776 protein-coding genes, 15 tRNA genes, 3 rRNA genes, 1 other RNA gene, 11 pseudogenes and 3 riboswitches (1 of these 809 only partly in view) are annotated in these 922,746 nt (G+C 70.9%); of the genes and pseudogenes, 455 read left to right on the top strand and 351 right to left on the bottom strand.

The features are described from left to right. Positions 1-358: the 5' portion of a TetR family transcriptional regulator gene (locus tag NOO62_RS17550; protein WP_268771828.1), read on the bottom strand. Its footprint begins 290 nt before the window's first position; only the first 358 of its 648 coding nucleotides appear in the window; the start codon lies at positions 356-358; the stop codon falls past the left edge of the window. Between the two features lie 203 nt (positions 359-561). Here NOO62_RS17550 and NOO62_RS17545 point away from each other — a divergent pair, with 203 nt between their 5' ends. Continuing rightward, complete coding sequence (locus NOO62_RS17545; protein WP_268771827.1) at positions 562-1,389, top strand: VOC family protein; 828 nt, start codon at positions 562-564, stop codon at positions 1,387-1,389. 182 nt (positions 1,390-1,571) lie between these two features. Beyond that, positions 1,572-3,965, top strand: coding sequence for a serine/threonine-protein kinase (locus NOO62_RS17540; RefSeq protein WP_268771826.1), 2,394 nt, complete (start codon positions 1,572-1,574; stop codon positions 3,963-3,965). A 35-nt stretch (positions 3,966-4,000) separates the two neighbouring features. On the opposite strand, the gene NOO62_RS17535 is transcribed toward NOO62_RS17540, so the two are convergent. From NOO62_RS17535 to NOO62_RS17525, 3 genes are all read right to left on the bottom strand, one after another. Next, entirely contained in the window at positions 4,001-4,789 is a 789-nt protein-coding gene (locus NOO62_RS17535; RefSeq protein WP_268771825.1) for an enoyl-CoA hydratase/isomerase family protein, read from the bottom strand. Then, the gene (locus NOO62_RS17530) at positions 4,786-5,241 is read right to left on the bottom strand and encodes a Zn-ribbon domain-containing OB-fold protein (protein ID WP_268771824.1); all 456 of its coding nucleotides are present in this window, start codon (positions 5,239-5,241) and stop codon (positions 4,786-4,788) included. Before NOO62_RS17530 ends, NOO62_RS17535 begins: the two co-directional genes overlap by 4 nt. A gap of 69 nt (positions 5,242-5,310) precedes the next feature. Next, on the bottom strand, positions 5,311-6,462 hold the full coding sequence (locus NOO62_RS17525) for a lipid-transfer protein (RefSeq protein ID WP_268771823.1): 1,152 nt from the start codon (positions 6,460-6,462) through the stop codon (positions 5,311-5,313). 104 nt (positions 6,463-6,566) lie between these two features. Here NOO62_RS17525 and NOO62_RS17520 point away from each other — a divergent pair, with 104 nt between their 5' ends. Then, the gene (locus NOO62_RS17520) at positions 6,567-8,165 is read left to right on the top strand and encodes a FadD3 family acyl-CoA ligase (protein WP_268771822.1); all 1,599 of its coding nucleotides are present in this window, start codon (positions 6,567-6,569) and stop codon (positions 8,163-8,165) included. 14 nt (positions 8,166-8,179) lie between these two features. Here NOO62_RS17520 and NOO62_RS17515 read toward each other — a convergent pair. Continuing rightward, positions 8,180-8,557 (bottom strand): annotated as a pseudogene (locus NOO62_RS17515) (VOC family protein); the annotation flags it as partial. Positions 8,558-8,824: 267 nt separating this feature from the next. Further along, positions 8,825-9,445: a hypothetical protein gene (locus NOO62_RS17510; protein ID WP_268771821.1), complete on the bottom strand. Its 621-nt coding sequence runs from the start codon at positions 9,443-9,445 to the stop codon at positions 8,825-8,827. A 26-nt stretch (positions 9,446-9,471) separates the two neighbouring features. On the opposite strand from NOO62_RS17510, the gene NOO62_RS17505 reads away from it, so the two are divergent. Then, positions 9,472-10,335 (top strand): hypothetical protein, encoded by an 864-nt coding sequence (locus NOO62_RS17505; RefSeq protein ID WP_268771820.1) that lies wholly within the window; start codon positions 9,472-9,474, stop codon positions 10,333-10,335. Between the two features lie 437 nt (positions 10,336-10,772). Here the strand turns inward: NOO62_RS17505 and NOO62_RS17500 are convergent, their stop codons facing one another. From NOO62_RS17500 to NOO62_RS17490, 3 genes are all read right to left on the bottom strand, one after another. Then, positions 10,773-10,949, bottom strand: a complete 177-nt coding sequence (locus tag NOO62_RS17500; protein ID WP_268771819.1) for a hypothetical protein — start codon at positions 10,947-10,949, stop codon at positions 10,773-10,775. A gap of 182 nt (positions 10,950-11,131) precedes the next feature. Continuing rightward, the gene (locus NOO62_RS17495; protein WP_268771818.1) at positions 11,132-11,311 is read right to left on the bottom strand and encodes a sigma-like protein; all 180 of its coding nucleotides are present in this window, start codon (positions 11,309-11,311) and stop codon (positions 11,132-11,134) included. A 204-nt stretch (positions 11,312-11,515) separates the two neighbouring features. Further along, positions 11,516-14,494: an AfsR/SARP family transcriptional regulator gene (locus NOO62_RS17490; RefSeq protein WP_268771817.1), complete on the bottom strand. Its 2,979-nt coding sequence runs from the start codon at positions 14,492-14,494 to the stop codon at positions 11,516-11,518. A 277-nt stretch (positions 14,495-14,771) separates the two neighbouring features. Between NOO62_RS17490 and NOO62_RS17485 the strand changes: the two genes are divergently transcribed. The 6 genes from NOO62_RS17485 (at position 14,772) to NOO62_RS17460 (ending at position 22,927) form a co-directional block, all read left to right on the top strand. After that, a complete protein-coding gene (locus NOO62_RS17485) occupies positions 14,772-16,007 on the top strand; it encodes an amidohydrolase family protein (protein WP_268775664.1) in 1,236 nt (411 codons plus the stop codon). A 428-nt stretch (positions 16,008-16,435) separates the two neighbouring features. Further along, the gene (locus NOO62_RS17480; protein WP_268771816.1) at positions 16,436-17,368 is read left to right on the top strand and encodes a TIGR03619 family F420-dependent LLM class oxidoreductase; all 933 of its coding nucleotides are present in this window, start codon (positions 16,436-16,438) and stop codon (positions 17,366-17,368) included. An 8-nt stretch (positions 17,369-17,376) separates the two neighbouring features. Further along, positions 17,377-18,162 carry an SDR family NAD(P)-dependent oxidoreductase gene (locus tag NOO62_RS17475; protein WP_268771815.1) on the top strand — a complete coding sequence of 262 codons (786 nt, stop codon included), beginning with the start codon at positions 17,377-17,379 and terminating at the stop codon, positions 18,160-18,162. Positions 18,163-18,304: 142 nt separating this feature from the next. Beyond that, positions 18,305-19,435: an LLM class flavin-dependent oxidoreductase gene (locus NOO62_RS17470; protein ID WP_268771814.1), complete on the top strand. Its 1,131-nt coding sequence runs from the start codon at positions 18,305-18,307 to the stop codon at positions 19,433-19,435. Positions 19,436-19,703: 268 nt separating this feature from the next. Beyond that, the gene (locus NOO62_RS17465) at positions 19,704-21,443 is read left to right on the top strand and encodes an N-acyl-D-amino-acid deacylase family protein (RefSeq protein WP_268771813.1); all 1,740 of its coding nucleotides are present in this window, start codon (positions 19,704-19,706) and stop codon (positions 21,441-21,443) included. Further along, entirely contained in the window at positions 21,440-22,927 is a 1,488-nt protein-coding gene (locus tag NOO62_RS17460; RefSeq protein ID WP_268771812.1) for an aldehyde dehydrogenase family protein, read from the top strand. The genes NOO62_RS17465 and NOO62_RS17460 overlap by 4 nt, the downstream gene beginning before the upstream one ends. A 46-nt stretch (positions 22,928-22,973) precedes the next feature. On the opposite strand, the gene NOO62_RS17455 is transcribed toward NOO62_RS17460, so the two are convergent. Further along, a complete protein-coding gene (locus tag NOO62_RS17455; RefSeq protein WP_268771811.1) occupies positions 22,974-24,515 on the bottom strand; it encodes a CehA/McbA family metallohydrolase in 1,542 nt (513 codons plus the stop codon). Between the two features lie 110 nt (positions 24,516-24,625). Next, positions 24,626-25,051 (bottom strand): ankyrin repeat domain-containing protein, encoded by a 426-nt coding sequence (locus tag NOO62_RS17450; RefSeq protein WP_268771810.1) that lies wholly within the window; start codon positions 25,049-25,051, stop codon positions 24,626-24,628. Positions 25,052-25,163: 112 nt separating this feature from the next. On the opposite strand from NOO62_RS17450, the gene NOO62_RS17445 reads away from it, so the two are divergent. Both NOO62_RS17445 and NOO62_RS17440 read left to right on the top strand, forming a co-directional pair. Beyond that, entirely contained in the window at positions 25,164-26,027 is an 864-nt protein-coding gene (locus NOO62_RS17445; protein ID WP_268771809.1) for a TIGR03619 family F420-dependent LLM class oxidoreductase, read from the top strand. 70 nt (positions 26,028-26,097) lie between these two features. Then, positions 26,098-28,707 carry a bifunctional FO biosynthesis protein CofGH gene (locus tag NOO62_RS17440; protein ID WP_268771808.1) on the top strand — a complete coding sequence of 870 codons (2,610 nt, stop codon included), beginning with the start codon at positions 26,098-26,100 and terminating at the stop codon, positions 28,705-28,707. A gap of 68 nt (positions 28,708-28,775) precedes the next feature. On the opposite strand, the gene NOO62_RS17435 is transcribed toward NOO62_RS17440, so the two are convergent. Continuing rightward, positions 28,776-30,167, bottom strand: coding sequence for an FG-GAP-like repeat-containing protein (locus NOO62_RS17435; RefSeq protein ID WP_268771807.1), 1,392 nt, complete (start codon positions 30,165-30,167; stop codon positions 28,776-28,778). 237 nt (positions 30,168-30,404) lie between these two features. Here NOO62_RS17435 and NOO62_RS17430 point away from each other — a divergent pair, with 237 nt between their 5' ends. From NOO62_RS17430 to NOO62_RS17420, 3 genes are all read left to right on the top strand, one after another. Next, positions 30,405-32,822 (top strand): tetratricopeptide repeat protein, encoded by a 2,418-nt coding sequence (locus tag NOO62_RS17430; RefSeq protein ID WP_268771806.1) that lies wholly within the window; start codon positions 30,405-30,407, stop codon positions 32,820-32,822. 20 nt (positions 32,823-32,842) lie between these two features. Then, entirely contained in the window at positions 32,843-36,214 is a 3,372-nt protein-coding gene (locus tag NOO62_RS17425; RefSeq protein ID WP_268771805.1) for an ATP-binding protein, read from the top strand. Positions 36,215-36,437: 223 nt separating this feature from the next. Next, the gene (locus tag NOO62_RS17420; RefSeq protein WP_268771804.1) at positions 36,438-37,556 is read left to right on the top strand and encodes an ADP-ribosylglycohydrolase family protein; all 1,119 of its coding nucleotides are present in this window, start codon (positions 36,438-36,440) and stop codon (positions 37,554-37,556) included. Positions 37,557-37,580: 24 nt separating this feature from the next. Here NOO62_RS17420 and NOO62_RS17415 read toward each other — a convergent pair whose 3' ends face one another. Further along, the gene (locus NOO62_RS17415) at positions 37,581-38,018 is read right to left on the bottom strand and encodes a MarR family winged helix-turn-helix transcriptional regulator (protein WP_268771803.1); all 438 of its coding nucleotides are present in this window, start codon (positions 38,016-38,018) and stop codon (positions 37,581-37,583) included. Between the two features lie 139 nt (positions 38,019-38,157). Between NOO62_RS17415 and NOO62_RS17410 the strand changes: the two genes are divergently transcribed. Then, positions 38,158-39,645 carry an MFS transporter gene (locus tag NOO62_RS17410; RefSeq protein ID WP_268771802.1) on the top strand — a complete coding sequence of 496 codons (1,488 nt, stop codon included), beginning with the start codon at positions 38,158-38,160 and terminating at the stop codon, positions 39,643-39,645. Between the two features lie 26 nt (positions 39,646-39,671). Here NOO62_RS17410 and NOO62_RS17405 read toward each other — a convergent pair whose 3' ends face one another. Further along, entirely contained in the window at positions 39,672-41,228 is a 1,557-nt protein-coding gene (locus NOO62_RS17405) for a sodium:solute symporter family protein (RefSeq protein ID WP_268771801.1), read from the bottom strand. A gap of 245 nt (positions 41,229-41,473) precedes the next feature. Next, complete coding sequence (locus tag NOO62_RS17400; RefSeq protein WP_268771800.1) at positions 41,474-42,268, bottom strand: SDR family oxidoreductase; 795 nt, start codon at positions 42,266-42,268, stop codon at positions 41,474-41,476. 110 nt (positions 42,269-42,378) lie between these two features. Here NOO62_RS17400 and NOO62_RS17395 point away from each other — a divergent pair, with 110 nt between their 5' ends. Next, a complete protein-coding gene (locus tag NOO62_RS17395) occupies positions 42,379-43,254 on the top strand; it encodes a hypothetical protein (protein WP_268771799.1) in 876 nt (291 codons plus the stop codon). Positions 43,255-43,383: 129 nt separating this feature from the next. Here the strand turns inward: NOO62_RS17395 and NOO62_RS17390 are convergent, their stop codons facing one another. From NOO62_RS17390 to NOO62_RS17380, 3 genes are all read right to left on the bottom strand, one after another. Continuing rightward, entirely contained in the window at positions 43,384-43,593 is a 210-nt protein-coding gene (locus NOO62_RS17390; RefSeq protein ID WP_268771798.1) for a DUF397 domain-containing protein, read from the bottom strand. A 162-nt stretch (positions 43,594-43,755) separates the two neighbouring features. Further along, on the bottom strand, positions 43,756-44,613 hold the full coding sequence (locus NOO62_RS17385; RefSeq protein ID WP_268771797.1) for a helix-turn-helix domain-containing protein: 858 nt from the start codon (positions 44,611-44,613) through the stop codon (positions 43,756-43,758). A gap of 378 nt (positions 44,614-44,991) precedes the next feature. After that, complete coding sequence (locus NOO62_RS17380; protein WP_268771796.1) at positions 44,992-45,756, bottom strand: GOLPH3/VPS74 family protein; 765 nt, start codon at positions 45,754-45,756, stop codon at positions 44,992-44,994. A 220-nt stretch (positions 45,757-45,976) separates the two neighbouring features. On the opposite strand from NOO62_RS17380, the gene NOO62_RS17375 reads away from it, so the two are divergent. Continuing rightward, the gene (locus NOO62_RS17375; protein ID WP_268771795.1) at positions 45,977-48,679 is read left to right on the top strand and encodes a D-alanyl-D-alanine carboxypeptidase; all 2,703 of its coding nucleotides are present in this window, start codon (positions 45,977-45,979) and stop codon (positions 48,677-48,679) included. Between the two features lie 112 nt (positions 48,680-48,791). After that, positions 48,792-50,639 (top strand): MFS transporter, encoded by a 1,848-nt coding sequence (locus NOO62_RS17370; RefSeq protein ID WP_268771794.1) that lies wholly within the window; start codon positions 48,792-48,794, stop codon positions 50,637-50,639. 21 nt (positions 50,640-50,660) lie between these two features. Here NOO62_RS17370 and NOO62_RS17365 read toward each other — a convergent pair whose 3' ends face one another. The 7 genes from NOO62_RS17365 to snpA form a co-directional block, all read right to left on the bottom strand. After that, positions 50,661-51,941: an alpha-glucoside ABC transporter substrate-binding protein gene (locus NOO62_RS17365; protein WP_268771793.1), complete on the bottom strand. Its 1,281-nt coding sequence runs from the start codon at positions 51,939-51,941 to the stop codon at positions 50,661-50,663. Further along, complete coding sequence (locus NOO62_RS17360) at positions 51,938-53,122, bottom strand: hypothetical protein (protein WP_268771792.1); 1,185 nt, start codon at positions 53,120-53,122, stop codon at positions 51,938-51,940. The genes NOO62_RS17365 and NOO62_RS17360 overlap by 4 nt, the downstream gene beginning before the upstream one ends. Beyond that, the gene (locus tag NOO62_RS17355; protein WP_268771791.1) at positions 53,119-54,603 is read right to left on the bottom strand and encodes a VWA domain-containing protein; all 1,485 of its coding nucleotides are present in this window, start codon (positions 54,601-54,603) and stop codon (positions 53,119-53,121) included. Before NOO62_RS17355 ends, NOO62_RS17360 begins: the two co-directional genes overlap by 4 nt. Then, entirely contained in the window at positions 54,552-56,990 is a 2,439-nt protein-coding gene (locus NOO62_RS17350) for a tetratricopeptide repeat protein (RefSeq protein WP_268771789.1), read from the bottom strand. Before NOO62_RS17350 ends, NOO62_RS17355 begins: the two co-directional genes overlap by 52 nt. Then, on the bottom strand, positions 56,987-58,735 hold the full coding sequence (locus NOO62_RS17345; RefSeq protein WP_268771788.1) for a S1 family peptidase: 1,749 nt from the start codon (positions 58,733-58,735) through the stop codon (positions 56,987-56,989). The genes NOO62_RS17350 and NOO62_RS17345 overlap by 4 nt, the downstream gene beginning before the upstream one ends. Before the next feature lie 213 nt (positions 58,736-58,948). Beyond that, positions 58,949-60,901 carry a transglycosylase domain-containing protein gene (locus NOO62_RS17340; protein ID WP_268771787.1) on the bottom strand — a complete coding sequence of 651 codons (1,953 nt, stop codon included), beginning with the start codon at positions 60,899-60,901 and terminating at the stop codon, positions 58,949-58,951. Between the two features lie 108 nt (positions 60,902-61,009). After that, positions 61,010-61,705 (bottom strand): snapalysin, encoded by a 696-nt coding sequence (gene snpA / locus NOO62_RS17335; protein WP_268771786.1) that lies wholly within the window; start codon positions 61,703-61,705, stop codon positions 61,010-61,012. Between the two features lie 402 nt (positions 61,706-62,107). On the opposite strand from snpA, the gene NOO62_RS17330 reads away from it, so the two are divergent. After that, complete coding sequence (locus NOO62_RS17330; protein WP_268771785.1) at positions 62,108-62,554, top strand: PPOX class F420-dependent oxidoreductase; 447 nt, start codon at positions 62,108-62,110, stop codon at positions 62,552-62,554. A 9-nt stretch (positions 62,555-62,563) separates the two neighbouring features. On the opposite strand, the gene NOO62_RS17325 is transcribed toward NOO62_RS17330, so the two are convergent. Further along, a complete protein-coding gene (locus NOO62_RS17325) occupies positions 62,564-63,940 on the bottom strand; it encodes a cytochrome P450 (RefSeq protein ID WP_268771784.1) in 1,377 nt (458 codons plus the stop codon). Here NOO62_RS17325 and NOO62_RS17320 point away from each other — a divergent pair. The 3 genes from NOO62_RS17320 (at position 63,848) to NOO62_RS17310 (ending at position 65,727) form a co-directional block, all read left to right on the top strand. Then, positions 63,848-64,249, top strand: coding sequence for a hypothetical protein (locus NOO62_RS17320; protein WP_268775979.1), 402 nt, complete (start codon positions 63,848-63,850; stop codon positions 64,247-64,249). The two genes, NOO62_RS17325 and NOO62_RS17320, sit on opposite strands and share 93 nt — an antisense overlap. Before the next feature lie 150 nt (positions 64,250-64,399). Beyond that, complete coding sequence (locus NOO62_RS17315) at positions 64,400-64,885, top strand: two-component system response regulator (protein WP_268771783.1); 486 nt, start codon at positions 64,400-64,402, stop codon at positions 64,883-64,885. A gap of 221 nt (positions 64,886-65,106) precedes the next feature. Then, positions 65,107-65,727, top strand: a complete 621-nt coding sequence (locus NOO62_RS17310) for a DUF4232 domain-containing protein (protein WP_268771782.1) — start codon at positions 65,107-65,109, stop codon at positions 65,725-65,727. Between the two features lie 10 nt (positions 65,728-65,737). On the opposite strand, the pseudogene NOO62_RS17305 reads toward NOO62_RS17310, so the two are convergent. From NOO62_RS17305 to NOO62_RS17295, 3 genes and pseudogenes are all read right to left on the bottom strand, one after another. Next, a pseudogene (locus tag NOO62_RS17305) lies at positions 65,738-66,175 on the bottom strand (Uma2 family endonuclease); the annotation flags it as partial. Between the two features lie 47 nt (positions 66,176-66,222). Next, complete coding sequence (locus NOO62_RS17300) at positions 66,223-67,578, bottom strand: hypothetical protein (protein WP_268771781.1); 1,356 nt, start codon at positions 67,576-67,578, stop codon at positions 66,223-66,225. A 25-nt stretch (positions 67,579-67,603) separates the two neighbouring features. Then, positions 67,604-68,089 (bottom strand): hypothetical protein, encoded by a 486-nt coding sequence (locus NOO62_RS17295; protein ID WP_414930994.1) that lies wholly within the window; start codon positions 68,087-68,089, stop codon positions 67,604-67,606. A 102-nt stretch (positions 68,090-68,191) separates the two neighbouring features. Between NOO62_RS17295 and NOO62_RS17290 the strand changes: the two genes are divergently transcribed. From NOO62_RS17290 to NOO62_RS17275, 4 genes are all read left to right on the top strand, one after another. Then, positions 68,192-68,383: a hypothetical protein gene (locus NOO62_RS17290; RefSeq protein ID WP_268771780.1), complete on the top strand. Its 192-nt coding sequence runs from the start codon at positions 68,192-68,194 to the stop codon at positions 68,381-68,383. A 20-nt stretch (positions 68,384-68,403) separates the two neighbouring features. After that, on the top strand, positions 68,404-68,847 hold the full coding sequence (locus NOO62_RS17285; RefSeq protein ID WP_268771779.1) for an ATP-binding protein: 444 nt from the start codon (positions 68,404-68,406) through the stop codon (positions 68,845-68,847). A gap of 639 nt (positions 68,848-69,486) precedes the next feature. Continuing rightward, a complete protein-coding gene (locus NOO62_RS17280) occupies positions 69,487-69,987 on the top strand; it encodes a hypothetical protein (RefSeq protein ID WP_268771778.1) in 501 nt (166 codons plus the stop codon). Positions 69,988-70,059: 72 nt separating this feature from the next. Continuing rightward, entirely contained in the window at positions 70,060-70,716 is a 657-nt protein-coding gene (locus NOO62_RS17275) for a class I SAM-dependent methyltransferase (protein ID WP_268771777.1), read from the top strand. 252 nt (positions 70,717-70,968) lie between these two features. Here NOO62_RS17275 and NOO62_RS17270 read toward each other — a convergent pair. The 3 genes from NOO62_RS17270 to NOO62_RS17260 all read right to left on the bottom strand — a co-directional run bounded on the left by NOO62_RS17270 (position 70,969) and on the right by NOO62_RS17260 (position 72,230). Next, positions 70,969-71,041 (bottom strand) — tRNA-Arg (locus tag NOO62_RS17270). A gap of 128 nt (positions 71,042-71,169) precedes the next feature. After that, complete coding sequence (locus tag NOO62_RS17265) at positions 71,170-71,706, bottom strand: cupin domain-containing protein (RefSeq protein WP_268771776.1); 537 nt, start codon at positions 71,704-71,706, stop codon at positions 71,170-71,172. 107 nt (positions 71,707-71,813) lie between these two features. After that, a complete protein-coding gene (locus NOO62_RS17260) occupies positions 71,814-72,230 on the bottom strand; it encodes an organic hydroperoxide resistance protein (RefSeq protein ID WP_268771775.1) in 417 nt (138 codons plus the stop codon). A 135-nt stretch (positions 72,231-72,365) separates the two neighbouring features. Here NOO62_RS17260 and NOO62_RS17255 point away from each other — a divergent pair, with 135 nt between their 5' ends. Further along, a complete protein-coding gene (locus NOO62_RS17255; protein ID WP_268771774.1) occupies positions 72,366-72,869 on the top strand; it encodes a MarR family winged helix-turn-helix transcriptional regulator in 504 nt (167 codons plus the stop codon). On the opposite strand, the gene NOO62_RS17250 is transcribed toward NOO62_RS17255, so the two are convergent. The 4 genes from NOO62_RS17250 to NOO62_RS17235 form a co-directional block, all read right to left on the bottom strand. Then, positions 72,866-73,504: an isochorismatase family protein gene (locus NOO62_RS17250; protein ID WP_268771773.1), complete on the bottom strand. Its 639-nt coding sequence runs from the start codon at positions 73,502-73,504 to the stop codon at positions 72,866-72,868. The two genes, NOO62_RS17255 and NOO62_RS17250, sit on opposite strands and share 4 nt — an antisense overlap. 93 nt (positions 73,505-73,597) lie before the next feature. Continuing rightward, positions 73,598-75,256, bottom strand: coding sequence for a (2,3-dihydroxybenzoyl)adenylate synthase (locus NOO62_RS17245; protein ID WP_414930841.1), 1,659 nt, complete (start codon positions 75,254-75,256; stop codon positions 73,598-73,600). A 5-nt stretch (positions 75,257-75,261) separates the two neighbouring features. Continuing rightward, positions 75,262-76,494 carry an isochorismate synthase DhbC gene (gene dhbC / locus NOO62_RS17240; RefSeq protein WP_268771772.1) on the bottom strand — a complete coding sequence of 411 codons (1,233 nt, stop codon included), beginning with the start codon at positions 76,492-76,494 and terminating at the stop codon, positions 75,262-75,264. Positions 76,495-76,616: 122 nt separating this feature from the next. Then, complete coding sequence (locus tag NOO62_RS17235; RefSeq protein ID WP_268771771.1) at positions 76,617-77,435, bottom strand: 2,3-dihydro-2,3-dihydroxybenzoate dehydrogenase; 819 nt, start codon at positions 77,433-77,435, stop codon at positions 76,617-76,619. Positions 77,436-77,835: 400 nt separating this feature from the next. Here NOO62_RS17235 and rho point away from each other — a divergent pair, with 400 nt between their 5' ends. Continuing rightward, the gene (rho, locus tag NOO62_RS17230; RefSeq protein WP_268771770.1) at positions 77,836-79,008 is read left to right on the top strand and encodes a transcription termination factor Rho; all 1,173 of its coding nucleotides are present in this window, start codon (positions 77,836-77,838) and stop codon (positions 79,006-79,008) included. On the opposite strand, the gene NOO62_RS17225 is transcribed toward rho, so the two are convergent. Next, positions 78,995-80,299, bottom strand: a complete 1,305-nt coding sequence (locus NOO62_RS17225) for a M6 family metalloprotease domain-containing protein (RefSeq protein ID WP_268771769.1) — start codon at positions 80,297-80,299, stop codon at positions 78,995-78,997. The two genes, rho and NOO62_RS17225, sit on opposite strands and share 14 nt — an antisense overlap. Before the next feature lie 276 nt (positions 80,300-80,575). On the opposite strand from NOO62_RS17225, the gene NOO62_RS17220 reads away from it, so the two are divergent. Further along, positions 80,576-81,232: a TetR/AcrR family transcriptional regulator gene (locus tag NOO62_RS17220; protein ID WP_268771768.1), complete on the top strand. Its 657-nt coding sequence runs from the start codon at positions 80,576-80,578 to the stop codon at positions 81,230-81,232. An 89-nt stretch (positions 81,233-81,321) separates the two neighbouring features. Further along, entirely contained in the window at positions 81,322-82,845 is a 1,524-nt protein-coding gene (locus NOO62_RS17215) for an MFS transporter (protein WP_268771767.1), read from the top strand. Positions 82,846-82,864: 19 nt separating this feature from the next. On the opposite strand, the gene NOO62_RS17210 is transcribed toward NOO62_RS17215, so the two are convergent. Then, the gene (locus tag NOO62_RS17210) at positions 82,865-83,380 is read right to left on the bottom strand and encodes a MarR family winged helix-turn-helix transcriptional regulator (protein ID WP_268771766.1); all 516 of its coding nucleotides are present in this window, start codon (positions 83,378-83,380) and stop codon (positions 82,865-82,867) included. Between the two features lie 136 nt (positions 83,381-83,516). Here NOO62_RS17210 and NOO62_RS17205 point away from each other — a divergent pair, with 136 nt between their 5' ends. After that, positions 83,517-84,287 (top strand): dioxygenase, encoded by a 771-nt coding sequence (locus NOO62_RS17205; protein ID WP_268771765.1) that lies wholly within the window; start codon positions 83,517-83,519, stop codon positions 84,285-84,287. 140 nt (positions 84,288-84,427) lie between these two features. Here the strand turns inward: NOO62_RS17205 and NOO62_RS17200 are convergent, their stop codons facing one another. Further along, positions 84,428-85,459, bottom strand: coding sequence for a questin oxidase family protein (locus NOO62_RS17200; RefSeq protein ID WP_268771764.1), 1,032 nt, complete (start codon positions 85,457-85,459; stop codon positions 84,428-84,430). A 534-nt stretch (positions 85,460-85,993) separates the two neighbouring features. On the opposite strand from NOO62_RS17200, the gene NOO62_RS17195 reads away from it, so the two are divergent. After that, positions 85,994-86,992: an RNA polymerase sigma factor RpoD/SigA gene (locus tag NOO62_RS17195; protein ID WP_268771763.1), complete on the top strand. Its 999-nt coding sequence runs from the start codon at positions 85,994-85,996 to the stop codon at positions 86,990-86,992. Positions 86,993-87,272: 280 nt separating this feature from the next. Here the strand turns inward: NOO62_RS17195 and NOO62_RS17190 are convergent, their stop codons facing one another. Next, complete coding sequence (locus NOO62_RS17190) at positions 87,273-88,316, bottom strand: helix-turn-helix transcriptional regulator (protein WP_268771762.1); 1,044 nt, start codon at positions 88,314-88,316, stop codon at positions 87,273-87,275. Between the two features lie 62 nt (positions 88,317-88,378). Between NOO62_RS17190 and NOO62_RS17185 the strand changes: the two genes are divergently transcribed. Next, complete coding sequence (locus tag NOO62_RS17185) at positions 88,379-89,914, top strand: MFS transporter (RefSeq protein WP_268771761.1); 1,536 nt, start codon at positions 88,379-88,381, stop codon at positions 89,912-89,914. A 173-nt stretch (positions 89,915-90,087) separates the two neighbouring features. Here the strand turns inward: NOO62_RS17185 and NOO62_RS17180 are convergent, their stop codons facing one another. Then, positions 90,088-91,386, bottom strand: a complete 1,299-nt coding sequence (locus NOO62_RS17180) for an extracellular solute-binding protein (RefSeq protein ID WP_268771760.1) — start codon at positions 91,384-91,386, stop codon at positions 90,088-90,090. Positions 91,387-91,535: 149 nt separating this feature from the next. Between NOO62_RS17180 and NOO62_RS17175 the strand changes: the two genes are divergently transcribed. The 5 genes from NOO62_RS17175 to NOO62_RS17155 all read left to right on the top strand — a co-directional run bounded on the left by NOO62_RS17175 (position 91,536) and on the right by NOO62_RS17155 (position 96,786). Next, on the top strand, positions 91,536-92,222 hold the full coding sequence (locus NOO62_RS17175) for a TetR/AcrR family transcriptional regulator (protein WP_268771759.1): 687 nt from the start codon (positions 91,536-91,538) through the stop codon (positions 92,220-92,222). A gap of 224 nt (positions 92,223-92,446) precedes the next feature. Then, positions 92,447-93,208, top strand: a complete 762-nt coding sequence (locus tag NOO62_RS17170) for a DeoR/GlpR family DNA-binding transcription regulator (protein ID WP_268771758.1) — start codon at positions 92,447-92,449, stop codon at positions 93,206-93,208. Positions 93,209-93,312: 104 nt separating this feature from the next. Beyond that, positions 93,313-94,260, top strand: a complete 948-nt coding sequence (gene pfkB, locus NOO62_RS17165; protein WP_268775661.1) for a 1-phosphofructokinase — start codon at positions 93,313-93,315, stop codon at positions 94,258-94,260. 106 nt (positions 94,261-94,366) lie between these two features. Beyond that, complete coding sequence (locus tag NOO62_RS17160) at positions 94,367-96,388, top strand: fructose-specific PTS transporter subunit EIIC (RefSeq protein WP_268771757.1); 2,022 nt, start codon at positions 94,367-94,369, stop codon at positions 96,386-96,388. 131 nt (positions 96,389-96,519) lie between these two features. Further along, on the top strand, positions 96,520-96,786 hold the full coding sequence (locus NOO62_RS17155) for a hypothetical protein (protein ID WP_268771756.1): 267 nt from the start codon (positions 96,520-96,522) through the stop codon (positions 96,784-96,786). Positions 96,787-96,845: 59 nt separating this feature from the next. Here NOO62_RS17155 and NOO62_RS17150 read toward each other — a convergent pair whose 3' ends face one another. The 5 genes from NOO62_RS17150 to NOO62_RS17130 form a co-directional block, all read right to left on the bottom strand. Further along, entirely contained in the window at positions 96,846-97,622 is a 777-nt protein-coding gene (locus NOO62_RS17150) for a DUF6227 family protein (protein ID WP_268771755.1), read from the bottom strand. A gap of 135 nt (positions 97,623-97,757) precedes the next feature. After that, positions 97,758-98,936 (bottom strand): L,D-transpeptidase, encoded by a 1,179-nt coding sequence (locus tag NOO62_RS17145; protein WP_268775660.1) that lies wholly within the window; start codon positions 98,934-98,936, stop codon positions 97,758-97,760. A gap of 207 nt (positions 98,937-99,143) precedes the next feature. Next, positions 99,144-100,247 (bottom strand): P1 family peptidase, encoded by a 1,104-nt coding sequence (locus NOO62_RS17140; protein WP_268771754.1) that lies wholly within the window; start codon positions 100,245-100,247, stop codon positions 99,144-99,146. 25 nt (positions 100,248-100,272) lie between these two features. After that, positions 100,273-101,574 carry a low temperature requirement protein A gene (locus NOO62_RS17135; protein WP_268771753.1) on the bottom strand — a complete coding sequence of 434 codons (1,302 nt, stop codon included), beginning with the start codon at positions 101,572-101,574 and terminating at the stop codon, positions 100,273-100,275. A gap of 32 nt (positions 101,575-101,606) precedes the next feature. Then, on the bottom strand, positions 101,607-102,332 hold the full coding sequence (locus NOO62_RS17130; RefSeq protein ID WP_268771752.1) for a sirohydrochlorin chelatase: 726 nt from the start codon (positions 102,330-102,332) through the stop codon (positions 101,607-101,609). A 362-nt stretch (positions 102,333-102,694) separates the two neighbouring features. Between NOO62_RS17130 and nirB the strand changes: the two genes are divergently transcribed. From nirB to NOO62_RS17105, 5 genes are all read left to right on the top strand, one after another. Continuing rightward, a complete protein-coding gene (nirB, locus tag NOO62_RS17125) occupies positions 102,695-105,445 on the top strand; it encodes a nitrite reductase large subunit NirB (protein ID WP_268771751.1) in 2,751 nt (916 codons plus the stop codon). 168 nt (positions 105,446-105,613) lie between these two features. Further along, positions 105,614-107,014, top strand: coding sequence for a NarK family nitrate/nitrite MFS transporter (locus NOO62_RS17120; protein ID WP_268771750.1), 1,401 nt, complete (start codon positions 105,614-105,616; stop codon positions 107,012-107,014). Between the two features lie 252 nt (positions 107,015-107,266). Then, the gene (gene pflB / locus NOO62_RS17115; RefSeq protein WP_268771749.1) at positions 107,267-109,537 is read left to right on the top strand and encodes a formate C-acetyltransferase; all 2,271 of its coding nucleotides are present in this window, start codon (positions 107,267-107,269) and stop codon (positions 109,535-109,537) included. Between the two features lie 132 nt (positions 109,538-109,669). Next, positions 109,670-110,491 (top strand): pyruvate formate-lyase-activating protein, encoded by an 822-nt coding sequence (pflA, locus tag NOO62_RS17110; RefSeq protein WP_268771748.1) that lies wholly within the window; start codon positions 109,670-109,672, stop codon positions 110,489-110,491. A 37-nt stretch (positions 110,492-110,528) separates the two neighbouring features. Further along, a complete protein-coding gene (locus NOO62_RS17105; protein ID WP_268771747.1) occupies positions 110,529-110,744 on the top strand; it encodes a hypothetical protein in 216 nt (71 codons plus the stop codon). Positions 110,745-110,751: 7 nt separating this feature from the next. On the opposite strand, the gene mscL is transcribed toward NOO62_RS17105, so the two are convergent. The 6 genes from mscL to NOO62_RS17075 form a co-directional block, all read right to left on the bottom strand. Then, positions 110,752-111,231, bottom strand: a complete 480-nt coding sequence (gene mscL / locus NOO62_RS17100; protein ID WP_268771746.1) for a large conductance mechanosensitive channel protein MscL — start codon at positions 111,229-111,231, stop codon at positions 110,752-110,754. A gap of 135 nt (positions 111,232-111,366) precedes the next feature. Continuing rightward, positions 111,367-111,825, bottom strand: a complete 459-nt coding sequence (locus NOO62_RS17095) for an RcpC/CpaB family pilus assembly protein (RefSeq protein WP_268771745.1) — start codon at positions 111,823-111,825, stop codon at positions 111,367-111,369. Between the two features lie 251 nt (positions 111,826-112,076). Then, positions 112,077-112,946, bottom strand: coding sequence for an S-methyl-5'-thioadenosine phosphorylase (locus tag NOO62_RS17090; protein ID WP_268771744.1), 870 nt, complete (start codon positions 112,944-112,946; stop codon positions 112,077-112,079). 117 nt (positions 112,947-113,063) lie between these two features. Next, positions 113,064-113,408: an FmdB family zinc ribbon protein gene (locus NOO62_RS17085; RefSeq protein ID WP_268771743.1), complete on the bottom strand. Its 345-nt coding sequence runs from the start codon at positions 113,406-113,408 to the stop codon at positions 113,064-113,066. A 67-nt stretch (positions 113,409-113,475) separates the two neighbouring features. Then, on the bottom strand, positions 113,476-114,744 hold the full coding sequence (locus NOO62_RS17080; RefSeq protein WP_268771742.1) for an MFS transporter: 1,269 nt from the start codon (positions 114,742-114,744) through the stop codon (positions 113,476-113,478). Between the two features lie 231 nt (positions 114,745-114,975). Further along, positions 114,976-116,475, bottom strand: coding sequence for a potassium/proton antiporter (locus tag NOO62_RS17075; protein ID WP_268775659.1), 1,500 nt, complete (start codon positions 116,473-116,475; stop codon positions 114,976-114,978). A 268-nt stretch (positions 116,476-116,743) separates the two neighbouring features. On the opposite strand from NOO62_RS17075, the gene NOO62_RS17070 reads away from it, so the two are divergent. Continuing rightward, positions 116,744-119,611, top strand: a complete 2,868-nt coding sequence (locus NOO62_RS17070; protein WP_268771741.1) for a penicillin acylase family protein — start codon at positions 116,744-116,746, stop codon at positions 119,609-119,611. 71 nt (positions 119,612-119,682) lie between these two features. On the opposite strand, the gene NOO62_RS17065 is transcribed toward NOO62_RS17070, so the two are convergent. Continuing rightward, positions 119,683-120,306, bottom strand: coding sequence for a 5-formyltetrahydrofolate cyclo-ligase (locus tag NOO62_RS17065; RefSeq protein ID WP_268771740.1), 624 nt, complete (start codon positions 120,304-120,306; stop codon positions 119,683-119,685). A gap of 93 nt (positions 120,307-120,399) precedes the next feature. Here NOO62_RS17065 and galU point away from each other — a divergent pair, with 93 nt between their 5' ends. The 9 genes from galU to NOO62_RS17020 all read left to right on the top strand — a co-directional run bounded on the left by galU (position 120,400) and on the right by NOO62_RS17020 (position 127,903). Beyond that, positions 120,400-121,311: a UTP--glucose-1-phosphate uridylyltransferase GalU gene (galU, locus tag NOO62_RS17060; protein ID WP_268771739.1), complete on the top strand. Its 912-nt coding sequence runs from the start codon at positions 120,400-120,402 to the stop codon at positions 121,309-121,311. Between the two features lie 4 nt (positions 121,312-121,315). Then, a complete protein-coding gene (gene glp / locus NOO62_RS17055; protein WP_268771738.1) occupies positions 121,316-122,662 on the top strand; it encodes a gephyrin-like molybdotransferase Glp in 1,347 nt (448 codons plus the stop codon). A gap of 84 nt (positions 122,663-122,746) precedes the next feature. After that, positions 122,747-123,283, top strand: a complete 537-nt coding sequence (gene moaC, locus NOO62_RS17050) for a cyclic pyranopterin monophosphate synthase MoaC (RefSeq protein WP_268771737.1) — start codon at positions 122,747-122,749, stop codon at positions 123,281-123,283. Then, positions 123,280-123,822, top strand: a complete 543-nt coding sequence (locus NOO62_RS17045) for a molybdenum cofactor biosynthesis protein B (protein ID WP_268771736.1) — start codon at positions 123,280-123,282, stop codon at positions 123,820-123,822. Before moaC ends, NOO62_RS17045 begins: the two co-directional genes overlap by 4 nt. A 59-nt stretch (positions 123,823-123,881) precedes the next feature. Further along, complete coding sequence (locus NOO62_RS17040) at positions 123,882-124,442, top strand: GNAT family N-acetyltransferase (protein WP_414930840.1); 561 nt, start codon at positions 123,882-123,884, stop codon at positions 124,440-124,442. A 259-nt stretch (positions 124,443-124,701) separates the two neighbouring features. After that, positions 124,702-125,955 carry a gephyrin-like molybdotransferase receptor GlpR gene (gene glpR / locus NOO62_RS17035; RefSeq protein ID WP_268771735.1) on the top strand — a complete coding sequence of 418 codons (1,254 nt, stop codon included), beginning with the start codon at positions 124,702-124,704 and terminating at the stop codon, positions 125,953-125,955. Positions 125,956-126,041: 86 nt separating this feature from the next. Then, positions 126,042-126,115: transfer RNA gene (locus NOO62_RS17030), tRNA-Ala, on the top strand. A gap of 200 nt (positions 126,116-126,315) precedes the next feature. Beyond that, on the top strand, positions 126,316-126,669 hold the full coding sequence (locus NOO62_RS17025) for a hypothetical protein (RefSeq protein ID WP_268771734.1): 354 nt from the start codon (positions 126,316-126,318) through the stop codon (positions 126,667-126,669). Positions 126,670-126,691: 22 nt separating this feature from the next. Next, the gene (locus tag NOO62_RS17020; RefSeq protein ID WP_268771733.1) at positions 126,692-127,903 is read left to right on the top strand and encodes a sensor histidine kinase; all 1,212 of its coding nucleotides are present in this window, start codon (positions 126,692-126,694) and stop codon (positions 127,901-127,903) included. Between the two features lie 19 nt (positions 127,904-127,922). On the opposite strand, the gene NOO62_RS17015 is transcribed toward NOO62_RS17020, so the two are convergent. Next, positions 127,923-128,411, bottom strand: a complete 489-nt coding sequence (locus tag NOO62_RS17015; RefSeq protein WP_268775657.1) for a GNAT family N-acetyltransferase — start codon at positions 128,409-128,411, stop codon at positions 127,923-127,925. Between the two features lie 152 nt (positions 128,412-128,563). On the opposite strand from NOO62_RS17015, the gene NOO62_RS17010 reads away from it, so the two are divergent. Together NOO62_RS17010 and NOO62_RS17005 are read left to right on the top strand one after the other, a co-directional pair. Then, on the top strand, positions 128,564-129,355 hold the full coding sequence (locus NOO62_RS17010; protein WP_268771732.1) for an exodeoxyribonuclease III: 792 nt from the start codon (positions 128,564-128,566) through the stop codon (positions 129,353-129,355). Between the two features lie 145 nt (positions 129,356-129,500). Continuing rightward, positions 129,501-130,562 carry a DUF6528 family protein gene (locus tag NOO62_RS17005; protein WP_268771731.1) on the top strand — a complete coding sequence of 354 codons (1,062 nt, stop codon included), beginning with the start codon at positions 129,501-129,503 and terminating at the stop codon, positions 130,560-130,562. 18 nt (positions 130,563-130,580) lie between these two features. On the opposite strand, the gene NOO62_RS17000 is transcribed toward NOO62_RS17005, so the two are convergent. Further along, positions 130,581-131,207, bottom strand: a complete 627-nt coding sequence (locus tag NOO62_RS17000; RefSeq protein ID WP_268775656.1) for a MerR family transcriptional regulator — start codon at positions 131,205-131,207, stop codon at positions 130,581-130,583. A 224-nt stretch (positions 131,208-131,431) separates the two neighbouring features. On the opposite strand from NOO62_RS17000, the gene NOO62_RS16995 reads away from it, so the two are divergent. Genes NOO62_RS16995 through NOO62_RS16985 form a run of 3 tightly spaced genes read left to right on the top strand, consistent with a single transcriptional unit; the run spans position 131,432 to position 134,771 of the window. After that, complete coding sequence (locus NOO62_RS16995; protein WP_268771730.1) at positions 131,432-132,970, top strand: flavin-containing monooxygenase; 1,539 nt, start codon at positions 131,432-131,434, stop codon at positions 132,968-132,970. Next, positions 132,967-133,896, top strand: a complete 930-nt coding sequence (locus NOO62_RS16990) for an alpha/beta fold hydrolase (protein WP_268771729.1) — start codon at positions 132,967-132,969, stop codon at positions 133,894-133,896. Before NOO62_RS16995 ends, NOO62_RS16990 begins: the two co-directional genes overlap by 4 nt. Next, entirely contained in the window at positions 133,893-134,771 is an 879-nt protein-coding gene (locus NOO62_RS16985; protein WP_268771728.1) for an SDR family oxidoreductase, read from the top strand. Before NOO62_RS16990 ends, NOO62_RS16985 begins: the two co-directional genes overlap by 4 nt. Positions 134,772-134,838: 67 nt before the next feature. On the opposite strand, the gene NOO62_RS16980 is transcribed toward NOO62_RS16985, so the two are convergent. Then, positions 134,839-135,045: a hypothetical protein gene (locus NOO62_RS16980; RefSeq protein WP_268771727.1), complete on the bottom strand. Its 207-nt coding sequence runs from the start codon at positions 135,043-135,045 to the stop codon at positions 134,839-134,841. Between the two features lie 76 nt (positions 135,046-135,121). Continuing rightward, the gene (locus NOO62_RS16975; RefSeq protein WP_268771726.1) at positions 135,122-138,409 is read right to left on the bottom strand and encodes a S41 family peptidase; all 3,288 of its coding nucleotides are present in this window, start codon (positions 138,407-138,409) and stop codon (positions 135,122-135,124) included. Positions 138,410-138,585: 176 nt separating this feature from the next. On the opposite strand from NOO62_RS16975, the gene NOO62_RS16970 reads away from it, so the two are divergent. Further along, on the top strand, positions 138,586-139,185 hold the full coding sequence (locus NOO62_RS16970) for a TetR/AcrR family transcriptional regulator (RefSeq protein WP_268771725.1): 600 nt from the start codon (positions 138,586-138,588) through the stop codon (positions 139,183-139,185). A gap of 110 nt (positions 139,186-139,295) precedes the next feature. Then, positions 139,296-141,533, top strand: coding sequence for an MMPL family transporter (locus NOO62_RS16965; protein WP_268771724.1), 2,238 nt, complete (start codon positions 139,296-139,298; stop codon positions 141,531-141,533). A gap of 12 nt (positions 141,534-141,545) precedes the next feature. Here NOO62_RS16965 and NOO62_RS16960 read toward each other — a convergent pair whose 3' ends face one another. Further along, positions 141,546-141,890, bottom strand: a complete 345-nt coding sequence (locus tag NOO62_RS16960) for an SsgA family sporulation/cell division regulator (RefSeq protein ID WP_268771723.1) — start codon at positions 141,888-141,890, stop codon at positions 141,546-141,548. Between the two features lie 207 nt (positions 141,891-142,097). Between NOO62_RS16960 and NOO62_RS16955 the strand changes: the two genes are divergently transcribed. The 4 genes from NOO62_RS16955 to NOO62_RS16940 are packed head-to-tail and all read left to right on the top strand — an operon-like array spanning position 142,098 to position 145,966. Then, positions 142,098-143,162, top strand: coding sequence for an energy-coupling factor ABC transporter permease (locus tag NOO62_RS16955; RefSeq protein ID WP_268771722.1), 1,065 nt, complete (start codon positions 142,098-142,100; stop codon positions 143,160-143,162). Position 143,163: 1 nt separating this feature from the next. Beyond that, entirely contained in the window at positions 143,164-143,925 is a 762-nt protein-coding gene (gene cbiQ / locus NOO62_RS16950) for a cobalt ECF transporter T component CbiQ (protein WP_268771721.1), read from the top strand. Further along, positions 143,913-144,719, top strand: coding sequence for an energy-coupling factor ABC transporter ATP-binding protein (locus tag NOO62_RS16945; RefSeq protein WP_268771720.1), 807 nt, complete (start codon positions 143,913-143,915; stop codon positions 144,717-144,719). The genes cbiQ and NOO62_RS16945 overlap by 13 nt, the downstream gene beginning before the upstream one ends. Before the next feature lie 56 nt (positions 144,720-144,775). Further along, positions 144,776-145,966: a serine hydrolase domain-containing protein gene (locus NOO62_RS16940; protein WP_268771719.1), complete on the top strand. Its 1,191-nt coding sequence runs from the start codon at positions 144,776-144,778 to the stop codon at positions 145,964-145,966. A 491-nt stretch (positions 145,967-146,457) separates the two neighbouring features. Here NOO62_RS16940 and NOO62_RS16935 read toward each other — a convergent pair whose 3' ends face one another. Both NOO62_RS16935 and NOO62_RS16930 read right to left on the bottom strand, forming a co-directional pair. After that, entirely contained in the window at positions 146,458-146,763 is a 306-nt protein-coding gene (locus tag NOO62_RS16935; protein WP_321170578.1) for a hypothetical protein, read from the bottom strand. Next, positions 146,760-147,317, bottom strand: coding sequence for a hypothetical protein (locus NOO62_RS16930; RefSeq protein WP_268771718.1), 558 nt, complete (start codon positions 147,315-147,317; stop codon positions 146,760-146,762). The genes NOO62_RS16935 and NOO62_RS16930 overlap by 4 nt, the downstream gene beginning before the upstream one ends. A gap of 122 nt (positions 147,318-147,439) precedes the next feature. Between NOO62_RS16930 and NOO62_RS16925 the strand changes: the two genes are divergently transcribed. Together NOO62_RS16925 and NOO62_RS16920 are read left to right on the top strand one after the other, a co-directional pair. Next, positions 147,440-147,796, top strand: a complete 357-nt coding sequence (locus NOO62_RS16925) for a PadR family transcriptional regulator (RefSeq protein ID WP_268771717.1) — start codon at positions 147,440-147,442, stop codon at positions 147,794-147,796. Further along, positions 147,793-148,431 carry a permease prefix domain 1-containing protein gene (locus NOO62_RS16920; RefSeq protein ID WP_268771716.1) on the top strand — a complete coding sequence of 213 codons (639 nt, stop codon included), beginning with the start codon at positions 147,793-147,795 and terminating at the stop codon, positions 148,429-148,431. The genes NOO62_RS16925 and NOO62_RS16920 overlap by 4 nt, the downstream gene beginning before the upstream one ends. Before the next feature lie 9 nt (positions 148,432-148,440). Here NOO62_RS16920 and NOO62_RS16915 read toward each other — a convergent pair whose 3' ends face one another. The 3 genes from NOO62_RS16915 to NOO62_RS16905 form a co-directional block, all read right to left on the bottom strand. Beyond that, a complete protein-coding gene (locus NOO62_RS16915) occupies positions 148,441-148,650 on the bottom strand; it encodes a DUF397 domain-containing protein (protein ID WP_268771715.1) in 210 nt (69 codons plus the stop codon). A gap of 133 nt (positions 148,651-148,783) precedes the next feature. Continuing rightward, a complete protein-coding gene (locus NOO62_RS16910) occupies positions 148,784-148,981 on the bottom strand; it encodes a DUF397 domain-containing protein (RefSeq protein ID WP_268771714.1) in 198 nt (65 codons plus the stop codon). A gap of 14 nt (positions 148,982-148,995) precedes the next feature. Continuing rightward, the gene (locus NOO62_RS16905) at positions 148,996-149,853 is read right to left on the bottom strand and encodes a helix-turn-helix domain-containing protein (RefSeq protein ID WP_268771713.1); all 858 of its coding nucleotides are present in this window, start codon (positions 149,851-149,853) and stop codon (positions 148,996-148,998) included. 381 nt (positions 149,854-150,234) lie between these two features. Between NOO62_RS16905 and NOO62_RS16900 the strand changes: the two genes are divergently transcribed. Beyond that, on the top strand, positions 150,235-150,390 hold the full coding sequence (locus NOO62_RS16900) for a hypothetical protein (RefSeq protein ID WP_268771712.1): 156 nt from the start codon (positions 150,235-150,237) through the stop codon (positions 150,388-150,390). A gap of 62 nt (positions 150,391-150,452) precedes the next feature. Beyond that, positions 150,453-150,821, top strand: coding sequence for an ATP-binding protein (locus tag NOO62_RS16895; RefSeq protein ID WP_268771711.1), 369 nt, complete (start codon positions 150,453-150,455; stop codon positions 150,819-150,821). 159 nt (positions 150,822-150,980) lie between these two features. Here NOO62_RS16895 and NOO62_RS16890 read toward each other — a convergent pair whose 3' ends face one another. From NOO62_RS16890 to NOO62_RS16870, 5 genes are all read right to left on the bottom strand, one after another. Beyond that, positions 150,981-151,832 carry a DMT family transporter gene (locus NOO62_RS16890; RefSeq protein WP_268771710.1) on the bottom strand — a complete coding sequence of 284 codons (852 nt, stop codon included), beginning with the start codon at positions 151,830-151,832 and terminating at the stop codon, positions 150,981-150,983. Continuing rightward, on the bottom strand, positions 151,829-152,335 hold the full coding sequence (locus NOO62_RS16885) for a YbaK/EbsC family protein (RefSeq protein WP_268771709.1): 507 nt from the start codon (positions 152,333-152,335) through the stop codon (positions 151,829-151,831). The genes NOO62_RS16890 and NOO62_RS16885 overlap by 4 nt, the downstream gene beginning before the upstream one ends. 162 nt (positions 152,336-152,497) lie before the next feature. Further along, positions 152,498-154,159 (bottom strand): penicillin-binding transpeptidase domain-containing protein, encoded by a 1,662-nt coding sequence (locus NOO62_RS16880; protein ID WP_268775654.1) that lies wholly within the window; start codon positions 154,157-154,159, stop codon positions 152,498-152,500. A 251-nt stretch (positions 154,160-154,410) separates the two neighbouring features. Further along, on the bottom strand, positions 154,411-156,039 hold the full coding sequence (locus NOO62_RS16875; protein WP_268771708.1) for a penicillin-binding transpeptidase domain-containing protein: 1,629 nt from the start codon (positions 156,037-156,039) through the stop codon (positions 154,411-154,413). Between the two features lie 156 nt (positions 156,040-156,195). Next, positions 156,196-157,935: a dolichyl-phosphate-mannose--protein mannosyltransferase gene (locus NOO62_RS16870; protein WP_268771707.1), complete on the bottom strand. Its 1,740-nt coding sequence runs from the start codon at positions 157,933-157,935 to the stop codon at positions 156,196-156,198. A 95-nt stretch (positions 157,936-158,030) separates the two neighbouring features. Between NOO62_RS16870 and rsmI the strand changes: the two genes are divergently transcribed. The 10 genes from rsmI to NOO62_RS16820 all read left to right on the top strand — a co-directional run bounded on the left by rsmI (position 158,031) and on the right by NOO62_RS16820 (position 170,540). Continuing rightward, positions 158,031-158,894, top strand: coding sequence for a 16S rRNA (cytidine(1402)-2'-O)-methyltransferase (gene rsmI / locus NOO62_RS16865; RefSeq protein WP_268771706.1), 864 nt, complete (start codon positions 158,031-158,033; stop codon positions 158,892-158,894). Positions 158,895-159,102: 208 nt separating this feature from the next. Next, a complete protein-coding gene (locus NOO62_RS16860) occupies positions 159,103-159,552 on the top strand; it encodes a hypothetical protein (protein ID WP_268771705.1) in 450 nt (149 codons plus the stop codon). Between the two features lie 48 nt (positions 159,553-159,600). Further along, entirely contained in the window at positions 159,601-160,476 is an 876-nt protein-coding gene (locus NOO62_RS16855; RefSeq protein WP_268771704.1) for a TatD family hydrolase, read from the top strand. Positions 160,477-160,610: 134 nt separating this feature from the next. Next, positions 160,611-161,996 carry a ubiquitin-like domain-containing protein gene (locus NOO62_RS16850; protein ID WP_321170577.1) on the top strand — a complete coding sequence of 462 codons (1,386 nt, stop codon included), beginning with the start codon at positions 160,611-160,613 and terminating at the stop codon, positions 161,994-161,996. A gap of 36 nt (positions 161,997-162,032) precedes the next feature. Continuing rightward, on the top strand, positions 162,033-162,899 hold the full coding sequence (gene rsmA / locus NOO62_RS16845; RefSeq protein WP_268771703.1) for a 16S rRNA (adenine(1518)-N(6)/adenine(1519)-N(6))-dimethyltransferase RsmA: 867 nt from the start codon (positions 162,033-162,035) through the stop codon (positions 162,897-162,899). Further along, complete coding sequence (locus tag NOO62_RS16840; RefSeq protein WP_268771702.1) at positions 162,896-163,783, top strand: 4-(cytidine 5'-diphospho)-2-C-methyl-D-erythritol kinase; 888 nt, start codon at positions 162,896-162,898, stop codon at positions 163,781-163,783. The genes rsmA and NOO62_RS16840 overlap by 4 nt, the downstream gene beginning before the upstream one ends. A 92-nt stretch (positions 163,784-163,875) precedes the next feature. After that, a complete protein-coding gene (locus NOO62_RS16835) occupies positions 163,876-165,708 on the top strand; it encodes an ABC-F family ATP-binding cassette domain-containing protein (protein WP_268771701.1) in 1,833 nt (610 codons plus the stop codon). 157 nt (positions 165,709-165,865) lie between these two features. Beyond that, positions 165,866-167,614 carry a PQQ-binding-like beta-propeller repeat protein gene (locus NOO62_RS16830; protein ID WP_268771700.1) on the top strand — a complete coding sequence of 583 codons (1,749 nt, stop codon included), beginning with the start codon at positions 165,866-165,868 and terminating at the stop codon, positions 167,612-167,614. A gap of 56 nt (positions 167,615-167,670) precedes the next feature. Beyond that, positions 167,671-169,575, top strand: a complete 1,905-nt coding sequence (locus NOO62_RS16825) for a PQQ-binding-like beta-propeller repeat protein (protein WP_268771699.1) — start codon at positions 167,671-167,673, stop codon at positions 169,573-169,575. Between the two features lie 224 nt (positions 169,576-169,799). Next, complete coding sequence (locus tag NOO62_RS16820; protein ID WP_268771698.1) at positions 169,800-170,540, top strand: helix-turn-helix transcriptional regulator; 741 nt, start codon at positions 169,800-169,802, stop codon at positions 170,538-170,540. A 31-nt stretch (positions 170,541-170,571) separates the two neighbouring features. Here NOO62_RS16820 and NOO62_RS16815 read toward each other — a convergent pair whose 3' ends face one another. Continuing rightward, positions 170,572-170,853 (bottom strand): hypothetical protein, encoded by a 282-nt coding sequence (locus NOO62_RS16815; RefSeq protein WP_268771697.1) that lies wholly within the window; start codon positions 170,851-170,853, stop codon positions 170,572-170,574. A gap of 21 nt (positions 170,854-170,874) precedes the next feature. Beyond that, a complete protein-coding gene (locus NOO62_RS16810) occupies positions 170,875-172,563 on the bottom strand; it encodes a sodium:solute symporter family protein (protein WP_268771696.1) in 1,689 nt (562 codons plus the stop codon). A 169-nt stretch (positions 172,564-172,732) separates the two neighbouring features. Here NOO62_RS16810 and galT point away from each other — a divergent pair, with 169 nt between their 5' ends. From galT to NOO62_RS16790, 4 genes are all read left to right on the top strand, one after another. Beyond that, the gene (gene galT / locus NOO62_RS16805) at positions 172,733-173,794 is read left to right on the top strand and encodes a galactose-1-phosphate uridylyltransferase (RefSeq protein WP_268771695.1); all 1,062 of its coding nucleotides are present in this window, start codon (positions 172,733-172,735) and stop codon (positions 173,792-173,794) included. Continuing rightward, a complete protein-coding gene (gene galE / locus NOO62_RS16800; protein ID WP_268771694.1) occupies positions 173,791-174,759 on the top strand; it encodes a UDP-glucose 4-epimerase GalE in 969 nt (322 codons plus the stop codon). Before galT ends, galE (NOO62_RS16800) begins: the two co-directional genes overlap by 4 nt. Before the next feature lie 20 nt (positions 174,760-174,779). Next, positions 174,780-175,934, top strand: coding sequence for a galactokinase (galK, locus tag NOO62_RS16795; RefSeq protein ID WP_268771693.1), 1,155 nt, complete (start codon positions 174,780-174,782; stop codon positions 175,932-175,934). Between the two features lie 132 nt (positions 175,935-176,066). Next, entirely contained in the window at positions 176,067-176,414 is a 348-nt protein-coding gene (locus NOO62_RS16790) for a DoxX family protein (RefSeq protein ID WP_268771692.1), read from the top strand. A 19-nt stretch (positions 176,415-176,433) separates the two neighbouring features. On the opposite strand, the gene NOO62_RS16785 is transcribed toward NOO62_RS16790, so the two are convergent. Continuing rightward, positions 176,434-176,889: a GNAT family N-acetyltransferase gene (locus NOO62_RS16785; RefSeq protein ID WP_268771691.1), complete on the bottom strand. Its 456-nt coding sequence runs from the start codon at positions 176,887-176,889 to the stop codon at positions 176,434-176,436. Between the two features lie 264 nt (positions 176,890-177,153). On the opposite strand from NOO62_RS16785, the gene NOO62_RS16780 reads away from it, so the two are divergent. After that, positions 177,154-177,930, top strand: coding sequence for a LuxR C-terminal-related transcriptional regulator (locus tag NOO62_RS16780; protein ID WP_268771690.1), 777 nt, complete (start codon positions 177,154-177,156; stop codon positions 177,928-177,930). Here NOO62_RS16780 and tamR read toward each other — a convergent pair. After that, positions 177,889-178,386 carry a MarR family transcriptional regulator TamR gene (tamR, locus tag NOO62_RS16775; RefSeq protein ID WP_268771689.1) on the bottom strand — a complete coding sequence of 166 codons (498 nt, stop codon included), beginning with the start codon at positions 178,384-178,386 and terminating at the stop codon, positions 177,889-177,891. The two genes, NOO62_RS16780 and tamR, sit on opposite strands and share 42 nt — an antisense overlap. A gap of 111 nt (positions 178,387-178,497) precedes the next feature. Here tamR and NOO62_RS16770 point away from each other — a divergent pair, with 111 nt between their 5' ends. Next, a complete protein-coding gene (locus NOO62_RS16770; RefSeq protein ID WP_268771688.1) occupies positions 178,498-179,325 on the top strand; it encodes a trans-aconitate 2-methyltransferase in 828 nt (275 codons plus the stop codon). A gap of 12 nt (positions 179,326-179,337) precedes the next feature. Here NOO62_RS16770 and NOO62_RS16765 read toward each other — a convergent pair whose 3' ends face one another. Next, positions 179,338-180,021 carry a TetR/AcrR family transcriptional regulator gene (locus tag NOO62_RS16765; protein ID WP_268775652.1) on the bottom strand — a complete coding sequence of 228 codons (684 nt, stop codon included), beginning with the start codon at positions 180,019-180,021 and terminating at the stop codon, positions 179,338-179,340. Then, on the bottom strand, positions 180,021-181,082 hold the full coding sequence (locus tag NOO62_RS16760; RefSeq protein WP_268771687.1) for an acyl-CoA desaturase: 1,062 nt from the start codon (positions 181,080-181,082) through the stop codon (positions 180,021-180,023). Before NOO62_RS16760 ends, NOO62_RS16765 begins: the two co-directional genes overlap by 1 nt. A gap of 279 nt (positions 181,083-181,361) precedes the next feature. On the opposite strand from NOO62_RS16760, the gene ppc reads away from it, so the two are divergent. Beyond that, a complete protein-coding gene (gene ppc / locus NOO62_RS16755; RefSeq protein ID WP_268771686.1) occupies positions 181,362-184,115 on the top strand; it encodes a phosphoenolpyruvate carboxylase in 2,754 nt (917 codons plus the stop codon). A 110-nt stretch (positions 184,116-184,225) separates the two neighbouring features. Then, positions 184,226-184,849 (top strand): Uma2 family endonuclease, encoded by a 624-nt coding sequence (locus tag NOO62_RS16750; RefSeq protein WP_268771685.1) that lies wholly within the window; start codon positions 184,226-184,228, stop codon positions 184,847-184,849. 19 nt (positions 184,850-184,868) lie between these two features. Here NOO62_RS16750 and pth read toward each other — a convergent pair whose 3' ends face one another. From pth to NOO62_RS16725, 5 genes are all read right to left on the bottom strand, one after another. Continuing rightward, positions 184,869-185,471: an aminoacyl-tRNA hydrolase gene (gene pth, locus NOO62_RS16745; protein WP_268771684.1), complete on the bottom strand. Its 603-nt coding sequence runs from the start codon at positions 185,469-185,471 to the stop codon at positions 184,869-184,871. Positions 185,472-185,580: 109 nt separating this feature from the next. Then, positions 185,581-186,171 carry a 50S ribosomal protein L25/general stress protein Ctc gene (locus NOO62_RS16740; protein WP_268771683.1) on the bottom strand — a complete coding sequence of 197 codons (591 nt, stop codon included), beginning with the start codon at positions 186,169-186,171 and terminating at the stop codon, positions 185,581-185,583. 179 nt (positions 186,172-186,350) lie between these two features. Next, positions 186,351-187,325, bottom strand: a complete 975-nt coding sequence (locus NOO62_RS16735) for a ribose-phosphate diphosphokinase (protein ID WP_150168841.1) — start codon at positions 187,323-187,325, stop codon at positions 186,351-186,353. A 113-nt stretch (positions 187,326-187,438) separates the two neighbouring features. Next, positions 187,439-188,887: a bifunctional UDP-N-acetylglucosamine diphosphorylase/glucosamine-1-phosphate N-acetyltransferase GlmU gene (gene glmU, locus NOO62_RS16730; protein ID WP_268771682.1), complete on the bottom strand. Its 1,449-nt coding sequence runs from the start codon at positions 188,885-188,887 to the stop codon at positions 187,439-187,441. A 143-nt stretch (positions 188,888-189,030) separates the two neighbouring features. After that, positions 189,031-189,103, bottom strand: a tRNA-Gln gene (locus tag NOO62_RS16725). Positions 189,104-189,404: 301 nt separating this feature from the next. Between NOO62_RS16725 and NOO62_RS16720 the strand changes: the two genes are divergently transcribed. Further along, positions 189,405-190,718 (top strand): sensor histidine kinase, encoded by a 1,314-nt coding sequence (locus NOO62_RS16720; protein WP_268771681.1) that lies wholly within the window; start codon positions 189,405-189,407, stop codon positions 190,716-190,718. Between the two features lie 51 nt (positions 190,719-190,769). Here the strand turns inward: NOO62_RS16720 and NOO62_RS16715 are convergent, their stop codons facing one another. After that, complete coding sequence (locus NOO62_RS16715; RefSeq protein ID WP_268771680.1) at positions 190,770-191,300, bottom strand: SUKH-3 domain-containing protein; 531 nt, start codon at positions 191,298-191,300, stop codon at positions 190,770-190,772. 50 nt (positions 191,301-191,350) lie between these two features. Next, positions 191,351-191,866: a YwqJ-related putative deaminase gene (locus tag NOO62_RS16710; protein ID WP_268775651.1), complete on the bottom strand. Its 516-nt coding sequence runs from the start codon at positions 191,864-191,866 to the stop codon at positions 191,351-191,353. Between the two features lie 536 nt (positions 191,867-192,402). Here NOO62_RS16710 and NOO62_RS16705 point away from each other — a divergent pair. The 3 genes from NOO62_RS16705 to NOO62_RS16695 all read left to right on the top strand — a co-directional run bounded on the left by NOO62_RS16705 (position 192,403) and on the right by NOO62_RS16695 (position 197,697). Further along, on the top strand, positions 192,403-193,398 hold the full coding sequence (locus NOO62_RS16705) for an SMI1/KNR4 family protein (protein WP_268771679.1): 996 nt from the start codon (positions 192,403-192,405) through the stop codon (positions 193,396-193,398). A 7-nt stretch (positions 193,399-193,405) separates the two neighbouring features. Next, the gene (locus NOO62_RS16700; RefSeq protein ID WP_268771678.1) at positions 193,406-196,558 is read left to right on the top strand and encodes an SUKH-4 family immunity protein; all 3,153 of its coding nucleotides are present in this window, start codon (positions 193,406-193,408) and stop codon (positions 196,556-196,558) included. Positions 196,559-196,794: 236 nt separating this feature from the next. Then, entirely contained in the window at positions 196,795-197,697 is a 903-nt protein-coding gene (locus tag NOO62_RS16695; RefSeq protein ID WP_268771677.1) for a cellulose-binding protein, read from the top strand. A 55-nt stretch (positions 197,698-197,752) separates the two neighbouring features. On the opposite strand, the gene NOO62_RS16690 is transcribed toward NOO62_RS16695, so the two are convergent. The 5 genes from NOO62_RS16690 to NOO62_RS16670 all read right to left on the bottom strand — a co-directional run bounded on the left by NOO62_RS16690 (position 197,753) and on the right by NOO62_RS16670 (position 203,934). Then, complete coding sequence (locus NOO62_RS16690) at positions 197,753-198,088, bottom strand: hypothetical protein (protein ID WP_268771676.1); 336 nt, start codon at positions 198,086-198,088, stop codon at positions 197,753-197,755. Further along, positions 198,078-200,027, bottom strand: a complete 1,950-nt coding sequence (locus NOO62_RS16685) for a pre-toxin TG domain-containing protein (protein WP_268771675.1) — start codon at positions 200,025-200,027, stop codon at positions 198,078-198,080. The genes NOO62_RS16690 and NOO62_RS16685 overlap by 11 nt, the downstream gene beginning before the upstream one ends. A 143-nt stretch (positions 200,028-200,170) precedes the next feature. After that, on the bottom strand, positions 200,171-201,772 hold the full coding sequence (locus NOO62_RS16680; RefSeq protein ID WP_268771674.1) for a cation acetate symporter: 1,602 nt from the start codon (positions 201,770-201,772) through the stop codon (positions 200,171-200,173). Further along, positions 201,769-202,278: a DUF485 domain-containing protein gene (locus tag NOO62_RS16675; RefSeq protein WP_268771673.1), complete on the bottom strand. Its 510-nt coding sequence runs from the start codon at positions 202,276-202,278 to the stop codon at positions 201,769-201,771. Before NOO62_RS16675 ends, NOO62_RS16680 begins: the two co-directional genes overlap by 4 nt. A gap of 111 nt (positions 202,279-202,389) precedes the next feature. Beyond that, complete coding sequence (locus NOO62_RS16670) at positions 202,390-203,934, bottom strand: MFS transporter (protein ID WP_268775650.1); 1,545 nt, start codon at positions 203,932-203,934, stop codon at positions 202,390-202,392. A gap of 387 nt (positions 203,935-204,321) precedes the next feature. Here NOO62_RS16670 and NOO62_RS16665 point away from each other — a divergent pair, with 387 nt between their 5' ends. After that, entirely contained in the window at positions 204,322-205,110 is a 789-nt protein-coding gene (locus tag NOO62_RS16665; RefSeq protein ID WP_268771672.1) for an ABC transporter ATP-binding protein, read from the top strand. Continuing rightward, positions 205,107-207,695: an ABC transporter permease gene (locus tag NOO62_RS16660; RefSeq protein WP_268771671.1), complete on the top strand. Its 2,589-nt coding sequence runs from the start codon at positions 205,107-205,109 to the stop codon at positions 207,693-207,695. Before NOO62_RS16665 ends, NOO62_RS16660 begins: the two co-directional genes overlap by 4 nt. A 93-nt stretch (positions 207,696-207,788) precedes the next feature. Here NOO62_RS16660 and NOO62_RS16655 read toward each other — a convergent pair whose 3' ends face one another. Next, positions 207,789-209,249 (bottom strand): DUF2079 domain-containing protein, encoded by a 1,461-nt coding sequence (locus NOO62_RS16655; protein WP_268771670.1) that lies wholly within the window; start codon positions 209,247-209,249, stop codon positions 207,789-207,791. Positions 209,250-209,317: 68 nt separating this feature from the next. Here NOO62_RS16655 and NOO62_RS16650 point away from each other — a divergent pair, with 68 nt between their 5' ends. Beyond that, the gene (locus NOO62_RS16650) at positions 209,318-209,659 is read left to right on the top strand and encodes a hypothetical protein (RefSeq protein ID WP_268771669.1); all 342 of its coding nucleotides are present in this window, start codon (positions 209,318-209,320) and stop codon (positions 209,657-209,659) included. A gap of 100 nt (positions 209,660-209,759) precedes the next feature. Here NOO62_RS16650 and NOO62_RS16645 read toward each other — a convergent pair whose 3' ends face one another. Continuing rightward, positions 209,760-210,287: a SigE family RNA polymerase sigma factor gene (locus NOO62_RS16645; RefSeq protein ID WP_268771668.1), complete on the bottom strand. Its 528-nt coding sequence runs from the start codon at positions 210,285-210,287 to the stop codon at positions 209,760-209,762. A 282-nt stretch (positions 210,288-210,569) separates the two neighbouring features. Here NOO62_RS16645 and mfd point away from each other — a divergent pair, with 282 nt between their 5' ends. Beyond that, the gene (gene mfd, locus NOO62_RS16640) at positions 210,570-214,100 is read left to right on the top strand and encodes a transcription-repair coupling factor (protein ID WP_268771667.1); all 3,531 of its coding nucleotides are present in this window, start codon (positions 210,570-210,572) and stop codon (positions 214,098-214,100) included. A 112-nt stretch (positions 214,101-214,212) separates the two neighbouring features. Here mfd and NOO62_RS16635 read toward each other — a convergent pair whose 3' ends face one another. Both NOO62_RS16635 and NOO62_RS16630 read right to left on the bottom strand, forming a co-directional pair. Next, the gene (locus tag NOO62_RS16635; RefSeq protein WP_268771666.1) at positions 214,213-214,635 is read right to left on the bottom strand and encodes a nuclear transport factor 2 family protein; all 423 of its coding nucleotides are present in this window, start codon (positions 214,633-214,635) and stop codon (positions 214,213-214,215) included. Positions 214,636-214,729: 94 nt separating this feature from the next. Then, positions 214,730-215,137, bottom strand: a complete 408-nt coding sequence (locus NOO62_RS16630; RefSeq protein WP_268771665.1) for a hypothetical protein — start codon at positions 215,135-215,137, stop codon at positions 214,730-214,732. Between the two features lie 62 nt (positions 215,138-215,199). Between NOO62_RS16630 and NOO62_RS16625 the strand changes: the two genes are divergently transcribed. Then, positions 215,200-215,907 carry an MOSC domain-containing protein gene (locus NOO62_RS16625; RefSeq protein WP_268771664.1) on the top strand — a complete coding sequence of 236 codons (708 nt, stop codon included), beginning with the start codon at positions 215,200-215,202 and terminating at the stop codon, positions 215,905-215,907. Beyond that, positions 215,904-216,647: an HNH endonuclease family protein gene (locus NOO62_RS16620; RefSeq protein ID WP_268771663.1), complete on the top strand. Its 744-nt coding sequence runs from the start codon at positions 215,904-215,906 to the stop codon at positions 216,645-216,647. Before NOO62_RS16625 ends, NOO62_RS16620 begins: the two co-directional genes overlap by 4 nt. A gap of 40 nt (positions 216,648-216,687) precedes the next feature. Here the strand turns inward: NOO62_RS16620 and NOO62_RS16615 are convergent, their stop codons facing one another. Next, the gene (locus NOO62_RS16615) at positions 216,688-217,053 is read right to left on the bottom strand and encodes a hypothetical protein (protein WP_268771662.1); all 366 of its coding nucleotides are present in this window, start codon (positions 217,051-217,053) and stop codon (positions 216,688-216,690) included. Between the two features lie 163 nt (positions 217,054-217,216). Between NOO62_RS16615 and NOO62_RS16610 the strand changes: the two genes are divergently transcribed. Continuing rightward, positions 217,217-217,966, top strand: a complete 750-nt coding sequence (locus NOO62_RS16610) for an N-acetyltransferase (protein WP_268771661.1) — start codon at positions 217,217-217,219, stop codon at positions 217,964-217,966. A gap of 15 nt (positions 217,967-217,981) precedes the next feature. On the opposite strand, the gene NOO62_RS16605 is transcribed toward NOO62_RS16610, so the two are convergent. Further along, positions 217,982-218,791 (bottom strand): hypothetical protein, encoded by an 810-nt coding sequence (locus NOO62_RS16605; RefSeq protein ID WP_268771660.1) that lies wholly within the window; start codon positions 218,789-218,791, stop codon positions 217,982-217,984. 177 nt (positions 218,792-218,968) lie between these two features. Here NOO62_RS16605 and NOO62_RS16600 point away from each other — a divergent pair, with 177 nt between their 5' ends. The 13 genes and pseudogenes from NOO62_RS16600 (at position 218,969) to NOO62_RS16545 (ending at position 232,824) form a co-directional block, all read left to right on the top strand. Then, positions 218,969-221,083 (top strand): N-6 DNA methylase, encoded by a 2,115-nt coding sequence (locus tag NOO62_RS16600; protein ID WP_268771659.1) that lies wholly within the window; start codon positions 218,969-218,971, stop codon positions 221,081-221,083. A gap of 157 nt (positions 221,084-221,240) precedes the next feature. After that, positions 221,241-221,870, top strand: coding sequence for a hypothetical protein (locus NOO62_RS16595; RefSeq protein WP_268771658.1), 630 nt, complete (start codon positions 221,241-221,243; stop codon positions 221,868-221,870). Beyond that, positions 221,867-223,393, top strand: coding sequence for a serine/threonine-protein kinase (locus NOO62_RS16590; RefSeq protein ID WP_268775649.1), 1,527 nt, complete (start codon positions 221,867-221,869; stop codon positions 223,391-223,393). The genes NOO62_RS16595 and NOO62_RS16590 overlap by 4 nt, the downstream gene beginning before the upstream one ends. Positions 223,394-223,553: 160 nt before the next feature. Then, a complete protein-coding gene (locus tag NOO62_RS16585) occupies positions 223,554-224,228 on the top strand; it encodes a SurA N-terminal domain-containing protein (RefSeq protein ID WP_268771657.1) in 675 nt (224 codons plus the stop codon). A 92-nt stretch (positions 224,229-224,320) separates the two neighbouring features. Then, entirely contained in the window at positions 224,321-225,343 is a 1,023-nt protein-coding gene (locus tag NOO62_RS16580) for a nucleoside triphosphate pyrophosphohydrolase (protein ID WP_268771656.1), read from the top strand. A gap of 114 nt (positions 225,344-225,457) precedes the next feature. After that, positions 225,458-226,753, top strand: coding sequence for a cytochrome P450 family protein (locus NOO62_RS16575; RefSeq protein ID WP_268771655.1), 1,296 nt, complete (start codon positions 225,458-225,460; stop codon positions 226,751-226,753). 123 nt (positions 226,754-226,876) lie between these two features. After that, positions 226,877-227,971 (top strand): transglycosylase family protein, encoded by a 1,095-nt coding sequence (locus NOO62_RS16570; protein ID WP_321170576.1) that lies wholly within the window; start codon positions 226,877-226,879, stop codon positions 227,969-227,971. Positions 227,972-228,165: 194 nt separating this feature from the next. Continuing rightward, a riboswitch (cyclic di-AMP (ydaO/yuaA leader) is annotated at positions 228,166-228,315 on the top strand. Positions 228,316-228,319: 4 nt separating this feature from the next. Next, positions 228,320-228,715 (top strand): annotated as a pseudogene (locus NOO62_RS39285) (transglycosylase family protein); the annotation flags it as partial. A 132-nt stretch (positions 228,716-228,847) separates the two neighbouring features. Then, positions 228,848-229,051: pseudogene (locus NOO62_RS39280) on the top strand (LysM peptidoglycan-binding domain-containing protein); the annotation flags it as partial. Positions 229,052-229,382: 331 nt separating this feature from the next. Next, positions 229,383-230,669, top strand: coding sequence for a phosphopyruvate hydratase (gene eno / locus NOO62_RS16560; RefSeq protein WP_268771653.1), 1,287 nt, complete (start codon positions 229,383-229,385; stop codon positions 230,667-230,669). A 123-nt stretch (positions 230,670-230,792) separates the two neighbouring features. Further along, positions 230,793-231,272, top strand: a complete 480-nt coding sequence (locus NOO62_RS16555; protein ID WP_268771652.1) for an FtsB family cell division protein — start codon at positions 230,793-230,795, stop codon at positions 231,270-231,272. Between the two features lie 50 nt (positions 231,273-231,322). Beyond that, positions 231,323-231,856, top strand: a complete 534-nt coding sequence (locus NOO62_RS16550; protein WP_268771651.1) for a DUF501 domain-containing protein — start codon at positions 231,323-231,325, stop codon at positions 231,854-231,856. Next, entirely contained in the window at positions 231,853-232,824 is a 972-nt protein-coding gene (locus NOO62_RS16545; RefSeq protein ID WP_268771650.1) for a Ppx/GppA phosphatase family protein, read from the top strand. Before NOO62_RS16550 ends, NOO62_RS16545 begins: the two co-directional genes overlap by 4 nt. Positions 232,825-232,974: 150 nt before the next feature. On the opposite strand, the gene NOO62_RS16540 is transcribed toward NOO62_RS16545, so the two are convergent. Continuing rightward, on the bottom strand, positions 232,975-233,196 hold the full coding sequence (locus tag NOO62_RS16540) for a DUF397 domain-containing protein (RefSeq protein ID WP_268771649.1): 222 nt from the start codon (positions 233,194-233,196) through the stop codon (positions 232,975-232,977). Positions 233,197-233,385: 189 nt separating this feature from the next. On the opposite strand from NOO62_RS16540, the gene NOO62_RS16535 reads away from it, so the two are divergent. Continuing rightward, positions 233,386-233,949 (top strand): hypothetical protein, encoded by a 564-nt coding sequence (locus NOO62_RS16535; RefSeq protein ID WP_268771648.1) that lies wholly within the window; start codon positions 233,386-233,388, stop codon positions 233,947-233,949. Positions 233,950-234,043: 94 nt separating this feature from the next. Then, positions 234,044-234,233: pseudogene (locus NOO62_RS16530) on the top strand (transcriptional regulator); the annotation flags it as partial. Between the two features lie 251 nt (positions 234,234-234,484). Here NOO62_RS16530 and NOO62_RS16525 read toward each other — a convergent pair. Further along, positions 234,485-234,658, bottom strand: coding sequence for a hypothetical protein (locus NOO62_RS16525; protein WP_268771647.1), 174 nt, complete (start codon positions 234,656-234,658; stop codon positions 234,485-234,487). Between the two features lie 130 nt (positions 234,659-234,788). On the opposite strand from NOO62_RS16525, the gene NOO62_RS39275 reads away from it, so the two are divergent. The 3 genes from NOO62_RS39275 to NOO62_RS16515 all read left to right on the top strand — a co-directional run bounded on the left by NOO62_RS39275 (position 234,789) and on the right by NOO62_RS16515 (position 238,923). Then, complete coding sequence (locus NOO62_RS39275) at positions 234,789-235,166, top strand: DUF6082 family protein (RefSeq protein WP_414930838.1); 378 nt, start codon at positions 234,789-234,791, stop codon at positions 235,164-235,166. 872 nt (positions 235,167-236,038) lie between these two features. Then, positions 236,039-237,442 carry an NAD(P)/FAD-dependent oxidoreductase gene (locus NOO62_RS16520; RefSeq protein ID WP_268771646.1) on the top strand — a complete coding sequence of 468 codons (1,404 nt, stop codon included), beginning with the start codon at positions 236,039-236,041 and terminating at the stop codon, positions 237,440-237,442. A gap of 185 nt (positions 237,443-237,627) precedes the next feature. Next, a complete protein-coding gene (locus NOO62_RS16515; RefSeq protein ID WP_268771645.1) occupies positions 237,628-238,923 on the top strand; it encodes an SAM-dependent methyltransferase in 1,296 nt (431 codons plus the stop codon). A gap of 82 nt (positions 238,924-239,005) precedes the next feature. On the opposite strand, the gene NOO62_RS16510 is transcribed toward NOO62_RS16515, so the two are convergent. Beyond that, positions 239,006-241,525: an ABC transporter permease gene (locus tag NOO62_RS16510; protein WP_268771644.1), complete on the bottom strand. Its 2,520-nt coding sequence runs from the start codon at positions 241,523-241,525 to the stop codon at positions 239,006-239,008. 156 nt (positions 241,526-241,681) lie between these two features. Continuing rightward, complete coding sequence (locus NOO62_RS16505; RefSeq protein ID WP_268771643.1) at positions 241,682-242,452, bottom strand: ABC transporter ATP-binding protein; 771 nt, start codon at positions 242,450-242,452, stop codon at positions 241,682-241,684. A gap of 442 nt (positions 242,453-242,894) precedes the next feature. Here NOO62_RS16505 and NOO62_RS16500 point away from each other — a divergent pair. Both NOO62_RS16500 and NOO62_RS16495 read left to right on the top strand, forming a co-directional pair. Next, positions 242,895-242,977, top strand: a tRNA-Leu gene (locus tag NOO62_RS16500). 216 nt (positions 242,978-243,193) lie between these two features. Further along, positions 243,194-244,126 carry a Bax inhibitor-1/YccA family protein gene (locus NOO62_RS16495; protein WP_268771642.1) on the top strand — a complete coding sequence of 311 codons (933 nt, stop codon included), beginning with the start codon at positions 243,194-243,196 and terminating at the stop codon, positions 244,124-244,126. 87 nt (positions 244,127-244,213) lie between these two features. Here the strand turns inward: NOO62_RS16495 and NOO62_RS16490 are convergent, their stop codons facing one another. Beyond that, on the bottom strand, positions 244,214-244,444 hold the full coding sequence (locus NOO62_RS16490; protein ID WP_268771641.1) for a DUF4287 domain-containing protein: 231 nt from the start codon (positions 244,442-244,444) through the stop codon (positions 244,214-244,216). A 102-nt stretch (positions 244,445-244,546) separates the two neighbouring features. Between NOO62_RS16490 and NOO62_RS16485 the strand changes: the two genes are divergently transcribed. Then, a complete protein-coding gene (locus tag NOO62_RS16485; RefSeq protein ID WP_268771640.1) occupies positions 244,547-244,858 on the top strand; it encodes a hypothetical protein in 312 nt (103 codons plus the stop codon). A 47-nt stretch (positions 244,859-244,905) separates the two neighbouring features. Here NOO62_RS16485 and NOO62_RS16480 read toward each other — a convergent pair whose 3' ends face one another. From NOO62_RS16480 to NOO62_RS16460, 5 genes are all read right to left on the bottom strand, one after another. After that, positions 244,906-245,802: a hypothetical protein gene (locus tag NOO62_RS16480; protein ID WP_268771639.1), complete on the bottom strand. Its 897-nt coding sequence runs from the start codon at positions 245,800-245,802 to the stop codon at positions 244,906-244,908. A 265-nt stretch (positions 245,803-246,067) separates the two neighbouring features. Continuing rightward, positions 246,068-247,288 (bottom strand): acetyl-CoA C-acetyltransferase, encoded by a 1,221-nt coding sequence (locus tag NOO62_RS16475; protein ID WP_268771638.1) that lies wholly within the window; start codon positions 247,286-247,288, stop codon positions 246,068-246,070. Positions 247,289-247,603: 315 nt separating this feature from the next. After that, on the bottom strand, positions 247,604-247,840 hold the full coding sequence (locus NOO62_RS16470) for a DUF397 domain-containing protein (protein WP_268771637.1): 237 nt from the start codon (positions 247,838-247,840) through the stop codon (positions 247,604-247,606). A 143-nt stretch (positions 247,841-247,983) separates the two neighbouring features. Then, positions 247,984-248,181, bottom strand: coding sequence for a DUF397 domain-containing protein (locus tag NOO62_RS16465; protein WP_268771636.1), 198 nt, complete (start codon positions 248,179-248,181; stop codon positions 247,984-247,986). Between the two features lie 12 nt (positions 248,182-248,193). Then, the gene (locus NOO62_RS16460) at positions 248,194-249,039 is read right to left on the bottom strand and encodes a helix-turn-helix domain-containing protein (protein WP_268771635.1); all 846 of its coding nucleotides are present in this window, start codon (positions 249,037-249,039) and stop codon (positions 248,194-248,196) included. 193 nt (positions 249,040-249,232) lie between these two features. On the opposite strand from NOO62_RS16460, the gene NOO62_RS16455 reads away from it, so the two are divergent. Next, positions 249,233-249,673, top strand: coding sequence for an ATP-binding protein (locus NOO62_RS16455; RefSeq protein WP_268771634.1), 441 nt, complete (start codon positions 249,233-249,235; stop codon positions 249,671-249,673). Positions 249,674-249,686: 13 nt separating this feature from the next. Here the strand turns inward: NOO62_RS16455 and NOO62_RS16450 are convergent, their stop codons facing one another. The 6 genes from NOO62_RS16450 to NOO62_RS16425 form a co-directional block, all read right to left on the bottom strand. Continuing rightward, positions 249,687-250,571, bottom strand: coding sequence for a hypothetical protein (locus tag NOO62_RS16450; RefSeq protein WP_268771633.1), 885 nt, complete (start codon positions 250,569-250,571; stop codon positions 249,687-249,689). Next, positions 250,571-251,170, bottom strand: coding sequence for a hypothetical protein (locus NOO62_RS16445; RefSeq protein ID WP_268771632.1), 600 nt, complete (start codon positions 251,168-251,170; stop codon positions 250,571-250,573). The genes NOO62_RS16450 and NOO62_RS16445 overlap by 1 nt, the downstream gene beginning before the upstream one ends. Positions 251,171-251,257: 87 nt before the next feature. Continuing rightward, entirely contained in the window at positions 251,258-252,448 is a 1,191-nt protein-coding gene (locus tag NOO62_RS16440) for an enoyl-CoA hydratase/isomerase family protein (RefSeq protein ID WP_268771631.1), read from the bottom strand. 1 nt (position 252,449) lies between these two features. After that, a complete protein-coding gene (locus tag NOO62_RS16435; RefSeq protein ID WP_268771630.1) occupies positions 252,450-252,752 on the bottom strand; it encodes a hypothetical protein in 303 nt (100 codons plus the stop codon). A gap of 377 nt (positions 252,753-253,129) precedes the next feature. After that, entirely contained in the window at positions 253,130-253,603 is a 474-nt protein-coding gene (locus NOO62_RS16430; RefSeq protein WP_268771629.1) for a hypothetical protein, read from the bottom strand. Between the two features lie 337 nt (positions 253,604-253,940). Beyond that, on the bottom strand, positions 253,941-254,969 hold the full coding sequence (locus tag NOO62_RS16425; protein ID WP_268775647.1) for an SGNH/GDSL hydrolase family protein: 1,029 nt from the start codon (positions 254,967-254,969) through the stop codon (positions 253,941-253,943). Positions 254,970-255,122: 153 nt separating this feature from the next. Here NOO62_RS16425 and NOO62_RS16420 point away from each other — a divergent pair, with 153 nt between their 5' ends. Further along, positions 255,123-256,514 carry a cystathionine beta-synthase gene (locus NOO62_RS16420; RefSeq protein ID WP_268771628.1) on the top strand — a complete coding sequence of 464 codons (1,392 nt, stop codon included), beginning with the start codon at positions 255,123-255,125 and terminating at the stop codon, positions 256,512-256,514. A 326-nt stretch (positions 256,515-256,840) separates the two neighbouring features. On the opposite strand, the gene NOO62_RS16415 is transcribed toward NOO62_RS16420, so the two are convergent. The 6 genes and pseudogenes from NOO62_RS16415 to NOO62_RS16390 all read right to left on the bottom strand — a co-directional run. Next, positions 256,841-257,263, bottom strand: a complete 423-nt coding sequence (locus NOO62_RS16415; RefSeq protein WP_268771627.1) for a hypothetical protein — start codon at positions 257,261-257,263, stop codon at positions 256,841-256,843. 11 nt (positions 257,264-257,274) lie between these two features. Next, entirely contained in the window at positions 257,275-258,702 is a 1,428-nt protein-coding gene (locus NOO62_RS16410; RefSeq protein ID WP_268771626.1) for a purine-cytosine permease family protein, read from the bottom strand. Positions 258,703-258,748: 46 nt separating this feature from the next. After that, positions 258,749-259,684: an ABC transporter substrate-binding protein gene (locus tag NOO62_RS16405; protein WP_268771625.1), complete on the bottom strand. Its 936-nt coding sequence runs from the start codon at positions 259,682-259,684 to the stop codon at positions 258,749-258,751. Positions 259,685-259,697: 13 nt separating this feature from the next. Next, positions 259,698-260,369, bottom strand: a complete 672-nt coding sequence (locus tag NOO62_RS16400; protein ID WP_268771624.1) for an ABC transporter permease — start codon at positions 260,367-260,369, stop codon at positions 259,698-259,700. A 1-nt stretch (position 260,370) separates the two neighbouring features. Further along, positions 260,371-261,018 (bottom strand): ABC transporter permease, encoded by a 648-nt coding sequence (locus NOO62_RS16395; protein ID WP_268771623.1) that lies wholly within the window; start codon positions 261,016-261,018, stop codon positions 260,371-260,373. 425 nt (positions 261,019-261,443) lie between these two features. Next, a pseudogene (locus NOO62_RS16390) lies at positions 261,444-262,475 on the bottom strand (ABC transporter ATP-binding protein); the annotation flags it as partial. 109 nt (positions 262,476-262,584) lie between these two features. Here NOO62_RS16390 and NOO62_RS16385 point away from each other — a divergent pair. Continuing rightward, positions 262,585-264,201 carry an aromatic amino acid ammonia-lyase gene (locus tag NOO62_RS16385; protein WP_414930837.1) on the top strand — a complete coding sequence of 539 codons (1,617 nt, stop codon included), beginning with the start codon at positions 262,585-262,587 and terminating at the stop codon, positions 264,199-264,201. Next, the gene (locus tag NOO62_RS16380) at positions 264,198-265,031 is read left to right on the top strand and encodes a MurR/RpiR family transcriptional regulator (protein ID WP_268771622.1); all 834 of its coding nucleotides are present in this window, start codon (positions 264,198-264,200) and stop codon (positions 265,029-265,031) included. Before NOO62_RS16385 ends, NOO62_RS16380 begins: the two co-directional genes overlap by 4 nt. A gap of 101 nt (positions 265,032-265,132) precedes the next feature. Here NOO62_RS16380 and NOO62_RS16375 read toward each other — a convergent pair whose 3' ends face one another. The 6 genes from NOO62_RS16375 to NOO62_RS16350 all read right to left on the bottom strand — a co-directional run bounded on the left by NOO62_RS16375 (position 265,133) and on the right by NOO62_RS16350 (position 270,474). Further along, positions 265,133-265,507, bottom strand: coding sequence for a hypothetical protein (locus NOO62_RS16375; RefSeq protein WP_268771621.1), 375 nt, complete (start codon positions 265,505-265,507; stop codon positions 265,133-265,135). A 75-nt stretch (positions 265,508-265,582) separates the two neighbouring features. Then, positions 265,583-266,020, bottom strand: a complete 438-nt coding sequence (locus NOO62_RS16370) for a roadblock/LC7 domain-containing protein (protein WP_150168749.1) — start codon at positions 266,018-266,020, stop codon at positions 265,583-265,585. A gap of 37 nt (positions 266,021-266,057) precedes the next feature. Beyond that, a complete protein-coding gene (locus tag NOO62_RS16365; RefSeq protein ID WP_268775645.1) occupies positions 266,058-266,861 on the bottom strand; it encodes a transcriptional regulator in 804 nt (267 codons plus the stop codon). 5 nt (positions 266,862-266,866) lie between these two features. Continuing rightward, entirely contained in the window at positions 266,867-267,331 is a 465-nt protein-coding gene (locus NOO62_RS16360) for a hypothetical protein (protein WP_268771620.1), read from the bottom strand. Positions 267,332-267,560: 229 nt separating this feature from the next. Beyond that, positions 267,561-268,940 (bottom strand): APC family permease, encoded by a 1,380-nt coding sequence (locus NOO62_RS16355; protein WP_414930836.1) that lies wholly within the window; start codon positions 268,938-268,940, stop codon positions 267,561-267,563. 121 nt (positions 268,941-269,061) lie between these two features. After that, entirely contained in the window at positions 269,062-270,474 is a 1,413-nt protein-coding gene (locus tag NOO62_RS16350; protein ID WP_268771619.1) for a diaminopimelate decarboxylase, read from the bottom strand. Between the two features lie 140 nt (positions 270,475-270,614). On the opposite strand from NOO62_RS16350, the gene hutU reads away from it, so the two are divergent. The 4 genes from hutU (at position 270,615) to hutI (ending at position 276,328) form a co-directional block, all read left to right on the top strand. Further along, positions 270,615-272,279: a urocanate hydratase gene (gene hutU / locus NOO62_RS16345; protein WP_268771618.1), complete on the top strand. Its 1,665-nt coding sequence runs from the start codon at positions 270,615-270,617 to the stop codon at positions 272,277-272,279. A gap of 17 nt (positions 272,280-272,296) precedes the next feature. Then, entirely contained in the window at positions 272,297-273,511 is a 1,215-nt protein-coding gene (locus NOO62_RS16340; RefSeq protein ID WP_268775643.1) for an allantoate amidohydrolase, read from the top strand. Next, the gene (locus tag NOO62_RS16335; RefSeq protein ID WP_268771617.1) at positions 273,508-274,860 is read left to right on the top strand and encodes a formimidoylglutamate deiminase; all 1,353 of its coding nucleotides are present in this window, start codon (positions 273,508-273,510) and stop codon (positions 274,858-274,860) included. The genes NOO62_RS16340 and NOO62_RS16335 overlap by 4 nt, the downstream gene beginning before the upstream one ends. Positions 274,861-275,155: 295 nt before the next feature. After that, positions 275,156-276,328: an imidazolonepropionase gene (gene hutI, locus NOO62_RS16330; RefSeq protein ID WP_268771616.1), complete on the top strand. Its 1,173-nt coding sequence runs from the start codon at positions 275,156-275,158 to the stop codon at positions 276,326-276,328. Between the two features lie 42 nt (positions 276,329-276,370). Here hutI and NOO62_RS16325 read toward each other — a convergent pair whose 3' ends face one another. Next, the gene (locus NOO62_RS16325; protein WP_268771615.1) at positions 276,371-277,162 is read right to left on the bottom strand and encodes an SDR family NAD(P)-dependent oxidoreductase; all 792 of its coding nucleotides are present in this window, start codon (positions 277,160-277,162) and stop codon (positions 276,371-276,373) included. Between the two features lie 86 nt (positions 277,163-277,248). Here NOO62_RS16325 and NOO62_RS16320 point away from each other — a divergent pair, with 86 nt between their 5' ends. Next, positions 277,249-278,118, top strand: a complete 870-nt coding sequence (locus tag NOO62_RS16320; protein ID WP_268771614.1) for a helix-turn-helix transcriptional regulator — start codon at positions 277,249-277,251, stop codon at positions 278,116-278,118. Between the two features lie 76 nt (positions 278,119-278,194). On the opposite strand, the gene NOO62_RS16315 is transcribed toward NOO62_RS16320, so the two are convergent. Both NOO62_RS16315 and NOO62_RS16310 read right to left on the bottom strand, forming a co-directional pair. Next, positions 278,195-279,364, bottom strand: a complete 1,170-nt coding sequence (locus NOO62_RS16315) for a methyltransferase (RefSeq protein WP_268771613.1) — start codon at positions 279,362-279,364, stop codon at positions 278,195-278,197. A 171-nt stretch (positions 279,365-279,535) separates the two neighbouring features. Continuing rightward, complete coding sequence (locus tag NOO62_RS16310) at positions 279,536-280,183, bottom strand: DUF5753 domain-containing protein (RefSeq protein WP_268771612.1); 648 nt, start codon at positions 280,181-280,183, stop codon at positions 279,536-279,538. 114 nt (positions 280,184-280,297) lie between these two features. Here NOO62_RS16310 and NOO62_RS16305 point away from each other — a divergent pair, with 114 nt between their 5' ends. Next, the gene (locus NOO62_RS16305; RefSeq protein ID WP_268771611.1) at positions 280,298-281,650 is read left to right on the top strand and encodes a hypothetical protein; all 1,353 of its coding nucleotides are present in this window, start codon (positions 280,298-280,300) and stop codon (positions 281,648-281,650) included. Positions 281,651-281,683: 33 nt separating this feature from the next. Here the strand turns inward: NOO62_RS16305 and NOO62_RS16300 are convergent, their stop codons facing one another. From NOO62_RS16300 to NOO62_RS16260, 9 genes and pseudogenes are all read right to left on the bottom strand, one after another. Further along, positions 281,684-282,094, bottom strand: a complete 411-nt coding sequence (locus NOO62_RS16300; protein ID WP_268771610.1) for a VOC family protein — start codon at positions 282,092-282,094, stop codon at positions 281,684-281,686. A gap of 73 nt (positions 282,095-282,167) precedes the next feature. Beyond that, a complete protein-coding gene (locus NOO62_RS16295) occupies positions 282,168-282,650 on the bottom strand; it encodes a hypothetical protein (RefSeq protein WP_268771609.1) in 483 nt (160 codons plus the stop codon). Positions 282,651-282,751: 101 nt separating this feature from the next. Beyond that, positions 282,752-282,988 (bottom strand): DUF397 domain-containing protein, encoded by a 237-nt coding sequence (locus tag NOO62_RS16290; RefSeq protein WP_268771608.1) that lies wholly within the window; start codon positions 282,986-282,988, stop codon positions 282,752-282,754. Positions 282,989-283,077: 89 nt separating this feature from the next. Beyond that, the gene (locus tag NOO62_RS16285; RefSeq protein WP_268771607.1) at positions 283,078-283,926 is read right to left on the bottom strand and encodes a helix-turn-helix domain-containing protein; all 849 of its coding nucleotides are present in this window, start codon (positions 283,924-283,926) and stop codon (positions 283,078-283,080) included. Next, positions 283,910-284,422: a DUF6879 family protein gene (locus NOO62_RS16280; RefSeq protein WP_414930993.1), complete on the bottom strand. Its 513-nt coding sequence runs from the start codon at positions 284,420-284,422 to the stop codon at positions 283,910-283,912. Before NOO62_RS16280 ends, NOO62_RS16285 begins: the two co-directional genes overlap by 17 nt. A 4-nt stretch (positions 284,423-284,426) precedes the next feature. Then, complete coding sequence (locus NOO62_RS16275; protein WP_321170575.1) at positions 284,427-284,642, bottom strand: hypothetical protein; 216 nt, start codon at positions 284,640-284,642, stop codon at positions 284,427-284,429. A 103-nt stretch (positions 284,643-284,745) separates the two neighbouring features. Then, positions 284,746-285,056 (bottom strand): annotated as a pseudogene (locus tag NOO62_RS16270) (DUF6879 family protein). Between the two features lie 12 nt (positions 285,057-285,068). Then, positions 285,069-285,284: a DUF397 domain-containing protein gene (locus NOO62_RS16265; protein ID WP_268771605.1), complete on the bottom strand. Its 216-nt coding sequence runs from the start codon at positions 285,282-285,284 to the stop codon at positions 285,069-285,071. Further along, positions 285,265-286,119, bottom strand: coding sequence for a helix-turn-helix domain-containing protein (locus NOO62_RS16260; protein WP_268771604.1), 855 nt, complete (start codon positions 286,117-286,119; stop codon positions 285,265-285,267). Before NOO62_RS16260 ends, NOO62_RS16265 begins: the two co-directional genes overlap by 20 nt. A gap of 117 nt (positions 286,120-286,236) precedes the next feature. On the opposite strand from NOO62_RS16260, the gene NOO62_RS16255 reads away from it, so the two are divergent. From NOO62_RS16255 to NOO62_RS16245, 3 genes are read left to right on the top strand one after another with little or no spacing between them, the layout of a single operon-like run. Next, entirely contained in the window at positions 286,237-286,641 is a 405-nt protein-coding gene (locus NOO62_RS16255) for an ATP-binding protein (RefSeq protein ID WP_268771603.1), read from the top strand. Between the two features lie 4 nt (positions 286,642-286,645). Further along, positions 286,646-286,882 (top strand): hypothetical protein, encoded by a 237-nt coding sequence (locus tag NOO62_RS16250; RefSeq protein ID WP_268771602.1) that lies wholly within the window; start codon positions 286,646-286,648, stop codon positions 286,880-286,882. Then, entirely contained in the window at positions 286,879-287,577 is a 699-nt protein-coding gene (locus tag NOO62_RS16245; protein ID WP_268771601.1) for an aspartate/glutamate racemase family protein, read from the top strand. Before NOO62_RS16250 ends, NOO62_RS16245 begins: the two co-directional genes overlap by 4 nt. An 82-nt stretch (positions 287,578-287,659) precedes the next feature. Here the strand turns inward: NOO62_RS16245 and NOO62_RS16240 are convergent, their stop codons facing one another. Next, positions 287,660-288,610, bottom strand: a complete 951-nt coding sequence (locus NOO62_RS16240; RefSeq protein WP_268771600.1) for an RNA polymerase sigma factor SigF — start codon at positions 288,608-288,610, stop codon at positions 287,660-287,662. A 251-nt stretch (positions 288,611-288,861) separates the two neighbouring features. Between NOO62_RS16240 and NOO62_RS16235 the strand changes: the two genes are divergently transcribed. From NOO62_RS16235 to NOO62_RS16205, 7 genes are all read left to right on the top strand, one after another. After that, positions 288,862-289,230: an STAS domain-containing protein gene (locus tag NOO62_RS16235; RefSeq protein WP_268771599.1), complete on the top strand. Its 369-nt coding sequence runs from the start codon at positions 288,862-288,864 to the stop codon at positions 289,228-289,230. A gap of 240 nt (positions 289,231-289,470) precedes the next feature. After that, positions 289,471-289,980: an ATP-binding protein gene (locus tag NOO62_RS16230; RefSeq protein WP_268771598.1), complete on the top strand. Its 510-nt coding sequence runs from the start codon at positions 289,471-289,473 to the stop codon at positions 289,978-289,980. A gap of 305 nt (positions 289,981-290,285) precedes the next feature. Then, complete coding sequence (locus NOO62_RS16225; protein WP_268771597.1) at positions 290,286-291,026, top strand: LPXTG cell wall anchor domain-containing protein; 741 nt, start codon at positions 290,286-290,288, stop codon at positions 291,024-291,026. A gap of 25 nt (positions 291,027-291,051) precedes the next feature. Further along, positions 291,052-291,180 (top strand): hypothetical protein, encoded by a 129-nt coding sequence (locus NOO62_RS16220; RefSeq protein WP_268771596.1) that lies wholly within the window; start codon positions 291,052-291,054, stop codon positions 291,178-291,180. 45 nt (positions 291,181-291,225) lie between these two features. Further along, positions 291,226-292,254, top strand: coding sequence for a hypothetical protein (locus tag NOO62_RS16215; protein ID WP_268771595.1), 1,029 nt, complete (start codon positions 291,226-291,228; stop codon positions 292,252-292,254). 98 nt (positions 292,255-292,352) lie between these two features. Further along, entirely contained in the window at positions 292,353-293,633 is a 1,281-nt protein-coding gene (locus NOO62_RS16210; RefSeq protein ID WP_414930992.1) for a hypothetical protein, read from the top strand. Beyond that, positions 293,630-294,976, top strand: a complete 1,347-nt coding sequence (locus tag NOO62_RS16205; protein WP_414930835.1) for a hypothetical protein — start codon at positions 293,630-293,632, stop codon at positions 294,974-294,976. The genes NOO62_RS16210 and NOO62_RS16205 overlap by 4 nt, the downstream gene beginning before the upstream one ends. Positions 294,977-295,457: 481 nt before the next feature. Here NOO62_RS16205 and NOO62_RS16200 read toward each other — a convergent pair whose 3' ends face one another. Next, a complete protein-coding gene (locus NOO62_RS16200) occupies positions 295,458-296,297 on the bottom strand; it encodes an alpha/beta hydrolase family protein (RefSeq protein WP_268771594.1) in 840 nt (279 codons plus the stop codon). Between the two features lie 151 nt (positions 296,298-296,448). Next, complete coding sequence (locus NOO62_RS16195; protein ID WP_268771593.1) at positions 296,449-297,945, bottom strand: peptide MFS transporter; 1,497 nt, start codon at positions 297,943-297,945, stop codon at positions 296,449-296,451. A gap of 471 nt (positions 297,946-298,416) precedes the next feature. Between NOO62_RS16195 and NOO62_RS16190 the strand changes: the two genes are divergently transcribed. Both NOO62_RS16190 and NOO62_RS16185 read left to right on the top strand, forming a co-directional pair. Beyond that, positions 298,417-299,094, top strand: a complete 678-nt coding sequence (locus NOO62_RS16190) for a response regulator transcription factor (RefSeq protein ID WP_055544110.1) — start codon at positions 298,417-298,419, stop codon at positions 299,092-299,094. A 116-nt stretch (positions 299,095-299,210) separates the two neighbouring features. After that, entirely contained in the window at positions 299,211-300,488 is a 1,278-nt protein-coding gene (locus tag NOO62_RS16185) for an ATP-binding protein (RefSeq protein WP_268771592.1), read from the top strand. A gap of 21 nt (positions 300,489-300,509) precedes the next feature. On the opposite strand, the gene NOO62_RS16180 is transcribed toward NOO62_RS16185, so the two are convergent. Next, the gene (locus tag NOO62_RS16180; RefSeq protein ID WP_268775639.1) at positions 300,510-301,025 is read right to left on the bottom strand and encodes a GtrA family protein; all 516 of its coding nucleotides are present in this window, start codon (positions 301,023-301,025) and stop codon (positions 300,510-300,512) included. Between the two features lie 224 nt (positions 301,026-301,249). Here NOO62_RS16180 and NOO62_RS16175 point away from each other — a divergent pair, with 224 nt between their 5' ends. The 3 genes from NOO62_RS16175 to NOO62_RS16165 are packed head-to-tail and all read left to right on the top strand — an operon-like array spanning position 301,250 to position 304,177. Beyond that, the gene (locus NOO62_RS16175) at positions 301,250-302,404 is read left to right on the top strand and encodes a 5-(carboxyamino)imidazole ribonucleotide synthase (protein ID WP_268771591.1); all 1,155 of its coding nucleotides are present in this window, start codon (positions 301,250-301,252) and stop codon (positions 302,402-302,404) included. Beyond that, positions 302,401-302,934: a 5-(carboxyamino)imidazole ribonucleotide mutase gene (gene purE, locus NOO62_RS16170; protein WP_268771590.1), complete on the top strand. Its 534-nt coding sequence runs from the start codon at positions 302,401-302,403 to the stop codon at positions 302,932-302,934. The genes NOO62_RS16175 and purE overlap by 4 nt, the downstream gene beginning before the upstream one ends. A gap of 4 nt (positions 302,935-302,938) precedes the next feature. After that, complete coding sequence (locus tag NOO62_RS16165) at positions 302,939-304,177, top strand: dipeptidase (protein WP_268771589.1); 1,239 nt, start codon at positions 302,939-302,941, stop codon at positions 304,175-304,177. 83 nt (positions 304,178-304,260) lie between these two features. Here NOO62_RS16165 and NOO62_RS16160 read toward each other — a convergent pair whose 3' ends face one another. Further along, on the bottom strand, positions 304,261-305,418 hold the full coding sequence (locus tag NOO62_RS16160) for an acyl-CoA dehydrogenase (protein WP_268771588.1): 1,158 nt from the start codon (positions 305,416-305,418) through the stop codon (positions 304,261-304,263). Positions 305,419-305,593: 175 nt separating this feature from the next. Here NOO62_RS16160 and NOO62_RS16155 point away from each other — a divergent pair, with 175 nt between their 5' ends. Further along, positions 305,594-306,937, top strand: a complete 1,344-nt coding sequence (locus NOO62_RS16155; RefSeq protein ID WP_268771587.1) for a UDP-glucose dehydrogenase family protein — start codon at positions 305,594-305,596, stop codon at positions 306,935-306,937. A gap of 17 nt (positions 306,938-306,954) precedes the next feature. Beyond that, on the top strand, positions 306,955-307,368 hold the full coding sequence (locus NOO62_RS16150; RefSeq protein ID WP_268771586.1) for a VOC family protein: 414 nt from the start codon (positions 306,955-306,957) through the stop codon (positions 307,366-307,368). Between the two features lie 38 nt (positions 307,369-307,406). On the opposite strand, the gene NOO62_RS16145 is transcribed toward NOO62_RS16150, so the two are convergent. Both NOO62_RS16145 and NOO62_RS16140 read right to left on the bottom strand, forming a co-directional pair. Continuing rightward, the gene (locus tag NOO62_RS16145) at positions 307,407-308,555 is read right to left on the bottom strand and encodes a dipeptidase (RefSeq protein WP_268771585.1); all 1,149 of its coding nucleotides are present in this window, start codon (positions 308,553-308,555) and stop codon (positions 307,407-307,409) included. A 172-nt stretch (positions 308,556-308,727) separates the two neighbouring features. Next, on the bottom strand, positions 308,728-310,083 hold the full coding sequence (locus NOO62_RS16140; RefSeq protein WP_268771584.1) for an LCP family protein: 1,356 nt from the start codon (positions 310,081-310,083) through the stop codon (positions 308,728-308,730). Positions 310,084-310,212: 129 nt separating this feature from the next. On the opposite strand from NOO62_RS16140, the gene NOO62_RS16135 reads away from it, so the two are divergent. Continuing rightward, the gene (locus NOO62_RS16135) at positions 310,213-310,761 is read left to right on the top strand and encodes an acyl-CoA thioesterase (protein ID WP_268771583.1); all 549 of its coding nucleotides are present in this window, start codon (positions 310,213-310,215) and stop codon (positions 310,759-310,761) included. Between the two features lie 94 nt (positions 310,762-310,855). Here the strand turns inward: NOO62_RS16135 and NOO62_RS16130 are convergent, their stop codons facing one another. Next, on the bottom strand, positions 310,856-312,226 hold the full coding sequence (locus NOO62_RS16130; protein ID WP_398974489.1) for an LCP family protein: 1,371 nt from the start codon (positions 312,224-312,226) through the stop codon (positions 310,856-310,858). A 285-nt stretch (positions 312,227-312,511) separates the two neighbouring features. Between NOO62_RS16130 and NOO62_RS16125 the strand changes: the two genes are divergently transcribed. Further along, complete coding sequence (locus NOO62_RS16125) at positions 312,512-313,549, top strand: glycosyltransferase family 2 protein (protein WP_268771581.1); 1,038 nt, start codon at positions 312,512-312,514, stop codon at positions 313,547-313,549. Between the two features lie 131 nt (positions 313,550-313,680). Here the strand turns inward: NOO62_RS16125 and NOO62_RS16120 are convergent, their stop codons facing one another. The 4 genes from NOO62_RS16120 to NOO62_RS16105 form a co-directional block, all read right to left on the bottom strand. Next, a complete protein-coding gene (locus tag NOO62_RS16120; RefSeq protein WP_268771580.1) occupies positions 313,681-315,459 on the bottom strand; it encodes an LCP family protein in 1,779 nt (592 codons plus the stop codon). A 108-nt stretch (positions 315,460-315,567) separates the two neighbouring features. Next, on the bottom strand, positions 315,568-317,337 hold the full coding sequence (locus NOO62_RS16115; RefSeq protein WP_268771579.1) for an LCP family protein: 1,770 nt from the start codon (positions 317,335-317,337) through the stop codon (positions 315,568-315,570). Between the two features lie 224 nt (positions 317,338-317,561). Then, complete coding sequence (locus tag NOO62_RS16110) at positions 317,562-318,806, bottom strand: LCP family protein (protein WP_414930834.1); 1,245 nt, start codon at positions 318,804-318,806, stop codon at positions 317,562-317,564. A gap of 680 nt (positions 318,807-319,486) precedes the next feature. Further along, positions 319,487-320,308 carry a TIGR03089 family protein gene (locus NOO62_RS16105; RefSeq protein WP_268771577.1) on the bottom strand — a complete coding sequence of 274 codons (822 nt, stop codon included), beginning with the start codon at positions 320,306-320,308 and terminating at the stop codon, positions 319,487-319,489. A gap of 138 nt (positions 320,309-320,446) precedes the next feature. Between NOO62_RS16105 and NOO62_RS16100 the strand changes: the two genes are divergently transcribed. The 3 genes from NOO62_RS16100 to NOO62_RS16090 all read left to right on the top strand — a co-directional run bounded on the left by NOO62_RS16100 (position 320,447) and on the right by NOO62_RS16090 (position 324,119). Next, positions 320,447-321,748 (top strand): peptidoglycan recognition protein, encoded by a 1,302-nt coding sequence (locus NOO62_RS16100; protein WP_268771576.1) that lies wholly within the window; start codon positions 320,447-320,449, stop codon positions 321,746-321,748. 203 nt (positions 321,749-321,951) lie between these two features. After that, positions 321,952-323,034: an NDP-sugar synthase gene (locus NOO62_RS16095; protein ID WP_268771575.1), complete on the top strand. Its 1,083-nt coding sequence runs from the start codon at positions 321,952-321,954 to the stop codon at positions 323,032-323,034. An 80-nt stretch (positions 323,035-323,114) separates the two neighbouring features. Then, entirely contained in the window at positions 323,115-324,119 is a 1,005-nt protein-coding gene (locus NOO62_RS16090) for a DNA-3-methyladenine glycosylase family protein (protein WP_268771574.1), read from the top strand. A gap of 76 nt (positions 324,120-324,195) precedes the next feature. Here NOO62_RS16090 and NOO62_RS16085 read toward each other — a convergent pair whose 3' ends face one another. From NOO62_RS16085 to NOO62_RS16075, 3 genes are read right to left on the bottom strand one after another with little or no spacing between them, the layout of a single operon-like run. After that, positions 324,196-325,548 carry a coenzyme F420-0:L-glutamate ligase gene (locus NOO62_RS16085; protein ID WP_268771573.1) on the bottom strand — a complete coding sequence of 451 codons (1,353 nt, stop codon included), beginning with the start codon at positions 325,546-325,548 and terminating at the stop codon, positions 324,196-324,198. After that, positions 325,545-326,501, bottom strand: a complete 957-nt coding sequence (cofD, locus tag NOO62_RS16080) for a 2-phospho-L-lactate transferase (RefSeq protein ID WP_268771572.1) — start codon at positions 326,499-326,501, stop codon at positions 325,545-325,547. The genes NOO62_RS16085 and cofD overlap by 4 nt, the downstream gene beginning before the upstream one ends. Before the next feature lie 34 nt (positions 326,502-326,535). Continuing rightward, the gene (locus NOO62_RS16075) at positions 326,536-327,051 is read right to left on the bottom strand and encodes a cysteine dioxygenase (RefSeq protein WP_268771571.1); all 516 of its coding nucleotides are present in this window, start codon (positions 327,049-327,051) and stop codon (positions 326,536-326,538) included. A gap of 660 nt (positions 327,052-327,711) precedes the next feature. Between NOO62_RS16075 and NOO62_RS16070 the strand changes: the two genes are divergently transcribed. From NOO62_RS16070 to NOO62_RS16060, 3 genes are all read left to right on the top strand, one after another. Then, positions 327,712-327,975 (top strand): WhiB family transcriptional regulator, encoded by a 264-nt coding sequence (locus NOO62_RS16070; protein WP_016642094.1) that lies wholly within the window; start codon positions 327,712-327,714, stop codon positions 327,973-327,975. Positions 327,976-328,230: 255 nt separating this feature from the next. Further along, a complete protein-coding gene (locus NOO62_RS16065; RefSeq protein WP_268771570.1) occupies positions 328,231-331,995 on the top strand; it encodes a glycosyltransferase family 2 protein in 3,765 nt (1,254 codons plus the stop codon). Then, on the top strand, positions 331,992-333,482 hold the full coding sequence (locus tag NOO62_RS16060; protein ID WP_268771569.1) for a DUF5719 family protein: 1,491 nt from the start codon (positions 331,992-331,994) through the stop codon (positions 333,480-333,482). The genes NOO62_RS16065 and NOO62_RS16060 overlap by 4 nt, the downstream gene beginning before the upstream one ends. Before the next feature lie 76 nt (positions 333,483-333,558). On the opposite strand, the gene NOO62_RS16055 is transcribed toward NOO62_RS16060, so the two are convergent. Further along, positions 333,559-334,011 (bottom strand): metallopeptidase family protein, encoded by a 453-nt coding sequence (locus NOO62_RS16055; protein WP_268771568.1) that lies wholly within the window; start codon positions 334,009-334,011, stop codon positions 333,559-333,561. Between the two features lie 262 nt (positions 334,012-334,273). Between NOO62_RS16055 and NOO62_RS16050 the strand changes: the two genes are divergently transcribed. The 7 genes from NOO62_RS16050 (at position 334,274) to NOO62_RS16020 (ending at position 342,105) form a co-directional block, all read left to right on the top strand. Then, complete coding sequence (locus NOO62_RS16050; protein WP_150184425.1) at positions 334,274-334,696, top strand: DUF3499 domain-containing protein; 423 nt, start codon at positions 334,274-334,276, stop codon at positions 334,694-334,696. A gap of 128 nt (positions 334,697-334,824) precedes the next feature. Further along, positions 334,825-336,441 (top strand): L-lactate permease, encoded by a 1,617-nt coding sequence (locus NOO62_RS16045; protein ID WP_268771567.1) that lies wholly within the window; start codon positions 334,825-334,827, stop codon positions 336,439-336,441. A 165-nt stretch (positions 336,442-336,606) separates the two neighbouring features. Then, positions 336,607-337,971, top strand: coding sequence for a phosphomannomutase/phosphoglucomutase (locus tag NOO62_RS16040; RefSeq protein ID WP_268771566.1), 1,365 nt, complete (start codon positions 336,607-336,609; stop codon positions 337,969-337,971). A gap of 314 nt (positions 337,972-338,285) precedes the next feature. Then, complete coding sequence (locus NOO62_RS16035; RefSeq protein WP_079036845.1) at positions 338,286-338,462, top strand: Trm112 family protein; 177 nt, start codon at positions 338,286-338,288, stop codon at positions 338,460-338,462. Positions 338,463-338,521: 59 nt separating this feature from the next. Further along, complete coding sequence (locus tag NOO62_RS16030) at positions 338,522-339,721, top strand: SIS domain-containing protein (RefSeq protein WP_268771565.1); 1,200 nt, start codon at positions 338,522-338,524, stop codon at positions 339,719-339,721. A gap of 164 nt (positions 339,722-339,885) precedes the next feature. Beyond that, on the top strand, positions 339,886-341,037 hold the full coding sequence (gene manA / locus NOO62_RS16025; RefSeq protein WP_268771564.1) for a mannose-6-phosphate isomerase, class I: 1,152 nt from the start codon (positions 339,886-339,888) through the stop codon (positions 341,035-341,037). Positions 341,038-341,145: 108 nt separating this feature from the next. Further along, positions 341,146-342,105, top strand: a complete 960-nt coding sequence (locus NOO62_RS16020) for a cation diffusion facilitator family transporter (RefSeq protein ID WP_268771563.1) — start codon at positions 341,146-341,148, stop codon at positions 342,103-342,105. 115 nt (positions 342,106-342,220) lie between these two features. Here the strand turns inward: NOO62_RS16020 and NOO62_RS16015 are convergent, their stop codons facing one another. Beyond that, positions 342,221-344,362: a PTS fructose transporter subunit IIABC gene (locus NOO62_RS16015; protein ID WP_268771562.1), complete on the bottom strand. Its 2,142-nt coding sequence runs from the start codon at positions 344,360-344,362 to the stop codon at positions 342,221-342,223. 382 nt (positions 344,363-344,744) lie between these two features. On the opposite strand from NOO62_RS16015, the gene ahcY reads away from it, so the two are divergent. Beyond that, positions 344,745-346,199, top strand: coding sequence for an adenosylhomocysteinase (gene ahcY / locus NOO62_RS16010; protein WP_268771561.1), 1,455 nt, complete (start codon positions 344,745-344,747; stop codon positions 346,197-346,199). A gap of 378 nt (positions 346,200-346,577) precedes the next feature. Next, a complete protein-coding gene (locus NOO62_RS16005) occupies positions 346,578-347,192 on the top strand; it encodes a hypothetical protein (RefSeq protein WP_268771560.1) in 615 nt (204 codons plus the stop codon). Positions 347,193-347,201: 9 nt separating this feature from the next. Here the strand turns inward: NOO62_RS16005 and NOO62_RS16000 are convergent, their stop codons facing one another. Next, positions 347,202-348,374 carry an RDD family protein gene (locus tag NOO62_RS16000; RefSeq protein ID WP_268771559.1) on the bottom strand — a complete coding sequence of 391 codons (1,173 nt, stop codon included), beginning with the start codon at positions 348,372-348,374 and terminating at the stop codon, positions 347,202-347,204. Positions 348,375-348,465: 91 nt separating this feature from the next. On the opposite strand from NOO62_RS16000, the gene NOO62_RS15995 reads away from it, so the two are divergent. The 4 genes from NOO62_RS15995 (at position 348,466) to rrf (ending at position 355,233) form a co-directional block, all read left to right on the top strand. Further along, entirely contained in the window at positions 348,466-349,473 is a 1,008-nt protein-coding gene (locus NOO62_RS15995; RefSeq protein WP_268771558.1) for a stage II sporulation protein M, read from the top strand. A 599-nt stretch (positions 349,474-350,072) separates the two neighbouring features. After that, a 16S ribosomal RNA gene (locus NOO62_RS15990) occupies positions 350,073-351,597 on the top strand. Positions 351,598-351,907: 310 nt separating this feature from the next. Then, positions 351,908-355,029: ribosomal RNA gene (locus NOO62_RS15985) — 23S ribosomal RNA — on the top strand. An 87-nt stretch (positions 355,030-355,116) separates the two neighbouring features. Continuing rightward, positions 355,117-355,233, top strand: a 5S ribosomal RNA gene (gene rrf / locus NOO62_RS15980). Together the 16S, 23S and 5S rRNA genes form the textbook arrangement of a ribosomal RNA operon. Positions 355,234-355,348: 115 nt before the next feature. Here rrf and NOO62_RS15975 read toward each other — a convergent pair. Genes NOO62_RS15975 through NOO62_RS15955 form a run of 5 tightly spaced genes read right to left on the bottom strand, consistent with a single transcriptional unit; the run spans position 355,349 to position 360,992 of the window. Then, on the bottom strand, positions 355,349-356,659 hold the full coding sequence (locus NOO62_RS15975; RefSeq protein WP_268771557.1) for a DUF58 domain-containing protein: 1,311 nt from the start codon (positions 356,657-356,659) through the stop codon (positions 355,349-355,351). Further along, a complete protein-coding gene (locus tag NOO62_RS15970; protein ID WP_268771556.1) occupies positions 356,659-357,645 on the bottom strand; it encodes an AAA family ATPase in 987 nt (328 codons plus the stop codon). Before NOO62_RS15970 ends, NOO62_RS15975 begins: the two co-directional genes overlap by 1 nt. Continuing rightward, positions 357,645-358,880: a DUF4350 domain-containing protein gene (locus tag NOO62_RS15965; RefSeq protein WP_268771555.1), complete on the bottom strand. Its 1,236-nt coding sequence runs from the start codon at positions 358,878-358,880 to the stop codon at positions 357,645-357,647. Before NOO62_RS15965 ends, NOO62_RS15970 begins: the two co-directional genes overlap by 1 nt. Continuing rightward, positions 358,877-359,602, bottom strand: coding sequence for a DUF4129 domain-containing protein (locus tag NOO62_RS15960; protein WP_268771554.1), 726 nt, complete (start codon positions 359,600-359,602; stop codon positions 358,877-358,879). Before NOO62_RS15960 ends, NOO62_RS15965 begins: the two co-directional genes overlap by 4 nt. A gap of 4 nt (positions 359,603-359,606) precedes the next feature. Beyond that, positions 359,607-360,992, bottom strand: coding sequence for a hypothetical protein (locus tag NOO62_RS15955; protein WP_268771553.1), 1,386 nt, complete (start codon positions 360,990-360,992; stop codon positions 359,607-359,609). Positions 360,993-361,132: 140 nt separating this feature from the next. On the opposite strand from NOO62_RS15955, the gene mtnA reads away from it, so the two are divergent. The 7 genes from mtnA (at position 361,133) to NOO62_RS15920 (ending at position 369,899) form a co-directional block, all read left to right on the top strand. Continuing rightward, positions 361,133-362,290: an S-methyl-5-thioribose-1-phosphate isomerase gene (gene mtnA, locus NOO62_RS15950; RefSeq protein ID WP_268771552.1), complete on the top strand. Its 1,158-nt coding sequence runs from the start codon at positions 361,133-361,135 to the stop codon at positions 362,288-362,290. A 4-nt stretch (positions 362,291-362,294) separates the two neighbouring features. Continuing rightward, a complete protein-coding gene (mtrA, locus tag NOO62_RS15945) occupies positions 362,295-362,984 on the top strand; it encodes a two-component system response regulator MtrA (protein ID WP_189176211.1) in 690 nt (229 codons plus the stop codon). 1 nt (position 362,985) lies between these two features. Continuing rightward, positions 362,986-365,079, top strand: a complete 2,094-nt coding sequence (mtrB, locus tag NOO62_RS15940) for an MtrAB system histidine kinase MtrB (RefSeq protein ID WP_268771551.1) — start codon at positions 362,986-362,988, stop codon at positions 365,077-365,079. Beyond that, complete coding sequence (locus tag NOO62_RS15935) at positions 365,069-366,934, top strand: LpqB family beta-propeller domain-containing protein (protein WP_398969913.1); 1,866 nt, start codon at positions 365,069-365,071, stop codon at positions 366,932-366,934. The genes mtrB and NOO62_RS15935 overlap by 11 nt, the downstream gene beginning before the upstream one ends. Before the next feature lie 168 nt (positions 366,935-367,102). Next, positions 367,103-367,948 carry a ComF family protein gene (locus NOO62_RS15930; protein ID WP_268771550.1) on the top strand — a complete coding sequence of 282 codons (846 nt, stop codon included), beginning with the start codon at positions 367,103-367,105 and terminating at the stop codon, positions 367,946-367,948. Positions 367,949-368,264: 316 nt separating this feature from the next. After that, positions 368,265-368,957, top strand: coding sequence for a ribosome hibernation-promoting factor, HPF/YfiA family (gene hpf, locus NOO62_RS15925; RefSeq protein ID WP_414930833.1), 693 nt, complete (start codon positions 368,265-368,267; stop codon positions 368,955-368,957). Between the two features lie 198 nt (positions 368,958-369,155). Further along, complete coding sequence (locus NOO62_RS15920; protein WP_150184407.1) at positions 369,156-369,899, top strand: response regulator; 744 nt, start codon at positions 369,156-369,158, stop codon at positions 369,897-369,899. Between the two features lie 15 nt (positions 369,900-369,914). Here the strand turns inward: NOO62_RS15920 and NOO62_RS15915 are convergent, their stop codons facing one another. Beyond that, on the bottom strand, positions 369,915-371,078 hold the full coding sequence (locus NOO62_RS15915; RefSeq protein WP_268771548.1) for a winged helix-turn-helix domain-containing protein: 1,164 nt from the start codon (positions 371,076-371,078) through the stop codon (positions 369,915-369,917). 38 nt (positions 371,079-371,116) lie between these two features. Then, positions 371,117-371,755 (bottom strand): GNAT family N-acetyltransferase, encoded by a 639-nt coding sequence (locus NOO62_RS15910; RefSeq protein WP_268771547.1) that lies wholly within the window; start codon positions 371,753-371,755, stop codon positions 371,117-371,119. A 223-nt stretch (positions 371,756-371,978) separates the two neighbouring features. Here NOO62_RS15910 and secA point away from each other — a divergent pair, with 223 nt between their 5' ends. Continuing rightward, complete coding sequence (gene secA, locus NOO62_RS15905; protein WP_268771546.1) at positions 371,979-374,828, top strand: preprotein translocase subunit SecA; 2,850 nt, start codon at positions 371,979-371,981, stop codon at positions 374,826-374,828. A 116-nt stretch (positions 374,829-374,944) separates the two neighbouring features. Here the strand turns inward: secA and NOO62_RS15900 are convergent, their stop codons facing one another. Next, a complete protein-coding gene (locus NOO62_RS15900) occupies positions 374,945-375,259 on the bottom strand; it encodes an Rv3235 family protein (RefSeq protein ID WP_414930991.1) in 315 nt (104 codons plus the stop codon). Positions 375,260-375,830: 571 nt separating this feature from the next. Here NOO62_RS15900 and NOO62_RS15895 point away from each other — a divergent pair. Together NOO62_RS15895 and NOO62_RS15890 are read left to right on the top strand one after the other, a co-directional pair. After that, positions 375,831-376,340 (top strand): DUF6912 family protein, encoded by a 510-nt coding sequence (locus NOO62_RS15895; protein WP_268771545.1) that lies wholly within the window; start codon positions 375,831-375,833, stop codon positions 376,338-376,340. Positions 376,341-376,645: 305 nt separating this feature from the next. Next, complete coding sequence (locus NOO62_RS15890) at positions 376,646-377,317, top strand: HAD family hydrolase (protein WP_268771544.1); 672 nt, start codon at positions 376,646-376,648, stop codon at positions 377,315-377,317. 234 nt (positions 377,318-377,551) lie between these two features. Here NOO62_RS15890 and NOO62_RS15885 read toward each other — a convergent pair whose 3' ends face one another. After that, positions 377,552-378,118, bottom strand: a complete 567-nt coding sequence (locus NOO62_RS15885) for a DJ-1/PfpI family protein (protein ID WP_268771543.1) — start codon at positions 378,116-378,118, stop codon at positions 377,552-377,554. A 479-nt stretch (positions 378,119-378,597) separates the two neighbouring features. On the opposite strand from NOO62_RS15885, the gene NOO62_RS15880 reads away from it, so the two are divergent. The 7 genes and pseudogenes from NOO62_RS15880 (at position 378,598) to NOO62_RS15850 (ending at position 389,727) form a co-directional block, all read left to right on the top strand. Beyond that, a complete protein-coding gene (locus NOO62_RS15880; RefSeq protein ID WP_268771542.1) occupies positions 378,598-383,541 on the top strand; it encodes an NAD-glutamate dehydrogenase in 4,944 nt (1,647 codons plus the stop codon). 247 nt (positions 383,542-383,788) lie between these two features. Then, positions 383,789-384,877, top strand: a pseudogene (locus tag NOO62_RS15875) (sugar phosphate nucleotidyltransferase); the annotation flags it as partial. Between the two features lie 207 nt (positions 384,878-385,084). Continuing rightward, complete coding sequence (locus tag NOO62_RS15870; protein ID WP_268775636.1) at positions 385,085-385,822, top strand: polyprenol monophosphomannose synthase; 738 nt, start codon at positions 385,085-385,087, stop codon at positions 385,820-385,822. Beyond that, positions 385,819-386,373 carry a GtrA family protein gene (locus NOO62_RS15865; RefSeq protein WP_268771541.1) on the top strand — a complete coding sequence of 185 codons (555 nt, stop codon included), beginning with the start codon at positions 385,819-385,821 and terminating at the stop codon, positions 386,371-386,373. Before NOO62_RS15870 ends, NOO62_RS15865 begins: the two co-directional genes overlap by 4 nt. After that, entirely contained in the window at positions 386,357-387,862 is a 1,506-nt protein-coding gene (locus tag NOO62_RS15860; RefSeq protein WP_268771540.1) for a hypothetical protein, read from the top strand. Before NOO62_RS15865 ends, NOO62_RS15860 begins: the two co-directional genes overlap by 17 nt. Positions 387,863-387,945: 83 nt before the next feature. Beyond that, the gene (locus NOO62_RS15855; protein ID WP_268771539.1) at positions 387,946-389,148 is read left to right on the top strand and encodes a helix-turn-helix domain-containing protein; all 1,203 of its coding nucleotides are present in this window, start codon (positions 387,946-387,948) and stop codon (positions 389,146-389,148) included. 93 nt (positions 389,149-389,241) lie between these two features. After that, positions 389,242-389,727 carry a hypothetical protein gene (locus tag NOO62_RS15850; protein WP_268771538.1) on the top strand — a complete coding sequence of 162 codons (486 nt, stop codon included), beginning with the start codon at positions 389,242-389,244 and terminating at the stop codon, positions 389,725-389,727. 380 nt (positions 389,728-390,107) lie between these two features. Here the strand turns inward: NOO62_RS15850 and NOO62_RS15845 are convergent, their stop codons facing one another. The 6 genes from NOO62_RS15845 to NOO62_RS15820 all read right to left on the bottom strand — a co-directional run bounded on the left by NOO62_RS15845 (position 390,108) and on the right by NOO62_RS15820 (position 401,105). Further along, the gene (locus NOO62_RS15845; protein ID WP_268771537.1) at positions 390,108-391,457 is read right to left on the bottom strand and encodes a beta-propeller fold lactonase family protein; all 1,350 of its coding nucleotides are present in this window, start codon (positions 391,455-391,457) and stop codon (positions 390,108-390,110) included. A gap of 245 nt (positions 391,458-391,702) precedes the next feature. Then, positions 391,703-393,379 (bottom strand): glycosyltransferase family 2 protein, encoded by a 1,677-nt coding sequence (locus tag NOO62_RS15840; protein ID WP_268771536.1) that lies wholly within the window; start codon positions 393,377-393,379, stop codon positions 391,703-391,705. After that, complete coding sequence (locus tag NOO62_RS15835) at positions 393,376-395,685, bottom strand: CDP-glycerol glycerophosphotransferase family protein (protein ID WP_268771535.1); 2,310 nt, start codon at positions 395,683-395,685, stop codon at positions 393,376-393,378. The genes NOO62_RS15840 and NOO62_RS15835 overlap by 4 nt, the downstream gene beginning before the upstream one ends. After that, positions 395,682-399,275 (bottom strand): bifunctional glycosyltransferase family 2 protein/CDP-glycerol:glycerophosphate glycerophosphotransferase, encoded by a 3,594-nt coding sequence (locus NOO62_RS15830; RefSeq protein WP_268771534.1) that lies wholly within the window; start codon positions 399,273-399,275, stop codon positions 395,682-395,684. The genes NOO62_RS15835 and NOO62_RS15830 overlap by 4 nt, the downstream gene beginning before the upstream one ends. A 113-nt stretch (positions 399,276-399,388) precedes the next feature. Beyond that, on the bottom strand, positions 399,389-400,192 hold the full coding sequence (locus tag NOO62_RS15825; RefSeq protein ID WP_268771533.1) for an ABC transporter ATP-binding protein: 804 nt from the start codon (positions 400,190-400,192) through the stop codon (positions 399,389-399,391). Further along, positions 400,185-401,105, bottom strand: a complete 921-nt coding sequence (locus NOO62_RS15820; protein ID WP_268771532.1) for an ABC transporter permease — start codon at positions 401,103-401,105, stop codon at positions 400,185-400,187. The genes NOO62_RS15825 and NOO62_RS15820 overlap by 8 nt, the downstream gene beginning before the upstream one ends. Before the next feature lie 128 nt (positions 401,106-401,233). Here NOO62_RS15820 and NOO62_RS15815 point away from each other — a divergent pair, with 128 nt between their 5' ends. Continuing rightward, positions 401,234-401,854, top strand: coding sequence for a TetR/AcrR family transcriptional regulator (locus NOO62_RS15815; RefSeq protein ID WP_268771531.1), 621 nt, complete (start codon positions 401,234-401,236; stop codon positions 401,852-401,854). 1,482 nt (positions 401,855-403,336) lie between these two features. Here NOO62_RS15815 and NOO62_RS15810 read toward each other — a convergent pair. The 5 genes from NOO62_RS15810 to NOO62_RS15790 all read right to left on the bottom strand — a co-directional run bounded on the left by NOO62_RS15810 (position 403,337) and on the right by NOO62_RS15790 (position 411,551). Continuing rightward, positions 403,337-403,597 carry a hypothetical protein gene (locus NOO62_RS15810; protein ID WP_268771530.1) on the bottom strand — a complete coding sequence of 87 codons (261 nt, stop codon included), beginning with the start codon at positions 403,595-403,597 and terminating at the stop codon, positions 403,337-403,339. Positions 403,598-403,655: 58 nt separating this feature from the next. Next, positions 403,656-404,648 (bottom strand): UDP-glucose 4-epimerase GalE, encoded by a 993-nt coding sequence (galE, locus tag NOO62_RS15805; protein WP_268771529.1) that lies wholly within the window; start codon positions 404,646-404,648, stop codon positions 403,656-403,658. Positions 404,649-404,760: 112 nt separating this feature from the next. Continuing rightward, on the bottom strand, positions 404,761-406,401 hold the full coding sequence (locus tag NOO62_RS15800) for a glycosyltransferase family A protein (protein WP_268775635.1): 1,641 nt from the start codon (positions 406,399-406,401) through the stop codon (positions 404,761-404,763). Positions 406,402-406,437: 36 nt separating this feature from the next. Further along, entirely contained in the window at positions 406,438-408,042 is a 1,605-nt protein-coding gene (locus tag NOO62_RS15795) for a hypothetical protein (protein ID WP_268771528.1), read from the bottom strand. Further along, complete coding sequence (locus tag NOO62_RS15790) at positions 408,039-411,551, bottom strand: bifunctional glycosyltransferase/CDP-glycerol:glycerophosphate glycerophosphotransferase (RefSeq protein ID WP_268771527.1); 3,513 nt, start codon at positions 411,549-411,551, stop codon at positions 408,039-408,041. The genes NOO62_RS15795 and NOO62_RS15790 overlap by 4 nt, the downstream gene beginning before the upstream one ends. Before the next feature lie 164 nt (positions 411,552-411,715). On the opposite strand from NOO62_RS15790, the gene NOO62_RS15785 reads away from it, so the two are divergent. Continuing rightward, positions 411,716-413,830 carry a bifunctional glycosyltransferase family 2 protein/CDP-glycerol:glycerophosphate glycerophosphotransferase gene (locus NOO62_RS15785; RefSeq protein WP_268771526.1) on the top strand — a complete coding sequence of 705 codons (2,115 nt, stop codon included), beginning with the start codon at positions 411,716-411,718 and terminating at the stop codon, positions 413,828-413,830. Here NOO62_RS15785 and NOO62_RS15780 read toward each other — a convergent pair. The 6 genes from NOO62_RS15780 to NOO62_RS15755 form a co-directional block, all read right to left on the bottom strand. Continuing rightward, positions 413,806-416,634, bottom strand: coding sequence for a stealth conserved region 3 domain-containing protein (locus NOO62_RS15780; protein ID WP_268771525.1), 2,829 nt, complete (start codon positions 416,632-416,634; stop codon positions 413,806-413,808). The two genes, NOO62_RS15785 and NOO62_RS15780, sit on opposite strands and share 25 nt — an antisense overlap. Beyond that, complete coding sequence (locus NOO62_RS15775) at positions 416,631-417,602, bottom strand: hypothetical protein (RefSeq protein ID WP_268771524.1); 972 nt, start codon at positions 417,600-417,602, stop codon at positions 416,631-416,633. Before NOO62_RS15775 ends, NOO62_RS15780 begins: the two co-directional genes overlap by 4 nt. A 151-nt stretch (positions 417,603-417,753) precedes the next feature. Next, positions 417,754-418,635: a carbohydrate ABC transporter permease gene (locus NOO62_RS15770; protein ID WP_268771523.1), complete on the bottom strand. Its 882-nt coding sequence runs from the start codon at positions 418,633-418,635 to the stop codon at positions 417,754-417,756. Further along, a complete protein-coding gene (locus NOO62_RS15765; protein ID WP_321170651.1) occupies positions 418,632-419,912 on the bottom strand; it encodes a sugar ABC transporter permease in 1,281 nt (426 codons plus the stop codon). The genes NOO62_RS15770 and NOO62_RS15765 overlap by 4 nt, the downstream gene beginning before the upstream one ends. A gap of 73 nt (positions 419,913-419,985) precedes the next feature. Further along, on the bottom strand, positions 419,986-421,380 hold the full coding sequence (locus NOO62_RS15760) for an ABC transporter substrate-binding protein (protein WP_268771521.1): 1,395 nt from the start codon (positions 421,378-421,380) through the stop codon (positions 419,986-419,988). Between the two features lie 183 nt (positions 421,381-421,563). Further along, positions 421,564-425,217 carry an FHA domain-containing protein gene (locus NOO62_RS15755; protein ID WP_268771520.1) on the bottom strand — a complete coding sequence of 1,218 codons (3,654 nt, stop codon included), beginning with the start codon at positions 425,215-425,217 and terminating at the stop codon, positions 421,564-421,566. A gap of 487 nt (positions 425,218-425,704) precedes the next feature. Between NOO62_RS15755 and NOO62_RS15750 the strand changes: the two genes are divergently transcribed. The 4 genes from NOO62_RS15750 (at position 425,705) to NOO62_RS15735 (ending at position 430,918) form a co-directional block, all read left to right on the top strand. Continuing rightward, a complete protein-coding gene (locus tag NOO62_RS15750) occupies positions 425,705-427,393 on the top strand; it encodes a serine/threonine-protein kinase (RefSeq protein WP_268771519.1) in 1,689 nt (562 codons plus the stop codon). Positions 427,394-427,561: 168 nt separating this feature from the next. Continuing rightward, complete coding sequence (locus NOO62_RS15745; protein ID WP_268771518.1) at positions 427,562-428,803, top strand: serine/threonine-protein kinase; 1,242 nt, start codon at positions 427,562-427,564, stop codon at positions 428,801-428,803. Positions 428,804-428,854: 51 nt separating this feature from the next. Beyond that, positions 428,855-429,961, top strand: a complete 1,107-nt coding sequence (prfB, locus tag NOO62_RS15740; RefSeq protein WP_268771517.1) for a peptide chain release factor 2 — start codon at positions 428,855-428,857, stop codon at positions 429,959-429,961. Positions 429,962-430,252: 291 nt separating this feature from the next. Further along, positions 430,253-430,918, top strand: coding sequence for an LPXTG cell wall anchor domain-containing protein (locus NOO62_RS15735; protein ID WP_268771516.1), 666 nt, complete (start codon positions 430,253-430,255; stop codon positions 430,916-430,918). Between the two features lie 157 nt (positions 430,919-431,075). Here the strand turns inward: NOO62_RS15735 and NOO62_RS15730 are convergent, their stop codons facing one another. Next, the gene (locus NOO62_RS15730; RefSeq protein WP_150168511.1) at positions 431,076-431,267 is read right to left on the bottom strand and encodes a hypothetical protein; all 192 of its coding nucleotides are present in this window, start codon (positions 431,265-431,267) and stop codon (positions 431,076-431,078) included. Positions 431,268-431,495: 228 nt separating this feature from the next. Between NOO62_RS15730 and ftsE the strand changes: the two genes are divergently transcribed. The 6 genes from ftsE to dacB all read left to right on the top strand — a co-directional run bounded on the left by ftsE (position 431,496) and on the right by dacB (position 437,281). Further along, positions 431,496-432,185 (top strand): cell division ATP-binding protein FtsE, encoded by a 690-nt coding sequence (gene ftsE, locus NOO62_RS15725; RefSeq protein WP_055569411.1) that lies wholly within the window; start codon positions 431,496-431,498, stop codon positions 432,183-432,185. A 74-nt stretch (positions 432,186-432,259) separates the two neighbouring features. Further along, positions 432,260-433,177: a permease-like cell division protein FtsX gene (gene ftsX / locus NOO62_RS15720; RefSeq protein ID WP_268771515.1), complete on the top strand. Its 918-nt coding sequence runs from the start codon at positions 432,260-432,262 to the stop codon at positions 433,175-433,177. 78 nt (positions 433,178-433,255) lie between these two features. Then, complete coding sequence (locus tag NOO62_RS15715; RefSeq protein ID WP_268771514.1) at positions 433,256-434,452, top strand: S41 family peptidase; 1,197 nt, start codon at positions 433,256-433,258, stop codon at positions 434,450-434,452. An 18-nt stretch (positions 434,453-434,470) separates the two neighbouring features. Continuing rightward, positions 434,471-434,992 carry an SsrA-binding protein SmpB gene (smpB, locus tag NOO62_RS15710; protein WP_268771513.1) on the top strand — a complete coding sequence of 174 codons (522 nt, stop codon included), beginning with the start codon at positions 434,471-434,473 and terminating at the stop codon, positions 434,990-434,992. A gap of 127 nt (positions 434,993-435,119) precedes the next feature. Further along, positions 435,120-435,508: a transfer-messenger RNA gene (gene ssrA, locus NOO62_RS15705) on the top strand. Positions 435,509-435,673: 165 nt separating this feature from the next. Continuing rightward, the gene (dacB, locus tag NOO62_RS15700; protein ID WP_268771512.1) at positions 435,674-437,281 is read left to right on the top strand and encodes a D-alanyl-D-alanine carboxypeptidase/D-alanyl-D-alanine-endopeptidase; all 1,608 of its coding nucleotides are present in this window, start codon (positions 435,674-435,676) and stop codon (positions 437,279-437,281) included. Here dacB and NOO62_RS15695 read toward each other — a convergent pair. After that, complete coding sequence (locus NOO62_RS15695; RefSeq protein ID WP_268771511.1) at positions 437,190-438,473, bottom strand: MFS transporter; 1,284 nt, start codon at positions 438,471-438,473, stop codon at positions 437,190-437,192. The two genes, dacB and NOO62_RS15695, sit on opposite strands and share 92 nt — an antisense overlap. A 103-nt stretch (positions 438,474-438,576) precedes the next feature. Here NOO62_RS15695 and NOO62_RS15690 point away from each other — a divergent pair, with 103 nt between their 5' ends. The 4 genes from NOO62_RS15690 to NOO62_RS15675 all read left to right on the top strand — a co-directional run bounded on the left by NOO62_RS15690 (position 438,577) and on the right by NOO62_RS15675 (position 442,491). Then, positions 438,577-439,668 (top strand): LysR family transcriptional regulator, encoded by a 1,092-nt coding sequence (locus tag NOO62_RS15690; protein ID WP_268771510.1) that lies wholly within the window; start codon positions 438,577-438,579, stop codon positions 439,666-439,668. A gap of 305 nt (positions 439,669-439,973) precedes the next feature. Continuing rightward, positions 439,974-440,570, top strand: a complete 597-nt coding sequence (locus tag NOO62_RS15685) for a hypothetical protein (RefSeq protein ID WP_268771509.1) — start codon at positions 439,974-439,976, stop codon at positions 440,568-440,570. Positions 440,571-440,737: 167 nt separating this feature from the next. Further along, entirely contained in the window at positions 440,738-441,445 is a 708-nt protein-coding gene (locus NOO62_RS15680) for a hypothetical protein (protein WP_268771508.1), read from the top strand. Further along, a complete protein-coding gene (locus tag NOO62_RS15675) occupies positions 441,442-442,491 on the top strand; it encodes a hypothetical protein (protein WP_268771507.1) in 1,050 nt (349 codons plus the stop codon). The genes NOO62_RS15680 and NOO62_RS15675 overlap by 4 nt, the downstream gene beginning before the upstream one ends. 20 nt (positions 442,492-442,511) lie before the next feature. On the opposite strand, the gene NOO62_RS15670 is transcribed toward NOO62_RS15675, so the two are convergent. Next, entirely contained in the window at positions 442,512-443,159 is a 648-nt protein-coding gene (locus tag NOO62_RS15670) for an NAD(P)-dependent oxidoreductase (RefSeq protein ID WP_268771506.1), read from the bottom strand. 68 nt (positions 443,160-443,227) lie between these two features. Continuing rightward, on the bottom strand, positions 443,228-444,244 hold the full coding sequence (locus NOO62_RS15665; RefSeq protein ID WP_268771505.1) for an EamA family transporter: 1,017 nt from the start codon (positions 444,242-444,244) through the stop codon (positions 443,228-443,230). Between the two features lie 140 nt (positions 444,245-444,384). Between NOO62_RS15665 and NOO62_RS15660 the strand changes: the two genes are divergently transcribed. The 13 genes from NOO62_RS15660 to NOO62_RS15600 all read left to right on the top strand — a co-directional run bounded on the left by NOO62_RS15660 (position 444,385) and on the right by NOO62_RS15600 (position 458,889). Beyond that, a complete protein-coding gene (locus NOO62_RS15660) occupies positions 444,385-444,903 on the top strand; it encodes a MarR family winged helix-turn-helix transcriptional regulator (RefSeq protein ID WP_268771504.1) in 519 nt (172 codons plus the stop codon). 329 nt (positions 444,904-445,232) lie between these two features. Next, positions 445,233-445,532 carry a hypothetical protein gene (locus tag NOO62_RS15655; RefSeq protein WP_268771503.1) on the top strand — a complete coding sequence of 100 codons (300 nt, stop codon included), beginning with the start codon at positions 445,233-445,235 and terminating at the stop codon, positions 445,530-445,532. Continuing rightward, a complete protein-coding gene (locus tag NOO62_RS15650; protein ID WP_414930832.1) occupies positions 445,529-446,734 on the top strand; it encodes a putative T7SS-secreted protein in 1,206 nt (401 codons plus the stop codon). Before NOO62_RS15655 ends, NOO62_RS15650 begins: the two co-directional genes overlap by 4 nt. A gap of 5 nt (positions 446,735-446,739) precedes the next feature. Then, positions 446,740-447,426, top strand: coding sequence for a hypothetical protein (locus NOO62_RS15645; protein WP_268771501.1), 687 nt, complete (start codon positions 446,740-446,742; stop codon positions 447,424-447,426). An 18-nt stretch (positions 447,427-447,444) separates the two neighbouring features. Next, positions 447,445-448,722, top strand: a complete 1,278-nt coding sequence (locus NOO62_RS15640; RefSeq protein WP_268771500.1) for a hypothetical protein — start codon at positions 447,445-447,447, stop codon at positions 448,720-448,722. A gap of 216 nt (positions 448,723-448,938) precedes the next feature. Beyond that, complete coding sequence (locus NOO62_RS15635) at positions 448,939-450,279, top strand: MFS transporter (RefSeq protein ID WP_268771499.1); 1,341 nt, start codon at positions 448,939-448,941, stop codon at positions 450,277-450,279. A 166-nt stretch (positions 450,280-450,445) separates the two neighbouring features. Continuing rightward, on the top strand, positions 450,446-451,600 hold the full coding sequence (locus NOO62_RS15630; protein WP_268771498.1) for a uroporphyrinogen-III synthase: 1,155 nt from the start codon (positions 450,446-450,448) through the stop codon (positions 451,598-451,600). Positions 451,601-451,751: 151 nt separating this feature from the next. Then, positions 451,752-452,345 (top strand): CGNR zinc finger domain-containing protein, encoded by a 594-nt coding sequence (locus NOO62_RS15625; RefSeq protein ID WP_268771497.1) that lies wholly within the window; start codon positions 451,752-451,754, stop codon positions 452,343-452,345. Between the two features lie 307 nt (positions 452,346-452,652). Beyond that, positions 452,653-453,228: a sigma-70 family RNA polymerase sigma factor gene (locus NOO62_RS15620; protein WP_150218265.1), complete on the top strand. Its 576-nt coding sequence runs from the start codon at positions 452,653-452,655 to the stop codon at positions 453,226-453,228. Then, positions 453,225-454,031 (top strand): zf-HC2 domain-containing protein, encoded by an 807-nt coding sequence (locus tag NOO62_RS15615; RefSeq protein ID WP_268771496.1) that lies wholly within the window; start codon positions 453,225-453,227, stop codon positions 454,029-454,031. Before NOO62_RS15620 ends, NOO62_RS15615 begins: the two co-directional genes overlap by 4 nt. A gap of 118 nt (positions 454,032-454,149) precedes the next feature. Beyond that, positions 454,150-456,510, top strand: a complete 2,361-nt coding sequence (locus tag NOO62_RS15610; RefSeq protein WP_268771495.1) for a HelD family protein — start codon at positions 454,150-454,152, stop codon at positions 456,508-456,510. A gap of 357 nt (positions 456,511-456,867) precedes the next feature. After that, positions 456,868-458,298: an NAD-dependent malic enzyme gene (locus NOO62_RS15605; protein ID WP_268771494.1), complete on the top strand. Its 1,431-nt coding sequence runs from the start codon at positions 456,868-456,870 to the stop codon at positions 458,296-458,298. Between the two features lie 309 nt (positions 458,299-458,607). Continuing rightward, the gene (locus tag NOO62_RS15600) at positions 458,608-458,889 is read left to right on the top strand and encodes an HU family DNA-binding protein (protein ID WP_016645140.1); all 282 of its coding nucleotides are present in this window, start codon (positions 458,608-458,610) and stop codon (positions 458,887-458,889) included. Positions 458,890-459,172: 283 nt separating this feature from the next. Here the strand turns inward: NOO62_RS15600 and murA are convergent, their stop codons facing one another. Then, positions 459,173-460,516, bottom strand: coding sequence for a UDP-N-acetylglucosamine 1-carboxyvinyltransferase (gene murA, locus NOO62_RS15595; protein ID WP_268771493.1), 1,344 nt, complete (start codon positions 460,514-460,516; stop codon positions 459,173-459,175). Between the two features lie 254 nt (positions 460,517-460,770). Here murA and NOO62_RS15590 point away from each other — a divergent pair, with 254 nt between their 5' ends. Next, positions 460,771-461,373 carry a YqgE/AlgH family protein gene (locus tag NOO62_RS15590; RefSeq protein WP_268771492.1) on the top strand — a complete coding sequence of 201 codons (603 nt, stop codon included), beginning with the start codon at positions 460,771-460,773 and terminating at the stop codon, positions 461,371-461,373. Here the strand turns inward: NOO62_RS15590 and NOO62_RS15585 are convergent. Beyond that, positions 461,346-462,224 carry a LysR family transcriptional regulator gene (locus NOO62_RS15585; protein WP_268771491.1) on the bottom strand — a complete coding sequence of 293 codons (879 nt, stop codon included), beginning with the start codon at positions 462,222-462,224 and terminating at the stop codon, positions 461,346-461,348. The genes NOO62_RS15590 and NOO62_RS15585 overlap by 28 nt on opposite strands. 112 nt (positions 462,225-462,336) lie before the next feature. Between NOO62_RS15585 and NOO62_RS15580 the strand changes: the two genes are divergently transcribed. From NOO62_RS15580 to NOO62_RS15555, 6 genes are all read left to right on the top strand, one after another. After that, a complete protein-coding gene (locus NOO62_RS15580) occupies positions 462,337-463,521 on the top strand; it encodes an MFS transporter (RefSeq protein ID WP_268771490.1) in 1,185 nt (394 codons plus the stop codon). 15 nt (positions 463,522-463,536) lie between these two features. Next, positions 463,537-463,836, top strand: coding sequence for a DUF3039 domain-containing protein (locus NOO62_RS15575; protein ID WP_150168469.1), 300 nt, complete (start codon positions 463,537-463,539; stop codon positions 463,834-463,836). A 124-nt stretch (positions 463,837-463,960) separates the two neighbouring features. Beyond that, positions 463,961-465,586 (top strand): beta-N-acetylhexosaminidase, encoded by a 1,626-nt coding sequence (locus NOO62_RS15570; protein ID WP_268771489.1) that lies wholly within the window; start codon positions 463,961-463,963, stop codon positions 465,584-465,586. Between the two features lie 279 nt (positions 465,587-465,865). Then, positions 465,866-466,771 (top strand): FAD binding domain-containing protein, encoded by a 906-nt coding sequence (locus NOO62_RS15565; protein ID WP_268771488.1) that lies wholly within the window; start codon positions 465,866-465,868, stop codon positions 466,769-466,771. Next, the gene (locus NOO62_RS15560; RefSeq protein WP_268771487.1) at positions 466,768-468,504 is read left to right on the top strand and encodes a (2Fe-2S)-binding protein; all 1,737 of its coding nucleotides are present in this window, start codon (positions 466,768-466,770) and stop codon (positions 468,502-468,504) included. Before NOO62_RS15565 ends, NOO62_RS15560 begins: the two co-directional genes overlap by 4 nt. Next, positions 468,501-470,816 carry a xanthine dehydrogenase family protein molybdopterin-binding subunit gene (locus NOO62_RS15555; RefSeq protein WP_268771486.1) on the top strand — a complete coding sequence of 772 codons (2,316 nt, stop codon included), beginning with the start codon at positions 468,501-468,503 and terminating at the stop codon, positions 470,814-470,816. The genes NOO62_RS15560 and NOO62_RS15555 overlap by 4 nt, the downstream gene beginning before the upstream one ends. An 85-nt stretch (positions 470,817-470,901) precedes the next feature. On the opposite strand, the gene NOO62_RS15550 is transcribed toward NOO62_RS15555, so the two are convergent. From NOO62_RS15550 to NOO62_RS15540, 3 genes are all read right to left on the bottom strand, one after another. Then, positions 470,902-474,204 carry a S8 family peptidase gene (locus NOO62_RS15550; protein ID WP_414930831.1) on the bottom strand — a complete coding sequence of 1,101 codons (3,303 nt, stop codon included), beginning with the start codon at positions 474,202-474,204 and terminating at the stop codon, positions 470,902-470,904. A gap of 208 nt (positions 474,205-474,412) precedes the next feature. After that, a tRNA-Cys gene (locus NOO62_RS15545) sits at positions 474,413-474,484 on the bottom strand. Between the two features lie 104 nt (positions 474,485-474,588). Further along, the gene (locus tag NOO62_RS15540) at positions 474,589-476,040 is read right to left on the bottom strand and encodes an FAD/NAD(P)-binding protein (protein ID WP_268771485.1); all 1,452 of its coding nucleotides are present in this window, start codon (positions 476,038-476,040) and stop codon (positions 474,589-474,591) included. A gap of 219 nt (positions 476,041-476,259) precedes the next feature. Between NOO62_RS15540 and NOO62_RS15535 the strand changes: the two genes are divergently transcribed. Further along, positions 476,260-477,327, top strand: coding sequence for a helix-turn-helix domain-containing protein (locus NOO62_RS15535; RefSeq protein ID WP_268771484.1), 1,068 nt, complete (start codon positions 476,260-476,262; stop codon positions 477,325-477,327). 138 nt (positions 477,328-477,465) lie between these two features. After that, a complete protein-coding gene (locus NOO62_RS15530) occupies positions 477,466-478,008 on the top strand; it encodes a DinB family protein (RefSeq protein WP_268771483.1) in 543 nt (180 codons plus the stop codon). On the opposite strand, the gene NOO62_RS15525 is transcribed toward NOO62_RS15530, so the two are convergent. Then, on the bottom strand, positions 477,995-478,555 hold the full coding sequence (locus tag NOO62_RS15525) for a TetR/AcrR family transcriptional regulator (RefSeq protein ID WP_268771482.1): 561 nt from the start codon (positions 478,553-478,555) through the stop codon (positions 477,995-477,997). The genes NOO62_RS15530 and NOO62_RS15525 overlap by 14 nt on opposite strands. 128 nt (positions 478,556-478,683) lie before the next feature. On the opposite strand from NOO62_RS15525, the gene NOO62_RS15520 reads away from it, so the two are divergent. The 3 genes from NOO62_RS15520 (at position 478,684) to NOO62_RS15510 (ending at position 482,162) form a co-directional block, all read left to right on the top strand. Continuing rightward, complete coding sequence (locus NOO62_RS15520; protein WP_268771481.1) at positions 478,684-479,712, top strand: NADP-dependent oxidoreductase; 1,029 nt, start codon at positions 478,684-478,686, stop codon at positions 479,710-479,712. Positions 479,713-479,844: 132 nt separating this feature from the next. After that, entirely contained in the window at positions 479,845-481,158 is a 1,314-nt protein-coding gene (locus NOO62_RS15515) for a hypothetical protein (protein ID WP_268771480.1), read from the top strand. A 2-nt stretch (positions 481,159-481,160) separates the two neighbouring features. After that, positions 481,161-482,162: a hypothetical protein gene (locus NOO62_RS15510; protein WP_268771479.1), complete on the top strand. Its 1,002-nt coding sequence runs from the start codon at positions 481,161-481,163 to the stop codon at positions 482,160-482,162. Between the two features lie 115 nt (positions 482,163-482,277). Here NOO62_RS15510 and NOO62_RS15505 read toward each other — a convergent pair whose 3' ends face one another. Beyond that, the gene (locus tag NOO62_RS15505) at positions 482,278-482,724 is read right to left on the bottom strand and encodes an ATP-binding protein (RefSeq protein WP_268771478.1); all 447 of its coding nucleotides are present in this window, start codon (positions 482,722-482,724) and stop codon (positions 482,278-482,280) included. 157 nt (positions 482,725-482,881) lie between these two features. Between NOO62_RS15505 and NOO62_RS15500 the strand changes: the two genes are divergently transcribed. From NOO62_RS15500 to NOO62_RS15475, 6 genes are all read left to right on the top strand, one after another. Then, positions 482,882-483,736, top strand: coding sequence for a helix-turn-helix domain-containing protein (locus tag NOO62_RS15500; protein WP_268771477.1), 855 nt, complete (start codon positions 482,882-482,884; stop codon positions 483,734-483,736). Beyond that, positions 483,733-484,014, top strand: a complete 282-nt coding sequence (locus tag NOO62_RS15495) for a DUF397 domain-containing protein (protein WP_268771476.1) — start codon at positions 483,733-483,735, stop codon at positions 484,012-484,014. The genes NOO62_RS15500 and NOO62_RS15495 overlap by 4 nt, the downstream gene beginning before the upstream one ends. A 70-nt stretch (positions 484,015-484,084) precedes the next feature. Further along, positions 484,085-485,629: an MFS transporter gene (locus NOO62_RS15490; protein WP_268771475.1), complete on the top strand. Its 1,545-nt coding sequence runs from the start codon at positions 484,085-484,087 to the stop codon at positions 485,627-485,629. Positions 485,630-485,846: 217 nt separating this feature from the next. After that, positions 485,847-487,646, top strand: coding sequence for a DEAD/DEAH box helicase (locus NOO62_RS15485; protein ID WP_268771474.1), 1,800 nt, complete (start codon positions 485,847-485,849; stop codon positions 487,644-487,646). A 316-nt stretch (positions 487,647-487,962) separates the two neighbouring features. Further along, the gene (locus tag NOO62_RS15480; protein WP_268771473.1) at positions 487,963-488,604 is read left to right on the top strand and encodes an IclR family transcriptional regulator; all 642 of its coding nucleotides are present in this window, start codon (positions 487,963-487,965) and stop codon (positions 488,602-488,604) included. 336 nt (positions 488,605-488,940) lie between these two features. Further along, entirely contained in the window at positions 488,941-489,741 is an 801-nt protein-coding gene (locus tag NOO62_RS15475; RefSeq protein WP_268771472.1) for a S16 family serine protease, read from the top strand. Between the two features lie 154 nt (positions 489,742-489,895). Here the strand turns inward: NOO62_RS15475 and NOO62_RS15465 are convergent, their stop codons facing one another. From NOO62_RS15465 to NOO62_RS15440, 6 genes are all read right to left on the bottom strand, one after another. Continuing rightward, positions 489,896-490,519 (bottom strand): ArsR/SmtB family transcription factor, encoded by a 624-nt coding sequence (locus NOO62_RS15465; protein ID WP_268771470.1) that lies wholly within the window; start codon positions 490,517-490,519, stop codon positions 489,896-489,898. Between the two features lie 84 nt (positions 490,520-490,603). Further along, the gene (locus tag NOO62_RS15460; RefSeq protein ID WP_268771469.1) at positions 490,604-491,581 is read right to left on the bottom strand and encodes a glycine betaine ABC transporter substrate-binding protein; all 978 of its coding nucleotides are present in this window, start codon (positions 491,579-491,581) and stop codon (positions 490,604-490,606) included. After that, complete coding sequence (locus NOO62_RS15455) at positions 491,578-492,450, bottom strand: ABC transporter permease (protein WP_268775633.1); 873 nt, start codon at positions 492,448-492,450, stop codon at positions 491,578-491,580. The genes NOO62_RS15460 and NOO62_RS15455 overlap by 4 nt, the downstream gene beginning before the upstream one ends. A gap of 26 nt (positions 492,451-492,476) precedes the next feature. Then, positions 492,477-493,748: a betaine/proline/choline family ABC transporter ATP-binding protein gene (locus NOO62_RS15450; protein WP_268771468.1), complete on the bottom strand. Its 1,272-nt coding sequence runs from the start codon at positions 493,746-493,748 to the stop codon at positions 492,477-492,479. After that, positions 493,741-494,388 carry an ABC transporter permease gene (locus tag NOO62_RS15445; RefSeq protein WP_268775632.1) on the bottom strand — a complete coding sequence of 216 codons (648 nt, stop codon included), beginning with the start codon at positions 494,386-494,388 and terminating at the stop codon, positions 493,741-493,743. The genes NOO62_RS15450 and NOO62_RS15445 overlap by 8 nt, the downstream gene beginning before the upstream one ends. A gap of 108 nt (positions 494,389-494,496) precedes the next feature. Beyond that, complete coding sequence (locus tag NOO62_RS15440) at positions 494,497-494,967, bottom strand: Lrp/AsnC family transcriptional regulator (RefSeq protein WP_268771467.1); 471 nt, start codon at positions 494,965-494,967, stop codon at positions 494,497-494,499. A 121-nt stretch (positions 494,968-495,088) separates the two neighbouring features. On the opposite strand from NOO62_RS15440, the gene hppD reads away from it, so the two are divergent. Then, the gene (gene hppD / locus NOO62_RS15435; protein WP_268771466.1) at positions 495,089-496,237 is read left to right on the top strand and encodes a 4-hydroxyphenylpyruvate dioxygenase; all 1,149 of its coding nucleotides are present in this window, start codon (positions 495,089-495,091) and stop codon (positions 496,235-496,237) included. Here the strand turns inward: hppD and NOO62_RS15430 are convergent. Then, complete coding sequence (locus tag NOO62_RS15430) at positions 496,234-496,803, bottom strand: quercetin 2,3-dioxygenase (protein ID WP_268771465.1); 570 nt, start codon at positions 496,801-496,803, stop codon at positions 496,234-496,236. The genes hppD and NOO62_RS15430 overlap by 4 nt on opposite strands. A 65-nt stretch (positions 496,804-496,868) precedes the next feature. Between NOO62_RS15430 and NOO62_RS15425 the strand changes: the two genes are divergently transcribed. After that, the gene (locus tag NOO62_RS15425; protein ID WP_268771464.1) at positions 496,869-497,294 is read left to right on the top strand and encodes a MarR family winged helix-turn-helix transcriptional regulator; all 426 of its coding nucleotides are present in this window, start codon (positions 496,869-496,871) and stop codon (positions 497,292-497,294) included. Here NOO62_RS15425 and NOO62_RS15420 read toward each other — a convergent pair. Next, positions 497,291-498,742: a tetratricopeptide repeat protein gene (locus NOO62_RS15420; RefSeq protein WP_268771463.1), complete on the bottom strand. Its 1,452-nt coding sequence runs from the start codon at positions 498,740-498,742 to the stop codon at positions 497,291-497,293. The two genes, NOO62_RS15425 and NOO62_RS15420, sit on opposite strands and share 4 nt — an antisense overlap. Before the next feature lie 106 nt (positions 498,743-498,848). Between NOO62_RS15420 and NOO62_RS15415 the strand changes: the two genes are divergently transcribed. Then, a complete protein-coding gene (locus NOO62_RS15415; RefSeq protein ID WP_268771462.1) occupies positions 498,849-500,219 on the top strand; it encodes an FAD-binding oxidoreductase in 1,371 nt (456 codons plus the stop codon). Positions 500,220-500,265: 46 nt separating this feature from the next. Here NOO62_RS15415 and NOO62_RS15410 read toward each other — a convergent pair whose 3' ends face one another. Beyond that, complete coding sequence (locus NOO62_RS15410; RefSeq protein ID WP_268771461.1) at positions 500,266-500,751, bottom strand: SsgA family sporulation/cell division regulator; 486 nt, start codon at positions 500,749-500,751, stop codon at positions 500,266-500,268. Between the two features lie 278 nt (positions 500,752-501,029). On the opposite strand from NOO62_RS15410, the gene NOO62_RS15405 reads away from it, so the two are divergent. Together NOO62_RS15405 and NOO62_RS15400 are read left to right on the top strand one after the other, a co-directional pair. Further along, entirely contained in the window at positions 501,030-502,640 is a 1,611-nt protein-coding gene (locus NOO62_RS15405; RefSeq protein WP_268771460.1) for an RDD family protein, read from the top strand. A 90-nt stretch (positions 502,641-502,730) separates the two neighbouring features. After that, positions 502,731-503,396, top strand: a complete 666-nt coding sequence (locus NOO62_RS15400) for an RDD family protein (protein ID WP_268771459.1) — start codon at positions 502,731-502,733, stop codon at positions 503,394-503,396. On the opposite strand, the gene NOO62_RS15395 is transcribed toward NOO62_RS15400, so the two are convergent. Next, positions 503,386-503,643, bottom strand: a complete 258-nt coding sequence (locus NOO62_RS15395; protein WP_268771458.1) for a hypothetical protein — start codon at positions 503,641-503,643, stop codon at positions 503,386-503,388. The genes NOO62_RS15400 and NOO62_RS15395 overlap by 11 nt on opposite strands. Positions 503,644-504,135: 492 nt before the next feature. Here NOO62_RS15395 and NOO62_RS15390 point away from each other — a divergent pair, with 492 nt between their 5' ends. Together NOO62_RS15390 and NOO62_RS15385 are read left to right on the top strand one after the other, a co-directional pair. Continuing rightward, positions 504,136-506,547: an immune inhibitor A domain-containing protein gene (locus tag NOO62_RS15390; RefSeq protein ID WP_268771457.1), complete on the top strand. Its 2,412-nt coding sequence runs from the start codon at positions 504,136-504,138 to the stop codon at positions 506,545-506,547. 146 nt (positions 506,548-506,693) lie between these two features. Next, positions 506,694-507,038, top strand: a complete 345-nt coding sequence (locus NOO62_RS15385; protein ID WP_268771456.1) for a hypothetical protein — start codon at positions 506,694-506,696, stop codon at positions 507,036-507,038. A gap of 75 nt (positions 507,039-507,113) precedes the next feature. Here NOO62_RS15385 and NOO62_RS15380 read toward each other — a convergent pair whose 3' ends face one another. After that, positions 507,114-507,698: an isochorismatase family protein gene (locus NOO62_RS15380; protein ID WP_268771455.1), complete on the bottom strand. Its 585-nt coding sequence runs from the start codon at positions 507,696-507,698 to the stop codon at positions 507,114-507,116. A gap of 148 nt (positions 507,699-507,846) precedes the next feature. Next, positions 507,847-509,175, bottom strand: a complete 1,329-nt coding sequence (locus NOO62_RS15375) for a nicotinate phosphoribosyltransferase (protein WP_268771454.1) — start codon at positions 509,173-509,175, stop codon at positions 507,847-507,849. A gap of 91 nt (positions 509,176-509,266) precedes the next feature. Here NOO62_RS15375 and clpS point away from each other — a divergent pair, with 91 nt between their 5' ends. The 10 genes from clpS (at position 509,267) to NOO62_RS15330 (ending at position 517,177) form a co-directional block, all read left to right on the top strand. After that, complete coding sequence (clpS, locus tag NOO62_RS15370) at positions 509,267-509,581, top strand: ATP-dependent Clp protease adapter ClpS (RefSeq protein WP_268771453.1); 315 nt, start codon at positions 509,267-509,269, stop codon at positions 509,579-509,581. 39 nt (positions 509,582-509,620) lie between these two features. Continuing rightward, the gene (locus NOO62_RS15365) at positions 509,621-510,223 is read left to right on the top strand and encodes a DUF2017 domain-containing protein (protein ID WP_268771452.1); all 603 of its coding nucleotides are present in this window, start codon (positions 509,621-509,623) and stop codon (positions 510,221-510,223) included. A 372-nt stretch (positions 510,224-510,595) separates the two neighbouring features. Then, the gene (locus NOO62_RS15360; RefSeq protein WP_268771451.1) at positions 510,596-512,095 is read left to right on the top strand and encodes an amino acid permease; all 1,500 of its coding nucleotides are present in this window, start codon (positions 510,596-510,598) and stop codon (positions 512,093-512,095) included. Positions 512,096-512,180: 85 nt separating this feature from the next. Then, positions 512,181-512,603: a M67 family metallopeptidase gene (locus NOO62_RS15355; RefSeq protein ID WP_268771450.1), complete on the top strand. Its 423-nt coding sequence runs from the start codon at positions 512,181-512,183 to the stop codon at positions 512,601-512,603. Then, positions 512,567-512,729: riboswitch (cobalamin riboswitch) on the top strand. It overlaps the preceding gene by 37 nt. A 43-nt stretch (positions 512,730-512,772) precedes the next feature. Beyond that, a complete protein-coding gene (locus NOO62_RS15350; protein WP_268771449.1) occupies positions 512,773-513,744 on the top strand; it encodes an ABC transporter substrate-binding protein in 972 nt (323 codons plus the stop codon). Positions 513,745-513,749: 5 nt separating this feature from the next. Then, positions 513,750-514,772 carry a FecCD family ABC transporter permease gene (locus NOO62_RS15345; protein ID WP_268775631.1) on the top strand — a complete coding sequence of 341 codons (1,023 nt, stop codon included), beginning with the start codon at positions 513,750-513,752 and terminating at the stop codon, positions 514,770-514,772. A gap of 56 nt (positions 514,773-514,828) precedes the next feature. Further along, positions 514,829-515,623, top strand: a complete 795-nt coding sequence (locus NOO62_RS15340) for an ABC transporter ATP-binding protein (protein ID WP_268775630.1) — start codon at positions 514,829-514,831, stop codon at positions 515,621-515,623. A gap of 66 nt (positions 515,624-515,689) precedes the next feature. Continuing rightward, positions 515,690-515,797 carry a putative leader peptide gene (locus NOO62_RS39120; protein WP_317850449.1) on the top strand — a complete coding sequence of 36 codons (108 nt, stop codon included), beginning with the start codon at positions 515,690-515,692 and terminating at the stop codon, positions 515,795-515,797. A 135-nt stretch (positions 515,798-515,932) separates the two neighbouring features. Then, positions 515,933-516,211, top strand: coding sequence for a MoaD/ThiS family protein (locus tag NOO62_RS15335; protein WP_268771448.1), 279 nt, complete (start codon positions 515,933-515,935; stop codon positions 516,209-516,211). Between the two features lie 12 nt (positions 516,212-516,223). Beyond that, a complete protein-coding gene (locus NOO62_RS15330) occupies positions 516,224-517,177 on the top strand; it encodes a PLP-dependent cysteine synthase family protein (protein WP_268771447.1) in 954 nt (317 codons plus the stop codon). A 57-nt stretch (positions 517,178-517,234) separates the two neighbouring features. On the opposite strand, the gene NOO62_RS15325 is transcribed toward NOO62_RS15330, so the two are convergent. Further along, positions 517,235-517,708, bottom strand: coding sequence for a type II toxin-antitoxin system PemK/MazF family toxin (locus NOO62_RS15325; RefSeq protein ID WP_268771446.1), 474 nt, complete (start codon positions 517,706-517,708; stop codon positions 517,235-517,237). Positions 517,709-517,903: 195 nt separating this feature from the next. Here NOO62_RS15325 and NOO62_RS15320 point away from each other — a divergent pair, with 195 nt between their 5' ends. Then, positions 517,904-518,656, top strand: coding sequence for an MBL fold metallo-hydrolase (locus NOO62_RS15320; RefSeq protein WP_268771445.1), 753 nt, complete (start codon positions 517,904-517,906; stop codon positions 518,654-518,656). Positions 518,657-518,666: 10 nt separating this feature from the next. Here NOO62_RS15320 and NOO62_RS15315 read toward each other — a convergent pair whose 3' ends face one another. The 3 genes from NOO62_RS15315 to NOO62_RS15305 all read right to left on the bottom strand — a co-directional run bounded on the left by NOO62_RS15315 (position 518,667) and on the right by NOO62_RS15305 (position 522,543). Further along, positions 518,667-519,602, bottom strand: coding sequence for a hypothetical protein (locus tag NOO62_RS15315; RefSeq protein WP_268771444.1), 936 nt, complete (start codon positions 519,600-519,602; stop codon positions 518,667-518,669). Between the two features lie 90 nt (positions 519,603-519,692). After that, positions 519,693-520,916 (bottom strand): PTS transporter subunit EIIC, encoded by a 1,224-nt coding sequence (locus tag NOO62_RS15310; protein WP_398970009.1) that lies wholly within the window; start codon positions 520,914-520,916, stop codon positions 519,693-519,695. 313 nt (positions 520,917-521,229) lie between these two features. After that, positions 521,230-522,543: a PTS transporter subunit EIIC gene (locus NOO62_RS15305; RefSeq protein WP_268771442.1), complete on the bottom strand. Its 1,314-nt coding sequence runs from the start codon at positions 522,541-522,543 to the stop codon at positions 521,230-521,232. 144 nt (positions 522,544-522,687) lie between these two features. Here NOO62_RS15305 and NOO62_RS15300 point away from each other — a divergent pair, with 144 nt between their 5' ends. The 4 genes from NOO62_RS15300 (at position 522,688) to rdgB (ending at position 525,019) form a co-directional block, all read left to right on the top strand. Further along, complete coding sequence (locus tag NOO62_RS15300; RefSeq protein ID WP_268771441.1) at positions 522,688-522,987, top strand: PTS glucose/sucrose transporter subunit IIB; 300 nt, start codon at positions 522,688-522,690, stop codon at positions 522,985-522,987. Between the two features lie 158 nt (positions 522,988-523,145). Next, on the top strand, positions 523,146-523,877 hold the full coding sequence (rph, locus tag NOO62_RS15295; protein ID WP_268771440.1) for a ribonuclease PH: 732 nt from the start codon (positions 523,146-523,148) through the stop codon (positions 523,875-523,877). A gap of 109 nt (positions 523,878-523,986) precedes the next feature. Further along, positions 523,987-524,382, top strand: coding sequence for a hypothetical protein (locus tag NOO62_RS15290; RefSeq protein ID WP_268771439.1), 396 nt, complete (start codon positions 523,987-523,989; stop codon positions 524,380-524,382). 34 nt (positions 524,383-524,416) lie between these two features. Then, entirely contained in the window at positions 524,417-525,019 is a 603-nt protein-coding gene (gene rdgB / locus NOO62_RS15285) for an RdgB/HAM1 family non-canonical purine NTP pyrophosphatase (RefSeq protein ID WP_268771438.1), read from the top strand. 64 nt (positions 525,020-525,083) lie between these two features. On the opposite strand, the gene NOO62_RS15280 is transcribed toward rdgB, so the two are convergent. From NOO62_RS15280 to bcp, 3 genes are all read right to left on the bottom strand, one after another. Next, positions 525,084-525,166: transfer RNA gene (locus NOO62_RS15280), tRNA-Leu, on the bottom strand. Positions 525,167-525,330: 164 nt separating this feature from the next. Next, complete coding sequence (proP, locus tag NOO62_RS15275; RefSeq protein WP_268771437.1) at positions 525,331-526,833, bottom strand: glycine betaine/L-proline transporter ProP; 1,503 nt, start codon at positions 526,831-526,833, stop codon at positions 525,331-525,333. A 150-nt stretch (positions 526,834-526,983) separates the two neighbouring features. Continuing rightward, positions 526,984-527,451 (bottom strand): thioredoxin-dependent thiol peroxidase, encoded by a 468-nt coding sequence (gene bcp / locus NOO62_RS15270; protein ID WP_223774844.1) that lies wholly within the window; start codon positions 527,449-527,451, stop codon positions 526,984-526,986. A gap of 196 nt (positions 527,452-527,647) precedes the next feature. Here bcp and NOO62_RS15265 point away from each other — a divergent pair, with 196 nt between their 5' ends. From NOO62_RS15265 to NOO62_RS15255, 3 genes are all read left to right on the top strand, one after another. Further along, positions 527,648-527,968, top strand: a complete 321-nt coding sequence (locus NOO62_RS15265) for a DUF3618 domain-containing protein (RefSeq protein WP_190329340.1) — start codon at positions 527,648-527,650, stop codon at positions 527,966-527,968. Positions 527,969-528,101: 133 nt separating this feature from the next. Continuing rightward, positions 528,102-528,404, top strand: coding sequence for a GroES family chaperonin (locus NOO62_RS15260; protein ID WP_055568690.1), 303 nt, complete (start codon positions 528,102-528,104; stop codon positions 528,402-528,404). A gap of 74 nt (positions 528,405-528,478) precedes the next feature. Continuing rightward, positions 528,479-528,550, top strand: a riboswitch (guanidine-III (ykkC-III) riboswitch). Positions 528,551-528,584: 34 nt separating this feature from the next. Continuing rightward, positions 528,585-528,905 (top strand): DMT family transporter, encoded by a 321-nt coding sequence (locus NOO62_RS15255; protein WP_150168366.1) that lies wholly within the window; start codon positions 528,585-528,587, stop codon positions 528,903-528,905. Positions 528,906-528,936: 31 nt separating this feature from the next. Here NOO62_RS15255 and NOO62_RS15250 read toward each other — a convergent pair whose 3' ends face one another. Continuing rightward, complete coding sequence (locus NOO62_RS15250; RefSeq protein ID WP_268771436.1) at positions 528,937-529,599, bottom strand: hypothetical protein; 663 nt, start codon at positions 529,597-529,599, stop codon at positions 528,937-528,939. A gap of 264 nt (positions 529,600-529,863) precedes the next feature. On the opposite strand from NOO62_RS15250, the gene NOO62_RS15245 reads away from it, so the two are divergent. After that, entirely contained in the window at positions 529,864-531,327 is a 1,464-nt protein-coding gene (locus tag NOO62_RS15245; RefSeq protein ID WP_268771435.1) for a helix-turn-helix domain-containing protein, read from the top strand. A gap of 24 nt (positions 531,328-531,351) precedes the next feature. On the opposite strand, the gene NOO62_RS15240 is transcribed toward NOO62_RS15245, so the two are convergent. Beyond that, positions 531,352-533,877, bottom strand: a complete 2,526-nt coding sequence (locus tag NOO62_RS15240; protein WP_414930828.1) for a transglycosylase domain-containing protein — start codon at positions 533,875-533,877, stop codon at positions 531,352-531,354. Positions 533,878-534,085: 208 nt separating this feature from the next. Between NOO62_RS15240 and NOO62_RS15235 the strand changes: the two genes are divergently transcribed. From NOO62_RS15235 to NOO62_RS15220, 4 genes are read left to right on the top strand one after another with little or no spacing between them, the layout of a single operon-like run. Next, positions 534,086-534,907, top strand: coding sequence for an ABC transporter permease (locus NOO62_RS15235; protein ID WP_268771434.1), 822 nt, complete (start codon positions 534,086-534,088; stop codon positions 534,905-534,907). 10 nt (positions 534,908-534,917) lie between these two features. Then, positions 534,918-535,730, top strand: coding sequence for an ABC transporter permease (locus tag NOO62_RS15230; protein ID WP_268775628.1), 813 nt, complete (start codon positions 534,918-534,920; stop codon positions 535,728-535,730). 5 nt (positions 535,731-535,735) lie between these two features. Beyond that, positions 535,736-536,707, top strand: a complete 972-nt coding sequence (locus tag NOO62_RS15225; RefSeq protein ID WP_268771433.1) for an ATP-binding cassette domain-containing protein — start codon at positions 535,736-535,738, stop codon at positions 536,705-536,707. Positions 536,708-536,718: 11 nt separating this feature from the next. Continuing rightward, the gene (locus tag NOO62_RS15220) at positions 536,719-537,432 is read left to right on the top strand and encodes a DUF1707 domain-containing protein (RefSeq protein WP_268771432.1); all 714 of its coding nucleotides are present in this window, start codon (positions 536,719-536,721) and stop codon (positions 537,430-537,432) included. Positions 537,433-537,549: 117 nt separating this feature from the next. Here the strand turns inward: NOO62_RS15220 and NOO62_RS15215 are convergent, their stop codons facing one another. Beyond that, positions 537,550-538,872 carry an SGNH/GDSL hydrolase family protein gene (locus tag NOO62_RS15215; protein WP_268771431.1) on the bottom strand — a complete coding sequence of 441 codons (1,323 nt, stop codon included), beginning with the start codon at positions 538,870-538,872 and terminating at the stop codon, positions 537,550-537,552. Positions 538,873-539,125: 253 nt separating this feature from the next. Between NOO62_RS15215 and NOO62_RS15210 the strand changes: the two genes are divergently transcribed. The 3 genes from NOO62_RS15210 to NOO62_RS15200 all read left to right on the top strand — a co-directional run bounded on the left by NOO62_RS15210 (position 539,126) and on the right by NOO62_RS15200 (position 543,344). Further along, the gene (locus tag NOO62_RS15210) at positions 539,126-540,637 is read left to right on the top strand and encodes a DUF445 domain-containing protein (protein WP_414930827.1); all 1,512 of its coding nucleotides are present in this window, start codon (positions 539,126-539,128) and stop codon (positions 540,635-540,637) included. 193 nt (positions 540,638-540,830) lie between these two features. Then, the gene (locus tag NOO62_RS15205) at positions 540,831-542,309 is read left to right on the top strand and encodes an MFS transporter (RefSeq protein ID WP_268771430.1); all 1,479 of its coding nucleotides are present in this window, start codon (positions 540,831-540,833) and stop codon (positions 542,307-542,309) included. Between the two features lie 39 nt (positions 542,310-542,348). Next, the gene (locus NOO62_RS15200) at positions 542,349-543,344 is read left to right on the top strand and encodes a GlxA family transcriptional regulator (protein ID WP_268771429.1); all 996 of its coding nucleotides are present in this window, start codon (positions 542,349-542,351) and stop codon (positions 543,342-543,344) included. 109 nt (positions 543,345-543,453) lie between these two features. Here NOO62_RS15200 and NOO62_RS15195 read toward each other — a convergent pair whose 3' ends face one another. After that, the gene (locus tag NOO62_RS15195) at positions 543,454-543,984 is read right to left on the bottom strand and encodes a VOC family protein (protein WP_268771428.1); all 531 of its coding nucleotides are present in this window, start codon (positions 543,982-543,984) and stop codon (positions 543,454-543,456) included. Between the two features lie 364 nt (positions 543,985-544,348). On the opposite strand from NOO62_RS15195, the gene NOO62_RS15190 reads away from it, so the two are divergent. After that, entirely contained in the window at positions 544,349-544,801 is a 453-nt protein-coding gene (locus NOO62_RS15190) for a hypothetical protein (protein ID WP_268771427.1), read from the top strand. Positions 544,802-544,807: 6 nt separating this feature from the next. Here NOO62_RS15190 and NOO62_RS15185 read toward each other — a convergent pair whose 3' ends face one another. The 4 genes from NOO62_RS15185 to NOO62_RS15170 form a co-directional block, all read right to left on the bottom strand. After that, positions 544,808-545,110, bottom strand: coding sequence for a hypothetical protein (locus NOO62_RS15185; protein WP_268771426.1), 303 nt, complete (start codon positions 545,108-545,110; stop codon positions 544,808-544,810). A 91-nt stretch (positions 545,111-545,201) separates the two neighbouring features. Further along, complete coding sequence (locus tag NOO62_RS15180; RefSeq protein ID WP_268771425.1) at positions 545,202-545,801, bottom strand: nucleoside deaminase; 600 nt, start codon at positions 545,799-545,801, stop codon at positions 545,202-545,204. Between the two features lie 30 nt (positions 545,802-545,831). Continuing rightward, positions 545,832-546,044 (bottom strand): DUF397 domain-containing protein, encoded by a 213-nt coding sequence (locus NOO62_RS15175; RefSeq protein ID WP_268771424.1) that lies wholly within the window; start codon positions 546,042-546,044, stop codon positions 545,832-545,834. After that, positions 546,044-546,889, bottom strand: coding sequence for a helix-turn-helix domain-containing protein (locus tag NOO62_RS15170; RefSeq protein ID WP_268771423.1), 846 nt, complete (start codon positions 546,887-546,889; stop codon positions 546,044-546,046). The genes NOO62_RS15175 and NOO62_RS15170 overlap by 1 nt, the downstream gene beginning before the upstream one ends. Before the next feature lie 232 nt (positions 546,890-547,121). Between NOO62_RS15170 and NOO62_RS15165 the strand changes: the two genes are divergently transcribed. Continuing rightward, positions 547,122-547,751 carry an ATP-binding protein gene (locus tag NOO62_RS15165; protein ID WP_268771422.1) on the top strand — a complete coding sequence of 210 codons (630 nt, stop codon included), beginning with the start codon at positions 547,122-547,124 and terminating at the stop codon, positions 547,749-547,751. On the opposite strand, the gene NOO62_RS15160 is transcribed toward NOO62_RS15165, so the two are convergent. Further along, positions 547,724-548,494, bottom strand: coding sequence for an HNH endonuclease (locus NOO62_RS15160; protein ID WP_268771421.1), 771 nt, complete (start codon positions 548,492-548,494; stop codon positions 547,724-547,726). The genes NOO62_RS15165 and NOO62_RS15160 overlap by 28 nt on opposite strands. A gap of 159 nt (positions 548,495-548,653) precedes the next feature. Between NOO62_RS15160 and NOO62_RS15155 the strand changes: the two genes are divergently transcribed. Then, positions 548,654-549,844, top strand: coding sequence for a DNA cytosine methyltransferase (locus NOO62_RS15155; protein WP_268771420.1), 1,191 nt, complete (start codon positions 548,654-548,656; stop codon positions 549,842-549,844). On the opposite strand, the gene NOO62_RS15150 is transcribed toward NOO62_RS15155, so the two are convergent. From NOO62_RS15150 to NOO62_RS15140, 3 genes are all read right to left on the bottom strand, one after another. After that, complete coding sequence (locus NOO62_RS15150; protein WP_268775627.1) at positions 549,845-550,297, bottom strand: very short patch repair endonuclease; 453 nt, start codon at positions 550,295-550,297, stop codon at positions 549,845-549,847. It abuts the gene before it with no gap. A gap of 51 nt (positions 550,298-550,348) precedes the next feature. Continuing rightward, the gene (locus NOO62_RS15145) at positions 550,349-551,350 is read right to left on the bottom strand and encodes a NaeI family type II restriction endonuclease (protein ID WP_268771419.1); all 1,002 of its coding nucleotides are present in this window, start codon (positions 551,348-551,350) and stop codon (positions 550,349-550,351) included. Between the two features lie 202 nt (positions 551,351-551,552). After that, entirely contained in the window at positions 551,553-552,236 is a 684-nt protein-coding gene (locus NOO62_RS15140) for a hypothetical protein (protein WP_268771418.1), read from the bottom strand. A gap of 127 nt (positions 552,237-552,363) precedes the next feature. On the opposite strand from NOO62_RS15140, the gene NOO62_RS15135 reads away from it, so the two are divergent. From NOO62_RS15135 to NOO62_RS15125, 3 genes are all read left to right on the top strand, one after another. Beyond that, on the top strand, positions 552,364-553,773 hold the full coding sequence (locus tag NOO62_RS15135) for a ParB/RepB/Spo0J family partition protein (protein ID WP_268771417.1): 1,410 nt from the start codon (positions 552,364-552,366) through the stop codon (positions 553,771-553,773). Further along, positions 553,773-555,608, top strand: a complete 1,836-nt coding sequence (locus tag NOO62_RS15130; protein ID WP_268771416.1) for a DEAD/DEAH box helicase — start codon at positions 553,773-553,775, stop codon at positions 555,606-555,608. The genes NOO62_RS15135 and NOO62_RS15130 overlap by 1 nt, the downstream gene beginning before the upstream one ends. Before the next feature lie 70 nt (positions 555,609-555,678). Then, on the top strand, positions 555,679-556,443 hold the full coding sequence (locus tag NOO62_RS15125) for a protein NO VEIN domain-containing protein (RefSeq protein ID WP_268771415.1): 765 nt from the start codon (positions 555,679-555,681) through the stop codon (positions 556,441-556,443). A 54-nt stretch (positions 556,444-556,497) separates the two neighbouring features. On the opposite strand, the gene NOO62_RS15120 is transcribed toward NOO62_RS15125, so the two are convergent. Both NOO62_RS15120 and NOO62_RS15115 read right to left on the bottom strand, forming a co-directional pair. Then, a complete protein-coding gene (locus tag NOO62_RS15120; RefSeq protein WP_268771414.1) occupies positions 556,498-558,504 on the bottom strand; it encodes a GmrSD restriction endonuclease domain-containing protein in 2,007 nt (668 codons plus the stop codon). A gap of 274 nt (positions 558,505-558,778) precedes the next feature. Next, on the bottom strand, positions 558,779-559,810 hold the full coding sequence (locus tag NOO62_RS15115) for a hypothetical protein (RefSeq protein ID WP_268771413.1): 1,032 nt from the start codon (positions 559,808-559,810) through the stop codon (positions 558,779-558,781). Between the two features lie 196 nt (positions 559,811-560,006). On the opposite strand from NOO62_RS15115, the gene NOO62_RS15110 reads away from it, so the two are divergent. The 3 genes from NOO62_RS15110 to NOO62_RS15100 are packed head-to-tail and all read left to right on the top strand — an operon-like array spanning position 560,007 to position 562,679. Further along, positions 560,007-560,813 carry a class E sortase gene (locus tag NOO62_RS15110; protein WP_268771412.1) on the top strand — a complete coding sequence of 269 codons (807 nt, stop codon included), beginning with the start codon at positions 560,007-560,009 and terminating at the stop codon, positions 560,811-560,813. 46 nt (positions 560,814-560,859) lie between these two features. Continuing rightward, positions 560,860-561,087: a DUF3311 domain-containing protein gene (locus NOO62_RS15105; RefSeq protein WP_268771411.1), complete on the top strand. Its 228-nt coding sequence runs from the start codon at positions 560,860-560,862 to the stop codon at positions 561,085-561,087. Beyond that, positions 561,084-562,679: a sodium:solute symporter family protein gene (locus tag NOO62_RS15100; protein ID WP_268771410.1), complete on the top strand. Its 1,596-nt coding sequence runs from the start codon at positions 561,084-561,086 to the stop codon at positions 562,677-562,679. The genes NOO62_RS15105 and NOO62_RS15100 overlap by 4 nt, the downstream gene beginning before the upstream one ends. On the opposite strand, the gene NOO62_RS15095 is transcribed toward NOO62_RS15100, so the two are convergent. Further along, positions 562,630-564,117 carry an MFS transporter gene (locus NOO62_RS15095; protein ID WP_268771409.1) on the bottom strand — a complete coding sequence of 496 codons (1,488 nt, stop codon included), beginning with the start codon at positions 564,115-564,117 and terminating at the stop codon, positions 562,630-562,632. The genes NOO62_RS15100 and NOO62_RS15095 overlap by 50 nt on opposite strands. A gap of 107 nt (positions 564,118-564,224) precedes the next feature. Here NOO62_RS15095 and NOO62_RS15090 point away from each other — a divergent pair, with 107 nt between their 5' ends. The 7 genes from NOO62_RS15090 (at position 564,225) to NOO62_RS15060 (ending at position 570,415) form a co-directional block, all read left to right on the top strand. Next, positions 564,225-564,755, top strand: coding sequence for a winged helix-turn-helix transcriptional regulator (locus NOO62_RS15090; RefSeq protein WP_268771408.1), 531 nt, complete (start codon positions 564,225-564,227; stop codon positions 564,753-564,755). A gap of 90 nt (positions 564,756-564,845) precedes the next feature. Next, positions 564,846-565,166: a DUF6412 domain-containing protein gene (locus NOO62_RS15085; protein WP_268771407.1), complete on the top strand. Its 321-nt coding sequence runs from the start codon at positions 564,846-564,848 to the stop codon at positions 565,164-565,166. A gap of 117 nt (positions 565,167-565,283) precedes the next feature. Then, complete coding sequence (locus NOO62_RS15080) at positions 565,284-566,045, top strand: YidC/Oxa1 family membrane protein insertase (RefSeq protein WP_268771406.1); 762 nt, start codon at positions 565,284-565,286, stop codon at positions 566,043-566,045. A 113-nt stretch (positions 566,046-566,158) separates the two neighbouring features. Beyond that, the gene (locus tag NOO62_RS15075; RefSeq protein WP_268771405.1) at positions 566,159-567,016 is read left to right on the top strand and encodes a fumarylacetoacetate hydrolase family protein; all 858 of its coding nucleotides are present in this window, start codon (positions 566,159-566,161) and stop codon (positions 567,014-567,016) included. 106 nt (positions 567,017-567,122) lie between these two features. After that, the gene (locus tag NOO62_RS15070; protein WP_268771404.1) at positions 567,123-567,710 is read left to right on the top strand and encodes a hypothetical protein; all 588 of its coding nucleotides are present in this window, start codon (positions 567,123-567,125) and stop codon (positions 567,708-567,710) included. 112 nt (positions 567,711-567,822) lie between these two features. Then, entirely contained in the window at positions 567,823-568,659 is an 837-nt protein-coding gene (locus NOO62_RS15065) for a trypsin-like peptidase domain-containing protein (protein WP_268771403.1), read from the top strand. A 43-nt stretch (positions 568,660-568,702) separates the two neighbouring features. Further along, positions 568,703-570,415: a hypothetical protein gene (locus NOO62_RS15060; protein ID WP_268771402.1), complete on the top strand. Its 1,713-nt coding sequence runs from the start codon at positions 568,703-568,705 to the stop codon at positions 570,413-570,415. Positions 570,416-570,424: 9 nt separating this feature from the next. Here NOO62_RS15060 and NOO62_RS15055 read toward each other — a convergent pair whose 3' ends face one another. The 4 genes from NOO62_RS15055 to NOO62_RS15040 form a co-directional block, all read right to left on the bottom strand. Further along, positions 570,425-570,868: a nucleotide triphosphate diphosphatase NUDT15 gene (locus NOO62_RS15055; protein ID WP_268771401.1), complete on the bottom strand. Its 444-nt coding sequence runs from the start codon at positions 570,866-570,868 to the stop codon at positions 570,425-570,427. 10 nt (positions 570,869-570,878) lie between these two features. Then, positions 570,879-571,751: a radical SAM protein gene (locus tag NOO62_RS15050; RefSeq protein WP_268771400.1), complete on the bottom strand. Its 873-nt coding sequence runs from the start codon at positions 571,749-571,751 to the stop codon at positions 570,879-570,881. A gap of 104 nt (positions 571,752-571,855) precedes the next feature. After that, positions 571,856-572,353, bottom strand: coding sequence for a heme-degrading domain-containing protein (locus NOO62_RS15045; protein WP_268771399.1), 498 nt, complete (start codon positions 572,351-572,353; stop codon positions 571,856-571,858). Beyond that, a complete protein-coding gene (locus NOO62_RS15040; RefSeq protein ID WP_268771398.1) occupies positions 572,350-573,453 on the bottom strand; it encodes a Gfo/Idh/MocA family oxidoreductase in 1,104 nt (367 codons plus the stop codon). The genes NOO62_RS15045 and NOO62_RS15040 overlap by 4 nt, the downstream gene beginning before the upstream one ends. Before the next feature lie 68 nt (positions 573,454-573,521). Between NOO62_RS15040 and NOO62_RS15035 the strand changes: the two genes are divergently transcribed. The 12 genes from NOO62_RS15035 (at position 573,522) to NOO62_RS14980 (ending at position 585,121) form a co-directional block, all read left to right on the top strand. Beyond that, a complete protein-coding gene (locus NOO62_RS15035; RefSeq protein WP_414930990.1) occupies positions 573,522-574,895 on the top strand; it encodes an ROK family transcriptional regulator in 1,374 nt (457 codons plus the stop codon). A gap of 244 nt (positions 574,896-575,139) precedes the next feature. Continuing rightward, positions 575,140-576,132 (top strand): hypothetical protein, encoded by a 993-nt coding sequence (locus tag NOO62_RS15030; RefSeq protein WP_268771396.1) that lies wholly within the window; start codon positions 575,140-575,142, stop codon positions 576,130-576,132. Between the two features lie 62 nt (positions 576,133-576,194). Next, a complete protein-coding gene (locus NOO62_RS15025) occupies positions 576,195-576,974 on the top strand; it encodes a GntR family transcriptional regulator (protein ID WP_268771395.1) in 780 nt (259 codons plus the stop codon). Between the two features lie 145 nt (positions 576,975-577,119). After that, positions 577,120-578,244 carry a TIGR03364 family FAD-dependent oxidoreductase gene (locus tag NOO62_RS15020; protein ID WP_268771394.1) on the top strand — a complete coding sequence of 375 codons (1,125 nt, stop codon included), beginning with the start codon at positions 577,120-577,122 and terminating at the stop codon, positions 578,242-578,244. A gap of 35 nt (positions 578,245-578,279) precedes the next feature. Beyond that, positions 578,280-578,987, top strand: a complete 708-nt coding sequence (locus NOO62_RS15015; RefSeq protein WP_268775626.1) for an HAD family hydrolase — start codon at positions 578,280-578,282, stop codon at positions 578,985-578,987. Beyond that, positions 578,987-580,057, top strand: coding sequence for an ABC transporter ATP-binding protein (locus NOO62_RS15010; RefSeq protein ID WP_268771393.1), 1,071 nt, complete (start codon positions 578,987-578,989; stop codon positions 580,055-580,057). The genes NOO62_RS15015 and NOO62_RS15010 overlap by 1 nt, the downstream gene beginning before the upstream one ends. Beyond that, positions 580,050-580,925 carry a 2-aminoethylphosphonate ABC transporter permease subunit gene (locus NOO62_RS15005; RefSeq protein WP_268771392.1) on the top strand — a complete coding sequence of 292 codons (876 nt, stop codon included), beginning with the start codon at positions 580,050-580,052 and terminating at the stop codon, positions 580,923-580,925. Before NOO62_RS15010 ends, NOO62_RS15005 begins: the two co-directional genes overlap by 8 nt. After that, entirely contained in the window at positions 580,912-581,709 is a 798-nt protein-coding gene (locus NOO62_RS15000) for an ABC transporter permease (protein WP_268771391.1), read from the top strand. Before NOO62_RS15005 ends, NOO62_RS15000 begins: the two co-directional genes overlap by 14 nt. A 50-nt stretch (positions 581,710-581,759) precedes the next feature. After that, positions 581,760-582,845 carry a 2-aminoethylphosphonate ABC transporter substrate-binding protein gene (locus tag NOO62_RS14995; protein WP_268771390.1) on the top strand — a complete coding sequence of 362 codons (1,086 nt, stop codon included), beginning with the start codon at positions 581,760-581,762 and terminating at the stop codon, positions 582,843-582,845. A 162-nt stretch (positions 582,846-583,007) separates the two neighbouring features. Then, the gene (locus NOO62_RS14990) at positions 583,008-583,787 is read left to right on the top strand and encodes an HAD-IIA family hydrolase (protein ID WP_150184269.1); all 780 of its coding nucleotides are present in this window, start codon (positions 583,008-583,010) and stop codon (positions 583,785-583,787) included. Between the two features lie 121 nt (positions 583,788-583,908). Further along, on the top strand, positions 583,909-584,433 hold the full coding sequence (locus NOO62_RS14985) for a hypothetical protein (protein ID WP_268771389.1): 525 nt from the start codon (positions 583,909-583,911) through the stop codon (positions 584,431-584,433). Between the two features lie 16 nt (positions 584,434-584,449). After that, a complete protein-coding gene (locus NOO62_RS14980) occupies positions 584,450-585,121 on the top strand; it encodes a class F sortase (protein WP_268771388.1) in 672 nt (223 codons plus the stop codon). Positions 585,122-585,421: 300 nt separating this feature from the next. Here the strand turns inward: NOO62_RS14980 and NOO62_RS14975 are convergent, their stop codons facing one another. Then, positions 585,422-586,186 (bottom strand): GAF and ANTAR domain-containing protein, encoded by a 765-nt coding sequence (locus tag NOO62_RS14975; protein ID WP_268771387.1) that lies wholly within the window; start codon positions 586,184-586,186, stop codon positions 585,422-585,424. Between the two features lie 158 nt (positions 586,187-586,344). Here NOO62_RS14975 and NOO62_RS14970 point away from each other — a divergent pair, with 158 nt between their 5' ends. Beyond that, positions 586,345-587,376 carry a glycoside hydrolase family 6 protein gene (locus NOO62_RS14970; protein ID WP_268771386.1) on the top strand — a complete coding sequence of 344 codons (1,032 nt, stop codon included), beginning with the start codon at positions 586,345-586,347 and terminating at the stop codon, positions 587,374-587,376. A gap of 221 nt (positions 587,377-587,597) precedes the next feature. Here the strand turns inward: NOO62_RS14970 and NOO62_RS14965 are convergent, their stop codons facing one another. The 4 genes from NOO62_RS14965 to NOO62_RS14950 form a co-directional block, all read right to left on the bottom strand. Continuing rightward, on the bottom strand, positions 587,598-589,535 hold the full coding sequence (locus tag NOO62_RS14965; protein ID WP_268771385.1) for a kelch motif-containing protein: 1,938 nt from the start codon (positions 589,533-589,535) through the stop codon (positions 587,598-587,600). Next, the gene (locus NOO62_RS14960; RefSeq protein WP_268771384.1) at positions 589,532-591,457 is read right to left on the bottom strand and encodes a glycosyltransferase family 2 protein; all 1,926 of its coding nucleotides are present in this window, start codon (positions 591,455-591,457) and stop codon (positions 589,532-589,534) included. Before NOO62_RS14960 ends, NOO62_RS14965 begins: the two co-directional genes overlap by 4 nt. A 299-nt stretch (positions 591,458-591,756) precedes the next feature. Then, the gene (locus NOO62_RS14955) at positions 591,757-592,470 is read right to left on the bottom strand and encodes a FadR/GntR family transcriptional regulator (protein ID WP_268771383.1); all 714 of its coding nucleotides are present in this window, start codon (positions 592,468-592,470) and stop codon (positions 591,757-591,759) included. A 76-nt stretch (positions 592,471-592,546) separates the two neighbouring features. Beyond that, a tRNA-Lys gene (locus NOO62_RS14950) sits at positions 592,547-592,620 on the bottom strand. Positions 592,621-592,896: 276 nt separating this feature from the next. Here NOO62_RS14950 and NOO62_RS14945 point away from each other — a divergent pair. From NOO62_RS14945 to NOO62_RS14925, 5 genes are all read left to right on the top strand, one after another. Then, positions 592,897-594,090: an SPFH domain-containing protein gene (locus tag NOO62_RS14945; protein ID WP_268771382.1), complete on the top strand. Its 1,194-nt coding sequence runs from the start codon at positions 592,897-592,899 to the stop codon at positions 594,088-594,090. Then, positions 594,074-594,754 carry an AAA family ATPase gene (locus tag NOO62_RS14940; protein ID WP_268771381.1) on the top strand — a complete coding sequence of 227 codons (681 nt, stop codon included), beginning with the start codon at positions 594,074-594,076 and terminating at the stop codon, positions 594,752-594,754. The genes NOO62_RS14945 and NOO62_RS14940 overlap by 17 nt, the downstream gene beginning before the upstream one ends. Positions 594,755-594,832: 78 nt before the next feature. Next, a complete protein-coding gene (locus NOO62_RS14935) occupies positions 594,833-595,435 on the top strand; it encodes a lytic polysaccharide monooxygenase (RefSeq protein WP_268771380.1) in 603 nt (200 codons plus the stop codon). Between the two features lie 164 nt (positions 595,436-595,599). Next, positions 595,600-597,258: an AMP-binding protein gene (locus tag NOO62_RS14930; protein WP_268771379.1), complete on the top strand. Its 1,659-nt coding sequence runs from the start codon at positions 595,600-595,602 to the stop codon at positions 597,256-597,258. 31 nt (positions 597,259-597,289) lie between these two features. Further along, on the top strand, positions 597,290-597,610 hold the full coding sequence (locus NOO62_RS14925) for a hypothetical protein (protein WP_268771378.1): 321 nt from the start codon (positions 597,290-597,292) through the stop codon (positions 597,608-597,610). Between the two features lie 21 nt (positions 597,611-597,631). Here the strand turns inward: NOO62_RS14925 and NOO62_RS14920 are convergent, their stop codons facing one another. From NOO62_RS14920 to NOO62_RS14910, 3 genes are read right to left on the bottom strand one after another with little or no spacing between them, the layout of a single operon-like run. Beyond that, positions 597,632-598,276 (bottom strand): response regulator transcription factor, encoded by a 645-nt coding sequence (locus tag NOO62_RS14920; protein WP_055567499.1) that lies wholly within the window; start codon positions 598,274-598,276, stop codon positions 597,632-597,634. Further along, entirely contained in the window at positions 598,267-599,382 is a 1,116-nt protein-coding gene (locus NOO62_RS14915; RefSeq protein ID WP_268775625.1) for a sensor histidine kinase, read from the bottom strand. The genes NOO62_RS14920 and NOO62_RS14915 overlap by 10 nt, the downstream gene beginning before the upstream one ends. A gap of 52 nt (positions 599,383-599,434) precedes the next feature. Next, a complete protein-coding gene (locus tag NOO62_RS14910; RefSeq protein WP_268771377.1) occupies positions 599,435-600,115 on the bottom strand; it encodes a DedA family protein in 681 nt (226 codons plus the stop codon). 122 nt (positions 600,116-600,237) lie between these two features. Here NOO62_RS14910 and NOO62_RS14905 point away from each other — a divergent pair. Next, positions 600,238-600,311 (top strand) — tRNA-Lys (locus NOO62_RS14905). Positions 600,312-600,398: 87 nt separating this feature from the next. Here the strand turns inward: NOO62_RS14905 and NOO62_RS14900 are convergent. The 5 genes from NOO62_RS14900 to ehuB form a co-directional block, all read right to left on the bottom strand. Continuing rightward, positions 600,399-601,169, bottom strand: a complete 771-nt coding sequence (locus tag NOO62_RS14900) for an IclR family transcriptional regulator (RefSeq protein WP_268771376.1) — start codon at positions 601,167-601,169, stop codon at positions 600,399-600,401. A gap of 179 nt (positions 601,170-601,348) precedes the next feature. Continuing rightward, entirely contained in the window at positions 601,349-602,164 is an 816-nt protein-coding gene (gene ehuA, locus NOO62_RS14895; RefSeq protein ID WP_268771375.1) for an ectoine/hydroxyectoine ABC transporter ATP-binding protein EhuA, read from the bottom strand. Beyond that, complete coding sequence (gene ehuD / locus NOO62_RS14890; protein ID WP_268771374.1) at positions 602,154-602,801, bottom strand: ectoine/hydroxyectoine ABC transporter permease subunit EhuD; 648 nt, start codon at positions 602,799-602,801, stop codon at positions 602,154-602,156. The genes ehuA and ehuD overlap by 11 nt, the downstream gene beginning before the upstream one ends. Next, positions 602,798-603,535, bottom strand: coding sequence for an ectoine/hydroxyectoine ABC transporter permease subunit EhuC (gene ehuC / locus NOO62_RS14885; RefSeq protein ID WP_268771373.1), 738 nt, complete (start codon positions 603,533-603,535; stop codon positions 602,798-602,800). Before ehuC ends, ehuD begins: the two co-directional genes overlap by 4 nt. Then, positions 603,532-604,464 (bottom strand): ectoine/hydroxyectoine ABC transporter substrate-binding protein EhuB, encoded by a 933-nt coding sequence (gene ehuB / locus NOO62_RS14880; protein ID WP_268771372.1) that lies wholly within the window; start codon positions 604,462-604,464, stop codon positions 603,532-603,534. Before ehuB ends, ehuC begins: the two co-directional genes overlap by 4 nt. 97 nt (positions 604,465-604,561) lie before the next feature. Here ehuB and NOO62_RS14875 point away from each other — a divergent pair, with 97 nt between their 5' ends. Further along, on the top strand, positions 604,562-605,062 hold the full coding sequence (locus NOO62_RS14875; RefSeq protein WP_268771371.1) for a DUF3830 family protein: 501 nt from the start codon (positions 604,562-604,564) through the stop codon (positions 605,060-605,062). A 7-nt stretch (positions 605,063-605,069) separates the two neighbouring features. On the opposite strand, the gene NOO62_RS14870 is transcribed toward NOO62_RS14875, so the two are convergent. Further along, positions 605,070-606,473 carry an amidase gene (locus NOO62_RS14870; protein WP_268771370.1) on the bottom strand — a complete coding sequence of 468 codons (1,404 nt, stop codon included), beginning with the start codon at positions 606,471-606,473 and terminating at the stop codon, positions 605,070-605,072. Between the two features lie 74 nt (positions 606,474-606,547). After that, positions 606,548-607,525: a D-2-hydroxyacid dehydrogenase gene (locus tag NOO62_RS14865; RefSeq protein ID WP_268771369.1), complete on the bottom strand. Its 978-nt coding sequence runs from the start codon at positions 607,523-607,525 to the stop codon at positions 606,548-606,550. Between the two features lie 288 nt (positions 607,526-607,813). Here NOO62_RS14865 and NOO62_RS14860 point away from each other — a divergent pair, with 288 nt between their 5' ends. Both NOO62_RS14860 and NOO62_RS14855 read left to right on the top strand, forming a co-directional pair. After that, the gene (locus NOO62_RS14860) at positions 607,814-608,644 is read left to right on the top strand and encodes a decarboxylase (RefSeq protein ID WP_268771368.1); all 831 of its coding nucleotides are present in this window, start codon (positions 607,814-607,816) and stop codon (positions 608,642-608,644) included. Further along, positions 608,641-609,384, top strand: a complete 744-nt coding sequence (locus NOO62_RS14855; RefSeq protein ID WP_268771367.1) for a decarboxylase — start codon at positions 608,641-608,643, stop codon at positions 609,382-609,384. Before NOO62_RS14860 ends, NOO62_RS14855 begins: the two co-directional genes overlap by 4 nt. Positions 609,385-609,388: 4 nt before the next feature. Here NOO62_RS14855 and NOO62_RS14850 read toward each other — a convergent pair whose 3' ends face one another. Beyond that, positions 609,389-609,580 (bottom strand): hypothetical protein, encoded by a 192-nt coding sequence (locus tag NOO62_RS14850; RefSeq protein ID WP_268775624.1) that lies wholly within the window; start codon positions 609,578-609,580, stop codon positions 609,389-609,391. Between the two features lie 65 nt (positions 609,581-609,645). After that, positions 609,646-609,894, bottom strand: a complete 249-nt coding sequence (locus NOO62_RS14845) for a hypothetical protein (RefSeq protein ID WP_268771366.1) — start codon at positions 609,892-609,894, stop codon at positions 609,646-609,648. Between the two features lie 135 nt (positions 609,895-610,029). On the opposite strand from NOO62_RS14845, the gene NOO62_RS14840 reads away from it, so the two are divergent. Continuing rightward, complete coding sequence (locus NOO62_RS14840; protein WP_414930826.1) at positions 610,030-611,163, top strand: LLM class flavin-dependent oxidoreductase; 1,134 nt, start codon at positions 610,030-610,032, stop codon at positions 611,161-611,163. A gap of 33 nt (positions 611,164-611,196) precedes the next feature. On the opposite strand, the gene NOO62_RS14835 is transcribed toward NOO62_RS14840, so the two are convergent. Next, the gene (locus NOO62_RS14835) at positions 611,197-613,029 is read right to left on the bottom strand and encodes a putative bifunctional diguanylate cyclase/phosphodiesterase (protein WP_268771365.1); all 1,833 of its coding nucleotides are present in this window, start codon (positions 613,027-613,029) and stop codon (positions 611,197-611,199) included. 328 nt (positions 613,030-613,357) lie between these two features. Between NOO62_RS14835 and NOO62_RS14830 the strand changes: the two genes are divergently transcribed. After that, complete coding sequence (locus NOO62_RS14830; RefSeq protein ID WP_268771364.1) at positions 613,358-614,638, top strand: M6 family metalloprotease domain-containing protein; 1,281 nt, start codon at positions 613,358-613,360, stop codon at positions 614,636-614,638. 81 nt (positions 614,639-614,719) lie between these two features. On the opposite strand, the gene NOO62_RS14825 is transcribed toward NOO62_RS14830, so the two are convergent. The 7 genes from NOO62_RS14825 to NOO62_RS14795 form a co-directional block, all read right to left on the bottom strand. Then, positions 614,720-614,793: transfer RNA gene (locus NOO62_RS14825), tRNA-Lys, on the bottom strand. Continuing rightward, positions 614,784-615,425, bottom strand: a complete 642-nt coding sequence (locus NOO62_RS14820; protein ID WP_268771363.1) for a bifunctional DNA primase/polymerase — start codon at positions 615,423-615,425, stop codon at positions 614,784-614,786. The genes NOO62_RS14825 and NOO62_RS14820 overlap by 10 nt, the downstream gene beginning before the upstream one ends. Before the next feature lie 126 nt (positions 615,426-615,551). Then, on the bottom strand, positions 615,552-615,902 hold the full coding sequence (locus NOO62_RS14815; RefSeq protein ID WP_268771362.1) for a hypothetical protein: 351 nt from the start codon (positions 615,900-615,902) through the stop codon (positions 615,552-615,554). Between the two features lie 86 nt (positions 615,903-615,988). Further along, on the bottom strand, positions 615,989-617,350 hold the full coding sequence (locus NOO62_RS14810; RefSeq protein WP_268771361.1) for an AAA domain-containing protein: 1,362 nt from the start codon (positions 617,348-617,350) through the stop codon (positions 615,989-615,991). Next, positions 617,350-618,960 (bottom strand): hypothetical protein, encoded by a 1,611-nt coding sequence (locus tag NOO62_RS14805; RefSeq protein WP_268771360.1) that lies wholly within the window; start codon positions 618,958-618,960, stop codon positions 617,350-617,352. The genes NOO62_RS14810 and NOO62_RS14805 overlap by 1 nt, the downstream gene beginning before the upstream one ends. Beyond that, positions 618,951-620,204 (bottom strand): hypothetical protein, encoded by a 1,254-nt coding sequence (locus NOO62_RS14800; RefSeq protein ID WP_268771359.1) that lies wholly within the window; start codon positions 620,202-620,204, stop codon positions 618,951-618,953. The genes NOO62_RS14805 and NOO62_RS14800 overlap by 10 nt, the downstream gene beginning before the upstream one ends. Next, on the bottom strand, positions 620,134-621,108 hold the full coding sequence (locus NOO62_RS14795; RefSeq protein ID WP_268771358.1) for a phosphatase PAP2 family protein: 975 nt from the start codon (positions 621,106-621,108) through the stop codon (positions 620,134-620,136). The genes NOO62_RS14800 and NOO62_RS14795 overlap by 71 nt, the downstream gene beginning before the upstream one ends. A gap of 255 nt (positions 621,109-621,363) precedes the next feature. On the opposite strand from NOO62_RS14795, the gene NOO62_RS14790 reads away from it, so the two are divergent. Continuing rightward, positions 621,364-621,957, top strand: coding sequence for a histidine phosphatase family protein (locus NOO62_RS14790; RefSeq protein ID WP_268771357.1), 594 nt, complete (start codon positions 621,364-621,366; stop codon positions 621,955-621,957). Between the two features lie 59 nt (positions 621,958-622,016). On the opposite strand, the gene NOO62_RS14785 is transcribed toward NOO62_RS14790, so the two are convergent. Next, positions 622,017-623,426 (bottom strand): hypothetical protein, encoded by a 1,410-nt coding sequence (locus tag NOO62_RS14785; protein ID WP_268771356.1) that lies wholly within the window; start codon positions 623,424-623,426, stop codon positions 622,017-622,019. A 302-nt stretch (positions 623,427-623,728) separates the two neighbouring features. On the opposite strand from NOO62_RS14785, the gene NOO62_RS14780 reads away from it, so the two are divergent. After that, complete coding sequence (locus tag NOO62_RS14780) at positions 623,729-624,283, top strand: hypothetical protein (protein ID WP_414930825.1); 555 nt, start codon at positions 623,729-623,731, stop codon at positions 624,281-624,283. A 61-nt stretch (positions 624,284-624,344) separates the two neighbouring features. After that, complete coding sequence (locus NOO62_RS14775; RefSeq protein ID WP_268771354.1) at positions 624,345-625,205, top strand: spermidine synthase; 861 nt, start codon at positions 624,345-624,347, stop codon at positions 625,203-625,205. Positions 625,206-625,224: 19 nt separating this feature from the next. Here the strand turns inward: NOO62_RS14775 and NOO62_RS14770 are convergent, their stop codons facing one another. Continuing rightward, positions 625,225-625,770 (bottom strand): hypothetical protein, encoded by a 546-nt coding sequence (locus NOO62_RS14770; protein ID WP_268771353.1) that lies wholly within the window; start codon positions 625,768-625,770, stop codon positions 625,225-625,227. An 87-nt stretch (positions 625,771-625,857) separates the two neighbouring features. Between NOO62_RS14770 and NOO62_RS14765 the strand changes: the two genes are divergently transcribed. Further along, complete coding sequence (locus NOO62_RS14765; RefSeq protein WP_268771352.1) at positions 625,858-626,562, top strand: response regulator transcription factor; 705 nt, start codon at positions 625,858-625,860, stop codon at positions 626,560-626,562. Beyond that, on the top strand, positions 626,559-627,947 hold the full coding sequence (locus NOO62_RS14760) for a sensor histidine kinase (RefSeq protein WP_268771351.1): 1,389 nt from the start codon (positions 626,559-626,561) through the stop codon (positions 627,945-627,947). Before NOO62_RS14765 ends, NOO62_RS14760 begins: the two co-directional genes overlap by 4 nt. A 23-nt stretch (positions 627,948-627,970) precedes the next feature. On the opposite strand, the gene NOO62_RS14755 is transcribed toward NOO62_RS14760, so the two are convergent. Continuing rightward, complete coding sequence (locus tag NOO62_RS14755) at positions 627,971-628,480, bottom strand: CAP domain-containing protein (RefSeq protein ID WP_268771350.1); 510 nt, start codon at positions 628,478-628,480, stop codon at positions 627,971-627,973. Between the two features lie 255 nt (positions 628,481-628,735). On the opposite strand from NOO62_RS14755, the gene NOO62_RS14750 reads away from it, so the two are divergent. Beyond that, the gene (locus tag NOO62_RS14750; protein WP_268771349.1) at positions 628,736-629,788 is read left to right on the top strand and encodes a chitinase; all 1,053 of its coding nucleotides are present in this window, start codon (positions 628,736-628,738) and stop codon (positions 629,786-629,788) included. A gap of 27 nt (positions 629,789-629,815) precedes the next feature. Here NOO62_RS14750 and NOO62_RS14745 read toward each other — a convergent pair whose 3' ends face one another. From NOO62_RS14745 to NOO62_RS14730, 4 genes are all read right to left on the bottom strand, one after another. Then, a complete protein-coding gene (locus NOO62_RS14745; protein WP_268771348.1) occupies positions 629,816-631,249 on the bottom strand; it encodes a GH1 family beta-glucosidase in 1,434 nt (477 codons plus the stop codon). Positions 631,250-631,393: 144 nt separating this feature from the next. After that, on the bottom strand, positions 631,394-632,254 hold the full coding sequence (locus tag NOO62_RS14740) for a carbohydrate ABC transporter permease (protein ID WP_268771347.1): 861 nt from the start codon (positions 632,252-632,254) through the stop codon (positions 631,394-631,396). Next, entirely contained in the window at positions 632,251-633,264 is a 1,014-nt protein-coding gene (locus tag NOO62_RS14735; protein ID WP_414930824.1) for a carbohydrate ABC transporter permease, read from the bottom strand. The genes NOO62_RS14740 and NOO62_RS14735 overlap by 4 nt, the downstream gene beginning before the upstream one ends. Beyond that, a complete protein-coding gene (locus NOO62_RS14730; RefSeq protein WP_268771345.1) occupies positions 633,261-634,583 on the bottom strand; it encodes an ABC transporter substrate-binding protein in 1,323 nt (440 codons plus the stop codon). Before NOO62_RS14730 ends, NOO62_RS14735 begins: the two co-directional genes overlap by 4 nt. Positions 634,584-634,886: 303 nt before the next feature. On the opposite strand from NOO62_RS14730, the gene NOO62_RS14725 reads away from it, so the two are divergent. Further along, complete coding sequence (locus NOO62_RS14725) at positions 634,887-635,942, top strand: LacI family DNA-binding transcriptional regulator (protein WP_268771344.1); 1,056 nt, start codon at positions 634,887-634,889, stop codon at positions 635,940-635,942. A 14-nt stretch (positions 635,943-635,956) separates the two neighbouring features. Here the strand turns inward: NOO62_RS14725 and NOO62_RS14720 are convergent, their stop codons facing one another. Continuing rightward, complete coding sequence (locus NOO62_RS14720) at positions 635,957-636,616, bottom strand: hypothetical protein (protein WP_268771343.1); 660 nt, start codon at positions 636,614-636,616, stop codon at positions 635,957-635,959. 76 nt (positions 636,617-636,692) lie between these two features. Between NOO62_RS14720 and NOO62_RS14715 the strand changes: the two genes are divergently transcribed. Beyond that, on the top strand, positions 636,693-636,989 hold the full coding sequence (locus NOO62_RS14715; protein WP_268771342.1) for a hypothetical protein: 297 nt from the start codon (positions 636,693-636,695) through the stop codon (positions 636,987-636,989). Between the two features lie 20 nt (positions 636,990-637,009). Here the strand turns inward: NOO62_RS14715 and NOO62_RS14710 are convergent, their stop codons facing one another. From NOO62_RS14710 to NOO62_RS39115, 5 genes are all read right to left on the bottom strand, one after another. Beyond that, the gene (locus tag NOO62_RS14710) at positions 637,010-637,687 is read right to left on the bottom strand and encodes a hypothetical protein (RefSeq protein WP_268771341.1); all 678 of its coding nucleotides are present in this window, start codon (positions 637,685-637,687) and stop codon (positions 637,010-637,012) included. A gap of 184 nt (positions 637,688-637,871) precedes the next feature. After that, positions 637,872-637,944 (bottom strand) — tRNA-His (locus tag NOO62_RS14705). A gap of 111 nt (positions 637,945-638,055) precedes the next feature. Then, positions 638,056-638,658 (bottom strand): oligoribonuclease, encoded by a 603-nt coding sequence (gene orn / locus NOO62_RS14700; protein ID WP_268771340.1) that lies wholly within the window; start codon positions 638,656-638,658, stop codon positions 638,056-638,058. Positions 638,659-638,668: 10 nt separating this feature from the next. Next, positions 638,669-639,898, bottom strand: a complete 1,230-nt coding sequence (locus tag NOO62_RS14695; protein WP_268771339.1) for a GlxA family transcriptional regulator — start codon at positions 639,896-639,898, stop codon at positions 638,669-638,671. A gap of 423 nt (positions 639,899-640,321) precedes the next feature. Continuing rightward, on the bottom strand, positions 640,322-640,744 hold the full coding sequence (locus tag NOO62_RS39115; protein WP_321170574.1) for a hypothetical protein: 423 nt from the start codon (positions 640,742-640,744) through the stop codon (positions 640,322-640,324). Between the two features lie 366 nt (positions 640,745-641,110). On the opposite strand from NOO62_RS39115, the gene NOO62_RS14685 reads away from it, so the two are divergent. Next, complete coding sequence (locus NOO62_RS14685; RefSeq protein ID WP_150168192.1) at positions 641,111-641,635, top strand: universal stress protein; 525 nt, start codon at positions 641,111-641,113, stop codon at positions 641,633-641,635. 277 nt (positions 641,636-641,912) lie between these two features. Here the strand turns inward: NOO62_RS14685 and glmS are convergent, their stop codons facing one another. The 3 genes from glmS to NOO62_RS14670 form a co-directional block, all read right to left on the bottom strand. Continuing rightward, the gene (gene glmS, locus NOO62_RS14680) at positions 641,913-643,730 is read right to left on the bottom strand and encodes a glutamine--fructose-6-phosphate transaminase (isomerizing) (RefSeq protein WP_268771338.1); all 1,818 of its coding nucleotides are present in this window, start codon (positions 643,728-643,730) and stop codon (positions 641,913-641,915) included. Positions 643,731-643,740: 10 nt separating this feature from the next. Beyond that, positions 643,741-643,998, bottom strand: coding sequence for a hypothetical protein (locus NOO62_RS14675; protein ID WP_055565532.1), 258 nt, complete (start codon positions 643,996-643,998; stop codon positions 643,741-643,743). A 97-nt stretch (positions 643,999-644,095) separates the two neighbouring features. Beyond that, positions 644,096-644,986 (bottom strand): DUF4429 domain-containing protein, encoded by an 891-nt coding sequence (locus NOO62_RS14670; RefSeq protein ID WP_268771337.1) that lies wholly within the window; start codon positions 644,984-644,986, stop codon positions 644,096-644,098. A 126-nt stretch (positions 644,987-645,112) separates the two neighbouring features. Here NOO62_RS14670 and NOO62_RS14665 point away from each other — a divergent pair, with 126 nt between their 5' ends. Beyond that, positions 645,113-646,789 carry a beta-N-acetylhexosaminidase gene (locus NOO62_RS14665; protein ID WP_321170573.1) on the top strand — a complete coding sequence of 559 codons (1,677 nt, stop codon included), beginning with the start codon at positions 645,113-645,115 and terminating at the stop codon, positions 646,787-646,789. Here NOO62_RS14665 and NOO62_RS14660 read toward each other — a convergent pair. The 7 genes from NOO62_RS14660 to NOO62_RS14630 form a co-directional block, all read right to left on the bottom strand. Then, positions 646,693-646,989 (bottom strand): GNAT family N-acetyltransferase, encoded by a 297-nt coding sequence (locus NOO62_RS14660; RefSeq protein WP_321170572.1) that lies wholly within the window; start codon positions 646,987-646,989, stop codon positions 646,693-646,695. The two genes, NOO62_RS14665 and NOO62_RS14660, sit on opposite strands and share 97 nt — an antisense overlap. Beyond that, positions 646,973-648,184, bottom strand: a complete 1,212-nt coding sequence (locus tag NOO62_RS14655) for a pyridoxal phosphate-dependent decarboxylase family protein (RefSeq protein WP_268771336.1) — start codon at positions 648,182-648,184, stop codon at positions 646,973-646,975. Before NOO62_RS14655 ends, NOO62_RS14660 begins: the two co-directional genes overlap by 17 nt. Positions 648,185-648,311: 127 nt before the next feature. Next, complete coding sequence (locus NOO62_RS14650) at positions 648,312-649,352, bottom strand: ABC transporter substrate-binding protein (protein WP_268771335.1); 1,041 nt, start codon at positions 649,350-649,352, stop codon at positions 648,312-648,314. A 154-nt stretch (positions 649,353-649,506) separates the two neighbouring features. Further along, the gene (locus NOO62_RS14645) at positions 649,507-650,661 is read right to left on the bottom strand and encodes an acyl-CoA dehydrogenase family protein (RefSeq protein ID WP_150218532.1); all 1,155 of its coding nucleotides are present in this window, start codon (positions 650,659-650,661) and stop codon (positions 649,507-649,509) included. 6 nt (positions 650,662-650,667) lie between these two features. Further along, positions 650,668-651,666 (bottom strand): hydroxymethylglutaryl-CoA lyase, encoded by a 999-nt coding sequence (locus NOO62_RS14640; RefSeq protein ID WP_268771334.1) that lies wholly within the window; start codon positions 651,664-651,666, stop codon positions 650,668-650,670. Beyond that, on the bottom strand, positions 651,663-653,606 hold the full coding sequence (locus NOO62_RS14635) for an acetyl/propionyl/methylcrotonyl-CoA carboxylase subunit alpha (RefSeq protein WP_268771333.1): 1,944 nt from the start codon (positions 653,604-653,606) through the stop codon (positions 651,663-651,665). The genes NOO62_RS14640 and NOO62_RS14635 overlap by 4 nt, the downstream gene beginning before the upstream one ends. A 13-nt stretch (positions 653,607-653,619) precedes the next feature. Next, positions 653,620-655,236: a carboxyl transferase domain-containing protein gene (locus NOO62_RS14630; RefSeq protein ID WP_268771332.1), complete on the bottom strand. Its 1,617-nt coding sequence runs from the start codon at positions 655,234-655,236 to the stop codon at positions 653,620-653,622. A gap of 131 nt (positions 655,237-655,367) precedes the next feature. On the opposite strand from NOO62_RS14630, the gene NOO62_RS14625 reads away from it, so the two are divergent. The 4 genes from NOO62_RS14625 (at position 655,368) to NOO62_RS14610 (ending at position 659,094) form a co-directional block, all read left to right on the top strand. Beyond that, on the top strand, positions 655,368-655,958 hold the full coding sequence (locus NOO62_RS14625) for a TetR/AcrR family transcriptional regulator (protein WP_268771331.1): 591 nt from the start codon (positions 655,368-655,370) through the stop codon (positions 655,956-655,958). Positions 655,959-656,062: 104 nt separating this feature from the next. Continuing rightward, the gene (locus NOO62_RS14620) at positions 656,063-657,220 is read left to right on the top strand and encodes an acyl-CoA dehydrogenase family protein (protein WP_268771330.1); all 1,158 of its coding nucleotides are present in this window, start codon (positions 656,063-656,065) and stop codon (positions 657,218-657,220) included. Positions 657,221-657,241: 21 nt separating this feature from the next. Continuing rightward, positions 657,242-658,102: an acyl-CoA thioesterase gene (locus NOO62_RS14615; RefSeq protein ID WP_268771329.1), complete on the top strand. Its 861-nt coding sequence runs from the start codon at positions 657,242-657,244 to the stop codon at positions 658,100-658,102. A gap of 20 nt (positions 658,103-658,122) precedes the next feature. Then, the gene (locus NOO62_RS14610; protein WP_268771328.1) at positions 658,123-659,094 is read left to right on the top strand and encodes a cation diffusion facilitator family transporter; all 972 of its coding nucleotides are present in this window, start codon (positions 658,123-658,125) and stop codon (positions 659,092-659,094) included. On the opposite strand, the gene NOO62_RS14605 is transcribed toward NOO62_RS14610, so the two are convergent. Beyond that, positions 659,055-659,843: a phosphatase gene (locus tag NOO62_RS14605; protein WP_268771327.1), complete on the bottom strand. Its 789-nt coding sequence runs from the start codon at positions 659,841-659,843 to the stop codon at positions 659,055-659,057. The two genes, NOO62_RS14610 and NOO62_RS14605, sit on opposite strands and share 40 nt — an antisense overlap. A gap of 80 nt (positions 659,844-659,923) precedes the next feature. Beyond that, the gene (locus NOO62_RS14600; RefSeq protein ID WP_268771326.1) at positions 659,924-661,426 is read right to left on the bottom strand and encodes a PucR family transcriptional regulator; all 1,503 of its coding nucleotides are present in this window, start codon (positions 661,424-661,426) and stop codon (positions 659,924-659,926) included. Between the two features lie 176 nt (positions 661,427-661,602). Between NOO62_RS14600 and NOO62_RS14595 the strand changes: the two are divergent. The 7 genes and pseudogenes from NOO62_RS14595 (at position 661,603) to NOO62_RS14565 (ending at position 672,830) form a co-directional block, all read left to right on the top strand. Beyond that, positions 661,603-663,082 (top strand): annotated as a pseudogene (locus NOO62_RS14595) (sodium:solute symporter). Between the two features lie 51 nt (positions 663,083-663,133). Beyond that, entirely contained in the window at positions 663,134-664,120 is a 987-nt protein-coding gene (speB, locus tag NOO62_RS14590) for an agmatinase (RefSeq protein ID WP_268771325.1), read from the top strand. Positions 664,121-664,226: 106 nt separating this feature from the next. After that, a complete protein-coding gene (locus tag NOO62_RS14585; protein ID WP_268771324.1) occupies positions 664,227-665,915 on the top strand; it encodes a thiamine pyrophosphate-binding protein in 1,689 nt (562 codons plus the stop codon). Positions 665,916-666,026: 111 nt separating this feature from the next. Then, positions 666,027-666,959, top strand: coding sequence for a serine hydrolase (locus tag NOO62_RS14580; protein ID WP_268771323.1), 933 nt, complete (start codon positions 666,027-666,029; stop codon positions 666,957-666,959). A gap of 57 nt (positions 666,960-667,016) precedes the next feature. Then, entirely contained in the window at positions 667,017-670,754 is a 3,738-nt protein-coding gene (locus NOO62_RS14575) for an ABC transporter ATP-binding protein (protein WP_268771322.1), read from the top strand. 171 nt (positions 670,755-670,925) lie between these two features. Beyond that, complete coding sequence (locus NOO62_RS14570) at positions 670,926-671,291, top strand: hypothetical protein (protein WP_268775621.1); 366 nt, start codon at positions 670,926-670,928, stop codon at positions 671,289-671,291. Positions 671,292-671,393: 102 nt separating this feature from the next. Beyond that, positions 671,394-672,830 carry a S28 family serine protease gene (locus NOO62_RS14565; RefSeq protein ID WP_268771321.1) on the top strand — a complete coding sequence of 479 codons (1,437 nt, stop codon included), beginning with the start codon at positions 671,394-671,396 and terminating at the stop codon, positions 672,828-672,830. Positions 672,831-672,902: 72 nt separating this feature from the next. Here NOO62_RS14565 and NOO62_RS14560 read toward each other — a convergent pair whose 3' ends face one another. The 3 genes from NOO62_RS14560 to NOO62_RS14550 form a co-directional block, all read right to left on the bottom strand. After that, the gene (locus NOO62_RS14560) at positions 672,903-673,541 is read right to left on the bottom strand and encodes a hypothetical protein (RefSeq protein ID WP_268771320.1); all 639 of its coding nucleotides are present in this window, start codon (positions 673,539-673,541) and stop codon (positions 672,903-672,905) included. A gap of 77 nt (positions 673,542-673,618) precedes the next feature. Further along, entirely contained in the window at positions 673,619-675,478 is a 1,860-nt protein-coding gene (locus NOO62_RS14555; protein WP_268771319.1) for a glycoside hydrolase family 3 protein, read from the bottom strand. 273 nt (positions 675,479-675,751) lie between these two features. After that, positions 675,752-676,648, bottom strand: a complete 897-nt coding sequence (locus NOO62_RS14550) for a LysR family transcriptional regulator (RefSeq protein ID WP_268771318.1) — start codon at positions 676,646-676,648, stop codon at positions 675,752-675,754. Between the two features lie 140 nt (positions 676,649-676,788). Here NOO62_RS14550 and NOO62_RS14545 point away from each other — a divergent pair. Then, a pseudogene (locus NOO62_RS14545) lies at positions 676,789-677,630 on the top strand (EamA family transporter); the annotation flags it as partial. A gap of 27 nt (positions 677,631-677,657) precedes the next feature. Here NOO62_RS14545 and NOO62_RS14540 read toward each other — a convergent pair. The 3 genes from NOO62_RS14540 to NOO62_RS14530 all read right to left on the bottom strand — a co-directional run bounded on the left by NOO62_RS14540 (position 677,658) and on the right by NOO62_RS14530 (position 680,155). Beyond that, entirely contained in the window at positions 677,658-678,458 is an 801-nt protein-coding gene (locus tag NOO62_RS14540; RefSeq protein WP_268771317.1) for a sugar phosphate isomerase/epimerase family protein, read from the bottom strand. Between the two features lie 64 nt (positions 678,459-678,522). Further along, positions 678,523-679,506: a bifunctional helix-turn-helix transcriptional regulator/GNAT family N-acetyltransferase gene (locus NOO62_RS14535; protein ID WP_268771316.1), complete on the bottom strand. Its 984-nt coding sequence runs from the start codon at positions 679,504-679,506 to the stop codon at positions 678,523-678,525. A 49-nt stretch (positions 679,507-679,555) separates the two neighbouring features. Next, entirely contained in the window at positions 679,556-680,155 is a 600-nt protein-coding gene (locus tag NOO62_RS14530) for a LysE family translocator (protein WP_268771315.1), read from the bottom strand. A gap of 29 nt (positions 680,156-680,184) precedes the next feature. Between NOO62_RS14530 and NOO62_RS14525 the strand changes: the two genes are divergently transcribed. Beyond that, the gene (locus NOO62_RS14525) at positions 680,185-681,738 is read left to right on the top strand and encodes a PLP-dependent aminotransferase family protein (RefSeq protein ID WP_268771314.1); all 1,554 of its coding nucleotides are present in this window, start codon (positions 680,185-680,187) and stop codon (positions 681,736-681,738) included. A gap of 16 nt (positions 681,739-681,754) precedes the next feature. Here the strand turns inward: NOO62_RS14525 and NOO62_RS14520 are convergent, their stop codons facing one another. Continuing rightward, positions 681,755-682,798 carry a LacI family DNA-binding transcriptional regulator gene (locus NOO62_RS14520; RefSeq protein WP_268771313.1) on the bottom strand — a complete coding sequence of 348 codons (1,044 nt, stop codon included), beginning with the start codon at positions 682,796-682,798 and terminating at the stop codon, positions 681,755-681,757. Between the two features lie 203 nt (positions 682,799-683,001). Between NOO62_RS14520 and NOO62_RS14515 the strand changes: the two genes are divergently transcribed. From NOO62_RS14515 to NOO62_RS14505, 3 genes are read left to right on the top strand one after another with little or no spacing between them, the layout of a single operon-like run. Further along, positions 683,002-684,153 (top strand): Gfo/Idh/MocA family protein, encoded by a 1,152-nt coding sequence (locus tag NOO62_RS14515; protein WP_268771312.1) that lies wholly within the window; start codon positions 683,002-683,004, stop codon positions 684,151-684,153. Positions 684,154-684,161: 8 nt separating this feature from the next. Continuing rightward, on the top strand, positions 684,162-685,310 hold the full coding sequence (locus tag NOO62_RS14510; protein WP_414930989.1) for a dihydrodipicolinate synthase family protein: 1,149 nt from the start codon (positions 684,162-684,164) through the stop codon (positions 685,308-685,310). Next, on the top strand, positions 685,307-686,143 hold the full coding sequence (locus NOO62_RS14505; protein ID WP_268771311.1) for a sugar phosphate isomerase/epimerase family protein: 837 nt from the start codon (positions 685,307-685,309) through the stop codon (positions 686,141-686,143). The genes NOO62_RS14510 and NOO62_RS14505 overlap by 4 nt, the downstream gene beginning before the upstream one ends. Positions 686,144-686,161: 18 nt before the next feature. Here the strand turns inward: NOO62_RS14505 and NOO62_RS14500 are convergent, their stop codons facing one another. After that, entirely contained in the window at positions 686,162-686,698 is a 537-nt protein-coding gene (locus tag NOO62_RS14500) for a DUF937 domain-containing protein (protein WP_268771310.1), read from the bottom strand. Positions 686,699-687,061: 363 nt separating this feature from the next. Between NOO62_RS14500 and NOO62_RS14495 the strand changes: the two genes are divergently transcribed. Further along, positions 687,062-689,308 carry an ATP-dependent RecD-like DNA helicase gene (locus NOO62_RS14495; RefSeq protein ID WP_268775619.1) on the top strand — a complete coding sequence of 749 codons (2,247 nt, stop codon included), beginning with the start codon at positions 687,062-687,064 and terminating at the stop codon, positions 689,306-689,308. Positions 689,309-689,489: 181 nt separating this feature from the next. Beyond that, entirely contained in the window at positions 689,490-690,788 is a 1,299-nt protein-coding gene (locus NOO62_RS14490; protein ID WP_190415400.1) for a citrate synthase, read from the top strand. Positions 690,789-691,241: 453 nt separating this feature from the next. Here the strand turns inward: NOO62_RS14490 and NOO62_RS14485 are convergent, their stop codons facing one another. From NOO62_RS14485 to NOO62_RS14470, 4 genes are all read right to left on the bottom strand, one after another. Next, a complete protein-coding gene (locus NOO62_RS14485) occupies positions 691,242-693,515 on the bottom strand; it encodes a heavy metal translocating P-type ATPase (protein ID WP_268771309.1) in 2,274 nt (757 codons plus the stop codon). Between the two features lie 119 nt (positions 693,516-693,634). Beyond that, complete coding sequence (locus NOO62_RS14480) at positions 693,635-693,883, bottom strand: heavy-metal-associated domain-containing protein (RefSeq protein WP_268771308.1); 249 nt, start codon at positions 693,881-693,883, stop codon at positions 693,635-693,637. A gap of 145 nt (positions 693,884-694,028) precedes the next feature. Continuing rightward, positions 694,029-694,226, bottom strand: a complete 198-nt coding sequence (locus NOO62_RS14475) for a MerR family transcriptional regulator (protein ID WP_150168108.1) — start codon at positions 694,224-694,226, stop codon at positions 694,029-694,031. 292 nt (positions 694,227-694,518) lie between these two features. Continuing rightward, the gene (locus tag NOO62_RS14470) at positions 694,519-695,418 is read right to left on the bottom strand and encodes a sugar phosphate isomerase/epimerase family protein (protein ID WP_268771307.1); all 900 of its coding nucleotides are present in this window, start codon (positions 695,416-695,418) and stop codon (positions 694,519-694,521) included. 137 nt (positions 695,419-695,555) lie between these two features. Between NOO62_RS14470 and iolC the strand changes: the two genes are divergently transcribed. The 7 genes from iolC to NOO62_RS14435 all read left to right on the top strand — a co-directional run bounded on the left by iolC (position 695,556) and on the right by NOO62_RS14435 (position 704,101). Beyond that, entirely contained in the window at positions 695,556-696,527 is a 972-nt protein-coding gene (gene iolC / locus NOO62_RS14465; RefSeq protein ID WP_268771306.1) for a 5-dehydro-2-deoxygluconokinase, read from the top strand. 101 nt (positions 696,528-696,628) lie between these two features. Continuing rightward, on the top strand, positions 696,629-697,507 hold the full coding sequence (locus NOO62_RS14460) for a deoxyribose-phosphate aldolase (protein ID WP_414930822.1): 879 nt from the start codon (positions 696,629-696,631) through the stop codon (positions 697,505-697,507). Positions 697,508-697,559: 52 nt separating this feature from the next. Further along, entirely contained in the window at positions 697,560-698,372 is an 813-nt protein-coding gene (gene iolB / locus NOO62_RS14455) for a 5-deoxy-glucuronate isomerase (RefSeq protein WP_268771305.1), read from the top strand. Beyond that, a complete protein-coding gene (gene iolD, locus NOO62_RS14450; protein ID WP_268771304.1) occupies positions 698,369-700,237 on the top strand; it encodes a 3D-(3,5/4)-trihydroxycyclohexane-1,2-dione acylhydrolase (decyclizing) in 1,869 nt (622 codons plus the stop codon). Before iolB ends, iolD begins: the two co-directional genes overlap by 4 nt. Before the next feature lie 17 nt (positions 700,238-700,254). Then, positions 700,255-701,766: a CoA-acylating methylmalonate-semialdehyde dehydrogenase gene (gene mmsA, locus NOO62_RS14445; RefSeq protein WP_268771303.1), complete on the top strand. Its 1,512-nt coding sequence runs from the start codon at positions 700,255-700,257 to the stop codon at positions 701,764-701,766. 147 nt (positions 701,767-701,913) lie between these two features. Next, positions 701,914-702,258, top strand: coding sequence for a 5-carboxymethyl-2-hydroxymuconate Delta-isomerase (locus tag NOO62_RS14440; RefSeq protein WP_268771302.1), 345 nt, complete (start codon positions 701,914-701,916; stop codon positions 702,256-702,258). 418 nt (positions 702,259-702,676) lie between these two features. Then, complete coding sequence (locus NOO62_RS14435; RefSeq protein WP_268771301.1) at positions 702,677-704,101, top strand: APC family permease; 1,425 nt, start codon at positions 702,677-702,679, stop codon at positions 704,099-704,101. A 13-nt stretch (positions 704,102-704,114) separates the two neighbouring features. Here the strand turns inward: NOO62_RS14435 and NOO62_RS14430 are convergent, their stop codons facing one another. Then, positions 704,115-704,768: a response regulator transcription factor gene (locus NOO62_RS14430; RefSeq protein WP_268771300.1), complete on the bottom strand. Its 654-nt coding sequence runs from the start codon at positions 704,766-704,768 to the stop codon at positions 704,115-704,117. After that, positions 704,753-706,012, bottom strand: coding sequence for a sensor histidine kinase (locus tag NOO62_RS14425; protein ID WP_268771299.1), 1,260 nt, complete (start codon positions 706,010-706,012; stop codon positions 704,753-704,755). The genes NOO62_RS14430 and NOO62_RS14425 overlap by 16 nt, the downstream gene beginning before the upstream one ends. Before the next feature lie 157 nt (positions 706,013-706,169). Between NOO62_RS14425 and NOO62_RS14420 the strand changes: the two genes are divergently transcribed. The 4 genes from NOO62_RS14420 to NOO62_RS14405 all read left to right on the top strand — a co-directional run bounded on the left by NOO62_RS14420 (position 706,170) and on the right by NOO62_RS14405 (position 712,042). Then, positions 706,170-706,565, top strand: a complete 396-nt coding sequence (locus NOO62_RS14420) for a hypothetical protein (protein WP_268771298.1) — start codon at positions 706,170-706,172, stop codon at positions 706,563-706,565. Positions 706,566-706,691: 126 nt separating this feature from the next. After that, a complete protein-coding gene (locus tag NOO62_RS14415) occupies positions 706,692-709,394 on the top strand; it encodes an alpha/beta fold hydrolase (protein WP_268771297.1) in 2,703 nt (900 codons plus the stop codon). Then, positions 709,391-710,287 (top strand): ABC transporter permease, encoded by an 897-nt coding sequence (locus NOO62_RS14410; RefSeq protein WP_268771296.1) that lies wholly within the window; start codon positions 709,391-709,393, stop codon positions 710,285-710,287. Before NOO62_RS14415 ends, NOO62_RS14410 begins: the two co-directional genes overlap by 4 nt. A gap of 102 nt (positions 710,288-710,389) precedes the next feature. Beyond that, positions 710,390-712,042: a YfbK domain-containing protein gene (locus NOO62_RS14405; RefSeq protein WP_414930821.1), complete on the top strand. Its 1,653-nt coding sequence runs from the start codon at positions 710,390-710,392 to the stop codon at positions 712,040-712,042. Here the strand turns inward: NOO62_RS14405 and NOO62_RS14400 are convergent. Together NOO62_RS14400 and NOO62_RS14395 are read right to left on the bottom strand one after the other, a co-directional pair. Beyond that, positions 712,039-713,790 (bottom strand): hypothetical protein, encoded by a 1,752-nt coding sequence (locus tag NOO62_RS14400; RefSeq protein ID WP_268771294.1) that lies wholly within the window; start codon positions 713,788-713,790, stop codon positions 712,039-712,041. The two genes, NOO62_RS14405 and NOO62_RS14400, sit on opposite strands and share 4 nt — an antisense overlap. A 69-nt stretch (positions 713,791-713,859) precedes the next feature. Beyond that, positions 713,860-714,330, bottom strand: a complete 471-nt coding sequence (locus NOO62_RS14395; protein ID WP_268771293.1) for an SCP2 sterol-binding domain-containing protein — start codon at positions 714,328-714,330, stop codon at positions 713,860-713,862. Positions 714,331-714,399: 69 nt separating this feature from the next. Between NOO62_RS14395 and NOO62_RS14390 the strand changes: the two genes are divergently transcribed. Continuing rightward, positions 714,400-715,086, top strand: a complete 687-nt coding sequence (locus NOO62_RS14390; protein WP_268771292.1) for a TetR/AcrR family transcriptional regulator — start codon at positions 714,400-714,402, stop codon at positions 715,084-715,086. Between the two features lie 119 nt (positions 715,087-715,205). Then, complete coding sequence (locus tag NOO62_RS14385) at positions 715,206-717,128, top strand: AMP-dependent synthetase/ligase (RefSeq protein ID WP_268771291.1); 1,923 nt, start codon at positions 715,206-715,208, stop codon at positions 717,126-717,128. Positions 717,129-717,191: 63 nt separating this feature from the next. Here NOO62_RS14385 and NOO62_RS14380 read toward each other — a convergent pair whose 3' ends face one another. Continuing rightward, positions 717,192-717,620 carry a VOC family protein gene (locus tag NOO62_RS14380; protein ID WP_268771290.1) on the bottom strand — a complete coding sequence of 143 codons (429 nt, stop codon included), beginning with the start codon at positions 717,618-717,620 and terminating at the stop codon, positions 717,192-717,194. A gap of 311 nt (positions 717,621-717,931) precedes the next feature. On the opposite strand from NOO62_RS14380, the gene NOO62_RS14375 reads away from it, so the two are divergent. After that, positions 717,932-718,396, top strand: coding sequence for a hypothetical protein (locus tag NOO62_RS14375; protein WP_268771289.1), 465 nt, complete (start codon positions 717,932-717,934; stop codon positions 718,394-718,396). A gap of 54 nt (positions 718,397-718,450) precedes the next feature. Here NOO62_RS14375 and NOO62_RS14370 read toward each other — a convergent pair whose 3' ends face one another. The 4 genes from NOO62_RS14370 to NOO62_RS14355 all read right to left on the bottom strand — a co-directional run bounded on the left by NOO62_RS14370 (position 718,451) and on the right by NOO62_RS14355 (position 721,553). Then, positions 718,451-720,346, bottom strand: a complete 1,896-nt coding sequence (locus NOO62_RS14370) for a TerD family protein (protein WP_268771288.1) — start codon at positions 720,344-720,346, stop codon at positions 718,451-718,453. A 212-nt stretch (positions 720,347-720,558) separates the two neighbouring features. After that, complete coding sequence (locus tag NOO62_RS14365) at positions 720,559-721,017, bottom strand: type II toxin-antitoxin system VapC family toxin (protein WP_268771287.1); 459 nt, start codon at positions 721,015-721,017, stop codon at positions 720,559-720,561. Further along, positions 721,007-721,276 carry a type II toxin-antitoxin system Phd/YefM family antitoxin gene (locus NOO62_RS14360; protein ID WP_268771286.1) on the bottom strand — a complete coding sequence of 90 codons (270 nt, stop codon included), beginning with the start codon at positions 721,274-721,276 and terminating at the stop codon, positions 721,007-721,009. Before NOO62_RS14360 ends, NOO62_RS14365 begins: the two co-directional genes overlap by 11 nt. 204 nt (positions 721,277-721,480) lie before the next feature. Continuing rightward, positions 721,481-721,553: transfer RNA gene (locus NOO62_RS14355), tRNA-Arg, on the bottom strand. 308 nt (positions 721,554-721,861) lie between these two features. Here NOO62_RS14355 and NOO62_RS14350 point away from each other — a divergent pair. From NOO62_RS14350 to NOO62_RS14320, 7 genes are all read left to right on the top strand, one after another. Next, positions 721,862-723,511, top strand: a complete 1,650-nt coding sequence (locus NOO62_RS14350) for a dynamin family protein (protein WP_268771285.1) — start codon at positions 721,862-721,864, stop codon at positions 723,509-723,511. A gap of 5 nt (positions 723,512-723,516) precedes the next feature. Beyond that, positions 723,517-725,556 (top strand): YfjP family GTPase, encoded by a 2,040-nt coding sequence (locus NOO62_RS14345; RefSeq protein ID WP_268771284.1) that lies wholly within the window; start codon positions 723,517-723,519, stop codon positions 725,554-725,556. Between the two features lie 161 nt (positions 725,557-725,717). Continuing rightward, on the top strand, positions 725,718-726,197 hold the full coding sequence (locus tag NOO62_RS14340) for a single-stranded DNA-binding protein (RefSeq protein ID WP_268771283.1): 480 nt from the start codon (positions 725,718-725,720) through the stop codon (positions 726,195-726,197). Between the two features lie 480 nt (positions 726,198-726,677). After that, positions 726,678-728,036: a Cys-Gln thioester bond-forming surface protein gene (locus tag NOO62_RS14335; RefSeq protein WP_268771282.1), complete on the top strand. Its 1,359-nt coding sequence runs from the start codon at positions 726,678-726,680 to the stop codon at positions 728,034-728,036. A gap of 158 nt (positions 728,037-728,194) precedes the next feature. Continuing rightward, positions 728,195-729,859 (top strand): energy-dependent translational throttle protein EttA, encoded by a 1,665-nt coding sequence (ettA, locus tag NOO62_RS14330; RefSeq protein ID WP_268771281.1) that lies wholly within the window; start codon positions 728,195-728,197, stop codon positions 729,857-729,859. Positions 729,860-729,866: 7 nt separating this feature from the next. Next, complete coding sequence (locus tag NOO62_RS14325) at positions 729,867-730,316, top strand: acyl-CoA thioesterase (protein WP_150218603.1); 450 nt, start codon at positions 729,867-729,869, stop codon at positions 730,314-730,316. Then, positions 730,313-730,999: a hypothetical protein gene (locus NOO62_RS14320; protein WP_268771280.1), complete on the top strand. Its 687-nt coding sequence runs from the start codon at positions 730,313-730,315 to the stop codon at positions 730,997-730,999. The genes NOO62_RS14325 and NOO62_RS14320 overlap by 4 nt, the downstream gene beginning before the upstream one ends. 33 nt (positions 731,000-731,032) lie before the next feature. On the opposite strand, the gene NOO62_RS14315 is transcribed toward NOO62_RS14320, so the two are convergent. Continuing rightward, a complete protein-coding gene (locus tag NOO62_RS14315; protein ID WP_268771279.1) occupies positions 731,033-731,446 on the bottom strand; it encodes a globin in 414 nt (137 codons plus the stop codon). Between the two features lie 126 nt (positions 731,447-731,572). On the opposite strand from NOO62_RS14315, the gene NOO62_RS14310 reads away from it, so the two are divergent. Beyond that, entirely contained in the window at positions 731,573-732,532 is a 960-nt protein-coding gene (locus NOO62_RS14310; RefSeq protein WP_268771278.1) for a methyltransferase domain-containing protein, read from the top strand. A 21-nt stretch (positions 732,533-732,553) separates the two neighbouring features. Here the strand turns inward: NOO62_RS14310 and NOO62_RS14305 are convergent, their stop codons facing one another. From NOO62_RS14305 to NOO62_RS14235, 15 genes are all read right to left on the bottom strand, one after another. Further along, positions 732,554-733,906, bottom strand: coding sequence for an FHA domain-containing protein (locus NOO62_RS14305; protein WP_268771277.1), 1,353 nt, complete (start codon positions 733,904-733,906; stop codon positions 732,554-732,556). 51 nt (positions 733,907-733,957) lie between these two features. Continuing rightward, a complete protein-coding gene (locus NOO62_RS14300) occupies positions 733,958-735,310 on the bottom strand; it encodes a vWA domain-containing protein (RefSeq protein ID WP_268771276.1) in 1,353 nt (450 codons plus the stop codon). 69 nt (positions 735,311-735,379) lie between these two features. Then, positions 735,380-736,771, bottom strand: coding sequence for a PP2C family protein-serine/threonine phosphatase (locus tag NOO62_RS14295; RefSeq protein WP_268771275.1), 1,392 nt, complete (start codon positions 736,769-736,771; stop codon positions 735,380-735,382). A gap of 2 nt (positions 736,772-736,773) precedes the next feature. Further along, positions 736,774-739,302: a serine/threonine-protein kinase gene (locus NOO62_RS14290; RefSeq protein WP_268771274.1), complete on the bottom strand. Its 2,529-nt coding sequence runs from the start codon at positions 739,300-739,302 to the stop codon at positions 736,774-736,776. Beyond that, complete coding sequence (locus NOO62_RS14285; RefSeq protein ID WP_268771273.1) at positions 739,299-740,618, bottom strand: hypothetical protein; 1,320 nt, start codon at positions 740,616-740,618, stop codon at positions 739,299-739,301. Before NOO62_RS14285 ends, NOO62_RS14290 begins: the two co-directional genes overlap by 4 nt. Before the next feature lie 112 nt (positions 740,619-740,730). Beyond that, positions 740,731-741,723, bottom strand: coding sequence for a glutamate ABC transporter substrate-binding protein (locus NOO62_RS14280; protein WP_268771272.1), 993 nt, complete (start codon positions 741,721-741,723; stop codon positions 740,731-740,733). Between the two features lie 50 nt (positions 741,724-741,773). After that, positions 741,774-743,279, bottom strand: coding sequence for a hypothetical protein (locus NOO62_RS14275; protein WP_414930820.1), 1,506 nt, complete (start codon positions 743,277-743,279; stop codon positions 741,774-741,776). A gap of 203 nt (positions 743,280-743,482) precedes the next feature. Next, a complete protein-coding gene (locus NOO62_RS14270) occupies positions 743,483-744,478 on the bottom strand; it encodes an N-acetylglucosamine kinase (RefSeq protein ID WP_268771271.1) in 996 nt (331 codons plus the stop codon). After that, the gene (locus NOO62_RS14265; RefSeq protein ID WP_268771270.1) at positions 744,469-745,734 is read right to left on the bottom strand and encodes a 6-phospho-beta-glucosidase; all 1,266 of its coding nucleotides are present in this window, start codon (positions 745,732-745,734) and stop codon (positions 744,469-744,471) included. Before NOO62_RS14265 ends, NOO62_RS14270 begins: the two co-directional genes overlap by 10 nt. Before the next feature lie 8 nt (positions 745,735-745,742). Continuing rightward, entirely contained in the window at positions 745,743-746,657 is a 915-nt protein-coding gene (locus NOO62_RS14260; protein WP_268771269.1) for a carbohydrate ABC transporter permease, read from the bottom strand. A gap of 8 nt (positions 746,658-746,665) precedes the next feature. Then, complete coding sequence (locus NOO62_RS14255; RefSeq protein WP_268771268.1) at positions 746,666-747,601, bottom strand: carbohydrate ABC transporter permease; 936 nt, start codon at positions 747,599-747,601, stop codon at positions 746,666-746,668. A gap of 36 nt (positions 747,602-747,637) precedes the next feature. Beyond that, complete coding sequence (locus NOO62_RS14250; RefSeq protein WP_268771267.1) at positions 747,638-748,978, bottom strand: ABC transporter substrate-binding protein; 1,341 nt, start codon at positions 748,976-748,978, stop codon at positions 747,638-747,640. Positions 748,979-749,040: 62 nt separating this feature from the next. Beyond that, positions 749,041-750,219, bottom strand: a complete 1,179-nt coding sequence (locus NOO62_RS14245) for an ROK family transcriptional regulator (protein ID WP_268771266.1) — start codon at positions 750,217-750,219, stop codon at positions 749,041-749,043. 1,551 nt (positions 750,220-751,770) lie between these two features. Then, entirely contained in the window at positions 751,771-751,950 is a 180-nt protein-coding gene (locus NOO62_RS14240) for a DUF397 domain-containing protein (RefSeq protein WP_268771265.1), read from the bottom strand. After that, positions 751,947-752,831 carry a helix-turn-helix domain-containing protein gene (locus NOO62_RS14235; RefSeq protein WP_268771264.1) on the bottom strand — a complete coding sequence of 295 codons (885 nt, stop codon included), beginning with the start codon at positions 752,829-752,831 and terminating at the stop codon, positions 751,947-751,949. The genes NOO62_RS14240 and NOO62_RS14235 overlap by 4 nt, the downstream gene beginning before the upstream one ends. A 229-nt stretch (positions 752,832-753,060) precedes the next feature. On the opposite strand from NOO62_RS14235, the gene NOO62_RS14230 reads away from it, so the two are divergent. Further along, positions 753,061-753,537 (top strand): ATP-binding protein, encoded by a 477-nt coding sequence (locus NOO62_RS14230; RefSeq protein ID WP_268771263.1) that lies wholly within the window; start codon positions 753,061-753,063, stop codon positions 753,535-753,537. A 70-nt stretch (positions 753,538-753,607) separates the two neighbouring features. Here NOO62_RS14230 and NOO62_RS14225 read toward each other — a convergent pair whose 3' ends face one another. Continuing rightward, positions 753,608-754,741 carry a mechanosensitive ion channel family protein gene (locus tag NOO62_RS14225; RefSeq protein ID WP_268771262.1) on the bottom strand — a complete coding sequence of 378 codons (1,134 nt, stop codon included), beginning with the start codon at positions 754,739-754,741 and terminating at the stop codon, positions 753,608-753,610. A gap of 278 nt (positions 754,742-755,019) precedes the next feature. On the opposite strand from NOO62_RS14225, the gene NOO62_RS14220 reads away from it, so the two are divergent. Beyond that, positions 755,020-755,556, top strand: coding sequence for an HNH endonuclease (locus tag NOO62_RS14220; protein ID WP_150184145.1), 537 nt, complete (start codon positions 755,020-755,022; stop codon positions 755,554-755,556). Between the two features lie 81 nt (positions 755,557-755,637). Here the strand turns inward: NOO62_RS14220 and NOO62_RS14215 are convergent, their stop codons facing one another. Beyond that, positions 755,638-758,697 carry a beta-N-acetylglucosaminidase domain-containing protein gene (locus tag NOO62_RS14215; protein ID WP_268771261.1) on the bottom strand — a complete coding sequence of 1,020 codons (3,060 nt, stop codon included), beginning with the start codon at positions 758,695-758,697 and terminating at the stop codon, positions 755,638-755,640. Between the two features lie 361 nt (positions 758,698-759,058). Here NOO62_RS14215 and NOO62_RS14210 point away from each other — a divergent pair, with 361 nt between their 5' ends. From NOO62_RS14210 to NOO62_RS14200, 3 genes are read left to right on the top strand one after another with little or no spacing between them, the layout of a single operon-like run. After that, complete coding sequence (locus NOO62_RS14210) at positions 759,059-759,295, top strand: hypothetical protein (RefSeq protein WP_150167796.1); 237 nt, start codon at positions 759,059-759,061, stop codon at positions 759,293-759,295. Beyond that, the gene (gene malQ / locus NOO62_RS14205) at positions 759,295-761,499 is read left to right on the top strand and encodes a 4-alpha-glucanotransferase (RefSeq protein WP_268771260.1); all 2,205 of its coding nucleotides are present in this window, start codon (positions 759,295-759,297) and stop codon (positions 761,497-761,499) included. The genes NOO62_RS14210 and malQ overlap by 1 nt, the downstream gene beginning before the upstream one ends. Before the next feature lie 20 nt (positions 761,500-761,519). Continuing rightward, the gene (locus NOO62_RS14200) at positions 761,520-761,756 is read left to right on the top strand and encodes a hypothetical protein (protein ID WP_055569298.1); all 237 of its coding nucleotides are present in this window, start codon (positions 761,520-761,522) and stop codon (positions 761,754-761,756) included. Between the two features lie 130 nt (positions 761,757-761,886). Here NOO62_RS14200 and NOO62_RS14195 read toward each other — a convergent pair whose 3' ends face one another. Beyond that, complete coding sequence (locus tag NOO62_RS14195; RefSeq protein WP_268771259.1) at positions 761,887-762,465, bottom strand: TetR family transcriptional regulator; 579 nt, start codon at positions 762,463-762,465, stop codon at positions 761,887-761,889. 123 nt (positions 762,466-762,588) lie between these two features. On the opposite strand from NOO62_RS14195, the gene NOO62_RS14190 reads away from it, so the two are divergent. From NOO62_RS14190 to NOO62_RS14180, 3 genes are all read left to right on the top strand, one after another. Continuing rightward, on the top strand, positions 762,589-764,067 hold the full coding sequence (locus tag NOO62_RS14190) for an FAD-dependent monooxygenase (RefSeq protein WP_268771258.1): 1,479 nt from the start codon (positions 762,589-762,591) through the stop codon (positions 764,065-764,067). An 86-nt stretch (positions 764,068-764,153) separates the two neighbouring features. After that, positions 764,154-765,077: a DMT family transporter gene (locus tag NOO62_RS14185; RefSeq protein WP_268775616.1), complete on the top strand. Its 924-nt coding sequence runs from the start codon at positions 764,154-764,156 to the stop codon at positions 765,075-765,077. A 29-nt stretch (positions 765,078-765,106) separates the two neighbouring features. Next, positions 765,107-766,018 carry a LysR family transcriptional regulator gene (locus tag NOO62_RS14180; RefSeq protein ID WP_268771257.1) on the top strand — a complete coding sequence of 304 codons (912 nt, stop codon included), beginning with the start codon at positions 765,107-765,109 and terminating at the stop codon, positions 766,016-766,018. A gap of 390 nt (positions 766,019-766,408) precedes the next feature. Here the strand turns inward: NOO62_RS14180 and pepN (NOO62_RS14175) are convergent, their stop codons facing one another. Next, positions 766,409-768,976, bottom strand: a complete 2,568-nt coding sequence (gene pepN / locus NOO62_RS14175) for an aminopeptidase N (RefSeq protein ID WP_268771256.1) — start codon at positions 768,974-768,976, stop codon at positions 766,409-766,411. Positions 768,977-769,209: 233 nt separating this feature from the next. On the opposite strand from pepN (NOO62_RS14175), the gene NOO62_RS14170 reads away from it, so the two are divergent. Continuing rightward, positions 769,210-770,487 (top strand): flavin-dependent oxidoreductase, encoded by a 1,278-nt coding sequence (locus tag NOO62_RS14170; protein WP_268771255.1) that lies wholly within the window; start codon positions 769,210-769,212, stop codon positions 770,485-770,487. Positions 770,488-770,667: 180 nt separating this feature from the next. After that, positions 770,668-771,213, top strand: coding sequence for a DUF1203 domain-containing protein (locus NOO62_RS14165; protein ID WP_268771254.1), 546 nt, complete (start codon positions 770,668-770,670; stop codon positions 771,211-771,213). Between the two features lie 3 nt (positions 771,214-771,216). Here the strand turns inward: NOO62_RS14165 and NOO62_RS14160 are convergent, their stop codons facing one another. Beyond that, positions 771,217-772,098, bottom strand: a complete 882-nt coding sequence (locus NOO62_RS14160; RefSeq protein WP_268771253.1) for a LysR family transcriptional regulator — start codon at positions 772,096-772,098, stop codon at positions 771,217-771,219. A 126-nt stretch (positions 772,099-772,224) separates the two neighbouring features. Between NOO62_RS14160 and NOO62_RS14155 the strand changes: the two genes are divergently transcribed. Then, the gene (locus NOO62_RS14155) at positions 772,225-773,424 is read left to right on the top strand and encodes an MFS transporter (RefSeq protein ID WP_268771252.1); all 1,200 of its coding nucleotides are present in this window, start codon (positions 772,225-772,227) and stop codon (positions 773,422-773,424) included. A gap of 27 nt (positions 773,425-773,451) precedes the next feature. Here NOO62_RS14155 and NOO62_RS14150 read toward each other — a convergent pair whose 3' ends face one another. Further along, positions 773,452-774,468: an aspartate-semialdehyde dehydrogenase gene (locus NOO62_RS14150; RefSeq protein ID WP_268771251.1), complete on the bottom strand. Its 1,017-nt coding sequence runs from the start codon at positions 774,466-774,468 to the stop codon at positions 773,452-773,454. 197 nt (positions 774,469-774,665) lie between these two features. On the opposite strand from NOO62_RS14150, the gene NOO62_RS14145 reads away from it, so the two are divergent. After that, positions 774,666-775,199 carry an RNA polymerase sigma factor gene (locus NOO62_RS14145; protein WP_268771250.1) on the top strand — a complete coding sequence of 178 codons (534 nt, stop codon included), beginning with the start codon at positions 774,666-774,668 and terminating at the stop codon, positions 775,197-775,199. Between the two features lies 1 nt (position 775,200). Beyond that, positions 775,201-775,935, top strand: coding sequence for a hypothetical protein (locus NOO62_RS14140; protein ID WP_268771249.1), 735 nt, complete (start codon positions 775,201-775,203; stop codon positions 775,933-775,935). A 103-nt stretch (positions 775,936-776,038) separates the two neighbouring features. Here NOO62_RS14140 and NOO62_RS14135 read toward each other — a convergent pair whose 3' ends face one another. Next, the gene (locus tag NOO62_RS14135; protein WP_268771248.1) at positions 776,039-779,323 is read right to left on the bottom strand and encodes a S8 family serine peptidase; all 3,285 of its coding nucleotides are present in this window, start codon (positions 779,321-779,323) and stop codon (positions 776,039-776,041) included. A 246-nt stretch (positions 779,324-779,569) separates the two neighbouring features. On the opposite strand from NOO62_RS14135, the gene NOO62_RS14130 reads away from it, so the two are divergent. Together NOO62_RS14130 and NOO62_RS14125 are read left to right on the top strand one after the other, a co-directional pair. Next, entirely contained in the window at positions 779,570-780,028 is a 459-nt protein-coding gene (locus NOO62_RS14130) for an NUDIX hydrolase (protein WP_268771247.1), read from the top strand. 141 nt (positions 780,029-780,169) lie between these two features. Next, complete coding sequence (locus NOO62_RS14125) at positions 780,170-781,975, top strand: TIGR03767 family metallophosphoesterase (RefSeq protein WP_268771246.1); 1,806 nt, start codon at positions 780,170-780,172, stop codon at positions 781,973-781,975. Positions 781,976-782,000: 25 nt separating this feature from the next. On the opposite strand, the gene NOO62_RS14120 is transcribed toward NOO62_RS14125, so the two are convergent. Further along, positions 782,001-782,216, bottom strand: a complete 216-nt coding sequence (locus NOO62_RS14120) for a hypothetical protein (RefSeq protein ID WP_268771245.1) — start codon at positions 782,214-782,216, stop codon at positions 782,001-782,003. Positions 782,217-782,233: 17 nt separating this feature from the next. Here NOO62_RS14120 and NOO62_RS14115 point away from each other — a divergent pair, with 17 nt between their 5' ends. Further along, positions 782,234-783,361: a serine hydrolase domain-containing protein gene (locus NOO62_RS14115; RefSeq protein WP_268775615.1), complete on the top strand. Its 1,128-nt coding sequence runs from the start codon at positions 782,234-782,236 to the stop codon at positions 783,359-783,361. A 59-nt stretch (positions 783,362-783,420) separates the two neighbouring features. Here the strand turns inward: NOO62_RS14115 and NOO62_RS14110 are convergent, their stop codons facing one another. After that, a complete protein-coding gene (locus NOO62_RS14110) occupies positions 783,421-784,485 on the bottom strand; it encodes a hypothetical protein (protein ID WP_268771244.1) in 1,065 nt (354 codons plus the stop codon). Positions 784,486-784,663: 178 nt separating this feature from the next. Next, positions 784,664-787,240, bottom strand: coding sequence for an aminopeptidase N (gene pepN, locus NOO62_RS14105; RefSeq protein ID WP_268771243.1), 2,577 nt, complete (start codon positions 787,238-787,240; stop codon positions 784,664-784,666). 144 nt (positions 787,241-787,384) lie between these two features. On the opposite strand from pepN (NOO62_RS14105), the gene NOO62_RS14100 reads away from it, so the two are divergent. Beyond that, positions 787,385-788,026 (top strand): DsbA family protein, encoded by a 642-nt coding sequence (locus NOO62_RS14100; RefSeq protein ID WP_268771242.1) that lies wholly within the window; start codon positions 787,385-787,387, stop codon positions 788,024-788,026. A gap of 135 nt (positions 788,027-788,161) precedes the next feature. Here NOO62_RS14100 and NOO62_RS14095 read toward each other — a convergent pair whose 3' ends face one another. The 3 genes from NOO62_RS14095 to NOO62_RS14085 all read right to left on the bottom strand — a co-directional run bounded on the left by NOO62_RS14095 (position 788,162) and on the right by NOO62_RS14085 (position 791,998). Continuing rightward, complete coding sequence (locus NOO62_RS14095; protein ID WP_268771241.1) at positions 788,162-788,812, bottom strand: superoxide dismutase; 651 nt, start codon at positions 788,810-788,812, stop codon at positions 788,162-788,164. 208 nt (positions 788,813-789,020) lie between these two features. Beyond that, the gene (locus NOO62_RS14090) at positions 789,021-790,445 is read right to left on the bottom strand and encodes an amino acid permease (RefSeq protein ID WP_268771240.1); all 1,425 of its coding nucleotides are present in this window, start codon (positions 790,443-790,445) and stop codon (positions 789,021-789,023) included. 146 nt (positions 790,446-790,591) lie between these two features. Beyond that, positions 790,592-791,998 (bottom strand): amino acid permease, encoded by a 1,407-nt coding sequence (locus NOO62_RS14085; RefSeq protein ID WP_268771239.1) that lies wholly within the window; start codon positions 791,996-791,998, stop codon positions 790,592-790,594. A 264-nt stretch (positions 791,999-792,262) separates the two neighbouring features. Between NOO62_RS14085 and NOO62_RS14080 the strand changes: the two genes are divergently transcribed. Beyond that, a complete protein-coding gene (locus NOO62_RS14080) occupies positions 792,263-792,841 on the top strand; it encodes a biotin transporter BioY (RefSeq protein WP_268771238.1) in 579 nt (192 codons plus the stop codon). A gap of 7 nt (positions 792,842-792,848) precedes the next feature. Here the strand turns inward: NOO62_RS14080 and NOO62_RS14075 are convergent, their stop codons facing one another. Together NOO62_RS14075 and NOO62_RS14070 are read right to left on the bottom strand one after the other, a co-directional pair. Beyond that, entirely contained in the window at positions 792,849-794,117 is a 1,269-nt protein-coding gene (locus NOO62_RS14075; protein WP_268771237.1) for an FAD-binding oxidoreductase, read from the bottom strand. A 130-nt stretch (positions 794,118-794,247) separates the two neighbouring features. Beyond that, positions 794,248-795,723, bottom strand: coding sequence for an amino acid permease (locus NOO62_RS14070; protein WP_268771236.1), 1,476 nt, complete (start codon positions 795,721-795,723; stop codon positions 794,248-794,250). Positions 795,724-795,907: 184 nt separating this feature from the next. On the opposite strand from NOO62_RS14070, the gene NOO62_RS14065 reads away from it, so the two are divergent. Then, the gene (locus NOO62_RS14065; protein WP_268771235.1) at positions 795,908-796,393 is read left to right on the top strand and encodes a ribose-5-phosphate isomerase; all 486 of its coding nucleotides are present in this window, start codon (positions 795,908-795,910) and stop codon (positions 796,391-796,393) included. A gap of 93 nt (positions 796,394-796,486) precedes the next feature. Continuing rightward, the gene (locus tag NOO62_RS14060) at positions 796,487-797,311 is read left to right on the top strand and encodes an Fpg/Nei family DNA glycosylase (protein ID WP_268771234.1); all 825 of its coding nucleotides are present in this window, start codon (positions 796,487-796,489) and stop codon (positions 797,309-797,311) included. A gap of 15 nt (positions 797,312-797,326) precedes the next feature. Here NOO62_RS14060 and NOO62_RS14055 read toward each other — a convergent pair whose 3' ends face one another. Further along, on the bottom strand, positions 797,327-798,556 hold the full coding sequence (locus NOO62_RS14055) for a GNAT family N-acetyltransferase (RefSeq protein WP_268771233.1): 1,230 nt from the start codon (positions 798,554-798,556) through the stop codon (positions 797,327-797,329). Positions 798,557-798,718: 162 nt separating this feature from the next. On the opposite strand from NOO62_RS14055, the gene NOO62_RS14050 reads away from it, so the two are divergent. Beyond that, positions 798,719-799,864: a PP2C family protein-serine/threonine phosphatase gene (locus NOO62_RS14050; protein WP_268771232.1), complete on the top strand. Its 1,146-nt coding sequence runs from the start codon at positions 798,719-798,721 to the stop codon at positions 799,862-799,864. 13 nt (positions 799,865-799,877) lie between these two features. Here NOO62_RS14050 and NOO62_RS14045 read toward each other — a convergent pair whose 3' ends face one another. Beyond that, positions 799,878-801,092, bottom strand: a complete 1,215-nt coding sequence (locus NOO62_RS14045) for a cation:proton antiporter (protein WP_268771231.1) — start codon at positions 801,090-801,092, stop codon at positions 799,878-799,880. Between the two features lie 245 nt (positions 801,093-801,337). On the opposite strand from NOO62_RS14045, the gene NOO62_RS14040 reads away from it, so the two are divergent. Genes NOO62_RS14040 through NOO62_RS14030 form a run of 3 tightly spaced genes read left to right on the top strand, consistent with a single transcriptional unit; the run spans position 801,338 to position 805,070 of the window. After that, entirely contained in the window at positions 801,338-802,153 is an 816-nt protein-coding gene (locus NOO62_RS14040; RefSeq protein ID WP_268771230.1) for an ABC transporter ATP-binding protein, read from the top strand. Beyond that, entirely contained in the window at positions 802,153-804,609 is a 2,457-nt protein-coding gene (locus tag NOO62_RS14035; protein WP_268771229.1) for an FtsX-like permease family protein, read from the top strand. The genes NOO62_RS14040 and NOO62_RS14035 overlap by 1 nt, the downstream gene beginning before the upstream one ends. Beyond that, on the top strand, positions 804,606-805,070 hold the full coding sequence (locus tag NOO62_RS14030; RefSeq protein ID WP_268771228.1) for an HD domain-containing protein: 465 nt from the start codon (positions 804,606-804,608) through the stop codon (positions 805,068-805,070). Before NOO62_RS14035 ends, NOO62_RS14030 begins: the two co-directional genes overlap by 4 nt. A 21-nt stretch (positions 805,071-805,091) precedes the next feature. On the opposite strand, the gene NOO62_RS14025 is transcribed toward NOO62_RS14030, so the two are convergent. Further along, positions 805,092-806,300: an acyltransferase family protein gene (locus tag NOO62_RS14025; protein WP_268771227.1), complete on the bottom strand. Its 1,209-nt coding sequence runs from the start codon at positions 806,298-806,300 to the stop codon at positions 805,092-805,094. A 576-nt stretch (positions 806,301-806,876) separates the two neighbouring features. Here NOO62_RS14025 and NOO62_RS14020 point away from each other — a divergent pair. After that, positions 806,877-807,071 (top strand): hypothetical protein, encoded by a 195-nt coding sequence (locus NOO62_RS14020; RefSeq protein ID WP_268771226.1) that lies wholly within the window; start codon positions 806,877-806,879, stop codon positions 807,069-807,071. Between the two features lie 69 nt (positions 807,072-807,140). Here the strand turns inward: NOO62_RS14020 and NOO62_RS14015 are convergent. Beyond that, positions 807,141-807,211 (bottom strand) — tRNA-Gly (locus tag NOO62_RS14015). Positions 807,212-807,354: 143 nt separating this feature from the next. On the opposite strand from NOO62_RS14015, the gene NOO62_RS14010 reads away from it, so the two are divergent. The 5 genes from NOO62_RS14010 (at position 807,355) to clpX (ending at position 812,147) form a co-directional block, all read left to right on the top strand. Continuing rightward, positions 807,355-807,431, top strand: a tRNA-Pro gene (locus tag NOO62_RS14010). A gap of 126 nt (positions 807,432-807,557) precedes the next feature. After that, positions 807,558-808,934, top strand: coding sequence for a trigger factor (gene tig / locus NOO62_RS14005; protein WP_268771225.1), 1,377 nt, complete (start codon positions 807,558-807,560; stop codon positions 808,932-808,934). 397 nt (positions 808,935-809,331) lie between these two features. Continuing rightward, the gene (locus NOO62_RS14000) at positions 809,332-809,937 is read left to right on the top strand and encodes an ATP-dependent Clp protease proteolytic subunit (RefSeq protein ID WP_268775614.1); all 606 of its coding nucleotides are present in this window, start codon (positions 809,332-809,334) and stop codon (positions 809,935-809,937) included. A 61-nt stretch (positions 809,938-809,998) separates the two neighbouring features. Then, on the top strand, positions 809,999-810,694 hold the full coding sequence (locus NOO62_RS13995) for an ATP-dependent Clp protease proteolytic subunit (RefSeq protein ID WP_268771224.1): 696 nt from the start codon (positions 809,999-810,001) through the stop codon (positions 810,692-810,694). Positions 810,695-810,860: 166 nt separating this feature from the next. Next, positions 810,861-812,147, top strand: a complete 1,287-nt coding sequence (gene clpX / locus NOO62_RS13990; protein WP_268771223.1) for an ATP-dependent Clp protease ATP-binding subunit ClpX — start codon at positions 810,861-810,863, stop codon at positions 812,145-812,147. Positions 812,148-812,240: 93 nt separating this feature from the next. On the opposite strand, the gene NOO62_RS13985 is transcribed toward clpX, so the two are convergent. Continuing rightward, complete coding sequence (locus tag NOO62_RS13985) at positions 812,241-813,254, bottom strand: hypothetical protein (protein ID WP_268771222.1); 1,014 nt, start codon at positions 813,252-813,254, stop codon at positions 812,241-812,243. Positions 813,255-813,387: 133 nt separating this feature from the next. Then, positions 813,388-814,083 carry a hypothetical protein gene (locus tag NOO62_RS13980; RefSeq protein ID WP_268771221.1) on the bottom strand — a complete coding sequence of 232 codons (696 nt, stop codon included), beginning with the start codon at positions 814,081-814,083 and terminating at the stop codon, positions 813,388-813,390. Positions 814,084-814,793: 710 nt separating this feature from the next. Between NOO62_RS13980 and NOO62_RS13975 the strand changes: the two are divergent. Next, positions 814,794-815,505 (top strand): annotated as a pseudogene (locus NOO62_RS13975) (IS200/IS605 family accessory protein TnpB-related protein); the annotation flags it as partial. A 137-nt stretch (positions 815,506-815,642) separates the two neighbouring features. On the opposite strand, the gene NOO62_RS13970 reads toward NOO62_RS13975, so the two are convergent. Further along, the gene (locus tag NOO62_RS13970) at positions 815,643-816,533 is read right to left on the bottom strand and encodes a hypothetical protein (RefSeq protein WP_268771220.1); all 891 of its coding nucleotides are present in this window, start codon (positions 816,531-816,533) and stop codon (positions 815,643-815,645) included. 149 nt (positions 816,534-816,682) lie between these two features. Here NOO62_RS13970 and NOO62_RS13965 point away from each other — a divergent pair, with 149 nt between their 5' ends. Then, complete coding sequence (locus tag NOO62_RS13965; protein ID WP_268771219.1) at positions 816,683-819,307, top strand: valine--tRNA ligase; 2,625 nt, start codon at positions 816,683-816,685, stop codon at positions 819,305-819,307. Between the two features lie 86 nt (positions 819,308-819,393). On the opposite strand, the gene NOO62_RS13960 is transcribed toward NOO62_RS13965, so the two are convergent. After that, entirely contained in the window at positions 819,394-820,068 is a 675-nt protein-coding gene (locus NOO62_RS13960) for a hypothetical protein (RefSeq protein ID WP_268771218.1), read from the bottom strand. A 180-nt stretch (positions 820,069-820,248) separates the two neighbouring features. On the opposite strand from NOO62_RS13960, the gene NOO62_RS13955 reads away from it, so the two are divergent. Further along, positions 820,249-821,409: a sensor histidine kinase gene (locus NOO62_RS13955; RefSeq protein WP_268771217.1), complete on the top strand. Its 1,161-nt coding sequence runs from the start codon at positions 820,249-820,251 to the stop codon at positions 821,407-821,409. 27 nt (positions 821,410-821,436) lie between these two features. Here NOO62_RS13955 and NOO62_RS13950 read toward each other — a convergent pair whose 3' ends face one another. Further along, entirely contained in the window at positions 821,437-822,453 is a 1,017-nt protein-coding gene (locus NOO62_RS13950) for a rod shape-determining protein (protein WP_268771216.1), read from the bottom strand. Positions 822,454-822,597: 144 nt separating this feature from the next. Between NOO62_RS13950 and folC the strand changes: the two genes are divergently transcribed. The 18 genes from folC to obgE all read left to right on the top strand — a co-directional run bounded on the left by folC (position 822,598) and on the right by obgE (position 846,064). Continuing rightward, positions 822,598-824,124, top strand: coding sequence for a bifunctional tetrahydrofolate synthase/dihydrofolate synthase (gene folC, locus NOO62_RS13945; protein WP_268771215.1), 1,527 nt, complete (start codon positions 822,598-822,600; stop codon positions 824,122-824,124). Positions 824,125-824,130: 6 nt separating this feature from the next. Beyond that, the gene (locus NOO62_RS13940; protein WP_268771214.1) at positions 824,131-824,496 is read left to right on the top strand and encodes a DUF4233 domain-containing protein; all 366 of its coding nucleotides are present in this window, start codon (positions 824,131-824,133) and stop codon (positions 824,494-824,496) included. Positions 824,497-824,567: 71 nt separating this feature from the next. Continuing rightward, positions 824,568-824,981, top strand: a complete 414-nt coding sequence (gene ndk, locus NOO62_RS13935) for a nucleoside-diphosphate kinase (RefSeq protein ID WP_150218669.1) — start codon at positions 824,568-824,570, stop codon at positions 824,979-824,981. 327 nt (positions 824,982-825,308) lie between these two features. Continuing rightward, positions 825,309-826,328: a rod shape-determining protein gene (locus tag NOO62_RS13930; protein WP_030362602.1), complete on the top strand. Its 1,020-nt coding sequence runs from the start codon at positions 825,309-825,311 to the stop codon at positions 826,326-826,328. Between the two features lie 163 nt (positions 826,329-826,491). Further along, a complete protein-coding gene (gene mreC / locus NOO62_RS13925; protein WP_268771212.1) occupies positions 826,492-827,445 on the top strand; it encodes a rod shape-determining protein MreC in 954 nt (317 codons plus the stop codon). Between the two features lie 12 nt (positions 827,446-827,457). After that, a complete protein-coding gene (gene mreD / locus NOO62_RS13920; protein ID WP_268771211.1) occupies positions 827,458-828,132 on the top strand; it encodes a rod shape-determining protein MreD in 675 nt (224 codons plus the stop codon). After that, positions 828,129-830,306: a penicillin-binding protein 2 gene (mrdA, locus tag NOO62_RS13915; protein ID WP_268771210.1), complete on the top strand. Its 2,178-nt coding sequence runs from the start codon at positions 828,129-828,131 to the stop codon at positions 830,304-830,306. The genes mreD and mrdA overlap by 4 nt, the downstream gene beginning before the upstream one ends. Next, entirely contained in the window at positions 830,306-831,502 is a 1,197-nt protein-coding gene (gene rodA, locus NOO62_RS13910; protein WP_268771209.1) for a rod shape-determining protein RodA, read from the top strand. Before mrdA ends, rodA begins: the two co-directional genes overlap by 1 nt. 60 nt (positions 831,503-831,562) lie before the next feature. Then, entirely contained in the window at positions 831,563-833,128 is a 1,566-nt protein-coding gene (locus NOO62_RS13905; RefSeq protein WP_268771208.1) for a CYTH and CHAD domain-containing protein, read from the top strand. Between the two features lie 50 nt (positions 833,129-833,178). Beyond that, on the top strand, positions 833,179-835,104 hold the full coding sequence (locus NOO62_RS13900; protein ID WP_268771207.1) for a TIGR03960 family B12-binding radical SAM protein: 1,926 nt from the start codon (positions 833,179-833,181) through the stop codon (positions 835,102-835,104). A 15-nt stretch (positions 835,105-835,119) separates the two neighbouring features. Continuing rightward, positions 835,120-835,665: a GNAT family N-acetyltransferase gene (locus NOO62_RS13895; RefSeq protein WP_321170571.1), complete on the top strand. Its 546-nt coding sequence runs from the start codon at positions 835,120-835,122 to the stop codon at positions 835,663-835,665. A gap of 6 nt (positions 835,666-835,671) precedes the next feature. Next, positions 835,672-836,817, top strand: coding sequence for a hypothetical protein (locus tag NOO62_RS13890; RefSeq protein WP_268771206.1), 1,146 nt, complete (start codon positions 835,672-835,674; stop codon positions 836,815-836,817). A 47-nt stretch (positions 836,818-836,864) separates the two neighbouring features. After that, positions 836,865-837,662: a TIGR03936 family radical SAM-associated protein gene (locus NOO62_RS13885; protein ID WP_268771205.1), complete on the top strand. Its 798-nt coding sequence runs from the start codon at positions 836,865-836,867 to the stop codon at positions 837,660-837,662. A gap of 231 nt (positions 837,663-837,893) precedes the next feature. Continuing rightward, positions 837,894-842,123, top strand: a complete 4,230-nt coding sequence (locus NOO62_RS13880; protein ID WP_268771204.1) for an Rne/Rng family ribonuclease — start codon at positions 837,894-837,896, stop codon at positions 842,121-842,123. A 222-nt stretch (positions 842,124-842,345) separates the two neighbouring features. Then, positions 842,346-843,698 carry a phospholipase D-like domain-containing protein gene (locus NOO62_RS13875; protein ID WP_268771203.1) on the top strand — a complete coding sequence of 451 codons (1,353 nt, stop codon included), beginning with the start codon at positions 842,346-842,348 and terminating at the stop codon, positions 843,696-843,698. A 188-nt stretch (positions 843,699-843,886) separates the two neighbouring features. After that, a complete protein-coding gene (gene rplU / locus NOO62_RS13870) occupies positions 843,887-844,207 on the top strand; it encodes a 50S ribosomal protein L21 (protein ID WP_055566950.1) in 321 nt (106 codons plus the stop codon). Between the two features lie 14 nt (positions 844,208-844,221). Beyond that, positions 844,222-844,476, top strand: a complete 255-nt coding sequence (rpmA, locus tag NOO62_RS13865; RefSeq protein WP_268771202.1) for a 50S ribosomal protein L27 — start codon at positions 844,222-844,224, stop codon at positions 844,474-844,476. A 139-nt stretch (positions 844,477-844,615) separates the two neighbouring features. Further along, a complete protein-coding gene (gene obgE / locus NOO62_RS13860; protein WP_268771201.1) occupies positions 844,616-846,064 on the top strand; it encodes a GTPase ObgE in 1,449 nt (482 codons plus the stop codon). Between the two features lie 104 nt (positions 846,065-846,168). Here obgE and NOO62_RS13855 read toward each other — a convergent pair whose 3' ends face one another. Continuing rightward, complete coding sequence (locus NOO62_RS13855; protein WP_268771200.1) at positions 846,169-848,259, bottom strand: hypothetical protein; 2,091 nt, start codon at positions 848,257-848,259, stop codon at positions 846,169-846,171. A gap of 301 nt (positions 848,260-848,560) precedes the next feature. Between NOO62_RS13855 and proB the strand changes: the two genes are divergently transcribed. The 5 genes from proB (at position 848,561) to NOO62_RS13830 (ending at position 853,625) form a co-directional block, all read left to right on the top strand. Next, positions 848,561-849,688, top strand: coding sequence for a glutamate 5-kinase (gene proB / locus NOO62_RS13850; RefSeq protein WP_268771199.1), 1,128 nt, complete (start codon positions 848,561-848,563; stop codon positions 849,686-849,688). Positions 849,689-849,912: 224 nt separating this feature from the next. After that, complete coding sequence (locus NOO62_RS13845; RefSeq protein WP_398969979.1) at positions 849,913-850,392, top strand: hypothetical protein; 480 nt, start codon at positions 849,913-849,915, stop codon at positions 850,390-850,392. Between the two features lie 88 nt (positions 850,393-850,480). Continuing rightward, complete coding sequence (locus NOO62_RS13840) at positions 850,481-851,773, top strand: glutamate-5-semialdehyde dehydrogenase (protein WP_268771197.1); 1,293 nt, start codon at positions 850,481-850,483, stop codon at positions 851,771-851,773. Positions 851,774-851,823: 50 nt separating this feature from the next. Further along, on the top strand, positions 851,824-852,438 hold the full coding sequence (locus NOO62_RS13835) for a hypothetical protein (protein WP_268771196.1): 615 nt from the start codon (positions 851,824-851,826) through the stop codon (positions 852,436-852,438). A gap of 80 nt (positions 852,439-852,518) precedes the next feature. Further along, positions 852,519-853,625, top strand: coding sequence for a hypothetical protein (locus tag NOO62_RS13830; RefSeq protein ID WP_268771195.1), 1,107 nt, complete (start codon positions 852,519-852,521; stop codon positions 853,623-853,625). 6 nt (positions 853,626-853,631) lie between these two features. Here NOO62_RS13830 and NOO62_RS13825 read toward each other — a convergent pair whose 3' ends face one another. Continuing rightward, the gene (locus tag NOO62_RS13825; protein ID WP_268771194.1) at positions 853,632-854,744 is read right to left on the bottom strand and encodes a M48 family metallopeptidase; all 1,113 of its coding nucleotides are present in this window, start codon (positions 854,742-854,744) and stop codon (positions 853,632-853,634) included. A gap of 99 nt (positions 854,745-854,843) precedes the next feature. Here NOO62_RS13825 and NOO62_RS13820 point away from each other — a divergent pair, with 99 nt between their 5' ends. The 9 genes from NOO62_RS13820 to NOO62_RS13780 all read left to right on the top strand — a co-directional run bounded on the left by NOO62_RS13820 (position 854,844) and on the right by NOO62_RS13780 (position 859,693). Further along, positions 854,844-855,116 carry a hypothetical protein gene (locus NOO62_RS13820; protein WP_268775978.1) on the top strand — a complete coding sequence of 91 codons (273 nt, stop codon included), beginning with the start codon at positions 854,844-854,846 and terminating at the stop codon, positions 855,114-855,116. An 86-nt stretch (positions 855,117-855,202) separates the two neighbouring features. Continuing rightward, positions 855,203-855,367, top strand: a complete 165-nt coding sequence (locus NOO62_RS13815) for a hypothetical protein (protein WP_268771193.1) — start codon at positions 855,203-855,205, stop codon at positions 855,365-855,367. 38 nt (positions 855,368-855,405) lie between these two features. Continuing rightward, a complete protein-coding gene (gene nadD / locus NOO62_RS13810) occupies positions 855,406-856,044 on the top strand; it encodes a nicotinate-nucleotide adenylyltransferase (RefSeq protein ID WP_268771192.1) in 639 nt (212 codons plus the stop codon). Positions 856,045-856,060: 16 nt separating this feature from the next. Then, entirely contained in the window at positions 856,061-857,767 is a 1,707-nt protein-coding gene (locus NOO62_RS13805; RefSeq protein WP_268771191.1) for an LCP family protein, read from the top strand. A 122-nt stretch (positions 857,768-857,889) separates the two neighbouring features. Then, entirely contained in the window at positions 857,890-858,333 is a 444-nt protein-coding gene (rsfS, locus tag NOO62_RS13800; RefSeq protein WP_268771190.1) for a ribosome silencing factor, read from the top strand. After that, positions 858,330-858,971, top strand: coding sequence for a histidine phosphatase family protein (locus NOO62_RS13795; protein ID WP_268771189.1), 642 nt, complete (start codon positions 858,330-858,332; stop codon positions 858,969-858,971). The genes rsfS and NOO62_RS13795 overlap by 4 nt, the downstream gene beginning before the upstream one ends. A gap of 93 nt (positions 858,972-859,064) precedes the next feature. Beyond that, a tRNA-Ala gene (locus NOO62_RS13790) sits at positions 859,065-859,137 on the top strand. A gap of 136 nt (positions 859,138-859,273) precedes the next feature. Then, the gene (locus tag NOO62_RS13785) at positions 859,274-859,456 is read left to right on the top strand and encodes an IS1 family transposase (protein ID WP_150184076.1); all 183 of its coding nucleotides are present in this window, start codon (positions 859,274-859,276) and stop codon (positions 859,454-859,456) included. 3 nt (positions 859,457-859,459) lie between these two features. Further along, on the top strand, positions 859,460-859,693 hold the full coding sequence (locus NOO62_RS13780) for a hypothetical protein (protein ID WP_016643127.1): 234 nt from the start codon (positions 859,460-859,462) through the stop codon (positions 859,691-859,693). Here NOO62_RS13780 and NOO62_RS13775 read toward each other — a convergent pair. Continuing rightward, the gene (locus NOO62_RS13775; RefSeq protein ID WP_268771188.1) at positions 859,662-860,876 is read right to left on the bottom strand and encodes a glycosyltransferase 87 family protein; all 1,215 of its coding nucleotides are present in this window, start codon (positions 860,874-860,876) and stop codon (positions 859,662-859,664) included. The genes NOO62_RS13780 and NOO62_RS13775 overlap by 32 nt on opposite strands. Before the next feature lie 121 nt (positions 860,877-860,997). Between NOO62_RS13775 and NOO62_RS13770 the strand changes: the two genes are divergently transcribed. Further along, positions 860,998-861,070 (top strand) — tRNA-Ala (locus NOO62_RS13770). A 58-nt stretch (positions 861,071-861,128) separates the two neighbouring features. On the opposite strand, the gene NOO62_RS13765 is transcribed toward NOO62_RS13770, so the two are convergent. Together NOO62_RS13765 and NOO62_RS13760 are read right to left on the bottom strand one after the other, a co-directional pair. Then, positions 861,129-862,721: a ferredoxin gene (locus NOO62_RS13765; RefSeq protein WP_268771187.1), complete on the bottom strand. Its 1,593-nt coding sequence runs from the start codon at positions 862,719-862,721 to the stop codon at positions 861,129-861,131. Further along, complete coding sequence (locus NOO62_RS13760; RefSeq protein ID WP_268771186.1) at positions 862,718-863,806, bottom strand: hypothetical protein; 1,089 nt, start codon at positions 863,804-863,806, stop codon at positions 862,718-862,720. Before NOO62_RS13760 ends, NOO62_RS13765 begins: the two co-directional genes overlap by 4 nt. A gap of 397 nt (positions 863,807-864,203) precedes the next feature. On the opposite strand from NOO62_RS13760, the gene leuS reads away from it, so the two are divergent. The 6 genes from leuS (at position 864,204) to NOO62_RS13730 (ending at position 874,241) form a co-directional block, all read left to right on the top strand. Next, positions 864,204-867,104 (top strand): leucine--tRNA ligase, encoded by a 2,901-nt coding sequence (leuS, locus tag NOO62_RS13755; RefSeq protein ID WP_268771185.1) that lies wholly within the window; start codon positions 864,204-864,206, stop codon positions 867,102-867,104. 186 nt (positions 867,105-867,290) lie between these two features. Further along, positions 867,291-868,001 (top strand): hypothetical protein, encoded by a 711-nt coding sequence (locus NOO62_RS13750; RefSeq protein ID WP_268771184.1) that lies wholly within the window; start codon positions 867,291-867,293, stop codon positions 867,999-868,001. A 77-nt stretch (positions 868,002-868,078) separates the two neighbouring features. Beyond that, positions 868,079-868,924 (top strand): DegV family protein, encoded by an 846-nt coding sequence (locus NOO62_RS13745; RefSeq protein WP_268771183.1) that lies wholly within the window; start codon positions 868,079-868,081, stop codon positions 868,922-868,924. Between the two features lie 717 nt (positions 868,925-869,641). After that, a complete protein-coding gene (locus tag NOO62_RS39270; protein WP_414930818.1) occupies positions 869,642-870,394 on the top strand; it encodes a helix-hairpin-helix domain-containing protein in 753 nt (250 codons plus the stop codon). Then, on the top strand, positions 870,391-873,096 hold the full coding sequence (locus NOO62_RS13735; protein WP_268771181.1) for a ComEC/Rec2 family competence protein: 2,706 nt from the start codon (positions 870,391-870,393) through the stop codon (positions 873,094-873,096). Before NOO62_RS39270 ends, NOO62_RS13735 begins: the two co-directional genes overlap by 4 nt. Before the next feature lie 260 nt (positions 873,097-873,356). Continuing rightward, complete coding sequence (locus NOO62_RS13730; RefSeq protein WP_268775611.1) at positions 873,357-874,241, top strand: YceI family protein; 885 nt, start codon at positions 873,357-873,359, stop codon at positions 874,239-874,241. A 47-nt stretch (positions 874,242-874,288) separates the two neighbouring features. On the opposite strand, the gene NOO62_RS13725 is transcribed toward NOO62_RS13730, so the two are convergent. Next, entirely contained in the window at positions 874,289-874,534 is a 246-nt protein-coding gene (locus NOO62_RS13725) for a hypothetical protein (protein WP_268771180.1), read from the bottom strand. A gap of 84 nt (positions 874,535-874,618) precedes the next feature. On the opposite strand from NOO62_RS13725, the gene holA reads away from it, so the two are divergent. Beyond that, the gene (holA, locus tag NOO62_RS13720; RefSeq protein ID WP_268771179.1) at positions 874,619-875,602 is read left to right on the top strand and encodes a DNA polymerase III subunit delta; all 984 of its coding nucleotides are present in this window, start codon (positions 874,619-874,621) and stop codon (positions 875,600-875,602) included. Positions 875,603-875,788: 186 nt separating this feature from the next. On the opposite strand, the gene rpsT is transcribed toward holA, so the two are convergent. Then, entirely contained in the window at positions 875,789-876,049 is a 261-nt protein-coding gene (rpsT, locus tag NOO62_RS13715; RefSeq protein ID WP_098242480.1) for a 30S ribosomal protein S20, read from the bottom strand. A 217-nt stretch (positions 876,050-876,266) separates the two neighbouring features. Here rpsT and lepA point away from each other — a divergent pair, with 217 nt between their 5' ends. Continuing rightward, complete coding sequence (gene lepA / locus NOO62_RS13710) at positions 876,267-878,138, top strand: translation elongation factor 4 (protein WP_268771178.1); 1,872 nt, start codon at positions 876,267-876,269, stop codon at positions 878,136-878,138. 271 nt (positions 878,139-878,409) lie between these two features. Beyond that, complete coding sequence (locus NOO62_RS13705; protein WP_268771177.1) at positions 878,410-880,299, top strand: AMP-dependent synthetase/ligase; 1,890 nt, start codon at positions 878,410-878,412, stop codon at positions 880,297-880,299. A 67-nt stretch (positions 880,300-880,366) separates the two neighbouring features. On the opposite strand, the gene NOO62_RS13700 is transcribed toward NOO62_RS13705, so the two are convergent. Together NOO62_RS13700 and NOO62_RS13695 are read right to left on the bottom strand one after the other, a co-directional pair. Beyond that, on the bottom strand, positions 880,367-880,951 hold the full coding sequence (locus NOO62_RS13700; protein ID WP_268771176.1) for a two-component system response regulator: 585 nt from the start codon (positions 880,949-880,951) through the stop codon (positions 880,367-880,369). 12 nt (positions 880,952-880,963) lie between these two features. Beyond that, positions 880,964-885,058, bottom strand: a complete 4,095-nt coding sequence (locus tag NOO62_RS13695) for a HAMP domain-containing protein (protein WP_268775610.1) — start codon at positions 885,056-885,058, stop codon at positions 880,964-880,966. 219 nt (positions 885,059-885,277) lie between these two features. On the opposite strand from NOO62_RS13695, the gene NOO62_RS13690 reads away from it, so the two are divergent. After that, positions 885,278-887,194, top strand: coding sequence for a SpoIIE family protein phosphatase (locus tag NOO62_RS13690; protein WP_414930817.1), 1,917 nt, complete (start codon positions 885,278-885,280; stop codon positions 887,192-887,194). Between the two features lie 61 nt (positions 887,195-887,255). Then, positions 887,256-888,488, top strand: coding sequence for a radical SAM family heme chaperone HemW (gene hemW / locus NOO62_RS13685; RefSeq protein WP_268771175.1), 1,233 nt, complete (start codon positions 887,256-887,258; stop codon positions 888,486-888,488). A 22-nt stretch (positions 888,489-888,510) separates the two neighbouring features. Here hemW and NOO62_RS13680 read toward each other — a convergent pair whose 3' ends face one another. Together NOO62_RS13680 and NOO62_RS13675 are read right to left on the bottom strand one after the other, a co-directional pair. Continuing rightward, positions 888,511-889,329, bottom strand: coding sequence for a DUF3097 domain-containing protein (locus NOO62_RS13680; protein WP_268771174.1), 819 nt, complete (start codon positions 889,327-889,329; stop codon positions 888,511-888,513). A 35-nt stretch (positions 889,330-889,364) separates the two neighbouring features. Then, positions 889,365-890,102, bottom strand: a complete 738-nt coding sequence (locus NOO62_RS13675) for an MBL fold metallo-hydrolase (RefSeq protein ID WP_268775608.1) — start codon at positions 890,100-890,102, stop codon at positions 889,365-889,367. A 185-nt stretch (positions 890,103-890,287) separates the two neighbouring features. On the opposite strand from NOO62_RS13675, the gene hrcA reads away from it, so the two are divergent. From hrcA to NOO62_RS13585, 18 genes are all read left to right on the top strand, one after another. Then, complete coding sequence (hrcA, locus tag NOO62_RS13670) at positions 890,288-891,304, top strand: heat-inducible transcriptional repressor HrcA (RefSeq protein ID WP_268771173.1); 1,017 nt, start codon at positions 890,288-890,290, stop codon at positions 891,302-891,304. Beyond that, positions 891,305-892,444, top strand: a complete 1,140-nt coding sequence (dnaJ, locus tag NOO62_RS13665) for a molecular chaperone DnaJ (protein ID WP_268771172.1) — start codon at positions 891,305-891,307, stop codon at positions 892,442-892,444. A gap of 293 nt (positions 892,445-892,737) precedes the next feature. After that, complete coding sequence (locus NOO62_RS13660; RefSeq protein ID WP_268771171.1) at positions 892,738-893,817, top strand: nitronate monooxygenase; 1,080 nt, start codon at positions 892,738-892,740, stop codon at positions 893,815-893,817. After that, positions 893,814-894,557, top strand: a complete 744-nt coding sequence (locus tag NOO62_RS13655; RefSeq protein WP_268771170.1) for a 16S rRNA (uracil(1498)-N(3))-methyltransferase — start codon at positions 893,814-893,816, stop codon at positions 894,555-894,557. Before NOO62_RS13660 ends, NOO62_RS13655 begins: the two co-directional genes overlap by 4 nt. Before the next feature lie 21 nt (positions 894,558-894,578). Then, a complete protein-coding gene (locus tag NOO62_RS13650) occupies positions 894,579-894,971 on the top strand; it encodes a VOC family protein (protein WP_150167620.1) in 393 nt (130 codons plus the stop codon). Positions 894,972-895,025: 54 nt separating this feature from the next. Next, a complete protein-coding gene (locus NOO62_RS13645; protein ID WP_268771169.1) occupies positions 895,026-895,649 on the top strand; it encodes a hypothetical protein in 624 nt (207 codons plus the stop codon). A gap of 49 nt (positions 895,650-895,698) precedes the next feature. Further along, a complete protein-coding gene (locus NOO62_RS13640) occupies positions 895,699-898,938 on the top strand; it encodes a S41 family peptidase (RefSeq protein ID WP_268771168.1) in 3,240 nt (1,079 codons plus the stop codon). Between the two features lie 89 nt (positions 898,939-899,027). Then, positions 899,028-899,381 carry a histidine triad nucleotide-binding protein gene (locus NOO62_RS13635; RefSeq protein WP_268771167.1) on the top strand — a complete coding sequence of 118 codons (354 nt, stop codon included), beginning with the start codon at positions 899,028-899,030 and terminating at the stop codon, positions 899,379-899,381. A gap of 15 nt (positions 899,382-899,396) precedes the next feature. Then, complete coding sequence (locus NOO62_RS13630; RefSeq protein ID WP_268771166.1) at positions 899,397-900,302, top strand: ribonuclease Z; 906 nt, start codon at positions 899,397-899,399, stop codon at positions 900,300-900,302. Positions 900,303-900,315: 13 nt separating this feature from the next. Beyond that, complete coding sequence (locus tag NOO62_RS13625; protein ID WP_268771165.1) at positions 900,316-901,317, top strand: adenosine deaminase; 1,002 nt, start codon at positions 900,316-900,318, stop codon at positions 901,315-901,317. Between the two features lie 171 nt (positions 901,318-901,488). Further along, positions 901,489-902,676, top strand: coding sequence for a macrolide family glycosyltransferase (locus NOO62_RS13620; protein ID WP_268771164.1), 1,188 nt, complete (start codon positions 901,489-901,491; stop codon positions 902,674-902,676). 53 nt (positions 902,677-902,729) lie between these two features. Further along, on the top strand, positions 902,730-904,034 hold the full coding sequence (locus NOO62_RS13615) for a glucarate dehydratase family protein (protein ID WP_268771163.1): 1,305 nt from the start codon (positions 902,730-902,732) through the stop codon (positions 904,032-904,034). A gap of 54 nt (positions 904,035-904,088) precedes the next feature. Then, positions 904,089-905,195: a carbohydrate kinase family protein gene (locus NOO62_RS13610; RefSeq protein ID WP_268771162.1), complete on the top strand. Its 1,107-nt coding sequence runs from the start codon at positions 904,089-904,091 to the stop codon at positions 905,193-905,195. Positions 905,196-905,332: 137 nt separating this feature from the next. Continuing rightward, positions 905,333-906,352, top strand: a complete 1,020-nt coding sequence (locus NOO62_RS13605; protein ID WP_268771161.1) for a PhoH family protein — start codon at positions 905,333-905,335, stop codon at positions 906,350-906,352. A 12-nt stretch (positions 906,353-906,364) separates the two neighbouring features. Then, positions 906,365-906,862 (top strand): rRNA maturation RNase YbeY, encoded by a 498-nt coding sequence (ybeY, locus tag NOO62_RS13600; RefSeq protein ID WP_268771160.1) that lies wholly within the window; start codon positions 906,365-906,367, stop codon positions 906,860-906,862. Positions 906,863-906,866: 4 nt separating this feature from the next. Continuing rightward, entirely contained in the window at positions 906,867-908,198 is a 1,332-nt protein-coding gene (locus tag NOO62_RS13595) for a hemolysin family protein (protein WP_268771159.1), read from the top strand. Beyond that, a complete protein-coding gene (locus tag NOO62_RS13590) occupies positions 908,195-908,551 on the top strand; it encodes an MmcQ/YjbR family DNA-binding protein (protein ID WP_268771158.1) in 357 nt (118 codons plus the stop codon). The genes NOO62_RS13595 and NOO62_RS13590 overlap by 4 nt, the downstream gene beginning before the upstream one ends. Positions 908,552-908,614: 63 nt before the next feature. Beyond that, positions 908,615-908,761: a hypothetical protein gene (locus NOO62_RS13585; protein ID WP_268771157.1), complete on the top strand. Its 147-nt coding sequence runs from the start codon at positions 908,615-908,617 to the stop codon at positions 908,759-908,761. A gap of 236 nt (positions 908,762-908,997) precedes the next feature. On the opposite strand, the gene NOO62_RS13580 is transcribed toward NOO62_RS13585, so the two are convergent. Beyond that, entirely contained in the window at positions 908,998-910,428 is a 1,431-nt protein-coding gene (locus tag NOO62_RS13580; RefSeq protein ID WP_268771156.1) for an MFS transporter, read from the bottom strand. Between the two features lie 91 nt (positions 910,429-910,519). Between NOO62_RS13580 and NOO62_RS13575 the strand changes: the two genes are divergently transcribed. From NOO62_RS13575 to era, 3 genes are all read left to right on the top strand, one after another. Next, on the top strand, positions 910,520-911,425 hold the full coding sequence (locus NOO62_RS13575; RefSeq protein ID WP_268771155.1) for a helix-turn-helix transcriptional regulator: 906 nt from the start codon (positions 910,520-910,522) through the stop codon (positions 911,423-911,425). A 73-nt stretch (positions 911,426-911,498) separates the two neighbouring features. Beyond that, on the top strand, positions 911,499-911,852 hold the full coding sequence (locus tag NOO62_RS13570) for a cytidine deaminase (RefSeq protein ID WP_268771154.1): 354 nt from the start codon (positions 911,499-911,501) through the stop codon (positions 911,850-911,852). A 61-nt stretch (positions 911,853-911,913) separates the two neighbouring features. Next, positions 911,914-912,876 (top strand): GTPase Era, encoded by a 963-nt coding sequence (era, locus tag NOO62_RS13565; protein WP_398968750.1) that lies wholly within the window; start codon positions 911,914-911,916, stop codon positions 912,874-912,876. A 24-nt stretch (positions 912,877-912,900) separates the two neighbouring features. Here the strand turns inward: era and NOO62_RS13560 are convergent, their stop codons facing one another. The 3 genes from NOO62_RS13560 to NOO62_RS13550 all read right to left on the bottom strand — a co-directional run bounded on the left by NOO62_RS13560 (position 912,901) and on the right by NOO62_RS13550 (position 915,772). Next, positions 912,901-914,262, bottom strand: a complete 1,362-nt coding sequence (locus NOO62_RS13560) for a GH1 family beta-glucosidase (RefSeq protein ID WP_268771152.1) — start codon at positions 914,260-914,262, stop codon at positions 912,901-912,903. Between the two features lie 123 nt (positions 914,263-914,385). Then, positions 914,386-914,652: a protealysin inhibitor emfourin gene (locus NOO62_RS13555; RefSeq protein ID WP_268771151.1), complete on the bottom strand. Its 267-nt coding sequence runs from the start codon at positions 914,650-914,652 to the stop codon at positions 914,386-914,388. Positions 914,653-914,695: 43 nt separating this feature from the next. After that, positions 914,696-915,772, bottom strand: coding sequence for a M4 family metallopeptidase (locus NOO62_RS13550; protein WP_268771150.1), 1,077 nt, complete (start codon positions 915,770-915,772; stop codon positions 914,696-914,698). Between the two features lie 292 nt (positions 915,773-916,064). On the opposite strand from NOO62_RS13550, the gene leuA reads away from it, so the two are divergent. The 3 genes from leuA (at position 916,065) to NOO62_RS13535 (ending at position 922,671) form a co-directional block, all read left to right on the top strand. Further along, the gene (gene leuA / locus NOO62_RS13545; RefSeq protein ID WP_268771149.1) at positions 916,065-917,786 is read left to right on the top strand and encodes a 2-isopropylmalate synthase; all 1,722 of its coding nucleotides are present in this window, start codon (positions 916,065-916,067) and stop codon (positions 917,784-917,786) included. Between the two features lie 171 nt (positions 917,787-917,957). After that, complete coding sequence (locus tag NOO62_RS13540; protein WP_268771148.1) at positions 917,958-918,689, top strand: TerB family tellurite resistance protein; 732 nt, start codon at positions 917,958-917,960, stop codon at positions 918,687-918,689. A 19-nt stretch (positions 918,690-918,708) separates the two neighbouring features. Then, entirely contained in the window at positions 918,709-922,671 is a 3,963-nt protein-coding gene (locus NOO62_RS13535; protein ID WP_268771147.1) for a tetratricopeptide repeat protein, read from the top strand. The last annotated feature ends 75 nt before the right edge of the window (positions 922,672-922,746 follow it).

The following is a 922,746-nucleotide window of genomic DNA, read 5'->3' as shown; positions in this document are numbered from 1 at the left end:
CGACGCGGAGGATCGCGTCGTTCTTGCGCCAGAAGTCGAGGAAGCCCTCGACCAGGTCCTGGGAGGTCTGCCAGCCCGCCTTGCCGACCCAGGAGCGCCCGTCGAGGAGCTGGGTCAACTCGGCGCCCTCCGCGGCCATTTGCTCCGCGATCTCCAGGACGGCGCCTTCGACATCCGGGAAGTACTGGTAGAAGGTCGCTGGTGAAGTCCCCGCCTTCCGGGCGACGTCGATGACTTTGACGTCCCGGTAGGGCGAGGAGCTGAGCATCTCGCTGAGGCAGTCGAGCAGCTTCTGACGCGTCGCCTGACCGCGCCGACCGGCCACGCGGCCGTCGACGGTACGTACCTGTCCTGTCATGCCGTCAGCTTACCGAGGGGTGATCGGAGCGCGATTCGGCCGAGTGCAAATGGGGTTGAGGCGCGTGAGCGGGGCGGATGGAGCGGCCGGTCGAGCCCCGCCCCGCACCCCCGCGCGCATCCCGACCCGCGCCCCGCGAAAATGAGCCAAGCGTTCGATTTCTGGTGCTGCGGGGACCGGAGCGGGCCATTAGCTTGACTTGCATGGACTACGCGGAGCGGAACACAGGGGGCGGATACGCGGAGGGCGTGCCCTGCTGGGCCGACGCCATGCTGCCCGACGTGGCGGGCGGCAAGCGGTTCTACGGTGAGCTCTTCGGGTGGACTTTCGACTCCGGTTCCGGACCGGAGTACGGGCACTACACGCAGGCGTACAGCGACGGCCTCCCCGTCGCCGCGCTCGCCCCCAAGGCCGACGGCCGCATGCCCACCGTATGGACGGTGTACCTGGCGAGCCCCGACGCCGCCGCGCTGGCCGAGCGCATCAAGGACGCGGGCGGCTCGGTGATCACGGACGTCATGCCCGTGGGGCCCTACGGGACCATGGGGCTCGCCGCCGATCCCGAGGGCGCCGTCTTCGGGCTCTGGCAGGCGGGCACGCACCAGGGCTTCGGAAAGCTGGGGAAGCCCGGTTCGTACTGCTGGACCGAGGTGTACTCACGGGACAAGGACCTGGTCGACCCGTTCTACGAGCACGTCTTCGGCTACGGCGGTCTCGACCTCGATCTCGACGGCGAGGACTTCCGTATCTGGTCGCCCGCGGGCTTCGAGCCGGGCCCCGACACCGCGATCGGCGGACGCAGCATCCTGGCGGGGCTCACCCCGGCCGTCCCCGCGTCCGACCGGTACGTCGCCGCGCGGATGCCCGCGCACTTCCTCGTCTACTTCAACGTGGCCGACGCCGACGCGAGCGCCGCCACGGTGACCCGCCTCGGCGGGCGCGTACAGACCCCGCCGGCCGACACCCCGTACGGCCGGATCGCGGTCTTCACGGACAACCAAGGGGCGACCTTCGCGGTCCTCCAGGGCTGAGCGGGCGTCCCGGGAGCCCGGAGGCGGGGTTTTGTCCGTAGACACCCCGATCCCGCCCCGGGTTCGCAACCGTCGCCCCGGACAGGAAGAATCAGGGTGCGTGCCGCCGTAGCGGCTCGGTGGTGAGACGCTGCACGGGGCTGTCTTCTTCGGCGGCCGCGTACGGGGAGGTGGCAGGGCAAGTGGTGGATCAGCTGACGCAGCACGATCCGAGGCGGATCGGCCCGTTCGAGGTCCTCGGCAGGCTGGGCGCCGGTGGCATGGGCCTGGTCTATCTCGCGCGTTCCGCGTCGGGACGGCGCGTGGCGATCAAGACGGTGCGGACCGAGCTCGCCGAGGACCAGCTGTTCCGTGTCCGCTTCACGCGCGAGGTCGAGGCGGCGCGCGCCGTGTCCGGTTTCTATACGGCAGCCGTGGTGGACGCCGATCCGCGGGCCGCCGTGCCCTGGCTCGCCACCGCGTACGTCCCCGCGCCCTCCCTCGAAGAAATAGTGAATGAACACGGGCCGCTGCCCACCCAGGCGGTGCGCTGGCTGGCGGCGGGCGTGGCCGAGGCCCTGGAGTCAATCCACGGCGCGGGCCTGGTCCACCGTGACCTCAAGCCGTCCAACGTACTCGTCGTCGAGGACGGGCCGCGCGTCATCGACTTCGGCATCGCGTCCGGCGTCTCCAACACGCGGCTGACCATGACGAACGTCGCCGTGGGCACGCCCGCGTACATGTCGCCCGAGCAGGCGAAGGACTCGCGCAGCGTCACCGGCGCGAGCGACGTCTTCTCGCTCGGCTCGACCCTCGTCTTCGCCGCCACCGGGCACGCGCCGTTCCACGGCGCCAACCCCGTCGAGACCGTCTTCATGCTGCTCAGGGAGGGCCCCGACCTCGAAGGGCTGCCCGCCGAGCTGCGGCCTCTCATCGAGTCCTGCATGCAGATGGACGCCTCGCTCCGCCCCACCCCCGGCGACCTCCAGTCCCAGCTCGCACCGCACCTCTTCGCCTCCGAGAGCAGCGACAACGACGACAGCGGCACGGCGTCCGCGTGGCTGCCGGAACGGGCCGTCGCGCTCATCGAGGCCCGCAGGGGCGGCCGCCCGCCCGCCCGCGTCCCCGCCGGTGCGGGCCGCAGCGGCGGCGGTGGAGGCGGCCGGGGTGCGGCCCCCGCCGTGTCCGCGGTGCCCGCCACCGCGCCGCCGCCCCCGGCGCAGCCGCCCCGCCAGCCGTCCCACCCCCTCGCGGGCATGCCCGACGCGGGGCCCGTGCGGCTCGCCGGGGCGAAGGTGCCGATCGGCCCCGGGCCGCGGGTGGCCGGCGCACGCGCCGCCGCCGCGCCCGTCGCCCCCGGGCTCGCGGGCTCCTGGTCCAGGTCCTCGGCCCAGCGCGCCGCGGGCAACGGCGCCGACCCGGCGGCCGCCGCGGTCCCCGCGCCCGCCCCGGCCCCCGACGCGGGAGCCGGCTGGCGGCCCTGGCGGTTCCGCATGTCCAACGACGTGTGGGGCACCCCCGCCGTCGCGGGCAACCTGGTCTACGTCACGTCCTTCGAGGTCCACGCCCTGGACGTCAGTACGGGCCGCCGCAGCTTCAAGACGCGTGACGTCGCCTGGTCCATGGCGGTGGCCGACGGCCGCATCCACGCGTCCGACGGGCCCACGCTCTACGCCCTGGACGGCGCCGACGGCTCCGACCTGTGGCGGCTGCCGACCGACGCCTGGGTGTACTCCCTCCAGGCCGACCGCGGCACCGTCGTCACCGGCACCCGGGGCGGCGGCGTCCAGGCGTGGGAGGCCGTCAACGGCGAGAAGCTCTGGGAGATCACCGGCGCGCAGACCGACTTCGAGACTCCGGAGGCCGGGCCCCGCGTCTGCGACGGCACGGTCTACGTCTGGAAGGGCGCCCGGCTCCGGGCCCTGGAGGCCCGCACCGGCGAGGAACGCTGGTCGTACCCCGTGGGCGACGCGGCCTCCTGCGGGGGCGTGCCGGTGCGGCTCACCCAGGCGCAGGACGGGTACGTGTACGTGGCCGCGGGCAGCCGCGTCCTCGCGATCGACGTCGCCGGGGGACACGTCCGCTGGCACTTCGAGGCGCCCGCCGCCTTCCTCTGCCCGCCCGCCTTCGCCCCCGGCCCCGCCGTGACGGGCGGCGGCGTGTACCTCGCCGACTACCTCGGCACGGTGTACGCCCTCGACGCGACGGACGGCCGCGACCGCTGGCGCATCGCCACGGAGTCCCGCTCCTCCATCGAACCGGTCCTCGTCGCCGACGGGCACGTCCACGTGGGCAGCGGCAAGGGTCTCTACACCCTCGACGCGGTCACGGGCACGCCGAAGTGGCGGTTCCAGGCGGGCGGCGAGGTCGTCGGCGCGCCCGTCGTCGCCGACCGCCGCATCCACTTCGGCTCCACGGACCACCTTCTCTACACCCTGAAGGCGGACGACGGCCGCCTCCGCTGGAAGCTCGCCACGGGTGGCGAGATCACGGGGGCGCCCGTGGTGCGGGACGGCGTGGTGTACGCGTGCAGCAAGGACCGGTGCGTGTACGCGCTGGACGCGGAGCGGGGGACGGGGACGTCGCCGAGGGCGTAGGGCCTGTGTCGGAAGTCCCGCCTGCCCCGGCTCCCTCACCTCGTGCGGAAGCCGCCGCTCCCGCGGTGCGTGAACAGCTCCGCCTGCCGGTCCCGCGGCAGGTTGCCGAGGGCGATCAGGTGGGGCGCGTGCGCGAGGGCCTGCGTGCGGGCGGCCTCCTTGGCCGACCAGAGGGCCCGTACCGTGCCCTGGACGGCCTCCGTGGGGTACGAGGCGATGGTCTCGGCGGCACGGACGGCCGCGGCGACCGCCCCGCCGGACGGCGTCAGCTCCGAGACCAGCCCCGTCTCGTAGGCACGGCGGGCCGTGACCCGTTCGGCCGTGCCCATCAGCGCCATCCTCGCGACCTCGCCGAACGGCATGCGCTGCGCCATGTGGATCGTCTCGTACGCGCTGACCATCCCGTACGTGGTGTGCGGGTCGAAGAACGTGGCGTGCTCGTCCGCCACGACGAACTCGGACTCCCCGAGAAGGTAGAACGCGCCGCCGCACGCCATGCCGTTGACCGCGGCGATCACCGGCTTCCAGTAGTCGTTGGCCTTCGGGCCGATCGCGAGGAGCGGATCGTCGATCGTGTACGGGGAGGTGGGCTGCGGGACGTCCGCGTCCCGGTCGATGCCGGTGCAGAACGCCTGCACGCCCGCGCCGGTCACGACGACGGCCCGTATCGAGTCGTCGAACCGGTAGCGGCGCCAGGTCGCCGCCAGTTCGTCCGCCGTCCGTACGTCGATCGCGTTGTGGCGCTCCGGGCGGTCCAGGGTCAGGACCGCGACGCCCGTGTCGTTGTCGGCCTCCGTGCGCAGGGCCCCGGCCGCGGAGGTCACGGGCGCTCCAGGACCCAGCGCGGGACCACGGTCCCGCCGACGTCCGCGAAGACGACCTGCACCTTCGCGCCGATGCGGAGGCGTTCCGGGGCGATCGAGTTCAGGGGGGCGTCCGGCGCGGCGACGAGGTTGCCGACGAGGCGGATGCGCGGGGCGTCGGCGAGCTCGACGATGATCGCGTTGTACGGGGCGTGTTCGGCGTAGGCAGGGAGGAGCGGGGGGTGGGGGAAGACGTACGACCAGATGCGGCCCTTTCCGCTCATCCTGCGCCAGGTGCTGTCGAAGGACTGGCAGTCAGGGCAGCAGGGGCGTGGGGGGAAGCGGAGTTTGTCGCAGGCGGTGCAGGCCTGTATCCGTAGCTCGCCTCGGGCGGCGTAGGTCCAGAAGGGGGCGCCGTCCTCGTCCTGCGTGGGCGTCAGGAGGGGGTCCGTCTTTGCCGTCGCGTCTGCCATGGTCTCTTCTCTCCCGGGTGCGGTCCGTCGTGGCTGGTCGCGCAGTTCCCCGCGCCCCTGAAAGGCCCCCTACGGGGCCCTCAGGAGCAGCGCCGAGGTGGGGACGCCCTCTCCCGCCGTCACCAGGCACGTCGTCGCATCCGGCACCTGCGCCGTGCTCGTGCCCCGCAGTTGCTTCACGCCCTCGTTGATGAGGTTGAAGCCGTGGACGTACGCCTCGCTGAGGCCGCCGCCGCCCGTGTTGATGGGGAGGCGGCCGCCGCTCTCCAGGGCGCCGCCCTCCGTGAACGCGCCGCCCTCACCGCGGTCGCAGAAGCCGTAACCCTCCAGGGAGAGCGGGATGAGCGGGGTGAACGCGTCGTAGATCTGGGCGACGTCCACGTCCTGCGGGCCGAAGTCCGCCTGTTTCCACAGGTGTCGGGCGGCCGTCCAGGCCGGGCCCGAGAGCGGGTCGTCGGTCCAGTAGTTGACCATGCCGTGGTGCTGGGCGGGCAGGCCCTGCGCGACGGAGTGGACGTACACCGGCTTCTGTCGGCCGTCGCGCGCCCGTTCCGCGGAGACGATCACGCAGGCCAGTGCGCCGTCCGTCTCCAGGCAGTTGTCGAAGAGACAGAGCGGTTCGCTGATCCAGCGCGACGTCATATACATGTCGCGGGTCAGTGGCCGCTCGTACATCATCGCGGCCGGGTTCTGGTTGGCCCGGTTGCGGCAGGCGAGGGCGACGTTGAAGAGGTGGTCGCGGGTCGTGCCGTACTCGTGCATGTGGCGGCGGGCGAGCATCGCGATCTCGTCGGCGGGGCGGAGCAGGCCGAAGGGGCGCGTCCACTGGGCGGGCGTGGGGAGTTGGACCGCCGTGTTCTTCCAGGGGCGGGGGCCGCTGCCGCGTTTGCGGGAGCGCCAGGCGATGCCGACGCTCGCCTGCCCGGTGGCGATGGCGGAGGCGAGGTGGGCGACCGTGGCGCAGGAACCGCCGCCGCCGTAGCCGACCTTGCTGAAGAAGGTGACGTCGCCCGCGCCGACGGCCTTGGCGACCTCGACCTCGTCGGTCTCCTCCATCGTGTACGAGGCGAAGGCGTCGACCTCGGACGGCGCGATGCCGGCGTCGTCGAGCGCGGCGACGATCGCCCGGCACGCCAACTCCTTCTCGCTTGCTTGGAGTTGTTTCGCGAACGGAGTCTGGCCGATCCCGACTATCGCTGTGGCGTCCTTGAGTGAAGCCATGGGCAACGGCACCTCCGCCGGTCGCGAGCGTGTCATGACTGCTGACAGCGCGTCAGGCTACAGCTAATCTGACGGTTAGTCAGCTAGCGGGAGAGGTGCATGCGATGCGGGGCGACCTGGAGTGGGGCAGCATCCCGGGACTCGTACGGGCGGCCGCCGAGCGGTACGGCGCGCGGGAGGCGGTCGTCGAGGGCCGCACCCGCGTCTCGTACGCGGAACTGGGCGAGCGCGTGGCGCACGCCGCGGCCGCCTGCATGGCCAACGGCGTCGAACCCGGCGACCGCGTCGCCGTCTGGGCGCCCAACACCCTCGACTGGATCGTCTCCGCGCTCGGCGCCGTCTGCGCGGGCGCGGTCCTCGTTCCCCTCAACACCCGCTTCAAGGGCGCCGAGGCGGCGTACGTCCTGGCCCGCAGCCGCGCCAAGGTCCTCTTCGTCACGGGCACGTTCCTCGGCACGTCGTACGTCGCCTCGCTGCGCCGCGCCGCCGCCGACGGGCCGGGCGAAGGACCGCTGCCCGGCCTGCCCCACCTCGACCAGGTCGTCGTCCTCGCCGACGACGCCCCGCAGTCCTTCCGCACCTGGAAGGACTTCCTCGCGAGCGGCGACAAGGTCTCGGCGGACGCGGTCCGTACGCGCGCGGCCTCCGTCGAAGGCTCCGCGCCCTCGGACATCATCTTCACCTCGGGCACGACCGGCCGCCCCAAGGGCGCCGTCATCACCCACGCCCAGACCCTGCGCTGCTACGACGTGTGGAGCGACCTGGCCGGGCTGCGCGAGGGTGACCGCTATCTGATCGTGAACCCGTTCTTCCACACCTTCGGCTACAAGGCAGGGATCATCGCGTGCCTGATGCGCGGCGCGACGATGGTGCCGCAGCCGGTCTTCAACGTCGACACGGTCCTCGCCAACGTCGCCGCGGAACGCATCTCGGTCCTGCCGGGCCCGCCCACCCTGCACCAGTCGATCCTCGACCACCCCTCCCGCGACCAGCACGACCTCTCCGCGCTGCGCCTCGTCGTGACCGGCGCCGCGGTGGTGCCGCTGCAACTGATGGAACGGCTGCGGGCGGAGCTGCGCATCGCCACCGTCCTTACCGCGTACGGACTTTCGGAGGCGAGCGGCATCGTCACCATGTGCCGGCGCGGCGACCCGGTCGACGTCATCGCCGCGACGTCGGGCCGTGCCATCCCCGACACGGAGGTACGGGTGGTGGCCCCCGGCGGCGAGCCACTCGCGCCGGGCCACCCCGGTGAGGTCCTCGTCCGCGGCCACCACGTCATGCGGGGCTACTTCGAGGACCCCGAGGGGACGCGGCGGTGCGTGACCCCCGACGGCTGGCTGCGCACCGGCGACGTCGGCGTCCTCGACGTGGCGGGCAACCTGCGCATCACGGACCGCATCAAGGACATGTTCATCGTCGGCGGCTTCAACGCCTACCCCGCCGAGATAGAGCAGCTCCTCGGCGTGCACCCCGCCGTCGCCGACGTCGCGGTGATCGGCGTACCCGATCCGCGGCTCGGCGAGGTCGGCAAGGCGTACGTCGTGCGGCGCCCCGGCTCCGTGGTCACGGCGGACGACCTCATCGCGTGGGCCCGGCGCGAGATGGCGAACTACAAGGTGCCGAGGACCGTCGAGTTCGTGAGGGAGCTGCCGAGGAACGCGAGCGGGAAGGTGGTCAAGGGCGCCCTGCGGAGACCCTAGTTGGCTCCGGCGGCGGTCAGGGCGGCCCGCTCGGCGGCGCTGCACTCCACGCAGAACTCGTTGCCCTCCAGGTCGGTGAGGGTGACCCAGCCCCGGCCGTTCGGCTTCCGGTGGTCCTCGTGCAGGGTCGCGCCAAGGGCGAGGAGCCGCTCGACCTCCTCGTCACGCGTGCGGTCCTGCGGCTGGAGGTCGACGTGCAGCCGGTTCTTGACGGACTTGGTGTCCGGCACGGTCACGAAGAGCAGAGTGAGGCCACCGGCCCGCACCTGCGCCTCCGGGTCGCCGGGGTAGTCGTCGTCGGCGAGGGAGCCGTCGAGGACCTCGGCCCAGAAAGCGCCCTGGCGGTAGGCGTCGTGGGCGTCGAACGTGAGGTGTCGCACGAGAGAAGTCATGGCGGCACTATTCGTTGTGCGGGGTGGGCCTGTCCACGGATATACGTCGCCGGGCCGGGGACCCGGGCGGGTCAGAGCCTGTGTCGTAACCCCGGCCGGGTGGGCGCCGCCTGGCACGCACGCTCGCCGCGTTGCCGAAACGCCCTAGTAGCTCCTCCCCCAGGCCTGAAGGGCCCGGGGGGACCCCCATCGAGGACGCCCCGGCGCCTTGCGATCGCACGCACCAGACGGCGCCCACTGATCCGACCGGGGTTACGACACAGGCTCTCAATGCCCGGTGGGAGGCGTGATGCAACCCGTCTCCGGGAAGCGGCCGTTCGCCTGGGCTTCGTAGTCGGACTTCTGGATGTGCGCGGTCACGCAGGCGTCGTCCCCGACATAGAGGCCGATCAGCGCCCCCTCGGGGGTGAGGCCGTCCTCGGTCTCGCCGTGCATCGCCTGGACCCTCAGCTCGCCGCCGTGCAGCTCGGCGCTCCCGGACATCCTCTCCAGGTCCTTGTACCCCAGCTTGCCCACGAGTTCGGCACGCACGCTGTCCGGGTCCCACTTCCCCGCCTTCCACAGCCGCTTCAGGACGGGCTCCATGCGGGCGGCCTCGGCCCGGGCGTCCGTGTGCCCGGAGGCGGACATCTCACCGGGGCGCCGGTACGCGTTGTTCTCCCTGTTGTGGGGCGCGCCGTCGATGACCCCGGGTTCTACGTAGGGGGAGGCGCCGGTGGAGGCGCTGGGGGAGTCGCCGGGGGAGGTGGCCGTTCCGTCGTCCCTCGCAGTCGGGGCCCCGGCGGCTCCGGGGCGTTCGTCGCCGCAGGCGGTGAGGACGGCGGCGGTGCACAGGAGCAGGGCGGGCAGGGACGTCCTGCGGAGCGCTGTGTACGTCGAAGTGGCCATGCGTACGACTGTGCCACGCTTGTGCGATGCACACCGCACTTCCCGGCGAAGGCCCGCCTCCCCGCCCCCGCGTCCTCTTCGTCACGGACCTCGCCTACCAGGCGAAGGGCCGCCGCTACTGCGACGAGGACATCTACCTCACCACTCGCCTCCGCGAGGAATTCGACGTGGCCCTGTGCCACCCGCTGGACGCCGCGCCTCTGATGGAGACCGGCGCCTTCGACGCGGTGGTCGTCCGCAACAGCGGCCCTGTCCTCCACTACCAGGAGCAGTGGGACGACTTCGCCGAACGCGCGGCCAGGTGCGGGGCCCGTGTCTACAACCAGCTCACCGGCAAGGCGGACATGGTGGGCAAGCAGTATCTGCTCGAACTGACGGAGGCGGGCCTTCCGGTCATCCCGACGGTGGACGACCCGCGCGACGCGGGGCGACTCCCGCAGACGCCGACGTACGTCGTCAAGCCGAAGGCGGGCGCGGACTCGATCGGCCTGGAGTTCGTGGCGCGGGACGAGTTGGCAAGGCTGACGCCCGGGCCGGACGGGATCCTGATCCAGCCGTGCGTCGACTTCGCGTACGAGGTGTCGTTCTACTACGTGGACCGCTCTTTCCAGTACGCCTTGCACGCGCCCGACCCCGCCAGGCGCTGGCACCTGGAACGCTACGAGCCGACCGAGGCGGACCTGGCCTTCGCCCGCCGCTTCATCGACTGGAACGACATCGGCCACGGCATCCAGCGCGTCGACGCGTGCCGGGCCCCGTCCGGGGAGCTCCTCCTGGTCGAGCTGGAGGACCTCAATCCGTACCTCTCCCTGGACCTCCTCGACGAGGAGACACGGGACGGGTTCGTGGCCGCGCTGAAGAGTTCGCTGCGGCGGCTGGTGGCGGGCTAGCGGCCGTGGCCCCGCCGAGCAAGGGAGCTCTGCCCTACGCGGATCGTCGTAGGAACTCTGGCACGGCGCCGCGGGTTCCGCCGGGGGCGGGTCGGGCCTAGCCTCACAAGGGAGGAGAGCCCACGCGGCGCTCCTCACGAGCGTCCACCGCTCTCCGGTCCCAAGACCCCGGACCACCAGGGTTGTCCCAGCGATCCGTGGCCGGGGCCGTACCGCCGACCTCGCACAGTCCCGGCCCACGCCCTTCCGGCCCGTCCAAACCGGGGCTCACTCCCGCGTGCCCCCGGTGCCGTGAGGGCACGTGTGCGCACCGGTACGTGGAGGGGAGCCGCAACGCCGGCGCGCACACACCCGGCCGCCGCCGACACCGGCGCCCCACGCCTCGGCGGCGGCCGCCCCCATGCTCGCGCGCGTCCGAACCCTCTCCGTCCCGGTGGTCAGCCGAGCGGCGGGGTCGGCGCGTGGCCGTCGCCCTGGGGCGTCGTCGGGGCGTGACCGTCCCTGAACGGAGTGGCGACCGACTGGTGGCTGTCGGCCAGGGCCGGGCCCGCCGTGCCACTGACGGCGGCTGCCGCGACGGCCAGGGTGACGAGGATCTTCTTCGTGCGAGTCATACCAACTCCAGGGCGAGGCGGGTCATGTCTGCCGCGAGCGACGCTAATGTCGATCACCGAAAGCGCTCTACAGTTCGAACTGTTCCCGTCATTCATTGGCCTGAAGCCGGACGGGACATACGTCGGCCGCGACGGCTCCCCCTCCGCGCCGCCGCGGCCGACCCCCGTTGGAGAAGAAGTTCTCAGGCGCCCTTGACGGGCGGGACGGGCGCGTGGCTGTCCTGCGTGGTGGCCCCGCCGTCCTTCGGCGGGGCGGGGGCGTGGCTGTCGCCCTGCGTGGTGGCGCCGCCGTCCTTCGGCGGGGCCGGGGCGTGGCTGTCGCCCATGGTGGTGATGTTCTGGTTCTGCATGGCGTCGCTCATCGGGAACTCCTCTGGGTCAAGACGGTTCGCTGGGGCGAAACGCCCGTTCGGCAACTCCCCCGAGGGTCGCCGAACGGGCGTTCCAGGGCCGCTCACCCTATCTGTGGGGCCCAGTGCGACCCGTCTGCCCCCCGACGCGACGGATCGTTGGATTGAGAATGGCAGCCGGTCATAAACGTTCGATGAACGAGCCGCGGGCAGGCGTCAGGCGGCGGCCAGCGGGCTGAGGAGACCCCGGACCTCGTCGACCTCGGCCGCTCCGGCCCGCTCGTGGATGGCGAGGGCCTCCCGCCAGCAGGCCCTCGCCCGGTCGACCTGGCCGAGGCTGTCCAGGCACCTGCCCAGCAGTACGAGGACATTGGCACGCATCCAGTCGCCGCCTATGCACCCCGTCGTCAACGCCAGCTCCGCGTGCTGCGCGGCCTGGGTCGAGCGGTGGTCGGAGAGATGCACCTGTGCGATACGGAAGTGGGTGGTGCCCTCCCACAGGCGCTGCCGATTCTCCACGAAGACCTGTAGGGCCTCCGTCAGTTGGGCCAGCGCTTCGCGGGACCGGCCGACCCGGGCGAGCACCACGCCCAGCGCGTACCGGGCGTTGGCCAGGCGGAAGGTGAGGCCGAGCTCGTCGTACACGGCCATTCCCTGGCGCGCGAGATCGATGGCCTCCGTGGTGCGGCCCAGCTCCACGAGGGCGCGGGAGAGGTTGCAGAGCGCGCTGGCCTCACCGGGATGGTTGCCGTCGGCGCGGAAGGCGTCGATCGCCTGCAACAGGTAGGTCTCGCTGAGCTCGTTCTGATTGGTGCAGATGCCGATGATCCCCAGTTCGTTGGGGGCGTTGCTGCGGGTCCAGGGGTCGTCGTCGGCGCCTTCCAGCGAGATGGCGCGCTCCGCCTCGACCCGCGCCTTGTCGAACCGCCCCGCGTTGCTGTGCACTTGGGTGAGCGTCACCCGAGCCCGGCCCTCGGCGTGGGCATCGCCCAGCGCCGCCGCGGCATCCCGGGCCGCGCACGTCGCCGCCTCGTAGCGGAGCGAGCTCGCACCGGACTCCGCCAGGTCCTTCGCGGCGAGCAGCAGGTCGACGGCGCGCCGCAGCATCCCCGCCCCCAGGGACTGCTGCACGCACGCCAGAATGCAGGCCGCCTCGGAGTGCAGCCAGTCCAGCGCCTTCGTGTCGTCGCTGAAGTCCTGGCCCGCGTGTTCCGTGGGCTGCAGGTGGTCCACCGTGCGGTCGCCGGGGCGTTCGATCGCGTAGACCCGGGCGGCGGACGCCAGGTAGAAGTCGAGGAGGCGGGACATCGCCGCGTCGCGTTCGCCGGGGGGCTGCTCGTCGCGTTCGGCGCAGGCGCGCGCGTAGAGGCGTACGAGATCGTGGTAGCGGTAGCGGCCCGGTGCCGCGGATTCGACCAGGGACGTGTCGACCAGGGACTCCAGGAGGTCCTCCGTCTCGTCCAGCGGGAGGTCGAGGACCGCCGCGGCCGCCGCGAGGGACAGGTCGGGGCCGTCCGCGAGGCCGAGGAGGCGGAAGGCGCGGGCCTGGGCCGGCTCCAACTGGCCGTAGCCGAGTTCGAACGTCGCCTTGACCGCGAGGTCGCCCGCCTGGAGCTCGTCGAGACGGCGCCGCTCGTCCGCCAGCTTCGCGGCGAGCGTGGAGACCGTCCAGGTACGGCGCGCCGCGAGACGGGACGCCGCGATGCGGATGGCGAGCGGCAGGAACCCGCAGGCCGCCACCACATCGAGCGCGGCCTCCCGCTCCGAGGTGACCCGCTCCTCGCCGACGATGCGGGTGAAGAGGAGCAGCGCCTCCTCGGGGGACATGACGTCCAGGTCCACCAGGTGCGCGCCCGCCAGGTCGACCATCCGGACGCGGCTGGTGACCAGGGCCGCGCAGCCCTCCATACCGGGGAGCAGCGGGCGGACCTGCGCCGCGTCGCGCGCGTTGTCGAGGAGGACGAGGATCCGGCGGCCGTCGAGGACCGACCGGTACAGGGCGGCGCGCTCCTCCAGGGTGTCCGGGATCGCCGAGTCGGCCGTGCCGAGGGCGCGCAGGAACGCGCCGAGGACCGCCTCGGGTTCGGCGACCCGCGCGCCCGCGCCCTGGAGGTCCACGTACAGCTGGCCGTCGGGGAAGTGGGTGCGTGCCACATGGGCGACGTGCACGGCGAGGGTCGTCTTGCCGACGCCGCCGATGCCCGCGAGCGCCGAGACCGCCATCACGCGTCCCTCGGCGGTCGACAGGATGTCGCTCAGCTCGTCGACGAAGGACGCGCGGCCCGTGAAGTCGGGGACCGTCGCGGGGAGTTGCGCGGGGCGCACCACCGCCGTCGGCGCCTCCTGCGCGGGCGCGGAGGGCTCGGCGAGGCCGGGGTCGGCCTGGAGGATGCGCTGCTGGAGCTCCTTGAGGCCGGGCCTCGGGTCGACGCCGAGCTCGTCGGCGAGGAGGCGGCGCGTGTCCGCGTAGACCGCGAGGGCCTCCGCCTGGCGTCCGCTGCGGTACAGCGCCAGCATCAGCAGCTCGCGCAGCCGCTCCCGCAACGGGTGCGCCGCGGTCAGCGCCGTCAGCTCCGACACCGCCTCCGCGTGGCAGCCCTGTTCCAGGTCCATGTCCAGGCGGGTCTCGACGAGCTGGAGGCGCCATTCGTCGAGACGGGTGCGCTGCGTGTCGGCGTACGGGCCCGGAACGTTGGCCAGGGGTTCGCCGTCCCAGAGGCCGAGCGCCTTGTTGACCAGCGTCCGCGCCTGGCAGAGGTCGCCCGCGCCGCGAGCCTTCTCCGCCGCCGCCCAGAGGTCCTCCGCCACGGCGAGGTCGAGCGCGCCGTCCGCGACCTGGACCGCGTACCCCCCGGACTCGCTGACGAGGACGCCGGGAGGCAGCACCTTGCGGAGCCTGGACGCGTACGTACGCACCGCCGCCAGTGCCTGCGACGGCGACTCCTCGCCCCACAGGGCGTCGATCAGCTCCGAGGCGGTGGCCGTGCGGCCGTCCCTCAGCAGCAGGGCCGCGAGCAGCGCCCTCTGCTGGGGCGAGCCGGTGTTGAGCTGGTCCGGGCCGTGCCACGCTCGCACCGGCCCGAGCACGCTGAAGCGCGACGCCGGTACCTCGGGGTGATGCCCCTCGGTCCGCCCCTCGGGGGTGTCCCCCGAGGCCGGACGCCGCTGCTCCGGTACTCGCGGTACATCGACCATCGCTCCCCCTGCCGCCCTGCCGTTCCCAATCCTGCCGGTCGCGGATCTGCCCACCCGCGGTGGTGCGTAAGCCGCCGTGCGGCCCTTTCGTCGTGCGTGGTTCTTGCTCCCCGCCAGTTTGCCTTGTTCATGGCGGATGCGTCAGCCGTGGGAGACGGCTCTCACAGGGTCCTCGCACGACATTCCGGATTGCTTTGCCGTCTCGGACGTCGCAGCCGCCCGCGTCCGACTAGCTGACGGGTCGTCAGATCGGCGCTACCTTGGCCGTATGGAGACCATGGAGACCCCGGAGACCTTCCCGAAGATCATCTCGGTGGACGACCACACGGTCGAACCCCCGCACGTCTGGCGGGACCGGCTCCCGTCGAAGTACCAGGACCGCGGCCCCCGGATCGTCCGCGCGCCCCTGAGGTCGATGTCCTTCCTGGGCGGCAAGTTCGCCCCGGTCATGGGGGAGAGGGGGGAGGACGGCCCCATCGGGGACTGGTGGATCTACGAGGACCTGCACCGCCCCCTCACCCGCCTCGACACGGCGGTCGGCTACGACAGGGACGAGATCAAACTCGAGGTCATCACGTACGAGCAGATGCGGCCCGGGTCGTACAGCGTGCCCGACCGGCTCGCCGACATGGACGTCAACCACGTCCAGTCCGCCCTCTGTTTCCCCACGTTTCCGCGGTTCTGCGGGCAGACGTTCACGGAGGCCAAGGACCGGGAACTCGCGCTCCTCTCGGTCCGCGCGTACAACGACTGGATGGTGGAGGAATGGTGCGGCCCCGAAGCGGCAGGCCGCCTCATACCGCTCACCCTCATCCCCCTCTGGGACGCCGAGCTCGCCGCTGCGGAAGTACGGCGCAACGCGGCGCGCGGCGTGCGGGCCGTCGCCTTCTCCGAGATCCCGCCCCACCTCGGGCTCCCGTCCATCCACACCGACGCGTGGGACCCCTTCCTGCGCGCCTGCGACGAGACCGGCACGGTCGTCGCCATGCACATCGGCTCCTCCAGCAGGATGCCGTCGACCTCCGCGGACGCGCCGCCCGCCGTCGGCTCCACGATCACCTTCGCCAACTGCTGCTTCTCGATGGTCGACTGGCTGATGAGCGGCAAGTTCGAACGCTTCCCGAATCTGAAGGTCATGTACGCGGAGGGGCAGATCGGCTGGATCCCCTACATCCTGGAGCGGGCGGACGTGGTGTGGGAGGAGAACCGGGGCTGGGGCGGGGTCGCGGACAAGGTCACGCGTCCCCCGTCCGAACTCTTCACGGAGCACGTCTTCGGCTGCTTCTTCGACGACGCGTTCGGGTTGCGGAACCTCGACTCGATCGGGGTCGGGAACGTCCTGTACGAGACGGACTACCCGCACTCGGACTCGACGTGGCCCAAGTCCCGTGAGGTCGGGGAGTCCCAGATGGGCCACCTGTCCCCGGAGGTCGTGGACCGCATCGTGCGGGGCAATGCGGTTGCCCTCCTGGGGTTGACGGAGGCGGGGCTCTGGCGGGGTCTGGGGGCCTGACTCCCGGCGACGCCCCGTGCGGGTAGGGGCACCGAGCCCGCCGCTTCGCGGCGGATGTTCCCCACCCGCCCGCCCGTTTGCCCCGCGACGTCCAGCGGGAGTAGGGGCAGGGGCTGCGGTCCCACCGGGCCGCAGCCGCGAGCGCGCCGGAGGGGACGTGGGGGTATGTGCGCACGGAGCACCGAGCACACTCCCACGGCCGGGAATGTCGGGCGCGGCGCAGGGATAGCGAGTACGTACATACCCGCGCGGCCCCGCCCCACCGACGGACCCCAGGCGCAGACCCCCACCCAAGGCGCCCCGCCAGAACTCTTGCCTGATGGAGTGTCAGGTCGCAGCATGTGGGCGTTCCGGATAAGTGACGAGCCGTCAGAAAACGGTGACGGGGAAGTGGGTGGGGCGTGGCTCGTGGGGTGATGGTTTATGGGATGCAGTTGCCCGTTCAGTCGCAGAGTTCCATGTATGCGGAGGGGTGGGAGAGAGGGGCCGAACCCGACGACCTCGTCGAGATAGCCCGCACCGCCGACCACACCGGCTTCGCCTACATCGCCGCCTGCGACCACGTCGCCATCCCCCGCCGCCTCGCCGACGCCATGAGCACCGTCTGGTACGACCCCGTCGCCACCCTCGCCCACCTCGCCGCGGTCACCGAGAACGTCCGCCTGATGAGTCACGTCGCCGTCGTCGGCCTGCGGCACCCCCTCGCCTCCGCCAAGCAGTACGCCACCCTCGACCACCTCAGCGGCGGGCGCCTCATCCTCGGAGTGGGGGCCGGGCACGTGCGGGAGGAGTTCGAGGCGCTCGGGGTCGACTTCGCGCGGCGCGGGCCGATCCTCGACGAGGCGATCGACGCGCTCAGGGCGGCCCTGGGGGTGGAGGAGTACCCCGAGTACCGGGGGGAGACCTTCGCCTTCAAGGACCTCGGGCAGATGCCGAGGCCCGCCCAGGCCCACGTACCCCTCTGGGTCGGCGGATCCTCCCCCGCCGCCGTACGCCGCGCGGCGACCCGCGCCGACGGCTGGCTCCCCCAGGGCGACCCGCGCGACAAGCTGCCCGCGCAGATCGCGAAGCTGAAGCGGTTGCGAGAGGAAGCCGGGATCGCCGAGCCCATCACCGTGGGCGCGATCACCGAACCGCTGTACGTCGGGGACCCGGGATGGCCCGTCGGCCGCCGCACGCTCGCCGGGAAGCCGGAGGAACTCGCCGAGTCCCTGCGCGCGTACGCCGCGATGGGCGTCGACCAGATCCAGGTCCGCTTCCGCAGCCGGAGCCGTACCGAACTCACCGACCAGATGGCGGCCTTCGCCGCCGATGTCGCCCCGCACCTCGACGACCATCGCCAGAACGATCACGACCAGTAGGAGTTCCCATGGGCAAGCTGGACGGCCGCGTCGTCATCGTGACCGGCGCCGCGCGCGGACAGGGCGAGCAGGAGGCGCGCCTCTTCGTGGAGGAGGGAGCCCGCGTCGTCGTCGCCGACGTGCTGGACGCGCAGGGTGAGGCTCTCGCGAAGGAGCTGGGGGCGGAGTCCGCGGCGTACGTCCACCTCGACGTCGGAGTCGAGGAGGACTGGCGCGCCGCGACGGCCGCAGCCAAGGACGCCTTCGGGAAGGTCGACGGGCTCGTGAACAACGCGGGGATCCTGCGGTTCAACGAGCTCGTCAGCACCCCGCTGGAGGAGTTCGAGCAGATCATCCGCGTCAACCAGATCGGTTGCTTCCTCGGTATCCGCACCGTCGCCCCGGAGATCGCCGCGGCCGGCGGCGGCACGATCGTGAACACCGCGTCCTACACGGCCCTCACGGGCATGGCGTACGTGGGCGCGTACGCCGCGACCAAGCACGCCGTCCTCGGCCTCACCCGGGTCGCCGCCCTGGAGCTCGCGGGCCGGAACATCCGCGTGAACGCCGTGTGCCCGGGTGCGGTCGACACCCCCATGACCAACCCCGCGCGGCTCGACCCGGGCGCCGACCCCGAGGCGGCGAAGGAGGCGGTGGCGGAGCTGTACAAGACGCTCGTGCCGCTCGGGCGGATCGGGCAGCCGCAGGAGGTGGCCGCGCTGGCGCTGTTCCTGACCGGGGACGACTCGGCGTACATCACGGGGCAGCCGTTCGTCATCGACGGGGGGTGGCTCGCCGGGGTCAGCGTCGTGTGATCCCGGCACCGGGACCAAGCCCTGTCCTGACGTTGCGTCAGCTATTGACGGTCCGGCGGGGCGGTGGAACAGTCGACCCCATCGCAATCTGACGGAGCGTCAGAAACGTACCGTCAGACCTCACGAGGACGGTGAACCTCCCTTGGAATTCGGTCTCTTTGTACAGGGATACGTGCCCGCCCAGCGGGCCAAGGTCGACCCCGAAGCGGAGCACAAGGCGCTCATCGAGGAGACCGAGTACGTCATCGAGGCGGACAAGTCCGGGTTCAAGTACGCCTGGGCGTCCGAGCACCACTTCCTGGAGGAGTACTCCCACCTCTCCGCCAACGACGTCTACCTCGGCTACCTCGCGCACGCCACCGACCGCATCCACCTCGGCTCCGGCATCTTCAACCCGCTCGCGCCCGTCAACCACCCCGTGAAGGTGGCGGAGAAGGTGACGATGCTCGACCATCTCTCCCAGGGGCGGTTCGAGTTCGGCACGGGGCGCGGTGCCGGTTCGCACGAGATCCTCGGCTTCATGCCGGGCATCACGGACATGAACCACACCAAGGAGATCTGGGAAGAGACCATCGCCGAGTTCCCCAAGATGTGGCTTCAGGACGAGTACGTGGGGTTCCAGGGCAAGCACTGGTCGCTGCCGCCCCGCAAGATCCTGCCGAAGCCGTACGGGAAGTCGCACCCGGCCATGTGGTACGCCGCCGGGTCCCCCTCCTCGTACGCCATGGCGGGCAAGAAGGGGCTCGGGGTCCTCGGCTTCAGCGTGCAGAAGGTCTCCGACATGGAGTGGGTCGTCGAGTCGTACAAGACGGCGGTCAAGGAGGCGCAGGCGATCGGGGACTTCGTCAACGACAACGTCATGGTGACGTCGACGGCGATCTGCGCGGAGACGCACAAGAAGGCGGTCGAGATCGCGGTCGGCGGTGGCCTCAACTACCTCCAGTCGCTGCTCTTCCGCTACCACGACACGTTCCCGCGGCCCGAGGGCATTCCCGAGTGGCCCGAGCTGCTCCCCGAGTACACCGAGGAGCTCATCGAGCTGCTCATCGCCGAGGAGCTGATGATCTGCGGCGACCCGGACGAGGTGCTCACGCAGTGCAAGCGGTGGGAGCAGGCCGGGGCGGACCAGCTCAGCTTCGGGCTGCCGATCGGGATCTCGCCCGAGGACACGAAGAGCACGATCAGGCTGATCGGTGAGCATGTGATCCCGAAGATCGACACGGATCCGGTGCACCGGACGACGCGGTTCCGCCAAGCGGCGTCCGGAGCGTGATCCGGGCCGGGGCGTGATCCGGGTCGGCGTGTGACCCCTCCGAGCCACCCCGGCTTCCCCCTCCCGGACGGGAAGCCGGGGTCCTGCCGGACGGTTCGCGGTGTCACGGGGGTGCCGTCGCGGGGGCGAGCCCCCGGGCCCCCGTCGATCGCCCTCCGGGCTCGTCCTCAAACGCCGGACGGGCTGAAACAAAACACACCCCCCGGACAGGCTGCCAACCCTGCTCACCCTGCTCACCCTGCCAACCCTCGGAAGGGGACGTCCCGTCATGCTCGACCACCTCATCAAGGGCGCGACCGTCGTCGACGGGACCGGTGTTCCCGGGCGTGTCGCCGACGTCGGGATACGGGACGGGCGCATCGCCGTCGTCGCCGCGCCCGGCACCGTCAGCGAGGAGGCGCGGACCAGTGAGGACGCCCAGGGGCGTGTCCTCGCGCCGGGGTTCGTCGATCCGCATACGCATTACGACGCGCAGCTGTTCTGGGACCCGTACGCGACGCCCTCCCTCAACCACGGCGTCACCACCGTCGCGGGCGGCAACTGTGGGTTCACGCTCGCTCCGCTCCATCCCGACCGGCCCGGTGACGCCGACTACACGCGGCGGATGATGTCGAAGGTGGAGGGGATGTCCCTCGTGGCGCTCGAAGAGGGCGCGCCCTGGTCGTGGAGTTCGTTCGGGGAGTATCTCGATGCCCTGGAGGGGCGCGTCGCCGTCAACGCGGGGTTCATGGTGGGGCACTGCGCGTTGCGGCGGTACGTCATGGGAGAGGACGCCGTCGGCGGGCAGCCGTCCACTGAGCAGTTGGACGCCATGTTGCGTCTCCTGCACGAGGCGATGGACGCCGGGGCCTGGGGTCTTTCCACCACCCAGTCGTCCACCCACTCGGACGGCGACGGGCAGCCCGTCGCCTCTCGGCACGCCGAGCCCGCCGAGCTGCTCGCGCTCAGCCGTGCCGTGGGCGAGCACGAGGGGACACAGATCGAGGCGATCGTCGCCGGGTGCCTCGATCAGTTCAGCGATGACGAGGTCGAGCTGCTTGTCGAGATGAGCGCCGTCGCCGGGCGGCCGTTGAACTGGAACGTGCTGACCATCGACGCCGCCGTGCCCGAGCGCGTGCCGCGTCAGCTCGTAGCCAGTGAGCGTGCCCGTAAGGCGGGCGGGCGCATCGTCGCGCTGACCATGCCGATCCTCACGCCCATGAACATGTCCCTCGGTACGTTCTGCGCCCTCAACCTCATCCCCGGCTGGGGTGACGTCCTCGGTCTGCCCGTGCCCGAGCGGATTACGAAGCTGCGCGACCCGGCCGTGCGGGAGGAGATGCTGCGGCGGGCCGGGAGCAAGGAAGCCGGAGTGTTCCGGCGGCTCGCGCGGTTCGACCGGTACGTCATCGGCGACACGTACTCCGCCGCCAACGACGGGCTCACCGGACGCGTCGTCGGTGACATCGCCGCCGAGCGCGGGCAGGAGCCCTTCCACTGCATCACCGAGATCTGCGCCAACGACGACATGCGCACCGTGCTGTGGCCCATGCCCACCGACAACGACCCCGACTCCTGGGCGCTGCGTGCCGAGACGTGGCAGCACGAGGACGTCATGCTGGGCGGCTCGGACGCCGGCGCGCATCTGGACCGCATGTGCGGAGCCCCGTACACGACCCGGTTCATCGGGGACTGTCTGCGTGGGCGGAAGCTCGTCGGGCTCGAACAGGCCGTGAAGATGCTCACCGATGATCCGGCCCGGTTGTTCGGGCTGCGCGAGCGGGGGCGGATCACCGAGGGGTACCACGCCGACCTCGTCCTCTTCGACCCCGAGCGCATCGACGCGGGCAAGGCCACCCTCGTCCACGACCTGCCCGGCGACAGCCCGCGGCTCGACTCCAAGGCGATCGGCATCGACGCGGTGTGGGTCAATGGCGTCGAGGCCATTCGTGCGGATGTGGTGACCGGTGCCGTGCCCGGGAAGGTTCTGCGGTCCGGGCGCGACACCAGGACGGTGAGCACCAAGTGAGCAGCGACGACACCCGGCGGCGGCTGTTCATCGGGGGTGAATGGGTCGAGCCCGACGGTGGGCACTATGAAGTCGTCGACCCGGCCACCGAAGGCGTCGTCGGGCTCGCGCCCGAGGCGAGCGGCGAGCAGGTCCGCGCCGCCGCCTCGGCGGCCCGCGAGGCCTTCGCGGGCTGGTCGCGCACGACGCCGGAGGAGCGTGCCGGGATCCTGTCCCGTGCCGCCGCCGTCCTGCGGCGCGACTTCGCGGCGCACGCCGAGCTCGCGCGGGCCGAGAGCGGCGCCACGACCGCGACGGCCCGCGGCATGCAGGTGGCGGTGGCCGTGGCGCGGTTCGAGCGGTACGCCAAGGGGGCGCTGGAGCCGGTCGAGGCCGCGCTGCCGCCGCAGATCCATGAAGCCGGGCCCATGGGGAAGGCCGGTGTCGTGGGGGCGGTCGCCGTGCGCAGGCCCGTGGGCGTCGTCACCTGCATCACCTCGTACAACAACCCCTGGGCCAACCCCGCGGGCAAGGTCGCGCCCGCCCTCGCCATGGGCAACACCGTCGTCGTGAAGCCCGCGCCGCAGGACCCGCTGTCGGTGTACGGGATGGCGGCCGCCCTGGAGGAGGCGGGTGTGCCGCCCGGTGTCGTGAACGTCGTCTCCGGCACGGACTCCGCGGTGGGCGAGGCGGCCGTCGCCTCCCCCGACGTGGACATGGTGAGCTTCACCGGCTCCACGGCCGTCGGGCAGCGCATCGGCGAGGTGTGCGGCCGCGACATGAAGCGGCAGCTGATGGAGCTGGGCGGGAAGGGTGCGGCGATCGTCCTGGACGACGCCGACCTGGACGCCGCGGTGGCGGGCATCGGCACGACGTTCTCCTTCTACAGCGGGCAGATCTGTACGGCGCCGACCCGCGTCATCGTCCAGCGGGGGGTCTATGAGGAGCTGGTCGACCGACTCGCCGCCTATATCGGGTACTTGAAGGTGGGGGATCCGGCCGCGCCCGGCACCGTCGTCGGGCCCGTGATCTCCGCCGCCCACCGCGACCGCATCGAGGCGTACGTCGAGGACGGGCGGAAGGAGGGCGCGCGGGTCGTCGCGGGCGGTGAGCGACCGCCCGCGTTCGACAAGGGTTTCTACGTCGCGCCGACCCTGCTCGCCGACTGCACGCACGACATGCGCGTGGTCCGCGAGGAGATCTTCGGGCCTGTGGTCGTCGTGGTGCCCTTCGACGCGGACGGGCCCGAGGACGCCGAGGAGACGGCGATCGCCCTCGCCGCCGACAGCGAATACGGCCTCATCGACTACGTGTGGTCGGGCGACGTCGCCCGCGCCTTCCGCGTGGCCCGGCGGCTGCGGGCGGGCGGCGTCGGCGTCAACACGGTCGCCCGGAACATGGAGGCGCCGTTCGGCGGCTTCAAGAAGAGCGGGGTGGGCCGGGACGTCGGCTCGTACGCCCTGCACGCGTACAGCGAACTCCAGTCCCTTGTATGGCCGGGGTGAGGAAGGCGGGGGCCCTCCTCACCCCGGGCCGGGGCGGAGGAGGCCGTTACCGGCCCAGGAAGATCGGGTTCGTGAACGCCGTCAGCGGGCCCGGCAGGCCGGGCGTCACGGGCGGGTGGCGCACCTCCGCCCGTACGTAGGCGGCGTACGACGCCGTCGTGCGCCACTCCAACGTCCCCGCGCCCGACTCCGGCAGCGCGGGGCCCGTGTGCAGGACGCCCTGGTCGGTGACGAAGCGGGCCGTGCAGCCCGGGGCGCCCTTGACGTCGAGGCGGACCGTGACAGGGGCGTCGCGGTCGACGTCGAGACGGCCGCCGATGCCCGCGTGCCCGCCCTTGCCGCCCGCCGCCGAGAACGTGAGCTCCACGGCCTTGGACTCGGCGATGTAGGAGCGGCCGCGGCGGATGCCGTCCTGGATGGCCTCGCGGGTCAGGTCGTCGGCGAGGACGACGGTCTGCGGGCCACCGATGCGGTCGGGGTCGCGGTGCGCGTCGCTGTTGCCCATGGCCGGGATCCAGGGGCGGCCGCCGCGCACGGAGGCGACGAGCCGGCTGTCCCAGTCGGCGAGGGCGATCTCGTCGTCCGGCGTGTACGCGCCGTTCCACGCCTCGATGACGTCCGCGTCGCCGAAGCCGAACTTCCAGTTGCAGCCGACGCAGGTGGCGTGCGGGTGGGCGGGGACGACGAGGCCGCCCGCGTCCCTGACCTTCCGCGCGTACTTCCCGAAGCGGTTGTCGCGTGCGCGGTAGCGCCAGTCGACGAACGTGCCGGGGTCCACGCCGAGGGCGACGACGTGGCCGTTGCGGGTCGTCACCTCCTCGCCGAGCATGATGAGGAGGTCGTCGCCCGCCAGGTCCGCCCAGTGCGGGTGCGCGGAGTGCGTGTTGTGCTCCGAGCTGTTGATGAAGTCGAGGCCCGCCGCACGGGCGAGCGCCGCGATCTCGGCGGGGGTGCGCCTGCCGTCGGAGTGGACGGAGTGCAGGTGGCAGTCGCCGCGGTACCAGGCGCGGCCGCGGCCCTTGGCGCGCTCGGGCGGGTAGGAAGGCTTCGGGGTCTTGCCGGGTGCCCCGTAGGTGAGGGTGATCGTCACCTCGTAGGGGAGACCCTCGGGGGCGACCGTGTACGGGCCGAGGGCGATGTACCAGGTGCCCTCGCGGACGCGGCCCGGGATGTAGCCGGGCGTCGCCGCGTCGGCGCGGATGAAGAACTCGGTGCGGGCGCCGCCGGACCAGCCGCGGAAGCCCTTGCCGCCGAGCTCCGTGCCGCGCTCGTCGAAGACGCCGATGTCGAGGGCGTTGCCCTGGGTGCCGGGCGGCACGGTGGGCTTCTCGTAGGTGTAGGAGGCGCGGAACTCGCTTACGCCGTAGGGGACTTCGACGGGCAGGTAGACGAAGTCCGGGGACCCGGTGGGCAGTGTTCCGCGCACCGTTCTCGTCTCCGTGCTCCCCGGCTTCCCGTTCCGCGCGGGGGCGCGCCGCTCGGCGCCGCTTGCGAAGCTCACGGTGCCCAACGTAATCGCGGCGGCGGCGCCCGTCACGAACAGTCCGCGCCGGTTCGGGCCGATCGGGTGGTGTACGTCCTCACACATGCTGCGGCTCCCCAGGGTCGTGTCGACGGTGACATGGGTGGTGCGTGCAACCCTGGTATTGAGCCGTGAACTGGGCGGCAAGGGAAGGCGGTCAACAGTTTTACGCCCGGTTACTCGACCGCCCCCGCCGCGAGCAGCGCCGCCTCCGTCTCCGGGTGCGGGCCGCCCGCTCCGTCGCGCGCCCACCGCAGCGGCGTTCGGCCCGTGCCGAAGTCCTCGCGGAGGTTCGGGTCGGCGCCGTGGGCGAGGAGCTCGCGGACCGTGCCGACGTGGCCCCAGGCGGCGGCCGCGCACAGCGGCGTGCCCTCGGTGACGTCGCGGCTCTCCGTGTCCGGCAGCGCCCCGGCGCGCAGGAGGGCCCGCACCGTGGAGGCGGCGCCGTGCACCGACGCGGCGTACAGCGCGGTGGTGCCGTGGGCCTCGGGCAGCTCGGGGTCGACCCCGGACCGGAGCACGGTACGGACCGTGCGCGTGTCGCCGACCGCCGCCGCCCAGACCAGGCGGTGGGTGAGCTTCTTCTGCTTCCGTCTGTTCACCGGCGTCAGGTTAATGAGCGCACGGGCATGGACCAACCGGGTTTACAGGGATAGGAAGAGGGGCCCGGACCGACCGACACTCCCGGAACTCCCGGACACGCTCGGAGGAAACGTGCGCATCTCCGCGACGCTCTACATGACCGACGAGACGATCACTCCGGTACGCCTGGCCCAGGAACTGGAGCGGCGCGGCTTCGCCGGGCTCTACCTCCCCGAGCACACCCACATCCCGGTGCCCCGCGAAACCCCCTACCCGGGCGGCGACCTGCCGCCCGAGTGCGCCCGCATGCTCAGCCCGTTCATCGCCCTCGCCCAGGCCGCCGCCGTCACCGAACGCATCGCCCTCGGCACGAACATCGCCCTGGTCGCCCAGCACGACCCCATCGACCTGGCGAAGCAGATCGCGACCCTCGACCACCTCTCCGGCGGCCGCGTCACCCTCGGCATCGGCTACGGCTGGAACCGGGAGGAGGCCGAGGACCACGGCGTCCCGTGGCCGCGGCGCCGGGCGGTCGTACGGGAGCGGATGGCGGTCATGCGGGCGCTGTGGGCGGACATGCCGAAGGCGTACGAGGGGGAGTTCGGCGGCGTACGGGCGAGCGAGGTCCATCCGAAGCCCGCGCGGGCACCCCGCGAACGGCTCGCGAAGGGGCCGCTGTTCGGGCCGCGAGCCCTCATCGGCGGCGCGGCGGGGCCGGGGCTCTTCGCGCACGTCGCGGAGTACGCGGACGGCTGGATGCCCGTCGGCGGCAGCGGGCTGCGCGAGGCGCTGCCCGTGCTCAGGTCGGCGTGGGCGGACGCGGGGCGCGGGGCGGAGGACCTGTATGTGGCGGTGACGGCCGTGGCGCCGGTTCCGGGCAAGTTCGCGTACTACGGGGAGCTGGGCGTGGACGAGGTGATCGTGCAGCTGCCGCCCGGCGGGGAGACGGAGGTGTGCGCGGCGCTCGACGGGCTCGGGCGGTACGTGACGTCATGACAGTTCCCCGCCTTTGCCCAGGTGGAAGTATCTGCAAGAGGCAGGTGTTCTCGCTCGTATGCTCGGAGACATGACCAACAGCGCGCGGCCCCCGGAGGCCGGACGACCCACCGCCAATGCCATGCGCCGCGCGCTCAGGAGGGCCAGGGACGGCGTCGCGCTCGACGTGAGCGAGGCCGCGGTCCTGCTCCAGGCGCGCGGCGAGGACCTCGGCGACCTCACCGCGTCCGCGGCCCGGGTGCGCGACGCGGGCCTCGATGCGGCGGGCCGCCCCGGCGTCATCACGTACTCGAAGAGCGTGTTCATCCCGCTCACCCGGCTCTGCCGTGACAAGTGCCACTACTGCACCTTCGCCACCGTGCCCGGCAGGCTCCGCAGGGACGGCCACGGCATGTTCATGTCCCCGGACGAGGTCCTCGACATCGCGCGGCGCGGCGCGGCGATGGGCTGCAAGGAAGCCCTGATCACCCTCGGCGACAAGCCGGAGGACCGCTGGCCCGAGGCGCGCGAGTGGCTGGAGGCGGAGGGGTACGACGACACCATCGCGTACGTCCGTGCCATCTCGATCCGCATCCTGGAGGAGACGGGCCTCCTGCCGCACCTCAACCCCGGCGTCATGACGTGGACGGACTTCCAGCGGCTCAAGCCGGTCGCGCCCAGCATGGGCATGATGCTGGAGACGACGTCGGAGCGGCTGTGGAGCGAGCCGGGGCAGCCGCACTACGGCTCGCCCGACAAGGAGCCCGCCGTCCGGCTGCGGGTCCTGGAGGACGCGGGCCGGTCGTCCGTGCCGTTCACCAGCGGGCTGCTGATCGGGATCGGCGAGACGTACGAGGAGCGGGCCGACTCGCTGTTCGCGCTGCGGCGCGTGGCGCGCTCGTACCACGGCGTCCAGGAGCTGATCATCCAGAACTTCCGCGCCAAGCCGGACACGGCGATGCGCGGCATGCCCGACGCGGAGATCGACGACCTGGTCGCCACGATCGCCGTCGCCCGGCACATCATGGGCCCCTCGGGGAACATCCAGGCGCCGCCGAACCTCATCGCGGGCGAGTACGAGCGGCTCATCGGGGCGGGCATCGACGACTGGGGCGGCGTCTCGCCGGTCACCATCGACCACGTCAACCCCGAGAAGCCGTGGCCGCAGGTGGAGGAGCTCGCCGAGCGGTCGGCGGCCGCCGGGTTCCGGCTCGCCGAACGGCTCTGCGTCTATCCGGAGTTCGTGCGGCGGGGCGAGCCGTGGCTCGACCCGCGCCTCCTGCCGCACGTGCGGGCCCTCGCCGACCCGGAGACCGGCCTCGCCCGGCCCGACGCGGTGGTCGAGGGCCACCCCTGGCAGGAGCCCGACGAGGGGTACGTGGCCTCCTCGGGCCGCACCGACCTGCACGCCACCATCGACACCACCGGGCGCACCTCGGACCGGCGCGACGACTTCGACGAGGTGTACGGCGACTGGGAGGCCCTGCGCGAACAGGCGGCGCCCGGCATGGTGCCGTCCCGCATCGACGGCGACGTACGCGCCGCCCTCAAGCAGGCCGCCGACGACCCGACGAAGCTCACCGACGACGAGGCACTCGCCCTGCTGCACGCCGACGGGCCCGCGCTCGACGCGCTCTGCTCGGTCGCGGACGACATCCGCAAGACGGTCAACGGCGACGACGTCACGTACATCGTCACGCGCAACATCAACTTCACCAACGTCTGCTACACCGGCTGCCGCTTCTGCGCCTTCGCGCAGCGCAGGACCGACGCGGACGCCTATACCCTCTCCCTGGACCAGGTCGCCGACCGGGCCGCGCAGGCCTGGGACGTCGGCGCCGTCGAGGTGTGCATGCAGGGCGGCATCCACCCCGACCTGCCGGGCACCGCCTACTTCGACATCGCGCGTGCGGTGAAGGAGCGGGTGCCGGGCATGCACGTGCACGCGTTCTCACCGATGGAGGTCGTCAACGGCGCGACGCGGACCGGCCTCTCCATCCGCGAGTGGCTCACCGCCGCCAAGGAGGCGGGGCTCGACTCCATCCCGGGGACGGCCGCCGAGATCCTCGACGACGAGGTGCGCTGGATCCTCACCAAGGGCAAGCTGCCGACGGCCACCTGGATCGAGGTCGTCACGACCGCGCACGAGCTCGGCATCCGGTCGAGCTCGACGATGATGTACGGGCACGTGGACCAGCCGCGGCACTGGCTCGGCCACTTCCGCACGCTGGCCGCCGTCCAGCAGTCCGCGTCGGCCAAAAACGTCGGCGGCTTCACGGAGTTCGTGACGCTGCCGTTCATCCACACCAACGCACCCGTCTACCTGGCCGGCATCGCCCGGCCCGGCCCGACCACCCGCGACAACCGGGCGGTCACGGCGATGGCGCGCGTGCTGCTCCACCCGCACATCCCCAACATCCAGACGAGCTGGGTGAAGCTGGGACAGGAGGGCGCCGCCGAGATGCTCAGGTCCGGCGCGAACGACCTGGGCGGGACGCTGATGGAGGAGACCATCTCCCGGATGGCGGGCTCCAGTTACGGCTCGTACCGGTCCGTCGAGGACCTCGTCGCGATCGCGGAGGCCGCGGGACGGCCCGCGAAGCCGCGTACGACGCTGTACGGCGAGGTGCCCGAGGAGCGGCGGCGGGCGGCCGCGGCATCGGACGGGCATCTGCCGGAGCTGCTGCCGCTGGTGGACTGAGCCGGGGCAGGAACGACGTCGGCACCCGGCCGCCGCCGGGTGCCGATGTCATGAGGTGGATCCGTGCGTCAGCGCGCCAGGACCGCGCCGAAGTTCGCGCCCGCCTTGTCCGGGGCGCCGACCGCGGCCGGGCCGAACGAGTCGACGCCGGTCGTGGTGAGGCCGCTCGCGGAGCCGCGCAGGTGCCAGACGGCGCCGGTGTCGGCGTGCGTGCCGTCCTCGTCGGGCGCGCCCACCGTCAGGTCGGCCTTGCCGTCCTTGTTGGTGTCCGAGAGCAGGACGACGCCGCCGAACTTGTCGCCCTTCTCGGAGGCGCCGGGGATGCCGGGCTTCGACTGGTCGAAGGCCTGCGCGCCCGTGCCGGTCAGGCCGGTGCGGGAGCCCTTGAGGATGACGACGCTGCCCGCGTCGGCGGTCGTCTCGATGTCCTCGCCCGGGACGCCGACGGCCACGTCGGCGAAGCCGTCGCCGTTCACGTCGCCCGCGCTGATGGCGGAGCCGAACTCGTCGCCGTCCTCACCGGCGCCGGGGACGCCCGCAGTGTCCTGGGTGATCTTCGTGGAGCGGTCCGAGAGACCGGACGCCGAGCCGTAGCGGACGAGGACGGTGCCCTTCTGGTACGGCATGTCCTCGAAGCTGGTGCCGATGTCGCGGGTGACGAAGTCGCCGTAGCCGTCACCGTCGACGTCCGCGACCGCGCCGCCGAGGGAGGGCGCGAGCTTCTGCGAGGTGGTGGCCACCCCGTCCTTGCCGCCCTTCCACAGCTGGCTCTTGTGGGCCATCTCCTCGAAGCCGTGGCTGGTGACGATGTCGTCGGCGCCGTCGCCGGTCACGTCGCCCGCGACGAAGTCGCCGGGGCCGAAGGTCTGGCTGGTGGCGATCTGCTGGGTGCTCGCGGCCTTGCCGTCCCGCTGGAACGGGCCGTACGAGATGGTCATGCCCTCGTCGTCGTTCTCCATCGGGTCCTCGGGCTCCGGGTACTCGGCCGTGACCAGGTCCCGCTTGCCGTCGCCGTTGAAGTCGCCGGCGGTGACGAGCCCGCCGTACGAGGGCAGCTCGACGCTGCCCTGGCCGCTGAGGCCCTGGGCGGAGCCCCAGAGGATGACCGCGCCGACGGCGAGGTCGGTGTAGCCGTCCCCGTCGAGGTCGGCGGCGGCCGTCTGGCCGCCGAAGCCGTCCGCGGCGGTGCCGGGTACGCCGGCCGTGTCGCGGTTGATGTTGACGGCGTGCGCCTTGTCGGGGCCGTTCGCCGAGCCGTACACGATCGAGACGCTGCCGGGCACGCTGCTGTCGTACTTGCCCGGGGCCGATATGGCGAGGTCGGCGTACCCGTCGTGGTTGAAGTCGGTGATGGGCGCCTTCGGCGGGGTGGGTGCGGCCGCCGCCGAACCTGCGGTGGCCAGGGCGAGCGGGGCCGTGAGCGAGGCGACTGCCACGGCGGCGATGAGACTGCGGCGCACTGTTCCTCCTGTGGGAATTTGTGTGTTCGTGCAAGAAGACGATCGATCTGCGGGGAAGGTTGTACACCGCAGTGACTTCTGTGGTGCACACGCACTTATGTCCGAACTCGGTTCCCGTTCACCGGATATCGGCCTCGCGCTGTCTCATTCGGTACGTCAGTCGGTACGTCATTCGGTACGTCAGTCAGTGCGCCAGACTGGAGGTTCACGGGAGGCTCGCGGGACGGGGAGGGACCGATGGCGCGGCCGACAAGGTCGATGCAGGAGCTCATCCGGCGCAGGCGCCGCGCCGCCTTCGTTGGCCGCCGCGACGAACTCCGCGTCTTCCGGGAGAACTTCGAGCTGCCACCGGAGAACGACCGGCACCGCTTCCTTTTCCACGTGCACGGCCCGGCCGGGGTCGGCAAGACCTCACTCGTACGCGAAATGGGACAACTCGCCACGGAACGCGGTGCACTTGTCGCCTACGTGGACGACGCCGTCCCGGACCTCCCCGAGGCGCTCGGCGAGATCGCCGCGCAGTACGCGCAGCAGGGCCGCGCCATGAAGGCCCTCGACCGCGCCCTCGCCGCGCACCGCCGGCGCATCCACGAGGCCGTCGCCGCCGCGGCCCGCGCACCGGAACCCGACGTGCCATCGGCGGGCAGCGTGGCGCTGGCCCGCGCCGGTGTCGTCGGCCTCGGCATGGTGCCCGTCGTCGGCGCCCTCTCCGGAGTCGTCGACGCCGAGCGGGTCGCCCTGAGCGCCGAACGGCTCCGCGCCCGCTTCCGCACCCCCGAGGACGCCCGCCTCGCCCTGGAACCCGAACGCGCGCTGACCCCCGTACTCCTGGACGAGCTGGCCGGGGCCGCCGACGCCGCGCCCTGGCTCGTCCTGCTCCTCGACGCGTACGAGCGGACCGCGCCGTTCATCGACCGCTGGCTGCACGACGTCATGACGACCGACCGCTACGGAGAGATCCCGGCCAACACCGTCGTGGTCACCGCGGGACAGCGCCCCCTCGACCCCGGCCGCTGGGAGGGCGCCGCGGACTTCGCCGCCGAACTGCCGCTGCGCCCCTTCACGGAGAGCGAGGCGCGCGGCCTCCTCGCGGCCAAGGGCGTCACCGAGGAACCGGTCGTCGCGGAGGTCCTGCGGCTCTCGGGCCGGCTGCCCGTGCTCGTCTCCACGCTCGCCGAGACGGGCCCCACGGCACCGGACGACGTCGGCGACCCGAGCGCCACCGCCGTGGAGCGGTTCCTCAAGGGCGAGCAGGACCCGGCCAGACGCGCGGCCGCCCTGGACTGCGCCCTGCCCAGGCGCCTCGACGAGGAGATCGTGCGGGCCGCGGCGGGCCGGGACGGCGACGGAACGGGTGACGGCTCGGCGGAGCTCTACGCTTGGCTGCGCACCATGCCGTTCGTCCGCCCGGACCGCAGAGGCGCCGCCCGCTACCACGACGTCGTACGCGCCCCCATGCTCCGCCTGCGCCGCAACACGGCGCCCGCCCTGTGGAGCGCGGGCCACACCCGCCTCGCCGGGCTGTACGCGCGACGGCGCGAGGCGCTGGACGAGGAACTCCGCGGCGCGCCCGGCCGCCCCTGGATGCGCGCGGAGTGGCGTGGCCCGCGCATCGACGAGCTGTACCACTCCCTGTGCGCGGGCCCGCGTGCCGCGCTGCCCGGCGTACTGCGTGAAGGCATCGAGGCCTGCCGCTTCGACACGGCGGTGGCCCGGGAGTGGGCGCGGGTGGTCACGGACGCCGCCGAGGACACGGGCGCCGACCACCTGCGGGCCTGGTCGGACGACCTGCTCGACGCGCTCGCCGACGACATGCTCGGCGCCCTGCGCGTCCTCGAACTCCTCCTCGCCCGCGCAGGATTCGACGACGCCGACCGGGTGGCCGCGCACAACGAACACGGCCTGCGCCTCTTCCACCTCGGCAGGCTGCGCGAGGCCCTCGACGACCACGAGCGCGCGCTCGCCATCGACCCCGGCGACCCGTGGGGCCACCACGGCCTCGCCGTCACCCACCGGGCCCTCGGTGACTTCGACGCGGCGCTGCGCCACCTCGCCGCGGCCGACGAGGCGGCGCCCGGCGCGGAGTGGGTGGCGCGGCAGCGCGGCGAGACGTACCGGCGCATGGGCCGCCCGGACGAGGCCCTGCCCTGGCTCGACCGGGCGCACGCCATCGATCCGCGGGAACCCCTGACACTGGGCAGCCGCGGCCAGGCCAAGTTCGTGCTCGGCCGCCCCCGCGAAGCCCTGGACGACCTGGACCGCGCGATCGACCTGTGGCCCGACTACCCGTGGGCGCTGCTGCGCAGGGCGCGTGTCCGGCAGGCGCTCGGCGACCTGCCGGGCGCCCTCGCCGACCTCGACCGCGCCCACGAACTGGCCCCGGACGCGCCGGGTGCGTACAGCGACCGCGGCGACATCCTGCGCTTCGCGTGCCGACACGAGGAAGCGGTCGCCGCGTACGACACGGCACTGGCCATGGACCCCGGCCTCACCTGGGCGTGGGGCAGCAGAGCCCTGTCCCTGGAGGCCCTGGGGCGCGTGGAGGAGGCCGTGGCATCCCTGGACGAGGCGCTGCGGATCGACCGGCGGTACGGGTGGGCGCGGGAGCAGCGGCAGCGGATGATGGGGGCCGACACGGACTCGGAGCCTGTCTGACCGGAACGGGGGGAGTGGCCATGGCGTCGGCCGACGCGGAAGAGCCGTCGATGCAGGAGCTGATACGCCGCAGGGGACGGGCCGGGTTCATCGGCCGCCGCGGCGAACTCGCGGCGTTCAGGGCCAACTTCGACGTGCCGCCCGCGGACCTGCGCCACCGCTTCCTTTTCCACGTCCACGGCAACGCGGGCGTCGGCAAGACGTCCCTGGTCCACGAGTTGGAACAACTCGCGCGCGAGCGCGGGGCGTTGACCGCGTACGTCGACGACAGGGTCAGTGGCGTCCCGGACGCGCTGGCGGCCGTCAGCGCCGAGTTCGCCCTCCAAGGGCGCCGGTTGAAGGAGCTCGACCAGCTCCTCACCACCCACCGCGAACGCCGCCACGAAGCGGAGTCGGTGCCGGTCGTCCCCGCACAGGCCGCGGGCGAGGCCCCGCCGGTACCCGCACCCTCCGCGGGCGTCATGACGGCCGCCCGCGCCAGCCTCGTCGGCCTCGGACTCGTGCCGGGCGTCGGCGCGCTCGCGGGCGCGGTCGACCCGGCCCAGCTCGCCCAGGGCGCCGACCGGCTGCGGGCCGGTCTCAGCGCGCGCTTCCGCAACCAGGAGGACGTCCAGCTGGTCCTCTCCCCGGAACGCGTCCTCACCCCGGTCCTCCTGAAGGAGCTCGCGCAGGCCGCGAAGTCGGTGCCGTGGATCGTCCTGTTCTTCGACACGTACGAAAGGACCGCGCCGTTCCTCGACGGCTGGCTGCACGAGGTGATGACGACGACGCGGCACGGCGCGCTGTCCGCGAAGGTCGTCGTGGTCACGGCAGGACAGCAGCCCTTCGACACGGCCCGCTGGGGCGGCTACGCGGACTACGTCACGGACATCGCGCTCGCCCCCTTCACCGAGGAGGAGTCCCGCAGCCTCCTCGCGGACAAGGGCGTCGTCGCCGAGCCGGTCGTCGAGGAGGTCCTGCGGCTCTCGGGCTGCCTGCCCGTCCTGGTCTCCACCCTCGCCGAGAACCGTCCCGCCGACCCGGGCGACGTCGGCGACCCGAGCGTCACGGCCGTGGAGCGGTTCCTCAAGTGGGAGCAGGACCCGGTGCGCCGGGCGTCCGCGCTGGCGTGCGCGCTGCCCAGGCGCCTCGACGCGGACGTGGTCGCGGCGGCGGTCGACGGCGTGTGCGCGGCGGCGGACGTGCCCGGCATCTTCGCCTGGCTGCGGAGCCTGCCCTTCGTCAGCGACCGCGGCGGCCGTCTGCAGTACCACGAGGTGGTGCGGGCGCCGATGCTCCGCCTCCAGCGCCACCGGTCGCCGCGCGGCTGGGCGGAGTTGCAGGGGGTGCTCGCGCGGACGTACGCGGGATGGCGGGCGGAGGTCGAATCGGGCCGGGAGCACGACGACGTGTGGGAGGACGAGCAGTGGCGGGAGCTGCGCCTCGCCGAGTCGTACCACCTGCTGTGCGGGGCGCCACGCACCGCGCTCGCGGTCGTCCTGCGGGACGTCGTCGACGCGTGCGACGGGGGAGCGGCGGTGGCCAGGCGGTGGGCGCGGCTGCTCGTGGACGCGGGAGTGGACACGGAGGCCGCGCAGGCCGCGACGTGGGGCCGCGATCTGCTCGCGGCGCTGGAGGAGGGCGGGTGCGCGGCGGCGCTGCAACTGCTCATCGACCGTGCCGGGTTCGACGTGCCGGGGCTCGCGCTCGCGCGGGTGGTACGGGCGCGGGAGCTGCGGGAGAGCGGCGCGCACGCGGAGGCGCTCGCGGAGTACGACCGGGCCGTCGCCCTCGATCCGGAGCTGGAGCGGGCGTACTACGGCAGGGGCGTCACGTACTGGTACATGGACGATGAGGAGAGCGCCCTCGTCGCCCTCGACCGCGCGGTGGAGCTGGGTCCTCGGCAGTCCAGGACGTACGGGATGCGGGGCGAGGTCCGCCGGGTCCTGCGGCGCTTCGAGGAGGCGGTCCAGGACCTCGACCGGGCGCTCGCACTGGACCCGTCGGACGCGGAGGTGCTGGCGAGCCGGGGCATCGCCCACTTCGGCCTGCACCGGAACGAGGAGGCCCTGGCCGACCTGGACCGGGCCCTGGCGCTCGCCCCCGGTTACGCGTGGGCGCTGGCGCACCGGGCCAGGGTGCGGGTCTTCCGCGACGAGTACGAGCAGGCCGTCGCGGACGGCGACCGCGCCGCCGAACTGTCCCCGGACTCCAGCTGGGTGGCGTGGAGCCGGGGTGACGTGCTGCGCATGGCCGGCCGGCAGCGGGCCTCCCTGGCCGCCTACGACAGGGCGATCGAGCTCGACCCGGAGAACTGGGCGGCGTACGGGGGCCGCGGCGTCTCACGGCACCACCTGGACCAGCACCCCGAAGCCCTCGCCGACCTGGACGTGGCCGTGGCACACGACCCGGACTACGCGTGGGTCCGGGGCCGCCGCGCCATGCTCCTGTACGACATGGGGGAGTACGACCGGGCCCTGGCGGACGCCGACCGGGCCCTGGAACTCTCGCCCGGCGTCGACTGGATCCACTACCACCGCGCCGAGACGCTCTCCTCCCTGGAGCGGTACGAGGAAGCCCTCGCCGACCTGGACCGCGCGCTCGACCTCGACCCCGACTACCTGATGGCGCTCTGCCGCCGGGCCATCACCCGGCGCCGGCTGGGCCGGTACGAGGAGGCGTGGGCCGACCTGGACCGGGCCGTCGGACTCGAACCCGGCTCCATCTGGGTCCGGCTGTGCCGGGTCAGGCTCGCGCTGGCCACGGGCAGGACGGACCGGGCTCTGACCGATCTCGCCGTCTACACCGACAACGACGGGAACGCGGACTGGGCCCGTCGCCAGCGCGCCGAACTGCTCGTGTGGGGCGGCCGGTTCGACGAGGCGCTGCGCCTGCTGGCGCCCGACGCGGACGGCACGGGGCCGGGCGGCGCCGAGGAGCTGGCGCAGGTGTACGGCCTGACGGGGCAGTGGACGCGGGCCCGCGCGGTCGCGGAGCGGTTGCGCGAGGACGACGACGAGCTCGGCACGCTGCTCCTGGCGCTCGTGACCACCTGTGCCGAAGGGCCGGACGCCGCCGTCCGGCTGTGGCACAGGACCGCCGAACTGGTGCGGGCGTCGGAGGAGTTCCCGGTCTGGAGCGACTACGGGCTGGCGCTCGCGGCGGCGGCGCAAGGCGACTGGGCCGCCGCGGACGCCCACCTCGACCGTCTCCTCGGCCCGGTCCTCACGGATCTGGAGTGGGACGACCTGGCCGAGATGGTGGTGTTCATGACCGTGCTGACGAGGGCCCCGAGCGTCGACCGCACCCGCCTCGCCCCGCGCCTCGCCCGCCTCACCGCGGCGCGGGACGCGTTCCGGGTCCGCTACGCGGCAACGGAGGCGACACACGCACCGGAACCGACAATTCCGTAGCTACTGCGAAGCTCCCGTGAACGTCGTTCAAATGCGACCAGAGGGGCGACTCTTCGCATACCGCTTCGGGCCTGAACCGATCGTTCCCGGTCGATTACAGTGCTGCAAAGTCGCAACCGGTCGCGGCACATCAAGGCACGTCAAGGCACGTCAAGGCACGTCGAGGCACGTCGAGGCACGTCGAGGCACGTCGAGGCACGTCACCGCACGGAGGGAGACCCGCGTGGGTACCGCAGCAGCCACCGGTGTCTGGGGCCGCGCCGAGCAGCAGGACTTCCGGAGCCGGGTGCGCGGCACGCTCCTCGGGGCCGCCGTCGGCGACGCGCTGGGCGCACCCGTCGACGGGCTCCCGCTCGACGGGATACGCGAGGCCCACGGAGCCGACGGCCTCACCGAGCCCGCCCCGGCCCACGGCCGCCGCGGCGCCGTCACCGCGGGCACCCAGCTCACCCTCTTCACCGTCGACGGACTCATACGCGCCCAGGTGCGCCGCGACACCGGCGCCTGGCACCCGCCGACCGACCTGCACCGCGCCTACCGCCGCTGGGCCGCGACCCAGAGCGACTGGGGCCCGGACGAGCGGCGCAAGGAGGACGGCTGGCTGGCCCGCGAGGAGTGGCTGTACTCGCGGCGCAACCCGCCCCGCGCCTGCCTGACGGGGCTCGGCGACGACGTCATGGGCACCCTCGACGCCCCCAAGAACCCGGACGAGCGCGGCGCGGAGGCCGCCGTCAGATCGGCGCCGTTCGGCCTCCTCGTCGGCTGGGAGCCGCAGCTCGTCCTGCAGCTCGCCGTCGAGTGCGCCGTCCAGACGCACGGCCACCCCACCGCCCACCTCGCGGCGGGCGCCCACACGGTCATCGTGCACGGCCTGGCCCGCGGCGAGTCCCTGGACGGCGCGATCCAGCGGTGCCTGGCCCTGCTCGCCACCCGGCCGGGGCACCAGATCGTCACGGACGCGCTGCGGCACGCGCTGGGCGCCGTACGGCAGGGCATGCCCACGCCCGCGCGTGTGGAGGAGCTGATCGGGGACGGTACGGCGGAGGGGGTCCTGGCCGGTGCCGTGTACTGCGCCCTCGTGGGCGAGGACATCCGGCACGGGCTGCGGCTCGCCGTGAACCACGGCGGCCCTTCGGCGGCCTGCGGCGCGCTGTGCGGGGCGCTGCTCGGCGCGCTGCACGGGGAGACCGCGCTGCCGCCGGGGTGGCTGACCGAGCTGGAGGGCCGCCCCACGATCCTGGAGCTGGCGGACGACTTCGCCATGGAGATGACGCAGGGACCCGCACTGCACGGCCCCGCCCTCTCGTCCCCGGGCTGGCTCGCCCGCTACCCGCGGGCGTGACCGGCTCCGCGTGACCTGCGGCTCCTAGACCGTGACGGCCGCCACGTCGAACGTACGGCTCAGGAGGTCGTGGAGGGTGGCGCGCTCGGCGTCGTCCAGTGCGTCAAGGCCGGCCATCGTGGCGTGCATGTTCGCGCGGATCGCGTCGACGGCCCGCTCGCCCTCGGGAGTGAGGACGACGTTCTTGACGCGGCGGTCGGTGGGGCTCGGCTCCCGGTGGACCAGGCCGCGCTTCTCCAGGCGGTCGATGATCCCGGTGATGTTGGAGGCGTCGCAGGACAGCGTCCGGGCGAGGACCCGCATCGCGGCGGGCCCCTGGCGCAGCACGCTCAGCGTCTTGCCCTGGCTCGCGGTGAGGTTCTCGGCGGCGGAGGCCTCCGTGAAGTCCGCGTAGTAGGCACGGAGCGACACCGCAAGGAGCTCCATGAGCCGGGCCTTGTCGACGCTCGCAGTTCCAGACATGTGAGCCACCTTACGCCATAAAACTTGACGATCTCAAATATTGAGGCTTACCTTCTGAAGAGTTACTTGAAGTACTCAAGTATCGAGGTCTTCAAGTATCGGGGCCTCAGGCAGTTGAGCAGCTGGAGAAGAAACCACCGTGTCCCACGCACAGCCGCACGCGGCCCCGCCGAAACCCACCGGACAGACCGCCGTCGTCCTGGTGCTCGGGCTCGCCGCCATGGTCGTCTCGATGATGCAGACCCTGGTCGTCCCGATCCTGTCGATCATCCAGAAGGACCTGGACGCCACCACCGCGGGCGTCAGCTGGGTGACCACGGCCACCCTGCTCTCCGCCGCCGTCTTCACCCCGCTGCTCGGCCGCTTCGGCGACCAGCACGGCAAGAAGCCCACCCTCATCGGCGTCCTGCTCGTGATGATCGCCGGTTCCGTGCTCGCCGCCACCACGTCCTCCCTGACCTGGCTCATCGTCGGCCGGATCATGCAGGGCGCGGCCACCGCGATCTTCCCGCTCGCGCTCTCCGTGCTCCGTGAGGAGATCAGGCCCGCCAAGCTGCACGGCGCCATGGCGCTGGTCAGCGGCACCCTCGCGTTCGGCAGCGGCCTCGCCCTGGTGGGCGCGGGCCTGCTGACCCAGGGCTCCGACCCCGACTACCACCGGGTGTTCTGGCTCGCGGTCGTCCTCGCCGTCGTCGCCCTCGTGGGCGTCGTACTCGCCGTCCCCGCCTCGCGCTCCAAGACCGGCGGCCGCACCGACTGGCTCGGCGCGGGCACGCTCGCGCTGCTCCTCGTCCTGCTGCTCCTGCCGATCTCGCAGGGCCACGAGTGGGGCTGGACCTCGGGCCGCACCCTCGGTTCCTTCGCGGGCGCCGTCGTCATGGCGGGCGTGTGGGTCCTGACCGAACTGAAGGTCAAGGAGCCGATGGTGGACATGAAGATGTTCGCCCACCGTCCGGTCCTCTTCACCAATGTGGCCGGACTGCTGCTCGGCTTCGCGATGTTCGCCCAGTTCATCGGCGTCTCGTACCTCGTGCAGATGCCCGAGGACGTCGCCGGGTACGGCTTCGGCGCCTCGGTGCTCGGCGCCTCCGTCGTCTACCTGCTCCCCACCACGATCGTCTCGCTCCTCGCCGCCCAGTTCGGCGGCATCCTGGTCCGCCGGATCGGCGCGCGCGTCACGCTCGCGGCCGGTGCCGCCTTCGGCGTGGTCGGCTTCGCCTGGCTGACCCTGGCGCACGACACCAGCGCGTCCGTCATCGGCGCGGGCATGGTCATCGGCCTCGCCATCAGCTTCGGCTACGCGTCGATGCCCGCGCTCATCGTCGCCAGCGTCCCCGCCCACCAGACGGGCATCGCCAACGGCATCAACTCGATCTCCCGCTCGGTGGGCAGCGCGGTCGCGAGCGCGATGATCACGTCGCTGCTCGCGTCGAAGACGATTCCCCTCCCGGCGGGCATGCCCGCGCTGCCGCAGGAGAGCCAGTTCACGCTGAGCTTCGCCATCGCGGGCGGCGCGTTCGTCCTGGTCGTGGCCGTGGCCCTGCTGGGCCTCACCCCCCACCACGCCCCGCGCCCAGCACACGCCCCGGCGACCCCGCCGGTCCCGGAGCGGGTGGGGGCCCCGTAAGGGGCGCGGGGTTCGAGCCCCGCCCCCTACGGGGCAACCGCGTCCCCCCGCGGCTGCGAAGGCGCGGGCACCACGGCCGCGCCGGAGTCGTCGTCCGAATTGATGCGCTCGATGAGCGCGTCCCGCTCCGGCGTGTCCTCCGGCTTCACGTAGCCGATGACGATGTAGAGGACGAGGGAGACGGCCAGCGGGATCGACACCTGGTACTGGAGCGCGACACCGCCCTCGATCGCCTTGTCGATGGGGTAGTTGACCAGGTAGAAGGCGAAGAGTCCGGCCGCCCAGCTGGTCAGCGCCGCCGTCGGCCCGGATTTGCGGAACGTGCGCAGCAGGCCCAGCATCATCGGGATCGCGATCGGCCCCATCAGACCGGCGACCCACTTGATGACGACCGTGATGATGTCCTTGAAGGCGGGGGAGTTGACCTGTGTCGCCACCGCCATGGACAGGCCGAGGAAGACCACCGTGGTGAGACGGGCCGCGATCAGGCCCTTGCGGTCGGTCCAGGCCCGCGCCTTCGCGGAGAACGCGGGCGCCACGTCCCGGGTGAAGACCGCCGCGATCGCGTTGGCGTCGGAGGAGCACATGGCCATGGTGTGCGAGAAGAAGCCGACGATGACCAGACCCAACAGGCCGTGCGGCAGCAGCTGTTCGGTCATCAGGGCGTACGCGTCCGAGCCGTCGGGCTTCTTCGCGTCGACGAGGAGCGGCGACATCCACATGGGGAAGAAGAGGACGACGGGCCAGACGAGCCACAGGATCGCGGAGAGCTTCGCGGAGCGCGCGGCCTCCTTGGCGTTGGCGGTCGCCATGTAGCGCTGCGCCTGGTTGAGCATGCCGCCGTTGTACTCGAAGAGCTTGATGAACAGGAACGCGAGCAGGAAGACCGTTCCGTAGGGACCGACCAGCGGCTTGCCGTGGCCCGCGAGCGCGGGCTCGTCCCAGACGCCGAAGAACCCGCCGTGCGGCCCGAGTTTCGCGACGACCGCCACGAACATGGCGATGCCCGCGAGGAGCTGGATGATGAACTGGCCCAGTTCGGTCAGCGCGTCGGCCCAGAGCCCGCCGATGGTGCAGTAGATCGCCGTGATGACGCCGGTGATGAGGATGCCCTGGTTGAGGGAGGCGCCGGTGAAGACGGAGAGCAGGGTGGCGATCGCCGCCCACTTGGCGCCCACGTCCACGATCTTCAGGAGCATGCCCGACCAGGCGAGGGCCTGCTGGGTGGGCAGGTTGTAGCGGTTCTTCAGGTACTCCAGCGGAGAGGCCACGTGCAGGCGTGAGCGCAGCCGGTTGATGCGGGGGGCGAAGAGCCGGGCGCCGATGGCGATGCCGAGCGCGATGGGGAAGGACCAGGTGACGAAGGACGTCACGCCGTAGGTGTAGGCGATGCCCGCGTACCCGGTGAACATCACCGCGCTGTAGCCCGACATGTGGTGCGAGATGCCGGACAGCCACCACGGCATCTTTCCGCCGGCCGTGAAGAAGTCGCTGACGTTGTCGACCCGCTTGTGGGACCACACGCCGATCGCGACCATCACGCCGAAGTAGCCGATGAGCACCGCCCAGTCGAGACTGTTCATATGGCCCTCCAGGGGTCCGCCTGGTGAACGGGCCGATGGGGACGAGAGCGGCCCAGAAGTGCCCGCTCATCGTGGGTTCGGGCGTACGTCGGCGACAACCTGTCGCTAGGTCAAGAGCAGGTAAAATCGTTCTGTTCACTGACCTGCGTTCATATACATGTCCAGACGGGGGTGGGGACCCGAACGCACGAAGGCCGTACGGGAGTTGTCTCCCGTACGGCCTCCGTGCGCCCTCGCGACCGTGCTTACCGCATGATCTCCCCCGCGTTGACCAGCAGCGACTGGCCCGTGATCGACCGCGCCCGGTCCGACGCAAGGAACACCACGGCGTCCGCCACGTCCGCGTCCGTGGCCAGCTCCGGCAGCGCCATGCGCGCCGCGAGACGGTCCCGCACCTCGTCCTCCGGTACGCCCTCGGTGTGCGCGGTGAACTGGACGTACGCCTCGACCGGCGGCCCCCACATCCAGCCGGGCAGCACGGTGTTGACCCGGATGCGGTCAGGGCCGAGCTCATGGGCCAGCGAGTACATGGCCGAGGTCAGCGCCCCCTTCGACGCCCCGTACGCCGCCTGGCGCACCTGCGAGGGCGCCGCGATCGCCGACTGCGTCCCGATGAACACCACCGAACCGCCTGCCCGCCCCCTGAGCGCCGGCAGGCAGGCGCGCGTCATGCGCAGGGTGCCGAGGAGATTGACGTTGACGACTTGCTCCCAGGTGGCGAAATCCGCGTCCTCCAGTCCGCCGAAGTAGCTGTCCCACGCGGCGACATGGACGACCGCGTCGATCCCGCCGAACCGTTCGACGGCCAGTGCCGCAAGCGCCTCGCACTGCCGCTCGTCGGTGATGTCGGTGGCCTGGTGGGCGATGCGGGTGCCTTCGGGGTCGAGCTCGGCGGCCGTCTTCGCGAGGTTCGCCTCCGTGCGCGCCCCGAGTACGGCGTGCCCGCCGTCGCGCACCACGGCCGCCGCGACCTGATGGCCGAGCCCGGCGCCGACGCCCGAGACGACGACGGTCTTCCCCTCGAGGAGCGACGGCTGCATGGGGTGCCTCCCGGCTCTGGCAAATTTGCTGACGGCCCGTCAGGGTATGGGCGTGCATCGGAGGAAGGAAGAGGACGGTAGTGGACGGAAGAGGAAGGAAGGGAAGAGACGTGAGTGATGACCCCGTCGAGGGCACCCGCGAAGGCACCCGCGCGGACACCCGGAGCGACGTCTACGCCGAGCTGGCCGCCGTCGGCCCCTACGGCGTCCACCCGGGCCACGCCCTGATCACCATGGTCGAGCCGCACCCGGGGCACGAGTTCGCGTACAACCGCTGGTACGAGGACGACCACTACTACGCGGGCGCGATGGCCATGCCCTGGATGTACGCGGGGCGCCGCTGGGTGGCCACCCGCGACCTCCAGCTCCTGCGCTACCCCGACAAGTCCGCGATCGCCGAGCCCGTCACCGCGGGGTGCTACCTCTCCACGTACTGGGTGACCGAAGGGCGCTACGACGACCACATGAAGTGGACCGTCGGCATCAACAAGCGCCTCAACCGCGACGGCCGCGTCCACCAGGCCCGCACCCACGTCTTCACCGCCTTCCAGGACCACGAGGCGACCGTCTACCGCGACGGCGCCGCGGGCCCCCGCGACTTCCACGCCCTCGACCACCCGTACAAGGGCCTGGTCCTCGAAGTCGTCGACGCCGAGGGGGCGCGGCAGCGCGGCGAACTCCTCGAATGGCTGCGGTCCCGGCACCTGCCGCGGGTGCTCACCGGATCGCCCGCCGCCATGGTCACGCTGTTCCGGCCGACGCCGCTGCCGGGGGACCGGATGACGTACGTGAAACAGGTCGAGGGCGTGGACACCCGGCTGACGCTGCTGTGGTTCCTCCAGGAGGATCCGCGGGACTGCTGGGAGGCGTACTTCACCGGGCGCGAGGAGGCGGTCGCGGGGTCGGGGCTCGGGCGGGTGGAGCTGGTGGCGCCGTTCATCCCCACGGTGCCGGGCACGGATCTGTACGTCGACGCCCTGAGGTGACGCCGGTTCGGCCCGGGCAGGGCCGAGCCCCCTCGGCCGGGACGGCGGGCCAGTCGAGAGGGCTCATGAAGGTGGTGCCTGTGCGGTTGTTCTGCTGCGCCGATATCCCTGTCGATGTGCGCTGCGTTCTCACGCGAGGCCGGCGGCCCCCCTGCCCACCTCACTGACGAACGCGTTCCACGAAGCGGCGGGGAAGGCGAGGACCGGGCCCTCCACGACCTTCGAGTCGCGCACGGAGATCCCCTGCCGCACCGGTGATTTGACCTCGACACACGCACCGTTCCCGGTGGAATAGGAAGACTTGACCCACGTGTGCGAAGTACCCTGCTGAATCGCCATGTCCGCTCCGGTCTATCCAGTCGATGAGTTGCTGCTCGATGGCGTGAATGACGCTACTCGCCAACCTCGTGGCGTGAAGGGACCGTTCACTCGACCGGATGGCATATTCCAGTGGGGGGTTACGCGGCGGCGTGACAAGGGTGTACCGTGCGGCAATTTTGCTCAGCGGGCGTAGTCCTTCGCGATGTCCGCGATCAGCTGCCTCGACTGGTCGACGTTCAGCGCCTGCGCCCGCAGGTGTTCGTACATGACGCTGTACTGCTGCACGTCGTTCGCCTTCTCCAGGTACAGGTCGCTGGTGACGCCCTCGATGTAGACCACGCTGGAATCGGCCGCGTCGGGGAACTCCAGGATCGCGTACTGCCCGTTGAGGCCCGGGTGCGCGCCCATCTCGAAGGGGATCACCTGGACCGTCACGTGCGGCAGCTGGGACTGCTCGACGAGGTGCTCCAGCTGGTCGCGCATCAGGTGCCGGGAGCCGACGACGCGGCGCAGCGCGGACTCGTCGAGGACGGTCCACAGGCGCAGCGGCATCTCCGGGGCCGAGATGCGGTCCTGTCGGCGCATGCGCACCTGGACGCGCTTCTCGATGTCCGTCGGCGTGGTCTCCGGGAGCGCGCCGGTGATCAGCGCCTCCGCGTACGCCCGGGTCTGCAGGAGGCCGGGGACGACCTGCGGGTCGTACACACGCAGGGACGCGGCGTCCGTCTCCAGGCCGATGTACACGCTGTAAGGGATGTCGCCGAAGGAGTGCCACCAGCCCTGCTGGCGCGAGTCCTTGGCCATTTGCATCAGCGAGTCGACGACGCGGTGGTCCTCGACCTCGTAGACACCGCACAGATCGCGGACGTCGCGCTGGCTGATCGAGCGGCGGCCGTTCTCGAGGCGGCTGATCTTCGACTGCGAGACGAGCAGCCGCTCGGCGACCTCCTCGGCCGTCATGCCCTTGAGCTCACGGAGCCGACGGAGCTCCTGGCCCAACCGGCGCCGCCTGACGGTGGGATTGACATTGGACGCCACGGAACGTGCACCTCCGGCTTGCATTCCTCTACTTTGCGTATCTACTGCTCAGCAGAGTGCCACCAACGTGGTCGGCACCGCTGGGAAACAGCGGATGTGCGAACGTGAGGCGGCCGCGCGGGGCGGGGGAACCGGGCGCCGTCCTGCGGACGGAACCGGCCCCACGCCCCACGCGGCCCAGCGGCTCCCGAACCGGGGTCTGGGGACTGCGGCGCGACGCTGGTGCGGTGGTGCTGAGCGGTCACGCGACGGTGGTGCGTGGTCGCGCGGTGATGGTGCGTGTCGACGAACCGAGTGCGCGTGGAGCCGGTGCGCGTGGAACTGGTGTGCGTCGACGAGCTGGTGCTGAGCCGTGCCCGGTGTGAGCGGTGAGCGTGTTCAGTGGGCGACGGCGCGTGCCATGGATCCGTGGCGTGGCTGCATCGGCACCCCGCCGGGGTCCGCTGTCGCCCTCGCCGGCTGCCTGCCACCGCCCGGTCCTGTGGGACCCGCGGGTGCGGCGCTGCGTCGCGGCTGGGCCGCCACGCCGTTCTGGACGTCCATCACGGCGTGCGCCACGAGGCCGCCCATGGGGTCGTGCCTGATCAGGTCCCGGAGCCGGGAGCGCGATGAACGCCCCTCGTTCCCGGGGTACAGATGCTTGCCGAGACCGACCGCGTGGGCCAGGGCGGCTAGCGCTGCGGTCCGCGGATCCGGCGGTACACCGGTGCGGATCGCCGAATCGAGCCGGGACCTGATCTCCCGGCTGATGGCCGTCTCCGTCGCTTGGTAGCGAGTCGTCGGCAGCACCCCGCACATCTGTCCCGCCACGGCATGAACCATGCCGCACCGCTCCAGGTGCGAGAGGTACGTCTGGCGGAGCCCCAGTCGGGGCCCGCCGATCCAGTGGACCGCCCGAACCGGACTGCCGCGCCTGCGCAGCAGTTCCAGTGCGGAGTCCAGAGTCGGATCTCCGGTCGGCCGTGGCATCACCACGGCGATACGATCCCCGTCTGGGGCTATCCGTCCGGCCAGCGCCAGCTCCACTAGCTGTGCTCCGGCCAGACCGAGGTCGAGCGACTGCGGCTGCGCTGTGGTACCCGTGGCCGGGTCCAAAGCGAGCAGCAGAAGCTCCTCCGGAATTGTTCTGCGGCTCCTGCCCATCCATGCCTCCCCGCGTGGATGAATGACAGGGTGACCCCTCTCACATTGGTCTGTCGAGAGCGCGTGGTCGGGTTGTACGGGAACCAGTAGGTATGTCGTTCTCGTCTACCACGGGGGTTAAGCCCTCACACAGGACACTGGTACACGGTTCGGACAGTGGCCGTCCGGCCGGATTTGGCGCACGGTCAGCACACGGCAAGCATCAGTATCGGCAAACGGCATGGCGTACGAGGAGGCATCGGTGGCGGGCGAGACCCCCGACAGATCGAAGCAGCGGAAGTCGTCGGGGAACCCGACCCCGGAGGAGACCTCCGGGCCGGCGCCGGAGGAACGCGACCCGCGTCTCGCGATGACGCGTGAGACACCGCAGGTGCGGGACGAGATCCCGGAGGACCGGGCGACCGCCGTCTTCTCGACGAAGGACGTCGCCGAGGCGGCGGCCGGTTCCGACGCGGCGGACGACCGACCGGAGGAGCGGGGGGCGGCGGGGGCGCCCGAGCCCAACGGGGACGCGCGGCTGCGGAACGCGGTGGCGGCGTGGGTCGCCACGTCCGACGACCCGGAGCCCGGCTCCGAGTCGACGTCGGAAGCATCGGGCAAGCCCGACTCTTCGGGCAAGCCCGAAGAGTCGGACAGGGCCGAAGCTGCCGTCGGGTCCGATGCGACCGACGACGAGCCCGCGGCTCCCACGACCCCGGAGCCGAAGCCCGACCCGAAGGCCGAGGCGAAGCCGAAGCTCGGACCCGAGCGGACGGCTGAGGCGAAGCCCGGGGCCGAGGCGAAGCGCGGATCCGAGGCCGACCCCGAATCCGAGCCGAAGGCTGAGGCCAAGTCCGAATCCGAGGCCAAGCCCGAATCCGAGCCGAAGGCTGAGGCTAAGTCCGGGGCCGGGGCGACGGCTGGTCCCGAGCCGAAGGCTGAAGCCAAGCCCGAGCCCGAGGCGAAGCCCGGATCCGTGTCGAAGGCTGAGGCCAAGTCCGGACCCGAGCGGACGGCTGAGGTCAAGTCCGGGGCCGAGGCGACGGCTGGTTCCGAGCCGAGGGCTGAGGTCAAGCCCGCGTCCGAGGCCGAGCACGAATCCGTGCCGAAGGCTGAGGCCAAGTCCGAGCCCGAGCCGAAGGCTGAGGCCGCGCCCAAGGGCGAGGGCAGGCTCGGGCCGAAGCCCGTGCCCGTGCCCGTGTCCGAGGCCGGTGTCGAGCCGGAGTCCGACCCCGCTCCCGAACCCGCCGCCTCCGCCGAGGACGACCCGGCCCAGGCCGACGCCGATGACGCCAGGTCCACCGGTGTCGACCAGGCCACCGCCGTGTTCAAGGCTCCGACTGTCCCGGAGGCCACCGGCAAGGCCGTTGATCAGCCCACCACCATGCTCAAGCTGGGTGAAGGCGCAAAGGGGACTGCAAAGCCCGAGGGTGACGCCGAGCGGACCAGTAAGTTCGTCGCGCTGAAGCCGCTCGACGAGCCGAAGGCGAAGCCGGGGGCGAAGGGCGAGCCCAGGGTCGAGCCCAAGGTGCCCGCACCCAAGGGCCCCGCGCCCAAGGCCCCCCAGGCCAACGCCGTCCCCAAGGCCCCCGCGGGCCCCGCCGTCCCGCCCCCGGTCGAGCGCACCACGCAGCAGCCGCTGCCGCCGAAGCCGCCGATCGACCTGCTCGCCGAGCTGACCAACACCCCGCCGCCGCCCGAGACCCCGGTTCGGACGGCCGTGCGCCGGGTCAAGATCTGGACGCCGCTGGTCCTGCTCCTGCTGGTCGTCTTTGCAGTCGTACAGGCCGTGCGGCCGCTCCCGACGCCCACCCTGCAGCTCACCGCGCAGCAGACCGTGAAGTTCGAGGGCGGCAAGCCGGACGTGCCGTGGCCGGCCGACGGCCAGGCCGCGATGGACGTCAACGGCATCGGCACGTTCGGTACGTCGGGTGAGCAGAAGCCCGTGCCGATCGCGAGCATCGCGAAGGTCATGACGGTCTACCTGATCCTGCGGGACCACCCGCTGGAGAAGGGCAAGGACGGCCCGAAGATCCCCGTCGACGCCGCGGCCCAGAAGCACTACGAGACCGGCAAGCCGGCCAACGAGTCGGTCGTCAAGGTCACCGAGGGTCAGAAGATCAGCGAGTACGAGGCGCTGCAGGCGGTCATGCTCCCGTCGGCGAACAACATCGCCAAGCTGCTCGCACGCTGGGACACCAAGAGCGGCTCCGAGGACGCGTTCGTCGAGAAGATGAACAAGACCGCCAAGGAGCTGGGGATGAAGAACACCCACTACACGGACCCCAGCGGCCTGGACAAGACGACCGTGTCCACCGCCGAGGACCTGGTGAAGCTGGGCCGCGCGGCGATGGAGAACCCCGTCTTCAACGAGATCTCCCGCCAGCCGAGCTACACGGACCTCAACAACGAGAAGCAGACGAACTTCTTCAAGCTCGTCCCGACCGTCGCCATCGGCATCAAGACCGGCACCACCACCGCGGCCGGCGGCAACATCCTCTTCGCCGCGGAGAAGAAGGTCGGCGGCAAGACGCAGACGATCATCGGTGCCGCCCTCGGCCAGTACGGCAGCAACGGCGTCGCCAACATCGACAAGGTCACCGAGGTCACCAAGAATCTGATCGCGGCCGGGCAGGACGCCCTCAAGGCCAAGACGATCGTGAAGAAGGGTGAGGTCGTCGGGCAGGTCGACGACGGACTCGGCGGGACGACTCCGGTCGTCGCCACCAAGGACGTCTCCGCGGCCGGCTGGTCGGGCCTGACCGTCAAGCTGGAGCTCGACGACATGAAGGGCAAGACCATCCCGAACACGGCGAAGGCGGGCACCGAGGTCGGTGTGCTGCACGTCGGTGACGGCAAGGGTGATGCCGTAGAGGTGCCGGTGGCGCTGCAGAAGGACCTCGCCGAACCGGGCTTCGGCGCCAAGCTGACCCGGGTCGGCTGAGCCCCGCGAGGGGAGGCCCGCCCCGGGCCTCCCCTCGCGCGCGCGTGCTAGCGTCACAAGCTCGGGGACCCGGGGTACTCCGGAAACATGGACGACACGGGGAGATCCTCCAGTGGCAACAGCGGAGCCGACGCGCGCCGACGACGACGCCGCACCTGACACGGGCGACGGCCCCCGCACCGGTGGGCGGGTCAAGCTGCCGGCCCAGCGCCGCACGACCGAGAGCGGTCCCGCGCAGCCGTGGCAGAAGCGCTTCCTGCGCCACCCGGTGACGATCACGACGGCGGTCGCCGCCGTGCTGCACGTCGTCTGGTTCCTCGTCTTCGCCAACAGCGGCGGCGACCTGGCGGCGCAGGACGCCTGGGCCGAGTTCGTCGGGCGGCACCCCGCGTCGGCGTACAACCTCGGCTGGTACGGCGGCATGCACCCGGTGTCGTACAGCGTGATCTCGCCGTACCTGATGTCGGTGCTCGGCGTGCGGACCACGATGATGATCGCGGGCACCGTCTCCGCGGCGCTGCTCACGATGATCCTCATGCGCAGCCGCGCGGTGAAGGGCCTGCTGTGGCCGGTCGCCGCGGGTGTCTTCGCACTGCTCGCCAACGCGGTGTCGGGGCGGGTGACCTACGGGCTCGGCCAGATGTTCGCGCTCGCGGCCGTCGCCGCCGTCTTCTGCTGGCCGTACCGCTGGCGCTACAAGCGGTGGGCGAAGGCCCTGGTCGCCGCCCCGTTCGCGGCGCTCGCGACGATGGGCAGCCCGGTCGCGGGCCTCTTCGTCGGGCTCGTCGCCGTCGCGCTGTTCCTCAGCAAGCGGTACCCGGGCGCGTACGCGCTGGGCATCGCGCCCGCCATCGTCGTGGGTCTCTCCGCGTGGCTCTTCCCGTTCTCCGGCACGCAGCCGATGTCGTTCGGCTCGGCGTCGCTGCCGCTGATCGCGTCGGTCATCGTCTACTTCGTCGTACCGAAGCAGTGGAAGACCGTACGGATCACCACGGCCGTGTACGCGGCGTTCGTGCTCGGCGTCTGGCTGATCAGCTCGCAGATCGGCTCCAACATCTCGCGTCTCGCGATGTCCTTCGCGGGCGTCGCGCTGATCGCCGCGCTGCCGTACGCGGTGCCGAAGTCCCGTACCTGGTACGTGATCATCGTGGCGTTCGTCGGCTTCACCGGGTGGATCGGCTACAAGGCCGTCGACGACATCGTGCACACCCGCTCGGACGCCTCCTGGACGCGCGAGGTCGCGCCGCTGGTGAACGAGCTGAAGGAGAAGGGCGCCGCGAAGGGCCGCCTGGAAGTGGTGCCGGCCCGCAGCCACCGCGAGGCGTCCGCGCTCCCCGCGTACGTACAGCTCGCGCGGGGCTGGAACCGGCAGGCCGACATGGAGCGCAACCCGCTCTTCTACGACGACACCCTGAACTCGGCGAACTACCACGAGTGGCTGCAACGCTGGTCCGTGCATTACGTGGCGCTCCCCAAGGGCGAGCCCGACGGCGACGGCGGCAAGCGTGAGGCGCAGCTCATCACGGACGGCCTGCCGTACCTGAAGAAGGTGTGGGTCGACGACAACTGGCAGCTGTACGAGGTCACCGACCCGCGGCCGCTCGCCGAGCCGAACGCCGTCGTGACACGCGCCGAGCAGGGCGAGATGACGCTGCGCGTCGACAAGCCGGGCCGCGTCCTGATCCGCATCCCGTACTCGCCGTGGCTGAGCATCGTCGACGAGCACGGCAAGGGCGTGAAGGCGCCGCAGGAGACCGAGGCGTCCAAGCGGCAGCGCGAGCTCAACGAGAGGCGGCCCAAGGTCTACGAGAACGTCAACGGCTGTCTGAGCGAGGCGCGGGAGGACCGCGCGGGCGACAAGTGGGTCGAGATGCTCGCTCCCAAGGCCGGTGTCTACCGGCTCGGCTCGCCCTACCAGCTGCCCCGCGGCACCCCCTGCCCGGACGAGCTCAGCCGCTGACGCGGGCGCGAAGGCGAGCTCTCAGCCGCCGGGCGGCGCGCAGACCCCCGACTCCGGCATGCGCCCGGGGGCCGCGTCCTTCGCGGCCTCGGTGCGCACGGTGTCGAGCCGGCCGAGGAGCTCGTCGAGGCGCCTGTCCGTCGGGTCGCCGAAGTACTGAAGGACGGCCCGGTGGAACGCGTCGCGCACGCCCGGCGGCATCACGTCCGACGCGTCGAAGCAGAGCGTGCGCGCCTTCGCGGTGAGGATGTCCGCGATACGGCGGCCCGTCGGGTCGGTCGGCTGGGGGTCGCTCGCATCCGGGAAGAACGGCTGGAGCCCGTCCTCGGCCCGGGCCCGCCAGAGCGTGCGGGCCCGTCGGCCCGACAGGCGGTCGACGAGGGCGCGCGCCGCGGGGTTGTCGCTGAACACGGCGGCCATGTCGCCCGCCACCTCGTACGCCCCGTCGTGCTCGGACCGGCCGCCCAGGTAGCCAGCCGCCGGGTCGACGCGGACCCGGTCGTGCGCGTACACGTAGCGGATGAAGGCGCTCTGGTGCTCGTGCGTGCAGCGCGGTTCCAGGGAGTCGAGGAGGCCGCGCGGACCGACGTACGGCGTCGTCAGGGACCGGTCGATCGACGCCTTGGTGCGCTTGCCGAGCAGCGCGGCCCACGTCTGCCACGCCTTGCGGACCCGCGGGTCGCGCCACCGCACGTCCCCGGTGGCCCACCGCGTGTACGTGGCGGGGCCCGACCGGTGGAGGAGGATGTCCTCGATCCAGTCGGTGCCGGGCCACCCGGACGTGGCCTGCGAGGCCAGCCCCACGCACCACTCGGGACGGTCCGAGGGGCGCCCCTCCTTCCGCTGTTCGCCCTCCTTGCTCCACACCAGGCTCTTCAGGTCGACCTTCAGCGGCACCCAGTACGTGCGGCGCCCGCCGTCCACGTCGAGGCGGGGCGCCCAGGGCGGGTAGGCGCGGGCGGTGGCGGCGCGGTCGAGCGGGGTGAGGTGGCCGGCGCGGGCGTGCTCCACGAGTTCGCCGATGCTGTTGAGGATCGCCACGTCCGGCGGGTCCCCCGCCTCCAGCTGCGCGCCGAGCGTCTCCCGCAGCGAACGGGTCCCCTGATAGGTGTACGACTTTCCCGTGCCGTCGTCGAGGCGGTGCAGCATCGCCTCGAAGGCCTTGCCCTCCGGGCCGGTCCAGGGGCCGAGCACGACGAGGGTCTCGGGCCGCTCGCTCCCGCAGGCGCCCGCGGTGACGGCCAGCAGGCAGGTCGCCAGGAAGACGCGGAACGCGGTGCGCGGCCTTGTGCGGCGGCTCATGGGGTGGCTCCCGGGCGGGTGATGAGGACGTACTCGCGGCGGTAGGCGTGGAGGGTGACCGCGGTCAGGGCCGCGCTGAACAGACCGGCGGGCGCCACCCACGGCGCGACCCCGTCCAGCGAGGAGAGGCGGCCTGCGGCCAGGTCGTGGCGGGCGCGTCCGTCCAGGTGCCGGATCAGGAGCGGGTGGGGGTCGCCGAACGGCTTCTCGTCGACGGTCGACTCGATCGCGGGGGTCGTCCGCTCGGCGATCTCCGCCGCCGTCGACACCACGTGCTGCTGCGCCCGGTGGGCGAGCACGGCGTCGGTCGTCAGGAACGGCACGGCGAGCAGCGGCAGGGCGGCCACGAGCAGCGGGACGCTGACGTACAGGTGCAGGCGGTGGTGCACGAAGACCTGGGTGCGCCACTGGCCGAACGCGAGCAGCACCAGGGCGACGGCGGCGAAGGACCCGGCGGCGAGCACGCGGCCGCCGGGCGCCGCCCGGTCGGCGAGCCTGTCGCGCAGCCGGTCCTCCAGGGAGGAGATGCGGTCGACGACGGCGGTCGCGTCGGAGCCGGAGCCGGTGGCGGGACGGCAGGCCGGATAGCCGTCCGCGTCGCCCTTCCCCGCGGGCGCGGGTGCGGGGCCCGGCGTCGAGCAGAGCATGCTGCGCGCGTACGAGAGTCCGGCGTCGCGCAGCGTGGGGTCGGCGACGTTGTTCTGCGCGAAGGTGATCCAGGTGCCGTAGTCGACGACGAGCCCGGAGACCACGTCCAGCTCCTGGCGTTCGACGGTGGTCAGGGCGCCGCTGCGGGCCACCTGGTTGAGGTGCTGCACGGCCCGCGTGGTGCGCGTCGTGTACCGCTTGCTCAACCCGCTGAGCTGCACGGCCTGCCCGGCCGCCAGGCTCTCCGCGGCCTCGCGGTCGGCGATGCGCAGGGACGTCTCGGCCTCGGCGAGCCCGACGAGCGCGGGCAGGAAGCTGTCCCGCAGGGTCGCCGAGTCCTGGCGCACGTCCGCGTACGCCCAGCCGAACGCGACGGCCGCGACGACGGTGAGGAGCGGCAGCGCGACGAGCCGGTCCCGCAAGTACTGGCGGTTGCGGAGGCGTTCGGCGAGCGGCACCGGCCACACGTACCGGCCCAGGGCGCGCAGCGCGTCGGCGGCGAGCGGCGGGGCGGCGCGCCACAAGGCCGTCACCGGGCGCCGCCGGGCGGACGGGCTGAGGGCGGGCGGGGTCCTGGCAGGTGGGCGCCGGGCAGGACGGTCGTACTGGTCTGGATGCGGGCGGCCTCCACGTCGAACTTCGCGATCCGGTCCCGGAGCTCGACCGCACCGCCCGCCGAGTCACGGACCCGGACGAGGCGGCGCAGATGCTCCTGCATCGCGGTGTCGCCCGTCTCGGCGGCGAGCCGCCACGCCGTGCCGAACAGGGTCTCGGCGGACGCCCGCCGCCCGGACTTCAGCTCCGCGCACGCCTCCTCGAAGGTGCGGTGCAGCTCCTCCTCCTGCCGGTAGTGGGCGACCTGCGGGTCGAGGCGGCTGTAGAGGTCGGGGTCGTCGGTCCAGCGCATCAGCACGGGCTGCGGCGCGGGCAGCCGCAGCGGCGCCGGGCTCTCCGCGTCCAGTTCGACCTCGGTCAGGAGGAGCTCCTTGCCGAGCTGGGCCGGATCGTAGGGCGCGCCGACGCAGAGCAGATAGGCGCGGGTCTCCGTACCGCAGGGGCCGAGGTCGTACTCCTCGACGGGACCGCCCGCGCCCGTCCCGACGCCGGACAGGTCGACGCGGTCCGGGGCCAGCGCGACCCGCGTGGGGTGGACCTGCTCGAAGGAGTGCGGGCGCACCCCGGCCCGGTGGTAGAGGCGAAGGCGCAGGCCCGTGACGTCGCGCCCGGCGGCCCGCCCGGTGAGCGAGGCCAGCTCGTCCGGCAGCCGCGTCAGATCCGCGACGGCACGCGTGCGGCCGCCCAACGCGCGCGCGATCAGCAGGAGTTCCTCGGTCTCCCAGGCGTCGCCGATGCCCACGACGTCGCAGGCGAAGGCCCGTGCGCACCGCTCGACCCGCTCCTGCAGCTCGGCGCGCGTCTCGTACCCGGGCTCGTTCTTGCCGTCGGTGAGCAGCAGCGCGTGCCGCACCCAGCCCCCGCCCCCCGCGGCGGGAAGCTCCCGGAAGAGCTGCCGGGCCCGCTCCAGCCAGGTGCCCATCGCGGTGCCGCCGCCCGGGGTGCAGTCGTGCAGCGCGGCCTCGGCGGCGGCCCGCGACTCGGCGTGCGCGACGGCGAGTCCGGGCCGCCTTGGATAGATCATGGCGGTCCTGTCGCCCCCGGCGACCAGGGCGAACAGGGATCCGTCCGGGATGCGGGCCAGCGCGCTGACGGCGGCGGCGCGGGCGGCGGCGAGGCGGCTCGGCGGCATCACCATCGAGGAGGAGTGGTCGATGAGCAGGACCTCGGCTAGCCGGGCCCCGGCCGCCGCGTCCGCCGCATGCCCGGCTGTCGGGTCGCGCTCGGTGGCGGCGGGCGGCGCGTGCGCGGTGCCCGTCCTGCGGACCGTCACCGTGAGGACGGCGTACATGCGTGCCGTGTCCTGCCCGCCCGGGGTGCGCGGGCGGGGCAGCTCGACGACCTGGCTCACTTCCAGGCCGACCGAGGCGGCCGGTTCATGATCTTCGTGCCCAGCCATGGGAAGTCCTTGCCGAATCGTGCGTGCAGGAAGCCGAAGGGGCGTACCGCGTAGGCGCGGTCGAGGAGGATCTCGGCGAGCGGTATGCCGTCGCCGGGCGGCGGTGCGTCCCGGGCGGCCTGGTGGGCGAGGACCCGGTAGAAGCGGGCGAGGTCGGTGCGCAATCCCCGTACGTCCGGCGGGAATTCGAGCAGCGGATCGGCGTGGGCGGCGACGGCGCGCAGCTGGTCGGCGGTGATGACCCCACCCCCGGCGTCCTCCGCACCGAGGAGCCGGTGCGCCGCACCCCACACCTCCGCCTTCATCCGTACGCGCGACGGTTCGTCGGTCAGGCCGTGCGCGGAGAAGAGCTGGGCCAGCGCGCGCACCGCCGCGCCGAGGCCGTCGGCGTCCCGCGCGTGGTCGACGCGGATGCGCACGGCGGCCGTGCGGGCGGCGGTGCGGTGCCGGGAGTGCTGGGGCACCGCGTCGAGCGCGGCGATGGCGTCGGTGAGGGCGTCGGGGCCGCCGAGGGCGAGCCGGGCCCGTACGGCGCCGAACGCCGCGGTGCCCAGCGAGGGGTTCCGCAGCCGCACGGCCTCGTAGAAGGTGAGGGCCTCGTGGAGCCGCCCGAGCTGTTCGGCGCAGTAGCCGAGGGCGAGCTTCGGCGCGTACTCGCCGGGGATCGCGGCGTAGACCCGGTCGAAGTGGCCGCGGGCCTCCGCCACCCGGGAACGGGCGAGGGCGAGCAGCCCCCGGTGCCAGTCGAGCCGCCAGTCGTGCGGCCCGCACGCGGGCCCTATGGCGTCCTCCGCCAGGGCGAGCGCGGTCTCGGCGCCGGTGAGGTCCCCGTCCTCGGCGCCGAGGTCCCCGCACTCCGCGCGCAGCGCCACCCGCAGCCGCAGCCTGCACCGCAGCAGGTGCACCTCGGGGGAGTCCCGCCAGTCGCCGGTGTGCTGGAGCAGCGCCTCGGGGTCGTCGTCGCTGAGCCTGCTGAGTTCGCCGTGGTGGTCGTCGTCCGGGTCGGGGCGCGGCACGGGGAGCCGCCGTGCCACTTCGGACGCGTCGGGGGCGGGGTGGTGCGGCGCGGACGGCGGGGCGGCCCAGTGCCTGACCTCGGGGGCGGCGCCGAGCCCGCCGTCGAGGGCGTACGCGGACTGGAGGAAGAGCGGCGACGGCTCGAACGTCTCGGCGCCCGTGCGCAGGGACCGCAGTTCGCGGAAGACGCCGCGGAGTTGCTCGTCCATCTCCCGGGCCGTGGCGAAGCGTCCGGCGCGCGCGGTGCGGGTGGCGCGGCGCAGCGCCCTGGCGAGGGAGACGAGGCCGAGGCCGCGGTGGTCGCCGGTGGCGTCGTCGAGCGGGGCGAGCGCCGCCAGGTCCGCCAGGTCGTGGCGGGTCGCCCCGAGTCCGCACAGGGTCCGCAGTGTCTCGCCGAGGCTGAACAGGTCGTCCTGCGGCGCGGATTCGCCGTGCGGGCCGACGCTGGGCGCGCGGTAGAGGGCGGTGGTGAGGCCGGGCGCGCCCGCGCGGCGCACGCTGCCGACGTCGACGAGTTTGGTGGTGGAGCCGTCGTGCATGACGTTGGGCGGCTTCAGGTCGCCGTACACCTTGCCGCGCTCGGGGGCGTGGAGGTGCGCGAGCGCCGCCAGGATCCGCACGCCGTACGCGAGGACGAACTCCAGGAAGCGGTCGCCGCCGAACTCCTGGGGCTGTTCGTGGGCGCGGGCCCGCACCTCTTCGAGGTTGAGCCCGTCGACGTACTGGAGGACGAGGAAGTCGCCGATCCCGGCGTGGTGCCCGTAGTTGAACACCCGGATGAACCCGTCGTGGTTGAGCTCGACGAGTTCCTTGCGCTCGCCTTCCAGGAGGCTGTACGACTCCGTGGCGAGCTCGGCGTGCAGCATCTTCACGGCGACCGCGCGGTCGTCGACCTTGGTGTCGTGGGCGAGGCAGACCTCGCCCATCCCGCCGTACCCGAGGGGCCGCACGAGACGGTACTGGCCGGCGAGGAGCGTGCCGGGCGGCAGGGGCAGCCCGCTGGGGGCGACGGGGTGGCCGCCCGCGCTGTCCGCCCGTTCCAGGAGCGTGATCTCGGGCAGGACCGTGGGGTCGGGGTGCTCCGGCGGGAGGGCGACGCGGGCGGGGCGCGGCGGGTCGGCGGCGACGCCCAGGTCGACGACCCAGTGCTGGGAGGACTCGTCGCCGGATACCGCCGCGTCGACGGGCCTGGGTTCCGACTCCGACCCCGACTCCGACTCCGACCCCGACACTGCTGCCGCGGGCCGGGCTTCCACGGCCGAGTGCAGCCCGGTGTGGGGGTCGACGCGTTCGCCGCTGGCCAGGCAGTACCCGGTGGGCGTCACGGTGCCCGTACAGCCGGGCTGCGGGCAGGACTTGACCTTCGTCACGGATCACCGCCCGCGTCGGCGAGCCGCCGCACCACCCGCGCGAACGCCGTCACCGCCCGTTCGGCGTCGGCCAGCGGACAGGGCCCGGCCAGCAGGAGCTGCTGGGCCGCGCGGTAGGGCCCGACGGCGTCCGGGTGCTCGGCGAGGCCGCGCCGAGCGAGCCGCGCCAGGTGGTCGCGGAGCAGCCCGCGCAGCCGCAGGTGCTCGTCGAGCACAGCGCGCAGCTCGCTCTCGGCCCGCTCGGCCCGCAACAGGTAGGTGTCCACGGCCTGTTCGGCGTACGACAGCTTCTCCAGGAGGTGCGGGCCGCCCCGGCCCGTCAGCGGGCGCAGTTCGTTGCTGAGCTGGACGGTCCACAGGGCGGCCCGCGCCGCGTACCCGGTGGCGACCGGCGGGTCGACGACGTGCGGTTCGACGCGGTGGAAGAGGCGCCGCGCGCCGCGTTCGGTGTCGGCGAGGGCGTCGACGCGGGTGCCGATCCGTTGCAGCCACTGTGCGGCACGCTCGGCGGGCAGCAGCTTCTCGGCGAGGGCGTAGGTGAAGCCGTGCGTGCTGGAGCGGACGACGAGCAGCAACCGGGCGCCCGATGCGGCCAGTTCGCCGAGTGCCTTGGCGGCGGCGGCCGGTTCGGTGGCGGACCGGTCGGCGTAGAGCACGGCGACGGCGGGGCGCCGCCGCGGGGCGGTGCGCCGTCCGGCGGCGTGGCGCAGCTCGTGCCGCAGTACGGCGAGGGCTTCGCGGAGCTCCGGCTGGTCGGGGTCCTCCAGGGCGGCGCCCTCCAGGTCGAGGACGAGGCCGATGCTGCCGACGCGGGGCGCGATGCCGGCGCGCGACAGGAGCGAGTCGCCGCCGGGCGGTGCGTCGGCGCCGGGTCCGACGGGCCGCACCGCCAGCTGCGGGGACTGTTCGCGGTCGGCCATGTTCAGGACGACGTACAGGGCCTGGCGTGCCCGGTCGTCGTCCTCGGCGATGAAGAGGACCTCGGTGTCCCAGGCGTCCGCGTCCCCGTTCAGCCAGCGCGTGACGGTGCGCTGGAGTCCGTGCGGGCGGGCCGTGCGGGCGGCGTCCGCCGAGACGACGCGGTGGCCGGGGATGGCGTGCGGCCCGGTCACGTACCGTTCGGCGAAGCGGCGGAAGTACTTGGCGACGGTGGCCGCCGGGATCATGTACCCGTGCTCGCCGCGCTCGTCGGCCTGCGCCAGGATGCCGAGCAGCCGGTCGCTGCCCTCTTCCCGCACGCCCGCCCCGCTGAACCCGCCCCGCAGCCGCTGCCCGGAGTCCGCCCCGGCTCCGGTGAGGTCGATCTGCACCCGTTCGTCGCCCTCCCCGCCGGGCCCCCGGCAGACCCCGGTGAGCCACTGCCCGCCCGACCGGTACTCGGGGAACCCGTCGACGAGGACCGTGGCGCCCCGGTAGTCGAGCGTGCGGTGCAGGGCGACCGGCGAGGGGAGGGGCGCGGGGTCGTCCAGTACGAGGACCGCGAGGTCGCCCTGTGCCTTGCCGAAGGGCGGCACCCAGTGGCCCGCGGCGACGGTCGCGGTGCGGTGCGGGGTGCGGGTGAGGCCCTGGAGCAGCGGGAACTCGACCTGCACGCGATCGGGGCGCAGCCCGGTCGCCGGGTCGCGGATCACGTGGGCGCAGGTGAGCACCCGGTCGGTGCCGAACAGCACCCCGGCGCCCAGCACGTCACCGCTGCCCGAAACCGCCCAGCGCCGCAGCCGGACCCGCCAACTCGCATGATCCATGGGTGAGTTGGTTCCCCCGTCCGCGGTTGCCGCGTCCCCCTCCATGTTTCCCCAGGATAGGTGCGGGGACGGTCAAAGGCTCCTGGGCTGCATGGGGAGGCAGGGGGAGCACCGCGCACGGAGGGAGCGCGCGGGAGCACGGGCGGCGCACCGGCCGCACGGTCGCCCCCGGCCGGGGTCATGACACAGGCTCTGAGGACCGACGGGGCGGCCCTACTCCTCGTACTCCTTCCAGATCCGCGGCGGCAGCACGTTGCCGCGCTCCGACTTCTTCCCGGCCACCCCCGACAGGGGCAGCAGCTGCGGCTCGCCGGGCCGCAGCCGGAACAGCGTCACCGCCGTCGACAGGTCCTTCGAGTAGCCCGTGAACCAGGCCGTCCTGAGCCGGTCCTGGTCGCCCGTGCGGCCGACGGCGACGTCCACGCCGAGGCGTTTGCCCGCCGTGCGCAGGGCGTCGGTGACCTCCTGGGCCACCTGCGGGTCGAGCGCGCGCCGGGACGAGGGCGGGGCGAGGCCGGGCAGTGGCTCACCGTCCTTGACGACCTTCGTCACCGAGTACGGATCGCGCCGCACGCCGTCGTTGGCGAACGTCCCGTACGCGGTGGCCATGCGGATCGCGCTGGGCGTCGACGTGCCGACGGAGAACGTCGGCTCCAGGAGGGCCATGCTGTGCCGCAGCAGCCCGGCCGAGACCGCGGTCCTGCGCACCATGTCCAGCCCGACATCCTTGCCGAGGCGTACGTACGTGGCGTTGCCGCCGGACACCAGCGCCTCCCGCAGCGTCGGCCGGTCGGGGTCGGGGGCGCCGTCGGACCGGCGCAGGACCCCGTCCGCCGCGTAGCGACTGTCGGCCAGAATGCTCTGTCGCGCCCCCGCCCCCGCCGCCGCGCGACCGCTGAGCGGCGCCACCGCGTCGGCCGTCGGCTCGTGCGCCGACACCCCGTGCTGCAACGCCGCCGCCAGCACGAACGGCTTGAAGGCCGAGCCCACGGGGACGCCCGACGTGTCGGCGTTGTTGGTGAAGTGCGTGGTGGCGTCGGGCCCGCCGTACAGCGCGACGAGCGCCCCGTCGGAGGGCCGCACGGACGCCGCGCCGACCTGCACGTGCCGGTCGGCCGCCCGCTCCTTCGGGTCGAGGTCACGCGCGACGACGCGCCGCACCGCCCGCTCCAGGCGGCGCACCTTGGTCCTGTCGAACGTGGTGTGGATCTCGTAGCCACCGCGAGCCAGCTCTTCGTCGGTCAGTCCGGTCTGCTGCTTGAGGTACCGGTTGGCGACGTCGACGAGGTAGCCGGTCTGGCCGCCGAGGCTGGTGGAGCGCGACTGTCTGCGCGGCTCGGGGAAGGTCCGGTACTTCGCCCGCTCCTTCTCGGCCATCAACCCGACGGCGACCTGCCGGTCCAGGATCCACGCCCAGCGCTCCCGCGCCCGCTCGTGGTTGGCGGCGCTGACGGAGGGGTCGTACAGGTCGGCGCCCTTCAGCATGGCGGCGAGCATGGCCCCCTGGCTGGGGTTCAGCTCCTTCGCGGGGATGCCGTAGTAGGCGCGGGCGGCGGCCTCGATCCCGTTGGCGCCGCGCCCGAACCAGCTGGTGTTCAGATACCCCTTGAGGATCTCGTCCTTGCTCTTCTTGCGGTCCACCTTCAGGGCGATGACGAACTCCTTGACCTTCCGCGTGACCGTCTGGTCCTGCGAGAGGTAGGTGTTCTTCACGTACTGCTGGGTGATGGTGGAGCCGCCCTGCGTCTCGCGGCCGCGCACCATGTTCACGACGGCGCGGGCCAGGCCCTTGGGGGAGACCCCTGAGTCCTCGTAGAAGGTCTCGTTCTCGGCGGCGATCACCGCGTCCACGGCGGACGGCGCGATCTGGTTCAGCTCCACGTTCTGCCGGTTGACGGCTCCGGTGCTCACCATCTGCGAGCCGTCGGACCAGTAGTAGACGTTGGCCTCGCGGCGGGCCGCCGCGTTCTCGTCCGGGATGTCCACGCTGACGTACACGCAGACGAAGAGCGTGGCGACGGAGGCGGCGAAGAGGCCCGCCGCGCCGAGGAGCAGGCGCCACGACGGGAGCCAGCGCCGGACGCCGCTCCTTCCGGCGCGCGGGTAGTCCACGATCCGTCGCCGGCCGCGGCGACGCGACCTCCTCCGCTGAGCATGTGTACCCATGCCGGAGGAGAGCGCGCCGCACGCGGCCGGGTTGGCCCGGAGGCGGTTAGCGGTACGTAACAGTCCGCTCGCGAACGCGGTGGGGAGACCGCGCGTGGCCGACGGGGGTCAGCGGACCTTGGTCAGTGCACCCTTGTCCTTGAAGATGGCCAGGCCGTTGGCCCAGAGCTGGTTGACCCTCGACCGCTCCTGCGCGTTCGGGTACGCGTTGGTGCAGGACGTGCCGGGGCCGCCACCGGACATCAGCTCGCTGCACGGACCCGAGTAGTGGTCGGGCAGACCGAGAACGTGACCCGTCTCGTGCGCCGTCACACGCGTGGAGTTGTACTGCTGGTTCTGCCGGTAGTCCAGGAAGATGTACCCGCGGCCGTGCCCGTCGGTGGAGGCGTACGAGCCACGCGAGTCATTGCCCTCGCGGTACTGGAAGTTACCGGTCGAGCTGGTCTCCTGCAGCTTCACGTTGCTGACCGAGGAGTTCCAGATCTGCGTGCTCTGGGATATCTGGCTGCGGAAGCTGGGCGCCCGGCTGGTGTTGTAGGTGACGGTGACGACCTGGATGCCGGGCTTCGCCGCCTGCTTCTTCAGTGCCGACTTCATGACGGCGTCGAAGAACTTCTTGTTGGCGGCCTGCTCCTCGGCGGAGCCCGTGTACGACGACGCGGTGTACGTGGAGGTCGCGGACGTCGACGAGGGCTTGACCGTCTCGGCTGCCGGGGCCGCGAACGCGGAGGGCGCGGCGGCCAGCGACGCCACGAGGGCGGCGGAGCCGAGGGTGGCGAGGAGGCTGGTGCGGGATCTGTTCATGGGGGTGTCCCTTCCGGGGAAAGGCCGGTATCCGGTGCGCCCGGGATGTCCGGGCAGCCGGGACCGGAGGCCTGCGGGTGCGGTTTCCGGTCGGGACGAGTATTCGGGGGCGGGGCGTGTTCGTACCGATGTCATTGGGCGATAACGTCAAAGCATCAACTGTTCGACGTATGTTAGGGGTTGACCGCCTAGCGGGCGCCTAGCGGGCGCCAACGGGCACCGAGCGTGCGGGGACCGTGCCGCGGGTCGGGCCTGCCGCGGTCGGCGGTCGGGCCTGCCGCTGTCGGGCCTGCCGAAGGGGAATTACCGGCGCCGGGAACGGCTTGCTGAGGAGGAGGGGCCGCAGCCCGCGGCCCGAGCCCTGCCCTTCGGCCAGCCCGGCCCCACCCTCGGAGAGGTCCCGTGTCCGAAACCCGCGCCCCCGGATCCGCCTACGACCCCCGCACGCTGCTCGCGGCATCCCGTCTCGGCGTACTCGCCACGATCAAGAAGGACGGCCGCCCCCAGCTCTCACCCGTCATGCCGTTCTACGACGCCGAGGCGGACGTCGTCCACGTGTCGATGACCGAGGGCCGCGCCAAGACGGCGAACCTGCGCAGGGACCCGCGAGCCACGCTGGAGGTCACTGGCCCCGACGGCCGCTCGTGGGCCACCGCCGAGGGCACGGCGATCCTGACGGGCCCGGGCACCGACCCCGAGGGCCCCGAGGTGGAGGCGCTGGTGCGCTACTACCGCCTGGCGTCCGGTGAGCACCCGGACTGGGACGAGTACCGCGCGGTGATGGTGGCCGACCGCAGGGTGCTGATGACGATGACGGTGGACCGCGTGTACGGCGAGAACCTCGGCTGAGGGTTCGGCTCACCGGCTCGCGCGCGGGGTGACGACCATCGGAATGTCGTCGGCGGCCCACAGCACGAACCGCTCGACGGGCGTCACCTCGTGCCCCTCCACGGGCCGGAACCGGAACCGCTTCAGCAGCACGGCGAGCGTCAACTGGGCCTCGACCATGGCAAGCCCGGCGCCTTCACAGCTGCGCGGCCCGACCCCGAAGGGAACGTAGGCGAACCGCGACCGCGCGGCCACCGCCTCCGGGGCGAACCGCTCGGGCACGAACTTCGCGGGCTCGGGCCAGTGGTCGGGGTTCATGTGCACGGCCCAGAAGGGATAGAAGACGGTGGTGCCGGCGGGAATCTCGTACGTGCCGTCGGCGCCGTCGAGGACCATGTCCTCGGTGGTCTCGCGGGCCCCGTAGGGCCCGGGCGGGTAGAGCCGCATGGACTCCTTGAGCACCATGTCCAGGTACGTGAGTTCGCGCAGGTCGCCGTAGTCGGGCGCGGACCGGTCGCCGAGGACGCGGTCGAGTTCGGCGGCGACGCGCTCGGCGACCTCGGGGTGGCGCCCGAGCAGGTGCAGGGTCCAGGAGACGGCGACGCCGGTGGTGTGGTGGGCGGCGAGCATGGTCACCATGACGGTGTCGCGGATGCGGGCGGGGGAGGTGCGGGTGGCGAGGAGGGCGTGGATGAGGTCGCTCCGATCACCACGACGTTCTTGCCCCGCCCTCGCCTCCCTCCCCTCCCTCCCCTCATGGGCGGCGATGACGCGGTCGACGGTGGCGCGCAGGTAGTCGAGGGCGAGCGAGGCCCGCTGGTTCGTGCTGTTGTCCTCGCTGAGTACGACTTCGAACGCGTCGACGACTTTCTCGGCCTCGACGACGCCACTTCCGGCGCCGTCGGCGCCGCCCAACGCGTAGGCGCAGATCATGCGCAAGGAGAGCGCGGTCAGATCCTTCTGAAGGAGGACGGGAACCCGACCCGCACCCACACCCACACCCACACCACCACTGTCCCCGTCCCCGTCCCACCGTTCGGCGAGCCCCTCCACCAGAGACACGAACTCCCCGAAGTGCCGTTCGTGGGACGGCCGCCCGGCGAACACCTCCAACAGCACGCGCCGCCAGGGCCCGTGCTCCTCCGCCCCGATGACCTGAAGGTTCCCGGCTTCGCAGAGGGGTTCCAGGAACGAGAAGAGGGCGGCGGGCCGCTCGTCGATACGAGCGGTCTCCTCAAGGACCAGAGGATCGGAGACGGACACGGCGACGCCCACGCCCGGCAACTGAAACTGCACGACGCCTCCGTACTCGGCGTGCAGCCGAAGCTGATAAAGATGCAGACCACCCGCGTCCGAGATGGCCCCGACCCCACCGTCATCACGCATCTCCGGCCCTGGAATCCGCATGGCGCCACCTCCGCAATCCGCCGCACTTCGATGCACTCCGATGCCGCCGGCCACCGGCGATCTCTGCTGCCCTCAGGCCAACGAACGGCACGGGTGGGGCGGCAGGGCGTTTTCGGCCCCCTGATCCCCCTGATCCCGGTGATCCGTTCCGCCCGCCGCCGGGCGGAGGCGATGGAGGGCGGGCTGCCGCACGGTCCGCCGGCGGCGCAGTGGGGCGCGATTCTGGGCGGCCCGGTGTCCGTGACGGCGGTGGCCCTGTGGGAGCTCCATCGCATGCGCACGCGCCACGGGGTCCGCATCCGCACCTGAGACGGGAGTTCAGGGGCGGAAGGGGGCGCTTTTTTCTCTGTTGCTGTTGATACTGCGGTCATGAACATAGTTATGGCCTGTGTGGTGACACAGGGATTACGCAACCTGGTGTCGGTTTAGCGTGGTTACTGACAGAGGGGGCCTCAGTCCATGCTGAACAACTCCGTGATCCTGGTCGTCGACGACCACAAGGACACCCTGTTCGCGCTGGAGAGTGCGCTGGCCCCGCTCGGCTACCCCTTGGTGAGCGCCTCCAACGGCGACGACGCGCTGCGCGTGATCCTTCGCGGGAACGTCGGCCTGATCCTCCTGGACGTCCGCATGCCGGGCGTGAGCGGCCTGGACGTCGTCCGCTACGTCCGCCGCCTGGAACAGACCCGCGCCATACCGATCGTCCTCCTGACGGGCTTCGACGTCAGCAGGGAGATCTCCGCTGCGGCGTTCCGCCTCGGGGTGGCGGACGTGGCCCTGAAACCGATCGACCCCCTGACCCTCCGCACGAAGGCGCGCTACCTCTTCGAGACGTACGGGCAGCTCAAGTCGATGCAGAGGGAGATCGAGGACCTCAGGGCCCAACTCAAGTCGGGAATCATCACGTCCACGCCCCTGAACGAGGGCGCGCGAGGCGACTCCTGAAAGCCTGCTTCGCGTGAGGCCCCCGGCTCGCATCCCCGTAGTCCCCGGCCCGGACGGGCGCTCGAAGGTGATGTCGCCGGGGGGCGGTAAGGGCAGCGCGAGGGCAGTGAGGGCATCGCCTGTGACGGAATGGAGACGTCGCGGGCGACCGGCTGTAACTCGGTGAGGGATACAAATAGTTCAGACCGCACAGGCCACCCGCTACTCCCCCGGGGGACACCATGAAGAAGACCCGCCTCACCGCGCTCGCCGCCGTCACCGTCGCCGCCGCCCTCTCGCTCACCGCCTGCGGTGGCGACGACTCCGGCTCGGACACGTCCTCCAAGGGTTCCTCGTCCGCCGCGAACTCGTCCTCTTCCTCCGCGTCCTCGAAGGACGGTTCCGGCGAGGACATCAAGGCCGAGGCCGCGGGCAACGCGACGAAGGCCGGTGCCAGGGTGACGTTCTGCAAGACGGCGGACCTGGCGATCGACGCGAAGGACGCCGCGCCGGACGAGAGCACCGGCCGGATCGACGTCACCATGATCAACCGTGGCTCGAAGACCTGCTCGGCGACGGGCTTCGCGGGCGTCGACATCAAGGACGCCGACGGCACCTCCAACCCCATCGAGCGCGGTCAGGCCCAGCCTCGCGTCACCACCCTGAAGCCCGGCGACGCCGCCGTCTTCAACCTGGCCTACGAGATCGACAACAGCGGCGAGAGCCTCTCGAAGCCGACCCACATCCTGGTGACGCCCCCCAACGAGACCCACACCGTGACCCTGAAGTGGCCGGCAGGCGCCGGTGCGATCAAGGGCGCCTACACCGACGTCCAGGTCTACCCGACGCACAACACCAACTGAGCCCGCTGCGTCAGACCTGGCCGAGGTCGATCTCCACCGGGGAGGGGGCCGCTACCTTGAGGATGCCGGTGAACAGACCCGCGTCCCGGTAGGTCCTCGTCGCGGGGTCGAGGGCGTAGGCGTACACGAGAGGAACGCCCGTCGCGGCCTGCTCGATCCGCCAGTAGAAGCCGATGCCCGCCTTGGCGTACTGGTCGACCTTCACGACCCGGTCGGTGGTCTCCGATCCTGGTGACACCACCTCCGCGACCAGCAGCACGTGCTGAGGGCGGGTGGGGGTGATGTCGATCGTCTCTGCGCGGTACACGATGACGTCCGGGCGGCGGTTGGTGAGCGGGACGTCCTGAAGCCGGACGGCGAAGCCGGTGTCGGCGTTCCAGTCCGGGCCCGCGGCGGCATCCAGGGCGTTCGCCAGAATCCGGGCGAGCCGGTTGTGCCGCTCGGACGCGCCTCACGGCCGGGCAGGGGCGCTTTCGTCGTGTCTGCGCGCAGCGGCTAGGCGCCGAGAGTGTCGAACATGTGGTCGTCGAGGTCGGCGACGAAGTCCTCGCGCCGCCACGGCCGCAGGTCACGGCGGGCTCGGCGCAGACGGATGGAAGCCACCCGGCCGCCCGTCGATGCTGCGGCGTCGATGCACTTGTGCAGCAGCACGGCCGCCGCTTGCGGATCGTCGAGACGGATACACGCGGCTGCCTGGTCGGTCGACACGATGGCTCTCTGCACCCGCTCGCGCGGGGCGGACAGGGAGGCCGCCGACTTCGCGAAGTAGTCGTGTGCCTCGGACGCGTCGCCGACGTAGAGCGACGTCACCCCCTCGAAGCCCCGCAGATGAGCGGGTGAGAAGCTCGTCGTCGATGCCGCCGGGTCCCCGTCGCGGCTGCTCTCCATGTCGTACCAGGCGAGCGCGAGCGCAGCCTTCGCGTGCTTGGCCGAACCAGCCCGAGCCGCGATTTCTGCCTGCAAGGCATGGGCACGGGCGCGAACGGTCACGCTCTCACCGGCTCGTGCGTCGCGCACCGCGGCGTCGACGAGTGCCTTCGCGGGACCGAGCCCGGGGGTCGAGTACAGCGTGACGAGTGCGTGACTCATGTGCACCATGGCCCGTCGCCACGGCGCGCCGATCGCACCGGCCGCAGTTGTGGCTGCGGAGTAGAGAGATTGCGATGCCTGGTCGTCCCGAGTCTCGAACGCGAACCGCCCGGCGAGTGTGTACGCCTGCGCGGCGACTGTTCGAAGGTCAGGAACGAAGACGTCGGGGACTGCTGCGGCCTCGTCGAGCAGGCGTCGGCAGGACTCGACGACCGGGGCGAGTAAGAGCTGTAGGCGTACGAACGGGATGCTGCCCACTTGCCCGTTGACGAGGGTGATCGAGTCGCGCATCGCGTCGAGCACGCCCTCGTCGACACGGGCAGGGTCGGCGAGGGCCGCCGACAGGGCGCACTCGGTCGTCGGCCTGAGCAGTGCGAGCAGCCCGCCGTCGGCATCTGTGGCTATGCGCACGAGCAGCGTGCGCAGCTCGTCGAGGTGTTGCTCGCTCTCCCCGAGGTGAGCGAGCGCGTCGAGCAACTCGGCGAAGTCCGAGCCAGGGCCGAGCGAAGCCTGCCCGGCGGCATCCTGCGCGTACCGGTGCGCGAGCAACAGTTGATAGCGCTCGCTCGGCAGGACGGGCACCGTAGTGCTTTCCCATCTCGCGACTGATCGCTGCACGCCGGCGAGGCTGGAACCGAGCGGCTGCCCGAGTTGCGCGGCGGTGTCGATCAGAGCTTTCGCGGTGTCGCGCAGTGACCAACCGCGGCGTCTCCGAAGGCTCTTGAGTGCGGCGGCGCCAACGGCGCTGTCGTGCGTGCTCATGCCGTCATGATGCCCGCCGAACGGGTCATACGGGCACGATCAGACGTGGCCTACCCTGCTGTGCACCGTAGTTGATCGTCTGCCAGGTCCCGGACGTGCCTTCCGTTCCTTTCCTGGGAAACCCGATCACCATGTCGGAGTGATCGACCATCCAACGGTTCCGGGCGTGGTACGCCGAGGTGCACAGTTCATCGGCGCCCAACTCGACGGTCTCGTAAATCCGTGCGCGGCAACGGTCGATCACCTGCCGTGCCTCGGTCGGTTGCTGTGCCACCGTCCCCGGTGCGACGACCGTGATCTTCGACTTCGAGTTCCCGGCGAGCCAGAGCAGTGTGAGACTGTCGATTCCCTTCGCACCCCCGATGTAGAAGTGCGACTCATCGTCGGCGAAGGCGCCCACGTACCGGGCGAAGAGATCGGCGTACCAGGTGAGTTCGTGGTGATCGGTTGCCCGTGTTCCGGTAAGCGTCAAGGTCAGAGGCATGGTCAACTCCGTGTCATAGGTTGTCATATCCCGCACCGCAGGCTGATGCGGTGGGATCGGGGCATGGACGCGAACACCGCAGCCATTCTGGCGGAGCAACTTGCGGCGCACGGATTGACTGTCACAAATGTGGATGATCAGACAGCGAGTGTGGCGAACCACCTACAACTCGGCGTCGTCGAGGCGGGCGACCACCGCGGCGGGCGCTGTGTCGCGGACCGGGGATACGAGCTCGGCGAGACCGGCGCCGAGGAAGGCACAGCCCAGCGGCTGGCCTACCTCCTGGGCCTTCCCCAGCGGTGCACATGCCGACGGACCTGACACGCGAAGGGGGGCCGCCCGTGCAGCAACCACTTGAGAAACGGTTCAGCCGCCACCCGGTATCCGTCGGGCAGGCCCGCTCGTTCGTCGCGGCGGCGCTCACCGGCTGGCAGCCCGAGGACCGACTCGACGACGTGAAGGTTTGCGTCTCCGAGCTCGCGACGAACGCGATCCGACACAGCAGCGTCGGCCGCGGTTTCCTGGTCCGGGTGGCGAGTCGCGACGAGCGACTGCGGGTCGAGGTGCGCGACGGCGGGGGTGACGACGGGCAGGCCCCGTACGTGAAGGAGTCGGCCGCCGATGTCGACTCGGGCCGTGGGCTCTACCTGGTCGCGACCCTCGCGGACGACTGGGGCGTGAACCGCCACGAGGGCCCCGGGCGTACCGTCTGGGCCGAGTTCAAGGCCAGCCCGCCCATAAGCCGCGAGGCGACGACGACCAAGAGGAGACGTTCGATCAACTAACTCCGGCCGTGCCCAGGGCCGCGCGGCGGTCGAGCCTCCCGCGTGGCTCCCGCCGAGCAGCCCGACTACCTGCCACACGTACGCCCCCACCCGTCCAGCGGAGGTGCCCCGGTGGCCAGGCGCTACGCCTACCCGTGCGAGCTGCTCGCCCGTTCCCTCGACGGCACGTACGAGGCGATCCTTGCGATGCCCCGCGCGCCGACGCCGCTACTTGCCGCCCGATGGGCCCGGGCGACGGCCGACCGGTACCCGAGCTGCTCGCCCCGGCGCCCGCTGCCCCTTACCTCGGGCGGGGGCACCCCTGATCGAGGCCCCGCCCGAGAGGCCCCAGCCCGACGTCAAGTTGCACGCGTGGTCGCCGTAGGCGTACTGGGGGGCGTCATGGTTGAGCCGCACACCGCCGAATGCCTGTATGCCTCCCCAAGGCCGCGGACTTGTGGTCGAGGAAGCATCCGACGCGTGGGCCTCGCCGCCTACCTGACCGCCGCCGTTCCCCCGCTCCCGCAGGGGCGCTCAGTCTCCCGCCCCGGCCCGCCAAGATCCCGGCCGGGGCGGGTATCACGCCCTTCCGCAAGTCGGACGGGCGCACAGCGAAGTGCCGTACCGGCAAGCGAAGAGAAGAGAAGAGAAGAGGAAGAGATGACGCTCACCCTCGAAAAACCTGTGGCCGCGCGCACGCGTGACCCGAAGGAACTGCTCAACGCCGTACAGCCGCACATCAAGCACCTGACCATCAACGTCCTCGACAGCGGCATGGCCCTGTGGGATCGCGAGATCGCCCTGCTGCTGCGCGATCACACGATGGTTCACGACATGGCCGAGCGCATCCTCGGCAACGCGGTCATGTACACCATGGCCTCGCTCGAGCACCCCGAGGTGCACCTCGGGGTCGGCAAGCTCGTCGACATCGGCGTGCATCAGCTCATCCTCGACACGCCGGTGTGGTGGGCGCTCTGCGACGTCTACAACGGCGGCGCGTACAAGCACCACGCCCCGTTCATCGAACGCCGCGGCGACGGCCTGTGCCTGCGTACGGCCGACTTCCTCAAGTCGATCGGATTCGCGATCGACGAAGAGCTGTGGGAGATCGACGGTGCCGAGTGCTCGCCGTGTGACAACAAGGTGCCCGACAGCCACTGATGGCCGATACGGTGCCTCCGCCCTCGCGCCGAGGGCGGAGGCACCACCGCCCGCACCACCGAAGAGGACTCCATGCCCGTACCTCACGACCTCGCCGCAGAGACCGAACTGTGGGACGCCTACGCCGAGTCGGCGTTCAAGGACGACGCCGAGCCCGTCTTCAACTGGACGCAGTACACCGGGCACGGCCCCGGCCCCGAAATCCTCGGCGCCCCCTCGACCGTGCTGGAGACCGGCTGCGGCACGGGCCGGGCCCTGGCATACCTCGCTACCCGGGGGGTCGAGGCTCACGGGGTCGACCTGTCGCCGGTCGTGGTCAAGAAGGCAACGGAGCGATGGGCCGAGACCGGGGCGACGTTCCATCACGGCGACGTCTTGGAGTACCTCGCCGTGCACGATGGCACCTACGACGCGGTGTACTCGGTTTTCGGGGCTGCCTGGTTCGCCGATCCCAGCCGGCTCTTTCCGCTGGTGCGGGCCCGCCTCAAGCCGGGCGGCGTGTTCGTGTTCTCCCAACCGCCGGCCATCCCGGGTGCCTACGGGCCACAGGGCATGTACAAGGGCGGGTTCGCAGGCAAGGCGATGTTCACCTACCGCTACAGCTACCGCCCCGCGGTGTGGGAACGACTGCTGACCCGAGCAGGGTTTACCACCGCGTCCGCGCGCGTGCTGGACGCACCGAAAGAGGGCCACATCGGAACCCTCATCGTGCATGCGCAGGCGCCCTGACCTGTCGCAGCCGCGGGCTCGGCGGCGGTCAACCTCGAGCCGGTCGGAATCACGAGAAACGCTCGGTGCCGCTGCCCTGGTCGTTCGCGGAGGAACTGCGGCCGCTCACCATCGACCGCGGCGACGATGACGCTCGAAGCGCCGCTCACGGAAGCTGCGTGATCGAAACCATGTGTACAAAATGCGTACTGCCCGTTCGGGCAACCCCGAACGGGCAGTGAGCAACTGGTCTATGACCACTGCTACAGGTTGTGCCCCCGGCAGGATTCGAACCTGCGACACCCGCTTTAGGAGAGCGGTGCTCTATCCCCTGAGCTACGAAGGCGGGGTTCTGCGTGGACCGCCGAGGCGGGTCCCTGGACAGGGTAGCGGATGAGGGTGCGGCCGTCGGCCCCCCGGGGTTCGTGAGGGGCGACGGCCTTCGTGGGGCGTCGGGCGGCGTGGCGGTCGGTGTCAGGCGGCGGGTGTCGCCGTTGGTGGGGCGAAGCGCATGGGGGTGATCTGCTTGACGTCGTAGCGGCTCCGCATGCGGCGTACCGCCTCCGGGTCCACCGAGTCGCCGCCCGCCGCCCAGATCTCCGCTATCTCCTCGAAGTACGCCTCGTGCTCCGGCGACGGGTTGCTCTGGAACAGCATCCGGACCGGGCTCCCCGTGGCGTTGCGGAACGCGTGCGGTGTGTTCGGCGGTACGAACATGCTGCTGCCCGCCGGGGCGCGGACCACTCTGTCGCCGTCGACGGACTCCCAGTCCAGCCAGTCGTCCGTGCGTTCCGTCGGCTCGAAGGCGAGGAGTTCCAGCTCGCCCTCCAGGATGTAGAAGAACTCCTCCGCCTCCTCGTGGTAGTGGCCGCCCGTGTCGAAACCGGGCGGGACCACCACCTCGAAGATCGACGCCGACGAGCCCTGTGCCCCGGTGGCCTTGAAGGTCACTTCCTGCGCTTTCGTGACCAGCTTGCGGCCCTCGCCCGGCAGGCGGATGAGGTCACTCATGCGATCGACTCCTTGCGTGAGCTGAGCTGAGCTGTGCGGGATGTAGCGATCGCTGTCAGGGTATGACCCTTACCTCAAGGCTTGCTCGGGTCTGTCGCAGGTGCGTGTTACTCGATCACCAGGTCCACCTGGATGTTGCCGCGCGTCGCCTTCGAGTACGGGCAGAACGCGTGCGTCTTGCGCAGGAGCTCCTCGCCCGCCGCGCCCTGCAAGTGGTCCGGGAGCTCCGCCCGCATGATCACGGACAGGCCGAAGCCGCCGTCCGTCTCGTCCTTGCCGATGCTGACCTCCGCCGTCACTGACACGTCGGACACGTCGATCTTCTCCTGGCGCGCGATGTTGCCCATCGCGCTGGCGAAGCACGCGGCGTACCCGGCGGCGAAGAGCTGCTCGGGGTTCGTGCCCTGGTCGTTGCCGCCCAGCGCCTTCGGAAAGCCGAGGGGCAGGTCGATCTTGCCGTCGGAGCTGACGGCGCGGCCCTCGCGGCCGTTGGCGGTGGCTACTGCTGTGTACAACGCGTCCATGGGGTCATCCCGTCCTCGTTGCGAGCGACTGTCTCGGCTCGGCTCGGCTGGCTGGCGTACAGCCGTAAGTGTTGCACGCTATTAAGTTGTGCACAACTTAATTGGGTAAGCGAGGGCTCGCTGTAGCCTTGTCGCATGGACGACGAGGACCTTCTCCGGCTCGATCAGCAGATCTGCTTCTCGCTGCACGCCGCCGCCCGTGCCTTCAACGGCGTCTACCGGACCCTGCTCAAGGACCTCGGCCTGACCTACCCGCAGTACCTCGTCATGCTCGTCCTCTGGGAGCACGACGAGCTGCCCGTCAAGAAGATCGGCGAGCGGCTGCGGCTCGACTCAGGCACCCTCTCGCCGCTGCTCAAGCGGCTCGAAGCGGCCGGGCACGTCGAGCGGCGGCGCAGCGCCGAGGACGAGCGCTCCGTCACCGTGCGGCTCACCGAGGAGGGGCGCGGCCTGCGCGAGAAGGCCCTCGCCGTGCCACGCGCCCTCGCCGACTCCACCGAGCTCTCCCTCGACGACGTACGGGATCTGCGCGTACGGCTCGATCAGCTCACGGCCGCCCTCGACCGGCACCCGGGCCCGGGCAAGGACGACCCGGGCAAGGACGGCCCGGGCAAGGGCGGTCGCGTGGGGGCTCCCTAGGAAGCGCCGCCGGGGAACACCGTTTCCGTCGTCGTCACCACCGCGCACTTCCCCGCCGCCCACCGCAGCGCCATCGCGTGGTCGTCCGCCGAGAAGTCCGCCACCGCGTCGGCCACCACGAACGCCTGGATGTCCCGCATCCACGCGTCGCACGCCGTCATCAGGACGCCGATGTGGGCGTAGATGCCAGTGATGACCAGCTGGTCGCGGCCCTGTGCGCGCAGGCGCTCCAGGAGGTCCGTGCGGACGAAACCGCTGTACTTCCACTTGGTGAGGACCGTATCGGCGGGCGCCGGGCCGATCTCCGATGCGATCGCCGCCGCCTTCGCGTCGTCGGGCAGGCCCGGACCCCAGAAGTCCTGCTGGAGGCCGCGTTCTGCGGGGGACTGGCCGCCCGGCTGTGCGGTGTGCACGACCGGGATGTCGAGGTGGGCGGCCCGTCTCTTCAACTCGGCCACGTGGGAGAGGAGTTCCGGGACCGGGGACGCCGTGCGGTCGTACGCCGAGAGGAAGTAGTTCTGCAGGTCGTGCACGAGCAGTACGGCGCGGGACGGGTCGACCTTCCAGTCGACACGGTTCGCGGGCAGCTCGTCGGGCGACGGCATCGGGTAGGGGGTGATGGCGGGGAGGGCCATGGTGCGGCGGTTCCGTTCAGGGTGCGGTGCGGTGCGGTGCGGTGCGGTGCGGGGCGGGACGGTGCGGTGCGGTGCGGGTGGTCACAGGGCTGGTCAGGACGACGCCGACGCCGACGTCGACGCCGACGCCCTCAGCGCCTTCTTCGAGATCTTTCCTACGCCCGTCTGCGGGAAGACCTCCACGAACTGGACGCGGTCGGGCACCTTGTACGAGGCGAGGCCCCTCTCCCGTACGAACTTCCTGATCGCGGCAGGCCGCATCGGCTCCGCGTCCGCGCGCAGGATCACGTACGCGCAGGTCCGCTCGCCCAGGTACGCGTCCGGCTCGGCGACCACGTTCGCGTCGTGCACGGAGGGGTGGGCCAGGATGTGGTTCTCGACCTCCTCCGCCGCGATCTTCTCGCCGCCCCGGTTGATCTGGTCCTTCGCCCTGCCCTCCACGACGAGGTGGCCGGTCGGGGTCAGGCGCACCACGTCGCCCGTGCGGTAGAAGCCGTCGGCCGTGAAGGAGCGGGCGTTGTGGTCGGGGGCCCGCCAGTAGCCGCGGATCGTGTACGGGCCGCGCGTCAGCAGGTGGCCCGTCTCACCGTCCGGCAGGTCGTTGTCCTCGTCGTCCACGACGCGGATCTCGTCGTCCGGCGAGATCGGGCGGCCCTGCGTGGTGACGATCGTCTCCGGATCGTCGTCCAGCCGCGTGTAGTTGACCAGGCCCTCCGCCATGCCGAAGACCTGCTGCAACGTGCAGCCGAGCGCGGGCTTCACCCGGCGTGCCGCCTCCTCGCTGAACTTCGCGCCGCCGACCAGGAGTACGTCCAGGCTGCTCAGGTCGTACGCGGTGGCCGGCGCCGCCTCCGTCCAGAGCAGGGCGAGCGGCGGGACGAGACCCGTGATGGTGACGCCCTCGGACTCGATGAGGGGGAAGGCGGCCTCCGGGCCGGGCTGCGGGCAGAGCACGACGCGGGCGCCCGCGTACAGCGCGCCGAGCGAACCCGGGGAGGAGAGCGGGAAGTTGTGGGCCGCGGGGAGGGCGACCAGGAAGACGCTGTCCTCGTCGATCGCGCACAGCTCGTTCGAGCCGCGCAGGGAGTAGATGTAGTCGTCGTGGGTGCGCGGGATCAGCTTCGGTACGCCCGTACTGCCGCCGGAGAGCTGGAGGAACGCCAGGTCGGAGGGGGCGGGAGCAGCCGGAAGCTGCTCGGGCGCCGCGTCCGTGGCCACGTCCGACAGTGCCTCGAACGGGCCCGCGTCGCCCTCCGCCACGAACACGTGCCGCAGCGTCGTGATCTCGTCGACCAGCTTCGCCGCGAGGCCGCGGTAGTCGAAGCCGCCGACCTGGTGCGGGATGACGTACGCGGCGGCCTCGGTGAACTCGCAGAAGTAGCGGATCTCCGTCTCGCGGTGTGCGGGCAGCGCGAAGACCGGCAGCGCGCCGATACGGAACAGCGCGAAGATCGTCTCGAAGAACTCGGCGATGTTCGGCAGCTGGACGACCACCTTGTCGCCCTTGCCGATCCCGCGCGCCACCAGGCCCGCGGCGAGACGGTCGGCCCTGCGGTCCAGTTCCCCGTACGTCCAGCGGCGCGACGGGGTGCCGTTGGCGCCCGGGTCCACGATCGCCACGCGGTCCGGGTGCTCGGCGGCTCTCTCGCGCAGCATTTCGCCGAACGTCTCGCCGCGCCACCAGCCCGCGGCGCGGTAGCGCTCCGCGAACTCCTGCGGCCACACGGGCGCGTCCGGGGCGATCGGGTCCAAGGGGCTCACAGCTCCGCCCCCACCGCGTCGAGGAACGTACGGAACTTCGCACCCGTCTCCGCGGTCTCCGCCGCCGGGTCCGACGCGGCGACCACGCCCGCGCCCGCGTACAGCCGCAGGCTGCGCTCCTCCGCCTCGGCGCAGCGGATCGTCACGACCCATTCGCCGTCGCCGTTCGCGTCGCCCCAGCCGACCACGCCGGTGAAGAACCCGCGGTCGAACGGCTCGGTCTCGCGGATCACCTCGCGCGCGACGGCCGTGGGCGTGCCGCACACCGCGGGGGTGGGGTGCAGCGCGCAGGCCAGTTCGAGGGCGGAGGTGTCGGGCGAGGCGAGGGTGCCGGTCACCGTCGTGGACAGGTGCCACATGGTCGCGGTGCGGACGAGGGTGGGGCGGGCCGGGACGGTCAGGTCCGTGCAGAAGGACGCGAGTGCCTGGTGCACGCCGTCCACCACCACGGAGTGCTCGTGCAGGTCCTTGGCCGACTCCAGGAGCGCGGCGGCGCGGCGTACGTCCTCGGCGAGGTCGTCGCTGCGCGGTGTCGAACCGGCGAGGGGGTTCGCCACGACCTGGTTGCCGTGGCGCGAGACGAGCAGTTCGGGGCTCGCGCCGATGAGGGTGCGGCCGGGCGCCGTCGGCAGCGCGAAGGTGTAGCCGGAGGGGTCGCGGCGGGCCAGGCGCTGGAGCATCGCGGGGAGGTCCAGCGGGGCGGGCGCGGTGAGTTCGAGGGTGCGGGCGAGGACGACCTTGCTGAAGTCGCCGCGCCACATGCGGTCCACGGCGGCGGCCACGCCCGCGCCGTACTCCTCCGGGGAGGGCACCGGGCGGATCCGCCAGCCGGTGGCGTCCGCTGTCTCGACGGGCAGCGCGATCAGCGGGTCCGCGGCCAGCGGGGGCGCGGCGCGCAGGGTCTCGGGGACGGTGAGCGCGGCGGGCGCGGTGTGGTCGAAGGGGACGGCGCCGACGACGTACGGCTCGCCGATCCCGGTGCGGCGCGCGTCGGCCAGGGTGGCGGCGACGCGTTGCGGCAACGGCCGGTCGTCGTGCGGGACGTGCGCGTGCACGCCCTCGGCGAGCAGGGTGCGGGTGGGCGTCGCGAGGAACCGTTCGCCCGGGGTGTAGGTGGCGAGGAGCGAAGTCGCCGCTCCGACCACGGGGTTGGCCTGCTCGGCGGTGGTGACGGAAGTGGTGCGCGGGGCGTGCTCGTCGTGCGTGGCGACCTCGGGTGCCGTCGACACAGTGGCTCCAATTCTCGGGCGGGGCTCGGGTGTGTGTGCGGGGAGGAGAGGGAGGGAGGGCATGCGGGGGGAGAGGGAGGGGGGCATGCGGGGAGGGGAAAGCTGGGCTCGCCGCCTCGGAGTCAGCGCAGTGTCGCGCCGCCGTCCACGTACAGCTCCTGCAGCGTGATGTGGCGGGCGCGGTCCGAGGCGAGGAAGAGCACCGCGTCGGCGATGTCGTGGGGCGTGGCGATACGGCCGAGGGGGATGCCGGTCCGGTACGTCTCCAGGTTGCCGTCGAGCACCCCGGCCGGCGCCTGTGCCGCCGAGTCGTCGGGCCAGAGGGCGCGCTGCATGGCGGTGTCCGTGGTGCCGGGCGCCACGACGTTGCAGCGGACGCCGCTGCGCGCGATCTCCAGGCCGAGGCACTTGGTGAACGCGGCGGCCGCCGCCTTCGACGCGGCGTACGCGGCCATGCCGGTCCGGGGGATTCCGGCGGCGTTGGAGCCGACCGTGACGATGCAGCCGGAGCCCCGTGCCGTCATGTGGGAGGCGGCGGCGCGGGACGTGTGGAAGACGCCGGTGGCGTTCACGGCGAAGGTGTCGGCCCAGTCGGCGTCGGTCAGTTCGGCGACGGCGGAGCTGCGGAGGATGCCCGCGACGTTCACGAGGAGGTCGAGGGCGCCGTGGTCGCGGACGATGCCGTCGATCACCGACGTCACCGCGGCGACGTCGGTGACGTCCATGACGCGGGGCGTGACCGTGCCGGAGAGGCCTCGCGACGCGGCCGACAGTTCGTCGACGCCGTGCGCGTCGCGGTCCGTGGCGACGACGTGCGCGCCGCGGGCGGCGAGCGCGGCGGCCACCGCGGCGCCGATGCCCTGGCCCGCGCCGGTCACCAGAGCCGTACGCCCGGCGAACTCGCCCTCGGCGTGCGACTCGTTCGGTATGTCCTCAGGCATGGTGTGAGCGACCTCCCCCAACTCGTTAGGTAAGGCTAACCTAACGTATGAGCTTTAGGGAGAGGTTTGCGGGGCCGATCATGGCCGATCGCTGGCTTAGGTGAGGCTTACCTTATAGCGAAACAACTGGGGCCGTCGGGTCTGTCCCGGCCGACCGTCCCTGTGCTACCTTCCGAGAGGTACGTGTGTACGCCCTGTCCTGGGCGCCCGTACCGTCACCCCTTCCCCCGGTTCACCGGGGCCGGGATCTCTCAGGTCGCTTTCTGTGTGCGACCCGCTCAGTTCTCCGTACTGCCGGCCGAACACTCGCGCAGCAGTTTCCTTCCGCCCGTCGCACGGGACGTGGTCAATGCCGTCCCGCCGGGCCCTCTTCTTCGCATGTCGCGAAAGGACCCTCATTATGACTGCCACAACCATCGAAAAGCCTTCACAGGCTGTCGCTGCCTCGTCAACTGAACCTTCCTGCACCGGAGTTCTCGACATCGTCCGCGAAGGGCGCGGGTTCCTCCGGGGGCCCGGCTGCCAGCCGGGCGACGGCGACGTGCAGGTGCCCGCCTCACTCGTACGCCAACTCGGGCTCCGCTCCGGCGACTTCGTCGAGGGCGTCTGCGGGAAACCCCGCGTGCTCGCCGGAGTCGAACGCGTCAACGGGTACGCCACCGCAACCCTGCGCGCACGGCCCCGGTTCCGGGACCTCACCCCGCTGCACCCCCGCGAACGGCTCCGCCTGGAGACCGAGGGCGGGCCCGTCGCCGGGCGGCTCGTCGACCTCGTCGCCCCCGTCGGCAAGGGGCAGCGCGGGCTGATCGTCGCCCCGCCTAAGACCGGCAAGACCGTGCTGCTCCAGCAGATCGCCGCCGCCGTCGCCCGCAACCACCCCGAGTGCCACCTCATGGTCGTCCTCCTCGACGAACGGCCAGAGGAGGTCACCGACATGCGGCGCTCGGTCCGCGGCGAGGTGCTCGCCTCGACCTTCGACCGGCCTGCCAAGGAGCACATCGCCCTCGCCGAGCTCGCCGTCGAGCGCGCCAAGCGCATGGTCGAGGAGGGGCGGGACGTCGTCATGCTCTTCGACTCGCTGACGCGGCTGTGCCGTGCGTACAACAACGCGGCGACCGGCAGCGGCCGTACGCTCAGCGGCGGCGTCGACGCGACAGCCGTGCAGGGGCCGAAGCGGCTCTTCGGCGCCGCGCGCCTCGCCGAGGAGGGCGGCTCCCTGACGATGCTCGCGACCGTCCTCGTGGACACCGGGTCGCGCGCCGACGACTACTACTTCGAGGAGCTCAAGAGCACCGGCAACATGGAGCTCCGGCTCGACCGCACCCTCTCCGCCCGGCGCGTCTTCCCGGCCATCGACATCACCCCTTCCGGTACGCGGAGGGAGGAACTGCTCGTCGACGACGTGGAGTTGAGTGCCGTACGCGGGCTCCGACGGGCCCTGCACGGGCAGAGCTCGTTCGAAGCTCTGCTCGACCGCATCCGCAAGACGCCCAGCAACGCCGCCTTCCTGCGGCAGGTGCGGCAGACCGTCCCCGGCGCGCTGCCCGGGAGCGGCGACGCTACGGCCGCGTGACGTGCACGCGGTAGTCGCCGTCGTCCGTCACCCCGGCCACCGTGACCCGCACTCCCGTCTTGCGGTCGGTGAAGGTCTCGCCGATGCCGTACGTCGCGTCGGAGAGCTCCGCGTGGACGTTGGGGCGGCGCGTGCAGCCGCCGCTGTCGGGGGTCGCGTCGGAGACCGTGACCGGGCCGTGGCCCGTGTCGACCTCCGCGTCCACGCGGTAGACGAGGACGCCCGGCTTGCAGACCGCCTCGTCGTTGCCGCCGCGGGTGCGGGCCTCGATCGCGAACCCCGTCTTCTCGCCCAGCGGGGCGAACGCCAGCTTCGTGCCGCCGGAACGGGCCACCGGGGACAGGGTGTGCTCGGTCGTGCCGGAGCTCGACGCGCAGCCGATCTGGTCGTCGTCGAGCCAGCCCAGCTTCCACTTGTGCCAGGCCAGCAGGTCGTTGTTGGCGCCCCAGTCCTCGCTCATGATGTCCCAGTGGCCGACCGCGCCGCCGCCGTCCTGTGTGTACAGGTCGGGCAGGCCGAAGACGTGGCCGTTCTCGTGCGGCAGGACGCGGTAGCCCGTCTCCCGGTAGCTGCCCGAGCCGTCGTCCTGGCGGCTGTAGACGAAGGACGCGTTGGAGACGGGGACGCCGTCCGCGACCGGCGCCTCGTGGTTGCCCGCGAAGGTCACCGACAGGACGGTGTCGAGGGCCGAGGGGCCCGCGTTCGGGGTGATCAGGATGTTCACCAGGTCGTACGCACGGAAGTCCACGTCGGGGTCGGCGGCCGCCACGATGTCCTCGACCAGCGTGCGGTAGCCGGGATCGAAGGGGGCGCCGCGCTCTATCCCGTACTCCTTGAACGACTTCGGCATCCGCAGCCAGTCCGGCAGGGGGGACTCGGGGCGGTAGTCGAGGCGCCCGTACGAACTGGTGCGGAACCACTCCGAGGTCTGCGGGAAGAACTCCGCGAGACGGTCCATCGCGCTGCCCTGACCGGGCGCGTCCGAGAAGTCGACCATGAGGTTCAGGGCGCGGACGGTGCCGGTGGAGCGGGAGTAGCCGGGCGGGGTGGGCACGCCCTCCGACATCTGTACGCCCATCGTGCCGCTGATCATGCAGGGCCCGAGGGTGGTGCCGCGGGCCAGGGACACCGGGCCCGCGGCGCTCTGCGCGCCCTCCATCAGGCGTCCGGTGCTCGCCGACGTGGTGACCGCGAGGGCGATCGCGGCGACGGACCCGAGGGCGATGCCCCGGCGGGCGGGGCCGATGCCCGGGCGGGCGGGGCGTATCCGGCGCCAGGTCGGCTGCTGCATGCATGGGCCTTCCGCTCCGCGGCAGCCGCCGGTCCTGGCTGCACCCTGTTCGATCACCCTCCGCCGGGGGGTGCGGGGGCGCTCGTTGGGTGCGACCGATCGTGGGTTTCTTGCCCGCGCGAGGTGTGACCCGGCTCACAGGCATTAAGTCGGGCTGCGGGAAATATCCGGGGACTGTCTCCCCGTTTAGCACTGTGTCCGCGTGAAACGGGGAGTCACTCCCCACATCGCGGAACGACTTCGACCCAGACCTACGCCGACATACGAGGAGCAGCCGTGGACACCGCCACCGCCCCGCAGCGCCGAAGCCCGCGACCGCGGGCCGACGCCCTGCGCAACCGGGAGCGGATCGTCGCCGCCGCACGCGAGATGTTCGTGGAGTACGGACCGGACGTACCCCTCGACGAGGTCGCGCGCCGGGCCGGCGTCGGCAACGCCACGGTCTACCGTCACTTCGCCGACCGCGCCGAACTGGTGCGGCAGGTCGTCCTCTCGGTGACGGACCGCGTCGCGGCCCACGCCGAGCAGGGCATCGCCACGGCGGACGCCGACGCGAGCGCCTCGTTCGGCGCGCTGCGCACCTTCGTGCACGCCGCGGCCGAGGAACGCATCGGGGCCATGTGCCCGATGCTGTCGGCCGACTTCGACCCCTTCCACCCCGACCTGCTCGACTCCCGCGAGCGGCTCGAGCACTCCATCGAAGGCCTCATGGAGCGGGCCCGCGAGGCCGGCCAGCTGCGCACCGACATCGCCGTCGGTGACCTGATGGTCGCCCTCTCCCAGCTCACCCGGCCGCTGCCGGGCACGGCCTGCCCGAGCATGGACCGCTTCATCCACCGCCATCTGCAGCTGTTCCTCGACGGCCTGATGGCGCCCGCCCGGTCCGAGCTCCCGGGGGCGGCCGCGACGCTGGAGGACCTCCGGCAGCACTGACCGAGAACCGCGTGCCCGCGTCGTCCTCCCCTCAGATTTTCGCTTTCCGTACCTCTTTCACCACTCCGTACCGCTAGGTGGCTACTCCCATGTCCCAAACATCCCTCAGGCCCGACACAGGGCCCGACACCAACCGCTGGAAGGCGCTCGTCTTCATCGCGCTCGCCCAGCTGATGGTCGTCCTCGACGCGACCATCGTGAACATCGCGCTGCCCTCCGCGCAGCAGGACCTCGGCATATCCGACGGCAACCGCCAGTGGGTCATCACGGCCTACGCGCTCGCCTTCGGCGGTCTGCTGCTCTTCGGCGGCCGCATCGCCGACCTGTGGGGCCGCAAGCGCACCTTCGTGACCGGCCTGATCGGTTTCGCCGGGGCCTCCGCGCTCGGCGGCGCCGCGACCGGCGAGGCCATGATGCTGGGCGCCCGCGCCTTGCAGGGCGTGTTCGGCGCGCTGCTCGCGCCCGCCGCCCTCTCGCTGCTCGCGGTGATGTTCACCGACGCCAAGGAGCGCGCCAAGGCCTTCGGCATCTACGGCGCGATCGCCGGTGGTGGCGGCGCCGTCGGTCTGATCCTCGGCGGCTTCCTCACCGAGTACCTGAACTGGCGCTGGACCTTCTTCGTGAACATCCCGTTCGCGGTGGTCGCCGCCCTGGGCGCGTACTTCGTCATCCGTGAGCCGGCCGGCGGCCGCAACCGCTCGCCGCTCGACATCCCCGGCGTGGTCCTCTCCACCCTCGGTCTGGTCGCGCTGGTCTACGGCTTCACCCGCGCCGAGTCCGCGGGCTGGTCGGACTCCGTGACGATCACGATGTTCGTCGCCTCGGCCGTGCTGCTCGCCGCGTTCGTCCTCACCGAGGCCAAGGTCAAGTCGCCGCTGCTGCCGCTGCGCGTCCTGACCGAGCGCAACCGCGGCGGCGTCTACATGTCGCTCGGCCTCGCGGTCATCGCGATGTTCGGCCTGTTCCTGTTCCTCACGTACTACCTGCAGATCGTGCAGGGCTACTCGCCGGTCAAGACCGGCTTCGCGTTCCTGCCGATGATGGTCGGCATGATCGCGGGCTCCACGCAGATCGGTGCCCGTCTGATGACCCGCGTCGCGCCGCGGCTGCTGATGGCCCCGGGCTTCCTGCTCGCCGCGGTCGGCATGCTGCTCCTGACGCAGCTGGAGATCGGCAGCTCCTACACCGGTCTGATCCTGCCCGCGCAGCTGATGCTGGGCCTCGGTATGGGTACGGCGTTCATGCCTGCCATGTCCCTGGCCACGCACGGCGTCGAGGCCCGTGACGCCGGTGTCGCCTCCGCGATGGTCAACACCTCGCAGCAGGTCGGCGGCGCCATCGGCACGGCCCTCCTGAACACCATCGCGGCCTCCGCGACCACCGCGTACCTCACGGACCACGCGGCCGGCGCCACCAACCCGAAGCTCCTCCAGGCGCAGGCCATGGTCGAGGGCTACACCAGCGCCATCTGGTGGGCGGTCGGAATCCTCGCGGTCTCCGCGCTGATCGCGGCCACGTTCATCACCACCGGCGCCCAGGGCGGCCCGTCGGCTTCCGGCGACACGTCGGACGGTGTCGAGGACGAGGTCAAGATTCCGGTGATGGCCCACTGACCCGGGTCGTAGGCGGCACCTAGCGGAGCCAGGGGAGGTCTGCCCCGGCCTCCTCGGGCTGAAGTCCCTCGGCGACGATCTTCATGATCTCGCCGAGGGACTTCTGCTGTTCCGGGGTGAGCCGGTCGAAGAGGGCCTGGCGTACGGCGGTGACGTGGCCGGGCGCGGTCCTGCTGAGCACCGCGAACCCCTCGTCGGTCAGGATCGCCAGCTGCCCGCGCTTGTCGGAGGGGCAGTCCTCGCGGCGCACCCAGCCGCTCTTCTCCAGGCGGGCGATCGCGTGCGAGAGGCGGGACCGGGTGATCTTCATGGTCTTGGCCAGCTCGGTCATCCGCAGTCGCCGCCGGGGGGCGTCGGACAACTGGACCAGCAGGCCGTAGTACACGTGGGGCATGCCCGCGTCGCGCTGCAACTGACGGTCGAGGTAATCGTCGAGAAGAGTGGTCGCCTGAAGGTAGACCCGCCAGACGCGCTGCTCGTCGCCGTCCAGCCAACGCGGCTCACCGGCCGGGGAAGGGGTCGCTGCCGTATCCATGTACCCCACTGTACGAGGTCGTTCCTTGAACTTTGAACAAACCAGTCGTACGATTGCGACGTAAAACTTGAGCTTTCAAGTAACCCTGCAAGTGCTTCTTCAAGCGTCTTGGTAGTCCGCTCGCCGGAGGTGCGCGATGTCCCGCATGCCCGCCCTGTATCTCAGCCACGGCGCCCCGCCGCTCGCCGACGACCCGGTCTGGCCCGGCGAGCTCGCCGCCTGGTCCGCGGGGCTGCCGCGCCCGAAGGCGATCCTCATGGTCTCCGCCCACTGGGAGGAGGCCCCGCTCGCCCTCTCCGCCACCGAGACACTGCCGCTCGTATACGACTTCTGGGGCTTCCCCGAGCACTACTACCAGGTGACGTACGCCGCGCCGGGTGCCCCCGGACTCGCCGCCTCCGTACGGAAACTGCTGCACGCCCCCGGCACGCCCGTCCAGGACGTGCCGGACCGCGGGCTCGACCACGGCGCGTACGTGCCGCTCGTGGAGATGTACCCGGACGCCGACATTCCCGTCCTCCAGATCTCCCTGCCGACCCTCGACCCGCGCCGCCTCATGGACATCGGCCGCAAGCTGGCGCCGCTGCGCGACGAGGGCGTCCTGATCGTCGGCAGCGGCTTCTTCACGCACAACCTGGCCGCGCTGCGACAGGGCGGCATCCCGTCCTGGTCGGCGGAGTTCGACGCGTGGGGGTACGAGGCGCTGGAGGCGGGCGACGTGGACGCGCTGCTCGACTTCGGACACAAGTCCCCGGCGGGGCAGCTCGCCCACCCGCGCACGGAGCACTTCGCGCCGCTCTTCGTGACGCTCGGCGCGGCCGAGGCGGCGGGGGACCTGGGCGGGCAGCGCAGTGTGATCGACGGGTTCTGGATGGGGCTGGCGAAGAGGTCGGTGCAGTTCGGGTGAGGGGGGTGGGCGGGTGACGGGCGAGTGGATGCCTAACTGAGCGGCGATGCCTAGCTGAGCGGTGGTGCCCAGCCGAGCGGCGATGTCTAGCTGAGCGGTGGTGCCCAGCTGAGCGGCGATGTCTAGCTGAGCGGCGATGTCTAGCTGAGCGGCTCGCTCAGCTCGACCGCTCGCAGCGCCGCCGCCAGAGCCCGTTCGTCGCCGACGTCCAGCGCCGTGTCCGTCAGCTTGATGACGTGCTCGTCGCCGTGGACCACGGCCCGCTCGAAGACCTCCTCGGCGGTGATCGTGCCCGGCGGGGCGTACGCCACCGGCTCGTCCGGCGCGTACATGGCCGTGATCGCCGCCGACGCGGTCCACGCGGCGTGCAGGCTCGGCGCCCACAGGGTGCGGGGGAGCGCGGGGAGGGCGCGCAGCACGGCGTTGGGCGCGGTCGCCGCGTGCACCAGCATCGTCTCGTCGCCGTGGCCGTGCGTGGCGTACCGGTGCGTGGCCGCCCGCACCAGCTCGACAAGCCCGCGCCGCGCCTCCTCCGGGTCGTTCACGGCGGCGGCCCACGCCGGGAGCCGCTCGACCCGGGCGAGCCGCGCGGGGAAACCGCCGTCCGCGCGGTTCGCGATGGGCGGCACGGCGTCGAGGCTGTCGGCGGCGGTGCGGTGAGTGCCCGGCAGTACGGTCACGCCGGTGAGCGGGTGGTGGCGGGCGGCCCAGTAGCCGAGGCCGTGGGCGAGCTCCGAGAGGCGGGGCCCGGTCGCGCCGCGCTCCTCCAGTGTGCGCACGGCGTGGCCGACCCGGATCACGGGATGCGTCGAGCCCCCGTACAGACCGGGCAGCAGCCGAGGCCACCACTGGGCGAGCACGTCGCGCCAGGGCTGCTCCGCGATCCGCCTCCCGAAGTACGCGATCCAGTCCGCGGCGCGGCGCGGGTCACCCAGTGCGGCGGCCCGGTTCGCCTCGGTGACCGGCTCCACCGGCGCGGGAAACTCCTCCAGTTTCGGGCCGTAAAGATCGAGCCACCGGTGAACGGCACCGGCCTGCCCACGCGCGGCGAGCGCTTCGACAGCCATCGGGGCGTGATTGGTGAGCCGCCCGAGACGCTCCGGTCCGGTGGCGTGCAGCCGCTCCAGGGCTTCGTCGAGGGCGCCTGTGGTGTTGTCGCTCCTGCGTTTCATGGGGGGACGGTAGGGGGCTGCCCTGGCGCCGGGTAACGGTCGCGGGCCCTAGGTCCCGGGGGCGAGGTCGTACAGGCCGAGGTCGTACGGGTCGAGGTCGTACGGGTCGAGGTCGTACGGGTCGAGGTCGTACGGGCGGAACGACTTCGATCGACTGGACATGACTACTCGTCGCGTAACGGAGCACACGGTCAGGGCGGAGACCGGCGGACCGGAGTCGCGCGCCCTGAGCAACCAACGGGGGACGCGGACCGTCTTCACGAGGGAAGAGCAGCCAACGGCGGCGCGCTCTTCCAGCAGGAATCAGCCACCGAAGCCCGGTCTGACCTGCATCTCCGGGCCTTCCGATGGCATCCGGGCGCCCGTGCGGCGCCACAGGGTACTGCACCGTCAAGAAAAAAGATGCGCGGCTTGGGAATTCTGTCCGGATTCCAGTCGTTGTTTCCAACGGATGCAGGGCACCCGAGGGTGTGCCATCCACCACAGAGGCCCCACGAATGGGCCGACCAGGACAACCATCGCAAGGGAGCACGCATGGCAACCCGTGCCGTCGCCCGTCGCAAGTCCGCCTCCGGCGACACCGACGCGGCACGCAGTGTTCGCGCCGTAGGCGGGGAGATCGCCGACCGCGACCTGGTCGGCATGTACCTCGACGAGATCGCGCGTACGCCGCTGCTGGACGCCGCCAAGGAAGTGGAACTCTCCCAGGTCATCGAGGCGGGTGTCTATGCCCAGAAGATCCTGGACGGAGAGGTCGAGGACAGCAAGGTCACCGCGGTCCGCGAGGAACTCGAAGCCCTCGTCGCCGACGGTGAGCGCGCCAAGGACGTCTTCATCCGGTCGAACCTCCGCCTGGTCGTCGCCGTGGCCCGCCGCTATCCGCGCAGCGGCCTCCCCCTCCTCGACCTGATCCAGGAGGGCAACGCGGGCCTGGTCCGCGCGGTCGAGAAGTTCGACTACGCGAAGGGCTTCAAGTTCTCCACGTACGCCACGTGGTGGATCCGCCAGGCCATCACCCGCTCCATAGCCGACCAGTCCCGCACCATCCGCCTCCCCGTCCACCTGGTGGAGGAGCTGGGCCGAATCCGCCGCGTGCAGCGCGAGTTCAACCGTGAGAACGGCCGCGACCCGGAGCACGCGGAGATCGCCGCGGAGCTGTCCTCGACGCCCGAGCGCGTCACGGACGTCCTGGACTGGGCGCGCGACCCCGTCTCGCTGAACATGGGCGTGGACGACGAGGGCGACACGCAGTTCGGCGACCTCCTGGAGGACACGTCCGCCGTCTCGCCCGAGCAGTCCGTCCTCTCGCTGCTCCGCAGCGAGGAGTTGGACGGCCTGCTCGGCCGCCTGGACCAGCGCACGGCCTCCATCATCAAGATGCGGTACGGGATAGACGACGGCCGCGAGCGCACGCTGACCGAGGTCGGCAAGGAGCACGGGCTCACGCGTGAGCGGATCCGCCAGATAGAGAAGCACGCGCTGCTGGAGCTGAAGAAGCTGGCACGGGACACGGGCTTCGACGCGGCGGCCTAGGCGGTGGCCTGGGCGGCCGGCCTTGGGCGGATCACTCGTCCGGGCCCGGTGCTCTTCCCCGGCGCCGGGGGGCCGTGTGGTTCCTGGTTCGGTCTCGGGTCGGATTGGATCGGATTGGATCGGGTCGGATCAGCTGACCGACCGGTTCACCGGGCCGGTTCAGATCAGCCGACCGGAACCGGGCCGGTTCAGATCAGCCGACCGGAACCGGGCCGGTTCAGATCAGCCGACCGGAACCGGGCCGGTTCAGATCAGCCGACCGGAACCGGGCCGGTTCAGATCAGCTGACCGACCGGTTCAGGCGCGCCCCCATCTCCCCCACGCACTCCACCAGCTCCTGCGGACCCCGCACCCTGAACTCGCAGTCCAAGACCGCCAGGCGCACCGCGAGCCACTCGACGGAGTCCGAGCTCTCGCAGCGCAGACGGCAGCTCTGCTCGTCCACGGGCTGCACGGGACCCAGCGCCGAGGGCAGCCTCGCGGTGACGAACGCCGCGGGTGCCGCGAACGTGACGTCGAGTTCGTACGAGCGCTGACCCCCGCGCCACATCGACTCGCGGATGAACGTCGCCGCGTCCCCGCGGGGCAGCTCCCGCGGTACGAACCGCGCGCCCGTCGCGAACGGCTCGGACACCCGGTCCACCCGGAAGGTCCGCCAGTCCTCGCGGTCGATGTCGTACGCCACGAGGTACCAGCGGCGCCCCGTCGACACCAGCCGGTACGGCTCCGTGAGCCGTCGGGACTCCGTGCCGTCCCCCGCGCGGTAGGCGAACCGCAGCCGCTCGTGCCCGGCCGCGGCCGACGCCATCACCGTCAGCGTCTCCGGCGCGATGCTCGCCCCGTCCCCGCTGGTCAGCGGCGTCGTCGCGATCTGCAACGCGGATACCCGGTGCCGCAGCCGCCCCGGAAGCACCTGCTCCAGCTTGGCGAGCGCCCGCACCGACGCCTCTTCCACGCCCTCCACCGCGTGCCCCGCCCCGGCCCGCAGCCCGACCGCGATGGCCACGGCCTCCTCGTCGTCGAGGACCAGCGGCGGCATGGCCTTGCCCGCGACCAGACGGTAGCCGCCGGCCGCTCCCTGGCTGGCCCGCACCGGATAGCCGAGGTCCCGCAGCCGGTCGATGTCGCGCCGCACGGTGCGCCTGCTGACCCCGAGCCGCTCGGAAAGCTCGGCACCCGGCCACTCGCGGGGCGTCTGAAGGAGAGAGAGAAGCTGAAAGAGCCGGGCGGGGGTGTCGGCACCTGCGCTTGAGCGGGCGCCCGCGCCCGCGCCTACGTCCCTGCCCGTCGCCGTCCCCGTCGTGCCGTCCGCATCCGTCGTCATGTCGACCAGGATGCCGGAGAACTAGGACACAGACTGGCCTATATGGCCTCTAGCCTTGCGGCATGACTTCACCCAGCACCACCTCCGCTCCCGGGACGCAGGCGGCCGCCGGCGACCGGCGGCGTTGGTTCGCCCTGGCCATCGTGATGACCGCCGCCTTCATGGACCTCGTCGACGTCACGATCGTCAACATCGCCATCCCGTCCATCCAGCGCGATGCGGGCGCCTCGTTCAGCCAGATCCAGTGGATCACCGCGGGGTATTCGCTCGCCTTCGCCGCGGGCCTCGTCACCGGCGGGCGGCTCGGCGACATCCACGGCCGCAAGCGGATCTTCCTCATAGGCATCACCGGGTTCACCATCGCCTCCGCGCTCTGCGGTTTCGCGGCGAACCCGGAGATGCTGGTCGCGTCGCGCATCCTCCAGGGAGGCATGGCCGCGCTGATGGTGCCGCAGGTGCTGTCCATCGTGCACGCGACCTTCCCGGCCCACGAGCGCGGCAAGGTCTTCGGCCTCTTCGGCATGATCGTCGGGCTCGGCGCGGTCTCCGGGCCGCTGCTCGGCGCGCTGCTCACCGAGTGGAACATCCTCGGCCTCGAATGGCGTCCGATCTTCCTCATCAACCTGCCGGTCGGCATCGTCGGCATCATCCTCGGCCGGAAGTTCATCAGCGAGTCCAAGGCGCCGCGCGCCCTCAAGCTGGACCTCGTCGGCGTCGTCCTGGTCACCGCGGGTCTGCTGATGCTGCTCTACCCGCTCACCCGCGGGCGCGAGCTGTCCTGGCCCACATGGGGCTACGTGATGATGGCCGGGTCCTTCGTCGTCTTCGGCGCACTCATCGCGTACGAGAAGAGGAAGGCCGCGAAGGACGGCTCGCCGCTCGTCGAGCTGTCGCTGTTCAAGGTGAAGAGCTTCGCCGCGGGCATCGCGGTGCAGACGGTCTTCGGTGTCACGCTGGGCATCTTCTTCCTGGTCTGGACGCTCTACATGCAGATCGGCCTCGGCTGGACCGCGCTGCGCGCCGGTCTGACGGGCGTGCCGTTCTCGATCGCCGTCTCGGCGGCGGCCGGTATCTCCGTGCAGAAGCTCGTGCCCCGCTTCGGCCGCAAGGTGCTGCAGACCGGCGCCCTCGCGATGGCCGCGGGCGTCCTGATCTACATCTGGGAGGCCGGGCGGTACGGGACCGACATCGCGCCCTGGCAGATGGCGCTCCCGCTGGTCGTGATGGGCATCGGCATGGGCCTCATCGTGGCCCCGCTGACGGACGCAGTCCTCTCGGACGTCCCGCAGGAGCACGCGGGTTCGGCCTCCGGGCTCATCAACACCGTGCAGCAGATGGGCACGGCGCTCGGCCTCGGCCTCGTGTCGGTCGTCTTCTTCGGAGTCATCGACGAGCACGTCCGGCCGGACCGGCTCCCGGCGGAGTTCGTGGACGGGTTCCAGAACGCGCTGTGGTGGGTGGCGGGCGTGCTCGCCGTCATCTTCCTGGTGATGTTCGCCCTGCCGGCGAAGCCGAAGCAGCACATCGAGGCCGGTGGCGGGGACGAGGACGTGGCAGACGCGACCACCCTGGAGAAGGAGCCTGCGCTGACGCAGTGATGGGTGGTCGTAGGTCGTACGGAGTTCCTCGCGCCGGGTAGCCCTTAAGGGGCGCGGGGAACTGCGCGACCAGCCACAACGGGCCCGCAGGTCGCGGCGTGCGGCTCGCAGGTCGCGGCTCGCGGGTCGCGGGTCGCGGGTCGCGAGGATACGAACCGCCCCTTGGCGGAGCGTCAGAGCTCCGCCTGGGCCGCCGCCGCGTCCAGCGCCTCCAGAACCTCCTTGGGGCTGCCGCCCTTCACCACCGCCTCGCCGACGTGCCGCCGTACCGCGCTCCGCACCTCGGGCCACGACCCGAGGTTCGTCGGCTGGAACTGCGCCTGCGGCATCTGGTCGATGAAGTCCCACATAGGGCGCTGCTTCGGGTCCTTGCGCAGGGCGTCGGACGCGGAGCTCGTCACGGGCAGGGCGGACTGGCTCCCGCCGTACGCGAGGGCGGACTTGCGCCCGTACAGGTAGCTCAGGAACGTGCCGCACTGCTCGCGCCGCCCGTTCTGCTTGAACGCCATCAGCCAGTCGTTGAGCCCCACGGGCGGCGCGGCGCCGCCCAGCTTCTGGGGGAACGGGGCGTGCGCGTAGGGGAACTTGGCCTGGTCGGCGGCGCCCATCAGGACCGGGTGCGCGATCAGCATGCCGATCTTGCCGCGCAGGAACTGGGCGTACGCGTCCGTCCTCGTCAGCGACTTCGGATCGGCGCCCGCGAGGCCGCGCGTGACGAGGTTGTCGCGCAGCCAGGTGAGGGTGTCGATGTTGCTGGGGTTGGCGAAGTCGTAGCCGGTGAGGCCCGCGTAGCCGCCGCCGTCCGCGAGCAGCCAGGCCAGCACCTCGTCCTCGGCGGCCTCGGGGCCGAGTTGAAGCCCGTACGGGGTGGGCACGCCGATCCCCTGCAACGCCACGGCCGCGTCGCGCAGTTCGGCCCAGGAGCGGGGCGCCTTGACGCGGGCCTGCTTGAACAGCGCCTTGTTGTAGAAGAGCCGCGGGGTGCTGGCCAGGAAGGGCAGCCCGTACTGGACGCGGTCGACCATGCCCGCCTCGGCGTAGGAGCGGATGAAGTCGCCCTCGGTACGCACGTCGAAGAGGTCGGACGCGCCGTACAGCTTGCCGTCATCGGCGTAGGGCGCGAAGAGGTTCGACTGGGCGATGTCGGGGGCGTCACCGTCCCGCACGCGCCGGGCCAGGGTCTGGTCGAGCTTGGCGAAGGGGACGCGTTCGAGGTCGACGTCGATGCCGGGGTGGGCCTTCTTGAAGGCGCCGATGAGGCTGCCCCACTGGTCGCCGATGGAGGAGCCCACGCTCTTGTCGTAGCTGGCCACGAGGAGCTTGAGCGAGGTGTCGGTCTCCGCGGAACAGGCGCTGAGGCCGGCGGCGCCGAGCGCGGTGGCGCCGAGCGCGGTGGCGCCGAGCGCGGTGGCGCCGAGAGTGGTGGCGCCGGTGAGACCGGCCGTGTGGAGAAGGAACCGCCGACGACGCACCGCTGCTTGCCACCCTTTGTCTGTTCCGTGTCTGTCCCGCATCCGACGGTGGCAGATTCTGCCATATAGGCAGTAGGTGTCGGTGAGGTCGCGGTAAAGGCTTCAGTGGCACCGGAGGGCTCCTCGGGGCTTGGCATAACCTGCCTGGCATGCCTGACATGCCTCCCGTTTCGCTCACGGAGCGACGCAAGAACGAGACCCGCCTGGACATCGCCCGTACCGCGGCGGCGCTCTTCGTGGCGGACGGGCTGCGGGCCACCCGCGCCGAGGACATCGCGCGGGCGGCGGGCGTCGCGCCGCGCACGTTCTACCGCTACTTCCCGACCAAGGAGGAGTCCGTCGCGCCGCTCTTCGCGGCGGGCGCGCAGCAGTGGGCGGAGGCGGTACGCGGGGCCCCGGCGGAGCTGTCGGTTCCGGACGCGCTGCGGCATGCGGTCAGGGAGGCGCTCGGGGCCGACACCGCCGGGGCGGTGGAGTCCCTGGGCTGGGTGCGGTCGTTGCTGCGCATGTCGGTGGAGAGTCCGGCGCTGCGGGCGGTGTGGGCGGACGCGTGCCATGCGTCGGAGCAGGTGTTGCTGGCGGTGCTGGGGGAGCGGGCGGTACTCGGGGAGCGGGCGGTGCTGGGGGAGCGCACGGTGCTGGGGGAGCGCGCGGATGCCGCGCACTCCCTCGACCTGCGGCTCGCGGCGGCGGTGGCGAGCGCGGCGGTGCGGGTGGGGGTGGAGAGCTGGGCGGCGGAGGACGCCCCCGAGGGGAGCGGTACGGCCGCGGGTGCGGGTCCGGCCGCGCTCGCGGAGCGCTGCCTGGCGGCGCTGGACACGTTTCCCTGGCCGTAGGCCCAGCTGGGCGGCGGTGGCCCAAAAAGCGGCGCAGGTCCCAAAGGCGGCGCAGGTCCCAAAAGTGACATAGGTCCATGGAGTCGTAGGTCCGAAGGAGCGTCACCTCGGGGCCGAAGTCCGTTTGTGTCCGAGTAGAGCCCGAACCTGTTTACTTTCCGGCAACCTAACCGTACTCTGCGAGTGAAACCACAAGCTCGGGCATGCGGCGGAGGCAAACGGACATGTACGCACCGGAGCGGCAGCAGGAGATCCTGCGGCTCGCGCGCGACGGCGGCCGCGTCGACGTGCTGTCGCTGGCCGAGGAGTTCCAGGTCACGGCGGAGACCATCCGGCGCGACCTGAAGGCCCTCGACCGGGCCGGACTCGTACGCCGCGTGCACGGCGGTGCCATACCGGCCGGACGCCTCGACTTCGAGCCGGACCTCGCCGAGCGCGAGGGCACCGCCGCCGACGAGAAGGACCGCATCGCCCGCGCCGCGCTCACCGAACTGCCCGCCGAGGGCAGCGTCATCCTCGACGCAGGGTCGACCGTCGCGCGGCTCGCGGCGTCGCTCCCGCTGGAGTCGACGCTCACCGTCGTCACGCACGGGCTGCCCACGGCCGCCCGCCTCGCCGACCACCCCGGCGTCCAGCTCCACCTCATCGGCGGCCGGGTCAGGCAGCGCACGCGCGCGGCCGTCGACGCGTGGGCCCTGCGGGCGTACGGCGAGATCCGCGCCGACGTCCTCTTCCTCGCCGCCAACGGCTTCTCCGCCGAGGCCGGGCTCACCACCCCCGACCTCGCCGAGGCAGCTGTGAAGCGGGCGGCGATCGCGGCGGCCCGCCGGGTCGTGCTGCTCGCGGACTCCGCCAAGCACGGCCAGGAGCACTTCGCGCGCTTCGGCGACCTGGCCGACGTGGACCTTCTGATCACCGACACCGGCCTGACCGACGACGACGCCGCGACGATCGAGCGCGGCGGCACGGAAGTAGTACGCGCATGAGCAAGGAAGCAGCCGCTCCGCGCATGAGCAAGGAAGCAGCCGCTCCGCGCATGAGCAAGGAAGCAGCCGCTCCGCGCACGAGCAAGGAAGCAGCCGGTACGAGCATGATCCTCACCGTCACCCCCAACCCCTCCCTCGACCGCACCTACGAGGTGCCCGCGCTCGACCGCGGCGAAGTCGTCCGCGCCACCGGCGAGCGCGTGGACCCCGGCGGCAAGGGCGTCAACGTCTCGCGGGCCGTCGCGGCGGCGGGCGTGCGGACCGTCGCCGTACTGCCGCTCGGCGGAGCACCCGGCGCGCTCGTCGCCCGACTCCTCGACGAGCAGGGCATCGAGGCCGCCCCGGTAACGGTGGCCGGGCAGACGCGTTCCAACATCGCGGTCGCGGAGCCCGACGGCACGCTCACGAAGATCAACGCGCCCGGTCCCGAACTCTCCGACGCCGAGCGGGAACTGCTGCTCGCCACCGTCGGCGAGCGGTCGCAGGGTGCCGACTGGATCGCCTGCTGCGGGAGCCTGCCGCGCGGCCTGAAGCCCTCCTGGTACGCGGATCTCGTGGCCCGGGCGCACGCGGCCGGCGCGCGCATCGCCCTGGACACGTCGGGACCCGCGCTGCTCGCCGCACTCGCCGAGCGCCCGGACGTCGTCAAGCCCAACGTCGAAGAGCTCGCCGAAGCGGTGGGCCGCCCCCTGGCCACGGTCGGCGACGCGGTCGAGGCCGCGGAGGAACTGCGGAAGGCGGGCGCCCACGCGGTCCTCGCCAGCCTCGGCGCCGACGGCCAGCTCCTGGTCGACGCGTCAGGCACGTACTTCGCGAGCGCCCCCGTCGCCGCCGTCCGCAGCAATGTGGGGGCCGGGGACTCCTCCCTCGCCGGTTTCCTGATCGCGGGCGGCTCCGGGCCCCGCGCCCTCGCCTCCGCCGTGGCCCACGGCGCGGCCGCGGCCCAGCTCCCCGGCAGCGCGATGCCGACCCCGGCGGACCTCGTGCCGGACGCGGTCACGGTAACGGCGGAGGTCCCGCTGACCCGCCCCCTGACGGAGCCGGCCCCATGACCCGCCCCGCCTCCCTCGTCCCCGCACCGCCCCCCGTCCCCGCACCACCCCCCGTCCCCCCAACACCCCCCGCCCCCCAAGCGATACGCGTGCAAAGGAGCCCGCGATGAGCGAGATGATCACGGCGGATCTGGTCGACCTCGACCTCGACCTGTCCGCCGAAACCAAGGAAGCCGCGGCCCGCTCCCTCGCCGCACGCATGGTGGCCCTCGGCCGGGTGACCGACCTCGAAGGGTTCCTGGCCGACGTGGCGGCCCGCGAGGCGCAGATGCCGACCGGCCTCGACGGCGGCATCGGCATCCCGCACTGCCGCAGCGCCCACGTCACCGAGCCGACCCTCGCCTTCGGCCGCTCGGCACGCGGCATCGACTTCGGCGCGCCGGACGGCCCCGCGGACCTGATCTTCCTGATCGCCGCCCCGGCGGGCGCGGACGACGCCCACCTGACGATCCTGTCGTCGCTGGCCCGGCAGCTGATGGACGCGGAGTTCACGGCGGCGCTGCGGTCGGCGGAGGACGCGACCGCGGCGGCGGCCCTGATCAGCGGCGAGAACGCCGAACCCGCTGCTCCCGAAGCCCCCGTCGCTCCCGAAGCCCCCGCTACCCCCACTGCCCCCGCTGCCCCCGTGGGCGGTGGGTCCGGGCCTGACGAGCCCTTCCGCGTCGTAGCCGTCACCTCGTGCCCCACCGGCATCGCCCACACCTACATGGCCGCCGAGTCGCTGGAGAACGCCGCGCGCGAGGCGGGCGTGGAGATCACCGTCGAGACGCAGGGCTCGGCGGGCTTCACCCGGCTCGACCCCGCGGTGATCGCCGCCGCGGACGGCGTCGTGTTCGCCCACGACGTCCCCGTACGCGACAAGGATCGTTTCGCCGGGAAGCCCACCGTCGACGTGGGCGTGAAGGCAGGCATCAACCGGTCCGCCGAACTCCTCGCCGAGGTACGGGAGAAGGCCGCCCGAGGCGAGACGACCGCCCCCGCGGGCCCCACCCCCGTCGACAACGCCGGGGACAGCGGCGACGGCTACGGCACCAAGCTCCGCAAGTGGCTCATGTCCGGCGTCAGTTACATGGTCCCCTTCGTCGCGGCGGGCGGCCTTCTCATCGCGCTCGGCTTCGCCATCGGCGGCTGGAAGATCGACAAGGCGCCGTCGGTCGCCGAGCACTTCATCTGGACGGACCACACCAGCTGGGCCGCGCTGCTCTTCCAGATCGGCGGGCTCGCCTTCGCCTTCCTCGTCCCGGTCCTCGCGGGCTACATCGCGTACGGGATGGCCGACCGGCCCGGCCTGGTCCCCGGCTTCGTCGGCGGTTCGGTCGCCGTCACCATCAACGCGGGCTTCCTCGGCGGTCTCGCCGCGGGCCTGCTCGCGGGCGCCGTCGTCATGGGCATCCAGCGGGTCCGCATCCCCACCGTGCTGCGCGGCATCATGCCGGTCGTGGTGATCCCGCTGATCTCATCGGCGGTGGTCGGCTTCCTGATGTTCCTCGTCGTCGGCAAGCCCATCGCCTCGCTGCAGAGCGCGCTGACGGACTGGCTGGAGGGCCTCTCCGGGGCCAACGCGGTCATCCTGGGCGTCATCCTCGGCCTGATGATGTGCTTCGACCTCGGCGGTCCGCTGAACAAGGTGGCCTACGCCTTCGCGGTCGGCGGCCTCGCCCACCCGACCGACGGCAGCCTGAAGGTCATGGCCGCCGCGATGGCGGCCGGCATGGTCCCGCCGCTCGCCATGGCCCTCGCCACGACGGTCCGCGGCCGCCTCTTCACCAAGACCGAGCGCGAGAACGGCAAGGCGGCCTGGTTCCTCGGCGCCTCCTTCATCACGGAGGGCGCGATCCCGTTCGCGGCGGCCGACCCGCTGCGCGTCATCCCCGCGTCGATGGCGGGCGGCGCGGTCACCGGAGCGCTCTCGATGGCGTTCGGCTGCACGCTGCGCGCCCCGCACGGTGGCGTCTTCGTGGTCCCGCTGATCGGCCAGCCCCTGCTCTACCTGGTCGCGATCGCCGCGGGAGTCTGTGTCTCGACGGCCGTGGTGGTCCTGCTCAAGGGCGCCAGGAAGACGACGCCGTCGGGACCGGCGGCCGACGAGTCGGAGCCCGCGGAGAAGCGGGTGGCGGCGACGGTCTGAACGACCGCTGCAAGGCCGCCGAACGCCCGTGAAGGGCGACGGGTCCCGGAGTGTGCGACTTGCCTCACTTCGGGACCTAAGTCCTATTACCCCCTGTCGAAAGACCCCACCCCTGTTGTCTACTGGGCCGCATGCTTCAGGATGTCTCGATCGTTCAGCAGATAGGCGTGGCCGTCCTCGCCGTGGCGACCGTCGCCTGGGCCGTCGGCCTGGTGCGGATGATGCGCAAGGACCGCTTCAAGGGTCCGTTCGAGGCCGAGGCATGGCGCCAGGCTCCGTCGCTCCGCGCGCTGCCTGCCCAGCAGGGGCCGCCGCGCACGGAGACCGTGGAGCTGACGGCCGACGAGCGCGCCGCGTTCGCCGGCCTGGTACGCCAGTTCGGCGACGGCCGCTCCTAGCGCCCGACTTCTGGCGCCTGGCGCCTGGCGCCTGGCACCTGGCACCTGGCGCCTTGCTCCTAGCTCCGCGCCCGGCGGTCCCGGGTCCAAGCGAGGGCCCTGCGCTCCATCGCGGCGCGGGCCGCCTCCTCGGTGTCGTACACCTCGCACATGTGCCGCCCGTCGGGCGTGAGCGTGTGCTCGACCTCCCACAGGCTGGTCTCGCCGCCGTCGAAGAGCAGGAACGCGTGCTCGTAGAGCGAGAAGCACATGCGCACCTCCCCGGCCAGCCGCGGACGGCCGAAGGCCTGCGTGATCTGGTGCGCGAACGCGGCACGGAGCAGCCGCACGACGCTCTTCCCGGGCCGGTCGCCGTCCGGGTTCTCCGCGCGGCGCAGGAGTCGGCGCGCGTGGTCCGCGGAGTCGTCGGGAACGTACACGTGGCGGGGCTCGGAGTCGGCGGGGAGGTCGAGCAGCACGGGCCGGCCGCACGAGGGCGGGTCGGGCGGCAGCGGCAGGCGCGAGGTGGCGACGCCCGCCTCCTCCTCGTCGGCGTAGAGCTCGTGCGTCGGGGCGCTGCCCGGCGCGGTGTTGTGGACGAGCTCCCAGAGCGTGAGCACGGACGCGTCGGCGAGCAGCCAGGTGTGTCTGAACGTCTCGCGGTGCAGCCCCGAGCTGTGGTGCGCGGAGTGCAGCGCGCTGTCGTGGGCGAGTGCGGTGCCGAGCCGGACCAGCACCTCGTCCGGCAGGTCGAAGGAGTTCATTGCACGGCCGAGGAGTCGCTCGAGATGCTCCTCCGGAGAGTGTGGCTCGGGCGACTCGGGTGGCTCGTACGCAGTGTCGTACGGAACGCTCAAGGCTTCTCCCGGCGTTGCTACATGTCACCTGGTGAGTGCATACCGTAGCCCCTGGGTCCGACATCATGCCCGGGAACCGGAAAACGCGCGAGCCACGCGGGGAAGTTCCCGCGTGGCTCGCCCAGTTGGTGTGCGTCAGCTCGCGCTGCCCGCCGTCCACTCGCTCCAGGACATGTTCCAGCCGTTGAGGCCGTTGTCCGGGGCGATGGTCTTGTCGGGGGAGCCCTTGACCGTCACGATGTCGCCGATCAAGGAGTTGTTGAAGAACCAGGCGCCCTGGGTGCCGGGGTCGCCCGCGCCGCGCGCGTCCTGGAGGCCGACGCAGCCGTGGCTGGTGTTGGCGCTGCCGAAGATCGAGGGCGAGCCCCAGTAGTTGCCGTGGATGAAGGTGCCCGACGAGGACAGCCGCATGGCGTGCGGCACGTCCTTGATGTCGTACTCACCGCCGAAGCCGACCGTGTCACCGTTCATCCGGGTCTGGGTGAACTTCTCCGAGATGACCATCTTGCCGTTGTACGTCGGGTTCGACGGGCTGCCCGCGGAGATCGGGACCGACTTGATGACCTTGCCGTCGCGCTCGACCGTCATCTTCTTGGCCTGCACGTCGACCGTGGAGACCTGCGCGCGGCCGACGGTGAAGGTGACCGTCTTGTTCTGTACGCCGGTGACGCCGTTCGCACCCTTCACGCCGTCCAGGTCGATCTTCATGGTGACCTTGGAGCCGGCCTTCCAGTAGTCCTCGGGACGGAAGTCCAGGCGCTGGTTGCCGAACCAGTGGCCGACGACCTTCTGGCCGCTGTCGGACGTCACCGTGATGTGCGACTGGACGTCCTTCTTCTCCGTGATCGCCTTGTCGAAGTTGAAGGAGACCGGCATGCCGACACCGACCTTGGCGCCGCCGTCGGGCGCGTAGGTGCCGATGAAGCTGTTGGCGGTGGAGACCGTGGTGAACGTCGCGTTCTCGGTCGCCGCGTTGCCCTTGGCGTCCTTGGCGTTCGCCGTCACCTTGTACTTCGTGCCGCGCTCCAGCTGCGCCTTCGGCTTCCACGAGGAACCGTCGCCGGAGATGGTGCCCTCGACCGCGGCACCGGACGTCACCGACGTCATCTTCACGTCGGTCAGCTTGCCGTTCTTGACCTTGACGCCGGTGGCGTTGATCGAGGCATCGGTAGCGCCGTCCTTGGACGAGATGGCGATGTCGGCGCCCTTGGCGGCCGCCGAGTTGCCGCCCTTCTTGTCGTCCTTGGCGTCGGCGTCGCCGCCGCAGGCCGTGAGGGTCAGCGCGCCCACGGCGGCGAGCGCGGTGGCGGCCATCAGGGCACGGCGCCGGGGGTTGACTATGACCGACCTTGTCACGGGCTACTCCAAGTACGTGTTCAGACTCAGTACGAGTTAAGAGCGCCCCGCGCCCGGAGCGGTTCCGCCCGTACGGTGTGAGTGTGAGCACAATCGGGTGTCCCAACTCGCCGCTGATTGCGGCGCTTTGGGTGGCTTGCCCGTCATTGTCCTGTCATTGTCCCGTCAATGTCCCGCTACTGTCCCGTCGTCGTCCTGCTGTCTGCCGTAGAGGCCGATGTACGAGGGGAAGATGCCGCCCGGCGTCTCCACGGAGTCCGCCGCCAGCATCGCCCGCGTGATCGCCTCCGTCACCAGGTCCGCGCCCGCGGCGAGGATCTCGTTGAGGGCGAGCGGGTTGCCGACGGCCAGGGCGCGCTCGCCGGTCGCGAGGGCGAAGATCGTGTCGCCGTCGTTGAGGAGGTGGACGGGCCGCACCGCGCGCGCCATGCCGTCGTGCGACGTGCCCGCCAGTTTCTGCGCCTGCGCCTTGGTGAGTTCGGCGTCCGTGGCGACCACGGCGAGAGTGGTGTTCAACGGCGGCGGCCCGTTTCGCTCGGCGGTCTCGGCGAGTCGTCGGGTCGCCTCCGCGTGCACCTCGGGCGCGGGGTAACTCACCCGCCGCCCCCTGAAGTACTGCCCGTACAACACCCCCGTCTCCGGATCCACCGCCGAGCCCGCGGCGTTCGCCACGGCCAGCGCGGCCACCGTGATGCCGGAGTCCAGGCGGACGCTCGCGCTGCCGACACCGCCCTTGAACCTGCCGACCAGCGCGCCCGTGCCCGCCCCGACGTTGCCCTCCACGACCGGTGTGAACGGATCCGTGCGCGCGGCGTCCTCGATGGCGGCCCGGCCCGTCGCCGCGTCGGGGCGGGCCCTGAAGTCGCCGCCCCGGCCCAGGTCGAAGACGCAGGCGGCCGGTACGACGGGCACGACGTGGGTGGGGTCGGGGCCGACCCGCACGCCCCGCCCCTGCTCCTCCAGCCACGCCACGACGCCCGACGCGGCGTCAAGCCCGTACGCACTGCCGCCCGTCAGGACGACCGCCTCGACGCGCTGCACCAGGTTGCGCGGATCCAGGGCGTCCGTCTCGCGCGTGCCTGGCCCGCCGCCGCGCACGTCCACGGCGGCGACGGCCCCGCCCTCGGGAGCGAGGACCACCGTGGTGCCGGTGAGCCGGCCCGCGCCGGTCCGCGTGGCGTGGCCGACCCGCAGGCCGGCGACATCGGTCAGGGAGTCGGACGGCGGCCGGCGCACGGCCCCGGCCGGACCAGCGGAAGCAGATGTCATGGAGCAGGCGTACCACGCTCCGTCCTCACGGGCGCCGCGCCATCCGCGTGGTGAGGGTCACCCCCGTCGCGACGGTCGCCGCGGTGACCAGTCCCGCCACCAGCACCGCCCAGCGGCCCGCGAACGTACTCGCGAGCACCGCCAACGCGCTCACCGGCAACACCAGTTGCTGCGCCACCCCCACCTTGTAGTAACGGGAGTGCAGCGCCCACACCGTCACCAGATAGAGCGCCGTCGGCACGGTCACCGCGGTGGACGCCGCCACCGTCGAGATGTGCGCCTCGCCCACGGCCTGTTCGACCGCCACCTCGATCCCGGCCCCGATGGCCGCGGCCGCGCCCAGGATCACGTAGTGGCCGTATCCCCACAGGAGCGCCTGACGGTTGCTCCGCAGGCGGCCGTGGATGGGCACGACGAAGTAGATCCACCACGCGGCGAACACGATGAGGAGGCCGCCCGCCGCGATCGGCAGCAACTCGTCCAGCGCGTCGTTCTCCTTGATGCCCGACTTCACCGCGACGGTCGCCGCCGCGATGGTCTCGCCGAGCACGATGATGGTGAACAGCCCGTACCGCTCCGAGATGTGATGCGGATGCCAGGCCGTCGTGTACGCACGCTCCGCGATGACCGGCACGCTCAGCTCCGCGACCGCCATCACGAGGAACAGCCAGGGCCTGCCGCCCTCCGGCAGGAACAGCAGCCCCGACCAGCCGACCTGACAGATCAGCACGCCCGCCGCGTACCGCAGGGCTGTCCCGCGCTCCGCGCCCGACGCCGCACGGGCGACGCGCAGCCACTGGGTGGTGAGGGCGATCCGCATGATCAGGTAGCCGAGCCAGACCACGAAGAAGTCGTGCTCCTCGAAGGCCCGCGACACCCCGGCGGCGAAGACGAGCACACCGGCGATCTGGATCAGCGTCACCACGCGGTACAGCACGTCGTCGTTGTCGTACGCCGAGGCGAACCACGAGAAGTTGACCCACGCCCAGAACATCGCGAGGAAGATCATCGCGTAGTTGAGGATGCCCTCGCCCGCGTGCCCCTCGGCGACGGCATGCACCAGCTCGGCACCGGCCTGCGCGACCGCCACGACGAAGCACAGGTCGAAGAAGAGCTCCAGCGGGGTCGCCGCCCGATGCTCCTCGTCGCGACCCCGGGCGAGCAGCGGCCGCAACGGCTTGGAGAAGGGGGATGTGGGTGAGGCGAGCGAGGCGGGTGAGGCAGGTGAGGCGGACGAGCCATGTGGCGTGGCTGGGTCGGATGCACCAGGTGAGCCAGGTGAGCCAGGTGAGCCAGGTGAGTCGGGTGAGGCGGGTGTGCTTGTCATGCCCTCCAGGACAGCAGAGGGCGTACGCCGAGTCAGGCTGCGGCGCCCAACCGCTCCACAGGCCCACCCGGGCGATGCAAGGCCGTCTCGTACCGTCGCAGGACCAGCCGCGCGATCTCGGGATGATCGGCGATCGGTTCGGCCACCGCGTCGGCCTCGGCCCCGGCGAGCGCCCCCGCGAACCGCCCCGGCGCCAGCAGGTGCGCGGCCACCGCCACCTTCTGGAACCCGGCACCCCGCAGCCGCGCCACAGCTTCGGGAACGGTGGGCCCGGCCGACGAGCAGTACGCCCCGCACACCGGCACCCCGCGCAACAGCTGCCGCAGCTGCCGGACGGCGATCCGCGCCCCGCTGTTGCCCCCGGGGCGCGACGAGCCCGCGGCCGCGAGGACCACGGCGTCGGCCCGCACGCCCGCGCGCCGCTCCGCCTCGTGCAACCGGTCGCGCAGGGCGAGCGCCACGGCACGGTCACCACTGAGCCCGTCGGTGAGCACGCAGTGCCCCTTGTGGCTGCGGATGGCGGCGGGGATGTCGACCGTGCGGTGGTAGCCGTCGCCGAGGAGGAGGGGCACGACGACGGAACCGTCCTGCAGCGCCTCGGTGAGGGAGGCGGTCCGGTGATCGAGGTGATCGAGGTGGCCGAGGTGGCCGAGGTGGCTGAGGTGGCCGAGGGCGGGCCGCACCCCACCGAGTTCCTCGACCCGGTCACAGAGCCGCCCCAGCGTGTACGCGGCACCGGGCACGGGACTGCCGTGCACAGCGAGCACCAGCGATGGAACTGTGTCAGGTCGCACTGTCCACCCCACCCGGAGCCGGAGAACGCAGGACCACGGCGAGCAGGCCCGGGGCGGGACAGTGGTGTCGCCGCACACCCGCCCCGGAAACCGCATCGCGGCGGGCCGCGGTGGTGGTCGGGAGGCAGCCCGTCACCCACGACGCTATGCCCGAGCCCGACGGACCGACACCGCCAAAAGGCCTTTACACAGGGGCCGTTGGGCCCAAGCGGACGGGACCTTAGCGGTACGGCGCCGTGCCGCCCCCGGCCTACCGTCAGAGGGAAGATCCCCTTCCCGGGCCCGCCCGGCAGGGGATTCCCCCTGTGCGACGGAGTGTGACTCCCATGACCCAGAACCTGGTGCTCATCGGCCACGGAATGGTGGGACACCGTTTCCTGGAGACACTCGCGGAGCGTGGCGCCCTCGCCGACCCAGCGGCCCCGGACGGCCCCGGCTGGCAGGTGACCGTGCTCGCCGAGGAGGACAGGCCCGCCTACGACCGGGTCCACCTCTCCTCCGCGTTCACCGGCGCCACCGACGCGGAACTCGCTCTGTGCGCCACCGAGTTCCCCGCCCGCCACGGCATCGACCTGCGGCTCGGCGACCCCGCCGAGCACATCGACACCGCGGCCCGCACGGTCACCACGACCTCCGGAACCACCGTCCCCTACGACGTCCTGGTCATCGCCACCGGCTCCTACCCCTTCGTGCCGCCCATCCAGGGCGCCGACGCGACCGGCTGCTTCACCTACCGCACCCTGTACGACGTCGAGACCCTCTCCGCGTACGCCTCCGAAGAGAGCAGGACCACCGGCGTCGTCATCGGCGGCGGACTCCTCGGCCTGGAAGCCGCCGGTGCCCTGCGCACCCTCGGACTGCGCACCCACGTCGTCGAGTTCGCGCCCCGGCTCATGCCGCTCCAGGTCGACGACGGAGGCGCCGCCGCCCTGCGGGCCACCATCGAGTCGATGGGCGTGTCCGTGCACACCGGCGTCGGGGCGAGCCGGGTCGACACGGACGACGAGGGAGCCGTGCGCGCACTGTGCCTGAGCGACGGCCGCTCCCTCGACGCCGACGTCGTCGTCTTCTCCGCCGGCGTACGTCCCCGGGACCACCTCGCCCGTGCTGCGGGGCTTGTCGTGGGGGACCGGGGCGGCATCGTCGTCGACGAGCACTGCCGCACCACCGACCCCTGCGTCTACGCGATCGGCGAGTGCGCCCAGGGCGCCGACGGCCGCGTCTACGGCCTGGTCGCCCCCGGTTACCAGATGGCCGAGGCGGCCGCCGACGCCCTCGCCGGGGACGGCGCCACCGTCTTCACCGGCGCCGACACCTCCACCAAGCTGAAACTGCTGGGCGCCGACGTCGCCTCCTTCGGCGACCCGTTCGCCCCCGAGGGCGCGGAGGGCGGCGCCGTCTCCGTCGTCTTCTCCGACACCCGCGAGGGCGTCTACAAGAAGCTGCTGCTCGGACCGGAGGGACAGCTGCTCGGCGGCATCCTCGTCGGCGACGCCGCGGCCTACGGCACCCTGGTCCCGCACGCGGGCCGCCCCCTGCCCGTACCCCCCGAGGCGTACGTCCTGCCCGCCCCGGACGTCGAACTCCCGGGCGCCGACGCCCTGCCCGACGACGCCGTCGTCTGCAGCTGCCACAACGTCACCAAGGGCGTCGTCCGCGCCGCCGTCGTCGAGAACTCCCTCACCGACATCGGTGGCATCAAACGCTGCACCAAGGCCGGCACGGGCTGCGGCGGCTGTCTCTCCACCCTGCAGTCCGTGCTCGACGCGGAGCTCGCCGCCGCCGGGATCGAGCGGTCGAAGGGACTGTGCGAACACTTCGCGCTGACCCGCGCCGAGATCTACGAAACGGTCCGCACCGAACACATCCGTTCGTTCGGCGAGCTGATGCGCGAGCACGGCCTGGGCGGCGAGGGCTGCGCCGTCTGCAAGCCCGTCGTCGGGAACGTCCTCGGCACCCTCGCCCCCGAACTGGGCCTCGGCCACGTCCTGGACGGTGAGCAGGCCGCACTCCAGGACTCCAACGACGTCTTCCTCGCCAACCTCCAGAAGGACGGCACCTACTCCGTCGTCCCGCGCGTCCCCGGCGGCGAGATCACCCCCACCCAGCTCATCGCGATCGGCGAGGTCGCCCGCGACTACGACCTCTACACGAAGATCACGGGTGGCCAGCGCATCGACCTCTTCGGCGCCCGCGCGGACCAGCTCCCCGCGATCTGGCGCCGCCTGGTCGCCGTCGACCTGGAGTCCGGCCACGCCTACGGCAAGTCCCTGCGTACGGTGAAGTCCTGCGTGGGCGCCAAGTTCTGCCGGTTCGGGCAGGGCGACTCCGTCCAGCTCGCCATCGACCTGGAGCTGCGCTACCGCGGCCTGCGCACCCCCCACAAGATCAAGGGCGGCGTCTCCGGATGCCTGCGCGAGTGCGCCGAGGCCCGCGGCAAGGACATCGGCGTCATTGCCACGGCCCACGGCTGGAACCTCTACGTCGGCGGCAACGGCGGCGCCCGGCCGCGCCACGCCGACCTCCTCGCCGCCGACCTCCTCGCCACCGAACTCGTCCGCCTCGTCGACCGCTTCCTCATGTACTACCTGCGCACCGGCGAGCGACTGGAGCGCACCGCTCCGTGGTTCGAGCGCATCGGCGGCCTCGGCCACCTGAAGGCCGTCCTGATCGACGACTCGCTCGGCATCTGCGGCGAACTGGAAGCCCAGATGGACCGCCACGCGGCGGCCTACCGCGACGAGTGGCAGGCGGTCCTCGCGGACCCGCAGGCCCTTGCCCGCTTCGAGCAGCACCTCGCGCAGCCGTCGCCCGAGTTCCTCGAGCCGGGCCGCGGCCGGGCGGCGGTCCTGCCCGACGGCACCGAGGCCGCCCTCTTCAAGGACGGTGAAGGACGGGTATACGCCGTAGGCAACCGCGACCCGTTCTCCGGCGCCGACGTGATCGCCCACGGCATCCTCGGCACCCGCGACGGCCGCACCGTCGTGGCCTCGCCGATGTACAAGCAGGAGTTCGACCTGCTGACCGGGGAGTGCCTGGACGACCCGTCGGTCCGACTGCCGGTCCACGAGGTCTGAAGTCCCCCCGGATCCCCGGACTTCGGCCCGGTCGGGAGGTGTCCTCCGCCTCTGCTCCCGACCGCCCCCGCGCCAGAAGGTGGACATGTCAGGCCCCGAAGCAAGGTCGGGACCCTGAGCGAACTGGAAACCAACATGAGATCGCCTGCCGCTCAAGCAGCGCCAACCGTGCCCACGGCCACGTCGTACGACCCCGGGCAGTACCGGCCCGGCAAGACCATCACCGACTGGGAGCCGGAGAACGACCTCTTCTGGAAGTCCACCGGCAGGAAGGTCGCCGCCCGCAACCTGTGGATCGCGGTCCCCGCCCTGCTGGTGGCGTTCGTGGTCTGGCAGGTGTGGTCGGTGACGGCGACCAACCTGAAGGACGTCGGCTTCGGGTTCTCCACGTCCCAGCTGTTCTGGCTGACGGCGGTGCCGGGCCTGACGGGCGGCACGGCCCGGATCTTCTACACGTTCCTCGGCCCGATGATCGGCCAGCGCCGCTTCACCGCGCTCTCCACCGTCGTCCTGGTCGTCCCGCTGATCTGGCTCGGCATCGCGGTCCAGAACCCCGACACCTCGTACGGCGTGATGATCGCCATCGCGGCGCTCTGCGGCATCGGCGGCGCCAACTTCGCCTCGTCGCTCGCCAACATCGGCTTCTTCTTCCCCAAGAAGGACAAGGGCAACGCGACCGGCATCAACGGCGGCCTCGGCAACCTCGGTGTCTCCGTCGTCCAGCTGCTCACCCCGATCGTCATCACCAGCTCGGTCGTCGCGGTCGGCTCGGCCCAGCACAAGGCCGACGGCACACCGGTCTGGCTGCAGAACGCCGCGTTCCTGTGGGTGCCCGTCCTGGTGATCCTGGCCGCCGTCGCCTGGTTCGGGCAGAACGACCTCAAGGTCGCGTCGACCCCCTTCAGCCAGCAGAAGGTCATCTTCAAGCGCAAGCACAACTGGCTGATGACCTGGCTCTACGTCGGTACGTTCGGCTCCTTCATCGGCTTCGCCGCGGCCCTGCCGATGCTCATCAAGACCACGTTCACCCCGATCGACGCGGCCTACTCCGCGGCCACCTACGCCTGGATGGGCCCGGCCGTGGGCGCGCTCGCCCGCTGGGCCGGCGGCTGGATCGCCGACAAGATCGGCGGCGCGCGGGTCACCATCATCTCGTTCGTCGGCATGGCGCTTTCGATCATCGGCGTCATCAACTTCCTCCCCTCCGGAGGCGACGACGGGAACTTCTGGGGCTTCTTCGTCTGCTTCCTGCTCGCGTTCTTCTTCTCGGGCATCGGCAACGGCTCCACGTTCCGCCAGATCCCGGTGATCTTCCGCAACCAGCACCTGAAGGGCCTCTCCGAGGGCACGCCAGAGTACGCGAAGGCGCTGAAGCAGTCGGAGATGGAGGCGGGCGCCGTCACCGGCTTCACCTCCGCCATCGCCGCGTACGGGTTCTTCTTCATCCCGGCGATGTTCGCCAACTTCGCGGTCACCAGCGCGATGTGGGGCTTCGTGGCCTTCTACGTCAGCTGCATCGCGGTCGCCTGGTGGTTCTACGCCCGCAAGGGCGCGGAGTCGCCGAGCTGACGCCTCGCGCCGTCCCTCCTCCCCGGCCGTTCCGTACCACGGAGCGGCCGGGAATTTCTTGTGAATGAATTCACAAGCGAACTTAGGTCCAAAGTCCCACAAGAAACCCCAGGTCAGGGGAGGTGCTTGGGTCTCCGCGCGGAGGAAACGGGGACCATCGGTCCGCGATCGAGGACCATTGCCGACCCTTTGCTCGATCACACAGGAGTGGAATGGAGGTGTACCGAAGAAGCGATACGGAAGGTGCGCGTCATGACTGCCACTCCTGCGGAAGCGACTGTGAACGGCGGGGCCTGGGACGGCTTCAAGGGCGGCCTGTGGCGGGACGCCATCGATGTCCGCGACTTCGTGCAGCAGAACTACACCCCGTACGAAGGCGACGGATCCTTCCTGGCCGGCCCGACCGAACGCACCACCGAGGTCTGGCAGAAGCTCCTCTCGATGTTCCCCACGGAGATCGAGCGCGGCATTTACGACGTCGACGTGAAGACCCCCTCCCGCATCGACGCCTTCGGACCCGGTTACGTCGACGGCACCGCCGCAGACCACAAGGACCTCATCGTCGGCCTGCAGACCGACGCCCCGCTGCGCCGCGCGATCATGCCCAACGGAGGCTGGCGCATGGTCGAAGGCGCCCTCAACGCCTACGGCTACGAGGCCGACCCCGAGGTCCGGGATATCTACACGCACCTGCGCAAGACCCACAACGAAGGGGTCTTCGACGCCTACACGCCCGAGATCCGCGCCTGCCGCTCGTCCGGCATCATCACGGGCCTGCCCGACGCCTACGGCCGCGGCCGCATCATCGGCGACTACCGCCGCGTCGCCCTCTACGGAGTCGACCACCTGATCGCCGCGAAGGAGGCCGACAAGGCCGCACTCGGCGAGGAGTGGGCGACCGAGGACGTCATCCGGGGCCGCGAGGAGGTCTCCGAGCAGATCAAGGCGCTCAAGGAACTCAAGGCCATGGCGATGTCGTACGGCTACGACATCGCGAAGCCCGCCCGCACCGGCCGCGAGGCCGTCCAGTGGCTGTACTTCGCCTACCTCGCCGCGGTGAAGGAGCAGAACGGCGCGGCCATGTCGATCGGCCGCATCGACAACTTCCTCGACATCTACCTGCAGCGCGACATCGACGCGGGCCGCATCACCGAGGCCGAGGCGCAGGAGTTCATCGACGACTTCGTCATCAAGCTCCGCATCGTCCGCTTCCTGCGCACCCCCGAGTACAACGAGCTCTACTCCGGCGACCCCACCTGGGTCACCTGGTCCATGGCCGGCATCGGCGAGGACGGCCGCCCGCTCGTCTCGCGCACCACCTTCCGCGCCCTTCAGACCCTCTACAACCTCGGCCCCGCCCCCGAGCCGAACCTCACGGTCTTCTGGTCGCAGCGGCTGCCCCAGGGCTTCAAGGAGTTCGCCTCCCAGGTCGCCATCGACACCTCGGCCATCCAGTTCGAGTCCGACGAGCTGATGCGCCCCAAGTACGGCGACGACACCGCGATCGCCTGCTGCGTCTCCGCGATGGCCGTCGGCAAGCAGATGCAGTTCTTCGGCGCCCGCGTGAACGTCGCCAAGGCGCTCCTCTACGCGATCAACGGCGGCCGCGACGAGAAGTCCGGCAAGACCGTCGTGCAGGGCTTCACGCCCATCGAGGGCGAGTACCTGGACTACACGACCGTCGTGAAGCAGTACGACGCCATGCTCGACTGGCTGGCCAAGACGTACGTCCACGCGCTCAACGTCATCCACTACATGCACGACAAGTACGCCTACGAACGCATCGAGATGGCGCTGCACGACCAGGAGATCCTGCGCACCATGGCGTGCGGCATCGCGGGCCTCTCGGTCGCCGCGGACTCGCTCTCGGCGATCAAGCACGCCAAGGTCAAGGTGGTCCGCGACGAGACGGGTCTCGCCGTCGACTACGAGATCGAGGGCGACTACCCGGCTTACGGTAACAACGACGACCGCGCCGACGACATCGCACGGCGCATCGTGCACGACTTCATGCAGAAGGTCCGCAAGCACCCCACCTACCGCGACGCGGTGCACACCCAGTCGGTGCTGACCATCACCTCGAACGTCGTCTACGGCAAGAAGACCGGCAACACCCCCGACGGCCGCCGCGCGGGCATGCCGTTCGCACCGGGCGCCAACCCGATGAACGGCCGCGACGAGCACGGCTACATCGCCTCGGCCATGTCGGTCGCCAAGCTGCCCTACGACGACGCCGAGGACGGCATCTCGCTGACCAACACCATCACTCCGGACGCGCTCGGCCGCACCCCCGAGGAGCGCGTCGCGAACCTCGCCGGAGTCGTGGACGGCTTCATGGCCAGCGACGGCTTCCACATGAACGTCAACGTGCTGAACAAGGCGACCCTGGAGGACGCCATGGAGCACCCGGAGAACTACCCGCAGCTGACCATCCGGGTCTCCGGATACGCGGTCAACTTCATCCGGCTCACCCGCGACCAGCAGCTCGACGTCATCAACCGCACCTTCCACGGCTCCCTCTGAGCCACCGGCTCTCCCCGAGCCCCCGGCTCCCCGCGGGGAGCCGGCCCCGAACCGCGGCCCCGGGGCCCGGCCCTCACCCAGACCCCGGGCGCCGCGCACTCCGCTTCCTGCCAGTAGTCCAGGAGTCACGCCATGGCTGTCCTGCTCGGAACCGACATCCCCGTACGCCCCCGCACCACCGACGAGGACGCGGCCACCCCCGCGGCGGCCGCCACCCACCGCCCCGTCACCGGCTCGATCCACTCCTGGGACCTGTCGACCGGCGTCGACGGGCCGGGGTCGCGCTTCGTCACGTTCCTCGCAGGCTGCCCCCTCACCTGCCTGTACTGCCACAACCCCGACACCTGGCGGATGCGGGACGGCAAGCGGACCACGGCGGACGACGTGATCGCGGAGGCCGCCAAGTACACGAAGTTCATCTCCGCGGCCGGAGGCGGAGCCACCGTCAGCGGCGGCGAACCCCTCCTGCAGCCGGTCTTCACCGGCGAGCTGCTCCACCGCCTCAAGCACGAGCTGGGCCTGCACACCGCGCTCGACACATCCGGCTTCCTCGGCACGCGCGCCACCGACGCCCTGCTCCGCGACGTCGACCTGGTCCTGCTCGACATCAAGTCCTGGGACCCCGACACGTACCGCACGGTCACCGGGCGCCCCCTGCAGCCCACCCTCGACTTCGCCCGCCGCCTCGCGGGCCTCGGCCAGGAGACCTGGGTGCGCTTCGTCCTCGTCCCCGGTCTGACCGACGACCCGGCGAACATCGAGGGCGTCGCCCGCTTCGCCGCCTCGCTCGGCAACATCTCGCGCGTCGACGTGCTGCCCTTCCACAAGCTGGGCGAGGCGAAGTGGGACGCGCTCGGCAAGGACTTCACGCTGCGCGGCACTCCGTCGCCCACCCTGGACCAGGTGACGGCCGCCAAGGAGATCTTCGCGGCCCAGGGCCTCGAAGCCGTATGAATCCAGGGGGCCGGACGGCCCGACGTACCCTGGAGGCATGAGTACCGCCCCCGCCCCCGAACCGCGCGATCCGGACGAGCCGACGCCCGAGCCGAAAGCCAAGCCGAAGAACGCGCTGGTCTTCGACGACCCGCTGGCGCAGCAGTCATCGGACGACACGGACCGTGGGTGGGGCGAGCGGGCCGAGACCCGCGGCGACAGCGCGGCCGACCTCGCGCGCTTCCTCGACGAGAAGCCGCCCCACCACCTCTGAGCCCGGGCTACTCCTCGCGCGGCCGTGAGCCGCGCTGTGCCACCAGCTCGTCGCGGATCTCCTTGAGCACCTCCAGCTCGGAGACCTCGAGAACCTCCTTCGTGCCCTCCCTCTCGGCCCTCTTGGCGGCCACCCGTGCCAGGTACTTGGCCATGGGGAGCACCATCAGGAAGTACACGACGGCCGCGGTGATCACGAAGCTGAGCACCGCGCTGAGCACGGTGCCCCACATGATCGGGATGCCCTTGACGACCTCCCCCGCTTCGTTCATCTCGCACGGAGACTTCAGGCACGAGTGGTAGTGATCGAGGTCCTTCGTGCCGAAGGCGCCGACGAGCGGGTTGATGACGCCCTTCACCACCGAGTTCACGATGTTCGTGAAGGCGGCTCCGATGACCACCGCGACCGCCAGGTCGACGACATTGCCGCGCATCAGGAAGGCCTTGAAGCCATCCCAAACGCCCGGTTCCTTCTTCGCGCTCACCACGAGGCCTTTCGTTGCATGTGCGGGTTGCGGAACAAACAACTTCGCAACCTACGTGAGCCCCGGGGCGACCTGTCCAATTGATGCGCACGAACCAGCGACCTGCCCGGCCCCCAGTGCGATCGTGAACGTTCCGCTTCATCGGAGGGTCACCGCCAGACGCGCGCTCGTCCCCGCTCCGGCCAGCCGTGCGGCCGTGTCCCTCGGGACGGACAGCACCACCAACGCGCCGCTCTCGGCGGGACCTTCCCCCGGCTCGGGCACGGCGGTCACCCGTGCCCCCGACGCCACCGTGTGCGGCTCGGCGCCGCCCGCGGGCGATCCGTCGGCGGCGATCACGTCGACCCGGTCGCCGGGGCGCAGCAGTCGCACGGTGTCCGCGTCCGCGATGCGCACGGGGGCGGTCACGGTGGCCGCGGAGCGTTCAGCTGTGGCCGTAGCCGCGACCCGGTGCGGTGCGGGTGCCTCTCGGGGCACCGCCTCCCGCGGGACCGTGCTCGCCAGGGCCGCCGCGGTCATCGCGAGCCCCACGGCCATGACCCGCCGTCTCTGCCGCAGCAGCCGCCCCAGCCGCGGATACCCGCCGCGGACCCGCACGGGTGGGAAGGAAGGGACGCGGCGGCCCTCGGGGCGTGCGTGATCTTCCGTGTGATGTTCCGGTCGGGTCTGAGGAGGGACGTGCGTCATGACAACCACCGCCTGCGATGCGAGGAGCTCGGCTTCCGCTCTCACGATGCGGGCTCGCGCCGATCCCCGCTGAGCCCCGTGGACTACTCGCCGGTTGTGGACAACTCCCTCACCCGAAGGGAAACTTCCGCCTGTTCACGGCAGCTGCTCGCCGCAGCCGCTCACGGCAACCGGATCCCCGTATCCACCCCGCCCAACGCCCCCGCACACAGACACGCCCGACCGCCCCCGCCCCTTCCCCCCGTCGGCTCCGGCAGCCCCGCCACCGCGTCGAACAGCACGCCCCGCATCCGGTCCACGTTGGCGGCGAAGACCCGCAGGACCTCGTCGTGCGAGACGCCCTCGCCGGTCTCGGCGCCCGCGTCCAGGTCCGTGACCAGCGCCAAGGACGTGTAGCAGAGCTCCAGTTCGCGGGCGAGCGCCGCCTCGGGGTGGCCGGTCATGCCCACCACTGACCAGCCCTGCGCGGCGTACCAGCGCGATTCCGCCCGGGTCGAGAAGCGCGGCCCCTCGATCACGACGAGTGTCCCGCCGTCGACCGGCTCCCAGTCACGGGCGCGCGCGGCCCGTACGGCGGCGGCGCGGCCCACCGGGCAGTAGGGGTCGGCGAGCGAGACGTGGACGACGTTCGGCACGCTGCCGTCGGGGAGCGGCGCCCCATCGAAGTACGTCTGGGCGCGCGTCTGCGTGCGGTCCACGAGCTGGTCGGGCACGAGCAGCGTGCCGGGCCCGTACTCGGCCCGCAGCCCGCCGACCGCGCACGGTCCGAGGACCTGGCGCACGCCCACGGAGCGCAATGCCCACAGGTTGGCACGGTAGTTGATGCGGTGCGGCGGCAGATGGTGGCCGCGGCCGTGCCGGGGCAGGAAGGCGACCCGGCGTCCTGCGATCTCACCGAGGAAGAGGGAGTCGCTCGGAGCGCCGTAGGGGGTGTCGACCTGGACCTCGGTCACGTCGTCGAGGAAGGAGTAGAAGCCGGAGCCGCCTACGACGCCGATCTCGGCCCGCGCGGCGTTCACCGTGTTCACCATGGACCGCAGAGTAGCCGGGGCCCCCGCGACAGCACACGCCCACGCGCCCCCGGCACACGCCGACGACCCCGCCGTCACGTGGACGGCGGGGCCGGGCAGAACGGTCTGCGGAGAGTCCTACGCCGCCGAGCTCGACGACGTGGACGTCGAGGAGGAGCCGGACGACTTGGAGTCCGAGGACGAGGAGGACGAAGCAGCCTTCGAGTCCGACGTCGACGAGGAGGACGACGACGAGCCGGATCCCGACTTCGACGCGGCGTTCGCCGGCGTGCTGCTCGACGACGAGCCGCGGCTGTCGTTGCGGTAGAACCCGGAGCCCTTGAAGACGATGCCGACCGCCGAGAACACCTTCTTGAGGCGTCCGTCGCAGCTGGGGCATACGGTCAGGGCGTCATCGGTGAACTTCTGCACCGCCTCGAGGCCCTCGCCGCACTCGGTGCACTGGTACTGGTACGTCGGCACTTGCTTCCTCCTGGCACTCTCACTCGATGAGTGCTAACGACGGTCCATAGTGACGTATTCCGCGGGATCAGTCCACCGTCACCGGTACGCGGTGACCGACGCCACGCGCCACCGTGCGCCCCGGAGCCGGGGGGACGAGCCGCGAGCGCAGCGTCACGAGGACCGCGAGGGCCAGTGCCGTGCCACCCAGCGGGACCAGGAAACCGGCCCCGTCCCAGAGGCGGTCCTCCAGCTGTCCCGCGACCGTCACGGCCGCCGCCTGGCCGAGCGCGACCGCGCCGGTCAGCCAGGTGAAGGCCTCCGTGCGGCCGGTCGGCGCGACCAGCTTGTCGACCAGCGTGTAGCCGGTGATCAGGGCGGGCGCGATGCAGACGCCGACCAGCAGGCCGAGCCCTGCGAGGAGCAGCACGGAGTGCGCGGCCCACAGGCCGGAGGCCATCAGGGTCAGTGCGGTGTAGCCGACCAGGAGGCGCCGCTGGGGGGAGACCTTCCAGGCGATGGCGCCGCAGATGACCCCGGAGAGCATGTTGCCCGCCGCGAAGGTGCCGTACAGGACACCGTTCAGGCCGGGCTCGCCGATCGACTCGGTGAACGCGGCCAGCGAGACCTGCATGCCGCCGAAGACGGCGCCGATGCCGAGGAACGTGACGATGAGGACCCGCACTCCGGGGACGCGCAGTGCGGAGACGTGCTCCACGCGCGCGTGCTCGTCGTGAGCGGACGGCTTGGGCTCGGTGCTCTTCTGCGCGGCGAACAGGAGGCCGCCGACCAGCGTGAGTCCGGCCTCGGTGAGGAGTCCGGCGGAAGGGTCGATGGTGGTGCACAGCGCGGTCGCGAGGAGCGGGCCGAGGACGAAGGTCAGCTCGTCGGTGACCGACTCGAAGGCGGCCGCCGTGGTGGCCAGGGGAGTGTCCTGGAGCTTGACGCCCCAGCGGGCACGCACCATGGGGCCGATCTGCGGCGTGGAGGCGCCCGCGGGCACGGCGGCCACGAACAGGGCCCACAGGGGGGCGTCGGAGAGCGCGAGCACCGTCAGGGTGACGACGGAGGCGGAGTGGACCAGGACGCCGGGCAGCAGCACGGCGCGCTGGCCGAACCGGTCGGCGAGCTTGCCGCTGAAGGGGGCGAACAGCGCCATGGAGACGCCGGTGGCGGCCGAGACGGCGCCCGCGGCACCGTACGAGCCGGTGGTGTGCTGCACCAGCAGGACGATGGAGATCGTCAGCATCGCGAACGGCTGTCGCGCCGCGAAGCCGGGGAGCAGGAACGTCCAGGCGCGAGGGGTGCGCAGGAGCTGTCCGTAGCCCGGGCGGGATTCGGTGACCGTGGATGCCACGGCCCGTGCCTTTCTGCCGCCTGGTAGCGCCCGTGCGGGGGCGCCGAGAGCTGTCCTCTTGCGCGGAACTGCGGTAGATGCCGGGTGCCACTGCGAGGGCGCCTCGACCGCCATACGGTCGCGCCAGCTCTGCTTCAGGCAGAGTTGGTTCGATCTGAATGCCTTTATCGTACAGGGGGGAGTCCCATTAGCCCCTGTGATTGCAGCCGATGAGACCCCCGACACCTACGATTAGTGCTTTTCTCCGTCGGTTCCCAGCCAGCTGGCCAGCTTTCCGCCGTGGCCGACCGCGCGCAGCCGCTTCTCGGCTGCGTCCCGCACCGGGTCGGTCGCCACGACCAGGAGCTCGTCGCCGCGTCGCAGGACCGTCGTCGGCAGCGGCACGAACGATTCGCCGTCGCGCACGACGAGCGTGACCGCGGATCCCGTCGGCAGCCGCAGCTCGGCCACCTCTACGCCGTGCATGCGCGACTCCCTGGGGATGTCCACCGACAGCAGGTGGCCCTGGAGGCGCTCAAGGGGCGCCGATTCGATGCCGAGGTCGGCGGCCTCCGAGGAGTCGCCGAGGCGCAGCTTCCTTGCCAGCCAGGGCAGCGTCGGGCCCTGGATGAGGGTGTAGACGACGACCAGGACGAAGACGATGTTGAAGATCCGCTGGCTGTCGTCGACGCCGCTCACCATGGGGATCGTCGCCAGGATGATGGGCACGGCGCCGCGCAGTCCGGCCCAGGACAGCAGGGCCTTCTCCTGCCAGGGCACACGGAACGGCAGCAGGCTGAGGACGACTTCCAGGGGGCGTGCCACCACCGTGAGGACCAGGCCGATGACGATCGCGGGCCAGGTGTCGTCGAGCAGGTCGTGCGGGGTGACCAGCAGGCCGAGCAGGACGAACATGCCGATCTGGGCGAGCCAGCCGAGGCCTTCGGCGAAGCCGCGGGTGGCCGGCCAGTGGGGCAGCCTGGCGTTGCCGAGCGCCATCGCCGCGAGGTAGACGGCGAGGAACCCGCTGCCGTGTGCCATGGCGCCCGCTGCGTACGCGGCGACGGCGATGGCCATGACGGCGATGGGGTACAGGCCGGAGGCGGGCAGCGCCACGTGCCGCAGGCCGAAGGCGCCGAGCCAGCCGACCGCGAGGCCTGTCGCGGCACCGATCGCCAGCTCCAGGGCGATCTTGCCGAGCAGTACGTACCAGTCGTCCACCGGTCCGGCCGTGGAGAACGCCACGACGAGGATCACCACAGGGGCATCGTTGAACCCCGACTCCGCTTCCAGGACACCCGTCACGCGCGAGGGGAGCGGCACCTTGCGCAGCACCGAGAAGACCGCGGCCGCGTCCGTGGACGAGACCACCGCGCCGATGATGAACGCCTGCCGCCACTCCAGGCCCACGAGGTAGTGGGCGCCCGCCGCGGTGATGCCGACGCTCACCGCGACGCCGACGGTCGACAGCACGGCCGCCGCGGGCAGTGCGGGTTTGATCTCTTTCCACTTCGTCCCGAGGCCGCCCTCCGCGAGGATCACGACCAGGGCGGCATAGCCGATGACCTGCGTCAGTTCGGCGTTGTCGAAGTGGACGTCGCCGATGCCGTCCTGGCCCATGGCGATGCCGATGCCCAGGTACAGCAGCAGGCTGGGGAGCCCGCTGCGCGACGAGATGCGGACCGCCGCGACGGCGACGAGCAGAACGAGCGAGCAGACGAGCAGGAGCTGGTTGAGGTGGTGGACAGTCAGGGGCCGTTCCTTCCTCCGTGAACCGAGTACTACGTAGGGAGTCCTCCGCGAAGCCGAGTACTACGTAGGAGTACTTCGTTACCTTACCTAATTGTTAACGCTTTCTTGATGCGCTCGAATGACTATTCGATCTCGGAGGGGCCTGGTTCCTGACTCCGCGTCCGGAGCCGGAACGCCCTGCGCCTATGGTTGCTCCTGCGCTCCCAGAGCCGCCCAAGTCGACAGCACAGCCCGCCCTGCCGCTCGCGTAAGGACAGCAAGGACAGCGATGCCCTCCAACACCAACGCCTCGTCTTCCGGTCATAAGGCCGGCAAGAAGAAGGGGCGCCGAGCCCGACTCGTCGTGATCGTCCTGGTCCTGGCCATCGTCGGAGGCATCGGCTTCGGCGCGTACTGGAGCGTCAGCACCGTGCGCGCCTCCTTCCCGCAGACCAAGGGAACGATCAAGCTCGATGGTCTCGCCGGTCCCGTCGACGTGAAGCGCGACGGGAACGGAATCCCGCAGATCTACGCCGAGTCCGACGCGGATCTCTTCATGGCCCAGGGCTTCGTCCAGGCGCAGGACCGCTTCTGGGAGATGGACGTCCGCCGTCACATGACCTCCGGGCGGCTCTCCGAGATGTTCGGGAAGAGCCAGGTCAAGACCGATGAATTCCTGCGCACGCTCGGCTGGCACCGGGTGGCGAAGAAGGAGTACGACTCCAAGCTCTCGCCGGAGACGAAGAAGTACCTCCAGGCGTACGCCAAGGGAGTCAACGCCTACCTCGCCGGCAAGGACGGCAAGGACATCTCCGTCGAGTACGCGGCGCTCGGTTTCGAGAACGACTACAAGCCGCACGAGTGGACGCCCGTCGACTCCGTGGCGTGGCTCAAGGCCATGGCCTGGGACCTGCGCGGCAACATGCAGGACGAGATCGACCGCTCGCTGATGACGAGCCGCCTCGGCCCGTCGCAGATCAAGGACCTGTACCCCGAGTACCCGTACAAGCGGAACAAGCCCGTCGTCCGGGAGGGCGCCTACAGCAGCGTCACCGGCGAGTACGACCCCGAGGCCAAACCCACCGGCACCCAGTCCGGAGCCGGTGGCACCGGCACGGGCACATCCGGAACAGGAACCGGAACCGGCGGTACGGGAACCGGCGGGACCGGCACCGGCACTGGAACCGGCACCGGCACTGGCACCGGCGGCGCCGCCGGTACGGGCCTCGCGGGCGGCACCGAAGCGCCCAACGGGCTGCAGTCGCAGCTCAACGGCGTCTCCAACGCCCTGGACGAGGTTCCGGCCATCCTGGGACCGAACGGCAACGGCATCGGCTCGAACTCCTGGGTCGTCTCCGGCAAGCACACCATCACCGGAAAGCCGCTCCTCGCGAACGACCCGCACCTGGCGCCGCAGCTGCCCTCCGTCTGGTACCAGATGGGCCTGCACTGCCGTTCGGTCTCCGAGAAGTGCCAGTACGACGTCTCGGGCTACACGTTCGCCGGCATGCCCGGCGTGGTCATCGGCCACAACAAGAACATCGCCTGGGGCATGACGAACCTGGGCGCCGACGTCACGGACCTGTACCTGGAGAAGTTCACCGGGGACGGCTACCAGTACGACGGCAAGGTGAAGCCCTTCATCTCCCGCGAGGAGACCATCAAGGTCGCGGGCGGCAAGGAAAAGAAGATCACGGTCCGCGAGACCAACAACGGGCCACTGATCTCCGACCGCGACGACGAGCTGGTGAAGGTCGGCAAGAAGGCCGGTGTGGACACCGCGGCCCCCGACCGGGGCGACGGCTACGGAGTGGCGCTGCGCTGGACCGCGCTGAACCCGGGCAAGTCCATGGACGCCGTCTTCGAGCTCAACAGGGCGAAGGACTTCACGGAGTTCCGCAAGGCGGCCGCTTCTTTTGAAGTGCCGTCCCAGAACCTGATCTACGCCGACACCGACGGCAACATCGGCTACCAGGCGCCCGGCCGGATCCCCAAGCGCGGCAAGGGCGACGGTTCGCTCCCCGCACCGGGCTGGGACCGTGCCTACCGCTGGACCGGCTACATCCCGCAGGACGCGCTGCCCTACGAGTACAACCCGAAGCGCGGCTACATCGTCACCGCCAACCAGGCCGTGATCGACGACCGCGACCAGGCCGACTACCCGTACAAGCTCACCTCGGACTGGGGCTACGGAGCGCGCAGCCAGCGGATCGACGACCTCATCCAGTCGAAGATCAAGAACGGCGGCAAGGTCTCCACCGAGGACATGCGCCTCATGCAGATGGACAACAGCAGCGAGATCGCCAAGCTGCTCGTGCCCAAGCTGCTGAAGATCGACGTCAAGGACAAGTACGTCCGCGAGGCGCAGAAGCTCCTCGAGGGCTGGGACTACACCCAGGACGCCGATTCCGCGGCCGCCGCGTACTTCAACTCGGTGTGGCGCAACATCCTCAAGCTGGCCATCGGCAACAAGCTCCCCAAGGAGCTGCGCGTCAAGGGCCAGTGCCTGAATGTCGAGCCGGCCGGCAACACCGGCCCGGCCGACGAGGGCAAGAAGGTCCGCGAGTGCGGTGAGCGCGACGCCGACTCGGCCCAGCCGGACGGCGGCGACCGGTACTACGAGGTGATCCGCAAGATCATCGACGACGAGACCAACGACTGGTGGAAGACGCCGGGGACCCGCACGGACGAGGCGACCAAGACCCGCGACCAGCTGTTCAAGCGGGCCCTGGAGGACGCGCGCTGGGACCTGACGGCCAAGCTCGGCAAGGACGTCGACTCCTGGAGCTGGGGCCGTCTGCACCGGCTGGAGCTGAAGAACCAGACCCTCGGCACCGAGGGCCCCGGCTGGCTGCAGTGGGTCCTCAACCGCGGCCCGTGGAACCTCGGCGGCGGCGAGGCGGCGGTCAACGCGACCGGCTGGAACGCGGCGGGCGGCTACGGAGTGCTCTGGGTGCCCTCCATGCGCATGGTGGTGAACCTCAAGGACCTCGACAAGTCCAAGTGGATCAACCTCACCGGCGCCTCGGGACACGCCTACAACGACCACTACACCGACCAGACGGAGAAGTGGACCAAGGGCGAACTGCTGCCGTGGGCGTTCACGGACAAGGCGGTCGAGGACAGCACCAGCGACAAGCTGGTCCTGCGTCCCTGACGGTCACGCACGGCACATCCTGAAAGGGCCCTCCACGCACGCGTGGAGGGCCCTTTCGGCATACCGGCACCTCAGCGGAACCGGCGCGCCCCCGACGGCGACACGACGGCGTGCACCGGCCGGTCGTGCTCCTCGTCGGGGAGGTGGGCGACGACTTCGGAGTCGTACAGGAGCACCACGAGCGCGGGATCCGCGGCCGCGCGCTCCAGCCGGGTGAGGACGCGGTCGTACGATCCGCCGCCCCGCCCGAGCCGCATCCCGCGCGCGTCCACGGCGAGCCCCGGCAGCAGCACGGCGTCCGCCTCCAGGACGGCGTCCGGCCCGAGCCGCGGCCCGGACGGCTCCAAGAGGTCGATCTTCCCGGGGTGTTGTACGCGGGTCAGGGAGCCGGCCCCGCCGTACGCGCCCCAGTCCAGGTCGTTGTCCGGGAGCAGCACCGGAAGCAGGACGCGGGTCCCGCGCGCGTGGAGGGCGTCGAGCAGCGGACCGGTGCCGGGCTCGCCGCCCATGGACACGTACGCGGCGACCGTCCGCGCGTCGGCGAGCTCCGGCAGGCCGAGTGCGCGCTCGGCGAGAACCGCGGCCGCCTTCCGTGCGTCATCCTCCGTCAACCCGCTTCTCACCGCGAGGAAGTCTCGCCGCAACGTGCGCTTGGTTGGCTGTCCTCCGGTCTCGGTACCGCTGGTTCCGTTCATGGTGATCTCGCAATTCCTTCCTGGTCGGCGCATATGCCGACGAATAATGCGGACCCACAGATTCCGCACATACGCACCGGATATGGTGGCGGCATGACTGAGTCTCACCCCCCCCACGCGCGGATCACCAAGGCGGTCATCCCCGCCGCAGGTCTCGGCACGCGCTTCCTGCCGGCCACCAAGGCCACTCCCAAGGAGATGCTGCCGGTCGTCGACAAGCCGGCGATCCAGTACGTGGTCGAGGAGGCCGTGTCCGCGGGTCTCGACGACGTCCTCATGATCACGGGACGCAACAAGCGCCCGCTGGAGGACCATTTCGACCGCAACTACGAACTGGAATCGGCCCTCCTGAAGAAGGGCGACGAGGCGCGCCTCGCCAAGGTCCAGGAGTCCAGCGACCTCGCGACGATGCACTACGTCCGCCAGGGCGACCCCAGGGGGCTCGGTCACGCCGTCCTGTGCGCCGCTCCGCACGTCGGCAACGAGCCGTTCGCCGTGCTCCTCGGCGACGACCTGATCGACCCGCGCGACCCGCTCCTCGCCCGCATGGTCGAGATCCAGGAGAGGCACGGCGGCAGCGTCGTCGCCCTCATGGAGGTCGCCCCCGAGCAGATCCACCTCTACGGCTGCGCCGCCGTCGACGCCACCGAGGACGGCGACGTCGTCAAGGTCACCGACCTGGTCGAGAAGCCCGACGTCGCCGACGCCCCGTCGAACTACGCGATCATCGGGCGCTACGTACTCGACCCCGCCGTCTTCGACGTACTGCGCGAGACCGAGCCGGGCCGCGGCGGCGAGATCCAGCTCACCGACGCCCTCCAGCAGCTCGCGGCGGACGAGAAGGTCGGCGGCCCGGTGCACGGCGTGGTCTTCAAGGGCCGCCGCTATGACACCGGCGACCGCGGCGACTATCTGCGTGCCATTGTCAGACTCGCGTGCGAACGTGAAGATCTGGGACCGGACTTCCAGTCCTGGCTTCGCAGTTACGTCACCGAGGAGATGTAGCACTTTGAGCAGCAGCACGACGACACCGACCGCCGGCCAGGACTCGTTCTGGTCGGTGGAAGAGCATCTGGACGACATCCTCGAAGCCGTCCGCCCGCTCGAACCCATCGAGCTCCAACTCCTCGACGCGCAGGGCTGCGTCCTGGTCGAGGACGTGACGGTGCCCGTTTCGCTGCCGCCCTTCGACAACAGCTCCATGGACGGGTACGCGGTGCGGGTCGCCGATGTCGCGGGCGCGAGCGAGGAGTTCCCCGCCGTCCTCACGGTCGTCGGCGACGTGGCCGCGGGCGCGGGCTCGCAGCCCACCGTCGGCCCCGGCCGGGCCGCCCGCATCATGACCGGCGCCCCGCTGCCGCCCGGCGCCGAGGCCGTCGTCCCCGTGGAGTGGACCGACGGAGGCCTGGGCGAGGGCCCCGTCTCCGGCATGCGCGCCCACAGCGCCGCCCCTGAGGGCGCGTCCGGCGAGGTCCGCGTGCACCGCCCCGCCGAGGCCCGCGCGCACGTCAGGGCCCGCGGCAGCGACGTCCAGGCGGGCGACCGCGCCCTGGCCGCGGGCGCCGTCCTCGGCCCGCCGCAGATCGCCCTGCTCGCCGCGATCGGCCGCGGTACGGTCAAGGTGCGCCCCCGTCCGCGCGTGGTCGTCATGTCCACCGGCAGCGAACTGATCCCCCCGGGAGAACAGTTGGCGGACGGCCAGATCTACGACTCCAACAGCTTCGCCCTCACCGCCGCGGCCCGCGACGCCGGAGCCATCGCCTACCGCGTGGGCGCCGTCGCCGACGACGCCGAGACACTGCGCTCCACCATCGAGGACCAGCTGATCCGCGCCGACCTCATCGTCACCACGGGCGGCGTGAGCGTAGGGGCGTACGACGTCGTGAAGGAGGCACTCTCCGCCATCGGCGACCCCGACGACGAGGACGGCATCGGGGCGGGCAGCGGCGTCGAGTTCCGCAAGATCGCCATGCAGCCCGGCAAGCCCCAGGGGTTCGGCTCCATCGGCCCCGACCACACACCGCTGCTCGCGCTGCCGGGCAACCCGGTCTCCTCGTACGTCTCCTTCGAGCTCTTCGTGCGCCCCGCGATCCGCACCCTCATGGGCCTGCCCGAGGTGCACAGGACCACCACGCGCGCGGAGCTCCTCTCGGACAAGGCGCTGTCCTCTCCCGAGGGACGCCGCCAGTTCCTGCGCGGGCGGTACGACGCCGAGGCGGGCCGCGTGACGCCCGTCGGCGGGTCGGGATCACATCTGATCGCCGCCCTCGCGCACGCGAACGCGCTGATCGTCATCCCTGAGGACACCACTTCCGTGGAGCCCGCCGCGGAGGTCGAAGTGGTCCTGCTCGGCTGAGAGGGCCGCCCGCGCGGTACCGTGTCGCGCACAACAGGCCCGCGCGCCGCACCGCGCGGGGCCCGGACCGGGAGCGCCAAGCACATGACCGCGATTTCCCGGGGGAACACCCCCGGAGCCCCTGAGCAGCAGCGACTGACCCACATCGACGAGGCGGGCGCCGCCCGCATGGTCGACGTGTCCGCCAAGGACGTCACGGCGCGCACCGCACGCGCCAGCGGCCGCGTCCTGGTCTCGCCGCGCGTGATCGAGCTGCTGCGCGGCGAGGGCGTGCCCAAGGGAGACGCCCTGGCGACCGCGCGGATCGCGGGGATCATGGGGGCCAAGCGCACCCCGGACCTGATCCCCCTCTGCCACCCGCTGGCCGTCTCCGGAGTGAAGCTCGACCTCTCCGTGGCGGACGACGCCGTGGAGATCCTCGCCACCGTGAAGACGACCGACCGTACGGGCGTGGAGATGGAGGCCCTCACCGCGGTGAGCGTCGCCGCCCTCACCGTCGTCGACATGGTCAAGGCCGTCGACAAGGGCGCCGTCATCACGGACGTACGGGTCGAGGAGAAGACGGGCGGCAAGTCCGGGCACTGGCAGCGCGGCAACGAGCCGTCAGGGGAGCGGGCATGAGCAGCCAGGACCTCGACACGTCGGCCGGCGGCGCGCTGCCCGCGCCGTACAGCGCGCTCGTCGTGACCGCCTCGAACCGCGCCGCCGCCGGGGTCTACGCCGACAAGGGCGGCCCGATCCTCGCCGAGGGCCTGACCGCGCTCGGCTTCGCCGTCGACGGGCCGCAGGTCGTCCCCGACGGCGACCCCGTCGAACGGGCCCTGCGCGCAGGCGCCGAGGCCGGCTACGACGTCATCCTCACCACCGGCGGCACCGGCATCTCGCCCACCGACCGCACCCCCGAGGCCACCCGCCGCGTCATCGACCACGAGGTGCCGGGCATCGGGGAGGCGATCCGGGCGTACGGCAGGGAGAAGGTCCCCACGGCCGTGCTGTCGCGCGGAGTCGCGGGCGTCGCGGGCCGGACGCTCATCGTGAACCTGCCGGGCTCCACCGGCGGCGTGCGCGACGGTCTCGCCGTCCTTGAGCCGCTGCTGCGGCACGCCGTCGACCAGCTGCGCGGCGGTGACCACCCCGTTCCGCCGGGGGGTGCGAGCTGAACGGCTCCTCCTGGCCCGTCGAGCTGACGGACGGCGACATCGCCCTCCGTCCCATAAAGATGCGTGACCAGCGGGCCTGGCGCGAGGTCAACCGGCGCAACCGGGACTGGCTGCGCCCCTGGGAGGCGACGATTCCGCCGCCCACCCCGAGCGGTCCGATCGTGCACCGCCCCACCTACCGGCAGATGGTCCGTCATCTGCGCGCGGAGGCCCACGCGGGCCGGATGCTGCCCTTCGTCATCGAGTACCAGGGCCGCCTCGTCGGGCAGCTGACGGTCGCCGGGATCACCTGGGGCTCGATGTGCTCGGGCCACGTCGGCTACTGGGTGGACCGGTCCGTCGCGGGCCGCGGCGTTATGCCGACCGCCGTCGCGCTCGCCGTCGACCACTGCTTCCGTTCGGTCGGGCTGCACCGTATCGAGGTCTGTATTCGCCCCGAGAACACACCGAGCCGACGGGTCGTGGAGAAACTCGGATTCCGCGAGGAGGGACTTCGCCCGCGGTATCTGCACATTGACGGAGCGTGGCGCGATCATCTCGTCTTCGCGCTCACGACCGAAGAGGTTCCGGAAGGTTTGTTGCGCCGCTGGCACCAGGCGCGACCTCGGAACACGGCGTAGCGGACCGGTCCCGCCCTGGTCCGGACCTGCGCGCGACCCAGGCCGGTTCTCGACCCCCGTAAATGAAATAAGTGTTCGAAATTACGCGCCGAGTGACCGTCTGAGGCGCGTATGAGACTTGTCTCAGGCATTTATTTCCCGCTCTCGGCGGCCGGTTGATCGCACCAGTCACAAAAAAAGTTCGAGATATCAGCCAGATCGTGCGACACACCGGCGCAATTGGCAGATGGCCTCACACAAACCCCTCTACCGTGTGAGCGTGAGCAGCAGCGGCCTCATCTACGCAGTCATCGTCGGGGCCTGGGCCGCCTACTTGGTGCCGATGTGGCTCCGTAGGCAGGACGAGCTGAACGAAGCCCGTCCGACGGAACGCTTCAGCACCGCCATCCGGCTGCTGTCCGGACGTGCGGGGATGGAGCGCCGATACGCCAAGGACCTGCAAGCGCGCTCGCCCGAGGAAGGGGAGTCGCGCGACGACCCGGACGGCATCACCGGCTCGGTGGACGTCCGGTCCTTCGTCGCGCCCCCGACCGAGCGCGAGCCCGAACGGGAACGGGAGCAGGAACGGGAGCAGGAACGCGAACCCGTACGCGAGAGGGAACCCGTGCGGAAGCGGGAACCCGTACAAAAGCGGAAGCGGGAGCGCGGGCGTGAACCCGCAGCGGGGCCCTCGACCAACGCGTCGGCCCGCGAGACCCCCGCGCAGCGTGCCGCGTCGGCCGAGGCCGCCGCGCGCGCCCGGCGCATCAAGGTGCTCGCCCGGCGCCGCCGTACGACGGTCCTTCTCTTCCTCGCCTTCACGATCGGCGCGATCGTCGCCGCGGTCGGCGGGCTCGCCCTCCTGTGGGTGCCCGCCGTGCCCGCCGTGCTCCTGAGCGCGTACATCGTCTACCTGCGCGGCCAGGAACGGCGCCGCTTCACCTACACGATGGACCGGCGCAGGGCCGAGGTCGCGGCGCAGCGGCTGCGCGAGCGGCAACCGCGGCGCAGGCCCGCGGAGCCGCAGGCCGACGAGACGACGGAGGACGGTCCGGCGCACGAGACGGAGACCGGACTGTCGGCACTCGCCGCGGACCGCCGCGCCCTCGTCGAGCAGACCGACCACGCCGAGTGGGTCGACCAGCAGCGCGAGCGGCAGCGCGGCCCCGGCCGCGGCGACAGCTGGGACCCGGTCCCGGTCCCGCTGCCGACGTACGTGACCGCACCGGTCGCCCCGCGCGCCACCGGCAGCGTCGACCTGGGCGCGCCCGACGCGTGGAGCGCGGCGCGCTCCAGCACGGCGGAGCCGACGGCCGACCCCGCGGCCGAACGGGACGCACGGGACGCACGGGCCGAGCGGGAGCGGCCCTCCGCCGGGCCGGGCGACATCGACGGGGCCGATGGCTCCGACGCCACCGGCGGTCGCAGCGACAAGCGTCGCGCGGCGTCCGCGCGACGGGCTCGCGAGCGCGGCCGCACGCCGCTCTTCGACCAGTACGAGGACGGCGGCCGGCCGCGCGCGGCGAACGAGTGAGGGACCGTGCCGTCCCCCTGGGCTGACCAGCCAGGAACGGATTTCCAAGCACCCCGATCGGGATGCTAGAGTTTCACTCGTTGCAAGGGCCTGTGGCGCAGTCTGGTAGCGCACCTCGTTCGCATCGAGGGGGTCTGGGGTTCAAATCCCCACAGGTCCACTGCACATGAAGATCCCGTCCAGTTCATCGAACTGGGCGGGATCTTTGCGTTGCCGACGCAATCCGCGTGTGATGAGCGTCTCGCTGGTTACATTTGACGCATGTTGTCCCCTCTGAGGGTTTCTGCCGCATTGGCTGTCGTGCTGGGAGTGGGCGGGTGTGCCGCTGAGCCTCGGGGGCTGAGTGTGGAGGGGCCCGCGTTGCAGCCCTCGCGGGTGGCGGGGCCCGTCTACATCGCCGATGCGGCCGGGGTCGCTCTGCAGCAGCCGACGTCGGCGCAGCTCACCGAGAACGTCGCGGTCTCGCAGTTGAGCTGGCGGGACTGGGGCGGGCCGACCGCGCGGGCCACCGGGAAGCTCGGCGGGCCCTGGTGCAGCCCCAAGTGCTCCGACGATCCCTACGACGCGACGCTGACGCTCAGCGGACTCGAGCAGCAGGAGCGCATGGCGTACTACCGGCGGGCGACCGTGAAGCCGAAGAAGCCGGAGGCCTTGCCCGCGGCGGCGGTGAACGTGCAGTTCCAGGGGATCCGGCTGTCGATCCCGGACGTCTGAGGGCGCGGGGAACGGGAACGGCATGGGACTTCGTACCAAGATCGGTCTCGCCATCGCGGGCACCGCCGCGCTGGTGTCCGTCGTGATGGGGCTGCTCGTCCACCATCGCACCGTCGAGGCGCAGTACGCGGGTGCGCGCAGCCAGATCGGGGACCGGCTCCAGACCGCCGTGCAGGACCATGCGGCCGGGGTCGACGGGGACCGCACCCTCATCGACCCCGCCGACCTGCCGGGGCCGCTCGCCGGTGCCGTGGAGAACGGGCAGTGGGGCGTCTATCTGGACCGCAACGGGCGCGTTCCGCAGCTCTGGGCGGCCAGCAAGTACGGCAAGGAGGTCGTCGCGCTGAAGCGGCCCTACGACAGGGAGGCGGAGACCGTACGGGATCTGGACCGGGTGCTGTGGATCTCGGGCGGTTTCGGGACGGCGCTCGCCTGTGTGGCGGGGCTGCTCGTCGCCACCCGGCTCGGGCGGCGGCTCAGGACCAAGGCCGGGGCCGCGCAGCGCATCGCGGAAGGTGATCTCACGGCGCGGCTTCCGCTGCGCGGCAAGGACGAGATCACCCGGCTCGCGGCCGCCGTGAACACCATGGCCGACGCGCTCGCCGCCCGGTTGCAGGCCGAGCGCGAGGTGACGGCGAACATCGCGCACGAACTGCGCACCCCGGTCGCCGGCATGGTGACGGCGGCCGGGCTGCTGCCGCCGGGGCGGCCTTCCGAGCTGGTGCAGGAGTCGGCGGGGCGGCTGCGGGAGCTCGTCGACGACGTCATCGAGGTGGCGCGGCTCGACGGGGCGGGGGAGCAGGCCGCGGCCGAGGAGTGTGAGTTGGGAGCGCTGGTGCGCAGGTCGGCTGCCGCCGGGGCCGCGGGTGCGGACGGCGTGACCGTCTCCGTCGTGCGGGACGTGCGCGTGGTGACGGATCCGCGGCGCGTGGAGCGGATCGTCGCCAACCTCGTCAGCAACGCGCTGCGGCACGGGTCGGCGCCGGTGGCGGTCGAGGTCGACGGCGGGGTGGTGCGGGTACGGGACTCCGGGGGCGGCTTTCCGGAGTCCCTGCTGTCCGGCGGGCCGCAGCGGTTCCGGAGCGGGTGCGGGGAGAAGGGCGTGGGCCTCGGCCTCGGGCTGACGATCGCGCAGGGGCAGGCGCAGGTCCTGGGGGCCGGGCTGCGGTTCGGCAATCCGGCGGGGGGCGGGGCCGAGGCGGTGCTCGACCTGCGGGCGGCCGTCAGGAGATAGGGGTCCGGGGCAGGGCGGGTTACAGGAGCTTTTCGTAGCAGCGGCTCAGGTCGTCGAAGCGGTAGAGACCGAACTTCTCCGCGGCGGGGGTGTAGCCGCTGGAGGTGTAGAGGGCTATCGCCTCGGGCTGCTTCGTGCCCGTCTCCAGCACCATGCGGACCCGGCCCGCCGCCTTCGCGTCGGCTTCCAGGGCCGCGAGTATCTGGCGGGCGAGGCCCAGGCCGCGGGCCTCCGCGGTGACGAACATCCGCTTCAGCTCGGCGTCGCCGTCCCGGTAGTTCTCGTCGTGCCCGGTGGTCCCGTCCATGCCACGCCAGCCGCCCGTCGCCAGTGCGGTGCCGTGTTCGTCGTACGCGATGAAGTAGCGGCCGCGTGGCGGCTCGAACATGGTCGGGTCGAGGGGTGTGAGGTCCCCCTCGTCGCCGTAGCGCTCCGCGTATTCGAGCTGGACGAGGTCGTTGAGCCGGACCGCGTCGGGGTGCGCGAACGTGACGGTGCGCAGTTGTATGCGGGGGGCGGCGTCGGTGGCGGCGGTGTTGGCGGCGGTGGGGTCCGTCTGAATAGTCATGCGCTCCATCGTACTTCTATGCGAGTCCAGTGCTGGGTGTGGTGACGGTGGTGCCGGACCAGTGTGCCGGTAAGGGCCGGTATCGTGCCGGGATGCTCACTGTGACCAGCGTGAATGTGAACGGGCTGCGTGCCGCCGCCAAGAAGGGGTTCGTCGAGTGGCTCGCCGATACCTCGGCCGATGTGGTGTGCCTCCAGGAGGTGCGGGCCGAGGAACACCAGCTGCCCGATGAGGTGCGGGCCCCCGAGGGCTGGCACGTCGTGCACGCGCCCGCTGCCGCCAAGGGACGTGCCGGTGTCTCGCTGTACACGCGCCGTGAGCCGGACCGGGTGCGGGTCGGCTTCGGGTCGCAGGAGTTCGACGGCAGTGGCCGGTACGTCGAGGCCGACCTGCCCGGTGTCACCGTGGCCAGCCTGTATCTGCCCTCCGGTGAGGTCGGCACCGAGCGGCAGGACGAGAAGATCCGCTTCATGGGCGAGTTCCTCGCCTATCTGAAGGAGCTCAAGGTGCGGGCCGCCGCCGACGGGCGCCACGTCGTCGTCTGCGGCGACTGGAACATCGCCCACCAGGAGGCCGACCTCAAGAACTGGAAGGGCAACAAGAAGAACTCCGGGTTCCTGCCGGAGGAGCGGGCCTGGATGGACGAGGTCTTCGCGGAGTACGAGGACGTCGTGCGGGCGCAGCACCCGAACGTCGAGGGCCCCTACTCGTGGTGGTCCTACCGGGGGCGCGCCTTCGACAACGACACGGGCTGGCGCATCGACTACCAGGTCGCGACGGCGGGGCTCGCCGAGCGCGCGCTGAAGGCGTACGTGGAACGTGCCGCGAGCCACGGCGAGCGGTGGAGCGACCACGCGCCCGTGACGGTGGTCTACGACCTGTAGAGGACTGCCCCAGGTGGGTGGCTGACGGCGGGACACGGGCACAAAGTCCGGTAGAAGGCTGTCCCGGGGCCGGGCGGCATGGCAGATTTCGGTCGCGTACATGCGTCGCGTACATGACCAACTGTCGAGTCGTCAGGGGGATTTCATGTCGACCGTGCCCGGGCCTTCGAGGCCCGCGAGGCCTTCCAGACGTGCCGTCGTGATCGGCGCGGCCGGTGCCGGTGTCGCGGCGGCGCTGCCCGCCACCCGCGCGCATGCAACGGGCGGTGACCACGGGATTCCCGTCGGTACGCCGCCCGTTCTGCTGACCGAGCAGGCCTCCAGGCGCCTCCTCGTGCTCGACCCGCGGCGCCGCGTCTGGGACCCGGCCGCCGACCCCTCCGTCGTGCGCTGGGAGTTCTCGCCGGTCGGCGATGTGCGCTACAAGGACCTGCTGCCGGACGTGAGCTGGGTCTACCCGTGCGAGGCGAAGGTGCGGCTGCACCGGCGGCGCGCGTACGTCCTGACGACGGCGTCGTTCGGGTTCGTGGCCGTCGTCGAGCACCCGACCGGCAGGCGGTACTGGGGCACGGCGATCGGGCCCGGCGACGACCTGTTCAACCCGCACAGCGCCGAGATCCTGCCCGACGGCAACGTGGCCGTCGCGTGCAGCACGGGTGCGCGGGTGCGGCTGTACGCGGCGTCGCAGGGGCCGCGGGCCACGCGGTACGCGGAGGCGGAGCTCAAGGGGGCGCACGGGCTGCACTGGGACGGGGCGCTGGGCGTGCTCTGGGCGCTGGGTGACGATGAGTTGGTGACGTACGAGGTGGGCGGGACGGCCGCCAGGCCCGCGCTGCGGCGGACCTCGGCGATCGGTCTGCCCGTCGGGACGCCGGGGAAGACGCCCGGCGGGCACGATCTCTTCCCGGTCCGCGAGCGGCCGGGGCGGCCGGGTCGGCTGTGGGTGACGACCAGCGCCGCCGTCTTCCAGTACGAGACGAAGAGCCGCGTCTTCGTGCGGGACTTCGCCGGGGCCGCGGAGATCTCCCGTAAGTCCGTGAAGGCCGTCGGCGACGATCCGCGCACCGGGCAGGTCCTGACGACCGTCCCGGAGGGCGGGCTCGAAGAGACCTGGTGGACCACGACGGTGAGCGTGCATCGGCCGGAGAACGCGTACAAGCTGGTCAACGGCGGGATCTACAAAGCGCGTTGGTGGCTGCCCGTCTGAGGGCGCGGTCCGTGGGCGTCAGGATTCCTTGAGGCGGCGGTCCAGCGCCATCGACAGCTCCGCCTCCACCACGCTCTTGGCGAGCGGGCGCAACTGGTCGATGTCCACGTCGGCCGTCTCGGGCGTGTGCGTGCGCATGACGGCGATGAACAACTCCGCGAGCGCGTCGGCGTGTTCCCGGACGCGCTGGCCCGCCTCCAGGACCGCGGCCAGGGGAACCCCCTTGCGCACCAGCGTGGATGAGGCGTCGAGCAGGCGGCGGCTGATGTGGACGAGCTCGTCGCCGTCCGTGCCGAGGTAGCCGAGGTCCAGGGCGGCGACGAGGTTCTCGGGGGTGACCTCGCCCGCGAAGTGGTCGGCCAGCTCCTCGGGCGTGAGGCGGACCGGCTGCTCCTCGGTCGGCTCGCCGAGGCCGAGGAGTTCGCCCACGTCGCGCCCCTTGTCGAAGGCGTCGGCGAGCTCGGCGATGCCGTTCAGGGTGTGGCCGCGCTCCAGGAGGGCGGCGATCGTGCGGAGTCTGGCCAGGTGGTGCTCGTCGTACCAGGCGATGCGGCCCTCGCGGCGGGGTGGCGGGATCAGTCCGCGCTCGCGGTAGAAGCGCACGGTGCGCACGGTGATGCCGGCCTCCTCGGCCAGCGCCTCCATGCGGAACTCGCGTACGCCGCCGGGCGGCGCGTTCTCGCGTCCGCCTTCTCGTTCGTCGTCTGCCACGTGGGAAGCCTAGCCCGACCCCGCAGGACCCCCCCGGCGGCGATACCGCCGGTAACTTTCCCCCGCCGAACCCCTACCCATGAGTACGCGACTGGCTTACTCTCCCAATTGCGCCAGTAGACACTGGCAGGGTTCAGGTACTTCCGGGAGGCGGCGGAATGACAGAGCACGAGCACGTACGGGTGGCGGTGATCGGATCCGGCTTCGGCGGCCTCGGTGCCGCCGTGCGGCTGCGCCGCGAGGGCATCACCGACTTCGTCGTCCTGGAGCGCGCCGGCGCGGTGGGCGGCACCTGGCGCGACAACAGCTACCCGGGCTGCGCCTGCGACGTCCCCTCGCACCTGTACTCGTTCTCCTTCGCGCCCAACCCGGACTGGCCCCGCACCTTCTCCGGCCAGGAGCACATCCACGAGTACCTGGAACACGTCGCCGACACCTTCCGGCTCCGCCCGCATCTGCGCCTCAACACCGAGGTGAAGCTGATGACCTGGGACGCCGACCAGCTGCACTGGGTGATCGAGACCAGCAACGGCACCTACAGCGCCGACGTCGTCGTCTCCGCCACCGGGCCGCTCTCCGACCCCAAGACCCCGGACATCCCCGGCATCGACACCTTCCCCGGCAAGGTCTTCCACTCGGCCCGCTGGGACCACGACTACGACCTCAGCGGCAAGCGCGTCGCGATGATCGGCACCGGCGCCTCCGCCATCCAGATCGTGCCCGAGATACAGAAGAAGGTCGGCAAGCTCACCCTCTTCCAGCGCACGCCCCCGTGGGTGATGCCGCGCGCCGACCGCGCCATCACCGGCGTCGAGCGCTGGCTCCACAAGCAGCTGCCCTTCACCACGCAGGCCAGGCGCGGCCTCCTGTGGGGCATCAGGGAGTTGCAGGTCCAGGCGTTCACCAAGCGGCCCAACGAGCTCGGCATGGTCGAGCAGATCGCCAAGCGGAACATGTACCGGGCCATCAAGGACCCGGCGCTGCGGGCCAAGCTGACCCCGACGTACCGCATCGGCTGCAAGCGCATCCTGCTCTCCAACGCGTACTACCCGGCGCTCGCGCGGCCCAACGTCGACGTCGTCGCCAGCGGCCTGAGCGAGGTGCGCGGCAACACCGTCGTCGCCGCGGACGGCACGGAGACCGAGGTCGACGCGATCATCTTCGGCACCGGGTTCCACGTCACGGACATGCCGATCGCCGAGCGCGTGGTGGGCGACGAGGGCCAGACGCTCATGGAGAGCTGGAAGGGCGGCATGAACGCGCTGCGCGGCGCGACCGCGGCCGGGTTCCCCAACTGGATGACGATCATCGGCCCGAACACCGGGCTCGGCAACTCCTCCATGATCCTGATGATCGAGTCGCAGCTGAACTACATGGCCGACTACCTGCGTCAGCTCGACGTACTCGGAGGCCGCGCAGCCCTCGCCGCCCGGTCCGACTCCGTGAGCGCCTGGAACCGGCGGGTGCAGGAGCGGATGAAGCGGACCGTGTGGAACACCGGCGGCTGCAACAGCTGGTACCTCGACGAGAACGGCGTCAACACGACGGTCTGGCCGGGTACGACCACCGAGTTCAGGGCGGCGACGCGGCGGGTCGACCTCTCCGAGTACGAGGTGGTGCGGCCCCCGAAGGCGCGGGCCTCGGCGCCCGCCTCCCATGAGGACTCCCGTAAGAAGAAGGCCGAGGCCGGGGCATGAGCCGACTGACCCACGTGACGAGCGGCCCCTACGCCCCGCCCGTCGCCGCCCGCGAAACCACCGCCGTCTCCGCCGACGGCGCCCGCATCCACGTCGAGGTGCACGGCCCCGAAGGAGCGCCCGCCGTGGTGCTCGCGCACGGCTGGACCTGCTCGACGGCCTTCTGGGCGGCGCAGATACGCGACCTCCGCACCGACCACCGCGTCATCGCGTACGACCAGCGGGGGCACGGGCGGAGCGTGGCCCCCGCGGCCGCCGACGGATACAGCACGCGGGCGCTCGCCGACGACCTCGAAGCGGTGCTCGCGGAGACGCTCGCGCCGGGCGAGAAGGCCGTGCTCGTGGGGCACTCCATGGGCGGCATGACGATCATGGCCGCGGGCGGCCGCGCCGCGGTGCGGGAGCACGCCGCCGCCGTCCTGCTGTGCAGCACGGGGAGTTCCGCGCTGGTCGCGGAGGCGCTGGTCGTGCCGCTGCTGCGGGCCGGGCGGGCGCGGACCCGGATCACGCGGTCCGTACTCGGCTCGCGCGCACCGCTCGGGCCCGTCACACCCGTGGCCAGGCGCGTCCTCAAGTACGCGACGATGGGCCCCGGCGCCGCGCCCGAGAAGGTCGAGGCCTGCGCGCGCATCGTGCACGCCTGCCCCCGGGACGTGCGTCACGGCTGGTCGAGCGTGCTCGACGCGCTGCAACTGGACGTGGAGGTCGGCGCGTTGAAGACGCCCACGGCCGTGATCGCCGGGACGTCCGACCGCCTCACGCCCGTCGTGCACGCGCGGCGCATCGCCGCCGCCCTGCCCGAGTGCCTGGGGCTCACCGAACTCGCCGGGATCGGACACATGACACCCATCGAGGCGCCCGAGGCCGTCACGGAACGGATTCGGGAGCTCGTCGGAACGTACGTACAGGTCAAGGAGGGCGCATGAGCAGGGTCAGCCTCGAAGGACAGGTCGCGGTCGTCACGGGTGCGGCGCGCGGAGTCGGTGAACTGCTCGCGCGCAAGCTGTCGGCGCGCGGCGCGAAGGTCGCCCTCGTGGGCCTGGAGCCGGACGAGCTGAAGCAGGTGTCGGAGCGGCTGCACACCGAGTCCGCGCACTGGCACGCCGACGTCACCGACCATGTGGCGATGGCGCGGGTCGCGCAGGAGGTCAAGCAGCACTTCGGCAAGGTCGACATCGTCGTCGCCAACGCGGGCGTGGCCAGCGGCGGCCCGTTCGTGGAGTCCGACGCGGACGCGTGGCGCCGCGTCATCGAGGTCAACCTCATCGGCAGCGCGGTGACGGGCCGGGCCTTCCTGCCCGTCCTCATGGAGAGCCGTGGCTATCTGCTGCAGATCGCGTCGCTCGCCGCGATCACTCCGGCGCCGATGATGACGGCGTACTGCGCGTCGAAGTCGGGCGTGGAGGCGTACGCGCACGCGCTGCGGGCCGAGGTCGGCTACAAGGGCGTGAAGGTCGGCGTCGGCTATCTGTCCTGGACGGACACGGACATGGTGCGGGGCGCCGACCAGGACGACGTGATGCGGGAGTTGCGGCAGCGGCTGCCGTGGCCGTCCAACAAGACGTATCCGCTGGGTCCCGCCGTGGACCGGATCGTGGCGGGCATCGAGCGCCGCTCCAGCCACGTGTACGCGCAGTGGTGGCTGCGGGGCATGCAGGGCATCCGGGGCTACCTGCCGTCGGTCATCGGGGCGGTCGGGCAGCGCGAGATGAAGCGGTTCGAACCGCGGCTCGGCAGCGTGTCGACGGGACTCGTCGGGGCGGGCGGCTCGGCGGACGAGCAGGCGCGCGCGGTGAGTTGAGCCGTCGGGTACGCGGGAACGACAGAGGCCCCCGGCGTCCCGGGGGCCTCCTCGCACGAGCTACACGTCAGGCGTCGTAGTCCCGGTCGAACTTGTCCTGCTGCTCCTGCGCGGCCTCACGGGCCTGGTCCGGAGCCTGCGAGGACCGCTCACTCGCCTCGTCCTGGGCCTGCGAGGCGCGTTCGCTCGCCTCGTCCTTGGCGCCGCCCATGGAGTCCTTGGCCTTGTTGGCGAGGTCCTGAGCCTTGTCCTGGAACTGGTCCTTGATGCCCATGCGGTTCTCCCGTTTCTGGGTGAGGGGGATGGGGCCTCGACCAGATTTACATGGTCGGACATTTCGCGCATTTCGATCACGGGCGGGGCGGCAGCGGTGGGCGGCGCCGGTCCGGTACGTCCGAGTGGTCCGGGGGCGCGGCCGCCGGGTTCCGCTCCAGGAGGTCGAGGGCGAGCCGCACCGCGTCGTCGAGCTGTGCGTGCCGCCCCTCCGCCCAGTCCAGCGGAGTGCGCAGGATGTCGAGGTCGGGGCTGACGCCGTGGTTCTCCACGCCCCAGCCGTACGCGTCGAACCAGCCCGCGTTCATCGGCACCGTGATCACCGTGCCGTCACCGAGCGCGTGCCGCCCGGTCATGCCGACCACGCCGCCCCACGTGCGCTGCCCCACGACGGGCCCGAGCCCGAGCAGCTTGAAGGCCGCCGTGATCATGTCGCCGTCGGAGGACGTCGCCTCGTCGGCGAGCGCCACGACGGGCCCCCGGGGCGCGTTCGAGGTGTACGACACCGGCTGGGCGTTCCGCGTCAGGTCCCAGCCGAGGATCTTCCGCGTCAGTTTCTCGATGACGAGTTCGCTGATGTGGCCGCCCGCGTTGCCGCGCACGTCGACGATGAGCGCGGGCCGTGACACCTCCAGGCGCAGGTCCCGGTTGAACTGGGCCCAGCCCGAGCCGCCCATGTCGGGGATGTGCAGGTAGCCGCACTTGCCGCCGCTCAACTCCCGTACGACGTCACGGCGTTTGGCGACCCAGTCCTGGTAGCGCAGGGGGCGTTCGTTGATGAGGGGCACGATCGCGACCCGGCGGGCCCGCCCCTCGCCCTCGGGTTCGAAGGTCAGCTCGACCGTGGTGCCGCCCGCCGCCGAGAGCAGCGGGTAGGGGCCGGTCACCGGGTCGACCGGGCGGCCGTCGATGTGCGTGAGGACCGCGCCCTCCCGGATGCCCGCGCCGGCCAGCGGCGAGCGCGCCTTGGAGTCGGAGGAGTCGCCGGGCAGGATCCGCTTGACCATCCAGCCGTCGTCCCTGCACACGAGGTTGGCGCCGAGCAGCCCCATGGCGCGCTGGTAGTGCGGGGGGCCTTCGTTGCGGCGGGCGGGGGAGACGTACGCGTGGGAGGTGCCCAGTTCGCCGAGGAGCTCGCGGAGCAGGTCGGCGAACTCGTCGGGGGACGCGACCCGTTCGACCAGCGGACGGTACTGCGCGAGGACGCCGTCCCAGTCGACGCCGGACATCTCGGGGTCCCAGAAGTAGGCGCGGATGATCCGGCCCGCCTCCTCGTAGGCCTGGCGCCACTCGGCGGCCGGGTCGACCTCGTGCAGGATGCGGCGCAGGTCGATCCAGACGGTCGTGTCGCCGTCGCCGACCTCGGTGGAGGGCACGGCGCTCAGGTCGCCCTCGTCGACGACCACGAGGCGCGATCCGTCGCCGCTGGGCGCGAACCAGTCGAGGTGGTCGACGAGCTGGGACTTCTTGGCCTTGGTGATGTTGAAGTACTCAAGGGTGGGGCGGCCGGACATGTCGGCGGGGTTCACGAAGGTCTCGCCGAGCGCGCCCGAGATCGGCCAGCGCAGCCAGACCAGGCCGCCGCCGCTGACGGGGTGCAGCGCCGAGTACTTCGACGCGGCGACGGGGAACGGCGTGACCCGTGACTCCAGGCCCTCGATCTCCACCATGGTGGTGCCGTCGCCCCCGCTGCCCTCGGCCGGGTCGAGGCCGCCCGCGGCGGGCCGCCCGTCGGGCAGCAGCGCGAACGGGGACGGGGTCGCCGACGACAGCGGTACGAGGTAGGGGCGGCAGCCGAGCGGGAAGGACAGGTCGCCGGTGTGCACGTCGTAGACCGGGTCGAAGCCGCGCCAGGAGAGAAAGGCGAGGTAGCGGCCGTCGCGGGTGAAGACGGGGTTCTCGTCCTCGAAGCGGCCGTTGGTGACGTCGGCGATCGCCCGCATGCCGGGGCCCGCGATACGGGCCAGCTTGATCTGGCGCAGGGAGCGGCCGATGCCGGGGTGCGACCAGGTCAGCCAGCAGCCGTCGGGCGAGAATGCCAGGTCCCGGACGGGTCCGTTGATCGAGCGGATCAGCTCGGTGACCTCGCCGTCGGATTCCTCCGTGACGTCGATGAGGAGCAGGCGGCCGTCGTTGGACGCGATGGCGAGACGTTCGCCGTCGCGGTCGGCCACCAGTTCCTGGACGCGGCCGAGCTGCCCGCTCGCCAGCCTGCGGGGTGCGCGGGCGCCGCTGGCCCGGGGCAGGTAGGCGATCTCGACGGCGTCCTCGCCGTCGGCGTCGGTGACGTAGGCGACCTGTCCGCCCTTGCCCAGCATCTCGGGCAGTCGCACGCGCACGCCGGGGGTGTCGGTGATGGTGCGGGCGGGGCCGTCGCGGTGGGTGAGCCAGTAGAGGGAGCCGCGGACGACGACGGCGCTGGCCCGGCCGGTCGTGTCCACGGAGAGCGCGTCGACGTGCTGGGCGGCCGGCACCTGGTAGATCCGCCGTCCGGCGCGCGGCCCGCCGAGCCGCACGTCGAGCCTGCGGGGCGCGGAGTCCGCGGCGAGGCCGTCGACCAGCCAGATGTCACCCGCGCACTGGTAGACGACGCGGGTGCCGTCGCTGGACGCGTGGCGGGCGTAGAACGTGTCGTGGTCGGTGTGGCGGCGCAGGTCGGAGCCGTCGGGCAGGCAGGAGTAGAGGTTGCCGACGCCCTCGTGGTCGGAGAGGAACGCGATGCGTCCCGCGACGAACATGGGGGAGTCGAGGTGCCCGTCGAGGTCGGCGAGGATCTGCTCGCCGTGCACCCACAGGCGGCCGGTCGCGCCGCCCCGGTACCGCTTCCAGGCGGCGGGTTCGTGGGGCGGCTTGCCCGTCAGGAGCAGGGTCTTGCGGTCGCCGTCGCCGTCGGCGAGGGAGTCGGTGATCGCGATGTCCCAGACCGGGCCCCAGGGCAGTTTGCCGCCGGGGGAACCGTCGGTGGGCACGCTGTAGGCCCAGCAGAAGTACGAGAACGGCTGGCCGTGCGAGGACACGGCGAGGATGTCGCCGTCGGGGGACCAGCCGCAGACCCGGGTGTCGGTGCTGCCCCAGTACGTCAGACGGCGTGCGGGCCCGCCGTCCACCCGGGCGAGGTGGATCTCCGGATCGAGGCTGCGCCAGGTCGTGTACGCGATGTGGCGGCCGTCCGGCGAGAAGCGGGGGTGGCTCACCTTCGTACGGTCGACGGTGAGCCGCCAGGCCCGGTCGGCGGGTGAGCCCTCGGGGGTGAGGGGCGCCATCCACAGGTCGTCCTCGGCCGCGAAGCAGAGGCGATCGCCGCTGAGGTGCGGAAAACGCAGGTAGGCGTGGTCGTCCTGGAGGTCGTCGCGCTCGTCGGTCACCTCACCATGCTTTTCCGCTCCGGGGGCGGCGGCAACTTGTGCCGGGGGTGAAAGGGGGCGTACGCGCAGGCGTGACGCAGCACACGTACGAAACGGTTTCGTTTCGTTGGGCGGGGAGCGTACAGTCGTGGCGTACGAAACCGTTTCGTTCCGAGACCGGGCTGGAGGTGCAGATCGTGGCCGAGACGGCGACAGCGGCAACGACACGACGCACCAGGATTACGCCCGAGCGCGAGGCCGAGCTGTACGAGGCCGTGCTCGACCTGCTCCGCGAGGTCGGTTACGACGCCCTCACCATGGACGCCGTCGCCGCCCGCACCCGCTCCAGCAAGGCGACCCTCTACCGCCAGTGGGGGAGCAAGCCGGAGCTGATCGCCAAGGCGCTGCGGCACAACAAGCCGGCGTCCCTCGCGGACATCGACACCGGCTCGCTGCGCGGCGACCTGTACGAGATGGTGTCCCGCTCGGACGACTGCCAGATGGAGAGGGACGCCGCGCTGATGCGGGGTCTGTTCCATGCCGTCCACGACAACCCCGAACTCCACCAGGCGCTGCGGAACCTGCTCATCGAGCCGGAGCTCACCGGCCTGAACGACCTGCTGCGCAGGGCCGTGGAGCGCGGCGAGGTCGCCGCGGACAACCCGGCGCTGGAGTACGTCGTCCACATGATGGTCGGCGGATTCGCCGCCCGGGACCTCATCGAGGACCGCCCGGTCGACCGCGCGTTCCTCGCCTCGTACATCGATGCCGTGATCCTCCCCGCCCTCGGTATCTGACCCGCCCCCCTGTTCCTGACGCCCCTGTTCCTGACGCGCACCGCTCACGTCGTCGGGCTGATCTCCCCTGCCCAATCCGGACCACACGACCTGACCGGGAGTACGCCCCCGTGGCCACTTTCCTCTACAAACTCGGCAAACTCGCCTTCAGGCGACGCCATTTCGCCGCCCTCATATGGGTGGCGCTCCTGACGCTCGCCGGGGTCGGCGCCGCGTCCGCACCCACCGCCGCGTCCAGCAGTTTCTCCATACCCGGCACGGAGGCCCAGAAGGCCTTCGACCTCCTGGAGAAGCGGGCCCCCGAAGCCAGCGCCGACGGGGCGAGCGCCCGCGTCGTCTTCAAGGCGCCGGACGGCGAGAAGGTCACCGACAAGGCCAACAAGGCCGAGATCGAGAAGACCGTCGCCGCCGTCAAGGCGGGCTCGGACCAGGTGGCCCGCGCGGACAGCCCCTTCGCGACCAAGACGGTCAGCAAGGACGGCTCCACGGCGTACGCCTCCGTCTCGTACAAGGTCACCTCGATGGAGCTGACCGACGACGACCGTGACGCGCTGGAGAAGACCACCGACGACGCGCGCGATTCGGGGCTCACGGTCGAGGTCGGCGGCGACGCGCTGCAGGCCATGCCCGAGACCGGCTCCACCGAGATCATCGGCATCGCGGTCGCGGCGGTCGTCCTCGTCATCACCTTCGGCTCGCTCATCGCGGCCGGACTGCCGCTGATCACCGCGCTGATCGGCGTGGGCATCGGCGTCTCCTCGATCACCGCGCTGGCCAACGCGCTCGACCTCGGCACCACCACGTCGACGCTCGCCATGATGATCGGCCTCGCGGTCGGCATCGACTACGCCCTCTTCATCGTCTCGCGCTACCGCGGCGAACTCGCCGACGGCCGCGACCGCGAGGAGGCGGCGGGACGGGCCGTCGGCACCGCGGGCTCCGCGGTCGTCTTCGCCGGACTCACCGTGGTCATCGCCCTGGTCGGCCTCGCCGTCGTCAACATCCCGATGCTCACGAAGATGGGCTTCGCCGCGGCCGGCACGGTCGTCATCGCCGTCCTCATCGCGCTCACCCTCATCCCGGCGCTGCTCGGGTACGCGGGCAGGCGGGTGCTGCCCGCGGGCGAGAAGAGCAAGCTGTTCGGAGGCGGCAGGAAGGCCGCCGACGCCGACGGGTCGGCCGGCGAGCCGAAGCAGAACATGGGTACCCGCTGGGCCCGCTTCGTGGTCCGCCGTCCCATCGCCGTGCTGCTCGTCGGCATCGTGGGCCTCGGCGCCGCGGCCATCCCGGTCTCGCAGCTCGAACTCGGCCTGCCGGACGACGGCGCGCAGCCGACGTCCACGACCCAGCGCAAGGCGTACGACCTGGTCTCGGAGGGCTTCGGGCCCGGCTTCAACGGCCCGCTGATGATCGTCGGTGACCTCAAGGGCGCCGACGACCCGAAGGCCGCGGCCGGTGAGATCACCAAGACGATCTCCAAGCTCGACGACGTCCTGACCGTCGCCCCGCCGATGCTCAACAAGGACAAGGACACGGCGATCATCAGCGTCGTCCCGTCCTCCAAGCCCAGCGGCATCGAGACCGAGGACCTGGTCCACTCGATCCGCGACACCGGCACGCAGATCAAGTCCGACTCGGGCGCCGAGATCATGGTCACCGGCACGACGGCCATGAACATCGACGTCTCGCAGAAGCTCAACGACGCCCTGTTGCCCTACCTGGCACTGGTCGTGGGCCTCGCGTTCCTGCTCCTGATCATCGTCTTCCGCTCGATCCTGGTCCCGCTCAAGGCAGCCCTCGGCTTCCTGCTCTCGGTCCTCGCGGCCCTCGGCGCGGTCGTCGCGGTCTTCCAGTGGGGCTGGCTCGGCTCGCTCTTCGGCGTCGAGCAGACCGGCCCGATCATGTCGATGATGCCGATCTTCATGGTGGGCGTCGTCTTCGGCCTCGCGATGGACTACGAGGTCTTCCTCGTGACCCGCATGCGGGAGGCGTACGTCCATGGGGAGCGGCCGGGACAGGCGATCGTGACCGGCTTCCGGCACGGGGCCCGGGTGGTCTCGGCGGCGGCCGTCATCATGATCGCGGTCTTCGCCGGGTTCATCGGCTCGTCCGAGCAGATGGTGAAGATGATCGGCTTCGGCCTGGCCATCGCGGTCTTCTTCGACGCCTTCGTGGTCCGCATGGCGCTGGTGCCCGCGGTCCTCGCGCTGCTCGGCAGGAAGGCGTGGTGGCTGCCGAAGTGGCTGGACCGCGCGCTGCCGAACGTCGACGTCGAGGGAGAGGGCCTGCGTACGGCGGCGGAGAGGGACGCGGACGGTGCCGCCGAGAGGGAGCCGGTGCGCGTTTGACCCGTGTACGTCTCAGTGGGTGACCGGGGTGGCGGCCGTGTGGGTGCGGCGCAGGAAGCGGATCAGCGCGGACGCGTCGAACTGCACGACCGTCACCCCGTCCGCCTCGTGGAACTCCACGACCGTCTGGACCCGCCCGCACGGCCATACGTGGACGTTGCCCGAGGTGGCGGGTGCCCGGAGGCCCCGTTCCAGGAGCTGCCGGGAGAAGACCCGGTGAGGTGAGCCGGGGAGGCCGATCCGCACCGCGTGCGGGTCGGCCTCCGCGTCGTAGTGGAGGATGACGGGGACGGCGCGGTGGCCCTCGGAGGAGTCCGTGACGAGGTGGGCGCGTGCGTACTGCTCGACTGCGGACATCGCTGAACTCCTCATCCTTACGGACACTTCCTAGCGCTTCCTCACCAATGTCGCATATGTACGACAACCCGTTGCGGGTGGGAGCGGCGGTCGGCGTAGTTGAATCGGGACCGACGCGCTCTTGCAAGCCGTTTGCAACAGGGCCCTATCATTGAACGGTTCACGAGCCGTCCGCCCTGCCCAGGGCCCCTGCCCAGGAGCGCGCGCATGCATGTCCCCGACGGGTTCATCAACGTCCCGGTCTCGGCGGCCGCCGGGGTCGTCGCGGCAGGCGCCGTCGCCGTCAGCCTCAAGGGCGCCCGGCGCGAGCTGGACGAGCGCACCGCGCCGCTCGCCGGTCTCGTCGCGGCCTTCATCTTCGCCGTGCAGATGCTGAACTTCCCCGTCGCGGCGGGCACCAGCGGGCACCTGCTCGGCGGCGCGCTCGCGGCGATCCTCGTCGGGCCCTTCACCGGGGTCCTCTGCGTCTCCGTCGTCCTGCTCATGCAGGGCGTGCTGTTCGCGGACGGCGGCCTGACCGCGCTCGGCGTGAACATCTCCGACATGGCGATCGTCACGACCGTCGTCGCCTACCTCGTCTTCCGCGGCCTGGTGAAGGTGCTGCCCCGCGGCCGCCGCTCCATCACGGTCGCCTCCTTCGTCGCCGCCCTCCTCTCCGTGCCCGCCGCCGCGGTCGCCTTCACCTTCATCTACGCCCTCGGCGGCACGACCGACGTCTCCATCGGCAAGGTCGCCACCGCGATGGTCGGCGTCCACGTCCTCATCGGCATCGGCGAGGCCGCCATCACCGCGCTGACGGTCGGCGCGGTGATCGCCGTGCGGCCGGACCTGGTGTACGGGGCGCGGGGCCTGACCCAGCGGCTCAAGCTGCGCGTCGCCGGGGAACTGGTGGACGCGCCGGCCGCCGAGCCCGCGCCCGTCGCCGCCCGCTCGCCCCGGTCCACCCGCCCGGTCTGGATCGCGGGCATCGTCGCCTCCCTCGTCCTCGCGGGCTTCGTCAGCTTCTACGCGTCGGCCGACCCCGACGGTCTGGAGAAGGTCGCCCACGACAAGGGCATCGACAAGAAGGCCGAGGAGCACGCCACCGCGGACTCCCCGCTCGCCGACTACGGCGTCAAGGACATCACCGACACCCGCCTCTCCGGCGGCCTCGCGGGCGTGATCGGCGTGGGCGTCACGGTCGTCGCGGGCTCGGCGGTCTTCTGGGGTCTGCGCCGCCGCCGTACGAGTGACACCTCACCGGCCGCCGTACCGGAATCGGAGCAGGTCTGACGTGGGCGCGGGCCATGCCCACCGGCTCTACCGGCAGGGCCGCTCACCGGTGCACGCGCTGCCCCCGCACACCAAGCTCGCGGCGGTCCTCTGCTTCGTGATCGTCGTGGTCTCCACGCCGCGCGAGGCGATGTGGGCGTTCGGCCTGTACGCGGTGCTGCTCAGCGTGGTCGCGTACGCCGCCCGCGTCCCCGCCGGGTTCGTGCTGAAACGGCTCCTCATCGAGGTCCCGTTCGTGGCGTTCGCCGTGCTGCTGCCGTTCGTCGCCCAGGGTGAGCGCGTCGACGTCCTCGGACTCTCCCTGAGCGTCAACGGACTCTGGGGCGCCTGGAACGTCCTGGCCAAGGGAACGCTGGGCGTCGCCGCGTCGGTGCTGCTCGCCGCCACGACGGAGCTGCGCGAGCTCCTGCTCGGACTCCAACGGCTCAAGCTGCCGCCGCTGCTCGTCCAGATCGCCTCGTTCATGATCCGGTACGGCGACGTGATCACCGACGAGATGCGCCGCATGAAGATCGCCCGGGAGTCGCGCGGCTTCGCGGCGCGGGGCGTACGGCAGTGGGGCGTCCTCGCCAAGTCGGCGGGCGCGCTCTTCATCCGCTCGTACGAGAGGGGGGAGCGGGTGCATCTGGCCATGGTCAGCCGTGGCTATGCCGGGTCGATGCCGGTCATCGACGACATCACGGCCTCCCGCGCCCAGTGGACGTACGCGCTGACCCTGCCCCTGACCGCTCTCGTCGTATGCCTGTTGGGATGGACGTTGTGACTGCTGTGCCTGCCGTGCCTGCTGTATCTGCTGTGACCGCTGGGACCGCCCCCTCCCTTGAGGTCTCGGGCCTTGCCTTCGCCTATCCGGACGGGCACCAGGCCCTCTTCGGCGTCGACTTCACCGTCGGGCGCGGCGAGCGCGTCGCCCTGCTCGGGCCGAACGGCGCGGGCAAGACGACGCTGGTCCTGCACCTCAACGGCATCCTGACCGGCGGCGCGGGCACGGTCACCGTGGCCGGGCTGCCCGTCGGCAAGAAGCACATGGCGGAGATCAGGCGCCGGGTCGGCATCGTCTTCCAGGACCCGGACGACCAGCTGTTCATGCCGACCGTGCGCGAGGACGTCGCGTTCGGTCCCGCGGCGGCCGGGCTGCGGGGGCCGGAGCTGGAGGCGCGGGTGCACAAGGCGCTCGGGCAGGTCGGCATGGCGGAGTTCGCGGACCGCCCGCCCCACCACCTCTCCTTCGGGCAGCGGCGCAGGGTGGCGGTGGCGACGGTGCTCGCGATGGAGCCGGAGATCCTCGTCCTGGACGAGCCGTCCTCCAACCTCGACCCGGCCTCGCGCCGCGAGCTCGCCGACATCCTGCGTTCGCTCGACGTGACGGTCCTGATGGTCACGCACGACCTGCCGTACGCCCTGGAGCTCTGCCCCCGCGCCCTGATCCTCAGCGACGGCGTCATCGCGGCGGACGGCCCGACGGGCGAGCTGCTCTCCGACGGGGACCTGATGGGCGCCCACCGCCTGGAACTGCCTTTTGGCTTCGATCCGAAGACGGTACGGGTGACGGGCTAGGGAATCGACGGCGATCGAGTGCTGTTGGCCTTGTCATGAGCGATGTCGCAGGTGTCATGAGTGTCAGGGGTGGGGTGCACGGCACCGTGGCCGCCGGGTACGAGCCGGTGCGGGACGCGTTCGTACGCAACTTCGGCGAGCGCGGGGAGCGGGGCGCGGCGGTGACCGTGTACCGGGACGGACGCCGGGTGGTGGACCTGTGGGGCGGTACGAAGGACGTCGACGGGGACTTCGAGGCCGGGGACGCCCCCTGGGAGCGGGGTACGGCTCAGATCGTGCGCTCGGCGACGAAGGGCGTGGCGGCGGCCGCGCTGCTCCTCCTGCACCAGCGGGGCGAACTGGACCTGGACGCGCCGGTCGGCTCGTACTGGCCGGAGTTCAAGGCGCGCGGCAAGGAGCGTGTTCTCGTACGTCATGTCCTCGCGCACCGCGCCGGTGTCCCCGCCCTGGACCGTCCGCTGACGCCCGCCGAGGCGCTCGACCCGGACCTCGCCGCCGCGGTCGTCGCGGCGCAGGCCCCCTTCTGGGAGCCCGGCGAGGACCACGGCTACCACGCGCAGACGTACAGCTGGCTCGTCGGCGAGCTGGTCCGGCGCGTGACGGGCAGGCCTGTGGGGGAGTGGATCGCGGACGAGATCGCGGGGCCGCTGGGGCTGGACTTGTGGGTCGGGTTGCCGACCTCCGAAGCGGAGGCGGGCCGGACCGGTCGGCTGGGCCGTATCGAGGCTCCGGCGGGTCCTGGCGGGCTCCGGATGCGGCCCAAGCGGAACGTGGCGGAGGCGTATGCGGACCCGGAGTCGCTGACTCGTCGTGCGTTCGGGGCGATCGATCCCTCGCCGGACGAGAACGACTCCGCGTACCGGGCGGCGGCGCTGCCCGCGTCCAACGGTGTCGCCACGGCGGACGCGCTGGCCCGCTTCTACGCGGGGCTGGTCGGCGAGGTGGGGGGCGGGGGGCGGCTCTTCACTCCCGCGACGGTCGAGCTGGCGCGGGGGGAGGCATCGGCGGGCCCCGACCGCGTCCTGGTCGTCAACACCCGCTTCGGCCTCGGCTACATGCTCCACGGCGCGGCGTCCCCGCTCCTCGGCCCCGGCTCCTTCGGCCACCCGGGCCGCGGCGGAGCCCTCGGCTTCGCCGACCCGGAGTCGGGCGTCGCCTTCGGCTACGTCACGAACGGCATGAACAAGGGCGTCACGGCGGACCCGCGGGCGCAGGCGTTGGTCCGGGCGCTGCGGGAGTCTCTGTAACGGTCGGGGTCACGGTCCTGCGGGCGCCCACGTTCGCGGGCCGTGCCCTGATGCCACGGTCTGCCCTGGCGTCCCGCTTCGCGCAGGGGCGGCGCCCGAGCCTGCGGCTCCGCCTCCCGGGCGCGTCCCCGCCAGCTCCCCACTCACCCACCCGGCAGCTGCGCCGGCACCTGCCTTCGCCCTGCGCGTGCTGCCACGGTCTGCCCTGATGCCCTGCTGCGCGCGGGGGCCGCATCCGAACCTTCGCCCCGCCCCCCTGGCGCGTGCCCGCCAGCTCCCCACCCACCCACCCTGACGCCAACCCGGGAAGCCCTCAGGCCTCACGGCACAGCCGCCGACCCATCGCCCAGCCGCTCCCGCCCCCCGTTGGGAGCCCTGCACCGTCGTAGCCGCCCCCCCATCCCTCGGCGCGAAGGCGTGACCGCCCCACCCCGCCCACCACCCGTGTCCTCCCGGCGCCACCGCGTCACCGGCCCCATCCAGCCTCAGCCTCAACGTTTGCCTCCGCCCCTTGCGGGGTGAGCGGAAGGCTCGGCCCGCGCCTCGATCCCGCGCAGGACCAGCAGGCCCCCGATACCCGGGACGAGCGCGCGCCACCGTGAGCTCCGGTGACCCGGCGTCGACGCGCACGGCAGCATCCACGTGGACGCGATGACGACCAGGTACGCCGTGCCGTGCAAGGGGCCAAGCAGGCCCGATAGCGGGCGGGCGTGGACGGTCAGCAAGTTGGCCAGCAGGAGAGCCAGGGACGCCGCCTCGACTACCGCCGCGATGCGGAGCGTACGCACGGCGATCACGCCCCCGTCGTGGAGCCGGGGCGGACGATCATCAGGACGGTGACCGTGGCCCAGAGCACGTTGAAGATGCCGGTCAGCATGGCGAGGCGGGCCGCGGTGGCGCGCGCGGTGTCCGGCACGGGCTGCCCGCCGTCGGCCAGGTCGGCCAGGTCGGCCGGGTCGGCCGGGTCGGCCGGGTCGCACGGCTCCGCCGGATCCGGCACGTCCGCCATGTCCAGCAGGCTTCGCTGGCCCGGCAGGATCGCCAGGGCCAGCAGCGCCGCGGCGATCGTCGTCAGAAGCAGCGACGCGATCAGCCAGGCGTCGGTGAGGACACCGAGCTGGGCCGCGGTGGCGATGCCGAAGACGGGCACGGCGAGGCCTGCGACGGCGTAGGCGCGGCAGACGCGGTGCAGGAGCGCGGCGATTCCGGGTGCCCGGTCGCCGTCGCCCGGCTCCCCGTCGACCCCCAGCGCCCGCAGCGCGTACCGCGGGAACATCGACGCGGCGACGGTGATCGACCCGACGGCCAGGATCGCCGCGAGGACGTGCACGGACAGCAGGAACTTGGTCATGGCGGGACCTCCAAGGCCCAAGCAGGGCAGGCATAGAGCAGGCATGCATTGGCAGCCAACGCAAATATGTTGGCTGCCAATGCATACACTGCCAACGCACCCTTTGTGTAGGCTGCCTACCCATGAAGGCGGATGCGGTGCGAGGGCACCTCGACGGACTGCTGTTGGCCGTGCTGGAGCCGGGCCCGCTGCACGGGTACGCGATCATCACCGCGGTGCAGCGCCGCAGCGGCGGCGCACTGGAGTTGCGGACGGGCACGATCTACCCGGCGCTGAACCGCCTGGAGCGGCTCGGCCTGCTGAGCAGCAGCTGGGAGTCGGCGACGGGCGAGCGCCGCCGCAGGGCGTACGAGTTGACCGACGCGGGACGGGCCACCCTGGCCGGTGAGCGGGCGGCCTGGACAGAGTTCACCGCGGCGATCGGCGCGGTCCTGAACCCCGGCGCGCAGCCGGGCGCACAGCCCGGACTCGCCACATGAGCCCCATCGACGACCACGTCGCCGCACTGACAGCGGCCCTGCGCGGCCCGGAGCGCGCCAAGTCCCGCCTCATCGAGGAGATGCACGACGGTCTCATGGACACGGCGGCCGCCCACGCCGACGCGGGGGCGGACGAGGAGGAGGCAGCGCGCCTGGCGGTACGGGACTTCGGCACGATCGAGGACCTCGTCCCCGCCTGCCAGCATGAACTGACCATCGCCCAGGCGCGACACACGGCCCGGACGATCACGCTGACGGCCCCGTTCCTGCTGGCCTGTTGGTACCTGGCGAGGGGCGACCTGCTCTGGCAGCAACTGGCGGCACACCTGGCCCTGATCGCCACGCTGGCGGCCCTGTTGGCGGCGGCAACGCTGGCGGCCACGGGCGCCTTGGCCCGACGCCTGCCCACCCCACACAGCCTGCCGCTGACGGTCGCATGGGTCGGCACGACGGCCAGCGCGGCCATGGCGGTGGCGGCCCTCTCCCTGACCATCGCGGCGGTCCTCGCCACGGACTGGCTCCTGCTGACAGCGGCGGGCGTCCTGGCGGCGGCGTCCCACGCGGTGGTGGCGGCATCGGTGAGGGCGTGCCGCCGCTGTGTGGGTCTGAGCCCGGCACAACCGGCGGCGGGTTGACCCGGGGGGTTACCCGGGGTGGGAGCCCTTGACCTCATCGACGAAGCGGCGCCACGCGGCGCCGCCGAAGGTAAGGGCGGACCCCACCGGGTTCTTGCTGTCGCGGACGGCCGTGCGGTACGGCAGGTTGGCGACCTCTATGCAGTCGCCGCCACCAGAACCGCCTCCGCTGTAGCTGCTCTTAAGCCATGTGACGCCACTGAGCTGTCGGGTAAGCATATTGCGCACCTCGTGTTGGCTTAGTTACAGCTCATACCTGAGCTGCCGTACCCAATGGGGCTGCTGGCGGTTGAACGCCGACCATGCAAGGCCCGCTGGCCAGACGGGGACTTTGAGCGTGCTACGCCCAAGGCTACTCGGGTCGCGCTGTCTTGAGCCCGATGACGAAGGAGTTCCATGCCTCTGCAGGGAAGCTGAGCGTCGGCCCCTTCGGATCCTTGCTGTCGCGTACGGCACGCCCTCCAGATGCAATGTGCGCGATCTCCAGGCAATCTCCCTGTTGATTCGAGTACGACGACTTGCGGAACTCGGTGACGATTTCAAGGTTCACGGGTTCTCCAACAATCATTGCGATGTGGCGAGGAGCTCCTGAATCCGAACGGAACTCTCATTAGGAGACATAGCAGCCGAACGGAGTTGGTCGAACGTGTTCGTGTAGATGGCCAGATCCTCCGGTGCCTCCACGACGGACGTGTTGGTCGCATTCGGCACGGTGACTGCTTCGATGTTGGGTTCAACTCCGAAGGAGAAGGCGACAAACGGCCCGGTCATTCCGGCGATTCGATACGTTCCACAAGGGAGGATCTGGATTGTGACGTTCTGCCGTTGGCTCGTGTCATGCAGCTTCAGCAGCTGTTCACCGCAGACCGCCGCGTCCTGTGCCAGTGCTTGCAAGGCAGGTTCCCAGATGATGGCGGTAAAGTTTGCTCGGCCATCCTCGATCAGCTTCTGCCTCTCCTGCCGGATTTTGACCAACTGTGCAGCTTTCTCATGTCCGCAGGGCATGGGGCCCGAAAGGATAACGGACTCAGCGTAAGCAGGAGTTTGAAGTAGGCCGGGGATCAAGGAAGGCTCCCAGGAGCGGATGTATGTTGCATCACTTTCAAGCGTGATGTGATCCGCGTAGTCGGGTTGGACGATCTCTTGGTAATCAAGCCACCAGCCACGTTCGTTGCTGGCGCGAGCCCACTTCTCCAGCCGTTGCCTTTCGTCCGGGTCTTCGACCCCATAGCGGTCCAGGAGCGTTCGGACCTCCAGGGCTGAGGCCGACACTTGCCCTGTCTCCAGGCGGCTGATTTTGGTAACGGACCTCAGAATCGCCTCCGCCGCAGCGGACTGGTCCAGGTCGGCGGCTTCACGGTGCCGCTTCAGTGCCGCACCCAGCCTTCGACTGCGGACTGTTGGCCTCCCGCCTGCGGGCATTGAGCCTCCTCTCGACGTCGTGCTCAGTCTGCCGTGCTGGCGTCCCGTGCAGCCAGCCAGTGGCGGCCTCGACTCCCCCGCAAATTTGCGAGAGAGGGACTTGCGGCAGCAAATCGAACAGCTCTAGCGTGTGCCGATAGCTCGCTGTGTTTCGATGCACGCTGTGCGTGATCGGTGTGCGGGGTGACGAAACCCCCGCGACCGCAGCAACGGTCCGGGGGCATGGCCAACGCTTGGAGGAGCGCTGACATGACCGACCTTATCGCCCGTCTCTTCGAACCACTTCTACGGTTCTGGCTCCCTGCGACAGGGCGTCACAGAGGCTGGCTGACCTGCCCAAGTGCCGGGCCCGCACCGGTCCCTGCGTACGTCGTCATCGACGTGGACCTACTCCGTGGGGAGGACAACGCGCTCGTACGTCCCTATCTCGTGGCTGACGAACTGCGTTTGCGGCGGCAGCGGAGACGGGCACTGTGGCTCGCCGTGCACGGCGTCGACGTCGGGTCCCGGGTCATCCACGGAATGAAGGTGACCTGATGGAGGGCGACGGAGACTCTGACGGCGCCGTCGTAGCGCGGTGGCCTCGCCATCCTCGATCAGTGGGTCTGGCGCGCGAGGGGCTGCGGAAGACCCTGGCCGCCTGGGAGTTGAGCCGTGCCGAGGAGGCGGCGCTGCTCGTCCTGTCGGAGTTGTTCGGCAACGCCGTCGTCCACGGGACGGTGCCCAGCGGAAGTGAGGTGGAGACCCGGTATCTGCGGATGGCCGCTGGCGTACGGATCGAGGTGCACGACGACGCCTGCGAGCTGCCACAGTCGGCTCCGTTGCCCGGTGACGACGCGTGCTCCGGGCGTGGGCTCTTCCTCGTCGCGGCCTTCGCCGACCGGTGGGACGTCGCCGAGCGGTGTGACGGGCCGGGCAAGGCGGTGTGGGCAGAGGTCTCCGTCCCGGTGGGTGTGAACGGGGCCTAGGGGAGGAGGGGGAGGGCGGCGGCGCGGCACGGTCAACGGCTCACGGTGCGTCCCCGCCTCCCGCCCCCCGCCGCCGGACGGCAGACGGCAGCCACCCGCCGGACGGCAGCCGCACGGCAGACGGCAAGCCACCCCACCCCACCCCAACCGCCGCCGGAACTACCCCGCATGCAGCATCAACCCGATCCCCGCCACCATCAACCCCGCCGCCACCAACCGCGGCGCCCCGAACCGTTCCTTGAAGAAGACCGCGCCTATCGCCGCGCCGACGATGATCGAGGACTCGCGCAGCGCGGAGATCGGGGCCAGGTCCGCCCGTGTCTGGGCCCAGAGGACCAGGCCGTACGCGGAGACCGAGAGGGCCGCGCCCGCGAGGCCGACCAGGGCGAACGGGCGGAGGCGGGGGATCAGTTCGGTGCGCCAGCGGTACGCCGCGTAGAGGGGGACCGCGATGCCCTCCAGGATCATCAGCCACGCGATGTAGCCCATGGAGGAGCCGGAGGCCCGTACGCCCAGGCCGTCCACCACCGTGTACGCCGCGATCGAGACGCCCGTCGCGAGTGCCGCGCCGATCGCCGCCCAGTCGGGGCGGCGGCCCGAGCCCCGGATGCCCCACAGGGCGAGGCCCGTCAGGCCCGCGCACGAGACCGCGACGCCCGCCGCCTGCCAGCCGTCCGGGACCTCGCCCGCGAAGACCGCCGCGAGCACGGTGACGACCAGCGGCGCCGTGCCGCGCGCGATCGGGTAGGCCTGGCCGAAGTCGCCGAGCTTGAACGACCGCATGAGCAGGGCGTAGTAGCCGACGTGGATCGCCGCGGAGAGGACCAGGTAGGGCCAGGCCTCCGCGTCCGGGATCGGGACGAACGGGGACAGGAGCAGGCCGATCAGCGTGCCGCCGCCGGATATGAGCGTGAAGCCGACCAGCTTGTCGGTGATGTGGTGGGCTATCGCGTTCCAGCACGCGTGCGTGACGGCGGCGAGCAGGACGGCCGCCGCGACCAGCGGGGTCACGCGGCCGTCTCGCGCACGTCCACCAGCCTGGCGCCCGCCTGGGCGATCAGGGCTTCGGGTGCCATCGGGAAGACCGCGTAGGGCGTACCGGCCGCCGCCCACACCTCGTCGTGGGCGAGGAGGGAGCGGTCGGCCAGGACGCGCGTCTTCGTGGCGTGGCCGAAGGGCGGTACGCCTCCGATCGCGTAACCGGTCGTCTCACGGACCACGTCCGCCTTCGCCCGGGTCACCTTCTCCGCGCCCAGCTCCTGCCGTACGAGGTCGAGATCGACCCGCGACGCTCCGTCCAACAGGACCAGTACGGGGACGCTGTCCGCGGCGAAGATCAGGGATTTGCAGATCTGGCTCAGCTCGCAGCCGATCGCCGCGGCCGCCTCCTGCGCGGTGCGCGTCTGCTCCGGGAAGCGGCGGACCCGGGGAAGCAGATCGCCGAGGCCCAGTCGGTGCAGGGCCTCGGCGAATCGGGGGTGGGCATCGGATGCTTCGGGTGGTGTTGCGCTCATGCCCGGCACGCTAGCGGTCCGTGTACGGGGCACGCGAGCACGTATCCGCATAGCGGACGCTCCCGTCCGGCGCGTGTCACACGCGGGCAGCGCTCGTGGCCGCGCCCCAGCGTCGCCTCGAAGAACTCCTGCGCCGTCCCGACCCGCCCCTGCGGACGTCGCTCAGCCCCCTGCCCGCAGCATCGCCCGTACCACCGGCCCCGCCGAGTCCCCGCCGTGGCCGCCCTCCTGCACGACCGCCGCCGACGCCAGGTCGCCCCGGTACGCCGTGAACCAGCCGTTCGGCTTCTTCTGGCCGTCGACCTCCGCCGAGCCCGTCTTCGCGCCCATGTCGGAGCCGAGGCCCGACATCGGCTTGGTCGCCGTGCCCGCCACCGCCGTGTAGTGCATCAGGTCCCGCAGCGCCGCCGCCGTGGAGCCCGACATCTTGCGCGTCGCCGTCGCCAGCTTGCGGTCGTCGACGTCCGGCGAGACCAGATAGGGCTGCCGGAACGTGCCCGACTTCACCGTCGCGGCGACCGACGCCATGTTCAGGGGGTTCATGCGTACACCGCCCTGGCCGATGAGCGACGCCGCCATCTGTGCGTCGCTCTGCACCGGCACCGCTCCGTCGAAGGACGAGACGCCGATCGACCAGTTGTCGCGGCCGAGGCCGAAGACCTCCTGCGCCTGCTTGGTGAGGGAGTCGTCCTCCAGCTTCTTGGCCTGGCTGATGAAAGCCGTGTTGCAGGACCGCGCGAAGCTCGCCCGGAACGTGCCGCCCTTGATCTGGAACTTGTCGTCGTTCTGGAACTTCCAGCCGCCGTACGTCTCGTACTTGGGGCACGGGTGCTTCTTGTCGACTCCGGCGAGCTTCTTCTCCAGGAGCATCGACGAGCTGATGACCTTCATCGTGGAGCCGGGCGCGATCGAGCCCTGGAACGCCGTGTTGAAGCCGGCCGGTTCGGAGTTGGCCGCGGCCAGGATCTCGCCGGTGCTGGGTTTCACGACCACGACGGACGCACGCTTCCGCTTCGCGGTCTCGCGTTCGGCGGTCGACTGGAGCGAGCCGCTGAACGTCGTCTCAAGCGTTCCCGGAGTGCCGGGGGAGAGCGTGAGGAGCGTCTTGTCGGGCGTCGCCTTGGAGTCGCCCTTACCGGCCCCGCCCCCCTTCGCCTCCGGCTTCTCCGCACGGACCACCCGCAGCTCCACCCCCGCCTTGCCGCCCGCCTCCTTGCCGTACTTCTCGCGCAGCCCGTCGAGCACCGTGCCCAGCGACGGGTACTTCGCCGCCGTCAGCTCCGCGCCGTCCCGGTCCACCGCCTTGATCGGCGGGTCGCCCGCCTCGCCCGTGACCAGGCGGTCGCCTTCCTTGAGGTCCGGGTGGACCACCGAGGGCGCCCAGCCGACCAGCGTTTCCCCGTCGCTCTTCCTGCGGACGACCGTGAGTTCGGACTCGTACGACAGGGCCTTGCTCTTTCCCTCGTACGACACCGTGGCCGCCGCCTCGAACGGCACGTCGGCGCCCGCGCGCTTGCCCGGCTTCAGACGGGGCTTCGTGAGGTGCGCGTCCTTGCGGTACGACGTCAGGGCCTTCTTCGCCGCCGCCGGATCGTCCGTGAGCGCGGCCGCGCGGGTCGTGTTCCCCTCCGCCCACGCGGTGAGGAACGCCCGAGCGGTGGACCGGACTTCGGCGGGCTTCGGCGGGCCCGACGCCACCGGCTTCTCGTCGACGGTCGAACCGCCCCCGGAGCCAGAACCGCCGGACAGCGCGAACGCGGCGGCCCCCACACCGCACACGACCACGGCCGCCGCCCCGCCGAGCAGACCAGGGTGCACCTTCATGTTGCCGACACCGACACCGACACCGGCACGGCCGCCGACACCGGCACCCACACGGCCGCCGACACCGCCGCCAACGCCGCCGCCGACGTTCTTGCGCCCCGTAGCGCGCCTTCGCTTGCCCACAAACCCTCCGCTGCTCCCCAGAACCCCCGTCAGAACCCCCGGTTCCTCACCGGAAGGCCACCTTAGAGGCGTACGGAGAAGCCCTTGACCAGTTCCTCGCCCGGCCGGGCGAGGGACCCCCGCACCGATTACCCTGCGCCCAGCACCGCCGCCACGATCGGCCCCGCCGCGTCGCCGCCGTGCCCGCCCCGCTGCGCCAGCGCGGCCACCGCGACGTCGCCCCGGTATCCCGTGAACCAGCTGTCCGACACCTCCTGGCCGCCGATCTCGGCCGACCCGGTCTTCGCGCCGACGTCACTGCCCAGCCCCGCCATGGCGCGTGCGCCGGTGCCGCTGACCGCCGTGCGGTTCATCATCTGGCGCAGCTGCTGGACGGTCGATGCGCGCAGGCCCTGGGCGGTGGCCAGTTGGCGGTCGTCGAGGGAGGGCGGCACGATCACGGGCTGCCGGAAGCTGCCCGTCATCGCCGTCGCCGTGACCGACGCCATGTTCAGCGGGTTCATCAGGACCTCGCCCTGGCCTATGGCGTTCGCCGCGCGGTTGGGGCCGGACGACTCGGGGACGGAACCGTCGTAGGACGGGATGCCGACCTGCCAGTCCTGGCCCAGGCCGAAGTTGTTCCGCGCCTCCTCGGTGAGGGAGGCGTCCGATATGCCGTCCTCGTCGATGAGCTTCACGAACGCGGTGTTGCAGGAGCGCGCGAAGTCCTCGGAGAACGTCGCGGACTCGTTGGGCGTCATGCCCTCCAGGTTGTTGAACGTCTGGCTCTGCCAGGTCGCGGAGGCCGGGCAGGGCGCGGGGCCGCTCGCCTTCGTCACGCCCTTGTCGATGAGCATCGCCGCCGAGACGATCTTCATCGTCGAGCCGGGCGGCACCTTGCCGAGGAACGCCGCGTTGAACGCGTCCTTGCGGTTGTTGGCGACCGCGAGGACCTCACCGGTGCTCGGCTTCAGCGCGACCACGGACGACTCGTCGCTGCGCAGGACCGCCTGCTCCGCCGCCTTCTGCACGCCCGCGCTGAGCGTCGTGCGCAGCTTGCCCGGCTTGCCGGGCGCGAGGCTGACCAGGGAGCGGGTGCCGGCGTCGTCGTTCGCGTGCTGGACGTACAGCTCCACGCCCGGTTTTCCGCCCGCGCTCTCGCCGTACTTCGCGCGGAGCTGGTCCAGGAGCGGGCCGAGCGACGGGTAGTCCTTCTCGCGCAGGACGGTGCCCGCGCGGTCCACGGCCTGGATGGGCGGGGACGCCGACTCGCCCGTCACGAGGGTGTCGCCCTTCTCCAGGGAAGGGTGGATGACGCTTTGCGACCAGTCGACGAGCGCGCGCCCGGTGGTCTTGCCGCGGACGACGGTGAGCTGCGAGTCGTACGCGAAGGGCTTGCTCTTTCCCTTGTACGACACCGTCGTCGACACGGAGAACGGCACGCGGGCGCCGGACGCCTTCTTCGGGACGAGCTTCGCCTCGGTGAGGTGCGCGTCCTCGCGGAATCCGGTCAGCGCTTCCTCGGCCGCCGCGGAGTTGTTCGTGTACGCCGCGGCCTGCCCGGCGTCGCCCTTCGCCCAGGCCGCCAGGAACTCACGGGCCGTCTCACGGACTTCACCGTCCGACGGCGGTCCCGTCTTCACCTCGGCCGACTCCGAGCGCGGCGAACCGTCGTCCCCGCTCACGTCGCTCACCAACGTGTACGCGCCGTACCCGGCGCCCCCCACCATGACGGCGAAGACCCCACCGGCCAACGCGGCCTTTGCTCCTCTGCGCACGATGCGCCCCCTCCCCAGGAGCCCTCCCGGACGGGTCCGGGAAGGTCATTCGCCCTGAACACTAAAGGGCCGGGGGGAAGGGGGGTGAAGGACGAGGCTGTTGTTATCCGACAGTGTCCAAGGTGTGTACTACACCGATGCGCGGCACCGGGGGCGTCACACCCACGTATCCAGCCACATCCGCGACCGCCACGATTCGATCGGAATCGCGGTGCCCGTGTAGATCGGCCAGAAATAGATGAAGTTCCAGAGGATGAGCAGGACGAGGACGCCCGAGGCCGCGGCGCCCACGACCCGGCGCCGTTCGGTCGATCCCGGCGGGCCCAGCATCGCGCCGATCATCATCGCCAGCGCGAGACACAGGAACGGCACGAAGACGACCGCGTAGAAGTAGAAGATCGTCCGCTCCTGGTAGAAGAACCAGGGCAGATAGCCCGCCACGACGCCGCACAGGATCGCGCCCGCCCGCCAGTCGCGGCGGAACGCCCACCGCCACAGGACGTAGAGAAGTGCGAAAGCCGCCGCCCACCACAGCAGGGGCGTGCCGAGCGCGAGGACCTCGCGGGCGCACTTCTCCGAGGTGTCCGAGGGGCAGCCGTCCTTGCCGGGCAGCGGCGACTCGTAGAAGTACGAGACGGGCCTGCCGTCGACGATCCAGCTCCACGGGTTGGACTGGTAGGTGTGCGGCGAGGAGAGGCCCACGTGGAACTCGTACACCGCGTGCTCGTAGTGCCACAGGCTGCGCACCCAGTCCGGCAGCCACGTCCAGTCGCCGCCCTTGCCCGCCGTCGCCGCCCAGTTGCGGTAGTAGCCGCCGGTGCCGTCCGTCGGCGAGAGGATCCAGCCGAGCCAGGAGACGACGTACGTGGCGAGCGCCACCGGCACCGTCGACACGAAGGCCGGGAGCACGTCCCGGCGCAGCACCGCGCGGTAGGGCCGCACCGCACCGGCCACCCGGCGCGCGCCCACGTCCCAGACCACGGTCATCAGGCAGAAGAAGACCATGACGTACAGGCCGTTCCACTTCGTGCCGAAGGCGAGGCCCAGGCAGAGCCCGGCCGCCCACCGCCACGGCCGCCACCCCAGGCGTGCCGTCCGGGCGACGTGCGCGTCGGGGCGCACCCGCCCGTCCTCGTCGGCGGGCAGGGCGGCCGCGAGCCGGGCCCGCGCCTTGTCCCTGTCGATCAGGAAGCACCCGAACGCGGCGAGCACGAAGAACATCAGGACCTGGTCGAGCAGCGCCGTGCGGCTCATCACGTAGTGCAGGCCGTCCACCGCGAGCAGCGCGCCCGCCAGGCAGCCGAGGAACGTCGAGCGGAAGAGGCGCCGCCCGATCCGGCACAGCATCAGCACCGACAGCGTGCCGAGCACCGCCGTCATGAAGCGCCAGCCGAACGGGTCGAAACCGAACAGCCACTCGCCGACGCCGATCACGTACTTGCCGACCGGCGGATGCACCACGTACGCCGCGTCGTGCGGGATCGCGATGTCGCTGCCCTGCTCGAGGACGTCGCCGTTGACCTTCTCCGGCCAGTTGGTCTCGAAGCCGCGGTGGATGAGCGCCCAGGCGTCCTTCGCGTAGTACGTCTCGTCGAATATCACGGCCTTCGGATTGCCGAGGTTCCAGAAGCGGGTCACCCCGGCGACGAGCGTGATCAGCAGCGGACCGACCCAGCCGGACCAGCGGCCCACCTGGTCCGCGGCCCGCTTCGACAGGCCGAGCGTCATCCACAGGCGGGGGCTCGGCCGCGTGTACGCGGGCACGAGGCGCGCCCTCACGTCGTCCCTGGGCCGCTCCACATGGCCGAATCTGCGCAGCCGCCGCTGCCACGGGGGCTGCTGCTCCTCGGCTGCCTGGCCCTCGCGGGTGTCCGGGGAAGACGCGGTACTGGTCACCGCGCCATCGTAGGGAACCAGACTGTGCGAGTCCCGTCCGTGGGCCCTGCGAGGATGGAACAGTGACAGGAAGCGCTGATTCCCCCGGAACCCTTGTGTTGGCAGGCACGCCCATCGGCGACGTCGCCGACGCGCCGCCGCGGCTCGCCGCCGAGCTGGAGTCGGCCGACGTCGTCGCCGCCGAGGACACGCGGCGCCTGCGCAGGCTCACCCAGGCGCTCGGTGTGCAGGTCGGCGGGCGGGTCGTCTCGTACTTCGAGGGCAACGAGACCGCGCGCACGCCCGAGCTGGTCGAGGCGCTGGTGGGCGGCGCGCGCGTGCTGCTCGTGACGGACGCGGGCATGCCGTCCGTCTCCGACCCCGGCTACCGCCTGGTCGCGGCGGCCGTCGAGCGGGACGTGCGGGTGACGGCCGTGCCCGGCCCGTCGGCCGTGCTCACCGCGCTCGCCCTCTCCGGGCTGCCCGTCGACCGCTTCTGCTTCGAGGGGTTCCTGCCGCGCAAGGCGGGCGAGCGGCTCTCGCGGCTCAAGGAGGTCGCGGAGGACCGCAGGACCCTCGTGTACTTCGAGGCGCCGCACCGCATCGACGACACGCTCGCCGCGATGGCCGAGGCGTTCGGCGAGGAGCGCAGGGCCGCGGTCTGCCGCGAGCTGACCAAGACGTACGAAGAGGTCAAGCGCGGTTCGTTGAAGGAACTCGCCGAGTGGGCCGCCGACGGCGTACGGGGCGAGATCACCGTCGTCGTGGAGGGTGCGCCCGAGAGAAGTGCCGGAGAACTCGGTCCGGACGAGCTGGTGCGCAGGGTGCGGGTGCGCGAGGAGGCGGGCGAGCGACGCAAGGAGGCGATCGCCGCGGTGGCCGCCGAAGCGGGCCTTCCCAAACGGGAGGTGTTCGATGCCGTCGTGGCGGCAAAGAATGCGGATCGCGGCAGCCCATCGGCAGGCAAAGGACTATCGTGAAAAGCAAAGCGCGGGCCGCGCACCAGGCTGTTTTCGGGCCCCTTTCCTAAGGAAAGGCCAAAACGGCTCCAATGCTCGACAGGTCTGATGCGCTCGCTCCCGGAAAGGCGTCCACTGGTTGAAGGGACGCACCCGTCCCCACGCTTCCGGCCCGGGGCACTCCCGGACACCGGCAGTGCTTGTCCCCCGGGCAAGAGGAGCAGCTGGCATGAGTGAGATCGCAGACACCGGCCACCCCACCACGGCGCTGAATGTCGTTCAGGAGTCGTACGCCTTCGCCTGCATGCGGTGCGGGCACGGCTGGGAGCAGTCCTACGAGATAGAGCACCATGTGGACGCCACGGGTCAGGAGTTCGTGACGTACACGGCGGACGGCGCGCGCGTGCCGTCGCCGCTGACCCGGCCCACGTGTCTGAACTGCGGTGGCCACGTCGTGCGGATCATGCGGGCCGGGCAGGTGTCCTCGGTGCTCGACATGATGCGGCGGCAGCACGCGGATCCGGGGAAGGGCGCGGCGAAGGGGGTCGGGAAGCCGGCCGGGCCGGTGGACCCGGTCGAGCCGGGTGCCGGTGGGACGGACACGGACGGTGCCGCGGAACGCCACCACTGGCACCTCTCCGACCTGCTGCATCCGTTCCAGCACCGCAGGGCGCACTAGGCCCTGGGCCCGGTCCCGGGTGCGGGCTCCTCTTCGTAGGATCGAGGCATGCCTTCGAAGAACGCCGACGTACCGCCGCCCCTGCCCGCACCGCTCCGGGTGGCGGTCGCCGACTCCCACACCCACCTCGACATGCAGTCGGGCACCGTGGCGGAGGGCCTCGCCAAGGCCGCGTCGGTCGGCGTCACCACGGTGGTCCAGGTGGGGTGCGACGTACGCGGCTCGCGGTGGGCGGCGGAGACCGCCGCCGCGCACGACAGCGTGCACGCCACCGTCGCCCTCCACCCCAACGAGGCGCCCCGCATCGTCCTCGGCGACCCCGACGGCTGGTCCCGGCAGGGCGCCCGCGAGCCCGGCGGTGACGCCGCCCTCGACGAGGCGCTCGCCGAGATCGACCGGCTCGCCGCCCTGCCGCACGTGCTCGGCGTCGGCGAGACCGGCCTCGACTACTTCCGCACGGGCCCCGAGGGCATGGCCGCCCAGGAGCGGTCGTTCCGCGCGCACATCGAGATCGCCAAGCGGCACGGCAAGGCGCTGGTCATCCACGATCGCGAAGCCCACGACGATGTGCTGCGGGTCCTGAAGGAGGAGGGCGCCCCCGAGCGCACCGTCTTCCACTGCTACTCCGGCGACGCCGACATGGCCCGCATCTGCGCCGAGCACGGCTACTTCATGTCCTTCGCGGGCAACGTGACCTTCAAGAACGCGCAGGGGCTGCGGGACGCGCTGGCCGTCGCGCCGCTCGACCTGGTCCTCGTGGAGACCGACGCGCCGTTCCTGACGCCCGCTCCGTACCGCGGACGGCCCAACGCCCCGTATCTCATTCCGGTCACGGTGCGGGCCATGGCCGAAATCCGCGGTATCGACGAGGACGCCATGGCCACGGCGGTCTCGGCGAACACGGCACGCGCGTTTGCTTACTGACCGATAACGACCCGGGCCCCGCGCGGGGGCGGCCCGGGTCAACGCGGCGACACAGCGTAGCCGTGCTGCTTTGGAGAGTGACGAGAGCTCCGCTAGGTTCTGTCCGCCCCGGTACGGACCCCTGGAGCGTCATCGTGAGCAACTCGCAGTACGAGACGTACGAGACGTACGAGACGACGTACGAACCGCAGTACGGCCCGCCGCTGTACGAGCCCTCCTACGACGTGTGGCAGGAGACGACGTACACCTACCAGGTGGCGTACGAAGAGACGCTGGACAGCGTGCCGATCGCGCCGGAACGCACCTATGCGCCCGAGCCCGAGCCCGTGATGCCCGCTCCCGTGGTGCCCGCTCCCGGGCGGGCCGAGATGCGGCGCGGCAGGAACGGCAGGAAGACGGCGCGGGCTCCCGAAGGGACCGGGGCCGGAGTCGGTCCCGACGCGATGCGCCGGCTCGTGCCGCAGGCCCTCGTCGTCGCGTTCCTCGCCGGCGGCACGTCCGCGTTCGTCGCCAACGACAAGGCCGTGCAGCTCATCGTCGACGGCAAGCCCCGCACCCTGCACACGTTCGCGGACGACGTCGGTGAACTCCTCGCCGACGAGGGCGTGGACGTCGGCGACCACGACATCGTCGCGCCCTCGTCGAGCACGACCCTGGCCAGCGGCGACGAGATCGCCGTCCGCTACGGCCGGCCCGTCCACCTCACCCTCGACGGGGAGCGCCGCCGCGTGTGGACCACGGCACGCACGGTCGACGGGGCGCTGCGGCAGCTCGGGGTGCGCGCGGAGGGCGCGCACCTGTCGGCGTCGCGCAGCAGCCGCATCGGACGGGACGGCCTCGCCCTGGACGTCCGCACGGAACGCACCGTCACGATCATGGCGGACGGCAGGGAGCGGACGATCCGTACGAACGCGGCGACGGTGAGGGAAGCGGTCGCCGAGTCCGGGGTGACGCTGCGCGGCCAGGACACGACGTCGGTACCTCCCGACAGCTTCCCGCGCGACGGCCAGACGGTGACCGTCATGCGGATCACGGGCACGCGCGAGGTGCGGGAGGAGCAGATCCCGTTCGACGTGGAGAGGACCGAGGACCCCTCGCTCTTCCGCGGCACGGAGGTCGTGGTGCACGCGGGGCGGGCGGGGGTCAGACGGGTCACGTACACGGTGCGCACCGTCAACGGCGTCAGGCAGAAGCCGAAGCGGGTCGGGTCCGAGGTGGTGCGGGAGCCGCAGCAGCGGGTGATCAAGGTCGGTACGAAGCAGATGCCGATGTCGGTGGCCGGGGCGGACGGCCTCAACTGGGGCGGGCTCGCGCACTGCGAGTCGGGCGGGCGGCCCGCGGCGGTGGACCCGTCCGGCACGTACGGCGGCCTGTACCAGTTCGACACGCGGACCTGGCAGGGCCTCGGCGGCTCGGGGCGCCCCCAGGACGCCTCCGCGGCGGAACAGACGTTCCGGGCGAAGAAGCTCTACGTACAGCGAGGCGCGACCCCTTGGCCCCACTGCGGCAGCAGGCTGTAGGGCGGGCGCGGCGGCCGGGCCCCGTAACCTGGTGCGGTGAGCACTGAGCAAGGCGCCCTCCTCGGCCCCGCCGACATCCGCGAGCTGGCCGCTGCCCTGGGCGTACGCCCGACCAAGCAGCGCGGCCAGAACTTCGTCATCGACGCCAACACCGTACGGCGCATCGTCCGCACCGCGGAGGTCCGCCCGGACGACGTCGTCGTCGAGGTCGGCCCGGGCCTCGGGTCCCTGACCCTGGCTCTCCTGGAGACCGCCGCCCACGTCACCGCCGTGGAGATCGACGACGTGCTCGCCGAGGCGCTGCCCGCCACCGTGCAGGCCCGCCTCCCGCGGAAGGCCGCGTCCTTCGGGCTCGTGCACAGCGACGCCATGCTGGTCGGCGAGCTGCCGGGCCCCGCGCCCACCGCGCTCGTCGCGAACCTCCCGTACAACGTGGCCGTACCCGTCCTGCTCCACATGCTCGACACCTTCCCGACCATCGAGCGCACCCTCGTCATGGTGCAGGCCGAGGTCGCCGACCGGCTCGCCGCCGGACCGGGCTCGCGGGTCTACGGCGTGCCGTCCGTGAAGGCCAACTGGTACGCCGAGGTGAAGCGCGCCGGGTCCATCGGCCGCAACGTCTTCTGGCCCGCGCCCAACGTCGACTCCGGGCTCGTCTCCCTCGTGCGCCGCGCCGAACCGGTCAGGACCAGCGCTTCCAAGCGTGAGGTCTTCGCCGTCGTGGACGCCGCCTTCGCGCAGCGCAGGAAGACGCTGCGGGCCGCGCTCGCCGGATGGGCCGGATCCGCCGCCGCCGCGGAGGCCGCCCTGGTCGCCGCCGGAGTCTCGCCCCAGGCACGTGGCGAGGCCCTGACCGTGGAGGAGTTCGCGCGGATCGCCGAGCACAAGGAGGCCGGCGCGTGAGCGTGACGGTACGGGTCCCCGCGAAGGTCAACGTGCAGCTGGCGGTCGGCCCCGCACGCCCCGACGGCTTCCACGACCTCGCCAACGTCTTCCTCGCCGTCGGGCTCTACGACGAGGTCACCGTCACCGCCGCCGACGAGCTGCGGGTGACCTGCGAGGGCCCCGGCGCGGACCAGGTCCCCCTGGACCGCACGAACCTCGCCGCCCGCGCCGCGGAACTCCTCGCCGCGCGCCACGGCATCGCCCCCGACGTGCACCTGCACATCGCCAAGGACATCCCCGTCGCCGGTGGCATGGCGGGCGGCAGCGCGGACGCCGCGGGCGCGCTCGTGGCGTGCGACGCGCTGTGGGGGACCGGGGCGAGCTACGGCGAACTGAACGACATCTGCGCCGAGTTGGGCAGCGACGTACCGTTCAGCCTGGTCGGAGGCGCCGCGCTCGGCACCGGACGCGGCGAGAAGCTGGAGCCGCTGGACGTCGGAGGCACCTTCTTCTGGGTCTTCGCCGTCGCCGACGGAGGCCTCTCCACACCCGCCGTCTACCGCGAGTTCGACCGGCTCGCCCCGGCCGCGCCCGCCCCCGAGGCCTCGCCCGCGCTGCTCGCCGCCCTGCGCGACGGCGACGTCGACGCCCTCGCCGCCACGGTCACCAACGACCTGCAGCCCGCCGCCCTCTCCCTCTTCCCCTCGCTGCGCGACACCCTCGCGGCGGGCACGGCGGCGGGCGCGCTCGCCGCGCTGGTCTCCGGGTCGGGCCCCACGACGGCGTTCCTCGCGCGGGACCACGAGTCCGCGGAGCGGGTGGCGGACGCGCTGGTGGCGTCCGGCACGTGCGGGGCGGCGCGGGTCGCGCAGTCCCCGGCGCCGGGCGCGACGCTGATCTAGAGAGGGCGGACCGGGTTCCGGGAGACGGTCGAAGGGCCGCCCGCGCGGGCGACTACGCTGGAAAGTCGATCGTCCCCCCTGTCAGGAGTGAAATGGCCGTCGTCAATCTGGTCAATGTCGAGGCAGTCAGCAAGGTGTACGGCACCCGTGCCCTGCTCGACGGTGTCTCGCTCGGTGTGTCCGAGGGGGACCGGATCGGCGTCGTGGGGCGCAACGGCGACGGGAAGACCACCCTGATCCGAATGCTCGCCAAGCTGGAGGAGGCCGACACCGGCCGCGTCACGCACAACGGCGGCCTGCGCCTCGGCGTGCTGACGCAGCACGACTCGCTCGACCCGGCCGCCACCGTCCGGCACGAGGTCATCGGTGACCTCGCCGACCACGAGTGGGCGGGCAGCGCCAAGATCAGGGACGTGCTGACGGGGCTGTTCGGCGGGCTCGACCTGCCGGGGTTCCCGCAGGGGCTCGACACCGTCATCGGTCCGCTCTCCGGTGGCGAGCGGCGCCGCATCGCGCTGGCGAAGCTGCTCATCGCCGAGCAGGACCTGATCGTGCTCGACGAGCCGACCAACCACCTCGACGTCGAGGGCATCTCGTGGCTGGCCCAGCACCTGCGGACGCGGCGCTCGGCGCTCGTCTGCGTGACGCACGACCGCTGGTTCCTCGACCAGGTGTGCACCCGCATGTGGGACGTGCAGAAGGGCTCCGTCTTCGAGTACGAGGGCGGCTACTCGGACTACGTGTTCGCACGCGCCGAGCGTGAGCGCATCGCCGCCACCGAGGAGACCAAGCGGCAGAACCTGGTGCGCAAGGAGCTGGCGTGGCTGCGGCGCGGCGCTCCGGCCCGCACCAGCAAGCCGAAGTTCCGCATCGAGGCGGCGAACGAACTGATCGCGGACGTGCCGCCGCCGCGCGACACCAGCGAGCTGATGAAGTTCGCGACGACGCGGCTCGGCAAGACCGTGTTCGACCTGGAGGACGTCTCCGTACAGGCCGGGCCCAAGCTGCTGCTCAAGCACCTGACCTGGCAGCTCGGCCCCGGTGACCGCATCGGCCTGGTCGGGGTGAACGGCGCGGGCAAGACGTCGCTGCTGCGCGCCATGGCCGACGCCGCCCGCAGCGACGGCGACGTACAGCCCGCGGCCGGGAAGGTCGTCGTCGGCAGGACGGTGAAGCTGGCCTACCTGTCGCAGGAGGTCGTCGAGCTGAAGCCGACGCTGCGGGTCCTCGAAGCCGTGCAGCAGGTGCGTGAGCGCGTCGACCTGGGCAAGGGCCGCGAGATGACCGCGGGGCAGCTCTGCGAGACGTTCGGGTTCAACAAGGAGAAGCAGTGGACGCCGGTCGGCGACCTCTCCGGCGGTGAGCGGCGCAGGCTGCAGCTGCTGCGCCTCCTCATGGACGAGCCGAACGTCCTCTTCCTCGACGAGCCCACCAACGACCTCGACATCGAGACGCTGACGCAGCTGGAGGACGTGCTCGACGGCTGGCCGGGCTCCATGGTCGTGATCTCCCACGACCGGTTCTTCGTCGAGCGGACGACGGACAAGGTGTTCGCGCTCCTTGGCGACGCCACGATGCGGATGCTGCCGCGCGGCATCGACGAGTACCTGGAGCGCAGGCAGCGGATGGCCGCGGCCGCGACCCCGTCGGCTCCCGCGGCCGCGTCCGCCGCGTCCGCCGCGGCGACCGACGCCGGAACGAAGACCGTCTCCGCCGCGGAGTCCCGCGCCGCCAAGAAGGAGCTCCAGAAGATCGAGCGGCAGCTGGACAAGGTCTCCCAGAAGGAGGCCAAGCTCCACACCCAAATCGCCGATAACGCCACGGACTTCGAGAAGGTGGCCAAACTGGATGCCGAGCTCCGTGAACTCATCGCCGAGCGGGACGAGTTGGAAATGCGCTGGCTGGAGCTTGCGGAGGACGCGTAGAGCTGTCGTGGAGCTCGCGTAACGGACGCATTACAGGCCGGTCCTCCCTTGGGAACAGGGACAGGACCGGCCCAGTGTGGTACGGGGTCAGGGTGATAGAAAGGCTGCCCTCAGCACCATTTGGCGTGCCGAAAAATCAGTGAAGGGGGGAGCGCTGATGACTCAGCCGCCCAACCAGCCGCCGTCCGGCGGTTTCGGAGCTCCGCAGCCACCTGGCCAGCCACAACAGCCGCCGGGTCAGCCGCCGCAGGCACCGGGCCAGCAGCCGCCGCAGCCGGGTTACGGATACCCGCAGCAGCCGGGCCCGTACAGCCCGCCGCAGCAGCCGGGTCCGTACGGACAGCCTCAACAGCCGGGACCCTACGGTCAACCGCAGCAGCCGGGACCGTACGGAAACCAGCCACAGTACGGGTACGCGCAGCTGCCGACGCAGCCGCAGTTCGCGGCCCCCGGCGCGCCCGGCACCCCGCCCGACGGAGGCAGGGGCAAGCGCAACAAGCTCGTCGTGATCGTCGCCGCCGCGGTGGCCGCGCTGCTCGTCGCCGGCGGTGTCACCTACGCCGTCGTGAGCGGTGACGACAGCGGCGGCAAGAAGAAGCCCGAGGCGAAGAACAAGGATCCGAAGCCCACCGCGTCCGCCCCGGTCAACCCGGGCGACGGCAGCGGCGACGGGCACGAGGGCAAGGAAGACCTCAACGAGGGCCGCCAGGCCGGTGAGGCGAAGGTCCTCTGGTACAAGGAGGCGCCCAAGGTGCCCGGCTCCGGCGGCGACGCCCCGGGCATGTGGATCCAGGACGACATCGTGGTCAAGGCCGCGTACAAGCAGCTCCTCGCGTACAACGTGAAGACCGGCAGGACCGCCTGGAAGGCCATCACGTTCCCGGAGAAGCTCTGCGCCGCGACCGGGACGGCCACCGACGACGGCAAGATCGTCGTGGCGTACAAGGACGGCTCGCAGAGCGGTGCCGAGTGCAATCAGTTCCAGGTCATCGATCTGAAGACCGGTGACAAGGGCTGGGGCCACCCGGTCAAGAAGGAAGGCCTGTTCGACTCGGCCCTCTCCAGCAACCTGGTCCTCGTCGGCGACGTGCTGATGGTCGGCCGCGACCAGTCCGGCACGGCGCTGCGGATGAGCGACGGCAAGGAGCTCTACGTCGCGAAGAAGAAGGACGAGGGCACCTGCTTCCCCAACGGCTTCGCCGGCGGCGAGAAGCTCCTCATGGCCCTGTCCTGCGGCGCCGGCACGCCCACCGAGCACGACGAGCTCCAGCAGCTCGACCCGAAGACCGGGCGCGCGCTGTGGACCAAGAAGTTCCCCAAGGGCTGGCGGATCGGCAAGGTCTACTCGGCCAGTCCCACGATCGTGTACCTCACCAACGAGGACAAGAAGAAGTGGAACGTCTCGGTGCTGAAGGAGAACAGCGACGAGACGCGCTCCGAGGTCGTCACCGACGACAACTTCGCACCCGAGTGCGACACGGCGATCCTCAACCGCCAGCTCGGCGGCTGCCTGGGTGTGACGACGGACGACACGTACCTGTACCTGCCGTCCGACGAGAAGAGCGGCGCCAACGAGGTCGTCGCGTTCAGCCTGGCCACCGGCAAGGAGGCCTGGCGCGTGAAGTCGCCGATGGACGAAACGATGCTTCCGCTGAAGGTGGAGGACGGCTCGCTGATCGCGTACGTCAAGCCGTCGTACGACGCGGGCGGCCGTGTCGTCTCCATCGCGGCGTCCGGTTCGCACCGGCCCAAGACCCTTCTGCAGCACCCGAAGGGCACCTCGCGGATCGAGAGCGGCTTCTACTCGAAGGACGTCGACTACGTGGACGGTCGCTTCTACATCTCGACGACCAACATCATGCGCACGTCCGGCCAGGCGAAGCTGATGCTCGCCTACGGCAAGTGACGCGCTCCCACCCAGTCATCCGCTCGACCGCTCTCGTCCCCAAGGAATAGACCGTCATGACCCAGCCGCCCCAGCCACCCCAGCAGCCCCCGAACGAGCCCCCGCAGGGCGGCTTCGGCGCCCCGCAGGACCCTCCGCCCGGAGGCTTCGGCAAGGCCCCCGAGCCGTCGTACGGCTACCCGCAGACCCCGCCGCCCGCGGCCCCGCCCGCGCCCCCCGGCCGGCCCCCGCAGACCCCGCAGCCCGCGGCACCCCCGGCCCCTCCGGCGCCCCCGGCGGGCCAGCCCAACTACGGCTACCCGCAGGCACCGCAGGCACCCCAGCCGCCCCAGGCCCCGCAGAGCTACGGCTACCCGACGCAGCCCGCGCAGCCGCAGTACCAGCAGGGTTACGGCTATCCGACGCAGCCCGCGCAGCCCCAGTACCAGCAGGGCTACCCGCAGCCGCCCACCATGCCGATGCAGCCGCAGCCCGGTGACTCCGGCTCGGGCGGCGGCGGCAAGAAGATCAGCAGCCAGACGACGATCATCATCGCGGCGGTCGCCGCGATCGCGCTGATCGTCGGCGGCGGTGTCTTCTACGCCTCGACGAAGGACGACGACTCCAAGAACACCGCGCAGGAGTCGGGCGGCAAGAACGGCAAGGGCGGCAAGGGCGAGAAGGGCGGCAAGGAGGGCGGCGCCGCGCTGCCCGAGCAGGGCCCGGCCAAGGAGAAGGCTCCCGGCGACCCCGCGGCCAAGGTGCTCATGCAGCTCCCGCAGCCCGCGATCCCCAAGGACCAGATCTGGAACGCCACCGGTTCCGTCCTCACCGACGACGCCTACGTCAAGGCGGGCGTCAACGAGCTGAACGGCTACGACCCGGACACCGGCAAGGAGAAGTGGTCGATTCCGCTCTCCGGCATGATGTGCGCGATGTCGCCCGAGGTCACCGAGGACGGCATCGCCGCGGTCGTCACCGAAGAGGCCAAGCGGAACAAGAAGGGTGACTACGAGCAGTGCACCAACGTCACCGCGGTCGACCTGAAGTCCGGTAAGAAGCTCTGGACCGAGAGCGCCGAGACCAACGGCGTGAAGGCGACGTTCAAGGAAGTCACCATCTCGGGCACCACGATCGCCGCGGGCTCGGGCACCTCGAGCGGCGGCGCCGCCTGGGACGTCAAGGGCGACTCCCTGTGGAAGCCGAAGGTCGGCAAGTGCAAGGACGTCGGGTACGCGGGCGGTGCCCAGCTCGTCGCGATCCGCGAGTGCGGCACGTACGGCGACGAGACGCTGAAGGTCCAGCTCCTGGACCCGAAGACCGGCGACGACAAGTGGACGTACCCGATCGCCCCCGGCATCGACAACGCCAAGATCATCTCGACGAACCCGGTCGTCTTCGGCCAGGACACCACGAAGATCACGGCCTCCGGCGTCACGGACGTCTTCTCGCTCGGCAGCAACGGCAAGCTGCGCGCGAAGATCTCCCTGGAGGACGGCAAGTACGACCATGACTGCGGCGTCAACATGGTCAACGCCTGCAAGGCGATCGCGGTCGGCAACGACCGGCTGTACGTCCCGACGCGCCAGCACGACGGCAGCGGCGAGAGCTACAACCGCACCAACGAGATCGTGTCCTTCTCGCTGGCCACCGGCAAGCCCACCAGCGACCGCGCGGACGCCGGTGAGAACGGCGAGATCTTCCCGATCCGCATGGACGGCGGCAACGTCCTCGCGTACAAGGCGCACGGCTACAAGCAGGGCGCACAGGTCGTCTCGCTCGACGGCAAGACCATGAAGGAGACCAAGCTCCTGGAGACGCCGGGCTCCGAGGCGGTCACCGAGGCGATCAGCGGCATGGTCCCGAAGTCCAACGAGCTCCTCTACGCCGACGGGCACCTGTTCCTCGGCAAGAAGCTGCTGAGCAAGCCCTACTCGAAGGACGACAAGGAGTACGTGGCGCTCGGCTTCGTCGCGAAGTAGTCGAACAGGCACGGCGCCACGGACGGCGGCGGGCGCCCCCACGCACCACGGGGGGCGCCCGCCGCCGTTCGCGCACCACCCGCTTCTCTCCAACGCCCCCCAGATGGCATGGATTTCGGCATTCCGGGCCGCTTCTGGCCGGTAGGGGGCGCGTAACGTCGAACAAGCGTGTAGCTTCCGGGGGATGGAGGGTCGGGGGGCCCACGGGTAACTGGGGGGTTGCTATGGGTGTGCGGCTCATGGTGGTCGACGATCACCGACTGCTCGCCGAGGCCCTCGCCTCGGCGCTGAAACTGCGCGGGCACCGGGTGCTCGCCGCCGCCGCGCCCGCGGCGGGCGCCGCGGAACTGGTCATCAGCAGGGCCCCGGAGGTCTGCCTCATGGGGACGGCCACACCGGCCGAACCGGGCATGTTCGACCCGGTCGTGAAGATCAAGCGGGAGCGTCCGCAGGTGGCGGTCGTGGTGCTCGGCCCGGTGCCGAGCCCGCGCGGCATCGCCGCGGCCTTCGCCTCCGGTGCCTCCGGTTACGTACGCCATGACGAGCGCATCGAAGGAGTGGAGCGCGCCATCATGAAGGCGCGGGCCGGGGAGGCCGCCGTCGCACCCCAGCTGTTGCAGGGCGCGTTCAGCGAACTGCTCAATCCGGCCGCGCAGCCCGACGACGAGGGGCAGCGGCTGCTGCAGATGCTCACGCCCCGCGAGGTCGAGGTTCTGGTGCGGGTCGCCGACGGCGAGGACACCCGGCTGATCGCCGCGGGCATGGGGATAGCCCCGAGCACCGCGCGCACACACGTGCAGCGGGTCCTGATGAAGCTGGGGGTCGGATCGCGTCTGGAGGCCGCCGCGCTCGCGGCGCGCACGGGCCTGCTGGAGCGCGCCGAGCGTCCCGCGTCGGCCTACGCGCACCAGGGGGGTACCGCGGAGGGCGCGGACATGACGACGGGGCCCGAGCCACCGCGGTGAACCAGGACCCCGTCGTCGTACGGGCGAGCGGTCAGTCGTCCGCCGGTTCCTCGGCGGGGGCGACCGACGGGCGCAGCCAGAGCCACCCCAGGAAGAACAACCCGAGGGCGAGCATGCCGAGGCCCGTCCACAGGTTGATGTTGATGTCCTCGGCCTTCTTCAGGTCGGCGTCGGACGCGGTGATCCCGGCGATCGTCACGATGATTCCGTAGACGACGAACAGGCCGCCGATGATGCGCCGGATGTCGAAGAGGCGCGCGGCTGTCGCGGATTTGCGCTCCAGCTCGGAGACTTCGTTCTGCAGGTCGGACATGTCTTCGGTCCTCCGATCGGTCTAGAGCGAGTACGGCAGGTAGCAGGCCGCGGCGAGTACGACGGCACCCCAGCCGAGCAGGGCCGGCTTGCGGTACCAGGCGTCGTCACCCTCCTCCGTCCCGTCGTCCTCCATGCCAGGCGAGGCCGTCCCGTAGACCAGGCCGGCCAGCTCGGCCTCCGGCTTGGGCGCGGTGAAGAGCGTGACGACGACCATCACGACGGCACCGGCGACGAAGCCGACGATCGCCGAGACGAAGTTGGCGCCCTGGTCGGTCGGGATGTCGATGACGCCCTGCTTGTAGATCCAGAAGTAGTTGACCATCGCGGCGGAGGTGCCCGCGAGCAGGCCCCACACGCCGGACTTCATCGAGGCCCGCTTCCAGAACATGCCGATGATGAATACGACGAACATCGGGACGTTGAAGAAGGAGAAGAGGGTCTGGAGGTACCCCATGATGTTCGAGAACGAGGAGGCGATGAACGCCGTGCCGACCGAGGCGAGCACGCCGATCGCGGTGATCAGCCGTCCGAAGTTCAGGTAGTAGCCGTCCTCGCGGTCCTTGACCACGTACCGCGCCCAGATGTCGTATGTGAACACGGTGTTGAAGGACGAGACGTTCGCCGCCATGCCCGCCATGAACGCGGCGAGCAGACCGGTGACCGCGATGCCGAGGACGCCGTTGGGCAGCAGTTCCTGCATCAGATACGGGATCGCGTCGTTGTACGTCAGATCGGAGCCCGGCGTGCCGATCTTCGGGACGAGGACGGCGGCGACCAGGCCCGGGATCATCACCAGGAAGACGATGAAGATCTTCGGGAAGGCGGCGATCAGCGGGGTGCGCTGGGCGGCCGAGAGGTTCTTCGCGGAGAGCGCGCGCTGGACCTCGGCGAAGTTGGTCGTCCAGTAGCCGAAGGAGAGCACGAAGCCGAGGCCGAGGATGATCGTCAGCCAGTTGGCGCCGAGCGGGTTGGCGTCGCCGATGCCGGTGCCGCCCCAGGCGGTCATGAAGTTCTCGCCGTGCTGCTTCTCTATGGAGCCGGTGAGCCCGTCCCAGCCGCCGACCTTCTTGAGGCCGATGACGCAGATCGGGATCAGCGCCGCGAGGATCACGAAGAACTGCAGGACCTCGTTGTAGATCGCCGAGGAGAGCCCGCCGATCGTGATGTACGCGAGGACGAAGAGTCCCGCGACGACGATCGCCACCCACTGCGGCCAGCCGAGCAGCGCCTCGACGACGATCGAGAGGGCGTAGAGGTTCACGCCCGCGATGAGGATCGCCGCGAAGGCGAAGAGCGCCGAGCTGAGCAGGTGCGCCGACTTGTCGAAGCGCTGGAGCAGGAACTCGGGGACGGAGCGGACCTTGCTGCGGTAGTAGAACGGCATCATGACCAGGCCCAGGAAGACCATGGCCGGGATGGCGCCGATCCAGTACCAGTGGACGACCGCGACGCCGTACTGCGCGCCGGTGGCGGCCATGCCCAGGATCTCGGTGGCGCCCAGGTTCGCGGCGACGAAGGCGAGACCGGTGACCCAGGCGGGCAGGGAACGGCCCGAGAGGAAGAAGTCGAGACTGGTCTTCACGGAGCGCCTGGCGGCGAAGCCGATGCCGAGGACCACGACGAAGTAGATCGCCAGGATCGCGTAGTCGAGGCCGTTGGTGGGCAGCCGAAGCCCCTCGGCCAGGGTTGTTGTGGTGGGGGACTGCATGTGAACTCGCTTCGTTGCGCGAACGGATCAGTCGGGAACCTACGCCTAGAACTTCAATAACTGAACAGTTCTGTTGGTGTTCTTTGTTTGATTGTGATCGTTGACGAAGCTGTTGGCTTGTGGTTTGTTATGTTCGGTTCTGTTGGGTGGGTGATGAGGAGCCCCGGACGTGAAGAAGACCTCGACCCGTCTCGCCGACGGTCGTGAGCTCGTCTACTACGACGTACGCGACGACGCCGTGCGCGACGCCGTCGACCGGCGCCCGCTCGCGCCCGTCGCCACCACATCGGAGGTGCGCGCGGACCCCCTGCTTGGCGACTCCGTGGCCATCGCCTCGCACCGCCAGGGGCGCATCTACCACCCGCCGGCCGACGAGTGCCCCCTGTGTCCGTCCGTCGGGGACCGGCTCAGCGAGGTTCCGGACGCGTCGTACGACGTCGTGGTCTTCGAGAACCGCTTTCCCTCGCTCGCGGGCGACGCGGGCCGCTGCGAGGTCGTCTGCTTCACCTCCGACCACACCGCGTCCTTCGCGGACCTCACCCCCGAGCAGGCCGCGCTCGTCCTGGAGGCCTGGACCGACCGGACCGCCGAGCTCTCCCACCTGCCCTCCGTCGAGCAGGTGTTCTGCTTCGAGAACCGCGGCGCCGAGATCGGCGTGACCCTCGGCCATCCGCACGGGCAGATCTACGCGTACCCCTTCATCACCCCGCGCACGAACCTGATGCTGCGCTCGCTCGCCGCGTTCAAGGAGTCGTCCGGCGGCCTCAACCTCTTCGACGACATCGTCGCCAGGGAGGGCAAGGGGGAGCGGGTCGTCCTGGAGGGCGAGCACTGGATCGCCTTCGTGCCGTACGCCGCGCACTGGCCCTACGAGGTACACCTCTACCCCAAGCGCCGGGTGCCCGACCTGCTCGCGCTCGACGAGGCGGCACGCACAGAGTTCCCACAGATCTATCTGGAACTCTTGAGGCGCTTCGACCGGATCTTCGGCGAGGCGGAGAACCCCACCCCCTACATCTCCGCCTGGCATCAGGCGCCGTTCGGGACGCTGGAAGGACATGAGGGGATCAACCGGGACGACTTCGCCCTCCATCTCGAACTTTTCACGATTCGCCGCACTTCGGGCAAGCTGAAGTTCCTCGCGGGTTCCGAATCCGGTATGAGCGTGTTCATCAACGACGTGCCGCCGGAAGCCGCGGCCGAGCGACTGCGAGAGGTAGCGAGTTCATGAGCGGTAAGTACCTGGTCACCGGTGGTGCGGGCTACGTCGGAAGTGTGGTGGCCCAGCATCTGATCGAGGCCGGGCACGAGGTGACCGTCCTCGACAACCTCTCGACCGGCTTCCGCGAAGGCGTCCCCGCCGGCGCCTCGTTCATCGAGGGCGACATCCGCGATGCCGCCAAGTGGCTGGACTCCTCCTACGACGCGGTGCTCCACTTCGCCGCCTTCTCGCAGGTCGGCGAGTCCGTCGTGAAGCCCGAGAAGTACTGGGACAACAACGTCGGCGGCACCATGGCGCTGCTCGCCGCCATGCGCGACGCCGACGTGCGCAGGCTCGTCTTCTCCTCGACGGCCGCGACGTACGGCGAGCCCGTGAACACCCCCATCACGGAGGCCGACCCCACCGCCCCCACCTCGCCCTACGGCGCCTCCAAGCTCGCCGTCGACCACATGATCACCGGCGAGGCGGCCGCGCACGGCCTGGCCGCCGTCTCGCTGCGCTACTTCAACGTCGCGGGCGCGTACGGCACGCTTTCGAATGTCATGATCGGCGAGCGCCACGACCCCGAGTCGCACCTCATCCCGCTCGTCCTCCAGGTCGCGCTGGGCAGGCGCGAGGCGATCAGCGTCTTCGGCGACGACTACCCGACCCCCGACGGGACCTGCGTCCGCGACTACATCCACGTCGCCGACCTCGCCGAGGCCCACCTCCTCGCCGTCGCGGCCGCCACCCCCGGCGAACACCTCATCTGCAACCTCGGCAACGGCAACGGCTTCTCCGTGCGCGAGGTCATCGAGACCGTCCGCGAGGTCACCGGGCACCCGATCCCCGAGGTCATGGCCCCGCGACGCGGCGGCGACCCGGCGGTCCTCGTCGCGTCCGCGGCCACCGCGCGGGAGCGGCTCGGCTGGAATCCGTCCCGCGCGGACCTCGCGGGCATCGTCGCCGACGCCTGGGCCTTCGCCCAGCGCTGACCGGGATCAAGGGGTAGCTGATGGACGTAGCGGGGAAGTTCGCCGAGCTGTACGGGTACGAGCCGGAGGGCGTCTGGTCGGCGCCGGGACGGGTCAACCTCATCGGCGAGTACACGGACTTCAACGAGGGCTTCGTGTTGCCGCTCGCGCTGCCGCACACCGCGGTGGCGGCGGTGGCGCGCCGTACCGACGGTGTCCTGCGGCTCCACTCCGCGGACATCGACGCCCCCGTCGCCGAACTCCGCGTCGACGAGCTCGAACCCCTGTCGAAGTACGGGCAGGGCGGCTGGGCCGCCTACCCGGCCGGAGTGGTGTGGGCGCTGCGGGACGCGGGCCACGAGGTCTCCGGCGGCGCCGACATCCATCTCGCCTCCAACGTGCCGACCGGGGCGGGCCTGTCGTCGTCGGCCGCCCTGGAGGTCGTCACGGCGTTCGCCATGAACGACCTGTACGGACTCGGCCTCGACCGGCCGCGCCTCGCCGTCCTCGCCCAGCGCGCCGAGAACGCCTTCGTCGGCGTGCCGTGCGGCGTGATGGACCAGATGGCATCCGCGTGCGCCACGGAGGGCCACGCCCTGCACCTGGACTGCCGGGACCTGGCGATACGGCAGGTCCCCTTCGACCTCGCCGCGCACGGCCTGCGGCTGCTCGTCGTCGACACCCGCGTCAAGCACGAGCTGGGCGACGGGGCGTACGCGGAACGGCGTGCGGGGTGCGAGGAGGGCGCGCGCACCCTCGGCGTCTCCCACCTGCGCGACATCGCCTACGGCGAACTCCCTTCCGCCCTCGCCGAGTTGACGCACGACAAAATCCGTCGCTACGTACGCCACATCGTCGCGGACAACCACCGCGTCGAGCGCGTCATACGCCTCCTCGACTCCGGCGACGTCCGCGCGACCGGCCCCGTCCTCACCGAAGGCCACGCCTCGCTCCGCGACGACCTGCGCATCTCCTGTCCCGAACTGGACCTGGTCGTGACCTCCGCGAACGCGGCGGGCGCACTCGGCGCCCGGATGACCGGCGGCGGCTTCGGCGGCTCGGCGGTCGTCCTGGTGGAGGCGGCGGACGAGGACACGGTGACGAAGTCGGTCCTGGAGGCCTTCGCGGCGGCGGGCTTCACCGCGCCGCGCGTGTTCCCGGCGGAGGCGTCGGCGGGGGCGCGGCGGGAGGTCTGAGGACCGGGAAAAAGTTTCCGGGAAAAGTGTCGCGGACCGGTCACACTCCTGTGGCCGGTTCCGTCAGGGCAGTGCAACGCAGTGCACGGCTACACAGCAGTGCACAGGCACCGCCTGATGAGGAGCCCCGACATGTCCACGAGCTACACGGTCGTCACGCTGGTCGCCGCCGCGATGGTGGCCTTCTCCGCCACATCGGTCTTCCTGCGCGCCGCGTGGGTGGTGAAGCCCATCGCCGACTACGGCATTCCCATGGCATGGCTGCCCTGGCTCGGCACCGCGAAGGCGGCGGGCGCGGTGGGCCTGGTCGCGGGCCTGTTCGTGCCCGTCGTCGGGGTCGTGGCGGGCGTCGCCCTGGTGCTGTACTTCGCCGGGGCCGTCGTCACCGTGGTGCGGGCGCGCTGGTACACGCACGTCCCGTACCCGCTGATGTACGCGGCGCCGGTGATCGGCGCGCTGGCGCTGGGCCTCGCGGCCTGAGGCAGGCGCCCCGCCCTGCTCAGCCGAGCCGCTTGGTGAGCGTGAACTCCTTGACGCCCTCGGGGTAGTCGGGGATCACGCTCACCAGCTCGTATCCCTGGTTCCGGTAGAAGCCCGGTGCCTGGAAGTCCCATGTCTCCACACGGGAGTTGACGCACCCGCGGTCCTCACGGGCCACCCGCTCCGCCTCGGCGAGCAGGCGGGAACCGAGCCCCGTCCCGCGGTGCCGGTCGTCGACCCAGAGATGGTTCACGTGCAGCCAGCGCGCCCACGTGTGCGCGGCGAGGCCGGCCGCGAGGCCGCCATGCCCGTCCAACGCCCATAAGGCCAACGGGACTTCCTGGTCCTCGCGCGTCCCGCGCAGGGCTCTGAGCTCCGGTGACGCCGCCGTGTTCGTCTCGCTCAGCCGCGAGCGAAGCAGACCGAGCCGCTCCTTGTCGACTCCCGTCTCAATACGAAACATAAGGCTCACCATAAACGCGCTGGCCAACCAGTTCTGCAAATCACCTTCCGCTCCTGGCGTCCGGCCCTACTCTGAAGGGCAGTGCCGGTGGGGGCCGGCACTGATCAGGGGGCGAGACAGTCGGGTACGGCGCCCGGCGTGGGGGTTGCGGTGACAGCACGGCGGCGGCCGTGCGGCCGCGTCGGCCTCCGCTCCGTGTGCCGTACCCGCACCAGGCGTTCTCCGATGATGGGGTATCCCCCGCTTCCGGCAGGGAGCGTGGGGAAGGGGGTTTCTGTGGTTCGCATTCGAGTCCTGGTCGTCGACGACCACCGCATCTTCGCCGAGTCCTTGGCCGCCGCGCTCGCGGCCGAGCCGGACGTCGACGTGTCCGCGGCAGGCAGCGGTCCCGCCGCGCTGCGCTGCCTGGAGCGGGCGGTCACCGAAGGCCGCAGATACGACGTGCTGCTCGTCGACGCCGACCTCGGCAGCACCGCGAGCGCGCTGCAGGCCGCCCGCCCCGCCGTGCCCGTGCAGGACGGCAACGCCGACGGGCTCGTCGACGGCATATCCCTGGTGGCGGGCGTCCGTTCGGGCCAGCCCGCCGTGCGTACCGTCGTGCTCGCCGAGAAGGACGACCCGCGCCGCGCGGCCCTCGCCCTCCAGGCGGGCGCGTCGGGCTGGGTCGCCAAGGACTGCTCGCTCTCCCGTCTCCTGACGGTCATACGCGGCGTGCTCCGGGACGAGACGCACCTGCCGCCCGCCCTGCTCACCGGCGTCCTGCGTGAGCTGACCGCGGCCCGCAAGCACCGCACCGAGTCCGAGCGGCTCGTGGAGTCGCTGACGCCGCGCGAGCGGGAGGTGCTGCGCTGCATGGTGGCGGGGCTCGGCCGCAAGGCGGTCGCCGAGCGGCTCTTCCTCTCCCCGCACACGGTGCGGACGCACATGCAGAACGTGCTGGGGAAGCTGGGCGTGCACTCCACCCTCGCCGCCGTGGCGCTCGCCCGGCGCGCGGGTGTGGGTCCTGCCGACCTAGCCGGGGACGTTGTCGAACGGGGCGGTCAACTGGCGTAGCAGCGCGGCCAGTTCGCCGCGCTGGGCGCGGGAGAGCTCCGCGAGGATGGCCCGCTCCTGTTCGAGCAGTCCGGCGAGGGCCTGGTCCGCGCGGTCCCTGCCCTCGGGGGTGAGGCGTACGAGGACGCCGCGCCGGTCGCTGGGGTCCGGCAGGCGCTCGACGAGGCCCTTCTTCGCGAGGCGGTCGATGCGGTTCGTCATGGTGCCCGAGGTCACCAGGGTCTGGGTGAGCAGCTGCCCGGGGGAGAGCTGGTAGGGCGCGCCCGCGCGCCGCAGCGACGTCAGGACGTCGAACTCCCACGGCTCCAGGTTGTGCTCCGAGAAGGCGAGCCTGCGGGCCCGGTCCAGATGCCGCGCGAGCCTGCTCACGCGGCTGAGTACCTCGAGTGGTTCCACGTCGAGGTCAGGGCGCTCCCGGCGCCACGCTGCAACCAGCCGATCGACCTCGTCCTCCATGACGATCAGTGTAGGGGGTCTGTCGACATGAAGTCTCTTGACGTCAAGATACCTCGGGTTCAGGATGAGTCGAGAACCCCGTAACCCGAGGAGTAACCCGAGGAGCTCCCCATGCAGCCCGCCGCCGCCACCTGGGACCCCCACCAGTACCTGCGCCACGCCGACCACCGCTCCCGCCCCTTCGCCGACCTGCTCGCCCGCGTCCCCGAACTCCCCGCGTCCGGCCGCCCGCCCCGCATCGCGGACCTCGGCTGCGGCCCCGGCAACGTCACCCGGCTCCTCACGGAGCGCTGGCCCACGGCGCACGTCACGGGCTACGACAGCTCCCCGGCGATGCTGGCCGAGGCGGACGGGCTGGCGGGTCCGACGGAGGGTGGCGGCCGCCTGGACTTCGAGCGGGCGGACGCGACGTCCTGGACGCCGCCTCCCGGCACGTACGACCTCCTCCTGTCCAACGCGGCCCTGCAATGGGTGCCGGACCACGCTGCCTCCTTCCCTGCGTGGATCGAGGCGCTGACGCCCGGCGGTACGTTCGCCTTCCAGGTACCGGGCAACTTCGACGCCCCGAGCCACGTCCTGATGCGCGATCTCGCCGCGTCACCCCGCTGGCGCGACCGCCTGGGCGACGTCCTGCGCCACGCGGACGCGGTGCTCTCGCCGGGGGCGTACCTGGCACGGCTCGCGGACCTCGGCTGCGAGGTCGACGCGTGGGAGACGACGTACCAGCACCTCCTCGCGGGCGAGGACCCCGTCCTCGACTGGGTGAGGGGCACGGGCCTGCGCCCGGTCCTGACGGCCCTGGAGGGTGACGAGGCGGCGACGGAGAAGTTCCTGGAGGAGTACCGATCGCTCCTCCGCGAGGCCTACCCGCGCACGCCTCACGGCACGGTGTTCCCGTTCCGCAGGGTGTTCGCGGTGGCCCGTCGTACTTTCGGGTGAGCAGGCAGGCTCTCAGCTCTTGCGGTGGCCTATCAGGCGGGGCTTCGGTTCCAGGCCGTCCAGGCCGTGCCATGCCAGATTGACCAGGTGCGCGGCAACCTCCGCCTTCTTCGGCTTGCGCGCGTCCAGCCACCACTGCCCCGTCAGCGCGACCATGCCGACCAGCGCCTGCGCGTACAGCGGAGCCAGTTTCTGGTCGAAGCCGCGGCCCTTGAACTCCTGGCCGAGGATGTCCTCGACCTGCGTCGCGATGTCGGAGATGAGGGACGCGAAGGTGCCCGTGGACTGCGCCACCGGCGAGTCGCGGACCAGGATGCGGAAGCCGTCCGTGTACGTCTCGATGTAGTCGAGCAGGGCGAACGCGGCCTGCTCGAGGAGTTCGCGCGGGTGCCCCGCGGTGAGCGCGCTGGTCACCATGTCCAGGAGCTGCCGCATCTCGCGGTCCACCACGACCGCGTACAGCCCCTCCTTGCCGCCGAAGTGCTCGTACACGACCGGCTTGGAGACCCCCGCCTTCGCGGCGATCTCCTCCACGGACGTGCCCTCGAAGCCCTTGGCGGCGAACAGGGTGCGACCGATGTCCAGCAGCTGTTCCCGCCGCTCGGCACCCGTCATGCGGGTCCGGCGCGTACGCCGGGCCTGCTTCTCTTTGCCGGCAGGGACGGAATTGCTGGAGTCGATCGCCACGTCGTCCATCATGCCGCGTCGGAGGCGGCAACCCCGCGCCGGGACTCGGCCGCGCCCTCCGGCTTGCGGCGCGCGTCGATGCGCGACTTCGACGGCCACCGCACGTCGTACGCCCAGCCCAGCTGCTCGCACCAGCGGATGATCCGCGCCGACGAGTCGACCTGGCCCCGCATCACCCCGTGCCGCGCCGACGTCGGGTCGGCGTGGTGCAGGTTGTGCCAGGACTCGCCGCAGGACAGCACCGCGAGCCACCACACGTTGCCCGAACGGTCACGGGACTTGAAGGGGCGCTTGCCCACCGCGTGGCAGATCGAGTTGATCGACCACGTGACGTGGTGCAGGAGTGCCACGCGGACCAATGACCCCCAGAAGAACGCCGTGAACGCGCCCCACCACGACATGGTGACCAGGCCGCCGACCACCGGCGGGATCGCGAGGGAGATGATCGTCCAGAGCAGGAACTGCCGCGAGATCAGGCGGATCGCCGGGTCCTTGACCAGGTCCGGCGCGTACTTCTCCTGCGACGTCTGCTCCTCGTCGAACATCCATCCGATGTGCGCCCACCACAGGCCCTTCATCAGGGCCGGAACCGTCTCGCCGAAGCGCCACGGGGAGTGCGGGTCGCCCTCCGCGTCCGAGAACTTGTGGTGCTTGCGGTGGTCCGCCACCCAGCGGACGAGGGGCCCCTCGACCGCCATGGAGCCCGCGACGGCCAGCGCGATGCGCAGCGGCCGCTTCGCCTTGAACGAGCCGTGGGTGAAGTAGCGGTGGAAGCCGATGGTGATGCCGTGGCACCCCAGGTAGTACATGAAGACGAGCAGGCCGAGGTCCAGCCAGCTGACACCCCAGCCCCAGACCAGCGGCACCGCCGCGACCAGGGCGAGGAAGGGGACGGTGATGAAGAGCAGCAGGGCCAGCTGTTCGAGCGAGCGTTTCTGCTCGCCGCCCAGCGTCGCCGAGGGCGGCGCGGCGGAGGTGGTCGTGGCGGTGGCGGCGGCGGAGCTCGCGTCCGTCCGTGGAGCGTCGTCGATCACATCGGCCTCGGAGTACGCATCGGAGGTTGTCGGCATGGGCACGTCCCCTGTGGGGTCGAGGGTCGGGGTGGGAGCGGTGCACGGGCACGGTTCCCGCAGCGGCTGCAATACCGCGTTTCCTACGGTTCCGTAACCTACGGCGACGTAAGTATGGCAGTGCGGAGCCTCGCGGCAAGGGTCGCGAGCTCTGTGCCCGATGTGACACCTATCCTTGGAGACGGTCGGACAGCGCGGTCCGCTCTGTATCTCCCCCGGTATCCCACCGGGGACCCCTCTCAGTCTTGAAGCGCTTCAACACTGCAAGGAGCCGCACCTGTGAGCAGTGCCGACGACCAGAGCCAGCGGGCCACCAGCACCGCAAGCACCGCCAGCACCGAGCTGCGCGCCGACATCCGCCGCCTCGGCGACCTGCTGGGCGAGACCCTCGTACGCCAGGAGGGCCCCGAGCTCCTCGAACTGGTCGAGAAGGTCCGCCGCCTGACGCGCGAGGACGGCGAGGCCGCCGCCACCCTCCTCGGCGGTACGGAACTGGAGACCGCGGCCAAGCTGGTCCGTGCCTTCTCCACGTACTTCCACCTGGCGAACGTGACCGAGCAGGTCCACCGCGGGCGCGAGCTGCGCGCCAGGCGTGCCGCCGAGGGCGGACTGCTCTCGCGCACCGCGGACCGGCTCAAGGACGCCGACCCGGACCACCTGCGCCAGACGGTGCAGAACCTCAACGTGCGCCCCGTCTTCACCGCGCACCCCACCGAGGCAGCCCGCCGCTCCGTGCTCAACAAGCTCCGCCGCGTCGCCGAGCTCCTGGAGACGCCGGTCATCGAGTCCGACCGGCGCCGCCACGACGTCCGCCTCGCCGAGAACATCGACCTGGTGTGGCAGACCGACGAGCTCCGCGTGGTGCGCCCCGAGCCCGCCGACGAGGCCCGCAACGCCATCTACTACCTCGACGAGCTGCACGCCGGCGCCGTCGGCGACGTCCTGGAGGACCTCACCGCGGAGCTGGAGCGCGTCGGCGTCGAGCTGCCCGAGGGCACCCGCCCGCTCAGCTTCGGCACCTGGATCGGCGGCGACCGCGACGGCAACCCGAACGTGACGCCCGCCGTCACCTGGGACGTCCTGATCCTCCAGCACGAGCACGGCATCAACGACGCGCTCGACATGATCGACGAGCTGCGCGGCTTCCTCTCCAACTCGATCCGCTACACCGGAGCGACCGAGGAGCTGAAGGAGTCCCTCCAGTGCGACCTGGAGCGGCTGCCCGAGATCAGCCCCCGCTACAAGCGCCTCAACTCCGAGGAGCCCTACCGCCTCAAGGCCACCTGCATCCGGCAGAAGCTGGAGAACACCAAGCAGCGCCTGGCCAAGGGCATCCCGCACGAGGAGGGCCGCGACTACCTCGGCACCGCCGAGCTCCTGCACGACCTGACGCTCATCCAGACGTCGCTGCGCGCGCACAAGGGCGCCCTCTTCGCCGACGGCCGGATGAACCGCACCATCCGCACGCTGGCGGCCTTCGGTCTCCAGCTGGCCACGATGGACGTACGCGAACACGCGGACGCCCACCACCACGCGCTCGGCCAGCTCTTCGACCGGCTCGGCGAGGAGTCCTGGCGGTACGCGGACATGCCGCGCGAGTACCGGCAGAAGCTGCTCGCCAAGGAGCTGCGCTCCCGCCGCCCGCTCGCGCCGTCCCCGGCGCCGCTGGACGCCGCGGGCGAGAAGACCCTCGGCGTCTTCCACACGGTCAAGAAGGCCCTGGAGGTCTTCGGGCCCGAGGTCATCGAGTCGTACATCATCTCGATGTGCCAGGGCGCGGACGACGTGTTCGCCGCGGCGGTCCTCGCGCGCGAGGCGGGCCTCATCGACCTGCACGCGGGATGGGCGAAGATCGGCATCGTGCCGCTCCTGGAGACCACCGACGAGCTGCGCGCCGCTGACGTCATCCTCGACGAGATGCTCGCCGACCCGTCGTACCGCCGCCTGGTCGCCCTGCGCGGCGACGTCCAGGAGGTCATGCTCGGCTACTCGGACTCCTCCAAGTTCGGCGGCATCACCACGTCCCAGTGGGAGATCCACCGCGCCCAGCGCCGCCTGCGCGACGTCGCACACCGCTACGGCGTGCGGCTCCGCCTCTTCCACGGCCGCGGTGGCACCGTCGGCCGCGGCGGCGGCCCCTCGCACGACGCGATCCTCGCGCAGCCGTGGGGCACGCTGGAGGGCGAGATCAAGGTGACCGAGCAGGGCGAGGTCATCTCCGACAAGTACCTGGTCCCCTCGCTGGCCCGCGAGAACCTCGAACTGACCGTCGCGGCGACGCTGCAGGCCTCCGCCCTGCACACCGCGCCGCGCCAGTCCGACGAGGCTCTCGCCCGCTGGGACGCCGCGATGGACGTCGTCTCGGACGCCGCGCACTCCGCGTACCGCAAGCTGGTCGAGGACCCGGACCTGCCGACGTACTTCCTCGCGTCGACACCGGTCGACCAGCTCGCCGACCTGCACCTCGGCTCCCGGCCCTCCCGCCGCCCCGGCTCGGGCGTCTCGCTCGACGGCCTGCGCGCCATCCCGTGGGTCTTCGGCTGGACCCAGTCCCGGCAGATCGTGCCCGGCTGGTTCGGAGTGGGTTCGGGCCTCAAGGCGCTGCGCGAGGCGGGCCTGGACACGGTCCTCGACGAGATGCACGAGCACTGGCACTTCTTCCGCAACTTCGTCTCCAACGTCGAGATGACGCTGGCGAAGACGGACCTGCGGATCGCCAGGCACTACGTGGACACGCTCGTGCCGGACGAGCTCAAGCACGTCTTCACGATGATCGAGGAAGAGCACGAGCTGACCGTCCGCGAGGTCCTGCGCATCACCGGCGGCGACGAGCTCCTCGGCTCCCACCCGGCGCTCCAGCAGACCTTCGCGATCCGCGACGCGTATCTGGACCCGATCTCGTACCTCCAGGTGGCCCTGCTCAAGCGCCAGCGAGACGCGGCAGAGGCAGGCACCGACCCGGACCCGCTCCTGGCCCGCGCTCTGCTCCTCACGGTGAACGGCGTGGCAGCGGGTCTCCGCAACACCGGCTGATCACCTTCTCCAACCGCCGACGGCCCGCCCGAGCACTGGTTCGGGTGGGCCGTTCGGCATCTCGCGACCTCGGGCGCGTCCGCGCCGTCATACTGGACGCGGGAGGACTCATGACCGAGCAGGCGATCTACCGGCACTTGCGTGAGCTGCGGGACCATTTCACGCCGCCCCCCGGATTCGGCTGGCCCGAGATCAGCGATGGGCAGCTCGTGATGATGATGAATCCGCGGCCGCGACACCAGGTGGTCGCCAAACAGCTCACCCGGCAGCTGGACCCCCAGCTTCCCGAAGGCTTCTTTGCCTACGAGTCGACGGACACGGACGACGTGGCGCTCGGCAAGCTCCGCATTCCCGACATCCTCGTGACCAGCGAAGACGCGATGCTCACCGACGATCCGCTCGACCCGCGAGCCATCGTCCTGGCCGTCGAGATCGTCTCCCCGTCGAACCCGAACAACGACTATCAGCACAAGGCCGACGACTACCCCGCCATGGGCATCCCGCACTATCTGATCGTCGATCCCCGCGACGGCACCTGGACCTATCAGTGGGACGTCGACAGCAGCGAAGGCCGCCCGGGCTACGGAAACCGCCTGTCCAAGCAGCCGTACGGCAAGCCCGTCACCGTCGCCACCGACCTGGGCACCTGGACGATCGAGACCGGTGGCCTGCCCCGCTACAGCGCGAAGGACATGATGCAGGAGCCGCGGCGGGACTTCCGGCACAGGACCTAAAGGGCAGAACCCGGGCGCCTCAGGAGTTGTACGTGCTCTGGGCGCGTTCCAGGCCCTCGGTGATCAGGGCCTCCACCGCGTCCGTCGCGCGGTCCACGAGGTAGTCGAGTTCCTTGCGTTCCGTCGAGGAGAAGTCCTTGAGGACGAAGTCCGCGACCTGCATGCGGCCGGGCGGGCGGCCGATGCCGAAGCGGATGCGGTGGTAGTCGGGGCCCATCGCCTTGGTCATCGACTTCAGACCGTTGTGGCCGTTGTCGCCGCCGCCCAGCTTCAGGCGCAGCGTGCCGTAGTCGATGTCCAGTTCGTCGTGGACCGCGACGATGTTCGCCGTGGGGACCTTGTAGAAGTCGCGGAGCGCGGTCACGGGGCCGCCCGAGACGTTCATGTACGACATGGGCTTGACCAGGATGACGCGGCGGTTCGCCGGGCCGGGTGCCCCGATCCGGCCCTCGACCACCTGTGCCTGCGCCTTGCCGGCCCGCTTGAACTTGCCGCCGATGCGCTGCGCGAGCAGGTCGGCCACCATGAAGCCCACGTTGTGCCGGTTCATGGCGTACTCGGGTCCCGGATTGCCGAGGCCCGCGATCAGCCAGGGGGCGCTGGCGTCGGTCGTCACGTGCATGTCTCCTTCATACGCGCATCACTGGCTCGGAGGCTCGTAGGCTCACGCGCGGCAGCCGCCGCCCCCCTTGAGGAGCGGCGGCTGCCGTGTGGACGGGTGTCGCTGAGGCTCAGGCCTCGGCGGCGTCGCCCTCGGCGTCGTCGGCCGGGGCCTCCTCGGCCTGCGCGGCCAGGACCTGGAGGACGACGGTGTCGTCCTCGACGGCCAGCGTGGAGCCGGAGGGCAGCGGGATGTCCTTGGCGAGGACCGACGCGCCGGCGTCCAGGCCCGCCACGGAGACGGTGACCGACTCCGGGATGTGGGTGGCCTCGGCCTCGACCGTGAGGGTGTTCAGGACGTGCTCGAGCAGGTTGTTGCCCGGCGCCAGGTCGCCCTCGGTGTGGACGGGGATCTCGACGGTGACCTTCTCGCCGCGCTTCACGATGAGCAGGTCGACGTGCTCGAGGATGCCGATGCGGAGGGCGTCACGCTGGACGGCCTTCGGGATGACGAGCTCGCTGCGGCCGTCGATGTCCAGGTTGATCAGGACGTTCGAGGTCTTCAGCGCCATGAGGGTGGCGTGGTGCGGAAGGGCGATGTGGACCGGCTCCGAGCCGTGGCCGTAGACAACGGCGGGCAGCTTGTCGGCGCGACGCAGACGGCGGGCGGCGCCCTTGCCGAACTCGGTACGGGTCTCGGCGGTGATCTTCACCTCGGACATGTGCACTCCTCGTATATGCAGTGACGGAAAAGAATCGGTCACCCGGCCACGAACGGCCTGCTACGAAGAGCGCGTCGATAACGGACAGCCACACACAAAAGTGCGGCCTCCCTCGCCGAGCAACTTCAGCAGTCTACTCGGCGCGGGAGGCCGCACCAAAAGGATCTTCCGAGCGGGACCTACTGCTCGTCGAAGAGGCTCGTCACCGAACCGTCCTCGAAGACCTCGCGCACCGCGTTCGCGATCGTCGGCGCGATGGAGAGCACCGTGATCTTGTCGAGCTCGAGCTCGCTCGGCGTCGGCAGCGTGTCCGTGAAGACGAACTCGCTGACCTTGGAGTTCTTCAGGCGGTCCGCGGCGGGGCCCGAGAGGACACCGTGCGTGGCCGTGACGATGACGTCCTCCGCGCCGTGCGCGAACAGGGCGTCGGCGGCGGCGCAGATCGTGCCACCCGTGTCGATCATGTCGTCGACCAGGACGCAGACGCGGCCCTTCACCTCACCGACCACCTCGTGCACGGTGACCTGGTTCGCGACGTCCTTGTCGCGGCGCTTGTGCACGATCGCGAGCGGCGCGCCGAGACGGTCGCACCAGCGGTCGGCGACGCGCACGCGGCCGGCGTCGGGGGAGACGACGGTCAGCTTCGAGCGGTCGACCTTCGCGCCCACGTAGTCCGCGAGGATCGGCAGCGCGAAGAGGTGGTCGACCGGGCCGTCGAAGAAGCCCTGGATCTGGTCGGTGTGCAGGTCGACCGTGAGGATGCGGTCGGCACCCGCGGTCTTCATGAGGTCCGCGATCAGACGCGCCGAGATCGGTTCACGCCCGCGGTGCTTCTTGTCCTGGCGCGCGTAACCGTAGAACGGCACGATGACGGTGATGGAGCGGGCCGACGCGCGCTTGAGCGCGTCGATCATGATGAGCTGCTCCATGATCCACTTGTTGATCGGAGCGGTGTGGCTCTGGATCAGGAAGCAGTCGGCGCCGCGCGCCGACTCCTGGTAGCGGACGTAGATCTCGCCGTTGGCGAAATCGAAGGCCTTCGTCGGCACGATGCCGACACCCAGCTTGTGTGCGACCTCCTCGGCCAACTCGGGGTGGGCGCGGCCGGAGAAGAGCATCAGCTTCTTCTCGCCGGTCGTCTTGATCCCGGTCACAGCACTGTCTCCTCAGAGAGTTCTTCCCGCTGCCGTACTCACGCGTCCCGGTGCGTCGAGTCGGCCGAATGTGCACTATCACGGTACGCCGTGTCCGGCGCACCTGTTTCCGGTCAGCTTTCGCCGGCCGGCTCCCGGGACGCCGCCTCGGCCGCCTTCGCGGCCGCGCTCCCCGGACGCTTACGGGCCACCCAGCCCTCGATATTCCGCTGCTGGCCCCGCGCGACGGCCAGCGAACCCGCCGGCACGTCCTTCGTGATCACGGACCCGGCGGCGGTGTACGCACCGTCCCCGACCGTGACAGGAGCCACAAACATGTTGTCCGAACCGGTCCGGACGTGCGACCCCACCGTGGTGTGGTGCTTGGCCTGGCCGTCGTAGTTCACGAAGACGCTCGCGGCGCCGATGTTGGAGTGCTCGCCGATGGTCGCGTCACCCACGTACGAGAGGTGCGGCACCTTCGAGCCGTCGCCGATCGTCGCGTTCTTCATCTCCACATACGTACCCGCCTTGGACTTGACGCCAAGCCGGGTACCGGGGCGCAGATACGCGAACGGGCCGACGAGCGCCTGCTCGCCGATCTCCGCGGTGTCCGCGACGGTGTTGTCGACGCGCGCCCCCGCGCCCACCGAGGTGTCCTTGAGGCGGGTGTTCGGGCCGACCTCGCACCCCTTGCCGAGGTGCGTGGCGCCGTGCAGCTGCGTGCCCGGCTGGATGACCGCGTCGCGCTCGAACGTCACCGTCGCGTCCACCCACGTCGACGCGGGGTCCACGACCGTCACGCCCGCGAGCATCGCGCCGGTCAGCAGTCGGTCGTTCAACGTGCGCCGGGCCTGTGCCAGTTGGACGCGGTTGTTGATGCCCGCGATCTCCTCGTGGTCGTCCGCCACGGCGGCGCCGACGCGGTGCCCGGCCTCGCGCAGGATGCCGAGTACGTCGGTCAGGTACTCCTCGCCCTGGCTGTTGTCCGTGCGGACCTTGCCGAGGGCCTCGGAGAGGAGTCGGCCGTCGAACGCGAAGACACCGGAGTTGATCTCGCGGATCTCGTGCTGCGCCTCGGTGGCGTCCTTGTGCTCGACGATCGCCGTGACGGAGCCGTCGGTGCCGTCGCGCACGATGCGGCCGTAGCCGGTCGCGTCCGGCACCTCGGCGGTCAGCACGGTCACGGCGTTGCCGTCGCCGCTGTGCACGGCGGCGAGCTTCTGCAGCGTCGCGCCCGTGAGGAGGGGGGTGTCGCCGCAGACCACCACGACGGTGCCGTCGACCGTGCCGCCGAGCTCCTCGAGGCCGATGCGGACGGCGTGCCCCGTGCCGTTCTGCTCGGCCTGGTAGGCGGTGCGGACCTGCGGGGCGATGGCCCCCAGGTGCTCGCGGACCTGGTCGCTCTGGAAACCGACGACGGTGACGAGCTGCTCGGGCGAGAGCGCGGAGGCGGCGTGGAGCACGTGCCCGATGAGGGAACGTCCACAGATGTCGTGCAGGACCTTGGGCCGGTCCGACTTCATACGGGTGCCCTCACCCGCTGCGAGGACGACGACGGCTGCCGGGCAGGTTGCGCTCACGGGGGATGCCCTTCGGCTTCGGATGGGTTGGGTTCCTCTGTGGGAGGACATCCGCAGGATACCGGGGCGTTGTGCGGTGGAAATGAGGGCGGGTGGTCCCGGCCTCGGCGGTCAGGCTCTGAGGACCCGGAGAAAGAGTGCAGCTCCCCCATCAGGATTCGAACCTGAACAGACGGTACCAAAAACCGCAGTGCTGCCTGATTACACCATGGGGGATCAAACTCGACCGAACCGGACATTCCGTCAGGTTGCCGAGTCGGCACGCAACACTATGCCGTACCGACCCCCTTCCACGCGACGGTGGAGATCGCCATCCGGGCGTCGTCCGGTCGGCATCCGGTCGGCATCCGGTCGGCACGTGGTCGCGGAATGTGGACGTCCGGTCCGAAATCATGAGGGGTTCAGCAGTTCGAGGGATATCGGAAGGTTTCGCTTCCGGTCGAACAGGGCGTGTGCTGGATCACCGCGCCGGAAACTCACCGGAAAACCGGGGCGGAACGCCCGTACGCTGGAAGACATGACCACGACGGGGGACGACCGCACCACGGCCATGACCGGGCCATGGTGGTGGGAGCGGTGGCGCGGTGCCGCGCTGGACGTGGGGCTCGCCCTGCTGTCCGCGGCCGAGTGCGGGGCGGAGGGAGTGGCCTTCGCGCGGGACGCCGGGCTGCCCGTTCCGGTGGGGGTCGGCTTCGGCGTACTGGCGGGGGCCGCGCTGCTGATCCGACGGCGCTGGCCCATCGCGGTCGTCCTGATATCGATCGCCATCACGCCCGCCCAGATGGGCGTCCTGCTGACCGTCGTCGGCCTGTACACGCTGGCCGCGTCGGAGCTGCCGCGCCGCATCATCGGCGCCCTGGCCGGCATGTCGATGGCGGGCACCCTCGTCGTCGCGCTGGTGCGGGCCAACCAGGACATGACCGAGGGCAGCCCCTCGATCGGCAGCGAGTTCATCCCCTTCTTCGCCGTGACCGCCGCGATCGGCGTGACCGCGCCCCCGGTCCTCCTCGGGCTGTACGTGGGAGCGCGCCGCCGCCTCGTCGAGGGCATGCGGGAGCGCGCGGACAGCCTGGAGCGCGAGCTCCAACTCCTCGCGGAGCGCGCCGAGGAGCGCGCCGAGTGGGCGCGGAACGAGGAGCGGACGCGGATCGCCCGCGAGATGCACGACGTGGTGGCGCACCGGGTGAGCCTGATGGTGGTGCACGCGGCGGCCCTCCAGGCGGTGGCGCGCAAGGACCCCGAGAAGGCCGTCAAGAACGCCGCGCTCGTCGGCGACATGGGCCGTCAGGCGCTGACCGAGCTCCGCGAGATGCTGGGGGTGCTGCGCACGGGCGACGGTACGAAGGCGAGGGCGGAGAAACCCGCCGAGCCGCCGCTGGCCGCCGTGGCCTTCGCGGCCGCCGCGGCGGCGTCCCGCGCGGTGGACGAGGACGGCCCCTGCCTCGCGGAGCTCGAAGAGCTGGTGGGCCAGTCGCGGACCGCGGGCATGGCGGTGGCCCTGTCGGTGGAGGGCGAGGCGCGGGACTGCTCCGCCGAGGTGGAGCAGACGGCGTACCGGGTGGTGCAGGAGGCGCTGACCAACGTCCACAAACACGCGGCGGGCGCGAAGACCCACGTGCGGCTCGCGTACCGCAGCGCGGAGATCGCGATGCAGGTGGAGAACGAACCCCCGCCGGAGGCCGACGCCTCGTCCGACGCCCGGCTGCCGAGCGGCGGCAACGGCCTCGTCGGCATGCGGGAGCGTGTGATGGGCCTGGGCGGGGTGTTCGTCTCGGGTCCGACGGACGGGGGCGGGTTCCGGGTGTCGGCGGTGCTTCCGGCGGCCGTATAGCGGTCGTATGGCGGTCGCATGGCGGCCGTATGGAGGGTCGGCCGCGTAGTCCTATATGCCGGAGCTCGCCGACAGGCGGGTGGGCTGGGCGCCGGTGACGAGCGTGGCCAGAGCCTGGTCGATGTGGGCGCCGAGGAACCAGTCGCCGCTGTGGTCGAGGCTGTAGACGCGGCCCTCGGTGTCGATGGCGAGCAGAGCCTGCGTGTCCGGCTCCTCGCCGATGGGGCAGACCTCGGTGCCGAGCGCGCGGCCCAGATCGCCGAGGGTGCGGGCGAGGTGGAGGCCGTACATGGGGTCGAGGTGCACCGTGGCGGGCGCTATCTGCCGGCCGGGCCCCTGCGGGGTGATGTGCAGGCCGCCGAACTCGGCCCACGCCTCGACGGCCGCGGGGAAGACGGTGTGCCGGTGTCCTGCCGGTGAGGTGTGGCGGCGCAGGGCGTCGGCCCAGATCTCGGCCTGCTTTATGTCCCAGTGGCCCGGACGCCAGCCCGCGGCGCGCAGGGCGGCGTCGACGGGGACGGGGAAACGGGTGCTGCCGCCGGTGCCGGGTGCGGCGGCGGTGGCGGGGTGGTCGGGGTGCATGGGGTGGTAACCCTCGTTCGGGTGGTGGTGGCGGTCGGCCGGGCGGCGGATCAGGCTTCCGTGGCTGTGGGGTCGACGACGCGGACACCGAAGTGGGCGGTGAGCGCGGTACAGGAACGGCAGGGCTGGGCGAAGTGCCCGTGCAGGGGGTCGCCGTCCTCACGGATGCGGCGAGTGGTCAGTTTGGCGTGTTTGAGCGCCTTGCGGGCCTCGCCGTTGGTCATGGGTTTGCGCGAGGCACGCTTGGAGCGGCTCGCGTCGGCCGCCGTGAGGTGGCGGGAGACGAGGATGGCCTCGGCACAGCGCCCGGTGAAGCGCTCGCGCTGCCCGCTGGTGAGGGCGTCGAGGAAGTCCTGGACGAGCGGGTGCAGGGCGGGGGGTTCCTCGCCGCGGCCCGCGGTGCAGGTGAGCGTGGTCTGGCCGCGTACGGAGAGGGCGGCGGCGACCGTGGGCAGGATGCCGTCGCGGCGCTGACGCAGGATGGGCGCGTGGGCGGCGGTCGCACTCCAGCCGACGCGTGGGTCACCGGCGGCCTGCGCGGCGTGCGCGGTCTGCACGGACTGCACGGACTGTGCGACTTGTGCGGTCTTCGCGGCCTGTTCGGTCTTCGCCGCCTGTGCCGCGTGTGCGGCCTGTGCCGCCTGTGCGGCCGTCGGGATGGTGCCCGGGGCCGTGCCGTCGGCGGTCGTGGCGCCCGCCGTCGTGGCCAGTGTCTGGCCGGACATGCTGCTCTGTGCCGTCTGCATCGTGCTCTTCCCTCCCCCTGCTCGCGGCCGTCACCGCGTGTACAACGCCCCCGCGTCGCGGGGACAGCCTGCCAAATGGGGCGGGTGGTGCGGAAGCTGGGGCACTGCGACACGCCTGGCTTTCCGCCGGGATTCGTCACACGGTGACCGTCCGGTGGCTGGTGGTCATGGAACCGGAGGCCCGGTGACCGGTGCCGCCCTTGCGCATAGGCTGTGTCGACATCGCGGGACCGGAAAGCGCAGAAGCGGGACCGGAAACCGCGAGAGCGGGACCGGAAACCGCGGAAGCGGGACCAGAAACCGCGGAAATAGAAACAGAACCAGAACCTTCCACAGTGCCGCAGGGGGCAACCGCCATGACGACAGGTCGGCTGGGGCAGCAGTCAGCGCCGCCGAACGCGGCCTACGCCGGGCAGGTCGTGCACTTCCCGGACCCGGTCCGTGCCGCCCGCCATCCCAGAGGCGTGCGGATGGACGAGCACGGTCATCCGGACTTCTCGGCGTACGCTCGCGCGGCCGCCGAGATCGCCGAGCCCCCGGAGGGCTTCGGCGTCGACGAACTGCGCCTGACGGACTACGTTTCGGCCAACGCGGCGATGGCGGCGGCCGACCACGACCTGTGGGACACGATTCCCGCGGTGGCGACCCCGCACGGCTGGACCTGGCACCACGTGCCGAACAGCCGCCGCCTGGAACTGGTCCCCGTCGAGGTGAAGGCGCTGCTGCGGCACCACGGCGGCATAGCGACGACGACCGTGGACCAGAACAAGAGGGGCACGCGTCCGCTCCAGGAGACGCGTCCCGCCCACTTCGGTCTGCCGAAGGCCGCGGTCGCGGTGACGGAACAGCAGGTGCAGAGCGTCGAGGAGGACCTCGGCTACCGGCTGCCCGGCGCCTACCGCTCGTTCCTGAAGGCCGCGGGCGGCTGCGCGCCGGTCGGCGCCGCGCTCGACGCCGAGCTGGGGCTCCTCGTGGACCAGCCGTTCTTCACGGTGCGGGACGAGGCCGCCGTCAACGACCTGGTGTACGTGAACAAGTGCCTGCGCGACCACCTCACCAAGGACTACCTGGGTGTCGCTTTCGTGCAGGGCGGTCTGCTCGCCGTGAAGGTGAAGGGCGACCGGATCGGTTCGGTGTGGTTCTGCGCGTACGACGACGCGCGCGACGTCTCGGAGGCGGCCGGGTGGCCCCCCGCCGAGCGGGTGCGGCAGCTGCTGCTGCCGTGCGGCGACGACTTCGACGTGTTCCTGTCCCGGCTCGCGGGCAACCCGCCGGAGCTGGAGACCGTGGCGAACCTGATGGTGGACGGCGGCTTCGCGCACGCCGTCTCCGTGTCCTCGGGTGGGGAGTGACGTAACGATGGTGACCTTCGCACAGGCGCAGGAGCGCGCCGAGGAATGGATCAACGGCGACGTGCCCGGCTACCAGCACCGTGAGGTGCGGGTCCGGGAGTTCGACCTCGGGTTCGTGGTGTGGGCCGAGGACCGGGAGAACGGTCCCGTCTCCGACGGCGGCGCACAGCGGCTCGTCATCGCACGGGACAGCGGCGAGGCGACGCTCTGGCCGAGCCTCGCGGTGGGTGAGGTGATCCGCCGGTACGAGGAGGAGTACGGGCTGACGGACATGGCGCCGGAGGACGCGGTGCCTGCCCCGCCCGAGCGGGTCGACCTCAACCAGACGTCGTTCCTGCTGACGCCTCCGGAGTGGCTCCAGGAGGCGGCGGACAAGCTGGGTATTCCGGACCGGCGGTCGGAGGCGCGGGGTTCGCGGGGCGAGCCTTCGGGGGCGCCGGGTGCTTCGGTGGCGCCGGGTGCACCCGAGGCTCCGGGTGCTCCGGGTGGGCCTGCCGCGCCCGAGGTCCCGGGTGTGCCGGGTGCGCCTGCCGCGTCCGAGGCTCCGGGTGCGCCCGCTGAGCCCTTTGCTCCCGCCGCGTCCGAGACTGCGCCTGCTGCGCCTGCTTCGCCTGCGGCTCCTGAAGGTCCGGCTGCGCCCTTTGCGCCTGCCGGGCCTGAGGCTCCGGCCGCGCCCGCCGCGCCCGGGGGCGGTACGCCGTGGCCTGTGGCCGGGGGGTCGGCGGAGGACGCCGTGTCGGAGCCCCTGCCCGAGCCCGTGGCCGAGTTCGACGACGACCTGCCCGCGACGTCGGCGGGCGTGCCCGCGGACGCGACCCCGTGGGCCGGTACGGACACCAACGCCGATGCGGGCGAGGACCATTCGGTGCCGCTGCCCGCAACGGTGTTCGCGCCGCAGCTGACCGGCCTGGACGAGGACGAGACGCCGCCTCCGGCCGCCACGCCCGACGCCAAGACGGCGCTGATGCACGGGGGCAGCCAGTTGCCGGCGACGGCGATCGCGCCCGCGCTGAGCAACCCGACGCCGGGCAGCCCGACGCCGAGCAGCCCCGCTCCGGGTGCGCCCGCCGGGCCGCCGCCGGCCGGTCCTTCGACGCCCCTGCCCCCGCCGTCCGGCGCCCCGGGTGGCCCCACGGCGCAGTCGCCGAACGCGCCGCAGCCGCCGGTCGGTTCACCCGCGCCGCTGCCTCCGCCGTCGGGCGCGCCCGCAGGGCAGTCGCCGAACGCGCCGTACCCGCCTGCCGGTTCGTCGGCGCCTCTCCCTCCGCCGTCCGGCGCTCCCGCCGCGCAGTCGCCGAACGCGCCGCAGCCCCCCGCCGGTTCGCCGACGCCTCCGCCCGGTGCCCCTGACTCCTCCGCGTACGGGTATCCGCAGCCGCCCGCCGTGCCCGGGGCCGGGGACATCGCGGCCGCCGCCACGAGCAAGGCGAGCGCGAGCACGCCGCCGCCCTCCGGGCCCGGCGCTCCCGGTACGCCTGCCGGAGGCTACGTACCGACACAGCTCGTCTCCTCGCTGGGCCCGGACGGCCCGAAGCCGCCCGCCGCGCCCGCGGCACCCGCCGCTCCGGGTACGCCTCCCGGTGGTGTGCACCACGCGGCGACGATGCTGGCCGACCCGAGCATGGGCGGCGGCCTGAAGCCGCCGGGTGCGCCAGGGGCTCCTGGCGCTCCGGGTACGCCCCCGGGCGCGCCCCAGCCGCCCGGCCCGCCCGGTGCGCCCGGTGCGCCCGGGGCTCCGCAGCCTCCCGGTCCGCCCGGCGCTCCGGGTACGCCTCCCGGTGGTGTGCACCACGCCGCGACGATGCTGGCCGACCCGAGCATGGGCGGCGGCCTGAAGCCGCCCGGCGCCCCGGGTGCCCCGCAGCCTCCCGGCCCTCCCGGCGCCCCTGGTGCGCCTGGTGCTCCGCAGCCCCCCGGTCCGCCCGGCGCCCCGGGCGCTCCTGGCGCCCCCGGTACCCCGCCCCCCGGCGGCGGCGTCCACCACGCAGCGACGATGCTGGCCGGACCCGCGGTCGGCGGCCCCGGCGCCCCCGGCATGCCCCCACCCCCCGCCCCGGGCCAGCACGCCCCCGGAATGCCAGGCGGCCCTGGAGGCCCCGGCATGCCCGCCAACCCCGGAGGCCCCGGCGCCCCCGGCATGCCCGCCGCCCCCCAGCCCTACGGCTACCCCCACCCCCCCACCGGCCAGCCCACCGTCGGCCCCGGCTACCAGGCCGTGCTGCGTTACCGTGCCGCCGACGGGTCCGAGCAGCAGCTCATCCGGCGGTCCGCGCCCGGTACGCCGCACCCGGAGTGGCAGATCCTGCACGAGCTGCGCGGCATGAACGTGCCGCCGCAGCAGGTGCTCGAGCTCCACACCGAGCTGGAGTCCTGCGAGCTGCCCGGCGCGTACTGCGCGCGGATGATCCGGGAGACCTGGCCGCAGGCGCGGATCACGTCGATCGCCCCGTACGGCAGGGACCACGCGTCCCGCCAGCAGGGCGTGCAGCAGCTCCTCGCCCACCAGGGCGAGCTGCACCAGGTCGCGGACGGCCCCGCGAGGCCCGCCCCCGTGCGTGCCCCGCTCCAGCAGATGCCGCCCGCGCAGCCGATCCCGCCGGAGGGCGTCGCGCAGGAGCTGGCCGCGGCCTTCGGGCCCGGCATCTTCCGGTTCGACCAGCGGGCCGTGTCGCGGCAGGGCGTGCCGGACATCGTGGCGCACACCCTCGTCGTGGCGGGCCTGCCCGTCGACTTCGGGCCGTTCTTCTGGGCGCAGGCCCAGCCGGGCCGCCCCGTGCCGACGCTGGCGGAGCTCGCGCAGGAGCGGGGCGTGCAGCCCGCGTCCGACGCGGGGTCGTACCTGGTGATGGGCAGCGACTTCGGTCGTGCGCTGTGCGTGCAGTACGGCACGGCGAACATCGTGGCGGTGCCGGTGGAGGCCGGTCCCGGCGGAGCCCCCGTGCCGCCGCAGTTCGTGAACACGGGGCTGCCCGAGTTCGCGCGCTGCATGGCGCTGCTCGGCCGGATGTGGCGGCTGCGGTTCGGGCTCAACCAGGAGCAGGCGGGCCGCTGGACCGTCGACTTCCAGAACCAGCTGGCCGCGCTCGACCCGGCGGCGCTCGCGTCGCCGGAGAGCTGGTGGTCCGTGCTCTTGGAGCAGATGTGGGACGGGCTGCTGTAGTGCGCGACCTGTAGGTGACATCGAGGCGCCCGGCCCGGGGACGGGGCGGGCGCCTCGCCCATTCGGGGCGCGAGCGGCGGGAATGGCGCCCCGATTCCGACTTCCGGCGCCAATTGACGCATCCTTGACCGGGTGGAGTGGGCGGAGTGTCGCGTTATGAGCGCTTCCGCTTGATCCATCAAGATGTGCGCCAATCGCGCTGTACGCGTGCGGTACGTCGGAGAGGGGATCCAAGGATGAGCAGCAGCGGTGCATCGTCGTCGCCCTACGGCTTCGTCACCGTGCGGGGGCGCGGCTACCGTCCCGAGCAGGTCGAGGCGTACGCCGCCGGCCTCTCCCAGGAGCGGGACGGGGCGTGGGAGCGTGCGGCCCGGCTCACCGTCCTGGCCAAGGACATGGAGGTGGAGGCGGAGCACCTGCGGGACGTGGTGTCGCGGCTCGCGCCCCAGACGTACGAGACGCTCAGCGAGCGGGCCCGGCAGATCCTGACTCTCGCGGAGACGGAGGCCGCCGCGGTACGGGAGAGCGCGGCGGCCGAGGCGCAGGCGGTGACGGAGGACGCGGAGGCCGGGGCCCGGGAGGTACGGGAGTCCGCGCGCGCCTACGCCGAGCGGGTCGGCGCCGACGCGGAGGAGTGGGCCGGGCGGCGGCTCCAGGCGGACCGGGCGACGGCCGACGAGACCAGGATCGCGGCCCGCCAGGACGTGAAGGCGTGGCGCGGCGAGGCGCTGGCGGCGCTGCGCGAGATGCGGCAGCGGTGCGAGGGGCTGCTCGCCGAGCAGGAGAAGGAGCAGGGCGAGCGGTGGGAGGCGGCCGAGCGCGAGACCGCCGAGCGCGAGGCGGCGTCCGACGCGCGGGACGCCGAGCGGGTGGCCGCGGCGGAGGCGAGGCTCTCCGAGGCCAAGCGGGCCTTCGCGGAGGCGGAGGAGTCGGCGCGGCACCGGCAGGAGGACGCGGAGGCGCGGGGCGCGGAGATCGTCGCGGAGGCGGTCCTGTGCGAGGAGCGGGTGACCCGCGAGACGGAACGGATCCTGCGCGAACACGGCGAGCGCTGGGACGAGGTACGGGCCCACATGGACCACGTGCGCAGCAGCCTGGCGACGCTGACGGGCCGTGCTCCCGCGGAGGAGACGCCGTAGAGCCCCTTCCCCCGCTCGCCCGGTGGGCGGGCGGGGGAAGGGGGCAGCGACCTGCCTAGTCCTCCAGTTGCGGCAGGACCCCCTCGGGCCCGCCCTCGTCCACGATCGCGCGGAACGCCGTCATCATCGCGGCGACCCCGCCCGTCGGGACCACGACCAGGTCCTGGCACTGGAAGAACGCGCCGCCCGCCGCCTCGCCCGTCCGCTGCCAGCGGTCCATGGCGGCGGCGATCTCGCGGAGCGTCATGAAGGTGGCGCTCCACCTCGTGCCGTCGGGCAGCCGGAGTTCGGCGTCGGCGTTCTCGACGTCCTCGGCGCGGTCGTCCGCGCCCAGCAGGAACAGCGCCGTGAACCGGTCGTCCTCGACCAGGAGCTGCGGGTCACTTTCCATAGAGCTGCTTCAGCCTCGCAATCACCTTGGACTCGTTGCCCTTGTCGGACTTGCCGACGATCTCGATGCCGCCCTCCACGTTCCGGAAGAACAGGCGTCCGCCGTTCCGGCCGCGGGCGTACGTGATGTCCGTGCCCGCCAGCGCCTTGCTGCCGAGCCCGGGGTTCATGTTTCCACGGGAGAGCTGCTCGAAGAGACCGTCGAGGTCGCGCTGGACGGCCTGGTTCTTGCCCGCCTGCTGGGCGGCCTTGGACAGCTGGGAGTCCTTGCCGACGGCCGACGTGATGATCTTGCACGGGGCGGCGTTGTGCACGAGGACAGGGGTGTCGCCCGCGAGGACGTAGTACGTGTGCGCGCCCGCCACCGTGAGGTTGCGGACCTCCTGGGCCGGTGCGGTCCAGGAGGTGACCGCGTCGATCCGGGCGGGTGCGCCCGCGTCGGTGCGCAGCGTCATCCCCGTCGCGAGGTCCGTCGCGTTGGTCCACTGGTCCAGTTCGCCACCCGTCCAGAAGGGGTGCAGGTCGGTCGCGGTGAGCGAGGCCGTCCGGTCGCCGCTGTCGCCGTCGACGTCCACGTCGACCTTGACGAGGTTCTTCTCGCCGTCACCGACGATGAGGTCCGTGACGGGCTGCCCCTGGGTCGTGCCGGTGCCCGGCTCGGTGGCCAGGACCAGGTCGCCCTCCCGCACCTGCTCGATGGGGACGGCGGAACCGTCGGCCATGAGCACCGGCGTGCCGGGCAGGAAGCTGTTGCTCGCGCACGCGACGGCGGTCGACCCGCCCTTGCGGGCCTTGCGGACGTCGTCGGCGGTCAGGGCCTTGGCGCCGACCTTGGCGCCGACCTTGAGCCAGCGCAGGACGGCGAGGGAGCCCGCCGCCCGCTCCGCCCCGCTGAGTTCCTTGCCGGTGGCCAGGTCCTTGCCGGTGAGCGCCTCGACGATGCCCTTGCCGTCGCCGATGCCCGGCACCAGGTCGAGGAAGAGTGACATGCGGCGCTGCTGCGTGGCCTCGTCGAGGCCGGAGGAGCCGGTGCCCCAGGAGTCGCCGACGTGGGAGAAGTCGAAGTCGATGTCGGGGAGTTCGCTGAGCCGCTCGGCGCCCTTCTTGATGCCGGGGACGTGCTTGTTCGCGGTCTTCATGCCGCGGTTGGCCTGGGCGATGCCGTCGTTCATCTGCTTCATGCCCTTGTTGGCCTTGGCGATCCCCTTGTTCGCCTTGGCGAGGCCCGCGTTGACGTCGTCCACGCCCTCGTTCATCGTCTTGAGGGCGCGGTCCATCTGGGCGAAGCCCTTGTTCATCTGGTCGAACGCCGCGTTGAGCTCCCTGAGCTCCTTGCCCCAGTCGGTGGTGTCCTTGATGGGCTCGACCTCCCTCGACGGCGGGAAGCCGTAGTCGCCGACGACGACGGTGAGGATGCTCAGGGCGTAGAGCGAGTCGCTCGCCGTGCCCATCATCTCGTCGGCCTTGGCGACGTTCTTCGCGAGGTTGACCAGGTGCGGCTTGGCGGCCTTGGCGGTCTTGACCGCCTGGGTCAGGATCTTCTCCTGCTCCTTGGGGTCGGACGTCGACGAGGGGTCCTTCAGCTCGGCGAGCTTCAGCTTGCCCAGCGCCTCCAGCTCCGTGTCGAGCGTCTTGAAGCGGGCGCCGTGGTCCTTCATGACCGACTGTGTTCCGTAGAGGAACAGGGCGGTGCCGACGCCCGCGATCAGCGCCTTGCGGCCGAACTCTTTGAGGCAGTCGGCCTTTTCGAGGAGTCCGAGGTCGTCGCAGTGCGCGTAGTGGGAGACGCGCTCGGCGATCTCCAGGAGGCTCGCGGGCTTCTTCTCGGCGGCGGCCGCCGGGGTGCCCGCGGCGACGGCCGAGGTGAACGAGAGGGAGAGGGCGGCCACCGTCGTGACGAGCCTGGTGGTGGTTCTGTGCTGCATGCGTTCCTCAGTCATGGGGGCACTACGCCCATGACGATGTGACCCCCCGGAGCTGCATTTCTGACGGGTACCCGCCAGAAATAGTTACCAGCGAGTACGGTAACACCGCGACATCGCGGAATGTCTGATGGAATGTCTGACTTTCCCTCATCAAATCCTTACTTCCCCCGCCGTGCCGCCCCCGCGAGGATCCAGCCCTCCACCGCCTCGTACCGCCTGCGGTGCTCCTCGGCCTCCGCACGCCCGGAGAAGCGGCTGCCGAGCCAGCCGAGGAGGAAGCCCAACGGGATCGAGGCGATGCCTGTCGTCGTGAACGGGAACCAGGTGAAGTCGTGGTGCGGGAACGCGGCGCCGGGGCTCCCGGAGACCAGGTTCGTGCCGGTCATCAGGACCAGCGAGCCGAGCGTGCCGCCGAGCAGCGTCCAGAGCAGACCCGTCCGCGTGTAGCGGCGCCAGAAGAGGCTGTAGACCAGGGCGGGCGCCAGGGCGGACGCGCCCAGGCAGAACGAGAGGGTGGCCAGGGGTTGGAGGTTGTGGTCCTCGACCAGGACCGCGAGGAGGATCGCCGGGACTCCTATGGCCACCGCGGAGGCGCGGGCCAGCGTCATCTCGCGGCGCGGCGACGGGGCGCGGCGGCCCTGCGCGAAGACGTCGTGGGCCAGGGAGTTGGCGCAGGCGAGGATCATGCCGGCGACCGAGGCGAGCAGCGTCAGGAACAGTGCCGAGGTGACCGTCGTGAAGATCAGGGTCTCGGCGGCCGAGCTGTGGGCGCCGAACGCGGCGCGGGAGCCGAGGAGGTAGGCGGTGTTGCCCTGCGGGTCGTCCGCCGCGATCGCCGCACGCCCGAGCAGCGCCGTCGCACCGAACCCCACCACGGTGATGACGAGGACGAAGAGGGCGACCGACGAGACGGCCCAGGACATGGAGCGCCGTATCTCGCGGGCGTCGCGGGCCGTGTACATCCGCATCGTGACGTGCGGGAGCGCCGCGCCGCCGAGGACCACGGTCAGCTCCGAACTGATCATGTCGAGGCGCGGGTGCGGGCTGTCCGCGAACTGGAGACCGGAGCGGAGGTACGCCGGTCCCGCGCCGCTGCCGTCCCGCGCGGCGGCGAGCAGGGCGCCCGGGTTCCAGTCGAAGCGGTGCAGTATCAGAACGGCGACGACCGCGCCGGAGCCGAGCAGCATCACGATCTTCAGGATCTGGATGAGGGCGGTGCCCTTCATGCCGCCGATCGCCGCGTAGCTGATCATCAGCGCGCCGAGGGCGACGACGCAGCCGGTCTTCAGGCCGTCGCTGGAGAAGCCGAGGATGAAGGCGAGCAGGTCGCCCGCGCCCGCGAGCTGCACCAGCATCAGCGGGAGCAGGGCGGCGATGGTGGCCGCGCACGCGGCGATCCGGACGGCGCGGCCCGGCATGCGGCGCGCCACGACGTCCCCCATGGTGAACCGGCCCGCATTGCGCAGGGGTTCGGCCAGCAGGAACATCAGCAGCGTCAGGGAGAGCGCCGTGCTCAGGGCCAGGACCACACCGTCGTACCCGAGCAGCGCGATCACGCCCCCGGTGCCGAGGACGGTGGCCGCCGAGATGTAGTCGCCCGCGATGGCGAGGCCGTTGCGGAGCGGTGAGAGCGCGCCGTACCCGGTGTAGAACTCGTCGAGGTCGTCCCGGTCGGGCCCGGTCATGACGCACAGGAGCAGGGTGAGGGTGGCCACGACGGTGAAGGCCACCAGGGACATGGTCTGCGCTTCGGCGCTCATGAAGCCTCCCCGTCGCGCGGGGCGGTCGACGCGCGCTGTCTGCGCAGGCGTTCGGCGAGCGGGTCGAGGCGGCGGCGGGCCGTGCGCTCGAACAGGACGAGGGCGAGGCAGGTGACGGGGAGCTGGCACAGGCCGAGGAGCAGCCCCGTGGTCAGGCCGCCGGAGACGGTGCCGGTCATGAAGGACGGCGCGAGGGCGGACAGGACGAGGAAGAGCGTGAAGTAGCCGAGCGCGGTGAGGGTGGCGACCCGGCGCTGGATCCGGTAGGCGCCGCGCAGCTTGCGCAGGTCGCTGTGGCGGCCCGGAGCGGGGTGGCGGGGGAGGCGGGGGGCCGGGGGCGCTTCGGGCGGCTGGGGCTGCCAGGGGTAGGTGAGGTGGGGCTGCTGCTCGAACGGGGCGTGCGGGGGGTGTGGGGTGTGCGGGGGGTGCGGTGCGTGCGGGGCGTACGGCTCATGCGGGAAGGGAGCGTCGTACGCGTCGTACGCGTCATACGGAGGGTGGGTCATCCCGGTTCTCCTTGCGCGGCTTCCGGTCCGGTGGTGCGGACCGCAGGGAGCGAGAGGAGCCGAGACGTTACTCGTAAGTAGGCCCGGTGCGCGGGGTTTTCCTGGAACCGGTCAGTCGCTCTGTTGTGTGGGTGACAACTGGTCCTTCTGGGAGCTCAGTTGCTTCTCGTCGAGGACGGGGAAGCGTCGGGGCGCCAGGAAGAGCAGGACGGCCAGCGCGGCGACGGCGGCGCACCCCGCGCCGAGGTACACCGAGTCGACGGCCGTGTCGACCGCGCGCCGCAGCGGCTCGGGGTCGGCCACGGACTCCGGGTCGTCCAGGATGCGCGCCACCGAGTCGAGCGACCCGGCCCCGTCGAGCCGCGCGGCGAGGACTCCGTTGGCGACCGCGCCGAACAGCGCGGCGCCCAGCGTCTGGCCGATCTGGCGGCAGAACAGGACGGACGCGGTCGCCGTGCCGCGCTCGGCCCAGCCGACGCTGGACTGGACTCCGACGATGAGCGGCAGCTGGAAGAGGCCGAGGGCCGCGCCGAGCAGCAGCATGAGCAGCGCGGGCTGCCAGGCGGTGCCGGGGTAGGGCAGGAACGGGAAGGTGAAGAGGATCAGCGCGGCCGCGGAGATGCCGGTGATCGCGGTGTTGCGGAAGCCGATCCTGCGGTACACGTGCTGGCTGAGGGCGGCGGAGACCGGCCAGCTCAGCGTCATCACGGAGAGCACGAATCCGGCGGCGACCGGGGCGAGTCCGAGGACGGACTGCGCGTATGTGGGCAGGAAGACGGTCGGCGCCACCATCAGGAGGCCGAGCGCGCCGAGGGCGAGGTTCACCGCGGCGATGGTGCGCCGCCGCCAGACCCAGCCGGGGATGATCGGCTCCGCCGCCCCGCGCTCGACGAGGACGACGACGCCGATGAGTGCGAGCCCGGCGCCGAACAGCGCGAAGGACGGCGCCGACACCCAGTCCCAGGCGACCCCGCCCTGCACGAGCGCGGTCAGGAGGGTGCCGCCGCAGGCGAAGACGGCGAGCGCGCCGGGCCAGTCGATGGGGCCGCGCGGGACGGGATCGCGCGCGGGTTCGTGGAGGTGGCGCACGATCAGCCAGAGGGCGACCGCCCCTATGGGCAGGTTGATGAGGAAGATCCAGCGCCAGTCGGCGTACGAGGTGATGGCCCCGCCGAGCGCGGGCCCCGCGACGGCCGACGTGGCCCATACGGTCGACAACCTGGCCTGGATCCTGGGGCGTTCCTTGAGCGGGTAGAGGTCGGCGGCGAGGGTCTGCACGGTGCCCTGGACGGCGCCGCCGCCGAGTCCCTGGACGACGCGGAAGGCGATCAGCGACTCCATGTTCCAGGCGAGGGCGCAGAGTCCGGAGCCGAGCAGGAACAGCACGCAGCCCGCGATGAGGACGGGCTTGCGGCCGAAGGTGTCGGAGAGCTTGCCGTAGACGGGCAGGGTGACGGTGGCCGCGAGGAGGTAGCCGGAGAAGAGCCAGGAGAAGATCGAGAAGCCGCCGAGCGCACCCACGATCTGCGGGACGGCGGTCGACACGATGGTGGAGTCGACGGCGGCCAGCGCCATGGCGAGCATGAGCGCGGCGACGACCGCGCCCCTGCCGCGTATCGCGTCCTGCGTGCCCACGGAACTTCCTTCCCCCTGCATCCGGTTGCTGCGGGCCACCTTCTCACTCGGGGGAGGCCGTGGGCAGGGGTGGACGGTGGGGTGGAGGCAACCCTGAGTCGGACTCCACCGGCGGGTGGAGATCCCCTAGGGGTACCTCCGTACAACGGACTGGGGAGCGTTCGTCCCACTGGAGGATGAGGCGGCCCGCGGCGGTCCTTAGATTTGCTTTACGAGCCGGGCACGGGGCCGGTTCGCGGAACCCACCCCGCCGGACGGGAGAACCACACCGGCGAGGGTGGGGTTTTCCCCCGGAAAAGACTGCGCTGAGCACCAGCGCGCCGGGGCCCGTCGTGACACCAGACTGAAGCGCGAGAGCGCGCCGTGTATCCGCCCGGCTCGCCGCAGGACCGACATAGGAGACTTACCGTGACAACGGCTATAACGACACCCAGGCACGGGGGCACTGGAGGACGTACGGCCGTGGCGGCACGGGCACGGCAGGTCGTGAAGGCGTACGGCTCCGGGGAGACCCGCGTCGTCGCACTCGACCACATCGACGTCGACATCGCCCGCGGTCAGTTCACCGCGATCATGGGCCCCTCGGGCTCCGGCAAGTCGACCCTGATGCACTGCCTCGCGGGTCTCGACACGGTCAGCAGCGGGCAGATCTACCTCGACGAGACCGAGATCACCGGCCTCAAGGACAAGAAGCTGACGCGGCTGCGCCGAGACCGGATCGGCTTCATCTTCCAGGCGTTCAACCTCCTCCCCACCCTGAACGCCATCGAGAACATCACGCTCCCCATGGACATCGCGGGCCGCAAGCCCGACCGCGCCTGGCTCGACCAGGTCGTGGAGACCGTGGGCCTGGCAGGGCGCCTCAAGCACCGCCCGACCGAACTCTCCGGCGGCCAGCAGCAGCGCGTCGCCGTGGCCCGCGCCCTCGCCTCGCGCCCCGAGATCATCTTCGGCGACGAGCCGACCGGAAACCTCGACTCCCGGGCGGGAGCGGAGGTGTTGGGCTTCCTGCGCCGCTCGGTCACCGACCTCGGCCAGACCATCGTGATGGTGACGCACGACCCGGTGGCCGCCTCGTACGCGGACCGCGTCCTGTACCTCGCCGACGGCCGGATCGTCGACGAGATGCACCACCCCACCGCCGACCAGGTCCTCGACCGCATGAAGTCTTTTGACGCGCGGGGTCGTACGTCATGACCGTCCTCAAGACCTCGATGCGCAACTTCTTCGCGCACAAGGGCCGCATGGCCCTCTCGGCCGTGGCCGTGATCCTGTCGGTGGCGTTCGTCTGCGGCACGCTCGTCTTCTCCGACACCATGAGCACCACCTTCGACAAGCTCTTCGCGGCGACCTCCGCCGACGTCACCGTCACCCCCAAGTCCGCCGAGGACCCGGGCGACACCCCGCGCAGCGGCAAGCCCGAGTCGATGCCCGCCTCCGTCGTCCAGCAGGCGAAGCAGGCCAAGGGCGTCAAGGCAGCCGAGGGCGCCGTCAGCAGCCAGAGCGTGACCGTCGTCAACGCGAAGAACAAGAACATGGGCCCCACCAACGGCGGCCCGACCATCGCGGGCAACTGGACGCACAACGACCTGCGTTCCATGGACATCACCTCCGGCCACGCCCCGCGCGGCCCCACCGAGGTGATGATCGACGCCGACACCGCCGACAAGCACGACCTGAAACTCGGCGACGAGCTCCGCACCATCACCGCCACCGGCGACCTCACCGCGAAGATCTCCGGCATCGCCACCTTCAAGGTGACCAACCCCGGCGCCGCGATCGTCTACTTCGACACCGCGACCTCGCAGCGCCAACTCCTCGGCGCAACCGGCAGGTTCACGCACGTCAACCTCACCGCCGCCGCGGGCGTCAGCGACACCCGGCTGAAGCAGAACGTCGCCGGGGTCTTCGACGCCGAGGCGGCCACGTACGACATCAAGACCCAGAAGGAGACCGCGGACGACAACCGCGAGTCCGTCGGCAGCTTCCTCGACGTCATGAAGTACGCGATGCTCGGCTTCGCCGGGATCGCCTTCCTCGTCGGCATCTTCCTCATCATCAACACCTTCTCGATGCTGGTCGCCCAGCGCACCCGCGAGATCGGCCTGATGCGCGCCATCGGCTCGAGCCGCAAGCAGGTCAACCGCTCCGTCCTCGTCGAGGCGCTGCTGCTCGGCGTGTTCGGCTCGGTCCTCGGTGTCGGCGCGGGCATCGGACTCGCCGTCGGCCTGATGAAGCTCATGTCCGGCATGGGCATGGAACTCTCCACCGGCGACCTCACCGTCAACTGGACGACGCCCGTGATCGGCACGGTCCTCGGCATCGTCGTCACCGTCCTCGCCGCCTACCTCCCCGCACGACGCGCCGGCAAGGTCTCGCCGATGGCCGCACTGCGCGACGCGGGCACCCCCGCCGACGGCAGGGCGAGCGCGCTGCGCGCCGTCATCGGACTCGTCCTCACCGGCGCGGGCGGCGCCGCCCTGTGGACCGCGTCGCAGGCCGACAAGGCCAAGGACGGCTCGCTCCTGCTCGGCGGCGGCGTCGTCCTCACCCTCATCGGCTTCGTCGTCATCGGCCCCGTGCTCGCCTCCGGCGTCGTCCGCGTCATCAGCGCGGTCCTGCTGCGGATGTTCGGCCCGGTCGGCCGGATGGCCGAGCGCAACGCGCTGCGCAACCCGCGCCGCACCGGCGCCACCGGCGCGGCCCTGATGATCGGCCTCGCGCTGGTCGCCTGCCTCTCCGTCGTCGGCTCCTCGATGGTCGCGTCGGCCACCGACGAGCTCGACAAGTCGGTCGGCGCGGACTTTATCGTCCAGCCCACGCAGCCCGGCATCGCCATCACGGAGAAGGCCGCGGAGGCCCTCGGCAAGGCCGACCACATCGCCCACGTCACCCGCTACAAGCAGATCAACGCGGACATGACCACGCCGTCGGGCAAGACCGTGGACGGCGTCGGCCTGAGCGCCGCCGACCCCTCCTACGCCACCGACCTGCGGCGCGAGACCACCGCGGGCAAGCTATCCGCCGCCTACGGCAAGAACGCCATGTCGGTCGGCGACGACTTCGCCAAGAAGCACGGCCTGAAGGTCGGCGACGAGCTGAGGATCGCCTTCGAGCACGGCAGGACGGCGAAGCTGAAGCTCGCGGCGATCACCGACGACGACACGTCCGTCGACCGCGGCTCGATGTACCTCAACATCACGACGATGGAGCAGTACGTCCCCGCGGACCGCATCCCGCAGAACGACATGATGTTCGCCTCGGCCACCAAGGGCCAGGAAGAGGCCGCGTACGCCTCCCTGAAGAAGTCCCTGGACGCCTACCCGCAGTACAAGGTGATGGACCAGACCGACTTCAAGCAGACCCTGAAGGACCAGGTCGGCCAGCTCCTGAACATGGTCTACGGCCTGCTCGGCCTCGCGATCATCGTCGCGATCCTCGGCGTCGTGAACACCCTGGCCCTCTCGGTGGTGGAACGCACCCGCGAGATCGGCCTCATGCGCGCCATCGGCCTCTCGCGCCGCCAGCTGCGCCGCATGATCCGCATGGAGTCCGTGGTCATCGCCCTCTTCGGCGCCCTGCTCGGCCTCGGCCTGGGCATGGGCTGGGGTGCGACGGCGCAGAAGCTCCTGGCGCTGGAGGGCCTGAAGGTCCTTGAGATCCCGTGGCCGACGATCATCGCGGTCTTCATCGGGTCGGCGTTCGTGGGCCTGTTCGCGGCACTGGTCCCGGCGTTCCGGGCGGGCCGGATGAACGTCCTGAACGCGATCGCCACCGAATAGCCATACCGACGGGGGAAATCGGGGGAATCGGGGGAACGGGGGAGCCGGCCCCGGCGGGCGCGTGCGATGCGCGCCCGCCGGGGCCGGCCGCCGTCATCGTTCCTTGCGGAGCAGCACGTACCCGTACGCGGTGTCCTCGGCCACGTACCGGGTGCCCGGATGCAGGCCGTTGGCGTACGCGACCGGGTCCTTCGTCCAGCCGGAGCGCACGTCGAGCGCGACGTACCGGGGTACGACGGGCTTGGCCGACCCGGTCCAGAAGACGCGGGCGCGGGAGGTCAGCCGGGTGATCGGCCCGATGTTCGCCTCGACGGTGGCGCCGTCCGGGATCCGGTCGAGCATCCTCTCGACGGCGACGACCTGCTCGCTCTTCTTGTACGTCGCCCCTTCGGTGAGGCCCGCGAGCGGCAGCGACGTGGTCAGAGCGAGCGCGGCCGCGGCGACGCACGCGGGGAGCAGGTCCGCGTACCGGCGCAGCCACGGCTTCGCACTGCTGCGTGCGCTGTCGACGGCGTCGACGAGGGCGAGCAGGACGACCGGCATCAGGACGGCGCTGTAGTGCCAGTCCGTGCCCCAGTAGTGGTCGTCGGCGGAGACGAACCGCCAGCCGAGCGTCGGCAGCGCGACCAGGAGCAGCGGTGAACGCAGGGCGAGGAGCCCGGAGGTGGGGATCAGCAGCCAGGCGAGGGTGCGCAGCTTCGTACCGACCCCGTCGAGGACCCCGGCGGCGCCGCCCCCGTCCCCGACCTTGTCCCAGTAGTCGTACGCGCCGACCGTGTTGAAGGCCGGAATGACCAGCGTGAGCGTGACGAGGGTGGCGACCGCGCCGAACGCGGCGACCCCGAGGGCGTACGGCAGCGCCTTGGGGTCCGTACGGCGGCACCGGATCGCCACGACCACGGCGAGCGCCGCGAGGGTCACCCCCAGGTCCTCCTTGACGAGGACCAGCGGCAGCGCCCAGAGCAGCGAGGCCCGCCACCGCTGCCGCAGCAGCGCTTCGAGGGAGAAGGCGATCAGTGGCACCGCGAAGCAGATCTCGTGGAAGTCGAAGTCGACGGCGCGCTGGATCCCCCACGACAGCCCGTACGCGACCCCGACCGCGAGCCCCGACGCCCGCCCCAGGATCCGGGTCGCCGCCCGGGTGACGGGCACGACGGAGACGGCGATCAGCAGCGCCTGCGCGACGAGCAGCATGATGGGGGAGGGGAAGACCCGGTAGGCGGGCGCGAGGAGGGCGGTGACGGGGCTGAAGTGGTCACCGAGGATGTTGGCGCCGGGCCCCTTGAGGTCGGCCACGGGCACGTTGAGGTGCGCGTACGCGCGCACGGCCTGCTCGAAGATCCCGAGGTCCCAGGACCGGCTCTCGAGCCGCCGGTACCGGCACACGGACACGACGGCGTAGGCGAGGAACAGCGCGGCGGCGAGCAGGTGCGGGGCGCGGTCCCAGAGCCGTCTCGTCCCGTCGCCGACGGGGACGGAGACACTCCGGTCCCGCCCGGGTATGAGCTCGTCGGCACGCTCCTGGACGGGGAGATCGATCTTGGCTCCGGGCATGGGGTGGCTTTGCTCTCCGGTGTGGTGGGTGTGGTGGCGTGTGGTCGCTGAGACGTCTGGGGGGTGGGTTGCCGTTCCAGGCCGAATTTCAGCCCCCCGAGGAAGTCGCCGTCGCCGAGTCGGTCGGCGGCGGTGAGGTCGACGGTGTCGTCGTCGCCGACAGCCCCGTCGGTGTACGCGTCGGCGAGGACGAGCCCGAGTCGGGCGACGGCGACCGATCGGTGAGGGACGACTCCGGCAGGGACGCCGACTTCGTCGGGCTCGGCGGCACGGCGGGCCCCGCCGGTTCACTCCCTCGGCCCAGCTGCACCGCGGCGAGCGCCGCCCCGCCCGAGACCAGGCACACGGCGAGCGCCGCCCCCGCCGCGTACGTCCGCCGCCGACGGCGGGCCCCGCGCGCGGACACCTGATGGGCCGGGACCGGCGACGCGGCCAGGCCACCGGACGCGGCCGCCCGCTTCAGCGCGGCGGCGAGGCTGTCGCTGTCGCCCGCCGGGGGCATGGGCTCGGTCACGGTGCTCCTCCGAGGTCGAGGTCCGACGTGGGCGCTTCGTCGAACGCGGCGTCGTCGAGATGCGGCGCGAGCGCCGCCCTGGCACGGGACAGATGGGACTTCACGGTCCCGGCCGCGATCCCGGTCTCCGCGGCGACCTGCCGCACGGAGAGGTCGCACACGTAGTGCAGGACGGCCACGCGCCGCTGCCGCTCGGACAGCTGCCGCAACGCGGCGACCAGCGCGACGGTCCCCGGATCCGGGGCGGGCGCGGCACCCGCCCGCTCCCCGTGGTGGCGCCGCCAGGCCTCCGCGGCCCGCCCGCGCCGCCGCCACCGGCTGACGGCGAGCCGCCAGGCGACGGTCCTGACCCACGCCTCGGGCCCGGCGTCCCGCTCAAGGCGGGCACGGCGCGCCCACGCCCGGACGAAGGCCTCCTGGACCACGTCCTGCGCCTCGTGGAGGTCCCCCGTCATCAGATAGACCTGTCCGACCAGCGATCTCACGGAGTGCGCGTAGAACGCCTCGAACTCCTCGTCGGTCAAGTGGTCTCCTGGTGCGTGCGGTGTTCTTGATGGCAGTACGCCTGGGAAGCGCGGCCGGTTTACACCCGGGGGGAAAGAATTCTCGGACGCCGGTTTCCGGACATTGTGCGGGAGGGCGCGGGGTGCGCCGCACCCTGGACCCGTCCCGACCGGGCCGCGCCGATCAGCGTGGAGTCGTACGCTGGAGACCCCCGGCCCGTACGACGTGCCGGGCGGTTCGCGTTGCCCACTCACTCCGGTCTGTTGTCCACTCACTCCGGTTATCTGGACGGAAAGTCTCCAATGAGCCTGCACGGTCTGCTCGACGCTGTCGTCAAGGACTCGGCACTCGCCGAAGCGGCCAAGGCCGCGACCGACGGCCACCGCATGCACGTCGACCTGGTCGGACCGCCCGCGGCCCGGCCCTTCGCGGTGGCGGCGCTGGCCCGCGAGTCCGGCCGCACCGTCCTGGCCGTGACGGCCACCGGCCGTGAGGCCGAGGACCTCGCCGCCGCGCTGCGGACGATCCTGCCGCCGGACGGCGTCGCGGAGTACCCGTCGTGGGAGACGCTGCCGCACGAGCGCCTCTCCCCGCGCTCGGATACGGTCGGCCGCCGCCTCGCGGTCCTGCGCCGCCTCGCGCACCCCAGCTCGGACGACCCGGAGACGGGCCCGGTCTCGGTGGTCGTCGCGCCGGTCCGTTCCGTCCTCCAGCCGCAGGTCAAGGGCCTCGGCGACCTGGAGCCCGTGGCGCTGCGCAGCGGGCAGACCACGGACCTCAACGCGATCGTGGAGGCCCTGGCGGCGGCCGCGTACTCGCGCGTGGAGCTGGTGGAGAAGCGCGGCGAGTTCGCCGTACGAGGCGGGATTCTCGACGTCTTCCCGCCCACCGAGGAGCACCCGCTGCGCGTGGAGTTCTGGGGCGACGACGTGGAGGAGATCCGCTACTTCAAGGTCGCCGACCAGCGCTCCCTGGAGGTCGCCGAGCACGGCCTGTGGGCGCCGCCCTGCCGTGAGCTGCTGCTCACCGACGAGGTGCGCGAGAAGGCGGCCGCCCTCGCCGAGCGGCACCCGGAGCTCGGCGAGCTGCTCGGGAAGATCGCCGAGGGCATCGCGGTGGAGGGCATGGAGTCCCTCGCGCCGGTCCTCGTGGACGACATGGAGCTGCTCGTCGACGTCCTGCCGAAGGGCTCGATGGCGGTGGTCTGCGACCCGGAGCGGGTGCGGACGCGCGCGGCGGACCTGGTGGCGACCTCGCAGGAGTTCCTCCAGGCGAGCTGGGCGGCGACGGCGGGCGGCGGCGAGGCGCCGATCGACGTGGACGCGGCGTCCCTGTGGGGCATCGCGGACGTCCGGGACCACGCCCGCGAGCTCGACATGATGTGGTGGTCGGTGAGCCCGTTCGCCGCCGACGAGGAGCTGGACGACGACACGCTCAAGCTGGGCATGCACGCCCCGGAGACGTACCGGGGCGACACGGCGAAGGCCCTCGCGGACACGAAGGGCTGGCTGGCGGAGGAGTGGCGCGTCGTCTACGTCACCGAGGGGCACGGACCCGCGGCCCGCACCGTCGAGGTCCTGGGCGGCGAGGGCATCGCGGCCCGCCTCGACGGCGACCTCGGGGAGCTGACGCCGTCGCTGGTGCACGTGTCCTGCGGTTCGATCGACTACGGCTTCGTGGACCCGGCCCTCAAGCTCGCGGTCCTCACCGAGACCGATCTGTCGGGCCAGAAGGCGGCGGGCAAGGACGGCCAGCGCATGCCGGCGCGCCGCCGCAAGACGATCGACCCGCTGACGCTGGAGTCCGGCGACTACATCGTCCACGAGCAGCACGGTGTGGGCCGCTACATCGAGATGGTGCAGCGTACGGTCCAGGGCGCGACGCGCGAGTACCTCGTGGTGGAGTACGCGCCCGCCAAGCGCGGCCAGCCCGGCGACCGGCTCTACATTCCCACGGACCAGCTGGAGCAGATCACCAAGTACGTGGGCGGCGAGGCACCGACCCTCCACCGCCTGGGCGGCGCCGACTGGACGAAGACGAAGGCGCGGGCGAAGAAGGCGGTCAAGGAGATCGCCGCGGACCTCATCAAGCTGTACTCGGCGCGCATGGCGGCGCCCGGCCACTCCTTCGCGCCCGACACGCCGTGGCAGCGCGAGCTGGAGGACGCGTTCCCGTACGTGGAGACGCCCGACCAGCTGACGACGATCGCCGAGGTCAAGGAGGACATGGAGAAGACGGTCCCGATGGACCGCCTGATCTGCGGCGACGTCGGCTACGGCAAGACGGAGATCGCGGTCCGCGCGGCGTTCAAGGCGGTCCAGGACGGCAAGCAGGTAGCGGTCCTCGTCCCCACGACTCTCCTGGTCCAGCAGCACTTCGGCACGTTCTCCGAGCGGTACTCCCAGTTCCCGGTCAGCGTGAAGGCGCTGAGCCGCTTCCAGACGGAGACGGAGTCGAAGGCGACCCTGGAGGGGCTGCGCGAGGGCTCGGTCGACATCGTCATCGGCACGCACCGCCTGTTCTCCTCGGAGACCAAGTTCAAGGACCTGGGCCTGGTCATCGTCGACGAGGAGCAGCGCTTCGGCGTCGAGCACAAGGAACAGCTGAAGAAGCTCCGTGCGAACGTCGACGTCCTGACGATGTCGGCCACCCCCATTCCCCGTACGCTCGAAATGGCCGTCACCGGCATCCGCGAGATGTCGACGATCACGACGCCGCCCGAGGAACGCCACCCGGTCCTGACCTTCGTCGGCCCGTACGAGGAGAAGCAGATCGGCGCGGCGGTCCGCCGTGAACTGCTCCGCGAGGGCCAGGTCTTCTACATCCACAACCGCGTCGAGTCGATCGACCGCGCGGCGGCCCGCCTCCGCGACATCGTCCCCGAGGCGCGCATCGCGACGGCCCACGGCCAGATGTCGGAACAGGCCCTGGAGCAGGTGGTCGTCGACTTCTGGGAGAAGAAGTTCGACGTGCTCGTCTCGACGACGATCGTCGAGTCGGGCATCGACATCTCCAACGCGAACACGCTGATCGTGGAGCGGGGCGACAACTTCGGCCTGTCCCAGCTCCACCAGCTGCGAGGCCGAGTGGGCCGAGGCCGCGAACGGGGTTACGCGTACTTCCTCTACCCCCCGGAGAAGCCCCTCACAGAAACCGCCCACGAGCGCCTCGCCACGATCGCCCAGCACACGGAGATGGGCGCGGGCATGTACGTGGCGATGAAGGACCTGGAGATCCGCGGCGCGGGCAACCTCCTGGGCGGCGAGCAGTCGGGCCACATCGCGGGCGTCGGCTTCGACCTGTACGTCCGCATGGTCGGCGAGGCGGTCGCGGACTACCGCGCGTCCCTGGAGGGCGGTGTCGAGGAGGAGCCGCCCCTGGAGGTCAAGATCGAGCTCCCGGTCGACGCGCACGTCCCCCACGACTACGCCCCCGGCGAGCGCCTCCGCCTCCAGGCCTACCGTGCCATCGCCTCCGCGAACACGGAGGACGACGTCAAGGCGGTACGCGAAGAACTCACCGACCGCTACGGCAAGCTCCCCGAACCGGTGGAGAACCTCCTCCTGGTAGCAGGTCTCCGCATGCTCTCCCGAGCCTGCGAGGTCGGCGAGATCGTCCTCCAGGGCAACAACATCCGCTTCGCCCCGGTGGACCTCCGCGAATCCCAGGAACTCCGCCTCAAGCGCCTCTACCCCGGCACGGTCATCAAGCTGACCGCGAACCAGATCCTGGTCCCGCGCCCGAAGACGGCGAAGGTAGGCGGCAAGCCGTTGGTCGGCCGGGAACTGCTGGGGTGGGTCGGGGAGTTCCTCACGTCGATCCTGGGGTCGTAGGGCGCGGAGCCGAGCCGTGTGGTCGCTCACCGGGTCGCGGACGTGCGCGACCCGGTGGACCGCGACCCGGTGGGGCCTGCCCCGTTACGAGTGACGAGTGCGTGGGCCGCGTTCACGCTGCCGTGCAGGCCGCCGCGATCGACAGGCTGTTCTCGTAGAGGTGGTGCCGGGTGATCCGGCCGTTCTCCACCGTGAGGCGCAGGGCGAAGGGGCCGCCGAAGGACTTGCCGGTGGCGCGCACGGTGCCCGAGAGGTGGCCGAACAGGACGGCGTCGGTGCCGTCCACCAGGAATGTGTCGAGCGTGGCGGCCGCGTCCTCCGGCACCGTGTGATCCGCCAGCTCCGCCGACTGGGCGGCGCACTCGGCGCCGGTGGAGCGGGGGCGGATCCATGGGACGACGGGGTTCTCGGCGAGCAGCCAGTCCACGTCGTCGGCGAACAGCTCCACCATCCGCCCGGTGTCCCCGGCGAGCCGGGCTTGGAGGAAGTCCTGGACGACGGAGCGGGTGTGGTCGGCGACGGTCTCGGCGGTCATGGGCTCTCCTCGGACAGGCTCGCTCGGCTGATGTGACCGATCCTGCCGGGGGAGAGGGGGACGGTCGATTACCGCTGAGGTAATCGTGTGATCGTCAGTCGTCGAACAGCTGGTCGTCCTTGTCGCGGCACAGGCCGTGGGCGACGCCCATGATGCGGGACGTCTGCACTTTGGTCGTACCCAGGCGGCGCGTGGACTTCTTGAACTGCTCGCCGATGGCCGCGCCCCGGACCGTGCACAGCGCGTCTCCCTCGGCGACGAGTGCGTCGTCGTCGATGCGGTCGAGGTCCGGGTAGTGCTTCCGAAGCGTCTTCAGGTACAGGGCCGCCGCCGGTCCCTTCAGACCGCGCCCCTTGGGCGTGGTGGAGGGTGTGGCGGGCGCGCTCGCCGACGGAGTACGCGACTTGTCGGACGCTTTGCTGTCGGACGCGCCGCACCCCGTGGTACCGAGGACGAGGACAGTGAGCAGCGGCAGGGTGAGCCACGGCAGACGCTTGAGCATGAATCTCCTGATAGGGAAGGAACAGGAGATATTCTCATGATCTTCGGGGAGGGGAGAGCGCAGTGACGTTCCAAGTCGTGGGTCTGCACCGGTTTCCGGTGAAGTCGATGCTCGGCGACGCGCACGACCGGCTGGACTTCGGCGCGGCCGGCGTCGTCGGCGACCGGCTGTGGGCCCTGCGGTACCCCGACGGCAAGCTGGCCAGCGGAAAGAACCACGAGCGGTTCCGCCGGACACCCGGGATGCTCGAACACCGGGCGGTCTACGACGGTGACGGCACCCCCGTCGTCCTCGCACCCGACGGCGCCGAGCTGCGCCCCGGCGACCCGCGCATCCCGGAACGTTTCGGCGAGGGCGTCCAGTTGCTCCGTGAGGAGGGGGACGACTTCCACAAGGACGTCTCCGCCGTCTCCCTCGTCGGCACCGCCTCGCTGCGCGCACTCGGCGACCTCCTCGGCGACCCCGGCCCCGTCGACGTACGACGCCTGCGCAAGAACATCGTCGTGGAGACCGACGAGCCGTGGATCGAGGAGGACTGGGTGGGCTGTGAGATCGCCCTCGGCGGGGGCGAGGGCCGCGAACCCTTGCTGCTGCGCGTCAGCAAGCGCGTGAAACGGTGCGTCATGGTGACCCAGGCCCAGCCCGGCCTCCCCGCGGACAACCGCGTCCTGAAGACCCTCACCACCGCCCGCGGCATGTGCATCGGCATCCACACGGACATCGTGGCGCCCGCCCCGCTGGCCCTCGGCGACACGGTGGTAGTCCGGTGAACCGACGACGCATCAACCGACGTACCGCTTCGGCGCTCCTCGCCCTCCTCACCGTGCCCGCGCTCCTCACCGGCTGCGAGACCGGCACCAAGGACAAGAAGGGGGAGGGCGGCGCCGCAGGCCCCGACGCCAAGGCGGGGTCCGCACTCGCCGCCGTCGACACGCTCACCGTCAAGGGCCGCGCCCCCAAGACCGGTTACGAGCGGAGCCGGTTCGGCACGGCGTGGGCCGACACGGACTCGAACCGCTGCCCGACCCGGGACGACATCCTGAAGCGGGACCTCAAGGACGTGACGTACCAGGGCGGCGACTGCCGGGTGGCGTCCGGGAAGCTCGCGCCCGACCCGTACACGGGGAAGGAAGTGACGTTCCGGCGCGGCCGCAGCCAAGTCGACATCGACCACCTCGTGGCGCTCTCCGACGCCTGGCAGAAGGGCGCGTTCCAGTGGGAGCCCGCCAAACGCATAGCGTTCGCCAACGACCCGCTGAACCTCCTCGCCGTCGACGCGGGCCCCAACCGCGGCAAGGGCGATGGCGACACGGCGACGTGGCTGCCCCCGAACAAGGGCTACCGCTGCACGTACGTGGCCGGGCAGGTCGCGGTGAAGAAGAAGTACGGGGTGTGGGTGACCGGCGCGGAACGCGACGCCATGAGGAAGGTCCTCACGACGTGCCCGACCGAGAAACTCCCATCGGGCACGGCCCCGACAGAGGCCCCGCCCCGCTTCCACGCCCGCTGACCCCAAGCCCAACCATGCGTCCGCCGTCCGCCGCCTGCCGTCAGGCGGTTGCGTCCTCGATGGCTTCAAAAATGTCCGCGTCGGTCTGCTGCTGCCACTCGGGGAGGTCGGGCCAGTCGGCCACGTAACCCGGCTTCGGGTCCTCGAAGTGCTTGAACATCTGCGCCGTCCAGGCCGTCGCCACGAACCGGCTCTTCTGCTCACGGTTCAGACGCGAGGCGTGGCCTCCGCTGAGTTCGAGGAACTGCCGCACCTGCTCGTACACCGCCCCCGCGGCCTGCCGCTCCCACTCCGGCGTTTCTTCCCAGGGGGTCACGTAGCCCGGCTTCGGCTCACCCGGAAAGTGCTTCCGCACGCCCGCGATCCATGATGCGCGGAACAGACGGGCACCCTCGGTCTGCGACATGGCATCCCCTCTCGTCACGTCGTGCCATATGCGGCGATCTCGCCCTGTAGCCCCCGGAGTCTATGGGTGACGTACCCGTACGGAGGGCTGCGGCCCGGCTCCCATGGGCCCGCGGACAATAACCGCTACCGCCCGCCGCGCGGACCCCGTACCGTCCCGACCCATGAACCTCAAGATCACGACTCTCGTCGAGCGACCGGAGCTCACGGACCCGCTGTGGAACATGGCCGAGGACTGGCCGGAGTTCATCCTCCACGACCCCGTCGGGTGGTCGCTGATCGGGCGGATCGTCAAGGATCTGCCGGAGTACGTCCTGGTCGCCACCGACGAGGACGCCGGTGGCAAGGTCGTCGCCCGGGCCTTCAGCGTGCCGTTCGCGCTGCGCGCCCGCGGTGCCGGTGAACTGCCCGACGGAGGCTGGGACCAGGTCCTGCTGTGGGCCTTCTCCGACCTGCGCCACGGCAAGGAGGCCGACACCGTGAGCGCCATCGAGATAACCGTCGACGAGACGGCTCGGGGCAGGGGTCTTTCCGGGCGGATGCTCGACGCGATGCGGGACAACGCCCGTGCGCACGGCTTCACCGAGGTCGTCGCCCCCGTGCGGCCCAACGCCAAGCACCTCGAACCGGACGCGCAGATCGACGAGTACGCGTACCGCACCCGCGAGGACGGCCTGCCGCACGACCCGTGGCTGCGCGTGCACGTGCGGGCAGGCGGCGTCATAGAGAAGGTCGCGCACGCCTCCATGACCGTGTCCGGGTCGACCGCGCAGTGGCGCGAGTGGACCGGGCTGCCGTTCGACACGGAGGGGCCGGTCGAGGTGCCGGGGGCGCTGGTACCCGTGCACTGTGAAGCGGAGCGCGGGTACGGCGTGTACGTCGAGCCGAACGTGTGGGTGCGGCACACGGTCTGAGGCCCGACGGGCCCGTCACGCGCCCAGCTTGTCCAGGTCGATGACCTTCCCCGCCGGAGGCGTCGTCTTCACCGGCTTGTCGTACTCGCTGAAGGTGAGGTGCTCCGGCGCGGTCTTCTCAGCCCCCGCAGACTTCGTTGCCTCCGCGTCGATGATCTTCAGCAAGTACGGCTTGCCCTCGGTGGCGACGTAGATCGTGTACTTCTCCTCCGCGTCGTGCGCGTCGATCTTGATCGCGGGGGTGCCGTCGAGCTCCGTCGTCGTGCCCCTGCGGGCGTTCGAGTTGATCTCGCCCTCGAACTCCTTGAGCAGGTCGTCGAGGTCGCACATGCCCGCGATGTCCTTCGCGTCGGCGCCCGACGCCTTCGTCTTCGACCAGCGGTCGGCGAGCATCTCGACCGCCGCCGCCGTCTGGTCCTCCGGCTCGCCCTTGCTCTGCGAGCGCAGGAACTTCTCGTCGTACTTCATGTAGACCGTGCCGTTGCCGGGGACGATCAGGTCGAACGAACCCTCGTCGGCCATCGACATGGTGCCCGCGCACTTGCCCGAGGTGTCGAGGGCCAGGTCCATCTTCATGCGGCCGGTCTCGTCGTCGTCGATGTCGCCCGCGAGCCGGAGCGACGTGGCGCCCTTCGTCGCTTCGACGGCCTTGTCGACGATCTCGGTGCCGCTCATGCCCTCGAAGGGCTCCTTCGGCTTGCCGGACTCGGACGCCTTGCCCGACTCCGTGCCGCAGGCCGTGAGGCCGACGGTCGCGGCGACGACGGCGGCCGCGACGGCGGCGGTGCGGCGCAGGTGGTGACGGCGGTGACGGCGGTGACGCATGGAAATCCCCCCAGGGAACTCGTTCGGTGGTGAACATCAGACCAGGTGCGTGTGAACCGAGTCAACACGAGGAATCGTGGATCATGGGTTAACGGGCGTGAAACGGTCCGTGCGCCCGTTCGCTGGGTATGCTCGACGCCGCGCGACTGACCCCGCGCGTTCGAGGGGAGCCACCAGATGACGCCGCGGAACGACACGACCGAGGTCACCGCCGCCGGAATCGCCCGTCTCGCGGGAGTCGGCCGGGCGGCCGTCAGCAACTGGCGCCGCAGGCATGGCGACTTCCCCAAACCGGTCGGCGGCACCGAGACCAGCCCCTCCTTCGCGCTCGCCCAGGTCGAACACTGGCTGCGCGCCCAGGGCAAACTCGTCGAGGTCCCCCTCCGCGAACGTGTCTGGCAGCAGCTCGCGGGGCACCCCGCGGGACCCGTCACCGCCCTCCTGCACACCGGCTGCGCCCTGCTCCTGCTCCGCGACAGGCCCACCGACTGGCTCGCCGTGAGCGCCGTCTCCGACGAGCGGATGGCGCAGCTCCTGCCGGACGCGCTCGACGAGACGGTCGCGATGCGGTTCGGTGTGCGGCGGCGGCGTGCCGTCCGGGTTCCGACGGCCGCCGAACTCCTGCCGTCCGTCCCGCTGCTGCGCGGCGCCGCCGAGCTCGCGTCCGAGCTGGGCGCCAAGCAGACGTACGAGTTCCTGCTCGGTCGGCAGACCGACGCCAACCCCCGCCAGTACACGCTCACTCCGACGGGCCCCGCCGAGCTGATGGCACGGATCGCCGGGAGCGCGGCAGCCGCCGGGAGTGCCGCCGGCACCGGCCCCGCCCGCACCGTCCTCGACCCCGCCTGCGGCACCGGCGCCCTGCTGCGCGCCGTACCGCCGCGCCCCGACCAGTACCTGTACGGCCAGGACAGCTCCCCGGAGCTCGCCGCGCTCACCGCGCTGCGCCTGGCCCTGCACTCCGACGCGACCGTGCGCACCATGGCCGCCGACACCCTGCGCGCCGACGCCTACGACGACCGCAAGGCCGAGGCCGTGCTCTGCCACCCGCCGTTCAACGAACGCAACTGGGGCCACGACGAACTGGCCTACGACCCCCGCTGGGAGTACGGCTTCCCCGCCCGCTCCGAGTCCGAACTCGCCTGGGTGCAGCACGCGTTGGCCCGACTCGTCGACGGCGGCACCGCCGTCCTCCTGATGCCGCCCGCCGCCGCGTCCCGCCGCTCGGGGCGCCGTATCCGCGCCGACCTGCTGCGCCGCGGCGCCCTGCGCGCCGTCATCGCCCTGCCCGCCGGGGCCGCACCCCCGTACAACCTGCCCCTGCACATCTGGGTCCTGCGCAAGCCGGGTCCGGCGGCGCGGCCAGCGCCCGAGCTGCTGCTCGTGGAGGCGGGCGGTGTCCTGGCCGCCGACGGGCGCGACAAGCAGCTGTGGCCCGCCGTGCAGGACGCCGTGCTCGACGCCTGGGAGCACGTCGAACGGCACGGCACGCTCGACGAGCGGCCCGGCACCGCCCGCAGCGTCCCGGTGCTCGAACTCCTCGGCGACGAGGTCGACCTGGCGCCCGCACGCCACCTGCCGCCGCCCACCGCGGCCGGGGACGGCACGGAGCTCCTGACCGTCCGGTACGGGCTGGGCGAGGCGCTGCGCAGGGCCGCCGACCTCGCGCCCCCGCCGGACGACCTCACCCCGGCCGGGACCGAAGGCATCCCCAGGCCGCCCCTCACCACCGTCGGCGAACTGGCCCGCGCCGGCGCCCTCACCCTGCACACCGGCACCGGCGAAGGCCCCGGCGGCACGCCCGTCCTCACCGACCACGACGTACTGACGGGCGCCGCGCCCTCGGGCACCGCCCACGAAGGCGTCAACAGTTCGGACGACGTCGAGTCCGTGCGTACCGCCCCCGGCGACGTCGTCGTCCCCGTGTTCGGCGGCGGCACCGCCGCCCGCGTGATCGACGAGGCCACCGCGGGCGCCGCCCTCGGCCGCGGCCTCGCCCTGCTGCGCCCGGACCCCGCCGCGCTCGACCCGTGGTTCCTCGCCGGGTTCCTGCGCGGCACCGCCAACCACCGCCAGGCCAGCAGCTACGCGTCGACGTCCGCCCGGCTCGACGTCCGCCGCCTCCAGCTGCCCCGCCTCCCGCTCGCCGGACAGCGCGGGTACAGCGAGCGGTTCCGCCGCCTCGCCGCGTTCGAGGACACCGTGCGCCACGCGGCCCTGCTCGGCGACCGCCTGGTGCGCGGCATGCACGACGGACTGACGGAGGGAACCCTTCCGCACGGGGGCGCGTGACCAGTACGACAACGGTTCGGTACAACCCGGGACCCGTCGTCGCGGTCGGCCTATACGCTCGAACCCTCACCCGTTCGTTCAACAGGCAACAGGAGCAGCCATGCACGGCCACGGCTATGCGCCGCAGCACCCGCACCCCCCTTCCAGGGGGACGCATGTGACGCTGCGCGTGATGTTCGTGGTGCTCACGGTGCTCACGTGCGGCCTGCTGGCGTGGGCCGCGATGCTGCGGCTCGCCCTCGTGACGCGCAAGGCCCACAACTGGGCCCTCTTCGGCGTCGTGACGGCGCTCGACGTCCTGGCCATCGCCCTCGTCGGCGCCGACCCGGGGGAGGACGAGTTCCAGGGCCCGGGCAGCGCGGGCATGGTGGTCATGCTCTGCACGATGGTGGCCGCCGTCGCCTATTACCTGTACGGGGACATCCGCCACTTCAGCCCGTACCGCCGACCGCAGCCGTCTCACCAGCCCCAGCCGCAGCCGTCTCACCAGCCCCAGCCGCAGCCGTCTCAACAGCCCCAGCCGCAGCAGTACACGGGGTACGTACCTCAGCAGCCGCAGGCCTCGTACGGCTACCCGCAGCAGACCGCCCCCGCACCCGCTCCGGGCCCGATCCACCTCCAGCCCACCCAGCTCGGCCACCAACTCGGCCACCAGCTCGGTCACACCCCGCCGCCGCACGCCCCGGCCCCCGCACCCGCGCGCCCCGCCCCCGTCCGCATCGACCAGGTCCGTGCCGAGCTCGACGAGCTGAGCGACTACCTGCGCAAGCAGGAAGGCGGCAACTGACCGTGCGCGTCGTCGCGGGGCGCTACGAACTCTCCACCCTCATCGGCCAGGGCGGCATGGGCCAGGTCTGGACGGCGTACGACCAGCGCCTGGACCGCCGCGTCGCCGTGAAGCTGCTCCGCCCCGACCGGGTCGCGGGCGCCGAGGCCGAGGAGCTGCGCCGCCGGTTCGTGCGCGAGTGCCGCGTCACCGCGCAGGTCGACCACCCGGGCCTGGTCACCGTGCACGACGCGGGCAGCGAGGGCGAGGACCTCTACCTCGTCATGCAGTACGTCGACGGCGCGGACCTCGGCGACCACCTCGCCGAGCACGACCCCTACCCCTGGCAGTGGGCCGTCGCGATCGCCGCCCAGCTGTGTGCCGTGCTCTCCGCCGTCCACGCCGTACCGATCGTGCACCGCGACCTCAAGCCGCGGAACGTCATGGTCAAGCAGGACGGCACCGTCAGCATCCTCGACCTCGGCATCGCCTCCGTGATGGACACGGACACCACCCGCCTCACCCACACCGGCTCCCCGATCGGCAGCCCCGCCTACATGGCGCCGGAACAGGCGATGGGCGGAGCCGTCGGCCCGTACACCGACCTGTACGCACTCGGCGTGCTCCTGCACGAACTCCTCAGCGGCGACGTCCCGTTCTCCGGCTCCACCGCGCTCGGCGTCCTCCACCGCCACCTCTACGAACCGCCGCTGCCGGTCCGCCGCCTGCGCCCCGAAGTGCCGGAGGCCCTGGAGGCCCTCGTCCTGCGGCTGCTCGCCAAGGACCCCCAGCACCGCCACGGCAGCGCCCAGGAGGTCTACGAGGAACTGGCGCCGCTGCTTCCCGCCCGCGGCATCCCCTCCGGCCGCCCGCTCGACCCCACCCGCCCCTTCCTGCGCCCGCACGCGCCGTGGCCGGACCGGGCCGCGACGCCCGCCGCCGCCCCCGACATGCCGTCCCGGCCGCCGGGCGCCGCGCCCCAGCAGGACGTCGCCCGCGCCGTCGACGACGTCAAGCGGCTCCTCGGCGAGGGCCGCATCACCCAGGCCGTCGACATCCTCGGCGCGATCCTCCCGGCCGCCGCCGCCAAGCACGGCGAGCACTCACCCGTCGTCCGCACCCTGCGCAAGCAGTACGCGGCGACGCTCATGGACGACGGCCAGTACCGCCGCGCCCTGCCCGAGCTGCGCCGCCTCGCCGACGAGCGTGCCGCCGAGTCCGGGCAGGCGGACCCGCACTCGCTCCAGTTCCGGTACGAGGCCGCGCAGTGCCTGGAGCAGCTCGGCGAACCGGCGGCCGCGCTCGCCGAGTACCGCTCGCTGCTCCCCTACTACGAGAACCAGTACGCGACGGACGACCGCCGCCAGTCCCTGGAGATCCGCCGCCGCATCGGCCACCTGCTCCTCGCCCTCGGCGACCGGACCGCCGCCCACGACACGCTCGCGCGGCTGCTGCACGACGCGGAGGTGCTGCACGGGCCCGGGCATCCGTTCCCCGCGGAGATCATGCGGACCCTGCAGTGGCTCGGACAAGTGCGCGGCTGACGCCCGTACGGCTGGGTGGTGCCTGCGGGAGGGTGCCCCAACTCCCGGGAAGTCGTTGGTCGAATAGGTGTCGAATGGCTGGCCGATAAGCCGGTCACTCCCTAACATCGATCACCGCAAGACTTTGTGCACCGCCGCACAATCTCCTCGGGAGGCTTCCTTGCACCGCCGTCGTCGTACAGCGCTCATCCTCTCCGCGGCCGCGATCGCCGCGGCTCCTCTGCTGACCGCTTGCGGCAGCGACGCGCACCCAGGCGCCGCCGCCGTCGTCGGCGACGACCGCATCACGGTCGCGCAGCTGGAGGGCCGGGTGAACGAGGTGCGGGACGCGCAGCGTTCGGCCATCCCCGACGACGCGCAGTACGCGCAGGCCATCGCCAAGTCCGGCGGCCTCACCCGCGCCACGCTCCACACGATGGTCCTGGACAAGGTCCTGCACCGCGCGGCCACCGACGCCGGGGTGAGCGTCACGCGCCGCGACATCCAGACCATGCGCCAGGGCATGGAGCAGCAGTCGGGCGGCAGGAAGGCGCTGGAGGAGGGCTGGCTGCAGCAGTACAACGTCGCCCCGGCCCGCCTCGACGACAGCCTGCGCACGGAGATCGAGGCACAGAAGCTCTCGACGAAGCTGGGCGCGGACATGAACTCGCCGGAGGGCCAGGCGGTCTTCTGGAAGGCGCTGTCGGCCGCGTCGAAGAAGCTCGACATCGACCTGAACCCGCGGTACGGCACGTGGGACGTCGACAAGAACAAGCGCATGGACGCGAAGACGCCGTGGGTGCGGCAGGTCACGCAGGCGGAAACGGGTTCGGGGACGCCGGAACAGCCGGTGTAGGACCGGAACAACCGGCGTAGGACCGGAACAGCCGGTGTAAGAGGGGACAGCCGACGTAAGAACCCGCGCCCCGGCTGGGTTACGTTCGACAGGTGAACCAGACCGAGCCCCAGCCCCCGGCCGACTCCTCCGACGCGTCCGTCGGCCGCGTCATCCTGCTCACCACGAGCCACCGGGTGGCGCCCGGCCTGCTCTCCTGGCCCGCCTGGCAGGCGCTGCACGCCGCGGACGAGGTGCTGTGCGCCGACGCGACGCATCCGCAGCTGCCGTACCTGCGGGAGGCGGGCGTACGGGTCGATCAGGCGGCGCCCACCGCGCAGGAGCTGGTCGAGGCGTGCGCGGGCGGCCGCACGGTCCTGGTCGTCGCCACGGCCGAGGGCGACCGCGCGCTGACGGACGGCCTGGCCCGGCTCGCGGGCACGGGCCGGGTCGCCATGCCGGACCTGGAGCTCCTCCCCGCCTCGTACGACCTGCCGGGCGCGCGCCTGCTGGACCTGGTCCAGGTCATGGACCGCATCCGCGCCGAATGCCCGTGGTCCTCCCAGCAGACCCACAAGGGCCTCGCCAAGTACGCGATCGAGGAGGCCTACGAACTGGTCGAGGCGATCGAGGACGGCGACAGGGCGGAACTCCGCGAGGAGCTGGGCGATGTCCTGCTCCAGGTCGTCTTCCACGCCCGGATCGCGCAGGACGCGCCCGGTGACTCGGACGACGACGATGAGGCCGACGATGCCCCGTTCTCCATCGACGACGTAGCGGCGGGCATCGTGGAGAAACTGATCCACCGCCACCCCCACGTCTTCGGCGACGACTCGGCGCAGACCCCCGAGGACGTACGCGCACACTGGCTCCGCACGAAGGCGGAAGAGAAACGCCGCACGTCACTGACGGAGGGCATCCCCCTGGGCCAGCCGTCCCTGGCCCTGGCGGCGAAGCTCGCCTCGCGCGTACGAACGGCGTCCCTGGAGGTTCCGCTCCCCCCGGGGGAGGGCGTCGGCTACGAACTCCTGACGTTGGCGCTGCGGGCGGAGTCGGAGGGGGTGGACCCGGAGGCAGCACTGAGGGCAGCGGCGCGGGCGTACAGGGACGCGATCCTGACGGCGGAGGCCCGCTAGGGACGCGGTCCCGGCGGCGCAGGTCGCCCAGGGACGCGGGGCTGTATCGATGTGCGGCTCCACCGCGTGGGCGCGACCAGCCACAACGAGCCCGCACCCGGATACCGTCAACCCATGCACGACCAACAGCCCGCCCCGCCGCCCGGGGGCACCCCGGAGTCAGAGCCCGAACTCTTCACGTGGGAGTTCGCCTCCAACCCGTACCCCGCCTACGCCTGGCTCCGGGACAACGCCCCCGTAAGGAAGACCCCGCTCCCGAGCGGCGTGGACGCCTGGCTGGTCACCCGCTACGCAGACGCCCGCCAAGCCCTCGCGGACCAACGTCTCAGCAAGAACCCGGCCCACCACGACGAGCCCGCGCACGCGAAACGCAAGACCGGCATCCCGGGCGAACGCGGCGCCAACCTCATGACGCATCTGCTCAACATCGACCCGCCGGACCACACCCGCCTGCGCCGCCTCGTCGCCAAGGCCTTCACCCCCCGCCGCGTAGCCGAGTTCGCGCCGCGTGTGCAGGAGCTGACGGACCAGCTCATCGACACATTCATCGAGGAGGGAGAGGAGGGCTCCGCGGACCTCATCCACGAGTTCGCCTTCCCTCTCCCCATCTATGCCATCTGCGACCTTCTGGGCGTCCCGCGCGAGGACCAGGACGACTTCCGCGACTGGGCGGGCATGATGATCCGGCACGGCGGGGGCCCGCGAGGCGGCGTCGCACGGTCGGTCAAGAAGATGCGCGGATACCTCGCCGAACTCATCCACCGCAAGCGCCTCGAACCCGGCGACGACCTCATCTCCGGTCTCATCAAGGCCTCGGACCACGGCGAGCACCTCACCGAGAACGAGGCCGCCGCCATGGCGTTCATCCTTCTCTTCGCCGGGTTCGAGACCACCGTGAACCTCATCGGCAACGGGATGTACGCGCTCCTCACCCACCCCGAGCAGCGCGCCCGCCTCCAGAAGGCGCTGGCGGACGGCGACACCGGACTCCTGGAGACCGGCGTCGAGGAACTCCTCCGCTTCGACGGCCCCGTCGAGCTCGCCACCTGGCGCTTCGCGACGGAGCCGCTCACCATCGGCGGGCAGGACATCGCCGCGGGCGACCCCGTCCTCGTCGTGCTCGCCGCCGCCGACCGCGACCCCGCCCGGTTCGAGGAACCCGACACACTCGATCTTTCCCGTCGCGACAACCAACACCTCGGATACGGGCACGGAATCCACTACTGTCTCGGCGCCCCGCTCGCCCGTCTGGAGGGCCGGACCGCCCTCGCGACGCTGCTCCGGCGCCTTCCCGACCTGCAACTCGCGGCTGAACCGGGTGATTTGCGGTGGCGTGGCGGACTGATCATGCGGGGACTGCGCACCCTGCCCGTGAAGTTCACGACCGCACAGACAACGGTGTCCGACTGACGCCCCGTCACGACTGTGATGTTCACGTGATCTCCGCTGCATCGACTTGTGACAAGCGTTCGACTGCGGCTACGTTCACGACGACTTGAGCGCCCCACGCGTTCAAGTCGTCGCTGCAGTCTCGTGAAAGGCACCCGCATGCTCTCCGGCAATGGTCGTCACCGACGCCCCCGCCAGGCCCCGGCCCTCATCGTCGCGGCAGGAGTCACCGGATCAGCCATCGCCATCCCGCTCCTCGGCGCCACGAGCGCGAACGCCGCCGAGACCACGACGTGGCAGAAGCTCGCCGAGTGCGAGAGCGGCGGCGAGTGGAGCGCCAACCCCGGCAACGGCTACTACGGCGGGCTCCAGCTCTCCCAGGAGACCTGGGAGGCGTACGGCGGCCTGGACTACGCGCCGAGCGCCGACCAGGCGAGCCGGTCCCAGCAGATCGCCGTCGCCGAGCAGGTCCTCGACGCCAAGGGCACCGCCGCGTGGCCGAGCTGCGCCCCGATCGCCGGTCTCACCCAGGACGGCGCCGCGGCGGACGTGGATCCGGGCGCCCCGATCACGCCGAAGCCCACCGAGCCGTCGGACTCCACGGGCTCCGACAAGGGCGGCAAGGACGACAAGGGCGACAAGGACCCCTCCGGCAAGGACAAGGGCGAGGGCAAGGGCGAGAAGGCGGACAAGCCGTCCGATGACGCCTCCGACGGCGCCTCCGATCCGGAGAAGCCCTCCGACGACGCGAGCGACACGCCCGGCTCCGGCAAGGACTCCCGAGACAAGAATCACGACGAGTCCGACGAAAAGGGCGACAAGGGCGGTAAGGACGGCAAGGGCGAAGCCGACGCCAACAAGGGTGACTCCGGCAAGTCGGGCGACGAAGACGCCACTTCGCCCACGCCCGAGAACTCGACCGACCCGGCCGACGACGCGGACGGCTCCGCGGATCCCTCCGCGGACCCCTCCGCGGGCCGTCACCGCGGCGACCGCGCGGACGAGAGCGAGAGCGCCGACGGTCGGTCAGGACGCCACGCCTCGCGCGGCGAGAAGCGCTCCGGCAAGGTCGCCGACGGGACGTACACCGTGCGCTCCGGAGACAACCTCTCGGTCATCGCGGACGACCTCGGCGTCGACGGCGGATGGCACGAGCTCTACACCGAGAACAAGAAGACCGTCGGCACGGACCCGGACCTCATTCTCCCCGGTCAGAGCCTCGATCTGGGCGAAAAGTAACGGAAGTTGACGAAGCGTCGGGTGGGGATTTCACGCCGTATGTCTGGTTTGGCGCAAGTGAGAGATGGGTCTCAGAAGCCCTGATCGTCTTTGAAATTCAGGCGAATGCGTGATTACCGTCGTCACCGCTCGCCACTGGTGGGCCCCGCCGGTCGGTACGCCGAATCCTGCCAACGGCCGGACGGGAACAGTCGTCGCTTTGAGCGCCGTAGGCAGGAGCGGGGGACCCAGGTAAGTGCCGCGTCATGCGGCTAGGGGTGAAGCCGCACTCGAAGGAGTGCGGCCGGGCAACCACATCGGCCCGAACCCGACAGCTCACCTCGCAGGCGTCGGTGAGGGGATCTACGCATGCTGTTTTCCAGCAAGGGCAAGCACCGTCGTCCGTCCAAGGCCACCCGTGTCGTCACGCTCGCCGGCGTCACCGGTGCCGCCGTCGCCGCCCCGCTGATGGCCGCCGGTTCCGCCTCGGCCGCCACCACCTCCGAGTGGGACGCCGTCGCGCAGTGCGAGTCCGGCGGCAACTGGTCCATCAACACCGGCAACGGCTACTACGGCGGCGTGCAGTTCTCCGCCTCCACGTGGTCCGCGTACGGCGGCACGAAGTACGCGCCGACCGCCGACAAGGCCTCCAAGGCCCAGCAGATCGAGATCGCCGAGAAGGTCCTCGCGGGCCAGGGCAAGGGTGCCTGGCCGAGCTGCGGCGTCGGCCTCTCGGGCGCCTCGCCCAACAGCGGCGGCTCGCAGGAGCAGGCCCCGCAGCAGCAGGCCCCGCAGCAGCAGGCCCCGCAGCAGCAGGCCGCGCCGAAGCCGCAGCAGACGCAGCAGCAGGCCGCCCCGCAGCAGCAGGCCGCGCCCAAGCCGCAGCCGCAGACCGAGTCCAAGAAGACCGTCGAGACCCCGACCGGCAAGACGGTCAAGAAGGGCGACGGCGAGTACAAGGTCAAGACGGGGGACACCCTGTCGAAGATCGCCGAGGCGAAGCACGTCAAGGGCGGCTGGCACAAGGTCTACAAGCTCAACGGCGACATCATCGACAACGCCGACATGATCTACCCGGGCCAGCAGCTCCACCTGAGCTGACCCATTCGGTCACGGCCGTGCCTCGGCGGACGCACGGCCGTACCCCCCGTCCCCACGGGCTCCCCGCCCCGGTGCGCGTATCCCCCGTACGCACCGGGGCGGGGTCATGTCCGCACCCGTTCCCGCCGCCGCTGCCGCCCCTCTTGTTCGCTACTAGCGAGTAGAGAACATGGTCTTACGCCCTGTTTCCGCGCCATATGGCCTTTGTGCCGTCCCAGGGGACGGGCGGTCGGCTGGCCGAAGGCCCGGAGCCGGTTAGGCTCAGGAGGCGCAGGGCCGAAGCGGTCTGTCCAATCGCGTATTCGCGTCACACTCCCAGAAGGAGATGCTCGTGCCGTCCATCGACGTCGTCGTAGCCCGGGAAATCCTGGACTCCCGAGGCAACCCCACGGTCGAGGTCGAGGTCGGCCTCGACGACGGCAGCACCGGTCGTGCCGCCGTTCCGTCCGGTGCCTCCACCGGTGCCTTCGAGGCCATCGAACTCCGTGACGGTGACCCCAACCGTTACCAGGGCAAGGGTGTCGAGAAGGCAGTCCTCGCCGTCATCGAGCAGATCGGCCCGGAGCTCGTCGGCTACGACGCCACCGAGCAGCGCCTGATCGACCAGGCCATGTTCGACCTGGACGCCACCGACAACAAGGGCTCGCTCGGCGCCAACGCCATCCTCGGCGTCTCGCTCGCCGTCGCGCACGCCGCCTCCGAGGCCAGCGACCTGCCGCTGTTCCGCTACCTCGGCGGCCCGAACGCGCACCTGCTGCCCGTTCCGATGATGAACATCCTGAACGGCGGGTCGCACGCCGACTCGAACGTCGACATCCAGGAATTCATGATCGCCCCGATCGGCGCGGAGTCCTTCTCCGAGGCGCTGCGCTGGGGCACCGAGGTCTACCACACCCTCAAGAAGGTCCTGAAGGACAAGGGTCTGTCGACCGGCCTCGGCGACGAGGGCGGCTTCGCCCCGAACCTGGACTCCAACCGCGCCGCGCTCGACCTCATCCTCGAGGCCATCAAGCAGGCCGGTTACGTCCCCGGGGAGCAGATCGCCCTCGCCCTCGACGTCGCCGCCTCCGAGTTCTACAAGGACGGCACGTACTCCTTCGAGGGCAAGGACCGCTCGGCCGCCGAGATGACCGAGTACTACGCGGAGCTCGTCGCCTCGTACCCGCTCGTCTCCATCGAGGACCCGCTGTTCGAGGACGACTGGGCCGGCTGGAACGCCATCACCGAGAAGCTCGGCGACAAGGTGCAGCTCGTCGGCGACGACCTGTTCGTCACCAACCCCGAGCGTCTGGCCCGCGGCATCGAGGAGAACTCGGCCAACGCCCTGCTCGTCAAGGTCAACCAGATCGGTTCGCTGACCGAGACCCTCGACGCCGTCGAGATGGCCCAGCGCAGCGGCTTCAAGTGCATGATGTCGCACCGCTCCGGCGAGACCGAGGACGTCACCATCGCCGACCTCGCCGTCGCCACGAACTGCGGCCAGATCAAGACCGGCGCCCCGGCCCGCTCCGAGCGCGTCGCCAAGTACAACCAGCTCCTGCGCATCGAGGAGATCCTCGACGACGCGGCGGTCTACGCGGGCCGGAGCGCCTTCCCGCGGTTCCGCTCCACGGACTGATGAGCACAGCAAGGGCTGAACTCACGTAGCCACGTGGTTACCTACGTCCCCGCACGCGGTCCCGTACCGTGTGCGGGGACGTACGTACGTGTAAGCGCCGCGCAGCTCTGGGGAGGCGGAACCATGGCCAAGGCCGGGACCAAGGACCGGTTCTCCACCGCGACCCGCCTGCGACTGCTCGGCGAGCAGACCGCCGAGCGCGTCTACCGCTCCCAGACCAAGCGCCAGGCGCGCCGCTCCCGGCTCACCGGCCGCGCCGCGCTCCTCGCGCTCGTGCTCTGCTCCCTGGTCGTCGCCCTCGCGTATCCGATGCGGCAGTACGTGTCGCAGCGCGCCGAGATCGACGACCTGCGCCGGCAGCAGGCCGAGCACCGGGCGGACGTCGAGAAGCTGCGCGACGAGAAGGCCCGCTGGCAGGACGACGCGTACGCGGAGCAGCGCGTCCGGGACCGCCTGCACTACGTGATGCCCGGCGAGACCGGCTTCACGGTGATCGACCCCGCGGCCCTCAAGAGCCGCCGCACGGACCAGGGGGCGGCGACGCGCCCCTGGTACTCGAACGTCTGGGACGGCGTCGACAAGGCCGACCGCCCCGACGACTGACCCGCCTGACAGACGACTGACCCTCCTGACCACTGACACGGAAGACAGGCATGGAAACGCCCCCGCCGACCACTGAGCGCACCGAGCCCACCGACGCTGACGTCGAGGCCTTCAAGCAGCAGCTCGGCCGCCCGCCGCGCGGCCTGCGGGCCATCGCGCACCGCTGCCCCTGCGGACAGCCGGATGTCGTCGAGACGGCGCCGCGCCTCCCGGACGGGACGCCGTTCCCCACGACGTACTACCTGACGTGCCCGCGGGCCGCCTCCGCGATCGGCACCCTCGAGGCCAACGGCGTCATGAAGGAGATGTCGGAGCGGCTCACGACGGACGAGGAGCTGGCGAAGCAGTACCGCGCGGCGCACGAGGACTACATCGCGCGCCGTGACGCCATCGAGGTCCTGGAGGGCTTCCCCAGCGCGGGCGGCATGCCGGACCGCGTGAAGTGCCTGCACGTCCTGGTCGGCCACTCGCTGGCCGCGGGCCCCGGCGTGAACCCGTTGGGCGACGAGGCCATCGAGATGCTCCCCGAGTGGTGGGCCAAGGGCCCCTGCGTCACGCCGTGCGCCGCCGAGGGCGCCGAGTGAACCGGGTCGCCGCCATCGACTGCGGTACGAACTCGATCCGCCTGCTGGTCGCGGACGCGGACCCGGCCACGGGTGAGCTGGTCGACCTGGACCGGCGGATGACGATCGTCCGGCTCGGCCAGGGCGTGGACAGGACGGGCCGCCTCGCGCAGGAGGCGCTGGACCGCACCTTCGCGGCCTGCCGCGAGTACGCCGCGGTCATCAAGGAGCACGGCGCCGAACGCGTCCGCTTCGTCGCGACGTCCGCGTCCCGCGACGCGGAGAACCGCGACGAGTTCGTGCGCGGCGTCCTGGACATCCTGGGCGTCGAGCCGGAGGTCATCAGTGGCGACCAGGAGGCGGAGTTCTCCTTCACCGGGGCCACCAAGGAACTGACAGGCCGTGACGACCTGGCGAAGCCGTACCTGGTGGTGGACATCGGCGGCGGCTCCACGGAGTTCGTGGTCGGCACGGACCGGGTGGAGGCGGCCCGCTCGGTCGACGTCGGCTGCGTCCGCATGACCGAGCGGCACCTCGTACGCGACGGCGTGGTCACCGACCCGCCCGCGCCCGAGCAGCTCGACGCGATCCGCGCGGACATCGAGGCCGCCCTGGACCTCGCCGAGCGCACGGTCCCGCTCAAGGAGGCCCGCACGCTGGTGGGCCTTGCGGGCTCGGTCACCACGGTCGCCGCGATCGCCCTGGACCTCGACGTCTACGACTCCCAGGCGATCCACCACGCCCGCATCCCGTACCAGCAGGTCAGCGCCATCGTGGACCGCCTGACCCGCGCCACGCACGACGAGCGCGCCGCGATCCCGGTCATGCACCCGGGCCGCGCCGACGTCATCGCGTCGGGCGCCCTGGTCCTGCTGGCGATCATGGACAGGGTGGGCGCACGCGAGGTCGTGGTGAGCGAGCACGACATCCTCGACGGCATCGCCTACAAAGTGGCAGAGGACGTCGAGGCAGGCCGAAAGGGCGACTGACCTGCGGTGATTCTCTAGAACGCTTGTGCGGTGACCTGGTGAGACACGCAGGATGCAGCACGACGGCCCCGGTACCGCGCTGTAGGTACCGGGGCTACTCCCGTTGTGCCTGCCTCCGCGGGGGTAGGCACAACCTGCGAGCCGATGAGGTCAGCCCTTGAGCTCATCCGCCTTGATGCCGCTACGGAACGCAGTCCACTCGGCGGAGGCGAAGCGCAAGGGTGCAACGTGCGGGTTCTTGGAGTCGCGCAGAGCGACGGCTCCCCCCGGCAGATACGCCACCTCGACGCAGTCACCATTGGCGAGACTGAATGAGGACTTCTCCCACGTCACGTGCGAGATATCGAGGGCGTAGAGATCGCTTTTCTGCATATCTTCCTCCTCGAAGCGGCCATTCCTGAAGGATAGGTACCCGCTCTCCTCGCGTTCCTATCGGTGCCGTCTCCGGCGGCGTTTAAGCCGATGGGGTGAAGCGAAGGCTATAGCAGTCTCTGGGAGTGGTGGGCTCGGTAGCTTCGGAGTCGTAGCGATCTTGGAAGTGTGCGAGAGAAGAGGATCATCATGGGGACGGTCGACGACTGGAAGAACAGCACGGTGAGCGAGGGCAGCATCGTGCGCGTGAGACCAGAACGCGGCACGAAGCCCTACCTGCTTCGGCTGCATGGCGGCTTCTGGTGCGCACGAGTGCGGAAACTCGACTACGAAGCGGGCACGGTACGCATCACGCTCTGCAAGCAGGAGACGGCTGAACCGCTCACGGGCGAGGACGCGGGCCTAAGCCACCTCCGCCACAGCCGCGACCCGTTTGAGAAGCTGGTCCTGGAGTGGCTCCAGGAGCAGGGAGTCGAGTGGCACAGCGAGCTCACCGTGACGGTCGATCTTACGGACCTCAATCTGATGAAGGTGATCGAGGAGGACGAGTGGCCGTGGAACGGCCTCTACGTCGATGACTACGTCGAACTCGTCTGGGATGGGGCCCCGTGGATGGGCACCGTGGTGGGGCTGGATCCAACCGAGCAGACCATCACCCTGAAGAGGTCGTCCCCCATGGGGACTGTGGAGCAGGAGTTCCCCATGTCGAAGGCGCACTCGCACTTGCGATACAACAGGGGGCCGATGGACTGACGGACGCGGTAGAGCAGCCCTCCGGGATGAGGGGGGCGCAATCGGCGTCTCAGAGAAGGTGGCCTCGCCCACGCGGCGGCGTTCGTCAGCGGTGACGTCCAACGAGAGCGTGTGGCGCGCACTGTGTGAGGCCGCCGCAGAACAGACGTACCTCGCTACGCCTCGCCGAGGAGCCGCGTAACGCCCCGCTCGGCGCGCACGTCCTGGCGGGCATGGCTGATCAGGCGACGCTACTCGGCGACCCTGCCGAGGGCCGGCGCCTGGCCCAGGCGGGCCGTCAAGGGCGAAAAGGCGCACGCGGCCGATAGAGGGACTGACCTGCGGTGATGCCCCAGCAGGCTCGTGCTGGTGCGGTGACCTGGTAGGACACGCAGGGTGCGGCACAGCGGTCCCGGTTCCTCGTTGTAGGTACCGGGGCCGTTCTGTGGGCGCTGCTCGGCAGGTGAGGCGCCGGTATCCCTGACTACCGTCCCGTGATGGCCGCTACGGGGAGGCTGAGGCGTCGCAGGGCCTTGTACGTGTTCTTGGGCCGTGGCTACTCGTCGAGCAGGTTCTCGGTCCTCTCCTTGCCATCCTTGCTGTGCGTCTTGATCTGGTCGCCCTGGCCTGCGGCCTTGAGGTCCTCGTCGTCATCGGCCTGACCGAACGTCTTCTTGGCGTTGTCGGCAAGGTCTTCGACCGGGTTCTTCGCATTGTCTTCGGCGCCCATGACTGTCTCCTCGGTTCACCGGACTCAGAGGCGTGGACACGCTCTGCCACTCCACCTTCTGTGGACGAAGGCACTCAGGCCGGAGTGGACTAGCCCAAGTGGGGACTGAAGGCTTGTACACCAAGGCCAGGTGCCCGAAAGCCCACTGCACACTTCTGCGGCCGTCGACGCGGACCATGCGGCGTACAAGGCGCTTCCAGTTTGCGTCTGCGCCGGTCACCGGAGTACCAGTATCTCCGGTCTCTCGGAAGAGGAGGCGCGGCAGGCGTTGTTCGCCAACATGGTCGTCTCGTGGTGGCAATCCGTATACCTCATCAAGGAAATGACGGACGAGCAATTGGCTTTGCAGCTCGAATCATTCTTTTGCGAGAGTGCGAATAGGGAATACTGGGCCAGGAATAGAATGTCGTGGAGGAGTTTCGCGGACGCCGCATCCTCCAAGAGGGAGAAGGTTTTCGTTGGCATGGTGGAGGCGCAATTTCATTCCGCGATGACCCAACGTCCGTAGCGCGGTGGAGAGTCGCATCTTGGAGCAAGACGAGCCGAAGGCGGTCTCTTCGGTGTCCGACCACAGGCGGGCGGCCTCGACCTGCTCGGGCGTCGCCTCGCGAGGTGGTCGCGCATGGCGCCTTGCACTGCCTGACCTTGAACCGTGCGGCAGCGCTGCGCTTTGGGCGTGGCGGCGGCGGCCTCGCGCTTCCCATGTTCCTGAACGACATAACAGGCACCTGCGGCGCGCACCGGACACGGCGACCAGGTCGATACCGGCATCGGACAGGGTCCGCATGTACGCCTCGGTCGCCGCACGTCCCACGCTCGTACGGACGGCCACGAGGTGACGATCGTCCGGAGCCCGGTCGATGGCCTGCGCGTTGGTGTCGTTCCACTCGGGGTGCAGGATCTTGACCTCGAACGCGATCGGGACACTGTGCCGAGAGAAGGCAGCGCGACCGGCGAGGCCGCATCTGCTGTCCATCGCCTGAGCGCGTCCTGTAGCGTCTGAGCGGTCGGGAGGGGGGTCGGAAGGCCTCCACGCGACACCCCGTCGGGAAAGTTCGTGAAGTTCTTCACAAGGAAAACGGCCCTGATGGGCGAGGTTCGTCGGTCGCGGACCGGCTAAAGGGGGCTTTTCGAAGGCTCGGGCCGGTGGCCGGTGTGCTTCACGCAGGTGACGGGAGTGTGTCACCGGGCCCTGGTTCATCCGGGGCGGAGCCTCGGAGTGCAGCTCACAAGGGGTGCACAACGACTCGCGTGACGCTGTGGTTCCCCACGGGCACCATGACCTGGGTCACGTGGGCGGCGAAGTGTAGCAGAGGTCCTTGGCATGCTTGTGAAGGGGCGCACGAGCGACCCCCGACGGGCAGGTGGATACTCGATGGCATGAGCACCACGGAGCGTCCCAGGATCCTCGTAGTAGGCGGTGGGTACGTAGGCCTGTACGCAGCTCGGCGCATTCTCAAGAAGATGCGCTTCGGAGAGGCGACCGTCACGGTCGTCGACCCCCGTTCGTACATGACCTACCAGCCCTTCCTCCCCGAAGCCGCCGCAGGCAGCATCTCGCCGCGGCACGTCGTCGTCCCGCTGCGACGCGTACTGCCGAGGGCGGAAGTCCTCACCGGCCGGGTCACCACCATCGACCAGGACCGCAAGGTAGCCACGATCGCGCCGCTCGTCGGCGAGGCGTACGAGCTGCCCTTCGACTACCTCGTCATCGCGATGGGCGCGGTCTCCCGCACCTTCCCGATCCCCGGCCTCGCCGAGCAGGGCATCGGCATGAAGGGCATCGAGGAGGCCATCGGCCTGCGCAACCACGTCCTCGAGCAGCTCGACAAGGCTGACTCCACGACCGACGAGGAGGTCCGCCGCAAGGCACTGACCTTCGTCTTCGTCGGCGGTGGCTTCGCGGGTGCGGAGACCATCGGTGAGGTCGAGGACATGGCCCGCGACGCGGCCAAGTACTACAACAACGTGAAGCGCGAGGACATGCGCTTCGTGCTGGTCGACGTCGCCGACAAGATCCTTCCCGAGGTGGGCCCGAAGCTGGGCGCCTACGGCAAGGAGCACCTTGAGGGCCGCGGTGTCGAGGTCTACCTGAAGACCGGCATGGACTCCTGCGTGGACGGCCACGTCGTCCTGAACAACGGCCTCGAGGTCGACTCGAACACGATCGTGTGGACCGCGGGCGTCAAGCCCAACCCGGCGCTGTCCCGCTTCGGTCTGCCGCTCGGCCCCCGTGGCCACGTCGACACCCAGACGACTCTCCAGGTCCAGGGCACCGACTACATCTGGGCCGCGGGCGACAACGCCCAGGTCCCGGACATGGTCGGCCGCAAGGCCGGCAACGAGAACGCCTGGTGCCCGCCGAACGCCCAGCACGCGCTGCGTCAGGCGAAGGTCCTCGGCGACAACGTGATCTCCGGCATGCGGGGCTTCCCGCAGAAGGAGTACAGCCACGCCAACAAGGGTGCGGTCGCCGGTCTCGGCCTGCACAAGGGCGTCGCGATGATCGTCATGGGCAAGATGAAGATCAAGCTCAAGGGCCGTCTCGCCTGGTACATGCACCGCGCGTACCACGGCATGGCGATGCCGACGTTCAACCGCAAGATCCGTGTCTTCGCGGACTGGACGCTGGGCATGTTCCTCAAGCGCGAGGTCGTCTCCCTCGGCGCCATGGAGACGCCGCGCGAGGAGTTCTACGAGGCGGCCAAGCCGGCTCCGAAGCCCGCGGCCGCGGCCGAGCCCGCCCCGGCGGTCAAGGCCGAGGAGAAGGCCAAGGCCTCCTGAGGTCAGCAGAACCATCCCGAAGGGGCCGCTCGCCATCCGTGGTGCGAGTGGCCCCTTCGGCTTTTTCCCACTCCAACTAGGTGTCCCCCACATCTATTTTGCCTTTCCATGACGTGGCAACGGGACTGCGCACGACCCCCTTTGGTGTTTACGTGGTGTTGGACCCATCCACGGAGGTGTGCGCCATGCAGGACGCCGCACAGCGGCTCAAGACCCTCGCCGAGCAGCTCATGGGAGCCCCGCTACCGGTCCGTATCCGCGCCTGGGACGGGTCGGAAGCAGGCCCGCCGAACACCCCCACCCTCGTCGTACGCAACCGCCGCGCCCTGCGCCACCTCGTGTGGAAGCCGGGGGAGCTGGGCCTCGCGCGCGCCTGGGTGGCCGGTGACCTGGACGTCGACGGGGACCTGTACGAGGCCCTGGACGCCATGGCGGAGTTCATCTGGGAGCGTGCCGACAGCTCCGCGAGCCTGCGGCAGTCCCTGCGCGACCCGGCCTTCCGCGCCGCGGCCCGCTCCCTCGTCGCCCTCTCCGCGCCCTTCCTGCCGCCCGCCCCGCCCCCGGAGGAGATGCGCAGACCCGGCCGCCTCCACCTCCACACCAAGGGCAGCGACCGCCGCGCCATCAGCCACCACTACGACGTCGGCAACGACTTCTACGAGCTGGTGCTCGGCCCGTCGATGGTCTACTCGTGCGCCTACTGGGAGTCGCCCGACGGCACCCTGGAGAACGCCCAGCGCGACAAGCTCGAGATCGTCTCCCGCAAGCTCGCCCTGGAGCCAGGCATGCGTCTGCTCGACGTCGGCTGCGGCTGGGGCTCCATGGCGGTCCACGCGGCGCGCGAGCACGGCGTGAGCGTCGTCGGCGTCACCCTCTCCCACGAGCAGGCCGCCTACGCCAGGAAGCGGATCGCCGAGGAGGGCCTGACGGACCGGATCGAGATCCGCGTCCAGGACTACCGCGACGTACGCGACGGACCGTACGACGCCATCAGCTCCATCGGCATGGCCGAACACGTCGGCGCCGAACGCTACTTGGAGTACGCGCGCGACCTCCACGCCCTCCTGCGGCCCGGCGGACGGCTCCTGAACCACCAGATCGCGCGGCGGCCGCAGGCGGACGAGTCGGCGTACTCCGTGGACGAGTTCATCGACGCCTACGTCTTCCCCGACGGCGAGCTCGCCCCCCTGGGCACCACGGTGGACCTCCTCGAACGGGCCGGGTTCGAGGTCCGCGACGTCGAGACCCTCCGCGAGCACTACGCCCTCACGCTGCGTCGCTGGGTCGCGAACCTGGAGGCACACTGGCCGGAGGGCCAGCGGCTCACCTCACCCGGCAGGGCCCGCATCTGGCGCCTCTACATGGCCGCGTCCGCCCTCGCCTTCGAACGCAACCGCATCGGCGTCAACCAGGTACTGGCCGTGAAGACCCCGGAGAGCGGGGCTTCAGGGATGCCCCTGAGGGCCAGGGATTGGCGTTAGGCATACGAGTGGGGCCCCGGACGCGTCGTCGACGTCCGGGGCCCCACTCACGTACCGCTCAAGCCCGCGCAGCTACCCCCCGCTACTCACTCTTGATGGCCATCAGCGGGTTCAGGCGAGCCGCGCTCCGCGCCGGCCACACCGCCGCCATCACGCCGACCACCGCGGCGATCGCCAGGAAGATCGCGATCCGGCCGGCCGGGATCTCCATCGAGTACGTGGCGACCTTCTCGGCGATGCTGCCGCCCACGGCCCAGCCCATGAAGAGGCCGAGGCCGATGCCGAGGACCGCGCCGAACAGCGAGATCACGACCGACTCGAGGCGCACCATCTGCTTGACCTTCGCGCGGTCCAGGCCGATGGCGCGCAGCATGCCGATCTCGTGCTTGCGTTCGAAGACCGACATGGCCAGCGTGTTGATGACGCCGAGCACCGCGATGAGGATGGCCATCGCGAGGAGGCCGTACAGCATGTTCAGGACCATGTTGATGCCGCCCGCGACCGCGTTGCTGACGTCGTCCTTGTCCTGGACGGTGATGGCCGGGTTGTCGCCGAGGGCGTCGACGATGGCGTTCTCGGCGCGCTCCGAGGTGCCGCCCTTCATCTTCACCAGGACCTGCTTGTCGACGAGCTTGGAGAGGTGCGGGTCGACGACGGAGGTGGGGGCGAAGAGACCGTTGAGCATCTCGTTGCCCTCGTAGACACCCGCGACCTTCAGGCGGACGGTCTTGCCGTCCTCGTCGAACTTCAGCGGGAACGTGTCACCGGCCTTGAGGCCCTTGTCCTTCGCCGTGTCCGTGTCGACGAGCGCCGTGCCCGCCTTCAGGTCGTCCACCGAGCCGCTGGTGAAGTCGAGGCCGACCAGCTTGCCGAACGACTTCGGGTCGACGCCGTTGATGACCGTGTAGCTGCCGTCCGCCTCGCCGTACGCGGTGCGCAGCGGGGAGCTCGCCTCGACGACCGGGAGCTTGTCGATCTTCTCGCGGACCTCGGGGGTCAGCTCCTCGAAGTTCGCCATGGAGACGCTGTAGTCGGCCTTCATGGAGCCCGCGGCCATCTTGTTGATGGCGCTGCCCATGGAGGTCGCGATGACCGTCATCCCGGTGATGAGGGTGAGGCCGATCATCAGGGCCGCGGCCGTGGACGCCGTACGGCGCGGGTTGCGCACCGAGTTGAGGCGCGACAGCTTGCCGGTGACGCCGAACGGCTTCAGGAGCGGCGCGGAGGCGGCGATGAACGGCCGGGACAGCAGCGGGGTGAGGACGATGACGCCGACGAGGATGACGGCCGCGCCGCCCGCCATCACGTAGTTGTCGTCCATGAACAGCAGGACCAGGCCGAACGCCACGATGAGCGAGCCGATGGTGTTGCGGACGACCAGACCGCGCGTGGTGGGCGTCGCGTGGACGCTGTTCATCGCGGCGACCGGCGGGATCTTCGCGGCGCGGCGGCCCGGCAGCCAGGCGGCCAGCATGGTCACGACCACGCCGATCAGGAGCGCCACCACGATGGTCGTCGGGGCGATGACGAGCGGGCCGTCGGGCAGCGAGGCGCCGCCGGAGTTCATCAGGGCCTCCAGGCCGACCGAGACACCGAGGCCGAGCCCGAACCCGGCCACGGCGGCGATCAGGCCGACGAGGAACGCCTCGATGAGCACGGAGCGCGTCACCTGGCGGCGCGAGGCGCCGACGGCGCGCATCAGTGCGAGCTCCTTGGTGCGCTGGGCGACCAGCATGGTGAAGGTGTTGGCGATGATGAAGATGCCGACGAACAGTGCGATACCGGCGAAGATCAGCAGGACCTGGCTCATGGAGCTGGTCTGCTGCTCGATCATCCGCTCCTGGTCGTCCGAGAGCTGACCGCCGGTGACGGCGTCCGTGTCCTTCGGCAGGATCTTCTCGATGGAGCTCTTGAGCGCCGACTCGGAGGTGCCCGCGGCGGCCTTGACGTCGATCTCGTCGTACTCGGACTTGTTCAGCGCCTTCAGCGCGGTCTTGTTGTCGAGCACGACGAGGCTGCCGCCCGCGACGACGCTGCCGTCGTCGGTGTCGAAGACGCCGGAGACCTTGGCGGTGCGGACGGGGCCGTCGGTGGAGTAGCGGACGGTGTCGCCGACCTTGAATCCGGTGCGCTCGGCGGTACGGGAGTCCAGGGCGATGTCGGCGGCGGACTTCGGGGCGGCGCCCTTGGTGAACGCGTACCGGGGGTCCTTGCCGTCCTTGCCCGGGTAGAAGTTGGAGCCGGTGGTGCCCCACTCGCCGCCCACCAGCTTGCCGTCCTTGTCGGCGAGCGCGGTGAAGCCGTTGACCGAGCCGATCGCGGACTCGGCCCCGGGCAGGGCCGCGGCCTTCTTCAGGAGGCCGTCGGTGAGGCGTGCGGGATCCTTGGACTCGCCGTCCTCGGAGTCGGAGCCGCCGTCGGGCTGGATGGCGACGGAGACGTGGTCGAAGCTCTTCGCCGACTTGTTCTTGTAGGCGTTGCCGAAGGTGTCGGTGAAGACGAGGGTGCCGGAGACGAACGCGACGCCGAGCATGACGGCGAGCACGGTCATCAACAGCCGTGCTTTGTGCGCCAGCACGTTGCGCAGGGCGGTACGGAACATGGGTGTGAGTCCTGGGTCAAGTGAGAGGGGGGAGGGCCCCGCAGGGGCCTCCCAGGGGCGCGGGGAACTGCGCGACAAGCCACAGACGGCCCGCAGTCCCGAAACATGCCCGGCCTCAGCGGCGGTAGGGAAAACCCGCCCGAGGCCGAGCGGCCACTAGCTCGTCCGGCCCTTCGCGTCGAAGTGCTTCATGCGGTCGAGGACGCCGTCCGCCGTCGGCCCGTGCATCTCGTCGACGACCCGTCCGTCCGCGAGGAAGATCACGCGGTCCGCGTACGACGCCGCCACGGGGTCGTGCGTGACCATCACGACGGTCTGCCCGAGGTCCCGCACGGAGTTGCGGAGGAAGCCGAGGACCTCCGCGCCGGAGCGCGAGTCGAGGTTGCCGGTCGGTTCGTCACCGAAGATGATCTCCGGCTGGGAGGCGAGCGCGCGGGCCACGGCGACACGCTGCTGCTGCCCGCCGGAGAGCTCCGTGGGTCGGTGGCTGAGCCGCCCGGAGAGGCCGACCATCTCGATGACCTGCTCCAGCCACCGCTTGTCCGGCTTGCGGCCCGCGATGTCCATCGGCAGCGTGATGTTCTCCAGTGCCGTCAGCGTCGGCAGCAGGTTGAACGCCTGGAAGATGAAGCCGATCTTGTCCCGGCGGAGCTTGGTGAGCTGCTTGTCCTTCAGCGTGGACAGTTCCGTTTCGCCGATGCGCACGGAGCCGGAGCTGAAGCTGTCCAGGCCCGCGACGCAGTGCATCAGCGTCGACTTGCCGGAGCCCGAGGGACCCATGATCGCGGTGAACTCACCCTGCCCGAAGTCGACGGAGACGTGGTCCAGGGCGACCACCTGGGTCTCGCCCTGTCCGTACACCTTGGAGAGGTCCGTGGCGCGTGCGGCCACGGCGGTGGCGCGGGCGGCGAAGGGGGTGGTGGTCACGGGACGGGCTCCTGTCGGGACGACGAGTGGGGACGTACTCCATCGTCCTGGCCGATCCGCGCCCTGTAGTCAGCCGCTGTTCCGGTTCCCGGGGCCGTCTCCAGTCGGACTTGAGGTCGGCCTGTCATACCTGGGGATGACACCTATCCCTGAGTCCGGGAGGAGGCGGGGCCGAGGGAGAAGACGGCGAAGACGGAGAAGGCGGAGAAGGGGGGTGAAAGCGGGACCGGGACCGTCCGGGCGGCTAAATTCCGTCATTCCGTGCACAGCGCCACGGGACCGGCCGGGGCCGCGACAAGGCCTCCGGCATGTACCAACGGACCGTGTCAGGGTCTGATGCACCCTCAGACGTCAATAAAATAAGACAACATCGGGCTGCCCTTCCGCTGTTCGGGGGATGCCTCCCGATAGGGTCGAAGCCTCGACGCGGAGCCCATGGCCTGCCCGGATGGTGGAATGCAGACACGGCGAGCTTAAACCTCGCTGCCCCTCGGGGGCGTGCCGGTTCGAGTCCGGCTCCGGGCACATCCGCCGTACACCCGCCGTGCCTCACCGTCGACCGCTCGTCGCTCTCCGGGGTCACCCGGGCGGCGCAACGCCACAGAAGCGGGAACAGTGGCCCCTTCGTGCGCGTTCTCCATCACAGTGAGGGAAAGATCCTCCCCAAGCACTAGGCTCATCCCTTTGCCTACGCATTACTCTTGAGGGCAAAGCCACACACGGTGGCCATGGAGGAGTGAAATGAGGAGCAGTAACCCGGTCTTCTCGCGACGGGGGTTCAGCCGCGACAACGGCTTCGCAGGCTTCGGCCGGCAGCCGCAGGCCGGGGGACCCGCGGGCGCGACCCAGACCCAACAGGGCAACCCGTACGCGCAGGGCAATCCGTACGCCGGAGGCCAGCAGGCCCCCGCGGACAACCCCTACGCCACGAATCCGTACGCCCAGCAGGACCTGCAGCACGGAGCGCCCCAGGCGCCCGTGACCACCGCGGGCCGTATGACGATGGACGACGTCGTCATGCGTACGGCGACCACGCTCGGCACCCTCGTGGTGACGGCCGCGATCGCCTGGGCGCTGCTGCCGGTCGACGACGCCAACATCAGCAAGTCGTACGGCATCGCGATCGGCGCCGGTCTTGTCGCGATGGTCCTGGGCCTCGTCCAGGCCTTCAAGCGCAAGGCCTCGCCCGCGCTGATCCTGACGTACGCCGCGCTGGAAGGTGTCTTCCTCGGCGTCGTCTCCAGTGTCGTCGACAACCGCATCGCCAGCGGCGCGGCCATGCAGGCCGTGCTCGGCACGATGGCCGTCTTCATCGGCGTCCTCGTGGCGTACAAGGCGGGCTGGATCCGCGTCAACCGTCGCTTCTACGGCTTCGTGATGGCCGCGGCGATGGGCTTCCTGCTGCTCACCGCCGTGAACCTGCTGTTCATGGTCTTCGGCGGCGGTGACGGCCTCGGCTTCCGCAGCGGTGGCCTCGGCATCGTCTTCGGCATCGTCGGCATCCTGCTCGGCGCGTGCTTCCTGGCCCTGGACTTCAAGCAGGTCGAGGACGGCATCGCGTACGGAGCGCCGAAGGAAGAGGCGTGGCTCGCCGCGTTCGGTCTGACGATGACGCTCGTCTGGATCTACATGGAGTTCCTGCGCCTGATCGCGATCTTCTCGGGCAACGACTGAGACGCGTAGCTGTCGCAGTAGTCGCAGAAGGGCCCGCGGACCGGAGACGGTCCGCGGGCCCTTCGCCGTGTGCCGTGTGGGTGGGGGTCAGAGGAGTTTGCGGGCGGCCCGCCTGAGGTCGTACTCGTGGATGATCGCCTTCGCGTGCCCGTACGCGAGATTGTGTTCCGAGCGGAGCCAGCTGACTTTTTCCTCGAAGCGGAAGAGGGAGGGTCCTTCCTCCACGGCGCGCAGCCAGTCGGAGACTTCACGACCGGTGCAGTGGGGGATTCGGGCGAGCATGTTGCGGTGGGTCTCCTCGGAGAAGACTTGGGACATCGGCGCCTCCGGACGCGTCGCGATGTGTTCCGTCCTTCACGCCACCGTGCCTGAGCGTTGGGGCGTTGGCAACAGTCCCGGAAGGGAGCATAAGGTCGCTGCGTGCTCGATACGACGCCTTTGACAGCCGCAGTGGACCATTTCGCCGACCGTCTGCGGGCCGCCCCGCAGAGCCGCCTGCAGCGGGGGGCGGCGACCGAAGCGCTCGCTCTGGCCAGGGAGTTGGCCGCCCGCACCCAGCGCATCGAGGAACCGGAGGCGCAGCCGCGGGAGATGCCGGACGCGGGGATGTTCGCCGCGGCCGACCAGATCACCGTCGCGGGGCGCGATCTCGCCCTCGTCCTGACGGATCCCGAGGAGCTCGCGCGGGCGCTGGAACTCGTGGAGGAGGCGCAGAAGCGGGCCGGGGTCTAGACCCCCTTCTGCGGTTCGCTCGTCGCTCGTCGCTCGTTGCTCGTCGCTCAGACCGAGGCGATGACGCGGTCGGCCAGGATGTAGATGTTCTCGGTGCCGCACTCGAACGTCAGGGCGTACGCACCGGAGATGCCGGAGCCGCCGAGCAGGAACGGAGTGCGGCCCTCGCGCAGCGCGGTCGCCAGGAGCTCCGCGGTCTCGCGGTGGCCGGGCGTCATGCACAGCGTCGTACCGTCCGCGAAGACGTACACGTCGAGCGTGCCCAGCGGGCCGGGGCGGACGTCGGCGAGGGCGGTGCGGGCGTCGGCCAGCTCCTCCAGGCACGCCACCGTGCGCTCGTGATCACCGTGATCACCGTGATCGCCGTGGTCGCCGTGCCCCTCGGGTGTCGGCATCTGCACCGGCACGAAGTCCGGGTGCGAGGGGTGCCGGCGGCGGGCGGCGGCCAGCTCCGGGGAGTCCCCGGCGAACTCGTCGGTGCCCGTCGACTCGGCGAACGGCTCGGTCACCGGCTCCAGACTGTCGGACTCCAGGCCCGCGAAGTCGGCCTGCCGGGGCAGGAACAGCTCGTCGGCGATGCCGTCGGGCAGGCCGGGCAGTCCGCCGAGCAGCGAGGGCCCGTCGGCGCCCTCGCGGGCCTCCTGAGCGGCCCAGAACGCGCGGGCCTCGGCGAGCTCGCGCTCGCGCTCCTCGGCGAGCGCCTCGGTCACGGCCGCGCGTATCTCGTCGGTGTCCACGGTGGCGCGGGCCGCCGGCACCGTGGGGTGCGGGCCGCTCGTGGCACGGCTGTCGGCTTCGGCTTCGGCTCTGGCGGCCAGTTCGGTGTGCAGGGCTGTGATCTCGGCGAGCTGCTTCCGCATGCCGTGCACGGCGTGCAGGGCAGCGACGCCCACGGCCGTGGCAGCGGCCGTGGAGAGCAGCAGGGCAAGAGGCAAGGCGCTCACTGACGTACTCCCGGTTTCAAGTCGACCCCCGACTTCCTACATCAGCTTGAAGCCTGCACGATCCAGCTGTCAGTGCATTACGTCACGAATGGGACAGGACTTAGGGCCCGAGGTTTACCCCCGTATGTGCTCTGAGCTGGGCATGTCCATCTCCCCCAGGAGATAGGTCACATCCTGGGGGAGATTGGGTCACGAAGTGATGCAGGGACGGAGGGTCAGCAGAGGGAACTGTGTGTCAGCGGTTTTCTACTGTTACCGGCCGTTATTAGCTGAGGCGTTCGATAACCATGGCCATGCCCTGGCCGCCGCCGACGCACATCGTCTCGAGGCCGAACTGCTTGTCGTGGAACTGGAGGGAATTGATCAGCGTGCCGGTGATGCGGGCGCCGGTCATGCCGAAGGGGTGGCCGACGGCGATGCCGCCGCCGTTGACGTTCAGCTTGTCGATGTCGATGCCCAGGTCGCGGTAGCTGGGGATCACCTGGGCGGCGAACGCCTCGTTGATCTCGACCAGGTCGATGTCGTCGATGGTCAGCCCGGCGCGCCGGAGCGCCTGCTTGCTCGCCTCGACCGGGCCGAGGCCCATGATCTCGGGGGAGAGGCCGGTGACGCCGGTGGAGACGATGCGGGCGAGCGGGGTCAGGCCGAGTTCGCGGGCCTTGGTGTCGCTCATGATCACGAGGGCGGCGGCGCCGTCGTTGAGGGGGCAGCAGTTGCCGGCGGTGACGAGGCCGTCGGGCCGGAAGACGGGCTTGAGGCCCTGGACGCCCTCCAGGGTGACCCCGGCGCGCGGCCCGTCGTCCTTGCTGACGACCGTCCCGTCCGGGGTGGTGACGGGCGTGATCTCCCGCTCCCAGAAGCCATTCTTGATGGCTTCCTCGGCGAGGTTCTGCGAGCGGACGCCGAACTCGTCCATGTCCTGACGGGTGACGCCCTTCACGCGGGCGAGGTTCTCGGCGGTCTGTCCCATCGCGATGTACGCGTCCGGGACGAGCCCGTCCTCACGCGGGTCGTGCCACGTGGACCCCTCGGTCTTGGCGACGGCCTCGGTACGGGCCTCCGCGTCGGCGAAGAGGGGGTTGTGGGTATCGGGGAGCCCATCGCTGGTCCCCTTCACGCTCCGCGACACCATCTCCACGCCGGCGGAGATGAAGACGTCGCCCTCACCGGCCTTGATGGCGTGCAGGGCCATGCGGGAGGTCTGGAGGGACGAGGAGCAGTACCGGGTGATGGTGCAGCCCGGAAGGTGGTCCATGCCCATCTGTACGGCGACGATGCGGCCGAGGTTGTGCCCCTGCTCACCACCGGGCAGACCGCAGCCCAGCATCAGGTCGTCGATGTCCTTCGGGTCCAGCTCGGGGACCTTGGCGAGGGCGGCCTCGATGATGGTCGCGGTCAGGTCGTCCGGCCGCAGATCCTTCAGCGAGCCCTTGAAGGCACGGCCGATCGGGGTGCGGGCGGCGGAGACGATCACGGCTTCGGGCATCAGGGGCTCCAGTGGCTGTGGCGGTGAAAGTGCAGTGGCCTAAGGGGCAGGGCTCACTGGGAAGTTACCTGCACGTAATGGGGTGGGTCATCGGGTGGGGGATGTGACTCCGGCCGCATTTCTAAGCGGGCGCTCAGGCCGCGGGGCCCTGGGCGGAAGGGGTGGGGGGCCTTCCGGTCCGCAGTCACCTGCAGGCGGGTGGAGGTCGCCCGCGCAGGTCCCCGCGCGGGTGGGGGCCTTCCGGTCCGCAGTCACCCGCGGCGGATGGGGTCGCCCGCGCAGTTCCCGCGCCCCTGCCAGCCGCCCGGGGGCCACTTACTCGACACCCTCCACGAAGTGGTCGAACTCGCCCGCCTGCACGCCGAGCACGAAGGCGTCCCACTTCTTGCGGGTGGTCGTGACGATGTTGTCCGGATCGCTGGTCTCACGCAGGTAGACGGCGTCGCCGTCCGCACCGAAGGCGATCTCGATCCAGGGCCCTGGACCCTGCTCGTCCTCGGGCGCGGCGCGGGTCCAGTCGAGGTCGGTGGGGATACGGGGGGTCTCGGTCATGGCTTGGGTCTGCGCCTTCTCTTCGTCTGTGGGGCGGGGCCGCGGAGGTATGTACGTCCTCGCCATCCCGGCGCGGGGCCTCGGACCGGGCATCCCCGGAGCGTGGCTCACCGTGCTCCGGGCGCACATACCTCCACGTCCCCTCAGGCCGTCTCGGCGCCTGCGGGCCGCTGCGCGGAGCGGAGCAGCGCGGCGAAGGCCGTGGGGGTCGTGCTGAGTATCGCTCGGGTGGGGTCGCTGCTTTCGGTGAGATGGATCGTGCCGGTGGGGCTGGTAGCGATGTGTACGCAGGAGTTGCCTTCTTGGCAGTAGGAGGACTTCTGCCAGGTGAGCTTGGGCATCGTGGGCTTCCTTTACAGGTCCTGGATGATGTTGTGGATGAAGTCGCGTGACTTCATGGGTGAGAGTGCTGTGGCTTCCATGCGGTCGAGGAGGATGCGGTACTTGTCGAGCTGGGCTTCGGCGTCCAGGAACACCGGGCCGTGCGACTGGTCGAGGTTGACCGTGTCGAGTTGGGGCACGGGGCCTGCGGAGTAGTAGATCGACTGGCCCGAGCCCGGGAATGTTCCGGCAGTGAACGGGATGACGTGAATGGTGATGTGCTCCCGCTCGCTCATGTCGATGAGGTGTTTGAGCTGCGCGCGGGTCACGGTGGGGCCGCCGAACTGCATGCGCAGGGCCGCCTCGTGGACGATTGCCTGGTGGGGTGTCGGGGGCTCTCTGAAGAGCACGGCCTGCCGCTTGATGCGGTACGAGATCCGGTGTTCGATGTCCGGCGGTGACAGCTCGGGAACGCCCTGGCGGAAGATCTCGCGGGCGTAGTCCGTGGTCTGGAAGAGGCCGGGGATGTGCACCGTCACCGCGGTGCGCAGCGATGTGGCGTGGTGTTCGATCTCGGCGAGGTCCAGCAGCCCTGCGGACAGTATTTCGCGGTAGTCCTCCCACCATCCGCGCGTGCGTTCACCGGTCATGCCGGTCAGCGCGTCGATGAGGGGCTTGTCGGAGCAGTCGTAATGGCAGGCCAGCGCGCGCACCCGTGCCGGGCTCACGCCGAGCCGCCCGGACTCTATGTTGCTGATCTGGTTCTGCTTGACGCCGAGGAGTTTCCCGGCCTCCGTCGACGTCAGGCCGGCGCGTTCGCGGAGCTTACGCAGCTCGCTGCCCAGCCGCAGTTGACGTCCCGTCGGGTTGGTTCTCACGGGCGCGTTCGCCTCTCCTCATGTCCCATCACTCACACGAGTGGTTGTGCAGGGCTTTATCAGGTTTCGGTTAACGCCTTAACTAGACGTCGCTACCTTGTGAGTGGCGCCACCACCCAGAAGAACCCCGCTCGACGGAGCGACAACGTCACTGGGCCCACCCGGCAACTACCCGCTCCCAACGGAGACTTCCATGAACGCAACCGTATCGCCGCCCTGGACCTACACCCTCCAACTCCCCCACGATCCCCGCGCGCCGGGAATCGGCCGTGCCACCCTCCGCGCGGTACTCGAAACGTACGGGCTCGGGGAACTCACCCCCACCGCCGAACTCCTCGCGGGGGAACTCCTGAACAATGCGCACTGTCACACCGACGGCCCCTACGCCCTCCGCCTCCGCTCCTCCACCCCGGAGGGGATCCGCGTGGCCGTGTGGGACTCCAATCCGGAGATCCCACCCGGGTTCGGGGAGGACGGCCGTGACGACGACTGCCGACCGCCGGAGACGGCGGAGGGTGGGCGGGGGTTGCACATCGTGCGGGCGTGCGCGGACAGTTGGGGGTCCTACTCCCTCGGGACGGGGCACGTGGGGAAGTTGCTGTGGGCCGAGGTCACGCCGGGCTCCGGTCGGTAGAGGACTCGGCGAGCTACGGGACGGAGGGATCCCCCGGCTGGGGCCCGGTACGTCCGCCCGTCTCGTCCATCAAGTTGACGGCCACGTCGAAGCAGCCTGCCGTGAACTTGGACGGCGAGCGAACCTCCATCAGGACAGTGCCGCTCGGCAGCATGGCGTACGTCGGGGGGTACGACGTCTTCGGCTTCCCGGTACAGAAGCGCGCCGCTTCCCGCTGCTGACCCTCGGTGAGCGCGTTCGCCGACAGCATGCGCACCGTTCCGCTGTGCATCTGCTCAAGGCGTTCGGCGCTGTTGCGGGCGCCGGTGAAGAGCCGCACCCAGGACCGGTCCGCGAAGGTGAGCCGGACATCCGCTTCGAGTTTGCTGAACTGCATGTGACGGGCTTCGGCGAGGGCGTCGAGCGGTAGCTCGCAGAGTACGTCGGCGTGTTCCAGCAGTCCGAGCTCGGAACCGACGAAGAGAAGGCGGTGATTGGTGATGACCAAGTCCGTGATGTAGCTCTTCGGCCGGCGTGCAGGGTCCAGTTGCCACGGCAGGGTGCGCGCGAGGGTGCCGGGAGCGGCCCACATGACGGGGAAATCGTCGACCTCGTTCTCCGGATCCTCGGGTTTGTCGTCGCCGGAGCCGACGTTGTTCTCGTTGAGGACGAGGCTCGTGACCAGGGCGAGGGCGGAGGCCAGGGCGCCACCGACGCGACGGGAGGCCTTGTTCCCGGCGGTGCGTGGTGTGTTGTCCGGGCCGGGCGGCCAGCCCGCGCTCACCAACTCCCCTTGCATGTCGTTGCGACCGGTGTCGCGAAACCAACGTTGTCCGGAGACGGCGGGGGCCATGCCGGTGGCGAAGGTGGCTGCGGAATGGATGAGGACGTCTTCTTCGGGGTCGGTGAGCCAATCCATCAGTGCGCCATCTCTCCATCAGGGAAATCGACCGATCCGACAATGCCCGCCATGGCACTGCTGAACTCGTCCCACTGTTCCATCGAAGCCGTGTCCAGCGTGAAGACCGCCGTGTACGGGCCGGTCGCGAACGGAATATGGACCTGGATCTGGCCCATGACCAGTTCCTCGTCCTGGCCACTCTTCGTGTACTGACCGTCGACGAGGAGCTTGCGGAAGGAGATCGCCGACACCGCAGGACCGCACGGCAGGTCGATCCAGGTCACCTCCCGTAGCGGGTCGGACTGGAGGGTCACCAGAATGCCCTGGGCGACTGTCTCCTGATCGGCTTCCCCGGACTCGAAGACCGCCATGGTCAGTGAACAGTGCGCGACACCGCCGTGGTTCTCGATGTCGTACAGCCCAATACCGAAGAAGCTGACGCCGCCCGTCAGCATTTCGTCGGCCGTCGCGCTGTACAGGGCGCCCATAATGTTGCAGAGAGAGGGCTCACCGTTGGGATAGATGTCTCTGACCAGCTGGTGTGCGGCGTGGGCACGTGCGGGGGCGTCCAGCGAAACCTCGATTGTGTGCATGCCCTCGGGGCAGCGGAAGTTCATGGGCGGCAGAGTGGCCCCCGCTACGACCGGCGAGGGGTGGGCTACCGCGCTACTACTCGTAGGTGTTGGGCTGTCCATGCGGCGCCCTCAGCTTCCGTAATCTCGGTTCGCGATGGTGTGGCCTTTGTATCCGGTCAAGGCTGTCTTGATGGCGGCGTCAAAGGCCCGCCCACCCTGGCCCATGGGCGAGATGAGCTCGTCGCTCTTGACGAACGGCAACCTGCTTCCCAGCGCGTTGATCGATTTGGTGCCGACCAGCTGACCGCCACGAAAGTTCTGTAGGCCGCTCTCCACCGCGAGCCGCGTACGGCTGCCGCCTTCGGCGAGTTGGACCACGGGAGCTGGCTTCCCCTTTCCGAAGAGCTGGAGCAGCTTGCTGCTCTTCATTCCTGCCTCATAGCCGGCTCCGAGCTTTGCGGCACGAGCCGTAGCACTCGTGCCCTTAGCGACCTTTGCCGTGCCCAGCAGGCCCTTGACCCCTGGAAGCACACCGAAGGCGTCAAACCCGATCTCAACCCAACTCACCTCTGCGCCTGCTGCTTTGGCGGTCAGATGCGTAAGTAATGCCGCTCCACTAGTCACCATAGAGGCGGCTGCGAAGATCGCACCGATCGGCTCGAAGGGGGCCGTGATAATGGCGAGGATGCCCAGGGCGCTACTGATCAGGCTCAATGCATCGCCGATCATCTTGATCAGTTCGGCGTGATCCTTGATCCACTCGCCTGCGGTCTTCCACGCGTCCGCGACGCCCTTGGTGAGCTTGTCCCAGAAGCCCGGCTCGTCCGGGGCGATGTCGCCTGCCTTGTCGAGTTCCTTGCTGATCGCCCCGGCCGCCTTGGCGTAGCGGTCCTCCAGGTCGTGGACCTGGGCGATGACCCCGTCGACGTCTCCCGAAGCCTTCCCGCTCTCCTTGCTGTCGGGCTTCGCCTCCGAGCGGGCGTCGAGTTTTTCCCCGGCCTTCTTCTCGAGGCGGTCGGTCTCGTCCTGGAACTCCTTGAGTTCCTTGGCCCACCGGTACAGCGCGCGCGACGCCTTGTCGAAGGATTCGTGGCTCTTGCGGATGAGCGGGGTGACGTCCTCGCCGATGTACTCGGTGAACGCGAGCGCCGCCTTGCCCTTCCAGGCGCCGCATTCGATGCGTTCCAGGTCTCGGACCGCGGCGCCGAGCTCCGAAGCCAGCCCACCGAGTTTCTTCGCCAGGTCGCGGGTGTCCTCGACGTTGCCGGGTGTGGGGTCCCAGCCTATGTTCGGGAGCGCGGGGCGCTTGGTGCCGGTCACGCTACTTGCTCTTCTTCTTGGCGGACTTGAGGGACTCGGCGAGGGCCTGGTCCAGTTTGCTGAACTCCTCGTCGATCTTGTTGATCATCTTGACGGCGCCCTGCGTGTGCTTGCCGAGCTGCTTGACGCCGTAGCCCCACTCGTCGGCGAACTCGTGCACGTCCTCGATGAGTTTCTCGGCCCCGACGACCGAGCCGTCGGTGTTCTTGAGGGTTCTGCGTGCGGCGTCCATGCGGTCGCTGACCGAGGAGAAGGTCTTCTTGAGGTTCTCGAAGACCGTTCCGTCGAGGCGAAGGTCGCTCATGTCGGTGTCCGGGTTCCCTGTTTGGTCGTGGTCTGCGGTCTGCGGTCTGCGGTATGTGGTTTGCGGTCAGCGGGCGACTGACTGGATCTCGTGTACGACTACGTCCTGGGTGTCTGCGGAAGAAGTCACCGATCTTGAGTACGCCGATCTGCCGGATCGCCTTGACCGTGGCCTGGATCCCCTTCGGGGAGTACGCCGGTTCGTACCAGCAAGCGGGTGGATCCCAGTTGCTGTTGGCGGGGGTGAGCGTGCCGGTCCTCGCGGACTTGGGGCTCCCCGGGTTGCCCGGACTGCCCTCGACCGTCGTCCGGACCTGCGTGTGTACGCCGAGGTTTTTGTCCTGGCGCGTGGCCGTGGTCTGCTGCGCCTCTTTCCGCTCACCCGTCGTCCTTGAGGAAGGTGACCCGGCGGTCGTAGTAGCGGGTGGTCCCGACGAAGCTCTTGCCCTCCTTGCGGAAGCCCTGGATGTAGTCAGCTGCCGTGAGCAGGGCTTCGCCGGAGGAGTAGAACTTCAGTGCCGGGTGCGTCTTCGCGTCGACCGTGACCGCTTCGTCGATCGCGTCGAGCCGACGCGCGTTGTCGGCGAGCACCGCGTCCTTCTTCGGGTCCCCGGTCTCGCCCCCCTCGAAGACGTTCTCCACGACCTCGGGCAGCTTGATCTCCGGGCGGTCGATCCCGTCGTCCTCCGATGTCTTCGGGGACGGTGACTCCTTCTTCTTGTCACTCGCGTCCGAGTCGGCGCCCGCGATCCTGTCCTTGGAGTCGCCGTCGCTCCCTCCGCACGCCGAGAGCGAGAGGACCGCGGCAGTGGCCATGGCGGCCGCTGCGAGCAGGGTGGGGCGGCGGTTCACGGTTTCGGCTCCTGGGGGCGGGGTTCTCTGGAGTGAACCAAGCTATCCAGGTGAGGTGGGGGGCACCAGCCGCTTTGACGGCGGGCAAGGGGGCAGACAGGTGTATATCGGCAGAGTCTGGACCGCGTTTGATCACTCTTGGCTCGTATGTGTCGCTCACCGCTATGGGGCGGGAAGTGGGTGACCGTCCCATAGAGCAAATTCGGGCATGGGTTGGGTTATGGGGGTAGGGCAGGGTGCCCATCTGTTGTCTTGCTGCGCAGGTCGGTTCGTTGGGGGCAAGGCGGCCCGCCGTATCGGACACGCCATTTCCGCCGCTCCTGCCCGGGGCGTGAAGTCAGTGGGGGAGCGGGGACGGATCGGGGGTGTGGATGCGGCGGCGGCGTCGGCGTTTGAGGAGGGCCCACGGGCCGCGGGGGCCCGTCGGCATCGCTGCCGTGACCTCCGTGCCGCCCTCCGAGGCTGCTTGGGCCGCTGCTCGCGCGACCGGCAGGAAGCCCTCGCGGCGCGAGACGTCCGGGCGGTCCTCCTCCGGCCATAGGCCCAGCGCCGCGCACAACGTGGGGAGTACTGCCATCGCCGCCGTCGCGTACCCCTCCGCGGAGGGGTGGTAGCGGTCGGGGCCGAACAGTTCCCGGGGGTGTGCCGCGAACTCGGGGCCCAGGAGGTCGCCGAGCGAGACCGTCCGGCCGCCCTGCTCCACCGCCCCGATCGTCTGCGCCGCGGCCAGCTGCCGTGAGACGCGGCGGGCCAGCCACCGCAGCGGCTGGTAGACGTTCTCGACCGTGCCCAGGTCGGGACACGTGCCGACCACCACCTCCGAACCGGCCGTACGGAGCCTGCGTACCGCGGAGGAGAGGTGGCGTACCGATCGCGTCATCGGCATCCGGTGCGTCACGTCGTTCGCGCCGATCATGATGACGCAGACGTCCGGCACCCAGGAGGGGTCCGAAAGGATCAGTGTCACCTGGCGGTCCAGGTCGTCCGACTGGGCGCCCGGCAGCGCCACGTTCCGCAGGTCGACGGGGCGCTCGGCGACCGCGGCGAGACCGGAGGCGAGCAGTGCCGCCGGGGTCTGTTTGGCCCGGTGCACGCCCTGGCCCGCCGCCGTGGAGTCCCCGAGCATCGCGAACCTCACGGGTTCGGCGTGCGTGGGCCGCGCGGCCTCCGCGGCGAACGCCCCGCCGTAGCGCCCGTCGGCCCGTGGCGGATCCACGTGCCCGTTGCCCACCGTCCGCTTCGCGAGCTGCACCTCGGCGAGCACCACGCCCACCGTGGCGGCCCCGAGCAGCCCGATGCCTCCGCCGCCGTACGCCGCGCCCGCGGCGATCCGCCGCGCCACCCTCGCCCTCGACATGCCCTGCAGCCACCTCCTCGTGCCGTACCGCTTCGTACGGCCGCACATCCACTCATTGCCCCGTAAGCACGGTCGGCCAATCGCAAGCGGAGGTGAACGGATGAGGAGGCTCTAGGCTGACCGCACCAATTCGTCGCACTACATCGCAGCCCGGAGACAACGGTGCAATTCCACGACTCGATGATCAGCCTCGTCGGCAACACCCCGCTCGTGAGGCTCAACAACGTGACCGCGGGCATCCAGGCGACCGTCCTGGCCAAGGTCGAGTACTTCAACCCCGGCGGTTCCGTGAAGGACCGCATCGCGCTGCGCATGATCGAGGCGGCCGAGCAGAGCGGGGAGCTGAAGCCCGGCGGCACCATCGTCGAGCCCACCTCCGGCAACACCGGGGTCGGCCTCGCCATCGTGGCCCAGCAGAAGGGCTACAAGTGCATCTTCGTCTGCCCGGACAAGGTGTCCCTCGACAAGATCAACGTGCTGCGCGCGTACGGCGCCGATGTGGTGGTCTGCCCGACCGCCGTCGACCCCGAGCACCCGGATTCGTACTACAACGTCTCCGACCGGCTCGTCCGCGAGACGCTCGGTGCCTGGAAGCCCGACCAGTACAGCAACCCGAACAACCCCCTTTCGCACTACCACTCCACCGGCCCCGAGCTCTGGGAGCAGACGGAGGGGAAGATCACCCACTTCGTGACGGGCATCGGGACGGGTGGCACGATCTCCGGGACCGGTGGGTATCTGAAGGAGATCTCCAAGGGCTCCGTCACCGTCGTCGGCGCCGACCCCGAGGGGTCCGTGTACTCCGGCGGGTCCGGACGGCCCTACCTCGTCGAGGGCGTGGGCGAGGACTTCTGGCCTACGGCGTACGACCGTAACGTCACCGACGAGATCATCGCCGTGTCCGACAAGGACTCCTTCCAGATGACGCGGCGGCTCGCCAAGGAGGAGGGGCTCCTCGTCGGCGGGTCCTGCGGCATGGCCGTCGTGGCGGCGCTGCGGGTCGCGGAGCGGCTCGGTCCGGAGGATGTGGTGGTTGTTCTGCTGCCCGACAGCGGGCGCGGCTACATGAGCAAGATCTTCAGCGACGAGTGGATGAACGACTACGGCTTCCTGGAGGAGGCCGGGGACCAGCCGCGCGTGGCCGACGTGCTGAGCCGCAAGGAGGGCGGCGAGCTGCCCTCGCTCGTCCACATGCACCCCGAGGAGACGGTGGGGGAGGCGATCGAGGTTCTGCGGGAGTACGGGGTCTCGCAGATGCCGATCGTGAAGCCGGGCGCGGGGCACCCTGACGTCATGGCGGCGGAGGTCATCGGGTCGGTGGTCGAGCGCGAGCTCCTCGACGCGTTGTTCGCGCAGCGTGCCTCGCTCTCCGATCCGCTGGAGAAGCACATGTCAGACCCGCTGCCGCAGGTCGGCTCCGGTGAGCCTGTCGCCGACCTGATGTCGGTGCTCGGTGGCGCCGACGCGGCGATCGTGCTGGTCGAGGGGAAGCCGACGGGTGTGGTGAGCCGTCAGGACCTGCTGGCGTTCCTGGCGGAGCAGCAGTCGCAGTGACGTGACGGCTGACTGCTGATTGTTCACTGCTGACTGCTGACTGCTGACGTACTCGTAACCGAGCGGCACGAGGACGTCATGTGTGCGCAGCACCCGCTTAACACGGTGCGGGCATGCTGGTCGGTGTCGGCGTCAGGAACTCCGGAGCGGCTCCCGGGTTCGTGGACGCCTGGGCGCGGCCGGCTCTGACCCGGTACGACGTCCTTCCGCGGGGGACCGCCGTCGTCCCGCCCCCTGGGTTTCCGGGGGTGCGGCGGGCCCTCGCGGTGACGGCCCCTCTGCGGGCGGTCGTCCTGCACGGGGAGGTGCCGGGTGGGAAGACCGTCTCAGTCGTCCCACTCCGACTTGCGGTCGTCGCGCCCGCGGCCGCCGAAGGACAGGCCGCGGAACGAGTGCACCGCGTTCACGCCCACGATGCCCGCCCAGGACACGAAGAGCCCGGTCAGGCCCGCGTTGACCACGGCGATCGCGGAGAGCGGGACCGCGAGGATCAGCGAGACGACGCCGAACCCGAAGCGCTCGCCCCAGGAGTCGACCCCGTTCGCGGGCGAGCGGGCGCCGCGGGCGACCACCATCTGCTGTTCCGCCAGGTGGCGGCGCATACGGCGGTCGATCGTGCCGTCCAGGCGCTGCTCGATCTTCCCGAGGAACGAGTCGACCAAGGCGGAGTCGTACTCTTCGCCGAGCTCTCTGCGCGCATGCAGAGTGGCGTCGAGTTCCTTCTTGAGTTCGGCGTCACGGGCTTCCATAGCCGTTTACGTTACGACGCCGGGGCGCTCTCGGCGCTGGGGCTAACCCCCCTTTCCGCACGGGGCCCAGCCCCAGGGGCGGGCGGGTTCCGCCTGGCCAGGGCCCAGTACAGCACCGCGGGCACCACCAGCCCCACGATCCACGAGATGTCGGCGCCGCCCAGCGGGTCGACCAGCGGGCCCGTGTAGAAGTGGGTGACCAGGAAGGGGAGCTGGGCGAGGAGGCCCACGCCGTAGACGGTCAGGGCGTCCCAGCGCCAGGCGCCGTAGCGGCCGTGCGGGTCGAAGAGGGCGGGGATGTCGTACCGCTCGCGGGAGATCAGGTAGTAGTCGACCAGGTTGATGGCCGACCACGGCGTGAAGAACGTCAGCAGGAACAGCAGGAAGTCCTTGAAGGACGACAGGAAGCTGTCCTTGCCGAGCAGCGCGACCGCCGTGCCCGCCACCATGATCACGGCGATGTACGCGGCCCGCCCGCGCGCCCCGAGCACCTTCTGGCCGCGGAAGCCGCTGATGCTCGTGACCATCGACATGAAGCCGCCGTAGGTGTTCAGGACGTTGATGGTCAGCTTGCCGAGCGCGATCACGAAGTAGAGGAAGGAGGCGATCAGGCCGGTGCCGCCGAGGCCGACGACGTAGCCGACCTGGTTGGCGAGGAACGCGTCCCCCGCACTGGCGGCCACGAGCACCCCGAACGTCATCGACCACTGCGAGCCGATCGCCGACCCCGACAGGGTCCACCAGAACGTGGCTTTGGCGGAGGTGGCGCGGGGCAGGTAGCGGGAGTAGTCCGCCACGTACGGGCCGAACGCCAGCTGCCAGGACGCCGAGAGCGATACGGCGAGCAGGAACATCGGCAGGTCGAAGTGGGCGTCGGAGAGAAGTACCGAGAGGTCGACCCGGTCCAGGAGGCGGACGCCGAGGTAGATGAAGGCGAGCGCGCAGATCACGCTCGCCACCCGGCCGAGCACGTGGATGACGCGGTAGCCGACCGCCGCCATGACCGCCGTGATGACGGCGAAGACGACGATGCCCGTGGTGTCGTTCGTGTGCGTCAGTTCAGCCGTCGCCTGACCCGCGAGTACGCTGCCGCTCGCGAAGAATCCGACGTACATGAGGATGACGAGGAGCAGCGGGACGACGGCGCCCTTCACCCCGAACTGGGCCCGCGACTGGATCATCTGCGGCAGCCCCAGCTTCGGGCCCTGCGCCGAGTGCAGCGCCATGACCGCGCCGCCGAGCAGGTTGCCGAGGACGAGGCCGACGAGCGACCACACCACGTCGCCGCCGAACACGACGGCGAGCGCGCCCGTGACGACCGCGGTGATCTGGAGATTGGCGCCGAGCCAGAGCGTGAACTGGCTGAACGCGGTGCCGTGCCGTTCGTCGTCCGGGACGACGTCGATGGAGCGCCGCTCCACCAGGTCTTCAGCTGCCATGCCGGTCAACTCCCGATGCTGGTACGCCTGCTGTTGCTTGGTACGCCTACTTCTTTGTGATGCCGTGCTGTTCCGCCCAGTCCCGCGCCACGTCCTCCGGGTCCTTCTTGTCCTTGTCCACCAGGCGGTTGAGCTCGGTGAGCTGCGCCGTCGTCAGGAGGGCGCCGAGGCGGGCGAGGGCCTTGCGGACCGTCGAGTCGGCCTTGCGGTCGGCGATGAGCGGGACGATGTGCTGGCCGGGGACGAGGTTCTTGGGGTCGGTGAGGACGACCCAGTGCTCGGCGGCGATGTCGGTGTCGGTGGTGAAGAGGTTCGCGACGTCGACGTCGCCCTTGCGCAGGGCGCCCTTCACCAGCGGCCCGGACGAGTCGAGCGACTTGAACTCCTTGAACTCGACCCCGTAGACGTCCTTCAGGCCGACCGCGCCGACCGTCCGCTTCTTCACCTCGGCGGCGGCGCCGATGACCAGCTTGCCGTTGTGCTTGGCCAGGTCGGCGAGGGACTTGAGGCCGTACTCCTTCGCGGTCTCGCGCGTCACGACGAACGCGTCGGAGTCCTCGGCCCGCCCGTACGGGAGGATCTGGAGCCCACGCGGGAGGCGCATGGCCAGGGCGTTCTGCATCTCGCCCTCCTCCGTGGCCTTCGCCTTCGGGTCCAGGTAGTGCAGGAGGGCGCCCTGGTACTCGGGGAGCAGGTCGATGTCGCCGCCCTTGAGCGCGGGGATGAGGATCTCGCGGGTGCCGAGGTTGGGGCGGACGTTGGTCTTGACGCCCGCCGCTTCCAGTGCGGCCGCGTAGAGGTGGCCGAGGACCTGGTTCTCGGTGAAGTTGGCGGTGCCGATGGTGACGCCGTCCTTGCTGGAGCCGCCTCCGCCGCCGCCGGATCCCCCGCCGTCGAGGGAGGTGATGCCGCCGCCGCAGGCGGCGAGCGCGGGGACGGAGGCGGTGGCGAGGAGTCCGCCGAGGAGAGTTCTGCGGTTCATGTCCTGGGTGCTCCTAAGCCTGTTGGGCCGGGCGGTGGCGGAAGAGGGCGCGTTGCAGGGACGCGAGCGCGAGGTCGAGTACGACGGCGACGAAGGCCACGAGTACGGCGCCGCCGAGCACCTGGACGAGGTCGCGCTGGGCGAGGCCGTCGAACACGTACCGGCCGAGGCCGCCGAACGAGACGTACGCGGCGATGGTCGCCGTCGCGACGACCTGGATCAGCGCGAGCCGGAGCCCGGTCATGATCAGCGGCAGCGCGAGCGGCAACTCGACGTGCAGCAGCACCTGGTGGGCCCGCATGCCCTGGCCGCGCGCCGCGTCCCGCACCTCGGGGTCGACGGCGGTCATGCCCGCGTACGTGTTGGTGACGATGGAGGGGACGGCGAGCGCGACGAGCGCGATGTAGACGGGTGTCATGGAGAGGCCGCTCGCCAGGAAGACCAGGACGACCAGTCCGACGGTGGGCAGGGCGCGGCCGAACGAGGACAGGTTGATGGCGATGAACGCGCCGCGTCCGGTGTGTCCGATGAGGAGGCCGACCGGCAGGGCGATGGCGGCGGCGATGAGGGTGGCGAGCAGCGAGTACTGGAGGTGCTCGGCGAGCCGGTGCCCGATGCCGTCGGGGCCGGTCCACTGGTCGCCGCTGACCAGCCACGCGCCGAGGTCCTTGAAGAGTTCGTACATGTCAGGCGCTCCTCCGGCGGCGGGTCCAGGGCGTCAGGACGTACTGGAGCGTGACGAGCAGTGCGTCCGCGACGAGCGCGAGCAGCAGTGTGAGGACCACGCCGACGATCACGGGGGTGGGGAAGTTGCGCTGGAACCCGTCGGTGAAGAGCTGGCCGAGGCCGCCGTCGCCGATGTACGTCGCCACGGAGACGAGCGAGATCGACATGACCGTGGCGATCCTTACGCCCGCCATGATCACGGGGAGGGCGAGGGGGAGTTCGACGGTGAGCAGCGTGCGGAGGGGGCGGGTGCCCATGGCCTTGGCCGCTTCCTTCGTCTTCGCCGGGACGGAGTCGAGTCCCTCGACGGTGTTCCGGAGGAGCACGACGAGGGTGTAGATCGTCAGGCCGATGACGGTGGTGGTGCGGGTGAGGCCGCTGACGGGGAGGAGCAGGACGAAGACGGCGATGGAGGGGATGGTGAAGAGGACGTTGGAGAGGCCCAGGAGGAGACCGCGGAGGGGGCGGACGCGGTGGGCGAGGACGGCGAGTGGGAGCGAGATCAGTAGCCCCAGGGCTACGGCGGAGAGGGCGGCCTGGAGGTGGGAGAGGGTGAGGGTGGTGAGGTCGTCGGTGTGGTCGCGTATCCACGACCAGTCGACGGTCACGGGGTGGACTCCGCGTTCGCCTGCGGGCCGTCGGGGGTTGCTTGCGCAGTTCCCCGCGCCCCTGAGGGTGTTCCCTGCGCGTTCGTCTGCGGGTCGTCGTGGGCTGGTCGCGCAGTTCCCCGCGCCCCTGACTGGTCCACCTGGCCCGGCGCCGCTGGGTGCGGGTCGTCCTTAGCTGGCTGCGCAGTTCCCCGCGCCCCTGGGTGGTCCGCCTGGCCCGGCGCCGCTGGGTGGTCCGCCTTGTCCAGTGCCCCTGGGTGGTCCACCTGGCCCGGCGCCGCTGGGTGGTCCGCCTTGTCCAGTGCCGCTGGGTGGTCCACCTGGTCCGGCGCCGTTGGGTGGTCCGCCCTGTCCGGTGCCGGTGGGGTGGACGACCTAGGGGCGCGGGGAACTGCGCGATCAGCCCCCACCGGGCCGCGGACAGAACGCCCCCTCGCATGCGCAGCGCCGGCGTGGTCGTGGATGTCGGCTCGGGACGTGACCCCCGTCAGGACCCCCTCTGCGTCCACGCGTGCCACCAGCCCCGTCGGGGCGGACAGGGACTCGTCCAGCGCCGAGAGGAGGGAGTCCGTGTCGCGGAGGGGACGTACGGGGACGTCCGGCGCGTCGCCGTCGACGTGGCGCCAGGCGAGAGGGGACCCCGTCGCGGTCAGGCGGAGCGTCCACGATCCGCCCTCCGGCGCCGCCCCCTGCGGAACGCCCGACAACGTGGACAACGACAGAAGCTTCAGGCCGCGCTCCGCCCCCAGGAAGTCCGCGACGAAGTCGTCCGCGGGGCGGGCGAGGAGCTCCGCGGGCTCGGCGCACTGCACAAGATGGCCACCCGTGCGGAACACGGCTATGCGGTCACCGAGCCGCACCGCCTCGTCGATGTCGTGCGTGACGAAGACGATGGTTTTGTTCAAGTCGCGTTGGAGGCGCAGCAGTTCGTCCTGGAGTTGCGTGCGGACCACCGGGTCCACCGCCCCGAACGGCTCGTCCATGAGGAGGACCGGTGGGTCCGCCGCCAGCGCGCGCGCAACGCCGACCCGCTGCTGCTGCCCACCCGAGAGCTGGTGGGGGTAGCGACGCCCCGCGTCCGGCGCGAGCCCGACCGTCTCCAGGAGCTCCGCCGCCCGCGCCCGCGCCTTCCTGCGGCCCCAGCCGAGCAGCAGCGGCACCGTGGCGACGTTGTCGAGGACCGTGCGGTGCGGGAAGAGACCGGCTTGCTGGATGACGTAGCCGATGGAGCGGCGCAGTTCCGCCGCGTCCTGTTCCAGGATGTCGCGGCCGCCGACCCGGATGGTTCCGGAGGTCGGGTCGACCATCCGGTTGATCATGCGGAGGGTCGTCGTCTTGCCGCAACCGGAAGATCCGACGAGGACGGTCACGCCGCTTTCGGGCATGTCGAGGGTGAGGTCGTGGACCGCTGTCGTGCCGTTCGGGAAGCGCTTGTGGACCGTATCGAATTGGATCATGTGGAGTCCCTTGCCCGGCTGTATATCGTCATGCAGAGTTCTCGTTGTCTGAATAGGTTGTCAATAGTTCGCGGCGCACCGGCATCAATCGCTGAGCGATAAAGGGTCGATGGGCAAGACGGAACGTCCGGTTGAGGAGGTTTTACGAGTGAAGTCGTCTCGTATCGCGGACACCGCGGCCAACGACAGAAAAGCGGTCGTCGTCCTCGACGGCCGGGGAATGATGGTCGCAGACGTCGTACGTCTGGCCGAATCCGATGCCCGGCCCGTCCCCGCGACCGACGGAATGAAGCGCGCCGAGGACTCCTGGAACGCCGCCAGGGAGATCGCCGCCTGGGGCCGCGTCTACGGCCGCTCCACCGGCGTCGGCGCCAACCGGAACGAGGACGTGCCCACCGAGGCCGCCGCCGACCACGGCCTGCGACTGCTCCGCTCGCACGCCGGAGCCATCGGCGCCGAACTGCCCGCACGGCAGGTCCGCGCGATGCTCGCCGTTCGCGCTAACCAGCTCCTCGCGGGCGGCGCCGGACTGCGCCCCAGCGTCGTCACGGCGCTCTGCGAGGCCCTGGAGACCGGCGCCCACCCCACCGTCAACGAGTTCGGCTCGGTCGGCACCGGCGACATCGCGGCTCTCAGTCAGATGGGCCTCGCGCTCGCCGGTGAGCATCCGTGGCAGGGCGCCGGGAGGCCCCCGGAAGCTCAGCCGCTCGACAACAATGACGCCCTCGCCCTGATCAGCAGCAACGCCCTCACCCTCGGCCAGTCCGCGCTCGCCCTGCACGAACTGCGCGGCCTGATCGGCGCCACGCAGGTGGTCGCTGCGCTGTCGCTGATGGCGGTCGACGGGTCGTACGAGGCGTACGCGCTGCCCGTGCACGAGGCGCGGCGCCACCCCGGCTCGTACGCGGTCGCCGAGCGCATGCGCCGTTTGCTGGGCGCCCCCGATCGACCCACTCCGCCCCTGGGCCGCATCCAGGACCCCTACGGCTTCCGGTGCGTGCCGCAGATCCACGGTCCCGCGCACGACGCGGCGGACGCCCTGGAGGATGTCCTGACCGTCGAGATCAACGCGGCCGCGGAGAACCCGCTGATCTCGCCCGAGGACCTGGCCGCGTACCACCACGGCGGCTTCTATCTGGCCCAACTCGCCCTAGCGCTCGACCACTTCAGGCTCGCCGTGACCCAGGCGGCCCGCCTCTCCACCTCCCGTCTCTCCACCCTCAACGAACCCGCCTTCACCCGCCTGCGCCCCTTCCTCGCGGACGGCGAACCGGCCTCGTCCGGCGTCATGATCCTCGAATACGCGGCCGGCGCCGCCCTCGGTGACCTGCGCGCCTACTCCGCCCCCGCCTCCCTCGGCCACGCCGTGCTCTCCCGTGGCGTCGAGGAACAGGCGAGCTTCGCCTCGCTCGCCGCCCGCCAGACCCTGCGCGCCTGCGAGGCTTACCGCATGGTCGTGGGATGCGAACTGGTGGCCGCCGTGCGGGCGTTGCGGCAACGGGACATGCGACTCGATCCGGACACACCGCTCGCACGCGCCTTCGGACTCGCCGACTCCGTTCTGGAAGCGGAGTTCGCGGACCGGCCGCTGACGGATGATGTGACGGCGGCGGCGGGCCTGCTCGACCGGTTCACCACGGTGTGGTCGGAACTCGGCGCAGGGACGGCCGTCGGAACGACCGTCGGAACGACAGCGGGTACGGACATCATGAGGGGGACGGCATGAGTGACAGCCCTGCCGCGCGACTGCAAGTGCTCTTCGAGGGCCACCGGCTCACACCCACCCAGCGGCGCATCGCGCACTGCATGGTGCGCAGGGCCGCCGACGCGCCCTTCCTCTCCAGCGTGGAGCTCGCCGAACTCGCCGGTGTCAGCCAGCCGTCGGTCACCCGCTTCGCGGTCGCCCTCGGCTTCGACGGCTATCCGGCGCTGCGCAGGCACCTGCGGGACGTGGCGCCCGCGGAGGAGTCGGGGGCGACGGCCGCCAACGAGTACCAGCAGGCGGTCGACGCGGAGATCGAGAACCTCAGGCACCTGGCGGAGGTCCTCGCCGACCCGGAGCCGGTCGAGCGCGCGGGACGGCTCCTCGCCGCGTCCCGGCCCCTGCCCGTCCTCGGGCTGCGGGCCGCCGCGTCGCAGGCGTACGGCTTCTCGTACTTCGCGGCGAAGGTCCACCCCGAGGTGCGTCTCCTCGACGAGGGCGGCACGATGCTCGCCGACCGCGTCGACGCGGCGGTCCGCGCCGGTGCCTCGGCCCTCCTCTGCTTCGCCCTGCCCCGCCACCCCCGCGAGGTCGTCGACGCCCTCGCCTACGCCCAGTCGGCGGGCCTCACCGTCGTCACCGTCGCCGACTCGGCCTTCGCCCCCGTAGCCGCCCACTCCGACCTCCTCCTCCCCGCGGCCGTCGGCACGGGCCTCGCCTTCGACACGGCCTGCGCCCCGATGCTGCTCGGCCGCGTCCTCCTGGAGGCCATGTGCGACCACCTCCCCGACGCACAGGCGCGCCTGGAGGAGTTCGACGTACGGGCGGCGGCGCGCGGCCTCTTCGTGGAGTAGTTCCCGCAACAAGGGGGCGCGCAAAGGCGACGCCGCGCCCGGGGGGAGCGCGGCGCCGCCGGGCGGCCGGACGTCAGGCGTCAGACGTCAGGCGTCAGACATCAGACGTCCAGGCCGGTCTCGATGCGCTTGAGCTGGTGGCGGGCCATCGCCAGGTTGGCGCGGTCCTTGTCGAGGGCCAGGTAGAGGAAGAGGCCGTTGTTGTTGCGGCCCTTCATCAGCCGGATGAGGTGGTACTGCGAGCCGAGCGAGATCAGGATGTCCTCGATCTCGTCCTTGAGCCCGAGCATCTCCATCGTGCGCAGCTTGGCGCGTACGACGTCCGTGTTGCCCGCCGCCGCCACCGACAGGTCCAGGTCCTTTCCGCCCCCGATCGTGCCGAGGGCCATTCCGCTCGTGTAGTCGACCAGAGCGGCGCCGATGACGCCCTCGATCGAGGTGGTCGCTTCCTTGAGTGCGGTCTCCGTGTCGGTCATGTGCTTGGTGCTTCCTTTCCGTCTGCCGGGCGTCCGCGGTGAAGGGGACGATGAGGGTGTGGTGGGGGGCATGGGTCAGGTTTCCTCCGCTCGATCGACGGCGGCGTCGACCAGCTCTCCGATGAGCGCGCTGGAACGGCGGGCCTCCAGGTGCAGCCGGCCCACGTTGATGCGGGGCTCGGCGAGCAGCGTCAGCACGGCGGACGAACCGGCCGCGTACGTGGCCACGTAGCCCTGTTCGCCACGGATGATCAGTTCACGGAAGCCGCCCTGATGGGTGGCGTCGGACAGCCGCAGCGCCACACCGAGCGCCGCCGCGGTGAGCGCGCAGACGCCCTCCGCCTCCACGTCCGAGGCGTCCTGCGCCAGCAGGAGCCCGTCGACACTGGCCGTCAGGGCGCCGCGGAGCTGGGGAATACGGGTCCGCAGCCGTTTCAGTTCGCCGAGTACGTCGGCTTCGGCAGCCACCAGCTCTCTCCTCCCTGCGCGCCGCCAGGACGCGAAGAACTTCATGTGGTCGAGGTCCCGGCCCAGGGGACGGCGGGGAGTTTCACAGCGCCTCCAGGGCGTCACGGACCCGGCGAAGGAGCGCGATGTCGGGATCGGCGCACTCCGTCGCGGCCGGGCAGGGGAGAGCCACCGGAACCGGCTCCCGCTCCGGTGCCCCGGGGGCCTCCACGAGTCCGGCGGCCGCCAGCCGCCTGACCTCGATCAGTGTGTGGAACGAGGGCCTGCCGAGGGCCCAGGCGATGGCCGTCGGCGTCCGTACGCCGTCCGCGAGCCGCAACAGCGCACGCTGGCGCACGGTGACGGTCTGGCCGGGCGCGGGCGCGCGGGGCACGACCGGGGCGGTGTCGACCTCGGGCCGGGGCCAGATGCTGTCCAGGAGCGCCCGGCGCCGCAGCGTCTCGCGTTCGAGGGCCGCGGCGGGCACCGGGCGGACCCGGCCGAGCCAGTGCGCGACGCCGTAACGGAACCGGGTGGGTCCGCTCGCCGCGCCCAGGACGAAGAACGCGGCGTCGAAGAGCGCGCCGAGGTGGCACATCTCCAGCTCGCCCGCGGTGACCCGGCCGCTGGCGACGAGCTCGCGGCCCACCTCGTGCCGGGTGCCCGCCGCGGACAGCACCTCCTGCCAGCCCTGCGCGGCGAGCGCGCCGCCGGCCGTGAGCAGGACGTCTATGCCGGGCGCCGCCGGGCTCTCGGCGTGTACGACGCGCCCGTCCACGAGGTAGAGGGTGCCCTGGGCGCGCAGGAAGGCCCCGGTGGCGCGCTCGGTGGCGAGCCGGGTGAGCAGGGGCGAGACGGCGGGCGCGCCGACGGCCCGCGGGACGGCGTCGGGCTCGGCGGCCCGCAGGCCGTTCACACCAGCACCAGCCGTTCGGCGAGGCTCCGCAGCCGTATCCGCGCCATGGCGAGGTTGCCGGTGTGCCGGTCGAGCCAGAGGTAGAGGAAGACGCTGCTGTCGAAGGTCGTCTCCACGTAGCGGATCAGGTGGAAGCCGGACTGGGTCGTGAGCATGAGGTCTTCGACGGGGGGCCCTTTGCGGTCCGCACCGTCCACGCCGCTGCCGCTGTCCGCACCGTCCACCCCGCGGCCGCTGTCCACACCGTCCATGTCGGCCGCGTCGTCGACCGGTGCGAACGCCTGGTACTCGGCGGCCGCGCGGGCCACCTCGGCGGTCTCGGCGGCGGTCGCCTCGTAGTCACCGTTCGGGGAATCGCCGACCGAACCGAGCGCGAGGCCGCTGGTCCAGTCGACGATCGCGGCTCCACGGGCACCGGGCAGTGTCATGGCTTCGTACAGACACTCGTCGATTCCGGGCACGCGGCCTCCCCTTCCCCAGGTGGGACCGGGTGGTCCCCACCACCCGACCGGGCGGCTCCCGCCACCCGGTGGAGAGGAAAGTACGCAGGGGAAGCGGAGTTCGCGGTGAAAGGGCATATTCCGCGGGAATGCGTCCGAGCCCGACGGGACACGTTCGGTCGTGGCCCTGGTCGGCCCATCGCTGACCGAATGTGCCGGTCACGTGATCGAGACGCCCCTCGGGACGGTGTCAGTCCTCGCCGCGGGTGCGGAGTACCACCTTGTTCACGCCCCACAGGGCGATGCCGATCGCGAGGAGGACCCCGGCACGGATGTAGACCTCCGCGGGGCGGTCCGCGAGGGGGCTCGCGAGGATCAGGGCCGTGACGGCGCCGAGGACGGGGAGGACGGTCGGCGCGCGGAAGTGCTTGTGCTCGACGGGGTCGCGGCGCAGGACCAGGACCGCCACGTTGACCACCGCGAACACGCACAGGAGCAGGAACGCCGTGGTGTCGCCGAGGCCCTCGATCTCGCCGGTGGAGACGAGGCCGATGGCGAGGAGCGAGACGAAGACGATGCCGACGACCGGGGTGCGGCGCTCGGCGAGGACGCGGCCCATCGCGCGCGGCAGGATGCGTTCGTTGGCCATGCCGTAGCAGAGCCGGGAGGCCATCATGATGTTGATCAGTGCCGAGTTGGTGACCGCGAACAGGGCGATCAGGGCGAAGAGCCTGTGCGGGAAGTCGACGCCGCCCGCCTTCACCACTTCGAGCAGCGGGCCGCTGGACCCCGCCAGGGTCCTGGAGTCGACGAGGAGGGACGAGACCAGCGCGACGAGGACGTAGATCGTGCCGGTCACCGCGACGCCGATGAAGATCGCCCGCGGGAAGGTGCGCACCGGGTCCTTGGTCTCCTCGGCCATGTTCACCGAGTCCTCGAAGCCGACGAAGGCGAAGAAGCCGAGGGCGGTGGCGCCGAGGACCCCGGTCATCAGGGCGTATCCCGTGCCGTCGGACTCGAACTCGGTGAGGCGCGAGGTATCGCCGTCCCCATTCAGCACGGCGTACGCCCCGATGGCGAGGATGATCGCGAGGCCGGTGAGCTCGACGACCGTGAGCACCACGTTCGTCTTGACGGACTCCGACACGCCCCGCATGTTGAGCGCCGCGAGCAGCACGATGAAGGTGATGGCGATCAGGGTCGGCGGCAGCGCGTCGCCGGTCAGCTCGGCGAGGTAGTCGCCGCTGAAGGCGCGGGCGGCGGCGCTCGCGGAGGAGAGCCCGGAGCACATCACCATGAAGGCGATGATGAAGGTGAGGAACGGCGCCTTGAACGCCTTCTGCGTGTAGAGCGCGGCGCCCGCCGCCTTCGGGTACTTGCCTACCAGTTCGACGTACGACGCCGCGGTCAGGATCGCCACGACGAAGCCGATGGCGAACGGCACCCAGAGCGCGCCGCCGACCTTCCCCGCGACCTTGCCGGTGGTGGCGTAGATACCGGTGCCGAGGATGTCGCCGATCACGAAGAGGATCAGCAGCTTGGGGCCGATGGCGCGGTGCAGCGCGCCCTCCGCGGCGGGCGGCGGTGGTGGCGGTGGTGCAGCGGTGGTGGACGTGTCGGATGTCGTCACAGGTGCCTCCCCCGAGACCGAGTGCGGGTCGAGGAGGGTATTGCCCGCGACGCAGGTCACTATGCGGGAGTTGAGGAAGCTCAGAGGGTCGGAAGGGCCTTCAGCAGCCCCCGGCGGGTGCTCAGAGGTTCCGCAGCGCGTCCCGTTCCGCTCCGCCGCCCGCCTCCGCCACGATCTCGTCCAGCGTCTGCGGCTCCCGCACCACGGCGAAGCGCACGTCGTCGGCGTCGGCGGCGAACCCGTGAACGCCGGGCCTGGCGAGGCTGTTGTACGAGTAGTGCTGAGCGAAGTAATACGCGCCGGTGTCCAACGCGGCTACGTAGTCACCCGGTTCGAGCAGCGGCAGCGGACGGTTCTCGGCGAGCAGGTCGCCCGCGAAGCAGGCCGGGCCCGCGACGTCCTGGCCGACGGCGGGCCCGCTCTTGGGCAGCCCCTTCACGTCGAACGCGGCGATCCGCAGCGGCCAGGACGCGGGCGCGTACACGGTCCTCGTCGCCACCTGCACGCCCGCGTGCGTCACGGCGATGGGCCGGCCGCCCGCCCGTTTCGCGTACTCGACGCGGGCGAGCACCGTGCCGTGCTTGGCGAGCAGCGAGCGGCCGAACTCGGTGACGATGCCGTACCGCCCGTCGAGCAGCCCCGGCACCCGTGACTTGAGGCGGCGCGCGTACTGGGCGTGGGTCGGGGTCTCGTCGTCCGAGCCGAAGTTGACCGGCAGGCCGCCGCCGATGTCGACGGTGTCGACCTGCTGCCGCCCGGCACGTTCGTTGATCTCCTCGGCCAGCTCGTACGCGGCCGCCACGCCCCGCACCATCATCTCCAGGGGCATGCCCTGCGACCCGGAGTGCGCGTGCAGGCGGGTCAGCCACGGTCGGTCGAGGAAGGCGCGGATCACCCACTCCCTGGCGTCCTCGTCGCGCAGCGGCACCCCGAACTTGGACGTGGCCGTCGCCGTCGAGAGGGCGCCGATCGCGCCGCCGCCGATCTGCGGGTTGACGCGGATGCCGATGGGGGAGCCGGTCAGCGCCGACCGGGTCATGGCGTCTATGCGGGCCAGTTCCTGCGGGTTGTCCGCGTTCACGGCGATGCCGAGCGCGAGGGCCTCGCGGAGTTCGGCGGCGGTCTTGGCGGGCGAGTCGAGGACGGTCGCGGTGGGCGGCATCCCGGCGGCCCGTGCCAGGGCGAGCTCGCCGGGGCTCGCCACCTCGGCGCCGATGCCGGCCGCGCGCAGCAGCCGCAGGACCGGGACGAGCGGGGTCGCCTTCACCGCGAAGGCGTGCAGGACGGGGGTGCCGGGCGGGATGACGGCCTCGAAGGCGGCGTGCAGGGCGGCGGCGCTCGCGCGGATGCCGGTGACGTCGAGGAGGCCCGCGACGGGGGCGGCGGGGCCGACGACGCCCTGCTCGACGGCGGCGCGGACGGCGCGGTCGCGGCGGGCGGCGGCGTCGCTCCCGGGAGCGGAGGGTGCGGGGTTCCCGGGCGCCGTGTCCGCGCGGAGAACCGTGGTCTGGTCGTTGTCCTCGTCGTGGCCCATGTGATCCAGCCAATCACCCGCGACGGGACCCCGCTGGCGTACTCGCGCATTCGTTCGCTATTGACTAGCTCTATTCAGGCCCCCAGGATGTGAATAACAAGGTCACAGCAACGAGGTCACAGCTTCGAGGAGGCATCGCCATGTCAGGACCCCGCCCCGTACGGGCACCGCGCGGTACGGAACTGAGCGCCCTGGGATGGCAGCAGGAAGCCGCCCTCCGCATGCTGCAGAACAACCTCGACCCCGAGGTCGCCGAGCACCCCGACAAGCTCGTCGTCTACGGCGGCACCGGCAAGGCGGCCCGCGACTGGCGCTCCTTCGACGCGATGGTCCGCACCCTCAAGACCCTCAAGCAGGACGAGACGATGCTCGTCCAGTCCGGCCGCCCCGTCGGCGTCATGCAGACCCACGAGTGGGCGCCGCGCGTCCTCATCGCCAACTCCAACCTGGTCGGCGACTGGGCGAACTGGGAGGAGTTCCGCCGCCTGGAGCAGCTCGGCCTCACCATGTACGGCCAGATGACCGCCGGTTCCTGGATCTACATCGGCACGCAGGGCATCCTCCAGGGCACGTACGAGACGTTCGCCGCCGTCGCCGCGAAGAAGTTCAACGGCACGCTCGCCGGGACGATCACCCTCACCGCGGGCCTCGGCGGCATGGGCGGCGCCCAGCCCCTCGCGGTGACGATGAACGACGGCGTCGCGATCTGTATCGACGTCGACCCGCGCGCCATCGAGCGCCGCATCGAGCACCGGTACCTGGACGTGAAGGCCGACTCCCTGGAGCACGCCCTCCAGCTCGCGACGGACGCCCGCGACCAGCGCAAGCCCCTGTCCATCGGCCTGCTCGGCAACGCGGCGGACCTCGTCCCGCGCATGCTCGCCGAGGGCGCCCCCATCGACATCGTGACGGACCAGACCTCCGCCCACGACCCGCTCGCATACCTGCCGACGGGCGTCGACTTCGACGACATGCAGACGTACGCGACGAAGGACCCGGCGGGCTTCACGACCCGCGCCCGCGAGTCGATGGCGAAGCACGTCGAGGCGATGGTCGGCTTCATGGACGCGGGCGCCGAGGTCTTCGACTACGGCAACTCGATCCGCGGCGAGGCCCAACTCGCTGGCTACGACCGCGCGTTCGCGTTCCCCGGCTTCGTCCCCGCCTACATCCGCCCCCTCTTCTGCGAGGGCAAGGGCCCGTTCCGCTGGGCGGCGCTGTCCGGCGAGGCGTCCGACATCCACAAGACGGACAAGGCGCTCCTCGACCTCTTCCCCGAGAACGAGTCCCTCCACCGCTGGATCAAGATGGCGGGCGAGCGCGTCCACTTCCAGGGCCTCCCCGCCCGCATCTGCTGGCTCGGCCAGGGCGAGCGCGACAAGGCGGGCGACATGTTCAACGACATGGTCGGCAACGGCACGCTCGCCGCGCCCCTCGCGATCGGCCGCGACCACCTGGACTGCGGCTCCGTCGCCTCCCCGTACCGCGAGACGGAGGCCATGCTCGACGGCTCCGACGCGATCGCCGACTGGCCGCTCCTCAACGCGATGGTGAACGTCGCGTCGGGCGCGTCCTGGGTCTCCATCCACCACGGCGGCGGCGTCGGCATGGGCCGCTCCATCCACGCGGGCCAGGTCTCGGTCGCCGACGGCACGAAGCTCGCGGGCGAGAAGATCCGCCGCGTCCTCACGAACGACCCCGGGATGGGCGTGATCCGGCACGTCGACGCGGGCTACGACATCGCGGAGACCGTCGCGGACGAGAAGGGCGTACGGGTTCCCATGCGCGAGGGCGGGGAAGCGTGACCTCCACGTTCCACAGCATGTGGGCGGAGCTGCTGCCCATCGGCCGCGACACCCGCAGTCGCGGCTACCGCCGATACGCCTGGACGGCAGCCGACGCGGACTGCCGCGCCTGGTTCAAGGCGCAGGCGGACACCCGCGGACTGACGTACGAGCTGGACCGCAACGGCAACCAGTGGGCCTGGCTCGGCGACCCCGCGGCCGGTGACGCCGTGGTCACCGGCTCCCACCTGGACTCGGTCCCGGACGGCGGCGCGTTCGACGGCCCGCTGGGAGTGGTGTCGTCGTTCGCGGCACTGGACGAACTCAGGTCAAGAAACGCCCAGTTCAGCCGCCCGCTCGCGATCGTCAACTTCGGCGACGAGGAGGGCGCCCGCTTCGGCCTGGCCTGCGTGGGCTCCCGCCTCACCGCGGGACAGCTGACGGTCGAGGCCGCGCACAGGCTCACGGACGGCGACGGAGTGACGCTGCCGAGGGCGATGGAAGCGGCGGGCTACGACCCGTACGGCATCGGCCCGGACCCCGAACGCCTGGCCCGCATCGGCGCGTTCGTGGAGCTGCACGTGGAACAGGGCCGCGCCCTCGACCTCTCCGGCGACCCGGTGGGCATCGCCTCCGCCATCTGGCCGCACGGCCGCTGGCGCTTCGACTTCCGGGGCGAGGCGAACCACGCGGGCACGACGCGCCTGGTCGACCGCCGCGACCCGATGCTGTCGTACGCGGAGACGGTCCTGGCGGCACGCCGCGAGGCCGAACTCGCGGGCGCGGTCGCCACCTTCGGCAAGATCTCGGTCGAGCCGAACGGCGTCAACGCGATCCCGTCGCTCGTACGCGGCTGGCTGGACTCGCGCGCGGCCGACCAGTCGACGCTGGACACGGTGGTGACCGGCATCGAGAAGGCGGCCCGCGAGTACGCGGAACGCCACGGCATCGACCTCGACGTCGTCCGCGAGTCGTTCACACCGGTCATCGAGTTCGAGGACGCGCTCCGCGACGAGCTGGCCAAGATCCTCGGAGCACGCGGCCGCGCGGAGCGCCCGCACCCGCTCCCGGTCCTCGGCACGGGCGCGGGACACGACGCGGGTATTTTGTCCGGCTCGATCCCCACCGCCATGCTGTTCGTACGGAACCCCACGGGTGTCTCGCACTCCCCGGCCGAGTTCGCCGCCGAGGACGACTGCCTGGCCGGGGTGACCGCACTGGCCGACGTACTGGAAGGGCTGGCGTGCAGGTGACGACGGAGACTTACTGGCTTGAGCAGGCCTGGCTCGACACGAACGTCGAGCCGGGCGTCGCGGTCGACGTGGACGGCGACCGGATCACCGCCGTCCGCAAGGGCGTCGACGCGCCCCCGCCCGGCGCGACGGTCCTGCGCGGCCTGACGCTCCCGGGCCTCGCGAACGCCCACTCGCACGCGTTCCACCGCGCGCTGCGCGGCACGGTCCAGGTCGGCTCCGGCACGTTCTGGACGTGGCGCGAGGTCATGTACTCGGTGGCGGACCGCCTCACCCCCGAGACGTACCACGCCCTGGCGCGGGCGGTGTACGCGGAGATGGCGCTGGCCGGCATCACGACGGTGGGCGAGTTCCACTACCTCCACCACGCACCCGGCGGCACGCCCTACACGGACCCGAACGCGATGGGCGAGGCCCTGATCGCGGCGGCGGCGGACGCGGGCGTCCGCATCACGCTCCTCGACACGGCGTACGTGGCGTCAGGCCTCCTCGACGCGGACCGGGGCAAGTCCCCGGACCGCCACCAGCTGCGCTTCTCCGACGGTACGACGGAGGCGTGGGCGGAGCGGGCGTCGCTCCTCAAGGACCGCCCGCACGCCAGGATCGGTGCGGCGATCCACTCCGTACGCGCGGTACCGGCGCGGCAGCTGGCCACGGTGGCGGAGTGGTCGTCCGCCCGCCGGGCCCCCCTCCACGTGCACCTCTCCGAGCAGACGGCGGAGAACGAGGCGTGCATGTCGACACACGGCCGCACGCCCACGCGACTCCTCTCGGACCACGGAGTCCTGGGCCCGCGCACGACAGGCATCCACAACACCCACCTCACGGACGAGGACATCGCCCTGCTGGGCGCCTCGTCGACCGGCACCTGCATGTGCCCGACGACGGAACGCGACCTGGCGGACGGCATCGGCCCGGCGCTCCGCCTCCAACGGGCGGGCAGCCCGCTCTCCCTGGGCAGCGACAGCCACGCGGTGATCGACATCCTGGAGGAGGCCCGCGCCATGGAGCTCAACGAACGCCTCCGCTCCCACACGCGCGGCCACTGGACGGCGGCGGCGCTGCTCCGCGCGGCAACGGCGGACGGCCACGCGGCCCTGGGCTGGCCCGACGCGGGCACGCTGGAGCGGGGCGCGCTGGCGGATCTGACGACCATTGCTCTGGACTCGGTCCGCACGGCGGGCCCGCTCCCGCGCCTCGCGGCGGAGACGGCGGTCTTCGCGGCGACGGCGGCGGACGTCCGCCATACGGTGGTCGGGGGCGTTCATGTCGTCCGGGACGGCGCACACGCACTGGTCCAGGACGTGCCGGGGGCGCTGACGGAGGCGGTGGCAGCGCTGCGAGATTAGCCGCCCCCCCCGGCCCCGCCCCGTCCCGCGGTGGCGCGGCTTGGCCCCGCCCCGCCCGGCTCCGCTTCCTCCCCGCCCCCCCCGCCCGCCCCCGGCCCCGCCGCACGGGGCGTCGCCCACACGGCACGCTTTCAGCCCGTGCCCGTCCGGCGTTCGAGGACGAACCCGGCGAAGCCGGTGATGTCCCGAGCCCCGTGGCCGGCGGGGCCGGTGATTTCGGGAAGGGGCGGGATCGGGGAAAGAACCGCCGGAGGCAAGACGCCCGCCCCCACCAACCCGCAGAGGAACCCATGCCATGACCACCACCCTGATCACCAACATCGCAAGCCTCGTCACGAACGACCCGGCGCAGGGCGACGGCACCCCCCTGGGCCTCATGACGGACGCGGCCGTAGTCCTGGACGGCGAAACCATCGCCTGGGTGGGCCCGGCGGCCAAGGCCCCGTCGGCAGACGAGACGTACGACGCCGCAGGCCGCGCCGCCATCCCCGGCTTCGTGGACTCCCACTCCCACCTCGTCTTCGCAGGCGACCGCACGCAGGAGTTCAACGCCCGCATGTCGGGCCGCGCGTACGAGGCGGGCGGCATCCGTACGACGGTCGCGGCCACCCGGGCCGCCACGGACGAGGCCCTCGAAGCGAACCTCACCCACTACCTCGACGAGGCCCTCCGCCAGGGCACGACCACGTTCGAGACGAAGTCGGGCTACGGCCTGAACACGGAGGACGAGTCCCGCGCCCTCCGCATCGCCGCCCGCCACACCGACGAGGTCACGTTCCTCGGCGCGCACATCGTCTCCCCGGACTACGCGGAGGACCCGGCGGCGTACGTGGACCTGGTGACGGGGGAGATGCTGGACGCCTGCGCCCCCCACGCCCGCTGGGTCGACGTCTTCTGCGAGAAGGGCGCGTTCGACGGCGACCAGGCCCGCGCGATCCTGACGGCGGGCAAGGCGAAGGGCCTGCACCCGCGCATCCACGCGAACCAGCTGTCGTACGGCCCCGGGGTACAACTCGCAGTAGAACTGGACGCGGCATCGGCGGACCACTGCACGCACCTCACGGACGCGGACGTCGACGCACTCGCCCAGGGCGACACGGTGGCGACGCTCCTCCCCGGCGCGGAGTTCTCGACCCGAGCCGAATGGCCCGACGCCCGCCGCCTCCTGGACGCGGGCGCCACCGTGGCCCTCTCCACGGACTGCAACCCGGGCTCGTCCTTCACCTCCTCCGTGCCGTTCTGCATCGCCCTGGCCGTGAGGGACATGGGCATGACCCCGGACGAGGCGATCTGGTCGGCGACGGCGGGCGGCGCGAAGGCGCTCCGCAGGACCGACGTGGGCCGGGTGGCGGTAGGAGCCCGAGCGGACCTCGCCCTCCTCGACGCCCCGAGCCACGTGCACCTGGCGTACCGCCCGGGTGTCCCGCTGGTCAACGAGGTGTGGCGCCGAGGCGTGCGGGTGGCTTGAGAGGGGCGGCTAAGAGGCTCACTGGCTCAGAGGCTCACCGGCTCACCCCGCCCACATCCCCCCATCGACCCGCAGCACCGTGCCGGTGACGTACGAGGCCCGATCGCTCAGCAGCCACGCGGCGGCCTGAGCGATCTCGTCCGGCTCGGCGGCACGCCCCAGCGGGGTCTGGGAGTTCAGATGGTCGATGGTGCCGGGCGACTTGGCGTCCCACTCGTGCAGCATCTCGGTGAGTGTGGTGCCGGGCGCGACGGCGTTGATACGGATGTTCTCGGGCCCGTACGTGACGGCGGCGGACGCGGTGAGACTGTTGAGCGCCCGCTTCGTCGCCCCGTACACGGGCAGGTCCGGGTTGGCCATGAGGCTCCCGACACTGGACGTATTGACGATGGCGCCGCGCTTCGACGTGGCGCGGATGGCCGCGATCTGGGCGTTCATGGCAAGCCAGGACCCCTTGAGATTCACGGCGCACACGCGGTCGAAGTCGTCCTCGGACAGCTGATCCATGGGCCCGGGCGGCTGCCCGGTCGCACCGTTGTTGAAGGCGACATCGAGCCGCCCGTGAAGCTCGACGACCCTGCCGACCGCACTCCGGACGCTGACGCCATCGCCAAGATCGCAGACAACATGATCGGCGACGCCCCCACCACCCCGAACCTCCTCGACGACACTCTCCAACTCCCCCTCGGTACGGGAGGCAAGTACCACCCGGGCCCCTTCCCGGGCGAAGAGCCGAGCGGCGGCGGCACCGATGCCACGCCCGGCCCCGGTGACGAGGGCGACTTTGCCGGAGAGCAGTCCGGCACTGGATTCCGTGGATGTCATGTCCTTCATACCGAGGAGCCTGCGCCGCCCCGGGCCCCCCATCCAGGCCCCACCAGTACCTGGCTGACCAGCAGCGTCCCCGGCACACTGACACGGTGAACCGACAAGAACGGGAACGTGCACGGGAACGGGACCTGGCGGACTTCCTGCGCAGCAGACGCGAACGCATCGCGCCCGCCGACGTGGGCCTGCCCGCAGGCGCACGCCGCCGCACGCCGGGCCTGCGCCGCGAGGAGGTGGCGCAGCTGGCGTACATCTCGACGGAGTACTACACGCGCCTGGAACAGGCCCGCGCCCCGCACCCGTCCCGAGAGGTCCTCGCCCACCTCTCCCGCGCCCTCCGCCTGACGGACCCGGAACGCGACCACCTCCACCACCTGGCAGGCGTCCCGCCCACCCTGCCGCAGGGCCCGTCGAGGGAGGTGCGGCCGAGCATCATCCAACTCCTGGACAGACTCCCGGAGGCGGCGGCGATCGTGATGTCGGCGACGTACGAGGTCATAGCCTGGAACAACTTGGCAGCAGCCCTCATGGAGGACTTCTCCCTCCTGCACCGCCGCGACCGAAACCTGGCGCGCCGCACGTTCCTGGGCCCGCACGAGGACGACAGCCCGCTGTACGGAGTCTCGGACACGGACGAGTTCGCCCGGACGATGGCGCAACACCTCCGCGCGACGGCGGCGCGCTACCCGGACGACCCGGAGGTGCAGACCCTCACCACGGAACTCCGCTCCGGGAGCGCCGAGTTCGCCGACCTGTGGGAGGCCCACGAGGTGGCGACCCGCCCCACCCTCTGCAAAACCTTCCAGCACCCCACGGTCGGCTTCGTGGCCGTGCACTGCGACGTCCTGGACATCACCGACCGCGACCAACGCGTCTTCATCTACACGGCGGCCCCGGGCTCGGAGGAGGCGATGCGCCTCCTGTCGGTCATCGGCACGCAACGCATGGACGTACCGGGCTGACGACCCACGACCCCGCCCACGTTGGTTGCCTCAGGTCCGCCGCGACGGCTCGAAGGTTCGTGGGCGTGCCATTCGCTCAGCCCTCCACTGCTTTCGCGACACCGCGGCGACCAGGCAGCCGTGCTGCCGGATGGTCCAGCCAGAAGTGCTCACCCTCCTCGTCGCAGGTGAGCCCGAAGCGCGTGTAGTGCGGCTGTCCGGCCAGACGCCACGCGCTGTACGCGTCGACTACCTCATTCCAGAGATCGCGGTCTCCGTAAACGGTCACCGCATCGCCCCGCCACCACTCGTCGTAGTCGACGATCGCGACCGACGTCCCCGTCCCGTCCCAGAGCTGCACCCGCTTGTCCTCGCCCTCCCCGCGGTGGGAGAGGGACACGTCCGGCAGGTACAGGCCCAGCGCGAAGTCCTGAGCCCAGTCACGCCCCAGAACCTCCGTGGGGTCGATGGGCGAGGCGGCCTTCCGGCTGTCGTCCGGCGGGGCGAGCCGATGTACGGGGCGATGGCTGCGTACCCACATGTAGCAGGCCCCGCCGACGAACTGTCCCGACGCGACCCGCCCCCGCACCCGCAGCCTCAGGAGGCCCCCGCGCGCATAGAGCGTGTTGAAGGGCGCCAGGACGACCGCGCCGTCGTTGCACTGCTCGCGCCACTGACGAGGGATGCTCCGTACGGCCGCCGTCGAGATGACCCGGTCATAGGGCGCGGTCGCCGCCCACCCCTCCAACCCGTCCCCGCACACCGTTGTCGGCGTGTACCCGGCACCACGAAGGTTCTTGGCACCGACCGCGGCCAACACCGGATCGAACTCGACCGTCGTCAGGTGCCCGCTCCCGATGCCCACGCCTTCGCTGAGCAACGCGGAGTCGTAACCCGATGCCGTGCCGATGTGCAGAACCCTGTGCCCGGGTTCGACCGCGAGTCGGTTCAGTTTCTCGAAGACGATGTCCAGCGCGGAGATGGAGGAGCTGAAGTCCCCTGCGACAGGCCCCTGTTCTGCTGTATCACCATCATTCATCTGCGTGATGAGTGAGCGATGCGTATTCCACACGGCCCGGCGCCACGCGTCTTCGTCGACGGTCCTGTCGATCACCACATGCCGACCGCGGTCATCCGTGTCGTACCCCCAGAACGCGTCGGGAACGAAGGCCTCACGGTCCACGGCGTCGAAGGCCGCCCGAAGCCATGGGGACCGGAAGGCACCCATGGCTTCCAACTCCCGGCGGGCGATTGCCCGGTAGTTCATTCGACCTGCTTACTCGGGCCGCTGCCATCGGGGCTCGGCGGCTCCGGAGGCGGCGTCCACGGCTTGTCGCTCGGCTCACCCTTGTGCTTGCCCATGGGTTCTCCTCGTTGATGTGGCCAGCTCTGCACGTCAGGAGTCAGGAGTCAGGAGTCAGGGGCCAGGGAGTCAGGCCTACGCGCCCAACGCCGCAAGTTCCGCACGCACCAACGCCTTCGCGTCCTCCCCATAGACCGCTGACCGCTCCAGAAGGCCGAAGGCCTTCTCGTAGGACCGGATCTGGGAGTCGTCGGTGAGTGTCGGGGACTCTCCGAACAGCTCGACCTCGACGCGCTTCCCGTCGAAGATGCCGAAGCTGTTCCCCGGGAACACGTGGAGCCGGGCGCGGCTCGGGACGATCCCGAGTGTGACGCCAGGGAGCGCGAACGACTCCAGAACGTGGAGGAGTTGCCCGCGCATAACATCGCTTCCGCCGATGTTGCAGCGAAGAGCTTGCTCGCCCAGCAGAGTTTTGTACGTTCGTCCGTCCTTGCCGAACAGTTCCGCGCGCGCCGTGCGGGCCTTGACGCCCGCCTCGATGTCCCGCGGTGTCTCGAGGAAGTCGACGACAAGGGTGAGCATCGCCCTCACGTAGTCGGGGGTCTGCAGACTTCCCCAGATCACCTCGGGGCAGTAGTGCTTGGTTTCCTTGGTCTCCTTGACCAGGTCCAAGAACGCTTCCTGTATCGGCCCCATACCTTCCTGGTGAAGCTCATCCCAGGTCTTCGCGTTGCCTTCCGGCGTGCCTGCCCTCATGAGTACCTGCTCCACTGGGTCGATCACTCACGGCTGGTTCTGACACTCAGGTAATCACCGCTCGACGGTCCGCGGGTACCTTGGAGAGACGGGCATCGTGAAAGCCGTGAAAGAGCTGTCGGAGCTGTCGGGAGATGCGCCATGCCGTCTACTTCGCGTACGCCGAACCGCAAGCTCAGCGCGCTGCTCGACCAGGCGGGATGTCAACGGCAGGAACTCGCGAGAGCCATCAACCGGGTGAGTGCCCTCGCGGGTTGCCCGCTGCACCTGACCGGCCAGGCTGTCTCCAACTGGATCAGCGGTGCCAACAAGCCCAGGGACCAGGTCAAGCCCTTGGTGCTGGCGGCACTCTCGGAGAAGTGCGGCCGTCCGATCAGTCATGAAGAAGCTGGGCTGGAGGCGACCGCGTCCACGGCGGTGGGCGAACGCCGCGGCACTGTCGAGCAGTTGCTCGACCTCGGCAGGGCCGACATGGACCCGTCCCGAAGGGGAGTGCTCGCCGCCGGTGTGTTCTCGGCGGCGCTGGCCGTCCCGGTCTTCGGCAGCGCCTACGCACGCGCCGGCGAGCCGGTCGCGCCCGGCAAGGCCACCACCCGTATCGGTGCTTCGCAGGTCGAGAGCGTACGCCGCACCACGGGACGCCTGGCTGACATCCTCGACGAGGACGGCGCGGGCCACGCGCGACCCATAGCGGCTGCGTACCTCGTGAACACCGTCGCACCCTGGCTGCGCGCAGCGGCCACCGTGCGGGTGGGGAACGACATGAAAGCCGCGGCATCCGACCTGATCTACCTCACCGGCTGGATGGCGATGTACGAAAAGGACCACGTCGCCGCCCAGCGCTGGTACCTGAAGGCGCTCGACCTGGCCGAAGAGGCCGACGACCACGTCACGTACTGCCGGACGCTGCGCGGTATGTCGCTCCAGATGACGAGCCTGCGGTACGGGCAGAAGGGGTTGGAGTACGCCGACTCCGCCGCCGAGGCCGCTCCGGAGGCCGGGCCGCGTCTGGTCGCCTTCCTGCGTGGGCAACAAGCGCACGCCGCCTCGCTGGTCAAGGACCGGCGCCAAGCCCATGGCCGACTGCGCGAGGCGGAGAACGCCCTGTCCAAGGCCGACAATCGCCGAGACGCGGTCGGCGGGTACGACCGGACGGCGTGGCTGTTCCACGTATCGCATGTGCTGTCGGAGGAGAACGACCTGCCCGGTTCCATCAAGGCGCTGAAGGAATCCATCGAAGTACAGCCCGCGCAGGAACGCCAAGGACGCGTGCACTCCTACGCCCTGCTCGCGCAGCGGCAGATACAGCTCGGGCATGTCGACGCGGCGTGCCAGTCGTGGGGACGTTTCCTCGACGAGTACGAGAAGGTGTCCTCGGTCCGCGGAGACGATCATTTCCGCACGATGCGGGAGAGCATGCGCCCGCACCGGGCATCACACGGGGTGCGGGCGCTGACGGAGAGGGCGCGCGAGGTCGCGGCGCTCAAGGCGTAGGCCCTGGGGGAAGCGCCCGGGCCCACGCCGAAGCTAGTCGCGCCCGGGCCGGACGGGACCCTCGTCGGTCCAGACGACGCCCTTGTTGCGGCAGAGGCAGAAGGGGTGTCCGACGGGGTCGGCGTACACGCGGAAGCCGTAGCCGTTGGGGCCGACGCACTCCTGCTTCAGGGTCGCGCCGAGGGCCAGGACGCGGCGCTGTTCGGCCTCGATGTCGTCGACTTCGAAGTCGAGGTGGAACTGCTTGGGGTGCTCGCTGTCGGGCCACTGCGGAGCGCGGTAGTCCTCCACCGGGGTGAAGGCCAGCTCGATGTCGCCGAGTCGGATACCGGCCCACTGCGCGTTACTGTCCGCCTTGACCGGGAGCCCCGTCACTTCGGAGTAGAAGGCTGCCAGCTTCATCGCGTCCGGGCAGTCGATGATGAAGTCGGTTAGTCGTAGCATTCCGCGATCTTGCCACAAGAGCAGATGAGTTGGAGGTTGAAAAAACAGACGCGGCGGGGAAGCCATCCCCACGTCAAGTCGGGGCAATAGTGCCCACGGGGCACCGAAGTGCGGGCAGGGCGCGGTTGGGCGAGCAGCACACCAGGGCCAGCGACAGAAACGTGGGGCGTTCCAGGTAGCAGCCGTGGGACACGTCCCCTCCACGCCCGAGCCGGTCGGCGGCAGATTCAACGAGCAGGTCGAGGCGTCCACGATCTCGTCCACCCTCGGAGTCGAATCGGGCGGCGTACTCGACCAGTCGCTTCCCGAGCCAGTCCGCGGCCTCCTTCGACTCGTCCCACGTACCCCGGATCAGCTTTTCCGGCTTGATCAGCCAGTACGCCGTTTCCAGCGGTGGCAGATCCACGATCGGGAACGCCGCCTTCACTTCCCGGTGGCGCAGAACGAGATCGGGGCGGCTTCCGTCCGGGGGCTGGTGTGGTGGCGGAGGCCGCCGCAGCGCCTCGTCGTCGTATCGCTGTTTGGGACCGGCCCACAAATATCCGTGGTGGTGCACCTGTCGTCCCCTTCGGGGAGTACGGATTACGGAGCGATATGGAGACCGGCCGGTCGCCGCCCTGTGCAGGGAGCGGAGCCCGGCCGGAGGAGCGTGAGCCGTCAGGTGGAGAGCCCGAACCGCGCCGGGTCGATGCCGGCGGCGTCCAGCTCAGCCGTGGTGAAGCGCAGTGGTTCGGCGCCGGGCCGCTTGCTGTCACCCACGGCCCAAGTGCCCTCGCCGATCTTCGCGAGGGTCACACACGCTTCACCGTCCGGGTGAGTGTTGCCACCGCAAGCCTTGTTGGCCACAAGGGACGTGGGGAGCGGGAAGCTGTACAGGTCGGTTCCGCTATGCATTGCCACACCTACCTATTTCTGGGAGACCTTTCGGGTCTGTGTGAACCCATGATGACGCCCCGTTCGGACGATGTGGAGTCCCAGTTTCGTTACCGCATAAAGTCTTCAGCGGCGTCATTGAGGTAATGAGAAACCTCGTCACCAGTGATGGCGTGAGACCAGAACAGTTCGAATAGGTGCAGGTGTTGCGATACGTCCCGCGGGTCGCGTAGCACGACCTCTCCGGAGAAGAGTTCGACCGTCACCAGGCGGTCGTCGTATACGACGAAGATGTTCATCGGGGTGCCTGCTACCTGCACTTCCCGCGGGACTATTCCGATCTCAACGTTGGGTCTTCTGTTGACCTCCGCCATATGTGCACATTGTGCCGCCATGATTTCGGTGCTCGCCCGGCGCCACTTCACGGCCTGCTCGGTCATCAAGAACCAGAATGAGCGCGATGTGTCGTCCAGGATGGCCTGCCGATCCATGCGGGCCTGTACGGCTCTGCCGACATCCCTTGCGGGATCGCTGTCAACCGTGGGTGACAGCGTCTCCGTGGCGTACTCGCGGACATGCAGAAGTCCGGTAGGGATGGCAGGTAGGAAGTGCCGCATCACTCGCGAGGACGACTCAAGTGCTTTGAGTTCCCCTTGCTTGTGGTGAAGGCCGACGCGTGCATATGCGCGCCAAGATGCGTAATCAACGTTCGCTCTGCGTGCCAGTCGTATCAGTTCGTCTGCGACCTCGTCGGGCACGGACAAGGCCTCAAGGATCCGTTCGACGTCGATGACCGTGGGCAACGCGCGACCGGTTTCGATGCGGCTGATCTTCGTCTGGCTCATGTTGCAGCGCAGCGCCAGACGTTCTCCACTGAGACCGTAAGCGAGACGGAGACCCCGCAGGGTCTCCGCCAGATCCTTCCGTTCTCGTGCTTGTTTCTCAGGTTCGATAGGCACTGAACGGTATGGCGCTTTCCAGGGCGAGGTCACGCCAGGCGAGATACTTGCCCATGTCGGGGTTCTGGACGAGTTCGCGGTTGATCTGCGTACCGTCGGGACGGTAATTGAGGTGGACGACCGTCGTTTCGTCGAACATCCAGAAGTCCTGTTCGGGAAGACCGGGGTTCGGCCGGTCCGTCACGTCGACTATGTGGTAGTCCTCCCCGGCTGCGACGTTTCCGGGGACGCACCACTCGAACAGATAGCGGCTGTACGGTGTGAGTGGCCGACGTACGATCTTTGCGCGTGTCATCGTCCGACCGGCCGCCGCGTGATCTCTGATCGTGCGGTGCCACGACGTGTTGAAACCGTCGGGCTTCTCGGCCCCGGCAAGGAATGCGCGGACCGTCTCGGCCTCGGCGGGCATGGTGTACGTCTGATGCACTTCGAGCCGGAAAGCGGAACGCTTGAAGTCGCGGAAGTACGCCTGCCATGCGTCGCCGTCCAGTAGCACGGGGCTAGAGCCATCCACGGGCACGAGCCGCCTCCTTCAGGATGTCTTCCGGGATCAGTACGACCGATTCGCCCTCGGGGGTCGGGTGAGTCATGTCGTATCCCTGGATCGCCAGCATTGCGGGGTCCAACGTTTCGTACACGGTCGGGCAGTCACCGTTCCCGCACTTGTCGTCGTCATTCCTGCACGAGCCACCGGCAATCATCCGCAGTTCATTCACTGAGCGCCTCCGGTTCTTGTAGCCAGAAAGCTACGGACAGTCATGCCCGGACCACAAGGCACTCAGCAGTTCAGTCACGTTGTCGCATAGAACCGTGGCGGGATCATCCCCGGTGACCCGGGTGGTCCACCCGTGCACAACCGACCTGGCGCTGCACGTACTCCTCAAAGGGCAAGGCGTGCGCCAGCGCTGTGCGTTTCCACTCCCGGTACGGAGCCGGATCGCCGTCGCACGCCTTCCCGCGTGACGTCCAGGACGCGGATGTCCTCTCCGGCCGCGATGTTGCCGAGGATTGAATCGTGCGACGTTCTCCTGCTTCCTGGGCATGGTGTACGTCGGTTGCGCCTCGAACCGCCAGGCCTCCCGCTCGAAGCGGTCGAGGTACCGCCGCCAGTCCGCGCCGTCCAACGGCATGGGCTGCCTTCCTCAGGTAGTTGGTACGTTCGCCGCGACGGCGGTGATGAACGGGGCCCACGCGGTCGCCGGGAACACGAGGGTGGGGCCGGCCGTCAGCTTGGAGTCCCTGATGGGGACGCGGCCGGGAAGGCCGATGGCTATCTCGACGCAGTCACCGCCGCTGGAGTTGCTGTAGCTGCTCTTGCGCCAGTTCGCCTGGCTGAAGTCAAAGTGGCTTCTCGCCATTTCGGAAGTCCTCTACCGCTGCCTCAATCATGGCCAGGGACGCCTCGGGTGGCATGGCGGCGGCCCTGAGCAGATCGTACGACCTGCGGTAGTCCTTCACGATCGGTGGAAAGTCGATGAGTTGGCCGCTGTGGAGCCCTTCTGCGTACGCCACGGGTGGGGCATCCGGGAATGTCATGACCTTGGCCATGCCCATCATGAGCGGATGAGCCGCTGTCGTTGCCGGAAGAATCTGCAGAACGCCCTGGACGGACCGGATCACCGACACGATGTGGTGCAGTTGGTCCGCCATGGCCCCAGGGGGCAGGAGGGGCCTGCGGATCAGGTTCTCGTGCAGGATCGCCCAGAAAGCTGGCGGTCCCCCCTCGCGCTCCCACAGCGCTGCGCGTTCCAAGCGAGCGACGACCTGTACTTCCACTGCTTCCGGCCGAAGCCACGGCGACCCGACCCGGATGACGGTCTCCGCGTATGTCCGCGTCTGCAGCAAGCCGGGCGCGATCATCGGCGCCCACTCCTCGATGCTCTCCGCGAACCGCTCCATCTCCGCGACATCCGCGAAGTACTCGGCGTGCCCGCCCTGGCGAGCGCGGCGCGCATCTTCACAACGGCGTTGGAAAAAGCCATCCGTCTCCAGCTTGGCGTCGACGTGCTGGGCCAAGTCGCACGGCATGCGTCGCTCACCGCGCTCGATCTGGCTGAGGAAAGAGACGGCCCGGAAACTGCCCGAGGCCAGACCTTCCAGCGTGAGCCCCGCCGCCTCCCGCTTGAAACGCAACTCCGCGCCGTAGAACGCCGGGACGCTCGCTGATGCGTCGGGATCCTTACGAGGAGGCACAACCCACCACCGCCATTTGCCAGTTACTCTGCGCAACCCGAACCCCTGTCACGTTACGCCGCTCCACGCCACTGTGTGACCGAATCATCACAGAGAGCGCACGGAAGGCGTACCCCCATGCAAGAGCCACCCCCCACACAAACCCACACCACCCCGCCCCCCTTCGAACTCTCCCTGCTCGCCGTCCCCAAGGCCGTCCCCGAGATCCGCCGCACGCTGAGCGAGCACCCTTACGGCAGCCCCCACCCCGACGTACACCTCTGCGTCAGCGAGTTGCTGAGCAACGTGATCCGGCACCTCGGCGAGGGGACGCCCGTCACCGTCCGCGTCACCACCTCCCGCGACCGCATCCGCGTGGCCGTCACCGACCCGGACCCCCGCGCCTGGCCGCTCCTCCGCAGGGCGGGCCGCGACGACGAGACGGGAAGAGGACTCGCCCTGCTCGACGCCGTCTCGCTGCGGTGGGGCGTCGAGCAGGGGCCCGACAGCAAGACGGTCTGGTGCGAACTGGGGGAGGGGTAGACACGTGCTGCGCCGCCTTCTGGCCTGGCTGCTGCCCGGCACGGGGACGCGTCGCGCGGCGAGGGAGACAAGGGGGTACCAGCCGCATCCCACCCCCGGGGTGCGGGACCTCCGCCCCCGCAGCCCCTACGCCCGCGACGCCGCCGAGAATCGCCCCATCGACGTCAGCGGCGCCCCTCTCGCCCGGCCCTACCTCCGCGCCCGCCCCCGAACGGAGCCGTGCGGCATCCTGAGCCGATGAAGACCATCGGCCTCATCGGCGGCATGAGCTGGGAGTCCAGCGCCGAGTACTACCGACTGCTCAACGAACTCGTACGGGAACGGCTCGGCGGGCTGCACTCCGCGCGGTGCGTGCTGTACTCCGTCGACTTCGCCGAGATCGAGCAGCTGCAAGTACAGGGGGAGTGGGAGCGGGCCGGAGAGGTGATCGCCGCTGCCGCCAAAGGCGTTGAGGCCGCCGGGGCCGACCTCGTCCTCATCTGCACCAACACCATGCACAAGGTCGCCGACCAGGTGAAGGCCGCGATCTCCGTTCCGCTGCTGCACCTCGGGGACGCCACCGCCGAGGCAGTACGCCGGGCAGGAATCACCCGCGTCGGGCTGCTCGGGACCGCGTTCACCATGGAGCAGGACTTCTACCGGGATCGGCTGGCCGGGCACGGGCTGGACGTGCTCGTGCCGGATGCGGAGGGGCGGGGCCTCGTCCATCGCGTCATCTACGAGGAGTTGTGCCTCGGCGTCGTACGCGAGGAGTCGCGTGCCGCGTATCAGGAGGTCATCCGGAGCCTCGTCCGCCGAGGTGCCGAGGGCGTCATCCTCGGGTGCACCGAGATCGAGCTGCTCATCGGGCAGGAGCACAGCCCCGTGCCCGTGTTCCCTACCACCCGGCTCCACGCCGAAGCCGCGGTCGATGCCGCCGTCAGCGCGCGCGGGTGACGGGACGAACAATGGGGCCCGTCCCCTCAAGGAACGGGCCCCACCGCGGCGTTCGTGCGCTCAAGCGCAGCGCAGCGGCACCTCACTCGTCGACCGTCAGTCCCTTGCGGAGCTTGACGAGAGTGCGCGACAACAGTCGCGAAACGTGCATCTGCGAGATGCCGAGCTCCTCGCCGATCTCCGACTGCGTCATGTTCGCGACGAAGCGGAGGGAGAGGATCTTGCGGTCGCGCGCGGGGAGTTCGGCTATGAGGGGCTTGAGGGACTCGACGTACTCGATGCCCTCGAGGCCGTGGTCCTCGTAGCCGATGCGGTCCGCGAGTGCGCCTTCGGAGTCGTCCTCCTCGGGCTGCGCGTCCAGGGAGCTCGCCGTGTAGGCGTTGGACGCGGCCATCCCCTCGACGACCTCTTCGTTGGAGATGCCCAGGCGCTCGGCGAGCTCGCCCACCGTGGGGGCGCGATCGAACTGCTGGGCGAGCTCGTCGCCCGCCTTGGCGAGGTCCAGCCGGAGTTCCTGGAGGCGGCGCGGGACGCGCACCGACCAGCTGGTGTCACGGAAGAAGCGCTTGATCTCGCCGACGATCGTGGGCATGGCGAAGGTGGGGAACTCGACGCCGCGGCTGAGTTCGAAGCGGTCGATCGCCTTGATGAGGCCGATCGTGCCGACCTGGATGATGTCCTCCATGGGCTCGCTGCGGGAGCGGAACCGGGAGGCGGCGAACTTCACCAGGGCGAGGTTCAGTTCGACCAGGGTGTTGCGGACGTACGCGTATTCGTGCGTGCCTTCTTCGAGGGACTCGAGGCGCTCGAAGAGGGTCTTGGACAGGGCCCTCGCGTCCAGCGGCGCCACCTCGTCGTACGGCGGGATCTCAGGGAGACCGTCGAGACCTTCGTAGGTGTCCTCGGCGATTTCTGGGGCACCCTGAGTCGGGACGGACTCGTGGGCGGGACCCGGGATCTCGGTGGCGGAGCGGTGCGGCGGGAGTGTCGACGTCGCCTGGTCAGTATGCGATTCGTCGAGCCGGGGTGACATGGGTGTCCTCCATCGTTCTCGGCATATGGCTGCCGATGCCAATACGTGCACTGCGGTGTGCGGCGCCTCCAAAGCCGTCCGTGTTGATTGATGTCTCTTCTACCCCTACCCGCTTCCGCGCTTCGGTCGCAAGTGCGCTCTGGGGGCAAATGTCCGAATTCGGGGGGATGTTCGGGTACCCCGGAGCGCCAGGAGGGCGTAATGTTCAGGGGCGTCATCAACAGCAACGACGGTCGGAAGAGAGAGACGGCATGGACCGCGGGACGGTCGGCAGCGCACACAGGGGCCGGCTTCTGGTCGAAGTCCGGAAGGTGGGCGCGAGTGCCGTCGTGACCCCGGCGGGTGAGTTGGATCACCACACCGCCGACGTGTTGCGCGAGCCACTCGAAAATTGCCTGACGGACGGCTACGCACGGCTTGTCGTCGATTGCTCACGCCTTGAGTTCTGTGATTCCACGGGGCTCAACGTATTGCTCGGCGCCCGGCTCAAGGCCGAGGCCGCCGGTGGCGGCGTCCATCTGGCCGGGATGCTTCCGGTGGTCGCCAGGGTCTTCGAGATCACCGGCGCGGAGGCGGTCTTCACCGTCCACGACACCCTCGAAGCGGCCCTCGGAGAGTGACTCCGAAGTGGTCGTACGAGGAAAAGTCGTGGTCACACGCGAAAGTTATGTGTCAGTTTCCTCTGTGTGATCATGGCGTTACCAGCGTCACACGGACCGTGCCGAACTAGTGGGTGTTCTCACGGTTCGTCCGGGCAGGAGAGACGTGGATCCCACTGACGGCGGTCCGCAGAGTCAACAGTCAGAACGGCAAGCAGCAGCCGATGTCCCCAGTCCTCCTGTCGGTGAGGTGAAGCGCTGATGAGCACCACCCGGCCTTACTCGCCGGGCGACCGCGGCCCGGAGTCCGAGGCCGCAGTCGCGGACGCTCCCGCGGAGCGGGCCTCAGGTGCGCCCGCCGCCCGGCAGGTCCGCAGACTGAGCCTGAACGGCGCGAGCGGCATCGTCCCGCTCGCCCGTGACTACACACGTGAGGCGCTTCACGCGTGGGGCTGGCTCCCCGCGGAGAGCGCAGACCGGCGCGCGGCGGCCGAGGACGTGCTCCTCGTCGTCTCCGAGCTGGTCACCAACGCCTGCCTGCACGCCGAGGGCCCCGACGAGCTCTGGCTGTCCTCCGACGGCAAGGTGCTGCGCATCGAGGTCTCCGACCGCGGTACGGGACAGCCCGCGCCGCGTACCCCGCACCGCGCCGGGCGGCCCGGCGGGCACGGCATGTTCATCGTGCAGCGGCTCTGCCTGGACTGGGGTGTCGTCCGCAGCCCGGGGGTCGCGGGCAAGACGGTCTGGGCGGAGGTGGGGGCGCCCGCGTAGGCGGCGGGCACTCACTCACGCACGGACTGCGGCCGTGGTTGTGGCTGCGGTTGGGGTTGCGGTTGCGGTTGGGGCTGTGGTTGCGGCTGGGGCTGGGGGTCGAGGAGCTCTGGCTCTGCCCAGTGCTGTTACCCACGGTTACCGCCTGTTGGTATGCGCGTCGGATCATCACGGATCCGGCGCGTCTTTTGTCTTCCCTCGTCAAGGTCCCGGGCGTACCTTGAGCGCCCAATCTGATGTGCCGTCAGTAACACAGGTAACTCCGCACCGCGGCACGCCACGACCGGCATGAGGGGACAAACGAGGTGTCGCACACGAAAAAATCGGCCGCGCTCGCGCTCGCCACCGTCCTGGCCGGCGGCTCAGCGGTGCTGATGGCCGCCCCCGCCGCGCAGGCCACCGTCCAGGACGTCAACTACCAGTGCAAGACGCCGATCGGGGACAAGAGCGCCGTCTCGCCGATCGACATCAAGAGCGTCAAGAGCGGCAGCGGCTACAAGCTCACCATGTCCTTCCAGAAGGGCGTCTCCTCCAGCCCTGTAGAGCTCGGCAAGGGCGCGATGAAGCCAAGCGCGGTGATCAAGCTGGGCGGCGCGGAGAGCGGCACGGTGCCGGTGTCCGGCGCGACGAACGCCGAGGCCATCCCAGCCAACACGCCGATCAAGATCAGCGACCTGTCGGGGACGTACACGCCCAAGAAGAGCGGCAAGGTGACGTTCACGGCCGGTGTCCTCACGATCAAGGCGCTCGGTACGACCACGACGTGCACGCCCTCCAACAACCCGAAGCCGTCCCTCGAGCTGGACGTCAAGGGGGCCGGGGGGTCCGGGGGTGCGTCGGGCGGGGGCTCCGATACGACCGGTGGCGGCGCGGGTACGACGGGTGGCTCCGACAGCGCGCCCTCCGGCGGCGACGAGCTGCCGCAGACTGGCCCCGCGGACTCCGCCGTCGCACTCGGCACCCTCGGCGGCACGGTGCTGCTCGCGGGCGCGGCCGGGGCGCTCTGGCTGACGCGCAGGAATCAGACGGCGGTTCGGTCGCGGTAAGGGGGGGCGGGCCCGTACGACCGGTATGGCTGGTATGGCCTGCGCGGCCCCGTACGGCCGGTATGGCCCGCGCGGCCCGTACGGCCCGTACGGCCTGCGCGACCTGTACGGCCCGCGCGACCTGTGCGGCCTGAACGGCCCGTACGGCCTGTAGGACGGCTACGCGAGTGAGATCCCGTACGAAGATCAGGAGCCGCCGATGACGTTTTCCGCGCGAGGTGCGGGGCGGGCGGCTGCCCTGGCGCTGATGGTGGCGGCCCTCGGCGCCGGTGCCGGCATCGGCGCCGGTCCCGCGCACGCGGACGGTGGCGGTGGCGGTGGCGCCGGTGACGATCGGGCGGCGTGGTCCGCCGCGCCCTCCGCGGGCGGCGGGGCCCGGCCCGCGAAGGACGGGCGGCCCTCCTTCTACGCGGAGGGCACCCCCGGAACCGTGCTCCAGGACACCCTCTCCGTCACCAACCCGGGCCCGAAGCCCCGCACGATCTCCCTGCGGGGCGCGGACGCGGACAACACCGGCTCCGGCGCGTTCTCCGTCACCCCCGCCAAGGGCACGCCGAAGGACACCGGGGCGTGGATCAGCTTCGCGAAGCGTCAGGTGAAGGTGCCGCCGCGGACCCGGGCCGAGGTGCCGTTCACCCTCACCGTCCCCACGAACGCGACGCCCGGCGACCACCCGGGGGCCGTAGTCGCGAGCGGTGGCGGCCGCACGGTGGGCGTACGCGTGGACCTGCGGGTCGACGGGCCGACCCTCTCCGCGCTCACCGTCGAGCGCGTCGACGTCGACACCGACGCGGGGAGCATCTCGTACGACCTGGTCAACCGCGGCAACACCGTGCTGACCCCGAAGCTCGCGGTGCACGCGGACGGTGTACTCGGCACTCTCCTCGACCGCCCCGCGCGCACGCTGCCGGTCGAGCTGCTGCCCGGCCGCAGGGTGTCCCTGACCGAGCCGTGGCCGGACGCGCCGTCGCTCGACGCGGTCGACGTCGAGCTGACGGCCACCGCGTCGGGCGGCGCCCGCGACACCGCCACGGCCTCGGTGCGGTTCGTGCCGTGGGGCGTCGTGGTGGGCGGGGGAGCGGTGCTGGCCGCGGCGGTGGGCGGGGCGGTTCATCTCGTACGCAGACGGGGGCGGCGGCGTACGGAGGCGCCGGAGCCGGACGGTGGCGGCGAACAGGGCGACGTATCGCGGGAGTTGGCGCGAGCGGGGACGGGAGACGAACTGTGAACGGTGAGAACTGGCCCGGCCCGGCGGCGGTGTATGTGGGAGTGCGTGCGGGGGCGACGGGAGCGGTGGGAGCTGTGGGGGCGGTGGTGGCGGGGGCTGTGCGGGCCGCTCTGGCCCTGCTCGCTGTGGCGGCCCTGCTCGGCCTCGCGCTGCTGCCCCAAGCCTCCGCGGCCGCCGCCGCGGAGGACGAGCCCACCGTGAAGCTCTCGGCGTCCCAGGCGGGCAAGGGCGGGTCCGTCACCGTGAAGGGTGCGGGGTGGCGGCCCGACGCTCTCCTGATGATGCTCGTCTGCGGTCAGTCCGCCCCGGGCAAGGGCGTCGTGGGCGGTACGAACTCGTGCGCCAACTCCGACGGGCGGGCCGTCACCACGGACGACGACGGCGCCTTCAGTAAGAAGTTGCCGGTGGCCGAGCCGCCGGAGCCGTGCCCCTGCGTCGTCCACGTGGCCACGGTGACCGGCGAGAAACAGCAGGTCGACGCGGTACTGAAGGTCGCGGGCCACCCCGTGAAGGCGCTGCCCGCACAGGCGACCGGCGGCAAGCTGTCCGTTCTGACGGACACCGCTCTGGAGGGGGCCGGCGGAGTGCTGACGTGGTTCGGTGCCCCGCCGCAGCGCACGCTCGAGTTCACCGTCGGCAACGTCGGCTCGGCGCCGGTGAAGGACCCCGTCTTCCAGGTCGGTACGTCCCACGGCGTGTTCGCACCGCAGTGGGAGGAGCAGCAGTGGCGCGGCACGATCGCTCCCGGCAAGAAGGCGCAGATCAAGCTGCCGGTGGAGCTTTCGGCGGGGGCGCACGGGGACTACCTGGTCTCGCTGAAGTTCGGCGGGAAGGTCCTCGCGGAGCAGCCGTGGGGCGTGGGGCGTCCGTGGGGCGTCACGCTCTTCTGGCTCCTGCTGTGCGTCGTCGTGCCCGCGGCCGTCTTCCGTATCGGCATGGCGGTCGTCGACCGGCTCCGGCCGAACCGTCGCCGCGTCTCGCGGTCCGGCCGCCGCCGTGGTGCGCGGTTCGCTGAACTCGCGCGTCGTGTGCCGCGGTTGCGGATGCCGCAGGGGGCGGTCGACGCGGATCGGAAGGGGCGGGCGTCGCATGCGGCGCGTACGCCTGGCAGAGGCTTCACGGGGGCGCCCGGCGCGGGCGGTACGGGTGGGGTGGCCGGTGCGGGCGGTGCGGGCGGTGCGGGCGGTGCGGGCGGTGCGGGCGGTGCGAGCCGTACGAGTGGTGCGAGCCGTACGAGTGGTTCGGGTGAGCCGACAGCCACCGCCCCCGGCTCCACCCACGCCCCCCTGCCCTGGTTCACCCCCGACACAGACCCCGGCGCACCCGCGGGCCGGCTCTCCGCACCGTCCGACGACAGTCCGACGAAGGGAACCACGTGATCACGCAACGACGGAGAGCGGGCGCGGCCTCGGTCGCGCTCCTGCTGGGCGGAGCGGGCATCCTGCTGACCGCAGGCCCCGGGCACGCCGCCGCGGCCGCCGCGGTCGCCTACAAAACGGAGTGCATTCCGCCGCCCATCTCCAACCTGCCGCCCGTGCAGGGCACGACCCAGGTCGAGATCACCGCGCCCGCGACGGCGAAGGTGGGTGACGAGGTCGACGTCGTGTGGAAGACGACGCAGGCCGCGTCCAAGAACCCGGACGTCCTGGACCTCGGCGAGAACACGGTGAAGCCGACCGGCACGATCAAGGTGGGTGGCGGTCAGACGGGCGACCTGAAGGTGGAGGGTGAGCGCAAGAACCCGCCCATCAAGAAGAACAGCCCCATGATCCTCTCCGACATGAAGGGCAAACTGAAGCTGACGGCGGCGGGCGAGGTGACGCTGACGCCGGACGCGTACGACATCAACGTCAACAAGCCGATCTCCACGGACACGAAGTGCGCGCCCAAGGAGCAGGTGGGGGCGGGTGCGACGATCAAGGTGACGGCGGGGGGCGGCAGTTCGGGCGGCTCGACGGGTGGCTCGTCGTCGGGTGGTTCGTCTTCGGGTGGTACGTCGGCGGGGTCTTCCGGCGGTTCCACCGGTGGTTCCACCGGTGGGGGCGGCGGGCAGACCGACTTCCCCGGCAAGGAGGTCCAGACCCCGTACAAGTGCAAGACGCCCATCGGCGACAAGGAGGCGACCTCGCCGGTCCAGATCAACGCCAAGAAGGACGGCGGGAGTTACGGGCTGACCGTGCGGTTCAAGAAGGCGGTGATGGACAGCCCGGCCGACATCCCCGCGGACTCCGTGAAGCCGTCGATGGAGGTCGCGCTTGGTGGCGCGGACAAGGGGACGGTGCATGTGGAGGGGCCGACCAACAAGGAGCCGATCAAGTCGGGTGACCCGATGACGATTCCGGACCTGACCGGCACGTACAAGCCGGGGGCGGACGGGAAGTCGACGCTGTCGCCGGGTGTGCTGACGGTGAAGGCGCTGGGCACGACGACGACGTGTACGCCGGCGAAGGCGGAGGTCTCCCTCGAACTCGACACGGCTGCGCAGCCGGGTGGGGCGGCGGGGGGTTCGGGTACGGCTGGGGGCTCGCCCGCGACGGGTGGCTCCGCGACGGGTGGCTCCGCGTCGTCGGGTGGCGCTGCCTCGGGGGGCGGCCTCGCGGAGACCGGGGCGGACGACAACGGGACGTTGCGTGCGCTCGGGCTCGTCGCAGGGACGGTGATCCTTCTCGGCGGAGCGGTCTTCACGTTCCTCCCTGGACGCCGCCGGCGCGGCCTGCGCTGACGCTGCGCCGGCCGGGGCGCGGACTCTTCTGCGGGCCGCCGGTGGCTGGTCGCGCAGTTCCCCGCGCCCCTGAACCGCACCTCCGTGCGGGGAGCGTTGCGTGTAGGTCGACCCGCGCGGGCAACCCGCCGCCGCCCGCAGCCGCCGATGTCCCGCTGTGGGCAGCCGTGTCTGCGGGGAGTGGCCTCGGATGGTCTCTGCGGGCCGCCGGTGGCTGGTCGCGCAGTTCCCCGCGCCCCTGAGCGGCGTCTCCGTGCGGGGAGCGTTGCGTGTAGGTCGACCCGCGTGAGCAACCCGCCGCCGCTCGCAGCCGCCGATGTCCCGCCGTAGGCAGCCGTGTCTGCGGGGAGTGGCCCCGGATGGTCCCCGCGGGCCGTCGGGGGCTGTCGCGCCGTTCCCCGCGCCCCTGAGCGGCGTCTCCGTGCGGGGAGCGTTGCGTGTAGGTCGACCCGCGTGAGCAATCCGCCGCCGCCCGCAAGGGTCACGCGCGGCCCCGCAGCCAGCGCAGGATCGACTGGGCCATCCCTGGGCCCCGGAGCAGCGGGCCCCCGTGCGCGGACCCCGGCACCGTGCGGACCGTGATGTCGCCCAGGCCCGCGCCGCGCTCCGCGTTCGCCAGCTCCGACGAGTGCGTGCGCGGCACGAAGTCCCCCGCCGAGTGGATCAGGAGGAGCGGCGCGTCGTCCGCGCCCGACGCGTGGGACGCGACCGACAGGTCCGCCCACCGCCCCCGGCACACCCGCCCCGCCCCGTCCCCCGGCACGCACCCCGCGAGCCGTACCGCCGCCCTCCGCAGCGCCCGCCGCTCCGCCGACGCCCCAGGCCTCGCCCCGTCGCGCCACGCCCGCTGCGGCGACGCCACCGGCGACAGCGCGACCACGCCCCGCGCCCGCGCCCACCCCGCCCCGTACGCGCCCGCCTGGAGCGCGAGGTGTCCGCCCGCCGACGAGCCGAGCACGAGGGGGCGCCGCCCGTCCTCGCGCCGCTGGACCCAGTGCAGCGCCGCCAGGACGTCGTCGCGCTGCGCGGGCCAGACCGCGTCCGAGGTGAGGCGGTAGTCGGTGTCGTACACAGTGAACCCGCGCGCCGCGAACCACCGCGCCCACCCGCTCCAGTCGGTGTCCTTCGACCAGTAGCCGCCGTGCACGATGACGAGCGGAGTGCCGCCGTCGCCGTACACGGTGATGTTCTGGCGGGGGTGCGTCCCGTAAGGGAAGAGCTGCCCGGCCGGGGGCTCGGGGGCCGCCTGGGCGGCGGCACTGGACGACAGCAGCGCCCCGCAGAGGGTCAGGCTGAGCAACGTACGACGCATGGCGGGCATGGCGAGATGTTGCACCTCGCGGGCGGTCCGTTCCCGCGCAACCTCCGCGCACCACCTGTGCGGGTGGCAGAACGTTCCTCTGTTCGCACCCTTCAAGAACGCGGAAGGGCCGCTGCTCACCGAGCAGCGGCCCTTCCTCAAGACACCTGGGTCAGTTGACCGAACCCATGAGTTGCTTGACCTTCTTGCGGGACGACCAGATCCCGACACCCGCCAGTACGGCGATGATCGCTTCGACGGCGACCGCCCCCGAATTGTTCAGGTCCACGCCCAGCTGCGGCGAGGTCAGCAGACCCGTCACCGAGTCGCCCGCGGTGACCGCGAGGAACCAGACACCCATCATCTGGGCGCTGTACTTCTCCGGGGCCATCTTGGTCGTGAGCGACAGGCCGACCGGGGAGAGGCAGAGCTCGCCGACGGTCTGGATGAAGTAGATCGAGACCAGCCACATCGGGCTGACGCGGCCGCCGTTGTTGGCGGTGTCGATCAGCGGGATGAGGAAGACCGCGAAGGAGATGCCGATCAGCGTGAGGCTGGAGGCGAACTTGACGGCCGTGCTCGGCTCCTTGCCCCGCTTGTTCAGCCACAGCCACGCCGAGGCGACCAGGGGGGCCAGCGCCATGATGAAGATCGGGTTCAGCGACTGGTACCAGGAGGTCGGGAAGTCGAACCCGAGCAGGTTGTTCGTCGTCGAGCCCTTGCCGAAGATCGACAGCGTCGAGCCGTTCTGGTCGTAGATCATCCAGAAGACGGCGGCGACCACGAAGAACCAGATGTAACCCGACAGCTTGGACTGCTCCAGCTGCGAGAGCTCCTTGTCGCGCTTCATGCGGGCGAGGACGGTGACCGGGATGACCAGACCCGCGATGATCAGCGGCATCAGGGCCCAGTCGGCGAAGTTGCCGGTCACGCCCATGAGCGTGTAGAGCGCGGCGGCGACGATCAGCCAGATCAGGCCGTTGCGCAGGGCCGAGGCGCGCTGCTGCGGCGTCGCGGGCTGCGACACCACGCTGCTCTGCGCGCTCAGGTGACGCGAGCCGATCATGAACTGGGCGAGGCCCAGGGCCATGCCGACCGCGGCGAGCGCGAAGCCCAGGTGCCAGTTGACGTTCTCGCCGACCGTGCCGATGGACAGCGGGGCGAGGAAGGCACCGAGGTTGATGCCGATGTAGAAGAGCGTGAAGCCACCGTCACGGCGCGGGTCCTTCGGACCGTTGTAGAGGTGGCCGACCATCACGGAGATGTTCGCCTTCAGGAGGCCGGAGCCGAGCGCGACGAGCGCCAGACCGGCGAAGAAGGTGGCCGAGCTCGGCAGCGCGAGCGTGATGTGGCCGAGGATCACGACGGCCGCACCGATGACGACCGTCTTGCGCGGACCCCAGAAGCGGTCCGCCATCCAGCCGCCGGGCATGGCGAGGAGATAGACCATCGACATGTAGACGGAGTAGATCGCCGTCGCCGTCGTGGCACTCATGTTCATGCCGCCGGGGGCGATCAGATACAGCGGGAGCAGTGCCTTCATGCCGTAGAAGCTGTACCGCTCCCACATCTCGGTCATGAAGAGAGTGGCCAGTCCGCGGGGGTGGCCGAAGAAGGTCTTCTCGGAGCCAGGGGTACTGGCGGAGTCCTTCGTCAGGCTGGACGCCATGGGTCGATCCTCGTGGGTTCGGGACGCGCGCGGCAGGAGCGTGAGCGCGCCCGGTGGGGGGCGGTCGGCACCGTCGTCATGGCCGCCCACCCCCACGCCCAGGGGGAGTTCACCCCGCGAAAGAGGCGAGGGGCGGTGACTCCGGGATCCACACCCTGGCGCATCCTCGCGCGCAGGGCCCGACCACAGGTCATTCCTTTCAAGGCTGGCCGAAGCCGGCCCGCACATAAAAGAGACCTAAGGCGCGCACAGCGGGCCAAAGGTCCTTGAGTAGTGCATCAGGCGTTGGGTCACCATACGACACGTCAGGGATGCATATGGAAGGACTTGAGAGATGGATCACAGGTGTCGCTGCAACCAGCGGCACACATTCAAAGGTGTTTCACAGAATTGCTTCCCACAGCCGCAGGGTCACCCCCACACTGTGCGATCACCTCCCTGACGTTGTCCACTGCGGACTACCATCACTCCATGACCCGTGTACTGCTCGCCGAGGACGACGCGTCCATCTCGGAGCCGCTGGCCCGTGCCCTGCGCAGGGAGGGTTACGAGGTCGAAGTCCGTGAGGACGGCCCCACCGCTCTCGACGCAGGCCTGCAAGGGAGCGTCGACCTCGTCGTACTCGACCTGGGGCTGCCCGGCATGGACGGCCTGGAGGTCGCCCGCCGGCTGCGGGCCGACGGGCTCACGGTGCCGATCCTGATCCTCACCGCGCGCGCCGACGAGGTGGACACGGTCGTCGGCCTCGACGCGGGCGCCGACGACTACGTGACCAAGCCCTTCCGGCTCGCCGAACTCCTCGCCCGGGTCCGGGCGCTGCTGCGGCGCGGCGCCACGGAGCCGAAGGAGGCGCCCGCCACGCACGGCGTGCGGATCGACGTCGAGTCGCACCGGGCGTGGATGGGCGACGAGGAGCTCCAGCTCACCGCGAAGGAGTTCGACCTGCTGCGGGTCCTGGTGCGGGACGCGGGGCGGGTCGTCACGCGCGATCAGCTGATGCGGGAGGTCTGGGACACGACGTGGTGGTCTTCCACGAAGACCCTCGACATGCACATCTCCTGGCTCCGCAAGAAGCTCGGTGACGACGCGGCGAACCCTCGGTACATCGCTACGGTACGGGGAGTCGGTTTCCGCTTCGAGAAGAGCTGACCCGCACTCCTGCGGGGGGCGGCTCCGTACGTGGGTGCTCGTGCGGTTCCCCGCGCCCCTGACGGGGCAGCTCCCCGCGCCCCTGACGGGGCACCCGGATCCGCGACACTGTGTAGATGCGCCGTCGCCTGATCAACTCCACCCTCGCCGTCGTCCTCGTGGTGATCGCCGTGTTCGGGGTGAGCCTCGTCATCGTCGAGACGAGGACCATCAGCAGCAGCGCCCAGGAGCGCGTCGACTCCGAGGCGCTGCGGCTGGCCAGCATCGTGGACAGCCGCCTGATCAGCGAGGAGAAGATCAGCGGCGCCATCCTGCGCGACCAGGTCGCCTCCGACCGGTACGCCCGCATCGAGATCCCCGGCCGCAAGGCCATCCAGATCGGCACCCGCCCCGGCGGCGAGGTCATCAGCGCCACCCGCCCCGGCGAACAGGGCGAGAAGGTCACCGTCCAGGAGCCGAAGGCCGCCGTGACCCGCGAGGTCGGCAGGACCCTGCTGATCATCGCCGCCGTCGCGCTGCTCGCCATCGTCGCCGCCGTACTCCTCGCCGTCCGGCAGGCCAACCGCCTCGCCTCCCCGCTCACCGACCTCGCGGAGACCGCGGAACGCCTCGGCTCGGGCGACCCCCGCCCCCGCCACAAGCGGTACGGCGTGCCGGAGCTGGACCGTGTCGCCGACGTCCTCGACTCCTCCGCCGAGCGCATCGGGCGGATGCTGACCGCCGAGCGGCGCCTCGCCGCCGACGCGTCGCACCAGCTGCGCACCCCGCTGACCGCGCTCTCCATGCGCCTGGAGGAGATCACCGTCACCGAGGAGCTGGACACGGTGAAGGAGGAGGCGACGATCGCGCTGGCGCAGGTCGAGCGGCTCACCGACGTCGTGGAGCGGCTGCTCACCAACTCGCGCGATCCGCGTACGGGCTCCGCCGTCGCCTTCGACCTGGACGAGGTCGTCAAGCAGCAGCTGGAGGAGTGGCGCCCCGCGTACCGCAGTGCGGGCCGCGCCATCGTCAGCTCGGGCAAGCGGCACCTGGAGGCGGTCGGCACGCCGGGAGCGGTGGCGCAGGTCCTCGCCGCGCTGATCGAGAACTCGCTGATGCACGGTGGCGGCACGGTCGCGCTGCGTACCCGCGTCACCGGCAATCAGGCGGTCATCGAGGTCACGGACGAGGGCCCCGGCGTACCCGCCGATCTGGGGGCGCGCATTTTCGAGCGGACGATCAGCGGCCGCAACTCGACGGGAATCGGCCTCGCGGTGGCCCGGGATCTGGCCGAGGCGGACGGTGGCCGCCTGGAGATGCTCCAGACCCAGCCGCCGGTCTTCGGGCTCTTCCTGTCCCGTACGCCGCTGTCGAGGAGCACGGACACCGAAGCGGACGACAAGACGATCCGCTAGGGGCGGCGTCCGACCCGGGCCCTAGGGGCGCCGCACCGCGGGCTTCTCGTCCGCGTCCGTCTCCTCCAGGAACGATTCCGCATGCCCGACCGTCGTCTCGCGCACGGGCAGGGCCTTGAACACCCAGCTGCGGTACGACCAGAAGCGGAAGAGCGTCGCGATGCCCATGCCGAGGAACTTGAAGAAGTTGGACTGGAGTCGGCTGTCCCAGCCGAACCAGTACGTCGCCGCGTAGAGCACGCCGTTCTCGATGACCAGGCCGACCGCGCTGAACAGCAGGAACAGCGTGAGTTCCTTGGTGCGGCCGCTCTTGTCACGGTCCTTGTACGTGAAGTAGCGGAAGCCCACGTAGTTGAAGGCGATGGCGACGACCGTGGCGATCACGCTCGCGCGCACCACGTGCAGGTCGGTGACGTGCCGCACGAGGTTGAAGACCGCGAAGTTGACCAGCGTGCCGACCGCCCCCACGGCCCCGAACTTGGCAACTTCGCGCCCGAGCCTGTCCAGCCGCACGCGCAACGCGCCCCGTTCCGTCATGGTGTCGCCCCAGCCCCCGTCGATTCCGTACCGGTCGTTCGTACCGGTCGTGTACGTGCCGACGGATTGGTGTTTCGGTCGTGTCGACCCAGCCATGCTAACCAGCGGCCATCGCGGGCGCTCGCGGGCACCTGGACACTGTGGCGCCCCTGTGACGGGAGCGGCCGCGGGGCGCGGGATCCGGCCGTTCCGCGGTGGCCGATACCGGCCGATACCCTGGGAGCGTGACGTTCCCGGTAGTCGGCATGGTCGGCGGCGGTCAGCTCGCCCGCATGACCCACGAGGCGGGCATCCCCCTCGGCCTTAAATTCAAGCTCCTCAGTGACACCCCGCAGGATTCCGCGGCGCAGGTCGTCAGCGACGTCGTCATCGGCGACTATCGCGACCTGGACACGCTGCGTGCGTTCGCGCGGGGCTGCGACGTGATCACTTTCGATCACGAACACGTACCCACCGAGCATCTACGGGCCCTGGAGGCGGACGGCATCCCCGTCCGTCCGGGGCCCGACGCGTTGGTGCACGCCCAGGACAAGGGCGTCATGCGCGCGAAGCTCATGGAGATCGGCGTGCCCTGCCCGCGCCACCGGATCGTGAAGGACCCGGCCGACGCGGCCGCCTTCGCGGCCGAGGGCGCCGCGGACGGCGGCGACGGCTTCCCCGTGATCCTGAAGACGGTGCGGGGCGGCTATGACGGAAAGGGGGTGTGGTTCGTACGTTCCGTCGAGGACGCCGAAGAGCCCTTCCGGGCCGGTGTCCCGGTGCTCGCCGAGGAGAAGGTCGACTTCAGGCGGGAACTGGCGGCGAACGTCGTCCGCTCACCGCACGGCCAGGCCGTCGCCTACCCCGTCGTCGAGTCCCAGCAGGTCGACGGCGTCTGCGACACGGTGATCGCGCCCGCACCCGGCCTCTCCGAGGACCTCGCGGGCCAGGCGCAGGAACTGGCGCTGCGCATCGCCAAGGAGCTCGGCGTCGTCGGACACCTCGCCGTCGAGCTCTTCGAGACCCGCGACGGCCGCATCCTCGTCAACGAACTGGCGATGCGCCCGCACAACTCGGGCCACTGGACGCAGGACGGCGCGATCACCTCGCAGTTCGCCAACCACGTCCGCGCCGTGCTCGACCTGCCGCTCGGCGACCCGCGCCCGCGCGCCAAGTGGACCGTGATGGCCAACGTGCTCGGCGGGGACTACCCCGACATGTACACCGCGTACCTGCACTGCATGGCCCGCGACCCGCAGCTCAAGATCCACATGTACGGCAAGGACGTGAAGCCCGGCCGCAAGGTCGGTCACGTGAACACCTACGGCGACGATCTGGACGAGGTCCTCGACCGCGCCCGGCACGCAGCCGGCTACCTCAGAGGAACGATCACCGAATGAGTGCACCCGTTGTTGGCATCGTCATGGGCTCGGACTCCGACTGGCCGGTGATGGAGGGCGCCGCCAAGGCACTCGACGAGTTCGAGATCCCCTTCGAGGTCGACGTCGTCTCCGCGCACCGCATGCCGCACGAGATGATCGCGTACGGCGAGCAGGCGGCGGACCGCGGCCTCAAGGCGATCATCGCCGGTGCGGGCGGCGCCGCCCACCTGCCGGGCATGCTGGCGTCGGTGACCCCGCTCCCGGTGATCGGCGTGCCCGTCCCGCTCAAGTACCTGGACGGCATGGACAGCCTCCTGTCCATCGTGCAGATGCCCGCGGGCGTCCCGGTCGCGACGGTCTCCGTCGGCGGCGCGCGCAACGCGGGCCTGCTCGCGGCCCGCATCCTCGCCGCGCACGACCCCGAACTCCTCGGCCGCATGCGGGAGTTCCAGCAGGAGCTGAACGACCAGGCGACGGAGAAGGGCAAGCGGCTGCGGACCAAGGTCGAGGGAGCGGGTTCCGGATTCGGCTTCGGCTCGGGAAAGTGACCGCATGACATCCCACGACGAAGCACGCGCACTGGACGAAGCACACGCACTGGACGCGGCACGCGCACTCGACGAAGCACGCGCACTCCTCGCCGACTTCCCCGTCGTCGACGGCCACAACGACCTGCCGTGGGCCCTGCGCGAGAAGGCCGGTTACGACATCGGCAAGCTCGACATCGCGACGGACCAGCGGGGCAGCCTGCACACGGACATAGCCCGGCTGCGCGCGGGCGGCGTCGGCGCGCAGTTCTGGTCGGTGTACGTCCGCACGGACCTGACCGGCGACGCGGCGGTCAGCGCCACGCTCGAACAGATCGACTGCGTCGACCGGTTGCTCACCCGCCACCCGGCGGACCTGGTCCGCGCGCTGACGGCGGCGGACATGGAGAAGGCCCGCGCCGAGGGCCGCATCGCCTCCCTGATGGGCGCCGAGGGCGGGCACTCCATCAACAACTCCCTCGCCACGCTGCGGGCGTTGCACACGCTCGGCGTCCGCTACATGACGCTCACGCACAACGACAACATCGCGTGGGCGGACTCGGCGACGGACGAGCCGGGCGTCGGCGGCCTCTCGCCCTTCGGCCACGAGGTCGTACGTGAGATGAACCGCGTCGGCATGCTGGTGGACCTCTCACACGTCGCGGCGACGACGATGCGGGCGGCCCTGGACACGTCGGCGGCCCCGGTCATCTTCTCGCACTCCTCGTCGCGGGCGGTCTGCGACCACCCGCGCAACATCCCGGACGACGTCCTGGAGCGGCTGCCCGCCAACGGCGGCGTGGCGATGGCGACCTTCGTCCCGAAGTTCGTCCTCCAGGCGGCGGTCGACTGGACGCGGGCCGCCGACGACAACATGCGGGCCAACGGTTTCCACCACCTGGACACGCGGCCCGAGGCGATGAAGGTCCACGAGGCCTTCGAGGCGACGAACCCCCGCCCGATCGCCACCGCCGCAACGGTCGCCGACCACCTCGACCACATGCGCGAGGTGGCGGGCATCGACCACGTCGGCATCGGCGGCGACTACGACGGCACGGCGTTCACCCCGTCCGGCCTCGACGACGTGGCGGGCTACCCGAACCTGATCGCGGAACTCCTCACCCGCGGCTGGTCCACGCCCGACCTCGCGAAGCTGACGTGGCGGAACGCGGTACGGGTGCTGGGCGCGGCGGAGGACGTCTCCCGGGACATCAGCTCCCGACGGGGCCCGTCGATCGCGACGCTGACGCAACTGGACGGCTGAGAAGGGGCGCCCCTTCGGGGCACGAACGGTGCCCTCCCCCCGAAGTCAGGGAGAGGGCACCGTCGCCGTTCGAGCGCCGCGGGCTACGGCAGGTTGCGCGCCATCACGATGCGCTGGACCTGGTTCGTGCCCTCATAAATCTGCGTGATCTTCGCGTCTCGCATCATGCGCTCGACCGGGTAGTCACGGGTGTAGCCGTACCCGCCGAGGAGCTGCACCGCGTCCGTGGTGACCTCCATCGCGACGTCCGAGGCGAAGCACTTCGCGGCCGCGCCCTGGAAGGTGAGGTCCTTGTCGCCGCGCTCCGACTTGGCGGCCGCCGCGTACGTCAGCTGGCGGGCGGCCTCGATCTTCATCGCCATGTCGGCGAGCATGAACTGGATGCCCTGGAAGTCGGCGATCGGCTTGCCGAACTGCTTGCGCTCCTTGACGTAGCCCTTGGCGTAGTCGAGGGCGCCCTGGGCGATGCCGAGAGCCTGGGCCGCGATGGTGATGCGGGTGTGGTCCAGGGTCTTCATGGCGGTCGCGAAGCCCGTGCCCTCGTCGCCGATCATGCGGTCGGCGGGGATGCGGACGTTGTCGAGGTAGACCTCGCGGGTGGGGGAGCCCTTGATGCCGAGCTTCTTCTCCGGGGCGCCGAAGGAGACGCCCTCGTCGCCCTTCTCGACGACGAACGCGCTGATGCCCCTGGAGCGCTTCTCCGGGTCGGTGACGGCCATCACCGTGTAGTACTCGGAGACGCCCGCGTTGGTGATCCAGCGCTTCACGCCGTTGAGCACCCAGAAGTCGCCGTCGCGCACGGCCTTGGTCTTCATGCCCGCCGCGTCCGAACCGGCGTCCGGCTCGGAGAGGCAGTACGAGAACATGCCCTCGCCGCCGGCGAGCGGCGTCATGTACTTCTTCTTCAGCTCCTCGGAGCCGGAGAGGATGACCGGCAGCGAGCCGAGCTTGTTGACGGCGGGGATCAGCGAGGAGCTGGCGCACACGCGGGCGACTTCCTCGATGACGATGACCGTGGCGAGGGCGTCGGCGCCCGCGCCGCCGTAGCTCTCCGGGACGTGCACGGCGTGCAGGTCGTTCGCGACGAGCGCGTCGAGGGCCTCCTGCGGGAAGCGGGCCTCCTCGTCCACCGCTGCGGCGAACGGCGCGATCTTCGCCTCGGCCAGCGAGCGGATCGCGTCGCGGAGCATGTCGTGCTCCTCGGACGGGCGGTACAGGTCGAAATCAGCCGATCCGGCCAAGGTCTCTCACGCTCCAAGGACGCTAATTACCGTTAAGTAACCCAAATTTTAGTGGTGCCCCCCACGCGAGGGATACGTGAGCTTCGCGACAGCGGGAATCGTGCCCGGTGAGCGGCCGGGACACGCGGGACTATGCTCGTCAGCGCACTGACGCCACAGCCCCCTGGAGCACCGCATGGCCCCCAAGATCACCGTGATCGGTACCGGCTATCTCGGCGCCACGCACGCCGCGGCCATGGCCGAGCTCGGCTTCGAGGTGCTGGGTCTTGACGTCGTGCCCGAGAAGATCGAGATGCTCCAGCGGGGCGAGGTCCCCATGTACGAGCCCGGTCTCGAGGAGCTCCTGCGCAAGCACGTCGCGGGCATCGAAGGAGCCAGCGGGCGGCTGCGCTTCACGATGGACTGGGCGGAGGTCGCGGACTTCGGCGACGTCCACTTCATCTGCGTGAACACCCCGCAGAAGCACGGCGAGTACGCGTGCGACATGTCGTACGTCGACAACGCCCTGGAGTCCCTCGCCAAGCACCTCACCAAATCCGCGCTGGTCGTCGGCAAGTCCACCGTCCCGGTCGGCAGCGCGGACCGGCTCGCCACCCGCCTCGCGGAGCTCGCCCCCGCGGGCGACGAGGTCGAACTCGCCTGGAACCCCGAGTTCCTGCGCGAGGGCTTCGCCGTCAAGGACACGCTGCACCCCGACCGCATCGTCGTCGGCGTGCGCAGCGAGCGCGCGGAGAAGCTGCTGCGCGAGGTGTACGCGGCGCCCATCGGCGAGGGCTCACCGTTCGTCGTCACCGACTTCCCGACCGCTGAGCTCGTCAAGACCTCCGCGAACTCGTTCCTCGCCACGAAGATCTCCTTCATCAACGCCATGGCCGAGGTCTGCGAGGCCGCCGGCGGCGACGTCGTGAAGCTCGCGGAGGCCCTCGGCCACGACGACCGCATCGGCAAGAAGTTCCTGCGGGCCGGCATCGGCTTCGGCGGCGGCTGCCTGCCCAAGGACATCCGCGCGTTCATGGCGCGGGCCGGCGAGCTCGGCGCCGACCAGGCCCTGACGTTCCTGCGCGAGATCGACTCCATCAACATGCGGCGGCGCGGCCAGATGGTCGAGATGGCGCGCGAGGCGCTCGGCGGCGGCTCCTTCCTCGGCAAGCGGGTCGCGGTCCTCGGCGCCACGTTCAAGCCGGACTCGGACGACGTACGCGACTCCCCGGCCCTGAACGTGGCCGGTCAGATCCACCTCCAGGGCGGCCAGGTGACCGTCTACGACCCCAAGGGCATGGCGAACGCCCGCCGCCTGTTCCCCACCCTCGGGTACGCGGAAACGGCCCTGGACGCCGTCCGCGGCGCCGACGTCGTCCTGCACCTCACCGAGTGGCGCGAGTTCCGCGAGCTCGACCCCGCGGAGCTCGCCGCCGCCGCGACCGCCCCGCTCATCCTGGACGGCCGCAACGCCCTGGACCCCGAGACGTGGCGGGCCGCGGGCTGGACGTACCGCGCGATGGGCAGGCCCGCAGCCTAAGAGTGACCATGGGGGGCATGGACATGGATATGACGGAACCCGTGACGGAACCCATCGCCCGCCTGCGCAACGTCGTCCTGGACTGCCCGGACCCGCGCGCACTCGCCGAGTTCTACGCCGCCCTCATCGGCGGCACCATCGAAGAGGACGGGGACTGGGTCGACCTCGTGTCACCCGGCCGCGTCAAAGTGTCGTTCCAGAAGGTGGTGGGCCTGCGCCCGCCGGAGTGGCCCCGTTCCGACGTCAACGCGCAACAGGTCCACCTGGACCTGGACGCCGGGCGCACCATCGAGGAGATCGACGCCGCCCAGGAGAAGGTGCTCGCGCTCGGCGCGACGCCCCTCGACCTGGACGACGACGGAGGCAAGCGCGACTTCCGCGTCTACGCCGACCCCGCGGGGCACCCGTTCTGCCTCTGCAAGATCCCCTGACGGATGCAAGATCCCCTGACGGGCCGGCACAACGGCGCTCACCCGTCCAGTCGGTCTATCGTCGCCGTCGACGCGGGCCGCCGCTCCCGCGTCGACCGCGCGGTGAAGTCCGCACCGCGCAGGGCGCGTTGTACGTTGCCCCAGGTGAGCAGCGCCAAGTCGGCCTCGGGCCAGCCGCGTTCGACGAGTTCGGCGATCAGCCGCACGTGACCCAGCGGGTCTGACAGGCCCTCCGGGTGCGCCTCACGGGTGTCGTGCGTGCCGGAGATCCCCACGCACTCCGGGCCCGCGACCCGGCGCACGTGGTCGAGGTGGTCCGCGACCGTGCGCACCGTGGGCCCGGTCCGCCCGGCGGCGAGCGGGACGAGGACGAGGCCCTTGGCGGCGCCGACATCCGCGAGGAGGCCGTCCGAGAGGTTCGCCGGATGGTCGTACAGGGCGCGGGCCCCCGAGCGCATGAAGACCACCGGCGCCTTGGAGACGGCGAGCACCCGCCGCGCCGTCACCTCGGAGGTGCCGGACAGGTCCGCGAGGACCCCGAGCCGGTTCATCTCCCTGACGACCTCCTCGCCGAACGGCGTCAGGCCGCCCTCGCCCGCCCAGGACGTCCCGCAGAGCGTGACCACGCACAGGCCCAGGCTGTGCAGCACCCGCAACGTGCCCAGCGAGTCGCCGAGCGCGACGCCGCGGGCCGGGCCGATCAGGGTGGCGATGCGGCCGCAGTTGCGGGCGTCGGCGGTCTCCGACGCGTTGCGGGCGAGCCGCAGGGCGTCGGAGTGGGCGGCGACGACGTGCTTGATGAGGTCGATCTGTTCGAGCGTCGTGCGAACGGTGCGGTCGCCGCTCGGCCCGTCGGGCACGTGCACCGACCAGAACTGCGCGCCGACCCGGCCCGCGCGCAGCCGCGGCACGTCGCCGTCGAGGCCGCTGTCACCGGTCTCGAAGTCGTGCCAGGGCAGCTCGCGCAGGGCCCACGGCATGCCGCTGTAGCCGTCGGCGACGGGGTGGGCGGCGAGCAGGGCGCGGGCCCGGTCCGCGGGGGAGGCGCAGCGGACGGTCTCCGCGCCGGGCGCGGGTGCGGGCGCGGTCACGAGGGCGGGGTCGGGCACGGGGTCGGGCGGGACGAGGGCCTGATCGAGGGCCCCCGCCTCGGCGGTGGCGCTGAATTCCTCCTGCAGGTCTGCCATGGCAGGTGCTCCGGACGTCGGCGGGTGGCAGTTCGAATAAACCGTGGCACGGCACGGCCACGGCTTCGCGGCGGACGGGGCGTTCGGGGTACGGGGCGGCCGCCGCGGTACGCGAAAGGGCCCCGCCGACCTGGATCGGCGGGGCCCTCTCACACGTGAGCGGTCAACGGCGTCACCGGTTGTCCGAGACCGTCACCTTCTCGTCGTTGTTGAGCTCCTTGACGAGCTGCTTGACCTTGGCCTTGTCCCAGACGAGGTTGCTGCCGGCGGAGCCCGAGATCGGCATGTTCATCGACGTGCCGTCACCGCCGGTCACGCCCTTCATGGCCCAGAACATGGAGGCCACGTCGAGCAGGCCCATGTCCTTGTCGACGACCAACGTGTCCAGGCCCGCGCCCATCGTCGGGTAGAGCTTGAACGGGTTCATGACCGTGCCGGGCGTCGCCGCCTGGTGGGCCAGGGCCGCGAGGAACTTCTGCTGGTTCTTCGTACGCTCCAGGTCGCTGGAGAAGGCGTGCCGGGTGCGGACGAAGGCCAGGGCCTCCTGGCCGTCGAGCGTCTGCTTGCCCTTCTCGAAGTCGGCGCCCGACCACTTGTCCTTGAAGGCCTTGGGGATGTCCATCTCGACGCCGCCGACCGCGTCCACGATCTTGGCGAAGCCGCCGAAGCCGATCTCCGCGTAGTGGTCGATCTTCAGACCGGTGTTGTACTCGACGGTCCGCACGAGCAGCTCGGGCCCGTCCTCCGCGTACGCCGCGTTGAGCTTCGTCTGGCGGCCCTGGTTCGGGTAGAGCTTGCCGGACTCGGCGCCCTTGAACGAGGGGATGGTGACGTTCGAGTCGCGGGGGAGCGAGATCATCGTGTTCCCGCCGTCGTCCGCGACGTGCAGGATCATCATCGAGTCGGTGCGCTTGCCGTCGGCCGAGCCCGTGTGGAGGCGCTTCTTGTCCTCGGCGGTCATGCCCTCGCGGCTGTCGGAGCCCACGATCAGGTAGTTCGTGCCGTCGCCGCCCTCGGGCCGCTCGATGACCTTGGAGAGGTCGACCTCGCGCTTGAGCTTGGAATCGGCCCAGAAGTACGTGATGACCGAGGTCACGACCAGCACGCTGACCAGCGTGATCGCGGTCCACTTGATCCGCTTGCGCCAGTTCGGCGCGGGACGCGGGGCGCGGGTCGGGCGTCCGTCGCCGCCGCCGTCGCCCGGGCCGGGCCTGCCGTAGACCTGGCCGGTGTTGTAGCCGCTGTCGTAGCCCTGGTCCTGGTTCTGCGCGTACGGGTCCTGGCGCGCGGCGCGCGGCTCGAAGACCTGGTCGCGGGCGTCGCCGTACGGCTGGCCGTTGCCGCGCGGCTCGTCGTACCCGTCGTCGTACCCGGACTGCTGCGGGACCCCGCCGGGCGGTGGTCCGGCCGGACGGGAGGGCCGGCCACGCTGGATGTGCCGCATCGCACGGGCTCCCTCGGGCTGGGAGTTGCCGCTGCCGCGGCCGTGTCCCCGGCCGCCACCCTGATCGTCAGGCCAATCGCTCATGTGGCCCAGTCTGCCGTCTTCGGGGCCGCGCCTTACAGGGCGGTCGGGAATCTGGGTCACGGCTGTTGCAGAGCTGATGCAAAGCGGCCGGGGAGAGCCCGGTCGTACGTCCGGCATAGGGTGGAGGGCATGACAGACCAGGCTCCCAATCCGGAATCGGAGATTCCGGGCAAGCCGACCTCAGCGTCCCGCACCACGCTCAGCCACATCATGACCCACAACGACACCAACCTCCTCGGCACGGTGCACGGTGGCGTGATCATGAAACTGGTGGACGACGCCGCGGGCGCCGTCGCCGGACGCCACTCCGGCGGCCCCGCGGTCACCGCGTCCATGGACGAGATGGTGTTCCTGGAGCCGGTCAGGGTCGGAGACCTGGTTCATGTGAAGGCTCAGGTGAACTGGACCGGGCGCAGCTCCATGGAGGTCGGCGTCCGGGTCCTCGCCGAGCGCTGGAACGAGTCGACGCCCGCCCAGCAGGTCGGCTCCGCCTACCTGGTCTTCGCCGCGGTCGACGCGGACGGCAAGCCCCGCACGGTCCCCCCGGTCGTCCCCGAGACCGACCGCGACCGCCGCCGCTACCAGGAGGCCCAGATCCGCCGCACCCACCGCCTGGCCCGCCGCCGAGCGATCAAGGAGCTGCGGGAGTCCCGGGCGGCCGAGGGCTTCGACGACTAAGCCCTCCGCCCCGGCGCGGGGCGTCCGCTCTCAGAGCCTGTCTTTGAACCCCCGCCTGCGCCCGCGCGAACGACGGGGGTTCAAAGACAGGCTCTCAGGGACAGACCACCTGATCCCCGGTGACCGCACCGAACTCGCCGAGCCGCACATCCTCCGCGCGCACCCGCCGGACCTCCTTGAAGTCCTTCCCCGCGATGACCTTCAAGGTCGCCCCCTGTCCCCGCACCTCGCGCAGCTCGCTCCCCGGCAGGGCCGTCGCCAGGGCCTTCGCGGAGCGGTCCCACCGGGGGTCGTACGCGACGACGGTCCGCTCGGCGGGCCTGGCCGCGGCCCCGGGGACGTTCCCCGGCAGCTGCGAGGTGCGGAAACCGGTCTTCCGCAGCGCCTCGTCGACCCGCTTCCCGAGCTCCGGGTCGCCCGTGCCGTTGTCGACCTGGACCCGGATCTGCTGCGGTGCGACGCCGACCATGGTGGCCCTGCCCTTGCCGTGGCGGGCCGCGAGCGGACGGTCCTCGCGCAACGCGTCGAACAGCTTCTGGGACTTCTGCGGATGCCATACGAGCGTCGCACCGATGCCCGGGATGTTCGTCCCCCTGTCGCTCAGCGGCACGGTCGTGAACTCCGACGACGACGGCGAGAAGCCCCGCATCGCCCGCCCGAGGTCGAGGATCTCGTCCGTCCCGAAACCGTTGTCCGCGCGGACCGCGCCGAGCAGCGTCAGCGTCACGTCGCGGAACTTGACCGGGTTCAGGAGCACACCGCTGCCCGTCGCCTTGGCGATGAGCGCCGCGAGGAAACGCTGCTGGCGCTGCATGCGGCCGAGGTCGGACGCCCCGTCGACGTACCGGGAACGGACGTACTGGAGCGCCTCACCGCCGTTCATCAGGTGCGTGCCCTCCGCCAGGTTCAGGCCGGTGTGCGAGTCCTGGAGCGGCCGTGCCGTGCAGATCTCGACGCCGCCGAGCACGTCCACGGTCTTCATGAAGCTGGTGAAGTCGACCTCCAGATAGTGGTCGATCTTGACCTTCGTCATGTGCTCGACGGTGCGCACCGTGAGGTTCGGGCCGCCCTCCGCGTACGCCGCGTTGATCTTGTTGGGGTGCTCGTGGTGCTTCTGGCGCGTGTTCCTGTCGGTGTGCGCGGGCAGGTCCGCGTAGCTGTCCCGGGGCAGGCTCACGACACTGGCGCGGTCCCGGTCCTCCGAGATGTGCACGATCATGATCGTGTCCGTGCAATGGCAGGGCGCGCCCCCGAGGCGGTACTTCTGCTTGTCCTCGGGCGAGAGCTTGTCGCGGCCGTCGGTGCCGACGAGCAGCACGTTCATGCCGTTGCCCGACTCGGGCCTGTTCTTCATGTCCCGGAAGGCGTCGACCCGCTGGATGCCGGTGTCCAGACCGGTCACGACCGCGTGCCCGATGCCGGCCGCGGCCAGGACCGTCACGGAGAAGCCGGTCGCCACGCGCATGGCCCAGCGCGGCCGTCTCCGCCGCCCTGCGGACTTCCGGGGAACCCGCTCGGCCCGCACCGCCCGCTCGGCCCTCGGAGCCGGTGGACGAGGGCGGCGCGGTGGCGGGGCAGGGGAGCGTCGGGGCGGTGTGGGCACGTGCGGGGCACCTCCGCGAGACGGGCCGTGGCCCGGTTGAGGACGAGCCGGTAACCCGAGAAACGTAAGGCCATACGAAATGCGGCCCGGGGTAGCGACCCGGACGGCGCGCACCCGTGTCCCCCATTCGCGGTAACGTGACGCGTGATGAACGCGAAGTCTGAGGTGCAGCCTCCAGCCGTATCCGTGATCATGCCCGTCCTCAACGAGGAGCGGCATCTGCGCGAGGCGGTGCACGCGATCCTGCAGCAGGAGTACGCGGGCGAGATGGAGGTCGTCGTCGCGCTCGGCCCCTCCACCGACCGCACGGACGAGATCGCCGCCGAGCTGGTCCGCGAGGACCCGCGAGTGCACACGGTCCCCAATCCGACGGGGCGCACGCCCGCGGCGCTCAACGCCGCCATCAAGGCATCCCGTCACCCGATCGTGGTGCGCGTCGACGGCCACGCCGCGCTCTCGCCCGGCTACATCACGACGGCCGTCCGCCTCCTGGAGGAGACCGGCGCGATGAACGTCGGCGGCATCATGCACGCCGAGGGACAGAACGCCTGGGAGCACGCGGTCGCCGCCGCCATGACGTCGAAGATCGGCGTGGGCAACGCCGCCTTCCACACCGGCGGCGACGCCCAGCAGGCCGAGACGGTGTACCTGGGCGTGTTCCGCCGCGAGGCGCTCGAGCAGCAGGGCGGGTACAACGAGGAGTTCATCCGCGCCCAGGACTGGGAGCTGAACTTCCGCATCCGCGAGGCCGGCGGCATGATCTGGTTCTCGCCCGAGCTGAAGGTCTCGTACCGCCCGCGGCCGAGCGTGAAGGCGCTCGCCAAGCAGTACAAGGACTACGGCCGGTGGCGCCACGTCGTCGCCCGCTACCACGAAGGCTCCATCAACCTCCGCTACCTCGCGCCGCCGACCGCGGTCTGCGCGATCGCCGCGGGCATCGTCGTCGGCGCGGCCCTCACACCGTGGGGCTTCGTGATCCCCGGCGGCTACGTCGCGGCCATCGCCGCCGGGTCCGTCCCCGCGGGCAAGGGCCTGCCCCTGAAGGCACGCCTGCGGATCCCGGTGGCCCTCGCGACCATGCACATGTCGTGGGGCTGGGGCTTCCTCACCAGCCCGCGCTCGCTGGCCAAGCGCGTCATCGCCTCACGCCGCCCGGCGGTCCTGGGGACGACGCAGGAGGCGTGACAAGTACGCGACCACGTGCACGACGAGGGCCCCGGCACCGCGCCGGGGCCCTTCGCGCGTCCTGATGCGGTATGCGTCCTGACGCGGTGTGCGGTGTGCGGTTATGACGTGTGCGGTTATGACATGGGCTCTTACCAGCTGAAGTTCGGGTCGACCTTCATGCACGCCTTCTTGTCGGACCCGCTGAGCGCGTCCGCGGAGTCCGGCGTCGTGTCGTCCTTCTTCTTCGCCTTGGGCGGCGCGTCGCCCTCGCGCCAGTCGGCACCGACGACCAGCGTCACCCCCGACACGTCCGTCGACTTCTTCGCCGCGCTGAGCGGCAGCCCGAGGGCCTTGGCGACCCGCTGCGCGTCACCCTCCAGATCCGCGCTGGGATAGCGGACGACCGTCTTCTCCTCGGACAGTGCCGCCGCCGTGTCAGGCGTCGCCTTCTTGAAGCCCTTGCCCGCGAGGAGCTGTGCCACGACGGACGCCCGGCCGCTGACCGGCGGCTCGGCGGAACTGCGGGTGCCGTTCTGGACCTGCACCGCGATGTCGCCGTCCGCGGCGGCCGGGTCGTCCGACACCTTCTCCTTGGCCTTCTTCTTCTTGCCCTTGCCGTCCAGCGGGATGTCGTCGCGGACCAGACGGAAGAGCTGCTCCGCGTCGCCGGGCTTGGGGACGACGCGCGCACCGGCGTAGTCGAACGGCATCGTCGTCATCGTCGTACGGCTCGGCGGGACCTTCTTGAGCTCGTTGCCCAGGTCGTACAGCTTCTTGATGGTGCCGAGGCCGTCGTCCACCTTCAGCGCGTTCGTCGCCTCCTCGGCGAGCTTGCGCAGCTGGTTGGGGCTGGTCAGGCCGGTGTTCTCGCGGAGCTTGCGGACCAGCGCGTTCATGTACATGTGCTGGGCCTTGGCGCGGCTGATGTCGGTGCCGCCCTCGAAGCCGTACCGCGTGCGCAGCCACTGGAGGGCCTGCTCGCCCTTGACCTCCGTGGTGCCCTTCTTCAGCTTCAGGCCCGAGCCGTGGCCCTGGCTGTCGCGCGAGTGGATGTTCCTGTCCACGCAGACGGGTACGCCGCCGATGGCGTCCGCCATGGAGACCACACCCGAGAAGTCGACCATCATGAAGTGGTTGATGTGGATGTTGGTGAGCTTCTCCCAGGTGGCGACCGTGCAGCCGGGACCACCACGCCCCAGCGACTCGTTCGTCATGTACTTCGGGCCGGTCTCCGGATACACCTTGCCGTCGTCCGGATCGGTGCACTTGGGGATCTGCAGCAGGGTGTCGCGCGGCATGCTCACGACCGACATGTTGGAGCGGTCGGCCGAGAGGTGCAGCAGCATCTGCACGTCCGCGAGGGGCGGGGAACCGAACGTGTTCTTGGCGCCGCCGAGCTTCTGGTTCGCCTTGGAGTCCCGTGCGTCCGACCCGATGAGCAGGATGTTCAGCGGGGTCTGGCCCGCGGCGTTGGGCGTGGGCTCGGGGGCCCGGTGCTCGCCGAGGTTCAGGTCGTCCGTCTCGAGGTTGCTGTTGAGGTGCTGGTAGTAGAGGTACCCGGCGCCGGCCGTCCCGAGTATCAGGACCGACAGGATCGTCGCCGACCAGCGCAGGACACGGCGCTTGCGGCGCGGCGGACGCGCCCCGCCGCGCGTGCCGCGCCGGTGTCTGGCGCTGTTCTCCGGGGGCTCGTCGCCGCCTTTCGAGGACTTCGAGGACTTCGAGGACTTGGAGGACTTCGCGGAGTGACCTCCGCCCTCACGGGAGCTACTACGGGAGCTACTACGAGAGCCGCTACGAGAGTTGCTACGAGAACCACTGCGAGAGCCCTCACCCGACCCGTCGTCGGTGTCCTCGTCCCAGCCGTGATCACTTGCGTGCGGAGCGCGTTGTCGCGCCCCCTCCTTACGCACGCTGTTCTGCCTCATCCCCAGCCCCTCCCCGCCCCATTCATGAACTGCGGTCGTTCCGCGACGCCTTGACGCATGACCCATGCCGCCTTGGCGCATTGTTAGACGCAGAACGACCGCTTCAGGTCACTTGGCGCACTTAACCTTGTCCGCTTGGACCTTGTCGATGTCCTTCGGTGCCTTCGAAGAAGCATCAACGGGTACCCCCGCGCCCTTGAAGTCTCCGCCGAGCGTCAGCTTCATGGCCGGGAGGCCCTGTGCGTTCTTCTCGCTCTTGCCCGGCTTGAGGGCGGCGCCGGACAGGCCCATGATGTCGGCGAGCCGACGGGCCTGGTCCGCCTGGCCCGGCGCGTACTCGAGCATCGTCTTCTTGATGACCGAGGGCGCGTTCCCCAGTTGGCTGGACTTGAGCACGCCCTCAGTGTTCTGCAGCCACGTGAGAGTTGTCTGAGCGGCGCCCGTCTTTCCGCTGCCGTTGTAGAGGTCGACGCGCACCTCGGCGGGGTCGGCCTTGGGGCCCTTGAGGCGGGCGGCCACCGCGGCCTTCTCCTTCTTCTCCTGCTTCTTCACCACGGTGAGCGACTGGTCGGCACGCATCATCGCGAACAGCTGCTCGGACTTGGTCGGGTTCGGCACGACCGTGGTGTGGACCGTCTCGGCCGGGTTGTCGATGACCGGCACCGTGGCGAAGCTCAGGTTCTTCATGTCGAGCTTGCCCAGCTCCAGGCCGAGGTCCTTGAGCTTCATGATGTTGGCGATCTTGGAGTCGACGGTGAGGGCCTCGGTGCCCGCCTCCGCGAGGCTGAACATCTTCTTCGGGTTGGAGAGGGTGTCGTTCGACTTGAGCTTGCGCATGAGCGCGCTGAGGAACTGCTGCTGCAGCTCGATGCGGCTCAAGTCACCGCCGGTGCCCACGGAGTGGCGCGTACGGACGAACGCGAGCGCGTCCTCGCCCTCGATCGTGTGCTCGCCCTTGGACAGCTTCAGGTGCGACTTCGGGTCGTCGATGTCCTTGGCCAGGCAGACGTCCACACCGCCGACGGCGCTGGAGAGCGTCTTCACCGCGTTGAAGTCGGCCACCATGAAGTGGTCCATCTTTATGCCGGTGATCTTGGTGACCGTGCGCATGGTGCAGCTGGGCGTGCGGTCGCTCTGGCCGAGGCTCTCGTTGAAGCGGACGTTCTGGCTGCCCGGGATGACCTTCTCGCTGCCGTCCTCCTGCTTCGTCGGGCAGTCCGGAATGTCGATGATCATGTCGCGCGGGATGCTGAGCGCGGTCGCGTTCGTACGGTCCTTGGAGACGTGCAGCAGGATCGTCGTGTCGGCGTGACCGGCGCTTCCCTCGTCGCCGTACCCCTTGTTGCCGCTGCCGCTGCGCTTGTCCGTGCCCATCACGAGGATGTTGATGGCCCGGTCCTTGCTGAAGCCGCCGGTGCCCGCGCCGTCATCGTCTATCGACGTGATGTTGTCGTTGAGGTGCTGGTAGTACAGATAGCCGCCGGTGCAGCCCGCGACGAGCAGGAAGGCCAGCGTGCCGCCCGTCCAGACCATCACCTTCTTGCCCTTGGACTTGGGCTTGCCCTTGCCCTTCCCCTTGGACTTTCGGGGATTCTGCTTGCGCCGCCCGCCGGAACCGGGCTCCGGCTCCTTCACGCGACGCCTGCGCTGTCCCGGCACCTCGCGGCGCTCGTCGCGCTCGTCCGGGCGGGAGCGCTCACGGCCCGGCGCGGAGCGGCCGCGACCGCCCTGCCGGGGTGACGATCCACGGGGTCCTGGCACCGACGACTGCCCAGCGGAGGGGCTCAGTCGCAGTTCGTAGTCACCGGTGTCCGGGTTGAGAACCCACTGGTCTGCGGGGTCGATGTTCTCCGCCCGCCCACGGCCTTGCGCGTCCACGGTTGTTTGCGTCCTCCGTCGGGGCCACGCGGCGCCTTTCCCCCCTCAAGAAGGCGCTCGGTCAGGTTCAGCGGTGCATGGCCGAGAGGGCCTTGGCGCACCGGATCGCTCACACTATCCGCCCAGTTCAGCGTCGAACGACGCCGGTGACAAATTCCACTCCCCTACAACTGGGCAATCCGCCCTATTTCTTTGTGGTGCGGGCCCTTCCCTTGGGGATCGTTTTACTCGCAGGTGGACCCCGCGGCCGTGTTGCCCCGGAATGTCGGCGCGGGCGACGGCGACTCCGCGGGATCGTCCGGCTTCTCGTCGCCGCCGCTCCCGCCCTCACCAAAGCCGCCGTTCTCCTCCTCCTCGTCTTCCTCCTCCACGTCGGAGTCGTACTCCTCCTTGGAGTCGGACTCCTCTTCGTACGCGCCCTCCGACTCCGACGAATCCCGGCGCGCCTGTTCCGCGGGCTGCCGCGGGTCGACGGCCACGGGGATGTCCGAGCGCAGCCGCGTGAAGAGCTCTTTCGCCGCGGGCTCGACGAGCTCGTCGCGATTGGCGTCGTACGTGTACGACTGACGCGGCACGGTGAGGAACTGCACCCGTTCCGTGGGGATATTGCGCATGCCGCGCACCAGTTCGTACAAACCCCGCAGACTTGCGAGTCCCGGGTCGGTCGTCAGCGAGGAAGTCGCCGCGTCGAGAACGGGATAGAGCTTCGTCGGATTCAGCAGGACGTCATTGCTCTGCACCTTGTTGACGAGGGCGCCGAGGAACTCCTGCTGGCGGTCCATCCGGTCGGTGTCGCTGCCATTGCCGAGGCTCTTGCGGGCACGCACAAAACCCAGTGCCTGTTCGCCGTTGAGGGTGCGAACTCCCGGGGCGAGCTTCACGTGTGCGTCGGAGTCGTCGATCGGCGCCCGCAGGCAGACCTGTACGCCGTCGACGGCGTCGACCATGTCCTTGAACCCCGCGAAGTCCACGACCATGTGGTGGTCGACGCGGATGTCGGTGAGCTTCTCGACGGTACGGATCGTGCAGGCCGTACCGCCCATCTCGAAGGCCCAGTTGAACTGGGCGAACTGCGCCTGCGTCCGGGAGCCGTCCGGCTTGCGGCAGCCGGGGATGTCCACCATCAGGTCGCGTGGGATCGACACGGCGGTCGCGCTCCGCCGGTCGGCGGCCAGGTGCAGCAGGATCGTGGTGTCGGAGCGCTCGGTGCCGGGGTCCCTGCCGTACTTGCGGTTGCCCTGGCCGGCACGGGTGTCGGAGCCGAGCAGCAGAATGTTCTGCGCGTCGTGGACGAGGGGGGTGGGCCGCTCCTTGTCGTACCGGGCGAGCTCGGCGGCGGCGTCCGTGTCCGTGGTGATGTTCCCGTTGAGCTTCTGATACGCGGCCCACCCGAGGCCTCCGGCCCCGAGCACGACGACGGCGACCCCGACGGCGCAGTACCGCACCCACCGCCGCTTCCGCCGCCCCACCCCCACCCCACTGGCACTGGCCCCCGCGCCGGGCCCATACCTCCCCCCGCCCCCTCCGTCTCCCGCCCCACGGGGACTGACTCCAGAGGCCCCACCGACATCCTCACCCACGTCTGCGTCCACCCCTCACGGCTGCCCAGCTCCGTACTACGTCCACTACGACCATGGCCCGCCCCGGCGCGGGGGGCCTCTGGGCCGGGGGAGGGGCTGGGCTGAACGGGGGATCGGGGGGATATGGGGGGGCGGGTGCGCAGGGGGTGGGGGCGCGGGAAGGGTGCCGGGGGTTTCAGGGTGAGGGGGGGCGGCGCGGCTGGGGGGCTTTTTGGGGCGCGGGGATCGGTGCGGGGGGTCTTCAGGGGCGCGGGGAACGGTGCCGGGAGGTTTTCAGGGGCGCGGGGAACTGCGCGACAAGCCACGACGAGCCCGCACTCGAATGCACATGCCGGTCAGGGGCTGTGGGGGCAGGTGCCGGGAGGTTTTCAGGGGCGCGGGGAACTGCGCGACAAGCCACGACGAGCCCGCACTCGAATGCACATGCCGCCCAGGGGCTGCGGGGGCAGGTGCCGGGCGGCATGCAAGGGGCGCGGAAAACGGTGCCGGGAGGTTTTCAGGGGCGCGGGGAACTGCGCGACAAGCCACGACGAACCCGCACCGGAGAACCGCCCAAGGCCAGGGGCCAGCTACCGTCGGACAACCCCCACCCGCTCGTCCCCCACCCTCTTCTGCAGCCCACCCTCAGACAACCGCTCGAGGTTCCGGCAAAGCACCACCGACCCACCCCCACCCAACGCGGCGAAAAGCCCCGCGCTGAGCCCCTCCCACGTCCCGTAGGACAGCCCGGACAGCACACGGACTCCCACCGCACCGGCCTCACGACCCGCACCGGCCTCACGACCCGCACCAGCCTCACCAGCCGCACCGGCCTCACCGCCACCCCCCAACCGCCCCGCATCCTCGCGAGCCCGAGCGACGACCTCCGAACCCGTCAGCTCCACCCCGTCGACCACGAGCGCAACCTCGTCCGGGTCCACGGGAGCGTACGGAGCGAACTGGTCCCCCTGCCCCGGCACCTCCACCGCGTAGTCGGAGAAGCCCTCCGGGGCCTGCGGAAAGCGTCCTCCGAGCGGCCGCAGCGCAAGAGCCACCCGCTCTCCGGAACACGCCCGCGCCGCCTCCAGCGAGTCGGGCCCGCTGACGACGAGATCCGCCGACGCCGGATCACCGCCCACGTCCGCGACGACACCCACCGACGAACAGGCGAGCAGCCACACGGCCGTCTGCCAGTGCGCGGGCAGCAGCAACACGGCCCGGTCACCCGGCTCCGCCGCCAGGTCGCCCTGGAGCAGATTCGCGGTCTTGGCCACCCAATTGGCGAAGGTGGCGACGGACAATTCCACCCGCTCACCGGTGGCGTCGTCGTAGAAGGTGACCAGTGGGCGGCCCGGATCCGAGGCGAGCGCGGATCGCAGCAGGTCGGCAGGGGTGCGGTCGTTGGCGTTCACGGGCGCAAGCGTACGCGGACCACTGCGCGCCCCCGGCGTGGCGGGGGAGTGCGGCACGACCGGATCGCCCACACTTGGCCGACGCCCCGTCAGTTCCCCAATGGACAGAAAAGCACCACTATGCCAACGATCGTACGTATGCGTGGATTTCTAGCTTCCTCGATCGGCGTCACGTGCGCGGCCGCCCTGGCCCTGCCCCTCACCCTGCCCTCGTCCGGCGCCCGGGCCGCGGCGCCCGGCGCACCGTCGGCCGCAGGCCCAGCAACGGAGGGGATCCCCGGCCGCACCGAGTCCATCCCGCTCACCCCACTCGGTTCCGACCGCGCTCTCGGCTCGGCCGGGGCGCGGGAACAGGGCCTGGGTCGACGCGATGTCCGCCCCTTCTCCCTGGTAGGCGTCGTCTGGAACGACCCCGAAGCGGAACTGCACGGCACGGTCCAGGTCCGCACCCGCGCGACCGGCACCACCACCTGGTCGGAGTGGCAGCCCGTGGAGACGCACAACCACGAGCACACCGCCGACCCCGGCACCCCCGAGCACGACGCCGACACGGTCCGCGGCTCGACGGCGCCGCTGTGGGTGGGCGACTCGGACGGCGTGGAGATCCGCGTACGAGCGGAAGCTCCACCCGCCACGAGTCGCGCCCTCGCCACAGGCGCCGCCACCGCAACCCCCCTCCCCGAAGGCCTCCGCCTGGAACTCGTCGACCCGGGCGACGACCCACCCCCGCACAACCCCCGCCACGAAGCCCCGCCCGGCTCCTCGGAGCGGCAGACGGAGGACGACCTGATCGCCACACGCGGCGGCGACGCGGGGCAGGCCCAGGCACGCCCCTACGTCGGCCCGCGCCCCCGCATCATCACCCGCAAGGGCTGGGGCGCCGACGAAAGGCTCCGCGAGAGGAAGTTCGCGTACACGAAGACGGTGAAGGCCGCCTTCATCCACCACAGCGCGACCGGCAACAACTACCGCTGCTCACAGTCCGCCGCGGCGATCCGCAGCATCTACCGCTTCCACGTCAAGAGCAGCGGCTGGCGCGACATCGGCTACAACTTCGTCGTCGACAAGTGCGGAAACATCTACGAAGGACGTGCCGGAGGTGTGGCCAAGCCGGTCCTGGCGGCCCACACTCTCGGATTCAACAGCAACAGCATGGGCATCGCGGTCCTCGGCAGCTACAGCTACTCCACCCCGCCGAAGGCGGTCGTGACCGCCATCGCCCGGCTGACCGCGTGGAAGCTCGGCCTGTACGGAGCCAACCCGCGCGGGACTACCTACCTGAAGTCGGGCGGTGGCAACCTGTACAAGAAGGGCAGGAACGTCCGGCTCCGCGTCATCTCCGGGCATCGGGACGGATTCGCCACGGAGTGCCCAGGCGGCCGCCTGTACAAGAAACTGGGCAAGGCCCGCACCACGTCGGCCCGCTACCAGGGCCGCTGAGGAAACACCCCGCACACCCTGCACGCCCAGCACACCCTGCACGCCCAGCACACCCTGCACGCCCAGCACACCCTGCACGCCCAGTACACCCTGCACCCCCCCCGTACACCCCGCACGGGCTGCACGACCTGCACATCCATCTGCATACACTGGCCGGCCGCAACTCAAGTTCGGCCGGCCCCAGCAGGAAGCAGAGACGACAGGTGACAGAAGCGATCCTCCTGGTCGGCGGCAAGGGAACCCGGCTGCGGCCCCTCACGGTCCACACCCCCAAGCCGATGGTTCCGGCGGCGGGCGTCCCGTTCCTCACCCACCAGCTGGCACGGGCCCGCGCGGCAGGCGTGGACCACATCGTCCTCGCCACCTCCTACCTCGCCGAGGTCTTCGAGCCGTACTTCGGGGACGGCTCGGCCCTCGGCCTGCACATCGAGTACGTCACGGAGACCGAACCCCTCGGCACGGGCGGCGCCATCCGCAACGTCGCGTCGCGGCTGCGCTCGGGACCCGACGACCCGGTCCTGATCTTCAACGGCGACATCCTCACCGGCCTGGACATCCGCGCCCTCGTCGCCACCCACGAGGAGTCCGGCGCCGACGTCTCGCTGCACCTCACGAAGGTCGACGACCCGCGCGCCTACGGCCTGGTCCCCACCGACGCGACCGGCAGGGTCACCGCCTTCCTCGAGAAGCCGCAGACCCCCGAGGAGATCGTCACCGACCAGATCAACGCGGGCGCGTACGTATTCCGCCGCTCGGTCATCGACACGATCCCCGCGGGACGCCCCGTCTCCGTCGAACGTGAGACCTTCCCCGACCTCCTCGCCTCCGGCGCCCACCTCCAGGGCATGGTCGACTCGACGTACTGGCTTGACCTGGGAACGCCCCAGGCGTTCGTACGAGGCTCAGCGGACCTCGTCCTCGGCCGCGCGCCCTCCCCGGCGGTGCCCGGCCGCTGCGGCGAGCACCTGGTCATGGCCGGCGCCACCGTCGCACCCGGCGCGAAGCTCACCGGTGGCACGGTGATCGGCGAGAACGCGCAGGTCGGAGAGGGTGCGCGGGTTTCCGGCAGCACGATCCTGTCCGGTGCGGTCATCGAGCCGGGCGCGGTCGTCGCGGACTCACTGATCGGCGCGGGCGCCCGAGTCGGCGCCCGCTCGACGCTCTCGGGGACGGTGATCGGGGACGGCGCGTCCGTCGGCGCGGACAACGAGCTGCGCGACGGCGTACGGGTGTGGTGCGAGGCGACGCTGCCGGCAGGCGCGGTCCGCTTCTCCTCGGACCAGTAGAAGCACCCACCCAACCGCCCACCCAACCCGCCCACCCCACCCGCCCACCCACGGCGGGGATGTCCCCTACCCTCATACACATGTCGTCCCGTTTCGCCCCGCGCCCCACACGCACCACTGTGCGCGGGGGCGAAACGGTCGTACCCGCCCATATCCCCCGTCAGGTCACCGCGCCCCAGACCCGCACGTGGCAGCCGCCCTACCCGCTGGACCTGGGCCTGACCCTGGGCCCGCTGCGCCGCGGCCCCGGGGACCCGACCTTCCGTACGACGCCGGACGGCTCGGTCTGGCGCGCGAGCCGTACGCCGCTGGGCCCCGGCACGCTACGGGTGGCCGCGCGCGGTGGCTCGGTGGAGGCGGAGGCGTGGGGCCCAGGAGCCCCCTGGCTCCTCGACCATCTCCCCGCCCTCCTGGGCGCGACGGACGACCCCGAGCTCTTCACCCCCCGCCACCGCCTGCTCGCGACGACGGCTCACCGCCGCCCGGGCCTGCGCCTGACCCGTACGGGTCTGGTCCTCGAATCCCTGATCCCCTCCATCCTGGAGCAGAAGATCACGACGGAGGAGGCGTACCGGGCATGGCGCCTCCTGGTCCGCAAGTACGGCGAACCGGCGCCCGGCCCCACTCCCGCGCAGGCCCGCATGTACGTGATGCCGGACCCGCGCACCTGGGCCCTCATCCCGTCCTGGGAGTGGCACAAGGCGGGCGTCGACAACAAGCGGTCGTCCACGATTCTGCGCGCGGTGGCGCGGGCGGCCCGCCTGGAGGAGGCGGCGTCGATGGATCCCCCGGAGGCCCGGACCCGCCTGGAACTCATCCCCGGCATCGGCCCCTGGACCTCGGCGGAAACGGTCCAACGCAGCAACGGCGCGCCCGACGCGGTAACGGTGGGCGACGTCCACCTCCCCGGCATCATCGGCCACGCTCTGGCGAACAACCGAGACGCGACCGACGAGGACATGCTCGCCCTCCTCATCCCCTACGAGGGCCAACGCCACAGAGCGGCCCGCCTCATCCTCCTGAGCGGCCGAACCCCACCCCGCAGAGACCCCAAAATGCGGAAAACCAACATCGCCCTCTGGTAACCCCACCACACCGTTCCCGCCCCCGACAACGCCCGGGGACCGAGCCCCAGGGGCGCGGGGAACCGCGCAAAAAACCTTAACGAACCTCCACAAACTCCTCCACAACCCGCCCGCCCCGCGAAGCCGGCTCACTCACCGGATGCCCCACAGCCACCGCCCCCATCGGATCCCAACCCCCCGGCAGCCCCAGAACATCCCGCACCACATCCCGACAGAACATCGTCGAGGAAACCCACGCGGACCCAAGCCGCTCCCCGGCCAACGCGACCAGGAAGTTCTGCACGCCCGCCCCCATCGCGACGACGAACATCTCCCGCTCGGCCGCATCCCGCCGCACGTCCCCGTACGTATGGGAGCCGTCCATCACCAGACAGGGCACCACCAGATAGGGCGCCTTGCGCAGGACATCCCCCCGCCGCACCCGCTTCGCGATGGACTCGTCCGACTTCCCGTCCCGCCGCAGGTCCGCGACCCACGCGTCCCGCATCGCGTCGAGCAGTTCGACCCGCGACGCCGCGGACTCGAGGAGCACGAAGCGCCACGGAGTCGTGTGGTGCGGCGCGGGCGCGGTCAACGCCGCGGCGACGGCCCGCCGCACCGCGCCCGGGTCGACCTCCTCGTCGGAGAACTCCCGCACGGTCCGCCGCCGCGTCACCGCTTCGCGTACCGCCTCGGACGTCCCGAGCCGGAACATGTCATCCCGAGCCCCACGCGCAAGGGCCCGAGCCCCTTCGTCCACGGCCCCCGCACCCACGGCCCCCGCATCCACGGCACCCGCACCCGCACCCGCAACGACCCGCGAAAGCCCCCGGACCACCGCGACCGGCAACCCCGCAGCCTTCCCCTTCACCAGGTCCCCCGCGGCAGCGAGCTCGTCCGCCGTGGCGACGACCGTCACGCCAAGAGGATTGCCGTACGCGTCCACGCCACCCCGCAGGTCGTCGAGGACCCGCACACCCGCCGCCCCGATGGCGACATCGGTGAGCCCGGCCCGCCAGGGCCGACCGAACGTGTCGGTGACGATGACGCCGACGTCGACACCCAACGCGTCCCGCAACCCCTCGCGCACCGCGCGGGCCGACGCGTCGGGATCGGTCGGCAGCAACAGCACCGTCCCCGCCGCCGTGTTCGACGCGTCGACGCCCGCCGCCGCCATCACGAGTCCCTGCCGGTTCTCGACGATGCGCAGCGTCCCGCGGCGCGCCACGACCCGTACGGTCTCCGCGTCGATCGCCGCCTCCCGGTCGGCCGCCTCGACGATCCGCCCCTCCGCCTTGCTGACGATCTTGGAGGTGACCAGCACGACGTCCCCGTCGGCGAGCCCCGGCTCCGCGGCCGCGATCAGCTTGGCGAGGTCGTCACCCTGGCGCACCTCGGGCAGCCCGGGCACGGCCCACACGCGGTACGACGGCGGAGTCACAGGGGTCACGCCCGTACCTCCGAGGCAAGCGCCAGCGCCTCGCGGGCCATCTGTGCGGTGGCGTCGAGGTCGCTCATCATGAGCGGCACGGCCCGGCAGCGGATCCCGGCCTCCGCCACCCGCTCGACCACGCCCGCGTCGACGCTGTCGACGAGCCAGCCGTCGAGCAGCCCGCTTCCGTAGTGCTCGGCGACGGCCGCGGCGCTCGTCTCCACGCCGACGGCCGCGAGCATCTTGTCGGCCATGCCCCGCACGGGCGCGTCGCCGACGATGGGGGAGAGGCCGACGACCGGCACGCCCGCGTCGGCGATGGCCTCGCGGATGCCGGGCACGGCGAGGATCGTGCCGACGCTGACGACGGGGTTGGACGGCGGGAAGAGCACGACGTCGGCCTCGGCGATGGCCTCGAGGACGCCGGGTGCGGGCTTGGCCTGCTCGGCGCCGACGGGCACCACGGCGTGCGCGTCCACGGAGGCGCGCAGCCGTACCCAGTACTCCTGGAAGTGCACGGCCTTCTGTTCGCCGTCCACGGTGACGGCGACGTGCGTCTCGATGCGGTCGTCGGACATGGGGATGAGCCGCACCCCGGGCTGCCACCGCTCGCACAGTGCCTCGGTGACGGCGCTGAGCGGGTATCCGGCGCCCAGCATCTGCGTCCGCACGATGTGCGTGGCGAAGTCACGGTCGCCGAGCCCGAACCACTCGGGCCCGACTCCGTAGGCCGCGAGTTCTTCCTTGACCTTGAACGTCTCGTCCGTACGCCCCCAGCCCTGTTCTTCGTTGATGCCGCCGCCGAGCGTGTACATCACGGTGTCGAGGTCGGGGCAGACCTTGAGACCGAACAGGTGAATGTCGTCACCGGTGTTGCCGATGACCGTGATGTCCGCGTCGGGCGCGGCCTTCTTGAGGCCACGGAGGAAACGGGCGCCGCCGATGCCGCCGGCCAGAACCACAATGCGCATGGCCCCCAGCATGTCAGGCGCCTACGACACCGTGTCAGGCGGTTACGACATCCTCCGTGCTGTCCGGCGCGACGGCGGCGGCGCACTGGGCGGAGTGCATCGGCATCTCGGTGAGGCCGGGGTAGTAGATGTGCAGGCTGACGGCTGGTTCGAGGGAGTCGTTGACGACTTCGTGGACGTACCCCGGCGCGAAGACGCGCTGCGCGCCCGCGCCGAGCGCCCGCGTGCCCCGCTCCGTGTGTTCGGTCAGCTCGCCCTCCAGGAGGGTGAGCACGCCGGAGGAGCGTCCGTGGTCGTGCAGTCCGCTGCCCTGGCCGGGCACCCAGGAGAGCAGCCACACCTCGTACCCGGGCCCGGTGCGCAGGCGGTGGTACCAGCGGCTGGTGGCGTCGTACTGGACGAGGTGCGCCCACTGGGAGCGGTCCGCGGCGATGGCGCGGGCGAGGCCGACGAACTCGGCCACAGTGGCGGGGTGCTCGCGGGCGGGCTGCAGGAGGTGCGGAACTTCGAGGATGTCGCCGGCGATCTGGAGGTCGCTGTCGCTGTTCATCGTGCGGTGGTTCCTCAACGTAAGAGTGCTGGGGTGTCGCGAAGGAAGGTGAAGCGCAGAGGGAGAGCGAGGATCAGGGAGAAGAGAGGTGGTGCGGCAGAGAGGTGGAGCGGAAAGCGGCTCGACAGCTGGAGTGGACTCAACAGCTGGAGCAGGAACAGCAGCAGCGCGCGTGGGCAGCACCGATGGACCCGCTGGTGCGGGTCATCGAAAGAGCCAGGTTCGCGAGCATGCCCACCAGAACAGCGCCTCACACCTCCGGTGTCAACTCGGTGTCCAGTATGTGGAATATGTTTCACCTCATCCGGTTGTTCTGTCAGGCGAAAGGTTTGTGCAGACGCCGCTCCGGACACATGGCGCAGCAACCGACGCTCAAACCTCGTCGTCTTTCTCGTTGAGACCCGACCGGGTGATCTCCGACTGAGATCACTTTTTGGGGGAACGCGGTGCGGAGTGCCGGGCGGCTGCCGAACGGTGTCATGGTTTAGGCCGATTTGAACACTTTCCGCACAGCCTTGGTTCCGCAGAGTGAATAAGGGGCCCAATAGCAGATCTCGGCTTGACTGGCCCGGATCGGCACACTTGTAATTTCACTCGTGTCGTTCACCCGAAACCGGCACAGCAGCACCACGGGGACGCACAGACAGACGAGGGGCGCACATGACCGAGCTGGTTCAGGAACTGCTGGTCGAGGACGCGGACGAGGAACTCGGCTGGCAGGAGCGCGCACTGTGCGCCCAGACCGACCCCGAGTCCTTCTTCCCCGAGAAGGGCGGCTCCACGCGCGAGGCCAAGAAGGTCTGCCTCGCCTGCGAAGTCCGCTCCGAATGCCTTGAGTATGCACTCGCGAACGACGAACGATTCGGTATCTGGGGCGGCTTGTCCGAGCGTGAACGCCGCCGACTGAAAAAGGCCGCGGTCTGAACCCCCGTCGGCACGCGCCGCACGACCGATACGGCAACCGATACAGCGATCGACATGGCAACCGGTACGGCAACCGATACGGCACACATATCCCTCAAACAATGCGCAACGAACGGCCCGTCGCCCAGGGGTTATCCACAGGCGGCGGGCCGTTCCGGTGCCAGCCGTTAGTGTGGGGCCCCGTCCGAGACGCCCCGGCGCCCCCGCAGGGCGCAGGCGTCAACCGCAGTCCATCGAACCGGGGCCCGTACCTCGATGTCCGTGCACAGCCATTCGGCAGCCCACCAAGAGGCCGCCGCCGCCGGGTTCGACCCGACACACCCGCCCGCGTTCCCGCGGCACATCGTGACCGCCGTCCTCGTCTCCCACGACGGCGCCCGCTGGCTGCCCGACGCCCTGGCCGGGCTCCTCGGCCAGGAGCGGCCCGTGCAGAACGCCGTGGCCGCGGACACCGGCAGCGCGGACGACTCCGCCCGGCTCGTCACCGAGGCCCTCGGCGCCGACCGCGTGCTGCACCTCGCCCGCCGCTCCGGCTTCGGCACCGCCGTCGAAGAGGCCGTCCGCACCGCCGCCGTGCTCACCCCCGAAGAGCTGCCGTATCTGAAGCGCCCCAGCGGCTGGGACCCGGTCAGCCGCACCTGGCGCGACGAGACGTATGACATGCCGGAACTGCCGCACGGCGAACCCGTGCAGTGGCTCTGGCTGCTCCACGACGACTGCGCACCCGACCCCGACGCCCTCGCCGAAATGCTCCGCGTCGTCGAGAACGAACAGGAGCTCGGCAAGGAAGTCGCCGTCGTAGGCCCCAAGCTCCGCGGGTGGTACGACCGCAGGCAACTCCTCGAAGTCGGCGTCTCCATCGCCAACAGCGGCCGCCGCTGGACCGGCCTCGACCGGCGCGAACAGGACCAGGGCCAGCACGACCACGTCCGCCCCGTGCTCTCCGTCTCCACCGCCGGCATGCTCATCCGCCGCGATGTCTACGAACAGTTGGGCGGCTTCGACCGCCGCCTGCCGCTCATGCGCGACGACGTCGACCTGTGCTGGCGCGCGCACGCCGCGGGCCACCGCGTCCTCGTCGCCCCCGACGCCGTCGTCCGGCACGCCGAGGCCTCCTCGCGCGAGCGCCGCACCGTCGACTGCGTCGGCCGCACGGCGACGTCGCCGCACCGCGTCGACAAGGCCGGCGCCACGTACACCCTGCTCGTCAACGCCCGCTCGGCCGTGCTTCCCTGGGTGCTCTTCAGAGTCGTCGTCGGCACCCTCCTGCGCACCGTCGCCTACCTCGTCGGCAAGGCGCCCGTGCAGGCGCTCGACGAAGTCGCGGGGCTCCTCGCCACCGTGCTGCGTCCCGGCCGCGTCCTCGCCGCCCGCAAACAGCGCGGCAAGCCCGTGCCCGACGCCGCCGAGATGCGCGCCCTCTTCCCGCCGCCCGGCGCCACCGTGCGCGCCACCGTCGAACAGGCCGCGGGCAGCCTCGTCGGGGGCAATGACGCCGAAGCCCCCGCGGGCGCCGGACGGCACGGAGTCGTCGAGTCCGGACCCGGCGGCGACGACGCGGACTTCCTGGAGATCGAGCAGTTCGCCCGCCTCAAGCGCATCGCCCGCAAACCGGGACCGATGCTCTTCGTAGTGCTCCTCTTCGCCTCCCTCATCGCCTGCCGCGCCCTGCTCGGCTCCGGCGCCCTGGCCGGCGGCGCACTGCTGCCCGCGCCCGCCGACTCCTCGGACCTGTGGGCGCGCTACCTCGACGTCTGGCACCCCGTCGGCACCGGTGGCACGCAGGGCGCGCCGCCCTACGTAGCACTGGTCGCGGGCCTGTCGACGCTCTTCTTCGGCTCCACCGGACTCGCGGTCACGGTCCTGCTCGTCGGCTCCGTCCCCCTGGCAGGCTTCGCCGCCTACTTCGCCTCGCGCCCGCTCGTCACCTCCCGCCTGCTGCGCGCCTGGGCATCGATCGCGTACGCCTTCCTGCCCGCCGCCACCGGCGCCCTCGCCGGCGGCCGCATCGGCACCGCCGTCCTCGCCGTCCTGCTGCCGCTCATCGCGCGCGCGGGCATCGCGGCGAGCGGCCTCGCGGCGCCGCACGGCACCCGCGGCACCTGGCGCGCCACATGGGCGTACACGCTGCTCCTGACCCTCGCCACGGCCTTCACCCCGATCGTCTGGCCGATCGCCCTGGTGCTCGGCCTCGCCCTCCTGGTGGTGCGCCGCGGCGACATCACGGCGTACGGCCTGCGGTTCCTCGCCGCACTCGGCACCCCGCTGCTCGTCCTCGCCCCCTGGTCCCTGACGCTGCTGCCCTTCGGCTTCTTCAAGGAAGCGGGCCTGGAGTTCGGCGCCGACTCCGCGACCGCCACCGACCTGCTCGGCGCGAGCCCCGGCGGCCCCGGCACCGTGGACGGCCTGCTGCTCATCGGCATCGTCCTCGCCGCACTCGGCGCCCTGCTGCGCAGCGATCGGCAGCGCGCCGTCCGCGCCGCCTGGGTCGCGGCCCTCGTCTCGCTGGTCTTCGCCGTCCTGTCGAACAGCTCGACGTGGGCAGGCCCCGCCACGCTGGGCTACGGAATCGCGCTCCTGGCCGCCGCCGCGCTCGGCGCCGACGGTGCACGCGCGCGTGTCGCCGAACAGAGCTTCGGCTGGCGCCAGCCGGTCGCCGCGCTCATCGCGTTCGCCGCCGCCGCGGGACCGCTGCTCGTCGCCGCGGGCTGGATGATCGGCGGCGCCGACGGCCCGCTGGAGCGCCGCGACCCAGTGCAGGTGCCCGCCTTCGTCGCGGAGGAGAGCGGCACGGAGGACCAGGCCCGCACCCTCGTCCTCGACAGCGACTCCGCCGCCCAGGTCTCCTACTCGCTCGTACGGGGCTCCGGCGCCCGGCTCGGCGACGCGGAACTCGCCGCGGCGGCCGCCGACGACGAGCGGCTCGACAAGGTCGTCGCCCGCCTCGTCGCGGGCTCCGGCGCCGACCAGGCCGACCAGCTCGGTGGCTACGCGGTGCGGTACGTCCTCGTACGCGACGGAGCACCCCGCCAGATGAGCCGCACCCTGGACGCGACCCCGGGCCTGACCCGGCTCAGCCAGGAGGACGGCAGCGCCCTGTGGCGCGTGGACCGGCAGGTGGCGCGGGCCGCCGTCGTCCCGAGGACGGGCGACCCGGAACCCGTCGCGGCAGGCCCCGTCGAGCTCCACACGAAGATCGAATCCGGTGACGAGGGTCGCGTCCTGCGCCTCGCCGACTCCGCGGACCCGGGCTGGACGGCGACCCTCGACGGCCGCCTGCTGCCCCGCACCACGGTCGACGGCTGGGCCCAGGGCTTCGAACTGCCCACCGCGGGCGGCCGCCTGGACGTCACCTACGACCCCCCGATGACCCACACGGCCTGGCTCTGGGCGCAGGGCGCCCTCGCCGTCGTCCTCGTGGTGATGGCCCTGCCGGGCCGCCGCCGCGACGTCGACGACGACCTGCCCGACGAGCCCGTCGTCCCCGCCCAGGCGGTCGATGGCGAGGGCCGCAGGGCGCGCAGGCTGCGGGCCCAGAACGAGCAGGCGGCGCAGGAGGCGCAGGCTGCGGGCCAGGACGTACCGCCTCCTCCTTCGGAGGAGGCACCCGCCGCGGTCCCGCAGCAGCAGTCGCAGTCCTACGACGGGTGGGAGACCCCCGCCCCCGCGGGCGCCGAACAGGGCGCGTACGACGCGGGGCAGCAGTACCAAAGCGGCCAGTACCAGGGCGGCCAGTACCCGTCCGGGACGTACGGGCAGGAGGCGTACCAGCAGGACGCCTACCAGAACGGCGCGCAGTACGACCCGTACGCGTCCTACGGAGGGGCGGGCGGTGTCTACGGAGGGGCGCAACAGCAGTACGGGCACTCCTTCGACGCTTCGTACGACGCGTCGTACGACCGCCATCAGCAGCAGCAGGACCAGCAGCACCAGGACCAGCGGCAGCCCCCCATGCCGCCGCCGCCCCCGCGACCGCCCCACGGCACCGACAGTGAGCGCCCCGACGGGAGCCAGCAGTGAACCGCCCCACCCAGTCCCTGATCGCCGTGGTCGTCGCGCTCGGCGCCGTCACCGGGTTCGCCGCGTTCGGCGGCTCGGACGGCACGGACGACGCCGGGGCGAAGGCCGCGGCGCGGCTCCCCGTCGAGCGCACCAGCCTGCTCTGCCCGGTGCCCAGCTCCTCCGACCTCGCCGAGACGTCGTACACGGCGTTCACCCCCAAGGCGGACGGCGCGGAGGACAAGGGCAAGGCGGAACTGCTGCCCGTCAGCAAGGCACTCACGGACGCCGCCAAGGAGAAGGACAAGAAGGCCAAGCCCTTCCTCACCCAGAAGGCACCCGGCGAGCCGGTCGCGGGTGAACAGTCCGGCGCCGAGTCACCCGCGCTCATCGGCACGGCCGACGGCGGCCTCGCCCCCGGCTGGACCGTGCAGCAGACCACGACGTACGCGGCGGGCAGCGGCCGCGGCATGCACGGCACCAACTGCACGGCGCCCGACACGGACTTCTGGTTCCCCGGCGCGAGCACCGCCAAGGACCGCAGCGACTACATCCACCTGACGAACCCGGACGACTCCGCCGCCGTCGTCGACGTGGAGCTCTTCGGCCCCGACGGCGAGGTCACGTCCGCGGTGGGCGACTCGATCCAGGTCCAGCCGCACTCCAGCGTCCCGGTGCTGCTGTCCACGCTCGCCGACAAGAAGGAAACGAACGTCACCATGCACGTGATCGCGCGCAGCGGACGCGTCGCGGCCGCCGTGCAGTCCTCCGACGAGAAACTGGGCGGCGACTGGCTGCCCGCCGCTGCCGACCCCGCCGACAGCCTCGTCCTGCCCGGCATTCCCAAGGACGCCACCTCGGCCCGTCTGGTGGCCTACACACCCGGCTCCGACGACGCCGACCTGAAGGTCCAGCTCGCCTCGCCGACCGGCACCATCACCCCGGCCGGGCACGAGAGCCTCCAGGTCAAGTCCGGCATGACGGCCGCCGTCGACCTCGGCGACGTCACCAAGGGCGAAGCGGGCTCGCTGGTCCTGTCGCCGACCGACAGGTCGGTGCCCGTGGTGGCGGCCCTTCGGGTCACCCGCGGCAAGGGCAGCAAGCAGGAGACGGCGTTCATCCCGGCGACGCCCGCGGTCGGCGCGCGCGCCACGGTCGCCGACAACCGCGCCAAGGGCTCCACGCTCTCGCTGGTCGCCCCGGAGAAGTCGGCGGAGGTCAAGGTCACGGCGTCCGCGGGCACCGGGGGCGGCTCACCGGCCACCAAGACGTACACGGTCAAGGGCGGCACCACCCTGGAGATCGCGGATCCGCCGAAACCCGCGGGCCTCAAGGGTGCGTACGCGCTCACGGTGGAGCCGGTCTCCGGCGGCCCGGTCTACGGATCGCGGATGCTGTCCGTACCGGAGGAGGGCCTCCCCATGTTCACCGTCCAGCCGCTGCCGGACGACCGGGGGACGGTGGAAGTGCCGAAGGCGGAGCGGGATCTGGCGGTGCTTCAGAAGTAGAAACGCCTCCCGCGCGGGTGGTGCTCCAGAAGTAAAAGCATCTCCCGCGCGGGGGGGGGGGGGGGGGGGCGTCGGCTCAGTCCTCGTCCCCGTAGCGCGGGTCCACCGACTCGGGGGAGAGTCCGAGCAGCTCCGCGACCTGCTCGACGACCACCTCGTGCACGAGGTGCGCCCGCTCGTCGCGCCCCTTGGTGCGGATCTCCACCGGGCGGCGGTAGATGACCACGCGCGCGGGCCGCCCGTCGGCCGCCGAGATCGTGCCGCCCAGCGGCACCACCTCGTCCTGCCACTCCGCGTCGGGCCCACCCATGGGCGGCACTTCGAGGACCACGAACTCGATCTCCGTGAGCTGCGGCCAGCGCCGTTCCAGCCGCTCCACGGAGTCCTGCACGAGGTCGGTGAAGGCCTCCCCGCGGCTGGTGGAGAGCGGGACCTGAGGCGGAGCAACGGGGCCGCGCATGCCCCGGCCGTGGCGGTCGCGGCGGCGGGGCCTCGGGTCGGCGGCGCGGGGCTGCAGGGGGTCGTCCATCACTGACGAAGCGTAGTACCCGAGATCGCCCTTTCCGCGCGGTGCGCGACATGTCGCTTCCTGACCGATCCCGACGAGCTTGGACTCAATTCCGTATCTCTCCTGGATCGTCGATCTCACGCCAAATGACGTGATCCAAGCCATGTGATGACCGGAATCAATACCACCCGCCCCAGCAGTCACTGGAGTCTTCGCAGGTCAAGCAGGTGTTCGGGTAACGCGTCGCTGGACGGGCCGCCCGACGACACGGTGGAGTGACCTCATGGAGAGTCGTCGCGGCCCGCTCAAGAGTGCGGTACCGTCCAACGCTGTGAGCCCTGTACGTCGCTGTTCGCGCACCGCTTGCGGCCGTCCCGCCGTCGCGACGCTGACGTACGTCTACGCCGACTCGACCGCGGTCCTCGGCCCCCTCGCCACCTACGCCGAACCCCACTGCTACGACCTGTGCGCCGAGCACTCCGAGCGCCTCACCGCGCCCCGCGGCTGGGAGGTCGTCCGGCTCGCCGACGCCTCCGGACCGGCCCGCCCCTCGGGCGACGACCTCGAAGCGCTCGCCAACGCCGTGCGCGAGGCCGCACGACCCCAGGAGCGCGCGGCGGAGGCCGGCGGCGGCGCCCGCAGGGCCGACCCCATGGAGGTCGCGCGCCGCGGTCACCTGAGGGTGCTGCGCTCACCGGACAACTAAGCCCCACCCCTCCGAGAGCCGGCAGGCACGACCTCCGCCGCCTTCACCGGATCTTCTCCGTCCGCATCGTTGACGCGCGTTCGACCGGGCCCTGAGGATTTCGCCACCCCACAGCCGGGAGGCGCCCTGTGTACGTGCAGCACCTGGAGCCCGTGGCCGACTCGCTCGGCCTGTCCGCGCTCATCGCGACCCTGCCCCTCCTGACCGTCCTCGTCCTCCTCGGCGCCGTCCGCATGAAGGCCCACAGGGCCGGACTCATCGGCCTCGCCGTCGCCGTCCTCGTCGCCTGGCTCGCGTACGGCATGCCGCTCGGCCAGACCGCCTCCAGCGCCGCCCAAGGGGCACTCTTCGGCCTCTTCCCCATCCTGTGGATCGTCGTCAACGCCTTGTGGGTGTACCGCATGACGGTCCGCACCCGGCACTTCGACATCCTGCGCCGCTCCTTCGGCAGGCTCTCCGACGACCCCCGCATCCAGGCACTCGTCGTCGCGTTCTGCTTCGGCGCGCTCCTGGAGGCGCTCGCCGGGTTCGGGGCGCCCGTCGCGATCAGCGCCGTCATGCTCGTCGCGCTCGGCTTCGACCCGGTGCGCGCCGCGGTCGTCGCCCTCGTCGCCAACACCGCGCCCGTGGCCTTCGGAGCGATGGGCACCCCCGTGGTGACGCTGGCTCAGGTGACGGGCCTCCCGCTCGACACCGTCGCCACGGTCGTCGGCCGCCAGACACCCCTGCTCGCCCTGGTCGTGCCGCTGCTCCTGGTGTTCCTCGTGGACGGGCGGCGCGGGCTCCGCGAGACCTGGGTACCCGCCCTGGCCTGCGGATCCGCCTTCGCCGTCGCACAGTTCGCGGCGTCCAACTTCGTCTCCGCGCAGCTCGCCGACATCGGCGCGGCCCTGGCGGGCGCCGGCGCGCTCATGGCCGTGCCGCACGCCCGCAGGCCCGCCGCCGAACCCGTCCGCGCCGCGGTCCTCACCGGCGTACGCAGCGAAGACCTCGACCAGCACGACCCGCGCCCCGAAGTGCTGCGCGCCTACGCCCCGTACGCCCTCATCATCGCCGTCTTCTCCCTCGCCCAGATCCCCGCCGTCAAGGACTTCCTCGCGAAGGCGACCCGCACCTTCGACTGGCCCTTCCTGAACGTCGCAGACCCCTCCGGAGACCCGGTCGGCGGCAACGTCTTCTCGCTGCCACTGGTGTCCACGGGCGGGACGCTGGTATTGCTCGCGGGTGTGGGCACCGCCGCCATCATCGGCGTGCACGCGCGCGTGGCGGTACGGGAATGGGTGGCCACCGTCCACGAACTGCGCTTCGCGATCCTCACCGTGACGTCCGTACTGGCTCTCGCCTACGTCATGAACCTCTCCGGGCAGGCCGCCACGATCGGGCACTACGTAGCGGCCGCCGGCGCGGGACTCGCCTTCCTGTCGCCCGTGCTCGGCTGGTTCGGCGTCGCGGTGACCGGCTCCGACACCTCCGCCAACGCTCTGTTCGGCTCCCTCCAGGTGACGGCCGCTCAGCAGTCAGGGCTCTCCCCGGAACTCCTCGCCGCCGCCAACAGCTCCGGCGGCGTCCTCGGCAAGATGATCTCCCCGCAGAACCTGACGATCGCGTGCGCCGCCGTCGGACTCGCGGGCAAGGAGGGCGACCTGCTGCGCAAGGTGCTGCCGTGGAGCCTCGGCCTGCTCCTGGTGATGTGCCTGATCGTGGTGGGACAGAGCACGGCGGCCCTCGGCTGGATGCTGCCGTGAGGTGTCCGGGCGTTCTGTGAGGCGTCCGGGATTCCTGTGAGGTGGCCGTGGCGTGAGACCCGTGGCCGGAGCCCGGCCCGCTGTCGGTCCCAGCGGGTAGTTTTGTGCTGCGCGGAGGACTCTCCGTACGCGCTGACATCGCAGAACCTGCAGAGAGGGTTGGCCGTGACTGCTGATCTGTCCCAGATCGTGAAGGCGTACGACGTCCGCGGGGTGGTCCCCGACCAATGGGACGAGTCACTCGCCGAGCTGTTCGGGGCGGCCTTCGCGCAGGTCACGGTGGCGGACGCGATCGTCGTCGGCCACGACATGCGCCCCTCCTCGCCGGGCCTCTCGCGTGCCTTCGCGCGCGGCGCCGCCGCCCTCGGCGTCGACGTCACGGAGATCGGGCTGTGCTCGACGGACCAGCTGTACTACGCGTCGGGGGCACTGAACCTGCCGGGCGCGATGTTCACCGCGTCGCACAACCCCGCCCAGTACAACGGCATCAAGATGTGCCGGGCCGGCGCCGCCCCCGTCGGCCAGGACACCGGACTCGCCGAGATCCGCGCCCTCGTGGAGCGCTGGCGCGACTCCGGTGCCCCCGAGTCCGCGGCGACCCCGGGCACCGTCACCCAGCGCGACACCCTCACCGACTACGCGGCGCACCTGCGCGGCCTCGTCGACCTGACCGCCATCCGCCCCCTCAAGGTCGTCGTCGACGCGGGCAACGGCATGGGCGGACACACGGTCCCCACGGTCTTCGAGGGCCTGCCCCTGGAGCTCGTGTCCATGTACTTCGAGCTCGACGGCACCTTCCCCAACCACGAGGCCAACCCGCTGGACCCGGCCAACATCGTGGACCTGCAGCAGCGCGTCCGCGAGGAGGGCGCCGACCTCGGCATCGCCTTCGACGGCGACGCGGACCGCTGCTTCGTCGTCGACCAGAACGGCGACCCGGTCTCCCCGTCCGCCATCACCGCCCTGGTCGCCTCCCGCGAGCTCGCCAAGCACGGCGGCAAGGGCACGGTCATCCACAACCTCATCACCTCCTGGTCGGTGCCGGAGGTCGTCAAGGAGAACGGCGGCACGCCGGTCCGCACGCGCGTGGGCCACTCCTTCATCAAGGCGGAGATGGCCAGGACCGGCGCGATCTTCGGCGGCGAGCACTCGGCGCACTACTACTTCAAGGACTTCTGGAACGCGGACACCGGCATGCTCGCCGCGCTCCACGTCCTCGCGGCCCTCGGCGGCCAGGAAGGCCCGCTCTCCGGTCTCGTCGCCCAGTACGACCGCTACGCGGGCTCCGGCGAGATCAACTCCACGGTCGACGACCAGACCGCCCGCCTCGCCGCGATCAAGACGGCGTACGCGGACCAGGACGGCGTCACCCTCGACGAGCTCGACGGCCTCACCGTGACCGCCGCCGACTGGTGGTTCAACGTACGCGCGTCGAACACCGAGCCCCTCCTGCGCCTGAACGTCGAGGCACGCGACGGGGCGACGATGGCCAAGGTCCGGGACGAGGCACTGGCGATCATCCGAGCCTGACACCCACCCCGAGCGGGGCGGCAGCGCCGTGGCCCACGGCCCCGAGCGGGGCGGCAGTGCCAAGACCACCGGCCCCGAGCGGGGCGGCAGCGCCAAGACCACCGGCCCCGGCACTGCCCACCCGCACCGGAACCCCCGCGACGACCCCCACGCCCCGCCCCGCACGGAGGTAGGCTGACCAGGCCGCATCCTGCGCGGCGGCGGCGCGGCTCCCGGCGGACCACTGCAAACCGCTGCCCGCGAACACCCCGCCGCAGCAGCGCGCACCAGCCTTCACACCCGTTCCAGCACATCCGTTCGAAGGGACCCACCCCATGCCGCTCGAAGCCGGCCTCCTGGAGATCCTCGCCTGCCCGGCCTGCCACGCTCCCCTCAAGGAGACGGAGACCGAGCTGGTCTGCACGGCGGACGCCAAGGAATGCGGCCTCGCCTACCCGGTCCGCGACGGCATCCCCGTACTCCTCGTCGACGAGGCGCGCCGCCCCGCGTAGCGCCGCCCGCCGACCGGCACCCGCAGGAAGCCGCGCCCCGCGATCGGAGACCTGACCCCATGCTCGACGAGTCGCTGCTCGACGACCCCGAGGCGCTCGCCCGCGCCGACCGCCGCGGACTGCTCCGCGGCGCGGCGGAGGCAGGCGCCCGCGTCCGCACCGCCGTCCGGCACGCCGCGGAGGCGGGGCTGACGGAGCTCAAGCCCGACGGCCGCCCCCGCGCCGTCCTCATCGCCGGCCCGGGCACCGCCGCCGCCTGCGTCGCCGACCTCCTCGACGGCCTCGTGGGCACCGGCTGCCCCGTCATCCGGCTGGCCCCGACCGGCGTCGCACCCGCCGCCGGAGCCCTGCGGTGGGCGCTGCCCGGCTGGGTCGGCCCCGTCGACCTGCTGCTCATCGCCACCCCCGACGGCACCGAACCCGGCCTCTCGCTCCTCGCCGAGCAGGCCTACCGCCGCGGCTGCACCGTCGTCGCCGTCGCCCCCGCCCGCACCCCGCTCGCCGAGAGCGTGGAGGGCAGCCACGGCCTCACCGTGCCCCTGGCGAGCTCGCCCTACGGCGCGTACGAGGGCACCAACGACGAAGCGACCCGCGGCTCCGCGTCGTACGAGGCACGCCGCGTCGAGGACGAAGCCGCCCCCGGCGCCCCCGGCACCCTGTGGGCCCTCCTCGTCCCGCTGCTCGTCCTCCTCGACCGCACCGGCCTGGTCACCGCCCCCGTCGACGTCCTGCAGAAGGTCGCCGACCGCCTCGACCACGTCGCGGAACGCTGCGGGCCCGCCATCGCGACGTACAGCAACCCCGCCAAGACGCTCGCCGCCGAACTCACCGACGCGCTCCCGCTGATCTGGACCGAAGGGCAGTCCGCGGGCGCGGCGGGCCGCCGCTTCGCCGCCACCCTCGCGGAACTCGCCGGGCACGCCGCGCTCGCCGCCGAACTGCCCGAGGCACTCCCCGCCCACGGCGCCGTCCTCGCGGGCAACCCGACGGGCGGCGGCGACACCGACGACTTCTTCCGCGACCGCGTCGACGACCCGGCGGCCCTCCGCCCGCGCGTGGTGCTGCTCCGCGACCGCCCCACGGACGCAGGCGGCCTCACCGCGGCCCCCGCCGCACGCGAACTGGCACACGGCCACGACGTCGCGCTCAGCGAGCTGGAACCGGAGACCGGCGACGAACTGGAAGCCCTCGCGGAGCTGATCGCCGTCACGGATTTCGCCGCCGTTTACCTCTCGCTCGCCCCAGGGCACGGAGCATGACCACCGCGCCGGTCACGGTTCGCAAAGCCACGGCGGTCACCGTTCGGAAAGCGACACCGGTCAGCGTTCGCAAAGCCACACCGGCCACCGTTCGGAAAGCCACACCGGCCGCCGCCACACCTCCGCACTCGCGCACGCAGCAGTAAGCAAGGGAGAGCCCCTCCGTGGACCGCCTCACCAACACCATCCGCCCCTACGCCTGGGGCTCCACCACCGCCATCGCCGAGCTCATCGGCGCCGAGCCGAGCGGTGAGCCGCAGGCCGAGATGTGGATGGGCGCCCACCCCGGCGCACCCTCGCGCACCGAGCGCGGCGCACTGAACGAGGTCATCGACGCGGCCCCGGAGCACGAGCTCGGCACGGCGGCGGCCGCCAAGTTCGGCCCGCGTCTGCCCTTCCTCCTCAAGCTCCTCGCCGCGGGCGCCCCGCTCTCCCTCCAGGTCCACCCCGACCTCGCGCAGGCCAAGGAGGGGTACGCGGACGAACAGAACCGCGGCGTCCCCGTCGACGCACCGAACCGCAACTACAAGGACGCCAACCACAAGCCCGAACTGATCTGCGCCCTCACCCCCTTCGACGGCCTCTGCGGCTTCCGCCCGCCCGCCGAGACCGCCGACCTCCTTGAGGCCCTGGAGGTCGACTCCCTCAAGCCGTACGTCGACCTGCTGCGCGCCCAGCCCGAAGAGGCCGCCCTGCGCGAGGTCCTGACGGCCCTACTGTCCGCCGACCCCGAGCAGATGAACGAGACGGTCACCGAGGTCACGGCCGCCGCCCAACGCCTCGGCGGCGCCTACGAGCCGTACGCGGGCATCGCCCACCACTACCCCGGTGACCCCGGCGTCATCGCGGCGATGCTCCTCAACCACGTCCGACTGCAGCCCGGCGAGGCCCTGTTCCTCGGCGCCGGCGTCCCGCACGCCTACCTCGACGGCCTCGGCGTGGAAATCATGGCCAACAGCGACAACGTCCTGCGCTGCGGCCTCACCCCCAAGCACGTCGACGTACCCGAACTCCTGCGCATCGTCCGCTTCGAGGCGACCGACCCCGGCGTGCTGCGCCCGGAGGCATCGCCCGACGGCGAAGAGGTCTACGAAACCCCGATCGACGAGTTCCGCCTCTCCCGCTTCGTCCTGCCCGAAGGCGCCGCCCCGCACGACCTCACCGCCGCCACCCCGCAGATCCTGCTCTGCACCGCGGGCTCGGTCCGCGCCGGAGAACTCACCCTGACGCCCGGTCAGTCCGCATTCGTCCCCGCGGGCGAAAAGGCCGAAGTGTCCGGGGGCGGCACGCTTTTCCGGGCCACTGTGGTGGCCTGACGCACCACCGCCCTCCCGTGCTGCAACAATGACCCACCGCAAAGGCCGGGCAAAGCAAGCCCGGCACCGTGGTCGGTACATACGTAGGCGAAGGGACACCCCGCACTCATGAGCGCGTCAGGCGGAACAAAGGCGATTGTCGCGGCACTCGCCGCGAACCTCGCGATCGCGGTGGCGAAGTTCGTCGCGTTCATCTTCAGCGGCTCGTCGTCGATGCTCGCCGAGAGCGTCCACTCGCTCGCCGACTCCGGCAACCAGGGCCTGCTGCTCCTCGGCGGCAAGAAGGCACAGCGCGAGGCGACCCCGCAGCACCCGTTCGGCTACGGCCGCGAGCGCTACATCTACGCCTTCCTCGTCTCCATCGTCCTCTTCTCGGTCGGCGGCATGTTCGCGATCTACGAGGGCTACGAGAAGATCAAGGACCCGCACGAGCTGGAGCACTGGTACTGGCCCGTCGGAGTCCTGGTCTTCGCGATCATCGCGGAGAGCTTCTCCTTCCGTACCGCCATCAAGGAGTCCAACCAGACGCGCGGCGCCCTCAGCTGGACGCAGTTCGTGCGCCGCGCCAAGGCTCCTGAGCTGCCGGTCGTCCTCCTGGAGGACCTCGGCGCGCTCGTCGGCCTGGTCCTCGCCCTCGGCGGCGTCGGCCTCGCCCTGGCCACCGGCGACGGCGTCTGGGACGGCATCGGCACGCTCTGCATCGGCGTCCTGCTCATCCTGATCGCGATCATCCTGGCCGCGGAGACCAAGTCCCTGCTGCTCGGCGAGGCCGCGGGCACGGAGGAGGTCGCCAAGATCGAGAAGGCCGTGGTCGACGGCGAGACCGTCACCAAGGTCATCCACATGCGCACGCTCCACCTCGGCCCCGAGGAACTGCTCGTCGCCGCCAAGATCGCCGTCCAGCACGACGACACGGCCACCGAGGTCGCCGGCGCGATCAACGCGGCGGAGGAACGCATCCGCGCCGCCGTCCCGATCGCCCGCGTGATCTACCTCGAACCGGACATCTACAGCGAGTCGGCGGCAGCCGCGGGTGAGAACCCGGCGAAGTCACCCGGCGGCCACTGAGTCCGCTTCGCTCATACGTGGATGGGGCCCCGCACCGAGAAGGTGCGGGGCCCCATCCACGTACTGGGAAGGTACCTACTGGGAAGGCGGGTACGTACTCGAAAGGCGCGACCGCCTACTGGACCTCACGCAGCACGTCGAGGACGGCGGCGTCGTCCGGTGCGGCCTCGAGCCGCTCACGGAAGCCCGTGTCCATGAGCTTGCGCGACAGCAGGGCGAGGATCCGCAGGTGCTCATCGCCCGCGGCCGCCTCCGGTACGGAGATCATGAAGATGAGCTTCGCCTTCGTACCGTCGAGCGAGCCCCATTCGATGCCCTCCGACGACCGCGCGAACCCGACGAGCGGCGAGTCCACGGCGTCCGTCTTGGCGTGCGGGATGGCGATCTCCTCGCCGAGCCCGGTGGTGCCCTGCGCCTCGCGCCGCAACGCGGTCTGCACGAGCTCCTCGACGTCGTTGACCTTGCCGGTGGAGGCGAGCAGCGCCGCCATCTCCCGGATGGCCGCTTCCTTGTCGTCGGCGGCCAACTGGACCTTGACGGTCTGCCGCGTGAGATAGCCGGAGAGAACGTCGTCGTCGGCCTGCTCCTCCGCATGCGGTGCGGGGGCGGGAGCGGCAGGCTGCTTCTGCGCCGCACGGCCCTCGTTCTGCGAGGACCCGGCGTCGACGGCCGCGCCACTCGCGGTGGCCCCGACCCCGGCGAGCACCGGCTCGGGCCCGCCGAGCCCACCCCGCGCACCCTGCGCACCCTTCGCGTCGGCGGGGGAGGCCCCGCGCCGCTTGCGCTCGCTCAGGTCGACCAGCGTCACGGTGGTGAGCGCCGTGACGACCGAACCGATGGCGAGGGCCACGAAGAACATCGGCACGCCGCCGACCGCGCCGAGGACCGCCACGATCGGCCCGCCGTGCGGCACCGCGTCCTTCACGCTCGCCATACCGGCGATGGCACCGGCGACGGCGCCACCGAGCATGTTGGCCGGGATGACCTGCGCGGGCCGCGCGGCGGCGAACGGAATGGCCCCTTCGGAGATACCGAAGAAGCCCATAAACAAGGACGCGAGCCCGGTCTCCCGCTCCTGCTCGCTGTAGAGCCGCTTGCGGAGCAGCGTCGCGAGACCCTGCCCGAGGGGCATGACAGGGATGGCCGCGGCGCACATGCCCATGACGGTCTGGTTGCCGGTCGCGATGAGCCCCGCGCCGAACAGGAAGGCGGTCTTGTTGACGGGACCGCCCATGTCGAAGGCGATCATCAGCCCCAGGATCGCGCCGAGCAGGATCGCACTCGTCCCCGTCATCCCGCTGAGCCAGCTGGTCAGATGCTCGAAGACCCACGAGATGGGCTTACCGATGACGTAGATGAAGAACAGCCCGAGCGCGGTCGTCGCGATGATGGGGATCACGATGATCGGCATGATCGGCTGGACGAACTTGGGGACCTTGACCTTCTTGATCCACAGCACCAGATAACCGGCCAGGAAACCGGTGACGATGGCGCCGATGAAGCCCGCGCCCGCCTTGGAGTCGTACAGCTCACCGGTGTTCGCGATCCAGCCGCCGATCATGCCCGGCACCAGCGCGGGCCGGTCGCCGATCGCGTAGGCGATGTATCCCGACAGGATCGGCACCATCAGCGTGAACCCGATGGTGCCGATCTGGTTGACGTGCATCCAGAACGAGTCGTCCGGAATGACGAGCCCGCCCTTGGGGTCGGTGTGCCCGCCGAGCGACAGCGAGATGGCGATCAGCAGCCCGCCGACCACGACGAACGGAATCATGTACGAGACGCCGTTCATCAGCGCCTTGTACGCGACGCTCCGCTCCCGACCGCCGCCACCGCCTCCACCCGCTCCGCCGCCGGTCGAGGCGCTCCCCGCGGCACCGCCGCCCGCACCCCCACCGTGCACGGGCGCGTTCCGCACCTGCTCGATGAGCTGCTCGGGGCGGCTGATGCCCTCGGACACACCGACGGACAGCACACGCTTACCGGCGAACCGGCTGCGGTCCACGTCCTTGTCGGCTGCGATGATGATGCCGTCGGCTTCTCTGACATCGTTGTCAGTCAAGACGTTCTCGGCCCCGATGGAACCCTGCGTCTCCACCTTCATGTCGATGCCGAGGCTCTCCGCGGCCTGCGAGAGCTTCTCCGCCGCCATGTATGTGTGAGCGATACCGGTCGGACAGGCGGTCACGGCGAGCAGCTTGAGCCGCTTACGCTCGCCGCTGTCACCGCCTATGGGGGGATCGGCCGGACTGGTCACGTGGATCTCCTAACGCCTTCGCCTAACAAGATCGCGCAAATGTTCCCGATCTCAAGGCATCCTGCAACACATAAGCGCAGGATCAAAAGCGCAAAGGTCCCATATCCTCCGGGTCTGACGCCCTATTCGCCAGACATCACGTGCCCTGATGCGGGCTGGGGCTTGCTGGGCCAATCGGTGTAGCTTGGTGACCGAGCCAGACGTCGCTGCTGATGGCGGTCGGGCGGTCCGCGTACGGACTGTCCGAGGGAGAGAGGGCCTCCGACGGACTGCGCTGCGCGCGTCGGTGCACCGGTGTGTTCACCTCGGTGTCTGCCCGTGTACCCAACGCCGCAGGTCAGCCATGTCCACCCTCAATCGATCCACGAGGAGCAGCTCACTCATGACTCTCATCAACGGCAAGGACTTCAAGGTCGCCGACCTGTCCCTGGCGGCCTTCGGCCGCAAGGAGATCACTCTGGCCGAGCACGAGATGCCCGGTCTGATGTCGATCCGCAAGGAGTTCGCGGCCTCCCAGCCGCTGGCGGGGGCCCGCATCATGGGCTCCCTGCACATGACGGTGCAGACCGCGGTGCTCATCGAGACCCTGGTCGCGCTGGGCGCCGAGGTCCGCTGGGTTTCCTGCAACATCTTCTCCACCCAGGACCACGCGGCCGCGGCGATCGCGGTGGGTCCCACCGGCACTCCGGAGGACCCGCAGGGCATTCCGGTGTTCGCCTGGAAGGGCGAGTCCCTGGAGGAGTACTGGTGGTGCACGGAGCAGGCGCTGACCTGGCCGAACACGCCCACCGGCGGCCCGAACATGATCCTGGACGACGGCGGGGACGCCACCCTGCTGGTGCACAAGGGCGTCGAGTACGAGAAGGCGGGCAAGGTTCCCGCGGTGGAGACCGCGGAGAACGACGAGCACCGCGTCATCCTGCAGCTGCTGAACCGCACCATCACCGAGGGCTCGCAGAAGTGGACCCAGCTGGCCTCGGAGATCCGCGGGGTGACCGAGGAGACCACCACCGGTGTGCACCGGCTGTATGAGATGCACCGGGAGGGCACGCTCCTCTTCCCCGCGATCAACGTGAACGACGCGGTGACCAAGTCGAAGTTCGACAACAAGTACGGCTGCCGCCACTCCCTGATCGACGGCATCAACCGCGCCACCGATGTCCTGATCGGCGGCAAGACTGCCGTCGTGCTGGGGTATGGGGATGTGGGCAAGGGCTGTGCGGAGTCGCTGCGCGGGCAGGGTGCGCGGGTGATCGTCACGGAGGTCGACCCGATCTGCGCGCTGCAGGCGGCGATGGACGGCTATCAGGTCACCACGCTGGCCGAGGTCGTCGAAAGCGCCGACATCTTCATCACGACGACGGGCAACAAGGACATCATCATGGCCGCGGACATGGCCCGGATGAAGCACCAGGCGATCGTGGGCAACATCGGTCACTTCGACAACGAGATCGACATGGCGGGTCTCGCGCAGATCGACGGGATCGTCAAGGACGAGGTCAAGCCCCAGGTGCACACCTGGACCTTCCCCGAGGGCAAGGTGCTGATCGTCCTCTCGGAGGGCCGTCTGCTGAACCTGGGCAACGCCACCGGGCACCCGTCGTTCGTGATGTCGAACTCGTTCGCGGACCAGACGCTGGCCCAGATCGAGCTGTTCACCAAGCAGGAGGAGTACCCGACCGGTGTCTACGTGCTGCCCAAGCACCTGGACGAGAAGGTCGCCCGCCTCCACCTGGACGCCCTCGGCGTCAAGCTGACGAAGCTGAGCGCGGAGCAGGCCGCCTACATCGGCGTCGAGGTCGACGGCCCCTTCAAGCCCGACCACTACCGCTACTGACGCCCCACCGGCCGCCGGTCAGCACGCACCACTTCAGCAGGCCCTCGCCCCAGCGGCGGGGGCCTGCCCCTTTGCGCCGATGAGACGCACGCCGGACGAGACTCGCGCCGGATGAGACCCACGCGGACGAGATTCATGCCGGACGAGACCCACGCCCGATGAGACTGACCACGCCGGATGAGACCCACGTCCGATGAGACTCAGCACGCCGGATGAGATCCACGCGGACGAGATTCACGCCGGATGAGACCCACGCGGACGAGATTCATACCGGACCAGACTCGCGCCGGATGAGACCCACGCCCGAGACTGACCACGCCGGACGAGACTCACGCCCGACGAGACTCACGCCAGGAACAGGACCGAGGACCGAGACCCATGCCCCGCGGCCGTTATTCGCTCCATGATCCGCACGATCACGCTCCCCTCGGTAAAGAACACTTCCACTGCGCACCCGGCCCCTCCGGCTGGCGCTACGTCTCCCAACGAACCACCCCTTCAGGCACCCCGGCAGGCTCCGTCGACCTCGCCCTCGACGCCCGCGGCCGCCCCATCCGCCTCGAACTCCACGCGGGCGACTGGCAGGTCCGCGCCGCCGCCCTCAACGGCGTCACCTGGGTCCGCACCGACCCCACAGGCGCGCACGCCACCGAAGACAACGCCCCCGCCCACGCCTTCACCGGCACATCCCCCGCTTTCCTCATCGCGACGGCCAGGCTCCTGAGCCTCACCCCCACGTCCCCCACGACCCGACTCCGCCTGGTCGCCTTCACGGACCCGGTCCTCGCCCCCCGCACCCTCGACCAGTCCTGGGCCCTGCTGAAAAGCGAAGCACACCCCACTGACAACGGCCCCCTAACCGTCGACGAATACCAGGTCACAGCCCTGGACACCGGCGAGCAGCACGCCGTCCACATCGCCGGTGACGTCGTCCTGGCGGCCCCGGGAATCGAGCTGGAACACCTCGAAACCCCACCGTCGACGTTCACCTGACACGCCCCCTCACGCAGGCGGCACGAACCCGGTGGCCGGGGGCCCCTCCTCCGTATCGGACCCCCCGGACCCGGAATCCCGAACACGAGGGACAGAAGAAGCACCAGCCGCACCGCCAGTACGAGACACATCGCCAGCACCGAACTCACCAACAGCACCAGCCGCACCGCCAGCACCGGGCGCACCCTCGGCACCGAACTCACCCTCGGTACCGGGAGCGGCAGACGCACCGGGCGCACCCGCAGCACCAGTCGCACCGGGCGCACCCTCGGCTCCGAACTCACCCTCGGCACCGGGAGCGGCAGACGCACCGGCGGCACCGGGAGCGCCGAAACTGGCCGCAGCCACAGAGCCGTACGCGCGAGAACGGTCAGTGCGAGAGTCACCCCCGCCGTCCATCTCCGACCCCGTCCGCAATCCCGCCCCTGCCCCATCCCCACCAAACGCCCGCCGAGCATCCCGAGCCTGCCGCTCATGCACCACGGCGGCGAGATACGCGGCAGCCGGCACCCCATACGGTGCCGGTGCACCCGTCCGCTGCACCAGATCCCCCGCGAGCCGCTCAGCCATCGCCCCGCCCACCTGCGGATCCAGCTGCCCCATCCGCGTGAGGTATTGGCGGATGGCCAGCCACAACCCCTCCGGCACCCCGGACAGGTCCAGCTCGGCGAACCGCCCGACCAGCCAGGGCGGCGGCGGAGGAACGAACGCGTCCCGCCCCGCAGGCACCCGCTCCCGTACGACCAGCGTCCCCGCGAACACATCCCCGAGCCGCCGCCCCCGCGCCGACACCAGCGACGCGATGCACGCGACGACCCCGAACGTCATAAGAATCTCGACGACCCCGACGGCCCCCCGCACCAGCGCGTGCCGGAACCGGATGGGCCCACCGTCGTCCCGCACCACGCGCAGCCCACACGCCAGCTTCCCGAGCGACCGCCCATGGCTGAGCGTCTCCACAGCGATGGGTATACCGATCAGAACGAGTACGAAGCTGGCGACCGCGACCGCGGCAGCCGCGGCATCGTCCAACGAAGAAGTAGAGGCGATGATCCCGAAGGTCACCACCAGATACAGCACCAGTGCCACGGCCAGGTCGATCAGCACGGCCAGTGCCCGGCTCGGCAGCTTCGCGGGCCGTAGCTCCAATGCCACCGCCTCACCCGTCACAAGCTCACTCACGCCGCCCGCCACCCTTCCCTGCCCTGCCGTAGGACTGGCCAGTCTGCCAAGCTGAACAATCACGCGCCGCAGTACGAGGAGCAGTCTTCCGATGGACCTCGACGTCTTCGTGTCCGCCCACCGAGCCGAGTGGGACCGACTGGACGCCCTGCTGCGCCGCCGGCGCCGCCTCTCCGGAGTAGAGGCCGACGAACTGGTCGCCCTCTACCAACGCACCGCCACCCATCTCTCCCTGATCCAGTCCAGCGCCCCGGACCCACAGCTCACCGGACGGCTGACACACCTGGTGGCACGCGCGCGTAGTGCCATAACCGGTACGCGACGAGCCTCCTGGCGCGACGTGACCCGCTTCCTGACGCACGGCTTCCCCGCCGCGGTCTACCGCTCCCGCCGCTGGTGGATCCCCACGGCTCTGCTGTCGACGGTCCTCGCGGCGGTCATCGGCTGGTGGATCGCAACGCACCCCGAGGTGCAGTCCACGATCGCCGCCCCCAGCGACCTCCGGGAGATGACCCGTCCCGGGGGTGAGTACGAGACGTACTACTCCAGTCACCCCGCAGCCTCGTTCGCCGCCCAGGTGTGGACGAACAACGCCCAGGCGGCAGCCATGTGCCTCGTCCTGGGAGCGTTCCTCTGCTTCCCCGTCATATGGATCCTCTTCCAGAACATGCTGAACCTCGGAGTGGGCATCGGCCTGATGTCCTCGGCCGGTCGCCTGGACACCTTCCTGGGCCTGGTCCTGCCCCACGGCCTCCTGGAGCTGACCGCAGTCTTCGTCGCGGCAGGTACGGGCCTACGTCTCGGCTGGAGCGTCATCGACCCGGGCCCTCGCACGCGCCGCACAGCGCTCGCGGAGGAGGGCCGTTCAGCCCTGGGCATGGCCATCGGCCTGGCCCTGGTCCTCTTCGTCTCGGGCGCCATCGAAGGCTTCGTCACCCCGTCGGGCCTCCCGACATGGGCCCGCATCGCCATCGGAATCGGCGCCGAACTGGCCTTCCTTCTGTACGTCTACGTGCTGGGCGGAAGAGCCGCCAGAGCAGGAGAAACCGGCGACCTCGACAGCACCGAACGCAGCGCTTCCGTCCCCCTCGCCGCTTGATGTGCATACGGCCCGACTGACCTGCTAGTCTCCTCATCGCCCCGGAAAAACCGTTGACACGGAAGGACCGGGGAGGTAGATTCGAACAGTTGCCTAGAGTTGGACAAGTCCAGCGGCGACAGTTAATATCTTCCTGCTTCTCGAATCTCATCAATACGAGAAGCCATCCCGATGATTCGGAATCCGAAGCCGGTAAGACCGGCCGAAAACTTCTGATAAAGTCGGAACCGCCGGAAAGGGAAACGCGAAAGCCGAAAGGCCGGAGCGGGAACCGGAAAGGCACCGAGGAAGTCGGACACGAAAGAGTCTGATAGAGTCGGAAACGCAAGAACAGCAAGAACAAAAGAAACACCGAAGGGAAGCGCCCGGAGGAAAGCCGCAGAGAGTCTTCTGCGAGTGAGTACAAAGGAAGCGTCCGTTCCTTGAGAACTCAACAGCGTGCCAAAAGTCAACGCCAGATATGTTGATAACCCCGTCTCCGGCCAATCGGCTGGGACGAGGTTCCTTTGAAAAAACACAGCGAGGACGCTGTGAACGGCCGGGATTATTCCTCCCGACCGTTCCGCTCTCGTGCTGTGTCACCGGATTACCGGTACACATTCACGGAGAGTTTGATCCTGGCTCAGGACGAACGCTGGCGGCGTGCTTAACACATGCAAGTCGAACGATGAAGCCCTTCGGGGTGGATTAGTGGCGAACGGGTGAGTAACACGTGGGCAATCTGCCCTTCACTCTGGGACAAGCCCTGGAAACGGGGTCTAATACCGGATAACACCTACTCTCGCATGGGAGAGGGTTAAAAGCTCCGGCGGTGAAGGATGAGCCCGCGGCCTATCAGCTTGTTGGTGAGGTAGAAGCTCACCAAGGCGACGACGGGTAGCCGGCCTGAGAGGGCGACCGGCCACACTGGGACTGAGACACGGCCCAGACTCCTACGGGAGGCAGCAGTGGGGAATATTGCACAATGGGCGAAAGCCTGATGCAGCGACGCCGCGTGAGGGATGACGGCCTTCGGGTTGTAAACCTCTTTCAGCAGGGAAGAAGCGAAAGTGACGGTACCTGCAGAAGAAGCGCCGGCTAACTACGTGCCAGCAGCCGCGGTAATACGTAGGGCGCAAGCGTTGTCCGGAATTATTGGGCGTAAAGAGCTCGTAGGCGGCTTGTCACGTCGATTGTGAAAGCTCGGGGCTTAACCCCGAGTCTGCAGTCGATACGGGCTAGCTAGAGTGTGGTAGGGGAGATCGGAATTCCTGGTGTAGCGGTGAAATGCGCAGATATCAGGAGGAACACCGGTGGCGAAGGCGGATCTCTGGGCCATTACTGACGCTGAGGAGCGAAAGCGTGGGGAGCGAACAGGATTAGATACCCTGGTAGTCCACGCCGTAAACGGTGGGAACTAGGTGTTGGCGACATTCCACGTCGTCGGTGCCGCAGCTAACGCATTAAGTTCCCCGCCTGGGGAGTACGGCCGCAAGGCTAAAACTCAAAGGAATTGACGGGGGCCCGCACAAGCAGCGGAGCATGTGGCTTAATTCGACGCAACGCGAAGAACCTTACCAAGGCTTGACATATACCGGAAAGCATCAGAGATGGTGCCCCCCTTGTGGTCGGTATACAGGTGGTGCATGGCTGTCGTCAGCTCGTGTCGTGAGATGTTGGGTTAAGTCCCGCAACGAGCGCAACCCTTGTCCCGTGTTGCCAGCAGGCCCTTGTGGTGCTGGGGACTCACGGGAGACCGCCGGGGTCAACTCGGAGGAAGGTGGGGACGACGTCAAGTCATCATGCCCCTTATGTCTTGGGCTGCACACGTGCTACAATGGCAGGTACAATGAGCTGCGAAGCCGCGAGGCGGAGCGAATCTCAAAAAGCCTGTCTCAGTTCGGATTGGGGTCTGCAACTCGACCCCATGAAGTCGGAGTTGCTAGTAATCGCAGATCAGCATTGCTGCGGTGAATACGTTCCCGGGCCTTGTACACACCGCCCGTCACGTCACGAAAGTCGGTAACACCCGAAGCCGGTGGCCCAACCCCTTGTGGGAGGGAGCTGTCGAAGGTGGGACTGGCGATTGGGACGAAGTCGTAACAAGGTAGCCGTACCGGAAGGTGCGGCTGGATCACCTCCTTTCTAAGGAGCACTTCTAAGCCAAGCTTGCTTGGTTCAGAGGCCACTACGTCGGCACACGTTCGACGGTGGTTGCTCATGGGTGGAACGTTGACTATTCGGCCTGAATCTGGGCCGGAGGCTGCAAGTACTGCTCGTAAGAGTGTGGAAAGCACGATCTCCGGACAGGGACGGGTCGGGCACGCTGTTGGGTATCTGAGGGTACGGGTTTGTCCCGACCTCAATGCCGACCCCAGTGCAGCACTGCGCTTAGTGGTGTGTGATGGGTGGTTGGTCGTTGTTTGAGAACTGCACAGTGGACGCGAGCATCTGTGGCCAAGTTTTTAAGGGCGCACGGTGGATGCCTTGGCACCAGGAACCGATGAAGGACGTGGGAGGCCACGATAGTCCCCGGGGAGTCGTCAACCAGGCTTTGATCCGGGGGTTTCCGAATGGGGAAACCCGGCAGTCGTCATGGGCTGTCACCCGCTGCTGAACACATAGGCAGTGTGGAGGGAACGCGGGGAAGTGAAACATCTCAGTACCCGCAGGAAGAGAAAACAACCGTGATTCCGGGAGTAGTGGCGAGCGAAACCGGATGAGGCCAAACCGTATGCGTGTGATACCCGGCAGGGGTTGCGCATACGGGGTTGTGGGATCTCTCTTTTACAGTCTGCCGGCTGTGAGACGAGTCAGAAACCGTTGATGTAGACGAAGGACATGCGAAAGGTCCGGCGTAGAGGGTAAGACCCCCGTAGTCGAAACATTAGCGGCTCGTTTGAGAGACACCCAAGTAGCACGGGGCCCGAGAAATCCCGTGTGAATCTGGCGGGACCACCCGTTAAGCCTAAATATTCCCTGGTGACCGATAGCGGATAGTACCGTGAGGGAATGGTGAAAAGTACCGCGGGAGCGGAGTGAAATAGTACCTGAAACCGTGTGCCTACAAGCCGTGGGAGCGTCGGGATGGAGCTTGCTCCATCCTCGTGACTGCGTGCCTTTTGAAGAATGAGCCTGCGAGTTTGCGGTGTGTTGCGAGGTTAACCCGTGTGGGGAAGCCGTAGCGAAAGCGAGTCCGAATAGGGCGATTTAGTAGCGCGCTCAAGACCCGAAGCGGAGTGATCTAGCCATGGGCAGGTTGAAGCGGCTGTAAGAGGTCGTGGAGGACCGAACCCACCAGGGTTGAAAACCTGGGGGATGACCTGTGGTTAGGGGTGAAAGGCCAATCAAACTCCGTGATAGCTGGTTCTCCCCGAAATGCATTTAGGTGCAGCGTCGTGTGTTTCTTGCCGGAGGTAGAGCACTGGATAGGCGATGGGCCCTACCGGGTTACTGACCTTAGCCAAACTCCGAATGCCGGTAAGTGAGAGCACGGCAGTGAGACTGTGGGGGATAAGCTCCATGGTCGAGAGGGAAACAGCCCAGAGCATCGACTAAGGCCCCTAAGCGTACGCTAAGTGGGAAAGGATGTGGAGTCGCAGAGACAACCAGGAGGTTGGCTTAGAAGCAGCCACCCTTGAAAGAGTGCGTAATAGCTCACTGGTCTAGTGATTCCGCGCCGACAATGTAGCGGGGCTCAAGCGTACCGCCGAAGTCGTGTCATTCCAGCAATAAGCCCCAACGGGTGCTGGGATGGGTAGGGGAGCGTCGTGTGCCGGGTGAAGCCGCGCCGGAAGGCAGTGGTGGACGGTTCACGAGTGAGAATGCAGGCATGAGTAGCGATACATACGTGAGAAACGTGTGCGCCGATTGACTAAGGGTTCCTGGGTCAAGCTGATCTGCCCAGGGTAAGTCGGGACCTAAGGCGAGGCCGACAGGCGTAGTCGATGGATAACCGGTTGATATTCCGGTACCCGCTGTGAAGCGTCAAACATCGAGCCCATTAATGCTAAGGCCGTGAAGCCGTCCTGGAGCCTTCGGGCAAAGGGAAGTGGTGGAGCCGCCGACCCAAGGTGGTAGTAGGTGAGTGATGGGGTGACGCAGGAAGGTAGTCCAGCCCGGGCGGTGGTTGTCCCGGGGTAAGGGTGTAGGCCGTGCGGTAGGTAAATCCGTCGCACACAAGGCTGAGACCTGATGCCGAGCCGATTGTGGTGAAGTGGATGATCCTATGCTGTCGAGAAAAGCCTCTAGCGAGTTTCATGGCGGCCCGTACCCTAAACCGACTCAGGTGGTCAGGTAGAGAATACCGAGGCGTTCGGGTGAACTATGGTTAAGGAACTCGGCAAAATGCCCCCGTAACTTCGGGAGAAGGGGGGCCATCACTGGTGATCGGATTTACTCCGTGAGCTGGGGGTGGCCGCAGAGACCAGCGAGAAGCGACTGTTTACTAAAAACACAGGTCCGTGCGAAGCCGTAAGGCGATGTATACGGACTGACGCCTGCCCGGTGCTGGAACGTTAAGGGGACCGGTTAGTGCGCTTTCGGGCGTGCGAAGCTGAGAACTTAAGCGCCAGTAAACGGCGGTGGTAACTATAACCATCCTAAGGTAGCGAAATTCCTTGTCGGGTAAGTTCCGACCTGCACGAATGGCGTAACGACTTCTCGACTGTCTCAACCATAGGCCCGGTGAAATTGCACTACGAGTAAAGATGCTCGTTTCGCGCAGAAGGACGGAAAGACCCCGGGACCTTTACTACAGTTTGATATTGGTGTTCGGTTCGGCTTGTGTAGGATAGGTGGGAGACTTTGAAGCGGGCACGCCAGTGTTCGTGGAGTCAACGTTGAAATACCACTCTGGTCGTGCTGGATGTCTAACCTCGGTCCGTGATCCGGATCAGGGACAGTGTCTGATGGGTAGTTTAACTGGGGCGGTTGCCTCCCAAAGAGTAACGGAGGCGCCCAAAGGTTCCCTCAGCCTGGTTGGTAATCAGGTGTTGAGTGTAAGTGCACAAGGGAGCTTGACTGTGAGACCGACGGGTCGAGCAGGGACGAAAGTCGGGACTAGTGATCCGGCGGTGGCTTGTGGAAGCGCCGTCGCTCAACGGATAAAAGGTACCCCGGGGATAACAGGCTGATCTTCCCCAAGAGTCCATATCGACGGGATGGTTTGGCACCTCGATGTCGGCTCGTCGCATCCTGGGGCTGGAGTCGGTCCCAAGGGTTGGGCTGTTCGCCCATTAAAGCGGTACGCGAGCTGGGTTTAGAACGTCGTGAGACAGTTCGGTCCCTATCCTCTGTGCGCGTAGGAATATTGAGAAGGGCTGTCCCTAGTACGAGAGGACCGGGACGGACGAACCTCTGGTGTGCCAGTTGTCCTGCCAAGGGCATGGCTGGTTGGCTACGTTCGGAAAGGATAACCGCTGAAAGCATCTAAGCGGGAAGCCTGCTTCGAGATGAGTATTCCCACCCCCTTTGAGGGGTTAAGGCTCCCAGTAGACGACTGGGTTGATAGGCCAGATCTGGAAGCCCGGTAACGGGTGGAGGTGACTGGTACTAATAGGCCGAGGGCTTGTCCTCAGTTGCTCGCGTCCACTGTGTTGGTTCTGAAACCACGAACAACCCCATGCAAGGTCACGCATGGTGCGGTTGACAGTTTCATAGTGTTTCGGTGGTCATAGCGTGAGGGAAACGCCCGGTTACATTCCGAACCCGGAAGCTAAGCCTCACAGCGCCGATGGTACTGCAGGGGGGACCCTGTGGGAGAGTAGGACGCCGCCGAACTTTTTTTGGGAAAACCCCCGCACCATTGGTGCGGGGGTTTTCTGCGTTCCAGGGGTCTTTCAGGAGACGCCTTTTCTTCTTTGTGCTTGCCGAGTTGCTCAGCTTTCTTGCAGCGTTATAGGCGGCCTGCGGATTTGAGAGCCAGGTACGCGTCCGCCAGCGCAGGAGCCAGAGCGTGGGGCGTGGCGTCCACGACCGTAACGCCTCGGTTCCTGAGTTGTTCTGCCGTGCGGTGGCGTTCCGACTGGGATTGGGCAGCCGATGCTGCGTCGTAGACCGCTTCCGCTGTTCCTCGTGACGCGGCCATTTCCTCGATGTGAGGGTCGGCGACCGACGCCACCAGTACCTTGTGGCGTTTCGTCAGACGGGGGAGGACGGGCAGCAGGCCCTCTTCAATGGGGGCCGTGTCGAGGCTGGTGAGCAGCACGAGCAGGGAAGCCCGCGGGGCGGTGTGGAGAGCTGTCGAGGTCAGGCTCCGGGCGTCTGTTTCGACGAGTTCTGGTTCCAGTGTCGCCAAGGCGTTGACCATGGAGGGGAGTACGTCTCCGGCCGAGCGGCCCTGTACGAGGGCGCGTACTCGGCGATCGTAGGCGAGGAGGTCCACGCGGTCGCCGGCGCGGGAAGCGAGGGCCGCGAGGAGCAGGGCCGCGTCCATGGATGCGTCGAGGCGGGGGGCGTCGCCGACGCGGCCGGCCGACGTACGGCCGGTGTCGAGGACGATGAGGATGTGACGGTCGCGCTCCGGGCGCCAGGTGCGGACCGCTACATGGGAATGGCGGGCGGTGGCGCGCCAGTCGATGGAGCGGGTGTCGTCACCGGGGACGTACTCGCGAAGACTGTCGAATTCGGTGCCCTGGCCGCGCGTCAGCACGCTGGTGCGGCCGTCGAGTTCGCGGAGGCGGGCCAGTTTGGAAGGCAGGTGCTTCCGGCTGGCGAAGGGCGGAAGGACGCGAAGGGACCAGGGGACTTTGTGGCTGCCTTGGCGGGTGAAGAGGCCCAGGGGGCCGTATGAGCGGACTGTCACACGGTCGGCTTCGTGGTCGCCTCGGCGCGTTGGGCGCAAGCGGGTGGTGACGCGGCGGCGTTCGCCGGGCGGGACGGCCAGGCGGTGACGTGATGCGGTGTATTCCGAGCCGGGCTGCCAGCTGCTCGGAGGCCAGGCGTCGCGGAGGTCGGCGCGCAGGGCGCGGCCCGAGGGGTTGGTGATGGTGAGGTCGACGTCGGCGGGTTCGCCCAGACGCACGGACGTATCGCCGGAGCGGGTCAGTCCGAGGCGACGCACCGGGGTGGCCAGGGCGAAGTCGCAGGCGCAGGCCAGGGCCAGGGGGGCGTTCACGGCGAGGATGCCGGTCCAGCTGGGACCCCAGAGTCCGACGGGGAGCGTGCCCAGGGCCGCGAGGAGAGTGGCGCGTCCGGTGAGGGCCATCAGCGGGGGACCGGGACGTGGGCGAGGATCGCGTTGATGACGGAGTCGGCGGTGACGCCCTCCATCTCGGCTTCTGGGCGGAGCTGGATCCGGTGGCGGAGGGTGGGGAGGGCCAGGGCTTTGACGTCGTCGGGGATGACGTAGTCGCGGCCGGTGAGCCAGGCCCAGGCACGGGCCGTGGAGAGCAGGGCCGTGGCGCCTCGGGGGGAGACGCCGAGGGTGAGGGACGGGGAGTCGCGGGTGGCGCGGCAGACGTCCACGACGTACGCGGTGATCTCGGGGGAGATGGCGGTCTTCGCGACGTCGGCGCGGGCGGCTTCCAGGTCGGCGGCGCCCGCCACGGGGCGTACGCCGGCGGCGCGCAGGTCGCGCGGGTTGAAGCCTTCAGCGTGCCGGGTGAGGACGTCGATCTCGTCCTGGCGCGAGGGGAGAGGAACCGTCAGTTTCAGGAGGAAACGGTCCAGTTGTGCCTCCGGGAGGGGGTACGTGCCCTCGTACTCGACCGGGTTCTGGGTGGCCGCGACGAGGAAGGGCTCGGGGAGCGGGCGCGGTGTGCCGTCGACGGTGACCTGGCGTTCTTCCATCGCTTCGAGGAGCGAGGACTGGGTCTTCGGCGGGGTGCGGTTGATTTCGTCGGCCAGGAGGAGGTTGGTGAAGACCGGGCCAGGCTGGAAGGAGAACTCGGTGGTGCGGGCGTCGTACACGAGGGAGCCCGTGATGTCGCTCGGCATGAGGTCGGGGGTGAACTGCACGCGCTTGGTCTCCAGTTCGAGGCTGGATGCGAGGGCGCGGACGAGCAACGTTTTGGCTACCCCAGGGACTCCTTCTAGTAGGACGTGACCACGGCAGAGCAGGGCGACGACAAGTCCGGTGACGGCGGGGTCCTGGCCGACCACGGCCTTGGAGATCTCGGCGCGCAGGGCTTCGAGGGAAGCGCGTGGGCCGCGGGAAGCTCCGGTGGGCCCGTTGTCAGTGGTCGGGTCCATCATGAGTGGCGTACCTCTCTTTCGAGGGCGTCGAGTTGGTCGGCGAGGGCGATGAGTGCTGCGTCGTTGCCGGGGGGTGGCCCAAAGAGGAGGGGGTGCGGGTCTTGGCCGGGGGTGCGCAGGCGGGCGGAGAGCGCGGGGAGCAGGGTCTCGGGCGCGTGTGCCCGGGCGGGGGGTACGCCGACGAGGGAGGCGAGGCGGGTGCGGGTGGCGGTGCGTAGGGCGGCGGCTGCGCGGTCGCGGGCGTTCACCTTGCGGTAGAGGCGGGCACGTCCCTCGGCGGCTTCCGAGGCGCGGATGACGACGGGGAGGCGTTCGGCGACGAGGGGGCCGAAGCGGCGGGCGCGCCACAGGGCGGCGAGTGCGGCGGCGATGGTGAGCTGCAGGGTGGCCCAGAGCCAGCCGGAGGGGAGCAGGTCGAAGAAGCCGCGGCGTTCGGATCCGGTGGCCGCCCGGTCGTCGGAGAGGGAGGGGAGGTACCAGACCAAGTGGGGGCGGGAGCCGAGGAGTTGCAGGGCTAGCGAGGCGTTGCCCTGCTGGTCGAGGCGTTCGTTGTAAAGGATGTCGGGGGCGCCGAGGACGACGGTGTCGCCCTTTCCGTGGGGGGCGGGGAGATGCAGCAGGCTGGGCAGACCATCGCTGAGGTAGCAGGACTCGGCGTCAGGGGCGAGGGTGTCGTAGCGGAGTCCGCCCATGTCGGCGGGGCCGGCGCGGCGTGCGGCGGGGAGGGAGCAGTCGGGGGAGAGCGTGGAGTCGGTGCTGGTCGCGTCGCTCGCGGTGACCCCGGGGGCGAGGGTGCCGAGGGAGCGGGCGCCCGGGGTGACGAGGACGGTGCGGCCGTCGGCGGCTTTGGTGGCCGCGTGCAGGCGGGAGCGCTGGCGGTCGGTGAGTACGTCGGGGTTGGCGACGAGGAGGGTCGTGTCGGGGCCCGTCGCGGAGCGGGCCTCTTCGGAGCTGGTGACCACTCGGGTGGACACGCCCCGGTCGGCGAGGAGTTCGGCGACAGCCCGGCTGCCGTGAGAGTCGGCGGAGCGGGGGTCGAGGCGGCCGTGCTGGGTGCCGGAGCGGACCGCGGCGATCACGACGGCCGCCACGAGCAGGATGACCAGGGCGAGGACGATACCTCGGGAGCGGGTCCAGAGCTGGCGGGGCGTGGGGGAGATCGAGGTCGGGGCGGCAGGAGGTGGGGTGGCTGCCGACTGTTCCGGCGCGGTGCCCGGGGTGGGGCCGGTCATTCGGCCGCCCCCTGGGAGCTGTTGCTCGGTGTGGTGTGGGCGGTGCTCGTCAGGACCGGTTTGGTGTTCTCCAGGTCGCTGTCGAGTTCGGCGAGGCGGAGGTATGCCGGTTCGTCGGCGGTGCGGCCGCCGTATGTGACGTCGTCGAAGGTGCGGGCGGCGGAGCGGAGTCGGTCGGTGTGGGCGGGGAGAGTGCGGCCCGCCTCCGCTGCGGCTTCGTCGGCGGTGCGGCCGGGGCGGGGGTCCAGTACCGCGCGTTCCTCCAGGGCACGGACGACGGCACGCATGCGTTCCTGGACGGCCTGGTTCCAGTGGGCCTGGGCGGCGTGCGCCTCGGAGGCGGCGCGGTGTTCGGCGGCGCTGCGGGGGCGGTCGTCGAAGAGGGCGGGGGCCGAGGTGGCGACGCGGTGGGGGGTGCCGAGGCGCCACCACAGGGCAGCGGCCAGGAGCAGCACGGCCAGCACGATGACCAGGAGGCCGAGCACGCCGCCCGGAGTGGCCCCCGAGGCGGCGGAGAACAGGTCGTCGACCCAGCCCCAGAAGCGGTTCAGGGCGCGCTCGAAGAGGCTGGGGTCGTTCTCGTGGTACATCGGCTTGGACAGTTCGCGTTCGGCGGCCTCCCGTGCGGGGTCGCGCGGGATCGTCACCGGTGGCTCGTCGCCGGTGCGCGGCAGGAGCGGTGCCGCGCCGAACTCTCTGAGTACTGCCCCCGCCGCGGTCACCGCATCAGCTCCCCGGGGCGCCGGGCGGGGTGGGGCCGTGGCCGGGGAGACCGGCGGCGCGGGCGAGTTCGAGGTCGAGGGCCTCGCGGCGGATCCGCTGGTCGATGTAGAGGAGCACGGTGACTCCGGCCGTGATCGGGAATGTCAGCGTCGAGCCGATGATGGAGCCGACGCCGCTGACGATCAGGAACGTCCAGCCGAGTTCGCCGGTGCTGTCGAGGAAACCGGTGACGCCATCGCCGCTGACCGCTCCGGCGATGAACGTGAACGGGATGACGATGATCGACGCCACGACGTTCGCGATGATCGCCGCGAGCAGTTGGATGCCGAATACCCGCCACCAGGAGCCGCGGACCAGCTTGGCGGAGCGGGTGAGGGACTTCTTGATGCCCTGCTTCTCCAGCATGAGGGCCGGGGAGGCGAGGGAGAGGCGGACCACGACCCAGAGGGCGGCGACGCCGGCGCCGAGGCCGCCGAGTACGGCGAGGCTGGCCCCGGCCTCGGACGCGCCGGCCAGGGCGATCAGCAGGCCGGGCAGGGTGCCGACGGCGACGATGGCGACGCCGATGAGCGGGATGAGCAGGGTCAGACCGAAGAGCTTGGCCAGTTGCGGGCGGGAGTCCTGCCAGGCCTCCGAGATGGTCACCGACTTACCCAGCACCGCGCGGCTGGTGACCATCGTGAGCAGGGCTGTCGCGACGATCGTGCCGAGCAGGGTGATGAGGAGGACCACTCCGGAGCTGAGCATCGTGTCGCTCAGGGCGCGGGTCAGTTCGCCGACGGTGGCGCTCGGGTCGTCGAGGGCTTCGGTGTCGACGGACTCGTTGAGGACCAGGCCCTGGAGGAGTACGACGACGATCTCCGTGAGCACCGCCACGGACAGGGAGATGCCGAGCACCGTGCGCCAGTGGGCACGCATGGTCGACACCGCGCCGTCGAGGATCTCGCCGACGCCGAGCGGGCGGAGCGGGATGACGCCGGGCTTCGCGGCGGGCGGGGGGCCCTGCCAGGCTCCCCAGCCGTGATAGCCGCCGGGACCACCAGGACCGCCGGGATGGCCACCCGGAGCGCCCGGACCGCCGGGGCCCATGGGGCCTCCGGGGCCGGGGGGCGGGCCGCCCCAGCCCCAGCCGCCGCCCTGACCGGGCGGCGGGGGTGGCGGGGGCGGTGTCTGGCCAGGGACCGGCTCGCTGGGCGGGGACCACTGGGCGGGCGGCGGCTGCTCCTTGGACCACTTGGACGGGCCGTCCTGCCGGCCGGCGTCCCCGGTCCCGGCGCTCCCGGGCTCGGCGTCCGGGGGACCGGAGGCGTCCGGCTTGCCGGAGTCCTGTCCTTCGGATCCTTCGGAGGGGGCAGATCCGGGCGAGGCCCAGCCCGGAGTGTCGTTCATCGTCGCTCCTTCAAGGTGCCCGTCCGCGGGTGCGGCGGCAGGTTGCCAGCCATCGTGCCACGGGGCGCCCGCGAGGTGACCGGCCGCCGTAGGGGCTGGACACCTTCATTTGTGCGCCGGGTACGGGGCAGACTGGGCGGATGGCTGATCAGTACGCGCAATCAGGCGAGGACAAACGGCCGACCCAGATACCCGCGGTCCCCGCGATCCGCTGGGACGACCCACCCGAAGGCCCCGTCCTGGTGCTTCTCGACCAGACCAGGCTGCCGGGCGAGGAGAGCGAGCTGGTGTGCACCGACGCACCGGCCCTGGTGGACGCGATCCGGAGGCTGGCGGTGCGAGGGGCGCCGCTCCTGGGCATCGCGGGGGCGTACGGCGTCGCGCTGGCCGCGGCCCGGGGCTTCGACGTGGACGAGGCGGCGGACTCGCTGGCGGGGGCGCGGCCCACCGCGGTCAACCTTGCCTACGGGGCGCGTCGGGCCCAGGCCGCGTACCGCACCGCGGTGGCGGGCGGTGCCGATCCGCGGCGGGCGGCGGGTGCCGCGCTCGAGGCGGCGCGGGCGCTGCACGCCGAGGACGCCGAGGCGAGCACCAGGATGGCGGCGCACGGACTGGCGCTGCTCGACGAGTTGCTGCCCGGTGGCGGGCATCGGATCCTGACGCACTGCAACACGGGGGCGCTGGTCTCCGGAGGGGAGGGCACGGCGTTCGCGGTGGCGCTCAAGGCGCACCGCGAGGGGAGCCTGCGCAGGCTGTGGGTGGACGAGACGCGGCCGCTGCTCCAGGGGGCGAGGCTCACCGCATATGAGGCGGCGCGGAACGGAATGGCGTACACCTTGCTCACGGACAACGCGGCGGGTTCGCTGTTCGCGGCGGGAGAGGTGGATGCCGTGCTCATCGGTGCCGACCGCATCGCGGCCGACGGTTCGGTGGCGAACAAGGTGGGGAGCTATCCGCTCGCCGTGCTGGCGCGATATCACCACGTGCCGTTCATCGTGGTGGCGCCGGTGACGACGGTGGACCCGGGCACCCCGAACGGGGCGGCCATCGAGGTGGAGCAGCGAGGTGGGCATGAAGTGACGGAGGTCACGGCGCCGTACGCGCCGGTGAGCGGGATGGAAGCGGGGGGCGGGATACCGGTGGCGCCCCTGGGAACGCAGGCGTACAACCCCGCGTTCGACGTGACACCACCGGAGTTGGTGACGGCGATCGTCACGGAAGAGGGCGTTCTGTCACCTGTGACAGCAGAGGGCCTTGCCGAGCTGTGTGCCAGGTCACGCCAGGTAACGATTAGCTAATGGGATGATGTCAGGCATGAAGGGACGAGTCCTTGTCGTCGACGACGACACCGCACTGGCCGAGATGCTCGGGATTGTGCTGCGTGGTGAAGGTTTTGAGCCGTCGTTCGTAGCTGATGGCGACAAGGCGCTGGCTGCTTTTCGGGAGGCCAAGCCTGATCTTGTGCTGCTCGACTTGATGCTGCCGGGGCGTGACGGTATCGAGGTGTGCCGCCTGATCAGGGCGGAGTCCGGGGTGCCGATCGTGATGCTCACGGCCAAGAGCGACACCGTTGACGTGGTGGTCGGTCTGGAGTCGGGGGCGGATGACTACATCGTCAAGCCGTTCAAGCCGAAGGAGCTCGTGGCCCGGATCCGGGCGCGGCTGCGGAGGTCGGAGGAGCCTGCTCCCGAGCAGCTGGCCATCGGTGACCTGGTCATCGACGTGGCGGGGCACTCCGTGAAGCGGGACGGGCAGTCGATCGCGCTGACGCCGTTGGAGTTCGACCTGCTGGTGGCGCTGGCACGCAAGCCGTGGCAGGTGTTCACGCGTGAGGTGCTGCTCGAGCAGGTCTGGGGCTATCGGCACGCGGCGGACACCCGGCTGGTGAACGTGCACGTCCAGCGGCTGCGGTCCAAGGTCGAGCGGGACCCGGAGCGGCCGGAGATCGTGGTGACCGTCCGTGGTGTCGGTTACAAGGCCGGACCGAGCTGACATGTCCCGGGACAGTTCTCCCACGACTCCCGGGGGTTCGGGGGCTCGCTCGGGGCGGACTGGACCGGGGCGGCGCTCGTCCGGGTTCGGGCGGCTCGTCGACGGCGGGTTGCTGTTGCAGGGCGGGGTGCAGGGCAGCCCTGTGCTGCGGCTCTTCGTGCGCTGGGTGCGCCGTCCACTGCTGCCCGCTGTGCGGCTGTGGCGGCGCAACATCCAGCTGAAGGTCGTCGCGACGACCTTGCTGATGTCGCTCGGTGTGGTGCTCATGCTCGGTTTCGCCGTCATGAGCTCGGTGAACAACGGCCTGCTCAAGGCCAAGGTGAAGGCGTCGCAGAGCCAGGCCGACGGTGGCTTCAGGGCGGCGCAGGACAGCGTCAACGCGGCACGGCAGAGCGCGGGGCAGGGGCAGGGCCAGGACGGCAGTACGGCTGATGGGCGTAATGCCGCGGTGTGGATGTCCGACCTGGTCGAGCAACTCTCCAGCGGTGGGCAGAACGCCTTCGCCGTCGTGACGCTGAGTCCGACCTCCGCGGGCGACTCCGGGAGCGTGCGGGGCTCGCGTGCCTCGGGTGGCGTGGAGCCGATCCTGAGCGTGCCGGAGGAGCTGCGCCGCCAGGTCGACAACGGCACGGGCGTCTACCAGGCCAATACGCGGATCGTCTACGACGACGGCCGGGAGCCGCAGTCGGGGCTGGTGATCGGCAAGCGCCTCAACGATCTCAACGGTGATCCGTACCAGCTGTACTACCTCTTTCCGCTGACGCAGGAGGAGGAGTCGCTGAACCTGGTCAGGACGACCCTCGCGACTGCCGGGCTCTTCGTCGTGGTGCTCCTCGGGGCCATCGCATGGCTGGTGGTGCGACAGGTCGTCACGCCGGTGCGGATGGCCGCGGGCATTGCAGAGCGGCTCTCCGCCGGGCGCCTTCAGGAACGTATGAAGGTCACCGGTGAGGACGACATCGCGCGGCTCGGTGAGGCCTTCAACAAGATGGCGCAGAACCTGCAGCTGAAGATCCAGCAGCTGGAGGAGCTGTCGCGGATGCAGCGACGGTTCGTGTCCGACGTGTCGCACGAGCTGCGGACGCCGTTGACGACCGTCCGGATGGCCGCCGATGTCATTCACGAGGCGCGGGTCGACTTCGATCCGGTGACCGCGCGGTCGGCCGAGTTGCTCGCCGATCAGCTGGACCGGTTCGAGTCGCTGCTCGCCGATCTGCTGGAGATCAGCAGGTTCGACGCGGGAGCGGCCGCGCTGGAGGCGGAGCCGATAGACCTCCGTGAGGTCGTGCGCAGGGTGGTCGGCGGTGCGGAGATGCTCGCCGAGCGCAAGGGCACGCACATACGGGTCGTGGGGGACCAGCAGCCCGTGGTCGCCGAGGCCGACGCGCGGCGTGTGGAGCGGGTGCTGCGCAATCTCGTCGTCAACGCCGTGGAGCACGGCGAGGGCAAGGACGTCGTGGTGCGGCTCGCCGCCGCGGGCGGCGCGGTCGCCGTCGCGGTGCGGGACTACGGAGTGGGCCTCAAGCCCGGCGAGGCGACGCGGGTGTTCAGCCGCTTCTGGCGGGCGGACCCGGCGCGGGCGCGTACCACCGGTGGTACGGGGCTCGGGCTGTCCATCGCACTGGAGGACGCGCGGCTGCACGGCGGCTGGCTGCAGGCGTGGGGGGAGCCGGGCGGGGGTTCGCAGTTCAGGCTTACGTTGCCGAGGACGGCGGACGAGCCGTTGCGGGGTTCGCCGATACCACTGGAGCCCGACGATTCGCGCAGGCGCCGCGGTCTGAACGACGCGGGGCTGCCCGCCGGGGGCGCCGGGAAGCTGGCCACGGTTCCCGCGCAGGCGTCCGCGACGGCGTCCGAGAGGGTGTCGCCGCCCGTGCCGGCGAAGGGGCCCATACCGCCGCGGCTCCTGCACGCGGGACCCGTGGATCCGACGGCGCTGCCCGGCAACGGGTCGCGGGTCGTGCCGCGTCGGCCGGTGGACGGCGAGCCGGTCGGTGAGCCGGGTGAGGTGAACGGGACGCGTGGGGACGGCGCCGAGGAGTCGGGGCCGATCGCGGGCCCGGACAGGGAAGAGGGGAACACCCGTGGGCGCTGATCACGAAGGGCGGCGTGGCCGCCGTGCGGGCCGCGGACGTCCGCTGCGCACCGGACTGCTGCTGGGGAGCTGCGGGGCGCTCCTGGCGGGCTGTGCCTCGATGCCGGACAGCGGGAACCTGAAGTCCGTCGACGCCTCACAGCGGCCGGACTCGCAGTCGCAGGTCCGTGTCTACGCGATGCCGCCGCGCGAGGGCGCCCGGCCCATAGAGATCGTGCAGGGCTTCCTTGAGGCCCTGACCAGTGATGATCCGCAGTTTGCGATGGCGCGCAAGTATCTGACGAAGAACGCGTCGCGGGACTGGGACCCGGAGGAGTCCACGACGGTGCTCGCCGACGGTCCGAACACGGACGCGGGCAACGCGGGCAACGAGGGTGACGGCAGCCGCCGCTACTCCCTGACCGGTCGGCAGGTCGCGCGGGTCGACGCCCAGCACGCGTACCGGCCCGAGGACGCGGCGTACACGCAGTCCGTGCACCTCAGCCAGAACGGCGGCCCGGGCGGGAACGAGTGGCGGATCGACAAGCCGCCGCCCGGTGTGGTGCTCGGGGAGTCGGATTTCCAGCGGATCTACCGGTCCGTCAACAAGTACTACTTCGCGGGGCCCACCGGGGCGGGTGTGAGCGGCCGGACGGGGCTCGTCGCGGATCCCGTGTACATCCGCCAGCGCATCGACCCGTTGACGCAGACGGTGAAGACGCTGCTTGAGGGGCCGACGAACTGGTTGCGGCCGGTGGTGCTTTCGAGTTTCCGTAGCGGTACGGAGCTCAAGGACCCGGACAAATCGCTGACGCTGGACGACCAGAACCGGTTGACCGTGCAGTTGAACAGCCGGTCCGACGGTACCGGGCAGACGAAGTGCAAGGAGATGGCGGCTCAGCTGCTGTTCACGCTGAGGGACCTGACGCCTTCGGGGGTCGAGCAGGTGACGTTGCAGCGGTCCAACGGGTCGATGCTCTGTGTTCTGAGTCAGGAGCGCGCCGAGACCGTCGCGGCCCACCCGAGTACGGACCGGCCGGGTTACCAGTACTTCGTCGACGAGAAGCGTCGGCTGGTGCGGATGTCGGCCAACCTCGGGGGTTCGGACGACCCCGAGCCGGTGACGGGTGCCCTCGGCACCGGTGACCAGCCGCTGCGCTCGGCCGCGGTCTCGCGTGACGAGCAGCGTGCGGCCGGGGTGTCCCTCGACGGCAAGTCGCTGTACACGGGGTCGCTGCTCGCCGACGACCCGCTCGGCAAGGTGCGGCTGCGCAGCAAGGCGAAGTCGGAGAAGGACCGTCTCTCCACGCCCAGTTGGGACGGCAGGGGCAACCTGTGGGTGGCCGACCGGGACCCGAAGCGGCCCCGGCTGCTCTGGCTCGAACAGGGCTCGGGTGAGCCGGTCGAGGTCGAGGTGCCCGCTCTGGACGGGCACATCCGGGCGGTGCGGGTGTCCGCCGACGGCGTGCGCATCGCCTTCCTGGTGGAGAAGGATCACAAGACGTCCCTGTGGATCGGCCGTGCCGACCGGGATGCGCGCAAGGGGGAGCGGCCCGAGATCTCCGTCCTCGACCCGACACCGGCGGCGCCCCAGATGGAGGAGGTCACGGCCATGTCGTGGGCGGGCGGCAGCAGGCTCGTGGTGGTCGGGCGGGAGACCGGCGGGGTCCAGCAGATCCGGTACGTCCAGTGCGACGGTTCGATGCTTCCTGGCACGACGCTGCCCGGTCTGACCGGTGTCCAGGAGGTCGCGGCGTCCGAGGACGAGCGGCAGCCGTTGGTGGCGCACTCGGACGACGGGATCGTGCGGCTGCCGACGGGGTCGCAGTGGCAGACGGTCGTGAAGGAAGGGCTGGCGCCGGTCTATCCGGGGTGAGTCCGCTGTCCTGTCCCAGGCCGCTGTCCTGCCCGGGGTGAGTCCGCTGTCCTGTCCGGGGTGAGGCTCGATCCGTCCCGGGGGTGTGTCCGACGTGCTTCGGCGGTTGCCCACAGGCAGTTATCCACAGGGGTGGTCGCGCCGTCCCGCCCTTGGCACAGTGGGGTCATGCGGGGGTGGTGGCAGGACCTCACCGACCTGGTGTTGCCGACCGAGTGCGGAGGTTGCGGAAGGCCTCGCACGGCACTGTGCGCCGAGTGCCGTGCAGCTCTGGGCGGGGCTGTGGCGCGCAGGGTGCGGCCGGATCCGGCGCCGCCGGGCCTTCCGGCGGTGTTCGCGGCCGTGCCGTACGACGACGTCGGCAGGTCCGTGCTGCTCTCGCACAAGGAACGCGGCGCTCTCGGGCTCGCCCAGCCGCTCGGCTTGGCACTGGCCGGAGCCGTGTGTGCCGTTCTGCGGGGCGAAACCCGCCTTCCGGGTGATACGGGGGCGCGAAGCGGGGTAGGCGGCACACAGGATGGCCCACAGGGGCGTGTGATGCCGGTGTCGCTCGTGCCTGTGCCCTCGTCGCGGGCCGCTGTGCGGGCCCGCGGGCACGACCCGGTGCGGCGGATCGCCTTCGCCGCGGCGGGTGAGCTGCGTCGGGCAGGTGTTCCGGCGCGGGTGCTCGTGGTGCTGCGTCAACGGCGTGCGGTGGCCGATCAGTCGGGGCTCGACTCCCGGCAGCGGCAGGCCAATCTGGCCGGCGCCCTGGAGGTGACCGCCGGCGGCGGACGGTTGCTGGGAGGTGGTGGCCGCTTCGTGGTCGTGGACGACCTGATGACCACCGGTGCCTCGCTGGCGGAGGCCGCCCGCGCATTACGTGCCCTACGCATGGAAGGGAACACGGGAGCGGAGGCCGTGCGGGACCCCGTAACGGGGGTCGTGCGAAGGCCCGTATTGGGTTGCGTTAACGCGATCGGTGCGGCCGTTGTCGCCGCACCACCGGATTCTTTCGAAATAAACCGGAACTGATTGAGAACTTGCATCGTTGCAGGTAGTGAGAGGGTTGATACACCTGAATGGAGGTATGCGTCAGTAGAGGGTGACGACATCCGCCCAGGCGAGATATGTTCGGTTGTATGAGGAATGGCGAACGCCAGACCTCGTATATCGGAATGCCGGTCCGCGGGATTTCCGCAATCACCCGGGCCGGTGGGGTGGAGATCTTCCCCGCGGGGGAGGAGGAGGTGGACGTCACCGAGTCCGAGGCTCCGGGAGTCACCGGAGTCTGGTGCAAAAGGGAGACGCTCCGCAGCCGAAGCGGGGCGATCCGGGAACGGAGTTCTGCGTGGACATCGTCGTCAAGGGCCGCAAGACCGAGGTGCCCGAGCGGTTCCGCAAGCACGTGGCCGAGAAGCTGAAGCTGGACAAGATCCAGAAGCTCGACGGCAAGGTGATCAGCCTCGACGTCGAGGTGTCCAAGGAAACCAACCCGCGACAGGCCGACCGTTCCGACCGGGTGGAGATCACCCTCCGCGGGCGCGGACCCGTGATCCGCGCGGAGGCCTCGGCAGCCGATCCCTACGCGGCGCTCGACCTGGCCACCGCCAAGCTCGACGCACGACTGCGCAAGCAGCACGAGAAGCGCCACAACCGGCGTGGCAACGGCAGGCTTTCGGCCGCCGAGGTCACCGAGCGCGTCCCGGAGGCTGCGTCCTTCAACGGGGACGGCTCCATCGCGCGCGACGAAGAGCCGGACGGCGTCCCGGTCAAGAGGATCGGCTCTCTCGAGATCCAGGGCGAAGGACCCCTCGTGGTCCGCGAGAAGTCGCACGTAGCGGCACCCATGTCGCTCGACCAGGCGCTCTACGAGATGGAACTGGTCGGACACGACTTCTACTTGTTCGTCGACTCCGAATCCAAGGAACCCAGCGTCGTCTACCGACGGCACGCGTACGACTACGGCGTCATCCGCCTGAACACCGACCCCATGGTCGCCAAGGTCGAGTCGGGTGGCGGAGGCGGGGCCCTCGGCGGCTGACCGCCGACCCCCTGTGACAGCCGTGGTGGTGCCTCTGGAGCGCCTGTGCGCCCCCAGGGGCACCACCGTGCGCCCACTGCGCGCACCGCACCGGCGCCGGGCATGAAATCATGGGCGAGCCGGTCAACCGGTGTGCTGCCGCCTGGCGTTGGCGCAGCAGAGGCACAACAGGCCGCGGGCCTTCATGGGGGAGGAACGATGGCGGACAGCTTCGGACCGATGCGTCACGAGGGGGCCGGGGACGGCACCGGCATCGGCACGGACGCGGGCGCCCCACGCAAGGAGCCCATCAGGGTCCTTGTGGTGGATGACCACGCCCTCTTCCGCCGGGGCCTGGAGATCGTTCTCGCCGCCGAGGAGGACATCCAGGTCGTCGGAGAGGCCGGCGACGGCGCTGAGGCGGTGGACAAGGCGGCGGATCTGCTGCCCGACATCGTGCTCATGGACGTACGCATGCCGAAGCGCGGCGGCATCGAGGCGTGCACCTCCATCAAGGAGGTGGCGCCCAGCGCGAAGATCATCATGTTGACGATCAGCGACGAGGAAGCCGACCTGTACGACGCCATCAAGGCGGGGGCCACCGGCTATCTCCTCAAGGAGATCTCCACGGACGAGGTGGCCACGGCGATCCGCGCGGTGGCCGACGGGCAATCGCAGATCAGCCCCTCGATGGCGTCCAAGCTGCTCACCGAGTTCAAGTCGATGATCCAGCGCACGGACGAGCGGCGGCTCGTCCCCGCGCCCAGGCTGACCGACCGGGAGCTGGAAGTGCTGAAGCTCGTCGCCACCGGGATGAACAACCGGGACATCGCCAAGGAGTTGTTCATCTCCGAGAACACCGTGAAGAACCACGTGCGCAACATCCTGGAGAAGTTGCAGCTGCACTCCAGGATGGAGGCCGTGGTCTACGCGATGCGGGAGAAGATCCTCGAAATCAGGTGACAGGCACCGAAGTGATCAGGTGAGGGCTCGGACCAGGTCGGCCGTCAGTTCGGGGCGGTCGACGCGCTCCACCCGTACGGCGTCGCAGCCCACCCAGGTCGCCGCCTCCCGCAGTGCCTGCGCCATCGGTGCGATCGCCTTCGGGGAGTCCAGCGACACCTGTCTGGCCACCAGCGTGCTGCCCTCGCGCGCCGGGTCGACCCGGCCGAGGAGCCTGCCGCCGGCGAGCAGCGGCATCGCGAAATAGCCGTGGATGCGCTTGGGCTTGGGCACGTACGCCTCAAGGCGGTGGGTGAAGCCGAAGATCCGCTCCGTGCGCGCCCGCTCCCAGACCAGCGAGTCGAAGGGGGAGAGCAGCGTCGTGCGGTGGCGGCCGCGCGGCGTCGACTCCAGGGCCTTCGGGTCCGCCCAGGCGGGCTTGTCCCAGCCCTGCACCGTCACCGGCACCAGGCCCGATTCGGCGACCACCGCGTCGAACTGCTCACCCTTGAGGCGGTGATAGTCCGCGATGTCCGCGCGCGTGCCGACCCCCAGCGCCTCCCCGGCGAGGCGGACCAGGCGGCGCAGGCACTCCGCGTCGTCCAGGTCGTCGTGGAGCAGCGCGTTCGGGACGGCACGCTCCGCCAGGTCGTACACCCGCTTCCAGGAGCGGCGTTCGGTGCACACCACCTCGCCGTACATCAGCGCCCGCTCGACGGCGATCTTCGACTCGGACCAGTCCCACCACTCGCCCTTGTTCTTCGCGCCGCCCAACTCCGTCGCGGTGAGCGGCCCTTCGGCGCGCAGCTGCTTGATGACCTGGTCGTACGCCCCCGAGGGCAGGTCGTGGTGCCAGTGCGGGCGGGTGCGGTAGGCGCGGCGGCGGAAGGCGAAGTGCGGCCACTCCTCGATGGGGAGGATGCACGCGGCGTGCGACCAGTACTCGAAGGCGTGGGTCTCCGTCCAGTACGCCGCCTCGACCGTGTCGCGGCCGACGGCGCCCAGGCGTGCGTACGGAATGAGTTCGTGGGACCGGGCCAGGACCGAGATCGTGTCGAGCTGGACCGCGCCGAGGTGGCGCAGCACGCCCCGCACGCCGGACCTGCGGTCGGGTGCGCCCAGGAAGCCCTGCGCGCGCAGGACGATCCGGCGGGCCTCGTCGGCGGAGAGGTCGATGGCGGGACTCGGCAGGCTCGTCATGGTCCGAACGATAGGGGGAGGCACTGACAGCAGAACTCTCAGATCCCCGCGCCGGTCCCGCCCGCCTTCGCGGGCAGGTCTCCCGCGGGCAGGTCCCGTGCCGGTAGGTCTCTCGCGGGCAGGTACGGGTGCGGGGACCGCACGCCGATGTCCGAGGGGAGCAGCGAGCCGACCCAGCAGTCACGGAGCGTGCCCCTGTTGAGCAGGCCCGCGCGGTGCACGCCCTCCACGGTGAACCCGGCCCTTTCCGCGACGGCCCGCGAGCCCGTGTTGCCGACCTCGGCGCGCCACTCCAGGCGGGTGCAGCGCAGCTCCGTGAACGCCCAGCGGGCGAGGGCGAGGACGGTCTCCGTCATGTAGCCGCGGCCGCGGTGCTCCTTGGCCGTCCAGTAGCCGACCTCCCAGGTGCCCGAACGCGGGTGGTGCAGGCTGGCGGCGGCGAGCAGCGGGCCGCCCTCCCGGGGGCGTACGGCGAAGGTGTACTCGATGTCGTCGCGCCAGTCGTCCGGGACCATGCGGTTGATGAAGTCGTCGGCGTCCACGCGCGTGTACGGCGACGGGACGGTCGTCCAGCGCTGGATGTCCGGGTCCTGGCAGGCCGCGTAGGTCTCGTCGGTGTCCTCGGGCGCGAAGGCGCGCAGGAACAGACGTTCGGTGGTGAGAGTGACGGGCTCCATCAATCGATTCTGCTGGGGCGGAGCGTCCGGATCCAGCGTTTTACCGGCTTTCGTGATCACCTCGCACGAGGCACTCAGGGGCCCGACCCGGCACCTTCGGCACTCCTCGTCCGTTGTCCTCATGGCACACCTCCCGGCGCGGCCCGGTCCTCGCATACGATGGCCGTTGCCCGACGAGTAAAACCGACCATGCCAGGCCCGACCGGCAAGGAGACCAACCCCCGTGTCCGTCCTCTCGAAGATCATGCGTGCAGGCGAAGGCAAGATCCTGCGCAAGCTGCACCGCATCGCGGACCAGGTCAACTCCATCGAAGAGGACTTCGTCAGCCTCTCCGACGCCGAGCTGCGCGCGCTGACCCAGGAGTACAAGGAGCGTTACGCCGACGGCGAGACGCTCGACGACCTGCTGCCCGAGGCCTTCGCGACGGTCCGCGAGGCCGCCAAGCGCGTCCTCGGCCAGCGGCACTACGACGTCCAGATGATGGGCGGCGCCGCGCTGCACATGGGCTATGTCGCGGAGATGAAGACCGGTGAGGGCAAGACCCTCGTCGGCACCCTGCCGGCGTATCTGAACGCCCTGTCCGGCAAGGGCGTCCACCTGATCACGGTCAACGACTACCTGGCCGAGCGCGACTCCGAGATGATGGGCCGCGTCCACAAGTTCCTGGGCCTCGAGGTCGGCTGCATCCTGGCCAACATGACGCCGGCCCAGCGCCGCGAGCAGTACGCCTGCGACATCACGTACGGCACGAACAACGAGTTCGGCTTCGACTACCTCCGCGACAACATGGCGTGGTCCCAGGACGAGCTCGTCCAGCGCGGCCACAACTTCGCGATCGTCGACGAGGTCGACTCGATCCTCGTCGACGAGGCCCGTACGCCGCTGATCATCTCCGGCCCCGCCGACCAGGCCACCAAGTGGTACGGCGACTTCGCCAAGCTGGTGACCCGCCTCACCAAGGGTGAGCCCGGCAACCAGCTCAAGGGCATCGAGGAGACCGGGGACTACGAGGTCGACGAGAAGAAGCGCACCGTCGCCATCCACGAGTCCGGTGTCGGCAAGGTCGAGGACTGGCTCGGCATCGACAACCTGTACGAGTCGGTGAACACGCCTCTGGTGGGTTACCTGAACAACGCCATCAAGGCGAAGGAACTCTTCAAGAAGGACAAGGACTACGTCGTCATCGACGGCGAAGTCATGATCGTCGACGAGCACACCGGCCGTATCCTCGCCGGCCGCCGCTACAACGAGGGCATGCACCAGGCGATCGAGGCGAAGGAAGGGGTGGACATCAAGGACGAGAACCAGACGCTCGCCACGATCACCCTCCAGAACTTCTTCCGTCTCTACAAGCGCGAAGGCTACGACAGCGGCCTCTCCGGCATGACCGGTACGGCCATGACCGAGGCCGCCGAGTTCCACCAGATCTACAAGCTGGGCGTCGTGCCGATCCCGACGAACCGGCCCATGGTCCGCGCCGACCAGTCCGACCTGATCTACCGCACCGAGGTCGCGAAGTTCGCCGCCGTCGTCGACGACATCGCGGAGAAGCACGAGAAGGGGCAGCCGATCCTGGTCGGCACCACCTCCGTGGAGAAGTCGGAGTACCTCTCCCAGCAGTTGTCGAAGCGCGGCGTCCAGCACGAGGTGCTGAACGCGAAGCAGCACGACCGAGAGGCGACCATCGTCGCCCAGGCCGGCCGCAAGGGCGCCGTCACCGTCGCCACGAACATGGCGGGACGAGGCACCGACATCAAGCTCGGCGGCAACCCCGACGACCTCGCCGAGGCGGAGCTGCGCCAGCGCGGCCTCGACCCCGTCGAGCACGTCGAGGAGTGGGCCGCGGCGCTGCCCGCCGCCCTGGAGAAGGCCGAGCGGTCCGTCAAGGCGGAGTTCGAAGAGGTCAAGGAGCTCGGCGGGCTGTACGTGCTGGGCACGGAGCGGCACGAGTCGCGCCGTATCGACAACCAGCTGCGCGGTCGTTCCGGCCGTCAGGGCGACCCCGGCGAGTCCCGGTTCTACCTGTCGCTGGGCGACGACCTGATGCGTCTGTTCAAGGCCCAGATGGTCGAGCGCGTGATGTCCATGGCCAACGTGCCGGACGACGTGCCGATCGAGAACAAGATGGTGACGCGCGCGATCGCGTCGGCCCAGTCGCAGGTCGAGCAGCAGAACTTCGAGACGCGTAAGAACGTCCTCAAGTACGACGAGGTCCTGAACCGGCAGCGCGAGGTCATCTACGGCGAGCGGCGGCGCGTCCTGGAGGGCGAGGATCTGCAGGAGCAGATCACGCACTTCATGGACGACACCATCGACGCGTACATCTCCGCGGAGACCGCGGAGGGCTTCGCCGAGGAGTGGGACCTCGACCGGCTGTGGGGCGCGTTCAAGCAGCTCTACCCCGTCAAGGTCACCGTGGAGGAGCTCGAGGAGGACGCGGGCGACCGCGCGGGCCTCACCGCCGAGTTCATCTCCGAGTCCATCAAGGAAGACATCCACGAGCAGTACGAGGCTCGTGAGGCGCAGCTCGGCTCCGACATCATGCGTGAGCTGGAGCGGCGTGTCGTTCTCTCGGTTCTCGACCGCAAGTGGCGCGAGCACCTGTACGAGATGGACTACCTCCAGGAGGGCATCGGCCTCCGTGCCATGGCGCAGAAGGACCCGCTGGTCGAGTACCAGCGCGAGGGCTTCGACATGTTCAACGCCATGATGGAAGGCATCAAGGAGGAGTCCGTCGGCTACCTGTTCAACCTGGAGGTCCAGGTCGAGCAGCAGGTCGAGGAAGTCCCCGTCGACGACGCGGCTCCCTCGCTGTCGAAGGGTGGCGTGCAGGACGCGGTTCCCGCGGGGGCAGGTGCGGGGTCCGGTGGCTCTCGGCCGGAGATCCACGCCAAGGGGCTCGAGGCTCCTCAGCGGCCCGACCGACTGCACTTCCAGGCGCCGAACGCCGAGGGCGGCGTCGACGAGGGCGACTTCGTCACGGACGGCTCCGAGGTCCGGTCCGAGTCGGACGGGATGACTCGGGCGGAGCGGCGCAAGGCTCAGAAGGGTGGGCGGCGCCGTAAGAAGTAGGCGCGGTGTCGCTGTCGCTTTGACGTGAGCGGTGAGCGGTGAGTGGAGGGGCTGGACTTTCTGTCCGGCCCCTCTTTCGTTGTGCCTGTGCCTGTGCCGTGTGCGGTCGGACGTGCTCACGTGCGGCTAGGTGTGGGAGCGCTTGTTTCTACCGCTGTGCAGCGCCATTTCCTGTCCGCGCCCAGCGTCAGGCGGAACGCCAGCGCGCGGAGTTTCGGGCCCGTGGCGATGCGGGCGAACACCTCGTACGTCTCGGGGTGCGGTTGGTAGTGGCCGATGCGGTGGATCGTGGGGCGGTGGCCGTCCGTGCAGAGCGGCCTCAGCTCCGCCAGGCGCGCCAGCTCGTCGAACGCCGTGTTGGCGATGTGGCGGGCCACCCAGTGCATCGGGCGCTGGCCGCTGAGGACCAGGACGAGGCGCTCCGCGAAGATCTCCGTGGGGTGTGGGGGTGGTTGGGGCGGGATCGTGCGGGGGTGGGGCGGGCGGTGCGGGGGGCGGGGGGGGGGGGGTGGGGTGTGGGGGGGGGGTGCGGGGGGGTGGGGGCGGCGCGGGTGTGCGGGGTGGGCGGGGGTGGGCGGGTTGTGGTCGGGCGGGGGCGGGGCCTTGTCATTACCTTGCGCATGGGTGCCTCTTGCTGCTGCCGGGTGGTGGGTTCGGGCTGGGCTTCGGGTTGGGCTGGGCTTGGGGTTCGGGCTGGGGTCTGTACCAGTGGGTAACTTTTTCGTTGGGGATCTTCTATGGGGGCGAGGGGTGGGCAGGCAAGGGGCGCGGGTGGTGCCCGGTGGTGGGGTTCGGGTTCACCTATCCGGGGGACGCCGGGGGCTGGAATGCTTGGGAGCGTGGGGGCGGGGCGGGTGAAGGCGTGGGGTGTCCGTTGACGGGTGAGGGGTGTGGGTGGGGCGCTCGATGGGGGACTCCCGGACGTATCCTGGGGGTCTTCCGAGCCACCTGGTCCGCCCGCGTGATCCGCCCGCGTGCGGACACCGACGAAAGCGGTCAGCCATGCGCGTCTATGTCCCTCTGACCCTGCCCCGGCTCGCCGAGGCGCACGAGGCGGGGGAGCTGGGGCCCGGGCCGCTGGTCGCCTACGCCGTGACCCCCGCGCTGCGGGAGTGGTACGTCTCGGACGACATCGAGGAGCTCGAGTACGCGGCGTTGAATCGCGCCGCGGCGGCGTCGTTGCGGCTGATCGCGGGGGATCCCGGGGCGGCGCGGCGGCGGGTGGTCGTCGCGGCGGACGTGCCGGACGGGGCGGCCGTGGCCGACCCCGACCGGGGGCTCGACCGCGGGGCGCTCGGGGAGGTGCGGATCGCTGAGGCGCTGCCGTTGGCCAAGGCGGCGGCCGTGCATGTGGACTCCGGGGACGCGGAGGGGGACGTGACGGCTGCGGCTTCCGCGCTGGGGGCGGCGGATCAGGGCGACGATGATGCGCGGTTCGTGGTGGACGGGGTCGAGGACCATGAGCTGCTGTGGTTCGCGACGCAGGAGATTCCTGGGCTGATCGCCGAGTAGTTCCTGAGGTGTCTGGCGGTGCCTGGCGGGGCGCCTTGAGCGGGGGCGCCGCCTGTTGTGCGTTGTGGGGGCGGGGCCGCGCGGGTATGTGCGTACTCGCTATCCCTGCGCCGCGTGGAATGTGTCCGGCCGCCTTGGTGTGCTCTGTGCTCCGTGCGCACATACCCGCACGTCCCCTCCGGCGCGCTCGCGGGCGCGGCCCGGTGGGTGCGGGGCCGTGGGGGGCTGCGGCCGAGGGGCGGGCTCGGGGTGTGGGGGCGTATCTCTGTTGCGGGTGCCGGGGGCGTCGTGGGTAGGTTTCTGGGATGGGGAAGCTGCTGCGCGGGGCGCATATCGTGTGGGACTGGAATGGGACCTTGCTGCATGACATTCATGCGGTGATCGAGGCGACCAACGCCTCATTCGCTGAGCTCGGGCTCGAAGCGATCACGTTGGAGCGGTACCGCGATCTGTACTGCGTGCCGATTCCCCGGTTCTACGAGCGGCTGATGGGGCGGCTGCCCACCGACGCCGAGTGGCGGGTCATGGACGCCGTCTTCCACAAGCACTACTGGGCCCGGGCCGAGGTCTGTGGGCTGGCCGAGGGGGCCGCCGAGCTGTTGGCCGGGCGGCAGAGTGCTGGGCATACGCAGTCGTTGTTGTCGCTCGCACCGCACGAGCAACTGGTCCCGATCGTGCGTCGGCACGGGATCCACGAGTACTTCGTGCGGATCGACGGGCGGACGGACGAGTCGCACGCCGGTAAGGCCGAGCGGATGGTGCGGCATCTGGATGCCTTTGACGAGCCGCTCGATGTGGGGCGGGTCGTGGTGGTCGGTGACGCGGTTGATGATGCCGTCGCCGCTGGGCATGTGGGGGCGCAGGCCGTGTTGTACACCGGGGGGTCGCACAGTCGGGCCAGTCTGGAGCTTGCCGGGGTGCCTGTCGTCGACAGTCTCGCGGAAGCCGTCGAGGTGGCCGAACGGCTCGTCGCCTGAGGGCGACGAGTACTGGATTGCGGTAGTGGATCGCGGTAATGAATCGCGGTAGCGGATCGCGGTACTGGATCGTGAAGGGTCCGGAGCTGGTTTCCGCGGGCGGCCGGGGTCTGGGGCCGGGGTGCGGGGGCGAGGTGCGGGGGCTGACCTCGCCGACTGGGGCGTCGGCCCGCATCGGTATGTGTACGGATCCGCACACATACCGATGCGGGCCTCGATGGGTGACGAGTTACGTCACTGCGCCGGTGCCTTCGCCCTCAGTACCGTGAGGAACTCCCTCATCCAGCCCGAGTGGTCCGGCCACGCCCGCGCCGAGACCAGCGTGCCGTCCACCACCGCCTCCGCGTCCTGGAACGTCGCGCCTGCGGCCTGCATGTCGATTTCCAGGGCCGGGTACGCCGTGACCCTGCGGCCGCTCAGCCCGCCGATCGCGGCGGTGAGGAGCGGGCCGTGGCAGATCTGGGCCACCGGCTTGTCCGCGTCGAAGAACGACTTGAGGATCTTGCGGAGTTCCGGGTCGTTGCGGAGGTACTCGGGGGCCCGGCCGCCGGGGATCACCAGAGCGGCGTACTGGCCGGGATCGACCTCGGCGAAAGCGAGGTCCGACGGCCAGGTGTAGCCCGGTTTCTCCGTGTACGTGTCGAAGCCCGGCTCGAAGTCGTGGACCACGAAGCGTAGGTTCTTGCGGGTCGGTGCCGCGATGTGGACGTCGTAGCCCTCTTCGCGAAGCCGTTGGTAGGGGTAGAGGACTTCCAGTGACTCGGCGGCGTCGCCGGTCACGATCAGGATCTTGGCTGCCATTTCGCTGCGCTCCCCTCGGGCGGGGGCCGCCTGCGCGGACCCTCAAGGGCCAACGTGCCCGCACGGTCCCCGCTTGCCAAGAGGAGGGGTGGCCCACGGCACTGTGCAGAGTGTCAAAGTTCGGGCCCCGCTTTTGTACACATACGGCTCATGACGGCTCCCCGGTGCGGAGCGATAGCCTTGACCCGTGATCAGCGCGATATCCCGCGGGGGCATAGGTGCCCCCGTCCTGCGCCCGGGAAGAACGGTGGACAACCGTGCCCGGGCGCTCGCTGACGCTTCTTCGCGGTGCGGCCGGACCGGCCGAGCGGACCGGACAGGCCGTCTGTCAGTGGAACCACTGAAAATGGCGGAAAGCTGTCCGCTCTTCCCTCACCGCGGCATAACGTCGAAGTCGGCCGGAGACCCCGTGCCGCGGCGTTACGGCACATCACTTCCTTCTACGTCACGCAATGGCGCGCGACAGGAGTCAGAGGACAATGCAGACCAAGCTGGACGAAGCCAAGACCGAGCTGCTCGCGCGGGCCGCCCGGGTAGCTGAGAACAGCCCGGTCGGAGGGCGCCTACCGAGCGGTGCACCGACCGGGACGACGAGCGGGGCCACGCCGGACCAGGACACGGCGCTCGCGTTCCTCCAGCGCTACTACCTGCACACCGCCCCCGAGGACCTGGCCGACCGCGACCCGGTCGACGTCTTCGGAGCCGCCTTCTCCCACTACCGGCTCGCCGAGAACCGCCCCCAGGGGACGGCCAACGTGCGGGTCCACACCCCGACGGTCGAGGAGAACGGCTGGACGTGCAGCCACTCCGTCGTCGAGGTGGTCACCGACGACATGCCGTTCCTCGTCGACTCCGTCACCAATGAGCTGTCCCGCCAGGGCCGCGGCATCCACGTGGTCATCCACCCGCAGGTCGTGGTGCGCCGTGACGTGACCGGAAAGCTCCTGGAGGTGCTGAGCCGCGAGGCCGGTGCCGAGCTGCCGCACGACGCGCTCGTCGAGTCGTGGATCCACGTCGAGATGGACCGCGAGACCGACCGCGCCGACCTGAAGCAGATCACCGCCGATCTGCTGCGGATCCTCAGTGACGTACGGGAGACCGTCGAGGACTGGGAGAAGATGCGCGACGCCGCGCTGCGCATCGCCGACGAGCTGCCCGCCGAGCCCACCGCGGGCGACCTGCCCGACCAGGAGGTCGAGGAGGCCCGCGAGCTGCTGCGCTGGCTCGCCGACAACCACTTCACGTTCCTCGGCTTCCGTGAGTACAACCTCACGGAGGACGACTCCCTCGCCGCCGTCCCCGGCACCGGCCTCGGCATCCTGCGCGCCGACCCGCAGCACGACAGCGACGCCCACCACCCGGTGAGCCCGTCCTTCAACCGGCTGCCCGCCGACGCGCGCGCGAAGGCCCGCGAGCACCGCCTCCTGGTGCTGACCAAGGCCAACAGCCGCGCCACCGTCCACCGCCCGTCCTATCTCGACTACGTCGGCGTGAAGAAGTTCGACGCCGAGGGCAACGTCATCGGCGAGCGGCGCTTCCTCGGGCTCTTCTCGTCCGCCGCGTACACCGAGTCCGTGCGGCGCGTGCCCGTCATCCGCCGCAAGGTCGCCGAGGTGCTGAAGGGCGCCGGGTTCTCGGCCAACAGCCACGACGGGCGCGACCTGCTCCAGATCCTGGAGACCTACCCGCGCGACGAGCTCTTCCAGACGCCCGCCGACGAGCTCCGCTCCATCGTGACGAGTGTGCTCTACCTCCAGGAGCGGCGTCGGCTGCGGCTGTACCTGCGCAAGGACGAGTACGGGCGCTACTACTCGGCGCTGGTCTACCTGCCGCGCGACCGCTACACCACCGGCGTCCGCCTGCGGGTCATCGACATCCTCAAGGAGGAGCTGAACGGCGCCAGCGTCGACTTCACCGCCTGGAACACGGAGTCGATCCTCTCCCGTATCCACTTCGTGGTGCGCGTTCCCAAGGGCGGCGAGGTTCCCGATCTCTCCGACGCCGATGTCGAGCGCATCGAGGGGCGGCTCGTCGACGCCGCCCGCTCCTGGGCCGACGGCTTCGCGGAGGCGCTGACCGCCGAGTGCGGCGAGGAGCGCGCCGCCGAACTCCTCCGCCGGTACGGGGGTGCCTTCCCCGAGGGGTACAAGGCGGACCACACGCCGCGCGCCGCCGTCGCCGACCTCCAGCACCTGGAGCAGCTCTCGGGCGACAAGGACTTCGCGCTCTCCCTGTACGAGCCGGTGGGCGCCGCCCCCGGCGAGCGGCGTTTCAAGATCTACCGCACGGGCGGCCAGGTCTCGCTCTCCGCGGTCCTGCCGGTGCTCCAGCGCCTCGGCGTCGAGGTCACCGACGAGCGTCCGTACGAACTGCGCTGCACGGACCGTACGAACGCGTGGATCTACGACTTCGGGCTCCGCCTGCCCAAGTCGCAGAACGGCAACGGCGACTACCTCGGCGACGACGGCCGCGAGCGCTTCCAGGAGGCCTTCGCCGCCGCCTGGACCGGTGAGGCCGAGGTCGACGGGTTCAACTCGCTGGTGCTGCGGGCCGGGCTCAGCTGGCGTCAGGCGATGGTGCTCCGGGCGTACGCGAAGTACCTGCGGCAGGCCGGTTCGACGTTCAGCCAGGACTACATGGAGGACACCCTCCGCAACAACGTCCACACCACCCGGCTGCTCGTCTCGCTCTTCGAGGCGCGCATGTCGCCGGAGCGCCAGCGCGCCGGGACCGAGCTGACCGACGGGCTCCTGGAGGAGCTGGACGGCGCCCTGGACCAGGTCGCGTCCCTGGACGAGGACAGGATCCTGCGGTCCTTCCTCACCGTCATCAAGGCGACGCTGCGGACCAATTTCTTCCAGGAGTCGCAGGGCGGCAAGCCGCACAACTACGTCTCCATGAAGTTCGACCCGCAGGCCATCCCCGACCTGCCCGCGCCCCGTCCCGCGTACGAGATCTGGGTGTACTCGCCCCGCGTCGAGGGCGTCCACCTGCGCTTCGGCAAGGTCGCGCGCGGCGGGCTGCGCTGGTCCGACCGTAAGGAAGACTTCCGGACCGAGATCCTGGGTCTCGTGAAGGCGCAGATGGTGAAGAACACCGTCATCGTGCCCGTCGGCGCCAAGGGCGGCTTCGTCGCCAAGCAGCTCCCCGACCCGTCGGTGGACCGCGACGCGTGGCTCGCGGAGGGCGTCGCCTGCTACAGGACGTTCATCTCCGCGCTGCTCGACATCACCGACAACCTGGTGGCCGGCGAGGTCGTGCCCCCGGCGGACGTCGTCCGGCACGACGAGGACGACACCTACCTCGTCGTCGCGGCCGACAAGGGCACGGCGACGTTCTCCGACATCGCCAACCAGGTCGCCGAGTCGTACAACTTCTGGCTGGGCGACGCCTTCGCCTCCGGCGGCAGCGCCGGGTACGACCACAAGGGCATGGGCATCACCGCCCGCGGCGCCTGGGAGTCCGTGAAGCGGCACTTCCGCGAGCTCGGCTGCGACACCCAGTCCGAGGACTTCACCGTCGTCGGCGTCGGCGACATGAGCGGCGACGTGTTCGGCAACGGAATGCTGCTCTCCGAGCACATCCGCCTCGTCGCGGCCTTCGACCACCGGCACATCTTCATCGACCCGAAGCCGGACGCGGCGACCTCGTACGCCGAGCGCCGCCGCCTCTTCGAGCTGCCGCGCTCCTCGTGGGCCGACTACGACAAGGCGCTGCTCTCCGCGGGTGGCGGCATCTTCCCGCGCAGCGCCAAGGCGATCCAGCTCAACGCCCAGATCCGCGAGGCACTCGGCATCGAGGGCAAGATCGCCAAGATGACCCCGGCCGACCTGATGAAGGCCATCCTCCACGCACCCGTCGACCTGCTGTGGAACGGCGGCATCGGTACGTACGTGAAGTCGTCCGCCGAGTCGAACGCGGACGTCGGCGACAAGGCCAACGACGCGATCCGCGTGGACGGCCAGGACCTGCGCGTCAAGGTCGTCGGCGAGGGCGGCAACCTCGGTCTGACCCAGCTGGGCCGCATCGAGTTCGCGCGCTCCGGCGGCCGCATCAACACCGACGCCATCGACAACAGCGCGGGCGTGGACACCTCCGACCACGAGGTGAACATCAAGATCCTGCTCAACGCGGTCGTCGCCAACGGAGACATGACCGTCAAGCAGCGCAACAAGCTGCTCGCCGAGATGACCGACGAGGTCGGCCACCTGGTGCTGCGCAACAACTACGCGCAGAACACCGCGCTGGCCAACGCCGTCTTCCAGTCGTCGTCCCTGCTCCACGCCCACCAGCGCTTCATGCGCAGGCTCGGCAAGCAGGGCCACCTCGACCGGGGCCTGGAGTTCCTGCCCAACGACCGGCAGATCCGCGAGCTGCTCAACTCCGGCCGCGGCCTCTCCCAGCCCGAGCTCGCCGTGCTCCTCGCCTACACGAAGATCACGGCCGCGGACGAGCTGATCCAGACGACGCTGCCCGACGACCCGTACCTGCAGCGCCTGCTGCACGCGTACTTCCCGAAGGCGCTGCACGAGAAGTTCCCCGAGCAGGTCGACGGGCACGCGCTGCGTCGCGAGATCATCACGACCGTGCTCGTGAACGACACGGTCAACACCGGTGGTTCGACCTTCCTGCACCGGCTGCGGGAGGAGACGGGCGCCTCGCTGGAGGAGATCGTGCGGGCGCAGATGGCCGCGCGCGAGATCTTCGGCCTGAGCGAGGTGTGGGACGCGGTCGAGGCGCTCGACAACGTCGTGGCCGCCGACGTCCAGACCCGGATCCGGCTGCACTCGCGCAGGCTCGTCGAGCGCGGCTCGCGCTGGCTGCTCAACAACCGGCCGCAGCCGCTCCAGCTCGCCGAGACCATCGGCTTCTTCAGCAAGGGCGTCACGGAGGTCTGGGCGGAGCTGCCGCAGCTGCTCCGCGGCTCCGACCTGGAGTGGTACGAGGGCATCCGCGACGAGCTGACCGACGCGGGCGTGCCGGAGGAGCTGGCGCGCCGTGTCGCCGGGTTCTCCTCCGCCTTCCCGGCCCTCGACATCGTCGCGGTCGCCGACCGGACCGGCAAGGAGCCGATGGCGGTCGCCGAGGTCTACTACGACGTCGCGGACCGGCTCCGCATCACGCAGCTCATGGACCGCATCATCGAGCTGCCGCGGGCCGACCGCTGGCAGTCCATGGCGCGCGCGTCCATCCGCGAGGACCTGTACGCGGCGCACGCGGCGCTGACGGCGGACATCCTCGCGGCGGGCAACGGCCAGTCCACGCCGGAGCAGCGGTTCAAGGCGTGGGAGGAGAAGAACGCGCCGATCCTGAGCCGGGCGCGGTCGACGCTGGAGGAGATCCAGAGCTCGGACGCGTTCGATCTGGCGAATCTGTCGGTGGCGATGCGGACGATGAGGACGTTGCTGCGCACGCACTCGTAGTTTCTGTTAGGTGACAAGGGGGCGCCCCGGGCCGTTCGGCCCGGGGCGCCCCCTTGCCGTGTCCCTTGCCGTGTCACGGAGTGCATCGGGGTGCGATTGGTTGCCTCCGTGGCGCGGAACGGGTGATGACATTCCCCATGACTCGCCATATCTCATCAATTCAGACATTTGGTCTAAGGTGGGTGAGATTGTCTGATGGCGGTACGAGATCCGAAGATCCGATGCACAGGGAAGGTCCGACGAGGCGATGACCGAAGCCGTTCTGCTGGTCGGCGGGCAAGGCACCCGGCTGCGGCCGGTGACCGTCCACACGCCGAAGCCGATGGTCCCCGCGGCCGGTGTCCCCTTCCTCGCACACCAGCTCGCCCGCCTCGCCGCGGCCGGCGTCGACCACGTCGTGATGGCGACCTGCTATCTCGCCGAGGTCTTCGAGCCGTACTTCGGCGACGGATCGGCGTACGGCGTGGAACTGGAGTACGTCGTCGAGGACGAGCCACTCGGTACGGGTGGCGCCATCCGCAATGCGGCGGGGCGGTTGCGGTGCGGGGGCGATGAAGGGGGCGATGAACCCGTTCTCGTGTTCAACGGAGACATCCTCAGTGGGCTCGACATCCGCGACCTGGTCGACACGCACGTACGCCGTGACGCCGACGTCACGCTCCATCTCGCCCGCGTCGACGACCCCCGCGCCTTCGGGCTCGTGCCGACGGACGACGACGGTCGTGTTCTCGCGTTCACCGAGAAGCCGACGACGCCCGAGGAGATCGTCACGGACCAGATCAACGCGGGGGCGTACGTGTTCCGCAGGTCCGTGATCGACGAGATTCCGCGGGGGAGGGTGGTGTCGGTGGAGCGGGAGACCTTCCCGGCGCTGCTCGCGCGGGGCGCGTATCTGCACGGAAAGGTCGAGAACGCGTACTGGCTGGACCTCGGGCGCCCCGAGGCACTCGTCCAGGCGTCGGCCGATCTCGTACGCGGAGTCATCGAGTCGCCCGCGCTGCCGGGGGAGCGGGGCGAGTCCCTGGTCCTGCCCGGCGCGGAGGTCGCGGCGGATGCGGTTCTCGCCGCTGGAACCGTCGTGGGCGCGGGTGCCAGGATCGGGGCGGGGGCGGTCGTGCACGGCTCGGTCGTGCTCGACGGCGCGGAGGTCGGGGCGGGCGCCGACGTCCGGCTGAGCCTGGTCGGTGCGGGTGCCCGCGTCGGCCGTCGTACCGTCCTGCACGGGGCGGTCGTGGGGGACGGGGCGCAGGTGGGGGCCGACAACGAACTGCGGACCGGGGCGCGGGTGTGGTGCGGGGCGGTGCTGCCGGATGCGGCGGTGCGGTTCTCGCCCGATGTGGCGGCGGGGGGCCGTGGCCGTATCGACGTGCCGACCGGGTCCCGTGGTGCCCCCGGTGCCCCTGTGCCGACCGGTTCCCGTATCACCGAAGGGCTGTGAGCAGTGACTGTGAACCTTCCCGAGAACCTTCCCGAGAACGACCTCTCCGAGAGTCTCGCCGCCCGGCTGCCGGAGGCGTGGGCCGCGACGCCGCTGACCGTCGTCATGCCCACGTACAACGAAGCGGGCAACCTCCCCGGCATGGCCGAGGCCCTCATGGCGCTCCCCCTGCCCGGCCTGCGCCTCCTCGTCGTCGACGACTCCAGCCCCGACGGCACCGGACAGATCGCCGAACGCTTCGCCGAGCGGTACGGCAGTGCCCGCATGAGCGTCCTGCACCGCACCGAGAAGGACGGCCTCGGCCGTGCCTACGCGGCCGGCATGGCGCAGGCCGTCGCCGAGGGCGCGCACTACGTCCTCCAGATGGACGCCGACGGCAGCCACCCCGTGGAGAAGGCCGCCGAACTGCTCGGCGTCGCCCTCGCCACGGACGCGGGTGTCGTCATCGGCAGCCGGTACGTCCAGGGCGGCACGCTCTCCGACGCGTGGGGCGCCCACCGCAAACTGCTCTCCCGCTGGGCCAACGCCTACGCGGGCACGATCCTCGGCACCCGCGTCCGCGACATCACGGGCGGCTTCAACCTGTGGCGCGCCGACGCACTGCGCGCGATCGACCTCGCGTCCGTGGACAGCGCGGGGTACAGCTTCCAGGTCGAGATGAAGTACCGGGCGCTGCGGCGCGGATTCGGCGTCATGGAGGTACCGATCCACTTCGAGGACCGCACGGTCGGCGAGTCGAAGATGAGCCTGATGGTGCAGCTGGAGTCGGTGGTCATGCCGTGGAAGCTGCGGTTGAACGCGGGTGCTGGTGAGCGTGGCCGCGGGGCGGGGGTGCGTGGATGACTCCGTCGACCCTGCACGAGGCGCCGCACGGCGCGCCGCGGTCCGCGCCGCCGGCGCCCAGAGCCCCCGACTCCGCTTCCGGGGCCGCCCCCGTTTCCGCGCCCTCCCCCCGGCTCACCGTCGCCCGCCTGCGCAGGCTGTTCCTGGAGCTCGTGAAGTTCGGGGTCGTCGGCGGCAGCGGTGTGGCCGTGAACCTGGTCGTCTTCAACCTCCTGCTGCACGGCGTGTCCTCGGGCCCGATGACGGCGACGGTGCTGGCCAGCTGCGTAGCGATGGGCACGAACTACCTGGGCTTCCGCTTCTTCGCGTACCGCGACCGCGCGTCCCGTACGAAGCGTCAGATCGCTCTCTTCTTCGCCTTCAGCGGGATCGGCGTGGCGATGGAGAGTCTGCTGTTCTACGCGGCGTACCACGGCGCGGACATGAGCGGACCGCTCGGCTCCAACGTCGCCAAGGCGCTGTCGATCGTCCTTGCCTCGGCGTTCCGCTTCCTGGTCTACCGGACGTGGGTCTTCCAGCACGATGCGCGTCACGATGCGCGTCGCCACTAAACCGGTCATACGGGGGGCCGCCCGGGCGGCGGCATCCCTCGCCCTCGTCCTGCTCCTCGTCCTGCTCCTCCTCGTCATCGTCCGCCTGCCCTGGGCGGGCGACCTCGGCATCCACGCGGCGACGATCGAGCGCCTGCGCCACCATCTGGCCGACCCGGGCAACCCCTTGGTCGACGCGGACACGCCGAGCCCGTACTACTCCCCGTGGATGCTGCTGCTCGGTTGCCTGGCCAAGGTGACCGGGCTCGGCACGTTCGTGGTGCTGCGGGTGGCGGCGCTGGTGGGGCTGAGCTTGCTGGTGACGGGGGTCTTCCACCTCGTACGCACGTTCAGCGCGCGGCGGGCGGCGCCGCCCCTCGCCTTGCTGTGCCTGGTGCTGCTCTGGGGTCCGGCGCTGTTCAACTGGAGCGGGTTCCCGGGGCTGAACTCGCTGGCCTTGACGATCTCCTACCCCAGTACGTTCGCGCTGGGGCTCTCCTTCCACTTCTGGGCGCTGCTGCGGAAGGCGCTGCGGGGGGAGGGGCACGGGTGGCCGGTCTCCTTGGGGCTTGGCGTGCTCTGGGCGGTGATTCTCCTGAGTCACCAGTTCACGGGTGTGGTGGCGTCGTTCGGCGGCCTCGCGATGGTGCTCGGGGCGCGGCCGTGGCCGTCGCGGGCAGTGCTGGTGCGGCTGGCGGGTGGCGTGACGCTGGGGGTGGTGTTGCTGTGGCTCTGGCCGTACTACTCCTTCTTCGGCCTGTTCGGAGTGGGCGGCCTGGAGCAGATCCACCGCTCCCTCTACCGTGACCTGCTTCCGCACTTCGGCCTGGCGCTGGTGGGGGTGGCGGCGCTGGTGCTGCGCTGGCGCCGGGATCGCCGGGACCCTCTGGTGCTCTTCTTTCTCCTCGGCGCGGCGATGTTCGCGGCGGGCGGCCTGACCGGTCACTACTCGTGGGGCAGGGTGCTGCCGGCGGTCCTGATCCCGGCTCAGCTGGCGGCGGCGCTCGAAGTCTTGGAGCGGGGGCAGCGTGCCGGGGTGCGGCGCGTCTTCGCGGGGCTGCTGGGCGTGGCGCTGCTCGTCGGCGCGTGGACGCAGGCGGGGACGCTCGGGTACGTGGTGCCGCGCGATGCGTTGCCGGCGCGGGTAGCCGCGAAGTACAGCCCTCCGTGGCCGGGTTGCAAGTGGCTGGCCCAGGAGGTGCGGTACGGCGACGTGGTGATGGCGAGGACGTTCCCGTCCCGCCAGATCCCGGCGTACGGCCCCTACACGGTGGCCCCCGGCTACCCGGACTTCTTCCTGCCGGACCAGGAGGAACGGGTCACCGCGGTACGGGATTACTTCGCGCCCGGCACGTCGCGGGCGGAACGGCTGGACATCCTGCGGAGGTACGGGGTGCGGTGGGTCGTGGAGTACCCGGGGGACGGCGGGTTGCGGGCCGACGACGCCGCGCTGCGGCGGGTGGCTACGGGGCCGAGGGGGCAGGTTCTGTATGAGGTGGTGGGCGGCTGAGAGGTTCGCCCTGAGGGCAGGGGCGTTGAGGCCTACCATCGAAGTTCAGCAGCTTGCAGCTTGAGCAACCCATTGGGGCGATCGTGAGCAACTGGGCCGATCTGACGACCGGTAAGCGCATCAAGCATTTGCGAGGCTCAGATCTGACGCAGCAGGGGCTCGCCGAGGCGGCGGGGCTGTCCCTGGCGCTGGTGCAGAAGGCCGAGCAGGACCGCGGGGAGTTGTCCATCGGCTCGCTCCTCAAGCTGGCGCACGCGCTGAAGTCGGACGTGTCCGTGATCCTGGGGCAGCAGGCCCCTAGGCGGGCGACGAACCAGGACACCCGGGCGGCCCTGCGTCGCCTTTCCGACGCGGTGCACGACAGCGCCCTCGGAGACTGGGACGGCATCGAGGACCCGAGTTCCCTCACCGAGCTGTCGGCAGCCCATGAGCGCGTATGCGTCTCCTATTGGCGGGGCGCGTACGGGGAGCTGAGCGAACTCATCGCGAAGGTCCTGCTGGAGGGAAGCGTCAGGTACGGGCAGGCCACGGGCGAAGAACGCGAACGGCTGGGGTCGGTCCTCGCCGGCACATACCAGTTCGCCTCCTCGGCGGCGGTCCTGCTCGGCCAGCGTGACCTCGCCTTGAGCGCGCTGACCTCCGCGCGGCGCCTGGCGGAGGAGTCCGGCGACTCCGTGCAGGTCGCGCTCATCGAGTCGACGTTGTCGTGGATCTATTTGCGCAGCGCGAAGGTGTCCAGGGCGATCACGGTGGCGGAGCGCGCGGCACTTCGTATCGAGCCGTCGTTCAGCAAGGCGTCGAGCCCGCAACTGCTCGGGTACGGGCGGCTGATGATCTCCGCGGCGGTGGCGGCGTCACGCAAGGGAGACCCGGTCGCAGCGGACGACTACCTCTCCCAGGCCCACGCGGCCGCCGCGCGGCTCGGGCGTGACGTGACGCTGCACGGCACGCACTTCGGCCCGACCGCGGCGAGTACGGAGGCGGTGGGAATCGCCGTGGCACTCGGGAACCATGGCAAAGCACTGGCTCTGGCAGCACGCACTGACCTCCCCCGCACCATGCCCAAACTTGCCCGCAACCGCTACAAGCTCGACGTCGCCTTGGCCCAGTGCGCGGTCGGCCTGCACGACCAGGCGGCGGACACCCTCATCGAGGTGGCGCTCGACGCCCCCGAGTGGGTCCGGCATCAGGCGCTGCCCGGTGTCATCGGCAAGCGGCTCGCGAAGGTGTCGACGGCGCGGGTTCGTAACATCGGCGAACTCATCGGGATGCCGCTCATCGCGTAGTCGTACGGAGCGTAGGAGCCCGGGCGAAGCAACCCCGTGCGGTCGGACGCCCCATCTCTTCACTCTGGGTGATCGAGTCGACACGATATCCGCATGGTTGGCAGCGAACGTGATCAGGGGCAGAAGCCGCGTGCGGCTCGTCGTACCGAGGGGCAGCTGAGGCGACGGCAGGGCCTCGCCGACGCGTCGGCGGGCGTCACGCCGGGCGAGACCGGCGTATCGACCGTGGTCGCACGCATAGAGCGGTTCCGCTGTGTGATCTACCTGTCCGGCGCCGCCGGGGCGGATATCGCGGCCCCGCGCAGGGAGTGCACGGAGTACGCCGCCGCGTTCGGCTGGGAGATCACGGACGTGATCGAGGAGCGCGTCGGATTGTTGCCACCGCATGGGCGTGCGGGGCTGGGGCAAGCCTTGGACCGGATCAAGGCGGCCGAGGCGGGAGCGGTTCTCACGGCGTGGCGGTCGATGATCTCGCCTGTCGCGCAGGAGTACGACGAGGTCGCCCGCGCGATCGAGAAGGCGGGAGGCTTCCTGCACGTCAGGGACTCGGTGTGCGGCGCGGAGGGGGCGGGTCGGTGACGCGTCGCGCGTCCGGCGGTGCGTCCGAGGGCGGGACGTGACCTTTCAACCGGCCGTCGCGCGCCCGTGGCGCGACGCGTGGCCGCTCGTCGCGCAGGTCGATGACGGCAACTCGTGGGTGAGCGGTGCCTGTTGGCTGTATTGCCGACGCAAAGACGTACGAGTGCTGTGGGTCGGCTCCGTACGCACCCCCGGAGCGACGGGCGACGTGTACGGGTGCGGCCCGTGCCTCGCGGAGCTCGACCGGGTGGGTGGGGGCGGGTGGGTGGGGAGGAGGCGGGCGCTCTGCGGGTGGCGGTGCGGTGGGGGAGCGGCGGTGCTGGGCGGGTGGCGGTCGGGTGGGGGTGCCGCCCGGGTGGTCCGGGCGGCGGTGGGCGGGGTCAGGGGCAGGTGACCAGGATGATCGAGATTGCCGTGCAGGTTACCGATGCCGTGTCGTTGGCGGGGGTGGGGTCCACCGGGGTTGAGGCTGTGCGTTGCGCTGTGACCTTGACCGGGCCCAGGGTCAGGAGGTGCAGCGGGACTCGGAAGGTTTTGGACGTGGAGGTGGACGGCGGGATGGAGGCGTACTCGCACGTCACCGTTGTGCCGGAGGCTGAGCAGCCGGGGGACAGGTTCGTGGCCCTCGCGCCCCTTGGGAGCTTCGCCGTCACCGTTGCCGATGTGGCGGTTGCCGGGCCCGTGTTGTTCGCCGTCAGGGTGTAGGTGACGTACGGGACCAGGATGCTCAGGTAGGGCCGCGCCGTCAGGTTGACGTCTATGTCCGCCTGCCCGGCGGAGGGCGCCGCGGTGAACGCCATGCCGTACGGACCCGTGAAGCCCGCGATCGTGTCCGTGACCGTGTTCGTTCCGGGGGCTATCACCGAGACCGTGTCGTCCTCGATGTTCGCCGCGTAGACCGCCGTACCGGACGGGTCCGCCTCGACCCTGACCGGGCCGTCGCCGACCGCGACGGTCGCCGTCACCGCACGGGTCGCCGTGTCGATCACCTTCACGTCACCGCTGCTGCGGTCCGCGACGTACGCCCGGCTGCCCGACGGGGCGAACGTGACACTGTTCGGGGAGCCTCCGACCGGGATCGTCGCACTCACCGTGTTCGTTGCCGTGTCCACCACCGACACCGAGTCGGAGTTGTTGTTCGTGACGTAGGCGGAATCCCCGGAAGGGCTGACCGCCACGCCCGCAGGGGCGGCCCCGACCGGGACCGTGGCACTCACCGTGTTCGTCGCCGTGTCCACCACCGACACCGAGTTGCCGTTGTTGTTCGTGACGTAGGCGGACGTCCCGGAAGGGCTGATCGCCACGCCGTTCGGGGCCTCCCCGACCTGCACCGTGGCGGTCACGGAATTCGTCGCCGTGTCGATGACCGAGACCGTCGTCCCGCCGCTGTTCGCCACGTACGCGCGGGACCCGGACGGAGTCACCGCCACGTTCAAGGGGTTGCTGCCGACCGGGACCGTCGCCGTCACCGCGTCGGTGTCCGTGTCGATCACCGAAACCGTTGCCTCGTCGAAGTTCGTGACGTAGGCCCGCTCGTCGGCCGCCGCGATCGCCACGCCCACCGGGCTGTTGCCGACCGCGATGGTGTCGGTGATGGTCTTCGTGCTCGTGTCGACGACCGAGACCGTGTCGCCGTGGAAGTTGGCCACGTAGGCCGAGGGGCCGGCGGCCGCCTGCGCCGGGGTGGGGAGTGCCACCAAGCCTGCGACGGCCAGCGTGGTGCCCGTCATGACAGCGGTTATACGTCGCCCCCGGAAAGCTCTGGAGGGCCGAGAAGGACTGGAAGGTCTGGAGAGTGCGCGGGACATGGGACTTCCCCCCTTCGGTGACGCCCTGTGACGTCACGTCACCGGCATCTTCCCGCCACTCCCACCCCCCAGGGGCCGAATCCCCACCGTTGTCCGAATTCGGCAACAAGGGTGGCCGTCCGGTGACTTGACGTCGGACCGGACGGCCGCCCCCGCCGCGGGCGGCCTCAGCGCGTGAGCGCCCCTGCCAGACGGGCCGCCTTGCGCAGGCGCGAGCCCGCCTTCGCGCCCGCCTTGCGGGCCAGGGGGCGTATGACGCGGGACGTCACGCCCACCGGGGTCCAGCGCAGCTGGAGGCGGCCCGAGGCGCGGCCCTCCGGTTCCACCGTGACCTCGTGGGGGAGCGCGCCGCCGCGGTAGTCGACGCGGGCCCTCAGCGTGGGGAAGGTGAGGGGCGCCAAAAGCAGGGCCGTGTTGCGGAGTTGGCCCGATGTGAGTTGGAGGACCGGGTGGCGCGTGCCCGCGAAGCCGTTCAGGGGGAGCGGGGCCGCCGCCAGGTCCAGCCGGACCGTGCCCTCGAAGACGCCGGGGCGGACCGGGTCCAGGCGGAACGGCGTCTTCATGCGGCGCCGGCCGGGGGCGAGGAGGAGTGTGGCCACCTGAGGGCCCACCGGGAGGCGCAGGCCCGGGTCGTACGTGCGGACCGACAGGACGACCGTGGCCGCCGGGCCCCGCTCCACGCGCGTGATCTCGTGGCGGAACTGCGCGCTCGCGAAGGGGCGGGAGTCCAGGCCCAGGTCCGTGACGTCGAGCTCCGTACGGGAGGACACGGACTCGGGGACGTATGCGCCCCAGTAGACGTGACCCGCCGAGTCCATGGTCGTCTCGCGCGGTGCCACTCCGTGGCCCAGGCCCCGCGCCGCCAGCTGCGCCTCCTTCAGGCGGCCGTCCTGGACCAGGCGGAGTACGACCCGTTCCGCCCGGGGCAGCCGTGCGTACGCGCCGGGAGCCAGCTCCGCCAGGTACGGGTTCACGATCTCCGCGAAACCCGTCAGCCACTCCTCGTCCCGGAACGGCAGGTCACCCGCGTACATCCGGAAGTCGTGCTTCAGGAACTTGTAGTCCTTGGCCTCGCGGACGGCCTCGTGGCCGCTCGACACCAGGAACGCGTCTATGAGGCGCTGGACGTGTATGCGGTCGCGTACGTTCGTCAGCTTGTGGCGCTGGTTCGAGATCGACGCGGACTCCGCCGCCTCGTAGGGCGCGATGTACCAGCGGTAGACGGGGTCGGGGATGACCGTGAACGCCTTCGCGAGGCAGTACGCCTGCGCCGAGAACAGCTGGTCCTCGTAGTGGATGCCCTCCGGGAAGCGGAGGTTGTTCCTGTCCAGGAAGGACTTCCTGTACATCTTGCTCGTCGACAGGTGTTCGAAGAACAGGGCCGGTTCCGCCTCGATGCCCTCCACCGTTCGCCGCTCGGCGACCAGGTGCGGCATCCACGTGGAGGTGCGGCCCGTGTCGACCCGTACCCGCTCCACCGCGCCCATCACGAAGTCCACCTCCCGCTCGCGGTGGGCGGCCAGGAGCAACTCGACTGCCTGCTCCGGGAGTTCGTCGTCGCTGTCCAGGAACATGAGAAACGGGGCGTGCGCCATCTCAAGCGCCCGGTTGCGGGGCGCGCTGCAACCGCCGCTGTTCTCGGGGAGGCGGAGGTAGCTGACGCGGTCGTCCTCCGACGCCAACTGCCGTGCCACCTCGGGCGTGTCGTCCGTCGAGTGGTCGTCGCTGATGATGATCTCGATGTTCGCGTGCGTCTGGCGGCGCAGGGACGCGACCGCTCGCGGCAGGCGTTCCGCGTCGTTGTAGACGATGACCGTCACGGTGACATCGGGAGTCGTGGTCATCGCTGTGTCGCCTCCTCGGGCGTCGGTGCCGGGGTGCGCTCGTCGACCGGGGTGACGGGCGGCAGGGAGTCCTCGCTCTCGCCGAGGAAGACGCGGCGTACGACCCGCTCGGCCGCGCGCCCGTCGTCGTACTCGCAGAAGCGGTGCCGGAACGCCCGCCGTGCCTTCTCCGCCGACTCGTCGCGCCACGCGTCGGAGGTGAGCAGCTCCGTCAGCTCCTCCTGCGTGCGCGCCACCTTGCCCGGCGCCTCCGCCATCAGGTCGAAGTACACGCCGCGCGTCGTCGCGTACGTCTCCCAGTCGTCGGCGTAGATGACGATCGGGCGGTCGAGGTTGGCGTAGTCGAACATGATCGACGAGTAATCCGTGATCAACGCGTCCGCCGCGAGCGCGAGCTCCTCCACGGGGTCGTACGACGACACGTCGATGACCCGGCCGCTCTTGCGCAGCCCGGCCAGCGGGGACGCCGCACCGCCGTAGAAGTAGTGGCCGCGGACGAGCAGGACGGTGTCCTCGCCGAGGCGGTCCGCGAGGGCCGCCAGGTCGAGGCGCGGGGTCCAGGCCGCCTCGTAGTCGCGGTGGGTGGGGGCGTACAGGATCGCCCGCTTGCCCGGCGCGATGCCGAGCTTCTCGCGGATCGCGCGGATGTCGGCGGCGGTCGCGCTGTAGTACACGTCGTTGCGCGGGTAGCCGTAGTCCAGCGAGGTGTAGTGCGAGGGGTACGCGCGCTCCCACATCTCCGTGGAGTGGCCGTTCGCGGAGACGCTGTAGTCCCAGCGGTCCACGCGGGCCAGCAAGTCGTGGAAGTTGAGGCCCTTGGCCGCGGCCGGGTAGTCGAGCTGGTCCAGGCCCATGCGCTTCAGCGGCGTGCCGTGGTGCGTCTGGAGGTGGACCGAGTCCGGGCGCTTCACGATCGCGTTGGGGAAGTTGGCGTTGTTCACCAGGTACTTGGCGCGCGCCATCACCTCCCAGTAGCGGCGCGTGCCGGGCACGACATGGTCGGTGCCGGGCGGCAACAGCGGTACGTTCGCCGCCGAGACGACCCACACCGCGCGGATGTGCGGGGCGAGTTCGGCGAGCTTCGCGGCGACCGCCGCGGGGTTGCAGGCCACGCCACGATCCCAGTACGCCGTGAACACGGCGAGGTTCGGGTCGACGGGCCGCTCGAGTTCCCTGCGGTAGCGCAGGTCGCGGACCTTCACGCCCACCTTGTGCTTGCGCGAGACGACCGCGGAGCGCAGCTTGCGCCGCTGCTGGTTCGCCGTCTGGAACGTGCGGTATTTGGTGTACGCGTCCTCTTCGAGGAGGCGGCGTCGCACGCCCTCCAGGCCGCCGGGGTGCTGGTGGCCCTTGGGGCGCCGGGCGACGGCGGCCTTCGACGCGCGGTGGAAGAACTCCCTGCGCACCGGGTCCGGCAGCTGCTCCCGGGCGACGATGCGCAGGCAGTCACCGACCATCACGTCGTAGAGCGCGGCGCGCGGTGCGGTGGGCAGGCCACGGTCGACGGCGAGGGCGAGGAGTGACTCGTAGCGTTCGATGACGCCGAACCGTTCCTCGGGGGCGCCCGCCGGGAGGCTCTCCGACCTCAACTCCCGCACATTGAGAGACACTTGGTCGAGCGTCGCCACACGGTCGGCGAGGAGCAGTGCGGCGTACGCGGCGAACGTCTCGTCATCCACCGCCAGTTCGGCGCGGTGCGCCCGCCAGAAGTCCGCGCGCAGCACGCGGTTGCCGAGCAGCGGGGTGACCTTCAGGAGGTTCGGGCAGTCCGCGAGCGGCAGGTCGCGGCGGCCCTGCTTGGCGAGGTGCTTGCCGTCGGGGCTCGGCATGCCCTGGTGCCGCCAGGTGGAGCGGACGTGGTCGACGCAGAGGACGTCCACGCCGTCCGGTACCTCGGTGACGCGGTCGGCGACGGCGCGCGGCGCGCCCGTCGGCACGCTGTCCTTGCTGTGCACGAAGTGCAGCCAGCGGCCGCCCGCCCGCTCGGCGCCCGCGGCACGGGCCGCGCCGTCGCCCGTGCCCTCGGGCAGCGGTACGACGGTGACGCCGGGCCGGTCCGCGGCGGCGGCCTGCGCGGAGGCGCCGACCGCGGCGACGATCACCTCGACGCCGGGCGACGCCTGCGCGGTGAGCGCGTCGAGGCAGGCGCCCAGGTGGCCCTGGACGTTGCGGCCGTGGACGACGACGCTCAGCTCGGGTCCGGGTCCGGGTCCGGGTCCGGGTCCGGCGCCGGACCCGTCAGCCCGCGCCGGTCCGGTGCTTCCACCCTGCTCGGGCACTGCGGTGCCCCCCTTTCGTGTGCTCATGCGGTGGTCGCCCCCCGGTGCGCGAGCATCCGGTCGACGACGCGGGCCGCGGCCCCGCCGTCGTCCAGGTCGCAGAACTCGGCGCGGAACGCGTCGTACGCCTCGGCGTACGGCGCACTCGTCGCGTCGACGTCCTTCAGCGCGGCGATCAGCTCGTCGGAGGTGGGGACCAGGGGTCCCGGTGCGCGCTTCTCGAAGTCGAAGTAGAAGCCGCGCAGACGGTCCCGGTAGTGCTCCAGGTCGTACGTGAAGAACAGCATCGGACGGCCCGTCACCGCGAAGTCGAACATCACCGAGGAGTAGTCGGTGACGAGGACGTCGGCGATCAGGAGCAGATCCATGATGTCCGGGTAACTCGCCACGTCCCACACGAAACCGTCGCCCGCGCCCGGCACGGGCTCCACGATGTGGGCGTGCGGGCGGACGAGGAGTACGTGGTCGTCGCCGAGTTCGGCGCGCGCCTTCGCCAGGTCGATGCGCAGGTCGAGGAGGAAGCCGCCGCGGTGGCGCTGCTTGTCCTCGCGCCACGTCGGCGCGTACAGGACGACCTTCTTGCCCTCGGGCAGCCCGAGCGCACGCCGCACCTTGTCGGCGCGCTTGGCGCGGTCCGGGGCGAGGAGTACGTCGTTGCGGGGGTAGCCCGCCTCCAGGAGTTCGCCGTCCACGTCGCCGCCGAAGCGGAAGGCGCTGCGCATGATCGGGGTGCTGAACTTGTTCGGGGAGAGCAGCATCGTCCACTGGTGGCGCTCGCGGTCCAGGTCCTGGAGGTACTGGGTGCTCGCGAAGTGGTCGTTGTCGAAGTCGAAGCCGATGCGCTTCAGCGGGGTGCCGTGCCAGGTCTGGACGATCTGCTGGCCCTCGCGCCGCTCGAGCCAGCGCGGGAAGTGCGTGTTGCCGACGATGTAGCGGGAGCGGGCCATCGCCTCGTAGTACTCGGGGCTGTGCACGCGGACCGCCTTCGCGGTGGCCGGGACCTCGCACTGGCCGTCCTTGACGACCCACAGGTGGTCGACGGGAAGGGCGCGGCGGACCATCTCCTCGTGGATGGCGCGGGGCGAGTCGCCGTACATGCGGCCGCCGAAGACGTCGTACAGGACGGCCTCGCGGAGCGGCTCGTGGCGGGCGGCGGGGTAGGCCTCCGTGCGCAGGCGGGTCTGGCGGTGGCGGCTGCGCTCGTCGGGGCGCAGCTCGGAGTGGGCCATCAGGGCGAGCTGGTCGTACTGGCGGGCCTGGAGCTCGACGCGCTTGCCGTGCGCGTTCACCTCCAGGGGGAGGTCGCCGTGGACGGGCGGGGCGAGCTGGACGGCGGTGCGGGAGCCGTCGGGCTTCTGGACCGAGGGCCACCAGAAGCCCGCCCGGAGTGGGGTCTCGCCTGCGTAGCGGTGGGTGGGGGCGGGCACGAAGCGGGCCTCGAACCGGCCGTCCTCCGCCTTCGCCGGGAACGTGTACTCGTGGCCCGACCAGGTCTGGCGGAGTACGAGCTCCAGGGCGTGGGCGCCCTGGGCCGGGTAGCTGCCGGTGAGCTCGACGGTGCCGTCCGGGTGGACGGAGACGTGGTCGACCAGGGGCTGGACGGGCTGGTCGCAGAACTGGAGGTAGCCGCCGGGGCTTCGGCGGGCGTAGACCGTGCGGTCGGCGTCCGCCTGCGCGAACTGGGCGCCCGAGAAGCCTTCCCTGTCGTCCATGATCAGGGCAAGACGGGTCGACGTGGGTTCGTCACCGGAGGCGTCGACGACCTCCACCGACATGTCCCAGCGGGCTATCGAGCGTTCCGCCTGGGTGGGGCGGAGGCGTTCGTGGTTGACGCGGACGTCCGTCAGGGCCGCCGTGTCGACGTGGGCCGTGAAGGGGACGCGGCCCTCGTGCGGGACGCCGAGGGTCAGGGGCGCCGTCAGGATCGTGCCGGACTCGCGCATGCGCAGGCGCAGCCGGGCCGTGCCCTCGGGGGCCGTGCGCAGGATGCCGCGTACGACGAGGTGGGAGCCTTCCGCGCGGACCTCCAGGGCGCGCGCGTGCGCCGTCTCCACGCGGATCGCCAGCTCACCGTCCTGGATCTGCGGGGCCACCCGCACGTCCTCGGTCACCCAGTGCGCGGGCGGCGTCTGCCCGGACCCCGTACCGGCCCCGTACAGCGGACCGCGCCGCGGCGTCGAGCCCGTGCCGGCCACCGCGACCCGCACGTACCAGACGCCGTCCACCCACGTGCCGCGGTGCCGCAGCCGTGACGGGTTCACCAGCGCCCCGAAGCCCGCCCAGTCGGCGTGCCGGAACTCGGCGCCGGAGGCCACCGTCGCCTCGGGGTCGAGGTGGCTGCGCGCGGGTACGAGGACCGTGCGGCGGCTGCCCTTCTCCTTGAGGATCAGTGACTTCAGCGCCTTGCTCCGGGACTCGGCACCGAGCTGGCGCGCGAACGCCCAGCCGGACAGCCACAGCTTGCCGTCGTGCCAGGCGGCGTCGTCGAGACGGCTGCGCAGGCGCAGTTCCTGGTCGAGTCGGAGGACGGCGTCCGGGACGGGCGCGGCCGGGTCGAGGAAGGGGTAGTCGGCCTTGGGGTGCAGCGTCCCGGAGACGGGGATGGAGCCGGGGTGTTCCTTCTCGAACTCCAGCTGGACGATCAGCTCGTCCATGCGCCGGTGCACGGTCAGGTACAGCTTCAGCTTGTGCGGCACGTGCAGCGCCCGCACCGCGTCCTGCCCGATCTCGCGGACCAGGCGGCCGACGTGCTCCAGGAACGCCTCCTGGTAGGCGGCGTCCGAGCCGGGCAGCACCTTCCAGAAGAGGGGGATCTCCTCGGCGAGCGCGTTGTTGTCGTACACCTTCAGGTGCTCGGCGTACATCGGGTCGTCCCCGACGCGGGCGAGCATGAACTCGCGGACCATGCGGATCGACTTCACGCGGTCGATCAGGCCCTGCGGGTTGGTGCGGTTCTGCGTGATGGACCGCTCGCCGATCTCACGCTCGCGCCAGTTGTAGATGGGCTCGCTCAGGACGTCCACGGACTCGGCGAGGTAGTGCGAGGGGACGCTGACGGGCGCGTCCTCGTAGAGCATGGCTTCCGGGTACGCGAACGAGTGCCGCTCCCAGAAGGTGCGGCGGTACACCTTGTTCCACGCGGTGCGGTCCGTGAGCAGCGGCCGGAACTTCGACACGTGGGTGCGGAGCCGGGTCGCGGCGAAGGGCACGCGGTGGACGGGCGACTGGACGTGGCCCGCGGAGCGGAACCGGGTCACGTTGCCCGCCGCGAAGTCCGAGCCCGTCTCGTCGAGCGTCTCGATCATCAGCGCGTACGCCGTCGTGGGCAGCGTGTCGTCGCTGTCCACGAACGCGAGGTACTCGCTGTCCGGCGACATCTCCCGTACGCCCGTGTTGCGCGCCGCGCCCAGGCCCTTGTTCTCCTGGGATATCAGGCGGAACCGCGGATCCGCCGCCGCGAAGGCCTCGGCGATGGCGGCGCTGCCGTCCGTCGACCCGTCGTCGACCATGATCACTTCGAAGTCCTGGAACGTCTGGGAGGCCAGGGACTCCAGGCACTCGTCGAGGTAGAGCTCGACGTTGTAGACGGGGACGACAACACTCAGCCGTGGCTGCACGCGCACTCCTTCTGTTGCTAAACGCTCCCATAGTGTAAGGATCTGCGTATTGATGCGACAAAAGGGATAGGCCTGAGTGGCCTGGCCAGGGCTCCTTCCCGAGCCCCCGGTGCTCAGCCCTTGCCGCCGCCCGTGAAGCTCTCGTACTCCTTCAGGACGTCCGCCGTCGGCCCGTCCATGCGCAGCTCGCCCCGCTCCAGCCACAGCACGCGGTCGCAGGTGTCGCGGATCGACTTGTTGTTGTGGCTGACGAGGAAGACCGTGCCCGCGCGTTTGCGCAGCTCGCGGATGCGGGACTCCGAGCGCTTCTGGAAGGAGCGGTCGCCGGTGGCGAGGGCCTCGTCGATGAGCAGCACGTCGTGGTCCTTGGCGGCCGCGATGGAGAACCGCAGGCGGGCGGCCATGCCGGAGGAGTACGTGCGCATCGGGAGGGTGATGAAGTCGCCCTTCTCGTTGATCCCGGAGAAGTCCACGATGTCGTCGTACCGCTCCTGGACCTGCTCGCGGCTCATGCCCATGGCGAGCCCGCCGAGGCGTACGTTGCGCTCGCCCGTCAGGTCGTTCATCATCGCCGCGTTCACGCCGAGCAGGGACGGCTGGCCGTGGGTGAAGATGCGGCCGTGCTCGACGGGCAGGAGTCCCGCGACGGCCTTGAGCAGCGTCGACTTCCCGGAGCCGTTCGTGCCGATCAGGCCGATGGCCTCGCCCTTGTACGCGGTGAACGACACCTTCTTCACGGCGTGCACCTTGCGTACGCCGGCCCGCGCCTCGGTCTTCTTGCGCCCGCCGAGCATCCGGTTCAGGGCGGCGGTGGCGGTGCCGCGGCCCGCGCCGGTGCCGTGTACGCGGTAGACGATGTCGACGTCGTCGACGATGACGGTGGGAGCTCGGTCCAGCTCCGGGGAAGTGTCAGCCACGGCCGTACGTCTCCTCTGCCTTCCAGAAGTAGATGAACCCGCCGACGCCGGCGAGCAGGGCCCAGCCGAGGGCCCAGGCCCACACGTGGTGCGGGAGCTGGTCGCGCTGGAAACTGTCGATCAGCGCGAACCTCATGAGGTCGATGTACACCGCCGCCGGGTTGGATTCCAGGAGGACCTGCACGGCGTGCGGCAGGTGCTTGCCCTTGAGGACGGCGTCGATGCTCCACATCACCCCGGACGCGTACATCCAGGTCCGCAGCACGAACGGCATCAGCTGCGCGATGTCCGGCGTCCTGCTGCCGAGCCGCGCCATGACGAGCGCGAGACCGGTGTTGAACGTGAACTGCAGCGCGAGGACGGGCAGCACCAGGAGCCACGACGCGGTGGGCGGGACGCCGAAGCAGAGCAGGATCACGACGAGCGCGCACATGGAGAACAGCAGCTGCTGGAGCTGTTGCAGGCAGTACGAGATCGGCAGTGAGGCGCGCGGGAAGTGCAGGGCGCGGACCAGGCCGAGGCTGCCCGAGATCGCGCGGGTCCCCGCCATCACGGACTGCTGGGTGAAGGTGAAGACGAAGACGCCGGTGACCAGGAACGGGACGTAGTCCTCGACGTCGCGCTTGGTGTCCATGAGCACGCCGAAGATGAAGTAGTAGACCGCCGCGTTCAGGAGCGGGGTCATCACCTGCCAGACCTGGCCGAGCTTGGCCTGGCTGTACTGCGCCGTCAGCTTGGCCGTCGCGAAGGCGGTGATGAAGTGGCGGCGCTGCCACAGCTGCCGTACGTAGGCGGGCAGGGAGGGGCGGGCGCCGCTGACGGTCAGGCCGTGCAGGGCGGCGAGGTCGGCGGGGTCGGGTGTCCGGTCGGCGGGGTGTGCCGTGCGGGACGGTGTGTCGAGGGCCTGGCTCACGTCCGTTGCTTTCGCTCGGGGAGGCTGGAGGCGTACGTCGGGACGGGCCCGTATCGTCGCAACGCCGACACTAAGACGTCGGCACGTCGGAACGCAACCGTATCGTCGTCACGCTTTATGCTGGCCGTATGACGACGAGCAGGCCACAAGGTGAACAACCGCGCCGCCGGGCCCCCGCCGGGGCCGCCGTGCTGCGCGAGGACGTGACCGAGGCGATCCGCGACGCGGTCTTCGGGGAACTGGCCTCCGTCGGCTACGCGCGCATGTCGATCGAGGGCATCGCGCGCCGCGCGGGCGTCGGCAAGACGGCGGTCTACCGCCGGTGGCGCTCGAAGCTGCACCTGGTGCTCGACCTGGTGTCGGCGATAGCGGTCCAGGGTCTCCCGGCCCCGGACACCGGCTCGCTGGAAGGGGACCTGCGCCTGCTGTACGAGGTCACTTCGCGCGCCCTGCGCCACCCCGTCGCCTCGCAGATCATCCCCGACCTCCAGGCCGAGGCGGCCCGCAACCCCGAGATCGCGGAGGCACTCCAGAAGGCGCTGCGCGAAGGCCAGTACGGCGTGGCCAGCGGCATTGTGCGGGCGGCGGTGGAGCGGGGCGAGGTCCGCTCCGGCGCCGACGAGGACCTGGCCCTGGACCTGGTCTCGGGCCCGCTCTACTGGCGCTCAGTAGTGGTGCGGGCCGACCTGCCCAAGGGCTACGTGGGGAGGCTGGCGGCGGTTACGGCGGCGGGGTTGCGGGCGCTCTGAGGTCTCACGGGGCGGGGTTGGCGGGACCTTCGGTGGGCCCGCGCCGGATGGTTACCGGGGCCGCCCGGTGTTGTGCGGAGTGTGGCGGTTCCGGGCCGACAGTAAAGGGCGCTCCCTGCGGTCGCGTCGGCTCCGCCGATTCCGCTCCGCTCCACCCTTGACTCCCGCCCCTGCACCGCAGTTGAACGTTGACCCGGACGGCCAGGGGTGGGGGCTGCGGGGTCGGTTGGGTGGGTCATCACCTTTCGCTGCCGGGTGCGGCCCGGCTCAACGTGAGGCGTCCTCACCGCATGCGTGCGGCTGCGCTGCTCGGGTCATCACCTCGCGTTGCCGGGTGCGGCCCGGCCCAACGTGAGTCGTCCCAAGGGTTCGGGGCGGGTCATCGGTTTTCGTTGCCGGGTGCGGACCGGTCCAACGTGGGTGGGAGTGGTGGTCGGTCTGCCGAAGGGCTGCCTGGGCCGTCCCCTCCGGCACCTACTTTGGGAAAGTTGCGAATGCCTTCGCCGCGCGCCCCCCGGCAGATACGGATGCGCCCCCTGGTATGTCCTCTTTGCTGCACCGGATGCGCGAGATCGGTGACGTGGGTAGGGGCGTGTGGGGTGTGGGAGGGGGGCGTGCGCCGGGACGGTTCGCAACTTTCCCAAAGTAGGTGCCGGAGGGGGGCCGGGGCCGGGGGCGGCGCTTCGGTGGCGTTTCGGTCTGCCCGGGGTGGTCACCCCGCACACGACGTACCGACCCCATCCCCGCCCCCAACTGTGAGGGCGACACGCGATGGACCGGTCCGCACCCGGCCGCGAAAGCCGATGACCCGAGCAGCGAGGCCGCCCCCCCCAGGCGGTGAGGGCGACTCACGTTGGGCCGGACCACACCCGGCAGCGAGAGCGGATGGCCCGACCGGCGCACCGCGCGGCTGGCGGCGCCGTGACCGTGGCGGCGATGCACGTTGGACCGGTCCGCACCCGGCAACGAGAGCCGATGACCCGCCCCAGACCGTGGGGACGACTCACGTTGGGCCGGGTCGCACCCGGCAACGCGAGCAGATGACCCGAGCAGCGCAGCCGCGCAGCTGGCGGTGCCGTGACCGGGGCGGTCGGCCACGTTGGACCGGGCCGCACCCGGCAGCGAAAGCCGATGACCCATCCAGAGAAGTCCGCCGCCTCACCCCTGGCCGTCCGGGTCAACGTTCAACTGCGGTGCAGGGGCGGGAGTCAAGGGTGGAGCGGAGCGGAATCGGCGAAGCCGACGCGCAGCGCAGCGGAGCGCCCTTTACTGTCGGCCCGGAACCGCCACACTCCGCAAAACCCCGGGCGGCCCCGGTGACCATCAACGTCACCGGGCCACCAAAGTCGCCGCCCGACCCGCCCCTCGCAGGGAACTGAGCGTGACTGCGTGGCAGAGCCATTTCTGGGGGCGGTCAGGAGGGCGCGGAGTTGCGGCGGTCCCAGGGGCTCCTGCCGCCCGGCCGCGCGCCGGTACGGATGCCTATGCCCGACGACGGTGCGTCAGGACCAGGAACGCGCCCGCGCCCAGCGCCGTGGCGCCCGTAGCCACGCTGACCAGCACCTGCTGTACACCGTCGAGAGCGAAGCCGGTCGAGACGTTGACGACGACGGCGGCGGCGAGGACGAGCCAGAGCAGGGCCTTCATGGGGTGCTGCCTTCCGGGCGGGGCGGCCGACGCCTCGTGCGGCGGCCTGGACTCCACTCTGTCGGCGGCGCGGTGCCGCCACGATGGGGTGTCCACCCGAACCGATGGTGTAGCGGGCTACACCATCCGTCCTGCAGCCCGCCCCCCCAGGCCCTCAGCGGTCGCCGCGCGCCGCGCCCGGGTGCTGGTGGATCCAGCCCGCCCACGCCGACGCGATCATGTCGCGTACGTCGCGCTTCGCGGACCAGCCGAGTTCCGTGGCGATGCGGTCCGCGGAGGCGACCACGCGGGCCGGGTCGCCGGGGCGGCGGGGTGTGACCTCGGCGGGGGTGGTGTGGCCGGTGACCTCGTTGATGAGGGTTGTCATCTCGCGGACCGATACGCCCTCGCCGCGGCCGATGTTGAGGGTGAGGTCCGTGCCGGGTGTGGCGGAGGTGAGCGCGCGGGCCGCGGCCACGTGGGCCTCGGCGATGTCGACGACGTGGATGTAGTCCCGTACGCACGTGCCGTCCGGCGTCGCGTAGTCCGCGCCGAAGATGCGCGGGGCCTCGCCCGCGGTGAGCTTCTCGAAGACCATCGGGACCAGGTTGAAGACACCCGTGTCGGCGAGGTCCGCCGAGGCCGCGCCCGCCACGTTGAAGTAGCGCAGGGACGCCGTCGTCAGGCCGTGCGCGCGGCCCACCGCGCGGACCAGCCACTCGCCGGCCAGCTTCGTCTCGCCGTACGGGCTCATCGGCCGGCACGGCGTCTCCTCGGTCACGAGGTCGACGTCGGGCATGCCGTAGACGGAGGCGGAGGACGAGAAGACGAAGTGGGCCACGTCGTCCGACGCGGTCACGGCCTCCAGGAGGACCCGCAGGCCCTCCACGTTCTCGTGGTAGTAGTGCAGCGGGCGTTCCACCGATTCGCCGACCTGCTTCTTGCCCGCCAAATGCACGATGCCGGTGACCCCGTGCTCCGCGAACGTGCGGATCAGCCGGTCGCCGTCGAGGACCGAGCCGGTCACCAGCGGCACCCCGGCGGGGACGCGCTCGGCGATGCCGGTGGACAGGTCGTCGTAGACCACGGCCCGCTCGCCCGCCTCCGTCATGGCGCGGACGACGTGCGCCCCGATGTATCCGGCGCCGCCGGTGATCAGCCAGGTCATGGTCGTCTTGTCCTGTCTTGTCGCGAGTGTGTGCCTGTGTGCGTGTGTGCGTGGAGTGCAGTTTCGCAGAGGCCTTGTTCGGTGTGCGTCAGCGGCCTGCGGGGCCCGGCGCTCAGCGCAGGAGCCGGGTCAGGCGGCGCTTCGCGACCCCCGCCACACCCCGCACGCCCGGGGCCAGCCGCACCGACAGGTTCCCCGCCTGCGTGGCGTACGGCTGGACGAGCAGGACACCGCGCCGCCTGCTCGGCACCACCGTCCTGCGCAGCAGCCCGGGTCCCGCGACGGCGTGCGCGGTCGAGTCGCGCGCCGTGCCGTCCTCGAAGAGGAGGCGGAGGCGGATGTCCCATACGGCGGTGTCCAGCGAGGAGAGGTCCAGGAGGAGTGTCGCGGTCCATGTCTCGCCGGGGCGTTCGGCGGCGAACGCCGCCGTCCTGCGCATCCCGGGCAGGCCGGTCTGACGGTGCACCAGCTCGACGTCGACCGTTGCGGGGCCCGCGTCCGCCACCCGTCCGTACAGCTCGTGCAGCCGCAGCGTCAGCCGCGACCCGCCCGCCGCGGGGCGCAGCTCGCCGTCGACCGCGATGGGCAGCAGCCGCACGGGCCGCACGAGCAGGTGCTCCAGGGTGACCTGGGGGAGGTCGGAGGCCCAGACGGGCGTGCCGTCGGCCATCGTCGGGTACGGCGGCGCGAGCCGGGCCGGGCGGGCCGCGACCTGGTTGAGGCGGCGCAGGTCCCGGGGTTCGTCGGAGGCGAGGATGACGCGGGCGATGACGCGGCCCGGCGCGGGCGCCGCGTCGAGGTCGGCGGCGTCGAACGTCGCCAGGTAGGCGCGCGTGAGGCCCCACCACTCGCGCCGGTACTCCGTGCCGCGCGCGGTGAGTTCGCGCGTGTACATGCGCAGGCTGTGGTCGAGGAACTTGGCGCGGGCCGCCCGCGCGAGCCGCTTGCCGCCGGTGCCGCGCGCGTCCCGCAGGATCTCGACGGACTGGCGGTGCGCCTCCGTGCGGGCTTCCCAGTTGGCGATGTCGGCGCGGTCCAGGGAGATCGACAGCTTGGCGGCGGCGCGGCGCACGTGCCAGACGTAGACCGTGTCGGGGACCAGGGCGATGCGCGGCGCGGCGGCCAGCATGCGCGCGGTGAAGACGAAGTCCTCGTAGATGAAGCGGCCTTCGGGGAAGCGGATGCCGTGCTCGCGCAGGAAGGCCGTGCGGTAGAGCTTGTTGACGCAGAGCGTGTCGTGGACGAGGCGCGGGCGCAGCTCGGGGCGGACGACGAGCTGCGCCTTGCGGTAGATCTCCGGCTGCCAGGGCACCTCGCGCCCCGAGGGCAGTTCGCGGCGCACGCAGAGCCCGGACGCGACCTCCGCGCCGTGCCTGCGGGCGGCGGCGAGCAGCGCGTCGACCGCGCCGGGCGGCAGCACGTCGTCGCTGTCGAGGAACATCAGGTACGGCGCGGCGGCCGCGTCGATTCCGTCGTTGCGGGGCGTGCCGCAGCCGCCGCTGTTGGTCTCGCGGCGGATGACGCGCACGCGCGGGTCGTCGGCCGCCAGCCCGGCCAGGATGTCCGCGCTGCCGTCCGTCGAGCAGTCGTCGACGGCGATCACCTCGTGGACGGCGGGGCCTTGCGCCAGCGCGGAGCGCACGGCGTCCGCGAGGTGGGCCGCGTCGTTGTATCCGATCACGACGACAGAGACGACGGAGGCGACGGACGGGTTCGTGACAGGGGTGTTCTGGGCACTCGGGTGAGGCAGGATGCGGTCCACAGGGGAAATTTTAGGGGTTGCTGGCAATTATCCGATTAGAGGGGCATTCGTGGGCGTGGACCCGTCGCGATCCGCACCTTTCGGAGCGCCCACCCGGGCGAGCACCTCGCCCGTACGCGGACTCCAGCCCATGACCACGGCCTCGGACGGAACCCGCTGGTCACGGGAGAGCAGCAGCCACCGCACGTCGTAGCGGCGGACGATCGCCGTGCGCTCGGCACGCGTCGATCCGGGGTCGAGGTAGGTGCGTACGGCCGCGAGGCGCCGGTTGCGTACGTCCTCGTCGAGCGAGGCGTCGGGCCAGGCGGGGGCGACGAGGTTGGCGCCGTAGCCGGGCACGGAACGGGTGGGGTAGTAGCCGTTGGTGAGGACGACGTCGCCCCGGTGCATGTGGCCGACCGCCCACCCGTAACCGGGCCAGCGCGGCGGCTGGTCGAAGCCGATGGGGTCCAGGGCGCGCGGCACGACGGCGCCCGCCTGGATCTGGAAGAACCCGACGCACGCGCCGAGCGCCGCCGCCCCGGCGAGCGCGCCGCGCCGCCATCCCCAGGCGCGCGGCGCCGCGAGCTCGATGGCCAGCGCGAACTGGAGGGGGACCAGGGTCAGGCCGAGGATGCGGCCGTACGTGTAGTGGCCGCTGACCCAGCCGTACGCGACGACCGCGCAGTCCAGGGCGAACATCAGGACCAGGGGGTCCCTGCGGTCCCTGCGGAAGCGCAGCCACAGGGCGGGCAGGCCGAGCAGGGCCAGCCAGAAGCGCTGCGGCAGCTCGGTGTAGAGCTGGCGGTGGATCCAGTCGACGGACGCGTCACCGACGAGGGAGAAGACGCTGTAGTACGGCCAGACCGCACCGATCACGGCGGCGGTGAGGGCGGTCGCCGTCCAGCACAGCGCCCGGCGTCCCACCGCGCGCCCCGAAGCCGCGAACGCGACGACCCCGATCACCGCCCCCACCGACGAGATGGGGTGGACGAGCAGGATCAGGCCGCACAGGCCGCCGAGCCCCACATACGGCCACAGGCCGCCCAGCCCCGCGTACGGCATCAGGCCGCCCCGCGCGTCGCGGGTCAGCGTCCCCGCCCACGCCCACGCCCAGAACGTCAGGCCGATCGCGAACGTCGACGGGTACCCGAGGTTCCCCGTCATCGACATGAGCCCCAGGTAGCCGCTCCACCACGCCATCCGGGTGCCCCACAGCAGCACCATCGCGAGCAGCGCGAGGACCGGCGCCCACGGGCGGGGCGTCAGGACGCGGACGAAGCGGCCGATGCCGGTCAGCAGGACGAGGAGGTTCAGCGGGCCCGCGAGCTTCACGACCTGCCAGCCCGCGAGGCCTGTGACCTCGGCGAACAGGCCCTGCGCGACGGCGTACGGCGAGTAGTACGCGCTGCCCTCGCCCGGCAGGTCCGCCATCGGGTGCGCGGGGTGGAGGAGGTTCTCCTTCAGACGCTCGACGACCGCCGCGTGCTGGCCGAAGTCGCAGCACATCGGGACCCGCCAGTACGCGAGCGACATCACCAGCCAGAACAGCCCGCCGAGGACGAGGTACGGGGTGGGGCGCCGGCGCCTGCCGCCACCGCCGAGCGCCGTCGCGCCGTGGCAGGCCCGGCGCGTGAGGAGCGCCCCGCTCACCGCATGAGCCTCTCCGCCACGCGGGCCGCGGCCTGCCCGTCGTCGAGGTCGCAGTAGGCCTCGCGGAACGCCGCGTACGCCTCCGCGTGCCGGGACGTGATCCCGTCCAGGTCGCGCAGCGCCTCGACGACCTCGTGGGTGGAGGCGAGCAGCGGGCCGGGGGCGCGGGTCTCGAAGTCGAGGTAGAAGCCGCGCACGGTGTCGCGGTAGTGCTCCAGGTCGTACGCGTGGAACAGCATCGGCCGCCCGGTGTGCGCGAAGTCGAACATGAGGGAGGAGTAGTCGGTCACCAGGACGTCGGCGAGCAGCAGGAGTTCGGCGGCGCGCGGGTGTGACGACACGTCGCGTACGAAGGGGGCGCGGGCGCCCGGCAGGCGGCCCGACGTCAGCGGGTGCTTGCGGACGAGCAGGACGTGGTCGTCGCCGAGTACGGACTCGGCGGCGCGGAAGTCGAGCGCGGGCTCGTAGCGGAACCGGCCGGGGGAGTAGGCGAGATGGTCCCGGTACGTCGGCGCGTACAGCACGATCCGCTTGTCCGGCGCGATGCCGAGCTCGCCGCGGACCCGTTCGGCGACCTTGTCGCGGTCCTCGGTGAACAGCACGTCGTTGCGGGGCGAGCCCGCTTCGAGGACCTCACCCTCGTAGGCGAGGGCGCGGCCCAGGTGGGGGGTGGAGAAGCGGTTCGGCGAGATGAGGACGTCCCACTGGCGGGACAGCTTCGGCAGGGCGTCGAGGTGGCCGTGGTCGGCGTAGAGGGTGTCGGTCAGGTCGGTGCCGATGCGCTTGAGCGGGGCGCCGTTCCAGGTCTGTACGACGGTCTGGCCCTCGCGGCGCTCGAAGAAGTCGGGGAGGTGGCCGGCGGTGACGATGCGGCGGCAGCGGGCCAGCGCGTCGTACCAGTCGGCGCTGTGCTCCTCGACGCCCTTCGCGCCGGGCGGGACGTGGGTCTGCTGGTCGTGCGTGACCCACAGGTGCTCTACGCCGGTGCCGCGCCGTACGAGTTCCTCGTGGACGGCGCGGGGTGAGTCCCCGTCGAAGTACAGGAGGGTGTCGAGCAGGGGGAGTTGGCGGCGGCTGGGGTAGTGGACGGTGCGGAGGCGGTGCCGCCGGTACGCGCCGCGCTCGGACCGCGAAAGCACGGACCCGGCCTCGACGAACAGCCGGTCACCGAACCGCCGGTCGACGGTGAACTCCCGCCCCTGGGCGGTGTGGTGCAGGGGGAGCGTGGCGGAGGCGGAGGCGAGCAGGCGCACGGGAACGCCGTCCTCGGCGCGGCCGGAACCGTTCTGTCCACCAACGCTCTCCCCGCTCGCCCCGTCCCGCAGGAACACGTACCATCGCCCCTCCCGCAACGCCCCGCCCCCCGGCGCGACCACCGCCCGGAAGCGGTCGCCCTCCTGCTCCGTCGGTACGGGCAGCTCCTCGTCGCGGCCGCTGTGCCGCAGGACCAGTTCCGGCTCGTGCCAGCTGGCCGGGGTCAGCGTGCCCTCCACGGTCAGCGTGCCGTCCGCGTCCCACGTGACGCGGTCGGCGACCGGCTGGCGGGTCAGCTCGACGACGAGGCGGCCCTGGTCGTTGGCGGTGGCGCAGAGTTCGCGGCCCGCGCGTGAGGCGTACCGTCCCGGGGGCAGGTCGAGCGTCGCGGCCAGGGACTTCAGCGTGCCGCCCGGCAGGACGAGGTTGGCTTGCCAGCGGTCGCCGTGGGGCGGTTCGACCTCCTTGGGCGCGAGGTGCGGGGCGGGCGCCACGTCCTCCAGGTCCGTGAGGCGGACGCGGACCTCGAAGCGGTCGCCGGTGTGCCGGACGGGGTAGTCCAGGTCCGTCTTCGTGGCCGCGTGGGTGAGGCGGAGGGCCGTCGGACGCACGCGGCCCGGCAGCGTGCCGGACAGCACCACGTCGTCCCCGTCGCGCCGGTGGGCGTCCACGCGCGCCGCGTACTCCTGGATCCGCAGCACGAGGCGGCCCTTGCTGAAGCCGAGGACGAGCCGCAGCCCGTCGTCCAGCTCGCGCACGACGGACTGCGCCGACGCGCCCTCCGCGGCCCGCAGCGCGGTCCTGCGCACCGTGCCGTGGCCCGCGACGACCAGGCCGAACAGCCAGTTGCCGGGCTGCCAGCGGCCGCTCGTCCTCAGCTGCTCGGGGTCGACCGTCATCTCGAAGCCGGACAGGTCGTAGCAGTGCAGGCGCTGCCGGGACTTCTCCGTGGCCTGGGGGGCGGCGATCGTCCGCGTCGGGACGCGGCGGAACTTCCCCTTGCTGTGCACCGCCTTGAGGAGCCCCGCCTTCACGGAGTGCCCCGGCCGGGTCGCCTCCATGTTGCGCACGTACGCGTATCCGGTGATCCGGAGTTTTCCGTCGGCGTCCCACCGGGCCTCGCCGACCCGCGCCACGGTGGGCAGTTCGCCCCGGCCGATGCGGGCGATCCTTTCGGGGAGTGCGCCCACCCCGGGGTAGGCGGCGCGGCGGCGCACCTTCCCGCGGACGTGGAAGGCGGTGCCGTTGGCCCGCTCGAAGGCGAGGAGTTCGATGAGTTCCGCGGTGCGTGCCTCGCGGACGAGCTGCCACTTGACGCGCAGGTCGACGGGGAGCTCCGCGAGGACGGCCGGGTCGGCGCGGCGCAGGAACGCCGCCGTGTCGGTGAGGAACGCCGTGCGGTACTCGGGGCCGCCCATCGGCAGCCCTTCCAGGAAGTACACGAAGTCGTCGCGGAGGCAGGACGCGTCGTACGTCTTCTTCATCTGCGGCGCGTGCTGTGCGAGGAACCCGCTGACGTGCGCGCAGGCCGCGATCCGGTCGCGGACGCCCTTGACGTCGGTGCGGCGCCGGGTGATGGAGCCCTCGCGGACCCGCCAGTAGTAGACGTGGTCGCTGAGCACGTCCACGGATGCGGCGAGGAAGTGCGCTGGGATCATCACGGGGGTGTCTTCGTAGAGCTTGCCCTCGGGGAAGGTGAAGCGGTGCCGGTCCCAGAACGCGCGACGGAACACCTTGTTCCAGGCGACGCGGTCGGAGAGCAGGTCCAGGTCGCGGGCGATGTGGGTGCGGGTGCGCGGCTCGGTGAGCCACTTGTACTGCCACGCCTGGGAGCGGCCGCGTTCGTTGAGCCGCCACACGTTGCCGGTCGCGAAGTCGGAGCCGGTGGCGTCCAGGCTGGCGATCATCCGTCCGTACGCGTCGTGCGGCACGACGTCGTCGCTGTCGACGAAGGTCAGGAACTCGGCGGTGGGGGACGCCTTGCGCACGCCGGTGTTGCGGGCGGCGCTCAGTCCGGCGTTGCGCTGGCGGACGTAGACGAAGCGGGGGTCCTTCGCGGCGAACTCGCGGGCGATGCGCGGGCTGCCGTCCGTCGAGCCGTCGTCGACGAGGATGCACTCCAGGCCGCCGCGCGCCTCGCCGCCGCCCCGTGGGCCGGGGTCGTCCATGGTCTGCCCGGCGATCGACTCCAGGCACTCCTCCAGAAACTCCTCGACGTTGTAGATGGGTACGACGACGCTGAGACGGGGCTGCACGCGAACCGGCCTTTCTTCGAGCCAAGAGATAGGGCAGATATCGGCATATTCATCCCCTTTGCCCGTTCTCGGCTCCCCGGCGTCAATTTCTCCTCCCTCGTCCACCCCAACGAGTGACGTTCGGTCTTCGACAGGCGGTGTCCCGCTGGCTACGGTCGGTGTTCATGACGCGCTTCTCGGTAGTCGTCCCCGTCCACCGCGTCCAGGGCTACCTGCGCGCATGCCTGGACTCCGTGCTCACCCAGTCCTTCGCCGACCTCGAACTGCTCGTCGTCGACGACGCGTCGCCCGACGCCTGCGCCGCGATCGCCGGGGAGTATGCGGAGCGCGACCCGCGCGTGCAACTCGTCCGCCTCCCCGCCCGGGCGGGCGCGGGCCCCGCCCGCAACATCGGCGCCGACCGCGCCACCGGCGGCCACCTCCTCTTCCTCGACGGCGACGACCTGCTCCTGCCCGGCGCCCTGGAAGCAGTCGACGCCGCGCTCACCGCCGCCGACGACGACCCGGACGTCGTCCTCTGCGCGCACGACCGCGTCGACTGGTGGGAGAACGTCCGCCCCGGCGGCGACGACCTCACCGGCGACCCACTCGCCGCCACCCCCGCCGCCTGGAACCGCCTCTTCCGGCGCGGCTTCTGGCAGGAGCAGCACCTCGCCTTCTCCTCCGGCGCGTACGAGGACGTGGTGCCCGTCCGCACCGCGACCCTCCGCGCGGGCGAGCGCACCGCCACCGTGGAGCGGCCCTGCGTGCGCTGGCGCGAGCGGCGCGCGGGCAGCTTCTCCAAGACGCCGGGCCGCGCCCACTTCGCCCTCATCGGACGGTACGAGCAGCTGCTCGCCGCCGCGGGACCCGAGGACCGCGCCCGGCTCCTGCCGCACGCCGCCGCCCACCTGCTCGCCGTCCTCGACGACCCCGGGCGGATCAAGGACGGCGACCGGCGCGAGTTCTTCCGTGCGGCGGCCAGGCTCCACCAGCGGTACGCGACCGACGCCGCCTCACCCCGCACCCCCGAGGGAAAGGCCCTCGCCACCGCCTCGTTCGCCGCCTACGAAGGCCTCCGCAAGGCCGAGACGCGGCGGCTGCGCCTCACCCGGCAGCTGAAGCGGCAGAAGAAGAAGCTGCGGGCCCGCGCCATGCGCGCCGCCTACCGCGCCGACCTGCGCCGCCCCCTCGACCCGCACCTCGCGGTCTACGGCGCCTACTGGAACCGCGGCGTCTCCTGCAACCCGGCCGCCATCCACGCCAAGGCCCGCGAACTCGCCCCGCACGTCCGGGGCGTGTGGGTCGTCTCCAGCCGCAACAAGCACCGGGTGCCGCCCGGCGTCGAGTACGTCATCGAGGGCTCACGGCGCTACTGGCAGGTGATGGCCACGGCCACGTACCTCGTCAACAACTCCAGCTTTCCCGGCGGCTTCACCAAGCGGCCGGGACAGGTCTACCTCCAGACCCACCACGGCACCCCCCTCAAGACGATGGGCCTCGACCAGCGCCGCTACCCGGCGGGCACGCACGGCATCAGCTTCCAGAAGGTCCTCGACCACACCGACCAGTGGGACTTCAGCCTCTCCGCCAACCCGCACTCCACCGAGATCTGGGAGCGCGTCTACCCCTCCGTCGCCTACCAGGCACTGGAGGCGGGCTACCCGCGCAACGACGTGTACTTCACCGCGGGCGAGGAGGAGGTGGCGCGCGTACGGGTGCAACTGGGGGTGGCCGACGGGCGGACCGTGCTCCTGTACGCGCCCACCCACCGCGACTACCAGAAGGGGTTCCTGCCCCGCCTGGACCTGCGCCGCTTCGCCGACGCGCTCGGCCCGGAGTACGTCGTCCTCGTGCGCGCCCACTACTTCTACGGCGGCGACGCGGGCCTGGACACCCACCCGCAACTCGTCGACGTCACCGGGCACGCGCGCGTGGAGGAGCTCTGCCTGGCCGCCGACGCCCTCGTCACGGACTACTCGTCCCTGATGTTCGACTACGCCTGCCTCGACCGCCCGATCGTCACGTACGCCCCCGACTGGCAGGCCTACCGCCTGGCCCGCGGCACCTACTTCGACCTGCTCTCCGGACGCCCCGGCGAGACCCCGGGCGCCGTGGCCACCACCGAGGACGAGCTCGCCGCGCTCTTCAGGGACGGCGGCTGGGACACCCCGGAGGCGACCGCGCTGCGGGCGGCGTTCCGGCAGCGCTTCTGCCCCTACGACGACGGGCGCGCCGCCGAACGCGTGGTCCGGCGGCTGTTCCTGTCCGGCGCTCAGGAGCCGTCGCGCACCTCGTAGGGCGAGCGGACCGGGAAGTACGCGGTCAGGAACGAGCGGATGGCGAGCGCCATCTCCTCGTCCGTCACCCCGCCGTCGGGGGACTCCCCGATGCAGAACGCGGTCCGGTCGCGGTTCTGCAGGAGCCGTCCGAGCCGCGCGTGGTCGGCGGGGTCCCCGATGTCCACGAAGTCGTACGAGATGCCGGCGGGCACCGCACGCCCGGTCAGGTACGCGTAGTGCTGGTGCAGCGAGGAGACCAGCGCGATGTCGCCGCGGGAGCGGACGCGGCTGCGGGCCGTGGCGGCCAGCTGCTCGGGGAAGCGCTCGGTGATCTCCTGGAGGATGCTGCGGCGCAGCGCGTACGGCACGTGGAAGAAGGAGTGCGTCGTCGTCCTGCCGAACGCTTCGCGCAGCAGTGCGCGGTTGTTCTTCGCCGCCGCGAGGTAGCCCTCGTCGTCCGGTGCGACGGGCAGCGCGGGCACGGAAGCCGACGACCAGAAGAAGCGGGCCAGGCCGTTGCTGAGGAAGAACGTGTCCGGGGTGGTGGGGCGGCCCAGGAACATGTCGTCGTTGAAGTAGAGGAAGTGCTCCGACAGGCCTTCGATGCGGTGCAGCTGCGACTCGATGGAGTGCGAGTTGAAGGTCGGCAGGCACTCGTCGGGGTCGGTGAACAGGTCGCGGTGGTCGACGACGGTCAGGCCCGGGTGGTCGCCGTCGAGCCAGGGCGGGGTCTGGCCCGCCGTGACCAGGTACACGTGCCGGATCCACGGCGCGTACATCGCGATCGAGCGCAGGCTGAAGCGCAGCTCGTCCCGGTTGCGGAACCGGACCGCCCCGCCGTCGGCCGACGTGTCGCCGCCGCCGAGCGTCTCCTCGCGGCGGGCACGCCACGCGGGGTCGGAGTCGTCGACCCAGGTGTAGACGGCGTCGATGGGGAAGTCGACGTCCTTGATGAGGAGTTCGGTGAACACGTCGAGGGTGGGGTACGCGTGCTCCGCCACGTCCAGCGTCGCCGTGGCGGTCAGCGAGGGCAGCTCGGCGCCCGCGAGCGTCGACCCGAAGGGTGAGCGGAAGGTGCCCTCGGGCGTCCGCGGCCAGAACCCCACCGTGCAGGCGAGCCCGGCGCCGTGCCGCAGCGACAGCGTGGTCGTGGTGACCGGCTTGAAGACCTTCACGCCCGCGAGGTCGCCGATGGCGTCGAGGCGTTCGGCGAGGACCGTGCCGGGCGCCGCGTCGCGCGGGTTGACCAGCTCGGCGTAGACGGGCTGTCCGCGCAGCGTCCCGGCGAGGGCCTTCAGCGCGCGGGGGCGGTCGTCGTCGGCGACGGCCAGGGTGTGGGCGGTGTCGCCCGGGGTGCGCACGACGACGTAGGGGACGTCCTGCGACTCCAGGGCGTCCGCGACGAGTCGCAGGTTCCACTCGGCCATCCGCGGGGCCAGGACGTCGTCGCGCCGCTCGGCGAGGCGGCCCACCGAGCGGATGACGCGGCCCGACTCGTCCGCCGCGAGGATCTCCTCCTCGCGGGCGTGCTCGTCGGCGGCGGCCGCCGCGTCGAAGGTGTGCGGGGCGGTGGGCCGGAAGCCGCTGCCGCCGGACGCGACACCGAGCGCCACCCGGTCCGCGCGCCCGCGCAGCCGCCCGGGGTGGTCGCGGCCCGCGACGAGCCGCGTGTACAGCTCCTCCCAGCGCGCGGTGACGTCGGCCGAGGAGAACCGCGCGTACACACCGTCGCGCGCCGCCTCGGCATAACCGCGCCGCATCTCGTCGTCGCCCATCAACTCACCCATGGCGCAGGCGAGTTCCTCGACCTGGCCGGGCGGCACGAGCAGCCCGTCGACGCGGTGCCTGACGATCTCGGCGGGCCCCGTCAGCACGTCGTACGCGACGACCGGCACCCCGGCGGCGAGCGCTTCGAGCAGCACCAGCGGGAACGCCTCGTTGTGCCCGGCCGTCATCAGGCTCAGCCCCGCCTTGGCCCACTCGGCGGCCATGTCCTGGCAGGGGCCGAGGAGTTCCACCCGGTCGTGCAGGCCGAACCCGTCGACGAGGCGGCGCAGGTGCCGTTCGCGGTGGCCGCTGCCGAAGATCCGCAGCGTCCACTCGGGGTGTGCGTCGGCGACCTGCGCGAACGCCCGGATGGCGTGGTCGACGCGCTTCTCGCCGGTCAGCCGGGCCGCCATGACGATGACCTTGCTCTCGCCGTCCGCACGCGGCCTGAAGCCGTCCGGTACGGCGTTCGGGACGACGGCGAGCTCGGGGGCGGTGGCGCCGAGGGACTCCGCGAGCCAGTCGCGGGTGCGGCCGGTGAGCGCGACGAGGGCGTCCAGGCGCGGCGCGTGCAGCAGCAGCGGCTCGCCGGACGGGCCGCGCCGCTGGGTGGGCCGGTGCTCCTGGTGGACGGTGACGACCCGGGCGGGCACCAGCGCCACGGCGGCGGCGAGCAGCGCGGGCGTCGTGGTGACCAGCACGTCGGTGTCGAGGGAGCCGAGCGCGGCCGTCATCTCGATGTCCGAGAGCCGGTCGAAGGCGTCCTCCCAGGCGGGTTTGATCAGCTCGCTGGGCAGCGCGGCGAGGGTCCGGCACGCCACGTCGTCCAAGTCGGTGTCCCGCACCGGGCGTTCGGGCGTGCCGGTGCGGTCGACGAGGTGGCGCACCGGCAGCCCGCGCGCCTCCGCGAAGAACGGCTCGGCGCGGGTGCGGAAGACGGATACGACCTCGACCTCGACACCCGGGCGCTCGGCGAGGTGCCGGGCCTGCGTGTACGTGGCGAGCTCGGTGCCGCCCATCTCGTCGCCCCAGCCCAGCAGGTACGTGATCTTCATGAGGTCTCCTCCGCGAGGTCCCGCGGTGCGTCGGACTCCCGCACGGCGTCGGTGATGTCCCAGCACGTCACCGCGAACGCGCCGGTCCTGGTGAAGTGGGCGTGCGCCCGGACGAGCGCCCCGCCGGGCAGCGCGTGGACGCGGAACGGGGTGGGGTAGGCGGCGGACGGGTCCCGCACGTCGGTCAGCCACCGCCCGACGGGCAGCCGCCCCACGCGGAAGTCCCACACCCACTGCCCGGGCCCGGCCCCGGCCATCGCCGCGAGCGGCACCCGCAGCGCGAACGCGTCGCCCTCCCACGCCACCTCGGCGGGCACGACCACCCCGTCCCGCCGCCGCACCGCCTCGGCGGCCCCACCCGGCAGGCCCCCCGCGACGAGCCGCCCGTACACGGTGATGCCGTCCCCGGAGGGCACGAACCGCACCAGTTCCGCGCGCGGCCGCGACCGCGTCGCCTGGAGCACGGCCCGCCCGCTGCGGGCCCGCACGACCCGGACGAGGGTGCCGGTGCGCGGATCGGGGGCGTGCGGGGCGGTCGGCGTCGCGGGCGGGGCGCCGCTGTCTGCGGGCGCGAGCCCGTACCGGCGTACGCGGCCGTCCGCGTCCCGCGTCTCGACGGTCAGCCGCCACACGCCGTCCCGCATCCCGCGCAGGGTCGCCGTGGCGGTCAGGAGCGGGGTGGCGCCGATGTGCGGCTCGTACGTGAGGGGGACGGCGATCCTGCGCGGCCCGCGCGTGATGAGGAGCCGGGCGCGGCCGGGCCCGTGGGGGGCGGCGAGCGCGACGTTGAGGGTGCGGCTGTCGCGGAGCGAGAGGTGCACGGGCGCCAGGAGCGGCCGGACCCGCCCGGCACCGCCGCGCACCCGGCCCGCGGCGGTCCGTTCCAGCCGGAAACGGGTGCTACGCGCGGTGGTGAGCAGTCGCCGGGCGAGGCGTGGCGGGGCGAACCGTGGGGCGGAGTGGTCCATTTCTCCACTGTGTACGACTTTGACCGCATGTCGTTGCGGACGCCCCGGCCACCGCACCAACTTGCACCATCCGGCGCTGCCCGGTCAGCCCGCCCGGGCCGCCTTCCTTGGCCCGGGCCGCCTTCTCTGCCTGCTGGGACGCCTCGCGTCGCTACTTCACCGCGCCCGCCATCACCCCGGACACGAACTGCCGCTGGAACGCGAAGAAGACGGCCAGCGGGATCACCATCGAGATGAACGCGCCGGGCGCCAGGATCTGCACGTTGTCGCCGAAGAACCGCACCTGCTGCTGGAGCGCGACCGTGATCGGCGGCTTCTTGGAGTCGGCGAAGATCAGCGCGATCAGCATGTCGTTCCAGACCCACAGGAACTGGAAGATGCCGAGCGAGGCGATCGCGGGCGCCCCGAGCGGCATCACGACGCGCATGAACAGCCGCAGCTCGCCCGCACCGTCGAGCCGCGCCGCCTCCAGGAGCTCGCGCGGGATCTCCGCGAAGAAGTTCCGCAGGAGGAAGATCGCGAACGGCAGGCCGAAGGCCACGTGGAAGGTGATCACGCCGATCGTGGTCTCGAAGATGCCGATCTTGCCGAAGAGGTCGGCGATCGGCACGAGCGCCACCTGCACCGGTACGACAAGCAGCGCGACCACGCCGATGAACCACCAGTCGCGCCCCGGGAACTCCATCCACGCGAAGGCGTATCCGGCGAGCGAGCCGATGACCACCACGAGCAGCGTCGCCGGGACGGTGATCATGATGCTCGACAGGATCGAGTCGGTGATCGTCTCGTCCTTGAGGAGCGTCGTGTAGTTGTCGAGGGTCAGCTGCGAGGGCGCGCTGAACGCCTTCCACCAGCCGCTCTCGCTCATGTCCTGGGACGTGCGGAACGAGCCGATGAGCAGGCCGATCGTCGGCACCAGCCAGAACAGGCCCACCAGCACCAGGAAGACCCGCAGCGCGGTGCTGCCGAGCAGGGACGCGATGCGTCCCCCGAGCGACTGCCTGGCCTTCACGATCTCGGTCTGAGCGGTCACCGTCGCGCCTCCCGCCTCATCCGCCGAATGTTGAACAGCATCACGGGGATCACGAGGAGGAAGAGCAGCATCGCGATGGCGCTGGCCACTCCCGAGTCCTTGTCCAGGAACGCCGAGTTGTACAGCTGGACCGCGAGCACGTTCGCCTCGTCCTTCGAGGAGCCCGGCGGGATCACGAAGACCAGGTCGAAGATCTTCAGTACGTTGATCATGAGCGTGACCAGGACCACCGCGAGGATCGGGGCGAGCAGCGGCACCGTCACCCGCCGGAACACCTGCCACTCGTTGGCACCGTCCACCCGCGCCGCCTCCAGGAGCTCACGCGGCACGCTCGCCAGGCCCGCCGCGATCAGCACCATCGCGAACCCCGCCCACATCCACAGGTACGAACCGATGATCGACGGCGTGATCAGCGTGGGGCCCAGCCAGTCGATGCCGTTGTACGCCTCGCGGAAGTTCGACGCCGGATACCGCAGCTGCGCGCCGTCGGCCTCCTTCGGCAGCGCGAACGTCCCGTCGTCCGCCGCCTCGGTGGACGCCACCACCTCACCGTTCTTGACCGCCTCGATCCTGATGCCGGGGTAGCCGAACTCCGTACTGTCGGGGGCGTTCGCCTCGCCGCGGCCCTTGCCGCGCGTGAAGTCCTGCCAGGCCGTGCCCGTGACCTGCTGCGGGTCGGCCTCCGCGGGCCGCGCCGCCTTCGCGCCGTCCGGCATCTTGTCGGGCGGTACGCCGGTCAGCGGAAGCACCACGGGCGTGCCTGCCTTCACCGGCTCCTTGGTGATGAAGGCGCCGCCGTCCGCGTTCTTCAGCGGCGACGCGGTACTGGGATGCGCCTGCGGGAACGCCGACGACTCGGAGAACGTGTCGTGCACGCTCACCATCACGGCGTTGGCCACACCGCGGTCCGGGTCGGACTCGTACACGAGCCGGAAGATGATGCCCGCGGCCAGCATCGAGATCGCCATCGGCATGAAGATGACGAGCTTGAACGCCGTGCCCCAGCGCACCCGTTCGGTCAGGACCGCGAAGATCAGACCGAGGATCGTGGCGACCGTGGGCGCCACGACCACCCAGATCGCGTTGTTCTTGATGGCGGTACGGATGCTGTCATCCGTGAAGAGCGTCTTGTAGTTGCCGAACGCGGTGAAGTCGCCCGAATCGTCGAAGAAGCTGCGGAAGAACGAGTACCCGATCGGGTAGAGGACGAGCGCGCCGAGCAGCACCAGGGCGGGCAGCAGGAAGAGCACCGCCATGGCCTTGCGCGTGCCGGTCACGCTCTTGCGCGGGGTCGGAACCGGGGGCGGCGCCGTCTCCGGCGCACCCCCGGCGTTCACGGACGCCACCGCGTCAGTCCTTGTACGCCTTGGCCGCGGCGGTCTCCAGCGCCTGCTGCGTGCCCGCGACGTCCTTCGGGTTCTGCAGGAAGTCCTGCAGCGCCTTCCACTCGCCCTTGCCCGGCGTGCCGCCGAAGGACTGCGGGGCCTGGTCGGACATGTCGAAGCGGATGTCGTCGCCCGCCGCGATCAGGTTCTTCGCGATGTTGCGCTGCACGTCGTTCGGGTACGCCGCCATGTCCAGGCTCTTGTTCGGCGAGATGAAGCCGCCCGCCTCGGCCCAGATCTTCGCCGCGTCCGGCGAGCCGAGGAAGGTCAGCAGCGCCTGCGCGCCCTTGCTGTCCTTCAGCGCGACGGCGGCGTCACCGCCGACCACGGCCGGTGACTCGTCGCCGACCTCCGGGAAGGCGAACACCTTGGCGTCCGTCCCCACCTTCGCCTTCGTCTCCGAGATCGCCAGCGAGACCATGTCGCCCTCGAAGACCATGCCCGCCTTGGGCTGGTCGCCGCCGGTGAAGGTCTGCTTCACGGAGACCGGGAACTCGGTCTGCAACGCGCCCTTCGCGCCGCCCGCGACGAACCCCTTCGTCCCGAACACCTCGCCGAGCGTGGTCAGCGCTTCCTTGACGGACGGATCCGTCCACTTGATCTTGTGCTGGGCGAGCTGGTCGTACTTGTCCGGACCCGCCTGCGAGAGGTAGATGTTCTCGAACCAGTCGGTGAGGGTCCACGCGTCGGCGCCCGCGACCGATACCGGCGGCACCCCGGAGTCGTACACCGTCCGGGCGGTCTTCATGAACTCGTCCCAGGTCTTCGGGACCTTGACGCCCGCGTTCTCGAAGACCGCGGTGTTGTACCAGACCAGCGACTTGTTGGCGGCCTTGAAATAGACGCCGTACTGCTTGCCGTCGACCGCGCCGAGCTCCTGCCACCCCTTCGAGTAGTTCTTGTCGAGCTGCTTCTGCGCCTCGGCGCCGACCGGCTCGGCCCACTTGTTCGCCACGGCCTGCTCGATCGCTCCAACCTGCGGCAGCATCGCGACGTCCGGCGGCTGCCCGCCCGCCACCTTCGACTCCAGGAAGCTGATGATCGGGTCCTGGGCGGGTACGAAGGACACCTCGGCGCCCGTCCTCTTCTCGAACTCGTCGAGGACCTTCAGGAACACCTTGCGCTCCGCACCGCCCCAGACGGCGGCCACGGACACGTTCTCCCCGTCCAGCTCGGGCAGTCGCAGCGAAGATGCGGTGTCGTCGTCCGTGCCCTTGTTCCCCTTGTCCCCGTCGTCGCTGTCGTCGCCGCCGCACGCGGTGACGGTGAACGCGAGCGCGCCCGCGACGACGGCCGAGGCGATTCTGGCGGTGGTACGGCGATGTAGCGGTGCCCTGCGTGTACGAAGAGTGCTGCGCATCACTGCCCCGTTCTCTTCCTGACGAGTCCCGTGCGGTCTGGTCTACGCCCGCGCGGGGAGGGGCGGCAAGATGGCCTGCGCTGTCAACTCGCTGATCGTGATGGCGTTGTGACGTGGCGTCATGGGGTTTGGGGTGAGCCGCACGGTCTGTCAGGGTCGGGGTCGGGTCAGAGGGCGGGGGCGTCAGAGCAGAGACGGCACCTGGTCCGCGGAGACCGAGCGGGCCGCCCGCTCCAGCGCGCTGGCCAGCAGGGCCAGGTCGGTCGGCCCGTTGCCGAGCTCCCGGACCGGGCGCCGGGCCGGCGGATCGCCCATCCGCTCCCACTCCAGAGGCACCACGGTGGGCCGCAGCGTCGCCGTACGCGGAATGCGTCCCGTGACCCTCCCCGCCTGGAAAGCGGTGGCCCGGCCGTCCGGGGAGCGGAGCTCGCCCCGCCCGGGCGCGGGCTCCTCGGGACCGGACGCCACCGCGTCGAGCACCACACGGAGCGACGCGCGCTGCCCGAGCTCGGTCTCCAGGACCCGCTCGCTGCGCCCGGTGGTCGCCACGAGATGCACGCCGAGGCGCTCGCCGTCCCGCGCGACCGCCTCCAGAGCGCGGACGACGGAACCGGCGGCGGGCCGCCCGGGAGAGCCGAGTGCGGGCGAGAGGAGCGCGTCGAAGTCGTCGACGAGGACGACGAGGCGGGGCAGCGGCGGCCCCGGCTCCATCCGCTGCCGCGCCGAGGCGGGCCGCAGCCGCATGGTGGCACTGGGCGGCGGGTCGAGGTCCCCGTCGAGCCCCTGCGCGGGTACGGAGGCCGCGGACGGCGCCGGGGAGGGGGAGTTCGGCGAGTAGGGGGGCGCGGGGGTGGCTTCGGAGCGTGCGGGGTGGGAGGTCGCGGGGGTAGCTCCGGCACGGGCGGAGGGAGAGGTCGTGGCTTCGGAGCGTGCGGAGTGGCCGGTCGTGGTGTCGGAGTGTGCGGAGGCCGTGGCTTCGGAGCGTGCCGGGGCCGTGGAGGCCGCCGCGGCGCCCGGCGCGGACGACTGGGACCGCTGCGTCACCATCCGCCCCGACACCTCCCGCTGCGTGTGCCACTCGGCGAACCCGAGCCTGCCGAGCAGCTCGGCGCGCCGCTTCAGCTCCGCGGCCAGGGACTGCGCGAACGCCCGCATCCGCACCGGGTCGTTGGCGACGAGGTGCGTGGTGACGTGCGGCAGGTCCGTGCAGACACCGAGGCCCGTACCCTGCCGCCCCGCGGCCCCGCCCGCGCCGACACCGTCCCGCCCGTCGACGAGCACGATGCCGAGCCGGTCGGGGCGCTCGGCGGCGGCCAGGGACGCGGCGACGGAGCGCAGCAGTTCCGTACGGCCGCTGCCCGCCGGGCCCTCCGCGAGCAGGTGCGGCCCTTCGGCGCCGAGGTCGGCGACGACCGGGCCGCGCGGGCCCGCGCCGAGCACCGCCGCGGCACGTCCGCCGAGCGCCTCGGGATCGTCGCCCGCGGCCGCCCACCGCGCCATCAGAGAGGCGGGCGTGGCCCTGGCGAGCCCCAGCTCGTCGAGGAGCCGGGCCGACAGGGGCAACGGCGCCGACACGCGCGCATGGCCCTCGCCCGCCGTGCCGTCCGTGCGCAGCGGCGCGAGGGCCCGCGCGAAACGCTCGGCCCAGGCCGCCGACACGGCGTCCACGGCGGCGACGGTGCCGTGGCCCGCGGGCCGCCCACCCGCCGTCCGCATCAGCCGCAGCGCGGTCGCGACGTCGCCGCTGAGCAGCGCGGCGGCTCCGCACGCGCGGAAGGCGGGCGCCACCGAGCAGGCCGCCTCGTACGTGTCCAGGACCGGGGAGGCGGGCGACGCGGCGACCGTCTCGGCGAGGCACACCACGTGGATGCCCGCCTGCGCGCCCTCACCGGCAAGGCGGACGGTGGACTCGCGCAGGGTCGCGGACCCGGGGTCGCCGTCGACGACGACGACCGTGCGGGCGCCGGTCGCGGCCGTGCCCGCGTGTCCCGTGCCGCTGTCGGCGATGTGGTCGTCCAGGCGGCGGATCAGCTCGTCCGTGCGGGCCGCCGCCTGGTCGCGGTCGTAGGCGAGGAGGAGACGGCAGTCCTGGCCGTGCGCGGGCCGCAGATGGGGGAGCCAGCCGAGCCAGGCCCACTCGGCGGTGCGCTCGGCCGTGGGACGTGCCCGGTCCGTGCTGATCAGCACGATCTCCAGGGAGTCGGGGGAGTGCAGCGCGGCGAGTTGGGCGACGACCGCCCTGGCCAGGCCGGTGAGCCGGTCCCGCGGCCCGGCGAGACCCAGCGAGCCGGCCTCGCGCAGCCCGACCGTGACGGGGACGGCGGGCAGCAGCCCTTCCCGTCCGTCGGCGGCGGGCAGGGCGCGGTCGACCGTGCCGAGCCGCACCGCGAGCGACTCGGGGTGGCCGGGTCCGCGCTCCCAGAGGCGGGGGCCCGGGCCGAGCGCGGTGAGGAGCAGGGCGGCGGGATCGGGCCACGCCTCGGGGGTGCGGGCGGCCGCGGTTATGGCGAGGTCCTCGGGGGAGGGGCCGAACGGTCCCGGCCCGCGGCCGCCCGCGGGGCCGCCGTCCGCGTACGTGCCGTAGGACCCGCTGTGCCCGCTGTGTCCGCCGTGCCCGTCCTGCCCTCCGTACTCCCCGTACTCCTCGAACTCGTCGGGGCCCTGGCCGTCCGGGCCGTCGTACGGATCGGGGCCCTGGCCGCCGTCCCGGCCACCCGTCAACCGCCTGGCCCACGCCGAGAGCCCGCCGCGCTTGCGCAGGTTGCGGGGGACGGTCGTGCCGCGCGCGGGGGTGCCGGTGCGGGTGCGCTCGGTGTCGGGGGCGGTGCCTTGCTGCGGCACGACGGGGGTCTCGGCGCCGGTACTCCCGATACTTCCTGTACTGCCGATACTGCCTGTGCTGCCGGTGATTTGGGGCGTGCCGTGCTCGACGGGCGCGGGCCGCGTGCCGTACGCCCCGTACGTGCTCCGCGAGCCGTGGGCATTCGCCGCGCCGTACGCCCCCTGGGGGCTCTGGGCGCCGTGCGCGGCCGGGGCGTGGTTCGTGTCGTACGCACCCTCGCCGCCCCAACCCGCGGGGCCGAAGGCGTGCGGGGCGTGGTGGGCGGCGGAGCCGTGGGGTGCCGCCTCGACGAGGGTGGGCGGGGTCGTCGCGGCGGGCCGCACGCGCACGTGGCCCTCGCCGTCGGGCGCCGTCGCGAGCGCCGTGCCCGCACCGGATCCGGGGCCGCCCACGCCGTCCGTCAGCCGGAGCGCGGACTCGCCGATGCGGAGCAGGGAACCGGGGGAGAGCCGCACCGGCCGGTCGGTGACCTCCTTGCCGTCCACCGCCGTGCCGTTCGTCGAGCCCAGGTCCGTGACCGTGACCCGGCCGTCCGGGGTGAGCGTGACCGCGCAGTGCATGCGGGAGACGTCGGGGTCGTCCAGCGGGACGTCCGCGTCCGCGGAGCGGCCGACCTGGATCCGGCCACCGTGCAGGAGATGGACGCCGCCCGCGTCCGGACCGGCCACCACGTGCAACTGGGCGGCGGCACCCGCGAGTTCGGGGCCGGGCTCGGCGGGGGTGCCGAGCGAGAGCACCGCTCCGTCGATCAAGGGGGGCTCGCCGAGGGTGCAGCGCTGGGCGTCGAGGCGGTCCGGGCCCGCGTACAGCACGAGGGAAGCGTCGCTGCCCGCCACGGTCGTCGCCAGACCGGAGGCCACCGCGGCGAGCGCGGTCCCGGCGGGGGCGGTGACCAGGACGTCACAGGCGCCCTGGGGCCCGGTCGCCGCCGTGGGGCGGTCTTGCTGCTCGGTCTGGCCGCTGCGCGGCCCGAGGACGGTCAGCCGGATCTGCATCGCCGTCAGCGGTCCCTTCTGCGCTGGGCGCCCGGCACGGGGACACGCGCTGTGATTCCCCCCACCGCACACGGGCACGTCGGCCAGTACTGGAGGCATCCTCGCACCTGCCACTGACAACACGCCCGGCGGCCACCTGTAAGTGATCTTGATTGGTCGGCTCTGCTCGGAAAAGTGCCTGCTTGGACCGTTGCGGATATCTCCGGGCGTTCTTGAGCGAAGGTCGACCCCGAGGCCGGTCCGAAGGTCGGTTCGAAACCATCCGGCGAGACCGATTCGGAACCACTCGGCAACCAATGGCCACGGGCGAGCGTCTTCCCACCGAACAGCGATCCGGAATGCCCCGGAAAGAAAAAGGCCGGGCGGAATCGGACCGGCCGGTGCCATGTTCGACGGCATTACAGTGGGTCGGAACACCATCGGACAGCCCCCCGGACATGACCAGCGTCCGGGTCGGGACCAGCCAGACCAGCAGGGAGCGCATGACGTGCGGCCGGTAGGCAGCAAGTACCTGCTCGAGGAGCCGCTCGGGCGCGGCGCCACGGGCACCGTCTGGCGAGCCCGCCAGCGGGAGACCGCGGGCGCCGAGGCGGCCGTCCCGGGCCAGCCCGGCGAGACGGTCGCGATCAAGGTCCTCAAGGAAGAGCTCGCCAACGACGCGGATGTCGTGATGCGCTTCCTGAGAGAGCGGTCCGTCCTGCTCAGGCTGACGCACGAGAACATCGTCCGCACGCGCGACCTGGTCGTCGAGGGCGACCTGCTCGCCCTGGTCATGGACCTCGTCGACGGCCCCGACCTGCACCGCTACCTGCGCGAGAACGGCCCGTTCACGCCGGTCGCGGCGGCCCTGCTGACCGCCCAGATCGCCGACGCGCTCGCCGCCAGCCACGCCGACGGCGTCGTGCACCGCGACCTGAAGCCCGCCAACGTCCTCCTCAAGCAGGACAGCCAGGGCATGCACCCGATGCTCACCGACTTCGGCATCGCGCGCCTCGCGGACTCCCCGGGCCTGACCCGTACGCACGAGTTCGTCGGCACGCCCGCGTACGTCGCGCCGGAGTCCGCCGAGGGCCGCCCCCAGACCAGCGCCGTCGACATCTACGGCGCGGGCATCCTCCTGTACGAGCTCGTCACCGGGCGCCCGCCGTTCGCCGGCAGCTCCGCCCTCGAAGTCCTCCACCAGCACCTCAGCGCCGAGCCGCGCCGCCCCTCGACCGTGCCCGACCCGCTGTGGACGGTCATCGAGCGCTGCCTCGACAAGGACCCGGACCGCCGCCCCAGCGCCGAGAACCTCGCCCGCGGCCTCCGCGCCGTCGCCGAGGGCGTCGGCGTGCACTCCACCCCGGCGCAGATCGCCGCCGCGGAGGGCGTGGGCGCGCTGCTCATGCCGGATCCGTCGCCCGCCCACGTCCCGGAGACGCCGGGGGCGGCCGACCCGACGCAGGTGCTGCCGAGCAACGCGGGATCGTACGACCCGAACGCCGCGACCAGCGTCATGCGGAACACCGGCCACGGCGCGGGTGACGCCGACCCGACCTCCGTACTGCCGAACAACCGCGGTGGCAACGCCGACCCCACCGCCGTCATGCCGCCGGTCCCGCCGAACGGCCCCGGAGCGGACCCGAACGACCCGCACCCCTGGCAGAGCCAGATGGCCGCGGCCCGCGACCGCAACGAGCAGACGCAGTACCAGGCGCACCTGGACCCCGAGCAGGACCCGCTGCGCCGCCGCCCCCAGCGCCAGGTCGCCCGCCCGCAGCAGCCGCAACAGCCGCACCCGCAGCAGTACGCGCCGCAGCAGCCGCGCGACCAGCGGCAGCAGCGGCAGCAGTACGCGCCCGCGCCCCAGCAGCAGTACCAGCCCCAGCACCAGCCGCAGCAGTACGCCGCGCCCCCGCAGGCTTCGCCGCCCCAGCAGCCCGCCCCGCGCCCCACGCGGGAGCCCCGCGAGCCGCGCCAGCCGAGGCAGCGCAGCGCCAACCCGATGAAGATCCCGGGCCTCGGCTGCCTCAAGGGCTGCCTCTTCACGATCGTCATCCTCTTCGTGGCGAGCTGGCTCGTCTGGGAGTTCAGCCCGCTCCAGGACTGGATCGGTACGACGAAGGGGTACTGGGAGCAGATGCGGGACTGGTACGACACGGTCAGCGGCTGGATGGGCAAGATCGGCGGCAACTAGCCGGATCCCCGGACGGCTCCGAGAGGTGAACCCCGGACGGCTCCGAGGGTGAACCCCGGACGACGTTGGGGATTTGTCGACATCTGCAGGGTGATTTCTGCTCCCGGAGTGAAGGTTGGCGGCAAGGCCGCGTAGTTTTGTCGCCAACACGCATCCGTAGGAGCAGTCTTGACGCGCAAGATCGGCAGCCGGTACACCGCCCACCAGATCCTGGGCCGTGGCAGCGCCGGCACGGTGTGGCTCGGTGAGGGACCCGAAGGCCCCGTCGCCATCAAGCTGCTGCGCGAGGACCTGGCCTCCGACCAGGAACTCGTCGGCCGCTTCGTCCAGGAGCGCACGGCGCTGCTCAGCCTCGACCACGCGCGCGTGGTGGGCGTCCACGACCTCGTGGTCGACGGCAACGACCTCGCCCTCGTCATGGACCTCGTCCGCGGCACGGACCTGCGCACCCGGCTCGACCGCGAGCGGCGCATGGCCCCCGAGGCCGCCGTCTCCATCGTCGCGGACGTCGCCGACGGACTCGCCGCCGCGCACGCCGCGGGCATCGTGCACCGCGACGTCAAGCCCGAGAACGTCCTCCTGGACATGCAGGGCCCCCTCGGCCCCGGCGGCTCCCACCCCGCACTCCTCACCGACTTCGGCGTCGCCAAGCTGATCGACTCCCCGCGCCGCACCCGCGCGACGAAGATCATCGGTACGCCCGACTACCTCGCCCCCGAGATCATCGAGGGCCTCCCGCCGCGCGCGGCCGTCGACATCTACGCGCTCGCCACGGTCCTGTACGAGCTCCTCGCGGGGTTCACCCCCTTCGGCGGCGGCCACCCCGGCGCGGTCCTGCGGCGCCACGTCACCGAGACGGTCGTCCCGCTCCCCGGCATCCCCGAAGAGCTCTGGCAGCTCCTCGTCCAGTGCCTGGCCAAGGCGCCCGCGTCCCGGCTGCGCGCCTCCGAGCTCGCCGCGCGGCTGCGAGAGCTGCTGCCGCTGGTCGCGGGGATGCCGCCGCTCGACGTCGACGAACCCGACACGGAGTCCTCCCCGGCCGAGGAGACGTACGAGGACGCCGACCCCGAACCCCGGGAGGCCGCTCCCCGGCGGGGCGCGGTGCCGCTCGTCCCCGGCTCCGCCTCCGCCGACTCCAACCGCGACACGCACACGTCCATGCGCGTCCCCGGCCCCGACGAACTCGCCGGCGGCGCCCGCGGCACGGCCCGTGCACCCCGCGCCTCGGGCGCGGCCCGCCCCGGCTCCGCCAAGAACCGCACGTCCGCGCGGCGCCGCAAGATCACGCTTGGGGTCGCGGGAGTGGTGCTTGTCGCGGCGGCGGGTATCGGCACGTGGGCCGCGACGTCGGGCGACGACGCGGACCCGTCCCCCTCCGGCAGCACGAACTCGGCCCCTCCGGCCCCCTGACTCCGGGCCCACCCGGCCGGTCCCACTTGCCGTAGCCGTTACGCTGGGGTCGTGGCAGTCGTCGATGTATCCGAAGAGCTCAAGTCCCTCTCCTCGACCATGGAGTCGATCGAGGCCGTCCTGGACCTCGACAAGATGAGGGCCGATATCGCCGTGCTCGAGGAGCAGGCGGCCGCACCGTCCCTGTGGGACGACCCCGACGCGGCACAGAAGATCACCAGCAAGCTGAGCCACCTCCAGGCGGAGGTCAGGAAGGCCGAGGCGCTCCGTGGGCGCATCGACGACCTCGGCGTGCTGTTCGAGATGGCCGAGGAGGAGGACGACCCGGACACCCGCGCCGAGGCCGAGACCGAGCTCACGGCCGTCAGGAAGGCGCTGGACGAGCTGGAGGTCCGCACCCTCCTCTCCGGTGAGTACGACGCCCGTGAGGCGCTCGTCACCATCCGCGCGGAGGCCGGCGGCGTCGACGCCTCCGACTTCGCGGAGAAGCTGCAGCGCATGTACCTGCGCTGGGCCGAGCGCCACGGCTACAAGACGGAGCTGTACGAGACGTCGTACGCGGAAGAGGCCGGCATCAAGTCGACCACCTTCGCCGTGAACGTCCCGTACGCGTACGGCACGCTCTCCGTCGAGCAGGGCACCCACCGCCTCGTGCGCATCTCGCCCTTCGACAACCAGGGCCGCCGCCAGACCTCGTTCGCCGGCGTCGAGATCCTCCCCGTGGTCGAGCAGACCGACCACGTCGAGATCGACGAGAGCGAGCTGCGCATCGACGTGTACCGCTCGTCGGGCCCCGGCGGTCAGGGCGTCAACACGACGGACTCCGCGGTCCGCCTGACCCACCTGCCGACCGGCATCGTCGTCTCCTGTCAGAACGAGCGCTCGCAGATCCAGAACAAGGCGACCGCGATGAACGTCCTCCAGGCGAAGCTCCTCGAGCGTCGCCGCCAGGAGGAGCAGGCGAAGATGAACGCCCTCAAGGGCGACGGCGGCAACTCCTGGGGCAACCAGATGCGTTCGTACGTCCTGCACCCCTACCAGATGGTGAAGGACCTGCGGACGGAGTGCGAGGTCGGCAATCCCGAGTCCGTCTTCAACGGCGAGATCGACGGTTTCCTGGAAGCCGGAATTCGCTGGCGCAAGCAGCAGGAGAAGTAAATACCGCGCTGAGCGGCTTTATCGACAAGGCAACTACTGCCCATTGGGCGGCAGTTGCCTCTTGCGTCACAGTCGCATCTCCGTATGCCGGTCAACTCCCCCAATTTCGGACATCGCGCGCGCAACGACCTTGACGCTGCTGTGAAAAGTGGAAAGGCTAGCGCGCGGCATGCGTATTTCCGGGGCGCGTGGGATTCGTGGGGGCCGGTCGAATCGATCGAGTCATCCCCCGTCGAACGCAGCCCCGGACGCTGCCTCACTGACGATTCAGCTACTGGGGGTAGCAGCCAGATGACAAAGAAGACGCGGATCCGTGTCGCGCGGATAGCCGCAGGCGCAGTGATCGCCGCCGGCGCCTCGCTGACCGCCGCGGGTGCCGCCTCGGCCCTCGACGTCGGCGTCGACCTCGGCGGTGTGAGCGCGGGCGCTCACGCGGACGAGAGCGGCGTCGGCGTGGACGTGGACGTTCCGGGCGCGGGCGACGAGACGCCTCCGGGCGACGACCCGACGATCCCGGGCCCGGAGGACCCCGAGGAGCCCACGGAGGAGCCCACCGAGCCCACCGAGGAGCCCACGGAGCCCACCGAGGACCCGGAGCCCACCGACGACCCGACCGACCCCTCCGACCCGCCCACCTCGGACCCGACCGACCCGGGTGACGAGAACGGCAACGGCGGCGGCGGCAACGGCGGCGGTGGCGGCAACGACAACAACCCCGACGGCGGCTCCAACCCCGTCGAGCAGGGCAAGGGCAAGGACAGCCTGACCGACACCGGCTCCAAGCCGGTGGAGCAGGGCGGCAACAACGCCCAGCCGGCGGCCGACAAGGGCGAGCTGGCCGAGACCGGCGCCACCGAGACGACGTTCCTGCTGATCGGCGCCGCGACGATGATCGCCGGCGGCATCGGCTTCCGCTTCCTGCCGCGCCTCGTCGGCAACCGCGGCGCCGCTGCCTGACCCGTGAGGTCAATGCAACGGTGACGTACGCCACGCACGGCACGTACGCGTGAAGAAGGGCCCGGAGCTTCTGTGAACGAAGCTCCGGGCCCTTCCCTGTGGCGTCGACGCGTCAACCATCGGCGCCGTAACTCTCTGTATGTCAGGCCTTACGGCTCTACGCGGACTGGTGCGCCAGCAGCGCGACCGCCGCGATCAGCACCACGAGCAGCGCTATCAGTGCCGCGGGGTTGAGCCCCGCGAAGGGGCCCTCCTGCTGCATGCGCTCGCGATTGGCCCGGCACACGGGGCAGCGGCCTTCACTCACGGGCGCTGCGCAGTTCGCGCATACCAACCGATCCAGGGTCATGCGCTTCTCCTCCCGCACAGTCTCAGCCTGCCCAACGCCAGGGGGGACCCAATCGTTCCCCCTACCACTGTGCCAGCTTCCGCGGATTTCGGCGCGGCCCGCCCCTTCGTGACGGTTTCCGACACCGCCAGGCGTGACAATCTGCGCAACTCAGGACGCCGACTGCGCTCGCGTACCGGCTTCGCGTATGGTCACGCTCACCTACCCCCGGCAACCCGTGGTGCATCCGTGATCCGATTCGACAACGTCTCCAAGGCCTACCCGAAGCAGACCCGCCCCGCGCTCAGGGACGTCTCCCTAGAGATCGAGAAGGGCGAGTTCGTCTTCCTGGTGGGATCCTCCGGCTCCGGAAAGTCCACTTTCCTGCGTCTCGTCCTGCGTGAGGAGCGCACCAGCCACGGTCAGGTGCACGTCCTCGGCAAGGACCTCGCGCGCCTGTCCAACTGGAAGGTGCCGCACATGCGCCGCCAGCTGGGCACCGTCTTCCAGGACTTCCGGCTCCTGCCCAACAAGACCGTCGGCGAGAACGTCGCCTTCGCGCAGGAGGTCATCGGCAAGTCCCGCGGCGAGATCCGCAAGTCCGTGCCCCAGGTCCTCGATCTCGTGGGCCTCGGCGGCAAGGAGGACCGGATGCCGGGTGAGCTCTCCGGCGGTGAGCAGCAACGCGTCGCCATCGCGCGCGCGTTCGTCAACCGTCCCAAGCTCCTCATCGCCGACGAGCCGACGGGCAACCTCGACCCGCAGACGTCCGTCGGCATCATGAAGCTGCTCGACCGGATCAACCGGACCGGCACCACCGTCGTGATGGCCACCCACGACCAGCAGATCGTGGACCAGATGCGCAAGCGGGTCATCGAGCTGGAGAAGGGCCGCCTCGTCCGCGACCAGTCGCGCGGCGTGTACGGCTACCAGCACTGACGGCGCAGCTCGCCCGAGCCGTCGGCTCGGCCCGCCCGTTCCGTCCGATCCACCTGATCCACTGAAAGGCCGCCATGCGCGCCCAGTTCGTCCTGTCGGAGATCGGCGTCGGTCTCCGTCGAAATCTCACGATGACCTTCGCGGTCATCGTCTCCGTAGCGCTTTCGCTCGCCCTGTTCGGCGGCTCGCTGCTCATGCGCGACCAGGTGAGCACGATGAAGGGCTACTGGTACGACAAGGTCAACGTCTCGATCTTCCTCTGCAACAAGGCCGACGCCGAGCAGGACCCCAAGTGCGCCAAGGGCGCCGTCACGAACGAGCAGAAGGACCAGATCCTCGGCGATCTGAAGAAGATGCCCGTCGTGGACAAGGTCGTCCACGAGTCGGCGGACGAGGCGTACAAGCACTACAAGGAACAGTTCGGCGACTCCCCGCTCTCCAGTTCGCTGACGCCGGACCAGATGCAGGAGTCGTACCGCATCAAGCTGAAGGACCCGGAGAAGTACCAGGTGGTCGCGACCGCCTTCTCCGGGCGTGACGGCGTGCAGGCCGTGCAGGACCAGAAGGGCTATCTGGACAACCTCTTCGGGCTCCTGAACGGCATGAACTGGGCTGCCGTGGCGGTGATGGCGCTGATGCTCGTCGTCGCGCTGATGCTGATCGTCAACACCGTGCGCGTCTCGGCGTTCAGCCGCAGACGTGAGACCGGCATCATGCGGCTCGTCGGCGCGTCGAGCTTCTACATCCAGATGCCGTTCATCATGGAGGCCGCGGTCGCCGGTCTCATCGGCGGCGGCCTCGCCTGCGGCATGCTGCTCGTCGGCAGGTACTTCATGATCGACCACGGTCTCGAACTCTCCGAGAAGATCAACCTGATCAACTTCCTCGGCTGGGACGCGGTCTTCGCCAAGCTGCCGCTGGTGCTCGCGATCGGCCTGCTGATGCCCGCGCTTGCCGCGTTCTTCGCGTTGCGCAAGTACCTGAAGGTGTGACAAGAGCCCTCAGTGCGTCAGGGCGCCGTGCGGTTCAACCCGCCGTACGGCGCCCTTCGTTGTCCTAGACTCACCGTCATGTCAGGCCTCGACCGGTTCGCCGAGCGGTTCTCCGGGCCCCGCCGCATCCGCCGCGGGGCGACCCTGACATTGGTCTTCGCGAGCGTCCTCGTCACGGGCGCGGCCACCGGCTCGTGGAGCGACGCGGCGGACGACGGCCGGAATGAGCCGCCCCCTGCGGTGCGTTCCGGCGCCCTCGCGGCGCCGAAGGGGAAAGCCGACACCGCCGACGAGGCCGCCGACGCCGCGGCCGAGGCGATGGCCGACGGCAAGTCCGGCAAGGACGCCGCCGAGGAGGCCGTCAGCCGCAGCGGGGACCGCTGGGGGTCGGTGTACTCGCCGGGGGAGTTCCAGGAGTTCGAGAAGGCCCTCGGCGGCGCGTACACGGGCGTCGGCCTCTGGGCCCGGCGCGCGGCCGACGGGCACATCGAGGTCTCCAAGGTCCAGAAGGACGGTCCGGCGGAGCGGGCCGGCATCCGCGAGGGCGACCGGCTGCGCTCCATCGACGGCGAGCGCGTCAAGGGCCGACCCGTGACCGAGGTCCTCTCCCTGCTGCGCGGTGAGCGCGCGGGCACGCCGGTGGTCCTCGGCCTGGAGCGCGGCACGCGCGCGTGGAGCGAGAAGCTGCACCGGGCCAGGCTCACCACGGACTCCGTCACCGTCACCGAGGCGTCCGACGGCGACGTCGTGATCAAGGTCGACGCGTTCACGAAGGGCTCCGGAGAGGCCGTGCGGACCGCGGTGCGCGAGGCCCCCGAAGGCGCCGGGATCCTGCTCGACCTGCGGGGGAACTCCGGAGGCCTGGTGTCGGAGGCGGTCACCGCCACCTCCGCGCTCGTCGACGGCGGCCTCGTCGCGACGTACGACGTGCGCGGCGAGGAGAAGGCGCTCCACGCGGAGCGCGGCGGCGACACGGACCGGCCCGTGGTCGCGCTCGTCGACGGCGGCACGATGAGCGCCGCCGAGCTGCTCACCGGCGCCCTCCAGGACCGTGGCCGCGCCGTCGTGGTGGGCACCAGGACCTTCGGCAAGGGATCGGTCCAGATGCCGAGCCGCCTGCCCGACGGTTCCGTCGCCGAGCTGACCGTCGGCCACTACCGCACCCCTTCGGGGAGAGCCGTCGATGGACAGGGCATCACCCCCGACCTGGAGGCCGAGGACGGGGCCGAGAAGCGGGCCGAGACAGTATTGACTGGCCTCGGACCCCCCTCGTAGTGCGAAAATGGCCGCACTATGGCGAAGGAAAAGGTAAAGCGCAAGGCCGCGAAGGCCGCTGAGAAGGCACCCGCCCGGAAGATGGTCGCGCAGAACAAGAAGGCGCGGCACGACTACCACATCCTGGACACGTACGAGTGCGGCCTCGTCCTGATGGGCACCGAGGTCAAGTCGCTGCGGCTGGGCCGTGCCTCCCTGGTGGACGGGTTCGTGCACATCGACCGCGGAGAGGCGTGGCTGCACAACATCCACGTACCCGAGTACGTCCAGGGCACCTGGACCAACCACTCCGCCACGCGGAAGCGCAAGCTCCTGCTGCACCGCGCGGAGATCGACAAGCTGGAGTCGAAGTCCCAGGAGACGGGTCACACCATCGTGCCCCTGGCCCTGTACTTCAAGGACAGCCGGGTCAAGGTCGAGATCGCGCTGGCCAAGGGCAAGAAGGAGTACGACAAGCGGCAGGCGCTCAAGGAGAAGCAGGACCTGCGCGAGACGAACCGCGCGATCGAGTCGGCCAAGCGGCGCCAGCGCAGCGCCTAGGCCGCGCTACCCCGCTACCCCGCGACCTCGCGACCTCGCGGGAATTGGCTGGCATCGTCGGGCGTTGGTCACGTACGATGGGTACCGCACCTCATCGCAGGTGCACGGTGGTTTGAAAAATCAACATGGGGATGATCGGTTTCGACAGCGGATGTCGAAGCAGGGGAAGCGAGCCGAGGAAGCGGCAATGATCTCGTAAACCATATGTCGCAACCAATAATCGCCAATTCTAAGCGCGATTCCCAGTCCTTCGCTCTCGCTGCCTAATAAGCAGTGACTGAAGGACCCTAAAAGGGTGTCAGCCCGGGAGTGTTCCCGGCCCGGATCCTGGCATAATCTAGGGAACTAAACCATCGAGCCCGGTCACGGGGTTCGATGGGAAATCAAACAGTGACTGGGCCCGTCGGAGACTTGTTCGCGAGATCTCCGGGGCCGAGAAAATCGAAGCGAACTGCGCTCGGAGAAGCCCTCCTTTTGCACCGTTGGACGCGGGTTCGATTCCCGCCATCTCCACAATTCCCATGTGCGGCGAAAGCCCTCTGGCCCCAGGCCAGGGGGCTTTTTCCATGCCCGGAAGCCCGGACGCCCGGACGCGGCGGCGGAACATCTCGTACGTCCCCGGGACACGCGGCCGGAGTGGGGTCTGTTGCCGGGCGGCCGAGTCCGGGATGCTCCAGGGTCATGAGTAGACCCGTGAGACGCGTCACCACCCGCATGCGCCACTGGATCTTGCCCGCCGTGCTCGCCGTCGCGGCGGCCGGGCTCTCCGCCGGATCTCCGGCCGGCGCGGACTCCGACCGGTCGGGGCTGCCCGAAGCCATCGACACGATCCTGGGCGACCCGCGCATGGAGGGCGGCGTGGCCAGTGTCGTGGTCGCCGACTCCGCGTCCGGCGACGTCCTGTACCAGCACCGTACGAGCGGCCGCCTGATGCCCGCCTCCAACACCAAACTGCTCACCTCGGCCGCCGCCATGGAGCTCCTCGGCCCGGACCACCGGTTCACCACCGACGTACGCACCACCGCGCAGCGGCGCGGCTCCGAGCTCCGCGGCGACCTCTACCTGCGGGGCACCGGCGACCCCACGACGCTCGCCAAGGACTACGACCAGCTCGCCGCCAAGATCGCCGACTCGGGGATCAAGCGGGTCTCCGGGCGGCTCGTCGCCGACGACACCCGCTTCGACGACAAGCGCATCGGCGACACCTGGGGCGGCGACGACGAGTCCTCGTACTACGCCGCGCAGATCAGCGCGCTGAGCGTCGCACCTGACACCGACTACGACACCGGGACCGTCATCGTCGAGGTCGAGCCCGGAGCGCGGGCCGGGGCCAAGCCGCGCGTGCGCGTGACGCCGAAGACCGACTACGTAGACATCGATCTGCGCGCGACCACCGTCGCGCAGGGCGGCGCCGACACCGTCGCCGTGGAGCGGCAGCACGGCAAGAACGTCATCACCGTCAGCGGCACCGTCCCGGTCGGCGGGGCCACCACCAAGGAGTGGGTCACCGTCTGGGAGCCCACCGGGTACGCGGCCGCCGTCTTCCGCGACGCCCTCGCCGCGCACGGCGTGAAGGTGAGCGGGCCGACCCGGACCGGGATCGCCACCCCGAAGACCGCCCGCGGGCTCGCCACGCACGACTCGATGCCGCTCAAGGACCTCATGATCCCGTTCATGAAGCTGTCCAACAACATGCACGCGGAGAGCCTCACCAAGGCCATGGGCCACAAGGCGACCGGCAGGCCCGGGAGTTGGGGCGACGGCATCACGGCCATCGGCGGCTACCTGAAGACCGCGGGCGTCGACCCGGGCAAGATCCGCCAGGTCGACGGCTCCGGGCTCTCGCGCAAGGACAACGTGGCGGCCGAGCAGTACATCAAGCTGCTGCGCTCCGCGAAGAGCGAGCCGTGGTTCGCCGACTGGTACACCTCCCTGCCGGTGGCCTGCGACCCGGACAAGTTCGTCGGCGGCACGCTGCGCACCCGGATGTGCGGGACCCCCGCCGCCCGCAACGTCCACGCGAAGACCGGGTCGTTGACGGGCGCGTCCGCGCTGTCCGGCTACGTCAAGGACAAGGACGGGCGCGAGCTGGTCTTCAGCATCATCCTGAACAACTACCTGGCGTCCTCGGTGAAGGCCCTGGAGGACGCCATCGTCGTCACCCTCGCCTCCTCGACCGCGGACAAGGCCGTCCTGGTCACGCCGCGTTCGACACGTGCGGTGGAGCGGGACGGGGGCGACGGCGGCGGAGAGGTCGAGTGCTCGTGGCGCAAGCCTGCGCGCTGCTGAGCAGCAGGGCGCAGCAGGCGGCGGCGACCGGCACGCCGTAGCCCGCGGCGGTGCCCAGGTGCTCCACCGCCCAGCCGCCGCCCGCCGCGCCGCAGGCGATGCCCCCGAGGAGGCCGGTCACGGCGAGGGTCATGCCCTCGTTCAACCGCCCCTCGGGGGTGCGGCGCTGGGCCAGCGTCATGGCGGTGACCATGGTGGGCGCCGTCGCCATCCCCGCGCACAGCAGCGCTACGGAGAGGGCGATCAGCGAACCGGTCGCCGCCACCGCGAGCAGGGGCAGCGTCATCGCGGCCGCCATCGCGGCGGCGCACAGGACATGGCGGCGGCCGAGGGGCCCGCGCGGTTCGGCGGCTCCGTAGACGAGGCCCGCCACGCAGGAACCCGCGGCCTGGAGGGCGAGGACCGCGCCCGCGGCGGCCTTGTGGCCCTGTTCGTCGGCGTAGGCGATCGTGACGACTTCGAGCGACCCGAAGACGGCACCCGTGGCGAGGAAGCCGATCAGCAGAACGGGCATCCCGCGCGCGCGGAGCAACGATTTCGTCGCGGCCGACGTGTCCGTACGGTCGGCACGGTCGGTACGTTTCCGATGGTTCTGTGGCGGGGGCTCCGTCGCCCGCTGGGCGGCGAAGACGAGGACGCCGGTCACCAGCAGGATCACCCCGATCAGGGTGCCCGCCTGCGGGAAGAGCGCGCCGCACAGGAACGCGGCGAGGACAGGGCCGAGCATGAAGCAGAGCTCGTCGACGGCCTGCTCGAAGGAGTTCGCGGTGTGCACGGCCCGCGCGTCCCCCTTGAGGAGGTGGGCCCAGCGGGCCCGTGACATGCCGCCGGTGTTGGGTGTCGTGGCGGTGGCCGCGTACGACGCGAACAGGGTCCAGTCGGGCGCTCCGTAGCGCACGCACAGCAGCAGGGAGAGCGAACCCAGCGCGGCGATCAGGGCGGCGGGGACCGCGACGCGGGCCTGGCCGTGGCGGTCCACGAGCCGCGCCGTCCAGGGCGCGACGACGGCGGTCGCGGCGAGACCGGTCGCGGTGACGGCGCCGGCCAGCGCGTACGAGCCGCGGGCCCCGGAGATCATGATGACGGCGCTCACGCTGAACATGCCCATGGGGAGCCGGGCGACGAGGTTGCCGAGGGTGAAGGCGGTGGCGCCGGGTATCGCGAAGAGGCGGGAGTAGGGGTTGTGGGGCATGTGAACACCCTCACCGGGGGTGCGGGACGGGGTCCAACACCTGCGGGGCGCCGATTCACGCAACTCCGTTGTAAGTCCTCGTATCGGCTTGTAAGTTCCTGCGATGACCCAGGAATCACCCGCCGTCGCCGTACACCGCCGTGATGTGGACCCCCGGCTGCTGCGCGCCTTCGTCGCCGTGGCGGAGGAGCTGCACTTCACCCGCGCGGCCGCCCGGCTGTACGTGGCGCAGCAGTCGCTGAGCCGCGATGTACGGCGTCTGGAGCGGGAGTTGGGCGCTGAGCTCTTCGCGCGCACCACGCGGCAGGTCACGCTGACGGCCGACGGCGAGCGGCTGCTGCCGTACGCGCGACGCGTCCTGGAGGCCCAGGACGACCTGGTGGCCGCCGTCTCGGGCGCGGCGCGCCCGCTGCTCGTCGACCTGAACAGCCCCGGTCTGGTCTGCGGCCGCATCCTGGAGCGGGCCCGCGCGCTGGCCCCCGAGTGCGAGCTGATGGCCCGCTTCGAGAGCGGCCTCGCCGGTTCCGCCGCCGAGATCGTCGCCGGGCGGCTCGATGTCTCCTTCGGACGGTACGCGGGACTCGACCCGGCACTGCGGGCCGGGCTGGACCACCAGCCGGTGCGGTACGAGCCGATGGCGGTGCTGCTGCCTGCCGGGCATCCGCTGGCGGAGCTCGACGAGGTGCCGCTCGACGCGCTCGCGGGGGAGACCGTGTACGCGGGGGCGGGCAATCCCAGGACGACGGAGTGGACCGGCCTCGCGCGGCTGCTCTTCGAGGGGCGGGGTGGCGAGGGGCGGGGCATCGCGGGGCGAGGTGGCGAGGGGCGCGGCATCGAAATCGCGCCGCCCGCGCCCCTCGCCGTCGGCCCCGAGGAATTCGAACGCGTCATGGCGAAGTATCGGAATCCGGTCCTGGCGGTGGTGGACTTTCCGACCATGCCGGGAGCCGAGCTGCGACCGCTCGTGGACCCGGTCCCGCTCTCCCCCGTATCACTGGTGTGGCGAAAAGGCTTGCTCCACCCGGGAGTTGCCGCATTGCGGGAGGCCGCGGCGTCCCTTGCCGCCGAGGAAGGATGGCTGCGGCGACCGGCACGTAGCTGGCTTCCCGCCGCAGATGCACGCGTCATGACGAGTCCTTCACAGTGGCCACGCAATGCCGTTGTGCGAACGTTACGCGGGGACGCGTGCCCGTAATGGCTTGAAATGCCGCTGTAAATGGGGGCGTTCGAGGCGGTTGGGGGTGGTCCGGAAACCCCTCACGGGGCCGTGAAATTCGCTGTGGCGAATGAGGCCTGTGGGCGACGGAGCGCGGCATGAGGTGGAGAGGGGTGTGTCGTCGACAGCCTCATGAATCGCACTAGCAAATCAACTCCCGACGGTGGGTCGTAACGATCTCGACGCTGCGTGTAGCCGACTCCTAAGCTGGCGGCTCTTCCCCGCTGTACGCGCCGGACGACCGCATGCCGCGTGGCGGGGCCCACCCTCTGCCAGGAGTTCCTTTGCTTTACAGGAAGACCGCGCTGCGCATCGCCGCGCCCGTCGCCGTGCTCGCCCTCGCCCTCACCGCCTGTGGCGGCGGAGACGACAAGAAGTCGGACGACAAGAAGGCGGACGCCCCCAAGTCGCAGAACAAGCCCGCGGAGCCGACCGCCCTGAAGGCCGGCGAGACCACCACAGGCCAGGTCAAGGAGGACAAGGCCACCGTCACGTACGACGTGGCCGCGCAGAAGATCGACGTCGGTACGGCGGCCGAGACCAAGAAGCTGGTCTCGGACCCGAAGCAGGCGAAGGGCCTGGTCGTGGCGACCGCCCACATGAAGATCACGCACAAGGCCGGCGCCCCGCTCACGGACACGCCGGACGTGGCCGAGACGACGGAGATCTACGCGGACGGCACCCGCGGCGGCCTCCTCATCGGTGCCGCCGAGGACGCGCCGGGCTGCGAGGACGAGCTGGACCTCGAGGGCTGGAAGAAGGGCGAGACGCACGAGCTGTGCGAGACGTACCTGATCCCCGAGGGCTCGAAGAACCTCGAGGTCCGCTGGTCGGCCAAGGAGGACGGCAAGCAGGTGACGTGGAAGGTCGCGGGGAAGTAGCGGCGGCCCGTACGTAACTGCCGTGTGCGGCAGGGGCGTCGGTCCGTTGTCGTCCGGGCGTCGCGTTCAGCGGCGATGCCCGGACGTGGGTGTTTGCGGGGTCAACGCGCGAATCGGGGCCGCTGTGGTGGACCCGACGTTGGCGTCTGTCAGTGGTCATGGATAGCTTGGTTCACTCCAGAGAACCCTCGTCCTACCAGGAGCTGACCGTGATCCGCCGCCCCACCTTGCTCGCAGCGGCCGCCCTGACCGCCGCGGTTCTGACGCTCTCCGCCTGCGGAGGCGGTGGTGACGGCGATTCCGCCAAGGACAGCGACAAGATCGCGGGTGCGGACACGGGCGGGGAGAAGTCGAAGTCGCCCTCGCCGAAGGCGTCGGAGGACGGGGTCGACCGGCCGGAGGTCACACTCCCGAAGGACGTGGACAACGTCTTCGAAGGCGGTAAGACCGGTGACTCGAAGAAGGACACCGTGCTGGCGGACAACGAGCGGTGGCTGGACTCGCTGATCGAGGCGGTGACCGTCGACGCGGAGGACCACCCCGGGCTGAAGTTCTACACGTCGGGCGACGCGCTGCTGTCCTCGGCGCAGTACATCCAGGGTTTCCAGAAAAACAACAAGAGTTTCGTCGGCACCATCCGGTACTACGACCGGCAGGTCACCTTCCTGAAGGAGGGCGTCGCCGCCGTGTCGTACTGCAAGGACGGCACCAAGACGTACCCCAAGGACTTGAAGACCGGCAAGGTGGACCGGTCGATCGAGGGCTCCGCGAGTGACTACGCGTTCGTCAACACCCGTGTGAAGAAGAACGACAAGGGCGTCTGGCAGACGGATTCCGTCACGTCGACGACGGCATCCAAGAAGTGCACGCCGTGATCGCGGGCGCACGGAAGCCTGCGCTCCGGTGGGCCGCGCCCGCGCTGGCCGTGGCTGTGGTGCTGATCCCCGCCACTGCTCACGCCGGCGGCGGCGACACGGTGGGCGGTGCGGACGTCGGGAGTGGCCAGCAGTCGAACGGCGCCCTCCAGGATCGCAACCTCACTGTCCAGACGAAGGTCCAGACGACCGTCGAAGGCAACCCGAAGTCCGCGAAGACCGGCACGCTCACGCCCGCCAACAGCAACTGGGACCCGCCGGCCTGCTGGTACGAGCCTGCCTACTCCCCGAAGCAGATCGAGGCCACGGTCAAGGCGATCCGCAAGATGAAATTCTTCGGCCTCGGCGACTTCGTGGGCGGCATCTTCGACTCGTACTTCAAGGAGGGGCACCCCTACAAGGACTACAACCTCGACAAGCAGGGCGAGGGGAAGTTCTGGGCGGCCACCGTCGACGAGAAGCGCAAGGACGAACCGGGCGCGAAGGCCTGCGACAAGCTGCCGTTCTGGGTGCAGGAAGGCGAGACCCCGAAGGAGCCCCTCGCGGTCTCTCCCAGGATCCTCGCCGAGTACGCGTACGGCCAACTGCCCGTCCCCGGCACCGAGATCAAGATGGCGCCGGAGGGTGAGACGAAGGTCAACCTGCCGACCTGGGTGTGGCTGGACAAGGCCAAGTTCAAGAAGGTCTCGGTGACCGCGAGCCTGCCCGGCACGGGCTTGTCCGCGACGACGACCGCCGAGCCGGTGTCCCTGAAGCTCGAACCGGGGACGGGCGACGCCGAGACGTACCCCGCGTCCGGCGAGTGCCCGATCGAGGACGGCCGGATCGGCACGCCCCGGGCCAAGGGCACCTCGGGGGACACGGATCCGCCGTGCGGGGTGAAGTACCTGCGGTCGTCGCGCGACGGTTCGTACGAACTCAAGGCCACCCTCACCTGGAGGGTCAGGTGGACGAGTACGACGGAGCCGGGCGGCGACCTGCCCCCGGGCGAGTTCGGTGCGGCGCAGGACGTGGTCGTACGGGAGATCCAGTCGGTCAACCGTTGACGTGAAGCGGGGACGGGGGCTCAGTAGCCCACTGTGAAGCGGGTGCGGTGGTGGGCCGGGGATTCCGCTTCGTCCAGGAGCGCCACCGCCAGGTCCTCCATGGAGATGGACGAGTCGCCGTCCGCGTCCACCAGGAGTTCGTCCTTGCCGAGGCGGTACTCGCCCGTGCGCGTGCCCGGTTCGAAGAGGGCCGAGGGGCTGATGTACGTCCAGGCCACCCGCGTGTCCGCCGTGTGGAGCGCCTCGTACTGGGCGTTGGACGCCTCGGCGATGTGACGCCAGGGCGCGGGGACGTACCTCGGGTCGTCGATGGCGAGGCGGCCCTCCGTGCCGGGGACCGTCAGGCTGCCCGCGCCGCCGATGACGATGAGGCGTACGTCGTCGGTGTGGGCCAGGCCCGACAGGAGCGACCTGGTGATCGCGGGGTGGTCGCGCTCGTGGCCGGGGGCGGGTCTCGTGGCGTTGACGACGACGTCCTGGCCGGCGCTGAGCGCGGTCACGTGGTCCGCGTTCCGGGCGTCGCCGGTGCGGTGCTCGGCGTCCGGGTGCAGCTCCGCGTAGCGGGACGGGTCGCGGACCACGGCGGTGACCTCGTGGCCGCGGGCGAGGGCCTCCGCGACGACGCGGCTTCCGGTATTTCCGGCTGCTCCGAAGACGGTGATGCGCATGGTGGCTCCTGGAAGAGGGAGGGAGGTGGGGAGGTGAGGCGCGGGAGTGGGCGCGGGAGTAGGTGGGGTTATGCGCGGCGCGCCTGGTGGCGGCTCTGGCCCAGCGCCACGCTGCCGAGGACGAGGACGAGTCCGGCCACCTGCCAGACGGTGAGCGTCTGCCCGAGGATCACCAGGCCCGCGAGCGTCGCGACGACGGGGTTGGCCAGGCCGAGGAAGGAGACCGAGGAGGCGGGGAGGCGTTCGATGCCGCGGAACCAGAGGGCGTACGCGAGAGCCGTGCCGATGATGCCGAGGTAGGTGTACCCGGCGACGTTGGCCCCGGTGAAGTGGTCCGGGAGGCCTTCCGCGGTGAGGGCGATGGGTGCCAGGACCAGGCCGCCCACGGTCAGCTGCCATCCGGTGAGGGCGAGCAGCGAGACGCCTTCGGGGCGGCCCCACCGCTTGCTGAGCACCACCGCGAGGGCCATCAGCGTGGTCGCGGTCAGCATCGCGACGATGCCCGCGAGGTCGACCGTGGCGCTGCCGCGCAGGACGAGGAGCGCGACGCCCCCGACGCCGACCAGGCCCGCGAGCAACGTACGTCGGGTGGGCCGCACCTTCAGTACGCCGACGCCGAAGCCCGCCACGAGCAGCGGCATGACCGCGCTGATCGTCGAGGCGACGCCGCCGGGCAGGTGGTACGCGCCGAAGAAGAGGAGCGGGAAGAAGGCGCCGAAGTTGAGGATGCCGAGGACGGCCGCCTTCCACCACCAGTCGCCGCTCGGCAGTCGCCGGGTCAGGGCGAGCAGGATGAGCCCGGCGGGCAGCGCGCGCAGGGCGGCGGCGAGCAACGGGCGGTCCGGGGGGAGGAGTTCGGTGGTGGTGACGTAGGTCGTGCCCCAGGTGGCGGGGCCGATGGCGGCGAGCGCGGCGAAGCCGGCGGCGGCTTTGGCTGAGGGGCGGGCCGTGAGGCCGGCCACGGGGCCGGCTGAGGGGCGGGCGGTCGGTACGGGTGAGTTCTCTTCCACGCTCTGTTCCACGGTGTAAGCCTGCGTCGGGAGCGGTGTGTTGATGCTGGTGCTCTTGATCCCGGTATCGGACATGACGGTCCCCTCGTCGTTCCCCTGAACGCTGTTATTCTCAACGTTGAGATAAATATGGACCCGGGGTCTGCGAACGTCAAGTATCTGAACGTTGAGACAACTGATCTGTGCGTGGGCGCCAGGAGTGGGATGGAGAACCGATGACCGATGACGTTGACGCCATCGACGAGCTGCGGAGCCAGTGGCGCCGCGAGCGTCCCGACCTGGACCTCGCGCAGCTGGACGCGATGGCTCTGGTCGGCCGCATCAAGAGGGCGGACCATCTGCTGAGCAAGGGCATGAAGCGGGTCTTCGTCGAGTACGGCCTGGAGTTCGCGGAGTTCGACGTCCTCGCCACGCTGCGCCGCGTCGGCGCCCCGCACGAACTCACCGCGGGCGGACTCCTCAAGACCGCGATGGTGACGTCCGGCGCCATCACGAACCGCCTCGACAAACTCGAACGCAAGGGCCTGATCGAACGCCACCCGGACCCGAACGACCGCCGCGCCATCCGGGTCCGCCTCACGGACGCCGGCCGCGACCTGGTGGACCGCGCGGTGGTGGACCACATCGCGAACGAGGAGCGGATGCTCGCGGCTCTGTCGCCGGAGGAGCGGGCGGCCATCGACGGGGCGCTGCGGCAGTTGCTGGTGTCGTTGGGGGACACACATCTCGGCTGACGGCGCCGTCGGGAGCGAACGGGCCGGAAGTCGCGTTGCTTTCGCGGATGGGTCCGGCCGCGAGGGGGAGCCTCGCACCGTGGCAGCCAGTCACCGTGCGGGCGCGTGTGGCGAAGGAAATGGGGAGGGGGTGTGTGCGCACCGCGCCTTTGCCCGTGTATGCGCAGAGTGTTCCTGACCTCGACGTGACCCCGTCTTCCCCTCATGGATAGCTTGGTTCACTCCAGAAAACCCTTCCCGCCAGGAGTCCACAGTGCGTCGCCGATCGGCGGGGGAGGCCAGGTGAACGACCCGGGGCCGAAACGGACGCGAGTAGGGGAGCAGCGCGCGTGAGCGATCTGTACATCGACGGCGAAATGCTGAGCCGGGTTCGGCGCAACCTGGGGAACATCGAGGACCTGCTGGGCAAGCCGATCCGCGCCATGGCCGGCATAGACGCAAAGGCCATGGGGTCCAAGGAACTTGAGCGCCGCATGGAGGATTTCGGTGAAGAGTGGGGTTACGGGATCGGTCAGTTGAGGAAGTTCTCGAAGGGGGCGGCGAAGACGCTGGCCCACATCGAGAACACCTTCGAGAAACTGGACGAGGATCTCGCCGCGGCACTGTCGAAGGCGGCGAAGAAGAAGTGAGCGCCCCTACGCTCGATGACTTCCCCGCGCTGGGGTTCGTGCCGTGCCCCGGTGACCATGATGCGGTGGACAAGGTTGCCGATTCACTCCGCAGTGCGGCAACGGCCTTGGGGGAGATCAAAAGGGTCCTGCGTGGTGCGGACGACGGCGATTGGCGAGGCAAGGCGGCCATCGCCTTCCGCGAGCTCCTGGATGACGAGTTCCGTCCCAAGGTCGAGGATGCCTTCGACTCCTTCGACGGGGCGAAGGGGGTGATCCAGGACTGGGCCGACTACATGAAGGACAAGCAGAAGGTCGCTCGTGGCCTCGAGCGGGAGGCTGCAGAGGCAGAGCGGGCTGCGGACAAAGAGAAGGACAAGAAGGACAAGGCCGAGAAGGGCAAGAAGGACGACGCCGAACCTGAAGCGAAGAAGCCTTCGGGCGGTTCGGGCGACGAAACCGATCCGGTCGAGGAGGTGCGCAAGCGGGCCCGGACTCTTCAGTCGAACTACGAGGAGAAGGGGCGCAACGCAGCCGATCGCCTCAAGGACGCCATCGACGTCGCACCGAATGAGCCCGGGTTCTGGGAGAGCCTGGGCGATTTCATCGGGGACGTGCTCGATAAGATTGGTGACGCACTTGCCTGGGTGCACGACCAACTCATCGAGCTGTTGGGTAAGTACGCCCCCCTGCTCGACCTCATCGGGGACATCGCCGGACTCCTGAGCGCCGTCACGGGTCTCCTGGCGCTCATTCCCGGACTGCAGTTCATGGCCGCCGCGTCGCTCCCCCTGGCAGGTGTCGCTCTGGGAGCCCACTACCTCTCCGCAGTCGGTACGACCGGTAGTTTCGGCAAGGCGTTGCTGACCAAGGACGTCATCATGGACGCCGTGGGGTTCGGCGTCGGCAAGCTGGGAGCGAAGATGGGAGACAGCATCCTCTCCGCAGCTCAGCTGTCGGGCACGCCGATGCGAACGGTGCCGCAGCTCATAGGGCCTGCTCAGGAACTTCCGTACGGTATTTTCCAGCTGGCCAAGAGCACCCCAAGTGCCGGCTATGTCATGGGTCAGGACGAGTTCATCTCGCGTGCCGCCAGTTTCCATGTGACCTGGGCGGGCCACGCGCTGACGGCCGAAGGCGGAGGCGACAGTATCGAGACCGTCGGCAAGATCTTCAAGTGGGACTTCGGGGGGCTTACGCAGAAGCCGGAGGTGTCCAATTGAACTCCGTGAGTTCCGGGAGTTCCGCGATTACCAGGAGTGGCGACATCACGGCGATTGAACCGGGGCAGGTCAACCTGTTCGTCCCTCCCGACTGGTTCGACCTCATGGCCGACGGGCCGGACAGAGAAGCGACTCGGGCCCGCTGTGAAGACATAATCCGCCGTACCTATCCGGAAACTCCGCCGGAACGTCGGGAGGAATTCGTCGACGGACTCATGGCGTGCCACGAGCGCTACCTTGCCGATGGCGCGCTCATGTACGGCGTGATCACGGCGCCGCTGCCCAGCACCGGAGATCAGGCCGTCTGGCAGGTGCAAGCGGGCGTGGTGGCCGTTCCGGCCGTCCCTGAAGAGGTCGACCTCGGAGAGTTGCTTTCGAGGGTGTTCGACGCGCAGTTCAAGCAGCGCGTGGCGTATGTCGAGCGATTCACCACCGAGATGGGTCTCGGTCTCGGGTTTCTGTCCCAGCCTGACGTTCCCGTCCCGGAGGACTGGGCGGACGAGGTTCCCGCGGATCTCCGGACGGGGCTGGCGGGTGCGCTCGCCTGCCCGCCCGAGGGAGGGAAGGGCCTGCTGGTTGTCGGGACCTGCTTGAATCCAGATCAAGTGCGTGAGCTTGCCGCTCTGGTGGCGGTCATCGCCGGAAACTCGACCTTTGCTCCGGCGGAATCCCGGACTCCGAGTAACCAGTAGGACGACAGAGGAACGGACATGACGAATACCAGCAACGCCGGTACCTCCTCGCGAGCTTCGCTGTTTCGGGCGCCTCCGCTTCCTGAGGGTCCCGGGTCGCCGCAGGCCTGGCCGGACCGGGCGGCTCTCCTCCGGGCCCAGGCCGAAGCGCTCAAGGCGCTCATGCGTGAGGACCTCTCGCGAGGGCGTGGCCTCGCCTTTCTGGTGTGCGCGGCGGTGGTGACCCTCGTGGCCGTGCTGGCCCCGGTCCTTGTGGTGGATGCGGCCACGGGTGAAGGCGGGGACACCAACGACGTCGCCGTATCGGTCGCGGTCTGTGTTCTGCTGGCAGTCATCGCGCTTCCGGCGCTCCTGGTCCTGCGCTCCTTGCGTGCCCGAGGGGTGCGGCGGAGACGGCTGCTGGGGGAGTGGGCCGCCATCGAGAGAGGGTGCGACTCCGAGATTCCGTCGGGGTACGGCTCGCAGGGCTCCCCGCACTCCCGCTTCATCAACGCGGCCGGGCTGCTGGTGCTGGTCTTCGTGCTGGCCGTCGTCGTGCTGGCGAACGCGTCCGATGCGAGTGGTCTCGTGATGCTGCCGGGGCTGGTCGTCGCCGGTGCCTTCGCTTGGGCGACGGTGCGAAAGTACGCCGACCGCTACACGTGGGCCTCGCGGGAGAACGTGATCCGTGGACGAGCACGTCGACGGCAGCGGCACCGGGGGCAGATGTCCGGAGTGGTGGAAGTCCAGCCGACCGGGGTCCGTCCCGCGCTGCTCTACATCGCGCTGTGTGCCCCCGTCGTCATCGTCGCGCTGGTCTTCGCCGTTGCCCGCCCCAAGAACGTGCTGGGAATCGCGCTGGTCGGTCTTGTCGCCCTGGCGGTGCTGTTGATCGGCGCTCCGGTCGTCACACGCAAGCGTCGCCGGGAGCGGGACGAGATCGCCCGGGCCGCGGACACCTTGGTGAACTCGTTCCCGCCCGGCGCGGTCGTGCACCCCATGCGTTACGGGCTGGGCGAGCCCACCGGGCAGCGCGCGGCCGCCGGTCCCGCCTCCTGGGACTGTGATCCGCCGCGTGCCGGTGCTCTGGCGGTCGGTGGTGAGCTGGTGCAACTCCGCGGCGTGAACGGCGATGCGTTGGACATCCCCTTCGCCGACCTCGCGGGTGTGGCGTGTATGGCCAACACGGTGACCTGGCTCGATCCGACCCTCGATCTGCTCCTGCGCTCCGGAGACTCGATCGAGGTCCGTACACCCCGGGCGGAGGAAATCGCCGGGGCGCTGTCCGGCGCGGGGGTACGCACCGTTTCCGCATAGCGCGTGTCGATGCCGGGTCTCGTACGCCCGGGCCGGTCCTCGCCTCCTCGCCTCCTCGCCTCCTCGCCTTCCCACCTCCTCACCACCCCCGCCCCACCCCCGTGAGAGCAACGTTCCGTCGTGGTCATCGGGCGGCACAGGGTTGAAATGCGATCTCCCTAGCTTCTAGGGCGTTGGCGTTGGCCGCTGACCGCGGACTACCCCTGGAGGCGTGAGATGTGGATCGAGCGGTGGGAACCGGAGGACGAGAGGTTCTGGAAGGAGGAGGGCGGGGAGAGGGTCGCCCGGCGGAACCTCGCGTTCTCCGTGTTGTCCGAGCACGTCGGGTTCTCCGTGTGGAGCCTGTGGTCGGTGATGGTCCTGTTCATGGGGCCCGAGTACGGGATCGACGCCGCGGGGAAGTTCTTCCTCGTGTCGATGGCGACCCTCGTCGGCGCCGTCGTCCGCGTGCCCTACACCTTCGCCGTCGCCCGGTTCGGGGGGCGGAACTGGACCGTCATCGCCGCGTCCCTGCTGCTCCTGCCCACCGTCGCCGCCTTCGTGGTGATGGAGCCGGGGACCTCGTACAGCACCTTCATGCTGTGTGCCCTGCTCACCGGCGTCGGCGGGGGCAACTTCGCCTCCAGCATGACCAACATCAACTCCTTCTTCCCGCTGCGCGAGAAGGGGTGGGCGCTCGGGCTCAACGCGGGGGGCGGCAACATCGGCGTGCCCGTCGTGCAGCTCGTGGGGCTCGCCGTCATCGGGGCCGGTGGCGGGCCCCGTGTCGTGCTCGGGATCTATGTGCCGTTCGTTGTGTTTTCGGCCGTCTGTGCTTATTTCTTCATGGACAGTATTTCCTCCGTCCGTAACGACACCGGGGCCGTCAAGGGCGCTGTCCGCGACGCGCATACGTGGATCATGTCGTTCCTGTACGTGGGGACCTTCGGGTCGTTCATCGGGTACGGGTTCGCCTTCGGGCTCGTCCTGCAGACGCAGTTCGGGCGTACGCCGCTGGAGGCCGCGCAGCTCACCTTCATCGGGCCGCTGCTCGGCTCGCTCGTCCGGCCCGTCGGCGGGCGGCTCGCCGACCGGTTCGGCGGGGCCCGCATCACCCTGTGGAACTTCCTCGGCATGGGCGCCGCGACCGGCGTCGTCGTCATCGCCTCCCTGCGCGAGTCGCTGCCGCTCTTCGTCGGCGCCTTCGTCGCGCTCTTCGTGCTGACAGGGCTCGGCAACGGATCCACGTACAAGATGATCCCGGGGATCTTCCAGGCCAAGGCCGAGGCCCGGGGGCTCACCGGCGAGGACGCCGCCGCTCAGGGGCGGCGGCTGTCGGGTGCGGCCATGGGATTGATCGGTGCCGTCGGGGGGCTCGGCGGGCTCGGCATCAACCTCGCGCTGCGGCAGTCCTTCCAGACCGTGGGCTCCGGCACCGGTGCCTATCTCGTCTTTCTCACCTTCTACGGGGTGTGCGCCGGGGTCACCTACTTCGTATACCTGCGGCGGCCGGTCACCCGGACGGTCGCGACCGCCGAGGCCCGGGACCAGTCGCCGCTCCGTTACGTTGACGTGTGACCCGCCACGTGACACGTCACGTGTGACCCGCCCCTGTCACGTGACGCGGGACCCGTCATGTGACACGTCACGCTTAACACGGTGGACATCAGGGCGAACCTGGCGCGTCACGCGCCGTTGACACGCTCAGTCGTCCGCCCCTGACCGCGAGATACGTGAGCAGCCTATGCACGCCACACCCCGGAACGACCCCTCCGCCCCCAGCCCCCTCGCCGGGTTCACCGTCGGCGTCACCGCCGCCCGCCGCGCCGACGAACTCGGCACGCTGCTCGAGCGGCGCGGCGCCACCGTCCTGCACGCGCCCGCCCTGCGCATCGTGCCGCTCGCCGACGACAGTGAACTGCTCGATGCCACCAAGCAGTTGATCGAGCAGGCACCCGACATCGTGGTGGCCACCACCGCCATCGGGTTCCGCGGGTGGATCGAGGCCGCCGACGGGTGGGGGTACGGGGAGGCGCTGCTCCGCTGTCTGCGCGGTGTCGAGCTGCTCGCCCGCGGGCCGAAGGTCAAGGGTGCCGTACGGGCCGCCGGGCTCACCGAGGAGTGGTCGCCGTCCTCCGAATCCATGGCGGAGGTCCTCGACCGGCTCCTCGGAGAGGGCGTCGAGGGGCGTCGCGTCGCCCTGCAGCTGCACGGCGAGCCGCTGCCCGGGTTCGTCGAGGCGCTGCGGGCCGGCGGGGCGGAGGTCGTCATGGTGCCCGTCTACCGGTGGCTGCCCCCGGAGGACCTCACGCCCGTGGACCGGCTGCTCGACGCGACCGTCGGGCGCGGGGTCGACGCGCTGACGTTCACCAGCGCTCCCGCCGCCGCGTCCCTGCTCGCCCGCGCGGAGGAGCGCGGCATGACCGCCGAACTCCTCGCCGCCCTGCGGCACGACGTCCTGTCCGCCTGCGTGGGGCCCGTCACCGCGCTGCCGCTGCAGTCCCTCGGCATCGACACGGTGCAGCCGGAGCGGTTCCGGCTCGGGCCGCTCGTCCAGGTGCTGTGTCGTGAACTGCCCGCCCGGGCACGGGCGTTCACCGTTGCCGGGCATCGGGTGGAGATCCGCGGGCACGCCGTCCTCGTCGACGACGAGCTGCGCGCCGTGCCGCCCGCCGGCATGGCCCTCCTCGCCGCCCTCGCCCGCCGTCCCGGCTGGGTCGTCGCCCGCGCGGAGCTGCTGCGCGCGCTGCCGGGCGCCGGGAGCGACGAGCACGCGGTGGAGTCGGCGATGGCCCGTCTGCGTACGGCCCTCGGTACGCCGAAGCTGATCCAGACCGTCGTGAAGCGCGGCTACCGGCTCGCCCTCGACCCGTCGTCGGGGTCGAAGTACGCGGGGTGACGCCGCCGCGTACATCGGTTGGGGCCGCCGCGGCGGAGGTCGGCGTTCTCGGGGAACCTGGTACGCCGGGTTCCGGACCCGCCCGGGGGAGTGCACTGTAGGGGTACGCAACGCATTCACTCACCGGTGACCCCAAGGCGGTGACACGCGCATGGCGTTGGGCACGGCCCCGGCTCTGTACGAGCTGCGATTCGACTCCGGGCGGAGCTGTCTGGACCTCGTGGCGACGAACCACCCCGTGGAACGGCTCGACTCCATGGCGCGGCTGCGCGCCTGGCTCGCCGGTGCGGGTCTCGTACCGGCGGAAGCGTTACTGCACGGCGCCGGGCCGCAGTGGCTCGCCGCCTTCCACGAACTGCGGGCGCAGGTGGGCCAGTTGGTACGCGGCGAGATCGAGGGGCGGCCCCTCGCCGCCGCGCCCGCGCTCGACCGCGTCAACGCGCTGGCCGCCGCGGCGCCCCCGGCCCCCTGCGCGGTACGCGCCGCCGACGGCACGCTGGTCCGTGTCCTGCGCGGCGAACCCGGCTGCGCGGCACTCGTCGCCGCGGTCGCTCGGGACGCCGTCGACCTGCTCACCGACCCGGTGGCCCGCGCGCTGCTCCGCCAGTGCGAGGGCGACAACTGCCCGATCGTGTACCTCGACACGTCCCGCGGGCGTCGGCGCCGCTGGTGCAGCAGCGAGGTGTGCGGCAACCGGGAACGGGTCGCCAGACACCGCCGGAGGGCGGCGCTCGCCCGGCCCTGAGAGCACTTGTCAGGAAGCGACTCCGGCCACCCGGCCCTGAGAGCACTTGTCAGGAAGCGACTCCGGCCACCCGCCCCTGCGAGCACCCGTCAGAGCGCGTCTCCGGCCACCCGACCCTGATCACCCGTCAAAAAGCGACTCCGGCCACCCGCCCCTGCGAGCCCCCGCCCGAGCAGACCCCGACCGCCCAACCCCACCTCCCCACGCCCCCATCGAAACGCCCCCATTGAACGCCCGGCCCCCCACCTACGTACCTCCGTCGTGAGACCCGCCCGACCCGCCGAAAGCGCGGACACCGGAGGTACGCGTGCGCAAGGATTCCGCCGTGGCCGATGAGCGCCCGCAGCCGCACCGTCATCGTCTCGGCCGGCCCCCGGGCCCGGACGAGGAGTTGATGCGCGCCCTCTACCAGGAGCACGCGGGGCCACTCCTCGCCTACGTGCTCCGGCTGGTGGCGGGCGACCGGCAGCGTGCCGAGGACGTCGTACAGGAGACGCTCATCCGTGCCTGGAAGAACGCCGGTCAGCTCAACAGGGCCACCGGTTCGGTACGCCCCTGGCTGGTGACGGTCGCCCGGCGCATCGTCATCGACGGCCACCGCAGTCGGCAGGCCCGGCCGCAGGAGGTCGACCCGTCGCCGCTGGAGGTCATCCCCGCGGAGGACGAGATCGACAGGGCACTGTGGCTGATGACGCTTTCGGACGCACTGGAGGACCTGACTCCCGCACATCGGGAGGTACTTGTCGAGACCTACTTCAAAGGGCGTACGGTCAATGAGGCGGCCGAGACGCTGGGCATACCCAGCGGGACGGTCCGTTCACGGGTCTTCTACGCGCTTCGCTCGATGAAGCTGGCGCTCGAGGAGCGGGGGGTGACGGCATGACCGAGTTCCACAGCCACCACGGCGCGCAGCAGGACGACGACCTCCACGAGACCGTCGGTGCCTACGCCCTGGGGGTCCTGGACGACGCGGAGGCGACGCGGTTCGAGGCGCACCTCGCCGGGTGCGGGTTCTGCAGGCGGCAGCTGGACGAGCTCTCCGGCATGGAGCCGATGCTGGCCGCCCTCGCGGACTTCCCGGGACCGCGCGGCGTGCCCGCGATCGGCGAGCAGCTCGCCGCCCGGCCCGGCCCCCGCCTCGCCGAACGGCTCGTCGCGGAGGTGTCGGTCAAGCGGGAGCGCGGGCGCAGGCGCGGCCTGTACCTGGTCGCGGCGGCGGTCGCGCTGATCGTCGGCGGCCCGCTCGCGGTCCTCGCGGTGACCGGCGACGACGGCGGTACGGGCGGCACGGAGGACGTGGCCGTCGAACCGCATCCCACCAGCCCCGCCGAGGACGCCTTCTTCCACCACATGGCGGAGAAGGCGCGGGCCACGGACCCGAAGACCAAGGTCAGCGCCACCGTGGGCACCGAGGCGAAGGCCTGGGGCACGCACGCCGTCCTGGAGCTGAAGAACGTCAAGGGCCCGCTGAAGTGCTCGCTGATCGCGGTCGGCAAGGACGGCGAGAAGGAGACGGTCAGCAGCTGGTCGGTGCCGGAGTGGGGGTACGGCATCAAGGGCAGCTCGAACAAATGGGCGCGCAGTCCGCTCTACGTCCACGGGGGCGCCGCCATGGACCGCAACGACATCGACCACTTCGAGGTGACCACGTTCGACGGCGACCGGCTGGTCAAGGTCGACGTGTAGGCACGACTGGTGCACGACAAGTGCACGGGACCGGCCCCTTTCGCTTAAGGTGGACGGCTGCTCGTACGAGCAGCAGCACGGTGTGAAAGGGGCCCCGGTGGCCGACGTCAACGCAGTAATGCCGTCAGGCACACGCGACCGCGAGATCAGCGTCGAACAGGAGCATCTCGACCAGGTCTACCGACGTCTCGAGGAGAAGATCCACGAGGCGGAGTTCCTGATGGACGACGCGGCCAAGCGCTCCCAGGTCGGTACGCCCGGCGCGCTCGCCGAACGCGACGCGCAGGTCTTCCGCGCCGGCGTCCATCTGAACCGCCTCAACAACGAATTCGAGGACTTCCTCTTCGGCCGCATCGACCTGCTCCAGGGCAAGGACGGCAAGAAGGGGCCCGACGGCGCGTACACGGCCGTGGAGCCCGCGGAGGGCGCGGTCCGCGAGGACGAGAGCGGCAAGTACGCGGAGATCGCGGAGACGCTGCACATCGGCCGTATCGGCGTCCTCGACGCGGACTACTCCCCGCTGGTCATCGACTGGCGCGCGCCCGCCGCCGCGCCCTTCTACCGCTCGACCCCGGTCGACCCGGGCCGCGTCGTGCGCCGCCGCGTCATCCGCTCCAAGGGCCGCAAGGTCCTCGGCGTCGAGGACGACCTGATGCGCCCGGAGCTCACCGCACGCCTCGACGGCGAGGTGCTCCCCGTCATCGGCGACGGCGCCCTGATGGCGGCGCTCGGCCAGGCCCGCGGCCACTCGATGCGGGACATCGTGGCGTCGATCCAGGCCGAACAGGACATGGTGATCCGCGCGCCCGCCGCGTCGGTGACGTACGTGGAGGGCGGCCCCGGCACCGGCAAGACCGCGGTGGCCCTGCACCGTGCCGCGTACCTGCTCTACCAGGACCGCCGCCGGTACGCGGGCGGCATCCTCATCGTCTCCCCGACACCGCTCCTGGTCGCCTACACGGAGGGCGTGCTGCCCTCCCTCGGCGAGGAGGGGCAGGTCGCGATCCGCGCGGTCGGCTCGCTGATGGAGGGCGTGGAGGCCACCGAGTACGACAGCCCCGCCGTGGCGCGGGCCAAGGGCTCGTCGCGGATGCTTCAGGTCTTGAGGAGGGCGGCGCGGGGAGCGCTGGAAGGGACGGCCACCGCCAACGTTCCGGTCGCCGCCCCGCAGGACGGCCAGCTCTCCTTCGGCGAGGACGACGACGAGCCCGCCGGCCCCCGGCCCGCCTCCGCCCCCACCCGTCTCCGCGTCGTCGCCTTCGGCCGCCGCCTCGAACTCGACGCCGAGCAGCTGGACCGCATCCGCCGCAACGCCCTGAGCGGCACCGCCCCCGTCAACCTGCTGCGCCCGCGCGCCCGCAAGCTCCTCCTGGACGCCCTGTGGTCGCAGTCCGGGTCGGCGGGCCGCCACACCGACCCCGAGCTCGCCGCCGAGCTCCGCTCCTCCTTCGACGACGACATCACGTCCGAGGACGACTTCATCCACTTCCTGGACGCCTGGTGGCCGGAGCTCACCCCGCGCGGGGTGCTCACCGCGATGAGCGACGAGAAGCGGCTCGGGCGGTGGGCGCGGCGGATCCTCAACCCGGGCGAGGTCCGCAAGGTCGCCCGTTCGCTGCGGCGCGACGCCCTGTCCGTGCACGACGTGGCGCTCCTCGACGAGCTCCAGGCGCTCCTCGGCACGCCGTACCGACCCAAGAAGAAGCGCGAACTCGACCCCCTCGACCTGCTCACCGGGCTGCAGGAGCTGATGCCGCAGCGCGAGGAGTCCCAGCGCGAGCGCGCCGAGCGGCTCGCCGCGGAACGCACCGAGTACGCGCACGTCATCGTCGACGAGGCGCAGGACCTCACCCCCATGCAGTGGCGGATGGTCGGCCGCCGCGGCCGGCACGCCACGTGGACCGTGGTGGGCGACCCGGCCCAGTCCTCGTGGTCGGACCCGGACGAGGCGGGCGCGGCCCGTGACGAGGCCCTGGGGAGCCGCCCGCGCCGCCGTTTCGAGCTGACCGTCAACTACCGCAACCCGGCCGAGATCGCCGACCTCGCCGCCAAGGTGCTCGCCCTCGCGATGCCGGGCGCCGAGTCCCCTTCGGCGGTCCGCTCCACGGGCGTGGAGCCCCGCTTCGCCGTCGTGCGGGACAGGGACCTCGCCGCCTCCGTGCGCGAGGAGGCGGCGCGGCTCCTGGAGCGGGTCGACGGGACGGTCGGCGTCGTCGTGGCGATGAACCGGCGCGAGCAGGCGGCGCGCTGGCTGGCGGGGCTCGGCGGGCGTGTGGTGGCGCTCGGCAGTCTGGAGGCGAAGGGTCTGGAGTACGACGCGACGCTCGTCGTCTCGCCCGCCGAGATCGCGGACGAGTCCCCGGCGGGCCTGCGTGTCCTGTACGTGGCGCTGACCCGTGCGACGCAGCAGCTCACGGTCCTGTCGGGGGAGCGCGACGAGCCGGACGAGGACGGTGTGCCGGACCTGCTCAGGGATTGATCCGAGCGGGTTCTCGGGACGGGAATTGCCTTACGGGGTTCGTTTGTTACCTTGGATGTGGCACCGGCTCGATCCAAGCCCCCGGGCCCAACCATAGTCGCTACGAGCGACCACTTGCCGCGAGGCGAGCATGGCGGGTCGGTGTCATGAACGTACGGGAGAGGCCCACGTCACCACGTGACGTGGGCCTCTTTCTGTTTCACCCAACTTCTCGTATGGTGGAAACAAGTTTCCAAAAATGCAGCGCACTGGCCGGTGAACACAACGTTCTCAATCCGGGGCGGCTACCACGTACTCGTCGGTAGGTGCGAACATCGGACGGCAAGAGCTACAAGGTGAAAGCAGAGGAAGTCGGCCATGGCAACGGCGCCCAGCGTCTCCTACTCGATGACGGTCCGGCTGGAGGTGCCCGCGAGCGGAACGGCGGTCTCCCAGCTCACCACGGCCGTCGAGTCTTCCGGGGGCTCGGTCACCGGCCTCGACGTCACGGCCTCCGGCCACGAGATGCTGCGGATCGACGTGACGATCGCGGCGTCCTCCACCACGCACGCCGACGAGATCGTCGAGCAGCTGCGCACCATCGAGGGTGTCACCCTCGGCAAGGTCTCCGACCGTACGTTCCTGATGCACCTCGGCGGCAAGATCGAGATGGCGTCGAAGCACCCCATCCGCAACCGTGACGACCTCTCCATGGTCTACACGCCGGGTGTCGCCCGCGTCTGCATGGCGATCGCCGAGAACCCCGAGGACGCGCGCCGCCTCACCATCAAGCGCAACTCCGTTGCGGTCGTAACGGACGGTTCGGCCGTCCTCGGCCTCGGCAACATCGGCCCGAAGGCCGCGCTGCCGGTCATGGAGGGCAAGGCGGCCCTCTTCAAGCGCTTCGCCGGCATCGACGCCTGGCCGCTCTGCCTGGACACCCAGGACACCGACGCCATCGTCGAGATCGTCAAGGCCATCGCCCCCGGCTTCGCGGGCATCAACCTGGAGGACATCTCGGCGCCCCGCTGCTTCGAGATCGAGGCCCGCCTTCGCGAGGCCCTCGACATCCCCGTCTTCCACGACGACCAGCACGGCACCGCCATCGTCGTCCTCGCCGCCCTCACCAACGCCCTGCGCGTGGTCAACAAGGGCATGGGCGACGTGCGCGTGGTCATGTCGGGCGCCGGAGCGGCCGGCACGGCCATCCTCAAGCTGCTGCTCGCCGCCGGCGTCAAGAACGCCGTCGTGGCCGACATCCACGGCGTCGTGCACGCCGACCGCGAGGACCTGGTGTCCCACGAGGCCGACTCGCCGCTGCGCTGGATCGCCGAGAACACCAACCCGGAGGGCCTCACCGGCACCCTCAAGGAGGCCGTCGTCGGCGCCGACGTCTTCATCGGCGTGTCGGCCCCGAACGTGCTGAACGGCGACGACGTCGCGGCCATGGCCCAGGACGCCATCGTGTTCGCGCTCGCGAACCCCGACCCCGAGGTCGACCCCGCAATCGCCCGTCAGACGGCCGCAGTTGTCGCCACCGGACGCTCGGACTTCCCGAACCAGATCAACAACGTCCTGGTCTTCCCCGGCGTCTTCCGCGGCCTCCTCGACGCCCAGTCGCGGACGGTCAACACGGAGATGATGCTGGCCGCCGCGGGTGCCCTCGCGGACGTCGTCGCCGAGGACGAGCTGAACCGGAACTACATCATCCCCAGCGTCTTCAACGACAAGGTCGCGCCCGCCGTGGCCGACGCCGTGCGGACCGCCGCGAAGGCCGCGGGGGCCGCTGTGACAGGCGCCACGGCCTAGGGACACGGCGCGTCGCGGGACCCGGGCCCCGCGGGCCCCCTCTAGGGTGGCTCGGAGTGGCTTGGCAGCAAGCCCTCCGGCCCCCGGCTTTTCTGGGGCGGCGGACGCTTTTCGTGTGACCCCCACGGGCACCGGATTGGCTTTCCCGCCGCAGGTGGGGGCAGGATGCGTAATCGGGCGCGAGGGTCTGACGTCAGACCCGGGTCCGGGGACTGTCCGAGGACCCTGGCAGCATCGTCTTCGCTGTGCCCATCATGCGGCCCTGCCGCGTGGCACGCCTCAACGGCAAAAGAACACGGGAGTACAAACATGAACCGCAGTGAGCTGGTGGCCGCGCTGGCCGACCGCGCAGAGGTGACCCGCAAGGACGCCGACGCCGTGCTGGCCGCGTTCGCCGAGACCGTCGGCGAGATCGTTGCCAAGGGCGACGAGAAGGTCACCATCCCCGGCTTCCTGACCTTCGAGCGCACCCACCGTGCCGCTCGCACCGCCCGCAACCCGCAGACCGGCGAGCCGATCAACATTCCGGCCGGTTACAGCGTCAAGGTTTCGGCTGGTTCCAAGCTGAAGGAAGCGGCGAAGGGCAAGTAGCCCCGAGCAGCTGAAAGGGGCGGCCACCCATTCGGGTGGCCGCCCCTTTCGCGTGCGGTACTGCGGCCGTACTGCTTCAGAGGGCCCGTACGCCCCCTGCGGGCCTGCTAGGGCCTGTGTCGGAAGTCCCGCCTGCCCCGCGACGCCCGGCACGCGCCCTCGCGGCGTTGTCGGGACACCCCGATACAACCAGTATCGGGGCGACCCTCCGCCTTGCGATCGCACGCACCGGACGCCGCGGGGCCCGCCCTCCGGGCGGACGACGGGACCTCCGACACAGGCCCTAGCCCAGCGGTGCTTTGCCGGGCAGCTCGACCTTCGCGCCGAGCTCCACGAGCTTCTCCATGAAGTTCTCGTAGCCGCGGTTGATCAGGTCGATGCCGTGGACGCGGGACGTGCCCTGCGCCGCCAGGGCGGCGATGAGGTACGAGAAGCCGCCGCGCAGGTCCGGGATGACCAGATCGGCGCCCTGGAGCTTCGTCGGGCCGCTGACCACCGCCGAGTGGAGGAAGTTCCGCTGGCCGAAGCGGCAGTCGGAACCGCCGAGGCACTCGCGGTACAGCTGGATGTGTGCACCCATCTGGTTGAGCGCGGAGGTGAAGCCGAGCCGCGACTCGTAGACCGTCTCGTGGACGATCGACAGGCCCGCGGCCTGCGTCAGCGCCACGACGAGCGGCTGCTGCCAGTCGGTCTGGAAGCCGGGGTGCACGTCCGTCTCCAGGGCGATCGCGTCGAGCGAGCCGCCCGGGTGCCAGAAGCGGATGCCCTCGTCGTCGATCTCGAAGGCACCGCCCACCTTCCGGTAGGTGTTCAGGAACGTCATCATCGAGCGCTGCTGGGCGCCGCGGACGTAGATGTTGCCCTCGGTCGCCAGGGCGGCGGACGCCCAGGAGGCGGCCTCCAGGCGGTCCGAGAGGGCGTGGTGGTTGTAGCCGCCGAGGCTGTCGACACCGGTGATCCGGATGGTCCGGTCGGTGTCCATGGCGATGATCGCGCCCATTTTCTGCAGGACGCAGATCAGGTCCTCGATCTCCGGCTCCACCGCGGCGTTCGAGAGCTCCGTCACGCCCTCCGCGAGGACGGCGGTGAGCAGGACCTGCTCGGTGGCGCCCACGGACGGGTACGGCAGCCGGATCTTCGTGCCGCGCAGCCGCTGCGGGGCCTCCAGGTACTGGCCGCCCTCGCGCTTCTCGATGGTCGCGCCGAACTGGCGGAGCACCTCGAAGTGGAAGTCGATCGGCCGGCCGCCGATGTCACAGCCGCCGAGACCCGGGATGAAGGCGTGCCCGAGGCGGTGCAGCAGGGGGCCGCAGAAGAGGATCGGAATGCGCGACGACCCCGCGTGGGCGTCGATGTCGGCGACGTTCGCGCTCTCCACGTGGGAGGGGTCCATGATGAGCTCGCCCGGCTCCTCACCGGGGCGGACCGTCACGCCGTGCAGCTGCAGCAGACCGCGCACGACGCGTACGTCGCGGATGTCTGGGACATTGCGCAGCCGGCTCGGGGCGCTGCCGAGCAGCGCGGCCACCATGGCCTTCGGCACGAGGTTCTTCGCGCCGCGGACACGGATCTCGCCCTCGAGCGGAGTGCCGCCGTGGACAAGCAGGACATCATCGGTGACGGTCATGAATCTCGCGTTCCGATTGAATGGACAGGGGGACCAAAGGGCCAAGCGTAATGGCCGCGTACCCCCCTTCCGTAAGGTCGAGGACGCACAAAGCACGTCATGAGTTCGTGACAACACGAACCGTGCGGAACCGGACACTCCGGGTCACCATCCGTGACGGTGGTTCCACCGGCCCCTTCCGGCCCTGAGCTGCGTTCACTCCGGTATGCGCATTGCCTCCCCGCGCGGGGCGAAGATGCGGGATCATGTGCTCCATGACCGAGGTGTCCTCGCTCACAGGCCGGCTGCTCGTGGCCACACCGGCCCTGGCGGACCCGAACTTCGACCGCGCGGTGGTGCTGCTCCTCGACCACGACGAGAAGGGCTCGCTCGGCGTGGTCCTGAACCGCCCGACGCCCGTGGACGTCACCGACATCCTGGAGGGCTGGGGGCGGCTGGCCGGTGCGCCCGGAGTGGTCTTCCAGGGCGGACCCGTCTCGCTGGACTCGGCGCTCGGGGTCGCGGTGATCCCCGGCGAGGAGGGCACGCCGCCCGGCGCCCGGAAGCGGGGGCCCGCTCCCCGTGACCCCGTCGGCTTCCGCCGCGTCCACGGCGCGATCGGCCTCGTCGACCTGGAGGCCCCGCCGGAACTCCTCGCCCCCGCCCTCGGCTCCCTCCGCATCTTCGCGGGCTATTCGGGCTGGGGCCCCGGCCAGCTGGAGAACGAACTCGCGGACGGCGCCTGGTACGTGGTCGAGTCCGAGCCGGGTGACGTCTCGTCCCCGGATCCGGAGCGGCTGTGGCGGGCGGTCCTGCGACGCCAGCGGAGCGAGCTGGCGATGGTGGCCACCTATCCGGACGACGCGTCGCTGAACTGAGGGGCCCGGTTCACGTACTGCTCCGCCAGGGGGTGCGGGTCCCTCGTCGGGATCGCCAGGCGCACGGTCACCGGCGGAGCGTTCTTCAGGCGTACGCAGCGCAGTGCCGGATGCGTGTGTCTGCGGGCCACCGGTTCCGGGGCGATGCCCACGCCGTGGCCCGCGGCGACCGCCTCCAGCCACTCGTCGAGGTTGTCCGCGGTGCAGGCGAGCCGGGGGCGGCGCTCCGGGGGCCACAGCTCCGGGCTCGTCGTGCCGGTCACCGTGTTCACCACCAGCGGCACGTCCGCGAGCTCCGCCCAGTCGACCACGCGCCGCCCCGCCAGCTCCGCGGCCCCGCGTGCGACGACGGCGACGCGCGGCTCCCGCAGCAGCACCCGCGTGCGGACCGCGGCGCCGGACGGCACGTCACCCCGTACGACCGCGACGTCGCACGCGCCCGAGAGGAGCCCGGCGAGGGGCTCGTTCCGCCGCACGAGCCGCACACCCGCCCCCGTCGCCGCCTTGAACGCGTGCACCAGCTCGGCGCATGCCTGGGGCAGGAGTGAGGTGAACCCGAGGCGCAGGAGAGGGGGCTCGCTGCCCGCGCCGCGCAGCGCCCCGTCGACCCGGGACAGCAGCGGCGCCAGCTCGTCGCGGAGCCGGGCCCCGGCCTCGGTGAGGGCGACCCGGCGCGTGGTCCGCTCCAGGAGGCGGGTGCCGAGCGCGTCCTCCAGCGCCCGCACGGTCCGCGTCAGCGCGGGCTGGCCGACGCGGAGCACGGCGGCGGCCTGCGTGAAGTTCAGCTCGTCGGCGACGGCGAGGAAACCTCGCAGGTGGCGCAGTTCGACGCCGGGCGGTACGTGATCCATGCCGCCCCAGCATAAATGCGTGCCGCACGCATTTCTCCCCGGATGCGGAGGCTGCCTACGTTTCCCCTTCGCCGCAGCCGATGCGGTACGTCGATCAGGGGAGTTGAACGCCGTGCGCAAGGTATGGCTGTTGATGGTGGGGTCCTTCACGCTCGGGCTCGACGCCTACGTGATGGCGGGGCTCCTGCCGGTGGTCGCCGACGACCTGGGGACGACCGTCTCGCTCGCCGGGCAGATGGTCACCGTCTTCACCCTCGCCTACGCGGTGAGCGCGCCACTCGTCGCCGGACTCCTCTCCGGGGTCCGCCCGCGCGTGCTCATCGTCGCCGCGCTCGCCGTCTTCACCCTCGGCAACGGGCTCACCGCGCTCGCGCCCGGCCTCGCCGTGCTGCTCGTCGCGCGCGCCGTGGCGGGGGTCGGCGCCGGGGTCTACTCGGCACTGTCCACCGCGGCCGCCGCCGCGCTCGCGGGGGAGGAGCGGCGCGGGCGGGCGCTCGCGCTGGTGATGGGCGGGATGAGTTCGGGCACGGTCCTGGGCGTGCCGCTGGGTGTGCTGCTCGCCGACCACACCTCGTGGCGGGCCACGATGTGGCTGGTGACGGGGCTCGGCGCGGTCGCGCTGCTCGGCCTCGCGGCGGGGCTCCCGGACATTCCCGCGGCCCCGGCGGTCCCGGTGCGGGCTCGGCTCGGGGCGCTCTCCGACCGGAAGGTGCTGCCCATCGTCGGTGTCTCGTTCCTGGGCGCGGTGGCGAGCCTCGGCCTGTACACCTACCTGGCGCCCGTGCTCGCCTCCTCGGGTGGTGTGGGCGACGGTGCGGTGGCGCCCTACCTGTGGGCGTGGGGGATCGGCGGGGTGCTCGGCAGCGTCGTCGCGGGACCGCTGGTGGACCGTACGGGACGGGTGTTCGCCCTCGTGACCGGAATCGTCTCCACCCTGGTCGTCGCGATCGGCCTGCTGCCGCTGCTCGGCGCCGCCGCGTACCCCGCGCTCGTCGTCTGGGGCGCCGCGGGCTGGGCGTTCCAGGTCCCGCAGCAGCACCGGCTGCTCGCCCTGCGCGCCGGACGCGGCACGGTCGCCCTCGCCCTCAACAACTCCGCCCTCTACCTGGGCAGCGCGGTCGGCTCCGGGGCGGCCGGGCTCGCCCTCGCGGCGGGCCTCGCACCCATGTACCTGCCCTGGGCGGCGGCCGCGGTCGCCGCGGCGGGCCTGGTCCTGCACCTGCTGCACAGGGCCCCCGCCCGCCCAGCCGACACCGGGTCCATGGAGACGGCCGCTGCCGGGACCCGCCGCGCGTGAGTACCCTTGGCCGTTATGAGCACTCTTGAGCCCGAGCCCGAGCGCGGGGCAGGTACGGGGACCCTCGTTGAGCCGACACCTCAGGTGTCGCACGGTGACGGCGACCACGAGCGCTATGCGCACTACGTCCAGAAGGACAAGATCATGGCGAGCGCGCTGGACGGCACGCCCGTCGTCGCGCTCTGCGGCAAGGTGTGGGTCCCCGGCCGCGACCCGAAGAAGTACCCCGTCTGTCCCATGTGCAAGGAGATCTACGAGTCCATGGGCGCCGGCGGGGACAACGACAAGGGCGGCAAGGACGGCGGCAAGAAGTAGTACGTAGTCCCACTCGGCCTTCCGGCCGCTTCCGGCCACCTGGAAGCACCCTTCGCCCGAGGGGCGTTGCGCCTGTCGCAACGCCCCTTTTGCGTTGTGCAATCGCGTGGCAGTCTGCGGCTTCATGACCTTTGAGCACCTCATCCCGGCGCCCGCACGCGCCGAGGCCACGCAGAGCTCGTCCTTCGTCATCGACGCCGACACGACCCTCTGGGCAGGTCCCGGTACCGAGTCCACCGAGCGGTGGCTGCGGGCCGCGCTCGGCGCCGCGCTCGGTCTGTCCCTCCGCCCCGGCGCCGAAGGCGCCGCCAACTCCCTTGCCCTGCGCGTCGACGACTCCCTGGAGCCCGAGGCGTACCGGCTCACCGTCGACGGCGACCGCGTCGAGATCCAAGGCGGCGCGGGCGCCGGTGTCTTCTGGGGTGCCCAGACGCTCCGTCAGCTCGTCGGCCCCGACGCCTTCCGGCGGGCGCGGCTGCGGCCCGGCGCCGAGCACTCCGTCCCCGCGTGCGTCGTCGAGGACGCCCCGCGCTTCGGCTGGCGCGGCATGATGCTCGACGTCTCCCGGCACTTCATGCCGAAGGAAGGCGTCCTGCGCTACCTCGACCTGCTCGCCGCCCACAAGCTCAACGTCTTCCACTTCCACATCACGGACGACCAGGGCTGGCGCGTGGAGATCAAGCGCCACCCGAAGCTCACCGAGGTCGGCTCCTGGCGCTCCCGCACCCGCTGGGGCCACCGCGCCTCGCCGCTCTGGCAGGAGCACCCGCACGGCGGTCACTACACGCAGGACGACATCCGCGAGATCGTCGCGTACGCGGACTCCCTGCACATCACCGTCGTCCCGGAGGTGGACATCCCGGGCCACTCGCAGGCCGCGATCACCGCCTACCCGTACCTCGGCAACTCCGACGTCATCGACACCGAGGCGCTCACCGTCTGGGACAGCTGGGGCGTCAGCCCGAACGTCCTCGCCCCCACCGAAGAGGTACTCCGCTTCTACGAAGGTGTCTTCGAGGAGATCCTCGACCTCTTCCCGTCCACCTTCGTCCACGTCGGCGGCGACGAGTGCCCCAAGGACCAGTGGAAGGCGTCGCCCACCGCGCAGGCCCGCATCAAGGAGCTCGGGGTCGGTGACGAGGACGGGCTGCAGAGCTGGTTCATCCGGCACTTCGACCGCTGGCTCGCCGACCGCGGACGCCGCCTCATCGGCTGGGACGAGATCCTGGAGGGCGGCCTCGCCGACGGCGCCACCGTCTCCTCCTGGCGCGGCTACCGGGGCGGCATCGACGCGGCCAAGGCGGGCCACGACGTCGTCATGTGTCCCGAGCAGCAGGTGTACTTGAACTTCCGGGAGGACGGCGGCCCGGACGAGCCGATGCCGATCGCGTACGTCCGCACCCTGGAGGACGTCTACCGCTTCGAGCCCGTCCCCGCCGAGCTCACCGAGGAGGAGGCGGCCCACGTCATCGGCACCCAGGCCAACGTGTGGACCGAGGTGATGGAGCACCAGGGACGCGTCGACTACCAGGTGTTCCCGCGCCTCGCGGCCTTCAGCGAGGTGGCGTGGCGGCAGCTGCCCGCCCCGGCCGAACGTGACTTCGCCGACTTCGAGCGGCGAATGTCCGCCCACTACAAGCGCCTTGACGCCCTGGGCGTCGACTACCGCCCGCCGACCGGCCCTCTGCCGCGACACCAGCGCCCCGGTGTGCTCGGACGCCCGATGGAGGGGGCGCCCCCGAACGTGTGAGCAGCACCCCGGGTGCGTGCTCCCGGCGGTCCGCGCAGGCAGCGCGGGCCGCCGGAGACGTGCGAAATCGCCACATCCGCCTGGTTCGCGGACGAATGCCTCCTAGTGGACCCCCGCGCCGGGGCCCGGGGAAGATGTGCCAGAGTTGCCACGTCCGGGTTGTGAGCACGTACCGTACGGCGGAACAGGCGTAACGGTGACACGTCGCGAAACGGCGAGCACTTCACATACGCGATGTACGTGGAGCACGCGGCCGGACATCGGGAAGGGGCAGCCGGTTTGACCACGCACGCACCGCAGGCGGCGCAGACACCGCAATCGGTGAAGCTGCCCGCCACGCTGGACGAGGCAGTGGCGGCGCTCGCCGCCATGCCCGCCGCCGTGCCCGTCGCCGGCGGCACGGACCTGATGGCTTCGGTCAATTCGGGACAACTGCGGCCCGCCGCGCTCGTGGGCCTCGGCCGCATCAGCGAGATCCGCGGCTGGCAGTACCAGGACGGGCACGCCCTGCTCGGCGCCGGTCTCACCCACGCCCGCATGGGCCGCCCCGACTTCGCCGCGCTGATCCCCGCCCTGGCCGCCGCCGCGCGCGCCGCGGGACCGCCCCAGATCCGCAACGCGGGCACCCTCGGCGGCAACATCGCGTCGGCCGCGCCGACCGGTGACGCGCTGCCCGTCCTCGCCGCGCTCGAAGCGGCGCTGATCATCGCGGGACCCGGCGGCGCCCGCCGCGAGATCCCCGTGTCGCACCTGCTCACCGGCATGGAGATGCTCCGCCCCGGTGAACTCATCGGCTTCGTGCGCGTACCGCTGCTGCACGCACCCCAGGTCTTCCTCAAGGCGACAGGACGCACGGGCCCCGGCCGGGCCACCGCCTCCGTCGCCCTCGTCCTCGACCCCGCCCGGCGCGGGGTGCGGTGCGCCGTCGGCGCCATCGCGCCCATGCCGCTGCGGCCCCTGGAGGCCGAGGAGTGGGTGGCCTCCCTGATCGACTGGGACGGCGAGCGGGGCAGTCTCGTCCCGGAGGCGGTCACCGCCTTCGGTGAGTACGTCGCCACCGCCTGCATCCCCGACCAACCCCCGGCGGCCGACGGCACGGAACAGCCGCTGGCCCCCGCGGTACTGCACCTGCGGCGCACCGTCGCCGCGCTGGCCCGACGAGCACTGGGGAGGGCGCTGTCGTGAGCGACGACCGGCACGAAGAGAACACGGCCGACGGCGGCGGCTGGCAGCCGCATCCGCAGGGGGAGTACGACTCCGACGCCACGGCGTTCGTGCAGCTCCCCGAAGGCATGCTGGACGCCCCGCTCGCCGCCCCCGGCCACGGTTACGTACCGCCGCAGATAACGGTCAACCCCACCGTCGCCGACGCCACCGATCCGGCCGCCACCGGCGCCTGGGTCATGCCGCCCGAGGTGACGGGCGCGGTGCGGTGGCCCGAGGCGGGCACGGTGCGGGAACAGCCGCCCGTGCACGCGGACCCGCACGCGGACGCGCACGCGTACGACCCCCGGGCCACGGGGCAGTGGAGCTTCCCCGAGGCGGAGTCGCCGGTGGGGCAGCAGCCGACGTACGAGCAGGAGTACGAGCCCGCCTACGAGCAGGAGTACGCCCACCAGTACGGGCAGGAGCCCGCCGCTCCCCCCGCCGACGTCACCGGCCAGTGGTCGATCCCCGTCGCCAATGGTGACCTGCCGGACGAATCGGGCGAGTTCACGGCGTCCTCGCTGGCCGCGCAGTGGGGCGGCGGCACGCCTCCCGCGACGCTGCCCGGCGGCGCGCCCGCGCCCTGGGCGACCGGGGCGGGGGCGGGTGCGCCGTGGGGCGCGCAGGCGCAGGAGGTGCTGCACGAGCCTGCTCCGGAGCGGGTCGCGGAGCCCGAGCCGCAGCCGCGGCCGCAGCCGGACCCTGCGCCGCGGCCCGAGGCCGGGGCGGAACCCGAGAGCCGGTTCGAGAAGACGCAGCTGCTGCGTGCGATCAAGCTGCCGTCCGCGGAGCCCCCGGTCGCGGAACCCGAGCCGGACCCCGAGCCCGAGCCGGACCCCGAGCCCGAGCTGGAGATCGCGCCCGAGCCGGAACCGGAGCTCGCTCCTGAGCCGGTCGAGGAACCCGCCGAGGTCGCCCCGGAGCTCGCCCCCGAGGCCGCCGTCGAGGCCCCCGAAGAAGCCGAGCCCACGGACGCTCCGGACGCGGATGAAACGGCCGCCCCGGACGATGCAGCCACCCCGGACGAGGCCCCCGCACCCGACGAAACCGTCGACGAATCCGCCGACGCGACGGCCGCCGAAACCCCCGACGTCACCCCCCTCCACGACGACCACCCCCTCGTCTCCTACGTCCTTCGTGTGAACGGCACCGACCGTCCCGTCACGGGCGCCTGGATCGGCGAGTCGCTGCTCTACGTCCTGCGCGAGCGCCTCGGTCTCGCCGGGGCCAAGGACGGGTGCTCGCAGGGCGAGTGCGGGGCCTGCAACGTCCAGGTGGACGGCCGTCTCGTCGCGTCCTGCCTCGTGCCCGCCGCGACGACCGCGGGCAGCGAGGTCCGTACCGTCGAGGGCCTCGCCGCCGACGGACAGCCGTCCGACGTACAGCGCGCGCTCGCCGCGTGCGGGGCCGTGCAGTGCGGCTTCTGCGTACCCGGCATGGCGATGACCGTGCACGACCTCCTGGAGGGCAACCCCGCCCCCACCGACCTGGAGGCCCGCCGCGCCCTGTGCGGCAACCTCTGCCGCTGCTCCGGATACCGCGGTGTCCTCGACGCCGTGCGCGAGGTCGTCGCCGAGCGCGAGGCGTCCGCGCGGGACGAGCACGAGCAGTACGAGCAGCACGACCAGCAGGAGCAGCCCGGGCACGGTCACGCCGAAGCCCGCATCCCGCACCAGGCGGGCCCCTACGGCCAGGACGGAGGCCACGCGTGAGCACCGAAGCCACCACCGCGACCACGCCCGCCGCCGCGGACCGCCGGGCGGCCGAGCAGCCGCCGCACGGCATCGGTGTGTCGCTGCCGTCCGCGGAGTCCCGGGTGAAGACCGAGGGCACGTTCCCGTACGCCGCCGACCTGTGGGCCGAGGGCCTGCTGTGGGCGGCGGTCCTGCGCTCCCCGCACGCGCACGCCCGCATCGTCTCCATCGACACCAGCCACGCCCTGGAGATGCCGGGCGTCCGCGCGGTCGTCACGCACGAGGACGTGCCGGGCGAGCCGCTGCACGGCCGACGCACCCCGGACCGGCCGGTCTTCGCCTCCGATGTCGTACGCCACCACGGCGAGCCCATCGCCGCCGTGGCCGCCGACCACCCCGACACGGCGCGGATGGCCGCGGCGGCCGTCATCGTCGAGTACGAGGTGCTCGAACCGGTCACCGACCCGGAGAAGGCCTTCGAGGCCGAACCGCTGCACCCCGACGGCAACCTCATCCGCCACATCCCGCTGCGGCACGGCGACCCGGAGGCGGCGGGCGAGCTCGTCGTCGAGGGGCTGTACCGCATCGGGCGGCAGGACCCGGCGCCGATCGGCGCGGAGGCGGGTCTCGCGGTGCCGCGGCCCGACGGGGGAGTGGAGCTGTACATCGCCTCGACCGACCCGCACGCCGACCGCGACCGGGCCGCCGCCTGCTTCGGCATCACCCCGGACCGCGTGAAGGTCGTCGTCACGGGTGTGCCGGGCGCGACCGCCGACCGCGAGGACGCGGGCTTCCAGCTTCCGCTCGGGCTCCTGGCACTGCGTACCGGCTGCCCGGTCAAGCTCACCGCGACCCGCGAGGAGTCCTTCCTCAGTCACGCCCACCGCCACCCGACGCTCCTGCGCTACCGCCACCACGCGGACGCTGAGGGCCGCCTGGTCAAGGTGGAGGCGCAGATCCTGCTCGACGCGGGCGCGTACGCGGACACGTCGTCGGAGGCGCTCGCCGCCGCGGTCTCGTTCGCCTGCGGTCCGTACGTCGTGCCGAACGCGTTCATCGAGGGCTGGGCGGTCCGTACGAACAACCCGCCCTCCGGCCACGTCCGGGGCGAGGGCGCACTCCAGGTGTGCGCCGCCTACGAAGCCCAGATGGACAAGATCGCCAAGAAGCTGGGCGTCGACCCGGCGGAGCTGCGGCTGCGCAACGCGATGGCGACGGGTGACATCCTGCCCACCGGCCAGACGGTGACGTGCCCCGCGCCGGTGGCCGAACTCCTTGCGGCCGTGCGGGACGCGCCGCTGCCCGAGCTCCCCAAGGACACCCCCGAGGACGAGTGGCTGCTGCCCGGCGGCCCGGAGGGCGCGGGCGAACCGTCCGCCGTCCGGCGCGGTGTCGGCTACGGCCTCGGCATGGTCCAGCTCCTCGGCGCCGAGGGCACGGACGAGGTCTCCACGGCCACGGTGAAGGTCCACGACGGCGGGGCGACGGTGATCTGCGCGGCCGTCGAGACCGGCCAGGGCTTCACCACGCTGGCCCGCCAGATCGTCCAGGAGACGCTGGGCATCGAGGACGTCCGCGTAGCCCCCGTGGACACCGACCAGCCGCCCGCGGGCCCGAGCTGCCGCGGCCGCCACACGTGGGTCTCGGGCGGGGCGGTGGAGCGCGCGGCGAAGATGGTCCGCACGCAGCTCCTCCAGCCGCTGGCCCACAAGTTCGGGATGTCGACCGAGCTGCTCCAGATCAACGACGGCAAGATCACGTCGTACGACGGCGTGCTCTCCACGACCGTCACGGAGGCCCTGGAGGGCAAGGAACTCTGGGCCACGGCCCAGTGCCGCCCCCACCCGACCGAGCCGCTGGACGAGGCCGGGCAGGGCGACGCGTTCGTCGGCATGGCGTTCTGCGCGATCCGCGCGGTCGTGGACGTCGACATCGAGATCGGCGCGGTACGGGTGGTGGAGCTGTCGGTGGCACAGGACGTGGGCCGCATCCTCAACCCGGCCCAGCTGAAGGCCCGCATCGAGGCGGGCGTCACACAGGGCGTGGGCGCGGCCCTCACGGAGAACCTCCGCACGCCCCGCGGACTGGTCCGCCACCCCGACCTCACCGGCTACGCGCTCCCGACCGCCCTGGACACCCCCGACATCCGCATCGTGAAGCTGGTGGAGGAGCGGGACGTCGTGGCCCCCTTCGGCGCGAAGGCGGCCAGCGCGGTCCCGGTGGTGACGTCCCCCGCGGCCATCGCGTCGGCGGTCCGCGCGGCGACGGGCCGCCCGGTGAACCGCCTCCCGATCCGCCCGCAGGCCGCGGTCGCCGTCCCCTCGCCGTAGAACGGCACGTGCACAGGGTGGGTCGCTCCGGCGGGGCCGGACGGAGCCCGGGTGAAGTGACTCCACCCGGGCCTCGCGGTGCGCGCTACTTGCCGTAGTACGCGTTGTGCAGCGACACGGACGACTTGTTGCCGTCCTTGTCCGTGATCTTCGCGCGGAACGAGATGCCCTTCCCCTTCGCCGGGTTCTTCACGGAGACCCCGCCGTCCCGGACGGTGACCCTCTTCCACGCCCGGCCGTCGTCGTACGAGACGTACACGGCAAGGGACTTGAGGTTCCCCGGGCCCGCCGCCGCGCCCTGCACCGTCACCGGGACGGACTGGGTCGCGCCCGCCGGGGCACGGCTCGACAGGTCCAGCTTCGGGGTGAAGCGGGCCGTGGAGACGGGCAGCTCGGTGCGGGCCGTCGTGTTCTTCGAGCGGAACGTCCAGGACGCCTCCACGCGCGACGAGGCCGCGGCGACCTTAGGGTCACGCCGCACGGACGCGGTCAGCCGGTACTCGGCGTCGCCCGCGGGCACTGTGAACGTCTCGCCGCCGGACACCGGGTCGTCGTTCTCGGCGATCTTCGTGCCGTTGCGGTACAGCGTCGACTTCTCGGCGGAGTACGCGCTCCACCCCGGATGTCCCTCCCCGTCGGCGACGACGGGAATGCGGCCGCCCAGTTTGTCGCCCTCGCGGAAGATGCCTGTGTCGGGAGCGTTCAGGGCCGGGCCGAAGGCGCCGACGTTGAACGTCCGCGTGTAGCCGCGGCCCGCCGTGAAGGCCGCGGGCGCCATCTCGTAGTAACCCTCCAGGATCGGCTCGCCCTCCTCGTCCTTGTCGCCGTACTGGTCGAAGCCGATGCCCCACTTCGTGCCGCCTGTCGCGGTCACGTACGTCGTCGTGGTGCGCGGCAGCTTCGTCGGCTCGAAGATGCGCGAGATGCCGCCCGCCGCAGGCAGATACCCGGCGACGGAGAGGGAGCCCGTCCGCCCCGGGGCCGAGGCGCCGGTGCGCACCTTGACCGTGGCGAAGTCGGCACGCTTCAGATGCTTGGTGTAGCCCGTGGAGAGCTTCTTCACCGTGCCGCCGAGGAGCATGTCGTAGCGCGTCCCGGCCCCCTTCGTCCAGGTGCCGAGCCACTGCTCGCTGAACCCTTCGGGAACCTCCGGGCCGAGGTGGGCGGTGCGCAGGCCCTTGAACGTGGCGTTGGTGGGGGAGGACTCGTACCCCTCGTAGAGGTAGCGCGGCTCGCCCGACACCTGCTTCGCGTCGCGGTCGGGGACCGTGATGTCGACGGGCTTCGCCTTGCGGGCGTCCAGCGTCACCGTCATGTTCTTGTCGACGGTCAGTCGGGGCTGGACGAGCCAGTCGGTGCCGTTGTCGGCGTCGTCCGGGTCGACGTGGATGGACCAGTCGAGCAGGTAACTCCCCTTGGCGACCCGCACCTTGGCGGTTCCGCCCCGCGGGAAGAGGTTGAGGCCCTTGTCCGCGCCGGTGATGGCCGACATCGAGGAGTCGTGGTGCGGGGTGGGCCGACCGTCGCGGCCGATGGTCTTGAGCGTCACGTCGTACCGCTCGATCTCGCGCTCGACCGCGGCGGCGGTGCGGACGGTCCGACCGCCGCCTTCCGCCACGACGTACGCGGAGTACGTGCCGTTCACCGTGCCGCCGGGCCGTGTGTCCACGGTCAGGTCGACGGAGGCGGTGCCGCCCGCCGGGACGGCGACCTTCTTGGCGCCGAGGGTGAAGAACCCGGCGGGGGCGGGGCTGCCCTCGGGGTCGGTGGCGGACACCGTCAGGTCGAGGGTGACCTCGTCCTTGCCGAGGTTCCTGTACGTCACCTTCTTGGTGACGGGCTTGTCGTCGGTGTGCGGCCACAGCTGCGTGCCGAAGCCGACGGAGACGGGGTCGGCGATGACGGTCTGCTTGATGGCACGGTCGACGGCGATACGTCCTGACCCCTGCTGGAACGGCGTGTACGTGCCGTCTCCCTGGGTGGACCCGGTGAGGGCGCCCTTCAGTTCGGCGTGCTTCCAGTCCGGGTGCTGCTGCTTGAGGAGGGCGGCGGCGCCCGCGGCGTGCGGGGCGGCCATGGACGTACCGGAGATCGTCAGATAGCCCTCGGGGTTCTGGCCGACCTCCTTCTCGATGGCGGAGCCGGGCGCGGCGGCCGCCGTGATGTCGACGCCGGGCGCGGTCACGTCGGGCTTGATGGCGCCGTCGCCGACCCGCGGTCCCTGGCTGCTGAACTCGGCGAGCTCGTCGTTGTCGTCGACGGCGCCGACGGTGAGGGCGGCGTCCGCGCTGCCGGGGGAGTTCACCGACCTGGTGCCGCCGTCGTTGCCCGCCGAGACGGTGAAGAGGATGCCCTTGTCCTTGGAGAGCTTGTCGACGGCGGCTTCGAGCGGGTCGATGCCGGGGGTGTCGTAGCCGCCGATGCTGAGGTTGACGACGTCGGCGCCTTGCGCGGCCGCCCAGTCCATGCCCGCGATGATCCCGGAGTCGTCGCCTTCGCCGCTGTCGTCGAGGACCTTGCCGCTGAGCAGCTTGGCGCCGGGTGCGACGCCCTTGAACTTCCCGCCCGACTCGGCGCCCGTGCCGGCGGCGATGGAGGCGACGTGCGTGCCGTGGCCGCGGCGGTCCTTGGCGTCCGGCGCGGTGGAGAAGTTCTTCTCGGCGAGGATCCGGCCCTTGAGGTCGGGGTGCGTGGCGTCGACGCCGGAGTCGAGCACGGCGACCTTGACGCCCGTGCCGTCGTACCCGGCCGACCAGGCCTTGTCGGCGCCGATCTGCTTGACGCTCTTGTCGAGGGTGGCTTTACGGGTGGCGTCGGGCCAGACGTGGCTGATGCCGTCCTTGCGGCTGGTCAGCGCCTTCCACAGGGCGGCGGTGTCCTGGGGCGGGGTGGTGAGGGCTTCGGCGTTCAGGGCGTGCAGGGTTCTGCGGACGGTGGTGTGGCCTGCGGCGCGGATGCGGACTTTGGCGTGGGCGGTGGCTTTGGCGTCGGCGCGTCCGTCGTACCCGACGATGAGCTTCAAGTCCCTTGCTCGCTTCAACTCGGCCGTGTCGAAAAGCCGTTGGTCGACGGTGCCGTCGGCGATCAGGCGCCGCGCGTCGGAGGGCAGGACGAGCGTGTGGCCGTTCGGCAGCCGCTGCGTCCGCACGGGTATGCGTTCGCGCCCCTTCGCGGGCCGGAAGCCGGTGACGCGCCCCGAGCGGTCGACGGTGACGCGGTCTCCGGTGAGGAGGGTGAGGCGGCTGGTCCGGTCGTGGGCGGGGTCCGCCGCCGGGGCCCGGGTGGTGGCAGGTGTGGCCGACGCGGGGCCGGTCGTGCCCGCCGCGAGGGCCATGGCGGCGGCCGCGGCGACGGTGGCCGCGCCCGCTCCTCTGGCGTGGTTGCGCAAGTCTTCCCCCTGGAGTCGTGGTCGTCCGAGGTGCTGTCCGGGGAGTATGCAGAGCTTCGGGGCGCACACCGAACTCCGTTACTGAATAGGAGAGTTGGTGTTACGTGCTCGTGTGGTTCCCATGAGATTCCGAGAGATGCCTCACGGGAACCCGCGGAGCACGCGAGAGGGGTGGTCCTCTTGAGGACCACCCCTTCTGTCGGGCGAGAGGCCGTGGCGGGAATCGAACCCGCGTTACTGGATTTGCAGTCCAGCCCCTGAGCCACTCGGGCACACGGCCAAGTCGTCGACTGAACCCGTCGACCTGACTTCTCGAACGTAGCCGTGGCCCTGTTGCCGCCTCAAGCGGTCACGGGGTGTCGCAACGGGACTGCCATACGGCGTTCACGAAAGAGGTGCGCGGAGCGCTTGGGCCGTGCGGGACGCCTGGGCGGCGACACCGGGGATGCTCGGCGTGATGAAGGAGCCGCCGGCGGCGAGGTCGCCGACGACGTGGACGCGCGGGTCGGCGGGGAGCAGGCCGCCCGCCGGATGGAGCGTGCCGAGACCGGTGTCGACCAGGGAGGCGACGAGGTGGCGGGCGCCGACGGGTATCGACTGCGGGGGCGGGTTCACGGCGTTGACGACGGTGCGGGGAGGCGCGGTCGCCAGGGCCCGTCGTACGTCGCCGGGAACGATCGTCAGCTGACCGGAGTCCAGCAGCCGCATCAGGACGGACGCGTTCACCGGGACCATGGGGGAGGCCACGGCGGCGGCCGTACGGAAGTGGTGGCGCAGGCGCGCCCGGTCGGCCTCGGGCAGCAGACGCCAGGCGTACGGGCCGACGGCGTGCGCGGCCGACTGGAGGACGCGGCGGCCGGCGCGGGGGTCGTCGACGGCGTCGAGCTGCTGCCGGAGCCGGTGGGCCGGGTCTGTTGTTGTCGTGGTGCGCAGCTCCGCGGTGAGGGCATCGAAGTCGCCACCCCTGCCCGCTAGTTCCTCCCGGAGCAGGTCGGTGAGGGCGTCGAGGGTGACGGTTCCGTGGGTCGCGTGCAGCTCCGCCACGCGTTCGGCGGTGAGGTGCTGGGGGCGGCGTCCCTCGATCGGGCGCTGCCAGACGTATGGCAGGACACCGGTGCGCGAGTGCAGCGCGATCCGCCCCTGGTGCCCGCGTGCGTCGAGGGCCACGACGACGTCGACGGCGGTGAGGCCGCTGCCGATCACGGCGATGTCGCTGTCCGTGGGGACGTGGTCGAGGGTGGCGGCCAGCGGATAGGGGTCGGCGGTGTAGCCCGGGGTGCCCGTGAGGCCGTACAGGTCCGGGGGAGTGCCCGTGCCCACGCACAGGGCGACTTGCGCGGCGGCGTACTCCTGGCCGTCCGCCGTGCGGAGTACGAGCCGTGCGCCTTGGCGGGCGACGCCGGTGACGCGGGCGGGCACGACCTCCACCGGCCGCCCCTGCTCGGCCAGCGCGGCCACCGCCTTCTCGGCGGTGTGCGTCAAGTACTCGCCGTAGAGGGCGCGCGGGATCACGGGGAGGCCGAGGAGCGGGTCGATGTGGTCGGCGGCCCGCTCGCCCAGCCAGTCCGCGTAGTGGCCGGTGTCGCCGTGGCGGATGGACGAGATGCCGGGCGGAACGTTGACGCGGACCACGTCCAGGTCGGGTCCGTAGGGCCGCCCCCGCCACAGGTGCGGGGAGGGTTCGAAGACGCGGATGGTGCCGGGGGCGGATGGAGGGGTGGCCCCGGTGGCCAGGGCGTCCAGCAGGGCGACGGCTGCGGCTCCTCCTCCGACGACGGCGAGGTCGGGGTCGGGGTCGGGATCGGGGTCGAGGTTGAGGCCGAGGTCGAGGTCCATGAATGCCTCCGAAGTGTCCGATGCATGTGTTCTGGGGTCGCCGTCGACTCTCGTACGACCTGACGGACACCCCCACCCCGCAACTGAGGGCAATCGACGACGGGCGACCCCCTCGGATGAGGGGTTGGTGCCGAGCGGGGAACCGTGCAAGCTGACCCGGGGGAAAGGGGAAAGGGGAAAGGGGAAAGGGGAAAGGGGAACTCGGGGGGAGAGAGGCACATGAACCGATCGCGCGGAGCGATACCGGGCGTCGAACGGGCAGTGGACGCAGTCGAGTTGTTCGAGCGGGCATCGGCCGGACTGCGCCGCCTCGTCCCGTTCGACTCGGCGGTGTGGCGGGCCACGGACCCGGAGACGGGCCTGATCACGGCGCCGATGCTGGTGCAGAACCTCGGCTCGGGGGAGGGCTGCGCCGCGTACTGGGAGAACGAGCTCCTGGAGGAGACCGTCGTGCCGTACCGGGAGTTGGCCCGCGCGGCCGTCCCGGCGGCCGGGCTGCGCGACGTCACCGGCGACCTCCCCGCCCGCAGCGCCCGCTACCGGCGCCTCCTGCGCGGGTGGGGCGTGCACGACGAACTGCGGGCCGTGCTGCGGATCGGCGACCGCCCGTGGGGTCTGGTCAGCCTCTTCCGCGAAGCCGAGCCGTTCCGCCCGGACGAGATCGCCCTGGTCGCCGACCAGTCCCGCCCCCTGGCCACGCTGCTACGAGGCTTCGCGCGCCCGCCCGCACCCGTCCCCCGCACCGCCGTGCCCGCGCCGGGCCTCATCCTCTTCGACGGAACCGGCGAGGCGATGTCGATCAACGACGAGGCGCGGCAGCACCTCGCGTCCATGCCGCGGGGCCCGTCCTTCCCCTCCCCCCTGGGCGTACGGCTGCCGATCTGGGTGATCGGCACGGCGCTCCAGGCCCGCGCGGTCGCCGGCGGCCGCGACCACGGGGACGCGCGCGTGCGCGTCCGGACCACGGAGGGCCGCTGGCTGGTCTGCCACGCGTCGTGCCTCACGGGTCCCGGCGGGCGGCCGGGCCCGGTGGCCCTCGTCATCGAACCTCCGGCCCCCGCCGACCTGGCGGTCCTGATCGCCGAGGCGTACGGGCTGACGCCGCGCGAGCTGGAGATCACGCAGCTCGTCTCGCGCGGGATGACGACATCGGAGATCGCCGCGACGCTGTTCATCACCCCGCACACGGTCCGCGACCGCATCAAGACCCTCTTCGCCAAGGTCGGAGTCTCCAGCCGGGGCGAGCTGGTGTCCCGCCTCTTCACGGAGCACTACTGGCCGAAGTGAAGGGGCGCGTTCAAGCGTGGGTCCGGCCGCAGGGGACGCGGGCCGGTCGAGTGCCGCCAACTAGGCCGGAAGCTGACCTAGTTGAGTTCTAGCCTGTGGCTGTCCGACTCGGCGAGAACCCACGGAAGGCGGCGCATCATGCCCGACACCACGACCCTCGACCAGCCTGCTGCCACCGGCGAGCGTGCCGACCTGCTGGAGTCGCTGGCCCACCACCGGACGATGCTGCGCGTCACCGCGCGCGGCCTCACCGACGAGCAGGCGGGCCTGCGCACCACCGCGAGCGAGTTGTGTATCGGCGGCATCATCAAGCACGTCACCTCGGTCGAGAGGGTGTGGGCCGCCTTCATCCAGGACGGCCTGGCGGCACTCGGCGACGTCACCGACCTGACCGACGAGGACTGGGCGCAGCGCGCCGCGGAGTTCCGGATGCTGCCCGGCGAGACGCTGGCGGGCGTACTCGACGCGTACGAGCAAGTCGCCATCCGCACCGACGAGGTGGTGCGCTCGCTGCCCGGCCTGGACGTGTCCCACCCCCTGCCGGAGGCCCCCTGGTTTGAGCCCGGTGGGCGGTGGTCGGCCCGCCGGACCCTCCTGCACGTCATCGGCGAGACCGCGCAGCACGCGGGTCACGCGGACATCATCCGTGAGTCCCTGGACGGCGCCCTCAGCATGGGCTGACCGTGCTCGTCAGGACCGCGCCTGCGACGACGTCGAAGAGGTGGTCGGCGCGGGGGGCGAGCGAGGGCTGGTCGCCGAGCCAGGCGAGCATGGCGATCAGCGCGAACAGGTCGGCGCCGTCGATGTCGTCCCGCGCCGCGCCCGCTTCCTGGGCGCGGATGAGCAGCCGTGCTCCGGCCGCGCGCAGGGTCACGCACGACGCGTGGAGCGCGGATTCGGGGTCCTCGATCGCGGCGGCCATCAGTACCGTCGCGCCCCGGTACTCGGTCGTCCAGGCGACGCCGTCCCGCAGCCATGAGACGAGGGCGTCCCCGGGCGCGTCCGACGTCTCCAGCGCGCACGCGTTCTCCGTCAGTTCGTCGAAGCCCGTGCGGAGCAGGGCGTCGAGCAGTGCCTCGCGCGTCGGGAAGTGCCGCAGCAGCGTCGCGAGCCCGACGTCGGCCCTGCGCGCGATGTCGCGCAGGGCCACGTCGACGCCCTGCTCGGCGATGGCGGCGCCCGCTACGGCGAGCAGGTGGTCGCGGTTCTTCCTGGCGTCGGCCCGCATCGGTCCCTTGTCCCTCTCGGCTCGCTTGACTATCCGGATCAGTGGTCCATATATTCGGATCACTGATCCACTTATGTGGATCGCTGGTCCGGATGAGCGTATCCCGCGACGCGAGCAGGAGAAGAACGATGGCGACCACCACGATGAAGGCGATCCGGCTGCACGAGTTCGGCGCTCCCGAAGTCCTGCGTTACGACGACGTGCCGATTCCCGCACCCGGGCCGGGGGAGGTGCTCGTCCGCGTGCACGCGGTCGGGCTCAACCCTCCCGACTGGTACGCGCGTGAGGGGATGCCCGACGTACCGCCCGAGCTGAAGCCCCCGTTCGAACTCCCCCTGATCCCGGGGACGGACGTCTCGGGCGTGGTGGCAGCGCTCGGCCCCGACATCGGCGCCGGGCCCGACCGCTTCTCGGTCGGGGACGAGGTGATCGGCCTGCTGCGCTTCCCCACCGCTCTCCAGGGCAGCGCGTACGCCGAGTACGTCACCGCCCCCGTGGCCGACCTGGCCCGCAAGCCCGCCACCGTCGACCACGCGCACGCCGCAGGTCTCCCCATGTCCGGGCTCACGGCGTGGCAGTACCTGATCGAGCTCGGGCACGACCACCCTTCGCCGTTCCAGGAGGCCACGCACCGCCCGATCGCGCTCGACAGCGACACCACGGTCCTCGTCAACGGCGCCGCGGGCGGCGTGGGGCACCTCGCCCTCCAGCTGGCCAAGTGGCAGGGCGCCCGCGTCATCGCCGTGGCCTCCGGCACCCACGAGGCGTTCCTGCGCGAGCTCGGCGCGGACGAATTCATCGACTACACCGAGCAGCGCGCCGAGGACGTCGTCCGCGACGTCGACCTCGTCCTGGACACGGTCGGCGGCCCCGACAGCAGGCGCTTCCTGCGCACGCTGAAGCGCGGCGGCTCCCTCTTCCCCGTGTACTTCGGCGACTTCGACGACGCCGAGAACGCGGAGCTGGGCATCACGGTCACGCTCACCCAGGTCCGGTCGAGCGGCGCGCAACTCGCGGAACTGGCCCGCCTTGTCGACGCGGGGTCGGTACGGGTCGCGCTCGACAGCACGTTCCCGCTCACGGACGCGCGGGCCGCGCACGAGCGGGCCGCCCGAGGGTACATCCAGGGCAAGATCGTGCTCACGGTCGCGGGCTGAACTCCGACGTCCGCCCGACGAAGGCACCCGAGTCTGCCCGTTGTTCCGTATCCCGAACTGCCGCCTGGACATACGTTGTTCGAGCGTGTCGCCGACTACGTGTGCGCGTGCCGGCCTGCGAGAAGAGGAGCCATGGGTTACGAGCGAGACAGCGGAAGATCGGGCCGCGCCGAGGACAGGCGTCCTTCGATCCAGGAACGGGCGCAGCGTGCCGACCGGCCCGAACCGGGCCTGATGGCCCTGCAACGCAGCATGGGCAACAGAGCCGTGGTGGGGATGCTCCAGGGTTCCGGGCACTTAGGAAGCGGCTCCTTGTCGGTGCAGCGTACGGACGAGGGGCTGACGCTCGGCGCCAACACCAGCGGGCAGTCGAGGGCCGCCGATCCGGCGTTCGAAGCGGAGGCCATGGCTTTCGAGCGCAAGCTCGCCGCCAAGGCCTCCGCGCACGCCTCCGCCAAGGGCGCCATGGCCGACATGGCGACGAAGGCCAAGGCGTACATCCGGAGCGGGGTCGGCGGCGCCTGGGATCACGCCGATCAGCGGCTGGCCGAGATCTTCAACACCGTCGGTCAGGAAGGCGTCGAGAAGTCGGGCTTCGTCGGCACCGCCGTCGCCGATGTGATGGCCGTCTTCGACCAGGGCACGCTGAGCGAGCAGTACACCCATGTCGTGCGCTTCTTCACCGAGGTACTGGCCCGGGACCTCGCCAGTTCCGCGAAACGGGAGGAGATCGACCAGCGCATGAAGGAGGCCGAGCTGAACATGCCCTTCCTGCTGGACCGCCGACGGGCGATGCTGCGGGCCGGCGGCACTCCGGAGAGCGTCGTCACCCGTGACATCGCGCCCGTTCCCCCGGGCTCGGCGGTGGAACACCAGGCAGACGCGCGAGTCCGCCGCAACGACGTGCTGAAGGCTCTGAACCCCGAAACGGATCCCGGCGAGACCGGACGCACCGACCACACGGTCGCGCAGACCGGCCTCGATTTCAGTGACCGGCAAAAGGCGGTGCACACGAAGGACGACCCGAGCTGGGACGCGCAGCAGGACGCACTGAAGTGGCTCGCCGGCGCGAAGGTCTGGATGATCAACGAGAAGAACGCCTGGGTGGAGGCGCAGCGCAAGCTCAGTCTGCCGCTCGGCGGCGGACCGTCCGGCACGACCAACACGATGATGAGTGCCGCCAAGGCGCTCAAGGCGGACAAGTACGGCGCCCGGCTGGCGTCCATCGCGTTCCTCGTCGGGGCGAGCCACCACACCCTCGTCGAGATCATGGCCGCGGCCGAGCCGTTCGGCTGTGAGTACGATCCGACGCAGGGGCTGTACCGGAACGTGAAACCCCTCACCGAGGACGAGCTGCGGGCCTGCGGCAAGGACGGCAGGTTCCCCGGGGAATCGGCGCCTGCCAGTGCCGGTGCCGGTGCCGGTGCCGGAAAGAACGGGAACTAGGCATGACGAAATTCTGTGGTCCCTACCCCGAGCTCGTGGGCGCGCGCCTCTGGCTGCCGACGCAGCCGTTCGAGTTCGGCTGGGCGTCCCCCGTGGGCTGCAACGCGCTGCGTTGCACGAGCTGCGGTGAACCGGTGCGGTCGGAAGTGCTGGCTGACGGAGAGCGTCGGCGGTACGCCTGCGGGTGTCATCGGCGGGACACGGTCTGGAGCTACCGGATCGGGTCCGAATCGGACGACCTGCACCCGGCGTTCACGGACTGGGTGTGCGGCGGGCACCCCGACTTCGAACTCCCCGCCACACTCGACGGGGTGGAGCTGAACGAGGCCACCGACTGGGACGCTCTGGTCGCCGAGACGGCCCTGCGTCCACCCTTCGATCCGCCCGGCGTCGAGCTGTACGCCCGGTGGCTCACCCGCCTCCACCGTCTTCTCCACGCCGAGCAGGCGGCGCTGAGCCGGGCAGTGGCCGGCCTGCTGAGCGCCGAGGACCCCCTCCTGGTGAGGGCGGCGTACGACTTCTTCACCAACGAGCGGCACGCCGCGGGGGCCGAATTCCTGGCGGGCGCGGTGGCTGAGCGCCGGGAGTGGCTGGAGGGAACGCCGGACCCGCGCCGCCCCTCGTCCACCCTGCTCAGCGGCGCGGCTCTGCTGCTGCACGAGAGGCTGCTGGCGGTGGATGCCTCCGGCGCCCCCGTGGACGGGCCGACTCTCGCCCTGACGAAGGAGCTCGCGCTCGCCGGTATCGGCCCCAGCGACACGCCGCTGACGTTCCGCGACTACGACCCCGACTGGCTCTGGGCCCATGGCGGGGAGCTGGCCGCCGCGAACGCGGAGTGGGTCGAGACGCTCGTCTACGCCTCGGCGGGGGCGCCTGCCGAGCTCAGGGGGAAGGTACTCGCCGAGGCGGCCAAGGTGGCTCCGGCGGAGGTCCGGGCAGCCGTCGAGCAGCACTTCGAGCAGCCTGACCGGGATGCGTTGCTGTCCGCCATCCCGCCCACGTGAACGTGTGGTCCCTTGGCCGCCTTGGCCGCCTTGGCCGGCCCCACGACGTCTCAAGGAGTACGGGAGGAGTACGGGCCCGGTGACCAGCAACGTCACCGGCCCACCGAAGTCGCGGCTACCGCTCGCGCAGCGCGTCGAGTTCCGCCCAGATCGTTTTGCAGGGGTGGAGCGGGAGCGGGCCCAGGTCCGCGCCCCAGCGGTCCGCGAGCGCCTCGATCAGGAGCAGGCCCCGCCCCGACTCCGCCTCGGGGGAAGGGCGACGGGCGTGCAGGGGTGGGCTGCGGTCCGCCCGCGCGTCAGTCACCTCGATACGCAGCGTGTTCGCCGCGCTGAGCAGGAGTCCGAGCCGGAAGCTCCGGCCCGGCACGTGGCCGTGCAGCACGGCGTTGTTCGCCAGCTCGGCGACGACGTGCTCCGCAGCGTCGCTCGGGCGGCCCCAGCTGTGCAGTTGCTCCCTCGTCAGGAGCCGGGCCAGCCGCGCGCCTCTTCTCGTCGCCGAGAGAAGAATCGTGAACTGGTGTACGGGTGTGGGGGTTTGGGCCGGGGTGGTTTCTTGGTTCACGTCACTCAGCGTGGCGGGGCGTGCGTAGCGTGGATAGCGGTGCGCGCTGTGCGTACCGCTTTTGTCCCGCGCTTGTCCCGGCCTGTCCCGGCTGTCCCCGGTGACGCCCGGGTACGTGTGCGCGTTGGGCCTGGACGGTACGTCGGAGGTGGGCGCGGTGGAAGAACGCAACGATGGTGTGGACGAACCTGGTTGGGATGTCGACCCCGAGGACGAAATCAGCGCGGTGGTCGAGATGGTCGGCCATCAGCTGAAACGGTGGCGTGAGGCGGCGGGTCTCAGGGTCGCGGAGTTCGGGGAGGCGATCGGGTACGGGGAGGACTTGATCCGGAAGATCGAGCGCGGGGCACGGATTCCTCGCCCCGAGTACCTGGACAAGGTGGAGGAGGTGGTCGACGCACGGGGCCTCGTCTCGGCGATGAAGAAGGAGATGAGGGAGGCACGGTATCCGAAGCGGGTACGGGAACTGGCGAAGTTGGAGGAGCGGGCGGTCGAGGCCGGGTTGTACAGCAACCACAACGTCCATGGCCTTCTGCAGACCGAGGAGTTCGCTCGGGCGCTGCTCGGTACACGGCGGCCCGCCTACTCGGACGAGGAGTTGGAGCGATTGGTGGCCGCGCGAATGGCGCGCCGGTCCATCTTCGAGCGGTCTCCGGCGCCGGAGCTCAGCTTTGTCCAAGAAGAGGTGACGCTGCGGCGGCCGACCGGAGGGACAATGGTTCTGCGTAGGCAGCTTGAACGCCTGCTGGACCTGGGGGAGTTGCGCAACGTCGAGATTCAGGTGATGCCGACTGCTCGCGGAGACCACCCCGGAACTGGCGGGTTGATCGAGCTGCTCAAGTTCGGGGACGGTACCGCAGTGGGCCGTTCCGACGGCGAGTTCGGTGGCCGTCCAGTATCCGATCCGAGGCAGCTCCGTATTCTCGAGCTGCGGTATGGCATCATCCGGGCCCGAGCTCTCACGCCAGGAGAGTCGCGGGCCTTCATTGAGCGAGTGCTGGGAGAAACATGATCGGCAAGGCCTCTGTCGGGGACGCCTCCGCCCTGGAGTGGTTCAAGAGCAGCTACAGCGACAGCAACGAGTCCGGCGACTGCGTCGAGGTCGCCTTGGAGTGGCACAAGAGCAGCTACAGCAGCAGCAGTAACGGCGAAGACTGCGTCGAGATAGCCGTCAGCCCCCAAACCATCCACATCCGCGACTCAAAGGTCGACGACGGCCCCCACCTCGACCTCGCCCCCCGAGCCTGGTCCCACTTCCTCACATACGCCTCACAGGACGCAGAGGCGTAAGACCAAGGGACGAGAAAGCCCCCACCCCGGGACAGGGGTAAAAGCAGTCCACGCCTCTTACTCTGGCGTGATGACTGACGACACCGGCGGCGTACTGAGCAAGCCCTACCGAGCCCTGAGCATCGGCATCGTCTCCGTCGTGCTGCTCATCGCGTTCGAAGCGACGGCCGTGGGGACGGCGATGCCGATCGCCGCCCGGGAGCTTGACGGCGTGTCGCTGTACGCCTTCGCCTTCTCGGGGTACTTCACGACGAGCCTCTTCGGCATGGTGCTGAGCGGGCAGTGGGCGGATCGGCGAGGACCGCTCGGCCCGCTCGCCACCGGTATCGCACTGTTCGCGGCGGGGCTGCTGCTGAGCGGGACCGCCGGGGCGATGTGGCTGTTCATCGCGGGGCGGGCCGTGCAGGGGCTCGGCGGAGGGCTGGTCATCGTCGGGCTGTACGTGATCGTCAGCCGGGCGTACCCCGAACACCTGCGGCCGTCGATCATGGCCGCGTTCGCGGCGAGCTGGGTCGTGCCGTCCGTGGTGGGGCCGTTGATCTCGGGGACGGTCACCGAGCACCTCGGGTGGCGCTGGGTGTTCGTCGGCATCCCCGTCCTCGTACTCGCGCCGCTCGCGCTCGCGCTGCCCGCGATACGGCGGACGGCGTCGGGGCCGGTCGACCCGGACGCGCCGGTCGCCGCGTTCGACCGGCGCCGGATCCGGCTGGCGCTCGGGATCTCGCTGGGCGCGGGGCTGCTCCAGTACGCGGGGCAGGAGCTGCGGTGGCTGTCGCTGGTGCCCGCCGCGATCGGTGCGGCCGTCCTCGTGCCCGCCGTGCTCGGGCTGCTGCCCAAGGGGACGTACCGGGCGGCGCGCGGGCTGCCGTCCGTCGTGCTGCTGCGCGGCGTCGCGGCGGGGTCGTTCATCGCGGCCGAGTCCTTCGTACCGCTGATGCTCGTCACGCAGCGCGGGCTCAGCCCGACCATGGCCGGGCTCTCGCTCGCGGTGGGCGGGGCGACGTGGGCGCTCGGGTCGTACGTCCAGTCGCGGCCGCGCATGGAGCCGTACAGGGCGCGGCTCGTCGCGTCCGGGATGGTGCTCGTCGCGGCGTCCATCCTGGCCGCGCCGACCGTCCTCATTGAGGGCGTGCCGGTGTGGGTCGTCGGCGTCGCCTGGGGCTTCGGGTGTTTCGGTATGGGCATGGTGATCGCTTCGACCAGTGTGCTGCTGCTGCGGCTCTCCGCGCCCGCGGACGCGGGGTCGAACTCGGCGGCGCTCCAGATCTCGGACGGGCTCTCGAACGTGCTGCTGCTCGCGGCGGGTGGTGCGGCGTTCGCCGCGCTCGGTGGCGGGACGGTGGGAGCGGGCCACGGGGCGGGGGAGGCCACCGGCTCGCACCCGGCGGCGTTCGTCGCCGTCTTCGTGCCGATGGCGGTCGTCGCCCTGGCCGGGGCCTGGGTGGGGACGAGGTTGCAGGGCCCGCGGACGGAGCACCCTGCGGAAGTCCCCGCGCCGGACGAGACGGGGCTCGTGGTGACCGACGTGGTGACGGACGTACGCATGGACGTCCTGTCGGACACGGCACCGGACACGGCGTCCGACGTACGGACGGACGCGCGGGCGGACGGCTAGGCGGGGCACACCAGGGGGCCCGGCGAGGCGCGACACGGTGGCCTGCGCGGGAACGTGCAGGGGGGCGTGCGTACCGGCAGCCCCGCGACCCCGCGCCCACGTGTGAGACCCGTCCCACCCACCCCCGGCACCGCCTCGTCCCCAGTGGAACGTCACCGCATCACCGGTAAGGTGGCCCGGTTGTCATACGTGCCGCCGACCCGCGAACCCGGAGACCGTGACTACCACCAGCGCCGCCGCCAACTCCTCCCACCACCTCTCTCCCGCCTTCCCCGGCCGTGCCCCGTGGGGTACCGCCAACAAGCTGCGAGCCTGGCAGCAGGGGGCGATGGACAGGTACCTCCAGGAGCAGCCGCGAGACTTCCTCGCCGTCGCCACCCCCGGCGCCGGCAAGACGACGTTCGCGCTCACGCTCGCGTCCTGGCTGTTGCACCACCATGTCGTCCAGCAGGTCACCGTCGTCGCGCCCACCGAGCACCTGAAGAAGCAGTGGGCCGAGGCCGCCGCCCGTATAGGCATCAAACTGGACCCTGAGTACAGCGCGGGACCGCTGAGCAAGGAGTACCACGGCGTCGCCGTGACGTACGCGGGTGTCGGCGTACGGCCGATGCTGCACCGCAACCGCTCCGAGCAGCGCAAGACCCTCGTTATCCTCGACGAGATCCACCACGCCGGTGACAGCAAGTCGTGGGGTGAGGCGTGCCTCGAGGCGTTCGAGCCCGCCACCCGACGTCTCGCGCTCACCGGTACGCCGTTCCGGTCCGACACGAACCCGATCCCGTTCGTGCAGTACGCGGAGGGAACGGATGGAATCCGGCGTTCCGCCGCCGACTACACGTACGGCTACGGCAGCGCGCTCGGCGACGGCGTCGTGCGGCCCGTCATCTTCCTCTCGTACTCCGGCAACATGCGCTGGCGCACCAAGGCCGGTGACGAGATCGCGGCGCGGCTCGGTGAGCCGATGACCAAGGACGCCGTCAGCCAGGCGTGGCGTACCGCCCTCGACGCGCGGGGCGAGTGGATGCCGAACGTCCTCAAGGCCGCCGACAAGCGGCTGACCGAGGTCAGGAAGGCCATCCCCGACGCGGGCGGCCTCGTCATCGCGTCCGATCAGGACTCCGCGCGCGCGTACGCCAAGCTGATCCGCGAGATCACCGGGACCAAGGCCACCGTCGTCCTCTCCGACGACACCGGCGCGTCCCAGCGCATCGACGACTTCAGCGCCAGTACGGACCGGTGGATGGTCGCCGTCCGCATGGTGTCCGAAGGCGTCGACGTGCCGCGCCTCGCTGTGGGCGTGTACGCGACGACGATTTCGACGCCGCTCTTCTTCGCGCAGGCCGTCGGCCGTTTCGTACGGTCCAGGCGGCGCGGCGAGACCGCGTCCGTGTTCCTGCCCACCGTCCCCGACCTGCTCACCTTCGCCAACGAGATGGAGGTGGAACGGGACCACGCCCTCGACAAGCCGAAGAAGGAGGGCGAGGAGGACCCGTACGCCGAGTCCGAGGCGGAGATGGACGAGGCCAACAAGGAGCAGGACGAGGACACGGGGGAGCAGGAGCAGTTCTCCTTCGAGGCGCTGGAGTCCGAGGCCGTCTTCGACCGCGTGCTGTTCGACGGCGCCGAGTTCGGCATGCAGGCGCACCCGGGGAGCGAGGAGGAGCAGGACTACCTCGGTATTCCGGGGCTCCTCGAACCCGACCAGGTGCAGATGCTGCTCCAGAAGCGGCAGGCCCGGCAGATCGCCCACAGCAGGAAGAAGCCGGACGACGAGGCGGACCTGCTCGAGCTGCCCGCCGAGCGGCGGCCCGTCGTCTCCCACAAGGAGCTCCTCGGGCTGCGGAAGCAGCTCAACACGATGGTCGGCGCGTACGTCCATCAGAGCGGGAAGCCGCACGGCGTGATCCACACCGAGCTGCGGCGCACGTGCGGCGGGCCGCCGAGCGCGGAGGCCACGGCGGGGCAGCTGCGGCAGCGCATCGAGAAGGTCCAGGAGTGGGCCACCCGCATGAAGTGACGTTCGAGTAAGGAGCCGGGGGTTCCGAGTGGGGAGGTCGTGTGCGGACGCGGTGCGCGCGGCCTCTCGGGCGGCCACCGCGTATTGGGGCAATGGGGGGCGCTAGGGGCGTCCCCGTGCCCGGATTCTGGACGAAGTCTTCCGCTCAGCGGGACGGCCTCGCTAATGTCCCCGCAAAGCACACGCCCCGTGGCAGCGCCGCCGCGGAGCGCAGCCGGTGTTCCGACCGGCGGCCTCTGACGCGCGTCGCCCACGGGACCGGCGACGCAACCGCCGCGTAGGGGGGCCGCCGACCCTCACCTAAGGAGTGGGCGTCGTGACCGCGGAGACTTCCCAGACGCTCGACCGAGGACTGCGCGTCCTCAAGCTGCTGGCCGACACCGACCACGGCCTTACGGTCACCGAGCTCTCCAACAAGCTCGGGGTGAACCGCACGGTGGTCTACCGCCTGCTCGCCACGCTCGAACAGCACGCGCTCGTGCGCCGCGACCTGGGCGGCCGGGCCCGCGTCGGCCTCGGCGTGCTGCGGCTCGGGCGGCAGGTGCACCCGCTGGTGCGCGAGGCCGCGCTGCCCGCGCTGCGGTCGCTCGCGGAGGACATAGGCGCGACGGCCCACCTCACCCTCGTCGACGGCTCGGAGGCCCTCGCGGTCGCGGTGGTCGAGCCGACGTGGACGGACTACCACGTCGCGTACCGCACGGGTTTCCGTCACCCCCTGGATCGCGGGGCCGCGGGCCGCGCGATCCTGGCGGCCCGCCAGGGCCTGGTCACGGACCCCGGCTACGCGCTCACGCACGGCGAACTGGAGGCGGGCGCGAGCGGCGCGGCGGCGCCCTTGGTGGGCGTGACGGGTCTGGAGGGCAGCGTGGGAGTGGTCATGCTGGCGGACGCGGTGCCGGAGAGGGTGGGGCCGCGGGTGGTGGACGCGGCGCGGGAGGTCGCCGATGCGTTGCGCTGAGGCCGCGCGGGCGGGCGGTGTCACGGGGTGCCCCGTGGCGCAACGAGGAGCCACGGGGCGCGGTCGGTTGCCGGCTTCGCCGTTGCTCGTCCTCAAACGCCGGACGGGCTGAAACTCCCCGTCGTGCGCTGAGGCCGCGCGGGCGGGCGGTGTCACGGGGTGTCCCGTGGCGCAACGGGGAGCCACGGGGCGCGGTCGGTCGCCGGCTTCGCCGTTGCTCGTCCTCAAACGCCGGACGGGCTGAAACTCCCCGTCGTGCGCTGTTGCTGCGCCGGGGCCGGGCGGCGCCGGGTGGGCTGAAACTCCGGCGTTCGAAAGGTCACGTAGATTGATCCCGTGTTCTCTCGTCTCACGCGCCCCCAGGCCCTCGCCCTCTGCGCCCTGCCCGTCGCGGCTCTGCTCGCCGTTGCCGGGCTCGCGCCGTTGCCGTTCGCCGTGGCGCAGCCCGGGGGGACGGCGGACGTGCTCGGGGAGCACGAGGGGAAGCCCGTCCTGAAGGTCAGCGGCGTGCCCACCCGGGAGACCCGGGGTGAGCTGCGGATGACCACCATCGTGGCCACCGGGCCGCAGATGGACGTCTATCTCGGTGACGTGGTCGACGGGTGGTTCCGGAGTGACCGGGCCGTGATGCCCAAGGACTCCGTCTACCCCGTCGGCGACGACGTCGAGGAAGTCGAGAAGCACAACCTCGGTGACATGAAGAAGTCGCAGGACGCCGCCACGGACGCGGCGCTGAACTACCTCAAGGCGAACGGCGTCGACAACACGGACAAGGTGAAGGTCAAGGCCGACCTCGGCAAGATCGGCGGGCCGAGCGCGGGGCTGTTCCTGTCGCTCGGCATCATCGACAAGCTCGACGGCGACGGCAGCGGGGGTGACCTCACGGGCGGCCGCAAGATCGCGGGCACCGGCACGATCACGGCCGACGGCAAGGTCGGTCCGGTCGGCGGCGTCGCCCTCAAGACGCAGGGCGCGCGCCGCGACGGCGCCACGGTCTTCCTCGTCCCGGAGGACGAGTGCTCGGACGCTCAGGCCGAGTTGCCCAAGGGGCTGCGGCTCGTTCCGATCACGGCGCTGAAGGGAACGGTCGACGCGCTGCGGGCGCTGGAAAAGGGCGGGCAGGTCCCGAGCTGCTGACCAGGCGCAGGCCCAGCTCGACGAGGTGCCAGCCGAGTTGAGCGCGGAGGAATCGGGAGCGGGGTCCTCGTGCGGGGGCCGTGCGCCGTAATTCCTGCGCGCGGGTGTCGTGCAGCATCAGGTGTACGTCGGGGTGCATGGGCTCGTGGTCCTCTCAGTCGCTGTCGCTGTCGCTGTCGCTGTCGCTGTCGCCGGCCGGGCGGGTCGGGAAGAAGTGGGAGTGGATGCGTACCTTCGCCGCGTCGGGGGTGTTTCCCTCGGGCGCCAACGCCCGGTAGCTCTCGATGAGTTCGTGGACCTTGCGGCTCAGCTCAAAGGTCTGTGCAGGGGTCAGGTCCAGGGTGAAGTCGCTGACGCTGGAGGCCTCCGCCCAGTCCGCCGACCACTCGTTCCGCGTGGCGATCCAGGTGGACACCTCCTGGGCGCGCTGTGTCGCGTACTCGTGCAGGACGGTGCTCAGCGCCCCGCGGACCTCCGGGCTCTGGTCGCGCATGAGATCCGCGTTGGTGCGGATGCCCTGCTGGGCGGGGCGCCACCAGCGCTCCCGGCCCTTGCCCCGGTCGGGATCGTCCTCCACGAATCCGTACTCCGCGAGCTGGCGCAGGTGATAACTGGTCGCTCCGCTCGACTCGCCGAGCCGGGCCGCGAGTTGGGAGGCGGTCGCCGGACCGTCGAGGCCCAGCGAGGAGAGCAGCCGCATCCGCAAGGGGTGCGCGAGGCCGCGCAGCGTGCGCGCGTCGAGGTGGCGGACCTTGTGGGGCTTGGGCTGTTCCGTCATGCCGCCCAGCGTAGACATGCAAAGACTCCGTTGCAACGGGTTCTTTGCAACGGAGTCTTTGTACTTCCGTACGCGCGCGGTCCGCTACTCCTTGACGAAGCCCTCCGCGATCAGCCAGTCCTTCGCCACCTCATGCGGATCCTGGCCGTCCACGTCCACCTTGGAGTTCAGGTCCCGCGCCACCTTGTTGTCGAGCTTCTTCGTGATGGGGCCCAGGACCTCCGCGATCGCCGGATGCTCCTTCAGTGACTTGCTGTTGACCTCGGGGGCCGCGTTGTAGTTGGGGAAGAAGTGCTTGTCGTCCTCCATCGTCGTCAGGTCCATCGCCTTGATGCGGCCGTCCGTCGTGAAGACCTCCCCGTACGTGCAGGACCCCTTCGACGCCTGCGTGTAGATGATTCCCGTGTCCATCTTGGTGATGTTGGAGGAGGGGACGTTCATCCCGTACTCCTTCTGCATGCCGGGCAGCCCGTCCTCCCGCGAGGCGAACTCACTCTCCACGCACAGCGATACCGCCTTCGGGTCCGACTTGGAGAGGGCCGCCACCTGCGAGAGCGTCTTCGTCTTGTACTTGGACGCGTTGCTGCGGTTCATCGCCAGCGCGTAGGTATTGTTGAGCGTGGCCGGGTCCAGCCACGTCACGCCGTTCTTCAGGTCCGCGTCACGCACCGCCTGCCACTGCTTCTGCGGGTCGGTGATCGGTTCGGTGTTGCCCTGGTAGGTGATCCACGCCGTGCCCGTGTACTCGTACATCGCGTCCGCGTCGCCGCCCTTCACGGCCTCGCGCGCGCCGATCGAGCCCTGGATGCCCGTACGGTCGAGCACGTCCGCGCCCGCCGCCTCGAACGCGATGCCCATGATCGCGCCCAGGATGAGCTGTTCGGTGAACTCCTTGGAGGTGACGGTGAGGTCGGCGCCCTTCAGGGGGAGGCCCTTGCCGATCGTGCCGGGCTTCACGTCGTCCACCATCGGGCTGCCGCTCGTGAGGCCGCAGGCGGCCAGCAGCGAACCGCCCAGGACGGCGATCACGGTCGTACGCGCGGTGATCCTGAGGTTCCTCATGCGTCCACCTCCAGGCCCCTCGGGCGCAGCACCAGTTCCGCCAGCGACGCCAGCCAGTCCACGAGCAGCGCCAGCGCGATCGTCAGGATGGAGCCGAGCATGAGGACCGGCATGCGCTGGTTGGTCATGCCCGTCGTGATCAGGTCGCCGAGGCCGCCGCCCCCGCCGAACGTGGCGAGCGTCGCGGTGCCCACGTTGAGGACGAGCGCCGTGCGGACGCCCGCCAGGATCAGCGGTACGGCCAGGGGGAGTTCGACCTTCGACAGGACGCCGACGGAAGACATGCCGATGCCGCGCGCCGCCTCGATCAGCGTCGGGTCGTTCGCCTTCAGGCCCGCGATCGTGTTGGAGAGGACCGGCAGGACGGCGTAGGTGATGATGCCGATCAGGGCCGCCTTCTCGCCGATGCCCAGCCAGATGACGAGGAGCGCGAGGAGACCGATCGCCGGGGTCGCCTGGCCGATGTTGGCCACCGCCATCGCCACCGGCGCGCCTTTGCGCAGCTTCTTGCGGGTCAGCAGGATGCCGAGCGGGATGGCGATGATCAGGACGAAGAAGGTGGAGATCGCCGTGAGTTCGATGTGTTGGCGCAGGCGGAGCCAGACGTTTCCGTTCGCCAGCGCGTTCTTGGAGATCGAGTCGAGGTCGGCCTGCTGGAACCACCACCACGTCGCCAGCAGGACCACCGCGAGCACGGCCGGCAGGAACGTCAGCTTCTGCCAGGTCACCCGGCGCGGCTGCTTCGCGGCGAGCACCACGGGCGGCGCTTCGAGTTCGGCCTCGCCCTCGTCGCGGAAGGCGAGACCCTTGACGTCGTGCTCGCCCTCGGGCCTGACCGGCTGCCTCTGCTTCGGCTTGTGGTCCGGGATGCGGGGCGTGCCCCCTGCGGTGCCGCTCACGCCTTCGCCTCCCCGCCGTAACCCTCCTGCTCGTACTGGGTCAACCGGGCCCGCTGCTCCTCCAGTTCGTGCTGGTGCTCCACCGCTTCGAGGCGGTCGGCCTCCAGCATCTCGTGGACGGAGTTCATCAGCGTCTCCATGTCGACGACGCCCGTATACTCGCCGCGCCGCCCGGTCACCGCGACCCGGCCCGCGTTGTCCGTGAGGACGGCCTCCAGCGCGTCGCGCAGGGTGGCGTCGCGGGTCACCGTGTCGTGGACGAGGGTGCCCGCGCGGGCCAGGGAACCCTTGGCGCGCATCAGGTCGCCGCGCCGCAGCCACTTGTAGGGGCGGCCGCGCTTGTCGAGCAGGAGGAGTTCGTTGGTGGCGCCGCCGCGCAGCTTGTCGAAGATGTCCTGGAGCGGGTCGTCGACGGTCACCGTGGGGATGTCGGCGATCTCGACGTCCCGTACGCGGGTGAGGTTGAGGCGCTTGAGGGCCGCGCCCGCGCCCACGAAGCCCGAGACGAAGTCGTCGGCGGGGTTGGTGAGGATCGCTTCCGGGGTGTCGAACTGCGCGATGTGCGAACGCTCCCGGAGGACGGCGATGCGGTCGCCGAGCTTGATGGCCTCGTCGAAGTCGTGCGTGACGAACACGATCGTCTTGTGCAGCTCGTGCTGGAGCCGGATCAGCTCGTCCTGGAGGTGGTCGCGGGTGATCGGGTCGACGGCGCCGAACGGCTCGTCCATCAGGAGGACGGGTGGGTCGGCTGCCAGTGCGCGTGCCACGCCGACGCGTTGCTGCTGGCCGCCGGAGAGCTGGCGCGGGTAGCGGTGGTGGAACTCGGCCGGGTCGAGGCCCACCAGGTCCAGCATCTCCTCCACCCGGGACTTGATCTTCGACTTGCCCCAGCCGACCATCTTCGGCACGAGCGCGATGTTCTGCGCGACGGTCATGTGCGGGAAGAGCCCGGAGGACTGGATCGCGTACCCGACCTTGCGGCGCAGCTTCACCGGGTCGATGTCGGTGACGTCCTCGCCGTTGATGCGGATGCGGCCGCCCGTCGGCTCGATCAGGCGGTTGATCATCTTCAGGGTCGTCGACTTCCCGCAGCCGGACGGGCCCACGAAGATGACGATCTCGCCCGCCTTGATCTCCATGTTCACGCTGTCCACGGCGGGCTCGCTGCTGCCCGAGTAGCGCTTGGTGAGGTTCTCCAGCTCGATCGTCGCCCCGGAGGTGGTGGTGGCGGTTGTCTCCGCATCGGAGGTGGCGGTGGTCTCAGACACGGATCCCCCTCGGGATGGTCAGCCTGCCGATCAGGACGTACGCGGCATCGAAGAGCAGCGCCAGGACGACGATCCCGAGCGTGCCCGCGAGCACCTGGTTGAGCGCGTTCTTGCTGCCGAGCGAGCCGATGCCGCGGAAGATCTCGTTGCCGAGCCCGGGTCCCGAGGCGTAGGCGGCGATGGCCGCGATGCCCATCAGCATCTGCGTGGAGACGCGGATGCCGGTCAGGATCGGCGGCCAGGCGATCGGCAGCTCCACCCTGAACAGGCGGGCGAGACGTGACATGCCGATGCCCTTGGCGGCGTCGATCAGCGACGGGTCGACGCCCCGCAGCCCGACGATGGCGTTGCGCACGATCGGAAGGAGCCCGTACAGGGTCAGCGCGACGACGGTCGGCGCGACACCGAGCCCGACGATCGGGATCAGCAGACCGATCATGGCGAGCGACGGGACGGTGAGAATGGTGGACGTGACGGTCGTGGCGAGATTCCCCGCCCATTCGCTGCGGTACGTGAGGACGCCGATCAGTACGCCGATGAAGGTGGCGACGACCATGCACTGGAAGACGGCGCTCGCGTGCTGAAACGCGTCCGTCAGCAGTTGCTGGTGGCGGTTGCCGAGGTAGTCCCAGAAGTTCACTGAAGTGCTCACCTCGCCTTTCCGAAGGTACTCACAAGGTCAGTGACGCGCGGGCGGTGACGCGGGGCGGTGACGCAAGGCGGTGACGCAGGGCGGTGGGACAGGCTCTCAGGGGTCTTCGGACGCCTGCTCCACCAACGGGATGATCCGCAGCGGAACGGGGTTTTCCATGACGATCGCCGTGGAAGCCCGCACGATGCCATCAAAGCCCACGACCCGGTCGATCACACGTTGGAGATCCGCGTTCGACCGGGCCACGAGGCGGCAGAGCATATCGCCGTGACCGGTGATGGTATGCAGTTCGAGCACCTCGGCCACGGACGCCAAATGGGTCCGTACGTCAGCACCCTGGCCCTGTTTGATCTCCAGCGTCGCGAAGGCCGTCACCGGGTAGCCGAGCGCCGCCGGATCCACCTCCGGGCCGAAGCCGCGGATGACTCCATTGGACTGAAGCCGGTCCATCCGCGCCTGCACCGTGCCGCGTGCCACGCCGAGCCTGCGGGACGCCTCAAGAACCCCGATACGCGGCTCCCGCGCCAGGAGCACGATGAGTCTGCCGTCCAGATGATCGATCGCCATGACGCCTCCAAGGTGGTCATGATGTACAGATAGCCCGCCCATCCTGGCCACCTACTGAGCAGATTGACCACTGAAAACGAGAACTATTGCGCACCTTGTGGTTCAGCGGGAGCCTCACACCATGACTGAGACCACCACCCACACCACACCCGACACCGCGCGCGAGGCCGACCCCTTCCCGGTCAAGGGAATGGACGCGGTCGTCTTCGCCGTGGGCAACGCCAAGCAGGCGGCGCACTACTACTCCACGGCCTTCGGCATGAAGCTGGTCGCCTACTCCGGACCGGAGAACGGCAGCCGGGAGACCGCCAGTTACGTCCTCACGAACGGCGGTGCGCGCTTCGTCTTCACCTCCGTCATCAAGCCCTCCACGGACTGGGGCCACTTCCTCACCTCCCACGTGGCCGAGCACGGCGACGGCGTCGTCGACCTCGCCATCGAGGTGCCGGACGCGCGCGCCGCGTACGCCTACGCCGTCGAGCAGGGCGCACGGGGCATCACGGAGCCCTACGAGGTCAAGGACGAGAACGGCAAGGTCGTCCTCGCCGCCATCGCCACGTACGGCAAGACCCGCCACACCCTGGTGGAGCGCACCGACTACGACGGGCCGTATCTGCCCGGTTTCGAGGCCGCGAACCCGATCGTCGAGCCCCCGGCCAAGCGGACGTTCCAGGCGATCGACCACTGCGTGGGCAATGTCGAACTCGGCAAGATGAACGACTGGGTCGGCTTCTACAACAAGGTCATGGGCTTCACGAACATGAAGGAGTTCGTGGGCGACGACATCGCGACCGAGTACAGCGCGCTGATGTCGAAGGTGGTCGCCGACGGCACGCTCAAGGTCAAGTTCCCGATCAACGAGCCCGCCATCGCGAAGAAGAAGTCGCAGATCGACGAGTACCTGGAGTTCTACGGCGGCGCGGGCGTCCAGCACATCGCGCTCGCCACGAACGACATCGTGGAGTCCGTCCGCACGATGCGCGCGGCCGGCGTCAAGTTCCTGGACACGCCCGACTCGTACTACGACACGCTCGGCGAGTGGGCCGGCGAGACCCGCGTCCCCGTCGAGACCCTCCGCGAGCTGAAGATCCTCGTCGACCGCGACGAGGACGGCTATCTGCTCCAGATCTTCACCAAGCCGGTCCAGGACCGCCCGACCGTCTTCTTCGAGATGATCGAACGCCACGGCTCGATGGGCTTCGGCAAGGGCAACTTCAAGGCGCTCTTCGAGGCGATCGAGCGCGAGCAGGAGAAGCGCGGCAACCTCTAGTCCGTCCGCTGGTCCGTCCGCCACGTGTGGTCCGGCGCGAAACGCACGTCGTACTCCGCGGGGACGCTCCCGAACCTGCCGGGTTCCGGGATCAACGGATGGTGCGGCAACCCGTGTTGCTGCGTGGGAGCGCCGAGGTTCTCGAAGAACCGCTCGAATGTTCTGCCCGGCCCCGCCGCGACGCCCACGACCTGACTGTGGTGGCGCTCCATACGGTAGGCGTGCAGGCAGTTCTTCGGCACGAAGCCGAAGTCGCCGGGGGTGAGCAGCTTCACCAGCTGCTCACCTTCGGTGTCTTCGACGAAGAGCCGGACGGCGCCCTGGGTGACGTAGAAGACCTCGTGCGTGTCGGCGTGCACGTGGGCCGGTATGAGGTCGCCCTTGGGGCCCTCGACGGTGAAGAAGTTGAAGGTGTTCTCGGTCTGCTCGCCGCCCGCGTAGACGGTGATCAGGTCCCCGAACAGATGGGCGCGGTCGCCTTCGCCCTTCTCGATGAAGTAGGGCTTGCCCGGTTCCGGGGGGATCCGGGACGCCGTGCGGTAGCGGGTGGCGTACTCGATGGTCATGGGCGGATGCTCCTGGAGGCTCGTACGGAAATGTCAGGTACCCGGTGTCAGGTACCCTGACATTAATGTCGAAGGAACCCGCCCGACGCAACCTGCCCCAGCTCCTCGGCGAAGCACGCCGCTGGTTCGAGGACGGGCTGCTGGCCGCCATGGACGCGGCGGGCGCCACCCCCGTGTCGCCGACACAGGTGCAGCTCTTCGCCGTCCTGGACGACGAGGGCACCACCGTCTCCGAGCTCGCACGCCGCATGAACGTCACCCGGCAGACCGCCCACCAGGCCGTCCACGGCCTCGTCGGTGCCGGACTCCTGGAGCAGGCCCCCGACCCCGCGTCCGCCCGGCAGCGGCTGATCCGGCGCACCCCGGAAGGCGAACGCGCGCACCGCGAGGCGGAAGCCGTGCTGGCGCGAATGGAGGAGCTGCTCGCCGAGCGCATCGGCCGGGACGCGGTCGACGCGCTGCGGGCCGCCCTCGAAGCGCCCTGGGGCTAGCGCGTCGGGGTGGTCCGCGTCGGGGCCGGAGTCCGGCGCCGGGGTGAGGGCCGGGTGATCTGCTGGGCGGGGGCCGGGGCGTAGATCTCCTCCGGGCCGCCCTCCGGCGGGTCGCCCAGGGCCTCGAGCGCCCGCTTCGCCGCCGGTACGCTGAGCGGCGAGAAGTACGGGTTGATGCGCACGGCCTCGTTCAGGTGGCGGCGGGATGCGCCGTAGTACATCAACTCCCGCTCGATAGAACCCCGGTGGAACGCGAACAGAGCGCTGCGCGGACCCTTGTCCATCGCCTTCGTCGCGAGTTTCAGGCCCGCCTTGCTGTCCCCGGAGCGGTGCAGCGCCCAGCCCAGCGCGTCCGCCGTCTCCGGGCTGCCGTGCCGCTTGTACTCCGCGGTCAGCCGCTTCACCGCCGCTTCGGCGTCGCCGTGGTCCGCCTCAAGGAGGCCGAGTACGCGTTCGTTGTTGATGCCGCGGGTCTTCTCCTGCTTCACCAGGGTGCGGAGTGCGTCGTACTGGGCTCGTGCCGCCGGGGTGAGTCTGAGGGACTCGTACAACTCGCCCAGTTCCAGCGCGTACTCGGGCAGCGGGTGCTTCGTGAGTGCCGAGCGGTAGGCGAGCAGCGCCTCCGAGGAGCGGCCCAGCGCGGCGAGCGCGCGGCCCCGGCCCGCAAGCGACGGGTGGTGCTCGGCGTCGGCCGCGAGCGCCGCGTCGTAGTAGCGCAGCGCCACCGTCGGCTCGCCCCGCTCCCACGCGAGCTCCGCCACCCGGTGCAGCGCCACCGCCTTCGCCGCCGGTGCCGCGGCGAGCGCCGCCGCGTCCGTGAGCGCCGCGTTCGCGTCCTCGCGCCAGCCGCGGTCGCGGTAGACCTGCCCGGTCCGTGCAAGCACCGCGGTCCCCGAACCCAGCTCCTGCAAGGACTCCAGGGCCCGGCCCACGCCCTTCGCGTCGCCGAGCCCGCTGTACGCGTCGATCAGCGCCGGATACGACGTCCACCGCTTCGGCGCCTGCTTCACCGCGAGCTCGCCCCACTTGCGGGCCGCACGGAAGTCGCGGCGGGCGTTGGCGAGCGCGGCCAGGCCCGTCAGGGCCTCGGGGTTCCGATCCGGGTTCGTCCTCAGGGATGTGTGCAGCGCGCGGTCCGCCTTCGGGAAGTCCGCGAAGTCCGCCGTCCGCACACCCCGCGCCACATACGCGGAGCCGAGCACCGCCCACGACTGCTCGTCCCCCGGATGCGCCCGCACGTGTGCCTCGCGCTCACCGATGAGCACCGCCAGGTCCGGCAGCGCGGCGGGCGCCCCCGTCCCCACGGCCGCCATCGCCCGTCCGGCCGGACCGAGCGCGGGCGGTTCCGCCTTCCCGCCGCCGCCCGGGGGCAGCAGCACCAGCACGCCGCCGAGCACCACGCTCCCCGCCACGGAGCCGATCAGCACACGCTTCACCGAAGGCCTCATGACGTCACTGTGCGCCACTGCCGTCCATACGAAGAGCACATCCCGGCCCGCGGAACGGCGTCGCACACGGGTTCACACCGATGGCCCCGGGTGCGACGCTGTGATCATGAGCCGCACTCTCGTCGAACTCCTCCAGGACGGCCTGCCGGCCGAGGCGATCCTCACCGACCCGGACGTCACCTCCTCGTACGCCCACGACATGGCGAGCTTCTGCGAGGCGGGCGACCCGGCCGTCGTGGTCCTGCCCCGCACCGTCGAGCAGGTCCAGCACGTCATGCGCACCGCCACCGAGCTGCGCGTCCCCGTCGTCCCCCAGGGCGCCCGCACCGGCCTGTCCGGCGCCGCGAACGCCAGCGACGGCTGCATCGTCCTGTCCCTCGTCAAGATGGACCGCATCCTGGAGATCAGCCCCGTCGACCGCATCGCCGTCGTCGAACCGGGCGTCGTCAACGCCACGCTGTCCCGCGCGGTCGGCGAGCACGGCCTGTACTACCCGCCGGACCCCTCCAGCTGGGAGACCTGCACCATCGGCGGGAACATCGGCACCGCCTCGGGCGGCCTGTGCTGCGTGAAGTACGGCGTCACCGCCGAGTACGTCCTCGGGCTCGACGTCGTCCTCGCCGACGGGCGGCTCATGAGCACCGGCCGCCGCACCGCCAAGGGCGTCGCCGGATACGACCTGACACGGCTCTTCGTCGGCTCCGAGGGCAGCCTCGGCATCGTCGTCCGCGCCGTCCTCGCGCTCAAGCCCGAGCCGCCCCAACAGCTCGTCCTCGCCGCCGAGTTCCCCTCCGTCGAGGCCGCCTGCGACGCCGTCTGCAAGATCATGGAGAGCGGCCACGGCCCGTCGCTCCTCGAACTGATGGACCGTACGACCGTGAAGGCCGTCAACACACTGGCCCGGATGGGCCTGCCCGAAACCACCGAGGCGCTCCTCCTCGCCGCCTTCGACACCCCGGACCCCACCGCCGACCTCGCCGCCGTCGGCGCGCTCTGTGAAGCCGCGGGCGCCACCCAGGTCGTCCCGGCCGAGGACGCCGCCGAGTCGGAACTGCTGCTCCAGGCACGGCGGTTGTCCCTCACCGCACTCGAAGCCGTCAAGGGCAGCACGATGATCGACGACGTGTGCGTGCCGCGCTCCAGGCTCGCCGAGATGCTCGTCGGCGTCGAGCGCATCGGCGAGAAGTACGGCCTCACCGTCGGGGTCTGCGCGCACGCGGGCGACGGCAACACCCACCCCACCGTCTGCTTCGACGCGACGGACCCCGACGAGGGTAGGCGCGCCCGCGAATCCTTCGACGAGATCATGGCCCTCGGCCTCGAACTCGGCGGCACCATCACCGGCGAACACGGTGTCGGCGTCCTCAAGAAGGAGTGGCTGGCGCGCGAGATCGGCCCTGTGGGAGTGGAGATGCAGCAGGCCGTCAAGGCCGCCTTCGACCCGCACTCACTCCTCAACCCGGGCAAACTCTTCTGACCTGTACGGGAATGCGTCTCCGTGTTCGCCCCCGTGGCGGTGGAGTTCACTCACCGTCCTTGGACTCGTCCGAGGGCCACGGGTCGCGCAGCCACAGCTCGTCCACACGGCCACGGCCCGCGGCGGGCGCGAGCAGCTCGGCGAGGCCGTCGTCGATGCCGAGCTGCTCGGCCTCGGAGCCCGGAGGGACCACCCGCAGCGTCCGCTCCAGCCACGCCGACACCGCGGCGGACGGCGCCTCAAGGAGCGCGTCGCCGTCCGGCGAACTCAGCGCCATCAGGACGACGCTGCGCCCCTCCACCTTCGTCGGCCAGACCCGCACGTCCCCGTGGCCGCACGGCCTGAACACTCCCTCCACCAGGAGCTCCCGCGCGAACGTCCAGTTCACCGGGTGCTCGGAGCCGATGTGGAAGGCGATGTGGACGGCGTACGGGTCGGCGGTGCGGTAGGTGAGGCGGGCCGGTACGGGGATGATCCGCTCCGGCGACAGGACCAGTTTCAGCTCCAGCTCGCGTTCCACCACGGAGTGCATGTCGATGCCCTTCTCTCTCCTCGTAGCTCACGTAGGGGTCCTGGGAGCGGACCCGTACGAGTGGAGAGCACGACATCGCCGGAGCATTACGCGGGTTGCGGAAACTTTCTCCGGACGACTTCGCGGAGGTGGCCGGGAGGGGGCGTGGGGGACGCGGGGGATGTGTGGGGAGCGTGCCCGGAAAGTGGTCCGTAGGGCGGGACCCGCTCTACTGGACACGGAGGTCTGATAGATGTGGAGCCCCCAAAAGACCCCCGAGCAGATACGGGACGACGGACATGAGCGCCCCAACTCCGGCCCCAGGCGACGACAGGCCACGCGAAGGCTACTACCCCGACCCGTCCATTCCCGGATATGTCCGGTACTGGAACGGTGCCGCCTGGGTGCCCGGTACGAGCCGTCCCGCACCGTCCGACGGCGAGCCGCTGCCGCCTCCGCCGGGCGCTGCCGCCGCTCACGCCACCGAGGAGACGGGGCCCGTCTTCTTCGACGAGACGCCGGACGCGGGGCAGTCCGAGCAGGGGGACCCCGAGACGGGCCGGTTCGAGGCCGCGCGGCCAGGGGCGAACGCGGGCGGCGCGGCGGACCAGCACGGTGCGCGGCCCGAGCCCGCCTCCGCCTGGCACGCCGACGCGGGCCGCCAGACCGGCATCGGCGCGGAGCCGGACCACAAGGTCTCCTGGGGCGGTGCGCCCGGGCGGCCCGATCCGCGGGTGCCGAGTGACGCGGCGGCGCGTTCGGCGGGGGGCGAGGATGCCGCTCCCGAGAGGGCCCCGGAGGCTCCGATCGGTCCGGTCGGTCCCGTCGCCCCCGAGTCTTCGCACGACGACAGCAACCCCGGCACCGTCACGATCCGCGCGGTCGAGCCGGGGGCGGCCAAGCCGACGGCGGGCGAGGGCACAGTGACGTTCCGCCGTCCGACCGGGCCCGTGCGGCCCGCCCCGTCGCCCGGCACCGACGGCACGATGTCGATCCGCGCGATCCGCCCCAAGTCGGCCCAGCAGGGCGGCCGGACCGCTGCCGCCGCGCAGCCCTCCGTACCGCAGCAAATGCCCCCGCAGGCACCGCAGGCCCCCCAGGCACCACAAATCCCCCAGGCACCACACGTCCCGCAGGCCGCCACCCCGCCCCAGACCCGGCAGCCGCAGGCCCAGCCTCAGCCCCAACCCCAGCCCGCGCCTTCTCCCGCACCCGCTCCCCAGCCCTCCGTCCCCCAGCAGGGCGGCGTCCCCACCCCCGTCACCTCGGGGCCCGGCGGCGGCTCGCCCTCCTGGGCCCAGCAGGTGCACCAGCTCGCACAGAGTCCCGCCGCCCCCGACCCCGGCCAGCAGGGCGAGGGGCAGCCCGTCGTGCCGTGGAAGCCGGTCGCGGAGGACCCGTTCCTCGCCCTCGCGCAGACACAGGCCGCGGCCCGCCCCGCCGGACTCGGCAGGCGCCTGGCCGCACGGCTCATCGACACCGTCGTACTCGTCGCCGTCACCGGCGCCGCCGCGCTGCCCCTCGGCACCAAGGCCGCCGACCACGTCGACAGCAAGATCGACGCGGCGAAGCTCTCCGGCGAGAAGACCACGGTCTGGCTCCTCGACGGCACCACCGCGGGCTACTTCGGCCTGATCCTCGCCGTCCTGCTGCTCTTCGGCGTCGTCTACGAAGCGCTGCCGACCGCCAGATGGGGCCGCACCCTCGGCAAGAAGGTGTGCGGCATCGAGGTGCGGGACATCGAGGAGCACGAGGCACCGACGTTCGGGGCGGCGCTGAAGCGCTGGCTGGTGTACAGCATCCCGGGCGTCCTGGTGATCGGCGTCGTCGGCGTGGTGTGGTGCGTCTTCGACCGGCCGTGGCGCCAGTGCTGGCACGACAAGGCGGCCAACACGTTCGTGGCCGGGTGAGCGCGGCGGCGGCCGGGCAAGAGGCTGTGCCATAACCCGGTCGGCCGCTCGCCGGATGCGGAGCCCGGGCCGTCGCGGTCGACTCGGGCCATGAGCACCGAACCGCCGCAGTACCCGCCGCCGGACGACGACCCGTTCAAGAAGCAGCCCCCGCGGCAGCCGCCCCCGCAGTCCCCGCAGGGCGGCGGATCCCCGTACGACACCCCGCCCCCGGGCGGCGGCTCACCCTACGGAACCCCGCCCCCGCCCTATGGCGGCGACCCGTACGGCGGTGGTCAGGGTGGCCACGGCGGGCCGGACCCGCTCGCCGGAATGCCTCCGCTGGCCGACAGCGGCAAGCGGGTGCTCGCCCGCATCATCGACATGATTCTGGTGGGCATCGTCGTAGGCCTGTTGACGTGGCTGTTCGGCACGTCGGAGTACGACATCGACCCGGACAACGTGAACTCGGGTAAATCGTTCGGCCAGTCGCTGCTGGCCGCCGTGCTCTACATCGCGTACGACACCTTCATGATCTCGAAGACCGGGCAGACGCTCGGCAAAAAGTGGCTGGGCATGCGGGTCGCCAACCTCAACGACGGGGCCACGCCGACCCTGCAGACCGCGCTGGCCCGCGCGGCCGTCCTCTGGCTGCCGTTCGCGTTCTGCTGCGCCTGTATCTGGACGGCGATCTGTGGCGGCTGGAGCTTCTTCGACAAGCCCTACAAGCAGGGCCTGCACGACAAGGCCGCCAAGACCGTGGTGGTCAGCGCGTAGGTTCGCGCACGGAGTCGGCGAGCACGGCGGCACGCTGCTCCACCGGCACGGAACGGGCCGCGGACGCCGCGGGCTGTTTGGGCAGCGGGACCGTCATGGCGACCAGTAAGCCGAGGCCGAGGGCGGCCAGGGCTATCACCGCGATGCCGACTCCCGAGGAGGTCTGGGAGAGCAGGAGCATCGCGAGGGTCGAGAAGACGACGGTCACCGACCCGTAGGTGATCTGTGCGGTGGTCGGACGTGGCATGGGACGCGGCATGACGTGATCCGTCCTCGGCAGGGATCCCCCCACGGCTTGTGGTCATGGGGGCGGATGCGGATGTGTGAACGGCTGTATACGAATCAAAGGGGGCCCGACGGCGACGACTTGGGTTGTGCCGTCCCGCGCGGTAGCGCACCGTCGATTGACTCTATTCCGCTGCATGCCCGACGGGAACGGGCGGTAAGCGTGACCTAACCCACGGTGCCGGAGCACAGGGGGCGCACGGGTTCATGTCGTCCACCAAGTGGTCGGTGGGGCGCGCCCGTTGTCCTTCGCCGCGGGACAGTGCTCCGTGTCCGCATACCGGTTCCGCGCGTCTGCATAGTGCACTTGGCCTGTTCAAGTCAAGGACTGTCTTTTCTCCTGTACTTCCGGTCGAATGTCGTCACTTGTGACGCGTACATCGCGCGCGGACCTCCTCCGACCGGGAATTTCGGTCCGCCTATTCGCGCGGGGCGCGGGGGAGGACAGCATCAAGTGACAGTCAGAACTCGGACCTTCAGAGCCACCGCGGTGGCCGTGGCGGTGGCCGCGGCCGCCGCGACGTTCTCGGCAGCGACGGCTTCCGCCGAGGACGGTGCCTCGGGCGGGGCACCGGCCATCGACCGGCAGGACCCGTCGCGCCCGAAGGCGCACGTCGACCACGACCTGGACGGTCCGTTCAGCAAGCAGCAGGCGCAGCAGCGCAAGGCCGCCCTGCAGCAGGTCGTCGCGGGTGACGCCAAGGTCCAGAAGAAGGGCGCCTCCAAGGTCGTCAAGCTCGACGACAAGAAGTACGTCGAGCTCGGCCGGGAGAAGACCGACAAGATCTTCACGATCCTGGTGGAGTTCGGGAGCAAGGTCGACGACACGACCATGTACGACCCGGACGGCCCCGAGGGCCCGGAGCAGCCGGTCAAGAAGTACGGCGGCAAGCCGGGACCGCTGCACAACAAGATAGCCAAGCCGGACCGTGCGAAGGACAACAGCACGGCCTGGCAGAAGGACTACAACCAGAAGCACTTCCAGGACCTGTACTTCGGGAAGGGCAAGGACTCCAAGGGCAAGGCGAAGCACTCGCTGAAGACCTACTACGAGAAGACCTCGTCCGGCCGTTACTCGGTCGACGGTACGGTCTCCGACTGGGTCAAGGTCGAGAACAACGAGGCCCGCTACGGCTCGAACTACTGCGGCGACACCAACTGCCCGAACGTCTGGGACGCGGTCAAGGACGGCGTGACCGCCTGGGCCAAGGACCAGAAGGCGAAGGGCCGCACGGACGCGCAGATCAAGGCGGACCTGGCCAAGTACGACCAGTGGGACCGTTACGACTTCGACAACGACGGCGAGTTCAACGAGCCCGACGGCTACATCGACCACTTCCAGATCGTCCACGCGGGCGAGGACGAGTCGGCGGGCGGCGGCGCCGAGGGCGAGAACGCCCTCTGGGCGCACCGCTGGTACGCCTACGGCAACGACGCGGGCAACACAGGACCCTCGAACAACAAGGCCGGCGGCACCCAGATCGGCGACACGGGCATCTGGGTCGGCGACTACACGATGCAGCCGGAGAACGGCGGCCTCGGCGTCTTCGCGCACGAGTACGGCCATGACCTGGGCCTGCCCGACCTGTACGACACCACGGGCAAGGGCGACAACTCGGTCGGCTTCTGGTCGCTGATGTCGGCCGGTTCCTGGCTCGGTACCGGCAAGGACGCCATCGGTGACATGCCGGGCGACATGACCGCCTGGGACAAGTTCCAGCTGGGCTGGCTGGACTACGCCAAGGCGAAGGCCGCGACGACGTCCGAGCACAAGCTGGGCGTCTCCGAGTACAACACTCGGCACCGTCAGGCGCTCGTCGTCGACCTGCCGAAGAAGTCCGTCACCACCAAGGTCGTGAAGCCCGCCGAGGGCTCCAAGCAGTGGTGGAGCGACCAGGGCGACGACCTCAAGAACACCCTGACGCGGTCCGTCGACCTCACCGGCAAGACCAAGGCCGAGCTCTCGCTGCAGGGTTGGTGGGACATCGAGGCCAACTACGACTACCTCTACACCGAGGTGTCCACGGACGGCGGCGCCAACTGGAAGCCGGTCGACGGCACCGCGGACGGCAAGCCGATCACCCGTGACGCCGGCGACAAGCCCGCGTTGACCGGTGCCTCCGGCGCGTACAAGAAGCTGGTCTTCCCGCTCGACGCCTACGCGGGCAACAAGGTCGACGTCCGCTTCCGCTACTCCACGGACGGCGGCGCGGGCGGCAAGGGCTTCGCGGCCGACGCGCTCGCGATCACCGCGGACGGCGCCAAGCTGTTCGAGGACGGCGCCGAGGGCGACGACAACGGCTGGGCGTCGAAGGGCTTCTCGCGCATCGGTGAGTCCTTCACGAAGAAGTACGACCAGTACTACCTCGCCGAGAACCGTCAGTACGTCTCGTACGACAAGACCCTTGAGGTCGGCCCGTACAACTTCGGCTCCAAGGTCCGCCCCGACTGGGTGGAGCACTACCCGTACCAGACCGGCCTGATGGTCTGGCAGTGGGACACCTCGCAGAAGGACAACAACACCAGCGCCCACCCGGGCCAGGGTCTGATCCTTCCGGTCGACGCGCACGCGAAGCCGCTGAAGTGGAAGGACGGCACGGTTCTGCGCAACAAGATCCAGCCGTTCGACGCGCCCTTCAGCAAGTACGCGACCGACAAGGTCACGCTCCACAACGGTGACGTCGCGCTGAAGATCAAGTCCCAGAAGGGTGTCTCGGTCTTCGACGACCGCAAGGGCACCTACTGGTACGCGTCGAACCCCACGGGCAGCGTGAAGGTCACTGACACCAACACCCAGATCAAGATCATCAAGCAGCCCAAGGACGGCTCGACGATCACGGTCCAGGTGGGTCGCTCGACGAAGTAAGTAGCATTTCCGCAGGTCAAACCATGATCGGCCGTCGCCCTCTAGCGGGCGACGGCCGATCGTGTTTAGGTGCGTCTGTGGATTTCTTATTGACGCGGGGTCCGGCCAGGGGCCTCGTGCAACGTCTCACGGGGGTGTGACCCAGCATGTCCGCAGGAGGTTTCTGCAAGCTGCCGAACGGCAGCGTGGTGGTGGCGCTGACCCTGCCGAACCCGTCGCCGACGGGCGGTACGGTCAGGATGATCGTGCACGCCGTGAACCGTGCGAGGGCGCTGACGCGGCTGCGCAATCTGGGGCTGCGGGCGGTCTACCTGCGGGGCAACGCGGAGCCGCCGACGCCGGACGAGGTGACGGCGGTCCTGCACCATCCGGACGGCCTCATATGGCGTACGACGCCGGACGATGTCCGGGAGCTCTGGCACCCGATCAGAGCCCTGCGCCGACAGGGCCGCGGCGCTCCCCATGCCAGCGGGTCCGGGGTGCCGTTCTGACGGCTCCCGCGCGTCCGCGGGCCCTTCGTGGCCGGTCGCGCGGTTCCCCGCGCCCCTCGGGAGGCTTCGTCTCTGTCACACGACGGGCTTGCCCGTCAGGGTGACTCCCGCCGCGCGGAGCTCGGTCATCGCCGTCTCCGTGCGCGCGGCCGAGACCCCGGCCGTCAGGTCGAGCAGGACCGTCGTCCTGAAGCCCTCCCGCGCCGCGTCGACCGCCGTCGCCCGCACGCAGTGATCCGTGGCGATGCCCACCACGTCGACCTCGGTGATCTCCCGCTCGCGCAGCCACTCCGCCAGCGAGAGCCCGTTCTCGTCGAAGCCCTCGAAACCGCTGTACGCCGCCGAGTACGCTCCCTTGTCGAAGACCGCGTCGATCGCGCCGGAGGCCACCGCGGGGGCGAAGTTCGGGTGGAAGCCGATGCCCTCCGTGCCCGCCACGCAGTGCGGCGGCCAGGAGTCGACGTAGTCCGGGCGGTCCGAGAAGTGCGCTCCCGGATCGATGTGGTGGTCGCGGGTCGCCACCACGTGGCGGTACCCCGCGGGGGCCTGGCCGATCAGTTCCGTGATCGCGGCGGCCACGTCCGCGCCGCCGGCGACCGCGAGGCTGCCGCCTTCGCAGAAGTCGTTCTGCACGTCTACGACGATCAGTGCGCGGCGCATGGCGGGTGTCCTTCGGGTGAGGGCGGGGATGGGGAGAGGGCTCGGCGGGGGACTCGGCCGGATGAACCGAGAGTAGAGACTTCAACCACGTTGTGGGAGGGGGCCCCGCCGGGGCCGGGCCGCTCCTCCCCGCGACCTCGGACGGATGTCAGACGTATTCCGTCGGAATGACCGCTTCGCCCCGCGAGAGCTGCGTCGCCGACAGCGGCAGCCCCGCACGCGCCGCCGCGTGGCGGTCGCGGACCGCGTCGAGCGGCTCGCGGGAGAGGACCTCGCCGCCCTTGACCAGCTCGACCAGGAGCTGCCGGTCGGCGAGCTCGGTGGGCACGGCGCCCGTGCCGACGACCTCCGCCTCGGCCACCCCGTACTGGTCGGTACGGCGCGCGGCCCACTTGCGACCGCCCACGGACGACTTCGCGCCGAGCGACTTCTTCGCCACCGGCTCCAGGGGGGCCTCCGGGTCCGCCGAGTGGGCGCGGGCCACCAGCTTGTAGACCATGGACGCGGTGGGGTGCCCGGAGCCCGTGACGAGCTGTGTGCCCACGCCGTACGCGTCCACGGGCGCCGCCGCGAGCGAGGCGATGGCGTACTCGTCGAGGTCGGAGGTCACGACGATCTTCGTGTCCGTCGCGCCGAGCTCGTCCAGCTGTTGGCGGACCCGGTGGGCGACGAGCAGCAGGTCGCCGGAGTCGATGCGCACCGCGCCGAGCTCGGGCCCGGCGACCTCGACGGCCATCCGGACGGCCTCGGTGACGTCGTACGTGTCGACGAGCAGTGTCGTGCCGCGGCCGAGGGAGTCGACCTGGGCCTGGAAGGCGTCGCGTTCGTTGTCGTGCAGCAGGGTGAAGGCGTGGGCGCTGGTGCCGACGGTGGGGATGCCGTAGCGGAAGCCCGCCGCCAGGTCCGACGTGGTGGCGAAGCCGCCGACGTACGCGGCGCGGGACGCGGCGACGGCCGCGAGCTCGTGGGTGCGGCGGGCGCCCATCTCGATCAGCGGGCGGTCGCCCGCGGCCGAGGACATGCGGGATGCGGCGGCCGCGATGGCCGAGTCGTGGTTGAGGATGGAGAGGATCACCGTCTCCAGGAGCACGCACTCCGCGAAGGACCCCTCGACGCGCAGGATCGGCGAGCCGGGGAAGTAGACCTCGCCCTCGGGGTAGCCCCAGATGTCGCCGCTGAAGCGGTAGCCGGAGAGCCATTCGAGGGTCGCCTCGTCGACGATGTTCCGCTCGCGCAGGAAGCCGAGGACGTCGGCGTCGAAGCGGAAGTTCTCCACGGCGTCCAGGACCCGGCCGGTACCGGCCACCACTCCGTAGCGCCGTCCCTCGGGGAGTCTGCGGGTGAAGACCTCGAAGACGGAGCGCCGGTCGCCGGTGCCGGCCCGCAGCGCGGCCTGCAGCATCGTCAGCTCGTACTGGTCCGTGAAGAGCGCTGTCGACGGAACATCCACCGGCAGGCCAAGGTCCGCTGTGTTCATGTGAAGGATGCTACCCCCAATCTCGTCACTCTGACGATTTCGGTGGACGCGCGGGAGGCCGTTTGTGCGAGGGTCCTCTCGGGGTGGCAGCATGGGGCGTGTGAGTACGGCTCCCGCAGAGATCACCCGCCCGGATTCGGACGAAGAGGCGCTCGTCGTCCCCGAGCCGGACGTCCCCTGGATCACCCTCGTGCACAACGACCCGGTCAATTTGATGAGTTACGTGACGTATGTGTTCCAGTCCTACTTCGGGTACTCGAAGGAGAAGGCCACGAAGCTGATGATGGACGTCCACGAGAAGGGGCGCGCGGTCGTCTCCAGCGGCAGCCGCGAGGAGATGGAGCGCGACGTACAGGCCATGCACGGATACGGGCTGTGGGCCACCCTTCAGCAGGACCGCAAGTAGCGGGCCGGAAGCAGCGGACCGGAAGTAGCGACGCATCTGATGCCAGGACAATTCGAAGCGATCCCCGGCGGCGGCGCCGCCGTCGCGCTCGACGAGGTCGAGATCTCGATCATCCGCTCCCTCGCCGTGCAGCTCCTGGAGCTGATCGGGCCGGGTCCCGGCGGCGAGGTCTCCGACGACCCGCTCGCGGAGATCTTCGCCGAGGGGCCGAGCGAGCCGCCCGCCGATCCGGTGATGCAGCGTCTGCTGCCCGACGCGTACGGCGGTCCGGGGAGCGAGAACGGCGCGAGCGACGCGGACGAACTGCGGGCGTATTCGGCGGAATTCCGGCGCTTCACGGAGAACGACCTGCGGGCCAAGAAGCGTGACGACGCCCTGGTCGTCATCCGTTCGCTCGACTCGATGACGGCGTCGGGCGAGGGCGGAGCTGTCCTGAAACTGTCGGTCGAGGAGTCCCAGCGGTGGCTGGCGGCCCTCAACGACCTCCGGCTCGCGATCGGCACGCGCCTCGAAGTGAGCGACGAGGACGACGCCGATCTCCTCTACCGCCTGCCGGACTCCGACCCCCGCAAGCCGATGGTGATGGCCTACCTCTGGCTCGGCGGACTGCAGGAGACGCTGGTCGGGACGTTGCTGGACTGATTCCGGGCAGAAGTTCATGCAGAATGCAGCAAAATTTGTTGTAGTGGACAGGTTCTGCCCGCCCGGAGCGTGGTTCGCTCAGCGGAGCCTCAAATCCGGATAACGATCCCGTCAAGTCATTGCCCTGCTTTGCTCTGTCAAGGGTGCTTTGTCCGCTTCTTCCTGTGGTGTGCGCCACAGGTGGCTCATTCCCTCACTGTTGCCACCGTGATAAATCTTCACGACCGCTCGGTGACGCCACCCATGTCACCGAGGGCGCTTCAGCCGGCAGACCGCCGGTAGCACTCCATCCATATCCGGGGGGATCAGGACCTGATCCGCAGCCACAACGCAGATGTGCGGGCGCGGATCAGCATGGAGAAAGGCGTCACCATGACCTCAGTGCAGGTCGAAGAGCACCACGACGGGCACGACGGCAATGGGGTCGTGCACGGCTCGTCCGGCGAGGGCGAGGGATACCAGCGCGGGCTCGGAGCCCGACAGATCCAGATGATCGCGATCGGCGGTGCCATCGGCACCGGCCTGTTCCTCGGCGCGGGCAAGGCCATCCACAAGGCCGGACCGAGCCTCATCCTGGCGTACGCCATCGCGGGCCTCGTCATCTTCTTCATCATGCGGGCGCTCGGCGAGCTCCTCATGTACCGGCCCGTGTCCGGCTCCTTCTCGGAGTACGCACGCGAGTTCATGGGCCCGTTCTTCGGATTCGTGACCGGCTGGACGTACTGGCTCTTCTGGGTCGTCACCGGCATCACCGAAGTCACCGCGGCCGCCCAGTACATGCAGTACTGGACCCACGACTCATTCCCGCAATGGGCCTACGCGCTGGTCTTCACCGTCATCCTGTACGGCGCGAACCTCATCTCCGTGAAGCTCTTCGGCGAGCTCGAGTTCTGGTTCTCGATGGTCAAGGTCACCGCCATCATCGGCATGATCCTGATCTGCGTCGGCATCCTCACCATCGGCTTCTCCGACGCCGGTGACACCGCCACCGTGGCCCACCTGTGGAACCAGGGCGGTTTCTTCCCCAACGGCATCGGCTCCACGCTGATGACCCTGCAGATCGTGATGTTCGCCTTCCTCGCCGTCGAGCTCGTCGGCGTCACCGCGGGCGAGTCCAAGGACCCGAAGACCGTCCTGCCCAAGGCCATCAACACCGTGCCGTGGCGCATCGCCGTCTTCTACGTCGGCGCCCTCATCATGATCCTGTCGGTCGTCCCGTGGACCTCCTTCAAGCCCGGCGTCTCACCGTTCGTCGCCGCCTTCGAGGAGATGGGCCTCGGCGTCGGCGCCGCCATCGTGAACTTCGTGGTCCTCACCGCCGCGCTCTCCTCCTGCAACTCCGGCATGTACTCCACCGGCCGCATGCTGCGCGACCTGGCGATGAACGGCCAGGGCCCCAAGTTCTTCACCAAGCTCACGAAGAACGGCCTGCCGCTGATCGGCACCACGGCCTCCGCCGCGTTCATGCTGGTCGGCGTCTGGATCAACTACCAGTGGCCGGGCGAGGCGTTCAACTACGTCGTCTCCTTCGCCACCATCTCCGGCATGTGGGCCTGGATCATGATCCTGGCCTGCCAGATCCGCTACCGTCGCAAGGCCGACCGCGGCGAGCTGCCGCAGTCCACCTTCCGCGCCCCGGGAGCCCCGTACACCAGCTGGTTCGCCCTGCTCTTCATCGGCATGGTCATCGTGATGATGGGCATCGACAAGGACGCGCGTATCTCCCTGTACGCCGCTCCGGTCTGGGCCGCGATCCTGACCGTGTCGTACCTGGTGCTCAAGAGCCGCAACCCGCAGGCCGCGGCCTTCAACAAGCGGAAGGTCGGCGTCTCCGGCGAGTCCTCCTCGGACGACTCCCTCTCCAAGGACTGAGGCTCCCCAAGGCCCCCGTCCAGCATTCGGGCCCGCCCGTACCACACTTCGGTACGCGCGGGCCCCTCTGCTTATCCTGGCTGCCATGCTGACCATCACCCAGGCCCTCCACGACCAGATCGTCGCGCACGCGCGCCAGGACCACCCCGACGAGGCGTGCGGCGTGGTCGCGGGCCCGGAGGGCACCGGGCGCCCCGAGCGGTTCATCCCGATGCTGAACGCCGCACGGTCGCCCACGTTCTACGAGTTCGACTCGGGTGACCTGCTCAAGCTCTACCGCGAGATGGACGACCGCGACGAGGAGCCGGTGATCGTCTACCACTCGCACACCGCGACCGAGGCGTACCCCTCGCGCACCGACATCACCTACGCCAACGAGCCCGGCGCGCACTACGTCCTGGTCTCCACCGCGGACACCGACGACGCGGGCCCCTTCCAGTTCCGCTCGTACCGGATCGTGAACGGCGAGGTCACCGAAGAAGAGGTAAAGGTCGTCGAGGCATACTGAGCTTTACTCATGAGGGCGGCAGGACCCAGGAAGCCGGTGCGAACCCGGCACGGTCCCGCCACTGTGACCCCACCCCGACACCGGGGCCGGGGGAGTCAGGAACTGACCTGCCGCCCTTCTCCACGCAACGCAGGGGACGCGGAAATCCCCTGAAGGAGGAAGTTCAGCCATGTCCCGCCGTCACACCGGCATACGCGCCCTCGCCGCCGCGGCCCTGCTCGTCCCGCTCGCCGCGTGCTCCTCGTCGGACGCAGGCGGTGACACCGAGCCCGCCGCCAAGGCCGCCGGATTCCCGTACACCGTCACCAACTGCGGTGTGCGAACGACGTACGACGCACCCCCGAAGCGCGCCGTCACCATGAACCAGCACACCACCGAAGTGATGCTGGAACTCGGCCTCAAGGACCACCTCACCGGCACGGCCTACCTCGACGACAAGGTCCTGCCCAAGTATGAGAAGGCGTACGACTCCGTGCCCGTCGTCGCCAAGGAGTACCCCTCCTACGAGAAGCTGCTCGCCGCCAACCCCGACTTCGTCTACGGCGGCTACGCGAGCGCCTTCCTCGCGGGCGACGGCCGCAGCCGCTCCGCGCTCGCCAAGTCCGGCATCAAGAGCCGCCTCAACGTGGAGGGCTGCGCCAAGAAGCCCGTCTCCATGGACGACGTCTACCGCGAGGTCCGCGAGGTCGGCTCCACCTTCGGGGTGCGGGCCCGCGCGGACCGGTGGGTCAGCGGCGCACAGCGCGCACTCGCCGCCACCGCCGAGAAGACCAAGGGCAGGAAACCCCTCTCCGTCTTCGTCTACGACAGCGGCGACAAGACCGCGTTCACGGCGGGCGGCCGCGGCATCGGCAACGACATCATCAAGCGGGCGGGCGGCCGCAACGTCTTCGCCCACGTGGACAAGTCCTTCAGCGACGCGTCCTGGGAGTCCGTCGTGAAGAACAAGCCCGAGACCATCCTCATCCTCGACTACGGCGCCACGACCGTCGCCCAGAAGAAGAAGCGCCTCCTCGACGACCCCGCCCTCCAGGACGTCCCCGCCATCAAGAACAAGAGCTTCGCCGTGCTGCCCCTGTCGGACATGGTCACAGGAGTACGAGCACCCGAGGCGGTGAGGAAGCTGGCGGCGCAGCTGTGAAGCGCATGCGCTACGCCACCGTCATCACCACGCTCTGCGCGGCCCTCGCGGTGGCCGTCATGGCAGGGGTGGCCCTCGGCTCCGTCCGCATCCCGACCGCCGACGTCCTGGAGATCCTCACGGGACGCGCGGGCCCCTCCCCGTTCCGCACCATCGTCCTGGACGTCCGGCTCCCGCGGGTCATCCTCGGAGCCACCGTCGGAGCCGGCCTCGCCGTCATCGGCACCGTCCTCCAGGCCCTCGTCCGCAACCCCCTCGCCGACCCGTTCCTGCTCGGCGTCTCCTCCGGCGCCTCCGTCGGCGCGGTCTGCGCGATCGTCCTCGGCTCCGTCTTCGGCCTCGGCGCCGCCCTGTCGACCACCGTCACCATCCCGGCCGCCTCCTTCGCGGGCGCCCTGATCTCCCTGATCCTCGTCTACGCCCTCGCACGCGGCGGCAGCGGCAGCTTCGCCACCGGCCGACTGATCCTCGCGGGCGTCGCCGTCTCGTACATCCTCACCGCCCTGACCAGCCTCATCCTGGTCACCGCCGACAGCGCCGACCACCTCAAGGAAGTCCTGTACTGGACACTCGGCGGCCTCGGCACCGCCCGCTGGGACATGCTCGCCCTGCCCTGCGTCACCCTCGTCATCGGCACGGCCCTCCTCATGTCCATGGCCCGCCCCCTCGACCTGCTCCTCGCGGGCGAGGAGGGCGCCACCGTCCTCGGCCTCGACGCCGCCCGCTTCCGCGCCGGCGTCTTCGTCCTCGCCTCACTCCTCACCGGCGCCCTCGTCGCCTACAGCGGCGCCATCGGCTTCGTCGGCCTGATGGTGCCGCACGCCGCCCGCATGCTGGTCGGCGCCGCCCACCGCGCGCTGCTCCCGGTCGTCGCGCTGATGGGCGCGGTGTTCCTGGTCGCCGCCGACCTCGCCGCGCGCACCGTCGCCGCGCCGCAGGACATCCCCGTCGGCGTGCTCACCGCGCTCACCGGCGGCCCGTTCTTCCTGTGGATGCTGAGGCGGCGCAACGAAGGAGTACCGGCATGACGACCACCGGCACGACGACCACCGGCACGAAGAGCAGCGGCAGGACGACCACCGGCATGACCACGGCACCGCTCACCGGCGGGCTCCGCACCGAAAAGCTCTCCTACGAAGTCGAAGGACGGCTCCTCGTCGACGCCGTCGACCTCACCGCCGACCCCGGCGAGACCGTCGGCGTCGTCGGCCCCAACGGCAGCGGCAAGACGACCCTGCTGCGCTGCGTGTACGGCACCCTGCGCCCCACAGGCGGCCGCGCCCTCCTCGACGGCGACGACCTGCACACCATGACCCCCAAGGCCCGCGCCCGCCGCCTGGCCACCGTGCCGCAGGACGGGCAGGCGGCGTTCGAGCTCACCGTCCGGCAGGTCGTCGCCATGGGCCGCTCCCCGCACAAACGGTTCTGGGAGGCGGACACCGTCGCCGACGACGAACTCGTCACCGAGGCGCTCGCCCGCGTCGGCGTCCAGGACCTCGCCGACCGCGCCTTCCCCTCCCTCTCCGGCGGCGAACGCCAGCGCGCCTTCGTCGCCCGCGCCCTGGTGCAGCAGCCCACCCTCGTCGTCCTCGACGAACCCACCAACCACCTGGACATCCGCTACCAGCTGGAGATCCTCTCCTTCGTACGGAACCTCGGCACCACCAACCTCCTGGCCCTGCACGACCTCAACCTCGCCGCGTACTACTGCGACCGCCTCTACGTCCTCGACGGCGGCCGCCTCGTCGCCTCCGGGACACCCAGAGAAGTCCTCACCGCCGAGCTCCTCGCCACCGTGTACGGCGTGACGGCCGAGGTCAGCACCCACCCGCTGACCGGCGCCCCGACAGTCGTCTACCTGCCGCCGCCCGCATCCTGAACGGATTCCGTCCACCAGTTGAGATCACATTCCGGGATCCGGACCGGGAATCGATACGATGACCGCATGGTTCCCCATGACGTGAGCGAAGAGACGCCGAGCGCACCCCTGCTGCTCGTGGCGCGGCTGCACGTCGACCTGTGCCGCCTCGCCAGCGCCATCTGTACCCGCTGAACCGGTCCACCGCGGTCCTACGCACGGCCGCGGGCCGCGGCGGCCTCTCCGTACGCCCGGCGCACCACACCGCAAGCCCCGTGCCGCCGCGCGCCCACCACACGCACTTCTCGACTCCCGACAGGAGCCCTCAGCATGGCCATCGAGGTCCGCATCCCGACCATCCTCCGCACCTACACCGACGGCGCCAAGGCCGTCGAGGGCAGCGGTGACACCCTCGCCGAGCTCTTCGCCGACCTCGACTCGCGGCACGCCGGCATCGCCGAGCGCATCGTCGACGACGGCAAGCTCCGCCGCTTCGTGAACGTGTACCTCAACGACGAGGACGTCCGCTTCCTCGACGGCATCTCCACGAAGCTCGCCGACGGCGACAGCGTCACGATCCTGCCGGCCGTCGCCGGCGGCATGGTCTAGGCCCGATCCCGGATGCCTCGCTACGACTCCCCGCTCGCCGCGGTCGGCAACACGCCGCTCGTCCGCCTGCCGCGGCTCAGCCCCTCGGACGACGTCCGCATCTGGGCCAAGCTGGAGGACCGCAACCCGACCGGCTCCATCAAGGACCGCCCTGCCCTCCACATGGTCGAACAGGCCGAGAAGGACGGCCGGTTGACGCCCGGCTGCACGATCCTGGAGCCGACCTCGGGCAACACCGGCATCTCGCTCGCCATGGCGGCCAAGCTCAAGGGCTACCGCATCGTGTGCGTCATGCCGGAGAACACCTCCCAGGAGCGGCGCGACCTGCTCGCCATGTGGGGCGCCGAGATCATCTCCTCACCGGCAGCGGGCGGCTCCAACACCGCGGTACGGGTGGCCAAGGAACTGTCGGCCGAGCACCCCGACTGGGTGATGCTCTACCAGTACGGCAACCCCGACAACGCGGGCGCCCACTACGCCACGACGGGCCCGGAGATCCTCACCGACCTCCCCTCCATCACCCACTTCGTGGCGGGCCTCGGCACCACGGGCACCCTCATGGGCGTCGGCCGCTACCTCCGCGAACAGAAGTCCGACATCAAGATCGTCGCCGCCGAGCCGCGCTACGACGACCTCGTCTACGGCCTCCGCAACCTCGACGAAGGCTTCGTCCCCGAGCTGTACGACGCCTCCGTCCTCACCACCCGCTTCTCCGTCGGCTCCGCCGACGCCGTGACCCGCACCCGCGAACTCCTCCAGCAGGAGGGCATCTTCGCGGGCGTCTCCACGGGCGCCGCACTGCACGCCGCGATCGGCGTCGGCAACAAGGCGGTCAAGGCGGGGGAGTCCGCCGACATCGTCTTCGTCGTCGCCGACGGCGGCTGGAAGTACCTGTCGACGGGCGTCTACACGGCCACGACGACGGAAGCGGCGATCGAAACCCTGCAGGGCCAGCTCTGGGCGTAGCCCCGAACTCACCGAACGCCGGAGGGGCTGACACGGTCAGCCCCTCCGGCGTTCGGATCACTCCGCCAGATGCCGCACCTGATCCCACAGCACCGGATCCGCCACCCCCGCCCTGCGCCGGAACTCGGCCAACGGCACGTCCCGCAGCTCGTCCGTCTCCAGGAAGCTCGCGCGGCCCTCCGCATCACCCACCGAACCCGGCGGCAGCGGAATCACCCCCGCACGCTCGTCGTGATACCTGCTGGTGATCTTCGCGACCCGGGCGCTCCGCCCACGCACCGACAGGACCAGACACGGCCGGTCCTTACCGCCGGGCCCGTCCTCGTACGGCACCCGCGCCCACCAGATCTCCGCCGCCCGCGGCGCCGGAAGCCGCCGCCGCGGACCCCGCCCCGGCCCCCGCGGAGGACGCGTTCTGCCCGCCGGACGAGAACTCCGCTTCCGCGGTCCGCGCCCCCAGCCGTCCACCACCGTGACGACGAGCGCGAGCACCATCACTGCGGCCAGCGCGAGCCACCACGACGTGTCCATACCCACGACCGTACCGGCGCGCATCCCGGACCGCCCGCCGCCCCACCCGGCCCCAAGAGCCCCCCGAACCGGTGACAGTGCAGGTGAGTTCCCCCACAACGGCCCGCGACGGAGGAGCGACCGGCCCTTTTGCGCCTTACGCTCGACGCACCGCACACTCCCCAGCACTCCTGCCAGCGCGGAGGTTCCAGCTTCATGAAGCTCACCGTCGTCGGCTGCTCGGGGTCGTTTCCGTCCGCGGACTCGGCCTGCTCGAGCTACCTCGTCGAGGCCGACGGCTTCCGGTTGCTGCTCGACATGGGCAACGGCGCCCTCGGCGAGCTGCAACGCCACATCGGTCTGTACGACCTCGACGCGATCTTCCTCAGCCACCTGCACGCCGATCACTGCATCGACATGTGCGGGTACTTCGTGGCCCGCTACTACCGCCACGAGGGCGGCCGCTGCGCCCCCATCCCGGTCTACGGCCCCGAGGGCACCGAACAGCGCCTCACCACCGCGTACGCCGACACGCCCTCCGCCTCCTCGATGAGCGAGGTATTCGACTTCCACACGGTCAAGCCCGCCTCCTTCGACATCGGCCCGTTCTCGGTCCGCACCGAGAAGATGTGCCACCCCGTCGAGGCGTACGCCATCCGCGTCGAGCACGCCGGCAAGTCCCTCACGTACTCCGGGGACACCGGACCCTGCTCCGCCCTGGACGAACTCGCCACCGGAAGCGACTTCTTCCTGTGCGAGGCCGCCTTCACGCACGGCAAGGAGAACATCCCCGACCTGCACCTGAACGGCAGAGAGGCGGGGGAGTCCGCCCGGCGTGCCGGTGCAGGAAGGTTGCTGCTCACCCACATCCCGCCGTGGACGGACCCCCAGGCCAACCTCGCCGACGCCCGCGCGGTCTACGAGGGCCCCACCGCCCTCGCGGCACCCGGCGCGACGTACGAGATCTAGGGCCTGTGTCCTAGGCCTCGGCCGTACGCCGGTACCCGCGGCCGCCCAGCGCCATCCTGTTCCACGTGTGGCGCCGGCCGCGGATCGCCACCGAGTAGTCGTACATGACCTCCGGATCGCACATTCCCGGCAGGAACGAGTCCCCGAAGTGGTGGGCGTCGATGCCCACCTCCTTCGCCGTCAGGGCGAGTTGCGGCACCACGTTCGCGTGCGACCCCTCCTGACTCGTACCGATCGCGCCCATCACCACCGCACCCGCGTCCTGCACCGCCGCCACCGCCTCCGCGGCCAGCTCCTTGGTGACACCCGGCAACGTGCCCGGCAGCGGCAGTACGACGCCGTCGGCACCCGCGTCCACCAGCGACGTCAGCCGCTCCACTGTGACCCGCTCCGGATGCCCCGCGTGGTGCATCTTGCCGCTCCACAGCGCCCCATCGTCCCCGAGCCCGGCCCGCAGCTCCTCGGTGACCCGCGCGAGCCCCTCGTACGACCCGCCCGTGCCCGGGTTCGCCGTCAGACAGAGCATCGCCGCACCCATGTCGATGAGCCGCTTGGCGTACTCGGGCTTCGCGCGCCGGATCTCCGGGACGTCGCCCGGCTCCAGATTGATGCCGACCGGGCGGCCGATGTACGCGGCGAGGTCGGCGATCGAGTCGAACGTGCCGAGGCCCGGCAGGTCGAGGCGCTCGCCGTCCCAGGCCCGCTCGATCAGGTTCAGTACGACGATGTCGGCGCCGAAGGCCGCCACCAGCTCGGCGTTGTGCACGCCCGGCATGCCCGGCATCGGGATCAGCGCGGCGCGGTCGGCGAACACCTCGGCGACCATCGTGCGGCCCTCCGCGGCGGCGACGGAGGAGGTCAGGGCGCGGCCGCGCAGGGCGGCGAGGCGCTCGCGGTCGAGGTCGAGGATGCGGGGGGTCTGCTGGTGGCTTTGCTGGTCGCTCATGCCTCGACCGTATGCCGCCGGACACGACGAAGCCCCTCGCCGTTGGTACCTACGGCGAGGGGCTTACGTCACTCGGATGCGGGCGAGGAACTACTTGCCCTCGGCCTTCAGGAGCTCGGCGAGCTCCTCGTCGGACTCGCGGCCCGGCGTCGGCAGGTTGAACTTGGTGATCGCGAAGCGGAAGACCACGTAGTAGACCGCCGCGAAGCAGAGGCCGACCAGGGCCAGGCCCCACGGGTTCTTCGCGATGCCGAGGTTCAGCAGGAAGTCGACCGCGCCGGCCGAGAAGCCGAAGCCGTCCTTCATGCCGAGCGCCCAGGTCAGCGCCATGGAGACACCGGTGAGCACCGCGTGGATCGCGTACAGGACCGGCGCGATGAACATGAACGTGAACTCGATCGGCTCGGTCACACCGGTCACGAAGGCGGTGAGCGCGAGCGAGAACATCATGCCGCCGACGACCTTGCGGCGCTCGGGGCGGGCGCAGTGCACGATCGCGAGGCAGGCGGCAGGCAGGGCGAACATCATGATCGGGAAGAAGCCGGTCATGAACTGGCCCGCGGTCGGGTCGTGGTGCAGGAAGCGCGCGATGTCGCCGTGATAGTCCACGCCGCCGTCGGTGTACGAGCCCGCCTGGAACCAGGGGAAGGAGTTCAGGAGGTGGTGCATGCCCACGGGGATCAGCGCGCGGTTGGCGACACCGAAGACACCGGCGCCGACGGCGCCCGAACCGACGAGCCACTCACTGAAGTTGTGGATGCCGGCGCCGAGGACCGGCCAGATCAGACCGAAGACTATGCCCGCGACCAGGCCCGCGAAGGCCGACAGGATCGGGACGAGACGGCGGCCGCCGAAGAAGCCCGCCCAGTCGGGCAGCTTGGTCCGGTAGAACTTCTGGTAGAGCAGGGCGACGATGATGCCCATGACGACGCCGCCGAGCACACCGGCGTTGACCGGCGCCTCGTTCATGACGATCTTGCCGTCCACGACGGACGCGACCTTCGGCAGGTTCTTGTCCGTGAAGGTGGCGAGCACCTTCTGGAAGACCAGGTAGCCGGTCACGGCCGCGAGGGCCGTCGAGCCGTCCGACTTCTTGGCGAAGCCGATCGCGATGCCGACGCAGAACAGCAGCGCCATGTTGTCGAGCAGCGCGCCACCGCCGGCCGCCATGTACTCCGCGAGCTTGTTGATGAAGGTCGGGAACGACTCTTTGCCGAGCATGTCGTTCTGGCCGAAGCGGACGAGGAGGGCCGCGGCGGGCAGCACGGCGACCGGCAGCATGAGGCTGCGGCCGATGCGCTGCATGACGGCCATCACGCCCGCGCCCTTCTTCTTCTTGTCGGCCGCGGGGGCGGCGCCGGTCGTGGACACAACTTCCTCCAGTGGGCAAGGCGCCGCCTGGGGACATGGAAGTGGGGGACGGCGGCGTCTCCGGGGGACGCGGCGAGAAGGCCGCGTGGTCTACACCAATTAGTGGTGTAGACCTGTTGTAGCACGGTGAAGGTGACGTAAGGAACCCGTGATTCCTGTGGGGTCGGCCATATCCCGACATGACAGCCGAAAGACCCCCGGATCCAAGGTCCGAGGGCCTGACACAGGGTACGAGGAGCCCGCCCCGCGCGACGAATTACGCCTTCGTCTGCTCCCGGTCCTCCGCCTCCGCCTCCTCCTCCGGTTCACGTCCCGGAGTGTGCAGATCGAACTTGATGATGACGAAGCGGAATAGCGCGTAGTACACGACGGCGAAGCAAAGACCGATCGGAATGATCAACCACGGTTTTGTCGCGAGCCCCCAGTTGATGACGTAGTCGATCAGCCCCGCGGAGAAGCTGAAGCCGTCCTTCACCCCCAGCGCCCACGTCACCGCCATCGACACACCCGTCAGCACCGCGTGGATCGCGTACAGCAGCGGCGCGATGAAGAGGAACGAGTACTCGATCGGCTCGGTGATGCCCGTGACGAACGACGTCAGACCCACCGACAGCATCAGACCCCCGACCACCTTGCGACGCTCCGGGCGCGCGCAGTGCGTGATCGCGAGGGCCGCGGCCGGCAGCGCGAACATCATGATCGGGAAGAAACCCGAGGTGAACTGGCCCGCCGTCGGATCGCCCGCCAAGAACCGGTTGATGTCACCGTGCACGACCGTGCCGTCCGGCTTCGTGAAGTCACCGAACTGGAACCACACGAACGTGTTCAGGAACTGGTGCAGACCCACCGTGAGCAGCGCGCGGTTGGCGACACCGAAGATGCCCGAGCCCAGCCAGTCCAGATCCACCAGCCACTTGGAGAAGCTCGTCAGTCCGTCACCGATGGGCGGCCAGATCCACACGCAGAGCCCCGCGAAGACCAGACCCACGAACGCCATGATGATCGGCACAAGACGGCGGCCGTTGAAGAAGCCGAGCCAGTCGACCAGCTTCACGCGGTGATAGCGCTGCCAGAACCACGCGGCGAGCAGCCCCATCACGATGCCGCCGAACACCCCCGGATTCTGGTACGCGGCCTGCGCCACCTTCCCGCTCTCCGCCACGCACACCCCGCTCCACATGCCCGCGCCGCCGAACGTGGTGTCCGCGGGGCAGTCGTCGGGGAACGCGCGCAGCACCGCGTAATAGACGAGGAATCCGGTGACCGCGGCGAGCGCCGTGGAACCGTCCGACTTCTTCGCCATGCCGATCGCGACACCGATGCAGAACAGCAGCGGCAGGCCCAGCGTCGAGTCGAGCAGCGAACCGCCCGCCGCCGCGAAGACCTTGGCGACGTTCGTCCAGCCCAGGCCGTCGTCGCCGAAGACGTCGGGCTGTCCGAGACGGTTCAGGATGCCGGCGGCGGGCAGGACCGCGATGGGCAGCTGGAGACTGCGGCCCATCTTCTGCAGGCCCTGGAACAGGCCGTTCCACCACTTCTTCTGTGGCGCCGCTGCGGCGGTGGCACTCATCGGCGTCCCTCCCGGAACAAGCCAGGTTTGGCGGTCGTTGAAAACTGGTGTAGACCAGTTGCGGTACGTGTGGGAGCGCCGCCCGATGAGGGCCGGCACCTTGATCGTCATCATTGGGCACGACTGACGTAACCGCCCGCGAAGATGGTCCAACCGTGCGTTACCGTGGCAAAGCGGTCCCCCGGCCGCGAGAAACACAGGGAGAAACACATGGCCAGCAAGGCTGAGAAGATCGTTGCCGGGCTCGGCGGCATCGACAACATCGAAGAGGTCGAGGGCTGCATCACGCGCCTGCGCACCGAGGTCAAGGACCCGGCTCTGGTGGACGACGCCGCCCTGAAGGCCGCCGGCGCCCACGGCGTCGTCAAGATGGGCACCGCGATCCAGGTCGTCATCGGCACCGACGCGGACCCCATCGCCGCGGACATCGAAGACATGATGTGAGTTCCTGAACTCACGGGTCCTTGAACCCACCGGTTCGGAACCCACCGGTTCGGAACCCACCGGTTCGGAACCCCTGGTTCCCGACCCACCGCCGAGGGCCCCGTCCGGACAACCGGACGGGGCCCTCGCGCATGCCGTCTGCGGCTAGGCTCCTCACCATGTCTCGAATCGACGGCCGCACCCCCGAACAGCTCCGCCCCATCACCATCGAACGCGGCTGGAGCAAGCACGCCGAAGGCTCCGTCCTCATCTCCTTCGGCGACACCAAGGTCTTCTGCACCGCCTCCGTCACCGAAGGCGTCCCGCGCTGGCGCAAGGGCAGCGGCGAAGGCTGGGTCACCGCCGAGTACTCCATGCTGCCCCGCTCCACCAACACCCGCGGCGACCGCGAATCCGTCCGCGGCAAGATCGGCGGCCGCACCCACGAGATCAGCCGCCTCATCGGCCGCTCGCTCCGCGCCGTCATCGACTACAAGGCCCTCGGCGAGAACACGATCGTCCTCGACTGCGACGTCCTCCAGGCCGACGGCGGCACCCGCACCGCCGCGATCACCGGGGCGTACGTCGCACTCGCCGACGCCGTCGCCTGGGCCCAGGGCAAGAAGCTCATCAAGGCGGGCCGCAAGCCCCTCACCGACACGGTCTCCGCCGTCTCCGTCGGCATCGTCGGCGGCGTCCCCCTCCTCGACCTCCGCTACGAGGAGGACGTGAAGGCCGACACCGACATGAACGTCGTCTGCACCGGCGACGGCCGCTTCGTCGAGGTCCAGGGCACCGCCGAGGCCGAGCCCTTCGACCGCAAGGAACTCAACGCACTCCTCGACCTCGCGGTGGGCGGCTGCGAGGAACTCGCGGCGTACCAGCGCGCGGCGCTGGAGACCACGCGCTAGTCCGCGTCGTCGAGCAGGCAACCAACAACCCCCTGCCGGGCGTTGTTATCAGTACGGACGCGCGGACGAAGCCGCGCGTCCGTACGCACCCTGGGGAGGGGACCGAACCATGGCCGCGCGCCACCGTCGCATCGCCACCGCCGTCATCACGGCACTGATCGTCATCCCGGCCGGCGCCGGCCTCGTCGGCTGCGACGCCGTCTCGAAGGCACTCGACTGCGTCCAGACCGCCGACACGATCGCCGACAGCGTCACCGACCTTCAGCAGGCCGTCGAGAAGGCGGGCGACGATCCCGCCGCGGCGGACCGGGCGCTCGACGACATCGGCAAGAACCTCGACAAGATCGGCGACAAGACCGACAACACGGATGTGAACAAGGCGGTCGACGACTTGGAGAAGGCGGTCGACAACGTCCGCGTCTCGGTCGACAAGGGCGACGCGACGCCGGACGTCAGCCCGGTCACGGACGCGGCGGGCGAACTGACGAAGGTCTGCACGCCGTAAGAAAGCCCGCGCGGGGGCGGCGATACTTGGCTCCATGACCCGCCTCATCCTCGCCACCCGCAACGCCGGCAAGATCACTGAACTCAGGGCGATCCTCGCCGACGCAGGTCTCACGCATGACCTCGTCGGCGCGGAGAGCTATCCCGAGATCCCCGACGTCAAGGAAACGGGCGTCACGTTCGCGGAGAACGCCCTCCTCAAGGCCCACGCCCTCGCCCGGGCCACGGGCCTCCCGGCCGTCGCCGACGACTCGGGCCTGTGCGTCGACGTCCTGAACGGCGCCCCCGGAATCTTCTCCGCCCGCTGGGCCGGCCGCCACGGCGACGACCAGGCCAACCTGGACCTCCTCCTGGCCCAGCTCTCCGACATCGCCCCGGAACACCGCGCGGCCCACTTCGCCTGCGCGGCAGCGCTGGCACTCCCCGACGGCACGGAACGCGTGGTCGAAGGCCGCCTCTCGGGCACCCTGCGCACGACCCCCGCGGGCACGGGCGGCTTCGGTTACGACCCGATCCTCCAGCCGGAGGGCGAGACGCGCACGTGCGCGGAACTGACGGCAGCGGAGAAGAACGCGATCAGCCATCGCGGGGTGGCGTTCCGGGCGTTGGTGCCGGTGGTTCGGGAGTTGTTGGGCTGAGAGCCCTGATGCACGAAGAGGGCCCGGCCCGCGCGGGATACGCGGGCCGGGCCCTCTTCGGTGATGCGGCCGGTGGGATTCGAACCCACACGGGATTTCTCCCACGGCGTTCTAAGCGCCGCTCGGCTGCCATTACGACACGGCCGCTTGCATGGCCATGGTACCGGTCGGGTTTCACCTGCCTAGGTGGAGCGTCGGCGGCCGCCCCCTGCACCAGGTACTGGTGACGGCGTGGCAGTTGGGGCACATGTCGAGGCCGAGACGGCCCGCCTCACTTGGGAGTGGGGCGGGCCGTCGAGGGGGAAAGCGGGTCAGAACTTGGGGGCCGTGGCCTGGGCCTCGACCATTTCTGCTGCCTCTTCCTTCGTTTCCACCGACGGGGGCGACCCCGACAGCGGCTTCTGGGCCGTTTCCTTCATGCAGGCCACCGCGATCACACCCACCACCGCCGCCGCCATCGAGTAGTACGCCGGGATCATGTCCGTGCCCGTGACGCTGATCAGGGACGTGATGACCAGGGGAGCCGTGCCGCCGAAGAGGGAGGCGGAGAGGTTGTAGCCGACGGAGAGGGAGCCGTAGCGGACCGATGTGGGGAAGAGGGCCGGGAGCGTCGCCGACATCGTGCCGAGGAGGCAGACCAGGGAGAGGCCCAGGAGGAGCATGCCCGCGGAGACCGCCACCAGGCTGCCCTGCTTGATGAGGAGGAACGCCGGGATCGAGAGGACCAGGAAGCCGATCATGCCCGTCATCAGGAGCGGCTTGCGGCCGAAGCGGTCGGAGAGCTTGCCGACCTGCGTGATGATCAGCATCAGGATGATCATCGTGCCGATGAGGATCAGGAGGCCGTGCGAGTCGTCGTAGCCGAGCTCGTCCGAGAGGTACGTCGGCATGTAGGACAGGAGCATGTAGTCGGTGACGTTGTACGCGCCGACCAGGGCGATGCAGAGGATCAGCGTCGCCCAGTGGTCGCGGAAGATCTTCGCCAGGTCGCCCTTGGCCGTCGTCTCGACGGTGGACGCTCCCTCGGACGCCGAGTGGTACGACGCGTCCTCCATCTTCTGGAACGCGGGCGTCTCGTCCAGCTTCAGCCGCAGGTAGAGGCCGACCAGGCCCAGCGGGCCCGCGACGAGGAACGGGATGCGCCAGCCCCAGGACTCCATCGTGTCCGAGCCGAGGGACGCGTTGAGGATGAGGACCAGACCCGCCGCGCCCGTGTAGCCCGCGAGCGTGCCCATCTCCAGGAAGCTGCCGAAGTACCCGCGGCGCTTGTCGGGCGCGTACTCGGCGATGAACGTCGACGCACCGCCGTACTCGCCGCCCGTCGAGAAGCCCTGGACGAGGCGGAAGAAGATCAGCAGGACGGGCGCCCAGAAGCCGATTGTCGCGTAGGACGGGATGAGGCCGATGGCGAGCGTGCCGATCGCCATCAGGATCATGGTGAGCGCCAGGACCTTCTTGCGGCCCACCTTGTCGCCCATCGGGCCGAACACCATGCCGCCGATGGGGCGCACCAGGAAGGAGACCGCGAAGGTGGCGAAGGACGAGATCAGCTGTGCCGTGTCGTTCCCGGAAGGGAAGAAGACGTGGCCGATGGTGACGGCCAGGTAGCTGTAGATGCCGAAGTCGAACCATTCCATGGCGTTGCCGAGCGAGGCCGCTTTGACGGCCCGCTTGACCGCGGCCTCGTCCGTGACCGTGATGTCGGTACGGCGCAGGGGCGGGTTCTTGCGCCGTCTCACCGCCCGGAACAGGGTGCGGTGGCGCCTCATCGCCTCCGGGTCGGCCTCGGCCTCGAGCTCTTCTTGGGCCGCCATGGAGTGGTTCCTTTCGTTCTTCGTACAAGTCCCCCGTGGGATCACTTGCTCGAAGATGGCCGATGCAAACGAAAGCCCCCCGCGAGGGGGGCTTACATCACATCGGAAAGGGAACGCGGGACGCGCGGCGGAATGCTCCGTTCGGACGCCTCAGACGCCCAGGTCCCTGATGATCTTCGCCACGTGGCCCGTCGCCTTCACGTTGTAGAACGCGTGCTCGACCTTGCCCTGCTCGTCGACCACCACGGTCGAGCGGATCACGCCCGTCACCGTCTTGCCGTACAGCTTCTTCTCGCCGAAGGCGCCGTACGCCTCCAGGGTCTCCTTGGAGGGGTCGCCGACCAGCGTGACCTTGAGGTTCTCCTGCTCGCGGAACTTCGCCAGCTTCTCCGGCTTGTCGGGGGAGACGCCGATGACGTCGTACCCGGCGGCGGCCAGCACGTCCAGGTTGTCCGTGAAGTCGCAGGCCTGCTTGGTGCAGCCGGGGGTGAGGGCGGCGGGGTAGAAGTACACGATGACCTTGCGGCCCTTGTGGTCGGCCAGCGAGACGTCCTTGCCGTCGGCGTCGGGCAGGGTGAACGCGGGGGCGGTGTCGCCGGGCTGCAGTCGCTCGCTCATGGGCGTCTCCTCGTAGGGGTGCTTCGCAAAGAGTGTGGTGACGGGGACGAGCGTAATAGGGGTGCCGCGGGGTGCGGCGCGCGCGAAGCTGACAGACTGTGGGGTACAGCGGTAAGCGGTACAGCGGCACGGCTCCATGTCGTGACACGCTCGACACGTTTCCCCATTCCATAGCTACGACCACGGAGGCAGCGCGGTGTCGGATGCCAGGACCCCTGCGCAGATCGAGGCGGACATCAAGCGCCGGCGCGACCAGCTCGCCGAGACCCTCGACGAGATCGGGGTGCGCGTCCATCCGAAGACGATCGTCGGCGACGCGAAGGCGAAGGTCGTCGCGGGTGTGGACAACTCGCTCGGCCGGGCGTACGTAGGGGCGAATCGCTTCGTCTCGGACGTGCGCGGGCAGCTCGTCTCGGAGGACGGTTCGCCGCGCATCGAGCGCATCGTGCCGGTCGCCCTGGTGGCCGTGGGCCTCGTGGGGCTCCTCGTGGTGAGCTCCCGGCGCCGCGGCGCCTGAAGAGAAGGGGCGGGGACGGTTCCGGTGCTGAGTGCCGACCCGGGAGCCCGCGACGGCTGCCGGTGCGGGTAGGTTCTGGGGCGTGAGCGAGAAGACCCCCAGGACCCCCCACGACGACAAGCTGCCCATTCGCATGCTGCACGACCGCGTGCTCGTGCGGCAGGACACCAGCGAGGGTGAGCGGCGCTCCGGCGGCGGCATCCTGATCCCCGCGACCGCTGCCGTCGGCAAGCGGCTCGCCTGGGCCGAGGTGGTCGCGGTCGGGCAGAACGTCCGGACGGTCGAGCCGGGCGACCGGGTCCTGTACGACCCGGAGGACCGTGCCGAGGTCGAGGTGCGGGGCGTGGCCTACGTACTGATGCGGGAGCGCGATCTGCACGCCGTGGCGGCCGACCGGTTCGAGGGGTCGGAGGACTCGACGGGCTTGTACCTGTAGCCGTGCCTATAGCCGTGCAGCGCTTTTAGGACTTCTGCGTGAGGGGCTGGTGACCATGGTCACCAGCCCCTCACGCATGCCTTTTGCTACCTTTGAAGGAACCCGACGAGACGCGCCGTACCGGGATTCCGCAAAGACGACGCACCCCCATTCGCGTTTCTACTCGTCGGAGGTGCCGTCATGGCCTGGGTTCTGTTGATCGTCGCCGGACTGCTCGAAGTGGGCTGGTCGATCGGGATGAAGTACACGGACGGCTTCACGCGCCTGTGGCCCAGCGTGTTCACGGGTGTGGGCATCGTCGCCAGCATGATGCTGTTGTCGCAGGCCGCCAAGACGCTGCCGATCGGTACGGCCTACGGAGTGTGGGTCGGTATCGGCGCGGCCGGTGCGGCGGTGCTCGGCATGGTGATCCTGGGTGAGCCGGTCACCGCCGCCCGGATCTTCTTCGTCTGCCTGCTGCTGGTGGCCGTGGTCGGTCTGAAGGCGACCTCCGGTCACTAGCGCGTAAGCGGGGTCGGGGTCGGGGTCGGGGTCAGTACAGCTTGTTGACGGCCGTGGTCGTCGTCTTCTTGAAGGCGGCCACGGGCGCGTCCCCGAAGTCGCCCATCTGGGCCCACCGCACGACGGTGACGGTTCTGCCGTCCCGCCCGACCGACGTCAGAGAGATGTCGGTGGCGCCGTAGGACGTCTCGGTGTGCAGGCCGCGGACGCGGGCGCCCTCCTCGACCGGCAGCTTGCCGTAGTCCCGGCCCTCGGCCTTGATGTCGGGGGAGGACTCCTCGATGCGGTCGGCGCAGGTGCGGACCAGGTCGTCGTAGTGCTTGGCCAGGGCCTTGGCGTGGGCGGCCGAGTCCGTCACGACGGTCAGCTGCACGGCGTTGGTCTCCAGGTCGGTGCGGAACTCGCGGTGCCGGTACTCGTAGTCGAGTACGCCTTCCGTGCTCACGCAGCCGCCGAGTGCCTCCGGGAACCCCTCGGTGGCGGGCCCGGCGGTCCAGGCCGACGTCGGGTGCGGCGGCAGCTGCGACGCGGAAAGGAACTTGGGCGCGGCGGCCTTCGGTACGGCCGCCTTCTCTGCGGCGCCGGCGGTCGGTGCCGTGAGGACGGTGCCTGCCGCGAGGGCGGCGACGGCGAGTGCGGTGCAGGCGCTCGTTCGGATGCGCATGGACTTGGACTTGGGCATGGACTTGGGCATGGCTGTTACCCCCGTGGAGGAGTGCGTGGACGTGGATGCCGCGGCGAGGCCGGTTGGTCGGCTATGGCCTGGTCGGCCCCGGCCCGGTCGGTGCGGCACCAAGAGCATCAGCGGTCACAGCGGCCGGGCGCAACAGTCGACGGCCGGTCGAGCGGGGTGGAACCATCCCAGCCCGTCTGACGTGCAGATACACGGGTGCCTGGGATACCGTCCCGGGCCGCGTGGGGACGTACGGGCGTACAGGCGTACGAGGACGGGGGGCCCGTGTCGGCACAGGGCAACGGCCGCGGCATCGACGGCGGCGGCATCGACGACGTCGCGGAGTTCGCCGCGCTGCTGCGGGAGCTGAAGGAGCGCACGGACCGGAGCTACGGCTCGCTGGCCCGCCGTCTGGACATGAACACCTCGACGCTGCACCGCTACTGCGCGGGCGACGCGGTGCCGCTCGACTTCGCCCCCGTGGAACGTTTCGCGGCGCTGTGCGGGGCGACGGCGGAGGAACGCCTGGAGCTCCACCGCCGCTGGCTCCTGGCGGTGGCGGCCCGCCGTCGGCCCCGTGCGGCGGAGACAAGTGAGGCGTCAGGCGGGGCTACCCAGGGGCGCGGGGAACTGCGCGACGAGCCCCCACCGGGCCGCGGGCCTGAGAGCGCGGGCACTGCCGCGGCGGTAGAAGCCGTGAACGACGCGGACATCACGGCGCCGGAGACCGTGAACGACGCGGACATCACGGCGCCGGAGACCGTGAACGACGCGCCCTCACCCCCGTCACCCCCGTCACCCCCGCCCCACCCCTGGTACCGCCGAAGACGCCTCATGGCCGGGCTGGCCTCCGCCAGTGCCGTGCTCGCGGCGCTCGGCGCCTTCTCCCTGCTGCCGGACGGTCGGCGGGCGTCCGCCGACGGTCCCGACCGGGTCGCAGGGGCGCCGGAGCGACGGGGCGCCCCGCCCGAGCCGAGCGGCACCCCCGGCGGCACCCCCACCTCCGAGCGCCCTTCCGACACCGCCACCCCCGAGAGGAAGCCGGGGAAGAGGAGACCGGTAAAGGAGGAGCCGGGCACCGCGCACCCGCCCGGCGCGACCTCCACCCCGTCCCCCGGCGAGAAGCCCGCCGCGCTGCCGCTCACCTGGACCGCGAACTCCCAGGCCTGGAAGCTCGGCTGCGGGCACGACTACGTCATCGCCAAGCCGCCGAGTCAGGTCCCGCCTCCCCCCGCCCCGCAGGACGCGGCGCCCTGGGCGGCGACGCAGAAGGCGGTGCACGGCGGCGAGACGCTCGTGCAGTTGTCGGTGCAGGGGCGCAGCGACACGGCCGTGCTGCTGGAGGCGCTGCGCGTGCGCGTGGTCGGCCGCGCGTCGCCGGTGGAGGGCAACGCGTACGCCATGCACCTGGGCTGCGGCGGCGCGGTCACGCCGCGGACCTTCGCCGTGGACCTGGACAAGGACCGGCCCATCGCCCGCGCGGTCCCCGGGAACGACACCGGCACGCCGGTTCCGGCCGTGCGCATGCCCTACCGCGTGTCGGCCGCAGACCCCGAGGTGCTGCTGATCAACGCCGGGACCAGCTCGTGCGACTGCCGCTGGTACCTGGAGCTGGACTGGTCGTCGCAGGGCCGCGAGGGCACCGTGCGCATCGACGACGACGGCCGCCCGTTCCGTACCAGCGCCATCAAGGGCCTGCCCCGCTACGGGTACGACACCATCGGGCGCCGGTGGGGAACCTACAGCTGAGGGCCGGGGCGGCGGATCGCTCCGTCAACCGTCCGTCAGCCCGCCGATCCCCCCGCCGTCGTCCATGCCGCCGTCGACCGCCCCGCCCGCCGGATCGGTGCCGCCCGTCGGCCCGCCCTGGGCGCCTCCGTCGGTGGGCCCGCCGTCGGCGCCGCCGTCGGTCGGTCCTCCGGTGTTCTGGCCGCCGGTCTCCTGCCCGCCCGTCTGGCCGCCCGTCTGGCCGCCGTTCGGGCCACCCGTCTGACCGCCTGTCTGGCCCCCGGTGTCCTGGCCGCCCGTGGTGGTGCCGCCGGTGTCCTGGTCGCCGGTGGTGCCGCCGTCGGTCGTGCCGCCGGTGTCGGGGCCGCCGTCGGTCCCGCCGTCGGTGCCGGGCTCTTCGGTGCCACCCGTCGTCGCGTCCGGCACCTCGGGCACGTCAGCGCCCTGCTCAAGCTCCAGGTCGAACTCCTTGACCGGCTTGCCCTCCAGGGCGGCCTTGGTGAACTGGGCCCAGACGCGCGCGGGGTAGGCGCCGCCGTTGATGCGGGTCTCGCCGAGCGCGCCGTACAGCGGGGTGTGGGCGCCGGTCTCCGGGTCCTGGCCCATGACGGCGACGACCGTCGCGAGCTCGGGGGTGTAGCCGGCGAACCAGGCCGCGGTGTCGTTCTCGGCCGTGCCGGTCTTGCCCGCGGCCGGGCGGCCCGCGTTCTGTGCCGCCGTGCCGGTGCCGCCCTGGACGACGCTCTGGAGGACCGACGTGGTGGTGTCGGCGGCCTCGCGGGTCACGGTCTGCGCGGTCCTGGGCTCCGGCAGCTCGATCTCGCTGCCGTCCTTGCTGATCTTCTCGACGAGGGTGTACGTGCCGTGCTTGCCGTGGTTGGCCAGCGTCGCGTACGCCTCCGTCATGTCCAGGACGCTCGCGGTGGAGGGGCCGAGCGCGATCGAGGGGGACGCGGTGAGGTCGGGGGTGTTCTCGGGGACGCCGAGGGCGACGGCGGTGTCCTTGACCTTGTCGGAGCCGACGTCGACGGCCATCTGCGCGTACACCGAGTTCACGGACTTGTCGGTGGCGGTGCGGACGGTGACGTCGCCGTAGTCGACGTGGTCCTCGTTCTCGGGGGCGTACGTCCCGCCGCTCCAGCCCTGCACCGGCCGCTTGTTGGTGCCGTCGTACATCGTGTTCGGGGTGATGGGGCGGCCGTCCTGGGTGACGGAGCCGTTCTCCACGGCCGAGGTGAAGACGAACGGTTTGAACGTGGAGCCGACCTGGTAGTCGCGGCGCGTGGCGTTGTTGACGTACTGCTTGGTGTAGTCGATGCCTCCGTACATCGCGACGACCTTGCCGGTGGCCGGGTCGATGGAGGCGCCGCCCGCGCGGACGTTGCGGTCGACCTTGCGGGCGCCCTTGTCGACCTTCGACATCACCTGCTTGTCGACGGCCTCCTTGAAGGCGTCCATGCGGTCCTTCTGGAGGGTCGTGGTGATGCGGTAGCCACCCTTGGCGAGGGTTTCCTCATCGATGATCTTGTTGGCCGTCAGATAGTCCTCGACGGCCTTGACGACGTAGCCGCGCTGCCCGGACAGGCCCGCCGCGCCCTTGGCCTCGTCGGGCTTCGGGAACTCCGCCTTCGCCCGGTCGGACTTGCTGAGCCAGCCCTCGGTGACCATGCCGTCCAGGACGTAGTTCCAGCGGCCCGCCGCGCGCGGCTTGTTCTCGGGGTGCGTGGCGACGTCGTACGCGTTGGGGGAGTTGAGGAGCGTGGCGAGGTAGGCGCCCTGGGAGACGGAGAGGTCCTTGACGTTCTTCCCGTAGTACGCCTGGGCGGCCGCCTGCACGCCGTACGCGTTGCGGCCGAAGTAGCTGGTGTTCAGGTAGCCCTCGAGGATGTCGTCCTTGCTCACCTCGCGGTCCAGCTTGATCGAGATGAAGAACTCCTTCACCTTGCGGGTGACCGTCTGCTCCTGCCCCAGGTAGTAGTTCTTCACGTACTGCTGGGTGATGGTGGAGCCGGACTGCTTGCCCTTGCCGGTGACGGTGTTCCAGGCCGCGCGGATCATGGCCTTGGGGTCGACCGCGGACTCGCCGTAGAAGTCGCGGTCCTCGGCGGCGAGCACGGCGTGCTGGACGTGGAGAGGGACCTCCTTGAGGGGCACCTTCTCCCGGTTGACCTCGCCGTCACGGGCGATCTGGGTGCCGTCGGCGTAGAGGTAGACGTTGCTCTGCTTGGTGGCGGCGGAGTTCGCGGGCGGGATGTCGACCAGCATGTAGCCGGCCATGAAGCCGCCGACGCACAGCAGGATGATGAGGATGAAGCCGCCGAGGACCATGCGCCAGGTGGGGAAGATCCGCCGCCAGCCCTTGCGCTTGGGCCGCTTGGGTTTCTTGCTCTTCTTCCCGTCGGGGGCCGCCCCGGCGGCACCTGCCGCGCCTGCCGCTTCGGGGGTCTCCGCCGTAGCGGGCGCCTCAGCGGCCTCCCCGGTCTCAGCGGGCGTGTCCTGCGGCTCCCTGGACGCCCAGCGCGGGCGCCGGACAGGACCCTGCTTGCCCTGCTGCTGCGGCTCGTCGCTCATGTCTTGCGGAACTCCCGGTTAGCGTCGTACATCCCGTACGCCTCGTAAACCTCACTGCAACCCCGTTGCAACCCCATTGGACACTGTTGCCACAGGCGTTCGTGACCAGGGACGCGCCAGGCCCCGAAAATGCCTGGCAGGGTCGCCCCCTATCGCACTAGGCTCCAGCGCTTTGGCCCCATTCGGGACGAAGCCCACGGTGAAAGGGATGCTCGTGCGCGCAGGACGGTTCCGTTTGTACGCGGCCGTCACGGAGGGCAGCTTCCGCAGGTACGCCACGTATCGGATGGCGACCGCGGCCGGAGTCTTCACGAACACGGTTTTCGGCCTGATTCTCGCCTACACCTATCTGGCGCTCTGGGACGAACGGCCCGGCCTCGGCGGTTACGACCAGTCGCAGGCCCTCACCTATGTGTGGCTCGGCCAGGCGCTGTTGACGGTGATGGCGCTGATGGGCGGCGGCTTCGAGGGCGAGCTGATCGAACGGATCCGCACCGGCGACATCGCCGTCGACCTCTACCGGCCCGCCGACCTGCAGCTCTGGTGGCTGGCGGCCGACGTGGGCCGGGCGGCCTTCCAGCTCCTGGGCCGCGGCATCGTCCCCATGGTCTTCGGAGCGCTCGTCTTCGACCTGACCCTGCCCCCGGACGTGCTGGGCTGGCTGGCGTTCCTGGTGGCCGCCGTGCTCGGCGTGCTGGTCAGCTTCGCGATCAGGTTCCTCGTGGCGCTCTCCGCCTTCTGGCTGATGGACGGCGCGGGCGTCACGCAGGTGGCGATGCTCGCGGGCACGTTCTTCTCCGGGATGCTGCTGCCCCTGAACGTCTTCCCCGGCGCCCTCGGCGAGTTCGCCCGCGCGCTTCCGTGGTCGGCGCTGCTCCAGATGCCCGCCGACGTGTTCCTCGGCGAACGCTCGGGGACGGCGCTGCTGCGGACGTACGCGTTCCAGCTCGGCTGGGCGGCGGCGCTCCTTACGGTGGGACGGCTGTTGCAGGCCGTGGCGACGCGGCGGGTGGTGGTTCAGGGTGGCTGACGAGGACGACATGTCGCCGGTGCGGGAAGGGCTGCGCGCCTACCGCCTGATCTCCGCCATGTGGATCCGCTCCCTCATGGCCTACCGCGTCTCCTTCGCGATGACCGCGCTCGGCAACTTCGCGGTGACCGCGTTCGACTTCGTGGCCATCCTGCTGATGTTCTCCCAGGTGGACCGCCTCGGCGGCTACTCGCTCGCCGAGATCGCGTTCCTGTACGGCGCCTCGTGCACCGCGTTCGGCCTCGCCGACCTCGCCCTGGGCTCCATGGACCGCCTCGGCAGACGGGTGCGGGACGGCACGCTGGACACGCTCCTGGTGCGGCCCGCCCCGGTGCTCGCGCAGGTCGCCGCGGACCGCTTCGGACTGCACAGGATCGGCAGGCTCGCGCAGGGCACGCTGGTCCTCACGTACGCCCTCGTGGTCCTGGACATCGACTGGACTCCGCCGAAGGTCCTGATGGTGCCGCTGATGCTGCTCTGCGGGGCGGGGATCTTCGCGGCGGTGTTCGTGGGCGGCGCCGCGTTCCAGTTCGTGGCGCAGGACGCGGCGGAGGTGCAGAACGCGTTCACGTACGGCGGCACCACGCTGCTCCAGTATCCGCCGACCGTCTTCGCGAAGGACCTGGTGCGCGGCGTCACGTTCGTGCTGCCGCTGGCCTTCGTGAACTGGCTGCCCGCGCTGTACGTGCTCGGGCGCCCCTATCCGCTGGACCTGCCGTCGTGGGTGGCGTTCACGCCGCCGCTGGTGGCCGCGGCGCTGCTGGCGCTGGCGGGCGTCGTCTGGCGCGCGGGCCTCCGTTCGTACCGCAGCACAGGGAGCTGACAGACATGACTGGTGACCCCCTCATCGAGCTGGAGGAGGTGGAGAAGGTCTTCGACGTCCGCAGGAAGACCGGCTTCCTGCGGCGCGAACGCCGCGAGGTGCGAGCGGTGGACGGCATCTCGTTCACCGTCCCGCGCGGCGAGATGGTGGGCTACATCGGCCCGAACGGCGCGGGCAAGTCGACGACGATCAAGATGCTGACGGGCATCCTGACGCCGAGCGGCGGCAGGCTGCGTGTGGCAGGCATCGATCCCTCCCGTGAACGCACCCGCCTGGCCCGCCGCATCGGCGTGGTCTTCGGCCAGCGCACGACGCTCTGGTGGGACCTGCCGCTGATCGACTCGTACCGTCTGATGCACCGCATGTACCGCATCCCGGACGCCCGCTACGCGGAGAACCTTGACCGCTGCGTGGAACTCCTCGAACTGGGCGACCTGTTGGACGTACCGGTACGCCAACTCTCCCTCGGCCAGCGGATGCGCGGGGACATCGCGGCGGCGCTGCTGCACGATCCCGAGGTGCTGTACCTGGACGAGCCGACGATCGGCCTCGACGTGATCAGCAAGTCGAAGGTCAGAGGCTTCCTCCGCGACCTGAACACGGAGTCCGGCACCACGGTCCTCCTCACGACCCACGACCTGACGGACATCGAGCAGCTCTGCGGGCGCGTGATGGTCATCGACCACGGGCGCCTGATGTACGACGGCGCGCTGTCGGGCCTGCACGAGGTGGGGGAGAGCGAGCGCACGCTGGTCGTGGACCTGGAACGCGAACTCCCGCCGATCGAGGCGGGGTCGGCGGCGAGAGTGGTGAAGGTGGAGGGCCCGCGCCAGTGGCTGGCGTTCCCGGCAGCGCAGTCGGCGGCACCACTGGTGGCGCACATCGCCGACCGCTACCCCTTGCTGGACCTCTCCGTCAGGGAACCGGACATCGAGGCGGTCATCGCGAAGATGTACGCGGAGAAGCCGACCTCGTAGGCTGCGGAGTTATGAGTGACGACGACCACCGCACCCCTCCCCACCTCCCGGACCTGCGCGCCTCCGACGCCGACCGGGAACGGGTCGCCGAGCAGCTCCGGGACGCGGTGGCCGAGGGCCGCCTCGACATGACGGAGTTCGACGAGCGCCTGGACGCGACGTACAAGGCGCGGACGTACGGCGAGTTGGAGCCGCTCACCCGCGACCTCCCGTCGCACGAGGCGGTCTCCGCCAAGGCGGACCTCGTCAAACACGGTGCGAGTGCCGACCCCGTCGCCATCGACTGGGCCGAACGCATGGTGACGGGCGAACCGTCCTCGAAGCTCGGCTTCGCTCTCTGGAGCGGCTTCAGCCGCAAGGGCGGCTGGGTGGTGGGCCGGCAGTTCAACGGGTTCGCGATGTGGGGCGGCGGCGAGATCGACCTGCGCGAGGCGCGTTTCACGGACCGGGACGTCGAGATCCGCTGCTTCACGATCATGGGCGGCATGCAGGTCGTCGTACCCCCCGACATGTCGGTGGTGGTACGCGGCTTCGGCGTCATGGGCGGCTTCGACGACAGGGCCACGGGCGAGGGCACGCCGGGCTCCCCACGCGTGGTCGTGAAGGGCTTCGCCCTGATGGGCGGCGTGGGCGTGGACAGAAAGATCCGCAGAGCGGAGAAGCTCCGCCAACGAGAAGAACGCCGCCAGCAAAAACTGGAACGAAAGCGAAACCCCTCCGACTGAGCAGGAGCACAACGCGCGCTGAACGTCGGGGTTGGAGGAAGTTGCCGCCCAGGGGCGCGGGGAACTGCGCGACCGGCCCCCACCGGCCCGCGGCGAACGCCCCCCCCAAGGGGAAGGTCAGAGCTCGGCCGCAGCCGAGCCCTTCAGATGCGAGAGGTTGAACGTCTCAGCCATCCGCCGGAACCCCGCATCGGAAGGATGCAGGTGATCCCCCGAGTCGTACCGCTCCCGCAACTTCCGCGGATCGTACGGATCCCGCAACGCCCGGTCGAAGTCCACGAACTCGTCGAAGACCCGCCCCGACCGGATCTCCTCGTTCACGTCCTGCCGCACGCTCTCCAGAGCGGGCTCGTACCCCCGGTGCCCGCCGAACGGCATGAGCGTCGCGCCCACGACCCGCAGCCCGCGCGTATGCGCCTGCCGGGTCAGCTCGCGCAGCCCCTCGACGATCCGGTCGGGATCGTTCTGGTGCGGGTTGCGCAGGATGTCGTTGACGCCGAGCGCGATGACGACCGCCTTGACGCCGGTCCGGTCCAGCACGTCCCGGTCGAACCGGGAGAGCCCGCTGGGGTTGACGGCCGGGTTGCCGAGCCCGTCGGAGAGGATGCGGTTGCCGCTGATGCCCTGGTTCACGACGCCGTAGCGCGGCGCGCCCGACTCCTCGCGGAGCCGGTCGGCGAGGACGTCCGTCCAGCGCCGGTTCGCCCCCATCGTGGACGAGATGCCGTCGGTGATGGAGTCACCGAAGACGACGACGGTCCCGTCGGTCTCGTTGCTGAGGACGTCGACCGCGGAGAGGTAGCGCCAGTACGGGCTCTGCTCCGTGTACGCCTCGCCGAGCTGGTCTTCGGTGCGGTCGCCCTCGGCGACGTAGCTGATCTGACGCGCGTGCGGGTGGTAGGTGACGGGCCCCGACGGGGTCGGGGAGTACGTCGTGATGAGCAGGTCCGCGTCGTGCGGCACGCGCAGCCGCGCCGCGTCGCTCATCACCTGAGCGCCCGGCGGGATCACCACCGACGTGTTGCCGTTGAAGGTGAGCCTGCGCAGCGTGCCGGCCGCGGCGGCGGGGTTGTTCGACGCGGAGGCCAGCGCGATCGACGCGTGCGTGATGCTGAGCGGCGTCGTGCCGTACAGGTTGGAGAGGGTGATGCGGGCGCTGCTGCCGCCGACGCTCGTGTGCACGACGTTGCGGATGGAGCGGCCCGCGAACCCCTTCTGCTCCGTGCCCGGTTCGGACCCCGCGGGCGAGGCGGACCAGGAGCCGACCCAGATGCCGGAGGAGGCGGGTGCGGCGGAGTTGCGGGGACCGCTGGGGCCCGCGCTGATCGTGTCCTTCGAGCCGTCGTCGGTGCCTGCGACCCCGACGTATATGGCTGCGGAAATCACCACTATGACCGCGAGAACCGCGGCGAGAAGGGCATAACCGTGTCGCTTGGTCATGCGGGCTCTTTCTCCTCGGGCAGGGGGAGCCCCGAGGCTCCGGTGTGATCACCCCATGATGCGGCATGGGCCGTGAGGCGGCCGACACTGCCCCCCTCCGTCCATTGAGACGCCGGGAACTTGTCGTCCGTTCCAGGAGTAGGTCAGGAAGGGGCGTAGGACACAGGTGATGGGGACAATCGGGACAGAGGACAGGACGCAGGACAGGGGAACAGTGCGGACGGCTACTAGGTGAACGGGCCAGGTGGAGTGAGTGGAACGCGCAAATGCGGAGGAACCGGCTGAGGTGCACGGCGATGAGCATGCCCGTGGGGACGGCGCCGCAAGCGGGAGGCGCCTTGCCGGGGCGGACACCTCCCCCGCGGGGGAGGAGAGCGAGTCCCCGAATGGCCTAAAGGCGGCGGTACGAGAAGCTCAGTCCCCCCGAGAACCTCAGGCCTCCCAAGCCCCCCGGACCCCGGCCCCCGGAGCCCGACCCCCTCGCGCCCCCCGCGCCCCCGGTGGCCTCACCTACAGCCCCGCCGACGAGGAGAAGCGGCGCGGCGTCCGCCGTATGAAGATCACGGCGACGGGCCTGCTCGTCTTCGTCGCCGTCGTCTACGTACTGGCGAAGTGGGCGCAGCACTCCGGCGCGGGCCCCTGGGCGGGTTACGTGGCCGCGGCCGCCGAGGCAGGCATGGTCGGCGCGCTCGCGGACTGGTTCGCGGTGACCGCGCTGTTCCGCCACCCGCTGGGCCTGCCCATCCCGCACACGGCGATCATCCCGAACAAGAAGGACCAGCTGGGCGCCTCGCTGGGCGACTTCGTGGGGGAGAACTTCCTCTCCGCCGATGTCGTACGGGACCGGCTGCACGCCGTGGGCATCGGCGGCCGCCTCGGCGCGTGGCTCGCCGATCCTGCGCACGCGGACCGTGTGACGGCCGAGCTGGCCACGGCCCTGCGCGGCGCCCTCACCGTCCTGCGCGACTCCGACGTGCAGGCCGTGGTCGGCGAGGCGATCACGCGCCGCGCCGACGCCCAGGAGATCGCCCCCGGCATGGGGAAGATGCTGGAGAAGGTCGTCGCGGACGGCGGCCACAAGCGGGTCGTGGACCTGGTGTGCGTACGGGCGCACGACTGGCTGGTCGAGCACGGCGACTCGGTGATGGACGCGGTGCAGGGCGGGGCGCCCGGCTGGACCCCGCGGTTCGTCGACAAGCGCGTCGGCGAGCGGGTCTACAAGGAACTGCTCCGCTTCGTCACCGAGATGCGGGACATGCCGGAGCACCCGGCGCGGGGCGCCGTCGACCGTTTCCTCGCCGACTTCGCCGCGGACCTCCAGTCCGACTCGGACACGCGTGAGCGCGTGGAGCGGCTGAAGCGGGAGGTCCTCGGGCGCGACGAGGTCCAGGACCTCATCGCCTCCGCCTGGTCGGCCGTACGCGCGATGATCGTGGCCGCCGCCGAGGACGAGCGCAGCGAGCTGCGCCTGCGCGTGCGGGCCTCGCTGCTGTCGCTCGGCGCGCGGATGGCGAAGGACGGACGCCTCCAGCAGAAGGTGGACGGCTGGGTGGAGGGCGCGGCGGTGTACGTGGTGACGACGTACCGCGATGAGATCACCTCGCTCATCAGCGACACGGTGGCGGGCTGGGACGCCGAGCACACCTCGAAGAAGATCGAGGCGCACATCGGGCGTGACCTGCAGTTCATCCGCATCAACGGCACGGTGGTCGGCTCCCTGGCGGGGCTGGCGATCTATACGGTGTCGCGGCTGCTGGGGGCGTAGGCGCGGGGCGTGGGCGCGGGCGTGGGCGCGCGGCGCAGGCGCAGTTCAGCGCGCGTGAACGGGGGTTCGCTGGGCACTCTGGAGGGGCCCCTCGGCGTCGAGGTGGCCGTCGTCCGGTGGTGGTGCGGGGGCCGCAGCCCACGTACACGTACCGCATCCGGCGACGTGGCCGCAGCGGAAGGAGTCGCTTGCCATGACCGCGTCGTCCACGCCTCCCCAGCCGCCGCCCGCGCCCAGCGCGGAGAACACGGTCACCACGGCAGTCCCCGCCCGCCTGGACCGGCTGCCCTGGTCCCGCTGGCACTGGATGATCGTGATCGGTCTCGGCACGGTCTGGATCCTGGACGGCCTGGAAGTCACCACCGTCGGCAACATCGCGAGCCGTCTCTCCGAGGAGGGCAGCGGCCTGGCGATCAGCTCGGCCCAGGTCACCGGCACGGCGGCGGCCCTCTACGTAGCAGGGGCTTGCGCGGGCGCCCTCTTCTTCGGCCGCATGACGGACAAGTTCGGCCGCAAGAAACTCTTCATGGTCACCCTCGCCGTCTACCTGGGCGCCACCGCGCTCACGGCGCTCTCCTTCGACGCCTGGTGGTTCTTCCTCTTCCGCTTCCTGACGGGCTTCGGCATCGGCGGCGAGTACGCGGCGATCAACTCGGCGATCGACGAGCTGATCCCGTCCAAGTACCGCGGCCGCGTCGACCTGATCATCAACGGCAGCTACTGGCTGGGCGCGATCGGCGGCTCGCTGCTCTCGGTCGTCATGCTCAACACGAGCATCTTCCCCAAGGACCTCGGCTGGCGGCTCACCTTCGCCCTGGGCGTCGTACTCGGCCTGGTGATCCTGCTCGTACGCCGCCACGTCCCGGAGAGCCCGCGCTGGCAGTTCATCCACGGCCACGGGAAGGAGGCGGAGCAACTCGTCTCCTCCGTGGAACGCGAAATCGAGGAGGAGAAAGGCGAACGCCTCCCGCCCCCCGACCGCGAGATCACCATCCACCAGCGCAAGAGCATCGGCTTCGGCCTCATCGCCAGGACGGTCTTCCGCGAGTATCCGAAGCGTTCGGTGCTCGGCCTGTCGCTCTTCATCGGCCAGGCGTTCCTCTACAACGCGATCACCTTCGGTTTCGGCGCGATCCTGACCAAGTTCTTCGACGTACCGTCCGGCAAAACGGGCTACTACTTCGCCGTCATCGCCGCCGGCAACTTCCTCGGCCCGCTCTTCCTCGGCAAGCTCTTCGACACGGTCGGCCGCCGGATCATGATCTCGTCGACGTACATCCTCTCCGGTCTCCTGCTCTTCGTCACGGCCTGGCTCTTCGGCCGCGGCTCGCTGACCGCGACGACGCTCACGGCGTGCTGGTGCGTGGTCCTGTTCTTCGCCTCGGCGGGCGCGAGCAGCGCGTATCTGACGGTCTCGGAGATCTTCCCGATGGAGACGCGAGCGATGGCCATCGCCTTCTTCTACGCGATCGGCACGGCGGCGGGCGGCATCAGCGGCCCCCTGATCTTCGCGGACCTGACGGAGTCGGGCGTGGTCGGCGACACGGTGCTCGCCTTCCAGATCGGCGCGGGTCTGATGTGCGCGGCGGGCCTGGTGGCGGCGGCGCTGGCGGTGAACGCGGAGCGGAGGTCGCTGGAGGACATCGCGAAGCCGTTGTCGGCGGCGGAGTAGTTGCCGGCGGCGGAGTAAGGGCGGAGCATTCACTGGATCATGGCTACTTCTGGTGCGCACGGCGTGGCGGTACTCGTCCGGGACGGCGTGCTGCCGATGGAACTGGGCCTGGTGCACCAGTTGTTCGGCGCGGCGAGGGGCCCCGCGGGGGAGAAGCTGTACGAGATCCGGACCTGCGCGCTGTCGGGCCCCGGCCTGATCCGCACGGACGCGGACTTCCCGGTGGGCGCGCAGCACGGTCCGGAGGCGCTGGAGTGGGCGGACACGGTGCTGATCCCGGCGTCGCACGAGGAGGACGAGTCGCTGACGCCGGGCGGTCTGCCACCCCCACTGGCGCGGGCGCTGGCCGCGGCGACGGCACCGGAGTCCCTCACTCGCCTCGCCTCGATCTGCACGGGGGCGTTCGTGCTGGCGGCGGCGGGCCTGCTGGACGGCCGCAGGGCGACGACGCACTGGCTCTCGACGACCCTGTTCGCCCGTACGTTCCCGTCCGTGACGGTCGACCCGGACGTCCTCTACGTGGACGAGGGCCGCATCCTCACATCGGCGGGGGAGGCGGCGGGCGTGGACCTGTGCCTGCACATGATCCGCGAGGACCACGGCGCGGCGGTGGCGGCGGACGTGGCTCGCCGCACGGTGGTGCCGCCGCACAGGGAGGGAGGCCAGGCGCAGTACATCCAACGCCCGGTCCCGGCCCGGGAGTCGATGTCGACGACGAGCGCGGCACGGGCGTGGGCGGAGGACCACTTGGCCGCTCCCTTGACGCTGGGCGAGCTGGCGGCCCAGGCCTCGATGAGCGTACGAACGTTCAACCGCCGCTTCCGTGAGGAGACGGGCCTGACGCCGATGCGGTGGCTGACGCAGCGCAGGGTGGACCGCGCGCGGGAACTCCTCGAAGCCACGGACCACACGGTGGACCGCGTGGCGACGGAGGCGGGCTTCGGCACGGCGACGTCGCTGAGGCAGCACTTCGTGGCGGCGGTGGGGGTGGCGCCGGGGGCGTACAGGTCTACGTTCCGGGGTGCGAGGCCCTAGGGGCCGTGCGTGGCCGGTGAGTCGTACCCTCGATCGTCCGCAGCCGTGGAGCAACAGGCCGGCGCTGTTGCCGTGGCGGCCGCGGGACGGGGCTGTCCGAGGGCGGGGATCAGCGCCAGTGGTTGTTGCTGGTGTGGTCGCCGGCGAGCCAGCGGGCGAGGTCGGTGTGTGCCGTGGCGCGCCGCTCGGCGTCGATCTTCTCCACATCGGGGTGGTCGACGGCGAATTCCAGGATGAGCCCGTTGGGGTCCGTGACGTACAGCGAGACGCAGAAGCCGTGGTCGAGCACGTGCGCGTTCGCGTCGGCGTGACCGGCGGACTCGACGCGCTTGAGTATGGCTTCCTGTGTCTCGGTCTCGACCTTGAAGGCGATGTGGCGCAGGGGCGTGACATTGAGGTCCGTCTTGAACTCCTCCTGGTCCTTGGGATCGGCGAACTGGAAGAAGGCGAGCGCGCTGCCGTCGGCCATGCCGTAGAGGGCGTGGCTGTAGGCGCGTTCGGCCCCGGCGAGCACGTCGCTCTCGGTCCAGGTGGCCACGAGGGGGAGGCCGATGACGTCCTCGTAGAAGTGCCGGTTGGCCTCCTGGTCGTCGGTGATCCATGCGTGGTGGTGGAGGCGGAGCGGCAGGGCCTGGCTCATGGGGGTCATCTCCCGTGATTGGCAGGGGTGTTGAACCGGAGACCGGGCCGGTCTCCGTCGCTCCAATCAGCATGCCCTCTACATCAGTTGAATGTTAAAGGAAAATCGGCCATTGTTCAGGGTGTCGAAGCATGGACTTCTTGCTGGCCGGCCCTGGCGGGGGATGCCGACTCGCTGTACGGATGGCGGCCGAAAATGGTTGAACATTAACCAATGTGGGTCGGCATCCTGCCGGAGGGCGGCCTGTGGCAGGCCTCCAGTCGGGCGGCTGGATCGGTCGGGGCGCATGGGGTGGGGTGGGTAAGTACGGCGTGAGTACCCGTACTCTGTTGCGCCCCCCACGCCGCGGGGCACCGTCGCACACATGAACGCGAACACGACCGCGATACTGACCCCGCTCCGGAAGGCCGCGCCGCTGCCCCGGTACGCGACCCGCATCCTGGGCGCGGCCCTCGCCGCCGCGGCGTACCTGGCGTGCCTGCCGTGGGACCTGCGCAACCGCGCGGAGACCCCGGGCGCGCTCAACGAGACGTCCCCCGTGACGACGACGGGCATCACGCTCCTGGCGGTCTCCCTCGTGGCCCTGGCGGCCTACTTCGGCATCAGGGACCGCGCGGCGTGGACGCTCCTGGTGGTGGCGGCCCCGCCGTCGACGCTGCTCTACGTCTCCTTCAACACGCACCCCACGCAGGACGCACAGGTGTGGCCGCTGGCGTGGGCGGCGTTCACGCTGCTGTTCGGGGCGGGGACACTGGGGACGGCGATGGTGGCAAGGCGCGTGAAGGGGCGCCCGGAAAACGGCGACGCCCCGCGCTAGCCCTCCCTACCTCTGGCGGTCGGCGAGCACCCAGGAGGCGAGCCCGACGCCACCGGCGACACCGAGGACGGCGGGCCAGGCGCCCACCTTCTTGGCGAGCGGATGCGACCCGGCGAACCCGGCGATGTACGCCGTGGTGAGCGCGGCGGCGGTCTTCGCCCCCGCGGCCTCCCGCCACTGCCGGGCGGCGACGACCCCCGCAGCGCCGAGCACGACGCCGCCGAGGGGCCGCTTCTTGGTGGCCCGCGCGGTGGCGTAGCCCCCGACCAGCCCACTCACGGCCACGACTGCCGCGGGAATCCTCGCCATGATTGATCCACCTCTCGGTAATACGCCCAGATTGTCTGTGTTGCCTATGGGCTGAGGCTAACGCGGAGCAATGGGCCACCGACCGGCACCCTCAGAGCTTCGGCTCGACGGGGCCGGGCTGCTCGGCGGCCCACTCGGCGAGAACCCCGACCGCGGCGGCCCGGACGTCCCCCTCGACGGGCACCTCGTCCAGCAACCGCCGCTCCCCGTTCGGCAACGCGAGCTCCCGATAGAACTGCAGGTCCGGGTGCCCGTTGCGGGCGGCGTCGTGCCGGTCGGCGGCATAGACGAGACGACTGATCCCAGCCCAATAACAGGCGGTAAGACACATGGGACAGGGCTCGCAACTGGAATACAGCGTGCCGCCCTCAACGAGAAACGTCCCGAGCCGACGCCCCGCGTCCCGCAACGCCACGACCTCGGCATGAGCGGTCGGATCACAGTCCTCGACAACGCAATTGCTCCCAACCCCCACGACCTCCCCACCCACGACGACAACGGCCCCGAAGGGCTTCTTGGTACCGGGGTCGAGGGAGCGGCGGGACTGGGCGATGGCTTGGTCGAGGAACGCGCGGTCGTGGTCCTGCTCGGGGGCGTAGGGCAAGGGGGTCTCCTCCTCGTACGGCGTCATACGGCATTGCGGCGTGCCGCCGATGGGGACAGGGTTGACGGCGGGGCCGGTCTCACACATGACGGTGTGGTACGAGGACCGAGAAGCGCGTCAGCGCCACGTAGCGGCGACGAACCTGGCCCAGGCTGTGGAGGAGACCCGGAGGCGGGGGCCGTCGGCTCGCTTGGAGTCGCGTATGAGGACACCGCCGGGCGCGCCAGGGAGGAAGGCGGTCTCTACGCACTCGGTGGTGTTGCCGCCGCTGTAGGAGGACTTGAACCATGTGAGGGCCGAGGGAGGAAAGGGCGGCAAAACGGCAGGCATTACAACTCCTTGCGGACGCGTTGAATCATGGAGGAGGAGGCTTCCATGTCCAACGCTTGTGCGCGGAGGTAGTCGAACGCAAGCCGGTATCGCTCCAGTTCCTCGTCCTTCTCCAGGAAGAGCGACCCGGTGTGGAGGTCGACGTACACGACGTCGAGCGTCGGTTCGGTGCCGCCGATGATCACGAAGCTGCCAAGGGCCGCGCAGTGGGCCCCTTTGGAGAAGGGCAGAACCTGAAGCGTGATGCCAGGTGATTCGTTCGCTTCGAGGAGTCGGCCGAGCTGCTCCTTCATGGCCGCCGGAGAGCCAACGACGCGACGGATGACGGACTCGTCGAGAATCGCCCACAGCCGTGGGGGAGTAGGCCGGGTGAGGACCTCCTGCCGCTTCATGCGGATGTCCACGAGGCGTTCGATCTCGGCCGGGGCGAGGCGTACTTCGTTGGCTTGCTGGACCGCGGTGCTATAGGCGCGGGTCTGCAGCAGCCCAGGTACGTACACACACGAGAAGTGGTCTTCACGAACGGCCTCGTCCTCCAGCGTGAGCAGCAGATTCATGCTCTCCGGAATCGAGTCGGTGAACGAACTCCACCACCCTTGCTGCTTGGCGTCTTTGGCGAGCGCCACGACAGCCCGACGTTCGGCGTCCGAAGCCGCGTACTCGCGGCAAAGGGCATCGACCACGAGCCACTTGACCGGTCCGGCCTGTGTCTCGTACCGGCTCACCGTCGCCTTGGACACTCCGACGAGAGCGCCGGCCTCCTCCAGAGTCATGCCCTTACGGGCACGCAGCTTCCGCATCATGGCGCCCAGCTGACGCCGACGCGTCGTGGTCCGTAGCGACATATGACTCCTCTCGTCCTCCCCGTCCCGCCCGAGGGTCGGAGTCCCGCTCCCCGCGGGCCGCGACCAGGCTAAGCGCCAACTTGGCTGACACCCCACCGAGTTCACTCGAAGGATAACGGTGAGAAGTTACACAGCAAGACTTCTCTGTGCCATGCTCGAACCACTCACTACGCGGTGTAGCCGTACGGATACGGCGGGCGCAGCGCTGCGTGGCCTGGGAGGGAGCCTCTCCATGTCCATGCACGAAGAGGGCGCACAGCGGCTGCGCTGTGTCCTGCCATTCGAGGCGGCACCGAAGGAAGTCCATCTCCTCCGCCTGGAGGTGAAGCGCAACTTGGAGCAGTGGGGTGCGCTGAGCGTCCTCGATGAGGTGGGGCTGGTCGCGACGGAGCTGGCGACGAACGTCATCAAGCACGTGGGCGAGGGCGCGCCGGCGACGCTGGTACTCGAGCCCCGCGGGGACCGCCTCCGCGTCGAGGTGCACGACGGGAGTCGGGCCGTGCCGACGCTGAGCGCGGTGTGCGGGGAGGCGGAATGCGGCCGGGGCCTCCACCTCCTCGCTGCCCTGAGCGAGGAGTGGGGCACTCGTGTGACGGCTACGGGGAAGGCGGTGTGGTGCGAGATCTTGCTGACCCCTGCCCTGCAGTGCGCGCGGGTCCAGCGCGCAGCGGCGGTACTGGACGAGTACTGCAGGATGATCGGCCCCGACCTGATGAGCACGCCAGGGCATGTGGTTCTGGGGGTGCTGGTCCCCGAGGCCATCGCTGACCTGCTGCACTGGCTCGCTGCACAGGGCGGAGACCCGGACGAGGTGCTGGGTCTGGCGCTGGACCGCTACGAGTCGGCGGCGGAGGCGGCGTGAGGGCTGCGGGAGGCCGTATCGGCAATCAGGGCCCTCAGCGCGTCGGGAGTGCGCCAGGATTCTCCCCGGCGGTTCTTGTGGCACATGTGGTGGCAGTTGGCGCACAGGCAGGCAAGGTCGTCGAGCCTGGTGCTTCGGGAGCCGGATATGTGGAGGGGCGTGACGTGGTGCACCTCGATGTATCCCTCGCCGAGCGCGCCGTAGGTGCGTACGAAGTCGAAGTCGCAGACTTCACAGCGCAGCGGACGGCCGTTCTGCCGCGCCTGCTTGATCTTCAGCTTGCGGAGTTTCGGGTCTCGCTCGCGAGCCAGCGCCTGACGGACGAGAAGTCGCCCCTCGATGGCGGTGGAACCGAAGTCGTCGATCTCATCGGGCTGGGGCGGGATGAGCTGCAGCCGCCCCGAGCCGATTCCGTCCTCGATCGCCCGGGCGGCCTCAAGCATCTCGGCCTCGCGATCGATGAAGGCCTTGATCATCAGGCGTGTCGGTTCTCCGCAGCGGGTGCCTTTGCGGCTGTAGGCGGGGTGGTTCGTCGCGAAGTCGCTGGTCTTGCGGCTGACGCTGTCCGGAGACCGGAACCCAGGGAGGGCGAGAGCCTCCGCGGGATGAATGGGGAGCGACCGCAGCAGCTCGGACAGCTCCTGAACCTCCGGATGCTCGGTTCGCAGCTCGTGCCAGCCATTCTTTACGACGCGTGCGCCAGCCAGTACCAGTTCATCCTCAGTCCACGCAGGGATCCGCATGGGCAATATCGTATGAGTGTTCGGCGTGGCGGAGGGTGTGTTCAGCGAACTATGCAACGTCCGGCACACTTGGAGGTCTCGTTGTCAGTGGGGTCTGTCACCCTCTGTGATGGTGGTGCGCGCAGTGTGCCCGCCGCTGCGCATCGGTAAGGAGGGGGCATGGCCCACATGAATGAGCTTGAGTACACCTCTGTGGAGATCTGTGCCGGAGCAGGTGGGCAGGCCATCGGTCTGCATCAGGCTGGGTTCAGACATCTCGCACTGGTGGAGATCGACGCGCATGCGGCCGCGACTCTCGGTGAGAACATTTCCCATCAGGATGGCTGGAGCTGGGAGAGGGAGTACTGCGACGTCCTGTCAGCCGACGTCAAGGACTTCACACCCTCCGAGGACCTGAAGAAGAGCGGCGAGCTGCTCCGGAGCCACGGTCTTGACCTCCTCGCAGGCGGCGTCCCGTGCCCGCCGTTTTCGCACGCCGGCAAGCAGCTCGGCAGAGACGATGAGCGCGACCTCTTTCCGCGCATGCTGGAACTGGTCGAGGAGCTCAACCCGCGGGCGGTGATGATCGAGAACGTCCGCGGGATCATGGACCCGAAGTTCGCCGACTACCGCGACTGGATCCTGGCCAGACTTCAGGGGGGCGCGTACCTGGAGGAGAACGGCGAGCAGGCCCACGACCAGGGACTCGGCTACACCGTCTGCAAGTGGGGTGTCCTGGAAGCCAGCGACTTCGGCGTCCCTCAACTCCGCCCGCGCGCCATCCTCGTGGCCATCCGGAACGATGTGCTGAAGGACGTCAAGTACGAGTGGCCGACGCCGACACACGAGGACCCGGTCAGTGTCGCCGTAAGCCTTCAGCCGACCATGTACGAGCGGTACGAGCGGTACTTCGAGGGGGAATACGCGGAGCAGGCTCGGGCTGCCTACGACCGTTGGTTGGACAAGGCTACAAAGCGTGATGCCGAGCTCAAGGGCAAGGGTGGTGGCATCGCACCCACTCTCGTCGGCGGATCAAAGAAGCACGGTGGGGCGGACCTGGGGCCCAGCCGGGCAAAGGCCGCCTGGAAGCAGCTCGGCGTCTCGGGAGTTGGCGTTGCCAACGACGCCGACAAGTGCAAGGAGAAGGGGACCGAGGAACGCGACCTCTTCAGGCCGGACGGTCCCATGCTCACGGTGGAGCAGGCTGCGATTATTCAGGGATTCCCGCGGAAGTGGGATTTCACCGGAGGAAAGACTGCGCAGTACCGGCAGGTGGGAAATGCTTTCCCGCCCCCCGTGGCAAAGGCGGTCGGAGGATCGATTCTGGACGTCCTCAAGGCTGCGCGCGAGCGCGACCAAAAGAAGGGCTGATCAAGCGCCCTGGTCGTCGTCCCGGCTGCGGGCCCGACGCCTCTCGACCTCTGCCGCGATCCGCGCCGCGCAATCGTCGGCTGGCTCATGCTCCCAGAAGCGGAGCACGAGCCAGCCGGCGTCGGTGAGGCGCTGGTCGGTATCCCGGTCGCGGGTCATGTTCCGGAGGACTTTGTCCGACCAGTAGCCGGAGTTCGTCTTCGGCGGCACGTAGTGCTCAGGGCAGCCGTGCCAATAACACCCATCAATGAACACGGCGACCCGCGCCGGGCGGAAGACCATGTCCGCGGTCCGGCGCAGGCCCGGAAGAGGCTTGGCGGCGACCCGGTAGCGCAATCCTTGCGCGTGCACGAGCCTGCGGATCAGCCTCTCGGGCTTCGTGTCCCGGCTCCGGATGGCCTGCATGTTCCGTCGGCGGGCGGCGGACGAGGCCCACGAACCTTCCGGGGGGATCCACGGTTCTTGTTCGGGCACAGTGAGCGGCGCACCTCCTAAGGCGGGTGGTCAGAACTCCGCCGCTTCAGTCTCAGCATTGGTGACTTTAGGAAGCTTAGGACCTGGCTCGTCAGGGTCGGAGGGCCGGGCTAGTACCCAGCTCTTGCCGCCGAGGTCGACGCGCGGGCGGTCCTCGTGCTGGGGTTTCGCTTCACATACGCGGAAACTAACGAACTGGCCTCTGCCCGGCACCTCGGCGCCGAACCGCTCGGCGATATCCCGGTGCTTTCCGTAGGGCCCGGCGATGAGAATTCCCTTCTCACGCAGGACTGTGCGAGCTCTGCCCTTGCCTTCGCGGAGTCGGGCCAAGTAATCAAGCTGTTGCGCTGCAGTGCGTACGGCACCACGGCCGATCTTCCTGTTCTGGACTTTCTCGAACAGTTGGATGACGCGGGCTTGCCCCTGCCGATTACCCTGGAGAAGGATCTGGTCGCGTGTCTCAGCAGGAAGGTGTAGCAGCACGTTCTCGGGGAGGGGAGCGTTGTACCAGAGCCAGAAGATTCTCTTCCGGTGCTCCGCCTTGACCGTCAGCTTCCGGTCTCTGTTTTTACCTAGGTTGAGGAACTGCTCCTGGATGCGCATGAGGCCCGCGGACCACTGGCTCCTGGTGTCGCTGGCCCATACGAGCAGGCATACGTGGCCCACAGCCTCGGGTGGAATCATCCAGCCACCAAGCTTCTGCGAGAACTTGCAGTCGACCTCGATTCCAGCGATCCGATAGTCCGTCGCATCGCCGTCCGCGAAATCGAACTCGCGGTGAAGGTTGATCTCCACCATGGAGCCTGCGTGTGTCTTCTCGGTCTGGCGCAGCTGCTCCCAGGCGTAGCGGCCTGTGGACTCCCCGTTGAGCAGCTGATCGATGGTGTCTCGGAGGACCGCCGCGAAGCGCTTGCCCTCTGGGTCAAGCTGACGGAGGCGATGGCGCACAGAGGCAAGCCCTTCGTCCTCCTCTAGGAGCGGGCGGGAGTGCACGTTGATGGCTGCGGAGGCATCGACCTCGATGGGGAGCAACAAAGCACCCTCTTCCGTGGGATGACGATCGTTGGGTGCGATAAAGCTATCTGCCCCAACTGACAGCACCACCGCCCGACTGGGCGGCATCCCGGCTCGTAATCACTCGTGACGCCGGGAGGGCGCGGATCGCAGCGGCAGCCGCAGGCTCGTCCCAGAAAGCCCGGCGGCCTGCTGGTGAGGCAAAGGGGCCGCGTTCGGGTCAGGCCTCGAGTTGGGACTGAATCTCGTCACGAGCAGCGGCGGGTAGCCGTCGGTACGCGTTCCAGGCTCGCTCCAGGGGCGTGGAACCGCGTCGGCCACGCTTCGCCCAATGGACCAAGCGCCGCTGCTCACTTGGGTCCAGAGCCTTGATATCGGCGAGGACCTCGTCAGCCCGGGCAGGGAAACTCTGGAAACCGGCGCGGCAACGCTTGCACTCGGTCAGCAGCAGAGTCTCATGGCGGCCGTCCGGGAGGATCGTCTCGCGGCGCGTAACGGACAGGACAGCGGTCTGGTTGGAGTCGTCGATGTACGGTTCGGCGCCAGCAATGCCGCACACCGTACACATGAAGCCGTCACGCGCCATGACGGACTGCTTCTCCTTCGCGGAGATCGCCTTCTGAGGCGCAGCAGCTCGCCGTGCGGCTGGATCCCATACAGGCACTCCGGCTTTGACGAAGCGTTGGTCCTCTGCCAGCAGCGTCGCGTCCTCGGTATTCGTGAGGATGACCCAGCCGTAGTCACGCAGATCACGGAGGCGACGGTCGGCTTGGGAAACGCCGGGGAACGCGTTGCGGAGCTGCCCCTTGGTGAACGTCCCCCCTACGCCGACCTCCTGGACCAGCCACAGAGCTCCTTTGATCATGGTGCCAGCCTTGAGCTCAGGATCGTTCCAAGTGGGCATGGACACCTTCTGCTCCGTTCTCCGGGGGCTCGGAGCAACGATTGTGGATCACCGGCGAGCTCAGTGTGGGTGGTTCCTGCCATGATGCAGGGAGAGGGGTGTCAGGAGACAGCGGGAGGATTTGGCTATGGCTACGAAGTTCGGCGTTCCGCCTGAGGGTGAGAGGGTTCGCTCCCTGGTGGAAGAGCGTCTGAAACAGGCCATGGCTGAGAACGGCGCCAAGATCAGTGTGGAGTGGCGGGGGGAGCACAGGCACCTGCATGTCATTTCCATGCCGGTGGACATGCTCTACTTCAACCCGGACACCCACCGTATCCGTGCGCAGCGCACACTGAATCCGGAGCGCAACCGGGTTCTCGAGGAGGAGCCTTGGAGCGAGCCTGCGCAGCAGTACCTGCACGACCTGTTGCGTTGTAAGCCCTCGAATCCGAACCAGACGGACCCGGACTACAGCGCTCTGCAGGATGAACTCGATGACTTCGGTCAGAAAGAGCCGGGGATCATCAGCCCCGACGGGATCCTGGTCGACGGCAATACCCGTTGTGCCGCACTCAGAGACCTGGGCGTCAAGGACATCCGTGTCGGCATTCTGCCGCCGGACACCTCGCGGCGTGACATCAACAACGTCGAGCTAGCCCTGCAGTTGCGCCGGGACAAGCGCCGCGAGTACTCATACATCAACCGCCTCATAGCCATCGAGGATGAGCTTGCGAGCGGTCGACGCGAGGAAGATGTCGCCCGAGACTTCAACATCAAGACCACAACGCTTCATCAGGACCGTTGGGTCTACCAGTTGATCCAGGAAGCGATAGACCGTAGCAGCACTGCTGACGGGGTGTGCCTGCGGCTGGTGGACTTTGAAGACCACCAGGAGAAGCTCCGGGAGCTGCACCGTGACTACAAGAAACTGTCCAAAACTGACCCTGACGCCTCCGAACAGTTGAAGGAGTCACGCTTGGCGATGGTGGTGCTGAACTACCCGAAGACGTCTGTGCGCCTTGCCGAAGCAGACTTCCACACCCGCTATCTGAGCGATCGACTGCCTGATAATTTGAGGCCGGCCGCTCAGCAGCCGACCGCCGTGCAGATCCCTGGGCTGCCCGGAGTCCAGGTCGCTGACGCGACGGCGGCGGTGAAGACTACCCGCACGCTCACGGACACCCTCCTGCGGGCCAAGGCCGCTTCCCAGGCGGGGGACCTGCTGGGAGCCGCAGAGGTGACGTCGGCCGACAGGCTGATCAAGTCAGCGCGGAAGACCTTCGATGTCGCCGTGAAGATGGCTGGGCAGAACGCCCAGCTTCATAAGCGCCAGGTGGCGGTCCCTGAAAGGCTCACAGACGCCGCCGACTACGTGAACCAATGTGCGGCGGAGTTCGCTGAAGCCAAATCCAAGAGGGCCCTGGATGAAGACGCTTTCGATGATGCACTGATCACCCTGCGAGCCAGCCTGGTCCGGCTTGCCAAGCAGGCCGGGCGGACGTTCAGCTCGCCGAGTGACGGTGTGGCATGGCTTCTCGACGCTACGCAGGAGCACTGATGCCACCGTCGAGCTCCGCGCCCAGCCTGGAGATTGGCTTTGGCGAGAGTGCGACCAGGGCTCGTCTGACAGCAGCGGCTGACCACCACGACGACTTGCGTCGGCTGGCGTTGCGGTTTCGCACTAGTGCGCAGCGGTCGTCAGGGACGTTGGAAGTCGAGATTGACGATCTGCTCACGAACCTAATTGCGCTGTCTACTTGGCCTCATCAGAGGGATGTGCAGTGGGACCCGCAGCTGGCGACTCTGGCCACGGACTCCGCAGTCGATGCACAGGCCGTTGCCGAACGTCTCGACCGGACGCCAGCTGACACCGCGGAGGATCTGGACCCCAGTCAGGTCTATGACCTGCTGGGGGAGGAATGGATCGGCGACCTGACGTCATTCCAGCGCAGGGACATCGCCAAGCTGCTGTCGTTGCGCCATGGGGCGAACTTCTCAGTTCCCGGAGCTGGTAAAACGCGCGTTGGTCTCGCTGTCTTCCAGGCCCTCCGGCAGACGCAGGGGATCGAGCGGTTCCTGATCGTCGGGCCGAAGTCCTGCTACGAGTCCTGGCAGTCTGAGAACCAGTATTGCTTCGCGGAACCGTTGCGCATGAGTGTCTTCTCGCGCGCGGCTGATCCTGCCACGGAAGCGTTCATCGTTAACTACGAGCGCCTTGATGGTGCATTAGCTGAGCTCGGGCAGTGGCTTACAGCCAGGCCTTCACTGCTTTTGCTCGATGAGGCCCATAGGATGAAGCTAGGCGCTGAGGGCACCTACGGGGCGGCCTGTCTCGCGCTTGGGCCCCGCGCCCGTCGCCGGTTGATCCTCACGGGTACTCCGGCGCCGAACGGTGTAAAGGACCTGGAGAACCTATTCGGCTTTGTCTGGCCCGGCCACGGACGGCAGAAGGTGACCCAAGCCGTGGCCGGCGGCGATCTGGCGAAAGCCAGTCAGGTACTGCGGCCGCTCTTCACCCGGACTACGAAGGGGGAGCTCGGGCTGCCTCCGGTGACTACCAGCCTGAGGCTCGTGCCGATGCCGGCCTTGCACCGTGAGGTCTACGAAGCGCTTATCGGCCGTTTTTCTGCCCGAGCTGCAGGGTCAGAGGGCGATTTTCAGGCTCTGGGGAAAATCATCGTTTACCTGTTGATGGCCGCAACGAGCCCTGCATTGCTTACTGTAGGAACGACTCGCTATGAACCGCTTGCGTACCAAGTTCCTCCCTTGAAGGCCCCTGAAGGTACTCCCTTGTTCGACCTGATGCGGGACTTGCCAAGCTACGAGATGTCGCCCAAATACCAGGAGGCCCTTGCGGTCGTCGCGCAAAATGCAGCCCAGGGTCGAAAGACGCTTGTCTGGTCGACGTTCATTCGGAGTCTTAACACATTGGACCGTATTCTCGGAGAGTTCTCACCTGCCATGGTTCATGGTGGCACCGAGGACCGCGACGCACAGATCGCACGGTTCCGGAACGACCCCGACTGCATGGTACTGCTCTCGAACCCGGCCACACTTGGAGAAGGCATCAGTCTGCATCACCACTGCCACGACGCAGTCTATGTGGACCGGGACTTCGCGGCCGGACGCTTTCTCCAGAGCCTCGACCGCATTCACCGGCTCGGTCTCGACCCAGAGGCAGAGACCCGTATATCGGTTCTCGCTTCGGAGGCCACCATCGACGAAGTCGTCGATCAACGCCTCAGCGACAAGCTCCAGTTCATGGGAAGGATTCTCGATGACCCAGCTGTCCAGGAGCTGGCCGACCTCGATGAGGAGCCTCCTGTCGGCGGCGGTCTGGACCAGCGTGACCTTCAAGCACTGATGGGCCACTTCCGTGCCCATACCTCCTGACCCGGTCCTCCGCGCGGCGGCCCGGTGGCTGAGGCACCTGTCGTCGTCCGGCGTCGCGCGATCCCGTTCGGTGTTCACTGCCCACCCGGAGTACAGCGACATCACTCCAACCCAGTACGAGGCGGCTTATAACTGGCTCAGGAAGAATGGACTGCTCGATGATGTGCGCAATCCGAGGCCTGTCCACGACCGTGTCTTCAGACTTGCTGTTTCGGAGAGCGGCTCTCCATGGTTCACAGATGCCGATCTGCTGATCCGGGACCCTGGAGAGCTCCCCCAGGACGCTTTGATGGCCGCCAAAGCACTGGAGCTCACTGCAGACGAAGCTTTCGCTCATATCCAGTCTGTGTGGGGAAAGGTGGACACTGCACGCCGCGAGCAAATCGGACTGGCTGGCGAGCTGACTCTTGTTGAGCTCCTTACCGCTGAGGTGCCTGCGCGGATAGAGCACGTTGCAGCGCATTCCGATGGGTATGGATATGACATCGCCGTGCATGCGAATAAGGCCTCAGCGCACATAGAAGCCAAGGCCACGATGCGACGCGGTCGACTCACTCTTTACTTGTCACGAAACGAGTACGAGACGATGCGCCGGGATCCGGCGTGGCAACTCGTCGCGGTGCGCCTGACCGCTGATCTGGCGCTACTGTCCGTCGCAACCGTTCCAAGGGAGTGGATCGTTGCTCAGGTCCCCGTTGACCCGGGCTTGTACGGGCGCTGGGAGTCCTGTCGGCTTGAAGTGCCTCCAGAGGTCCCGGAGAAGGGGATCCCTGCACTCCTTCCGCTGTTCGCGGGTGACGCCCCTGCAAAGATCGCTGGGACTGCTGCTGACTGACGCTCGCGCGTGGTTCTGCGTACGTCTATTCGCGCGCAGAACCACGCGCGCAGCCTATGCGCTGTGTCGTCCGATATCCGTCAGGAGGAGCTCATCTAGGTCCCCCGACCACTGGCTCTCTTGCACCTCTTGGTCACTAGCAGAGGGCCGGACATCCTCGAAGACCGCCTTCAGGGAAGCACGCCACTGGTTAATGGTGCCGCGTACCCTGAACGGGCCAATGGGCAACGTCACGCCGTCCTCGTCGGTCTGCAACGGGGAAGACTCTCCGGCGATGGTGACGTCACTGTCGATCCCGCTAGCCGCCGTGTCGAGAGCAGCTTCGAGTTCGGCAACGTTGATTTTTCCGGTCCACGACCGCTTATTGAGTATGGCTTGCGCCACGAGATTGGTGCCGTGGCCTGCGGTGTACGCGACGAGCGTGAGTGACCTCTGAACCTCCGGGTGCGGTTGCTCGTGGGTCTCCCCGCTCAGGAAAGCCGGCCGAAACTGATTAAGAAGCCCTGTAATGCGTCCAGCGAGTAGCATCCGGCGAGCTGCCAGAAATTGGCTGTATCCGGACGCCTCAAGGACTCTTGGCTCGGTGGGAATGGCGTGCGCGGTCAGATCGCTCGCGGCGACTTGCTGTATGTACGCAGCCGGGGAGCGCCTACCGATGATGTTCTTCGCAGTCCCTTCCGAGACGAAGACGATGTTCGCAAGTTCGTTGATATCTGCGGCCGAGTACTTGTTCTGGTGACTTCGAAGCGTCTGTGCAGGGTGAATGTTGCTGTACTCGGGCTTGTCGGAACCTTCTGCGGTGGCAGAAATCGGGCCGCCATCCCACCAGTCGTGCGCGTCTGCATGGGCGGCTGCGAGGTAGCAGAAGAGGAAGTACGGGCTCGATTGGTTCCGGCCGACGAGGTCGCGAGCCGTCACCACGAGACCGCTCCCGTCGATTCCCACGTTGGCCAGCAACGAACGGACCGGATCTTCGGTGTCGAGCGCCTTCACGTCTCGAGTGAGGGAACTGTCTGTTGCTCCGCCGTAACGGTTACGTGCTGTGGCGGCCATGAACCAGTACAGCAGGCCGTCCTCCATCTCAGGTGCAATGCGCGCTACCACTGGTTCGCGGCCCAGAAAAACAATGAGCGGATGCAAGGCGCTGATCGACGGAATAAGCGCGGTAGTGGGGACGAGCAGTCGGTCCTTGAGTAGCGAGACGACCCGCTCCAGCCCTCGCCGCACTCGCTCCCATGCCTCCGCTACCGACTCACGGCTCGCGGTTGTCAGCCTTGAGACGGACGAGGTGCGCTTGCCGGATATGGACAAGCTAAGGGTGATCGCCTTGATGAGGAAGTTGACATCAATGGCTCGGTACCCGAGCTCGGCCCAGTGAGCCGACTCCTCCTCCAACTGCCGTAGAAACCCGGGGGATCGGGCGGACAGCGTCGCCATGGCGAGGTCGGTAGTCTTGAGTGCCCGGCCTCCGCTGTTGACGCGGACGAAGATCTGCGTCACTTCTTCGTATTCGAACTCGTGGAGGACTTCCATATGGAAGTCCCTCTCAGTAATTCTCTCAAGTGCCTTGAGCCGCTGTCTGATCTTGGCGTCGCTGATAGTGAGGTCGGCTGACTGCAGCTCGCTGTACAGAGCGAAGGTGTCCGCGTCGGGGCGCACAACGTCGTAGACCCTGACCCACTTCTTGTTGCGGCGGGTGGCCGCACTCTGATTCTGGAATGCTTCCGTCTCGATGTTAAACACGATCTGTGCGTCAGCGTGGTCAGTGAGCACCCGGTACAGGGAGGTAAGACGCTGCTGGCCGTCGAGCAAGTACAGGGGCATCACACTCGGGATTGGCTGGCTGGAGCCGATCGCCGCCGCGCGAGTCTCAGGGGGCTCGTCGGTCTTCCACAGCAGAAGTGATCCCGCTGGATAGCCTCGGTACAGGGACTCGACTAGCTTCGCTATTTGCGTGGCCTTCCAGACGTAACCGCGCTGGATCTCAGGGAGCATGATCTCCCCTGCGGAGATCTGCGCGATGAGGGTCTGGACGTCCCTGTTGGTGCGCTCTACTGCCATGCTGTGGTGTCTCCCCGGCCCTTGCCTCACGAGCCTGATCAGGTGCCCGCTGTTCACAGAGATGCGGATGCGACGCCTCGGCTCATGCGAGTGTGCCGACAACGCCGCCCCAAGAGGTCAGCGTATGCCCCTGGCATAGGGAATTCCGACGAAACCTTCAACATGACTGATTCTCTGCTCAACAATGAAAGCTATGTTGGGCGCTGCGTGGTTCCGTCGAACCGTTTGCGTAGCGAGGGTGACTATTGATCGTCTCCGTCTGTGATGGGGATTTCTACTGCAGACCGTGGCACCCTTCATAAGCCACCCCCGACCCACACCAACACACCCCATCCCCCTCCGGCGGCCAAGACACCGCCCGCCCCCGCGCCGCCAGCGTCGTCGCGTACTGGGGGAGGAGTGACGGGTCCTCCGGGGAGGACGCCTCCGACGCCGCGAAGGCCTCGTAGGACGGGACCGTTCCCGTGACGATGCCCAGGTTCGGCGTGCCGGAGGCGGAGAGTTCGCGGAGGGAGGACTCTATGGTCGACAGGTGCGCCTCGTGGGACGGGTACTCCGAGGTCAGGGACGGGTACGCCGTGAGGAGTTCCGTCAGCTCCGTCGCGGGCCAGTGGAGTACCGCCACCGGGAAGGGGCGGGAGAGCGCCTCCCTGTACGAGCCCAACTCCGCCTGGATGCGGGCGATTTCCGCGCGCAGCTCCGCCGGGTTCTCCGAGCCGAGCGACCACACCCGCTTCGGGTCGTGCAGTTCGTCCAGCGGGACCGGGGCCGAGGAGACGTGGTCCGCCAGCGCGTCCCAGTCGTCGTGGTCCGCACCCAGGAGGCGGCGTACGCGGTGGCGGCCGAAGAGGATCGGGTGCGTGGCGTACGGGGGGTCCGGCGTGGCCGGGATGAGCAGCGTCGCCGCCTCCGTGAACGCCGCGTGCGCCTGCTCCAGCTCGTCGTGGGATTCGAGCGACTCCGCCACGATCACCCATGGCGCCGGGTCCCGCGGCGCGGCCGCGCGGACGCCGTCGATGATCGCCCTCGCCTCCGCCTCGTGCCCGTACTCCCACAGGTTGGACGCCTTCAGGGCGCGGATCAGGAGCGGGGCGGAGGGCGGGTGCGGGGCGGACGGTGACAGGAGGCTGTCGTAGAGCGTCGTCGCGCGGTCTCGCGCGCCGGCCAGTTCCAGGTGGGCCGCGGCCTGGAGGAGGAGCTGTTCGGCGTCCTCCGGGTACAGGTCGGCCGTGCGTTCCAGGCGCGCGGCTTCGGCGATGTGGTCGACGTCGACGTCAGCGGCAGCAGCAGGCTTCTCGGGGCGCATACGGGACACGGTACTGCCGAGAGGGCCTTCCGTAGGAGGGTCGGTACGGTCCCCGCCCTGGTCCGGCCGCGGCGGCGGCCATGGATTGTTGCGGGTGCGGCGCCTATCCTCCCCGCGGCAGCGGCAGCGGCAGCGGCAGGGGTCGGGGCGGTGGTCGGGGCGCTGGCCGGGGCGGTCGTCGGATCGAGGAGGCGTCGTGCGCGTACGGGTACCTGTCGTTCAGCAGGGGCGATCGCGGGGTCGCCGCTCCGTCGCCGCGCGGCTGGCGTGGAACAGCGCCGAGGTCGCCGTCACCCTCGGGGTCGTGTTGCTCCTTCTCGTCGTGCATCAGCTGTGGTGGACCAATCGGCAAGCCCGTGCCGCCGCCGAGCGCAAGGTCGAGGCTCTTGAGGAGGATTGGGGGCGGGCGCCCGGGGCCGGGGCCGGGAGCGGGGGAGAGGGGGTCTCCCCCGTGGAGGGCGCGGGTCCGCCGGAGGCGGGCCGTTCGGGCCCGCGTGATGCCGACGGCGCCGGAGGCCTTCCGCGGTCCGACCGCCCCACCCCGCCCCGCTGGGATCAGGCCTACGCCGTCCTCCGCATCCCGCGGATCGGTGTACGCGTTCCCGTCGCCGAGGGGGTCGGTAAGGGGGGCGTGCTCGACAAGGGGTACGTCGGGCACTATCCCCGTACCGCCCAGCCGGGCCAGGGCGGCAACTTCGCCCTCGCCGGGCACCGCAACACCCACGGCGAGCCCTTCCGCCACATCAACCGGCTGCGGAACGGGGACGAGGTGCGCGTGGAGACCAGGGAGGCCGTGTACACGTACGTCGTCGACAAGGCGTTGGCGCGGACCTCCGCCCACGACGGGGGCGTCATACGTGACGTGCCGCGCAGCGACGTGCGGAAGGGGTACGGGTACAGCCGGGCCGGGTACTACCTCACGCTCACCACCTGCACCCCCGAGTACACCTCGAAGTACCGGCTCGTCGTGTGGGGGAAGCTTCGGGCCATGCGGCCCAGGTAGTGCGGGGCGATCCGGGAAGCCCGGGGGCAGGGACTAGGGTCGGGCCGTGATCGCTCGACGTCCCCATCTCCTCTGGCTGCTCGGCCCCTTCGTGCTGTACCTCGGCGTACTGCCGTTCGCCAACCGCGTGCGGCCCGTCGTCCTCGGGCTGCCTTTTCTCTTCTTCTGGTTGTTGTGCGCGACCGTGCTCACTCCGGTCTGCGTGTGGATGGCCCATAGAGGGGACAGAGGGGACCGCCGGGAGAAGAAGCGGCAGGGGCGTGTGGCGTCATGAGTAGTGGAGCCGTCGCCACCACCGTCTTCGCCGTCTTCATGGTCGGCACCGTCGCCCTCGGCCTCGCCGCCGTCCGCGGGCGCGGCAAGCAGGGCGGGATCGCCGAGTGGTCCGTGGGCGGGCGCAGCCTGGGGGCCGTCTTCATCTGGGTGCTGATGGCGGGGGAGGGGTACACCAGCTTCAGCTATCTGGGGGCCGCCGGGTGGGGGTACAACTACGGCGCTCCCGTGCTGTACGTCGTCGCGTACATGTCCTGCGGATACGCCGTCGGGTACGTCGTCGGCCCCATGCTCTGGGCCTACGCCCGGCGGCACGGGCTCGTCAGCATCTCCGACATGGTCGCCCACCGGTACGGGCGGCCCTGGCTCGGTGCGGGTGTCGCGCTGCTCGTCACCGTGTTCCTGCTGCCCTACATCCAGTTGCAGATCACCGGCATGGGCGTGGTCGTGTCGACGATCTCGTACGGCGCCATCAGTCTCAACTGGGCCTACTTCATCGGGTTCGCGGTCACCACCGGGTTCGTGGTCGTGAGCGGGCTGCGCGGGAGTGCGTGGGTGTCCGTCCTCAAGGACGTGATGGTCGTCGGGACGCTCGCCTTCCTCGCCATCTACGTGCCCCAGCACTACTTCGACGGGTACGGGGCTTTCCTCGACCGGATCGTCGACGAGAAGAGCGACTGGCTGACGTTGCCGGGGAGCGGAGGCAGCGCCTACGGAGAGGCGTGGTTCGCGACGACCTCGCTGCTCAACGCGCTCACTGTCGTTATTTTTCCGACCACCGTCGCCGGATATCTGGGCGCGCGCAGCGCTGATGGGCTGCGGCGCAACGCCATCTGGCTGCCCGCCTACAACGTGCTGCTCTTCGTGCCGATGCTGCTCGGCATGGCCGCGCTCTTCGTCGTGCCGGGGCTCGTCGGTGCCGAGTCCAATCTCGCGCTCTTCAAGCTCGTCGTCGACTCGCTGCCCGCGTGGGCCGTCGGCGTCATCGGAGTCGCCGCCGCGCTCTCCTCGATCGTGCCGATGGCCGTGTTCATGCTGGTCATCGGGACGATGTGGGGCAGCAGCGTGCTGTCGCTGCTGCCCCGGTGGCGTACCCCGCAGCGGCAGAAGGTGGCCTCGCAGGCGGTGGTCGTCGTCGCGGGAGCCCTCGCGCTCGCGATGACGTACGGGGCGCCCAACACCCTCGTACGGCTCTCGCTCATCTCGTACGAGGGGATGGCCCAGCTCGTACCGATCCTGCTGCTCGGCCTGGTGTGGCGGAAGCTGACGCTGGCGGGCGCGTTGAGCGGGCTCGTCGTGGGGGTGGGGATCGTGTGCGCGCTCGTCTTCAGCGACCACGACCCCGTCTTCGGCGTGAACGCGGGCATCGTCGCGCTCGCCGCCAATCTCGCCGTCGCGCTCGTGGTGTCGTACGCGGGTCCCGCCGACCGCGCCGACGGGCGGCCGGACGACGAGGTCCTCGCGCGCGATCCCCTCGACGAGTTCGACGAGTTCGACGAGTTCGACGAGTTCGACGGGGCGGAGACCGGGCCCGCCCGGGGTGTCAGGCCTGCCGGGGGGAGCGGTTCCGGTCCCGGAGCAGGAGCACGGTGACTCCCGCGAGCACGGCGAGGCAGGCGGAGACCGTCATCGCGAGGTTCGCGCCGTGCGCGAGGTCGTCCGTCGAGGTCGACACCGCGATCATCAGGGCGACGCCCGCCGCCGAACCGACGTAGCGCGCCGTGTTGTTGGCGCCCGAGCCCATCGCGGCGCGTTCGGCCGGCACGGACTCGACCGAGAGCAGTGGCAGCGCCGCGTTCAGGAGGCCGCTGCCCGCGCCGGAGACGAGGAGGCCGGGCAGCAGCCGGGTCCAGGAGCCCGAGGAGGCCGCGCCCAGCATCGTCACGGCGGCGACGGCGTGCAGGGCGAAGCCGACGGCCAGTTGGTGGCGGGCCGAGACCCGGCCCGCGAGCCGCCTGGCCTGCAGCGCCGCCACGAAGGACGTGCCCGACCAGATCACGAGCAGCCAGGCCGTGCCCATGACGGAGAGGCCCAGCGTGTGCTGGAGCAGCGTCGGCAGGTAGCTGAACAGGCCGATCACGGAGAACCCGGTGAACAGGGCGCCCGTCGTCGAGGCCAGGAACAGCGGGCGGCGCAGCAGGGCGAGGTCGAGCATCGGGGTCCGGACGCGGTGTTCCACCGCCACGAACGCGGCGAGCAGTACGGCGGCCGCGACCAGGAGCGCCGCCACGGGCGCGCGCAGCCAGCCGTCCCGCCCGAGGGTGAGCGCGGCCACCAGCGCCGTCAGGGCCAGGCCGAGGGTGGCCGCGCCCGCCAGGTCCGGGCGGCCGCGGCGCGCGGCGCGGGACTCGGTGAGCGCGCGCGGGGCGAGGGCGGCGACCGCGAGGGCGGCGGCGCCGAGGGCGGCGTACGCCCAGCGCCAGCCGTCCGGGCCCGCTCCCGTCAGGGCCCCCGCGACCGGCGGGCCCGCCGCGATGCCACCGCTCACGAATGCGCCCCAGATGCCGGTCGCCCTGATCCGCCCGGCGCCCGCGGGGAACGCGTGCACGAGCAGGCCGAGGCTGCTCGCGAGGATGGCCGCGCTCGCCGCGCCCTGGGCCAGGCGGGCCAGTGTGAACAGCCAGGTCGACCCGGCGAGCGCGGAGAGCGCGGTGGTGATGCCGAGCGCGACGGTGCCGGAGAGGAAGATCCGCCGTCGGCCGTAGTCGTCGGCGAGGCTCCCCGCGACCAGGAGCACCGCGGCGAGACCGAGCGGTGTGCCGTTGAGCAGCCAGGCCTGGGCGGAGAGCGGGGTGTGCAGGGCGGCGGCCGTGTCGGGGAGCGTGATCATCGGCGCCGTGTACGTCATGAGGGTCACGGCCGTGGCGGCGCTGGTGACGGCGAGGGTGGCGCGGGCTTGCGGGGTGCCGGACGGGGGTGCGGGGGTGTCCGGTGCGGGGACGTCCGGTGCCGGAGTGGCCGGTGATGGGGCGGTCGGTGATGGAGCGGTCGTTGTCGGGTCGGTGGAGGCGCGGGCGAGGCGGGTGGACATGGTGGAGCCCTTCGAGGTTCAGTCATTGAACTCGGTGAGTGCGACGACCGTAGCATTCGGAGTTCATTCACTGAACCTCGTACGGGAGAAATGGTTAGAGTGGGGTCATGGCTCTCGGCAAGGACTACGCCGCGCAGGAGTGCTCGACGGCCCGCGCCCTGGAGGTGGTCGGCGAGCGCTGGACGCTGCTCATCGTCCGCGACGCCCTCTACGGAGTGCGCCGGTACAACGACTTCCTCGTCCACCTCGGCATCCCGCGCGCCGTCCTCGCCGCCCGCCTGCAGACGCTCGTCGCCGCGGGTGTGCTCGACAAACGGCCGTGCGACGAGGCGCCGAGGCGGCACGAGTACGTGGTGACGGAGCGCGGCGAGGCCCTGTGGCCGGTGCTCCGCGCGCTCGGGGCGTGGGGGCGCGACCACATCTCCGGCACCAAGCCGCCGCGCTACTTCCGGCACGCGGCGTGCGGCACCGAGCTGGGCGCCGGGGGCGACTGTCCGGCCTGTGGCGGTCTCGTCCCCGTCAGGGACGTCGAGATGGTGCCGGGGCCCGGGCTCGACCCGGAACCCGCCGATCCGGTCAGCCGCGCCCTCGCGGGGCCCCGCAGGCTCCTTCAGCCTGTCGAAGTCGATCCTGTATAACGGCAGTATTGGAGTACTGGAGTACGGCAGCACTGGAGTACGGCAGTAGTCGGACTGGTACCCGTACGAGCACCGGGAGAGGGGGCAGACATGCGCGACGTGATCCGTAACGGGAAGGCGGCCGCACGCCCGGCCCTGCTCCTCCTGTTCCTCCTCGTCGAGGTCGTCCTCGTCGACAGCGGAAGCCTCGCCTCCGCCGTCGCGCTCGCCGCGACCGCCGCCGCGGGCTCCGCGCTCGCCGTCTGCTCCGTGATCGCCGCGCGCTGCGCACCCGCCGTGCCCCGCACCAGAGTGCGCACGGCCATCCGCGACCGCGAGATGCGTACCGCCTTCCTGCCGCAACGCGACCCCGACGCCAGGGGCCGCAGGCGCCCCCGAGCACCCGGCCGTCCCGTCCTGACGGCCGCGTAGGGGAACACTTCCCGCTCTTCGAGCGTCCCCTCGCGGGCCGTCATGCCGACGCGATGTCAGCCCTCGCTGACCGTCGCCCTCTCTTCCGGCACGACGAGACCCCCGGAGGGCTCCTCCATGTCCGCTTTCATGTCCCTGTTCGCCGAGCTGGTCGGACACCTCGCCGACCTGCTCGACCCGCTCTTCCACGCCTCGGCGACCGCCGCCGCGATCGTGCTGTTCACCGCCTGCGTACGACTCCTCGTCCATCCGCTCTCGCGCGCCTCGGCCCGCGGACAGAAGGCGCGCGCCAAGCTCAACCCGCAGATCGCGGAGTTGCGCAAGAAGCACGCCAAGAACCCCGAGAAGCTCCAGAAGGCCGTCCTCGAACTGCACCGCGAGGAGCAGGTGTCGCCGATCTCCGGGTGCCTGCCCAGCCTCTTCCAGCTGCCGGCGTTCTTCCTGCTCTACCACCTCTTCTCCAGCTCCAGCATCGGCGGCGACGCCAACACGCTCCTCGATCACACGCTGTTCGCCGCACCGCTCGGCGGCCGGTGGACGGACGCGCTCGCGGACGGTGGAGTGTTCGGGGCGCAGGGGCTGGTCTACGTCGGACTGTTCCTGCTCGTCGCGGCCGTCGCCACGTTCAACTACCGGCGTACGAAGTCGCAGATGGCCACCAACCCGCTGCCCCAGGGTGGTGACCAGCAGGTGCCCGGCATGGGTGCGATCACGAAGGTGATGCCGCTGATGTCGTTCATGACTCTGTTCACGGTCGCTGTCGTGCCGCTGGCGGCCGCGCTGTACGTGGTGACCAGCACGACGTGGAGCGCGGTCGAACGAGCCGTGCTGTACCGGGACATGCCGGGCACAGCGGGGGTGCTGGCTACCGCTGGGTAACGGTCCAGTACGTGAACCGGGTATTGCATACCGCACGCGTACCTTGGACGATCGACCAAACCTCCGATGGCCGCAACCCATCGGCCGGGCTACCGAAGGAATGGAGTCTGACCATGAAGCTGCTGCGAGTCGGTACGTCAGGCGCGGAGCGCCCCGCGCTCCTCGACGCCGAGGGAACCCTCAGGGACCTGTCGGGGGTGGTCGCCGACATCGACGGCGCCGTGCTTGCCGACGCGGCCGCGCTCGACCGGATCAGGGCCGCGGCGGACGCCGGTGACCTGCCCGTTCTCGACGCGGGCGGGCTGCGCGTAGGCCCGCCGGTGGGGCGGGTGGGCAAGGTCGTCTGCATCGGCCTCAACTACCACGACCACGCCCGCGAGACGGGCGCCGAGCCGCCCGCCGAGCCCGTCATCTTCTTCAAGGCGGCGGACACGGTGGTGGGTCCGGACGACACGGTCCTCGTGCCGCGCCGCTCCGTGAAGACGGACTGGGAGGTCGAGCTCGCCGTGGTCATCGGACGTACGGCGCGCTACCTGGAGTCGGCCGAGGAGGCGCTCGCGCACGTCGCGGGGTACGCGGTGGCGCACGACGTGTCCGAGCGGGAGTTCCAGATCGAGCGGGGCGGCACCTGGGACAAGGGCAAGAACTGCGAGACGTTCAACCCGCTCGGCCCCTGGCTGGTCACCGCGGACGAGATCGCCGACCCGCAGGCCCTGTCCCTGAAGCTCTGGGTCAACGGCGAGCTGAAGCAGGACGGCACGACCGCCGACCAGATCTTCCCGGTCGCGGAAGTGGTGCGCTACGTGAGCCAGTTCATGACCCTCTACCCCGGTGACGTGATCAACACGGGGACGCCGGCGGGCGTGGCGATGGGCAGGCCGGAGCCGAAGCCGTATCTGCGGGCCGGTGATGTGGTGGAGCTGGAGATCGAGGGGCTGGGGCGGCAGCGGCAGGAGTTGAAGGCCGCGTAGCCCGCCGGGCGACGCGTGGGCGCGGACGTTCCCGACGCGTGGGCGCGGACGTTCCCGGTTCGCCGGGGGCGTCCGCGCGTCATCATGACGCCATGGGGATGACGCCATGGGACTGACTCCGGCCGTAGCGGCACTCACCGGCACGGCGTTCGGCGCCCTGGCCACGTTCTCCAGCGCGTGGCTCATCCAGCGGGCCACGACCAGACGCGAGCACGAGAACCGCGTGTGGGACCGGCGTATGGCCGTCTACGACGAAGTCATGATCGCCGTCCGGCGGATGGCGGACCTCAGGGAGACGGTCCGCAGGACCGGCGCCTTCCCCGAACGCCCGCCCGGCGCGACGGTCCCCGCCGACGACATGTCCCCGCTCCTCGCCCGCCTGGAGATATACGGCAGCGACGCGCTCCTCGCCGCCTGCAAGCGCGCCTTCGCGGCCCGGCGGCGATGGAAACTGGCCTGGGGGACGTGGCACACCCAGCGGGAGAACAATCCGCGGATCAGCGACAACGACCCGTACTGGGTCGAGTTCAAGAAGGCCGTGAAGAAATCAAGAAAAGCCGATCACCGGCTTCTCGTGCTGCTGCGGGCGGAGATTCATCCCGAACGGATCTCGATGGGGCAGAAGTGGCTGGCGCGGCTGAAGCGTTCGAGGTTCCTCAAACTCCGCAGAGCGCGCACGATTACCCCCGGCTGAATATTCCCTGAGATGTGCCACGGGCCCATTCCCCGGCAACCAATTCTGGTTACCATGGCGTCTTCCGGGCGAAATCGGGGGTTCGCTCAGGGTCCGGACGGGGGGCTGGCCCGTGGTGGTGTACGACGAGCACTTCATCGAGATCTTCCGAGGCGGCTGTCGGCAGGGAGTCGAATGCCGTCGCGGAGCCGACTGCCGACAGGACGAAGGTCTGGGGCAGGGCGACAGCTGCCGGCGCGGCTCGGGCGTGCGGCTCACCCGCGAGTTCGCCCTCACCGCCGCGCACTGCCTCAAGGCCCGCGAACTCAAAGGGCTCGACCTGGTCATGCTCCGCCTGTCCGACGGCAAGCAGGTCATGGGGCAGGTCCTGGACTACGACCGGCGCTCGGACCTCGCGCTCCTCAACCTCACCTTCGCCGAGGGCGAGGACGTCCGCCTCCCCGGAGTCTGCTTCGACGACGCCCGGCAGGACGAGGTGTGGAAGGCGACGCACCAGCCGCCCGACACCGACGACGTACTGACCGGCAGCGTGGCCGACGTCTCGTACGAGTACGGGGACCCGCAGAAGGGCGTGAAGATCTGCGCGCTGCGGCTCAACTGCCACGCGGGCATGGACGACTACACGAAGTTCGCGGGCAGCCCGGTGGAACGCGGCGACCCGTACCGCCCGACGGCGGTCCTGGGCCTCATCGTCGAGCGGCGCGCGGACGCGGGCACGGCGGGGGACACGGTCTTCGCCGGGACGATCCGCGAGGCCGTCAGACAGTTCGACCGGTTCCGGTTCCGGGTCGAGGATCTGGCGAGGGACCAGTGGCCGCTCTCCGTGCGGCCCTACTCGGTGGAGGCGAGCGAGACGGAACAGAAACTGCGGATCAACGCCGCCGTGGCCGACGCGCTGAAGAAGTCGGGGCAGGACTCCGTGGTGTCCGTGCACTGGATACGCCGCTGACCCAGCACACCGGCAGTGGGCCGGCGACCTCCCGGGAGGGACCATGACGACGCAGTACCTGGACGACGCCATAGCCGTCGCCGAGGAGATGCTTCTCGAAGAGATGCACTCGGCGCCCACAGCGTCACGCCCCCGGGACAGGAGCCGCCTCGCGGCCTACGTGAAGCACGTCCGCAGGCCCGATCCAGCCGACAAGTACCAGCAGTTACGCGCTGGACAGCTCATCCACCTCGCCAAGCTGCTCTGCGCCCTCGGCATGAAGTCCCTGTCCCTGTCCGTGGCCGACATGACGCTGCGGCACATGGAGATCGTGGAGGCGGACCGCGAGGTGTACGCGGCGGCCGTCTGGAACGAGCTGGGGGCCCTGCTCGCCGAGCACGGCGACCTCGAGCGGTCACGGCTCGTCCTGTGCCGCGCGCTGAGCCGGGCCGAGCGCGGCAGCCACGTTCCCGAACGCGGCCGGATCCTCGCCAACCTGGGAGCCGTCAGCCTGCGCAAGGGCGACCTGGGAGACGCCGGGTTCTGGGCCGACAAGGCGCTGGAGGAGATGGACACGCGGCCGGGCGACGACCCCGACGCGCGCCTGACGGCGGACTTGGTGCGCCTGGAGGTCGCCAGGGGCGAGGCCGACCGCGACCTGGACCGAATTTTCGACACCCTGCAGAAGTTCGACCGGTCCGCGGAGCACTCCATCGCGCTCAAGGGCGGTGACCATCCGGCGGCCATCGCCGCGCGGCGCGCGCTGGCCACGGCGAAGTTCGAGGCGGCCGCGGCCGGTCACGACGTGGAGGTCAGCGAGCGGCAGCTGAGCGAGCTGGAGATCGTGCATCTCAACGCGTCGGCGTTCCTCGGGGCGACCCACCGCGAGACGATCGTGGCCCAGGCGGCCCTCGCCGTCGCCGAGTTCGAGGCGGCGAGCGGCGGTTCGGGAAGTCTGCTGCGCAGACGGCGGGCGGTGTCGCTGCTCGAATCGGCCGAGGAGATGGCCGTGGAGGCCCTCGGCAGGGAGCACGCGCAGACCCTCGCGATACGGGAGGCGCTGGCGCACCTGCGGGCCGCGACGGTGCAGTCGGACGACCTCCCGTACCGCATCGACCGCACGTACACGCCGCAGGAGAACGACGTCCGCAACACCGCGAAGAAGAAGGCGATCGACGCGGAGCGGAACGTGATCCGGCTGACGGCACACGCGGGCGCCTCTTACTTTCTGGCCGACTTGGACATCTTCTACTGGCAGATCCACCGCGCCCTGGAGCGGGGCACGTACTTTCATGTGATTCTGAGCAGTCCTTGGAACAACCTCGCGATCTTCATGCAGCACGGCGCGGACTCCGAACCGGTGAGCCACCAGAACATCGTGGACCGGGTGCGGGCCAGCACGTATTACCAGGAGACGTTCCTGCCGGTGATCCATTCGTACGTGGACCTGCGCGGCCGATTCCCCGACCACATCGAACTGAAGCTGACCCCCACCGACATCTCGGGGTCGACGCTGCTCACCTCGGAAGCGGGCTTCTTCGAGCCGTACATCACCATGAACCCGTTGCAGCGCACCCGCAGGGGCCTGAGCGTGTTCGAGCACCAGTTCCTCAAGGACAGCAAGTATTACGAGGACAGCCTTGCGGCATTCCGTACGCAGTGGGAACTGACCAGTACCTGGGAGCAGTTCGGCATGCACGAGGAGAAGCACAAGGAAAGGCTGCGCGCGCTGATGACGACGCAGTCCGATGACCGGTGGTGCAAGAGCACGGAGTGAGTGACGTCGTCAGCCGACCAGGGGCACGTGCAGGGCGCCGCGCCTGACGCTCATCAGAACGCCCTCCGAGCCGACGAAGAGCGGCGCGGGCAGCCCGTCCAGGGGCCAGAACTGCCAGCGCAGGCAGCGGTCGGGTTCGCGCAGGCGGATGTCGCCCGCGTAGTCGAGGACTTCGACGCCGACCTGCATGTGGTGGTTGGCCGCGGGGGCGGGGTCGGTGAGGCAGGCGACGCGCAGGTCGAGGGCTTCGATGCCGGTCTCCTCGGCGAGCTCCCTGCGGGCGGCCTGCTTCAGGGTCTCGCCCAGTTCGAGGTGGCCGCCGGGCAGGCCCCAGGAGCCCGCGCCGAAGCAGTTGGTCCGCAGACCGAGCAGGATGTCGCCGACGGCGCCACCCCCGCCTCCGCCGTCGCGGCGGACGATTGCCTGCACACCCACACGTACATGCGTCGTCATCGGGAGCTCCTCACGGGTCCGGGTAGGTGCCGGCGAAGTTCTCCACGTTCCTGGCTGGGGTGAGCAGTTCGGCGGGCCGGAGCGTGTCGTCCGCCAGCTTTTCGAAAAGGTTCCCGATTCTGCGTTCCTCACCCTCGTCGACGACGACGATCCCGCAGTCCGGGTCGATGAAGAAGTAACTGCCGGTACGGGTGGAGTTCCTGTACACCCGCAGGGTCACGCCGCGCTGCCGCGCGGCCTCCTCGCACGCGCTCACGACGTCCTCGAACTCCTCGTCGCCGAGGGCGAGCCAGTCCCGGTTGTCCGCCCCGTAGTTGGTCTCGGACATCTGGTAGACCTTCCAGACGTCGGGCAGGGACGCGTCCTCGATCAGGTCGAGGACCCGCGGGGCGCCCTCGACGTTGAGGCGGGTGACGACGGTGCCCAGCTTCACCCGGACGTGCTCGTGGTTCTTGCGCACCTCACCGAGCAGGCCGAGCACCCGGTCGCGGTGCGGTGCGGGGCTGCCGGTGCGGAGGAGACCGTGCTCCTTGCGGTCCGCGGACTCCAGGGGCAGGGCGATCCAGGAGAGGTGGGGCAGGACGCGATCCATGGCCTTCTGGGGTGCGAGGCCGTTGGTGCTGAGGACGACGCGGGGGGCGGGCCGCCCGTCGTCGAAGGGCTTCCGCAGCGCCCCTACGAGGTCGGGAAGGTAGGGGAGCAGGGTCGGTTCACCACCGGAGATGACGACACCCTGCACCCCGCCGCCCCGTAGGACGTCGACCACGTTCCGAGCTGTGTCCCATGACATGGAAGGGACCTCGTGACGCGGTCCAAAACAGAAGGGGCAGCTGAGATTGCAGCGGCCGATGGGGCGTAGATCCACGAATGCGGGCAGCTGCATGGTACGGAATTAGGGACCCTATGGAGACCGTCAGGGAAATCCATAGGGCGCTTTAAACCGTTCCGGCGGATTTAGTTCACTCGATGCGCTGAACTAATTCACATTCAGGTTGCGAGAAAGCGCTCCAGCGCCTCGACCACCAACGCATGGTCCTTCACCTGCGGCAGCCCCGACACCACCACCGCGCCGATCACCCCCGCGCCCTCGACCGCGATCGGGAACGCGCCGCCGTGGGCCGCGTACGCGTCGAGGTCGAGGCGGGAGGCGTCCTCGAAGGTCGTGCCCTTGGCGCGGAAGCGGGAGCCGACCAGGAGGGAGGAGCAGCCGTAGCGCTCCACGACGCGACGTTTGCGGGAGATCCAGGCGTCGTTGTCCGGGGTCGAGCCGGGGAGCGCCGCGTGGAAGAGCTGCTGGCCGCCGCGGTGGATGTCGATCGCGACGGGGGCGCCGCGCTCGCGGGCGAGGTCCACCAGGAGCGTGCCGAGGGTCCACGCGTCGTCGTACGTGAAGTGGGGGAGGACCAGGCGGCGTTCCTGGGCCTCCAGCTCGTCGATGGAGGGGGCGTTCGCGGGGGCGGGAGGAGGGGTGGGAGGAGTGCTCACAGCGTCACCGTCACACCGTCGCGGGCCGAGCGGCGTGCCGCCTCCAGGACGTCCAGGGCAGCCGCCGCCTCGTGCGCGGAGACGGGGTTCTCGCCCTCGCCGCGCAGGGCCGCGGCCACCGCCGCGTAGTACGCGGGGTAGTCGCCCGGCAGGGTCGGCGTGGGGCGGCCGCCGCCGGTCAGCGGGGACTCGCCGGAACCGACCCGGCCCCACATCGACTCCGCCTCCACGCCCCACGGGGTCTCGGTCGCCGGGCGCTTGCCGTCGCGGAGGGCGGCCTCCTGCGGGTCGAGGCCGTACTTCACGTAACCGGCCTGGGAGCCGAGCACGCGGAAGCGCGGGCCGAGCTGCGCGGTCGTCGCGCTGACGTACAGGTGCGAGCGGACGCCGTTCGCGTGCGTGAGGGCGAGGAACGTGTCGTCGTCGGCCTCCGCGCCCGGGCGGCGGACGTCCGACTCCGCGTACACGCTCACCGCGGGGCCGAACAGGACGAGGGCCTGGTCGACGACGTGGCTGCCCAGGTCGTAGAGCAGGCCGCCGATCTCCTCCGGGTCGCCGGACTCGCGCCAGCCGCCCTTCGGCTGCGGCCGCCAACGCTCGAAACGGGACTCGAAGCGCCATACGTCGCCGAGCTCACCGTCGGCGAGCAGCTTGCGCAGCGTACGGAAGTCGTTGTCCCAGCGGCGGTTCTGGAAGACGGACAGGAGCAGCCCGCGCTCGTCGGCGAGGGCCGCGAGCTCGCGGGCCTCGGCCGCGGTGCCGGCGATCGGCTTGTCCACGACGGCCGGGAGGCCCGCCTTGAGCGCCGCGGTCGCGAGGGAGACGTGGGTCTTGTTGGGTGCGGCGATGACGATCAGGTCGAGCTCGTCCGCCCGGCCCCACAGCTCGTCGGCGGAGGCCGCGCAGCGCAGGTCGTCGCCGAACTCGGCGCGGGCCTGTGCCTGCCGCTCGGGGTTCGACGTCACGACCGTGTCGAGGACGAGGCCCTCGGTGGCGGCGATCAGCGGGGCGTGGAAGACGGAGCCCGCGAGGCCGTATCCGATGAGGCCGACGCGGAGCGGGGAGCCCGGGGAGGGGCGCGAGGAGCCTGTATCAGTCATGCGCTCCACTTAAGCAACGGTGTTGCCAAAGTGCAAGCGGGCGGGACAATGGGGGCGTGAAGTCGTACGTGCACAGGGATAACTCAAGCAACTCGGGCAGCTTTGGCCACGCGGGCCAGGCAGGCCAGGCAGGCCAGGCAGGCCACGCGGGCCACTCAGGCGTGAACCTGCCGGTGCTGCGCGGGCACAACGCGGCGCTCGTGCTCGATCTGCTGCGCGCCGCGGGCGAGACCGGCATCAGCCGCCTGGAGCTCGCCGAGCGCACGGGGCTCACGCCGCAGGCGGTCAGCAAGATCACGGCGCGGCTGCGGGCGGAGGGGTTGGCGGCGGAGGCGGGGCGCCGCGCGTCGACGGGCGGCAAGCCGCGCACGGTGCTGCGCCTCGTGCCCGGCGCGGGCCACGCGGTCGGCCTCCACCTCGACCGCGACGAGCTGACGGCGGTCCTCGTCGACCTGACCGGCACGGTCGTCGCGGAACGCCGCGCCCCGCTCGCCTTCGGCGCGGGGGCGCGGGCCGTGGTGGAGGTGGCGGTGGGGGAGGTTCGGGGGCTGTTGGGTGCGGCGGCGCGTGATGAGGGGGCGGAGGGTGGTGGCGGGGGTGCGGCGGCGCGTGGCGAAGGGGCGGGTGGTGGCGGGGGTGCGTGGGCGGTTTCCGGGGTCGGGGTCGCTCTGCCCGGGCCGCTCGATCACGCGGAGGGCGTGCTGCACCGGGTGACCGGGTTTCCGGAGTGGGACGGGTTCCCGTTGCGGGACGCGCTCGCGGAACGGCTCGGGCTGCCCGTCACGGTCGACAAGGACACCAACGCCGCCGCGCTCGGCCTCGCGCTGGCGGGCGTCGCGGACTCCTTCGCGTACGTCCATCTGGGCACGGGGCTCGGCGCCGGGCTCGTGCTCGGCGGGGCTGTCCACCGCGGGGCGCGTACGGGGGCGGGGGAGTTCGGCCACCAGGTCGTGCAGTTGGACGGGCCTCGCTGCGAGTGCGGGGACCGGGGGTGCGTCGAGGCGCTCTGCCTCGCTGCGGTCGCGCGGGGCGAGTTCGAGGAGGCGGCGCGGGTGCTGGGCACGGCCGCGGGGAACCTTGTCGGGCTGCTCGACATCGACCGCGTGCTGCTCGGGGGGAGGACGGTGTTCGCGGCGGGGGATGTTTTCGTACGGGGGGTGGGGGCGGTCGTGGGGGAACGCGTTCGGCGTGGGGGCGGAGACGGAGACGGAGACGCGGTGGCTTCCCGGTCGGGGGCGGTTCCTGATCCCGCTTCCGGTCCGGGTTCCGGCCCCCTTTCCGGCCCCCTTTCCGGCCCCGTTTCCGGTCCCGTTTCCGTGCCCGTGAGTCTCGCCCCCGGAGGGGAACGCGCGGTCGCGGAGGGCGCGGCTCAGCTCGTTCTCGCGCCCGTCTTCGGCCGCGCGGACGTGGCGTTTCCCGCCCGCCGCGGTGGTCGGGGCTGAGCGCAATCCGCTGAGCGGGGAATCTCGCCTGATTGAGGGGACTACGGCGGGCCGATCGGGCCTAACGGGCGGTGGCGAGGCGGCCCGGGCGAGGGAGCGTGACAGGGTCTCAGTCCCGGACAACAGCCCCACTCCGACCGCTCCGACCACCCCACGGTCCCGCTCTCGCCCCCGCCCGAACCCCGCCCCGGTGCCGGTCCCCCGCCCCGCCCCGCTGCCGGCACCCGCTCAGCAAAGGTCCCGCATGCGCTTCCGGAGTTCCCTCGTCCTCATCGGCCTCACCGCCACGGTCGCCGCCCTGGCGCCCACCGCCGCTGCCAGGGTGCCCGACGTGGCTGATGAGGGTGGGGTGTGGGGCCGCGGAAGGGTGTGTGGGGCGGGGGTGCCGGGCGGGATGGCGGTTGCCCGCGCATGGCCGAAGGGCACGTCGGCGGCACCGCCCTGCGCCGTCGTCGCGGCCGACCGGGCCTCGCGCGCCGCCGTCGTGGCCGACCGGGCCTCGCGCGCCGCCGTCGTGGCCGACCGGGCTCCGCGCGCCGCCGTCGCGGCCTTCACCCCCCGCGCCGCCCCTCACGCGGCCCTCCCCGCCCCCGCCGCCCCCGACCACCCCACCTGCGCCTCAGCGGAAGCCGCGGCCTTCCCCCTCGTCACCCGCATCCACCCCGGCCCCGGCGTCTACGCGCCCGGCGGGGAGCCGCGGAGCTGGATGCTTGAGCTCACCAACTCGACCGACGAGACTTGCGGGAACATCCACCCGATCCTCGTCCTCGTCGACCAGGAGCGGACGTTGAAGCCCCAGCACGTGCGGGTGGAGTTCGGGGACGGGGAGCGGCAGCGGGGCGTCCGGATGCAGAGGACCGCGCAGGGGGAGAACATCGGCGTCTTCGGCGACGGGTCCCCCGGGTTCACCGTCGGGCCCGGCCGTACCGTCTCCGTCAAGGTCCGCCTCTCCTTCGCCGCCGACACCGGGACCAACCACGTGGTCGCGTCCGCCGCGCTCGTCCAGCGCAGGGACGACGACGGCGACTGGGTCGGCGCCTCAAACGACTACCCCTTCGACATCGCGCCCGAAGGCACGGTCGTCCCCTCCGCGGCCCCCTCCGCCGGACGGCTCCAGGAGCTCGCCGAGACGGGGGCCGGTACCCCGCTGGGCACCGGCATCGCCGCCGGGGCCGCCCTCCTCGGCCTCGGCGCCCTCGCCGTGGGGACGCGGCGCCTGCGCGCGGGGAAGCGGTGAGGCGGGGCCCCCGCCATCCCGCGTTCACCCACCCGTTCACGTACGTCTGCGAACATCCCCGGGTGGACAACCTCAGCCCCGAGCCCCCCGCCCACCTGCTCACGCAGGCTCCCGGCGCGCCCATCCGGTCCGGCATTCCCGAGCACGGGCGCATCCCGAAGTACTACGCCGTGAAGGCCAGGATCGCGGGGCTCGTCGAGGAGTTGGGGGACGGGCAGACGCTGCCCACCGAACGGGATCTCGCCGAGCGGTACGAAGTGGCGCGGGAGACCGTGCGGCAGGCGTTGCGCGAACTGCTCCTGGAGGGGCGGCTCCGCAGGCAGGGCCGCGGCACCGTCGTCGCGGGCCCCAAGCTGGAGCAGCCGCTGTCGCTGGCGAGTTACACGGAAGGCGTGCGCAGGCAAGGACGTACGCCGGGACGCAACCTCATCTCCCTCGACCGCTTCCCCTGCCCCACCCCGCTCGCCGCCGAGATCGGTGCCGAACCCGGCGCGCCCGTATGGCACATGGAGCGCGTGCTGCTCGCCGACGACGAGCGGGTCGGCCTGGAGAGCACCTACGTCTCCGTGGCCCGCGTGCCCCGCCTCGACGTCGACTTCGAACCCGACTCGTCCTTCTACGCGTACCTGCGCGACCGCCTCGGCATCTCCTTCGGCGACGCCGACGAGCGGATCGAAACGGTCCTCGCCACCCCCCGCGAGGCTCTCCTCATCGGGACGCCGCCCGCGCTGCCCATGCTGCTGATCCACCGGCTCTCCCGGGACACGGACCGCCGACCGCTCGAACGCGTACGCACTCTCTATCGCGGGGACCGGTTCTCCTTCACCACGCACCTCGGCTGAACCACCGCACGCCCCCGCCCGCCTCCGCACCCGGGTCGCTATGTCACGGGAACATAACGGGTCTAGTCCAAGCTTGGGTGGCCGTTCACTGTCCCGTTGCCCGTCCGCCCCGTCCGGGTCACCGGCCCCCAGCAGCGTTGCCGCCGTGAGAGTCATCGTCGTAGGAGCCGGCGTGGTGGGAACCATGCACGCCTGGCACGCACTGGACCGCGGCCACGAGGTCGTACAGATCGAGCGGGAGAGCGAGGCCCGGGGCGCGTCGCTGCGCAACTTCGGGCAGATATGGGTGAGCGGCCGGGCGGGCGGCGAAGAGCTCGACACCGCCCTGCGCGCCCGCGAGCTGTGGGAGGGCATCGGCGCACGCGTCCCCGGCCTCGGCTTCCGGGCCAACGGCTCCCTCACCCTCGTCCGCAACGACCGCGAGCACGCCGTCGCCGAGGCGGCCCTCGCCCGCCCGGACGCGGCCGCCCGCGGGTACAAGCTGCTGACCGCCGACGAAGCGCGGGCCCACAACCCGGCCCTGCGGGGCGACTTCAGCGGAGCGCTGTGGTGCGAGCGGGACGCGGCCGTCGAGCCGCGCACCGCCCAACTGAGGTTGCGGGAGGCGCTGTTGGCTTCGCCCCGGTACACCTTCCTGCCCGGCCGTGAAGTCCGCGACGTCGTCGGTGAGAGCGCCGTGCGCGACGACCACGGCGACGTGCACACCGGCGACGCCGTCGTCCTCGCCACCGGCGCCTGGCTCGGCGGGCTCGTCCGTGAACTCGCGGGGCCCGACCTGCCCGTACGCCGCGTACGGCTGCAGATGATGCAGACGGAGCCCCTCGGTGAACCGCTCACCACCTCCGTCGCCGACGCGGACAGCTTCCGGTACTACCCGGCGTACAAGTCGGACGCCCTGGACGCGCTCAACTCCGGGCAGGCGCAAGCACCGACCGCCGCCGCGCACAAGATGCAGCTGCTCATGGTGCAGCGCGCGGACGGCGGCCTGACCATCGGCGACACCCACGAGTACGAGCACCCCTTCGCCTTCGACACCGTCGAGGACCCCTACGACCACCTCACCGAGGTCGTCGAGGGCTTCCTCGGGCGCCCGCTGCCGAAGATCAGGCGGCGCTGGGCCGGGGTGTACGCGCAGTGCGTCGACACGAGCCGTGTCGTGCACCGGCAGCAGGTGCGCGACGGCGTGTGGCTGGTCACCGGGCCCGGCGGGCGCGGCATGACCTGCTCGCCCGCCATCGCCGAGCAGACCGCCGACGAGCTGGGATGGTGAGGTAGTTGAAGAAGTTGGAGAAGTTGAAGACGGACATGGAGGGAACCGGCGCGGACGGCGGCCGTATCGGGCTCGTCGTGCTCGACATGGCCGGGACCACCGTCGCCGACGGGGGGCTCGTCGAGCAGGCCTTCGCCGCCGCCGCGCGCGAGCTCGGCGTCGAGCCCGACTCGGCCGACCATGCCGCGAAACTGGAGTACGTCCGCGCCACCATGGGCGAGTCCAAGATCTCCGTCTTCCGGCACCTGTTCGGCGAGGAGAAGCTCGCGCAGCAGGCGAACATCGCCTTCGAGAAGGCGTACGGGGCGCTCGTCGACGGTGGCCGCATCGCACCCCTCCCCGGGGCGCGCGAGGCCATCGAGGAGCTCGCGGACGACGGCCGCACCGTCGTCCTCACCACGGGGTTCGCCCGCGTCACCCAGGACGCCATCCTCGACGCGCTCGGGTGGCGGGAGCTGGTCGGCCTCACCCTGTGCCCCGCCGACGCGGGCGGCCGCGGCCGCCCCTACCCGGACATGGTGCTCGCCGCCTTCCTGCGGACCGGCGCCGTGGACGGCGTGCGGGACGTCGCCGTCGCGGGCGACACGGCGTACGACATGCTCAGCGGCGTACGATCCGGCGCCTCCGTCGTCGCGGGAGTGCTCACCGGCGCCCACGGTGACGCCGCGCTGCGCGAGGCCGGTGCCACCCACGTACTCGGCTCCGTCGCCGAACTGCCCGCCGTACTCCGGGGAGGCGGCTGATGGGCAGCGGCATCCGCTTCGACCGGGTCTCCGTCGCGTACGACGGGAACACCGTCCTCGACTCCCTCGACCTGACCGTGGAGCCCGGCGAGGTCATGGCCCTGCTCGGGCCCTCCGGGTCCGGCAAGACCACGGCGCTGCGGGCCGTCGCGGGGTTCGTGCGGCCCGTGTCCGGGCGGGTGTTCCTCGGGGAGCGCGACGTCACGGACCTGCCGCCGCACCAGCGGGGCATCGGCATGGTCGTCCAGCAGTACGCGCTCTTTCCGCACATGCGGGTCAAGGACAACGTGGCCTTCGGCCTGAGGGCGCGGAAGGCGCGGAAGACGCCGAAGGTGGGCAAGGGGGACATCGGAGTACGGGTCGCCGAAGCGCTCGACATGGTCGGCATGGCCTCGTACGCCGAACGGTACCCGCGCGAGCTCTCCGGCGGGCAGCAGCAGCGCGTCGCCATCGCGCGGGCGCTCGCCATCCGGCCCGACGTCCTGCTGCTCGACGAGCCGCTGTCCGCGCTCGACGCGCAGCTGCGGTCGGGAATGCTGGGTGAACTCGCGCGTCTGCACCGGGAGTTGCCGGACGTGTCGATCCTGTACGTCACGCACGACCAGGTCGAGGCGCTCACCCTCGCCGACCGCATCGCCGTCATGGACCGGGCACGGCTTCGGGACTGCGGGACGCCGCAGGAGCTGTACCGGGCGCCGCGTACGGAGTTCACCGCGTCGTTCGTCGGCAACGCGAACCTCCTCGCGGTGACGGTGGCGGCGGACGGGGTGTTCCTCGGCGAGACCGAGCTGAAGGTCGACACGGGGGGCGTGGCCGCCGGGGTGACGGCCACGCTCTGCGTGCGGCCGCACTTGGTCGGCCTCGGGGAGGGGCCCAACGCCGTTACCGGGCGGGTCGCCGAGGTCCAATGGCGGGGCGCCACGCATCGGGTGTACGTCGATGTCGCCGGGGAGCGGGTGAAGGCGGACCTCCGGGAACTCCGCGATCCGCCCGCCATCGGGTCCACGGTCACCCTGCACTTCGCCCCCGAGGACGCGGTGCTCCTGGCCGGAGGGGTGACCGATGGGTAGTCCCGCCGTACGCCAAGGTTCAACCGCTTCGGCACCGCGGGCACATCGGGACCTGCCCTCGTTCGTCTGGGCCCTTCCCCCCGTCGCCCTCCTCGGCCTCTTCTTCCTCTACCCCCTCTTCCTCGTCGTCCAGCAGTCCGTGCGGCCCGACACCGGAGGGACGTCCCTTCAGCCCTACTCCGACGTGTTCGCCTCCGAGGCGTTCCGGGAGGCGCTCGGGACCACCGTGTGGCTGGCGGTCGGGGCCACCGTCGGGTGTCTCGTGCTCGGATTCACGCTCGCGCTGGTCATCGCCTTCGTGCCGTTCCCGGGCGGTAAGGCCGTCGCCAAGTTCATCGACGTCTTTCTGTCCTTCCCGTCCTTCCTGATCACGCTCGCCCTCCTCTTCGTCTACGGGACGAAGGGCATGGCGAACGGCGTGTGGACGGACGCGACCGGCGCCGCCGAGGGGCCGTTCCAGTTCCTGACCACCCCGTGGGGCGTACTGCTCGCGGAGATCACGTACTTCACGCCCTTCGTGATGCGGCCCCTGCTCGCCGCGTTCTCACAGATCGACACCGCGCAGATCGAGGTCGCCGCCAGCCTCGGCGCCCGGCCCGCCCGCATCGTGCGCCGCGTCATCCTGCCCGAGGCGCTGCCCGCGCTCGCCGCCGGCGGCAGCCTCGTCCTCGTCATGTGCCTGAACGAGTTCGGGATCGTCCTCTTCACGGGGGCGAAAGGGGTCACGACCCTCCCGATGCTCGTGTACAGCAAGGCGATCCTCGAATCGGACTACCCGGCGGCCTGCGTCGTCGCCGTCGTCAACATCGCGATCTCCGTGGGCCTCTACGGCCTCTACCGGGTGGTGAGCCGTCGTGTTGGTGCATAGCCGCAAGGGCAAGTGGGCCGTTTGGGTCCTCTTCTTCGTGCTCTTCCTGCCGCTGTTCGCGCTGCCCCTGCTCGTCATCCTCATGGCGTCGTTCTCCGAGCACTGGTCCGGCGCCTTCCCGTCCGGCTTCACCGGCGAGCACTACGCGTCCGCGACCCGCGGCGAGTCTCTGCGAGCCCTGACCACGAGCCTGGTCACCGCCGTCGCCGCCAGCCTGCTCGCGCTCGCCGTGGGGACCTGGGCCGCGCTCGCCGCGGCCTCCCTGAAGCGGGGCGGCAAGAGGTTCATGGACGCCCTGTTCGTGCTGCCCGTCGCCGTGCCGTCCGTGGTCGTCGGGCTCGCCGTCCTCGTCGCGTTCTCCAAGCCGCCGATGATCCTCAACGGCACGCGGTGGATCGTGATCCTCGCCCACGCCCTCCTCGTCACGGCCTTCGCCCACCAGTCGGTGTCGGCCGCGATCGCGCGCCTCGACCCGGCCTACGAACAGGCCGCCGCGTCGCTCGGCGCCCGGCCCTCGTACGTCCTGTGGAAGGTGAAGCTGCCCCTCCTGCTGCCGTCCCTGAACGCGGCCGCCGGACTCTGCTTCGCCCTTTCCATGGGGGAGTTGAGCGCCACGATGATGCTCTACCCGCCGGACTGGATGCCGCTGCCCGTACGGATCTACGCGGCCACCGACCGCGGCTCCACCTTCACCGGCGCCGCTGTCGCCGTGGTCCTGATGGCGGCCACGCTGCTCGTCCTGCTGGCCGTCTCCCGCATCCGGACCCGCGCCTCCTACCGATGACCGCGACCACGACCCCGCCCCACCCGGTTCTCCAAGGAGTACACAACGCCATGCCCCGCCTCACCCGCGCCCCGCACCTCCGCACGGTCGCCGCCGTCACCGGCAGCCTCGTCCTCGCCGCATCCCTCACCGCGTGCGGCGGCAGCTCCGCCGCCTCCGACGACAAGGTCGTCACCGTCTACAGCGCCGACGGCCTCAAGGGCGAGAACGGCGACGGCTGGTACGACCGGGTCTTCAAGGACTTCGAGAACGAGACCGGCATCAAGGTCAACTACGTGGAGGGCGGCTCCGGCGAGATGGTGCAGCGCGCCGTCCGCGAGAAGTCCAACACGCAGGCCGACGTCCTCGTCACCCTGCCGCCGTTCATCCAGCAGGCCGATGAGCGCGGCCTGTTGCAGTCCTACGAGCCCAAGGGGTCGGACCAGGTCGACGGCGCGGGCAAGGACGCCGACGGCAAGTGGACCTCCGTCGTGAACAACTACTTCGGGTTCATCTACAACAAGAAGGAGCTGGGCGGCGACAAGGCGCCCCGGACGTGGGAGGACCTCACCGACAGCTCGTACAAGAACAAGGTGCAGTACTCCACGCCCGGCGTCGCGGGCGACGGCACCGCCGTGCTCATCAAGGCGATGCACGACTTCGGCGGCAGGGAACCGGCGATGGAGTACCTGAAGAAGCTGCAGAGCAACAACGTCGGTCCTTCCGCCTCCACCGGCAAGCTCGCGCCCAAGGTCGACAAGGGCGAACTGCTCGCCGCCAACGGCGATGTCCAGATGAACTACGCGCAGTCCAAGGACATGCCGAACCTCGGCATCTGGTTCCCGGCGACCGCGAAGAGCCCGGACAAGCCCACCACCTTCGCGCTGCCCTACGCGGCCGGACTCGTAACCAAGGCGCCGCACAGCGCCAACGCCAAGAAGTTCCTCGACTTCCTGCTCGGCCGGGAGGCGCAGCGGCAGGTCAGCGAGATCGGCGGCGGGTTCCCCGCGCGCAAGGACATCAAGGCCACCGACGCGAACGCCATCGCCCTCGACAAGATCATCGACGGCGTGGAGGTCTTCGAGCCGGACTGGGCGGACGTCTCCGAGAACCTCCGGTCGTACGTGGAGGACTGGAAGTCGGCGACCGGCAGCTGACCGGGGTCGAGTGGTGGTGGTCCGTTTCCGCGGCAGCGGGGGCGACCACCGGTACTGGACGATCGACGGGGTCAAGATCGGCGCTGCTTGATTAGGCTGTGGGCGTCGGCACAGCGCTGTCCCGGCGCCCCAGCCACCTCGTACACCGCAGGAGTGCACCGCATGGCAGAGCGCAAGCCCATCGAATCGTGGCTCACCGACATGGACGGCGTGCTCATCCACGAGGGAGTGCCGATCCCCGGCGCCGACGCCTTCATCAAGAAGCTGCGCGAGTCGGGCAAGCCGTTCCTCGTCCTGACGAACAACTCCATCTACACCGCGCGCGACCTCCAGGCCCGGCTGAACCGGATGGGTCTCGACGTGCCCGTGGAGAACATCTGGACGTCCGCGCTCGCCACCGCGAAGTTCCTCGACGACCAGCGCCCCGGCGGCACCGCGTACGTCATCGGGGAGGCGGGCCTCACCACCGCCCTGCACGACATCGGGTACGTCCTCACCGACCACGACCCCGACTACGTGGTCCTCGGCGAGACCCGCACGTATTCCTTCGAGGCCATGACCAAGGCCGTCCGCCTCATCAACGGCGGCGCCCGCTTCATCTGCACCAACCCCGACGAGACCGGCCCCTCCACCGAGGGCCCGCTGCCCGCCACCGGCGCCGTCGCCGCGCTCATCACCAAGGCGACCGGCAAGAACCCGTACTTCGCGGGCAAGCCGAACCCGCTGATGATGCGGACAGGCCTGAACGCGATCGGCGCGCACTCCGAGACCAGCGCGATGATCGGCGACCGCATGGACACGGACGTCCTCGCGGGCCTGGAAGCGGGCATGGAGACGTTCCTGGTGCTGACCGGGCTGACGTCCCGCGCGGACATCGACCGTCACCCGTTCCGGCCGTCGAACGTCGTGGACTCCATCGCTGACCTGGTCGAACGGATCTGACGCGGGTCTGATCCGCCCTTTTGCCGCGCATCGAGATGCGGATGCGGCCCGGGCGGGTGAACCTCGTAGGTGGAGGTTCATCACGATGCGTATATGTTCCCTTGCTGTCCGTGGGGCGGGGGTGGCCGTCGTCCTGGCGGCCGTCCTCCCCGCGGGAGCGGCCCAGGCCCACGAGAACGGGTCCGTACGGGCCACCATCACCCCCGCCAGTACCGCGCCCGGCGCCACCGTCGAGGTGAGCGTGACGGGGTGCAGCGGCACCACAGGCACCGCCGGATCCGGCGCCTTCGAGGGGGACGCCCAGCTCACCGGCCGGGACGGCGACAAGTACGCGCTCAACGGCAGCGCCAAGATCAAGCGCGGCATCTCCGGTACGCACGACGTCACCGTCACCTGTGACGGCCACCCGCACCAGGGCGTCGGCACCGTCCGCATCGAGCGGCACAACCCGGAGCCGGTCTCCCCGGTGCGGGCCGGTGGCGGCGGCACCGCCCAGCTGACCACCACGGCCGCGAGCGCGGAGGCCGACGAGGAGGCGAACGAGGCGGGGCCCGGCACCCGGCACACCGTGATCGGCCTGGTCCTCGCCGGGGTCGCCGCCGTCGCCGTGGCCTTCCGCAGCGTCCGCCGGCGCCGCTCCGAGTGACGGGCGGAACGGCATCATGTCCGGCACCGGACGCGCCTCCGGCCCGGGACGGCTCCTGACCGGAGTCGCCTGGGCGGTCCTCCTGGTCGGCCTCTGCCTCTGGGGCAGCGACATCACGGGCCTGCGCGGCGGGCTCTCCGCACCCGCCACGGGCGACGTGGCCGCGGTCGGCCGCCCCCTCGGCGGCATCGAACTGCCGCCCGCGCACGAACCGTTGACACCCGCACGGCCCGAGCGCGTCGACGTGCCCGCCCTGAAGGTACGGGCCCCCGTGGCGGCCCGCGGCCTCGACCGCGACGGCGCGATAGACCCGCCGCCCTTCGCCGACTCGGGCACCGTCGGCTGGTACGGCGGCGGCACCCGCCCCGGCGCTTCCGGCGCGGCCCTCTTCGTCGGCCACGTCGACACGGAGACCGAACGCGCCGTCTTCTACGACCTCAGCACCCTGCGCCCCGGCGAGAAGATCGAGGTGGCCCGCAGCGACGGCAGGACCGCCGAGTTCACGGTGGAGGACGTCCAGGTCGTCACCCGGGAACGCTTCGACGCGAAGGCGGCGTACGGCTCGCACGAGGACGGCCGCGCGGAGCTGCGCCTCATCACCTGCGGCGGCACCTTCGACAAGAACGCGCGCACCTACACCGCGAACGTGATCGTCTCCGCCTATCTGACGGGCGTGAGCGGCACGTAGCCACGGATGGCCCGTGCTCGCATTCCGTACCCGGCCCGGCCGGCGGCCCGCTCCCCCCGGAGCCGCCGACCGGGCTGGTCCTCGACCGCGCGCGCACGAGCTGCGGGAGAAACCCGGCGCCGGCGCGGGAGGTACGGGGACCATTCCCGAATTGGGGAACGGTCGACTAGGCCGGGGGCTTGGGCCGTGCAACCGACTTTAGAACGAATGAGCGCGGGGGCCTAGAGGCGATGTCGACAGAATGACGCCAAGTCGCGCATTACTGTCGCTCCGTGATCACCGCAGGTGGGGCGCCCTGCATCAGGAAGGTGCGGACCTACCCCGACGGAGCTCTTCCTCATCGATCTTCCCCCTGACCACCTGGGTGGCCACAAGGTCGATGACCTGCTGTTCTCTGCGTGCGTAACCCCGTAGGGCCTCGAACGCCTCGTCCATGCCGGTCTGCCAGCGCTCGGCGAGCACACCTTTGGCTTGTTCCACGTGAATGCGGCTGTCCAGCGCCGTCTGGAGTTGTTCCGAGAGCACCCGGTAGGCGGAGTGGGTGCGATGGTTGTGGAGACCCGTGGCCGCGGCATTGGCCAGAGTTTGCGCGATCCGCAGCCCGAGTTCCGACGGCACCCCGCCCCGTCCACCGGCCGCCGCCAGGAAGATGTTGAGCACGCCGAGCACCGTGCCGCCCCGCCGGATCGGCACCGCGTACGTCTCCTCGACGCCCTGCTCGCCCGCCCGCTCGGCGAAGCGCGGCCACCGGGCCCCGGCACCCTCCGGGCAGATCCGCGTCGGCGGCACCGGCTGCCCGGAGCCGAAGCTCTCCACGCACGGCCCCCCGAGGTACTGGATCTCCAGCAGCCCCCGCACTACCGCCCGTTGGCGGCCGCAGGGGACGATACGGACCGCGTCGTCACCGCCGGTGTACATCACGCCGACGCCCCGGGCGTCGACCAGCTCCGTGCAACGGTCGGCGAGCCACTCCAGATAGCGATCGAGGTCGAAGTCGTCGGTCAGGGTGTCCGTGGTCTTCACCAGGACGTCCGCAAGCCGCAGTTCACTGTCGCGGTCCCGCATGTCCCATATACCTCCCCTCCCCGCAGACTGCGACTACCCAGCCGGGGCACGCTGTAACAGCTCTCCTACAGCTCTCTGCGCGGGGGCGGGCGGACCTCGTGGGCAGGGAAGACGTGTGTCAGGATTGAGAAACGGACAGTGCACCCGAGGGGGAGTGGATGTACCGCAAAGGCACCGGTCGCGGGCATGGTCTCGCGGCCAGGGGGATGCGGACGGGAGCCGCGCTCGCGGGGGCCGCACTGGTCCTCGCCGGGTGTTCCTCCGGCGGTGACTCGGAGGACGACACGTCGAGTCCGCCCGTCAAGCAGCAGCCCAAGGGCAAGGACCCGTACTGGGTCAACCCGGACGGGAACGCGGCCAAGCAGGTCGCCTCGTACGCCGAGGACGGCAAGAAGGACGAGGCGGCGCAGATCCGCAAGATCGCCGAGCAGCCGGTCGCCGAGTGGCTCGTCCCGGAGAACGCGGAGGACCAGGCGCGCGGGTTCACCGCGGCGGCGGAGAAGGCCGACCGGGACGCGCTGCTCGTCCTCTACAACATCCCGCACCGCGACTGCGGCCAGTACTCGGGCGGCGGCGCGGCCGACGGCAACGCGTACCGCGCCTTCGTCGACCAGGTCGCCAAGGGCATCGGCGACCGCCACGCCACGGTGATCCTGGAGCCCGACGCGGTCCTGCACCTGGTCGACAACTGCACGCCCCAGCAGTTCCACGAGGAGCGGTACGACCTCCTCAAGGGCGCCATCGGCAAGCTCAAGTCCCTGAAGAACACGAAGGTGTACCTGGACGCGGGCAACGCGGGCTGGAAGAACCCCGATTCGCTCTGGGAGCCCCTGAAGCGGTCGGGCGTCGAGCAGGCCGACGGCTTCTCGGTGAACGTGTCCAACTTCCAGACCACCGAGGTCAGTACGGACTTCGGCAAGAAGCTGTCGGCGAAGATCGGCGGAAAGCCGTTCGTCATCGACACGGCGCGCAACGGCAACGGGCCGTACGACAAGGGCAAGGACCCCTGGTGCAACCCGCCGGGGCGGGCGCTCGGCGAGACGCCCACGACGAAGACGTCCGACCCGCTCGTCGACGCGTACCTCTGGGTCAAGCGGCCGGGCGAGTCCGACGGGACGTGCCGGGGCGGCCCGAAGGCGGGCGAGTGGTGGCCCGAGTACGCGTTGGACCTGGCCGAGGCTTCCCACTAGGGCCTGTGTCGGAAGTCCCGCCTGCCCCGCGACGCCCGGCACGCGCCCTCGCGGCGTTGTCGGGTCGCCCCGATACAACCAGTATCGGGGCGACCCTCCGCCTTGCGATCGCACGCACCGGACGCCGCGGGGCCCGCCCTCCGGGCGGACGACGGGACTTCCGACACAGGCCCTAGGAGCGCCCCGTCAGGGGCGCGGGCCTTCCCCGCGCCCCTCACGGATCACGGCACCCGCACCCACTGCGCCTTGCTCGGCGTGCCCTGGTCGTCCGTCACGAAGAGCATGTACCAGCCGGACTCCACCAGGGACCGGTTCTTCGGGACCGTCACCGTGACCTCCCCCGCGGACTTCTTCAGGTCGAGCGCGATCGACGTCTGGTCGATGTCCGTGACGTGCGTCGACGCACTCGGCTTGATGAGGCGGGCCGTCTTGATGGACGAGGCGTGCTTGGTCGGGAACGTTCCCGACCCGCCCCGCCTGATCGTCTCCGGGCCCTTGCCGAGCGACGGCTGGGAGCCGTGGTACAGGTACGGCGGCGTGTAGATCTCGATGCGCTGCTCGAACACGCCCGGCTTCGTGTTGGCCTTGTCGGCGTAGAGCGAGTCGGAGCCGAAGAACATCACGCGGCCGTCGGGCAGCAGGACCGAACCGGAGTGGTAGTTGCGCCCCACCTCGGGGTCGGCCACCCGCTTCATCCCACCGGTCTTCGCGTCGTATATCCGCGCCTGGTGGATGTTGGAGTCGCTGCGCCCGCGGTAGTCCTCGGAGCCGCCGGAGATCAGCACCGTGTCGTCGGGCAGCGTCGAGATCTGCGGATAGCGCGTGCCCTTCTCCAGGGAGGGGCCGTCCGTGAACTTCGGGTCGTCCGCCGTCAGGTCGACGATCCGCGTCTTCTCGCTGGACTCCTTGGACTCGCCGACACCGCCGCCGCCGACGACCATGTACTTCTGGTCCTGGGCGGGCGGCAGCTCGACCGTGCCGGACGTCTCCATGAGCTTCGGGTCGCTCAGGCCGGGGATGCCCTGCCACTTGTTGGTCTCCAGGTCCCAGACGCCGGGCTTGCGGCCGACGTCGTCCGGGCCGTACCCGGCGTTGGAACCGGAGTAGAACAGCTTGCCGTCGGCCATCTGGAAGATCGCCGGGTAGGTCGGGAACTGGCGGATGCCCTTGGTGTACGTCCACTTCTTGGTCTTCGGGTCGTACACCTCGTTCTTGCCCGGGACCAGCTGGCCGATCTCGTCGAGGCCCGAGGTGGAGAGGATCCTGCCGTCGGTGAGCGTGGTCAGCGTGGGGTACCAGCGCGCCTCGTTCATCGGGTCGACCTTGATGTACCGCTCGGCGACCGGGTCGAACTCGAAGGTGTCCTTGATCCCCTGGAAGTCCTTCTTGTCCAGGGCGAGCTTCTGCGCCATGCCGTAGACGTTGCGGGTGTCGGCGCCCTTCAGGCCCTGGATTCGGTAGTTGTCCTGGGTGCCCGTCTCGTGCTTCGACCCGCTCCGCTGCGCCTCCACGTAGACCCGGCCGAGGCCCGGCTCCGTGCGCACGAACGCGCCGGTCTGCTTGTCGAAGACCTTCTTCGCCTTCTCGACCAGGATGTTGTCCTGGGAGACGAACGTCTTGCCGTTCTTCTTGCCGGTGAACTTCGTCCCCGCGGGGATCGTCTTCGGCTCGTCCGGGTCCTCGTTGTGGACGATCATCAGGCCGCCGGCCTTGGTGATGTCGCCCTTCAGCTTCTCGTAGCGCTGCGTGCCGCCCGCGATCAGCAGGTTGCCGTTGCCCAGCTGGGTGTGGCCCGTGCAGAACAGGTCCGTGGGTGTCGGGATCTTCTTGATGGTGTTCTTGACCGGGTCCCACAGCCGGGTGTCGAACTTCTTCTTGTCGAAGTTCTTCTGGTTGTTGCCGGACCCCGCGACCAGCAGGACCTTGCCCGTGTGCAGGAGCGCCGCGTGGATGGTGTTCTGGCGGTACTCCTCCGGGAAGTCGAGGACCTCCCAGTGGCCGTTGTCCGCCTTGTACTCCGGCTTGTTGATCTTGTAGTCGTGGTACTTCTCGGAGCCCACGCGCCACAGCCACGGGCCGTTCATCCCCGCCAGCGCGAGGACGACCGCCGCGCCTATCGCGATGCGGCGGGCGCGACGGCGGCTGGAACGGTCTTTCATTTCTTACGTCCCCCAAGGGAAATCTGCATGGTCTCGTCGGGCGCGGCCCAGCTGGGCTTCTGCTGCGCGGGGTGCGGCGCGGCGTGCGGCGCTGCGTGCGGCGCGGGCGGTCCCGCGTCCGGCGCGGGCGGCGGGGGCTTCTTCTTGTCCTGCCGCATGCCCCAGCGCCACGCGAAGATCGGCGCGGCCGTGATCAGCAGGGCGAAGGTCGCCCAGGTGATCATCGCCGGGTGGGAGTGGCCGTACATGAAGGAGGCCGCCATCGAGGCGCCGAAGACCAGGATGAAGAACAGGTGGATCCGGAAGGTCCCGAACAACGTGTCGGGGCTCGCCGAGTCGCCCTTGGGGGTCACCACGAACTTGCTCTTGCGGCGCAGGGCCGCGTCGAGGAGCGAGCGGGCGTAGATCGGCGCGGAGAGCGCCGACATCACCATGCCCGCCACACCGCCGGAGCCCTCGGGCTCGTGCGGGGAGACGTTGTGCCTGCGGTTCCAGATGTACAGGCCGATCTGCAGCGCCGAGGCGTTGCCGTACAGCATCAGCCAGATGGTCGGGTCGATGTTCACGCCGGACGCGCCGAGACCCAGGAACAGCGCACAGCTCAGCGCCGCGAGGATCCAGTTCATGGCGGACATCGGGTAGAAGATGACCATCATCGTGTAGTTGAAGAGGCGGCCCGGGGGCAGTGAGAACGGTGCCTTCCAGAACTGCTTGAGGATCGTCTCGTACGTGCCGCGGGACCAGCGGAGCTGCTGGGTGAAGAAGTCCGTCCAGGCGTTGGGGCCCTCGCCGACCGCGAGCACGTCCGGGGTGTAGACCGACTTCCACTTCTTGCCGGTCGCCGGGTTGGTGGCGCGGTGGATCTCGAACCCGGTCGCCATGTCCTCGGTGATCGAGTCGTACAGGCCGCCGATCTGCTTCAGGGCCCTGATGCGCACCGCGTTGGAGGTGCCGACGAACATCGGGGCGCCGTACGCGTTGCCCGCGCGCTGGATCAGCGCGTGGAAGAGGAACTGCTGCGACTCGGCGGCCTTGGTGACGAAATTGTCGTAGTTGCCGTAGACCTGCGGGCCGATGACGAAGCCGACGTTCTCGTCCCGGAAGAAGCCGAGCATCCGCTCCAGGTAGTTCGGCATCGGGACGTGGTCGGTGTCGACCGAGGCGAAGTAGTCGTAGTCGTCGCCGTGCGCGTCCAGCCAGGCGTTGTAGTTTCCGTGCTTGGTCTTGGCGCGGTGCGGGCCCTTCGTCATGTTCCACTTCGCGACGCCCTTGCGGGAGAAGTGGTGCACGCCGAGCCGCCGGCAGACCTCCTTGACCTCCGGGTCGTCACCCTCGTCGAGGAGCCATACGTGCATCAGACCGCGGTGCCGGATCCTGACCGCGGCCTCCAGTGTCTTCGTCACCATCTCGATCGGCTCCTTGCCGGGCACGAACGAGGTGAGGAAGGCGACTCTGGTGCCCGTCTCGGGCACCACGGGTATCGGGTCGCGGGCGACGAGCGTGGCGTGCGCGTTGGACAGCACGTTCATGCAGCGGAAGAACTCGATCAGACCGATCGATATGAGCATGACGACGTCGAGGACCGGGAGCCACGCGTTGTCCACGTAGTCCCGCTCGGTCCAGTGCTCGGGCTGGAGCAGCCAGCCGAGCAGCACCAGGGAGAGCAGTGGGGCCGCGCCCAGCATCAGCGCGGCCCGTATCTTGTGCGGCTCCTGCGAGAGCAGCGAGCGGTACTTCACCTTGTAGGGCTTGCTCGGGTCGGGCTGCGTCAGCGGCCCCGCGAGCCGGCTGTAGTGCTCGTAGTCGTACCGCGGCAGGGTCTTCTTGATTCTTCGGAACCCACCCGTCGTGTGCGACGGCACCCGGAGTTGGGTCGTCTCTGACGGGTCGTTCTGCCGCGCGCCCGTCGGCGTCGACGTCATGAGTCATCCCCCCGCACGCGGTCGCCCGCGTGTTCGTAGGTCGTTCCGTTCGTTCCGGTGCCCCTGAACCGTCACGAACGCATCAGCGGCAGGCCACCTTCTCCTAAGACATGAGAAGGCGACCTTCCGGTTGCATGATGCCCCCCTCGACATCGCTTCATGGACGGGACCCCCGTCCCTGTCCCGCCGCGGGCGTCCCGGGCCCCCAACTGCCCCGTATCGCCCGCCTCATGAGAGCCGATGGCTCCAGGACAGGGTTCTACGGCTTACGGCATGATCGCAAGGGCGATACAAGGGGTTTACCGGTCATACGAGCGACTTGAGACGTCTGTTGGGACTGGTGAGCCCAGACGGGTTCGAATGTTACCGAAGTGCTCGCGTATGGCCTGCTCAGCCCGGAGGGCGTCGCCAGAGCGTACCGCCTCCAGGATCTCGCGGTGCTGGCGGCAGGTGACCTTGGGATCCTGCGGTACGTCCACGAGATCCGTTCGGACTCGGTGGAAAGCGTCCCAAAACGCCTCCAGAACCTCGCCCAGAAGCAGATTTCCGAGGCCGCGGTACAACGTGGCGTGAAATGCGCGGTCGGTCTCGGCCCGCACCTCGCCCTCCGGGGACGCCGCCTCGGCCTCCATCCGCGCCACGAGCGCGTCGAGTTCGGTCAGGTCGGACTCGGGGACACGGCCCGCGAGGCGCGCGATGAGCCCGGTCTCCACGGCCTCCCGCAGCTCCAGGAGCTGGAGCAGGCTGTCCTCGCCGCGGTAGTGGCCCGCGACGGTCCGGAAGGCGAGGCCCTCGATCATCGGCGCGACCGACATCGGACCGACATACGTCCCGAAACCGTGCCGGATCTCCACGATCCCCATCGCCTGGAGCGCCTTCAGAGCCTCCCGCACGGAGTTCCTGCTGACCCCGAGGCGCTCCATCAGCTCGGGCTCGGTCGGCAGCGAGGCCCCGGAGGGCAGCCTCGAATCGATGATCAGCTTCTTGATCCGCTCCTGGATGTCTCGCGCCATGGCGGACACGGTAGCGGTAGGCGCGCGGGGGGAACGACGAAAGCCCTCCGCGTGAACGGAGGGCTTTCGCTGTCTGTGCGCCGCCAGGGACTCGAACCCCGGACCCGCTGATTAAGAGTCAGCTGCTCTAACCAACTGAGCTAGCGGCGCCTGCTGACCTGGAGAACTCTACCGGATGTCCGGGGGTGCTCAGGACCGGTCGGCGGCCGTCCGCGGGGCCCGGGGGCGCGCCGCGGGGAAGGTGATGGCGGCCTGATCCATCATTCGGACCATCAACATGCGGTATTCCGGGACAGTTGCGAAACTGGCGGACGTGCAGATGCGCGAACATTCTTTTCCGGGGTGTGAGGGGAGTCGCACGGAGGCCGCTCCGGCATTTGGGCGGCGCCCGTACGAGATCGACGTCCGAATGAGGCGGAGGCACGGATGAGTGCGACGGCAGCTTCACAGCCCCAGTCCCCCCAGTCCCCCCAGTCCTCCCGGCCTCCGCAGGCCGGTGGGGCGGCCGAGTCCGGTGCGCGCTCGCCGCGGGTGATCCAGAGCGAGGCCACCACCGAGATCCCCGTCCACCTCCTCTTCCGCGACGACCCGGACGACGTGACGGGCGTACCGCTCGCGCCCGCCGTCGTGCGGCGCAGGCAGGGGTCCGGGGAGCAGCCGCGGGTGACGCGGCGCAGCACTCCGTACGTGACCGCGCCGGTCGCCCGGCCCGTGCCCGACGTCGACCCGGCCCTCGTGGCGCGGCGGGCGCGCGTCCTGCCGGGCCTCGCCGGGGTGCTCGGCGGGTGCGCGGGTGTCGCCGGGTGCGCGCTGTCGCTGTGGTGGGCGGGCGTGCTGCCGGAGCCCGCGCTGCGGGTGACGGGCCTGCCCTGGTACGAGGGGACAGGACTCGGCGCCGCGCAGTGGGCGTCGCTCGCCGGGTCGGGGACGCTCGGCCTCTTCGGGTTCGGGGGCCTGGCGCGCGGGCGGGTCGGGCGGGCCTGGGTGCTCACCCTCTTCGGCCGCTACCGGGGCACGGTCCGCCGCACCGGCCTCATGTGGGTCAACCCGCTGCTGCTGCGCCGCCGTGTCGACGTACGGTTGCGGCACTGGCGGAGCGAGTCGATGCCCGCCGTGGACCGCAGCGGTGTCGCCCTGCGCGTCGTGCTCCTCGTGGTGTGGCGGGTCAAGGACCCCGCGCGGGCGACGCTCGCGGTCGAGGACCATCAGGAGTACCTGCGGGAGTGCGTGGAGGCCACCACGGCCCGGGTCCTCTCGCGGCTGCCCGCCGACGCCTTCCACGAGGACGGCCCGACCCTGCGCGACGCCGACGCCGTCGGTGCCGCGCTGACCCGGGCGCTCGCCGCGGACGCGGAGGCGGTGGGCGTCGAGGTCTTCTCGGCGCAGCCGACCCGTATCGAGTACGCCCCCGAGGTCGCCGCCGTGATGCAGCGCCGCCGGGTCGCCGCCCTCGACGCGCGGCACCGCGACACGGTCCTGACGTCGGTGGTCGACTCGGTCGAGGACACGGTGACGCGGCTGACCACCCGGGGGCTCGTGGAACTGGACGACTGCGAGCGCAAGGCCTTGGTGAAGGACCTGACGGTGGCGTTCTATACGGGGCATGGAGAGCACCGATGACGTGGCGAGCACCGACGACGTGGAGAGCGCGGGTGGGCTCGCGGGTCTCGCCGCCGACGCCTGGCGGCTGACGTACGGCGTCCCGCGCGCCGTCCTGGGCATCGCGGGCCCGCCCGGCACCGGTAAGTCGACGCTCGCGCGGGCCCTGGCCGACCGGCTCGGGGAGGGCGCCGCGTATCTGCCGCTGGACGGGTTCCACCTCTCCAACGATCAGCTGGCGCGGCTCGGCCTCACCGGTCGCAAGGGTTCGGAGCCCAGTTTCGACGTGGCGGGATACGTCGCGCTGCTGCGCCGCGTGCTCGACGACCCGGGGCACGACATCTACGTACCGGACTACGACCGCACGCTGAACGAACCGATCGCGGCCCGGCACCTCGTCGCCCCGGCCGCCCGCCTCGTGATCACCGAGGGCAACTATCTCGCCTGCGATCTGCCCGGCTGGCGGGAGGCGCGGGCGCTGATGGGGGAGTGCTGGTACGTGGACTCACCTGGAGAGGTACGTCAACAGCGGCTGATGGAGCGGCAGTTGTCGGGTGGGCGGACGCCGGAGGGGGCGGCGGAGTGGCTCGCGACGAACGACGGGCCCAACGGTGAACTCGTGGAGACCTCGCGTCGGCGATGCGGACGGATCCTCTCCACGATTGGTATGGACATGTTCAACTAACGGCAATAACCTCATGCTTGGTCTAGACCGCAGTGCGCGCACGTCTCACGGAACCCCCTCGTTCGGCAGGAGCGGCACATGCGAAACAAGAAGATGTACGCGGCCATGGTCGGCCTCGGCACGGTCGGCGCGTTCGCGCTCTCCGCCGGTGGCGCGAGCAGCCACGGCTACACGGATCTGCCGGCCAGCCGGCAGATCAACTGCGCCAAGGGCGTGGTGGCGAACTGCGGCTCCATCCAGTGGGAGCCACAGAGCGTCGAGGGCCTGAAGGGCTTCCCGGCCGCGGGGCCTGCCGACGGCAAGATCTGTTCGGCGGGCGTCGCCGGCTTCAACCAGCTCGACTCGCCCAAGGCGCCGAACGGCTCGGCATGGCCGACGACGAAGGTGAGCGGCGGCCAGAACTACACGTTCCGCTGGCAGTTCACCGCGCGTCACCGCACCACGGACTTCAAGTACTACATCACCAAGCAGGGCTGGGACGAAAGCAAGGCGGTGTCCAGGTCCGCCCTGGAGACCACGCCGTTCCTCAATGTCCCGTACAACAGCCAGCAGCCACCCGCGACCCTCTCGCACAGCGGCACGATCCCCGGCGGCCGCAGCGGCCACCACGTGATCGTCGCCGTCTGGACGGTCGCGGACACGGCGAACGCGTTCTACGCCTGCTCGGACGTCCAATTCTGACCTGAGGAACTTCCCCCCTCACCCCGCGGGTGAATTCCGCGCACGCCGTGCCGACCTCACGGCGTGCGCGGAGGCGCTCGCAGGTGGTCAGGCGCTCCGCCCGGCCGAGCCGCGCCTGGAGCAGCTCTCCACTTCTGATGGGCCATCAATTATGGTGCGCGCTCATGGAGTCCACCGGAGCAACGGTCGCGGAACTCGTACAGGCGCGGTGGGGCGACCACCGCACCGGCCTGCGCCACGCGGGCGGTGAACTGACCCACCACCAGGTGGCGGCGGGCGCGGCGGCCAGGGCCGCGCTCCTCGCCGAGCTGCTGCCGCGCCACGCCGCACCGCACATCGGCGTCCTGCTCGACAACACCCCCGAGTACCCGCTCTGGCTGAGCGCGGCCGCCCTCGCGGGAGCGGCCGTCGCGGGCATCAACCCCACCCGGCGCGGCCCCGAGCTGGCCCGCGACATCCTCCACACCGACTGCGCGGTCCTCGTGACCGAACGCGCCCACCTGCATCTGCTCGACGGCCTCGAACTCCCCGGCGTACGCCTCCTGGTGACGGACACCGACGCCTACGCGCACCTCCTCGCGCCCTACGCCGACGCCACCCCCGCCATCGCCCCGACCGTGCGCCCCGGCACCCGCATGCTGCTCTACTTCACGTCCGGCTCGACCGGCGCCCCCAAAGCGGCGATCTGCAGCCAGGGCAGGCTCGCCGCCGCAGGACGCTCCCTGGTCGCCCACTTCGGCGTGCGCGCCGAGGACACCCACTACATCTGCATGCCCATGTTCCACGGCAACGCGGTCATCGCGGACTGGGCCCCCGCGCTGGCGGCGGGCGCGGGCGTGGCATTGCGCCCCCGCTTCTCCGCGTCCCGTTTCCTCGACGACGTACGCGAGTACAACGCCACGTACTTCACCTACGTGGGCCGCGCCGTCCAGTACGTCCTGGCCACCCCCGAGCGGCCCGACGACCGCGAGAACCCCCTACGGGTCGGCTTCGGCACCGAGGCGGGAGCGGTGGACGCGGCACGCTTCGAGAAGCGGTTCGGGGTGCGGCTCGTCGAGGGGTACGGCTCCTCCGAGGGCGGCGCGGCGATTCAGCGGACGCCGGGCACGCCTGCCGGGGCGATCGGCCGCGCGGCACCCGGCGACGACTTGGCGGTGGTGGACCCGGACACGCGCCACGAGTGCGATACCGCACTCTTCACCGCCTCCGGCCGCCTCCTGAACGGCGGGGCGGCCATAGGAGAGTTGGTGAACCGCGGCCCGAACCCCTTCGAGGGGTACTGGCGCAACGACGAGGCCCAGGCGGAACGCCGACGCGACGGCTGGTACTGGACCGGGGACCTCTTCTACCGCGACAGCGACGGCTACCTCTACTTCGCGGGCCGTACGGACGACCGGCTGCGGGTGGACAGCGAGAACCTGGCGGCGGCGATGATCGAGAACATCATCGCCCGGTACGAGGGAGCGGCGGCCGTGGCGGTCTACGCGGTACCGGACCCGGTCTCCGGCGACCAGGTGATGGCGGCACTCACCCCACCCCCCGGCACCCCCTTCGACCCGCTCTCGTTCGCCGAATTCCTCGTCACCCAACCCGACTTGGGCACCAAGATGACGCCCCGCTTCGTACGCGTGGTCCCGCGCATGCCGGTGACGGCGACGAACAAGGTCGCCCGCGGCGAGCTGCGCCGCGAGGGCTTCCGCTGCGCCGACCCGGTCTGGTGGCGTCCGCCCGGCGCCTCCGTGTACGCACCCCTGACGCCGACGGACACGGCAACCCTGCTGGCCCACTACAGGACGCAGGGCCGCGACGCCCTCCTCACGTGACCGCTCTCCTGACCGATTACGATCCACGTCCATGAGCGCGCCAGAACAGACCGAGCCGCAGGACCACCTCCACGACGAGGACACGCCCCAGGACGGCCCCACCCCCGCCGCCCGCGCCCGGCGCGCCCGCATCGCCGCGGCCTCGCTGCTCATGGCCGCCGCCGCGGTGGTCCTCGCCCTGCGCCTGGCCAGCCGCTCCTCCGTGCTCGTCGTCGGCGTCTACGGCCTGCTGCTCATCCTCTGCGGCGGCGTGATCGAACTGAGCCGCCGCGGCCGCACCAGGCTCGGCACGTGGCTCCTCGCCGCGGGGCTCGCGGCGGCGCTGGTCATGGACGGGTTCGTCCTGTCGTAACCCCTTGGGCGAGGCCCCCGCTCAGGACTCCAGATACCGCAGCACCGCGAGCACCCGCCGGCTGTACCCCGTCGTCCGGTGCAGGCCCAGTTTGTCGAAGATGGCGTTGAGGTTCTTCTCGACCGCGCTCAGGGAGATGTGCAGCTTCTCGCCGATGGCCGCGTTCGTGTGGCCCTCGGCCAGCGCCTCCAGGACCGTGCGCTCCCTCGGGGTGAGGCGGGTCAGGGGGTCGACATGGGTGGTGCGGATGAGCAGTTGCCGTACGACTTCCGGGTCGATGGCGGCGCCCCCGGCGTGCACCCGTTCCAGCGCGTCGAGGAACTCCTCGACCTGGGCGACCCGGTCCTTGAGGAGGTAGCCGACGCGTTCGGCGCTCGACGTGAGGAGCTGGGCCGCGTAGTTGCGTTCGACGTACTGGGAGAGGACGACCACGCCGATCTCCGGGCGGAGTTCACGGATGCGTACCGCGGCGCGCAGGCCTTCGTCGGTGTGGTCGGGCGGCATGCGGATGTCGGTGACGACGACGTCGGGCGTGTGCGCCTCGACCTCGCGCAGGAGCGCGTCGGCGTCGCCGACGGCGGCGAGTACCTCGTGACCCTCCTCGGCGAGCAGCCGGACCAGGCCCTCCCGCAGCAGGGTCGAGTCCTCGGCGAGTATTACGCGCACGGCAGCTCCGCGGTGATCGTGGTGGGACCCCCGAGGGGGCTGTCGACACGCAGGGTGCCGTCGAGCGCGGCGACCCGGCTGCCCAGGCCGGTGAGCCCGCTGCCCGCCGGGTCCGCGCCGCCGACGCCGGTGTCGCGGACGAGGACGGAGAGCATCGCGCCGCGTTGCTCCACGCGTACGGAGACCTCGTCGGCCGCCGCGTGCTTGGCGGCGTTGTTCACCGCCTCCGAGACGACGAAGTAGGCGGCCGTCTCGACGGCGGAGGGCAGCGGGTCCGGTACGTCGTACTCCATGCGCACGGGCACCGCGCACCGCTCCGACACCCCGCCGAGGGCCTCGCGGAGCCCGAGGCCGTCGAGCGCGGTGGGGTAGACCCGCCAGGCCACCTCGCGCAGCTCGGTGAGGACTTCCCGCGCTTCCTTGTGGGCCTGTTCGAGGAGGGCGTCGGCCCGTTCCGGGGTGCGGCCGCGGCGGGCCCGGCCGAGGAGCATGGCGAGGGCGACGAGCCGCTGCTGGACGCCGTCGTGCAGGTCGCGCTCGACGCGACGCCGCTCCACGTCGACCGCGTGGACGACCGCGGCGCGGCTGGTGGCCAGCTCGTCGATGCGGCGCTGGAGGAGTTCACGCTCGGAGGGCCCGAAGCACTCGCGGGCCAGCCGGGCGTCCTGCTCGGTGAGCGCGCGCAGCCCCTGCACGGCGAGGAAGAGCAGGGTGCCGCCGAGCACGACCTGGCTGAGCACGTCCACCCACGTCATCGTGGAGCGGGTGGTGAGCGAGACCGCGAAGATCCCGGCGAGGACGGCGCCGAAGTCGACGAGGCCGACGACGACGGCGCACAGCAGTCCGGAGTACGTGCGGGCCGCGAGATAGCGCAGGATCTGCCGGTCGTCGGCGCGGTGCTCGGGGAAAGCGTCGTGGAAGAAGAGGGAGCGGCGGCGGCGCTCCAGTCCGGTGAGCCTGCGGGCGCCCGCCGCGAGGAGGGCGTGGGCGCGGGCGCGGGTGCGCGGCCAGAGCAGGAAGGCGCCGAGTGCCGCCCCGGCGGCGACGAAGTACAGCAGCCCGAGCAGGGCGGTCAGGCACCCCACGAGCACCCCGGCGACCCGCATGAGCAACGGCGCGGCTACGGGTTCCCTCACATCGCCCGACATTAGCCGAGCCCTAGCGGGAGCGCCGGTGGCGGGCCTCGGCGGTGGACTGCGGCCCCTTCCGCGACCGTACGCGCACCGCCACGTACACGGCGACGGCCCCGACGACCAGGACCAGGACGGCCTTGGAGACCAGCCCCACGTACGTCTCGACCGCGTCCCACTGGTCGCCGAGCCAGTAGCCCGCGAGGACGAGCACCGAGTTCCAGACCAGGCTGCCCAGCGTGGTCAGGGCGAGGAAGAGCGGCAGCCGCATGCGTTCCACCCCGGCCGGCACCGAGATCAGGCTGCGGAAGATCGGCACCATCCGGCCGAGGAGGACCGCCTTCGTGCCGTGCTTGGCGAACCACGCCTCGGTCCGCTCCAGGTCGGCAGCCTTCACCAGCGGCAGCTTCGCCCACAGGGCGTGCATGCGCTCGCGTCCGAAGAGCACGCCGATCCAGTACAGGACGGCGGCGCCGACCACCGAGCCGAGCGTGGTCCAGAACAGGGCGGAGGCGAGGCTGATCACTCCCTGGCCCGCCGCGAAGCCGGTCAGCGGCAGGATGACCTCGCTGGGGAGCGGCGGGAACAGGTTCTCCAGGGCGATGGCGAGCCCCGCGCCGGGAGCGCCCATCGTGTCGACGAGGTCCGCGGCCCAGCCCGCGATGCCGCCGGCGGGCTCCTGGGGGAGGGCGAGAGTCGTGAGGTCCATGGCAGTAACGCTAGAAACCGCAGGTCACCGACGGTATGGGGGTTGCCGTCGGGTGGGGGTGCGGTTTTCCGCACCCTGTCAGGAGCACCCCACGGGACCAGGTACTATTAATGAGTCAGCAGGCGCCGCTAGCTCAGTTGGTTAGAGCAGCTGACTCTTAATCAGCGGGTCCGGGGTTCGAGTCCCTGGCGGCGCACTTGCGAATGCCGAAAGGGCGTTCCCGGTTTCCGGGGGCGCCCTTTCGGCGTACCCCCTTTCGGCGTACCGGCGCCCCTGGGTGTCGTCAGATCGTGAGCGAGAGCAGCAACGGCGCCGCCCCGCGGTTGAGCGTGTCCGCCGCCTCCCGCAGCCGGTGCGCGTGCTCGACCGGCAGGGACAGGGCGAGGCAGCCGACGGCGGAGCCCGCGGTGATGGGGACGGCCGCGCAGACCGTGCCGACCGCGTACTCCTGGAGGTCGAGGACCGGGACCGTGGCGGGCTGCGACGCGAGCCGGTTGAGCAGGACCCGCTCGTTCGTGATCGTCCGCGAGGTGAGACGGGCCATCTTGTGGCGGGAGAGGTGGTCCCTGCGGCCGTTCACGTCGAGCTGGGTGAGCAGGCTCTTGCCGACCGCGCTGGCGTGGGCGGAGGAGCGGAAGTCGACCCACTCGTTGACCGCGGGGGTGCGGGGGCCCGCCGCGAAGTCGGTGACGCGGACCTCGCCGTCCACGTACCGGCTGATGTAGACCGCGGCGCCGATGGAGTCGCGGAGTCCGTCCAGGGTGCGCTGGAGCTTCTCGCGCAGCGCCTCCGCGTGGTCACGGGTCGAGCCGAGGCGGCTGAGGGTCTCACCCGTGACGTACGCCCCGGGGGTGCCGTCGTCCGTGAGCTGGTCGACGTACCCCTCACTGGTCAGCATGCGCAGCAGGGGGAGCAGCCGGTCGAGGGGGACTCCGGTGTCGCGGGCGATGCGGGCGGCGGTCACTCCGGTGTCGTGCCGGGCGACGGTCTCGAGCACCCGCAGGGCGCTCTGGACGGAGCGGTGCGGCGTGATCTCCTCGTGCTGCAACGCCACGGCTTCCCCCTGCGTGGAACGGTTCCGGACAGTCGGGCTCGGTTCCACGATAGCTGTCAAGTGGCGCATTCGGAGAGTCTGTTGGGGACATTGGTGGCGCGTTCCGTGTCCGTCAGCAGGAACGCGCCACTCTGGCATATGCCCAGGTCATGCCCCGTACGGTCAGCCCGTCCCAGCCGTCACAGCACCGCGCTCAGGAACTCACGGGTGCGCTCGTGCTCCGGCTCCGTGAAGATCTTCTCCGGGGTGCCGGACTCGATGACACGGCCCGAGTCGAACATGAGTACCTGGTCGGAGATGTCCCGCGCGAAGTTCATCTCGTGCGTCACGCACAGCATCGTGATGTCCGTGGTGTGCGCGATGTCGCGGAGCACGTCCAGGACGCCCGCCACCAGCTCGGGGTCGAGCGCGGACGTCACCTCGTCGAGCAGCAGCACCTGCGGGCGCATCGCCAGGGCCCGCGCGATGGCCACCCGCTGCTGCTGACCGCCGGAGAGCTGCGTCGGGTACGCGTCGCAGCGGTCCCCGAGCCCGACCAGGTCGAGCAGCTCGCGGGCCCGCTGCTCGGCCTCGTCCTTGGAGAGCCCGAGGACGGAGACGGGCGCCTCCGTGACGTTGCGCAGCACCTTCATGTTCGGGAAGAGGTTGAACTGCTGGAACACCATCCCGATGTTCTTGCGGACCTCGCGGACGTGCTTCTCGCCCGCGGGGACGAGCTTGCCGTTCTTCTCCTCGTGGGTGAGGTACTTGCCGCCCACCTTGATCGTGCCCTGCTCCGGCTTCACCAGCGTCATCAGGAGCCGCAGGATCGTGGTCTTGCCGGAACCGGAGGGCCCGATCAGTGTCACGTGCTTGCCGGAGGCGACGGAGAAGTCCAGCTCGTCGAGGACGACGTTCGAGCCGTACCGCTTCACGACCTTGTCGAAGCGGATCAGCTCGCTGCCGTCGACGGCCGGGTTGGGGATTTCCTGGGAAGTGCTGCTGTCAGCGGACAAGACGACGCTCCAAAACTCGCAGAAGAAGAGAGGCCGGGTAGGCGATGACGATGAAGGCGACACCGACCACGCTGATCGCCTCGAAGGTGAAGGTCGTCTGGCTGTAGTTCTGGGCCTGGCCCAGCATGTCGAGCGCGCCGATGGCAGCCATCTGCGGCGACTCCTTCAGCATGACGATCACGTAGTTGCCGAGCGCGGGGATGACCCTGCGCACCGCCTGCGGCAGGACCACGGACGTCCAGGTGCGCCGCTTGGAGAGGCTGAGCGCGGTCGCCGCCTCCCACTGCCCGGCCGGCACACCCTCGATGCCCGCCCGGTAGACCTCCGAGGTGTACGTCGAGTAGTGCAGGCCGAGCCCGACGATGCCCGTGGTGAGCGGGGACATCGAGGGCCCCCACTCCGGCACCACGTAGAACAGGAAGAACAGCTGCACCAGGAGCGGGGTGTTCCGGATGAACTCCGTTACCACCGTGACCGGCCAGCGGATCCACTTCTTCTCCGAGCGCTGGGCGACCGCCCAGACCAGGCCGAGGGAGAAGGCGATCAGGGAGCCGAAGAGCAGCGCCTTGAGCGTGAGCTCCACGCCGTCCCAGAAGAGCGGCATGAACTCGTCGACGTGATCCCAGTTCCAGTTCACTTGGTACCCCCCGGGGCCGAGACGACGACGTCGATCGACGACTTGGAGCGCAACCCGCCGAACAGGCTTGTCTTCTCGGGCGTCTGCCCCACCCGTTTCTTGGCGTGCCGCTCCAGGAGCCGCATGCCGCGGGTGAGGACGAACGCGAGGACGAAGTACAGGACGAGCAGCAGCGTGTAGATCGGCGCGCTCTCGTTCTTGACGAGCCGCAGCAGGTCACCGGCGAACGTCATGTCGGCCACCGCGATGAGGGAAACCAGCGAGGTGCCCTTCAGGAGCTCGATCAGCAGGTTGTTGAACGGCGGGATCATCTCCGGCCAGGCCTGCGGGAGTTCGATGCGGCGCAGCCGCTGCATCGGCGTGAAGTTCAGGGCGATGCCCGCCTCGCGCTGCGCGGCCGGCACCGCGGCGAGCGCGCCGCGCACGATCTCCGATGCGTACGCGCCGTACGTGATGCCGAGCGCCAGGACGCCCGCGAACATCGGCTGGAAGCTGATGTTGAACAGCGGCGGCACGGTGAACGCGATCCAGAACATGAAGACCAGCGACGACGTGCTGCGGAAGATCTCGAAGTACGCCCCCGCGAGGAAGCGGACGATCCAGAGCCGCGACGTGCGCAGCACACCGATCGGGAAGGCGATCACGAAGGCGAGCGCCGCGCTGTAGAGCGTGACCTGGACGGTGATCCAGATGCCGGGCAGGAACCAGTTCCCGAAGAACTCCGACGACATCATGACGAGGCGCCCTTCGCCGGGGGACACAGCTTCTCGACGGTCAGCTCCGTCATCTCGGCCGCGGTGAAGCCGAACGGCTTGACGATGCGCAGCAGTTCGCCGCTCTTCTTGAGCTTGTGCAGCTCCTTGTTGAAGGCGTCCCGCAGGTTCTTCTCGGACGGCCGGAAGGCGAAGCCGCCCGCGCCGTACGCCGGTTCGCCGTCCACGACGGGCTGGAAGGGCTCCGTCGCCTCGACCCGCGCATTGTTCTTGATCACCGTGCGCACGGTGACGTTGGTGCCGGCGAACGCGTCGACGCGGCCCTGCGCCACGGCGTCCATCCCCGCGACCTGGTCGGGCAGGACGAGCACGGACTCCACGCCCGCCGCCTTGGCGTAGTCGATCTCGGCGTAGGCCGTGCCGCTCGCCAGCTTCAGGCCCTTCTTCGCGATGTCCTCGTACCCCTTGATGCCGTGGGGGTTGCCCTTCTTCACGATGAAGGAGTCGAGCATGAGGTAGTCGGGGTCGGAGAACAGGACCTGTTCACACCGCGTCGGGTTGATGTACATGCCCGCCGAGACCACGTCGAACTGCCGTGCCTGTGTCAGGCCGGGTATCAGCGCGCCGAACTTCGTGGGCACCGCCTTGACCTTGGGTACGCCGAGGCGGGGGAAGATGACCTTGGCGATCGCCGGCGCCTCGCCCGTGACCTCGCCGTTCTCATCGATGTATCCGAACGGGACCTCGCCCGCGACACCGATCCTGACCGTGCCGCTGTCGCGCAGGCGGTCCAGCAGATCGCCCCCCTCAACCTTCCCCTCGTCGGGCACGCGGCTGCATGCCGACGCCCCGAATACGCCCAGAGCCGCCCCGCCCGCTCCGGTGAGCAGGGCGCGGCGGCGCACCGCTCTGCCGATGAATCCCTCGTTGTTCCCAAGTGGTGGAGCCATGGGCGCGCGGCTACCCGACTCCACGCGAGTTATGCCGACGAATTCCGGCCCCTGATGCAATCGTTGTGCCCTTGACCCAGGGAGGAGCATGGGACACATGGCAGAGCGATTCATCGAAGTCTCCCTCGCCAAGCGAGGGGTTCAGTGCACGGCGAAACTGCTCGACGACCGGGCTCCGGTGACCTGCGCGGCGGTGTGGGAGGCACTGCCGCTCGGCTCGGACGTCTATCACGCGAAGTATGCGCGCAATGAGATCTACGCCCTCTTCCCGGCGTTCGCGGACCGCGAGCCGCCCCTGGAGAATCCGACCGTCACGCCCATTCCCGGAGATCTCTGTTATTTCTCCTTCTCCGGTACGGAACTGGGCACCCAGGCGTACGGCTACGAAGCGGAGGCCGACGTGAAGGCGGGCACCACCGTCGTCGACCTCGCCCTCTTCTACGAACGGAACAACCTGCTCCTCAACGGTGACGTGGGCTGGGTGCCCGGCATCGTCTGGGGCCGGATCGTCGAGGGCCTCGACCGGATGGCAGAGGCCTGCAACGACCTGTGGCGGACGGGGGCGCAGGGGGAGACGCTGAGTTTCCGACGCGCCTGAGGTTCGCTCAACCGAGTGCGGGTGGCGTCACGGAGGCGCTGCCCGACTCGTACAAGGCGTGCGCCGCACGGAGCACCACCGGATCCGCGTGGCGTGCGGCCACCAGTTGCACGCCGATGGGCAACCCGTCGTCATCCACCCCGCAGGGCACCGTCGCCGCGGGCTGCTGCGTGAGGTTGAAGGGGTACGTGAACGGGGTCCACCCGGTCCAGCGCCGGTGCCCCGACCCCTTCGGCACCTCGACGCCCGCCTCGAACGCCGTGATCGGCAGGGTCGGCGTGACCAGCAGGTCGTACGTCGAGTGGAAGCGGCCCATGCGGCGCCCGAGGGCCATCCGGACGTCGACGGCCGCGAGGTAGTCCAGCGCGCTGTACCGCGCGCCCCGCGCGCAGATCTCCCGCAGCCCCGGGTCGAGCAATTCCCGCTGCGCGGGCGTCAGATGCCGCACGACGCACGCCGCCCCGCTGAACCACAGGGTCTGGAAGGCCTCCACCGGGTCGGTGAAGTCGGGGTCGGCCTCCTCGACGTACGCGCCCTGCGCCGCGAGCGACTCCACCGCGCGCCGCACCGCCGCCGCGACCGCTGGACGCACGGCGACCTGCCCGCCGAGGGACGGGGAGTAGGCGACACGCAGACCGTGCACGCCCCCGTCCAAGCCTTCCCCGAAACTCCCCGCCACGGGGCCCAGCTGCGACCAGTCACGGTCGTCGGGGCCCGTGATCACGTCCATCATCAGCGCCGCGTCCGCCGCGTCGCGGGTCATCGGCCCGACATGCGCGAGCGTCCCGAACGGGCTCGCGGGATACAGCGGCACCCGGCCGTACGTCGGCTTCAGCGCGAAGATCCCGCAGAACGCCGCGGGGATGCGCACCGAGCCGCCGCCGTCCGTGCCCAGCGACAGCGGGCCCGCGCCGAGCGCCACGGCGGCCGCGCTGCCCCCGCTGGAGCCACCGGACGTTCGGGACGGATCGTGCGGATTACGGGTGACGCCGCTCTGCGGCCCGTCCGTCACACCCTTCCACCCGAACTCCGGCGTCGTCGTCCGGCCGACGAACACCGCGCCGTGCTCGCGCAGCCGGGCGACCGCGGGCGCGTCCTCGTTCCACTTGCCCTCCGGTCGTACGGTCAGCGAGCCGCGCAGCGTCGGCTCGCCGCGCAGGAGGAGCAGATCCTTCACGGACACCGGGACGCCGTCCACGAGACCCTGCGGCGCGCCCCGCCGCCACCGCTCCGCACTGGCCTCGGCCTGCGACAACGCCGACTCCGCCGTGACCCGCACGAAGGCGTTCACCGCCGACTGGCTCTCCTCCGCCCGGCGCAGGGCCGCCCGGGTCGCGTCGACCGGACTGAATTCGCCCTTGCGATAGCCGTCGACGAGTTGTACAGCCGTGAGATCCGCGAGCTCGGTCATGCAGGCTCCTCAGCAGACGGGGCGTGATCGGTTGGAGCGTGATCGGTTGGAGGGGGTCATCGATCGGGAGGTGATCAATGACCTGGGACATACCCACGTTCCTTGTCGACGACGTTCGTCAGCGGCCGACCCGCCGCCCACGCCTGGAACAGCTCGACGAACTGCGCGCCCAGCGCGTCCCGCCAGCCGACCGTGTCGCCGCTCATGTGCGGGGAGACGAGCAGCCCCGGCGTCGTCCACAGGGGGCTGTCCGGGGGCAGCGGCTCGTTCTCGAACACGTCGAGGGCGGCCCCCGCGATCCACCGCTTGGACACGGCCTCGACCAAGTCGTCCTCGACCACCAGGGGGCCGCGCCCGATGTTGATGAACCGCGCGGACGGCTGCATGAAACCGAAGCGCCGGGCGTCGAACATGCCCCGCGTGTCGTCCGTGAGCGGCGCCGCGCACACCACCCAGTCGGCCCTGACCATCAGCCGGTCGAGCTCTTCCGTGGCGTGCACCCCGGGCCGCGCCGTGCGGCCCACCAGGGCCGTGAGGATGCCGAGCCCCTTCAGCGTGCGCACGATGGCCCGCCCGATGGGCCCAGAACCGATCACGCACGCGCGCGTGCCCGCGATCCGCTGGGTCTCGCGGTGGCGCCAGGAGCGTTCGCGCTGCAGCTCCAGGGTGCGCGGCAGGTCCTTGGCCATGGCGAGGACCAGCGCCGCCACGTACTCGGCGATGGGCTGGTCGAAGACGCCCCGGGCGTTCGTCACCACGGTGTCGGACGCCGCGAGTTCGGGGCACATCAGATGGTCGACGCCCGCGCTCGCGGTGTGCACCCACCGGGGCCGCGGACCCTCGCCGGGCCAGGCCCGGCGCACCGCCTCCGAGGTGAAGTCCCACACCAACAGCACATCCGCCAAGGGCAGTTGTTCGGCCAGCGTGGCTTCGTCGGCGTGCAGGATCCGGGCCTGTCCGGCCAGGCTGCCGAGGCGCGGCGGCGGGGTCGGTGGCTCGGCGTCAAGGACGAGGACGGTCGTTTCGGAAACCGACGGGACACCGTTTCGCAATGAGATTCCGCTTCCCTTGTCAGAGGTACGGCCACGCCGCGTCGACAAGTCGGCTCAACCGTCTGAGATGTGCGGATTGACCACGCTCGCACCCGAACCTACCTTCGTCAACAGAGGCACTGCTGTACCGGCTGTCCAAGAACCAGTACTCTCCGTGCAGCCGATCGCACTCGCTGTGTGGTACGCCCGCGCAGTCATCCCCGTCCCGACGTCCCGGCGCGTCGCCGGCATCGCTCGTCCCCGGCTCCGGCCGGTCCCTGAAAACACGCACGACCTTGGGGACTGCTCATGGACGTCTCTTTCCTCGGCGGACCACACCCTCAACGCGGTGTGGGTGTCGTCGCCCCTTTCGACTTCGTCCTCGACCGCGAACTGTGGCGCTGGATCCCGGACGAGGTCTCCCTCCATCTGACCCGGACGCCGTACGTGCCCGTGGAGGTCAGCCTCGACCTCGCACGCCTGGTCAGCGAGCACGAGACCCTCGCCGAGGCGGTCCGCGCACTGACCGCCGCCGAGCCCGAAGTCCTCGCGTACGCCTGTACGTCGGGCAGTTTCGTCGGCGGCACGCCCGGTGAACGCGCGATGTGCGAGGCCATGACCCGCGAGGGCGCGGTCGCCTCGGTGACCACGTCCGGCGCGCTCCTGGAAGCCCTCGACGAACTGGGCGCGCGCCGCATCGCGCTCGTCACCCCCTACACGTGGTCGGTCACGCAGTCCCTGGAGGAGTACCTGGCGGAGGCGCGGGTGTCCGTCACGGGCCGCGCCTACCTCGGCCTCACCCGGCACATCTGGAAGGTGCCCTACCGGGACGTGGCCGACATGGCGCGCCGCGCGGTCCTCGGCAGCGAGGGAGGCGTGGACTGCCTCTTCATCAGCTGCACGAACCTCCCGACGTACGACGTCATTCCGCAACTGGAAGCGGAACTGCGGATGCCGGTGATCTCGGCGAACCAGGTGACGATGTGGTCCGCACTGCGTCGGCTGGGTACCCGTGCGGTAGGGCCCTATCAGGCACTGATCGATCCGACGGCGAGGCCGGGCGCGAGTCCGCTGAACCCGCCGGCTCCGCCCCAGGGCCTGCCCGAAGTACCACCCGCAGAAGGAGGAGGCTGGACGTGACGGCACTCGGATTTCTCTACCCGGGGCACTCGGCAGAGGACGACTACCCCCGCATGGAGCAGATGCTCGGCAGCGACATCCGGCTGCAGGTCGTCCACACGGACATCGGTGAGGACGCGCACCGCGTCGACGCGCTGCTCGAGATGGGCTCGGCGGACCGGCTCGCCGCGGGCGTCGAGGAGCTGCGGCTCTCCGGCGCGGAGGCGGTGGTGTGGGCGTGCACCAGCGCCAGCTTCGTCTTCGGCTGGGAGGGCGCACACGACCAGGTGCGCAAGCTGGCCATGGCGGCAGGCCTGCCCGCCTCGTCGACGTCGTTCGCCTTCGCCCACGCCGCGCGCGAGGTGCGGGCCACGCGGGTCGCGGTCGCGGCGACGTACCCGGAGGACGTGGCGGGCCACTTCGCCGCCTTCCTGAAGGACGGCGGCGTGGAGGTCGTGGCGGCAAGGGGGAGCGGCATCATCACGGCGGCGGAGGTGGGCACGTGGGGGCGCGACGAGGTCTTCGCGCTGGCCCGCGCGGGCGACCACCCGGACGCGGAGGCGCTGCTCCTGCCGGACACGGCGCTGCACACGGCGGCGTACGTCCGCGACCTGGAGGCGGAGGTCGGCAAGCCGGTCCTGACGGCGAACCAGGTCACCCTCTGGGAGGCGCTGCGGCTGGCCGAGCGCAGGGTGAACGCGCCGGCGCTGGGCGCCCTGTTCACGAAGGAACCGCTGGTCCAGGCGCCGGTCACGGGCTGAGGAGTCACGGGCTGAGGATCAGTCTCACCACCGTTAACGTCTGGACCGATCCGGAGACGTAGTAGAGGACGATGGCGCCGTCGACCGTGGCTTCCCTGCGGTCGGGGTCGTCCCGTACGGGTGTGGAGCCGTGGCCGTACGGATCCCGGCCGATCGTGCGGGAGAGGACGGCGCGGAACGCGTCGGCGTCACCCATCTTGCCGAGGGTGTCGTCGGCGGGCGGCGCGTACGTGACGCGGTGCGCCTTGCGGTGGCGGGGGCTCACGTGGTGGACCGCCGTTCGGCCTCGTCGGAGGCGAGCCGGGCGAGGCGGGCCTCGGCTTCCGGATCGGGTACGGCCTCCAGCATCCAGTGCCGCATCACCGCGTGGATCTCGTCGACGCCCGCCGCGTTGATGGCCCGGTCGAACTCCGCGCGCCGGTGGGCCGGCAGGGCGGCGCGGATGTCGGGGAGGGTGTTGGGCACCTCGACCTCGACTCCGTCGACGAGGGTCTTCAGGGGATCAGCCATGGCCAGCACGGTAGTCGTGCGGGGGCGACGACGCGCCGAGTGCGCTGAGGTCCTGCGGGAATAAAACGGAGCCACCCTCCTGTTCCGAGTCTCCGTAGCCACGACATGACGGGCTACGGCAGGACTGGCTACACCATGACGTACGTACGCAGTGCAGGAGGCACCCAAGTGACAGTGGACCCGACCGACGACGGCATCCGCGGCGAGCGGCACGGCACCGCCCCCGTGCCCCTGTCCGTGCTCGACCTCGTCACCGTCGGCGCGGGGCGCACCGCCACCGACGCGCTGCGCACCAGCGTCGACATCGCGAAGCTGGCCGAGGCCCGCGGGTACCACCGCTACTGGGTCGCCGAGCACCACTCCATGCCGGGCGTCGCCTCGTCGTCCCCGGCCGTGATCCTGGCCCACCTCGCCGCCCACACGGAGCGCATCCGGCTGGGCTCCGGCGGCGTCATGCTGCCCAACCACGCGCCGCTCGTCATCGCCGAGCAGTTCGGCACCCTGGAGGCGATGGCCCCGGGCCGCGTCGACCTCGGCCTCGGCCGCGCCCCCGGCACGGACGGCGCCACCGCGGCCGCCCTGCGCCGTACCGAACGCCTGGGGGACGGCGCCGACGACTTCCCGCAGCAACTCGCCGAACTCATCCGCTTCCTGGACGACGACTTCCCCGACGGCCACCCCTACAGCCGCATCCACGCCGTCCCCGGCCCCGTGCAGGCGACCTCGCCCGGCGGCGTCCAGTCCCCGCACCGCCCGCCGGTCTGGCTGCTCGGCTCCTCCGGCTTCAGCGCCCGCCTCGCCGGCGCCCTCGGCCTGCCGTTCGCCTTCGCGCACCACTTCTCCGCGCAGAACACGATCCCGGCGCTCGACCTCTACCGCGAGTCGTTCAAGCCCTCCGCGCTCCTCGACGCCCCGTACGCCGTCATCGGCGTCTCGGCCCTCGCGACCGACGACGAGAAGGAGGCCCGCCGCCAGGTCATGGCCGCCGCCCTGAACATGGTCCGCCTGCGCACCGGCCGCCCCGGCCTGGTCCCCACCCCCGAGGAGGCGGAAGCACACCAGTTCACGGAGATGGAGCGGGACTTCATCACGTCCTGGAACGCGAACGTCGTCCACGGCACCCCCGACCAGGTCCGCACCGGCCTCGACGACCTCGCCAAGCGCACAGGCGCCGACGAACTCATGCTCACGGCCAACGCCCACAGCAGCGAGGCCCGCCTGCACAGCTACGACCTGATCGCGAGCGCATACGGGCTGCCGGAGGCGTAGCGGCGCGCCTCAGGCGGCCCTCTCCAGCAGTCCTCAGGCCGCCCCCTCCAGCAGTAGGGAGATACGATCCGCCGCGACCGGGCGGGAGTAGAGCCAGCCCTGGCCCGTGTCGCAGCCGATGCTGCGCAGGCGGGTGGCCTGGGCTGCTGTTTCCACGCATTCGGCCGTCACCGTCAGGCCCAGGCGGTGGGCGAGTTGGATCATCGCTTCGACGATGACCTCGTCGGCGGGGTTGGTGCGCTCCTCGCCCTCCTCGTACTGGAATCCCCGTACGAAGGAGCCGTCCAGTTTGAGGACGGAGACGGGGAGGCGGCTGAGGTAGGCCAGGTTCGAGTAGCCCGTGCCGAAGTCGTCGATGGCGATGCGCACGCCCATGTCGCTCAGCGCCTGCAGCGCCTGGAGGGGGCGGCCCGCCGAACCCATCACGGCCGACTCGGTGAGCTCGAGCTGGAGGAGGCGGGCCGGGAGGCCGGTCTCGGCGAGGATCTCCGCGACGTCCGCGACCAGGTCCGAGTCCCAGACCTGGCGCACCGCCACGTTGACGCTGACGAAGACCGGCTCCCGCTCGGGGTGCTCCAGCTGCCAGCGCCGGGCCTGGAGACAGGAGCTCCGCAGCACCCAGCGGCCCAGCTGCACGATCGAACCGTCCTCCTCGGCCAGTCCGATGAACCGATTCGGCGTCAGGAGCCCGAACTGCGGATGCTGCCACCGGACCAGGGCCTCGACCCCGTGCAGGCCCTCGTCGTCGAGCCCCACCAGCGGCTGGTACTCCAGGACGAACTCGCCCCGCTCGACCGCGGGCCGCAGTGAGCTGGACAGGGCCTGCCGAGTCATGCGGTGGGCGTTGCGCTCGGGGTCGAACAGCGTCCAGCGGGCCTTGCCGTCCGTCTTCGCCCAGTACAGCGTCGTGTCGGCGGCCTGCATGAACCCCGTCGTCGTGGTGCCCGCGGCGCGCCGCTCCACGACACCGATGGACGCGGAGACGGAGAGGCGCTGCCCCGACAGGTCGAACGGTTCCTGCAAGGCCTTCAGCGTCGTGTCGGCGAGCTCGGCCAGCTGGTCCGTACCGGTGGAGTCCTCGACGAGCAGCGCGAACTCGTCGCCGCCGAGCCGCGCGACCAGCGGCGCCGACGCCCTGCCGTACCCGGCCCGGTCGGCGCAGCGCGTGAGCCGCTCCCCGACGGCGGCGAGCAGCCGGTCGCCGACGCGGTGGCCGAGGGTGTCGTTGACCGCCTTGAACCCGTCGAGGTCGAGGTAGCAGAGCCCGATGCGGCCGGTGCTCGTGTCGTCGTACGTCCCCGCCTCCAGCGCCGTCGCGAGGCGCTCGAAGAACAGGTTCCGGTTGGGCAGCCGGGTCACCGGGTCGTGCATCTGCACGTGGCGCAGCCGGGCCTGCAGTTCGCGGCGCGCGCTGATGTCGGACGCGGCGAGCAGGACCGCCCCGCCCGCGTCCCGGTCGGCGGGCTCCGGCATCGGCGAGACCGTGATCTGCACCCACAGGGAGTGTCCGTCGGGGTGCTTCAGGCGCCGCGTGCAGCGCAGCTTGGCCTGCCTGCCGCGCAGCACCTCGCGGTACGCGTGCCAGGTGCGGGCGTCCGATGCCAGATCGATCAGGTCGGCGGCGACGCACCCGGTGAGCGCGCCGGGGGCCGCGCCGAACAGGGCGGCCAGGGCGTCGTTGGCGCTGATGACGAGGCCCTCGCCGTCGACGACAGCGAGAGCCAGGGGCGCGGCCGCGAAGGCGCCGCGGTAGTCGGACGCGTCGCGGGGGTCGGGCGCGTCGGCCCGGCGACGCTCCGTGACGTCGGTACGGGTTCGGTCGGGCGCTGTGACCGTGGAGGCGGGCCCTTCGGACGTTCCGTTCACCGCTTGCTCCCGCAGTGCAGTTTGTTGCCGAACAGGTCTCGTCGGGCGGCGTGCAGGTGGCGGGCGGCGATGGGGGGACCGGGCCCGCGCAGGAAAGTGTGCCGATCATAGAGGCTGGCCAGAGGCCCGTTCCAGCCGTATCACCGCTCCGGGCGGGGCGCACCGCCCTCGGCAGATCGTTTCTGCTCGGCCCTGAACTGGTTCCGATGCGACCCGATCGCTTGTGACGTTCCGTGAGCGGTCGGGGTGTCGCGCCCTTGTCCCGTACTCACTCGGAAGGGCCAGACAAACAGGGCGAACTTCAACAGATCATCACAAGGTGGGTGGGGTGTCCCGCATTCCGCACCCGGAGGTCGACGTGCCGCGTCAGCTCCCCCCTTGGGGACTCACCCGTGGAGGGGAGAATTCCCGCCTGCGCAGCACCGCCGCCTTCGTCACCTCACTGACCGCCCTGGCCGCCACCTCACTGGTCGCGGGCCCCGCGATCGCCGAGTCCACCGCGGGACCGTGCGCCCTGCGCCGCACCACCGCGCACCACTCGGAGGGCCTCGACACCTGGAACACCGCCTACCCGCGCCCGGCCAGAACCCTGAACGCGGTGATGGTGTTCCTGTCCTTTCCCGACTCCCCGCCGCAGACCACCCCGGACGAGCTGACCGCCGACTACTTCCCCGCCACCAGCCAGTTCTTCGAACGCGCCTCGTACGGCAAGTTCGCGCTGCGCCCCCACCCGCGCCGCGAGTGGGTCGAGATGCCGCACGACTCACTCTCGTACGCCATACAGCGCGACTGGAACCCCAAGCGCCGCGCCGCCTACCTGCGCGACGCGGTGACGGCCGCCGATCCACATGTCGACTTCTCCCGGTACGACGTCGTGTACTTCGTCGCCGACCCGGACGCGCCCGGCGTCGACTCGGACGCCACGAAGGTGGTCAACTTCGACCGGCCGATAAGGGCCGACGGCACGGACATCCGGCGCATCGTCACCGTCTTCGAACGGCACCCGCCGGACCGCAACGTCCTGGCCCACGAGACGGGCCACGTCTTCGACCTCCCCGACCTCTACCACCGCCCCACCGACGGCAAGGGCGACTGGGACACCCACGTCGGCGACTGGGACCTCATGGGCAGCCAGTTCGGGCTCGCCCCCGACCTCTTCGGCTGGCACAAGTGGAAGCTGGGCTGGCTGGAGCCGCGGCAGGTGCGGTGCGTGGGCGCGGGCACGGAACGCCTCACCCTGGAACCACTGGCGGCCCCCCTCGCGCCGGGCGCCCTCGGCGGCACCCGGCTCGCGGTGCTCCGCACGGGCCGCGACACGGTGCTCGCCCTGGAGGCACGCGGCTCCGTGGGCAACGACCGTGCGACGTGCACGGAGGGCGTACTCGTCTACGAGGTGCGGAACGGGACGGCGTCGGGCGGCGGCCCCGTCGAGGTCGTCGACGCCCACCCGGATACCGAGGCCTGCTGGGGCGACTCGGTGTATCCGCAGCTGGCGGACGCGCCGGTGCGGACGGGGGAGAGCTTCACGGTGCCGGACCGTGACGTGCGGGTGGAGGTGGCGGGGCGGACGGCGTCGGGGTCGTGGACGGTGCAGGTGACGAGGGGCTGAGCCCCCCCGTGTGCACGTCTCCACGTACTCTCCACGTACGCGAGAAGCCCCCCGCTTCCGCGAGGGGCTTCTCACCGTCTGTGCGCCGCCAGGGACTCGAACCCCGGACCCGCTGATTAAGAGTCAGCTGCTCTAACCAACTGAGCTAGCGGCGCCTGCTGACGTCGTAGACCTTAGCACTCTGATCGCCACCAGGAAAAATCGATATACGCACGGCGGACGACGCCGCGGAGCGGGCCGCGCGGACGCAGGCCCAGAGGACGACCTCGGGTCCAGGGAGCCAGGGGTGCCGGGTGCCGGGGGCGACCAGCCAGCGGCTTTCCAGGCGGTCACAGGGTGCGGGGGCGGTGAGCGGGGGCACGGTCACCGCGTCGCCCGTGCCGTGACAGAGCACCGGCGGGGCCTCCGCGCCGCCGCCCCATTCCTCCCACTCCAGGAGGGAGGGCAGGCGCTGCGCGGTGCCGGGGGCGGCGAAGAGCAGGACGCGGCCTCGGTGCGCGGCGACGGGGCCCGAGCCGGGGCCCTCGTCCCATAACCGGTCGAGCATCCGCCGGCCGAAGACGGCGGGGACGCTCACCACGTCGAACGCGGAGCCGCAGGGGAGGACGGCGGGGGCGTTGGGCCGGCTGCGCCAGTGGGTGAGGGCGCTCCGCGGATACGTTTCGGCGGAGGCGAGCCAGGCGGCTCCCTCGGCGGTGACGCCGTCGCAGGAGTCGTGGGCGGGCCCGGTGGGGGACGGGGCGCCGGGGATGGGGGACGGGGTGATGTGGAGGGATGCACTGCTCATGGCAGGTACGTCTACCGGCGGTGGGGGTTCCATTTCCGGGGGTTGCCGGAAACGGGGACGGCGGGGGGTGAGGTCGGGTACCTTGCCCCCTCGGCATATGCCAGGTGTGCCCGTCGTCCCCTTCCCCTACGGGCGCTCGGCGCCGCCCCGCAGCAGACCCCGCCCGAACTCGACCATCTTCTTCGCGTAGTCCTCGGTCCACTCCGCGCGCTCGGCGATCAGGGCGGGCGTCAGCCGGTCGAAGCGGCGGGGGTCGGCGAGCTGGGCGGCCGCGATGGCCTGGAACTCGACGGACCGGTCCGTGGCGGCGCGGAACGCGTGCGTCAGCTCGGTGGCGCGGTCGAGCAGCTCACGCGGATCCTCTATCGACTCCAGGTCGAAGAAGTGCTCCGGATCGGCACCGGCCTCCGCGGGTTCGAAGAGCAGGGGCGCCGGGCGCATGCGCTGCTCGGTCCGGGGCCGCTCGGGCTCCGCCATGGTTGTTCCTCCTCGTACGGTGCGTTGCCGGCCGTCTCCTATTGTCCCTTGCCGCACAAGGGGGCGAAGGGCCGCGGACACAGGCCCTAGGGTCGCCAGGCCACCCGGTGTTCCGCCAGGCGGGACAGGACCGCGTGGTTGGCCTCCCAGCCGTCCGGGAACTTGACCGTGACGCCCAGCTGGACCGGCTCCGTGGACGGGTGGTCGTCGAGGAGCGTGGTGACGCCCGCGCGGCAGACCACGATGCACGCGTGGCGGTGCCGGGACGCCAGGACGCAGAGGCGGCCCGTCTCCAGGTGGAACGCCGTCGCGTCGGGGCGGCCCGAGAGCGGGTGCAGGACGACCGTCACGTCGTACTCCCGGCCCTGGAGACGGTTGGCCGTGTCCACCGTGACGTCCAGGACGCCCAGGTCCGCCAGCGCGGCGCGGACCGCCGCCGCCTGGTCGCGGTGGGCCGTGCCGACCGCGATCCGGTCCGCGGTGAGGGGCGTGGGGTCGGGGCCGCGCTCCGACGTCGCCGCGCCGCCCCGGTCCAGGAGGCGGCGGACCACCCGGGCCAGCGCACGCACCGCCTCCGGGTCCGTGCGTGGCGTGTTGCGCGCGGGGAGCTCGAGCAGACCCCAGCCCGCCTCCGCCGCCTCGTCGATCACCCGGTCCGGTCCCGACCCGTCCGACTCCACCGCGAAGCGGAGGGACCGGTCCCCGTGGCCCGTTCCGCTGCGGAACGGCGTGTACGGGTAGAACGCGTCCGAGACCAGCGGCGCCGCCGACGCGGGCAGCCGCCAGGACACCGGCAGGCGGTGCTGCGGCAGGTCGGGGTTGTGGGCGAGGAGCGTGGCCACCGCGGAGGCCGACGGATCGTAGGACAACCCCGCCCACTGCTCCGCGCCGACGATCGAGAACGGGTCCAACTGCCCCGGGTCGCCCACGAACAGCGCCCGCTCGAAGAGCCCCGCCACGGCGAGCAGCGCGTCCGACCGCATCTGGTACGCCTCGTCGACGATCGCGTGCCCCCACGGCGCGTCGAGCTGGTCGACCTTGACGTGCGCCCACTTCGCGGCCGTGGAGATGACGACGTCGAGACCGGCGAGGTCACCCGCCTTCGTCGACGTGCGGACGTTCGCCAGGTCGTCGAGCGCCTTGTCGTACGGATCGGGGTCGCTGCTGTGCAACCGGCCCACGGGAAGCTCGGGGTCCTTCTCGGCGAGCCGCAGGACGAGGTCGTCGACCTGCGCGTTCGTCTGCGCGATGACCATCAGTGGGCGGCCCGCCGCGGCCAGCTCACGGGCCGCGCGGACCACGAGCGTCGACTTGCCCGCGCCGGGCGGCGAGTCGACCACGACGCCGCGGTGCGTGCCGTGCAGCGTGTCGTGGAGGATCGCCTCCGTGGCGCGCGCGGCCTCGGCGCCGGGGTCGAAGGAGGCGCCCGCGGGCGGGGCGAGCTGCATCACAGGGTGTCCTCCGCGGTCACGGGGTCGGGGCTCTCTGCGGTGGCCGCGTTGCCGGCGGGTGGCCCGCCGTGCGTCCACGGCGTCTCCTCGGGGTCGGGCAGCTTGGGGCCGCCGCGCTGCTCGTGCTCGAAGAGCGTCCAGCAGATCCGGTCGCCCTTGCCGGGCACGGACCCCGGCTCGGGCTCCTTGCCGCGGCCCATCTTGTCGGTGATCCGCAGCACGACGGTGTCCTTGCCGCCCTCGCCCTCGCCCTCGTACGCCACGAACTCCGCGGTCTGCGGCTTGCCGCCCAGCGCGCGGTACACCTTCGTGCGCTCGCCGAGGTGCGGGTGGTCGTCCGTGCGGACGGTGACGAGGGGCCGCGGCCGCGGGCTCTTCGCCTCGCTGTACGCCATGACGACCTCCGTCACCTCGCCGACGAAGGCCTCCCCCGCGAGGCGGCGGCCCGCCATCACCAGCGGGTCGTCGAGGGCCTCCTGCGCGTCCAGGCGGGCCTGCTCACGCTCGCGCGTGGCCAGCTTGTTGGCCGCGGTGACCGCGTCGTCGACGCGCGGCTGCGGCGGTTCCCCGGCCGTGACGCGGTCGCGGTGCGCGGTGAACGACCAGCGGTCGCGGGTCCACCGGTCCGCGGCGTGCGGGGCCTCGGGCAGCGTGCACAGGGCGTCGAGGCCGCGCCACACCGCGTCCCAGGTGGGGCGGGTCCTGCTCTCGATCAGGGCGTGGATCTCCCGCTCGGCGGCGGTCAGCAGCGCCAGCCGCTCGTCGGCCTGGACGCCGTCCTCGGCGGCCGCGAGGGCGCTGCGCGCGCGGTCGTACCGCTCCATGGCCGGGGCCAGCAGGTCGTTGTCGAACGCCGGGTCCGTGGCAGGGCCCGCGGGCGGGCACAACAGCTGTCCGGCCGCGTCGCGGCCCAGCTCGGCGCGGAGCGCGGCCTCGGCGCCGGACGTGCCCTCCGGGGCCTCGATCCAGGCGAGCAGGGCGCCGAGGTGCTGGTCCTCCAGGCTGGACTGGCCCGTCGCCCAGTGCCGGGACAGCAGCTCGGTCATGGCGGTGAGCAGGGAAGACCCGGGGACGCGGGCGCGCTCCCCGAAGTGCGTCAGCCAGCGGCCGAGGAGGGGGACCCGGGGCGGCGCGGGATACGGCGCCTCGGGGTCCTGCTCCGCGGTGCGCCGAAAGCGCGTGGAGCGGCCGAGGAGCCGGACGAAGTCGATGCCCGCGCGACTCGGCACGATCAGCTGCGGGGCGTCCGCGCAGAGCTCGACCTCGACCTTGACGCGCTTGCCCGTCTCCGGGTCGGTCTCGTTGCGCTCGGCGGCCTCGACGTCCTCGCCGTACGCGTCGACGTACGGCAGGACGATCTCGGCGAGCTGCGCCAGGAACGCGAAGCGCAGGTCGCGGTCGCGGGGCTGGGGCACGACGAGGAGCCGCGGGGAGGTCCGCTCCGTCCCGACGAGTGCGCCGAGCGGCGCGCCCGCCTCACCTGCGGTGGTCAGGGGGACAAGGACCAGAGGGCGCTGCGAGATGTGCCGGTGCCGCACGGTCGCCCGCGGCTGGGCGCGGCCGGTGGTGACCGCCTCCAGCCGGGCGAGACTGTCGATCAGCGACACGGTTGCCCCTCTTTCGTCGGCGGAGTCGCCGGAGTCGCCGGAGCCAGTGGAGTCGCCGGAGTCGCCGGAGTCAGCGGATCGTGCGGGTCCGCCCCGCCGTCGCGCGAACCCACCCCCGCGAGCGCCTCCTCGCGCAGCCCCGCCGCCCTGCGCAGCGTGGCCACCGCCGGGTCGTCCGGATCGCCCGCCTCGCCGCGCGCCGCCGCGAGGACGTCGCCGATGGACGTCAGGCCGCCCAGCTCGCCGCGGATCGCGCGGCCCAGGGACGTCACCTCGCCCTCCTGGCGGGCCCGCGCCCGGCAGTGGAAGGCCAGCTCGCAGGCGGCCAGGCACTCGGGGGCGTACGTCGCGGGAACCGACTCGACCGCCGCCGTCAGCTCCGCCGCGGGGCGCCGCACGTCGAACGTCGTGCCCTCCGGGAGCTCCGCGGCGATGTCCTCGACGCGGGTGAGGCGGGCCAGCTGGCGCCGGGTCACCGACAGCTGCTTGCGGACGTCGACCGCGGAGGCCGACGGCAGGTTCGAGAAGTCCTTCGGGCAGACGAGCAGGACGTGGTGGCGCACCAGGGGCGCCGGGTCCATGCGCGCGGCGACCTGCTCCAGCGCCAGCGCGTACACCGCGGACTGCCGCGCCGCCCCGCCGACCTTCGCCGCGTCCGCCGAGCCGTCGATCATCGGGAACGACTTGATCTCGACGACCGTCCAGCCGCCGTCCGGATGGACCACCACCGCGTCCGGCTCAAGGAACGCGGGCGTCCCCGCGACGTCGAGCGCCAGCATCGGGTGGTCCAGGAGAGTCCAGCCGCCCGACGCGGTCGCCTCCCGCAGCGCGAGCGCGGTCCGCGCGGCGCGCCCCTCGGGGCCCGCCGCCGACAGATCGGGCACGGCGGCCTCACCCGGCACCGGCTCGGGCCCGCCGCCCAGCTTCCCGTGCGTCAGACGCAGCAGCTCGGCGCCGCCGTCGGCCTTGACCCGCGCCTCGAAGGCGTTGCCCCGCATGAACGCGAACTGGGACTGCCCGAAGCCGGAGGGCGCACCCAGCGACTCCGCGAGCGCCGTCTTGTCCACGCCGGCGCCGTCGAGCAGCGCACGGCGTTGGCACCCGGGGTTGGCGGCGAGGGCGGCCAGCGCCCGCGCGTCCAGGGGACGTGCGGGCAGATCCGGCCCCCGCAGCTCAGTGAGCCGGTGCCGGAGCGCCGTCCCCCGAGACGTCGGCCGGGTGTCCTGCCCCGGTTGGGCGGGCACTCGACTCGGCGCCTTGGGGGGCACTCTGCTTGCGCTGTCGGGGAATTCGCTCACCTGTCGAAGTCTGGCATCCGGCACCGACAATCGAGGACTCCGTGGCGGAAGGGGCCTCGGGGCTCTGCAGGAAGCGTGCCCGCAGGCGGTTCATCGTGGGCTCCGTGAGCCGCTGCACGGGCCGCACGAGCAGCAGTCCGACACCCATCACGGCGGCGCCCGCGAGCGCGTCGAAGAAGTAGTGGTTGGCGGTGCCCATCACCACGATCGTCGTGATCAGCGGGTAGCCGACGGCGGCGACCTTGGAGAGCGGGGAACGCCCGCACCGCCACAGCATCACGCCGCACCACAGCGCCCACCCGACGTGCAGGCTGGGCATCGCCGCGTACTGGTTGGTCATCCCGCCGAGGCCGCGCGGCGCGCTCGCCTCGCCGCCCCACCAGCCGAAGTCGCTGTACTGCGCCATCGTGTCGACGAAGCCGTACCCCTTGCTGAGCAGCCGGGGCGGACAGGTCGGCAGGAGCGTGAAGCCGATCAGGCCGATCATGGTGGAGATCATCAGCCACGCGCGTGCGGCCCGGTAGTGCACCGCGCGGCTGCGGAACAGCCAGACGAGCACGGCGGGCGTGACGAGGTAGTGCAGCGAGGCGTACCAGAAGTCCGCGGGGACACCGATCCAGGCGTTGGCGGTGAACAGGCGGTTCAGCGGGCTCTCCGCGTTGAGACGCAGGAACTGCTCGGCCTTGAGGATCCCCACACCGTGGTCGATGGCGCTTGCGACATCGCCTCGCACGATCAGCCGGCCCGCTGAGTACGCGGCGTACACCAGCACGATCAGCGGCAGCTCGGTCCACCAGCGGAGCCGGTGCCCGGTTATGCCCGTGGTGCCCGGCATGTCGGTCTTCGGCATCCGGTAGGTCCCCCATCGTCTCTGTTCATGCGGCATATACCGCGGCCTCACTTTACGGCGCACGCCAGGGTGGTCGAGGCATCCCCCGGTCGTCTTAGACGCAGAGATCGGCGACCGGGTTGCCAGGCGGGGCCGGTCGGCTGCCGCGGGTGGGTGATGATGGAGGGGGCAGTCGCCCGCTGTCCGTAAATAGCATCAAAAGTGTCACCGGCGTCCGTGGCCGGAACGGCATGTGTACGACTTGGAGAGATCCCCATGGCACCCCGCATCCTGCTGGCCAGGCATGGACAGACGGAGTGGTCGCTGTCCGGGAAGCACACCGGCAGGACCGACATCCCCCTCCTCGAAGAGGGCCGGCGCGGCGCGAAGCTCCTGGGGGAGCGGCTGCACCGTGCGCCCTACGACGGCCTACCGGATGTCGAAGTGCGCACGAGTCCGCTGTCCCGCGCGCGGGAGACCTGCGAGATCGCCGGTTTCGGTGACCGCGCCACCCCGTGGGACGCGCTCATGGAGTTCGACTACGGCCAGTACGACGGGATGACGCCCGCCGACATCCAGGCGGTCCGCCCCGGCTGGTTCATCTGGCGCGACGGCGTGCCGGAGGGCGAGACGCTCACGCAGGTCTCCGCGCGCGCGGACGAGGTCGTGGAGTGGGCCAGGAGCGCCGACCGCGACGTCCTGGTCTTCGCGCACGGCCACATCCTGCGGGTCATCGGAGCGCGCTGGCTCGGCTTCGGCATCGAGTTCGCCGCCCGCATCCGCCTCAACCCGACGTCCCTCTCGGTCCTGGGCTGGGCCTATGGAGAGCCCGCGATCGAGGCGTGGAACGAGACGGGCCACCTGGCGTAGACGGGTCACCCCACGACACGGGGTCACCCCACGACAGGGGGTCACCCCACGACACGGGGTCACCCCGCGCCCCGCAGGCCCGCGTGCTGCTCCAGGAACTCGCTCACCCCGGTGGCGCTGCGGTGCGGCAGGAGCAGCCGCGCCGTCGTCGCGAGCATCGACTGGATGCGTGAGGACTGCACCTCGCCGAGGAGCGCGAGGACCCGCAGCCCCGCCTCCGCCGACTCGTCGGGACGGCCCGAGCGGGCCAGGTCGTCGGCGAGCTCCGCGGTGTACAGCGCGATGTTCCGGGTGAACTGCGGGGTCTGCGAGGACGCGACGGACGAGGCGAGCCGGGCGTGTCCCGCGGCCCGCCCCCACTCGCCGAGCGCCGACCAGCACTGCGCCTCGAGGCCCGCGAGCTCGGCCGGGCCGTAGAAGCTCATCCACTCCGGATCGTCGTCCCCGGCGCCCCGGTCGAAGAGGCCGTGGGCGCGGGACAGCGCCTGCTCGCACCCCGCGCGGTCGCCGAGCCCCGCCCAGCCCCCCGCCTCGCGCAGTGCGACGAGGGAGCTCAGCCGGTGCGAGCCGAGGTGGCGGGCGGCACGGGTGGCCGCCTGCGCGGCCCGTACCGCCTCCCTCGGGCGCCCCGCGTCGCGTGCGAGGAAGGCGGTGTTGCAGAAGGCGTGTGCCTCCAGGGCGGCGTCACCGTAGACGCGGGCCGTCGCGAGGGCCTCGGCGTAGTGCGAGCGGGCGTCGTCGATGCGGCCCGAGTCGTGCGCGAGCCAGCCGACGGAGATCGCCAGTTCCCCGGCGCCCGCGTGCAGCCGGTCCGAGGTGGTCTGCCGGGTCGTCGTCCCCGCGTCGAGCAGGGCGTACGCGGCGCGCAGGGGCGCGGCCGCGCGCCGGTAGAGCCCGCCGGCGCCGTGCCGGTCGTCGAGCAGCCTGATCCTGCGTACGGCCTCCTCGACCGCGTGGACCTCTGCCTCGCCGACCCGTCGGCCGTGCCGTGCGGCCGCCTCCGCCGGGTCGCCGAGGGTGAGGCCGATGGGCCCCAGGGCCGCGGCCACGGTGGCCGTCGAGCCGGTCATGAACGCGCGACGCCGCACGTCGCTCTCCTCGTGGGTCTGGACCGCGTACTGCTGGGACTGTGGGGGCTGCTGGGGCTGCGGGGCCCGGTGAGGCTCCGGCTCTGCGCGTGCCCCCCTTCCGCGCACCAGGGCGCGGGGGGCGAACCCGAGGTCCGCCAGGGTCCGGCCGGGGAACATGTGCAGGAACACCCGCTCGTAGGCGTAGTTGGGGCAGCGGATCTCGCCCGCCTCCACGCGCCCCACGTAGCGCGCGTCGCAGCTGACACGCTCGCCGATCTCGCGGGCGGCGCGCCGGACCGCCGCCGCGAACTCGCCTGGCGAGCGCTGTCCGCGGAGCTGCCGGAAAACAAGGTTCGGTCGTGGGGACTGAGTTGACGATGTCATCGGTGACGACGCCATGGCCGGACCCTCTCGTGCGGATCGTGCCGGATCGTGCCGGATGGTGCACGCTCGCGCACGGGCACGCCGCGCCCGCGCACGGGATTACTCGCGGGCTGCCCCTGTTCCGGCGGAGCACGAACGTACCCTCTGTGACGGGACCACCACGCAGGGTTTGACTACAAATCGGATATCTCGCCCGCGATCCGCCATGATCTGCCATCCTTTGCGGCGGCGCGCCGCAGTGCCCGTCGACGTCTCGCCGCGTTGAACCATGACGAGCGGGAGCAGGGCTGCTGCCGCACGGGCGAGGAGGGGTTTCCTTGTTGGAGATCGGCACGGAGAACAACGACTCCCTTACGGGGCGCGGCGCGAGCGGCCCGTCCGCGGCGCCCCGGGCGTCCCGGACACCCCAGGCGTCCCGCACGACCGCGCGGCACTGGCCCACCCCGGAGGGCAGCGCCCCGCCCCCCGGCGCGGAGCCCTGCGACGACGAGTGCTGCGACCTGGTCACCGTCCCGGCGAGGCAGGGACTCGAAGCGGTCGACATCCTGCGCCGCGGCGCGGCCGACACGATCGGCCCCGTTCTGCACGACGGCGGCTGCGACACCCTCGGCTTCCTCGTGCCGCCCGGCACCGCCGACGGCTGGGACCTGCCGGGCAGCGCGTGTACGCAGACGTTCGGGCGTGGCATGAGCGTGTACGCGGACCCGGAGCCGGGCCCCACGGGACCCGTCGTCCCGGACCCGCCGGTCGCGGGCACCGGCTGGCTGCTCCCCCCGGACGGCGAGAACGACCCGGTCACCGATCCGGCCGTCCTGCGGGCGGCGCTGGGCCAGGCGGCCCGCACGATCGAAGCGGCGGACAACTGCCGCTGATCACCTGCCGTGATCGGCCCTCCGGCGGGCCCCGCCGTCCCAGTGCGCCGATAATGGGCTGATGGCAAGGAACAAGCGGTCCCGGGAAGCGCGGGAAGCCGTCGTGGAAGAAGTCGACGGCGGGCTCGCCGAGCTCATACCGGACCGGGACAGGGCCCGCGCCTGGACGCTGCTCGTCGACGGCGCGCCGCAGTCCCACGTCGACCTCGACGACCCCGCGTACCTCGACTTCGAGTACCAGCGCAGGATCGGCCACATCGCCGACCTCGTCGCCCCGCCCGGCAAGCCCGTCCACGCCCTGCACCTCGGCGGCGGCGCCTTCACCCTCGCCCGCTACGTCGCCGCGACCCGCCCCCGCTCCACCCAGCAGATCGTCGAGCGCGACACCGCCCTCGTCCAACTCGTCCGCCGTGAACTGCCGTTGGACCCCCAGACGCGCGTCCGCGTACGCGGCACCGACGCCCGCGAAGGCCTCGCCAAGGTCACCGACGGCTGGGCGGACCTCGTCATCGCCGACGTCTTCAGCGGGGCCCGCACCCCCGCCCACCTCACCAGCACCGAATTCCTCGCCGACGTCCGCAGGGTCCTGAAACCCGGCGGGTACTACGCGGCGAACCTCGCCGACGGCCCCCCGCTCGCGCACCTGCGCGGCCAGCTCGCCACCGCCGCCGCGCTCTTCCCCGAACTCGCACTCGCCGCCGACCCCGCCGTGCTCCGCGGCAAACGCTTCGGCAACGCCGTGCTGCTCGCCTCCGACCGCGCGCTGCCCGTCGCCGAACTGACCCGGCGCTGTGCGGGCGACCCGCACCCCGGCCGGGTCGAACACGGCCGCGGACTCCTCGACTTCAGCGGGGGAGCAGCAGCCGTCACCGACGCCGCCGCCGTCGCGTCACCCGCGCCGCCACCGTCGGTCTTCCGCTGAGCAGGCAGAACCGGCGCGTTCAGTACTTGTCGATCTCCACCCGCGGCGCCGTGTCGTGCCACGTGCAGAACACCGACACCCTCGCCGCGCCGCCCGTGAACTCCACGCGGATCCATTTGTCCTGCTTCCACGTCTGGACCGACCAGCCCGTCGCCGGGGTCGCCGAGACCAGCGTCGCCGCGTCCTTGCCGAGGTCGAAGACGACCCGGCCGCCCGGGGTGCTGTAGCTCCTCACCGTGCCGGTGCCGGTGCCGGAGTTCGTCGGGTCGGGCGGGGGCGGCTTCTCGGAGTGGGTGCCGGACGCCGTGGGTGTTCTCGACGGCTTCGGCGAAGTCCGTGACTTCGTGGGTTTCCTCGACGGCGAGGACTCGGGGCGGCGGTGCGTCGAGGAGGCGAGCGGCTCCGCCGGGTCCTGGCCGCCGCCGTCGTCCGCGGCCAGGGGCAGGGCGCGCGGCGGGTCGTACGCCGTGCCCGCCATCACCGTGTGGACGCCCCACCAGGACAGCGTGACCGCCGCGCCCGTGGCGAGCGACCATGCGATTCCGTGTACGAGTCCTCTGTGCATCGCGGGCCATACTGCACCACGCCGCACACTTCCGGGGAGGCTTCCCGGGGAAGACCACGTTCCGCCGTATGGCGTACGGTGCCGCCCATGGCAAGTGTGCTCGTCGTCGAGGATGACCAGTTCGTACGCTCCGCTCTCATCCGGCATCTGACCGAGGCATCGCACACCGTGCGCAGCGTCGGCACCGCCCTGGAGGCGCTGCGGGAGGTCGCCCATTTCCGTTTCGACGTGGTGATCCTGGATCTGGGGCTGCCCGACCTCGACGGGTCGGAGGCGCTGAAGATGCTCCGCGGCATCACGGACGTCCCCGTGATCATCGCCACCGCGCGGGACGACGAGGCGGAGATCGTCCGGCTCCTCAACGACGGCGCCGACGACTACCTCACCAAGCCGTTCTCCGTGGAGCACCTGTCGGCCCGCATGGCCGCCGTGCTGCGCCGCGCGCGCGTCACGGCCGGTGAGGCGCCGCCGAGCAACGTGCTCCAGGTCGGCGGGCTCAGCATCGACCCGCTGCGCCGCCAGGCCGAGCTGGACGGCGCGCGGCTCGACCTGACGCGGCGCGAGTTCGACCTGCTCGCCTTCCTCGCCGGGCGGCCCGGCGTCGTCGTACCGCGCAAGGAACTGCTCGCCGAGGTCTGGCAGCAGAGCTACGGCGACGACCAGACCATCGACGTACATCTGTCGTGGCTGCGCAGGAAACTGGGCGAAACGGCCGCCCGGCCCCGCTACCTCCACACACTGCGCGGCGTCGGCGTGAAGCTGGAGCCGCCGGTGCCGGAGCCACAGCTGTGAGATGGGCCCTGGTCAAGGTCTGCCTCGCCGTCACCACGATGGTCGTGGTGGCCTTCGCGGTACCGCTCGGGCTCGTCGTGAAGGAGATGGCCAGGGACCGCGCCATCTCGAACGCGGAACGGCACGGCGCGGGCATGGGCCCCACCCTCTCCATCACCACCGACCGCGCGGAGCTCACCCGGGCCGTCGCCTCGTCGGAGGCGGGCGGCGACGGACGGATGGCCGTGTACGTGCCGGCCGTCGGGGACACCGAGGCGTTCGAGGTCGGCGACCCGCGGGCCGGGGCGCGCGCGGTCGAGGCCACCCGCAAGGAGGGCAGGGCCAGGACCACCGGGGTCCCCGGCGGCTTCGTGGTGCTCCAGCCGACCGCGCTCAGCTCGGGCACGGCCGTCGTGGAGATCTATGTTCCCGAGGCCGAGGTCAGCAACGGCGTGACCACCGCGTGGGTGGTGCTCGCGGGCGTCGGCGTCGCCCTGATCATCGGCTCGGTGGCGGTCGCGGACCGGTTGGGCGTACGTATGGTGCAGCCCGCCAAGCGGCTGGTGGGCGCCGCGCACGACCTCGGCGAGGGAAAGCTGGGGGCGCGGGTCCCGGAGGAGGGGCCGACCGAACTGAGGCTCGCCGCGGTGGCGTTCAACTCGATGGCCGACCAGGTCGTCCAACTCCTCGCCAACGAACGGGAGCTCGCCGCCGACCTCTCCCACCGCCTGCGGACCCCGCTGACGGTGCTGCGGCTCAACGCGGCGTCGCTGGGCGAGGGCCCGGCGGCCGAACAGACCCGTACCGCCGTCGAGACGCTGGAGCGCGAGGTCGACACGATCATCCGCACCGCCCGCGACGCGAAACCGCAGACGGCGACGGCAGGGCCCGGCACGGGCTGCGACGCCGCCGAGGTGATCCGGGAGCGGATGGCCTTCTGGTCGGCGCTCGCGGAGGACGAGGGGCGCGAGGTCCGGGTGGCGGGCGTCGACCGTCCTGTCCGCATCCCCGTCGCCCGCCCCGAACTGGTCGCCGCCCTCGACGCGCTGCTCGGCAACGTCTTCCGGCACACCGCCGAGGGCACTGCGTTCTCGGTGGACGTCCACAACGGGGAGGACGCCGTGATCGTGCTCGTCTCCGACGCGGGCCCCGGCATCGCCGACCCCGAGGCCGCGCTCGCCCGCGGCGCGGGCTCCGGCGAGGACGGCTCCACGGGCCTCGGCCTCGACATCGTGCGCCGCCTCGCCGAGTCCACGGGCGGCGACCTCCGCATCGGCAGCTCGGTCCTCGGCGGCACAGAGGTCCGCCTCTGGATACAGCTGGACGCGCGCCGCCCCGGAGAGGGGCGCCGGGGCCACCGCGGCCCCGCGGTACGCCGCCGCAAGCGCCCGACCGGCGCGGCCTGAGTCGCTGGGTTCCGGGCCGGTGCTCAGCGGCGTGCGGCCAGGTCCAGCGTCCACCACGGGCCGCCGGGGCCACGGGCCACGCCGACGCCCGCGTCGGTGTAGCGGCAGGTGAGGACGACGGTCCGGTGGGACGGGCTGCGCAGCCACGTCCGTACGGCGGCGCGTGCCGTGTCCGGTCCCGACGCGATGACCTCGCCGGTGGGGCCCACCCGGAACCCGGCGGCCCGCATGCGTCCTGGCGGGCGGCTGCCGTCGGATCCGGTGTGGCTGAGGCGCTTGTGGCGTGACATGTCGGCGCTGTGCCGCTGAGCGGCCTTGCTGAGGGTGATCCGCAGCCGTACGGGACGGCATCCGGCCCCGGCTCTGCGCCGGTTGATCTCGTCGACGAGGGCGGTGGCGCGGGGGCGCCACTGGGTGGGCGCGGGTGCAGGTACGGGTGCGGATGAGGCCCACGCGGGCGTCGGCGGGCAGGCCGGGAGCGTCACGAGGAGAACGATTCCCGGGACCAGTGCCCTGCTGTACGGACCAGTCATGTTTCCCTTTCTCCGTTTGCCGACGGCGCAGCGGGTGCAATTCGCCGGTAATGCGACGTTTTCCATCCTTACGTTAAGGGTGGGGCGGCTTCGCCACCTCTCGGCGCAGGGCCCTTAATCGGCCCCCATCCCTTCCTTAAGCGCACCCTAAGAACCTCAACTCGGCGCCCGGATAACCGTTTTGTCGTTTCCGGCGGGGCTAGCTTGATCGCACCCCACACGCCCCCACCCCCGTACAGCTAAGGCAGGAACGCGATGAGCAGCACGCACCGGCGCACGGTGAGCACCCGGACCAAGGTCATCGGCGGACTCGTCGCCGCGTCCCTCGTCGGCGGCGGCGCCTTCCTCTTCTCCGGCACGGCGCTGGCGACGAAGGCCCCGGCGGAGAACCCCAGCAAGGCCGCGGCCCCCGCCGCCCCCGCCAAGTTCGCCCCCTTCGTCGACACCTCCCTCGCCCCGGCCTACGACCTCCTCGGCACCGCGGAGAAGACCGGCGTGAAGGAGTTCAACCTCGCCTTCGTCACCTCCGGCGGCGGCTGCGAGCCGCTCTGGGGCGGCGCCACCGGCCTCGGCGACGACAAGGTGGCCGCGCAGATCGACGGCCTGCGCGCCAAGGGCGGCGACGTCCGCGTCTCCTTCGGCGGCGCCGCGGGCTCCGAACTCGGCCTCAAGTGCGACAGAACCGACGCCCTCGCCGAGGCCTACGGCAAGGTCGTCGACGCGTACGAGCTGACCAAGGTCGACTTCGACATCGAGGGCGCCGCGCTGCCCGACACCGCGGCCAACACCCGCCGCTCCCAGGCGATCGCGCAGCTCCAGAAGCGGCACCCGGACCTGAACGTGTCGTTCACGCTGCCCGTGATGCCCGAGGGCCTGACCCAGCCCGGCGTCGACCTGCTCGCCAACGCGAAGAAGAACGGCGTGAAGGTCGACGCGGTGAACATCATGGCCATGGACTACGGACCCTCGTACAGCGGCGACATGGGCAAGTACGCCGTCCAGGCCGCCACCGCCACGCAGAAGCAGATGAGGACCGCCCTCGGCCTCTCCGACAAGGCCGCCTGGCAGGCCGTCGCCGTCACCCCGATGATCGGCGTCAACGACGTGACGACGGAGGTCTTCAAGGCCGACGACGCCGCCGAGCTCGTGCGGTTCGCCGAGGAGAAGGACCTCGCCTGGCTCTCGATGTGGTCCTCGACCCGCGACAAGGCCTGCGAGGGCGGCGCGTCCGGCTCCGCGCAGCCGACGTGCTCGTCGATCGAGCAGCAGCCGCTGGCGTTCACGAAGGCGTTCGCCGCGTACAAGTAGGTCAGTCCACCGGGTCAGTCCACCAGGTCAGTCCACGACGAGCTCCGACGGCAACTCGGAAGGCAGCTCCCCGGCGCCCGCGACCGTCGCGTACCAGTGGGCGCTCGACTTCGGCGTGCGGACCTGCGTGTCGTAGTCGACGTACACGGCGCCGAAGCGCTTGCCGTAGCCGTAGGACCACTCGAAGTTGTCCAGGAGTGACCAGAGGTAGTAGCCGCGGACGTCGGCGCCGTCGGCGATGGCCCGCCGGACCGCCGCCAGGTGCTTGTGCAGGTAGGCGATGCGCTCCGGGTCGTGGACGCGGCCGTCCGGGTCGGGCTTGTCGTCGTACGCCGCGCCGTTCTCCGTGATGTACAGCGGGAGCCCCGGCGCCTCGTGCGCGTACCGCATGATCAGCTCGTGCAGCCCGGTCGGATCGATGGTCCAGCCCATCTCGGTACGGTCGCCCGGCGTCTGATGGAAGGCGACGTCGTCGGAGCCCGGCCAGGGGGAGTGGTCGCTCGCCCCGTGCCCGTCGGCGCGCCGGCTGCCAGGGCCTTCCGGCGCGGCCGACACCAGCGCGGGCGTGTAGTAGTTGAGGCCGAGCGCGTCCAGCGGCTGGTGCGCGGCGGCCAGGTCGCCGTCGCGCACGCAGGACCAGTCGGTGACCCGGGCCGTGTCCGCGAACAGGCCGTCCGGGTAGGCGCCGTGCAGCATCGGGCCGTGGAAGATGCCGTTGGCGAGGTGGTCGATGCGCCGCCGCGCGTCCTGGTCCCGCGGGTCGTCCGAAACCGCCCTGACCACAGCCGAGTTGAGGCTCACCGCGACCTGGGCGCGGGTCGGCAGGACGGCGCGCAGCGCCTGCGTGCCGAGGCCGTGGGCGAGGTTCAGGTGGTGGGCGGCGTGCAGGGCGGCCGCCGGGTCGGTGCGGCCGGGGGCGTGGACACCGGAGCCGTACCCCAGGAAGGCGCTGCACCAGGGCTCGTTGAGCGTGATCCAGGAGGAGACGCGGTCGCCGAGCGCCTCGCCGACGATGCCCGCGTACTCGGCGAACCGGTACGCGGTCTCGCGCACCGGCCAGCCGCCCGCGTCCTCCAGCTCCTGCGGCAGGTCCCAGTGGTAGAGGGTCAGGGCGGGCTTGATGTCCCGGGCGAGCAGCTCGTCGACCAGGCGCCGATAGAAGTCGAGGCCGCGCTGGACGGCGGGGCCGCGTCCGGTGGGCTGCACGCGGGACCAGGAGACGGAGAACCGGTAGGCGCTCAGGCCCAGGTCCGCCATGAGCGCCACGTCGTCGCGGTAGCGGTGGTAGTGCTCGACGGCGACGTCACCGGTGTCGCCACCGGCGGTGCGGCCCGGCGTGTGGCTGAAGGTGTCCCAGATGGAGGGGGTACGGCCGTCCTCGCGCACGGCGCCCTCGATCTGGTACGCGGAGGTGGCCGCGCCCCAGAGGAAGTCGGCCGGAAACGTAATGGGTTCAGGCATGGAAGCGCTCCCATGGGTAGAGGAAGAGGCGTGGAGGAGAAAGGAGGGGCGGGGGAGTCCGGGAGCCCACCGGCCCCCGGAGGCTTCCCGGACGTACAGCGACGTACAGCGACGTACAGCGACGTACATCGACGTTCGGCGAGCTCAGCCCTTGACCGCGCCCTGCATGATGCCGCTCACGATCTGCTTGCCGAACAGGATGAACGCGAGCAGCAGCGGCAACGTGCCGAGGAGCGCGCCCGCCATGATCACGGCCCGGTCGGGGATGTACCCCGTGCCGAGTGAGTTGAGTGCCACCTGCACCGTCGGGTTCGACTGGTTCAGCGCGATGATCGGCCACAGGAAGTCGTTCCACGCCATGACGAACGTCAGGAGGCCGAGGACCGCCATCGCGGGCCGCGCCGCGGGGAACACGACGTGCCAGATGATCCGCAGGCTGCTCGCCCCGTCCATCCGCGCCGCCTCGATCAGCTCGCCGGGCAGCGCCTGCAGCAGGTACTGCCGCATGAAGAAGACCCCGAAGGCGCTCACGAAGGTCGGCAGGATCACCGCCTGGAGCTGGTTGGTCCACTGGAGGTCCGCGACCCACAGGTACAGCGGTACGACGCTGAGCTGCGGCGGCACCATCATCGTGCCGATGGTCAGCAGGAGCAGCGCGCCGCTGAACCGGAACTTCAGCTTGGCGAAGGCGAAACCGGCGACGGTGGAGAACAGGACCGTGCCGATGGTGATGCTGCCCGCCACGATCGTGGTGTTCAGCATCGCGTCGCCGAGGCTCGCCTCCGTCCAGGCCCGTTCGAGGTTCTTGAACAGGTTGCCGCCGAACCATACGGGCGGCGGAGTCTGGGCGAGCCGTCCGCTGGTGCGCGAGGCGGCGATGGCCGTCCAGATCAGGGGCGCCAGCGAGACCGCCGTGAACAGCGCGAGTACCGCGTACGTGAACGGGCCCGCGTGCATCGTCCGGCCCGCCGCCTTCCGGCCGAGGGGGCGCGCCTTGCTCTTCATCGGTCCTTCCTCAGGCGTCGGGCGATCAGCATGTTGACCGCGGCGATGAGCAGCAGGATGACGAGCATCAGCCAGGCGACGGCCGACGCGCGCCCCAGGTGGCCGTTGATCCAGCCCTGGTCGTACAGGTAGAGCCCCAGGGTCTGGAACTGGTGGTCGGCGCCGCCCTTGGACCCGGCCGTGCCGCCGAACAGCAGCGGCTCGCCGAAGAGCTGCGTCGCGCCGATCGTGGAGACGACCACCGTGAACAGGATCGTCGGCCGCAGCATCGGGATCGTCACGTGCCGGAACTGCTGCCAGCGCGAGGCGCCGTCCAGCGCCGCCGACTCGTACAGGTCGTGCGGCACGGCCTGCATCGCCGCCAGATAGATCAGCGCGTTGTACCCGGTCCACCGCCAGATGACGATCGACGACACGGCGAACTGCGAACCCCACGACGACTCACGCCAGTTGACGGGATCGAAGCCGACCGAGCCGATCAGCCAGTTGACCATGCCGCCGTCCCACGCGAACAGCAGCGTGAAGACCAGCGAGGCGCTCGCCACGGACGTCGCGTACGGGGCGAGCATCGCGACCCGCCACAGGGTGGAGCCGCGCAGCTTGTAGTTGAGCAGGTGCGCGATGCCGAGCGCGATGGCCAGCTGGGGGACGGTGGAGATGACGCCGATGGTGAAGGTGTTGCCGAGCGCGTTCCAGAAGTACTCGCTCCGCAACAGGTTGGTGTAGTTGTCCAGGCCCAGCCAGGTGCTGTCGTCGAGGTTGGTGAGCTCCAGGCGGTGCAGCGAGGCCCAGCCGGTGTAGAGGAGCGGGAAGAGGCCGAAGGCGCCGAAGAAGAGGAAGAACGGCGCGACGAAGACGTACGGCGACGCCTTGATGTCCCAGCGGTACAGGCGGCTGCGCCAGGGCGACGGCGTGCGGGAGGCCTTGCTCCCGGTCGCGGCCGGGGCCGCGTCCCCCTCGCCGGGGGACGCGGTCTCGGCGTACTCAGCGGTCTCGGACACGTGCGTCACTGTCCCAGAACATCCTTGATCTCCTTCTGGGCCGCGTCCCAGCCCTCCTCGGGAGACTTGCCCTGCTGCTCCACCTGGAGCACACCGATGTCCGTGATGGACTGGCCGATCTGGGCGTCCTTGATGCCGTAGACCGCCGAGGGCGTGTTCTTGGCGATGTCGGCGAAGATCTCCGTGATGGGCGCGTCGCTGAAGTACGCCTTGGTGGCCGCCGACGGCTTCAGCGTGTCGTACGCCGACGGGGTCGACGGGAAGCTCGCCTGCTTGGCGAAGACCTTCGCGAGCTGCTCGGGCCGCGTCAGCCAGACGGCGAGCTCGGTCGCCTCCTTCTTGTGCTTGCCCGCGCTCGGCACGCCGAGGAACGTGCCGCCCCAGTTGCCGTCCGTCGGCGCCTTGGCCATGTCCCACTGGCCCTTGCCCTCCGCGCCGCCCTTCTCCTGGATGTACCCGGCCATCCAGGCGGGGCAGGCCACCGTGGCGAACTTGGCGTTGGCGAAGCCCTGGTCCCACGTCGGGTCGAACTGCTTGAGCTTGGCGGACATGTCGCCCTGCGCGACCTTCATCGCCGCGTCCCACGCGTTCTTGCGGCCCTGGCTGTCCTCGTAGATCTCCTTGCCGCCCTTGTCGTAGTACCGCTCGGTGGCACCGGCGAAGACGGCGTTGTAGACGCTGGAGGCGGAGTCGACGAACTTGGTGCCCTTGGGCGCCTTGTCCATGTACTTCTTGCCGAGCGCGACATACTTGTCCCAGTCGCCCTCCCACTCCTTCGCGAGCTTCTCGCGGTCGGTGGGCAGCCCGGCCTTCTCGAAGAGGTCCTTGCGGTAGCAGAGGGCGGTCGGGCCGATGTCGACGCCGAGGCCGATCGTCTTGCCGTCCTCGGTCGTCGCCTGGTCCCACTTCCAGTCGAGGTACGTCGACTTGTCCACGCCCTTGGCCTTGCCGAGGTCCTCGAACTTGGCGCCCTGCGTCTGCACGACCTCGGTGATGTTGCTGACCTCCACGGCCGCGACGTCGTTGACGCCCGCTCCGGACTGCAGCTGGGTGAGCAGCTTCGGGTAATAGGCGTCGTTCCGCTCGATCACGTTCTCTTTGATCGTGATGTTCGGGTGCGACTTCTCGTACTCGTCGTAGAGACCGGCCTGCTTCAGGCCCAGCACGCCGAACGTGCCGACGTTGAGCGTGATCTTGCCGTCGCCGGCCGAGCCGCCTTCGTCGTCGCTCGAACAAGCGGCGAGCAGGCTCGTGGCCAGCGCGGCGGTGGCCGCGCAGGCGACGAACCGACGGGACCTGCGGGACCGGCGGAAAGTGCTGCTTCGCATGACGTCCTCCTGTTGCCTGACGTGCCGACCCCCCGGCCAACTGCACTGCTGGGCCCGTTGGTTCACTCTGCGGCTCGGGCGGGGAACGTGCGGGTTGTGTACGTGTCAGGTAGTGTGGGAGCGCTCCCACAAGTGATGAGTTGAAGACTCGTGGCTGGCGCCGGGGGTGTCAAGGGACCGGACAGGGAGTTATGTCTTCGGTTATCGGGCCGTTACGGGACGCCGGTGGAATCGGCCCGGGAGCCCGGTGAAGATCGGGCTGTTACATTCCTCGCCGGGGGAAGTGTGACGGGAGGCGGGACTATGGCAGCTCACGCGGCGCGCGGCCGCAGCGGCGGACGGCCCACTCTGGAAGAGGTGGCGGCGCGGGCGGGGGTCGGCCGGGGCACGGTCTCCCGCGTGATCAACGGTTCGCCGCGGGTGAGCGAGGCGACCAGGACCGCCGTCGAGGCCGCCGTGGCCGAGCTCGGGTACGTACCGAACACCGCGGCGCGCGCTCTCGCGGCCAACCGCACGGACGCCATCGCCCTGGTCGTCCCCGAGCCCGAGACCCGCTTCTTCGCCGAGCCGTACTTCTCCGACGTCCTGCGCGGCGTCGGCGCCGAGCTCAGCGAGACCGAGATGCAGCTGCTGCTGATCTTCGCGGGCAACGACCGCAGGCGCCAGCGCCTGGCCCAGTACCTCGCCGCCCACCGCGTCGACGGCGTCCTCCTGGTCTCCGTCCACGCCGACGACCCGCTGCCCGACCTGCTCTCCCAGCTGGAGATCCCCGCCGTCATCAGCGGCCGCCGCTCCGCCGAGGAAGCCCTGCCCTCCGTCGACTCCGACAACTACGCGGGGGCCTGCTCGGCCGTGGAACACCTCCTGGCCCGCGGCCGCACCGCCATAGCCACCATCACGGGACGCCTCGACGTGTACGGGGCGCAGCGCCGCCTGGACGGCTACCGCGCCGCGCTGCGGGAGGCGGGCCGCGAGGTCGACGAGCGGCTGATCGCGCCGGGCGACTTCACCGAGGAGGGCGGCCACCGGGCGATGCGGGAGCTGCTCGCCGCCCGCCCCGGCATCGACGCGGTGTTCGCGGGCTCCGACGTGATGGCGGCCGGTGCCCGTCAGGCGCTGCGCGAGGCGGGACGCCGTATACCCGACGACGTGGCGCTCGTCGGCTTCGACGACTCGGCGATCGCCCGCCACATGGACCCGCCGCTGACGAGCGTGCGCCAGCCCATCGAGGAGATGGGACGCGCGATGATCGACCTTCTCCTCGCCGAGATCGCGGACAGCCGCCCCGCCGCCGCCCGGCGCCTGGAGCGGCGCCAGCTGGTGCTCCCGACGCAGCTGGTGGAGCGGGCCTCTTCCTGAACCGCGGCTCCGTCCTACCCCGCGGCTCCGTCCTGCCCGTCTTCGGTCACAGCGCTCGCGCGCAGGGTCTGCGCCATCTCGCGGGCCAGCTGGGCATGGCGCCGGTGCTCGGTGGCCCGCCGCGCCCGGCCGTGCTCACCGTGGTCATGGGCCAGGCTGTCCTGTGCGTCGGCCAGGGCGTCGAGAGCCGTCGCGGACTGCTCCTGCATGCGGTGCACCCGCGCCTCCAGGTCGGCCCGCTTCGCGGAGCCGCCGGTGGCCCGCTGATGGCCGGAGGCGGCTGCCTCCCGGTCGACGGCGCCCTGCTCCCGCGCGTCACCGGCGTCCGTGCGCCGGAGCGCCGCCTCACTGCGGTCGAGCCGCGCCTGGCTCGCCGTCAGCAGCTTGTGGGACCGGTCGATCTGTTCGTACGAGCGCTCCCGCCGGCTGGGGGAAGTCGCGCCCACGGCACGCTCCCTGTCGTCGACCTCCGTCTCCCAGTCCGCGACATGGCGCTCCCGGTCGTCCGCGTCCTCTTCCCGCCGGTCGGCGGTCTCCTCGCGTTCGTCCGCGCTCCGCTCCCGCTCGTCGGCCGTGCGCTCGCGCGCGTCGGCCAGCCGGTCCCGGGCGTCGGCCGCTTCCCGGCGCTCGCGGTCGTCCCGGGCCGAGGGGCTGCTCTGCGGATCGGTTCCCATGACGGCAGTATGCTCCGTCTGCCGCCTCCCGAGCGCGCGATACGGCCCCCGCACCCACGGCCGAGGAACCTGGCACATGAACTTTCCCGAGTACGGCGGTCCGGGCGACGGCGACGGCTGCGGTGTCGTCGACCACCACCCGGACGGCACCGCCGTCCGGTGCGCGGCGCCGGGCGCGTGGCACATCGCGTGGGAACACGAGGGCCCGGACGAGATCAGAACGTCCTTCGTGTGCGAAGGGCACATGGGAACGGTGCGGGCGCACCACGTCTACCTGGACCGGCATCCCGTAGGCCCGGACTGCACGCACCCCCGCGCCCGCTGGACGGACAGCCGTGTCGGCGCCTGGTGCCGCGCGCCCGACACCGGCTGACGGCCCGCTGACCTCCCCCGCTACTTCACGTCGCCCGTGAAGATGGCGGGCTCCGTCTCCATGTCCATGTCCGGCGAGACCTCGATCTGGATCGTCTTCTCGGCCTTCGGCAGCGCGCACGCCCACGTCACCGTGATGGACCGCCCCGCGAGCAGCTTCGTGTCGGGCCCGCCGTTCAGCCCCTGTTCCGAGTCGAAGATCGATTCGCTGGACTTGCCGGCCTTGCCGTACGAGCAGCTGACGGTGAACATCGACGTGTCGACGGTCGACTTGCCGTTGTTCTTCACCTCGACGCCGAACTTGAGGTACGGGGTGTTCTCCGGCGATCCGTACGAGCCGGACGTGCCCCGGGCGAACTTGGACAGGCCCAGCTGGACGTCGTTCCCGTACTCCACGGTGTCGTTGAGCCCGGACACCTCCCCTTCGGCGCTCTGCGGGTCGGACTCCGGCTCGGGCTCGTCGACCGGCTCCTCCTCGTCCGCGACCACGTCGTCGGCCGGCGCGGAGGCGGCGGCACCGGCGGTCTTCTCCGGCTTCTTGTCGTCGTCACCGCTGTTGACGACGACGATGCCCGTCGCGACGACGGCCGCGATGACCGCGGCGGCCGAACCGATGACGACCGCGTTACTGGGCCCCCGCCTCGGGGGAGGGGGCTGCGGCGGATACATGGGCGGCGGTGGCGGCATGGTGTTACTCATGGGTCCCCCCTGCGGTTGTGCGTTCTCAGCGCATCATGCGCCGATGTGTGGGGCATGTGAGGGGGGCGTGGCTGTTTCGTGATGTCACGATCAGGGAAGCGTCCGCGCCCGGCAGGGGAGCGGGCCGGTCTCGGGCATGACGAAGGCCCGGCCTGCTTTCGCAGGCCGGGCCTTGATCAATCAGGGTGAGTGACGGGACTTGAACCCGCGGCCACCTGGACCACAACCAGGTGCTCTACCAACTGAGCTACACCCACCATGCCCGGTCTTTTGTCGTTCTTCCGACCGGCCGAGAAAAAGTGTACAGGGTCTGGAGGGGTGCTCGCGCACACGTTTTCCCGACCCCGTACACAGGGCTCCCGCCTGGGCTATTCCGCAGGCAGGACGTGCTTGGCCGCGATCGTCCGCGCCGTCTCCGAGTCCGGTCCCGGCTGCGGGACGAAGACCGCCTCGCGGTAGTACCGGAGCTCCGCGATGGACTCACGGATGTCGGCGAGCGCGCGGTGGTTGCCGTTCTTGTCCGGGCTGTTGAAGTACGCCCGCGGATACCAGCGCCGGGCCAGCTCCTTGATGGAGGAGACGTCGACGATGCGGTAGTGGAGGTACTCCTCCAGCGTCCGCATGTCCCGCGCGAGGAAGCCGCGGTCGGTGCCGACGGAGTTTCCGCACAGCGGGGCCTTCCGCGGCTCCTTGACGTGCTCACGTACATACGCCAGGACCTGCTCCTCGGCGTCGGCCGGCGTGGTGCCGCCGGCCAGCTCGTCGAGGAGCCCCGAGGCGGTGTGCATGGTGCGCACCACCTCGGGCATGGTCTCCAGCGCCGCGTCCGGCGGGCGGATCACGATGTCCACACCTTCGCCGAGCACGTTCAGTTCCGAGTCGGTGACCAGTGCGGCCACCTCGATAAGTGCGTCGTCCGTCAACGAGAGCCCGGTCATCTCGCAGTCGATCCACACCATGCGATCGTTCATGCGTCTTACCCTACGGCGCGCTCCTCTGGCCGGGCAGAGGAGCACGTCCTGGTGCGTACATGTCCGAGTTCGGCTTGCCGGGATCGGTCGGCACCGAGGTCGAGGGGCCGAGCGCGCTCGCGGCAGCCGTACGCCGTGACTGGGACGGCACCGGACCCGTCTCCACCAGGGTGGGCATGGCCTGCGCCGTCGCGGGCACGGACTCCAGCGCCCGCTCGCCCTGCGGCCTGCGGGCGCGGTAGGCGGCCCGGTAGGCAGCGGGGGACGAACCCAGCTGGCGTCGGAAGTGCCCGCGCAGCGCCACCGGCGAGCGGAAGCCGCAGCGGCCCGCGACCTCGTCCACCGAGTAGTCGGAGGTCTCCAGGAGCCGCTGCGCCTGGAGCACCCGCTGGGTGATCAGCCACTGAAGCGGCGCGCTGCCCGTGAGCGAGCGGAACCTGCGGTCGAAGGTCCGCCTGCTCATGTACGCGCGCGCGGCCAGCGTCTCCACGTCGAACTGCTCGTGGAGGTGCTCCAGCGCCCAGGCGACGACCTCGGCGAGCGGGTCGGCGCCGATCTCCTCGGGTAAAGACCTGTCGAGGTAGCGCTCCTGGCCGCCGGCCCTGCGCGGTGGCACCACGAGCCTGCGGGCGAGCGCGCCCGCCGCCTCGTTGCCGTGGTCCGTGCGCACGATGTGCAGACAGAGATCGATTCCGGCGGCGGTGCCGGCACTCGTCAGGACGTCCCCGTCGTCGACGAAGAGCTCGCGCGGGTCCACGTGGACGGACGGGTAACGCTTCGCGAGCGTCGGCGCGTACATCCAGTGGGTGGTCGCCGGGCGGCCGTCGAGCAGCCCGGCGGCGGCGAGCACGAACGCCCCCGTGCAGAGCCCGACGATGCGGGCGCCCTCCTCGTGCGCGCGACGCAGCGCGTCGAGCGCCTCGGGTGGTGGTGGCGACGTGATCGACCGCCAGGCGGGCACGACGACCGTGCCGGCCCGGCCGATCGCCTCCAGGCCCTGTGGTGCGGTGAGCTCCAGTCCGCCGGTGGTCCGCAGCGGGCCCTCCTCGCCGGCGCAGACCAGCAGCCGGTAGCGGGGGACACCCGCGTCCTGCCGGTCGATGCCGAACACGGAGAGCGGTATGGAACTCTCGAAAATGGGTCCGCCGCTGAACAGCAGCACCGCTACGATCTCCCGGCGGCGCCGCCCCGAGAGTTTCCGAGCCGCGGCCTCCGGCGCGGCAGTGGAGTCGTGGCTCATGGTGCTAAACCCCCCTCGGGCGTCGCGGCTCCTTGTTCCTGGCGTGCTTGACGTTTTTGACGTGCTTGACGCGCTTGCCTCGCTTGTCGCTCCTGCACGTTTCCCCTCGGTCCTCCACCAGTCCCCCGCCGTAATACAGTCAAGATCGAATCTACTGCGTCCCGTGCTGCCGGGGTGACCAGTTCATCACTCGGCAGATTGTCGACATGGCAACTTGGCGTGAAGCATTCGATCACGAAGCGTTGCACTCGTGCGGCTTGCTGGGAAGTGCGCCTCCGCTCCATGGCCGGTCCCCGTAGGGTGCGGGCGGCCTGAGCGCGGCTTTCAGCCCTGGTCGGAAGGGGGTTGAGGGGGCGTTCGGCCAAGAAATCGACGGCCCCCGGAAGTTGGCTGAAAACCTACGGGATCGTGTGTGTGAATTGGTCAGTCCAACGGTGCACCATCGGCACTCTGACGGGTGCCCCTGTGTGCCCCCACGCCCGTCCTGCCGTGTCGTCCGCGATGTCCTCTGTTCTGTTCTGCAAGCAGTCGCGCGGCGCCCCGCTCCGACTGCCGCAGGAGCACCCGGCACACCCCGGTGACGGCCACGAGCCCGAGCGCCGCGCCGGTCGCGCCGGCCAGCGAGCCCCCGTACCCGACAAGGACGACGGGGACCAGGACGCAGCTGAACGCGGCCCAGCGGACCACGTCGCTCGCCGAGTCCTGCGGGGGTGCGGACGGCTGCTCGTGGGTGCGCTGCCGGTGCGTCGCGAGGGGGTGCTGCTCCGGTGTCCCTTGCTCGGGTGAAGACTCGGGTGAAGAAGGGAAGCGGGTGGAGGGTGGGGACGCGGTCGAAGGTCCATGCACGGCGTGCTCCCTGTGACATATGGCGTAGGACGGTCCAGCGCTGTCCAACGCGGGGCACGTCGGCGAGTCACTGCGGGAGCCCGCGGGTGGCGCCGGACGGGTGGGCAAAACGCCTGTAGGAGGCAGCAACCATTGCCATACGGGCGCGGCTCATGCATGCTCCGGTGAACGCCGGGAGGCCCTTACAGGGTCCGGAACGGGCCCCGACCGGGGCTCTTCGCAGGCTCTGGGCAGAGGAGGAGTGTCGCCGTACCCTTGGGGGTATGGGGTTGGGAAGATGATTCCCGGACGACCTTCCAGGTCCTGAACGTTGCAGCACTTGAAAAAGCCGACCCTCCCACAGAGGACTCCTTCGCCGAGACACCCATGGCCGGTCACGAATTCTCCGAACCAGCGGACCGCAAACGGCAGGTCGCCGATCCCACAGCGACCCCCCGAGCGGCGGAAGAACCGCGTCACTCCTGCGATCCCGCCTTCCTGCACGGTGTCGTCGTCGGCTTCGACGGCTCGACCTCCAGTGAGCGGGCCCTCGCCTATGCGATCGGGATGGCCCACCGCTCCGGGTCCGGCCTGATCATCGTCCACGTCGCCAACCGGCTGCCCACCACGGTGTGGGCGGGCTGCGAGCCTCCGGTCTTCGTCGACGTACCGGATCACCGTACGGAAGTGCTCGGACTCGAACTGGCCTGCGCGGAGTATCTCTCCGAGGTGCCGTGGATCCTCGTCGAGCGCGGCGGCGACATCTGCCACGAGCTGGAGGAGGTCGGCCGTGAGTACAGCGCGGACGCGATCGTCGTCGGCTCCACGCACGGCATCGTGGGGCGCATCTTCGGCTCCGTCGCGGGCCGTCTCGCGCGCCGCGCGCAGCGCCCCGTCGTCGTCATTCCGTAACGCCCGTCCACGCCCCGGCAGTTGGGGCGCGTGGGGCCCAACTCGCCTTGTGTAGTGCATTTGTGGACAGATAAATCTACTCGCGCGTAGAGGTGGTTCGGGCCCCGGGGAAGGGTACATAAGGGTCACAACGGCGTCTCGGACCGGCGGGTGACGGCCATCGGACGAGGCGAGCGCGGGTCGGGGTAATGGGCGACCCCGGCCCTTCGGGAACGACCCCCTGTGTGCTGGTGGCACGCACAGGGGGTCGTTCACATGTGGAGGGTGTGTGCGGTGACTACTCCACCGTCACGGACTTCGCGAGGTTGCGCGGCTTGTCGATGTCCCGGCCGAGCGCCAGCGCCGTGTGGTAGGCGAGCAGCTGGAGCGGGATGCCCATCAGGATCGGGTCCAGCTCGTTCTCGTTCTTCGGGACGAGGATGGTCTGGTCGGCCTTCTCCTGCTCCTGGTGCGCGACCGCGAGGATCTTGCCGCTGCGGGCCTTGATCTCCTCCAGGGCGGCGCGGTTCTTCTCCAGGAGGTCGTCGTCGGGGACGATCGCGACCGTCGGCAGGGCGGGCTCGATGAGGGCGAGCGGGCCGTGCTTCAGCTCGGAGGCGGGATAGGCCTCGGCGTGGATGTACGAGACCTCCTTGAGCTTCAGCGAGGCCTCGCGGGCGACGGGGTAGCCGCGTACGCGCCCGATGAAGAGCATGGAGCGGGCTTCCGCGTACTGCTTGGCGATCTTCTTGATCTCGTCCTCCTGCTTGAGGATCTCCGAGATCTGTCCGGGCAGCTTGCGCAGGCCCTCGATGATCCGCTTGCCGTCGGAGACCGACAGGTCACGGATGCGGCCCAGGTGCAGGGCGAGCAGGCCGAAGGCGACCGTGGTGTTGGTGAAGCACTTGGTCGAGACGACGCAGACCTCCGGGCCCGCGTGGACGTACACGCCCGCGTCCGCCTCGCGGGCGATCGCCGAGCCGACCACGTTCACGACGCCGAGGACGCGGGCGCCCTTGCGCTTGAGCTCCTGGACGGCGGCGAGCACGTCGTACGTCTCGCCGGACTGGGAGACCGCGATGTAGAGGGTGTCGGGGTCGACGACCGCGTTGCGGTAGCGGAACTCGGACGCGGGCTCCGCGTCGGCGGGGATGCGGGCCAGCTCCTCGATCATCTGGGCGCCGATCATGCCCGCGTGGTACGAGGTGCCGCAGCCGAGGATCTTGACGCGGCGCACCTTGCGGGCGTCGTGCGCGTCGAGGTTCAGGCCGCCGAGGTGCACGGTGGAGAAGCGGTCGTCGATGCGGCCGCGCAGGACGCGGTCGACCGCGTCGGGCTGCTCGAAGATCTCCTTGTGCATGTACGTGTCGTGACCGCCCATGTCGTACGACTCGGCCTCCCACTCCACGGTGGTCGGCGACGCGGTCGTGCGCGAGCCCTCGGTGGTGTAGGTGCGGTAGTCGTCGGCCTTGATGGTGGCCATCTCGCCGTCGTCGAGGGTGACGACCTGGCGGGTGTGGGAGACGAGCGCGGCGACGTCCGAGGCGACGAACATCTCCTTCTCGCCGATACCGAGGACCACGGGCGAGCCGTTGCGGGCGACGACGATGCGGTCGTTGAAGTCGGCGTGCAGCACGGCGATGCCGTACGTGCCCTCGATGTGGCGCAGCGCCTCGCGGACCTTCTCCTCCAGCTTGTCGGCCTGGGAGCGGGCGATGAGGTGGGTGAGGACCTCGGTGTCGGTCTCGGAGAGGAACTCGACGCCGTCGGCGGTGAGCTTGGCGCGCAGCTCGGAGGCGTTGTCGATGATGCCGTTGTGGACGAGGGCGACCTTGCCGTCCTCGGAGAGGTGCGGGTGGGCGTTCTCGTCGGAGGGCGCGCCGTGGGTGGCCCAGCGGGTGTGGGCGATGCCGGTCGTGCCCTTGAAGCGGGCCGGGACCTTGGCCTCCAGGTCGCGGACGCGGCCCTTGGCCTTGACCATCTTCAGGCCGCCGGCCTTGGGGGAGGTGACGGCGATGCCAGCGGAGTCGTAACCGCGGTACTCCAGGCGCTGCAGGCCTTCGAGGAGAAGCGGGGCGACGTCACGCTTGCCGATGTATCCGACGATTCCGCACATAAAGGGTGTCCTAGCCGTAGACGATGCGGCGCAGCTGCCTGAGGGTGAGCTCCGGTGGCGCGACCGCGCGGTATTCGAGATCCGCCGAGATCTGTTGGAAGATCGCCGCGTTCAGCAGGCCCTGACCCTGCAGCTCGCGGTGGCGGCGACGGACGAACTGCTCGGTCGTCTCGTCGAAGTAGGCGAGCACGTCCTGGACGACCCGCAGCGCTTCGCCCCGCTGGAGCGGGGTGCTGCGGGTGAGGTGATCCACCAGGTCGTCGTGCATTCGTTGATCCTGGGGTATCGGACACCCTTTCGCAAGAATCCTGCCCGGAATCGGGCAGGGGCGTGTCGAACGGGTCATCCGTGGGCGCGATCGGCGCTCACATGCGGCGCAGGACCGCCTGCTTGGCCGTCGTGAACTCGTCGTCCGTGAGGATCCCGGCCTGGTGCAGCTCGCCCAGCTCCCGCAGGCGGCGCAGGAGCGCGTCGTGGTCGTCGGCGGTGGGCCGCGCCGCACCGTCCTGCGACCCGTCGGCAGCCGGGCCCGTCAGCGTCTTCGGGGCGGCGGGGGCCAACGGGTGCGGCAGGCGGGCCTGTACAGCGGCCGCCACCAGCGCCATCAGCGGGTCCTTCTTGAAGCCCCACAGCTCCACGGAGTTCGGGTCGTACTTCGGCGGGGCCTTGGTCGGCGCGTTGCGCACCGTGAACCGCAGACAGCCGTTCTCCAGACCGGCCGCGGGCTGCCACTCCACCGCCGCGATGTCCGCGAGCGCCAGCGACCGCGTGCCCGCCGCCGTCTTCGCCTCCTCCGTCTTCCAGTTCCACTCCAGACGGATCGTCTCCCCGTCGAAGCTCGCGGTGCCGTCCCCCGCGGAGACGGACAGCGGCACGGAAGGGCCCGTCAGGAGGTACGTGTCGCAGGGCGTCACCGGCACCTGTTCGATCAGATGGGCGTTGCGCACCTCGTCGACCAGATACTCCGCCACCCCGTACCGGTCGGGCTCGACCGTCAGCTGATACGGGTCCGCGGAGTCCGTCAGCTTTCCGCCCGTCGCCTGGAGCAGCGGGTCCGAGCCGTCGCGCAACCGCAGCCGCAACCGCCCCGACTTCTTCCCCTGTTCGAAGGCGATACCCGCCAACGCCGCCAGCGGGACCGTCAGTTCGCCCAGTGTCTTGCGCAGCAGGGACACGTTCTTGTCGTGGCCCGGCACAAGGCGCAGCGTCTCCCCGTCGAAGGTCCAGGTCCCGTCGCGCTGGATGATTTCCGCCATACGAGGATTCTCGCACCGAGCCCTTGGACAAATGGTCTACACCCCTTGACCCCTTGTGGGGGCCGGGTTACCAATGAGGACCGTTCGATTGCGATGCACCACATATGCGCCCGAAGGGACCCGCTTGTGAGATCGCACAGAAGAACGACACGCATTCTCGGCTCGCTGCTGCTCGTGGCGGCCGCCGGAATCTCCTCATTCGCCGCAGCGCCCGCCCCGGGAGAGGCGAGAGCCCCCGCCGCCACACCGCTCGGCCAGGTCGTGCCCGCGCCCCTGGCCGCCGAGCCGGGTGGCACCGGATACGAGATCACCGCCAAGACGCGCATCCGCGTCGGCAAGGGCAACGCCGAGGAGCGCCGCGTCGCCGAATACCTCGCCGAGGTCCTCCGCCCCTCCACCGGCTACCGGCTCCCCGTCACCACCGACAAGGGATCCGACGGCATCCGGCTGCGCATCAGCGCCGAACCGGCGAACAAGGCGCTCGGCGACGAGGGATACCGCGTGATCTCCGCGCGCGGCTCCCTCACGATCACCTCCTGGAGCGGCGCCGGTCTCTTCCACGGCGTACAGACCGTGCGGCAGCAGCTGCCCGCCGCCGTGGAGAAGAGGACGAAGCAGCGCGGCCCCTGGCGGATCGCGGGCGGCACCGTCAAGGACATGCCGCGCTACGGCTACCGCTCCACGATGCTCGACGTGTCACGGCACTTCTTCACCGTCGACCAGGTCAAGCGCTACATCGACCAGGCCGCCCTCTACAAGATGAACAAGCTGCACCTGCACCTGAGCGACGACCAGGGCTGGCGCATCGCCATCGACTCCTGGCCGCGCCTCACGACATACGGCGGCTCCACGCAGGTCGGCGGCGGCAAGGGCGGCTACTACACGAAGGCGCAGTACAAGGAGATCATCGACTACGCCGCCTCGCGGTACCTGGAAGTCGTCCCCGAGATAGACATGCCGGGACACACCAACGCCGCCCTCGCCTCGTACGCCGAACTGAACTGCAACGGCGTCGCCCCGCCGCTCTACACCGGCACCGAGGTCGGCTTCAGCTCCCTGTGCGTCAAGAAGGACGTCACGTACGACTTCGTGGACGACGTGATCCGTGAGCTCGCCGCGATGACGCCCGGCAAGTACCTGCACATCGGCGGCGACGAGGCGCACTCCACCAGCCACGAGGACTTCGTCGCCTTCATGGACAAGGTGCAGCCGATCGTCGCCAAGTACGGCAAGACGGTGATGGGCTGGCACCAGCTGGCAGGCGCCAATCCGGCCAAGGGCGCCGTCGCGCAGTACTGGGGCTACGACAGGACAGGCGCCGCCGAGCGCGAACAGGTCGTGAACGCCGCGAAGAACGGCACCAAGCTGCTGCTCTCACCGGCCGACCGCGCCTACATCGACCACAAGTACACCAAGGACACGCCGCTCGGCCTCTCGTGGGCGGGCTACGTCGAGGTGCAGCGCTCCTACGACTGGGACCCGGCCACCTACCTCAAGGGCGCGCCCGAGGACGCGGTCATCGGCGTCGAGGCGCCGCTGTGGACGGAGACCCTCTCGACCCCCGCCCACCTGGACTACATGGCGTTCCCGCGGCTGCCCGGCATCGCCGAGCTCGGCTGGTCGCCGGCCGCCACGCACGACTGGGACACGTACAAGGTGCGGCTCGCCGCGCAGGCCCCGCGCTGGGACGCGCTGGGCATCGGCTACTACGCGTCGCCGCAGGTGCCCTGGCCCGCCGACAGCTCCCGCAAGTCGTACCACTCCATGAGGAAGGAGGGCACGCCTTCGCGCAGCCCGAGGTAGGCCTCGCGGTGGCTGGAGGCCGCGATCGCCATGTAGGCGCGTTCGACGTCGGTCAGGGTGGCGTTCCGCGGCATCCAGTGCTCCGCCCGGGGGTGCGTCACCCAGGCGTGCACCAGCTCGGCGTCGGTGAGGGGATCGACCGGCCGGAGCGCGCAGTCGAGGCGGGCGGTGGGCAGGTGGAGGTCAGCAAGCGCGGTCAAGGTGCTCTCCCAGGTACTGCTCGGCGTGGCCGGCGATCAGGTCGAGGACGGCTTCGATGTCGGCGGTGGTCGTCTCGGGGCTGAGCAGGGTGAACCTGAGGTACTGGCGGCCGCCCGCCCGGGTGGTCGCCACGACCGCGTCGCCGGAGGTGTAGAGCTCCTTGCGGGCGTACAGGTTGGCGCGGTCGATCGCGGCGGGCGAGCAGATCGTCGCGGGGATGTAGCGGAAGACGAGCGTGGAGAGCTGCGGCTCGGACACGACGTCGAAGCGCGGGTCGGCGAGGAGCAGTTCCCAGCCGCGGGTGGCCAGGCCGCAGACCTCGTCGAAGAGGTCGCCGATGCCGTTCGCGCCCATCACGCGCAGCGTCATCCACAGCTTCAGCGCGTCGAAGCGGCGGCTCGTCCGCGGCTCGGGAAGCGCCCGGTCCCGTACCAGGACGGCGGACGAACCCACCGGCTGGAAGAAGGACTTGTCGAAGTCCACGGTGACGGAGTCGGCGCGCTCGATGCCGTCGATGAGGTGCCGGTTGCGGCGCGATGCGAGCAGCCCGCAGCCGTACGAGGCGTCCACGTGCAGCCATGTGCCGTACTGCGCGCAGAGCCCGGCGATCTCCGGCAGCGGGTCGATGGAGCCGAAGTCGGCGGTGCCCGCGGTGGCGACGACCGCCATGGGGGAGAGGTCGTCGCGTGCGCAGCGCTCCAGCGCGCGGGCGAGGGCCACGGTCTGCAGGCGTTTGTCGCGGTCGGTGGGGACGGTCACGACGGCTTCGTCGCCGAGTCCGAGCAGCCGGGCCGTGCGCCGGACGCCGGTCTGGGCGGCCTCGGAGACGAAGACGCGCAGGGCGGCGGGGTCGCGGTCCGCGGCCTCCTCGCGGGCGAGCAGCAGCGCCTGCAGTTCGGCGTCGGCGCCTCCGTCGGTGAACGCTCCCCCGGCGGCCGGTCCGAGGCCGATGCGCTCGGCGGTCCAGTCGATGAGGCGGCGCTCGATGAGCGGGGCGCCGGGCGGCTGGTCCCAGGTGCCGAGGTGGCGGGGGCCGTGGGGGCGTACGGCGTCCCCCACATGCAGCTCGTCGAGTTCGTCGAGGGCCGCGAGGGTGTCGTACAAGGGCTCGTCCAGGTCGACGGACGCGACTCCTGCGGTCACGGAGGTGCGGTACCGCTCCGCGGTGGTGCCGTTGAGCAGGTGCGAGCGCATGGGTTGTCCTCCGGGTGAGGGATTAACTTAGGCAAGCCTAACCTAATCTCGACTCCGTGTGGAGGCCGGGAGCCGGAAAACGAAACCGCCCCCTCCGGGCATGAAGGGGGCGGCGGGTGACGTGTCGTTACTTGAGCTTCTTCGCCTTCTCGATCGCGTCGGCCAGGTCCTCGAGGATCGGCGCGCACTTGTCGTACGAGAAGATCGGCTCCGCGATGCGCGGGATGACCTGTCCGGCCTTGACCGCGGGCAGCTTCTTCCAGGTCGGCTTGGCGATGTCGGCCGGCTGGATCGCCGACGAGCGGTTGTCCATCATGATGACGTCCGCCTTGTACTTGTCGACGTTCTCCCAGCTCAGGTTCTCGAACCAGCCGCCGGACTCCTTCTTGGCCTGCTCCGGGGGCTCGACGAGGTTCACGCCGAGCGCCTTGAAGTACTCCAGGTCGACGGAGAGGTTGGAGCCGGAGACGTAGAACAGGTCCTGGCTCGCGGAGCCGACGAGGACCTTGATGTCCTTGTGCGCCTTGGCGACCTTGCGCAGCCGCTCGGAGGCGTCCTCGAAGCGCTTCTTCGCCTTGACGACCTTGTCGGCCTTCACGTCCGCGCCGAGCGACTCGGCGAGCGCCTGGATGCGCTGGAGCGGGTGCGTGAGCTGGCGGTCGTAGACGCTGACGCCGACGCTCGGGGCGAGCTTGAGGATCTTGTCCTTGCTCTCCTCCGGGACGTACCAGAGGGTGCCCTTGTCATCGAACATCGTGGAGATCAGCACGTCCGGGGCGAGGCCCGCGTACTTCTCGATGTTGAACTGGCCCCACTCGTTGCCGATGATCGTCAGCTTGCTGATGTCCATGTCGCCGGCCTGGACGTCGGCCTTGCCGTCCTTGGTCTTCGTCGGGCCGAAGACGCCCTTGACCTCGATGCCGTAGTCGAACAGGGCGGCGGCGACACCGGTGAACGCCACGATGTTCTTCGGCGTCGCGTCGCGCTTCGCGGTCGTGCCGCGGTCGTCCTTGAAGCTCCAGGGGCCGGTCTTGCCGCCGCCCTCGGTCTTGCCCGACCCGTCCTTCTTCTCGCTGCCGCAGGCCGCGAGGGCGGCGGTGAGGCCGAGGGCGCCGCCGGCGGCGAGGATGCCCCGGCGGGACGGCTGGGGGAGGCGGACCTGGCGCATGTGGGGTCTCTGCTTTCGTGACGTACGGCGGCGGGGCCGCTGGCCGGAATTAGAGCTTAGGCTAACCTAAGCTAACTCCGGGTCCTGCGCCCCCTCGCGGTACGACTCCCGATCAGCCTGCCTCAGCGGGCATCAGCTGACTCAGTAGCTGACATCAGCTCGCGAAGCCCAGTTCCCGGGCGATCAGCATGCGCTGCACCTCGCTCGTCCCCTCGCCGATCTCCAGGATCTTCGAGTCCCGCCACATGCGGGCGACCGGGTACTCGTTCATGAAGCCGTACCCCCCGTGGATCTGCGTGGCCTCGCGGGCGTTGTCCACCGCGACCGTCGACGAGTAGAGCTTGGCGATGGCCGCCTGCTTCTTGAAGGGCTCGCCCGCGACCAGCCGCGACGCCGCGTCGTACCACCCCACGCGCGCCATGTGCGCCCGCGTCTCCATGTCGGCGATCTTGAACTGGATGGCCTGGTTCGCGCCGATCGGCCTGCCGAAGGCGTGCCGCTCCCGCGCGTACTTCACCGATTCGTCCACACACCCCTGGGCGAGACCGGTGGCCAGCGCGGAGATCGCGATCCGGCCCTCGTCGAGGATGCGCAGGAACTGCGCGTACCCCCGGCCCTCCTCGCCGAGCAGGTTCGCCGCAGGGACGCGGACGTCGGAGAAGGACAGCTCGCGGGTGTCCGAGGCGTTCCACCCCACCTTCGAGTAGGGCGCGGCGACCGTGAACCCGGGCGTGCCCGACGGCACGATGATCGAGGAGATCAGCGGGCGCCCGTCGTCCTTGCGACCGGTGACGGCGGTGACCGTGACCAGGCCCGTGATGTCCGTGCCGGAGTTGGTGATGAAGCACTTGGAGCCGTTGATCACCCACTCGTCGCCGTCGCGCACCGCCGTCGTGCGCGTCCCGCCCGCGTCCGAGCCGCCGTCCGGCTCGGTCAGGCCGAACGCGCCGAGGGCCTCGCCCGCGCACAGCCGCGGCAGCCACTCCCGCTTCTGCTCCTCCGTGCCGAAGAGGTGCAGCGGCATCGCGCCGAGGGAGACGCCCGCCTCCAGGGTGATCGCCACGGACGAGTCGACGCGCGCGAGTTCCTCGAGGGCGATGCCCAGCGCGAAGTAGTCACCGCCCATCCCTCCGTACTCCTCCGGGAAGGGCAGGCCGAACAGGCCCATGCGGCCCATCTCGCGGACGATCTCGTACGGGAACTCGTGGCGCTCGTAGAAGTCGCCGATCTTGGGGGCGACGACGTCGTGCGCGAACGCCTCTACCGTGCGGCGCAGTTCCTCGTGCTCGGGGCTCAGACGGTGGTCCATCGTTGTTCACTGCTCCTGTGGGACGGCGGTCTGCTCTTCGTGGGAGCGGGCCGTGAGGGCACGGACGGTGCGGGACGGGCTCGGCCGGCCCAACTGGTCGGCCATCCAGGCGCTGGTGGCGCTGAGACGGACGAGGTCGACCCCGGTGTCGATGCCGAGGCCGTGGAGCATCCACACGAGGTCTTCGGTGGCGAGGTTGCCGGTGGCGCTCTTCGCGTACGGACAGCCGCCGAGGCCTCCCGCGGAGGCGTCCACCGTCGTCACGCCGTGCTGCAGGGCGGCGAGGGTGTTGGTGAGCGCCTGGCCGTACGTGTCGTGGAAGTGGACGCCGATGCGCTCGGTCGGCACCTGCACCGCGTTGAGCGCGGCGAGCATCGCCGAGACGTGGCCCGGCGTGGCCACGCCGATGGTGTCGCCGAGGCTCAGCTCGTCGCAGCCCATGTCGAGCAGGGCGCGGCAGACGCGGACGACCTTGGAGATCGGGACGGCGCCCTCCCAGGGGTCGCCGAAGCACATCGACAGATAGCCGCGCACGTGCACGCCCTGCTCACGGGCGCGGGCGACCACCGGAGCGAACATCGCGAGGGCCTCGTCCACCGTGCGGTTGAGGTTGGCGCGGGCGAACGACTCGGTGGCGCTGGCGAACACTCCGACGCGGTGCGCGCCGAGCGCGAGGGCGCGGTCCAGACCGCGTTCGTTCGGTACGAGGACCGGCAGGTGGACGCCCTGGAGGTCGCCGAGGAGCGGGAAGAGGTCCTCGGCGTCGGCCAGTTGGGGCACCCATTTGGGGTGCACGAAGCTGGTCGCCTCGACGGTGGTGAGGCCCGCGTCGGCGAGGCGGTGGATGAACTCCGCCTTGATCTCCGTGGGGACGACCGTCTTCTCGTTCTGCAGGCCGTCGCGTGCGCCCACTTCGTGGATGCGGACGCGGGTGGGCAGGCCGCGGGTCGGCACGACCATGGGGAGCGGTGCGGACGCCAGCTCAAGGGGGTCGGTGCTGGTCATTCCTGTTCCTCCTCGGGGGTGACGACGGCGAGGACCTGGTCCATGGCGACGGTCGTGCCCGGGGTGACGTCGAGTTCGGTGACGGTGCCCGCGTGCGGGGCGGAGATGACGTGCTCCATCTTCATCGCCTCGACGACGAGCAGGCTCTGGCCCGCGGCCACCGTGTCGCCGGGGGAGACCTTCACGACGGTGACGGTGCCGGGCATGGGGGCGGTGAGCGCGTCGGCCCCGGCGTGCGCGGCGCCGGTGAGGGAGGCGGCGACGGGGTCGTGGTCCTGGACGTGCCAGGCGTCGCCGTCCCGGCCCAGCCAGTCGCCCGCGCGGCGGAAGGTGTGCAGGGTGCCGTCGACGGTGACGCGCACGCGGTCGGCGGTGACGGTGCGGCCGGTGTCGCGGAGGCGGTGGGTGACGGGTTCGAGTCCCGCGGCCTTGAGCCAGTGCGTCACGGGCGCCGGGGTGCCGCCGAGCCGCCAGCCGTTCGGCACGGAGAAGGGGTCGGTCCAGCCGTCGCCGCCGCCCACGGGCTTGAGGGCGTCCTCGCGGACCGCGGCCGCCGCCTCGTACACCTCGTCGGGCACGCCGTCCGGGACGAGTCCGTCCGCCTCGCGCTCCACGAGGCCCGTGTCCAGGTCGCCCGCGACGACCGCCGGGTGCGCGAGGAGGCGGCGCAGGAAGCCCGCGTTCGTCGGCACACCGAGGGTGACCGTGTCCGCGAGGGCGGCGCGCAGCTTGCGCAGGGCCGTCGCGCGGTCCGGGCCGTACGCGATGACCTTCGACAGCATCGGGTCGTAGAGGCTGCCGACCTCGGTGCCCTCGCTGAGGCCGGAGTCGGTGCGCACGCCGTCGCCCTGCGGCTCGTGCAGCGCCAGGATCGTGCCGCCCGAGGGGAGGAACCCGCGCGCGGGGTCCTCGGCGCAGATGCGGGCCTCCACCGCGTGCCCGGTGAGGGTGATGTCGTGCTGGGCGAACGGCAGCGGCTCGCCCGCGGCCACGCGCAGCTGCCACTCGACGAGGTCGAGGCCGGTGATGCGCTCCGTGACGGGGTGCTCCACCTGGAGGCGGGTGTTCATCTCCATGAAGTAGTACGACGACGGGTCGCCGCCGGGGACGATGAACTCGACCGTGCCCGCGCCCGCGTACCCGCACGAGCGGGCCGCCTGGACCGCGGCTTCGCCCATCGCCGCGCGCGTGGCCTCGTCGAGCAGGACGCTCGGGGCCTCCTCGATGATCTTCTGGTGGCGGCGCTGGAGGGAGCACTCGCGCTCGCCGAGGTGCACCACGTTGCCGTGGCCGTCCGCGAGGACCTGGATCTCGATGTGCCGGGGGCGGTCGACCCAGCGCTCCACGAGCAGCGTGTCGTCGCCGAAGGAGGCGCGGGCCTCACGGCGGGCCGCCGCGATCTCGTCGGCGATGAGCGCCTCGTCGCGGACCAGGCGCATGCCCTTGCCGCCGCCGCCCGCGCTCGGCTTGAGCAGCACCGGGGTGCCGATCTCGCGTGCCGCGTCCGCCAGTTGGGCGTCGGTCAGGCCGCTGCCCGATGAGCCGGGCACGACCGGCACCCCGGCGGCCTGCACGGTCGCCTTGGCGCGGATCTTGTCGCCCATGAGGGCGATGGCCGCGGCGGGCGGGCCGATGAAGGTCAGGCCCGCGTCGGCGCAGGCCTGCGCGAACTCCGCGTTCTCGGCCAGGAAGCCGTACCCCGGATGGACCGCCTGGGCGCCGGACTTCGCCGCCGCCTCCAGGATGCGCTCCACGGACAGATAGCTCTCGGCGGCCGGGGCCGGGCCGATCCGTACCGCCGTGTCGGCCTCGCGCACGTGCCGGGCGTCCGCGTCCGCGTCGCTGAAGACGGCGACCGAGCGGACGCCCATCTCGCGCAGCGTGCGGATGACGCGGACCGCGATCTCGCCCCGGTTGGCGACCAGAACCGTGTCGAACATCGTCATTCGTTCCTCACATCCGGAAGACGCCGAAGCCGGGCTCACCCAAGGGGGCGCCCGCGCACGCGGTCAGGGCGAGACCCAGCACCTGCCGGGTCTCCATGGGGTCGATCACGCCGTCGTCCCAGAGGCGGGCCGTGGCGTAGTACGCGTTCCCCTGCTCCTCGTACTGCGCGCGGATCGGGTCCTTGAAGGTCTCCTCGTCCTCGGCGCTCCACTGCTCGCCGCGGGCCTCCAGCTGGTCGCGCTTGACCGTGGCGAGGACGGAGGCGGCCTGCTCGCCGCCCATCACGGAGATCTTGGCGTTGGGCCACATCCACAGGAAGCGGGGGCTGTAGGCCCGGCCGCACATCGAGTAGTTGCCCGCTCCGTACGAACCGCCGACGACGACCGTCAGCTTCGGCACGCGCGTGGAGGCGACGGCCGTCACCATCTTCGCGCCGTGCTTGGCGATGCCGCCCGCCTCATAGTCCCGCCCGACCATGAAGCCGGAGATGTTCTGCAGGAAGACCAGGGGGATGCCGCGCTGGTCGCAGAGCTCGATGAAGTGGGCGCCCTTCTGGGCGGATTCGGAGAACAGGATGCCGTTGTTCGCGATGATCCCGACGGGGTGGCCGTGGATGTGGGCGAAGCCGGTGACCAGCGTCGTCCCGTACTCCGACTTGAACTCGGCGAAGCGGGAGCCGTCGACCACGCGCGCGATGACCTCCCGCACGTCGTACGGGGTGCGGGAGTCCGTGGGCACCGCTCCGTACAACCCCAGGGGGTCGACCTTCGGCTCCTCGGCGGGCTGCACCGGCCAGGGCAGCGGGGCGCGCTCGGGGAGGGTCGAGACGATCGTGCGCACGATGCGCAGGGCGTGTGCGTCGTCCTCCGCGAGGTGGTCGGTGACGCCGGAGGTGCGCGAGTGGACCTCGCCGCCGCCCAGCTCCTCGGCCGTGACGACCTCGCCGGTCGCGGCCTTCACCAGGGGCGGGCCGCCGAGGAAGATCGTGCCCTGCTCGCGCACGATCACCGCCTCGTCGCTCATCGCGGGCACATACGCCCCGCCGGCCGTGCAGGACCCGAGGACGGCGGCGATCTGCGGGACGGCGGCGGCCGACATCCGCGCCTGGTTGTAGAAGATCCGTCCGAAGTGCTCGCGGTCGGGGAAGACCTCGTCCTGCATCGGCAGGAAGGCGCCGCCCGAGTCGACCAGGTAGAGACACGGGAGGCGGTTCTCCAGGGCCACCTCCTGGGCGCGGAGGTGCTTCTTCACGGTCATGGGGTAGTACGTGCCGCCCTTGACCGTGGCGTCATTGGCGACGATCACGCACTCGCGGCCCGAGACCCGGCCGATGCCCGCGATGACGCCGGCCGCGGGGGCACCCCCGCCGTACAGCCCGTCCGCCGCGAGCGGGGCCAGCTCCAGGAAGGGCGAGCCGGGGTCGAGGAGCGTGTCCACCCGTTCGCGGGGCAGCAGCTTGCCGCGCGCCACGTGGCGGGCCCGCGCCCGCTCCCCGCCGCCGAGCGCGGCCGCCGCGAGCTTGGCCCGCAGCTCGTCGACGAGGGCGGTGTGCGCCGCCTCGTTCGCCCGCCATGCCTCGGACGCGGGGTCAGCCGCGCTCGTCAGCACTGGTGCCTGCCGCATCAGTCGAGCCCCCTTGCTGGGTCCATTCGGTCGCACCGGGTCCGGCGGATCGACTCCCGGACCGGTTAATGACCGTTAACGCGTTTCCTTCAGGTTAACGAGCGCTAACCGGCCTGTCTAGAATCAATTCCATGGCCACGAGAACCGACGCCCCCACCCGGCGCGAGCAGATCCTCAAGGAGGCCGCCCGGCTCTTCGCCGAGCGGGGCTTCCACGGAGTCGGAGTCGACGAGATAGGAGCCGCCGTCGGCATCAGCGGCCCCGGGCTCTACCGGCACTTCGCGGGCAAGGACGCAATGCTCGCCGAGCTGCTCGTCGGTATCAGCGGGCAGCTCCTGACGGGCGGCAAGCACTGCGTGGCCGATGTGGGCGGATCACCCGAACGGGTTCTCGACGCGCTCATCCAGGGGCACATCGACTTCGCGCTCGACGACCGCTCCCTGATCACCCTGCACGACCGTGAGCTCGACCGGCTCCGGGACAGTGACCGCAAGCTGGTCCGTCAGCTCCAGCGGCAGTACGTCGAGATCTGGGTCGACGTCGTCCGCAAGGTCTACCCGGACCTCGCCGAGAACGCCGCGCGCGTGGCCGTGCACGCGGTCTTCGGGCTGCTGAACTCCACGCCGCACCTGAGCCGTCGCGACATGCTGCCCAGCCGGGCGGCGATGGCGGAACTCCTGCACCGCCTGGCCCGGGGGGCCTTCGCGGCCGCCGCAGAGTGACACGTATCTCTGGACGCTCTGGTGACTGCCGGGTAACCTTCCTCTGAGCAAGCGCTTAGTCGATGTAAGCAGATACAGGCAGATGCAGGCAGAAGGAGTTCTCCGTGCGCCGTACCGTTTTCGATGAGGACCACGAGGCGTTCCGGGAGACCCTGCGCGCCTTCATCGAGGCCGAGGTCGTCCCCGTCCACGACGAGTGGTTCGCCGCGGGTCAGGTGCCGCGCGAGTTCTACTACAAGCTCGCGGAGCTGGGCCTCTTCGGCATCAACGTCCCCGAGGAGTTCGGCGGCGCCGGGCTGGACACCCACAAGTTCGAGGCCATCCAGTACGAGGAGACCGCCCGCGCGGGCGTCACCTTCGGCGGCTCCGGCGTGCACGTGCTGCTCGCCCTGCCCTACATCAAGGCGCTCGCCACCGACGAGCAGAAGAAGCGCTACCTGGAGAAGTTCGTCTCCGCCGAGGAGATGTGGGCCCTCGCGATGACCGAGCCGGGCACCGGCTCCGACCTCGCGGGCATGAAGAGCACGGCCAAGCTCTCCGAGGACGGCACCCACTACCTCCTCAACGGCTCCAAGACCTTCATCACCGGCGGCGTGCACGCCGACCGCGTGATCGTCTGCGCCCGGACCTCCGCGCCCACCGCCGAGGACCGTCGCTACGGCATCTCGCTCTTCGCCGTCGACACCAAGTCCGAGGGCTACTCCATCGGCCGCAAGCTCGACAAGCTCGGCCTGAAGACCTCCGACACCGCCGAGCTCGCGTTCGTCGACGTCAAGGTGCCCGTCGAGGACCTCCTCGGCGAGGAGAACAAGGGCTTCTACTACCTCGGGAGCAACCTGCCCTCCGAGCGCTGGGGCATCGCCTACGGAGCGTACGCACAGGCCAAGGCCGCCGTCCGGTTCGCCAAGGAGTACGTCCAGGACCGCACGGTCTTCGGCAAGACGGTCGCCTCCTTCCAGAACACCAAGTTCGAGCTGGCCGCCTGCCAGGCCGAGGTCGACGCCGCCGAGGCCGTCGCCGACCGCGCCCTTGAGGCCCTGGACGCGGGCGAGCTGACCGCCGCCGAGGCCGCCTCCGCGAAGCTCTTCAACACCGAGGTCGCGCACCGCGTCATCGACAAGTGCCTCCAGCTGCACGGTGGCTACGGCTTCATGAACGAGTACCCCATCGCCCGCCTGTACGCGGACAACCGCGTCAACCGCATCTACGGCGGCACCAGCGAGGTCATGAAGATGATCATCGCGAAGAACATGGGCCTGTAGGACGCCTGTAGAACTACCTTCATGAACCAGGCACTTGAAGCCCTCCTCGATCTGCTCGACCTGGAGCAGATCGAGGAGGACATCTTCCGGGGCGTGAGCCGCTCGGCGCTCGTGCCCCGCGTCTTCGGCGGCCAGGTCGCCGCACAGGCCCTCGTCGCCGCCGGACGCACCGTCCCCGACGATCGTCCCGCCCATTCCTTGCACGCGTACTTCCTGCGCCCCGGGGACCCCGGCGCGCCCATCGTGTACACGGTCGACCGGATCCGGGACGGCCGTTCCTTCACCACGCGCCGCGTCGTCGCCGTCCAGCACGGGCACCCGATCTTCCACCTCTCCGCGTCCTTCCAGACGTACGAGGAGGGCCTGGAGCACCAGAGCGGCATGCCGGAAGCGCCCGACCCGGAGACGCTGCCCACCGCCGCCGAGACGCTCCCGCGCCACCTGCCGCGAGACGTCGCCGACCGGCTGCTTGAGACCCGCGCCGCCGTCGACCTGCGCTACGTCGACGAGCCGCCCTGGGCCACCGTCGGACAGCCCCGCGAACCGCGCTCCCAGGTCTGGTTCCGCGCCAACGGCAAGCTGGCCGACGACTCCCTGCTGCACGTCTGCCTCGCCACGTACGTCTCCGACATGACGCTCCTCGACTCGGTGCTGCTCGCGCACGGCAGGGGCGGCTGGGCCGTCGGCGACGTGGTCGGCGCGTCGCTCGACCACGCCATGTGGTTCCACCGCCCCTTCAGGGCCGACGAATGGCTCCTCTACGACCAGGAGTCGCCGTCGTCCTCCGGCGGACGCGGCCTCGGCCAGGCGCGGATCTGGACACAGGCCGGGCGGCTCGCGGTGACGGTCATCCAGGAGGGCGTCGTTCGCGTTCCTCGCTGATCGGACATACCGTCCGATACATGAGTGAGCAACCCTCCGAGGCGGGCGGCGAGAGCACCTTCACCGTCATCGTCGCCGCCGTCGCCAACCTCGGGATCGCGCTGGCCAAGGCCGTCGCGGGCGTCATCAGCGGCTCCAGCGCCATGCTCTCCGAAGCGGCGCACTCCGTGGCCGACACCGTCACCGAGCTGATGCTGCTCGTCTCCCTGAAAGCCAGTGACAAGCCCGCCGACGAGGAGCACCCCCTCGGCTACGGAGGCGCCCGCTACATCTGGGCGCTCCTCGCCTCCGTCGCCACGTTCGTCGGCGGCGGCGTCTTCGCCGTCTACGACGGCATCCACACCCTCACCCACGGCGAGGACCCCGGGGACCCCCTCATCTCGTACATCGTGCTCGGCATCGCCTTCCTCCTGGAGGGCTACTCGCTGCGCACCGGCCTCAAGCAGGCGCGCGGCGAGGCCGACCGCTTCGGAGTCCACATCAAGCGCTACCTGCGCCACACCCCCGACACCGCGGTCAAAGCCGTCGTGATGGAGGACTCCGCGGCGCTGGTCGGCCTCGTGCTCGCCGCGGCCGGACTCCTCGGCGGACAGCTCACCGGGTCCGGCGCGTGGGACGGCATCGCCTCGCTCTGCATCGGCGTGCTCCTCGTGTACGTCGCCTGGGTCCTCGGACACGCCAACTCCGAGCTCCTCATCGGACGCCCGCTGCCCCCGGAGATGCGGGCCGCGGTCCGCGCCGAACTCCTCGCCGACCCGCACGTGGTGGACGTACTGGAGCTGACCACGCTCCTTCAGGGGCCCAAGGAGGCCCTGGTCGCCGCGAAGGTCGACTTTCGGGACATGTCGAGCGCGGCGGACATCGAGCGGGCCTGCGACCGGATGGCCCTCCGCATCCAGGAACGCTTCCCCGCGGTCCGCAGGGTCTACCTGGACCCGACGCCGGGCCCCGCTCAGGAGCCGGGCGTCAGCCCCGCCGCGGCGAGCAGGTAGGCCGTCATCGGGTCGTAGTGGCGCGGGCTCGTCACATGGTCGTCGAGCGGCACGGTCACCTGCACGGTGCCCTCGGCCTCGCCGATGAACAGCGCGGGGTCGTTGCAGTCCGCGTAGCCGACGGAGTCCACGCCGCGCTGGCCCGCGCGGCCCGCCCAGCCGTGGTCGGCGACGACCAGGTCCGGGTGCGGGCGTCCCTCGCGCTCCAGGCCGTCCAGGATCGCGTTCATCGGCTCCGGCGAGTGCGTGTGCCACAGCGTCGCGCCGCGCTCCAGCATCGCGACGTCCGCGAACTGGAAGACCATGCCCTCGTCGGCCGTCAGGCCCTCGGGGATCACGACGATCTCGCAGCCCGCGGCGCGCAGCGCGGCGGCCGTCGCGCGGTGCACGTCGAGCAGTCCTCCGGGGTGACCCGTGGCGAAAAGCACCCTCTCCTTGCCGGCGGCCGCCTTCCGCAGACGGGCGGCCATCCGCTCCAGGGCGTCGACCGTCAGCTCCGGGTCGATCGTGTCCTGGCCGTACCGGTGCTCCGGGTCGTCGATGACGCCGCAACGCTCGGCCATCACCGCGAGGACGTCCTGCTCGTCCGTCCAGCGGTCGCCGAGCTCAAGCCCCAGCCAGTAGTGGCGGTCGCCGTTCGCGAGCTTCCTGTAGTGGCTGAGGTTGTTGTCGCGGGGCGTGGCTACGTCGCCCGCGATGCGGGTGCGGACGAGGTGATCGACTAGCGCGGCGCGGCTGGGTATTGGCATGCCTCCTATTCTGCGGGACGAGTGCTTTGCGCTGGGGGCGGGTTTGTTCAGCCTGCGCCGCCCCCCCTTACGGGATTCCCTCAGTGGGCTCTGCTCAGGGCGAACCAGAGTTCCATGCGGACGTCCGGGTCGTTCAGGTCTGTGCCCAGCAGAGTCGTGCAGCGGGTGATGCGTTGGCGGACCGTGTTGCGGTGGATTCCCAGGGCCACCGCCGTCCGGTCCCAGCTGCCGTGGAGGGAGAGCCAGGTGCGGAGGGTGGACAGCAGGGGCTCGTTGTCCGACAGGGGGGACAGCAGCACGCGCGCGTGGGCGTCGGCCTCCTCGGGGGCGATCAGGTCGGCGACTCCGTTGGCGTGCTGGCGGATCAGGGGGACCCGCGTGGCCTCCGCGCGGCGCAACGCGCGGGCCGCCTGTGCGTCGGCTGCCGCCAGGCCCGCCGCCGGGGCCGGTGCGGAGGCGCCCAGCGTCCAGCCCTCCAGGGGCGTGAGTTCGCGGTCCGCGGGGACGAGGAGGCGTACGGCGTGCTCGCCCGGGTCGACCAGCGCCGTGCCAAGCGCCGCGGCGAGCGCGGACGCCGACAGGGGAGTGGTCTGTTCTCCGCGCGCGTGCACCACGGTCCACAGGTCGCTCCCCAGGAGCGTGCCCACCTCGTGTGCCGGTGCGCCCAGGAGCAGGCGGACCAGCGCCGTCGACCGCGCCGCCTCCGACGTGCTCTGGTGTTCGCCCGTCAGAAGCGACAGCAGGACCACCGCCGCGCCCGCGATCGTGTGGTCGCCCGGCTCGCGGCGGTCCGTGGCGACCCCGAGCGCGAAGCCCCGGCCGCCGCCCAGCGCGTACGCGGCCAGATGCGTGGCGCCCGCCGTGTCGGCCGCGGAGGCCGGGGCGGCGGGGGCCGCGCGGCGTACTACGCCCGTCAGGTCGCGGAGTGCGTCCCGCGCCGCCTCCCGCATGAGGCCCGCCGACTGGAGCTCCGTGCCGTCAGGGCCGTACAGGACCGCCGTCCCGCTCAGCCGCGACGCCAGTTGGCGCAGGACCGCCGGAACCGGGTCCGTCCTTGCCGCCGCCGTGGCGAGGCCCTGCTGCGCCTCCGTGACCCGGCGCAGCTCCGCGTGGCGCGCCTCGGCCATCAGCCGCCACACCGCGCGGGCGACGCCGCTGAACGTGGTCCGCCGGGGGACTTCGACGAGTGGCAGGCCGTAGTGGTCGCAGGCCGCCACCAGGGCGTCCGGCACCGTGTCGTGCACGGGCGCCACGCCGAAGCCGAGGGCCGCGCCGCCCGCCGCGACGATGCGCGCCACATAGGCGTCGAGGGAGCCTCCCGCGTCCGCCGGATCCGCCGGGTCCGTGATGTGCACGCCCGCCGTGAGGAGCAGCTCGCCGCCCAGGAGGTACGGATACGGGTCCGCCATCTCCGAGGTGTGCACCCACTGCACGGCCGTGCCCGCCGCCCGCGCGTCGGGCCCGGCGACCTGCCGCAGGCCCAGGTCCTCCCGGGCGAGCAGCGCGGCGAGCGGTACCGGCGGGGTGGGTGGGGTGGGTGGCGGAGCCGTGGGAGAAGCGGGAGGGGGCGCGGGATCGGGCATATGGACAATCCATCCGTGCAGAACGCGGAGAGTAGAGGAAACGTACACTTCAGCGTTGCTTTCCGGCCACCTAAGGTCGTGCCGACCGGAGGCCGCGGGTACGGGCGGATGTCCCCGCGGCCGGTCCTCACCCCATCTGCACGACACGCCACCGAGGTGCGCGAAGGAGGCCCCCCATGGCCGTCGACTACACAGTGATCGTCGTCTATCTCGCCGGGATGCTGGCCATGGGCTGGTGGGGCATGCGCCGCGCCAAGTCCAAGAGTGAGTTCCTGGTCGCCGGTCGCCGCCTCGGGCCCTGGATGTACTCCGGGACCATGGCCGCGATCGTCCTCGGCGGCGCCTCCACCATCGGCGGCGTCGGCCTCGGCTACCAGTACGGGCTCTCCGGTGCCTGGATGGTCTTCACCATCGGCCTGGGGCTGCTCGCGCTGAGCGTGTTCTTCTCGGCCCGCATCGCGCGCCTGAAGGTCTACACCGTCTCCGAGATGCTCGACCTGCGCTACGGCGGGCGCGCGGGCGTCGTCTCCGGAGTGGTCATGTGGGCGTACACGCTGATGCTCGCGGTCACCTCGACCATCGCGTACGCCACGATCTTCGACGTCCTCTTCGACCTCAACCGCACCGTGGCGATCGTCATCGGCGGCTCGATCGTCGTCGCCTACTCGACGCTCGGCGGCATGTGGTCCATCACGCTCACCGACATGGTGCAGTTCGTGGTGAAGACGATCGGTGTGCTGCTGCTTCTGCTGCCCATCGCCGTCGTCAAGGCCGGCGGGTTCGGTGAGATGAAGGCCAAGCTGCCCACCGATGTACTTCGACCCGCTGGGCGTCGGCGGCGAGACGATCTTCACGTACGTGTTGATCTATACGTTCGGCATGCTCATCGGGCAGGACATCTGGCAGCGCGTCTTCACCGCCCGCAGCGACAAGGTCGCCCGCTACGGAGGCACCGTCGCCGGCACGTACTGCCTCGTCTACGCGATCGCGGGCGCCGTCATCGGCACCGCGGCCAAGGTCATGTACCCGAAGCTGCCGAGCGCCGACGCGGCCTTCGCGACCATCGTCAAGGACGAGCTGCCCATGGGTGTACGCGGCCTCGTCCTCGCCGCGGCGCTCGCCGCCGTGATGTCGACGTCCTCCGGCGCCCTCATCGCCTGCGCCACCGTCGCCAACAACGACATCTGGTCGCGGCTGCGGGGCGCGATGGGGAAGCCGGCCGGGGAGGAGCACGACGAGGTCAAGGGCAACCGCGCCTTCATCCTCGTCATGGGCGTCGCCGTCGTCGTCATCGCCATCGCGCTCAACGACGTCGTCGAGGCCCTGACCGTCGCGTACAACCTGCTCGTCGGCGGGCTCCTTGTGCCGATCCTCGGCGGGCTGCTGTGGCGGCGCGGGACGGCGGCGGGCGCGCTCGCGGCGGTCGCCGCCGGTGGCCTGTCCGTGATCGGGCTCATGTGGTGGTACGGGATCCTCGCCAACGAGCCCGTCTACTACGGCCTGTTGACCTCACTCGCCGTCTACGTAGTGGTCTCTTTCGCCACGAAGCCCACCGACGCCGCGGTCCTCGCCGCCTGGCGCGAACGCCTCGCCGGGCGCGGCGCCGAACCCGTCGCGGCACAGCCCGTGGCGGAACCGGCCCCCACACCTCAGTAAAGTCAGAAAGCGCCCACAAAGCGCGTCGAAGCGTAAAAAGGAAGGCATTCCATGAGCAGCAACGAGACGCCCCGCGGCCCCGTCGACTCCTCCCGCATCCCGCGCTACGCGGGCCCGGCGACGTACGCCCGGCTGCCCCGCCTCGACGAGGTCGGCGGCAGGACGGATGTCGCGGTGGTCGGCGTGCCGTTCGACTCCGGCGTCTCGTACCGTCCCGGCGCCCGCTTCGGCGGCAACGCGATCCGCGAGGCCTCCCGCCTCCTGCGCCCCTACAACCCGGCGCAGGACGCCTCGCCGTTCGCGCTCGCCCAGGTCGCGGACGCTGGTGACATAGCGGCCAACCCGTTCAACATCAACGAGGCCGTGGAGACCATCGAGGCCGCCGCCGACGACCTCCTCGGCTCCGGCGCCCGCATGATGACCCTCGGCGGCGACCACACCATCGCGCTGCCGCTGCTCCGCTCCGTCGCCAAGAAGCACGGCCCGGTCGCGCTGCTCCACTTCGACGCGCACCTGGACACCTGGGACACGTACTTCGGCGCCGAGTACACGCACGGCACGCCGTTCCGCCGCGCCGTCGAGGAGGGCATCCTCGACACCGAGGCGCTCTCCCACGTCGGCACGCGCGGCCCGCTGTACGGCAAGAAGGACCTCACCGACGACGAGAAGATGGGCTTCGGCATCGTCACCTCCGCGGACATCTACCGCCGCGGCGCCGACGAGGTCGCCGACCAGCTCCGCCAGCGCATCGGCGACCGTCCCCTCTACATCTCCATCGACATCGACTGCCTCGACCCGGCCCACGCGCCCGGCACCGGCACCCCCGAGGCGGGCGGCATGACCTCCCGCGAGCTCCTGGAGATCCTGCGCGGCCTCGCCTCCTGCAACCTCGTCTCCGCCGACGTCGTCGAGGTCGCCCCCGCCTACGACCACGCGGAGATCACCGCCGTCGCCGCCTCCCACACGGCGTACGAACTGACGACGATCATGAGCAGGCAGATCGCCGCCGCCCGCGGCGCGGAGCAGAGCACGAAGTGACCGCGGCCGCAAGGCTGTTGGGCGCCCGAGCCCGCCGGGCCGTACACGGCCCGGCGGTCGGAGCGCCTGCCGGGCCGTAGCCCGGACGAGACGGAGGAGACGCCGCATGACCCACGACCACGACCTGGTACTGCGCCCCACGCCGCGCCAGACCGAGGCCGCCCTCGACCCGCCCCCCGGGCGCAACGGCGGCGACCTCGTCATGGAGACGCTCGCCGGCCTCGGCGCGACCACCGTCTTCGGCCTGCCCGGCCAGCACGCGCTCGGCATGTTCGACGCGCTGCGGCGCTCCTCGCTCTCGTACGTCGGATTCCGCGTCGAGAACAACACGGGTTTCGCGGCGGACGCGTACGGCCGCATCACCGGCGAGGTCGCCCCGCTGCTGCTCTCCACCGGGCCCGGCGCGCTCACCTCGCTCGCCGCGCTCCAGGAGGCGGCCGCGGGCTCATCGCCGGTCCTCGCCATCGGCAGTCAGGTGCCGGTGGCCGGGCTCGGCGGCGGCCGCCACGGCTATCTGCACGAGCTGCGCGACCAGCAGGCCTCGTTCAGGGACGTCGTGAAGTCCGTGCACACGGTCCGTACGGCCTCGCAGATCCCGTCCGCCGTCGCCGCGGCCTGGGAGTCCGCGCTCACCGCGCCGCACGGCCCGGTCTGGGTGGAGATCCCGCAGGACGTGCTGCTCGCGGAGACGACACTGCCCGTCGTCACCGCGATGGACGCGACGCCCGAGGAGGTCGTGCCGCGCCCCGAGCTCACCGCGGTCGCCGCCGACCTGCTGTCCCGCGCCGAGCGCCCCGCGATCATCGCGGGCGGCGGCGTCGTGCGCTCGGACGCCTCCGGCAAGCTGCGCGCGCTCGCCGAGCTCGTGAACGCCCCCGTCGTCACCACCTTCGGCGGCAAGGGCGCCTTCCCCTGGGAGCACCCGCTCTCGCTCCAGTCCTGGCTGGAGGACCGCCACACCACGGACTTCCTTGAGGACGCGGACGTCCTGCTCGTCGTCGGCTCCGGCCTCGGCGAGCTCTCCTCGAACTACCACACGTTCGCTCCCCGCGGCCGGGTGATCCAGATCGAGGCGGACGCCGGGAAGCTGGAGTCCAACCACCCCGCGCTCGGCATCCACGCGGACGCGCGGACGGCGCTGTCGGCGCTCCTGGAGACCATCGAGGAGCCGAGGGAGGACCCGTCGGCTCCGGAGCGGGTGGCGGCCGTCCTGGCGAAGGTCCGCGCGCGCATCGACGCCCAGGACCTCACCCTGGAGCAGCGGATCCTCGCCGCCGTCCGCGAGGCTCTGCCGGACGCGTCACCGTCCTTCTGGGACATGACGATCCTCGCGTACTGGGCGTGGTCGGCGTTCGACGCGCGGCGCCCCAACACCATGCACTCGGCGCAGGGCGCGGGCGGCCTCGGCTACGGCTTCCCCGCCGCGCTCGGCGCCGCCGTCGCGGACCCCTCCCAGCCGGTGCTCGCCGTCTCGGGCGACGGCGGCGCGATGTACTCGATCGCGGAGCTGGCCACGGCCAGGCAGTACAACCTGCCCGTGACCTGGCTGATCGTCGACGACGGCGGCTACGGCATCCTGCGCGAGTACATGTCCGACGCCTTCGGCGAGGCGACGGCCACGGAGCTGGCGCGGCCGGACTTCGTGGCGCTCGCGGAGTCCTTCGGGGTGCCGGGGGTCCTCACGACCCCGGAGACGCTCCGGGACGACCTCGCGAAGGCGCTGGGCGAGCCGGGTCCTTCGGTGGTGGTGCTTCCGGCGCTGCTGCGGATGTTCGCGCCCACGCATCTGGACTGATCCGAGCAGATTTTCGTACAAGTCGTGCAACCATTCACCGGTACCGGCGAGTCATGAGGGGCGAGTGCGCCGGGGGCGCGCTCGTTTCGCACACAGGGGATGGGAAGCTCCATGACTCACCGGACATCCGGTATATCCAGGCGTGCCCGCGTGCTCTCGGCGGGACTCGCCGCCGGGGTGCTCGTGCCGCTCGGCGCGGTCGCGACCGCCGCGCCCGCCGCCGCCGCGCCCGCACCGCAGGTCACCTGCACCTCCGGACAGGCGGGCCTCGCCGCCAAGCTCAAGAAGGACATCACGGCGGCGCTGAAGAACCGCAAGGGCACCGTCGCGGTCGGCGTCCACGACCGCACCACCAAGACCACCTGCACCCTGCGCGCGGGCACCTCCTTCGACTCCGCGAGTGTCGTCAAGGTGACCGTGCTCGCGGCGCTCCTGTGGGACGCGAAGAAGACCGACCGGAAGCTGTCCGAGCGCGAGTCGGACCTCGCGTACGCCATGATCACCAAGTCGGACAACGACGCGACCAGCAAGCTCTGGCGGCAGCTCGGCACGGGGAAGATCAAGGCGTTCCTCAAGGCCGCGAAGATGACGAAGACCGTGCCCGGGTCCGGCGGCTACTGGGGCCTGACCAGGATCAACGCGACCGACGAGCAGAAGCTCCTCGCGCTGATCACGGCCAAGAACTCCGTCCTCAGCGACAACGCGCGCGCCTACGTCCTCAAGCTGATGGGCAAGGTCACCCCCTCGCAGCGCTGGGGCACCCCCGCGGGCACGCCCTCCGGAGTCTCCATCCACGTCAAGAACGGCTGGCTCCAGCGGTCGACGCACGGATGGCGCGTGCACAGCATCGGCGCGTTCAAGGGCGGCGGCCACGACTACACGATCTCCGTGCTCACCCACGGCAACAGCACGATGAACTACGGCGTCGCCACGATCCAGGGCGTGGCCAAGGCGGTCCACAAGGACCTCGCGCCCCGCGCCTCGTCGGTGAACAGGTACGTCCCGACCGATTCGCCCCGGGAAGCATTTGTTGCGACGGGATGAAATCCGCCCCCCGCCGTGTTGGGCCTCTCGGCAGGTCAGGTCGACGGGAGGCAACACGTGGCGGAGCAACGGGGCTGGGCGAAACGACTCACCGGGTACGCATGGCGCTACCCGAAGGACGTCGTGCTCGCGCTCGGCTCCTCGCTCGGCGGTATGGCCGTCATGGCGCTCGTACCGCTGATCACCAAGGTGATCATCGATGACGTCATAGGTCAGGACGGGGAGGGCGGCGGCCGCTCCATGGGCCCCTGGGCGGGTGCCCTGATCGGCGCCGCCCTCGTCGTCTACGTCCTCACCTACATCCGCCGCTACTACGGCGGCCGCCTCGCCCTCGACGTCCAGCACGACCTGCGGACCGAGATGTACGGGACGATCACCAAGCTCGACGGGCGGCGCCAGGACGAGCTGTCCACCGGGCAGGTCGTCGGCCGGGCTACCAGCGACCTCCAGCTCATCCAGGGCCTGCTCTTCATGCTGCCGATGACCATCGGCAACATCCTGCTCTTCGTGATCTCACTCGTGATCATGGCGTGGCTCTCCCTGCCGCTCACCCTCGTCGCCCTCGCCGTCGCCCCCGCCCTCTGGGTCATCGCCCGCCGCTCCCGCTCCCGCCTCCACCCCGCCACCTGGTACGCGCAGGCGCAGGCCGCCGCCGTCGCCGGAGTGGTCGACGGCGCCGTCAGCGGCGTACGCGTGGTGAAGGGCTTCGGACAGGAGGAGCAGGAGACAGGGAAGCTCCGCGAGGTCGGGCGCAAGCTCTTCGCCGGACGGCTGCGGACCGTCCGCCTCAACTCCCGCTACACCCCCGCCCTCCAGGCCGTCCCCATGCTCGGCCAGGTCGCCATGCTCGCCGTCGGTGGCTGGCTCGCCGTCAAGGGCGACATCACCCTCGGCACCTTCGTCGCCTTCTCGACCTACCTCGCCCAGCTCGTCGGACCCGTGCGCATGCTCGCCATGGTCCTGACCGTCGGCCAGCAGGCGCGCGCCGGAGTGGAGCGCGTCCTCGAACTGATCGACACCGAGCCGAGCATGGCGGACGGCCGCAAGGAGCTGCCCGCCGACGCCCCGGCGACGGTCGAGTTCGACGACGTGAGCTTCGCCTACGAGGACGACCGCCCGGTCCTCGACGGCCTCTCCTTCGAGATCCGCCCCGGCGAGACCCTCGCCGTCGTCGGCTCCTCCGGCAGCGGCAAGTCGACCGTCTCGCTGCTCCTGCCGCGCTTCTACGACGTGACGCACGGCGCCGTCCTCATCGGCGGCCACGACGTGCGCGAGCTGACCCTCGACTCCCTGCGCTCCGCCATCGGGCTCGTCCCCGAGGACTCCTTCCTCTTCTCCGACACCGTCGGCGCCAACATCGCCTACGGCCACCCGGACGCCACCCGCGAAGAGATCGAGACCGCCGCGCGCGCCGCCCAGGCCCACGGCTTCATATCCGAGCTGCCCGAGGGGTACGACACCAAGGTCGGCGAGCAGGGCCTCACCCTCTCCGGCGGTCAGCGCCAGCGCATCGCGCTCGCCCGCGCCATCCTCACCGACCCCCGCCTCCTCGTCCTCGACGACGCCACATCGGCGGTCGACGCGCGCGTGGAGCACGAGATCCACGAGGCGCTGCGAGGCGTGATGGCGGGCCGGACCACCCTCCTCATCGCCCACCGCCGCTCCACCCTCGGCCTCGCCGACCGCATCGCCGTCCTCGACGGAGGGCGCCTCGCCGACCTCGGCACGCACGAGGAGCTGGAGGAGCGCTCCGCCCTCTACCGGCGGCTGCTCACCGACCCCGACGAGCTCGGCGGCGTATCCCCGGGCCACGCCCTCCCCGCCGACCTGCCCGAGGACACCTCCGTACGCGAGGAGCTCGACGCCGAGTTCGACGCGGAGCGCGGCATCACGCCCGCCCTGTGGACCGGCGACCGCGACGCCGGCAGCGTCAAGGATCCGGCCCTCGCCGGGATGCCGTCCACGCCCGAGCTCCTCGCCCAGGTCGACGCGCTGCCCCCGGCCACCGACACCCCCGGCATCGACGAGGCGCGGGCCGTCACGCCCGAGGAGTCGTACGGGCTGCGCAGGCTGCTCGCCGGATTCGGCGTGCCGCTGCTGTTCAGCCTGCTCCTCGTCGCCGTCGACGCGGGCATGGGGCTGCTGCTGCCCGTCCTGATCCGGCACGGCATCGACGAGGGCGTCAGCGACCTCGCGCTCGGCGCCGTCTGGACCGCGTCCGGGCTCGCGCTCGCCGCCGTCGTCGTGCAGTGGGCGGCGCAGACCGGCGAGACACGCATGACGGGGCGCACCGGCGAGCGGGTCCTGTACTCGCTCCGGCTCAAGATCTTCTCGCAGCTCCAGCGGCTCGGGCTCGACTACTACGAGCGGGAGCTCACCGGCCGCATCATGACCCGGATGACGACCGACGTCGACGCGCTCTCCACGTTCCTGCAGACCGGGCTCGTCACCGCGTTCGTCTCCGTCGTCACCTTCTTCGGCATCATGGTCGCCCTGCTCGTCATCGACGTGGAGCTCGCCCTCGTCGTCTTCGCGACCCTGCCGCTGCTGATCGTCGGCACGTACTTCTTCCGCAAGTCGAGCGTGAAGGCGTACGAGCTGGCGCGCGAGCGCGTGTCCGTCGTCAACGCCGACCTCCAGGAGTCCGTCGCCGGGCTGCGCATCGTGCAGGCCTTCCGGCGCGAGCGCGCGGGCGCCGAGCGGTTCGCCGAGAACAGCGACAGCTACCGGCAGGCCCGCATCCGCGGCCAGTGGCTGATCTCCGTGTACTTCCCGTTCGTGCAGCTCCTGTCGTCCGTCGCCGTCGTCGCCGTACTGATCGTCGGCGCGGGCCGGGTCGAGGCGGGCACCCTGACGACCGGCGCGCTCGTCGCGTACCTCCTCTACATCGACCTGTTCTTCGCCCCCGTGCAGCAGCTCTCCCAGGTCTTCGACGGCTACCAGCAGGCGTCCGTCTCGCTCGGCCGCATCCAGGAACTGCTCCAGGAGCCGACGTCGACGAAGGACGCCGACGAGCCCATGGAGGTGCTCTCCCTGCGCGGCGAGATCGCCTTCGAGGACGTGGACTTCGCGTACGCGGCCACGGGCGAGGGCGCCCCCGAGGAGGCGCTCAGCGACGTACGCCTGCGGATACCCGCCGGACAGACCGTCGCGTTCGTCGGTGAGACCGGCGCGGGCAAGTCGACACTCGTGAAGCTCGTCGCCCGCTTCTACGACCCCACGGGCGGCCGCGTCACGGTCGACGGCACGGACCTGCGCTCCCTCGACCTCACCTCGTACCGCCACCGCCTCGGTGTCGTCCCGCAGGAGGCGTACCTCTTCGCGGGCACCGTCCGCGACGCCATCGCCTACGGCCGCCCCGACGCCACCGACGCCCAGGTCGAGGCCGCAGCCCGCGCGGTCGGCGCCCACGACATGATCGCCACCCTGGACGGCGGCTACCTCCACGAGGTCAGCGAGCGCGGCCGGAACCTCTCCGCGGGACAGCGCCAGCTGATCGCCCTGGCCCGCGCCGAACTGGTCGACCCCGACATCCTGCTCCTCGACGAGGCGACGGCCGCCCTCGACCTCGCCACGGAGGCGCAGGTCAACCAGGCCACCGACCGCATCGCGGGCAAGCGGACCACGCTGGTCGTCGCCCACCGCCTCACCACGGCCGCCCGCGCCGACCGCGTCGTCGTGATGGACCACGGCCGGGTCGCCGAGGACGGCACGCACGACGAGCTCCTCGCGCTGGACGGGCGGTACGCGCGCCTGTGGCGGACGTTCGTGGGGGAGCCGGTGGAGGCGGCCTGAACGGCCTGAACGGGTGCCGGGAGAAGGGTGCCGGAAAAAGGGGCGGGGATCCCGCAACCGCACGGGCCGCGCACTGCGTCCGTACCTCAGAACGTTGAGGCAGGAGTGGCGGGAGGGGCAATCGTGAGCAGTGGGCGCGGGCGCGGCACTGGTCGGATACGACGGCGGCTGATGCTCGGCACGGCCGTGCTCGCAGCCGCCGTACTCCTCGCCCTCGCGGGCCCCGGCACGTACTCGGCGCAGGCCGTCGACGGCTTCTGCGCAGGCCGCAAGGTGCGCACCCTGCCCTTCAGCACCGGTCGCGTCGACGTCTTCAAGTCCCGCGGCTACGTCTGCGCCGTGGTCGTCGCCAAGCGCACCGGCGCCCGCAAGTCGATGTCCGTCAGCGTCAAGGCACGCGGCGGCCGCCCCGCCCGCGACAAGGGCCACTACAGCCACCACGCGGGCCCGGTGACGGTCCACGCGGGCCACCGCTGCGTGTGGGTGAAGGGGAACATCAGCGGCCGCGGGGTCAGTTCGGGCTGGATTCTCTGCTGACGTCCGGTCTGTGACCGCACGATGTCCCGATAACTCCCCCTGGTGCGGACCCAGTTGCTCCGTTAGGTTCCGGGGCATTGCTGTGTCGACAGGGGAGGGTGCATGCGTAAGGCGCTCAGATGGGTGCTGTCGCTCGTGGTGCTGATAGGCACCGTGGGCGTGGCCGGAGCGACGACCGGGACGGCGACGGCCGCGGACCACACGAGAACCAATAGTCGTGCTGACAGCACCGACATCAAGGACAGGCTGCTCGCCGTACCCGGCATGAGCCTGATCGAGGAGAAGCCGTACCCCGGCTACCGTTTCTTCGTACTCGACTACACCCAGCCGGTGGACCACCGGCACCCGTCCAAGGGCACCTTCAAGCAGCGCCTGACCGTGCTGCACAAGGACACCAACCGCCCGACGGTCTTCTACACCAGCGGCTACAGCGTCTCCACGAGCCCCAGCCGCCGCGAGCCGACGCAGATCGTCGACGGCAATCAGGTCTCCATGGAGTACCGCTACTTCACGCCGTCGCGCCCCCAGCCGGCCGACTGGTCCAAGCTCGACATCTGGCAGGCCGCGAGCGACCAGCACCGCATCCACCAGGCGCTGAAGCCGATCTACGGCAAGAAGTGGCTGGCCACGGGTGGTTCGAAGGGCGGCATGACCGCCACGTACTACGAGCGCTTCTACCCGCGTGACATGGACGGCGTCGTCGCGTACGTCGCCCCCAACGACGTGGTCGACAAGGAGGACTCGGCGTACGACAGGTTCCTCGCCGGCGTCGGACCGCGCGAGTGCCGCACCCGGATCCAGGACGTGCAGCGCGAGGCGCTGGTGCGCAGGGAGCCGCTGTCCGCGAAGCTCGCCGCCCACGCCGAGGCCGAGGGCTACACCTTCAAGACCGTCGGCACGCTCGACAAGGCCTTCGAAGCGGTCGTCATGGACTTGGTGTGGGGCTTCTGGCAGTACCAGCCGGCGGCCACCGCCTGCGGCAAGATCCCGACCGCGGCCACCGCGACCGACCAGGAGATCTTCGACTACGTCGACTCGGTGGGCGGCTGGTCCTCGTACACCGACCAGGGCCTGGAGCCCTACACGCCGTACTACTACCAGGCGGGCACGGAACTCGGCGCGCCCACCATCGGCCAGCCCTGGCTCGGCGACCTCAGCCGCTACGGCTACCAGCCGCCGCGCAACTTCGTGCCGCGCGACATCCCGATGAAGTTCAAGCCGCACGCGATGCGGGACGTCGACCGCTGGGTGCGGCACAACGCGCACCGGATGATGTACGTGTACGGCGAGTACGACCCGTGGGGCGCCGAGCCGTTCCGCCCCGCCCGGGGCGCCAAGCACGACTCGCACGTCTTCACGGCGCCCGGTGCCAACCACGGCGCGAACGTGGCGCAGCTCGTCGCCGCCGACAAGGCGAAGGCGACGCAGCGGATCCAGGCGTGGGCCGGGGTGTCCTCGTCCTCGGGCAAGCCGCTGGCCGCGTACGACAAGAAGCTGGACCGGCGCGACGTGCGCAAGGAGCAGACGTTGCGGCCGTGAGGCGCTGACTCGGTACACGCGGTACATGACGGGCGCTGGAGGACCGGTCCGGTTCTTCAGCGCCCGCGTCCGTCACATCCGCACCGCGCACCCCACAGGACGCGCACCGTCCAGCGTCACGTACAGCCGCGTGGCGGCGGGACACGCGGCCCGCTCCCGCACCGCCGACGACACCAGGTACTCCGGGGCCCGTTCGCCGGAGCCGTCGCAGGCGGTCTCCCGCACCTCGCCGCGCCCCGCGCCGTACACGCAGTCGCCGACGACCGTCCGTGGACCGCCGCCCCGCCCGGGGTCGCCGGGATGCGGTGCTTCCAGGTTCCGCATGCAGGCGTACCCCTGCGGCACCTCGCCGTCGCCGTCCTCGTCGACGGCGGGCCTGCTCTCGCTGACGTGCAGCACGAAGTCGGTACGGGCGGGGCAGGCGGGACCTTGCTTGACCTTGCCGTCGTAGCGCGCGATGACCCGCGCGGCGGCCCGCTCGCTGCCGCACGGCACCTCCGTGAAGGACTCGCGCCCCCGCGAACTGCACTCGTCGACGGCGAGGAAGGCGGCGCCGAAGCCGGAGGGCTGTGCGGCGGAGGGTGTGGCGGAACCCTCTGCTCCGGACGGTTTCTGACAACCGGTCACTGTCACGGTCGCGGTGACGGCGAGCAGGAGGGCACAGACGGCCCGCCCGGCCGTACGAGGCCACCCCGAGTCGCAGGCAATCATGACCATCCCCCGATACGTGCACCCAGCGTGACCCGGCGCTGCGGGCGCACGCCAGGCGTGCGGGGGCTTTGGGGCTCTTAGTACGTCAGGCCGTGCCCGATCGGATACAGCACCTGAGCGGGATCGTCCGCCCGCCGCACCGGCACGGGAAGCCGACCCTGCGGGGTGGTCCGGCCAGCGATCACCCGTGCGGCGGCGCGGAGTGCGACATCCGTCCAGCAGTACGAGGCGAGGGCGGCGTCGACGGGGGGCAGGTGTGCCACGTCGTAGGGGTTGCGCACGGCGAGGGTGATGACGGGGAGGTCGGTGGCTCGAAGGGCGGAGACGAGACCGACTTGCCCGTGCTCGGTGCCGTTGCTGTCGCTCGGGTCCGTCGCCTGGTGGGTGCGGGCGTGCGGACTCGGGGTCTGCTCCAAGGTGGTGTTCGCCGCCTGGGTGTTGTCCTTGGTGGTCGCGTGCGTGGTGACGTTGTACGTGGCCACGAGGACGGCGTCCCGGCCGTGGGCCTCCGCCACCGCCTTCTCGATCGTCGCCTCGTCGGGCGCGGTTCCGGTGGGCAGGGCGACGGCCTGGAAGCCGAGGCTGTTGAGGGCGCCCGCGAGGACGGTGGTCGGCGGGCCCGTGGTGCCGGACGGCGAACGGGGGTCCGCGCCGACGACGAGGATGCGGGGGTGGGTGGCGGGGGAGAGGGGGAGGAGCGCGTCGGTGTTGACCAGGAGGGTCGTGGTGGCGTCGGCGATGTGGTCGGCGGCGACGAGGTGGGCGGGGCTGCCGACGGTGGCGTCGACGGAGGGGGTGGAAGCGCTCGGCGTCGGCGGTGTCCCATCCTGGTTCAGCACCTGGTCCAGGAGGCCGACCCGCGCCTTCACGCGGAGCACGCGGAGGACGGACTCGTCGATGCGCTCCTCCGTCAGCTCACCGCTCCGGACGGCGTCGAGCACGGCGTTCCAGGCGATGTCCGGGCGGGGCGGGTTGAGGAGCTGGTCGGCACCGGCCTTGAGCGCGAGCACGGCCACGCGGTCGTCGCCGTACTTCGTGCGGACGCCGCGCATGGCCAGGGAATCGGTGGCGATGACACCGTCGTAGCCGAGCTCCTCGCGGAGGATGCCGGTGAGGATCGGGCGGGAGAGCGTGGCGGGGTCGCCCGAGGGGTCGAGGGAGGGCACCACGATGTGGGCGGTCATGACGGAGTCGACGCCTGCGGCGATCGCGGCGCGGAAGGGGGGCGCGTCGTGGCGGTCCCACTCCTCGCGGGTGTGGTGGATGTGCGGCAGCTCGGTGTGACTGTCGTCGGTCGTGTCGCCGTGGCCGGGGAAGTGCTTGGCGGCGGTGGCGATGCCCGCGCTCCGGTAGCCCTCGATCTGGGCGGCCACGAATCCGGCGACGGCGTCGGGGTCGGCGCCGAAGGAGCGTACGCCGATGACGGGGTTGGCGGGGTCGACGTTCACGTCGGCGTCCGGGGCGTGGTCCTGGCGGATGCCGAGGGCGCGGAGCTCGGCACCGGCGATCCGGGCGGCCTCGCGGGCGTGCTCGTGCGACCCGGAGGCGCCGAGGGCCATGGCGCCGGGGAGGAGGGTCGCGGGCGCGCCGATACGGGCGACGGCGCCGTGCTCCTGGTCGACGGAGATCAGGACGGGGATGGCGGGGGCGGCCTTCTGGATGCCCTCGGAGAGCTCGGCGACCTGGTGCGGGGAGCGGGTGTTGTGGGCCCAGCCGAAGTAGATGATGCCGCCGAGCCGGTACCGGTCGATGAGCTCGGCGGCGTCCCGCACGCCGAGCTCCCGGAGGTTGGTGTCGACGTCCGCCTGGTCGGGGTCGGTGGCGGTGTGCCCGTACACGTGCATCACGAAGAGCTGGCCGACCTTGTCCTCCAGGGACAGGGTGCGGAGGAGGGCGCGGAGCGGGCGGTCGGGGTCGCGCTCGACGGATGCGGACAAGAGGTGCTCCTGCGGGCTGAAGACTAGTTTCAGGAGCAACGGATATCCCGAAGATTTCTGCCGGTCAAGGGATGGGGCCGTCACCGGCGCTGTTGGAAGGGGGGCGCACCGGTGACGGCGAGCTGTCGGCCACAGGCGGCGGAGAGGGTGGTCGGCGTTCGCAGCCAGCAGCGATGCCGACACCGCCCTGCGGAGACTCACCGACAGCGTGCCGGTTGGACGGGCGGGGGCGGCGGGGGGTTCCCTTCGCGGTACGGGTCGGCGGGGCCGCCCCTACGGAGCCCAGTGCAACTGCAGCGTGCGGACCGTCTCGGCGATCGCGGGCCGACGGGACGCCCCGGTCCGCCACAGCGCGTACAGGCGGCGTACCGGCACAGGAGCGAGGGGAACCGTGACCGCCCCGGAAGGGACCGGCCCGCGCCCGAGGCGCGGGATGAGCGCGACCCCGAGTCCCGCCGCGACCAACGCCACCAACGTGGGGTTCTCCTCCGCCTGGTGGGCGATGTCCGGCTCGCACCCCGCCTCCCGAAGCGTCCGGATGAGCCACTCGTGGCAGACGAGCCCAGGAGGTTGCGTGATCCACCGTTCGGCCTTCAGCTCCTCGCGGCGCACGGACTCCCGCCCCGCGAGCGGATGGTCGTGCGGTACGACGAGGTCGCAGAGGTCGTCGCCGATGACCGCCTGCTCGACCCCCGGCGGCGCAGGAAGCGGCGCGATGTCCCAGTCGTGGACGACGGCCATGTCGACCGCCCCCTTGGCCACGAGGTCGATGGACAGGTGCGGATCGATCTCCGTCATGCGGGTGTCGAGCGAAGGGTGACGCCGCGCCAGGTCCGCGAGGACCGCCGGCATGAGACCCCGCGCCGCCGAAGCGAACGCCGCGATCGTGAGCCGCCCCGCGGGCACCCCACGCCGCTCCTCCAGCTCCGTCTCGGCACGCTCGACGATGGCCAGCAACTGCCGCGCCGTATCGGCGAGATGGAGCGCCTCCTCGGTGAGGGCGACCCCGCGACCCCGCCGTTCGAGCAGGGTCGTCCGCGTCTCGCGCTCCAGCTTGGCGATCTGCTGGGAGACGGCGGACGGCGTGTAGCCGAGAGCCGTGGCGGCCGCGCCGACCGTACCGTGCACGGAGACGGCGTGCAGCGCGCGGAGCCGACCGAGATCGAGCACGAGAGCCCCCAAGAAAAGCAACCGGACTTCACCGGACGGCACTGAACCGCACCGGACACACGACCATGTAGCGCCGCTTCATTCAACCATGCAGAGATCGGCGCTGGTGCTACACATTCACGCCGGGTGATCCTCGACGCATGCGACCCGCACACATCTGCCTGGCCGTCCTCGTCGCCGCCGTATGGGGCGTCAACTTCGTCGTCATCGAAGTGGGGCTCGACCACTTCCCGCCGCTGCTCTTCTCCGCCCTCCGCTTCCCTCGTCGCCGCGCTGCCCGCCGTCTTCTTCGTGGGGCGGCCGAAGGTGGCGTGGAAGTGGATCGTCGGGGTGGGGCTCGTCCTCGGCGTGGCCAAGTTCGGGCTGCTCTTCATCGGGATGGACGCCGGGATGCCGGCCGGTCTGTCGTCCCTGGTGTTGCAGGTCCAGGCCGTCTTCACCGGGTTCTTCGCGTTCCTGGCGCTGGGGGAGCGGCCCGGCGGCGTACGGGTCGCGGGCATGGTGATCGCCCTCGGCGGGATCGCCGTGGCCGCCGTCGACGAGGGGGAGACCGGCCCGCTGACCGCGTTCGCGCTGCTGATGGGCGCCGCGGCCTGCTGGGGCGTCTCCAACGTCCTGACCCGCAAGGCGTCCCCGCCGGACTCCCTGAACTTCATGGTGTGGGTGAGTACGGTCCCGGTGCTGCCGCTGCTCGCGCTCTCCCTGCTCTTCGAGGGGCCGTCCCGGGACCTCGCCGCCCTCCGCTCCCTCGACTGGCAGGGCGCGGGCATCATCGTCTACGTCGCCTGGGTCACCACGGTCTTCGGCTTCGGCGCCTGGGGGTACCTGCTGCGCCGCCACCCCGCGTCGACGGTCGCCCCCTTCTCGCTGCTCGTCCCCGTCTTCGGAATGTCGTCGGCCGCCCTGGTCCTCGACGAGTCGGTGAGCGGGCTGCGGTGGTGCGCGGCGGCGCTGCTCGTGGGAGGCGTCGCGCTGGCCTCCTTCGGGAAGGCCTCCGCCTCGGTCCCGCTCAACCCGAGCGGCTCACCAGCCGGGACAACAGTTCCCGCCCCGGCCCCAACAGCCCCGGCAACGGCACCGCATCCTCGTACCACCGCTTCTCGTACTCCCAGCACAGCCACCCCTCCCAGCCCTCCGCGCTGAGCCGCGCCACGCACTCCTCCAGCGGCAGCACTCCGGAGCCGAGGGCCAGGGGTGTGGTGTCGTCGGCCGAGACGATGTCCTTCACCTGTACGTAGCCGAGGTACGGGGAGAGCGCGGCGAAGGTCTCGGTGACGGACTCGCCGCCGAGCCAGGTGTGCATGAGGTCCCACAGGGCGCCGACCCGGCGGTGCCCGACAATGCCGAGGATGCGGGTGGTGTCGGCGCCGGTGCGGTGCGAGTCGTGGGTCTCCAGGAGGATGCGTACGCCCGCGTCGGCGGCGTAGCGGGCGGCGGTGCCGAGCCGCCGCGCGGCCGTCGCGTCGGCCTCGGCCGCGCCCTGCTCGGTGCCGCCGCCGGGGAAGACGCGGACGAAGGGGGCGCCCAGGTCACGGGCGAGCGCGACGAGGGAACGTATCTCGTCGAGCACGGGCCCGTCGTCGCCGGGCGCCGCCACGCGCGCGTACCCGGCGATGCCCAGGATCTCGACGCCCGCCGCCTTGAACTCGGCCGCCACGTCGGCCCGTTCGACGAGTCCGAGGCCGGGGTGGACCGGCTCCTCGGGGTGCGCGCGGAGCTCGACGCCGTGGTAGCCGTGGGCCGTGGCGAGCCGCAGCACGTCGGGGACGGGCAGGCCGGGCACGCCGAGCGTGGAGAAGGCGAATCTCATGGCCCCGACAGTAGGCGGCGTACGACCGCGGTCAACCCCGCCGCGACGACGGGACCCGCCGGACTCACTCGGGCCGCTCGTGCAGCGGAAGCAGCCAGTCCTGCCCGACGAGGTCGACGCCGAAGGAGCGGTGCGGCTTCTCCGCGACGAGGACGAACCCGTGGCGCCGGTAGATGCCGCGCGCCGACTGCAGTACGTCATTGGTCCACAGCGTCAGCTCGCGGTAGCCGACACCCCGCGCGAACTCCACGCAGGCGGCGACCAGCTGGTCCCCGATGCCGAGCCCCCGCGCGTCGGGCTCGACGAGCAGGAGGCGCAGCCGTGCCGTGCCGGGCGCCTCGTCCCGTACGCACATCACGCACCCCGCGGGACGCCCGTCGGCCTCGGCGATCCACACCCGCTCCAGGTGCGGGTCGTGGTCCTGGGCGAAGTCGGCGACGATACGGGCGACGAGGCCTTCGTAGTCCGCGTTCCAGCCGAACTCGGCGGCGTACAGAGCGGCGTTGCGCTGCACGATCCACCCCAAGTCGCCGGGCCCGGGCTCCCGCAGCGTCACGTCCGCGCGGCGCCCGCGGCGGCCCCCCTGCCCGCGATCCCGCCCGCGGCCGTCCTCCAGGATCTCCCGCACCGTGCGCATGGCCGCCGCGAGCCGGGACCGGTCGGCGGTGGGCACATCGGCCAGCAGGGAGCCGACCGCTTCCCGCGACCGCTCGTCGAGCAGCTCGGCGGCGTCGCGCCCGCGCGCGGTGAGCGTGATGCGCTGACGTCGCGAGTCGTCGGCGGAGGGGGCCCGCTCGACGAGCCCGTCCCGTTCGAACTTGGCGAGGAGGCGGCTCAAGTAGCCCGCGTCCAGGGAGAGTTCGGAGCGGATGTCGGCGGCGTCGGTACGGGGTGAGCGGGCCAGTTCGTACAGGACGCGCGACTCGGTGAGGGTGTACGGGACGTACAGGTGCCGACTGTAGTCGAGCGCGCCGATGAGGTTCGTATAGAAGCGGTTGAAGGCGCGCATCTCGTGGATGGGTGTCGACGTCGTCGCTGTTGTCGCCATTGTGCATCACTCCGGATTACCCTTGACTGAGTCAACGGTAGCCCTGTCGTCAGAGGAAAGCCAGACGCGCTCCCAGCGCCGCGAACGCCACCGCGAAGGTGCGGCGCATCCAGGCCACCACGCGCGGGCGTGAGATGACGTGGTGGCGCATGGCCGCCGCGAACCGGCCGTACGCCACGAAGACCACGAACGTGATCAGCATGAAGTAGGCGCTCAGCTCCGTCATGCGCAGGAAGGCGTAGGGCTCGTCGGTGCTCACGAACTGCGGCAGGAACGCGAAGAAGAACAGCGTCAGCTTCGGGTTGAGGATGTTGATCAGTACGCCCGTCAGGATCGTGCGGCCCGCCGACCGCGGCTCGCTCTCCCGCTCCGCGGTGAGCTCGCTCTTGTCCCGCCAGGTGCTCCACGCCATGTACAGCAGGTAGGCCACGCCCAGGTACTTGAGCGTCCGGAAGGCGACGGCGCTGGTGTTCAGGAGCGCCGCGAGCCCCGTGATCGCGGCCACCATGTGCGGGACGACGCCCAGCGTGCAGCCCACGGCGGCGGTCACCGCGGCGCGGGTGCCGCGCGAGAGGCCGGCCGCGATCGTGAACAGGACGCCGGTGCCGGGCGTCACGCAGACGACGAGGGAGGTGAGGAGGAATTCCATGCCCCCGACACTGGCGCCACAATGGCTCCATGAACAGGTCCATTGGATCTCCTTCCCACAGGTCCATAACGACCGCGCGGACTGTGCCCGTACGGGGAGGCGGAGTCTCCGACTTCCTCCAGCTCGACACGGGTGACGCCCCCAGGGGCGGTCTCGCCGACTGGCTCGCGGGAGAGGTCAGGCACGCCATCGCCGACGGCCGCCTCCCCGTCGGCGGCAGACTCCCCGCCACCCGTACGCTCGCCGCCGACCTGCGCGTCTCCCGCGGCGTCGTCACGGAGGCCTACCGGCGGCTCACCGAGGACGGCCATGTCGCGGGGCGCGGGCGGGGCGGAACGGTCGTCGTGGCCGTACCGCGCACGCCGGTTCCCGTACCGCATACGCCGGGTCCCGCGCCGAACGCGCCAACTCCCGCGTGTACAGCGGCTGGTAAGGGTCGCGCAGCTCTCTTCACGGTCCCGCCCGACGACCTCGGCGTCTTCGACGCCATCCGCGCCGCGCCCGCCCGCATCGACCTCTCGCCCGGCCTGCCCGACCTCGCCGCCTTCCCGCGAGCGGCCTGGCTGCGCGCCGAACGCTCCGTGCTGGCCGGGCTCATCCCGTCGGACTTCGGGTACGGGGATCCGCGTGGCACCCCGGTCCTGCGCACCGCCGTCGCCCACTGGCTCTCCCGGAACCGCGGAATCCGCGCGGACCCGGACGACGTGATGATCGTGAACGGTACGGCCCAGGCGTTGCGGCTCCTCGTCGACGTACTGCACGCCGACGGGGTCCGCGAGGTGGCGGTCGAGGAGCCGGGGTCGCTCGGGGTACGGCAGCACCTGCGGCCGCTCGGCACGCCGCCCGTACCGGTCGACGCCCACGGCATCCGCGTCGACGCACTGCGCGCCACCGGGGCACGCGCCGTACTGCTCACCCCCGCCCACCAGTTCCCCACCGGCGTCGTCCTCGGCGGCGAACGCCGCCGCGAGCTGATGGAGTGGGTCCACGACGGCGGCCTCGTCATCGAGGACGACTACGACGCCGAACACCGCTACGACCGGCCCGCGGTCCCCGCCCTGCGCGCACTGCTCCCGGAACACGTCTGCTACGCGGGCAGCGTCTCCAAGCTCCTCGCGCCGGCCCTGCGCCTGGGCTGGCTGCTCGCCCCGCCCGCGTACCGGGACGCGCTCCTCGACGCCAAACGCCTCACCGACCTCGGCACGGCGGCGCTGCCCCAACTGGTCCTGGCCCACCTCATGGACTCCGGCGACCTGGAACGCCACCTCCGCCTGATCCGCAGGCACCACCGCAGGCGCAGGGACGCCATGATCGCGGCGATCGGGGCGGACCTGCCGACGGCGGTCGTGCACGGCGCGGCGGCGGGCCTGCACCTGACCATCACCTTCCAGAGGGGCGCGTACGAAGGCTCCGACGCCACCCTCGCCACCGCCGCGCTCGGACAGGGTGTCAAGGTGCATCCCCTGTCCTGGCACACGCAACTCCCGCACGCCCGGGGCCTGGTCCTCGGCTACGCGGCGAGCACACCCACGGAGATCGCCGAGGGGGTGGCGGTGCTCGGGCGCCTGGTGCGCGAGGGGTGAGGCGAGGGGGCCGTCGCTACCGAGGCCCCGCCGTGGACCCCCGCACCATCAACTCCCCGTGCACCGTCGCCACACCCCCGGGCGGCGGCTTCTCCTTGCTCATCGCGATGCGGCCCGCCCGGGCGCCCGCCTCGTGGAGAGGCAGCCGCACCGTCGTGAGCGCGGGCACCGCGTCGATGCTGAACGGCAGGTCGTCGAAGCCCGCCACCGACACGTCGTCCGGGATGCGCAGGCCCTTGTCGCGCAGGGCCGCGCACGCGCCGAGCGCCACCGTGTCGTTGGCGGCGACGACGGCCGTCAGGTCGGGGGCGCGGCGCAGGAGTTCGTCCGTGGCGTCGTAGCCGGAGCGGCGGTCGTAGGGGCCGTGGACCGTCAGCGCGGGGTCGTCCGGGACGCCGCGGGTGGCGAGTGCGGCGCGGTGGCCCTCCAGTCGGTGGCGGGTGGTCGTGCGCTCCTCGGGGCCCGCGATGTAGCCGATGCGGCGGTGGCCGAGGCGCAGCAGGTGGTCCGTCAGCCGCTGCCCGCCGCCGCGGTTGTCGAAGGTGAGCGCCACCGCGTCGGTGTCGGGCGACGGCGGCCTGCCGCAGAGCACCACGCGCGTGCCCGCCTCCGTGAGGCGCCGCAGCTTCCCGGCGATCGCGTCGGCGTGCTCGGCGTTCTCGATCGCGCCGCCGGTGAGGATCACCGCGGCGGCGCGTTGGCGCTGAAGGAGCGTGAGGTAGGTGAGTTCGCGTTCCGGGGAGCCGCCCGTGTTGCAGACGACGGCCATCCGCTCGCCGCCCGCGCGTCCGCCGGGGCCGCCGATCTCGGACTGCACGGCGCCCGCCATGATCCCGAAGAAGGGGTCGGCGATGTCGTTGACGAGGATGCCGACCAGGTCGGAGGTGGCGGCGGCGAGCGCGCTCGCGGGACCGTTGAGGACGTAGTCGAGCTCGTCGACGGCGCGCAGGACCCGTTCGCGGGTGGCGGCCGCCACCGGGTAGTTGCCGTTCAGCACGCGGGAGACGGTGGCGGGAGAGACCTGCGCGCGGGCCGCCACGTCCGCCAGGGTCACGCTCACGTCGTCGTCCTCGCGCGGGCCGCCACGTCCGCAAGGGTCACGGTCATCTCATCGTCCTCCGGTCACCCGTTTGTCCCGCCCGGTCACCGCTCTCGACCGAAGCCCTTGTCCGAACCTTGTGCGGCAGGCTAGCTTGCCTCCAGGTAGAAAGCGCTTGCTACGCGATCGAGAGCGCTTGCTACGCATCTACGGAGGGGACTTTCGTGACACGTAAGACGGTGCGCATCGCCATGAACGGCGTCACCGGACGCATGGGCCACCACCAGCATCTGGTCCGCTCGATCCTCGCCCTCCGTGCACAAGGAGGCCTCGATCTGGACGACGGCACCGTGCTGTGGCCCGAGCCCGTCCTCGTCGGCCGCAGGGAGCACGCGCTGCGCGCCCTCGCGGCTCAGCACGGCCTGGAGGAGTACTCCACCGACCTCGACGCGGTCCTCGCCGACCCGTCCGTCGACATCTACTTCGACGCGCAGGTCACCTCCGCGCGCGAGGACGCACTCAAGCGCGCCATCGCCGCGGGCAAGCACATCTACACCGAGAAGCCGAGCGCCACCGGGCTCGAGGCCGCGCTCGGCCTGGCACGCCTCGCCGAGGCCGCGGGCATCAAGCACGGGGTCGTACAGGACAAGCTCTTTCTGCCGGGCCTGCGCAAACTGAAGCGGCTGATCGACGGCGGCTTCTTCGGGCGGATCCTGTCGGTGCGCGGCGAGTTCGGCTACTGGGTCTTCGAGGGCGACTGGCAGCCCGCCCAGCGCCCGTCCTGGAACTACCGGAGCGAGGACGGCGGCGGCATCGTCGTCGACATGTTCCCGCACTGGGAGTACGTCCTGCACGAGCTGTTCGGCCGCGTGCGCAGCGTCCAGGCGCTCACCGCCACGCACGTCCCGCAGCGCTGGGACGAGCGCGACAAGCCCTACGACGCCACCGCCGACGACGCCGCGTACGGCATCTTCGAGCTGGACGGCGGCGCCGTCGCGCAGATCAACTCGTCCTGGACGGTGCGCGTCAACCGCGACGAGCTCGTGGAGTTCCAGGTCGACGGGACCGAGGGGTCCGCCGTCGCGGGCCTGCGCAACTGCCGGGTGCAGCACCGCGGTACGACGCCGAAGCCGGTCTGGAACCCGGACCTGCCCGCCGCCCACTCCTTCCGCGACCAGTGGCAGGAGGTGCCCGACAACGGCGACTTCGACAACGGCTTCAAGGCACAGTGGGAGCTCTTCCTCAAGCACGTCTACGCGGACGGCCCCTACCGCTGGGACCTCCTCGCGGGCGCACGCGGCGTGCAGCTCGCCGAACTGGGGCTCAAGTCGTCCGCCGAGGGACGGCGCATCGACGTACCGGAGATCGCGCTGTGACCACCCTCCTGCTCCCCGTCGTGGGCGGCGGCACGCGCGCGTACACACCGCGCGCCGAACCGCCGCCCACGACCGCCGATGGCCCCCCGCTCACCTCGCGCACCGTCTTCTCCGCCGCGCACGTCGTCGCCGACCCGTTCGCCGACGTGTCACCGGACGGCCCCGCCGCCGTCGACTGGGACGCCACCCTCGCCTTCCGCCGCCACCTCTGGTCGCACGGCCTGGGCGTCGCCGAGGCCATGGACACCGCCCAGCGGGGCATGGGCCTGGACTGGGCGGGAGCGGCCGAGCTGATCCGCCGGTCGAGCGCCGAGGCGAAGGCCGTCGGGGGGCGCATCGCCTGCGGCGTCGGCACCGACCAACTCGCGGGCCCGGCAACCCTGCCGCAGGTCAGGAACGCCTACGAGGAGCAGCTCGCCCTCGTCGACGCGGCGGGCGCCCAGCCGATCCTCATGGCCTCCCGGGCCCTGGCCGCCGCGGCCACGTCGCCGGACGACTACGTGGAGACGTACGGCCATCTCCTGCGCCAGGCCTCCGAACCCGTGATCCTGCACTGGCTGGGCCCCATGTTCGACCCCGCCCTGGAGGGCTACTGGGGCGCCGCCGACCTGGACGCGGCCACCGACACCTTCCTGGAGGTGATCGGAGCCCACCCCGACAAGGTCGACGGCATCAAGGTCTCCCTCCTGGACGCCGACCGCGAGATCGCCCTGCGCCGCCGCCTCCCCGAGGGCGTGCGCTGCTACACCGGCGACGACTTCAACTACCCCGAACTGATCGCCGGGGACGACCACGGCTTCAGCCACGCCCTGCTCGGCATCTTCGACCCGCTGGGCCCCCTCGCCGCGGAGGCCGTGCGAGCCCTGGACACGGGGGACGTGAAGCGCTTCCGCGCCCTCCTCGACCCCACCGTCGAGCTCTCCCGGCACCTCTTCCGAACCCCGACCCGCTACTACAAGACCGGCGTCGTCCTGCTCGCCTGGCTGGCCGGGCACCAGACGCACTTCACGATGGTCGGCGGCCTGCAGTCGGCCCGCTCGCTGCCCCACCTGGCCCGCGCCTACGAACTGGCCGACGCACTCGGCCTGTTCCCCGACCCGGGCCTCGCCGCCGACCGTATGCGATCCCTGCTCACCGTCCACGGAGTGCCCCAATGAGCGAGCCGGTGCCGTCGTCGCGGCTGAGCATCAACCAGGAGACCATCAAGCAGTGGTCCCTGCCCGAACTCGCCGAGGGCTGCGCCAAGGAGGGCATCGGAGCCGTCGGCCTGTGGCGCGCACCCGTCCAGGAGTACGGGGTCGAGCGCACCGCCCGCCTCATGCGGGACACCGGGCTCACGGTGACGAGCCTGTGCAGGGGCGGCTTCCTCACGGACATCGAGGGGGCGCCACGCACGCGTGCCCTCGACGACAACCGCGCGGCGGTCGACGAGGCGGCGGCGCTCGGCACGGACACCCTGGTCCTGGTCTCGGGCGGCCTCCCGGCCGGCAGCAAGGACCTGGCGGGGGCGCGCGAGCGCATCGCGGACGCGCTGGCCGTCCTCGGGCCCTACGCCGAGGAGCGGGGCGTGCGCCTCGCCATCGAGCCGCTCCACCCGATGTTCGCCTCGGACCGCTGCGTCGTCTCCACCCTCGGCCAGGCACTCGACCTCGCGGAACGCTTCCCCGCGCGCCAGGTCGGCGTCGTCGTGGACACCTACCACGTGTGGTGGGACGACCAGGCGCCCGCGCAGATCGCGAGGGCGGGCCGCGACGGCCGTCTGCACGCCTTCCAACTCGCGGACTGGATCACGCCGTTGCCCGCGGGCGTGCTCCTGGGGCGCGGGCAATTGGGGGACGGCAGCGTCGACTTCAGGGCCTTCCGTGCGGCCGTCGACGCCGCCGGGTACCGCGGCGCGATCGAGGTGGAGATCTTCAACGAGGAGCTGTGGGCGCGGGACGGGGGCGAGGTGTTGAGGGAGACGGCCGAACGGTTCCGCACGCACGCGTAGGGCCCAAGGTCCGCCTGTCTACTTCCTGCCGCCCAGGATCTGGCCGAGGAGGTCGCCGAGCCCGCCGCCGGAGGAGGCCGCCGACCCGTTCGGTGCACCACCGGGTCCCTTGGTCCGCGCCGCCCTCTTGGAGACCACCGCGAGCACGACGGGGATCAGCATCTCGATCACGCGGGTGACCTGCGGCGCGGGGATGCCGGTCTTCTTGGAGACCGCGTTCGCCACCGGCCTGCTCATCTTGGCGAGCATGCCGGCCATCATCCCGCCCCCGGCGAGGCCGCCGAGGCCGCCGAGGGTGGCCACCCCTTGCAGGGTCGGATCGGCGGGCCCGACCTCGCTGAAGGCCTGCCGTACCTCGTCGGCCTCCGCGGGGTCGGCGGCGCGGCCCTGGATGTCGCCGGAGAGCGCGGACACGGTCGTGCCCACGACGTCCTGCGCGCCGGACGCGTCCGTGCCGAGCACACCCGCGATCTCCTGGAGCCGGTCGTCGCCGAGCTCGTCGAGGACGTCCTGCTCGAAGGACCGGGACTCGGAGGCCTGGGAATCATCGCTCATGCGACAAACGCTACGTCTGCCCCGCTTTGTCAGCACCTGGAGCCGGGCAAAAAAAATTGGCAACACGGTGCAACCCTCCGGGCACGACGCGTGTCGTATATGGCGTCAGGGCTTATGAGGGGGGAACCAGGATCTGGGGGGATCCGGGGGATCCGGGGGGATCGCGAGTTCTGACAGGGGAGGGAAAACCCGAGGGGGTCTGGCTGGGAGGCCAGGCCCCTTCGAAGTTCTCCGGCCGCCGCCGTCCGCGGCGCGCATTTGTCCACAGGCCGCCGCCGTCCGCGGCGCGCAAGTTGTCCACAGGCTCACCGCGCTGTCGGTGCGGGGCGGTAGCGTCGGATCATGTCGAGTCCAGCTGCGGCGATGGCGGTGCTCGAGGGGGTCCTCGAACGCATCACGTACGCCAACGAAGAGACGGGTTACACGGTCGCGCGCGTAGACACGGGCCGCGGCTCCGGTGACCTGCTCACCGTCGTCGGCGCGCTGCTCGGCGCGCAGGCGGGCGAATCGCTGCGCATGCACGGCCGCTGGGGCTCCCACCCGCAGTACGGAAAACAGTTCACGGTCGAGAACTACACGACGGTGCTGCCCGCCACCATCCAGGGCATCCGCCGCTATCTCGGCTCCGGCCTCATCAAGGGCATCGGCCCCGTCATGGCCGACCGCATCACCACCCACTTCGGCGTCGACACCCTCGACATCATCGAGACCGCGCCCAAGCGCCTCGTCGAAGTGCCCGGGCTCGGACCCAAGCGGACGAAGATGATCGCCGCCGCCTGGGAGGAGCAGAAGGCCATCAAGGAAGTCATGGTCTTCCTCCAGGGGGTCGGCGTCTCCACCTCCATCGCCGTGCGTATTTACAAGAAGTACGCGGACGCGTCGATCTCCGTGGTGAAGAACGAGCCCTATCGCCTCGCCGCCGACGTCTGGGGCATCGGCTTCCTCACCGCCGACCGCATCGCGCAGTCCGTCGGCATCCCGCACGACAGTCCCGAGCGCGTCAAAGCCGGTCTCCAGTACGCCCTTTCGCAATCCACCGACCAGGGAAACTGCTATCTCCCGGAGGAGCGCCTCATCGCGGACGCGGTGAAGCTGCTCCAGGTCGACACGGGCCTGGTCATCGACTGCCTCGCCGAACTCGCGGGGGAGGAGGAGGGCGTCGTCCGCGAGGCGCTGCCCGATCCGGACGGGGGCGACGACATCACCGCCGTCTACCTCGTCCCCTTCCACCGTGCCGAACTGTCCCTCGCCGGGCAGCTGTCGCGGCTCCTGAAGACCGGCGACGACCGCATGCCCGCCTTCCAGGACGTCGCCTGGGACAAGGCGCTCGCCTGGCTCGCGGCCCGCACCGGCGCCGAGCTCGCGCCCGAACAGAAGGAGGCGGTCAGGCTCGCCCTGACGCAGAAGGTCGCCGTCCTCACCGGCGGACCCGGCTGCGGCAAGTCCTTCACGGTCCGCTCCGTCGTCGAGCTGGCTCGCGCGAAGAAGGCGAAGGTCGTCCTCGCCGCCCCGACCGGTCGCGCCGCCAAGCGCCTCGCCGAGCTCACCGGAGCCGAGGCCTCCACCGTGCACCGGCTGCTCGAACTGAGACCCGGGGGAGACGCGGCGTACGACAAGGAGCGGCCGCTCGACGCCGATCTGGTCGTCGTCGACGAGGCGTCGATGCTCGACCTGCTGCTCGCCAACAAGCTGGTGAAGGCCGTCCCGCCCGGCGCCCACCTGCTCTTCGTCGGCGACGTCGACCAGCTGCCCAGCGTCGGTGCCGGAGAAGTGCTGCGGGACATGCTCAGCGACGAGAGCCCGATCCCCGCCGTCCGCCTCACCCGCATCTTCCGGCAGGCCCAGGAGTCGGGCGTCGTCACCAACGCCCACCGCATCAACTCCGGTGTCCCGCCCATCACCCAGGGCATGAAGGACTTCTTCCTCTTCGTCGAGGAGGAGACCGAGGACGCGGGCCGCGTGACGGTGGACGTCGCCGCGCACCGCATCCCCAAGAAGTTCGGTCTCGACCCGCGGCGCGACGTGCAGGTCCTCGCGCCCATGCACCGCGGCCCCGCCGGCGCGGGGAACCTCAACGGCCTCCTCCAGCAGGCCATCACGCCCGCCAGACCCGACCTGCCCGAGAAGCGGTTCGGCGGCCGGGTGTTCCGCGTGGGCGACAAGGTCACCCAAATCCGTAACAACTATGAGAAAGGACAGAACGGCGTCTTCAACGGCACGGTTGGCGTCGTCACCGCGCTCGACACCGACGAGCAGCGGCTCACCGTCCGCACGGACGAGGACGAGGAAGTGCCGTACGACTTCGACGAACTGGACGAGCTGGCACATGCCTACGCGGTGACGATCCACCGCTCCCAGGGCAGTGAATATCCGGCGGTGGTGATCCCGGTCACCACCGGCGCCTGGATGATGCTGCAGCGCAATCTGCTCTACACCGCCGTGACACGCGCCAAGAGGCTGGTCGTCCTGGTCGGTTCGCGCAAGGCTCTGGGGCAGGCAGTGCGCACGGTCTCCGCGGGCAGGCGCTGCACGGCCCTGGACTTCCGGCTTTCCGGGCTTCCCGGGCGCCGCGGAGCAGGCCCTGGATATTTTGATCGATCAAACGAGTAGGAAACCTCACACAGGACTTCCGGAACCGGGGCGAAGGGGGCAGGATGAGCAGGTTGGCGGCACTGAGTGCCGCCAATAGGCCCAATGGTCGACCCCGAGTGCACTCTCCAGGGCCAAATGGGGGATGGTAGAGACAGTCAGGGCACCTCGAAGAAGAGGCACAACGTCGGTGAGGGATGACGTGAGCGAGAACGCTAACAACGGTGTAGTACTGCGGTACGGCGATGACGAGTACACCTACCCGGTGATCGAGTCGACCGTCGGCGACAAGGGCTTCGACATCGGGAAGCTCCGCGCCCAGACCGGTCTGGTGACCCTGGACAGCGGCTACGGCAACACCGCCGCCTATAAATCCGCCATCACCTATCTCGACGGTGAACAGGGCATCCTCCGGTACCGCGGCTACCCGATCGAGCAGCTGGCCGAGCGCTCCACCTTCACCGAGGTGGCGTACCTCCTGATCAACGGCGAGCTGCCGAAGGTCGACGAGCTGGCCACCTTCAAGAACGAGATCACGCAGCACACCCTGCTGCACGAGGACGTCAAGCGGTTCTACGACGGCTTCCCGCGTGACGCCCACCCGATGGCGATGCTGTCGTCCGTGGTCAGCGCGCTGTCGACGTTCTACCAGGACAGCCACAACCCGTTCGACGAGAAGCAGCGTCACCTTTCGACGATCCGCCTTCTCGCCAAGCTTCCGACGATCGCGGCGTACGCGTACAAGAAGTCGCAGGGCCACCCGGTCGTCTACCCGCGCAACGACCTCGGCTACGTCGAGAACTTCCTGCGCATGACGTTCTCGGTGCCCGCCGCCGAGTACGAGCTGGACCCGGTCGTGGTCAACGCGCTCGACAAGCTCCTGATCCTGCACGCGGACCACGAGCAGAACTGTTCGACGTCCACCGTGCGTCTGGTCGGCTCCTCGCAGGCGAACATGTTCGCCTCGATCTCCGCCGGCATCTCGGCCCTGTGGGGCCCGCTGCACGGCGGCGCCAACCAGTCGGTCCTGGAGATGCTCGAAGGCATCCAGGCGTCCGGCGGCGACGTCGACACCTTCATCCGCAAGGTGAAGAACAAGGAAGACGGCGTGAAGCTCATGGGCTTCGGGCACCGCGTCTACAAGAACTTCGACCCCCGGGCGAAGATCATCAAGGCGGCGGCGCACGACGTCCTCTCGGCGCTCGGCAAGTCCGACGAGCTGCTGGACATCGCCCTGAAGCTGGAGGAGCACGCGCTGGCCGACGACTACTTCGTCGAGCGCAAGCTCTACCCGAACGTCGACTTCTACACGGGCCTCATCTACCGCGCGATGGGCTTCCCGACCGAGATGTTCACGGTCCTGTTCGCCCTCGGCCGCCTGCCGGGCTGGATCGCCCAGTGGCACGAGATGATCAAGGAGCCGGGTTCGCGCATCGGCCGCCCGCGCCAGATCTACACGGGTGAGGTCCTCCGCGACTTCGTCCCCGTCGAGGGCCGCTGACCTTCCCGGTCGCACCTCGGCAACGCTCCGCAGAGCGGAAAGCGCCCCGCCGCCGATCCCCCCACGGGTCGACGGTCGGGGCGCTTCCCTTTTTCCCGGTGCGGATTCCCCCCACGGGATCCGGCCGGGCGTCTGTGGCGGCCCTGCGGTCTGCCGGGACGCGTACGTACGGGAGGGCCGCTCAAAGCTCCCCGGTGCACGTGCCCCGGCAACGCAATATCCAGGAACATCCCCCAAGATGTCCCTCGATGTCGGAAGACGTCCCCCAAGACATCTTCCTGCATCGCCCCATTAGACTCGCGACCCCCCTCAATGGTTACGTTGCAAACACTGTGATCTGCGTCTCTTGCATATGTCCAGTACATGCGCAAGATCCCCGATATGTGGATCTCGGGAAAGGGGTGTGGGTGCTGAAACGACCTTGTGAAGACGGTATGTGAGCGCCCGCGATCGTTATCTGAACGTACTCAGACGAAGACTGTTGGTGACCACGAAGACCGAGGAGAAGGCCATCGCGGCCCCCGCGATCATCGGATTGAGGAGACCGGCGGCGGCGAGCGGCAGTGCGGCGACGTTGTAGCCGAAGGCCCAGAAGAGATTGCCCTTGATGGTGGCGAGGGTCTTCCGGGAGAGCCTGATGGCGTCGGCCGCGACCCGCAAGTCCCCGCGCACCAATGTCAGGTCGCTCGCCTCGATCGCCGCGTCCGTGCCGGTGCCCATCGCGAGCCCCAGATCGGCGGTGGCGAGCGCGGCCGCGTCGTTCACGCCGTCCCCGACCATCGCCACGACCTTGCCCTCGCCCTGCAACCGCCGTACGACGTCGACCTTGTCCTGCGGCAGGACCTCCGCGAACACCGCGTCCGGCGCGATGCCCACCGCGTCGGCGACCGTCCGCGCGACGGCCTCGTTGTCGCCCGTGAGCAGCACCGGCGTCATACCGAGCGCCCGCAGCTCCCGCACCGCGTCCGCGCTGGTCTCCTTCAGGGCGTCCGCGACAGCCAGGACGCCGCGTGCGGCGCCGTCCCAGGCGACCAGGACAGCCGTGCGCCCGGCGGCCTCCGCGTCGTCCCGCAGCTTGGCCACGGTCTCCAGATCCGTCACCCCGGCCTCCGCGAGGAGCCGCTCGCGGCCCGCCAGCACCTCGTGCCCGTCCACCGTGCCGCGCACTCCCGCCCCGGCGACGTTCTCGAACCGCTCCGGCGTGGGAAGCTCCCCGGCGTCGATGCCGAGGCGCGCGGCGGCGCCCGCCGTGACGGCGCGGGCCACCGGGTGCTCGGAGGCGTGTTCCAGGGCGCCCGCGAGGCGGAGCAGGAGCAGCTCCTGGGTGTCCCCGGCGACGTGGACGTCCGTCAGCTCCATGCGGCCCGTCGTCACCGTCCCCGTCTTGTCCAGGACGACGGTGTCGACGCGACGCGTGGACTCCAGGACCTCCGGGCCCTTGATGAGGATGCCGAGTTGGGCGCCCCGGCCGGTGCCGACCATCAGGGCGGTCGGCGTGGCGAGGCCGAGCGCGCAGGGGCAGGCGATGATCAGGACGGCGACGGCTGCGGTGAACGCGGCGGTCGCGTCGCCCGTGGCGCCCAGCCAGCCGCCGAGCGTACCGACCGCGATGAGCAGCACCACCGGCACGAAGACGCCGGCGATCCGGTCGGCGAGACGCTGCACCTGCGCCTTGCCGGTCTGCGCGTCCTCGACGAGCCGCGCCATCCGGGCGAGTCGGGTGTCCGAGCCGACCCGGGTCGCCCGCACGACGAGGCGCCCGGAGACGTTCACGGTGCCCCCGGTCACGGCGGCTCCGGCGCCCACGTCGACCGGCACGGACTCGCCGGTCAGCATCGAGGCGTCGACGGCGGATGCGCCCTCCTCGACGGTGCCGTCGGTCGCGACGGTCTCCCCGGGACGTACGACGAACCGGTCCCCCACCACCAGTCGGCCCACCGGCACGCGCTGCTCGGTGCCGTCCCGCAGGACCGCCACGTCCTTGGCCCCCAGTTCGAGCAGCGCGCGCAGCGCCGAGCCCGCCTTCCGCTTGGAGCGGGCCTCCAGCCAGCGGCCGAGCAGGATGAACGTGACGACGCCCGCGGCGACTTCGAGGTAGATGGTCGAGGCGCCGTCGCCCGGCGAGGCCGTGAAGTCGAAGCCGTGCCGCATCCCCGGCATGCCCGCGTCCCCGACGAACAGCGCCCACAGTGACCAGCCGAACGCGGCGAGCGTGCCGACGGAGACGAGCGTGTCCATGGTCGCGGCGCCGTGCCGCAGGTTGGTGAACGCGGCACGGTGGAACGGCAGACCGCCCCACACGACCACCGGCGCGGCCAGCGTCAGCGAGAGCCACTGCCAGAAGTCGAACTGCAGCGCGGGGACCATCGCGAGCAGCACGACGGGCAGCGAGAGGACCGCCGAGACGATCAGGCGCTGCCGCAGGGTGTCCGGCTCGGTGATGTCGGCGGTGGTGGGGGCCGGGCCGCCGCCGGGAGGGCCGTCGAGGGGCTCCGGCGGGGGCGGCACGATCTCCTCGGCCGTGTAGCCCAGCTTCTCGACCAGCGCGATCAGTTGGGCGACCTCGACCGCCGTGCCGTCCTCGGTCTCGCCGAACGAGACCTTCGCCTTCTCCGTGGCGAGGTTGACCGTGGCGGTCACGCCCTCCATGCGGTTCAGCTTCTTCTCGATGCGCGAGGAGCAGGAGGCACAGGTCATCCCGCCGACGGCGAGTTCGACTTCGGTCATGGCTCTTCCGTACTGCTTCCGGGGTCGTGGGACGGCTGCGGGCCCTGCGGTGTCGGTGTCGACACCACAGGGCCCGGGTACCCGGCCGGCCGCCGTTCGTGCGGCGCGGCCCGGGAGGGTCAGGCCTTGACGCCGACGAGCTCGTAGCCCGCCTCGTCGACGGCGGCGCGGACCGCGGCCTCGTCCAGCGGGGCCTCGGAGACCACGGTGACCAGGCCCGTGGCGGCGACGGCCTTGACGGAGGTGACGCCCGCGATCTCCGAGATCTCCTCGGACACCGCACCCTCGCAGTGCCCGCAGGTCATGCCCGTCACTTCGTACACGGTCGTCTCGGATGCGGCCTGCGGGAGCTCGGTCTGGGCGCTCATGTCGTTCTCCTCGGGGGTGTGTACGTATGCGGCGTAGCGTGCTTGAGGGGGCCCGGGAACCCCGGCGACCTCCTGACGCACTTGAGACTATACCCCTAGGGGGTATGACTTCAACGTGGTGGGGCCGCGCGGCGCGGTCGCGGCGTCAGCCTCTGCGTCCCCGGTTGCCGGGCCGCGCCGCCACCCAGGCGCGCACGGTGTCCGCGTACCAGTAGGGCTTGCCGCCCTCCACGTGGTCGGGGTCGGGCAGCAGCCCGTGCTTGCGGTACGAGCGGACCGTGTCGGGCTGCACACGGATGTGCGCGGCGATCTCCTTGTACGACCAAAGCCTGCGGTCGGTCATCAGTGGTACCTCCCTGCGTGCACCCAGGGCGGCCGGAGAGGCCGACGGGGGAGCTGGGTGCGGCGCGTGGCGATCACTCAGCCTGTGCCCGGTGAACGACGCAGAGTGACCACTGAGGGGCGACTGTCGTACTCCTGTGACGCAAGACCCGCGAACGTGAGACATGTGTGACAGGACAGGATTGTTTGTGACAGAAGCGACGCATGCGGTGAGTCCATGCGGTGAGTCCATGCGGTGAGTCCATGCGGTGAGTCCATGCGGTGAGTCCACGCAGGGCCCCACGCAGGGGGTCCTACGCGCCGCACGACCTCAGGAACGAGCGGGTGCGGCGGGCGATCGGCAGCGGCTTGCCGGGGTCGCACGGGTACATGTCCTGCTCCACGATGGCGAAGAGCTCGACCCCCAGCTTCTGCGCCGCGGTCAGAACGGGCTCCAGGGCCGGCACCCCGCCGGGCGGCTCGCACATCACACCGCGCGCCACCGCGGGCCCGAACGGCACCTCGTCGGCCCGCACCTCGGCGAGGACCGCCGGGTCGACCTGCTTGAGGTGCAGATAGCCGATGCGTTCGCCGTACGTCTCGATGAGCTTGACGCTGTCGCCGCCGCAGTACGCGTAGTGCCCGGTGTCCAGGCAGAGCGAGACGAGGTCCGGGTCGGTGGCGTCGAGGAAACGGGTGACGTTCTCCTCGCTGTCGATGTGCGTGTCCGCGTGCGGGTGGACCACGACGCGCAGGCCGTAGCGCTCGCGGACCTCGTGGGCCAGGCGCTCGGTCTGGGTGGTCAGTTCGCGCCATTGTGCGGGCGTGAGGACGCGGTCCTCCAGGACGTCGCCGGTCTTGTCGTCCCGCCAGAAGGACGGGATGACGACGAGGTGCCCGGCGCCCATGGCCTGCGCGAGCGCCGCGTTGTCCGCCACGTGCTCCCACGTCTTCTCCCAGACGGCGGGCCCGTGGTGCAGCCCCGTGAAGACCGTGCCCGCGGACACCTTGAGGCCGCGACGGGCCGTCTCGGCGGTCAGTTCGGCGGGGTCGGTGGGCAGGTAGCCGTACGGTCCGAGCTCGATCCACTCGTACCCGGACTCCGCGACCTCGTCGAGGAAGCGGCGCCACGGGACCTGCCGCGGGTCCTCGGGAAACCACACGCCCCACGAGTCGGGCGCCGAACCGATCCGAATACGAGACAGCGTCGTCATGCCAGCCAGCGTCCAGGCCGCCTCGGAAGAGTGTCAAGCAGTGGTCCGAATGTAAGGACAAAATGTTGACAGGGTTCCGGGGGCGGGATTAGACCTGGGGGCACACGATCGTCGGGTCCGGCGAAGGGACGCACAGGGTGAGTGATCCGTACGACGTCGTCACGATGGGGCGGATCGGGGTGGACCTGTACCCGTTGCAGAGCGGGGTGCCCCTCGCCGAGGTGACCGCGTTCGGGAAGTTCCTCGGCGGCTCGGCCAGCAACGTCGCGGTCGCCGCGGCCCGTCTCGGCCGCCGCGTCGCCGTCATCACCCGTACCGGCGCGGACCCCTTCGGGGAGTACCTGCACAGCGCGCTGCGGGACTTCGGCGTCGACGACCGCTGGGTGACCCCGGTCGAGGGCCTGCCGACACCGGTGACGTTCTGCGAGATCTTCCCACCGGACGACTTCCCGCTGTACTTCTACCGGCTGCCGAAGGCGCCCGACCTGGAGATCCACGAGGACGAGCTCGACCTCGACGCGGTCGCCGCGGCGCGGATCTTCTGGATGACGGGCACGGGGCTGTGCGCGGAGCCCAGCCGCACGGCGACGCTGGCGGCGCTCGCGCACCGGGCTCGGAACGGGACCACCGTCTTCGACCTGGACTGGCGACCCATGTTCTGGAAAAGCACAGCCTGGGGTGACCCCGGTGAGGCGCGGCCCCATTACGAGGCGGCGCTCGCGCACGCCACCGTCGCCGTCGGCAACCTCGACGAGGTGGAGATCGCGACGGGGGTACGCGAACCGCTGGCGGCGGCAGGGGCGTTGCTCGACGCGGGCGTCGAGCTGGCCGTCGTGAAACAGGGACCCGAGGGAGTGCTCGCCATGAACCGGGCGGGGGAGGCGGCGCAGGTCCCGCCCCTGCCGGTCAAGGTCCTCAACGGGCTAGGCGCGGGTGACGCGTTCGGCGGGGCGCTCTGCCACGGGCTGCTCGCGGGCTGGGACCTCGAACGGATCATGCGGTACGCGAACGCGGCGGGGGCGATCGTGGCTTCGCGGCTGGAGTGCTCGTCCGCCATGCCGTTTCCTGGCGAGGTCGCCTCGGCGGTGGAGTCGGGGGCCGTCACGTGAGCGTGCACGCCCGAGGTGGGCACCGTCCTCGGGGCTCCGGCCCGGACCTCGCTGCTCGAACGCCGGAGGGGCTGAATCTGTCGCCGAAGGGACTGAACCCAGTGGACGTCGGCGCCCTCAGCCGGACCCGTGCCCGGCATCCCGAAGCCATCGCCGAAGCCGCCGCCCGGCGCGTGCGGCGGGAGTTGCTCGGGGACAGCGGGCGGCTCATGATCGTCGCCGCTGATCATCCCGCCCGGGGCTCCCTCGGCGTGGGGCGGGACCCGTTCGCCATGGCCAACCGGGCCGACCTCCTCGAACGGCTCTGCCTCGCGCTGTCGCGGCCCGGCGTCGACGGCGTGCTCGCCAGCGCCGACGTCCTCGACGACCTGCTGCTCCTCGGCGCCCTCGACGGCAAGGTCGTCATGGGGTCGATGAACCGCGGCGGACTCGCGGGCGCCGCCTTCGAGCTGGACGACCGGTTCACCGGGTACCGGCCCGAGGACGTCGAGCGGCTCCGCTTCGACGCGGGCAAGCTGCTGCTGCGCGTCGACTACGAGGACCCGGGCTCGCTGCGGACCCTGCACTCCACCGCCCGCGTCGTCGACGGCATGGCCGAGCGCGGGCTGCCCGTCTTCGTCGAGCCGTTCCTGACCGCACGCGACGGGTCGGGCGGCCCGCCCCGCAACGACCTGAGCGCCGCGGCCGTCACCCGTTCCATCGCCATCGCCTCCGGGCTCGCCGGCACCTCCGCGTACACCTGGCTGAAGGTCCCCGTCACCGAGAACCCCGACGACATGGCCCGCGTCATGGAGACCTCGACGCTCCCCGCCGTCCTGCTGGGCGGCGACACCGGAGGCGACCAGGAGGCGGCGTACGAGAAGTGGCGCGGCGCCCTGCAACTTCCCACCGTGCAGGGGCTCGTCGTGGGCAGGGCACTGCTGTACCCGCCCGACGGGGACGTGGCGGGGGCGGTCGACACGGCCGTAGGACTGTTGTAGGCGAGCGCAGGACTGTTGCACCGGCGATGCGGACAGGCCCGGGAGGCCCCACATGACGTACGTACCGAAAGGGAGTGCGGCCGACGGTCCGTACGCCCTCGCCATCGATCCGAAACGGGCCGGTTGGAGCTACGCGCAACTGCGCGTCGTCGAGCTCGAACCGGGCGGTACCCACTCCTTCACCACCGGAGAGAGTGAATGGATCGTGCTCCCGCTGACCGGCGGCTGTACGGTGCAGACAGCAGACGGGATCATCGAACTGCTGGGCCGCGACAGCGTGTTCAGCGGAGTCTCCGACTTCGCTTACGTGCCGCGCGACGCCCGGATCCAGATCGCCTCCGGCGCGGGAGGCCGCTTCGCCCTGGCAGGAGCGAAGTGCGAGCGTCGACTCCCCGCCCGCTACGGCTCCGCGCCGGAGGTACCAGTCGAGAACCGCGGCAGCGGCGGCTGCGCACGCGAGGTGCGCAACTTCGCGTCCGCGGACGCCTTCGAGTGCGACCGGCTCATCGCCGTCGAGGTGATCACTCCCGGCGGCAACTGGTCCTCGTACCCGCCGCACAAGCACGACGAGCACCGCCCGGGCATCGAGGCGGAGCTGGAGGAGATCTACTACTTCGAGATCGAGGCGCACGGCGACCGCGAGGGCTTCGGCTACCAGCGGGTCTTCCCGTCGAGGGAGGGCGGCACCGACGTCCTCGCCGAGGTCCGTACGGGGGACGCCGTGCTGGTGCCCGACGGCTGGCACGGCCCGTCCGTCGCGCAGCCCGGCCACGCGATGTACTACCTGAACGTGATGGCAGGACCCGGCCAGGAGCGGGAGTGGCGGATCTGCTTCCACCCCGACCACACGGAGGGATACCGATGACCCGGCTCACCACGGCCCAGGCCCTGGTCCGTTTCCTCGCGCGGCAGTACACCGAGCGGGACGGCACGCGGCAGCGGCTCATCGGCGCGACCTGGGGCATCTTCGGACACGGCAACGTGGCCGGGGTCGGACAGGCCCTCGTGGAGTACGCCGATGAGATGCCCTTCCACCAGGGGCGCAACGAACAGGCCATGGTGCACGCCGCCGTCGGGTACGCCCGGCAGTGCGGCCGCCTCTCCACCCACGCCGTGACCACCTCCATCGGCCCCGGCGCCACCAACCTCGTCACCGGCGCCGCGCTCGCCACCGTCAACCGGCTGCCCGTCCTCCTGCTCCCCGGCGACATCTTCGCCGCCAGGCCCGCCGACCCCGTCCTCCAGCAGCTCGAAGACCCGTACGCCGGTGACGTGTCGGTCAACGACTGCCTGCGCCCCGTCTCGAAGTACTTCGACCGCGTGACCCGCCCCGAGGCGCTGATCCCCGCCGCGCTCGCCGCGATGCGCGTCCTCACCGACCCCGCGGAGACCGGCGCCGTCACGCTCGCCCTGCCGCAGGACGTGCAGGCGGAGGCGTACGACTGGCCGGAGGAGTTCTTCGCCGAACGGACGTGGACCGTACGCAGGCCCGCCCCCGACCCGCGCGAACTGGCCGCCGCCGGGGCCGCCGTGCGCGCGGCCCGGCGCCCCCTGATCGTCGCGGGCGGCGGCGTCCACCACAGCGCCGCCGAGGACGCGCTGCGGGAGTTCGTGGACGCGACCCGCATCCCCGTCGCCTCCACCCAGGCGGGCAAGGGCTCGCTGCGCCACGACCACCCGGCGGACGTCGGAGGCATCGGGCACACCGGCACGGCGACCGCCGACGAACTGGCCCGCACCGCCGACCTCGTGATCGGCGTCGGCACCCGCTACAGCGACTTCACCACCGCGTCCGGCACGCTCTTCGAAGCGGCGGACGTGCGCTTCCTGAACCTGAACATCGCGCCCTTCGACGGCCACAAGATGGCGGGCGCCACGCTGATCGCCGACGCGCGTGCGGGGCTCGAAGCGCTCACGGAGGCGCTGCGGGGTCACGCGGTCGAGCCCGCGTACGTCGCCGAATACGGGGACGGGAAGGAGCGGTGGGAGCGGCGCGTCGAGGCGGCGTTCCGGGCGGATGAGGCGGACGTGCGCCCCACCCAGGCGCAGGTCGTGGGCCTCCTCGACGAGGTGGTGACGGACGAGGACGTCGTGATCAACGCCGCCGGTTCGCTCCCCGGCGACCTGCACAAACTGTGGCGGGCACGGTCGCCGCGGCAGTACCACGTCGAGTACGGCTACTCCTGCATGGGATACGAGATCCCGGCGGCCATCGGCGTCGCCCTCGCCGCACCCGAGCGGCCCGTGTGGGCGCTGGTCGGCGACGGCACGTACCTGATGAACCCGACGGAGCTCGTCACCGCCGTCCAGGAGAACCTGCCCATCAAGGTCGTCATCCTCCAGAACCACGGCTACGCCTCCATCGGCGGCCTCTCCGAGTCCGTGGGCGGCGAGCGATTCGGCACCGCGTACCGCTTCCGGGCGGCCGACGGGTCGTACACCGAGGGCCCGCTGCCCGTCGATCTCGCCGCGAACGCGGCCTCGCTCGGCATGCGGGTGCTGCGCGCCGAAAGCGTCCGCGACCTGCGCGCGGCGCTGCGCGAGGCGCGCGACGCAGACCGTCCCACATGTGTCTATGTGGAGACGGAAACGGCAGACACAGTGTCGGGCCCGCCCCCGGCACAGGCGTGGTGGGATGTGCCCGTGGCCGAGACGGCGACCCGGGTGTCCGCGGTCAAGGCCAGGGAAGAGTACGACCGGCACGTCACTGCCCGACGCCGCCACCTGTGAGAAGAGGGATGCTTGTCATGACGAAGACCGTGAACCACTGGATCGGTGGAAAGTCCGTCGAACAGGCTGCGGGCGCGTCCGGTACGTACGGTTCGGTCACCGACCCGGCGACCGGCGCCGCCACGACGCGGGTCGCCTTCGCATCCGTCGACGAGGTGGACGCGGCCGTAGCCGCCGCCCGCGAGGCCTTCGCGACCTGGGGCAAGTCGTCGCTCGCCAAGCGCACCGCGATCCTCTTCAAGTTCCGCGCGCTGCTCGACGCCAACCGCGACGCGATCGCCGAGGCGATCGTCGCCGAGCACGGCAAGGTGCACTCGGACGCGCTCGGCGAGGTCGCCCGCGGCCTGGAGATCGTCGATCTGGCGTGCGGCATCACGGTGCAGCTGAAGGGCGAGCTGTCGACGGAGGTGGCGTCGCGCGTGGACGTGTCGTCCATCCGCCAGCCGCTGGGCGTCGTCGCCGGCATCACGCCGTTCAACTTCCCCGCCATGGTGCCGATGTGGATGTTCCCGCTGGCCATCGCCTGCGGCAACACGTTCGTGCTCAAGCCGAGCGAGAAGGACCCGTCCGCGTCGATGAAGATCGCGGAGCTGCTGAGCGAGGCGGGCCTGCCGGACGGCGTCTTCAACGTCGTGCACGGTGACAAGGTGGCCGTGGACCGCCTTCTTGAGCACCCGGACGTCGCGGCCGTCTCCTTCGTCGGCTCCACCCCCATCGCCCGCTACATCCACACCACCGCCTCCGCCAACGGCAAGCGCGTGCAGGCTCTCGGCGGCGCCAAGAACCACATGCTGGTCCTGCCGGACGCCGACCTCGACGCGGCCGCCGACGCCGCAGTCTCCGCGGCCTACGGCTCGGCGGGCGAGCGCTGCATGGCCATCTCGGCGGTCGTCGCCGTCGGTTCGGTCGCCGACGAGCTGGTCGGCAAGATCAAGGAGCGCGCCGAGAAGATCAAGATCGGCCCCGGCAACGACCCGACCTCGGAGATGGGCCCGCTCATCACGGCCGCCCACCGCGACAAGGTCGCCTCGTACGTGACGGGCGCGGCGGCCGAGGGCTGCGAGGTCGTCCTCGACGGCACGGGCTACACGGTCGAGGGCCATGAGGACGGCCACTGGATCGGCCTCTCGCTGCTCGACCGCGTGCCGACCACCGCGAAGGCGTACCAGGACGAGATCTTCGGCCCGGTCCTGTGCGTGCTGCGCGTCGACACGTACGAGGAGGGCGTGGCCCTCATGAACGCCTCGCCGTTCGGCAACGGCACCGCGATCTTCACCCGGGACGGCGGCGCGGCCCGCCGCTTCCAGCTGGAGATCGAGGCGGGCATGGTCGGCGTGAACGTGCCGATCCCGGTGCCGGTGGGCTACCACTCCTTCGGGGGCTGGAAGGACTCGCTCTTCGGCGACCACCACATCTACGGCAACGACGGCACGCACTTCTACACCCGCGGCAAGGTCGTGACCACGCGCTGGCCCGACCCGTCGGACGCGCCGTCCGGCGTTGACCTCGGGTTCCCGCGCAACCACTGAGCCACCTCATTGAGCCATCTCATTGACCCATCTCATTGAGCCGCCCCCGCGGCTCCCGAAGCCCCCGGCCTCCCCCCTCCGGCCGGGGGCTTCGCCGTTGGTTCACCGTTCTACGATGTGTGTGCACTACATGAAAGGCCGTGAGCCATGCCGCACATCGACATCGACTACGCCGACACCCTGTCCGGCACCCTGGATCTGCCCGCCCTGGTGGCGGAGCTGCATCCCCTGGTCGTGGAGCGGGTGGACTCGGTCGGCGTCGGCAAGACGTTCTGCCGCCCCTCGGCGGCCTTCGTGGACGGCAGGCCGGGCGCGGCCTTCGTGCACGTCACCGTGGGGCTGCTGGAGGGGCGCACGCAGGGCGTGAAGGCGGCGCTCTCCGACGACGTGCTCGCGTTGCTGGGAAAGCACCTGTCCGGGGTGGAGGGCACGACGTGCTCGGTGGAGGTCCGCGACCTCGACCCCTCGTACCGGCTGCACCCGACGCACTGACGGGACGCACTGACCGGGGGCCGACGCACCGACGGGAGCCGCCCCGTCACCGAGCGTGGAGCAGGGTCGTCCGGATTCCGGACGGCCCTGATTCTTTTTTGACGCGGTCCTTGCGGTTCCCGTGCGCAGGGCGCAATCCGGGCAGCTAAACCCAGCGCGTTCATACGCCTGCAATACGAAGGTCATACTCGCCGACGGCATGTTCATTGCGACCCAAGGGAGCAAACTCTTGGGAAAGCGAGGCGACTTGAGGATCAGTGCCGCTGCGGATTCCGTAGGTGAATGACCGTTGACGTTCCGGTTGCCGCCGGGGTTCGATGACGCGCCGGGAGCCCCCGAAACACCAGCTCAACAGCGCTCGGAGGCGATAGCGCTCCCGCCGTACTCCTGCCGCACGAGTCGATCGGAACCGCGCTCCATGACCGATACGCTTCGCCCGCTCCAGTCCGACGCCACCGGGGAACCCCCAGCACCGGTGGCCGTCCCGGGCGATCCCCAGAAGCTCAAGCGCTCCATCGGCGTCGTCGGCGGCACCCTCCTCACGCTGTCGTGCGTGACGCCCGCCTCCACGCTCTTCGTCGTCGTCCCCGACCTCTTCTCCTCCCTCGGCACCGCCACCGCGCTCACCATCGCGATCGGCTCGCTGCTCTGCGTGGGCGTCGCGTTCTGCTACTCGGAACTCGGCACGCTCATCCCCAGCGCGGGCGGCGAGTACGCGATGGTCTCGACGATGGCGGGCCGCCTGGCCGGCTGGCTGGTCTTCGTCCTTTCCCTCCTGGTCGTGATGATCGTGCCGCCCGTGATCGCCATGGGCACGGCCGACTATCTGGCGCCGGTCGTGCACCTCGACCCGTCCTACGCGGGCGCCGGGGTGATGATCTGCGCCACCCTCGCGGGCCTGCTCGACCTGCGGGCCAACGCGTGGATCACCGGCATCTTCCTGGTCCTCGAGGTCGTCGCGGCGGGCGTCGTGGCCGTCCTCGGCTTCGCGCACGCCGAGCGGGGCCCGGGCAGCCTGACGGACCTCACGGTGGCGTCCGGCTCCGGCTCGGGGCCCGGCGGCGGCGACACGGTCACCGCGATGCTGATCGTCTCCGGCCTCGCCATCGCCCTCTTCGTCACGCAGGGCTTCTCCACGGCGGTGTACCTCTCCGAGGAGATGGAGAACCCGCGCCGTAACGTCGCGCGCACCGTCCTCGCCACCCTCGCCATCTCCTCCGTGATCATCCTGGTGCCGGTCGTCGCGATCACCATGGGCGCCGAGAGCCTGACCGCCCTCACGGAGGGCGACATCAGCGCCATGGTGACGTCCTGGTCGAACTCCGCGGTCGGGACGTTCGTCAGCCTCTGCGTGGCTCTCGCGATCATCAACGCGGGCATCGTCATGGTCATCCAGAACTCCCGCGTCCTGTTCGCATCCGCCCGCGACAAGGCCTGGCCCGGCCCGGTCAACAAGGCCCTCTCCAAGCTCGGCGCGTCCGGCGCCCCCTGGGTGGCGACGCTCCTCGTCGGCGTCCCCGGCGCGCTCCTCTGCTTCGTCAACCTGGACACCCTGTACGGCGTCACCGGCGTCTCCGTGACCGGCATGTACCTGCTGGTGGCGGTCGCGGCCCTGCTCGCCCGCCGCGGCTCCCACGGGACCGGCGCGGCCTGGCGGATGCCGCTGTGGCCCGCGGTGCCCGTGGTGCTGATCGCGGTGCTCGCCTACATCCTCAGCCGGCAGGAACTGCCCTACCTCGGCTGGACCGGCGGCATCGTGGTCGTGGCGACGCTGTACTGGGCGCTGTACCTGCGGCCGCGGCGCGAGACGCGGTGGCTGGTGAGCGTGCCGGAGGACTCCTGAGGGTTCCGCACCCTCAGGCGGAGGGGGCGTTCAAGTAGGCGAGTACGGCCAGGACCCGGCGGTTGCTGTCGTCGTCATCGCTGATGCCGAGCTTGCCGAACATGGACGTCGTGTACTTGCTGATCGCACTGTCACTGAGGAACAGACGCCGCCCGATCGCCTGGTTGGACAGCCCCTCGGCCATGAGACCCAGCACGGACCGCTCCCGCTCGGTGAGCCGCTCCAGCCCGCGCCCCGAAGACCCGGCGGACAGCAGCTTCGCGATGACGGCCGGATCCATGGCGGTCCCGCCGCCCGCGACGCGCTCCAGGGCACCGATGAACTGGTCGGCGTCGAACACACTCTCCTTGAGGAGGTAGCCGACGGCTCCCGAACCGTCGGCGAGGAGCTCCCGGGCGTACAACTGCTCGACGTGCTGGGAGAGTACGAGGACCGGCAGTCCGGGCATCTCGCGGCGGGCGGCGAGGGCCGCACGCAGCCCCTCGTCGGACTGGGTCGGCGGCATGCGGACATCGATGACGGACACGTCGGGACGCCACTTCCGCAGCGCGGCGAGGGTCTCGGGTCCGGTGGCGGCGGTCGCCACCACCTCGTGCCCGCAGGCCTCGATCAGGCGGACCATCCCGTCGCGCAGGAGGTAGAGGTCCTCGGCTACAACGATGCGCATGGCACCGCCATCCTCACACCCGTCGGGCCGCCCACCGGGCTGGTGATCTCCACGGTGCCGTCGAAGACCGCCAGCCTGCGGCGCAGGCCCGCGAGCCCGCCGCCCTCCCGCGCGTCCGCCCCGCCCCGGCCGTCGTCCTCCACCTCGACGACGGTGCCGACGCCGTCGTGACGGAGCGAGACGTGCGCCCGGGACGCGTGGGCGTGCCGGACCGCGTTGGTGAGCAGCTCGGAGACGCCGAAGTAGAGGGCCGCCTCCACCGGCGGATCCAGGCGAAGACCGTCGTCGGCGCCGACCCGCACATCGAGCGGAACGTCCAGGGCGAGCGCGCGGACGGCGGCCACGAGCCCTCGCTCGGTGAGCACCGGCGGGCTGATCCCCTGGACCAGCTCGCGGAGTTCGGCCAGCGAGGCGGCCGCGCCGACCCGCGCCTCCCGCATCAGCGTCCTGGCCTGCTCGGGGTCGGACGCCAGCAGCTTCTCCGCGGTCGCCAGGGAGAGGCCGAGACCCACCAGGCGGGCCTGCGCCCCGTCGTGCAGGTCGCGCTCGATGCGGCGGATCTCGGAGGCCTGCGCGACCGTCGCGTCCGCGCGCTGTGCGGTCAGCTCGTCCACCCGCTCGGCCAGCGCCATCGCGGGTGACGGGCGCAGGAAACGTACCGCCACCGGCACCAGGGGCCGCCAGGCGTACGGCGCACAGGCGACGGCCACCACCGCGCCGAGCACCCCCACCAGGCGCGCGACGGCCCCCGGCTGCAGGAGCCCGACGACCGCGGCGGCCGCCCCCACCGGAGGCAGGCAGGCGACCAGGCCCGCGGTGAACGGCACGACCGCCGTGAACCGCAGGTCGCGCCAGTTGGCGGGATCGCCCCACCGCACCCGCCACTTCTGGTCGATGAGGGCGTCGCGGCTGGTGCGCTCGTAGCCGAAGCCGTTCCACCAGTACCCGGTGGACATTCGCGTCACAGGACCGGCCCGTCGGTACCCGTCGGGGATCATGGTGCCCGTCCACCGGGCGACCAGACCGCGCACTGTCCGGCACACGGGCCTCGCCGGCCCGAGCGTGCCCACACACACCAGCACGAGAGGCGCGAGCCACGACCACGGGTTGCCGGGACCCCACAGGATTCCGAGCGTCACGGCCGCGGCCCACACGGCGGGGATCAGCATGCCGACAACCGCCACGACGCACGCCCGCACGAACCCCGTGCCGACGCGCCCCATCCAAGAACCCAGCTGCCGCATGCCTCTTCCTCCGCCGCTCGCGCCGCACTCCGTACGGTCACCCCGCACGCAACAAAGCCTGCCGCAGCCCCGGCCGACAGGGGAGTGGGGCTGGACCCACCCCTGTGTACGCCCAGCCGCATACCCGTCCCGACGGACCCTTCATAACGTCGACGGCATGGAAACCCGAGAAGCCTTCACCAGGGTCGAGAACAGCATCAAGGTCTGCATCAAGGGCTACGTTGCGCTCAGCGCCGTCGCGCTCCTGGCGGTCGTCGCGGTGGCGGGCGCCGGACACCAGGTCAACACGTTCATGTGGGTCCGCGCGGTCCTGCTGCCCGTCGTCGCCGTGCTGATGCACCGGATGACCGTCGCCGCCTCCCGCGGATCCCGCCGGGCCTTCGAGCGCGTGCGCACCCTCGCCGTCGTCATGCCGATCGCCATCATCGCCGTCGACCTGATTCCGGGCGTCTGCCCGCCCTGGTACACGGTGACGCAGACCGTCTGCATGCTCCCCGTCATCCGGGTCGCGTTCCTCATCCGTGGCCGGGCGTCGCGTCCGGATCCCAGTTGACCGAGGCGGATCTCCCTGCCTACCACGGTCGTTGTACGCGGGCGCGGAGTCTACTCCCGGGGGAGGCGTGCGGGTTCAGACCGGCGGCTGCCCCGGTTGTCGGTGGGCGCCCGTACCTTTGACGGTATGGATCTACGACTGCCCAGGCCAAGGATGTCCGTGCCGCGCGGTCCGCGCAGGCTGATCGCCGCCGCGGCCGCCGTCGCGGTGCTCGCCGGTGTGGGCACGTGGTCGGCGGTCGCCTCGGAGGACGACGCTCCTGCCGTGCGGCGCACCGACCGCATGATGGACACCGATGGCGCGCGGATCGACACCTCGTACTTCACGGCGGGCGACCCGGACACCAAGCGCCCCGCGATCCTCATCGGGCACGGCTTCGGCGGCAGCAAGGCGGACGTGCGCAAGCAGGCCGAAGAGCTCGCCCAGGACGGGTACGCGGTCCTGACCTGGTCCGCGCGCGGCTTCGGGAAGTCCACCGGCAAGATCGGGCTCAACGACCCCAAGGGTGAGGTGGCCGACGCCCGCAAGCTCATCGACTGGCTGGCGACCCGCCCCGAAGTGCGGCTCGACAAGGACGGCGACCCGCGCGTGGGCATGACCGGCGCCTCGTACGCGGGAGCGGTGTCCCTGCTCACCGCCGGGTACGACCGGCGGGTGGACGCGGTCGCCCCCCAGATCACGTACTGGAACCTCGCCGACGCCCTGTTCCCCGACGGCGTCTTCAAGAAGCTGTGGGCCGGTCTCTTCATCAACACCGGTGGCGGCTGCGAGAAGTTCGAGAAGCAGCTGTGCGCCATGTACGAGCGGGTCGCCGAGGCGGGCAAGCCCGACGCGGAGGCGCGGAAGATGCTCGCCGACCGCAGCCCGGCGGCCGTCGGCGACCGCATCAAGGTGCCGACGTTCCTCGCCCAGGGGCAGACCGACTCCCTCTTCCCGCTCGGCCAGGGCGACGCCATCGCGAAGGCGGTCCGCGCGAACGGCGCGCCCGTCTCCGTCGACTGGATCGCGGGCGGCCACGACGGCGGCGACCGCGAGCAGGACCGCGTCGAGGGCCGCGTCAACGACTGGTTCGACCGCTACCTGAAGGACCGGAAGAGCACCGACACGGGACCCGCGTTCCGCGTCACCCGCACCGGAGGAGTCGACTCCACCGACGGCGCCGCCCGCAAACGCGGCGCGAGCGCCGACGCGTACCCGGGCCTGGAGAGCGGCACGCGCGCGGTGCCGCTGCGCGGCCGCGAGCAGACCTTCGACAACCCGGCGGGCGCAAGCCCGCCCGCCATCTCCGGGCTCCCCGGCGTCGGCGGCAGCCGCCTCTCCCAGTTCGCCTCGCTCGGCGTCGGCATCTCCGTGGACTTCCCGGGACAGTTCGCCAAGTTCGACTCGGCGCGGGTCCGCGACGACTTCCGGATCACCGGCTCGCCCACGGTCCGCGCCCACGTGAAATCGTCCAGCGAGGACGCGGTGCTGTTCGCGAAGGTGTACGACGTCAGCCCCGACGGCAAGCAGCAGGTCCTGCCCTCCCAGCTCGTCTCACCCGTCCGCGTGGCCGACGCGCGGCAGGGCAAGGACGTCGAACTGCGGCTGCCCGCCGTCGACCACAAGGTGCAGAAGGGCCACCGCCTGCGCCTCGCCCTCTCCTCGACCGACTTCGGCTACGCGTCGCCGTACAAGTCCGCCAAGTACACCGTCTCCCTGAAGGGCGACCTGAAGGTGCCGACCGCGCCCGGCGTGGACACCGCGGCCGCGCCCTTGCCCGGCTGGGTGTGGTGGCTGCCCGCCGCCGGCGCCGTCCTCGCCCTCGGCCTGCTCATCACCGCACGCAGGCGCACCACCGCACCCGCCCCCGACCCGGCCCTGGCCGAAGTCCCGCTCCACATCACCGACTTGAGCAAGCGCTACGCCAAGTCCAGCGACCGGTACGCCGTCCGTGACGTCTCCTTCACCGTCGAGAAGGGCCAGGTCCTCGGCCTCCTGGGGCCGAACGGCGCGGGCAAGACGACGACGCTGCGCATGCTCATGGGCCTCATCCGCCCCGACGCGGGCGAGATCCGCGTCTTCGGGCAGGCCATCAGGCCCGGCGCGCCCGTTCTCTCCCGCGTCGGCGCGTTCGTCGAGGGCGCGGGCTTCCTTCCGCACCTCTCCGGCCAGGAGAACCTGGAGCTGTACTGGAAGGCGACGGGCCGCCCCGCGGAGGACGCCCACCTGGACGAGGCCCTGGAGATCGCGGGCCTCGGCGACGCTTCCCCGAGTTCTCGGCTCCGCTCGAACAGGGGAGACCCCATCGCCCGCGCCGTGCGGACGTACTCCCAGGGCATGCGGCAGCGCCTCGCCATCGCCCAGGCCATGCTCGGCCTCCCGGACCTGCTGATCCTCGACGAACCGACCAACGGCCTGGACCCGCCCCAGATCCGCGAGATGCGCGAGGTCATGATCCGGTACGCGCGCGGCGGTCGTACGGTCATCGTCTCCAGCCACCTCCTCGCCGAGGTCGAGCAGTCCTGCACGCACCTGGTCGTCATGGACCGCGGCCGCCTCGTCCAGGCGGGCCCGGTCGCCGAGATCGTCGGCTCCGGAGACACGCTCCTCGTGGGACTCGCGGAGGACATCCCCGACCCACTCGTGGAGAAGGTCGCCGCGCTGCCCGGCGTCGCGTCGGCGGTCCGCGCGGACGACGGCCTGCTGGTGCGGCTCGACGGCACGGAACACGCGAGCGCCGTACGCCTGCTGCCCGAACTGGTGCGCCTCGACGTGCCGGTGGAGTCCATGGGCCCGCACCGCCGCCTCGAGGACGCGTTCCTCACCCTGATCGGAGGCACCACCGCATGACCGCCCCCCGTGCTTCCGGCACCCCGAGCGGCGCGCCCACGTTGGAGCACCCGACCGCGCCCGGCTACCGCGCGCGGCGGACCCTGCCCCTGCGGGTCGAGGCGGTCCGCCAGCTGAAGCGCCGCCGCACGCTCGTCATGGGCGGCATCATGGCGCTCCTGCCGATCGTGCTCGCCATCGCGTTCGCCGTCGCGGGCGGCTCGCCGGGCTCCCGCAACGGCAACGTGACCCTGATGGACACGGCCACGTCCTCGGCGGCGAACTTCGCCGCGACATGCCTGTTCGTGTCAGCGGGCTTCCTGCTCGTCATCCCCGTCGCGCTGTTCTGCGGCGACACCGTGGCCTCGGAGGCGAGCTGGTCCTCGCTGCGCTACCTGCTCGCCGCGCCCGTGCCGCGGGCCCGGCTGCTCTGGTCCAAGATGGCCGTCGCACTCGGCATGAGCGCCGCCGCCATGGTGCTGCTGCCACTCGTCGCGCTGGCGGTCGGCGCGGTGGCGTACGGCTGGGGCCCGCTGGAGATCCCGACCGGCGGCACGCTCCCCGCGGGCACGGCGACCCGACGCCTCCTCGTCGTCGTCGCGTACATCTTCGTCTCCCAACTCGTCACCGCGGGCCTGGCGTTCTGGCTCTCCACGAAGACGGACGCCCCGCTCGGCGCGGTCGGCGGCGCGGTCGGCCTGACCATCGTCGGCAACGTCCTGGACGCGGTGACGGCACTCGGCGACTGGCGCGACTTCCTCCCCGCCCACTGGCAGTTCGCCTGGGCCGACGCGATCCAGCCGGAGGCGGAGTGGGGCGGCATGATCCAGGGCTCGGCGGTCTCGGTGTCGTACGCGCTGGTGCTGTTCGCGATGGCGTTCCGGGGGTTCGCGCGGAAGGACGTGGTGTCGTAGGGGCCGTGGCCGCATCGAGACTCTTCCGCAACGGTTCCGAGCGATCGTTCGAAGGCCCTCCGGCGTCACAGTCATGTGAGCGGACGACGCGAGGGGGACCGGATGGGGACTCGGTGGAGCGGGCGGGTCGCGGGGCCAAGGCGGGCCGGGCCGGCCGGGCGGGGCGGGAGGGTGCGGCAAGGGGTGCTCGCCGTGGCTGTGGCGGGGGGTCTCGCGCTGACCGGGTGTTCGGGCGGTGGCGGGAGCGATGTCCACCGGGCGACCAGTGACGGCGGCGAGAAGCGTGACAGCGCGCCGATGCCCGCTCCCGCGCCCGCACTGCCGAACGGTGGCGCGAGCCAGGCGCCCGGCGAGCAAGGCGACGACGGACGGCGGGAGTTCGCGCCCGACTACCTCTCCACGTTCGCCCTCGACGTCGACACCGCCTCGTACGGCTTCGCGCGCCGCACCCTCGCCGAAGGGCGCCTGCCCGATCCGTCGACGGTCCGGCCCGAGGAGTTCGTCAACAGCTTCCGGCAGGACTACCCGCGGCCCGACGGCGACGGCTTCTCCGTGAGCGTGGACGGCGCCCGCACGGACGACGACGGCTGGTCACTGGTCCGGGTCGGCCTCGCCACCCGCGGCGAAGCTGCGGACACCGAACGTCCGCCCGCCGCCCTCACCTTCGTCATCGACGTGTCAGGATCCATGGCGGAACCGGGCCGCCTCGACCTCGTGAAGCACTCCCTCGACCTCATGACCGACCGGCTGCGCCCCGACGACTCGATCGCCCTCGTCACCTTCAGCGACACGGCCAAGACGGTGCTGCCGATGACGCGCCTCGGGGACAGCGAGGACGGCGGGGAGGGGCGTACGCGGGTGCACCGGGCCGTCGCGGGCCTGGAGCCCACCCAGTCCACCAACCTCGAAGCGGGCATCACCACCGGCTACGACACGGCGGTGCGCGGCAAGAGGGACGGCGCCACCAACCGTGTCGTCCTGCTCTCCGACGCCCTCGCCAACACGGGGGAGACCAGCGCGGACGGCATCCTGGACCGTATCTCCGACGCCCGCCGCGAGCACGGCATCACCCTCTTCGGCGTCGGTGTCGGCAGCGACTACGGCGACGCCCTGATGGAGCGGCTCGCCGACAAGGGCGACGGCCACACGACGTACGTGTCGAACGAGGAGGACGCGCGCGAGGTGTTCTGCGAGCAGCTCCCCGCCCACGTCGAGCTGCGGGCCCGCGACGCGAAGGCGCAGGTGTCCTTCGACCCGGAGACGGTCGAACAGTTCCGGCTCATCGGGTACGACAACCGGGAGGTCGCCGACGACGACTTCCGCGACGACTCCGTGGACGGCGGGGAGATCGGCCCCGGCCACACGGTGACGGCGCTGTACGCGGTGCGGACCAAGCCGGGCGCGGGCGGTCACCTGGCCACGGCGAGCGTGCGCTGGCTCGACCCGGACAGCCGCGCGCCGCACGAGGAGTCGGGCCGTATCGAGACGGCCGACCTCGACGGATCGCTACGGGAGGCGGACGCGGGCCTCCAGGTCACCGCGGTGGCGGCGTACTTCGCGGACGGCCTGCGCGCGGCCGCCCCGCCCGGCAGCCACACGGACCGTGACCTCCCCGGACCCGTGCCCGCCACGCCCTCCCTCACGGAACTCTCCGCGCGGGCCCACGCGCTGCCGACCCGCACGAAGCAGGTGCGTGAGCTGACGTCGTCGATCGACGCGGCGGCGCGCCTGAGCGGGGAGTCACACAGTCCCTAGCGCCCGCACAACTGCCGTTCCGCCCGCACCGGATCGTTCGGGAAACGGAAGGACGTGCGCTCCACGGACCCGATCACATTCCGCCAGAAGCGGCCGACGGTCAGCGGCGCGCGGGTGGCGGCCCGCAGTTCCGCGAGTGGCCCGCAGCGCAGGGCACGGCGGGCGGCGTCGACCCGGGCGGGGTCGAGGCCTTCGGGCACCTCGGCGGCGCCGCGCTCGGCGACGATCCACTCGTCGGGCAGCCGTTTGTCGTGTCCCACGCGGCCGTTGACGATGCCTTCGGAGTGGGCGGCCAAGGGGTAGGCGAGCCCGATGGGGTCGAGGGCCGCGCCGGAGAGCGGAACGACGGCTCCGCTGAAGCCGAGCGTGTTGTACACCCCCGTCACCCCCGGCGCACCGCCCGCGACGGGCGTCCGGGCGAGGAGCAGGGCAGGGGCGCCGGCTCGCGCCCGCTCCCGTACGAGAGCGGCGTACGCCCTGTTGCCCGGCTGGCCCGCGAAGTCGTGGTGGAGGGGGTGGGGGGAGGCGTTCTGACGTACGTACACGCCTCGCTCGTCCGCGATCCCGCCCACGCCGCCGATCCGGCCCTCGTACGGCACCCGCAGCACGCCCGCACACGCCACGGCCCACACGCCGACCACGACCGCGGCGACGCCCCACGCGCGCGTGAGGGGCACCAGGAAGACGGGCAGCAACATCAGAAGCAGCCCCGGCAGGAACATCCGGCCGTGCATGAAGTCGCCGCCGACCTTGATGACGTAGAGCCAGCAGAGGGCGCCGGCGAGGAGGGGAGCGGCGATCGGGGCGGAGTCCCGCACGATGCCGGCGTCGCGCATCTGTCGTACGCCTGACCTCCGCGCGTACAGCACCACCGCACCGATCGTGACCACCGGCACCCACAGCGCGTACGGCTCCGTGAAGTCCCAGAGGTAGTCGAAGCCTCGCCCCCACAGGCTCCGCGAAGCCTCCTTGGTGACGCCGGGCAGCGGCACCAGATGCCCGTAGTAGCCCATGCGGAAGATCTCGTACGCGACGGGAAGCGCACCGGCGACGCCCGCTCCGGCGAGCGCCCCGCGCCACGAGGGCCGTACCGTCACCCACTGCGCGGCCAGGAAGACCACCGAGACGATCGCCAGGTCGGGCCGTACGAGAGGTCCGAGCCCCAGCACGGCGCAGGTCACGAGTGAACGGGGGCGCGCGACGAGCGCGAGCCAGGCGCCCGCGATCCAGCAGGTGGCCAGCCCGGTCTCCAGGCCGGAGGTGGCGAAGTCCCAGACGGGCGGGAGGGCGAGCAGGACGAGGGCGCCACAGGGTACGAGGAGCCCGCCCCGGCCGGTCCGTCCTCGCAGCCGCACCGCCCCGACCCCCGCGAGCACGAACCCGGCGACGGTGCACAGCAGCCCCCCGTACATCGCCACGGTCGCGACATCACCCCCCATCGCCCCGCCCGCCACCAGCAGCCACTGCCACAAGGTGCCGGTGGACGACTCGGCGCGCTCGCCCGCGTTGAACACGGGCCCGTTGCCGGCGAGGACCTGCCGGACCGTACGGACGTAGATGTGCCCGTCGTCGGACATCCACCGCCTCTGGAAGCCGGCGAGGCCGATGACGAGCGCGGGCAGCAGGCAGGCTCCGAGCCGGCAGGGGGCCCGCCATCGGCCGGGCGTGCGCGCTCCTGCTCCCGCTCCGGGGGAGGGCCCGGCGGCGGCTTCGGGGTCACGGACGGAGGTGTACGCGGACGTCGTCATGATCACTACATCGGCGCAGGTTGGCGACGGCTTGAGAGAGCGGAGGGGGCAGGCCTCGGCAATGGGACGTCAGACCTTGGGAATGTCGAAGTACCGCGTGAGCCCCGCCGCCAGCGCCACATCACCCACAACCCGCACCTTGCGCATCATGAACAGCGCGACGGGACCCACGTTTCCGGACACCAGCTTGAGGAACTCGGCGTCGGCGAGGATCAGCGTGACCCGCGGCTTCGACTCCGACTGTCCCGCGCGTACGACACACGTACCGTCGGCGATGTCCGTCTCGTACACCACGTCCTCGTTGCCGCCGCTGCCGGTGATCTTCCAGCGGATGAGGGCGGTCACCGATGCTGCGGCCTCGGGCTTGAACTGTCGTTCCATCCGCCCGAAGACTTCCTGGAGGATGCGTCCGCGTAGCGTGCCGTCCTCGGCGAGCTCGGCGAACTGCTTGTTGGAGAGCCCCTTCACGATCCGCGCGAACTCCTCGGGCGTGACGCCGGCGAAGTCGAGCTCGGCGATCTCGCTGATGTCGTCGGCCACGTCAAACTCCTTACCCTGAAGTAAACTTACTAAACGGTAAGGTAATCGTCGCCAGGGAGGCTGACAAGGGTGAGCGGCACATCCGAAGACGCACCGGAGCCGAGGGAGGCGCGGGCCCCGCGCAGGCGCCGGGTGCCGCGCCGTGAGCGGGAGCGGCAGATCGTCGATGTGGCGGTCCAGGTCTTCGCCAAGCGTGGCTATCACGGCGCGTCGGTGGACGAGATCGCCGAACTGGCGGGCATTTCCAAGCCGATGGTGTATCTGTACCTGGACTCCAAAGAGGGCCTCTTCCTCACCTGCCTGCGGCGCGAGGCGGACCGCCTGGTCGGTGCCTTCCAGGGCGCGGCGACGGCGAGCGGCGCGACACCCGAACTCCGCCTGTACGCGGGGCTGCGCGCGTTCTTCGCGTTCGTCGCCGAGCACCGCGACAGCTGGGTGGTGCTGCACCGCCAGGCGTCGGAGCTGAGCGTGGCGATCGCGGCGGCCGTCGCCGAGGCCCGTGTCGCGGTGATGGCGGAGGTGGCGGGGCTGGTCCGGGCAGGCATCGCGGAGGCGGGCCCGGCGGCACAACTCACCGCCGAGGACGCGGACTTCGTGGCGCACGCGCTGGTGGGTGCGGCGGACTCGCTGACGGACTGGATGGCCCGGCACCCCGACCAGTCCCCGGAGGGGGTGACGCTCCGGCTGATGAACATGGTGTGGGTCGGGATGGGCCGGGTGCTGGAGGGGGAGGCCTGGCAGCCGACGACGGACTGAGGGTGGATTACTGCCCGCTCCCCTTGAATTTTTCTTACGTGCCAGTAAGTTGACCCACGAGTAAGTACGCGCGCCGATCGCCTGCACATCAGCTGGGAACCGGAAGCCGGGGAGCCGTCATGGGCGTACGCAAGGATCTGAAGAGGGCACAGCGCCACAGTGACCTGGCGAAACGAGCCGAGGTCGAACTCATCAAGGACGAATACGGCACGGTACGTGAGGCGCGCACCGCCCCCCTCGTACCCCGCCCCACCGCGGGCAGCACCGCGGACATCCCCTTCACCAACGCGGTCGAGGCCCCTGACGCCGTGGTCATGCGCCGCAAGAAGGCCGGTGAGTGGCACCCCGTCACCGCCGCCGCGTTCGCACGCGAGGTGACGGAGACGGCCAAGGGCCTGATCGCGGACGGCCTGGAACCCGGCGGCCGCGTCGCCCTGATGTCCCGTACGCGCTACGAGTGGGCCGTCCTGGACTTCGCGATCTGGGCGGCGGGCGGCCAGACCGTCCCCATCTACGCGACGTCGTCGGCGGAACAGATCGAGTGGATCGTCCGGGACTCGGGTGCGCGCTTCGTCATCGTCGAGACGGCGGAGAACGCGGCGACGACGGAACCGGCCGTGGCCGGGCTGGAGGAGCGGCCACGCATCCGTCACATCGACGGCGGCGCGATGTCCGAACTCGCGGCACTCGGCGCCGACGTGTCGGACGAGGAGGTCACGAAACGCAGGTCCGCGCTCACCCCGGACTCCATCGCGACCCTCTGCTACACGTCGGGCACCACGGGCCGCCCCAAGGGCTGCGTCCTGACGCACGGCAACCTGCACGCGGAGGCGGCGAACACCGTCGACCTGCTGCACCCCGTCTTCAAGGAGATCACGGGCCAGGTCGCCTCCACGCTCCTCTTCCTGCCGCTGGCCCACATCCTGGGCCGCAGCATCCAGATCGCCTGCATGATGGCGCGCATCGAACTCGGCCACTGCCCGAGCATCAAGCCGGACGAACTGCGCCCGGAGTTGCGGGCGTTCAGGCCGACGTTCCTCGTCGGAGTCCCGTACCTCTTCGAGAAGATCCACGAGACGGGCCGGGCGACCGCGGAGAAGATCGGCCGCGCCGCCTCGTTCGACCGGGCCGAACGGATCGCGGTGCGCTTCGGCGAGGCGCACCTGAACAGGTTCCTGGACGGGAGCGGCCCGGGCCCGTCACTCGCCCTCCGCGCGGGCTGGGCGCTCTACGAGCTGCTCGTCTACCGCCGCATCCGCAAGGAGGTCGGCGGCCGCCTGCGTTACGCGATCAGCGGCGGCTCCCCCCTGGACCGCGACCTCAACCTCTTCTTCTACGCCGCCGGGATCATCATCTACGAGGGGTACGGCCTGACCGAGACCACGGCCGCCGCCACCATCACCCCACCGCTCAAGCCCCGCCCCGGGACGGTCGGGCCGCCCGTGCCCGGAACGTCGGTGCGCATCGCGGACGACGGCGAGGTGCTGATCAAGGGCGGCATCGTCTTCGGCTCGTACTGGAACAACCCGGCCGCGACGGACGCCGTACTGGCCGACGAGTGGTTCGCCACGGGGGACCTGGGGGCGCTGGACGCCGAGGGCTACCTCACGATCACCGGCCGCAAGAAGGACATCCTCGTCACCTCGGGCGGCAAGAACGTCTCGCCCGCGATCCTGGAGGACAGGCTGCGCAGCCGTTCGCCGGTGGGCCAGTGCATCGTCGTGGGGGACAACCGCTCGTACGTGGGCGCGCTCGTGACCCTCGACCCCGAGGCGGTCGCCCACTGGCTCACGGTACGCAAGCGCCCCAAGGACACGCCACCGGCGGAGCTGGCGCGGGACCCGAAGATGATCGCGGAGGTCCAGAGGGCGGTGGACTACGCGAACGCGGCGGTCTCGAAGGCGGAGTCGATCCGCAAGTTCGCCATAGTGGGCGGCGAGTTCACGGAGGACAACGGCTTGCTGACCCCGTCCCTGAAGATCAAGCGGCATGCGGTGACGGAGGCGTACGCGGCGGAGATCGAGGACTTGTACGGCGCGTAGGGGGGGCGGGGTCGTCGTGGTGGTGACGGCGGGTGCGGCCCCGTAGGGGGACCCGTCGGCCTCTCAATCGATACAGAACTCGTTGCCCTCGATGTCCAACATCGGAATGCACGAATCGTTGCCGTCGTACAGCGTCTGCACGTACACGGCCCCGAGCGGAACCAGCCGATCGCGCTCGGCCTCGAGCGCGGCGAGCCGCTCTGCACCCACGAGCCCCGTGCCGACCCGCACGTCGAGATGGACCCGGTTCTTGACGACCTTCCCTTCGGGTACGCGCTGAAAGTACAGCCGCGGCCCGATGCCTGAGGGATCGATGCAGGCGAACCAGGAGTCCCGCTGCTCGGGCGGCTGCGCCTGCTTGAAGTCGTCCCAGGTGGCGAACCCGTCCGGCGGCGGCGGTACGACATAGCCCAATACGTCGCACCAGAACCGGGCGAGCCGCTCGGGCTCGGCGCAGTCGAAGGTGACTTGGAACTTCTTGATCGTCGCCATCCGCTCACGGTACGAGTACACGTCGCTTCCGGGAACCCCGATACGGCCCCGATGAAGCCCGATGAAGCCTGATGAAGCCCCACGAAAGCTCGGCGAAGCCCCACGAAGCCCGACGGAACCTCTCTGGGGACTTCACGACACGACCCCTGTCATGTCACGAACGTGTCCCGAGAACGATCAAGATGCAACTGCGGCAACCACGCTGACTGTCTCCTGGAACAGAAAGCGACACGGACGAACAGCCCGCGCCCAGTTCACTCGCCCGCCGCTCCCCAGCAGCGATGGCCCCCACGCAGAGGACAGAGACCAGAATGCGCACTCGGAAGATCTCGGCACTGACCATGACCGCAGTGGCCCTCGGTCTGGCACTGACGGCATGCAACAACGGCGGCGCCGACAACGCGTCCTCCTCCGAGAGCAGCGCATCGTCGTCGGGCGCGAGCGCCTCGAAGCCCGACGCTTCGAAGTCCGACGCGTCGAAGCCCGACGCCACGAAGGACAAGGCGTCGGGCACGCCCGCCAAGGCCGGTACGAAGTGCACGGACCAGCTGAACTACGCCGGTGACCCCCGCTCGAACGCGGAGATCAACTCGATCGGCGCGGACACCGGCACCTGCCCGCCGGTCCAGAAGCCCGACAAGTCGGCGGGGACGCCGAAGGACCCCGACACGAAGTGCACGGACCAGGTCGACTACGCGGGCGACTCCCGCTCGAACGCGGAAATCAACTCCATCGGCGAGGACACCGGCACGTGCCCGCCGGTCAAGCAGAAGTGACCCGCTCGCCCTGATCGAGTCACGCGGCGCCTGATCACCAGCCGGGGAGACAGGTCAGTCGTCGACAGCGACGCCGTACCCGCGTGCGAGGTCACCGAGTCCGTGGTCGTGTCCCTGTCCGACCGCGCGGAAACGCCAGACGGAGCCGCGGCGGTAGATCTCGGCGAGGAGCAGGGACCGTTCCGTGGTGGCCGCGTCCATCGTGGCCAGTGCCAACGCCGCGGCACTGTCGTCCGGCGCGGCGGCCACCTGGACCGCTCCGACGTCCCCGAAGGTCGCTTCCCCGTCGATGGCGGCCGCGATGACGACCTTGCGCGAGGCGGGCGGGAGGGAGGCCAGGTCGATGGTGATGGTCTGCTCGGCCGGGCCGTCGGTGAGGAGTCGCACCGTGCCCGCCGGGTTCTCCGGGGCGCCGTAGAAGACGAAGTCCTCGTCGAAGGTGACCTGTTCGTCCTCGTCGAGGGCGAATGCGACGACGTCGATCTCGGAGTGGTCCTGTGGCACCCAGCTCGCGGTGACGTGCCAGGGGGGCGCGGGAGTTCCGGAGGGCGGTGCGGGCAGGTCGATGACACCGCCGCGCGGCAGTACGCGAGGGGCAGACGGCCGGGCCGCAGCCGACTTCTGCTCGTCCTTCTGCTCATCCCTCTGCTCATCCGCGGCCTCATCTTCATCGCTGCGGACCGCTGTTGGCGCGCTGAGCCAGTTCTCGTCATGCAGAGGCAGCCCCAGGTCCGCGATCCGGCGCCTGCGGCGGTCGTATTCACCTCCGGCCAGGACGACGACATCGGTGACGCTGAACGAGAGGTTGACGGCGGCAGAGCCGCCCAGCTCCACGATGCGGCTACGGGCCACGACCGCGTCCGCGTGCGTACCGCCGAGGACCAGTACCCGCTGCCCGGTCAGCGGTTTGTCCGTCGACGCGGCTTTGTCGGGCTCCGACGGCCGGGGGGCCGGAACAACCGCCTCCGGCGCCCGAACAACCCTCTCCGGTGCCGGGGCGGCGGCCTCCGGCGTGGGTGCCTGGTGGAGCGCCCCGGACTGAACTCCGGCGAGCAGTTCGAGGAAGGCGGACTCGTCGATGACCGGCACGCCCTCGGCGATGGCCCGCCGGGCCTTGGCCGATCCCGACGCGGAGTCGTTGGTGACCAGCGCGCTGGTGTGCCGACTGACCGAGGACACCATGTTCAGACCGGCGGCGACCGACCGCGTCACCAGCTCCGCCCGCGAGGTCGCGGTCTCCCCGGTGATGGCTATCTTCATGCCCTGGAGGAGCGGGCCGCCGGGCTGCAACCGCCCCGGATTGCGGTACGCGCACGGTGTCTTCGGCGGTTTGGGCGCGAACTGGGAATCCTGCCGGGGCGGACAGGCCACCAGCGGCAGTGGCAGGCCGAGGCGCGCCGCCTCCCGCAACGTGGCGCGGAAGATCCCGGAAAGGACCCGGGTGTCGTCCAGCGCGTCATGCGCCTGGGTCTGCGCTACGCCGTAGTGGGCGGCCAGCGTGCCCAGCTTCATGTCCTCGACCGGCAGATCGACCTGCCGGTTGAGAGCCAGGGTGCACAGCCGCTGCGAGACGGGCAGGTACGTGCGGGCACGGGCGAACTCGTGGGCCAGGAAGTCGTAGTCGAACTGTGCGTTGTGAGCCACGAGGACCCGGTCCCGCAGCAACGCGCCGAGCTGCTCCGCCACCTGCTCGAAGGACGGCGCCCCGCGCAACCGCTCGGCGGTCAGACCGTGGACGTGCACGGGCCCGGGGTCACACCCGGGATTCAGCAGCGTCGAGAACTCGCCGGTCTGCACGCCGTCGCGCCCGATGGTCACCACCGCGATCGACAGCACGCGGTCCCTGCGGGCGACGAGCCCCGAGGTCTCCACATCCACGAGCGCCCAGTCGAAGGCGTAGTCACGCAGGTCGGAGAGGTCGAGGGCGGAGGAGAGGACAGCAGCAGCCATGCCCGTAAGGATGGTGCGGAATCAACCGTTCCCTCAACCTGGATGCCGATATACCCCGTTATGCACATCGGGCAAGGAGCCAATCTCCCGCCGGGATTGCTCGCGGGCCGTTCGCGAACGAAACCCGTCGAGGCGCTTGCTGTCACTTCACGCGCTCATCGGCTGGGAACTGCCCGGCTCATCACGGGCCGAGCGGTCACTCATGTTCGGTGCTACCGGTCGTGCAGGGTCTCGGGCCTGGTTACGGGCACGATGGTGATCAAGTCGTCGAGGCCCTTGAAGTCGTCGGGGTTGGTGGTGAAGAGGGGTAGCTCCTCGGCGGCTGCGGTGGCGGCGATCATCAGGTCTGCCACACGGCGACGGGGCTTGCGGCCTGCGGAGACGACGGCGGCGCAGATCCTGCCGTAGATACGCGCGGCCTCCACGTCGAAGGGGATGGGGTCGAATTCGTTCTCGGCGCGCTGTAGGACGTCCATGCGGCGGGCCCGCTCGGCGTGTTCGTCGTAGCCGCTCTGCTCGTCGCTGCCGCGTACCTGATGGGGGCCCGCTGAGAGTTCCGCGAGGGTGATGGCGCTGATGGCCATCTCGGCGGGCAACTCGTCGGTGTCGATCCACTTGCGCAGGATCATGATGTTGGTATCGAGCAGCCCTTGCTCGTGCTCAACGGGCATATGGGTCGTCCAACTCCTGCTCGACGAGGGCGTCCTGGTCGTCGCGGAAGGCGTCCGTGGAAATGTCAGGGGCGGTGCGTGACATGGCCGCGAACTCGGCACGGGGAACGAAGCGGCGACGGCGGCGGAGCGGGATCAGCTCGCCGAGAAGGTGTCCGTCGCGTGTGACGGTGAACGCCTGTCCTCCCTGGACGGCATCCATGATCTCTTTGGAGCGGGTGCGCAGATCGCGCTGAGTGATCTCCGGCTGCGCTGGCATGCTGTCCACGGTAGCGGAAGTGTGCTACCCGGTGCTACATCGCGTTTCGCAGACGAGGGGCGTTGTCGCCATGGCGCGGGGTTTTTCGGCGCGAGGTTTGTCTGTCCCGCGATCGCGGGAAGGCGAAGGCGCTTGCTGTCGGAGCGATGTGCATCCGGACACGAAAGAGCCTCTCACGCGTCTTCGCAGGTGAGAGGCTGTTTGCGCCCCCGGCAGGACTCGAACCTGCGGCCAAGCGCTTAGAAGGCGCCTGCTCTATCCACTGAGCTACGGGGGCCGGGTGTGGCCGGGTGGCACGGGGCCGGATGTGGGGGTGATCCGTGACCTTGCCGGGGACAAGGATAGGGCTCCCGGGTCCCTGCCCCTGGCGCTTCGCCTCCGCGCCGCGATGTGGAGGTTCGGTGAAGCGATCCTGATAATCGCAGGCAGGTGCGAATCTCGCATCGCTTTTGGCGTCTCACGCCCCGGGTGTTGTGCACTCGTTATGCCTGCGCCCCGACCGCCCCTTCCCTCACCTGCGTCCGATCGGCGCGCAGAGGCGCCCATATGCTTCAGAAAGACGCCAAAATTGGGCATTCTTCGCATGTGGTGACCTTGGACGTACGGCCTCAGCTGCTTGACGCACTCTCCGCCCTGCGCGAGCGTGTCGCCGCCGCACGCTTTCCGCTCCCCCTGCCAGGGGCGCCCCGCGCGCGTGCCAACCGGGACGAGCTGTTGGCACAGCTCGATGACTATCTCGTGCCCCGGCTCAAGGCCCCCGAAGCGCCCCTTCTCGCCGTCATCGGCGGATCCACCGGGGCCGGCAAGTCCACCCTCGTGAATTCCCTGGTGGGGCGACAGGTCAGTGAGGCGGGTGTGCTGCGGCCCACCACCCGCACTCCCGTGCTCGTCTGCCATCCGGACGACCACCACTGGTTCTCGGGGATGCGGATCCTGCCCGACCTCACGCGCGTGTGGGTGCCACGCCAGGACCCCGGTGAGGAGGAGGGCGAAGGGGAGGGAGACGCGGGCGGGGACGCGGCGGCCCTCGTCGGTGAGGAGGAGCGCGCGCTACGTATCGAGACCGCGCCCAGCCTGCCCCGCGGACTCGCCCTCCTGGACGCACCCGACATCGACTCCCTCATCGCCGACAACCGCGTCCTGGCCGCCGAACTGATCTCCGCGGCCGACGTGTGGGTGATGGTCACCACCGCGTCGCGCTACGCCGACGCCGTCCCCTGGCACCTGCTGCGCACCGCCAAGGAGCACGACGCCACCCTCGTCACGGTCCTCGACCGCGTACCGCACCAGGTGGTGACCGAGGTGTCGCGCCAGTACGGGGCGCTGCTCGCCAAGGCTGGCCTCGGCGACGTACCGCGTTTCACCGTGCCCGAACTGCCCGAGTCCGCGGGCGGCGGCGGGCTGCTCCCCGCCACCGCCGTCGCGCCCCTGCGCGCCTGGCTCACCCACCAAGCCCAAGACCCCTCCGTCCGCGAGCAGGCCGTCGCCCGCACCGCCCTGGGGGTCCTCGGGTCCCTCGACTCGCGCATGCCGGAACTCGCGGGCGCCGTCGCCGCCCAGTACGCCGCCGCGCTACGGCTCACCTCCGCCGTCGACGAGGCGTACGAGAACGAGCACGCGCGCGTGGAGAGGCGTTTGCGGGCCGGAGGGGTACTCGCCGGAGGCGCCCTGAAGCGCTGGCGCAGCTATCCGCTCGACTGCGGAGCCGGTGAACTCCTCGACGCCATCGCCGAGAGCCTGGAGGCGCTGCTGCTGTGCGCTGTCACCGCCGCCGACGAGCACATCGACGACGCCTGGCGGCGCGAACCCGCCGCCGGAGCGCCGACCCTGGCCGGGCGCGATCCGGAGACCGAGAGCGCCGAGCACCGTATCGGGATGGCCGTACGCAGGTGGCGGCGCGAGATGGAGGAGTACGCCGAGGACGAGGTGCGCTGCCTCGAACGGGTCGACAAGAACGTCCTTCCCGACCCCGAGGTCGTCGCCGCGCTGCTCGCCACGGCGCTGCTCGGCGGGCGCCGGGCGCGTGCGGCCGGGGAGGTCCTCGCCGAGCGGATCGGCGCCCAGGCCGCCGTCCGGCTGCGCGACCGGGGCGGGCGCCTGCTGGTCGACTACCTGGAGAAGGTCCTCAACGCCGAACGGGAGCGCAGGCTCGCCCCCCTGTACGCCCTCGAAGTGCACCCCGAACCCCAGGCCGAGCTGATCGCCGCCCTGTCCGTACTCCAGAAGGAGAGGTGACCGCGGTGACCGCCGTCACTGATCACGCCGATCCCGCCGACCCCGCTGACCCGGCCGACCGGGCGCGCAACCGTGACCAGGAACGTGACCGTGACCGGGTCCGTGACCGGGTCCGTGACCGGAGTCGTGACGCGTCCGCCGCCGACGCCGACGCCGAGACCGACGCCGACGCCACGCGCGCCCGCCGAGACCGCCACGCCGAACGTACCGACAGCCGTCCCGGCCGCCCCTGGGACGACGGCCTCATCGCCCGCCGAGTCGAAGACGCGCAACGGTCCCCGGGCGGGGGCGGCAGCGGCGGGGGCGGGGGCGCGGACCTGGTCATCAACAGCGCAGCCCGCTCGTACGCCCCAGTCCCACCCTCCATCCCCTCCACCCCCTCCGCTCCCTCCACGGGCCCCACCCCCTCCTACGAAGGCCCCCTCCGTACCCGCCTGGACGCACTGCGCGAACTCGTCGGGCTCTCCCGCACCCGCCTCGACAGCGGCACGCTCGCCGAGGCCGGGCGCGTCCTGGACGAGGCCGCCGCCCGGCGCAGGCTCTCCGAACGGCACACCGTCGTCGCCATCGCCGGGGCCACCGGCAGCGGCAAGTCGACGCTCTTCAACTCGCTCGCCGGAGTGATGATCTCGGAAACCGGTGTGCGCAGGCCGACCACCGCCGCGCCCATCGGGTGCAGCTGGACGGACGGCGCGGCAGGCCTCCTCGACCGGCTCGGGATCCCCGGCCGCCTGCGCCGCCGCCCGCTTCAGGGGCCCGGTGCCGACGAGCTCCAAGGGCTCGTCCTGATCGATCTGCCCGACCACGACTCGGCGGTCGGCGAGCACCGCGAGCACGTCGACCGCATCCTGGCCCTCGTCGACGCCGTCATCTGGGTCGTCGACCCGGAGAAGTACGCCGACGCGATGCTCCACGAACGCTATCTGCGCCCCATGGCCGGCCACGCCGAGGTCACCTTCGTGGTGCTCAACCAGATCGACCGGCTGCCGGGAGACGCCGCCGACCAGGTCCTCGACGACCTGCGGCGCCTCCTCGACGACGACGGCGTCGCGCTCGGCGAGCACGGGGAGCCGGGCGCCACGGTGCTCGCGATCTCCGCGTTGACGGGTGAGGGCATCGGCGAACTGCGTGAGGCACTGGGACAGTTCACCCAGGAGAGGGGTGCCGCGGCCCGCCGTATCTCCGCGGACGTGGACGCCGCCGCGGAACGCCTGCGTCCGGTGTACGTCAGCGGGGGGCACTCCGGCCGCAACCGCGGGCGGATCGGGCTCAGCGAGGAGGCCCGCGAGGAGTTCGCCGACCGGCTCGCGGACGCCGTGGGCGCGGCCGCCGCGGGGGACGCCGCGGAACGGGCCTGGCGCAGGCACGCGGGCAAGGCGTGCGGGGACCCGTGGTTCAGGCTGTGGCGCTGGTACGAAGCGCGGCGCTTCTCGCAGGGCGTGCCGACGCCGGTCGCCCTCGCGCCCGTGGACGAGGAGGCGACGGCACGCCAGCGGGTGGAGCACGCCGTGCGCACGGTGGCCGACGAGGCGGCGAGAGGGTTGCCGCTGCCCTGGGGGCAGGCCGTGCGAGAGGCCGCGGTGCGCGGCGCCGAGGGGCTTCCGGAGGCTCTGGACGAGCTGGCGGTGACGGCGGGGGTGATGGCGGGCGTGCCGGGTGGACGGCCGCCGCGCCCCGGCTGGTGGCCCGTCGCGGTCCTGGCGCAGGCCGCGATGACGCTGCTGCAAGTCGTGGGCGGGATCTGGTTGCTGGGCCAGATCATCGGCCTCGCCACGCCGAATTTGGGCGTGCCGGTGCTGCTGATGCTGGCGGGCATCGTGGGCGGCCCGTGCGTGGAGTGGGCGAGCCGGATGGCGGCGCGGGGGCCCGCGCGCCGGTACGGGAACGAGGCGGAACGGCGGCTGCGGGAGACGGCGGCCGGGTGCGGGCGGGCGAGAGTCCTCGATCCGGTGGCGGCGGAGCTGCTGCGGTACCGGGAGGTCAGGGAGCAGTACGTGCGGGTGTCGGGGGAGCTGTCGGGGGCCGCCCGTTCCCCGATCGGGTGACGGAGTTTTCCACAACCTGGCGGTGGTCCACAGGGCTCAGCGGGATCCGCCCGACCGGTGCAATCTGAGATCACCGCCGCGGGGCCGCTGTACGAGACAGCTGCACGAGGCGGACGACGAGGCAGACGACGAGACAGATGAAGCGGGGGAGGGGTTCGGCGATGAACGAGACCTTGGTGACGGTAGTGGGAAACGTCGCGACGACGCCGGTGTACCGGGAGCTGCCGTCGGGACCGGTGGCGCGGTTCCGGCTCGCGGTGACGGCGCGGTACTACGACGGGGCGAAGAGCACATGGACCGACGGGCACACCAACTTCTTCACGGTCTGGGCGTGGCGGGCGCTCGGCACGAACGTGCAGGGGTCGGTGTCCGTCGGCGAACCGGTCATCGTGCAGGGCAGGTTGAAGGTGCGCGACGAGGAGCGGGGTGGGCAGCACTGGACGTCGGCGGACATCGAGGCGGTCGCCATCGGCCACGATCTGACGCGCGGCACGGCGGCGTTCAGAAGGGTGGGCAGGGGCAACCCGACGCTGACGGAGCCGACGCAAGGGCAAGCGCAGGGGCAAGCGTCGGGGCAAGCGTCGGGTCAGGGACAGGATGTGTCCGGGCTGTGGGAGAAGAAGCCGGAGCCGGTGGGGTGACGCAGCGTCAGGCACGCCGTAGCCAGGTGCCGGGAACCGCAGCACGCACGCGACCGAAGTGCGGCATATCGGCGAATGGGTGCCGTTGATTTATCGATAAGCCCAGCTCGGAGCGGTGGTTGGGGATAACGATTCCGAGTCGGATCCGCCGTCCGGTGATCTCCGTAGGGCTCGTGATGCGGCGCTTCCTTAGGATGCCGGACGTAGCTCACGGGGCAGTCGGCAGGTGATGCCACGCAGGTGGCAGGTGAACCTGCCCCTTTCAGTCTGCTGGCGGGACCACCCCCCAACGTTGTGAACGGGTCCCGCCCGGAGGGGAATTCAGTGTTTTCTGCGTTGTCCATACGTAGCCGAGGCCGGAGTCGCAGCTGCAGCCACAGTGGTGACCGCAGCCACAGTGGCGAACGCGGCCACAGCGGCGACCGCGACCGCAGTCGCAGTAGACGCGGGCCCGGCCGAGGTGTCGCCCGGTTCGCCGCGGTGACCGCGGCTGCGGGGCTGGCCCTGGTGGGCGGGGTGACCTTCGCGGGCGCGGCCGCGGCGGAGGAGGCCCCGGCGCACCGGGGCGGAGCCGTCGCGACGCTGGGCGGGCTGCAGACGTTCGGCCAGGCCGTCATCCGTGACAACGGCACCTCGCAGCAGGTGCCCGCGGGACTCTTCGAGATGTCCGTGGACGGCGGCGGCACCCTCCAGACGTACTGCATCGACATCCTCAACCCCACGCAGAAGGACGCCAAGTACCAGGAGACCCCCTGGAGCGGCACCTCACTGAACGGCAACCGGGACGCGGGCAAGATCCGCTGGATCCTCCAGAACTCGTACCCGCAGGTGAACGACCTCGCCGCGCTGGCCCGCAAGGCGGGTGCGCGGTCCCTCACCGCGCAGACCGCCGCGGCCGGCACCCAGGTGGCGATCTGGCGGTACTCCGACGGCGCGAAGGTCGACGCCGTCGACCCGCAGGCCGAGAAGCTCGCCGACTATCTGTACAAGAGCGCGCGGAACAGCGCCGAGCCCAAAGCGTCGCTGACGCTGGAGCCGTCGGCCGTGTCGGGCCGTGCGGGGAAGAGGCTCGGGCCGGTCACCGTGCGGACCGACGCCGAGTCGGTGACGGTCACGCCGCCCGCGGACTCCGAGGCGAGCGGGGTGAAGGTCGTCGGCAAGAACGGCAAGCCGGTGAAGTCGGCGCGCGACGGCAGCCGCCTCTACTTCGACGTGCCGAAGGACGCACCCGACGGCGCGGCCGCGCTGTCCGTGCAGACGTCGACCACCGTGCCCGTCGGCCGGGCCTTCGCGTCCGAGACCAGGAGCCAGACGCAGATCCTCGCCGGATCCAGCGAGTCGACGGTGTCGGCAGCGGCGACCGCGAACTGGGCCGCCGAAGGAGCGCTGCCCGCGCTCTCGGCCGAGAAGAACTGCGCCAAGAGCGGTGTGGACATCACCGCGACCAACAAGGGCGACAAGCCCTTCACCTTCCGCCTGATGGGCTTCAAGCACACCATCAAGGCGGGCGCGTCACAGACCGTGACGATCCCGCTGCAAGAGGACCAGCCCTACGACTTCACGATCAACGGGCCGAGCGGCTTCGAGAAGCGGTTCAAGGGCGTGCTCGACTGCCGCACGGCGGGCGACACGATAACGAGCAAGGCACAGCCCGCCTCGCAGCCCAGCCCCGCCTCGGCGGGCGGCACCGTCGGCGGCGGCGACCTGGCCGAGACCGGCAGCAGCAGCAACACCCCGCTGATCGTCGGCATCGCGGTGGCGTTCGTCGTGGTCGGCGGCGCGGCGGTGTTCTTCCTCCGCAAGAAGGACGCCCCGGCGGAGACCTCCACCGAGGAGTAGGCGAATAGGCGGCCGGTGACGGAGGGGCGCGCGGTAGTCGTACGGCTACCGCGCGCGAGGAGAGGAACCGGCGCCCCACTATCCGGTTTCCTCCGGGGGGTGGCCGTCAGGCAAGATGGGGTGTATCTGCCCACTCACTGATTGCCGGACGGTTTCTCTTGGCTGAGTACATCTACACCATGCGCAAGACGCGCAAGGCGCACGGCGACAAGGTGATCCTCGACGACGTCACCTTGAGCTTCCTTCCTGGCGCGAAGATCGGTGTCGTGGGCCCCAACGGCGCCGGTAAGTCCACGGTGCTGAAGATCATGGCCGGGCTCGAGCAGCCGTCCAACGGTGACGCGTTCCTGTCGCCCGGGTTCAGCGTCGGCATCCTCATGCAGGAGCCGCAGCTGGACGAGTCGAAGACGGTCCTGGAGAACGTGCAGGACGGCGCCGCCGAGATCATGGGCAAGCTGAAGCGCTTCAACGAGGTCGCCGAGCTCATGGCGACGGACTACTCGGACGCGCTCATGGAGGAGATGGGCAAGCTCCAGGAGGACCTGGACCACGCCAACGCGTGGGACCTGGACGCCCAGCTGGAGCAGGCGATGGACGCGCTGGGCTGCCCGCCCGGCGACTGGCCCGTCACCACCCTCTCCGGTGGCGAGAAGCGCCGCGTCGCGCTCTGCAAGCTCCTCATCGAGGCGCCCGACCTGCTGCTCCTCGACGAGCCCACCAACCACCTCGACGCCGAGTCGGTGAACTGGCTGGAGCAGCACCTCTCCCAGTACGCCGGTGCTGTCGTAGCGGTCACCCACGACCGGTACTTCCTGGACAACGTCGCCCAGTGGATCCTGGAGCTCGACCGCGGTCGCGCCCACCCGTACGAGGGCAACTACTCCACGTACCTGGAGAAGAAGCAGACCCGTCTCAAGGTCGAGGGCCGCAAGGACGAGAAGCGCGCCAAGCGGCTCAAGGAAGAGCTCGAGTGGGTGCGGTCCAACGCCAAGGGGCGGCAGGCCAAGTCCAAGGCGCGTCTGGCGCGCTACGAGGAGATGGCCGCCGAGGCGGACAAGATGCGGAAGCTGGACTTCGAGGAGATCCAGATCCCGCCGGGCCCGCGTCTGGGCTCGATCGTCGTCGAGGTCGAGCACCTGTCGAAGGCGTTCGGCGACAAGGTCCTCGTCGACGACCTCAGCTTCTCGCTGCCGCGCAACGGCATCGTCGGCATCATCGGTCCGAACGGCGCGGGCAAGACCACGCTGTTCAAGATGATCCAGGGCCTGGAGCAGCCGGACTCCGGCAGCATCAAGGTCGGCGACACGGTCAAGGTCAGCTACGTCGACCAGGGCCGCGCCAACATCGACCCGAAGAAGACGCTGTGGGCCGTCGTCTCCGACGAGCTGGACTACATCAACGTCGGCCAGGTCGAGATGCCCTCGCGGGCGTACGTCTCCGCGTTCGGCTTCAAGGGCCCGGACCAGCAGAAGCCGGCCGGCGTGCTCTCCGGTGGTGAGCGCAACCGCCTCAACCTGGCGCTGACCCTCAAGGAGGGCGGCAACCTGCTCCTCCTCGACGAGCCGACGAACGACCTGGACGTCGAGACCCTGTCCTCCCTGGAGAACGCGCTCCTGGAGTTCCCCGGTGCCGCCGTCGTGATCTCCCACGACCGCTGGTTCCTCGACAGGGTCGCCACGCACATCCTGGCGTACGAGGGCGACTCCAAGTGGTACTGGTTCGAGGGCAACTTCGAGTCGTACGAGAAGAACAAGGTCGAGCGCCTCGGCGTGGACGCGACCCGTCCGCACCGCGCCACCTACAAGAAGCTCACCCGGGGCTGAGGCGACCGTGGCTCGACACATATACCAATGCCCGCTCCGCTGGTCGGACATGGACGCCTTCGGGCACGTCAACAACGTCGTCTTCCTGCGGTACCTGGAAGAGGCGCGGATCGACTTCATGTTCCGGCTCGCGCCCGGTGACGGCTCGCCGTCGTTCTCCGGCGGCTCGGTCGTGGCACGCCACGAGATCGACTACGTACGGCCGTTGGTGCACCGGCACGAGCCGGTCACCATCGAGTCGTGGGTGACGAAGATCGGCGCGGCCTCGCTGACCATCGCGTACGAGATCAAGGACGCGCAGCAGGTGTACGTGCGGGCCTCCACCGTGGTCGTGCCCTTCGACCTGGAGGCGCAGCGTCCGCGGCGGATCTCGGCCGAGGAGCGCTCGTTCCTTGAGGAGTACGTGGACGACAGCGCGGGCGGCCCCGACAGTGGCTCGGGGGCGCTCGCCGCATGACCGCGCGGCTCCACTTCGCCGATGCCGGGGAGGCGGCGGACCTCGCCGCCTTCCTGGCCCGGCTGATCCACTACGACAAGGCGGCCGCGGTGCGGCTGCAGGCCGCCGGGTACACGCTCGCCGTGTTCGGGCGGCCGCCGTCGTTCGAGGTGCTCGTCATCCGTACGGCGCGGCTCGCCAAGCCGTACGAGTACGGGCTCGACACCACGCTCGACGTCACCGTCTCCGCGGGCGAGTTCCTGGAACGCGTCGGCGAATCGGTGGAGTCCGTGGAGGCGGCGGGAGTCGCCGACGTCCCCGCGGCCGTCACCGGACCGCCGTGGGCGGGTGTGCTGCCGCCGCGCGGCGGCTGGCGGCAGGAACCGGGCCTTCCGGCTCCGGAGGCGATGCGGTCCCTGGTCAAGCGGGCCGTCGCCGAATTCAGGTCGCGGGTCGAGGAGTTGCCGGCCGAGCGGCGCGTGCGCGCCGAACTCGACCGCGTGGGGCGGGAGATCTGGTCCCGTCCCGTCGCCGACACGGAACTGCCGGTACGGGCGGCACACGCGGCGCAGTCCCTCGGCTTCCTGCGGGGCGACGCACTGACGCTGCTGTCCTCGGGACCGTGGCTGCGGCTGCGTACGGCCTACGGGTCCGTCGCGGTGCGCCGCGCCGGTGTCGGAGGGCTCACGGTCACGCCCGCGTGAGAGCGGGCGCCACCGTGCTCCGGAACTCCGACGTCACCCCTCGGAGTTGACCATGGAAGCCGCCGCGTACGTCAGGTAGTTCCACAGCGTCCGCTCGTGCTCCTCGGAGAGCCCGAGCTGGTCCACCGCCGTGCGCATGTGCTTCAGCCAGGCGTCGTGCGCGGCCCTGTCGACCGTGAACGGCGCGTGCCGCATGCGCAGCCGGGGGTGGCCGCGGTTGTCGCTGTACGTACGGGGGCCGCCCCAGTACTGCATCAGGAAGAGCGCGAGACGCTCCTCGGCGGGCCCGAGGTCCTCCTCCGGGTACATCGGCCGCAGCAGCGGGTCCTCCGCGACCCCCTGGTAGAAGAAGTGCACCAGGCGTCGGAAGGTCTCCTCGCCGCCGACCTGCTCGTAGTAGGTCTGCTCCTGAAGCGTGCCGTGCGGGATCTCTTTCACGCGTTCCATGGTCTCAGACGGGGCGGCTTAGTACGGAAGGCTTAGGACCATCGCCGATCACCTGGGTCCGCGCCGGGGACGGTGGCGGCGGTTCCGCCACTCGCACAGGAGGCCGCGGCGCAGCACAGTGGACCCATGGAACCCGATCCTGTACTGCTCGCCGAGGTCCGGGCCGGCCTCGTGCGGGAGATCGAGGCGAGCGGGGCCCTGCGAGAGGACCCCGCCTGGCGGGCGGCGTTCACCGCCGTGCCGCGGCACCTCTTCGTGCCCTACTACTACGTGGGTGTCAGCGGCGGGTACGAGCGGCTGTGGGGCGAGGACCCCGACGACGGACGCCGCACCCGCTGGCTGCGCGGCGCCTACACGGACGCTCCCCTCGCCACCCGCGTGCGCGACGGGGACCTGCTCTCCTCCAGCAGCCAGCCGTCCCTGATGGCGAAGATGCTCGCCGAACTGGACGTGCGCCCAGGAGACCGCGTCCTGGAGATCGGCGCGGGCACCGGCTACAACGCCGCGCTGCTCGCCCACCGGCTCGGCGACGACCACGTCACGACCGTCGACCTCGACCCGGAGATCACGGAGTCCGCCCGGCAGCACCTGGCGGCCGCCGGGTACCGCCCCGCCGTGGTGACCGGCGACGGCGCCGCCGGCTGCCCCGAGCGGGCGCCCTACGACCGGATCATCGCCACCTGCACCCTGGGCTCGGTGCCGAAGGCGTGGCTCGGCCAGTGCAGGCCCGGCGCGCGCATCCTCGCGCCGCTGGCCACCGGCCTGATCGCGCTGACCGTGCGGGACGCGGAGCACGCCGAGGGGCGTTTCCTGCACACGCCCGCCTACTTCGTACCGCTGCGTGGGGGAGACGCGAGGACTCCGTACGACCACCACGCCGGAGGGCTGCCGCGCAGGGCCCTGCAGAGCGAGCTCTTCCGCTTCCTCCTGGAGCTGACCGCGGGCAGCCTCGATCCGCACGAAGCGCTCGCGCTGTGGCAGCGCGAGGGGCAGCCGGTGCGCGAGCGCTTCGGTGTCACGACGAGCGGGCCGTACGAGTGGGCCTGGCTGGACGACCCCGAGGGGCCGTACGTCTGGCCTCTCTGAACCGGCCCGTCTCGCCTGTGATCAGTCGCGGCGGATGGTGAGCGTCGTCCAGGCGCCCACGTGGACCTGGTCGCCGTCCTGGAGGGGGACGGGCACGAACGGCTGGATGGGCTCCTCGCCGCCGTTGACCGTGGTGCCGTTCGTGGAGTTCTGGTCGACGACCGCCCAGGTGCCGTCCGGCTGCTGGACCAGGATCGCGTGCTGGTGGGAGACGCCCGGGTCCTCCGGCGGCACGGACAGGTCGATGTCCGGGGTGTCACCCGTGGAGTGCCTGCGGCGGCCGATGGTCAGCTGGTTGCCGGCCAGCGGACGCTGCTGCTCCGGCGAGTACGCGGGCAGGTTGAGCCCCGAGGCCTCGGGCCCGCTGCGCTGCATCATCGCCATGAAGTACTCGCGGTCGGGCGCGATCGTCACCGTCCACGTGCCGGGGCCCTGGGGCTGCGGGGGCGGCTGCTGCTGGAACGGCTCCTGCGGCTGGAACGGTTCCTGGGGCTGGAACGGTTCCTGCTGCTGGAACGGTTCCTGCTGGGCCGGGGCCGACGGAGGCGAGATCACCCAGTCGTCGGCGGCACCGCCACCGAAGGATGGTCCTCCGGGGCCGGGCGGCGGCGGAGGCGGCGGGCCCTGCGGGGCGCCCCTCTCCTGCGGGAACGCGGGCGGTGCGGGCGGACCCGGCTGTTGGAAGGCCTGAGGCGCGCCGGGCGGGGCCTGACCGGGACCGGGGCCGTGCGGACCACCCGGACCCTGCGGACCACCCGGACCCTGCGGACCGGGCTGACCCGGGAACGGCTGACCGGGACCCTGCGCGCCGGGCTGACCCGGGAACGGCTGACCCGGACCCTGAGGGCCGCCAGGACCCGGACCCTGCTGCCCGTGCCCGTTGCCGAACGGCGGGATCGGCTCGGCGGGACGGTTCATCTGCGACGGACGCGAGCCCTGGTACTCGTAACCCGGCGGGGGCTGCTGGAACTGCTGCGCCGGGTTCGGGCCCGGCGGCCTTCCGGGGCCGCCACCGGGACCGCCGTGCGTGCCCGGCAGCGGCGGGTTCGGCGCGGCCGGGGTGTACGACGTCGCCGTGTTCGTCAGGAAGTTCCAGCGGCACTCCTCGCAGAACGGCGCGTTCGCCTCGCGGGGCGTGCGGCACTGCGGGCAGAGCTCCGCCTCGGGAGCCGGATCCGGCACGGCGGCCAGATGCGGGCGCCCCGGCGCGGGCTGCGGGAAGCCCGGGTCCTGGCCGGGCGGCGGCGGAGGATAGCCGTACCCCGCCGCGGGCGGCGGCGGGGGCGGCGGAGGTACGGCACCGGCCATGCGGTGACCGCAGACCTCGCACCAGTCATCGGAACCCGACTGGTGTCCGTTAGGGCAGGTCGGCATGTCGGCGCTTCCCCCTCTCCTTCTCCGGCCCGAGGGCCGTACACGTACTGGCTACTTCTTCACGCGAACAGTCTTCGTGGACCGCGTCTCGAGTGTCATCTCGTCCGCCTCCGCGACCTTCGCCTTCAATCGAACAGTACCTGCCGCGGCGTCCACGACGTCCACCACCTTCGAAAGCAGTTTCGCCGTATCCGCGTTGCCCGAGGCGCTCGCGAGCTGCACCGCGCGGCCCAGTTTGGCCGTCGCTCCGTCGACATCTCCCGATTTGCGGGCGTCGAGTCCCTGCTGGATCACCTGGGCCAGTTCCGCCTGTCCCGTGTAGTGCGCGACCTGCGGATTGATCGACGTGGACGCCGACATGTCGTCGGTCCACACGGCCCGCACCAGGCCCTGCGACAGCGTCTGCGCGCTGCCGTCCTCCTGCGGTACGACCAGCGAGACACGGGCCGCGAGCATCTCCTGGCCAAGCTCGGCGCCGGGCACCTGGACGCAGATGTGGTAGTCGCGGGACTCGTCGCCCCAGGACCCGGTCGGGTAGTCCCCGGCACGCGGTCCCGCCTCCGTGCGACGTCCGGTCAACTCCTCGACCGTGGGCGCCACTTGCTTCACGAACTTGATCTCCACGCCCACCGGCGTCCACAGCCGCAGACTGACGTCGGCGACCTCCTTGCCCATCGCCGCCTCCATCATCTGCGTGAAGTCGGCGGAGAGGGCGGCCGGGTCGGCGACGATGTCGGCGGTGCCGAGCAGCGCGGAGGCGATCCCTGTGACCTCCTTCACCTCCCAGTCCGTGCCGACGCCGCGGGCGTCACAGGTGAACCGGCCCGCGCAGGAGTCCAGGGCGGCCTGCAGGTCCTCGGGCGACTCGTGCTCGTTGCGGCCGTCGGTGAGCAGGATGCCGTGCCGCACCGCCGAGGCGGGCACGTCGGCGGAGGCCAGGAGACGGTCGGCCAGGCGCAGCCAGGTGCCGATCGCCGTGCCGCCGCCCGCGCTCAGCCTGCGCAGCGCCTGCTTGGCCAGCTCGCGGGTCTGCGGTCCCGCCACGGCGAGCCGCCCGCCGCCCGGGTAGACCTCCTTGGCGATGTGGGTGCCGCCGATCACGGCGAAGTGCACGCCGTCGCGGAGCGCGTCGATCGCGGCGGCGGTGGCGTCCCGCGCACCGCGCATCTTCGTCGGCGGGTAGTCCATCGAACCGGAGCAGTCCACCATGATCGCGACGGCGGCGTCCGGGCTCTGCCCGGCGGCGTACAGGTGCGGTGCGCCGACCGCGGCCCCGATCGTTCCGCCGCCGGTCGAGGTGACCGTGGCGATGGCGTTGACCTCGCGGCCGCCCTCCGGCAGGTACTCGTTCTGGTAGACGTCCACAGAGAACTGCGGCACGTTCGACTTCGAGAAATTGGCCATGGAACTGCTCCCCCTCAGATCCTCATAACCTCAAGACCACACGGCCCGGTACGGTCCCCCCGCCGGGCTCTAGGCCGATCCTGCCCCCTGCGGCACGAACGGGAACGGCACGACGGCCACTGTTACGTTGTCGTGGCCCCCGCCGTCCAGAGCGTGGCCGACCAGGACCTGGGCGCTGTGCAGCGGCCGGTCCGCGGCGTCGGCGGGCACCGCGTCGGCCATCTCCTCGACGGCTTCCGCGTAGTTCCACAGGCCGTCCGTGCACACCACCACTACACCCGCACGGTCCGGCTTGAAGGAAGCGGTGTGCGGCTCCAGTTCGTACGCGTCCGCGCCGAGCCAGCCCGTGATGGCGTGCGCGCGCTCGTCGGCGTACGCCTCGGCCTCGTTCATCAGGCCCGCGGCGACCATCTGCGCGGCCCACGAGTCGTCCTCGGTCAGGCGCACGGTGGGGCCCTCCCGGTCGTCGGGGACCCAGTAGGCGCGGCTGTCGCCGACCCAGCCGACGACGAGCAGGCCGCCCGCGACGATCGAGCCGACCAGGGTGCAGGCGGGCGCGTTCTGGTGGGGGCTGTGCTCGCGGGCCGACGCGGGTTCGGCGGCGAGCGCGTTGACGGCGTCGGCCGCCGCGAGGATCGCCTCGTGCATGGCCTGCTGCGGGTGTGTGCCGCGCGGCAGCGAGACGAGGAGTGACTCGTTGGCGGCGCGGGTCGCGGCGAGCGAGGCCTCGTCCGGGCGGGTCGCCGACGAGACTCCGTCGCAGACGATCGCGACGACGGCGGGCGAGCCGTCGGGCAGTGCGGCCGTGGAGATCGCGAAGGCGTCCTCGTTGCGGTGGTGGCGCAGGCCGCGGTCGCTGACGGCGGCGACGGTGTCGAGCTCCTGCTCCATGTGGTCGCGCTCGCGGGGCTGGGCGTGCCCGCAGTTCTCGCAGTACCCGTCCGGGTCGACGCGGCCCGACCGGCACGCCACGCAGAGCTTGGTGCCCGCGGGGGGCGTGGCCGTACGGGGGTCGGCGGCCGGGGCGGCGGGGGAGCCGGGGGCGTCCGGGGCGGGCAGCGGGTACTCGTCCGGCTCTACGGACGCGTCCGGAGTGACCGATTCAGCACCCGGCGCGGCAGATGAGGCATCGGGCGCGGCAGTCGCGGCATCCGGCGTCGCAGAGACGGCGTCCGGCCGTTCCGGGAGTTCGCCGCCCGCCGAGTCCGTGCCCGGCAGGTCCGTCGGGAGGTGCGTCGGAACCGGCGTGTCGGTGCTGTCGACCTCCGGCGCGACCGGCCACTCGGAGGGTTCCCCGCCCGCGGCGGCGCCCCGTACGGACCCGGCGGATCCGTTGGGGGACACGTCCGGCCGCGGTGGCACCGCCGACAGGTCGAACCCGCACGCACCGCAATACAGGTCACCCGACTCCAGCGGCTCCTCACAGCTGGGGCAGGCAGACAGCTGGGGCATCTGCGACATACTCACACCCACGTCCGGGGGCGGAAACGGTTGGCCCGCTCCACCAGTTCGATCCTCTCCTCGCCACCCTGAGCGAGCCGGGCCAGTGTCCGGTACGAACGCTCCAGGCCGAACCGGAGGCCGCGCTCGTCCAGGTCGCTGCCGAGCAGTACGGCCCGCGTCCCGGGAGTGCCCGGTGGCGCGGAAACGTGACCAGAGTGCCTACCGGAGAGTACCCAGTCGAGCGCCGTCCCCAGAACCTCGGTCGACAGGCGCTCCCTGCGCACCGCGTCGAGCCCGAATCCGGCAAGTGCCTCGATCTGCCCTGCGGCGGCTGTCAGCTCGTCCAGGAAGGCGACGCCCGAAGGGGCTGCCGTGTCCGACGTCATACGCTGACGCAGCCTCGCCCGCACCGCCGCCACCCGGGCCGCCGTGTAGTGGATGGAGGACTCCGGCACCGACTCCAGGGTGCGCACGGCACCGGCCCTGTCGCCCGCCGCGAGCCGCACGCGGGCCAGGCCGAACGCCGCGCTCACATAGCTCGGGTCGGTCGTCCACACCAGCCGGTAGTACTCGGCGGCGTTGTCCAGCTGGCCGAGGACCTCCGCGATGACGCCGAGCGCCAGCTTCGGCGCGGGCTCGCCGGGGAACGCGTCGTAGACCGCGTCGAAGGAGAGCGCCGAGTTCTCGAAGTCGCCGGTGGCCAAAGCGGCGACGCCCCGGTACCAGACCACCCGCCAGTCGTCCGGGTGCTGTTGTTCGAGGGCGGCGAGGGCCTGGGCGGCGGGCGCGAGTTCCCCCATGGCGAGCCGGGCCCGCAGGCCGTGCAACTGGAGTTCGAGGGAGTCCGCGGGCGCCGTGCCGAGCGCGGTGATCAGCTCGGCGGGCGCGGCCCCGATGAGACCGGCGAGGAACCCGGCGTTCGCGTCGTTCGGGTCCACCAGGGGCACGGGCAGCGCGAGGGCGGTCGCGGCGGAGTCGAGCCCGCGGACGATCCCCGCGGTCGCGGTGCTCTCCGGCAGCGCGTGGCCGTTCTCCCCGGCGGTGAGCTCGGCCCGCGCCCCGAGCCGCGACACCTCCCCCGCGAGTTCGGCGAACAGCTCCGTGTCGGGCACCTTCACCTCGGGCCCGAACAGCGTCGAGAGCGCGGGCCGCGGCAGCCCCGTCTGGAGCGCCACCACCTCGCGCAGGACGCCCGTCAGCTGCTCGGCCATCTCCTGCGCGGAGGCGAACCTGCGGGCCGGGTCCGGGTCCGTGGCACGGACCAGGAGGCGGTAGAAGGACTCGTACGTCCGGAAGACCTCGATGTTGTCGGGGTCGGGCAGGGAGTCCACGAACACGTTCGTGTAGCCCTGGAAGTCGAAGGTGAGGACCGCGAGGGTGCGGGCGACGGTGTAGAGGTCGGAGGCGACAGACGGGCCGACGTCGGCGACCTCGGGGGCCTGATAGCCCACCGTTCCGTAGATCGCGGACTCGTCGTCGTCCATCCTGCGGACCGCGCCCATGTCGATGAGCTTGAGCTGGCCCTCGGTCTGGATGGCGTTGTCGACCTTGAAGTCGCAGTACAGGAGCTTGCGGCTGTGCAGATGGCCGAGGGCGTCCAGGGCCTCGATGCCGTACGCGCAGGCCTGCTCGACCGGCAGCGGGTCGCGTCTGCCCTCCGGTGTGCGGCGGCCGTTGGCGATCTCCTTCAGGGACTTGCCGCCGACGTACTCCATGACGATGTACCCGTCCATGGAGCCGGTGCGCTGGTCGAGGTGCTCGACGAAGTTGTAGATGCGGACGATGTTGGAGTGCTCGATCTCCGCGAGGAAGCGCCGCTCGGAGATGGCCGCCGCCATCGCGTCCTGGTCACCCGTGTCGAGCAGCCCCTTGAGGACCACCCACCGGTCGGACACCGCACGGTCGATGGCCAGATACACCCAGCCGAGCCCGCCGTGCGCCAGACACCCCACGACCTCGTACTGGCCGTGCACGATGTCGCGAGGGTGCAGCTTCGGCACGAACGAGTAGGGGTGCCCGCACTTGGTGCAGAACCCCTCCGTGCGGCCGGGCCGTTCGCCGCGCGCACGGCCCACCGGTGCCCCGCAGTCGGAGCGCGAGCAGAACCGCTTCCGCTCGGGCACCTCGGGGTTCTCCTGCACGGCCCCACGCGGATCGGGACGCGGCACGTCCGGCACGGCGACCAGACCGACACCGAGCCGCCCGCGCGCCGAGGAGCCCGTCGCCGAGCCCGAGCTGCGCACCGACACCGACCGCGACGTCGAACTGCCGGACAGGGACCGGGAGAGCCGCCCGGACACCGACCTGCGCGAGGACTGCGAGCGCGACGAACGGGACGTACTGGAGGACCGCGACGACGAGCGGCCGCTGGAGCTCCCCGAGCCCCGCGAGCCCTTGCCACCGGCCGTGAGACCGGTCGGCGGCGAGGAGACCCTGCCGTCCGGCGCGACGACGGGGGCGAGGCCGCACGTGTCGCAGTACAGCTCACCGCCACCGAAGTCGTCGTAGCTTCCGCTGCACTTGGGCCGCTGACATTCACGCCGGCTCATGATTCCCCCGTCCGGTCGGTGGGCCCGCCCTGCTGCGGAACCCTCGGCGCAAGCGCTTCGGCGGCGGCCCGCTGATAGCGCAGGACCGCCTGCTCGGCCACCCGCAGATCGCAGGGCGCGCTCCACAGCATGCGGCGCGCCGCGTCGTACCGCTCGATGAGGAACGGGTCCTCCGCGTGGCCCAGCCGGGCGACCTTCGCCTTGTACGCGTCCAGGCGCCCGCGCAGTTCGGCGCGGACCGCGAGGGGCGCGGTGACGGCCGTCAACGACTCGCGGGCACGCAGCAGTTCGTCCTCGGCCTTCTCCTCCAACGATTCCAGGAGCGGCGAGAGGCGGTGCCACTGGGCGTGCCTGCGGTACTCCGACGCCATCGCCAGCTGCTCCTGGAGCGCGGTCGGCGGGCCGCTGACGGCGGGCACCTCGGAGGCGGCGATCTTCGCGAGGACCTCGCCGCGCGCGGAGCGTGCCTCCGAGAGGGTGCGGTCCGCGCGGGACAGCACGTCACGGAGCCTGCCGAGGCGGACCTCCGCGTCCTGCCGGACGGTGAGCACCGCATCGATCTCGCGGCGCACCTCTTCGAGCGCGCGGGCCTCCCGGTCGTACCGCTCGGTGTGCGGACGGCCGCCGCCGGGCGCCGAACTGCCCTCCGCGCGCTGCCAGAACGCGAGCGGATCGGAGACCACCTGCTCGCGCAGCGCGGTCAGGGTTCGGGTGATGCGCTCCAGGTCGTCGCCGGAAGGGTGCTCCCCAGGGCGTACGCCGACGGAGTGCGCGAGTTGACGGGTGCGGTGGAGTTCGGCGGCGAGCAGGTCGATGCGGGCGGGCAGCGCGGACCACACCGCGTCGGCGGCGACGACCATGTCGAGGGAGTCCGCGTACAAATCGTTCATGCGCGTCACGAGCGCTTCGAGGGTGAACCGCTCGGTGAGTTTCGCGGGCCCGGTGAGCGAGGGCGACGCACCGGACGACGAGCCGCCCGCGACGGTCACGGCCTCGCCGCGCAGCAGCTCCGTCAGCTCGACGAGGTCGTCCTTGCTGGGCCACCGTCTGCGCTCGCGCACGTCGCGTGCGGTGCGCAGGGCGCCCGCGTACGCGTCGAAGTACGCCCACAGGAGGGTGATCCTGGCCTCCGTGGCCGTCCAGCGCTCCTCGGTGACGCCGGTGAGCCGCGCGCCTTCGAGCAGGCGGCGGCCCGCGTGGTCCTGGAGGGCGAGGAGCGAGGTCTCGATCGCCTCGTGCTCGGCGTCGAGCCGCGCCAGCGCACGGTCCACCTCGTCCCGGTCCATCAACGGACCGGGGGGTCCCGCGACGCTCATCGATCACCTCTCCGCTCTGCGTTGCCCCGGGTTCTCGGTAGTTGAGGGCCCGTCGTAACTCTCCAGTCGTACCAGGTCGGTTGTCGGCTCCGGGTCAGTCCGGTACTCGGGGTCAGTCCCGGTACTCGGCGTCCGGCGGGCCCGAGGACTTGCCGAGTCCTTCCTTCAGCCACTTGTCGTAGGACTTCTGCCAGCCGCCGTCCTCGCGGTAGTCGTCGAGGACCTTGTTGACCCGGCGCACCAAGTCGTCCGAGCCCTTCTTCATCGCCACGCCGTAGTGCTCGGTGGTGAACGGCTCCTCGCCCTTCAGCTCGACCGTCGGGTCCTGGGCGGCCTGGCCCGCGGCGAGGGCGCTGTCGGTCACCACGGCGTCCACCTCGCCGAGCTGGAGCCGTACCAGGCAGTCCAGCTGGTTGGGGACGGTGGTGGTGATGTCGGCGGAGTAGTTCTTCTTCTTGAGCTCGTCCTCGGCGATGGAGCCGGAGGCGCTGCAGATCTTCTTGCCGGTGAGCGACGGGTCGTACCCCGTGATGTCGGACTTCTTGGGGGCGAGGACCTGCTGGCCCGTCTCGAAGTACCCGGTGGAGAAGTCGACGTCCTTCAGGCGCTCGCAGTTGACGGTCATCGTGCGGACGACCATGTCGACCTGGCCGCTCTGGATCGCGGGGATGCGCTCGTTGGTGGGTATGGCGCGGAAGACGACGGCGTCGCGGTCGCCGAAGATCTCCTCGGCGATCTCGCGGGCGAGGTCGATGTCGAAGCCCTCCAGCTCGCCGCCCTTCTTGTTCGGGTCGCGGTAGCCCCACCGGTAGCTGTTCTGGTCGACGCCGACGATCAGCTTCTTGACCTCGCGGTTCCTGATCTTCTCGATCGTCGGGCCGTCCTTGGGGGAGGGGCTCAGGCTGCGGTCGTTGCAGTCGGCGGCGTCCGCACGCGCGGGCGCGGCCACGGTCGAGCCGGGGCCACCCTGACGTACGGCGTCGTCCCCCGCGCCGCCTCTGTCCGGCAGGACCAGGACGAGCGATCCCGCGACGGCGCAGGCGAGACCCATCGCGCCCACCCCGCCCCAGCCGCGCAGCCTGGCCGTGCCGCGTCGCGTCCGCATCGTCTGCGCGCCCCCTCTCACCTCTGAACCCGTCACCGGTCCCGGCCCCGTCACCGGTACTCCGAAAGCCTGCGGCCGATGCCGAGGACGGCGCCCGCCGCGGCGAGGACCGCGAGGACCGCGGCGCCGACGGCGAGGCCGCTCATGGCGCCCCTGCCGTCCTTCGCCGCCTGCTGGAACTCGCGCTGTTCGTGTGCCAGGGCCCGGTCGAGGGCCGCGTCCACGTTGTCGAAGCACTCGCCGGTCGGCTCGTCGTCCTTGGCGCCGATGACCTTGTCGAGCGCCCCTTGGTAGTCACCGGAGTCGTCGCTGGAGCGGGCCACCTGGTGGCGGTCCTTCCAGACCCCCACGTTCTTCGCGGCCTCGGCGACCGGATTCCCGCCCTCCGAGTCGTCGGCGAGGTCGGCGGCCCTGCCGAGCAGTCCGCTGTCGGCGCCGCCCAGCTGCTTCATCTGCGCGCGGTAGGCCACGTCGAACTTGTCCTCCGACTTGCCTGCCACCTCGGTGGTCTCGGCGCCGCGGCTGACCAGGGTCAGGTTCTCGTTGCCGCGCGCCTTCAGGGAGCTGATCCGGGCGTCGTTGAGGACGTTCAGGGAACGCACCCCGTTGTCGTACGAGTCGTTGAGCCCCGAGCGCGCGAACGTGTGGCCGACGACGAGCCAGAGCAGCACGACCGTGGCGGCCGCGGTCGCGGCGAGCAGACCGTGGTTGAACACCCGGTTCGTACGGCGGTAGTTGCGGTGCTGCGCCCAGCCGAGCGCGGCAAGGGCGAGGACGCCGAGGGCGATCGCGAACCAGGGGTACGGCTTCGCGTTGCCGTAGTCGTCGCTGAGACGTTCGTTCTCCGCCTTGTAGAGCTTCTCGGCGGCCGGGAGCATCTGCGTCTGCATCTTGTCGTTCGCGTACCGCAGATAGGCGCCGCCCAGCGGCAGGCCCTGTCGGTTGTTGGCGCGGGCACGCTCGATCAGGCCCGTGTACTCGGGCAGCAGCCTGTTCAGTTTGCCCACCGCCGTCGCCGACGACGAGTCGGCGCCCGCGTTCGACGCGGCGGTCGCCAGCTTCTCCGAGGCCCGCTCGATGTCCTTCTCGTACCGCGCGCGCACGGCGGCCGGTTCCTGGCCGCCCGCGAGGAACCCGCTGGACGCCGCGGTGTTGGCGTCGGCCAGCGAGCGGTAGATGGCGGCGGCGTCGGCGCTCAGCGGCTGGCTGCGGCCCAGCACGTCGTCCGCGGCGGCCGAGCGCTCCGTCATCTGCCAGGTGGTGACCGCGCCGAACGCGACGACGAGCAGTGCGAGGATCGCGCCGATGATGCGCAGCCTGCCCGGCTCCGTGGTCGCCGCGGCCCGCAGCCTGTCGACGCCCTCGGACCAGGCGGTGCGGCGCGGGGCGGGGGGCGGCGCGGCCGGGGCGCCCGGCGTCTGGGGCGGCACGGTCGGCAGCGTCGGCGCGGGCCGCTCCGGAGCCCGCGCGGGCACGGCGGGTGCCTGCGCGGGCACTGCCGGTGCCTGCGCGGGCGGGCCCGACGGCACCGCGCCGCCGTTCGGCGGATGTGTCACCTTGCCTCGACCTCCCCCTCGGTCATCGGACGCTGGTCTCCGCCCGGCGCGCGCGGAGCGGGAAGTGCACGGCCGCAAGTATTGCCGCAGGGACCGACATCCGCACAGGTCTTGACTCGATCTTGTGCGTATCCCTGCTGTGGAACACGAGATTGGGGGGTGTTCGGTTCCCGCCCGCGCGCACGGCGCGGGCGGGAAGCACGTTATTCGCCGCGCGCGCCGTCCTCGTAATGGGTCCGCACGCGCGCGTACACCTCGGCCGGCGCCGCGACCTGGTCGAGGCCGAGGAGCGCCGCGCCGAGTACGGGACGTGCGACGACGACCTGCGGCACCGCCTTGGGCGCCCGCTCGGCCAGCAACGTCCGTACGCCGTCGTCCAGTTGCGGGTGGCGCGCGGCGAGGACGCTGCCGCCGAGCAGTACCGGGGCCTCCTCGTCGAGCAGGCCGAGCCGGTCGAGGGCCACCGTCGCCATGGCGACGACCTCCTCGGCCATCCGGTCCACCACGGAGCGGGCCACGGCGTCGCCGGCGGCCGCGGTGGCGAACAGGACGGGCGTCAGCTCGTGCCGCCGCGCCGGGGCGATGCGGGCCAGGTGCAGTGCCTCGATCAGCGCGTACATGGACTCCAGACCGAAGTGCGCGGGCAGCGTCTCGCGCAGCGCGGTCGGCTCGCCCCGGCCGTCCTCGGCACGCGCCGCGAACCACAGCGCCTCCTCGGCGAGGTGGCCGCCCCCGCCCCAGTCGCCGGAGATCCGGCCGATGGCGGGGAAGCGGGCGGTGCGTCCGTCCGGGAGCATGCCGACGCAGTTGATGCCCGCGCCGCACACCACGGCGACCCCGCGCGGCTCGGCGTCCTCCCGCAGCCCGGCGCGCAGGATGGCGAAGGTGTCGTTGCGCACGTCGACCGAGGGGCCCCACGCGCGCCGGTGCAGGGCGTCCGCCAACTCCCGCTCCTCCACGGGCAGGTCGGCGTTGGCGAGGCAGGCGGACACATGCCCGACGGAGTCGGTGCCCGCCTCCGCGAGGGCCCGCGTCACCGCCTCCGCCAGGACGTCCACCGCGGTCTCGACGCCGACCCGCGGCGGTTGGAACCCGCCGCCGCGGGCCGTGCCGACGATCCGCCCGTCGGCCGCGACCACCGCGACGTCGGTCTTGCTGTTGCCCGCGTCGATCGCGAGCACGCTCGTGCCTACGCCCACGCCAGGTGCTCCCGGTTGTGTGCGATCAGGCTGTCGGTGAGCTGCTCCGCGTACGCGTACTGCCCGATCAGCGGGTGGGCGAGCAGCGCCTTGAAGACCCGCTCGCGGCCGCCGTGCACGGCCGCCCGGAGTGCCAGGTCCTCGTAGCCCGTGACGTTCGCGATGAGCCCGGCGTACAGCGGGTCGAGCTGCGGCACGGGCAGCGGCTTCGCCCCCGAGCCGTCCACCGAGGCCTGCACCTCGATGACCGCGTCGTCGGGCAGGAACGGCAGCGTGCCGTTGTTGACGGTGTTGACCACCTGGTACGGGCTGCCGCCGTTGCCGAGCAGCGACGCGGCGAGGTCGACGGCCGCCTCCGAATAGAAGGCGCCGCCGCGCTTGGCGAGCAGCTCCGGCTTCTCGTCGAGCGCCGGGTCGCCGTACATCTCCAGGAGCTGCTTCTCCATCTCGGCGACCTCGGCGGCGCGCGACGGCTTGGTGCGCAGTTCCTCGACGACGGCGTCGTGCTGGTAGTAGTAGCGCAGGTAGTACGAGGGGACGACGCCGAGCCGGTCGACGATCGCTCGCGGCATGCGCAGGTCCTCGGCGACGGCGTCCCCGTGCTCGGCGAGCAGCCTGGGCAGGATGTCGTCACCCTGGGGACCTCCGAGACGTACGCCCGTCTCCCACGTCAGGTGGTTGAGGCCCACGTGGTCCAGGTGCACCTCGCCCGGCGCGACGTCGAGGAGCTTCGCGAACTTCCGCTGGAAGCCGATCGCGACGTTGCAGAGGCCGACGGCCTTGTGTCCGGCCTGGAGCAGGGCCCGCGTGACGATGCCCACGGGGTTGGTGAAGTCGATGATCCACGCGTTGGGGTTGGTGCGGCGCACGCGCTCGGCGATGTCGAGGACGACGGGGACGGTGCGCAGCGCCTTCGCGAGACCACCGGCGCCGGTGGTCTCCTGGCCGACGCAGCCGCACTCGAGCGGCCACGTCTCGTCCTGGTTGCGGGCGGCCTGGCCGCCGACGCGCAGCTGGAGCAGCACGGCGTCGGCGTCCGCGACGCCCGCGGCGACGTCGGACGTGGTGACGATGCGGCCGGGGTGGCCCTGCTTGGCGAAGATGCGCCGCGCGAGGCCGCCCACCAGCTCCAGACGGTCGGCCGCCGGGTCCACGAGGACGAGCTCCTCGATCGGCAGGCTGTCCCTCAACCGCGCGAATCCGTCGATGAGTTCGGGTGTGTAGGTCGACCCTCCGCCGACCACTGCGAGCTTCATATCGGTTCTCAGCCCTTTACTCCGGTGAGGGTGACGCCTTCGACGAAGGCCTTTTGTGCGAAGAAGAAAACGATGATGACGGGGGCCATGACGAGCAGCGTCGCGGCCATGGTCATGTTCCAGTTGACGGCGTGCGCGCTCTTGAACGACTCCAGGCCGTAACTCAGCGTCCACGCGCCGGGGTTCTGTGCCGCGTAGATCTGCGGGCCGAAGTAGTCGTTCCAGCAGTAGAAGAACTGGAAGAGCGCGATGGCGGCGATGCCGGGCTTGGCCATCGGCACCACGATCTTCACCATGGTGCGGAACTCCCCGCACCCGTCGACCTTCGCCGACTCGATGTACTCCTTGGGAATGGTGAGGAGGAACTGCCGGAGGAGAAAGATCGAGTACGCGTCACCGAAAGCCATCGGAATGATCAGCGGCCACAGGGTGCCGGACAAATGAAACTGCTGGGCCCACACCAAGTACATGGGGATCACGATCACCTGCGGCGGCAGCATCATCGTCGAGATGACGAGCAGCATCGCGGTGCGCCGGCCCCGGAAACGGAACTTGGCGAGCGCGTACGCCACGGGGATCGCCGAGCAGACCGTGAAGAGGGTGCCGAGCCCCGCGTACATGAGCGAGTTGCGCCACCAGTCGAGGAAGCCCGGCGTCTCGAACACGGCCTTGTAGTTGGACCAGTGCCAGGAGTCGGGCCACAGGTCACCGCTCATGGCCTGCGAGTCGCTCATCACCGACGTCAGGAAGACGAAGACGAACGGCAGGACGAACAGCAGCGCGACGGCTATCGCGACGCTGTGCACGGCGATCCAGTGCAGGATCCGCTTGCGGCGGGCGCGGGCGGCGGCGGGCCCCCGGTTCGGGGAGGTCCGTTCGGGCGTCGACGGCGACGCGGGCGCGCTGAGAGTCGTGGAAGTCATCGAAGTCCTCAGTCCTCCGCCGAGAGCAGCCCGGAGCGCTTGCGCATCAGGAGCATCGTCACGGCCATGGCGATGGCGAAGAGCACGAGCGAGAGCACGCACGCGGCGCCGGTGTTGAAGTTCTGGAAGCCCATCTGGTAGACGAGCTGGGGCACTGTGAGGGTCGAGTGGTCGGGGTATCCTGGCTGGATGACGGACCCGGGCCCGATGTTGACGCCGGAGGCGACCTTCCCCGCGACCAGGGCCTGCGTGTAGTACTGCATGGTCTGTACGACGCCCGTGACCACCGCGAACATCACGATCGGCGTGATCGACGGCCACGTCACGTAGCGGAACTTGGCGAACGCGCCCGCACCGTCCAGCTCGGCGGCCTCGTACTGCTCCTTCGGTACGTCGAGCAGCGCGGCCATGAAGATCACCATCAGGTCGCCGATGCCCCACAGGGAGAGCAGCACGAGCGAGGGCTTGGCGGTGTCCGGATCGTTGAACCAGTTGGGTCCGGATATCCCGACCGCCCCGAGGATCTCGTTCACCGGCCCCGAGCCCGGGTTGAGCAGGAAGACGAAGGCGACGGTGGCGGCCACGGGCGGCGCGAGGTACGGGATGTAGAAGGCGGTGCGGAAGAACCCCGCCCCCGTCTTGATCTTCGTGATCAGCAGCCCGAGCGAGAGCCCGAAGACCACCCGCACCGCCACCATGATCACGACGAGCCAGAGGGTGTTCCGCAGGGCGGGCCCGAACAGGGGCATCTGCTCGAACACGTACGTCCAGTTCCTGAGGCCCACGAAGGTGGGCTCCTTGATCTGGTTGTAGTGCATGAAGGAGAAGTAGACGGTGGCGATCAGCGGGTACGCGAAGAAGACGCTGAAGCCGACCAGCCAGGGGGACAGGAACCCGAGCGTGCGCAGTCGGCGGCGCGCGGGGTTGGACAGGTTCAATGCCATGGGTCAGAGTCCTCAGCTCTTCAACTCTTCAGCTCTTCAGCTCTTCGACTGGAGGGTGTCGGCGTCGATCTGCTCGTCGAGCTTCTTCAGCCCCTTGCGCAGGTCGGAGACGCGCCCGGCCTCGACGCCGTACGCGAAGTCCATCAGCGCGACGACGTAGGCACCGCCGTTGACGGAGGGCGGCAGGGCCTTGCTGTGCTTGTTCTCCAGGATGTCGAAGAACGTCCGGAAGGTCGGATCGGCGTCCAGGTCGGGCGACTTGAGCGCCGCGTACGTGGAGGGCACGTTGTGGATGGCGTTCGCGAAGTTCACGACCTGCTTCGTGTCCGCGGTCAGGAACCGCACCAGCTCCCAGGCGGCGTTCTGGTGCTTGCTGCTGTGCGCGATGCCGGCGACGGTGCCGGTGATGAAACCGCGCCCGTACGTCTCGGCCTGGTCGTCGGGGACGGGCAGCGGCGCCACGTCCCAGTTGAACTTGGCCTTCGCCTCGTTCAGCATCAGCCCGCGCCACTCGCCGTCCAGGTGCATGGCGACCTTCTGGGTCAGGAAGGCGTTCTGGCTGGACATCTCGTCCCCGAACGTCATCCGGAACCGCTCGAGATCGTCGAACCCACCCTGCGCATCCGCGAGCTGTCCGGCGGCCTTGAAGAACTTGTAAGTCGAAGGCTCATCGGCGAGCCGCGAGTCGCCGTCCGCGTCGAAGTACCCCGGCCCCCACTGGGCGAAGAGCCGGTCAGGGCTGTTCTGGTAGAAGCGGAAGTTGGGCATGAACCCGACCCGTTTGTACGACCTCTTGCCGCTCCGCACGGTCAGCTTCTTCGCGACCTCCTCGAACTCGGACATCGTGCGCGGCGGCCGCTCGATGCCCGCCTCGTCGAAGGCGTCCTTGTTGTAGTACATCCCGAAGGCGTCCGCGAGCAGCGGCAGCGCGCACTGGCTGCCGTGGTAGCTCGTGTAGTCGAGGAGTGTCTTGGGGAACGTCTTGTGCTTGTCGAGGCCGGTCTTCTTCATGAACGGATCGAGGTCCGCCCACATCCCGGAGTCGCAGTACTGGCCCACGTTGTTGGTGGTGAACGAGGACACCACGTCCGGCGCCTTGTCGCCGCCCGCCCGCAACGCCTGGTTGATGGTCTCGTCGGAGACGTTCCCGGTGGCCTTGACGTGGATGTTCGGGTGCAGCTTCTCGAACCGGTCGATGCTGTCGTTGACGGCCTTGACCTCGCCGGGCGTGGCCCAGCCGTGCCAGAACTTGATGGTGACCGGCTTCGTCGGATCGTCGTTCGCGCTGCCGACGCTCGGGTTGGCGCAGCCGGAGAGCAGCAGACCGGCTGCGGCGAGCGTCGCGGACGCGCAGATGGGCATGCGCCATCGCGGCATGGCGGACTTCCTTTACGGGGGAGGTGGCTGGGGAGTCGGGGATGTGGTCGGGCGGGGCGAGGTCAGGCGGTATCGAAGACCTGGTCGCGGGCCTGGGTGAGGGCCTGGCGGAGTGCGCCGGTGAGGATCGGGTCGCCGTCGAGCTCGCTGATGCGGACCTGCGGGCGGGGCAGGGCGAGCCCGGTCAGCTCCTCCTCGACGCGCAGCCGCAGCTTGTCGCCGCCCGCCTGGGCGACGGCGCCGGACAGTACGACGAGTTCGGGGTCGACGACGGCGACGACGGCGGCGATGCCGGTGGCGAGGCGGCGGGCCACCTCGCCGAGGACGGCGTCGTCGGCGAAGGCGGCGTCCAGCGTCCCCGCGGGACCGGCGAGCTCGCGGACGACCGGCGCGGAGACGAGGCTCTGGAATCCGCCTCCGCCGTCCGGGCCGCGCGTCGCCTCCGGGCCGCCGTGCGCCAGCGGGGCGCCGGGGAGCGGCATGTACCCGATCTCGCCCGCGCCGCCGGTCGCGCCGCGCAGCAGGGTGCCGCCCAGCACGATGGCTGCGCCCACGCCGTCGTCGAGCCAGGTCAGCACGTAGTTGTCGTGGTCCTGGGCGGCGCCTTCGTACTGCTCGGCGACGGCTGCCAGATTGACGTCGTTCTCGATGTCGACGGGTGTGCCGAGGACGGCGGCGAGGTCGTCGCGCAGCGTCCGTGAGTGCCAGCCCGGCAGGTGCGGGGCGTAGCGCAGTTGGCCGGTGTGCGGGTCGATGGCGCCCGGGGTGCCGATGACGGCGGCCCGCAGGTCCTCGTGCCCGAGCCCCGCCTGACGCAGGGCACCGTCGACGGCCTCGGTGACGAGCTGGGCGGTGCGGTGGCGCACGTCCTCGGCGACGGCGTCTGCCTCCACGCGCTCCCTGCCGAGCACGGTGCCGGTGATGTCGGCGACGAGAGCGGTGATTCCCGTGGGATCGGCGGAGAGGGCGGCGACGTGTCCCGCGCCCGGGTCGATCTCGTACAGCTGAGCGTTGGGCCCGGGCCGACCGCTGAGGCTGCCGGTGGTGTGGACGAGCCCGGCGGCTTCGAGGCGGCCGAGAAGCTGCGAGGTGGTCGGCTTGGAGAGCCCGGTGAGCTCGCCGATGCGGGTGCGGGTGAGGGGTCCGTGTACGACGAGGAGATCAAGAACGGCCCGGTCGTTCATGGCACGCAGGACGCGGGGGGTGCCCGGAGCGCCGCCCGGGATGCTGCCTGTCGCCATCACGACACCTGCCTCTCAGCCGCCCGTACGGTAACGGTCGCCGCTAACTGTTAGGAAACTTTCCAATTGGTGAGGACCGTACGGCTGGCGTGAATGAGGCGTCAATAGCGGACACCGCCCCGGCAACCAAGTCGTTACCTGTGGGGGTGGGGTGTTGCACGGGGTGCGCGGGGTGGGTGGCGGGTTGGGCGGCGTCTTCGGTGGGCCGGTGGCGTTGATGGTCACCGGGGCCGCCCGGGGTTGTGCGGAGTGTGGCGGTTCCGGGCCGGCAGTAAAGGGCGCTCCGCTGCGCTGCGCGTCGGCTTCGCCGATTCCGCTGCGCTCCACCCTTGACTCCCGCCCCTGCACCGCAGTGGGACATTGACCCGGACGGCCAGGGGTGGGGGCTGCGGGGACTGCTGGGTGGGTCATCCGCTCTCGCTGCCGGGTGCGGCCCGGTCCAACGTGGCCGACCGCCCCGGTCACGGCGCCGCCAGCTGCGCGGCTGCGCTGCTCGGGTCATCCGCTTGCGCTGCCTGCTGCGGCCCGGCCCAACGTGAGTGGTCCCCAGGGTTCGGGGCGGGTCATCGGCTTTCGTTGCTGGGTGCGGCCCGGTCCAACGTGTATCGCCGCCCCGGTTGCGGCGCCGCCAGCCGCGCGGTGCGCCGGTCGGGTCATCGGCTTTCGCGGCCGGGTGCGGACCGGTCCATCGCGTGTCGCCGTCGCCGTCATGGTCATGGTCGGGGGGTGGGGTCGGTACGTCGTGCGCGGGGTGACCACCCCGGGCAGACCGAAGCGCCATCGAAGCGCCACCGCCCCCGGCCCCGGGCGCCCTCCGGCACCTACTTTGGGAAAGTTGCGAATGCCTTCGCCGCGCGCCCCCCAGCAGATACGGATGCGCCCCCCGGCATGCGGAATTTGCCGCGCCGGATGCGCGAGATCAGCGGCATGGGTGGGGGCGTGCGGGGTGTGGGAGGGGGGCGCGCGCCGGGACGGTTCGCAACTTTCCCAAAGTAGGTGCCGGAGAGGGGGCGGCCCGACCCAACCGCCGCCCCGCCCGCGCACCCCGCACGCCGCCGCCCAGAGCACTGCTCTCACGCAGCCGAGCCAGCAATCCCACATGCCGGGGGGCGCATTCACTCTGCCGAGGGGGCGCGCGGCCAGCCGATTCGCAACTTTCCCGAAGTAGGTGCCGGAGGGGACGGCCCGGGCAGTCCTTTGGCAGTCCGACCATCACTCCCACCCACGTTGGACCGGTCCGCACCCTGCAACGAGAGCGGATGACCCACCCCGAACCGTGGGGACGCCTCACGTTGGGCCGGTCCGCACCCGGCAACGAGAGGTGATGACCCGACCAGAGAAGTCCGCCGCCTCACCCCTGGCCGTCCGGGCCAATGCCCAACTGCGGTGCAGGGGCGGGAGTCAAGGGTGGAGCGAAGCGGAATCGGCGCAGCCGACGCGCAGCGCAGCGGAGCGCCCTTTACTCCCGGCCCGGAACCGCCACACTCCGCAAAACCCCGGGCGGCCCCGGTGACCATCAACGCCACCGGCCCACCGAAGTCGCCAACCGCTTCAGCGCAGGGCAACCGTGAAGAGGGCCCAGGCCGCAGGGGCCAGGCGAAGTATCGGTGCGTCGGGGTCGGGATCCTTGGAATCGCGTATGGCAACAGTTCCGGGAACATTGACCGCTACTTCGACGCACTCGCCGCTCGCCGTGCTGTAGCTGGACTTCATGAAGTCGAAGCTGTTCATCGGTGCATGTCCTCGCTGATGGTCTCGATCAGGCTGAGTGAGTCCCGCGGGGCCAGGCTCAGGCGTGCCGTGCGTTCGAAGAACGTCCTGTACATGGCGCTCTCGGCGTCGTTCTCGATCCACACGGTAGCCGCGATGCTGTCGACGTGGACGACGTCCATCGCCTCCGTCTCCGCGAAGGAGACGATGCTGAAGGACCCCGCGATACATGCGTGACTGCCCGCGCGGAACGGCAGCACCTGGACATGGACGTTGGGGAGTTGGGCCGCCGTCAGCAGGTGCTGCAACTGCGCCCGCATGACGTCGGGGCCCCCTACCTGCTGTCGGAGCGCGGACTCCCCGATCACCGCGTAGAACTGGAGCGGCTCCGGCCCTGACAAGCGGGCCTGCCGCTTCATGCGCACATCGACGAGTCCCTCGATCTCGTCCGGGTCCTCCCACAGACCTTCGCTCACGGCGAGTGCCCTCGTGTACTCGGGCGTCTGCAGCAGCCCTGGTACGAGGGCCTGTTGCCATGTTCGTACTCTGGTTGCGACGTCCTCCATCGCGATGTACTCGGCCATCGCCCCCGCCTGGGGCGCGTGCTGCCACCACCCCTTGGCCTTGCGGCGCTCCCGGTCGAGTCGTGCCAACTCCAGGAGCCGGGCAACAGACTTGAGGTCCCGCACCTCGTAGAACTCGCACAGCACTCGGATGTCCGGGTCCCGTATGGGTACCCAGCCCTGTTCCATCTTCACGATCTTCGAGTTGGTCGCGCTGATGGTCTGAGCAGCCTGGTGCTGGGTCTTCCCGGAGGCGTCGCGCAGCCGCAGAAGTTCGCCGCCGAGCTTGCGCCCCAGGACAGTCGACGCCCGGTTGCCGAGGTTCGCTGATCGGTTCACGGCGACATTGTCGCCTCGTCGGCGCGGGCCGGTCGACAGCCTTCCTCTTTCGGGGACAATTGTCTCCGAGCCACTTGAGCCCGCGATGCGAGAGCCGCTACGTTCAGCACTCAGCCGCTAACCCAGCGGCACGATGTGGCGGAAGCGCACCGTCCCGCCCCCTGCAAGGGACCCGCAGGGACGGCAGAGCCACCGTCGCCCCCGACCGCACAAGGAGGTGCGCGTCACCATGGCCGAACCAGCCCGCTCGGACCCGGCGCCCCAGCCAGCCGTACTCCTGGAGGACCGTCTCGACTACACCCCGCAGGCCCGCAGCGTCGGCCTCGCCCGCCGCAGGGCCGCCCGCCTCGTCACGGAGTGGGGGCACGCCGCCCTCGCCGGTGACGCCGCCCTCGTCGTATCCGAGCTGATGACCAACGCCCTCCTCCACGGCAGCCGCCACGACCGCCTCATCCGCGTACGGATCGCCCTCAGCGCCGACGCCCTCCGCGTCGAGGTCACCGACCCGCGCGGCGAGCGCCTGCCGGAGCCGCGTACGGCGGAGGGCGAGGACCAGTTCGGGCGCGGACTGCTCCTGGTGGGCGCGCTGTCCGACCGCTGGCGGTGCGAGCCGTGCGCCGCCGGGAAAACGGTGTACGCGGAGTGGAACGTGGGGAGAGCGGATCGTGGTGGTGCAGGGGAGTTGGTTCGGATGACAGGGCGATGACAGGGCGATGACAGGCATACGTGAAGGGGGCGCCCGGGAGGATTCTCCGGGTGCCCCCTTCGCGTAGGTGTTACTTCGCCAGGTTCGGCGGGGGCGGCGGTATCGGGGACGCCGCCAGGGACTGGGGGGACGTCGCCGAGGCGTAGGCGGAGGGAGCCGAGACGCCGGCCGAGGGGTCCGCCGGGTCCTCCTGCACCGCCAACGGCAGACCGCCCACGATGCGGATGCCCGCCTCGTCGAACGCCCGCTTGATGCGCCAGCGCAGCTCCCGCTCCACGTCCAGGGACTTGCCCGGCATCGTCTTCGCGGAGACGCGGACCACCATCGAGTCGAGGAGGACGCTGTCCAGGCCCAGGATCTCCACCGGGCCCCACAGCCGCTCGTTCCACGGCTCGTCCTTCGCGATGGCCTCGCCGACCTCCGCCAGCGTCGCCTTCACCTTGTCCAGGTCCTCGTCCGGGCGGACCGTCACGTCGACGCCCGCCGTGGACCAGCCCTGGGAGAGGTTGCCGATGCGCTTGACCTCGCCGTTGCGGACGTACCAGATCTCGCCGTTGTCGCCGCGCAACTTCGTGACGCGCAGGCCGACCTCTATGACCTCACCCGAGGCCACGCCCGCGTCGATCGAGTCGCCGACACCGTACTGGTCCTCCAGGATCATGAAGACACCGGAGAGGAAGTCGGTCACGAGGTTGCGCGCGCCGAAACCGATCGCGACGCCCGCCACACCCGCGGACGCGAGCAGCGGTGCCAGGTTGATCTCGAAGGTGCCGAGGACCATGAGCCCGGCCGTGCCGAGGATCAGGAACGAGGCCACCGAGCGCAGGACCGAGCCGATCGCCTGGGAACGCTGGCGGCGGCGCTCCACGTTCACCAGGAGCCCGCCGAGCGCGGTGCCGTCCACGGCCTGCGCCGTGCGGTTCATGCGGTCTATCAGCTTGGTGATGGCGCGGCGGACGATGACACGCAGGACGACCGCTATCGCGACGATCAGCACGATGCGCAGACCGATGCCGAGCCATGTGGACCAGTTCTGCTCGACCCAGCTCGCCGCGTTCCCGGCGCTCTCCTGAGCGTCCTCGAGCGTGGGCGGCTTGGACTTTTGCGGGTCGTCCGGGTCCGTTCCGGCTGCCGTCAGGACGGACAGGAACACGGCAGGTACCTCCAGGTATCGCGGCCTGCCCGGCGAACGAAGAACCGCCATCGAAGCGGAACGGGGGGAACCGGGCAGACTCACCACACTAACGGGGCATCGTGTGTGGATCGTTGTGATGTTCGGGGGAGAGACAGTGGTCACCACGGTGCTCACCTGGGGAAGTACCCAGGAGAGCCGATCGCCGTCCCGGTGCCGCGCCCCCTGTGGTCGAAAACACTTCAAGGCCGTTACGGGGACATGCTGGCGCTACGACCAGGCATGAGGGGAGACTGGCAGCAGATCGTCCCGGCGCGAGCCACGCGCCGCCGGCGTAATAGGAGGCATCCGTGCCGCATGTCCTGGTCCTCAACGCGTCGTACGAGCCCCTCGGCGTCGTACCGCTCCGCCGCGCGCTCGTCCTCGTCCTGGAGAACAAGGCTCTCTGCCTCGAGGAATCCGGCGCCTTCATGCACAGCGCAACGCGCACCGTCCCCGCACCCAGCGTGGTCCGCCTCAAGCGGTTCGTCCGGGTCCCCTACCGAGGGCCCGTCCCGCTGACGAGGCGGGCGTTGTTCGCCCGCGACGGCGGTCGGTGCATGTACTGCGGTGGCGTCGCAACCAGCGTCGACCACGTCATTCCGAAGAGCCGAGGCGGCCAGCACGCCTGGGACAACGTGGTGGCTTCCTGCCGCCGCTGCAACCACGTCAAGGCCGACCGGCACCTCATGGAGCTCGGCTGGCGGCTGCGGCACAAGCCCGCGCCGCCCTCGGGCCTCGCGTGGCGCATCATCGGGACCGGACATAGGGATCCGCGCTGGCTGCCGTACTTGCAGCCGTTCGGCGCGGACGACGCGATGGCTCGGATCGACGGCATTTCTGCCTAGCAAACGATCCGGGCCTTTGTTGTATGCGCGTACGTACGGTGCTGTACGTGGAGTGCGCGTACGGCGGACGCGTGGCGGTCGCTACTTGTCGGCGACCGCGTACGCCTCCAGGGACCAGAGCGAGTAGCCGAAACGCGTGCCCCGCCTGTCACCCTGTACGCGGATGAAGCGGGTGTCCCGCGCGTCCATGCGGACCGACTCGCGGCCGCCCCTGCCGTCCCGCACGGTCGCCGCCGTGCGCCAGGTCCTGCCGTCGGCCGAGGTCTGCACGCGGTAGCCCGCCGCGTACGCGTCCTGCCAGCGCAGCACGACCTGCCCGAGCCGCACCGGCTCCGCGAGCTCCACCTGCCACCACGCGCCGTCCTCGGCCGGCGACGACCAGCGGGTCTCCGGATCGCCGTCCACCGCCGCCGACGCGGGGAAGTCCTTCGTCTCGTCGCCCGACGACGACGCCTTCGCGCCGCGCGCCAGGTCGGGGCCCGCCGTACGCGGGAACGCGCGGACGGAGAGGGTGTGGGTGTGGGTGCGGGGCTCGTCGCCGGAGGCCCCGGAGTCCTCGGAGGCTCCGAAGGTCAGGGGGATGTCGTACGTTCCCGCGCGCGTGCCGGGCGGGACCGTGATCTCCAGCGGCACGTCGACCTCCGTTCCCCGCGGCACCGACGTCGACGTGCCGGGGACCTTCACCTCGATGCCCCTCGGCGCCTTCGCGCGGAGCGTGCCGGTGACGTCGCCGGGGCGCAGCGAACGCAGCTTCGCCGAGATCCGCAGGGGGCCTCCGCCGATCTCCGCGTCGGCCTCCGTGCGGGACAGGGACAGGCGGGCGTCGGGGGTGTCGGCGAACCAGGGGACGAGGTGGCGGACGGAGTCGCCCCGGGCGTTGATGCGGATCGCGTCGGCGCGCAGGTCCTTGTGCTTCTTTGTGCGGTGCAGGTTCAGCTCGGTGAAGCCGCTTCGTGCCAGTGCGCCCACTCGCTGCCAGCCCTTGCCCGGAACGTGCGCCTCCACCGTGCCCTCGGTGCCGGGGTCGGTCAGCGCCGTCACCGCGGTGAGCGGGCGGGCGCGGTCGAAGCGGGCCGTCGCGCCGCGCGACGACGATGCCTGGTTCTCTCCGGTGCCCGCCCAGGCCGCGTACGCCTTCTGCGTCCGCGCGAGGAACGGGTCGAGCACGCCTTCGCCGACGGTGACGCCGCTCCGCCTCAGCTCCTTCTGGAGCTTCGTCAGGGCGCGCGAGCCCCGCCAGGCCGCCGCGCCGTCCCCGGCGGACTGTGCGGCAAGCAGGTCGACCGCCGTCTCGCCCGCCTCGCCGTAGCGCGCCAGTTGCTCGATCCAGGGGCGCACTTCGCCGTCGAGCTCGCTGTCGGCCAGGCGCCGCGGGGCCTCCCGCATCACGGTGAAGGCGGCGCGCAGTGCCTTCGCGGCGCGCTCGTCGCGTGCCCGGTCCGTCGTCGCACCAGTCGTCGTCGCACCAGTCGTAGTCGCACCAGTCGTCGTCGCACGGGCGGCCCAGAAGCCGTCCATGAGCGGCCGTAGGTACGCGGACTCGTCGGCGCCGAGCACGGACGACGCGTCGTTGCCCGCGAGGGCCCGCAGCGCGCCCCGCGCCTTCGCGTCGCCGCCCGCGAGGTCGTCGATGGCGGCGAGCCAGGATTCGTGGGGGCGGTAGGCGCGCGGGTTCCAGGCGTAGTCGGCGGCTGTGAAGAGGGGGATGCGGGAGGCGGAGGGCTGCTCCATGGCGTTGCCGAGGAGGGCGGCCGAGCCGGAGGCGACGGCGGGCTCGCGGCCCGTATAGGGGCCCAGGAAAATACGGTCCTGCGCGAAGTCGTTGACGGGATAGTTGTCCATCGTGACCAGCGGGTGCGGGCCGAACGCCTTGCGGGCGCCCGCCAGCTCGCGGCCCGTGATGGTGCGCGGGACCACGCCGACACCCGTCCACGCCACCTCGATCCGGCGGTCGAGGGCCCGCGAGAGAGCCGCGCGGTACTCCGTCGTACCGTCCTGGAAGTACTCCGTAGGCATGAGGCTGAGCGGCCCGGCGCCGGGGTGGCGGGCCGCCAGGTGCGCGGCGACCGCGTCGGCCACCCGGGCCTGCGCCTTCGCCGCGGCCTCCGGGCCCGACCCGAACGTCTCGGCGTCCTGCTCGCAGTGCCACTCGCTGTAGCTGACGTTCTGGAACTGGAGCTGGAAGGCGCGCACGCCGAGCGCCCACATCGCGTCGATCTTGCGGGTGAGGTCCCTGACGTCCCGGTCGGACGACAGGCACATGGCCTGGCCCGGCGAGACGGCCCAGGCGAGCGTGACGTGGTTGGCCTCGGCCCGCTTCGCCAGGGCGCGGAAGTCGGCGCGCTGGTCGGCGGGGTAGGGCTCGCGCCAGCGGGCCTGGCGATAGGGGTCGTCGCCGGGGGCGTAGAGGTACCGGTTCTGCTTGGTGCGGCCCATGAAGTCGAGCTGGGCGAGGCGCTGCTCGCGGGTCCACGGCGTGCCGTAGAAACCCTCGGTGAGGCCGCGCACGGCGGTGCCGGGCCAGTCGCGGATCCGTACGCCGGGGACGGTGCGGGAAGCACCGGGGGTGCCGGTGCGGGTGAGCTGACGCAGGGTCTGCACGCCGTGGAAGAGGCCGTCGTCGCCGGTGCCGTCGAGGGCGACGGTGGCCCGTCCTTCGACACGTCCCACGGCGAGTCGGTACCCGCCCCTCGGCAGGTCGCCGCGCTCGCGGGCCCCCAGGGAGCGCAGCGCCCGGTCGGCGCCGGTGCCTCCGGCCCGTACGACGAGGGCGTCGCCCGCGGGCAGCGGGTCGCCGTCGCGCACCTCGGTGGCGTGCCGGGCGCCGGTGTCGTGGAGGAGGTCGCGGAGGGCCTTCACGGCGTACGGGTCGTGGTCGCCGTCGGCGCTGCGGGGGACGACCAGGACCACGTCGTCGCCGATCGTGACGGCGGTGCCCGCGGCGGTCATCGACTGGGGGCGGGGCCAGACGGGCGGCAGGCGGGAGGCGCCCGCCGTGGCGTCGTCGTCCGGGAGGGTGACGGGGGCGCCGGGCCCGCCGGGCGCCCCCGGGTCCGCGAGGGCGCCGGGCGCGCCGCCGAGCGCGCCCGCGATCACGGCGACCGCGACGGCGGCCGCGCCCTTCCTGCGCCGCAACTGCACGGCTCTTGCCCCTGTCTCTGCCCCCGGAGCCCTTGTGGCCCCTTGCGTCACATGTGCCAGTGAGCCCACCACTGAGGCGACGGGGTGTCAACGGGAGCGGGTGTCGCGCGGGGGATTCTTCGCGGAACCTGCGCGAATCGGGGGATGGAGGGTGTAGGGGGGCGTCTTCCGTCGGCGCGGACATCTTCCCGGCAGCCGCGGGCCTGGAGCGCGATCTTCCGGGGCGGGCTCGACCCCGGTGGAACAACTTCCGTACCGGGAAAGCGGTGTGACCAGAGTCACGTTGTGGCAACGTATACGTCTGCGCGCCCGCGCACTGGGTAGGGCTGCCGAGACCTGCCCCCTGAAAAGGAGCTCCCACGTGGCCGCTTCCGCAAATCTTCTGCTGTCCGCGCTCTCCAAACAGGTGTCCCACCCCGACTCGGGCCTCGACGGCTCCTGCTCCTGCGGCTGCATCGAGCCGCCCCTCACCAGCGAGCCCCCGCTCGCCGACGCGGCGCCGCTCACCAGCGAGCCGCCCCTCGCCGACGCCGCCCCGCTGACCAGCGAGCCGACCTCCACCGGCACGGCGTCGGGCCTGGACTTCATGGGGGTCTGATGCCCCTTTCCCGGCTGGCCGCTTCGTACGGCGTGGCCACCTCCTACTCCCCGTCCCCGGGGCGCACCGTCCCCGCCACCGACACCGCGGTGATCGCCGCCCTGGCCGCGCTGGGTGTGGACGCGAGCACCCCGCAGGCGGTCCGGGCGGCGTTGACGGCGCGCGAGGCGGAGCGGGCCGCCCGTCCGCTGCCGCCGACCGTGGTGGCATGGACGGACGGCCCCCTGCCCCCGTCCCTCACGGCGCTGCCGCCGGGGACGCGGGTGCGGGTGGAGGTGGAGGAGGGCGGCGGAGCGGTGGAGTGGGAGACGCCCACGGACACGCTCCCCGAGGCCCTGCCCACCGGCGTCCACCGGCTCCACGTACGGAGCCAGGACCCGGGTCCTGGTACGGCTCCGGGGCCGGGTACGGGTACGGAAACGGGTACGGATACAGACGGCAGTGGCGAGGCGGGGCGCCTCAGCAGTGCGGGCGAGACTGCCTACCTCATCGTCGCCCCCCGCCGCGTAAAGACCCCGGCGCGGCGCACGCACGGCCTCCTCGTCCAGCTCTACTCGCTGCTCTCCCGGCGCTCCTGGGGCATGGGGGACCTCGGTGACCTCGCCGAGCTCTCCGCCTGGGCCGGGCGCACCCTCGGCACCGGCTTCGTGCAGGTCAATCCGTTGCACGCCGCCGTGCCGAGCCCGCCGCAGGGCCCCGGCGGCGACCCCTCCCCGTACCGCCCCTCCTCCCGCCGCTTCCCCGACCCCGTGCACCTGCGCGTCGAGGCGGTCCCCGAGTACGCGTACCTCACCGGGGACGCCCGTGAACGGGTCGACGAGCTGGGCCGGAAAGCCGCGCTGCTGCGGGACTCCGTGCTCCACCAGAACGCACTCATCGACCGCGACGCCGTCTGGGCCCTCAAGCGCGAGGCCCTCGAACTGCTGCTCCACGAGGTGCCCCTCGGACCCGGCCGCCGCGCCGCCTACAACGCCTTCCTCGCCGAACAGGGCACCGCCCTGGAGGACCACGCCACCTGGAACACCCTCGCCGAGACCCACGGCCCCGACTGGCACTCCTGGCCCGCCGTCCTCCGCGACCCCGCCTCGCCCGGCACCGCCCGCGCCCGCCGCGAGGCGATGGACCGCGTCGACTTCCACTGCCGCCTCGCCTGGCTCACCGACACCCAGTTGGCCGCCGCCCAGCGCACCGCGCGGGAAGCGGGCATGGACACCGGCCTCGTGCACGACCTCGCCGTCGGCGTGCACCCCGGCGGCGCCGACGCCTGGGCCCAGCAGCGGCACTTCGCCCCACGCATGTCCGTCGGCGCCCCGCCCGACGCCTTCAACGCGCGCGGCCAGGACTGGGGCCTGCCGCCCTGGCGCCCCGACCGCCTCGCCGAGTCGGGCTACGCCCCGTACCGGGCCCTCCTGCGCGGCCTGCTCCGCAACGCGGGCGCGCTCCGCATCGACCACGTCATGGGCCTGTTCCGGCTGTGGTGGATCCCCGAGGGCCGCGAGCCCACCGAGGGGACGTACGTCCACTACGACGCCGAGGCGATGCTCGCCGTCCTCGTCCTGGAGGCACGCCGCGCCGACGCCCTCGTCATCGGCGAGGACCTCGGCACCGTCGAGCCCGGCGTCCGCGAGACCCTGCGCGAACACGGCGTGCTCGGCACCTCCGTGCTCTGGTTCGAACGGGACTGGGAGGGCACGGGACGCCCGCTGCCCGCCGACGCCTGGCGCGCCGACTGCGTGGCCACCGCCACCACGCACGACCTGCCTCCGACCGCCGCCCGCCTCACCGGTGAGCACGTGCAACTCCGCCACGACCTCGGCCTGTTGACCCGGCCCCTCGCGCAGGAGCGGGCGGAGGCCGCAGCGGACGTGCGCGAATGGCTGGGCGCGCTCTCCCGGCTCGGGATGCTGTCCGGCGGCATCGGCTGCGAGGAGGACGAGATCCGCGCCGTGCACCGGTTCCTGCTCGCCACCCCGGCCCGCATGATCGGCATCTGGCTCCCCGACGCCGTCGGTGACCGCCGCCCGCAGAACCTGCCCGGCACCTGGGATCAGTACCCCAACTGGCGGCTGCCGGTCGCCGATGCCGCCGGACGCCCCGTCACCCTTGAGGACCTCGCCGCCTCTCCGCGTCTGCACGCCCTCATGGCGGTGTTCCGCGACGGTGAGTGCGCCCGTACGGCACCCCCGGGCGCGCACCCCGTTTAGGAGTTCGCTACGTTGGCACCGTGGACAAGAAGAACGCACTGCGCGCCGGCGCCCTGGCCTCCGGCACGACGCTGATGATGCTGCTCATGTCGTCCCCCGCGTTCGCGGCGCGCGACGACGGTGACGACCCGGGCCCCGGCCTGAGCGTCATCGACACGCTCGGCCTGTACGTCGCCGCGCCCATCGTGCTGTTCCTGGTGATCGCGGGCCTCGTGATGGTCGGCGACAAGTCCCGGAAGCAGCAGAAGCAGGGCTGACCGGCCCTCGCTCCGACGCACCACTTCACGCCGAGGGCACCCTGTCGCGTACGCATGTACGTCCGTACGTACGCCGTAGCAGGGTGCCCTCGGCGTGCTCGCGTCCGCATACGCTCACGGCCGCACAGGCTCACGGCCGCTCAGCCGTCAGATAGCGCTGCAGCGTCGGCGCGAGCCACTCCGTGATCTCCTCGCCGGACAGCGCGGCGGACGGCGGGAACCGCAGCACGTACCGCGTCAGGGCGAGCCCGAGGAGCTGTGACGCGCAGAGCGCGGCCCGGCCCGGCGCCTCGGCGGGGTCGGGGCAGACCTCGCGCGCCACCGGCAGCAACTGCTCCGCGAAGACGGCCCGCATGCGCTCGGCCCCCGTGTCGTTGGTGATGCCCACGCGGAGCAGCGCGGTGAGTACCCCGTCGCCCTCCCAGACGGCGAGGAAGTGCCGCACGAGCACCCTCCCCACCTCTTCGCGCGGCACCCGGCCGACGTCCGGCAGCCGCAGGTCCACCGAGGTGGCCGCGGCGAACAGCCCCTCCTTGTTGCCGTAGTAGCGCATCACCATCGACGGGTCGATGCGCGCGTCCTTGGCGATGGCGCGGATCGTCGCCCGTTCGTACCCGTCCGCCGCGAAGCGCTCGCGGGCCGCCGTGAGGATGCCGGCGCGGGTGGTGTCCGAGCGGCGGGGGGACTGGTCTGTGACTCTCTCCGTCATGCCGACAAGCGTAGGTCAACATGTGTGGGCCAACAACCGTTGACACCTTATGGTTACGGCTCTACGTTGGCCAACAAGCGTTGACCAACAAGCGTTGGCAACAGCTCACACCAGGAGGCGGTCATGACCAGTTCCCGTACGACCGACAGCGCCGTCGTAGTGGTCGGCGCGGGCCCCACCGGACTGCTCCTCGCCGGTGACCTCGCCACCGCGGGCGTCCCCGTCACCCTCGTCGAGAAGCGCGCACCCGGCATCAGCAACCTGTCGCGGGCGATGGTCGTGCACGCCCGGACCCTGGAGCAGCTGGACGCGCGCGGTCTCGCCGACGAGCTGGAGGCCAAGGGGGAGCCGCTCGCCGACCTGCGCCTCTTCGGCCGCCTGGCCCTCGACCTCACCCAGCTCCACTCCCGGTTCCGGCACGTCCTTGTCCTCCCGCAGTACGACGTCGAACGCGTTCTGGAACGCCGGGCGGTCGAGGCGGGGGTGCGGTTCGCGTACGAGACCGAGGTCGCGGGCCTCACGCAGGACGCGGACGGCGTCACGCTCGAACTCCGCGGCCCCGGGGTCGGTGCCGGTGCCGGTGCCGGTGCTGAGGTCGGATCCGGCACGCTGCGCGCCGCGTACGTCGTCGGGGCCGACGGGCTGCGCAGCGGTGTCCGCGCCGCCGTCGGCCTGCCCTTCCCCGGCAGGTCCGTCATCCGCTCCCTCGTCCTCGCGGACGTCCGGCTCGCCGAGCCCCCGGAGTCGCTGCTCACCGTCAACGCCAACGGTGACGCCTTCGCCTTCATCGCGCCCTTCGCCGACGGCTACCACCGCGTCATCGGCTGGGACCGCTCGCGCAACGTCCCCGACAGCGAGCCGCTCGACCTCGACGAGGTCAAGGGCATCGTCCGGCAGGCGCTCGGCCGTGACTTCGGCATGCGCGACGCCCGCTGGATGTCCCGCTTCCACAGCGACGAGCGCCAGGCGCCCGCCTACCGCGTGGGCCGCGTCTTCCACGCCGGGGACGCCGCGCACGTCCACTCCCCGGCGGGCGGCCAGGGCATGAACACGGGGCTGCAGGACGCCGCGAACCTGAGCTGGAAGCTGGCCGCCGCGGTCCAGGGCCGCGCTTCGGACGGCCTCCTTGACACCTATGAGGCCGAGCGGCACCCGGTCGGCAAGGCGGTGCTCCGCAGCAGCGGCGGGCTCGTCAGGCTCGCGATGGCCAAGCGCCCGTGGACGCGCGCGGTCCGCGCCGCCCTCGCCGTATTCGCGGACGCGGTGCCCGCGGTGCGCGCCAAGGCGGCGGGCCAGATCACCGGCATCGGTATCAAGTACCCGGCTCCCAAGGGTGCGCACCCGCTGGTCGGCCGCCGCATCTCGGACGTCGCACTCGAGGAAGGCCGCCTCTACGAGGCCCTGCGCGCAGGCGAGTTCGTCCTCATCTCGCCCCGGGGCGAGAAGAGCGAGACGGGCCGTGCGGTCCAGGCCCACTGGGCGAGCGCCCGCCGTACGACGGTGCTGGTGCGCCCCGACGGGTACGTGGCGTGGGCGGCGGAGGAGGGAACAGATTGTTCGGTTTCCCTGAAGCAATACGGCGAAAAGATTCGATGGACCTGATGGGTGGGGAGGTGTCACGGTAGTCCCGCAACGCACCGAGTCCCCGTTCGGACGGGGAGAGAGGCAAGGGATACCCCGTGGCAGTCCTGGACCAGACCCCCACCACCCGCACCGCACCGGCCGCCGCGAAGGCGGCCGCGCGCCCCGTCGGCATCGGGCTCGCACTCGCGGCTCTCGCCACCGTCGTCTGGTCGGGCAGCTTCGTCACCTCCCGTGCGCTGCACGACAGCGTGCCGCCCATCCAGCACGCGTTCTGGCGCTGGATCATCGCCATCGCCGCGGTCGCGCCGTTCGCGGCACGGCAGACCTGGCGGCAGCGGAAACTGCTCCGCCGGCACCTCAAGTTCCTGCTCGTCGCGTCCCTGCTGGGCGTCACCGTCTACAACACCCTGGTCAACCAGGCCGGTATGACGACCACCGCGGGCAACATGGGCATGATCATGGCCGCGTCGCCGGTCCTGATGGCCGTCTACGAACGGCTCGGCGGCGCCCGGCTCGGCGCGCGGCGCGTCACCGGCATGCTCGTCGCCTGTGCGGGGGTCCTGCTGCTGGTCAGCAAGGGCTCGCTCGACATGGACTTCGCGGTCGGCGACCTCTGGATCATCGCGGCGGCGCTCTCCTTCGGCTCGTACAGCGCACTGCTCAAGCGCAAGCCCAAGGAGATCGGCGGACTCCCCTTCCTCCTCTCGACGTTCGTGCTGGGCGCGCTGATGCTGCTTCCCGTCTTCGTGGCCAGCTACGCCGTGCAGGGCGGCTTCGAGCCGACCGCCGACACGGTCTCCCCGCTCCTCTACGTGGGCGTGGTGTCCTCGGCGGTCGCGTTCTTCGCCTGGAACAAGGCGATCTCGGTCATCGGCGCGGCCCGCGCGGGGGTCATCTACTACCTCCAGCCGGTCTGCGTCGCCCTGCTCTCCTTCGCGGTGCTCGGCGAGGCGATGGGGTGGCTGCAGGTGCTGTGCATGGGGCTGATCCTGGGCGGCGTGGTGCTCGGCGCGGCCCGCACGAAGTGATGCTCCTGACCAGTCGGTACGTTGGGCTCATGAGCGAGTGGGACATCAAGAAGCTGCAGATCCTGCGCACGTTGAGCGAGCGGGGGACCGTGACGGCGACGGCGCACACGCTGCGGATGACTCCGTCGGCGGTCTCGCAGCAACTGTCCAACCTCGCGAAGCAGCTCGGCGTACCGCTCCTGGAGGCGCACGGGCGCCGGGTCCGCCTCACGGACGCGGCGCACCTGGTGCTGCGGCACGCGGAGGCGGTCTTCGCGCAACTGGAGCGAGCCGACGCGGAGTTGACGGCGTACGTGCAGGGGGAGGCGGGGGAGGTGCGGGTCGGCGCGTTCTCGACTGCGGTACCCGCGCTGGTCGTCCCCGCGGTGCGGGCGCTGCGGGAGGCGGCGCCCGGCATCTCCGTACGGGTACGGGAGACGGAGGCGGCCCAGGCGTACGAACTCCTCGCGGCCGGTGAGGTGGACATCGCCCTGTCCCTGGCCGTCCAGGCACCGGCGGCGGTGGACGCGGACACGAGGTTCAGCCGCGAGTCCCTGCTCGCGGACCGGCTGGACGTGGCCCTGCCCGGCGACCACGGCCTGGCGTCCGCGCCGGGGCTGCGGCTCGCGGACCTGGCGGGCGAGCCGTGGATCTTCGGCGGCAGCGGGCCCTGGTCGGAGATCACCCGCGCGGCCTGCGAAGCGGCGGGCTTCACCCCGACCCAGGCCCACTCGGCCTCCGGCTGGACGTCGATCCTCGCGATGGTGGAGGCGGGGATGGGCGTGGCCCTGGTGCCCCGCATGGCGGCGGTACGCAGGGACGGCGTAACCATGCGAGAACTCTCCGAGGACCACCCCACCCGCCACGTGATCGCCGCGGTCCGCCGCGGCGCGGCGACGGGGGCGGCGGTGTCGCGTGTGCTCGCGGCGCTGCGCGAAGCGGTTCCTCGTCGGGCCGGGTGACAACTCCCCCGGCACCGCCCAGCCCCGGTCCCCGCGCTCCGCGCGGCGCTTCCCCACCCACCCACCCATTCCCCGATACCCGGGGGCCGGGGCAGTTAAGGGGCGCGAGGAACTGCGCGAGCAACCACACCCAACCCGGAGAGGGGGGACGGCCGGTGTGGTTCAGGGGCGCGAGGAACTGCGCGAGCAACCAAGACACCACCCGCAGGTGAGGGACGGCCGGTGGTGGTTGAGGGGCGCGGGGAACTGCGCGAGCGGCCACCCACGGCCCGCAGGTGAGGGGCGGGCGGTGGTGGTTCAGGGGTACTGCGGCGCGAGCGGCCGCTCGCCGCCCGCAGGCGGGAGGGGCCGGGCAAGGTGTGGGCCTTGCGCGGCCCCGTCCGGCGGGGGTTAAAGATCCGCCGACCGTGCCCGCAGGGCGCGATCAACACCCGCACGGGACTCCGTGACCAGTCGCCGCAACGCCGCCGACGGCTCCGCCGAAGCAAGCCACGCGTCCGTCGCGTCCAGCGTCCCCTGGGAGATCTGCAGCGACGGGTACAACCCGACGGCGATCTGCTGCGCCATCTCGTGGGAGCGCGAGTCCCACGCCCCCTTGACCGACGAGAAGAACTTCTCCGCGTAGGGAGCGAGGAGTTCACGCTGGTCGGTCTGGACGAAGCCGCCGATCACCGCCTCCTGGATCGCGTTCGGCAGGGAGTCGGACTCCACGACGGATGCCCACGCCGCCGCCTTCGCCTCCTCCGTGGGCCGCGCGGCCCGCGCGTACGCCGCGTGCCGCTCGCCCGCCGCCGTCTTGTCCCGCTCCAGCTCCGCCGCGATGCCCGCCTCGTCGAGGCGGCCCGTCGCCGCGAGCCGCGCCACGAACGCCCACCGGAGCTCCGTGTCGACGGCGAGGCCGTCCACAGACTCCGAGCCGTCCAGCAGGCCCTCCAGGAGGGCGAGTTCCTCGTCCGTGCGGGCCGTCGCCGCGAACGCGCGGGCCCACGCCAGCTGGTGGTCGCTGCCCGGCTCCGCCGAGCGGAGGTGGGAGAGGGCTGCCGAAGTCCACCGCTCCAGCGCCGCGTCCCGCCCCGCCGGCGCCGCGTACAGGTCGAGCGCCAGCTTCACCTGGCGGTGCAGCGACTGCACGACGCCGATGTCGGACTCCTTGCCGATGCCCGAAAGGACCAGGGAGAGGTAGTCGCGCGTCGGGAGTTCCGCGTCGCGCGTCATGTCCCACGCCGACGCCCACGACAGCGCCCGCGGCAGCGACGCCTCGAAGTCCCCGATGTGGTCGGTGACGTAGGCGAGCGACTCGCTGTCCAGGCGGACCTTCGCGTACGACAGGTCGTCGTCGTTGAGGAGGATGACCGCGGGGCGCGCCTTGCCCACCAGCGCGTCCACGGCCGTGAGTTCGCCGTCGACGTCCAGCTCCACGCGGTCCGTGCGGACCAGCTTGCCGGACGCGTCGTCGAGGTCGTAGAAGCCGATGGCGATGCGGTGCGGGCGGAGCGTCGGCTCGCCCTTGGCGCCCTCGGGCAGGGCCGGGGCCTCCTGCTTGACGGCGAAGGACGTGATGACGCCCCGCGTGTCGACGTCCACGACCGGACGCAGGACGTTGATGCCCGCCGTCTCCAGCCACTTCTTCGACCACGTCTTCAGGTCGCGGCCGCTGGTCTCCTCGAGCGCGCCGAGGAGGTCGGACAGGCGCGTGTTGCCGAAGGCGTGCCGCTTGAAGTACGCCTGGACGCCCTGGAAGAACTCGTCCTCGCCCACGTAGGCGACGAGCTGCTTCAGGACGCTCGCGCCCTTCGCGTACGTGATGCCGTCGAAGTTGACCAGGACGTCGTCCAGGTCACGGATGTCGGCCATGATCGGGTGCGTGGACGGCAGCTGGTCCTGGCGGTACGCCCACGTCTTCATGGAGTTGGCGAACGTCGTCCACGAGTGCGGCCACTTCGACCCCGGCGCGTACGCCTGGCAGGCGGCCTCGGCGTACGTGGCGAACGACTCGTTCAGCCACAGGTCGTTCCACCACTCCATGGTGACGAGGTCGCCGAACCACATGTGGGCCAGCTCGTGCAGGATCGTCGCCGCCCGCACCTCGTACGCCGCGTCCGTCACCTTCGAACGGAACACGTACTGGTCGCGGATGGTCACCGCGCCCGCGTTCTCCATCGCGCCCGCGTTGAACTCCGGCACGAAGAGCTGGTCGTACTTGGCGAAGGGGTACGCGTAGTCGAACTTCTCCTGGAACCAGTCGAAGCCCTGCCGGGTGACCTCGAAGATCGCGTCCGAGTCGAGGAACTCGGCGAGCGAGGGGCGGCAGTAGATGCCGAGCGGCACGGACTGGCCGCCGGGACCCTCGTACGACGAGTGCACCGAGTGGTACGGGCCGACGATCAGCGCCGTCACGTACGTCGACATGCGCGGTGTCGGCGCGAACGTCCAGATGTCGTCCTTCGGCTCCGGCGTCGGCGAGTTGGAGATCACCGTCCAGCCGCTCGGCGCCTTCACGGTGAACTGGAACGTCGCCTTCAGGTCGGGCTGCTCGAAGGACGCGAAGACGCGGCGCGCGTCCGGCACCTCGAACTGCGTGTACAGGTACGCCTGCTGGTCGACCGGGTCGACGAAGCGGTGCAGGCCCTCACCGGTGTTGGTGTAGTCGCAGTCGGCGACGACCTTCAGCTCGTTCGTACCGGCCCGAAGGTGCCGCAGCGCGATGCGCGAGTCGCGGAACACCGCGCCGACCTCGAGCGCGTGGCCGTTCAGGACGACCTCGTGGACCGCGGGGGCCACCAGGTCGATGAAGGTCTCGGCCCCTTCCTCCGCGGAGTCGAAGCGCACCGTGGTCACGGACCGGTAGGTGCCTCCCTCCTGTGCGCCGGACAGGTCGAGATCGACCTCGTACGAGTCCACGGTGAGCAGCTTCGCCCGCTGCTGCGCCTCTTCGCGGGTCAGATTGGTGCCGGGCACGCGGTCATCTCCTCGGGTGCGACTTGTGGTGTTTCCGGCCATCCTTCCATGCCCCGTCGGATGGCCGCCCGGCCCATTGTTCTCCCGCTGCCGTGCGGTTACGCTCCGCGCGTTCGCACCCGACCGCACAGGCCGCGGACCACGGCCACGAGGGCGGTCAGGAACCACAGGGGGACGCGGGAGATGCTGGGGACCGAGAGGCCGGCCGACACCGGCCCGGCCGCACGACGGCCATGACCGACGTACTGGTGGCGGGCGCGGGCATCGGAGGGCTCACGGCCGCGCTCAGCCTGCACGAGGCGGGCATCGGCGTCCGGGTCGTGGACGCCGCCGAACAGCTGCGGCCCGTCGGGGTGGGCCTCAACCTGCTGCCGTACGCGGTGCGGGAGCTGACCGAGCTGGGGCTCGGCGAGGAGCTCGCGGCGACCGCCGTCGCGCCCGACGCGATGGTCCACTTCGACCGGCACGGCAACCGCATCTGGGCCGAGCCGCGCGGCCTCGCCCTGGGCTACCGCTGGCCGCAGTACTCCGTCCACCGCGGCGCCCTCCAGCTCCTCCTGCTCGACGCGGTCCGCGACCGGCTCGGCGACCGGGCCGTCCGCACCGGCACCGCCTTCGTGCGGCTCGCCGACCGTGAGCGCGGCGGACAGCGGGTGATCCTGCGGGACATGGCGCGGGCCAGGGAGTACGGCGTACGGGTGGGGGCGCTGGTCGGCGCCGACGGGCTGCACTCGGCGGTGCGGGCCGTGCTGCACCCCGGCGAGGGGCCTCCGCTGTGGAACGGCATCCGGATGTGGCGCGGCACAGCGGACTGGCATCCGGTGCTCGGCGGGCGGACCGTCGCGGTGGCGGGCAGCAACACCGCCGCGAAGCTCGTCGTCTACCCCATCTCCCGGCCCTACCAGGAGCGCGGCAGGGCGCTGCTCAACTGGGTGGCCGAGGTGCGGTTCCCGCCCACGCACCACCACGGTCACGCCGGGCCCGCCGACTGGAACCGCTCCGGGCGGCTCTCCGACGTCCTGCCGCACTACGCCGGGTGGCGCATCGGCGACCTGGACGTCCCCGCGGTGCTCGCCGCCACGCGGCACATCCTGGAGTACCCGATGGTCGACAGGGACCCGCTGCCCTGGTGGGGCCACGGCCCGGTCACGCTGCTCGGCGACGCGGCGCACCCGATGTACCCGGTGGGGTCGAACGGCGGCTCCCAGGCGATCCTCGACGCGCGCGTCCTGGCCCGCTGTCTCGCCCACACCGCGCCGGACCGCGAGGCGGGGCTGCGGGCGTACGAGGGGGTCCGCCGCGAGACGGCCAACGCGGTCGTCCTCGCCAACCGGGACATGCCCGCGGACCGCATCCTGCACGCCGTCGCCGAGCGCGCCCCCGATGGCTTCGACCACGTCGAGGACGTACTGACCCCGGAGGAACTGGGGGAGTTGCACGCGGCGTACCGCAGGACGACCGGTACGGACGTGGCGGAACTGAACGAGCGGGGGTCCTGGGGGGTGGGGTGAGCGGGGCCGGGGCGGGGCGCTACGAGACGGGCCGGGGTGGGGCGCTACGAGACTAAGCCGGGGCGGGGCACAGCGAGACTAAGCCGGGGCGGGTCGCAGCGAGGCAGGTCGGGGGAGGGTCGTAGCGCGACGTCCGGAATCCGCCAGCCCCGACCCGCCCCCACGCGCGAGGCTCGGCCCATGACCACCCCGTACACGCACACGCACACGCGCACGCACACCGCCCACACCCCGCTCCCCATCGCCCCCGCGGCCCTCGCCCAGCTCCGCGACCGCGACGACGCCGGGCGGCCCTGCGTCCCCTTCGTCGACCAGGAGGGCGGCCACCCGCTCCGCTGCTGCCTGCGGCCCGTCGCCCCCGGCGAGCGCATCGCCCTCGTCTCGTACGCGCCCCTGCGGCGCTGGGCCGCCGAGACGGGCGCGGCGCCCGGCGCCTACGACGAGCAGGGCCCCGTCTTCATCCACGCCGACCCCTGTGCGGGCCCGACGGAGGCACCGGGCGGCTACCCGTTCTCGCGGGCGGGCGCGCTCCGCACGGTCCGCCGCTACAGCGCCGAGGGGCACATCGTCGGCGGCCGCCTGCTGGAGATCCCGGAGGACGAGGAGCAGGGCTTCGACGCCGCGTTCGCCGAGGCCTTCGCCGACCCGCGGGTCGCCCTCGTGCACGTCAGGGCCGTGGAGTACGGCTGCTTCCACTTCGAGGTGCGGCGGCAGGACACGGCCTGACGGTCACCCCTCGCCCGCCGCCACGGCCACGGCCCGCGCGAACTCCCGTACCCGCTCGGTCTCCCCGCCCCGCTGCCACACCATTCCCAGCACCGAGTCGGGGAGCCCGTCGACCGGCACGAAGACGACGTCCCTGCGCCCGTGGTACTCCGCAGTGGGACCGCACAGCAGCATTGCCGCCCGGTCCGCCGCCACCAGCGTCAGCCCTTCCTGGAGCGTACGGACCGTGGGCGCGGGCGGACCCGAAGGGGCCTGCGCCGCACGCCAGTAGGCGGGCGCGGGCCCGGCCGCCGCGATCAGCGGCGTGTCGGTGAGCTCCGCGGCGGTGAGCGAGGAGCGCCCCGCGAACGCGTGCCGCACCGACACGGCGACGGTCTGCCGCTCGCTGGAGAAGACCGGGCCGAGAACCAGGTCGGGCTCGGCGACCGGCAGCAGCACGATCCCCGCGTCCACGCCGCCCTCGCGCACCGCCCCGAACGGATCGGCGAAGGGGATCTCCACGATCTCCGTCGCACAGGCCGGATGCCGCTCCTGGAACACCTCGATGGCCCGCATCAGCCGGTCGTCCGCGGTGCCCTGGAACCCGATCCGCAGCGTGCCCTCCACACCCCGCGCCGCCGCCCTCGCCCGCGCCACGACCGACGCCAACTCGGCGTAGGACGGCTTGAGTTCGGTCAGGAAACGTTCCCCGAGAGTAGTCAGGGACACCCGTCGGCTCGTACGCTCCAGCAGGCGCGCGCCGATCCGCCGCTCCAAGGCGGCAAGTAACTGGCTGACCCGGCTCTGCGATATGTACAGCCGCTCGCCGGCCCGCCCGAAGTGCAGCTCTTCGGCAAGCACCAGGAAGCACTCCAGTTCCCGGATCTCCAGCCCGTTCCCGCTCATGGCGCGCGGTCCCTTTTCCTTGATCGCCCAGTTCCGCCGGATCGACTCGTATCGATGAACCCGGCTCATTCAAGGATGAGATCATCCGCGTTGTTCCCGGGCGGGCACCCCCACAGGGTGGATGCCATGTCACAGAGCACACGAATACCCGCGCGGCCCGTCGCGCTGCCGCCCCCGCGCGGCCGCCTCGCCGTCCTCGCCGTCGCCGCCGCCACCTTCTCCGTCGTCACCACGGAGATGCTGCCCGTCGGACTCCTCACCTCCCTCGGCTCCGGCCTGCGCGTCTCGGACGGCACCGCGGGCCTCGCCGTCACCCTGCCCGGTCTCGTCGCCGCGCTCGCCGCCCTGTTGCTGCCCGTCGCCGTACGCCGCGCCGACCGGCGCCCGGTCCTCGCCCTCCTGATGGCGCTGCTCGCCGTCGCCAACGTCGTCTCCGCGCTGGCGCCCGTCTTCGCCGTCCTGCTCGTCGCGCGCGTCCTGGTCGGCGTCTGCATCGGCGGCGTGTGGGCCATCGCGGCCGGGCTCGGCGTGCGGCTCGTCCGGGCCGAGGGCGCGGGCCGCGCCACCGCGGTCATCTTCAGCGGCATCGCGGTGGCGTCGGTGCTCGGCGTGCCCGCGGGCACACTCCTCGGTGAACTCGCGGGCTGGCGCTGGGGGTTCGCGGCGCTCGCCGTCCTCGCCCTCGCCGTCGCCGGGCTCCTCGTCACCGTGCTGCCCCGGCTCCCCGCGGACGAGGGCGTCCGGCTCCGCGCGTTTCCCGCGCTCCTGCGCATCGGCAGACTGCGGGCCGGACTCCTCGCCGTCACGCTCCTGGTCACCGGCCACTTCGCCGCGTACACGTACATCCGGCCCGTCCTGGAACGCGTGCCCGGCATCGGCGCGGGCCTGATCAGCGGACTGCTCCTCGCCTACGGGACGGCTGGCATCGTCGGCAACTTCGCGGGCGGCGCCGTCGCGGCCCGCGACCCGCGCAGGGCGCTGCTCGCGATATGCGCGGGGCTCGCCGCCGTGGTGCTGCTCATGGTGCCCGCGGGCGCGTCGCTCGCCGCGTCGGTGACGCTGCTCGTGGCGTGGGGCCTGGCGTACGGAGGGGTCTCGGTCTCCGCGCAGAACTGGGTGATGGCCGCGGCGCCGCACGCCCGTGAGGCGGCGTCGGCGCTCTTCGCGGGCGTCTTCAACGTGGCGATCGCGCTCGGCGCGTTCACCGGGGGGCGGGTCGCGGACAGCCGCGGGGCCGGTGCGGTGCTCTGGCTGGGCGGCGGGCTCGCGGGGCTGTCGATGGTGGCCGTGGCGTGCGCGAAAAGGGCGGCCACCCGCGAAAGGTGACCGCCCCCGTCGACGTACGGGCCGGGATCAGCCCTTGAGCTCCGCCGCGACGAGCTCCGCGATCTGGACGGCGTTCAGCGCCGCGCCCTTGCGGAGGTTGTCGTCGGAGATGAAGAACGCCAGGCCGTTCTCGACCGTCTCGTCCTTGCGGATGCGGCCCACGAACGAGTCGTCCTTGCCCGCGGCGAGCAGCGGGGTGGGCACCTCCGTGACGACGACGCCCTCGGCCGCCTCAAGCAGCTCGGTGGCGCGCTCGGGGCTCAGCGGACGCGCGAAGCGGGCGTTGACCTGGAGGGAGTGGCCGGTGAAGACCGGGACGCGCACGCAGGTGCCGGAGACCTTCAGCCCGGGGATCTCCAGGATCTTGCGGGACTCGTGGCGGAGCTTCTGCTCCTCGTCCGTCTCGTTCAGGCCGTCGTCGACGACGGAGCCCGCCATCGGCAGCACGTTGTACGCGATCGGCGCGACGTACTTGTCGGGCTCGGGGAAGTCGACCGCCGAACCGTCGTGGGTGAGCTTGGGTGCGTCCTCGCCGACCTTCGCGACCTGCTGGTACAGCTCCTCGACACCGGCGAGGCCGGAGCCGGAGACCGCCTGGTAGGTGGCGACGACGAGCGCTTCGAGGCCCGCCTCGGCGTGCAGCGGCTTCAGGACGGGCATCGCGGCCATGGTGGTGCAGTTCGGGTTCGCGATGATGCCCTTGGGGTGGTCCTTGATGGCGTGCGGGTTCACCTCGGAGACCACGAGGGGGACCTCGGGGTGCCGGCGCCAGGCGGAGGAGTTGTCGATCACGACGGCGCCCTGCGAGGCGACCTTCTCGGCGAGGGCCTTGGAGGTGGCGCCGCCCGCGGAGAACAGGACGATGTCCAGGCCCGTGTAGTCGGCCGTGGAGGCGTCCTCGACGGTCACGCCGTCGATGACCTTCCCCGCGCTGCGGGCCGAGGCGAAGAGGCGCAGCTCGTCGGCCGGGAACTTACGCTCGGCGAGGATCTTGCGCATGACCTTGCCGACCTGACCGGTGGCTCCGACGATTCCGACCTTCACAGGGACTTCCTCCATATGTGCGTGCGGCCTCGTGACCTCGGCCGGTCTGTGGGGGGTGGTTCCATGATGCGTCTCTCCAGTGCCGCGTTGTCCAATCCATTGTCCGAGGTGCGGGACGCCACATTTCCCGGGCGCGGCCGTGAACCTTTCGGGCGCCCCGGGCGTCGTAGGGGAAACGCGGGGACGGGAGGGGCACATTGCTGCGCAGGAAAGCGCGCCGCGCGCAGACGGGCGCCGGGGGCGCCGACCCGCTGGACGCGGCCCAGGAGGACCGGGTCCGTGCGGTGCTCGCGCTGGGCGGGGTGCCGCACGCCGACCTGTCCGACGGGGTGCAGCAGGTCAGGCTGAAGCTCCTGGAGCGGGCCGCTGACGGGCGTGAGGCGCCGCGTGACGTGTCCGCGTGGGCGGCCGTCGTCGCCTCCAACCTGGCGATGGACTGGCACCGGGCGCGGCGCAGGCAGGAGCGGCTGGGGGAGCGGCTCCAGGTGCTGTGGCGGGAGGCGACCGACGAGGACGGCGCGGAGAAGCGGGCCACCTCGCTGGCCGTCGCCGAGGGGCTCGGCGCGCTGCCGGACGCCCAGCGGCAGGTGGTGGTGCTGCGCTTCTACGCGGATCTTCCGGTACGCGCGATAGCGGACGAACTGGGCATTCCGGAGGGAACGGTCAAGAGCAGACTGCACACGGCGGTACGGCTCCTGCGGGCGCGGCTGCACGAAGGGGAGGTGGTGTGAGGTGCTGCGGGACCCGGAGTTCGACGCGCTGATGACGGCGATCACGGACGAGCCGGTGCCGGAGGAGGCACTCGACGACCCCGCCTTCGCCGCGGCCCGTGCGGCGGCCGTGGCGGACGTGGCCCTGCTGCGGGAGCGGCTCGGGGCGGTGGGCGACGCGCTGGCCGCCGACGGGCCCGGGACCGCCACCGCGCCGGAGCGCGTGGTGCCGCTCCGGTCCCCGCGCGGGGCGGCCCGGCGCCGCTCCACCGTCGTGCTCGGCGCGGTCGCGGCGACGGTGGCCGCCGCCATGGTCGGCGGGCTCGCCTGGCTCGCGGTGGACGCGGGGCAGGGGGCGGGGGGCGCCGACAAGGCGGACACGGCGTCGGGTGCGAAGAGCAGGCCGAGCAGCGGCGACGCGGACGCGGACCTGAGCGCCGAGGGGTTCGTGGCGTGTTCGCGGCTCATCGTGGAGGGCACGGTCACGGCGGTCGACCCGGTGCCGGGCGGACTCCAGGACCGGATCACGGTCGACGTGACGCGCCACCTGAAGCCGGAGTCGGGGAAGCCCACGGTCACGTTCCCCATGGACCGGGCCGTGGAGCCGCGCCTGAAGACGGGCGACCGCGTCCTGGTCACCATCGACGAGGGCGCCGCGGAGCCCGCCAACTGGGCCGTCGGCAAGGAACGCGACCGGCTGCGCACGATGATCCTCAAGGCCCTGCCGGACTCGAAGAAGATCAGGTGCGACGGCTGACCGGGATCGGACCGGGAGCGGACCCGGAGCGGTTCGGCGACAGAGAAGCGCCGGACGGACTCATCGCTGAGCCCGTCCGGCGCCCGAAGAAAGTGGCGGTCCGTTACGGCGTGACCTTCTCCACCTTCACGCTGCCGCTGCCCGCGACCGTGCCGCCCGCGTTCAGCAGGGACACCTCGCCGAACAGCTCACGGCCCTCCGCGGCCGGGGCCTTCGCCTCGACCTTGGCGTCGACCTGCGCCGACGCGCCGTTGGCGAGCTTCACCGTCTTCGACTCGTCGACGGTGACCTGGCCGAGCGCGCCCGAGAAGAAGACGTCGCGGTAGTCGTACGCGGTCGTACCGGACGGCACCGAGTAGCCCGTCACCTCGATCGTGTACGTACCGGCGGCCGGCTTCTTCAGGCTGACCGACTCCTCCGAGTCGCCCTCCGCCGACGAGCCCACGACCGCGCCGTCCTTCTTCACGGCGAGGTCCAGGTCCGCGGCGATGTCCGCGGGCGAGCCGATGGCGACGTCGAGACGCTCCGCGCCCGCGGGCACGACGACCTCGGTGGTCTGCGTCTCACCCTGCTTGATGCTGGGCCGCGCCGACTTGGACGAGCCGAGCGAGCCGCCCTTCAGCTTGCCGTCGACGGCCGCGAAGTTGTTCGTGGCCTTCCAGGAGACGGGCGCCGGCGTGCCGACCTTCGCCTCCGGGAGCGTCTGCACGGCCGGGTCGAAGTCGACACCGAGCGCGGCGACGTTCAACTTGTACGGGTTGTCGAGCAGCGGCGACGTACGGCGCGACTCGACCTCGATCTCCCAGACCCCGGCCTGCGGCTCCGCGTACGCGCGCAGGTCCGGGCGGCAGGTGTTGGCCGGGTTCTCGTAGTTCGGGTAGCAGACGATCGACGACGTCGAGTCGACCGGGACGCCGTACGGGTGGATCGCTATGAAGCGGGTCTGGCTCTTGTCCTTCAGGCCGCCGAGGGAGACCTCCAGGGACTTGGCGCCCTTGGGGACGGTCACGAAGTACGACTTCGGGGTGTTGCGCTGCGTGGAGTCGGACGCCGAGAAGGTGTACGACGGCTTCGCGAGCGGCGCCGAGACGACGACCGTCGACATGATCTGCTGGTCGATGCCTTCGGTGCGCTCGTCGTCGACCGTCAGGATCGCGCTGTGCAGACCGGCCGACTTGGCCTTCGCCTGGACCTTGACGGTCACCGGCTTGTTCAGCGGCAGCGTGATCTCGTCGTCGCCGAGCAGCTTGAAGGTGGACTCGTGGTTGTTGACCAGGTCCAGCTCGTGGCGGACGTTCCGGTCCGGGCCCGAGGTGCGGGTGACCGTGACGTCGTACGTCCGCTTCTGGCCGGTCTTCAGGCCGCCCTCACGGTCGTAGATGCCGGTGCCGGGCTTCTTCAGCTCCTGCTCAAGGGCGGTGTCGACCGGGGCCTTCACCGTGTACGCGTGGGCCTTGGCGCCGTCCTCGATGGCCTCCCAGGCGTCCACGATGTTGATGAGGCCGGTGCCCTGCGCGTACGCCTGCTCGCCGCGGATGCGGTCCGCGGTCGAGGTCAGCGCGGTGCGCAGCTTCGCCGGGGGCAGCTCGATCTTCTCGCGCTTGGCGGCGGAGAGCAGCAGCGCCGAGGCGCCCGCGGCCTGCGGGGACGCCATCGAGGTGCCCTGCAGCATCGAGTAGCCGGCCGGGAGCTGGTAGCCGGCCTCGGCGACCGGGGCACCCGGCAGCCAGGTCTGCGTGGTGTTGATGGCCGAGCCGGGCGCCGAGATGATCGGCGCGAAGCCGCCGTCCTCACGCGGGCCGCGCGAGGAGAACGGCATCATCGCGTACTCGCGCTCGACCTCGGAGCCGTAGTTGGCGGCCCAGGTCTCCTTGGAGATGGCGGCGCCGACCGAGATGACCTTGTCGGCCAGAGCGGGGTCGCCGATGGTGTTCGCGCCGGGGCCGGAGTTGCCCGCGGAGATCACCAGCTGGACGCCGTAGGTGTCGATGAGGCGCGTGTAGAGCTCGGCGCGCGCGTTGTTGCCGTCGTTCAGCGCGGGCAGGCCGCCGATCGACATGTTCACGATGTCGACGCCACGGTGGGTGACGAGGTCGATCATGCCCTCGGTCAGCGCGACGTTGGTGCAGCCGCCGGTCCAGGTGCAGGCGCGCGAGGAGACCAGCTTGGCGCCGGGCGCGGCGCCGTTCATCTTGCCGCCGAACAGGCCGTTGGCCGCGGTGATGCCCGCGACGTGCGTGCCGTGCTCGGACTCGATGACGCCGATGTTGACGAAGTCGGCCTTCTTGCCGACCCAGTCGCCGCCGTACGGGTCGGTCGGCACGTCCTTGCGGATCTCGACGACGAACGGGACGCGCTCGACGACGTCGGTCGCCGGGTCGTCCTTGCCGAAGTAGGCGACCTGGTGGTCGTCCTTGTACGGCTTCATCGGCTTGTCGTCGGTGAAGTCCTTGTTGTTGTTCAGGTCGACGCGGACCGTTCCGGCGGCCGGGTCGTAGAGCACGCCCCAGCTGTCGGTGGTGTCGCCGTCCCGGTTGATGTCGCCCTTGGCGTCGCCGCCCGCGGTGGCCGACTCCAGGAATCGGTTGACCTGGAAGGAGCCCGCCGGGGCCTGCCACGTCTCGCCGTTCCAGGTGAAGACGGGGCCCGTGACCGGGTTGGTCATCCGGCGCCAGGTGCCGTCCGCGTCCACGATCGGGTCGGTCGCGGTCACCCAGTCGGTGATCTTGCGCTCGCCGGTGGTGGTCTTCTTCAGCGCCGGGTGACCGAGGTCGACGCCGGAGTCCAGGATGCCGATGGTGACGCCGCGGCCGTCCGCCTTGCGGTGCTTCTTCACGAAGTCGACGGCGCCGGTCTCGGCGGACGGGTTGTACGGATTGTCCGCCGGGGTCCTCTTGCCCGGACCCGGGTATGTGCCCTTCGCCCCGGCCTTCGCGCCCTTGGCACGGTCGGCGGCGGGCGTCGGGTCGTCCAGCTCGATCTCGTGCCGCAGGTCGATGGCGTGCACGGACGACAGCTTCGTCGCGGACTTGATCGCCGCGTCGGCCTTGGCGGTCGGCACGGTCGCGCGGACGTAGCCGAGCTTGTCGTAGGTGCGGCCGACCGAGCCGCCCTTGACGGCGTCGAGCTGGTCGGCGACCTGCTCGGTGGCGCCGGGCGCGGTGGCGACCATCATCGTGACGGTCTTCTCGCCGTCCGCCTTGGCGTCGGCGAGCAGGTCGGCGTCGGCCGACCCGAGCTTGCCGCCCGCGGACTTGGGGGCGGGCACGGGCGTCTCGTCCGCCGCGAAGGCGAGAGGGGCGGCCCCGGTCGCGCAGAGCGCGGCGGTGAGACCGACGGCTATCGCGAGACGGGGCGCGCGTCTGGCGCTGGAACTGGATCTGGGCATCGGCATCCCTGTGCGTGAAGGACGGGAAGGAGGGTCGATACGGTCCGGTTTCCGGGAAGGTCCGGAATCCGGGGCCGGATGACCGCTCAGCCTTACGTAAGTGACAGGTGTTTGGGGAGAGTTGTCCGAGCTGTGATCAGGGCGTGACGCAATTCCGCCATACGCCATGGCGGACAAGGCGCTGTATAAGGGGACATGGTTTCCCGGAACGCCCCGTGAGTGGCGGGAACCGCCTAGCGTCAACCCGTGCACAAAGAACTCCGGGTGGCGGCCTACGCCGTATGCGTACGCGACGGACAGGTGCTGCTCGCCCGCTGGGTCGCCGGCGACGGCAGCAAACGCTGGACGCTGCCCGGCGGTGGCATGGACCACGGCGAGGACCCCTACGACACGGTGATCCGCGAGGCCGACGAGGAGACCGGCTACGTCGTCGACCCCGTCGCCCTCCTCGGCGTCGACTCCCTGCGCCGCCGCTACCCGCGCAGGCTCGGCGCCGTCGCCGACTTCCACGGACTGCGGATCGTGTACGAGGGACGCGTCACCGGCGGCGCGCTGCGCCACGAGACAGACGGGTCCACCGACCTCGCCGCCTGGCACCCCCTGGACGCCGTGCCGGACCTCGACCGTGTCGGGCTCGTCGACATCGGCCTGGAGCTGTGGCGCACCCGCCCGGCCGACGGCCACGCACTCTTCCCCGAAAGGTGAACGCGGAGTGACCGCCTCCCCTCCGCCGGGCGAGGGGTGCGTGACTGCACAGGGTGCCGACTGATTCACGTACGGTGATCGGCGCTGCCCGTTGCGGTCTCGTTCACGCGCACGCCACTCCCGCTGCCAACGATCCAGTACATGCAGCGCATACGCTCTGTCGCCACCGAAGCCGCCACCGCAACCGCCGCGGCCGCCGCCGGACTCGACCGCCGCGCCCTCCTCGCCGCCACCGGAGCGGTCACCCTCTCCGCCGGCATCGGCTACGCCCTCGGCCCCGGCGCCGGAGCCGGAAACGCCGCACCCGCCGACCGCGCCACCGTCCCGCGCTCCCGCCCGGCGCACGCCGCACCCGCCGCACCCGCCGCGCCCCGGATGCCGTACAAGAACGGCACCACCCTGCTCACCGCCGCCGCCCCGCACGGCACCACCGGCTACCGGCGGCTCGGCGACGGACCGGCCTGGCCACGCGTCGTCCGCGGCGACCTCGCGGCGGCGAAGCCGGGCCGCGAGGAGCGCAGGACCGCGCTCGCCGCCTTCGTGCAATTCACCGACCTGCACCTCGTCGACGTACAGAACCCGCTGCGGTACGAGTACCTGCGCGCCCAGACCGCGAGCGCCTGGCGCCCCCACGAGTCCCTGTCCGTCGCGGGCGCCGTCGCCCTCGTCGAACGGGTCAACGCGCTGCACGGCGCGCCCGCCACCGGTGCGCCCCTGCACTGCGTCGTGACGACCGGCGACAACACCGACAACAACTCCCGCGCCGAACTCGACTGGTTCCTCCAGGTGATGAGCGGCGGCCGCATCACCCCCAACACCGGCGACCCGCGCCGCTACGAAGGCGTGCAGGCCAGCGGCCTCGGCCTGTACTGGCACCCCGACGACCCCCTGCGCGACGCCGACAAACGCCTGGGCTTCCCGCACCTGCACGGTTTCCTCGACGCCGCCATCCGCGAGGTCAACAGCCCAGGGCTCCGCCTGCCCTGGTACTCCACCGTCGGCAACCACGACGCCCTGCCCGGCGGCTGCTGGGCGCCCCGCGACCCGTACTTCACCGAGTTCGCCACGGGCGGCAAGAAGCTGATGTCCCTCGACGAGACGCGCGGCGCCGCCCTCTGGAAGGCGGTCAAGAAGGGCCACGACCCCAAGGGCGCCCGCTTCAAGGAGATCCTCAAGGGCGAGAAGCGGCGCATGCGGTCCGTCACGCCGGACGCGTCCCGCGCCCCCTTCACCCCCGCCGAGTACCTCCAGGCCCACCTCGACCCCGCCCACGCGGGCCCGGGCCCCATCGGCCACGGCTACACCCAGGAGAACCTCGCCGCCGCCACCCAGCACTACTCGTTCCGCATCAGCGACGACGTGCTCGGCATCAGCCTGGACAGCACCGACCCCGGCGGCCACTACGAGGGCTCGCTCGGCACCGCCCAGCTGCGCTGGCTGGAGCGCGAACTGAAGGCCAACGAGCGGCGCGACGGCGGACCTTCGTACGTCGTCGTCCTCAGCCACCACACCAGCAGGTCCATGCGCAACCTCCGTCACGACCCGGCCCGCCCCGAGGAGGCCCGGCACGGCGGCGACGAGATCGTCGAGCTGCTCGGCCGGTACCCCTCGGTCCTCGCCTGGGTCAACGGCCACAGCCACAAGAACGCCATCACCCCGCACCGCACCCCGCACGGCGCCTTCTGGGAGGTCTCCACCGCGTCGCACGTCGACTTCCCGCAGCTGGCGCGGGTGGTCGAGCTCACGGACAACCACGACGGAACGATTTCTCTCTTCACCACCCTCATCGAGTCCGCCGCCCCGAACCGCACGGATTTCGCCGACCTCTCCCAGACCGGTCTTGCCGCGCTGTACCGCGAGCTGTCCTTCAACGCACCCGGCGCCAGGCCCGCGTTGGGCGGCGACGCGGGCGACCGGAACACGGAACTCGTGCTGCGAAAGGGCTGAATCGCGCTCAACCCCGGCGGACCGCTCAACCCTCCGCACCGGGCCCCGGGTCCACCCGGCCGACGACAGCCGGACGACGTTCCGGGACCGCGGGGCCGGGAGGGGCAGGACATGACAGTGCGCAGAGGACGGGCAGGGCGGGCAGGACGGGCAGGGCGGGCAGGGCGGGCAGGACGGGCAGGACGGGCAGGGCGGGCAGGGCGGGCAGGACGGGCAGGACGGGCAGGGGGGACGGTCGCACTCGCCGTGACGGCGGCGATGACGGTGACGGTGACGGCCGGGGCGTTCGCGGCCCCGGCACTCGCCGCGCCACCCGGCCGTACCGACGGCTCCGGCGAGGGGCACCGCGCGACCCTGCGCGCCATGAAGGCCGCCCTGAACGAGGACGCCCCCGGCGTCACCGTGCAGGCCAAGGACCGGCACGGCCCCTGGAACGCCGCCGCGGGCACCGGCGACCTCGCCCGGCACACCCCGCGCGGCGCCCACGACCACTACCGGATCGGCAGCATCACCAAGACGTTCGTCGCGACCGTCCTCCTCCAGCTGGAGGCCGAGGGCCGCCTCGACCTGGACGACACGGTCGGGAAGTGGCTGCCGGGCGTCGTCGAGGGCAACGGCCACGACGGCGACCGGATCACGGTCCGCCAGATCCTCAACCACACCAGCGGCATCTTCGACGTGACGTCCGACGACGAGGTGCAACGCAAGGTGTTCAGCGAGGAGTTCCTCGAACACCGCTACGACACCTGGACCGCCGAGCAGCAGATCGCCATCGCCATGCGCCACAAGCCGGACTTCGCGCCCGGCACCGGCTGGAAGTACTCCAACACCAACTACGTCGTCGCCGGAAAGCTCATCGAGCGCATCACCGGCAAGCCGTACGCTCAGGAGATCAGGCGGCGCGTCATCGAGCCGCTCGGCCTGCACGCCACCTCGGTCCCCGGCACCGACCCGACCATGCCCAAGCCCGGTTCGCGTGCGTACACCAAGCTCTCCGACGCCCCCGACGCCAAGAACCACGACGTGACGGAGCTGAACCCGACCGTGGCGGGCGCGGCGGGCGGGATGATCTCCAACTCGGCCGACCTGAACCGTTTCTACGCGGCACTGCTGCGGGGCAGGCTCCTGCCCGCGAAGCAGCTCGCCGAGATGAGGACCACGGTGCCGAAGGGCGACAATCGGCCGGGCCAGCGGTACGGACTGGGTCTGGAACCCTTCAGGACCACGTGCGGCACGGTCGTCTGGGGCCACGGCGGCGACATCCACGGCTCGGCGTCCGGTGCGGGTGCGACGGCGGACGGCCGCCACGCGCTCGCGGTCAACTTCAACGGCCCCGGGGGCGAAGTGCAGCCGGTGCTCGACGCGGAGTTCTGCGGAAAGGGGTGACCGGAGAGGGGTGACCGGAAAAGGGTGACCGGAGAGGGGCGATCGGAGAGGGGGAGGCGTCAGCTGGGCAGCACCACGACGTACGCCGCGGGATCGCGGTCCGCCGACGCCATCAGCGCCGTCCGCACCACGGTGGCCTGCTGCTCCCGTGAGTCCCTGAGCTTCCGCGGGGTGATGTGGACGACGGTGATCCCGAGCCGCTCCAGGTGCTCGCGCTTGCGGACGTACTCGGACCACACCTCGTCGTCCTCCTGCCTGAGGCCGTGCCGGGGCGCCCGCGTGTCCAGCTCCACGGCCACGGCCTGGTCGGGCCAGTAGGCGTCGACACCGCCGAGGTGCGGGCCGCCGGGCAGCCGCAGGTCGACGTTCCACAGGGGGTCGGGCAGGCCGTGCTCGGCGACCATGCGGTACAGCCGGTCCTCGGCGATGGCCCGCCCCTCGGCGATCAGGGAGTCGACGGCGTCCACCACGTGCGGGCGGGTCAGCAGTCGCGCTTGCGTCAACTCCCGCACGACGGCGGCCGGTTCGCAGTGGCCGCCGCGCACCGCCTCGCTGAGCAGCCGCCGCACCGCACCCGCGTCGGCGAGCTGCGCCACCGCGTCGGCGAGCGCGCGGGGCACGGGCGCGACCGGAACTCCCGTGATCTGCTGGGGAGTCGGCAGCGCGGAGCTGCGCACGAGCCGGGCGAAGCCCACGGAGCGCAGGCGCCGGGTGCGGGGGACCAGGACGTCGATGCGGTCCTGGGAGAGCAGCGGGGGAGCGGACGAGAAGCGGTGCAGGGCCAGCGCGGCGAGCCCCGTGATCATCGCGTCGGCGTACGCGGCGTGCGGCTCGCCCGCGCGGGGCTGGGAGGGCACGGCCCTGGCCTCGCGTGCGGGCAGCCGCCCCGCGTACAGCAGCGCACCGTGCAGCCGCTCCTCACTGGTCGGCGGTCCCGGGTGCAACAGGCAGACTCCGGGCAGGAGTTGCTGCCAGGGTCCGCCCGGGCGGCAGTGCGCGCCGACGTCCGCGACGGAGACGCCGTGCTCGCCGAGCTGGGCCGTGCTCATGACGCGCGGCTGGACGTCGGCGAGGCGGGCGAGGTGGGCGAGGGGGAGGGGGGAGAGCGGGGCGTTGTGGTTCATGACCCGGTCGTTCCCGCGCCCCCTCGCCCCGCTAACCGCTGTTACAGGCCCGTCGACAAACCAGGACAACCTCGCCCTAAAGCACGGGCGTTCGACTGCCGAGGATCTCCGGCCCCCTGCACACCCCCTGACCTGCGCCGCCACCCGGCGACGGCACAGGCCAGTGCCTCACTCCGCGCTAGATCGCCGCGCCCGCGTCGCACGCCTGTGCCCGCAGCGACCGCGCCAGGTCGTCGCGCGCTTCGAGGACCAGGCGGCGCAGGGCCGGTGCGGACGACTCGTGCGCGGTGAGCCACTCGTCGGCCGCCGCCAGTGTCGCCGTGTCGCCCTGGAGGTGCGGGAACAGGCCCCGCACCACGTCCATGCCGATCTGGATGGACCGCTCGGCCCACACCCGCTCGATCGCCGCGAAGTACTTCGACACGTACGGCGCCGCGAGCTCCCGCTGCGACGGCTGCGAGAACCCCGCGATCGTCGCCTCGACCAGCGCGTTGGACAGCTGGTCGGACTCCACCACGGCGGCCCACGCCTGCGCCTTGACGGCCGCCGAGGGCCGCGCGGCCAGGCACCGCACCTGGTGCCGCTTGCCGGAAGCGGTGTCGTCCCTGGACAGCTCGGCGGCGAGCGCCTCCTCGTCGGCGGCGCCGTGCGCGGTCAGCGGCCTCAGGAACGCCCAGCGCAGCTCCTGGTCGACCGTCAGGCCGTCGATCTTGGCGTTGCCGTCGAGGAAGCCCCGCAGCAGCTGAAGGTCGGCCGCCGACGACGCCACCGAGGCGAAGAACCGCGCCCACGTCAGCTGGTGCTGGCTGCCCGGCGCCGCGATGCGCAGCTCCCGCAGCGCGCCCTCGGCGAGCGACCTGGTGCCCTCCTCGCGCCACTCGGGCGCGGCGTAATGCGTGAGGGCGGAGTTCGTCCACGCGTGCAGCATCTGCAGGACGCCGATGTCGCTCTCCTGCCCGGCGAAGCGCAGCACGAGCCCGATGAAGTCCCGCGCGGGCATGAGCCCGTCCCGCGTGAGGCTCCACAGCGCGGACCAGCACAGGGCGCGGGCCAGCGGGTCGGTGATGTCGCCGAGGTGGTCCCGCAGCGTGGCGAGGGAGTTCTCGTCGAAGCGGATCTTGCAGTACGTCAGGTCGTCGTCGTTGACCAGGACGAGCTCGGGCGCCGTCTCCCCGGCGAGCTCGGCCACGACGGTGCGCGGCCCGTCGACGTCGACCTCCGCGCGTGCGTACCGCTCCAGGTCGCCACCCGCCGACCTGCGGTAGAGCCCGACGGCCACGCGGTGCGGGCGCAGCTCGGGGTGGGACTCGGCGGCCTCCTGGAGGACGGAGAGCTCGGTGATCCGGCCCTCCGCGTTCAGGATGACCTGCGGGGTCAGGGAGTTGACGCCGGCCGTCTGGAGCCAGGCACGCGACCAGGACGCCATGTCGCGCCCGGAGGTCTCCTCGAGGACCGAGAGCAGGTCGCCGAGGACCGTGTTCCCGTACGCATGCCGCTTGAAGTAGCGCCGGGCGCCGTCCAGGAACGCGTCCCGTCCCACGTACGCGACGAGCTGCTTGAGGACCGAGGCCCCCTTCGCGTACGTGATCCCGTCGAAGTTGAGCTTGGCGTCCTCCAGGTCGCGGATGTCGGCCGTGACGGGGTGTGTGGAGGGCAGCTGGTCGGCGCGGTAGGCCCATGCCTTGCGGTTGTTGGCGAAGGTGATCCAGCCGTTGGTGAAGCGTGTCGCCTCGACCATCGAGAAGGATCCCATGAAGTCGGCGAAGGACTCCTTGAGCCACAGGTCGTCCCACCACCGCATGGTGACCAGGTCGCCGAACCACATGTGCGCCATCTCGTGGAGGATGACGTTGGCCCGGCGCTCGTACGACGCCTGGGTCACCTTGCCGCGGAAGATGAACTCCTCACGGAAGGTCACCATGCCCGGGTTCTCCATCGCACCGAGGTTGTACTCCGGCACGAACGCCTGGTCGTACTTCCCGAACGGGTACGGGTAGTCGAAGGTGTCGTGGAAGAAGTCCAGGCCCTGCTTGGTGACGAGGAAGACGTCGTCGGCGTCGAAGTGCGGGGCGAGGCCCTTGCGGCACATCGCGCCGAGGGGGATCTCCAGGCGGGTGCCGTCGTCGAGCACGCGCGTGTACGAGTCCGTCACGTAGTGGTACGGGCCCGCGACGACCGCCGTGATGTACGTCGAGATCGGCTTGGTCTCTGCGAACTTCCACACGCCGTCGGTCAGCTCGCCCGCGCCGTTGGACCACGCCGTCCAGCCCTCGGGTGCCTGGACCGCGAAGCGGTAGGGCGCCTTCAGGTCGGGCTGCTCGAAGTTGGCGAAGACGCGGCGGGCGTCCGCCGGTTCGTACTGCGTGTAGAGATAGACCTCGCCGTCCTCGGGGTCGACGAAGCGGTGCATGCCCTCACCGGTGCGGCTGTACGCACACTGGGCGTCCACCACCAGTTCGTTCTCCTCGGCCAGCTCCTCCAGCGCGATCCGGGTGCCGTCGAAGACCTCGGAGGGGTCCAGGTCCTTGCCGTTGAGCGACACCGCCGTGACACTCGGCGCGATCAGGTCCGCGAAGGTCGCGGCGCCCGGCTCGGCGCTGCGGAACCGGATGGTGGTCACCGAGCGGAACGTGCGCGGTTCCTGACCGCTCTCGCCGACCGCCGAGCGCAGGTCGAGGAAGACCTCGTAACCGTCGACGGAGAGCAGCGCGGCCCTCTCGCGGGCCTCGTCGCGGGACAGATTCTCACCGGGCACGGGCGGCACTCCTTTGTGACTCGCATGACTCGTACGAATGTCTACGATCCTCGCATGTGCCCTGTGTGGCCGACATCCGGGAATGCCCCGGTGCGCCCCGGACGTTTTCCCGGCCAGATGCGAACGGATTCCCTAGGGAGAGACATGTCCGAGAACGGCAGCAAGACCCCCGTCGACTTCTGGTTCGACCCGCTGTGCCCGTGGGCCTGGATGACGTCCCGCTGGATGCTCGAGGTTGAGAAGGTCCGCGACGTGGAGGTCCGCTGGCACGTGATGAGCCTGGCCGTCCTGAACGAGGACAAGCTCGACGATCTCCCCGCTGATTACCGCGAGATGATGGAGACGAAGGCCTGGGGCCCCGTCCGCGTCGTCATCGCCGCCCAGCAGAAGCACGGCGACGAGATCCTCGGCAAGCTCTACACCGCGCTCGGCACCCGTATCCACAACCGCGGCGAGGGCCTGACCCGTGAGGCGGTCGTGGGTGCCCTCAAGGACGTGGGCCTGCCCGCCGACCTCGTCGACTACATGGACTCGGACGCCTACGACACGGAGCTGCGCGCCTCCCACAAGGAGGGCATCGACAAGGTCGGCCAGGAGGTCGGCACGCCGGTCATCGCCGTCCCCGGCGCCGACGGCTCACAGGTCGCCTTCTTCGGCCCGGTCGTGACCCCCGCCCCCAAGGGCGAGGCGGCGGCGAAGCTCTGGGACGGCACGCTGCTGGTGGCCTCGACCCCGGGCTTCTACGAGATCAAGCGGACCCGCACCCAGGGCCCGGTCTTCGACTGACGCCCCGGAGGACCGGCACGCACAGAAAGGCCCCCGTGAGTCACGTCCTCACGGGGGCCTTTCCTTCATCCGCCTGCCTCGGCGAAAGTTGAGAAGACGATCACGAGGCAGGACGCTTTCCTACGGGGTGCTGCGTCACGGAGTCAGCAGGAGGCTGTTCACGCGCTCCTTCGCGGCCGCGTAACGCTTGGCCACGTCCTGCCAGTTGACGACCTGCCACATGGCCTCGATGAAGTCGACCTTCTGGTTCTTGTACTGCAGGTAGAAGGCGTGCTCCCAGGCGTCGAAGACCAGGATCGGCGTCGAGCCCTGGCCGACGTTGCCCTGGTGGTCGTAGACCTGCTCGACGATGAGGCGGTTGCTGAGCGGCTCGTAGGCGAGCACGCCCCAGCCGGAGCCCTGCGTCGTCGCCGAGGCCTTGGTCAGCTGGGTCTTGAACTTGGCGAAGGAGCCGAAGGACTCCGTGATCGCGTCGGCGAGGTCGCCCACGCCGTCCGCGGCCAGCGGCTCGCCGCCGCCGCCGTCCTTCGGGCTGTTCATGTTGTGCCAGTAGATGCTGTGGAGGATGTGGCCGGAGAGGTGGAACGCGAGGTTCTTCTCCAGGCCGTTGATGGCGCCCCACGTCTCCTTGTCGCGCGCCTCCTCCAGCTGCTCAAGAGTGTCGTTCGCGCCCTTCACGTACGCCGCGTGGTGCTTGTCGTGGTGCAGCTCGATGATCTGCGGGTTGATGACAGGTTCGAGTGCCGCGTAGTCGTACGGAAGTTCAGGAAGCGTGTAAATGGCCATGATCCGAGCCCTCCGACTGCTGCTCTGCTGTGATTCTCAAGTTATTGCAAGTCCTTCGCAAGTGCAGGCTAGCAGCAGCTACTGGGAGAAGTTGATCAGCCCTTCGTCCTAGGTCCGCACGGGAATACCCGCGTACGCCTATGGGCGTACCGGCGCACGGAAGAAGCCCCGGACCACCCGGTCCGGGGCTTCTTGCGGGAATCGCCGCTCAGACGGCGGCAGCCGCCCGCCTCTCCGCCATCTTCTGCCGCACGAAGCCGATCACGGCGAGCGCCAGCGTCAGACCGCCCGTGGCGAGCAGCTGCTTGCGCGTGTCGGGCTGGTCGGTCATCAGGTAGAAGATGTAGGCCATGGCGGCCAGTGCCACCCATGTCAGGACCGGGAACGCCCACATCCGGATGACGAGCTTCTCCGGCGCCTCGCGCTCGGTCCTGCGGCGCAGGATCAGCTGCGAGACGGCGATGAAGACCCAGACCATCAGGATCATCGCGCCGATCATGTTGAGCAGCCACGGGAAGACGTCGTCCGGACGCCAGTAGCTGAGCAGCACGCAGACGAAGCCGAAGACGGAGGAGGCGAGCACCGCGAGGCGCGGCACGCCGCCCGAGACCTTGCCGAGGGCCTTCGGGCCCTGGCCGCGCTCGATCAGGGAGTACGACATGCGCGAGGCGCCGTAGATGTTGGCGTTCATCGCGGAGAGCAGGGCGACCAGGACGATGACGTTCATGATCTCGCCGGCGCCGGGGATGCCCAGGTGGTCGAGCGTGGCGACGTACGGGCCCTTGGCGACGACCTCCTTGTTGTCCCACGGCAGCAGCGTCACGACGACGAGCATCGAGCCGACGTAGAAGACGGCGATGCGCCACATCGCGGTGCGCACGGCCTTCGCGACGCTCTTGACCGGGTTCTCGGACTCGGCGGCGGCGATCGTGACGGTCTCCAGACCGCCGTACGCGAAGACGGAGGCGAGGAGGCCGATGATCAGGCCGTCCGTGCCGTTCGGCATGAAGCCGCCCTCGCCGGTGAGGTTCTCCAGGCCGGGGGCCGAGGTGTCCGAGCCGGGCAGGATGCCGAGGATCGCGAGGACGCCGATGCCGAGGAAGAGCGTGATGGCGCCGACCTTGAGGGCGGCGAACCAGAACTCGAACTCGCCGAAGTTCTTCACGGCCGTCAGGTTGGCGCCGCAGAACACCAGCATGAAGAGGGCGACCCACGCCCACTCCGGGCTGTCGGGGAACCAGCCGACCATGATCTTGGCGGCGCCGATGCCCTCTAGTCCGACGGCGACGCAGAGCAGGAACCAGAAGCCCCAGCCCGCGGCGAAGCCCGCCCAGGGGCCGATGGCGCGCTCGGCGTGGACCGAGAAGGAGCCCGACGCGGGGTTCGCGGCCGACATCTCACCCAGCATGCGCATCACGAGCATGACAAGTGCGCCGGAGACGGCGTAGGCGAGGACGATCGAGGGACCGGCCGCGGCGATGCCCGCTCCGGAGCCCACGAAGAGCCCGGCGCCGATCACGCCACCGAGCGCGATCATGGAGAGATGCCGCTGCTTGAGGCCGTGGACCAGCGGGGAGTCGGCCTTCGGTGCTTCGTCGGGTGCTGCGTCCTGGTGGGTGGACGTCCGAGACATGGGCGTGCCCTGTTCAGTAGCCGAGACGGGGGAGCGAGCGGCCCACAGTCTGAGGTCCGGTACCGCTGACAGGGAACACTTGACCGCTATACGGACACGACGCTCACACGTTGTGAAGAATCACGCACAACAAGTTCACCTGTTGTTCATGTAAGCCTCTTGGTGCGCGTGTCGCGCCACTCCCGCAGCCCCGCGACCGCCAGGACGAGCGCCGTCGCCCCCGCCGACCACAGCAGCTGCGGCCGCGCGTCGGCGTCCGTCAGCATCAGCGCCAGCACGGCGGCCATCGCGGCCAGCGCCGCCCACGTCAGATACGGGAACGCCCACATCCGCAGCACGAGCCGCTCCGGCGCCTCGCGCTCGATGCGCCGGCGCAGCCGCAGCTGCGACACCGCGATCAGCGCCCAGACGAAGAGCAGCACAGCCCCGACCGAGTTGAGCATGTAGAGGAAGACGGAGTCCGGCCACTTCAGATTGAGGACCACGGACACGAAGCCGAACGCGACGGACGCGAGGACCGCGCGCCGCGGCACCCCGCCCCCGGCCACCTTCAGCAGCGCCTTCGGTGCCTCGCCGCGCTCGGCCAGCGAGAAGACCATCCGGGACGACCCGTAGAGATTGGCGTTCAGCGCGGAGAGCAGCGCCACGAACACCACGATGTTCATGATCGTCCCGGCGGACGGCACCCCGATCGAGTCGAGGACCGTCACATACGGACTGGCGCCCGCCTTCTGCGCCGTCCAGGGCAGCACCGTCACGATGACCAGCATCGACCCGACGTAGAAGAAGAGGATGCGGTAGACCGCGCTGCGCACCGCGCGGGCGACCGAGCGCACCGGGTCGTCGGACTCGGCGGCCGCGATCGTCACGACCTCCAGGCCGCCGAACGCGAAGACGACGGCGAGGACGCCCGAGACGACCCCCGACCAGCCGTGCGGCAGGAACCCGCCCTGCCCGGTCAGGTTCGTCATGCCCACCGGATCGGTCTCCGGCAGCACGCCGAAGACCGCGAGCAGACCGAGGACCAGGAACGCGATGATCGCGCAGACCTTGAGCGTCGCGAACCAGAACTCGAACTCGCCGAAGTTCTTCACCGACGCGAGGTTGGCCGCCGTGAAGACCACCATGAAGATCAGCACCCACGCCCACTGCGGCACCGCGGGCGCCCAGCCGTTGGCGATCTGCGCGGCGCCGGTCGCCTCCACGGCGAGCACCACGACCAGCAGGAACCAGTAGAGCCAGCCGACGCTGAACCCCGCCCAGCGCCCGAGCGCGCGCTCCGCGTGCACCGAGAACGAACCCGAGGCGGGCATCGCCGCCGACATCTCGCCGAGCATCCGCATCACACACATCGCGAGCGCGCCCGCGATCAGGTACGAGACGACGATGCCGGGGCCCGCCACCGAGATCCCGGCCCCCGACCCCACGAAGAGCCCGGCGCCGATGACACCGCCGAGCCCGAGCATGGTGAGGTGACGCTGCTTGAGACCGCCGCCCAGGGGCTCGGGTCCGGCCCCCGTCGCGGGCAGGCTGTCCGGTGGTGCGTCGTGCATGGTGCTCAGGCTGCTCTCGGGGCTCACAAAGACTTTGGCGGGACTCCACAGTCTCCCCGGGGTGCGGCCCCTCGCGCAAAACGGGGCACCCACCCGCCGACCTCCGTGACGAGCATCACGCCGGCCGAGGTGTACGCGAACCTCTTTGTACGGAGCCCACCAAGGCCCTGCCCCCGGGTTGTCGGCCGATGACCGTGTGGCCGCCGCGCCGCCTGGGATAGCGTCGACGCGTTCCCACCTGCCCACGTCCCCGCGGAGTCCCCGATGAGCATCGCCGCTGCCACCACCCGCCCCGGCCAGGTCCTCGCCGACCTGCTGCCCGCGTCCCGTGTGAAGGACGCGGCGCTCGTGCTCGGCGGCGCCGCGCTCACCGGAATCGCCGCCCAGATCGCGGTGCCCGTGCCGGGCTCCCCGGTGCCGGTGACCGGACAGACCTTCGCCGCGCTGCTCGTCGGCACGTCGCTGGGCGCCCGCCGCGGCTTCCTCTCCCTCGCCCTGTACGCCCTCGTGGGCATGGCGGGCATGCCGTGGTTCGCGCAGGCGGGCTCCGGCGCCGCGGCCCCGTCCCTCGGCTACGTCCTCGGCATGCTGCTCGCCGCCACGGTGGTGGGCGCCCTGGCCCGCCGCGGCGGCGACCGCTCCGTGCTGCGCACGGCGGGCACGATGGTCCTCGGTTCCGCGATCATCTACGCGGTCGGCGTCCCGTACCTGGCCGCCGCCACCGGCATGTCGATGACCCAGGCGGTCGCCGCGGGCCTCACGCCGTTCCTGATCGGTGACGCCCTGAAGGCCGCGCTCGCGATGGGCGCCCTGCCGACGGCCTGGAAGTTCCTGGACCGCTGACAGCGGGTCAGCTGACGCTGTAGTTCCGCCTGAAGAGGTTCGCCGGGTCGTACGTGGCCTTCAACCCGGCGAGCCTCTTCCGCGTCTCCGGGTCGTACAGCCCCTCCGGCCTGTCGTTGCCGCCGAAGACGAAGTTGAGCGACCGCCCGAGCGTCTGCGGCGCCACGAGCCCGAACGCCTGCGCGTGCACCTTCCGGTGGGCCTCGACATCCGTTCCGTCCAGCGGCGACAGGATCCGCAGCAGCCAGCCCGCCTCGCGGTAGGGCACGGCGTTGTCCGCGTTTCCGGCGGGTCGTGCCAGTGCGCCGCCCAGGTGGTTGAGCTGCAGGATGTGCATCGCGGCCGCGTCGGGCCCGGTCAGCGTGAGGATGTCGGCGGCCGCCTCGACGTCGAGGGTGCTCAGGACGGCGTTGTCGCCGTAGTAGGCGTGCGGGAAGTCCGGGTCGCCGTGGATGGTGGGGCTGTCGGCGTACGGCATCTCCCGCAGCGTGTCCGACACCGTGGGCCCGAGCTCCCGCAGCGGCGCCAGGAGCCGCTCGCCCTCCGCCTCCGAACCGGTGAACGCGACCCGGATCAGGACGAGATAGCTGCCGCGCAGGTGCGGCGGGAGCTGCGGCAGGTCCGGGTAGACGAGCGCGGCGAGGGACGACGTCACCTCGTCGGGCAGGGTCCGCGTCCACTCCTCGTAGCCGCGCAGCACCGCGGCCGGGTCGACCGCCCTGCCGTCGAACGTCAGCGCGCCGCCGTAAAGACGCGCCACCGGCACCAGGCCGATCTCCAGCTCCGTGACCACGCCGAGCTGCGCGCCGCCGCCCAGGAGGCCCCGGAAGAGCTCCGGGTCGCTGTCCCGCGTCACGTGGCGCAGGACGCCGTCCCCGGTGACGACGTCGACCGCGCGGACGTGGTCGGCCGCGTAGCCGAACTCCCGGCCCAGGATGCCGAGTCCGCCGCCGAGCGTGTACGCGACGGCGCCCACGCTCGGTGCCGTGCCGTTCAGCGGGGCGAGGCCGTGCTCCACCGCGGCCTCGACGACCTGACCCCAGCGGGCGCCCGCGCCGATGGCGGCGGTGCGCGCGCCGGGGTCGATGCGCACGGCGTCCATGCGCCGCGTACTGATGAGGACGCCGCCCTCGGAGGCTCCCGGCACGCCGTGCCCGGTGGCCTGCACGCCGACGGGCAGGCCCGCCCCGGTCGCGTGCGTCACGGCGGCGACCACGTCGTCGGCGTTCTCCGCGCCGAAGACGAGGTCGGGCCGCGTCGCGAAGCCGGTCTGCATGCCGGCGATTTCCTCTGCGTATCCGGCGTCATCCGGCCGGAACACGCGTCGCTGGGCGGTGTGGTCCACAGGTGCCTCCGTCGTCTCGTTCGACACGGAGAGCATTACGCACCGGCGGACCGCCCCGACGTCAACTCTTCCGAGACTCCACCGGAATTCCGTCCGGGTTCCGGGGCCGGATCTTCTCCCGTACGAGCGAGAAGACGACCACGAAGGCGGCGGCCAGGAGCGAGAGCAGTACCTGCTTGCGGCCGGTCTCGTCGGTCAGCATGTAGACGAGGACGAACGAGATCATCGCGATCGTGACCCACGTCAGGTACGGGAAGAGCCACATCTTCACGACGAGCTTCTCCGGCTCCTCGCGCAGGATGATGCCGCGCATCCGCAGCTGCGTGAAACTGATGATCAGCCACACGAAGAGGGCCACCGCGCCCGAGGAGTTGAGCAGGAAGTCGAAGACGGTGTCCTTCCACTGGTAGTTGAACCAGACGGCGACGAAACCGAAGACGACGGAGCCGAGGATCGCGGCCTGCGGGACGCCCCGCGTGTTGGTGCGCGCGAACGCCTTGGGCGCGTCGCCGCGCTGACCGAGGGAGAAGGCCATGCGGGAGGCGGTGTAGAGCCCGGAGTTGAGGCAGGAGAGCACGGCGGTGAGGACGATGACGTTCATGACCTGACCGGCGTGCGGGATGCCGATCGAGTTGAGCGCGGCGACGTAACTGCCGTCCTTGGTGATCGACTTGTCGTTCCACGGGAGGAGGGTGATGACGACGAAGATCGAGCCCAGGTAGAAGACGCCGATGCGCCAGATCACGCTGTTGGTCGCCTTGGTGACGGCGCGCTGCGGGTCCTCGGACTCACCGGCGGCCAGCGTGACGATCTCGCTGCCCATGAAGGAGAAGACGACCATCAGCACACCGGTGAGGATGGCGCCCGCGCCCTTGGGCATGAAGCCGCCCGCGTCGGTGAGGTGCGCGAATCCGGCGCCCGGGTTGTCGGAGCCGGGCAGCACGCCGAAGACGGCGAGCAGGCCGATGACCACGAAGCCGCCGATGGCGACGACCTTGATCCCGGCGAACCAGAACTCGAACTCGCCGTAGGAGCCCACCGAGACGAGGTTCGTCGCGGTGAGTACGACCATCACGATGAGCGCCCAGCCCCACTGCGGGACGGCGGGTATCCAGCCGTTGAGGATCACGGCGCCCGCGGTGGCCTCCACGGCGAGCACGACGACCCAGAAGAACCAGTAGAGCCAGCCGATGGAGAAGCCGGCCCAGCGGCCGAGCGCCTGGTCCGCATAGGTGGAGAAGGAGCCGGACGCGGGCCGTGCGGCGGCCATCTCGCCGAGCATCCGCATCACGAGGACGACCATCGTGCCGACGAGGGCGTACGAGACGAGGATCGCGGGCCCCGCGGCGGCGATGCCGGAGCTCGATCCGACGAAGAGACCGGCACCGATCACGCCGCCGATGGCGATCATGGAGAGGTGGCGGTTCTTGAGACCCGCTTTCAGGCCGTCGCCGGTGTCACCACTGTCGCCAGACCGCGGATCCCCAGGGGGATTGGGGGTGCTGTCTGCCTTCGCAAGGGAGGGTTGCGAGGTCATGGACGAATCCTTAAGTTCTCGGGTCACGAGCCCCCGCATTCAAGCCCAGGGGTGAACGGGACGGAAGTCCTGAATCCGGATCGTTGTATTCCGGGCTTTAGGCCTGGACCAAGGTCCCGACCAGGGAGATCAACATCCTGCCCGGTCGCGGCTACCCACCCCGCGACGTGCCACACTCGGACCCATGCGCGTGTACCTCGGCTCGGATCATGCCGGCTACGAACTCAAGAACCACTTGGTCGAATGGCTCAAGGGCCACGGCCATGAGCCCGTCGACTGCGGGCCCCACATCTATGACGCCCAGGACGACTACCCGCCGTTCTGCCTGCGCGCCGCGGAGCGGACCGCCGCGGACCCGGAGGCCCTCGGCATCGTCATCGGCGGCTCCGGCAACGGCGAGCAGATCGCCGCGAACAAGGTGAAGGGCGTACGGGCGGCCCTGGCCTGGAGCGAGCAGACGGCGGCGCTCGGCCGTGAGCACAACGACGCCAACGTCATCTCGATCGGCGGCCGCATGCACACGCAGGAGGAGGCGACGAAGTTCGTCGAGATCTTCCTGGCGACGCCGTACTCGGGTGAGGAGCGTCACACGCGCCGCATCGAGATGCTGTCGCGGTACGAGACGTCGGGCGAGCTTCCCCCCATCCCCGCCGGGCACCCTCAGCAGTAGCGGGCCTCACGGGGCGCCGCCCCGGACCCCGCTCCTCACACACCGGAGGGGCTGACTCCACAGCCCCTCCGCACGCACTCTCGGAGGGACCCCGTGCCTGAGGGGCACACTATCCACCGGCTCGCTCAGGACCACCTCGCACGGTTCGCCGGACGCCCCGCGACCGTACGCAGCCCGCAGGGCAAGTTCAGTGACAGCGCCGCCCTCCTGAGCGGCCAGGTGATGGAGACCGCCGAGGCGCACGGCAAGCACCTCTTCCTCGGCTTCGCCGACACCGGATGGATCCACATCCACCTCGGCCTCTTCGGCAAGTACACGCTGGGGGAGACCCCCGCCCCGCCGCCCACGGACACCGTCCGCCTCCGGCTCCTGAACGACGCGTACCACTCCGACCTCCGCGGCCCCACCACCTGCGCCCTCATCACGGACGAGGAGAAGCAGGCGATACACGACCGGCTCGGCCCGGACCCGCTGCGCCCCGCGGACGCCCCGGAGAACGACCCGGCGAAGGCCTATCGCCGCATCTCCCGCAGCCGCACCACGATCGCCGCGCTCCTCATGGACCAGAAGGTCATCGCGGGCGTCGGCAACGTCTACCGCGCGGAGGTCCTCTTCCGGCACGGCATCGACCCGTACACGGCGGGCAAGGACGTCACCGAGGCGCAGTGGACCGCGATCTGGGCGGACCTCGTCGACCTGATGCACGAGGGCGTACGCCTCAACCGCATCGACACCGTCAGGCCCGAGCACACCCCGGAGGCGATGGGACGCCCGCCGCGCGTCGACGACCACGGCGGCGAGGTCTACGTCTACCGGCGGGCGAACCAGCCCTGTCACCTCTGCGGCGGCGACATCCGCACGGCGGACCTGGCGGCCCGCAACCTCTTCTGGTGCCCCACGTGCCAACGCCCCGCTTGAGCCCCCGGCCGGAACCTAGAACCCGTGCGACAGCCAGGGCGCCACATCCGACCCGAAGGCCACCGACGCCTCGGTCAGCGCGCCCCGGCGCAGCTCCCGGACGCGGCCCGCGGCCGCCAGTGACGTGAGGGACGTACCGCCGAGGTAGCCGGCGCCCAGCTCACGTACCGACAAGGAGAGGTCGGCCGCGTCGGCCGTGCGCTCGCACGACGCGCCCTTCGCGTCGCCGGTGAGGCGCCAGCGGCCCTCGTTCCAGGGGCAGAACGCGTCCTCGACCTCGAACACCACGTCCACCGGCGTCTGGTACGTCCGTGCTTCGAGCGCCGCGCCCACCTCGACGAGCCGCACGTACAGCGAGTCCCGTACCGAGACGTCGCAGCGGCGGACGTCGGAGACCAGCTGCAACAGCGCGTCGTCCACCGGGCGGTTGCGCGCGACGACCGAAGACGTCAGGTCGATGTCGAACAGGAACTGCCACAGCGCCGCGTACGCCGCCGGGTCCAGGGCGTCGATGTCGCGCACCTGGACCGAACCCTTCGGGCCCCGCCACTCCCAGTCGGGCTTCACGGCGAACCGCACGTACCCGACGAGCTCACCCGCCCGCTCGGCCACCACGCACTGCAGCGGCGACGCGCCGTTCCGCTCGCTCTGCGGGTCGAGCAGCCCGAGCCGCTCCCAGCCGGGCTGCCGGGCGGTCATGCCCGGACGCTCCGTCACCTGTCGTGCGTACAGGGCCTCGCAGGCCTCGTGGACGTCGGCGGGCCGTTCGTACCGAAGATGTACGTCGTCCGTCCCCGCGGGCAGGGACAGCGACACCCGCGTCGTGTCGATGTCGACCTTCATCTGCCGCGTCGCCGCGCCGTACCCGAACCGGCCGTAGATGGCCGGCTCGGACGCGGTGAGCACGGCGATCGGCTCGCCGGCCGCGCGGACGTCGTCCAGCTGCCGCCGCATCATCGACGTCAGGATCCCGCGCCGCCGGTGCGTGGCCGCGACGCCGACCGTCGTGACGCCCGCCGCGTCCACCAGCGCACCGCCCGGCACGGCCACACGGAAGGAGAGCGCCCCCGCGGTCCCCACGCACGCCGCGCCGTCCCACACGCCGATCGAGCGGTCGCACTCGATGAGGTCGCTCCACAGCTCACGTTCCTCGTCCGACTCGGCGACCCCGCCGAACGCGAGCTCCAACGTCCGGTACCACGCGTCCCAGTCGCCCTTCGCGAGCACCCGCAAGTCTGTTGTCATATGCCATGCCTATCAGCGCGGTACCGCCCGGTGCGACGGGTTTTTCCCCGCCCTTGACCCCGTCCGCACCCCTTCCCCGACCGCGCGGGGCATGCCCCTGACGGGGGACAACCGGGACCTCCCGTGCGAAGTACACGGCCCGCTGGATAAGGTCCACGAGCAATGGAGGTACGCGCGGAAGCCGACACGTTCACGGCCCGGATGAAGAAGAGGGTGCACCGGGTCCGCATCGTGCTGCGCAAATCCGGGGTCGACTACTTCCGCGGCGACGGCTCCGACTGGGTCGCCCTGGCCGGCCTGCTCCTCACCATCCCGGTCATCACCACCTGCACGATCATCAACAACGAGTGGTTCTCACCGTCCGCGCTCGTCCTGCCCATCGTCGCGGGCGGCCTGTTGCTGCGCCCCGCCAGCCTGCTGGGCCTGTACGCCGCTTCCGCGGTGGCCCTGATCGTGGAGTCCGTCCGGCTCGGCCCGTACACGGACGGCGCCGCCCGCGTCACCCCTGGCACGGTCCTCGTGGTCGCCGCCTGCGGCTTCTTCGGACTCCTCATCGCCCAGTTCCGCAGCCGCGTCGGCGTGCCCTGGCGCGGCGGCGGCACCATGCTCTTCGACCTGCGCGAACGCATCCGCGTCCAGAGCAAGCTGCCGAAGCTGCCGCGCGGCTGGCACCGCGAGATGGCGCTGCGCCCGGCGGGCGGCCAGTCCTTCTCCGGCGACTTCGTGGTCGCGGCCCGCACGAACGGCGGCCGCACCCTGGAGGCCGTCCTCACCGACGTCTCCGGCAAGGGCATGGACGCGGGTTCACGCGCGCTGCTCCTCTCCGGAGCCTTCGGCGGCCTGCTCGGCTCCCTGCCCCCGCACGCCTTCCTGCCCGCCGCCAACGGCTACCTGCTCCGGCAGGACTGGGACGAGGGCTTCGCGACCTCCATCCACCTGGTCCTCGACCTGGAGACCGGCGACTACGAACTCTTCTCCGCGGGCCACCCGCCCGGCCTCCAGCTCAGTGCGGGCAGCGGCCGCTGGGAGGAGAAGACAGGCCAGGGCCCGCTCCTCGGCGTCTACGACGGCGCCCAGTTCGACCCCGTCAAAGGCGTCCTGCGCCCCGGCGACGTCCTGATGCTCTTCACCGACGGCCTCGTCGAAACCTCCGACCGCGACATCGCCGAGGGCATGGACCGCCTGACCGGCGAAGCCGACCGCTACGTGGCGGGCGGCTTCCACGGGGCGGCCTGGCACCTCATCGAGGCAGTCGCCAAGGACGTCAACGACGACAGGGCACTGCTGCTCATCTGCCGGGAGGCGTGAGCTCGTACGGCCGTCACGCCGTACTGCTCGCCGAACTCCGCGAAAGACCGGTCGACGAGCCCGGCCCGCCGTCCCCGTAGCCACCTCCGTCCTTCCCGCCCGGCAATATCCGTGCCAGCCACTCGGACCGTCCCGCGGCCAGCGGGCCGAGGACCGCGAGGAGCAGGACGTAGCCCGCGATGAAGGGGGAGAGGCGTTCGTCCAGGCCTGCGCCTGCTGCCATCGTGGCGAGGATCAGGGCGAACTCGCCGCGGGCCAGGAGTGTCGTGGAGATGTTCGCCGCGGGGCTGGGGCCGAAGCCGTACACGCGGGCCGCGCCGAGTCCTGCGAGGACGTTCATCAGGAGGGTGACCGCTACCGCGGCGAGGACCGGCCAGAGGACCACCGGCAGGTCGCCGGGGTCGATGGAGAGGCCGAAGGCGAAGAAGAAGATCGCGCCGAAGGCGTCCCGCAGGGGGTGGACCAGGGTGCGGATGCGGTCGCCGGACGCCGTGCTGCCGAGCATCAGGCCGACCATGAACGCGCCGATCGCGTCGGCGACGCCGAACCATTCGGAGACTCCGGCGACGAGGACAGCGACGCCGAGGAAGGAGATGACGAGGAGTTCGTCGTCCCGGGTGTCCATGAGGCGGCCGACGAGCTTGGTGCCGTAGCGGGCCGCGAGGGCGAGCAGGAGCAGGAAGCCGAAGGCCTTGCCGCCGTCCATCACGGCCGCGGCGAGACTGTCCGCGCCGGACAGGATGGGCTGGAGCGCCGCGAGGTAGAGGGCCAGGAAGATGTCCTCGACCACGATGATGCCGAGGATCGGCTTCGTCTCGGGGTTGCCGAGCCTGCCGGTGTCGACGAGGACTTTGGTGACGATCGCCGAGGAGGAGATGCCAAGCACTCCGGCGAGGACCAGCGCTTCGGAGGTGCCCCAGCCGAGCGCGAATCCGAAGCCCAGGCCGGCGCCGACGTTCAGGGCGAGGTACGTGCCTCCCGCGATGGCCATCTTGCGGCCGCCGGTCTTGAGGTCGTCCATGTGGAACTCGAGGCCGAGGTAGAAGAGCAGCAGGACAAGGCCGAGCGCCGAGAGCATTTCCAGGTCGTGGGGGTCGGAGACCAGGACCACGCCGGGGGTGTGGGGGCCGAGGAGGATCCCGGCCAGGATGAAGAGCGGAATGGTGGGGAGTCCGATGCGGCCGCCGAGGCGGGCGAGGACGGCGGCGGCGAGAAAGGCGCCGCCCATGGCTATCAAGGTGTCTGCGTGTCCGATGGGCCCGTTCCTCACGTAGGGGTGGCAAAAAGGAGAATGGCAAAGAGAGCGTCAAGAACGCGTCAATAGTTAGGTTACCAAACGATCGGCGAGGCGTCCCTGAACGTGCTTGGTGGGGTTCTCCCCACCCCGGGTCCGCCAGCCGCCCTCATGGTCCACACCACCCCCCTCTCCGTAGGTTCAAGGGGTCGAATTCGTACGGAGAGGTGGACACACACATGGGGCTGCGGCGGAAGAAGAACCGAGTCGTCGAGGACGACGTCCGCGTTCTCGGCGGGACACCCGGCGACTGGGCCGTCGAACTGCGCGGCGTCCGCCGCCAGTACGGCCGCAGCTCCGGCGCCGTCCACGCCCTCGCCGGCATCGACCTCGCCCTGCCCCGCGGCAGCTTCACCGCCGTCATGGGCCCCTCGGGCTCCGGCAAGTCGACGTTCCTGCAGTGCGCCGCAGGCCTCGACCGGCCCAGCGGCGGCACCGTCCACCTCGGCGGCACCGAGATCACCGGCATGAGCGAGAACAAGCTCACCGCCCTGCGCCGCACCCGCCTCGGCTTCGTCTTCCAGGCCTTCAACCTGCTGCCTTCACTCACCGTCGAGCAGAACGTCGTCCTCCCCATCCGCCTCGCCGGCCACCGTCCCGACCGCCGCAAGGCCGCCGAGATGCTCACCCGCGTCGGCCTCGGCGACAAGGGCCGCCGCCGCCCCGGCCAGCTCTCCGGCGGCCAGCAGCAACGCGTCGCCATCGCCCGCGCCCTGGTCACCGAGCCTGACGTGATCTTCGCCGACGAGCCGACCGGCGCCCTCGACACCACCACCGCCGGCGAGATCCTCGGCCTGCTGCGCTCCGCCGTCGACGGTCTCGGTGCCACCGTCGTCATGGTCACCCACGACCCCGCGGCCGCCGCCCACGCCGACCGCGTCCTCTTCCTCGCCGACGGCCGCCTCGTCGACCGCCTGGAGCGCGCCTCCGCCGCCCGGATCGCCGCCCGCATGACCACCCTGACCGCGCCCGCCTACGCGGGGGTGGCAGCGTAATGGCGTACGTACCCAACGGCCTCGCCCGCGCGGCCGTCCGCTTCAAACCCGCCGCCTTCGCCGGCACCTTCGTCGCCCTGATGATGGCCTCGCTCATCGTCGCCGCCTGCGGAATCCTCCTGGAGACGGGGCTACGCGCCTCCGTGCCGTCCGAGCGGTACGCGGGCGCCCCCGTCGTCGCCGCCGCGAAGCAGTCCGTCCACTTCGTCGCCGGCAGCGGCGACAGCAAGTCCGAGTCCGACACACCCCTGCCGGACCAGGCCCGCGTCGACAACTCCCTGGTCACCAGGGCCGGTTCGGTGCCCGGCGCCCGCACCGCCGTCCCCGACGTCACCTTCCCCGTCAAGTCCGGCGACAAGGACGTCACCGCCCACGGCTGGGGCTCCACCGCCTTCACCGGCGAGAAGCTGACCGCGGGCCGCGCCCCGCACTCCGGCGAGGTCGTCCTCGCCGCCCCCGGCGCCTCCGTCGGCGACCGCACCACCCTCACCACCGCGGAGGGGCCGCGCACCTTCCGTGTCTCCGGCACCGCAAGCGCCGCTGACACCGCACCCACCGCCTGGTTCGCCGACTCCGAGGCCGTCCGCATCTCCGGCCACCCCGGACGCGTCGACGCCATCGCCGTCCTGCCCGAGGCGGGCGTCACCGTCGACACCCTCAAGTCCCGGGTGGCGCACGCCCTCGGCGACAAGGCCGAGGTCCACACCGGCGACGACCGCAGCGAAGCCGAAGGCTCCTCGCTCGCCTACGCCAAGGAACTGCTCACCGGCCTCGGCGGCTCCTTCGGCGGCATCGCCGCCCTCACCGCCGTCTTCACCGCCGCGGGCACCGTCGCCCTCTCCGTCGGCCAGCGCGCCCGCGAGTACGCACTGCTGCGCGCCATCGGCACCACCCCCCGCCAGATCCGCCGCACCATCGCCACCGAGACCTTGCTCGTCGCCCCCGCCGCAGCGGCCGTCGGCCTGCTGCCCGGCATGGCCCTGGCCCGCTGGTGGTTCGGGCAGCTGAAGGAGAAGGGCGCGATCCCCCAGGGCGTCGACCTGTCCGTCTCCTTCATCCCGCTCGTCAGCGCCGTCGGCGTCGCCGTCCTCACCGCGCTCGGCGCCGGCTACATGGCCGCCCGCCGCCCCTCCCGCATCAAGCCGGGCCAGGCGCTCAGCGAGGCCGCCGTGGAGCGGGTGCCGCTCGGTTGGATCCGTACGCCGCTCGGCATCGCGGCCGCCGTCGGCGGCGCGATCTTCGCCGGGGTCGCCGCCAACAACTCCGGCGACGACGCGGCGAACGCGGCGCTCGGCGTCGTCATGCTCTTCATGCTCGCCGTCGCCCTGCTCGGCCCGCTCCTGGCCCGCGGCTGCGCCGCCCTGTTCGGCCTCCCGCTGCGCGGCGCCGGCGCGTCCGCCTCGCTCGCCGCCGCCAACTCCCGCTCCAACGCCCGCCGTCTGGCCTCCGCGATCACCCCGATCGTGCTCGCCATGGCCTTCTCCTCCGTCCTCGTCTTCATGCACACCAGCGAGGAGCGAGTCGCCGCCGACCAGCAGCGCGCGGGCATCACCGCCGATCACATCGTCACCTCCGACGGCGGCCTCGCCCCGGGAACACTGGCGAAGGCCGCCGACGCGAAGGGCGTCACCTCCGCCGTCGGCCTGCTCAAGTCCTCCGTGCTCGTGCCGGTGGGCTCGGGCGGCGACCGCTATCTGACGACCGCGTCGACGCAGGGCGTCACGGGCACCGCCGCCGCATTCTCGAAGGTCCAGGACCTGAAGGTCGAGACGGGCACCCTGAAGCTCGGCAAGGGGCAGATCGCCGTCGACGCCACCCTCGCCGACTCCGCCCACGTGAAGACCGGCGACCGCCTCGGCATCCGCCTGCCCGACGGCACCAAGGCCTCGCCGACCGTCGTGGCGACGTACGGCAGGGGCCTCGGCCTCTCCCAGGTGACCATGCCCGCCGCCGACCTGAAACAGCACCTCACCTCCGCCTTCACCACCGAGATCTGGACCCGCGGCGGCTCCCCGCAGGCGCTCGCCGGACTCGGCGCCCTCAAGGACCGCGACGGCTACGCCACCGCACAGTCCATGGACAACGAGCTCAACGCCTGGGCCAACACCACGATGGCGGCCGTACTCGGCGGCTTCGCGGCCATCGCCGCGATCAACACCCTGGTCATGACGGTCCTGGACCGCCGCCGCGAACTCGGCACGCTGCGCCTGATCGGTTCCACCCGACGCCAGGTCCTGCGGATGATCCGCTGGGAGGCGCTGCTCGTGGCCTGCGCGGGCATCGTCATCGGCTCGGCCATCGCGTTCGCCACGCTCATCCCGATGATGAAGGGCCTGACCGGCGAATCCCCGTACGTACCGCCGCTGGTGTACGGCTCCTTCGTGGGCGCGGTCCTGATCATGGGCCTCGCCTCGGCGACGATCCCGGCGAGGGCGGCGCTGAGGTCGGCCGCATGACGCCCGCAGGCCGCTCCGCCGAACCGCTGTCCCTGTCCGAGGTGGAGGCCCTCGCCCGCGAGGCGCACGCCGCCCAGCAGGACAAGGCGGGCCGCCCCTACGCCGAACACCTCCAGGCCGTGGCCGAGGGCGTGCGGCGGCGGGGCGGCGACGACGAGCAGATCGCGGCGGCCTGGCTGCACGACTCCGTCGAGGACGACGCCCTGTCGGAGCGGTGGCTCACGGACGCCCCGCTGACCCCGCGCACCAAGGACATCGTCCTCGCCCTCACCAAACGCACGGGCGAGCCCCCGGAGACGTACGCCGAACGGATCCTCGCCACCCCGGGCGCCCGCCTCGTGAAAGAGGCGGACCTGGCGCACAACGCGGACCCGGCCCGCCTCGCGGTCCTCGACGCAACGACAAGGGCGCGCCTGACGGCGAAGTACGCCACCATGCGCGCCCTGTTGGGGCTCCGGTAGAACCGGATCCGCTCGATTCCGCTACGTCGACCTGGCCCGCTCGCGGGCGAGCTGCGCCGCGTCCCGCTTGAACGCCCACTCCATCTTGGGCTCCATCGCGAACCGGAACATCCGCTGCACCGGTGGCGTGCAGAGCGCGGTGACCACGCTCGCGGCGACCACCGACACGAAGATCTCGCCGAGCGGCTGGTGCAGCCACTCGTAGTCGTCGAACCAGCCCCAGAAACGGGAGCCCTTGGCGAGGAAGCCGTGCAGCAGGTAGCCGTACAGCGTGCCGGCGCCGAGGACCGTGAACCACATCTTGCGGCGCGGCACCCACGCGAAGAAGCACGCGGTGAGGACGACGGAGCAGCCGAAGAGCGCAAGCGTCATCACCACACCGGCCCACCACGGGGCACCCAGCTCCTGGGCGCTGTCCCGGCGGTAGAACCAGGCCGAGGTCATCCGGGGACCCGCCCAGTACGCCAGGAGCAGCGCGCTCGCGAAGACCGGGATCGACAGGAGACGCACCTCGCGGCGGCGCACCAGCTGGAAGTACTCGGGCTTCATGAAGAGGCCCAGTACGAAGAACGGCAGGAACTGCAGGACGCGCTGCAGGTCGAGGTCGTCGCCGATGTCGGGTGAGATCACGGCGAGCGTGGCGATGGCCAGGGCGAGCGGCACCGGCCAGCGCACGATCTTCCAGAGCGGCACGGTGAGCCGCCACACGAAGAGCGCGACCAGGAACCAGGTGAGGTACCAGGGGTCGAGCAGGCTGATGGGCTGGCCGGGGTCGTCGTCGGCCCAGCGCTTGAAGAAGGTGTACGCGATCTCGAAGAGGACGTACGGCACGGCGACACCGGTCACGAGCCGCTTGAGGCGGTCGGCCCGCATGTCGAAACTGCGCGAGAAGTAGCCGGAGATCACGATGAACGCCGGCATGTGGAAGGTGTAGACGGTCATGTACAGCGCTTCGGCGGTACGACTGTGATCGGTCAGCGGTTCCCATGCGTGGGCCATCGCCACGAGGACGATCGCCAGGTACTTGGCGTTGTCGAAGAACGCGTCGCGCTGCTTGGCGGGCTTCGGCCCGCTGTGGGCGGTGCTGCGGCCGGCCGGGGTGGGGGGAGCTGTGGGGGCGGCCTGCGGGGGCGGGTGGGGGGCGCGGGGAGTGGGGACTCCGGCCGCCGGCACCTGGGCCGGGGGGAGGGGCGCCCGGTGGCGTCCGTGCGGGTGCACCGAGTTGGTCACAGGCCCTCCCACCAAGAGCTCGGCGAGACGACCCGGGACCGCACTGCGCCTACGGGGGTGGTGGCAGCGTGGAACATCTGAGGCACCCTAGCGTCGCTCCGGCGTATTCGTAAAACCCCCGTCACTTCTCTCGACTCAATCCCTGACAATCACGTCAGTGAATGCCGGTGGTCGACAAAGAGATGTGATGGCTCGCGACTGGATCCTGTCCAGTACGTCACAACTCATCCGGTTTAAATGGTGCATACCACCCGGGGGCGACTCCGGTGGAATGTCCGATTAATGGATGCCGGATGTGCCCTCCGTGACAATTCGAATTTCCTGCGAACGTCGTGTGTGGCGATGGCAACGGTCAAGTCGAATTCCGATGGCCGCGGGGCCTCGAATTGCTGTACGACCATGCGCTGCCCATGCGCCCCCTGGGCGCCCTTGCGCGCGGGGGGCGTCAGGTGTTGGCCGACGTTGCGTCACCGGCCGCATGGAGGAGGCCTGTTGGTGGCACGATGGTCGGTGGCGGGGGTGTGCGGGGTCGTACCCCCCGGGCCGGGAGAGCGATCGACCTAGGGTGTGATCAGTGTGGCCATTTCGCTGTCAGTGGTGCTGCTGTTGGCGATCATCCTCGTGGTGCTGATCCGTGGGGGGAACCTCAAAGCGGGGCCCGCGATCGTCGCGGTGCTCTTCGGCTTCTTCCTCGCCTCCACGGGTATGGCACCTTCCATAAACCGCTTCTTGAACGAAGTGGCGGAGACCATCAACTCGATCAGCTTCTGACGCGCGATCCCGGGCCCGGGGATGAACGCGGAAACCCCAGGCCGGTCGGGCCTGGGGTTTCCGTATGAGAGCGGGCGACGGGAATCGAACCCGCGTAGCTAGTTTGGAAGACTAGGGCTCTACCATTGAGCTACGCCCGCACAGATCGCGCCACGAGCGGAAGCCGCGGCACGACACGCATCGTAGCGGGTCCCCGGCCCTCGCCGCACGTGCCCCCCGGAACCGGCCAGGTTTAACCGGGAGCCGCACTGCCTGCGGGCATGTACCCTACGTGTCGCACCGACGGGGTGTGGCGCAGCTTGGTAGCGCGTCCGCTTTGGGAGCGGAAGGCCGTGGGTTCAAATCCCGCCACCCCGACCAACGAAACCACCCTCACAAGATCGCATTGTGGCTCGGCTCCTGCTTGCCGTTACTATGCAAGCTGTGTGCCCGTGTGTCTCTGAGCCGGGCAGAATCCCAAGAAGTCAGCCCCAAGGAGACCGAACCGTGAAGAGCGCCGTGGAGACCCTGAACCCGACCCGGGTTCGGCTCACTGTTGAGGTGCCCTTCGAGGAGCTCAAGGACAGCCTCGACGCGGCCTACAAGAAGATCAACCAGCAGGTCACGGTGAAGGGCTTCCGTAAGGGCAAGATCCCGGCCCGCGTCATCGACCAGCGGTTCGGCCGTGGCGCCGTCCTCGAAGAGGCCGTCAACGACGCGCTCCCGAAGTTCTACACCGAGGCCGTCAACGAGGCCGAGCTCAACGTCCTGGGCCAGCCCGAGGTGGACATCACCGAGCTGAAGGACAACGAGACCCTCAACTTCACCGCTGAGGTCGACGTCCGCCCGACCATCGAGATCCCGGACTACTCCGGCATCGAGGTCGAGGTCGACGCGGTCGAGGTCAGCGACGAGGACGTCGACAAGGCCGTCGAGGAGCTGCGCGAGCGCTTCGCCTCCACGTCCCCGGTCGAGCGTGCCGCCGAGGACGGCGACGTCGTGACGATCGACCTCGAGGCCAAGGTCGAGGGCGAGGTCCTGGAGGACGGCGTCGCGTCCGGCGTCTCCTACACGATCGGCTCCGGCGAGCTCCTCGAGGGCATCGACGACGCCGTGAAGGGCCTGGAGGCCGGTGGCGAGGCCACCTTCACCTCCGAGCTCAAGGGCGGCTCGGCGGCCGGCCAGGAGGCCGAGGTCACCGTCAAGGTCACCCAGGTCGCCGCCCGCGAACTGCCGTCCCTGGACGACGACTTCGCGCAGCTCGCCTCCGAGTTCGACACCCTCGACGAGCTGAAGGCCGACAGCCGCAAGCGCCTCGAGAACATGAAGCAGTACGACCAGGCGACGCAGGCCCAGGAGCGCGTCCTGGAGAAGCTGCTCGAGCTGGTCGAGGTCCCCGTCCCCGAGAAGCTCCTCGCGGACGAGATCGAGACCCGCAAGCACAACCTGGTGAACCACCAGCTCGGCCAGATGGGCCTCGACCTCGCGAAGTACCTGGAGATCCAGGGCAAGACCGAGGAAGAGTTCGACGCCGAGACCAAGGATCAGGCCGAGAAGGGCATCAAGACGCAGTTCGTCCTCGACGAGCTCGTCAACAAGGAGAAGCTGAACGTGAACCAGGAGGAGCTCACCGAGCACCTCATGCGTCGCGCGCAGTCCTCCGGCATGTCCCCCGACCAGTTCGCCCAGGCCGTCGTCGAGGGCGGCCAGGTCCCGATGCTCGTCGGCGAGGTCGCCCGCGGCAAGGCCCTCGCGGTCGTCGTCGAGGCGGCGACGGTCAAGGACACGAACGGCGAGGTCGTGGACCTCGACGACGACGAGGACGAGACGGCCGAGACCGTCGAGGCGACCTCCGACTCCGCCGAGGAGAAGACCGAGGCGTAAGCGCTGCCGCTCGGCCGAACGTACACCGGGGCCCTCAGGACTTAACGGTCCCGGGGGCCCCGGTGCCGTTTCAGGGGCGCGGGGAACTGCGCGAGCAACCACGTACAAGCCGCACCCGCCGTGGAGCCCGCCGCGGCAGACGCGACCGCGGCCCCGGCGGGGGCTGGCCGCGCAGTTCCCCGCGCCCCTTACGGGGCACGACCTGCGCTCACAGCGAACAGTTGGTTCTCCGGGATTCCCGGAGGGACCCCGCGCGTTAGGGTCCATGAATACGAGGGCAGGGGAGTCCCCGGAGCCGCCCCGGAGCGGCGAGCACACGGGTGCCCCGGCCCCAGCTGAAGACGTGAGACGGCCCGGCGCCGTCGTAAGACGAGCAGGTGGATACGTGACGAATCTGATGCCCTCCGCCGCCGGCGACCCCTCCATCGGTGGTGGCCTCGGCGACCAGGTCTACAACCGGCTGCTCGGCGAGCGGATCATCTTCCTCGGCCAGGCCGTGGACGACGACATTGCCAACAAGATCACCGCGCAGCTGCTGCTTCTTGCCGCAGAGCCGGACAAGGACATCTTTCTCTACATCAACAGCCCCGGCGGCTCGATCACGGCCGGCATGGCGATCTACGACACCATGCAGTACATCAAGAACGACGTGGTGACGATCGCGATGGGCATGGCGGCCTCCATGGGCCAGTTCCTGCTCAGCGCCGGTACGCCCGGCAAGCGCTTCGCGCTGCCGAACGCCGAGATCCTGATCCACCAGCCGTCCGCGGGCCTCGCGGGCTCCGCGTCGGACATCAAGATCCACGCCGAGCGGCTGCTGCTCACCAAGAAGAAGATGGCCGACCTGACGGCGTTCCACACCGGCCAGACCGTCGAGCAGGTCACCCGCGACTCGGACCGCGACCGCTGGTTCGACCCGCAGGAGGCCAAGGAGTACGGCCTCATCGACGACATCATGTCCAGCGCCGCCAGCATGCCGGGCGGGGGCGGCACCGGAGCCTGAGCCCCGTGCTCAGCGCCCCGAAGCCACTACCTCAGCCCCTCCCTTCTCAGGAGAATCAGAGATGAACAAATTCCCCGGCAGCGGCCTCTACGAGCGCACGCAGGCCGAGAGCGGCCAGGCCGAGTTCACCGGCGCCCGCGCCGAGTCCCGCTACATCATCCCGCGCTTCGTCGAGCGCACCTCGCAGGGCGTGCGTGAGTACGACCCGTACGCGAAGCTCTTCGAGGAGCGCGTGATCTTCCTCGGCGTGCAGATCGACGACGCGTCCGCCAACGACGTCATGGCGCAGCTCCTGTGCCTGGAGTCGATGGACCCGGACCGTGACATCTCGATCTACATCAACAGCCCGGGCGGCTCGTTCACCGCGCTCACGGCCATCTACGACACGATCCAGTTCGTGAAGCCGGACGTTTCGACGGTGTGCATGGGCCAGGCCGCGTCCGCCGCCGCCGTGCTCCTCGCGGCGGGCACGCCCGGCAAGCGCATGGCCCTGCCGAACGCGCGCGTGCTGATCCACCAGCCCTACAGCGAGACGGGCCGCGGTCAGGTCTCCGACCTGGAGATCGCCGCCAACGAAATCCTCCGGATGCGTTCGCAGCTGGAGGAGATGCTGGCCAAGCACTCGACGACGCCGATCGAGAAGATCCGCGACGACATCGAGCGCGACAAGATCCTCACGGCCGAGGACGCGCTCTCGTACGGTCTCATCGACCAGATCATCTCCACCCGGAAGATGAACAATGCCTCGGTTGCCTGACGCAGGGCTGTAGCATCTGCCGCTCCTTGGCATGGTTCGCGTACGACTCGCGTCGAAGTGAACCGTGCCAAGGGGGGCCCGAACGGGGGGCCCGGCAAGGTACCGTCGGATAGAGGCACCAGGAGCCGCTGAACGTGGCGTCTCCCAGGCGAAGGGGAAGCACCTCGTGGCACGCATCGGTGACGGCGGCGATCTGCTCAAGTGCTCGTTCTGCGGAAAGAGTCAGAAGCAGGTCAAGAAGCTCATCGCAGGCCCCGGTGTGTACATCTGCGACGAGTGCATCGACCTCTGTAACGAGATCATCGAGGAAGAGCTCGCGGAGACGAGCGAGGTCCGCTGGGAGGAACTCCCCAAGCCTCGCGAGATCTACGAATTCCTTGAGGGCTACGTCGTGGGCCAGGAGCCCGCGAAGAAGGCCCTCTCGGTAGCGGTGTACAACCACTACAAGCGGGTCCAGGCAGGAGAGAACGGCGGCGCGCAGGGCCGTGACGACGCGATCGAACTCGCGAAGTCCAACATTCTGCTGCTCGGCCCGACCGGCTCCGGCAAGACGCTCCTCGCGCAGACGCTGGCGCGCATGCTGAACGTTCCGTTCGCCATCGCGGACGCGACGGCGCTCACGGAGGCGGGCTATGTCGGGGAGGACGTCGAGAACATCCTCCTGAAGCTGATCCAGGCGGCTGACTACGACGTCAAGAAGGCCGAGACCGGGATCATCTACATCGACGAGATCGACAAGGTGGCTCGCAAGAGCGAGAACCCCTCGATCACGCGCGATGTCAGCGGCGAGGGCGTCCAGCAGGCGCTCCTCAAGATCCTGGAGGGCACGACGGCGTCGGTGCCCCCGCAGGGCGGCCGCAAGCACCCGCACCAGGAGTTCATCCAGATCGACACGACGAACGTGCTCTTCATCGTGGGCGGCGCCTTCGCCGGCCTCGAGAAGATCATCGAGTCGCGGGCGGGCGCGAAGGGCATCGGCTTCGGCGCCACCATCCGCTCCAAGCGCGAGATGGAGGAGAAGGACCAGTTCGAGGACATCATGCCGGAGGACCTGGTGAAGTTCGGGATGATCCCCGAGTTCATCGGCCGCCTCCCCGTGATCACCTCGGTCCACAACCTCGACCGTGAGGCTCTGCTCCAGATCCTCGTCGAGCCGCGCAACGCGCTGGTGAAGCAGTACCAGCGCCTGTTCGAACTCGACGGCGTGGAGCTGGAGTTCGAGCGTGAGGCCCTTGAGGCCATCGCGGACCAGGCGATCCTGCGGCAGACCGGCGCGCGCGGTCTGCGCGCCATCATGGAGGAAGTCCTCCAGTCGGTGATGTACGAGGTGCCGTCCCGCAAGGACGTGGCCCGTGTCGTCATCACGGCGGACGTCGTCCGCTCGAACGTGAACCCGACGCTGGTGCCGCGCGAGGCGCGGGGCGGCGGCGCCGGGGAACAGAAGTCGGCCTAGCCGTAAGGCAGTTCGACCCGTACGTCGAAGGGGCGCCCAGCGAGTGATCGCGGGGCGCCCCTTCGGCGTATGCGGGGTTCGTCGGCCCGTCGGTCAGGCCTTGACGCGGACTTCCTTGCGGACCTTGAGCGTCGTAACCGAGGCCTTGTCGAACGACACCTTGCCCGCCATGGCTTCGACGACCTCGACGGGCACCACGACGGCGAGGGTGCTGTGGTCGCTCCAGATGCAGACCGGCATGTGGATCTCCTTCGGCCCCGACGACGTGCCGGAGCCGGCGTTGTCGTTCTGGATCACCGACTCCTGGCACTTGAGGGCCGCGGCGCTCGTGCTGAAGTCCTTGGGGCTGCCGACCAGTTCACCGGTCTCCGAGGCCTTGCCCTGTGAGTCCTGCTTCAGCTTGGCGAACATGTCGTCGACGACCTTCTCGGGGTTCTCGATCTCCCCGTACACGCCCATGAACTGAATGGCCTTCTGTCCCAGGGGGTTGCTGTCGTCCCCCGACTGGTAGGCGGCGCTGACGTCCTGCGGGTCCTTCACACCGGCCTTCTCGGCGGCCGCCAGGTCACTGGCGTTGAAGCCGCCGCTGTCGTCGTCGCTCTTCTTGTAGTCGCCGAGGATGGTGGCGGGGGTGGTGAGGGTGTGCGGCCCGTCGTCCTTGATGCCCGCGTCGGCGACGTTCGAGGAGGCGTCCTTCTTGCCGCCCTTGTCGTCGTCACCGCCCGCGAGGACGAAGTAGCCGCCGACCGCCGCCGCGGCGACCACTGCGACGGTGGCGATGATGAGCCCGGTCTTCTTCTTCCCGCCACCGGGAGGCGGGGGCGGGAACTGCCCGTACGGGGCCTGCTGCCCGTAGGGGGCCTGCGGCTGTCCGTACGGGGCCTGCGGCTGCCCGTAAGGGCCGGGCTGCGGGGCCTGCTGGGGGTAGCCGTAACCGGGCTGCGGCGGGGGAGCCTGCTGCGGGTAGCCGTAACCGGGCTGGGGGGCCTGCGGCGGCTGGCCGTAGGGGCCGGGCTGCTGCGGCGGAACACCCTGCGGGGACTGCCCGTACGGCCCGGGCTGCTGGGGCGGTTGCCCGCCGTACGGGCCCGGCTGGTTGTGGCTCATGGGGTTCCCCCTCCGAAATGCTTATGTGTTCCTGACATCCTGACGCAACGGGGCCCGGTCCGATGACCGGGCCCCGTGGACCTGAGGTGTCAGGTGTGTGAGGGACGGGGGGAGGGGCCCGTCCCGCGCGGCGTCAGAGCTTCACGCGGACCTCGCCGCGGAACTTGGCCGTGGTGGTCGCGGCTTCGTCGAGGTCGGCGGACTTGCCGGACACCGCGCCCGCGACGTCCGTCGTGACGACGTAGCCGATGGTGCTGTGGTCGCCCCAGATGCAGGTCGCCGCGGACATCTCGCTCGGGCCGGCCGCGTCGGCGGAGGTGTCCGTGGAGCCCGTGCCGGACCCCATGGCGATCTTCATCTCCTGGCACTTCAGGACCGCGCCGTCGAGCTCGGCGGGCTCGTACTGCTTCGGCTCGCCGACCAGCGTGATCTTGCGGCCGCCGCTCTCCGACGACGAGCCGTCCTTCTCCTTGGCGTTCGTGAACATGTGGTCCACGACGCCCTCCGGGTCCTCGATGTCGCCGTAGACGCCGCCGAAGCTCAGGATCTTCTGCGACATCGGGTTGTCCTCGCTGCCCGACTTGTAACTGGCCTGCACGTCCTTGGGGTTCTTCACCCCGGCCGCCTCGGCCTTGTCGAGGTCGATGCTGCTCGGGGCGCCGTCGCCCTCCCCGTTCTTCTCGTACTCGCTCATGACGGTCTGCGGCGTGGTCAGCTTGTGCGGGCCGTCGTCCTTGACGCCACCGTCCGCGACGCTCGACGGGCCGCCGCCCTTGCTGTCCTGGCCTGCCGGGATCTTGTAGCCGCTTGCCCTAACTACATCCTCCATGATCAACTTGCGGCGACCGTAGTGACGTTTAACTGAGGGTGAGGGGAACGAACATGAAGCTCTCAAAGGGTAAGAGTTTGCTAGTTGCAACATGCGTGACTGCGGCGGCCGGCGTTCTACCGTTGGTCGCGGCTGCTCCCGCGTCTGCCAGTGCGTCCTCCTGCCGGGCTTACGTGGCAGCCATGAATTACGACATCGGCCCTAAGGTGAAGAGGGCTTGCAACCAGGGACGAATAGTCAGCCCATTGGGTAATAAAATCATGAACCCCGCCTGCTACAGCCTCCTGGTGCAAGCCGGGGTGTCGGGCGGAATTGCGAGTGTGGCGTGCAATAGGGCGTAGAGAGCGCCTTACGCGGACGCGTTGGTCTGGCGCCGTTCCCTCGGTGTTTGCCCGGCATCTCGAACCGGGCAAACACCGAGGTTTCCAGGAAGCGTCTAATCAGGACTTGACGCGGACTTCCTTGCGAAACTTGGCCGTCGACCCCGTGGGCTCGTCGAGGTCGGCGGACGCGCCGGACAGCGCGCCCGCCACGTCCGTGCTGACGACGTAGCCCAGGGTACTGGGGTCGCCCCGGATGCAGGGTGCCGCCGATAAGCAAGCTCGGCCTCGAAGAGCCGCTCGTGGAGCCGGTGGTACCCGTACCGGCGCCGACGTTGACCTTGATCTCGTGGCATTTGAGGACGGCGCCGTCGAGCTCGGGAAGGTCGGGCCCAGGGCGTGTTCGGCGTGGACACCAACGCCGCCCACTTGGCCGCCTGGCTGCTGGACGAGCACGGCAACCCGATCGGTGCGCCCCGCCGCTTCGACTACGGCCTGACCGGCAACGCCCCGCATCGGGACACCCAGCTCCGCCACGCCCTCACCCGCCTGCTGCACTGGGCCGAGACGTGCGGGTTGCAGGCCATGGCGATCGAAGACTTCGACTTCACCGACTCCAAAACCCGGGAGAAGCACGGCCGGAACAAGAAGTTCCGGCAGCTCGTCTCCGGCATCCCCACCGGCAAACTCCGCGCCCGGCTCCTGGCGATGTGCGCCGAGGCCGGTATCAGCGTGATCGCCGTCGATCCCGCCCACACCTCTGTGTGGGGCGCGGAGCACTGGGAAAAGCCGCAGCAAGACCAGGAAGACTTCCCGACACGCCGCCGCCTCGGTGGCGATCGGTAGGCGCGCCCTCGAGCATGCGATCCGGCGACGGACGGCACCGCCCCACGACGACCAGAGTGATCGTCGTGGGCATCGGACCGCCCAGGCCGGACCGCGTGGCCAGGAGCGTGAGGAAACCCGCCCCCGCGTCCCCGGACCACGCACCCGATGCGTGCAGCCGGACGCGACAGGAACGCGGGCAACCAGTGCATCCAAAACCGTTCGGAATGCACCAGTTGAGCCGGTTGGAGTCCAAGACTCACTCCCGCTCACTGATTTGGAACGGTTCCCTCCCGATGCTTACACGTTCCGAGCTTCCTCGCGGATGGGTGGGGGCGGTGGGACGTCCGGGTTCGATCGATGCGCGGGTTGTTGCGGGGCTGCCCTTCATCCTCGTACGCGAGGCACGCGCGCTTACGCCTTGGTGCGGGCCGCCTTGCGCAGGTCTGCCGCGAACTCGGCGACGTCGTCCTGGGCCATGCCGCCGCTCTCCTTCTGCATCGCCGCCATGTCGACGCCGAAGACGACGCCGTACGTGCTGTGGTCGGCCCACACGCAGATCGGCAGGTGAGCGGTCTTGTCGCCCTTCTTCATCTCGGCGGTCTGGCACTTCATGATCGCGTTGTCGAGGCCGCCCGGCTCGACCGTCTCGGGGCTGCCCACCCAGGTGATCTTCTCGCTGTCCCCGACGTTGTCGTCGCCGCCCTTGGCGGCGTCCTTGTGGGCGTTGTCGAAGCCGTTGTCGATGGCCTGCTCCGGGTCGTCGATCTTCCCGTACAGCCCGTTGAAACCCATCCGCTTGGCGTTGGCGAGCGAGCCGCTCATGTAGGAGCCGCCGACCTGCTTGGCGTTCTGCACGCCGAGCGCCGCGGCCTTCTCCTTGTCGTTCGCGCCGACCGGGCCGCCGTCGGCGGACCCCGAGCTGCTCTTCTCATACGCGCCGACCGAGGCGGGCAGTACCAGCTTGTGTGCCCCGTCGTCCTTGACCTCGGTGGTGCCGCCGCCTGCGCCGAGGACGAAGTACGCGCCGACGGCGATGGCCGCAACCACCGTGACGCCACCGATGACGAGCCCCGTCTTCTTCTTGCCGCCGCCCTGCGGAGGCGGGGGCGGCGGGACCTGCCCATAGGGGGCCTGCGGCTGCTGCCCGTAAGGGGCCTGGGACGGCTGCCCGTAGGGACCCGGCTGCTGCAGGTAGCTGTAAGCGCCCTGCTGTGGGTAGCCGTACCCCGATTGCGGTTGCGGCTGCTGTCCGTATGGCCCCGACTGCTGTCCGCCGTACGGCCCCGGCTGGGTGTGGCTCATGCTGAGAGCCCCCCTTGGAAACGCTGATGTGTTCGGGACATCCTGAACGACGCCACAGCGCGGTGGGGACGGCAGATGACAACGATACCGAACCCGTTATCGAAGATTCCGGTTTCGGCACCGCTCCCCGGCCCCCCTAAACTGGCCGCGTGACCGAGAACGCTCAGCAGCAGCCCACAGCGACCACTCCCGAACTGCCGACCCAGTACGCGCCGGCCGAGGTAGAGGGGCCGCTGTACGAGCGCTGGGTAGAACGGGGTTACTTCTCGGCCGACGAGAAGAGCGAGAAGCCCCCGTACACCGTCGTCATCCCCCCGCCGAACGTCACGGGCGCCCTCCACCTGGGCCACGCCTTCGAGCACACGCTCATCGACGCCCTCACCCGCCGCAAGCGCATGCAGGGCCACGAGACGCTCTGGCAGCCCGGCATGGACCACGCCGGCATCGCCACCCAGAACGTCGTGGAGCGCGAGCTCGCCAAGGAGGGCAAGTCCCGCCACGACCTGGGCCGCGAGGACTTCATCGAGCGCGTCTGGAAGTGGAAGGGCGAGTCCGGCGGCCAGATCTCAGGACAGATGCGCCGCCTCGGCGACGGCGTGGACTGGGAGCGCGAGCGTTTCACCATGGACGAGGGCCTCTCGCAGGCCGTCCAGACGATCTTCAAGAAGCTCTACGACGACGAGCTGATCTACCGCGCCGAGCGCATCATCAACTGGTGCCCGCGCTGTCTCACGGCGATCTCGGACATCGAAGTCGAGTACCAGGACGACGACGGTGAGCTCGTCTCCATGAAGTACGGCGAGGGCGACGAGACCATCGTCGTCGCCACGACCCGCGCCGAGACGATGCTCGGTGACACCGCCGTCGCCGTCCACCCCGAGGACGAGCGGTACAAGCACCTGGTCGGCAAGCAGATCAAGCTGCCGCTCACCGACCGCACCATCCCCGTCGTCGCCGACGAGCACGTCGACCCCGAGTTCGGCACCGGCGCCGTCAAGGTGACCCCGGCGCACGACCCCAACGACTTCGAGATCGGCCAGCGCCACTCCCTGCCGAACATCGCGGTCATGGACGAGCACGCGGTCATCACGGTCCCCGGCCCCTTCCAGGGCCTGGACCGCCTGGAGGCCCGCTCCGCGATCGTCGGCGCGCTGCGCGCCGAGGGCCGCATCGTCGCCGAGAAGCGCCCGTACACGCACTCGGTCGGCCACTGCTCGCGCTGCAAGACCACCATCGAGCCGCGCCTGTCGATGCAGTGGTGGGTCAAGGTCGGCCCGCTCGCCAAGGCCGCGGGTGACGCGGTCCGCGACGGCAAGGTCAAGATCCACCCGCAGGAGATGGAGAAGCGGTACTTCGACTGGGTCGACAACCTCCACGACTGGTGCATCTCGCGCCAGCTCTGGTGGGGCCACCGCATCCCGGTCTGGTACGGCCCGAACGGCGAGGTCGTCTGCGTCGGACCCGACGACGAGGCGCCCACCGGCGAGGGCTGGACGCAGGACAACGACGTGCTCGACACGTGGTTCTCCTCCGGCCTGTGGCCGTTCTCCACCCTGGGCTGGCCCGAGCAGACCGACTCGCTCGCGAAGTTCTACCCGAACTCCGTCCTGGTCACCGGCTACGACATCCTCTTCTTCTGGGTCGCCCGGATGATGATGTTCGGCCTGTACGCGATGGACGGCACCCCGCCGTTCCACACGATCGTGCTGCACGGCATGGTCCGCGACCAGTTCGGCAAGAAGATGTCGAAGTCCTTCGGCAACGCGGTCAACCCGCTCGACTGGATGGACAAGTACGGCTCTGACGCCCTGCGCTTCACGCTCGCCCGCGGCGCCAACCCCGGCACCGACGTGCCGATCGGCGAGGACTGGGTCCAGGGCTCGCGCAACTTCGCCAACAAGATCTGGAACGCTACGCGCTTCGCGATGATGAACGGCGCGACGATCGAGGGCGACCTGCCGCCGGTCGAGCAGCAGTCCGCCACGGACCGCTGGGTGCTGTCCCGCCTCAACGCGACGGTCGCCGAAGTCGACGCGCTCTACGACGACTACCAGTTCGCCAAGCTCTCGGACGCCCTCTTCCACTTCGCGTGGGACGAGGTCTTCGACTGGTACGTCGAGCTGTCCAAGACGACGTTCATGGCGGGCGGCGACGGCGCGAAGGTCTCGGCCCGCGTCCTCGGCGAGGTCCTCGACGTCACGCTGCGCCTGCTCCACCCGATCGTCCCGTTCGTGACGGAGACGCTCTGGACCGCGCTCACCGGCGGCGAGTCGCTCGTCATCGCCGACTGGCCCTCGGACAGCGGTTTCCGTGACGCGGCCGCCGAGCGCGAGATCGAGACGCTCCAGCAGGTCATCACCGAGGTCCGCCGCTTCCGCGCCGACCAGGGGCTCCAGCCGGGCCAGAAGGTCCCGGCCCGCCTGACCCTGGACGGTACGGCCCTCGCCCCGCACGAGGCGGCCATCCGCCAGCTGCTGCGCCTCCAGCCGGAGGGCGACGCGTTCACGGCGACGGCGACCCTGCCGGTGTCGGGCGCCACGGTCGCGCTCGACCTGTCCGGCACGATCGACGTGGCGGCCGAGCGCAAGCGCCTCGCCAAGGACCTGGCCGCCGCCGAGAAGGAGAAGGCGCAGGCCGAGGCGAAGCTGGGCAACGAGGCGTTCCTCGCCAAGGCGCCGGACAACGTGGTCGACAAGATCCGCGGCCGCCTCACGAAGGCGGAGGCCGACATCGCACGGCTGCAGGCGCAGCTGGAGACACTGCCGACGGCGTAATGCCTCTTGGACGTACGTGGACGAAGGCCCCGGGACCGTAGGGCGTTACGGTCCCGGGGCCTTCGCGCGTGCTCGATCGCCCAGGCCTACGCCTCCGTGGCGACCGGCTCCGGTTCCACGGCCTCCGCGCCCTGCGCCGGAACCGGCCGCACGAGAGCCTCGGGCACTGCCTGCGCCGATGACGGCGGCACCATCGGCCCCAGCGGCGTGAAGTCGAGCCCGAGCCGTTCGAGCTCCGCCTCGGCCAGCGCGTCCAGCGTCTCGGGATCACCGTGCCGCCAGCCCCAGGCGAGACTGCCCGGCGTCGCGTCCGGGATCTCCGACGCGGTGAGGGCCACCTCGTGCAGCGGCCTGAGCAGGGAGCGCAGGGCGAGCAGTTCACGGCCGTCGTCGGAGGCCGCGAGGTCACGGGCGGCGCCCGCCTGCCGGATCCACCGCAGCCTGCGCGGCAGCCAGGCGTTCAGGACCAGGCCGACCGGGACGACGAAGAGGGCGACGGCGCCCACGGCGACAGCGGTCCGTACGGTCACCGGGTCCATCGCGTCGATGACGGCCGCGATGCGCCGCAGCGCGATGTCGACGCGGCCGCCGACCAGCGGAAGCGGCGCGTTGTGCTGTTGCAGGGCGCGGGGGAGGGCGAGCAGACAGGCCAGCCGGTACGTGACGACGGCCGCGAAGGCCCACAGCGCGGTCCACAGGAGGACCCCGGCGTCACCGGCGAGCTGATGGGTCCGCCTGGCGGGATTCTGGGCATACCACATGGTCCGATTTGACCCCCGGCGCGCGCTGAGAGCGGGCAGCCGCGCCGAAAGTACACCCGTTGTGTGCACGCACACGTGGTTCGACCGTGTTCATCCGCAAAGCGCAGGCGTGCGGCAAATCACCAAATCAGGGACGTAAGTCCGGTGGAACGGGTCAAAAGACCTTGGATGATGGAGAGCATGCGCACCCTGCCCGCCGTCCAGGCGATTCGCCAGGCGGCGGCCACGGCCGGCCGCCTCGGCGGGCGCTGGTCGAGGGAGCCGCGCGCGCTGGACGTCCTCACCGCCCTGAGCGCGTTCGCGCTGATGAGCCTGGACGTGCCCGGCCTCGCCGAGGCGGACAACTCCCTGAACGGCCCGCTCGCCGCGCTGGCCCTCGCGGGCGGCGCGTGCTCGCTCCTCGTGCGCCGCAGGGCGCCCTGGCTGACGTACGCGGTGGCGCTCTGCTTCCTCGGCTGGCTGCACGAGCTGACGCTCGCCCAGTTCGCGCTGTACTCCCTGGGGCGCTACCGGGGCCGTCTCGCGGGGGCCGTCGGTGTCGTCGGGTACGTCGCGTTCGCGTACGTGATGTTCAACCTGCCCGGCTGGCCGGTGCACCGGGGCGACACGCTCGGCGAGTTCTCCAGCCTGGTCGTCCCGATCGGCGTGCTCGCGGCGGGCGTCGGCGTCGCCGCGAACCGGCAGGACCTGGTCCGGGCCCTGGAGGCGCGGCGCGTGGAGACGGAGACGCTGCACGCGGTCCAGCGGGAGCGGGTCCGCATCGCGCGGGACGTGCACGACTTCGTGGGGCGCGAGCTGACGCTGTTGAGCGTGCGCTCCCAGGTCCTTGCGCGCAGGGCCGGGGGCGGACCCTTCGAGGACGGCTTCGAGGAGCTCTCGGAGACGGCGCGCAGCGCGCACCGGATGCTGAACGAGATCATCGTGCAGCGCGGCACGGACGGCGCTCCGACGCCGGGCCTGGCCGCGCTGCCCGAGCTCGCCGAGCGCAGCGGCCGCGCGGGCAGCCCCGTCGACCTCGTGGTCGACGACGCGGCCCACTCCCTCTCACCGCTGCGCCAGGCGGCCGTGCACCGGGTGGTCCAGGAGTGCCTGACGAACGCGGCGAAGCACGCACCGGGTGAGCGGGTCTCCGTCCGCGTGACCCTGGACGGCGGCCGCCTCCACATCACGGTCACCAACCCGCTCCCCACCGCGGCACCACCCGCCGCCCCGGTCTCCGCGGGCACCGGCACCACGGGCATGGCGGAACGGATCAGAGCGGTGGGCGGCACGTTCGAGGCGGGCCCGCGGGCGTCGGCGTACGAGGTCCGCGCGACGCTCTCGACAGGCGAAACGGCCTGACGCGCAACGCCCCCGGGCCGGGCGCCCCTACGCCGCCGACATCACCCGCTCAAGACCGTCGAAGTCCTCCACGCACTTGCCGCACCCCATGGCCACGCTGTCCAGCGGGTCGTCCGCCACGAACACCGGGATGCCCGTCGCCGATGCGATGCGCAGGTCGAGGGCGGGGAGCAGCGCGCCGCCGCCGGTGAGCACGATGCCGTGCTCCATGATGTCGCCGGAGAGCTCCGGAGGGCACTCCTCCAGCGTCGTCCTGACCGCCGCGATGATCTGCTCGATCGGCTCGTCGAGCGCGGCCCGCACCTCACGTGCCGTCAGGTCGAGGGTCTTCGGGAGGCCGCCCACCTTCTCGCGGCCCCGCACGGTGAACGTCCGCATCTCCAGGGCGTCCTCGCCCGGCACCGGCCACGCCGACCCGATGCCGACCTTGATGTCCTCCGCGGTGCGCTCGCCGATGAGGAGCGCGTGCTCCTTGCGGACGTAGTCGGTGATGGCCGTGTCGAGCCGGTCGCCGCCCACCCGCAGCGACTGGGCCGTGACGATGCCGCCCAGGGAGATCACGGCGACCTCGGTCGTCCCGCCGCCGATGTCGACGACCATCGACCCGCGGGGCTCGGCGACCGGGAGCCCCGCGCCGATGGCCGCCGCCATGGGCTCCTCGATCAGGTGGACGGCGCGCGCCCCGGCCCGCTGGGAGGCGTGCACGATCGCGCGCCGCTCGACGGGCGTGACGCCGCTCGGCACGCAGACGACCATGCGCGTACGGGGGCGGCGCCCCGGTACGGCCTTGCGCACGAAGTGCCGGATCAGTTCCTCGGCCGCTTCGTAGTCGCTGATCACGCCGTCGCGCAGCGGCCGGATGGCGGTGATGGACCCGGGCGTGCGCCCGATGGTCTCCTTGGCCTCCGTCCCCACGGCGAGCACCCCGCTCTTGCCGCCCTTGTCCGCCCGTACGGCGACCACCGACGGCTCGTTGAGCACGATCCCCTTGCCGCGCACATAGAGGAGGGTGTTCGCAGTGCCGAGGTCGATACCTATGTCCATGATCGCCAAGTTTGCCCAACGGCTTCCCGAAGCGGAGGGACCAAGGTCCCGAATCGGACGGGCCAAAGGTCCTGACGAAGGACCCGGGCGGGTTCCGACAGGTCCTGACGACGGCTGTCGGTGCCGCTCCGTAGACTGGCGTACGTGAGTGATCTCCCCCCGCGCGACGACCATGCCGACCGCCCCGCCGACCCGGACGACGCCTTCGAGGACATCGTCGATGCCGAAACCAACCGCGACCCCGACCTCGCCGTGATCGAGGCGGGCAGCCGCACCCTGCGCACCCAGGCGGGCCCGCCCGAGAGCGGTGTCCCCGCGCGACCCACCGACCCGGAGGTGGACCGGGCGCTGCGCGAGGTGGAGACGGAGCTCGCGGGCCGCTGGGGCGAGACCAAACTGGAGCCGTCCGTCAGCCGCATCGCCGCGCTGATGGACGTCCTGGGCGAGCCCCAGCGTGCGTACCCCTCGATCCACATCACGGGCACGAACGGAAAGACGTCCACGGCCCGCATGATCGAGGCCCTGTTCTCCGCCTTCGACCTGCGCACGGGGCGGTACACCTCGCCCCACGTCCAGTCGATCACCGAGCGGATCAGCCTGGACGGCGCCCCCATCGAGGCCGAGCGCTTCGTGGAGGCGTATCAGGACATCAAGCCGTACGTGGAGATGGTCGACTCCCAGCAGGAGTACCGCCTCTCCTTCTTCGAGGTCCTCACCGGCATGGCGTACGCGGCGTTCGCGGACGCCCCCGTGGACGTGGCCGTCGTCGAGGTCGGCATGGGCGGCAGCTGGGACGCGACGAACGTGATCGACGGCTCGGTCGCCGTCGTCACCCCCATCGACCTCGACCACACCGACCGCCTGGGCGACACGCCCGGCGAGATCGCCAAGGAGAAGTCCGGCATCATCAAGCAGGACGCCACGGTGATCATGGCGCAGCAGCCGGTGGACGCCGCGCAGGTCCTGCTGAAGAAGGCCGTCGAGGTCGACGCGACGGTCGCCCGCGAGGGCCTGGAGTTCGGTGTCGTCGCCCGTCAGGTGGCGGTCGGCGGCCAGCTCCTGACGCTCCGCGGGCTCGGCGGGGAGTACGAAGAGGTGTTCCTGCCGCTGCACGGCGAGTACCAGGCGCACAACGCCGCGGTGGCGCTCGCCGCCGTCGAGGCGTTCTTCGGCATCGGCTCGCAGCACGCGCGCCCGCTGGACATCGACGCGATCCGCAAGGCGTTCGCGACGGTCTCCTCGCCGGGCAGGCTCGAAGTGGTGCGCCGTTCGCCCACCGTCGTCCTGGACGCCGCGCACAACCCGGCGGGCGCCCGCGCCACCTCCGCCGCGATCAGCGAGGTCTTCGACTTCAGCCGGCTCATCGGTGTGGTCGGCGCGAGTGACGACAAGGACGTGAAGGGGCTTCTGGAAGCCTTCGAGCCGATCTTCGCCGAGGTCGTCGTCACGCAGAACTCCAGCCACCGTGCGATGGACGCGGACACCCTCGCCGGGCTCGCCGTCGAGGTCTTCGGCGACGACCGCGTGCAGGTCGAGCCGCGCCTGGACGACGCGCTGGAGGCGGCGATCACCCTCGCCGAGGAAGAGGGGGAGTACGCGGGCGGCGGCGTCCTCGTCACTGGTTCCGTCATCACGGTCGGCGAGGCCCGACTGCTCCTGGGGAGAGGCTGAAATCCTGTGCGTACGCTCTGCGCTTCGACGCTGATCGGCGAGTTCTTCGTGATCGGCTTCGCGGGTCTGGTCGCCATGAAGGACGACGACCTGTCCATGGGCACGGTCTGGACGGTCTGCGGCATCGCGATGCTGGTGAGTCTCCTGCTCTGCGGGATGGTCACCCGGCCCGGCGGGGTGCAGCTCGGCTGGGCCCTCCAGGTCGCGCTGATCGCGAGCGGTTTCGTGGTGCCGACGATGTTCTTCCTGGGCGCCGTGTTCGCCGCCATCTGGTGGGCTTCGGTCCACTTCGGCCGCAAGATCGACGAGGCGAAGGCCCGCTTCGCGGCCATGGGGGAGGGGCAGCCGGAGGCCGGAGGTAACGCGGCGTAGCCGACCCCGGTATCGTGCGGCCCAATCCCACCCGATCGCAGAGATCGCAAGAACACCTCTTGGAGCCGCACATGAGCCAGCGCACCCTCGTCCTGCTGAAGCCCGACGCCGTCCGTCGTGGCCTGATCGGCGAGATCATCGGCCGCATCGAGCGCAAGGCGGGCTGGACGATCTCCGCGCTGGAGCTGCGTTCGCTGGATCAGGAGACCCTGGAGCAGCACTACGGCGAGCACAAGGGCAAGCCCTTCTACGAGCCGCTGGTCGCCTTCATGTCGTCCGGTCCCGTCGTCGCGCTCGTCGTCGAGGGCGAGCGGGTCATCGAGGGTGTGCGCGCGCTCGCCGGGCCGACCGACCCGATCGCCGCGGCGCCGGGTTCGATCCGCGGCGACTTCGGCACGATCGTCCGGGAGAACCTGATCCACGCCTCGGACTCGGAGGAGTCCGCGGAGCGCGAGCTCAAGATCTTCTTCCCGGGCGTCGTCTAGGACAACGGGCCCTGGTCCGATCAGCCCGACACATTATTTTCTGACTCCGCGTCAGGAGCGTGCTGTTTTCAGCCCGGGACGGCCGAAGGAATTCGGCCGTCCTTTGGCATATGCGCCCCAATTGGGGGAACCCGTGCCTCCGATGGCACGTCTCCAAGGGCGAGGCGGCCCATCATCTGCTGACAATGGCGAAGACCCTAGCGCCGTGTTCGCGCAGCCGAGACTACGATGGAAGCCTCCACTGCCACACAGCACCCACCTCGCCTACCTAAAAAGCCATCACACGCTCCACTAGGGAAGGCCAGACGCATCCTCATGGGGAACAACATGTCGTTCATCGGCCGTGACATGGCTGTCGACCTCGGGACCGCCAACACGCTGGTGTACGTCAGGGGTCGGGGGATCGTACTCAACGAGCCGTCCGTCGTCGCGATCAACACCAACACCGGTGGCATTCTCGCGGTCGGCGCAGAAGCGAAGAAGATGATCGGGCGCACGCCCGGCAACATCGTCGCGGTGCGCCCTCTGAAGGACGGCGTGATCGCCGACTTCGAGATCACCGAGCGCATGCTCCGCTACTTCATCCTGAAGATCCACAAGCGGCGCTACCTCGCCCGTCCGCGCGTCGTCGTCTGCGTGCCCTCCGGCATCACCGGCGTCGAACGCCGCGCCGTCATCGAGGCCTCCTCGCAGGCCGGCGCGCGCCAGGTGCACATCATCGAGGAGCCCATGGCCGCGGCCATCGGCTCCGGCCTCCCGGTCCACGAGGCCACGGGCAACATGGTGGTCGACATCGGCGGCGGCACCACCGAGGTCGCGGTCATCAGCCTCGGCGGAATCGTCACGGCACAGTCGATCCGCGTCGCCGGCGACGAGCTGGACAACGCGATCATCCAGCACATCAAGAAGGAGTACTCCCTCCTCCTCGGCGAACGCACCGCCGAACAGATCAAGATCACCATCGGTTCGGCGTACGACATGGACGCCGACGAGCACACCGAGATCCGCGGCCGGGACCTGGTCTCCGGGCTGCCCAAGACCGTCGTCATCTCCGCCGCCGAGGTCCGCAAGGCCATCGAGGAGCCGGTCAACGCGATCGTCGACGCGGTCAAGACCACCCTCGACAAGTGCCCGCCCGAGCTGTCGGGTGACGTCATGGACCGCGGCATCGTTCTCACCGGTGGCGGCGCCCTGCTGCGCGGCCTCGACGAGCGGCTGCGCAGGGAGACCGGCATGCCGATCCACATCGCCGAGGACCCGCTGGACAGCGTGGCGCTCGGCTCCGGAAAGTGCGTCGAGGAGTTCGAGGCGTTGCAGCAGGTGCTTGACGCCCAGCCGCGCAGATGATCTGACGCGCGAAGATCCGCCGTACGAGTCCCTGCCGACTCGTGCGGCGGATCGTTGATATAGAGGCAAGACACGCAATTCCCCTAAGGCACGACAATTCCCCAGAACCTCGTGGAACCCGCAGTTTCCACGGAATCCGATTGAGGAAGGCACGCCGCCGCACGTGAGGGACACACGAGAGAGCCGGCTGCTCCTGGTGCTGCTGGTCGCCATCGCGTTCGCTTTGATCACGGTGGACATCCGCGGCGGCGAGGACTCACCGGTCGACGGTGCCCGCCAGGCCGCCGCCACCGTCTTCGGTCCGGTCGAGGAGGGCATGTCCTCCGCCGTCGACCCGATCGGCAACGCCATCGGCGCGGTGCGCGACTCCGGTGAACGCCACAGCCGCATCGCCGAACTGGAGCGCCAGAACGCCGCGCTGAAGGCCAAGCTCGGCAGCGACGACCGCAACCGCAGCCGCGTACGCCAGCTCGACAGCATGCTCAAGACAGCAGGCGCCGGGCAGTACGGCATCAAGGGCGCCGAGGTCGTCGGGATAGGAGCGGCCCAGGGCTTCTCCTGGACCGTCACCATCGACGCGGGCGCCAACGACGGCATCAAGCGCGACATGACCGTACTGAACGGCGACGGCCTGGTCGGCCGCGTCACCACGGTCGGCCCGAGCACCGCGACCGTCCTGCTCGCCAACGACCCCGACTTCACCGTCGGCACCCGCATGGAGAAGAGCGACGAGCTCGGCTTCGCCACCGGACAGGGCGACCGCCCGCTCTCCGTCCAGCTGCTCAACGGCAAGGCCGAGGTCAAGAAGGGCGACCGCATGGTCACCTTCGGCTCGCGCAAGGACAAGCCGTTCGTGCCGGGCGTCCCGGTCGGCGAGATCGTCCGCGTCGACCCGTCGGGCGGCGACCTCACCCGCAACGTCTACGTGAAGCCGTACGTCGGGTTCACCAAGCTCGACATCGTCGGCGTCGTCGTCGAAGCGCCCCGCGAGGACCCGCGCGACACGGTCCTGCCGAAGAAGCCCGAAAAGCCCAAGCCGACGCCGACGGTGACCGTCACGGCCACCCCGTCGGGCAGGCCGGTGGACGGCGCCGACGCCGGCAACGACGAGCAGTAGGAGACCGGACCCATGCGCTTCAACCGAATCCTGCTGTCCGCCGCCCTCGTCGTCGTCGCCCTGGTCATCCAGGTCAGCGTCCTGGCGCGGCTCCAGCTGCCGGGTGCGGTCCCGGACCTCGTCCTGCTCACCGTCCTCGGCCTCGCCCTGGTCTACGGCCACGTCGGCGGCGCCCTCGTCGGCTTCGGCGCGGGTCTCCTCGCCGACCTGGCGCCGCCCGCCGACCACGCCGCGGGACGGTACGCGCTGGTGCTCTGCGTCATCGGCTACCTCGCGGGCCTCGCCAAGCCCGACGGCGGCCGCCTCCGCTCCGCCACCGGAGCGCTCGTCGTGGTCGTCAGCGCCGCCATCGGATCGACGCTGCTGTACGCGGGCGTCGGCTCCCTCGTCGGCGACACCGCCGCCCGCCATGTGGGCCTGGTCGGGCTCCTGTTCACCGCCGCGCTCTACGACCTGCTGCTCGCGCCGTTCACCGTGCCGCTGATCATCGCGCTGGCCCGGCGCGCCGACAACGACCCGCTCGGGGAGAACGGACCCGCCAACAAGGCGACCGACGTCTCCTCCGGCTGGCTCTCGTCCGGCACCGGCCTGAGCATCGGCAACCAGCGCGGCAGCGGCCTGCGGGCGAAGGCGGCCAAGGCCCGCGTCGCCCGCGCCGGACGCATCAAGGGGGTCAAGCGCCTGTGACCAACATTCCCGAGACCGGACGGACCCCACGCGTCCAGATCCGTCTCGTCATCATCCAGATCCTCGTCGTCTCCCTCCTGCTCACCCTCGGCGGCCGCCTCTGGTACCTCCAGGTCCGCAACGGCGACGAGTACGCCGAGGAGGCCTCCGGCAACCACGTCCAGCAGGTCGTCCAGCCCGCCGTGCGCGGCTCGATCCTGGACGCACGGGGCGTACCCATCGCCGACAACGAGACCCGCCTCGTCGTCTCCGCGTCCCGCACCGACCTGATGAAGATGAAGGACGACGGCAAGGCGGTCCTCGCCAAGCTCGCCGACGTCCTCGACATGAAGACCGAAGAGGTCGAGGGCAAGGTCCGCCTCTGCGACGCCAAGACGCCGCAGCCCTGCTGGAACGGCTCGCCGTACCAGCCCATCCCGATCACCGACGAGGCGACGCCCAAGCAGGCGCTGCAGATCCGCGAGCGCTCCGAGGACTTCCCCGGCATCACCGCCGAGCCCACCGCCGTCCGGCGTTACGCGGCCCCCGGCAAGTCCAACACCGCCCAGGTCCTCGGCTATCTCTCGCCCGTCACGGACGAGGAGATCAAGAAGGCCGAGAACAGCGACTCGCCGTTCCTGCGCTCGGACATGGTGGGCCGCTCCGGCCTTGAGCGCACGTACGACAAGCAGCTGCGCGGCAAGGCCGGCGTGACCCGCTACGAAGTGGACAACCTCGGCCGCGTCATCGGCGAGGCCGACGCGGACGACGCGCGGCCCGGGGCGAACGTCGTGACCAGCATCGACGCGCGCGTGCAGGCCGTCTCCGAGTACTGGCTGAACGACGCGATGAAGAAGGCCCGCCAGGAGTTCGACAAGAACACCAACGAAAACTACAAGGCGGACGCGGGCGCCGTCGTCGTCATGGAGAACAAGACGGGACGCGTCGTCTCCATGGCCTCCAACCCGTCGTACGACCCGAACGCCTGGGTCGGTGGCATCTCCGGCAAGGACTACGCCCGGCTCACCGGCAAGAAGTCCAACTACCCGCTGCTGAACCGCGCCATCCAGGGCCAGGCCGCACCCGGCTCCATCTTCAAGGTCATCCCGACGACCGCGGCGGTCAACGCGGGCTACGACTTCAACGGCCGCTACCCGTGCCCCAGCTCGTACTCCATCGGCGGTCAGACCTTCAAGAACTACGAGTCCAAGGGCCACGGCTCCATCAGCCTCGGCCAGGCACTCGAGGTCTCCTGCGACACCGTCTTCTACAAGCTGTCGCACGACCAGTGGCGCAAGGACGGCGGCAACAAGCCGGTCAAGGACCCCAAGGACTGGTTCTACAAGACCGCCCACCAGTTCGGCCTCGGCAAGGAGACCGGCATCGACCTCCCCAACGAGGTCACAGGACGCGTCCCCGACCGCCAGTGGAAGAAGGACTACTGGAAGGCCAACAAGGACGCCTGGTGCAAGCAGGGCAAGAAGAGCGGCGGCGACTACGCCGAACGCATCGCCTACGAGAACTGCCTCGAAGGCATGAAGATGCGCGCCGGTGACTCCGTCAACTACTCCATCGGCCAGGGCGACACCCTCGTGACGCCCATACAGATGGCCACGATCTACTCGGCCATCGCCAACGGCGGCACCCTGTACGACCCGACCGTCGGCAAGGCCATCGTCAGCGCCGACGGCCGCCAGGTCGAGGAGATCGCGCCCAAGTCGCACGGCAAGCTGCCCTTCGACGCCAAGACGCAGAAGGACATAGACGGTGCACTCGCCGACGTCGCCACGCGCGGCACGGCGGCCTGGCGGTTCCAGGGATGGCCGCAGGACAAGATCCCGATGCACGCCAAGACCGGTACCGCCGAGGTCTACGGCAAGCAGACCACCTCGTGGTTCGCGACGTACACCAAGGACTACACGATCGTCATGACGATCGCCCAGGGCGGTACGGGCTCCGGCGCCTCGGGACCCGCCGTCCGCCAGATCTACAACGCGATCTACGGCCTGGACGACGAGGGCAAGCAGGACCCGAAGAAGGCCCTCCTGCCCGAGCCGCAGAAGAACCTGCCGAAGATCAAGCCCGACGGCTCCATCCACTCCCCGAAGATCAAGCCGTACAAGCCCGCGGCCCCCAAGCCCCCGGCCGAGCAGCAACTGGCCGGCCCGCCGCCGGCCGACTGGAGGCGCGACTGATGACCGGCAACGGCTTCTCCGTCTCCGGGTACGGCCCGGAACGCTCCGGGGTGTCGCGGCTCATGGCCCGCGACTCGATAGTGCGCCGGCTCGACTGGGTCATGCTGATCGCGGCGATCGCCCTCTCCGGGATCGGCACCGCGCTCGTCTACTCGGCGACCCGCAACCGTACCGAGCTCGTTGGCGACGACCCGTACTCCTTCGCGCTCAAGCACGTCCTGAACACCGGCATCGGCTTCGCCCTGATGATCGGCACCGTCTGGCTCGGCCACCGCACCCTGCGCACGGCCGTGCCGATCCTCTACGGCATCTCCGTCTTCCTGGTCCTGCTCGTCCTCACCCCGCTCGGCGCGACGATCAACGGCGCGCACGCGTGGATCGTGCTCGGCGGCGGCTTCTCGCTCCAGCCCTCCGAGTTCGTGAAGATCACGATCATCCTGGGCATGGCGATGCTGCTCGCGGCCCGCGTTGACGCGGGCGACCGCGACCACCCCGACCACCGCACCGTCCTCCAGGCCCTGGGCCTGGCCGCCGTCCCGATAATGATCGTCCTGCTCATGCCCGACCTCGGCTCGGTCATGGTGATGGCGATGATCGTGCTCGGCGTGCTGCTCGCCTCCGGCGCCTCCAACCGCTGGGTGTTCGGACTGCTCGGCGCGGGCGTCGCCGGCGGCGTCGCCATATGGCAGCTCGGCGTCCTCGACGACTACCAGATCGCGCGCTTCGCCGCCTTCGCCAACCCCGCCCTCGACCCGGCGGGCGTCGGCTACAACACCAACCAGGCGCGCATCGCGATCGGCTCGGGCGGCCTGACCGGCACCGGCCTCTTCAAGGGCTCGCAGACCACAGGCCAGTTCGTCCCCGAGCAGCAGACCGACTTCGTCTTCACCGTCGCGGGCGAGGAACTCGGCTTCGTGGGCGCGGGCGCGATCCTGGTCCTGCTCGGCGTCGTCCTGTGGCGCGCCTGCCGCATCGCCCGCGAGACCACCGAGCTCTACGGCACCATCGTGGCCGCCGGAATCATCGCGTGGTTCGCCTTCCAGGCCTTCGAGAACATCGGAATGACCCTCGGCATCATGCCGGTCGCGGGCCTCCCGCTGCCCTTCGTCTCGTACGGAGGCTCCTCGATGTTCGCGGTCTGGGTGGCGGTCGGACTGCTCCAGTCGATCAAGGTGCAACGGCCTATGTCGGCCTAGTCGGCGCCCGGGGCCGCCGCAGGCATGTTTGCCGTCCGATTTCGCGTCTAGATTCAATTCATGGCGGAGACGAAGCGCGAGATCGAGCGGAAGTACGACGTCACTGCGGGCACCGAGCTGCCCGACCTCTCCAGAGTCACCGGGGTCACGGGCGTCGTCGACAAAGGCACGGCGGATCTGGACGCCGTCTACTGGGACACCCCCGACCAGCGGCTCGCCGCCGCCTCCATCACGCTGCGGCGCCGCACCGGAGGCCACGACGCGGGCTGGCACCTGAAACTCCCCGTGTCACTCGCCGAGGGCGTGCGCGACGAGATCCACGCGCCGCTCTCGGACACGGTGCCGCGCGCCCTGCTCGGACTCGTACGTGCCCGGGTGCGCGAGGCCGAACTGGTGCCGCTGCTGCGCCTGGAGACCACCCGGCACGTGCGGCACCTCGTCGACGCGGACGGCGCCATGCTCGCCGAGGTCAGCCTCGACACGGTGCACGCCGAGCGGTGCGCCCCCGGAGGTGAGCGCATCGGCTGGTCCGAGCTGGAGGTCGAGCTCGCCGACGACGGAGACCCGCAACTGCTCGACAAGGTCGACAAGAAGCTCCGCAAAGCGGGCGTGGAGCGCTCCATGTGGTCCTCGAAGCTGAACCGGGCCCTGCGCACGACAGCACCGATGGACCCCGAGACCGAGTGGACCGACGACGAGGGCACGGGCCACGCCGTCGTCCGCCTTGAGGACGACACACCCGTCTCCTCCGGAGACCACGTCCTCGCCCGCCTCCGCACCCAGCGCGACGCCCTCCTCGCGCTCGACCCCGCCGTCCGCCGCGACCTGCCCGACTCGGTGCACCAGATGCGGGTCGCCACGAGGCGGCTGCGCAGCGCCTTCAAGTCGTACGGGAAGGTCCTCGACCGCACGGTCACCGACCCCGTCGGCGAAGAACTCAAGTGGCTCGCCGCCGAGCTTGGCGTCGACCGCGACCAGGAAGTCCTCACCGAACGGCTCACCGACCGCATCGGCGCACTGCCCAGGACCCTCCTCCTCGGACCGGTCCGTGGCCGCCTGCGCATCTGGACCGTCGCCCGCAGCGCGGGCTCCCGGCGCAGGACGGTCGCCGCCCTGGAGAGCAAGCGCTACCTCGCCCTCCTGGACAGCCTCGACGCCCTGCTCGCCGCGCCGCCGCTGCGCCCCGCGGCGGCCAAGCCGCCCGAGAAGGCGCTCGTCAAGGCGGCCCTCAAGGACTACGCCCGCCTCGCCACCCGTGTCGAGCACGCCCTGAACCTGCCCCCGGGCCAGGAGCGCGACGTGGCCCTGCACGACGCCCGCAAGGCGGCCAAGCGCGCCCGGTACGCGGGCGAGGCCGCGACCCCCGCGCTCGGCAAGCCCGCGAAGAAGTTCGCCAAGCGGATGAAGTCCGTCCAGAAGGTGCTCGGCGACCACCAGGACAGCGTCGTCGCCCGCGAGGCCCTGCGCGCCCTCGCCATCCAGGCCCACCTGGCGGGGGAGTCCGCGTTCACCTGGGGCCTGCTGTACGGCCAGGAGGAGGCGGCGGGCAACGACCGCGAGCGGGAACTGCCGGAGGTGTGGGCCGAGGCGTCCCGGGCGAAAGTGCGGTCGGCACTGGGGAGCTGAACGCCGGGGTACGCTTGATGGTCACCCCTGCCAGCTCATGAAGGTCCGCGATGTCTGCCGAATCGGTCTTCCCACAGCTCGAAGCTCTGCTCCCGCATGTGCAGAAGCCCATCCAGTACGTCGGCGGTGAGCTGAACTCCACCGTCAAGCCGTGGGAATCCTGTGACGTCCGCTGGGCGCTCATGTACCCGGACGCGTACGAGGTGGGTCTGCCCAACCAGGGCGTCATGATCCTCTACGAGGTCCTCAACGAGCGCGAGGGCGTGCTCGCCGAGCGCACCTACAGCGTGTGGCCCGACCTGGAGGCCCTGATGCGCGAGCACCAGGTCCCCCAGTTCACCGTCGACTCGCACCGCCCCGTCGGTGCCTTCGACGTCTTCGGCCTGAGCTTCTCCACCGAGCTCGGGTACACGAACATGCTGACCGCCCTGGACCTCGCGGGCATCCCGCTGGAGGCCAAGGACCGCACCGTCGAGGACCCGATCGTCCTCGCCGGCGGTCACGCCGCCTTCAACCCCGAGCCGATCGCCGAGTTCATCGACGCCGCGATCATCGGCGACGGCGAGCAGGCCGTGCTCGACATGACGGAGATCATCCGCGCCTGGAAGGCCGAGGGCCGCCCCGGCGGCCGCGAGGAAGTCCTCTTCCGCCTGGCCAGGACCGGATCGGTCTACATCCCCCGGTTCTACGACGTCGAGTACCTCCCGGACGGCCGCATCGGCCGCGTCGTCCCCAACCGCAGCGGCGTGCCGTGGCGCGTGTCCAAGCACACCGTCATGGACCTCGACGAGTGGCCCTACCCCAAGCAGCCCCTCGTCCCGCTCGCCGAGACCGTCCACGAGCGCATGTCCGTGGAGATCTTCCGCGGCTGCACCCGCGGCTGCCGTTTCTGCCAGGCCGGCATGATCACGCGCCCCGTGCGGGAGCGAAGCATCACCGGCATCGGCGACATGGTCGACAAGGGTCTCAAGGCGACCGGCTTCGAAGAGGTCGGCCTGCTCTCGCTCTCCTCCGCCGACCACAGCGAGATCGCCGACGTCGCCAAGGGCCTCGCCGACCGGTACGAGGAGGACAAGATCGGCCTGTCCCTCCCCTCGACCCGCGTCGACGCCTTCAACGTGGACCTCGCCAACGAGCTGACCAGGAACGGCCGCAGGTCCGGCCTGACCTTCGCCCCCGAGGGCGGCTCCGAGCGCATGCGCAAGGTCATCAACAAGATGGTGTCCGAGGAAGACCTCATCCGCACCGTCTCGACGGCGTACGGCAACGGCTGGCGCCAGGTGAAGCTGTACTTCATGTGCGGCCTGCCCACCGAGACCGACGACGACGTCCTCCAGATCGCCGACATGGCGACGAAGGTCATCCAGAAGGGCCGCGAGGTCTCCGGCTCCAACGACATCCGCTGCACGGTGTCGATCGGCGGCTTCGTGCCGAAGCCCCACACGCCCTTCCAGTGGGCCCCGCAGCTCTCCTCCGAGGAGACCGACGCCCGCCTGGAGAAGCTCCGCGACAAGATCCGCGGCGACAAGAAGTACGGCCGCTCGATCGGCTTCCGCTACCACGACGGCAAGCCCGGCATCGTCGAGGGCCTGCTCTCGCGCGGCGACCGCCGCATCGGCGCCGTCATCCGCGCCGTCTACGAAGAGGGCGGCCGCTTCGACGGCTGGCGTGAGCACTTCTCGTACGAGCGCTGGATGCGGTGCGCCGAGAAGACGCTGCCCGAGATGGGCGTCGACGTCGACTGGTACACCACGCGCGAGCGCACCTACGAGGAAGTGCTGCCCTGGGACCACTTGGACTCCGGTCTCGACAAGGACTGGCTCTGGGAGGACTGGCAGGACTCGCTCGACGAGACCGAGGTCGAGGACTGCCGCTGGACGCCGTGCTTCGACTGCGGCGTCTGCCCGCAGATGGACACGCACATCCAGGTCGGCCCCACCGGCAAGAAGCTCCTGCCGCTCACCGTCGTGAAGTAACCGAGACACCTGACAGTGCCTCAACTCGCCCCGCCCACCGGCCTGGTGCACCGCTCCTACATCGCCGCGATGGAGGAGTTCCGGGCCGAGGGGCGCGGCGGGCCCGACGACGACACGACGCTCGGCGCCACCCTCCGGGACTACGGCCCGCGCTGGCGCGACCCGGCGGTCTTCGCGGCGTACGTCGCCGAGGTCCGCGCCGCCGCACACCCTGCCGAAGCACACTCCGTCCCCGTCACGACCTTCTGGTACGTCGACGGCGCCGACTACCTCGGCAGGATCACCGTCCGGCACACCATCGCCACCCGCTTCCTGCGCGAGTACGGCGGCCACATCGGCTACGAGGTCCGCCCCACCGCCCGGCTCCGCGGCCACGCCACCGACATGCTGCGCGCCTGCCTCCCGCACGCCGCCGGACTCGGCCTGGAAACCGTCCTGGTGACCTGCGACACCGACAACATCGGCTCGCGCAAGGTCATCGAGGCGGCGGGCGGCACGTTCGAGGACGAACGCAGCGGGAAACTGCGGTACTGGATCCGAACCGGCGCCGCGCGCGTCTAGGACGACATGGACCTGGAAAAACGGCCCGACCAGCAGGTCGCGCACCCTGCGACGCCCACGCGGCCGGTGGCACCCGCGCAGCCCGTGGCGCCCGCGCAGGCGGACGGCTGTCTCGCCGTCGCGATCCGCATCCCGGTGCGGATCGTCGTACTCGTACTCGTCGTCCCCGTACGCCTGCTCTGGGACGCGCTCGCCGTGTGCGGCCGCTTCCTCCACCGCTCCGTGCTGCGTCCCGTCGGGCGTGGCATCGGCGCCGTACTGACATGGCTGTGCAAGGCCGTGTTCGTGTGGCCGTGGGTCGGCCTGTGGCGGTACGTGCTCGTGCCGGTCGGCAAGGGCCTCGGCTGGCTGGGCCGCGGCCTGTTCGTCATCCCCGCGACGTGGCTCTACGCGCGCGTGCTGACCCCCGTCGGACACGGCATTGCCTGGCTCGGCCGGGTCCTCCTCGTCATCCCGGCCACGTGGCTCTACGCGCGCGTGCTGACGCCGATCGGACGCGCCCTGCTGGTCGGCCTCGGCTGGCTCGGCAAGGCCGTGTTCGTGTGGCCGTGGGTGGGCCTGTGGCGGTACGTGGTCGTGCCGGTCGGCATCGCGATCGCCTGGCTGGTCCGGACGCTGATCGTGGTGCCCGTGGTGTGGCTGTACAAGGCCGTGCTCACCCCGGTCGGGCACGGCGTCACGACGCTGCTCCGCTGGATCTTCGTCGTGCCCCTCGTCGCCCTGTGGCGCTGGGTGCTCGCCCCCACAGGGAGGGCGATCGCCGTCGTCGCGCGGGAGATCTCCGACGCCTTCGGACACGCCTGGCGCATCGCCGGGCACATCTCCCTCGCCGTGGGCCGCTTCCTCGGCACACTCCTTCGGTGGATCTTCGTCGAGCCGGTGCGGTGGGCGTACCGCACGGTCCTCACGCCCGTCGGACACGTCATCCGCGACGTGCTCTGGAACCCCGTCGCCGCGGCCGCCCGGGCCGTCGGCCGCACCACGCGGCGGGCGCTCACCTCCGCCAGGGACACCGTCCGCCAGACGCGCGCCGACGTACGGCGCATGCTGTTCGGAGCGCCGCGCGAGGCGGTTCCGGTGGCCCGGCGGGAACCCGACACGCCCGACACACGTACTCTAGGCAACAGTACGACCGCACTCATGAAGGACTGACGACACTGGGCAAGCGACAGCCCGTAGGCCCGCCGCCCGCACCCGCGGTGCAGCGCATCCGCCTGCGCTACACCAAGCGCGGCCGCCTCCGGTTCACCAGCCACCGTGACTTCCAGCGCGCCTTCGAGCGTGCGCTGCGCCGCGCCGAGGTGCCCATGGCGTACTCGGCGGGGTTCACCCCGCACCCCAAGGTGTCGTACGCCAATGCCGCACCCACCGGCACGGGCAGTGAGGCCGAGTACCTGGAGATCGCGCTCACCGCACCGCGCGACCCGGACAAGCTCCGGGAGCTCCTCGACGAGTCGATGCCCACCGGGCTCGACATCGTCGACGCCGTCGAGTCCCGCACCTCGGGACTCGCGGACCGGCTGACGGCCTCCGTCTGGGAGCTGCGCCTGGACGGCGTGGCGCCCGCGGCGGCGCAGTCGGCCGCCGAGCAGTTCACGGCGGCCGAGAAGGTCGAGGTCCAGCGCCGTACGAAGAACGGCATGCGGACCTTCGACGCACGCGAGGCCGTGGTGAGCCTCGCGACGGTCGCCGGCGGACCGCTCGCCGACGATGCTGATAGGCCGAGCGACAAGCCCTGTGCGATACTGCGGCTGGTTGTTCGGCACGTGACACCTGCCGTACGACCTGACGACGTCCTGTCCGGTCTCCGAGCTGTGGCCGACCTGGCGCCGCCGGTCCCCGCAGCGGTGACCAGGCTGGCGCAGGGGCTTTTCGATGAAGAGACCGGCACGGTGACCGACCCGCTCGCGCCCGACCGCGAGGCAGACACGGCCGCTTCACCCACGGCCGCCGTACCTGCCGCCGCGAAGGCGCCGGCGCCGGAAGGTCCCCGGTAAGGACGTACGTCACCGCGCAGCCCTCGTACTCGGGAGCCACCTGGGTCGGGCAGCGCACTGACCGAGACTTTCGCCAGGCCGTCCGCACATGGGCGTACGGAACCGGCGAGACAAGACATAGAGCTCCCGTGCGGCGCCCACGCCCCCGGATGGCGGCCCCGCGCACAGCGCGAGCCGCGACATCACCGGACCAGGCGCGGCGCCCGGGAGCGTGACGGGAGAACCGCCCGCATGCTTGAGCCGAACGAACCCACCGAGGGCTCGGACAACAACACCCCCAGCGACACCCTGCCGCCGCGCCGCAGGCGCCGCGCCGCATCGCGTCCGGCGGGCCCGCCGAACGGCGCCGCCGAAGCCGCGGCTCCGGCCATACCGGCCACCCCCGCCACCGAAGAGGCCCCCGCCGCGGCAGCGGCCGAGGAGACCCCGCGGACGCCCGAGGCCGCCGAGGCCCCCGCGCCGCGTGCTCGCCGCCGTGCGACCCGCCGCGCCTCCGCCCCGGCCGGCGCACCGCAGACCGCCGAGGCCACGGAGCCCGCCGCCGCACCCGCGCCCGCCGCGGAGACAGCGCCGGAAGCCGCTCCGCGGGAGGAGGCCGCCGAGGCCCCCGCCGCGCGCCCGCGCCGCCGCGCCACCCGCCGTGCCTCCGCCCCCGCAGGCGCGCCGCAGGCCCCCGCCGAGGAGACCCCGGCGCAGGCCGAGCCGGTCGCCGAGGAGGACGCGCCCAAGGGTCGTGCGCGCCGTCGTGCGACTCGTGGTGCCGCTGCTCCCGCCGCGGAGCCGCAGGCCGCCGTCGAGGAGGCTCAGGCGCAGGCCGAGCCGGTCGCTGAGGAAGACGCGCCCAAGGGCCGTGCGCGCCGCCGTGCCACCCGTGGTGCCGCTGCTCCCGCCGCGGAGCCGCAGGCCGCCGTCGAGGAGGCTCAGGCGCAGGCCGAGCCGGTCGCCGAGGAGGACGCCCCCAAGGGCCGTGCTCGCCGCCGTGCGACCCGTGGTGCCTCCGCGCCCGCCGGGGCGCCGCAGAACGCCGAGAAGGAAGTGGCCGCGAAGCTCGCCGAGCAGCCTGCCGCCGCCGAGAAGGCTCCGGCCGACGAAGCCGCCGCCGACACCGCCGAGGACGACGCGCCCCGCGGCCGTCGCCGCCGTGCCACCCGTAAGACCGCGGCCACCGGGTTCTCCGCCCCGCCCGCGCACAAGGCCCGCAAGGCCCAGCGCGCCGAGGAGTCCGACGAGGACGGCCGCAAGCCCGCGCGCCCCGCCGTCGCCGTCTTCCAGGCCCCGGTGTTCGCCGAGCCCATGTTCCAGACCCCGGAGCGCGCCGCCGCGGCGGCCGCCGCCGAGGCCGCCGAGGACACGCCCGCCGAGCCCGAGCCCGAGCCCACGCCCGCCCCCGCCGTCCCCGTCGCCGAGGAGGAGACGGGCCCGCGCCGTCGCCGCCGCCGTCGCGGCGCGGACGAGCAGCCCGCCGCCGAGGAGCGCGAGCCGGTCAAGGCCGCCGTGGTCGAGGAGCAGCAGGCCGAGGAGCCCGAGGAGGCCGCCGCCGAGCAGGCCGACTCCGACGACGACACGGAGGAGTCCGGCGAGCGCCAGGGCCGCCGTCGCCGTCGCGGTGGCCGCCGTCGCCGCCGCGGTGACTCCGCCGACCAGGACAGCGAGCAGAACGACGCGTCGGGCGACTCCGACGACACCGACGCCGAGCAGCAGGAGCCCTCCGACGAGGGCGCGTCCGACGACGCCGACGAGTCCGACGACACCGAGGCCGACGACGCCGCGGAGTCCGGCGGTGCCGGGTCCAGCAGCAGCCGTCGCCGTCGTCGCCGCCGTCGCCGCGCCGGTGACTCCGCCGAGGGCGAGCCGGGCGACGGCGACCCGGAGCGCACGGTCGTCAAGGTCCGCGAGCCCCGCAAGAAGGAGGAGCGCGAGCTCGGCACCGGCGCCGACGAGGTCCAGTCCATCAAGGGCTCGACCCGCCTCGAGGCCAAGAAGCAGCGCCGCCGCGAGGGCCGCGAGCAGGGCCGCCGCCGCGTCCCGATCATCACGGAGGCCGAGTTCCTGGCCCGCCGTGAGGCCGTCGAGCGCGTGATGGTCGTCCGCCAGAACGGCGAGCGCACCCAGATCGGCGTCCTCGAGGACAACGTGCTCGTGGAGCACTACGTCAACAAGGAGCAGGCCACCTCGTACGTCGGCAACGTCTACCTGGGCAAGGTCCAGAACGTGCTGCCGTCCATGGAGGCCGCGTTCATCGACATCGGCAAGGGCCGCAACGCCGTCCTGTACGCCGGTGAGGTCAACTTCGAGGCGCTCGGGATGGCCAACGGCCCCCGCCGCATCGAGTCCGCCCTGAAGTCCGGCCAGTCGGTCCTCGTGCAGGTCACGAAGGACCCGATCGGCCACAAGGGTGCCCGTCTGACCAGCCAGGTCTCGCTGCCGGGTCGCTACCTGGTCTACGTGCCCGAGGGCTCGATGACCGGCATCAGCCGCAAGCTGCCCGACACCGAGCGCGCGCGTCTGAAGACCATCCTCAAGAAGATCGTCCCCGAGGACGCGGGCGTCATCGTGCGCACCGCCGCCGAGGGCGCGAGCGAGGACGAACTGCGCCGCGACGTCGAGCGTCTGCAGCAGCAGTGGGAGGACATCCAGAAGAAGTCGAAGGCGGCCTCGACGAGCTCGCCGGGCCTGCTGTACGGCGAGCCGGACATGACCGTCCGGGTCGTCCGCGACATCTTCAACGAGGACTTCTCCAAGGTCATCGTCAGCGGCGACGACGCGTGGCAGACCATCCACGGCTACGTCTCGCACGTCGCCCCCGACCTCGCGGACCGCCTCTCCAGGTGGACGTCCGAGGTCGACGTCTTCGCGACGTACCGGATCGACGAGCAGCTCGCCAAGGCCCTGGACCGCAAGGTCTGGCTGCCGAGCGGCGGCTCGCTGGTGATCGACAAGACCGAGGCGATGATCGTCGTCGACGTCAACACCGGCAAGTTCACCGGCCAGGGCGGCAACCTCGAAGAGACCGTGACGAGGAACAACCTCGAAGCGGCCGAGGAGATCGTGCGTCAGCTGCGCCTGCGCGACCTGGGCGGCATCGTCGTCATCGACTTCATCGACATGGTCCTCGAGTCGAACAGGGACCTGGTCCTGCGGCGCCTCCTGGAGTGCCTGGGCCGGGACAGGACCAAGCACCAGGTCGCCGAGGTCACCTCGCTCGGCCTGGTCCAGATGACCCGCAAGCGTGTCGGACAGGGCCTCCTGGAGTCCTTCTCCGAGACCTGCGTGCACTGCAACGGCCGCGGCGTCATCGTGCACATGGAGCAGCCCACCTCCGCCGGTGGCGGCGGCAAGCGCAAGAAGCGCGGCCGCGGCGGCTCGGACCAGCAGGACCACGGTCACGAGCACACGCACGAGGTGGAGTCGGCGGACGTCGCCGAGCCGGAGAACGAGACCGCGGCGGAGGTCGCGGCCGAGGTCGCCGCTCCGGTGGCGCTGCCCGAGCCCGAGTTCGTCCCGGACGAGGAGCTCTACAGCAGTGCGGCCGAGGCCGAGGCCGCCGCGTCGTCCCGTGGCCGTTCGCGGCGGCGTGCGACGCGCCGGGCGTCGGCCCCGGCGGGCGCTCCGCGCGCGGAGGCCGCTCCCGCGGAGGAGGCCCCGCGGGCCGATGCTCCGCAGACGGACGCTTCCAAGGAGGAGGCTCCGAAGGGCGCGAGGAAGTCGGGCAAGCGGGCCAAGGCCGCCGAGAAGGCGGAGCGGGCCGCGAAGGCAGCGGCCAAGGCCGCCGAGGTTCCGGTCGTCGAGTCCGACGTCGCCCGCACCGAGGCCCCGGCCGTCGAGGACCCGATGGTGGGCAGCCCCGCGGCCGTCGAGGCGGCGCAGGAGGCCCACGCCGAGGTCACCGAGGCGCCGGTGGACGACGCCGCGCCGAAGGGTCGTACGCGCCGCCGTGCCGTCCGCAAGGCGACGTCGCCCGCGGGTTCGCCGAAGGCCGCCGAGCCCGAGGCCACCGAGGTCGTCGTGGCGGAGACCCCGAAGGCGGAGCAGGTCGCCGAGCCGGTGGCCGAGCCCGTGACCGGCGCCGCCGAGGCGCCCGTCGCCGACGCCGCGCCGCCGCGTCCGCGCCGCCGTGCGGTGCGCAAGGCCACCGCGCCGACCGCGTCCGCCGAGGCGGCCGTCATGGTCGTCCCGTCGGCCGAGAAGCCGGTGGAGAAGACCGCCGAGCAGCCCGCCGAGAAGGCCGCGACGGAGTCCGAGGCACCCGCCGAGGAAGCCGCCGCTCCGGCCAAGAAGACGGCGCGCAAGACGGCGGCCAAGAAGGCGCCCGCGAAGAAGACGGCCGCCAAGAAGACCGCGGCCAAGAAGACGGCCGCCAAGAAGACGACGGCCAAGAAGGCGACGAAGGCGACGGCAAAGAAGGCCGCGGCGGCGGAGCAGACGCCGTCCGGCGTCTCCGCCAGCGCCGACGAGGCCTGACCCCTTCGCACACCGGTGCCCCCTGCACGGCGGTCTCCCGCCGGGCAGGGGGCACCGCTGTGTCCGGCAAACACGTCATTACGCCCCGAAAGTGTGAAGGCGCCGCCCCGGTCTTGGAGCACAGGAGAGCACCTGTAAAACTCATGAGGTCTGATAAGTGAACAGGGGCGTGAGCACGCGTGTGGGGAGACGGCGTGGTCGCGTCCGGGGGAGGGATGACTGATGGCGCATGCGCGCCTGCGAGGCACGGGACGACACCGTGCGGTGAAACCGGTCAAGGGCGGCCGCCAGGCGGTGGCGCTGGCCACGGTCCTTTCGGCCGCGGGGATCCAGGCCGCCGGGTCCGTGGGGACCGCGTCGGCGGACCCCGGGCCCACCTGGACGGAAGGGCCGATCTTCAACGACCCGAAGGGCGACGTCGACGCGCAGTACGCGATCAGGGCCCGCCTGATCGAGCTGACGAACTCCGCCGTGCCGGGCTCGACGATCAAGGTCGCGGTCTACCACGTGTGGGAGGCCTCGGTCGTCAACGCGCTCGTCGACGCCAAGAACCGCGGCGTCCACGTGCAGATGCTGCTCGACGAGACCAGCAAGAGCGACCGGCCCACGAACACCTCGTACAACACGCTGAAGACGGCGCTCGGCACGGACAAGACCAAGACGTCCTTCGTGTCGCTCTGCCCGACGGGGAAGTCCTGCCTGGGCGACCCGAGGTACGGCAAGTCGATCATGCACAACAAGTTCTGGCTGTTCTCGGAGGTCGAGGGCGCCAAGGACGTGGTCGTGCAGACCACCTCGAACTCGACGCCGTCGGCGCACACCAAGTTCTTCAACGACGCGCTGCTGCTGCCGAACAACCCCGCCATGTACGACGCGTACGCGGACTACTTCACCGACATGCTCGGCAAGCGCTGGGCCGACTGGGACTACCGCACGGTCAGCAGCGGCCGCTACAAGGCGTACTTCTTCCCGCGCAACGGCACGGTCAACGAGACCGACACCATGTACTCGGTCCTGAACAACGTGAAGTGCACGTACAAGGACACCGCGGGCGTCACGCAGCACACCAAGGTCCGCGCCGCGATCTTCAAGATCACGCGGAAGCAGATCGCCGACAAGCTCGTCTCGCTGAAGAAGGCGGGCTGCTCGGTCAGCATCCTGTACGCGGAGACGGACAGCGCCAAGAGCCAGGGCGGCACCCCGGGCACCTGGGAGCAGCTGCACAAGTCGGGCGGCCCCTCGGTGCGCTGCTACAACGACGACAGGGACCCGCTGCACCCCGGCACCCGCCTCACCACGCCGTACATCATCCACTCGAAGTACCTGCTGGTCGACGGCGTGTACGACGGCAAGCGGAACAAGGTCTCCTTCACCGGCTCGCAGAACTACACGGCGCCGGCGCTGCGCGAGAACGACGAGGCGATCGTCAAGATCGACGACGACTCGGTGCACGACACGTACCGCTCGCACTTCGACCGCACGCGGGCCGTGGCCTGGCCGGGCAGCGCCGACAAGACGGACCTGTGCAAGGGCGTCAAGCCGCTGCCGCCGGACGGTGAGAAGCCGGTCACGTGACGGGGGGTGCGGGGCCGGTTTGACCCTTCCGGGGCGGCCCCGTAACCTTGACCGTCGGCGTGTTCCTATGCACGCCCGCCCCCTGTAAACCCTTTTTCCTCTCGTGGCCCCGGCTGCGAGAGAGGCTGTTCCGCTTCTGTGGGCGGCTGGACTGCGGGGGTCCCGTTCCGAGCGAGAGAGAGATCCGCGTGTACGCCATCGTGCGCAGCGGTGGTCGCCAGCACAAGGTTGCTGTCGACGACATCGTTGAGGTTGACAAGATTTCCACTGCCAAGGTTGGCGACACGGTCGAGCTCTCGACCCTGCTCGTTGTCGACGGCGACGCTGTGACCAGCGACCCGTGGGTGCTGGCCGGCATCAAGGTCCAGGCCGAGGTCGTGGACCACCACAAGGGCGCGAAGATCGACATCCTTCGCTACAAGAACAAGACCGGTTACCGCCGTCGTCAGGGTCACCGTCAGCAGTACACGGCGATCAAGATCACCGGTATCCCCACGGCTGCGAAGTAAGGGACTGAGACAAGATGGCACACAAGAAGGGCGCATCGTCCACTCGGAACGGGCGCGACTCCAATGCTCAGCGGCTCGGCGTGAAGCGCTTCGGCGGTCAGGTCGTCAACGCCGGTGAGATCCTGGTCCGCCAGCGCGGCACCCACTTCCACCCGGGCTCGGGCGTCGGCCGCGGCAAGGACGACACCCTGTTCGCGCTGGACGCCGGTGCGGTGGAGTTCGGTACCCACCGTGGCCGCAAGGTCGTGAACATCGTTCCGGCCGCCTGAATCCGTCTTTCTGACTGATCAAGGCGCTCGTCGAGCGAGTTCTGCGAGGGCGGACCTCTCTTCCCGTTGATCGGGAAGCGGGTCCGCCTTTCGCGTGTTAGAGCTAAGACATTTCCGTATCTTTCTGGAGGCACCAACCATGACCACCTTCGTGGACCGCGTCGAGCTGCACGCCGCCGCGGGTAACGGGGGCCACGGCTGTGCCTCCGTCCACCGTGAGAAGTTCAAGCCGCTCGGCGGCCCCGACGGCGGCAACGGCGGCCGGGGCGGTGACGTGATCCTGGTCGTCGACCAGGACGTCACCACACTCCTGGACTACCACCACAGCCCGCACCGCAAGGCCACCAACGGCCAGCCCGGCGCCGGTGACAACCGCTCCGGCAAGGACGGCCAGGACCTGGTCCTGCCCGTCCCGGACGGCACGGTCGTCCTCGACAAGGAGGGCAACGTCCTCGCCGACCTGGTCGGCCAGGGCACCACCTTCGTCGCGGGCCAGGGCGGCCGCGGCGGCCTCGGCAACGCGGCGCTCGCCTCTGCCCGCCGCAAGGCCCCCGGCTTCGCGCTGCTCGGTGTGCCCGGCGAGGAGCGGGACGTCGTCCTGGAGCTCAAGACCGTCGCCGACGTCGCCCTCGTCGGCTACCCGAGCGCAGGCAAGTCCTCGCTGATCTCCGTGCTGAGCGCGGCGAAGCCGAAGATCGCGGACTACCCGTTCACGACGCTCGTCCCCAACCTCGGCGTGGTGACGGCGGGCTCGACCGTCTACACGGTCGCCGACGTGCCCGGCCTCATCCCCGGCGCCAGCCAGGGCCGCGGCCTCGGCCTGGAGTTCCTGCGCCACGTCGAGCGCTGCAGCGTCCTCGTCCACGTCCTCGACACGGCGACCCTGGAGTCCGACCGCGACCCCGTCTCCGACCTCGACGTCATCGAGGCCGAGCTGCGGGAGTACGGCGCGGGGCTGGAGAACCGGCCGCGCATCGTCGTCCTGAACAAGATCGACGTACCCGACGGACAGGACCTCGCCGACCTGGTCAGGCCCGACCTGGAGGAGCGCGGCTACCGCGTCTTCGAGGTGTCCGCCGTCGCGCACAAGGGCCTCAAGGAGCTCTCCTTCGCCCTCGCCGAGCTGGTCGGCGAGGCGCGTGCCGCGAAGCCGAAGGAGGAGGCGACCCGCATCGTCATCCGGCCCAAGGCCGTGGACGACAGCGGCTTCACGGTCACCCGCGAGGAGATCGGCGGCGAGCCGCTGTACCGCGTGCGCGGCGAGAAGCCGGAGCGCTGGGTGCGCCAGACCGACTTCAACAACGACGAGGCCGTGGGCTACCTCGCGGACCGCCTCAGCCGCCTCGGCGTCGAGGACGAGCTGATGAAGGCGGGCGCCCGCAACGGCGACGGCGTCGCCATCGGCCCCGAGGAGAACGCGGTCGTCTTCGACTGGGAGCCGACGATGATGGCGGGCGCGGAGATGCTGGGCCGCCGTGGCGAGGACCACCGCCTCGAAGCGCCCCGCCCGGCCGCGCAGCGCCGCAGGGACCGCGAGGCGGAGCGGGACGAGGCGCAGAAGGAGTACGACGACTTCAAGCCCTTCTAGTACTCCTGCTTGAACCGCCGTAAGCACACAAGAGTGGGGCCCCGGAGCTTTCGAGCTCCGGGGCCCCTCTCTTGTGCGTTCAGACCTCTTGTGCGTTCAGACCGTCACGCCGTGACCGAGTCCTCCGCGCCGTTCGACTCCGACGGGTCCTGTGCCATCTCCTCCGCCGCTTCCTCGGCGACGCGCTGGCCCGGGATGTCCGCGTCGACGCGGGTGGCCATGCGGGCGCGGCGGGCGTCCGCCTTGGCGCTCAGGGCGAGGGCGGCCGCGTTGAAGCGGACCAGGGAAGGCGGCTCGGAGGGGCCCAGGAGGTGCTCCTTGAGCTCCGCGCGGGACTCGGCGTGGGAGTCCAGCTCCGGGGCGCGTACGGCCTTCAGGAGGGCAGCCACGCCGTCCGCCTCGGGGGTCAGGATCGCCGCCGCGGACGCCGTCGGGAAGCTCGCCCGGAACTCCGCCTCGGACATGCCCGCCGTATTGGCGACCGCGTACGGCTTCTCGCTGCTCAGCCAGTCGGAGACGACCGAGGAGACGTCGCTGATCAGCAGGTCGGCCTGGTTGAAGCAGGTGAAGATCGCGGGACGCGCGGTGGTGATGACCTGGTGCTCCCACTCGGGGAACGACGCCCAGAACGCGGTCTCCCACGCGGCCGTCGCCGCAGCCACCGCCGCCTGCTGGCCGCCCTCGGGGGCGCCCTGGAGCATCATGCGCTCCTGTTCGTCCGCGCTCTTGCGGAAGGACCGCGCGGTCAGCCGGTCCAGCTCCGCGGTGCGGCGGACCAGCTCGGCCGCGGCGTCGGCGCCGGGGCGGGCGCCGGACCGCTTGGCGTTGGCGGCCAGGATCATCGCCTTGATGCGCTCGTTCGCGGCGCCCGCCTCCGGGTTCTGCGAGCCGGTCATCGGGTGCGGCTTGTAGAGGAGGCGCACGCCCGGGTCCGCGAGGAGCTCACGGACGATGTTCTCGCCGGCCAGGACCACCGAGGTGTTGCCGGGGTTGCCGTCCCAGCCCTCCCAGGTGGGGGCGTACAGCACGGTCGTGTACGCGCCGGTGGGCGCGCCGACGTACGGGCGGATCGGCGACAGCTGCGGACGGCCGACCTCGACGACGTCCTTGTCCTCGACGCCGATGTCCGCGAGCTGGTAGCGGTCGCGGGCCGCGGGACCGGCCACCCACACCTCGTCGTACGCCTTCGCGTACGGGTTGCAGGAGGAGAGCTTGTCGCTCTCGCCGTGGTTGATGAAGGCGTGCTTGATCGTCGGGATGCGCAGGACCTGCGAGGTCTTCGCGGCGTTCGCCGGGTGCAGCATCATCTTCAGCGTCGACGTCTCCAGGGAGAACATCGTGGCGACCTTCGGGAAGCAGATGATGGGGACGTCCGTCGCGTCGATCTTCTGGACCATGAAGCGCTCGCGCAGCACGATCAGCGGCTTGCCGTCGAGCTCGGAGAGTGTGGAGAGCCACATGTTCGCCTGGTACGCGGACGTGGTGCCGCCGGAGAAGTACATGGCGACGCTCGGCTTGTAGTCCGCGAGCCACGCGTCGAGCCACTCCATGACCTTCTGGTCGTTCTTCGCCCGCTTCTTCGGAAGCAGCCAGGTGGCCAGGTAGAGCGCGCCCGCGCCGATCAGGACGAGGGAGACGGCGAGCCCGATGCCGCCCCAGTACGCGTCGGTGGTCGCCGCCGTGACCAGCAGGCCGACCGTCGTCGGGACCGAGAAGGTCAGCAGGCGGTGGGCCTGGCGGCGGGAGAGGATGCGCGGCGGCGCGGCCGTCAGGTGCAGCTTCGACGTGTCGATGTTGCGCGTGACGATCGGCAGCGAGCGGGTGCGGCGCACCAGCACGGCGACGGCCTGGCAGCCGAAGTGCAGCGCGTAGAAGGTGAGCAGCCCGATCGTCAGCGGTGACTGCTCGGCCAGCGGCTCGATGCCGTCTATGCGCAGCAGGCCGACCACGATCAGCATGTCGCGCAGGAGCTGGCGCACCGTGACGTCGAAGCGGATCTTGCCAAGGAGGGAGAGGAGGCCCGGCTGCTTGTACTGCAGATAGATGTCGAGCGCGAGGTTCGCGGCGGCCGCGGCGACGAACACCGGGACGTAGGGGATCAGCGCGGTCGCGAGCTGTGTCGCGAACAGTGCGAACATCGCGAACAGCGCTGACAGCTGCACGATGCGTCGGGGGGCGAGTCCGGCAGAGGGCACGGGCTTTGGCTCCTGGCGGGGATGAAGAGGGGATGGGGGGAAATCCGAGATGAGTCGAAAGTCGACCACTGACCGTATGACGCGCAGTGGGTCCCTAGCAATCTTCCGTGACGTCAATCACCGGATAAAGGGGCAAAGGGACTGAACCTCGAAGGTGTTTTTCCCCTCTCACGGGAATACGCCCAGCTGACCCGACCCCTGGTCCGCGCCTCGGAACGGGCAGGCGCCCGCCCCGCGGCCTCACGTAGATTGCAGGTCCGGGACCACGGGTCCGGGGCATCGGGATCATTTGGGGAACAGCGTGGCATCGGCAAGGCAGTCAGTGGCAGAGGCGCGGCGGGTCGTCGTCAAGGTCGGGTCGTCGTCCCTGACCACCGCATCGGGGGGCCTGGACGCGGACCGTGTCGACGCCCTCGTCGATGTGCTCGCCAAGAGCCGTGACGGCGGCACGCGCGAGATCGTGCTCGTCTCCTCCGGCGCCATCGCCGCGGGGCTCTCCCCGCTCGGCCTCGTCCGCCGCCCCAAGGACCTCGCCCGCCAGCAGGCCGCGGCCAGCGTCGGCCAGGGCCTGCTCGTGGCCCGCTACACCGCGTCCTTCGCGCGCTACGGCGTACGTGTCGGACAGGTGCTCCTCACCTCCGACGACATGGCCCGCAGGGCCCACCACCGCAACGCCTCGCGCACCCTCGACCAGCTGCTCGCCATGGGCGCGCTGCCCGTCGTGAACGAGAACGACACCGTGGCGACCGACGAGATCCGCTTCGGCGACAACGACCGGCTCGCCGCCCTCGTCGCCCACCTCGTCCACGCCGACCTCCTCGTCCTCCTCTCCGACGTGGACGGCCTCTACGACGGAGACCCCGCGAAGCCCGGCACCTCCCGCATCGACGAGGTCACGGGCCCCGCCGACATGGCGCACGTCGAGATCGGCAGCGCGGGCAAGGCGGGCGTCGGCACCGGTGGCATGGTCACCAAGGTCGAGGCCGCCCGGATCGCCGCCGCCGCGGGCATCCCGGTCGTCCTGACGTCCGCGAGCCACGCCGGGGACGCCCTCGCGGGCCGCGCCACCGGCACGTACTTCCACCGCACCGGACGCCGCTCCGCCGACCGTCTCCTGTGGCTGCAGCACGCCTCCGAGCCGCGGGGTGCCCTCACCCTGGACGACGGGGCGGTGCGCGCGGTCGTCGAGGGGCGCAAGTCGCTGCTGCCCGCCGGGATCGCCGCCGTCGAGGGGGAGTTCACCGCGGGGGACCCCGTCGAGCTGCGGGACGCCGCGGGCCGTGCGGTGGCGCGCGGGCTGGTGAACTTCGACGCCAAGGAGATCCCGTTGCTCATCGGGCGCTCCACACGGGACCTCGCCAAGGAACTCGGACCTGCGTACGAGCGGGAAGTCGTGCACCGGGACGACCTCGTCCTGCTGCCCGGCTAGCGCTCGGAAAAAGTCCCAGGTCGCGTCGGACCGTCCGTCCCGCACGCCTCGTACGCCCCGGCTGAAAACCATCGCGCACGGCCCCCGCCGACCCTCCCGCGGAAGGTGAAACTCCCCAAAACCGCCCCGCGGCACTGCTTGGCCTGCTCAACTTTGTTGAAGACAGTTCTGCACGACCGTTGCGTATCGGCACACCATTGCGTAAGGAGGCCGTCGTGAGACGAGTGCGCCCTGGGGCGGCGTCCCGCGGCTCGGCTGAGCGGACGCTGACGAGCGTCGCCGCGGGGACGGCGTACGAGAGCGATCCGCACGGATCACGCGTGGCCGACGCGGGCGAGAACCGGGAGAGCGATCCGGTGGAGACGCCCCGCCTGTGGCACGTCACGCTGAGCGTCTCGGGCACCGAAGCGCCGTTGGACGAGGTCAGGCGGGGTCTCGAACAGCTCGCCCACGACCATCCCTTTCTGCTCACCAGCAGGTACGCGCCGGACCACGCGGAGATCCGTTACTGGGAGGAGGCCCGCGACCTGCACGACGCGGCCGCGGTCGCCCTGCGCCTGTGGGGCGAGCACCGGCAGAGCGCCCAGCTGCCCCCGTGGGAGATCGTGGGGCTCGAGGTGATCGGACGCGACACTTATCACCAACGCATCGCGGAGGGTTACGGACCGTTACCGGCCGCCCCCGTCGGCGTGCACCCCTTTTGAGCCGTAGTCCCACGGGGCACCGGACGGACCGGTCTCGGGGAATGGGATACCGGGTGGACGCCCCACGCGCGGGGATTACCCTGCGGGCATGACGTCGCTCTCTCCCGTCTCGCCCTACGACAACCTCTCGCCGGTCGCCCAGGCCGCCTACCGCGCCCGCGGCGCCGCCGCCACGCTCGCCCCGCTGCCGCGGTCCGTCAAGGACGACGCGCTGCTCGCGATCGCCGACGCGCTCGAGGTGCGGACCGCCGAGATCGTCGAGGCCAACGGCAAGGACACGGAGCGCGCCCGCGAGGCCGGCACCGGCGAGTCCATCGTCGACCGGCTCACCCTCACCCCCGAGCGGGTCCGCGCCATCGCCGCCGACGTGCGCGACGTGGCCGCCCTGCCCGACCCGGTCGGCGAGGTCGTCCGCGGCTCGACGCTCCCCAACGGCATCGACCTGCGCCAGGTCCGCGTCCCGCTCGGCGTCGTCGGGATCATCTACGAGGCCCGCCCCAACGTCACCGTGGACGCGGCGGCCCTCTGCCTCAAGTCCGGCAACGCCGTCCTGCTCCGCGGCTCGTCCTCGGCGTACGCGTCGAACACGGCCCTCGTGCGCGTCCTGCGCGACGCGGTGCACGGCGCCGGGCTGCCCGCCGACGCCGTCCAGCTCGTCCCGGGCGAGAACCGCGAGTCCGTGCGCGAGCTCATGCGGGCCCGCGGCCTCGTCGACGTCCTCATCCCGCGCGGCGGCGCCTCGCTGATCAAGACGGTCGTCGAGGAGTCCATCGTCCCCGTCATCGAGACCGGCACCGGCAACTGCCACGTCTACGTGGACGCCGCGGCCGACATCGACATGGCCGTCGACATCCTCATCAACTCCAAGGCGCAGCGCCCCAGCGTCTGCAACGCCGCCGAGACCCTGCTCGTGCACCGGGACATCGCCGACGCGTTCCTGCCGCGCGCCCTGGACGCCCTCGCCGAGGCCGGCGTCACCGTCCACGCCGACGAGCGCGTCATCACGTACGCCGAGGGCAGCAAGGCCACCGTCGTCCCCGCGGCCACCGAGGACTGGGAGACCGAGTACCTCTCGTACGACATCGCGGCCGCCGTCGTCGACACGCTGGAGCAGGCCGTCGAGCACATCCGGCTGTGGACCTCCGGGCACACCGAGGCCATCGTCACCACCTCGCAGCAGGCCGCCCGCCGCTTCACCCAGCTCGTCGACTCCACCACGGTCGCCGTGAACGCCTCGACACGCTTCACCGACGGCGGCCAGTTCGGTTTCGGCGCCGAGATCGGCATCTCCACCCAGAAGCTGCACGCGCGCGGCCCCATGGGGCTGCCCGAGCTGACCTCCACCAAGTACATCGTCACGGGCGACGGTCACATCCGCTGAATTCCCCTGCGCCCTGCCCAAATTGACCCTTCCAGGTCTAGGCTGGAGGGGTGCCGGAGGACGTGGGGGGCACGCCGTCGTTCCCTGACGGCTGGGAGCCCGACGACGACCGCGACCGCGGGGGTGCGGACGAAGAGTTCGCCTCCGTGGTCTTCGACGAGGACTTCGTGCGAGCCGCGGAGGTCCATGAACCGACCGCGGTGGAGCGGCTGTTGGCCGCTGCCGAGGCGCGCGCCGAGGCCTCCGAGGCGGAGGCCCGCCGGGCACGCACCCGCGGCCGGAGCCACGACGCGGCGGACGACGAGCTCTTCGAGGACGGCTTCGGCCCCGACGACGGCACCGAGTTCGGCCGCGACGACGACCTCGACGATGCCTACGAACGCGACCTCCCGGGCGGGGGGTACGGCCGCCCGGGCCGCCACCCCGGACAGGTCCGCTGGCACCGCCCCATAGCCTGGATGCTCGCCCTCCTGATGGGCATAGGCATGGTCGCCCTCGCCTTCACCGCCGTCTACCGAGGGGCCTCGTCGGGCGGCCAGGGCCAGGTGCCCGCGCCCGCCTCCACCGAGGTCGGGCAGAGCGCCGACAGCGAAACGTCGCCGAGCCCCTCCGTCTCCGCCGAGTTCAGCCAGTCCGCGGTGCCCGCGACGCCACGTACGCCCTGAGGCGCACAGCGTGATGAGTTGTCAGAACTTGTCGTGTACCAGGGCGTTTACCTGACGGCCCGGAGACCTACTCTGAAGGTATGGGCGGGCCAGGAGATCCACCCGCGGGGACACCCGAGGGCGCTGCCGGTGGCGGCGAGGACGAGTACCGAGCGGTTGTCTTCGACGAGTCGTTCGTGCGGGCTGCCCGCCTCCAGGAGTTCTCCGCGCAGGAGCGCATGGGCGACCACACGCGCGCCGTGCGCCGCCGCCCCGGGCTGCACCGCACGCTCTCCCGCCAGCTGCTGATCCTCGTCGTGCTGATCGCCGTCGCCTTCGGCACCGCGATCTACATGGGCCTGCGCAGCCCGTACCAGTCCCCGGCCGCCAAGCGCCCCGAACCCCTGCGCATGACGGTGACGCCCCTCGCCCCGGCCGGCCGCGTGCCCGGCTCGAAGAGCGTCTCCGACCTCTACGCACACAGCCCCGCCGCCGAGTTCCGCGTGGGCGCGGGCGGCATCAACCTCCCGCCCGCGCGCCGCACTTCGCACTTCTCGGACAGTCAGGTGATGGGGGCGCTCGTCACCGCCAAGGACTACCTGGTCGAGTCCGCGCTCGACCCGGACGTGCTCGCGGGCGGCTCCCCGCGCGACGTACGCCTCCTGATCGACCCGCAGCAGTACGCCCAGTTCGACCGGAGCTTCAACCGTCCGGCGGCCGACGGGCGGCACGCGGCGACGGGCTGGCTCGTGCGGTTCGACCCGGCGCGGGCCGCGCTCGCCGACCACCGGGTGCGGACCGACGGCACGCTGCGGATCGTCGAGACCGACAAGAACACGCTCGAGGTGACCTCGGACCACACGTTCGTGTACGCGCTGCGGGAGGTCGACCGCGGGGGCGCCGAGCGCGCCAAGGGCGCCGATGACGAGCGGGCGCGGACGTCGCTGTTCACCGTCCGCCGCGAGCTGCACTTCCGCTTCGACCGCGACGACCTGCGCATGCACCGCGCCGAGGTGTTCACCTCCGCCACGCAGGCGGGCCCGCTCGCCTGCGCCGCCGAGTCGGCGAGCCACCTGCGGCCGCTGCTCGCCGGGCAGAAGGCGAAGACGGGCGGCCCGGCGGGCACCGATCCGTACGCGACCGGGGGCGCGACGCCGCTCTGCGGCTCTCTCGCGGCGTCGGCCCAGCCCTCGCTCTCCGCGTCCTGAGCGGACCTACGGCTGCTTGTCCTCGGGGGCACCGCCGTTGTCGCTCCGGCCGGTGCCGCTCTGTCCGGTGCCGCTCTGTCCTGAGAACTTGCCGCGGAGCCTGCCGCCGAGGTCGCCCGCGCCGCCCGCGAGGTCGTTGACCAGCTTCATCAGCGGGTCCTTGCTGCCGCGCACGTCGTCGGCGTACGACGAGGCCGACTGCCGGAAGGAGTCGGAGACCGAGGTGTCCTTGTCCTCGTCGCGGCGCGGGTAGTGACCGTCCATGATCCGCTGGAAGTCGCGGGACTCGGCCCACTTCTTCAGCTCGGCGGCACGGACCGCGGCGAAGGGGTGCGTGCGCGGCAGCACGTTGAGGATCTTCAGGACGGAGTCGCGCAGGTCGCCCCCGGCCTCGTACTCCTCGGCCTGCTCCAGGAACGCGTCCACGTTCATCTCGTGCAGGTGGTTGCCGCCCGCCAGCTTCATCAGGCCGCGCATCGAGGCCTTCAGGTCCTGTCCGACCAGCAGGCCCGCCCGGTCCGCCGACAGCTCGGACTTGCGGAACCACTCGCGCAGCGCCGTCACGATCGCCATGATCGCGACGTTGCCGAGCGGGATCCAGGCGACCTTCAGGGCGAGATTCGTCAGGAACAGCAGGATCGTGCGGTAGACGGCGTGGCCGGAGAGGGCGTGGCCCACCTCGTGGCCGACGACCGCCCGCATCTCCTCCTCGTCGAGCAGCTCGACCAGGCCCGTGGTCACGACGATGATCGGCTCGTCGAGGCCGATGCACATCGCGTTCGGATTCGGGTCCTGGTTCACGTACATCGGCGGGACCTTCTCCAGGTCCAGGATGTAACAGGCGTCCCGCAGCATGGTGTTGAGGTGCGCGAACTGCGCGTCGGACACCCGCACGGAGTCCGACAGGAACAGGAGCCTCAGGCTCCGCTCGGGGAGCAGGCCGCTGAGGGCCTTGAAGACCGTGTCGAAGCCGCTGAGCTTGCGCAGGGCCACCAGGGCCGAGCGGTCCGCCGGGTGCTCGTAGGCCCGCGACGAGATGCCGGGAAAGCGCCTGCGCTGCCGGCTCGGCACCCGCTCGTGGCCCTCGCCGCCCCCGCCGTGCTGGTTGTCGTCGGTCATGCCGCATCCCCCATGTCTCGTCCTCTCGTGCCCCCGAGGTGGGGCCAAGCCTAGGCGGAGATACCGTGACAGGGCAGCACACAGAAGGAGTCTTCCGTCATGGAGCACAACCCTGGGGCCGACTGGCTCACGGAGGCGGCCAAGGCCGCGGAGCAGCAGGGGCCGGGCAATCTGCTGCGGATCGTGCTGATCGTCATGGTCGTCGGATGCGTACTGGTCGGCTGGTTCCTGTTGCGGGGGTACCGGCAGGGGGCCGGGGGCGCGGGCGCCGACGACAACGTCGGTGAGGACGCCGGCAAGGGTGCCGACACAGACACCGAGAAGGGTGCGGCCGAGGACGCCGACAAGGGTGCCGACCACCGCAACGGCTGAGTCGGCGTAAGGCGGAACGGGCCTGCCGCTTACGATGGGCCGGAAGTCTTTATGTCCATCCCACCTCCGGATAGGTCCTGCCTGAGATGAGTCTCCACAGCAACGCCGCCCAGCTGGTCACTCTCGCCTCCGAGGGCGGCGAGCACGGCGGCAACCACGAAAGCCTCAGCCCCCTCATCACCGGCGGAGGCGCGTTCGTGATCCTCCTGCTGCTCCTGTGGATCACCACCCGCTTCAACCGGGACCGCTGAAACAGAGCCCGTCCGCCGGGCCGGTAGGGTCTGCACGCATGGGAGAGCAGGACATGCCTACCGGTCCGGAGACCGGTCCGGTGAGCAACGGCAAGCGCCGCCTCGGCGTCATGGGCGGAACGTTTGATCCGATCCACCACGGACACCTCGTGGCGGCCAGTGAGGTCGCCGCGCAATTCCACCTCGACGAGGTGGTGTTCGTGCCGACCGGCCAGCCGTGGCAGAAGAGCGACAAGCAGGTCTCGCCCGCCGAGGACCGTTATCTGATGACGGTCATCGCGACGGCGGAGAACCCGCAGTTCTCGGTCAGCCGCATCGACCTCGACCGCGGCGGGGCCACGTACACCACGGACACGCTGCGCGATCTGCGTGCCCTCAACCCCGACACGGACCTCTTCTTCATCACGGGCGCCGACGCCCTCGGCCAGATCCTCACCTGGCGCGACACGGAAGAGCTGTTCTCCCTCGCGCACTTCATCGGGGTCACCCGGCCGGGCCACACGCTGGCCGACCCCGGGCTGCCCAAGGGCGGTGTCTCCCTGGTGGAGGTGCCCGCCCTGGCCATCTCGTCCACGGACTGCCGCGCCCGGGTCGCCAAGGGCGATCCGGTCTGGTACCTGGTGCCCGACGGCGTGGTGCGTTATATCGACAAGCGTGAGCTGTACCGCGGCGAATGAGCCGAGAGGGGCACCGGTGAACGACCGACAGTACGACCCTTATGCGGGCAGTGACCCGTATGCGGGCGAGTACGCGGGTGAGTACGCGGGTGAGTACGCGGCCGACCAGTACCAGGTCGTCGGGTACGACGAGTACGGGCGGCCGGTGTACCAGCAGGTTCAGCAGCCCCAGCAGTCGCAGCAGCCGCAGGTGCCTCAGCAGTCCCAGGGGTACGGGTACGACCCGTACGCGGGTGGGCAGCAGGGGTACGACGTGTACGGCGGTGCCGGGACCTCGTACGACAACACGGGCAGCCCCTACGGGACGGCCACTCCCCAGGACACCGCCTGGATTCCGCAGCAACAGCAGCAACAGCAGCAACAGCAGCAGCAACAGCAGCAACCCGAGCCACCGGCACCGGAGCCTGCGCCCGCTCCCGCTCCCACACCCCCGTCCCCGCCCCGTCGCGAGCAGCCCGGTGAGTACAAGACCGAGCAGTTCTCGTTCATCGAGGAGCCGGACGAAGAATCCGAAGACGTCATCGACTGGCTGAAGTTCACCGAGAGCCGCACCGAGCGGCGCGAGGAGGCCAAGCGGCGCGGGCGTTCCCGGGTCGTCGCGCTCGTCGTGGTCCTCGCCCTGGTGATCGCCGGCGGTGTCGGCTACCTGTGGTTCGCGGGCAAGCTCCCGGGCCAGTCCGGCGGCGAAGGCGGCGCGGCCGCCGCGTCAGGACCGCAGAAGCGCGACGTGATCGTCCTGCACCTGCACAACACCAAGGGCGGCGGCACCTCGACCGCGCTCCTGGTGAACAACGCCACCACGGAGCGGGGGGCCACCGTCCTGCTGCCCAACACCCTCGCCGTGTCGGACGACGACGGGACGCCGACGACGCTCGGCAAGTCCGTGGACGACGACGGCTCGACCGGCACCCGCGACGCGATCGACACGGTGCTCGGCACCCAGGTCGAGGGCACGTGGCGGCTTGACACCCCGTACCTGGAGAACCTCGTCGAACTCGTCGGCAACATCGACATCGACACGAACGCCGACGTGCCCGACCCCAAGGCCAAGAACGGCGAGGCGCCCCTCGTCAAGAAGGGCGAGCAGCAGACCCTGAGCGGCCGGATGGCCGTCGCCTACGCCACCTACCGCGCGTCCGGCGAGCGGGAGGCCGACCAGCTGCAGCGCTTCGGAGCGGTCATGCAGGGCGTGCTGCGCAAGCTGTCGTCGGACCCGCAGGCGGCCACGACCACCGTGCAGTCGCTCGCCCAGATCCTCGACCCGTCGCTGGAGGACAAGGACCTCGGCGCCTTCCTGGCCAAGCTCGCCGACCGCGCGAAGGGCGGCGACTACAAGACGACGCTGCTGCCGGTGGGACAGGGCGGCACGCTGACCGACGGCGCCGGGGAGGCCGTGGTCAAGGAGGTGCTCGGCGGTGCGGTGCGGAGTCCGGACAAGGACGCGGCCGTACGGGTCGGCGTGAAGAACGCCTCCGGGAAGAAGGGCGCGGCCCAGCACGCCCGGGTCTCCCTCGTCAACGGCGGCTACACCTTCATCGACGGCGGCGCGGGCCCGGCGGCCCAGCCCGCATCGCAGGTCACCTACGCCGACGCGGACAAGAAGGAGCAGGCCACCGAGGTCGCCAAGACCCTCGGCCTGCCGGTGAGCGCGGTCCGCAAGGGGAGCACGGCGGGCAACGCCGACGTCTCCGTAGTGCTCGGACAGGACTACAGGACCGGGTGAGAGCGGTCGGCGCGGGCGGTGCCTGACGGCCCGCGCCGGAGCGGTGACGTAATCGTCTGGGGCGCTGTCGGCGGTCCGTGAGACCCTTGGGGTGTATCCACCAGCCGAAGGAAAGCTCACTAGTGACCGCCACGGACCGCTCCACCGAGCTCATCACCGTCGCCGCCCAGGCGGCGGCCGACAAGCTCGCGCACGACATCATCGCGTACGACGTCAGCGACGTGCTGTCGATCACGGACGCCTTCCTGCTCGCCTCCGCACCCAACGACCGCCAGGTCAAGTCGATCGTCGACGAGATCGAGGAGCAGCTGAACAAGCAGCTCGGCGCCAAGCCGGTCCGCCGTGAGGGCGACCGCGACGCCCGCTGGATCCTCCTCGACTACGTGGACATCGTGGTGCACGTCCAGCACAGCGAGGAGCGTGTCTTCTACGCGCTCGAGCGCCTCTGGAAGGACTGCCCCGAGATCGACCTGCCGGAGGACGCCAAGTCGACCCGCGGCAAGGCCGCCGAGCACGCCGAGCAGCAGGCCGCGGAGGAGGCCGACCTGGACGGTGAGCTGCGGTGACCCACCGCGGCCCGCGCATCATCCTCTGGCGGCACGGGCAGACGGCGTGGAACCTGGAGCGCCGCTTCCAGGGCTCCACGGACATCCAGCTGACCGAGACGGGCGTCGCCCAGGCCAAGCGCGCCGCCCGGCTGCTCGCGTCTCTGAAGCCGGACGCCATCGTCGCCTCCGACCTCAAGCGCGCCGCGGCCACGGCGGGTGAGCTCTCCGCGATCACCGGCCTCCCCGTCACGCACGAGGAGGCGCTCCGTGAGACGTATGCGGGGGCGTGGCAGGGCCTGACGCACGACGAGATCATCGCTCGCTTCGGCGACCAGTACGCCGCGTGGAAGCGCGGCGAGGCCGTGCGCCGCGGCGGCGGCGAGCTGGAGACCGAGGTCGCCGACCGGGCCGCCCCCATTGTCCTGCGCCACACCGAGAAGCTGCCCGAGGACGGCACGCTGGTGGTGGTCAGCCACGGCGGCACGATCCGTACGACGATCGGCCGTCTCCTCGGCCTCGAACCCCACCACTGGGAGGGGCTCGGCGGCCTCACCAACTGCTGCTGGTCGGTCCTCGGCCGCGGCGCGCGGGGCTGGCGGCTGCTTGAGCACAACGCCGGCACGCTGCCGGAACCGGTGCTCGGCGACGACGACTGAGCCTGCCGGTGAGCGCCCGGACCCGGATTTCACATTCCGGCTGGTCGCAGGCTAAAGTTCTTCTTGTTCGCCCGCCGAGCGGGAAGAACGCAAGGGGCTATAGCTCAGTTGGTAGAGCGCCTGCATGGCATGCAGGAGGTCAGGAGTTCAATTCTCCTTAGCTCCACAGTCCCGGAAATCCCGTCCCCATCAGGGGGCGGGATTTTTCTGTGCGCTCCGCCACGACCTCCTCCCCCCGGGCCGCGCAGACCGTGGCAGAATCGGACGGCCGGAAGGGGACGCCCGACGGGAGGGAGAGAGCGATGCCTGCGAGCATCTTCGGAGAGGTCGACCACCCCTCCGAAGCGGCGGCGGTACGAGAACGGTCCGCGCTCCGCACGCTCCTCGACTGCCCTTCCTGCGGCTCGTCCCACGTCGCCCAAGTACTCGGTGACAACGGCGGAGTCTCGTACGTGTGCACCGCCTGCGGCCACAGCTGGAGCTGATCGATGGGTGCACACCGGCGGAAATGCGATTGGTGCGGCAGTGGTACGCCGATCGTCCGCGACATGGAACCGGTCAACCCGGACTACCAGTACTGGTGCGAGGAATGCGCACGGGCGCTGATCATAAAAGGCGACCCCATCGAGACGTACCGCGAGCTCGAGGGGGAGCCGATCTACGGCAGGCTCCTCGACGAGCACTGCACCCTCAAGCGGTTCTACTCGTTCGCCACCGCGTGACGGCAGCACACAAGAACGCAAAAGCGGTCACTACGTAGAGGGCGGACAGCGTCATCTGGCCATAGTTCTGGTCGAGTTCGAGCCGCCCCACTCCATGCGGCACCCACCACAGGGCGTACGAGCAGAACACCAGGTACACGGCCCCGACCGCCGTCCGCCTCGCCCGCTCGCCCCCGCGCACCGCCTCCGCCCGCAGGAGCAGCACCATCGGCACGCACCACACCCAGTGGTGCGACCACGACACGGGGCTCACCAGGAGCGCCGTGGCGGCGCAGCAGAGCGCCGCCCAGGCCCTTTCCCCGCGCAGCGCGGCGGCCACCGCCACCGCGAGGCCGAGCGCGCCGGCCGCGGCGGCCGCGAGAGCCCAGGGGGTGCCGGGCTCCCCGGTGTGCAGGAGCCGCGCCAGGACGCCGCGCAGCGACTGGTTCGCGGTGTCCTCGGCCAGCCCGACGCGGCCCGCCTCGAAGACCATCCGGGTCCAGAACCGCCGCGAGTCGTACGGCAGGACGACGGCCGCGAGAAGCGTCGCCCCGGCGAACGCCACGGCCGCCACGCACGCGTGCCGCACGGCCGCCCGCCACGGCCCGCGCCGCACGGCCTCGGCGGCCCCGGTGAGCAGCAGGAGGACCGCGAAGAGCGCGGGCGTGAGCTTGATCGCCGCCGCGACGCCGATGCCCACGCCCGCCCAGCGGTGCCCGGGACGCCGGGACAGGTCCCACAGGACGAGGACGGCGAGCAGCAGGTTGATCTGGCCGTAGCGCAGCGTCGTCCACACCGGCTCGCACCACACGACGAGGGCGGACGCCCACAGAACGCTCTCCACGCGCGCGTGCCGTTCGCCGTGGACCAACCGTAGGGACAGGTGCACGAGGGCGATCAGGAGCGCCAGGTTCCCCAGCGTCGCGAGGGTCCGCATGACCGCCGTGTCCAGCAGGGTCAGGGGCGTGAAGAGCAGCGCGGCGAACGGCGGGTATGTGGTGGGCAGATGGGCCTCGGTGGTGCGCAGCGCGTAGAGGTCGCCGCCCGCGCGCACGGTCTCGCCCTCGGCCCGGTAGACCATGAGGTCGATCATCGAGACGTCAGCGGCGCGCTGGGCGAGCCAGAAGGCCGTGAAGGAGAGCAGGCAGGCCCCGGCGGCCAGTGGCACGCGGCGGCGGGCGGCGGGGAGCGCGAGCACGGTCACGAAGGCTGACAGTACCGCCCGTAACCACCCAGACCGGAGCAGACCGGAAACGATTTGGTGGAGCACGGGTATGACCGTGTAATGTTGGCGAAGCCGCCGGGGAAACCGGGCGGACAGGCAAGGGGCTATAGCTCAGTTGGTAGAGCGCCTGCATGGCATGCAGGAGGTCAGGAGTTCAATTCTCCTTAGCTCCACAGGATATGAGCGGGCCACCCGAATCGGGTGGCCCGCTTTTTCATGCCTTGTCGTCTCCTATTGCCGTCCGCTGCCGAGTGCGCGACGACTTCGGCCCGGCGGGACCGCCGCGGGCAATGTCGTGCGGGACGGGGAAGCCTCCTTCGCTGCCTCCTCGATGCGCAGGGCGAGCGCGGGGCAGCGCCGCACGGCCCGGGTGGCGCGCGCTTCGGAGTATCGCGGTACGGACGCCTCCGCTACCGAAGGAAAGCCGTCCGGGCCCAGCTGGATCAGCTCCGGGACGATGTCCGCGCAGAGACCGTGCCCCTGGCAGAGCGTCCAGTCGACGGCCAGCGTGCGGCCACTGGGGGCCTCTGTCGGCGGCGTGTCCTCCTGGAGAGGGAGGACGCCCTCGACGGGACGGCCGCATCCGCCGCCCAGGACGTGCGCGGCGAGGTCGTCCGTGAACGCCGAGATCGACGACTCCAGGAAGGCCGCCGAGCCGTCCGGGTGCTTGCACGCGCCGCGCCGCTTCACGGCCCGGGTCACCTCGCGCAGCGCTTCGAGAGCGGTCGGCCCGCCGCCGTGGAGGACGTCGGCGAGACCTCGGGCGGCCGCGGGCAGGCCGAGGTAGCAGGGGCCGCACTGTCCGCTGCTCTCGGCGGCCAGCCAGTGCGCGATCCGCAGCGACTCGCCCAGCGGGCAGGTGCCCTCGCCGATCGGCAGGATCGCGCCCGCGCCGAGCGCGCCCCCGCACGCGTCCAGGGAGGCGCGGGAGACCACGGCGTCGTGGGCCGTCATCCCGTCGAGCCACCTGCCGTGATAGCCGCCCGTCAGCACTCCCTGGGGGAGGGCCGGTGCGCCGGCGAGCTGGAGGACGTACTGCAGAGGCACTCCGGTGGGCACCTCGACGACCATCGGCCGGGCGACCGCCCCGGAGAGGGTCAGCAGGACGGTGCCGGGTTCGTCGCGCAGGCCGGTGCGGCAGTAGCGGTCGGCGCCGGTCCGTGCGGCGACGGCGAGCTGGGCGAAGGTCTCCGCGTTGGAGAGCAGGGTGGGGGCGCCGCCCACTCCGGAGTCGGACGTCCGCACCTTGCGGCCCGGCGGCAGTGGCGGTCCGCCGTCCGCCGAGCGGACGAGGGCGGAGGACTCCCCGGTGACCATGCGCACCGGATTGCGCTGCACGCGCGCGCGGAGGGCCGACCCGCGCCGGTCGCCGAGTCCGCGCTCGGCCAGTGCGGTGCGCATCGACGCCTCGGTCGAGTCACGGGTCACACCGACGACCAGGGTGCGCGCCCCGATCGCCTCGGCGGCGAGGAGGGCGCCGTCGAGGATGAGGTGCGGCGCGCGGTTGATCAGGACGGTGTCCTTGCGGCAGGCGGGCTCGTCCTCGCTGCCGTTGACGACGACCACGGGGCGTATGCCGCGGCGGATCGCCGCGTCGGCGACGGACCGCAGCTTCCGGGCGAAGGGGAAGCCCGCGCCGCCGCGGCCCCGCAGCGCGATGTCCTCGGCGAGGCGGGCGAGCGGTTCGCCCGCCATCGGCTCCAGCGGGCCGTGCACCTTCAGGTGCATGGAGAGGTCGAGGCGTTCGACGAGGTCGAAGCCCGAGGTGAGCAGGGGCAGGCCGACGACGCGGACTTCGGGGACGTCGGGGAGCGAGGCGTTCACGGGTGGCCTCCGGTGGCGGCGTTCCAGGGCTCGCCCGTGCTGGGGGCCTGAAAGGGCCGGTACAGCGGTTCGGTGGCGGGGCCGCTGTCGTACGCGGGGTCGAGGGGAGCGTCGTACGACGGGTCGTAGACGGGCTGGGGCGTGGTGTCGTACGTCGGCTGGGGTGCGACGTAGGGGGACTCGGCGGGTAGCGGCGGGGAGGGCGCGGGCCAGCGCCCCGCGGGGTCGGCGCGGGGCGGCGGGGGTGCGGTGACGGTCAGGGCGCGGTAGGCCGCGGAGATGCCGACCACGGGGTCCGCGGCGGGGGCGGGGGCGTTGGTGCCGGGCAGCGGGGCGGAGAGGGTGTCCCGCGCGGGAGGCTCTTCCTGGCGCGGGGCGGCGCGTTCCGGTTCGAGCAGGGCGAGGACGCGGGCGGCGACCTTCCGCTTGACCGGGGGCGGTGCCGCGCGGAGGGCGACCGCTCCGGCGACCGCGACCAGGCACAGCGCGTACAGAGTGACCACCCAGGGCTTGGGCTCACGGCCCGCGTACAGGCCGTGGATCAGCGCCGAGCACCAGGCGGGGTAGGCGAGCATGTGCATCGCCCGCCAGCGCGACGCGATCCGCGCGGGAGAGGCGAAGGCGCTCCGGAGGGCTCCGGTGACGGCCGTGGTGACCATCAGGAGGCCCGCGAGCGAGCCGAGCCCGATGAGTCCGGCGCTGCCCGTGACGCCGAGCCCGAAGGGCATCAGGGCGCCGAACAGCGACACGTGGTCGAGCGCGACCTTGACGGTGCCGTGCAGGAGCAGGAAGCCGACGGAGGCGATCGCGGTGGCGCGGTGCACGGCCTGGGCGAGCAGGCGCTGGCGGGAGTGCAGGAACAGGCGGTCGGTGGCCACCAGGCCCCAGACCACGGCGGCGGTCAGTGAGACCAGGGAGAGGACGCCGGCGGTGAAGTCGATGGCGGCCCGCAGGGCGTCACCGCCCGCGAAGACGAGCAGGGGTATCAGGAGCAGTGCGCCGATGCCCAGGGCCCGTGGAGCGGGTGACCGGGCGGCGGAACGCGGGAGGGAACGGCTCTTGCGGTGCGGGTGCAGAGGGTTCATGGGGGCGGCTCCGAGATGGTTCGGTCCGCCGCATGCTAAGTCGCTCCATACCGGTGGGTACGGGGTTTGAGTTATTGCGTTGTTATCAAAGTGCGACACGATCTTGGTGTTGCCCCGATAGTGGGCGGTACGCGGAGTAACCCTTGGCCAATGCTTGGGAGTGGTGGCGTCCGCATGCCGGGCCGCGGAAGCTCGTCGCGGGCCGCGGGAGGGCTGCGGTACCCTGGCGCCATGCGTGCCGTACGCCTTCTGCTTAGCGGGCCGCGCTGATCAGTCCCGACCGCCGGTGAATCGCGGTCGGAATCGGCGCGGCGTCCCCTCCTGTGCGAGGGGCATTTTTGTTTGACCAGCACGGTCAATTCCGCAGGCAGAGACGATCGATGGAGCTTTGAGGATCATGAGCGAGACGAATTCTGCTGCCCCCTCCGAGGTGGCCGCGCCGCACCGCTACACGGCCGCTCTGGCCGCTGACATCGAGGCACGCTGGCAGGACTTCTGGGACGCCGACGGCACCTACGAGGCGCCGAACCCGAACGGCGACATGGCCGCGCGGGACGAGGCGGAGGCCGCGCTGGTCGCCAAGCCCAAGAAGTTCATCATGGACATGTTCCCGTACCCCTCCGGAGCGGGCCTGCACGTCGGCCACCCCCTGGGATACATCGCCACGGACGTCTTCGCGCGCTTCCAGCGCATGACAGGACACAACGTCCTGCACACCCTGGGCTTCGACGCCTTCGGCCTGCCCGCCGAGCAGTACGCGGTGCAGACCGGCACCCACCCGCGGGTCTCCACCGAGGCCAACATCGAGAACATGAAGGCCCAGCTGCGCGCGCTGGGCCTGGGCCACGACAAGCGGCGCTCGTTCGCGACGATCGACCCCGAGTACTACAAGTGGACCCAGTGGATCTTCGTCCAGATCTTCAACTCCTGGTACGACGCCGACGCCGCGAAGGCCCGCCCGATCGCCGACCTCGTCGCCCAGTTCGAGAGCGGTGAGCGCGCCGTACCGGACTCCACGCGCGCGTGGAGCGAGCTGGACGCCGTCGAGCGCGCCGAGGTGCTGAGCCAGTACCGCCTGGCCTACGCCTCCGACGCGCCCGTCAACTGGTGCCCCGGCCTGGGCACCGTCCTGGCCAACGAGGAAGTCACCGCCGACGGCCGCTCCGAGCGCGGCAACTTCCCCGTCTTCAAGTCCAAGCTGCGCCAGTGGAACATGCGCATCACCGCGTACGCCGACCGCCTGCTGGACGACCTGGACGCGCTGGACTGGCCCGAGGCCATCAAGCTGCAGCAGCGCAACTGGATCGGCCGCTCCGAAGGCGCCCGCGTGCGCTTCCCCGTGGGCATCGAGGGCGACGGGATCACCGTCTTCACCACCCGCCAGGACACCCTGTTCGGCGCGACCTACATGGTCCTGGCGCCCGAGCACGACCTGGTCGACACGGTCATCCCGGACACCTGGCCCGAGGGCACCCACGAGACGTGGACCGGCGGGCACGCCACCCCGGCCGAGGCCGTCGCCAAGTACCGCGCGTTCGCCGCCGCCAAGTCCGACGTCGAGCGCCAGGCCGACGCCAAGGAGAAGACCGGCGTCTTCACCGGCGTCTACGCCACCAACCCGGTCAGCGGCGAGCAGGTCCCGGTCTTCATCGCCGACTACGTACTGATGGGTTACGGCACCGGCGCGATCATGGCCGTCCCGGCGCACGACAGCCGCGACTTCGCCTTCGCGCGCGCCTTCAACCTGCCGATGCGCTGCGTGGTGGAGCCCTCCGACGACCGCGGCACCGACACCAGGACGTGGGACGACGCCTTCTCCTCCTACGAGGCGAAGCTGATCAACTCCGCGAACCAGGAGATCTCCCTCGACGGCATGGACGTCACGGGCGCCAAGGCCCGCATCACCGGCTGGCTGGCCACCCGCGGCATCGGCGAGGGCACCGTCAACTTCCGCCTGCGCGACTGGCTGTTCAGCCGCCAGCGCTACTGGGGCGAGCCCTTCCCGATCGTCTACGACGAGGACGGCGTCGCCCACGCGCTGCCCGAGTCGATGCTGCCCCTGGAGCTGCCGGAGGTCGACGACTACTCCCCGCGCACCTTCGACCCGGACGACGCGAACACCTCTCCGGAGACGCCGCTCTCCCGCAACGAGGACTGGGTCCACGTCACCCTGGACCTGGGCGACGGCCCGCGCACCTACCGCCGCGAGACCAACACCATGCCCAACTGGGCGGGCTCGTGCTGGTACGAGCTGCGCTACCTGGACCCGCGCAACGACCAGCAGCTGGTCGACCCGGCCGTCGAGCAGTACTGGATGGGCCCGCGCGAAGGCCAGCCGACCGGCGGCGTCGACCTGTACGTGGGCGGTGCCGAGCACGCGGTACTGCACCTGCTGTACGCGCGCTTCTGGTCGAAGGTCCTGTTCGACCTGGGCCACATCTCGTCCGCCGAGCCGTTCCACAAGCTGTACAACCAGGGCATGATCCAGGCCTACGTCTACCGGGACAGCCGCGGCTTCCCGGTGCCGGCCACCGAGGTCGAGGAGCGCGACGGCAAGTTCTTCTTCGAGGGCGAGCCGGTCAAGCGCGAGCTGGGCAAGATGGGCAAGTCCCTGAAGAACGCCGTCACGCCGGACGAGATCTGCGACGAGTACGGCGCGGACACCCTGCGCCTGTACGAGATGGCCATGGGCCCCCTGGACGTGTCGCGTCCCTGGGACACGCGCGCGGTCGTCGGTCAGTACCGCCTGCTGCAGCGGCTGTGGCGCCTGATCGTCGACGAGTCGACCGGTGAGGTCACCGTCGCCGACGTCGCCGAGGCGGACATCGACGAGTCCACCCTGCGCGCCCTGCACAAGGCCATCGACGGGGTGCGCCAAGACCTGGACGGCATGCGGTTCAACACCGCGATCGCCAAGATCACCGAGCTGAACAACCACCTGACGAAGGTGGGCGGCTCGGTGCCGAAGTCGGTCGCGGAGCGCCTGGTGCTGCTGATCGCGCCCCTGGCCCCGCACATCGCCGAGGAACTGTGGCGCAAGCTGGGCCACACCGACTCGGTGGTCCACCGGGACTTCCCGGTCGCCGACCCGGCGTACGTCGTGGACGAGTCCGTGACCTGCGTCGTGCAGATCAAGGGCAAGGTCAAGGCGCGCCTGGAGGTCTCCCCGGCCATCTCCGACGCCGAGCTGGAGAAGGTGGCGCTGGCCGACGAGAGGGTCGTGGCGGCGCTGGACGGCGCGGGGATCCGCAAGGTGATCGTGCGGGCGCCGAAGCTGGTGAACATCGTTCCTGCGTGACGGTTCGCTCAGGACCGTTCCGAGGATTCGCGCAGGACCGTTCTGAGGGAGCGGTATAGGGGTCTTCCCTTACGGGCAGGTTGGGGGTTCCGCTGGAACCTCCGACCTGCCTTCTCCGTTTACGGTGGAAGAGGCCGATGGAGCGGACCGAGCGGGCCGAGCCGACCGAATGCGGAGAGGAGCGTCATGGAAGCCGTGGGCGCGATCGTGGCGCTGCTTGTCGTGCTGTTCCTGGTGCTGGGTGTGTACGTGACCGTGAAGGCGGTCCGTGCGGCCAAGCGTGGGGTCGACCGCACCATCTCGGAGGCCCGCCGGACGGTCGAGGACACCACGCTGCGGGCGAGGAGCTTCGCGCAGGCGGGCAGCTCCGGTGAACTGGCCCAGCTGCGTCTCTCGTTGCGCACGTCGATGCGCGCCACGCAGGACGTCCTCCAGGCGGGCGCCGCCGACGACGCCTCGCTGAAGGAGACCCTGCAGCTGTTCGACCGGCTCAGCGTCCACGGACACGAGCTGGACGACGAGCTCCGTCGCCTCGAGCGCGACCCGGACAAGGCGGCTCTGGCCGAGCGGCTCCCCGGGCTGCGGGAGCGCACGGAGCAGATCAAGAAGGCCGCCGACTCCCTGCGCTGGTCGGCGCGCGACCGGGCCCGCCGGTTCGCCGACGACGACCTGGACTCGCTGAGCACACAGATCGACATGGAGGCGGGCGCCCTGCGGCACTGGACGACGGAGCCGACGCCCGACCGGACCCCGGCCGCATGGCCCGAGCCCGCGCCGGAAGAGTCCGAGGCCGCTCGTCGTGCAGGCCAGGAGCCGACGCGGCCCGCGATCACTCCGCCCGGTGTGCGGGTGCCGTATCCGTGGGAGAAGAAGGCCAAGCCCGAAAGCACGACCTGATCCGCCCGGCGCCGGGGCACCGGGACGGGGAGGGCCCGGACTGCCACCCGACGGCGCAGACAGGTAACCTCCAGCTCATGTCCCGCCATGTCGCGATCGTCACGGATTCAACGGCCTACCTGCCACAGGCGACGATGGAGCGGCACAACATCACCGCGGTGCCCCTGACCGTGGTCCTGGGAGACCAGGCGCTGGAGGAGGGCACCGAGATCTCGGCCCGCTCCCTCGCCCTGGCCCTGCAGAAACGCAAGTCGGTGACCACGTCCCGGCCCAGCCCGCAAGTCTTCGCGGACACCTATCGCAAGATTGCAGAGGCGGGCGCGACCGATATCGTCTCGCTCCACCTGTCCGCCGAGTTCTCCGGTACGTACGACGCCGCGGTCCTCGCCGCGAAGGAGTCGCCGGTGCCGGTGCGCGTGGTGGACACCGGCATGGTGGCGATGGCGCTCGGCTTCTGCGCGCTCTCGGCGGCGCAGGCCGCGGAGGCGGGGGACTCGGCGGAGGAGGCGGTGGCCGCCGCGGAGAAGCGGGCCGCGGGCACGTCCGCGTTCTTCTACGTCGACACCCTCGACTACCTCCGCAGGGGTGGCCGCATCGGCGCGGCCCAGGCGCTCTTCGGTTCCGCGCTCGCCGTCAAGCCCCTGTTGAAGCTGGACGGCGGTCGCATCGACATGCTGGAGAAGGTACGGACGGCGTCGAAGGCGATCGCCCGGCTCGAGGAGATCGTGGTCGAGCGTGCCGGTTCCGGCCGGGTCGACATCGCGGTGCACCACCTGGCGGCCCCGGACCGGGCGTCGACGCTCGCCGAGCGGCTCAGGGATCGGGTGCCGGACCTCGGGGAACTGCACGTCAGCGAGGTCGGAGCGGTGATCGGGGCGCACACGGGGCCGGGGCTGTTGGGGGCCGTGGTCTCGCCTCGGTGAGGCGAGGGCGCTGCTGGGTCCGAACGTTCGGACGTCCGGACGTCCAGACACGGCTGACGTGGTTGACGTGGTTGGGGCCACGTACGAGTGACGGAGTTATCCACAACTGCCGGGTAATCCACGGAAACTGAGCAAGATCAACAAGTTGTGGTGACGGTGCGTAGCGTCGTCGGCATGACGACTCGATCAGATTCTCGGACGGTTTCCGCGACGAGTGGGCCCGGGCGCGGCCCGGCGTCCGATGGGCGTGTGCTCGACGGCCGCGTCGGTAACGGCAGTCGGTACGCCGCTCGCGGGCGGGCCCGGCGTCGACGTGCGTCGGGGGAGGTGGTCAGGCGGCGGGCGGAGAGCCTGTTCGGGGAGCCGCAGGCGCCGCCGCCCCTTTGGCCCGCGGGGCCTTCGTCATCCTCGCCGTCTTTGCCTTCTTCGCCGTCTTCGTCTTCTTCGTCGCCAAGGCTTGATGTGGCGGGGCCGGATGCGGCGCTGGTGGACGGGAGCTGGGCGGCAGGCGTGTCCGGGCCGGGCGTGCGTCGGCCCGGGTGGGCACGGGAGTCGGAGGGGGCAGAGGGGACAGAGGGGACAGAGGCGAGGCCTGCGGGAGAGGTAGAGGAGGAGCGGCCCATCTCGGGGGAGGGGGAGAAGGAGAGGGAGAGGGAGAGGGAGAAGGAGAGGGAGGCGCGGGCGGGGGTCTCGCGTCAGGAGCGGCTGGGGCTTGCCGTGCGGGAGCGGCTGCCGATTTGGGTGCAGGAGCGGTGCGGTCTCGAACGACGAGCTGTGGTGGCGCTCGTCCTGATCCTTGGCGTCGCCGCCGTCTTCGCGGGCCAGCATTTCTGGACGGGGCGGGCCCAGCCCGTGCGGCCACCGGATGTGGTGCGTGAGGCGGGCGCCGTCGCCGAGCGGGGTGCGGCGCCGGCTCCGTCGCCGGGGCCCGCGGCGCAGGCGGGGCGGACGTCGGCGGGTGCGGGAGGCGATGGCGCCGCCGGCGTGATCGTGGTGGACGTCAGTGGGAAGGTCCGTCGGCCGGGCGTCCATCGGTTGCCCGCCGGATCCCGGCTGGCTGACGCGCTGCGGGCGGCCGGTGGGGTCAGGCCGGGCACGAAGACGGGAGACCTCAATCGCGCGAGGTTCCTCGTGGACGGCGAGCAGGTGGTGGTGGGCGGGGCGAGTGGGGTTGGTACGGGGGCCGGGTCAGCCGGGGCGGCGGGACCGAATGCCACGGGGCCGGGGGCGACAGGACCGGGAGTGACAGGGCCGGGGGCGACAGGTCCGGGCGGCGCTGGGCCGATCGGCCTGAACACGGCCACCGCCGAACAGCTCGACGAACTCCCCGGTGTCGGCCCCGTGTTGGCACAGCACATCCTCGACTACCGCGCGGAGCACGGCGGATTCCGCTCCGTCGATGAGCTCCGTGAGGTCAACGGCATCGGTGACCGGCGCTTTGCCGATCTCCAGGGTCTCGTACGGCCATGACGCGCCTGGCAGTTCACGCCGCGTCGGGCCACCGCCTCGGTGCCTCGAATCCGCAGCAGGAGGGCCCGCCGGACCTGCGACTGGTGCCGCCCGCGCTGGCGGCCTGGGGATCGGCGGCTCTGATGGTGGACGCACCGCCGCGCTGGGCGATCGCAGTAGTGGCGGTCGGTGTGCTGGGGGCCGGAGTTCTGTTGGTGACGTGGACGGTTCGAGGAGCCGGAAGCAGCGGTCACATTCAGACCGGGCTGAGGAGGCCGCGACGATGGGGACGCGTCACAGTCGCCGCAGTTCTGCTCTGCGCAGCCGGGGCGGCGGCGTCGGCGGCATTGCACGGGGCGGATCTGCGCCGTGGCCCGGTTCCGGCTCTGGCGGGCGAGTACGCGCGGGTGGAGGCGGAGTTGGAGGTCACGTCCGACCCTCGGCGCACCCGCCCCCGCACGGCGAGCGCGCATGCGATGCCGCCGGCTGTGCTCCTGGACGCGGAAGTCCGCCGCGTCACGCAGGCGGACGGCACGTCGACGGAGACGCGCACACCGGTCCTGGTGGTGGTGCGGACGAAAGCCGCGGAGGGAGCGAAAGCCGCGGAGGCCACGGAGGTCACGGAAGCCACGGAGGCCACAGAGGCCACAGAGGCCACAGAGGCCACAGAGGCGAGGGAAGCCGCCGGGGCAGAGGGTGCCGCCCCCGATCAAGAATCAGCTCGCCCCGCCGCCCCCTCCTGGACGGGCCTTCTGCCGTCGACGCGGGTGCGGGTGCAGGGGCGGTTGGCACCGCCGTTGTCGGACGGGGGGCAGGTCGCGGCTGTGCTGCGGGTGGACGGGGAGCAGGCGCCCCGGACGGTAGGGGCGCCTTCCGGGGCGCAGCAGGTCGCCGGGAAGTTGCGGGGCGGATTGCGGGAGGCCACGAATGGGCTGCCCGCCGATGCCCGCGCGCTGCTCCCCGGGCTCGTCGTCGGGGACACCTCTCGCGTGCCGGCCGAGTTGGACCAGGCGTTCCGGGCAACCGACCTCACGCATTTGCTTGCCGTCAGTGGTGCGAATCTGACCATCGTCCTCGTCCTGCTCATCGGGCCGCCGGGTCTCGCCCAGCGGGCCGAGCGGCGCGGGATCGCACCCAGGCTGGGGATTCCGCTGCGCACGACCGCGGTGCTCGGTGGGGCGCTCACCCTCGGGTTCGTCATCGTCTGCCGTCCGGACCCGAGCGTGTTGCGGGCCGCGGCCTGCGGGCTGATCGTGTTGCTCGCCATCGTCACGGGACGGCGCAGGTCACTCATTCCGGCGCTGGCGACGGCGGTGCTGGTGCTCGTGCTGTACGACCCGTGGCTGGCCCGGAGTCCTGGCTTCCTGCTCTCCGTCCTGGCCACGGGTGCCCTGCTCACCCTCGCGCCGCGCTGGGGTGAGGCGCTGCGCGGCAAAGGCGTGCCGGGGAGGGTGGCCGACGCGCTGGCCGCCGCGGCCGCGGCTCAGGCGGTCTGCGCGCCCGTCGTCGCCGTCCTCGCGGCCCGGGTGAGTCTGGTCGCGGTGCCGTGCAATCTGCTCGCCGAGTTCGCCGTCGCGCCTGCCACGGTGCTCGGGTTCGCGGCGCTTGCGGTGGCGCCGGTCGCGATGCCGGTCGCCAAGGTGCTGGCGTGGGGCGCGAGTTGGCCCGCGGAGTGGATCGCGGGAATCGCTCGCACGGGGGCGGCGCTGCCGGGGAACGGGGTCGACTGGCCGGGTGGCTGGCGTGGCGGACTCGTGCTCGCGGGGGTCACCGTGCTGCTCGTCCTGGTGGGGCGCAGGATCGTGCGGCACCCTTGGCTGGTCGTGGCCTGTGTCGCACTGTTCTTCCTGGTGGTCGTCCAGCCCCCACCCGTCACGCGGGTGATCGCGGGGTGGCCTCCACCGGGGTGGCGGCTTGCGATGTGTGACGTCGGGCAGGGCGACGCGACGGTACTGGCGGCGGGTGATGGCGCGGGGGTGGTGGTCGACGCGGGGCCCGATCCACTGGCGGCAGACCGTTGTCTGCGGTCGCTGGGGATCAGACGGGTACCGCTCGTCCTGCTCACGCACTTCCACGCGGACCACGTCGCGGGGCTGCCGGGGGTGCTGCGAGGGCGCGAGGTGGGGGAGATCCAGACGACGGGGTTCAGGGAGCCGCCGGAGCAGGCCGACTTCGTGCGGGAGCAGGCGGCCGCCGCGCGGGTGCCGGTGGTGTCGGCCGTGGCGGGGGAGCGGCGCAGGGCCGGGCCACTGGACTGGCAGGTGCTGTGGCCTCCGGCGGACCCGGTGCCGAGACCGGAGGGGCCGAACGACGCGAGCGTCACGCTGCTCGTGCGGACGGGTGGGCTGTCGATGTTGCTGCTCGGCGACTTGGAGCCGCCCGCGCAGAGGGCCCTGCTGCGGAGCCCGGCCGCGGCATCGCTCGCTTCCGTGGACGTGATGAAAGTCGCGCATCACGGCTCGGCTCATCAGGATCCGGGGCTGCTGCGCAGGGCGGCGCCGCGGCTGGCACTGATCTCGTGCGGCGCCGACAACTCGTACGGTCATCCGTCGCCGCTCACTTTGACGGCGCTGCGGGCCGGGGGAGCGCAGGTGCTGCGCACGGACACGGATGGGGCGATCGCGGTGATGGGGAGGACGGGAAGGGGTGCGGGGGCCAGGTCCGGGGTGGGAGCGAGTCCCCGGGCGGCGCCCAGGCTGGAAGTGGTCACACGCCCGCCGTGAGCACGACCCGCCCCGCCACAGTCACACCCCACCGCCCCCACCGTCCCCCGCCGAGCCCCCCCGCCGAGCCCCTCACCCACCCACCGAACCCCACCGCCTACCCCCGTCCCGGCCATTTCGGGCCAGTCGCGACAGTTCGCGGCGCATCGGCAGCATTCCCGTGATCTGGGCCCGTGTTGCATCGAAAGCCGCAACGGTGATCGAATGCCTCTTCGTTGTAGTTTGCAGGTGTTGTCAAGTAAGGCGGGGGTGTGTCGCGCGTGTTCGGCCGCTGGCTGGGAAACCGTACGAATCGGACCGGGCGGGTGGGGGCCTTGTCGGCGCTCACGGTCCCGTCGAGTGCGGGGGTGCTCAGCTGCCGGGTGCTCGACCCGGTCAACGAACCCGTGCGGAACGCGGAATTCGCCGTCAGTGACGCCATGGGGCGCAAGATAGTCAGCGGGGGAACCGATCCGTTCGGCTCGTTCGTCACGGCTGTTCCGGCGGGGGACTACCGCCTGGCGGTGTCGGCGGAAGGGTTCACTCCGTACCGGGCGAGCGCCACCGTGGCGGAGGATGCGCACGCCTCGCTGGGTGACGTCACGCTTCAGGTCGCCCAACCTCCGACGCTCCCCGAGCCCGGTGACTGGGAGGTCGACCCGCTGCACTCCTCGGTCGGCTTCACCGCGCGGCACATCGGGCTGGCCCGGATCCGTGGCCGGTTCAACAGCTTCGCGGGTGCGATCCGGATCGGCGAGCGGATGGAGGACTCCGCGATGCACGTCGTCATCGACGCGGCCTCCATCGACACGGCGGTCCAGATGCGCGACGACCACCTGCGCTCCGGTGACTTCCTCGACGTGGGGCGGTTCCCGACGATGGAGTTCTACAGCGACCGCTTCGTCCACAAGGGCGGCAGCCGCTGGGCGGTATCCGGCGGCCTGACGCTGCACGGTGTGACGCGGACGGTCACGCTCGACACGGAGTACCTCGGGGTCGGCAAGGGGCTCGAGGGCGAGACGCGCGTCGCCTGCCGCGCCACCACCGAACTGCACCGCGACGACTTCACGATCACCTGGCAGACGATGCTGGCCCGCGGTATCGCCGCCGTGGGGCACAGCATCACCATCGACCTCGACATCCAGGTCATACCGAAGAGCGGCTGACGGTTCTCTACGGAGCTACGGAGCTGCGGAGCTGCGGAGCTGCGGGGTTACGGAGCCTCCAGCCAGCCCTCGTGCTCCGCGGCCAGCGCGTCGAGCGCCGACGGGTCGAGGCGGGAGTCGGGGTCCTCGACCACGACCAGCCACTGGGCGTCCTCGGCGTCGTCCTCGCCCGCCAGGGCGTCGCGGACCAGCTGGGGCTCCTCGGCCACGCCGAAACGGTCGGGGAGCTCTTCGGCGACCACCTCCGCGGCATCGCGGTCGGGCAGCACCAGGACATGTCGTACGTCGGTCACCCGACCATTCTCCGATACGGGCGGAGACCCAGGGCAAGGCCGTACGGGACGGGCTGTCAGTGGCGCGTGGGATGCTTGACCGCGATGGCCAGGAAGACAGCAAACGACGACCCGCTCGCTCCTCTCACGCTCGCCGTGGGGCAGGAGGACCTCCTCCTCGACCGCGCCGTGCAGCAGGTGGTCGCCGCCGCCCGCGCCGCCGACGCGGACACGGACGTGCGCGATCTCACCCCCGACCAGCTGCAGCCCGGCACGCTCGCCGAGCTGACCAGCCCGTCGCTCTTCGCCGAGCGCAAGGTCGTCGTCGTGCGGAACGCGCAGGATCTGTCGGCCGACACGGTCAAGGACGTGAAGGCGTATCTCGGGTCGCCGGTCGAGGAGATCACCCTCGTCCTGCTGCACGCGGGCGGCGCGAAGGGCAAGGCCCTGCTCGACGCCGCGCGCAAGGCGGGTGCGCGCGAGGTGGCCTGTCCCAAGATGACCAAGCCCGCGGACCGGTTGTCGTTCGTGCGCGGCGAGTTCCGCGCCACGGGCCGTTCGGCGACCCCGGAGGCCTGCCAGACGCTCGTCGACGCGATCGGCAGCGATCTGCGTGAGCTCGCCTCCGCGGTCTCCCAGCTGGTGGCGGACGTCGAGGGCACGATCGACGAAGCGGTGGTGGGGCGGTATTACACGGGCCGTGCCGAGGCCTCCAGCTTCACGGTGGCCGACCGGGCCGTCGAAGGCCGGGCCGCCGAGGCGCTCGAAGCGTTGCGCTGGTCGCTGGCGACCGGCGTCGCCCCCGTCATGATCACCAGCGCCCTCGCGCAGGGTGTCCGGGCGATCGGCAAGCTCTCCTCCGCGCGCGGCGGACGCCCCGCCGACCTCGCCCGTGAGCTGGGCATGCCGCCCTGGAAGATCGACCGCGTGCGTCAGCAGATGCGTGGCTGGACCCCGGACGGGGTGGCCGCGGCGCTCACCGCGGTGGCCGCTGCCGACGCGGGCGTCAAGGGTGGCGGCGACGACCCCGAGTACGCGCTGGAGAAGGCGGTCGTCGCCATCGCCCGTGCGGCGCGGTCCCGCCGGTAACTCACCGGGGGCCCTGCGTCCCCGCAACGCCCCCGGACACAGCAATGCCCCCGGAGTGGGTCCGGGGGCATCGTCGCAGCGTGGCGTACTGCGTGGTCTGTCCGCGATTCGAGGTAGAGGGCTCGAATTACCCTCGCGGGAGGATTGATCAGCGCCCCGGCGAACCGGGGCCAAGGGCATCAGCCCTTAGAGAGACGCGGCCTTCGAAGCAAGCGCCGACTTCTTGTTGGCGGCCTGGTTCTTGTGGATGACGCCCTTGGAGACGGCCTTGTCCAGCTGACGCGTGGCCTCACGCGTGAGCTCGGCGGCCTTCTGGGTGTCACCGGCGGCAACGGCCTCGCGGGCCTTGCGGATCGCGGTCTTCAGCGAAGACTTGACCGCCTTGTTGCGCTGACGCGCCTTCTCGTTGGTCTTGATCCGCTTGATCTGGGACTTGATGTTCGCCACGAAAGAGCCTTTTCAGGTTCAGGTACTGCAGAGGTGACTGCAGCTGAGTGTTATGACACGCGCCTCGAGCTTGAGAGGGCTACGAGACACAGCTGTCCACGGTACCAGTCGCCCTCCCACCGGCCCAAACCGAGCGCAGTGGCTCACCCATGGGACGATGGAACCTACGTATAGATCCGACCCGAGGCGACAGGCGCCTCAAGAGACAGGACCCTGCGTGCCCGCGACCCCTAAAAATGTGCCCGAGCCGAGCCGTACCGACCCGGCTCTGATCCGCAATTTCTGCATCATCGCGCACATCGACCACGGCAAGTCCACGCTCGCCGACCGCATGCTGCAGCTCACCGGTGTGGTGGATCAGCGGCAGATGCGTGCCCAGTACCTCGACCGCATGGACATCGAGCGCGAGCGCGGCATCACGATCAAGTCCCAGGCGGTGCGTCTGCCCTGGGCCCCTACAGAGGGCCCGAACGAGGGCAGTACCCACATCCTCAACATGATCGACACCCCGGGCCACGTGGACTTCACGTATGAAGTCTCGCGTTCGCTCGCGGCCTGCGAGGGCACGATCCTCCTGGTCGACGCGGCCCAGGGCATCGAGGCGCAGACTCTCGCCAACCTCTACCTGGCGATGGAGAACGACCTCAAGATCATCCCCGTACTCAACAAGATCGACCTGCCCGCGGCCCAGCCGGAGAAGTTCTCCGAGGAGCTCGCGAACCTCATCGGCTGTGAGCCCGAGGACGTCCTGAAGGTCTCCGCGAAGACCGGCATGGGCGTCGAGGCGCTGCTCGACAAGGCCGTCGCCGAGATCCCGCCCCCGGTCGGCGTCAAGGACGCCCCGGCGCGCGCGATGATCTTCGACTCGGTCTACGACTCGTACCGCGGCGTCGTGACGTACGTGCGTGTGGTCGACGGCCAGCTCAACAAGCGCGAGCGGATCCGGATGATGTCCACCGGCGCCACGCACGAGCTGCTGGAGATCGGTGTCTCGTCCCCCGAGATGACGCCGGCCGACGGCATCGGCGTCGGCGAGGTGGGCTACATCATCACCGGCGTGAAGGATGTCCGTCAGTCCAAGGTCGGTGACACGATCACTTCCTTGAACAAGGGCGCCACCGAGCCGCTCGGCGGTTACAAGGACCCCAAGCCGATGGTGTTCTCGGGCCTGTACCCGCTGGACGGCTCGGAGTACCCGGACCTGCGCGAGGCCCTGGACAAGCTGCAGCTCAACGACGCCGCGCTCGTCTATGAGCCGGAGACCTCGGCCGCGCTCGGCTTCGGTTTCCGCGTCGGTTTCCTCGGCCTCCTGCACCTCGACGTGATCCGCGAGCGCCTGGAGCGCGAGTTCGGGCTCGACCTGATCGCCACCGCCCCCAACGTGGTCTACCGCGTGATCATGGAGGACGGCGCCGAGCACACGGTCACCAACCCGAGTGAATTCCCCGAGGGCAAGATCGACCAGGTCTTCGAGCCGGTCGTGCGCGCCACGATCCTCGCGCCCAGCGAGTTCATCGGCTCGATCATGGAGCTGTGCCAGAACCGGCGCGGCGTGATGCTCGGCATGGACTACCTCTCCGAGGACCGCGTGGAGATCCGCTACACGCTGCCGCTCGCCGAGATCGTCTTCGACTTCTTCGACCAGCTGAAGTCCAAGACGCGTGGTTACGCCTCGCTGGACTACGAGCCCACGGGCGAGCAGTCCGCCCAGCTTGTCAAGGTCGACATCCTGCTCCACGGCGACAAGGTCGACGCGTTCTCGGCGGTCACGCACAAGGACCAGGCGTATGCGTACGGCGTGCGGCTCGTCGCCAAGCTGCGCGAGCTCATCCCGCGGCAGGCCTTCGAGGTGCCCGTCCAGGCCGCGATCGGGTCCAGGGTCATTGCCCGCGAGACCATCCGCGCCATCCGCAAGGACGTCCTCGCGAAGTGCTACGGCGGTGACATCTCCCGTAAGCGCAAGCTGCTCGAGAAGCAGAAGGAGGGCAAGAAGCGCATGAAGATGGTCGGCTCCGTCGAGGTGCCGCAGGAAGCCTTCATCGCCGTGCTGTCCAGCGACGACAGCGGCCCCGGCAAGGCCAAGAAGTAGGCAGGAAGCAGTTCCCCCGATCGCGGCTCCGCCGCGGTCACGCGGGCCCGGTGCGCACACGCATCGGGCCCGCGGCGCGTTGCGGCGGGCCTGCCCGTTCCGTTTGGGTGTCTGTAGGAAGTGACAGGCAGATGCCCCTTACGCACCGGGCGTCGGCGCTCTACTCTGATCACCACTCGTAGGTTACTCGCAAGTTAAACAAGTAGCCCTGAGGGATGTAAGAAGCAGCCGCCAGCCAGTTCGCCGCACTGTCGTGGGCCCGGAGGATGTCGTGAGCGACACACAGACCTTGATCGAGAACCGTCCGCCTTCCGTGGCGCATCTCTTCCTGGAGCGCGTGGCGGCCACCCCGGACGCCGAGGCCTACCGCTACCCCGTCCCGGCGGCGTCCGGAGAGGGCCCCGACGACTGGAAGACGCTCAGCTGGGCGCAGGCCGCCGAGCGCGTCGACGCCATCGCGGCGGGCCTCGTCGAGCTGGGGCTCCAGGCCGAGGACCGCGTCGCCCTCGCCTCGTCGACGCGCGTCGAGTGGATCCTCTGCGACCTCGGCATCATGTGCGCCGGCGCGGCCACCACCACGGTGTATCCGCAGACCAACGCCGAGGAGTCGGCGTACATCCTGTCCGACTCCGGCAGCCGCGTGCTGATCGCCGAGGACGCCGCGCAGCTCGCCAAGGCGCGCGAGAAGCGCGCCGACCTGCCCGAGCTGCGGCACGTCGTGGTGCTCGACCCCGACGGCGCGGCGCCCGCCGACGGCGACCCCGAGGGCTGGGTGCTCACCCTCGCCGACCTGGAGGCCCGCGGCGCCGCGTACCTGGAGAAGAACCCGGGGCTCGTCAAGGAGCGCATCGCGGCGATCACCAAGGACCAGCTCGCCACGATCATCTACACGTCCGGCACCACGGGCCGCCCCAAGGGTGTGCGCCTGCCGCAGGACAACTGGTCGTACATGGCCAAGGCCATCGCGGCGACCGGTCTGCTCGGCCCCGACGACGTGCAGTACCTGTGGCTGCCGCTCGCCCACGTCTTCGGCAAGGTGCTGACCTCCGGGCAGATCGAGCTCGGGCACGTCACCGCCGTCGACGGCCGCGTCGACAAGATCATCGAGAACCTGCCGGTGGTGCAGCCGACGTACATGGCGGCCGTTCCCCGCATCTTCGAGAAGGTCTACAACGGCGTCGCGGCCAAGGCGCGGGCCGGCGGCGGAGCCAAGTACAAGATCTTCCAGTGGGCCGCCGACGTCTCCCGCGAGTACGCGAAGGTCAGCCAGGACAACTTCCGCAGGACCGGCACCGCGTCCGTGCCCTTCGGGCTGCGCGCCAAGCACAAGACCGCCGACACGCTCGTCTACTCCAAGCTGCGCGAGGCCTTCGGCGGTCGGCTGCGCGCCGCCGTCTCCGGCTCCGCCGCGCTCGCCCCCGACATCGGCTACTTCTTCGCGGGCGCCGGCATCCACATCCTCGAGGGGTACGGCCTGACCGAGTCCTCCGCGGCGTCGTTCGTGAACCCCGGCGAGGCCTACCGCACCGGCACGGTCGGCAAGCCGCTGCCCGGCACCGAGGTGCGCATCGCCGACGACGGCGAGATCCTGCTGCGCGGCCCCGGCATCATGGAGGGCTACCACGGCCTCCCGGAGAAGACCGCCGAGGTCCTGGAGTCCGACGGCTGGTTCCACACCGGGGACATCGGCGAGCTGTCCGTCGACGGCTACCTGCGGATCACGGACCGCAAGAAGGACCTGATCAAAACGTCCGGCGGCAAGTACATCGCGCCCGCCGAGGTCGAGGGCCAGTTCAAGGCCGTCTGTCCGTACGTCTCCAACATCCTCGTGCACGGCGCCGACCGGAACTTCTGCACCGCCCTCATCTCCCTCGACGAGCCCGCCATCCTCGACTGGGCCAAGGAGAACGGCCAGGAGGGCAAGTCGTACGCGGAGGTGTGCGCCGCTCCCGCGACGGTGGAGCTCATCGAGGGCTATGTGCGCGAGCTCAACGAAGGCCTGCAGCGCTGGCAGACCATCAAGAAGTTCCGGCTCCTGCCGCGCGACCTCGACGTCGAGCACGGCGAGCTGACGCCCAGCCTGAAGCTGAAGCGCCCGGTGGTGGAGCGGGAGTACAAGCACCTGATCGAGGACATGTACGCGGGGTCGCGCGAGGCCTGATCCGTCGGCTCGGAGCCCCTGGGTCCAGGGGGCCACCCGTTGTTCGTCACGCGGTCGGGGTGCCGGTCTACACGCCCCGGCCGCGGCACATCTCCTGCACCAGTTCTTCCATGTGCGTCACGTGGCGGCGCAGTTCGAGGACGTCCTTGAGGCTGCTCGCCGCCATATGCGTCTCGATCGCCGACAGACGCGCGGCCAGCTCGTCGAACTGGCGCTGCTCACGGGCCAGTATCCGCTCCAACTGCCTGTTTTTACGGTGCAGTTCGAGGAAGACGGTGACCTTGGCGCGCAGCACCCACGGGTCGAAGGGCTTGGTGAGGTAGTCCGCCGCGCCCGTCGCATAGCCACGGAACGCGTAGCCGGAGTCGTTGTCGGTGCCCGTCAGGAAGATGATCGGCACGTCTTTGGTCTGGTCGAGCCGTTTGATGTTCGACGCGGTCTCGAAGCCGTCCATGCCGGGCATGCGGACGTCCAGAAGGATCACGGCGAATCGTTGCCGCAGAATCGCCTTCATGGCCTCCTCGCCCGAACGAGCCCGCACCAGGGGCTCGTTCAGTGATCCGAGGACGGCTTCGAGCGCCATCAGGTTGTCCTCCATGTCGTCGACTAGGAGGATGCTCGCGCGGTTGTCGGTGGCGGCCTCTGCACTCATGGTCACGGTGCCTCACTCGGTCGTCGGCGGAACAGCGCTCTCTCCTTGAACACTGTCCTGCTCCTGAACGACGGTCTCTGGATCGGGGGTTGTGGATTGCTCGTCGGTCGACGAGCCGGCTGGGTCCAGGAGGGCACAGACGACGCCGAGCAGTTGGTCCACGTCCACGGGTTTGGGGACGTAGTCGGTGGCGCCCTGGGAGATGGCCTTCTCGCGGTCTCCGGGCATGGCCTTGGCGGTGAGGGCGACGATGGGCAGGCCCTGCCAGCGGGGGCTGCGACGGATCGCGACCATGGTTTCGTAGCCGTCCATCTCCGGCATCATGATGTCCATCAGCACGATGTCGACATCCGGGTTGCGCTCCAGGGTCTCGATGCCCTCGCGGCCGTTCTCCGCGTACAGGACGGGCATGCCGACGCGGCTGAGGACATGGGTGAGGGCGAAGACGTTGCGGATGTCGTCGTCGACGATGAGCACCCTGCGGCCCGGCAGTATCCGGCCCGCGCGCCCTTCCTTCCACTCCTCCAGTTTGGTGGGCGTGGGCCAGCTGTCGTCGGGTTCGAGTGCGGTGTGCGGCCGCAGGGCCGCCTGTTCCATCGGCTCCGGAAGGTGCTGGATGTGCGCCGCGGCGTACGCGATGGCGGCGGCGCCGTGGCCCGGGTGCACCACCGGGACGTAGAGCGAGAAGGTGGAGCCCTGGCCGGGGCGGCTCTCCGCGGTGATACGGCCGCCGAGCAGGCCCGCGATCTCGCGGCTGATGGAGAGGCCGAGGCCCGTGCCGCCGTATTTCCGGTTGGTGGTGCCGTCGGCCTGCTGGAACGCCTCGAAGATCACCGGGAGCTGTTCGGCGGGGATGCCGATGCCGGTGTCGCTGACGGCGAAGCACAGCAGGTCCTCGTTGTCGTGGAGCAGCCGGTCGCCCGCGGACTCCTTGACGCGGCTGACCCGCAGCTCGACGCTGCCCGCCGAGGTGAACTTGACCGCGTTCGACAGCAGGTTGCGCAGGATCTGCTGGAGGCGCTGCTCGTCCGAGAACATCTCGCGCGGCACGTCCTCGCCCACCGATACGTCGAAGGCGAGACCGCGGTCGAGGGTGAGCGGGCGGAACGTCGCGTGGACGTAGTCGAGGACCTTGATGAGAGGGAGCTTCTTGGGGCGTACGTCCATCCGGCCCGCCTCGATCTTCGACAGGTCGAGGATGTCGTTGATCAGCTGGAGCAGGTCGGAGCCGGAGCGGTGGATGGTCGTCGCGAACTGCACCTCCTGGTCGGAGAGGTGGTCGTCCGGGTTGTCGGAGAGCAGCCGCGCGAGGATCAGCAGCGAGTTGAGCGGGGTGCGCAGCTCGTGCGACATGTTCGCGAGGAACTCCGACTTGTACTGGGAGCTCGTGGCCAGCAGCGCGGCCTTCTCCTCCAGCTCCGCGTTGGACCGCCGCAGCTCGGCCTGCTGGCGCTGGAGTTCGTCCGAGCGCTCCTGGAGCTGGATGGCCAGGCGCTGCGACTCGCCGAGCAGCGACTCCGTGCGGGAGTTGGCGATGATGGTGTTGATCGCGACGCCGATGGTGTTCACGAACTGGTCGAAGAACGCCAGGTGGACGTCGGAGAAGCGGGAGAACGTCGCCAGCTCGATGACGCCGAGCAGCTTGTCCTCGAAGAGGATCGGGATGATGACGACCGTGGCCGGTGCCGCGTCGCCGAGCCCCGAGTGGATCTTGATGTAGTCCGGCGGGACCTCCTCGACGAGGATGCGCTTCTTCTCCAGCGCGGCCTGGCGCACCAGACCCTGTGCGGGCATGCCGCCCGTGTCGACGACGGAGCCCTGCGCCGCTCCGTACCCGGCGATGAAGGCGAGGCCCTTGGCGGTGACCTGGCTGGGCGCGGGAGACTCGGCGGTGTCCGGGTCGGCCAGGAAGAACGCGCCGTACTGCGCGTTCACCAGCGGGGTCAGCTCGCGCAGGATCAGGTCGGCGACCTCCATCAGGTCCCGGTGTCCCTGCATCAGACCGGCGAGACGGGCCAGGTTGGACTCCAGCCAGTCCTTGGCGCGGGTGGTCTCACGGAGGTTGGAGACCATGAGGTTGATGTTGTCCTTGAGCTCGGACACCTCGCCCCGGGTCTCGACCGTGATGGAGCGGGTCATGTCGCCCTGGGCCACCGCGGAGGCCACCTCGGCGATGGCGCGGACCTGCGTGGTGAGGTTCAGTGCCAGCTCGTTCACGTTCGTCGTCAGACGCTTCCACGTGCCGTACACGCCTTCGACCCGGGCCTGGCCGCCCAGCTGCCCCTCGGAGCCGACCTCGCGGGCCACACGGGTGACCTCGGAGGAGAACGAGGACAGCGTGTCCACCATGGTGTTGATGGTGGTCTTCAGCTCCAGGATCTCGCCGCGCGCGTCGACGTCGATCTTCTTGGAGAGGTCACCCTGGGCCACCGCGGTCGCGACCTGCGCGATGTTGCGGACCTGGCCCGTGAGGTTGTCCGCCATGTAGTTGACGTTGTCGGTGAGGTCCTTCCACACGCCCGATACGCCGAGCACCTGCGCGCGGCCGCCGAGCCTGCCGTCCGTGCCGACCTCGCGGGCGACGCGGGTCACCTCGTCGGCGAAGGCGCGCAGCTGCTCCACCATCGTGTTGACGGTGTCCTTGAGCTCCAGGATCTCGCCGCGCGCCGTGACTGTGATCATCTTGGACAGGTCGCCGTTGGCGACGGCCGTGGTGACCTGGGCGATGTTGCGGACCTGCGAGGTGAGGTTCGACGCCATGAAGTTGACGTTGTCCGTGAGGTCCTTCCATACGCCCGACACCCCGCGGACCTGCGCCTGACCGCCGAGGTTGCCCTCGGTGCCGACCTCGCGCGCGACACGCGTGACCTCGTCGGCGAACGCGGACAGCTGGTCGACCATCGTGTTGATCGTCGACTTCAGCTCCAGGATCTCGCCCTTCGCCTCGACCGTGATCTTCTTGCCGAGGTCGCCCTGGGCCACGGCCGTCGACACGAGTGCGATGTTCCGCACCTGGGAGGTGAGGTTGTCGGCCATGAAGTTGACGTTGTCGGTGAGGTCCTTCCACACACCCGACACGCCCCGCACCTGAGCACGCCCACCCAGGTTGCCCTCGGTGCCGACCTCGCGCGCGACACGCGTGACCTCGTCGGCGAACGCGGACAGCTGGTCCACCATCGTGTTCACCGTCGACTTCAGCTCCAGGATCTCGCCCCGGGCGTCGACGGTGATCTTCTGGCTCAGGTCGCCGTTGGCGACGGCCGTGGTGACCTGGGCGATGTTGCGGACCTGCGAGGTGAGGTTCGACGCCATGAAGTTGACGTTGTCGGTGAGGTCCTTCCACACACCCGACACCCCGCGCGCCTGGGCGCGGCCGCCCAACTGCCCCTCCGTGCCGACCTCGCGCGCCACACGCGTCACCTCGGCAGCGAACGCGGAGAGCTGCTCCACCATCGTGTTCACGGTCAGCTTCAGTTCGAGGAGCTCACCCGTCGCCTCGACGGTCACCGTGCGCGTCAGGTCGCCCTGCGCCACCGCCGTCGTCACGAGCGCGATGTCCCGCACCTGCGCGGTGAGCCGGGACGCCATCGTGTTGACGGCCTCCGTCACGTCGCGCCAGCTGCCCGAAAGCCCCCGCACCTTGGCGCGCCCGCCGAGACGCCCCTCCGTGCCAACCTCACGGGCGACCCGCGTGACCTCACCCGTGAAGAGGGACAGCTGATCCACCATCGTGTTGACGGCCCGGCCCAGACGGCGTAAATCACCCCGCAGTTCACGGGTGCCGTCGTGCAGGTCGACACGTTGCGTGAGGTCGCCGCCCGCCACCGCGTTCAGCACCCGGGTCGCGTTCGCCGCCGGTGCGACCAGCGCGTCGAGCAGGGTGTTGACCTCCGAGACGCGGGCCGCCCACCGGCCCTGACCGGGGCTCGCGGCGAACCGCTCGTCCAGCCGGCCGTGCCGTATGACCTCGCGCCGCACGCGGATCAGCTCGCTGTCGAAGTGCAGCGAACGGTCCAGCATTTCGTTGAACACCACATACAGCTCCGCGGCCAGGCCGTCGCCGACCGGCGCCACCTTGGTGAAGTCACCGTCCCGTGCGGCCCTCATGGCGGCGAGGAGCGGGCGCAGCTGGCAGTTGGCCGGATCCGTACCGGCCTCGCCACTCTGCGTCGGGACCGGAACCCGGTCTTTTCCAAGCACAGGCATAGCACTGTTCTCACTCATAACGGCCCACTTCGGTAACTCGGTGCTTATGAGCGTGGCCAGTCTGTCACTCTGTCGATGTCGCCTGAGGCGTATTCGCCCGAACTGCTCAGGAGCCGCACCGTGGGGTCCATTCCGATGCAACTGGAGGCCGATATTCGTGCCTCCGCCATGGACCCGGGCCGACCCGGGCCACCGGCGGTGGTGCGCACGTCATTGCCCGGAAACCCACTGGCGCCCGCCGCCGCGCGGAGATTCGTGCGGGCGGCGCTCGCCGACTGGACCGAGCTCGGCGTGCCCGCCGCCGCCGGCATCACCGACCGGCTCGCCGACGACGCGGTGCTGCTGGTCAGCGAGTTGGTGACCAACGCCGTCGTGCACGCGGGCACGGCCGTCGAGCTGATGTGCCGCCTCGACGAGGTGCTCCCCGACGAGAACACGGAAACCCTCCTCATCGAGGTCGCCGACCACCACCCCGCACGCGCCGTCCGCGGCGAGCACCGCCCGCCGTCCTCCGGCACTCCCGAGTACGGCCGCGGCCTCCACCTCGTCGCGACCCTCTCCGAGTCCTGGGGCATCACCTACCGCACCGGCACGAAATCGGTCTGGGCCCGACTGCCCGTCGAGGGCGTCCAGGCCGGCCCCGGGATCGAGTCGTACGCGAGCGAACAGGCCCTGCTGCGCGGACTGCGCGCCGCCGAGATCCTCGCGCCGCTGCCCAATCGCGCCTCGCAGGACACGGAGTGGGTCAACAGGGGCGCGCTCACCTTCCTCGCCGAGGCGTCCGACCTCCTTGCCGGACAGTTCGACGAGGACCTGGTGGCGGCACTCGCCGGACAGCTGCTCGTGCCGCGCCTCGCCGACTGGTGCGCGATCTGGCTCGACGACATGTCCCAGGGAGCCGTCCACGACTCCCTGGGCGTGCAGGGTGCACGGCTCGCCCGCGTGTGGCACACCAGCGAGCACCGGATGGAGGAGCTGCGCCGTGTCCTGGAGAAGGAACCGCCCCGCGTCCCCGACACGGCGGGCTCCGGCGCCTTCCCGCTGCCCTGGCCCGGTGAGGCGCTGGCGGGCGGGGCGCCCGGCGCGGCACTGGCGTACCGGCTGAGCGCGGGCGGGCGCGCCCTCGGCACGCTCGTCATCGGCCGGTCCGGGCTCGTCCGCTTCCCCGACGAAGTCACCGGACTCGTCGAGGACTTCAGCCGCCGGGTCGCGCTCGCCATCAGCACCGCCCGGCGCTACCAGCGCCAGGCCAACATCAGCCAGGTGCTCCAGCGCGGACTGCTGCCCAGCAAGGTCGCGGACATCCCCGGCGTCGAGAGCGGCCTCGTCTACGAACCGCGGGACAAGGGCGGCCCCGGCGGTGACTTCTACGACGTGTTCCAGGCGGGCGACGGCCGCTGGTGCTTCGCGCTCGGCGACGTCCAGGGCAAGGGGCCCGAGGCGGCCGTCGTCATCGGCCTCGCCCGCCCCTGGCTGCGGCTGCTCGCCCGCGAGGGGTACCAGGTCGCGGAGGTCATGGACCGTCTCAACCAGCTGCTCCTCGACGACGCGATCGAGGCGGCGGACGCGGCGGCGGCGGTCGTCGCGGCGGCGGGCGGGCAGGGCGCGCCGCCCGACAGCCCCACGTCGCGGTTCCTCTCGCTCCTGTACGGGGAGATCGTCCCGTACGAAGGAGGAGTGCGCATCACCCTCGCCTGCGCCGGGCATCCGCTGCCGCTCGTCATGTCCGCCGCCGGTGAGGTCCGGGAGGCGGCCACTCCGCAGATGCTGCTCGGGGTCGTCGACGACGAGACGTACAAGAGTGAGAGCTTCGACCTGCGGTCCGGCGAGACGCTCCTGTGCGTCACGGACGGCGTGACCGAGCGCCGGACGGGCCGACGCCAGTTCGACGACGGCGACGGCCTCGCACGGGCGCTGGCGAGCTGCGCGGGGCTCGACGCGGACCTGGTGGCGGAACGGATCAAGCGCCTCGTCCACGAGTTCTCGGAACGCCCTCCGGACGACGACCTGGCACTGCTGGTGCTGCGGGCGCGGTGAGGCGCGGCCCGGCGAGGCAGGGCGAGCGGGGTGCGGTCTCGGGTGGGGGACAATTGGCCGCATGCCCTCCGCACTGCCCGATGGTGAGCCCATGCCCGAGGACGGCGCGCTGCCCGCGTCCGCCCTCGACGGCGCGGCCTCCCGCCCCCTCGGCTTCTACCTGCACGTCCCGTACTGCGCCACGCGCTGCGGCTACTGCGACTTCAACACGTACACCGCGACCGAGCTGCGCGGCTCCGGCGGCGTCCTCGCCTCCCGCGACAACTACGCGCAGACCCTCTCCGACGAGGTGCGGCTCGCCCGTAAGGTCCTGGGCGACGACCCGCGGCCCGTGCGGACCGTGTTCGTCGGGGGCGGCACGCCGACGCTGCTCGCCGCCCGCGACCTCGTGGCGATGCTCGCCGCCGTGCGGGACGAGTTCGGGCTCGCGGACGACGCGGAGATCACGACCGAGGCGAACCCGGAGTCGGTCGACGAGGCGTACCTGAGCGAGCTCAGGGAGGGTGGCTTCAACCGTGTGTCCTTCGGCATGCAGAGCGCGAAGCAGCACGTCCTGAAGGTGCTCGACCGTACGCATACACCCGGGCGCCCCGAGGCGTGCGTCGCCGAGGCACGCGCCGCGGGCTTCGACCACGTGAACCTCGACCTGATCTACGGCACGCCCGGCGAGACGGACGACGACTGGCGCGCCACGCTCGACGCGGCGATCGGCGCGGGCCCCGACCACGTCAGCGCCTACGCGCTCATCGTGGAGGAGGGCACGCAGCTGGCGCGGCGCATCCGGCGCGGCGAAGTGCCGATGACCGACGACGACGTGCACGCCGACCGGTACCTGATCGCCGACGAGGTGCTCGGGAACGCGGGCTTCTCCTGGTACGAGGTGTCCAACTGGGCCACGTCCGACAGCGGCCGCTGCCTGCACAACGAGCTGTACTGGCGCGGCGCCGACTGGTGGGGCGCCGGGCCCGGCGCGCACAGCCACGTCGGCGGCGTGCGGTGGTGGAACGTCAAGCATCCCGGGGCCTACGCGGGGGCGCTGGCGGGCGGTGGCTCGCCCGGGGCCGGGCGTGAGGTGCTGTCCGCGGAGGATCGGCGGGTAGAGCGGATCCTGCTGGAGCTCCGGCTGCGGGAGGGCTGCCCGTTGTCGCTGCTGCGGGAGGCGGGCCTCGCGGCGTCCGTACGGGCCAGGGACGAGGGACTGCTCGAGGCCGGACCGTACGGGGAGGGGCGCGCCGTCCTGACGCTTCGGGGGCGGCTGCTCGCCGACGCCGTGGTGCGGGACCTGGTGGACTGACCAGGCCACCCGGCCCCGGTGCCTACGGGAGCGTGACGAAGTCGATGAGTTCTTCCACGCGGCCGAGGAGCGGGGGCTCCAGGTCCTTGTAGGAGTGGACCGACTCCAGGATGCGCTGCCAGGCCGCCCCCGTGTTGGGCGGCCAGCCCAGGGCGTGGCAGACGCCCGTCTTCCAGTCCTGGCCACGGGGGACGCGGGGCCAGGCGGGGATGCCGACCGAGGACGGCTTCACCGCCTCCCAGATGTCGATGTAGGGGTGGCCGACGACCAGGGCGTGGGCGCTGGTGACCTGCGTCGTGATGCGGGACTCCTTGGAGCCCGGGACCAGGTGGTCGACCAGGACGCCGAGGCGGGCGTCCGGCCCCGGGTCGAACTCGGCGACGATCGCGGGGAGGTCGTCGACGCCCTCCAGGTACTCCACGACGACGCCCTCGATGCGCAGGTCGTCGCCCCAGACGCGCTCGACCAGTTCGGCGTCGTGACGGCCCTCCACGTAGATGCGTCCCGCGCGGGCGACCCTGGCCCGCGCACCGGGCACGGCCACCGAGCCGGACGCGGTGCGGGAGGGACGTGCGGGGGCCGCGGCCCGCGAAGGGCGGACCAGGGTGACCGGGCGGCCCTCCAACAGGAAACCGCGCGGCTCCATCGGGAAGACGCGGTGCTTGCCGAAGCGGTCCTCCAGCGTCACCGTCGGGCCCTGCGCCGTCTTCTCGCAGCGGATCACCGCCCCGCAGAAACCGGTGCTCAGCTCCTCGACCACGAGGCCGGCGTCGGCCGCCACCTCCGGTACGGGCTTCGGCTTCTTCCAAGGGGGCGTGAGGTCGGCGGAGTACTGGCGCATTCTGGTGACGATAGGAAGAGCGGAGGCGTCACGCGTCACGACACGCCGAAGCGGGTTGCCAGTGTGGCGCGTTGGGCACGGACAAAAGCCGCATTCACCGTCGCTCCGTGCCCGGGTACGTAGTGCGCGTCCTCGCCGCCCAGATCCAGGAGGCGGTCGAGCGCCGCCGGCCAGTGGCCCGGCGCCGCGTCCGGGCCCGCCTGCGGCTCACCCGACTCCTCCACCAGATCGCCGCAGAAGACGACCTCACGGCCGCCGTCGGTACCCGGCACGAGGACCGCCAGGTCGTGGCCGGAGTGACCGGGCCCGATGTTGGCCAGCAGCACCTGGACACCGCCGCCCAGGTCGAGCGTCCACTCCCCGCACACCAGGTGGTGCGGGCGGACCAGGAGGTCGGCCGCCTCCGCCGCCGCGTCCGGGTCCAGGCCGTGCCGCACCGCGTCCTCGCGCAGCGAGTCGCGGCCCCTGGCGAAGACCGTGTCGATGCCCACCGCCCCGTACACCTCCACGCCCGCGAACGCCGCAGCCCCGAGTACATGGTCGAAGTGCGGGTGCGTGAGCGCGAGATGGGTCACCCTGCGGTCGCCGCCCAGGATCCGCCGGGCCTGCGTGCGCAGCGCCGCGCCCTCGGCCAGGCTCGACCCCGCCTCGATCATGAGGGCCGCGTCGTCGCCGACGACGAGCCCCGCCGTGCAGTCCCAGACGGGCAGACGGCACCGTCCCACGCGCGGGGCGAGCCGCTCCCAGCCCGCCGCTTCCCATGCCGGCGTCACGTTCATACGGTGACGCTATCCGTACGGGCGGTGTTCGGCAGCCGCTGTCTTGCCCGGCCCGTACCCGACGGCCGTACACTGACCTTTTGAAGTGCTGGCACTCGCCCGCGGGGAGTGCCAGGCGAGGGGGCTCGGGGCATACCGGGGCCCGTCGTGAACGACGGAGACAGCTGGAGGTGTGCGCGATGCTCAGTGAACGCAGGCTCGAAGTGCTGCGCGCCATCGTCCATGACTATGTGGGGACGGAGGAGCCCGTCGGCTCCAAGGCGCTCACCGAGCGGCACCGTCTGGGGGTCTCCCCGGCCACCGTCCGCAACGACATGGCGGTGCTGGAGGAGGAAGGGTTCATCGCCCAGCCGCACACCAGCGCGGGGCGCATCCCCACCGACAAGGGCTACCGCCTCTTCGTCGACAAACTCGCGGGGGTCAAGCCGATGACCGCGCCCGAGCGGCGCGCCATCCAGAACTTCCTCGACGGCGCCGTCGACCTCGACGACGTCGTGGGACGCACGGTGCGGCTGCTCGCGCAGCTCACCCGGCAGGTCGCCGTCGTGCAGTACCCGTCGCTCACGCGGTCGACGGTGCGGCACGTGGAGCTGCTCTCGCTGGCTCCCGCCCGGCTGATGCTCGTACTGATCACCGACACGGGCCGGGTCGAGCAGCGCATGATCGACTGCCCGGTGCCGTTCGGCGAGAGTGCGCTCGCGGACCTGCGGGCCCGGCTGAACAGCAGGGTCGCGGGGCGGCGCTTCGCCGATGTGCCACAGTTGGTGCAGGACCTGCCCGAGGCCTTCGAGGCCGAGGACCGCGGCACTGTCGCGACGGTCCTGTCCACCCTCCTCGAGACGCTCGTGGAGGAGACGGAAGAGCGGCTGATGATCGGCGGCACCGCCAATCTCACTCGCTTCGGACATGACTTTCCCCTCACCATCCGGCCCGTTCTCGAAGCCCTCGAGGAGCAGGTCGTGCTCCTCAAGTTGCTTGGGGAAGTGCAGGATTCGGGCATGGCCGTACGGATCGGTCACGAGAACGCCCATGAGGGGCTCAGCTCCACGTCCGTGGTCTCGGTCGGCTACGGTTCGGGAAGCGAGGCAGTCGCCAAACTCGGCGTGGTCGGACCGACCCGCATGGACTATCCGGGAACGATGGGAGCAGTACGCGCAGTGGCACGTTACGTCGGACAGATCCTGGCGGAGTCGTAAGTGGCCACGGACTACTACGCCGTACTCGGCGTGCGCCGCGACGCTTCCCAGGACGAAATCAAGAAGGCCTTCCGCAGGCTGGCGCGTGAGCTTCACCCGGATGTGAATCCGGACCCGAAGACTCAGGAGCGCTTCAAGGAGATCAACGCCGCGTACGAGGTGTTGTCGGACCCGCAGAAGAAGCAGGTCTACGACCTCGGCGGCGACCCGCTGTCCCAGGCGGGCGGCGGCGGAGGCGCGGGTGGCTTCGGCGCCGGCGGCTTCGGCAACTTCTCCGACATCATGGACGCGTTCTTCGGGACGGCGTCGCAGCGCGGACCGCGCTCGCGCACGCGTCGCGGCCAGGACGCCATGATCCGTCTGGAGATCGACCTCGACGAGGCCGCCTTCGGGACCACCAAGGACATCCAGGTCGACACGGCTGTCGTCTGTACGACCTGTAGTGGTGAAGGTGCCGCGCCCGGTACCTCGGCCCAGACGTGTGACATGTGCCGCGGTCGCGGTGAGGTGTCCCAGGTCACGCGGTCCTTCCTCGGCCAGGTCATGACCTCGCGGCCCTGCCCGCAGTGCCAGGGGTTCGGCACGGTCGTGCCGACGCCGTGCCCCGAGTGCGCGGGCGACGGGCGGATCCGCTCGCGGCGGACGCTGACCGTCAAGATCCCGGCCGGTGTCGACAACGGCACGCGGATCCAGCTCGCGGGCGAGGGCGAGGTCGGCCCCGGTGGTGGCCCCGCCGGTGACCTGTACGTGGAGATCCACGAGCTGCCGCACGCCGTCTTCCAGCGGCGCGGCGACGACCTGCACTGCACGGTGACGATCCCGATGACCGCGGCGGCCCTCGGCACGAAGGTGCCGCTGGAGACGCTCGACGGCCTGGAGGAGATCGACATCCGGCCCGGCACGCAGTCGGGGCAGTCCGTGCCGCTGCACGGGCGCGGCATCACGCACCTGCGGGGCGGCGGTCGCGGTGACCTCATCGTGCACGTCGAGGTCCTTACGCCGACGAAGCTCGAACCCGAGCAGGAGCGGTTGCTGCGGGAGCTGGCGCAGCTGCGGGGTGAGGAACGGCCCACGGGGCAGTTCCAGCCGGGGCAGCAGGGCCTGTTCTCCCGCCTGAAGGACGCGTTCAACGGGCGGTAGCGCCTTGAGCGGTGACTTCGGCCCCCGGCGACGGTTCGTTCCGCTGCCGGGGGTTCTGTCGTCGTCCGCGGGTGCGTGGGGGCTGGTGGCGCAGTTCCCCGCGCCCCTAAAAGCAACCCGTCCCGCGCCCCTGAAGGGGCCCGGGACGGGCCTTTCAGGGGCGCGGGGAACTGCGCGAGCAACCCGGGACGGGCCGCAGACGCCGACGGTGGGCAGGGGGCGGACGGGGCGGCGCACGCCCGGTGCGGGGTGCGCGATTCGGTGCGGGATGTAGGGCGTGGCACGATGCCGTCATGTCCTCCGCACTGACCGAGCTCTGTCGTCTTCCGATCGTGCAGGCCCCCATGGCGGGCGGTGCCTCCGGGTCCGCGCTGGCCGGGGCCGTGGCCGAGGCAGGGGGGCTCGGGTTTCTCGCTGCCGGGTACAAGACCGCCGACGGGATGTACCAGGAGATCAAACAGTTGCGGGGGCTCACCTCGCGCGCGTTCGGCGTCAACCTGTTCATGCCGCAGCCCGACACCGCGGACGCCGCGGCCATCGAGGTGTACCGGAATCAGCTCGCCGGCGAAGCCACCTGGTACGAGACGGAGCTCGGCGACCCGGACAGCGGGCGCGACGACGGGTACGACGCCAAGCTGGCGATCCTGCTCGACGACCCCGTGCCGCTCGTCTCCTTCACCTTCGGCTGCCCCACCCGTGACGTCCTCGACGCCTTCGCCCGCGTCAACACCCTGACCGTCGTCACCGTCACCACCGCCGAAGAGGCCCAGACCGCCCAGTGGGCGGGCGCCGACGCCGTGTGCGTGCAGGGCATCGAGGCGGGCGGGCACCAAGGGACACACAAGGACAATCCGGAGGCCGATGGGGCCGGGATCGGGTTGCTCTCACTTATTACGCAGGTGCGTGAGACCGTGCAGATTCCGATCGTCGCCGCCGGTGGGCTCATGCGCGGCGCGCAGATCGCCGCCGTGCTCGCCGCGGGCGCCGACGCCGCGCAGCTCGGCACCGCCTTCCTCGTCACCCCCGAGTCGGGCGCGAACCCGCTCCACAAGCAGGCCATGACCAACCCGCTCTTCGTGCGGACCGAGCTGACCAGGGCGTTCTCCGGGCGCCCCGCGCGCGGCCTCGTCAACCGCTTCATGCGTGAGCACGGCCCGTACGCCCCCGCCGCCTACCCCGAGGTCCACCACCTCACCAGCGCCGTGCGCAAGGCCGCCGCGAAGGCCGGGGACGCGCAGGCCATGGCGCTCTGGGCCGGGCAGGGCCACCGGCTCGCCCGCGAGCTGCCCGCCGGACAGCTCGTCGAGGTCCTCGCCGCCGAACTCGCCGAGGCGAGGGCGAAGGCCGCGTCGGCTTCGGGGGGTGCCGCATGACCGCCCCGGTCTTCGTCGTCGAGCATTTCGACGCGGGTGAGGGCGGGCGCTATGTGCTCGACGGGCCCGAGGGTCGGCACGCCGTCTCCGTGAAGCGGCTGCGCGCCGGTGAGGACGTCGTCCTGACCGACGGCGCCGGACGCTGGGCGGAGTGCGTGGTCGTGGACACCGAGGGCAAGGACCGGCTGATCGTCCACATGGACTCCGTCGCCGACGAACCCGCCGAGTCGCCCCGCATCACCGTCGTACAGGCCCTGCCCAAGGGCGACCGCGGCGAGCTCGCCGTGGAGACCATGACGGAGACCGGCGTCGACGCCGTCGTGCCGTGGACCGCGTCGCGCTGCATCACGCAGTGGAAGGGCGAGCGCGGCCTCAAGGCCCTCGCCAAGTGGCGGGCCACCGCGCGCGAGGCGGGCAAGCAGTCCCGCCGGACCCGCTTCCCGGAGGTCGCCGACGCCGCGTCGACCAAGCAGGTCGCCGCGCTCCTCGCGGACGCCGACTTCGCGGCCGTCCTGCACGAGGAGGGCAGCAGTGACCCGCTGGCCACGGCGGAACTCCCCCCGGCCGGGCACATCGTGCTGGTGGTCGGGCCCGAAGGGGGCGTATCGCCGGAGGAGCTCGCGGCGTTCGCCGAGTCGGGCGCGAAGCCGTACCGGCTCGGGCGTACCGTGTTGCGCACGTCGACCGCCGGGACCGCGGCGACCGCGCTGCTCCTCGGACGCACCGGCCGCTGGTCCTGACCGAACCCCACGGGGGATGCGTTGGAACTCGCCCAGGTGCGTCTGCTCGTCGCGGACTTCCCCGCCTGTTACCGCTTCTACGGCGAAGTGCTGGGCCTCAAGCCCCAGTCGGGCGCCCAGGACGGACCGTACGAGAAGTTCAGTCCCGCCGTCGGCTCGGCGGGCATCGCGCTCCAGGACCGGGCGATGATGGCGGGGCTGCTCGGCGAGCTGGCCGACGCCGCGACCGGGCACCGCTCGCTGGTGGTGCTCAGGGTCGACGACCTGGACGCGTACTGCGCGGAGATCGTCGGACGCGGGGCGGTCCTCGCGCACGGGCCCGCGCCCATGACGGAGCGCATGCGGGTCGCCCACCTCAAGGACCCCGAGGGCAACCTCGTGGAGTTGCAGGAGTGGCTGCTGCTGCGCACCTGAGCATGGCCGCAAGCGGTCTACCGCACCGGCGTGCGCGGTGGCACTCTGCCGCCCATGGGGGCATTGAGGCGGTTACGCGGCCGGGTGTCGGGGACACGGCGTACGACGATCCTGTACGCCGTCGGGCTCGCCGGCGCCGCCGCGCTGGGAGTCACCGCGTGCGACCCCGTGGCCAGCGGTATGAACACCTCCGCGGTCGCGCTCACCGTGGACGAGACGGGGACCAAGGAGCTGGAGCGGCAGGGCGCCGACGTGTCCTGGCTCAGCTGCACCGCGAGCTTCAAGGACAAGGTCACGCCGCACAGCGGGTCCGCCGCGACGGAGTCCGTGATCGAGGTGGACTGCCAGGGCGAGACCGACGACGGCACGGACATCAGCGTCAAGGGCCGGGTGAGCTCCGTCGTCGACGGGGCCTGCGTACGCGGCAACCTCACCGCCAAGGTCGGCGGCGAGCAGTGGTTCCGCGTCGATGTGCTCGGCAACTGCGAGGCCGGGGATGGTGACGGAGACGGGAACGGAGACGGAAACGGAGACGGCGGGAACGGCGGGGGCGAGCAGCCCTCCACCCCGCCCACCCACCAGGAGCCCGACCCCGCGCCCACCCCCACCGTCACCGTGACCGTCACCGCCGACCCGCCGCCGCCCCGGCCGACCTGCGACTGCGTGCCCGGGAAATGATCGTTCGTGCCCCTGTCGGCCCGCGCGGAGCCTGCTTAGGCTGGTCGGTGTGACAGAGGCAGCGCAGCACGCATATCTCCGGTTCCCGCACCTCCACGGCGAGTTGCTCACCTTCACGGCGGAGGACGACGTCTGGGTCGCGCCCCTCGACGGAGGCCGGGCCTGGCGGGTCAGCGCCGACAACATGCCCGTGAACCACCCACGGATATCGCCTGACGGCACGACCGTCGCCTGGACCTCCACGCGCGACGGAGCCCCCGAGGTGCACATCGCCCCCGTCGACGGCGGCCCGTCCAAGCGGCTGACGTACTGGGGGAGTTGGCGTACCGCCGTGCGCGGCTGGACCCCCGAGGGGCAGGTCCTCGCGGTCAGCGCGACGGGACAGGCCTCCCTGCGCCGCAGCTGGGCGCGGGCCGTGCCGCTCGACGGCGGCCCCGCCACCACCCTGCCGTACGGCCCCGTCGGCGACGCCGCCCACGGCCCCGACGGGCAGGTCCTGCTGCTCTCCGCCCCGATGGGCCGCGAGGCCGCCTGGTGGAAGCGGTACCGGGGCGGCACCGCGGGCAAGCTGTGGATCCGGCGCACCGGCGCGGACGGCGCGGCGCCCGGTGACGGAGAGCCCCGTTTCGTACGCGTCCACGAAGAGCTCGACGGCAACATCGAGTACCCGCTCCTCGTCGGCGAGCGCATCGCCTTCCTCTCCGACCACGAAGGCGTCGGCGCCCTCTACTCGTCCCTGCCCGAAGGCTCCGACCTGCGCCGCCACACCCCGCTCGACGGTTTCTACGCGCGCCACGCGGCCACCGACGGCACCCGCGTCGTCTACGTGTCCGCAGGTGAACTCTGGCTCCTGGACGACCTGTCGGACGCCGAACCCCGCCGCGTCGACCTGCGCCTCGGCGGCCAGCGCACCGACCTGCAACCGCATCCCGTGAGCGCCGCCCGCTGGTTCGGGGCCGCCGCGCCCGACCACACCGGACGCGGCAGCGCCGTCTCCGTGCGCGGCTCCGTCCACTGGGTCACGCACCGCGAAGGCCCCGCCCGCGCGCTCGCCGCCGAGCAAGGAGTGCGCGCCAGGCTGCCGCGTACGTTCCGCGTGCAGGGCGAGGAGCACGTCGTGTGGGTCACGGACGCCGAGGGCGACGAGGCCCTGGAGTTCGCGCCCGCCACCGGCTCCGCGCCCGGCGCCACCCCGCGCAGGCTCGCGGTCGGCCAGCTCGGCCGGGTCCTCGGGCTCGCCGTCGCCCCCGACGGCTCCCGCGCCGCCGTCGCCTCGCACGACGGGCGCGTGCTGCTCGTCGAGCGCGAGAGCGGAGAGGTCCGTGAGGTCGACCGCAGCGAGGACGGCGAGGCCACCGGGCTCGTCTTCTCGCCCGACTCCGCCTGGCTCGCCTGGTCCCACCCGGGACCGCGCCCGCTGCGGCAGCTGAAGCTCGCCAACACCGCCGACCTGTCGGTGGCCGAGGCGACCCCGCTGCGCTTCCGCGACTACGCGCCCGCGTTCACCCTCGACGGCAAGCACCTCGCGTTCCTCTCCGCCCGCGCCTTCGACCCGGTCTACGACGAGCACGTCTTCGACCTCGCCTTCGTCGGCGGCTCACGGCCGTACCTGATCACGCTCGCCGCGACCACGCCGTCCCCCTTCGGGCCGCAGCGCCACGGCAGGCCCTTCGACGCGCAGGACGGCGCGGAGACCCCCGACAGCGAGGGCGCGCCCGTCACCCGCATCGACTTCGACGGGCTCGCCGACCGCATCGTGCCGTTCCCCGTCGAGGCCGCCCGCTACAGCATGCTGCGGGCCGCGAAGGACGGCCTGCTGTGGCTGCGCCACCCGGTGCGCGGCGTCCTCGGCGCCTCCCGCGCCACCCCGCACGACCCGGACCCGAGGACCGAGCTGGAGCGGTACGACTTCGTGGAGCGCCGCGTCGAGGAACTCTCCTCGGACGCCGACCACTTCGCGGTCACCGGCGACGGCAAGCGGATCCTGCTGTGGACCGACGGCAAGCTGAAGGTCGTACCCAGTGACCGGCGCGCCTCCGGCGACGAGGACAGCGCGTCGAACATCACCGTCGACCTCACCCGCATCCGCCACACCATCGACCCCGCGGCCGAGTGGCGCCAGATGTACGACGAGACGGGCCGCCTCATGCGGGACAACTTCTGGCGGCCCGACATGGGCGGCGTCGACTGGAACGCCGTACTGGAGCGCTACCGCCCCGTCCTCGCCCGCGTCGCCACCCACGACGACCTCGTCGACCTGCTGTGGGAGGTGCACGGCGAGCTCGGCACCTCGCACGCCTACGTCACCCCGCGCGGCGGCGGGGGCGGATCGCACCGGCAGGGGCTCCTCGGCGCGGACCTCGCGCGCGGCGAGGACGGCCTGTGGCGCATCGGCCGCATCCTGCCCTCGGAGACGTCCGACCCCGACGCGCAGTCGCCGCTCGCCGCGCCCGGCGTCGCGGTGCGCCCCGGTGACGCGATCGTCGAGGTCAACGGCAGGACCGTCGACCCCGTCACCGGCCCGAGCCCGCTCCTCGTGGGCACCGCGGGCAAGGCCGTCGAGCTGACGATCTCGCCGTCCGGCGGCGGCGACGCCCGGCACGCCGTGGTCGTCCCCCTCGACGACGAGGAGCCGCTGCGCTACCACGCCTGGGTCGCCGACCGGCGGGCGTACGTCCACGAGCACTCGGGAGGCCGCCTCGGCTACCTCCACGTGCCCGACATGCAGGCGCCCGGCTGGGCGCAGATCCACCGCGACCTGCGCGTCGAGGTCGCCCGCGAGGGCCTGGTCGTGGACGTCAGGGAGAACCGCGGCGGGCACACCTCGCAGCTCGTCGTGGAGAAGCTGGCGCGCCGCGTCGTCGGCTGGGACCTGCCCCGCGACTCCCGCGCGTTCAGCTATCCGGCGGACGCGCCGCGCGGCCCGGTCGTCGCCGTCGCCAACGAGTTCTCCGGCTCCGACGGCGACATCGTCAACGCCGCGATCAGGGCGCTCGGCATCGGGCCCGTGGTGGGCACCCGCACGTGGGGCGGCGTCATCGGCATCGACAGCCGCTACCGCCTGGTCGACGGGACGCTGGTGACCCAGCCGAAGTACGCGTTCTGGCTGGAGGGCGAGGGCTGGGGCGTCGAGAACCACGGCGTCGATCCGGACGTGGAGGTCGTCACCACCCCGGACGACCACGCGTCGGGCCGCGACCCGCAGTTGGACGAGGCGATCCGGATCGCGCTGGCCGCACTGGCGGAGACCCCGGCGAAGACACCCCCGGGACTGCCGGGCACGGAGTGACCTCTCCCCGGCGGCCTCGCCCCGACCCCGCGACGCCGGGCCGATAGCATGCGGAACGTACTGATCTTTCCCGATCCAGGAGGCGGCCCATGGCGGGCGAAGCGCAAAGCGACTGTCTGTTCTGCAAGATCGTCGCGGGTGAGGTGCCGGCCACCGTCGTCCGCGAGACCGAGACGACCGTGGCCTTCCGCGACATCAACCCGCAGGCGCCGACCCACGTCCTGGTGATCCCCAAGGCGCACTACCGGGACGCCGCGTCGCTCGCCGCCGCCGAGCCGACGATCGCCGCGGACGTGCTGCGGGAAGCGGGCGAGGTCGCCGCCCAGGAGGCGGCCGACAGCTACCGGATCGTCTTCAACACCGGGTCCGGCGCGGGCCAGACCGTCTGGCACGCGCACGCGCACGTCCTGGGCGGCCGCGGCCTCCAGTGGCCGCCCGGATAGCGGGGACCGTCCCCCTTGTCCGCACGTGAACTCGTGGTGCTCGGCACCGCCAGCCAGGTCCCCACCCGGCACCGCAACCACAACGGCTACGTCCTGCTCTGGGACGGCCAGGGCATCATGTTCGACCCCGGCGAGGGCACGCAGCGCCAGATGCTGCGCGCCGGGGTCGCCGCCCACGACCTGCACCGGATCTGCGTCACGCACTTCCACGGCGACCACTCCCTGGGCCTGGCCGGGGTGATCCAGCGCATCAACCTCGACCGGGTCCCGCACCCCGTCACCGCCCACTACCCGGCGTCGGGGCAGCGCTTCTTCGACCGGCTGCGGTACGCGACGGCCTACCGCGAGACCGTGCGGCTCACCGAGGCGCCGGTCGCCGAGGACGGCCCCCTGGACGTCACGCCCGCGTACACCCTCGACGCGATGAAGCTCTCCCACCCCGTCGAGTCGTACGGCTACCGCCTCACCGAGCCCGACGGACGCCGCATGCTGCCCGGGCTCCTCGCCGAGCACGGCATCGGCGGGCCCGACGTCGGCCGCCTCCAGAAGGAGGGCAGCCTGCGCGGCGTGACCCTGGGAGAGGTCAGCGAGGTGCGGCGCGGGCAGCGGTTCGCCTTCGTGATGGACACCCGGCTCTGCGACGGCGTGCACGCCCTCGCCGAAGGCTGCGACATGCTCGTCATCGAGTCGACCTTCCTCGATGAGGACGAGCAACTCGCCGCCGACCATGGGCACTTGACCGCCGGGCAGGCCGCCCGCGTGGCCATCGAGGCAGGCGTGCGCCACCTCGTCCTCACCCACTTCAGCCAGCGCTACCCCGACCCGACTCTCTACGAACAGCAGGCCCGCGCCGCCGGATACGACGGCGAACTCACCGTCGCCCGCGACCTGTTGCGCGTGCCCCTCCCCAAACGAACCTGAGCGAGACCGCACCATGCCGATTCCCAAGGCCGAACTCCACCTCCACATCGAAGGCACCCTCGAACCCGAGCTCGCCTTCGCGCTCGCCGCACGCAACGGCGTCGAACTGCCCTACGCCGACACCGAAGAGCTCCGCAAGGCCTACCTCTTCGACGACCTCCAGACCTTCCTGAACCTCTACTACCGCCTCATGGCCGTGCTGCGCACCGAGGCCGACTTCGAGGAACTCGCGGACGCCTACCTCGCCCGCGCCGCCGCACAGGGCGTCCGGCACGCGGAGATCTTCTTCGACCCGCAGGCCCACACCGCGCGCGGCGTCCCCATCGGCACCGTCGTCGAAGGGCTCGCCCGCGCCCTGGACCGCAGCGAGGAGCGGCACGGCGTCTCCACGCGGCTCATCATGTGCTTCCTGCGCGACCAGTCCGCCGACTCCGCGCTGGAGACCCTGACGGCCGCCGAGCCCCACCTCCACCGCATCATCGGCATCGGCCTCGACTCGGCCGAGGTCGGCCACCCGCCGGCCAAGTTCAAGGAGGTGTACGAGGCCGCCGCCGCCCGCGGGCTGCGGCTCGTCGCCCACGCGGGGGAGGAGGGCCCGCCCGCGTACATCACGGAGGCCCTCGACGTGCTGCACGTCGAGCGCATCGACCACGGGCTGCGCTGCATGGAGGACCCGGCCCTGGTGGAGCGCCTGGTCCGCGACCGCGTCCCGCTCACGCTCTGCCCGCTCTCCAACGTCCGGCTGCGCACCATCGACGTCCTGGAGGACCACCCGCTGCCGCGGATGCTCGACGCGGGCCTCATGTGCACGGTCAACTCCGACGACCCCGCCTACTTCGGCGGGTACGCGGACGACAACTTCCACGCCGTGCGCGAGGCTCTCGGACTCGACCGGGAGCGGCTGCGCACGCTGGCCCGCAACTCCTTCCTGGCGAGCTTCCTCGACCGGGACGCGGCGGACGAGGCGCTCCGCGCGAAGTACCTCGCCGAGGTCGACGCCTATTCCTTCGACTGATATTCGTTCGACCGAGCGCCGGGCGCCGGGCTAAGGTCCCCGGCATGGACTCCATCGCGCAGATCTACGGCTGACACGACCCCAGCAGGCCCCCGCCCGCCCGACAGGGCCGAGGCGGCGGGCCGCCGTGTCTTCCCCTAGCCGTAGCTCTCTGTTCCTGGAGGAACACCCATGCCTCGTCGGCTCTCCCGCCGCCCTGCCCACATCGCCATGGTCGGCGTCCCGATGGTCAGCCACGTGCTGCCCGGACTCGAAGTCATCCGTGAACTGGTGGCGCGCGGCCACCGCGTGACGTACGCCAACGACCCCGCGACCGCCGGGCTCATCGAGCCCACCGGTGCCGAACTCGTCGCGTACGAGTCCACGCTCCCGTTCCGCGACAACATCTGGCCCGACGACCCGATCGAGGCCAGTGCGCTCTTCCTCGACGACGCGATCGCGGTGCTCCCGCAGCTCCACGCGGCGTACGACGACGACCCCGCGGACCTGTACCTGTACGACATCGGCGGGTACGTCGGCCGTGCGCTCGCCGAGGCGCAGGGGCGGCCGTTCGTGCAGCTGTCGCCCACCTTCGTGGCGTGGGGCAGCTATCAGGAGGACGTCGGCGCGCTCCTCGCCCAACTGCCGGGCGCCGACGCCCTGGAGGCCCGCTTCAAGGAGTGGCTCGCCGGGTGCGGGGCCACCACACTGGACGTCGCGGAGTTCTCCGGTATGCCGCCGCGGGCCCTCGCCACCGTTCCGCGGGCCATGCAGCCGCACGCCGACACGGTCGACCCCGCGCGGGTCGACTTCGTCGGGCCCTGCCTCGGCGACCGTGCCGCGCGGGAGAGCTGGGCGCGGCCCTCGGACGCCGAGAAGGTGCTGCTGGCCTCGCTCGGCTCGGCGTACACCGTGCAGCCGGAGTTCTACCGGCAGTGCGTGGCCGCCTTCGGGGATCTGCCGGGGTGGCACGTCGTGCTGCAGATCGGCAAGCACGTGGATCCGGCGGAGCTCGGCGGTGACGTGCCCGGCAACGTCGAAGTCTGTTCATGGGTACCTCAGCTGGCCGTCCTCGAGCAGGCCGACGCCTTTGTCACGCATGCCGGGATGGGCAGCAGCGGCGAGGGTCTCCACGCCGGTGTGCCGATGATCGCGGTGCCGCAGGGCGCGGAGCAGCCGATGAACGCGGACCGGCTCGTGGAGCTCGGTGTCGCGCGGCGGATCGACACGGCGGACGCGACCGGTGAGGTGCTGCGGGCCGCGCTCCACGAGCTGACCTCCGATCCCGAGGTAGCGCGCAGGTGCGCGGAGTTGAGGGAGCAGGTACGCGCCGAGGGCGGTGCCGTGCGTGCGGCCGACCTGATCGAGGCCGAGCTGTAGGGCTCCGCGCCCGCCATTGACGGTCGCTGTTCGCGTACCTAGTCTCCGTTCTCATGTATGGACAGAGTCTCGTCGTCGCGGATGTCCGCCTCACTCCCGTCCTCGTCGCCGATCCGCCGCTGCTCAACACCCAGGGCGTGCATCAGCCCTACACGCCCCGCCTGATCATCGAGGTGGTCACCGCGGGCGGAGTGACGGGGGTGGGGGAGACGTACGGGGACTCGAAGTACCTGGAGCTCGCCCGGCCCCTCGCCGGGCGGCTCGTCGGGCACGACGTGTCCGATCTGAACGGGCTGTTCACACTCGCGGACGACGTGGCCGTGGACGCCGCGCGGATCGACGACTCCGTGGACGTCGGCGGTCTGCGCGGCGTGCAGACCGCCGACAAGCTGCGCCTTTCCGTCGTCTCCGGGTTCGAGGTCGCGTGCCTGGACGCCCTCGGCAAGGCGCTCGGGCTGCCCGTGCACGCGCTGCTCGGAGGCAAGGTGCGCGACGCCGTGGAGTACAGCGCGTACCTGTTCTACAAGTGGGCCGAGCACCCGGCCGGTGTCGCGAGCGAGCAGGACGAGGGGTGGGGCGCCGCGCTCGACCCGGCCGGGATCGTCGCCCAGGCCCGCCTCTTCACCGAGCGGTACGGCTTCACCTCCTTCAAGCTCAAGGGCGGCGTCTTCCCGCCCGACGAGGAGGTCGCCGCGATCCGCGCCCTGGCCGAGGCGTTCCCCGGCCTGCCGCTGCGGCTCGACCCCAACGGGGCCTGGTCCGTGGAGACGTCGCTGAAGGTCGCGGCGGAACTCGGCGACGTACTCGAATACCTGGAGGACCCGGCGCTCGGCACGCCCGCCATGGCGCGGGTCGCCGCGGGCACGCCGGTGCCGCTCGCCACGAACATGTGCGTGACGACCTTCGAGGAGATACCGGAGGCCTTCGCGAAGGGAGCCGTGCGGGTCGTGCTCTCCGACCACCACTACTGGGGCGGGCTGCGGCGCACCCGCGAACTGGCCGCCGTCTGCCGCACGTTCGGCGTCAGCGTGTCCATGCACTCCAACACGCACCTCGGCATCAGCCTGGCCGCGATGACCCACGTGGCGGCCACCGTCCCCGGCCTGCACCACGCCTGCGACTCGCACTACCCGTGGCAGGCGGAGGACGTCCTGACCTCCCGGCTGCGGTTCAGCGACGGCAAGGTCACCGTCACCGACACCCCGGGCCTCGGCGTCGAGCTCGACCGGGACAAGCTCGCCGCCCTGCACGCGCGCTGGCTCGACGACGACTTCCGCGCCCTGCGGGAGCGCGACGACGCGGCGGCGATGCGGGCCGCCGACCCGGACTGGACGACGCCGACCGTGCCACGCTGGTAGGTCCACGGCCGGTAACCGCGAGCCCCGGCAGGCATCGTCCGTTACGTTGCCTGCATGGTCGTACCCGTACAGCCCATCACCGTCGACCCGCTGAAAGCGGCCCGCAGAGCCGGGGACCCGGACTGCGACGTCTACCTCACCGGCACGGTCTTCCTCGACATCATCTTCACCGGCCTCGACTCCGCCCCCGTGCGCGGCACCGAGTCCTGGGCCCGCGGCATGGGGTCGAGCCCCGGCGGCGTCGCCAACATGGCGACCGCCCTCGCCCGCCTCGGCCTGCACACCTCGCTCGCCGCGGCCTTCGGGGACGACCACTACGGGGAGTACTGCTGGGACGCCCTCGAACAAGGGGAGGGCATCGACCTCACCCCGTCACGCACCGTCCCCGGCTGGCACTCCCCGGTGACCGTCTCCATGGCGTACGAGGGCGAACGCACCATGGTGAGCCACGGCCACGAGCCGCCCCCGGACGCCGACGCCCCCGACGGAGGCGCCCCGTCCTGCCCGCCACGCGCGCGTGCCGCCGTCGCCTCCCTCACCCCCGGCACCCGCGCCCCCTGGATCGCCCAGGCCGCCCGCAGCGGCACCCGCATCTTCGCCGACGTCGGCTGGGACGACACCGGCCGCTGGGACCTCGCGGGCCTCGCCGACCTGGAGCACTGCGAAGCGTTCCTGCCGAACGCGGAGGAGGCGATGCGCTACACCCGCACGTCCTGCCCCCGCGAGGCGGCCCGCGCCCTCACCGATCACGTACCGCTCGCCGTGGTGACGCTCGGCGCCGAGGGCGCGTACGCCGTGGACGGGCGGACCGGCGAGACGGCGGAGGTCCCGGCCATCGAGGTCGAGGCGCTCGACCCCACCGGCGCCGGAGACGTCTTCGTCGCCGGGTTCGTCACCGGCACCCTCGCCGAGTGGCCCCTCGCGGACCGCCTCGCCTTCGCGGGCCTCACCGCGGCCCTCTCCGTCCAGGAGTTCGGCGGCTCCCTGTCGGCGCCCGGCTGGGCGGAAGTGGGCGCGTGGTGGCGCCGGGTCCGCGAATTCGACGACCAGGACCCTCTGGCCCTGCGCCGCTACGCCTTCCTCCAGACCCTGCTGCCCGCAGCGGCCCGCCCGTGGCCGCTGCGCAGGGCGGTGCCGACGATCGGGTTCCGGTCGGCATAGCGGGAGAGAGCTGAGACAGAAGGGAGGAAAAGGCCTACGGCCCGTGGGGTGCCGCGTCGTACTCTTGGGGGAGCAAGGCTGTCGAGCGGCCACCAAGCCCCGCACGAGGAGGATGAGCAGGCCTACAGAGCCGGCCCATGACTCAGACACCCACGACTCACACCGACGCGCAGGACAGGGCCCGAGCCCACTTCACCGTCCCGGCGAACCACCCGATGGTCACGGTTCTCGGCTCCGGCGACGCCCTGCTGCGGGTGATCGAGAAGGCCTTCCCGGCGGCCGACATCCACGTCCGGGGCAATGAGATCAGCGCCGTGGGCAGCGCGCCCGAAGTCGCTCTGATCCAGCGCTTGTTCGACCAGATGATGCTGGTGCTCCGCACCGGTCAGCCGATGACGGAGGACGCAGTGGAACGCTCGATCGCCATGCTGAGGGCGGACGAGAACGGCAACGGCGCGGAGGAGACCCCCGCCGAGGTCCTCACGCAGAACATCCTCTCGTCCCGCGGCCGCACCATCCGCCCCAAGACCCTCAACCAGAAGCGGTACGTCGACGCGATCGACAAGCACACCATCGTCTTCGGGATCGGGCCAGCGGGCACCGGCAAGACCTACCTGGCCATGGCCAAGGCCGTGCAGGCCCTGCAGTCCAAGCAGGTCAACCGCATCATCCTGACGCGTCCCGCGGTCGAGGCGGGCGAGCGGCTCGGCTTCCTGCCGGGCACGCTGTACGAGAAGATCGACCCGTACCTGCGCCCGCTCTACGACGCGCTGCACGACATGCTCGACCCCGACTCCATCCCGCGCCTCATGGCCGCGGGCACCATCGAGGTCGCCCCCCTCGCGTACATGCGCGGCCGGACGCTGAACGACGCGTTCATCATCCTCGACGAGGCGCAGAACACCAGCGCCGAGCAGATGAAGATGTTCCTGACCCGCCTCGGCTTCGACTCGAAGATCGTCATCACCGGTGACATCACCCAGGTCGACCTGCCCGGCGGCACCAAGAGCGGCCTGCGCGAGGTGCAGAAGATCCTCGACGGCGTGGAGGACATCCACTTCTCGCGGCTCACGTCCCACGACGTGGTCCGGCACAAGCTGGTCGGCCGTATCGTCGATGCGTACGAGAAGCACGACAGCCGCGACAACGGGAAGTAGACCAGCAGCACCATGTCGATCGACGTCAACAACGAGTCCGGAACCGAGGTCGACGAGCAGGCGATCCTCGACATCGCCCGCTACGCCCTCGCGCGGATGCGCATCCACCCGCTCTCCGAGCTCTCGGTGATCGTCGTGGACACCGACGCCATGGAGCAGCTGCACATCCAGTGGATGGACCTGCCGGGGCCCACGGACGTCATGTCCTTCCCCATGGACGAGCTGCGGCCGCCCATGAAGGACGACGACGAGCCCCCGCAGGGCCTCCTCGGCGACATCGTGCTCTGCCCCGAGGTCGCCACCAAGCAGGGCAAGGACGCCCCGACGGAGCACTCCATGGACGAGGAGCTCCAGCTCCTCACCGTCCACGGCGTCCTGCACCTGCTCGGGTACGACCACGAGGAGCCCGACGAGAAGGCCGAGATGTTCGGCCTGCAGGCCGCGATCGTCGACGGCTGGCGCGCCGAGAGGGGCCTGACCGGCCCGTCCCCGGCGCCCACGGTCTCGTAGCGCCATGAATCCTCAGCTGATCGCCGGCGCGGTCGCCCTGGTCGTCGTGGCCTGGCTCGCGGCGTGCGCCGAGGCGGGCATCGCCCGCGTCTCCAGCTTCCGCGCCGACGAGGCGGTCCGCTCCGGGCGGCGCGGCAGCGCGAAGCTCGCGCAGGTCGCCGCCGACCCGACGCGTTACCTCAACGTGGCGCTGCTCGTGCGGGTGGCGTGCGAGATGGCCGCGTCGGCCCTGGTGACGTACGCCTGCCTCCAGGAGTTCGCCGAGACCTGGCACGCCCTCGCGGTCGCCATCGGCGTGATGGTCCTGGTCAGCTATGTCGCCGTGGGAGTGTCCCCCCGTACGATCGGCCGCCAGCACCCGCTGAACACGGCGACCGCCGCGTCCTACGTCCTGCTGCCGCTCGCCAGGATCATGGGCCCGATCCCGCCGCTCCTGATCCTCATCGGCAACGCGCTCACGCCCGGCAAGGGCTTCCGGCGCGGCCCGTTCGCCTCCGAGGCCGAGCTGCGCGCGATGGTCGACCTCGCCGAGAAGGAGTCGCTGATCGAGGACGAGGAGCGGCGCATGGTCCACTCCGTCTTCGAGCTGGGCGACACGCTCGTACGGGAGGTCATGGTCCCGCGCACGGACCTGGTCGCCATCGAGCGGTTCAAGACGATCCGCCAGGCCCTCACCCTCGCCCTGCGCTCCGGCTTCTCGCGCATACCGGTGACGGGTGAGAGCGAGGACGACATCGTCGGCATGGTCTACCTGAAGGACCTGGCCCGCAAGACGCACATCAACCGCGACAGCGAGTCCGAGCTGGTGTCGACGGCGATGCGCCCGGCCACCTTCGTCCCGGACACGAAGAACGCGGGCGACCTGCTGCGCGAGATGCAGCAGGAGCGCAACCACGTGGCCGTCGTCATCGACGAGTACGGCGGCACGGCGGGCATCGTCACCATCGAGGACATCCTCGAGGAGATCGTCGGCGAGATCACCGACGAGTACGACCGTGAGCTGCCGCCCGTCGAGGAGCTGGCCGACGGCTGCTACCGCGTGACGGCCCGCCTCGACATCGGCGACCTCGGGGAGCTCTTCGGGTTCGACGAGTTCGACGACGAGGACGTGGAGACCGTCGGCGGCCTCCTCGCCAAGCAGCTGGGCCGCGTCCCGATCGCGGGCGCCTCCGCGACCGTGCCGCTGCCGGACGCGCGCGAGCTGAAGCTCACCGCGGAGTCCGCGGCGGGCCGCCGCAACCGCATCATGACGGTGCTCGTGGAGCCCGTGACGGACGACTCCGGCGCCCACCCCGAGCCGGGTGCGGAGCAGGAGAAGCCGGGGGAGACAGGGTGACGCCCGAGGACCTGCGCGCGTTCTGCCTCTCCTTCAATGACGCGGTGGAGGAGTTCCCCTTCGGTCCGGAGGCGTCGGTCTTCAAGGTGGCGGGGAAGATGTTCGCGCTCACGGCCCTCGACGGGCGTCCGCTCACCGTCAATCTGAAGTGCGAGCCGGACATCGCCGACCGGCTGCGGGCGGCGCACCCGGAGATCGTGCCGGGCTGGTACATGAACAAACGCCACTGGAACACGGTGACCGTCGACGGCGGCCTGCCCGACCGGCAGGTCCGGGAGCTCATCGAGGACTCGTACGACTTGGTGGTGGCGAAACTGCCCCGGGCGGAGCGGCTGCGGCTCGACCGTCCCTGAGGGGCGCACGCGGTGGGGGCACGCGGTGCGGCAGCGCACCCGGCGAAGTGTCCCAACAGTGCGATGACGTCCGCCGCAGCCGGCCTGCAACTCGAGCGGGCCATCGAGGTGCGGCTCTCCCGCCAGGACATGCTGACGTCGGGCGACCGCGAGGTGTTCTGCATCCCTGGAGAACCCGCGCGGCGATTCGTACAGCACCAACGCGCCTGAGGAGAGCGGACGTTATCCGGAGAGGCTCCTGGCGCCCGCCGAAGCAGCCTGACGCTTCTTCAAACTCCGCCGCAACAAGGGACCTTGGCGGGAATGCGGTCGTTCAGATCTGTGTGGCGCGCCGTTATCCTGGAAGAGGGACGTCTTCCTCGCCTCGGTGTCCCGTGTCCCCACGCGTGACGTGACGGCGGCCCGGCCCTGACGGGGCCGGGCCGTACCGCGCCGCCCCGCGGGGCTCACGCGCGCTTGCGTCGTCCGCCGAGGCCCACCGCCACCGCGGCCGCTGTCACGAGCACCACCGCCGCGTCGATCGCGAGCACCGTCCGCGTGCCCGAAAGGAGGTCCGAGCCCGTCGTCGCGAGGACGCCGAGGACCGGGATGCCGATGGTGAGGCCCACTTGCTGGGTGGAGGTGACGAGGCCCGTCGCCAGGCCCTGCTCCTCGTCGGGGACGCCCGACGTGACCGTCACGCCGTACGACACGATCGCGCCCAGGTGGAACATGCTCGCCACCGACACCGCGGCAGTGGCCAGCCACACCGAATAGCCGCCCTCGCCGATGCCGAGCAGCGCGGCCCCCAGCACGCCCTGCCCGACCAGCGAACCGACCAGCGTGCGGCGGGCGCCGAAGCGGCCGATGATCCTCGACGCGTACACGCCCGCGACCACCGACAGGACGCCCTGCACGCCGAAGACCAGGCCGGTCTCGAAGGCCGAGAGGCGCAGGACCTCCTGGAAGTAGAGGGTCAGCACGAAGACGACCGTCGTCATCATCGAGAACGTGACCAGACCGCCGAGGTTGCCCCACGCCACCGTGCGGCGGCGCAGCATCGGCAGGGAGACGAGCGGAGACGCGGCGCGCGACTCGACGTAGCCGAAGAGGGCCAGCAGGAGCACGCCCGCCACGAGTGTGGCGATGACGTCCGTGCCGCCGAAGCCGCGCTGGGCCGCCGTGGAGAGTGCGTAGATCAGGGAGAGCAGGCCGCCGGTGACCGTCACGGCGCCGGGGATGTCAAGGCGCGGGCGGTCCGGGGTACGGGACTCGGGCAGCAGGCCCGGCGCGAGCGGCAGCACGATCAGGGCGAAGAGGGTCAGCAGGCCCATCGTGGAACGCCAGCCGAGAGTGTCGGTCAGTACGCCGCCCAGCACCATGCCGACCGTGAAGCCGAGCGAGAGCAGCGTGCCGGAGATGCCGAGCGCCCGGTCGCGCTGGGGGCCCTCGGGGAACGTGGTCGTCAGGAGGGACATGCCGGTCGGCACGATGGCCGCCGCGCCCACGCCCTGGAGCGCGCGTCCGGCGAGGAACGACGTCGGGTTCCACGCGAACGTGGCGAGCAGCGAGGCCAGGCCGAAGAGCGCGAGTCCGGCGAGGAACAGCTTGCGGCGTCCGAAGAGGTCGCCGGTCCTGCCGAACAGGAGCAGGAAGCCGCCGGACGGCAGCGCGAAGGCGGTCACCGCCCACTGCAGCGCGGAGTGGCTCATGCCGAGGTCGGGGCCGAGCACGGGCAGTGCGACGTTCAGTACGGAGAAGTCGAGCGCGACCATGAACTGCGCGGCGCAGAGCACGAAGAGGACGAGCTTGTCGCGGGTGGAGAGCTTCGGGCCGCGCGGCTGCGGCGCCGGTGGTGCGGCCTGGGGGGACGGGGCAGTGGGGGTGTCTATCGCCATGGTCAAGAGCTTGCTCCGGCCGGAATAGACGTGGGGAGCGGGAACTTATGCTGGTGGTCGGAACACCAGTCAGGGCTTGGGGGAGCGCCATATGGCAGCAGCAGTGCCGGTCACGTCGGACGCGGACGCCTCGAAGGCGCGGCGGCTCGGGGAGCTCCGGGAGTTCCTGATGAGCAGGCGCGCGCGGGTCAGCCCCGCGGAGGCCGGGCTTCCGGACGGCGGGGCCCGCCGCCGCACGCCGGGTCTGCGCCGTGAAGAGGTCGCCGTGCTCGCCGGGGTCGGGGCGTCCTGGTACCAGTGGCTGGAGCAGGGCCGTGACATCTCCGTGTCGCCGCAGGTCCTCGACTCCGTGGCGCGCGTCCTCAAGCTGAGCGGCGCCGAGCGGCGCCATCTGTACGTACTGTCCGGGCTCAACCCGCCGCGGCCCGAGGTCGCCAGGGACGACCAGGAGATGTGCGAGGGGCTGCACCGGCTCATCGACACGTGGATGCCGCAGCCCGCGCACATCATGGACGCGTACTGGAACTGCGTCATGTACAACGACGCGGCCGCGTCCGTGCTCGGGATGCGCTCGGAGACGTCCGAGAACTGTCTGCTCACCTTCTTCACCGACCCCATCTACCGGGCCCGCGCGCGGAGCTGGCAGCGGAACGCGCCGCAGGTCGTGGCGATGTACCGGGCGGCGTGCTCGGAGCATCCCGACGACGACGGGTTCGCCGCGGTGATCGCCGGGGCGAAGTCGGTGAGCTCCGAGTTCGTGGAGCTGTGGGAGCGGCGGGACATCCTGCCCGGCGGGCAGGTCGCCAAGGAGATCGAGCACCCGGTGGTGGGAACGCTGTTCCTCGAGTCGACGCAACTGAAGGTGCCGGCCAGGCCCGACCTCACGATCGTGCTGCACACGCCGATGCCGGACGCCGAGGTGGACACGGCGGGCAAGCTGGCGTGGCTGGCCTCGCCCGAGGGGCGGCGCGGGTCCATCTATCCGGTCGCCGGGTAGGGATCGATCCGGTTGTGGGGTAGCCGGTCCATCCGGTGACGGTCCCGGGGGGTGTGCTCCGTATGCTGCGGGCATGACTGAGAGCGCCGCGCTTGACCCCGAGGACCGCAAGATCGTCACCCTGGCCCGTTCCGCCCGGGCCCGCAACGGAGTGCCCGAGGGGGCGGCGGTGCGGGACGAGACGGGACGTACGTATGTGGCGGGAACGGTCGCTCTCGACTCCCTCAAGCTGTCCGCGCTGAGGACGGCGGTCGCCATGGCCGTGGCGTCCGGGGCGGAATCGCTGGAGGCGGCCGCGGTCGTCTCCGGGTCGGACGCGGTCGCCGACGAGGATCTCGCCGCAGTACGGGACCTGGGCGGGGCCGGGACGCCGGTGTTCCTGGCGGGGGCGGACGGCGAGGTCCGGGCGCGGGTCGAGGCGGGCTGAGCCCCTCGCCCCACCCCTCTTCGGGCCGGGCGGTGCGGCGGGGCTCCGGGGATCAGGGACAATGGGCGCCATGAGCGTTCGTACCCCGTCTTCAGCCGAGCCGTCCGAGGCCGTCCACCGCGCCGGCTTCGCCTGCTTCGTCGGCCGCCCCAACGCGGGCAAGTCCACCCTCACGAACGCTCTGGTCGGCAAGAAGGTGGCGATCACCGCCGACCAGCCGCAGACCACGCGGCACACGGTGCGCGGCATCGTGCACCGGCCCGACGCCCAGATGATCCTGGTCGACACCCCCGGGCTCCACAAGCCGCGCACGCTGCTCGGCGAGCGGCTCAACGACGTCGTGCGCACGACGTGGGCCGAGGTCGACGTGATCGGCTTCTGCCTGCCCGCGAACGAGAAGCTCGGCCCCGGCGACCGGTTCATCGCCAAGGAGCTCGCCTCCATCAAGAAGACGCCGAAGATCGCGATCGTCACCAAGACGGACCTGGTCGACAGCAAGACGCTCGCCGAGCAGCTCATCGCCATCGACCAGCTCGGCACGGAGCTCGGCTTCGAGTGGGCCGAGATCGTGCCGGTGTCGGCGGTCGGCGACCAGCAGGTCGGCCTGCTCGCCGACCTCATCGTGCCGCTGCTGCCCGAGGGCCCCGCGCTCTACCCCGAGGGCGACCTCACGGACGAGCCCGAGCAGGTCATGGTCGCGGAGCTGATCCGCGAGGCGGCGCTGGAAGGCGTGCGGGACGAGCTGCCGCACTCCATCGCGGTCGTGGTCGAGGAGATGCTGCCCCGCGAGGACCGTCCCGCCGACAAGCCGCTGCTCGACATCCACGCGTTCGTCTACATCGAGCGGCCCAGCCAGAAGGGCATCATCATCGGCCCGAAGGGCAAGCGGCTCAAGGACGTCGGCATCAAGTCCCGCAAGCAGATCGAGGCGCTCCTCGGCACGCCGGTCTTCCTGGACCTGCACGTCAAGGTCGCGAAGGACTGGCAGCGGGACCCGCGCCAGCTGCGCAAGCTCGGGTTCTGAGCGGGATTCACGGGGCTCGGTCGATCACCGCGCCCGCAGGGCCTCGCGCAGCCAGTGGTACGAGGCCTTCGGAGTGCGCACCTGCGTGGCGTGGTCGACGTGGACGAGACCGAACCGCTGCCGGTACCCCTCCGCCCACTCGAAGTTGTCGATCAGCGACCAGATGAAGTAGCCCCGCACGTCCGCCCCCGCCTCCAGCGCCCGGTGCAGCGCCCGCAGGTGGCCGTCGAGGTAGGCGATGCGGTCCTGGTCGTCGAGTCCGTCGTACGAGCAGCCGTTCTCGGTGATGACGAGGGGCGGGAGCCGGTCGCCGTACCGGTCGCGGAAGGCGGTGAGGAGTTCGGGGAGGGCGTCGGGGACGACCGGCCAGCCGAAGTCCGTGACGGGAAAGCCGTCGATCCGCCGCGGTGAGAAGGGGAGTTCGGGTGGGAGCGTGATGCCCGCGAACTCCGCCGCCGTGCCCTCGGGGAGCGGCGCTCCCACCTTCGTCGGCTGGTAGAAGTTGATCCCGTACCAGTCGAGCGGCTCGGAGATCACCTTCAGGTCCGCCGCGAGGTCCTGCGAGGGCATCAGCTCGCCGATGCCCTCCGGGTAGGCGCCGAGGAGCAGCGGGTCCGCGAAGAGGCGGTTGAGGAGCAGGTCGTAGAAGTCCGCGGCGGCCGTGTCGTTCTCGGCGTCGGAGGCGGGCCAGGTCGGGCCGTGCGAGTTGGCGATGCCGATGTCGCGGGCGCCGGCCGCGCGCAGCGCCCGTACGGCGAGGCCGTGCGCGAGGAGCTGGTGGTGGGCGGCGGGCAGCGCGTCGAACAGGAGCCGTTCGCCGGGGGCGTGCCCGCCGAGGGCGTGGCCGAGCAGGGTGTGCTCCGCCGGTTCGTTGAGGGTGATCCACTTGGTGACGCGGTCGCCGATGCGGGCCGCGACGACCGCCGCGTACTCGGCGAAGCGTTCGGCGGTGCGCCGGTTCAGCCAGCCGCCCGCCTGCTGGACGACGAGCGGGGTGTCCCAGTGGAAGAGGGTGGGGACGGGGCGTACGCCGGCCGCGCACAGCTCGTCGACGAGGCGGTCGTAGAAGTCGAGGCCCTCCGGGTTCACCGCGCCCGCCCCGGTGGGCAGCACGCGCGGCCACGAGACCGAGAAGCGGTAGGCGTCGACGCCGAGGTCGCGGACGAGCGCCACGTCCTCGCGGTAGCGGTGGTAGTGGTCGCAGGCCACCGCTGCCGTCGAGCCGTCCTTCACGTTGCCCGGCACGGCCGTGAACGCGTCCCAGACGGAGGCGCCGCGCTCGTCGGCGGCGCCCTCGATCTGGTGGGCCGATGTGGAGACGCCCCACAGGAAGTCGCGGGGGAACTCAGGGAACGGTGGTCTCGCCGGTGCCGCGCTCGCTGCCATGGGCTGGATCTTCCGTACCGGCGAGTACGGAAGTCAATGGCCGCGCACGGAAAAGGTGAACAACCCTCAGTTTCTGGTTGAGCCGTCCCCCGAACCGTCCCCCGAGCCGTCCTCCGAACCGTTCTACGAGCCCTCCTTCAGCACTCGTGAGATCAGCTTCCGCTGCGGCTCCGTCAGTCGCGGGTCCGAGCAGTACACCGTCTGCCCGTCGACCGTCAGCTGGTAGTTGAAGCCGTCCGGCACCCCTATGGGCGGGGCGCTCCGTCCCTCGGCCACGGCCTGTTCGGCCAGGGCGTGCCATTCCGGGGCATCGGCCAGCTCCGAGGTGTCCACCTCGGCGTGCCGGTCGATGCCCGCGAATCCTCCGGTCCGCTTCACCTGGATACGCATGGGTCCTGTCTACTCCACCGGGCGGGCGGCCGGTAGGACGTCGTCAGTCGGTCGCGGGGACCTTGACCGTGGACCACGCGTCGATGACGGCCTTGAGCTCGTCCCCGTCGCCGTACTTCGTGCGCGCGGCGGCCACCGTCAGCTTCGCGAAGTCGGTGAAGGAGGCGTCCTGCGCCAGCTCGCCGCCGGTCAGGACCGCGTACCAGATCTGTCCCGCCCGCTCCCACGAGTGACCGCCGAGGGCGTCGGCGACCAGGAAGAACGCGCGGTTGGGGATGCCGGAGTTGATGTGCACGCCGCCGTTGTCGCGGCCCGTGCGCACGTAGTGGTCCATGTCGGCGGGCTGCGGGTCCTTGCCGAGCACGTCGTCGTCGTACGCCGTGCCGGGCTCCTTCATGGAGCGCAGCGCCTTGCCGGTGACGCGCGGGGCGAGCAGGCCCGCGCCGATCAGCCAGTCGGCCTCGGTGGCGGTCTGGCCCAGCGTGTACTGCTTGATCATCGAGCCGAAGACGTCCGCCATCGACTCGTTCAGGGCGCCCGGCTGGCCGAAGTACGTGAGGTTCGCCGTGTACTGGACCACGCCGTGGGTGAGCTCGTGGCCGATGACGTCCACGGGGATGGTGAAGTCGAGGAAGATCTCGTTGTCGCCGTCGCCGAACACCATCTGTTCGCCGTTCCAGAAGGCGTTCCCGTACTCCTCGCCGTAGTGGACCGTCGCGGTCAGCGGCAGGCCGCTGCCGTCGATGGAGTTGCGCTCGTACGACTTCTGGAACAGCTCGAAGGTCGCACCCAGACCCGCGTACGCACGGTTGACGGTGGCGTCCTTGCCGGGCTTGTCGCCCTCGCCGCGCACCTTGCGGCCCGGGAGCTCGGTGCGGTGCTTGGCGTCGTAGATCGTGCGGTGCGGCTTGCCCGCCGCTGCTTCCTTGGGGGCGGAGACGGAGGGCGCGCCGATGACGGTCGTCAGGCGGCGGTGCGTGCGCTCGATGGAGTCCCGCTCCAGGGTGCGGCGGGCGGGCGAGGCGAGCGCGGGGTCCTGGCTCTGGGCGAGCGTGTCCAGGACGTGGGGCGGCACGATGGTGCAGAAGACGGGCTCGAAGGCTCGTGGGTTGACGGTCATGGCGGCAATGTGGCACTGGGTCATGCCGCTGTCACTACCTGCAACCATGATTGCTGAAATAGAGGGATTGATCGGCACTAGGGGTTTATCCGGCCACGGTCCCGCATACTGATACGGGCCCGCGCGATCGAGCGCGGCTCGGCTAGGCTGCGGCACATCATGCGATTCGGGCTGCTTCTCCTTAGCTGCCGCGGCGAGGGCCTGTAGACGAGGCCGACCCCCTCCCCGCGGAGTTCGGCGTTGCGCTAAGACCGTCGGCCGTCCTTCAGGACACTTCCGAGGAGCCCCGCACATGCCGAACTTCCAGCGCCCCACTTCCATGCCGATCCACAAGTACGGGCAGTACGAGCAGGTCGACATCCCCGACCGCACCTGGCCGGACAACCGGATCACGGTCGCTCCCCGCTGGCTCTCCACCGACCTGCGCGACGGCAATCAGGCGCTGATCGACCCGATGTCCCCGGCCCGCAAGCGCGCCATGTTCGACCTGCTGGTCCGCATGGGCTACAAGGAGATCGAGGTCGGCTTCCCCTCGTCGGGCCAGACGGACTTCGATTTCGTACGGTCGATCATCGAGGACGAGAACGCGATCCCCGAGGACGTGACCATCTCCGTCCTGACGCAGGCGCGCGAAGAGCTCATCGAGCGCACGGTGGAGTCCCTGAAGGGCGCCCGGCGCGCGACCGTCCACCTCTACAACGCGACCGCTCCCGTGTGGCGCGATGTGGTCTTCCGCGGCTCGCGGGACGCCGTGAAGCAGATCGCCGTCGACGGCACGCGCCTGGTCATGGAGTACGCCGACAAGCTGCTCGACGACCGTACGACCTTCGGCTACCAGTACAGCCCCGAGATCTTCACCGACACCGAGCTGGACTTCGCCCTGGAGGTCTGCGAGGGCGTCATGGACGTCTGGCAGCCCGACGCCGACCGCGAGATCATCCTCAACCTGCCCGCCACGGTCGAGCGCTCCACGCCCTCCACCCACGCGGACCGCTTCGAGTGGATGTCCCGCAACCTGTCGCGGCGCGAGCACGTGTGCCTCTCCATCCACCCGCACAACGACCGCGGCACCGCCGTCGCCGCCGCCGAGCTGGCCGTCATGGCCGGCGGCGACCGCGTCGAGGGATGCCTGTTCGGCCAGGGCGAGCGCACCGGCAACGTCGACCTGGTGACGCTGGGCATGAACCTCTTCTCGCAGGGCGTCGACCCGCAGATCGACCTGTCCGACATCGACGAGGTCCGCCGCGTGTACGAGTACTGCACGCAGATGGAGGTCCACCCCCGCCACCCGTACGCGGGCGACCTGGTCTACACCGCCTTCTCCGGCTCCCACCAGGACGCCATCAAGAAGGGCTTCGACGCGCTGGAGTCCCGGGCCGCCGCCGCGGGCAAGACCGTCGACGACGTCGAGTGGGCCGTGCCGTACCTGCCCATCGACCCCAAGGACGTCGGCCGGTCCTACGAAGCCGTGATCCGCGTCAACTCGCAGTCCGGCAAGGGCGGCATCGCGTACGTCCTGAAGAACGACCACAAGCTGGACCTGCCCCGCCGCATGCAGATCGAGTTCTCCAGGATCATCCAGGCGAAGACCGACACCGAGGGCGGCGAGGTCACGCCCGGTGCGATCTGGAGCGTCTTCCAGGACGAGTACCTGCCGAACCCCGCGAATCCCTGGGGGCGGATTCAGGTCAAGAACGGCCAGACGACGACCGACACGGACGGCGTCGACCGCCTCACCGTCGACGCCACGCTGGACGGCGCGGACACCGTCCTGACCGGCACGGGCAACGGCCCGATCTCCGCCTTCTTCGACGCGCTGCAGGGCATCGGCATCGACGTGCGCCTCCTGGACTACCAGGAGCACACGATGAGCGAGGGCGCGTCCGCGCAGGCCGCCTCGTACATCGAGTGCGCGATCGGCGACAAGGTGCTGTGGGGCATCGGCATCGACGCGAACACGACGCGCGCCTCCCTGAAGGCCGTCGTCTCCGCCGTCAACCGCGCGGCGCGCTAGTCCGCCGCACCGGCTCCGCCCGGCCCCGTCCGCCCTTCCGGCGGGCGGGGCCGCGTCATCTCCCGGCCATGTCGGGGCCGCTCTCCTGTGCGAGGTGCTGACGCCACATCATCGATGTGGCTAACATCACGCCAACGCGGCAATGCAGCCGGGGAGTTACGGAGGTGCGTGATGCTGCCAGATCGGGGACGAAACGGCCGGAATTCCCGCATCCCCGCCAAGCCGGTCTCACGCGGGCGAGCGCTGTGCAGGAGCGTGATCGGCATGAACACGGCCTGGGACGCCGTCGGCGACGGCGAGTTCTTCTGCCCGGCGTGCGGCGGAGACCGCAACTACCAGCGCCTCACGGGCCGGCGCCGCTTCGTCCTGCTCGGCGTGCCCGTCGTGCCGCGCGGCACCCGCGGCCCCGTCATCCAGTGCGCCGCCTGCCAGGACCTGTTCGACCCGGACGTCCTGGACCACCCCACCACCACCCGGCTCTCCGCGATGCTCCGCGACGCCGTCCACACGATCGTCCTCGCGGTCCTCTCCACGGGCGGCACGGGCTCGCGCCCGGTCCTCGAAACCGCCGTCTGCGCGTTGCAGGGCGCGGGGCACGAGGACTGCACCGAGGACCGGCTCGTCGCCCTCGTCGACGCACTCGCCATGGACGCCGGGCGCGCCACCGAGCCCGACTGCGGTCCCGGCCTCGCCATCGAACTCCACGAGGCGCTCGGCCCGCTGGCCCCGCACCTCGCCCCCGCGGGCCGCGACGCGCTGCTCCTCCAGGGCGCGCGCATCGCCCTCGCCGACGGCCCCTACACCCCCGCCGAACGCGACGTACTCAGCACGGCGGGCTGCGCCCTCACGATCTGCTCGGAGGACGTGACCCGGCTCCTCGCGACGGCACGGACCCCGTCCTGAGCCGATCCCGGCGCGCGCCGTGCCCAAGGACGGGGCCCGCTGGGCGACCGTGATCCTCCTGGACACCCTGGCGTTCGCCGGGGTGTTCGTCCTGTTCTACGCGACGCGCGTGCCGCTGCTGCCCGCCGCGGAGGAGGGCCGGATCGCCGTCGGCGTCGCGGCGGCGACCGTCGTGGCGACGATCGGGGGGACGGCGGGGGCGGCGTGGGTGGGGCGGGCCGTGGTCGACAGCGCGCACATCGCGGCGCCGCGACCCGACCCCGAGTCCGGCCCCGAGCCGAGCCCCACCGATGTGCTCGTCCGCATGGGTGAACTACCCGTCCGCCCCCGTGGCTTCCAGCCCCGCGAAGACCTCCTCGCGGGCCTCCAGCAGGCGGCGGACGAACCCGGCCTCACCGTCGTGCACGCCGTCACCGGCGCGCGCGGGGTCGGCAAGACACAGCTCGCCGCGGCCTACGCGCGGCGCCGCATCGTGGAGGGCTGGCCCGTCGTCGCGTGGATCGCGGCGGAGAGCGGCGGCCGCCTCGCCTCGGGCCTCGCCGAACTCGCCGACCGGCTCGGCGTGCGCGCCCCCGGCGACGACGTGGCCGCCGCGGCCCGCGCCTCCCTCGGCTGGATCGGCGCCCACCCCGACCTGCCCTGCCTGATCGTCGTCGACAACGCGACGGACCCCGACGAGGTCGCCGCATGGCTCCCCGTCGCGGGGCGTGCGCAGGTCGTCGTGACGACGACGGTGCGGTCCTTCGGGAACATCGCGGGCGCGCTGGTCGACGTCGACGTGTTCACGGAGGAGGAGGCGCTGGACTTCCTGCGCGAGCGGTCGGAGTGCGGGTCGCCGGACGGGGCGGCGGAACTCGCCGCCGAGCTCGGCTGCCTGCCGCTGGCCCTCGCCCAGGCCGCGGAGGTGATCCGGGGGAGGGGGGTCGGATACCGGGGGTATCTGGAGCGGCTGCGGGCCTATCCCGTACGGGAGGTGCTGGCCAGAGCGCCGGGGGACCGGTATCCGCATCGGGTGGGGGAGGCGATTCTGCTGGCGGTGGAGGGGGCGGAGGGGCGGCGCGGGGACGGGCTCGTCCGGGTGCTGCTGGACGCGCTGTCCGTGCTGTCGCCCGACGGGGTGCCGCGTGAGCTGCTCGCCGGGGCGGTGGGGGGCCGGGACCCCGGGGCGGTTGACGACGTCCTCGGCGCGCTCGTCGACGCGTCGCTCATCACGCGCGTCGGCGGCGACGCGGTCGCCGTGCACCGGCTCGTGCAGCGGGTGCTGCGGGAGCGGGCGCGGCAGGAAGGGACGTTGGACCGGGCGGCCCATCTGGTCGTGGAGTACCTCGACGACCGGTTGGTGCCGTCGGTGGACGCGTGGCGGCTGCGTGAGCGGGGACGACAGCTCGCCGATCAGATCGAGGCACTGTGGAGCGCGCTGCGGCCGGAGGTGGCGGCGCGCGGCGCGGGCGCCATGGAGCCGCTGATCGACCTGCGGAGGTGGGTGGCCGCGGAGCACCTCGTCGAGGTGGGCGACCTGGCGCGGGCGCTGCGCGAGGCCAGGGAGATCGTGGCCGTGTGCGACGCGGCCCCGGACGCCGCCGGGCCGGTCACCGTGTCCGCCCTGGACACCCTGGGGGACGTCTGCGCGCGGGCGGGCCGCGTCACAGAGGCCGTCACGGTCCGCCGCAGGCGTCTGGAACTGCTGGAGGCCGCGGCGGACCCCGACGAGCGCGAGGTCTGCCTGGCCCGTGAGGACCTGGCCGACGCCTGCCGGGCGGCGGGCAGTTTCGAACCCGCGGTGTCCCTGTACGAGACCGTGGTGCGCGACGCCGAGCGGCTGTTCGGTCCCCAGCACGCGGTCACCCTCTCCGTCCGCGGCCATCTGGCGCGCTCCTACGCCGCCGCGGGCCGCCTCGCCGACGCCATCGCCCTCTCCGAACGCCTGCGCTCCGAGCTCACGGAACGGGTCCGCGCCGACGCCTCGCCGGGAGCCGCCCCCGACAGCGCCCGGGAACTGTGGCCCTGGCGGACGCTCGCGGACGCCTACGGATCGGCGGGCCGGGCGGAGGAAGGCGTGTCGCTGCTCCGGCAGTTCCTCGCGGAGCGCGTGCAGGCGGAGGGGGAGGACGCCCCCGAGACCGTCCACGCCCGGCACGCCCTCGCCCTGAACTGCATCTCCGCGGGCCGGTACGACGAGGCGCTGACGGAGGCCCGGCGCGCCGCGGCCGACGCCGTCCGGGTCTTCGGCGACGTCGCCGAGGACACCGCGGACATCAGGGACACCGTCGCGCTCTGTCTGCTGCGGTTGGACCACGACGAGGAGGCCATCGACCTGCACCGGCGGATCGTGGCAGACCTGACCGAGCTGCTCGGCCCGGACCACCGGGGTGTCCTCTCCGCGCGGCTGAACCTGGCGCGTGCCCTGGACAAGGGACTGCACGAGAGCGAGTCCTACCAGGTCCACCGCGACGTACTCGCCGACTGCACGCGCCTGTTGGGGCCGGACCATCCGGACACCCTCGAAGCGCGGGCCCAGTACATCGACGGCTGCGCCTCGGTGGGGCGCACCGCGGAGGCGGTCGCCATGGCGCGGGAGGTGCTCGCCGACGCGGAAGCCGTCTTCGGTCCCACGCACCGCCGCGTTCTCGCCATCCGTCTCGACCTCGCCGCGGTGCTCGTCGTCGAGGGGCGGGGCGCGGAGGCCGTCACGCTGCTGAGGCGTGCGCTGGTGGACACCACGCGGGCCCTCGGCGCCGGCCATCCGCAGGCCCTGCGGGTGCGCGCGCATCTCGCCCGCGCCCTGAGCGGCCTCGGCCGCTGGACGGAGAGCTGCGCGCTGCGGGAGGAGAACGTCACCGAGCTGACCCGGCTGTACGGGGAGGACGATGTGGAGGCGGTGCGGTCGCGCGGCGCTCTCGCTGTCTCCTACGGGGAGTGCGGACGGTACGAGGAGGCCTTGGCGCTGCACCGCCGGGTACTGGACGACATGATGCGGCTGCGCGGCTCCGACCACGGCGAAACCCTCATGGCGCGCCGCAGCCTGGCCTGGGCCCACGAAACGCTGTGGCGCTACCCGGAGCAGGCGGAGCTCCTGAAGGAATCCCTCGCCGAGAGTCTGCGGGTGTACGGCGTGGACCACCCCGTGACGCTCGCCGTCAGGGGCGAGTACGCGTCGGCCCTCGCCAGGATGGCGAAGTGGCGTGAGATGCGACGTGCCGCACGTGGGTTGCACGCGTCCTACCTGCGCATCCTCGGCCCCGACCACCCCTACACCGTCAACGCGCTCAGCAGGGCCGCGTACCTCCTCCGCAGACGCCAGCGCCGCATCCGAGCACTCACCGTCCGCAGACGGGTCCTCGCCGCGTACGAACGCCACTCGGGCCCCCTGAGCGGGGAGGCCGTCGCCGCCCGCCGCAGCCTCGGAGCCGCCTACGTCTCCGTAGGCCTGGTGTGGAAGAACGTCACCCTCCAGCGGCGCCTGCTCGACGACCTCACCGAGGAGTTCGGCCCCGGTCACCCGTGGACGCTCGCCCAGCGGAACTGGTGGGCGACCAGTGCCCTGCGCCACTCCGGCCGTTGGCGTGAGGCGCTGACCGTCATGCGGGAACTCGTCGCCGACTACGAGCGGCTCCACGGCCCCGAGCACCGGTGGACCCTCGAAGCCCGCCTGGAGCTCGGCCGGATGGCCCGCCGCACCGGCCGCGGCCACACCGCTGTGACGGAGCTCGCCGCCCTCGTCGCCGACCACGAGCGCCTGCACGGCCCGGACCACGCCTGGACCTGGCTGGCCCGCACGAGTCACGCGTACGCCCTGCTCTGGTCCCTCCACCCCCGCCGCGCCGGGGACCGCTACGGCGTCCTCCTCCACGACGCCACCCGCATCTTCGGCCCCCGCAGCCTCCAGGTCAGGACCGTCGGGCGGCGGTACGTCCTCCTCTGCCTCGGCACCGGGCGCTGGAACCGCCTCCGGGAGGCCCTGCGCATACTCCGCGGGGAGTAATCCGGGCCACCCGCATCCCTCCGCCGTAGCCCCCAACTCGCCCCCCAGCCCGACGGAAAGGCCGCCGCCCGGCGG

This window comes from Streptomyces sp. Je 1-369 (genome assembly GCF_026810505.1).
In the GTDB taxonomy this organism is placed as follows: domain Bacteria; phylum Actinomycetota; class Actinomycetes; order Streptomycetales; family Streptomycetaceae; genus Streptomyces.
This window is presented reverse-complemented; position numbering and strand designations above follow the sequence as displayed.

Excerpts from the sequence above, each read along its gene's own strand:
- NOO62_RS17545 (WP_268771827.1), top strand. The coding sequence starts at position 562 with ATGGACTACGCGGAGCGGAACACAGGGGGCGGATACGCGGAGGGCGTG.
- NOO62_RS17530 (WP_268771824.1), bottom strand. The coding sequence starts at position 5,241 with ATGGCAGACGCGACGGCAAAGACGGACCCCCTCCTGACGCCCACGCAG.
- NOO62_RS17525 (WP_268771823.1), bottom strand. The coding sequence starts at position 6,462 with ATGGCTTCACTCAAGGACGCCACAGCGATAGTCGGGATCGGCCAGACT.
- NOO62_RS17520 (WP_268771822.1), top strand. The coding sequence starts at position 6,567 with ATGCGGGGCGACCTGGAGTGGGGCAGCATCCCGGGACTCGTACGGGCG.
- NOO62_RS17510 (WP_268771821.1), bottom strand. The coding sequence starts at position 9,445 with ATGGCCACTTCGACGTACACAGCGCTCCGCAGGACGTCCCTGCCCGCC.
- NOO62_RS17505 (WP_268771820.1), top strand. The coding sequence starts at position 9,472 with ATGCACACCGCACTTCCCGGCGAAGGCCCGCCTCCCCGCCCCCGCGTC.
- NOO62_RS17500 (WP_268771819.1), bottom strand. The coding sequence starts at position 10,949 with ATGACTCGCACGAAGAAGATCCTCGTCACCCTGGCCGTCGCGGCAGCC.
- NOO62_RS17495 (WP_268771818.1), bottom strand. The coding sequence starts at position 11,311 with ATGAGCGACGCCATGCAGAACCAGAACATCACCACCATGGGCGACAGC.
- NOO62_RS17490 (WP_268771817.1), bottom strand. The coding sequence starts at position 14,494 with ATGGTCGATGTACCGCGAGTACCGGAGCAGCGGCGTCCGGCCTCGGGG.
- NOO62_RS17485 (WP_268775664.1), top strand. The coding sequence starts at position 14,772 with ATGGAGACCCCGGAGACCTTCCCGAAGATCATCTCGGTGGACGACCAC.
- NOO62_RS17480 (WP_268771816.1), top strand. The coding sequence starts at position 16,436 with ATGCAGTTGCCCGTTCAGTCGCAGAGTTCCATGTATGCGGAGGGGTGG.
- NOO62_RS17475 (WP_268771815.1), top strand. The coding sequence starts at position 17,377 with ATGGGCAAGCTGGACGGCCGCGTCGTCATCGTGACCGGCGCCGCGCGC.
- NOO62_RS17465 (WP_268771813.1), top strand. The coding sequence starts at position 19,704 with ATGCTCGACCACCTCATCAAGGGCGCGACCGTCGTCGACGGGACCGGT.
- NOO62_RS17455 (WP_268771811.1), bottom strand. The coding sequence starts at position 24,515 with ATGTGTGAGGACGTACACCACCCGATCGGCCCGAACCGGCGCGGACTG.
- NOO62_RS17440 (WP_268771808.1), top strand. The coding sequence starts at position 26,098 with ATGACCAACAGCGCGCGGCCCCCGGAGGCCGGACGACCCACCGCCAAT.
- NOO62_RS17430 (WP_268771806.1), top strand. The coding sequence starts at position 30,405 with ATGGCGCGGCCGACAAGGTCGATGCAGGAGCTCATCCGGCGCAGGCGC.
- NOO62_RS17425 (WP_268771805.1), top strand. The coding sequence starts at position 32,843 with ATGGCGTCGGCCGACGCGGAAGAGCCGTCGATGCAGGAGCTGATACGC.
- NOO62_RS17415 (WP_268771803.1), bottom strand. The coding sequence starts at position 38,018 with ATGTCTGGAACTGCGAGCGTCGACAAGGCCCGGCTCATGGAGCTCCTT.
- NOO62_RS17405 (WP_268771801.1), bottom strand. The coding sequence starts at position 41,228 with ATGAACAGTCTCGACTGGGCGGTGCTCATCGGCTACTTCGGCGTGATG.
- NOO62_RS17400 (WP_268771800.1), bottom strand. The coding sequence starts at position 42,268 with ATGCAGCCGTCGCTCCTCGAGGGGAAGACCGTCGTCGTCTCGGGCGTC.
- NOO62_RS17390 (WP_268771798.1), bottom strand. The coding sequence starts at position 43,593 with ATGGCGATTCAGCAGGGTACTTCGCACACGTGGGTCAAGTCTTCCTAT.
- NOO62_RS17380 (WP_268771796.1), bottom strand. The coding sequence starts at position 45,756 with ATGGGCAGGAGCCGCAGAACAATTCCGGAGGAGCTTCTGCTGCTCGCT.
- NOO62_RS17375 (WP_268771795.1), top strand. The coding sequence starts at position 45,977 with ATGGCGTACGAGGAGGCATCGGTGGCGGGCGAGACCCCCGACAGATCG.
- NOO62_RS17365 (WP_268771793.1), bottom strand. The coding sequence starts at position 51,941 with ATGAGCCGCCGCACAAGGCCGCGCACCGCGTTCCGCGTCTTCCTGGCG.
- NOO62_RS17355 (WP_268771791.1), bottom strand. The coding sequence starts at position 54,603 with ATGGCTGGGCACGAAGATCATGAACCGGCCGCCTCGGTCGGCCTGGAA.
- NOO62_RS17345 (WP_268771788.1), bottom strand. The coding sequence starts at position 58,735 with ATGGATCATGCGAGTTGGCGGGTCCGGCTGCGGCGCTGGGCGGTTTCG.
- NOO62_RS17340 (WP_268771787.1), bottom strand. The coding sequence starts at position 60,901 with ATGGGTACACATGCTCAGCGGAGGAGGTCGCGTCGCCGCGGCCGGCGA.
- snpA (WP_268771786.1), bottom strand. The coding sequence starts at position 61,705 with ATGAACAGATCCCGCACCAGCCTCCTCGCCACCCTCGGCTCCGCCGCC.
- NOO62_RS17325 (WP_268771784.1), bottom strand. The coding sequence starts at position 63,940 with ATGCGGATTCCAGGGCCGGAGATGCGTGATGACGGTGGGGTCGGGGCC.
- NOO62_RS17315 (WP_268771783.1), top strand. The coding sequence starts at position 64,400 with ATGCTGAACAACTCCGTGATCCTGGTCGTCGACGACCACAAGGACACC.
- NOO62_RS17310 (WP_268771782.1), top strand. The coding sequence starts at position 65,107 with ATGAAGAAGACCCGCCTCACCGCGCTCGCCGCCGTCACCGTCGCCGCC.
- NOO62_RS17300 (WP_268771781.1), bottom strand. The coding sequence starts at position 67,578 with ATGAGCACGCACGACAGCGCCGTTGGCGCCGCCGCACTCAAGAGCCTT.
- NOO62_RS17295 (WP_414930994.1), bottom strand. The coding sequence starts at position 68,089 with ATGACAACCTATGACACGGAGTTGACCATGCCTCTGACCTTGACGCTT.
- NOO62_RS17280 (WP_268771778.1), top strand. The coding sequence starts at position 69,487 with ATGACGCTCACCCTCGAAAAACCTGTGGCCGCGCGCACGCGTGACCCG.
- NOO62_RS17275 (WP_268771777.1), top strand. The coding sequence starts at position 70,060 with ATGCCCGTACCTCACGACCTCGCCGCAGAGACCGAACTGTGGGACGCC.
- NOO62_RS17265 (WP_268771776.1), bottom strand. The coding sequence starts at position 71,706 with ATGAGTGACCTCATCCGCCTGCCGGGCGAGGGCCGCAAGCTGGTCACG.
- NOO62_RS17260 (WP_268771775.1), bottom strand. The coding sequence starts at position 72,230 with ATGGACGCGTTGTACACAGCAGTAGCCACCGCCAACGGCCGCGAGGGC.
- NOO62_RS17255 (WP_268771774.1), top strand. The coding sequence starts at position 72,366 with ATGGACGACGAGGACCTTCTCCGGCTCGATCAGCAGATCTGCTTCTCG.
- NOO62_RS17250 (WP_268771773.1), bottom strand. The coding sequence starts at position 73,504 with ATGGCCCTCCCCGCCATCACCCCCTACCCGATGCCGTCGCCCGACGAG.
- NOO62_RS17235 (WP_268771771.1), bottom strand. The coding sequence starts at position 77,435 with ATGCCTGAGGACATACCGAACGAGTCGCACGCCGAGGGCGAGTTCGCC.
- rho (WP_268771770.1), top strand. The coding sequence starts at position 77,836 with ATGACTGCCACAACCATCGAAAAGCCTTCACAGGCTGTCGCTGCCTCG.
- NOO62_RS17225 (WP_268771769.1), bottom strand. The coding sequence starts at position 80,299 with ATGCAGCAGCCGACCTGGCGCCGGATACGCCCCGCCCGCCCGGGCATC.
- NOO62_RS17215 (WP_268771767.1), top strand. The coding sequence starts at position 81,322 with ATGTCCCAAACATCCCTCAGGCCCGACACAGGGCCCGACACCAACCGC.
- NOO62_RS17210 (WP_268771766.1), bottom strand. The coding sequence starts at position 83,380 with ATGGATACGGCAGCGACCCCTTCCCCGGCCGGTGAGCCGCGTTGGCTG.
- NOO62_RS17205 (WP_268771765.1), top strand. The coding sequence starts at position 83,517 with ATGTCCCGCATGCCCGCCCTGTATCTCAGCCACGGCGCCCCGCCGCTC.
- NOO62_RS17200 (WP_268771764.1), bottom strand. The coding sequence starts at position 85,459 with ATGAAACGCAGGAGCGACAACACCACAGGCGCCCTCGACGAAGCCCTG.
- NOO62_RS17195 (WP_268771763.1), top strand. The coding sequence starts at position 85,994 with ATGGCAACCCGTGCCGTCGCCCGTCGCAAGTCCGCCTCCGGCGACACC.
- NOO62_RS17190 (WP_268771762.1), bottom strand. The coding sequence starts at position 88,316 with ATGACGACGGATGCGGACGGCACGACGGGGACGGCGACGGGCAGGGAC.
- NOO62_RS17185 (WP_268771761.1), top strand. The coding sequence starts at position 88,379 with ATGACTTCACCCAGCACCACCTCCGCTCCCGGGACGCAGGCGGCCGCC.
- NOO62_RS17175 (WP_268771759.1), top strand. The coding sequence starts at position 91,536 with ATGCCTGACATGCCTCCCGTTTCGCTCACGGAGCGACGCAAGAACGAG.
- NOO62_RS17170 (WP_268771758.1), top strand. The coding sequence starts at position 92,447 with ATGTACGCACCGGAGCGGCAGCAGGAGATCCTGCGGCTCGCGCGCGAC.
- pfkB (WP_268775661.1), top strand. The coding sequence starts at position 93,313 with ATGATCCTCACCGTCACCCCCAACCCCTCCCTCGACCGCACCTACGAG.
- NOO62_RS17160 (WP_268771757.1), top strand. The coding sequence starts at position 94,367 with ATGAGCGAGATGATCACGGCGGATCTGGTCGACCTCGACCTCGACCTG.
- NOO62_RS17155 (WP_268771756.1), top strand. The coding sequence starts at position 96,520 with ATGCTTCAGGATGTCTCGATCGTTCAGCAGATAGGCGTGGCCGTCCTC.
- NOO62_RS17145 (WP_268775660.1), bottom strand. The coding sequence starts at position 98,936 with ATGGCCGCCACCGCGCTCGCCGCCGTGGGCGCGCTGACCCTCACGGCC.
- NOO62_RS17140 (WP_268771754.1), bottom strand. The coding sequence starts at position 100,247 with ATGACATCTGCTTCCGCTGGTCCGGCCGGGGCCGTGCGCCGGCCGCCG.
- NOO62_RS17135 (WP_268771753.1), bottom strand. The coding sequence starts at position 101,574 with ATGACAAGCACACCCGCCTCACCCGACTCACCTGGCTCACCTGGCTCA.
- nirB (WP_268771751.1), top strand. The coding sequence starts at position 102,695 with ATGACCCAGAACCTGGTGCTCATCGGCCACGGAATGGTGGGACACCGT.
- pflB (WP_268771749.1), top strand. The coding sequence starts at position 107,267 with ATGACTGCCACTCCTGCGGAAGCGACTGTGAACGGCGGGGCCTGGGAC.
- pflA (WP_268771748.1), top strand. The coding sequence starts at position 109,670 with ATGGCTGTCCTGCTCGGAACCGACATCCCCGTACGCCCCCGCACCACC.
- NOO62_RS17105 (WP_268771747.1), top strand. The coding sequence starts at position 110,529 with ATGAGTACCGCCCCCGCCCCCGAACCGCGCGATCCGGACGAGCCGACG.
- NOO62_RS17090 (WP_268771744.1), bottom strand. The coding sequence starts at position 112,946 with ATGGTGAACACGGTGAACGCCGCGCGGGCCGAGATCGGCGTCGTAGGC.
- NOO62_RS17070 (WP_268771741.1), top strand. The coding sequence starts at position 116,744 with ATGCCCTCCAACACCAACGCCTCGTCTTCCGGTCATAAGGCCGGCAAG.
- NOO62_RS17065 (WP_268771740.1), bottom strand. The coding sequence starts at position 120,306 with ATGAACGGAACCAGCGGTACCGAGACCGGAGGACAGCCAACCAAGCGC.
- galU (WP_268771739.1), top strand. The coding sequence starts at position 120,400 with ATGACTGAGTCTCACCCCCCCCACGCGCGGATCACCAAGGCGGTCATC.
- moaC (WP_268771737.1), top strand. The coding sequence starts at position 122,747 with ATGACCGCGATTTCCCGGGGGAACACCCCCGGAGCCCCTGAGCAGCAG.
- NOO62_RS17045 (WP_268771736.1), top strand. The coding sequence starts at position 123,280 with ATGAGCAGCCAGGACCTCGACACGTCGGCCGGCGGCGCGCTGCCCGCG.
- NOO62_RS17040 (WP_414930840.1), top strand. The coding sequence starts at position 123,882 with ATGCGTGACCAGCGGGCCTGGCGCGAGGTCAACCGGCGCAACCGGGAC.
- NOO62_RS17020 (WP_268771733.1), top strand. The coding sequence starts at position 126,692 with ATGGGACTTCGTACCAAGATCGGTCTCGCCATCGCGGGCACCGCCGCG.
- NOO62_RS17010 (WP_268771732.1), top strand. The coding sequence starts at position 128,564 with ATGCTCACTGTGACCAGCGTGAATGTGAACGGGCTGCGTGCCGCCGCC.
- NOO62_RS17005 (WP_268771731.1), top strand. The coding sequence starts at position 129,501 with ATGTCGACCGTGCCCGGGCCTTCGAGGCCCGCGAGGCCTTCCAGACGT.
- NOO62_RS17000 (WP_268775656.1), bottom strand. The coding sequence starts at position 131,207 with ATGGAGGCGCTGGCCGAGGAGGCCGGCATCACCGTGCGCACCGTGCGC.
- NOO62_RS16995 (WP_268771730.1), top strand. The coding sequence starts at position 131,432 with ATGACAGAGCACGAGCACGTACGGGTGGCGGTGATCGGATCCGGCTTC.
- NOO62_RS16990 (WP_268771729.1), top strand. The coding sequence starts at position 132,967 with ATGAGCCGACTGACCCACGTGACGAGCGGCCCCTACGCCCCGCCCGTC.
- NOO62_RS16985 (WP_268771728.1), top strand. The coding sequence starts at position 133,893 with ATGAGCAGGGTCAGCCTCGAAGGACAGGTCGCGGTCGTCACGGGTGCG.
- NOO62_RS16980 (WP_268771727.1), bottom strand. The coding sequence starts at position 135,045 with ATGGGCATCAAGGACCAGTTCCAGGACAAGGCTCAGGACCTCGCCAAC.
- NOO62_RS16960 (WP_268771723.1), bottom strand. The coding sequence starts at position 141,890 with ATGTCCGCAGTCGAGCAGTACGCACGCGCCCACCTCGTCACGGACTCC.
- NOO62_RS16955 (WP_268771722.1), top strand. The coding sequence starts at position 142,098 with ATGCATGTCCCCGACGGGTTCATCAACGTCCCGGTCTCGGCGGCCGCC.
- NOO62_RS16945 (WP_268771720.1), top strand. The coding sequence starts at position 143,913 with ATGGACGTTGTGACTGCTGTGCCTGCCGTGCCTGCTGTATCTGCTGTG.
- NOO62_RS16940 (WP_268771719.1), top strand. The coding sequence starts at position 144,776 with ATGAGTGTCAGGGGTGGGGTGCACGGCACCGTGGCCGCCGGGTACGAG.
- NOO62_RS16930 (WP_268771718.1), bottom strand. The coding sequence starts at position 147,317 with ATGACCAAGTTCCTGCTGTCCGTGCACGTCCTCGCGGCGATCCTGGCC.
- NOO62_RS16925 (WP_268771717.1), top strand. The coding sequence starts at position 147,440 with ATGAAGGCGGATGCGGTGCGAGGGCACCTCGACGGACTGCTGTTGGCC.
- NOO62_RS16920 (WP_268771716.1), top strand. The coding sequence starts at position 147,793 with ATGAGCCCCATCGACGACCACGTCGCCGCACTGACAGCGGCCCTGCGC.
- NOO62_RS16915 (WP_268771715.1), bottom strand. The coding sequence starts at position 148,650 with ATGCTTACCCGACAGCTCAGTGGCGTCACATGGCTTAAGAGCAGCTAC.
- NOO62_RS16905 (WP_268771713.1), bottom strand. The coding sequence starts at position 149,853 with ATGCCCGCAGGCGGGAGGCCAACAGTCCGCAGTCGAAGGCTGGGTGCG.
- NOO62_RS16885 (WP_268771709.1), bottom strand. The coding sequence starts at position 152,335 with ATGAGCGCAACACCACCCGAAGCATCCGATGCCCACCCCCGATTCGCC.
- NOO62_RS16880 (WP_268775654.1), bottom strand. The coding sequence starts at position 154,159 with ATGAAGGTGCACCCTGGTCTGCTCGGCGGGGCGGCGGCCGTGGTCGTG.
- NOO62_RS16860 (WP_268771705.1), top strand. The coding sequence starts at position 159,103 with ATGAGTGAGATCGCAGACACCGGCCACCCCACCACGGCGCTGAATGTC.
- NOO62_RS16855 (WP_268771704.1), top strand. The coding sequence starts at position 159,601 with ATGCCTTCGAAGAACGCCGACGTACCGCCGCCCCTGCCCGCACCGCTC.
- NOO62_RS16835 (WP_268771701.1), top strand. The coding sequence starts at position 163,876 with ATGGCCGTCGTCAATCTGGTCAATGTCGAGGCAGTCAGCAAGGTGTAC.
- NOO62_RS16830 (WP_268771700.1), top strand. The coding sequence starts at position 165,866 with ATGACTCAGCCGCCCAACCAGCCGCCGTCCGGCGGTTTCGGAGCTCCG.
- NOO62_RS16825 (WP_268771699.1), top strand. The coding sequence starts at position 167,671 with ATGACCCAGCCGCCCCAGCCACCCCAGCAGCCCCCGAACGAGCCCCCG.
- NOO62_RS16820 (WP_268771698.1), top strand. The coding sequence starts at position 169,800 with ATGGGTGTGCGGCTCATGGTGGTCGACGATCACCGACTGCTCGCCGAG.
- NOO62_RS16815 (WP_268771697.1), bottom strand. The coding sequence starts at position 170,853 with ATGTCCGACCTGCAGAACGAAGTCTCCGAGCTGGAGCGCAAATCCGCG.
- NOO62_RS16810 (WP_268771696.1), bottom strand. The coding sequence starts at position 172,563 with ATGCAGTCCCCCACCACAACAACCCTGGCCGAGGGGCTTCGGCTGCCC.
- galE (WP_268771694.1), top strand. The coding sequence starts at position 173,791 with ATGAGCGGTAAGTACCTGGTCACCGGTGGTGCGGGCTACGTCGGAAGT.
- galK (WP_268771693.1), top strand. The coding sequence starts at position 174,780 with ATGGACGTAGCGGGGAAGTTCGCCGAGCTGTACGGGTACGAGCCGGAG.
- NOO62_RS16790 (WP_268771692.1), top strand. The coding sequence starts at position 176,067 with ATGTCCACGAGCTACACGGTCGTCACGCTGGTCGCCGCCGCGATGGTG.
- NOO62_RS16785 (WP_268771691.1), bottom strand. The coding sequence starts at position 176,889 with ATGGTGAGCCTTATGTTTCGTATTGAGACGGGAGTCGACAAGGAGCGG.
- tamR (WP_268771689.1), bottom strand. The coding sequence starts at position 178,386 with ATGGAGGACGAGGTCGATCGGCTGGTTGCAGCGTGGCGCCGGGAGCGC.
- NOO62_RS16770 (WP_268771688.1), top strand. The coding sequence starts at position 178,498 with ATGCAGCCCGCCGCCGCCACCTGGGACCCCCACCAGTACCTGCGCCAC.
- NOO62_RS16765 (WP_268775652.1), bottom strand. The coding sequence starts at position 180,021 with ATGGACGACGTGGCGATCGACTCCAGCAATTCCGTCCCTGCCGGCAAA.
- NOO62_RS16760 (WP_268771687.1), bottom strand. The coding sequence starts at position 181,082 with ATGCCGACAACCTCCGATGCGTACTCCGAGGCCGATGTGATCGACGAC.
- NOO62_RS16750 (WP_268771685.1), top strand. The coding sequence starts at position 184,226 with ATGACCGAGCAGGCGATCTACCGGCACTTGCGTGAGCTGCGGGACCAT.
- pth (WP_268771684.1), bottom strand. The coding sequence starts at position 185,471 with ATGCACGTGACGACCGACGCCAGCGCCCCCTGGCTGATCGCGGGCCTC.
- NOO62_RS16740 (WP_268771683.1), bottom strand. The coding sequence starts at position 186,171 with ATGTCCGAGGTGAAGATCACCGCCGAGACCCGTACCGAGTTCGGCAAG.
- NOO62_RS16720 (WP_268771681.1), top strand. The coding sequence starts at position 189,405 with ATGACCACGACGGGGGACGACCGCACCACGGCCATGACCGGGCCATGG.
- NOO62_RS16715 (WP_268771680.1), bottom strand. The coding sequence starts at position 191,300 with ATGCACCCCGACCACCCCGCCACCGCCGCCGCACCCGGCACCGGCGGC.
- NOO62_RS16705 (WP_268771679.1), top strand. The coding sequence starts at position 192,403 with ATGACGACAGGTCGGCTGGGGCAGCAGTCAGCGCCGCCGAACGCGGCC.
- NOO62_RS16700 (WP_268771678.1), top strand. The coding sequence starts at position 193,406 with ATGGTGACCTTCGCACAGGCGCAGGAGCGCGCCGAGGAATGGATCAAC.
- NOO62_RS16695 (WP_268771677.1), top strand. The coding sequence starts at position 196,795 with ATGAGCAGCAGCGGTGCATCGTCGTCGCCCTACGGCTTCGTCACCGTG.
- NOO62_RS16690 (WP_268771676.1), bottom strand. The coding sequence starts at position 198,088 with ATGGAAAGTGACCCGCAGCTCCTGGTCGAGGACGACCGGTTCACGGCG.
- NOO62_RS16685 (WP_268771675.1), bottom strand. The coding sequence starts at position 200,027 with ATGACTGAGGAACGCATGCAGCACAGAACCACCACCAGGCTCGTCACG.
- NOO62_RS16680 (WP_268771674.1), bottom strand. The coding sequence starts at position 201,772 with ATGAGCGCCGAAGCGCAGACCATGTCCCTGGTGGCCTTCACCGTCGTG.
- NOO62_RS16675 (WP_268771673.1), bottom strand. The coding sequence starts at position 202,278 with ATGACCCACCCTCCGTATGACGCGTACGACGCGTACGACGCTCCCTTC.
- NOO62_RS16670 (WP_268775650.1), bottom strand. The coding sequence starts at position 203,934 with ATGCAGGGGGAAGGAAGTTCCGTGGGCACGCAGGACGCGATACGCGGC.
- NOO62_RS16660 (WP_268771671.1), top strand. The coding sequence starts at position 205,107 with ATGACCGTCCTCAAGACCTCGATGCGCAACTTCTTCGCGCACAAGGGC.
- NOO62_RS16655 (WP_268771670.1), bottom strand. The coding sequence starts at position 209,249 with ATGCCCGGAGCCAAGATCGATCTCCCCGTCCAGGAGCGTGCCGACGAG.
- mfd (WP_268771667.1), top strand. The coding sequence starts at position 210,570 with ATGAGCCTGCACGGTCTGCTCGACGCTGTCGTCAAGGACTCGGCACTC.
- NOO62_RS16635 (WP_268771666.1), bottom strand. The coding sequence starts at position 214,635 with ATGACCGCCGAGACCGTCGCCGACCACACCCGCTCCGTCGTCCAGGAC.
- NOO62_RS16630 (WP_268771665.1), bottom strand. The coding sequence starts at position 215,137 with ATGCTCAAGCGTCTGCCGTGGCTCACCCTGCCGCTGCTCACTGTCCTC.
- NOO62_RS16615 (WP_268771662.1), bottom strand. The coding sequence starts at position 217,053 with ATGTCGCAGACCGAGGGTGCCCGTCTGTTCCGCGCATCATGGATCGCG.
- NOO62_RS16610 (WP_268771661.1), top strand. The coding sequence starts at position 217,217 with ATGAACCTCAAGATCACGACTCTCGTCGAGCGACCGGAGCTCACGGAC.
- NOO62_RS16605 (WP_268771660.1), bottom strand. The coding sequence starts at position 218,791 with ATGCGTCACCGCCGTCACCGCCGTCACCACCTGCGCCGCACCGCCGCC.
- NOO62_RS16600 (WP_268771659.1), top strand. The coding sequence starts at position 218,969 with ATGACGCCGCGGAACGACACGACCGAGGTCACCGCCGCCGGAATCGCC.
- NOO62_RS16575 (WP_268771655.1), top strand. The coding sequence starts at position 225,458 with ATGCACGACCAACAGCCCGCCCCGCCGCCCGGGGGCACCCCGGAGTCA.
- NOO62_RS16555 (WP_268771652.1), top strand. The coding sequence starts at position 230,793 with ATGGCCAAGGCCGGGACCAAGGACCGGTTCTCCACCGCGACCCGCCTG.
- NOO62_RS16550 (WP_268771651.1), top strand. The coding sequence starts at position 231,323 with ATGGAAACGCCCCCGCCGACCACTGAGCGCACCGAGCCCACCGACGCT.
- NOO62_RS16540 (WP_268771649.1), bottom strand. The coding sequence starts at position 233,196 with ATGCAGAAAAGCGATCTCTACGCCCTCGATATCTCGCACGTGACGTGG.
- NOO62_RS16535 (WP_268771648.1), top strand. The coding sequence starts at position 233,386 with ATGGGGACGGTCGACGACTGGAAGAACAGCACGGTGAGCGAGGGCAGC.
- NOO62_RS16525 (WP_268771647.1), bottom strand. The coding sequence starts at position 234,658 with ATGGGCGCCGAAGACAATGCGAAGAACCCGGTCGAAGACCTTGCCGAC.
- NOO62_RS16520 (WP_268771646.1), top strand. The coding sequence starts at position 236,039 with ATGAGCACCACGGAGCGTCCCAGGATCCTCGTAGTAGGCGGTGGGTAC.
- NOO62_RS16515 (WP_268771645.1), top strand. The coding sequence starts at position 237,628 with ATGCAGGACGCCGCACAGCGGCTCAAGACCCTCGCCGAGCAGCTCATG.
- NOO62_RS16510 (WP_268771644.1), bottom strand. The coding sequence starts at position 241,525 with ATGTTCCGTACCGCCCTGCGCAACGTGCTGGCGCACAAAGCACGGCTG.
- NOO62_RS16495 (WP_268771642.1), top strand. The coding sequence starts at position 243,194 with ATGAGGAGCAGTAACCCGGTCTTCTCGCGACGGGGGTTCAGCCGCGAC.
- NOO62_RS16490 (WP_268771641.1), bottom strand. The coding sequence starts at position 244,444 with ATGTCCCAAGTCTTCTCCGAGGAGACCCACCGCAACATGCTCGCCCGA.
- NOO62_RS16475 (WP_268771638.1), bottom strand. The coding sequence starts at position 247,288 with ATGCCCGAAGCCGTGATCGTCTCCGCCGCCCGCACCCCGATCGGCCGT.
- NOO62_RS16470 (WP_268771637.1), bottom strand. The coding sequence starts at position 247,840 with ATGACCGAGACCCCCCGTATCCCCACCGACCTCGACTGGACCCGCGCC.
- NOO62_RS16465 (WP_268771636.1), bottom strand. The coding sequence starts at position 248,181 with ATGCCCAAGCTCACCTGGCAGAAGTCCTCCTACTGCCAAGAAGGCAAC.
- NOO62_RS16455 (WP_268771634.1), top strand. The coding sequence starts at position 249,233 with ATGAACGCAACCGTATCGCCGCCCTGGACCTACACCCTCCAACTCCCC.
- NOO62_RS16450 (WP_268771633.1), bottom strand. The coding sequence starts at position 250,571 with ATGGATTGGCTCACCGACCCCGAAGAAGACGTCCTCATCCATTCCGCA.
- NOO62_RS16445 (WP_268771632.1), bottom strand. The coding sequence starts at position 251,170 with ATGAACTTCCGCTGCCCCGAGGGCATGCACACAATCGAGGTTTCGCTG.
- NOO62_RS16435 (WP_268771630.1), bottom strand. The coding sequence starts at position 252,752 with ATGAGCGACCTTCGCCTCGACGGAACGGTCTTCGAGAACCTCAAGAAG.
- NOO62_RS16415 (WP_268771627.1), bottom strand. The coding sequence starts at position 257,263 with ATGGAAGCCCGTGACGCCGAACTCAAGAAGGAACTCGACGCCACTCTG.
- NOO62_RS16410 (WP_268771626.1), bottom strand. The coding sequence starts at position 258,702 with ATGGCAGCTGAAGACCTGGTGGAGCGGCGCTCCATCGACGTCGTCCCG.
- NOO62_RS16405 (WP_268771625.1), bottom strand. The coding sequence starts at position 259,684 with ATGAACCGCAGAACTCTCCTCGGCGGACTCCTCGCCACCGCCTCCGTC.
- NOO62_RS16400 (WP_268771624.1), bottom strand. The coding sequence starts at position 260,369 with ATGTACGAACTCTTCAAGGACCTCGGCGCGTGGCTGGTCAGCGGCGAC.
- NOO62_RS16385 (WP_414930837.1), top strand. The coding sequence starts at position 262,585 with ATGGGCAAGACGGAACGTCCGGTTGAGGAGGTTTTACGAGTGAAGTCG.
- NOO62_RS16380 (WP_268771622.1), top strand. The coding sequence starts at position 264,198 with ATGAGTGACAGCCCTGCCGCGCGACTGCAAGTGCTCTTCGAGGGCCAC.
- NOO62_RS16375 (WP_268771621.1), bottom strand. The coding sequence starts at position 265,507 with ATGACCGACACGGAGACCGCACTCAAGGAAGCGACCACCTCGATCGAG.
- NOO62_RS16370 (WP_150168749.1), bottom strand. The coding sequence starts at position 266,020 with ATGAAGTTCTTCGCGTCCTGGCGGCGCGCAGGGAGGAGAGAGCTGGTG.
- NOO62_RS16350 (WP_268771619.1), bottom strand. The coding sequence starts at position 270,474 with ATGGGCCACGACGAGGACAACGACCAGACCACGGTTCTCCGCGCGGAC.
- hutU (WP_268771618.1), top strand. The coding sequence starts at position 270,615 with ATGTCAGGACCCCGCCCCGTACGGGCACCGCGCGGTACGGAACTGAGC.
- NOO62_RS16340 (WP_268775643.1), top strand. The coding sequence starts at position 272,297 with ATGTGGGCGGAGCTGCTGCCCATCGGCCGCGACACCCGCAGTCGCGGC.
- hutI (WP_268771616.1), top strand. The coding sequence starts at position 275,156 with ATGACCACCACCCTGATCACCAACATCGCAAGCCTCGTCACGAACGAC.
- NOO62_RS16325 (WP_268771615.1), bottom strand. The coding sequence starts at position 277,162 with ATGAAGGACATGACATCCACGGAATCCAGTGCCGGACTGCTCTCCGGC.
- NOO62_RS16315 (WP_268771613.1), bottom strand. The coding sequence starts at position 279,364 with ATGAACTACCGGGCAATCGCCCGCCGGGAGTTGGAAGCCATGGGTGCC.
- NOO62_RS16305 (WP_268771611.1), top strand. The coding sequence starts at position 280,298 with ATGCCGTCTACTTCGCGTACGCCGAACCGCAAGCTCAGCGCGCTGCTC.
- NOO62_RS16300 (WP_268771610.1), bottom strand. The coding sequence starts at position 282,094 with ATGCTACGACTAACCGACTTCATCATCGACTGCCCGGACGCGATGAAG.
- NOO62_RS16290 (WP_268771608.1), bottom strand. The coding sequence starts at position 282,988 with ATGCATAGCGGAACCGACCTGTACAGCTTCCCGCTCCCCACGTCCCTT.
- NOO62_RS16265 (WP_268771605.1), bottom strand. The coding sequence starts at position 285,284 with ATGGCGAGAAGCCACTTTGACTTCAGCCAGGCGAACTGGCGCAAGAGC.
- NOO62_RS16255 (WP_268771603.1), top strand. The coding sequence starts at position 286,237 with ATGCAAGAGCCACCCCCCACACAAACCCACACCACCCCGCCCCCCTTC.
- NOO62_RS16245 (WP_268771601.1), top strand. The coding sequence starts at position 286,879 with ATGAAGACCATCGGCCTCATCGGCGGCATGAGCTGGGAGTCCAGCGCC.
- NOO62_RS16240 (WP_268771600.1), bottom strand. The coding sequence starts at position 288,610 with ATGTCACCCCGGCTCGACGAATCGCATACTGACCAGGCGACGTCGACA.
- NOO62_RS16235 (WP_268771599.1), top strand. The coding sequence starts at position 288,862 with ATGGACCGCGGGACGGTCGGCAGCGCACACAGGGGCCGGCTTCTGGTC.
- NOO62_RS16230 (WP_268771598.1), top strand. The coding sequence starts at position 289,471 with ATGAGCACCACCCGGCCTTACTCGCCGGGCGACCGCGGCCCGGAGTCC.
- NOO62_RS16220 (WP_268771596.1), top strand. The coding sequence starts at position 291,052 with ATGGCTGGTATGGCCTGCGCGGCCCCGTACGGCCGGTATGGCCCGCGC.
- NOO62_RS16215 (WP_268771595.1), top strand. The coding sequence starts at position 291,226 with ATGACGTTTTCCGCGCGAGGTGCGGGGCGGGCGGCTGCCCTGGCGCTG.
- NOO62_RS16200 (WP_268771594.1), bottom strand. The coding sequence starts at position 296,297 with ATGCCCGCCATGCGTCGTACGTTGCTCAGCCTGACCCTCTGCGGGGCG.
- NOO62_RS16195 (WP_268771593.1), bottom strand. The coding sequence starts at position 297,945 with ATGGCGTCCAGCCTGACGAAGGACTCCGCCAGTACCCCTGGCTCCGAG.
- NOO62_RS16190 (WP_055544110.1), top strand. The coding sequence starts at position 298,417 with ATGACCCGTGTACTGCTCGCCGAGGACGACGCGTCCATCTCGGAGCCG.
- NOO62_RS16185 (WP_268771592.1), top strand. The coding sequence starts at position 299,211 with ATGCGCCGTCGCCTGATCAACTCCACCCTCGCCGTCGTCCTCGTGGTG.
- NOO62_RS16180 (WP_268775639.1), bottom strand. The coding sequence starts at position 301,025 with ATGACGGAACGGGGCGCGTTGCGCGTGCGGCTGGACAGGCTCGGGCGC.
- purE (WP_268771590.1), top strand. The coding sequence starts at position 302,401 with ATGAGTGCACCCGTTGTTGGCATCGTCATGGGCTCGGACTCCGACTGG.
- NOO62_RS16165 (WP_268771589.1), top strand. The coding sequence starts at position 302,939 with ATGACATCCCACGACGAAGCACGCGCACTGGACGAAGCACACGCACTG.
- NOO62_RS16155 (WP_268771587.1), top strand. The coding sequence starts at position 305,594 with ATGGCCCCCAAGATCACCGTGATCGGTACCGGCTATCTCGGCGCCACG.
- NOO62_RS16150 (WP_268771586.1), top strand. The coding sequence starts at position 306,955 with ATGGACATGGATATGACGGAACCCGTGACGGAACCCATCGCCCGCCTG.
- NOO62_RS16145 (WP_268771585.1), bottom strand. The coding sequence starts at position 308,555 with ATGGCAGACCTGCAGGAGGAATTCAGCGCCACCGCCGAGGCGGGGGCC.
- NOO62_RS16140 (WP_268771584.1), bottom strand. The coding sequence starts at position 310,083 with ATGAGCGATTGGCCTGACGATCAGGGTGGCGGCCGGGGACACGGCCGC.
- NOO62_RS16135 (WP_268771583.1), top strand. The coding sequence starts at position 310,213 with ATGACAGACCAGGCTCCCAATCCGGAATCGGAGATTCCGGGCAAGCCG.
- NOO62_RS16130 (WP_398974489.1), bottom strand. The coding sequence starts at position 312,226 with ATGCGCGTGGCGACCGGCTTCTCCGTGACGGTCCTGGCCGCGGCCGGC.
- NOO62_RS16125 (WP_268771581.1), top strand. The coding sequence starts at position 312,512 with ATGAACGCGAAGTCTGAGGTGCAGCCTCCAGCCGTATCCGTGATCATG.
- NOO62_RS16120 (WP_268771580.1), bottom strand. The coding sequence starts at position 315,459 with ATGAGGCAGAACAGCGTGCGTAAGGAGGGGGCGCGACAACGCGCTCCG.
- NOO62_RS16100 (WP_268771576.1), top strand. The coding sequence starts at position 320,447 with ATGCGTGGATTTCTAGCTTCCTCGATCGGCGTCACGTGCGCGGCCGCC.
- NOO62_RS16090 (WP_268771574.1), top strand. The coding sequence starts at position 323,115 with ATGTCGTCCCGTTTCGCCCCGCGCCCCACACGCACCACTGTGCGCGGG.
- cofD (WP_268771572.1), bottom strand. The coding sequence starts at position 326,501 with ATGCGCATTGTGGTTCTGGCCGGCGGCATCGGCGGCGCCCGTTTCCTC.
- NOO62_RS16075 (WP_268771571.1), bottom strand. The coding sequence starts at position 327,051 with ATGAACAGCGACAGCGACCTCCAGATCGCCGGCGACATCCTCGAAGTT.
- NOO62_RS16070 (WP_016642094.1), top strand. The coding sequence starts at position 327,712 with ATGACCGAGCTGGTTCAGGAACTGCTGGTCGAGGACGCGGACGAGGAA.
- NOO62_RS16065 (WP_268771570.1), top strand. The coding sequence starts at position 328,231 with ATGTCCGTGCACAGCCATTCGGCAGCCCACCAAGAGGCCGCCGCCGCC.
- NOO62_RS16055 (WP_268771568.1), bottom strand. The coding sequence starts at position 334,011 with ATGGACGACCCCCTGCAGCCCCGCGCCGCCGACCCGAGGCCCCGCCGC.
- NOO62_RS16050 (WP_150184425.1), top strand. The coding sequence starts at position 334,274 with ATGGAGAGTCGTCGCGGCCCGCTCAAGAGTGCGGTACCGTCCAACGCT.
- NOO62_RS16035 (WP_079036845.1), top strand. The coding sequence starts at position 338,286 with ATGCCGCTCGAAGCCGGCCTCCTGGAGATCCTCGCCTGCCCGGCCTGC.
- NOO62_RS16030 (WP_268771565.1), top strand. The coding sequence starts at position 338,522 with ATGCTCGACGAGTCGCTGCTCGACGACCCCGAGGCGCTCGCCCGCGCC.
- NOO62_RS16020 (WP_268771563.1), top strand. The coding sequence starts at position 341,146 with ATGAGCGCGTCAGGCGGAACAAAGGCGATTGTCGCGGCACTCGCCGCG.
- ahcY (WP_268771561.1), top strand. The coding sequence starts at position 344,745 with ATGACTCTCATCAACGGCAAGGACTTCAAGGTCGCCGACCTGTCCCTG.
- NOO62_RS16005 (WP_268771560.1), top strand. The coding sequence starts at position 346,578 with ATGCCCCGCGGCCGTTATTCGCTCCATGATCCGCACGATCACGCTCCC.
- NOO62_RS15995 (WP_268771558.1), top strand. The coding sequence starts at position 348,466 with ATGGACCTCGACGTCTTCGTGTCCGCCCACCGAGCCGAGTGGGACCGA.
- NOO62_RS15975 (WP_268771557.1), bottom strand. The coding sequence starts at position 356,659 with ATGGCCCTCACCGGACGCGCCACTCTCCTCGCGGCCCTGGGCACGCTC.
- NOO62_RS15970 (WP_268771556.1), bottom strand. The coding sequence starts at position 357,645 with ATGGACCCGACCACTGACAACGGGCCCACCGGAGCTTCCCGCGGCCCA.
- NOO62_RS15965 (WP_268771555.1), bottom strand. The coding sequence starts at position 358,880 with ATGACCGGCCCCACCCCGGGCACCGCGCCGGAACAGTCGGCAGCCACC.
- NOO62_RS15955 (WP_268771553.1), bottom strand. The coding sequence starts at position 360,992 with ATGAACGACACTCCGGGCTGGGCCTCGCCCGGATCTGCCCCCTCCGAA.
- mtnA (WP_268771552.1), top strand. The coding sequence starts at position 361,133 with ATGGCTGATCAGTACGCGCAATCAGGCGAGGACAAACGGCCGACCCAG.
- mtrA (WP_189176211.1), top strand. The coding sequence starts at position 362,295 with ATGATGTCAGGCATGAAGGGACGAGTCCTTGTCGTCGACGACGACACC.
- mtrB (WP_268771551.1), top strand. The coding sequence starts at position 362,986 with ATGTCCCGGGACAGTTCTCCCACGACTCCCGGGGGTTCGGGGGCTCGC.
- NOO62_RS15930 (WP_268771550.1), top strand. The coding sequence starts at position 367,103 with ATGCGGGGGTGGTGGCAGGACCTCACCGACCTGGTGTTGCCGACCGAG.
- NOO62_RS15920 (WP_150184407.1), top strand. The coding sequence starts at position 369,156 with ATGGCGGACAGCTTCGGACCGATGCGTCACGAGGGGGCCGGGGACGGC.
- NOO62_RS15915 (WP_268771548.1), bottom strand. The coding sequence starts at position 371,078 with ATGACGAGCCTGCCGAGTCCCGCCATCGACCTCTCCGCCGACGAGGCC.
- NOO62_RS15910 (WP_268771547.1), bottom strand. The coding sequence starts at position 371,755 with ATGGAGCCCGTCACTCTCACCACCGAACGTCTGTTCCTGCGCGCCTTC.
- NOO62_RS15895 (WP_268771545.1), top strand. The coding sequence starts at position 375,831 with ATGCGCGTCTATGTCCCTCTGACCCTGCCCCGGCTCGCCGAGGCGCAC.
- NOO62_RS15890 (WP_268771544.1), top strand. The coding sequence starts at position 376,646 with ATGGGGAAGCTGCTGCGCGGGGCGCATATCGTGTGGGACTGGAATGGG.
- NOO62_RS15885 (WP_268771543.1), bottom strand. The coding sequence starts at position 378,118 with ATGGCAGCCAAGATCCTGATCGTGACCGGCGACGCCGCCGAGTCACTG.
- NOO62_RS15880 (WP_268771542.1), top strand. The coding sequence starts at position 378,598 with ATGCAGACCAAGCTGGACGAAGCCAAGACCGAGCTGCTCGCGCGGGCC.
- NOO62_RS15870 (WP_268775636.1), top strand. The coding sequence starts at position 385,085 with ATGCCCACGTACAACGAAGCGGGCAACCTCCCCGGCATGGCCGAGGCC.
- NOO62_RS15865 (WP_268771541.1), top strand. The coding sequence starts at position 385,819 with ATGACTCCGTCGACCCTGCACGAGGCGCCGCACGGCGCGCCGCGGTCC.
- NOO62_RS15860 (WP_268771540.1), top strand. The coding sequence starts at position 386,357 with ATGCGCGTCGCCACTAAACCGGTCATACGGGGGGCCGCCCGGGCGGCG.
- NOO62_RS15850 (WP_268771538.1), top strand. The coding sequence starts at position 389,242 with ATGGTTGGCAGCGAACGTGATCAGGGGCAGAAGCCGCGTGCGGCTCGT.
- NOO62_RS15845 (WP_268771537.1), bottom strand. The coding sequence starts at position 391,457 with ATGACGGGCACCACGCTGGCCGTCGCAGGCTTGGTGGCACTCCCCACC.
- NOO62_RS15840 (WP_268771536.1), bottom strand. The coding sequence starts at position 393,379 with ATGACCACGACTCCCGATGTCACCGTGACGGTCATCGTCTACAACGAC.
- NOO62_RS15835 (WP_268771535.1), bottom strand. The coding sequence starts at position 395,685 with ATGAGCACACGAAAGGGGGGCACCGCAGTGCCCGAGCAGGGTGGAAGC.
- NOO62_RS15815 (WP_268771531.1), top strand. The coding sequence starts at position 401,234 with ATGACGACGAGCAGGCCACAAGGTGAACAACCGCGCCGCCGGGCCCCC.
- galE (WP_268771529.1), bottom strand. The coding sequence starts at position 404,648 with ATGACCTGGCTGATCACCGGCGGCGCCGGATACATCGGGGCGCACGTC.
- NOO62_RS15785 (WP_268771526.1), top strand. The coding sequence starts at position 411,716 with ATGACGCGCTTCTCGGTAGTCGTCCCCGTCCACCGCGTCCAGGGCTAC.
- NOO62_RS15780 (WP_268771525.1), bottom strand. The coding sequence starts at position 416,634 with ATGAAGATCACGTACCTGCTGGGCTGGGGCGACGAGATGGGCGGCACC.
- NOO62_RS15775 (WP_268771524.1), bottom strand. The coding sequence starts at position 417,602 with ATGGACCACTCCGCCCCACGGTTCGCCCCGCCACGCCTCGCCCGGCGA.
- NOO62_RS15760 (WP_268771521.1), bottom strand. The coding sequence starts at position 421,380 with ATGCGCAGCACTCTTCGTACACGCAGGGCACCGCTACATCGCCGTACC.
- NOO62_RS15755 (WP_268771520.1), bottom strand. The coding sequence starts at position 425,217 with ATGCAGATCCGGCTGACCGTCCTCGGGCCGCGCAGCGGCCAGACCGAG.
- NOO62_RS15735 (WP_268771516.1), top strand. The coding sequence starts at position 430,253 with ATGACAAAGAAGACGCGGATCCGTGTCGCGCGGATAGCCGCAGGCGCA.
- NOO62_RS15730 (WP_150168511.1), bottom strand. The coding sequence starts at position 431,267 with ATGACCCTGGATCGGTTGGTATGCGCGAACTGCGCAGCGCCCGTGAGT.
- ftsX (WP_268771515.1), top strand. The coding sequence starts at position 432,260 with ATGCGCGCCCAGTTCGTCCTGTCGGAGATCGGCGTCGGTCTCCGTCGA.
- NOO62_RS15715 (WP_268771514.1), top strand. The coding sequence starts at position 433,256 with ATGTCAGGCCTCGACCGGTTCGCCGAGCGGTTCTCCGGGCCCCGCCGC.
- smpB (WP_268771513.1), top strand. The coding sequence starts at position 434,471 with ATGGCGAAGGAAAAGGTAAAGCGCAAGGCCGCGAAGGCCGCTGAGAAG.
- dacB (WP_268771512.1), top strand. The coding sequence starts at position 435,674 with ATGAGTAGACCCGTGAGACGCGTCACCACCCGCATGCGCCACTGGATC.
- NOO62_RS15695 (WP_268771511.1), bottom strand. The coding sequence starts at position 438,473 with ATGCCCCACAACCCCTACTCCCGCCTCTTCGCGATACCCGGCGCCACC.
- NOO62_RS15690 (WP_268771510.1), top strand. The coding sequence starts at position 438,577 with ATGACCCAGGAATCACCCGCCGTCGCCGTACACCGCCGTGATGTGGAC.
- NOO62_RS15670 (WP_268771506.1), bottom strand. The coding sequence starts at position 443,159 with ATGCGCATCACCGTCTTCGGAGCAGCCGGAAATACCGGAAGCCGCGTC.
- NOO62_RS15665 (WP_268771505.1), bottom strand. The coding sequence starts at position 444,244 with ATGTCCGATACCGGGATCAAGAGCACCAGCATCAACACACCGCTCCCG.
- NOO62_RS15660 (WP_268771504.1), top strand. The coding sequence starts at position 444,385 with ATGACCGATGACGTTGACGCCATCGACGAGCTGCGGAGCCAGTGGCGC.
- NOO62_RS15640 (WP_268771500.1), top strand. The coding sequence starts at position 447,445 with ATGACGAATACCAGCAACGCCGGTACCTCCTCGCGAGCTTCGCTGTTT.
- NOO62_RS15635 (WP_268771499.1), top strand. The coding sequence starts at position 448,939 with ATGTGGATCGAGCGGTGGGAACCGGAGGACGAGAGGTTCTGGAAGGAG.
- NOO62_RS15630 (WP_268771498.1), top strand. The coding sequence starts at position 450,446 with ATGCACGCCACACCCCGGAACGACCCCTCCGCCCCCAGCCCCCTCGCC.
- NOO62_RS15625 (WP_268771497.1), top strand. The coding sequence starts at position 451,752 with ATGGCGTTGGGCACGGCCCCGGCTCTGTACGAGCTGCGATTCGACTCC.
- NOO62_RS15615 (WP_268771496.1), top strand. The coding sequence starts at position 453,225 with ATGACCGAGTTCCACAGCCACCACGGCGCGCAGCAGGACGACGACCTC.
- NOO62_RS15610 (WP_268771495.1), top strand. The coding sequence starts at position 454,150 with ATGCCGTCAGGCACACGCGACCGCGAGATCAGCGTCGAACAGGAGCAT.
- NOO62_RS15605 (WP_268771494.1), top strand. The coding sequence starts at position 456,868 with ATGGCAACGGCGCCCAGCGTCTCCTACTCGATGACGGTCCGGCTGGAG.
- NOO62_RS15600 (WP_016645140.1), top strand. The coding sequence starts at position 458,608 with ATGAACCGCAGTGAGCTGGTGGCCGCGCTGGCCGACCGCGCAGAGGTG.
- murA (WP_268771493.1), bottom strand. The coding sequence starts at position 460,516 with ATGACCGTCACCGATGATGTCCTGCTTGTCCACGGCGGCACTCCGCTC.
- NOO62_RS15590 (WP_268771492.1), top strand. The coding sequence starts at position 460,771 with ATGACCGAGGTGTCCTCGCTCACAGGCCGGCTGCTCGTGGCCACACCG.
- NOO62_RS15585 (WP_268771491.1), bottom strand. The coding sequence starts at position 462,224 with ATGGATCACGTACCGCCCGGCGTCGAACTGCGCCACCTGCGAGGTTTC.
- NOO62_RS15575 (WP_150168469.1), top strand. The coding sequence starts at position 463,537 with ATGAGCACTCTTGAGCCCGAGCCCGAGCGCGGGGCAGGTACGGGGACC.
- NOO62_RS15570 (WP_268771489.1), top strand. The coding sequence starts at position 463,961 with ATGACCTTTGAGCACCTCATCCCGGCGCCCGCACGCGCCGAGGCCACG.
- NOO62_RS15540 (WP_268771485.1), bottom strand. The coding sequence starts at position 476,040 with ATGGACCTCGACCTCGGCCTCAACCTCGACCCCGATCCCGACCCCGAC.
- NOO62_RS15535 (WP_268771484.1), top strand. The coding sequence starts at position 476,260 with ATGAACCGATCGCGCGGAGCGATACCGGGCGTCGAACGGGCAGTGGAC.
- NOO62_RS15530 (WP_268771483.1), top strand. The coding sequence starts at position 477,466 with ATGCCCGACACCACGACCCTCGACCAGCCTGCTGCCACCGGCGAGCGT.
- NOO62_RS15525 (WP_268771482.1), bottom strand. The coding sequence starts at position 478,555 with ATGCGGGCCGACGCCAGGAAGAACCGCGACCACCTGCTCGCCGTAGCG.
- NOO62_RS15520 (WP_268771481.1), top strand. The coding sequence starts at position 478,684 with ATGGCGACCACCACGATGAAGGCGATCCGGCTGCACGAGTTCGGCGCT.
- NOO62_RS15515 (WP_268771480.1), top strand. The coding sequence starts at position 479,845 with ATGGGTTACGAGCGAGACAGCGGAAGATCGGGCCGCGCCGAGGACAGG.
- NOO62_RS15510 (WP_268771479.1), top strand. The coding sequence starts at position 481,161 with ATGACGAAATTCTGTGGTCCCTACCCCGAGCTCGTGGGCGCGCGCCTC.
- NOO62_RS15495 (WP_268771476.1), top strand. The coding sequence starts at position 483,733 with ATGATCGGCAAGGCCTCTGTCGGGGACGCCTCCGCCCTGGAGTGGTTC.
- NOO62_RS15490 (WP_268771475.1), top strand. The coding sequence starts at position 484,085 with ATGACTGACGACACCGGCGGCGTACTGAGCAAGCCCTACCGAGCCCTG.
- NOO62_RS15465 (WP_268771470.1), bottom strand. The coding sequence starts at position 490,519 with ATGACGGAACAGCCCAAGCCCCACAAGGTCCGCCACCTCGACGCGCGC.
- NOO62_RS15460 (WP_268771469.1), bottom strand. The coding sequence starts at position 491,581 with ATGAGGAACCTCAGGATCACCGCGCGTACGACCGTGATCGCCGTCCTG.
- NOO62_RS15440 (WP_268771467.1), bottom strand. The coding sequence starts at position 494,967 with ATGGCGATCGATCATCTGGACGGCAGACTCATCGTGCTCCTGGCGCGG.
- hppD (WP_268771466.1), top strand. The coding sequence starts at position 495,089 with ATGACTGAGACCACCACCCACACCACACCCGACACCGCGCGCGAGGCC.
- NOO62_RS15430 (WP_268771465.1), bottom strand. The coding sequence starts at position 496,803 with ATGACCATCGAGTACGCCACCCGCTACCGCACGGCGTCCCGGATCCCC.
- NOO62_RS15425 (WP_268771464.1), top strand. The coding sequence starts at position 496,869 with ATGTCGAAGGAACCCGCCCGACGCAACCTGCCCCAGCTCCTCGGCGAA.
- NOO62_RS15420 (WP_268771463.1), bottom strand. The coding sequence starts at position 498,742 with ATGAGGCCTTCGGTGAAGCGTGTGCTGATCGGCTCCGTGGCGGGGAGC.
- NOO62_RS15415 (WP_268771462.1), top strand. The coding sequence starts at position 498,849 with ATGAGCCGCACTCTCGTCGAACTCCTCCAGGACGGCCTGCCGGCCGAG.
- NOO62_RS15410 (WP_268771461.1), bottom strand. The coding sequence starts at position 500,751 with ATGCACTCCGTGGTGGAACGCGAGCTGGAGCTGAAACTGGTCCTGTCG.
- NOO62_RS15405 (WP_268771460.1), top strand. The coding sequence starts at position 501,030 with ATGAGCGCCCCAACTCCGGCCCCAGGCGACGACAGGCCACGCGAAGGC.
- NOO62_RS15400 (WP_268771459.1), top strand. The coding sequence starts at position 502,731 with ATGAGCACCGAACCGCCGCAGTACCCGCCGCCGGACGACGACCCGTTC.
- NOO62_RS15395 (WP_268771458.1), bottom strand. The coding sequence starts at position 503,643 with ATGCCACGTCCGACCACCGCACAGATCACCTACGGGTCGGTGACCGTC.
- NOO62_RS15385 (WP_268771456.1), top strand. The coding sequence starts at position 506,694 with ATGTCCGCAGGAGGTTTCTGCAAGCTGCCGAACGGCAGCGTGGTGGTG.
- NOO62_RS15380 (WP_268771455.1), bottom strand. The coding sequence starts at position 507,698 with ATGCGCCGCGCACTGATCGTCGTAGACGTGCAGAACGACTTCTGCGAA.
- NOO62_RS15375 (WP_268771454.1), bottom strand. The coding sequence starts at position 509,175 with ATGAACACAGCGGACCTTGGCCTGCCGGTGGATGTTCCGTCGACAGCG.
- clpS (WP_268771453.1), top strand. The coding sequence starts at position 509,267 with ATGGGGCGTGTGAGTACGGCTCCCGCAGAGATCACCCGCCCGGATTCG.
- NOO62_RS15365 (WP_268771452.1), top strand. The coding sequence starts at position 509,621 with ATGCCAGGACAATTCGAAGCGATCCCCGGCGGCGGCGCCGCCGTCGCG.
- NOO62_RS15360 (WP_268771451.1), top strand. The coding sequence starts at position 510,596 with ATGACCTCAGTGCAGGTCGAAGAGCACCACGACGGGCACGACGGCAAT.
- NOO62_RS15355 (WP_268771450.1), top strand. The coding sequence starts at position 512,181 with ATGCTGACCATCACCCAGGCCCTCCACGACCAGATCGTCGCGCACGCG.
- NOO62_RS15350 (WP_268771449.1), top strand. The coding sequence starts at position 512,773 with ATGTCCCGCCGTCACACCGGCATACGCGCCCTCGCCGCCGCGGCCCTG.
- NOO62_RS15345 (WP_268775631.1), top strand. The coding sequence starts at position 513,750 with ATGCGCTACGCCACCGTCATCACCACGCTCTGCGCGGCCCTCGCGGTG.
- NOO62_RS15340 (WP_268775630.1), top strand. The coding sequence starts at position 514,829 with ATGACCACGGCACCGCTCACCGGCGGGCTCCGCACCGAAAAGCTCTCC.
- NOO62_RS39120 (WP_317850449.1), top strand. The coding sequence starts at position 515,690 with ATGGTTCCCCATGACGTGAGCGAAGAGACGCCGAGCGCACCCCTGCTG.
- NOO62_RS15335 (WP_268771448.1), top strand. The coding sequence starts at position 515,933 with ATGGCCATCGAGGTCCGCATCCCGACCATCCTCCGCACCTACACCGAC.
- NOO62_RS15330 (WP_268771447.1), top strand. The coding sequence starts at position 516,224 with ATGCCTCGCTACGACTCCCCGCTCGCCGCGGTCGGCAACACGCCGCTC.
- NOO62_RS15325 (WP_268771446.1), bottom strand. The coding sequence starts at position 517,708 with ATGGACACGTCGTGGTGGCTCGCGCTGGCCGCAGTGATGGTGCTCGCG.
- NOO62_RS15320 (WP_268771445.1), top strand. The coding sequence starts at position 517,904 with ATGAAGCTCACCGTCGTCGGCTGCTCGGGGTCGTTTCCGTCCGCGGAC.
- NOO62_RS15315 (WP_268771444.1), bottom strand. The coding sequence starts at position 519,602 with ATGAGCGACCAGCAAAGCCACCAGCAGACCCCCCGCATCCTCGACCTC.
- NOO62_RS15310 (WP_398970009.1), bottom strand. The coding sequence starts at position 520,916 with ATGGCCGTCATGCAGCGCATCGGCCGCAGCCTCATGCTGCCGGTCGCC.
- NOO62_RS15305 (WP_268771442.1), bottom strand. The coding sequence starts at position 522,543 with ATGAGTGCCACCGCCGCAGCGGCGCCACAGAAGAAGTGGTGGAACGGC.
- NOO62_RS15300 (WP_268771441.1), top strand. The coding sequence starts at position 522,688 with ATGGTCCAACCGTGCGTTACCGTGGCAAAGCGGTCCCCCGGCCGCGAG.
- rph (WP_268771440.1), top strand. The coding sequence starts at position 523,146 with ATGTCTCGAATCGACGGCCGCACCCCCGAACAGCTCCGCCCCATCACC.
- NOO62_RS15290 (WP_268771439.1), top strand. The coding sequence starts at position 523,987 with ATGGCCGCGCGCCACCGTCGCATCGCCACCGCCGTCATCACGGCACTG.
- rdgB (WP_268771438.1), top strand. The coding sequence starts at position 524,417 with ATGACCCGCCTCATCCTCGCCACCCGCAACGCCGGCAAGATCACTGAA.
- proP (WP_268771437.1), bottom strand. The coding sequence starts at position 526,833 with ATGGCGGCCCAAGAAGAGCTCGAGGCCGAGGCCGACCCGGAGGCGATG.
- bcp (WP_223774844.1), bottom strand. The coding sequence starts at position 527,451 with ATGAGCGAGCGACTGCAGCCCGGCGACACCGCCCCCGCGTTCACCCTG.
- NOO62_RS15260 (WP_055568690.1), top strand. The coding sequence starts at position 528,102 with ATGCTGCACGACCGCGTGCTCGTGCGGCAGGACACCAGCGAGGGTGAG.
- NOO62_RS15255 (WP_150168366.1), top strand. The coding sequence starts at position 528,585 with ATGGCCTGGGTTCTGTTGATCGTCGCCGGACTGCTCGAAGTGGGCTGG.
- NOO62_RS15250 (WP_268771436.1), bottom strand. The coding sequence starts at position 529,599 with ATGCCCAAGTCCATGCCCAAGTCCAAGTCCATGCGCATCCGAACGAGC.
- NOO62_RS15240 (WP_414930828.1), bottom strand. The coding sequence starts at position 533,877 with ATGAGCGACGAGCCGCAGCAGCAGGGCAAGCAGGGTCCTGTCCGGCGC.
- NOO62_RS15235 (WP_268771434.1), top strand. The coding sequence starts at position 534,086 with ATGCTCGTGCGCGCAGGACGGTTCCGTTTGTACGCGGCCGTCACGGAG.
- NOO62_RS15230 (WP_268775628.1), top strand. The coding sequence starts at position 534,918 with ATGTCGCCGGTGCGGGAAGGGCTGCGCGCCTACCGCCTGATCTCCGCC.
- NOO62_RS15225 (WP_268771433.1), top strand. The coding sequence starts at position 535,736 with ATGACTGGTGACCCCCTCATCGAGCTGGAGGAGGTGGAGAAGGTCTTC.
- NOO62_RS15220 (WP_268771432.1), top strand. The coding sequence starts at position 536,719 with ATGAGTGACGACGACCACCGCACCCCTCCCCACCTCCCGGACCTGCGC.
- NOO62_RS15215 (WP_268771431.1), bottom strand. The coding sequence starts at position 538,872 with ATGACCAAGCGACACGGTTATGCCCTTCTCGCCGCGGTTCTCGCGGTC.
- NOO62_RS15205 (WP_268771430.1), top strand. The coding sequence starts at position 540,831 with ATGACCGCGTCGTCCACGCCTCCCCAGCCGCCGCCCGCGCCCAGCGCG.
- NOO62_RS15200 (WP_268771429.1), top strand. The coding sequence starts at position 542,349 with ATGGCTACTTCTGGTGCGCACGGCGTGGCGGTACTCGTCCGGGACGGC.
- NOO62_RS15195 (WP_268771428.1), bottom strand. The coding sequence starts at position 543,984 with ATGAGCCAGGCCCTGCCGCTCCGCCTCCACCACCACGCATGGATCACC.
- NOO62_RS15190 (WP_268771427.1), top strand. The coding sequence starts at position 544,349 with ATGAACGCGAACACGACCGCGATACTGACCCCGCTCCGGAAGGCCGCG.
- NOO62_RS15185 (WP_268771426.1), bottom strand. The coding sequence starts at position 545,110 with ATGGCGAGGATTCCCGCGGCAGTCGTGGCCGTGAGTGGGCTGGTCGGG.
- NOO62_RS15180 (WP_268771425.1), bottom strand. The coding sequence starts at position 545,801 with ATGTGTGAGACCGGCCCCGCCGTCAACCCTGTCCCCATCGGCGGCACG.
- NOO62_RS15175 (WP_268771424.1), bottom strand. The coding sequence starts at position 546,044 with ATGCCTGCCGTTTTGCCGCCCTTTCCTCCCTCGGCCCTCACATGGTTC.
- NOO62_RS15170 (WP_268771423.1), bottom strand. The coding sequence starts at position 546,889 with ATGTCGCTACGGACCACGACGCGTCGGCGTCAGCTGGGCGCCATGATG.
- NOO62_RS15165 (WP_268771422.1), top strand. The coding sequence starts at position 547,122 with ATGTCCATGCACGAAGAGGGCGCACAGCGGCTGCGCTGTGTCCTGCCA.
- NOO62_RS15160 (WP_268771421.1), bottom strand. The coding sequence starts at position 548,494 with ATGCGGATCCCTGCGTGGACTGAGGATGAACTGGTACTGGCTGGCGCA.
- NOO62_RS15155 (WP_268771420.1), top strand. The coding sequence starts at position 548,654 with ATGGCCCACATGAATGAGCTTGAGTACACCTCTGTGGAGATCTGTGCC.
- NOO62_RS15140 (WP_268771418.1), bottom strand. The coding sequence starts at position 552,236 with ATGCCCACTTGGAACGATCCTGAGCTCAAGGCTGGCACCATGATCAAA.
- NOO62_RS15135 (WP_268771417.1), top strand. The coding sequence starts at position 552,364 with ATGGCTACGAAGTTCGGCGTTCCGCCTGAGGGTGAGAGGGTTCGCTCC.
- NOO62_RS15130 (WP_268771416.1), top strand. The coding sequence starts at position 553,773 with ATGCCACCGTCGAGCTCCGCGCCCAGCCTGGAGATTGGCTTTGGCGAG.
- NOO62_RS15120 (WP_268771414.1), bottom strand. The coding sequence starts at position 558,504 with ATGGCAGTAGAGCGCACCAACAGGGACGTCCAGACCCTCATCGCGCAG.
- NOO62_RS15115 (WP_268771413.1), bottom strand. The coding sequence starts at position 559,810 with ATGCGCCCCGAGAAGCCTGCTGCTGCCGCTGACGTCGACGTCGACCAC.
- NOO62_RS15100 (WP_268771410.1), top strand. The coding sequence starts at position 561,084 with ATGAGTAGTGGAGCCGTCGCCACCACCGTCTTCGCCGTCTTCATGGTC.
- NOO62_RS15095 (WP_268771409.1), bottom strand. The coding sequence starts at position 564,117 with ATGTCCACCCGCCTCGCCCGCGCCTCCACCGACCCGACAACGACCGCT.
- NOO62_RS15090 (WP_268771408.1), top strand. The coding sequence starts at position 564,225 with ATGGCTCTCGGCAAGGACTACGCCGCGCAGGAGTGCTCGACGGCCCGC.
- NOO62_RS15085 (WP_268771407.1), top strand. The coding sequence starts at position 564,846 with ATGCGCGACGTGATCCGTAACGGGAAGGCGGCCGCACGCCCGGCCCTG.
- NOO62_RS15080 (WP_268771406.1), top strand. The coding sequence starts at position 565,284 with ATGTCCGCTTTCATGTCCCTGTTCGCCGAGCTGGTCGGACACCTCGCC.
- NOO62_RS15075 (WP_268771405.1), top strand. The coding sequence starts at position 566,159 with ATGAAGCTGCTGCGAGTCGGTACGTCAGGCGCGGAGCGCCCCGCGCTC.
- NOO62_RS15070 (WP_268771404.1), top strand. The coding sequence starts at position 567,123 with ATGGGACTGACTCCGGCCGTAGCGGCACTCACCGGCACGGCGTTCGGC.
- NOO62_RS15060 (WP_268771402.1), top strand. The coding sequence starts at position 568,703 with ATGACGACGCAGTACCTGGACGACGCCATAGCCGTCGCCGAGGAGATG.
- NOO62_RS15055 (WP_268771401.1), bottom strand. The coding sequence starts at position 570,868 with ATGACGACGCATGTACGTGTGGGTGTGCAGGCAATCGTCCGCCGCGAC.
- NOO62_RS15050 (WP_268771400.1), bottom strand. The coding sequence starts at position 571,751 with ATGCAGCTGCCCGCATTCGTGGATCTACGCCCCATCGGCCGCTGCAAT.
- NOO62_RS15040 (WP_268771398.1), bottom strand. The coding sequence starts at position 573,453 with ATGACTGATACAGGCTCCTCGCGCCCCTCCCCGGGCTCCCCGCTCCGC.
- NOO62_RS15030 (WP_268771396.1), top strand. The coding sequence starts at position 575,140 with ATGCGCTTCCGGAGTTCCCTCGTCCTCATCGGCCTCACCGCCACGGTC.
- NOO62_RS15015 (WP_268775626.1), top strand. The coding sequence starts at position 578,280 with ATGGAGGGAACCGGCGCGGACGGCGGCCGTATCGGGCTCGTCGTGCTC.
- NOO62_RS15010 (WP_268771393.1), top strand. The coding sequence starts at position 578,987 with ATGGGCAGCGGCATCCGCTTCGACCGGGTCTCCGTCGCGTACGACGGG.
- NOO62_RS15005 (WP_268771392.1), top strand. The coding sequence starts at position 580,050 with ATGGGTAGTCCCGCCGTACGCCAAGGTTCAACCGCTTCGGCACCGCGG.
- NOO62_RS14995 (WP_268771390.1), top strand. The coding sequence starts at position 581,760 with ATGCCCCGCCTCACCCGCGCCCCGCACCTCCGCACGGTCGCCGCCGTC.
- NOO62_RS14990 (WP_150184269.1), top strand. The coding sequence starts at position 583,008 with ATGGCAGAGCGCAAGCCCATCGAATCGTGGCTCACCGACATGGACGGC.
- NOO62_RS14980 (WP_268771388.1), top strand. The coding sequence starts at position 584,450 with ATGTCCGGCACCGGACGCGCCTCCGGCCCGGGACGGCTCCTGACCGGA.
- NOO62_RS14975 (WP_268771387.1), bottom strand. The coding sequence starts at position 586,186 with ATGCGGGACCGCGACAGTGAACTGCGGCTTGCGGACGTCCTGGTGAAG.
- NOO62_RS14970 (WP_268771386.1), top strand. The coding sequence starts at position 586,345 with ATGTACCGCAAAGGCACCGGTCGCGGGCATGGTCTCGCGGCCAGGGGG.
- NOO62_RS14965 (WP_268771385.1), bottom strand. The coding sequence starts at position 589,535 with ATGAAAGACCGTTCCAGCCGCCGTCGCGCCCGCCGCATCGCGATAGGC.
- NOO62_RS14960 (WP_268771384.1), bottom strand. The coding sequence starts at position 591,457 with ATGACGTCGACGCCGACGGGCGCGCGGCAGAACGACCCGTCAGAGACG.
- NOO62_RS14955 (WP_268771383.1), bottom strand. The coding sequence starts at position 592,470 with ATGGCGCGAGACATCCAGGAGCGGATCAAGAAGCTGATCATCGATTCG.
- NOO62_RS14945 (WP_268771382.1), top strand. The coding sequence starts at position 592,897 with ATGAGTGCGACGGCAGCTTCACAGCCCCAGTCCCCCCAGTCCCCCCAG.
- NOO62_RS14940 (WP_268771381.1), top strand. The coding sequence starts at position 594,074 with ATGGAGAGCACCGATGACGTGGCGAGCACCGACGACGTGGAGAGCGCG.
- NOO62_RS14935 (WP_268771380.1), top strand. The coding sequence starts at position 594,833 with ATGCGAAACAAGAAGATGTACGCGGCCATGGTCGGCCTCGGCACGGTC.
- NOO62_RS14930 (WP_268771379.1), top strand. The coding sequence starts at position 595,600 with ATGGAGTCCACCGGAGCAACGGTCGCGGAACTCGTACAGGCGCGGTGG.
- NOO62_RS14925 (WP_268771378.1), top strand. The coding sequence starts at position 597,290 with ATGAGCGCGCCAGAACAGACCGAGCCGCAGGACCACCTCCACGACGAG.
- NOO62_RS14915 (WP_268775625.1), bottom strand. The coding sequence starts at position 599,382 with ATGCGGGTCGCCGGGGTGCTCGTGGGGTGCCTGACCGCCCTGCTCGGG.
- NOO62_RS14910 (WP_268771377.1), bottom strand. The coding sequence starts at position 600,115 with ATGGACCTCACGACTCTCGCCCTCCCCCAGGAGCCCGCCGGCGGCATC.
- ehuC (WP_268771373.1), bottom strand. The coding sequence starts at position 603,535 with ATGATGTCGTCGGAGTTCTTCGGGAACTGGTTCCTGCCCGGCATCTGG.
- ehuB (WP_268771372.1), bottom strand. The coding sequence starts at position 604,464 with ATGGCTCCACCACTTGGGAACAACGAGGGATTCATCGGCAGAGCGGTG.
- NOO62_RS14875 (WP_268771371.1), top strand. The coding sequence starts at position 604,562 with ATGGCAGAGCGATTCATCGAAGTCTCCCTCGCCAAGCGAGGGGTTCAG.
- NOO62_RS14870 (WP_268771370.1), bottom strand. The coding sequence starts at position 606,473 with ATGACCGAGCTCGCGGATCTCACGGCTGTACAACTCGTCGACGGCTAT.
- NOO62_RS14860 (WP_268771368.1), top strand. The coding sequence starts at position 607,814 with ATGGACGTCTCTTTCCTCGGCGGACCACACCCTCAACGCGGTGTGGGT.
- NOO62_RS14850 (WP_268775624.1), bottom strand. The coding sequence starts at position 609,580 with ATGGGTGACGCCGACGCGTTCCGCGCCGTCCTCTCCCGCACGATCGGC.
- NOO62_RS14845 (WP_268771366.1), bottom strand. The coding sequence starts at position 609,894 with ATGGCTGATCCCCTGAAGACCCTCGTCGACGGAGTCGAGGTCGAGGTG.
- NOO62_RS14840 (WP_414930826.1), top strand. The coding sequence starts at position 610,030 with ATGACGTACGTACGCAGTGCAGGAGGCACCCAAGTGACAGTGGACCCG.
- NOO62_RS14820 (WP_268771363.1), bottom strand. The coding sequence starts at position 615,425 with ATGAGCAGTGCATCCCTCCACATCACCCCGTCCCCCATCCCCGGCGCC.
- NOO62_RS14815 (WP_268771362.1), bottom strand. The coding sequence starts at position 615,902 with ATGGCGGAGCCCGAGCGGCCCCGGACCGAGCAGCGCATGCGCCCGGCG.
- NOO62_RS14810 (WP_268771361.1), bottom strand. The coding sequence starts at position 617,350 with ATGCAGCTCGCCCCGCCCGCGGGCGCCTCCTTCGACCCCGGCGCCGAG.
- NOO62_RS14795 (WP_268771358.1), bottom strand. The coding sequence starts at position 621,108 with ATGCCGAAGACCGACATGCCGGGCACCACGGGCATAACCGGGCACCGG.
- NOO62_RS14790 (WP_268771357.1), top strand. The coding sequence starts at position 621,364 with ATGGCACCCCGCATCCTGCTGGCCAGGCATGGACAGACGGAGTGGTCG.
- NOO62_RS14785 (WP_268771356.1), bottom strand. The coding sequence starts at position 623,426 with ATGGCGTCGTCACCGATGACATCGTCAACTCAGTCCCCACGACCGAAC.
- NOO62_RS14775 (WP_268771354.1), top strand. The coding sequence starts at position 624,345 with ATGGCAAGGAACAAGCGGTCCCGGGAAGCGCGGGAAGCCGTCGTGGAA.
- NOO62_RS14770 (WP_268771353.1), bottom strand. The coding sequence starts at position 625,770 with ATGCACAGAGGACTCGTACACGGAATCGCATGGTCGCTCGCCACGGGC.
- NOO62_RS14765 (WP_268771352.1), top strand. The coding sequence starts at position 625,858 with ATGGCAAGTGTGCTCGTCGTCGAGGATGACCAGTTCGTACGCTCCGCT.
- NOO62_RS14755 (WP_268771350.1), bottom strand. The coding sequence starts at position 628,480 with ATGACTGGTCCGTACAGCAGGGCACTGGTCCCGGGAATCGTTCTCCTC.
- NOO62_RS14750 (WP_268771349.1), top strand. The coding sequence starts at position 628,736 with ATGAGCAGCACGCACCGGCGCACGGTGAGCACCCGGACCAAGGTCATC.
- NOO62_RS14745 (WP_268771348.1), bottom strand. The coding sequence starts at position 631,249 with ATGCCTGAACCCATTACGTTTCCGGCCGACTTCCTCTGGGGCGCGGCC.
- NOO62_RS14740 (WP_268771347.1), bottom strand. The coding sequence starts at position 632,254 with ATGAAGAGCAAGGCGCGCCCCCTCGGCCGGAAGGCGGCGGGCCGGACG.
- NOO62_RS14730 (WP_268771345.1), bottom strand. The coding sequence starts at position 634,583 with ATGCGAAGCAGCACTTTCCGCCGGTCCCGCAGGTCCCGTCGGTTCGTC.
- NOO62_RS14725 (WP_268771344.1), top strand. The coding sequence starts at position 634,887 with ATGGCAGCTCACGCGGCGCGCGGCCGCAGCGGCGGACGGCCCACTCTG.
- NOO62_RS14720 (WP_268771343.1), bottom strand. The coding sequence starts at position 636,616 with ATGGGAACCGATCCGCAGAGCAGCCCCTCGGCCCGGGACGACCGCGAG.
- NOO62_RS14715 (WP_268771342.1), top strand. The coding sequence starts at position 636,693 with ATGAACTTTCCCGAGTACGGCGGTCCGGGCGACGGCGACGGCTGCGGT.
- NOO62_RS14710 (WP_268771341.1), bottom strand. The coding sequence starts at position 637,687 with ATGAGTAACACCATGCCGCCACCGCCGCCCATGTATCCGCCGCAGCCC.
- orn (WP_268771340.1), bottom strand. The coding sequence starts at position 638,658 with ATGAACGATCGCATGGTGTGGATCGACTGCGAGATGACCGGGCTCTCG.
- NOO62_RS14695 (WP_268771339.1), bottom strand. The coding sequence starts at position 639,898 with ATGAGCCACGACTCCACTGCCGCGCCGGAGGCCGCGGCTCGGAAACTC.
- NOO62_RS14685 (WP_150168192.1), top strand. The coding sequence starts at position 641,111 with ATGGCCGGTCACGAATTCTCCGAACCAGCGGACCGCAAACGGCAGGTC.
- glmS (WP_268771338.1), bottom strand. The coding sequence starts at position 643,730 with ATGTGCGGAATCGTCGGATACATCGGCAAGCGTGACGTCGCCCCGCTT.
- NOO62_RS14675 (WP_055565532.1), bottom strand. The coding sequence starts at position 643,998 with ATGCACGACGACCTGGTGGATCACCTCACCCGCAGCACCCCGCTCCAG.
- NOO62_RS14670 (WP_268771337.1), bottom strand. The coding sequence starts at position 644,986 with ATGGCGGAAATCATCCAGCGCGACGGGACCTGGACCTTCGACGGGGAG.
- NOO62_RS14655 (WP_268771336.1), bottom strand. The coding sequence starts at position 648,184 with ATGCGCTCGCACCTGCTCAACGGCACCACCGCGGAGCGGTACCGCACC.
- NOO62_RS14650 (WP_268771335.1), bottom strand. The coding sequence starts at position 649,352 with ATGCGCCAGGTCCGCCTCCCCCAGCCGTCCCGCCGGGGCATCCTCGCC.
- NOO62_RS14645 (WP_150218532.1), bottom strand. The coding sequence starts at position 650,661 with ATGGACCACCGTCTGAGCCCCGAGCACGAGGAACTGCGCCGCACGGTA.
- NOO62_RS14640 (WP_268771334.1), bottom strand. The coding sequence starts at position 651,666 with ATGACCAGCACCGACCCCCTTGAGCTGGCGTCCGCACCGCTCCCCATG.
- NOO62_RS14635 (WP_268771333.1), bottom strand. The coding sequence starts at position 653,606 with ATGTTCGACACGGTTCTGGTCGCCAACCGGGGCGAGATCGCGGTCCGC.
- NOO62_RS14630 (WP_268771332.1), bottom strand. The coding sequence starts at position 655,236 with ATGCGGCAGGCACCAGTGCTGACGAGCGCGGCTGACCCCGCGTCCGAG.
- NOO62_RS14625 (WP_268771331.1), top strand. The coding sequence starts at position 655,368 with ATGGCCACGAGAACCGACGCCCCCACCCGGCGCGAGCAGATCCTCAAG.
- NOO62_RS14615 (WP_268771329.1), top strand. The coding sequence starts at position 657,242 with ATGAACCAGGCACTTGAAGCCCTCCTCGATCTGCTCGACCTGGAGCAG.
- NOO62_RS14610 (WP_268771328.1), top strand. The coding sequence starts at position 658,123 with ATGAGTGAGCAACCCTCCGAGGCGGGCGGCGAGAGCACCTTCACCGTC.
- NOO62_RS14605 (WP_268771327.1), bottom strand. The coding sequence starts at position 659,843 with ATGCCAATACCCAGCCGCGCCGCGCTAGTCGATCACCTCGTCCGCACC.
- NOO62_RS14600 (WP_268771326.1), bottom strand. The coding sequence starts at position 661,426 with ATGCCCGATCCCGCGCCCCCTCCCGCTTCTCCCACGGCTCCGCCACCC.
- speB (WP_268771325.1), top strand. The coding sequence starts at position 663,134 with ATGAGCAGCAACGAGACGCCCCGCGGCCCCGTCGACTCCTCCCGCATC.
- NOO62_RS14585 (WP_268771324.1), top strand. The coding sequence starts at position 664,227 with ATGACCCACGACCACGACCTGGTACTGCGCCCCACGCCGCGCCAGACC.
- NOO62_RS14580 (WP_268771323.1), top strand. The coding sequence starts at position 666,027 with ATGACTCACCGGACATCCGGTATATCCAGGCGTGCCCGCGTGCTCTCG.
- NOO62_RS14570 (WP_268775621.1), top strand. The coding sequence starts at position 670,926 with ATGCTCGGCACGGCCGTGCTCGCAGCCGCCGTACTCCTCGCCCTCGCG.
- NOO62_RS14565 (WP_268771321.1), top strand. The coding sequence starts at position 671,394 with ATGCGTAAGGCGCTCAGATGGGTGCTGTCGCTCGTGGTGCTGATAGGC.
- NOO62_RS14560 (WP_268771320.1), bottom strand. The coding sequence starts at position 673,541 with ATGATTGCCTGCGACTCGGGGTGGCCTCGTACGGCCGGGCGGGCCGTC.
- NOO62_RS14540 (WP_268771317.1), bottom strand. The coding sequence starts at position 678,458 with ATGAGATTCGCCTTCTCCACGCTCGGCGTGCCCGGCCTGCCCGTCCCC.
- NOO62_RS14535 (WP_268771316.1), bottom strand. The coding sequence starts at position 679,506 with ATGGCGACAACAGCGACGACGTCGACACCCATCCACGAGATGCGCGCC.
- NOO62_RS14530 (WP_268771315.1), bottom strand. The coding sequence starts at position 680,155 with ATGGAATTCCTCCTCACCTCCCTCGTCGTCTGCGTGACGCCCGGCACC.
- NOO62_RS14525 (WP_268771314.1), top strand. The coding sequence starts at position 680,185 with ATGAACAGGTCCATTGGATCTCCTTCCCACAGGTCCATAACGACCGCG.
- NOO62_RS14505 (WP_268771311.1), top strand. The coding sequence starts at position 685,307 with ATGAGCGAGCCGGTGCCGTCGTCGCGGCTGAGCATCAACCAGGAGACC.
- NOO62_RS14500 (WP_268771310.1), bottom strand. The coding sequence starts at position 686,698 with ATGAGCGATGATTCCCAGGCCTCCGAGTCCCGGTCCTTCGAGCAGGAC.
- NOO62_RS14495 (WP_268775619.1), top strand. The coding sequence starts at position 687,062 with ATGGCGGTGCTCGAGGGGGTCCTCGAACGCATCACGTACGCCAACGAA.
- NOO62_RS14485 (WP_268771309.1), bottom strand. The coding sequence starts at position 693,515 with ATGACCGAAGTCGAACTCGCCGTCGGCGGGATGACCTGTGCCTCCTGC.
- NOO62_RS14480 (WP_268771308.1), bottom strand. The coding sequence starts at position 693,883 with ATGAGCGCCCAGACCGAGCTCCCGCAGGCCGCATCCGAGACGACCGTG.
- NOO62_RS14475 (WP_150168108.1), bottom strand. The coding sequence starts at position 694,226 with ATGACCGACCGCAGGCTTTGGTCGTACAAGGAGATCGCCGCGCACATC.
- NOO62_RS14470 (WP_268771307.1), bottom strand. The coding sequence starts at position 695,418 with ATGACGACGCTGTCTCGTATTCGGATCGGTTCGGCGCCCGACTCGTGG.
- iolB (WP_268771305.1), top strand. The coding sequence starts at position 697,560 with ATGACGTACGTACCGAAAGGGAGTGCGGCCGACGGTCCGTACGCCCTC.
- iolD (WP_268771304.1), top strand. The coding sequence starts at position 698,369 with ATGACCCGGCTCACCACGGCCCAGGCCCTGGTCCGTTTCCTCGCGCGG.
- mmsA (WP_268771303.1), top strand. The coding sequence starts at position 700,255 with ATGACGAAGACCGTGAACCACTGGATCGGTGGAAAGTCCGTCGAACAG.
- NOO62_RS14440 (WP_268771302.1), top strand. The coding sequence starts at position 701,914 with ATGCCGCACATCGACATCGACTACGCCGACACCCTGTCCGGCACCCTG.
- NOO62_RS14435 (WP_268771301.1), top strand. The coding sequence starts at position 702,677 with ATGACCGATACGCTTCGCCCGCTCCAGTCCGACGCCACCGGGGAACCC.
- NOO62_RS14430 (WP_268771300.1), bottom strand. The coding sequence starts at position 704,768 with ATGCGCATCGTTGTAGCCGAGGACCTCTACCTCCTGCGCGACGGGATG.
- NOO62_RS14425 (WP_268771299.1), bottom strand. The coding sequence starts at position 706,012 with ATGCGGCAGCTGGGTTCTTGGATGGGGCGCGTCGGCACGGGGTTCGTG.
- NOO62_RS14420 (WP_268771298.1), top strand. The coding sequence starts at position 706,170 with ATGGAAACCCGAGAAGCCTTCACCAGGGTCGAGAACAGCATCAAGGTC.
- NOO62_RS14415 (WP_268771297.1), top strand. The coding sequence starts at position 706,692 with ATGGATCTACGACTGCCCAGGCCAAGGATGTCCGTGCCGCGCGGTCCG.
- NOO62_RS14410 (WP_268771296.1), top strand. The coding sequence starts at position 709,391 with ATGACCGCCCCCCGTGCTTCCGGCACCCCGAGCGGCGCGCCCACGTTG.
- NOO62_RS14405 (WP_414930821.1), top strand. The coding sequence starts at position 710,390 with ATGGGGACTCGGTGGAGCGGGCGGGTCGCGGGGCCAAGGCGGGCCGGG.
- NOO62_RS14400 (WP_268771294.1), bottom strand. The coding sequence starts at position 713,790 with ATGACGACGTCCGCGTACACCTCCGTCCGTGACCCCGAAGCCGCCGCC.
- NOO62_RS14385 (WP_268771291.1), top strand. The coding sequence starts at position 715,206 with ATGGGCGTACGCAAGGATCTGAAGAGGGCACAGCGCCACAGTGACCTG.
- NOO62_RS14380 (WP_268771290.1), bottom strand. The coding sequence starts at position 717,620 with ATGGCGACGATCAAGAAGTTCCAAGTCACCTTCGACTGCGCCGAGCCC.
- NOO62_RS14375 (WP_268771289.1), top strand. The coding sequence starts at position 717,932 with ATGCGCACTCGGAAGATCTCGGCACTGACCATGACCGCAGTGGCCCTC.
- NOO62_RS14370 (WP_268771288.1), bottom strand. The coding sequence starts at position 720,346 with ATGGCTGCTGCTGTCCTCTCCTCCGCCCTCGACCTCTCCGACCTGCGT.
- NOO62_RS14365 (WP_268771287.1), bottom strand. The coding sequence starts at position 721,017 with ATGCCCGTTGAGCACGAGCAAGGGCTGCTCGATACCAACATCATGATC.
- NOO62_RS14360 (WP_268771286.1), bottom strand. The coding sequence starts at position 721,276 with ATGCCAGCGCAGCCGGAGATCACTCAGCGCGATCTGCGCACCCGCTCC.
- NOO62_RS14340 (WP_268771283.1), top strand. The coding sequence starts at position 725,718 with ATGAACGAGACCTTGGTGACGGTAGTGGGAAACGTCGCGACGACGCCG.
- NOO62_RS14320 (WP_268771280.1), top strand. The coding sequence starts at position 730,313 with ATGACCGCGCGGCTCCACTTCGCCGATGCCGGGGAGGCGGCGGACCTC.
- NOO62_RS14315 (WP_268771279.1), bottom strand. The coding sequence starts at position 731,446 with ATGGAACGCGTGAAAGAGATCCCGCACGGCACGCTTCAGGAGCAGACC.
- NOO62_RS14310 (WP_268771278.1), top strand. The coding sequence starts at position 731,573 with ATGGAACCCGATCCTGTACTGCTCGCCGAGGTCCGGGCCGGCCTCGTG.
- NOO62_RS14305 (WP_268771277.1), bottom strand. The coding sequence starts at position 733,906 with ATGCCGACCTGCCCTAACGGACACCAGTCGGGTTCCGATGACTGGTGC.
- NOO62_RS14300 (WP_268771276.1), bottom strand. The coding sequence starts at position 735,310 with ATGGCCAATTTCTCGAAGTCGAACGTGCCGCAGTTCTCTGTGGACGTC.
- NOO62_RS14295 (WP_268771275.1), bottom strand. The coding sequence starts at position 736,771 with ATGTCGCAGATGCCCCAGCTGTCTGCCTGCCCCAGCTGTGAGGAGCCG.
- NOO62_RS14290 (WP_268771274.1), bottom strand. The coding sequence starts at position 739,302 with ATGAGCCGGCGTGAATGTCAGCGGCCCAAGTGCAGCGGAAGCTACGAC.
- NOO62_RS14285 (WP_268771273.1), bottom strand. The coding sequence starts at position 740,618 with ATGAGCGTCGCGGGACCCCCCGGTCCGTTGATGGACCGGGACGAGGTG.
- NOO62_RS14280 (WP_268771272.1), bottom strand. The coding sequence starts at position 741,723 with ATGCGGACGCGACGCGGCACGGCCAGGCTGCGCGGCTGGGGCGGGGTG.
- NOO62_RS14265 (WP_268771270.1), bottom strand. The coding sequence starts at position 745,734 with ATGAAGCTCGCAGTGGTCGGCGGAGGGTCGACCTACACACCCGAACTC.
- NOO62_RS14260 (WP_268771269.1), bottom strand. The coding sequence starts at position 746,657 with ATGACTTCCACGACTCTCAGCGCGCCCGCGTCGCCGTCGACGCCCGAA.
- NOO62_RS14255 (WP_268771268.1), bottom strand. The coding sequence starts at position 747,601 with ATGGCATTGAACCTGTCCAACCCCGCGCGCCGCCGACTGCGCACGCTC.
- NOO62_RS14250 (WP_268771267.1), bottom strand. The coding sequence starts at position 748,978 with ATGCCGCGATGGCGCATGCCCATCTGCGCGTCCGCGACGCTCGCCGCA.
- NOO62_RS14245 (WP_268771266.1), bottom strand. The coding sequence starts at position 750,219 with ATGGCGACAGGCAGCATCCCGGGCGGCGCTCCGGGCACCCCCCGCGTC.
- NOO62_RS14240 (WP_268771265.1), bottom strand. The coding sequence starts at position 751,950 with ATGAACAGCTTCGACTTCATGAAGTCCAGCTACAGCACGGCGAGCGGC.
- NOO62_RS14230 (WP_268771263.1), top strand. The coding sequence starts at position 753,061 with ATGGCCGAACCAGCCCGCTCGGACCCGGCGCCCCAGCCAGCCGTACTC.
- NOO62_RS14225 (WP_268771262.1), bottom strand. The coding sequence starts at position 754,741 with ATGGCGGTTCTTCGTTCGCCGGGCAGGCCGCGATACCTGGAGGTACCT.
- malQ (WP_268771260.1), top strand. The coding sequence starts at position 759,295 with ATGCCCCTTTCCCGGCTGGCCGCTTCGTACGGCGTGGCCACCTCCTAC.
- NOO62_RS14195 (WP_268771259.1), bottom strand. The coding sequence starts at position 762,465 with ATGACGGAGAGAGTCACAGACCAGTCCCCCCGCCGCTCGGACACCACC.
- NOO62_RS14190 (WP_268771258.1), top strand. The coding sequence starts at position 762,589 with ATGACCAGTTCCCGTACGACCGACAGCGCCGTCGTAGTGGTCGGCGCG.
- NOO62_RS14180 (WP_268771257.1), top strand. The coding sequence starts at position 765,107 with ATGAGCGAGTGGGACATCAAGAAGCTGCAGATCCTGCGCACGTTGAGC.
- NOO62_RS14170 (WP_268771255.1), top strand. The coding sequence starts at position 769,210 with ATGACCGACGTACTGGTGGCGGGCGCGGGCATCGGAGGGCTCACGGCC.
- NOO62_RS14165 (WP_268771254.1), top strand. The coding sequence starts at position 770,668 with ATGACCACCCCGTACACGCACACGCACACGCGCACGCACACCGCCCAC.
- NOO62_RS14160 (WP_268771253.1), bottom strand. The coding sequence starts at position 772,098 with ATGAGCGGGAACGGGCTGGAGATCCGGGAACTGGAGTGCTTCCTGGTG.
- NOO62_RS14155 (WP_268771252.1), top strand. The coding sequence starts at position 772,225 with ATGTCACAGAGCACACGAATACCCGCGCGGCCCGTCGCGCTGCCGCCC.
- NOO62_RS14135 (WP_268771248.1), bottom strand. The coding sequence starts at position 779,323 with ATGCCCAGATCCAGTTCCAGCGCCAGACGCGCGCCCCGTCTCGCGATA.
- NOO62_RS14125 (WP_268771246.1), top strand. The coding sequence starts at position 780,170 with ATGCAGCGCATACGCTCTGTCGCCACCGAAGCCGCCACCGCAACCGCC.
- NOO62_RS14115 (WP_268775615.1), top strand. The coding sequence starts at position 782,234 with ATGACGGTGACGGTGACGGCCGGGGCGTTCGCGGCCCCGGCACTCGCC.
- NOO62_RS14110 (WP_268771244.1), bottom strand. The coding sequence starts at position 784,485 with ATGAACCACAACGCCCCGCTCTCCCCCCTCCCCCTCGCCCACCTCGCC.
- NOO62_RS14100 (WP_268771242.1), top strand. The coding sequence starts at position 787,385 with ATGTCCGAGAACGGCAGCAAGACCCCCGTCGACTTCTGGTTCGACCCG.
- NOO62_RS14095 (WP_268771241.1), bottom strand. The coding sequence starts at position 788,812 with ATGGCCATTTACACGCTTCCTGAACTTCCGTACGACTACGCGGCACTC.
- NOO62_RS14090 (WP_268771240.1), bottom strand. The coding sequence starts at position 790,445 with ATGTCTCGGACGTCCACCCACCAGGACGCAGCACCCGACGAAGCACCG.
- NOO62_RS14085 (WP_268771239.1), bottom strand. The coding sequence starts at position 791,998 with ATGCACGACGCACCACCGGACAGCCTGCCCGCGACGGGGGCCGGACCC.
- NOO62_RS14080 (WP_268771238.1), top strand. The coding sequence starts at position 792,263 with ATGAGCATCGCCGCTGCCACCACCCGCCCCGGCCAGGTCCTCGCCGAC.
- NOO62_RS14075 (WP_268771237.1), bottom strand. The coding sequence starts at position 794,117 with ATGCAGACCGGCTTCGCGACGCGGCCCGACCTCGTCTTCGGCGCGGAG.
- NOO62_RS14070 (WP_268771236.1), bottom strand. The coding sequence starts at position 795,723 with ATGACCTCGCAACCCTCCCTTGCGAAGGCAGACAGCACCCCCAATCCC.
- NOO62_RS14065 (WP_268771235.1), top strand. The coding sequence starts at position 795,908 with ATGCGCGTGTACCTCGGCTCGGATCATGCCGGCTACGAACTCAAGAAC.
- NOO62_RS14055 (WP_268771233.1), bottom strand. The coding sequence starts at position 798,556 with ATGACAACAGACTTGCGGGTGCTCGCGAAGGGCGACTGGGACGCGTGG.
- NOO62_RS14050 (WP_268771232.1), top strand. The coding sequence starts at position 798,719 with ATGGAGGTACGCGCGGAAGCCGACACGTTCACGGCCCGGATGAAGAAG.
- NOO62_RS14045 (WP_268771231.1), bottom strand. The coding sequence starts at position 801,092 with ATGGGCGGCGCCTTTCTCGCCGCCGCCGTCCTCGCCCGCCTCGGCGGC.
- NOO62_RS14040 (WP_268771230.1), top strand. The coding sequence starts at position 801,338 with ATGGGGCTGCGGCGGAAGAAGAACCGAGTCGTCGAGGACGACGTCCGC.
- NOO62_RS14035 (WP_268771229.1), top strand. The coding sequence starts at position 802,153 with ATGGCGTACGTACCCAACGGCCTCGCCCGCGCGGCCGTCCGCTTCAAA.
- NOO62_RS14030 (WP_268771228.1), top strand. The coding sequence starts at position 804,606 with ATGACGCCCGCAGGCCGCTCCGCCGAACCGCTGTCCCTGTCCGAGGTG.
- NOO62_RS14000 (WP_268775614.1), top strand. The coding sequence starts at position 809,332 with ATGCCCTCCGCCGCCGGCGACCCCTCCATCGGTGGTGGCCTCGGCGAC.
- NOO62_RS13995 (WP_268771224.1), top strand. The coding sequence starts at position 809,999 with ATGAACAAATTCCCCGGCAGCGGCCTCTACGAGCGCACGCAGGCCGAG.
- NOO62_RS13985 (WP_268771222.1), bottom strand. The coding sequence starts at position 813,254 with ATGAGCCACAACCAGCCGGGCCCGTACGGCGGGCAACCGCCCCAGCAG.
- NOO62_RS13980 (WP_268771221.1), bottom strand. The coding sequence starts at position 814,083 with ATGGAGGATGTAGTTAGGGCAAGCGGCTACAAGATCCCGGCAGGCCAG.
- NOO62_RS13970 (WP_268771220.1), bottom strand. The coding sequence starts at position 816,533 with ATGAGCCACACCCAGCCGGGGCCGTACGGCGGACAGCAGTCGGGGCCA.
- NOO62_RS13960 (WP_268771218.1), bottom strand. The coding sequence starts at position 820,068 with ATGTGGTATGCCCAGAATCCCGCCAGGCGGACCCATCAGCTCGCCGGT.
- NOO62_RS13955 (WP_268771217.1), top strand. The coding sequence starts at position 820,249 with ATGCGCACCCTGCCCGCCGTCCAGGCGATTCGCCAGGCGGCGGCCACG.
- NOO62_RS13950 (WP_268771216.1), bottom strand. The coding sequence starts at position 822,453 with ATGGACATAGGTATCGACCTCGGCACTGCGAACACCCTCCTCTATGTG.
- ndk (WP_150218669.1), top strand. The coding sequence starts at position 824,568 with ATGAGCCAGCGCACCCTCGTCCTGCTGAAGCCCGACGCCGTCCGTCGT.
- NOO62_RS13930 (WP_030362602.1), top strand. The coding sequence starts at position 825,309 with ATGTCGTTCATCGGCCGTGACATGGCTGTCGACCTCGGGACCGCCAAC.
- mreD (WP_268771211.1), top strand. The coding sequence starts at position 827,458 with ATGCGCTTCAACCGAATCCTGCTGTCCGCCGCCCTCGTCGTCGTCGCC.
- rodA (WP_268771209.1), top strand. The coding sequence starts at position 830,306 with ATGACCGGCAACGGCTTCTCCGTCTCCGGGTACGGCCCGGAACGCTCC.
- NOO62_RS13905 (WP_268771208.1), top strand. The coding sequence starts at position 831,563 with ATGGCGGAGACGAAGCGCGAGATCGAGCGGAAGTACGACGTCACTGCG.
- NOO62_RS13900 (WP_268771207.1), top strand. The coding sequence starts at position 833,179 with ATGTCTGCCGAATCGGTCTTCCCACAGCTCGAAGCTCTGCTCCCGCAT.
- NOO62_RS13890 (WP_268771206.1), top strand. The coding sequence starts at position 835,672 with ATGGACCTGGAAAAACGGCCCGACCAGCAGGTCGCGCACCCTGCGACG.
- NOO62_RS13880 (WP_268771204.1), top strand. The coding sequence starts at position 837,894 with ATGCTTGAGCCGAACGAACCCACCGAGGGCTCGGACAACAACACCCCC.
- NOO62_RS13875 (WP_268771203.1), top strand. The coding sequence starts at position 842,346 with ATGGCGCATGCGCGCCTGCGAGGCACGGGACGACACCGTGCGGTGAAA.
- rpmA (WP_268771202.1), top strand. The coding sequence starts at position 844,222 with ATGGCACACAAGAAGGGCGCATCGTCCACTCGGAACGGGCGCGACTCC.
- obgE (WP_268771201.1), top strand. The coding sequence starts at position 844,616 with ATGACCACCTTCGTGGACCGCGTCGAGCTGCACGCCGCCGCGGGTAAC.
- NOO62_RS13840 (WP_268771197.1), top strand. The coding sequence starts at position 850,481 with ATGACGTCGCTCTCTCCCGTCTCGCCCTACGACAACCTCTCGCCGGTC.
- NOO62_RS13830 (WP_268771195.1), top strand. The coding sequence starts at position 852,519 with ATGGGCGGGCCAGGAGATCCACCCGCGGGGACACCCGAGGGCGCTGCC.
- NOO62_RS13825 (WP_268771194.1), bottom strand. The coding sequence starts at position 854,744 with ATGACCGACGACAACCAGCACGGCGGGGGCGGCGAGGGCCACGAGCGG.
- NOO62_RS13820 (WP_268775978.1), top strand. The coding sequence starts at position 854,844 with ATGGAGCACAACCCTGGGGCCGACTGGCTCACGGAGGCGGCCAAGGCC.
- NOO62_RS13815 (WP_268771193.1), top strand. The coding sequence starts at position 855,203 with ATGAGTCTCCACAGCAACGCCGCCCAGCTGGTCACTCTCGCCTCCGAG.
- nadD (WP_268771192.1), top strand. The coding sequence starts at position 855,406 with ATGGGAGAGCAGGACATGCCTACCGGTCCGGAGACCGGTCCGGTGAGC.
- NOO62_RS13785 (WP_150184076.1), top strand. The coding sequence starts at position 859,274 with ATGCCTGCGAGCATCTTCGGAGAGGTCGACCACCCCTCCGAAGCGGCG.
- NOO62_RS13780 (WP_016643127.1), top strand. The coding sequence starts at position 859,460 with ATGGGTGCACACCGGCGGAAATGCGATTGGTGCGGCAGTGGTACGCCG.
- NOO62_RS13760 (WP_268771186.1), bottom strand. The coding sequence starts at position 863,806 with ATGAACCCTCTGCACCCGCACCGCAAGAGCCGTTCCCTCCCGCGTTCC.
- leuS (WP_268771185.1), top strand. The coding sequence starts at position 864,204 with ATGAGCGAGACGAATTCTGCTGCCCCCTCCGAGGTGGCCGCGCCGCAC.
- NOO62_RS13750 (WP_268771184.1), top strand. The coding sequence starts at position 867,291 with ATGGAAGCCGTGGGCGCGATCGTGGCGCTGCTTGTCGTGCTGTTCCTG.
- NOO62_RS13745 (WP_268771183.1), top strand. The coding sequence starts at position 868,079 with ATGTCCCGCCATGTCGCGATCGTCACGGATTCAACGGCCTACCTGCCA.
- NOO62_RS13735 (WP_268771181.1), top strand. The coding sequence starts at position 870,391 with ATGACGCGCCTGGCAGTTCACGCCGCGTCGGGCCACCGCCTCGGTGCC.
- holA (WP_268771179.1), top strand. The coding sequence starts at position 874,619 with ATGGCCAGGAAGACAGCAAACGACGACCCGCTCGCTCCTCTCACGCTC.
- NOO62_RS13700 (WP_268771176.1), bottom strand. The coding sequence starts at position 880,951 with ATGAGTGCAGAGGCCGCCACCGACAACCGCGCGAGCATCCTCCTAGTC.
- NOO62_RS13695 (WP_268775610.1), bottom strand. The coding sequence starts at position 885,058 with ATGAGGGCCGCACGGGACGGTGACTTCACCAAGGTGGCGCCGGTCGGC.
- hemW (WP_268771175.1), top strand. The coding sequence starts at position 887,256 with ATGCCCTCCGCACTGCCCGATGGTGAGCCCATGCCCGAGGACGGCGCG.
- NOO62_RS13680 (WP_268771174.1), bottom strand. The coding sequence starts at position 889,329 with ATGCGCCAGTACTCCGCCGACCTCACGCCCCCTTGGAAGAAGCCGAAG.
- hrcA (WP_268771173.1), top strand. The coding sequence starts at position 890,288 with ATGCTCAGTGAACGCAGGCTCGAAGTGCTGCGCGCCATCGTCCATGAC.
- NOO62_RS13660 (WP_268771171.1), top strand. The coding sequence starts at position 892,738 with ATGTCCTCCGCACTGACCGAGCTCTGTCGTCTTCCGATCGTGCAGGCC.
- NOO62_RS13655 (WP_268771170.1), top strand. The coding sequence starts at position 893,814 with ATGACCGCCCCGGTCTTCGTCGTCGAGCATTTCGACGCGGGTGAGGGC.
- NOO62_RS13645 (WP_268771169.1), top strand. The coding sequence starts at position 895,026 with ATGGGGGCATTGAGGCGGTTACGCGGCCGGGTGTCGGGGACACGGCGT.
- NOO62_RS13635 (WP_268771167.1), top strand. The coding sequence starts at position 899,028 with ATGGCGGGCGAAGCGCAAAGCGACTGTCTGTTCTGCAAGATCGTCGCG.
- NOO62_RS13625 (WP_268771165.1), top strand. The coding sequence starts at position 900,316 with ATGCCGATTCCCAAGGCCGAACTCCACCTCCACATCGAAGGCACCCTC.
- NOO62_RS13620 (WP_268771164.1), top strand. The coding sequence starts at position 901,489 with ATGCCTCGTCGGCTCTCCCGCCGCCCTGCCCACATCGCCATGGTCGGC.
- NOO62_RS13615 (WP_268771163.1), top strand. The coding sequence starts at position 902,730 with ATGTATGGACAGAGTCTCGTCGTCGCGGATGTCCGCCTCACTCCCGTC.
- NOO62_RS13610 (WP_268771162.1), top strand. The coding sequence starts at position 904,089 with ATGGTCGTACCCGTACAGCCCATCACCGTCGACCCGCTGAAAGCGGCC.
- NOO62_RS13605 (WP_268771161.1), top strand. The coding sequence starts at position 905,333 with ATGACTCAGACACCCACGACTCACACCGACGCGCAGGACAGGGCCCGA.
- ybeY (WP_268771160.1), top strand. The coding sequence starts at position 906,365 with ATGTCGATCGACGTCAACAACGAGTCCGGAACCGAGGTCGACGAGCAG.
- NOO62_RS13595 (WP_268771159.1), top strand. The coding sequence starts at position 906,867 with ATGAATCCTCAGCTGATCGCCGGCGCGGTCGCCCTGGTCGTCGTGGCC.
- NOO62_RS13585 (WP_268771157.1), top strand. The coding sequence starts at position 908,615 with ATGACGTCCGCCGCAGCCGGCCTGCAACTCGAGCGGGCCATCGAGGTG.
- NOO62_RS13580 (WP_268771156.1), bottom strand. The coding sequence starts at position 910,428 with ATGGCGATAGACACCCCCACTGCCCCGTCCCCCCAGGCCGCACCACCG.
- NOO62_RS13575 (WP_268771155.1), top strand. The coding sequence starts at position 910,520 with ATGGCAGCAGCAGTGCCGGTCACGTCGGACGCGGACGCCTCGAAGGCG.
- NOO62_RS13570 (WP_268771154.1), top strand. The coding sequence starts at position 911,499 with ATGACTGAGAGCGCCGCGCTTGACCCCGAGGACCGCAAGATCGTCACC.
- era (WP_398968750.1), top strand. The coding sequence starts at position 911,914 with ATGGGCGCCATGAGCGTTCGTACCCCGTCTTCAGCCGAGCCGTCCGAG.
- NOO62_RS13560 (WP_268771152.1), bottom strand. The coding sequence starts at position 914,262 with ATGGCAGCGAGCGCGGCACCGGCGAGACCACCGTTCCCTGAGTTCCCC.
- NOO62_RS13555 (WP_268771151.1), bottom strand. The coding sequence starts at position 914,652 with ATGCGTATCCAGGTGAAGCGGACCGGAGGATTCGCGGGCATCGACCGG.
- NOO62_RS13550 (WP_268771150.1), bottom strand. The coding sequence starts at position 915,772 with ATGACCGTCAACCCACGAGCCTTCGAGCCCGTCTTCTGCACCATCGTG.
- leuA (WP_268771149.1), top strand. The coding sequence starts at position 916,065 with ATGCCGAACTTCCAGCGCCCCACTTCCATGCCGATCCACAAGTACGGG.
- NOO62_RS13540 (WP_268771148.1), top strand. The coding sequence starts at position 917,958 with ATGCTGCCAGATCGGGGACGAAACGGCCGGAATTCCCGCATCCCCGCC.